Origin of the sequence: Janthinobacterium sp. LM6 (assembly GCF_002002885.1) — a bacterium.
In the GTDB taxonomy this organism is placed as follows: domain Bacteria; phylum Pseudomonadota; class Gammaproteobacteria; order Burkholderiales; family Burkholderiaceae_D; genus Janthinobacterium; species Janthinobacterium kumbetense.
Genome location: NZ_CP019510.1, coordinates 1,196,760 through 2,119,505, shown reverse-complemented (window position 1 = coordinate 2,119,505; position 922,746 = coordinate 1,196,760). Strand labels below are relative to the sequence as shown.

Sequence of the window (922,746 nt, the reverse complement as noted above, 5' to 3'; positions counted from 1 at the left end):
CCTTGACGCAACATGGCGCGCGCATACATGACCAGGGCGATGGCCAGCAGTACGAACACGACCGTCATGATCGCCAGGATCTTCCAGCCCAGGCTATCCCAGGCCAGGAAGACGATCAGCACGCTGCCGTAAGCGATGGCAAACAAGCCCGCCACGGTCGCCAACGCGAAAATGACAATCAGTTGCAGCATGTGATTGCGCACTTCCGACAGTTCGATGGTGGCCAGTTCCAGCCGCGACAACATCAGTCCGACGGCGTTCTTGGCCAGGCCGGCGACCGAGCCGATCAATCCCGGCCCCTGGTGAGACGAAGCAGACTTGTCCATATCGCTCCTGACAGTGGATTACTTGCGGCCCAGGATGAAGCCGACCAGCACGCCGACGCCAGCGGCGACGGCCACGGTGCGCCATGGGTTTTCCTTGACATAACCGTCAGCCTGGGCAGCCATCTGCTTGGTGGCGACGATGGCCGACGCTTGCGCTTCGTGCGCCTTGGCCAGCGCGGCATCCAGGGTTTTCATGCCCTTGACGCGCACTTCGTCGGCTTTTTCGCCGGTCAGGGCGGCAGCGGCGCTGAACAGGGCCTGGGCATCCTTGACCAGGGTTTTGACATCGTTATTGACGGTGGTGATATTGTTTTCCAACATGGTTTAGCTCCTTAGCTGTGGATGAATGTAGTTACTATACCTACTTTACTCAAAAACACTATTCCATTAGATCGCGCATATCATCGGCGTGCTCTTCTTCAACAGCCATGATTTTGATCAACAAATGGCGTGTGGTCGGGTCTTTGTCGCCGATTTTCACGATCATCTGGCGATACGACTCGATCGCCACCCGTTCCGCGATCAGATTGGCACGCACCATGCTTTGCACGTCTTCGGAGTCATCATACTCGGCATGGCTACGCGCAAGCAATGTTGCAGGATTAAAATCTGGCTTGCCATTCAATTGCACGATGCGTTCCGCCAGCCAGTCGGCGTGTTCCTGCTCCTGCTGCGCGTGTTCCAGGAACTCGGCCTTGATGGTGCCGTTGTCGCGCCCGCTCACGGTGTAGTAATGGCGTTTATAGCGCGCAATACATACCAGTTCGGTGGCCAGCGCCCCATTCAACAGGGTGATCAACTCCTGGCGGTCGCCCTGGTAGCCGGCCGTCACGGCGCCGTCGTCCAGGTTTTTCGCGGCGGCGCGGATGGCGGCCGTATCGATGCCAGCTGGAATCTCAACAGATGTTTGGGTCATGATGTTTCCTTTCAAGTCTTGCATGGGTATCCACCGGCCAACCTTCGGCCGGTGCTGCCTACTAACAAATCAAACACCAGGCAAAAACCGTCGCGAGCGGCAGTGAATTGTGGCCGAGAAGCGGAGCTGTGCTATAGCACAGTGAGCATCGGAGGCCGCAAGTCGCGACGCGCAGCAGGTTTGGCCTGGTGTTTTAACTTAACGGCGGGCAGGAATGGCCGTATTATCTTCCGACAGGACAATCTCCACACGGCGATTCAGCTGGCGGTTTGCCGCGCTGTCATTGCCGGCGGCCGGATAGGCAGCGCCGTAACCCTTGGTGGCGATGCGGTCGCGGCTGATGCCTTGTTCCAGCAGCGCATTGCGCACGGATTCGGCGCGGCGTTGCGACAATTCCAGGTTGTGCGCGGAACCGCCCGTGCTATCCGTGAAGCCTTCGATCAGCACGGTGCGTTGCGGGTTGTTTTTCAGCACGTCGGCCAGCTTGCGCGCCGTATTCGCGCCATCGGCCGTCAGGTTCGCCTTGTCCGTGCCAAACAGCACGTCGCCCAGGGTGATGACCATGCCGCGTTCCGTTTTCTTGGCGGCCAGGTCGGCCAGCTGCGCTTCCAGACCGGCGGCGCGGGCTTGCGCATCGCGGGCAGATGCTTCGGCCGCTTGCGCCTGGGCCTTGGCCGCTTCCGCATCCGCTTGCGCCGACTGGGCGCGGGCCGTGGCCTGGTCAGCCTGCTGCGTGCGGGCATCGAGGCGCAACTGGTCGCGCTGCTTGCCGGCGTTGGCGATATCGGCTTCCGCTGCCTTCTGCTTGGCAACTTCTTGCGCCGTGGCTATCTTTTGCTTGGCCAGGTAGGCCAGCTTGTCGACTTTTTCGCTGTCTTCCTGGCGTGTGGCGGCCGCGTTTGCCGCTTCCAGGGCTGCACTCGCTTCGCGGAATTCGCGTGGCGCATAGGTCGACACGATCGGGTTCGATTGCGCCGCCATGTAGTCGCCGCGCGTCTGGTCGAGCAGGCTGGTGGTGGTCGGTGCGGAGCTGCAGGCGGCAACCAGGGCGGCCATGGCCAGCAGGCCGGGAATAGTGGTGTAGGTAGCTTTTTTCATGATGGAATCCTGTTCTTCTTGTTAGTTATTGTTTCGGGGCTTGCTGGTTGGCACGGTCGAGTTCTTCGCGCATGACGCGGATGTTCTCGTTGATTTCATCGGCGGCGCTGGTGGCCTTGGCCGAGTTGGCCTTGCTTTGCGCCAGCTTGGCATCCGCTTGCGCCTGGTCGGCCAGGTCGCGCGCCAGCTTGTAGTCGCGGTCTTTCAGGGCCTGGTTGGCCATGCGCATTTTTTCGCGGGCCGAACGCATTTCATCGGGTGCCAGGTCGGCAGCGCCGGCGCTGGCAGCGTTATCGACGGCGGCGCGCGACACGGCGACGTCGGCCGTGGCCGGCGTTTTCAGGCTGGAACAGCCCGTCATCAGGACGACGGCGGTGAGGCAGGCGGCCAGAGCGGTCATGGGGGTGTTGATGAAATCTCGGTTTGTCATTTTTCTTCTCCTGGAGAATGTGATTGATGTGTAACAGATGGAACGAATCAGGAACTGCGTTTGATGTATGACGTTATAGGCCCCGGCTCCCTGCATATCCGTTCGGTGCCGCACATAGAGTAGGAAATCGACAATACTTGCATGGGCAACGTGCGCCAGCGCACGCGCCGGGCCGCAAAAGCGAGAAACGGGCCCGGCTTGACAGCGATTCCTGTAGCATCGTGAATACTTGTCCAGAAAGAATCGTCGCCCATGCAACTGTCTCGCCGTCAAAAAATCGCCCTCGCCAGCACCGCCGTGCTGATCGCCCTGCCCGTCACGGCCGCCGTCGTCCTGCTGAACATGGACTGGAACCGCGCCAAGCCCTGGCTCAATGCGCGCGCCAGCGACGCGCTGGGGCGGCCGTTTGCCATCGAGGGCGACCTGGCGCTGACGTGGCAGCAGCCAACCACCGCGGGGCAAAAAACCTGGCGCGACTACCTGCCCTGGCCGCACCTGCAGGCAAAGGACGTGCGCCTGGGCAACCCGAACGCCATGGCGGACACGGGTGAGCAGGCGCAGCTGGCCAGCGTGAGCCAGCTGGCGTTCTCGCTCAATCCGCTGGCCCTGCTGGACAAGAAAATCATCATCCCGCAATTGCGCTTCGACACGCCGCAGGTGCGCTTGCTGCGCAGCAAGGATGGCAAGAACAACTGGACCTTCGACAAGCAGGACCAGCCATCGCCATGGCAGCTGGAACTGCAAAGCGTGGTCTTCAGCAAGGGCACCGTAACCCTGGACGATGGCGTCAGCAAGACGGCGATGCGCGCCGATGTCGACACCATCGCGGACGATGCGCGCTACGGCATCGCCTGGACACTGTCCGGTACTTACCGCGGCGAAACCGTCAAGGGCGGCGGCAAGGCGGGCGGCGTGCTGTCGCTGCAGCGGCAAGGCACGCCCTTCCCCATCCAGGCCGACATGCGCGCGAGCGGCAGCAGCGTGGCCATCGAAGGCACCCTGACCCGCCCGACAGACCTGGCCGCGCTCGACGTGCGCCTGAAACTATCCGGGCCCAGCATGGCGCGCCTGTATCCGTTGACGGGCGTGCTGCTGCCGGAAACGCCGCACTTCAGCACGGAAGGCCATTTGACGGGCACCCTGGCGCCGCGCGGCGGCGAATGGGTGTACGACCAGTTCAGCGGCAAGGTGGGTTCCAGCGACATCCAAGGCAAGCTGGCCTTTTCCGCCAGCACGCCGCGCAAGCGCCTGACGGGTGAAGTCCATTCGCGCCTGCTGCAATTTTCCGACCTGGGTCCGCTGGTGGGCGCCGATTCCAGCGCCAGCAAGAAGGAACGGGGCGTGCCGTCGACGCAGCCGGCCGGCCGGGTCTTGCCGGTGGAAACCTTCAAGACGGAGCGCTGGACCAGCCTGGACGCCGACGTGCGCTACACGGCCGACAAGATCACGCGCGATGCCGAATTGCCGATCAGCAAGCTCGACACGCATGTGGTGCTGACGGACGGCGTGCTGTCCCTGGCGCCGCTCAACTTCAACGTGGCGGGCGGCACCCTGACGTCGCAGATCAAGCTCGACGGCAGCGGCAAGGTCATCGCCAACGGCATCGCGGCCGAACTCAAGGCCAGCGCCCGCCATCTGCACATCCAGCAACTGTTTCCCCGCCTGCCGGCCCTGCAAGCGAGCGTGGGCGAAATCAATGGCGATGCATCGCTGTCGGCCACGGGCAATTCCGTCGCCACCCTGCTGGGCAGCTCGAACGGCGAAGTGCGCGCGCTGATCAACCGGGGCAGCATCAGCAAGCTGCTGCTGGAAGAAATGGGCTTGAATATCGGCAGTGTCGTGCTGGCCAAACTGTCCGGCGACAAGCAGGTCAGGCTGAACTGCATGGCCGCCGATTTCGCCGTCACCAAGGGGCTGATGCGCACGCGCCAGTTCATCGTCGACACGGATGACGCCATCCTGAATATCGACGGCACGGTGAACCTGGCCGATGAACGGCTGGATCTGACCCTGCGGCCGGACAGCAAGGGCCTGCGCATCTTTTCGCTGCGCTCGCCCCTGTATGTGCACGGCACTTTCAGCAAGCCCGACGTGAGCGTCGACAAGGGCGTGCTGGCCCTGCGCGCCGGCGGCGCACTGGCGCTGGCCGTGGTGGCGCCCGTGGCGGCGCTGCTGCCGCTGGTCAATACCGGCCCCGTCGAGGACAGCGAATGCGCGGCCCTGCTGGCCCAGGCGCGCGTGAAACCGGTGGCGCCCAAGCCTGGCAAGCCCGTGCGCAAGGCACGCTGAGCGCGGCGTGTGTGCTTTTACAATTGTTACACCCCTATGTGCGTTGCCGAACAGACCCTGCCTTGCCACAATTCTATTCTGTGATCGTGCCTGAAACACCCAAGACGTGGCGATACGAAGTCCCACCGGCCCATACCATGCCGGCGCCACGAGGTCCGAATTCATAGGAGAACTATCATGCAAATCATTAAAAAAATCGCCGCTACCACTTCCGTTGCCGCCCTGCTGCTGAGCTTGACGGCTTGCGCCAACATGTCCGGCCAGGATAAAAACACCGCCATCGGCGCCGGTGTCGGTGCCGTTGCCGGCTCCGTGCTGACGGGCGGCAGCGCCATCGGCGCAGTCGGCGGCGCCGCCGTCGGCGGCGTGATCGGCAACCAGGTCAAGCCGAAGTAATCGTTAATCGAAAAAGCGGGGTGGGCGCGCAGGCGTCCGCCCCGCTTTTTTGCGTCCGGCGTGCGTTGACGACATTGAAAAGTTATTCCGAGGAAATTAAACGAAGACGTTGGCCATGCCGATGGCGCCGCTATCCTTGACCAGCTCGTAGCAGCGGCAGGACACGGCTTCCAGGCCGGCCGAATCGAGGATTTCGATATTGCCGCGGCTGTAGGTGATGAGTTTTTGCTGTTGCAGCGCGCTGGCCGCCTTGGTCACGCCAACCCGCCGCACGCCTAGGGTGTGGGCAAGAAATTCATGCGTGAGATGAAATTTTTCGGACTGCAGGCGGTCGCGCGTGATCAGCAGCGAACGGGCCAGGCGCGCCTCGAGTACGTGGAAGCGGCTGCACACGGCAATCTGGATGGCTTGCGCCAGCAAGGTGTCCGTGTAGCGGTACAGCAAGCGCTGCAGGGATTCGAGCTGGGCGAACTCGGCGCAGAACTCCGCGCGCGCGATGCGGCTGGCCGTACCGGAACGTTGCACCACGGCACGCACTTGCGCCAGGTCATGACCGAGCGCGACGGACGCGCCCAGCACGCCTTCGCGGCCGACGGAGCCCACTTCCAGGGTCATCCGGCCTTCCGCCACGGCCAGCAGCGAGATCAGGCAATCGCCGGGGAAATAGATGTGGCCGATAGGCTGGCCCGGTTCGTACAGCACCTCGCCCACCTCGACCGTGACGCTATCGAACAGCGCCGTCAGGTGCCGCAAGTCGTGCTCGGGCAGGCTGGCCAGCAAGCGGTTGCCGGCGTCCGGCGCCCCCACGGGCGAACCCAGGCCGGATCGGCCTGCATCGCGGGGCAGGGTCATGCTGGCAGTCGTTGGTGGCATTGCTTTTCCTCGGTGTCGTTACAACTCGACATAATTTTTACCTAGCCTACGGTGCAGTACCGGCCCTGTATGTACGGTGACGCACGGAAGCGGGGCAAGCGGCACAGCACACTGGCAACAGACGCACATAACACGCAGAACACGCACTACCCTTTTGATTATTTTAAAAAAACCAAGGAGCCTTCCATGACTACCACCACCAAATCCCTCCATCCGCTGGTGCTTGCCGCCGCCGTCGCCGTCCTGCTGTTTTGCGGCGTGGGCACGGCTGCCCTGATGGGCTGGCTGCCTTCCTCCCAGGGCGATACCCAGCCGCTGGCGGCCAGCACCTCGGCCGAGCAAATGGCCAACCTGCAGGCGAACCAGCCGCCAGCGAACCTGCAGCCTGCCGGCGCCTTGCCGCTAGCCGCCCTGCCACCGCAGCAGCAGCAGCAGCAGCAGCAGCAACCCGTGCGCCAGCCGCAGCCGCAGCCACAATACGCGGCCGCTCCGGCGCCGCAGGTGTGCGCCAATTGCGGCGTGATCGAAGCCATCCATGAAGTCAATACGCGCGCCGAAGGCAGCGGCGTGGGCGCGGCCGGCGGCGCCGTCGTCGGCGGCTTGCTGGGCAACCAGGTGGGCGGCGGCCACGGCAAGCAACTGGCCACCGTGCTGGGCGCCGTCGGCGGCGCCGTGGCCGGCAACCAGATCGAAGGCAGCGTGCGCGCCACGCGCAGCTACAACATCGTCGTGCGCCTCGATAACGGCAAGACGCGCACCGTGCACCAGAGCGCCGCGCCGAACTGGCGCCAGGGCGACCGCGTGCGCGTCGTCAACGGCGGCTTGCGCGCCATGGGCTAAGCGAACCGCGGCGGCACCGCTGCCGCGATTAGTTGCAAATTAAACACACGCCCGGCCTGTCCGGGCGTTTTCTTTTTGGCAATGTTCGCTGGCGTACAGATGAGCTTGCCATCCCGCGAGATGATGCATTCAGGAAAGTTCAACGGAATGTCAAAGGAGACGCCATGGAAGACGACAAGACAGGCAGCAACAGGATCTGGCTGGGCTTTATCGGCGGCGGCTTGCTGGCCACCGCGCTGGGCTTCTGCGCGCTGGACCTGGCGCCGCCGGCGGGCAGCCCCGTATTCGGCGTGATGCTGCTGCTGACGGGCGGCATGGTCAGCTGCCTGGCGGGCGCAGTCGGCATGGCCGGCATGCTGGCATGGGTGCCGGGCATGGCCGATGAACATGCCGACCACTCACGATAGTTGAGACTTGTGTACGACAGCGTACAGAACACAAGGGAAACAAAGTAGACACTTAGTCATGGCATCAGCGTTGCGACCCGGTCGCCGCGCAATGACAAGAACCGATGACGGCGCCATGCGCCAGCGCCTGCAAGGCCACCGCAGTCGCCGTCATCCATACATTACTCTCGGAGGACACATCATGCTGTATACAATCGCCGTCGTACTCATCATTCTTTGGCTGCTGGGCCTGGTAACTTCCTATACCATTGGCGGCTTCATTCACATCCTGCTGGTGGTCGCCGTGATCATGGTGCTGCTGCGCCTGATCAGCGGGCGCGGCTTATAGCCTAGGCTAGCCCAGGCGCTTAGCCTGGTCTGACAAGAGCGGCGCGCGTGCAAACGGGCGCCGCCTTTTGCCGTATTGTTCCTACGGCGTGCGCGCACTGGCAAGCGGCGTCGTTTTGCAGTAACGTGTACGGGTAGTCCTGGGTATGTCCCCATAACAAAACAAGGAGAAAATCCATGAAAGAAACATTCAAAAAAGGCCCTGGCGCCAAATCCCTGATCGGCATGCTGGTGATCGCATTGGCCGCCACCGGCTGCGCGGACATGTCCTCGACGCAACGTGGCACGGCCACGGGCGCCGGCATCGGCGCAGGCCTGGGCGCCTTGATCGGCGGCACCACCGGTGGCGGCAGCAGCGGCCGCACGGCCGGCGGCGCCCTGATCGGTGCCGCAGCTGGCGCCGTGGTCGGCAATATCTGGTCGAACCGCATGGAAAACCAGAAGCGCGCGATGGAACAGGCGACACAGGGTACTGGTGTGCAAGTATCGCAAACGGCCGATAACCGCCTGAAAATGGAAATTCCAAGCGACATTTCCTTCGACACCAACCGCGCCGACATCAAGGGCAACTTCCGCCCGATTCTCGACCGCTTCGCCGCCACCCTGAATGAAAACCCGAACACCACGGTCAGCATCATCGGCCATACGGACAGCACGGGCAGCGATTCCATCAATGAACCGCTGTCGGTGGAACGCGCGGCCCACACGCGCGACTACCTGTCCATGCGCGGCGTTTCGCCGACGCGCGTCGTCACGGAAGGCCGCGGCGCCCGTGAGCCGATCGCCTCGAATGCGGATGCCTCGGGACGCGCACGCAATCGCCGCGTGGAAATTTACGTCGCGGAATTAGCACCGCGCTAAGTTGACTCGCATCAATAAAAAACCCGCTGGCCATTACATTGCCAGCGGGTTTTTTTCATCTAAAACAGCTTATTTCGACGTCGTTGCCTTGGCGCCGCTTTCGCCCTCTTTCGCCACCTTGGCGAAGTCGCCCGCCGTCACGATCGACACGGCCGATGGCTTCAGGTAGTCGCGCAAGCCCTGGTTCACTTGCGCCAGGGTCAAGGCGGCCACTTTCGCTTCCAGGTCCTTGTTGTACGCCATGGTGCGGTCTTGCGCCAGATAGCCGGCCAGTTCGCGCGCCAGGCCCGCATCCTGCGTGCGCTCCACTTCTTCCGACTGCAGCCAGCCCTTTTTCGCTTCCGTCAATTCGTCTTGCGTGAAACCGTCGGCCAGCACCTTGGCGATTTCCTCGCGCAGGGCCGCTTCCACCTTGACCGTGTTTTGCGGCGCGCTGATGGCATACGCCATCCAGTAACCGGCCGGTTCGCGCGATGGAATGCTCACTTGCGAGCCGACGCCGTACGACAGGCCTTCCTTCTGGCGGATGCGGTCGGCCAGGCGGCTGCGCAAGGCGCCGCCGCCGAGCATGTGATTGGCGATCAGCAAGGCGGGATAGTTGGCGGCGTCATCCTTGAGAGGGATCGGCTGGATGGCGAACAGCACACTGTTCGCCTTGTCCGGCGTTTCCAATTTGACTTTCTCGCCGCTGACGGGCTTGACGGCGTCAGGAATGCGCACATACGGCTGCTGCGCCTTCCAGCTGCCGTACAGGCTGGCCACTTGCGCCTTCAGGGCGGCCGGGTCGAAGTCGCCCACGGCAGCGAAAGTCGCGTTCGACGCGCCATAGTAGGCGCCATGGAAGGCTTTCACGTCGGCAACTTGGATGGCTTTCCATTGCGCCAGCTCGGCCGGCAAGGTGGCCACGTGGCGCACATGGCCTTCCGGCGTGGCGTCGAGCAGGCGGCGGAAGGCGTTCACGGCCAGCGGTTGCGGCTCAGGCAGCTCCTGCTCCGCGCGGCCGACGCGCTCGCGCTGCAATTCCAGGAATTCCGTCTCGTTCAAGGCCGGCTTTTGCAGCACTTGCGCCAGCAAGTCCATGGCAGCCGGCAAGTTCTCGCGCTTGCCCGTCAGCATGGCGGTGACGCCCTCGGCGCCGCCCGAAATCGCCACCTGCATGCCCAGCTGGTCGAACTTGTCCTTCACTTCCTGGCGCGACAGTTTGTCCGTGCCGCGCGACAACAGATTCGCCGTGTAGCTGCCCACTTGCCCCTTGCCGCGCAAGTTCTCTTCGCTGCCGATCTGCAGTTTCAGCACGACGCTGACGGTGCTGCCCTTGGTTTTCTTCGGCAGCAAGGCGCCCTTCAAACCGTTCGGCAAGGTGAAACGCATGGTGCGCGCTTCGATATTGTCGGGGCTGGGGTCGAACGCTTCGCCCTGCGCCACGACGGCGCGGCCCGTGTAGCCGGCCAGTTGCGGCGCCACGTCGGCGTAGGCCGGCACGACGGTGCGGTCCGGCGCATCGGTCGGGATGAAACGGCCCAGGGTGCGGTTCGAGCTCTTCAGGTATTTCTCGGCCGCCGCCTGCACTTGCGCCGTCGTCAGCTTGTCGAGCTGGTCGCGCTGCAGGAAGAACAAACGCCAGTCGCCGGCCGCCAGCGATTCCGTCAGGGCAATCGTCAGGCTCGCCGTGTTCGAGGTGGCCAGTTCGATCTGCTTGTTCAGCTGCTGTTTCACGCGCGCCACTTCCGCGTCCGTGACCGGCTGCGATTTCAAGTCTTCCAGCACTTTCAGCATGGCCGCTTGCGCCGCATCAAGGTTGCCATCGACGGGCACCAGCGCGCCGAACAGGTTGTAACCGGGCTCCAGATTGCTCACGGAGTTGTATTCGATCTTGCTGGCCAGCTTGGTTTCCACCAGCGCCTTGTGCAGGCGGCCGGCCGGCGCGTCCGTCAGCACGTGGCCCAGCACCTCGATGGCGACGGCGTCCGGGTTGCCGGACGGCGCCACGTGGTAGCCGGCGCCGACGAACTGCGTGCCGCCGCTGCGGCGCACCGTCACGGCGCGCTCGCCATCCTGCACCGGTTCGGCCGTGTAGGTCGGTTCGATCACGCGCGTCGGTTTCGGGATCTTGCCGAACAGCTCATTGATCTGCTTCAAGACCTTGGCTTCGTCGAAGCGGCCCGCCACCATCAGCACGGCGTTATCCGGTTGATAATATTTATGGTAAAACGCGCGCAGGCGGGGAATGTTCACCTGTTCGATGTCGGAACGGGCGCCGATGGTCGATTTGCCATAGTTGTGCCAGTCGTAGGCGACGGCCTGGATGCGTTCGCTCGTCACGCCGATCGGGTCGCTCTCGCCCATTTCGAATTCGTTGCGCACGACGGTCATTTCGCCCTTCTGCGTCTTCGGATTCCACAGGTCGTTCTGGTCGATGGCCGCGTTCACCATGCGGTCTGCTTCCATGGCCAGCATCTGGCGCAGGTTGTCGTCGTTGGCGGGGAAGGTGGCGTAGTAATTGGTGCGGTCGTACCAGGTGGTGCCGTTGAACTGGGCACCCGTCGAGTTCAGGATCTCGACCGGGGTTTTCGTGCCCTTCCTGACGCCGAAATTGGCGCTGGGCTTGAACAGCAAGTGCTCGAGCAAGTGGGCCATGCCCGTTTCGCCATAATTTTCATGGCGCGAACCGACCTGGTAGACGATGTTGGTGGTCAAAGTGGGCTTGCTGGCGTCGGGGAACAGCAGCACGCGCAAGCCATTGGCCAGGCGGTATTCGGTGATGCCTTCGACAGACGTGACCTTGACGGCGGCACGGTTGGGCGCAGCCTTGCCGGCTTTCTGGACCGGCGCCGCTTCCACTGGGGTGGCGGCAAGGATGAACGAAGGCGAGAGGATGCCGGCGGCAAGCAGGAGGGCGGTAATTGGTTTCAAGGCAAAGTCCTGGTAACACTACGTTATTAGACAAGCGCAAAAGCGGGCGCAATGGAATACAAGCGCAAGAATTGCCACAGGCCCGCGCTGCGTCTTCGCTGCCAGGGGAAATGATTGCTCTCGCAATTTACGGCATACTTATCAGTTACGCAAGTCCTGTCATCGAGCTGTTATTTTCCCGTGTTATACTCCACGGTTCCAGAACTATCTGCCTGTATATGAGACGAGCTCTCGTCCTGCTCTGCCTTTTTGTTTTCATTGCGTTACCCCAGGCGTTCGCCAGCATGGCTTACGCCAGTCCTTCCCCATTCCAGCACCTTGACGCCGCAGTCGCGGCCGGCGCTGCCGCCATGCCTGCCTCCGATTGCCTCGACCCCAGCGTCCATGCCGGCTTGCCCGGCGACAGCTGCGACGCCGACGAATGCGACAACGATCCCATCACGCTGTACCCGACCTCGCGCCAGGGCGCGCCGTTTTGCGCCATCATTTGGCAAGCGGGACCGGGGGCACTTGCCGAAGCGGACGCGCGGCAGGCCACCCGGCCGCCGCGCGTCCGCCATCACATCACACATTAGCAACATCATTCCCTGGGGCACTGGCCGCCAGGCAAGCTTTATTTTGATTTAACTTTACAAGGTTATACACATGGAATGGTTATTTGACCCGACAATCTGGGTCGGCCTGCTGACGCTGGTCGTACTGGAAATCGTACTGGGGATCGACAACCTGATTTTCATCGCCATCCTGGCCGAGAAATTGCCGCCGCACCAGCGCGACAAGGCCAGGGTGCTGGGCCTGACCCTGGCCCTCGTCATGCGCCTGGGTCTGCTCTCGCTGATTTCCTGGCTGGTCACCCTGACCACGCCATTGTTTTCCATACTGACATTCTCGTTTTCGGGACGCGACCTGATCCTGCTCGTCGGCGGCCTGTTCCTGCTGTTCAAGGCCACCAGCGAGCTGCACGAGCGCCTCGAAGGGGTCACGCACGCCCAGACTGGCCCGAAAGTCTACGCCGGCTTCGGCCTCGTGGTGGCGCAGATCGTCGTGCTCGACGCCGTCTTTTCGCTCGACGCCGTCATCACGGCCGTCGGCATGGTGGAAAACCTGTACGTGATGATGGCGGCCGTCGTCATTTCCATCGTCGTCATGATGCTGGCGTCGAAAGTGCTGACGCGCTTCGTCAACGCCCACCCCACCGTCGTGGTGCTGTGCCTGAGCTTCCTGCTGATGATCGGCCTGTCGCTGGTGGCCGAAGGCCTGGGCTTCCACATTCCGAAAGGGTATTTGTACGCCGCTATCGGTTTCTCGATTGTCATCGAATTCTTCAATCAGCTGGCGCGCCGCAACTTCCTCAAGCTGCAGTCGAACGCCCCGCTGCGCGACCGCACGGCGCAAGCCGTGTTGAGCCTGCTGGGCGGACGCAAGGGCCGCGAAGCCGTGGAAGAACACGAAGTCAAGGAACTGCCCGACGCTTCCGCCTTCGGCGTGGAAGAGCGCAACATGGTCAGCGGCGTGCTGACCCTGGCCGAACGCTCGATCCGCTCCGTCATGACGCCGCGCGGCGACGTGTCGTGGGTCAACCTGAACGACAGCAGTGAGAAGATGCTGCAATTGCTGCGCGAAACGCCGCACAGCATGATTCCTGTCTGCAATGATGACCTCGACAACGTGGTCGGCATCGCGCGCAGCAAGGACCTCATCGAGGACCTGGTCTCGCGCGGCAAGATCGACCCGGACAGCATGCGCGAAGCCGTCGTCGTGCCGGAAGCGGCCGGCGTGCTGAAAGCCATGGAAACGCTGAAGCGCTCGCGCGGCCAGCTGGTGCTGGTGGTCGACGAGTTCGGCACCGTGCAGGGCGTGCTAACGCCCATCGACATCCTGGAAGCCATCGCCGGCGAATTCCCCGACGAAGACGAGCAGCCCGACGTGGAAGTGCTGGGCCCCGGCCACTGGCGCATCGATGGCGCGACGGACTTGCATTACCTGGAGCAAGTGTTCGAGACGGAAACCCTGGTCAGCGAAGATGGCGAATACAACTCGCTGGCCGGCTTCCTGCTGGCGCATTTCGAAAACATGCCGGCCGTGGGCGAAGTGCTGGAACTCGATGATTTGCGCTATGAAATCGTCGAGGCCGACGAGCGCCGCATCGCCTGCGTGGACGTGCGCCGCATCGAGCCCGATCACAGTTTGTAACACAATGGCAAGCGTGCCCCGCTTGCCATGCCGTATGCTGGGGTCTGCCCATACCGGAGACCCCACGATGAAAAAATCCCTGCTACGCCTGACCCTGCTCGCTTGCGCCGCCCTCGGCGCCCACGCCGGCGCACAGGCCGCCGCGCCATCCGCCAGCATCAAGCCGGGCCTGTGGCAAGTCGACAGCAAGATGGCCTCGCCGGACGCCGCCACCGACAACGCCATGTCCATGGTGCTGCAGCAACTGGGCAACCTTCCCCCCGATCAACGCAAGCAGCTGGAAAGCATGGCGGCCAGCCGCGGCATGGCCATGCCCACCGTGGGCGCCGACGGCGCCGTGCGCGTGACGGCCTGCGTGACGCCGGACATGGCGGCGCGCAAGCAGATTCCCACGGGCCAGCCCGGCGATTGCAAGTCGAAAAACACGGACATCGCGGGCGGCATGCAGGTATCGTTCAGCTGCGCGAATCCGAAATCGAGCGGCGAAGGCAAGGTCATGTTTACGGGCGACCAGGCTTTCAGCATGCAGCTGGCCGTGACGACCAGCGCGCGCGGCGCGCCGGAACAGGTGAACGTGACGAGCAACGGCAAGTGGCTGGGCGCAACGTGCCCTGCGCCATCAACCGCTGCTGCTCAAAAGCCGTGACGCAAGCCCATATTAAAAGCGCGCCGTCATCCTGCACCGGCCGCCTGGCGGGCGTGACCGTTCAGAAACCGTGACGGAAGCCCATATTAAAAGCCGCGTCGCCGCGGCCCGCATCGCTGGCATTGCCCACCGTGTAGCGGGCGCCGTTCTTGTTATGGATCTTCGCGTAGGACGCGTAGAAATCGCTGCGCTTTGACAGGGAATACGTGAGGCCGACGGCCACCTGGCTGGCGTCGCGGTTGGCCAGGTCGCGGTCATCCTTGCGCACCCAGGACGCCAGCAGCTTGAAGCCGCCCACGGGCACGGACACGCCCAGCAAGGTATCGCGGCTGTCCGACGACGACATCGACAGGGCCAGCGCGCTGTAGGCGTTGTTCGGGTCCCACGGCGAGCTGCCATAGCCCTTGTTCACGCCCACGGCGGCAAAGACGGTGGCCACTTTCAGGTCGACATTCGCCGCGATCAGGGTGTTGCGGGCCGACATGTCAATGGCGGGCAAGGTGCCGGAAGCGAGGATGAGGTTATTCTTGCGCTGGTGCGACACGCTGACATTCACGGCGCCGGCCGAATAGCCAAGCGTGGCGCCATATGCGCGGTTGCTGGCGTTGCTGTACGGCGACTCGCCAAAGCTGTAGATGGCGCTGGCAGTCACACCGCGCAAGGCGGGCGTCACGTACTTGACGGTATTGTCGTAGCGTTTCACGCTGTAGCCGGCCAGGTTGCCGGCGCTGCCGGCCATGCCGCCCTTGAACGGGTCGGCCACGTCGGTCAGCGCCAGGTAGTGCGGATTGTACTGGCGCCCCAGGGTCAGCGCGCCCAGGCGGCTGTCGAGGCCCACGTAGGCCTGGCGGCCGAACAAACGGCCCTCTTCCGACTGGCCCGTGTCGTTCTGCACGCCCGCTTCCAGGGTAAATACGGCGGACACGTCATTGCCCAGCGCTTCGCGGCCCTGCACGCCCAGGCGCGAGCCGGACGCAACGCCGCCGGACACCTTGGTGTTGGCGCAATTGGCGGCGCAGCCGCGCTCGGCCACGATGCCCGCGTCGAGCACGCCGTACACGGCAACGTTAGTGGATGCGGCACTGCCTGCGCCATCGGCAGCCTGGGCCGGCGCAAAAAGCATCCACGGCCCCATCCCTATCACAGCAAGCGCAAAATACGAGGTCTGCATGATAAATATCTCGGTAACGTGAATTGAAACTTCCCGGTATTGATCAGGACATGCGCTGTGTGTCTGATCTTAGTGTTACCTTATCCTCGCTTTTTGTCCAGCCATCCGTGCGTTGTACAACAGAAACTTCAGCTTAGGCCATGAAACCGCGTCGCGTACTGACAACACGCAAAAGTGACCATGATTGTGGCACTAGCGGCAAAATGGCGTTAAATGCAGGCCCTGCCGTAAAGCAATGTTCGGTGGCGAACGTTGCGAGAATTGACGCAGGCGGTACACTACTGGTTTTACCGACAGCGGCTCGCCCGTTTTTTCTGCATGCTAGCTATCCTCGAACGCATTGACCCCAACTCCAGCAATATCGACTTGCTGGTGGAACTATTCAACTCACTGCGTCCCAAGCGCCCCCACGACAGCGCTACCGCGATTGCCAACGTGCGCACCCTGCGCCAGCTTCTCAAAGGTAACCCCGCGCAAGCGCGCGCCCTGCACGAATACGTGCTGCGCGTGCTGGCCGCGCGCCGCCACGCCAGCCTGTACACCGATATCGGCGTGCTGTCGAACAGCGGTTTCTTTACAGAATTGAAACGCCGCATCGCCTACCGCATGCTGCCGCCCGCCCTCGGCGACGAATACCTGAACGACGCGCTCGACCAGGTGCTGTACCTGAAGACCGATTATTTGTGGATCAGCAACGTGCCCGCCACGGACTGGCTGGAACTGTTCGACGTGCTCACCAGCGACGAGGTCGAACTGGCCGTCGGCGACGGCAATATCATGCTGCCGGGCATGCTCGACGCCATCCGCACCCTGTCCTACCGCGTCTGCGCCATGGGCCTGGAACCGGAACTGACGCGCTTCCACAGCGAAATTGAAGTGTTCCAGTCGCCGTTCATGGTGCAGAACACGGAAGTGAACGCCTACCTGGACGCCTACACGAGCCTGCTGCAGGGCGATATCGAGCACATCGAGGATGCGCGCCATTTGCTGGTGATGCTGGACCAGTGCGACGCCGTCATCGCCAAGATCCGCAAGAAAGCCCTGTACCAGGGCACCAGCATTCCTCTGACCTACCTGCTGGTGGCGCTGGCGCAAAGCATCGACCGCCTGCGCAAGCTGCTGTTCCTCGTCGACACGAGCGGCGAGCTGCCGGCCTCGAACAACGTGGACATCGACGCCATCACGGTGGACGCCACGCAAGACTTGCTGCACCCGCAACCCGTCAGCCGCCGCCGCGCGGGCGCCGTCGGGCTGGCGCTGGAATTGATACGCGCGCACAACCACAAATACAAGGTCAGCGACCTGTTTTCCGACAATATCAACTTGCTGGCGCGCAATGTGACGGAAAACGCCAGCCGCACGGGCGAGCATTACATTGCGGAAAACCGCCGCGAAATGGGTGCCATGTTCCTCTCGTCCGCGGGCGCGGGCGTGATCATCGGCTTCATGGCCCTGTTCAAGATATTGATGTCCTACCTGCGCTCGGCGCCGCTGGTCGAAGCCTTCATGTTCAGCATGAATTACTCGATCGGCTTCATGTTCATCCACTTGCTGCACTTCACGGTGGCCACCAAGCAGCCGGCCATGACGGCCTCGCGCATCGCCGCCGGCCTGCACAGCAAGGATGGCCGGAACATCGACCTCGACAGCATGGCGGAACTGATCAACAAAGTGTTCCGCACGCAAAACATGGCCGTGCTGGGCAACCTGGCCACCGCCATCCCCACGGCGTGGCTGATCGCGCTCGGCTACAAGGCGATTACCGGACACAACCTGGTGACGCCGGAAAAAGCCATGCATCTGCTGCACGATATCGATCCCATCGGCAGCCCCGCCATCTTCTACGCCATGATCGCGGGCGTGTGCCTGTTCGTCGCCGGCCTGATTTCCGGCTACTACGATAACCAGGCCCTGTACACGCGCTGGGCGCAGCGCATCGCGCAATTGCGCGGCCTGGGCCGTGTCATCGGCCAGGATCGCCTGCAGAGACTGGGCCTGTACCTGGAAAACAACCTGGGCGGCCTGATGGGTAACTTCTATTTCGGCATCCTGCTCGGTTCCATCGGCACCCTGGGCTTCCTGATCGGCTTGCCGATCGATATCCGCCACATCACCTTCTCGGCCGCCAACTTCGCCACGGCGCTGGTGGGCCTGGACCACAACATGAGCTGGCAGCTGGCCGTCAAGTCGCTGTCGGGCATCTTCGCCATCGGCACGGCCAACCTGCTCGTCAGCTTCGGCCTGGCCCTGTGGGTGGCCCTGCGTTCGCGCCAGGTACGCTTCAAGCACGGCATGCAATTATTAAAGATTCTGGGCAAGCGCTTCCTGCGCTCGCCCATCGTCTTCTTCTTCGGTTCGAAAAACCCGCCCCCCCTGGCACTGGCCGATGATTCGGCAAACCTGTCACCCACGACCAAGGCTCAAAAATGACCGCCAGGCGCATGCAACCCTGCCTCACCGCCCTACTGCTGTGCTGGACCCTGGCTGCATGCGCCTCGCTGCCCAACGTCAAGAATCTCAACACCACCCTGGAACCGGTGGCCAAACCCAAGGTCATCACCGGCAAGGGCGCCGTGCTGAACGTCAACAGCCGCGCCGCCCTGCTCAACAAGCGCTGGGCCAGGTCCGACATGGACTTGAAAGCCCAGGCCGCGCTGGAAGAGGCCGCCACGGGCGTGCCTTTGATCAAGGGCAACAAGGTGACCCTGCTGTTTGACGGCCCGCAAACGATGGCAGCCATGTTCCAGGCCATCAGCGAAGCGAAGAACAGCATCAACCTGGAAACGTATATCTTCGACCAGGACCCGCTGGGCCTGAAGTTTGCCGACATGCTCATCGAAAAGCAGCAGGCGGGCGTGACGGTCAACGTCATCTACGACAGCGTGGGCACCCTCGGCGTGCCGCAGGCGTTCTTCGAGCGCATGCGCGCGGCCGGCGTGCACCTGGTGGCCTTCAACCCCGTCAATCCCGCCAAGCTCAAGGGCGACGACTGGAAGATCAACAACCGCGACCACCGCAAGGTGCTGATCGTCGACGGCAAGACGGCGTTTACGGGCGGCGTCAACATCAGCGACACCTATGCGAAAAGCTCGCTGTTCCGCTCCAAGAACAAGTCCGCCGACAAGAGCGACGTGGGCTGGCGCGATACCCACGTGAAAGTGGAAGGCCCGGCCGTGGCCGCCTTCCAGTGGCTGTTCATCCGCACCTGGGCCCAGCAAGACCAGGCTGACTTGCCGGACGCCAATTATTTCCCCACCCTGTCGGAAGTGGGCGACAAGCTGGTGCGCGTGGTGGCCAGCGAGCCGGACGGCGGCTTCGAAATCTACAAGGCATATATCCTGGCTATCCAAGAAGCAAAAAAATCCATTCACATCACCTCCGCCTATTTCGTGCCCGACCAGCAGACGGTCGACGCGCTGGTGGCCGCCGCGAAACGTGGCGTGGACGTCACCGTGGTGCTGCCCGGCGTGTCCGACAGCGGCCTCGTGTTCCATGCGGGACACGCGCTGTACGACCAGCTGCTGGCCGGCGGCATCCGCATCTTCCACTTGAAACTGGCCGTGCTGCACGCCAAGACGGCCGTCATCGACGGCGCCTGGTCGACCGTCGGTTCGACCAACATCGACATGCGCAGCTTCCTGCATAACAGCGAGCTGAACGTGATCGTGCTGGGCGACAGCTTCGGCAGGGAAATGGAAAACGCCTTCCAGGAAGACTTGCGCGACTCGGAAGAGATCACCAGGGCGAAATGGGAAACGCGGCCGATTGCGGACCGCATGAAGGAGTGGGCGGCGCGTTTCATGAACTACTGGCTGTAAGGGAGTGGCCGTCAAAAAGTCCAGGGCGTTGTTGCATTGCCTCGCCGTACTATTCGTACTGTCTTCGGCAACGCGCCTAGCCCTGGCCATTTTGACGGCCACTGCTGCTACCTGTGCAGACCGACGCAGGTCGGCGTAGGTCGGCTTAGCGCAGCGTAAGCCGACATCACCACAGCCATTACCAAAGGCAACAATATTGTCGGATTACGCCTGGCTTCGCCGCGCTAATCCGACCTGCAGCGGCCGCAAGCTGGCCCACACCCCGCCCTGACGCTCGAACGCTTCCGTGCTGACCTTTTCAAAGTCGGCGCTGTCCTCATTCCAGCTGTAGCGCTCGACGCGAATACAACTGTTTTCCACGCGCAGCACGTTGAAGGAGTTCGACTCGCCCCTGCCCCGCGTGGACGTAGCCGTACCCGCCTGCACCATCAGGGCGGCATAGCCGGCGATCTTGTAGCGTTCGGCCGTGTTGCCCGCCACGCTGGCGTGCAGATGCCCGGCCAGCAATAAGTCCACGCCGCATTCGGAAAACATTTGCAGCGCCAGCGGTGCGCGGTCGACCAGGTCATCGTCGTCGAAGTGCTCGGGCAAGTCAAATGGATGATGCGTGACGATGATGCGCGTCAAACCGGGCGGCAAGCGGCCCAGGCGTTCGCGCAGGAAATCGATCTGTTCATGGCTGATGCGGCCATCCTTGAAGGTCAGCGAGCGGGCCGTATTGATGCCCAGCACGGCGATTTCCTCGTCCACATATTCGGGCGACAAATCGTCCGTCACATGGCGCCGGTACTTCACCAGCGGCGTCAGGAAACGGGAAAAGACGTTGTACAGCGGCACGTCATGGTTGCCCGGCACCACGATCTGCGGCCCCGGCAAGCTGTCGAGAAAGTGCCGCGCCTGCTGGAACTGGGCGCTGCGGGCCCGTTGCGTCAAATCGCCCGACACCACCACGACGTCCGGTTCCAGCCGTTCGACGAGCGCGCGCAAGGGCGCCAGCAAGTCCGCGTCGACCTTGCCAAAATGCAAGTCGGACAAATGCACGATGGTACGCATGGCCTTACTCCCCGGAAGGTGCCGGCGCAGGCACCAGCACCGTCAGCGCGGCGGGGCGGATGCGGTACTGCAGCGGCGTATTCATGACGGTCACTTCGCCATCGGTAGCCACGCGCAGGCGCCGGTGCCGCGTGGCGATTTCCAGGTCGGTGGCCGTCAGCACATCGAAATCCTTGGCCTGCGACAACTTGCCGAACAGTGCATGCAAGGCCAGCTTCAGCAAGCCCAGGCGGCCCGGACGCTGCGCCACGTACAGGCTCAGCTGGCCGCCATCGAGCCGTTCGCGCTCACCGATATTCAAGCCTTCCATCAGGTATTCATTGTTACCGATAAAGACAAACGGCGTGCGCCGCGCATGCACGGCGTCCTTGAGTTTCAATTGCACGCTGAGGAAGGGATAGCGGCGCAAGGCGGCCACCAGCGCCCAGCTGAACGCCAGCCACTTGCCCCGTCCCAGGCGGCGCTGCTGCTTTTCTCGGTCGCGCACGATGTCGGGATACAGGCCCAGGCTGGAATTGTTCAGGAAGATGCGGCCATTGACTTCGCCCACGTCGACCTGGTGCGGCACGCCCTGCGCCACATTGGCGATCGCCGCATCGAGTTCGAGCGGAATGTTCAAATCCTTGGCGAAATGGTTCAAGGTACCCAGCGGCAAGACGCCAAACGGCGTGCCGCTGCCGACGACGACGGACGCGACGGCATTGATGGTGCCGTCGCCGCCCCCGGCCACGACGATGGGCGCGCCGTCGCGCAAGGCTTGCCCGGCCGTGGCGATCATGTCGGCCCCGCTGGCGGCCAGGGTGATGGCGGCGTCGAGCCCCACGGCGGCGAATTTCGCTTCGAGCTGCTGCGCCCAGTCGGGCGCATAGCCGCAACCGGCGCCCGCATTGATGATGACTGCAATCTTGCTCAGGATCACTCCCCTTATTTGGTTTGCCGGATATGCCGGCGGCGGCGCAAGGTCGACACGCCGGCGATGCAGATGGCCAGCCAGCCATAGCTTTCCGCCATGGCCGCCAGCACATCGCTCAGGTAATGCGCGCCCAGGTAAATGCGGCTGAAACCCACGAGTGACGCCATCAGGAAGGCGCCCAGCGCGATGGCGATGCGCTTGCCCCACGCACCCGGCGCCGTCTGGCAAATCAGGTAGGCGGCCAGCAAGCCGTACAGGGCTGTCGACGTGGCCGTATGGCCGCTGGGAAAGCTGTACGTGCTCAGGGCCGTCTGCAGGATGGGCTCGTCAAAGCTGGGCCGCGCGCGCACAAAAATGTACTTTAGCAGCAGGTTCAAAAACATGACGCCCGGCATGGTGATGACCAGGGTAAACAGCCAGTAATCGGCGCCCTTGCGGTGCAGATACCAGCCCAGCAAGACGGCCAGGGTGATGGCGCCGATCACGCCATGCATGTGCGTGACGACCAGCAGGCAACGGGTGATCCACGGCACGGCGTGCTGGTTGAACCATTGCGCCACCTGCAAGTCGATCACGGTGATTTGGGCCATGCCCATGACGGCTTCGGCGATCTCGTGGAAGACCACGATGGCGACGAGCATCAGCGCCACGCCCACCGTCATATGCAGGCCCAGTTCGCCTTCGGGCGACAGGCGCGCCTCGACGAAGCGGCGCAGTTTCGTGGTCCAGCCCGTGGTCATGCCCATGTCATTTTTCTCTTGCAAACTCATCTCTCTTTCATCTTCCCGGTACTGATCAAAAAAACCACACCAGTAAAAAAATACTGTTTATTCATACAGTAGCTGTGTATTCATACAGTAGTTATGCTATTCTGATGACTCGTTCAACACATCTCCCTCAAAGGAATTGTCATGGCAACATTGAATAGCGGTTTTGGCTCACGGTTCGGCCTGGAATACGCCCCAAGCTCTTTCCTCGTCCGCATGGGCAAGCGCGAAATCCTCGTCTGCCGCGACTTCCGCAAGCGCTACTACACCGTCAATCCCTTGATCGAGTGCGGTACGGGCATCGAGCCGGGCTATGTTGAAGTGCTGCTGATGCGCCGTTGGTTGCTTATTCTATCCAAGGCACATTAAGAATGACTTTAAAACAAGGTGTTCGCACCCTGTTATCAAGTCAGCTCCGTCCGGCCACGCCGGGAACGCCTCAGTACCGGCCAGCAGCACGCTGACCGACCCCTCACTACTGTGTGCGTTCCGGCGCGGCCGGGCTGGCAGGTGTTTCGGCAGCTGTGCCGGCAACTGTACCAGCAAGTGCGTCGGTACCTGCATCGGCAGCTGTGCTGGAAGGCATGTTGGCCGGCGGTACGCGGTCAGTCACATTCGCTTCGTACCACAAGGTAACGAACAGCACCATCACGACGGGGCCGATGAACAGGCCCACGAGGCCCAGGGTTTCCACGCCGCCCAGGATGCCGAACAGCACGGCCAGGAAGGGCAAGCGGGTGGCGTTGCCGATCATGCCAGGGCGCACGAAGTGGTCGGCGACAAACAGCACCACGGTGCCCCAGGCGGCCACGCCGATGGCGGCGCCCACATTGCCCTGGAACACCAGCAAGGCGGCCGCGCATCCATACGCGAGCGGCGCGCCAAACGGGATGATGGCCAGGATGCCGGTGGCAAACGCCCACAGGGCCGGTGACGGCAAGCCGGCGATGGCATAGGCGATGCCGATCAGCACGCCTTCGGCCAGCCCCACCAGCACCAGGCCGTTGACAGTGGCGCGGATGGCCGTGGGGATCTTTTGCGCATAGCGGCCCCACCGTTCGGGACGCAAAAAATGGCTGCCGACGGCCGTGATCTGGCGCGTCAGCGCTTCGCCATCCTTGTAAAAGAAAAACAGGCATAAAAACGCCAGGCCGAAGTCGACCAGGCGGTGGAACACGTCCGCGCCCAGCACCTTGAGCATGTCGCGCGCGGAATGAAAGCCGCCCACGGCGCTGCCCGCAAAGAAGTGGCCCAGGCCATGCGGCTGGCTCAGGGTGGCTTGCCACCAGTCGCCGATGGCGCTGCCGGCCAGCGGAATGTGCGCCACCCAATCCGGCACGGGCAAGCCGTCGGCATTCGCATGCACGACGAAATTGGCCAGCACGGGCACTTCGCGCGCCGCCTGCGCCACGCCGAACAGCACGGGAATGATGAAGATGCAGGCAAACGCCAGGGTCAGCACGGCTGCCGCGACGATGGTGCGCCGGCCCAGCGCCGCGCGCACGCGCACATACAAAGGCCAGGTCGCCACGCACAGGATGCCGGCCCACACGAGCGGCAAAAAGAAACGCTGCATGACGAAAGCCGTCACGGCGACCAAGGCCAGGGAAAAGCCTGCGCTGACGATGTCGCGCTGGGTATCGTTCATGCCACTCCATTCGTGCCCGGCGCCATGGGCCGCCAGTATTCGCTATGCGCCACATGCGCAGGCGTAGCGTAACACGGAGATTCGCCGATTTACACGAGGCCCAGCTCCGCCGGTTTCACGCCGGCAAACACATGGTCGAGTTGCGCCGGCGTCAAGCCGAAGGTGCGGCGCAGCAAGCCGCCCAGCACGGCCCGGTATTCATTCAGCACGGGCATGTCGCGGTTCTGGAACAGGTTTGCCTGCGCAATCGCCACTTGCTCGCCCGCCACCTGCCTGCCCTTGATGCCGCCACCGAGCACCCAGAACACGCTGCCGTGGCCGTGGTCCGTGCCGCGGTTGCCGTTTTCGCGGAAGGTGCGGCCAAATTCGCTGACGACGACGACGACGGTATTGCGCCAGGCGCTGCCCATTTCCTGCGAAAACGCGGCCAGCCCACGTCCCAGTTCGTCGAAGCGCCCCGCCAGGTAGCCGCTGGCGCCGCCCTGCCCCACATGCGTATCCCAGCCGCCCACATCGACGAAGCCGAGGTTGTATTTGTCCTTCATCAAGCGGGCGATGCGCTGAGCTTCCAGTTCAAAGCCCTTGGTACTGATGGCGTTGCGGTTGGCCGCCTGCATTTCCCCCGTCAATTCCTTCGTCACGTCGTCGCGCACGACAAAGCCCGCGCTGACGGGTTGCTGCAAGGGTGTGCCCCGGTACATGGCGGCGATGATCTGGCTTTGACGCGCATCAATGCCGGACTTGCCCACGGAGCGCAGCGCCATGTTCGGCACTTGCACGCCGCCCTGGAAGATCAGCGGCAGCTGGTCCGTGAAGGAAATGGCGGGGCCGGCCTTGCTGTTATTCAAGGTCTGCACGAGGCGGTTCAGGAAACCCGAACGGAAGTCGCGCCGCGTGTTGATCTCCTGCCCCAGCTCGATCGTGTCCTGCGTCTCGAAATGGCTGCGCGTCAAATCCGTCGTGCCCGCAAACGGGATGAAGGCCGCCTCGCCGCCCGTGAACATGGGATAAATGCTCTCGCGCAAGGCCGGATGCAAGGCCCAGTCGGCGTTCAAGGCCAGCGCGCCGTTTTCCTCGCCGGGTTTCGCGATGGCGATATTCGGCCGCGCCGCATAGTAAAAATCGCTGCCGACCGGCACCAGCAAGTTGTTCGCGTCATAGCCGCCGCGCAGGAAGACGAACAGCAGCTTCGCATCCGTGGCGGGCGCGGCCAGCAAGCTGCCCGCGTGGGTGAGCAAGGGCGCGGCGGCCAGGGCTTTCAACAGGTCACGACGGTTCATGGCAACTCCTTTCAGTATTTAACGCGTGAACAAAACCGTAGCGAGCGGCAGTGAATTGTGGCCGAGACGCGGAACTGTGCGAATGCACAGTAAGCATCGCAGGCCGCAAGTCGCGACGCGCAGCAGGTTTTGGCAGGCGTTTTAGCGGTGCATCATTTCTGGCGAAGACAGGAGAAATGTATTCCACTCCTGCGGCGAAGCGGCCTGATCCAGTGCCTGGCGCGTGGCCGGGCTCAAGCCTGGCTGCAGCGACTGGTAATACAGGGCGCTGGCCAGTTGCGGGAACGCCACTTTTTCCTGCGGCTGCGGGCCCTCCGTCCTGAACAGGCCGGCGCTGCCCGAGCCGATGGTGCGGGCAATATCGAAGCGCGTCGTCATTTGCCCCGGACTGGCCCAGGACGCATCCGTCATGGGATAGCCATCGGGCGTCTGGCGGCCGTACAGGGGCTGGCCCATGCGCGCGAGCCAGCTCAGCATGGGCCCCGCATTCAGGATGGGCTTGTCGTCATAGCTGAGGCGCACGGCCGACACCACATAATGCATGGGGTCCTTGAATTTCTTGCCCAGCGATTGCCTGAATTCGGGGCTGTCGAACATGGTTTGCAGCACGTCGGCGATCAAGCCGTCGCTGCGCTGGAAGGTGGCCGCCATGCGCGCCACCAGCGCTTCGGGAGGGTTATCTCCCACGAAATACTGGGCCAGCTTGCCGCTGATAAAGTGCGCCGTGGCGGGACTGCGGCTCAGGCGGTCCAGCGCTTCATCGAGCTCGGCCAGGCCCCGACCCTTCACCGTTTGCCCCAGGAATTGTTTATCACCGTAATCGTGGCGGTTCGGATTGAACTCGAACAAGCCCCGGCGCACGTATTGCGATTGCAGCGCCGGTTTCACTTTCGGCGTGTCCGCTCCCAGGTTCACGCCCACCCCGGTCAGGATGCGCGCCAGTTCCTGCACGTCAGCCTGGCTGTAGCCGCCGTTGACGCCCAGCGTGTGCAGTTCCATCAGTTCGCGCGCATAGTTTTCATTGATGCGCTTGGCGGCGTTGGCTTCATTGTCCAGGTAGCGCAACATGGCCGGATGGTGGACGGTGGCGCCCAGCAAATCACGGAATTTTCCCAGTGCATGTGGCGCGATGGCGTTCGCCTCGTAATCGCCCACCATGGCGCGCAAGTTGTGCTTGCCCTGGTGCACGCTGAAATGGTTGAGCCAAAACCAGCTCAGCTGCTGCTGCAACTGGTTAGTCGAATACACGTCGAGCAACAGCGAACGCGTGGCCGCCTCGCGCGCCAGGCGGTTCAGTTCCTGCTGGTACTCCTTTTGCGCCTGCTGTTTCGCCACGTCGTCCATGACGCCGGCCGACTCCTTGCGCTTTTGCTCCATAGAAATCACCAATTGCTCCAGCGGCACCTGGCTGATGGTCATGGCGTCGATTTGCGCGGCGATGGCTGGCGGCAAGGCCGCTTTTCCTGGATGTAACTGCGCCCGCAGCCACGCGTTCCAGCCTTTGTCCTGCACCTGGCGCACACTGCCACCGTTCACGCCCCAGCTGACCCGTTCCAGCATGGCGATGTCTTGTGCGGGACTGCTCTGCGCGCGATGATCGGCCTGGGCGGCCGGTCCTGGTCCGGTCGCGGCGCAGCCGGCCAGCAAAAGCAGGGCAATCAAGGTCGTCGGCAATAATCGGTGCGGGGTCATGGCGGTCCTTCAAGCGGTTTCATGCAGAATGCTTGAGGGTACGCCCAGGTTGACCTGCGCATGATTGCCATTTGCAACGAGTTGTAATCAAACACGATGGTTCACCAGCCAGGCTCTCGCGGGTATGGGCGCATTACGGGCACATTATGATGAATAATCTCGGATAAAATGTTATCGGGAGAATTGCGTATTGCAATGGCAACTGCGTATTTTCTCTCAAACCAGACATTATCCATACAATACGTCCACATTAAAAAGAAATGAAAATATTATTTATCGCTGCATTAGGAACGTTATCGCTGATTCAAGCGCCGTCAGCCTTGGCGGAGAATCTGAATGGCAAAACGCTGTATGTACAGCGCTGTGCCGTGTGCCATGGCGCGGAGATCAAGGGAACGGGGCCGTTGGCGAATAAAAGCAATCCGCCCACGCCCGATCTGACCACCGCCGCATTCAAAAAACGCCTGAAGGATTATCCGGGCGTGATCGTATCGTCGGTCATCCTCCGTCCGAATGGCGATCTGATTCCAAAAACCTTGAAAGAGAATGGCGTCAAGATTGCGCCATATGCCTGGCGGGTAAAGGATTTTCGCGATTTGAATCAATACATGAGCGATGTGATTTTAAAAAATCGCTGATATCAGATAAGCGACGCATACGTCGCGCAGCAACCCTCCCCGGTCAATTCTGCTGTTTTAATAACTGCGCACATTTGTCGCGCAGGAAATCGCGCAGCTGCAGCACCAGCGGCGTCACCTGCGCCCGGTGCGTGCAGACCAGGTGCAAGGGCGTGGCCTCGCCCGCCACGTCGGGCAACAGCGCTTGCAGGCGGCCGGCGTCCAGGTCGCCCGCCACGTCGAGCCGCGACTTATAGGCGATGCCGAGGCCCGCCACGGCCCAGCGCCGTACCAGGTCGGCGTCGTCGGCGCTGCGGTTGCCGCTCACGGACACCGTCACTTGCTCGCGCTGGGGCAGGCGGTAAAAAGTCCAGCGGTCGTGCAAGCCGTCTTCCAGCGCGAAGCGCAGGCAATTGCGCTGCGACAAGTCTTCCAGCGCCAGCAAAGGGCCGTATTCGCGCAGATAGGCGGGGGACGCCACCAGCACCCGGTCGTTGGCAGGCGCGATCGGCATGGCGATCAGGCTCGAATCGTCTTGCTGGCCATAGCGGATGGCCACGTCGACTTGCTGGCGCACCATATCGGCCACCCGGTCGCTAACGCTGAGCTGGTAATGCAGTTTCGGATGGCGCAGCTGGAATTCGTCCAGCCAGCCCAGCATCAGGTTGCGGCCCAGGTCGGAGGGCATGGCGATTTTCAAGGTTCCACCGAAACTGTCCTTGCCGGCCAGCAGTGCATCGTGGCCTGCGCGCAGCAGGCGCAAGGCTTCCCGCGCATGCTCCAGGTATTGCGTGCCTTCCGGCGTCAGGCTCAGCGAGCGCGTCGTGCGGGCCAGCAGGCGCAAGCCCAACACGCCTTCCAGGCGTTTGACGGCGGCGCTGGCCAGCGCGGGCGAGATGCCGATCTCGCGCGCGGCCGCCGACAAACTGCCCCGGTCGGCCGTGCGCACAAATACCTGCAAGTCATCGAGTCGCAGCAATTTTCAGCATTCCTTTGAAAGTGTTTCGGTACGCGCCCTCTTTTACCTGGGCGCGAAAGCGACCATCATACGTCATCGCCTCCCTACTCTCGACCAAGGATAATCATGAAAGCCATCGCCTACCGCCACAGCCTGCCCATCACGGATGCCGACGCCCTGCTCGACATCGAGTTGCCCCTGCCCGTCGCCACGGGGCGCGACCTGCTCGTCGCCGTCAAGGCCATTTCCGTCAATCCCGTCGACACCAAGGTGCGCAAGAACCGCGCGCCGAAGGATGGCCAGCCGGAAGTGCTGGGCTGGGATGCGGCCGGCGTCGTCACGGCCGTCGGCCCCGACGCGACCCTGTTCCAAGTGGGCGACAAGGTCTGGTACGCGGGCGCCATCAACCGCCCCGGCAGCAACAGCGAATTTCAATTAGTCGACGAGCGCATCGTCGGCCACATGCCGGCCAGCCTCGATTTCGCCCCGGCCGCCGCCCTGCCGCTCACGGCGATCACGGCCTGGGAATTGCTGTTCGACCGCCTGCAGCTGAGCCGCGACAAAAGTTTGACGGGCAAGTCGCTTCTCGTGATCGGCGCGGCCGGCGGCGTCGGCTCCGTGCTGGTGCAACTGGCGCGGCAGTTGACGGGTGTCACCATCATCGGCACGGCGTCGCGCGCGGAAACGGCCGACTGGGTCAAGCAACTGGGCGCGCACCACGTGATCGACCACAGCCTGCCGCTGGCCGCCGAAATCACGCGCCTCGGTTTACCGCCCGTCGATTACGTGATCAGCCTGAACCAGACGGACAAGCATTTCGAGCAGATCGTGGAATTGATCGCGCCGCAGGGGAAATTTGCCCTGATCGACGACCCCGAGCACATCGACGTGCGCAAGTTCAAGGGCAAGAGCGTGTCGCTGCACTGGGAATTGATGTTTACCCGTTCGCTGTTCCAGACGGCCGACATGGCCCAGCAGCACGCCTTGCTGGAAGAACTGGCGCAGCTGGTGGATGCGGGCATCATCAAGACGACCCTGGCAGAGCGCTTCGGCACGATCAATGCGGCGAATTTGAAGCGCGCGCATGCCTTGCTGGAAAGCAATACGGCGAAGGGAAAAATCGTCCTGGAAGGTTTTAACTGATCAGGTAATCAGGATGGCCCGGAAATCATTGACATTCGTCAATGTCGGGCCCGTGATCACGGCGTCTCCCAGTGCCTGGAAGAAGCCGTGGCCATCGTTGTTGTCGAGGCTATCGCGGGGCTTGATGCCCAGCGCCCAGGCCCGTTGCAGGGTGTCGGGCGCCAGAAGCGCGCCGGCGATCTCTTCCTGGCCGTCGACGCCATCCGTGTCGCCGGCCAGCGCATGGATGCCCGTGTGGCCATCGAGCGCGATGCCCAGCGCCAGCAGGAATTCCACATTGCGCCCGCCGCGGCCGTTGCCGCGCACGGTGACCGTCGTTTCGCCGCCCGACAGCAGCACGCACGGGGCGGGAAACGGCTGGCCCCGCACCGCCGTCTGCAGCGCGATGCCGGCCATCACCTTGCCCACGTCCCTCGCCTCGCCTTCCAGGCTGTCGCCCAAGATATACGGCGTGACGCCGGCCGCACGCGCCACCTGCGCCGCCGCTTCCAGCGCCATCTGCGGCGTGGCGACCAGGGTCGTTTGCGTGCACGCCAGGCGCGGATCACCGGGTTTCACGGATTCGCCGCGCCCGCTTTCCAACACGGCGCGCAGGCTGTCCGGCAATGTAATCCCGTAGCGGCGCACGATGGCCAGCGCATCCTCGCACGTCGTCGCGTCGCCCACCGTGGGGCCGGACGCGATGTCGCCCAGCTTGTCGCCAGGCACGTCGGAAATCGCCAAGGTGACGACCTGCGCCGGATGGCAGGCGGCCGCCAGCCGGCCGCCCTTGATGGCGGACAAATGGCGGCGCACGCAATTCATTTCGCCGATGGTGGCGCCGGACGCCAGCAGCGCGCGGTTCAAGGCTTGCTTGTCTTCCAAACCGATGCCATCGAGAGGCAAGGCCAGCAGGGACGAGCCGCCGCCCGAAATCAGGCACAGCACCGTGTCGTCCGCCTGCAAGTTGGCAACTAATTCCAGCATGCGCTGCGCCGCCTGCATGCCGGCCGCATCCGGCACGGGGTGCGACGCTTCCACGATCTCGATGCGCTCGCAGGGCACGGCATAGCCGTAGCGCGTGACGACCAGCCCGGACAGCTGCCCCGGCCAGTGCCGCTCCACGGCTTGCGCCATGGCGGCCGACGCCTTGCCGGCGCCGATGACGATCAAACGGCCCTTGGGCGCCGGCGGCAGATGGGGCGGTATGCAGTGCGATGGCTGGGCCGCTTCGATGGCGGCCTGGAACATGGCTTGCAGCAAGGCGCGCGGCGCCGGGGTGGTCGTCATGGTCAATTCCTCCGGTTCGATGGCAAGTTCGTTCAACGGTTCACTTAGCGATTCACGATACGCGCGGGTACGCGCAGCACCAGTATGGCGCCCAGCAGCATGACTGCGGAAAGAATATACAGGGCCACGTCGGTGCCGCCCGTCGCATCCTTGATCCAGCCGACGAGGAAGGGGCTGACGAAGCCCGCCACCTGGCCCAGCGAATTGATCAGCGCCAGGCCGCCGGCCGCCGCCGCGCTGCCCAGGAAGGCCGTGGGCAGGGGCCAGAACATGGGCAGGCCGGACAGCGCGCCCATGGTCGCCAGCGACAGGCCGATCAGGGCGACGACCACGTTGCCGTGCGCCTGGGTGGCCAGCAGCAAGCCGCACAGCGCCATCAGCAGCGGGCCGCTCAAATGCCAGCGGCGTTCCTTGTGCTTGTCGGCCGAACGGCCCACCCAGATCATGAAGATGCTGGCGCACAGGTAGGGAATGGCGCTGATCCAGCCCACGGCCACGGGGCTGGCGAAACCCAGCGACTTGACGATGGTGGGCAGCCAGAAGTTGATCGCATACACGCCCATCTGGATGCAGAAATACACGAGGCCCAGCATCCACACGTGCTTGTTGCGCAGCACGCTGGCGAAGGTGTCGGCCGTATTCGCGCTGTTGCGGCGCTGGCGCTCGTCCTCGTCGAGGTCGGCGCGCAGCAGCTGCTTTTCTTCCGTATTCAGCCACTTCGCCTGGGCGATGCCGTCGTTCAGCAACACATACACGAGAAAGCCCAGCAGCACGGTGGGGATGCCTTGCAACAGGAACATCCATTGCCAGCCGGCCAGACCGCCGTGGCCGGCGAACGATTGCATCATCCAGCCCGACAAGGGGCTGCCCAGCAAGCCGGAAATGGGAATGGCCGACATGAACAGGCCCATGATGCGGCCCCGGCGCGAAGCGGGATACCAGTTCGTAAAGTACAGCACGATGCCGGGGAAGAAACCCGCCTCGAACACGCCCGTGATGAAGCGCAGCGAGTAAAACGCGGCCGGCGTGGTGACGAACATCAGGCAGGCCGAGGCGATGCCCCAGGCGATCATCAGGGTGCCGATCACCTTGCGCGCGCCCAGGCGGTGCAGCAGCAGATTGCTGGGCACGCCGCTGGCCACGTAGCCGATGAAGAAAATGCCGGCGCCCAGGCCGTACACGCTCTCGCTCCATTGCAGCGCATCGAGCATTTGCAGCTTGGCGAAGCCGACATTCACGCGGTCCAGGTAATTGAACAGGTAGCAGATGAAGATGAAGGGGATCAGATGCAAGGTGACCTTGCGGTAGGCGCCTTCGCGCACGCGGTCCTGCGCGGACGCGCCGGCGGACAGGCTGGCGCCTGGATGGGTGGTCATGGGTGTCTCCTGACTATTTTTTTATGGGATGCGACCAGCCCATCGTACAATCGCCCACAGAAACAGTCATCGTGCGGATGCATGAAGAAACATAGTGCCGAATCCGATGATTTCATGCAAATGCACAAGCTCATAAGGCGGCCCTCCATGCCAAGCATCGACTATCCCCTGGCGCAGGACATCGTCCAACGCACCATGCACATCATTCCCTTCAGCGTCAACGTCATCGATGCGCGCGGCGTGATCCTCGCCAGCGGCGACCCGCAGCGCGTGGGCGACTTGCATCCGGGCGCGCAACTGGCGCTGGCCCGGCACGCCAGCGTGGAAATCGGCGCGGCCGACATGGCCAGGCTGCCCGGTACGCGGGCCGGCATCAACCTGCCCCTGACCGTGCGCGGCGAGATTTGCGGCGTGCTGGGCCTGACGGGCGAGCCGGACGCCGTGCGCCAGTTCGGCGAACTGGTGCGCGCCATGGCGGAAATGATGCTGGAGCAGGCGCGGCTGGTCAGCGAGTTGCAGCACGAAAAGCGCTACCGCGAGGAATTCGTGTTCCAGCTCGTGTACCGCACGGGCATTTCGGATGCCAGCATGCAGGCGTGGGCGGCGCGCCTGGCGGTCGATTTGCGCGTGCCGCGCGCCATGTTCGTGCTGGAAATACCCGCTGCGGGAGAAGGTCCGGGCGAGCGGCTGGACCAGGTGCTGACGCAGCTGCAGCAAGTGCAGTCCGACCTGTCCGCGCGCTGGCCTGCCCTGCTGATGGCCGTCGTCTCGCCGGGCGAACTGGTGCTGCTCGACGCCTTTCCCGCCAGCGGCCCGCAGCAGGCGCGCGCGGCGCAGGCCAGGCAGCGCCTGCTCGAACTGCACCAGGTGGCGCAGCAGGCGCTCACGCCGCCCGCCACCCTGTCCATGGGCGTGGCCTTGCCGGGCCTCGATGGCGCGACGGCGTCGTATGAGTCGGCGAAGCAGACGGCGCGCGTGGGACGCGCCCGCGATGGCGCACAAGCCACTTTTTCCTACCTGGAACTGAGCCTGCCCGTGCTGCTGTCCGGCCTGCAAGCCGGTTGGCAGGCGGAGCAATTGCGCCAGACCCTGGCGCGCCTGCAGGCGCACGACCGCAAGTCGGGCACCCTGATGCGCACCTTGGCCGCCTGGTTCCGCCACCACAGCCACCCGATGGCCACGGCCAGGGCCCTGCACATCCACCGCAACACGCTCGATTACCGGCTGCAAAAGATCGCCGAACTGACGGGGCTGGACCTGGACGACACGGATGACCGCCTGCTGCTGTATGTCGCCCTGCAACTGAATTGACGCACGCCGTCTACAATGGCGGCTGACCGCACAACAGGAATAGCATGAACGACGCCATCGAATGGACCAGCCTTGCCCGCACTTTCGGGTTGTTTACCGTCACGGCCGTGGCCGAACTGCTGGGCTGCTACCTGCCCATGCTGTGGCTGAGCAACAAGGGCAGCGCCTGGCTGCTGTTGCCGGCCGCCCTCAGCCTGCTGGTCTTCGTATGGCTGCTGACCTTGCACCCGGCCGCCAGCGGCCGGGTGTACGCCACGTATGGCGCCATCTATATCGCCACGGCGCTGGGATGGCTGTGGCTGGTGGACGGCGTCACGCCCGCCTGGACCGACATCGCCGGCGTGGGCCTGGCCCTGGCCGGCGCCGCCGTCATTGCCATCGGGCATAAGACGGCTTGATGTGCATCAAGCGGCATGCGCGCGGAAATTCGTTTCCGCCGACCATGCCGCGCTGGCGCGGGCCAGCAGCACGGCTTCGCCATCGGCCAGCCAGTCGTCCGCATCGGCGATCTTCCACATGGCTTGCAGCAGCTTGCGGCGCAAGTCCGGGTCCGTGATTTCATCGAGCAGGCTGTCGATCACGCCATGGGCCAGCTGCACGGCGCCATGCACGGTCGACGTCAGCATGTCGTCGCACAAGTCTTGCAGCAGTTGCTGGAAGGCGGCCGGCTCCAGGTCGATATGCTCGAGGATCTTGCTGCGATGCATCGCTTGCAGCTCGGCGCTGGCCAGGTTGCCGTCGACCACCATCATCAGGGCCAGGATACGTCCCGCTGCCTGGGGACTGTTCGCTTCATAGGTACGCATGATTTTCTACTCTTTCTATTAGTCAATTAAAGGCACGCCACCGCCCCGCGGGGCGCGCCGTACAGCATTTACTTCTTGTCGCTGCGGGTGATGAACACGCTGGCCACGCAGCTCGACACGATCAGTACCGCCACCACCAGCAAGGACGCTTCCACCGGCACGTGGTACCACGGCATGATCAGCATCTTGGCGCCGATGAACACCAGCACCATCGCCAGGCCATACTTGAGCATGTGGAAACGGTCCGCCACGTCCACCAGCAGGAAATACAGTGCCCGCAAGCCCATGATGGCGAACAGGTTCGACGTGAAGACGATGAACGGGTCCGTCGTGATGGCGAAGATCGCCGGGATCGAATCGACCGCGAACACCAGGTCCGTCACCTCGATCAGGATCAGCACGAGGAACAGCGGCGTGACATAGCGCAAACCGCCCTTTGCCACGAAGAAACGTTCGCCGTGGTCGCCATCGGCCACCCGCAAGTGGCGGCGGGCAAAGCGCAGCACCGGGTTGTTCGCCACGTCCGGCTCCGCATCGGCCGCCACCAGCATGCGCATGCCTGTAATCAACAGGAAGGCACCGAACAGATACAGCACCCAGCTGAACTCGCTCACCACCCACGCACCGGCCATGATCATCACGGCGCGCATGACGATCGCGCCCAGCACGCCATAAATCAACACGCGGCGCTGGTACTGGATCGGCACCTGGAAGGCGCTGAAGATCAGCAGGAAGACGAACACGTTATCGACCGACAAGGCTTTTTCGATCAGGTAGCCGGAGAAAAATTCCAGCGCCTTCTGGTTGGCGATCTCGGGACCGGCCGTGCCGTTTAGATACCACCACAGTCCGCCGTTGAACAGCAGGGCCAGGCTGACCCACACGAGCGACCATGTCGCCGCTTCCTTGACGCCCACCTTGTGCGCCTTGTTGCCGCCGAAGACGAACAAGTCCAGCGCCAGCATCAGCAGGACAAAGGCGATGAAACCGGCCCACATGGGTGCCGTTGCAATACTTTCCAGGCCGTTCATCGGCGGCCTCCGCACTGCTCTGTTTGTATTCTGAAGTCCATGGCACTCTCCTTGCATGAATTGAGCAGCCATCATAGTCTGATTATAAACATCGAACAAATCGAATATAATTTAAGAATACATCGAAAAACTCGATGTGTTTATTTTCCGGGAAACACCATGTCCACACTCAACTTCAAGCACTTGCGCTATTTCTGGATGGTGGCCAAGACGGGCAGCATCGCGCGCGCGGCCGAGCAGCTGCACCTGACGCCGCAATCGATTTCCGGCCAGCTCAGCGAGTTTGCCGACACCCTGGGCGTGGAACTGTTCCGCCGCAGCGGACGCCAGCTGGAATTGACGGACACGGGCCGGCGCATCCTCAGCCATGCCGAAAGCATTTTCAGCACGGGCGATGAATTGCTGGAAATCGTGCGCGACCAGTCGCGCACGACGACGACGACCTTCCGCGTGGGCTGCGCCGATTCCGTCTCGAAACTGATCGCTTGCCGCCTCGTCGCGCCGGCGCTGGGACTGGCCGAGCCGCTGCGCATCATTTGCCGCGAAGGCCGGCTGGCCAGCCTGCTGGCGGACCTGGCCGTGCACCGGCTGGACCTGATCATGGCGGACCGCCCCATGCCAGCCCACTTGAGCGTGCGCGGCTTTAATCACTTGCTGGGCGAAAGCGGCATGACCCTGTTCGGCACGCCAGAACTGGCCGCCACCCTGAGCGGGGACTTTCCGCTATGCCTCGATGGCGCGCCGCTGCTGCTGCCGGGCGAAGACTTCGCCATCTACGGGCGCTTGCTGCAATGGCTGGGCGACAACAATCTGCACCCGCGCATCGTCGGCGAGTTCGACGACAGCGCCATGATGAAAGCCTTCGGCCAGTCGGGCGCCGGCCTGTTCTTTGCGCCCACCGTCATCGCGCCCCAGGTCTGCGAGCAATACGCCGTGGTGGCGCTGGGCCGGGTCGACAGCCTCGTCGAGCAAGTGTACGCGATCACCACGGAACGCCGGCTGAGCCACCCGGCCACCATCGCCATCAGCCAGAGCGCGCGGCGCGAACTGTTCGTCTAGGCGCCGGCCCTACCCGGCGCTGACGACGATCTTGCCCGGCTGCCCGCCCCGCTCCAGCAGCGCATGGGCGCGCCGCAAGGTGGCCGCATCCATGGGCGACAGGCGCTGCCGCACCGTGTGGCGCAGCACGCCGTCGTCCAGCAGCCGCGCCACGCGGTTCAGGATGCGGTGTTGCTCCAGCATATCGTCGGTAGCAAACAACGGCCGCGTAAACACCATTTCCCAGTGCAGCGAGATGCTCTTGCCCTTCAGCGGCGCCGCGTCGAAAACATCGTGATCGTCGATGACGGCCAGCTTGCCGTGCGGCGCGATGATCTGCGTCAATGCCGCCACGTGGCGCGCCGTGTGCGACAGGGCGGCGACGTGGCGCACCGGCGCCACGTTCAAGGCCGCCACCTGCGCCGCCAGCGGCAGCGTGTGGTCGATCACGTGATGCGCGCCCATGGCGCGGCACCACGCCATGCTGTCGCCGCGCGACGCCGTGGCAATCACGATAAAACCCGTCAGCTGGCGCGCCAATTGGATCAGCATGGAACCGACGCCGCCGGCGCCGCCCAGCACCAGCAGGCTGCCCCGCTCCTGGCGGTCGCCGGGCGTGATCGCAAAGCGCTCGAACAGCAATTGCCACGCCGTCAGCGCCGCCAATGGCACGCTGGCCGCCTGCGCAAAGTCCAGCGACGCCGGCATGGAGCCCGCGATGCGCTCGTCGACCAGGTGATACTCGGCATTGGCGCCCGCGCGGTCGAACGAACCCGCGTAATACACGGCTTGACCCGGCGCAAACAGGGTGACTTCGCTGCCCACCGCATGCACGGTGCCGGCCGCATCCCAGCCCAGGGTCACGACACGCTCCGGCACATCTACCCGCCCGGCGCGCACCTTGGTGTCGAGCGGGTTGACGCCCACGGCGCGCACCCGTACCAGCACGTCGCGCGGGCCGGGCACGGGCATCGCCCCCTCCACGTCGAACAGGTCATGCTCGTCGTCCACGCTGCTGCCCTTGTTGAAACCGATCATCTTCATTGCCTACCCCCGCAGATAAAAGCCCATGGTAAGCAGCCACGCGATAAAGAAAAATATGCTTCAATGCGTTTCACTGCTGACCAAACCGTCATGAATCATGCAAAACCAGGAAACAGATAATCTCTCCGGCGTGGCCCTGTTCGTGCAACTGGCCCAGGCGGGCAGCTTTGTCGCCGCCGCGCGCCAGGCCGCCATTTCACCGTCGGCCGTCAGCAAGAGCCTGGCGCGGCTCGAGCAGCGGCTGGGCGCGCGCCTGTTCCAGCGCAGCACGCGCCGGCTGAGCCTGACGGCCGAAGGCCAGCTGTTTTTGACCCGCAGCGAACGCATCCTGGGGGAAATGCAGGCGGCGCAGGAGGAGCTGGCGGGAGCGCGCGCGCCGCGGGGACGCCTGCGCCTGGGCTTGCCGGAACTGGGCGGCGTATTCCTGCCCGCGCTGGCCGATTTTGCCGCGCAGCACCCCGCCATCGCGCTGGAGCTGGACTTTTCCGACGCGCTGGCCGAGGTCGTCGGCGATGGCTTCGACGCCGTCATCCGCATCGGCGCACCGCGCGATTCGCGCCTGGCCGCGCGCAAGCTGGGCCAGTTCCGCTCCTGCCTCGTGGCCTCCCCCGCCTACCTGGCGCGCCACGGCACGCCGCATCACCCCCTTGAGCTGCAACAACATGCTTGCCTGCACTATCGCTTCCGCCACAGCGGCAAGGTCGAACAGTGGTGCTTGCGCCAGGACGATGGCGAGGCTGCGCCGGACTTGCCTTTGTCCATGATCTGCAACAATGTGGAAGCGCGGCTGCACTTTGCCCGGCAAGGCCTGGGCATCGCCTGGCTGCCCGAGTTTACGGTGCGGGCGGCGCTGGCCGACGGCAGCCTGGTCGAAGTGCTGGCCGATTACGCGACCGGCGAACTTCCGGCCCACGGCTGCTGGCTGCTGTGGCCGTCCGGGCCGCACCTGGCGCCGAAAGTGCGGGCGCTCGTCGATTTCCTGGCCGAGGCGAAGCTGTTGTCGTCAATTGCCCACAAATAAGGCAGAGGAAAAACATTCGGACAAATATATCTCTATAATGGCAAGTCTTCCCGACGCCCTGCGCGCCCCTTCCTGGACTTGCCGCAATGAAGCACTTGCACGATATTCCCTCTGCCTTCAAGCATGAATTTGCCAACCCGCGCCTGTGGTGGTCGCGCGCCGTCGTCGTCGGCATGGCCGCCGTCGCCGGCCTCGTCGTCGTGGGTTTTACCTGGCTGGCGGAAACAGCGCTCGATTGTTTTCTCTTTTTTAACGGCAAGGCCTGGTGGTTCGCCCTGCTGTGGACGCCCGCTTGCGCCGCCCTGCTGGTGTGGCTGACGCGCCGCTACGCGATGGGCGCGGCCGGCTCCGGCATCCCGCAAGTGATGGCCACACTGGACCCGGCCGTGGCGCCCGAACAGCGCTCCTTGTTCGTTTCATTGAAACTCAGCGCCGCGAAGATCGGCCTGACGGCGGGCGGCTTGCTGGGGGGATTGTCTCTGGGGCGCGAAGGGCCATCCGTGCAGATCGCCGCCGGCGTGATGCTGGCCGCGCGCCGCTGGCTGCCGCGTCACTCCCAGGTAAGCGCCCACTCGCTGCTGGTGGCGGGCGGCGCGGCCGGCATCGCGGCCGCCTTCAACACGCCGCTGGCGGGCGTCATGTTTGCCATCGAAGAACTGTCGCGTTCGCCCGAGCAGCGCAACAGCGGCTTGATTGTCGCCGGCATCGTGCTGGCCGGCATGATGGCCGTGTCCATCCACGGCAACGCCACCCACTTCGGCATCATCCATCCCGGCCCCATCGGCCTGGCGCTGGCGCTGCCCGGCTTGCTGGTAACGTTGGTGGCGGGCGTGGCGGGCGGCCTGTTCGCCCGGCTGCTATTGGCCTCCGCCCGGGGCAATCCGCTGGGAAAATTGTCGGCGTGGAGAACAGGCCGGCCCGTGCTGTTCGCCGCCGTCTGCGGTGTGCTGGTGGCGGCCATCGGCATCGCCAGCCACGGCGCCACGTTCGGCAGCGGCACCGTGGCCACGCGCGCCATGCTGGAAGGCTCGTCCGACGTGGCGCCCGCCTTTGTCGCCTTCAAATATGTGGCGACGTGGCTGACCGTCTGGTCGGGCGTGCCGGCCGGCATCTTCGCACCGTCCTTGGCCATCGGCGCCGGCATCGGGCATGACATTGCGCAACTGCTGCACTACCCGCACGCGCCCGCCCTGATCGCGCTGGGCATGGTGGGTTTCCTGGCTGCCGCCACGCAGGCGCCGCTGACGGCTTTTATTATTGTCATGGAAATGGTCGACGGCCACGGCATGGTGCTCAGCCTGATGGCTTGCGCCGTCGTGGCCAGCACCGTGTCGCGCGTGCTCAGCGAACCGCTGTACGGGGCGCTGGCGCAGTTGCAGCTGCAACGGCTGCCCGCGCCACCGAACTAGAAATTGCGGCAGGCGCGCAGCAAACGGCCATCCTGCCACTCGCAGACGGTGCGCGTGCCGTCGCCGGCCCAAGCCCGCTCCAGGCCCTGCTTGCGCCCGCGCACATAGTCCACGGCGTGGCGGGGCGAGCCGTCCGCATGCCATTCGCGCCACGCGCCATGCGGCTCGCCATCGCGGTAGGAAGCGAGCCGGGCCAGCGTGCCGTTCGCATGCCATTGCCTGTCCTCGCCCTGCGCGCGGCCCTGTTCATCCTGCTGGCGCTGGCGCAGCGGCGTGCCATCGTCGCGCCAGCTTTGCGTGCTCAGCATGACGCCATCCTCGAACAGGTTTTTCTGGTCCAGCTGGCCATTCGCGAAATACAGCAGCGACCAGCCCTGCGGCTTGCCATGCAGGAAATTGAGGCGCGACATTTCACGGCCGTCCGGCCACCAGGCCTGGTGCAAGCCGTTGCGCTGGCCATCGAGGTACGGTCCCCGCTCGGCCAGCCGGCCATCCGGATGAAACGCCGTCACTTCACCGGTCAGCACGCCATCGGCAAAATGCGCGCGGTTGCTGACCTGGCCATGCTCGTCAAAGCTCAGGAATTCACCATCGGCGGGCTGGCCCGCCTGGTACAGCAAGGCATGCCTGAGCTGGCCATTCGCATGGTAGTGGCTGTGCAAGCCCTCGTACTCGCCGTCGCGGTACGCCTTGCGGCTCTTGACCGTCCCGTCCGCATAGTATTCCACGTTCACGCCATTGAAGTCGCCCTCCCCGTTGCGCTCTTCCAGCAGGCCCAGCTGGCCATCGGCAAAATACACGCTGCGCTGGCCGGCGTAGCGCGGCGACGCCACGTCGGTGCCCAGCAGCCAGGCATCCATGTGCAGCCTGCCCGGCGGCTGCGCGAAATGCAGCTGCCAATGCCAGGCCTGGCGGGCCGCATCGTGGTGCAGCGGCGCGCGCTGCTCGTACACGGCCGCGGCGGGCGCCACGGGCTGGTAATCCCCGTCAAAATACAGGGAGGCCGGCGACGGTTCGGCAGACACGGCCGGAGTGGCCAGGGCATTGTCCAGGGCGTTGGCCATGGAAACGGGCGGGGAACCGGCCAGGACAGCGGCCAGCAAAACGGAAGTGTATATCTTCAATGCATGCTTTCATCAACGGTGCGACGGCGCCGATGATACGGGCAAGCGGGGCGGCGCGCCACACGCTTGCGCGTGACTACATGGTGAACGGAAACGGCTGCATGCCCGCCTGCCTGTCATCGGGAGCGACGACGGCCAGCAAGGCGCTCAAGCCCTGGTTCAGGTGCGCCAGGCTGTCGGGGTCCAGCTGGGCCAGCGCACTGGGCAGCAAGCCGCGCGCCGGCTGCGGCGCGCCGGCGATGACGGCTTGCCCTTCCAGCGTCAGGGTCAGGGTCACCACGCGCTGGTCCGGCTGGTCGCGCGCCTTGCGCACATAGGTTTTTTTGACCAGCGCCTCGACCAGGTTGCTGGCCGTCGTCTGGTGGATCGACATCTTGCTGGCCAGCTCGCCCATGCGCAGGCCCGGCCGTTCCAGCAATTCCTGCATCACCCACAATTGCGCGCCCGACACGCCGCATTGCTTTTCGATTTGCGCCGAGTGGCGCTGCGCCGCGCGCATGACGACGCGCATGTTTTGCAAGGCCATGCCTTGCGCCCTGGCCATCGCTGAAACTTCCGCTTCCACCACCATTGCCTCCAGTTATCCTGCCGGCTTCGCGCCTGCTGGCGGGCCGGAATCCCTGCATGATACCTGCAAAGGCGGGCGACTCCTAGCGCATGGAAACTGGCTCTCCGGCTTGCCACGCCTGTTCCAGCACCAGCTTGCCGGCCTGGTCCCATTGACGCTCGATGCCGTGCTGCTTGCCGTGCTGGTACGGTACGATCTGGCGCAGGCTGCCGTCGTCGTACCAGGCCTGCAGCAGGCCGTGGCGCTGGCCGTCAAGCATGGGCGTGACCGTGGCGCGCACGCCATTGTCAAACCACTGCGTCACATCGCCCTGCTCGCGCCCTTGCGCATCCTGCTGCCAGGCAACCGACGGCTTGCCGTTGCTGCCCCACTTCTGCATGCTCAGCAGCTTGCCCTTGCGGTACAAGGCCTTTTGCGCCAGCTGGCCATTGTCGTGGCTTTCAAACGACCAGCCATCGGGTTCGCCCTGCACGAACACCGTCCTGGCGCGCAAGCTGCCATCCTGCGCATAGGTGAGGAACGCGCCATCCTGCCTGTCATCGACAAAATGGCTGCGCTGAAACAGCTTGCCATCGGCGAAAAACACTTGCTGCGAGCCGTTCATCCTGCCGCCCTTTAAATGCGCGCGGCTGCTCACCTTGCCATTCGGGCCGTAGGACACATATTCGCCATCGGCCATGTTCTTGCCGTGGTAGCTGATGCGGTTCATCAACTGGCCATTGTCATGATACGTTTCGGCGATGCTGTCGCGCCCGTTCGGCAGCAAGGTCACCTTTCGCTTGATCTGCCCGTTTTCATAATAAGAGGTGCCGCCAGCCGGCGCCCTGGCCTGCGCCGCCAGCGGCACGGCCGTCGCGAGCACGGCCAGCAGCGCCAGGCGCATGGTTGCCATTGCGGGCCAATATCGCATGCTGTCCCCTTACTTTGCGGCCACCGGCTGTCCGTCGTGCCACGCCTGCTCCAGCACCAGCTTGCCGGCCTGGTCCCAGTGGCGCTCGATGCCGTGCTTCTTGCCGTGTTCGTACGGCACGATCTGGCGCAGGCTGCCATCGCTGTACCAGGTCTGCAGCAAGCCGTGGCGCTGGCCTTCGACAAACGGGGTCACGCTGGCGCGCACGCCGTTGGCATGCCAGTCCGTCGTATCGCCGTGGTCGCGCCCCTGTGCGTCTTTCTGCCACGCGAAGATGGGCCGGCCATTCGGCCCCCACGTTTGCAAGCTGAGCACGGCACCCTTCTGGTACAGCGTCTTGTTCGACACGACGCCATTGTCATGGCTTTCAAACGACCAGCCGTCGGGCTGGCCATGCACCCATACGGTCCTGGCCAGCACGCTGCCGTCCTGGGCATACCGGACAAACTCGCCCTCGTGCTTGCCATCGACGTACCGCCCCTTACGGTGCAGCTTGCCATCCGCATAAAACGATTCCTGTACGCCATCCATCTCGCCATTGCGTCGATACGAGCGGCTGCTGACGGCCCCGTTCGCGCCATACGACACTTGCTCGCCATCGGCCACCTCGTCGCCGTGGTACAGCGTGCGGCTCATCAGCTGGCCGTTCTGGTGATACGTTTCCGAGATGCTGTCGCGCCCGTTCGGCAGCGGCGTGACTTTCTGCTGGATCTGGCCATTCTCGAAGTACACGCAGCCGCCCAGCAACTCCTCGCCCTGGGCATTGAAATAGGTTTCGCGCAGCAGCTGGCCATTTTCGTAGTAGGACTTGCGAAAACGCACGAACTTGATCTGGCTCAGGTCCAGGTCCGTGGCATAGGTTTCAAAGGCCAGCACGCCCGGCGTATCGGGAAATTCGAGCCGCACATGCCAGGCGCCCAGCGCCTCGTCGCGCTCCGGCGGCGTGCGCAGCGCATACACGGCGCGGCGCTGGTTGCTTGGCATGAAATTTTCATCCAGATACATGGTCTTGTCCTCTTCTTGCGCGTGATCGGAAGCCGTTGCCGGCAACGGCGCATCTTCCTGTGCCGCCAGCGGCAAGGCCGTGCTCATGCCCAGCGCGGCGGCCAGCAGCCAGCGCATCGTCTGTTGATTCGTCATGTTGCTCCATTGTTCATGTTGCTTTGCGGCTGCCATCATAAAGGCAAGCACCGTTCGTCATGGGCACGATTGCCGCCCCATGAAAAAGGCCGGGACGGACCTGCTGGTCCGGCTCCGGCCTGGCGGGCGGGCAGGCGCTGGCTGCGCCAGGCGTCAGCCCAAGCTATCCTTGACGGGCGACAACTGGCTCGCATGCAGCCGTGCATACGCGCCGCCCTGCTGCAGCAAATCCGTGTGGCTGCCCGATTCCACCAGGCGCCCGCCCTGCATGACGACGATGCGGTCGGCGCTTTCGATGGTGGATAAGCGGTGGGCGATGACGATGGTGGTGCGGTTGCGCATCAGCACTTCCAGCGCCGCCTGCACGGAGCGCTCCGATTCCGTGTCCAGCGCGCTGGTCGCTTCGTCCAGCAGCAGTATCGGCGCATCCTTGTACAGGGCGCGGGCGATGGCCAGGCGCTGGCGTTGCCCGCCCGACAGACGCGAACCGTTCTGCCCCGCCTGGGTCTCGTAGCCTTGCGGCAACTGCATGATGAAGTCGTGCGCGTAGGCGGCGCGCGCCGACGCTTCGATGCGGGCCTGGTCCGGCGCCGGGTCGCCGTAGGCGATATTCGCCGCCATCGTGTCGTTGAACAAAATCACGTCCTGGCTGACGAGGGCGAACTGGCGCCGCAGGGCCAGCAAGGCATAGTCGCGCAAGTCGACGCCGTCGAGCAAAATCCGGCCGCCGCTGACGTCATAGAAGCGCGGCAGCAAGCCCAGCAAGGTCGTCTTGCCGCCGCCGGAGCCGCCCACCAGGGCTACCGTTTCGCCGGCGCGGATATCGAGCGTGATATCGCTCAAGGCCGTGGGCGCATCGGGGTCGTCGCTGTTGTAGCGGAAGTTGACGTTCTGCAGAGACAGATTGCCGTGCACCGTGACCGGCGCGATGGTGCCCGGGTCCGGTTCCAGCGGCGTGTCGATCAAACCAAAAACGGACTCGGCCGCCGCCAGGCCACGCTGCAGCGGCTCATTGATCTTCGTCAAATTCTTGATCGGCGACTGCATCGCCATCAGCGCGCCCATGAAGGCAACGAAGGCGCCCGGCGTGATGGCGCCGCTTTGCGCGCGCAGCATGGCGAAGTAGATCACGGACGACAGGGTGATGCCGACGAGCATCATGATGAAGCCGGAATTCATGGCCGAGGTGGCCGCGTGCTTGACGGCCAGCTGGCGGTTGCGCTTGACGACGTTGACGAAGCGCGCCTGCTCGTAGTCCTGGCCGCCGAAGATTTTCACCACGCGCTGGCCGCCGATGCTTTCGTCGAGCACGGACGTCAGCTCGCCCACGGCTTGCTGCGAACTTTTGCTCAGGTGGCGCATGCGGCGGCCCGCCAGGGTCACGACGATGGCCACGATGGGCATCGAGGCCATGCAGAACAGGGCCAGTTTCACGTCGATGCTGAACAGCAAGATCAGGTAGCCGACGGTGGCGACGGAATCGCGCACCATCACATTGAGCACGTTCAAGCCCGCCTGCGACACCTGGCTGGCGTCGAAGGCCACGCGCGACTGCGTCAGGCTGGTGGTGGTGGTGTCGAAAAAGCGGCTGGGCAGGCGCATGATGGTGGCGAACATCTTTTCGCGCAAATCCGCCTGCACCCGGCTCGATAGCCATACGGAACCGTAATCGCCGGCAAAGCTCGACACCATGCGCAGCACGGCCAGGCCCAGGATGGTGGCGGGAATCACCCACAAATCCACCTGCCCCGCCTGTGCCGGCAAGAAACGGTCGACCCAGCCCTGCAGCATGCCCATCACGCCGGACGCGGGCGCGGCCTGCGTGCTGGCCGTCGCGCGCATGGCGTCGACGACGTTTTGCAATTGCCTTATTAGTAACACATCGGTGGCGGACGCCACGCCCACGGCCAGCAAGGTGGCGGCGACGATGGCGCCATAGCGGCGAAACTGGCCGGCCAGGCGGAAGAACAGGAGGCGACTTTGCTGCATGCAGGTGAGAAAAATAAGGGTAAAGCGTGATTCTAACCGCTGCAACACTTACTTATAAGAAAGTCGCACCTTGCCGGTGCAGAACCGGCAAGGGAAATGCACGGACGATCAGCTCTTCGCCACTTTCCACGCGGCGCTGCCGGCCTTGCAGACCTTCAGCTTGAGGGTCTGTTCCTGGCCCTTGGCGTTCAAGCCCACCTGTACCTTGCGGCAGGTTTGCTCATCCGTCTTTTGCGTGTCGCTGGCCGTGATATCGGCGGCGATACGCACGGAATTGCGCAAGCCTTCATTGCTCCATTGCACGGTTTCGCCATCTTTCTTGTCATTGAGCACGTCGGTGACGGCTTTCACGAAGACGGGCTTGTCGTTCTTGTTCAGGTAAGCCATCGGCGTATCGGCCAGGAAACCCAGGCCGACGGCGGAAGCGGAAGCGCTGAAGACGACGCTGCCGAAGATCAGGGCGGACAGCAGTGTGGCGGGACGAATACGCATGGAAAACTCCTAGTTAAGTAAAAATAGGGACCGCCGGGGCGGCCCTCAGCCGGGATCCGCCGGCGAAATGCCCACGGCCAGCAAGGCGTCGATGCTGGGCACGAAATAGATCGCCGACGACAGCGCCGTGGAAAAATCCAGCAGCCGGTCCGTCTTGGTGACGCCATCATAGCCTACGCCGTACATTTGCCGCAGCATGCCCATGGTCACGGTGATGTCCTTGCAAAAACCGACAAACATGACGCCCGCCTCGCCGGCATTGGCGTAATTGGCGTTGCGGCGCACGATATCGACTTCCTCGCCGTCGCGGATAAACTGGTTGCGGCCCACGTGGGAATCGACGGGCAGCGGCGACAATTCATGGCTGCCGGCCTTGGTGCGGCCCCACACCTGCTCCGCCGCGTGCACGGGCAAGGCGCGCAGGCGCTCCACGTCCATGCGCCATTTCTGCAGCAGCACGGTGGAGCCGCCCGCGCCCGCTTCGCCGTCCGGGATGATGGCCACGCCGTTGGCGCGGAACGGATTCGGGTTGGCGACGCCGTCGGCAAAGCCGTCGAAAGTCACATTGTTATGATACGGAAAACACACCTGTTCGCTGGCCAGCTCGGCAAAGGGGCTCAGCAAGGTGAGCGTCGTGCGCATGCTGTCGTACAGGGTGGCCGCGTTCGACTGCGTGATCCAGACCCAGAAATCGCACTGGGCGGCGGGCGCCGTCTTGCCGTTGGCGCCCACCAGGTCGTGCGCGAACGATGCCATGTTGTCCGGCACGCAGCCTGGGCACGCGGCGCGCCACAGCTCGGGCTTGAATCCCAGCACCACATTGGCCGTGCCGCCCGTCAACTGATGGTGGCGGTTCAGCGTGGGGTCCAGGATGCCCGTGACTTCGGATTCCCACAGCTTGCCCAGCCGCTGGAACAGCTGCCGCATGTCGACGCCGGCCTTCACCTTGAACTGCAAATGCACTTCGTCGCGCGCGACGACAGACAGCATGCTTTGTGGAATTGCCATGACAGAGGTTCCTCTTTTTCGTTTCTATGTGGATCTTAAACCAGAAGTGCCGGATGGCAGTTTCATTTTGGCAACATGCGATAACTGTAACTATAGGTCGTCATGAATTGGACGATAATGCAATGACGTAGAGCAAGAATAAGAATGGATACCATTGCATGAAATTGTATGAAAAGCTCGTCAGCGACATCGAGCAACTGGTGGCCAAGGGCGTGCTCTTGCCCGGCGAACGCATTCCCTCCGTGCGCCAGACCAGCCAGCAGCACAAGCTGAGCATCACCACGGTGCTGCGCGCCTACGTCAAGCTGGAGGGCATGGGCGTGATCGAAAGCCGGCCCCAGTCCGGCTACTTCGTGCGCCAGCGCGCCAGCGATGCCGCCACGCCATCCCTGTGCATGCAGGCGTCGCACCCCAGCCCCGTGCCGGCGGAAGTGCACGTGAGCCGCCTGGTGCTGTCGACCCTGCGCTCGATCGGCTTGCATGACGCCATACCGCTGGGCTCACCCTACCCCGACCCGTCGCTGTTTCCCTGGGAACGCATCAACCAGTATGCGGGCACCGTGGCGCGCCGCAACCGCGCCTGGAGCGTGACGGACGACCTGCCGCCGGGCAACCCGCAGCTGATCCGCGAAATCGCCCGCCGCTACATGGAAAACGGCCTGGCCGTCGATCCCGACGAAATCATCGTCACCGTGGGCGCCACGGAAGCGATCAACCTGTGCCTGCAAGCGGTGGCCAAGCCGGGCGACACCATCGCCGTCGAGTCGCCCACCTTCTATGCCATGCTGATGGCCGTCGAGCGGCTGGGCATGAAGGTGGTGGAAGTGTCCACCGACCCGTATGAAGGCATCAGCATCGAAGCGCTGGCCGACATCATGGCCCGGCAGCCGATCGCCGCCGTCATGGTGATGCCGAACTTCCAGAATCCGCTGGGGTTCCAGATGTCGGACCAGCGCAAGCGGGCCTTGTACCAACTGCTGGAGCAGCACGACGTGCCCGCCATCGAAAACGGCGTCTACAACGAGCTGTATTACGGCGACGCCCACCCATCCTCGCTCAAGTCCTACGACCGCAAGGGCCTGGTGCTGCACTGCTCCTCGTTTTCCAAGAGCCTCAGTTCCGCGCAGCGCGTGGGCTGGGCCCTGGCCGGACGCTACCGGGGCAAGGTGGAGGAACTCAAATTCCTCAACACCCTGGCCACCTCCTCGTTTCCCCAGCTGGCCATCGCCGAATACCTGCAAAACGATGGCTACGAACAACATCTGCGCCGCACCCGCAAGGCCTATGCCCAGCAGGCGCGCATCATGGCGGCCGCCGTGCAGCGTTTCTTTCCTGCAGGCACGAAAATCTCGCACCCGCAGGGCGGCTACGTGCTGTGGGTGGAGCTGCCGGGCGACATAGACTCCATGCAGCTGTACCGGCGCGCGCTGGAATGCAAGATCACGGTGGGTCCGGGGCGCATGTTTTCCGTCAGCCAGGCGTACAAGCATTGCATCCGCCTCAACTACAGCTATCCGTGGAGCGCGGGCGTGGAACAGGCGATCATTCTGCTGGGCAAACTCATCACCGAATTCCTGTAGACCATTCACCCGCCCACCAGCGACATGCGCACGGTGGGATACTGCTTGCGCCCGCCAAGCTGGGCCAGTGCGCCGCGCACTTCCGAGTAGCGGTCGCCACGGCGCTGCCAGTGCTGGCGCAGCAGGCTTTCCAGCCCTTGCGCGCCTTGCGCAAGATCAAGCCGGGGCCGCAGGTCGAGGCCGTCCTGGGCGAACAAACAGGTAAACAGCTTGCCGTCCGACGAGACGCGCACGCGGCTGCAGTCGCCGCAGAACGGCTGCGACACGCTGGAAATGAAGCCCACTTCGCCGCCGCCATCAAGATAACGGTAGCGGCTGGCCGTTTCGTGCGAGACAGGCTTGCCTTCGCCCAGCGACACGAGGGGAAATTCTGCCGCGATCAGCGCGCGCGCCGTCTCCGACGTGACGACATGCGTGCGCGACCAGGCGCCGATGCCGCCCACGTCCATGAATTCGATCAGGCGCAGGATCACGCCCGTGTGGCGGAAATGGCGCGCCAGCGGCACGATCTGGCTATCGTTGACGCCTTTCTGCACGACCATGTTGACCTTCACGGGAGTCAAGCCCACGGCTTGCGCCACCTCAATGCCGTGCAACACTTTCTCGACGGGAAAGTCGACGCCATTCATGCGCTGGAAAATGCCGTTGTCCAGACTGTCGAGGCTGACGGTGACCCGCTCCAGGCCCGCATCCCTCAGCGAGCGCGCCTTGGCCGCCAGCAAGCTGCCATTCGTCGTCAGCGCGATGCTCACGGCGCGCCCGTCCGGCGTGGTCAGTTTCGCCAGGCGCTCGATCAACTGTTCCAGGTTCTTGCGCAGCAACGGCTCGCCGCCCGTGATGCGGATTTTATTCACGCCCAGGCGCACGAAGGCGCGCGCCATCGTTTCGATCTGCGCGAAGGACAGGCGCTCGCTGGACGGAAGAAACGGGTAATCGCTGGGGTACAGCTCGGCCGGCATGCAATAGGTGCAGCGGAAGTTGCACTGGTCGATGACGGAAATGCGCAAATCCGTCAAGGGGCGGCCCAGCATGTCCACGCAGGGTTCGATATGGCTTGGCTGCCGGAGCGCCGGCTGCGGATACAGGATGGTGTTCATGGTGCTTCCCCTCGATAGGCATTCGTCTGGAAGTAGCATAGGACGAATGAAGGGGTACAAGGAGGTACAGTCCGGCGCCAGCCGATAGAGTACAGACGCGCCGCTACTCTTCTTGCGGTGGAGTAAAGACGCTGGCGCACAGTTCCGCGCCCGCCGCGCTGAGCAGCGTGCTGCCGCCGCCGCTCTCGGCCGTGGCGACCACCACCAGGCCCGCGCTGGACAGCGCATTGAGCTGGCGCAACAAAGTGCTCATCTGTACCCCTGCCCGCTTGGCCAGCTTGGCCAGCGACCACGGCTTCCCCGGCGCCTCCTGCCGCGCCTCCCACAGCAGCGCCAGCAGCGCTATCAGCGCCGCGTCGATTCCATCTTCCTTGTCTTCCTTGTCTTCCTTGTGCATGTTTTTTCTCCTTGTCCACATCATAAATCACGGCCGGCGCCGGCGCGACCGGCATCGCCATCTTGCCATCTGTACTCTGTTTTTTTGTCCGGAACTGTGCGCCTACGGGGCAAGCCGCCGCCCCTACCATGTGATTGTCCCATCGCATATCACCAGGAGAGTCATCATGAGCAAGCCAAAGTCCGACGCGCGCATCGCGCCCTACACCCATGCCGCTGCCGGTTGGGGTGCCCTCAAGTATGTGGCCATCAACCTGTTCAAGGAAAAAGTCAGCGCGGGCAATTACCGTTCGCTGTTCGAGCAAAACCAGCCCGACGGATTCGACTGTCCCGGCTGCGCCTGGCCCGACCGCGAACACGCGTCGACCTTCGAATTCTGCGAAAACGGCGTCAAGGCCGTGGCCGCCGAATCGACGAGCAAGCGCGTGCGCCCCGAGTTTTTCGAGGAGCACACGGTCACCGCATTGATGGAGCAGTCGGACTATGATCTGGAACAACATGGCCGTTTGACGGACCCCATGGTGTACGACGCCGCCAGCGACAAATACCAGGCCATTTCCTGGGACGACGCCTTCGCCCTCGTGGCGCACCACCTGCACGCGCTGGACGACCCGAACCAGGCCGCCTTCTACACGTCCGGCCGCGCCAGCAACGAGGCGGCTTTCCTGTACCAGCTGTTCGTGCGCGCCTACGGCACGAATAACTTCCCCGACTGCTCCAACCTGTGCCACGAAGCGACGAGCCGCGGCTTGCCGGAAACGGTCGGCATCGGCAAGGGCACGGTGCTGCTGGACGACTTCGAGCATGCGGACACCCTGCTGCTGTTCGGCCAGAACCCGGCCACCAACCACCCGCGCATGCTGGGCGAATTGCGCGAAGCGTCGCGCCGCGGCGCCACCATCGTTTCCATCAACCCGCTGCACGAACGGGGCCTGGAACGCTTCACCAGCCCCCAGCATCCGCTGGAAATGCTGACGGGCGGCAGCACGAACATCTGCTCGCTGTTCATCTGCCCCACCCTGGGCGGCGACTTCGCGCTGATCAAGGCCATGGCCAAGCGCGTCGTCGAGCTCGATGACGACGCCATCGCCCACGGCCAGGAGCGCGTGCTCGACTGCGATTTCATCGCCGAGCACACGAGCGGCTTCGACGCCTTCGCGGCCGACCTGCGCGCGGAAAGCTGGGACTTGCTGCTGGCCGAATCGGGCGTGGCGCGCGACAAGATCGAAGAATTGACGCAGATCTATGTCAAGGGCAAGGCCGTCATTTCGACCTGGGGCATGGGCGTGACGCAGCACAAGAATTCGCTGGCCACCGTGCAGATCCTGTCGAACTTGATGATGATGCGCGGCAATATCGGCAAGCGCGGCGCGGGACTGTGCCCGGTGCGCGGCCATTCGAACGTGCAGGGCGACCGCACCATGGGCATCGAGGAACAGCCGACCAAGGAATTCCTCGACCGCCTGGGCCTGGTCTTCGGTTTTGAACCGCCGCGCCACCACGGCTATGACGCCGTGGGCACCATCGAAGCCATGCTGGAGAAAAAAGTGAAAGTATTCGTCGCGCTGGGCGGCAATTTCTCGATGGCCACGCCGGACACGCCGCGCACCTGGGACGCGCTCCGGTCGTGCGACCTGACCGTGCACATCGCCACCAAGCTCAACCGTAGCCACTTGGTGCACGGCAAGGATGCGCTGATCCTGCCCACCCTGGGCCGCACGGAAATTGACGTGCAGCAAGGCGTGGCGCAAGGCGTGACGGTGGAAGACTCGATGAGCATGGTGCACATCTCGTTCGGCATGAACCAGCCCGCCTCGCCCAATCTGCGTTCGGAAATCGCCATCGTGGCCGGCATGGCGCAGGCGACCCTGGGCAGCGAGAAGATCGACTGGCTGCGCTTTTCCGGCAACTATGCGCTGCTGCGCGATTCAATCGAGCAAGTGTTCGACGACTTTTTCGACTACAACTTGCGCGTGGCCAAACCGGGTGGTTTCCACCTGGAAATCGCCTCGCGCGAACGGGTATGGAAGACGGACAGCGGCAAGGCGCAATTCCTCGTCAACGCCGTGGAACTCGACACGCCGATCCACCGCGCGCGCCAGCAATATGGCGAGCGCCTGATGGTGCTGATGACGACGCGTTCGCACGACCAGTACAACACGACGATCTACGCCATGGACGACCGCTACCGGGGCGTGTTCGGCCAGCGCCGCGTCGTTTTCATCAACAAGGACGACCTGGCCATGCTGGGCTTTGCGGCCGGCGACTGGGTCGACCTGATCGGCGTGTGGCATGACGGCATCGAACGCCGCGCCGACCGCTTCCTGCTGGTCGAGTACGACATTCCGCGCGGCTGCATCGGCGCCTACTACCCGGAAACCAATCCGCTGGTGCCGCTCGACAGCGTGGGCCACGGTTCGCGCACGCCGACCTTCAAATCCATCCCCGTGCTGCTGGCGCCTTCGGCCGCCCTCAGTTGATCAGGAGAACGCCATGTTCGGTTTCGATACCCTGGACCTGTCGCGCGCGCAATTTGCGATGACGGCCATCTTCCACATCCTGTGGCCCATATTGACGATCAGCCTGTCGCTGTTCCTGTTCGTCGTCGAGGCGCTGTGGCTGCGCACCAGCGACCCCGTCTACTACCGCCACGCGCGCTTCTGGAGCAAGTTGCTGGTGCTCAACTTCGCCGTCGGCGTCGTCAGCGGGATTCCCCTGGAATTCCAGTTCGGCACCAACTGGGCGCCGTTTTCGCACCATTCGGGCCAGTTCATCGGCAACATCCTCGGCTTCGAGGGCGCCATGGCCTTCATGCTGGAAGCGGGCTTCATCGGCGTCATGATGTTCGGCTGGGGCCGCGTACCGAAGGGCGTGCACCTGTTTGCCACCGGCATGGTGGCGCTCGGTTCCAGTATTTCCTCGTTCTGGATCATGGTCGCCAATTCCTGGATGCAGACGCCGGCCGGCGTGCGCGTGGTGGACGGCAAGATCATCGTCACCGATTACGTGGCCGCCATCTTCAATCCAGACATGGCCTGGGCCGTGGGCCATATGTGGGTGGCCGCCGTGGAAACGGGCCTGTTCGTCATCGCGGGGATTTCCGCCTGGTACATGTTCAAGCGCCGCGAACCGGCCTTCTTCGCCCGCTCGTTCAAGCTGGCGCTGATGCTGCTGCTGGTGATTGCACCGTTGCAAGTGTGGCTCGGCGATTCGAGCGGCGTCGACGTCTTCAAGACCCAGCCCGCCAAGGGCGCGGCCATCGAAGGCCACTGGCACACGAACCGCGATGGCGAAGGGGCGGCCTGGTCCCTGCTGGCCTGGCCCAACCAGGCGGAACAGAAGAACGACTGGTCGCTGGAAGTGCCCGGCATGCTCAGCGTGATCGCCACGCATAGCGCCACGGGCAAGATCACGGGCCTGGCCGACATCGCCCGCGCAGACCAGCCGCCCATGCTGCCGCTGCTGTACTACGCGTTCCGCGCCATGGCCGGCATCGGCATGTGGTTCGTGCTGCTGTCGTTCTGGACCTTCGTGGCCTGGCGCAAGGCGGGCGGACGGGTGCAGGAGTTCGTGCGCAACCGCAAGCTGCTGCTGGCCTGGGTGCTGACGATACCGCTGCCCTACATCGCCGTCGAGTGCGGCTGGATCGTGCGCGAAGTGGGACGCCAGCCGTGGGTCGTGTACGGCTTGCTGCGCACGCGCGACGCCGTTTCCGACGTGGCGGCCCACGCCGTGGCCGGCAGCATGCTGATGTTCTTCGTGTTTTACATCGTGCTGTTCGTCACTTTCTTTGTATTTGCCAAGAAATGGCTGCAGCAAGGCCCGGACGTGGCGCTGCCGCTGCCGGACGCCGCCCATGCCGCGGGGTATTGAAATGCGTCCCCATCAATCAAGGAGTATGTAATGGATATCAATTCGCATGCCATGCTGGGCAATGCCTGGTTCGGCTTGATCGGCCTGATGCTGGTGTTTTACGTCGTCACGGACGGCTTCGACCTGGGCGTGGGCATCCTCAGCCTGTTCACCGGCCGCGAGCAGGAACGCAATCTGATCTTTCAATCTATCGAGCACGTGTGGGACGCCAATGAAACCTGGCTGGTGGTGGTGGGCGGCGCCCTGTTCGGCGCCTTTCCCAGCGCCTACGCCACCTTGCTGGAACAGCTGTACATTCCCATCATGCTGCTGATCGCCAGCCTGATCATGCGCGGCGCCTCGATCGAGTTCCGCCATGCGGCCCGCAACAAGCGCCTGTGGGACCTGGTCTTCGGCGTGGGCAGCCTGCTGGCCGCCGTGGCGCAGGGCGTGGTGCTGGGCGAGGTCATCACGGGCTTGCAGCCGGGCTGGCTGAGCGGTACCTTCACGGCGTGCACGGCGCTGGGCGTGGTGGCCGGCTATTGCCTGCTGGGCAGCACGTATCTGATCAAGAAGACGGGCGGCCTGCTGGAAGCGGCGGCGCGCCGCTACGCCACCACCAGCGTGCTGGCGACAGTCGCGGCCGCCATCGTGCTGTCGGCCGGCACCATGGTCTTCAGCGCCATCGGCCACGACCGCTGGGCGCAGCCGGGCGTGTTCGGCGTGCTGCTGGCCCTGGCCGCCATCGCCGCCAGCGCTTTTATCTACATCCTGTGGGCCGTGCACGTGAACGGCGTGCGCGGCCCCTTCCGCGGCGCCATCGTGCTGTTTTTGGCGTCGTTCGCGGGCCTGGCCATCAGCTTCTTCCCGGACCTCGTGCCGGGCAAGCTGAGCATCGCGGCGGCCGCGTCCGATGAGCCGACCCTGATCTTCATGCTGATCGGCATGGGTTCCATGCTGCCGATCATGATCGGCTACAACCTGTTCCAATATTACGTCTTCGAGGGCAAAGTCGTGCCCCGCAAGCATTGATCGGCATCAAATCATGATCATTCGGCCTACCACCAACTGGTTCCGCATGCTGTTCGTCTGGGATGGCTCGGTGCTGCAAGCCATCATCCCGCAATTGCTGCTGATGTTGGTCGTCAGTTCGCTGGCCTTGCTGACGGATGGCCGCATCTTCGGCGTCAAGATTCCGCTCGATACGGCGCCGTTTCCCATGGTCGGCATCAGCCTGGCGATCTTTCTCGGCTTTCGCAATAACGCCAGCTATGCGCGCTTCGTCGAGGCGCGGCATATCTGGGGGCAATTGCTGATCGCTGCGCGCGCCCTCGCTTCGCAGGCGCTCACGTACTTGCCGCAGGAAACGAGCGGCCTGGACCACCAGTTGCTGCTGCGCCGCCTGATCGCCTTCGTCTACGCGCTCAAGCACCAGCTGCGCCAGACGGACCCGCAGGAAGACCTGGCGCGCTACCTGCCGGCCGAAGACGTGCAGCGCTTGCAGGGCGTCAACTTCAAGCCCGTCGCCGTGCTGCACGCGGTGCGCGCCATGCTGCACGACGCCGTGCAGCGTCAGCCGGGCCAGACGCAGCTGCTGTGGATGCTAGACACCCAGCTCAACGACCTGGCCGCCACCGTGGCCGGCTGCGAGCGCATCAAGAACACGCCGATTCCGTACCCGTACGGCGTGCTGGTGCACCGCACCGTCTATATGTATTGTTTTTTACTGCCGCTGGGCCTGGTGGATGCCATCGGCGTGGCCACGCCCCTCATTTCCGTCTTCGTTGCCTACACCCTGTTTGCGCTGGAAGCCATCGCGCAGCAGATCGCCGAACCGTTCGGCCTGGCGCCCAACTGCCTGGCCCTGAACGCCATGACGCGCGAAACGGAACGCTCGCTGCTGGAATTGAACGGCGACCCGCTGCCGCCTTCGATCCGGCCCTGCCCGCGCTATCAAATCAATTAATTTATATGCCTAACAAAACCGTAGCGAGCGGATGTGAGTTGTGGCTGAGAAGCGCAGCTGTGCGAATGCACAGTGAGCATCGCAGGCCGCAAATCGCGACGCGCAGTAGGTTTGGTCAGGTATAGGAGGAGAAAATCATGGAATGCGACATCACCACCATCGAGCGCGACGGCTACCTGGACGTTCCCATGGTGCGCCACCAGGGGGGCGTGGCCACGGCGGGCCGCGACATGGTGGCCGAGGAGTATCCCGTGGCCCTCGTCTACAACGGCATCGCCCACGCCGTGATGATGGCCACGCCGCGCGACCTCGAGGAATTCGCCGTCGGCTTTACCTTGACGGAGGGCATCGTCGGCAGCGTGCGCGACATCTACGACCTCGACGTGTGCTGCGGCGCGGACAGCGCGGAAGTGCGGCTGACCATCGCGCAGCCGGATTTGATCAAGCTCAAAGGCCGCCGCCGCGCGCTGTCCGGGCGCACGGGCTGCGGCGTGTGCGGCATCGAAAGCCTGGCCCTGCTGGACCTGGTGCCGGAAAAGATCACGCGGCCCCTGCCGCCGCTGGTGGCCAGCAGCGCCATCCTCGGGCGCGCCGCGCGCGAACTGCTGCCCTACCAGGAGCTGATGCACAAGACGGGCGGCGTGCATGCGGCCGCCTGGTGCACGGCCGAGGGCGCCGTGATAAAAGTGTTCGAGGACGTGGGCCGGCATAACGGCCTGGATAAATTGATCGGCTACCTGGCCCTGCACCGCATCGCCATGCACGACGGCTTCGTCTTCCTGTCCAGCCGCGCCAGCTATGAACTGGTGCGCAAGTCGGCGCGCATGCATATCGGGCTCGTCGCCACTATCTCGGCGCCCACCTCGCTGGCCATCCGCATCGCGCGCCAGGCCGGCATGCAGCTGGCCAGCTTTTGCCGCCGCGACGGCTTCGTCGATTACACGGCGGGCGAAGGGGAAAATAGCGGCCAGCATGCATCTTGAACAGCCGATGCTACATTCTTTGCCGTAAAGCAAGTGCACGCTTGACTTGCCACCGCTGCGGGCTAACTATGGCAATAGTTTCCTATTGTTAACTTTACCTGCAGCCACGCTCCTGGCGCGGCAACGATGAAAGGATGGCGGCAATGGCACTGGCACAAGAGCAGCACCTGATGGATACGTGGCAGACGGGCGGCTTGAAGCCGCGCGCCTGCGACTGCGGCGGCACCGTCTTCACCATCCTGCACCAACGGGTGATGGCGGACATGCGGCGCCGGCAATTTCTCGGCGGCACGGCCGCCATGCTGGCGCCGTTCATCGGCCTAGGCCTGTCCACCGGCAACGCCATCGCCCAGCAGCCGCAAGCATCCGAACGCCCCCTGCTGCTGACCAATCTGCGCCTGTTCGACGGCACGGGCAAGGCGCCGCGCGCCGGCATCCACGTGCTGGTGACGGGCCCGACCATTACGGCCCTGCTGCCGGCCGGCGAAAAAGTCGAGGGCGCGCAAGTGATCGATTGCCAGGGCAAGCTGGTCATGCCGGGCCTGATCGACGCCCACTGGCACACCATGCTGGCCGCCATCAGCCAGGTGACGGCCATGACGTCCGATGTCGGCTATTTATATCTGGTGGCGGCGCAGGAAGCGCGGCGCACCCTGCTGCGGGGTTTTACGTCCGTGCGCGATCCTGGCGGCCCCGCGTTTGCATTGCAACGCGCCATCGATGAAGGCATCGTCGACGGTCCGCGCATCTTTCCGTCCGGCGCCATGATTTCGCAAACCTCGGGCCATGGCGACTTCCGTTTGCGCTCGGAGATCCCGCGCGCTGCCAACGCGCCGCTGGGCATGGCGGAAACGGCGGGCATGGCCATGATCGCCGATGGCGAGGCGGAAGTGCTGCGCCGCGTGCGCGAGCAATTGATGCTGGGCGCGACGCAAATCAAGATGATGGCCGGCGGCGGCGTCGCGTCGATGTACGACCCGCTCGACAGCACCCAGTATTCGGAACGCGAACTGCGCGCCGGCGTGGAAGCGGCCGCCGACTGGGGCACCTATGTGATGGCCCACGTCTACACGCCGAAAGGCATACAGCGCGCCATCCGCGCGGGCGTGCGCAGCATCGAGCACGGCCAGCTGGCCGATGACGAATCCGCGCGCATGATGCGCGACGCGGGCACGTGGTGGAGCCTGCAACCGTTCCTGCAAGACACGGATGCGAATGTCTACCCCGATGCGGCGCGCAAGGCCAGCCAGGCCATAGTATCCGAAGGCACGGTGAAGGCGTATGCGCTGGCGCAAAAGTACGGCATCAAGACGGGCTGGGGCACGGACATCCTGTTCAACGCGAAAAACACGCCGACCCAGGGCCGCCAGCTGGCCAAGCTCACGCGCTTTTACGACCCGTTGATTCTGCTGGCGCAGGCGACGGGGCAGAATGGCGAACTGCTGGCCCTGTCCGGCCAGCGCTCGCCCTACCTGGGCACCTTGGGCAAGCTGGCCGCGGGCGCGCTGGCCGACTTGCTGGTGGCCGATGGCGATCCCGCGAAAAACCTCGATTTCCTCGCCCAGCCGGAAGAAAACCTGCTGCTGATCATGAAGAACGGGCGCATCTACAAGGACAAATTGCGCGCGCCATTGGCAAGCTGAAGGCGGGCGCGTTGGCAACGGCGTTGGCTTGCCGCATAATGCGCCCATGTTCAAACTGACTTTTCTCGGCACGTCTTCCGGCGTGCCCACGCGCCACCGCAACGTCACGTCGCTGGCCCTGCAAACCACGCACAACCGCGACTGGTGGATGATCGATTGCGGCGAAGCCACGCAGCACCGGCTGCAGCGCCTGCCCCTGTCCGTGCACGACCTGGTGGGCATCTGCATCACCCACGTACATGGCGACCACAGCTATGGGCTGCCGGGCTTGCTGGCCAGTGCCTCGATGACGGGGCGCAAGAAGCCCTTGCTGCTGATCGCCCCGGCCGCCATCAAGGCCTGGATCGACGCCACCTTGCTGCACACGGAACTGTTTTTGACGTATCCGCTGATCCACATCGACGTGGACAGCGCGCCAGTGGTGTACGAGGAATCGGGCTTGACCGTTTCGCGCCATGCGCTGTCGCACCGCGCACCGAGCGTCGCTTATCGTTTTGCGCTGGAAACGAGCAGATGGAAGCTGGACAAGGCGGCCCTGCAGGCGGCGGGCGTGCCGCCCGGCCCCGCCTGGGGACTCTTGCAGGCGGGCCAGGATGCGCCGCTCGACGATGGCACGGTCTTGCGCGCCGCCGCTTTCCGCCAGACGGAAACGCAGCGCGCCACAGTGGTCATCGGCGGCGACAACGACACGCCGGCGCTGCTGACGGATGCCTGCACGGACGCGCAATTGCTCGTGCACGAAGCCACGTACACGGAAGCCATGCTGCAAAAGGTGGGCCCCGGCCCCACGCACAGTTCCGTGCAGCGCGTGGCGCAGTTCGCCGAAGCCGTGCGCTTGCCGAACCTGATCCTCACCCACTTCAGCGCCCGCTACCACCATGCGGAAGGCATGGCCGAGCTGGAAGCGGAAGCCCGGCTGCATTACTCAGGTGAACTATTCCTCGCGCGCGATTTCGACAGCTATGAACTCGATGCCGCGGGCGTGCTCAGCAAGCTGCCGGGGAAGTCTAGTGGGGATTGACGCCGTATTGCTCCGCATACTCGGCGGCCAGCGCGCGCGCCGCCTGCTGCTGTGACGGCGTGAGAATTTCCAGCAGCTGGTCGCGGTTCTTGATCGATTGCGCGCTGCCCGCCTCGGCCGGCATGGCGATCCACGCGTACGCCTGCACGTAATCGAGCTCCACACCCTGCCCTTGCGCGTACAGCAAGCCGTATTCGTTCTGCGCCGACAGGGAACCGGCTTCGGCCGCCTGCTTGTACCAGAACGCCGCCTCGGCATAGTCTTGCGCTACATCAACCCCTTTGCGGTAAGCCTGCGCCAGATTGAATTGCGACTGGCCATCGCCCGCCTCGGCCGCCTGACGCCCGTACGCGAGCGATTGCGCCATGTCTTGCGCGACGCCATCGCCGCTCGCATACATCAGGGCCAGATTCGCCAGCGACGGCGGAAAGCCCGCCTGCGCGGCCGCCGTGAACAATTCCACCGCTTTCGGCAAGTCTTGCGTCACGCCATGGCCCTGGTAATACAGGCTGGCCAATAAATGCCGGCCCGCGGGATCGCCGGTGCGCGCCGCCGCATCGAATTGCCTGAATGCCTCGGCATGATTGCCGTCGTTATAAGCGAGAATGCCAGCTTCATTCAAAGATTCGGGAGAGGAGGTCATAAAGATTCCTTATTCGGGGATTTTTTGGCATTGTACACAGCACTGTTCCGCGCAGAATGCACGATAGGAAACCGTGTGGCGCATTGCCCAAATCATGCGTTATGATCATTCTCCACCTGATGCAATCGGGGCATTGTGCCCGAAGAATAACGCCATGAAATTGATTGTTCTGCTTTTATCCCTGATTTCCACGTCGGCTTATGGCGGCACCTTGCACCTGGACAAAGCCGCGACAGGCAAAGTGCGGCAAGCGGCCGATATCCGCTATGCGAATCACGATGAAAAACAGACGTATCGGCTGAAAATCAAAAAGCAGTGGATCAATGGCAGTTGCAGCAGCAGCGGCACGGGCAATTTGCACGCGCTGCTGCTGGACATGAATTTCGACGGCCATGCCGACCTGTGGGTCACCGGTTACACGGATAGCCAGGGGCGCATCCGCTGTTCCGACGTGTGGCTGTGGGATGCGCAAGCAAAACAATACAGTTTCAACAAACCCTTGTCTGCCATTCCGAATCTGGATATCAGCATAAGCGATCAAAAAATCGAAGGCGGCATCGCCAATTGCGGCTGCGCGGCGCAATGTTTTTATGAAGACAGCTATGCATGGCGGGGCAACACATTAATCGCCATCGCCCGGCGCGCACAGGATTGCGAGCGTTACCGGGAATACCGCTTGAATGACAAAAACCATTTGATTATCGTCAAGGATGAAATCATCGATAGCGGCAATCCCGGCCAGCAGGCAATCGAGAATAGCAAAATCTTTGATTGGCAGCGCCATGCGCAAACCATGCGCAAACCCTGGGAATGAGGTTTATCCAGCCTCATTTTCGCCACAGACACGACACTAGCGAGTAATTACATGACGACACATCCAGCTTCCATTACCTTCCATCCCGCCAGGGCGGAAGACACCCCGGCCTTTATCGACTTGCGGGGCAGGACGCGGCAAAACGCCGTGTCCGCGGAACGCCTGGCGGAAGTGGGCATCACGGCCGACACCTGGGCGGAAATGATGCGCTCGGGCAGCCTGCCTGGCCACGTCTGCCATCATGACGGCCAGCTGGTCGGCTATTGCTTTGGCGAGCGCGACACGGGCGAAATCATCGTCCTGGCGTTGCTGCCGGAATTCGAAGGCCTCGGTATCGGCAAAACCCTGCTGGAACTGGTGATGACGGAACTGCGCGCGCAGGGTCATCAACGGCTGTTCCTCGGCTGCTCCGACGACCCCGCTTCGCGTTCGCACGGCTTTTACCGCTATCTCGGCTGGACCTCGACGGGCGAGACGGACAAATACGGCGACGACGTGCTGGAGTTTCGCTTTACGGCCTAGCGTCTAGCCCGGCACGCGGTTGACATCCCACACGCGCAGGATCTGCGTAATGGCAGAATCAAACACGGCGTAGCCCACGCCATCGCGGGCCTGGATAGCCACGCCCGACAGAAAACTGTCGAAGACGGACGCCAGCGCCACGGCATCCATATCACCAGGCAATTCGCCGCCGGCCATGCCCCGTTCGACGCAATGCACGAAGCCGGCACGCGTGCGCGCGCGCGAAGCCGTCAGCGGGGCTGCCACGGCCGCATGCTCGGCCGTCGGCGCGCTCATGCAGCCGAGCGCCACCATGCAACCGGGCGGGTGGCCCGCATCGGACTGCATGCTGGCCGACTGGCGCAAGGCCAGCTCGATGGCCGCGCGCGGCGCCAGGCCATCGTCCCACAGGCATTCCGTCACGCGCGCAAACGTATCCAGATAGCATTGCGCCGCTTCGCGGAACAGCGCTTCCTTCGAGCCGAACGCCGCATAAAAGCTGGGCGCGGAAATGCCGCCGCCCAGGCTCGCCTTGAGCTGGCTCAAGGACGTCGATTCATATCCCTGCTGCCAGAATAAAAACATGGCCTGCTCGACCGCCGCCTGCCGGTCGAACGTGCGCGGCCGTCCCATTTGCGCCATCCATCGCTCCTTCTCATCTACCCATATGCCACTTACATACTACTCGATACAGAAGTCGTTGACAATGCGGCGCGCCATCGCCTATATTTATACCGATCGATACATATGTACCGCAACGACGGTCAGGGGTACCTCTGCGCCTGATCACTTGACAAGGAAATTTCGCTTTGAATCACGCCGCTATCACTACCGGAACCAGCCCTGCGCTGGCCGACCGCCTCCCCGTCGCCGGCCTGCTGGCCCTGGCCATGACGGGTTTTATCTGCATCGTCACGGAAACCTTGCCCGCCGGCTTGTTGCCGCAGATCAGTACGGGACTCGGCATCAGCGCCGCGCTGGCCGGGCAAATGGTCACGGCCTATGCTCTCGGCTCCCTGCTGGCAGCCATTCCGCTCACCATCGCCACGCGCGGCTGGCGCCGCCGCAACGTGCTGTTGCTGACTATTCTCGGCTTTCTCGTGTTCAATACCGTCACGGCGCTGTCATCCCACTACTGGCTGACCCTGGCGGCCCGTTTCTTTGCCGGCATGGCGGCCGGACTGGCCTGGAGCTTGCTGGCGGGCTACGCGCGGCGCATGGTGGCGCCGCATCAGCAAGGCCGCGCCCTGGCGCTGGCCATGGTGGGCGCGCCCGTCGCCCTGTCCCTGGGCGTGCCGCTGGGCACCTTGCTCGGTTCGCTCGTCGGCTGGCGCGCTGCATTCTGGATCATTTCCGCCCTGACATTGATCCTGATCGCCTGGGTGCTGGCGAAGGTGCCGGACTACCCGGGCCAGCGCGCGCATGAACGCCTGCCCCTGCGCCGCGTCTTCACGACGCCGGGCGTACGCCCCGTGCTGGCCGTCGTCATCGCCTGGATGCTGGCGCACAACATTCTCTACACCTACATCGCCCCGTTCGTGGCGCCGGCCGGATTGACGGAACGGGTCGACCTGGTCTTGCTCGTTTTCGGCGCCGCCGCCATGGCCGGCATCTGGATCACGGGCAAGCTGGTCGAGCGCCACCTGCGCGCCACCGTGCTGGCCAGCCTGGCCGTGTTCGGCGCCACGGCCCTCGTGCTGGGCATCGCGTCACAGTTTCCCATTGTCATATACCTGGGCATGGCCGTCTGGGGCTTGTCCTTTGGCGGCGCGGCAACGCTGCTGCAGACGGCGCTGGCCGACACGGCCGGCAGCGGCGCCGACGTGGCCTTGTCGATGAATGTGGTGGCGTGGAATGGGGCCATCGCGGCAGCGGGCGTGGCAGGCGGCGCCTTGCTGGAAACCTGGGGCGCGGGCGCCTTCCCGTGGGCCATGGTCAGCTTGCTGGTGCTGGCCTTTGCGATCGCCTGGTCGGCCCGCGCGCATGGTTTCCAGCCGGGACGGCGCAGCGGCGGCGCGCCCGTGGCCGGGCATTGATCATCAGGGAGCCGCAGGGACACTCATGATGCGCGGCACATGCCCCGTGTGCGCGAGGAAACGGACCAGCGTGGCATGCGACAGCGCCACCGTGGCCGTGTTGCGCAGCGGATGCGCTTGTATATGGTCAGCTTCCCACACGGCCTGGTCCAGCACCAGTTCCACCGCCTGCGCAATGTCATGCAGCAAGGCAAACAGGCTGACGGCGCCAGGCGTGATACCCAGGTGCTGCAGCAGGCGTTCGGGCGTAGCCATGCTCAGCTTACTGACCGGCAACAAGCGCCCCAGTGCCGCCAGGTCGATGCGCTTGTCGAAAGGCACGATGACGAGGAAATGCCGGCGGCCCTTTGCATCGCGCACGAACAGATTCTTTACCATCAGGCCAGGCATGGCTGGCACGTGAATCAGTGCTTCATCGATGGTGTGCACGGCCGGGTGCTCGACGAACTGGACATCGCCGGCGCTGCTTGCCAGCCAGCGGGACAGGGTTTCTTGCATGGAGACTCCTCAGCGCGGACGCAATGAAGAGATTGTAGCGGCGCGCCGCGTGGTGCGCTTGCCGTCAGGGCGGATTCTCGTCCTTGTCGGCCTTGTCGGCCGCCGCCAGCCCCCAGTCATTCCAGCCTTCGCCAAACAGCTCGATCGGATGCTGCGTGCGTTCGGAACCATTGCCGCAGCGCATGGCATCCGGCGGGCAATACTTGTCGCAACCCCAGCAGATGCGTTCGGGGTTCTTCGGGTTTAAGGGAAAGGGCTTGGCCATGGGAGGCGATCGTGGTCCGTTGAGGGTTCCTTGTCGACTCTAGACCTGGCGCGGGGGGAGGTCAAACCAATTTCAGCTAGAAACTTGTCCAATATCAAGCTTGTGCAGATCGTGGAGCATCGGCATGGCGCCGTCCCCTACTCTTTATCGTTTCTGACGGAGATGGCCACTTCCAGCACAATACGCGCCACATTGACACCGCCGTCGGCGGCCGGCTGTGCCTTCAGTTCGTCCAGCGCGTAGACCATCGTCACCATGGCGCCAGGCGCGAACAGCCTGATGTCTTGCTTGTGGTTTATGTAGATGCTTTCGTCCACTGTCGAGCCATCCGCCAGGCGCAAGGTGAAGCTGTTGACCTGATCGCCGCGGCGGCTGTCCTGGCCCGCGAAATACGTGCGTTCGATGATGCCCGTCAAGGTTTGCGTCGGGAGGCGTTGGGCCTCGATGCTTTCCCACCAGGCTTCGGAAGCGAACAGGCCATGCCTGCCTTTCAGGCCCATGTGGGGCCGGGCACTGTCGAGGGTGAGGGCCTGGGTTTTGGCGACGCGGCCGGGGTCTTTTGCCAGGGCTGCGGCGAGGGTATAGACGAGTTTCATCAGGTGCGGGAATTGTTAAAAACAGTCGCTCAATGTTTGCGCCGGATGACGTAGGCGTTGCCGGCAGGCTCAAAACCGAGCGTCGGATAGTAGGACATGGCGTCCGGGGCGGAGAGCAATATCAAGGACACGTCGTCGCCGATGATGGCCTGGGTGCGCTTGACAAGTTCCTTGCCGATACCCAGGCCCTGGTACCGCTGGTCGACGGCCAGATCCGACAGATAGCAGCAATACGCATAATCGGTCAGCGAGCGGGCCACCCCCACCAGCTCATTATCCACCCAAGCCGACAGCGAGAGGCAAGGCGCGGCGAACATGCGCGCGATTCTCGGGAGATTGGCGGTCGGCCGCTTGATGCCGGATTGATCGAAGACACGAACGACATCGAGCGGATCGAGGGGAAAGTTATGGCGATATTCGACGGTGCTGTTTTTCATTGGTTCAAAAGTGGAAAGTGATCGCGCATGGGCGCAGCTTGTTTCTGCAAACGTTGCTCAGATTCGCATATGCATTGAATAGTATGCCAGTTGCGGGAGAGAAAGGCTGTTCCCGTCCCCACCGTGCATGTGACGCTCATTCCGATGCCCGGAACTTCAAAAAGCGTTGGCCTTCATGCTCCACCTCGCGATCCAATAGGAAGCCGATTCTTGCCAGCCCCTTGAAGCGAGTGCGGCTGGGCGGCAGCAGGATGCTTACCGGGCCAATGCCCAGTTCCCGCCGGCGGTGCATGAAATGGCGCGCCAGCGCAGGCCCATGTCCCCAGAACCGGGGGAGCAATACCAGTGCCAGGTCTGCTTCGCCCCCTTCCTTCTGAAAACCGCCCCAGCCGGCAAACGCGCCATCCAGCCGGATAGCCCACGGTCCATAGCCATTCGCTTGCCATTGCGCGTCCTTGCCTTTCGCCCATTCCGCAATAGCGCCGTCGGTCCAACGTTCGGTGGCGAGTGGCATATGGCGGATGACGTCCGGGTGATTCAACAGAAGGAGCCATTCTTCGTGGGGAATATCGGAAAGCGGGTGAAAAGTAAAAGCCATGTGCGTTCAGTCAGTTGAATGAGAAGCCGATGAACTTATCATCGTGCCACGAAAAGTACGCACTCGCCAGTGGAAAACAAAACGGCGGATCCGGGATTGATGACTGTAGAATGCAAAACCTTCCATATCTCTATCTGATATCGAACATACTTGGCAAGGATTGTAAATATGTTGGCACCGTTACGTTTGAATAGATGCATGTACGCTTCCTTGGGCGTCGCCGTTTTTCTTGTTGCTGGCGCCTCATCGGCGCTCGCGACCACGCTTGACGAGGACCTGACTCGCGGCGACATCCATGGCTTGTTTGAAATCAGGGAGGCCGCAGTACAGTTCATTGCAGCAGAGAATTCCAAAAATGGCACAAGTTGGCAAGTCCTGGAGCCGAACCGAAAGATTCTGGTGACAAAATGCGCGGCAGCTTTGCGTGTGAAATGGGTTCCGCAAAGCCACGGCCTGTCTGGACCGAATGTTGCCGTGAGTTGCGCCAAGACCGTCAATCCCGCGATACAGCATAAATGGGAAGTGTTTGTGCCTGTCAGTCAGGGCGACAGGCGCAAAAAAATAGCTGAAAAAACCATTGACATCAATACGCTCTCTGGGCAGTATGGATTTGCATTTTTGAAAAGTCACATAATTAATCACGACTTTTTATCATGACTTCATTCCACACTTGAACATTGACCGCATTAATTTAAAAGGGTTTAAAATGCCATTTAAAAAGTCGATTTTTGCAACGTTCTCCGTAGGATTATTAGCTTTTTCAACCTACGCTTACGCGGCAGCTGCATACTCCATTTCATATGCATATTATTCCGATGCCAGCTACAGCGAGCAAGTGGGCGAAGGACAATTCCATTGCAATGGCGGGACCACCGTTCTCTGGGGACAGTCGACCTCTTACAAATTGGAGCAAACGCGCGAATCTTGCCGTTCAGGCGATCCCTATACCGATCCGTGGGGAAATTGAATCAATTCCTTGCGTCGCAGGATATTTTATCTGCTGAATGCATTGCCTGACATCCGCGCGACAGCACTGCATGTGCGATAAAAAAAGCCAGTCAGATGACTGGCTTTTCTTATTATGTCGGACTTTCTTGAAACTGTTTTGCACTATCACAAATCTCATACCATGCAGGCTTGGAGCCAACATGCACATGGAATTGTATTCTTGCTTCAGGGTCATCATCCAGGCAATTGACTGAGATTGGAAATGAATCATTCTCTGAGCCAATTTCCCCTAAAGAAGTTCCGCATTTTTTGCAAAAAGTTCTTGCATATGTAAACGGAGGCTCCGGCTCATAGCGTTGAATGAATTCCCGTCCCGCCAGCAAGGTAAATGAATTTTTATCAACGAAGGCCAAGGCGCTCGCTCCGGCCTTCCGACAGCGGGAACAGTGACACATGCCCATCATGCCCGGAGGGGATGCCAATTCAAACTTTACTGAGCCGCAGCAGCAACTGCCTTTGATCATGAGGAGTCCTTTTTGAAAGTTGACACTGTATTTTTACACAGTATTTCCAAATAAACAAGGCACACATGATTCAGAAAGCACCGCGCGCGCGGGGCTGCCTAGCAGCGGGGAATTGCTGCCGCATCACCGGATATCGGCAGACTATTCTTGGCCATCAGGGCCAGATCATCTCCAAACCGACCATCTTGACGACGAAGAAGGTGACGAGCCCCAGGCCCAGAAGCGTTAGCACGAAGAGTGCGGCCACCTTGCCGCCCGCGCGCAGCACCGCGCGCGCCTCCTGCTCTTTCCCCTTCTTCCCTTGATCGTAATGCCACTTGATGGCGAAGAACATGCCCGTGCAAAGCACGAGAGCCTTGAACGTAACGAAGACTATAGGGGTCCAATCCATCATTTTGAGTATTTCCAGGTTTTATTACTTGACACTATCTATCGTGAGGAGCACTTCCCCAAAACGCTGCTTCCGCAAACTCTGTTCAAACCATCCCCCAGGGCATCCTGCGTGACTCTTTCATTATAGCCAGCTATGAAATATCAAGAGCACCGAGCGCCGTGATGTGCCGAATGCGGATGAGCGAGGTGAAAGCGTCAGCGACGGCCATGCAAGGATGGTGTTGCTGCAGGTTCTGACACATACTACTTTAAAACAATATCCATACATTGAGACAAAATGTCCCAGTTGCAAACCATACAAGATTGAAACCTGACTATCTGGTTGCCGCGCTTGGCCTGGATTAATGAGCCACGTTTTTTGCAGCTTGCGGATGCCTTGCAGACGGCGGTGGAAAAAGGATCGCCGACACCGGGTGACCGCCTGCCTCTGCAGCGCCGGTTGCCGGCACGTGTGCGTCCCCTCGAATTACTCAGGGAAAGCATTGCCAACTGCAATAGTCGCCGCCTTCACCGCAATCATTTCGGCCCCCGGGAGGCCCCTGTCAGCATTGGTCAGCACCGCCACATACAGCTGTTTCTCGGGCAGACGCAAAGCGTAGCTTGAAAAGCCGGGAATGCCGCCGCCATGTGACTGCATTGGCATGCCGCGCATCTTGCGCACGCTCCATCCGTAGCCATAGGGAACACTTTTGCCGTCGGCCAAGACATGGGCGGTAAAGGCTTTCTGCTGGCTGGAACGCTTAAGCAGTGTGCCGGCGCTGACGGCGACATCCCAGCGCGCCAGGTCGTCCACCGTGGACACGAGCGCTCCGGCCGCATACGGCAGCGTCATGCTGACCGCCTTGCCTGGTTCGAAGCCGGAGCCGGCACTGCTGCGCGTATAGCCCTTGGCGCGCATCGCACTGCCACGCTCATGGCCTTCGTAAGCGCTGTCGAGCATACCGAGCGGCACGAAAATGCGCTGCTCGACGAATTTGGCATACGCCAGGCCTGATACCTTTTCAATAATTGCACCCAGCAAGAAGTAACCTGAATTACTGTACGAATAGCGCGTGCCTGGCTCGAACTGGAGCGCATCGTTCTTGAAGCTGTCTATCATCTGACTCACCGTCAGATCCGTATTCATTCCCGCCTCAAAGGTCGGCTTGTTGGTAAAGTTTGCGATGCCCGAGGTATGCGTCAGCAGATGCTCGATCGTAATGCGCTTGCCACCGCTGGGGTAGTCGGGAAGGAACTTCTGGATGTCGTCGTCCAAAGCCAGTTTGCCCTCATCCACCAGCATCAGGATGCCGGTGGCGGTGAACTGTTTGCTGATTGAGGCGATGCGCATCACGGTGTCCGGGGTCATGGGCAGGCCCTTGGCCACGTCGGCCATGCCATACGCCTTGCGAAACACGGTAAGGCCAGCCTGCGTGACAATGACAGTGGCGCCAGGCTCGTTTGCCTTGAACAGGGGCGCGATCTCGCTGTCGATACGTGCGGCCAGCGCCTCTTCTTCGCTGGCCCCAGTGACGATTGCAGAAGCGGCGGTGGAGGCGGAGTCAGCATGGCTGGCGGGAGCTTGCAGCACCAAAAGCAGTGTCAGCAGCAGCGGTGAGGCGAGACGACGCGAGTAAAGTTTCAGCATATGGACATCCCGTTGAAAGTGGCTCGGCAGCGCGACCGTTCGCGCCAGCTCAGCAAGGAAGATAAAGAGGATGACGGCAAAGAACCAGCGGCTTGCGACGAACTGCGTTTTCGGCGGACAAGCGGGAGAAAAACGTCGTTTTTTAGCGCGCACCCGGCTGCTCGAACGGATTGCCGTTTTTGCCAGTATTTACTTGAACATACAGGCGCCTTGTTGCACAATCAGCCATTTTCCTGGTGGGAGATGCACGATGATTGAGCAGAAAGCGGCCGGCGCCCTGACGATGGCAGATGTAACGGCCAGCGAGATCGCGGGCGATAAAACGCCGCCGCCAGCCGGTGCCGCGCCTTTGGCGAACTGCGCCAACTGCCAGGCGCCGCTGGGCGGCGCGTTTTGCCAGGCCTGCGGCCAGTCGGCCCACATCCACCATTCGCTGCTGCACCTGGCCGAAGAAGTCATGCACGGCATCCTGCACTTCGACGCCAAGGCTTGGAAGACGATCCCGCTGCTGGTGGCCTTTCCTGGCCGCCTGACGCGCCGCTACATCGACGGCCAGCGCAAGAACTATGTTTCGCCGCTGGCGCTGTTCCTGTTCATGGTCTTCCTGACCTTCTTCGTCACCTCGTTCGGCAGCGGCCAGCTTCTAGGCCGCGACGCCAATATCGCCTCGCTGACAAACCACGCCGCGTCCGCCAAGCTCCGGGTCGAGCGCAATGAGCAGGCGCTGGAGGAGGCCCGCAAGGCCAATGCCGGGGTCGTCGGGGTCGAGAAGGCGCTGGCCGTTTCGCGCAAGCTGCAACACGAAGCCGAGCAACGCCTGCTGTACGTCGCATCGCCAGAAAAAGCGACCAGTGAAGACGGGGTTAAACTGAGAGAGCCCGGTTGGTTCGACAAGACTGTCTCCAGGATCGCGTCCAGCCCGCCCAATCCCGACGCCACTTTTCCGGAGCTGGAAAAAAGCTTTCATCACGCCGCAGAAAATCCCGAGTTGGCGTTTTACAAGCTCAAGAACACGATCTACAAGTTCTCGTTCCTGCTGATCCCGATCTCGCTGCCCTTCATGTGGCTGATGTTTTTCTGGAAGCCTGGCGTGACCATGTACGAGCATGCGGTGTTCGTGCTGTACTCGCTGTGCTTCATGTCCTTGCTGTTGACCGTGCTGATACCGCTATCGATACTCAACCAGGGCTGGCTGATCGGATTGCTGGTATGCCTGGCGCCGCCCCTGCACATGTTTCTGCAGCTACGCGGCACCTACAACCTGGGCAAATGGGGCGCGCTGTGGCGCACCTGCATGCTGCTGGTAGTGGCCAACATCGTGTTTTGCGTGTTCCTCGTGCTGGTGTTGATGAAGAGCGTGCATTAGCGTTACAAAAACAGAGGAGGATTCGGGGCGGGCTGGGCAGGTAAGTCCAGCCCTTCGAATCTCACACGCAGGGAATCTCACACGCAGGGCGCCGCCCTGCTCGCTTCCGCCAGGCAATAAAAAACCGCCCGAAGGCGGTTTCTTTATTTCCTGGCGGAATCGATGTAATGCACACATCTAGCATTCATGGTACTTAAATGACCACATACTAACAACGTACCTACATTTGTACCGTCGATGATAAGAACGCAAAAATTTTTCCATCCTTTAAGTTTGGCAGGTGTCCGATTGCATATCGCTGCGAGGATGGGACGCAAGCACACACCTCGGGAAATGGGAAATGAACTCAGCAATCATTCGGGCTGATGGCCAGTTTACACTCCACAAAATAAACCAAATCCGTCGCCCAAGGGCTGACCTATGGCCTAAACCTCGCGTTTACGCGCTAATTTATTGAGGAAAACCGCGTCAACAGATCAAGGACTGCCGCGATGTTCCGATGTTGAGCATGCTCTCATTCTCGGTGCCCCAACGGCTGAGTTATAGTGGCGTTCACTGCAAAAACCACCGAGCTACACCTAAAGTTGTTGTCCAGCTCACCGTAACGAACTATGCTAGATAAAAAAATTAGTCTCTTTCAAAATGTAAATATTAAAAAGAAATGTGAAAACAAGCATTGCGTCTCAATGTCATGGGAATTTTTCAAATCTGGCGAGCAAATAGAAAATATAATTTCTTAAAAAGGATTACAATAAAAATTGTAAACTTTTAAAAAATTCATAACTCTTAAAATTTTAATTTTCAAAAATAATGGACACATGATATGGTGACAGGATTCGAAATACCGATGGCCAAAGCACTAGCGCCTTTAATGGGTGAATTAGTAAAAAATTCCAAAGGAGGAATAAATAATGCGTTTGAAAAATGGAAAGCGAATGGATTTGCCAAAAAATTGGCAAAAAAACTAATTACAGCAGACAAAGTAAAAACTATTTGGTCCAAGGACCGTGAAAATTCCTTGCTGTCAATTTACTACCCTTCAAAAATTTTGGATGACTCTGGGCTACCTCAAACAGTCGAGTCACTTGGGGATTTTTCTAGTGGGAATTTTGTAATAGAAGGTATTGTAGGTCAGGGAAAATCTATTTTCATAAGGTATTTATATCTTCAAGAACTCGCAGGAAACGGTTCTGGGACATTACCTATTTTTGTGGAATTGCGAACGTTGACGCAAAAAAGAGACCTCATGGTACATATCAATGACGCCATCGAAAAACTGGACATTAATAGTAATATCGACGTATTTGACTATTTGGCAAGATCCGGAAAAATTACTCTTTTACTTGATGGTTTTGATGAAGTCAATACGACTCTTGTATCTGATGCAATTGAACGACTTGAATTTATCTCTGAAAAATATAATGACTTAAAGATAATAATAACATCAAGACCTTCTTCGGAAATACAAAAAAGCAGATTATTTAAAACCGTCAATTTAGCCAGACTAGAAGATAATGACCAAAGAGGTTTTTTAAAAAAACTCAATCTAAGTCGCGAGAAAATCGCCGAAATATTATCTGCCATTTCTGAAAACTCTCAGGATATTGCAGAGCTAATCACCACTCCATTAATGCTAACTCTACTTGTAATGGTTTATGAATCAGAAAAAGAAATTCCGTCAGAAGTCCCGGAATTTTTTAGCAAACTGTTTACTACGGTATTTACTCAACACGACAAATTAAAAGCAGGATTTGTTCGAGAACACCATTCTGGGATTTCAGAAAGAAAACTACAACATCTCTTCGAGGCTTTTTGTTTTTCTGTAGCTTCCGCAGGAATGGGCCGAAGTTTAACATCGGAGAAATTTAATGAAGCTTTCGAAATTGCAAAAAAATATTCAAACGGAATTACCTGCGAGGAAGAATCATTTAAAAAAGATATTGTTAAGGTTTCCTGCCTAATGCTAGAGGACGGATATAATATGCTAACCTTTTTACACAAAAGTATATCTGAATATTTTGCTGCAGCTTACGTTTCTCGTCTATCAGAAGGAACTGCAGAAAAATTTTACGGTAGAGTATTAAAATCGCATTTGGAATGGTCGGAAATTTTGCGCTACCTGGAGAAGATAGACGCATATAAATTTTCAAAATTTCATACATTGCCATCTATAGAAAGCTTTTTTAACTCCATTGAACTAATTGAACACTCAAAGGCAAATCCAGCAAAAATTTTGGAAAAAATTTTTGAATTTGGCAATGGCGATGGCATGAATATTCAATTTAGAACAATAGATGATTTTGACAGCGAAGACAAATATATACAAATCGGCTATCATAATTTTTATGGGTACGAAACTTGGCATAGTGAAATTCAAGAGATATTCATAAATTTTTTAATTATTGGAATTCGATTAGACATCCCCACGCAACTTAGCGAGGAAGAAATATTATCAAAAGGAAAAAAATTTCTGCAAGTAAAGTATAGCGGGAAGAAAGATGAGTATCACATCTCACTAAAGGACGCCATAGAAATATATGGATCAGAAAATATACTCATGCAAATACACTATTTTGAAGAGACATTACGTACAAAGCTAAAGGCTGCAAAGAAATTAATTCACGAGGAAGATTCCAAAGAGGAAATAATAGACCTTATTTTCTGAACTATGGATACAATCCTGTGGCAATGATGAATAAAAAAATAGCATATTGGGATGGATAATAATAGGTACCAAGACGTCGTATAAGATAAATGCGAAGCATAGTTCTCCTCACTCTTTTTATACATCTTAAAATCCCTTAAAGTGCATCAAAATGCGTCAAAATTTGCGTTCCTCCTTCGCCCCGCCGCGCCAGTCCTCATGCGCCTTCGGCCGTAGCGCAAATTTGAGTCAAAAGAGCCCTAACTAGCGGGCAGGTGTGGAGGGGGGACAACTGCGCGCGCCGGGCCGAAATGGAGCAAGAGGGTCAGGTCTGCTATTCGGACACGGACTGATGCATTGAGTGCTGGAGAAGCTTGCTCAGTCGAAAACCTAATTAGAACCACGAACGCGCGCCCTCGGCGCGCGGGGCTGCCGCGCAGCGGCAGCGGTTGGAGGATTCGGGGCGGGCTGGGCCGGTAGGCCCAGCCCTTCGAATCTCACACGCAGGGCGCCGCCCTGCTCGCTTCCGCCAGGCAATAAAAAACCGCCCGAAGGCGGTTTCTTTATTTCCTGGCGGAAGCGGTGAGATTCGAACTCACGAACAGTTTAACCCGTCGCTAGTTTTCAAGACTAGTGCCTTCAACCACTCGGCCACGCTTCCAGATGGCAGCATTATACATAAAGGTCCGTGGCTTACCAATGGCGAGTAGTCGGTGGCGCGCATTTAAGTCCCAAAGCGGCCTCGGGGGTCAGTGAGCTGCGCCGGTACGCCAACGGAATGCCTACACGCCCCAGTTTTCCCGCAGCGCCCTTTCAAACTCCCCCGCCGGCAATGGCCGCGAGAACAGGTAGCCCTGCACTTCGTCGCAGCCGGAACTCTTCAGGAAGGCCAGTTGTTCCGTCGTCTCCACGCCTTCCGCGATCACCTTGTGGTGCAGCTGCTGGGCGATGCTGATGATGGTGCTGGCGATGGCGCAGTCGCTGGCGTCGGTCGGAATGCCGGTGGTGAAGGACCTGTCGATCTTCAATGTGTCGATGGGGAAGCGTTTCAAATAGGATAGGCTGGAATAGCCGGTGCCGAAGTCGTCCAGCGACAGGGCCACGCCCAGGGCCGTGATGCGGTCCATGATGCCGATCACGCGCTCGATGTTGTGCATCAGGGTGCTTTCCGTGATTTCCAGCTCCAGCCAGGCCGCTTCCAGGCCGTAGCGGGCCAGGGTCGCCGCCACCCTGGCGGGCAAGGCCGCCGTGAATTCGCGGGCGGAGACGTTCACGGCCAGGCGGATCGGCGGCAGGCCGGCCAGTTTCCATGCCTGCGCCTGGGCGCAGGCCGCTTCCAGCACCCATTCGCCCACTTGCACGACCAAGCCCGTCGATTCGGCCAGGGGGATGAATTCGGCCGGCGGGATCATGCCGTGCTGCGGGTGGTGCCAGCGCACCAGGGCTTCGGCGCCGATGATGCGGCCGCTGCCCAGCGCGTATTTCGGCTGGTAGTGCAGCAACAGTTGCTGTTCCGATAAGGCCTGGCGCAAGCCTGTTTCCAGGCGCATGCGCGCCTGCATGCCCAGGTTCATGTCCTGGCTGTAGAAAGCCACGCTTTCCCCTTCGCCGCCGCTGTCCTGCTTGGCGCGGTACATGGCGATGTCGGCCAGGCGCAGCAGGGTTTCCGCGTCCTGCCCGTCCTGCGGATACACGCTGATGCCGATGCTGGCGCCCACGCGCAGGTCGTGGCCTTCGATCAGGAACGGCTCCACCAGCGAGCCCAGCAGCTTTTGCGCCACCATGCTGGCCTCGAAATGCTGGCCGATGTCGAACAGGCCGACGGCAAACTCGTCGCCGCCCAGGCGCGCCACCAGGTCCTGGTCGCGCAAGGCATGGCGGAAACGCAGCGAGACTTGCCGCAGCAGTTCGTCGCCGATGCGCCGGCCCAGGGTGTCGTTGATCAGTTTAAAACGGTTCAGGTCGATGAACAGCACGCAGCCGAGCATCTTGCTGCGCTGCGCCACGGAGAGGGCCTGGTCGACCAGCTTGGCCAGCAAGGTGCGGTTAGGCAGGCTGGTCAGCGGGTCGTAATACGCCAGGTGGTGCAAGCGCTCTTCGGCCAGCTTGCGCTCCGTGATGTCCGTCAGGTAGGCGATGAGTCCGATGGGCTTGTCGTCCAGGTCTTGCAGCGGCGACAAGGACAGGCTGGCCCAGAAGATCTCGCCTGACTTCTTTCGGCGGCGCACCTCCATCAGGCGTCCTCCCTGCTCCAGGAAGGCGTCGTGAAACCCCGTGTCTTCATCGTCGTACAGGAACAGGATGTTGCGCCCCACGGCTTCCACCGAGGTGTAGCCGAACAGGCGCTCGGCGCCCTTGTTCCAGCTGGTGATGTAACCCGTCAAGTCCATCGTCAGCACGGATTCGTGCAACTGGTCGAGGATTTGCGTCTGCTGCGCCAGCAAGGCTTCGACTTGCGCGTAGGCGTGCGTGGAACGTTGCGCCAGCGAATGCACTTGCAAGACGCCCGCCGTCAAGGATGCCAGGCTGGCCAGGTGGCGGCGGTCGGCGTCGCTGTACAGGCTGCGTCCCGCCACGCTGTAATGGCCGAAACAGTGGCCATCAAAACTGATTTCCTGCAGCAAGGCGGGCGTATCGCGGGGAAATGGCGCGGGCGGCGCAGCGGCGTCCAGGCTGGCCGCGGGCAGGAACTGGCCGTGCGGGCTGGCCATCACGGCGCTGGCGATACGGCCCAGCTCAGCGACCAGCGCGGGGCCGCGCAAACGCACGACGGCGTCGCACAGGGCGGCGCTGTCACCGAGGAAATCCGACACCGGAAACAGGGTCATGCTAGAGGTTCCGGCTGACCTGGATGGCCCATTGGTAGGCCTGCAGCAGGCTGCGCCAATAGGTTTCTCCGTCGATGCCGGCGCGGCGCAAGCCTTCGGGCGGCGGCGCGGCGCTTTCGACCAGCGCCAGCAAGGTGCCCAGCTCGCCATTGCGTTCGAGCAAGGCGACGCTCACTTCCGGCGCCAGGTTCAGGGTGGCGATGATCTCTTCCATCGGCATGCCCAGCAGGACATCCAGCAGGGAAAACACGCCCGCCATGAAGGCCAGGTCTTGCGCGTCGCGGTCGCCGCCGCGCAGCTGGCACAGCGCTTCCATCTGCGCCGCGCGCACGGCCGCCAGCGGCAGCAACGCGTGGATCTTGCCATCGTCTTGCTGGCGCGCATACAGCAGCAGTTGCAGCCAGCGCTGCAGCTGGCGCCGGCCCAGCAAAGTGATGGCCTGGCTGAAGCTGGTAATCGGCGCCGTGAACCCGAAGGCGGCTGAATTGACCAGTTTCAATAAATGATAGCTGAGCGACGGGTCTTGCTTGAGCGGCACTTCCAGCTCATGCGCATCGGCATCGCGGGCCAGTAAACCCAGCAGCGCCAGCAGCCGGCGCCGCGACGTGGCGTCTTCCGGCTCGCTTTGCTGGCGCGCATGGTGCAGGGCGTAATCGCCGGCAAACCAACTGACGCCGAGTTCTTGCGAGGCGGCAAACTGCCCCGCGTCGGCGATGTTGTAGGCCAGGTGCGGCCCCGCCAAAGGCAGCAACTGGTGCAGGGCCGGACGGGCGCCGGACGCGTCAAAGCTCAGCGCGCGCGCGTCGACTTGCGCCGCCGTCACGGGACCGGCTCCGGCGCCATCGAGAATGAGGCGATAGCCGGCATCGCGCCATTGCTGGCATTTTTTCTGGATTTGCTTGTCGCCGGCAAGATGGGCCGGCAAACGGAAGATGGTGCGTTGCGGCGCCAGTTGCGCCAGCACGGCCTCGTCCACGTCATGCGGGTCGGCCAGGGGAATGATGCAGTCGAGCGGCGCCAGGAAGGCATACGCATCGGCGGCGGCCAGCGCTGCCAGCAGCGGCGCCGTCGAGGCCTGCGGTACATGCAAGGTGACAGCGACCCACTCGTTATGAGCATTGGCAACTGCTTGTAATCCCACCAACGGAAACAGGTTTGATTCAGACGCTGACATCGGTATCTCAGTGTGGGTAGGGCGCCATAGTAAATAAACTGACCAGCATTGGCAACCCTGGCCCGACAGGGATGCCATTTCGACAGCAAGAATCATTCTATCCGAATCTCACCCAGGAAACAGTTTAATTTTGGCAATAAATATTCAAAAAAAACATTCCCCCGGGAGACCCGCCTGTCATGCGGGTTTGACAAAACCACGGCACCGCGCACGCCTGCTCAGGCGCTGCCGCCATGCGCGTGCTCGACCGCATATTTGATCAATTCGGCCTGCCCTTCGATACCGAGCTTGCGCTTGATGTTCAGCCGGTGCGTCTCCACCGTGCGCACGCTCAGGTCGAGGTCGCGGGCGATCTGCTTGTTCGACTGGCCCGCCGCGATATGCTGCAGCACCTGCTGCTCGCGCGTGGTGAGGAAGGAATCGTGCACTTGCGGACGAGACAGCTGCCGCGCCAGCGCGGCGCTGTAATAGATGCCGCCGGACATCACCGTCTCGATGGCGAAGACGATATCTTTCCCTGGAGCATCTTTGAGCACATAGCCGCGCGCGCCGGCGGCGATGGCTTGCGACACGTATTCGAGCTTGTCGTGCATGGACAGGATCAGCACGGCAATCTGCGGAAACGCCTGCTTGAACAGCGCCGTCGCCTCGATGCCATTCGTGCCGCGCATATTGATATCCATCAATACGAGGTCCACCTGGTGCGCGCGCGCCTGGCTCAACGCCTCGTCGGCGCCGCCCGCCTCGGCCACCACGTCGAAATGCGCCACCGCTTCCAGTCGCGCGCGCAAGCCGTCGCGCACGAGGGGGTGGTCGTCCACCAGCAGGATGTTGATCTTCTCGCTCATGTCTCGGTATCTTCCCGGTATCTATTCATCAGTGTGTCGGTGGCAGGGCGAGCCGCGCCAGCACCAGGGTGCCGGCCGGGGACGAGGTGATGCGCAGGCTGCCGCCGATGGCTTCCATGCGTTCCGTCATGTTGCGCAGGCCGATACCGCGCTGCGGGTGCAGAGCGATGCCGTCGAAATCGAAACCGCCGCCATTGTCCTCGATGCGCAGTTCCACCGCCTTGCCCGCTTCGTGCAGGCTCACTTCCACGCCGCGGGCGTGGGCATGGCGCTCGCAATTGGTCAGCGCTTCCTGGGCGATGCGGAACAACACGGTATTGACCATGTCGGGCAGGCCCTCGCCCGCCGCCGCCGGGCTGGCCGTGAAACTGGCTTGCGCGCTGCTGCTGTCGTTAAATTCATGCACCAGGTGGTCGAGCGCGGCGGCCAGGCCCAGGTCGTCGAGGATGGCCGGGCGCAGGTTGTGCGAAATGCGCCGCACCTCGCCCAGCACCTTGTTCAGCTGCTCGGCGGCCCGCTCGAAGGTGGCGGGCGCCTTGTCTTTCTGTTCAGCATTGCCGGCCAGGCGCGCGATGCCCGCCTCGATCTGCAGTTTAATCGACACCAGCCACTGGCTGATGCCATCATGCAAGTCGCGCGACAGCCGCGCCCGCTCTTCTTCCTGCGACTCGACCACGCGCTGCGCCAGCACTTTCAGCTTGGCGTCGGCCACCCGCAATTCGCGCAAATTGAGCACCAGGCCGCAGGCGGCCACCAGCAGGGAACCGAGGATGGCGATGGCGGCGATCAATTCCATGGTCGAGCGGATATTGCGCGACTGCTGGGCGTCGACCTTGGCCAGCGCCTGGTCCACATCATCCATATAGATGCCCGTGCCCATCATCCAGCCCCATTCCGGCATCAGGATCACATAGCCGAGCTTGGGCGCGGACTTGTTGCTCGACGGCTTGATCCAGTTGTAGCGCTCGAAACCGCCGCCGCCCTTCGCCCGCTGCATCAGGCGCTGGATGGTCAGATTGCCCTCGGCGTCGCGCAACTGCCACAGATTCTGCCCCACCAGCTCAGGCTGGCGCGGATGCATCAGCGACTTGCCCTGCAAATCATAGATGAAGAAATAGCCGTCGTCGCCATAGCTGAGGGCGGACAGGATGCGCTTGGCTTCCTCTTGCGTGGCGTCATCCTTGCGCCCCGACTGGTACAGGGAAGCGATGGAATGGCTGGCCAGGGTCACGTAATGCTTGAGTTCGGCTTCCTTGCTGGCCAGGTACGCCTGCTGGATGGTGGCGCGCTGCTGCTCGGCCAGGGTGATGGCCTGGTGCCGCACGGCAAATGCGATGGCGCACAGGGCGAGGATCAGCGGCGTGAGGGCCAGGAAGATGACTTTCTGTCTGAGTTTCATGGCCTGGCGCTCCGGCGGCGTCGATGCTGGTGGGAATGCGTGATTTTACGTCGCGGCGGCGCGATCGGTCTGCGTAGTAATACTGAGCGTTACTGCGTAGTGCTGCGCTTGCGGCAATTATACGATTCCTGAATACTCGCCATAAGCTGCAGATACACCAATTCATACCAAACTGGCAACGACCAGGCTCGGCAGCACACATCATCGCACGGCACAGCGCCCGTCAATCTCTGGAGGAAGCATGAACCGCATTTTCAAACAGCTCGGCTGGGCAGCGCTTGCGCTGGCAGGCGCCGGGTCCCTGGGCGTCGTCGCCCTGCAACGCGGCGAACCGATCAGCGCAATCTGGATCGTCATCGCCGCCGTCTGCGTCTACCTGATCGCCTACCGTTTCTACAGCCTGTTCATCGCCGACAAGGTGCTGGGCCTCGATGCGCGCCGCATGACGCCCGCCTTCAAGCACAACGATGGCCTCGACCATGTGCCGACGAATAAATATGTGCTGTTCGGCCACCATTTCGCGGCGATCGCCGGCGCCGGCCCCCTGGTCGGCCCCGTGCTGGCCGCGCAGATGGGCTATCTGCCCGGCATGCTGTGGATACTCGCCGGCGTCGTGTTTGCGGGCGCCGTGCAGGATTTCATCGTGCTGTTCATTTCCATGCGCCGCGACGGCCGCTCCTTGGGCGACCTGATCAAGGCTGAACTGGGCGAAATTCCCGGCATGATCGCCTTGCTGGGCTGCTTCATGATCATGGTCATCATCCTGGCCGTGCTGGCCTTGATCGTCGTCAAGGCGCTGACGGGCTCCCCATGGGGCAGCTTCACCGTGATGGCGACGATTCCCATCGCCCTGTTCATGGGCGTGTACTCGCGCTTCATCCGCGTGGGCCGCATCGGCGAAATTTCCATCATCGGCTTCGTCTTGCTGATGCTGGCCATCATCGGCGGCCAGTACGTGCAGGAACACGCCGTGCTGGGCCCGATGTTCACGTTCACGGGCACGGAACTGACGTGGATGCTGATCGGCTACGGCTTCATCGCTTCCGTGCTGCCCGTGTGGCTGCTGCTGGCGCCGCGCGACTACCTGTCGACTTTCCTGAAAATCGGCACCATCCTGGGCCTGGCCATCGGCATCATCGTCGTCGCGCCTTACCTGAAAATGCCGGCCATGACCAAGTTCATCGACGGCTCCGGTCCGGTCTGGTCGGGCAACCTGTTCCCATTCCTGTTCATCACCATCGCCTGCGGCGCCGTGTCCGGCTTCCACGCCCTGATTTCCTCGGGCACCACGCCGAAGATGATCGAAAACGAAAGCCACGCCCGCTTCATCGGCTATGGCGCCATGCTGATGGAATCGTTCGTTGCCATCATGGCCCTGGTGGCCGCCTCGACCATCGAGCCGGGCATCTATTTCGCCATGAACAGCCCGGCCGCCCTGATCGGCACCACGGCAGAGTCCGCCGCACAGGCGATCTCGCAATGGGGCTTCTACGTCACGCCGGACATGCTGACGCAGACGGCCAAGGACGTGGGCGAGCACAGCATCATCTCGCGCGCCGGCGGCGCACCGACCCTGGCCGTCGGCATGGCGCAGATTCTGTCCGGCGCCATCGGCGGCAAGGCCATGATGGCCTTCTGGTACCACTTCGCCATCCTGTTCGAAGCGCTGTTCATCCTGACGGCCGTCGATGCGGGCACGCGTGCCGGCCGCTTCATGCTGCAAGACTTGCTGGGCAGCTTCGTCCCAAGCTTGAAAAAGACGGAAAACGTCATCGCCAACCTGCTGGCCACGGGCCTGTGCGTGGCGGCCTGGGGCTACTTCCTGTACCAGGGCGTGGTCGACCCATTGGGCGGCATCAACACCCTGTGGCCGCTGTTCGGCATCGCCAACCAGATGCTGGCGGCCATCGCGCTGATCCTCGGCACCTGCGTGCTGTTCAAGATGAAACGTGGCCAGTATGCGTGGGTGACGATCACGCCGACCATCTGGCTGCTGCTGTGCACCCTGACGGCGGGCTGGCAAAAGATTTTCGACGCCAACCCGCGCGTCGGCTTCCTGGCGCACGCCAAGAAATACTCGGCGGCATTGGATGAAGGCACCCTGCTGGCGCCGGCCAAGTCGGTGGCGCAGATGCAACAGATCATCTTCAACGATTACCTGGACGCCGGCCTGGCCGCCTTCTTCGTCATCGTCGTCGTCAGCGTGCTGTTCTTCGGCATCCGCACGATTTTGAAGGCGCGCGCCGACAGCCGCCCGAGCACCAAGGAAACGCCGTTCCAGGCCATGCCCACGGTGCAATGATGATCGACGAAATCATCAAGGCGGGACGGTATCTGGGGCAAAGCATGCGGCTCATGTGCGGCTTGCCCGAGTACGACACCTACGTGGCGCACCGGGAAGTGACCCATCCCGGCGAGCCGATGATGACGTATGAAGAGTTTTTCCGCGAACGGCAGGAAGCCCGCTACGGCGGGGCCGGCAAACGTGGCGGTTGTTGTTAGCGGACACCTGACCCAGCCTGCTGCGCGTCGGTATAGGCGGCTTGCGATGCTCACCGTACTTTAGTACGGTTGCGCTTCTCGGCCGCCTCTCCCTTCCGCTCGCTACGGCTGGGTCAGGTGTTGTTGCTCAGCAATAATTTGAGGGCGGTCTTGTGAGACCGCCCTATTCATTTCCTCTCGTATAAGTTCCCCTCCCCTCTCCTCCATTAGACCCACATCAATATCAGGGTGTGTCTTCGCGTCTATATTTTTCCAATAGGAATTAAATAACAGTCAACGGGCGACCGGGGAAGCAGCGACGCATGTTCAATTTCCAACGCTCCAGCATCAGCCAGAAGCTGACCATGATCTCGGTACTGTCGTCGGGCTGCGCGCTGCTGCTGGTGTTCGTGGCGTTTGCGCTGACGTCCGTGCTCAGCCACAAAAACGATGAAGGCAAGCAACTGCTGTCGCTGGCGGGCGTGATCGGTGCGGCCGGCGCGGTGCCTTTGCTGGCGGGAAAATCGGCGCAGGGGCAGGCGGAACAGGTGCTGGCGGCCTTGTCCGCGCGCAACGAGGTGGCCCAGGCGGCCCTGTTCGACAAAGGCGGCCGGCTGTTCGCCCTGTACCGCGCGCCGCAGCATGCGGACGGCCTGCCGGCGCCGGAAGACATGGACCCGGCCTTGCTGGCCGACATGGCCGTGCAGCCCGTCACGCAAGGCTCGGGCACGACCCTGGCGCCCGCCATGCGCCTGTACCGCCCCGTCTACCGGCCGGGCGAGCCGCAACAGATCATCGGCGCCGTGCTGATCGAGGCGGACCTGAACCACATGTGGCGCGACATCGGCCGCCACGTGAGCGCCATCGGCGGCGCCACCGTGCTGTCCTTTCTGGTCGCCGTGTTCCTCGCGCGGCGCTTCAAGAGCGTGATCGCCGAACCGATCACCAAGCTGATCGATACGGCGCAGAAGGTGTCGAGCAGCCAGACCTACAGCCACCGCATCGCGCACCAGCGCAGCGACGAGCTGGGCGTGCTGATCGACAGTTTCAACGACATGCTGGCGCAGATCGACAGCCGCGACAGCACCCTGGCCAATTACCGCGACCAGCTGGAGCGCCAGGTGGGCGTGCGCACGGCGCAGCTGGAAAAGGCCAAGGATGCGGCCGAGGCGGCCAGCCAGGCGAAGAGCGCCTTCCTCGCCACCATGAGCCATGAAATCCGCACGCCGATGAACGGCGTGCTGGGCATGACGGAACTGCTGCTGGCCAGCCCTTTGAGCCCGCAGCAGCGCCACTACACGAGCATGGTGCAGCGTTCCGGGCAGAATTTACTGGTGATCATCAACGACATCCTCGATTTTTCCAAGATCGAGGCGGGCAAGCTGAGCGTCGAATACATCCGCTTCAATTTCCGCGAATTGCTCGACGACATAGAGCACGTCTTCGCGCCGCAGGCGGAAGCGAAAAACATCAGCCTGGAATTCGACATCGCCTACGACATCCCCATCGCCATTTGCGGCGACCCGAACCGTTTGCGCCAGATCATCGTCAACCTGCTGGGCAACGCCATCAAGTTCACGGAAACGGGCAAGGTCACCGTGAAAGTGACCGTGTGCAGCGAAGACGCGCCCAGCGTGGGCTTGCGCTTCGAGGTGCACGACACGGGCATCGGCGTATCGAGCGAGGCGCAGACGCGCATCTTCGAATCGTTTTCGCAGGCGGACGGCTCGACCACGCGCAAGCACGGCGGCACGGGCCTGGGGCTGACGATCTCGAAACAGCTGGTGGAGCTGATGGGCGGCACTATCGGCGTTGATAATGCTTTAACGCAAGGCTCGATCTTCTGGTTCGAAGTAAATTTCGATAAGCGGCGGGTCGACAGCGACGACCCGTCCTTCAACCTGAAAACCACGCGAGGGTTACGCGCCTTGATCGTCGACCACACACCCGCCACGCGCGCCGTGCTGGAGCGGCAACTGGCCAGCTGGCACATCGTCAGCGACAGCGCCGGCACGGCCAGCGACTGCCTGGGCAAGCTGCGCGCGGCCGCCCAGGCGGGCACGCCGTATGCCGTGGCCCTGCTCGACATGGAATTGCCGCGCACCAGCGGCCTGGCCCTGGCCGCCAACATCAAGAGCGACCCGCTGCTGGCCGACCTCAAGCTGCTGCTGCTGAGCACGGAACAGGCGGCGGCCGACCCGGTGCAGCGGCGCGAGGCGGGCGTGGCCTACCAGCTGATCAAGCCGGCCCGCGAATGCGACCTGTTCGACTGCATCGTCACGCCGCCGCGCGCCAGCGACAGCCTGCGCATCCATCCGCCGCACACGGCGCGCCAGGTGGGCCGGCGCCAGCGCCGCCGCGTGCTGCTGGCCGAAGACAATCCCGTCAACGTGGAAGTGGCGCTGGCCATGCTCGACAGCCTGGGCCTGGATGTCGTCTGCGCGCGCAACGGCGAAGAAGCCCTGCAGGCGGCGCAGGCCGAGGATTTCGATCTGATCCTGATGGATTGCCAGATGCCCGTGATGGATGGCTTTGCCGCCACGGCGGAAATCCGCCGCCATGAACAGCACTGCGGCCACGCGCGCGTGCTGCCCATCGTCGCCATCACGGCCAATGCGCTGCAGGGCGACCGCGAAGCGTGCCTGGCGGCCGGCATGGACGATTACCTGAGCAAACCGTTCACGCAGCAAGACCTGGGCCACACGATCGCCCGCTGGATCACCCTGCCGCGCGCGGCCACCGTGCACCACAGCGAAACGCCGCAGGAGGCGCCGCCCGAACCGCCGCCCGTGGCAACGCCGCCGACGCCTGCTGCCCCGGCATCCGGCCCACCGCTGAACCGGCAGGCGCTGGAAAACATCCGCGCGCTGTCCGGCACGGATGGCGATGCGCTGCTCGAGCGCGTCATTCTCGCGTTTACCGGCGAGACGCCGCGCCAGTTGAGCGCCATGCGCGAAGCCATCGCGAAAGCGGATGCGGAAGCGTTGCGCAAGGTGGCGCACAGCCTCAAGTCGGGCAGCGCCAACGTGGGCGCCGATGGCCTGGCGCAGCTGTGCAAGGAGATGGAAAAACTGGGCCGCGCCGGCAGCACCGAGGGCGCGACCATCCTGCTGCAGCAGATGCAGCAAGCCTTCCTGGCCGTACGCGCATCGCTGAACGCCATCCTCGTGAAGGAACACTGACATGACAGCGCCCCTCTCCCCTCCCCGCGGCCTGGTGCTGGTGGCCGACGACGATCCCGTGATGCGCCTGCTGATGCGGCAAATGCTCACGCAGGTGGGCCTGGACGTGATCGAGGCCGAGGACGGCGTGCAGGCGCTGGCCAGCTACAAGCACAGCGGGCCGGACCTGGTCATGCTCGACGTCGACATGCCGGCCATGGATGGCTTTGCCGTGTGCCGCGAAATCCGCCACCAGGAAGTGGGCGGCACGGTGCCCATCATCATGGTCACGGGCGGCGACGAACTGGAAGCCGTCACGCGCGCCTACGAGGTGGGCGCCACCGACTTCATTTCCAAGCCCATCAACTGGCCCATCCTCGGCCACCGCGTGCTGTACGTGCTGCGCGCCAGCGATGCCATCGCCCGCCTGCGCATCGCCGACGCGCACAACCGCGCCGTGCTGGCCGCCATCCCCGACACCTTCTTTCGCCTGAACCGCGAAGGCTTTTATCTCGACTACGAACAGGGCCACGACGCCAGCGCGGGATTTTCTCTCAGCGACTGCGTGGGCAGCCATATCCGCGACGTGCTGCCGCCCGAAATCGCCGCGCGCCTGCTCGACAAGGCGCACGCCGTGCTGGCCACGCAGCATATCGGCTCGGTCGACTACACGCTCACGCATGAAGACAGCACGCGCCATTTCGAGGCGCGCCTGGTGGCGACGGGCGCCGACGAGGTGCTGGGCCTGGTGCGCGACATCAGCGAACGCAAGCGCACGGAAGAGCAGATCCGCCGCCTCGCGTATTGCGACAGCCTGACGGGCATCCCCAACCGGCAAGCGTTCCTGGAAACCCTGGAACGGGAACTGGCGCGCTCGAAAGAGCACGACAAGAAATTCGCCGTGCTGTTCATGGACCTCGACGCCTTCAAGCGCATCAACGACACCCTGGGCCACGACGTGGGCGACCATTTGCTCAAGGTGGTGTCCGAGCGCCTGCGCGAAACCATCCGCCCCAGCGACCTGGTGCTGCGCGCCGAACACGAGTTTGAAACCACCTTCGGCGGCAGCAACCTGGCGCGCCTGGGCGGCGATGAATTCACCATCCTGATTCCCGACCTGGAACGGGTGGAAGACGCGCTGAACGTGGCGCACCGCGTCAAGGAAGCCATGCGCCGGCCCTTCATGATCGAGGGGCACGAGATTTTCGTCACGGCCAGCATCGGCATTTCGCTGTATCCGGAAGATGGCGAGGATTGCAACTCGCTGCTCAAATATGCGGACACGGCCATGTACCACGCGAAGAACTGCGGCAAGAACAACGCCAAGCTGTACAGCTCTTCGCTGACGATGGAAATCATGAGCCACGTCAAGATGGAAGTGGGCTTGCGCAAAGCGTTGCAGAACAACGAGCTGTACCTGCTGTACCAGCCGCAGATCGACGTGCCCAGCACGCAGATCGTCGGCGTGGAAGCACTGATCCGCTGGCGCCATCCCGAGCGGGGCATCATTTCGCCTACGGAATTCATCCCGCTGGCCGAGGAGACGGGACTCATCGTGCCCATCGGCGAATGGGTGCTGCGCACGGCGTGCAACCAGGCCAAGGCGTGGCAGAGCGACGGCGGGCGCGCCATCCGCATGGCCGTCAACCTGTCGGCCAAGCAATTCAAGGATGAAAACCTGATGCAGATCGTGCTGTCGGTCCTGGCCGACACGGGCCTCGACGCGCGCCTGCTGGAGCTGGAATTGACGGAAGGGACATTGATGGACGATGCGCGCGCCACCATGGTGACCCTGGAGCAATTGCGCGGCATCGGCGTCTATCTCTCCATCGACGACTTCGGCACGGGCTATTCGTCGATGAATTATTTAAAGCGCTTCGACGTGCGGGCCTTGAAGATCGACAAGAGTTTTATCGCCGGCTTGCCGCAGGATACGGAAAACGCGGCCATCACGCGCGCCATCATCGCCATGGCGCATGGCTTGAAAATGGTGGTGGTGGCCGAGGGCGTGGAAACGGACGAGCAGCTGCTGATGCTGGAAGAATACGGCTGCGACATGGCGCAGGGATACTTTTTAGGCCACCCGTCGCCGCACGACACGATCACGGCCATGCTGGCCAGGCAGAGGGGCCAGTTGGCCAGCGTGGAAACTAGAGCACTTCGAAGGCAAGGATTTGCGTGACTTGCTGGGCGTTGAAATTATCGTCGGAAATCATCACCAGGCTGCGGCGGCCGTTCGCCAGGCGCGGGCCCCAGCTGATGCCTTCGATATTATCGACCCGCGGCAAACCGGTCTTTTCCAGATCCAGCAGCAATCGCTTGCGCGCCGGCACATAGCTTGCGCCCGCCAGCGCCGGGATGGCCTGGATATCGGTGGCGCCCCGCGTATCCATTTCGTAGATGCGCACGTGATTCGTGTAGATGCCGTCGGCGTGTTCCACGCCGGCCCGCTCCACCACCAGCACCTGGTGATCGTTGACGGCGAGGATTTCCGACACGCCATTGTCCGCTTCCTTCCCCGGCGCGGGCCGCGACGCCACCGGCTCGATCGGATACGCGTACTGGCCCAGCACGGTGCCCGCGCGGTCCAGGCGCGTGATGCGCACCACGGAGCCGTTGTCGGGCGTGGCCAGCGGGCCATCCTGGTACAGGGCCGCTTCCATGCCCAGCCACAGGCTCTTGCCATCCGACGAGAACGACAGCGCCTCGAAGCTCATGTTGTTGCGCGATCCCGTTTCATCCTTCGACACATTGAACATGGCGGGCGTGGGCAAGGTAGCCAGATAATGCCCATCGCGGTCCGCGTGGCGCACGAACGGATGCAAGCCCACCTTGCGGTTGCCTTCGCTGCCGTACCACAGGCTGCCGTCCTGCGGATCGACGCGGATGGTTTCGATGTCGGCCACCTGGTCGCCCTGCTCCAGCCTGGCATGGGCCAGGTTCGGATAGCGGCTGCCGTCGGGCTGCGTGAAGAAATGCACGCTGTTGAAGGTGACGCCGGCAAATGCGCGGCTGTCGTAATCGAGCGCGGCGCGGTAGAAGTGGGCCGGATTGATTTCCGAGCGATCATCGCTTTCCATCACCCAGCTGTTATTGGCCGCATCGTAGTCGATGCCGGACAAGCCGCCCACCGTCGTGCCCTTGAAAGCCTGCTTCAGAGCGATGCGCTGTTCGCCGATCAGGCGCAAGCTGGCGATCGGTGCGTCGTGGGGGAAGCTGGCGCAGGCGGAGAGAAGAACGGCGGCGGACGCCAGGGCAAGCGCGGTGCGGAACAATGAAGGCATGATCGATATCAAGTAAGTCGGGAAGCAAATTCAGGGGTCAGACCCGCCGGGCCTGACCCCAGCTTTAATTCTGTGGGTTAATAGCGAATTACACCACGCCATCGGCCTTGAGCCGCGCGATGGCGGCCGCATCATAGCCGAGCGACGCCAGCACCTCGTCGTTGTGCTGGCCCAGGGTCGGCCCCAGCCACTGCGTCTTGCCCGGCGTGGCGGACAGTTTCGGGCTGATGGCGGGCAATTTGACGGGCGTGCCGTCGGCGAAATGGTGTTGTTCGAACATGTCGCGGGCGAGGAATTGCGGATCGCTCAGCATGTCGCGCACGGAGTAGATTTTGCCAGCCGGCACGTCTGCCGCCGTCAAGACGGCCAGCGCGCTGTCTATCGTGTGCGTGGCGCACCAGGCGCCGATGGCGTCGTCGATTTCCTGCGTGCGCGCCACCCTGCCGTCGTTGCGCGCCAGTTGCGGGTCGCCCGCCATGTCGATGCGGCCCATGGCCAGCATCAGGCGCTTGAAGATGGCGTCGCCGTTGCCGGCGATGACGATGTTTTCGCCGTCGCCCGTGGTGTAGGTATTCGAAGGCACGATGCCGGGCAGCGAGCCGCCCGTGCGCTCGCGCACCACGCCCGCCTGGTCGTATTCGGGCACCAAGGACTCCATCAGGTTGAACACGGATTCGTACAGGGCCACGTCGACCATCTGCCCTTCGCCTCCGTCCCGGCCGCCCGTCACGTCGCGGTGGCGCAAGGCCATCATGGCGCCGATCACGCCGTGCAGGGCCGCCACGGAGTCGCCGATGGACACGCCGACCCGCACGGGCGGGCGGTCGGCAAAGCCGGACACATAGCGCAAGCCGCCCATCGACTCGCCGATGGCGCCGAAACCGGGCAAATCCTTCATCGGTCCCGTCTGGCCAAAGCCGGACAGGCGCACCATGATGATGGACGGTTTTTCTTTCTTGAGCTGCTCGTAGCCGAGGTCCCACTTTTCCAGCACGCCGGGGCGGTAGTTCTCGATGATGATGTCCGCTTCCAGGGCCAGCTGGCGCGCAATCGCCCGGCCCTCGGGCGTTTTCAGGTTCAAGGTGAGACTTTTCTTGTTGCGCGCCTGCACCGACCACCACAGCGAGGTGCCGTCCTTCAGCACTCTCCAGGTTCGGATGGGGTCGCCGCCATCGGGCGACTCGATCTTGATCACGTCGGCGCCGAATTCGGCCAGCATGCGGGCGCAGAACGGCCCCGCGATCAGGGTGCCCAGTTCCAGCACTTTGATGCCCGTCAAGGGACCAGTGTTCGCGGAGGATGCTGTCATGTTGTGCTCAGGTTGCCCTGCGGTCGAGCATCGCGCGGGCAATCGTGCCCGCGTCGACGTATTCCAGTTCGCCGCCCACGGGCACGCCACGGGCCAGGCGGCTCACGCGCAAGCCCCGCGCCTTCAGCATTTCGCTGATGTAGTGGGCCGTCGCTTCGCCTTCATTCGTAAAATTGGTGGCCAGCACCACTTCATTGACCACGCCATCGTTGGCGCGGTTCAGCAATTTTTCCAGGTGGATGTCTTTCGGGCCGATGCCGTCCAGCGGAGACAATCGCCCCATGAGGACGAAATACAGGCCCTTGTAGGTGAGCGTCTGCTCGATCATCAGCTGGTCGGCGGGCGTTTCCACCACGCACAGCAAGCGCTTGTCGCGCTCTTCGTCGAGACAGGTCTCGCACACTTCGTGTTCGGTAAAGGTATTGCACAGGCCGCAGTGATGCACGGCATCGACGGCCTGGAACAGGGCGCGCGACAGCATGGCCGCGCCTTCCCTATCGTGCTGCAACAAATGAAATGCCATCCGCTGCGCCGACTTGGGGCCGACGCCGGGCAGGCGCCGCAGCGCCTCGGTCAAGAATTCAAGCGACTTGGACATGGATCAACCTTGCCCCGTGCCATAGATCGAGCGCATGCGGCAGTACATCAGAATGGCATTTTGAAGCCGGCTGGCAAGTTCATGCCGCCAGTCAAGCCTGCCATTTTTTCCGCGGACGTCGCTTCCGCCTTGCGCACGGCGTCGTTGAAGGCGGCGGCCACCAGGTCTTCCAGCATGTCCTTGTCGTCGGCCAGCAAGGACGGGTCGATGGAGACGCGCTTGACGTCGTTCTTGCACGTCATGACGATTTTCACGAGGCCGGCGCCGGACTGGCCTTCCACTTCCACCAGCGCCAGTTGTTCCTGGGCCTTTTTCATATTGTCTTGCATTGCTTGCGCCTGCTTCATCAGGCCAGCCAGTTGATTTTTCATCATGAGAATGCTCCGTTAATTCAGTTTGTGAGTGTGTTAATCATCAATGCAGGGTCGGCGCGGCGGAGCCGGCCGGTGCAGGGGTAATCGTTCCCGGCACAACAAAAGCGTCGAATACACGCTTCATGTCGAGCACGAAGGGATCGCTGGCGATGGTTGCTTCCGCGGCAAGCTGGCACGCCTCGCGGTGGGCCTGCGCTTCCGCGCTGGCCGTATACCAGACGGCGCCCAGTTCCGTGTCGACATTGACCTTGCGGCCGAAACGCTCGCTCAGCACGGCCGCCAGTTTTTCCACGTTGGCCGGACTGCGCCACGTGTCGATCGGCACGCGCAGGCGGAACGTGGTGCTGTGGCCGTCGTGCAGGCATTCGATCAGCTCGGCCTGCACGGCCAGCTGCTGGGCTATGCCGCGCAAGGGCAGCACGGCAGCGACGGCCGGCCAGTTGCCGTCCCAGTCCAGGCCCGGCACGGGCGTGATCACATACGGCCCGCTGGGCGCGGCTTGCTTGGCGGCACGCTGCGGCATGACGACGGCCGGCTGCTCGCTGCTTGGCGCGGCGGGCGCCGACACGGCGGCGGAGGCACTGTCGTCGGAAAATTCGGTGACCCAAGGCGGCAAGTCGTCATCCGGCTGCGCCTGCGGCGGCGGGGCGGCAGGACGCGCCTGCTGCACGGGCGCCGCAACGGCCACCGGTGCTTCCATCACGGCCACGGGTGGCGCATCGTCCCACGGCGCCGGCGCTTTCGCGGCGGCGGGCGGCGGCGGTGGCGCGGCCTGGACGGGTGCGGCCGGGGCTGGCGCCGCGGCGACAGGTTCCGCTGCTGGTGCCGGCGCGGCCGGCTTGGGTGCCGACGATGGCGCCGACGGCGCGCTGCCGGGACGGCCTTTCGAGGCGGCGCGCGCCGCTTCCAGCGCCGCATTGATGGCGGCGCGGGCAGAACTGATCGGTGCGCCCGATGCGGCCGGGGCGGCTGCGGCCGGAGCAGCCGCTGGCGGCGTGGCGGGCGGCGGCGCCGCTGGCGCTGGCGCCGGTGCAGCGGCCGGTGCCGGAGCAGCCGCGCGCGGCGGCGGCGCTTCGCTGCGCGCCATGCTGGCGGCAGCGGCGGCGACCACGGCCGCTGGCGCCGCGGCGCCAGCCGTCACGGCGGCATGGCTGGCGACGCTGTTCGTGGCGGCGCGGGCCGCCGGGGCGGATGCGCCGGCTGCCGCGCGCGCGGCGGCCACGGCGGCGGGACGGTTGCCCGTGGCCGCGGCAGGGGCCGCCGGCACGCCATCGGCGCCGCCTATGCCGGGCCGAAAGGCCAGCATGCGCAGCAAGGTCATGGTAAAGCCCGCATATTCATCGGGCGCCAGGCCCAGTTCATTGCGGCCATGCACGGCGATCTGGTAAAACAGCTGCACTTCTTCCGCGTCGAACGCGGCAGCCAGACGCACGATATCCGCGTATTCAGGCAAATCCTGCGGCAAGGCGGCCGGCACGGTTTGCGCCAGCGCAATGCGGTGCAATAAAGTGCCCAAATCCTGCAGGGCGCCGTTATACGACAGGCTGCGCGAGGCCATTTCGTCGGCCACGGCCAGCAAATCGGCGCCATCCTGCTGCGCCAGCGCGTCGAGCAGGCGCACCAGGTACGACTGGTCGAGCGCGCCCAGCATGCCTTGCACGGCATCGAGCGTGACTTCGCCGGCTGCATACGCGATGGCCTGGTCCGTCAGGGACAGCGCGTCGCGCATGGAACCGTGGGCGCCCTGGGCCAGCAGGCGCAAGGCCGGCTGTTCGAAGGCGATGCCTTCCTGTCCCAGGATATTGTCCAGGTGGCTGATGATGTGGCCGGGCGGCATCTGCTTGAGGTTGAACTGCAGGCAGCGCGACAGCACGGTCACGGGTATCTTTTGCGGGTCCGTCGTGGCCAGGATGAACTTGACGTGCTCGGGCGGCTCTTCCAGGGTTTTCAGCATGGAATTGAACGCGTGGTTCGTCAGCATGTGCACCTCATCGATCATATAGACCTTGAAGCGGGCATTGCTTGGCGCATACACGGCTTGTTCCAGCAGCTGCGCCATTTCATCGACGCCGCGGTTCGACGCCGCATCCATCTCTATATAGTCGACAAAGCGTCCAGCGTCGATCGCCGTGCACGCTTCGCACACGCCGCACGGCTGGGCCGTGATGCCGCCCGTGCCATCGGGGCCGATGCAATTGAGCGACTTGGCCAGGATGCGCGACAGGGTCGTCTTGCCGACGCCGCGCGTGCCCGTGAACAGGTAGGCGTGATGCAATCGGCCGCTGTGCAAGGCATGCGTGAGCGCGCGCACGACGTGCTCCTGGCCGACGAGCGTCTCGAAATTCTTGGGGCGGTATTTACGGGCGAGGACTTGATAGGACATGCTGAGATTTTACCATGCGATTTTGCGGGTGATCCTGCGCGGCGGGCGCAAGCCTCATGGCCGGGCCATTCAAAATGGCAAACGCGGCAAAGCAGCAATTGTATAACATGGACAGCTGGAAATATGGAAAACACGGCAAGCCCGGCAATGCTGCGGGGCCGCAGGAAAATGGCGCCGCAAAAGCAAAAAAGCTGCCCATGGCAGCTTGATTGTTGATCCTGATTAAAACATTCCCGAAGGAGGCGAGCCTGATCTGCGGCACTCATGGTTAATAGCCGTGGCTGCTTCGTTCCCGACCTGACCAGGTTAGCCATGCCACGATGCGCAGGGGCCCGCCGGGGACAATTATAACCGACCTGCGCAAGATTGGGGAAGTCACGCAAAAACCAGAGTACCCCAACGGCGAAATCTGGGGTCGTACCCTCAGGGTACGACCCCGGCATCTGCTCTTGGGTTGGCCTTACAAACCCAGTTCCTGCCAGATCCCATCCACCTTCGCCTTCACTTCCGGCGTCATGGCGATCGTCGTGCCCCATTCGCGCGTCGTTTCGCCCGGCCATTTATTCGTCGCATCGATGCCCATCTTGCTGCCCAGGCCGCTGACGGGCGAGGCGAAGTCCAGGTAATCGATGGGCGTGTTGTCGACCAGGGTCGTGTCGCGGATGGGGTCGACCCGCGTCGTGATGGCCCAGATGACCTCTTTCCAGTCGCGGATATTCACGTCTTCATCGACCACGACGATGAACTTGGTATACATGAACTGGCGCAGGAAGCTCCACACGCCGAACATCACGCGCTTGGCGTGGCCCGCGTACTGTTTCTTGATCTGCACCACGGCCATGCGGTAGCTGCAGCCTTCGGGCGGCAGATAGAAGTCAGTGATTTCGCTGAACTGCTTTTGCAGCAGGGGCACGAACACTTCATTCAGGGCCAGGCCCAGCACGGCCGGCTCGTCCGGCGGTTTGCCCGTATACGTGGAGTGGTAGATCGGGTCGCGGCGCATGGTGATGCGGTCGATGGTAAACACGGGGAAACTGTCCTGCTCATTATAGTAGCCCGTGTGGTCGCCATACGGCCCTTCCAGCGCGTGCTCGTAGCCGCTCGGATGGTTTTCGTCCGGGTAGATATGGCCTTCGAGCACGATTTCGGCGGAAGCGGGCACGCGCAGCTCGCTGCCGATGGCTTTCACCAGCTCCGTGCGGCTGCCGCGCAGCAAGCCGGCGAACTGGTATTCGGACAGGCTGTCCGGCACCGGCGTGACGGCCCCTAATATAGTAGCGGGATCGGCGCCCAGCGCGACGGCGATCGGATACGGCTTGCCCTTGCTCTGGATCGCGTGCTCGCGGAAGTCCAGCGCGCCGCCCCGGTGCGCCAGCCAGCGCATGATGACTTTATTACGCCCCAGCACTTGCTGGCGGTAAATGCCCAGGTTTTGCCGCTTCTTGTTCGGCCCCTTGGTGATCACCAGGCCCCAGGTGATCAGGGGAGCGACGTCGCCGGGCCAGCAATGCTGGATCGGCAGGCGCGCCAGGTCGACATCGTTGCCTTCCCAGACAATTTCCTGGCACTTCGCGCCGCGCAACTCCTTCGGCGACATGTCCCACACGGATTTCACCAGGGAACCGAGGCCCAGCAAGTCCTTGAAATCCTTCGGCGGTTCCGGTTCCTTCAGCCGCGCCAGCACATGGCCGATCTTGCGCAGTTCGCTGACATCTTCCGCGCCCATGCCCAGCGCCACGCGGCGCGTGGTGCCGAACAGATTGCCCAGCACCGGCATGTCGTATCCCGTCGGATTGTTGAACAGCAAGGCCGGTCCGCCTGCGCGCAAGGTGCGGTCGCAAACTTCCGTCATCTCCAAAATCGGTGAAATGGGGGTCGAAATGGGCTTAAGTTCACCCATTTGTTGCAGTTGAGAAATAAAATCTCGCAAATCTGAATATTTCATGTGTTTTTAATTTTTTTTGACGTCGGACGCCGTTGCTGAAGGATCTATGCCAAGTAATTGATTTTATTGGCTTTTGGCACAATGCAAGTCAAAAAGTAAGACATAAAAGTAATAAAGAAACGATTCGTTAGTATTGACTTGATATAAAACGGCTTCTACAATTCGCCCAACTTGAAAGAGCACGCCGGCCCAGAGCTTGATTTTAGCGTTTCTCTTTCATTCACGGAGTCGGGGCTCCACATGACATTTTAAGGAGTGTTTTCAAAAGGCGTCTGCCTTACCCCCGGTAAAAGTTGTATTGCGACTGATCCAATACCAAAAACGGGACCGATCAGCTCAAGCAAGCAATGACGGCGTTTCTCGCACGCATCCATACGCGGCGGAAACGATGATATTTCTGATGCACGGCATTGGCAGTACCCACAACACCGCGAGACCGCGGAGGGGCTGCCTGTTGACGCGACATTTCGGGGAACTCTATGACTCATCGTAGCACTGAAGCAGCATTGCCTGCTTCAACCGTGGCTGGCCAGCCAGCGTTGGCGCGTTTGCGCGCCCGCGCACAGGCCATTTCGGCGCGTGGCGTTTTGACCACGGCGCAACACACACTGACAGTCTTCGGCATTTCCGCCCTGGCACTGATCGCCCTGCTGATGTTCCGCCCGGACCTGGGCAAGCAACTGACGCACAGCCTGTTCCCGCTGCCGATGGCAGAGGCGCAAGCCGTTGAAGCACCGGCCCTGTCCGCACTGATGGAAGCGCCTGCTTCCGTGCAGACGGCAGCCGCCAGCGACGCACCTTTGAGCAAGGAAGAAAAAGCCTTGCTGGGCACGCAAAAGCAGCAGCAATGGGTTACCAACTGGCTCTCCAAGCGCTACCGCGTGGCCAACGACGCGACCAATATGCTCGTCTCGACGGCTTACCTGACGGCCCGTGAAATCAAGCTGGACCCGCTGCTGATCCTGGCCGTGATGGCCATCGAATCGGGCTTGAACCCGTTCGCGGAAAGCCCCGTCGGCGCGCAAGGCTTGATGCAAGTCATGTCGAAAGTGCACCATGAGCGCTTCCAGGAAATGGGCGGCGTGCAAGCAGCGCTGAACCCGGTCGCCAACATCCGCGTCGGCTCGCTGATCCTGAAGGATTACGTCACGCGTGGCGGTTCCGTCGAAGCGGGCCTCAAAACCTACGTGGGCGCCGCCAACTTCGCCACCGACTCGGGCTACGGCTCGCGCGTGCTGGCCGAATACCGCCGCCTGAAACAAGTGTCGGCCGGCCAGCGCGTGCCGACCACGACGCCGGTGATGGCATCGAACACGCCAGCGCCAGCCAAGGCGCCGGCAGCGGAAAGCGGCATCACCATCAAAGTACTGCCCCACAACGAGATCGCCGGCCTGTGACCCTTTAAAAGCCCTCACAGGGGCATCCAAAAAGCAGCACCCAGTAAAAAAGCCACCGCACGCAAGTGCCGGTGGCTTTTTTATTGCCCTGCGGCACTGGCCGCAGGAACTGCTCTGTATATTACTTGCGCTTGTTGGCGCCCACTTCTTCCTCGCGGAATTTCACTGCCAATTTATCCAGCACGCCGTTCACATACTTGTGGCCGTCGATACCGCCAAACGACTTGGCCAGCTCGACCGCTTCGTTGATGACGACGCGGTACGGGATTTCCATGTTGTTCTTCAGCTCGAAAGCGCCGATCAGCAGGATGCCGTGTTCGATGGGCGACAGTTCCGCGATATTGCGGTCGATCAAGGGTGCCATGCTTTCGCGCAGCGCCAGCGAATCCTTGATGGCGCCGTACAGCAGCACCGTGAAATGATCGCCATCGGCCTTGTCGAAACCATGCGCGGCGCGAATATTGTTCACGACGGTAGTCGCGTCTTCATTGTTCAGCAGCCACTGGTACAAGCCCTGCAGCGCAAACTCGCGCGCGCGGTGACGCGGCGTGCGGTTTTTGCTGGGATTGGCGAGCAAATTTTTCTCAGTCATGATTGTTACCTGTTCTTAAGTACGTGTTCACTACAAATTCCGGCGAGACACTGCGACGCGCTTTTAGGCAGCGCGGCCGCAATTCAAGCGTGCGTGAGAAGGATGTCAGGGCAAGGCGCGAGGCCGAAGACAGTACGAAAGTACGGCGAGGCCTTGCAACGCAGCCATGGCACTCTTATCACACGCGCTTAGTCTTCGTCGGTGTCTTGCAACTCTTCCAGCGCTTGCGCCAGATTAGCCATTTCCACTGCCACGCGTGCCGCTTCGGCTCCCTTGACCAGCATGCGCACTTCCGCCTGCTCGTCGTTTTCGGTCGTCAACACTGCGTTGGCGATCGGGATGCCGTAATCGAGACCGACGCGCGTGATGCCCGCGCCCGATTCGTTCGATACCAGCTCGAAGTGGTAGGTTTCACCGCGAATCACGGCGCCCAGTGCGATCAGGGCGTCGAATTGCTCGGTTTCCGCCATCTTTTGCAGAATCAGTGGGATTTCCAGGGCGCCCGGCACGGTCACGTGCAGGATATCTTCATCGGCCACGCCCAGCTTGCTCAACTCTTCCAGGCATGCCGACAGCAAGCCACCACCGACGATTTCATTGAATCGTGCCTGGACGATACCGACGCGCAAACCTTCGCCGGCAAAATTAGTTTCGTATGCTCCTACGGTCATCATATGCCTCTTTAATCTGGTGGTTCAGGGCGACATGCACATGCCGCCATCGTTTACTCTTACATCGACGCCTGACAAAATCGTAGCGAGCGGCAGCGAGTTGTGGTCAAGAAGCGCAACTGTACGAATAGTACAGTGAGCATCGCAGGCCGCAAATCGCGACGCGCAGTAGATTTGCTTAGGCGTCCTGGCCTGGATGGCACTGAAAACCCGTGACTTCCAGGTCGAAACCGACCATCGACGGCATCTTGCGGGGGCTGGCCAGCAATTGCATCTTGCTCACGCCCAGGTCGCGCAGGATTTGCGCGCCGATGCCGTAGCTGCGCAAGTCCATGCTGGCGGCGCGGCCTTTCGGCTTGGCTTGCGGCGTATCGAGCGCGGCGAACTGGGCAAACAGCTCGCCCGACGTCTCGCCGCAGTTCAGCAAGACCATCACGCCCCGCTCGGCCTGCTTGATGGCGGCCATCGAGGCGGCCACCGTCCACGAGTGGGTAGTCGCTTCGCTTTCCAGCACGTCCAGCAGGGAAACGGGCTGGTGCACGCGCACCAGCGCTTCCAGGCCGGGCGCTAAATCGCCATGCACGAGGGCCAAATGGGCCGACGCGCTGGGCTTGTCGCGGAAGGCGATCAAACGGAATTCGCCGTGCGCCGTGTGCAGGGTGCGCTCGGCAACGCGCTCGACCAGGGACTCCGTCTGGCTGCGGTAATGGATCAGGTCGGCAATCGTGCCGATTTTCAGGCCATGTTGCTCGGCAAACACCAGCAAGTCCGGCAAGCGCGCCATGGTGCCGTCATCCTTCATGATTTCGCAAATCACGGACGCGGGCGTCAAGCCGGCCATGGCCGTCAGGTCGCAACCGGCTTCCGTATGGCCTGCGCGCATCAGCACGCCGCCTTTTTGCGCTTTCAGCGGGAAGATATGGCCAGGCTGGACGATATCGCTGGGCTGCGTGCCCTTGGCAACAGCCACCTGGATGGTCTTGGCGCGGTCGGCGGCGGAAATGCCCGTCGTCACGCCTTCGGCCGCTTCGATGGACACGGTAAAATTGGTGCCGTAGGCGGTGCCGTTGCGCGATGTCATCATCGACAGGTTCAGCTCGTCGCAACGCTCTTCCGTCAGGGTCAGGCAGACCAGACCACGCGCATGCGTGATCATGAAGTTGATGGCTTCAGGCGTCACGAAATCGGCGGCAAGCACCAGATCGCCTTCATTTTCCCGGTCTTCTTCATCGACCAGTATCACCATGCGGCCGGCGCGCAATTCAGCGACGATCTCTTCGGTGCTGGAAATAGACATTATTCATCCTCGTATGACGCCAGTCAAAACCTGCTGCGCGTCGGTATAGGCGGCCTGCGATGCTCACCGTACCTTCGTACGGTTGCGCTTCTCAGCCGCCTCTCCCTTCCGCTCGCGACGGTTTTGCCGGGCGTTGTTAATGTAACTAAAAACTGAACCTGAACCTGAAACATCAAGCGCGAATATTCCGCGAATTTCCGGGAATTTTCTTATAACCTGCTATTTTAAAGGATTTGGCGCTTGCAGACCTGAAATAAGACAGCTTTGCGGCACGGATGCCACCGCCTGCCCCGCAAAGCGCCGATTCCCTGATCCAGCGCACACGGCGGCGGCAAGACGCGCGCCGCCGGCCTTGCAAAGAGCATAAGATCAGCCAGTCACCGCCAAGGCGCTGACACCCCACTCGCAGCGACACCCCCACACAGGAGCGGCAACATGAAAACCAACGGATCGGCCATCTGGTCAGGCGGCATCAAGGATGGCAAGGGTGCCATCAGCACGCGCAGCGGTGCCTTGCAGGAATATCCCTACGGCTTTGCCAGCCGCTTCGAAGGCAAGCCCGGCACGAATCCCGAGGAACTGATCGGCGCCGCCCACGCGGGTTGCTTCACCATGGCCCTGTCGCTGATCCTCGGCGAAGCGGGCTTGACGGCGGAAAAAATGGAAACGACGGCCGAAGTGACCCTCGACAAGACAGACGACGGTTTTGCCATCACGGCCGTCCATTTGATCCTGAAAGCAAAAATTCCCGGCGCCAGCCAGGCTCAATTCGAGGAATTGACGGCCAAGGCCAAGGCTGGCTGCCCCGTGTCGAAGCTGCTCAAAGCCAATATCACGCTGGACGCTAGCCTGCTGCCCTAGATTTTCGTCACGGGCTTGACGGGCTCCACGGCCGCGACGGGCGCCACCAGCGGCAGGCGCGAGTCGCTGGCCGGCAATGGCCGGTTCATCAAGCCGGGATTCAGGGCTGCATTGTTGAGGTTATAGGCGGCGATGGCTGCCGCCACGGACGGGTCTTGCGACGACGGCGGCGGCACGGCCATGCCCGCGTTTTGCGCGGCCAGCTCTTGCGCCTGCGCATTTTGCTGGGCCAGCTGGGCTTGCGCCGTCGCCAGGCCTGCGTCGGCTTGCCCCTGCGCTGCGCGCGCCAGCGACTGCGCCCGGTCGGATGCCGCCTGGGCCGCCATCTGCGCGTCGCTGGCGGCCAGCTGCGCCCGCGCCGCATCGTCCGCCGCCGCTTGCGCCTGCTGCTGCAAGCCCTGCTGCCGCACTTGCCCCTGGCGCAGTTCGTCCACGCGCGCAGCGTCCTGCTGCTGCGCCTGCTGATCGGTATTCATGCGTTCGGCATCCAGGCGCTGGGCATCGACGCGCTGAGCATCGACGCGCAGGTTATCCGTGCGCTGCGTCTGCAGCAAGTCCGCTGCATTGTCGGCCTGTTGCGCTGGCGGCTGGGGCCGCAGTTCCTGCAAGTCCAGGTTCAGCTCTTCCGCTTCCAGTTGCTGCTGCAGTTCCAGTTGCCGCTGCGCAATGGCGGCCGTCTGCGGCAGCGCTGCGTCAAAGGCCTGCGGCGGCGCGGCCTGCAAGGCTTGCGCGGCACCGGACGGCAGTGTTTCGCCGGTCAAATCCGCTTCGACACCGGCCGCCAGCGGCGCGCCCTGCTGCCGGGCCAGCACGGCGCCCACCTGTGCCAGCACGTCCGTTCCCTGTTGCAAGGCGTCCAGGGTGGCATTGCTGTCGGCAGCATACGCGGCTTGCAACGTTGTCGCATCGACATCTTCATTGCGCAAGTCGATGCCGATGCGGGCCAATTGTGCTTGCGTGAGCAAGCTGCCGTCCTGCGCCAGCGCCGTGGCCGCATCCGTCGTGCCGTCGCCCGACAATAAATCGTAGCGCTGCGCCAGGCTGCCCGGCGTGTCGCCAGCCGTCGCCAGCTGGCTGGCGTCGATGCCGCTCGTTTGCAGCTGGGCGAACGATTCCGTCAGTTGCCGCGCCAACGCCAGCAAGTCGTCATTGACATTCACGGGGGTATTTGCCGCCCTGGCCTCTTCCGTGGCGCCCTGCAAGGCCAGCAATTGCCGGCGCGACAAGGCCACGCCGGACAGGAACTGGCCCAGCGGGGAGATGTCTACCTGCGTCGAGGAAAGTATTGCAAGGGCCGCCGCCGCGCCGGAAGCCGGCACGGGCTGCGCCGGCGCCAACGCAGCCGTTGCGCCCACGCGGGACGTGACCGGGATGGTGTTGGGCACGGTTGCGCGCGAAATCGGGTCCATGGCTAGCCTCCACTGCGGAAAGCTTCATAGTATGCGCGTCTGCAAAAAAAGCAACACACGCCTGGCAAGGCGGCTGTGTTGCCGTGTTCAGCTCTTATATCAGGCGGCAGCCTTGTCCAGCGACAACATCCGCTCGACATAGCGGGCGATCAAGTCGATTTCCAGGTTGACCTTGCCATCGACCGTCAAATGTTTCAGGGTCGTCATGGCGATCGTGTGCGGGATCAGGTTGATCGAAAAGCGGCAGCCGTTGACGGCGCCCGCGCCCAGGTCTTCCACGCGGTTGACGGTCAGCGACACGCCATTGACGACGACGGAACCCTTGAAGGCCAGGTATTTCGCCAGTTCGTGCGGCGCTTCGATGACCAGTTCCCACGATTCGCCCACGGCTTCGAACTTGCGCACGATGCCCAGGCCATCGACGTGGCCGGACACCAGGTGGCCGCCCAGGCGCTCGGCCAGGGTCAGGGCTTTTTCCAGGTTCACTTCCGTGGTGGTATCGAGGCCCACGGTGCAATTGAGGCTTTCACGCGAGACATCGACGGCAAAACCCGTGTCCGACTTTTCCACCACCGTCATGCAGGCGCCATTGATGGCGATCGAGTCGCCCAGGGCCACGTCGGCCAGCGGCAAACCGCCCGCGTGGATGGTCAGGCGCACGCCTGCGTCGAGGCCGCCTTCGAGTGCTTGCACGGTTTCAATCTTGCCGATGGCGGCAACAATTCCTGTAAACATGAACTAACCCTATAAAAAGTGTAAAAATATTAAAAACGTCTGTCAAAACCTACTGCACGTCGTAATTTGCGGCCTACGATGCTCACTGCCTCGGCGGCCCCGTACTTCGTACAGCTGCGCGTCTCGAGCCAACGGGGGCGCCGAGCCTTCCTTCCGCTCGCTACGGTTTTGTCAGGCGTTTTAATTAATTGCGCTGGGCGAATCTTGCAAGGATACGCACATCTTCGCCCACTTGCTGAACCTGGTGAAATTGCAAAGTGCGCTGCTGCTTGATATCCGTCAAGGCGGGCAAGGCAAACATGCCTTGCGCATCGCCCAGCAAGGTGGGCGCCAGGTAGACCAGCAACTCGTCGACGCAGCCTTCGCGGATCAGCGAACCGTTCAGCTTGGAGCCTGCCTCGACGTGGACTTCATTGATTTGCCGGCGTCCCAGTTCCAGCATCAGCGCGGCCAGGTCGACCTTGCCGGCCGCGTTCGGCAACAGGATGACTTCGGCACCCAGCGCCTGCAGTTGCGCCTGTTTCTCCGGGTTGGCGACGGCCGCCACGATCCACGTGCCGCCGCCCTGCAAGATGCGCGCGTCGAGGCTGATGTCGAGCCGGCTGTCGACGACGATGCGGCGCGGCTGGCGCGGCGTCTCGACGGCGCGCACGTTCAGTTGCGGGTCGTCCGCCTTGACCGTGCCGATGCCCGTCAGGATGGCGCAGGCGCGCGCGCGCCAGGCATGGCCGTCGGCGCGCGCTTGCGGCCCCGTGATCCACTGGCTCTGGCCATTGTGCAAGGCCGTCATGCCGTCCAGGCTGGCCGCCGTTTTCAGGCGCACCCACGGCTTGCCGCGCTGCATGCGCGAAAAGAAGCCGATATTCATTTCATGCGCCTCGTCGGCCAGCACATCCGTGGTGACGGCGATGCCGGCCGCTTCCAGCTTGGCCAGCCCCTGCCCCGCCACCAGCGGATTCGGATCCGTCATGGCGGCCACGACGCGGCCCAGCCCCGCGCGCACGAGCGCATCGGAGCATGGCGGCGTGCGGCCATGGTGGTTGCACGGTTCCAGGGTGACATACGCCGTGGCGCCGCGCACGTCGTTGCCGCGTGCCGCCGCATTGGCCAAGGCTTGCACCTCGGCATGATCCTGCCCGGCCGCCTGCGTCACGCCGGCGCCGATCACCTGGCCATCCTTGACGATCACGCAGCCGATGCGGGGATTGGGCGAGGTCGTATACAAACCGCGCGCCGCCCATTCCAGCGCCAGGCGCATGCCATCGATATCGTTGAGTATTTCCACGGGCTTCTTTGATAGTGAGTGATAGGTGAGTCGGATTAGCTGAGTCGGATTAGATGAGTCGGATTACGAACTGTCGGCCACGCCGCTGCAATTGGCCGCTTGCTGCTGCGGGTCGCACACGCGCACCCTGCCCAGCATGTTGATTTTAATATGCCGCACCTGCTTTCCCAAAGCCAGGGACAAGGTCCCCCAGCGCGCCGCCAGGCTATTGGTTGCGCTGCAACTGCGGCCTGCGCCATTGTAGGCGATATAAAATGGCACCGTGGCCGATGAGAACGCGAACTGGGCCGTGATGCCCTCCGGCAGCGGCCCCTGGCGGAACAGCAATTCGTCATCGCCATCGAACGCCAGGTTGGCATTGCGGTCGATGAATGCCAGCCAGCCCGTGCGCCAATCCACGCCACCGGGTCCGGCCGGCATCAGCAGCACGCGCTGTCCCCGCGCCATCGCCTGCGCCCGCGTCAATTCGATGGCCGAAAACAAGTCCGTGGCCGCCGCGCGCACCTGCTGGCGCGCCAGCACATGCTGCAAGCTGGGCAAGGCCGCGGCCGCCAGCAGCGCGGCAATCGCCAGCACGGCCAGCAATTCGGGCAAGGTATGCCCCGCCCGACATGGCTGCTTGCGCGAACGGGCAAACCAGGGCCGGCCGCAGGAAGGCGAAAGGCGGCATGAAAGTGAATCCCCCCTGCCTCGTGCGCGCGCCAGCGTAACCATGGCCTAGGGCCAGCATTGGCTGGCGGGGCCGCTGCTGCCGCGCTGGCCCGTGCTGTTCAGGGACAGCACGCCGCAATCGGCATCCTGGAACTGCGCGTCGACCTTGGACGTGCCCGGCATGGCCCGCAACAGCACGCATTGCCCGATTGCCAGGCCGGGACAGGCCAGCGCCTCGATTTCATACGCGCTGCCGGCCGCGCCCCCGTCGCCGGACCACCATGGAAATGCTTGCGCCTGCGGCGCCGGCGAGGCCGAGGAAAAGGCCAGATAATGATTGTTTTGCGAATAATAGCGTTCCTGCTGCTGCATCAGCCGCAGCAGGGCCGCCTGCCCCTGCACCCGCTTGGCCCGCACGACATGGCCGTGATAAGCGGGCACGGCCAGCGCCAGCAGCAGGCTCGTGATCGCCAGCGCGGACAACAGTTCGATCAGGCTGAAGCCCGGCGGATTGGCAGCAGGAACGCCACCGTGTGCAGCGAACCAGTTTTGCCTTGCCAACGTCCCCATGCGATTTCCCCATTTCCAACAAGCGCCAGCCGATACGATGCGCAGGCCGGCACGCTTGTCACTTGCGACACGCCAGCCATGCCCACGCCTATTTTTTCTTGGCCGCCTCATGCAATTCGCGCCAGTTCGCCACTTCGCGCCAGCTGAGGCGCCGGGCCGGCAGCGGTGCGCTGACGACCTTGAGCACCGCCCCGCTGGCCGCGCCGGGCAAGCCCGGTTGCAGCACGGCCAGTTCCTTGCGCCCCTCGGCCCGCCCGGCCGCCGTCGCGGCGCCCACCGTGCTGTTCAGTTCGAGCGCCAGCGGCGGCGCGCGCGCCAGGCCATCGAACAGGCGCCCCGTCTGCGCGCCCGCCTGCACGACACCGGCGCCATCGGCGGCAAAGCCGCTCAGCACATCGAGCACGTACAGGCGCGTGGCCGGCTTGGCGCAAGGATCGCGCCCGGGCAAGACGGTGTTGAACAGCACCTTGCCGGCGGCCAATACGGGACTGCTGACGCTGCGTTCGCCCGTCTGCGCGGTGTCCATAAAATCGAGATACCAGCCGCGCATGGCGTCGCTGCCCGTGTAGCGCAATTCGGCGCCGTCGACGCGCACGCCGCCCGCCGCCTCGCCCAGGCTGCGCTGCTCCAGGTCGGATCGGCTATGCGTGGAAGATGACTCGCGCACATCGTCGTGCACGGCATAAAACGATTGCGACAGGAAGGCGGAAGGCCAGGTATCGGCCGCTTCGACCAGCTTGCCCGTGCCGAACAGCAGCACATAGCCGCCTCCGGGCGCGTAGGCCACGCTCAGTTGCTGCGTCACGGGCTGGCGCCGGCCCTGTGCATCACGCGCGACAAAGACGAGTTTGCGTCCCTGCCCCTCCTTCCACGGCGGCCCGCCAGCCATGTCGAGGCGCCAGATATTGCCCTGCAAATCGCCCGCATACAGGTACGCCAGCGCGCCGTCGCTGCCCGGCACCACGGCGGGCGGACCCAGCGCCTGGGGCATAGCGTCCGCGTCCGCGTTCGCGCCCGCATCAGTGTCATGGCCGCCGCCGCTTGCCACGGGCACCTTGAGGCGGAAGTAATTACTTCCCAACACCCATGGCATGCCGGGCGCCTTGTCCAGCGCCAGCAGGAAAATGGCGGCCGCCGACGCGGGCGCCGTCGTGTCCTTGCCATCGTTCACATGGTTGTTGTAGCCGCTGGCGACGATGGCAAAGTCGCGGTAGGCCGACGCGCCCTCCTTGCCGCCCATATTGATGCGGGCGAAGGCGGGCGGCGCGCGCACATTGCCCATCAGCCTGTCGTCGCGGTCCGTAAATTCCCACAGCGCCCCGTCTTGCGCGAAGCGGGCCGGGTCGGTGATGTCGAGCGCAAACACGCCCTGCGCCCCACCGCCCATGCCCGATACCAGCACCGTCTTCCAATGCCCCAGCGCCAGCACTTCCGCCGTGGCCGCCGCGCCGTCGAGCAACGGGCCGGAGCTGTAGTGAGTGCTCGCAGCGGCTGGCGCAAGGTGCAGCAGCGCTTGCGGCAGATAGGCAAACAATTCGCTGCCCGTGCGCGCATCGAAGGCATGCAGCAAACCGTCGCTGGCGCCCAGGTACAACATTTTGCGCCGCTGCAGCAGCGCCTGGCGGTGCAAGCCATAGCCAGCGCCCGGCATGCCCAAACCGGGCGCACCCACGTACAGCAGATTGCCATATGGGGCCGCGCCCAGGCTGCCTGACCTGCGCCGCAGGAAGCCGCCTGGCTGGCCCACCTCGTGCGTGCGCTGGCCCAGCAGGTACGCCAGGCGCGCCTCGCCCCGGCCATCGCCACTGTCGAATGCGCCGCGCTGCGCTGCGTCGAGACGGCTCCAGGCCAGCGGCATCAAGCTGCCCTGGGCGTCGAGCGTGTAGACGGGACGCAAGGACGCAGGCGCGCCATCCGGCACGGGCTTATCCTGTCCGCCGGCAATCCACCATGACTTGCCGGGAAGCAGTGCGCCATCGGCCCCCACGGCAAACGCGGTGCGCGACAAGGTCATGCCGCCATCGGCCAGGCGCAGCTGCGTCTGGAACCAGTATGCCTCTTCCGTGCCGCTGGCCAGCGCCATCAGGGCCGGTCCTGCGAGCGCCGCCGGCAAGGTGCCCTTATCGGCGGCCGCGAAGGCCGCGCGCAGTCCCGCGATCAGGGCGGCCGGATCGCTGCCGCGCAAGTAATGGCCGGGCCAGCGACCGTCCAAGCTCCATTCATCCAGCACGCCGCCCGTCGCGCTCTTGAAGGGGTTGGCGTCGCCATTCGCATCGAGAAAACCGCCATACTTGGACGCCAGCAGCAAGGGTGTAGAGGCGGGAGTGGCGGCAGGCACGCCGGCCGGGTCGCCCTGGCGCAAGTCGCCCGCATAGTGCTCGACCTTTGCGCCGCCGTCGTTCTTGCCGCCGGGACGCAGGGCCTGCACGTGCGACCAGTAAGCCAGGCCCGCCGCATGGTAGCTGGCGCCGCCCGCCCCGTCGGCCAGCAATTCCAGCGCCGCCAGTTCCGGCCGTGGCGCGGGATTGCCGGGCGTGCCGCCGCTTTCCAGGCTGCCCACCGCATGCGTCCAGGCCATCGCATCGAACGGCGGCGGCGCAAAACCATCCGGCGCGCGGGCGCGGTCGCCGGATGCGGCGGGAGTGACCGGGACATTGCCGGGCACGTAGCGGTCGCCCGCCATGCCCGCATCGCCGAGGCTGACGACGACGTGGCGCTGGCAACTGGCCGTTTGCGGGTCGCTCCATTGGGTCACGAGCGGCAAGCCGTCGTCGATGGCAGGCGGGGCCGTGGCAGGCGGCACCGGGGCGCTCGCTTGCCGTCCCTGCAGGTAGCGCAGCGATTCGTACAGCAATTCGGCCAGCGGCGCCGCCCTGGCGTACGCGCCAGGATGCCCCGCATTGCCGCGGCCCAGGCCATTGATGTAAGCGGTCACCCCGCCGCCAAGGCCCGTGCCCTGCGCCTCAGCTTCGGCCACATACACGCCGGTGGCGGGATGCCACTCGGCGCCGGCATTGTCTTGCGGCAAATAGTCGGGCGCCGTCCAGCGCTGTCTGCCCACATGGGCCAGCGGCGCGCGCAGCACGCCGCCATACACGGGGACGGCGCTGGCGGGCATGCCGTTCAAGTGGCCAAACACGCCCACGCGCACCCTGCCGCCATGGCGCTGCACGGCGCCTACCGGCTTGTAGTTCTTGCCATACGCCAGGCACAAGTCGTCGCGCAGCGGCCCCTCATCAGCGTCGCACACGCGCACGCGCGCGAGGAACATCCCGTGCGTGGCAGCAAAGCCAGGCGCATCGCAAGTGCCGCCCGCAGACTGGCCAAGGCTGGCGTCGCCGAACAGCAGGCGGTTGCGGCAGGAAACAATAGCCAGTTGCGCCAGCGCAAACGGCGTCGCCGCCGCCACGCCCGCCTGCAAGACCTTGCGCGGGAAAAAGACGGGGTGGGCAAAAAAGTCGATGGGACTGTCGGCGTCAGGCAGGTAGGCGCGCTGCAGTACCGTCTTGCGCACTTCGTCGATGACGCGGTCGCCGCCCGTCAGCGCGTAGCGGACGAGGTCGAGCATGCTGGTGCTGGCCCAGTTGAGAAAGTTGCCGCTGAAACTATCTCCGCCGCAGCCGTGCAGCGCATCAGCCGGTTTCAGCACGGAGAAGTAAGCGGTCGCTACGCGCAAGTCCGGCAGCATGGCGCCATCCTTGCTGCGATACGGATAGCTGTAGCACATGCGCGCATGGAAGTATCCTGCGTACTCGCGCTGCGGCGCATAGTCGCCGCCATGCGCGGCAGCGGCTGCCGCATGCGTGAGGGACAGGTTGAGCAACAGATTCGGCGGCACCCTGGCGCCATGCAAGCCCGCGTCGGCCCGTGCCAGCGTCACCGGCGGGACGGCGGCGGCAAGGGCGCCGCCGCAAGTGAGGCTGGCCAGGCAGGCCAGCAGCATCAGCCAGACGCAGCCGGCATGCCGCCGGGCAGACCGCAAGGCAGGCCACAAAGTGGACGGCAAGGTGAAGCACGATGCCCTCATGGCCCCGCTCCCGCCGCCTGCTTGCGGTAATAGCTTTGCAGCACGACTTGCGTGCTTTCCTGCGCACCAAAACCGATGGCCGTGATGCGGTACACATAGCTTTCCGTGGCCAGGCCGCCGGCTACTGCCGTGGCCTGTGCACCGGGCGGGTGAAACGGCAGCAGTTCGATCAGGTAGCGGGGCCGGCGCGACGGCAGGAAGCCCTGCCCCGTCTGCATGACGGCGCCCGTAAACTGGCCATACGGCACGGCGCGGCTGCTGCCTTCGGCGCCATCCAGGTCCGTGCTCAGCCAGAGCGCCGGCGCACCCGGGGCTGCCGGCAGGCACAGACCCAGCGCGCCTCCCTCGCCGCAGCCGTCCGCGAACCCGGCCGCACTGCCTGGCGCGAAGAGGCTGCTGCGTCCCGGCGCGCCGGGCAAGCCTTCGATATCGTTCTGCGCATCCACCAGAGCCTCCTCCGCCGCCTGAAACGCGATCTGCCGGTCGCGCTCGCCGCGCGCCGCCTTTTCTCCCTGCAAGGCCATCTGCGCCGCCGAAATGCCCAGCAACAAGATGATCACCAGCAGGCACAGCACATACACGAGGGCGGCGCCGCCGCATCGCGCACGAGCTGGGCGCCTAGGCACGCAACAGCGGACGCCCGCGCCAGCCATCGCGCCGCCCGCCTAGGCCGGCCCGTTGCGCAGCATGATGCTCGTTTGCACCAGTTGCCGCAGCCGGGAGCGCGTCGCGGCAGGCAAGGACGCGCGCGCGATGCGCACGCCCGTGTCGCCGGCGCCGTGCGCCTCGGCATACGCCTTGCCGAACAGGTCGAACTGCGCCGGCCCCAGTTCCGCCATCTTGTCGGCCTGTCCCGCCTCGCCATGCAGCAACAACGCCACGCGCACGCTGGCCACGCGCTTCCAGTGGGTGCGCCGTTGAAAATCGCGCTGGCGCGCGGCCGCGTCCGCCCCCTCCAGCAGCAGCGCCGCATCGTAGGCGTCGAGCGCGCTGGCGTTGACATAGCGGTTCGCCACGCCGTCAGGCGGCGTATCCGTGTCGAGGCCATACAGCACCTGGAAAGCGTCGACGCCACGGATGACGGCGTCCGCGCCCCAGCCGTTCGCGCCGCGGTATTTGCAGCGCAGCTCGCCCTCGCCATCGGCGCCCTGCGCCACGTAGAAAATGCTCCAGCCCCGCTGCGCCTCCGTTTGCGCGGCGCCCACGCCGAAGCCGGCGCAATTGAGGACGGAACCGTCGCCGCCCTCTTCCTTGCCGGCGCCGTAATAGCGCAAGGCCAGCACGTCGCTGCCATGCAGGGCGCCGGGCAGCGCGCCGCTGATGCCGTCGCTGTTCTTGCCCAGGCTGCGCGCGTCGAGCCCGGCGACATTCGCGCTGTCGTGATCGGCATGGGCGACGGGCGCGGCGCTGCTGTCCCAATTCACATACGCCGTCTGGCGCACGGCGCGGGCGATGGTGTCGAGCGCATAGCGGGCGTTGTCATCCAGGCGCGCGCTGGCGGACTGGTCGCCATAACTGCCGCTGGCCGCCAGCAGCACGCTACTGGCGGCCAGCATCAACAGCGCACCGAGCGACAGGGCCACCAGCAATTCGACCAGGCTCATGCCACGATGCCCGCCGTTCATGCGCCGCCCCCGCCCAGCTGGAATGCCAGCCTGGGCAGCGACTCGCCTGCCGCATTCACGGCGGGCGAGCCATCGGGCAGGCGGCCGCGCCAGCCCAACTTGATGACGATGGGCGCCCCCTTGCCGCCGCTGCACGCCCACTGCAAGCCTTGGGCGGCGGCGTCCCACGCGGCAAGGTCGCGGCAGATGCGCAGGCGCGCGCCGGGCAAGGCCGCGTGCAGCCCTTGCTTCCATTCGGCGATGTCGAATTGCGCCAGTTCGGCCGCGCCGCAGGCGGCTGCGCCAAAACAGTCGGGCGCGCCGCCGCCAGCTTCGGCGTCGTCCGCCGCCGCGTAGGCCACGTTCAGGTAGGGATTGGCCGCATCGGGGCCATGCATGAGCACGCTGTTCGCGCGCATGCGCTCGGCCATGCCGGCGGCCAGTTGCACGCCCGCCGACAACAGCGCCGACTCGTGGCGCGCGCGCAGGGCGTTCAATTGCAAAATGCTGGCGCCCAGCAGGCCCAGCGCCAACAGCAGCAGCGACACCAGCACTTCGACGAGGCTGCTGCCACCCGCAGGAAACATAGTGCGACCGCCCTTGCGCATGCGCTACTCCCTTCCGCAGAAAGAGCCGCAGGAACAAGCGGCCCAGCTACAAGATAGGCGCGCGCAAAAACCCGCGTCTGCGCTAGCGCAAACAGGACGATGATAAGTAGAGAAGAATCGCGTTGGTCTTGATCAGGCCGCTTGCCAGGCAAGCGCTGGCATGGTGAACACGGGGCGCAGGAGCGGCCCCGTTGCCGGCAAAGTGAATGTCCGGGTGAGCGTCAGGGCTTGCGCGCCTGGCCCACTTCGGCGATCGCGTCCTGGAACTCGGCCAGGTCTTCGAAATTCTTGTAGACGGAGGCAAAGCGGATGTAGGCGATCTTGTCCAGGCGCTTGAGTTCCTGCATGACAAGTTCGCCGATATAGCCGGATTCGACTTCGCGCAAGCCGCTGGTGAGCAGCTTTTCCTGGATGGACGCGATGGCCGTATCCACAGAGGCGGCCGCGACGGGACGCTTACGCAAGGCCAGCATCAAACTGCCGCGCAACTTATCCGCAGCGAACTCCGTCCGGCTGCCATTCTTTTTGACGACGGCCGGCATGATAAGTTCAATGCGTTCGTAAGTGGTAAAACGCTTGTCGCATTTGCCGCAGCGGCGGCGGCGCCGAATGGCATCCCCTTCCTCCGATACGCGCGTATCGAGAACCTGGGTGTCGCCGTGCTGGCAAAATGGACATTTCATGGGCTGGCTACAACTTTATAGTAATAATTACGGGAAATCGCCGCCCTTGTACAAAGGGCGCCCGAATCACTCCGGGCGCCCTGGGGCACGACTGGAATGTGTCATACAGAATCTTACTCCGTATGACACATTCTGGACAAATAATTATGAGGCGTACACAGGGTGCGCGTCGGCCAGTACTTTCACGGCCGCTTTCACGCGCTCGATGGTGGCGGCGTCATGCGGATTGTCCAGCACGTCGGCGATCAGGTTGCCCACTTCTTCCGCTTGCGCTTCCTTGAAACCGCGCGTCGTCATCGCCGGGCTGCCCAGGCGGATGCCCGAGGTGACGAACGGTTTTTGCGGGTCGTTCGGGATGCCGTTCTTGTTGCAGGTGATGTGCGCGGAACCGAGGATGGCTTCGGCTTCCTTGCCCGTCAGGTTCTTGGCGCGCAGGTCGACCAGCATGACGTGCGATTCGGTGCCGCCGGACACGATGCGCAAGCCGCGCTTGATCAGGGTCTTCGCCAGCACGTCGGCGTTCTTGATCACTTGCTTCTGGTATTCGACGAATTCAGGGCTCAGCGCTTCCTTGAAGGCGACGGCCTTGCCGGCGATCACGTGCATCAGCGGGCCGCCCTGGATGCCGGGGAAGATGGCCGAGTTGATGGCTTTTTCGTGTTCGGCCTTCATCAGGATGATGCCGCCGCGCGGGCCGCGCAACGATTTGTGCGTGGTCGAGGTAACGAAGTCGGCGAACGGCACCGGGTTCGGGTACAGGCCGGCGGCGATCAGGCCCGCGTAGTGGGCCATGTCGACCATGAAGTAGGCGCCCACTTCCTTGGCGATCTTGCTGAAGCGTTCGAAGTCGATCTTTTTCGAGAATGCGGACGCGCCGGCGATGATCAGCTTCGGCTTGCGTTCGCGGGCCAGGCGTTCCATCGCCTCGTAGTCGATGTCTTCTTCCGCCGTCAAACCGTAGGAAACGACGTCAAACCATTTGCCGGACATGTTCAGCGGCATGCCGTGGGTCAGGTGGCCGCCTTCGGCCAGCGACATACCCATGATCAGGTCGCCCGGTTTCAACATGGCGAAGAACACGCCCTGGTTCGCCTGCGAGCCGGAATTCGGCTGCACGTTCGCGCATTCGGCGCCGAACAGCTGTTTCACGCGGTCGATGGCCAGTTGCTCGGCCACGTCGACGTATTCGCAGCCACCGTAGTAGCGCTTGCCTGGGTAGCCTTCGGCGTACTTGTTCGTCAGCTGCGAGCCTTGCGCTTCCATTACGGCTGGCGACGTGTAGTTCTCCGACGCGATCAGTTCGATGTGGTCGTGCTGACGCGTGTTCTCTTTTTGAATGACGGCGAACAATTCAGGATCGACGTTGGCGAGGTTGTGATCTTTTGCAAACATGTAAAAACTCCAAGTATGAGGGTGCTTGTACTGGCAGGTTGGATCGAATGAGGGGAGCCGGCGTTAAGTGAATAACAACATTGGACAGGCAGCCTCTTCGTGCTTTTCCATAGTGGCTACCCAGGCGAACGGCTGATGAAAAATCTCACGTTTCCCGGTGGATGCCCACCTTTCGCCGGTTTGCCGATCGCCATTCTTGGAGATCGCCGACTTTTCGCCAGTCACGTGAGACGTAATGGAAGTCAAATTGTAAGTTAAGTGCCCAAATTGAGCAAGGAATGCAACCGTGCGGCTATAATCGCCGCGCGCCACCGCAGCCAGCGCGTGGCCACAGGCCGCCCCGGGGCATGACTGCCGCTTTTAAGCTGGACTTAAACCTGGCCATGGCATGTAAGCGTATGTTACGAAGCTTGCCATTGCACACGCCGGATTTACAATGCTGCGGTGCAACTTATATGCAGCTTTTGCATGGCTTTCCAGCAAGCGCCTACAGTCACAAGAAGAAAAATCGCGTAAAATGTTGCTCAATCTCACTACTGGCGCAATAAACATGCCTTCAGTCTTTACCTGGAACGTACGTGTCTACTATGAAGACACCGACGCCGGCGGCATCGTCTATTACGCTAACTACCTGAAATTCTTCGAGCGCGCGCGCACCGAATGGCTGCGCGCCATCGACGTGGGCCAGCAGGAATTGCTGGAACAGCATGACGCGATGTTCGTTGTCAAAAGCGTCAACGCCGACTATCATGCGCCAGCCAGGCTCGATGACACGGTAAGATTAACCTTAAGCATAGAAAAAATGGGGCGTGCCTCCATCGTTTTCCTGCAACAAGCCTGGTGCGGCGACCGCCTGCTCAACACGGCCCGCGTCAAGATCGGCTGCGTCGATTCGGCACTGCGCCCGCGCGCCGTGCCTGATGCAGTCGCGGCCCGCATGCGCGCCGCCTGAGCCCTACCCGCCACCCCCGGACAATTCACCCAACAGACTGCCAGCCAATGAACGTTACACAAGATCTTTCTTTCCTCGCGCTCATCTCCAATGCCCATTTGATCGTGCAACTGATCATGGCCCTGCTGCTGCTGATTTCCCTGACCAGCTGGACCTACATTTTCCGCAAGATGTTTGCCGTGCGCCAGGCGCGCAAGCAGACCATCGAATTCGAACGCAGCTTCTGGGCCGGCGGCAACCTGCACGCGCTGCACCAGAACGCCAGCGGCAACCGCGACCAGAGCGGCGCGCTGGCCCGCATCTTCGACGCCGGCATGGGCGAATTCATCAAGGGCAAGGCTTCCTACGGTTCGCGTGAAGCGCTGGACGTCGGCGCCGTGCTCGACGGCGCACGCCGCGCCATGCGCGCCGCCTTCCAGCGTGAAATGGACGTGCTCGAATCGCACCTGGCCTTCCTCGCTTCCGTCGGCTCCGTCTCGCCCTACATCGGCCTGCTCGGTACCGTCTGGGGCATCATGAACGCCTTCCGCGGCCTGGCCAACGTGCAGCAAGCCACCCTGGCCGCCGTCGCGCCCGGCATTGCCGAAGCGCTGATCGCCACCGCCATCGGCCTGTTCGCGGCGATTCCCGCCGTCGTCGCCTACAACCGTTTTTCGCATGACATCGACCGCCTGGCGATCCGCTTCGAGAGCTTCGTCGAGGAATTCTCCAACATCTTGCAGCGCCAGTCGCGCTAAGAGGAGGCAAGGTCCATGGGTTCCTCCTTCAATAGCGGCGGCATGCGCGGCGGCCGCGGCCGCAAGTTCAAGTCCGAGATCAACGTCGTGCCGTATATCGACGTGATGCTGGTGCTGCTGATCATTTTCATGGTGATGCCGTCGTCGAACAATCCCAGCGTGGTGAACCTGCCCAACGCGGAAAAGTCGGCGAAACCGCCCGATGACTATATTCAGATCGTGCTGAAACCGAATGGTTCGCTGTCGATCGGCGTGATCGGCAAGGAACAGCTGTCGCCGGAAACGGAACCGAACCGCGACGCCCTGCTGCGCAAGCTGCGCGGTTTGCACGAGAGCAATCCCGACTATCCCGTGATGATCGCGGGCGACAAGGAAAGCAAGTACGACGATGTGATCCAGCTCATTTCGGAAGCGAAAAAGATGGGCATTACCCGCGTCGGCCTGGCCACCAAGTAAGCGCAGCGCCCTGTTTCCAGACTTGACCGTTTTTAGATAGACTAGACTTTGCAGACCAAACAAATCGACCATGTACTCGGCAAGCCCTACAGCGTGCCGCGCGAACGCAGCCGCTGGCCCTCGCTGGGCCTGGCGCTGGCGATGCACCTTGGCCTGCTGTTTTTCCTGTGGGTGGGCGTACACTGGCAAAATACGGAACCTGTCGCCGTCGAAGCGGAAGTATGGGACCTGAAAGTGCAGACGGCCGCGCCGCCGCCCGACGTGGCGACGGAGCCGGAACCGACACCGGCGCCGCCGCCGGAACCGCAAGTAGAACAGCCGGCCCCGCCGCCACCGCCGCCCGTGGCCGCGCCCGAGCCGAAGGTCGACCTGCGCGAGGCGGAGATCGCCCTCGAGCGCAAGAAGGCCAAGCTGAAGGAAGAAAAAGACAAAGCGGCAGCGGAAGAACGCCGCAAGCAGGAATTGAAGGAACGCGAGGAAGAAAAGCGCGAACTGGAAAAACAGAAGCAGAAAGAAAAAGACAAGGCTGAAAAGCTGGAAAAAGAAAAGGCCGACAAGCTGGAGAAAGCCAAGCAAGCCAAAGAGAAAGAAAAAGCGGCGGAAGAAAAAGCCGAGAAAGAACTGTCCGATAAAAAAGCGGCGGCCGAAAAAGCGGCCAAGGCGAAAAAAGCGGCGGCTGAAAAAGCAGCCGCCGACAAATTGCGTGCCGATGACATGAAGCGGTTGATGGCACAGGCAGGCAATGGCACAACGGGCACGGCCGCGAAAGCGACCGCGCCACGCAAGGACAGCGGCTATGTCGCTGCCCTGACGAGCAAGATCAAGAGCAATATCGCGTACAGCGGTAGCACGGACGTGCCGGGCAACCCGCGCGCCGTGTTCAAGATCGAGCAACTGCCAACTGGGGAAATTATTTCGGTCCGAAAGATTAAAAGTAGCGGCCTGCCGGCGTATGACAGCTCGGTGGAAAACGCCATTAACAAATCGTCGCCACTGCCGAAGAAAAAAGACGGCACCGTGGAACGCGAGATTGAACTCATATTCGAGATGAAGGATTTGCCTAAATGATGACCATGAAAAAAATGAGCTATGTCGTGCTCTGCGCCGGCCTGATGCTGGGAGCCTCCGGCGCCCAGGCGCAGCTGCGCGTGGAGATTACGGGGATCGGCAGCAACCAGATCCCGGTGGCTGTCGCCAGTTTCGTCAATGAATCGGCGGCGCCGCAATCGTTATCTAGCATCATCAAGGCCGACCTGGCGCGCAGCGGCGTGTTCAAGCTGATCGACGCCGATGCGCCCGTGTCGGAAACGGCGCCCGTCAGCTACGAGCAGTGGAAGTCGCGCGGCGCCGACGCGCTGGCGGCCGGCACCGTGCAAAGCATGGCCGATGGCCGCCTGGACGTGCGCTACAAGCTGTTCGACACCATCAAGGGCGCCCAGATCTCCAGCATGAACAATGCGGCCGCGCCGCAGTTCAACCGCTTGCTGGCGCACAAGATCGCCGATGACATCTATGAGAAGTTGACGGGCGTCAAGGGCGCGTTCGCCACGCGCATCGCCTACGTCACGCAATCGGGCCGCGAATACCGCCTGGAAGTGGCCGACGCCGATGGCGAAGGCATCCAGGTCGCCCTGCGCTCGAACGAACCGATCATTTCGCCGTCGTGGTCGCCGGACGGCACCAAGGTCGCATATGTGTCGTTCGAAAAGAAAAAGCCCATCGTCTACGTGCAAAACCTGGTGACGCGCCAGCGCACCATCGTGTCGAATGAAAAAGGCAGCAACTCCGCGCCGAGCTGGAGCCCGGACGGCTCGCGCCTGGCCGTGGCCCTGTCGCGCGACGGTCATACCCAGGTCTACACCGTCAATGCCGACGGCAGCGGCTTGCGCCGCGTCAGCACCAGCAGCGGCATCGATACGGAACCCCAATTCTCGGCCGATGGCCAAAGCATTTACTTCACCAGCGATCGCAGCGGCGGACCACAGATCTACCGCATGTCGACCAGCGGTGGCGAAGCCAAGCGCGTGACGTTTGGCGGCTCCTACAACATCAGCCCGCGGATTTCATCCGACGGGAAGACACTCGCTTATATTTCCCGTCGCGACGGCAATTTCCAGCTCTACGCGCTCGACCTGGCTAGTGGCCAGGAACTGCGCCTGTCGGACACCGCCAACGACGAATCACCGAGCTTTTCGCCCAACGGGAAATATATCATGTACGCGACCGAATCCGGACGACGCAAGTCGCTGGCAGTGGTATCGGTGGATGGCCGCGTCAAACAGCGTTTGACTACGCAAGCTGGCAATATCAAGGAGCCCACCTGGGGTCCTTTTATGAAGTAAATGCTGTACAGTTTCACCTTTAACCATGACCCGGAGAATAAAAATGAGTAACTTTAAAAGTTTGGCTTTCATCGCCGCTACCGCAGCCCTGCTGTCCGCCTGCAGCACCCCAGTCAAAGTAGCAGAGACCCCAGTGGTTGAGCGCGCGCCTGAAAAAGTCGTCGCTCCAGTTGACACCCGTCAAGTTCAGCCAGTAACGACCGCATCGGTCGATCCACTGGACGATCCAAAAGGCGTGCTGGCTAACCGCAGCATCTACTTCGACTTCGACAAATACGTCGTGCGCGAAGCGGACACCCCAGTCGTGCAAAACCACGCTGGCTACCTGGTGAAAACGCCTAGCCGCAAGATCCTGATCCAAGGTAACACCGATGAACGCGGTGGCGCTGAGTACAACCTGGCCCTGGGCCAGAAACGTGCTGAAGCCGTGCGCAAGTCGATGGCAGCCCTGGGCGTGCCGGAAGGCCAAATGGAAGCCGTGTCGCTGGGCAAAGAAAAGCCTAAAGCTCAAGGCAGCAACGAAGCAGCATGGGCAGAAAACCGCCGCGCTGACATCGTTTATTGATGTTCAGGGGTGAGCGCGGCAGCATTGACGCTTACCTAACTGGCCAGTCATAGGCATAATAATGGGGCGCAGCGCGGTGATTCACCGCCCGGCGCCCCGTTTGCATGTTTGCGTAACTTTTGAAAGCCCGACTCATGATGACATTCTCGAAAGCCGGCGTCGCCGCCGCCTTGATGGCCGCGTTTGCCTACCTGCCCCTGCACGCCAACGCCGCCCTGTTCGATGACGACGAAGCACGCAAGGCCATCCTCGAGCTGCGCGCCAAGGTCGACGCCATGGCGCGCGACCTGAACAGCCGCATCGACGCCAAGGCGGACAAGACCAGCACCTTGAGCCTGATCAACCAGCACGACCAGACCATGCAAGAGATCGCCCGCCTGCGCGGCCAGATCGAAGTGCTGGGCAACGACCTGGCGAACACGCAAAAGCGCCAGAAGGATTTCTACACCGATATCGACGCGCGCCTGCGCAAGCTCGAACCGCGCCAGGTCACCATCGACGGCCAGGAAGCGGCCGTGGGAGTGTCCGAGCAAAGCGCGTACGAATCCGCGTTCGGCCTGTTCAAATCGGGCGATTACAAGGGCGCCGTGACGGCCCTGGACGGCTTCGTGAAACGCTATCCGGAATCGGCGTATGCGGCCAACGCGCAATACTGGCTGGGCAACGCCTATTACGCCCAGCGCGACTGCAAGAGCGCCATCACGGCCCAGCAGGCCGTGCTGAAACACTACCCGGACAGCCCGAAGGCGCCCGACGCCATGCTCAACATCGCCAGCTGCTACACGGAGCTGAAAGACAAGCCGAACGCGACCAAGACCCTGAACGCCCTGATCTCGCGCTACCCGGACTCCAGCGCGGCCCAGGCCGCCAAGGAACGGGGCGGCAAAAAGTAAAAGCGGGGAAAAAGTTGCCCGTTAGGTTTGACAGAATCCCGGGCACCCCCTATAATCTTTCTTCTTCGGGTCGTTAGCTCAGCTGGTAGAGCAGCGGACTTTTAATCCGTTGGTCGCAGGTTCGAATCCCGCACGGCCTACCACGAATACGCAGTACTGATCTGCTTGCGAGTTGTTATAGCAAGCATTTTTTTACGGCACAGTGTTACCGAAGTTGTTGTAAAAAGTTTTTGGGTCGTTAGCTCAGCTGGTAGAGCAGCGGACTTTTAATCCGTTGGTCGCAGGTTCGAATCCCGCACGGCCTACCAAATACTATGAAGAAGCCAACCGTTCGCGGTTGGCTTTTTTGTTTTCTAGGCTTGCCTGGATCGCAGCCACTCCTTCAATACATCATTCATGCGCGTTTGCCACCCATCGCCGGTGGCCTTGAAGGCTTCGAGAATGTCGGCGTCGAAACGTATGGTCGTGCTGACCTTGCCGCCAGTGCCAGCGGGTCTGCCGCGGCGGCGTGCCGCCTCCTGCTGCGCCTCAGGGCGGGAAACGGGCTTGTCGCCCACTTGCCAGATACCCTGCTCGAAAAAACCATCCGTCAATTCAGGCGCATCGTCGGGATCAACCCAGGCTTTGCTTGTATTTGTCGATTTCGCGTTCATTTGCCTTCCTCATGCTGATGATTCTGCGCGCCCGGCCACGCGGCGTCCAGACCAGTACAACCAGGCGCTCGTCGAGCCGACCTGCAGTGATGAAGCGGGGTTCGCCGTAGTCCTGGCGCTGGTCCGGCAGCGTAATGGTGAGGCCGTCAAACACTTCGCGCGCACGCGCAAAGTCGAGGCCACACTCCCTGAGCGTCTTTTCACGCTTGACAGCATCAAAAGTGATTCTCATTATTTATTGTAGTAACAAATAATAGAAACAGCCAGCCCTGTTTCGCGAACAAGGGCGCCATCGGGACTGCTACATCACCACCATTAACGCGACGCCAGCGCCGGCCTCCCGGCCAGATGCGCCAGCACGCCGCCCATAGCCCGCCCCAGCGGTACCTCCACCCAGCGGTAAAACGCGGCGCCGGCCGCCAGGCTGGCGCCCCAGGCCGTCAGCATGCCCAGCGCCTGCCACTCAGGTTCGAGCGGGACATAGCTGATAAACAGCGCATTCACCAGCAGGCTGACGGGGAAGTGCACGAGGAAGACGGCATACGAGATGCGGCCCAGGGCGTTGACGATGTTCCAGACGCCGCCCTGCGACGGCGTGCGGGCGCGGCCGAACAGGAACAGGGCGCAGGCGACGATCAGGGCCAGGGCGATGCGGCTGCGGTAGTCGACGGCCAGGGCCAGCAGGACGGGCACGGCGGCCATGGCCATGAGCACGGTCATGGCAGCGGGTTTGCGGGCCGGGTCGCTGGCCCACCAGGCCAGCATGCCAAGGCCATAGCTGCCGAAGAAATACGGCGCCCAGTTATCCCAGTCCGCGTCGAGATTGAAATACAGCAGGGAAAAGGTGATGCCCACAGTGACGGCCAGCGGCATCAGCCAGTGCCCGCGCCGCCGGCCCGCCAGGCGGCCGCCCAGCCACAGCAGCAATACCGTCAGCAGGTACAGCTGGAAATCGATGGCCACGTACCAGGCGCCGGCGGACAGCGATTCATAGCCCAGCACGCCGTGCAGCAGCAAGGCATGGGCGCTCAGCTGGCCCAGGGTGACGGCGGCCGACATGGAATCGTGCAGCATCCAGATGCCGGCCACGGGCGTGATGATGGCCGCGAGCAAGGTGGCGGCCAGGAAAGGCGGCGCCAGCTTGGCATAGCGGCGCCAGATCGCTTGCAGCGGGGTGGCAATGCCGGGACGGCCGGCGGGAGACAGGGATTTGGCGACGAGAAAGCCGCCGATGACGAGAAACACTTGCACGGCGATGCGCGCACTGCCGCCCAGCCAGTCCAGCAACGCAGGCCACAGCGGTTGCACGTAGTCGGACATGGGCCCGTAAAACGCCAGGTGATGCAACACGATCAACTGCGCCGCGCCTGCTTTTAAACCATTGATCCAGCCAAACTGCGGACGATGTGCCAGGTCCGCCTGTGATACCACTGCTGCTGCCGTCATTCCCATCCCTTGCCGTGCCAGGTAGTGTCGCCAGCCCATCGCGCAACAGGCGCGCGGCCGGGGATTTACCGAAAGGCCGACATCATAGCCGAGCCTGGCAAATGGCGGGGCACGGCAGGCGCCTAAGCTGCCGGCTTTTCCGCCTCCGGCGCCAATGGCTGTTGCGCCAGGATGGCGTCGAGCAAGCCGGGGAAACGGCTCTCGATATCGGCGCGGCGCAGAGTGTTCATGTGCGTCGTGCCCGCGTTTTCCGTGTAGACGAGGCCCGCTTCGCGCAAGACCTTGAAATGGTGGGAAACGGTCGATTTCGGCCGTCCGCCGTCGAGGTCGCCGCAAGCGGCCGCATCCACGCGGGCCAGGTGGCGCACGATGTCGAGGCGTATGGAATCGCTCAGGGCGTACAGCACGCGCTCGAGGACGAATTCGCTGGCGGGGGGATGTTTGTGTGGACGCATGAGCAGAATCATACAGCATGCGCTATACTAATTCCATTCTTCGAATATTTACGAACTACCGAATCAGTATTTTCCTATCTTTCTATCCACACACACAAAGGCCACCATGTCCGCCCTCTTCCAGCCCTACACCCTCAAAGGCATCACCCTGCGCAACCGCATCGCCGTGCCGCCCATGTGCCAATACATGGCCGTCGATGGCGTGGCCAACGACTGGCATTTGTCGCATTACGCGGGCATGGCACGCGGCGGCGCGGGGCTGGTGATCGTCGAAGCGACGGCCGTGGCGCCCGAAGGCCGCATCACGCCCGGCTGCACGGGCATCTGGAATGATGACCTGGCGCAAGCCTTCGTGCCTGTCGTGAAAGCCATCAAGGCGGCCGGCTCCGTGCCCGGCATCCAGATCGCCCACGCGGGCCGCAAGGCCAGCGCCAACCGCCCATGGGAAGGCGACGACCACATCACGCAAGGCGACGCGCGCGGCTGGCAAACCATCGCCCCGTCCGCCATCGCCTTCGGCGGCGGCCTGCCGAAAGTGCCGCGCGCCATGGACCTCGACGATATTGCCCGTGTGAAACAGAACTTCGTCGATGCGGCCATCCGCGCCCGCGAAGTGGGCTTCGAATGGCTGGAACTGCACTTCGCCCACGGCTACCTGGCGCAAAGCTTCTTTTCCGCCCACTCGAACCGGCGCGACGACATCTATGGCGGCAGCCTGGAAAACCGCAGCCGCTTCCTGCTGGAAACATTGAAAGCCGTGCGTGAAGTGTGGCCCGAGCACCTGCCGCTGACCATCCGCTTCGGCGTGCTGGAATTCGACGGCCGCGACGAGCAAACCCTGCTCGAATCGATCGGTCTCGTGCGCCAGTTCAAGGATGCGGGCATGGACATGATCAGCGTCAGCATGGGCTTCACCATTCCCGACGTATCGATTCCGTGGGGCCCGGCCTTCATGGGCCCGATCGCCGAGCGCGTGCGCCGCGAAGCGGGCGTGCCCGTCTCGTCCGCCTGGGGCTTCGGCACGCCGGCCATTGCCGAGCGCGTCGTCAAGGAAGAGCAGCTGGACGTGGTGATGGTCGGCAAGGCGCACCTGGCCAATCCCCACTGGGCATACTTTGCCGCCAAGGAACTCGGCGTGGAGCGCGCCTCGTGGACCCTGCCGGCGCCGTACGCGCACTGGCTGGAACGCTACTGATCGTCCTTCACCGCTGCCGGATGCCCCTCCAGGGGCAGTTCCGGCAGGAACAGCAGGAAGACCAGCCCCACCAGCAGCAGCACGGCGCCGGCGCCAAACACGCTGGCGATCGCATGGCGGTACACTTCCACCGTCTGCGCCGCGGCATGCGCGCCCAGCGCCGACACGGCTTCCACGCCATGCTGGTGCAGCTGGCGGGCGAGGATGGCGCCGGACGCCGTCACACCGAGCAAGCCGCCCAGCGAACGGAAAAAGGCCAGCATGGCCGTGCCCACGCCCCGGCGCGCCAGGGGCAAGGCATTTTGCACGGCGATCGTCATGTTCGGCATCACCAATCCCAGCCCCGTGCCGAGCAGGAAGATGGCCGGCTCGATGATCCAGTAGCCGCGCGACGTTTCCATGGCCCAGGCCAGCACGGCAAACGCCAGCAGCGCCACGGCCAGCCCCGCCACCTGCACCATCTTGTACTTGCCCGAGCGCGACAGCACGCGGCCGTTGAACATCGACGACGCCACCAGCCCCACCATCATCGCCACCGTCATCACGCCCGATTCGGCGGGACTCGTACCCATCACCAGCTGGAAGAACAGGGGGAAGAAGACGCTGGCGCCCATCAGGCCCATGAAAGTCATGGCCATCACCAGGCTGGCGATATTGAAAGTGCGGTTTTCGAACAGGTCGGGCGGCAGCACGGGTTCATCCACCCTGCCCACGTGGAAGGCCAGCCAGACGCCCAGCAGCAGGGCGACGCCGCCGCACACCTTGATGGCCAGCGCATCCCACGGCCACTCCGTGCCGCCCAGCGCCAGCACCAGCAGGGCCGCCGTGACGGCGCCCGTCAGCAGCGCAGACCCCAGGTAATCGATCTTGTGCGCATGCGTGCGCGCCGGCTTGCGCATGGCGCGCGCGATGATATAAAAGGCCACAATGCCCACCGGCAAGTTGACATAGAAAATCCAGTGCCACGACAGGGCATCCGTGATGACGCCGCCCAGCACGGGCCCCAGCACGCTGGTGACGGCAAACACGATGGGCACCATGCCTTGCCGCTTGCCCCGCTCGGCCGGCGGCACGATGTCGCCGATGATGATTTGCGCCAGCGGCATGAAGCCGCCCGCACCCAGGCCCTGGATGGCGCGGAAAATGATCAGTTCCGTCATGTTCTGCGCCAGCCCGCACAGCACGGAGCCGAGCAGAAAGGTCAGCAGGGCCGTGAAGATCATGGGGCGGCGACCGTACTGGTCGGCCAGCTTTCCGTACAGGGGCATGGTGGCCGTCGAGGCCAGCACGTAGGCCGTGACCACCCACGACAGGTGCGCCATGCCGCCCAGGTCATCGACGATGCGCGGCAGGGCCGTGGCAACGATGCTCTGGTCCAGCGCACCGAGGCCCAGCACGGCCATCAGGCCCAGGTAGATGGCGCGCACTTCGCGCTCGGTGACGGGTTTATCGGCGCCTTTGTCTGCGCCTGCGGCGTGATCGTGGCCGCTCATGCCTGGCCGATCTCAAGCAGCGGCTGCATGGCGGCTTCCAGCGCATCGACCTGCTGCGGCGTCAGGCGGGCGATGCGCCGCGCCAGCGCATCGCGGCGCCGCGCACGCAGGGTCTCGAGGATCGCCAGGCCTTGCGCGGACACGTGCAGGCCCGAACGCCGGCGGTCCTGCGGATCGGGCGCGCTGCGCTCGACCAGCCCCGCCTCTTCGAGCGACTTGACCTGGGCGCTGACGGTGGGCCCGCGCACGTTCTGCAGCCGCGCCAGCGCGGCCACGCCGATGCCGGGCTGCTCGTGGATCAGTGCCAGCAGCATGTATTGCATCATCGACACGCCGCCTTCCAGCTCGCCCCCTTCGCGCTGCATGGAGCGCAGCAGGCGCTTGAACGCCGTGCGCAATTCATCGGACAGCGCCAGCGCGCGCTCGGGGATGGGAAGGTCTTCGGTATTGGGCATGGAATGAGTTAAATAGGTAGACTATCTACCTATATTAGACCGTGCATGAGGGCCACGCAAGGCTTTTTCCGCCCCGGCCCTTCCCAAAACCGCCATTGGCCGTCATAATAGCCGCCCTTGGGTCGTTAGCTCAGCTGGTAGAGCAGCGGACTTTTAATCCGTTGGTCGCAGGTTCGAATCCCGCACGGCCTACCAAGATTCAGCCGTCATCATGGCAAGCATGTTGATACGGCAAAGCGTTACCGTAGTTCAGTAGTCAAAGTTTTTGGGTCGTTAGCTCAGCTGGTAGAGCAGCGGACTTTTAATCCGTTGGTCGCAGGTTCGAATCCCGCACGGCCTACCAAATACTTCAGAAAAGCCCACGAATTTACGTTCGTGGGCTTTTTTGTTTTTGGGTGCCCTTCGCACATTTCGACGAAACTTCACCGCCTGGCGCCCCTCTTCCAGGCGCTCAGTCGCCTTGCCGTGTGTAGTTCGATCAATATAGATTGGAAGCTTTCAATAGCTAGCCCCCAAAAAACATCCATATCTTCACGACAATATTACCCCACATCCCAAATACGAAAAACGCTCGCCACCCAAAGGCGTCAGGTTGGCCGTTCGATTCAGTAGATAATCGCCCCACCCGTTCCCCAAACGGACCAGAAATACACCATCAGCAGAAACGGTAAACAAAAAAACTGATATCCTGCATGAAGGCCGGCAACACCTTAATTATGGGACAAGTCTCATTCTCCAGCACACTGAAATTATTTTGATCAGCGTATGGATGGAGTATCTTTTCCGTCAAACATAGAATAAGCATTTCAGCCAGATCAGCGAACTTAAACATTCGACAAGCAAACACGGAGCGACTATGCCTAACGAAACCCCGACCATTCCCGTCGAAGTGTCGTCACTTGCGGAATACATGGCCTGGAAGAAAGCAACGATGCCTATTCCTAATGGCGAAGGCTATGCCCTGCTCTACCGGGGTCATTCAGACGCAGCGTACGTGCTTGAGCCGACTGTATACCGGATCAAGGAAGGGAAGTCGTTCAGGACTGTCGAGCACGAGTTGTACGAAGAGCTCATGCGGCTTGATCCCGTTGCATTTTCCAACGACAAGTCGGTTTTCGAACGGTTGGTAAGAATGCAGCATTATGGGCTGCCTACCCGGCTTCTGGATCTTACGCATAGCCCTTTAATTGCACTGTTTTTTGCATGTTGCAGTCATGAGGAAACAGACGGCGAAGTAATTTTCTTCCACTGGAAAACGGAGGAGGTGTACCAACCTTCCGACGTGCCCGACGCGTCTCTTGCCGGAGTCCGCGTGAGCGCGGAGTTTTCAGCCATGGGTCGGGATATCATGGACCAGTTGAAGAGTTTCTTCGCCGAAGAATCAGCATTTGATTATGGCCACGCGGGAGTTAACAGCGACAGGAACGCTTTTCTACATGAGGCAATCACCGAGCTTGATAAATTAGCAGAAGGTGATTTCCTGATACAGTCGCTGGCGATAAAAACTATTGAAGAAAGACTTATCAGCGAATTCATCAATCCGTGGAGAGATAGACTGGATATTGAAAGAAAGGAATTAGGATTGACTCGCGCAGCGCTGACCATATCGGATAGCCAGGCCTCTCTCGAAAGATTCCAGAGCCGGTTCATGAATCAACGATTGGCATTCATCAATTCTGTATGCCGCCAGCTTAAAATCGAGAATAATTCCGAGCGGAACAGCCTCGGTAGATTCCTGATGCAGTTCACGCATTTTTATTTCGTTTACGCACCTGTCAACAATGAGCGCATTCGCCGTCAACAGGGTGCCTTTATCATCTGCAGCCCAGCCAGTACAAGTTTATGGAAGGTTGAGAACCATAAGACGCCAGACAAGATAAGTATCAAGGGGACGGCAAAAAAAGCCATCCTGGCTGAATTGGCGGATTTGGGCGTTACCAGGAGCTACGTTTTCCCCGAGCTTCCAGAGCAGGCAGCGGAGGCACAGCGACGCTATCCCGCCCGTTAATACCCGTCACCAACCAGTTTCGACATTAGCCAAATGTCGGAACGGGCCTTCTTCTCGCGCAACGTCGCAACACTCGCAGCGAACTCCGTGCCTGTGCAAGTTGTACAAAAGCGTAGTTTGTCCGGGGCCTTGAAGCCGAGACCGGCATTCAGTCATATTCGAATCCCACACGACCGTGAGTTCTCAAGAAAACCCACGAATTCCGGCTCATGGGCGTTTTTTACTTTTTTTCACCAGCTATGCCGTTCCTTCCCCATACCTCCCCGGCGTCACCCCCATCACCCGCTTGAACATGGCGATGAAGGCGCTGACGGTGTCGTAGCCCAGGTCCAACGCAATCGTCGTGACGGGCTGGCCGGCGGCCAATAGTTCCAGGGCGCGCAGGATGCGGGCGCGCTGGCGCCAGGCGGAGGGTGTAAAGCCCGTTTCGATCGTAAAACGGCGCGCCAGGGTGCGCGGCGAGACGCCGGCCCAGGCGGCCAGCGCTTCCACGCCACGCTCGTCGGCCAGGTCATCGAGCACGGTGCGCGCCACGCGCAGCAGGCGCGGGTCAGTGGGCAGGGGCAAGCCGAAGGATTCGTGCGGCGCGGCGGCGATCTCGTCGAGGATCACGCCCGCCACGCGGGCTTGCCGCGCGTCCAGTGCGTCAGACACATCCTCGTCCCAGGCGCTGGCGCGGCCCACCGCTTCGCGCAGCAAGCCGGAGACGCGCATCACGCAAGGCGCTGCGGGCAAGCCGGCGCAGCTGGCCTCGTCCACGTACACGCTCCAGCCCGCAAACGGGCCATGCGAACGCAGCGCGTGCATATGATGGGGCGGCACCCACACGCAGTGGCTGGCCGGCACCACCCACTGGCCGCTGTCGGCGGCGACGGAAAGCAAGCCCCGCATTGCGCCGAACAGCTGGCCGCTGGCATGGCGGTGCGCCGCCGTCACCCGCTCTTGCGGCTGAACAATGCGCATGGCGCGCAGCCGCGGCGGCGATGCCGGAGAAATTGACGGATTTGACGTATCGAATGACATAAACAACGCAGGCAAGACAATCCCGCCATCATACAGTGAAGGCTTTCCAACCTTCAGGAGTTCACCATGCGTGCAGAAGACGTATTAGCCGATCAACAAAACCAGGCCCAATTCAATGGCGTCACCGTGCGCAAGGGAACGGTGGGGGCCTTCCTGGCCAATGCCAGGCTGTGGCTGGACGACGCCAGCAGCAGCAACGACAAGGCCATTGCCGAGCGCGACATTGTCGACGCCCTGCCCGCCCTGCACGCGCTGGGACTGTTCGATATCCTGCAGGTGCGCGATGCGGCGCTGCGCGAACTGGTGGCCGCGTCCGCCGCGTAAGCTGGCTGACTCGTCCCCGGCGCGCATTTCCTCTATCATGCTGCTTTGCCCGCCTTCGCACCCGCCATGCCGTTTACCATTGCCGCCCCCGTCCACAGCGAACTGATCATCAAGAAAAGCCGTTTCATCGGTTGCGTGCAGCCGATGACGGACCGCGCCAGCGCGCAGCAGGTGGTCAATGACTTGAAAGCGCAGCATCCGGGCGCCTGCCATGTGTGCTGGGCGCTGCTGGCGGGCGGGCAATCGGCGGCCGTCGATGATGGCGAGCCGAGCGGCACGGCCGGGCGGCCCATGCTCGACGTGCTGCGCCACCAGGACCTCGAGGGCGTGCTGGCCACCGTGGTGCGCTACTTCGGTGGCATCAAGCTCGGTGCGGGCGGCCTCGTGCGCGCCTACACGGACAGCGTGGCACAGGCACTCTTGCAGGCGGAAAAGACGGCCATCGTGCGCCAGCGCAGCCTGCGCTGCACGGTGCCGTACGCGATGGAAGGCATGCTGCGCCGCGAACTCGACGGCGCCGGCGCCACCCTGCTGAACGTGGAACACGGCGAGCATGTGCTGTTCGACTTCAGCCTGGCGGAAGCGGCCGCCACCGCCCTGCTGGCCCATCTGCATGAGGCGGGCAATGGGCGGATACAGTGGCTGGACGCGCAGGATTGCGACGGCCAGTCATAGTCAACAGGCGCATTGCTGCCGGGCGCCATCAGTCACAATCGGTTAGCTATGCGTACCGGAGGCGCGCCTAACGGATTTCTATCTTTTCAACTCTGACATTGTTCAATTTAATGCCGGTCAAGGACTGCATTATTTCGTCAGAAATTAACACTCCGCCAAATTCCGTCCAGGAAATTTCACGGATCACGTTGACGCTGGTATCGGCATACCTCCTCCCTCGCCCAAAGCCGAATGCCACGCCACAGGCAGGGCAAGCCGCAATTTTTGCGTCCACGACTATTTCACCATCCATTACTGCTGGCTGATCACCAAAGACCACGGCGAAATCGCCGTCATTCCCGGGCATGTAATTTCCGCAGTCTGTACAGATGCCCGCACCGGCATGCCCGCTCGCCCACGCTTCATTGGCGTCCACCACATCTGTCCCGGAATAATACAGATGCCACATGTATTTTTTCATGGCCTTGCCTTAAAAACCACCATCGTCATGGATAGCGCTGCTCCTGATATCCATTCGCAAACACATGGGAAATATTCTCCATCTGTCCATCTACATAGCTGAACAAAATCTGATATCCGGTATGGTTTTCCTGGCCATGCTCTCTCTGCCGGACCATGATGGAATGGAGGCGATCGTCTTCATACAGGTAATCGTAACTAGCTTCGCCAAATTTTCCGAAATTAATGTCCTGCGTGATGCGTGCCCCGTCAAGAAAACTGAGCATGACATTCCTCAAGCTCCCTCCCGCATTGAAATGCACGCTTTTCAATTCGCCACGCTCATGAAAATAGAAACCCCTGTTGATGACGGCAGCAGATCCGCCATAGCTTTCCACCAGGATGACCCTGCCTTCCCCATCGAAATAGTAGACATGAGTATTTTTCAGCGTCGCGGGCAGCGACTTAAGCTCTTTTCCCGGCTTGAAGCCGGCCCTTTGGGCTTCGAATGGCCTGACGTTACATAACGGCCCTTTGCTGATCAGCGTTCGCGCCACGCGCAGTTTGACGGCATCCAAATACGCCGCCATGAAAAAGTCGGATTCCAACGCTATCGCGTGGAATTGCTCGCCCAGTTTTTGGCTTTCACTCATGCTATATCGCTCCCGCTACGACACTTCCAGCAATCAAGCCTTGCGCGGGCGCTTGATCTGCAACAAGATGAAATGCGTCCACGCCAGTGCCGGCAACACCATCAGCAACAACATCAGTCCTGCCGGCATGTCCGGCACGAAACGCACGAAGCAGGCGAGAAAACTGGCGATGGCCAGCCAGAAACGCCAGTTGAAGGCATACGCCTTGCGCGCTACCGTCGCCAGGGCGATGCGCCAGAATTCCAGCAAGGCCCACAGGCCGCCCGTCAGCAGCAGCGCGGCCAGCGCATTGGCGCCGGGGGCGTCGGACCAGGTACGCACCAGGTTGTACAGCAGCACGGGATAGCCGGCCGTGATGGCCAGGGTGGCCGGGCCGGCGGCGATGACAGCTTCAAACAGCTGCCCTTTGGAACGATGATCCACTAAATCCTGCTCCTCAAGCCACGACGCCGGAATGGGCGGCGATCACTTGCAGCGCGCCGGCCGCATTGTGCGCCCAGACGCGCGTAAAACGGAAGTCGCCATGCGTTTCCACGTCGTGATAGCTGCCCGTCAGTTGCATGCGCACGGAAACCACGGCCACGTGGCCATTGACGCGCACGTGGCGCTCGGACGCGCGCAAGTCCGTGATGGTCAGCAGGCGCTGCTCGTGCGCGGCCAGGTCCGCATGCTTGCTCAGCAAATGCCCCAGGTGATTGGTAAACAACAAGTCATCGGCCAGCAAATCTTTCAGTACAGCCACATCGGAGGCCATCATGGCCAGGCGCAAGCGTTCTTCCGCATCGAGTACCTGCACTTCCGTTAAAACATTCATCTTTTTCCTTGAAATAATTGGAACGACATTAATAAATAGGCAAAACATGCTGGCATGAAATCGTGGTTTTCACAATCCGCCGGAAGACTTATGCCTGTGGAGCATATTTATATAGCGTAATATTCGCAGCGGTATTGCGCAAAACGCCACCATAGTACTGTACAGTGCTTGCCCTTCCGCCCCGGGCTGGGGCAGCTGTCAGTTGTAGTACTGTTTTATGTGCTCCGTGCAGTCTCGAATAAAACCAAGATAAGGCCCCTTCATGGCAATTAATATCATCCTGAACCTGCTCGTTGCGTTGCTCGTCTTCGCCTTCATGTTCCATCAGCAACGCAAACACGCGACGTTTACCGTGCGCGTCTTTACAGGCCTGGGCCTGGGCGTGCTGCTCGGTGCGGCCGTGCAGTGGCTGTACGGCGCCGGCTCGCCCATCATCGCCGGCACCAATGAGTACATCGACATCGTCGGCAGCGGCTACGTCAAACTGTTGCAGATGATCATCATGCCGCTGATCATGGTGTCCATCATTTCCGCCATTTTAAAGCTTAAGGACGCCAGTTCCCTGGGCAAGATCAGCGCGCTGACCATCGGCACCTTGTTAATTACCACCACGGTCGCCGCCGCGCTGGGCATCCTGATGGCCAAGCTGTTCGGCCTGACGGCTGTCGGCCTGACGTCGAGCGCCGCCGAAGTGGCGCGCGGCGTGCAGCTGCAAGGCTCGCTGGAAACGGCAAAGGCCCTGTCGCTGCCGAAACTGCTGGTCAGCTTCGTGCCGACCAACCCCTTCCTCGACATGACGGGCGCGCGCAAGACGTCGACCATCGCCGTGGTCGTGTTCTCCATCTTCATCGGCATCTCGGCCACGGGCATCGCCGCCAAGAAGCCGGAAATTTTCGCATCCTTCGAAAACTTCATGAAAGTGGCGCACGCCATCGTCATGCGCATGGTCACTCTGGTGTTGCGCCTGACGCCGTACGGCGTGTTCGCGCTGATGTTTGAAGTGGTGGCCTCGTCGAGCTACACGGACATTTTGAAATTGATCAACTTCGTCGTCGCCTCGTACAGCGCGCTGATACTGATGTTCCTCGTGCACCTGGCCATCATCGCCGGCGTGGGCCTGAATCCGCTGCGCTTCGTGAAAAAAGTCTTCCCCGTGCTGGCCTTCGCGTTCACCTCGCGCACCAGCGCCGGCTCGATCCCGATGAGCGTGCAGACGCAAACCCAGCGCCTGGGCACGCCGGAAGGCATCGCCAACTTCGCCGCCTCGTTCGGTTCGACCATCGGCCAGAACGGCTGCGCCGGCATCTATCCCGCCATGCTGGCCGTCATGATCGCTCCCACCGTCGGCGTCGATCCGTTTACGATCAGCTTCCTGCTGCCATTGCTGGCCATCATCACCATCGGTTCCGTCGGCGTGGCCGGCGTGGGCGGCGGCGCCACGTTTGCCGCCCTGATCGTGCTGTCGGCGATGGACTTGCCCGTCGCGCTGGCCGGCTTGCTGATCTCCGTCGAGCCGCTGATCGACATGGGCCGCACGGCCCTGAACGTGAGCGGCTCGATCACGGCCGGCACCGTCACCAGCCGGGTCATGGGACAAACCGACTTGGCCGTCTACAACAGCGACGACGCGCCCGACCTGGACGAAGCGGAACACGCCGCCTAGGAACGTATCCAGCGGCGCGGCGCGCCGCGCCTTGCCGCCTCCCTCTATATTGATTGACAATAAACATGGAGGAAGGCGCAAGGCGATGAAACAGAAATGGCCGCGGCACATCTGGATCGTGCGTCACGGCCAAAGTGCCGGCAACGTGGCGCGCGATGCCGCCGAAGCGGAAAAGCAGTTGTCGATCACCATCGCCAAACTGGGCGCGCGCCAGGCGCTAGCCCTGGGCGACTGGTTCGCCACCCTCCCCCCTGAACAACAAGCAAGCGTCGTGCAGTATTTGCCCTACATGCGGGCCCGGCGGACAGCACAAGCCGTGCTGGCGCGCATCGGTGCGGACAGCCTCCCCCTGCGTGGTAGCCGACGAGCGCCTGCGTGAAAAGGAGTTCGGCATCCTCGACCGCTGGAGGCGGCCGGCACACAAGTCACGGCCCACCCCGACATGCCGGCCGCGCCGAAATCCTGAGCGTGGGGTCATAACGGCATAAAAACAACAGCATAAGCATATCCAGAAAGAATCGTTAGCGCCGGCGGGCGCCTCCCTTAAGCTCATGGCAACTGTTTCCACACCGACACTAATCGAGCCCAAAGGACACCGCCTTGCATCCGCGCCATTCATCCGCCCCCGCCTCCCTTCCCGCCACGCCGCTGCGCGCCATCGTGCTGGCCTGCGCCATGCTGGGCGCACCGTCCGCCTGGGCCCAGGACGCGCAAGCCACCGCTGGCACAGGCACTGCCGCTGAAACGGCCGGTGCCGGCATCGACCAGGTCACCGTCGTCGGCTCGCGCGCGCGCAACCGCACGGTGTTCGACAGCAGCGTGCCCATCGACCGTTTCGGCGCGCGCGAAGTGAGCAATGCGCTGGCGACGGGCGACGTGGGCGCGGCCCTGCAAAACCTGTCGCCGTCGATCAACTTCCCCCGCATCGAGTCGAGCGGCGCATCGGACTCCGTGCGCGGCATCCAGTTGCGGGGACTGGCCCCGGACCAGGTGCTGGTGCTGATCAACGGCAAGCGCCGCCACACGAGCGCCGTGCTCGACACGGAAAGCAGCTTTGCCGGCACCGTGCCGGTAGACATCAACGCGATTCCGCCGAACGCCATCGACCATATCGAAATCCTGCGCGACGGCGCCGGCGCCCAGTACGGCAGCGATGCCGTGGCGGGCGTGATCAACATCGTGCTGAAAAAAGCCCGCACGGGCGGCACCGCTTCCGTCAGCTATGGCGCCAACCACACGCATTTCGACCCGACCGACCAAACCTTGACGGATGGCCAGACCGTCATCGTCAACGCCGACTATGGCGTGCCGTTGGGCGAGGCGGGCTACTTCCGCTTCGGCGTGGAAACGCGGCGCCGCTCACCCACGGAACGTGCCGGCCCCAGCGACGCGGGCTGGACTTCCTACAACTTCACACCCGCCGACCAGGCGCTCGACGGCAAGGTGGTGTTCAAGTCGGGCGACTCGCGCCAGCGCAACCACTATTTGTTCTACAACACCCAGCTCACCCTCGATAACGGCCTGGACCTGTACTCGTTTGCCACCCTCAACGAGCGCACATCGGACGGCAGCGCCTACTTCCGCTATCCGGGCGACCCGTCGAATGTACTGGCCCTGTATCCGCACGGCTACCGCCCCGTCACCAACGGCGACAAGCGCGACCTCAGCATCGTGGCCGGCGTGCGCGGCAGCTGGGGCGAGTGGAACTGGGACGCCAGCGCGCGCCACGGCAGCGACCGCTTTGACTACGGCGTGAGCCACTCCGTCAACGCCTCGCTGGGCGCTGCCAGCCCCACGCGTTTTAATTTGGCCGGCTTCGACTTCCGCCAGAACGCCTTGAACATCGATGCCACGCGCAGCATCGACATCGGCTTGCCCGCGCCATTGAGCGTGGCGGTGGGCGCCGAATGGATGCGCGAAACGTACCAAAGCTCGGCTGGCGACCCCGCCTCGTATGCGGCCGGCAGCTTCACCGATGCGCCGCCGGGCGCGCAGGCGGGACCAGGCTTGCGCCCATCGGACGCCTACGACGGCAGCCGGCAAATCCGCTCCGTGTATGCGGACATGGAAAGCGACCTCACGCCGCGCCTGCTGGTAGGCGCCGCCGCCCGCTATTCCGACTACAGCGACTTCGGCAGCGCCAGCACGGGCAAGCTGTCGACGCGCTATAAAGTGACGGACAATTTTCTTGTGCGCGCTTCGCTGTCGAACAGCTTCCGCGCGCCGGCCCTCGTGCAGACGGGTTTCCGCTTCGCCACCCTGAACTTCAACGCCGATGGCACGGCCCTGCAAACGGCGGCCCTGTTGCCGGCCAGCGACCCGCTGGCGCGCAGCTTCGGCGCGCAACAGCTGAAACCTGAAAAATCGACCAACCTGTCGCTGGGCCTGGCCTGGAAACCGGCCGCCGCCACCAGCCTGACGGTGGACGCCTATGTGATCCGCATCCGCGACCGCATCACGCGTTCGAGCGACTTGCAAAGCGACGCCGTCACCACCTACCTGGCCGCGAATGGCCGCAGCGACATCCAGTCCGTCGCCTACCTGGCCAACTTGCTCGACACGCGTACCAAAGGCCTGGACGTGGTGCTGAACCACGACCTGGCGTTCACCTCAGGCAAGCTGAACCTGAATGCGGCGCTGAACCTGAACAAGACCAGTCTCGACAAGGTACGCCAGAGTTCCACCGCGCTGGCCGCCATCGATCCCAGTCTGAGCCTGTTGACGGAGACGAGTTTGTTCCGTATCAAACATGCGTCACCCTCCAGCAAATTGATACTCGGCGCCGACTGGCAGGCGGCCGGCTGGGGCGTGCAGGCGCGCGCCACGCGCTTTGGCGAGCTGAAAGATTTTTCGTACGACAGCGATGCGCCCCTGATCGACGGCATCCCCGCACAACGCTTCGGCGCCGTCTGGTCGCTGGACCTGGAAGGTCAATTGAAACTGAGCAAGCAACTGACCCTGAGCGTGGGCGGCAACAATATCCTCGACCGCTATCCGCAGCGCGTGCGGGAAACGAATAACGCCACGTATGGCGGCGCCCTGCCCTACAATTTCATCAACCCCATCGGCGTCAATGGCGCGTACTTTTACGCTAAATTAAGCTACACATTCTGACACTGGATACAAAGGAAATCATGATCATCAAACGCCTCTCCCACCTCGTCGCCGGCGCCAGCCTGAGCGCCCTCCTGCTGTCGTCCGCCCAGGCTGGCGCGCCGCTGGTGCTGATGACGGACTTCGGCACGGCCGACGGCGCCGTGTCGGCCATGCATGGCGTGGCCTATGGCGTCGATCCCCAGCTGACTATTTCGGACCTGACGCACCAGATTCCCGACTACGACATCTGGCTGGGCGCCTACCGCTTGTACCAGACGGCCAATTACTGGCCGCAAGGCACGGTATTCGTTTCCGTCATCGATCCGGGCGTGGGCACGGCGCGCAAGTCGGTGGTGCTGAAAACCAAGGGCGGGCGCTACTTCGTGGGGCCGGACAACGGCCTGTTTACCCTGATCGCCGAGCGCGACGGCGTGGCCGAACTGCGCGAAATCGATGAAAAGGTCAACCGCCTGGCGGGCTCCGCCGAGTCGTACACCTTCCATGGCCGCGACGTGTACGCGTACGTCGGTGCGCGCCTGGCGTCGGGCGCCATCAGCTATGAACAGGTGGGTCCTCAATTGCCGAGCGAATCCGTGGTGAAGATCGCGTATCAAAAGCCTGTACGCGACGGCAACACCATTCGCGGCATCGTGCCCGTGCTCGACGTCAAGTATGGCAATGTGTGGACGAATATCCCGAAATCCCTGCTCGACGAATTGCAGGTGAAACTGCATGACCCGCTGCAAGTGCGCATCTTGCATAAGGGTAAGCAAGTGGCCAAGGTCACGGCGCCGTTCGAGCACACGTTTGGCGGCGTGGCCAAGGGCAAGCCCCTGGTCTACCTGAACAGCCTGCTCGACGTGGCCGTCGCCATCAGCCAGGGCGACTTTGCAGCCAAGCATCACGTCGAGTCGGGCGTGGATTGGGAAGTGGAAGTGAGCAAGGCCCCTGCCGCCAAATAAATCGTCTTGCGCGGCCAGGGCGTCCCGTCCTGGCCCACCTCGTATCCCTTGCGGATTTGCGCTACGTCAAACGCAGCGCTCTCCTTGTCTCCGCCAGCACCACGCCTGTGCAAGTCCGGTGAACCTGTACCGGCCCGCCTACTCTAAACCTTGCAAGCGATGCCAGCCTTGTTCCAGATGCGCAATCTGGCGAGGCATGCGTTTCCACGACAGTCTTTCACTGAAAAGGAACAATCATGACGGCTCCACTCCTGACCACCAGCAAGCTCTTCCTCGGTAGCGCCATCGTCTGTGCGCTGCTGGGTGGTTGCAACAAACGCAGCGATACCAGCACCACCGCCACGCCCGCCGCCACCGCTCCGGCAACACCGCCCGCCACCAGCGGCACGTCCGGCACCACGGGCACGACCAACCCGGACGCCACCACGCCGGCCACGCCAGGCATGGCACCGGGCACCACCACCAACCCCGATGGCACGACCACCCCGCCCTCCACCACGCCGCCTGGCAACGGCACGACACCGGGAACAGGCACAGGCAGCGGAACCACGCCGCCACCGCGCAACAGCTAGCGTGCCGCATCCTGGCCAACCGGGCCGGCAAAAAAAAAGAGCCTTCCGCGGAAGGCTCTTGAAATACCACGGCGCAGCGCAAGCTGGCCTTGGCCCGGTTTTACTTTTGCAGGCTGACCGACGCCGCCTTCGGCGTGCGGCGTCCCATCAGGAACAGCACGGCCTTTTTCAGCATGCGGTAGGCGAAGCGCACCAGCAGCAGGGTCAGTACGCACTCGATCAAGGTCAATAGCATGGCTACGGCCACGGGCATGCGCGCGGCGCGGCGGTGGAACTTGGCCACGGCGCCATCGCGGGCGATTTCGATGCTGTCATAGAAGGTCGGCACGACCAGCAGGGTCAGAATCGTCGAGGTGATGGTGCCGCCGATGATGGCGATCGCCAATGGACGGTAGAACTCGCCACCCTCGCCCAGGCCCAGCGCCACGGGGAACATGCCGGCGATCAGCGCGAACGTCGTCATCAGGATGGGGCGCAGACGCATGCGGCCTGCATACATCAGCGCGTCTTCGCGGCCATGGCCCTCTTCTTCGCGCTTGCGCGCCGCGTCCAGCAGCAGGATGGCGTTCTTGGCGACCAGGCCCATCAGCATGATGATGCCGATAAAGCTCATCAGGTTGAGGGTGTTGTTTGTGATCACCAGCGCCACCACCACGCCGATCAGACTGAGCGGCAAGGACATCATCACGGCCACCGGCGCCGTAAAGGAACCGAACTGCATGACCAGGATCAAATACATCAGGCCGATACCCATCACCAGCGCGATCAGCATTTCCGTGAACAGCTCTTGCTGGTCCTGGCCGGCGCCGCCCAGCGCCAGGCCGTAGCCGGGCGGGAAGTCGATGGAATTGGCCAGTTTCATGGCGTCGCTCGTCACTTCGCCGTTCGAGCGGCCCTGCGCATTGGCCGACACGGTGATCGTGCGCTTGCCATTCTTGTGCTCGATGCCGGACGGGCCCTTGCCCATGGTAATGGTGGCGATCTGGTCGAGCGGCACCATTTGCGAGGTACCCGTCACGCTGATCGGCAGGCGCTCGATGTTTTCCGACGCCACGCGGTCATCGGGGTGCAGGCGCACGGCCACGTCGCGCGTTTCGCCCGTCGGATCGACCCAGTCGCCCACCTCCACGCCGGCGAAGGCCACGCGCAACGATTGCGCCGCGTCATTGACAGAAATACCCATCGAGTTGGCCAGGCCGCGGTTGAGCTCGATCTGCAGCTCGTTCTTCGGGTCCTGCTCGGACAGGCCCACGTCGACGGCGCCAGGAATGGCGCGCAGCTTGTCCATGTAGGCATTCGTAATTTCCATCAATTTACGTGAATCCGGGCCCGTGAATTCCACCTGGATCGGCTTTTGCGAACCGTTGCTCAAGTCATCCTGCACCACGTATTCGGCGCCCACCAGGCGCGACATCTTCTCGCGCAGCTCGACGGCGATTTCCTTGGCCGAACGCTTGCGGGTATTGCGCTTGCCGATGTCGACATACACTCTTCCGCCGCCCGCATTGATGGAGCTGTTGGTATCCTTGGTTTCAGGCAAGGTACGCGCCAGCACGGCCGCCGCTTCCAGTTTCAGACGCGAATACTCGATGCTGCTCGACGATGGCGTGCGCACATTGATCATCAAGTTGCCCGAATCGGATGCTGGCAGGAAACTCGTGCCGCCATGGGTAGCGTGCAGAACAATAGCGCCCACCAGGCTGCCGAAGGCGATCACGGCCATCCAGCGGCGGTGATGCAGGGCCCAGGCGATCACGCGGCCATAGCGGTCGGCCTGGTGGTCGAACCAGTGGTTGAATTTTTCCAGTACGCGGCCGATGCCTTTTTTCGGCGCCGAGTGTTCCTCGACCGGGTCGCCCCAGTAAGCCGACAGCATCGGGTCGAGCGTAAACGAGATGCCCAGGCTGACGAGCACCGAGCACGTCACCGTCAAGGCAAACGGACGGAACCATTCGCCGGAGATGCCGGGCATGAACGCGACGGGAATGAAGACGGCGATGATGGAGAAGGTCGTGGCGGCCACGGCCATGCCGATCTCGGCCGTGCCTTCCAGCGCGGCCGTGCGGCGGTCCTTGCCCATTTGCATGTGGCGCACGATGTTTTCACGCACCACGATGGCATCATCGATCAGCACGCCAATGGCCAGCGACAAGCCCAGCAAGGTCATGAAGTTCAGGGTAAAGCCGCACAGCCACACGGCAATGAAGGCGGCAATCACGGACGTAGGCAGGCTCAGCGCCGTGATCAGGGTCGAACGCCACGAGTTCAGGAAGGCGTAGACGACGAAAATCGTCAGTACGGCGCCCAGCACCAGCGATTCGATCACGTTGTTCAAGCTATGCTGGGCGTTTTCGCCGCCGTCGCGCGTCACTTGCAGGATCGTGCCTTTCGGCAATGTCTTGTTGATTTCCGCCACCATGTCGCGGATCTTGTTGGCCACGCTGACGGTGGAGGCATCGCGCACGCGGGTGATCGAAATACCCACGTTGGGCTTGCCGCTGCGCATGCTCAGGCTGTTGACTTCGGCAAAGCCATCTTCGATGGTGGCCACTTGCGCCAGGCGCACGATTTCCTCGCCGCGGCGCTTGATTACCACTTTTTCGAAGTCGCTTGGCGACTCGATGCGGCCCACGAGGCGGATGCTTTTCTCGTCCAGGGTGCCGCGCACCTTGCCCACGGGCGCATTCGTGTTCTGGTTGCGCAAGGCGGTGACGACGTCGCTGACGGAAACATTGTATTCACGCAACTTTTCAGCCCGCAGCAGCACGGACAGTTCGCGCTTGAGCGAACCGCCCACGTTGACCAGCGCCACGCCATCGACGGTGCGGAAGCGGTCCGACAGCACGTCCTCGGCCAGGCGCGAAATTTCCGCATGGCTTTGCGTATTCGACGACAGGGCCAGCTGCATGATCGGTTCGGCAGCCGGATCGATGCGCTGCAGGATAGGCTCGCGCATTTCCGTCGGCAACTTGTAGCGCACGGCGGCAATCGCATTGCGGATATTGTCGGACGCTTCGATCAAATTGGTATTGAAGGAAAACTTCAGGAAGATGCTGGCCGAACCTTCATTCGAATCGCTGTTGACTTCGGTCACGCCGGAAATGCTCTGCAGCGACTTTTCCAGGCGGTTTACCACTTCGCGCTCGACCGTATCGGGCGATGCGCCAGGGTAAGGAATGCTGACGACGATGAACGGCACTTCGACGTCCGGATTCTGGTTGACGCGCAATTTCTTGAGCGCCAGCAAACCGACGCACATCATGGCCAGGATCAGGACGATGGTGGCGGTGGGCCGCTTGATACTGAAATCGGAAAGGAACATGGCTTAGTTTCCTTTACCGGCAACGGCGGTGCTGCTGCTGGCCACGGCGGCGGCTGGCACGGCCTTGGCGGCCGTCAATTCCACTTTCTGCCCATCCTTGAAGGTCGAGCCCGGCGTGCGCAGCACGGTATCGCCGCTGGCCAGGCCGCTTTGCACTTCCCACTGGCCCGTGCGCACGTCGCGCGCACCGATGCGCAAATTGACTTTATGCAAGGCCTTGTCCTTGACTTTCCACGTGTACGTGACGTCGCCCGCCTTCACCAGGGCCGAGTCGGGGATCATCAGCGCGCTGACGGTCTCCGTCTCGATGCGCCCTTCCGCATACAGGCCCGCCACGCGCGGTTGTTCCTTGTCATTGAAATCGACGAGCACGGCCACCTGGCGCGTGACGGCATTGGCGGCCGGATCGACGCGGCGCACCTTGCCCGCGAAATCCTGTCCCGGATAGCCATTGATGCGGAACAGCACGGGCTGGCCCACCTTGACGACGCCGATCTTGTCGGCCGACACCAGGCCTTCCAGGCGCATACTGGTTGGATCGATGACCTTGATCAATTCCTTGCCGATTTGCGCCGTATCGCCATTCGATACCTTGCGCTCGCTCACGATGCCGTCGAACGGCGCGCGCACGAGGGTGCGCTGCAATTGCTGGCGCGCTTGCACGGCGCGGCTTTTCGCGGCGGACAGATCGCTTTGCGCATTGTTGCGGCGGATTTCCGCGTCTTCCAGCGCCTGCGTCGAGGTCATGCCCGAAGCGCGCAGGGTTTTCATGCGCTGGAACATGCGTTCGGACTGCTCCAGCACCTGGCCGGCGGCGCGGCTGGCTTCCTCGGCCGAATTGAGGCCGTCGCGGATGGACGTTTCGTCCAGGCGCACCAGCACGTCGCCCCGCTTGACGATTTCACCGTTTTCCTTCATGACCTGGATCACCACGGCCGACACTTCGGCGCGCAAATCCGCGTTGCGCTCGGGCTGCACGGAACCGGTGATGACCGGCCCCGACGCCAGCGCATTGCTCTGGATGGTCAGCAAGTCTTCCGGGGACACGAGCAAATTGGCGGCAGCGCCCGCCTGTTCCTTGGCATTCTTGCCGCCCTTGCCGGGATCTTTGGACTCTTTGCCGCAGGCGGCCAGGGCAGAAGCGATTGCCAGAACAAACAGGGTTTTGCGCAACATGGGTAATTCTCCGGATAGATAGCACCACTACCGTTGCCGCGGCCCGGATAGGGCTGCAAGCGATAGCAAGCATAATATTTTTATTAAAACCACAAGCGCCAAAGTATCCATGAGCGCGTCCGGGCATGTCAATCGGCGGTTTCCTGTAATGCTTTAATCAATGGATGAAACGTAGTTTTTACGCCCTGAAACGCAAAACCCCGCCTTGAAGCGGGGTTTTGCGTTTCAGGGGAAGCGAACTTAGCGGGCAAAAACGGTGTTGATCAGGAAACCGATGGCCACGCCCGTGCACAGGCCGCCGGCGATTTCCACCAGGGTATGGCCCATGCGCTCGCGTAAGGTCTTGTGCGCGGGGCTGGCTGCTTCCTTGGCCAGGCGGTTGATGGCGGCCGCCTGCTTGCCCACGTGCTGGCGCAGGCTGTTGGCGTCGATGATGACGATGAAGGCCAGGGTCACTGCCACGCCGAAGGCGGGATGGCCGATGCCTTCGCGCAAGGCGATCAGGGTTGCCATGCTGGAAACGACGGCGCTATGGTTGCTGGGAAAGCCGCCATTGCCGACCAGGCCGAACGCCCATTGCCGCGTGCGGACACTGTTGATCAGGAATTTGATCGGTCCGACCAGGATCCAGGTGATCAGGGGCGTGACGAGGTAAGCGATATCCACGGGGTATTCCTTCTTATATATATGTCGAGAGTGTGCAAGAAACTGCGGCAGCCGGATGGGCGCGCCGCAATTATCGCAGATCGGCCGCGCCAGCAAAACTGTCTGTCGTCGCCCTATAAAACGCCGCCCCCGGCGGCAACTAATATAAAATCATGGCATATACAACAATTGACGTATATCAACACCGAGTGCGGCGCGTACAGCGGCGCGGATAATCAAACGTCTTTCATATTTGCAACGGGGTCCTCATGCGGCATTTCAGAATTTCCTTTTTAGTCACTTTTATCCTGATGGCTGTGTCAGGCTGGTGGGGTTACAGCCATGGCGGCATGCCGGGCCTGATCAATGCCCTGTGGATCACGGGCGTGCTGGGCATCATGGAAGTGTCGCTGTCGTTCGACAATGCCGTGGTGAATGCCTCGGTCTTGCGTCACTGGAATGAATTCTGGCAAAAACTGTTCTTGACGGTGGGTATCCTCGTGGCCGTCTTCGGCATGCGGCTGCTGTTTCCATTGGTCATCGTTTCCGTCGCCACGGGCCTGGGCCTCGTCGACGTGTGGACCATGGCCACCACGACGCCCGATGTGTACGCCAAGCACCTGACGGACAACCATGCGCAAGTGGCGGCCTTCGGCGGCGCCTTTTTGCTGCTGGTGTTCCTGAACTTCCTGTTCGACGACGAGAAGGAATTGCACTGGCTGGGCTGGGCCGAGGAAAAAGTCAACGCGCTGGGCACCGAAAGCCTGGCCGTGCTGATCACCATGGGCGCCGTGGCCGCCTGCGTGGCGATGGGTCCTGCGGAAGCCAAATACAGCGTGCTCGCGTCGGGCATCGTCGGCATCGCCGTCTACATCGGCGTGAACTGGATCAGCGGCTTGCTGGAAGAAGGCGAACCGGACTTGCAGGATGACGCAGAAGAAAACGCCGCGCCGGCCAGGAACGGCAACGGCGACCTGGTAAAAACCGTGGCGCGCGGCAGCATCGGCGGCTTCCTGTACCTGGAAGTGCTGGACGCCTCGTTCAGCTTTGACGGCGTGATCGGCGCGTTCGCCATCACCAACGACGTCGTCATCATCATGCTGGGCCTGGCCATCGGCGCCATGTTCGTGCGCTCGATGACGGTATACCTGGTGCACAAGGGCACCCTGGACGAATTCGTCTACCTCGAGCACGGCGCCCATTATGCGATCGGCATCCTCGCCTTGATCATGCTGGCGTCCGTCAAGTACCATATTCCGGAGTGGTTCACGGGCCTGTCGGGCGTGGCCTTCATCCTGGTCTCGCTGTGGTCGTCCTTGCGTTATCGCAAACGGCACGCGGCACAAGCTTGAAATCGGGGAGATCGTCCCCAATTGAGAGAGTAATGGCACGAGCGCCTTAGGCGCTCATTCCATGCAGGCATGTTTAAGTAAATTACTGAAAAGGAGCACCACATGGCAATCAGTTTGCAAAAAGGCGGCAACGTCAACCTGAGCAAGGAAGCACCGAACCTGAAGAAGATCATCGTCGGCCTCGGCTGGGATCCTCGTTCGACGGATGGCGCCACCTTCGACCTTGACGGTAGCGCTTTCCTCCTGAAAAGCGACGGCAAAGTCCGTGGCGACTCTGACTTCATCTTCTATAACAACCTGAAATCGACCGACGGCTCCGTCGTCCACACGGGCGACAACACCACGGGCGAAGGCGAAGGCGACGATGAGCGCATCGAAATCGACCTGTCGCGCGTGCCGGCCGACATCGACCGCATCAGCATCACCGTCACCATTCACGACGCCGACGCGCGCCGCCAGAACTTCGGCATGGTCTCGAAAGCCTTCATCCGCTGCCTGAACGCGGAAGGCGAAAAAGAAATCGCCCGCTACGACCTGTCCGAAGACAGCTCGACGGAAACGGCGATGATCTTTGGCGAAATCTACCGCTACAACGGCGAATGGAAGTTCAAGGCTATCGGCCAGGGCTTCAATGGCGGCCTGGGCCCTCTCGCACGCTCGTTCGGCGTGAACGCTTAAATTCACGCTCGTTAAACCTGCTGGCCGCTGATCGGGCGTGCCGGCGACGGTTTCCCGAGGTGAATTGCACTTTTGTCATATCATTACTGCCGCCTGCACAGATCAGGCGGCTTTTTTTTGGAGATTTATCATGCCAGTATTTAGTGTCACGGGCGACGTCGATCCTTTCCTCCACGTCAGCATGAAACAGGGCGAAACCATCTATTGCGAATCCGACGCGATGGTGATGATGGAAACGGCGCTGGACTTGAAAGGCAAGATGACGGGCGGCCTGGGCAGCGCCATCATGCGCCGCTTCGCGAATGGCGAATCGTTCTTCCAGCAGCATATCGAAGCGGTGCGCGGCAGCGGCGATTGCCTGCTCTCGCCGACCCTGCCGGGCGCCATCGAAGTGGTCGACGTGGGCGCGCGCCAGTACCTGCTCAACGACGGCGCCTTTGTCGCCGCCACCTCGGGCACGGAAATGAAGGTGCGCACGCAAAGCATCGGCAACGCGCTGTTCGCCCAGTCGGGCGGCTTCTTCGTCATGGAGACGGCCGGCACGGGACAAGTGGTGGTGTCGGGCTTCGGCTCCATGTTCCAGCTCGACGTCGAGCCGGGCAAGGACGTCGTGATCGATAATTCCCACGTGGTCTGCTGGGACAACAGCCTGAAATACGAGATTTCCGTGACCACGGGCGGCGGCGCCAGCGGCGGCGGCATCGGCGGCTTCCTCGGCAATATCGTCAACAGCGTGACCAGCGGCGAAGGCATCGTGCTGCGCTTTTCCGGCTCGGGCAAGGTGTTCATCTGCTCGCGCAACCGCGACGCCTTCCTCAAATGGACGGCCAGCGGCAAAGCCGGCTGATTCCCTCTCCTCTATAAGGCCAGGTTAAGTCTGGCCGCTTAGAATCCCCGCGCGCGCACCTGCGCGCGGCTTCCCCTATTTCCACCCGGTCCCCGTACATGCAAAGAGTCTGGTTCAACAAAACATTTTCCTCGGTCGGCACGGCCATGCGCCTGATCCGCGAAGCCGATATGGCCGCAACCGGCGGTGCGCCCCGCTATCACCTCGTGTGCAGCAATACGAACGCGCACGCGGCCGCCTTTTTGTCGGCCCACGAATACGCGGTCGAACCGTCCGGCCTCACGGGCCTCGATTATGTCGAGTGGTGCCTGGAATTTTGCCGCGACCGGGGCATCACGATTTTCTGGCCCGGCAAGGAAGCGGGCCTGATCGGCAGCGCCAGCGCGCGTTTCGCCGCCATCGGCACGCGTGTGCTCAGCGTGGCCAGCGAAGAGACACTGACCTTGATGCATGACAAGGCGCGCTTCTGCGACGGCCTCGATCTGCCCATGGCGCGCCCGGCCGACTACCGCGCCGTGACCACCATCGCGGAATACGACGCCGCCTGCGCCGAACTGCGCCCGCTGCATCGCAAGCTGTGCATCAAGCCGTCCGAATCCGTGTATGCCCTGGGCTTTGCCATTCTCGATGAAGAGCGCACCAGCGCCCAGCTGTTGCTGGCCGGCGCCGCCTACCAGATCAATGCGCAAGAGCTGCGCAACGGCCTGGCGCAGATGGCATCGTTCAAGACCCTGCTGCTGATGGAATACCTCGATGGCCACGAGTACAGCGCCGACTGCGTCGCCGACCAGGGCAAGCTCATTTGCGCCGTGCCGCGCAAGAAGCTGCATGGGGGCGGCAGCGGCCAGCTGATCGAACTGCGCGCCGACCTGCTGGCAGCCTGCGACAAACTGGCGCGCGACTACCGCCTGAACGGCGTCTTCAACATCCAGTTCCGCGAAGGAGCGAATGGCCTGGCTTTGTTGGAGATCAATCCGCGCATGTCGGGCGGCATCGGCATGGCGTGCGCGGCCGGCCCCAACCTGCCCTACCTGGCGCTGGCCGGTTTCGACCAGGGCTTTGACAAGCTCACCGTGCCCGCCATCCAGGAAGGCATGCGCGTGGGCGAAGCCGCCTACGCCGTGGAGCTGCCATGAACCTCGTCAAGCAGCAGATGCCCACGGGCGAACTGACCTTGAAAGTGGACGAGGCGCGCTTTCCGCTGGACTGGCTGATCGGCTTTGCCGCGCGCGCCAACGCCAAGCGGGGCTTTTTGTTCCTGTCCAAGGTGCTGGGCAAGCACTGGCCCGTCACGCCGCGCGCCATGCAAACCATCCACGACGACCTGGCCGCGCAGATTCCCCCCAGCCTGCCCGGTCCCGTGGTCTTCATCGCCATGGCGGAAACGGCCGTCGGCCTGGGCCAGGGCGTGTTCGAGGCGTGGCTGCGCGCCAATCCGAATGGCAAGGCCCTGTTTTTGCACAGCTCGCGCTACCGCGTGGGCACGGTGCCGTTCTTCGAATTCGAGGAATCGCACAGCCACGCGCCGCGCCAGTTCCTGCATTTGTCCGATGCTGCCAGCGCCCTGTTTTCCACGGCGCGCAGCCTGGTGCTGATCGACGATGAAGCATCGACCGGCAATACCTTCGCCAACCTGGTGCAAGTGTGCCGCGCGCGCTATCCGCAGCTGGAAAAGCTGCACCTGGGCGTGATCACCAATTTCATGGGCCAGGCAGCCAACGGGGGCTTGAGTGAGCGTTTCGGCCTGCCCACCAGCATAGGCGCGGCGCTGTCCGGCCAGTACGCCTTCCAGGCCGGCGCTGCGCCAGCCCCCGTGGCGGCCAGCGCGCAGCGCTTCGAGGCGAATGCGGAACGGGGCGCCAGCCCCGCGTTTGGCCGCATCGGCGTGGGCCGCGCCCTGGCGCCGCCACAGGGCCTGGCGGTGCAGCTGGCGCAGGAAATCGGTGCCGGCGACTCCGTGCTGGTGCTGGGCACGGGCGAATTCATGCATCCGTCGTTCCTGCTCGCGCGCGAATTGGAAAGCCTGGGCAAGAACGTGGTGGTGCAATCGACCACGCGCTCGCCCATCCTGTCGTGGGGCTCCGTCGGCCACATCGTCCGCTGCGACGACAATTACGGCGAAGGCATCGCCAATTACCTGTACAACGTGGCGCCTGGCCAGTACCAGCACGTTCTCATCTGCCATGAAACCCCGGCCAGCCCGGCCCTCATGCAACTCGCCGGCCAGTTGAATGGCCGCCTGTTCCACTTTCTGTCAGAGACCCAAATTGAAGAAATTCCTGTTTGTTGATCTGGACGACACACTGTTCCAGACCCCGAAAAAATGCGTCGGCGAGACCGACCTGCAGCCGGCCGCCTATCTGAAAAATGGCGACGCCTGCTCGTTTACGACGGCGCGCCAGCGCGCCTTCTTTGACTTTGCGCAAAGCGGCATGACCCTGATTCCCGCCACGGCGAGAAATGGCGACGCCTTCCGCCGCGTCGACCTGCCGTTTACCAGCTACAGCGTGCTCGATTACGGCGGCATCGTGCTGCAGCCGGGCGGCGCGCTCGACGCGGGCTGGCTGGCCCTGATGCAGGACGACATGCAGACGGCCTTGCCCGGCCTGCGGGACGCCATGCGCATCATCGACGATTTCCAGGCCAGGACGGGCATGCCCTCGCGCGCGCGCCTGATCGAGGACTACAACACGCCGTTCTACATCGTCGTCAAGGACCATGAAGCGCGCGGCGAGCGCCTGGCCGACATCGAAGAGCAGGTGCTGCAACAGTGGATCGCCACGGAAGGCAGCGACTACTTCATCCACCGCAACGGCAACAACCTGGCCGTGCTGCCGAAGACCTTGAACAAGGCGCGCGCCGTGGCCTACCTGCGCGCGGAACTGGAAGCCGAACACGGCCCCATCGTCAGCTTCGGCATGGGCGACAGCCGTTCGGACGCCCGCTTCATGGCCGCCTGCGACTACGCCATCATCCCCAACGGCACCCAGCTGGCGGCACTCACGGTGGCGGCGCTATGAGCGACAGCACGCAGCATTTCAGCGGCAGCTACCGCCAGGAAGACGTGGAGTTTCTGCTCACGCCGATGGCGCTCGAACCGATCCTCGACCTGGCCGAAAAAGAGCGTTTGATCCAGTCGGGCCAGCGCCACTACAGCGAGATGCTGTCGCCGGAATCCCTGCCCTCGCCCGCCTACCTGGCCCTGTTCCAGAGCGCATTTGCGGCCAACCGCCTGCAGATGGCGCGCGACTGCCTGCGCCTGGCCGCCCTGATCGCGGCACGCCGTGCCGGCCCCGTCACCCTGGTGTCGCTGGCGCGCGCCGGCACGCCCGTGGGCGTCATCCTGGGCCATTTGCTGCGCCAGGTCTTCCAGCGCGAGTGCAGCCATTATTCCGTCTCCATCATCCGCGACCGCGGCATCGATGCGAATGCCTTGAAGCACATCCTGGCGCAGGGCCATGCAGCTGAATCCCTCGTCTTCGTCGACGGCTGGACGGGCAAGGGCGTGATTTCGCGCGAACTGCGCCAGACGGTCCACGATTTCAACGCGGCCAATGGCACGGCCATCGACGGCGGCCTGTTCGTGCTGTCCGACCTGGCCGGCACGGCCGCCTGCGCCGCCTCGGCCAGCGACTACCTGATCCCGTCGAGCATCTTGAATGCCACCGTTTCGGGCCTGGTCAGCCGCTCCGTGCTCAATGAAGCCATCGGCCCCGAGGACTTCCACGGCTGCGTGTACTACGCGCAGTTCGAGCAGCACGACCAGTCGCGCGCCTTCGCCGACGGCCTGGTGGCCGACGCCATGGCGATTGCCGCCAGCAGCGGCATCCCGCTGGCCGAAGCGAGCGACGCGCCAGCCATGGCGGCCCGCTCGCAAGCCTACATGGCCGCGGCGCAGCAAGAATACGGCATCAGCGACATCAACCTGATCAAGCCAGGCATCGGCGAAGCGACGCGCGTGCTGCTGCGCCGCGTGCCCGAGCGCCTGATCGTGCGCGACACGAATGCGCCGGACGTGGCACATTTGCTGCTTCTGGCGCAGGAAAAAGCCATACCCGTCACAGTAGAACCGGCGCTGCCTTACCAGGCGGTTGCCCTTATCAGGAGCGCAGTCGATGGATAACAACTCCCTACACCCGCAAAGCGAGCACAAGGCGGCGCTGGGCGCCTCCATGTATGTGCCGACCACGCACAAGGACTTGCTGGCGATCGCCAATGGCGACAAATTCAGCCATTTGCGCTCGGTCATCCTTTGCACCGAAGACGCCATCGCCGAACGCGACCTCAGTTACGCGCTGTTCAACCTGTCGCTGGCGCTGCAAAACATGGCCGACGAATCGGATACCTTGCGCTTCGTGCGCGTGCGTAACCTCGAGGTGCTGGCGCGCGTGCTGGCCATGCCCGGCGCCGACAAGTTGAGCGGCTTCGTGCTGCCGAAATCGACGCGCCACAATTTCGCCGCGTATTTCGACCTCGTGCGCCACACGCATCACCTCTTGATGCCGACCTTGGAAACGGCGGAAGTGTTCGACGACGAGGAAATGAAGCAGTTCCGCATCATTTTGTCGGCGCCGGAAGTGCGGCGCCGCATCCTGGCCCTGCGCATCGGCGGCAACGATTTATTAGCCCTGCTGGGCTTGCGCCGCCCCACCAGCGGCACCATCTATTCAACCCCGCTGGGGCAGGTCATCGGCCGCCTGGTGACCATCTTCAAGCCGCACGGCTTCCAGCTGACGGCGCCCGTCTTCGAGCACCTGTCGCAAGGCAGCTGGCTGGACGCCGAAGTGGCGCAGGACATGGCCCACGGCATGATCGCCAAGACGGCCATCCACCCGGACCAGGTGCCGCAGATCGAACGCCATTACCAGGTGGCGCAGTCGGACATCGAACTGGCGCTGCGCATCATCGATCCGGACAGCCCGGCCGTGTTCCGCATGCAGGAATCGATGTGCGAAGTGGCCACGCACAGCAGCTGGGCGCAGCGCATCATCGAGCAGGCGCGCCTGTTCGGCATCCGCCACGCGGCCGACACGGCGCCGGCGCACGTACCGACTACCTCATTGACTCAACTCTCAAGCGACGAAGGGATTGCACGACCATGACCAATTTCACACGCGGACAAAAAGGCAAACTGGCTGACCTGGGCTTGAATGGCCCGTTTGCCGTCACGCTCGATATCGTATCGGGTTCGATGGAAGTGGACGTCAGCTGCTTCGGCGTCGATGCGGCCGGCAAGCTGTCGGACGACCGCTACATGGTGTTCTACAACCAGAAAAGCGCGCCGGACAACGCCGTCACGGTGGACTTGAACGGCCCCCGCTCCACCTTCCAGGTGGACCTCTCCCGCCTGCCCGCCTCGATCGACAAGCTGGTCTTCACGGCGGCGACGGAACAGGGCAGCATGCGCGCGCTGGGCAATTCCAGCATGGCGCTGGGCCAGGCAGCCACGTTTGCCTTCACGGGCACGGACTTCCAGGACGAGAAAGCCGTCATCATCGGCGAACTGTATCGCCGCGACGGCAGCTGGCGCTTCGGCGCCGTGGGCCAGGGTTTCGCGGGCGGCCTGGCGGCGCTGCTGAAGCACTTCGGCGGCAGCGAGGCGGCGCAATCGTCCCCGGCGCCGGCCCCCGTGCCTGCGCCAGCGGCACCGCCGCCGGCGAATAAAATCTCGCTGTCGAAGATCCGCCTGGAAAAGCGCGGCGACAAGATTTCGCTCGACAAGCGCGACAGCGGCGGCTATGGCCGCATCCGCGTCAACCTGAACTGGAACCAGAATGCGTCGCAAGGCCAGGCGCCCGCCTCGAAACTGGACACGGGCTTCCTCGGCAAGCTGTTCAACAAGCCGGCCGGCCGTTCCGGCGGCATCGACCTCGATATCGGCTGCCTGTTCGAAATGAGCGGCGGCGCCAAGAGCGCCGTGCAAGCGCTGGGCAACAGCTGGGGCGCGTATGACCGCCCGCCGTACATCCACCTGGAAGGCGACGACCGCACGGGCAGCGTCAGCAGCGGTGAAAACATCTTCATCAACGGCACCCATTTCGACCAGATCAAGCGCGTGCTCGTGTATGCATTCATCTACGAAGGCGTGCCGAACTGGGCTGCCACGGATGGCGTCGTGACGATCGAAATTCCCGGCCAGCCAACCGTGGAAGTGCGCCTCGACAGCGACAGCCAGCACGCCATGTGCGCCATCGCCATGCTGGAAAACCACGGCGGCAACCTGCAGGTGACAAAATTGGTGGAATACTTCGGCGGCCAAGGTAAAATCACGGCGCACCAGGCCATGGACGAGCGCTACAACTTTGGCCTCAACTGGAAAGCCGGCCGCAAAGACTGAGGGAACGCTTAAAAAAGTCCATGGCGGCGTTGCATTGCCTTGCCGTACTAATCGTACTGTCTTCGGCAATGCGCCTTGCCCTGAACATTTTTAAGCATCCCCATTTTTTTACTTAGACAACCCTACCATGACCCCAACGACCAAAAAAGTCACCTTCGCCTTCGCCATCTTCCTCGTGGCCGGCTTCCTGCTGCTGGCAGCCTACACATGGATGGCCCTGAGCTTCTCGTACTCGGAAGGCGAACGGGCGGGCTACCTGCAAAAATTCTCCAAGCGGGGCTGGATCTGCAAGACATGGGAAGGTGAATTGCTGCTGACGGCGCTGCCGGGCACCATCCCGGAAAAATTCCAGTTCAGCGTGCGCGATGAAGAGGTGGCGAAGCAATTGACGGCGGCCGCCGGCAAGCGCATCCTCGTCACCTACAGCCAGCACAAGGGCGTGCCCACGCAATGCTTCGGCGAGACGGAATATTTTGCCGATAAAGTCGTATTGAGCCAGTAATAAGACAGCAATACGACCGCAAGTCCAGCAATCCCGCGCCGGCCAGCCTTTCCAGGCCGGCGCCTCACACATTCCACTTTCTTGTACACTTGTGACGAGTTCTGGCTGAACAGTTTACAAATGTAGTCAATGTGCAAGATTCTTGTGCCATCGCATGTCGCTCCGCCAGCCGATCATTAGCGTGTATTCACCCGTCACTGGAAACGTCATGCGCATACCATTCATCGCCCTGGCGCTGCTGGCCGCCTCGCACCCCCTGTCCGCACAGGCACAGGACATCTCCGGCATGGCCGGCGCCCTGAAAGTCAATTCGACCAGTGAGCGCACCTTTGTGGCCGCCATCAGCTACACGCAGCCGGTGGGCAACTACAGTGCCGTGAGCCTGTCCTACATCAATGAGGGGCATCCGCAAGACCATCACCGCGACGGCATGGCGGGCCAGGCCTGGCTGCGCACGAAAAAAGTGGAGCAAGGCCTGATGCTGGGCGCCGGCGTGGGCCGCTACTTTTTCTTCGACACGGCCAGGACCGACGACGGCCTGCACAATTTCGACAATGACCACGGCTGGGGCTCCATCGTCAGCCTGCAGGCGCGCTGGCAATTCGACAACCGCTGGTATGCGCAAGCGCAAATCAACCGCATCAAGCCCGACGGCAAGGACAACACCACGCACCTGCTGATCGGCGCCGGCTACCGCTATGACGGCGTGCCCGGCGCCAAGCTGCACTTGCAGAACTGGGCGTACGACGACACCTTGACCTTGGCGACAGGCCACACCATCGTCAACAGCCTGCGCTCCGAGTCCTCGCGCCCGTTCACCCTGGAATACCGGCGCGCGGCGGGAAAATACGTGGACTGGAGCGTCACCGCCCTCGATGAAGGCGACACCGACCTGGCGCACCGGCGCGGCGTGGCCGCCCAGCTGTGGCTGATCCGTTCACTGAATGAAAAGGTGGAATTCGGCATGGGCGGCGGCCCCTACGTGGCATGGGACGGGCGCGACAGCCAGGGCCACAGCACGCGCCTGACAGGCTTGCTGTCGGCCGTGGCCCGCTACCACGTCAACCGCCGCTGGGTGGCGCAAGTGGCGTGGAACCGGGTCATCACCGATTACCACCGCGATGCGGATGTGATTTTGGTGGGGGTAGGACGGAAGTTTTGATGGAAAAACGTAAAAAATCTCGCTCTTCCACTAAAGTAACGATACCGAACAAAACCGTAGCGAGCGGCAGTGATTTGTGGCTGAGAAGCGCAACCGTACTTCCAGTACGGTGAGCATCGCCAGCCGCAAAGCGCGCCGCGCAGTAGGTTTGGTTCGGTATCCTGCCTAACGTGAGCGCCAGACGGCACCAGCGTCGTTCGGCTGCGTCAAGCGCTCGATCACTTCGCGCGTCAAACTGGCCGAACTGACTTGTTCGGCTTTCGCGCGGGCGGCGCTCAAGGAGCTGGAAAACGCGCTTTGCGGCTGCTCCAGGCTGGCGCGCAGGGCGGCCAGTTCGCGCTCCTGTTGCTGCGCGCGCGCCGTTTCCATCTCCAGCAATTGCTGCTTGGCCTCGGCCATCGCGCGCGTCGTCTCGGCCGCCTTGCGCTGCAGGGCGGCGTGGGCCTGGGCGCTGGCCAGCAAGGCTTGCTGTGCGGCAAGCTTCTCGCTGGCGGCCTGCTGCGCAGCCAGTTCCATCTGCTCGCGCTGGCGCATGGCGTCGAGCGCCTGCTGTTCCAGCACGGCGCGCGCGTCGGCTGCCGCCGTCGCCTGCTTTTCCGCTTCCAGGCGGCCGGCGATGGCGTTCGACGCGCGTTCTTCTGCGCTGCTGGTCTGGCGCTGCTGCACCAGTTTTTGCGCAATCAGCGCCAGCGACTCGCGCTCGGCCGCGACGAAATCGCGCTCGGATGCCAGCAGCGCTTCGGCAGCTTGCGCCTTGTCTTCTTCCACGCGGGCGCGCTCGCTGTGCACCTGCCCCAGTTCCACGGCCAGGCGCGCCTGCGCCTGCACGGCTTGCGCGGCGGCGGCTTTCTGCTCGCCTTCGACCAGCGCCTGATCCATCAGGATGCGGATGGCGTCGGCTTCCTTTTGCGCCGCTTCCCGCAAAACCTGTTCGGCGGCGTGCTGGCCGCGCAGCAGTGCCGCTTGCGCGCCTTCGGCGGCGATGCGCTCCTGCGCCGCGTTGCACGCCAGCGCTTCCGCTTCCAGTTTTTCTTTCAGGGCGGCGATGGCGGCTTGTTCCGCGGCCAGGCGCTCCTGCTCAGCTTGCAGCAACTGCTCCGCCTGCCGGGATTTTTCCTGTGCCAGTTGCGCTGCCTGCGCCTGCGCGGCCAACGTTGCCTTGCCGGCATCGACTTCGGCCTGCTCGGCTTCGTTCTGGCTGGCGGCCAGTTCCGCCGCCTGGCGCGCCAGTTCGGCCCGCTCATGCGCCAGGCTGGCGGCGCGCTGCTGTTCTTCCAGTTCGCGGGCCGCCGCCACGGCGGCCGCCTGCTCGGCCGCTTCGCGTGCCTTGGTCTGTTCCAGTGCGGCCGTTTCCGCCTCCAGCTTGGCGTGGCCGGCGATTTCCGCATCCTGTTCGGCGGTCACGCGGGCCAGCGCCACGGCGCGCAGCTGGCGGTCCACCTCGATGCGCGCCTCGGTGGCGGCCAGGATGCGCACGTCGGCATCGCGGCGCGCCTGCGCGCTGGCCACGGCGACCATTTCCAGGCGCTCGCGGTGGATGGCCGCGTCGCGCAATTCCTTTTCCGTCTGCAGGCGCAAACGCAGGGATTGCGCCGCATGGCGTTCCGATTCCGCTTGCGCCAGCGCAATGGCTTCGCGCTCCTGTTCCAGGTGCGCCAGCGCGCGCGCTTCTTCCAGGGCGCGCACTTCGGCGGCGGCGCGGTTGAAGGCCGATTCCAGCGCGATCTGGTCGGCGCGCTCGCGCTGCACCGTCAAGTCCAGCGCTTCGCTTTCCGCTTCGGCCAGCATCTGCGCCGTCTGGCGCGCACCGTGCGCATGGCGCTCGCGCTCGCGGGCCAGCACGGCGACTCTGGCGTCGGCCGAGGCGATGCCCACCATTTCTTCCTTGGCCGCCTGCACGGCGGCGACGCGCTCGACGGCCTGCAGGCGCGCCTGCTCCGTCTGCACCTGCAATTCCTCGGCGGCGCGGGCGGCCTGCTCGGCCAGTTCCGACTGCACGGCCACTTGCTCGCTGGCGCGCAAACGGCTTTCCTGCTCGGCGCGGGCGCGCTGTTCGGCGGCCAGGCGGATTTCATTGTCCGATTCCACGCGGGCGCGCAATTCGGCCGTCTCCTGCTTGACGGCTTCCAGGCGGGCCACGCTGGCTTGCGCGGCGGCGCGCATGGTGTCCAGGCGTTCGCGGTTGGCGGCAATCGCCTCTTCGGCCGCTTGCGCATTCTGCTGCGCGGCGGCAGCGGCGGCCGCGTCAATGGCGGCGCGGTCCTCGGCCAGCGAGCGCACGCGCGCCTCGGCCAACGCGCGGCTTTCGGCGGCGCAGGTGGCCTTCGCTTCCGCTTCCACGCGGGCAATCGCCTCGTGGATGGCTTTCAATTCCATTTTCTGGCGTTCGGCGGCCGGCGCCTTGCCGTCGGCTTCCGCTGCCGGCAAGGCTTGCGGCTGGGGCGCAGGGAGCTCAGCGGCGGCTGGCGCAGCAGGCACGGGCGCCTCCGCCTTGCGCTCCAGGTCCTTGAAATCATGCAGCGAGACCATGCTGCCCTGGTCGAACTCGTCGTCGGCGGAATACGCGACGGTGAGGGAGGCGGCCTGGCGCTGATTTTGCTGTGCTTGCATGATTTCTCGCTTATTCGGGTGAATTCCGTTGCTTATGGGAATTTATTACCACCATTATCGAACAGGCATGCACAAATCAGCGCGGCAAGAAGAAGGACGTTTACCGCCCTTTTCCCACGTTTAGGTCAAATGGGCCAGAGCGGCGCTTCATCCATCAAGGCCACCTGCTCCCTGAGTTCCAGGATACGGTCCTGCCAGTAGCGCTGCGTGTTGAACCACGGGAAGGCGACGGGGAAGGCGGGGTCGTCCCAGCGGCGCGCCAGCCAGGCCGAATAATGGATCAGGCGCAGGGTGCGCAGCGCTTCGACCAGGTACAGCTGGCGCGGGTCGAAATCGCAAAAATCTTCATAACCGGCCAGGATGTCGCTCATCTGGCGCACCTGGTCGCCGCGCTCGCCCGACAGCATCATCCACAGGTCCTGGATGGCCGGGCCCATGCGGCTATCGTCGAAATCGACGAAATGGGGGCCGGCGTCCGTCCACAGCACGTTGCCGCCATGGCAATCGCCATGCGTGCGCAGCACGGCCACGTCGCCCGCGCGGTCATAGCAGCGCTTGACGCCGTCGAGCGCCTGCTGCGCCACGCTGGAATACGCGGCCAGCAATTCGGGCGGCAGGAAGTTACCCTCCAGCAAGAATTCGCGCGGTTCGACGCCAAATGTCTGGTGATCGAGCGCCGGGCGCTCCTTGTAGGCGGACAGCGCGCCGACGGCGTGGATGCGGCCGATGAAGCGCCCTATCCATTCCAGCGTCGCCGGGTCGTCCAGCTCGGGTGCGCGGCCGCCATGGCGGGGGAAGACGGCAAAGCGGAAGCCCTGGTACTGGTGCAGGGTGCTGCCGTTGATTTCCAGCGCCGGCACCACCTGGATTTCGCGCTCGACCAGTTCGGAGACGAACGCGTGTTCTTCCAGGATGGCCGTATCACTCCAGCGCGCGGGACGGTAAAACTTGGCCACCAGGGGCGCGCTATCCTCGATGCCCACCTGGTAGACGCGGTTTTCATAGCTGTTCAACGCCAGCAGGCGGCCATCGCCGCGCAAGCCCACGCTGTCGAGGGCGTCGAGCACGCAATCGGGACTCAGGGCGGAAAAGGGATGGACGGGCCGGTCGTCCTCGTGCGGCTGGTTTTCATTGTGCATAAGCGACATTGTAAGGCGCGCGCGGGCCGCCGGTGCAAACACTTCGGTGATGATGCGCCGCAAGGCGTATACTGGCGTCTTACTTTCATAAAAGAGCAAGCCATGCAACTCGAACAGCCATTATCAGAAAAAGAATTCGACGAATTAGACCAATTCCTGTTGTCGGACCGGTGCTCCGAAGACGCCATGACCATGGATATGCTGCACGGCTATCTGACGGCCGTCGCCATCGGTCCGGAACCGATCATGCCGGCCGAGTGGTTGCCGCGCGTGTGGGGCGAAGATGCCGAAGATGCGCCGAAATTCAAGAACAGCAAGGAAGAAGAGCGCATCGTCAACCTGATCATGCGCTTCATGAATGAAGTGCTGGTGACGTTTGAAGTGGCGCCGAAGGAATTCGAAGCCCTGTTCGTCGAGCACGACTACGAAGGCCAGACCCTGATCGACGCCGAAGCCTGGTGCTGGGGCTTCTGGGACGGCATGGAATTGCGTCCAGGCTCGTGGAATGAAATCTGGGATTCCGAAGTGGCCGAGCTGATGCAGCCGATCTACCTGCTGGGCGCCGACGAAATCAAGGAAGAAGAGCTGAAACTGGTGGAAGACCCGGTCAAGGCGCACAAGCTGGCGCAGGAACTGGAAGCGAACCTGCCGGCCATCCACCGTTTCTGGGTCCCGCGCCGCAAGGCTCCCGTGCAAACCATGAAGCGCGAAGAGCCGAAAGTGGGCCGCAACGACGACTGCCCTTGCGGCAGCGGCAAGAAGTTCAAGAAATGCTGCGGCGCCGAGCCGGCAGCCGAGTAATCCCGCAGTAGCATCACTCTCTGCGCCGGCGTCCTGCCGGCGCAGCACTGGCATTGGCCCCCGGGCTATAATCGCCGCATGAAACTCCCCGACCTGAACCTGCTCGTCGCCCTCGACATCCTGCTCGAGGAAGGCAGTGCCGTGGCCGCGGCGCGGCGCATGAATTTGAGCGCGCCGGCCATGAGCCGCACCCTGGCGCGCATCCGCGAGGCCATCGGCGACCCCGTCTTCGTGCGCTCCGGGCGCGGCCTGGCGCCGACCCCGCGCGCGCTGGAATTGCGCGAACAGGTGCGCGGCGTGGTGGAGCAGGCGCATGCCATCTTCACGTCCGGCCGCGAAGTGGACTTGCACACGCTGGAACGCACCTTCAGCCTGTGCGCCAACGACGTGTTTGTCGGCGCCTACGGCGGCAAGCTGCGCGACCTGCTGGCCAGCCATGCGCCGCACACGGTGCTGCGCTTCGTGCCCGAAGGCGATGGCGCCACGGAAAACGACGCCCTGCACGCAGGCCGCGTCGACCTGTACATCAGCGCGCGGCGCGCCTTTGCGCCCGACATCAAGCTGCAGCAGCTGTTTACCACCGGCTTTGTCGGCATCGCCCGCAGCGACCACCCGATCTTCGACGGCCCCATCAACCTGGACAGCTTCACCGAGTACGAACATATCAGCGTCTCGCGGCGCGGCCTGGCGCGCGGCCCCTTCGACACGGCCCTGGCCGAGCGGGGCTACACGCGACGGGTTTCGCTGATCAGCCCCAACTTCCAGTCCGCCATCTTCGCCGTGGCCGATTCGCGCCTGCTGCTGCCGCTGATGCCCACGCCCCTGCTGGCCATCGTCGAGCGCCTGGGCTTGAGGCTGCGCACCTTCCAGCTGCCGATCCCCATCGACAGCGTGGACGTATTCCAGGCCTGGCACCCGCGCCTCGACCACGACCATGCGCACCGCTGGCTGCGCCGCATGATCAAGGAGCTGTGCGGCAGCGCACTCCCTGGCACCTGAATCATTGCGCCAGACGCAATTCAGACTTCATTAATTATCAATTTTCACAAGATTAACGGCTACCTATACTGCGTGGACTGATTCTCATCCACGGAGTTCCCTGTGTCCGCTGTACTGCTACCCGGCGCCGTCCCGACGGCGCCGCCTCCCCCTACACCGCCCATTTTCGGCCTGCGCCTGGCCACGGGCCTGGCCGGCGTGCTGCTGGCCGTGCTGGTGTCCGGCCTGAATGAAAACATCACCAAGGTCGCACTGGCCGACATCCGCGGCGCCATGGGCATCGCGCGCGACGACGCCAGCTGGCTCGTCGCCCTGTATGCAGCCGCGTCGGTGTCGGCCATGGCATTTGCGCCGTGGTGCTCCGTCACTTTCTCGCTGCGCCGCCTGACGGCCGCCGCCATCATCGTCTGCATGGCCGCCGGCGTGCTGTGTCCGTTCGCGCCGAACCTGTCCGTGCTAATCGTCCTGCGCGTGGTGCAGGGCGCGGCCGGCGGCGCCCTGCCGCCCATGCTGATGACGGTGGCGCTGCGCTTCCTGCCGCCGAACATCAAGCTGTATGGGCTGGGCGGCTATGCGCTGAGCGCCACTTTCGGCCCCAGCCTGGGCACGCCGCTGGCCGCCTTCTGGACCGAGTACCTGGGCTGGCAATGGGCGTTCTGGCAAGTCGTCCCGGGCAGCATCGTCGCCCTCTTGATGGTGTCGTGGGGCTTGCCGCAAGACCCGCTGCGCCTCGAGCGTTTCCGTCAATTCGACTGGCGCGGCCTGCTGCTGGGCCTGCCCGCCATCAGCATGCTGGTGGTGGGATTGCTGCAGGGCGAGCGCCTGGCGTGGTTCGCCTCGCCGCTGATCTGCGTGCTGCTGGGCGGCGGCGCCGTGCTGCTGGTATTGTTCCTTATCAACGAATGGTCGCATCCGCTGCCGTTCTTCAAGCTGCAGCTGCTGTCGCGGCGCAATCTGAGCCACGCCCTGCTGACCCTGGGCGGCGTGCTGTTCGTGCTGCTGGCCGTGATCCTGATTCCCTCGTCCTACCTGGCGCAGGTGCACGCCTACCGCCCGCTGCAGACGGCGCCCGTGATGCTGATGGTGGCGCTGCCGCAATTGATCGCCCTGCCGCTGGTGGCCGCCCTGTGCAATCTGCGCGCCGTCGACTGCCGCTGGGTGCTGGCCATCGGCCTGGCCTTGCTGGCCCTGTCCTGCATGCTCGGCGCGCGCATGTCGCCGGACTGGATACGCACGCATTTCTACCTGCTGCAAGCGGTGCAGATCTTTGCGCAACCGATGGCCGTGATTCCCTTGCTGCTGCTGGCCACCACGGGCCTGGCGCCGCAGGACGGCCCTTTCGCCTCGGCCTGGTTCAACACCATCAAGGGCATGTCGGCCGTCGTCGCCACCGGCGTGCTCGACGCGCTGATCACGCGCCGCAACCACTTTCATTCGACGGTGCTCAGCGAACGCCTGGGCAACCTGCCGGCCGCCGTGGACATGGCGGGTTTGGGTCCTGGTTTGAGCGCGCGCATGCATGCGCAAGTCGTCACCCTGACCTCGTCCGACCTGTACCTCATTGTCGCCGCCATCGCGCTGGCCATGATTTTGATCATTCCCATCCTGCCAACGCGCGTCTATCCGCCGCGCGCAGCCTGACTTTTATTTCAAGAAAGAGCATCCCCATGCAAAAAACCATACTGCGCTCGCGCGCATTTCTTCTCGGCCTGGCCCTGCTGGCCTGCGCCCTCGCCTTTTGTGCCTGGCAACTGCTGTTTTCGCCCAGCGAAGAACAAGGCACCGACGACGCCTTCGTCAGCGCCGACTACACCGTGCTCTCCCCCAAGGTGGGCGGCATCGTGCGGGAAGTGCTGGTGGAAGACAACCAGACTGTCAAGGCGGGTCAGCTGCTGGCGCGCATCGACGACCGCGACTACCAGGCCGCCGCCGCCTCGGCCCGCGCCGAAGTCGCCGGCGCCGAGGCGCAGCTGGCCAATGCCCGCGCCACCCTGCAGCGCCAGCAATCGGTGATCGAGCAAGCCACGACCCTGGTCGACGCCAACCAGGCGGAGGACAAACTGGCGCAGCAGGAACTGGCCCGCTCGCAGCATCTGGCCGGCCAGGGCGCCGGCAGCGTGCAAAACGCCCAGCAGGCGCAATCGCGCTTCGACGTGAGCCGCGCGCGCCTGGCGCAAAACCGCGCCGCCCTCGTCGCCACCCGCAAGCAGACGGACATTCTGCAGGCGCAGCAAGGCGCGGCCGAAGCGGCCCTGCTGCGCGCCCGCGCCAGCCTGCAGCGGGCCGAACTTGATCTGTCGCATACGCAGCTGCACGCGCCCATCGACGGCATCGTCGGACGCCGCGCCGCGCGCGTCGGCGCCCTGGTGGCGCCCGGCGCCAGCCTGATGGCCGTGGTGCCATTGAACCGCAGCTTCATCGTCGCCAACCTGCAGGAAACCCAGCTGACCCACGTGCGCCAGGGCCAGCGCGCCAGCATCGCCGTCGACGCCTATCCGGGCATGCTCCTGCGCGGCACGGTGCACAGCATCGCGCCCGCCACGGGCGTGACGTTCGCCGCCATCGCGCCGGAAAACGCCACCGGCAACTTCACCAAGGTGGTGCAGCGCATCCCCGTCAGGATCGCGCTCGATCCGGGCCAGGATGACGGCAGCCGCCTGCGCGTGGGCATGTCGGCCGAAGTGCGCATCGATACGGCCATGCGCCGTCCACAGCTGCAACAGGTGAGCGCGCGATGAAAACCTTGATCTGCATCATGACCCTGGGCCTGGCCGGCTGCGCCAGCGTCGGCACCGACTTCCAGCGCCCGCACCACGAGCTGGGACAGCAATGGCGCCAGGCGCAGGATGCCCGTTTCACCGCCCAGCAAGACGCCGCCCTCGAACAGCGCTGGTGGGACAGCTTCGGCGATACCACCCTGTCGTCGCTGCTGCAGCGCGCCGCCGGCGCCAACCTCGACGTGCTGGCGGCCGGCAGCCGGCTGGAACAAAGCCGCGCCGCACGGGGCGTGGCGGGCGCCGCGCAAGGCCCCTCGCTGGGCGCAAATGGCAGCTATGGCCGCGCGCGCAACAGCGAACAAGGCTTGAGCGACCCGTCGCGCAACAACGGCCAGTCCGCCTATAACTTGTGGCAAAGCAACCTCGACGCAGCCTGGGAGCTGGACTTGTGGGGCCGCGTGCGGCGCGAAGTGGAAGCGGCCGATGCGCACGTCGACGTGGCCCTGGAAACGCAGCGCGGCGTGCTGCTGGCCGTGCTGGCCGAGACGGCGCGCGACTACATCGAGTTGCGCGGCGCGCAGCAGACCCTGGCCATCACGCAGCAACTGCTCGATATCGCCCGCCATACGCTGGACCTGACGCGCATCCGCCTGCGCGAAGGCGCGGCGACGCAACTCGACGAGGCCGAGGCGGCGGCCCACGTGGCCACCATCGAAGCGCGCCTGCCGCCGCTGCAGCAGCGCGAAGCGCGCCTGGGCAATGCCCTCGCCCTCCTGCTGGCGCTGCCGCCGCAAGGCTTGCGGGCGGAACTGGCGGCGGGCAAGGACATACCGGCCGTGGCCATGCAGGTGCAGCTGGGCGTGCCGAGCGGCCTGGCCGGGCGGCGTCCCGACATCCGCCGCGCCGAAGCGCAGCTGCACGCGGCCACGGCCGCCATCGGCGTGGCGCAAGGCGATTTTTATCCGCGCATCACGCTGTCGGGCAGCATCGGCCTGCAAGCGATGCAGCTGTCCGACATCGGCTGGGACGCCAAACGCTTTGCCTTCGGCCCCGGCTTCAGCGTGCCCCTGTTCGATGGCGGCCGCCTGCGCGGCAAGCTGCAATTGCGCGAGGCGCAGCAGCAGGAAGCGGCCATCGCCTACCGCCAGACGGTGCTGGCCGCCTGGCACGAAGTGGAAGACGCGCTGTCTGGCTACCAGGCCAACGCCCGCCGCCAGGCCAGCCTCGATGCAGCCGTCAGGCAGGGACGCCGGGCGCTAGGCAGCGCGGAACTGCAGTACCGGCAGGGCGGCACGGACTTGCTCAACGTGCTGCACGTGCAAAACACCTTATTGAACAACGAAGCGGCGCTGGTCGACAGCCGCGCCACCGCCTCGCTGTCGCTGGTCCAGGTCTACAAGGCGCTGGGCGGCGGCTGGCAAGCCTTTTCAACCCCATCGCAAGGAAGCACGCCATGAAACCGAATCCCGCACATTTTTCCATCCACGACGTCAGCGACTTTCCCATCGTGCGCTTTCGCCCTGAAACGGCCGTCGCCGGCTATGCCCCGCTGTGGGAAAACGACATGGACGCCCTGCTGCGCCATGGCGAACCGTTCGTCCTGCTGTTCGAAGCAGAGCGCAGCGATGAAGCGCACGTCGACCGCAAGCGCCGCGGCCTGTGGCTCAAGCACAACAAGGTGGCGCTGGCCGCCCTGTGCCGGGGTCTGGTGTCGGTCGAGGCGGACGCGCAGCAGCGCGCGCGCCTGCAAGCGATGGCGGCCGGCGCCATGAAGGCGTTCGGCATCCTGCAGGAGGTGGCGGCCACGCGCGAACAGGCCGACGCCCTGATGGTGTGGCTGCTGGGCAGCGGCCAGATGGCGCGGCCGCGCGCGGCGGACGTGTGGTGAGCGAGTAAATAAATGTGTCGGTCAGGCGGCCCTGCGCACGGCGCTTCTGGCGGGGATGACGCACACGTCGCCATCGCTGCTGGTCGCCGTCGTCAGGGCGATGCCGTACAGCGCGGCCAGGGCGGGCACGGCGCCGGCATCGCTGGCGATGTCGGCGACCAGCTGGCCCGAACGCACGAGCAGCAGCCGCTCGAAGCCCAGCAAGGCGTGGTTGATGTCGTGCAGGATGGCGACGACGGCGTGGCCGCGCGCGGCGCAAAACTGCTGCAGGCTGTCGAGCAGGTCGAACTGCAGGCCGGGATCGAGCGCCGCCAGCGGTTCGTCGACGAGTATCAAGCCATCTTCGACATCCCACATCTGCGCGAAGATGCGCGCCAGCTGCACCCGCGCCTGTTCGCCGCCGGACAGGGTGTCCAGGCGGCGGCCCAGCAAATGCGCGGCGTGCGCCAGGGCGGCCGCGTCCTGCACGATCCGCTCCAGCTGCGGGTCGGCCAGGCGCGCCACCCGCCCCAGGCCGATCACCAGCTCGCACGGCAAGCCGAAGGCCACGTTCGAGGCTTGCGGCAGGACGGCGCGGCGCCGCGCCAGTTCGGCCAGCGGCCACTGCGCCAGCGGCCGGCCGGCGAATACCACCTGGCCCGCCTGCGGCTGCAGTTCGCGCGCCATCAATTTCAACAGGGTCGACTTGCCAGCGCCGCTGGGGCCGAGGATGGCGACGCGCTCGCCCGGTGCCACCTGCAGATTGAAGGGGCCGAAATACTGCTGGCCCAGTTGCGTGGTGGCGAAGGAGAGTTCCAGCAGGGGCGTCATGCGCATCCTTTCAGGTGGTGCCGTGGCGGAAGCGCCGCAACAGCATCAGGAAAAATGGCCCGCCCAGCAAGGCCGTGAAAATGCCGACGGGGACTTCCGCCGGAATGGCGACCGTGCGCGCCAGGGTGTCGGCCAACAGCAGCAGCAAGCCTCCCATCAGCATCGCCAGCGGCAGCACCTTGCGCTGGTCGGCGCCCAGCCAGGTGCGCACCAGGTGCGGCGCGATCAGGCCGATGAAGCCGATGCCGCCGCACCAGGCGACGGCAAAACCCGTCAGCACGGCCACCAGCACGATGACCTGCGTGCGCAGCCGGCCCACGTCGATGCCCACGTGCAGGGCCTGCGCCTCGCCCAGCGCCAGCGCGTTCAGGGAACGCATCAGGAAACGCGTGGCCCACAGCGCGCCGGCCAGCACCACCAGCAAGGCCGCCACCTGGCGCCAGCTGCCGGCCGACAGCGAGCCCAATGTCCAGAAAGTCAGGGTGCGCAACTGGTCGTCGCTGGCCAGGTAGATGCACAGGCCCATGACGGCCACCGTGATGGCGTTCAGCGCCACGCCCGTCAGCAGCAGGCCGACGATGGAGCCCGGTGTGGCCCAGCGGGCGACCCGGTCGAGCAGCACGCAAATGAGCATGGCGCCGGCAAACGCGGCGGCCGGCAGCAGCCACACGCGCAGCTCGGGCGCCACGTGCAGGCTGGCGGCAAAGACGATGGTGGCCGCGCCCGCGCAGGCGGCGCCGCTGCTCACGCCCAGCAGGCCCGGATCGGCCAGCGGATTGCGGAACAGCCCTTGCGTCAAGCCGCCGGCCAGCGCCAGCGCGGCGCCGATCAGGATGGCAAACAGGGCGCGCGGCAGGCGGATATGCCACAGCACATACGCGCCGCCGGACAGCGCCTCGTCGCCAGCCTGCAACGGCGCAAGCCAGTCGGCCAGCGCCACCGGCACGGCGCCCGCCTGCACGGCGATAAGCAAGCCGCACGCCAGTGCGGCGGCCAGCAGCCCGCCGGCGCCCCAGCGTGGCCAGCGCCAGGGAGCGACGGACGCCAGGGAGGCCACGTTCATGCGGCCATGGCTTTGGCAAACGCCGCATCGAGTTCGGCCAGCGCCTGCGGCATGCGCGGGCCAAAGCCCAGCAGCAGCATGGCTTCCAGCGAGACGATGCGGTGCTTGCGCCCGGCCGGGGTCTGTGCGAGCCCTGGCAGTTTCAGGATGCCGTCCACGCCGCCCGAGGCCTTCAAGCCCTGGTCCGTGACGAGCACCAGGTCGGGCCGCGCGGCGATCACGGCTTCGGGCGTCAGCGGCTTGTAGCCGGCGAATCCACCCTGGCCGCCCTGTCCGCCCATCACGTTGACGGCACCCGCGTACGCGAGCATGGCGTCGGCGCCCGTCTCGCGCCCGCCCACCATCACCTGGTTCGGCGCATGCGCGAGGATGAACAGCACGCGCACGGGCGCATGCTGGCGCTGCTGCACCTTGGCCAGGGCGCCGCTCCATTGCTGCTGCAAGGTATGCGCCAGGCGCGCGGCGGGCTCGGCGCGTCCCGTGATCTGGCCCACCTGTTTCACCCGTTCCAGCAAGCCTTCGAACTTGTTATTCGCGCTGAGTACCGCCACCGGCACGCCCGCGTCGCGCACCTGACGCAACACCGTTTGCGGCCCCGCCTCCTCGGTGGCGATCAGCTGCGTGGGCGCCAGCGACAGCACCCCCTCGGCCGACAAGGTACGCGCATAACCGACTTGCGGCAGCTGCTGCGCCACGGCCGGATACAGCGAAGTGGTATCGACGCCCACCAGTTCGCCCTGCGCCTCGAGCGCGTAGACGATTTCCGTCAGGGCGCCGCCCACGCTGACGATGCGCCGCGCCTTGACCAGCGGCTTGCCGGCGTCGCTGACGGCCGCCAGCACCTGCATCGGCGCTGCCAGGGCCAGGGCTCCCGCCCCCATTTTTTTCAGCGCGATGCGGCGCGCCACGCTGGCGGCGATCATGCGGCGCATAGTTCGCCCTCCTGCAGCACGCGCTCGACGACATTGCGCCATTCGCACAGTTCATGTACGCCCGGCTTGCGTTCGCCAAAGAACATGACGATGGTGTCGCCCTTGGCGTCGAACAGTTCCACCGACGTCACCAGCCCGTCGACGGTGGGCTTTTTCACCACCCAGGCGCTGGCGATATGATCTTCGCGCAAATGCAGGTTGAAGCGCGCATCGAGGACATTGATCCACGGCCCCATCACGGCGATCTTGTGCACGGGCCCCGAATGGATCTGGATCATGCCCGCATTGCCGACGAAGGCCATGATGGCGACTTTTTCGAGGGCGGCGCTGTTGAGGAGGTCGAGCACGCAGGATTTGTCGAGCTGCTGCACGAAGCGCGCCTCGGCCAGGCGCAGGCCCTGCAGGCGCGAGACCGAATATTTTTTCAGCAGGGTGAAAAATTCATGCGTGTCGCGCAAATCGGCCCAGGCAGCGCGAAAGCCGGCCACGTCGATCTGCGCGTCGGGCAGTTCGGCCGACGGCGCAGCCGGCGCCGTCACGGCGATGCCGGCCGCCTGGTCCGCGTCGGCAAAATGCGCCACCAGCGCGTCATAGGCGGCCAGGTCGCTTTGCGGCTTCATGAAAATCTTGTGCACGGCATGGCCGGCAGCATCGAAAAATTGCAGGCTGCGCTGCACCTCGTGTTCGCCCGCGTTCACTTCGCGCACGGCAAAGCCATGCGCCCACTGGCGGTAAAACACGCGCAAGTCGATGTCGCCACCGAGCACCAGGCCCACGTGGTTGTTGTGACTGGCTTTTCGATAGACACCCGTCTTTTCATGCACGCACGAAGCATTGCGCGTCAGCGCCATGACTTCGCCCAGCGGTTCCAGCGCCTGGACGATGGCGGGCCAGTCGGCCTGCAGGCGCTCGGCGACCAGCAAGGCGCCATCGGCCAGCGACAAGCCGGCGTGCGCGGCGATCAGCTCGCCTTCGGAAATGGCCAGTTCCTCGGCGATGTCGCGGTGGCGGGCTTTTTTCTCGCGGCGCAGGCGGGCAAATTCGCTGGCGACCAGCTCGGTGTTGCAAATAGGGGGCATGCTCGTCACGGTGTCTCCTTTCAAGGCGAACACTGGCTGGCATGGGCTGGCTGGTGGTGGGGGAATCTTGAAGTCAATTATAAATGAGAATCATTCGCAATCAATGCTTATTTATGTGAAAAAAATTACGCGCAAAAAAAACGCCGCGACAGGAAACCCGTCGCAGCGCAAAGGAGACCGATCGATACAACTGATCAGTGTTGAGAAAATGTCAGCGTTGAACTCAGGCGCTGGCCTGTACCGCCGGCATGGATGCCGGTTTCGCCGTGGGGCGCTGCGCCAGCAATACCACGGCGGCCAGGACCATGGCGCCGCCCAGCAATTGCGTGCCGCTGACGGATTCTTTCAGCAAGGTCACGCCGAACGCCATCGTGATGACGGGTTCGAACGTGGAAATGATGGACGCCTTGGCTGCGCCGATCTGCGCCACGCCGGCAAAGAAGGCGGCAATCGCGATGGCCGTCGAGAACAGGGCGATGGCGCTGACGGCCAGCCAGCCCGTCGCCGTGCCCGGCAAGGACACGCCTTGCCACAAGGCAATCGCGCTGTTCGACAAGCCTGCCGTGCCCAGGATCACCACGCAAGCGGCCAATGGGTGAATATTCTCGCGGCTTTTCGACAGGCTGTTGCCAAACAGAATGTACACGGCGTACACGCCGGCGGCCATCAAGGCCAGGGCGATGCCGATGGGCTGGCCCTGCAGCTTGCCGCCCAGGGTGATGGCCATGCCGGCAATCGCCAGCGCCATCAGCACCAGCATGCGGCGGTCCAGCTTTTCCCAGCCCAGCGCCAGCGCCAGGATCGTCACCAGCACGGGATACACATACAGCAACATGCCGCACAGGCCGCTGCTGGCATACATGAGGGCATTGAAATAGCCTTGCGACTGCGCCGTGTACATCAGGCCCATCAGCATGTAGCCGGCCAGCAGGCGGCCGCGCGGCAAGCGCCAGCCGCCCAGCCACACGAGCGGCAGCAACAGCATGGCGGCGATGACGAAACGCAAGGCCAGCATGGTCGACGGGTTGACCCCGGACGCATACGCCGCCTTGGCAAACACTGCGGAACTGCCGAAACCGGCGGCCGACAGCAACACCAGCGCAACAGCGCGGCGATCAGACATGACTAGACCTCTTTGAGTACGTCAGGGAAAACCTGCTGCGCGTCGCGACGGTTTTCCCAGGCGTTGTAAATATAAATGAATGGCAAGACTGGGGGATACTGCATGCGTGAATCCTATTGCGGGTCACTTCACGCAGTGACGGCATCATATTCGCTTGCGCAAAATGAAACAAACCAATATTCTTCACGGATAGGCCGAATATTACTGAGGCTCAATCTCTTGAAGAGTGCCATGTCACGTCCCTTGCCCCCGCTCGCCGCCCTGCACGCCTTCGAGGCGGCTGCCCGCCATGAAGGCTTCCAGCGCGCGGGCGAAGAATTGCATGTCTCGGCCGGCGCCATCGGCCACCACGTAAAACAGCTGGAAGCGTGGCTCGGCATCGTGCTGTTCCAGCGCATGCCGCGCGGCGTGGTGCTGACCAACGCCGGCCAGCGCTATGCGGCCTCGCTGGGGCCGATACTCAACCAGCTGGCCGACGTCTCCGAGCAGGCGCGGCGCCAGGGCGACGACAAGGTGGTGACGGTGACGGCCACCAGTTCGCTCGTCTCGCGCTGGCTGATGCCGCGCCTGGGCCGCCTGCGCGACCGCTATCCGCAGATCGAACTGCGCGTGCTGGCCTCGATGCACCCGGTCGACCTGGCGCGCGATGGCGTGGACGTGGCCATCCGCCTGGGACCGGGCCGCTATCCGGGCCTGAAAGTGGATCTATTGATGGAAGAATGGTTTTCCGCCGTCTGCAGCCCCGATTTCCGCGCCAACGCGGCCAGCCTGCGCCAGCCCGCCGACCTGCTGCGCTACCCGCTGCTGCACGACGAACCGGAAGTGCACCTGCCCGGCGAAATCGACTGGACGCGCTGGCTGCACAGCTGCGGCGTGCATTACAGCGGCAATAGCGGCAACAGCGGCGCGCGCTTTTCGCACACGTATCTGTGCCTGGACGCGGCCGCCAGCGGCCAGGGCGTGGCCATCGCCGCCAGCCCCCTGATCGGCGACGACCTGCGTTCGGGCCGCCTGGTGCGCGTGTTCGAACACGCCGTGCGCGGCCCCCACTGCTATTACCTGCTGCGCTCGCCCCAGGCGGAAACGCGGCCCCTCGTGCACGCCTTCTGCGAATGGCTGATCGCCGAAGCGCGCGCCGACCAGGAAACCGTCTGGCCTACCGTGGAGACAGCATGACGAGCACGGAACTGGCGCACAGCGCCCGATTTATTGTCCAGCATGACTACGAACATGCCAGGGTGACGGCGGCCGATGGCCGGCAAGCCAGCCTGGGCGAGTTCTATGGCGACCCGGCCGTGGCCTTGATCGACATCAATGAGCAATGGTGCGCCGTGGCGGGCGAAGGATTGGTGCTGTGCCGGCTGGGACAGCCGTTCGGCCAGTGCACGGCATATTTCCGCGAACCTGGCGAGACAGTGTGGATCACGGGCTTGCGGCAAACGGGACCGTTTGCGCTGCAGTGGCAAGGCGAGGATGGTGTTTGGTCCGCCCTCGCCTTTGGAACATACGAAAAGTTATAACTTGATGAAATGCTCGCGGTAGTACTTAAGCTCTTCGATCGATTCGAGGATATCGGCCAGGGCCGTGTGCTTCTGGTGCTTCTTGAAACCGGTGGCGATTTCCGGCTTCCAACGCTTGCACAGCTCTTTCAATGTCGATACGTCAACATTGCGATAGTGGAAGAACGCTTCCAGCTTCGGCATGCCGCGCACCATGAAGCGGCGGTCCTGGCCGATGGTGTTGCCGCACATGGGCGACTTGCCAGCTGGCACGTATTTTTTCAGGAACGCGATCAATTCCGCTTCCGCCTGCGCTTCCGTCACGGTCGACGCCTTGACCTTGTCGATCAGGCCCGAGCGGCCGTGCGTGCCCTTGTTCCAGGCATCCATCTTGTTCAGGGTTTCATCCGATTGATGAATCACAAACACGGGGCCTTCGGCCAGCAGGTTCAAGTGCATGTCCGTCACCACCACCGCCACCTCGATGATGCGGTCAGTATCGGGCTCCAGGCCCGTCATTTCCATGTCGACCCAGACCAGATTCATCTCATTGGGACGTGCGGGCACGGCGGGTGCGGGGGTGGATGCAGTTAAGTCGGTCGCTTGTGACATAATTCTCTCTTGGCCTAATCAAACTAAATAATCAGCCATTTTCTCACAGGCACAGAATGTATTCACTCGCGTTTTCGATTTTGTTTGTATCCGTCCTCGTTTTGACCCTGGCCGTGCGCTTCTGGCTCGCTTCGCGGCAGATTCGCCACGTGCTGGCCCACCGCGCCTTTGTTCCGCCCGAATTCGCGGAAAAGATCCCGCTGGCCGCGCACCAGAAGGCGGCCGACTACACGGTGGCGAAGACCAAATTCGGCTTGCTGACCTTGCTGGTCAACTATGCCGTGCTGATCGGTTTTACCTTGCTGGGCGGCCTGCAATGGCTGGCGCTGCACCTGCATGAATGGATGGGCTCTGGCTCGCCCATGCTGTACCAGATCGGCCTGATCGCCGCCTTTGCCGCCATTTCCGGCCTGATCGACCTGCCCTTCGATTACTACCGCCAGTTCGTGCTGGAGCAGCGCTTCGGCTTCAATACCATGGCGCGCAAGCTGTTCTTCACGGACATGCTCAAGGGCGTGGGCCTGGGCGCGGCCATCGGCCTGCCGCTGATCTGGGTCGTGCTGACCCTGATGGCCAAGTCGGGCGACCTGTGGTGGCTGTACGCGTGGTTCGTCTGGAGCGGCTTCCAGTTGCTGATAATGGTGCTGTTTCCGACCGTCATCGCCCCCCTGTTCAACAAATTCACGCCGCTGGCCGACGAAGCGCTGAAAAGCCGCATCGAAGGCTTGATGCAACGCGTGGGTTTCGCCTCGAAAGGCCTGTTCGTCATGGATGGCTCGAAGCGCAGCGCCCACGGCAATGCGTATTTCTCGGGCTTTGGCGCCAACAAGCGCATCGTCTTCTTCGACACCCTGCTGTCGCGCCTGGCGCCGCAGGAAATCGAAGCCGTGCTGGCGCATGAACTGGGCCACTTCAAGCTCAAGCACATCGTCAAGCGCATCGCCATGATGTTCGTCATCTCGCTGGGTTTCCTCGCGCTGCTGGGCTTCCTGAAGACGCAGCCATGGTTTTACGCGGGCCTGGGCGTCGACCCTGTCGCCCTGGCGCTGACGGGCCAGCCGACGGATGCGCTGGCGCTGCTGCTGTTCATGCTGGCCTTGCCGGTATTCACTTTCCTGCTGGGACCGTTGACCTCGCTCAGCTCGCGCAAGCATGAATTCGAAGCCGACGCCTTTGCCGCCACGCACACGCAGGCGGACGACCTGGTCTCGGCGCTCGTCAAAATGTATGAAGACAATGCGTCGACCCTGACGCCCGACCCGCTGCACTCGGCCTTCTACGATAGCCACCCGCCGGCCAGCGTGCGCATCCGCCACCTGAAAGGGGCTACGACATGAATACGCCATCGACTTCGCAAGACCTGGCCCAACTGTCCTGCGCACCGCGCCAGCAGGCGCTGGGCGACACGGACATTGCCACCCTGCACGCCCTGCTGCCGCAATGGAACTTGCAAAATGGCAAGCTGTGTCGCGACTTCGGCTTCAAGAATTACTACCAGACCCTGGCGTTCGTGAACGCCCTGGCCTATATGACCCATACGCAAGACCACCATCCGGAGCTCATCATTACTTACAAAACCTGCGCCGTGCGCTACGACACGCACTCGGTCAACCATGGCGCCGGCGGCCTGTCCGAAAACGACTTCATCTGCGCCGCCAAGGCAGACCTCATCTACCAGAGCAGCCAGGTGGCCCCATGAGCGAAGGCAAGTTGACGGGCGTCATCATCGCCGCCCACGGCCGCCATTACCTGGCCGACGTGGACGGCGCCAAGCTGCAATGCGTAACGCGCGGCAAGAAAACCAATGTGGCCGTGGGCGACATCGTGCACCTGACGCGCACGTCCAACGACCAGGCTGTCATTGACCGCATCGAGGAACGCAAGACCCTGCTGTACCGCTCGGACCAGTACAAATCGAAGCTGCTGGCGGCCAACCTGACGCAGTTGTTCATCGTCGTGGCGACGGAGCCGGGCTTTGCCGACGACCTGATCTCGCGCTCGCTGGTGGCGGCCGACGCGGCCGGCATCGAGGCGCGCATCATCCTCAACAAGACGGACGTGACCGCTTCGCTGGAGCGCGCCCGCGAACGCCTGCTGCCGTATTCATCGATGGGCTATCCCGTCGATGAAGTATCGGCGCGCGCCGAACCGGAACACGCCGTGGCCACTCTGGCGCCGCTGCTGGCGGGGCAGTCGTCCATCCTCATCGGCCAGTCGGGCATGGGCAAGTCGTCATTGATCAACCTGCTGGTGCCGGACGCGGACATCGCCGTGCGCGAAATCTCGGCCGCGCTCGACACGGGCAAGCACACGACGACCTTTACGCGCCTGTACAAGCTCGACGAGCTGGGTGCGCACAGCTCCATCATCGATTCGCCCGGCTTCCAGGAATTCGGCCTGTACCACTTGTCCGAGGGCATGCTGGAGCGGGCCTTCCGCGAATTCCAGCCCTACCTCGGCGGTTGCAAGTTCTATAACTGCCGCCACCTGATCGAGCCGCAATGCGCCATCCTGCAAGCCTTGTCTGAAGGCAAGATCGCCAAGATGCGCCATACCCTGTATGGCCAGCTGCTGCACGAATCGGCGCAAACGCTGTATTGAACGCGCCTGGCGCCCGTTGTCGAGGCGGGCGCCAAACCGATAAAAAGTTTACCACCGCTAATTAAACAGAATTAAATTCTGCGGCAGAGCCTGCTTTCTCCCATTCATTCCAAAACCATCCGTCGCCTGATTTCGCGTTTCAGCGCCAGATTCCGGCGTTTCATCGCTTGATGCTGGCATGGCGCCCCCACGCTTGCTACCTTGGCATTGTCCCCGCCAGCGAACCTGCTGGAGACAACATTGGTCTAACTCCAACCAGCATCTCGATCACAAGGTGAAATCATGAAAGCATCGTTCTCGCATACCCTCGCCCTCGGTAGCGCCGCACTCGTCCTCGGCCTGTCTTGCCTCAGCGCCAATGCGCTGGAAATCGGCGAACAGGACAAGGTCCAGGTTTCCGGCAAGGTCTATAAACTGGCGCCGCAGGAATTCAGCCAGTACGGCAACAGCTACCAGCTCGACACGGGCGATACCTTGCTGCTGCGCCAGCAAGTCAACCGCTATTTCACGCAAATCAAGGGGCAGCCCGAAGTGGAACTGTTCGGCCGCGCGCCGGGCGTCTTTGAAACGGCCAGCGGCACCCGCATGGAATTTCGCAACGCTGGCGACGTCATCGCCATTACCGGACTGAACAATATTCCGGGCGCCGTCGCCAAGGCTGGCGAAACGGCCAGTACCGTGCACTTCGCCGGCCGCTAGCACAAGCGGCACGGCAAACGGCCGCCTGTCCACGGGGCGTGCATCAGCCGGCAGGGGCGGGTGCACGCCCCGCCTGCTTTGCGCCGCCTGAAAGGGCGCGCAAAAAAATACTGTCGAGTCGACCAAACAACTGCATCCGATGCAGCTTACAATGCGATCCAATAAGGTGTCACTGGCCGCTGGCCAACACCATCGCCTTGCGGGAGATTTCGGATGGAAATGTTCGCACTCGAACATGACATTGCACAGTGGGAAGATACACTGCGGCCATTGCGCGCCCTGGAGCGCCTGCCCTTGCTGATGCGGCTGGCATGGCATTTGCGCCAGCGCAACTGCGCACAGGCGCTGCAGCATGCGGCCGAAGCGGCAGCCTTGCTGCCCCAGGCCCAGCTGCCGCCCCCCGCCCTGGCGCTCGCGCAGGCACGATTGCAACTGGTGCAGGCGGAAGTGGCATGGCTGCAAGGCGCGCTCGATGCGGCCGAAAGCCTGGCCATGGCGGCGCACGCCATCCTGTGCGCGCACGGCGACGGCGCCGCCTGCGCCGACGCCCACTGGCTGCTGTCCTCGATTGCCGTCGACCGGGGCGACCATGCCCGCTGCGATGCCGAACTGCTGGCCGCAGCAGAACAAGCGCGCGGCGCCGGCGATGCGATGCGCGCCAGCCTGGCCGACGCGGCCACGGCGCGCTGGGCCGTGCTGCGCGATGCGCCAGCCGCACAGGCGCGCTGGGGCAGCCGCTTCCAGGCCGACAGCGCCAGCGGCAAGCTGTCCGCGCCGCTGGCCGCCTGGGTGCATGACTTCCGCGGCTTGCTGGCGCACACCTCGCGCGACCTGGGCACGGCCGCCGGCCACTACATGCAAAGCTACGAGGCGGCGCTGGAAAGCGGCCAGCTGCGCGGCGCCATCACGGCCGCCATCAATATCGGCGACTGTTTCTCCAGCCTCAACGACAACGAATCGGCCCTCGAATGGATGCAGTGCGCGCTGGACCTGGCCCGCCCGACAGGCTGGCCGCGCAGCATCGGCGCCTGCCAGACGCATACGGCCGAAACCATGCGCAAGCTGGGACGCCTGACCGCCGCCGAAGACTTGCTGCGCCAGGCGCTGCACATCCTGGCGCCCGTGTCCGGTGCGCGCACCTATGCCAACGCCCTGTTCCACCTGGGCGAACTGAGCCTGGACAAGGGCGACTACGACACGGCGCTCGACGCCTTCAGCCGGCTGGCGCAGCGCGCCGAAGCGCTGGGCCAGGCCGATTTCCGCAGCATGGCGCAGCGCGGCAGCGCCCACGCGCTGTCCTACCTGGACCGTCCGGACGAGGCGCTGCAGGCGGCCGAGCGGGCTTGCCAGCTGGCCACCGCGCAGGGTGACGCCATGCACCAGGTGGCGGCGCTGCGCGTCTTGTCGATGTTGCATGCGCGCCATGAGTTGCCCCCGCCCGCAGACATGCTGGAACGCAATCCCGCCCTGCATTTCCTGCACCAGGCGCTGCAGGTGGCCGCCTCCATCGACGGCTATTCGCCGCCCGGCGAGCTGCTCGATGCACTGGCGCGCGAATACGCGCATGCGGGCGATTATGCGCGCGCCTACGATATCGCCCTCGATGCAGGCATGGCGCGCGAAAAAAGCCACACCCAGCAAGCCAGCAACCGCGCCACCGCCATGCAGGTCTACCACCAGACGGAACATGCGCGCTCGGAAGGCTATCACCACCGCGAACTGGCCGCCTCCGAAGCGCGGCGCGCCGAAGTGCTGCAACAGACCAGCGACACCCTGGAACGGCTGTCGGCCATCGGCCAGGAAATCACCACCCACCTCGACGCCAGCGCCGTATTCCAGGTGCTCGACCGCCACGTGCATGCCTTGCTGCCAGTCAACACCTTCGCCGTCTACATGCTCGACGCCGCAGGCACGGAGCTGCGCCGCGCGCATGGCATGGAAGCAGGCCGGCCCCTGCCCGACAACGCCATTCCACTGAGCAATCCACGCGCCTACTCCGTGCGCTGCCTGCTGGGCCGGCGCGAAGTGTATATCGACCAGGTGCCGCCGCGCCGCCACGCCTACACGGTGCCCGGCACCCTGCATAACCAGAGCGTGCTGTACGTGCCGCTGATGGTGGGCGAACGCGTGCTCGGCGTGATGACGGTGCAGGCCTGCCACGCCAACGCATATGGCGAACGCGAGCGGCTGATCTTCCGCACGCTGTGCGCGTATGGCGCCATCGCGCTCGACAACGCCAGCGCCTACCGGCAATTGCAAGATGCCCAAGCGCAACTGGTATCGCAGGAAAAACTGGCCGCCCTCGGTTCGCTGATGGCCGGCGTGGCGCATGAACTCAATACCCCGATCGGCAACAGTCTGTTGATCGCCAGCACCATGCAGCAAAAGACGGAAGACGTGGAACGCCTGATGAACGGTCCCGGCCTGCGCCGTTCGGACCTGGCCGCCTTCATCGACGATGCGGGCAAGGCGTCGGCGCTGGTGATGCGCGGCCTGCGCAGCGCGGCCGACCTGGTCAACAGCTTCAAGCAGGTGGCCGTCGACCGCACCACCGAGCAGCGGCGCCGCTTTGACTTGCAACAAGTAAGCAATGAAATCATCGCCACCGTCATGAACCGCATCCGCAGTTCGGGCCACCGCATCGAAATGGAGATCGACTTCGGCATCGCCATGGACAGCTATCCTGGCCCGTTCGGCCAGGTGATCACCAATCTGATCAACAATGCGCTGCTGCATGCCTTCGCCCCCGCGCCCAACGATGGCGGCGTCGGCACGGGCTGCATGCGCCTGTCCGCCACGGCGGACGCGGCGCGCGTGCGGATCGTCTTCGAAGACAATGGCGGCGGCATCGCGGAGCAGCATTTGTCGCGCATCTTCGACCCCTTCTTTACTACCAAGCTGGGCCAGGGTGGCAGCGGCCTGGGTTTGTCGATCAGCTACAACATCGTCACGGCCCTGCTGGGCGGCACCATCCAGGTGGCCAGCAGCCCCGCCGGCACGCGCTTCACCCTGGACTTGCCGCTGGTGGCGCCCCAGCTGGACGGCGCCGCGCCCGCCAGCATCTATTAATCCACCGCCCCGTTGCCCGGGCGCAGGCTTGCCTATACAAGTACGCGCCCGGGCAGTCTTTCCAATCTAAAAGCAAAACCCTTATAATTGAACGGCTGAAGTACTTGCCATTGCATTATTTTCAACTTGGCAAACTGCATCGTACCGCGCGACAGGCGTCGCGCTGGCACCGATCAACACAGCAGCGCGCCGGGCGAGGCAGTCATCAGACGAGATGTTGTACGCTGATGCAACCCGGCGGGAAAGGCACGCCGCCGGCGGCCTGCGCATCTTCAAGTGGTCATTATGTCGACAAAAAAACCGATCAAGCACTACCTCCAGTTCTCCGATTTCACGTTGGAAGAGTACGAATATGTGATCGAACGCGCCCATCTGATCAAGCGCAAGTTCAAGAACTACGAAATCTACCATCCACTGATCGACCGCACCCTGGTGATGGTCTTTGAAAAGAACTCGACCCGCACGCGCCTGTCGTTCGAAGCGGGCATGCACCAGCTGGGCGGCGCCGCCATCTACCTGAACACGCGCGACTCCCAGCTGGGCCGCGGCGAGCCGGTGGAAGACGCGGGCCAGGTCATGTCGCGCATGTGCGACATCATCATGGTGCGCACCTTCGGCCAGGAAATCATCGAGCGCTTCGCCGCCAATTCGCGCGTGCCGGTGATCAACGGTCTGACCAATGAACACCACCCGTGCCAGGTCTTTGCCGACATCTTCACCTACATCGAACACCGCGGCTCGATCGCCGGCAAGGTGGTCGCCTGGATCGGCGACGCCAACAACATGCTGTACTCGTGGCTGCAAGCGGCCGAAGTGTTCGGCTTCCATGTGAACGTGTCGACGCCGAAGGGTTACGACATTGACCTGGCGCAAGTCAAGACCGAGCGCTATACCTTCTTCGCCAATCCATCGGACGCCTGCGAAGGCGCGCACCTGGTCAACACGGACGTGTGGACCAGCATGGGCTACGAAGCGGAAAACGCGGCGCGCATCGCCGCCTTCGACGGCTGGATCGTCGATGGCGCGAAGATGGCCCGCGCCGCGCCCGACGCCCTGTTCATGCACTGCCTGCCCGCCCACCGCGGCGAGGAAGTGGCCGCCGAAGTGATCGACGGCCCGCAATCGGTGGTGTGGGACGAGGCGGAAAACCGTTTGCACGTGCAAAAAGCGCTGATCGAATACCTGTTACTCGGTAAAATCAACTAATTCGCCAGGCACTGCATAACACCTGGCAGCATCGCAATACATACATCGACAACGACAACTGGAAGCAATATGAGCGACATTAAAAAAGTAGTCCTGGCCTATTCCGGCGGACTCGACACCTCCGTCATCCTGAAATGGCTGCAAGATAACTACCAGTGCGAAATCGTCACCTTCACGGCCGACCTGGGCCAGGGCGAAGAACTGGAACCGGCGCGCGCCAAGGCCATCAAATTCGGCATCAAGCCGGAAAACATCCATATCGAAGACGTGCGCGAGGAATTCGTGCGCGATTTCGTCTTCCCGATGTTCCGCGCCAACACCGTCTACGAAGGCGAATACCTGCTGGGCACCTCGATCGCCCGTCCGCTGATCGCCAAGCGCCTGATCGAAATCGCCAACGCCACGGGCGCCGACGCCATCTCGCACGGCGCGACCGGCAAGGGCAACGACCAGGTGCGTTTCGAGCTGGGCGCCTACGCGCTCAAGCCTGGCGTGAAAATCATCGCCCCATGGCGCGAGTGGGACTTGCTGTCGCGCGAAAAACTGCTGAAGTACGCGGAAGATGCCGGCATCGAAATCGACATGAAGCACAAGAACGGCGGCGCGCCGTACTCGATGGATGCCAACTTGCTGCACATCAGCTTTGAAGGCCGCCACCTGGAAAACCCGAGCGCCGAAGCGGAAGAAACCATGTGGCGCTGGACCGTCAGCCCGGAAAAAGCGCCGGACGAAGCGGAATACCTGGACATCGAATACGAAAAAGGCGATATCGTCGCCATCAACGGCGTGCGCATGTCGCCCGCCACCGTGCTGGCCGAACTGAACAAAGTTGGCGGCAAGCATGGCGTGGGACGCCTGGACCTGGTGGAAAACCGCTACGTCGGCATGAAATCGCGCGGCTGCTATGAAACCCCGGGCGGCACCATCATGCTGAAAGCCCACCGCGCCATCGAATCGATCACCCTGGACCGCGAAGTTGCCCATCTGAAAGATGACCTGATGCCGCGCTACGCGTCGATGATCTACAACGGCTACTGGTGGGCGCCCGAGCGCGTTGCCCTGCAAACCCTGATCGACCACACGCAGGAAACCGTGAACGGCTGGGTACGCATCAAGCTGTACAAGGGCAATGTGATCGTCGTGTCGCGCGATTCGAAGACGGATTCGCTGTTCGACATGAACATCGCCACCTTCGACGAAGACGGCGGCGCCTACAACCAGGCCGACGCCGGCGGCTTCATCAAGCTGAACGCCTTGCGCATGCGCATCGCCGCCATCGCCCGCGAAAAACGCGGCCAGAAGTAATTAGTTGCCGGGAGGCACTACCTCCCGCGCCAAGCAAAGCCGCCTACGGGCGGCTTTTTTACGTTTGAAACGCACTCGGCCGCGATTTACGGCCCTGCACGCACCCCATTTTGCTGTCCGCATGGCAAAATGCTACAGTGCAATTTAGAGTACCTAACATAAGCTACTGCGCGGCGCGATTTGCGGCCTGCGATGCTCACTGTGCATGCGCACAGTTGCGCTTCTCAGCCGCAACTCGCTGCCGCTCGCTACGGTTCTGTTAGGCGCTCTTAGTCGAAAACTTCCCGCTTCCGGAGCCACCATGTTCAAAGACCTGAGTATCAAGAATAAACTGTACCTGGGCTTCGGCTCCATCGTGGCCATCATCCTGATCTTGCTGGGCGTGGCCTACAACAGCTTTTCGCGGCTGTCGGAAGCCAATGCATGGGACCGGCACACGATGGAAGTGCAGGTCGAGATCGACAAGATTCACAATTCCATCCTGCAAATCCAGGTGGAAGCGCGCGGCTTCATCCTGACCGGCAACGAAGCCTCGCTGACGCCGGAAACCGATGAAACAGGGGTGCTGAGCCAGCATACGCAAAAAGCTATCAGCATGACGGTGGACAACAAGGTGCAATCGGAACGCTTCCGCAAGATCGACGCGCTGACCGCCGCCTGGGTCAAGGAGTGGATCACGCCCCTGATCGAGAAGCGCCGCGCCCTGGGCAATGCGCCAGGCGCCACGGAATCGGTGGCGCGCACCATGCCGCCGACCGGTTACCCGGCCGTCGCACAAGCGAACAAGCTGCTCGACGAAGCGGCGGCAGAAGAGTCCCGCTTGCTGGCCGAGCGCACGGCTACCACGGCAAAATTGCAGGAAACCATGATGCTGACCCTGGCGCTGGGCGGCCTGCTGTGCGTGGTGCTGGCGCTGGGCATTTCCTATCTGCTGGGCCGCTCCATCCTCAGCCCGCTGAACAACCTGACGGAAGCCGTCGGGCGCATCGCCGGCGGCGAGCAAAGCGCGCGCGCCGCCATCATTTCACGCGACGAACTGGGTCAGGTGACGGAAGAATTCAACCGCATGGCGCAAACCATCCAGGACAACCAGGCCAATGAACTGGCCGCTACGAATAGCTTGCGGGCCAAGGTCGACTCGCTGCTGGAAGTGGTATCGAAGGCGGCCTCGGGCGACCTGACGGGCAAGGTCGGCATCACGGGCAGCGACGCCATCGGCCAACTGGGCAACGGCCTGGCGAAGATGTTTGAAAACCTGCGCAGCCTGCTCAACAATGTGCAAAAGGCCGGCATCCAGGTGACGACGTCCGCCACGGAAATCGCCGCCTCGGCGCGCCAGCAGGAAGCCACAGGCATTGAGCAAGCGCAAACGAGCGTGGAAATTCTCAGCACCACCAAGGAAATCTCGGCCAACACGAGCCAGTTGCTGAAAACAATGGAAGACGCCACCGCCGTGGCCGACTACACGACGAATGCGACGGCCGAAGCCCAAAACAACCTCAAGCGCATGGATTCGACCATGCAGCACATGGTCTCGGCCACCGATTCCATCAACGCCAAGCTGGCGGCCCTGTCGGAAAAAGCCAGCAATATCAACAGCGTACTGATCACCATCACGAAAGTGGCCGACCAGACCAACATCCTGTCGCTGAACGCCGCCATCGAGGCGGAAAAAGCGGGCGAAGCGGGCCGCGGCTTTTCCGTCGTGGCGACGGAAATCCGCCGCCTGGCCGACCAGACCTCTGTTTCCACCTGGGATATCGAGCAAATGCTCAAGGAAATGCAGTCGGCCGTATCCGCCAGCGTGATGGGCATGGATAAATTCTCGGAAGAAATTCGCCGCAGCGTGGGCGAAGTGCGGCAAGTGGCGGAGCAATTGTCGTCCGTGATGGACCAGGTGCAAAAACTCACGCCGCAATTTGATGCCGTGCTGCAAGGCATGCAGTCGCAAGCGATCGGCGCGTCGCAAATTTCCGACACCATGATGCAGCTCAACGACGCCACCCAGCAGACGGTGGAATCGTTGAAGGCCACCAGCGAAGCGGTGCACCAGCTGCAATATGCGGCGGGCGACCTGCAGTCGAGCGTGTCGACCTTCGCCGTCACCATCTGATCCCATGAAAGTGCTGCTCTTTCACATCGGACGCGACCGCTATGGCCTGCCCCTGGCCGGCATCGTGCGCGTCTTGCCGCTGCTGGAGCTGAAGCAGTTGCCGCTCACGCCCGATTACGTGGCCGGCCTGATGGACTTGCACGGCACGCCCGTGCCCGTGATCGACCTGTCGCGCCTGGCGGGGCTGCCGGCCGCCGCCGCGCAGTTCGACACGCGCATCGTCATCGTCGACTACCGCGCGCCTGGCGGCGCCACGCATGCGCTGGGCTTGCTGGCCACGCAGGTGCGCGGCATCGCCGACATCGCAACGGACAAGCTCGAGGATAGCGGCGTGGCCACGGCACCGTTCCTGGGCCAGGTGGCCAGCGACACCGACGGCATCGTGCAACTGGTCGAACTCGAACACCTGCTGCCGCCCGACGTGCGCGCGCTGCTGTTTCAAGACGCGGGCGCGGCATGACGGCACAAGCCCTGCTGCGCCGCGCGACCGGCCTGTCCGTCTCCAAAGCCGTGGCCGAACGGGCCGTCGGCCAGCGCATGGAGCAAACGGGCTTCAGCGATAGCGAAGCCTACCTGCAAGCGCTTACGCCGGCCGAAATGACGCAATTGATCGAGCTGGTGGTGGTGCCGGAATCGTGGCTGTTCCGCGACCCGCAGGCGTTCTACGTCACCGTCGAACTGGTGCAGGAACGCTGGGCGCGCGGGCGCGCCACGCGCATCCTGTCGATCCCGTGCGCGGGCGGCGAGGAACCGTATTCGATGGCCATGGCGCTGCGCGACGGCGGCGTGCCGAAACAGGCGTTCAGCATCGACGCGTATGACCTGAGTCCCGGCTGCATCGAGCGGGCGCAGGCCGGCGTATATGGCCGCAACGCCTTCCGCGCGCAGGACGTGGCCTTCCGCGAGCGCTATTTCACGCACGTGGCCGACGACGCCTACCGCATCATCGACTCCTTGCGCGAGCAAGTCACCTTCAGGCAGGGCAATCTGCTGCAATTCGACACCGCCACCTACAGCCGCCATTACGACGTCATCTTTTGCCGCAACCTCTTGATTTACTTCGACAAGCCGACCACGCGCGCGGCCATCCACAACCTGTCCGCCCTGCTGGCCGACGACGGCATGCTGCTGGCCGGCTATGCGGAAGTGCCGTCGTTCTGCCAGAACGGCTTTGCGACACTGCAGTTCCGCCAGGCCTTCGCCCTGAAGAAGGAAACGGCGGCGCCGGCCAGCCCCGCGCAGGTGGCGCCGCTGCCGGCCGCGCGCCCCCTGCGCAGCGTGCCGCCCGCGCCAAGGCGCACCGCCGCAGCCGCCCCTGCCGCCGCGACAGCGCCGCGCACGCGCCCCGTGTCCGTGCCATCGTCCCCGCCGGCGCCGGCCGCGCAAGCCGCGCAAGCCGATTTGCTGGCCGAGGCGCGCCTGCTGGCCGACCGTGGCCAGTTGCGCGAAGCGGGCGAAAAATGCCACGCCCACCTGGCGCGCGTGCCCGAGGCGGCGGAAGCGTATTTCATGCTGGGCATCATCAATGAACTGGCCGGCAAGATGGACCTGGCCGACGATTACTGGCGCCGCTGCATCTACCTGCAGCCCGACCATTACGAGGCACTGTGCCACCTGTCCCTGCTGGCCGAACGCAATGGCAACCACACGGCCGCCGCCACCCTGAAGGCGCGCGCGGCGCGCATTTACCAGCGCCGCCAGGCGTCCAACTAAGGGGCAAGCATGACCAACCTCATCGCCACCGAGTCCCCCGACGTCATCGACGACTGCTGGAACCATATCGGCGTGGTCGGCGACCAGAGCTGCCCCAGGCTGCCGGCCAACGTGCATTGCCGCAACTGCGACGTGTATGCGGGCGCCGCCCAGCGCAACCTGCAGCGGCCCGTGGATGAACATTACCAGCGCGACTGGGCCAGCCACTTCCGCCAGATCGATGCGGGCGGCGAAGTGCGCGACAGCTCGGCGCTGGTATTTCGCATCGGCCGCGAATGGCTGGCGCTGCCCACGCGCGTGTTCGACTCCGTGGCGCCGCAGGCCAAGCCGCACGTGCTGCCGCACCGCGGGGGGCGCGGCCTGGCGGGCATCGTCAATATCGGCGGCAAGCTGTATCCGTGCATGTCGCTGGCACACTTGCTGGGCATCGACGAACAGGGCGCGCCAGCGGCCCGCGGCCGTCATACCTTCGCGCGCCTGCTGCTGATGCGCTGGGAAGAACAGGCCTACGCGCTGCCCGTAGCCGACCTGCACGGCATCGTGCGCTATGCGTCGGGCACCGTGCAAGCGCCGGCGGCCACCATCAACAAGGGCCTGTCGCGCTACCTGTCCGGCGTCATCACCGAGGGCGACATGCGCATCGGCTGCCTCGACACGGCGCTGATCGGCTTTCAACTTGCGAGACTATTACGATGAGCCAGGACCAGCACGGCGACCTGAGTGCCTTTTCCATGCTGGACCTGTTCCGCATGGAGGCGGACAGCCAGACCCAGATTCTCACCGATGGATTGCTGGCCATGGAGCGCCATGCGGGCGATGCGGCCGCCGTCGAAGCGATGATGCGCGCGGCGCACTCGATCAAGGGCGCCGCCGCCATCGTCGGCCTGCAAGTGGTGGTGCAGCTGGCGCACGGCATGGAAGACAGTTTTGTTGCCGCCCAGCACGGCCGCCTGAAACTCACGCCGGAGCGGGTCGACGTGCTGCTGTCGGGCGTCGACCTGATCGTGCAGCTGTCGCGCCTGGACGACGCGGGCGCCGAAGCATGGCTGGCCGCGAATGCGGCGCAGATCGACCAGACCCTGAACGCCATCGCCGGCATCGCCGACCTGCCCGAATTGCCGGCCCTGCCCTCGGCGCCGGCACCCGTGCCAGCGCCGGCAGCGGAGGCGCCACAGGCTCCCGTGGCCAGCGGCCTGGCGGGAGAGGACGCGGAAGCGGAAGCGGAAGCGACAGAAGCTGCCGCGCCGGCGCCGCGTACGGGTGCCGCACCGGCCAAGGCCCAGGCGCAGAATTTCGACAAACTGCTGTCGCTGGCCAGCGAATCGCGCATCAATGCGCACCAGATGCACCCGTTCATCGGCGCCTTGCAGCGCTTCAAGCGCAACCAGAGCAGCCTGTTTTCCGCCATCGAGCACCTGCACGAAGCCATTGCCCGCTCGGGCGACGCGGGCCTGATGGAAAAATCCCTGCTGGCGCTGCAAAAGACGCAGCCCCTGAAGCAGTTCATGCTCGAGCACATCGCCGACATCGAAACCTATGAGCGGCGCCTGCTGGCCGTCTCGCAAGGCATGGTCGACGAAGTGCTGGCGCTGCGCATGCGCCCTTTCCGCGACGGCATCCACGCGTTTCCCCGCATGGTGCGCGACCTGGCGCGCAGCCTGGGCAAGGAAGTGCAGCTGGAAATCGAAGGCGAAGACACCCTGGTCGACCGCGACATCCTGGCGAAGATCGAAAGCCCGCTGAACCACATGCTGAGGAATGCCATCGACCATGGCATGGAAGGCCCGTACGAGCGCATCGACGCAGGCAAGGAAGCGCTGGGCACGATACGCATGGAAGCGCGCCACCGCGCCGGCATGCTGAGCATCGAAATCGGCGACGACGGGCGCGGCGTGGACCTGGAAAAAATCCGCCAGTCCGTCATCGAGCGCAAGATGGCCAGCCCCGCCATGGCCGCCGCGCTGTCGCCGGGCGAGCTGCTGGAATTTTTGTTCCTGCCCGCCTTCAGCCTGAAGGCCACGGCCAATCAATTGTCCGGACGCGGCGTGGGCCTCGACATCGTGCACGAGACGATACGCCAGCAAAACGGCACGGTGCGCCTGGAATCGGAGCCGGGCCGGGGTTTTCGCGCCCTGATCACCCTGCCGCTGACGCAATCGATCGTGCGCGCGCTGGTGATCGACATCCACGGCGAAGCCTACGCCATCCCCATCGTCAAGGTGGAAAGCGTGGTGCGCGTGCCGCAAGCGGCCATCCATACGCTGGAAAACAAGCAGTTCTTCGAGCTCAAGGGCGAGCATCTGGGCCTGGTCTCGGCGGCGCAGGTGCTGGAGCTGGGCGAAGCGGCCAGCCAGGCCGACGATTTGCCGGTGGTGGTGATCGGGCGCGGCAAGCAAAGCTATGCCCTGGTGGTCGACGCCATCCGCGGCGAGCAAAGCCTGGCGGTGCAGGCCATCGACCCGATCTTCGGCAAGATGCGCGACATCTCCGCCGCCGCCCTGCTCGATGACGGCGAGCCGGTGCTGATCCTCGACGTGCCCGATCTGCTGCTGTCGATCGACAAGCTGCTGCACGAAGGCGGCCTGCACCAGCTGGCGCAGGCGGGCCACGCGCAGCAGCGCCGCGCCAAGCGCATCCTCGTCGTCGACGATTCGCTGACGGTGCGCGAGATGGAGCGCAAGCTGCTGCTGGCGCGCGGCTTCGAAGTCGACGTGGCCATCGACGGCATCGACGGCTGGAACGTGGTGCGCAGCGGCGAATACGACCTGGTGATCACCGACGTCGACATGCCGCGCATGGATGGCATCGAACTGGTCTCGCTGATCAAGAAAGACCTGCACCTGCACAAGCTGCCGGTGATGATCGTATCCTACAAGGACCGTCCGGAAGACCGCGCGCGCGGCCTGTCCGCCGGCGCCGATTATTATCTGACCAAAGGCAGCTTCCACGACGAGACCTTGCTCGACGCAGTGGCCGACCTGATAGGAGATGCCCGCTTATGAGTTGTACTTCATGAAAATTGCCATTGCCAACGATGTCGCCATGGCCGCCGAGGCCCTGCGCCGCGTGGTCGCCAGCACGCAGGAACACCAGGTGTTGTGGATCGCCCGCACGGGGCTCGAGGCCGTGCGCATGTGCGAAGGCAACCGCCCCGACCTGATCCTGATGGACCTGAACATGCCGGAGATGGATGGCGTCGAGGCGACGCGCCTGATCATGGAGCAAAGCCCGTGCGCCATCCTGGTGGTCACGGGACGCCCGCAAGACAATGTCAACCAGGTTTTTCGCGCGCTGGGCGCGGGTGCGCTCGACGTCACGGCCACGCCCGTGCTGCAGGGAGAAGTGGGCGGCGACAGCGAGCTGCTGGCCAAGATCAAGACCATCGGCAAGCTGATACGCCACAGCGCCGAACCAGCGCCGCCGCGCCAGGCCGCGGCCAATGGCGGCGAACGCGGTGACGGCCAGGTATCGACCCTGGTGGCCATCGGCGCCTCGACGGGCGGCCCCTCGGCCGTGGCCAAGGTGCTGTCCGGCTGGACGGCGCCGCCCGGCTGCGCCATCGTCGTGGTGCAGCACATCGATGAAACCTTCGCCTCGCACTTCGCCAAATGGCTCGACGACCAGCTCAGCATGCCCGTGCGCGTGATCGCCGACGGCGACGAACTGGTGTCAGGCACGGTACTGATCGCCAAGACCAATGATCACCTGCTGCTAGATCAAAATTATCGTTTGGGTTACGATGCAGCACCACGCGAGTATGTTTACCGCCCGTCCGTCGATGTCTTCTTCAACTGCGTGGCGCAGCACTGGCGCGGCGACGCCATCGGTGTATTGCTCACAGGCATGGGGCGCGACGGCGGCGATGGCTTGCTGGCCATGCGCCGCGCCGGCAAGACGACGATTGCGCAAGACCAGGCCAGCAGCGCCGTGTATGGCATGCCGCGCGCGGCAGCCGAACTCGATGCGGCGCAGCAAATCCTGCCCTTGGATAGAATAGGCGCCAGCCTGCGCAGCCGCCTGGGCGCCAAGCTCAACAATGGGTGGGAGCCCTCCCCCAACATCTGAAAAGAATGCAATGCCAGAATTCTCCTCCAGTTTCACCCAGCATGAGCCCGCATTGACCGAATTCAAGGTCAGCGTGCTGCTGGTGGACGACCAGTTGATCATTGCCGAAGCAGTGCGGCGCATGCTCAGCGACCAGCAGGATATCGAATTTCATTACGTGACCGACGCCACGCAGGCGCTGGACACGGCGCTGCGCTTGCAACCGACCGTCATCCTGCAAGATCTGGTGATGCCGGGCATCGACGGCTTCGCCTTGATCCAGCTGTACCGCGAAAACGCGGCGCTGGCGCACGTGCCGGTGATCGTGATGTCGGCCAAGGATGACCCGAAACTGAAGGCGCACAGCTTTGCCGTCGGCGCCAACGATTACGTGGTGAAACTGCCGGACCGCCTGGAGTTGCTGGCGCGCATACGCTACCATTCCAACGCGCACATCAGCCGCCTGCAGCGCGACCAGGCTTTTCGTTTCCTGCGAGAAAGTCAAAAGAACCTGGCCGACGCGAATATTGAATTGCAGAAATTGGCCGCCCTCGATGGCTTGACGGGCATCGCCAACCGCCGCCGCTTCGATGAAACCTTGCAATTCGAATGGCAGCGGGGCCAGCGCGACAAGACGCCGTTGAGCTTGCTGTTTTGCGATATCGACCATTTTAAAAGCTATAACGATCACTTTGGCCACCTGGCGGGCGACCTGTGCCTGAAAAAAGTCGCCGCCGTGCTGACGGAACATTTGAAGCGCCCGGCCGACCTGGCCGCCCGCTACGGCGGCGAAGAATTCGCCCTGATCCTGCCGGAAACGGAAGCGGCCGGCGCATTGCTGATCGCCGAAGCGTGCCGGCGCCACCTGGAAGGCTTGCAGATCGAGAACCCGGCGGCAAGCACGGGCATCGTCACCATCTCGATCGGCGTGGCCACCATCGTGCCCTCGCCGGACTCGACGATCGAGCAATTGATCAACCGCGCCGACCAGGCCCTGTACGCGGCCAAGCGCAGCGGACGCAACAGCGTGCTGAGCGCCGATGACGTCCAGGACTGATTTTTAACAGCAAGGAAAGTGAAGCATGAGCACACAATTGGACAATGTCAGCGTCGTCAAGAAGTCGAATATCTACTTCGACGGCAAATGCGTCTCGCACAACGTCATCCTGGCCGATGGCACGAAGAAAAGCGTGGGCGTGATTTTCCCGTCATCGCTGCGCTTCAACACGGGCGCGCCGGAAATCATGGAAATCGTCAGCGGCCTGTGCAAGGTGCGCCTGGCTGACGCGACGGAGTGGAACAGCTATGCCGCGGGCCAGGAATTCAAGGTGCCGGGCAATAGCTATTTTGACATTGAAACGGTGGAGACCGTAGACTATGTCTGCCACTTCGGCTAATCCACGCAGAAAAAACGTCCATGGCTGCGTTGCACTGCCTCGCCGTACTATGCGTACTGTCTTCGGCAATGCGCCTTGCCCTGAACATTTTTTCAAGCGCGGATTGACTATTTAGACAAACACAGGCTCGGGCGACAGGCGCACGCCATATTTCGCCTCTACATCATCCTGTATCGCTGCCGCCAGCCGGGTAATGTCCGCACCACGAGCGCCGCCATTATTCACCAGAACCAGCGCCTGCTTGGGATACACTCCCGCGGGCCCCAGGTTTTTCCCCTTCCAGCCACATTGATCGATCAGCCAGCCGGCCGCCAGCTTTTCCGTGCCATCGGGCTGCGCATGGTGCACCAAGGCAGGAAAACGTTCCAGCAAGGCAAGACATTGCTCCCGTGACACCACGGGATTCTTGAAGAAGCTGCCCGCATTGCCTATGACGGCCGGGTCCGGCAATTTTCTCCGGCGGATCGCCATCACCGTGTCGGCCACCTGTTGCGGCGTCGGTTCGGCAATATTACGCTCGGCCACGGCCTGCGCCAGTTCCGCATAGCGCAAGTTCGGCTGCCACTCGGCCGGCAAGGCAAACGTCACTTCCAGCACGATCAGTTCGCGGCCGTCCGCCTGCTTGAAGATGCTGTCGCGGTAAGCGAAACGGCAAGCATCGCGGTCCATGTCGAAGACGATGCCGCTGCCACTGTGCATGACGCTCACGCTATGCAGATAATCCTTGATTTCAACGCCATACGCGCCAATATTCTGGATAGGCGCCGCGCCCACCGTGCCGGGAATCAGCGACAGGTTTTCCAGCCCGCCCACGCCTTGCGCCAGCGTCCACTGCACGAAATCGTGCCAGTTTTCGCCGGCCGCGGCCGTGACGAGTATCGTCTCGAAATCCGCCTGCGCCAGGCGCATGCCGCGCGTGGCCATGTGCAGCACGGCGCCGGGAAAGTCGCCCGTGAGCACGATGTTGCTGCCCCCGCCCAGTATCAGGCGCGGCATGGCGGACAAGGCGGGATCTTGCAGCGCGGCGTGCAATTCGGCCTGCGAGGTGATGCGTACGTAGGCGGCCGCATTGGCCGTGATGCCGAAGGTATTCAGGCGCTGGAGGGAGTAATTGTGTTCGATGGTGAGCTCTGCAGACATGGGATAGGGAAATTTTGCTCGATTATAGAGCGAAAGCGACAAAAAACCACCTCAGGACAAGGGCGACTTGCCCGTTGTCCGTTAAAATGTCGCATCTTTAACAGGGCCGTCCCATGGCGCAGAATCAGCCGCCAAGGCCCAGCGCGCCGAGCGTGCGCTCGCTTTAACAAGAAAAGGAACAGACCATGCCGTCATTTGATGTAGTCTCCGAAGCCGATATGATCGAAGTCAAGAATGCAGTCGAGCAATCCAACAAGGAAATCACGACCCGCTTCGACTTCAAGGGCAGCGACGCCCGCGTCGAACACAAGGAAAACGAGTTGACCGCGTTCGCGGACTCGGAATTCCAGCTCAGCCAAGTGCGCGACGTGCTGACCAACAAATTGACCAAACGCAAGGTCGATGTGCGTTTCCTCGACGAAGGCGACATCAAGAAGATCGGCGGCGACAAGGTCAAGCAGATCATCAAGATCAAGAATGGCATCGAATCGGATGATGCAAAGAAAATCGTGCGCGTCATCAAGGACAGCAAGATGAAAGTGCAAGCGAGCATCCAGGGCGAAGCCGTGCGCGTCACGGGCGCCAAGCGCGACGACCTGCAGGCGGCCATGGCCATGCTGCGCAAGGACGTGCCTGACATGCCGCTGGAATTTAACAATTTCCGCGATTAATTCCGATGCGGCGCACGCTGCGGCCTGCGCTTGCACCGGCATGGCGGCAAGCTGCCTCGGAGCGCCTGCGCGCTTGGGGTAGAATTGAAGCTGCGCACAGCTACATGCGCCCGCGCGCCTGACCGGCAGCGGGCTTGACCGTACATCTGGCTCAGTGATAACCACGGTAGTCTAAGGATAGCAATGAAACGTGTTGATGATTTCCGCCTGCGATTTGGCAAAAAAGAATATGTGCCCATCATGATAGGCGGAATGGGTGTGGATATTTCCACGTCGGAGCTGGCCCTGGAAGCGGCCCGGCTGAACGGTATCGGGCATATCTCCGATGCCATGGTGGAAGACGTGTCGGATCGCCGTTTCGACACCACCTTCGTCAAGGACAAGACGAAACTGTACAAGTTCAACATCAATAACAGCGACAAGGCCGTGGTGCAGTTCGATCTGGGCCGCCTGGCGGAAGCGCAGCGCCTGCATATCGGCCGCACCATGGAAGCGAAAAAAGGCGATGGCTTGATCTTCGTCAATTGCATGGAAAAGCTGACGATGAACGGTCCCCGCGAAACCTTGCGCGTGCGACTGAATGCGGCGCTGGATGCGGGCATCGACGGCATCACCCTGTCCGCCGGTCTGCACTTCGGCTCGTTTGCCCTGATGGCCGACCATCCGCGTTTCCGTGACGCCAAGCTGGGCATCATCGTCTCGTCCGTGCGCGCCTTGCAGATTTTCCTGCGCAAGAACGCCAAGCTGGACCGCTTGCCCGACTTCATCATCGTCGAAGGCCCCTTGGCCGGCGGCCACCTGGGCTTCGGCATGGACTGGGCCAATTACGACCTGCACACGATTACGGCGGAACTGCTGGCCTACCTGAAGGCCGAACAGCTGGACATCCCGCTGATCGCCGCTGGCGGCATTTTCACGGGCAGCGATGCCGTTTCCTTCCTGGAAGCGGGCGCGGCTGGCGTGCAAGTGGCGACGCGCTTTACCGTCACCAAGGAATGCGGCTTGCCAAACAAGGTCAAGCAGGAATACTACAAGGCCTCGGAAGAAGACATCATCGTCAATGGCGTATCGCCGACGGGCTACCCGATGCGCATGCTGAAGAACACGCCCGCCATCGGCGCCGGCATCCGTCCAGGCTGCGAATCGTATGGCTACCTGCTCGACGCGACGGGCAACTGCGCGTACATCAACTCGTACAACCGCGAAGTCGCTGCCCATCCGGAGCAAAAAACCGTCGTCGTGATGGACAAGACTTGCCTGTGCACCCACATGCGCAACTTCAACTGCTGGACCTGCGGCCATTACACGTATCGCCTGAAGGACACCACGCATAAGCTCGACAACGGCGAATACCAGATCCTGACGGCCGAACACGTCTTCAAGGATTACCAGTTCAGCGTCGACAACCAGATCGCCCTGCCGGAAAAAGAAATCCTGGTAGCAAGCTGAATCTTGCCAGCCTGAAATAAAAATGGCGCAGCCTGCGAAGGCTGCGCCATTTTTATGCGGGGAACATGTCCCGCAAGGCCCGTTCGATCACGTCAAAGCTGGGCCGCTGCAATGCTTCTTCCTGCAGGCAATCATCCATCATGACGTGCAGGGCCGGCAAAGGCGTCGCACAATGCGCGATCAATTCGCCCAGCAGCACGCCAAAGGCACGTGCCTCGATGCCCTGCAACACCTCCCCTTGCGCTGAACCGGGCGCAAACATGGACGCCGCGCCAAAGTCGCCCAGCAGGCAGGCGCCGACATCCGCATGCAGGATATTGTGGGCATACAGGTCGCCGTGCACGATACCGCGCGCATGCAACTGGCGCACGGCCGAAGCGATGCCATAGGCAATGGCCAGCGTTTGCGGAAAATCAAAGCGCATACCATCGGCATACACGTCGCGCGTACACGATTCCAGGCTCGGCGGTCCGGCAAGATTGCGGAAGGCCGCGTCAACGAGCGGCATGACGAGTCCCAGCGCTCCTTGCGGATGTGCATCGAGCGTCCCGAGGATGGGAATCAGGCTAGGATGGGCACCGGCGCCGACACAGGCGGCCATCTCGCTGCGCGGCAAGCCATCGCTGGTCATGGCCCCCTTGAACACTTTGACGGCGACCTTATCGACGCCATCCAGGCAGGCACGGTAAATCACGCCCGACGCCCCCTCGCCCAGCTGCTGCGCCAGTTCCAGGCGCTGCCACGCCACGCCCGCCGCGGCTGTACCGGCCAGGGCCTCCAGCTCCCGCGCTTCCGTGAAGGGGTTGCCCGCATACGCGAGCCAGCCCAGGCATGGCAGGGACAGCAGACAATCGGGCAGCGCCGTGAAACGGTTGGCGGCGATGCGCACCAGTTCCAGCCGGCGGCAGTTCGCCAACGAAGCGGGCAAGCTGTCCAGGCAATTTCCCGCCAGCATGAGTTTCTGCAATTGTCCGCACTTGCCCAGCTCCTCCGGCAAGGCTTCGATGGCATTGTCGGTCAGGGTCAGCCAGCGCAGCCTGGATGGCAAGGCTGCGGCGGGCACGTGGCGTATCCGGTTCGCCTTGAAACCGATCATTTCCAGCGCAGGACAGGAACCAAGCACGGCCGGCAAGGTGGTGAACAGGTTGTCCGAGCAAAAAATGATGCGCAGCTTGTGCAGGCGCGGCAAATCGTCGGGAAGCGTGGAAAGCGCATTGCCGGACAGGTCGAGGATTTCCAGGCTGTCGGCGAGGTCGAAGATTTCGCGGGGGAATGCAGTCAAGCCGCAGGACAGCGTCAGGCGGCGCAGGCCGGCCAGTTGGCCAGCGCGTAATTGCTCCAGTGTATGCACAGCAGACAAGATATTCCTTTCAAGGTAGCACGCGATCGATGCCATGCATAAAATCATTGGACGTAAAAAAACCCCAACCGGATCACCGGAAGGGGTTTTTTCGAATAACAAGCCTGACGATAACCTACTTTCACACTGGTTGCAGCACTATCATCGGCGCAAAGTTGTTTCACGGTCCTGTTCGGGATGGGAAGGGGTGGGACCAACTTGCTATGGTCATCAGGCATAACTTGTACCGGCATTTGTCTCCTGTAGGACGACAAAGCCTGAATCTGGAAGAAGCAAAGATTGGGGTAATGACTGGTAGTATCAACACACACGCAACGTTGTACCGTCTTATCCTCTGTACCTGCTAAGGTTATAGGGACAAGCCGTACGGGCAATTAGTACTGGTTAGCTTAATGCATTACTGCACTTCCACACCCAGCCTATCAACGTCCTGGTCTCGAACGACCCTTCAAAGAGCTCAAGGCTCTGGGAAATCTCATCTCAAGGCAAGTTTCCCGCTTAGATGCTTTCAGCGGTTATCTCTTCCGAACTTAGCTACCCGGCAATGCCACTGGCGTGACAACCGGTACACCAGAGGTTCGTCCACTCCGGTCCTCTCGTACTAGGAGCAGCCCCCTTCAAATTTCCAACGCCCACGGCAGATAGGGACCAAACTGTCTCACGACGTTTTAAACCCAGCTCACGTACCACTTTAAATGGCGAACAGCCATACCCTTGGGACCGGCTACAGCCCCAGGATGTGATGAGCCGACATCGAGGTGCCAAACTCCCCCGTCGATATGAACTCTTGGGAGGAATCAGCCTGTTATCCCCAGAGTACCTTTTATCCGTTGAGCGATGGCCCTTCCATACAGAACCACCGGATCACTATGTCCTACTTTCGTACCTGCTCGACTTGTCAGTCTCGCAGTTAAGCACGCTTATGCCATTGCACTATCAACACGATGTCCGACCGTATCTAGCGTACCTTCGAACTCCTCCGTTACACTTTAGGAGGAGACCGCCCCAGTCAAACTGCCTACCATGCACTGTCCCCGATCCGGATAACGGACCAAGGTTAGAACCTCAAACAAACCAGGGTGGTATTTCAAGGTTGGCTCCACGAGAACTAGCGTCCCCGCTTCAAAGCCTCCCACCTATCCTACACAGATTGGTTCAAAGTCCAATGCAAAGCTACAGTAAAGGTTCATGGGGTCTTTCCGTCTAGCCGCGGGTAGATTGCATCATCACAAACATTTCAACTTCGCTGAGTCTCGGGAGGAGACAGTGTGGCCATCGTTACGCCATTCGTGCAGGTCGGAACTTACCCGACAAGGAATTTCGCTACCTTAGGACCGTTATAGTTACGGCCGCCGTTTACTGGGACTTCAATCAAGAGCTTGCACCCCATCATTTAATCTTCCAGCACCGGGCAGGCGTCACACCCTATACGTCCACTTTCGTGTTTGCAGAGTGCTGTGTTTTTATTAAACAGTCGCAGCCACCAGTTTATTGCAACCCTTTCACCCTCATGGAGTAAACCAATCAAGCTACCGGGGCGTACCTTTTCCCGAAGTTACGGTACCAATTTGCCGAGTTCCTTCTCCCGAGTTCTCTCAAGCGCCTTAGAATACTCATCTCGCCCACCTGTGTCGGTTTGCGGTACGGTCTCGTATGACTGAAGCTTAGAGGCTTTTCTTGGAACCACTTCCGATTGCTTCGTGAACAAGTTCACTCGTCTCAACCCCTTGAATTCCGCGCCCGGATTTGCCTAAGCGCCTTCTATGAGCCAAAAACCAACTATTCCAACAGTTGGACAACCTTCCGCGATCCGTCCCCCCATCGCATCATACGACGGTGCAGGAATATTAACCTGCTTCCCATCAGCTACGCATCTCTGCCTCGCCTTAGGGGCCGACTCACCCTGCTCCGATGAACGTTGAACAGGAAACCTTGGGCTTACGGCGTGGAGGCTTTTCACCCCCATTATCGCTACTCATGTCAGCATTCGCACTTCTGATACCTCCAGCATCCTTTACAAGACACCTTCGCAGGCTTACAGAACGCTCTCCTACCATATATATCTGTGATAAATCACAGAACAATATCCGCAGCTTCGGTGACTGGCTTAGCCCCGTTACATCTTCCGCGCAGGACGACTCGATCAGTGAGCTATTACGCTTTCTTTAAATGATGGCTGCTTCTAAGCCAACATCCTGACTGTTTTAGCCTTCCCACTTCGTTTTCCACTTAGCCAATCTTTGGGACCTTAGCTGGCGGTCTGGGTTGTTTCCCTCTTGACGCCGGACGTTAGCACCCGACGTCTGTCTCCCAAGCTCGCACTCATCGGTATTCGGAGTTTGCAATGGTTTGGTAAGTCGCAATGACCCCCTAGCCATAACAGTGCTCTACCCCCGATGGTGATACTTGAGGCACTACCTAAATAGTTTTCGGAGAGAACCAGCTATTTCCAAGTTTGTTTAGCCTTTCACCCCTACCCACAGCTCATCCCCTAATTTTTCAACATTAGTGGGTTCGGACCTCCAGGGCGTGTTACCGCACCTTCATCCTGGCCATGAGTAGATCACTTGGTTTCGGGTCTACACCCAGCGACTGATCGCCCTATTCGGACTCGATTTCTCTACGGCTTCCCTATCTGGTTAACCTTGCCACTGAATGTAAGTCGCTGACCCATTATACAAAAGGTACGCAGTCACGGAACAAGTCCGCTCCTACTGTTTGTATGCACACGGTTTCAGGATCTATTTCACTCCCCTTCCGGGGTTCTTTTCGCCTTTCCCTCACGGTACTGGTTCACTATCGGTCGATTACGAGTATTTAGCCTTGGAGGATGGTCCCCCCATATTCAGACAGGATGTCACGTGTCCCGCCCTACTTGTCGTACGCTTAGTATCACCGGTCCGATTTCACATACGGGGCTATCACCCACTATGGCTCCTATTTCCAGAGGATTCTGTTATCGGTCCGACTATCACGTACAGGCTCTTCCCATTTCGCTCGCCGCTACTTTGGGAATCTCGGTTGATTTCTTTTCCTGCAGCTACTTAGATGTTTCAGTTCGCCGCGTTCGCCTTGCATACCTATGTATTCAGTATGCAATACCCTAAAAGGGTGGGTTGCCCCATTCGGAAATCTGCGGATCAAAGTGTGTTTGCTCACTCCCCGCAGCTTATCGCAAGCTACTACGTCCTTCATCGCCTGTAATCGCCAAGGCATCCACCATGTGCACTTATTCGCTTGTCCCTATAACGTTAGCCTCTAATTATCGAAATAATCAAAGAGCGCTACAGGGATAAGAAAGTACAACGTTGTTGCTTGTTTGTTGATACATACAATCATTACCCATCAAGTCGCCTCATGCATTGCTGCACGCATAGATTTGATCAATAAATAATCTTTACTTCTTCCAGATTGTTAAAGAACATACAGCACTTGATCTCGAAAAGACCAAACCCAAATCCCGGTGCACTTAGCACTGATTTACGTTTGAACTTTTGGTGGAGGATGACGGGATCGAACCGACGACCCCCTGCTTGCAAAGCAGGTGCTCTCCCAGCTGAGCTAATCCCCCTAGGGTATTTCCAGACTACAGAAACTGGTAGGGCTGGTTGGACTCGAACCAACGACCCCCGCGTTATCAACACGGTGCTCTAACCAGCTGAGCTACAGCCCCAAATGCTGTTCTTTATATTAACAGCCGATAAGTGTGAACATTTGATGCGTGAACCAGTTACCTGATTCGTGCAAACTCTAGAAAGGAGGTGATCCAGCCGCACCTTCCGATACGGCTACCTTGTTACGACTTCACCCCAGTCACGAATCCTACCGTGGTAAGCGCCCTCCTTACGGTTAAGCTACCTACTTCTGGTAAAACCCGCTCCCATGGTGTGACGGGCGGTGTGTACAAGACCCGGGAACGTATTCACCGCGACATGCTGATCCGCGATTACTAGCGATTCCAACTTCATGCAGTCGAGTTGCAGACTACAATCCGGACTACGATACACTTTCTGCGATTAGCTCCCCCTCGCGGGTTGGCGGCGCTCTGTATGTACCATTGTATGACGTGTGAAGCCCTACCCATAAGGGCCATGAGGACTTGACGTCATCCCCACCTTCCTCCGGTTTGTCACCGGCAGTCTCATTAGAGTGCCCTTTCGTAGCAACTAATGACAAGGGTTGCGCTCGTTGCGGGACTTAACCCAACATCTCACGACACGAGCTGACGACAGCCATGCAGCACCTGTGTACTGGTTCTCTTTCGAGCACTCCCCAATCTCTCGGGGATTCCAGCCATGTCAAGGGTAGGTAAGGTTTTTCGCGTTGCATCGAATTAATCCACATCATCCACCGCTTGTGCGGGTCCCCGTCAATTCCTTTGAGTTTTAATCTTGCGACCGTACTCCCCAGGCGGTCTACTTCACGCGTTAGCTGCGTTACCAAGTCAATTAAGACCCGACAACTAGTAGACATCGTTTAGGGCGTGGACTACCAGGGTATCTAATCCTGTTTGCTCCCCACGCTTTCGTGCATGAGCGTCAATCTTGACCCAGGGGGCTGCCTTCGCCATCGGTGTTCCTCCACATATCTACGCATTTCACTGCTACACGTGGAATTCTACCCCCCTCTGCCAGATTCTAGCCTTGCAGTCTCCAATGCAATTCCCAGGTTGAGCCCGGGGATTTCACATCAGACTTACAAAACCGCCTGCGCACGCTTTACGCCCAGTAATTCCGATTAACGCTTGCACCCTACGTATTACCGCGGCTGCTGGCACGTAGTTAGCCGGTGCTTATTCTTCAGGTACCGTCATTAGCAAGGGATATTAGCCCTCACCGTTTCTTCCCTGACAAAAGAGCTTTACAACCCGAAGGCCTTCTTCACTCACGCGGCATTGCTGGATCAGGCTTTCGCCCATTGTCCAAAATTCCCCACTGCTGCCTCCCGTAGGAGTCTGGACCGTGTCTCAGTTCCAGTGTGGCTGGTCGTCCTCTCAGACCAGCTACTGATCGATGCCTTGGTAGGCTTTTACCCTACCAACTAGCTAATCAGATATCGGCCGCTCCACGAGCATGAGGTCTTGCGATCCCCCACTTTCATCCTTAGATCGTATGCGGTATTAGCGTAACTTTCGCTACGTTATCCCCCACTCTAGGGTACGTTCCGATATATTACTCACCCGTTCGCCACTCGCCACCAGAGCAAGCTCCGTGCTGCCGTTCGACTTGCATGTGTAAGGCATGCCGCCAGCGTTCAATCTGAGCCAGGATCAAACTCTTCAGTTTAATCTCTGTTACTTTGCCATTTTATTGGCACCGTCTTGCGACGGGTCGCTCACTCAAAAAACTGACAGGCTACTTCCGAAGAAGTATCCTATTTCATTATTTCTTGTGAACATTTGATATATTTTAAGTATTACAGCAATCCGAAGATCGCTGCTGCACCTACATCAAATGCCCACACTTATCGACTGTTAATTGTTAAAGAACTGTATTCGGTTACTGCTTTCGCGCTATCGACAAAGCGTTGTGTTTGTCAGCTGCGAAGAAGGAAGAGTATGAAGCAATTTGCTACGTCCGTCAACCCCGTTTTTCAGCGCATTGCGCTTAAAAACTTTTCTCACTTCACGCTGCATTTGCATGCGTCGTTCAGCGAGGGGGCGAATTATAGCCCTGCCCCGCGCGGCCCGCAAGGGCTATTTTGCCGCGCTCACGGCCCAGCAAGCCTTGTCTTCACTTCAAGCGCCTTTTTGTGCAGCCTGTCGCAATCGACTGGTGTAGTTCGTGGTCTTTAGGCACAGTGGCAACATCAGACTCTGACGCGGCTCAACAAGAGGTTAAACTTGCCCGCTGCGTCGATTAACTCTTGTACTTGAAAGTGCCCCCATGCTTCCGATTTCCAGCCTGCCCCAATTGTTGAAAACCATCCTCGCTTGGTTGCAACGGGCATTCGACGCGACGACGACCTGGGTCACCCAACTGTCCTGGTGGAAATTCTTCCTGTTCGCCGCGCTGGCCCTGATCGCCGGTTCCATTTTGCAAGATGAGCTGTTCTCGTCCAGCCAGAACGAAGAAGTGGTCATCAAGTCGCACAAGCGCAGCAGCAAGGGTTCGGGTGAAACCAATATCCTGATCGACGATACGGGCATCCATTTCAATCCCCGCAACAGCAAGAACCGGCGCAGCAGCACGACGGATGCGGTCAGCGATCCGGCCGATGCCGCCGAGGCGGATGAGCACGCAAACGCCGTGCCGCCGGCGCCGCCGGAACCGCCGGCCGCCCCCGCCAAGCCCAGCTATCCCGTAACGACGAATGCCTCGGGCGAAGAAGTCCATATTGAACTGCCGCCGCAAATCGGCGAGGAGTTGTCGAATGCCATCGAAGAAGCGGTCGATGATGCAGCAGAACAAAAAGTGTCGCGCTACCACCAGCAAGCCTCGACCTGGTTCAAGAGCTTTGTGTCCTTGCTGGTCCTGGCCCTGTTCGCCATGAAGGCCCTGGTCGGCGGCAAGAAACGCGCGGAAGCGGAAACCGTCACGGCAAACGAGGCCGCCGAGCGCGAATCCATGCAGCGCCAGCTCAGCGAAGCGAAGATGCAGATGATGCAAGCTCAGGTCGAGCCGCATTTCCTGTTCAACACGCTCGCTTCCGTCGAACACCTGATCCAGGTCGACCCGCCGCGCGCGGCCAAGATGCAGCGCAGCCTGATCCAATATCTGCGCGCCGTGCTGCCGCAAATGCGCGACAACGCCCTGATTACCAACCTGGGCCGTGAAGCGGACATGGTGCAAGCGTACCTGAACCTGCTGAAAATGCGCATGGAAGAACGCCTGACCGTCGACTTCCAGATTCCCGACGGCCTGCGCAGCGCCGCCTTCCCGCCCATGATGCTGCAATCGATGGTGGAAAATGCCATCAAGCATGGCCTGGAAGTCAAACCGGAGGGCGGCACCCTGCGCATCGTGGCCGAAGTGGCACACAGCAAGCTGCGCGTGACGGTAACCGATGACGGCCTGGGCTTTGGCGTGGTGCCCAGCGATGGCACGGGACTGGGTTTGCCCACCATCCGCGAGCGCCTGAAGCTGTTGCATGGCGACCAGGGCAGCCTGACCATTACGCCAAATCAACCGTCCGGCGTGTGCGCCGTGATCGAAGTGCCATATCAATTGTCCAAATAAGACAGAGTAGTTGATAAAAACGCTAAATCATTGAATAATCAATCTTCGCCTGTTCACACTTGAGACCTATGCCTACCGCTATTATTGCCGACGACGAAAGACTGATGCGCGACCAGCTGCGCCTGCGCCTGGGCCAAGCCTGGCCTGAACTGGAAATCATCGGCGAAGCCAAGAATGGCGACGAAGCGATCGAACTGGTGGAACAACTCAAACCGGACTTTGCCTTCCTCGATATCCGCATGCCGGGCAAGACGGGCATGGAAGCGGCGCAAGTGATCGGCAGCAAGACGCATATCGTCTTCGTCACGGCCTACGATAGCCACGCCGTCGAAGCCTTCGAGCGGGGCGCCGTCGACTACGTGCTCAAGCCGCCCGAGCATGAGCGCTTGCTGGTGACGGTGGAACGCCTGAAAACGCACCTGAACAAGCCGGCGCTGGACGTCAACAGCAGCGTCACGGCCATGCTGTCGCAGCTGGCGGAAAAAATCACGGCCAAGCCCACCTACCTGCAATGGATACAGGCCAGCATCGGCCAGGACTTGCGCATGATCCCCGTGGAAGAGATCCTGTTCTTCCGTTCTGACGAGAAATACACGTGCGTGCAGACCGCCAAGTACGAGGCGCTGATCCGCAAGCCCGTGCGCGACCTGGCCGAAGAGCTCGACCCTTCGCTGTTCTGGCAAATCCACCGTGCCACCCTGGTCAACGTGAATGCCATCGAAGGCGTGACGCGCGACATCCGCGGCCGCCACTTGGTACTCATCAAAGGCAAGTCCGACAAGCTCGAAGTGAGCCGCAGCTTCTTGCACCTGTTCAAGCAAATGTAAGTCTCCCGCCGCCGCCCGGCCCAGGCCGGCGCGGCGCGCGCCCCTCTTCTCTCCCCTTCCTGCGCCACATCAAGCCACGCCGCGCCAACAGGCATAGGCTATATCAAGTCCTGTCCGTCGCTCCTGTCTTGCCTGCCTTCGTTCACGTTCGCAAGGAGAATCCCATGCCTGACCGAGGCAGTTCCACACTGCTGCGCATCCTGCCGCTAGGCATGGCGGCGGTGCTTTTGCTGTGCTTGTTTCCTCCACTGAAAGCCCGTCGGCAGCGGCAGGCGCGTGGCCAGGCCATCATCGACAGCGCCAGCGACGCCTTCATCAGCATCGACAGCGGGCAAATCATCCTGCATGCGAACGCGGCGGCAGCCAGATTGTTCGACGACACGCCGGCCGGCATGCGCGGCATGCGCCTGGGCCACTACATCCTGCGCGACTTGCGTACCCTTGGCGGCCTGGACAAGCACGATGGTGAGCCGCCGTTTGGCGACATCAGCCAGGAGCTGCGCCTGACGGGCCGGCGCGCCACCGATTACACGCTGACGGGACGGCGCAGCGATGGCCTCATGTTTCCCCTCGAAGGCTCGCTCTCGGCCATGCAGGAAGACGGCCACAGCGTGTTTACCATCATCGTGCGCGACATCAGCGCGCGCCAGCAGATGCATGAACAGCTGGCCCGCTCCTTTTCGCAACTGCGCGAATTATCGAGTGCGCTGCAATCCATCCGCGAAGAGGAGCGCAAGCATATCGCGCGTGAATTGCATGATGACTTGGGGCAATTGCTGGCCACCTTGCGCGTCGACCTGACCCTGGTGCGCCAGCACACGGACACCACCGAGTCCCTGCAAGCGCTGCTGCACAGCATGGATGGCTTGCTGGTGACGGCCATTACCTCCTTGCGGCGCATCGCCAGCAACCTGCGTCCGCGCGCACTCGATGAAGGGGGGTTATATTTTGCGCTGCAAAAACTGCGCCATGACTTCCTGCTGCGCCGCGCCATCCATTTCGACTTGCTGGCCGACGAAGCCGACCTGGTGCTCGACGATGCGCGCAGCACGGCCATCTACCGCATCGTGCAGGAAGCGCTGACGAATATCGCGCGCCATGCCGAGGCCAGCCACATCACCATCGCCCTGCACCGCATCGATTCCTCGCTGGCCATCACCATCCAGGACGATGGCCGCGGGATTGCCGAACACGACCTGGAAAAAGCCACGGCCCTGGGCTTGCTGGGCATGCGCGAACGGGTGTGGGGCTTGAACGGCAGCATCCATATCGGCGCCGATAGCGAACTGGGCGGCACGCGCATCGATATCTCGCTGCCCATGCATGCGGAAGCGGCAGCGGCGGCGATGCAATAAAAAAGGCGCCCGCAGGCGCCTTCCATTTCGTCACATCGAACGATGCTTAGAATTTGTGTGCCAGGCCGATCTGGTACGAGGTCAGCGACTTCACGCGCTCGCGGCCAGCGTAAGCGTACACGTCGGTGCGCTTCGACAGGTGGTAGTCGTAGCCGACGCCGAATTCCTTGATGGTGTCCTGATCCTTGAACTTGTTGTTGCTTTGCTCTTGCTTGCCATACGATACTTTGGCATCGCCGCCGCCAACCGTGTAGTTCAGGCCGATCAGGTAGGACTTGAATTCGCCAGTCGTGGCAACCTTGGTATCGCCTTTCGAGTAGGCGGCCGTGATCTTGGCCGGGCCGAATTTATAGCCGCCACCGATGGACCACAGATCAGGCTTGGCGGCCGTTGCCGTTGCTTGCACGGCTTTTTCGTAGCCGGCGTGCAAGCTGATCGGGCCGTTGTCGTAGGTTGCCAGGCCAATCACGCCTGCGTCAGCGCTGTTGACTTCGCTCAGCACGTATTGCAGGCTGCCCACGAAACCTTCAAAGCTTGGGCTGTTGTAGGTCACGGCATTGTTGACGCGCGACGAACCGACGCCCGAACGCAGCAAGGTTTCATTGTTCTTGCCGACCACGCCGTAGGTGTTGAAAGGATCGACGCGGGCGATGGTGCCATCGACCAGATTCTTGGTGCGGCCCAGGATGGCGGTACCAAACGCACCTTTCAAGCCCACATACGCTTGACGGTCGAACAACACGCCTTTTTGCGCGCCGGTGTCAGCCAGGAATTCACTTTCCAGGTTGAAAATTGCGGACAGGCCGCCACCCAGATCTTCCGTACCCTTGAAACCGAGGCGCGACGCATTGTTTTCGCGTTGTACCGTCGGCTGGCCAGTGGTCTTGGCAATACCGAGGTCAACCAGGCCATACACGGTGACGTTCGATTGTGCTTGTGCCGTAGCTGCTGCGAAGGTGCCGATGATCAATGCTGCCAGAGTAATTTTTTTCACTTGAGATTCTCTACATTAGGTTGGACAAGGTGAGCTGCTGCTGAGCTGCTTAGCTGCTGAACCGAATCATGCCCACCAAATACTTCAACAATATGACATCGACAAGATGTTGTTTTTTAGCACAATATCTTGTTAAATAAAAACAACAGGCGAAAAAAAACCGCCCGAGGGCGGCTTGTGTTGCCGTGACAGCCTTACTTCAGGCGGCAGCTCAGCAGCCAGTAGTATTCCAGGCGCTTCATGCGGATTTCGCGGGCCGAGTGGGCAAACTTCTTGCGCAGGTGGCTATCCGACGGGAAATTCTTCAGCACTTCATAGCGCTCGCCCCCCTCCGTCGTGCGGAACTGGTGGGTATTGCCTTCCAGGTCGGTGCGCGCGATGACCGTGCTGCTGCCGTCGACATAGGAATTGTCGATCAACACCAGCAGGATGTCCTTGCCCAGCTTGCTGCGCAATTGCTTCAGGTACTTATCCTGGTCTTCGCGCTTGACGTGCGACCACCAGAAACCGGCGAACACGGCCGTGAACTTGCCCAACATGTCGTCAGGCAAGTTGAAAGCGTCGAGCTTGGCGAAGGTCACGTTGTCGGGCAAGCCGCGCTGTTGTGCCAGCGCCAGCATTTCATCGTTGATATCGGTGGCCAGCACGGACTCGGCCGTCTCGGCGACCACTTCCGTCCAGTAGCCGGTGCCGCAAGCCAGTTCCAACACGGTGTGGCCTTCCAGCACGTCGGCGACCTTGTCGCGCAACACTTCCAGGTCTTCCTGGCGTTCGGGCTTGTCATAGACGCGCTCGTACTGCTGCGCGATGGTGGCGTAATATTTGGCAAGCTGATCGGTAATCATTGTTTCTTCTCTTCTTAAATAATCTTGGCCAGGCACCTCGCCCGGCCGACTTCCTGCATTGTTATAGTTCGTAGTGCTCTTTATCACCGCTCATCGCCTGCTCGATGAGCTTGCGGTTCAGGGTCGGCGTCAGCAACTCGATAAAGGTATAAATATAGCTGCGCAAATACGCGCCCTGCTTGACGGCAACGCGCGACACATTCATGCCGAACAGGTGGCCGACAGGGATGGCGCGCAAGCCTTTGTCGCGCTCGGCATCGAAGGCCATACCCGCTATGATACCAATCCCCATGCCCAACTCGACATAAGTCTTGATCACGTCCGCATCGATGGCCTCCAGCAGGATGTCCGGCTTCAGGCCGCGCAGCACGAAAGCATGGTCGATCTTGTTGCGTCCGGCAAACGCGCTGTCATAGGTAATCAGGGGGAAAGCGGCGATTTCTTCCAGGGTCACGGACTTCGACTTGAGCAGCGGATGGTCGACCGGCACCACCACCACGTGTTCCCATTGATAGCATGGCAAGGTGATCAGGCCATCGATGGCGGCGATCGATTCCGTGGCAATGGCGAGATCCGCCTGGTCGCGCTGCACCATCTCGGCGATCTGGCGCGGATTGCCTTGCAGTAACGACAATCTTACCTTCGGGAACTTCAGCATGAAGGCCTGCACCACCTTCGGCAAGGTGTAGCGCGCCTGCGTATGCGTGGTGGCAATGGTAAAACTGCCGCTGTCCTGCGCCGCGAATTCCTTGCCGATGCGCTTCATGCTGTCGATTTCCTGCATGATCAGCTCGACCGATTCCAGCACCAGGCGGCCCGGCTCCGTCAAGCCGCGGATGCGCTTGCCGTGGCGCGTAAAAATATCCACGCCCAGTTCTTCCTCCAGCTCGATGATGGCTTTCGATACGCCCGGTTGCGACGTAAACAAGGCCTTGGCGGCGTCCGTCAGGTTGTAATTCTGCCGGACCGCTTCGCGCACGAAGCGCAGTTGATGGAGATTCATTGCTGGTTTGCCCTAGATTGCCGTGATTTGCCGAGTTTCCGCCCCACCCATGATTTTGCGTTCATGCATATACGCATATCGCATATAAGCAAATGCGTACTTAGTAGTTTGGATTAAACGCCAAGTTTATTACTATTGCGGGTACTTTGGGGGTGAAAGCATGACTTTGTCTTATATAGTCTCAGGATTTGCCGTAGGATTACTCGTAGGAATGACCGGCGTGGGCGGCGGTTCGCTGATGACGCCGCTATTAACCTTGCTGTTTGGCGTGCCGCCTTCCGTGGCCGTGGGCACCGACCTGGCCTTCGCCTCGATCACCAAGAGCGCCGGCACGCTGACGCACCGCCTGCGCGGCACCATCCGCTGGGATATCGTCAAGCGCCTGTGCATCGGCGCCCTGCCCGCCGCCGTCATCGCGACCCTGGCACTGAAATCGTTCGGCACCCTGTCGCCGGAAATCGGCCAGATCATCCGTTACTCGATCGCCGGCTCCGTGCTGCTGACCGTCGTGGCGCTGATCTTCAAGGGCCGCATGCTGGCCTGGATCAATGCACACCCCGAGAAACAATTGCAAGGCAACAAGCTTGCCGCCGCGACCATTATTTCCGGCGCCGTACTGGGCGTGCTGGTGACGGTGTCGTCGATCGGCGCCGGCGCCATCGGCGCCACCTTGCTGGTGATGCTGTATCCACGCATGAGCTCAGCCGAAGTGGCCGGCACCGATATCGCCTACGCCGTGCCCCTGACGGCCATCGCCGCCCTCGGTCACTGGTGGCTCGGCTCCATCCACTGGGAATTGCTGGCCTCCTTGCTGGTCGGCTCCCTGCCCGGCATCACGCTCGGTTCCTGGGTCGCCCGCTCCGTGCCGGAAAAGTTTTTAAGAGTGCTGCTGGCGATGACCTTGACCGGCGTGGCAGTGAAGCTAATCTATTAATTGACCGACCATGTAACACGAACAGTATCAAGAACATAATCCCAGGCAATCTTCCAGCACCCCGGCTTTTTTAGGAATTGATATGTACCATTACGATCAGTACGACCACCTCATCATCAAAGAACGCATCGCCCAGTACCGAGACCAGGTTGCGCGCCGTATCGCCAATGAACTGACGGAAGAGGAATTCATTCCGCTGCGCCTGCAAAACGGCCTGTACATGCAGCGCCACGCCTACATGCTGCGCATCGCCGTGCCGTACGGCTTGCTGTCCTCGAAGCAAATGCGCATGTTCGCGCACATCGCGCGCAAGTATGACCGCGGCTATGGCCACTTCACCACGCGCCAGAACATCCAGTTCAACTGGATTGAGCTGGAACAAACGCCCGATATCCTGACCGACCTGGCTTCCGTGGAAATGCACGCGATCCAGACCTCGGGCAACTGTATCCGTAATACAACATCCGACCCGTTCGCCGGCGTCGCGGCCGATGAAATCATCGATCCGCGCCCGTACGCGGAAGTCTTGCGCCAGTGGAGCACCTTCCACCCCGAGTTCATCGCCCTGCCCCGTAAATTCAAGGTCGCCATCAATGGCGCCGAAGAAGACCGCGCCGCCATCGCCGTGCACGACATCGGCTTGACGGCCGTGCGCAACGCCGCCGGCGAAGTGGGCTTCAAGGTGATGGCCGGCGGCGGCATGGGCCGCACGCCTATCCTGGGCAGCGTCGTGCGCGACTTCCTGCCGTGGCAGCACTTGTTGACCTACATCCAGGCGATCATGCGCGTGTACAACCTGCACGGCCGCCGCGACAACAAATACAAGGCGCGCATCAAGATCTTGCTGAAAGCCATCGGCGTGGAAGAATTCACGCGCCAGGTGGAAGCGGAGTGGGTCGACTTGAAGGACGGTCCGGAAACCTTGAGCGCCGAGGAAATGCAGCGCGTGGCGGACTTCTTCAATCCGCCCACCTACCTGGCCCTGCCGGAACTCGACTACAAGGCCGAACACGCGGACAACAAGGCCTATGTGAACTGGCTGGCGCGCAACGTCAAGCCGCACCAGCGCCCTGGCTACGTGGCCGTGGTACTGTCCCTGAAGAAAACGGGCGTGCCGCCGGGCGACGCGACGGCCGAGCAGATCGACTTCGTGGCCGACCTGGCCGACCGCTACAGCTATGGCGAACTGCGCGTGACGCACGAGCAAAACCTGGTGCTGGCCGACGTGGAGCAATCGAAACTGTTCGCACTGTGGCAGGAAGCCAAGGCGCACGGCCTGGCCACGCCGAACATCGGCTTGCTGACGGACATGATCTGCTGCCCGGGCGGCGATTTCTGCTCGCTGGCCAACGCCAAGTCGCTGCCGATCGCCGCCGCCATCGCGGAACGCTTCGACAGCATCGACTTCCAGCACGACATCGGCGAGATCGAACTGAATATTTCCGGCTGCATCAATGCCTGCGGCCACCATCACGTGGGCAGCATCGGCATCCTCGGCGTCGACAAGGATGGCAGCGAATGGTATCAAGTGTCGATTGGCGGCGCGCAAGGCAACAACGCGGCCATCGGCAAGATCATCGGACCATCGTTCTCTTCCCTGCAGATGCCTGAAGTCATCGGCCGCCTGCTGCACGTCTACGTGCGCGACCGCCATGAAGGCGAGCGCTTCGTCGACACGGCCCAGCGCCTGGGCCTGGCGCCGTTCAAGGAACACGTATATGCAACGCCGATCACGGTCGGCAACCTGGTGGGAGAAGACGAATATGTTTGAAGTACGCGAAGAAATCATCAAGAACGCCGCCGTGGTGCCGAATACCTGGGGCTTGCTGCGCCTCGATGAGACCGACACGCCGGAAACGGTCGTTGTGCCCGCGGGCAAGGTCATCGTGCCCCTGCTCGTTTGGCAAGCCCAGCGCGCAACCCTGGCCGCGCGCCTGCCCGACATCGGCGTGTGGCTGGCCAGCGACGAGCGCCCGGAAGAACTGGCGGCCGACGTGGATGTATTGCCCGTCATCGGCGTGGATTTCCCGAAATTCACGGATGGCCGCGGCTATTCCATCGCCTTCAACCTGCGCGCCCGCCTGGGTTTCCAGGGGGAATTACGTGCCATCGGCGACGTGCTGCGCGACCAGCTGTTTTCCATGCACCGCGTCGGCTTCGACGCGTATGCGACGCGTCCGGACCGCAGCATCCATGACGCCCTGAAAGGTTTGTCGGTCTTTTCGGAAACCTACCAGGCGTCGTGGGACCAGAAATCGCCGCTGTTCCGCCGCCACCAGCGCGAAGGCCAGAATCCTGACCTCGACAACGCGGCCGGCATCTGAGGGCCAATCATGAGCGATCTGACTTCTTTGATACACGCCACCGAGCAAACGCTGACACGCATCGCCGCGGATTTTTCGCCGGCCGTGTTCGCGTCCAGCCTGGCAGCCGAAGACATGGTACTGACCGACATGATTCTGAAGGCAAAGCTGCCCATTGGCATCTTTTCCCTGGAAACAGGCCGGCTGCACCAGGAAACCCTGGCCGTGCTCGACAAGGTCAAGGCCCGCTACGACCACGACATCACGCTGTACCGCCCGCAGCCGGAGCTTGTCGCTGCCTACGTGGAACAGAACGGCCTGAACGCGTTCTACAATAGTGTCGAGATGCGCCGCGAATGCTGCCGCATCCGCAAGGTCGAACCGCTGGGCCGCGCCCTGGCTGGCAACAAGGCCTGGGTGACGGGACAGCGCCGTGCCCAGTCCACCACGCGCACCGAATTGCACGTGCAGGAAGAGGACGCCGCGCATGGCATGACGAAATTCAATCCGCTGGCCGACTGGTCGGAAGAAGACGTGTGGGCCTATATCCGCGCCAACGACGTGCCCTACAATGCGCTGCACGACCAGGACTACCCGTCGATCGGCTGCGAACCGTGCACGCGGGCCGTCCAGCCGGGCGAAGATGTGCGCGCCGGACGCTGGTGGTGGGAAAACCCGGATTCGAAGGAATGCGGCCTGCACATGGTGGACGGCAAATTGATACGCATCAAATCCGTGGCAGCTTGATCAGACACAACAGATATAGCAGAACAAGAAAGCACCCTATATGAGCAATATTTTGAACCAGCGTCACCTCGACAGCCTTGAATCGGAAGCCATCCACATCATGCGCGAAGTGGCGGCCGAATCGGCCAATCCTGCGCTGCTGTTTTCCGGCGGCAAGGATTCCGTCGTCCTGCTGCGCCTGGCCGAGAAAGCCTTTCGCCCAGGCAAGTTTCCATTCCCCCTCGTACATATCGACACGGGCCATAACTTCCCGGAAGTCATCACTTTCCGTGACAAGAAGGTGGCCGAGCTGGGCGAACGCCTGATCGTCGGCTCCGTGGAGGATTCCATCAAGCGCGGCACCGTGCGCCTGCGCAACCCGGCCACGGATTCGCGCAACGCGGCCCAAGCCGTGACCTTGCTGGAAACCATCGCCGAACACGGTTTTGACGCCTGCATCGGCGGCGCCCGCCGCGACGAGGAAAAAGCGCGCGCCAAGGAACGCATCTTTTCGTTCCGCGACGAATTCGGCGCCTGGGACCCGAAAGCCCAGCGTCCGGAACTGTGGGATCTGTATAACACCCGCGTGCATCCCGGTGAAAACATGCGCGTTTTTCCCATCTCGAACTGGACCGAACTGGACGTGTGGCAATACATCGCCCGCGAGCAACTGGAATTGCCGCCGATCTACTTCGCGCACGAGCGCCAGGTGATCCCGCGCAATGGTTTATTGGTGCCGCTGACGGATCTGACGCCGCCGCGCGAAGGCGAAACGGTGGAAACGCAAGTCGTGCGCTTCCGCACCGTGGGCGATATTTCGTGCACCTGCCCCGTCTCGTCCGATGCGGCAACGGTCGACGCCATCATCGCCGAGACGGCAATCACGCAAATCACGGAACGGGGCGCCACCCGCATGGATGACCAGACTTCCGAAGCCTCGATGGAAAAACGCAAGAAAGCAGGGTATTTCTAATGAACGCAGCAATCTCCAACACCAATCTCACCGACAGCGTCGAACGCGGCATGTTGCGTTTTATCACGGCCGGTTCCGTCGATGACGGCAAGAGCACCCTGATCGGCCGTTTGCTGTTCGACAGCAAGGGCATCTTCGCCGACCAGCTCGACGCCATGTCGCGCTCCAAGCACAAGCGCACGGTGGGCGACACGGTCGACCTGTCGCTGCTGACGGACGGCCTGGAAGCGGAACGCGAGCAAGGCATCACCATCGACGTGGCCTACCGTTACTTTGCCACGCCGAAACGCAAGTTCATCATCGCCGACACGCCCGGCCACGAGCAATACACGCGCAATATGGTGACCGGCGCATCGACCGCCGACGCCGTCATCATCCTGATCGACGTGTCGAAGGTCAAACTCGGTGACGATGGCAGCGTGGAACTGTTGATCCAGACCAAACGCCATTCGACCATCGCCCATTTGCTGCAGATCGAGCACGTGGTCGTCGCCGTCAACAAGATGGACCTGGTCGACTACGATGAAACGGTCTACAACCGCATCGTGGCCGCCTACCGAGAATTCGCCCAGTCGCTGGGTTTGAAGGACATCACGCCGATTCCATTGTCGGCCTTGACGGGCGACAATGTTGTCGAGCGCGGCGACAAGCTGGGCTGGTACACGGGCCCGACCCTGATCGAGCTGCTCGAATCGCTGTCCGTCTACGACGAATCGCACGACACGCCCTTCCGCTTCCCCGTGCAGCTGGTGGCGCGCCACAATGGCCACGAAGCGAACGACTTCCGCGGCTACATGGGCCGCATCGAGGCGGGCAAGGTCAGCATCGGCGACACCCTCGTGGTGCAGCCATCGGGCCAGACGGCAACAGTGAAAGATATCGTCACCCTGGACGGCTCGCTGCAAACGGCCGTGGTGGGCCAGTCCGTGACCTTGCTGCTGAATGAATACCTCGACATTTCGCGCGGCGACTTGCTGGCGAGCAACGAGCGCCCTGCCACCCTGCTGAAACAGGTGGTGGCCGACGTGTGCTGGCTGTCGGAAGACGCGCTGGACCTGCGCCGCAAGTACTGGATCAAGCACGGCACGAAACAGACGGCGGCCAAGGTGACGGCGATCGAATCGATCCTCGACATCAACACGCAGCAGCGCCACCCGGCCGAAGGCTTGAAGCTGAACGACATCGCCCGCATCAGCCTGAACGTGCAGCAGGCGCTGGCGGCCGACGCGTATGCCGATATCCGCGCCACGGGCGCGTTTATCCTGATCGATGAAGTGACCCACCAGACCGTCGCGGCCGGCATGGTCCGGCTCTAACCCGCGTCCCGACCAAGAAAGGCAGCCATATGCACAGCTCCCCATCTCTCCCCGGCAAGGTTTATCTGGTCGGCGCCGGCCCCGGCGCGCAAGACCTGATGACCTTGCGCGGCGCGCGCCTGCTGGCGCAAGCGGACGTCGTGCTGCACGACGCGCTGGTCACCGAAGAGATGCTGGAGCTGAGCCCGCAGGCGCAAAAAATCCTGGTCGGCAAGCGCTGCGGCCAGTTGTCGACGGCGCAGGCGTTCATCAACAAGCAACTGGTCGACAACGCGCGCAAGCACGCCGTCGTCGTGCGCCTGAAAGGGGGCGACCCCATGCTGTTCGGCCGCGCCGACGAGGAATTGCGCGCGCTGGAAGAAGCGGGGATCGCCGTCGAAGTGGTGCCCGGCATCACCACGGCCCTGGCGGCCGCGGCCGCCACGCAGCAGCCGCTGACCAAACGGGGCGTGTCGCGCAGCGTGGCCTTCTTTACTTCCAGCACGGCGCCGGGCGAACCGGACCAGACGCGCATTCCCGACTGCGATACTCTCGTGCAATACATGGGTGGCCGCGAAGCCATCGCCACGGCCCAGCGCCTGCTGGCCCAGGGCCGCCGTGCCGACACCCCGGTGGTGGTGATTGAAAACTGCAGCCGCCCGGACCAGCGCATCGTGCGCCTGCCGCTGAGCACCCTGGCGCATGGCCTGGGCGACACCCACGGCCCGGTGCTGGTGATGCTGGGCGACGCCATGGCCGCGCGCACGCACCAGGTCACGGAAGCAGCGGCGGCCATTCTGGCGCGCCATGCTTGAATAAACACAGCGTATTTTACCGACTTTAAAGTCAGTAACTGACGTCTTTCGACGAAACATGATACGATGCTCATGCATCTTTTCTCGAGAAGTTGTTGCGTGATAGCAAGAAAATCACGCTTCGCCCCGCCATAGCGCTTGCTGCGCGGCCTCCCGGCTGACGGGAACCGCCCGGCAATCTCCCCGAAAAAAGCTGCGCCCGCAGGCTGCAATACCGCGCCGCGCAACTTGAGCCGTCACAATCAACAATGAATTTCTCTTCCGTGCGCGAAGCCCTGACTTCGCTCAGCCGCAGCAATGCCGGCGTCGCCGGCGCTGTGCTGCTCAGCATGCTCGCCTCCATCGCCCTATGGACGGTGTTCCCGAATATCGACGATGAAAACCACTTATTGGAATGGCTGCAGGCGCTGTTCCTGGCCCTGGCTTGCACCGTGCACGGCGTGCGCGCGTGGCAGGAGACTGACCGCCAATCCTTGCGTTTCCTCATGCATGCCGGCTTGTCTGCCCTGCTGTTCGGCTTCCTGCTGCGCGAACTCGATATCGACCAGTTCGGCACGGCGCCCGCCTGGGCGCAGCTGGAAAAAGCCCTGCGCGTGGTGGAACTGCTGATATTGATACGCGTGCTGATCTTTTTCGCACCGCGCGCGCGCAAGGTATTTGCCCATGCGCCGCAGATTTTCAGCATGCGCATCACCATCCTGACGGCCATCGGCGGCTTGCTGATGGTTGCCGGCTGGCCCTTCGACAAGAAGGTCTTCCATGGCATGCCGGACGCCTATGCGCTGCTGGGCGAGGAAGTCTTCGAACTGGGCGCCTATTTGCTGCTGTTCCTCGCTTCGCTGTCCGACAGTTCGGCCGCCGCCCGCATCAGCCTGGCGCCGAAAACAAAGCTGGCCTAGCCCAGTTCAAACGAGGATGGCAGCGGCAGCAGCCGCTGCAAGGTAGCGGCCACGCGCAGCAGGCGCGGGTCGTCGTCCTCGGCCTCGTCGCAGGTATCGTTGATACAGAAAAACGGCAAGCTGCCGAAACGCGCCGCCAGCTCCTCGAGCTGCTGCGGCGCCTGCGCATCGCCGCTGGCGATATGCAGCGGGTCGAGCACGCGCGAGCACGCCAACCCCTGATGCACCATCCAGCGCGGCACCAGGTCGGGCAGCAAGGCCGGCACCTGCCAGGAGCGGAACACCGTCGCGCGCACGCCGGCAAACATGGCCGGTGCCAGCCCTTCCAGTACATGCAGCGCGCTTTTCAGCATGGGCCGCGGCGCATGCGCATACAGGCGCGGTTCATGCCGGTAATCGGCGTACCGCGCCGACAGCCATTGCCGCGACAACGTAGCGCAATTGACAGGCGCCGCCACGTCGGCGCGCAAGCCCTGCAGCTCATCGTGCAGCGCGCTCTCCGTGAAAACACTCAAACGCCCATCCCCTTCTCCGCCAAACCAGAACGCGGGCTCGAACGGCGCGCCGAAAAACACGTCGTCGTTCAGATACAGGAAACGCTCGGACAAGCCCGGAATATGGTGCAGGTACGATTCGATATGGCCGGAATCGAACACCGGCAGGGAGGCATCGGGCATCAGGTTCGCATGGTCGATCACCGTCAGGCGCTTTGATGCGCGCAGCCAGCGGGGCACTTGCCGGTCCGTCAGCAGGTAGACATGGCCGTGGCCGGGGAAGAAGCGCTCGAGCGCGCGCAGGTTGTAGCGCAGTTCGCCGTTGTCGCGGTAGCGCCCCGCCACGTTGCCGTGCAGGGCCAGCTGGCCGGGATGCGCCTGCGCCCAGGCGGCATATGCCTGCTGCCGGCGCGCGCGCCAGGCGGGATCGGCGCCGTCCACCCACAGGTAGACGATGTCGATGCCGCTCAAGGCAGAGGGCTGGAGCCTGGCGCCGCCACGCAGTAATCGGCGATGGCGGCAAGCACGCTGGCGTTCTCGCCGACCGCCTCGACCACCTTCAGGCGCAGCGCCGGATGCTGCTGGCGCAATTCTTCCAGCAGCAAGGGCAAATCGCGCAGCACATGCCCGCCCTGCCCCAGGAACACGGGCACCACGGTGGCGTCCAGGATGGCGCCGGCGGGCAGCTGGGCCAGCAGGGTCGCCACCAGTTCGGGCAGGCGCGGCGTCATCAGTTCCAGGAAAGCCAGGTGCACGCCGGTGCCCGGCATGCGCGCCTGGGTCAGGTCGCGCAGGCGCTCGAAGGGCGCGGCCCACGATGCGGCGCGCGCGCCATGGGCAAACAGAATCAATGCCTGTTGCACGTTCGTCTGCATCAGTGCCGCTCCACCCACCACAGGGCGCCCAGCGCCAGCAGCAGGTACAGGGCGCTCGGCGCCACGGCCGTCAGGAAGGCCGGCCAGGTGCTGAGCAGTCCAAGATGCGAGAACAGGGTGTTGACCAGCATGAAGCTCACGCCGATCATGATGCCGATGAAGATCTTCAGGCTGATGCCGCCGCTGCGCGTATGCATGTAGGCGAACGGCAGCGCCAGCGCCATCAGCACGAAAATGGCCAGCGGATCGATCAGTTTTTTCCAGAAGGCGATGCGGAAACGCTCGGTTTCCTGCTTGTTCTCGGCCAGGTGGCGCGTGTACACGGCCAGTTCGCTGGCCGACATGCGCTCGGGATCGGACGCCGACACCGTCAGGATCTTCGGCGTCACTTCCGACGTCATGTCCTTGCTGGCGCTTTGCACCGTGCGCACCAGGCTCGTTTCCTGCCCATAGTAGTTCGCCAGCTTCGGCTCGAAGCCGGGCGAGGCGGCCGCGCTGTTCGAGAACGACGTTTCCGTCACCTCGGTCAGGCGCCAGATATTATTGCCCTGATACGTAGCTGCCTTGGCCACGGTCAAGGTGCGCAAACGCATATCGGTGTCAAATTCATACAGCTTGACGTTTTTCAGCTGGCCGTCCGCACGCGCTTCGCCGACATTGAAAAAGCGCGAGCCGGTGACGGTGCCCGTCAGGCCCTCGCTCTTGACCATGTCCTTGGTCCACAGGCCCGAGCGAAACTCGCTCGACACGGCCGCGCCGCGCGAGGTCAGCTTGAGGCGTTCGGCCAGCGGCTCCGTGCGCGGCGTGATCAACTCGCCGAAGATAAAGGTGATGACCACGAAGACGATACCGATGCGGAACAGGAAACCGGCCGCCATCGCCGTCGACATGCTCGATGCGCGCATGATGGTAAATTCGGAACTGGCGGCAAACTGCGCCATCGTGTAGATGGTGCCGATCAGCGCCGCGATCGGCATCACCTCGTACACGTGTCCCGGCACCAGCACCAGCACGTACAGGAAGGCATACTGGATGGTGTAGCCGTTGCGCCCCACCTTGGGCAGCTCGCCCGTCAGGTCGATGAAGGCTTGCAGTGCCAGGAAGGCCAGCAGCACGAACAGCACCGCCTGGAATATCGAGACCGCAAAATAGCGCTGTAAAATCTTCATTTCGATGCCGCTTTACTTGTGTTGCCGGCGCGGCGCGCGCGCTTGAAAGCCGCCAGCAGGACCAGCGGATGATAGCGGTGGTTCACATTCAGGCGCCACGCGAACAGTCCCACCACGGCCAGCGCCGCCAGCAGGTGCAGCGGCCACCAGGCCAGGCCGAAGGTCAGGCGGCCCTGCTTCACGCTCGCTTCGATGACCTTGATCAGGTTGCTGTACGTAAAAAAAATCAGCAGGGCGATGATCAAATTGGTCGAACTGCCGGCGCGCGGATTGACAAAGCCCAGCGGAATGGCCAGCAGGATCAGCATCAGGCCGATCAGGGGCGCACTGACCCGCCACAGCAGTTCGGCCATGGTGTAGGGATTCGGCTCGGCGATGAGCGCCATGGTGCTCATCGCGCGCACGCCCAGTTCCGCGCCCAGTTCCTGCTGCTTGCTCTCGATGCGCATGATGTACTGTTCGAATTCCATGGTCTGGAAGTCCGCCTGCGTCGGCACGCCCTGGTAGCGGCGGCCGCTCTTGAGCACCAGGAAGCGTTCGCCCTTGGCGTCGGTATTGATCACGCCTTCCTTGGCGACGACGACGACGGCGCTGCCTTTTTCATCGACGGTATTGACGAAGACGTTCTGCACCACGGTCTTTTCGCCGCTGACGCCCTCGACGAAGAAGATGCGGTTGCTGCCGGCCGATTCGCGGAACTGGCCCGGCGTGACTTTCTGCAGGTCTTCGCGCTTCTCGAAGCGCGCCACGTATTCATCGCTCTTCTTTTGCGCCCACGGCGTGGCGTACAGGCTCAGGATGCCGGTGGCCAGCACCAGCGGCAAGCCGAAGCTGAGCACGGGCCAGATCCAGCGCGACAGGCTCAGGCCGGAGGCGAACCACACCACCATCTCCGACTCCTTGTAGCTGCGGGTGACGACCATCAGCACCGAGATGAAACCGGTGAGGATGAGGATGGTGGGCAGCTGCATCAGGGCGGAAAAAACCATCAGCGACATGACGTCGGACGACGCGATCTTGCCGCCCGCCGCCTTGCCGAGAATACCGATCAGCATCCAGGTGAGCAGGATGCTGAACAAAACTGTGAAGGTGGCCCCGGCGGCACTAGCCAATTCACGTCGAAGGGCGCGTTGAAAGATCATTCGGAGTTTATAATTCGGGTCAGTTAGTTGAGTAACACGTTACTAGTAAATGAAAACGGAGAACCAAATGGACTTTAGCATAAAAGCATTCGATACCAAGAGCACCCTCGGCACGGCCAAAAGCGGATGCATCGCGGTTGCGGTATTCGAAAACAAAAAACTGTCGCCAGCGGCAAAATCGCTGGACAGCAAGGGTGCGATTTCGGCTGCGCTGAAGTCCGGCGACATCAGCGGCAAGCCTGGCAGCACTTTGCTGCTGCGCGCAGTCGATGGCGTCGCCGCCGAACGTGTTCTGCTGGTAGGCATGGGCAGCGATGACTCTGTCAGCGAAAAAAGCTTCTCGACCGGCGTACAAGCCGCACTGAAGGCCTTCGGCTCGCTGGGCGCTGCGGACGCCATTATCGCACTACCGCTGACTGAAGTGAAAGAGCGCGACGTAAATTGGGCAATCCGTTGCGTGGTGCAAGCCGCCCACGACAGCGAATACCGCTGCGACTCGCAAAAAAGCAAAAAAGATCCGGCACCGGCAGGCGTGCGCAAGATCGTCCTGGCGGCGCCTGCAACGGCAGCCACGCGCGGCGCGCTGGCGCAAGCCATCGCCATCGCCAACGGCTCCGACCTGACGCGCAACCTGGGCGACCTGCCGGCGAACGTCGCCAATCCGACCTACCTGGCCAACACGGCCAAGCAGCTGGCCAAGGATTACAAGTTCGAAGTCGAAATCCTGGACCGCAAACAGCTCGAAGCGCTGAAAATGGGCAGCTTCCTGTCCGTCACCAACGGCAGCGAGCAGCCGCCGAAGTTCATCGTCCTGAAACACATGGGCGGCAAGGCCAAGGATGCGCCAGTGGTCCTGGTCGGCAAAGGCATCACCTTCGACACGGGCGGCATTTCGATCAAGGCCGGTCCCGGCATGGATGAAATGAAGTACGACATGTGCGGCGCCGCCTCGGTCCTGGGCACCTTCCGCGCCATCGGCGAAATGAACCTGAAGCTGAACGTCATCGGCGTCATCGCCGCGTGCGAAAACATGCCGTCGGGCCGCGCCACCAAGCCGGGCGACATCGTCACCTCCATGAACGGCCTGACCATCGAAGTGCTGAACACGGACGCCGAAGGCCGTCTGGTGCTGTGCGACGCGCTGACCTACGCCGAACGCTTCAAGCCGGCAGCCGTGGTCGATATCGCCACCCTGACGGGCGCTTGCGTCGTCGCTCTGGGGCACCACAACAGCGGCCTGTTTACGCGCAGCGATGCGGCGCATGACCAATTGGCCAATGAATTGCTGGCAGCGGGCAAGCAGTCGAGCGACACGGCATGGCGCATGCCGATCGAAGAGGCGTACAACGAGCAGCTGAAGTCGAACTTCGCCGACCTGGCCAACATCGGCACGCCAGGCGGCGGTTCGGTGACGGCAGCGGCCTTCCTGGAAAACTTCACCAAGAAGTACACCTGGGCGCATCTGGACATCGCCGGCACGGCGTGGAAGTCGGGCGGCTCGAAGGGCGCGACCGGCCGTCCAGTGCCACTCTTGACGACGTTCCTCATCAACCGCGTGTAAGTTGACGCCTGCCGGCAGCGCTTCGCTGCCGGCACCGTCAGGCACAAAAAACCGCCAGGTCTTGCGACCATGGCGGTTTTTTTATGAACATTTGAATCAGTAGACGACGGGATTGGGCAAAGGCGATGGCGCCACTTTGGGCTGCACCACCGCTTCCGGCACGGCGGCCGCTGGCGGCGGCGCGGGCATTGGCGCAGGCGGCGCCAGGCGCGCGGGGTCCTGCATGACGATGGTCAAAATGGACGGGTAGTCGAAGCCGGCGCCCGTGTTGCGGTCGACGAAATAGCCGACGCCCAGGGTCAGGATGACATTGCCCCAGACGCTGCCATTGAGCTTGGGATCGATGTGGTCATCCGTCGCGATGGCGGGCGAACCGTGCTTGCGGCAATCGACCTTCAACGGTTCCTGGCTCTTGCGGATGGTGATGCGCCCGGGCGTGGTAACGAACCACTTGCCCACGTCGTTGCTGAGGATGCAGCCGGCGCCCGTCAGCTCGCGGTTGTCCTGGATGGTTTGCACCAGCACCATTTGCTCGGTGTTGCCCGTCAGGGTGGCGCAGCCGCCCAGGCCCAACAGCAGCAGCATCGTGGCGGCAAAGGGGGCAGACAGCGGCACGCGCATGGGAACTCGCTTAACGGACGGGAATCGGCTGGTCGCCGGGTACGGCGACGGCGGTAACGCTGTTTTTCGGACTGCCTTCGATCAGGCGGTCGGAATACACGAGGTAGACCAGCGCATTGCGCTTGCTGTCGACCATGCGCACGACGCGCACATGCTTGAAGAAGATCGAGGCGCGCTCGGTAAACACTTCTTCCTGGCGCGGCAGCTTGCCCTTGAATTGCAGCGGCCCCACCTGGCGGCACGCCACGGCCGCATCGGCCTTGTCTTCGGCCAGGCCGACGGCGCCCTTGATGCCGCCCGTCTTCGCGCGCGACAGATAGCAGCTGACGCCGGCGACGCGCGGATCGTCATACGCTTCGACGACGATCTTGTGGTCAGGGCCGATCAGTTTGAACACCGTGTCGACCGAACCGATGGTTTCGGCCTGCGCCGCGGCGCAGGCAAGGCCCAGCACCAGAGCGGCAGGCAGCAATTTACGCATGAAGAGTATCCCGGGCACGCACGCAGGCGGCCATCAGTTGATGGGAGCGAAACGCTGGACCATGACGCCTTCGACTTCGATCAGTTGAAAGAACACGTCTTTCGGCCTGGTCCAGATGGAACCGTCGGCGGCGCGATACACGATCATCGGCGTCAGATCCGCTTCCAGCGTGGCTTCGCACACCAGTTCATAAATGCCGCCCTTGTAGTGCCGATAACGCATCGCCGTCCCCTCAAGCCGTGGAATCTTCGCTCTTGTCGTCGGCCAGTGCCTTCTGCTTCTGCTTCAGGCCCTGGATCACTTTCAGTATGCTTTCCATGCCGGCCGCGCCATCGGCGCCGCTGAAGGCGTCGAGCACCTCATTGAGCACCTTGTTGCGCACGGTCGCTTCATCGGAGGACATTTCCAGCGCGCGCTGGGCTTTCGCCGCCTTTTCGGCCGCGCTCACGCGCGGCTTGGCAGCCGTCTTGCCATGCGTCAGAGCAGCCTGCCAGATAACCCAGCGGCGCTGGGTCTCGAAAATCAGGTACTCATCCGGTTTGTCTTCTCTTCGCCGCACAATGTGGCCGTCACGCTGCGCCCACGCTTCAAATGCAGTTCGCATTTTCTTCCTTTGCAAATGCTACGCGCAAGTCTCACTATTAAAACTGCAACATTTCAAAATAGTACCATCTATTGATGTCGCAAAACAGTCTCATAGATATAGTACTGCAATTTATATAACAAGTCTGGCGGCGCCAGGGACGGAATTGACACTCCGTCCCTGGCACAGTGGTCATGTAATCGGAATAGCAATTACAACTAATTACAACTGCTTCCTGTTCGGTTCTTCACTTGGCTGTAACAAAGCCGTATGACACAGTTGTTACACGGTGCCATTTTAGTAGTTTTTATCGCGTTTTAGCGAGAAACTTTACACCTTTGTCGCGTTAAACGGCCAGACGCATCCTGCCGCGCCAGCCACTTATGCCAAATCAAACATAGGGGTTGATCAATGATACACAAAAACATAATATTCATGCGCCACGATTGGTTAAGTATAAATATTTTATTTGCACTCTTTTTCCCTGCCGGCAAATAAAGCCCGCACCGGCCAGGCAGCGCAGGACACCGGCGACACGCATGCGGTAAGATTCGCGCCTATCGATACCTATTCAAGCAAGGATTTTTCCCATGAAACTCGCCACCTGGAACGTCAACTCGCTCAAAGTGCGCCTGCCGCAAGTGCTGCAATGGCTGGCGGACAACCCGGTCGACATACTCTGCCTGCAAGAAACCAAGCTCACGGACGACAAGTTCCCCGTCGCCGAAATCGAGGCGGCCGGCTACCAGGTGGTCTTCAGCGGCCAGAAAACCTACAACGGCGTGGCCATCCTGTCGAAGCTGCCGATCACCGACGTGGTGAAGAACAACCCGCGCTATGAAGATGCGCAGCAGCGCATCCTGGCCGCCACCATCGGTGGCGTGCGCGTCGTCTGCGCCTACGTGCCGAACGGCCAGAGCGTCGATTCGGACAAGTACGAATACAAGCTGGGCTGGCTGGCCGCCCTGCACGACTGGCTGGCGGAGGAAGCGCAGCAGCACCCGCAGCTGGCCGTCGTGGGCGACTACAATATCGCGCCCGACGACCGCGACGTGCACGACCCCGTCGCCTGGGCCGGCCAGGTGCTGGTCTCGGACAAGGAACGCGCCGCCCTGCAGCGCCTGTTCGACATCGGCCTGACGGATGCCTTCCGCCTGTTCGAGCAGGCGGACAAATCGTTCAGCTGGTGGGATTACCGCCAGCTGGGCTTCCGCCTGAACAAGGGCCTGCGCATCGACCATATCCTGCTCTCGCCCGCCCTCACCGCCCGCTGCACGGCTTGCGTGATCGACCGCGTGCCCCGCAAGTGGGAGCAGCCGTCCGACCATGCGCCCGTCATCGCCACCATCGACTAACTAACGGCTATCCGCTCCAGCAAGGCCTGCGCGTTCACGGCAGGCACCGGCGCGGAAAACAGATAGCCCTGCGCATAGCGGCAGCCGTTCGCCTGCAGCAGGGCGAACTGCTCTTCCGTCTCCACGCCCTCGGCCACGGCCGACAATTGCAGGCTGTCGGCCAGCGCGATGATGGCCGCCACGATGGCGCGGTCTTCCCCGCTGTGTTCGAGGTCCTTGATGAAGGCGCGGTCGATCTTGACCTTCTTCACGGGGAAGCGCTTCAGGTAGGCCAGGCTGGAGTAGCCGGTGCCGAAATCGTCGATTGACAGGCGCAAGCCCATGCCATTGATCTGCCGCAAAATCTCCAGCGTATGCTCGCCGTGCTGCATCAGCGCCGTCTCGGTGATCTCGAATTCCAGCAGCGCCGGATCGATGCCCGTTTCCCGCACCACGGTACCGATAGCCGCCACCAGACCCTTGTGCATGAACTGGCGCGGCGACAGATTCACCGCCAAGGGCACGGGCTGCAAGCCCTGGCGCTGCCAGGCCATGCTTTGCTCGCACGCCTGGCGCATCACCCACTCGCCCACCGGCACGATCAAGCCGTTTTCCTCCATGATGGGAATGAAGCGGTCGGGCAGCACCAGGCCGTGGCCGGGACGGCGCCAGCGCAGCAGCACTTCCATGCCGTGCAGCCGGCGCGTGGCGATATCGATGACCGGCTGGTAAAACAGCTCGAACTGCTGCAGCGCCAGCGCCGTGCGCAGGCTGCTTTCCAGATCGAAGTGCAGGGCCGCCGCCTGGTTCATCGTCTGCGTGAAGAACTGGTAGTTGTTGCGGCCATTACCCTTGGCGTGGTACATGGCCGCATCCGCATGGCGCATCAGCGCGTCGACATCGCCGCCATCGTCCGGATACAGGCAGATGCCGATCGACGGCGTCACGTGCAGCACGTGGCCGTCGAGCGGAAAGGCGGGCGTCAGCGCCTCGATGACCTTCTCGGCCACGTGCGCCGCTTCGTCGCTGCCGCGGATGCCCGGCACCAGCACGACGAATTCATCGCCGCCCAGGCGCGCCACCGTGTCGCTGGCGCGCACGGCGCCGCACAGCCGCGCGGCCACTTCCTTGAGCAGCAGGTCGCCCGTCATGTGGCCCAGCGAATCGTTGATGGTTTTAAATCGGTCCAGGTCGATGAACATCACGGCCAGCTTGCGCCCGGAGCGCTGCGCGGCCAGCATGGCCCGCTCCAGCCGGTCCGACAGCAGCGCGCGGTTCGGCAAGCCCGTCAGGTTGTCGTGGTACGCCATGTGGTGCACCCGCGCCTCGGCCTGGCGCCGCTCGACGATTTCGCCCTGCAGCAGCAGGTTGGCGCCGGCCAGTTCGGCCGTGCGCTCCTGCACGCGCAATTCCAGCTCGTCGCGCGCGCGGCGCACCGCCTCGGCCGCCTCGCGGCGCGCCGTCACGTCGTCAACCAGCCACACGGAACGGCCATGCGCATGCGCCAGGTCGAACGGCCGGCCGGACAGGCGCGCCCAGAAACGGCTGCCATCCTTGCGCACCAGCTGGTATTCGGACATGTGCACCCTGCCCGCATCGAAATCGCGCGCCGTCTCGCCGCGCGCCGCCTTCCACGCGGCCACGTCCGGATACAGGGCCTGCACCGACAGGCCGTTGATCTCGCCCGGTCCATAACCGAACAGCTCTTCCATCTTGCTGTTGGCGCGCAAATTGTGGCCGCCCTCCACCACCGAGATGCCCAGCACGGCGCTGTCGAGGATGGCCTGGTTTTCCAGCAGCGCGTTGCGCAGGGATTCTTCGGCGCGCTTGGCTTCCGTGCGGTCCTCGATGATCCAGATGGTGCCGGCGGCGGGATCGTCGGGATTGACGACATAGGCGATCAGCTGCGCCCACAAGGTGCTGCCGTCGCGGCGCATCATTTCCACTTCCGTCTGGAAGGGCTTGGCCACCGACAGGAAGGGAAAGGCCGCTGCGCCCAGCAATTCGTACGATTGCTGCGACACGTACAGCGCGCGCCCGGGCAAGCCCAGCGCCTCGTCGCCGCTGTAGCCGAACATCGCGGCAAAGCCCAGGTTGTAGCGCGTGATCTGGCGGTTCTTGGTGTACAGGATGCTCACCGAGGCATTCGTCATGATGGCCGCCACTTCCATCTGCGTCTGGCGGCTGGCCGTGACGTCTTCCAGTATCCAGATGGCGCCCTGCTCGCTGTGCGCCTGGTCGACGGCCTTGGCGCGGATGCGGCACCAGAACAGGCTGCCGTCGCGGCGGCGGAACAGCGATTCATCCTGCTCGTACGGCAAGCCCTGTCCCAGCAGCGGCGTGGCTTGCACGCCAAACGCCTCGTAGGCGGCGGGAGAGGGAAACAGCTCGGCGGCGGGCAAGCCCGTCATCTCCTCCTGCGCGTAGCCGAACATTTCGGCGAAGCGGGGATTGCAGCGCAGGACCAGGCGCGAACGGGAAAACAGGATGCCGACGGAGGCATTGTCGAGGATAGCCTGCTGCTCCAGCATCAGCTGGCGCGTCGCCTCCTCGGCCGCCTTCTGCGCGCTGCGGTCGTCGAACAGCCAGATCGTATCGCGCAAGCCGCGGTCCGTCTGGCTCTCCGGGTTCAGCACATAGCCGTACGCCAGCGCCCAGAAAGTGGAACCGTCGCGGCGGCGCATCTCCATCTCGCCCTGGAACGGCTGGCCGCGCCGCAGCAGGGGCGACGCCTGCCTGACGACATTTTCATACGCCGCGCGCGACGGATACAGGTCGGCGACGGCCATGCCCACGCCGCTGTCACCATCGAAGCCGAAGCATTCGGCGAAGCGCCGGTTGTAGCGCAGCACGCCCTTGTCGCGCTGAAAACCGATGGCCAGGGGCGCGTTATCCATCACGGCCTGCATTTCCAGCATGGCACGGCGCAATTGATCTTCATCACGCCGGTGGTCGCTGATATCTTCGATAATCCATACCGTGCCGTCATGCGTATTGAGGGGATCGACGGCGCGCCCGTGCAGGCGGCTCCAGAACAGGGTGCCGTCCTGGCGCCGCAATTCCAGTTCGGTGCGGTACGGCTTGCCCTTCGACAGCAGCGGCGCCGCTTCCAGCCCAAGGGCACGGCAATGCTCGGCGGAGCGGTACAGCACCGCGCCGGGCATGCCCGTCAACTGGTGGCGCGCATAACCGAGCATCTCGGCGGCGCGGATATTGCACTCCTCGATGAAGCCGCCCTTGGAAAAGACGATGCCGACGGCCGCGCTTTCCAGGATGGCCTGCTGCTCGAGCAGGGTCTTGCGCAAGGCTTGCTGGTCGCGCTGCTGCACGCGGATGTCGGCAAACACGAGGGTCGCGCCGGGCAAGCCATCGTCCACCAGCAGGGGCCTGGACCAGACCTGCACAGCGATGGCGCCCGCCGCCCCTTCCAGGCTGCTGTCCCAGTGCCGCTCGCGCCCGGCCGCGCCGAGCGCGCCGCGCAGCATGCTGGTGCTCGACGCGCGGTAGGCGTCCGTAAAGCAGTCGGCCAGCAGCCGGCCCGCTATATCCCGGCCCAGCAGGGCCTGCAAGGCGCCATTCGCCGCCACCACCATGCCGCAAGCATCGCAGGCGCAGGCCGGCAAGGCGATCAGTTGCAAGGCATCGGCGATGAAATCGGGACTGGTCGGCACGCGCTTCATGGACACCATGGGATGGTTAAGGACAAGATAAACATGCGCCTGGGAAAAGGATTCCTACAAGCATCATGGTGCTGCTAGATCATAAACCAGTTTCCCACGGTTTTTTCAACTTCCTTATTGGCAATATCTGAAACACCACAGACCAGCTGCAACACGCCCGTTGCAACGCCGTTGCATGGCTGGAAAATGAAACAAATCGTTTAGAATAAAGCATGCGCCGCCCTCCCCAACCTCCGCTCGACCACCGCGACAAACCCGTCATCTGGACCGTCTCCGTCTCGCGGCTGTTCGACCTGTTCCGCGACATCACGCTCGAATACGACGACCTGGCGACGATCGAACCGATCAACCTGGGCTTCGACGACGCCGTGCGCCACATCCGCGAACGCATGGCCACGGAGCGCTGCGACGCCGTCATCGCGGCCGGTTCGAACGGCGCCTACCTGAAAGGCCGGCTGTCGGTACCCGTCATCATCGCCAAGGCCAGCGGCTACGACGTGATGCAGGCGCTGGCGCGCGCGCGGCGCATCTCGCCGCACATCGGCGTCGTCACCTACCAGGACCCGATGCCGGAACTGGCCGAATTTGCCGCCACCTTCGGCTTCCAGATCGCGCAGCGCACCTACGCCACCGAGGAAGACGCGCGCGCGCAGATCAATGAACTGAAGGCGGCCGGCGTCAAAGCCGTCGTCGGCGCGGGGCTCGTCACCGACCTGGCCGAGGAAGCGGGACTGGCCGCCGTCTTCGTGTATTCGGCCACGGCCATCCGGCGCGCCTTCGACGACGCGCTGGAACTGGCGCGCCTGACCCAGATCGAATCGAACCGCGGGCGGCGCGCGGTGGTGGCCGACACCCTGCGCGCGCGCCACGGCCTGCACGATTTGCGCGGCGAATCGGAAGCGATGGAAGCGCTGCGCCAGTCGGTGGTGCTGTATGCCCGCTCACCGGCGACGGTGCTGATCCAGGGCGAGACGGGCAGCGGCAAGGAACTGGTGGCGCAGGCGATCCACCGTGAAAGCCCGCGCAGCCTGGGCGCGAACCGCCCCTTCATCGCCATCAATTGCGGCGCCATCGCCGAATCCCTGCTGGAATCGGAACTGTTCGGCCACGAGGATGGCGCCTTCACGGGTGCGCGCCGGGGCGGCCATGCGGGCCTGTTCGAAGCGGCCAACCACGGCACCCTGTTCCTCGACGAAATCGGCGAGATGCCGCTGGCCCTGCAAACGCGCTTGCTGCGCGTGCTGGAAGAGCGCGAAGTGGTGCGCGTGGGCGGCACGCGGCCGATCGCCATCAATGTGCGCATCATCAGCGCCACGCACTGCGACCTGGAGCAGCGCATCCGCGAGGGACGCTTCCGCGCCGACCTGTTCTACCGCCTGGCCGTGCTGCGCCTGCATTTGCCCGCCTTGCGCGAACGCGCCAGCGACATTCCCGGCCTGACCGAATGGTCGCTGAAAAACGCGCTGGCCGCGCTGGGTGCCCGTCCGCACCCCAACCTGCACGCAGAAATCCAGGCTTGCGCACCGCTGCTGCGCCGCTACGACTGGCCCGGCAACGTGCGCGAACTGCGCAACCTGGCCGAACGCCTGGCGCTGTTCCTGGCCGCCGAACCGCTGCAGGCGCTGACGCCCGCCTTCGTGCTGGGCGTGGCGCCGGAACTGGCCAACGCTGGCGGCACGGCCGCGCTGCCGCCGGCGCCGGCCACCGCCATCGCGCCGCGCCTGGAAGACGAAAGCGCCAGCGCCGTGCTGGCGCGCTTCGGCGGGCGCCGCGACGCCGCCGCCCAGTACCTCGGCATCAGCCGCACCACCTTGTGGCGCCGCCTGCGCGCCGGCTGATTTTTTCACCCGGACGAAAAACACCATGGACGACTGGCCTCACTTGCACGACTTATGGCAACGCTGCACGGGACACGCTGGCGCGACGGGCAAGCAGGGGCTGGCGCGCGACCACCTGGACCTCCAGGCGCTGTACGCGCGCGGCATTTCGATGGAAGACGCGCTGCACTTCCTGTATCAGCAACGGCCGACCCTGCAAGCCTACACGGACTGGATCGCCGCGCGCACGCGCCCACGCCCGGCGCATGCCGCCAGCGCGCACGAGGACGTGCTGTCCGCCGCCGAGCTGCGCCATTTCGAAGAACACGGCTATCTGGTGCTGCGCGGCGCCGTGCCGCGCGCGCAGTGCGCCGCCGCCCGAACGGCCATCTGGGACTACCTGGGCGCCTCGCCCGACGAGCCAACGTCGTGGTACCAGCCGCACCCGGGCAAGCGGGGCCTGATGCTGCAGTTTTCCGACCACCCGGCCCTCGAGGAAAACCGCCACGTCGCGCACATCCGCCACGCCTGCCAGCAGCTATATGACACCGGCATCGGCGCCGGCACCGGCATCTACGCCAGCATCGACAAGGTGAGCTTCAATCCGCCGGAAACGCCGCAGCACCGCTTCCTCGGCAGCGCCCTGCACTGGGACGTCAGCCTGCAGCAGCCGATTCCCTTCAAGCTGCAAGGCATGCTGTACCTGAGCGACTGTCCGGCGCAGCATGGCGCCTTTCACTGCGTGCCCGGCTTCCAGCGGCACATGGCCGACTGGCTGCGGCAAGTGCCGCCGGGCCGCCAGCCACGCGAATGGGCCGTCGAGGCCTTGCGGCCCGCGCCCGTCGAAGGCATGGCCGGCGATTTCATCATCTGGCACCAGGCCCTGCCCCATTGCGCCACGCCCAACCGCGGCCCGGCACCGCGCATGGTGCAATACCTGACCTACCTGCCGGACCAATGCCAGGACCACGATGGGTGGATTTGAGCCGCTCATCCCGCCCTGCCGCCGTTCATCCCGCGGCGCTGGCCGCGCGCTCCCGGCGCCGCTAGCATGGTCGTCAAGGAGGAGTACCCCATGAAACGAACACTGCAAACATTGATCTTGCTCAGTACGGCGCTGCTGGCGGGCGCCAGCCAGGCCGCCGCGCCCCAGGCCTTCACGGTCGAGGTCACCGGACAAGGCCGTCCCCTGATCCTGATTCCCGGCCTCGCATCCTCGGGCGAAGTCTGGCAAGCCACGGTGGCGCGCCTGTGCGGCGCGCAAGCCGCGCGCCAATGCCACGTGCTGACGCTGGCCGGCTTTGCCGGCGTGGCGCCCGTCGCAGGCGACCTGCTGGCGCAGGCGGAGCAACAGCTGGCCGACTACATCGGCACCCAAAAACTGGGCCAGCCGGCCATCATCGGGCATAGCCTGGGCGGCTTCCTGGCCCTGAAAATGGCCATCGACCATCCGGCGCAAACGGGCAGGCTGGTGATCGTCGACTCGCTGCCGGCGCTGGGCGCGACGCAACTGCCCACCATCACGCCGCCGCAACTGCAAGCCATGTCCACGCAGATGCAAGCGGCCATGCGCGCGCAGGATGACGCCACCTACGCCGCCAGCCAGCGCCGCGCGGTCAGCAGCATGGCCAGCGCGCCGGCCGACGTGGAACGCATCATCGGCTGGGGCCAGCGCTCGGACCGCGAAACGGTGATCAAGGCCATGGGCAGCCTGATGGCCAGCGACCTGCGCCAGGACGCGGCAAAAATCAAATCGCCGACCCTGGTGCTGGGCACCTGGATCGCCTACAAGGATTATGCGCCGCGCGCCGCCATCGAAGCCACCTTCCAGCAACAGTACGCACAGCTGCCAGGCGTGCAGATCGCGCTGGCCGACACGGCGCGCCACTTCATCATGTACGACCAGCCGGACTGGATGCATGCGCGCATCGAACAGTTCCTGGACTAGGCAGTGAGCGCGCCCATGCAACGTCCGCCGCTGCTGGCCAGGATCAACTGGTACTGGACATTCCAGCTGGCCGGCTGGGGCGCGCTCGCCCTGTTCAACAGCGTGTATGGCGGTTCCTCGCAGCTGCGCATCGTCGTGACGATTGCCTGCTGGGGTTCGCTGGGCGGGCTGCTGCTGTCGCACCTGTGGCATGGCGTCCTGCATCGGCGCGGCTGGGCGGCAAACGGCTTGCGCTGGAAACGCATCCTGCCCTCGCTGGCCCTGCTGGCCGCCATCCAGACGGCCAGCGTGACGGCCGCCTTCCACGTCATGTATCCGCCCGATGTCCTGCGCGGCCTGGCATGGCTGCCCGGCGCGCTGCTGTTCTGGTTCGGGGTATTCCTGACCTGGACGGTGTTTTACTTCACCACGCTGTCGCTGCGCCGCGCCGCCCACCTGGAAGCGGAAACCCTGCGCCTGCAGCTGCACGGACGGGAAGCGGAACTGCGCGCCCTGCAGGCGCAAGTCAACCCGCATTTTTTCTTCAACAGCCTCAATAGCGTGCGCGCGCTGATCTTCGAAGACCGCGAAGCGGCCGCGCACATGATCGACCAGCTGGCAGGCCTGATGCGCCATGCGCTGCAATCGGGCCAGCACGCCACCGTGCCCCTGTCGGCCGAACTGGACGCCGTGCGCGCCTACCTGGCCATCGAACAGATACGCTTCGAGGAGCGCCTGCGCGTCAGCTTTGCGATCGAGATCAGCGCCCCCGGCCTGGAACACGTGCGCGTGCCGCCCATGGCCCTGCAAACGCTGGCGGAAAACGCCGTCAAATACGGCGTCGAAGCGAGCGCCGAGGGCGCCGACATCCGCATCGCGGCGCGGCGCGCCAGCCCTGCCGACGGCGTGGCCATGCTGCAGATCGACGTGGCCAACACGGGCGCCTTGCGCGCACCGGGCAACTCCACCTGCGTCGGCCTGCGCAATGCGCGCCAACGGCTGCAACTGGCTTGCGGCGAGCGCGCCAGCCTGGAATTGCGCGAACAGTCGGGCTGGGTACATGCCACCATCCACCTGCCGGAGCAGGCATGAACGGCCAGCCGCTCAAGGTACTGCTGGTCGATGACGAGCGCCTGGCGCGCGCCGAGCTGCGACGGCTGCTGGCGCCGCATGTGCAGCGCGGTGCCGTGGAGATCGTGGGCGAAGCGGCCAGCGCGGCCGACGCCGTCGCGCAGATCGCCAAGCTGCGCCCCGACCTATTGCTGCTCGACGTGCAGATGCCGGGCGGTTCCGGCTTCGACCTGCTGGCCGCCCTGGATGATGCGCCCGACGTCATCTTTTGCACGGCCTTCGACCAGTACGCGCTGCAGGCGTTCGAGGTCAGCGCCCTCGACTACCTGCAAAAACCCGTGCAGGCGGCACGCCTGGCCACGGCGCTGGCACGCGCCGGCGCGCGGGCGCAAGCCGTGCCGCCGCCCGCGCCGCGCAAGGTCTTCATCAAGGATGGGGAACGCTGCTGGTTTGTCGCGTTTGACGATATCCGCCTGCTGGAATCGGAAGGCAACTACACGCGCGTGCATTTCGGCGTGCAGCGCCCGCTGATGCTGCGCACCCTGAACCAGCTGGAAGAAAAGCTCGATCCGGCCCTGTTCCTGCGCGCCAACCGGCGCCAGATCGTCAACCTGGAGCAGGTGGCGCAAGTGGCGCCGAATGCGGCCGATGGCCTCGACCTGCACCTGCTGGACGGCAGCGTGGTCGAGGTGTCGCGCCGCCGCGCGCAGCAGTTCAAGGCCGCCTGCGGCCTGTAACGGGACTACTTCAGCGCGGGGATCGGCTGCGCCTGGAAGGCGGGGCGCGGCTGTTCCTTGAGCTTTTTCGCCAGCATGTCGAGCGCCACTTCCAGCTGGCGGTCGGCGCCATTGAAAGTGGCGTGCGGCGGATTTTCCACCTCCACGTCCGGCACCACGCCCACGCCTTCGATCAGCCACTGGCCGTCGACGCCGAACTGGCCGTTTTCCGCCACGCGCGCCATGCCGTTGTCGGCCAGACGCGTATTGTCGCTGAGCCAGACGCCGGCGCCTGCCGTGCGCTTGCCCACCAGTGGCGCCAGTTTCAATGCCTTGATGCCGGCGGCGAAGGTCTCGCCATCGGAATACGTGAGTTCATCGACCAGCACCACCAGATGGCCGCGGAAGGTGTTCTGCATGTTCGACGACGGCTGCACGCCCGGCGGCGCCCAGTAGGCCCAGGCCTTGCGCAGCAGTTTTTCGATGATCCAGCTGTCGATATTGCCGCCGTTGTTGCGCCGCACGTCGATGATCAAGCCTTCGCGGTTGATGTTGGCGTAAAAATCGCGCGCGAACGAGGCGATGTCGTTCGGGCCCATGGCGCGCAAATGCAGGTAGCCGATGCGTCCCTGCGAGGCGGCCGCCACCTGCTCGGCGCGGCTCAATTCCCAGTCGCCATAGCGCAGCGCCGTCTGTTTCGCCATGTTGACGGGCGTGACGATGACGGCGCGCGGCGCAGCCTTGCCCCGCTTGACCTGCAACAGCACCTGCTTGTCGGCCTGGTTCAGCAGCAGGTCGCTGATGTCGCGCGCGCCCAAGACGTCCTTGCCGTTGACGGCCGTGATCACGTCGCCCGCCTTCACCTCCACGTCGGGGCGCGCCAGCGGTGCGCGCGCCGAGGGCAGCTCCGCTTCGCTGCGGTAGACATGTTCGACCCGGTAGCCCTCGCTGGTGCGCGCCAGCACGGCACCGAGGCCCGCCGGCGCGCCTTCCTGCTCCGTGCGGCGCAATTCGCCGGGGCGGATCTGCGAATGCAGGGCGCCCACTTCGGCCACCATCATGCCGAGTAAATCATTGAGTTCGGCACGGTCCGTGACCCGCTCGACCAGCGGCGCATATTTGTCGCGCGCCGCCTTCCAGTCCACGCCGCGCATCTTCGCGTCGTAGAGAAAATCGCGGTGCAGGCGCCAGGCGTCGTTGAACATCTGCTTCCATTCCAGGCGCGGATTCGACACGAAAGTCCAGTCGTCGACCTTGACCTTGGCCTTCGACAGGTCGGACGGCAGCTTGGCGCCCGCCTCGATCACCAGCATCTCGCCCGGTCCCGTGGCTGCCGCCGTGCGGTAGTACAAATGCTTCTTGTCCTGCGCCAGGTCAAATTCGCGCACATTGGCCACCAGCAATTCCGGCTTGGAGCCGGTGTTGCCAACTGCCAAGGTCTTCAAGCTGGACTTGTTTTCGCCGCTGTCCCGCTCGAGGAAATACAGGCGCTTGTCGTCGGCGGCCAGCGCGCTGTAGTTGCCCGCCGCCAGCGGCACTTCATACAGGCGTTCGGCCAGGCCCTGGCTGACGATGGCCGGCAACGCGGCCGGTGCCTTTTTCACGGCGCCCTTGCCGCCCGCCTTTTCCAGCGCCTTTTCCGCCGCCGATTCGGCGGCCTTTTCATCGTCCGTCTCGGGCGGTTTCACTCCCGGACGGCTCAGCTCATCGTCGGGCTGAAACGGGAAACGGTTGCCCGGCTGCAGCGCCAGCGCATACACGCCGGTGCGCTTGTCGAACACGGGCCCCATGTTGCGGTCGCCCCATGGCGAACCGTTGGCCAGCTGGAAATTGCGCGCCGACAGGAAATACAACCACTTGCCGTCCGGCGAAAACACGGGCGAACCGGAGGTATAGCGGTCGCTGGTGACGAACTGCAACTGCTTCGACGCGAGGTTGTACAAGCCGATCTGCTCGCGCTGCTCGTTGCTGGCCACGCGCACGATGGCCAGGTTGCGGCTGTCGGGCGACCATTGCACTTCGTCGTGCTTGTCCACGCCCGCCTTGCCCGCGTCGTCGATCAGCTGGTTGCCCCTGGTCGCCAGGTCCAGCAGCCAGAAACGGCCTTTTTTATCCGTGTGCGCCAGCCAGCGCCCGTCCGGCGACGGATACAGTTTCCAGCGGTGATTATCGCCCTGCGTCGTCAACTGCTCGCCCTTGCCCGAGCCATCGGCGGCGTACTTCCAGATTTCGTTCTCTCCGCTCGTGTCGACGATGGCGAACACGGATTTCTCGTCGCTGGAAAAGACGGCGTCGCGCGCCCGCGCCCCTTCCGGAATGGCGATGTCGACGCGGCGCAAGCTGCCCGTGCCGGCGATGCTGACACGGCCCCGTGCAGTAAGGATGATGCGCTCATCCTTGCCCGACACCTGGACATTGCTCAAGGTATCGAGCGGCGAGCGGATCTGGCGCGCGCGCTGCTGGTCGAAATCGGACACGAGGCTGATGGCCAGCGGCTGCGAAGCGCCCGTTGCCGCGACGTTCAGGTCGAGCACGTGCAAATCGGCGCCCAGCTGGTAGACGACCTTGCCATCGCCCAGGGAAGCATTGCGCACGTCCCACTGCGTGTGGTTCGTCAAGGCGCGGCGATCGGAGCCGTCGGGCAACATGCTCCACAGATTATCGCTGCCGCCCGCGTCGCTGATGTAGTAGACACGGCCCTGCCACCACATGGGGCGCTTGTTGTTGCCAGCCAACACAGCGGGTTCCGCGTGCATGCGCACGGCCTCGCCCTTGCCATCGAGGTCGTAGCGCCACAGGGTGGCATGCGCGCCGCCCCGGTAGTTGCGCACATTGTCGTTGGTCATGGCCAGGCCGAAACGCGTGAAGAACAGCGTCTTGCCGGCGTCGTCGAGCACGGCGTCGTTGGCGTCGGCCACGGGAAACTCGCGCCGCGTCTGTTTCACGGGATCGATGGCGGCGACGACGCGACGCGACGCGGGACCGTCCGTATTCTGCGTGCTGACCAGCACTTCGCCCTGCGCCGTCCAGCCCAGCACCAGCACGCCGCCATTGTCGTACGAAATACGGCGCGGCAAGCCGCCGGCCAGCGGCATCACATACGCTTCCTGCGCCCCTTCATAGGCGGCCGAAAAGGCAATCCACTGGCCATCGCGCGAAATCGCCGCATTCGTTTCATAGCCGGGATGCGTGGTCAGGCGCTGCGCCGCGCCACCGCGCAGATTGCTTTTCCACAAATCGCCTTCGGCCGTGAAGACGACGGTATCGCCGCGCACGGCAGGAAAGCGAAAATAACTGCCGGCAGGCGCGGCAGCGGCGGCGTTGCCCAGCAAGCCGGCGGACAACAGGAGGAAGGCAAGAATACGGGAAATTTTCATGTGGGCATCCAGATAGCGGTCAGGTGGCATGGACATCATGTCGATACCGGACAGCAATTCTGGCATAACTACGGCCAAAGAAAACCTTCTTAAAACCTTCTTTATTGCCCATAAAAACGTAAAAAACCCGCGCCACTTGCGTGGGCGGGTTTTTTGTTGACGGCAGGAAGTTTATTCCACTTCCACCGTTTCCGGTGCAGCCGTCGGTGCCGCGTCTGGCGGTTCCGGGAATTCCAGCAAGACCTGGTCCTTGTCGTCGAGGTCGACCGTGACCCGTCCGCCCGTCACCAAGCGGCCGAACAGCAGTTCGTCGGCCAGGGCCTTGCGGATCATGTCCTGGATCAGGCGCGCCATCGGCCGCGCACCCATCAGCGGATCGAAGCCTTTCTTGCCGAGGAAAGCGCGCAGCTTCTCGGTAAACACGGCTTCGACCTTTTTCTCGTGCAACTGCTCTTCCAGCTGCATCAGGAACTTGTCGACCACGCGCAGGATGATTTCCTGATCCAGCGAACGGAAGCTGATGGTCGCGTCGATGCGGTTGCGGAACTCCGGCGTAAACATGCGCTTGATGTCGGCCATCTCGTCGCCGGCCTGCTTCGAATTGGTGAAGCCGATCGACGTCTTTTGCAAGCTTTCCGCACCCGCATTGGTCGTCATGATGATGATCACGTTGCGGAAATCGGCTTTGCGGCCATTGTTGTCCGTCAAGGTCCCGTGATCCATCACTTGCAGCAGGATATTGAAAATGTCCGGATGGGCTTTTTCAATTTCATCGAGCAGCAAGACCGCATGCGGCTTCTTGGTGATCGCTTCCGTCAGCAAGCCGCCCTGGTCGAAACCGACGTAGCCCGGCGGCGCGCCGATCAGACGGCTGACGGCGTGGCGTTCCATGTATTCCGACATGTCGAAACGGATCAGCTCGATACCGAGAATGAAGGCCAATTGCTTCGCCACCTCGGTCTTGCCGACGCCGGTCGGACCGGAGAACAGGAAGGAGCCGATCGGCTTGTCCGTCTTGCCCAGGCCGGCACGCGCCATCTTGATGGCCGAAGCGAGCGCGTCGATGGCGGGATCTTGCCCAAACACAACATTGCGCAAGTCGCGGTCGATCGTCTGCAGCTTGCTGCGGTCGTCCTGGTTGACCGTTTGCGGCGGAATGCGCGCGATCTTGGCGATGATGTCCTCGATCTCGGCCTTGCCGATGGTTTTCTTTTGCTTCGACTTCGGCAGGATGCGCTGCGCCGCGCCCGCTTCATCGATGACGTCGATCGCCTTGTCGGGCAAGTGGCGGTCGTTGATGAAGCGCGCCGCCAGTTCGGCTGCCGTCGACAGGGCCGAGGCCGAGTATTTCACGCCATGGTGCTCTTCGAAGCGCGATTTGAGGCCGCGCAGGATTTGCACGGTTTGCTCGACGGTCGGCTCGTTGACGTCGACTTTCTGGAAGCGGCGGCTCAAGGCATGATCTTTCTCAAACACGCCGCGGAATTCCGTGTACGTGGTCGCGCCGATGCACTTCAATTGACCGTTGGCCAGTGCCGGTTTCAGCAGGTTCGACGCGTCCAGCGTGCCGCCCGAGGCCGAGCCGGCACCGATGATGGTGTGGATCTCGTCGATGAACAGGATGCCGTTCGGATTGTCCTTCAACTGTTTCAGCACGGCTTTCAGGCGCTGTTCGAAGTCGCCGCGGTATTTGGTACCGGCCAGCAAGGCGCCCATGTCCAGCGAATACACGACGGCATTCTGCAGGATTTCCGGCACATCGCTTTGCGTGATGCGGTAGGCCAGGCCTTCGGCGATGGCCGTCTTGCCCACGCCCGCCTCGCCGACCAGCAGCGGATTGTTCTTGCGGCGGCGGCACAGGATCTGGATCACGCGGTCGACTTCTTCCTCGCGGCCGATCAGCGGGTCGATCTTGCCTTCGGCAGCGGCCTTGTTCAGGTTTTGCGTGAACTGGTCGAGCGGGCTTTCCTTCGGCTGGCCATCGACGGGCGCCTCTTCCACGCCTTCGGAAGCTTTCGCGCTTTCCGTCGACTGGTCCTTGCGCACGCCGTGCGAAATGAAATTGACCACGTCCAGGCGCGTCACGCCCTGCTGGTGCAGGTAATAAACCGCATGCGAATCCTTTTCGCCGAAGATGGCCACCAGCACATTGGCGCCCGTGACTTCCTTCTTGCCATTCGAGGCGGACTGGACGTGCATGATGGCACGCTGGATCACGCGCTGGAAACCAAGCGTCGGCTGGGTGTCGACTTCGCCCGTGCCAGGCACGGTCGGCGTGTTATCGCCGATGAAATTGGTGAGGGTCTTGCGCAGGTCTTCTATATTGACCGCGCAGGCACGCAACACCTCGGCAGCGGAGGGATTGTCCAGCAGTGCCAGCAGTAAATGCTCAACCGTGATGAATTCGTGCCGTGCCTGCCGAGCTTCGACAAACGCCATGTGCAAACTTACTTCTAATTCCTGCGCAATCATACTTCCTCCATCACGCACTGCAGGGGGTGCCCCGCCTTGCGCGCATGCGTTAAAACGAACTCCACTTTGGTACACGCTATATCTTTAGAGAACACGCCGCACACTCCTTTGCCGTAGCGATGAACACTGAGCATGATTTGCGTCGCCGTTTCACGGTCCTTGTTGAAATACTCCTGAATGATGGCCACCACAAATTCCATCGGGGTGTAGTCGTCATTGAGCAAGGCTACCTGATAGAGCGGCGGCGGCTTCAGCACTTGCCGCTCCAGCAGGGTTTCTGAGTCGTGCTTGGTTGCCATACGCTTATTCTAATGCTTTCACAGTGGTTGTCATGCGCAATATCTACGCCTTTCCAATTGTTTTCAATCTTACGCGTTTTCTTAATAGTGCGCAGATGGCGACCTTGCTGTCAAAATCAAGAGTTGCTTTTTTGGTTGCCGTGAAGAATTTGGCAATATCGATGGAAAAGCGCTTGACTTCATTATTTATTCCGCCAACAATGCTGTATCGACTGTTGCAGTAATGTACAGCTTGATAAGAAGTGAGACGTCGAGGAGGGGGCAAGAAGCTTCTTGCTTTTATGGCTCGTGTGATTTGTTTTAATTTTGAAAGTTCTTTTTATGGCAACAGGTACAGTTAAGTGGTTCAATGATTCCAAAGGTTTTGGCTTCATCACTCCAGATGATGGCGGCGAAGATTTGTTTGCTCATTTCTCCGCAATCAACATGAACGGTTTCAAGACCCTCAAAGAAGGTCAAAAAGTTCAATTCGAAGTCACGCAAGGCCCTAAAGGCAAGCAAGCTTCCAACATCCAAGCAGCCTAAGCATCGCCGGCCCTCAGATGTGAAAAACCCCGTCTCCTGACGGGGTTTTTTTTCGTCCGCAGGGTGCGCAGCACCCTGCCCCTCCAGTTACATGTGCTCGATCATCACGGCGCCGAAACCGGAACACGACACTTGCGTGGCGCCTTCCATCAGGCGGGCGAAATCGTAGGTGACGCGCTTCGAGGCGATCGACTTTTGCATTGAAGAAATAATCAGGTCAGCCGCTTCCAGCCAGCCCATGTGGCGCAGCATCATTTCCGCAGACAAAATCAGCGAACCGGGGTTCACGTAATCCTTGCCCGCGTACTTCGGCGCCGTGCCGTGCGTCGCCTCGAACATGGCGACGGAGTCGGACAGGTTGGCGCCCGGCGCGATGCCGATGCCGCCCACTTGCGCCGCCAGCGCGTCGGAAATGTAATCGCCATTCAAATTCAGGGTGGCGATGACGCTGTATTCGGCCGGGCGCAGCAAGATCTGTTGCAGGAACGCGTCAGCGATGGAATCCTTGACGATGATGTCGCGGCCCGTCTTCGGGTTCTTGAACTTGCACCACGGGCCGCCATCGATCAGCTCGGCACCGAATTCCTTTTGCGCCAGCGCATACGCCCAGTCGCGGAAGCCGCCTTCCGTGTACTTCATGATGTTGCCTTTGTGCACGATCGTCACGGATGGCTTGTCATTGTCGATCGCATACTGGATGGCCTTGCGCACCAGGCGCTCGGTGCCTTCGATGGAAACGGGCTTGATGCCCAGGCCCGACGTGGCCGGGAAGCGGATCTTGGTCACGCCCATTTCATTGACGAGGAAATCCATCAATTTCTTGGCTTCGGGCGAGCCTTGCTGGTATTCGATGCCGGCGTAGATATCTTCCGAGTTTTCGCGGAAAATCACCATGTCCGTCTTTTCCGGCTCTTTCACGGGCGATGGCACGCCCGTGAAGTAGCGCACGGGGCGCAGGCAGACGTACAGGTCGAGCTGCTGGCGCAAGGCCACGTTCAGCGAGCGGATGCCGCCGCCGACGGGCGTGGTCAGCGGGCCCTTGATGGAGACCACGTAATCTTTCAGCACGGCCAAGGTTTCTTCCGGCAGCCACACATCGGGGCCGTACACATTCGTCGCTTTTTCGCCCGCATAGATTTCCATCCAGCTGATCTTGCGCGCGCCGCAGTAGGCCTTGGCCACGGCCGCGTCGATCACCTTGATCATGACCGGGCTGATATCGATGCCCGTGCCATCGCCTTCAATGAAGGGAACGATGGGGTTATCTGGTACATTCAGCGAAAAATCGGCGTTGACGGTGATTTTTTGGCCGTCAGCAGGTACAGTGATATGTTGATACATCGTGATCTCCGAAGTGGGACACACCGCTGGCGGGCAACACAAGCCGGCGACGCGCTCTGCGGTTGCAGAGTTTACAAAAACAAGTCCGAACAGGGCGGCAACAACGCACTTTAGCAGGGAAAGAACACCCGGGCCACCCGCGGCGCCAAAGAACCGCATTGCCATACCGCCTCAAGTCTTCTATAAGACATAAGACTAACATTTCACATTATGCACCAGTATCTTACAGGGCGCCACGCTTTTGCGGCGCCGACCAGCAGCCACCATCGCTTACATCAATTCTCTTACCAGCATGCCACTCATCCTCTTCAATAAACCATTCCAGGTCCTGTGCCAGTTTTCGCCGCAGGAGGGCCGCGCCACCCTGGCCGACCATCTCAGCATCCCCGGCATCTACCCGGCCGGCCGGCTCGACGCCGACAGCGAAGGCTTGCTGCTGCTGACGGACGACGGACGCCTGCAGCACGAGATCAGCCACCCGGACCGCAAGGAAGCGAAAACCTACCTGGTGCAGGTCGACGGCGTGCCCGATGCGGCCAGCCTGGCGCGCCTGCAGGCGCCGCTGGACCTGGGCGACTTCATCACCAAACCGTGCAAGGCCGTGCGCATCGCCGAGCCGGACTGGTTGTGGCCGCGCAATCCGCCGATCCGCGCGCGCGCCGACAAGCCGACCTCGTGGCTGGCGATCACCCTGAAAGAGGGAAAAAACCGCCAGGTGCGGCGCATGACGGCCGCCGTCGGCCTGCCCACCCTGCGCCTGGTGCGCAGCGCCATCGGCCCGTTCTCCCTGGCCAGCCACCCCTTGCTGCCCGGCGAATGGTGCGAAGTGCCGGCCGAGAACATAGGAAAAGCGTGAACCGGACAAGAAAAAACGCCCCCGGCGCCAAATTTTGCCAAGATGCACTATTTATTTTTAGATAATGCATTAAAATCATCCCACCTTAACATGATAGAAAAGGAAAGATGATGACAAAAGCAATCCTGGCCCTGGCCGCTTCCCTGCTTGCCGGCGCCGCACTGGCGCAATCGGGCGCCAAGGTGCACGCTTCCGCCGCGACCGATGCCGTCAAGCCGCCACCCGCTTCGGCCGCCAGCCATGCGTCGGCCGCGACCGACGCCGTCAAGCCGTTGCCGCCGGCGTCGGCCACCGTCAACGCTTCGGCCGCGACGGATGCGGCGCGTTCGGGCGCATCGACCAAGGCCTCGGCCGCAACGGATGCCCCGCGCCTGGTTCCCCAGGCCCGCAAGGCGAAGCAGCCAACTGCTGAAGCAGGCAAGCCCGTGAAGTAAGAAGTAAGAAGTAGCAAGGGTAATTCCCGGGGTTACGGCAGCAGCCATGTTGCTGTAACCCCACGCTTTCGGCGCGGACAGGCAGCATGCTTGACCAGGCAGCCGCCAGCATGGCTTAATCGCCGCTTCGCCGCCACCGTCCCGCCCCATGAAAAATTCCCTACGCCATCTCAGCCTGTCCATCGCCCTGCTGGCCTGCGCCAACATTGCTCAAGCGCAGAGCATGCAACTGTCGGCTGGCATGCATTTGATCCAGGCGGAAGTGGCCGCCACGGAAGAGCAGCGCGAACAGGGTTTGATGTACCGTGAAAAGATGCCGGCCAATGCGGGCATGCTGTTCGTCTTTGGCAACCCGTCCACGCAATGCATGTGGATGAAAAACACGCCGCTGCCCCTGTCCGTGGCCTTTATCGATGCCGGCGGCAAGATCGTCAACATCGAAGACATGCAGCCGCACACGCTCGACAGCCATTGCTCCACGAAAACGGTGCCCGTGCGCTATGCGCTGGAAATGCACCTGGGCTGGTTCAAGCAAAAGAACATCAAGCCAGGCATGAACATCGGCAACTTGCCGGGGGCGCGCTAGGCCGTGGCCGCTGTCCGTAGTGGACACGGCGGCAAAAAACCGCTCAAAAAAAACCACGCGGGAACGCGAAAAAACCCGCCAGAATAAATCTGCGGGTTTTTGCTTTTCAACCAGTGCCAGCGTACCGGCACAGGCAAGGCCGCCGTGGCGGCTTGCCTGCTGGCGAATATTAAGCGGACAGTGCTTTCAAAGCAGCTGCCAGACGGCTCTTATGGCGAGCTGCCTTGTTTTTGTGGATGATCTTCTTGTCAGCGATACGGTCGATGGTCGACACGGATGCTTGGAAGATTGCAGCAGCAGCTGCCTTGTCGCCGCCCTGGATCGCTTTGCGAGCAGCTTTGATAGCCGTGCGCAAGGTCGAACGTTGGGACGAATTGTGTGCGTTTTGCTTAACTGCTTGACGAGCGCGTTTGCGCGCTTGTGCGGTATTTGCCATGGAATTTCCTAAAACAGGGTCAAAGTGCGTTTGCAAACATTAGTGTTTGCCAACCGGTGCGTTCTGTGCGTCTGCCGAACCATGTGTGCCAAACCAGTGCCTGTCAAACATTAGTGTCTGCGTAACAGAATTCTGTACAGCCTTCGATTATAGCGATATTTTCAAGCGGGAGCAAATCAAAAAACCGTGTGTCACGCCAAAAACACGTGAAAATGGGCCTGGCAAGGGCGAATCGGCCCCGCTTGTTACCATATTTTAACCGTTTGCCGGTACCGCGCCCGGCTATAATCTGCCCCCATGAACTTGCTTAAAACCCTCGCCGCCATTTCCAGCATGACCATGCTGTCCCGTGTAACCGGATTATTGCGCGAAAGCCTGTTCGCGCGCGCCTTTGGCGCCGGCGCCTACACGGACGCCTTCATCGTTGCCTTCCGCATTCCCAACCTGTTGCGCCGCCTGTTTGCCGAGGGGGCCTTCTCGCAAGCCTTCGTGCCGATCTTGTCTGAATACAAGAACCAGCATGGCCAGGAAGCGAGCAAGCAACTGGCCGACCATGTGGCCACCACCCTCGTCTGGGCCACTTTGCTCGTGTCCGCCATCGGCATCGTCGGCGCGCCCTGGTTCGTGTACGCGATCGCCACAGGCCTGTCCAAGGATCCGGGCGCCTTCGACGCGGCCGTGTGGATGACGCGCCTGATGTTCCCTTATATTACTTGCATGTCTTTCGTGGCCTTGGCCGGCGGCATCCTGAATACCTGGCGCGAATTCAAGATACCCGCCTTCACGCCGGTGCTGCTGAACCTGTCGTTCATCGCCGCCTCGCTGTTCCTCGCGCCGCACTTGAAACAGCCGATCTACGCAATGGCCATTGCCGTGTTCGCCGGCGGCCTGCTGCAAGTGGCCATCCAGATACCTGCGCTGATCAAGATCGGCATGCTGCCGCGCCTGTCGATCAATCCCGCCATCGGCCTGTCCGACGGCGGCGTGCGCCGCGTGCTGAAAAAGATGGGGCCGGCCGTGTTCGCCGTCTCGGCAGCGCAGATCAGCCTGATGATCAACACGAGCATCGCGTCGCGCCTGGCCGAGGGCAGCATTTCCTGGCTGTCGTATGCGGACCGCCTGATGGAGTTCCCGACCGCCATGCTGGGCGTGGCCCTGGGCACCATCTTGCTGCCCAGCCTGTCGAAGGCGAATGTCGATGGCGACAAGACGGAATACTCGGCCTTGCTCGACTGGGGCTTGCGCCTGACCTTTTTGCTGGCCCTGCCTGCCGCCGTCGGCATGGCGACCCTGGCCACGCCGCTGATCGCGACATTATTTCACTACGGCAAGTTCACGGCCGAATCCGTGACCATGTCGACACAGCCGCTGGTAGCCTACAGCCTGGGCTTGATCGGCATCATCCTGGTGAAAACCCTGGCGCCCGCCTTCTATGCGCGCCAGGATATCCGCACGCCCGTGAAAATCGCCATCGGCGTGCTGATCGCCACGCAGCTGATGAATCTGCTGTTCGTGCCCTACATCGCCGTGGCCGGCCTGGCCCTGTCGATCGGCCTGGGTGCCTGCCTGAACGCCAGCTTCCTGTATTGGGGCTTGCGCAAGCGCGGCATCTACCAGCCGAAACCGGGCTGGGCCAAGTTCTTCCTGCGCCTGCTGCCGGCGCTCATCGTGATGGGCGGCGTGGCGTATGCTGGCGCCATGCGCATCGACTGGATCGCTATGCAAGCCCATCCGCTGTTGCGGGCCGGCGCGCTGGCCCTGGTGGTGGCCCTGTGCGGCGTGGCGTATTTTGCGACGTTATTTGCGGTTGGCTTCCGCTTCCGCGACTTCAAGCGCCACGCGTGACAACATGCGCAGGACGTTGTTGCCTGCGTCTCGCCGTACCAGCGTACCGTCTTCGACTTGGCGCCTAGTCCGGCGCATGTTGTCGCAATCACACACGTAACAAAAAAACCCGCCTCGGCGGGTTTTGTCATTCTTGCCAGCAAAAATCAAACAGCTTTGCGGGCGCGGCGGCGGGCAGCGAAACCGACCAGCGCCAGGCCACCGAGCAGCATGCCGTAGGTTTCCGGTTCCGGCACAGGCAAGGCCGAGACCGTGCCCACGTACTGGCCATTCTGCAAACCGGTCAAGCCCGAAACACGCACCTCATACGTACCCGCCGCCAGGGAACCGGCCCAGCTCAGGCTTTGGATGCCGGCCACCGACGTCAGGGTCAGGTCGCCATAGCCCACCAGGGTGGCGGCAAAGTTGCTGATCGCGCCTTCGGCAACGGAAAACGTTTGCAATGCGCCAAACGAGGTCGACGACGGGGTCAGCAGTTTGAAGGTCCACAAATCATCGACCACCGAATTGGCGGCGAAATTGGTGGTGATCGATGCCCGCGTATCGAAGCCGCTTGGATCCAGGATGCCCAGATTGTAGGTGGCCGCCGATGCGCTGAACGATGCTGCAGCCAGAATGCCTGCCGCGATAAATTTCAATTTCATAAATTATCCCTTAAAAGTAATTTATGGCCGCCAGGTGGGCCAGCCATCGCTTTAGTACTGAAAGTACCAGGAGGAATGGTATCATAAAGACATTAAATTACTTGTAATTATTTTATTGAAATTTCATTTATTGAAAGTATTTCCACTATGAAATGGTTCCAGGTCAAGATGAATTTCCAGGTGAAAATAGTTATCCCTGTATTCTTCATCGTTGACTTATGGTTACTGCGGATTGCCCGCTTGCGCGCCGGCCTCTTCCTCCGGCTCCGCCGCCTCGGGCGCCGATGGTTCGGGCGCTGGCGCAGCCGGATGCGGCGGCGGGAACAAGGCGGGCGGCGCGGCGGCGTCCGCCGGCGCCAGGACCAGTCCCGCCGGCGGCACGGGCCCGCCGGCAACGAACTGCCACTCGGACAGGTGCGACTTGCCTTCGAAACCGGTGAAACGGGCGTCGAAATTGCCCACTTTTAAGGGTGCGGACGACGACAGGCTATGCACGCCGATGATGCCCTGGCCACCGGGCTGGTACAGCAAGCCCCATTCGGCGCGTCCCGTGACGGGGTCCACATACAGCTTGCGCAGATGGCGGCGCACTTGCGGAAAGCGGGGGTCGCGCAGCAAGGCGGCCAAGGTCGGCGGATGCTGCGGCTGGCCGGCGGGCGTGGCGCCCGCGTAGCTCTGCAGCGCATCGACAAACTGCGCCCCGATGTCGAGCAGCTCCTGCTCGGCCGCCTGGCGCTGCAGCAAGGAGCCCATCTTCAGCCCGGCCGCCCCCACGAGGCCCAGGATGGCCACCAGGATGATCAGGCCCAGATATGTAAAACCGCGCTGACGGCGCGCAGGACGATGCATGGCCGCTACCAGTCGGCGAACGGCGTGCCGCTGCGGTCCTTGCCGGGCGCGCCGCTTTTCACGTCATACACCTGGCCCGGCGTGTCGTCGGGCGGCGGCACGATCAGCCAGCTGCTGTCGCTGTCCGTGATGGGGTCGATGGGCATGGCGCGCAGGTATTTCTTTTCGACCAGTTGCTCCAAAGTATCGGGATAACGGCCCGTATCGCCGTGGAACTGGTCGATGGTCGTGCGCAGGTTGCGCAAGTTGTCCGCCAACACGGTTTCCTTCGCCTTGTCCAGGCTGGGAAAGTAGCGGGGCACGGCCAGGGTCAGCAACAGCGCCACGATGCCGAGCACCACCAGCAGCTCGATCAGCGTAAAGCCGCGCGCGCGGTCAGGGACAGGCATGATTCACCATAGACGGTAAGGCACGTTGTTCAGGCCGGTCTTGTTGGAAGTCGAGTACACATCGTACACATCGTCGCCCTCGCGCGGTTCGGCCGCTTCGCTGGCGTAGCTGCGCTTGCCCCACGTTTGCGCATCGCTCAGGCCCGCGTCCGCATTGAACGGGTCGCGCGGCACGCGGCGCAGGAAAAACAGCTTGCTGCGCTTCGGGTTGCGCTGGTCCGGCACGCCCTCGACCAGCAGGTCCAGGCTTTTCGGATAGCCGCTGGCGTCGGGCGTGCGCAGGATACGGCCTTCGTCGCCGGCCCGTTTATAGGCGTCGAGCCCCTGGCGGATCTCGCGCAGCGCGCGCCGCAATTCCTGCTCCTGGCGCCGCTGCACCGTCACCTGCGTGACGGGGATCACCAGGGTGGCCAGCACGCCCAGGATGGCCAGGGTCACCAGCAGCTCGATCAGGGTGAAGCCGCCTGGCCCGCCCTGCGCATGCGCCAGTCTCATTTGGCAGGCGCCACCGGCACCGGCTGGCTCGATGACAGCGGCAAGGGCGACGCCTGCAGCGGCACGGGCTGTCCAGCCGAGATCGGCAAAGGCGAGGCGGCCGGCTCGGGCGATGGCGCCACTTCCGGCGCGGGCACGCTCTGCGGCAATGTCTGTGGCAAGATCGGCGGCACCTGGCCCGGCGCCATCAGCGGCTGCGCCGGCGCCGGCTGCATGCCGACGGCCGACGGGCCGGAACGCACGATCACCGTGCCCGGCATCTGCGTGGGCGCCTTGGCCGCCATGTCGGGCCGGCGGCGGAAGCTGCCTTCCGTGCCGGCCGAGAATTCCGACTCCTTCGCTTCCGGACGCTGCACCGTGCGCACCAGGTGCGGCGTGATCGACAGCACGATTTCCGTCTTCTGGCTGTCGTCCTTGCTGCTGCCGAACAGGCGCCCCAGCACGGGTATGTCGCCCAGGCCAGGCACCTTGTTGCCCGAACTGCGCTCTTCATTGTTGATCAGGCCCGCCAGCACCTGGTTTTCGCCATCCTTCAGCTGCAGCATGGTCGAGGCCTGGCGCGTGCCGATCTGGTACAGGGTCGAGCCGCTGCGGGTGGTCGTGGCCGCCCCCAGGTTGCTCACTTCGAGCGAAATGCGGATGCCCACCTCGTTATTCAGGTAAATGGTCGGCTCGGCGTTCACCGTCAGGCCCACGTCCAGGTAGCTGATCGACTCGGAAGCGAAGCCGCCCGTGCCCGGCGAAATCGTGGTGGTCACCACGGGCACCCTGTCGCCGATGACGAACTTCGCCTTTTCCCGGTTGCGCACGCGGATGCGCGGGTTGGCCAGGATGTTCGCGTCGCCGTCCGTCTTGTTGGCGTTCGCCGTCACGGCCAGGTTGCTCACGCCGATAGTACGCTGATTCAGATTATTCAAGTCGTTGATGGTCAACCCGATCCCGCCCGAGGTACTGAGCGGCGTCAAGGTCAGGCTCGATGGCCAGGCCACGCCCAGTTCCATCAGGCGGCTGCGCTTGACTTCGAGGATTTCCAGCTCCAGCACCACTTCCGCCTCCGGCACGTCCTGCAGCGCGATCAGGCGCTCGGCCAGGCGGATCGCCTCGGGCGTGTCGCGCACGATGACGAGGTTGAGTTTTTCATCGGCCACCACGTCGCGCGTCTTGAGGATGGTCTTGAGCGTGTTGGCCACCTGCTTGGCGTCCGCGTTCGCCAGGAAGAAGGTCTTCACCAGCACTTCCTGGTATTCCTTCAATTTCGCCGCCACATTGGGATAGATCAAAATGGTGTTCGCATCCATCACCTGCTGCTCCAGCTGGTTCGTCACCAGCAGGAAGTAGACGGCCGACTCCACTGTGCTGTTTTTCAGGAAGATCGACGTTTTCGCATCCGCCTTGACGTCCTTGTCGAAGACGAAATTGAGGCCGGAACGGCGCGCGATCAGCTCGAACACCTGTTTTAACGGCGCGTCGCGAAATTCGATCGTGATCGGCTGCTTGTACGACCTGGCCAGGCCCGATTCGACGATGGGCGGCGCCGTCTTTTCATCGACCTCGCGCAGCAGCGCGCGCGCGCCCGCGTGATTCGGCTGCTCCGTCAGGATGGCGTTCAGGCGCTGGCGCGCGGGGTCGTATTGTTTTGCCTCAAGCGCCGTGCGCGCATCGGCCAGCAATTTCCCCTGGCGCTGCTCGCGTTCGAGCGCGCGCAAGCCGCTGTTGGCCCGTTCGTTCTGCGCATCGATTTCCAGCACGCTCATGAAGGAGGCGCGCGCCAGCTCGCCCTGCCCCGCCTGCGCCTGGCGCTCGGCCTGCTGCAAGCGGCTGCCGGTCGCCCGTTCGCGCGCCTGCAGATACGCGCTGCGGTACTGCGCGTTGCCGGGGTCTTGCTGCAGCGCTTCCTGCAGCTTTTGCAGACCGGCTGGTATTTGATCTTGCGCAATCAGCTCGCGCCCGTCGCGGTAGGCCTGCTGCCCTGCGCAGCCGGACAGCAGCACCAGCAGCGCCAGCAACGGCGCCGGTGAAAAGGAACGAGGCATCACTCGAGTACTCCAATGTTGAGCTGCTGAAGCTGGTTCAACGGCAGATAAGTGAGCGTCATGACGGGCGGCGCAATCGTCACGACCTTGTAGGCGCCATCGATGACGGTATTGGCGCGCACGATATACGTCTTGTCGGCGCGCGATAAAAACACTTCCCAGGCGCCGTCGGCGGCCGCCTTGCCCAGGTAGACGAAGGGCAGCGGCGGCGCCGTCGGCGGGGGCGGCGGCGGCGGGGCGACGGCGACCACCTTCGGCGGCGGCGGGGTCCAGTCCTGGCTCTGGAAGACGCCGTCGGTGCCGCCAAAGGTCTCGCCCTCCTCGCCCGCCACTTCGCTGCGCGGCAGCAGGGCCAGGATGGCCGGCTGCGCGGCCGGCGGCTTGACTGCCGCATGGCGCGCAGGCGCGACGGCCCGCTCGACCGCTTCGGCCACGTCGGCCACGGGCTGGCGCTCGCCGAACAACAGCAAGGCGCCCGCGCCCAGCACGCCGGCCAGCATCAGCCAATGACGCGGCGTCATGGCGCGCCTCCCGCATCGCCCGGCGCATCGGCCTGCGTATCGGCCAGATAAAACGTCAGGCGCAGGCGCGCTTCCAGTTGCGTATCGGCGATTTGCTCGCGGCGGAAACTCAGTTCGTCGAGCGAGGCGAAGGGAGCGGCGCGCAGCGCCTGCAGCGCGAACCGCCACACGGCCGCATAACTGCCCTTCAGCGGCAAGGTCACCTGGTACGTGGCGACCTTGCCGGCCTTGTCGTAACCGCTCTTGTATTCGCCTTGCGCCAGCAGCAAGCCGTTTTTCGCGGCCAGGTCGAACAGCTGCTTGACCTGCTGCTCCGCGTGGCGCGGCTGTCCCAGGGCGGCATAAAAGCGCGCCAGGTTCTCGCTGGCCGTCGCCGGCGGCGCCGCGATGGCCACGGCCAGCGATGGCACGGGTAACGGACGCGCTTCCAGCTGCGCCGCCACGGCCCGCTGCTGCCATGCCCACGCCCAGGCGGCCACGCCCAGTGCGAGCAAGGCCACGGCCAGGCAGGCGGGCGCGCCCAGGCGGCGCAGCAGCAGTTGCGCGCGCAGGCGCAGGATATTGATGTCGATGGCCATCATGGCGTGCCCCAGCGCGCTTCGAGCTGGAAACGCAAGGGTTTGTTCGGGTCGAGCGCATTGATTTCATGGCGCAGCAGCTGCACCCTGGCGCCAAACAGCTCCTGCTGCTTCAGTTGCGCGATGTAGGCCACCATGGCGTCGCTGCCGGTCGTCTCCGCCGTGATCTTCAGCACGCGCTTGCGCGCGTCCGGCTCCAGCGCCAGCAGCGCGATGGCGGGCGGCGTGGCGCTGGCCAGCGCATCCTGCAAGTCGCGCCACGGCAGGTTCAATTGCAGGATGGCTGCATTCACGGCCGCCGCCTGCGCGGGCGCGATCGGTGTTTGCGGTGCCGTCACCGGCCCCTGCGTGGCGGCCAGCACGCGTTGCTGCGCCAGCCGCCAATGTGCCTCGCTTGCCTGCTGGCGCTGCAGCGCGGCGCTGCCGCTGCAGGCCGCCGTGACGGCCAGCGCCACGCCCAGCGCCCCCGTCATCCATGCCCATGCAGGCACGCGGTGCAGGCTGCGGCGCCAGCCGGGGGGCGCGAAATCGATATCGAGGCGCGTCATGCCACGCCTCCGCTGCGGGCCAGCCGACCGGCCGGCGACAAGGCGCCATCGCCGTCCGGCGTGGAGAAAATCTGGCAGCGGAATGCCGCCGCCGGCGCCAGCCAGAGCGCCGGCGGCGCGCCGCACAGCTGCAGCAGCGCCGGTGCGGGCACGCCTTGCAGCAGCGCCTCGCGCGCCAGCGTGTGTTCCAGCCAATCCTGGCCCGCGCCGGGCGGCACGGGCAGCGCGCGCACGGCGCGCAGGCGGCCATCGTGCCGCACGCCCAGGGTCAAGGCATTCTCCTGCAACTGGCCGAACCAGGCGCCCGGCTGCAACGCGCCGTGCCAGCGGTTCCAGTGGCGCGCGAATTGCGGCGTAATGAAAATCAGGGCCAGCTTGCGTGCCGCCGCCACGCGCGTCAGCTGCGCCAGCAGCGCACGGGGCACGGCGCAAAAGAAAGGCGCGCGCGCATCCCAGGCGCTGCTGCTGTGCCACAGGCCGGGAGGATCGCCATACAGCGACTGAAAGCGCAGCGCGGCGGCCGCCTCGATATCGGCCAGGCGCGCGGCGCCTTGCGGCATATCCACTTGCCACAGGCGCGCCAACCCATCGTCGAGCACCACGGACAGGGGCCAGCCCGCGTACTCGCCGGCCGGCAGAATCTGTTCCAACGCCTGGCCCAGGGCGGCAAAGTCGCCGTGCAGCGTGTCGCCGGGCACATACGCCGCTTCGCCCAGCGGTGTCCAGGCGGGCGCGCGCCAGCGGCTGCTGCGCCACAGGCTCACCTTGCCCGCCGCCACGCCCAGGCGCAGGGCCTGTCCCAAGCTCAACTTCGCAAAACCTCTACGCATGCAGGGTGACCCTCTTGATTTCCGTGATGGTGGTGGCGCCCCGCTTGACCAGTTCCAGCGCCGCCAGGCGCAGGCTGCGCGTGCCGTTCGCATGCGCGGCCGCCTTGATCTGGCGGATCGGCTTCTTGTCGACGATCAGTTCGCGGATTTCATCGGTCAGCACGAGAATCTCGGCGATCGAGCGGCGCCCCTTGTAGCCCGTGCCGCGGCAGTCGCCGCACCCCTTGCCCTGCTTGAATTGATATGCATCAACGTCGGCACGCGCCAGGCCCACGCTGGCCAGTTCACCGTCGTCCGGCGTGTACTCCACCGCGCAATGGGGGCAGTTGGTGCGGATCAGCCGCTGCGCCCAGATGCCGTTCAGGGCCGAGACGAAGGCATACGGATCGATGCCCATGTGGGTGAAGCGGCCGAACACGTCGAAGACGTTATTCGCATGCACGGTGGTGAGCACCAGGTGGCCCGTGAGGGCCGACTGCACGGCGATTTCCGCCGTCTCGCGGTCGCGGATCTCGCCCACCATGATTTTATCGGGGTCGTGGCGCAGGATGGAGCGCAAGCCCTTGGCGAACGTCAGCCCCTTCTTTTCATTCACGGGTATCTGCAGGATGCCGGGCAACTGGTATTCGACGGGGTCTTCGATAGTGATGATCTTTTCGCGCCCGTTGTGGATTTCCGTCAGCGCCGCATACAGGGTCGTCGTCTTGCCCGAGCCCGTGGGACCGGTGACGAGCAGCATGCCGTAGGCTTCCTGCGCCAGCGCGCGCAAGGCTTCCAGCGACGGCGCGTCAAAACCCAGCGCTTCCAGGGTCAGGGCGCCGTAGGCCTCGATCATGGCGCGCTTGTCGAGGATGCGGATGACGGCGTCCTCGCCATGGATGCTGGGCATGATGGAGACGCGCAAATCGATTTCGCGCCCGCCCGATTCGACGCGGAAGCTGCCGTCCTGCGGCACGCGGCGCTCGGCGATATCGAGTTCGGCCAGCACTTTCAGGCGCGAGATGATGTGTTCCGCCACTTCGATGCCGTTGACGGACGTGGCGTGATCGAGCACGCCGTCGACGCGGTACTTGACGGCCAGGCCGCCGGCCGTGCTTTCCAGGTGGATGTCGGAGGCGCCCGCCTTCAGCGCATCATACAAGGTCGAGTTGACCAGCTTGACGGCGGGGCTGGCCGCTTCCGACACGCTGGCGAACGACAGCACGGCGGCCGTCTTGCCGTCGCGTCGCGCATCGGTGGCGGCACCGGGCAGCAGGCTGTCGACGGCGCGCGCCGATTCCTCCTGCTTCGACAGGTAGGCGCCGATGTCGGCCTGCAGCGCCAGGCGGATGCTCAAGGCACCCTGCCCGGCGCGCGCAGCTAACCAGGTTTGCAGGTCGAGGTCGAACGGGTCGGCGATCACGCCCACCAGCTGGCCGTCGGCGGCGCGCAGCAGCACGCTGTGGCGCGCCAGCGCCTGCGACAGGGGCAACACGTCGAAGGCGGGAGACAACGCCAGCATGTCGGCCGTTTCCAGTACGGCCAGGCCGAACGGACGCGCCAGCGCGCGCACCACGGCGCGCGCCTCGATGCCGCTCAATTGCTGCAATTCCTCGACCAGGCTCCGCTTCGATTGCAGGCACAGGGTGCGCGCGTGCTGCAGCAGCGCGGGATCGATGGCCACGCTGGCCACGGGGGATTCGGCTGCGCTCTGCATCATGAAATATCGCCGGCAAGGTCAAAGATGGGCATGTACAGCAGGATCACGATGGCGCCTACGACGAGGCCGATGGCGGCCATCAGCAGCGGCTCGAAGGTGCGCGTGAAACGGTCGATCCAGCGGCTGATTTCGCCGTCATAAAAGGCCGCCGACTGCGTCAGCATGGGGCCCATGTCGCCCGTGCGCTCGCCCACGCGCAGCATGCGCAGGGAGATGGGCGTCGTCAGTTGATATTGCTCAAACGCGGACGACAGGGGCTGGCCCGCTTCGATGGCGCCGCGCGCCTGCTGCAACGATGCCTGCATGCCCGGCGACACCATCGCCTGCACGGTGGCGATCGCCTGCACGATGGTGATGCCGCCTTCGGCCAGCATGCCCAGGGTCAGGTACAGGCGCGACAGTTCATAGATGCGCACGCGCTCGCCGATGCCGGGCAACTTCGCCAGCAGGCGCGCCACGCCGCCATGGCGCAGCACGCGCCGCACGGCGGTAAATAATACGCTGCCGGCGAGCGCCAGCCCCAGCAGCAACAGTACGCCATGCTGCGTGACGAACTGGCCCCAGCTGAGCATGACTTGCGACATCCACGGCAGGTTGCGCCCGGCGCCCTGGTACACCTCGGCGAAACGGGGCACGACATAGCTGATCAGGAAGGCGCTGACGCCGCCGCCCACGGCCAGCAAAATGGCGGGATAGATGGCGGCGCTGACGATCTTGCCGCGCACCGTATCGATGCGCTGCTGGTAATCGATGTAGCGCGACAAGGCGCGCGGCAAGTCGCTCGTACCTTCGGCCGCCTTGACGATGCCGATATACAAGGGGGGAAACAGTTCCGCTTGCTCCGCCAGGGCGGCGGAAAAGCGCTTGCCTTCGCGCAAGCCTTCCAGCAGGCGCGTGAGCACGCTGCGCGTGGCCGGCGACGCTTCCTTTTCCAGCAAGGCTTCCAGTCCCTCGACGATGCCCAGGCCTGCGTTCAACAGCGCCAGCAACTCCTGGCTGAACAGCAGCAGGGGCAAGGCCCGCGCGCGCTGGCGCCCGGCCGCGCTGAACGGCGTGGCGCGCAGCGGGCGGATGGCGCTGACGAATAGGCCGCGCGCCTCGGCCTGGCGGCGCGCGTCGGCTTCGTCGCGGCCATCGATCACGCACGTATGCAAGGTTGCTACGGCCTGGTCCGTGGAAAGCGCGCGTACTTCGAACTGCATGATGGCTTGTCCGTAGGAAAAAGAATGGCGCTGGCGTTATTGCGAGCTGATGTCGGCGTTCTCGCCGCTGCCGCCCGGCTGGCCATCCTTGCCCATCGAGACGATGTCGTACTCGCCCTTGCTGCCGGGCGCGCGGTATTGATAGGCATGGCCCCACGGGTCGAGCGGCACGGCCTTTTTCAGGTAGGGACCATTCCAGCGCGTGCCGGCGGCGGGCGGCGCGACCAGCAGCGCGGCCAGGCCCTCTTCCGTGGTCGGGTAGCGCCCCACGTCGAGGCGATAGGTGTCGAGCGATTTTTCAAACGCCTCGATCTGCGCCTTGGCCACCGTCACTTCGGATTTGCCCAATTGGGCGAAATATTTGGGGCCGACATACGCCGCCAGCAAGCCGATGATGACGATGACGACCAACAGTTCGAGCAAGGTAAAGCCGCGCGCATGGCGCGTTGCCGCAAGGTTCTGCCTGTGTGCTGCATGCATCCGGTAACTCCTTATTGCCTACCTTCAATACATTGCCGCCATGTGCGCCGCTGATGGCCGCGCACAGGCGGCGCGCGCCTGCCTGATGCCTGTGAGGCTACCATGCCGCTTGTGGTAAATACAATCTTTTCTTTGTACTGAAAACAACAAAATTCCGGGAAAACTTCACGCACATCACAACCAAGGCAAGCATGTGGCGCGCCAAACCAACCACAAGTATTTATTTCATTCAACTTTTCAGAACTCGAATGAGCAAAAACAAGAATAGAGCAAGCACAGCAGATTAAGTATGCCCTGCCTTCATCAAAAAAGCAAATCATCAAACAAATGTAACATGTTGAATATATTCAAGTTTTTAAAAAAATAATTCAACTGTTTTTAGATGATTTAAATAAATCAATGTCTCATCACAACAACGAAATGAAAATATATATTATTAACTATTAGTTACAAACAAGAATGAAAGTACTAAGCTCATCCAGTAATTTATCGTTATTGAATAAGAAATAAAGCATTACACGCGACGATTTAATTGTCACTATGGATATAGTTTTTCAAGTCCAGAAGATACTGGATGTCATGTCGGCCCGAGCGATCCTTCGCGCCGAAACGTCAAACTATCACCATAGGGAAGACCATGAAACACATTGCCAGCCGCCACGCCGCATCCGGCGATCCTCCAGCGAACACCGTAGCCGCACCGCCACGCGCAGTAGCGCCTGAACCTGTCCGTATCCGTCCATCTCACTGAGGATTTCCCATGCAATTACGTCCCGCCTGCCTTGCCATTGCCTTGCTGTTCGCCAGCGTCGGCGTCTCCGCCTACGCCGAATCAATCAACAACGATGACGTGCGCCTGCCCTATATCGTGCAACTACGCGCCCTGCCCATCGCCGCCTACACGGGCGGCATCGCTGGCCTGCCCGCCACCAAGCCCGCCGCCGGTGAACGGCTCGATCTCGACAGCAGCAATGCCCAGCAATACGCCGCCTACCTGGAAGAGAAACTTCGTGCCGTGCAGGCGCTCGTCGCCGATGCACCTGTGAATTATGAGTACAAGACCACGCTCAGCGGCTTTAGCACCATGCTGACAGCCGCCGAAGTACGCCAGTTGAAGGCCAGCGGCGAAGTATCGAACGTCACGCCCGATCAGCCGCAAGCCATCCAGACCTTCAACACGCCCGCCTATCTGGGCCTGAACGACAATAGCGGGCTGTGGCGCACGGTGGGCGGCATGGGACGCGCCGGCGAAGACGTCATCATCGGCGTCATCGACTCGGGTGTCTGGCCGGAAAATCCCGCCTATGCCGACCGCGTCGATGCCAATGGCACGCCCACCTTTGACCCGGCCGCCAGCCTGGCCTATACTGCGCCGCCGGCCAAGTGGAAAGGCATTTGCCAGACCGGCAATAGTTTTACCGCCGCAGATTGCAACAATAAACTCATTGGCGCACGCTACATCGACGCTGCTTTTCAGAGTGCGAACGGTATCCTCCATTTCAGCGATTTCCGTTCGCCGCGCGACGCACTCGGCTTGGGAGGCCATGGCACGCATGTTTCGGCAACCGCCGCAGGCAACAGCTATGCAGGCATTTCCGGCATGGCACCACGCGCCAGGCTGGCGGTCTACAAGGTATGCTGGTCTAATACGGTCGCATCCGGCAATGCCGAATTGGGCTGCCGAACTGGGGATCAGCTTGAGGCCGTGGAGAAGGCCGTGAGCGATGGCGTCGATGTGCTCAATTTATCCATCACCGGCGGCCTTGCGGTAGATGATATGGTAGCGGAGGCTTTCCGGAATGCCTCCAATGCCGGCATCTTCGTGGCGGCAGCGGCGGGCAATGACGGTCCATCCAATACACTTCAGCACGTCAGTCCATGGGTGACCACGGTGGCAGCCACCACGCATGGGCACGCGGCCCCTAGCAACAGCAAGGCCACGCTGCGCCTGGGCGATGGCACATTACTTCAAGGTCAGTCGGCCGCCCCCACCGTACTTCAGTCACAACTGATATTCGCCGAAGACGCGGGCCTGCCTGGTGCCGACATTCACCAATTAATAGCCTGCGTCGGCTCCATAGATGCCAGAAACATGCAGCCACGGCTTGATCCAGCCAAGGTAAAGGACAAGATCGTCGTCTGCGTCGATGACCTGACCCCTCACCAGAACAAGAGCCTGGCAGTCAAAGCGGCAGGTGGAGTGGGCATGGTCCTGCTGGAGCGCGTTGCCAACACGGGGGCGAAGGTGGTAGCGCATGATGTGCCGACCATATACATAGATAACAGCGATTGGGGCAAGTTAGTGGCCTATGGAACCATTACCCGGACCAATTCCAGCGCCGCCATGGCCCCCCTCTTTCCCGCCAATCCCGACCCTGCGCCCAGCGTCGCCGACTTTTCGGCACGCGGACCAAATAAGCATGACACCAATGTACTCAAACCCGATATTGGCGCACCGGGCGTGGATATCTATGCCGCCTCTATTCCCAGTGTCACAACGATTACTGACCTTAACGCCTTCATCGCCGGCACACTGCAGCCGCAGCAGCGCTGGAAAGTCGATAGCGGCACGTCGATGGCAGCACCACATGTAGCGGGCCTGGCTGCCTTGCTGCGCCAGCAATACCCGAAATGGACGCCGGCCGCCATCAAGTCGGCGTTGATGACCACCGCCACGGATACGCGGGCAGACGCCACTCGCCTGTCTGGCAATGCGCGCAGCCATCTGCCGTTTGCCCAGGGCGCCGGACAAGTGGCGCCAAACTCGGCCAGCGATCCAGGACTGGTGTACGACATTTCCCAGGCCGAGTACGAGACATACGTTTGCGAGATGGGCATCGGCCAAGGCTGCACCAAAGTGCTAGATGCTGGTCAGCACCTGAACCTGCCATCGATTGCCGTTAACAATGTATATCTCAAGCAAACAGTAAAGCGCAGGGTCACCAATGTGGGCGGGGCACAGGCAACCTATCATGCCACGGCCGTGATGGACGGTTATGACGTTGACGTAGTACCCAAGAGCCTGACTCTGAAGCCGGGTGAAACCAAGGACTTCGGGGTGACACTCACGCGTACCTCGGCAGCAGTGAACACCTGGAAATTCGGCAAGCTGACCTGGTCCGATGGACAACACACAGTGCGCAGCCCGATCGCCGCCCGCTCGCAGTTGCTGGAGGTGCCTGAGTCTCTAAAACTGACAGCGGCGAGCGGATCCTATCTCCTAGCTATTAAGAATAGCGTCACTACTGGCATCAAAGCGGTGACCGCCGGCCTCCAGTTAGCCAATCGTACTCAACTCAATCTGACGCAGGGGTACAAAGGACTCCTTAACATAAGGAACCTCGGCGACACCTGCAAGAACGGAGGCGAAGGCACAAGCCTGATACCGTTTGTCGTCGAGGCTGACACGGCAGCAGTCAGCTTTGCCATTTACAACCGCGATATGCAGCATGTTGCCGGCTCACAGATGCATGATATCGACCTGGCAATCGTCGACAGCAGTGGCGTAGTGTATGCATACGACGGCAACAAGGGCAGCGATGCACGCGTCGACATCACTAGTCTGGCACCGGGCAACTACCAGGCATGCGTGATCGGCTATACCGTCGCCAATGGCATTTCAACGGATTTGATTGTCACGTGGAACGTCGTCAACCGTCGCCACGTTGGAGGCAATCTGCAGGCGAAAACCGCGAGCGGCAGCTATGCGCTCGGTGCGAATACGGTGGACACGAGCTGGTCAGGCCTGGATATGAGCAAGCACTATCTGGGTGCCGTGCAGTGGTTAGATAGCAAGGCTGAGGTGATTGGCACTACGCTGCTGAAGATGGATCCATAAACCGCAGCGCTTGCACTTCCGGTATCACGGGCAACGGCCGCCATGGCATGGGCGGCCGTTGCCCTGTCTTACCGCTGCCCAGGTTCCTGAATAATGCCGCCGGTACGCCATCTGCTCTAATATAGAGTATGCCCCAAGCCCCACACACACTTAAGGAGAGCATCATGTCTTCAGCCCACCTCGCCCTCGCCGTCACCGTGGCCTGCCTCGCGCCACAGCACGCCATGGCACAGGAAACACGCCAGGCCTACATCGTGCAGCTGGCCGCTGCGCCGCTGGCTTCCTACACGGGCGGGGTGAAGGGCTTCGCGCCCACCATCGTCCACGGCCAGCGCCTCGACACGGATAGCGAAGCGGCACGGCGCTACACGGCCTACCTGGAAGAAAAACAGCGGGCCGTGCTGGCGCTGGTGGCCGAAGCGCCGGTGCAATACCGCTACACGGTCACCCTGAACGGCTTTGCCGCCATGCTGACGCCGGACGAGGTGGCGCGCCTGAAAGCGCACCCGGACGTGACGCAAGTGTCGCTCAGCACCGAGGAGCATTTGACGAATCGCGGCAGCAATCAACACGCGATACCGCAGAACCAGCGCTAATGGCTGAGCAGCCGCAGCGCGATGCCGCGCGAGACCGCTTGCGTGCGATTGCTCACCCCCAATAATTTGTAGATGCGCTGCAAGTGGCTTTTCACTGTCCCCCCGCTGATGCCGAGGATTTGCCCCACCTCTTCATTGCTCTTGCCGATGCTGACCCAGTGCAGCACTTCCAGCTCGCGCGCACTGGCCGCGCGCGCCGCGCCGGCGTGAGCTGCCTGCGCGCCGTCCGGCAGCGCCAGCCAATGCAGATGCAGGCAGGGCAGCAGCAATTCCAGCACGTACGCCTGGCGCGCCGGATCGGGCCAGGATGCGCAGGGGGCGCGGAACAGGGCAAAGAAACTGCCGCCGCCAGCGCCCGCGCTGCCATGCACGAGGACTCCGTCGATGAAGGCGACGCGCCGCCCGCCTGCGCGCCAGGCCTGCGCCAGCCGGGCCACCTGTCCCTGGCGCGGGTCGCTGAAGTCCCGCACCTCGGCCTCGGCCAGCACCGTGCTATGCCAGGCCGCGCTGCGCACCACGCCGCCATCGGCGCCCAGTTGCGCGCAGACGAGGACGGCATGCGGCAGCAGCGCCTGCAGCGGCCCCTGGCTCCACAAAAAGAAATCGCCGGGCGCGGCGATGCCATGCGCGCCGAGTATGGCGTGCAGCAAGTATTCCTGTTCCCGCCCCGTCAGCAACATCAGGCGCACACGGCGGTGTCACACGCCAGGTAGCGGTAGCCGCTGCCGCGCACGGTTTCGATGCGGTGGCCGCAGCCGCCCGGCAGCAAAGCCTGCCGCAAGCGTCCCACGTGGGCGTCGACCGTGCGTTCGTCCAGATACGCGGCATGGCCCCACACCTGGTCCAGCAGTTGCGCGCGGCTATGCACCCTGCCCGGATGGTCCATCAAAAAATGCAGCAGCTTGAATTCCACGCGGCCCAGGCTGACAGGTACGCTGCCGGCCGTCACGCGCCGGGTGTGCGGATCGAGCCGCAAGGCGGCGCCGTCCGCGCTTGAACCTGCGCGCAAGGCCGCTGGCGCGCGCCGGCGCAGCAGCGCATGCACGCGGGCCAGCATTTCACGGGGACCGACGGGCTTGCACAGATAATCGTCGGCGCCGCTTTCCAGGGCCAGCACCTTGTCCTGTTCGCTGTCACGCGCGCTGACCATGATGATGGGCAAGTCGCACAGCACGCCATCCTGGCGCACCTGGCGCAGCAGCGCGATGCCGGACGCATCCGGCAGCTCCCATTCCAGCAGCAGCACGTCGGGCGGATCGGCGGCCAGCAAGGCCAGCGCGCCGCGCGCATCCACGGCGCAGCTGACCCGGTAGCCGGCGCCTTGCAGGTTATGCACCAGCAAGGCTTGCGAAGCTGGCGCAGGATCCAGCAGCAGAATATGACGGCGCATCGATGCATCCTCCCGAAAAAAGTGGGCGGCCCTCCCTGAGAAACTAGACGGCACGACAAGTTTTTGACTATGCATCAAGCGTAAAACGGTGACTAATACAATTTAGTTTCCTGATTTATAGCCATTCCGAATAAATAGCCCAAAAAAAACACAGCGCACCGAGGGCGCGCTGTGTTCAGGCCGGACAACGACTATTTATGCTGGCGTGACGAACTGGCGGCGGCGCAGGGCAAAACCGATCAGCGCCAGGCCGCCCGTCAGCATCATCCATTCCGACGCTTCCGGCACGGCCGAGATCGTCGCGATGCTGGCGTAGGTGCTGCCGGCTATGCTGGCGGGCAATCCGCCGTTCAGCGGGGTCAGTTCGAATTGCACGAGGTTGCCATTCGCATTGCCCAGGTAAGCCATACCCGTGTAGTCGAGCAAGCCCACGCCAAACGTCGTGCCCGCGTTGCCGGCCGTGTTCAGGAAATCACCGCCGAAGACGACGTTGAAACCGAACTTGCCGCCCAGGGTCACGTTGTGGAACCAGTCGTTGTAGGCGCCGCTATTGCCGAAGGTCAAGGTACCGGGCACGCTGCCGCTGACATTGCCTTCCAGCGATTCCAGCGCGCCGAACGCACCCGAAAAATTGCTGAGCACGGCGCTGGCGCCCGGCGCGGGGCTGTTGCCGGCAATAAAGACGAAGTCGAGGAAGCCGGCGCCGGAAAAGGCGCTCGTGTCGATTTCCACGCGGTAGCCGAGCGGATCCGCCAGCGCCACGCTGGAGCTGGCGGCCAGCACGGCGGCCAGCACGGCGCGGCGCAGGGCCGGATTGCATTTCGTTGTCAACATGATGGTGTCCTTAGAAGTTGCCGGCGTAGATGCTGGCCGAGTAGGTGATCGTCACTTTCGACGGATTGGTGAAGCTGACGGCAAACGAGGCCGTCGCGCCCGGCGCCAGGCTGGCGGCATTCACCGTGACATACGCGGCGCCCGCATGGCTGCCCGTGGCATTGGCCAGGCTGACGCCGGCCGGCAAGCCGCCGAACGCCACCTGGAACGGACCGGCCAGGGCGTTCGTGCCTGTGTTGGTGAACGAGAACGTCCCCGTGTATTTTTGCGTCGCGCGGTTGTACGCGAGGCCCGAACTGGCCGTCGAGACGGCGGCCGTGATGTCGCGGTAGGCGGGCTGCAAGTCCAGGCTGATGACGACCGGGTCGTGATCCGAGGCGCGGTAAGGCAAGGCGTTGTACAAGTCTTGCGGCTTGGCCGCGTCGATGTTGTAGTCGATCACTTCCGGCTCGTCCGCATTCACATGCCATTCGGCCACGCCGGCCACTTGCGGGCTCAGCGACGCGCTGGCCAGCGCGTGGTCGAGGTAGCCGCTCTGGCCGCCGAACACGTACGAATACGGCATGCCGGACGGCCGCACGAAACGTTCGAGTTCATTGACGAAGCCGGCGCCCGTGATGACCTGGATCGGGTCTTCCGCGCCATAGGAATTGAGGTCGCCGATGACCAGCACGTCAGCGTCGCCGGCAGCAGCCGCCACCTGCGGCACGAAGCTGCCCACCAGGCGCTGGGCTTGCTGCACGCGGGTGGCATTCCAGCAGCTCTGGCTATCGTTCTGGTCCGCGTCCAGCCCGCTCGAAGGGCAGCTGCCCTTCGACTTCAGGTGGTTGACGATCAGCGAGAATTTCTCGCCATTGCTCGCAAGAAAAGTTTGCGCCATCGGCGGCCGGTTGTTGATGGCGTTGGCGTCCGACAAGGCGCCGCCCACCAGGCCAAGCTTGCCCGGCTTGTAGATCATGGCCACGCGGATGGCGTCCGTACCCGTGGCGGCCGGCTTCGGCACCACGGCATACGTGACGCCGCCGATGGCCGCGTTCAGCTGGTCGACTAGGTAAGTGACGGCGATTTCGCCATTGTTCTGGATTTCCATCAAGCCCACCACGTCCGCATCGATGGCTTTCAGTTCGGCCACGATCTTGTCGCGCTGGCGCTCGAATTCGGCAAGGTTGTCGGCGCCGCGGCAGTTCGACTTGGTAGTCGAGGCGCCCAAGGTGCAGCCCTGCCCCGTCTGTCCAAAGATATTGTTGCCATTCGTAAAGGTCGTGAAGAAATTCAGCACATTCGCGCTGGCCACCTTGACGTTGCCGGATGGCAGTTCCGGGCTGCCCGTGCGCGGGTTGTCGCGCGAAAACTGCGGCGTCTGCGTCGGCTGCAATTTGTAGGCGGCGCCGCCACCGCCGATCGCACCGAAATCCACCACGCCCGTCAGGTCGGCCACCGTATCGCCGCTGCGCACGGTGCTGTCCTGGCCGATGTAGGGAATCGTGGGCGGCGTGACGAAAATGCCATCATCGAGCACAATCAGGTTGTTCGCATTGGCGGCGATCAAGGCTTGTGCTTCGGCGGAGCCGGCCGGATAGCGGTTGGTCGGCACTTCGCGCCGGCCCGCCGACAGGGTCAGCTCGCCGCGCGCGCCCAGGTAGGCGTTTTGCGACACGGTCAGGGGCTGCGTGAAACGCACCAGCATGCCTTCCACGGCGGCCAGCTTGTCGTTCGGCAAGGTCACATTCGCCGGCACGATGCCGTGGCCCGCGCTTTGCGTGAGGATGGCCGTCACGTCCTTCAATTCCGTGTAGGAATTCTTGGCGCCCGTGGGCGTGTATTCGAACACCGTGCCCGTCACGCGCACCAGTTCGCCCGGCTGCACGGTGGTGGCCGTCGCGCCCGTGTACACGAAGATGCCGTCCGACGTCGACGGATCGCCATCGCCGGCCGCGTCCTGGATGAAGAAGCCCGTGCCCACTTTCAGGGTCACCACGCCTTCCGTCGTCTGCACGGAATTGGCGTAGGGGCTGGCCGCGCCACTGCCCTGGATTTGCGGAATCGTGTGGCTGACGGCGGCCAAGCCTTGCACGGCGACATCCACCTTGCAGGTGGCCGTCTGCTGCTGGTCATTGCTAAAGCTGACGATCACGGGATAATTGCCCACCGGCACGCCGGCGGCCACCAGCAGGCTGACCATGGCGCTCTCGCCCGCCACGCCGGCCGCGCTGAAGTTGGCCAGGCTGATGCCGGCCACGGCCGGCGAACTCAAGATAGCAGCGTTCACGACGCCATCCGCGTCGGACGCGCGCAGCACGGCGCTGCCGCCATTGCCCACGGCCAGGGCCAGGCTGGCGGGGCAACTGGTGATGATCTTGTGCACGACGGGGCCGCCGCAGACATTCAGCGGCGAGGCCGTATTGCGCGGCGTCACGCTGCCGGTGGCAAAATCCACGCTGTTATCGTCCGTGTCGCCGCAGCCGCCATTCGCGCGCAGAATCGCCAGGGTATTCGAGGGCGCGGGCGCCACGGCGCCTTCAAAGCCGTTGGCCGTGCCGAAGCCGACCAGGTCGATGACGGCCGCGCCCGTGGGGCTGGCGCCCACCTGGGCCGTCTTGCTATTACTTAACAGTACCTTGCCCGTCGTGCCGGACATGGCCAGGGTGCCCGTCGCGTCCGGCGTCGGCAAGTCTTGCGTGCCGCCCGTGCCCTTGGCTTGCTGGACCAGCAAATACTGGCCAGGTTGCAAATCGATAGCCGGCAAGGCCGTCACGGACCAGCTCGTATTGGCGGCGGCGCCGTACTGCACGCTCCAGTTGCTCAGGTTGACGGGACTGGCGCCACGGTTGAACAGCTCGATGAAATCGTTGCGGTACACGGCGCCCGTGTTGCCGCCGCCCCCATACACCTGGCTGATGACGACATCGGACACGGCCAGGGCTGGCAAGGACAGGCTGGCCAGCACGGCGGCCATGACCGTCAGGCGCAACGGTTTACGCAGGGACGAGCGCGGGACGGACGGGACGGCAAGGTGGACATTCATGGTTTTCCTGGTCGGTAAGATGACGCCAACCCGGACAGGCGCTGGCAGGCTGTTCTTGACAAAATGATGACGAACTTATGATTTGCATACTAAACAGTGTGCATGACGAGTTGATGACATTTCATTAAGCTGAACGGAGTAATGCGCAGCGCGGATCCAGGCTGGCGGCCGCCTGCCGAAAGTATCCTTTCAACAACGCCAGGCTGTACAAAGCAAGCCAGGTCGTTATGCCGCTGCACAATATGATATAATTCAAACAAATAAGTTTAGTTCCTGATAAGAAATTGAACGGCAACACCAGACCCAGTAGTGCAGGCCCCATCCATGCCTGACCTTGAAACGCACTCCCTGCCTTGCTCGCAACAGTAGCCTGGACGGGAGCGGCAACAATCGCATGCGGACACACGCGCCCAGCGGCGCACCCTTCCATGCTTTTTGAGAGATCGATCATGCCAACACCAATTTTCACGCCCGCCTCTTCCCGTCCCTTGCTGCTGGCCGCGGCCTTGATGTTCTTCGGCGCCAGCGCCCAGGCACAAACGGCCGCGCCTGCGCAAAAGAATGAAAAGAATTGCCAGGCCAGCACGCAATCGGCGAATGGCAATACGAAAGACGCCAACCTGGACGGCACCTACAGCGCCTGCAGCCTGGCCAATGGCTTCATCGGCTCCGGCACGCGCACCAACGACGGCTCGAACAAGACGCCGGAATTTGACGGCATCGTGTCCGACCAGGAATTCCGCAACTCGTCATCGGCCGAGAATAATCACCGCCTGGCCGCGCGCCAGTTGCCTGACGGTGCCGGTGCCGGCGAACCGCGCAAGGTGCGTGCCAGCGACGACCGCGACTTCAGCTTTATCACGCGCGACTTCGTGGCCGCCGAAGAAAACCGTCCTTTCGATGACGCGGCCGGCTACCGTGGCCCGGGCCGTTCGTATCAGGCCCGCAGCGGCGACACCCAGGCGCCATTGATCGTTTCGTCGTCGCTCGGTGAAAACTTGCCCACGGGCAGCAACGGTGTCGGCGGCGGCGGTTCGGGTGGCGGCTTTACGGGCGGCAGCATCCTCCCCGTGACGCCGGAAATCCCGGCCGTGCCGGAACCGGAAACCTATGCCATGCTGCTGGCCGGACTGGGCCTCGTCGCCCTGGCGCGCCGCCGCAAAAGCAAGTAACAGTCGCGCTGCACCATGAAAAAAGGCCCGCAAGGGCCTTTTTTATTGTCTGGAGGAATCCGGTTTCAGCGCCGGAAACCCGCATACGGCGCCGCCAGCGGATCGCCGATGAACAGGCCCTGGGCCGGCCACAGCACGCTGCCCCAGTACGCTTCCAGCGCCGTGCTGCCGGACAGGTAGCGGCGCAGCAGCACAGTCGGATTGGGAAACTTCTGCCAATAGCTGCACGGTTCGCTGACGGTGCCGTAGCTGGCCGTCGCGCCCGCCTCCAGCCAGCGCTGGCTGCTCATCTGGCTACTGCCCTGCAAGTCGCCGCCAAACGAGGTCAGGTGGTCCGCCAGGGCGCCGGGCAGGAAATGCAGGGTCTCCAGCTTGGCCACCTTGGCCTGCCCCGTCTGGTACACCATGATGTCTTGCGCCCCTTCCAGGCTGTCCGCCTTGAGGTTCTTGACGGTCAGCTTGCGCTGGCGCACGACGCCGGCGGGTGGAAAGAAAGCGGCCCGGCTGTTGCGCACCGCGTCGCTGGTGGTCAAATAATACGCGCTGGCGGCCGGCACGGAAAAACCGCTGACGGCGCCGCGGTCCACCACGGCCTTGGCCTCTTCCACGAAATCGATGGGCAGCAGCATCGACAGGCGCAAGCCCAGCTGCGTGTAGGGCTGCGCCGCCTCGCTGTTGAAATACTTGCTGGGCTTGCCGGGATCGCACGTCTTCGCGCATTGATCCCCGTCATAGCCGAGTGTGAAAGCGGCGGTGATGGCATTGCATTCGACGGCATACGGCGCGCTCCACACCATCAGCACGGCCTGGATCTCGGGTTTCAGCTGCGCATTGATGCGTTCTTTCAACTGCGCGAACTGGTCGATGCTGAGCTTGCGGGGACGGTTGGGAATATTCACGTGCGCCACATTCGCGGCCGGAATGCCGTGCGCCTTGCGGTAATACTCGCCCACCTCGACACTGTTGGGTTCGGCGTCGTTGATGACGATGGCCAGCTGCGACGCCTGCAAGCCGGGTGGCGCCACGGCTGCGGCAGCGGCGGCTGGCGCGTCGGCATGGGCGGCGCCGGCGGCCAGCGCCAGCGAAAGACAAAGGAAGTTGCGCAAGGGTCGGTACACCGGTAAGTGAGGGATCGGAGGCAGCCGGCCAGGGGCGCGGCTGCCCTGCAATGAGAACGCCATCAGGCGCGCTGGTAGACATCCTCCAGGCGCACGATGTCGTCTTCGCCCAGGTAGCTGCCCGACTGCACTTCGATCAGGTGCAAGGGCAGCTTGCCCGGGTTTTCCAGGCGGTGCGTCATGCCGATGGGAATATACGTTGATTCGTTTTCCGTCAGCAAGGTCACCTTCTCGCCGCACGTGACTTGCGCCGTGCCGCTGACCACCACCCAGTGTTCGGCGCGGTGATGGTGCATCTGCAGCGACAGCTTGCCGCCCGGATTGACGGTGATGCGCTTGACCTGGAAGCGCTCGCCGATATCGATGCCTTCATAACTGCCCCACGGGCGGTACACCTTGCGGTGCTGCACGTGTTCGCTGCGTCCCGCCTGCTTCAGGTGGTCGACCACCTGTTTCACGCGCTGCACCTGGTCCTTGTGCGCGATCAATACCGCATCGTCCGTTTCCACCACGACCAGGTCCTGCACGCCCAGCACGGCCACCATGCGGCGCTCGGCGCGCACCAGGCAATTGCTTACGCCATCGAGATACACGTCGCCGCGCACCACGTTACCGTTGGCATCGCCCTGCTGCACTTCCCACAGGGCCGACCAGGAACCGACATCGCTCCAGCCTATGGCGGCCGGCAGCACCACCGCATGCTCCGTATGCTCCATGACGGCATAGTCGATCGAATCGGATGGGCAGGCGGCGAAGGCCTGCTCTTGCAGGCGGCAGAAATCGAGGTCGCGGTAACCGTCGCGCACGGCCGTTTCGCAGGCGGCCAGCATGGCGGGCTGGAATTGCCCCAGTTCGCCCAGATAGCGTTCGGCACGGAACATGAACATGCCGCTGTTCCAGAAATAATTACCCGCGGCAAGGAACGACTGCGCCGTGGCCAGGTCCGGCTTTTCCACGAAACGCTCGACCTTGCAGCCCGCGGCGCCCGGACTGACGGGCGCGCCGCTGCGGATGTAGCCATAGCCCGTTTCCGGCGCCGTCGGCACGATGCCGAAGGTGGCCAGCGCGCCATCGGCCGCCAGCAGCGCCGCCTCGGCGATCGCCTGGTGAAACGCGGCCACGTCGGTGATGACATGGTCGGCCGGCAAGACCAGCATCAGCGCCTGCGGGTCGATGGCCAGCAGGAATTGCGCGGCCACGGCCACGGCCGGCGCCGTGTTGCGCCCCACGGGCTCAAGCAAAATGCCCAGCGGCGGCAAGCCGATCTCGCGCAGTTGCTCGGCCACCATGAAGCGGTGCTCGTTGCCGCACACCACCAGCGGCGGCATGACGTCGAAACCGGCCAGTCCGCTATCGCCGGCACGGCGGTTGGGCAGGCTGGTCACGCGCAACGCCGTTTCCTGCAACATGGTCTTGTCCGTTACCAGCGGCAACAATTGCTTGGGCAACACAGCGCGCGACAGCGGCCATAAACGGGTGCCCGAACCGCCGGACAGGATGACTGGATAAATTTTCATGGTTTCACTTCGCAAACAGTTTATTGGGCAGCATACAGGGCCGGCGGCGTTTCGTCGCGGCGCAGGCTGCGCCGGTCGCGCGCATTGCCCCAGGCATCTTTCTCATAGTCGGAGACATGGCGCATCTGGCCGGCACGGTCGACACTATAATCCTTGAAGACGATCATTTCATCCAGCACCACGCCAGGCAGCACGCGCGTGTACTCGAACAGCACGCTGCGCACCACTTCGGCGCCGGCGCAGACGTGGCTGCCATGGCCGATCCAGGCCGGCCCGATGATGATCGTGCCCGCTTCGATGCGGCAACCCGAGCCGATGTAGACGGGGCCTTCGATGCGCGTGCCGCCGCTCCAGTCGATGCTCGTGTTCAGGCCGGCCCACACGCCGTCGGCGATCCGGGTGCCAGGAACATGTAAATTGGCAACTTTTCCCATCAGCACGCTTTGCAGCACTTCCCAGTAATCCTTGATGCTGCCGATATCGATCCAGTTGTACTGGCGTTTTTGCGCATGGAAGGGCAAGCCCCGCTCTACCAGCAGGGGAAACAGTTCCGAGCCGATATCGAAGGGCTGGCCGGCGGGAATCAGGTCCAGCACGGCCGGCTCGAAAATATAGATGCCGGTGCTGACGCAATTGGACAGCGCATCGGCCTGCGCCGGCTTTTCCTGGAAGGCGCGCACGCGCCCGTCGGCATCGCTGACCACCACGCCATAGCTCGACACCTTGTCCCACGGCACTTCCAGGGTGATGACGGATGCCAGCGCCCCCACGCGGCGGTGCTCGCGCAGGGCCGCTGCCAGGTCCAGGTCGATCAAGGCGTCGCCGCACAGCACGATCGTCGTCTCGTCGAAAAAGCCGCCGAACTCCTGGATCTTCTTCATGCCGCCAGCCGAGCCGAGCGGTTGCGGCACGACCTCGCCCGCATCGTTCGTATAGCCTTCGAAGGAATAGCCGATGCGCACGCCGAACTGGTGGCCTTCGCCGAAATACTCCTCGATCTTTTCATGCAGGTAACTGACGTTGACCATGATGTCGGTCACGCCATGCTGCGCCAGGTGTTCCACCAGGTAAGCCATCACGGGTTTGCCCAGGATGGGGATCATCGGCTTGGGCAAATCATAGGTCAGGGGCTGCACGCGCGTGCCCTTGCCTGCTGCCAATATCATCGCTTTCATCGTCAAACTGCTCCATCAGGGTTGGGGATGGCTGGCCAGGCGGCGCACTTCAGCGGCCATCCTTGCTCAAGGTCACGGGAGCGGCGGGCGCGGCGGCGGGAAACAGGCGCGCATAGGCGGCCAGCAGCTTCGGCGCTTCATATTCCCACTCCAGTTCGTTGATCACGCGATGGCGGCCAAACGCCCCCATCTGCTCGCGGCGGGCCGGGTCGTCCAGCAATTCGACGATCTTGCGCGCCATGTCGATGGGATCGTTCTTCAATGCATACAAGGATGCCTGCTGCGCGGAAACCTTGCCCTCGACCAGATCAAACTGCACGATCGGTTTGCCCAGCGCCATGTATTCCATGATCTTGTTCATGGTCGACTTGTCGTTCATGTCGTTGGCCACGTCCGGATTCACGCACACATCGGACGTATTGAGCATTTCCAGCAATTGCTGGTCCGGCACGCGCCCCGTAAACGTCACGTAGTCGGCAATGCCCAGGTCCTGCGCCATCTGCTTCATCTGTTCCAGCGAGGTGCCGCCGCCCACCAGGCCGAACTGCACATCCTCGCGCTTCAGGGTTTGCACGATGTATTGCGCCGCCTGCAGCAGCAGGTCGATGCCTTCCTGCGCACCCATCACGCCCACGTAGCCGACCAGGTAGGCGCGGCCCTTCTTGAGTTCCGCCACGGGCGGCAGCACGCGCAGGCGGTCCAGCTTGGGTCCGCTGCGCACCACGTAGACATCCTCGGGCCGCATGCCGCCCCGCTCGATGGCGATCTTCTTGTACGACTCGTTGGTGGCGATCGACACGTCGGCGCTCTTGAACGACCAGCGCTCGAACAGCACCATCAGTTTATAAAAGAAATCGCGGCGGCCGAACTTGGCTTCGTACAGCTCCGGATTGATGTCATGGTGGTCGAACAGGAAACGCTTGCCCATCGTCAACTTGAAGAAGCCGCCGATGAGGAACAGCAAGTCAGGCGGATTGCAGGCGTGAATCACGTCAAAGCCGCGCGCGAAATGCACTTTCCATGCCAGGCGGAAAGTGTGGAACAGCGCCAGCGAATACTCGACCAGGTAGCCCTTCGCCCCTTCCGCTTCCAGCGGCAGGTGGTAGCGGTAGATATGGATGCCGTCGATGGCTTCGTAGCGCGATTCGTAGCCCTTGCCCGTCGGACAGATGATCGACACTTCATAACCGTTCGCATGCAGGGTGGTCGCCTCCTGCCACACGCGCCGGTCGAACGGCGACGGCAGGTTTTCCACCAGGATCAGCACCCGGCGTGGCTGTCCTGCCACGGTGTTACCAGCAGATGCCGTCATATTGCTCTCCACTTTGTTCTTTGCTGATGCGCACCAGGTCGACGATGTGCTGGTGCGGCTGCAGGCTGGCGGGCACGGTCTTGAATTCGGCCGCGCCATTGCCGATGACGATGGTGTCGGCAAAATCGAGCACGTCCTGCATGTTCGTCACCATCAGCTTGGAAATGTGCGGGATATGGTTGAGGATGTAATCCTGGTTGGCGCCCGTCAAGGCGGCCAGGTTGACGTTCTTGTCGTACAGCTTGAGCTCGTAGCCCTTGCCCAGCAGATACTCGATGACATCGACCAGCGGCGATTCGCGCAAGTCGTCCGTGCCGGCCTTGAACGAGAAGCCCAGGATGCCCACTTTGCGCGCACCTTTGTCGACGATCATCTTGATGCCCTTTTCCACTTGCCGCTGGTTCGATGGCAGGATAGAGTTCAGCAAGGGCAAATCGAGATCCAGGCTGCGCGCCTTGTAGGTCAGCGCGCGCACGTCTTTCGGCAGGCACGAGCCGCCGAAGGCGAAGCCCGGCTTCATGTAGTACGGCGACAAATTGAGCTTGGTGTCCTGGCAAAAGATTTCCATCACCTTGTGGCCATCGATGCCGACGGCCTTGCAGATGTTGCCGATTTCATTCGCGAACGCCACTTTCACGGCGTGCCAGGTGTTGTCCGTGTACTTGACCATCTCGGCCGTTTCCACATCCGTGCGCACCAGCGGCGCATCCATCTTTTCATATAGCTGCACCAGCAGCGCGCCGGCCTTTTCGTCGGATTCGCCAATCACCGTCTTCGGCGGATTGTAGTAATCGTAGACGGCCGTGCCTTCGCGCAGGAATTCCGGGTTGTTGCAGACGCCGAAATCGACGCCGGCCACCTTGCCCGACGCCGCTTCCAGGGTCGGGATGACGAGCGAACGCATGGAGCCGGGCAGCATGGTCGAGCGCGCCACGACGACGTGGAAAGTATCCTTTTCACGGATGGCGGCGCCGATTTCCTGGCACACCTTGCGCACGTGGCTCAGGTCCAGGTTGCCATTGAGCTGCGACGGCGTGCCCACGCAGATGAGCGACATGTCCGAACCGAAGACGGCGTCGCGCACGTCGAAGGTGGCGCGCAAATGGCCGCTTTTGACGGTGGCGGCGATCATTTCGCCGATGTCTTTTTCAATGATGGGCGTGGTGCCCTGGTTGATCAGCTCCACCTTGGTCCTGTTCGGATCGACGCCGATGACTTCGTGTCCATCCGTTGCCAGGCAACCAGCCGAGACGGCACCCACATAACCCAAACCAAATATGCTAATTTTCATGTTTTCCTCGTATTTTCTGACAGATCAGGGGTAGCCAAACTCAAGTGAAACTCCGTGCGCAAGGTGGCCGTGCCTTGCACTTGCGCGCGCCAGACCAGCACAGGCGCAGCCTGTTTTTCATCGAAGCGGCGCGAAATCCAGCCCAGCGGCGGCTCATCGCTGCCGCATACCAGTTGTACGGTGGCATCCGGCAACGGCGGTAAATGCATTTCCAGCGAGAAATCATCGCCCGCCACGCGCAGCACCCGGCCATCGAGCCGCACGCGGCAGCGGGGGTCAAAGTGCCAGAACAATTCCACCTCATGCGCGCCCTGGCATGCGAGCACGTCGTCGACCACGATCAGCGCGGCGCCGGGCGCCACGCGCACGTCGCGCCGGTGCAGCACGCCATCTTTCAAGCCCAGGTAGCCGTCATGGCTGGCGCTCCAGAATTGCCCATCGGCATCGTCGCGCCAGGCAAGACACTGCGCGCTGGCCTTGCGCAGCCACAGGAAGTTACCGCCCGATTCGGACTGGTCGCGGCCATCGACGCGCACGGTGTTGTGCGCGCTGGTGCCGCGGAAATAATCGCGCCACTGCTTGTGCGTATGGTAGGCATAGGTGCCCGGATCGACCAGCACCATCTGGCCCGCCACGGACAAGGTCAGCGCCAGCGCATCGGCGTGGCCGTGCGCGGCGATGCCCAGGTAGCCCAGCGGGCCGGCATCGGCAATCAGGCGCACTTCGTCGGGCGTGCCAAAGCCGGCGCCCATCACGTAATAGCCGCCGTCGGGGAAGGCGCGCGGCAAGGTATCGGGCGCAGCGTCCGGCAAGGCGTCAAACGCCTGGCTCCCTGCCTCGCCCAGCAGCCAGGCGCTTTTCTCGTCGAACGTGCGCGCCTTGGCCTTGAAGTCGGCGCGGCCGAACAGGGCCGCGCCGCTGGCCAGCAGCGAGGTGTAGGGATTGGCGCCCGGTGCCTTGTCCCAGTGCGCCAGCAGCGCGTCGTCGGCGTCGCCGAGCATCGGCACCTCGCCCGCCACGTTCGTCATGGCGGCGATAAATTCCAGCATGGCTTCCAGGCGCCGCAAAAAGGCGGCCGAGCGGGGCCGGCCATTCGCGCGGCCCGCCAGCACGCACAGCAGCATTTCATCGGCCACCGTGTGCTGGTAATAAATGGCTTGCTCGCGGTTCACCCCATCCGGGCCATTCTGCTGCAGCGCCTGCGCTTCCAGTTCGCGTTCCGTCTGCGCCAGCCAGCCGGCACTTTCCGGCCAGCAAGGCCACGTGAGCGCGGCGATATGCAAGCCCGTCAATTCGCCAAACAGGTGGTTGTTGGCCGACGAGTGGCGCGAAAAGTGTCCCGCGATGAAGTGGCAATGCTGGTAGATGCTGTCGAGCCAGCGCTGCAGGAAGGCTTGCCCCTGCGCGCCCTGGAACAGGGGGCTGTTGATGCCACCGAGCAAGTGCCACGCATGCGACCAGCTGACCAGGCGCAAGGCCAGCTCCAGCGCGCTGCTCCAGTTCGGCCCCAGCGGATACGGACATTGCTGCCACCACGATTCGAGCAGGACTTGTACACCTTGCGCATGGCGCAAGTCGCCGCCGAGGCGGTACGCCATCGCCAGGTCGGTCACGGCCAGGTGGCGGTTCGGTTCCCACAGGCATTTGATGTCGCCCACCACGGTTTCATCGCGGTAATTGAGCGTCTTGCCAAAATCCAGCGGCGCCACGGTGCCCGTCTTCGGATCGCGGTTCCATTGCGGCGGGAAACCCAGCTCCGCATCGCGCAGGGCGAACACATCGAAGCGGCCCGCGAGGATGCGTTCGGCCGCCGCCAGGTGCGGCGCCGTGTCGATGGGCATGCCCAGCCATGGCGCGCCGAAACGCTGGCGCGCGGCGGGCGGCGGCACATGCGCCAGGCCATAGCCGCGCGCCTGCAGCCGTTGCTGCAAGGCATCACGCACGCGATGCGCCACCTCGGGCGCCCCCATGGCGCGCAAGCGGTTCAGTTTCCAGGACAGGTTGCTCAGCATGGACGTCTCACAGATACTGGCGCTGCCAGATTTCCAGGGTGAGCAAGCTCCACAGCAGTTTCTCGTGGTTTTGCCGTCCGGCCACGTGTTCGGCCAGCACCTGCTGCAGGGCTGCCGCATGGTAGTAGTGGCGCGTGCGCGACCCGGCGCCCGTCAAGTGTTCGTACAGGTAATCCTTCATGGGACCGCGGAACCATTCGTTGACGGGCACGCGGAAGCCCACTTTCGGCCGCTCCAGTATGGCTTGCGGCAACAGTTGCTTCATGGCTTCGCGCAAGATCCACTTGGTGGTGCGGCCGCGCACGCGGTACTCGTCCGGCAGGCTCGACACATACGCCGCCAGTTCGTGGTCCATGAAGGGCATGCGCGCTTCCAGCGACGCGGCCATGGTCATGCGGTCGCCCCGCTCCAGCAGGTTGTCGGGCAGCCAGCTCAGCTGGTCGAAGCACAGGATGCGGCGCAAGGCGCTGTTGCCGGCGCTGCCGCAGCCCAGCGAAGGATCGCGCTGGCGCACCGGCGGCGGCATGGCCACCAGGCGCGCGCGTTCCTGGTCGGACATCATGCCGAACCAGCGCGGCATACGTTCGTGGAACGCTTCCAGGCCCAGGTTGACGATGGCCGTCTTGGCGCGGCGGAAACGATACGGCAAGGCGCCGATGGCCGGCTCGATCAGGCCGTGGCGCAGCAGGCCCGGCAGCATCTGGTAGTTGCCCGCATAGCGCTCGTACACGTGTTTCGGGTAGCCGCCGAGGATTTCATCGGAGCCTTCACCCGTCAGCACCATCTTGACCGTCTTGCGCGACTCTTTCGCCAGCAGGTAGATGGGAATGTCGGACGGCTCGGCCACGGGGGCGTCGCGGAAGCGCACGAGGTCGGGCAGCAAGGCGATGACCTGGTCGACGGACACTTCCAGTTCATGGTGTTCCGTGGAAAATTGCCGCGCGATATCGGCCGCATATGCCAGCTCGCTGAAGCCGCCCTCCTTGAAACCGACGGAAAAAGTCTTTACGGGCACGCCAGCATGGCGCGACATCAGCGCCACCACGGCCGACGAATCGATGCCGCCGGACAAGAAAGCGCCGAAGGGCACGTCGGAAATCATGCGGATGCGCACCGATTCATCGAGCTTGCCGAGGAAGGTGGCGACGGGGTCGGCCGGCAACGGGGCCGCCAGGCGGGGCCGGCTGTCGGGCGGCGTGTAATACACGCGCTCGCGCAGCACGCCGTTTTCCCACGTGGCCGTGGAACCGGGCGCCAGCTTGCGGATGCCCTGGAACAAGGTGGCCGGGCCCGGCACGTAGCGGTAGGCGAAATAGTCCCAGATGGCGGCCTCGTCCGCTTGCGGCGCCACGTCCGGCAAGGCCAGCAGCGCCTTGATTTCCGAGCCGAAAGCCAGTTTTCCCTCGTGCTGCCACAGGAACAGGGGTTTCTTGCCGAACGGGTCGCGCGCCATGAACAGGCGGTCGTTGCGCGCATCCCAGATGGCAAACGCAAACATGCCCCGAAAATGCTGCACGCACTCTTCGCCCCATTGCACGTAGGCATGCACGATGGTTTCCGTGTCGGATGCCGTGCGGAAATGGTGGCCCAGCGCGATCAATTCGTCGCGCAGGGGCTGGAAATTGTAGATTTCGCCATTGAAGATGATCTGCACATCGCCCGTCTCATTGCCCAGCGGCTGGTGGCCCGTGGCGATGTCGATGATGGACAGGCGGCGGTGCAGCAAGCCCACCTGCCAGGCGCCGTCGGCAGTGGCCGCGTTGAGCACGCCCGTGTCATCGGGACCGCGGTGCGCGATGGCGCGCCCCATGGCGTCGAGCGCCGCGGGCAGGCCGGCGACGGACGAGGGGAAGATCAAACCGGCAATACCGCACATATGGGCTCGCTTAAAAAAGGGTTCGGCTAGACTGCCGGCGGCGCCAGCAAGGCGCGGTAGACGCGGCGGAAATCCTGCGCCAGGCGCTCGACCGTATAGGCGCTTTCGATGCGCTCGCGGCAAGCTTGCCCCATGCGCTGCAACAGGGCGCGGTCGCCGTCGAGGCGCACGATGGCATCCGCCAGCGCCTGGGGATTGCGCGGCGGCAAGAACACGCCATGCACGCCATCCTGCATCACGTCGGCAATCGCGCCCACGGGGCACACCAGCACGGGCGTGCGCGCGGCCATGCTTTCCAGCAAGGCGTACGGCAAGCCTTCCTGGTGCAAGGTGGGAAAACCGAACAGGTCGGCCTGGCGCCACACGGCTTCCTTTTCGGCGCCAAAGACGGGGCCGAGAAAGCGCACCGCCTCGTGCAAGCCGAGCCCGGCGACGCGCTCGCGCAGCGCCGCTTCGAGGGGACCGCTGCCGGCCAGCGCCAGCGTTGCTTGCACGCCTGCGGCGCGCGCCAGGCGCAGCCCTTCGAGCAAGTCGAACAGGCCCTTGCTTTCCGCCAGGCGTCCCACGTACACGAGTGACAGCGGACGCTGCGGCACGAGCGGCCTGTCGCCCGGGTCGCTGCCCGCATCGATGGCGTTGGGTATCACGTCGAGCGCCAGCGCGGGATCGAAATCGCGATAGCCCTGCAGTTCGCATTGCGCCAGCAGCACCACCACATCGGCCGCGCGCAGCACGCGCCGCAGCAAACCCGTCAGCAATGGCTTGCCGTTGAAAAACACCTGCGGCAAGGCGCCGCCATGCACCTGGTACACGACGCGCTTGCCCATGGCCTTGGCCAGCAGCAGATACACGATGTCGCGCCAATAGCTGCGCCACTCCATGGACGTGTTGATATGCACGATCTGCGGGCGCTGCTTGCGCACGGCCTGCACGAACTGCACGGGGCTCCAGGCAAAACGCAGCAGCTTGTGCAGGCGCGACTCGTTGCGGCCCTCGCTGCCGACCTGAAAGTGCACGAGCTTGTAGTCTTGCGACAAAGAACTGTGAAATAGTTGATTCAAATGGGTGGTTACCCCGCTCACCGCATTAAGTGCAGGTCCTAGCAGCATTATCGTAGTCATATTGGTATTATATGTTGTACTTTTGTAATTTAGACGCGAAGACAAATATATTTGCTGCATTGCGCTAACATCTACAACAATTTTCTTCCAGGGAACACCACCCATGGTGCATTCTGAGCGCCGTTTACGTGTTCGGCAACAACTTCTTGCCTGCGCTTCCAGCCACGGGCGTCAACGGCACGCGCCGGCCAGATCCAGGTAGCGCTGCGCCAGTGCCTGCGCCAGCACGCGGTAGCTGCGCTGCGCCTCGATATAGGCGACGCCGGCCTGGGCGCGGGCGCGCGCTGCGGGCACATCGGACAAGATGGCCGCCATCGCGGCGGCCATGGCGGCCGGTTCGCTGGCTGTCAGCCAGCCTGCGCCGCTGGCCGTCAACACTTCGGCCTGGTCCGGGCTGTCGTTGCCCACGGCCGGCATGCGCAAGGCCAGGTATTCGAGCAGCTTGGTGGGCGAACTGACGTCGAACAGGGCCCCACGGGGAATATACGACAGCGCGGCATCGGCCCCGGCCAGCAGGGGCCACGCCTGGTCCGAGGGCAGCCAGCCCGTCACGCGCACGGCCCCGGCCAGGCCGGCGCGTTGCGCATAGGCAAGCAAGTCATCGACGTCGGATGGCGTATCGGAAGCGCCGATCAGCAGCAGGCAGGCATCAGGGATATGCCGGCGCACGATCAGCAGGGCATCCAGCAAGCGTTCCAGCTGGCGCGACTGGTCGAGCGTGCCCAGGTAGGCCAGCAAGGGCACCTCCTCCCAGCCCTCCGGACGGACGGGCGCGATGGCTTGCGCCTGCAACACTTCCATGTCGACCCCCATGGGCACGGCAGTGAGGCGCTGCGCCGCGATGCCGCGCGCCTGCATCATGCGCAGCATCGCGTCGCTTTGCACAAAGACGTGATTGGCGCGCGGCAACACAATACGGTACAACAACCATTGTTCGAGCAAACCCTTGCACAGCACCAGGCGCGCGCGCAAGGTGGGGCGCTGCGCCAGGCTGCTGCGCGCCCGTTCGATGCGTCCCTCGCTGATCAGGTATGACACCCAGTAATAGAACGGTATGCCCTTCAGGCGCGCCACCAGCAAGGCGAGCAAGCCCGTGGGCACCATGTCGCGCACCTGGATCGCATCGCAACCGGCGCGGCGGGCACCCGCCAGGGCGCGCAGGCAAAGCCACTGAAAAGCCAGTTCGCGCAACAGGCGGCTGCCCAGAAAACGCCCGTGGCGCACCGAACGAAAGCCCTGCGCCTGCGGCGGCTGTTGCGACGGCATGCCGACGATATCGCATTCGACGCCGTGGCGCGGCAGGTACTTGCCGAACAGTACCGCGACATCGGGGCGAAACGTGGGCAGGCTTTCCGGCACCAGTTGCAAAATCTTCAGGGACATAGGCGGTTCGACGGCAAAAAAAGGTTGAGGCAGATACAATACGCCATGCGCCGAAGCATATCATGCCCTTACGAAATGATTAATTATATTGCATTAGTAGCATCAAACCAAGCTTGCGCCAGCGACGAGCGGCAAGCTGGCCGCAGCGTGACAGGCCTCATGCCGAAACAATGTGTAAACGTTCACCTTAATGCTATTATAACAATGCAGTCGATTGCTAATCATTAATTAGGTGACAACGAGCGCCGGAACGGCCCTGGCTGTTGTTTTAATGTGATAATGTTCATTTTTAATAAGGCGCAACAATGATCCACGTGCTGCTGTCGGAAGCGGGAACCTACCACGACATCGTCGAGCATCTGGCGGCGGGCGGCGCGCGCGTGACGCATATCGGGCCGGACGCGCAGGCGCACATGCGCAGCAAACTGTCCATCCTGGCGGCCATGCTGTCGCCGTCGCTGTTGCGCACGCGCAAATTATGGCGCCAGCAAGACCGCCTGCTGGTCGTCGGCTGGCAGGCGCTGCCCGTGCTGGCACTGATACGCCTGGGCCTGCTGCCGCGCCCGCAGCGCCTGCTGGTGATGGCTTGTTTCATCCATGGCACGCGGGCCCGCAACGTGATCAACCGGGCCTGGCGCCTGCTCAATTTCCCCGGACTGGAATTCATTACTTTTTCCAGCGGCGAAACGCGCAACCTGACCGACAACGTCGGCATCGCGCCCGCCGCCGTGCATTTCCACCTGTGGCGCCAGCATCTCGACGGCGCCGCCACGACGTCCCAGCGGCAAGATGACGGCAGCATCTTCTCCGGCGGCTTTTCCAACCGCGATTACGAGCTGCTGCTGGATGCGGCGCACGGGCTGGAAGCGCACCTGGTGATCGTGGCGTCGGCGCAAAACCAGATCCCCGCGCAAGACCCGGCGCAGACCACGGTCCATCTCGACTTGCCGGAAGCGCAGTTTGAAAAGCTGCTGGCAAGCAGCCGGGTGGTCGCCATGCCGCTGAAAAGCCAGGGCGAAGCCTGTGGCCAGAGCGTGCTGCTGCGGGTATTGCGCAATGGAAAACCGCTGATCGCCACGCGCCACGAAGCCATCGAAGCGTACCTGGGACGCGATTACGCCGGCTTCGTTGCCGCCGGCGACAGCGGCGCCATGCGCGAAGGCTTGCGCCGCGCCCTGTCCGACGACGCCTTCCGCGCAGCCTTGGCCGCGCAGGTGTCGCGCGCCTGTGCCCAAATGGAACAGCGCGGCGGACCGGGCCAGGAAATCGAACAATTTCTGCTCGCCAATTAAAAAAAATCCACTGCCGCAACGACGACAGTGGATTTTTCTTGCACCAGCGGTCAGTTCGGCAATGTCACCACTTGCTTGCCGACCGTCAGCGTGCGGGCCGTGCCGCTTTTGCCCAGCTTGATCAGCGGCTTCTTGCAGCCGACATCGAGCACCGTGAGGAATTCGCCGCTCAGCGCCGCGGCCGACTTGATGAACACCCCATGCTCTTCATAGGTGCCGGGCTGCGGCGGAGGTCCCGTGCGCTTTTCGAAACGCGCACCGGTGCTGACCGGCACCACGCACACCTTGCGGCCCTGATTCGTCACCGAGATGGCGCCGCCGGCGTCGACCACGATAGGCGCATACGTATGGAAGTTCCACTCGAACACGCGCGGCGTGGCCGAGGTCACCCGGTCCTGCACCACCACGGCATCCGTGGTGCGCAGGAACCACAGCTTGCGCAGTGCCGATGTCAGCTGGCCGCCATAGGCCAGCGTGGCGTCGCCCGCCACATAGTCGACGGTGGCCATGGGAGCAAAGGCGGTGATGCGGCCGTTGCGCGCCATGGTCGTCTCATAGCCGTCGACCAGCTGGCCCTGGCCATTGTCGAACGTCAAGGCATTATGGGCCTTGGTCTGGCGGTACCAGGAACTCCACAGCGGCGAATCGTACCAGTCGTACCAGCCGCTTTCCGTCAGCAGGGGCACGCCCGCGCTGGCCAGCACAAAGCCGTTCTGGTCGCCGTGACTGTGATTGAACGAACCGTAGGGGCTCGATTTGAAATACACCGAGGTGCGCTGCAGATTGCCGATGTCGCTGTGCATGGCAGCCCAGCCGATGCTCGGGTAATACGCCGAGTTGGCTGGCGGCGCGGGCGTGGCCACCGTCGCCACCGGCAACGGGTACGGCGCCTGCAAGGTGGCCAGCGAATCGTCGGTGCGGATCAGGTTCTTGTAATACCACGCCGCGGCAGGCGTGGCGAAATGCGCGGCAAAACCCTTCATCATGCGGATTTCAGGCAGCGTCTCGTGCCCGTCGCCAAACACGTGGGTCTGCGAACCGGGTGGCACGAAATGCATCAGGTAATCGAGGAAGCCGCTGGCCCAGGGCTTGGTGAACAGGTCGACCTTGGTCGCGTAGGCAAGCGCCGGCCAGATCTGCAGCGCATAGTCGGCTTCATACTCCGCATACGCCGTGCCGTTGGCAAAACCGCCCTCCGGACCGCTCCACACGCTGTAGGAACTGACAAAGGCGCGGAACGAAAAATCGAACCAGTCCTTCGCCTCCGGGATATCGCCCAGGGACAGCGTTGAAATCAAGGTCAGGAAACCGATATTGCTGGCGGCGTGGGAATCGTAGGGGTACTGATCCAGGCGCCCCGTCTGCGCAGCCAGGTCGAGGTACATCGCATTGGTGCGAACGCGTACCATTTCCAGCCACGCGGCGCGGCGCGGCGCATCGAGGGCGCTGCCCAGGTTGTCGACCGCCTTGATCAGGCTTTGCGCAATGGCGCGGTTGCCCTGGTCATGGTTGACAAAACTGGTACCGCCGTTCGGGCTGAGCGCGGCTTCCTGATCGCCGCGCGCGATCGCCTCCACCAGATACTGGTTCTCGCCCGTCACGCGGTACAGCAACGAGGCCGCTTCGAGCTGGCGCGCGCTCTGATTCGTGCGCGAAATGACGCGCGCATTCTGCGCCTCGTTGGCGGCCGTGCGCACCTTGCCTGGAGACAATGGCCACTCGGCGTCGGAAACGGGCGCGATCGCCGTCATATTACGTATCACTTCGGTGCTCAGCCAGGTCAGCACCTGGCTGCGGTCGGCGCGCTTGGCCGCGCTCCAGCTCGCGAAAAAGGTCGCGTTATCCTCCAGGCCGCGCGGGCGCGGGCGCAAGACGATGGCAGCGCGCAGGGCGCTGCTTTCCGGCACTTCGAACACTTTCGACGTGGCGTCGATCACAAAGGTTCGCGGGCTCGACCATTCATTGCTCGTGCTGGGACGCACGCGCCAGCTATAGGTGCCTGCCGCAAATTTCTTGGATGGCAGATACCAGTTGCGCGCCGACGTGAAGGTGCTGACCACGGTGCCCGCCAATTTGACTTCAATGACATACGACGCCGGCGACTGCGGATGGCGCGACCAGCTGAAACTGGGGGGATTTTGCGGCTGGATCTGGCGGTTGTCCGGCAAGGTGCGGACGGCCAAGGGGTCGGTCGCCAGGGCCCAGTCGGCCTGGGCCTGGCCGCAGGCTGAACAGACGAGCAGCAGCGCCACTTTGACCAGCGTATATTTAGCGAATTTCATAGATTACCTTCTTAACATCAACTATCGAGCAAGATACCGCCGCTGCGTGGGGCATATCATACGCCTCCTGTCGAGGCTGCTTGCGAGACACAGGACGGCCCGCCGTACAAAATCGGGCAAAAGGCGAAGACACTGCGGAAGGCACTGCGAATACCTGCAAGCATATACCTAAAGTATTCTTCCGAGAATTAATATTAGTTGCAGCTCAGCTATTAATGTGCGTTTCGCGCCACATTTGCCATTTGACGGCGAGCCGGGTCGGCAACAAACAACACAAGGCCAGGGCCACCCACCAGTGGCGCGACATGCCGCCGCCGGCGGCGTGGCGCAGCCCGGCCAGCGCTTCGCCGCGGCGGCCCCGCGCCAGCGCCGCGCGCGCCACGCTGACGCGCGCATCGGACACCAGCCGCAAGGCGGAACGGCGCGCCGGATTGGCCGCCGGCCAGGCCCGGGCGCGCCGTTCCAACCGTTCGAACGTGGGCGCCAGCACATCGGCCGACTCGATCGCGCACAGGCTGCCGGCCACCTCGACACGGTAGGCCACCAGCTGTGCCGGCGTAAACACCAGCGTCAGGCGCTCGGCCAGCCGGAACCACAAATCCTGGTCCTCGCCGGCCGACTCGCCTTCCGGGAAGCATGGTTGCAAGGGCAACAAGTCGCTGCGAAGGATGGCCACCGAATTCGTGCAGAAAAACGGTCCGCCACGGCGGCGCCGCTCGAAAAAGTCGTCGAGCAGCCGCGTCTCGCGCACGGCCCCGCCCTGGTAGCTGAGCGCCGCGGTGCGGCTGTCCGGTATGCGTTCGAAGCCGCAGGCGAAAAACGATCCGGACGGATGGGCGCGCGCCATGCCCACCATGGTTTCCAGATACACGGGGCCATACCAGTCGTCCGCATCGAGAAAACAGATCAAGTCGCCGCGCGCTTCGAGGATGCCGCGGTTGCGCGCGCGAGAGACGCCGCCATTGGCCTGGCTGACCAGCCGCACGCGCGCATCGGCGCAGGCCCGCACGCGCTGCGCGCCATCATCGCTGGAACCGTCATCGACCACCACCACTTCCCAGTCGGCATGGGTTTGCGCCAGCACCGAGGCCAGCGCCGCTTCGATATACGGCCCCTTGTTATACAGCGGCACGATGACCGAGCACAGCATCAAGCCATCCCCGGCACGCGCACCTTGCGCGCCCTGACGGCCTGCTGGTCGGCCACCGGGAAATACGCCGTCACGATAATGAGCAACAGCAGATGCGTCATCGCCTCGGCGGCAAAGCCCGTCAGCGACAGCGGCACTTCGCTGATCGAACGGATGGCGATGAGGACGAACAAGGCCATCGACAGGCCCTGGCTGGCCCGCGCCGTGCGCGCGCACGCATACAGCAGCGCCATGGCATACAGCACCAGGCCGATGGCGCCGATGGTGCCGGCGCTGGCCAGGCTCTGGTAAAACTGGCTGTGCGCATGGGTGGCGTATGGCATGCCGATGCTGATGCGGAACGCGTCATCCCACAGCGGCAAACCGTAGCCGAACACGGGATTCTTGTGCCATTCCTGCAGCGCCACCTGCCAGATCACGTCGCGTCCCGTCAAGCTGATCAAGTCGGAGCCTTCGCTGCTGGTGGCAAAGTGCGCCAGCTTGGCATCGATATTGCCAAACATCACAAACAACATGCCCAACGTACACAGCAGGATGAAGCAGAAGATGCCGATGATCGACAATTGCGGGCGGCGGTAATCGAACAGCCGCTCCTTGATCTGTTCGCGGAAACCGAAATAGGCGACGCAGGCAAAGCACAGGAGGCAGGCGATCCAGCTGGTTTTCGATTGCGCCAGCAGCAGGCTGCCCAGGCCCAGGCCCCAGGCAAACAGGTTCAGCGGGCGCCAGCCATAGGGCTTGCGCCACAGGCACAGCAGGAACACCACCACCATCGGTCCCAGGCTGTTGGCGTGATTGGCCAGGCCCGTATAGCGGATGCTGAGGAAGGGAATCAGGCCGTGGTAATTCCTGTTGACGACCATGTTCGGCTTCCAAGCAAACACGGCTGCGCTGAGCACCAGGAACAGCAAGGTGGCGTTGCGCATCGAGATGACGCTCAGGTCGACCTCCTTGTGCGTCATCAGCAAGGCCGCATAGCCGGCCAGGAACATGTACAGGTATTCATGCGACACACTGGTATGGCGCCCCAGCACGGCCGGACTGACGATATTGCTGAGGAAGTATACGAACAGCGCCCAGAACAGCAGCATCGGTATCGGCTGGAGCTTGTCGCGCGTAGTCAGGCGGTGCAGAATGCGCTCGCCGCAGGCAAAGATCGCGAACAGGGACGTGAGCCGGCCAAACCAGGAGCTGGCCGGGTGCCGCGCCAGCGCCTGCATGCCCATCTGGAGTTCATCGCCCGAGACATCGCGGTTCGACAGGATGGCCGCCACGGCGATCGACAACAATACCGGATAGAACACGTACGGCACCAGGCCCGTCTCGCGCTTGCTGCCCCAATGGATGCTCAAGGCGATCACGAACACCACCACCAGCGCGGCGACCACGGCAAACAGGCCAAACAGTATTTCACTCATGTAGTTCTCGCGTATCCAGTAAGTTGTCGCGCGCGCCACAGCGGGCGCGCAAATAAGAGACCACCCTGGCCGGCAGCGGCGGGCTGAAGCGGGCAAGCATGCCCACCGCGCGCGTGCCCAGCAGTTCGGGCCAGGCCAGCACGGCCAGCAGCAGGGTCAGGCCGCCGAACAGCGCGCCGCCCAGGAATGCCGGCAGCGGATGGCTGCCGCCCAGGCCGCCCAGCATGGCGCCGCCCCAGCTGCCGGCGGCGGCCAGCAAGCCCATGGCCAGGCCGCGCGCGGCCAGCGGCGCCAGATCGCCCAGCCCCACCTGCAGGCGCAGGCACGCCACCGTGCCCACCACCAGCGCCCGCGCCAGCAAGGTGCCGGCGGCGATCATGGCGACCACCGCCCCGCCCTGCCCCGCCCACAGCACCAGCGCCGCGCCGGCCAGCGCGATCAGCGGCAGCTGCAGCAGGCTTTCCAGGTGCTTGCCGCCCGTATTCCATAAGATCGGCGTCGACATGCCCCACGTGATGTACGCGGGCATGGCCAGCGCCAGGATGCTCAGCACGATGCCCGACTCTTGCCACACCTTGCCGTACAACACGCCGATCAAGTCCGGCGCCGTCATCGCCAGCAGCACGAACAGCGGCAGGATGATGATCCAGATGGTCGCCAGCACCGACAGATACGTGTCGCGCAGGCGCGGCAGATCGTCCTGCAGCTTGGCGCCCGTGGCCAGGAAGGCCGGCTGCAAGGCGCTCAGGAACAGCGAGTTGGGCGTATTGGCCAGGTTGTAGCCGACCGCATACACGCCCACCGCGTGGGCATTCAGGAAGCGGCCCAGGAACACGCGGTCCATATTGTTCAGGCACCAGTTGCACAGATTCGTCACGAACACCGTCACGCCCACATTCGTCGAGCGCCGCGCGCCCTCGTACCACAGCAGCGGCTTGAGCGAGAAACGCGTGCGCGCATACGTCAGCACCAGCGCCGTGGAAGCCTGTCCCAGCCAGGCGCACACGAGGGTCCACACGCCGGCGCCCGCATACGCGAGCGGCAAGCCCACCAGCAGGTAGCCGACGATGTAGCTGATCACCTGGATGATGTTAAGCCAGCGGAAATCGAGGGCGCGCCGCAGCAGGCTGCTGCCCGGCGCCGTCAGCGCATTCAGCAGGCAGGTCAGGCTCATCCAGGCGATCACGGGCGCGATGCGCGGTTCCTTGAAGTACGCGGCGATCCACGGCGCCATGAAAAACAGCAAGCTCATAGCCGCCAGGCCCGTCAGCGCCTGCCACGTCACCGTGAAGCGCACGTCTTCCTCGCTGAGCGTGCGGTTTTGCACCAGCCCCCAGGAAAAACCGAAATCGGCCAGAAAGTTGCTAAATGTCAGCACAATCAGTCCCATCGCAAACAAGCCGTAGTTTTCCGGCCCCAGCAGGCGCGCCAGCACCACTTGCGTGACCAGCTGCAGGCCAAACATGAGGACCGTGCCCATCGCCGCCCACTTGACGGCGCTGACGCTTTTCTTGTTGATGTCGCTGCTCATGATTCTCGCTGTCCGCCACGCCGTGCCGCGCCCGCCGGCGCTTTGTCATCGTTCAAGCCATGCCTCATCCGGGCGGCGCGCCGATCAGGCGGCTGCGCTGCGCTGCCGGCATGCTGGCCAGCAAGCCGTTGACGAAATCGGCCTGCAAGCGGTAGGCGCGCGGCAAGTCCGTATCGATGCTCGACACGCGGAACAGCATGGCGTCGGCCACGGTGCCCGTCAGGCCATAGCGCAATTGCTCCAGGCGCTGCTGCATGCCCACCTTGCTGATCTTGTCGCCGATGGTGATCCAGTAGGTGATGGGCTCGCTGCGGTTGCCATTCACGGCCAGCAAGCGCTTCACGGGCAGGCTGCCGTAGGCCGAGGCCAGCTCGCCGTATTCGTCGCGCTCGACCTGGAAACCCTGCGCCGCGTAGCACACTTCCGGCTTGTGCACGCCCATGTTGTCGCTCTGGTCGCCGCCGTACGCGATCGACAGCATCACCCGTTCGCCGTGCCCATTGATGTAGGTGCGCGACAAGGTCTGGTTGTAGATCTTGTTCAGGCGTTCCTGGGTTTCCGGATCCACCTGCAGCGGCACGATGGAACTGTCGACGCGCCAGTCGCCGAACGCTTGCGGTATCGCCGCTTCCAGCGAAAAACTCGGGCGCTGGTCGGCCATCTTCACGCCCGGCGCCACGCCGTGGCTGAGGACGGCTGCGCCCAGCAGCAAGGCGCCCAGCAGCATATTCATGCGCAGTGCCGCGTTCATGTCGACGCTCCCACGGTTGGCGCGCGGCCCGCCTGGCGCTTGCGCACGATCCACTGCAGCAAGCTGTCGACACTGAGGATCAGCAGCAGCGCGGAAATGAACAGCACCATGCCGGCGAAGCCATGCAGGAAGCCCTGCCCGGCCGCGTCGCCGAAGTAATACGTGATCAGGGTCAGCACCATCACGCGGATGACATTGGCAGTAAAGGAAATCGGCACGATCAGCAGGGCCAGCACGATGTTGCGGAACGGCGAAGTATGCCGCACCAGGTTCAGATAGAACAGGCCCAGCGCTTCAAGCGTCAGCAGGGTCTGCAAGCCGGCGCAGGCGTCGGCCACCAGCAGCTGGTACTGGCCGATCTGCAGGATCACGCCATTGCGGGCGATCGGATAGCCGGCCAGGAAAAGCAGGTGTTCGGTCACATACGAAACCGCCATTTTCATCGGCATGGTCAGGGTCGTCACCAGCGGCAGCGGCAGCGGCACCATGAACAGCATGAAAAAGAAGGGAAACCACAGGATGCGCGCGGCAATCCAGCCGCGCTTGAGCAGCAGCAACGACAGGCCGGTGCCGATCAGGGCAAGGATTTCCAGCGACAGGATATGCTGCGAACGGCCCAGCACATACAGCAGCAGCGAAACGGCCAGCAGCGGCCAGCCGGCGCGGGCCGGACGGGCGCCGGCGCTCTGCGCCAGCATCTCGGGCCATTTGCGGTAGATCAGCCACAGCGACAGGGCCAGGATGATGGGACCGTGCGCCTGCTCTTCGGTGGACCAGATGCCGCGGAACAGCCCGACCAGGCTGGGCGCGAGCATGGCCAGGAAACCCAGCGCCAGCGGCAGCCAGTCCGGCACGGCGGAGCGGCCGGCCTGCGCCGGCGGCATGGCGTGGCCTGGCGCAGTCATCAAAAGTCGACCATCACGGAACCGACCACCTGGGCGCCGCTATGCGTCATTTGCTCGGCCATGGCCGCCACTTCCGCCATCGGCGTCTTGTTCTTGCGCGCCACCAGCAGCACGCCGCCGGCACGCGCCGCCACGGCCAGCGCATCGGAACCGGTGGCATACGCCGGCACGTCGTACAGCACCACGTCGTAGCGGCTTTCCAGCTGCTTGTTGAGCGTGACGAAGGAGGTACGGCTGAGCAGTTCCTGCGGATTCGGCGGCAAGGTGCCGGCGGACAGCACCGACAGCGCGACAAACGATTCCACCTTGGCGATGATATCGAGTTCGGCGCGGCCGGCCAGCACGTCGGACAGGCCCTGGCGCGTCTTCAGGTCGAAGATTTCCTGCTGGCGCGGTGCGCGCAGGTTGGCGTCGACCAGCAAGGTGTGCTCGCCCAGCTGGGAAAACACCACGGCCAGGTTGGCCGCGAACAGGCTGGCGCCGTCGCCCGGCTCCATGCCCAGCACCACCAGCGACTTGCTGCCGCGGGCGAACCAGCGCAGCATCAGCTGGCTGCGCACGGCGCGCAGGGTTTCCACCTGGTGGCTGAAAGGCTGGTAGGCGGCCACCAGTTCCTGCGGATACTTGCCGGCGCCCGGCTGCAGGTACGGGTAGTCGAACTGGCGCGCCAGCACTTGCTCGATATCGGCTTCCGTGATCAGGCCCAGGCGCAAGGCCGCTTCGCCGAAGCGGATGCCCAGTTCCTTTTGCATGCGCAGCACGCGTTCGGCGTTTTCCGGCGTGATCTTGCCCGATTCGAGCAACAGGCCGCCAATGCTGGAATCGGTGCCGCGCGCCAGCGGCGCAGTGGTATTGAGGAGGTGTGGACTTGAAGTCATGATAGGTTCCATCTCAGTTCAGGCGCAAACGGCGCGGCAGCATGCCGCGCATGCGACGCTGTTTAGGTTTCCAGTCGACCACGCCGAACACGGGAATCTGCAGCACTTCGCTCAGGTCCTGGTCGGAACGGATACGGCGGTCCAGCAATTCGGCCAGCAGCGCGATGCCGCAGCCCAGCATGAGGCCGAGGAAGATCGACAGCAGCACGTTGCGGAGAATCTTCGGGCTGTCCGGCTCGATCGGCGCCGTGGCCGGATTGAGCATGGCGATATCGGACTGCTCCGCCTGGCCTTCGATGCGCGTCTGCGACAGGCGCTGCGAGGTCACGTCGAAGGCGCGCTGGGCGCTTTCCACATCCTTGCTCAGCACGCCCATTTCATCGCGCGTCCGGTTCAGTTCCAGCACCTTGGCTTTTTGCGCCGCCAGTGCGGCGCGGATCGCGCCTTCGCGCTGCTGCAGGATCTGCGCATTGTTGCCCACGCTTTGCGAGGTGGCGCGCGTCTGCTCGGCCAGGTCGCGGCGCAGCTTGTCCACTTCCGCCTTGGCGCTCTGGTATTGCGGGTGATTGCGGTCCAGGCGCTGGCCCAGCTCGGCCAATTTACCCTCGGCATTGCCCAGGCCCAGCTTCAGGCTCTGGATCAGCGGATTCGACGCGACGTCCGGCGATTCGGACAGGTTGCCGCCCTGCGCCATGCGCTGGCGCGAATTGGCTTCCATGGCCTGGCCCTGCGCCAGCACCAGTTGCGCCGACAGGTCGTTCAGGCGGTTCGATTCCACATCGAGGCGGTTGTCGACGCTGACGATGCCATTGTCCTGCTGGTATTTCGACAGGCGGCTTTGCGCGCGCTCGACGTTGTCGCGCAGCAATTTAGTCTGGTCATCGAAATACGTCGTCGCCTTGCGCATCGGGTCGACCTTCAGCTGGATGCTGACCTTTTGATACTGTTCCGCAAAGGCGTTCGAGACGGCCGCGACGAATTGCGGGTCGGCGCCCTTGAAGCTGACATCGACCACGCTGCTTTCGCGCGACGGCATCACTTCGAGTTTCTTCAGCAGCAAGTCGGCCAGCCAGTCGCGCACCGTGCCCTTGCCTTGCGCCGCGTCATTGAACTGGGCGATCACGGCGGGGCTGCGCGCCAGTTCCAGCTGGTCGACGACGCGCAAGGCCACATTCTTGCTGCCGATAATATCGACCTGGGTCGCCATGTAGCCAGGCAGCAACTGCCCCGGCATGGTCATGCCCGTCAGGGGATCGACGCCCTTGTAGTTCAGCAGCAAGGTGCTGGTGGCCTTGTAGGTCTTCGGCAGCACCAGGCTGACGCCCAGCGCCAGCGCCACGGTGATCATCAAGGTCAGCAGCACAATCTTCTTGCGTGCCCGAAGGATCAGCAATAGTTGGGTGAGGTTCATTTGGAAACTTTCAATACAAAAAGGTAGGGAGCCAGTTGCTCTTAGAACAGGCTTTCCTGGACATACACGACATCGTCGACGCGCAGCAGGTCGTCATGCTTGACCGACAACACTTCCATCTGGCCTTCCGCATTGCGGCGCTTGACGCGCACGCCGCGTTCGGTGCCGCGCAACGTCAGGCCACCGCCCACGGACAGGGCTTGCAGCACGGTCATGTTGCGTTCCAGGCGGAAAGCGCCCGGGCGCTGGACTTCGCCGTAGATGTAGAAGCGCGGCGCGCGTTCCACGTAGATGATGTCGTTGCCGCCCACTTCCATGTCGCCCTTCAGGTCGCCGTTGCGCACGATGTCGAGAATGTCGGCCACGTCGCGCGTGGCAGTGCCGCCGCGCTTGCGGATCACGGTGATCTGGTCGGCGCCGTCAGGACTGACGCCGCCGGCCATGGCCAGCATGTCCATCACGCTGCGCTTGCCTTCCACCGGATAGCGGCCCGGGCGGTTGACCTGGCCCAGCACGGACGCCTGCTGGCTTTGCAGGCTGGTGACGATGATGTTGACTTGCGCCTTGCGCAGGAAGCCGCCGCTCTCGAGCAGGCCGCCCAGTTTCTTTTCCGCTGCCGAGGTGGACAGGCCGCCGACGGCCACCGCGCCCACCAGCGGGAAGGTGATTTCGCCCGCTTCGCTGACGCGCGTTTCCAGGCCCAGGTCCGGGTTGCCGTAGACGGAGATTTTCAGCACATCACCAGCCCCAAGGGGGACATCGGCTGCACCGGCCATGCCTGCGGCGAGGGCCAGAAAGGCCGCCATCATCCAGTTTGCGAGTCGTTTCATGATTACAGATTCCCGTTGGTAGATTGCTGATGTTTAACTACTTGTCGATAAGTCACTTATTTCAATCCAGCCACGCCGCGCTCGTTGGCCTCATGCGCGCTGTTCGCCGGCGCCGCTGCCGCAGGTGCGCTGGCCGTAGCCGAGGCCGTAGCCGCTGCATCCTTGTTGAAATACTCGATCTTGGCGCTGGCGCGCAGACGCTTCAGTTCCGCTTCGGCCGCATCCTTGTTCTTCTTGTTGGCCAGGAACTGCTCGATTTGCGGCGCCGCCGCGTCCAGGCCCACCGGGCTGTCCTTGATATCGGCCAGCGCGATGAGCAGGCTGCGCTCGCCTTCGCGCACGATGAACAGCTGGCCCTTCGGCATCGATTGCAGTTTGCTGCTCAGTTCGGGCGCCAGGTCGGCGCTGGTGCGCGATACCTGCGTGCGGCCGAACGCGATCTTGTGCTCGTCGAGCCATTGCGCCACATCTTCCAGCGACTTGGCGCGGTCCATGACGGCTTTGAGCTCATCGTTCAGCGCCGCCGTCGGGATGACCAGCTCGCGCAGATCGAATTGCTTGCGCTGGCTGAAGAACAGCGGGTTTTTCGCGAAATACTCTTCCACTTCGGCTTTGCTCGGGCGGGTGGCCGCGCCGATGCGCTTTTGCATGTATGCCTGGGCAACGATCAGCGCCTTGGCGCGCTCGATGGCCTGCATGACTTTCGGATCGCGGTCGACCTTTTCCTTGGCCGCTTCGTTCTGCAGCAACTGGCGGTCGATCAGCGACTCGAGCAACTGCTTGCTGGCCGCGGCCTGCTGCGGCGCCTGCACGCCGGCGCGCTGCAACTCTTCATTCAACTGCAAGACGGTGATTTCTTCGCCGTTCACGCTGGCCAGCGCCTGGCCAGCCTTTTTTTCCTTGTTGCCGCAAGCGGACAGGCCGGCAGCGGCCAGCAGGACCAGGGCGGCGCACAACACACGTGGCGCGGGGCGGGAGTGAATAAAATGATTCAAGCGTGCTCCTTCGGATGACAGGTATGACGGGGGTGGAAAATCCGGCGCAGTATAACGGGCCATGGCCAGGCTGCACTGCACGGATGCCCCGAAAAATAGTTATTCGTCAAATAATTAACAATATTGTAAACATAATACACATAATGCATGACGACAAGCAAAATATTTGCTTAAAAATCTACTAATGAGATATAAAAACAACTATTTCCACAGTCTACTTGATTGCAAAAAATTATGTATTGCGTGGTTCAGACCGACTTTAAAATCGATAGTTGGCGCGTGCCGTCCCGGACGGTTTCCCGTCAGGGTGACGCACGTCCGGCAGGGGCAAGGCCGGATACTGCTCACATCGTGAACCCTTTCCAAGAGGAAAGTAATGGCGCATGGCCGGCACGACTCGTGGCAAGGTGAGCGCGGAGTGGTCGCGTAATGCGCTGGTGCTCTATAGATGCTCCATTTTAACGCGTATTGACTCCGTGCAAAGTATATTCAAACGCTATTTTTTCCTGCCGGCAGCATACTGACGCTCAATGGGCGTTCTCTCGCGCCAGCACCACTTTGACCGTGCGCGCGATAATCCACAGATCCAGCCACAGCGACCAGTTGCGCAGGTAATCGAGGTCGAAATGGATGCGCGCCTCCATCTTGTCCAGCGTTTCCGTCTCGCCCCGCAAACCGTTGACCTGGGCCCAGCCCGTAATGCCGGGCTTGACCTTGTGGCGCAGCATGTAGCCCTTGATCAGCTTGCGGTACTGCTCGTTGTGCACGACGGCATGGGGGCGCGGCCCGACGATGCTCATGCGGCCCTGCAAGACGTTGAGAAATTGCGGCAGCTCGTCGAGCGAGCTGCGGCGCAGGAAGGCGCCGACGCGCGTCACGCGCTGGTCGTTCCTGGTGGCCTGCACTACATTGTCGCCATCTTCGCCCACCGTCATGGAGCGGAACTTGTAGACGACGATTTCCTCGCCATACAGGCCATAGCGGCGCTGGCGGAAAATCACCGGACCTTTCGAGGTGGTCTTGACGGCGATGGCGATGACCAGCATCACCGGCAGCAGCAGGATCTGGATCATCAGCCCCAGCACGATATCGCTGCCCCGCTTGACCATGCTGTTAAAGCCCGTGAACGGCGATTCACGGATGGCGATGACGGGCATGCCGCCCACGTTGTCGAAACGCGCCTGCATCAGGTCGAAGATATAAATATCGGGCAGGAAATACACGGAAGCCGTCGTATCTTCGAGCTCGTCGAGCATCTTGCGGATGCGCGGCTGGGCCGAAATCGGCTGGCTGATGAAGATCATCTTGATGTTGTGCTCGCGCACGTAGGAGGCGATATCATCCATGCGCCCCAGCATGGGTTCGCGCATCTTTTCCGGCCAGCGGTCGTCCGTGCGGTCATCGAAAAAGCCGTGCACGTGCATGAACAGGTTGGCATTGCGCTCGACGGTGGCGGCAAACTTCAGGCTGGCGTCGTTGGCGCCGATGATGACCACCGAGCGCACTTCGCTGTCGCCGTCCGGGCGCAGGCTGAACCTGCGCCCGGCCAGGTGCCCGGCCAGCAGCACGAAGGGCGTGAGGACAAACCAGGCCAGCACCACTTCGGTATCGAAATGATAGGCCAGGCCCGTGGCCGAGCCCAGGAAGGTGAGGATCAGCGCGACGATCGTCCAGCCGACGAGGATATCGCGCGCATACGCCAGCATGCGGCCGCTGCGCCAGGTACGGTAGGGGTCGACATGCTGGTATACCGTCGACGAAATGAAGACGGCCAGTATCATCAGCACCAGCGTATAGCCGGTGAAGGTCGAACCCGACAAAACCGTCATCAGGTACAGCAAGCCCATGATGATGATCGGGTCGAGGACGCGCTGGAAAAACGAAATCAGGGGTATATCATTGACAGTCATGTTGATCTTTAAAACTGTACGCTGCCATTGAAGGAAATGCCCTTGGCCCGGTAGCTGCCGCTATCGATGATGGCGACGCCTTCGCGCCGCTCGTGGAACACGCGCACGCCAAGCTGGATTTTCCGGTGCGGCGCATACGTCGCGCCCAGCGAGGCCGTGCGCGTGGTGTCGCGCCCGTCGCCGGGCAGCACCAGGCCGCTGACGGCCTCGAAATCGCGCCGTTCCTGGCGCAGCTGCGCATCCACGCGCACCTTCGACGTGGCCGTCCAGGTCGCGCCCAGGCTGGCGCCCGTGTTCAGGCTGCTCGTCACCAGCGAATTGTCGACGGAACCGAATTCGCGCCAGACGATGCCCGTGAAATTGACCTTGCCCAACGGCTTCCAGTACACGCTCAGCCGGCCATTCGTGCCGCTGGTATCGCGACCGGACAGCAAGTTGTTGCGGTGGCGCACCCAGCCACCGAGGAATTCCATCTGCGTGATATCGCTGAAATCCCAGAGGACGTTGGCCTTGACCTCGTCCTGGCGATAGCCGTTGCCGTACACATTGGCGTCGAGCGCGCCGCGGTTCGGATACTTGCCATTCAGGTGGCGCAGCTGCAGGCCGACGCGGCTGTTGCTGCGCGCCAGGTAGTCGACGCCAAATTCCGTCGCGTCTTCCACCCAGTTGGAAAACGCCTGCGACGGCAGGTCATACGAGTAGCGGTCGCGCGACAGGCCGCTGCGCACGCGCCAGCTGGGGTGGAAGCGCCATGCGCCATTCACGTACTCGCGGCGCTGCGTGCGCAAATTGCGCACCGAGCTCTGGAAGTCGCTGAACGGCGTCAGGGTCTGCGAATAACTGGCGCCCACATGGCCTTCCAGGTGGTTGGCGATGTGCCATTCCAGGTCGGCCAGGTAATCCTTGCCGTCGTAGTCGAACTGGCTGAAGCGGTTGAAGCTCACCTTCGACCACTTGGCCTGCCCCGTCAGTATCTGGCGGCCGATGGGACGGTTGAACAGGAAGCCCGCCTGCAGCATCCTCGACGTATCCGAGCGGGGGCCGGAAAAACCCGGCACAGCGTCAGGCAGGCGCATCAGGTTGTCGTCGTACGAATAGGACGTGGCAACGAAAGGCTTGATGGTATCGCTGATATCGGCCACGGCGGCGCCGCTGGCCAGGGTGCCCAAGAGTAACAGCGCAACCGGCAAACGCGGGCTGGCCGTGAAGGCGGCGGCAACGGCTTTTTTACGCAAGGAATTCAACATGGATTTTGTCTTTGAAAGATCACACAGTTGATAGGCAATACTACCAGTAAATCCAGTGCCCACCGGAAATAATCCAGAGGCCCAGCACGCCGTTCGTCACGCCGTGCGCGAGGATGGGTGACCACAGGGACTGGCTACGCATGTACAACAAACTATAGACTGCACCGGCCACCATGCCGGCCAGCCATAAATTATGCTCAAAGCCAAACAGCAACACGCTGATGGCGAAGGCCTTGGCGCTGGCCAGGCGCGGATCGGCCCGCAAAAAGTCCGGCTTGTCGATCCAGCGCAGCAGGAAGGAGCGCCAGAACAGCTCCTCCATCACGGGCACCACCAGCGCCGCGCCGGCGATGCGCAGCACTACCAGGCTCCACTCGATGCGGCCATCGGTGCGGGGGTCGAAACCGTCCGGCTTGCCGATGCTCATCCAGCTGGCGTCGAGATTGATCCACAGCAAAAAAACAACAATACCGCCCGCCAGCGCCCCGAGAATGGCACGCGCGCCCAACGGCGTCCACCGCAATTCCGTATAACTGCGGCGCCAGTACAACAACAAGCCCAGCACGACGCCGATCTTGACGACATACAGCCAGCGCAAGTCCTGCGCGGCAACGTCGAGGCGGCCGAGCACGTCGGCAATGGCAATGAAGGAGAGATAGGCCAGGAATGGCGCTACCCGGGGCAAGGCGGCGCGGTCAAACATGCTGCCACGCATCGGAGGAGGAGCTACGCGCCGGACGCGGTGGTCCGGCGCGCATGTTTTTCATGACAAACATGCATCCCCCGATGTAATAAATATAATTATATAATTATATCAAGCAGAACCGTTGCCGTGGCAAATAATCCTGACTTAATTACAACAGGGTATGCAAAAAAGCATCAGCTATTCGCGCGCGCCTCGATCTGCTCCCACTTTTCCAGCGCTTCCAGCAGTTCGCCTTCGATCTCGGCCACGCGCGCATTCAGGCGCTTGCCTTCGGCTGGCGTCTTCTTGTAGAAGTCCGGATGCGACAGTTCGGCAGCCAGCACCGATTGCTCGTCTTCCAGCTTGGCGATCAGTTTCGGCAACTCTTCCAGCTCGCGCTGTTCCTTGTAGCTGAGCTTTTTCTGCTTGGCGGCCGGCGCGGCAGCCTCGACCTTCACGGCCGGCTTGCTGGCAGGCGCCGTGGCGATCGGCAAGGTGCGCACGCGCTCCCAGTCCGTGTAGCCGCCGACGAATTCGCGCCACTTGCCCTCGCCTTCGGCGACGATCACTTGCGTGACCACATTGTCGAGGAAGGTGCGGTCATGGCTGACGAGGAAGACGGTGCCCGTGTATTCTTCCAGCAACTCTTCCAGCAATTCCAGGGTATCGATATCCAGGTCATTGGTCGGCTCATCGAGCACCAGCACGTTGGCCGGCTTGGCGAACAGACGCGCCAGCAGCAAACGGTTGCGCTCGCCACCGGACAGCGACTTGACGGGCGAACGGGCGCGTTCCGGCGCGAACAGGAAGTCGTTCAGATACGTCATCACGTGACGGCGCTGTCCGTTGATCTCGACCCAGTCGCTGCCCGGCGCGATGGTTTCCATCAAGTTCGCCTCTTCGTTCAGCTGCGTGCGCATCTGGTCGAAATACGCCACTTGCAGCTTGGTACCCAGGCGGATGGTGCCCGTGTCCGACTGCTCTTCGCCGAGGATCATCTTCAGCAGGGTGGTCTTGCCGGCGCCGTTGGCGCCGATCAGGCCGACCTTGTCGCCGCGCAAGATGGTGGCGCTGAAATCCTTGACAATGACCTTGTCGCCATAGATCTTCGAAACGTTTTCCAGGTCCGCCACGATCTTGCCCGAGCGTTCGCCGGCCGAGACGTCCAGCTTGACTTGTCCCTGCTGTTCGCGGCGCGCATTGCGCGTCAGGCGCAGCGCTTCCAGGCGGCGCACGCGGCCTTCGTCGCGCACGCGGCGGGCCTTGACGCCCTTGCGTATCCACACTTCTTCCTGCGCCAGGAACTTGTCGAACTTGGCGTTTTCCACTTCTTCGATTTCCAGCTGCTCCGCCTTGCGCACTTGATACGCCGTGAAGTTGCCCGGATACGACAGCAAACGGCCGCGGTCGAGCTCGATGATGCGCGTGGCAACGTTGTCGAGGAAGGAGCGGTCATGGGTAATAAACAGCACGCTGCCCTTGAAGTCGCGCAACAAGCCTTCCAGCCACAGGATGGAGCTGAAGTCCAGATGGTTGGTGGGCTCATCGAGCAGCAGCACGTCGGGCGCCGACACCAGCGCGCGCGCCAGCGCCACGCGCTTCTGCATCCCGCCGGACAGGGTTTTCATGGCCATGTCGCCCGTCAGGTTCAGACGGTCGAGCACGGTTTCCACCTTGTTCGGCAAGCTCCACGCATCGGCCGCATCGAGTTTGACCTGGATGTCGTGCATGCGTTCCATCAGTTCGTCGTCATTGCCCTGGCCAAACTGGCCCGTCAACGCATCGTATTCCTTCAGCCACGCCTGCGATTCGCCCATGCCGGACGCGACGGCGTCGAACACGGACATTTCCGGGTCGAATTGCGGTTCCTGCTCCACATACGCGATCTTGATGCCTTGCTGCATCACCAACAAGCCGTCATCGAGCTTGAACTTGCCCGAAATAACCTTCAACAGCGACGATTTACCCGTGCCGTTGCGGCCGATCAAGCCGACCCGCTCCGAGGTTTCCAGTGAAAATTCCGCGTGATCGAGCAGCGCGACGTGACCGAACGCAAGTTGCGCCGATGAAAGAGAAATGACAGCCATAATGAGTAAGAGTGCTCGGGCGCCGTCTCGCGCACACCGCGTGGTGTGCAAAACAGCCGCCGATTGGATGAATGAAGCACGCATTGTACCGATAACTCGGACTTCAATCGCCATCGACCAGTAATTACCGCCTAGATGATCACAGGCTGCCGACGCGCGTTGCGTGGAAACGTGGTGTCGCCAGCAGGAATCGAACCTGCATTTAAGTCTTAGGAGGACCTTGTACTATCCATTGTACGATGGCGACACGCGCAGCGGCATTATACAGGCTAGTTCCGGCCATTGACAGTCCGGCAATCGGGCGCGTGCGCGGGGCCGGCGCCTCAGTGTCCTGCCACCTGGCGCAATGGCGCCGGCAACGCAGGCGATGCCGAAGGCAACAAGGGCAGGATTTGCTGCGCCGCCAGATCGTGCGCCACCGGGTTCCAGTGGCCGTCCATCGGCAGAAAATCCATGCGCTCGCGCTGCTGCGCCCAATGGCGCGCGAATACCGGCTGCATGTCGACCACCTGATGGCCGTGTCGCAGGGCCGTCTGGATAAAAAATGCGCGATCGCCGGCTTTCCAGTTGGGTACCGCCTTCTGCGGCGCGTACAGCATGTTCCGGTCCGCATCGACCAGGAAAATAAAGCGCGTATCGCCAGCGCCGCCCAGCGCGTGCAATTGCGTCATGTAGTATTCGAGCGCGGCGGCGCGGCGTGCATCAGGTGCGCTGGCGGCCGGCTCCTGCGCCGCGGCAGGAGGGCTGCGGCGCAACTGGCTCATCAACCAGTCAGGAAATTTCAAGTTGTAATAGATGTAACGGGCCAGGGCCGAATAGGCGACCAGCCGCTTGGCCTTGGACTCAACATAGGGAACATGCACCAGCTTGATATCGTTCCCTTCGCTGACAAACATGCTATGGCCCCGCTGCGCCGGCGCCAGGATGTCGAGCATGTCCGTCGGCTCGACGAACATCACCACCGTGCGCGGATGCAGCTGCGCACGCGTATGACGGAACACCTCCAGCGCGTCGGCAAAGCCGTTGCCCGAGGCAGAGGCGGCATACACGCCGCCGCCCAGGGCTTGACCCAGCCGGCCTTGCAGAGTTTCCGGATACTCGAGCATCAGGCTTTCGATAAAGCTGTCGCCGATGACAAGAACCGCCGCGCCATCCTTGAAATCGGGGGAGTTGGTAAAGCCCTGCCGATTCGTCTTGCCATGCCGGGCATTCGCCAGGGCCCAGCCGTGCGAATACACGTAGTCCTGCTGCGGCAGATAACGGGCATATGGGCGCTGCTCGCTGCTCTGCTCCATGCGCAATCCGGACACCACCGGCATGCATTGCAGGAACGCTTCCAACGCCAGTGCCGTGACCAGCACACCCAGGCCTATCGCAAATATGGAGCGCATATGATTTGTCAGAAATTAAAATACAAGAATTCAGAAACGCCACGCGTCTCGCTAATTGCCAGCAAGACCAGGCAAAGCATCAACATGGCCCCCAGCAAGACGCTGCCCCGGCCACTATCCAGGCGCTGCTCCGTCGACAGGCGCAAGCCTCGCCCCAGCAGCTCGTATACATTCGGCAGGAAGAAAACGATGGCGGCGCACACGCCCAGCCACCACAGGCAGGAACTCAGCTGCATGATGCGGTTCACGCCCAGCATGCTTTCCTGCATGGCGGGCGTCAGCGTGCCGCCGCCCATGGCTTGCAGCACGTCCAGCGCCACCTCGAGGGAACTGGCGCGAAAAAATACCCAGGCCAGCACCACGGCAAAAAAAGTCGCCAGTGCGCCGCCGGCCCGTATCGCCAGGTTGCTGCGCTGGCCCAACAGATGGCGCAAGGCATGGTTGACGATCAAATAACCGCCGTGCAAACAGCCCCAGACCACAAAGGTCCAGTTGGCGCCGTGCCACAGTCCGCCCAGCAGCATCGTGATCAGGAGGTTGCGGTAGCGCAAGAACCCACCCTTGCGGTTCCCGCCCAGGGGGATATACAGATAATCGCGCAGGAAATTGGACAGCGTGATGTGCCACCGACGCCAGAAATCGATGATAGAGGTCGCCTTGTATGGCGAGAGAAAGTTAATGGGCAAGATAATGCCGAACATATAGGACAAGCCATACGCCATGTCGCAGTAGGCCGAGAAGTCGAAATACAGCTGGAAGGTATAGGCCAGCGCGCCGGCCCATGCCTCCAGCATGCTCAAATGGGCGTGATGGAGGTCGAAGACGGGTGCGACGTAGCGCGCGATGCCATCGGCCAGAATGACTTTCTTGAACAGGCCAATCGTGAAGAATGCAAGGCCGACGATCAGGCGCCCGCGGCTGAAAACATGCGATTCGGCCTGCACGAACTGCGGCATCATCTCCTTGTGATGCAGAATGGGACCGGCGATCAGGTGCGGAAAGTAGGTGACGAACAGACCATAGCTTTCTGGCTGGTAATCCTTGACCTTGCCTGCGTGGCAATCGACCAGGTAGGCGATTTGCGTGAAGGTAAAAAACGAGATACCGATCGGCAAGGTAATCCCCAGCGGCTGCAATGTCGCCCCCGTCAGGGTGGCAATATTGCTGATAAGAAAATCAAAATACTTGAAAAACACCAGCAGCGACAAATTGAAGGCGAGTCCGAGCCACAGCCAGTGCTTTGCGTCGCGCTTGCGGCCCGTCTCCTGGCGTTTCGAAACGACTCGGCCAATGCTGAAGTTGCAACAAATTGACAGCAGCAGCAGCGGCAGGTAGGCGACATCCCAGTAACTATAGAATGCAAGCGAGGCCAGCAACAGGAAAATTATGGATAGCCGCAGCGAGTATTTTGACAGGAGAAAGTATCCCAGCAACGCCAACGGCAAGAACACCAGAAAGAACGGAAATGAATTAAATAACACGGTGCAATTCCATAAAGTTGCTTATACGTAACGCGTTGGCGGCCAGCAATGGCAAGTTTATGCTCTTAACGCTGATATTTGTTTATTATTATTCTGAACATGGCAACGAGACGAACTCTTGCCCGCATAAGGTGCGGGCATGCGCCGTACTGCCACGGCCAGGCGCGCCGTCGCTGTCAGCCATTCCTGCACACCGTTTCCCGCCACGCTGCCGAACTAGTACCAGCGTGCTGCCTTACTTGACACGGATGGTTGCAAACGGCGTCATGCTGAATTTCCTGTGCCGCACGGCGCCTGCACCAATAAGCAACAAGCCGGCCAGCATGAGTTGCAACATCGCGGGCTCGGGCACGGCGCTGACGCTGAATACTTGCATGGCGCCAAACGTGACATTCGGATAGGAGCCATACGGCGCGCCATCGAGCAAGCTTGCGCCAAAGATGCCATTGACCGGGTCGATGTACGAGTAGCGCGAAGAAATGCCATTGGTGCTCAGGTCCGCCGACATGCCCAGGTCGGCGCCGATGCCGAACGTGGGGCCGGCGTCGATGTCATTGAAGGTTTGATACGCCCCCACCGAGTCCAGCGCATAGGTTTTCGGCGTCTGCCGGAAATACTGGCCCGACGTCAGGTTGAAGATGAAGGCCGTGCGGTCGCGGTCTTCCGGCGTCATGTTGTAAGTACCCGACGAATTCCAGCTTTGCGGGTTGTAGCCGCCCACCAGCCAGGTCTGGCCGGCGGCGTTGCTCGCCTGCATCACGGAAAACGTGCGTCCCTTGCCGTCGGCGGCCAGGTGGAAGTCGCGCGAGGTGTCGCCCGCCGACTTCGTGTAGATGGCCGTCAGCGCCAGCGGGCCTTCGCCCAGCCAGGCGGACAGCTGCGCTTCCTGCGCGCCGTTGAGCAAGGATTGCGCCGAGGCGACAGGAACGCTACCGATGCACAGCAAGGCACCGGCGAGCAAGGTGACGGGCCGCACCGCCTTGATTTTCAGCATGATTTGTTGTTGCATCGCTCCCCCTGTGTATATGCCGCGAATTTTCGGCATATCAATATAGCACAGGGTGATATATTAATTGCATTAATTTATTTCAATTGAAATGCAGTTAATGCAATAGTTTATTGCAGCCATCATGGCGGCAGCACCGCCGTCACCTCGATTTCCACCCTGGCGCGATCCTCGATCAGGCCGGCCACCTGCACGGCCGTCATGGCAGGAAAATGCTTGCCGATCAGCTCGCGGTAAGCCACGCCGATTTGCGGATACGCCGCCACATACTCCTTCTTGTCGAGCACATACCAGTTCATGCGCACGATGTGCTCGGGCAAGGCGCCCGCCTCCGCCAGCACGGCGACGATATTCTGCAAGGCCTGGCGCACCTGCCCCGCAAAATCGTCCGTATGGAACTGGCCCTGCGCATCCCAGCCTATCATGCCGCTGACGTAAACCGTGCGTCCGCTGGCGGCCACCCCATTCGCATAGCCGCGCGGCCTGGCCCATCCCGGTGGTTGCAGCACTTGCATCGTGTTCTCCTCGTTGTTGATGCGGTTCATGCTGCTCATGCGTCCGCCGCCTCGCGCAGCAATTCGCGCGCGATGATCAATTGCTGTACTTCGCTGGCGCCCTCGTAGATGCGCAAGGCGCGGATTTCACGGTACAGGCGCTCGACCGGGTGGTCGCTCACCACGCCCATACCGCCGAACAGCTGCACGGCCGCGTCGATCACCTGCTGCGCCGTTTCCGTGGCCGTCAGCTTGGCCATGGCCGCTTCCTTCGTCACCTTGCGGCCCTGGTCGCGCTGCCAGGCGGCGCGGTAGGTGAGCAGCGCGGCCGCGTCGATGCCGGTGGCCATCTGCGCTAATTTTGCCTGCGTCAGCTGAAAGTCCGCCAGGGTCTGACCAAACATCTGGCGCTTTGTCGCGTGGCGCAGCGCCTCGTCGAAGGCGCGCCGCGCAAAGCCCAGCGCGGCGGCAGCCACCGACGTGCGGAACACGTCCAGGGTGGCCATCGCCACCTTGAAGCCCTGCCCCGCCTCGCCCAGGCGCTGCGTGGCGGGCACGCGGCAGGCATTGAAACGCAGGCGCGCCAGCGGATGCGGCGCGATCACGGCGATACGCTCGGCGATTTCCAGGCCGGGATTGTCCGCGTCGACGATGAAGGCGCTGATGCCGCGCGCGCCCGGCGCCTCGCCCGTGCGGGCGAACACCACGTAAAAATCGGCGATGCCGCCGTTCGAGATCCACGTCTTTTCGCCGTCGAGCACGTACTCGTCGCCGTCGCGGCGCGCCGCGCACGCCATCGCCGCCACGTCGGAGCCGGCCTGCGGCTCGGACAGGGCAAAGGCGGCGATGCGCTTGCCGCTGGCCACGTCCGGCAAATAACGCGCCTTGTTCTCCAAGCTGCCGAACAGGCCGATGGCGCCCGAGCCGAGTCCCTGCATGGCGAAGGCGAAATCGGCCAGCCCGTTGTGGCGCGCCAGGGTTTCGCGCATCAGGCAAATGGCGCGCGTGTCGATCTTGCCATCGGTGCCGGTGGCGTAGGTCAGCCAGCCGCCCTGCCCCAGTTGCGCCACCAGCGCGCGGCAGGCGGCATCGACGTCGGCGCCATGGGCTTCCTGCAGGTGCTGCGAAGCCCAGACATCGAGTTCGCGTTCAAGTTCGGCATGCCGCGCTTCGAAGAACGGCCAGTCCAGGTAAGTCGTATCACGCGTGCTACTCATGTCAATCGCCCTCGAATTGCGGTTTTTCTTTCGCCACGAAGGCGTGATAGGCCCGATGAAAATCGTTGGTGGCCATGCAAATGGCTTGCGCCTGCGCTTCCGCCTCGATAGCTTCGTCGACGCCCATGTTCCACTCCTGCTGCAGCATTTTTTTCGTCATGCCGTGCGCGAAGGTGGGGCCGCTGGCCAGGCCGGCGGCGAACAGCCGCGCCGCCTGCGCCAGTTCTTCCGGCTCGACCAGGCGGTTGAGCCAGCCCCAGCGCTCGCCCTCGGCTCCGGCCAGCGAGCGCCCCGTGTACAGCAGTTCGGCGGCACGGCCCTGGCCGATCACGCGCGGCAGCAAGGCGCAGGCGCCCATGTCGCAGCCGGCCAGGCCCACGCGGGTAAACAAAAAGGCCGTCTTGCTGCGCGCGGTGCCGAGGCGGATATCGGAGGCCAGCGCCAGCATGGCGCCGGCGCCCGCGCAAATGCCGTCGATGGCGGCGATGATGGGTTGCGGGCAGGCGCGCATGGCCTTCACCACGTCGCCCGTCATGCGCGTAAACGCCAGCAGGCCGGGCATGTCGAGCTGCGTCAGCGGGCCGATGATGTCGTGCACGTCGCCGCCCGAGCAGAAATTGCCGCCGCTGCCAGTGATCACCACGGCCTTGACGTCGTCCGCATGCGCCAGCGCGCGAAACAGTTCGCGCAATTCCGCATACGAGTCAAAAGTGAGCGGATTCTTGCGCTCGGGCCTGTGCAAAGTCAAGGTGGCGACGCCTTCCTCGACGGAGAATAAAAAATGCCGCGCGGCGTAATGGCCCAAGCTGGCGCGGTTGCCTGGCAGGTCTTGCGGCTGGCCGGGTAGATGGCGCATGCTCAGTCCTTTATAGGGGTGTTATTCAACTGCTGCTTCATATGCGACAGCAGGTCGATCAATTGATTTTTGTCGTCCGGCGTCACGCCGTGCAGCAATTCAGCGATCCAGCCTTCGTGCACGCGCGCCATCTCGTCGAAGGCGCGCCGGCCCGCCGGCGTCAGCTTGACGCTGTACGAGCGCCGGTCTTTCGGGTCGACCACGCGCGCCACCAGCTTTTCCTGCTCCAGCTGGTCGGTGATGCCCGTGATATTGCCGCCCGTTACCATCATGCGTTTGGACAGTTCGCCCATGCGCAGACCCTCGGGAAAGCGTTCCAGCTGCGCCATCAGATCGAAGCGGGGCAAGGTGATGCCGAAGGTGGCGCGCAAGCGCGTGCGTACCTCGTTTTCAATCTTGACCGTGCATGACAACATGCGCAGCCACAGCTTGAGCGACTGGTGGTGGTCCTGCGTCAGGCGGCTGGCCAGGTCCAGCACGGGTTCTGCCTGCGGGAGGTCGCGTTGATTATCCATTTTATCCATTGTCTACATGACTTCGCCACCGGCGACGGCGATCGATTGTCCATTCATGGCGGACGACGCGGGCAGGCACAGCCACGCCACCGCATCGGCCACTTCCTGCGGCTGCACCAGCCGCTGCTGCGGATTGGCTGCCGCCAGTTCCGCGCGCGCCGCCTCTTCGCCGCGCCCCGTCTTGCGCACGATGTTCTGCACGGCCTGCGCCACCATCTCCGTTTCCGTGTAGCCGGGGCAGACGGCGTTGACGGTGACGCCGCGCGGCGCCACTTCCAGCGCCAGCGCGCGCGTCAGGCCGATCACGCCATGCTTGGCGGCGCCATAGGCGCTGACGTAACGATAGCCTTTCAGGCCCGCCGTCGACGCCACGTTGACGATGCGCCCCCAACCCGCTTCCAGCATGCCCGGCAGGGCCGCCTGGCAGCAGTGGAACACGCCCGTCAGGTTCACGGCCAGCATCTGCTGCCAGATAGCGGCATCCGTCTTGCCGAAAGGCGCAGCATGCGCCTGGCCCGCGTTATTGATCAATACATCGATGCGGCCGAAATGCGCGGCGGCCTGCGCGAAACCGGCCTGCACGGACGCTTCCACGCTCACGTCGAGCACGCAGATGGCCACCCTGCCCGCATGGCCCGCCTCTTCCAGCTGCATGCGCGCGCGCGCCAGCCGCGCGCCGTCGCGCCCGGCCAGGGTGACCCGGGCGCCCGCGTCCAGCAAGGCACCCGCGCAGGCCAGGCCGATGCCGCTGCCGGCGCCCGTCACCAGCGCATGTTTTTCTGACAGCGTGTCCATCAATGCTTGCTTGCTCATGTCATCCTTCCAGCAGCCGCGCGGCCACCTGTTGCGGCGTGAGGCCCGTATTGGCGGCAGCCAGTTGCCGCTCGCGCTGCAGATTGCGTTCCAGCTGCTGCTGGCCCGGACGGTACTGTTTCGGCCAGACTGCGCCTTTCCCAGCGCCTGCGCCGCTGTAGCCGATGCGCGCCATTTCCGTCAGGGTCCAGGCCGGGTTGGCCAGGTGCGGCCGGCCCACGGCGCACAGGTCGGCACGCCCGGCGGCGATGATGCTGTTGGCGTGGTCCGCCTCAAAAATCGAGCCGACGGCCATGCTGGCGATGCCCACCTCGTTGCGCACGCGGTCGGCGAACGGCGCCTGGAACATGCGCCCGTACACGGGCCGTTCGAGCTTGCTGACCTGACCCGAGGAGCAGTCGATCAGGTCGGCGCCCGCCTGCTTGAACAGGCGCGCGATGACGACGGCATCGTCGGGCGTGATGCCGCCTTCGACCCAGTCGTGGGCCGAGATGCGCACGCTCATCGGTTTATCCTGCGGCCAGGCGGCGCGCATGGCGCGGAACACGCGCAGCGGATAGCGGCAGCGGTTTTCCAGGCTGCCGCCATATTCGTCCGTGCGGCGGTTGGTCAGCGGCGAGATAAAACTCGACAGCAGATAGCCGTGCGCGCAATGCAGCTCCAGCCAGTCGAAACCGGCGACGGCCGCGGCCAGGGTGGCGCGCACGAAGTCCTGCTCGATGCGCGCCAGGTCGCTTTCCGTGGCCGCGCGCGCCATTTGCGACACGCCGGCCAGGTACTGCTGTTCCGAGGCCGAGACCAGCGGCCAGTTGCCCTCCCTGAGCGGCTGGTCGATGCCGTCCCACATGGGCCGCGTCGAGCCTTTCGCGCCCGCGTGGCCCAATTGCAGGGCGATCTTCGCATCGCTGTTGGCATGCACAAAGTCGACGATGCGGCGCCAGGCCTGCGTGTGCGCCTCGCTGTACATGCCAGGGCAGGCGGGCGTGATGCGCGCATCGGCCGACACGCACGTCATCTCGGCAAACACGAGGCCGGCGCCGCCCATGGCGCGCGCGCCCAGGTGCATCAGATGGTAGTCGCCCGCCACGCCATCGACGGCGCTGTACTGCGCCATCGGCGAGACGGCGATGCGGTTTTTCAGCAGCACGCCGCGCAGCCGGAAGGGCGTGAGCATGGGCGGCAGGGCCTCGTCCCGCATCGCCACGCCCGCCTGCTCGCCCGCGCGCCGCGCCAGCCACGACTCATAGTCGGCCACGTAGGCGGGATCGCGCAGGCGCAGGTTTTCGTGCGAGATGCGCTGGCTGCGCGTGAGCATGGAATAGGCGAACTGCGGCGCGTCCATGGCGCTGTAGCGCTCGACGTTTTCAAACCATTCCATGGAATTGCGCGCCGCGCTCTGGATTTTCAGCACCTCGATGGCGCGCAGCTGCTGGTAAGCGGCCAGCGCAGCGTCGCTATCCCCATGCTGGCCGAAGCAGCGCGCCAGCTCGATGGCGTCTTCCAGCGCCAGCTTGGTGCCGGAACCAATCGAATAATGCGCCGTATGGGCCGCGTCGCCCATCAGCACCACGGGCACGCCATCCTGTACATGCACCCATTCCCGGCAGACGATGCGCGGGAAGGTGATCCACTGCGCCGAACCGCGCAGGTGCGGCGAATTGCTCAGCAAACCGTGGCCATCGAGTTCCCCGGCGAACAGCGCTTCGCAAAAGGCGATGCCCTCTTCCTGGCTCATGGCATCCAGTCCCGCCGCGCGCCACACGTGTTCGGGCGTTTCGACGATGAAGGTCGAGGTCTCGCCGTCGTACTGGTAGATATGCGCCTGGAACCAGCCGAATTCCGTCTGGCGGAAGGCAAACGTGAAGGCCTCGAATTTCTTGCGCGTGCCCAGCCAGACGAAGCGGCAATGGCGCTGCTCGATCTCGGGCTGGTAGCTGGCCGCATAGCGCGTGCGGATGCGGCTGTTCAAGCCGTCGCTGGCGATCACCAGGTCGGCGCCGTACTGGCGCGCGATGGCCTGGTCGTCCCGCACTTCCGTCTCGAACACCAGCTGCACGCCGAGTTCCTCGCAGCGCGCCTGCAGGATATTGAGCAGGCGCTTGCGGCCGATGCCGCAAAAGCCATGACCGCCCGAGCGCACGGTCTGGCCCTTGAAGTGGATTTCGATATCGTCCCAGTGGTTGAACGCCTGCAGGATGGCGCGCGCCGTCGGCTCGTCCGCGTTGGCCAGGTTGCCCAGGGTCTGGTCGGAAAACACCACGCCCCAGCCAAACGTGTCGTACGGGCGGTTGCGCTCGATGACGGTGATGCGGTGATCCGGGTTCTGCTTTTTCATGAGCAGGCTGAAATACAGGCCGGCGGGGCCGCCGCCGATGCAGACAATATTCATGCGGTGTCCGTGCGAAGTTTGAAGCGCTGCAGCTTGCCCGTTTCCGTGCGCGGCAGCGCCGGCAGGAAGCGGATGGCGCGCGGGTATTTATACGGGGCGATCTGCTGGCGCACGAAGTCCTGCAATTCGGCTGCCAGGGCATCGCCGGGCTGGAAACCATCTTTCAGCACCACGTGCGCTTCGACGATCTGGCCACGCTCGGCATCGGCGCGCCCGACGACGCCGCATTCGGCCACGGCCGGGTGGCGCAGCAGCGCCTCTTCCACCTCCGGGCCGGCGATGTTGTAGCCGGCCGAGACGATCATGTCGTCGCTGCGCGAGCGGTAATAGAAATAGCCGTCGGCATCCATCTCGAAGGTGTCGCCCGTCAGGTTCCAGCCGTTCTGCACATATTCGCGCTGGCGCGGGTCGGACAGGTAGCGGCAGCCGGTGGGGCCTTTCACGGCCAGGCGGCCCGTCACGCCGGGCGGCTGCGGCACGCCGGCGTCATCGACGATGCATGCCTGGTAGCCGGGGATGGCCTTGCCGATGGCGCCGCGGCGGATGCCCTCGCCCGTGGCGGAAATGAAGATGTGCAGCATTTCGGTGGCGCCAATGCCGTCCGTCATGGCCAGTCCCGTCGCGGCCTGCCAGGCGTCGCGCGTGGCCAGCGGCAGCGCCTCGCCGGCCGATACGCACAAGCGCAGGCTGCGCAAGTCGTGGCTGGCCGCCAGCGGCGCCATCTGGCGGTAAAAGGTGGGCGCCGTGAAGCAGATGGTGGCTTGATAGGCGCCGATGGCGCGCAGCAGGCCCTCGGGCGTGAGTTTCTCCAGCAGCACGGTGGCCGCGCCAAAGCGCAGGGGAAACAGCAGCAGGCCGCCCAGGCCAAAAGTAAAAGCCAGCGGCGGCGTGCCGATGAAGATATCGTCGACGCGCACCTGCAGCATGGAGCGGGGAAAGCAGTCGCAGATGGCCAGCAGGTCGCGGTGCATGTGCATGGTGCCTTTGGGGACACCCGTCGTGCCCGAGGTAAAGCTGACCAGGCAGACGTCGTCGGCCGCCGTATCGCATGCGGCAAAGGGCGTATCGTGAACTGCCATGCGCTGTTCCAGTTCGGCCCCCTCGGCGCCAAAGCACAGCATGGCCGGCAAGCCGGGTACGCCATCGAGTTCCCCGCGCAAGCCTTGCGCGCACAGCACGGCGTTCACTTGCGCCTTGGCGAGGATGGTGGACAATTCGCGCGCGCGCAACAGCGGCATGGTGGGCACGGCGATGCAGCCGGCTTTCAGCACGGCCAGCAAGCAGGCGGCCATCATGGGAGTATTCGCGCCGCGCAGCAGCACGCGGTTGCCGGGGATCAGGCGCAGGTCGCTGCGCAGCACGTGGGCGACGCGGTCAACCTGCCGCGCCAGCTGCGCGTAGGTCCAGCGCTGGCCATCGGCAAGGATGGCGGTGCGCCCGCCGCCGCCATTGGCCACGGCGGCATCGAGCAGCGCGGCGACGCAATTGAGGCGCGCCGGATACTGCAGCTCGGGCAAGTCAAGGCACAGCTGCGGCCAGAGTGCGCGCGGCGGCAAATGCGCGCGCGCAAAATCGTCCTGGGGAGATGCGGTGGTAGGCGAAGGGTCGCTGCTCATGCTCATCCTGGCTGGTAGCGGGCGCGTGCACAAGGCCCGGAAGCAGATACTTTAAACCTAAAGTATTTTCCCGGCAAGCAGAAAACAGCAGATTCAGTCAATCCCGTCCTGCTGCCGCAGCAAACGCGCCTGCTGCGCCACGCTGCGCGCCAGCGCGGCCAGGGCCGTCTGCATCTGGTCGCCATCGAGCACCGAGGCCTGCAGCAGGGCCATCATCCCGGCTTCCGCGCCATGCAAACCCAGGGTGCGGCAACCGAGGTGCAGCCGTTCGAGCTGCTGGCGCGCCTGGGCTGGTTCGCCGCGCGCCAGCAAGGCGTCGACCTGTTCGCTGGCGGCGACTATCTGTCCCTGGAAGCCCGTCAGATACGCCAGCAGGCGTTCGCTGTCGATGCCCAGCCGCTGCAAGGTGTCGCGCGGCGCCTCGGCCGGCAAGGCCGAGACGTCGAAGCAGGCATCGATATGCTGGCGCACCTGCTCCGGCTGGAAAGGCTTGACGATGTAGCCCGCGGCGCCGGCCTGCACGGCGTCGCGCACCGTGTCCTGGTCATTGGCAGACGACACGAGCACCAGCGGCATGGCATCGAGCGCGCTGTCGGAGCGGATTTTCTGCAGCAGCTCCATGCCGGACAGGCGCGGCATGCGCAAGTCGCAAAAGCACAGCGACGGACGCAAGCCGCCTTCGAGCTGTTCCCACGCCGCCGCGCCATCTTCGGCTTCCACGATATCGTGCACGCCGCAGCTGTCGATCAGATGCATCAATACCATGCGCGACACGACATCATCGTCAACCACCAGTACTTTCATTGCTTTCTCCATTGGCGGCAGCGTCTCGGTGCCTGGCCGTATTCTACCCAGTTTCGCCGCGCGCTCCATGGCCGGCATTGCCTATTTTACATTTCCTTGCCCGAAACGGCTATTTGCGTCAACAGTGCGCGCAATTGCGGCAAATGCAGGGCCACCTGCGTCCAGCGCCCACCGTCCGCCGCTTCTTCCATTTCCGTGCACAGCATGTGCAGCTGCGTTTCATCGAGATAGGCGGCGCTGCCCTTCAAGCCGTGCAGCAGGCGCCCGGCGTTGTCCTTGTCCTGCGCCGCCAGGGCGTCGTCGAGTTCACGCAAACGCCCTTCCAGGTCGGCGACGAAGGCGACGCGGATGCGCCGTTGCAGTTCGCCGCTGCGAACGGACTGGGAAGGCGCCGCGACGGGAACTGCCGGCGCGATGCCGAACAGGGCATCGAGTTCGGCCTGTCCCCGCGCCGTGCCGCGCGGCGCGTTCGACGGCATGCGCGGCAACATGAAACCGCGCTGCAGCTGGCGCTCGATGGCGCGCGCCAGTAAACCATGCAGCACCGCCTCGTCGACCGGTTTGCTGAGGAAATCATCCATGCCGACGCCAAGATAGCGGCTGCGGTCTTCTTCGCTGGCGTTCGCCGTCAGGGCCACGATCATCAATTCCTGGTCGCGCACGGGCTGGTCCGGCCAGCCGCCCACGCGGATCAGGCGCGTCGCCGTGGCGCCGTCCATCTCCGGCATGCGCCCGTCCATCAGGATCAGGTCATAGCGCGTATGCACGCAGGCCGCCACCGCCAGCACGCCGTTGGCAACCACGTCGACCCGGTGCCCCAGTTCTTCGAGCATGACGCGGATGATGATCTGGTTGGTGGGGAAGTCTTCCGCGCACAGCACGCGCAACTGGTGGCTGTGCGGCGCCAGCGCCACCTGCGGCACCAGCGGCGGCGCCACGCCATCGGCCAACGGCAAGGTGAAGGCAAAGGTACTGCCCTGCCCCGGCGTGCTGGCCACCTCGATCTGGCCATCCATCAGTTCGACCAGCTGGCGGCAGATCGCCAGGCCCAGTCCCGTGCCGCCGTAGCGCCGCGTGGTGCTGGCGTCGGCCTGCTCGAACTTCTGGAACAGCCGCGCCATGGCATCGGCATCGATGCCGATGCCGCTGTCGCTGACGGTAAAGCGGATCAGGTTGACCTTGCGTCCGCCGCTGCCGCTGGCCACGCCGGCCCGCTCGACGCTCACGCTGACGCCGCCGCGCTGGGTGAACTTGAAGGCATTGCCGACCAGGTTGACCAGCACCTGGCGCAAGCGGGTCGGGTCGCCCACCACGAAGGGCGGCAGGTCGGGCGCAAAATCGATGGCGAAACCGATGCTGCGCGCGGCCGCCTGCTCCTCGAACAGGGTGACGACCGTCTCGATCGCCGCGCCGAGCGCGAAGTCGATATTTTCGATACTCAGCTTGCCCGCCTCGATCTTGGAAAAATCGAGCAAGTCATTGATGATCACCAGCAGCGACTGGGCGTTGGCCTGGCCGCGCAGGATCTGCTCGCGCGTGGCGTCGTGCAGCTGCTCGTCGCGCAGGGCAAAGCCCAGCATGCCGATCACGCCGGCCAGCGGCGTGCGCATCTCGTGGCTCATATTGGCCAGGAATTCCGACTTCTGGCGCGTCGCATCCTCGGCCTTGCGCTTGGCCTGGCGCAAACTTTCCTCGTTTTTCGTCAGGCTGCTGTTGACTTGCGCCAGCTTTTCCGACTGGGCCAGCACTTCGATTTCCTTGCTCTGCAACTCGGCCGTGCGTTCGCTGACCTGCTTTTCCAATTCATTCTGCTGATGCCGCAGCGCGCGCACGCGCTGGCGGTACGCGCCATAGATGGCGCCCAGCAGCAGCGCCGCCATCAGGGTGCGGAACCACCAGGTTTTCCAGAACGGCGGCAGGATCGTGATGGCCAGCGTGGCGCCGCTCTCGTTCCACACGCCGTCCTTGTTGGCCGCCTTGACGCGAAACACGTAGTTGCCGGCATCGAGGTTGGTGTAGGTGGCAAAGCGCCGCCCCGCATCCGTCATGACCCAGTCCTGGTCGAAGCCTTCGAGCCGGTAGGCGAACATGTTGCGCTGGGGCGCGGCGAAGTGCAGGGCCGCGAATTCCAGCGAAAAGACGCTTTCGCGGCTGGTCAGCACCAGGTTGCGCGTATGGTCGATCGCCGCCTTGAGCACGTGCGCGAACTCGCCGCGGCCAATGGCCACCGGCTTGTTGAATATCTGCAACTCCGTGATGGCCACCAGCGGCGGCACGCGGTTGTCGTGGATATCCTCCGGCACAAACGCCGTCATGCCGTTGAAGCCGCCGAAATACATGGTGCCATCGGCCGCGCGCAGGGCCGCGCCATCGAAGTACGAGCCTTCCACCGTGCCATCGGCGCTGTCGTAATTGCGGAACAGGCCGCTGCGCATGTCGAGCCGCGTGATGCCGCTGTTCGTGCTCAGCCACAACTGCTCGTTGTCGTCTCCGAGGATGCTGGCGACGGCGTCGTCGGCCATGCCATCCTTGCGCACGAAGCGCCGGAAGCGTATCTCGCCCTTGGCGTCGACGTCCATGCGGTTCAAGCCATTGGCCGTGCCCACCCACAGCACGCCGCGCTTGTCCTCGTGCAGGAAATGCACTTCATCGTGGCTCAGGCTATGCGGGTTTTGCGGATCGTGGCGGAAATGGCGGAAGTGGCCGCTGGCGCGATCCAGCAAGTCCAGGCCGTGGAAGGAACCTATCCACAAGCGCCCCTTGCCGTCTTCCAGCACGGGCCGCACCATGTTGTCGGACAGGCTGTTCGGGTTGGCCGGGTCGTGGCGGTAGGTGGTAAAGCGGCGGCTGACGGGGTCGAAGCGGTGCACGCCGCCCCGCGTCGAGACCCACAGCATGCCGCTGCGGTCGCTCACGATATTGCGGATCGTGTCGCTGTTCGGGTCGCCGGCGGCAAAGCGCATGGTGAAGAAGCGCCCGAGGGCCGGATCGAAGCGGTGCAAGCCCGTCGAGCCGCCCACCCACAGCACGCCGTCCGGCGCCTTGTACAGGGTCGTGACCTGCTCGTCGCGCGACATGCCGGGCGAGCTGCGCAGGTCGAACAGCCGCGAACTGCCATCGCGCGTGTCGTACAGTTTCAAGCCGCCCTTGGTGGCCAGCCACAGCTTGCCATCGCCCGCATCGGCCACGGCGCGCACTTTCTTGTCCGCCAGCGCGCCCACGTCGGCGGGCGCGCGCGCCATGCGCGAAAAGCCGCCGCTGCCCAGGTCGACCCGGCTCACGCCGCTGTACCAGGAGCCGACCCAGAAGGTGCCGGCGCGGTCGCGGTACAAGGACGACAGCTGGTTGTCGGCGACGCTGAATTTGTCGCCCGTCTGGTGCCGGTATTGCAGGAAGGTGTCGCTGCCGGGCAGCCAGCGGAACAGGCCATCGGCATTGCTGCCAAGCCAGACGGTGGCGTCGACATCCTGGTACAGGCTGGCGACGCGGATGGCGGAAAAGCCATGCTTCTCGCCGAAGCGCACGCGCGCCTGCGGCGGCTGGCCGGCGCCGCCCAGGCGCCAGCGCTCGGCGCCGGCCATGGTGCCTATCCACAGATTCTGCTGGCGGTCGATCAGCAGCGACTGGATCACGTTGTACTTCGAGCCGGGCTCCGTGTCGACGGCAAAATGCTCGAAGCGCTCGCTGCCCGGCGCCAGCATGTCCAGGCCCGTGACGGTGCCGATCCACAGGCGCTGTTGCGCGTCCAGCGCCAGCGCCTTGATTTCATTGTCGCCCAGGCTGTGCGGGTTGCCCTCTTCATGGTGCCAGGTGCGGAAGGTGCCCGTGGCCGGGTCGAAATGCTGCAAGCCGTCCGAGGTGGCTATCCAGAAGCCGCGCGCGCCGTCGTCGAGGATGGCGTGGATATGCCGGTTGCCGTTGCCGCGCTTGCTCTTTTCGGCCGGGACGTAATGGATGAAGGTCTGGCTGGCGGCGTCGAAGCGGTCCAGGCCATTGTCGGTGCCGACCCACAACTGGCCCTGGCTATCGACATGCAGCTCGCCGACCCAATTGTCGGCCAGGCTGGTCTTGTCGCCCTCGATATTCTTGTAGACGACCATGCGGTAGCCATCGTAGCGGCTCAGGCCAGACTGGCTGCCGAACCACATATAGCCCTGCCGGTCCTGGGCGATGGCCAGCACCGATTCCTGCGCCAGGCCCTGGTCGACGCTGAGCTGGTCGAAACGCAGGGTGGGCGCAGGCGCCGCCGCGGCCGGGACGCCCAGCAGCAGAATTAACAGTAAGGCAACATCGCAAACACGTCGAAATACCAGCACAATCGTCCTGTCAAAAAAAACGCGAAAAACCCGCACACCGCTCCAGGGGCCGTCTCAGGAACCAAAGAACGCCAGGACATCATCCTTGCGGGCTTGCGTATCGCGCTGTCCAAGACGGATCAGCTCGTTAGTATACGTCGATTCGAACAATAAATACGATGCCAGCGCCGCGCCGCGCGCTTCGGCCGCGCCGATACCCGACAACATGGTGCGGATGGGGCGGGGCAAACTGCCGATATGCCGGCTGGCGATGGCGTCGAGCCGCTCGGACGGCGCGATGACCAGCAATTCCACGGGCCGCAAGGCCGTCTTGCCCAGCAATTCGGGCGGCAGCATCGACAGGGTCAGGTTGATGCGGTTCAGGCGTTCGATGTCGACGGCCAGGCCATCGAGGAAAATCGACGACAGCGCGTGGCCGGCAATCTGCGCCAGGCTCGGGTAGCGTGCCGCTTCGGACGCGGCGGGCGCCGGCTCCGTCATGCGCCCCGCCCCCACCACCAGCACCTTGTTCGCGCCCAGGTGGATGGCCGGCGAGATCGGCGCCAGCTGGCGCATGGAACCGTCGCCGCAGTATTCGCGCTGGCCGCCCACGTACAGGGGCACGGCGGGAAAGATGAAGGGGATGGCGGCCGAGGCGAGCAAGTGCTCCACGCCGATCTGGTCCGGCAGGGCCAGGCGCTGCGTGCGCACCCAGGGCGCGATATCCTCGGCCGTCTGGTAAAACGTCATGTGGCGGCTGCCCGAGTACGACGACGCCGTCACGGCCAGCGCATGCAGCAGGCCGTCGGCCAGGGCCGCGTCCAGGCGCGGCAGGTCGAGCATGCGGTGCAGCAGGCTGACCAGCGGCGTATTGTCGAGCAGGGAGCTGGGCGGCGAGGCATGCCACTGGCGCAGCAGCCAGCCAAAAGACAGCAGCGACAGCCAGCGTGCGCCCGAGCGGATCACGCCCAGCGAATCGGCCCGATACACTTGCTCGACTTCGATGTGCTGCCAGACGTCGAGCAGCTTTTGCACGCCTTCGCCGAAGTTATCCGCGCGGCAGGCCAGCGCCGTGGCGTTGATGGCGCCGGCCGAGGTGCCGCAGATGATGTCGAACGGGTTGCGCGCCGGCGCCCAGCCCGCTTCCCACAGAATCGCCGAAATCGCCTGCAGCACGCCCACCTGGTAGGCGGCACGGGCGCCTCCTCCCGTGAGTATCAAGCCTGTTTTATTTTGCATTCCCATGCCGGCAGATTAGCAGGGTCTTGATACTTTGTGGAAAAGTTTCAATCTCCCTTGACCATGCCTTCACGACGCGGATCGGCGCCGCCAAACCAGAAATCCTTGCCATGCGCATTCAGCCGCATGATGCCCTGCAAACCGGAATTCTGTTCGATCACGCGCACCTCGTGGCCCATCGCCTGCAGCGCCTCGACCTGGGCTGCGGGCGCGCGGCCCTTTTCCAGTTCCGTCGGGCCGTTGCGGCTGCCGAAGTTCGGCAGGCTGATCGCCTGCTGCACGTTCAGGCCCCAGTCCATGGTGCCGACCAGGACCTTGGCGACATAGTTGATGATGGACGAGCCGCCCGGGGAACCCGTGGCCAGCACCAGCTTGTGCGTGCCCTTCTCGAACACGAGGGTGGGCGACATGGCGCTGCGCGGGCGCTTGCCCGCTTCGACCCGGTTGGCGATGGGGCCGTCCGCATCGCGCGAATCGAACGAAAAATCCGTCAACTGGTTATTCAGCAGGAAGCCGTCGACCATCTGGCGCGAACCGAACGCATCTTCCACGCTGGTGGTCATCGACAGGCCGCCCCCAAAAGCGTCCACCGCCACCAGGTGCGAGGTCGACGGGCGCTGCAAGGCGTTGTCCATGCCCCACGCTACCTGCATGCCGGGCGGCGTACCGGGCAAGGCCTTGCCCATGGATTTGTCGCCGATCAAGGCGGCGCGCTGCGCCAGGTAGGTTTTATCGAGCATCGAGGCGATGCCGTTACCGGGCAGCGGCACGAAATCCGTGTCGGCCACGTAACGGTTGCGGTCCGCGTAAGCCAGGCGCCCCGCTTCCGAGAACAGGTGTATCGCCTGCGCATCGGGCACGCCGTCGACGGGCGCATACGGCCGGATATCCTTCACTTCCAGCATGCCCAGCATCTGCGCGATGGCGATGCCGCCCGACGATGGCGGCGGCATGCCGCACACGGTCCAGGCCTTGTAATCGCTGCAGACGGGTTCGCGCACCTTGGCGCGATAGCCGGCGATGTCCTGCGCCGTCAGCTTGCCCGGATTGGTCGGATGCGCCGCCACCTTGGCGGCGATGTCGCGCGCGATGCGGCCGTTGTAAAACGCGTCGGCGCCGCCGCGGGCGATCTCGCGCAGGGTGCGCGCCAGCTGCGGGTTTTTCAGCACGTGGCCGACGGGCCAGGCCTTGCCTTCCTGGTCATAGAAATACGCGGCGGCGACAGGGTCGCGCTTCAGGGCCTGGTCCCAGTTCAGCAAGCCGTTGAGGCGCTGGCTGACGGGAAAGCCGCCGTGCGCCAGCTTGATGGCCGGGCCGAAAAGGGTCGCCCACGGCAGCTTGCCGTGTTCCTTGTGCGCCAGTTCCAGCATGCGCAGCACGCCCGGCGCGCCCACGGAACGCCCGCCCACCACGCCCGTGGCGCGCGAGACGGGACTGCCGTCAGCATTCTGGAACAGGTGTTCGTCGGCGCTAGCAGGCGCCGTTTCGCGTCCGTCGAACGCTTGCACGCCCTTGGCCGTGGAGTACAGCAAAAAGGCGCCGCCGCCGATGCCCGACGATTGCGGCTCGACCAGGGTGAGCACCAACTGCGTGGCGATGGCAGCGTCGATGGCGCTGCCGCCCTTTTTCAACATCTGGTAGCCGGCATCGGCGGCCAGCGGATTGGCGGCGGCGACCATGAATTTCTGCGCCGCCCAGCCACTTTTTTCCGCATACGCGGTGGCGATTTCCGGCGCCTTCTGCGGCACTTCGGCAAATGCGGGACTGGCAGCGAGGGCTCCCAGCAAGGTCAGGCTCAGCGCCAGCGGCTTCAATGCGATCATGGATTCTCCGATAAAAAAAGGGCGCACAGCCAGGCAAGGCTGTACGCCCCATACGGGGGTATCCTACATCAAATCGCGCCGCGCTTATTTGGGTTGCATGCGGATCGCACCATCCAGGCGGATCGTTTCGCCATTGAGCATGACGTTTTCCACGATGGCTTTCACCAGTTGCGCGTATTCGCCGGGCTTGCCCAGGCGAGAAGGGAACGGCACCATCTTGCCCAGCGCATCCTGCACTTCGGCCGGCATGCCGAGCAGCATCGGCGTTTCGAAAATGCCGGGCGCCACCGTCATCACGCGGATGCCGTTGCGCGACAGGTCGCGCGCCATCGGCAGGGTCAGTCCCACCACTGCCGCCTTCGACGAGGCATAGGCCGCCTGGCCGATCTGGCCATCGTAGGCCGCCACGGAAGCCGTGTTGATGATGATGCCGCGCTCGCCTTCCGCCGTCGCGTCCTGTTTCGCCATGGCGTCGGCCGCCAGGCGGCACATATTGAAGGTGCCGACCAGGTTGATGTTGACGACTTTCTGGAACAGTGCCAGCGGGTGCGGGCCATCCTTGCCCACGGTTTTCACGGCGGGCGCCACGCCGGCGCAGTTGACCAGGCCGCGCAAGGTGCCCAGCTTCGTAGCCGCCGCCACCACGGCCAGGCCGTCTTCTTCCGACGTCACGTCGCACTGCACAAACACGCCGTTCAGTTCAGCGGCCAGCGCCTGGCCCGCCTCCGTCTGCACGTCGGCCAGCACGACCTTGCCGCCGGCCGCCGTCAGCATGCGCGCCGTGGCTGCGCCCAAACCCGATGCGCCGCCCGTGATGATGAATACATTGTCCTGAATCTGCATGAAATCTCCTGAGTGATAAGGGCCGTGTTCCCGGCGCCTGATGGTTGATGCACGATGCCATTATTACGCTATTACGTTTACGTAAACGTAATGTCGGCGACAATTGTAGCCATTTTTACGGGCACCGAGCGAAAACTTGCAGCGCTGGCGAATGAGAAAGTTAAAAACACTGCATGAAAGCGCCATTGCGGTGGCAGATGCGCCCGTTGGCATCGAGCGTGGCGTTGCCCGCGCCGTCGTAGCGCGCGCCTGCCGCATCGCGGCAACCGCCTGAGTCGCATGAGCCGATGGGCTGCGGTGCGCGCGGCATCGGCACGGCCGGGCTGGGCGGCAGGGGCACGATGGGCACGACCGGTGACGCAGGCTGCGCCGGCATGCGGCCGATCACCTGCGCCACGGAACGGCGCGGCTGCACGGGCGGCGCCGGGCGGCACGGTTCCACCGCCAGCTTGCCGCTGTCGCGCGGGTCGAGCTGGCACACGGGCAAAGGCTCAGGCAAGGACTCGGCGGGCGCAGCCGGCTCTTGCGCCCGGGCATGGCCGCCAGCGAGCAGCATGACGCAAGCCAGTGCCGGTAGCGTTGTGATCATCCCCTTCATGCCACCTCCTCCAGTACCCATCGCACGGCTTTCATTATTGGCACACGCCGCGCCAGATGCCAGCCAAGGTAACAAATTCTCACGTTTGCACCTGCCATGCGCACCTTGCAACGGTGTTTTATTTCCTTTCAGCACTTTCCTTCTTGCCAGTATGGCATTACAATAAGAACGATTCTTATTCTCATTCGCAGAATGGGAGCGCATTTTTTACTCTTTTCATTCATTCATACCCGAGCCACCCGGAAGGCAGCCAGGAAATAACAACATCCGGAAAGTTCACCATGACCCAGCGCAGTCCCGCCTTCGCAGCCCCCGTTTCCACTCCCGCACGCTCCATGCATTCCGCCGCCCTGCTCCTGCCCTGCCTGCTCTCGCTGGCCGTCAGCAACGCCTGGGCCGAAGGCAATGTGGCCGCCGATCCCACCATGAACACGGTGGTCGTCACGGCGTCCGGTACGGCCATCGACATCAAGGATGCGCCGGCCAGCATCAGCGTCATCACGCGCGAGGAAATCGAGCGCCAGCCCGTGTATGACTTGAACACCTTGCTGCGCCGCATCCCCGGCGTGACGGGCGGCAGCAGCCCCGAGCGTGAGGCATCGAAGATCAAGCTGCGCGGCTTGCCCGACAAATACACCCTGATCCTGGTCGACGGCAAGCGCGTGGGCAGCTCGGCCGACACGGCTTACCGTCCGGATCTGGGCCGCCAGGACTTGAACTGGATCTCGCCTGACATGATCGAGCGCATCGAAGTGGTGCGCGGCCCCATGTCCTCGCTGTACGGTTCGGACGCCATGGGCGGCGTGATCAACATCATCACGCGCAAGGTGCCGGGCAAGTGGAACGGCTCGGCCACGGCCAACTACACGCAACCGCAGGACAGCGACCGCGGCACGGCGCACCAGCTGGGCTTGAACCTGGCCGGCCCCCTGTCGGACACGGTCGGCATGCGCCTGGGCGTGAGCCAGACGCGCCAGAATCCCGATGAAAAATCCTTCGACAAAGCGGGCGCCATGGGCGGCGAACGCAACCAGACTGTCTCGGGTCAGCTGACCTGGGCGCTGGACAAGAAACAGAACCTGTCGCTGGACGCCAGCTATGGCAGGCAGGAAGCGAGCAATTCGAGTGCGCATGATGCGGATGGCGAGCCGCTGGTCTACAGCTGGGGCGCCAACAAGCTGATACGCAAGAGCGTCAGCCTCGGCTACGAAGGCCGCTGGGACTTCGGCAAGACCACGGTCAACCTGTATCACAACGACTTCGATAACCAGGACGTCGGCACGGTGGCGAAATCCAAGGACAGCACGCTCGATGCCAGCCTGGAAAAACGGCTCGGCTGGGGCGGCATCGAGCAAATGCTCGTGATGGGCGGCCAGTGGAAGCACCAGGAATTGACAAACACGAATACCATCGGCACCGTGCCCACCGATTATCTGGGCAACACCGTGAGCGGCGCGACCCTGTCGGGCACCACCTCGGCCCTGTTTGCGGAAGATCAATTGTTCTTGCGCGAGGACTTGACGGCCACGGCCGGCCTGCGCCTCGATCACCACAGCAAGTTCGGCAACCACTACAGCCCGCGCCTGTACCTGGTGTACCACCCCGCCCCCGCCTGGACCATCAAGGGCGGCGTGTCGCAAGGCTTCCGCGCCCCGAGCCTGAAGGAAAACTCGCCGGCGGCGGCGACCAACTCGGCCGGACGCGGTTGCGGCAGCCTGAAACCGCTGGGCTACATCACGGGCGACTGCTACATGGCCGGCAATGCGGACCTGAAGCCGGAAACGAGCACGGCCGGCGAGATCGGCGTGGCGTGGGAACAGAATGGCTGGGATGTGGGTCTGACTTACTTCCACACGGATTTCAAGAACAAGATCGACTATGCGCCGCTGGGCTTTTACCAGCAGCGCTGGTGGACCAAGATGACGAATATCCAGAAGGCGCGCACCAGCGGCCTGGAAGCGACGGCCACCATCCCGCTGACGAAAAACCTGAACTGGCGTAACAACGTCACCTACATGGCGGAAGCGAAAAACCTGACCACGGGCGCCAACCTGCTGTCGACGCCAAAACTGTCGTGGTACTCGGCGCTGGGCTGGCAAGTCAACGACCAGCTGTTCGGCGAAGTATCGGCCCAGTACACGGGCAAGGAACTCGATGCCGGCAAGCTGGCCGACAAAGCCTACACCATCGTCGACACCGTCGTGTCGTACAAGGTCACGCCCCAGTGGACGGTGCGTGGCGGCGTGCAAAACCTGTTCAAGAAGGGCCCGATGGCCGATGGTCTGGTCGACTACTACGTGCCGGGACGGCGCATGTTCGTCGGCCTGACGTCGCGCTTCTAAGCGGCTAATAACGGGGCGGCGGCGTATCGGGCGGCGGCGTGGCGGCATTCGCCGGCACGCTGCCCAGCATCCGCCCGGCCACGGGCACCTTGTGGCCGCTCGCATGCATGCATTTTTGATAAGAATCATCGTAGCTGCGCTGCATGCCATGCGAGGAACTCTCGGCCGCGCCCGTGCCGGCCAGCTGCGCCTGCGCGTAGCCACGGCAACTGCCGTCATCGACGCGGAATTGCTCGAGGCTCTTGCCCGTGCCGGGCAAGGCCATGGCCGACGGCCCTTCCGGCAGCACCGTGCAGGCGGCCAGCAGCAGGGGCGCCAGCAGTCCGGCACGCCCCATCAACGCTTTCGTGTTCATGTTCGCCTCCCCGTCAGCGCACGCTGGCCGGTGCTACGGCACGCCATGCCGTACTGCAATTTTTCACATAGGGATAGTAGCCCTGCGGCCTCGCGCAGTAGTACCACATCTGCGCCGTCGGCTCGCCGCCCTGCTCGATGTAAACGGGAGGCACGACGGGCGGCGCCTGCACGAGCACCGTGCGTCCATACGGATAGGGATAGCCATACCACGGGTCGCCATACCAGCCCGGACCATAGCCATACCACCACGGAGATCCCACCCAGACGCCCACGTGCGAACGGCCGTGGAAGTGGCCGTGGCCGCCGTGAAAGCCGCCATGCCGGCCCGGCGCCGCCTGAGCCACTCCCGCCGTGACCGCCAATACCAAGAGCGCCGCCAGCGCGCCGCCCTTCCTGCTGATGCTGTCCATGACATCCTCCCGCCTTACATGCCCAACTGTGACGCTCATTCCATTATTGACAGAGAGCCGGCACAAGCAAAGGCGCCGTAACAATTGCTCACCTTTGATACGCCGAGGATATGGACGGCAGGAAAGTTTCATCTGCACAAAACGCAAACAGCCCCGCGGCGCGGGCCACGGGGCTGCAGGGACGGCGCAGCTTATTGCGCGGGCAAGCTTTGCACGGGTGTGGCCGGTGCCAGGATCGGCGGCACGGGCGCGTGGATGGGCGCCGGCGCCTTGACGGCCAGCCAGCCCGTGGCCGGCAGCAGCGGCACCAGCAGCAGGGCCACGATATTGATGATCTTGATCAAGGGGTTCACTGCCGGACCGGCCGTATCCTTGTACGGGTCGCCCACCGTGTCGCCCGTGACGGCCGCCTTGTGCGCGTCCGAACCCTTGCCGCCGAAATGGCCATCCTCGATGTATTTCTTCGCATTGTCCCAGGCGCCGCCGCCCGTGGTCATGGAAATGGCCACGAACAGGCCCGTCACAATCGTCCCCATCAAAAGACCGCCCAGTGCAGCAGGCCCCAGCAGCATGCCCACGACGATAGGCACCACCACGGGCAGCAGGGACGGCACGATCATTTCACGGATGGCCGATGCCGTCAGCATGTCGACGGCCTTGTCGTATTCGGGCCGCGCCGTGCCTTCCATGATGCCCTTGATGTCGCGGAACTGCCGGCGCACTTCCACCACCACGGCGCCGGCCGCGCGGCCCACGGCTTCCATCGCCATGGCGCCGAACAGATACGGTATCAGGCCGCCGATGAAGAGGCCGACGATGACCATGGGGTTCGACAAGTCAAACGTGATGTGCTGGCCCACGGATTCGAGCGCATGCGTGTAGTCGGCAAACAGCACCAGCGCGGCCAGCCCGGCCGAGCCGATGGCGTAGCCCTTGGTGACGGCCTTGGTCGTATTCCCGACGGCATCCAGAGGATCGGTGATGGCGCGCACGGAGTCGGGCAAGCCCGACATTTCCGCGATGCCGCCCGCGTTATCCGTGATGGGGCCATACGCGTCGAGTGCGACGATGATGCCCGCCATCGACAGCATCGAGGTGGCCGCGATGGCGATGCCGTACAGGCCCGCCAATTGATACGAGACGAGGATGGCGACGCAGACGGCCAGCACCGGATACGCCGTGGACTTCATCGACACGCCCAGGCCGGCGATGATATTCGTGCCGTGGCCCGTCGTCGACGCTTCGGCGATGTGGCGCACGGGCTTGAAATCCGTGCCCGTGTAGTACTCGGTGATGTACACCATCAGGCCCGTGAGGACGATGCCGACCACGGTGGCGCCCAGCATCTTGTAGCGCATGGCGTCGTCGGGCCACAGCAGCCACGTGACGACGGCAAAACCGACCAGCGACAGGCCGGCCGCCCACCACAGGCCCGTGTACAGGGCCGACATGATCTTCTTGCCCGGCGCCGTTTTCACCATCGAGCAGCCGACGATGGAAGCGAGGATGGAAACGGCGCCCAGCAGCAGCGGGTAGATGATGGCCGTGCTGCTGGCCTCTGCCATCAGCAGCGCGCCCAGCAGCATGGTGGCGATCAGGGTCACGACATAGGTCTCGAACAGGTCGGCCGCCATGCCGGCGCAATCGCCCACGTTGTCGCCCACGTTGTCGGCGATGACGGCCGGATTGCGCGGATCGTCCTCGGGGATGCCCGCCTCGACCTTGCCCACCAGGTCCGCGCCCACGTCGGCGCCCTTGGTAAAGATGCCGCCGCCCAGCCGCGCGAAGATGGAAATGAGCGAGGCGCCGAAGGCCAGGCCGATCAGGGGTTTGATCAGGTCATGCTGCGTGAGGCCGGGCGCGCCCGTCGTCGCCAGCAGCCAGTAGAACAGGGTCACGCCCAGCAAGCCCAGGCCGACGACCAGCATGCCCGTGATCGCCCCGCCCTTGAAAGCCACGTTCAGCGCCTGGTTGATGCCCAGGGTGGCCGCCTGCGCCGTGCGCACATTGGCCCGCACCGAGACATTCATGCCGATGAAGCCGCAGGCGCCCGACAGCACGGCGCCGATCAGGAAGCCCAGCGCCGTATGCAGGCCAAGCAGCACATAGATGGCGATCAATAACACCACGCCGACAATGGCGATGGTGCGGTACTGGCGCGCCAGATAGGCGGCCGCGCCCTGCTGGATGGCCAGGGCGATTTCCTGCATGCGCGCGTTGCCGGGATCCTGCCTCAGGATCCAGCTGCGCGACACCAAACCGTAAATGACTGCGACCACGCCGCAGGCTACCGCAAACCACAAGCTGGCTGCCATATCGTCCCCTTCTGTTTTTATCCGACGTCATTGCCAACAGCTGCAGACCGCACCGGGTAGGCACGCGCAGCCAGGAAAACACGACCTGCAAAAAACCTGAACTACGAAAACGATGAGGCACCGCTGGCGCAAAGCGGGCACAAAAAAAGCGGACACTCAGGTCCGCTTTTCATAAACTGCTTACTCCGCCAGGGCGGCAAATGCGCTGTCGCGGATTTGCTCGACCGGACCGACGCCGGCGATGCGGCGGTATTTCGGTGCGCCTGGCAGGCCGGACTTGGCCCAGTCATTGTAGTAGCCCAACAAGACCTTGGTCTGGTTGTGGTACACGTCCAGGCGCTTCTTGACCGTTTCAGCCTTGTCGTCGTCGCGCTGGATCAGCGGTTCGCCGGTGATGTCATCGACGCCGTCGACCTTGGGCGGGTTGAATTTGACGTGATACACGCGGCCCGAACCCGGGTGGCTGCGGCGGCCGTCCATGCGCTCGATGATCGAAGCGTCAGGCACGTCGATTTCCAGCACATAGTCGACATTGATGCCGGCGTCCTTCATGGCGTCCGCCTGCGCGATGGTGCGCGGGAAACCGTCGAACAGGTAGCCATTGGCGCAATCGGCTTCCTGCAGGCGATTCTTGACCAGGCCGATCATGATGTCGTCCGACACGAGGCCGCCCGCATCCATGACTTTTTTCGCTGCCAGGCCCAGTTCGGAGCCTTCCTTGATCGCCGCGCGCAGCATGTCGCCCGTGGAGATTTGTGGAATGTTGTATTTTTCTTTGATGAAATTAGCTTGGGTGCCCTTGCCGGCACCGGGTGCTCCTAAAAGTATCAGACGCATTGAAAAGTTCCTAAAAAACAGATTTTGGATGGTGGTATGTGTAATTATTTTTAGATGGTGTTGCTAAGGCTATCTTTCCCTACGAAACTTACCACAAAAAATCCCCGGAACGCCAGTTTGCTATCGAATTGCTATGCCCTGATTGATCAAAGCCAGCAATTCGCGCGACGCACGTTTCAAAATGTGGTTTTTACTGCAGGCGCACAAAATTATATTTGCACGCCTGCCGTTTTGCGGGTAGCGCTTACAGGGCGCCGTAGTAGGCTTGCACCCTGGCAAGATCTTCCGGCGTGTCGACACCGGCGGCCGGGGCCGAATCCGTGACATGCACGGCGATGGCAACACCGTGCCACAGCACGCGCAACTGCTCCAGCGCCTCGATGGCTTCCAGCGGCGAAGCGGACAATTGCGGATATTCTTGCAAGAACGCATTGCTGTACGCATACAAGCCGATATGCCGCAGGGGCACGTAGCCGGCTGGCAAGCTGTCTTTCGACTGCGCGAAGCCGTCGCGGTGCCAGGGAATCGTAGCGCGCGAGAAATACAAGGCGCGGCCGTTCTTGTCCAGCACGACCTTCACCACGTTCGGATTGAACGCGTCAGCCACATCATGCAGCGGATGGGCGCAGGTAGCCATGGGGACGGCGGCGCTGATCTGCGCCGCGCAGGCGGCCAGCAGGGCCGGATCGATCAAGGGTTCGTCGCCCTGCAGGTTGACGACGACGGCGTCCGGCGGCAAAGCGAGCGTGCGCGCCACTTCGGCGATGCGGTCCGTGCCCGACGGATGGTCGGCGCGCGTCATGCACACCTCCACGCCATGCGCGGCGCAGACGGCGCGAATGGACTCATGGTCGGTGGCGACGATGACGCGCGCGGCGCCCGACAAGGCTGCCTGCTCGGCCACGCGCACCACCATGGGCTTGCCGCCCAGGTCGGCCAGCGGCTTGTTCGGCAGGCGCGTCGAGGCCAGGCGGGCCGGGATGATGACGATGAACGCCATCGTTATTCCACTGCGTCTTGCAGGGTGCGCGCTTCGTCCGCCCACATGATGGGAATGCCATCGCGGATAGGATAGGCCAGGCGGTCGGCGCGGCAAATCAGTTCCTGCGCCTTCTTATCGTGTTCAAGCGGACCCTTGCAAACAGGGCAGACCAGGATATCAAGCAGTCGAGCGTCCACGACATTTCTCCACAATTTGTTGGGCCAGCGCGCTATCGATGCGCGCACTGACGGGGACGACCCACAGTCTCGGGTCATCTTTGAGATGTTCAATTTGCGCACATTTTACTGCATCCTTCTCGGTGATCAAGATCACATCCGTGTCGAGTGCCGCAAATGGCTGGTCGAGGAAGTCGTGATGGTCGGGCAGGGGCAGTTCCATGAAGTCCAATCCGGCCCCGCGCAGCATGGCAAAGAAACGCCGGGGATTGCCGATGCCGGCCGCCGCCACGATGCGCTGGCCGCCGGCCGCCAGGGATTTCAGGGGCATGTGCTCGTTGCGGTCTATCAAGCGTTCGGCCATCCCGCCATCGAGCAGCATCTGCACCACCAGGGAGCCCTTGGGCGCGACCTGGTCCACCAGTGCCGGCGCCAGCTCGGGCGCATTGATCACCGTCACGTCGCGCCGGCGGCGCGGCGATTCGCGCAACGGTCCCGCCGGCAGCAGCCAGCCATTGCCCGCGCCGCGGCCGTCGAACAGCACGATTTCCACGTCGCGCTGCAAAGCGTAATGCTGCAAGCCGTCGTCCGTCACCAGCACGTCGACCTCGGGGTGCGCGGCCAGCAGCGCCCTGCCCGCCTGCGCGCGGTCGCGCCCCACCATCACGGGGCAGCCGCCGCGCTGGAAGATCAGCAGCGGCTCGTCGCCCACCTGCTGCGGCGTGGACGCGGCGCTGACGGCGCGCGGCAGCCGGTCGGCACTGCCATGCCCGCGCGAAATGACGCCCGGGCGCATGCCCGCGTCGCGCAAGGCTTGCACCAGCCAGATCGTCAGCGGCGTCTTGCCCGTGCCGCCGATGAAAATATTGCCGACGACGACGACGGGCACGGGCAGGCGCGCCGATTTCAGGAGGCTGGCCCGGTACAGGCCGCGCCGCACGGCACTCAGGGCGCCGAACAGCAGCGACACGGGCCATAGCGCGCACGCCAGCGGGCCGCGCGTCAGCCAGGCGCGGGTGAGTGTGGTTTCAAGCTTGGCGGGGGAGGATGTGGGCATGCGGTGTCAACTAAAATTGGAACCCAAAATCGACACCTGGGGTCGGACCCTGAGGGTCCGACCCCGGCACTTCGGTTGGGGTTGGGGGTTGGCCTTACTTGCCGCCCGCCTGCGCCGCAAACGTCAGCTTTTCATAGCCTGCCAGGCGCGCCGCTTCCATCACGTGGATGACCATCTGGTGCATGGCGAACTGGTCGGCGTTGACCACTACCACGGGCGTCTGCGCCGGCGCCTTGCCGCCGTTGGCCGCTTTCGCCGCATCCTGCAAGGCATCGGCCAGGCCGGCTACGTCGCGGAACGAGACGGGTTCGCGGTTCACTGTGTAGTTACCCTTGGCATCGATGGTGACGTCGAGCTGCTGCGGCTTGTCCTTGGCTTGCTCGGCATCGGCCGTCGGCAAGGTGATCTGCAGCTCCGTAAACTTGCTGTAGGTAGTGCTGACCATGAGGAAGATCAGGATCACCAGCAGCACGTCGATGAACGGGATCAGGTTGATTTCGGGGTCTTCACGCCCCTTGCCTTTGCGGAAGTTCATTTGCGGCCACTGTGGACGATGTCGACGAATTTGACGGCTTGTTGCTCCATATCAATAACGAAGCTGTCGACGAGGGCGCGGAAATGGCGGTAGAAAATCAGGGCCGGCATGGCGATGGCCAGGCCAAATGCCGTGTTATACAAGGCGACGGAAATACCGTGCGACAGCGCCGTGTTCGACGCGGTGGCCCCGGGCGAGGCAAAAATCTCGATCATGCCGATCACCGTGCCGAACAGCCCCATCAGCGGCGCCAGGGTGGCGATGGTGCCCAGGGTCGTCAGGAAACGTTCCAGCGTGTGGGCGACGCCGCTGCCGGCCTCTTCGATCGATTCCTTCATCACCTCGCGCGGCGCGTCGACATTGCGCAGGGCGGCGGCCAGCACCACGCCCAGCGGCGAGTTGTCTTCCAGCTTGGCCACCGTGTCCGGCGTGATCTTGCCGCTGCGATACACCTGCACCACTTCATCAAACAGCTTGCGGGGCAGTATCTTGACGCGGCGCAAATACAGCAGGCGCTCGATGATCAGGGCCAGGGCGACGATGGAAGCGATCAACAACAGCCAGATGGGCCAGCCAGCGGCTTGAAATATAGCGAGCAAAAGAAACTCCTGATAGAGGGAAGGCGATGGATCGCCCGAACAGCCTGTATTGTACCGAGCGCCGAAGACCGATTGTACGTCCGCGCGGGAATGGCGCAATGTAGCGCGTTGCCGCGCCGGCGGCAAGTGGCGCCCGCACGGCACTTGTCCACACGGCGCGGCGGGCGTGCGCCAAGCGTAGCCAGTTTTGCACACTTTATGTGGATAAGATTGTGAGCAAGCATGAAGTACAGCATGTAAGCCATTGATTTACAAGCACATTATTGTACTGCGCAAAATACAGGCATAGCAGCTTATCGACAGTAGTCAATGTCACAAAATCAAGAATTCAAGAGTTCTGCACATTTACTGTGGACAAGATTGTGCGCAAAGCCGATGAATTCAATTAAGCCATTGATTTTAAAGGAAATTAAACCAATGAGTAAAAAAGTGGCAGCGGGCGCGAAATCGACGCCAGAGAGGCCCTCAAAGTTCTGCACACAATCTGTGGACAAGATTGTGTGCAAGCGCAAGGATACGCGCTAAGTACTTTGATTTATATCGTTTTTATTGCCATGCATAAAAATGTGGCAAGCGCTGAAAAGCGGGCTTTTATCGGTCCGATTGCGCTTCGAAACGACAGTTTTCCACCGCGAAGGCAGTTTCGCACATAAAGTGTGGATAAGATTGTGAGCAAGCGGATTGACTCCATGCAAGAGCCTTGATTTTAAAGGAGTTTTTTTCAATGCTGAAAAATGAGGCAGTGCAACGGCCTGGTCGCGCGGTGGAAAAGCCGGCGAAAAAGCGAAACGATTTATGCAGTTTTGCACATATTCTGTGGATAAGATTGTGAGCAAGGCCCACGATGTGATGCTATACCATTGATTTGTATGGTTATTTTTATGCTGCGCAAAATTCAGGCAAGCCATGCCATGGGCATTCCAGTGGATAAATCCGGCGCCGCGCCAGAGTTCTGCACATTTTTTGTGGATAAGATTGTGCGCAAGGCCATGCATGGCATACTAAGCGCTTGATTCCTATGCTCTTTATTTCCGTGCGCAAAAATGTAGCAAGGCAGTTTTATCGTTCAACGCGGGCTCGCCGGGCCATGTTTGTCCAAGGCAAAAAGTTCCGCACACTTTCTGTGGATAACTTTGTGCGTAAGTGGCGGGGGCTGTACTGATGTGCTTGATATTAAAGGTTTTTTTGCCTGTGCACGCAAATCAGGCATACGGGAATTCTGCATGAAATCAAATACTTAGAAATAGAACTTGTTGTTTTGCACGATATATGACATAAGCATGACCTCGCCGATAATATGTGGACAGTTCCCTCCCCCATAGCACCAGATGATGACCGATACTCCAACTGACAGCGGCTTTGCCGCCCCGCCCGTGCTGACCGTCAGCGCCCTGAACCAGGCCGTCGCGCGCCTGCTCGAGCGCTCGTTTCCCCTGACCTGGATCGCCGGCGAGATTTCCAACTTCACGCGCGCCGCTTCCGGCCACTGGTATTTCACCCTGAAGGACGATGGCGCCCAGGTGCGCGCCGTGATGTTCCGCGGCCGCGCCCAGTTTGCCGGCTTCACGCCGCGCGAAGGCGACAAGGTCGAAGTGCGCGCCCTCGTCACCCTGTACGGCGCGCGCGGCGATTACCAGATCAACGTGGAAGCCATCCGCCGCGCCGGCGTGGGCGCCCTGTATGAAGCGTTCCAGCGCCTGAAGGAAAAGCTGGCCGCGCAAGGGCTGTTCGAGCAGGAGCGCAAGCGCGCCATTCCCATGTTCGCGCGCAGCATCGGCATCGTCACCAGCCCGCAGGCGGCCGCCCTGCGCGACGTCTTGATCGCGCTCAAGCGCCGCGCCCCGCACGTCTCCATCATCCTCTACCCCACGCCAGTGCAGGGCCAGCAGGCGCCGGAAAAAATCGCGCACGCCATCCGCACGGCGTCGACACGGGCCGAGTGCGACGTGCTGCTGGTGTGCCGCGGCGGCGGCAGCATCGAGGATCTGTGGTCGTTCAACGATGAAGCCGTGGCATACGCGATCGCCGATTGCTCCATGCCCGTGATCAGCGGCGTGGGCCACGAGACGGATTTCACCATCGCCGACTTCGCGGCCGACCTGCGCGCGGCCACGCCGACGGCGGCGGCCGAACTGGCGGCCACGCCGCGCGCCGACTGGATGGCGTCCCTGCGCGCCGATGCGGCCGACCTGCGCCGCGCCATGCGCCGCAGTCTCGACGATGCGGCGCAGACCCTGGACCGCCACAGCCGCCGCCTGCTCAACCCGAAGGCGCAGCTGCAGCAGCAGCGTTTGCAGCTGCTGGCCCTGTCGACGGCCATGACGCATGCTGCGCGCGCGCCCGTGAACCAGTCGCAGTACGCACTGGAACGCCTGCGTGCGCGCTGGGTGGCCTTGCGGCCCGACGTCACGGCGCCGCGCGCGCGCCTGGCCGAAGCCCAGCGGCGCGGCGGCGCGGCCATGGCGCAGCAACTGACGCAGCGGCGCCACCGCCTCGACGGCCTGGCGGCGCAGCTGGAACTGCTAAATCCCCAGCGCACCCTGGAACGCGGCTACGCCATCCTGCGCGACGAAAAAGGCGCGATCGTGCGCTCGCCCGCGCAGCTGCAGGCGCGCCAGAACGTCAACGTGCGCCTGGCCGAAGGCAGCGCGCAGATCGGCATCGCCAGCGTGCAGGCAACTCTGGAATAAGCGCTGGCATAAAAAAGGCCGGGGAAGAACCCCGGCCCAACACCTTCCCCTACTGAGTGGACTGCTGCTGCGACTGCTCTTTCCCCCTACGCCATCAGAACTTCATCGACACGCGCGCGCCAAAGGTGCGCGGCGCGTTGTAGAAGGCGCCGTAGATCTGCTGCGTAGGCTGGCATGGCATGCCCACGTCCGTGCAGATTTCATTGACGTCCAGCTTGACGGCCTTGTCGGTGGCATTCTGCACGAACGCTTCCACCGTATAGGACTTGTTCGCCGGCTGGAAGCGCAGGCTCAGGTCCAGCGTCGTATACGCTTCCTGACGCTTGACGCCGGCATGGCCCGGCACGTCGCCGTTGAAGGCGCCCGCGCCCACATACGACATGGTTTCGTAGTGCACCGAGGCGCGCGGCGTGAGCTGGCCGCCGGCGACAGTGAAATCATGTTCGTACTGGACGGTCGTGGAAAACTTTGGCGCATGCTTCATGGTGCTGCCGCCCACGCTCACCAATGGCGCCGTCGAGCCGCAGGACTGGCCATTCGCGCGCGCCGCATCGACGTCGCACGACATGAAGTCGTCGTACACGGCTTTGAGCCAGGTGGCGTTGCCCGTCAGGCGGTCGACCTTCGTTGGCCGCCACACCCACTCCGCTTCCAGGCCCTTGACGGTGGCGCCGGCCGCATTGAAGTTGGCCAGCACGCTGTTGACCACCTGCGACTCGAGCTTGTCCTTGTACTTCATCAGGAAGGCATCGAGGTTCAGGGTCAGTTCGCGGTTCAGCAAGTCCGACTTGAAGCCGATTTCATAGCTGGTCAGCTTTTCCGGCTTGGTGGTGGCGCCGCCGTCGCCGATGGCCGGCGAGTGGAAGCCCGTCGTCACGGAACCGAACAGCAAAATGTCCGGGCGCAGCTTGTACTCGATGCGGCCCAGCCAGGTGGCCTGGCCATACTTCAGGTCGGCCGTGTTGTCGCCCGGCGTATTGCCGCAGGCGGCGGCCGTGATGGCGCCGCCGGGGCCGATATTGTGCGTGTTGGCCAGGCCCGAACCGGGCGTGACCAGCTGGCGCAACTGGTCGGCAGTAAGGACCGTGGTGCCCAGCGGCGTGTTGGCGGGCCAGTTCGGGCAAGCCCAGTTCTTGCCGCCGATATCGAATTTATGGTCTTTCGTATAGCGCGCGCCGGCCGTCAGCTTGATCTGGTCCGTCACTTGCTGGCTGACCTGGCCGAACACGGCTTTCGATTTGAGCTGGCGGTCGCCCTGGATGAAGGACATGGCCGAGGCGTACTGGCCCACGGTGGGCTGCACGAAGATCACGGCGCCGTTGGCGATATCCTGCTGCACGGCCGCCTGCGAAATCTGGCTGCGGTCGATATCGAAGCGCACCTTGTTCTTTTCATTGAACAGGAACAGGCCCGCCACCCACTGGAACGGCGCATCGTCGTCCGAGCGCGCCTGCAGCTCGTGCGAATAGCTGTCGAACTGCGCCCAGTCGGTACGGTTTTCCGACTTGAAGCCGGGGAACAGGCCCGCGTCGGCATCGTTGCTGTTCTGGCGCTTGTAGCGGCTCCAGCTGCCCAGGTACGTGAAGTCCAGCGCGTCCGTCGGCTTGTAATTGAGCTTGCCCTTGTAGGTCAAAATCGACTGGTCCAGGGTGCCCGGCGTGTCGATCAGGGCCGAGCGCAGCTTCTCGCCCGCTTTCGGTTCCGCCGCCAGGTAGACATTGCCCGCGCCCTGGTCGAGGAAGTAATCGGCGATGAACGTGCCGCGCAGTTGCGGCGTGAACTTCCACAGCAGGGAGGCACGCACGCCCATCTGGTCGCCGGCGCCATACTTGGCCGTGCCCGGCATGACGTTCGAGCCGCGGCGGAAGTCCACCGTGCCGTCATGGCTATCCTTGATGGCGGCGATGCGCAGCGCCACGTCGTCGGAAAACGGGATATTGAGCATGCCCTGCGTCTGCAGATGGCGCTTGTCGCCCACGGTGATGCCGGCCGAACCCATGAACTTCGATGTGTTTGGTGCGGCCGAGACGAGATTGACGGCGCCGGCCGTCGAATTGCGGCCGTTCAGGGTGCCCTGCGGTCCGCGCGCCACCTCCACGTGGCTCAAGTCATACATCAGCGCCGTGGCGCCCTGGGGACGCGGCGAATACACGCCGTCGACATAGAAGGCGACGGCCGGGTCGCCCAGCTCCGTGTGGTTGGCCGAGCCGACGCCGCGCATGTAGACGTGCACGCCGCCCGAGTCGCCATGCTGCTCGACGACGAGGCTGGGTACCATGGTGGCCAGCGACGCCAGGTCCTTGACCTGGTTGTTTTGCAGGGTGTCCTGGTTGAAGGCGGTGACGGCCAGCGGCGTCTCCTGCACGAAGGTATTGCGGCGCGTGGCCGTGACGACGATGCGGTCCATCTGCTCGGCGGCCGGTTTTGCCGCGTCGGTGGCTGCAGCCTCCTGGGCCATGGCGGCGCCGCTGCCCAGCAAAATGAACTGGGCGAAGGTCGCATGCGCCAGGCTGAGGGCGATGGTATTGCGTTTGAGCTGTTGCATTGTTGTTGTCTCCTGTACCGCTGGTTGAATGATGATCACATAGCTCTTTGGCTACTGCTGCACATTTTTTGGGTGTCAATCTGAAGTCATGTCGCCTCCGTGCGGGGTCAATGGGTAGCCACGGCGCGCCCGGCCGTGTCGAATAGAAAGGCATGGCCTTCTTCCGGCGCGAAGCCGATGGCGCTGCCCTGCGCCAGCGCGTGGCGCGCCTCGCCGTGCAGCTTGATTGCCACCGCGTGCGGGCGGCCATCGATGGGGCCGTCGAGCGTCGCGTGGATGATTTGCGCATCGCCCAGTTGCTCGATCAGGGTGACCGTGGCGCCGTAGCCTTCATTGCGCGGCACCAGCCGCAGGTGTTCGGGGCGTATGCCGACCAGCATGCCCGCCTCGCCACCGAGCAGGCTGGCCAGCGCCGGTACGGCGGCGCACGGCAAAAAGTTCATGCGCAGGGCGCCGATGAAGCCGGCCACGAACTGGCTGGCCGGATGGCGGTACAGGTCCAAAGGCGCGCCCACCTGCTCCAGGTGCCCGCCGTGGAAGACGGCGACCCTGTCGCCGAGGGTCATGGCCTCGACCTGGTCGTGGGTGACGTAGATCATGGTGGTACCCAGTTCCTGGTGCAGCTTGGCCAGTTCGATGCGCGTCTGCACGCGCAGCGAGGCGTCGAGATTGGACAGCGGCTCGTCAAACAGGAATACCTTGGGCTGGCGCACGATGGAGCGGCCGATGGCCACGCGCTGGCGCTCGCCGCCCGACAAGGCCTTGGGTTTGCGGTCGAGCAAGTGCGTGATCTGCAAAATCTCGGCCACCTTGCCGACTGCGGCGCGCACTTCGGCTTCCGGCTGGCCCGCCAATTTGAGGGCAAAACCCATGTTGTCGCGCGCCGTCATGTGCGGATACAGGGCGTAGCTCTGGAAAACCATGGCGATGCCCCGCTCGGCCGGCGCCACGTCGTTGGCCAGCAAGTCGCCGATGCGCAGCTGGCCCGCGCTGATGTCTTCCAGTCCCGCGATCATGCGCAGCAGGGTTGATTTACCGCAACCGGACGGCCCCACAAAGACCATGAATTCGCCGTCATGGATGTCGAGGTCGAGGCCCTTGACGATTTCCGGGCCGTCGCCGTAGGTCTTGCGGATGCCGCGCAGGGAAATGGCGGCCATCTCAGTGCTCCCCGGCCAGGACGGCCGCATCGGCATGCGCGGCGCGCTGCGCGGCGATGAAGTCGCGGTACCACAGGGCGCTGTCCTTGAAGCTGCGCTGCTGCGTGGAGTAATCGACGTACAGCATGCCGAAGCGCTTGGCGTAGCCCGAGTTCCACTCGAAGTTATCCATCAGGCTCCAGTAGAAATAACCGCGCACGTCGATGCCTTGCGCGATCACGGCGCGCAAGGCGTCCAGGTGCAGCTTCACGTATTCGATGCGCGCCTCGTCGTGGATCTTGCCGCCGACGGGCTTGTCGGCCACGGCCATGCCGTTTTCCGTGATGTAGACGGGCGGCAGCCGGTATTCGCGGTGCAGGCCCACGAGCAGCTCCGTCAAGCCTTGCGGATAGGTTTCCCAGCCCATGTCGTTGACCCCGAGCTTGCATTCGGGCTTGCGCGGCGGCGTCTCGGCGCTCATGAAGGCGCGCGTGTAGTAGTTCACGCCGAGGAAATCGATAGGCTGCTTGATATCCATGAAATCGTTTTCAAAGATGGACAAAGCAGAAGCGTCGGCGTGTTTCAGGGCCAGCGCCGGGTAGCGGCCCTTGAAGATGGCGTCCATATACCACTGCACCGAGCGCGCATATTCGAGTTCGGCCAGCTCGCGGTCCTGGGCGCTGTCGGTGGCCGGCGTGGCCGTCCACTGATTGAGCACGATGCCCAGTTTCGCGGGCGGATTCACGGCGCGCATCGCCTGCATGGCCAGACCATGCGACAGCAGCAGATGGTGCGACACTTGCACGGCGGCAGCCGGGTTAGCCATGCCGGGGGCGAACTGGCCCGTGCCGTGGCCCAGCACGGCCGTGCACCACGGTTCGTTGTGGGTGGCGATGCTGGCGACCTTGTGGCCGAAGCGGCGCGCCACCTCGGCCGCGTAGGCGGCGAAGTGGTAGCAGGTGGCGCGATTGAGCCAGCCGCCCTCGTCCTGCAACGCTTGCGGCAAGTCCCAGTGGTACAGGGTCAGATGGGCTTCGAGCCCCTTGGCTGCCAGGGCGTCGAGCAGGCGTGCATAGAAGTCGAAGCCGGCTTCGTTCCAGGCACCGGAACCCGTGGGCTGGACGCGCGACCAGGACATGGAAAAGCGGTAGGCGTTCACGCCCAGGCTGGCGATCAGCTCCACGTCCTCGGCATAGCGGTGATAGTGGTCGCAGGCCACGTCGCCATTGCTGCCGTCGATGATCTTGCCGTCCGTGTGGCTGAAGGTATCCCAGATGGACGGGCCGCGGCCATCGATGGCCGCGGCACCCTCGATCTGGTAGGCGCTGGTGGCCACGCCCCAGGTGAAGGTGGCGGGGAAGTTGGTGTCAATGTCGTCGTTATGCATGGTGGTCATGTCAGTGTGAGGGGTTGAGATAAATGTGTGGATCAGCCTTTGACGGCGCCCTGGGTCAAGCCTTCAATTAAACGCTTGGAGGCGACAAAAAACATCAGCAGCAGCGGCAGCACGGCAATGGCGGCGCCCGTCATCAGCGCGCCCCACTCCGTGTTGTTCGGCGCCTGCATGCTGCGCAGGGCCAGCGGGATCGTGTAATTCTCGACCGAGCGCATGACGACCAGCGGCGTGATGAAATTGTTCCACGAGTTGATGAAGGTGATCAGGCCCAGGGTGCCCATGGCGGGACCGATCAGCGGCAGCACGACCCGCCAGTAGATGGCGAATTCGCCGCAGCCGTCGATGCGCGCCGCCTCGATCAAATCCTTCGGAATCGCCGTGCCGATGTACTGGCGCATGAGGAAAATCCCCAGTGCGCCGGCCGCTCCCGGCACGTACAGGGCGCGCGGCTGGTCCAGCCAGCCGAGGAAATCCATCAGCATGAAGGTGGGGATCATGTTCATGAAGGACGGGATGATCATCGACGCCATCACCAGGGTGAACAGGGGCCGCTTGAAGCGGAATTCGTACATGGCGAAGGCATAGCCGCCCAGCGAACAAAAGAACAACGTCAGCGCAGTGGTCATCAGGGCCACGTACAGGCTGATGCCGATATTGCGCCAGAACGGCAGGCGCTCCTGCAGCAGCTCGATGTTGTTCAGCAGGGCCGTGCCGAACCAGCGCGGCGGCGGCAGGCTGTAGATCTCGGCGCTCGTGTGCGTGGCGAAGACGAACATGAAGTAGAACGGCGCGACCATGATCAGGGCGCCGATGGCCACCATGGCGTAGGCCGTCCAGCGGGTGCTGGCCGCGCTGGCGCGGCGGTTTGTCAATGCGCTCATTTGGCCTCCTTGCCTTCTTGACGTTCGTTGCGGCTGAAGATGCGGTTGTTGACCCAGGTGGTGCTGGCGATGATGAGGAACAGCAGCCAGGAAATGGCCGACGCCGTGCCGAAGTCGCCCGAGGAAAACGCCGTCTTGTAGACGAAGATGGCGGTCGTCATCACGGACTGGCTCACGCCGCTCGATTCGGCCACCAGCACGAACGGTTCCTCGAACAGCTGCAGATTGCCCATGATGGTGAGTGTCACGGCCAGGTAGATCATGGGGCGCAGCTGCGGCAGCGTGATGTACCAGAATTGCTGGCGTTTCGAGGCGCCGTCGATGGTGGCCGCTTCATACAAGTCCTTCGGGATCACCTGCAGCGCGGACAGGTACAGCACCAGGTTCCAGCCCAGGTAGCGCCAGAAAATGACGAAGGCGACGGCCGGCTTGATGAACAGCGAGCTGCCCAGCCAGTCGATCGACTCCGCCGGGAACAAGCCGCCGACCAGCGGCAGGCTGGCGCACCATTCGATCAATACATTGATCTGGCCATAGTCGCGCGAAAACAGCGTATTGAAGACCATGGCGATGGCCACGCTGGAGGTGATGAACGGTAAAAAGTAAATGCCGATCACCAGGTTGCGCGAGCGCTTGAAGCTGTTGTGGATGAAGGCCGCCAGCGGAATGGCCACCAGGTGCTGCGGCACGCCCGAGGCCAGCGCCAGCCAGACCGTATTGCCCAGCGAGCGCAAAAACCACGGGTCGCTCAAGGCATACTTGTAGTTATCCAGGCCCACCCACTGCATGGCTTCCACGCCGCTGGCCGCTTCCCACTGGTTGAACGACAAATAGATGGAAAACAGCAGCGGGAACAGGCTGAAGACGGCGAACAAAATGAAGAAGGGGCTGATGAAAATGTACGGCGCCCATTTTTTCATGTTGAAGCGCTTGCGTGCCGGCCGCGCCGAGACGGGCGCGCCTTGCGCCAGCGATGCGGAAGGTACGCTCATGGCTGGCTCCCGGTTTGATCAATATCAAGAGTCATGCTGCTTCCTAGCGCCGCGCGCGGTGGGTGATCAGGGCCTTGGCGTCGGCCAGCGCCGTCTTGATATCCTTGTTTTGCGCCAGCACGCTTTCCAGTTCCATGTTGACGATGTCGCGCGCCACGGCGTCGAACTTGTCGACGCGGATGACGGGAATCTTTGCCGCCGTGTCGCGCGCCAGCAAGCGCGTCTTCTGGCCGCCGAAGTACGGCTGCGGTTCGTCCATCATCGGGTCCGCATACGCCGCCTTGAGAGCCGGGAAGGCGCCGATTTCCTTCAAGGAGTGCAGCTGGATATCCTTGTTGACGGTCATGAACTTGATGAATTCCCAGGCCTGGGTTTTATTCGCCGCCTTTTTCGGGATGCCGTAGAAAGAGCCGCCGTACGACGCCAGCGCGCCGGCCGGCAGGTTCGCCGCGCGCCACTGGCCCTTGGAATCGGGCGCCAGCCACTTGGCCAGGTGGCCGCTGAGCCAGGAACCCATCATCTGGCTGGCCACCTTGTCGCGTTTAAAACCTTCGGCCCATTCGCCCGTCCAGGCCACGGTGCGCGCATCGATGCCGGCCACCCGCGCCGCCTTGGCCAGTTCGAAGGCCTTGACGAAGCGGGGCGAGTCGACCAGCACCTGGCCCTTGTCGCCAAAGTAAATGCCTTCGCCATCCTTCAAATTGGCGCGTATATAAATGTCGGCCAGGTCGCTGGCGCCGGCCAGCAGATAGGTGCCGGTGGCGGCCTTGAGCTTCTTGCCGGCGGCGATATACGATTCCCACGATTGCGTCAGGTCGGCTTCCTTGATGCCCGCCTTGTCCATCAGGTCCTTGCGGTAGAACAAGGTGCCCGGCCCCAGGTCGGCCGGCATGGCGCCCAGCGTGCCGCGCGAACTGGTCGCCTGCACGAAGGTGAACGGCACGAACTGGGCGCGGTACTGCCCTGCCCCGTATGGCGCTTGCAGCAAATCTTCCATGCCCTTCGATTCGGCGAAGCTGCCGACATAGCGGAAGTCGATGGCCATCACGTCGGGCAGGCGCGCGCCGGCCGCCAGCGCCGTCGTCATCGAGTTATGGTGGTCGTCGATCTGCAGGCTGACCAGCTTGACCTTCACTTGCGGATACAGCTTTTCCCACAGGGGCAAGGCGGTTTTCACGGCGCGGTCCAGGTCAGGGAACGAGGCGACGGTAATCGTGGCCGGGGCCAGCGTGGGCAGCGGCGCGGCCGGCGGGACGGCTGCGGGCGCGGCAGCCACGCCAAACGACAGGGTCAGCGCTGCCAGCGGGGCGGCGCCAAGGATGCTTGACTTCATTATTTCATCTCCGATTATCGAGCGTCTTCTATCTTGAAAACGTTTTCACAACATATGTCCATTTAACACCGCAAAGAAAATCAAGTCAACCGAAAAAGTTGTCATTTTTATTGAGGGGAGCGTGGCAGGCGGCATGCCGCGGCGCGTGTTCTCCTATGACAGAGGCGAAAATACTGACTTCCGGGTGGGCTGTTGTTTTTTGTGAAAACGTTTTCAAGAATAGCTCGGATTAGCGCCTGGCGCGTCATCCGACGCATGGTTGGCGGCAAAGGCATGGTTCCTGCGCATTGTCGGCCGCGCCGTGTCGGCTTACGCCCTGCGGGCTAAGCCGAGCTACATCGACCTGCCCCGGCGTGTAGCGCTATCGGCCATTTATGGTAATCTTTCAATGAAAAGGTTTTCAGAGCACTGACGACCAGCCATCTTGATACCCAGGAATCACCTTGAACGATAGCGCCCACGCTGCTCCCCCTTCCACCCTGCTCGACGTGGCACGCCAGGCCGGCGTGTCGCCCAGCACCGTCTCGCGCATCCTCAATGGCACGGCCAGGGTCTCCGACGACAAGCGCGACGCCGTGCTGGCGGCTATTGCGCACATGAAATTCGCGCCGAACCAGATGGCGCAGGGGCTGAAAAAGGGCCGCTCGATGACCATCGGCATCGTGGTGCAGGATATTTCCAGCCCCTTCTTCGACGAAAGCCTGCGCGGCGTGGACGACGGCTTGAAAGACACGGGCTATGCGTCCGTCATCGTCAGCGGACACTGGAATGCGCAGGAAGAGGCGGATCGCATCCGCCTGCTGCTGGCAAGAAAGGTTGACGGCATCATCCTGCTGTCGGGGCGTATCTCGGACGAGAGCGTGCTTGATTTCTCGCAGCAGCGGCCCATCGTCTCGACCGGCCGCCTGCTCGCGACGAAAAGCGCCATCGGCTTCAAGCTCGACAACGAATACGGCGCCTACCTGGCCGTGCGCCACCTGGTGGAACTGGGCCACCGGCGCATCGCCTTCGTGGCCGGCCCCGCCAACAACACGGACGCGGCCGAGCGCCTGACGGGCTACCAGCGCGCGCTGCGCGAAGCGGACATCGCCATCGATCCGAAGCTGATGGTGGAAGGTGATTTCCACGAAGCAAGCGGGATGCTGGCCATGAACCATTTGTTTGATACGCAGCAGCAGTTCAGCGCCGTCTTCGCCGCCAACGACCTGTCCGCCTATGGCGTGCGCCTGTGCCTGTACCGCAAGGGCATCCGCGTGCCCGACGATATCTCGCTCGTCGGCTTCGATGACTTGCCCGGCTCGTCCTACACGACGCCGCCCCTGACCACCATCCACCAACCCCTGTACGACATCGGCCGCATCGCCACCGAAGCGCTGCTGGGACTGATCAATGGCGAAGCCGTGCAGGCGGCCATTCCGCCGCTGGAACTGATCGTGCGCGAGACCACGCGGCGCATCAGATAGCGCCCGCGGCGGGGAACACGGCACCCGATTCAGGTTGAACGAGAATCACTACGCCAGCGGCATCCGCGACGCGTGCCGGAATCTGCAGCAATGGCGCATCCGCTTTACAATAGTGGCTCGTTCAGCAAGAATGCCTGCTTCAAGCAAGCTTGGCTCAACCCTCCGGCCACAGGCTGGAAGACTCCGAACACTCACCACAAAGGGACATCACATGGAACATACTCTGCCACCACTGCCGTATGAAATGGACGCTCTGGCGCCGCATATTTCGAAAGAAACCCTGGAATACCACTATGCCAAGCATCACCAGGCGTATGTCACCAACTTGAACAACCTGATCAAGGGCACCGAGTTCGAGAACCTGCCGCTGGAAGAAATCATCAAGAAATCGTCGGGCGGCATCTTCAACAATGCGGCGCAAGTGTGGAACCACACCTTCTACTGGAACGGCATGAAGCCGGCCGGCGGCGGCGCACCTACTGGTGCCGTGGCTGACGCGATCAACGCCAAATGGTCGTCGTTCGACAAGTTCAAGGAAGAATTCACCAAGTCATGCGTGGGCAACTTCGGTTCGGGCTGGACCTGGCTGGTGCAAAAAGCCGACGGCTCCGTCGACATCGTCAACACCTCGAACGCCGGCTGCCCGCTGACCACCGGCGACAAGCCGCTGCTGACCTGCGACGTGTGGGAACACGCCTACTACATCGACTACCGCAACCTGCGCGCCAAGTACGTGGAAACGTTCTGGGGCCTGGTCAACTGGGACTTCGTTGCCAAGAACTTCGCGTAAGCGCGTTCCTGACAACGTAAAACGGACGAGCCCGCGGCCTGCGCCGCAGTAACCCGTCTTGAAAAAAAGCCTGTGCTTGCGAGCGCGGGCTTTTTTTATGTCCCTACGGAAAGCGCATGCTCGCTGCCTCCCGTCAACCGAACCGGTGCCACAGCAGGAGTGTTATAAGATGCGCAAGAACTTCGTTCCTCCATGCGCCCTGCCCTCTCCTACTTACTGAAAGAAAACAATGAAAAAATTCATGCTTGCCCTGCTCGTCCTTGCCTCCGGCTCCGCCTTCGCCAATTCCGCTTGCGACACGCCGCGCAATGACTTCGACGGCCTGTATTGCCTCAACAAGGTGTACCAGGAAGCGGACAAGGAACTCAACGCCAACTACAAGAAACTGAGCTCCCAGCTCGATGCCAGCGGCAAGCAAAAGCTGAAAGCGGGCCAGCTGGCGTGGATCAGCGCACGCAACCAGAACTGTTCGAAACGCGAATCCTCGGGCTTCTATGTGAACCTCGATTGCGCCACCCAGACCACCATCGAACGCGCGCAATTTTTGCAGGACCGCGTGCGCGAATGCGTGAGCGCCGGCTGCCAGAACAGCAAACTGTGAACTGAAGCTGCGCTAGCGCAAACGCGAGCGGGCGGTAATCACCCATACTGGCCACTCGGAGGTCTTTCCGTTTATGCCATGAGCAAACTCATCGATATTTCCCTGGATCAGTGGGACGCCAGCGGCAGCGCCGCGCAGCAGGCGGCGGCGCTGCAAGCCCTCGAAGACGGGCAAGTGCTGCTGCTGCCCCGCCTGGGCTTCGCCCTGCACCCGGAAGAGCATGGGCTGCTGAACGGCGCGGCGGGGAGCGCCAGCAGCGCCAAGAACATCAGCTGGGAACCGGTGCGCGGCGTGCGCGGCCACGGCGATGCCTGCGATGCGGCCCTGCTGGCGGCGCTGATGCAGCGCTATGCGCGGCACACGCGGGGCTTGCTGGCCGGCCTGCTGCCCCGCTACCTGCCCCACTTGCAACAAGGCAAGGGCAGCTTCCGTCCCGTGGAAATCGCCGGCCGCATCACCTCCTGGCGCAAGGACGATACGCGCCTGCATATCGACAGTTTCCCCTCCTCGCCCACGCAGGGCCGGCGCATCCTGCGCGTCTTCACCAACATCCATCCTCGCGACGCGCCCCGCGTATGGAAGCTGGGCCCGCCCTTCGAGCAGGTGGCGCAGCGTTTTTTACCCATCGCGCAGCGTCCGCAGCCCGTGCTGGCGGCCCTGCTGCAATGGCTGCACGTCACCAAGTCGCGGCGCACGGCCTACGATCACTACATGCTGCAGCTGCACGACGCCATGAAGGCCGACCTGGCCTTCCAGGCGCAGGTGGAACAGCACACGCATGCCTTCGCGCCGGGCCAGACGTGGATCGTCTTCAGCGACGCCGTATCGCACGCGGCCCTGCGGGGACAGCATGCGCTGGAGCAAACCTGGCTGCTGCCCGTGCGCGCCATGGCCGCCCCCGACAAGTCGCCGCTGGCCATCCTCGAGCACCGGTTGCAACGCCCGCTGGCCTAGCCCGGGTTGGCTTGACTTGGCTTGACTTGACTTGGCTTGGCTTGGCCGGGCTTGGCTTGGCTTGGCTTGGCTTGGCTTGGCTTGGCTTGGCTTGGCTTGGCTTGGCCGGGCCCGGTCTGGCCGGGCCTCAGGCCTGGGCAAAGCTCAAGCCGGCAAACGGGCCGCCTTGAAACGCCGCCAGGCCTTGTGCATGCGGCCATCGCTGCCCTGCGCCTGCGCGCGCGCCGCCAGGTAGCCGCGCACGAAGGCCGCGTGCTGCCGCAACCCGTCCTGGGCGGACTGGCCAGTCTGAACATCGGGCAACTGCTGCAACAGCCGGTCGGCCACCTGCACATCGTTGAGCCAGCCCAGTTCATCCTGCAGCACCGACAGCCGCCCCACATACGGTTGCACGGCGCGCGCGGCAAACAGCGAGGCAAAGAATTCCGTCGCGTAGCGCGTCTTCTTGGCCGCGATGCGCACCCGGTGGCGCTGCAGCGGCGTGGCATGCAGCAGGCGCTTGCCGCGCTTCACCAGGCGGCGCTGGTCCTTGCGCAGGGTAGCGCGGGCAAACGGCGAGACGCGCGCATCCAGGCGCCGCACCTGGCGCGCGGAACAACTGTCGCGCCAGGCACGCGCCTGCAGCCAGCGCTGCAAACCCAGCATGCAAGCCGTGTAGCGCGCCGAGGTGACGGCCTGGGCCGCTTGCGCATGCTTGAGGCGCGCCTGCGCGTGCGCCGCCTCTGCCAGCGCCGCCGCATCCGCCTGCGCCTCGCCATCGAGCTGCGCCAGGGTATTGCCAGCCAACACATCCCAGTCGCGCGCCTCGCCCAGCGCGCCGCCCAGCCAGTCGAGTTCGGCCTTCAAGGCCTCGGGCAGCGCCAGCAAGGACTTGAACATGCCCAGCGCCGAACGCAAACGGCGCAGGCCCACGCGCATCTGGTGCACGCTTTCCACATCCTCGCCCGCCGCCACGCCATCCTGGTTGCCGCTGATTTGCTCCAGGCAATTGCCGGCGATGGCCAGGAACACTTGCTCCACCGACATCGCCGCGTCCAGCGCCAGGGGCTGCGCCTTGACCGCCTGCAGAGGCTGTGACACCGCGAGGCGGTAACCGCGTTCCGCCTTGCTCATGTGGCCCAGCTGCAGCGGCACGTCCTGCAGCAGGGCAAGCGCCACGTCGAACAGGCTGGCCGCTTGCCCCTGCTTCAATTCCAGTTCGATCTCGCTGACGGGCACGCTGCGGACGGCGCCATTCGCCCCATCCGCGCCGCTTTCGATGACACCCTGGTCCAGCACGCATTCGATCTCGTCGCCCTGCGGCGTGCGCAGCTGCCATACGGTGCGCTCCATGCGCGTGGTAAACACGGGCTGCAAGGCGTCGCGGATGACGTCCTGGCGCAGCAGCGCGCGGATGGGCTGCTTGCGGCCGATGGCCGAATCCAGTGCGGCGAGGTCCGGTTGCGGCCCGGAAACTTCGCCTTCCCATTCGTGGCGGCTGTGCAAGCCGCTGTTGACGCTGCCACCGGCCTTCAGGGTTTGCACCCAGCGCCCGTCCACCTGGCGCACGCGCAAGCCCGCCTGGTGGCGGCACAGCTGCAAATCGGGCGTATCGACATAGATGTCGTGCATCTGCAGCAGCTGCACCTCTCCTTGTGCCTGCTGCGCCAGCAACGGGTGCGCGCGCAGGCGCGCTACATCTTGCTGCGCCAGCAACAATTTCAATTCGATTTCCATGACCGCTCCTTGCGAGACTCCTGAACGCCCATTGTAAGGCGCGTCCGGCCACATACAAGGAGCACGCGCACCGACCTTGATTTTGCGCGAAAATAGGCGCTTCATTCAACCAGGAGATGCCATGACCTACCACGCCGCCGAGAACCGCTACGACACTATGCAATACCGCACGTGCGGGCGCAGCGGGCTGAAACTGCCGCTGTTGTCCCTCGGACTGTGGCACAACTTTGGCGACAGCAACAGCCTGGCCTCGCAGCGCGACATGCTGCGCACGGCCTTCGACCTGGGCATCACGCATTTCGACCTGGCAAATAACTACGGCCCGCCGTATGGCAGCGCAGAAAGCAATTTCGGCAAGCTGCTGCGCGACGATTTTTTACCGTACCGCGATGAACTGATCATTTCCACCAAGGCAGGCTGGGACATGTGGCCGGGTCCGTACGGCCAGGGCGGCGGCTCGCGCAAATACGTGCTGGCCAGCCTGGACCAGAGCTTGCAGCGCCTGGGCCTCGACTACGTCGACATCTTTTACTCGCACCGCTACGATGCCGACACGCCGCTGGAAGAAACCATGGGTGCGCTGGCCACCGCCGTGCAGCAGGGCAAGGCGCTGTACGTGGGCCTGTCGTCGTATTCGCCGCAAAAGACGGCCGAGGCGGCCGCCCTGCTGAAAGAGTGGAAAGTGCCGTGTCTGATCCACCAGCCAGCCTACAACATGCTCAACCGCTGGATCGAGGAAGACGGCTTGCTCGATACCCTACAGCAAGAAGGCATGGGTTGCATCACGTTCACGGCGCTGGCGCAGGGCTTGCTCAGCGACAAATACCTCGACGGCGTGCCGCAGGATGCCCGCGTCAACCGCCCCGGCGGCGGCTCGCTGCTGCAAAAACACCTGAGCGCGGAAAACCTGGCCCGCGTGCGTGCGCTGAACCAGATCGCCGCGCAGCGGGGACAAACCCTGGCGCAGATGGCGCTGGCCTGGGTGCTGCGCGATCCACGCGTCACCTCGACCCTGATCGGCGCCAGCAGCAGCGCGCAAATCCGCGAAAACGTGGCCGCACTGCAGCAATTATCGTTCACGGCCGACGAGCTGGCCGCCATCGACGTGCAGGCGCGCGAAGGCCATATCAATCTGTGGGAAGGTCCGTCGCGGGCCGTCTGAGCACGCGCTCCCCGCGGTGCTTGTGAAGCCGGCGGTCCGGCGCTAGACTGCCGGCTTCACAACATCTCTGCCCGCGGCCAGGCACCATGAAAACCATTACTGCCACGACCCTTTGTCTGCTGCTGTGCGCAGCCAACGCCAGCGCGGCCAATTATTGCGACGCGCCGTCGTGGTCGATTACGCATGGCAAGAGCTACGACGAGGTCATGCAGATCGCCACGAAGCGCGACAAGATCCGCGACGCCGAATGCAGCTTTACGGATGTGATCCTCAGGATCCAGAACGAGGAGGCGGGCATCAGCCGCTATCCGGGCATCCTGCTCATCGCCGACGAGCGCGATGAACGCTTTATTGTCACCAGCCGCGTCGGCGCCTACACCATCTTCAGCTACCGCTACAACGACAAGCGCCTGCTGCAGTTTGCCATGAAGGATCACAGCTGGAAGGAAGGCGAAGCGTTCCAGGCCGGCGCCTACAAGATCACGGGCGCGAAGGAATTCAAGACGCTCACCGGCTTTCCCACCACCTTGCTGGTGGTGCAAACGTTCCAGTTCTACGGCCCGAAGTAAAGGCCGGCTTCCCTCACGGTTCCAATGGCGGCAGCCAGGCCAGCAGCTCCTGCGCCACCTGCCGCCGCCGTTCCGGCGTGGCAAAGGCGCCCACCTCCACATGCGTGCTGCCGCAGCTGATGCATATCAGCTGGCGCGGCCCCTCCGGCACGACGACATGCGTGCACCAGGGACGAAAGCTGCTGCGCCGGCGCCGGCCGGCGCTCACCTGCTCGACGACCAGCACGCCGTCGCGCAGGGCCAGATGCTCGTAGTCGCGGGCATGGCGCAGGTAGTACAGCAGGGAAATGGCCACCAAGACCAGTTCGGCAAATGAAAAGACGGGTATGTACCAGTAGCCGCGCAGCGCAAAGGCGGCGGCGATGGCGGTCGAAAACAGGCACAGCACACCATAGGCGCGCAGCAACTGGCGCACCGTCAAGGCACTGTGGCGCGTAAACAGCCATTGCGGCTGTTCCCGTGCAGTATCGCGTGGCATCTCGCCTCCCGCAACAGGAAGGGCGCCTGCGTCATCGCTGCAGCGGCGCGTCCTTCAGGATATGCTTGCGCCGCTCAGGCGCCCATCCTCACCAGCGCATGGCCCACGTGCTGCCACCAGTGATCGCGCGACTTGACCTGTTTCAGGCAAGACGTGTCGATTTCCGCAGGAAAGACACGATCCTGGCACACCTTCGTTTCCAGTGCGTAACGCTGGTTTTCCGCCGCCGCCAGGGCCACGACGAGCCAGAACGCCAGCGCCAGCAAGACCACCAGCGAACTCCAGGCCAGGTGATTGGTGTTACTTTTTTCGCCAAAAAACTCGCGCGGCCGCGTCTCGCGGTACATCGACATCAAGTCTTTTTCTTTCTCTTCCGACATCTGCGTTTGCATCCTCTGACATCCTATCCTGTGCCGGCCGGCTGGCCATGGCGGCGCGCACGCCGCCTTGCCTGCATTTTACGCCGATGGCGCAAGAGAGGCGGTAATTCATGGGGGCAATTCGCCATCACCTCCCTCTTCCGGCCGCACGGGCGCCAGGCTTTCCACATGATCGACGTCGATGTCGCCGCCGTCGGGCGCCGTATTGCGCGGCTCCACGCCGGCCCGCTCGCCCGTGCCGGCCGCATCGCTGTCGTTGTCCAGCGCTTCCGCATCCTGGCCCGGCACGCCCTGCATGTCGCTGCCGCTGTCGGAACTGTCGCTGGGGCCGAGCGCCCCCTTGCCATGGCCGCTGCCCAGGACGCGGTCGGAAGTGACGGGCAAATTGTCCGGATCGAGTGTGCTGCTGCTCATGGCGGCCTCCCGTTCATAAAAAACCAGCTTACTCCGCTGGCCTGGCCTGCGGCGCACGCCTGCACGGCATTTCCGTGGGAAAAATGCGGCGGCGCACAACTATTTTCAGAAATTACTTCACAAATGTACTATTCATTGCTATAGTTAATTCAAGTAAGCATCTTCTCATCCAGAAACTGCTTCATCGGCGGCACGGCGCCCACCAGCGCCATGCCGCCGAACCGACCGGTACGTGGCGAGCCGGCCCATCCACCCAGCCATCATGCACATATTGGAGTTTTATCATGCAAGCCAAATCACTCATCGCAGCAATGTTTGCCATCACCGCCGCCACGTCGGCTTTCGCCCAAAGCGCCGCGCCTGCCGCTGCCAGCCAGCAACTCACGCGCGCTGACGTCACGGCCGAATACATCCGTGCCCGCAACGCCGGCGAAATCGCCACCAGCGAAGTCGACTACCCGAAAACGCCGGCCACCGCCGCCAGCAAAGTGACGCGCGAAGAAGTCATGGCCGAGTTCTACGCCGCCCGCAAGGCTGGCCTGATCCCGCAAACGGAAGCGGACTTTGACGTCGCGCAAACGACCAAGCACGTCGTGAAATAAGAAACCAGTCAGCCGGTTTCAATCAGTCAGTAACACACCTCAGTTGCGGCGCAGCACTCGGGCCACTCCCGAAGCTCACCGCGGCGAGCTGTCAGCAACACCCCCAACACGATCTTTCCCGGAGTCCCTGCATGTCCCTGCACCGCCGTTTGCTTGCCGCCAGCCTGATCCTTGCCTTGAGCGCTTGCGCCGACATGGGCCATATCGCGCCGCAATCGGCCATGCTCGACGCCAACAAGCTGCAGGCGAGCCAGGCCATGGATGCCGCCGCCGGCGCCGCCATCCAATGGCCGCGCACGCAATGGTGGCAAGACTTGCACGACCCCCAATTGAACCGCCTGATGGACCAGGCGCTGGCCGACAGCCCCACCCTGCGCGGGGCCCAGGCGCGCGTGCGCCAGGCCGAGGCGCTGGCCGGCGCGGCGGAAGACAAGACCCGCCCGCAGGCGGACGCGAATGTCTCCATCAACCGCGAACTGTATTCGCAGCACGGCAGCACGCCGGCACCGCTGGCCGGCAATTACGCCTGGCGCAACCAGGCCACCGTCACGGCCTCGTACGACCTGGACCTGTGGGGCCGCAACCGCGCCGCCCTGTCCGCCGCGCTGGGCGACGTGCAGATGGCGTCGGCCGAATCGCAGATGGCCCGTCTGGCCTTGGAAACGGCGCTGGTGCGCACCTACATCCAGCTGTCGTATGAATTCCAGCTGCAGGACGTGATCGAACGCAGCCTGGCGCAGCGCGCCCGCATCCTCGACATCACGCGCCAGCGCAAGCAAGCCGGCATCGGCACCGATATTGATGTAGCGCAAATAGAAACCACCTTGCCCGCCGGTCGCCGCCAACTGGAACAGTCGGCCGAGTCGCTGGCCCTGCTGCGCAACCAGCTGGCGGCCCTGTCGGGCAAGGGTCCGGCGGCCGGCGCAGCCTTGAGCCGCCCCGTGCTGCGCCTGGACCAGCCGCTGGCCATTCCCGCCGCCCTGCCGGCCGACCTGATCGGTCGCCGCCCCGACATCGCCGCCCAGCGCTGGCGAGTGGAAGCGGCGGCGCAGCGCATCGACGCCGCCAAGGCCGAGTTCTACCCGAACGTCAACCTGGTGGCCTTTGCCGGCTTCCAGGCCTTCGGCTTCAGCCATTTTCTCGATGCCAACTCGGACATCCGCGGCGTCTCGCCCGCGCTGAGCCTGCCCATCTTCGCCGGCGCCCGCCTGCGCGCCCAGCTGGGCAGCCAGACGGCCGCGTACGACGGCGCCGTGGAGCAGTACAACGCCACCGTCATCAACGCCATGTCGGATGTGGCCAACGCCGTCACCCGCGCCCAGTCGCTGGAAAAGCAGCACCAGCTGACCGTGCAGGCGCTGGCCACGGCGCAGCGCGCGCGCGACCTGGCGGAAAAGGCCTACAAGGCGGGCATGAGCGACGCCATCGCCATGCTCAACACGCAAGTGGCGCTGCTGGCGGAAGAACAGCAGCAGGCGCAAAATGGGGCGCGCGAACTGGATCTGTACGTTTCCTTGATGAATGCACTGGGAGGCGGCATCTAAGTAACCCCCAATAAATTATTGTGATTTCTGACTTCCATAACCGGTGCTCTGCGGCGTTGCCCACCGCTCGCAGTGCTCGCACTGCGTCGCGGCGGACGCCTTGCATAGCACCCGGCTCTGTTCGTCATAATTTCACAATAATTTCCTGACGATTACTCAGCTTGCAATCCTGGCATTGCCCTAGCCCAACAAGATACAATCGGAACTTTATTCACACATGAAGGAATATGACATGACCGCTTTTGACGCCACCTCCAAGCGGCTGCAAAACATCCGCACGCGCATGCCAGGCTTCCCCATGGAACTGATGCGCCTGTTGCGCATGACGTACCACATTCAAAAAGGCATGAAGGATCTGACCAATGCCGCGCTGAAAAAGCACGACCTGGTCGATGCCAGCTACATGGTGCTGGCCGTGCTGTACGGCACGGACGACGAAACCTCGAACGCCTGCACCCTGGGCATGGCGTGCCATGAAAAGCCGGCCAACCTGACGCGCGTGTGCAACGACCTGGAAACGCGCGGCCTGATCCACCGCGGCACGCGCCCCGGCGACCGCCGCTCCGTGATGATCTCGCTGACCGACAAGGGCCGCGCCCTGATCGAGACGGCGCTGCCGGACGTGTACCAGGAAACCTCGGCCCTGTACGAAGGCTTCACGGACGAAGAGCTGCAAGTGCTCGACAAGCTGTACATGCGCCAGTTGCGCAACCTCAATAATCTCAACAACCAGAACTGATAGCCTATCGATGACGCCAGCCACAGCAACAAAACCCACATACGGCCCCCTGACGCGGACGGCCCACTGGCTGGCGCTGGCGCTGCAGGACTGGCGCACGACGGAAGGCGAGCGCTGGATCTACGTCGGCAAGACCCTCATCGCGGCGTTCTGCGCGCTGTGGCTGGCCTACCGCCTGGGCCTCGATTCGCCCAGCACGGCGATGACCACCACCATCATCCTGGCCCTGCCCAGCAGCGGCATGGTGCTGGAAAAAAGCTTTTACCGCCTGTGCGGCACCCTGCTTGGCTGCACGGCCGCGCTGACCCTGATCGGCCTGTTCCCGCAGCAGCCCGTGCTGCTGTTCGCCGGCCTGGCCCTGTGGGTGGGACTGTGCACGAGCGGCTCGGCCCTGCACCGCAACGCCCAGTCCTACGTGTACGTGCTGGCCGGCTACACGGCCTGCATGATCGTGCTGCCCGCCATCGAGCAGCCGATGCAGGTGTTCGCGCTGGCCGTCACGCGCGTGGCCGAAGTGGGCCTGGGCATCATCTGCTCGGCCGCCGTGTCCAGCGTGCTGCTGCCGCGCCACCAGGGCACGCAGGTGATGCGCACGGTGCAAGCGCGCTACGGCAAATTCCTCTCCTTTTGCCAGGACGTGCTGCAGCAAAAACTCACGCCGGCGCAGGTGGAACTGACGCATCTGCAGTTTGCCGCCGACGTGGCGGCGCTGGAACTGGGCCGCTCGGCCGCCCTGTTCGAAGTCACCAGCAAAGTGAGCCACGTGCGCGCGCAAAACCGCAAGCTGCACGCCTTCAACGCCACCTTCATGACGGCGCTGACCACCTTCTATACCTTCCACCGCCTGTTCGACCGCCTGCAGCGCGACGACGAGACGCAAGTCATGCAGGCTTGCGCGCCCCTGTACGCCATCGTCGCCGAAGCGCTGCAAACGACGCCGTCGCAAGACTCGCTCGACACCATGCAGCAGCACCTGCAAACGGCGCTGGCGCAGGCCCGCGCGGACATCGACGGCGCCCCCATCGCGCATGCGCAGCGCATCGATTTCGACACCGTGTGCGAGCTGCTCGAGCGCTTCGCGCGCGACATGAGCCGCTTTCACGAAGTGTATTTCAGCCTGGCGCACGACACGCCGCTGGAAGTGAGCACGCCGCAGGCGTATGCGCCGAAGACCCCGCCCGCGCTGGTGATCGCCAGCGGCGCGCGCGCCGGCATCAGCCTGGCCCTGCTGGCGCTGGGCGCCTACTTCCTCGCCTGGCCCTACGCCAGCACGGCGATGCTGATGGCGGCCGTGTTCTGCGCGCTGGCCTCGTCCTCGCCGCGCCCCATCCTGATGATCCGCCAGGTGCTGGCGGGCTTTTTGATCGCCATGCCGCTGTCGCTCGTCTGCGTGTACTTCGTGCTGGTGCACGGCGACGGCTTCCCCATGCTCGTGCTCAGTTTTGCGCCCTTCCTGGCCGTGGGCCTGTATCTGATGACGAATCCCGCCAAGCTGGGCGTGGGCCTGGGCGTGTCGACCTTCATCACGCAGATGGCGCCGACGAATCTGATGCATGTCGACGGTGCCGCCTTCCTCAACACGGGCATGGCGCTGATCGTCGGCCTGATGCTGGCCGCCCTCGTGTTTGCCGTGCTGCTGCCCGAACACACGATGGGCCACAAGGACCATATCGGCCGCGCCCTGTGGCGCGAAGCGCTGCATGCGTGCACGGCCCCGGCGCGACGCGTGAAACACCGTTTCGACAACCGCGTGCGCGACTTGCTCAGCCAACTCAATGCGGCGGCCGGCCCGGCGCCGGGCGAGGCGACGCGCGCCGTCGTGCGCCAGGCCTTGACCCTGCTGGAAATCGGCCACTCGGTGATCGAATTGCGCGAACTGATCGCGACTGCCCGGCCGGGCGCCACGCGCCACGCGCTGCAGCAGTGCGTGGACCACATCGCCGCCTGGCTGCGCACGCGCGGCGACACGGCACTGCAGGCGGCGCTGGCGGCCACCCTGCAGGCGGGCGCCGTGGTGCGCGCGGCGCAGAACGAAGCCGGCGTCACGCCCGAGCGCAGTGCGCGCCTGCAGACGGCGCTGGCCGACCTGCATTCGATCTACACCTCTTTACTCGACCACATGGCGCCTGGCGCCGGAGACCACCATGCCGCGTGAATTCGCCCTGTTCGGAATATTGATTCCTACCCTGCTGCCCCTGTTCATCCTCAGCATCGGCCTGCAAACCCTGCTCGACCGCGTGCTGGGCTGGCTGGGCGTGTACCGCATGGTGTGGCACCCGTCGCTGGCGCGGCTGTGCATCTTCATCGCCATCTTCGGCGCGCTGGCCTTATCGCTTTACAAATAAAAAAAACTGTTCAACCCAATCAAGGAAAGGCTGCCGACATGGTAAGCAAACTGACCCGCTATGCAATCACCCTGCTGCTATTGGCCGCAGCCCTGTGGATAGGCAAGACCGTCTGGAACCGCTACATGGAGTCGCCGTGGACGCGCGACGGCCGCATCAAGGCCGACATCGTCAACATCAGCGCCGACGTGGCCGGCACCGTCACGGACGTGCTGGTGCGCGACAACCAGGTGGTGCAGAAGGGCGACGTGCTGTTCGTCGTCGACAAGGAACGCTACACGAGCGCGCTGGCGCAGGCCGACGCCGTGCTGGCCGCGCAAAAGACGGAAATGGGACGCCGCGGCAAGGAAGCACAGCGCCGCGCCAATCTGGACGCCAGCATCATCTCGACGGAAAGCCGCGAAAGCGCCGCCTTTGCCGCCAGCTCGGCCTCGTCGCAGGTGCAGGCCGCCGTGGCCGCGCGCGCGCTGGCGCAACTGAACCTGGAACGCACCACCGTGCGCGCCCCCGTCAGCGGCTACGTGACCAACCTGAACGTGCACAAGGGCGATTTCGCCGCCGTCGGCGCCCCCAAGCTGGCCGTCATCGACAGCGCCTCGTACTACGTCGTCGGCTACTTCGAAGAGACCAAGCTGGGCATGCTGGCGCAGGACGACAAGGCGGAAATGAACCTGATGAGCGGCGGCACCCTGCATGGCCACATCGAGAGCATCGCGCGCGGCATCACCGACCGCGACGCCGCCACGGGCCGCGAATTGCTGGCCGATGTCAATCCCACCTTCAACTGGGTACGCCTGGCGCAGCGCGTGCCCGTGCGCATCCACATAGATGAACAAGACAAGAATCAGGTCCTGGTGGCCGGCACCACCTGCACCGTGGTGATCACGCCCCACTCGGCGCCGCATTCGGCACCGAAGCCAGCGGCCGCGCACCCGGCATGAGCCGCGGCGGCGCCGGACGCCTGGCGGAAATCGCCCTGTTCCTCGACGCCGCGGCGCTGGGCAGCTTTTCCGCGGCCGGCCGCAAGCACGGCCTGTCGCCGGCCGCCGCCAGCGCCGCCATCGCGCGCCTGGAAACGGCGCTGGGCGTCACCCTGTTCGAACGCACCACGCGCCAGCTGCGCCTGACGGAAGAGGGTTTGCACTACCGCCAGTACAGCGAACAGGCGCTCGACTTGCTGGCGCAGGCCGAAGACGGCTTGCATGCGGGCGGCGGCGCCGTGCGCGGCCTGGTGCGCATCTCGGCGCCGTCCGACATCGGCCGCCAGCTGCTGCTGCCCATGCTCGACCGCTTTGCCGCGCTGCACCCGCAGGTGCGCCATGCGCTGACCCTGACGGATGCCACGGCCAACCTGGTGCAGGACGATATCGACCTGGCCATCCGCTACGGCGAGCTGCCCGACAGCGACATGGTGGCGCGCCTGCTGCACCCGGGCCGGCGCGTCGTGTGCGTGGCGCCCGCGCTGGCCGCCAAAGTGGGCGTGCCGGCCACGCCGCGCGACCTGGCGTCGCTGCCCGCCCTCGTGCTGACGGCGGGCGACGGCGCGCCGCAGGAGTGGCGCTACCGCGAAGACGGCAAGCGCCACAGCCTGCGCCCGCAAGGCGCCTGGCACAGCAACGACGGCGAAATCATCCGCCGCTGGGCCGTGGCCGGCCATGGCTATGCCTACAAATCCCTGCTCGACATCGGCGACGACCTGCGCGCGGGGCGCTTGCAGACGGTGCTCGACGAATATTTTGCCGACAGCGTCCCCTTGCACCTGCTGTACCGGCGCAGCCGCTTCCAGCCGCCGCGCGTGGCCCTGCTGGCCGACTTCCTGCTGCAGCAGTTCGCCGCGCTGCAAGCCTGACGTCCGCCCTTACTGCGGCAGCACGCCCAACTGGCGCAGCAGGGTCAGGTTGTCTTCCAGGTGCCAGTTGTCGCTGATGCGCCCCTGCGCATTCACCCGGTACAAATCGAACGCGTAAAAGTCGATGGCCTGGCCCTGCCCCTGCAAGGGCCCCTGCGGCGTGGGGAAGACGCCCGTGAAGCGGCCCGTGAAATGCAGGCGCAAGGTGACACGGTCGCCCGCCACCAGCATGTCCTCGATGGCCACCTGCAGATCCGGCACGGCCGCGTGGAACACTTGCGATGCCTGCAGCGGACCAGCCAATCCCTGCGGACGGCCGGCGGGCAAGCTGCGGTCAATAAAATCGTCGGCCAGCGCCTGGCGCGCCAGGGCCGGATCGCCGCTTTGCCAGAACGCGGCGTAGCGGCGCGCGGCCAGCACCACCTTGTCGGTGGCGGCGGCGCCGGCCAGGTGGGCCGGCATGGGCAGGAGCGTGGCGGATTGGGCGGGCGCGGCGGCCAGCAGAGAAAGGGCCAGGATGGCGGGGGCAAGAACAGGTGCGGGCATAATGAATCCAGGTGGGTTGATCGGCGTGCCTGCTGCATAGGGCACCCCGCCATTCTGAACTCGCTTGCCCTATTTGATAATTGGCCCCGCGCTTCAATCACTTGCTTGCAGTAGTTGAAAATGCGTTGAAAATGCGCTGAAAATCAGCGTCCTCCCGCCACGTCGAGGATGCTGCCCGTCACATACGTGGCGCCCGGCCCCAGCAGGTACAGGATGGCGTCGGCGATTTCTTCCGGCTGGCCGCCCCGCTGCATGGGCACGCCGGACGCCAGGCGCGCCACCCGTCCCGCTTCGCCGCCCGACGCGTGGATGTCCGTATAGATGATGCCGGGGCGCACGCCGTTGACGCGGATGCCCTCGGCCGCCACTTCCTTCGCCAGCCCGAGGGTCAGGGTATCGACGGCGCCTTTCGAGGCCGCGTAATCGATGTATTCGCCCGGGGAACCGAGGCGCGCGGCTGCCGACGAGACGTTCACGATGCGCCCGCCCTGCCCGCCGTTGGCCGTCGACATGCGCCGCACGGCTTGCTGGCAGCACAGGAAATAGCTGATCACGTTGGTGCGCAGCACGCGTTCGAGGCGCTGCACGGAAATGTCGGCCAGCCGGCATTTCTGCTCCAGCACGCCCACATTGTTGACCAGCGCCGTGAGCGTGCCCAGGCGCGCATCGACTTCGCCAAACAAACGCTGCACGTCCGCTTCATCGCTGACGTCAGCCTGCACGGCAATCGCTTCGCCGCCCTCGGCCACGATGCGCGCGCACAGCGCCTCGGCCGCCTGCGCATCGCGCACATAGTTGACGCAAACGGCATAGCCCTGGCGCGCCGCCAGCAGCGCCGTCGCCGCGCCGATGCCGCGGCTGCTGCCGGTAATCAGGATCACTTCCTTCATCGTTCCTCCAGGATGGTTATGGCAGCATCATACGCGGCCGAAAAAAAACCCGCGCGCGGCGGGTTTTTCAAGCATTCGGCTAAGGCCTGAAATGCGTCATGGCATAGCCTAGATGCTGCCACCAGTGCTCGCGCGACTGCACGGACGCCAGGCATTTCGCGTCGACCTCGTTCTTGAACGCGGGGTCCACGCACGCCTTGGTGGCCAGCGCATTGCGCTGGTTTTCCACGCTGACGACGGCAATCGCCAGCCACGCCACGAGGGCGAGGGCCAGCGCGCACAGGGTCCAGGGCAGCTGTTTCATGACGTTCTCCCGTATTACTTCTTCGCTGGCGCGGGAGCGCGCTCTTTCAGCACGCGCGCCACCAGTTCATCCATCACGCGCAGGGTCGCTGTCTGGGTCTGCGGCTCGGACTGCCCCGGACGCGACAATTGCGCCGGCGACGTCACGAAGCGGCCATCGATGACGATGGTCGGCGCGCTGTCGATCTTGCTGGCGGTGATCAGCTGCTCATTGCGTTTCAGCTTGGTCTGCACGCCGAAGGAATTGAACATGTCCAGGTATTTCGCCTTGTCGATGCCGTTCTTCACCAGCAGCTCGAGGATGGCGTCATCGCGGTTCAGGCGGTTGCGCTCGACGTGGATGGCGCGGAAGATCTTGTCGTGGAACTGGTCCAGCTGGCCCATCGCTTCCAGGGTGGCGTAGGCGTGCGCCTGCGGATCTTTCGGGCCATTGAAGGCCAGGTGGATGCGGCGGAAGGCGATCTTGTCGCCCTGCTTCTTGACCCAGTCGTGCATCAGCGGGTCGAGCGCGTAGCAATGCGGGCAGGAATACATGAAGTACTCCACCACTTCCACCTTCTTGCCCGTGTCCGTGCGCACTGGCGTCGGGAGCGTGGTAAAGCCGGTATCGGCCGCCATGGCGCCGCCGGTGGCAGCCACCAGGGTGACGGCGGCAAGCAGGGGACGCAAGAAACGCAGAAAACGCATAATAATCCTTCATCATAAGTGGTCGTGAACGGGGCGAGATTACCACTTTTTGCGCCGGGCGATGAGGCCCGGGCGGAAAAAATCCGTGTTTATCGCCCCGGTTTGCGCCAGCTTAAGCCGTATTTAAGCCCCGCTGCGCCCGCGCCTCAAAAATGGTAGCGCGCCGACACGCGCAGCTGGCGCGCATCGTTGAGGTAAATGCTGGAACGGCAGCCGGGCGCATCGCCGTAATGGCGGCGGTTGGCCAGGTTGCTGCCGGCCAGTTCCAGCTCCCAGGCGCCCAGCTTGCGCGCGTAGCGCCCGTCCACGGTGGCAAATGCAGGCACCTGCGCCAGGCAGCTGTTGGCGAAATCGGGGCCATAGCGCAGCGCGCGCAGCCATTGCACGCCGACGTCGGCACTGGCGCCGCCCTGTCCCGTCCAGTACAGGCGCAGGCTGGCCAGGGTTTTCGGCACGAGGGCGATGTCCGGGCCGTCATAGGCATAATCGTCGTAGCGTGCATGCACTTGCCGCAATTGCCCGTCGATGCGCCAGTCGCGCGCCAGCGCCATGCCGGCCTCGATGGCGATGCCGTCGCGGCGCGAGGGGTCGAGGTTGCCCGCAAAGCCCAGCTGGCCCAGGCTCTGGTCGAAGACGATCTGGTTGCTCAGGCGCTCGCTGAATACGCGCACGGAAGCGCTGCGCGCCGCGTCGCCAAAGGTGGCGCCCACTTCCATTTCGCGCCGCAACTGGCCCGCCAGGGGGCGGTAGCCGGCGCGGGTATAGCCATCGTCGTCGATGCGGTAGCTGCGCGCGGCCTTGGCGTAGACGCTCAGTTGCGGGCGCAATTGCAGGCTGCCCTGCACGTCCCAGGCATTCTGGTTTTCCCAGTCGCTGCCGCCGGCGGGCAAGTCGGCCGGATCGAGCTGGAACTGTTCATGCCGCAGCCCCAGCAGCAGGCGCGGCGCATACGCGCCGCCGAAGGCCAGCTCTTCGCGCAGCAGCAGCGCGCGCGAATACTGGCGGCGCTGTCCATCGCCATCGCGGTCCGAGCGCCGCTGCCACTGCATCAGGTCCAGGCCCACTTCCGTATCCGTGCCCACGCCGCCCACCTTGCCGTAATGGCGCAGGCGGGGCGCCAGCTGCCGGCGGCGGCTGCTGTACCTCGATTCGCTGCTGCCGTCCTCGCCCGCATAGTGGGCCGTGGCGCGCTTTTCCCGCTGCGACAGTTCCACGCCCAGCTCGAAACTGCCCACATAACGCTGCACGAAGGCGCTGGCGCGCCGCACCTCATAGCGGTACAGGTCTTCCGGGCGGGCCGCCAGCAAGGCCAGGAACGGCGCCTCGGGCGCGGGATAGCGGGTGTCCTGCTTCAGCTGGTCGGCGCTGAAGCCGAAGCGGCCCTGGCGCGCCTTCCATTCCGCGCCGCCGTTGAAGCCGCGCTGGTGAAACACGCTGCCATCGCGGTAATTGCCATTGCGCAGCCCATCGATGGCCACATCGAGCGTCATGCCGCCCTGTTCGCGCGACAGGGCGCCGCGCACGCTGTGCTGGCCGCCCTGCGCCAGCTCGGCGGACACGTCGCCATGCGTGACGCCGGCCGCGCTTGCAGCCACGCCTTCCTGCGCGCACGCCGGCATGGCCAGAGCGCACAGCAGCAAGGCGCGCGTGGCGATGGTCAGGACGGGAGGGGCAGGCATCATGGCGGCAGGCTTGAGGCGTCACCGCGGCGCGGACGCGCGCTGGTGGAACGGAGGGATGGCAAAAGCGAATCATTATACGCACGGCGCACGGCGCCGCAAGCGCCAGCCCGGCGGTACTTTCCTTATACCAATATTTTATTGGTGATTTGGCATTTTTGTAGGTATATTAAGGTGCGCCCGGCGATCCTGGGCGCAACCGACTGCATTTAAAAATCAACAATAAGAAGTCACTGTGGGAGTCACGCATGGAAAGTCGTAGCACAACGCGCCGGGGGCCGCCAAGTCCCCGCGGCACGCGCCGCAGCATTGGTTTTTTCCCCATCTCGGGCAAGCTCAAAGCCCTTTCCATCACCGCCATGCTGCTGGCCGGCCTTGCTTTGCAGGCCGACCTGTTCGCCCAGCCGGGCCTAGGCAAGCCGGCCGGCGCGCCCACGCCGCTGGCGCCGTCCGCCGACGGCATCGCCCTGGCGTCGCCGCATGCGTCGGCCGTCAGCACGCCCAGCGCCAGCAATGCCTGGGGCGGTGCGCGCACGGGCGCGCAAGCGACCCTGTCGGATCGCGTCGTCGATTACCAGATCGAAGCGACGCTCGATCCCGTCAAGCACACGATAGACGGCCAGCAGAAACTGCGCTGGCGCAACCGCAGCGCGCAAGCCGTCAGCAGCGTGTACCTGCACCTGTACCTGAATGCCTTCGAAGGCGAGCATTCGACCTTCTTCACCGAAAAGCGCAAGCTCGACACGGGCTTCCGCTCGGGCGTCGACACGCGCGACGGCGAGTGGGGCTACATCGAACTGCGCAGCATGACGCAGAACGGCGCCAAGGCGCCCTGGCATTTCGTCCAGCCCGACAACGGCCCGGCCACCGACCGCACGGTCGTGCGCGTCGACTTGCCGCAGGCCGTCGCGCCGGGCGCCGAGACGACGCTCGACATCCGCTTCTTCGACCAGCTGCCGCGCGTCATCGCGCGCACCGGCTATTTCGGCAGCTTCCACCTGGTGGGCCAGTGGTTCCCCAAGATCGCCGTGCTGGAATTGCCCGGCGAACGGGGCGCCACTGCGCCGCGCTGGAACGCGCATGAATTCCACCTCAATTCGGAGTTCTACGCCGATTTCGGCCACTACGACGTAAAGCTGACCGTGCCCAAGGAGTACACGGTGGGCGCCACGGGTGAACTGCAGGGCGCGCCGCAGGAAAAGAACGGCATGCTCACGCATCACTATGTGCAGGGCGACGTGCACGATTTCGCCTGGACGGCCGACAAGCGCAGCGCGCAGCCGTTGACGGGCAGCTGGAGCGGTCCGGGCAGCCCGCCGGTGGCCATCAAGGTGCTGTACCCGCCCGAATATGCGTCGAATGCGGCGCCCGCGCTGCAGGCGGCGAAGGATTCGCTCACGTATTTCTCGCGCACCCTGGGCCCGTATCCGTACAAGACCCTGACGGTGGTGATTCCGCCGTTTAACGCGGCCGAAGCGGGCGGCATGGAATACCCGACCTTCATCACGGCCTCGAGCTACGCCAACCTGCAGCCGAAGACCATCCCCGAATTCGGCCTCGATTTCGTCACCATCCATGAATTCGGCCATGGTTATTTCTACGGCATCCTGGCGTCGAACGAGTTCGAGGAACCCCTCCTCGACGAAGGCTTGAACGAATACTGGGATCAGCGCATGCTGCGCGCGCGCGGCCAGGACATCCACGCCACCACGCCCCTGCTCAAGCGCCTGGGCTTCGATCCCGTCTTCAAGGTCTTCGAATTCGAGCGCATGGCCGCACCGCGCCAGGATGCGGCCGACCCGCTGGGCCAGAACGCGTGGAACCGCCTGCAGGGCGTGGGCCCCGTCTACAGCCGCACGGCCATCACCATGCGCGACCTGGAAGCGCGCATCGGCAGCGACGCCATGGAACGGGGCTTCAAGGCCTATTACGAACAGTGGAAATTCCGCCATCCGAGCGTGGCCGACCTGCGCGAAACGCTGGCCGAGGCGACGGGCCAGCGCCGCATCGTGGAACAGGTCTTCGCGCAGCAAGTCTATGCCAGCGCGAATATCGACGACCGCATCGGCACCTTCACCAGCGAAGAACAGACGCCGCTGGCCGGCATGGCGGTGGTGAACGGCAAGCGCGTGGAACATACGGCCGAAGCGCTGGAAAAAGAGGAGGAAAAGGTGCGCGAGGCGTGGGACAAGGCGCATCCTGACGCCAAACCCGGCACGGGCCCGTATCCTTATCTCACCAGCGTGGTCTTGCGCCGCCGCGGCGCGCCCGTGCCGCAGGTGCTGCTGGTGAAATTCGCCGACGGCAGCTCCGAACGCGTGGTGTGGGATAACGAGCAGCTGTGGCAGCGCTACACCTGGAGCAAGCCCGTGAAGGCCGTTTCGGCCGAACTCGATCCCGACCGCGTGCACTACCTCGACGTCAACAAGCTCGATGACAGCCGCACCCTGAAAGCCGACACCTCGGCCGCGCGGCGCTGGAGCTTCGACCTTGCCGCCGCCTTCCAATACCTCCTTTCCCTGATTGCCATCGTATGAGCGCCACTTCCACGACACGGGCCAGCGGCCTGACCCTGACCACGCGCGCCAGCCGCGCCGCCCTGCAATGGCGCTTGCTGCTGCTGTGGGCGGGCCTGCTGCTGATCCCCGCCATCCTTGCCGTCATTCCCCTGTGGCGCACCCTGGGCGCCAGCCTCGATAACGCCGCGCATGCGGCGGCCCTGGCGCACAAGCTTGACCTGATGACCCTGGCCGACCTGGTGGCCAATACGGGACGCAACGGCGCCGCCATCAACCAGGCCGCCATCACCGGCGCCATCCTGGTCCTGCTGCTGTCGCCGCTGCTGAGCGGCCTGGTGGTGACGGCCGCGCGCGCGCCTGCGGCGCTGGGCTTCGGCCCCCTGCTGACGGGCGCCTTCGGCGAATACGGCCGCATGCTGCGCATGCTGCTGTGGAGCATCGTGCCGCTGGGCGTGGCGCTGGCGATCGGCGCCGGCGCGCTGAAACTGGCCGACAAGCACGCGGCCAAGGCCATCCTGGAAGCGGACGCCGACCTGGCCCGCCACCTGGCCTTGCTGCTCACGGGCGTGCTGTTCCTGCTGGCCTGCGCCACGCTCGACGCGGGCCGCGCGGCGCTGGCCGTCGACCGTCGCCGCACGTCGGCCGTCAAGGCCTGGTGGCGGGGCCTCGGCATGCTGCGCCGGCGTCCGCTGGCCAGCCTGGCCATCTACCTCGTCATCACCGTGCTGGGACTGGTCCTGTATGCGCTGCTGGGCGTGGCCCGGCTGAACCTGGCCGCCCCGGGCGCGCTGGCCCTCGTGGCCGGCTTCCTGGCGACGCAGCTGGCGGTGCTGGTGCTGGCGTGGATGCGCAGCGCGCGCCTGTTCGCCTTGATCGACGTCAAACGCTCGCTCACGTAATCAAGCCCCCAGGCGCCCTTCATCGGCCAGGAAATCGATGAAGGTGCGCACTTTCGACGACAGGTAGCGGCGGCTCGTGTAGACGGCGTACACCTTGCCGCCCGCCAGCTTGAAATCGTCGAAGAGGCGCACCAGGCGCCCCGCCGCCAGGTCCGCATCCGTCTGCCACGACGGCAGCAGCGCGATGCCCATGCCGTCGAGCGCGGCCGCGTGCAGCAGGCTTTCGTTATTGCATTGCAACACGGGCGAAAACTTCACCGTCTCGCGCCCCTGCGCCCCGTCGAAAGCCAGTTCATTTCCGTTCGCCAACAAGGAATAGCTGATCATGGCGTGTTGCGCCAGGTCTTGCGGCGTTTGCGGGTGGCCCGCGCGCGCCAGGTAGGCGGGCGCGGCCACCAGGTGAAAGGCGATGCTGCCGATGGGCCGCGCGATCAGGGTCGGCGACGGCGCCTGGCTGACGCGCAATGCCAGGTCGAAGCCCTCTTCCACCAGGTTCACCACGCGGCCGCTGAGGTCGATGTCGAAGGTCACTTCCGGAAAGCGCTCGCGGTAGGCGGCCAGAGTGCGCGTAAAGATGGCGTTGGCGAACCAGACGGGCGCGCTCAGGCGCAGCATGCCGCGCGGCACTACCGTCGTGCGGCCGACGGTCGCTTCCACCTCGTCGAGATTGTCGAGCATGTCGCGACACTGTTCGAAATACACCTTGCCGATTTCCGTCAAGCTCAGGTGGCGGCTGCTGCGGTTCAGCAAACGCGCGCCCAGGTGGCGCTCCAGGTGCATCACATGCTTGCTGACCATGGCCGGCGACAGATCCAGCCGCTCGCTGGCGCGCACAAAACTGTCGAGCTCCACCACGGCGCGAAACACGCGCATGCTGCGCAAGGTATCCATGACGCTCCAATCATCAACAAATTGGAAATGATATATCAATAATTGCGATCTTGATCAACTGACCGCACATGACTATCATCGATAGCATCAGTCATTCCACTCCGGAGCCGCCATGCAAGAGCACACCTTCCCCACGTACTTCCTGTCGCACGGCGGCGGCCCGTGGCCGTTCATGAAAGACCAGTTCGGCGGCCGCTACGACGTGCTGGAAGCATCGCTGCAGGATATTCCGCGCCAGGTCGGCGCGCGTCCCAAGGCCGTGCTGGTCGTCACGGCGCACTGGGAAGGGCCGCAATTCCTCGTCTCGGCCAGCCCCCGGCCGGGCATGATCTACGACTATTCGGGCTTTCCGCCGCATACGTATCAGATCCAGTACCCGGCGCCGGGCGCGCCGGAACTGGCGGAGCAAATCAAACAGCTGCTCGACGCGGCCGGCCATCCGGCGCGCCTGGACCACGAGCGGGGTTTCGACCACGGCACCTTCAGCGCCCTGTTCCCCATCTACCCGCAGGCGGACATGCCGCTGGTGCAGCTGTCGCTGAAACACGGCTACGACCCGCTTACGCACGTCGAGGTGGGCCGGGCGCTGGCCAGCCTGCGCCGGCAAGGCGTGCTGATACTCGGCAGCGGCCTCAGTTATCACAACCTGCGCCAGTTCGGCCAGGCGGGCGCCGTCGCCTCGCACCAGTTCGACGCCTGGCTGCGCCAGACGATGGCCCTGCCGCCGCAACAGCGTCTGGAACAATTGCTGGCCTGGGACCAGGCGCCGGGCGCGCGCCAGGCCCATCCGCAGGAAGACCATCTGCTGCCGCTGATGGTGGCGCTCGGTGCAGCCGAGCAGGAAGCGGCGCACGTGGCGTACCACGAGGAGGATTTCTTTGGCGCGCTGGCGGTGACCAGTTTCAGGTTCGGGGACGGCACAGCCGCATAAAAAAAGCGCCACGACAGCAATGTCGAGGCGCTTTTTGTAAGAGCTGGGGTCAGACGGAGACGCCGGAAGCCGGGGTCAGACGGGGACGCCGAGTCCCTCAACACCGCAAACGGCTGGTTCAGCGTCACCGTCACCGGGGGTCTGACCCCAGAATTTGCTTTGGGGTAAATTGGCGGCCGTGAATTACGTGCCGCGCTTGCCGCGCGCCGCATTCCTGGCCTTCTCGGCCGCGATTTCCGCCGCCTTGGCCGCTTTTTCCGCCATCTCGGCCGCGTGCTGGGCCAGCAGGGCCGCGCGCGTGTCCGGCGTTTCCAGCGAAATGCGTCCGAGGATGCCGCTGCGGTAGTCGAGCAGCAGGGTGTGCGAGGCTTTCTCGAAATCGTAGTCGCCGCCCTTGATGCGGAAGCCGCGCTTGGCGGCGATGCCTTCGACCACGCCGATGGCGTCGACTTCCTCGACCTTGGTGCCGTAGCGGGCCGCCAGCAAGTCCGGATAGCGCTTGAGCAATTCCTCGGCCAGGAACACGGCCACTTCCTCTTCGATCAGCGCGTTCGAGCCGATGGCGTGGCTGGCCGCCAGCATCAGGCCGTCGCTGGGGATGGCGATCTTCGGCCACAGCATGCCGGGCGTGTCGACGAGGATGGTGTTCTTGTCCAGGTACAACTTTTGCTGCATCTTGGTCACGGCCGGCTCGTCGCCCACCTTGGCCACGCGCTTTTTCAGCAGCGCGTTCATCAGGGTCGACTTGCCCACGTTGGGGATGCCCATGATCATGATGCGCAGCGGCTTCGTCGGCACGCCGCGATGCGGCGCCAGCGATTTCGCCAGTTCCGGGATGCGCGCCACGTCGCCCGGCTTCTTGGTCGTCATCGCATACGCGGTCACGCCTTCCTGGGCATTGAAATAGGCCACCCAGGCGGCGGTGGCGGCAGGATCGGCCAGGTCGGTCTTGTTGAGGATTTTCAGGCAAGGGCGCTGGCGGAACAGGCGCAGCTCGTCCACCATGGGATTGCAGCTGGCTGCCGGCAGGCGCGCGTCCACCACTTCAATCACCAGATCGGTGTTTTCCATGGTCTCGGCCGCTTTCTTGCGGGCCGCGTTCATGTGTCCTGGGTACCATTGTATCGCCATGCTCTTGCTTTCAAAATCGTTCGGTCAATCCGCTATTTTACGTGGTTGCCGCCACGACGTCCCATTTTCCGCCGCCAACGCCAGCCGTGCGACACGAACGAGACAATTGGTGATAATTTGGCAGTTACATGAATGATAAGATTCGCAGTCCGTCCAGCCTGGACGGTTTCCCATCGCAAGCTTAACCTGGCACGCAATCCATGCACTTTCCCCGCTTTTGCCTCCTCGCCTCCCTTTATGCCAGCCTGCTGCCCGCCATGGCCCAGGAACAAGCGGCAACGCCGGGCGACGCGGCAAGCCAGGAAATGCAGCAGATTGTCGACGTGCAAAGCACGCGCGATCCCGACCTGCGCCCCTACCGCACCATGCTCAAGGGACTCGATGCGTATGCCGACCACCAGCGCCTGGCGCCGGGCGCCCCGCTGCGCTTCATGCTGATTCCCGCCACGCCGCAGGCCAGGCTCGACGGCGTGACACTGCACCTGTCGGCCGACAACCTGTCGATCCCCGTGCCGCTGGCGGCGGACGGCGGCTTCACCTTGTCGCGCGACAAGACCGCCTACGATGCGAATGCCGACCTGGTCAGCAACAAGAAGCGCGACACCTTGCGCTGGCGCGCCGACATCCACACGCCGGGCCTGCCCCAGAACGTGCGCCGCCTGGGCGACTTGCGCCTGGAATGCGAAATCCGCTGGGCCGTCGAGCAGGATGAGTTGTCCTTTGTCCGGCGCAACCTGTTCCGCCTGGCAGGCGGGCCATGCCACTCGTCGCTGATCCACGTGCCGTTTCCCGTGCTGCACAAGCTGCTTGCCGTGCAGGCGCGCTCGGGCGAGCGCACGCTGGACATCCGCGTCACGCAAGACCGGCAGCGCTTCGTGCCGCCGCTGCATGACCTGAACTGGGACGACAATACCCTGCTGACCCTGACCTACGCCGACGACGGGAAAATGGCGGGAGCCGCCCCGGCAGCGCCCTCGCAGGCAGCGCAGCGCCAGTAAGGAGCCGCCCGCGCAGCAGGTCAAATATTTCCACATGGATTCTTATATTTACTGAAAGAAATAAAGAAGTATGTTCTAATATCGCCTCTTAAATGAAAAGCAATTATTTTCCAGACTGGCTAGCGCCGGGTGCAGGGAGATAGGCGATAGGGATAGCTCGATATGGTGATGGAACACACTGGCACGGCGCCAGCGGCACACGTGGAATGCGAACGTGGCAGCGCGCGCCCGGCCAAGGCGGCGGCCAAGCGCGTGCCGCGCAATGGCAGCCTGTTGCAGTGGAAGAAGGAATGCCGGCAATTGCAGGGGCAAGTGGCGCAGCTGGAAGAGCGCCTGAAGCGCCAGAGCGCCGACAGCTATGGCTTGCAAGTGCTGTATGACCAATTGGTCAATGAAATCAAGCACCACCGCGACATGTTGCAGCTCGACAGTTTTGACGCGGATAAATCATCGCTCGTCTACACGCAAGCCTGGCGCCGCTTCATGGCCGGCGACGCGCTCGACTACCAGACGCACCGCCACACGAATTCCCGCAGCCGCCCCAGCCTGCTGTAGTTCAAGCCCCCCCTTACAGCTCCGCCAGCGCCTTGACGTGCGCGGCCACGCTGCGGCCCAGCGACGACAGGTTGTAGCCCCCTTCTAGGCAGCTGACGATGCGGCCCTTGCCATACTGATTGGCCACGGCCATCATTTGCTGCGTCATCCACGTATAGTCTGCCTCCACCAGGCCCATGCCGCCCACGTCGTCTTCGCGGTGGGCGTCGAAACCGGCGGAAATGAAAATCATCTGCGGCTGCTGCCGGTGCAGCGCGGGCAGCCAGTGGTCGAGCACCAGCTGGCGCACGGCGTCGCCTTTCGAGCGGGCCGGCACGGGCACGTTGACGCGCGTGTCCGTGTACGATTCCACGTCGCTGTACGGATAGAACGGGTGCTGGAAAAAGCTGACCATCAGGATGCGCGGATCGTTTGCCACGGATTCGGCCGTGCCATTGCCATGATGCACGTCAAAGTCGACGATGGCGACGCGTTCGAGCCCGCGCACGTCGAGCGCATGCTTGGCGGCGATGGCGATATTGTTGAACAGGCAAAAACCCATGGGCTCGCTGGGCCGCGCATGGTGGCCGGGCGGACGGATCGCGCAAAAGGCGTTGCTGATTTCGCCGTCGATGACGGCGTCCGTGGCGGCCACGGCCGAGCCAGCGGCGGCCAGCGCCGCATCGTAGCTGTGCGCGTTGAGCAGGGTGTCGCCGTCGAGCGGGTAATAGTCGCCCGCCGGCGGCACGTTGTCGCGCACCAGGCCGATGGCCGTGGCGCTATGGTTGCGCTCGATATCGGACAATTGCGCGCGCACGCCGTCGCGGTGCTCAACCAGGTCGCTGATGTGCGCCAGGATCAATTGATCGTTGATGGCCTGCAAGCGGGCCGGCGATTCGGGATGCCAGTCGCCCATTTCGTGGCGCTGGCAATCGGGATGGGTATAAATGGCTGTGCTCATGCGCTGTACTGGTTACCTCTGTCTCTGCTCTCTATCCATACCGGGAACGCATGCCGGAATCACTGCAGAGCATTCCTGCCTGCCTGGCGCGTTCTCGCATAAAATCACTGGCTGGTCTGTGCCGCCCTTGCCGCCTTTGCTGTCACTCTAATCTACCACGAGCGCGCAGGTGACGGGCGGCGCCGTTTGACCTGGCCAAAGCGATTGTAAATTAAATAATCCGTCTTACTGTGATAGAAATAGCATGTTTTCGAAAATACACCAGGCAGCACAGCAGATCGGCGAAGTTCTCGTCGGCAAACACTTGCAGATCCGCCAGACCCTCGCCTGCGTGCTGGCGGGCGGCCACCTGCTGATCGAGGACGTGCCCGGCGTGGGCAAGACGACCCTGGCGCATGCGCTGGCCATCTCGCTGGGCCTGCAATGGAAGCGCCAGCAATTTACCAGCGACCTGCTGCCCGCCGACGTGGCCGGCATGAGCGTGTATGACCGGGGCAGTGGCAGTTTCATCTTTCATCCAGGCCCCCTGTTTACCCAGGTGCTGCTGGCCGACGAGATCAACCGCGCCACGCCGAAGACGCAATCGGGCTTGCTGGAAGCGATGGAAGAGCGGCAAGTGACGCTCGATGGCGTCACGCGCGCGCTGCCGCAACCGTTTTTCGTCATCGCCACGCAAAACTGCGCGCACCAGCTGGGCACCTTCCCCCTGCCCGAATCGCAGCTGGACCGTTTTCTCATGTGCGTCACCCTGGGCTACCCCGATGCGGCCGCCGAACGGGAACTGCTGCTGGGCGCCGACCGCCGCGCCATGCTGCAAACCTTGCCGGCCGTCATGAACGCAGAAGAATTGCTGCAGGCGCAAGCGGGCCTGCGCGCCATCCACGCATCACCTGCCGTCGTCGACTACGTGCTGTCCCTCGTGCATGCCACCCGCGTGCCGGGCATGTTTGCCGATGGCCTGAGCCCGCGCGCCGCGCTGGCCTTGCTGCAGGCGGCGCGCGCCTGGGCCGCCCTGGCCGGACGCGACCACGTCACGCCCGACGATGTGCAAGCCGTACTCATTCCCGTCTGCGCCCACCGCCTGCACGCCGCGCAAGGGGCCACGGACAGCCGCGTGCTGCTGCAGCAATTGCTGCTGGCGACACCCGTCTGACAGCCGTGCGCCTGCGCACCATCCGCTGGCTGCCGGCGCGCCCCTGGCTGGGCGCGCAGCGCGTGCACATCCGTCCCTCGCGCGCGGGCCTGGCGTTTGCCGCGCTGCTGCTGGCGCTGTGGATCGCCGCCGTCAATTACCGCCTGGGCCTGGGCTACGCGCTCACGTACTTCGCGGCCGCCTGCGCCATCGCCGACATGCTGTTTGCCAGCCGTAACCTGGCGGGTCTGGCGCTGGCCGCCACGCCGGGCAATCCCGTGTTCGCGGGCAGCCAGGCCACGTTCACCTTGCGCCTGATCAACCGCAGCGCCCGCCCGCGCCATGCGATCCACCTGACCATGCGCGATTCGGCGGCGGCGCCCGGCCCGGTCGACATCGCCGCCCATGGCGAAACGACCGCCAGCATCGTCGTTGCGGCGCGGCAACGTGGATGGGTAATTGCCCCGTCGGTGCGCCTGTCCGGCAGTTTCCCGCTGGGCCTGTTTATCGCCTGGTGCCATTGGCAGCCCGAGGCGCGCGTGCTCGCGTATCCGCAACCCGAGCACAACGCGCCGCCGCTGCCCTTGCCGGCCGGCACGGTACAGCAGACACGGCAGAAAGCACCGCCACACACGTCCGATGGCGCCCTGGAACTGGCAGTGGAACTGGCGGGCGTGCGCGCCTACCAACCGGGCGATCCGTTGCGGCGCCTGGCCTGGCGCCAGATCGCCCGCCATGACGGCGAGCATTTATTCAGCAAGCAATTCCAGCCAGCCGCCGACGCGCAGGCGGGCGCAGCCCATGGCAGCATCATGCTCGAGCACGCCGCCCTGCACGCGCTGGCGCCGGAAGCGCGATTGTCGCGCCTGGCCGCCTGGGTGCTGCAGGCGGAACGCACGGGCCTGCCATACGGCTTGCGCCTGGGCACGCTGACCGTGGCGCCGGCCCTGGGCGCCAGCCAGCGCGACGCCTGCCTGCGCGCGCTGACCCTGCACGATTTGCCACACGACGAGGCCATGCCATGAGGCAATGGCTAGCCAACTTGCCGCGCGACAAGGCCGACATCCTGCTGCTGTTGCTGGCCGCCGCCATGGTGCTGGCGCCGCACGCGCTGCACCTGCCCCCATGGCTGTCGGCCGCCGCCGCCGCACCCCTGCTGTGGCGCGCCTTCATCACCGTGCGGGGCCGGCGCCAGCCGCAGCTGGCCGTGCTCGCGCCGCTGGCCTTGCTCGGCATCGCCGCCGTCTACGCCAGCTACGGCACCGTGCTGGGACGCGATGCGGGCGTGGCCATACTGGCCCTGCTGCTGGCCTTGAAATCGCTGGAAATGCATGGCCGGCGCGACATCTTTGTCTTCGTCTTCCTCAGTTTTTTCCTCCTGTTGGCGAACTTCTTTCATGCGCAAGGCATCGTCAGCGCCGCCTGGATGCTGGCCACCGTCATCGTCCTGCTGGCCGGCCTGCTGTCGTCCCAGTATGGCGCCGTGCAACCGCGCCTGGCGCACAGACTCGGCTTGCTGGGGCGCATGCTGGCGCTGGCCATTCCCCTGTCGGCCGTGATGTTTCTTGCCGTGCCACGCGTCGAAGGCCCCCTGTGGGGCGCGGCTCCTGAAGGCACGCAGGCGCGCATGGGCTTATCCGACAGCATGCAGCCGGGCGCCATCGCCTCGCTGGCCCTGTCAAGCGAACCCGTCTTCACAGCCCGTTTCAACACGCCGCTCCCGCCGCAAGACCAGCTGTATTGGCGCGGCGTGGTGCTGGTCGACTTCGACGGCGCCACCTGGACGCGCCGGGGCGCGAAGGGGCGCGCGCCTGCCGGCGACAACCGCATCGACATCGCGCTGGAAGGCCGGCCCAGCCAATATGAAGTGACCTTGCAGGCGAGCGGCCAGCGGCGCATCTTCGCGCTCGATGTGCCGCGCAGCATCGAGCACTTGCCCGGCAATCCGTATGTCGTCTCGTCCGCGCTGGAAGTGCTGACCATACAGCCTATTACTTCGACCGTGCGTTACCACGTCAGTTCCCAACCCCGCTACCGCCTGCAGGCAGGCTTGTCTTTTGCCCAGCAGCAACCCTGGCTGGCCTTGCCGGCAGGCAGCAATCCGCGCAGCGTGGCCTGGGCACGCGCCCTGCGCGGCAGCGGCGCGCAGATGCTGGCCCCTGCCGACGCCATCGCCGCCGTGCTTGAACACTTCCGCCGCGCGCCCTTCCGCTACACCCTGCAGCCGCCGCTGCTGGGCCAGCATGGCGTCGACGACTTCCTGTTTACTACGCAGGCGGGCTTTTGCGAACATTACGCGGGCAGCTTCGTCGTGCTGATGCGCGCAATGGGCATACCCGCGCGCGTCGTCACCGGTTATCAGGGCGGCGCACGCAACAGTGATGGAGCCAGCCTGAGCGTGCGCCAGTCCGACGCCCACGCCTGGAGCGAAGTGTGGCTGGCGGGCCGGGGCTGGGTGCGCGTCGATCCCACCAGCGCCATCGCGCCCCTGCGCACGGAGCGCAACCTCGATGCCGCCCTGCCGCCGGTCCCGTCGCCGCTGACGGCATGGCGCGCCCTGGCCGGCCTCGATGGCGGTGCGCACGGAGCGCTTGCCGCCTGGCGCCAGCAATGGCAGCAGGCCGAGCAAGCCTGGAGCAGCTGGGTGCTCGACACCACGCCGCAACGCCGGCGCGCCATGCTCGATGGCTTGAAAAACTTGCCAGCGAAAAAACTGGCAGCCGCTTGCGCCGTGCTGGCCCTGCTGTCCGCCTTGGCAGGCGCACTGGTCTGGTGGCGGCAGGCACGGCAAGGCGATCCGCTCGACGCCCTGTACGCACAGTTTTGTCGCCAGCAGGCGCGGCGCGGCTACAGCCGTGCGCCGCACGAAGGCCCGCACGGTTATGCTGCGCGGTTGGCCGCAGGCAAGGCCACACAAGAGGCGCACGCCGCCATCGCACAGTTTCTGGCAATCTATGCCGCGATGAAGTATGGTAATGCCAACCCAGACGAACAACTCCGCGCGCGGCGCAGCTTGCGCCGCCTGTTAACCCAATGCCGATGAGACGCTCCTTGTTACCGATCAAAACCTCCGCCCTGTCCCTGCTCCTCTCCCTTCCTTTGTGCCTGTCCACCGCGCACGCTGGCGAAAACAGCAATATTTCCGCTGCCGACCGCGCCCGCGCCGTGCGCGCGGCCAAGGCCCAGCCCGTCAAGAAGGTGGCCGGCAAGCCGGCGGCGAAGAAAACGCCGGCGAAATTCGACTTCGAAGGCGAATTTGTCGACTATGCCAACTGGAAAGAAGTACGCGCCTTCCTCGACGACATGGCCGCCAAGCATGGCTTTAACCGCGCCGAACTCGATACCCTGATCGGCAAGGTGCGCTATGTCGAGTCGACCGTGCAACTAATGAAGCCGGCCCCGCCGGGCAAGCCGAAGAACTGGCAAGCGTACAGCGCCCGTTTCATCGAACCGGTGCGCATCAATGCGGGCGTGAAATTCTGGGAAGAGAACGCGGACGCGCTGGCGCGCGCCGAACGCGAGTATGGCGTGCCGGCCGAAATCATCGTCGGCATCATCGGCGTGGAAACTGTGTACGGACGCAACACGGGCCGCTTCCGCGTGCTCGACGCGCTGACCACCCTGGCGTTCTCCTATCCGGAAAGCCCGACGCGCGCCGCGCGCATGGAGTTTTTCAAAGGGGAACTGGAAAACGCGCTGCTGTATGCGCGCAAGGATGGCATCGATCCCTTGACCCTGCTCGGCTCGTATGCGGGCGCCATCGGCTTGCCCCAGTTCATGCCTAGCAGCATCATGAAATATGCGGTGGACTTCGATGGCGATAGTCACATCGACCTGCGCAATTCCACGGCCGATGCCATCGGCAGCGTCGCGCATTTCCTCGTCGAGCACGGCTGGCGGCGCGACGATCCGGCCATCAGCACCTATCCCGTCACCGTCTCGGCCAGCCGCGCCTGGGAAAAGTTCATCGGCCAGGGCTTGCAGGCCAAGTACCGGCTGGCGGAATTGCAGGAGGCCGGCGTGAGTACCGTCGTGGCCACGCCGCAGAACATGTTGTTCGGCCTGATCGATCTGCAAAATGGTTCAGAAGCAACTGAGTATCACTTGGCAACCAATAACTTCTTTGCTATAACTCAGTACAACAGAAGTTATTTTTATGCCATGTCAGTGATTGACTTGGGCAAGGCCATCAGTCAAGTGCGCGCACGCTAACTGAAAGTCGGTGTAAAGTTATAATATTACTTGTAAGAAAGCGTAAGGGATGTTGAAGCGACCAGAAAACAAGTCTATGGTAGGGCCGATAACATGTGCCAGCCTTGCTCGCCAGCCTTTGTGCGGCACGGAATACGGAAATGGTTTTATACTTAACTTTTGTCAAAGTACAATTTTTGTTCTATCATAGAGCATAATAAAGAATAAATAGGTGTTGCAACAAGACAACACCTATTTTGTACAAAGCAAGATTGCTAGGCTTTCCGGCCTGAAATTGAATCCTGTTGTACAATTGTGTATATATTACGAAAAACTGTATCCCGGATCGTACCGTGTGTGAATTCGTTCCTTTTAGTAAAGAATGAACATGAACGCAGCAAGAGCGAGCTCCGAGTGTTTTTTACTTTGCAGTGCAACTACAGAAGGAACAATAACATCATGACAAACCAAGTCGGCATTGATATGAACAGCGATTCGGACTCCGACGATCTGCTTCAATACAACCCAAACAGATTGCTCGATACCCTGATCGAAAACCTGCGCCTGAAAAACGACGCAGCCCTGTCCCGCGCGCTGGAAGTAGCGCCACCGGTCATCAGCAAAATCCGCCACCACCGCCTGCCGGTCGGCGCATCGCTGTTGATCCGCATGCACGAAGTCAGCGACCTGAGCATCCGCGACCTGCGTTACCTGATGGGTGACCGCCGTAACAAATTCCGCATCAGCGACAAGCAATTCAAGCCAAAAGAAGGCGAAACGCCACAAGGCTGATCCTGCCAGTTTCGCAGGTTTTCCCTCCCCGCCATGGGGAGGGGGTATTTCCGGTAGTTCTCAGGCCGTTCTGGCCGATATATTTCCCGTTTTACATTATTCCCCAAGCTGTATCGACGCCCGACAAAACCGTAGCGAGCGGCAGTGATTTGTGGCTATGAAGCGCAACCGTGCTAGAGCACGGGGGCGCCGAGCCGGTGAGCATCGCAGGCCGCAAAGCACGCCGCGCGAGGTTTGCTTGGGCATCCTCTATCAAGCAGGAAAGACGCCGGTCGACAGGTAGCGGTCGCCACGGTCGCAGACGACGAACACGATGGTCGCGTTTTCCACCGTTTGCGAGATGCGCAGCGCGATTTCGCACGCGCCGGCGGCCGAGATGCCGCAGAACAAGCCCTCTTCCGCCGCCAGGCTGCGCGCCATGCGTTCGGCCACGCCCTGGCTCACGTATTCCACCTGGTCCACGCGCGACTTGTCGTAGATTTTCGGCAAATAGGCTTCCGGCCATTTGCGGATGCCGGGAATCTGCGAACCGTCCTCGGGCTGGGCGCCGATGATCTGGATGGCGGGATTCTGTTCTTTCAAATAGCGCGACACGCCCATGATGGTGCCCGTCGTGCCCATGGCGCTGACGAAATGCGTGACCTGGCCATTGGTATCGCGCCAGATTTCCGGTCCAGTGCTTTCATAGTGGGCGCGCGAATTGTCTTCGTTGGCGAACTGGTCGAGGATCACGCCGCGGCCATCCTTCTGCATCTGCTCGGCCAGGTCGCGCGCATATTCCATGCCGCCCGTCTTCGGCGTCAATAAGATGTCGGCGCCATAGGCGGCCATGCTCTGGCGGCGCTCCACGCTGAGATTGTCCGGCATCAAGAGCAGCATCTTGTAGCCGCGCAAGGCGGCGGCCATGGCCAGGGCGATGCCCGTATTGCCGCTGGTCGCCTCGATCAAGGTATCGCCCGGCTTGATGACGCCGCGCTCTTCAGCGCGCTTGAGCATGGACATGGCCGCGCGGTCCTTCACGGAGCCGGCCGGATTATTGCCCTCCAGCTTGCCCAGGATGACGTTGTTGCGCGCAAGCGCATCAGCACCCGGCAAGCGCGTCAGCTGCACCAGCGGGGTATTGCCTATCGTATCTTCAAGTGTCTTGTAAGCCATCGTGTCTGTTTGAGTAGATTCAACAAAGACCCATTCTAATATGAGATGCCGGGCGGCGTATCGCTCATCGGCGCCGGCATCCGGGCCTGCGTGCGCGTCCGGCTGCGCCGCCGCATACCGCATGGCGCCTGCCGCGCTGCCGTTTCCGGGCGTACACAAGGGGGATTGCAGCAGGCGCGCGCCGCATGCGCTAGACTCGCCACTGTTAGTTATTTTTGTTATTTGCTTATTCAGCCTCCGAACGGACTCGCCATGGCCAGCAGCACACCCGAATTCATTCCCGAAACGACACAGGACGATCCCGTCCAGTTTGCCACGCTCGACTTGCAGGGCCGCAGCCACCAGATCTCGCCCGTCTTCACTGCGCTCGAACTGCAGCGCTTGCAGCGCTATGGCACGCTGCGGCGCTTTGCCGATGGCGAGACGCTGTTCGAGGCGGGCAGCAGCAGCTTCGGCATGCTGGTGATACTGTCCGGGCGGGTCAGCATCAAGCGTCACGAAGTGCTGGGGCAAGCGTCGCAGCTGCGCGAAGTGGGCGTCGGCCACTTCATTGCCGAGGTGGCGCAATTGTCCGGCCGCCCTACCCTCGTCAACGGCAGCGCCGTGGGCGCCGTGGAATTGCTCGACATCAGCTCGGAATCCTTGCGCGCGCTGATCGTGGCCGAGGCCGAGATGGGCGAACGCATCGTGCGCGCCCTGATCCTGCGCCGCGTGGCGCTGATCGAATCGAATTCGGGCGGCCCCGTGCTGGTGGGGCCGCGCGGCAATGGCAATCTGTTCCACCTGCAAAGTTTTCTGTCTAGCAATGGCCATCCGCACACGGTGCTCGATCCGGCCACCGATGCGGCCGCCGCCGCGCTGGCCCAGCGCTACCAGCCCACGCCGCAGGATTGGCCGCTGGTGGTCTGTCCGGACGGCAAAATCATGAAAAATCCCGGCAATGCGGAACTGGGACGCTGCCTGGGCATGCTGCCCGATTTGTCCGGCGACAAGATTTTCGACGTGCTGGTGGTGGGCGCCGGTCCCGCCGGCCTGGCCACGGCCGTGTATGCGGCCTCAGAAGGCTTGTCGGTTCTGGCGCTGGAACAGCGCGCGTATGGCGGCCAGGCGGGCGCCAGCGCGCGCATCGAAAATTATTTGGGCTTTCCCACCGGCATCTCCGGCCGGGCGCTGGCGGGACGTGCCTATGTGCAGGCGCAAAAGTTCGGCGTCGAAATCGCCACCCCGGCCAGCGCCGCCAACCTGCTGTGCGACACCTGGCCGCTGCGCGTCAACTTGTGCGACGGCACGCAGGTGCGCGCCCGCACGGTGGTGCTGTCGTGCGGCGCGCGCTACCGCCGCCCCTCGCTGGCCAACCTGAAAACGTATGAGGGACGGGGCGTGTATTACTGGGCCTCGCCCATCGAAGCCAAGCTGTGCCGGCAGGAAGAGATCATTTTAGTCGGCGGCGGCAATTCGGCCGGCCAGGCGGCCGTGTTTCTCTCCGTCCACGCCGCCAAGGTCCACATGGTGATCCGCGGCGAGGGGCTGGCGGCCAGCATGTCGAGCTATTTGATCGAGCGCATCGCCGCTACGCCAAACATCACCTTGCACACGCATACGGAAATTGTCGCCCTCGAAGGCGACGACGATGGCTTGACGGAGGTGCGCTGGCGCAACAACCGCACGGGCGAGGAGGCCGCTTGCGCCGTGCGCCGCGTGTTCCTCTTCGTCGGCGCCGATCCCAACACGGACTGGCTGCACGACTGCGCCGTCGCCGTCGATGAACAGGGCTTCATCCGCACGGGCTTCGACGTCACGCGCGCCGAATGCCGCGCGCATGGCCACACAGCGCATTTAGCCTACCCGCCATCGGACTTGCCCGAACGGGCCGCGCTGGAAACGAGCGTGCCGGGCGTGTTCGCCATCGGCGACGTGCGGGCCGGCTCGACCAAGCGCGTGGCCGCCGCCGTCGGCGAAGGCGCGGCGGTCGTTTCCCAGATTCACGGCTTCCTGGCGCGGCTGCCGGCGGGCTCCGCCTGAAAATTGTGCATTGTAGAAACTGCTACAATCGGCTGTTGCCATCCAGCTGAAAGAGTCCGCATGCCCCACACCACCAGGCTTTTCTCGCGCCGCAGCATGCCCGTGGTCCGCTGACGGTGCGCCGCATGCTCGTCAAACTATTGCTGCTGGGCACGCTGTTTGCCGTGCTCAGCATCGCCGCCCTGTACAGCTACGGGCGCTTCGCCGAGCGGTCGCTGGGTGCGCCAGGGATGGCCTTGCCCGTGGCGGCGGACGCCACCCTGCTCGACCGCGTGCTGGCGCCGCAGCTGGCGCAACGCCCGGGCCACAGCGGCACGGCGCTGATCGACGACAACCTGGAAGCGTTCGCCCTGCGCGCCCTGAGCGCGCGCGAAGCGGGCCGCAGCATCGACCTGCAGTACTACATCTGGCATAACGACGTCACGGGACGCCTGCTCGTGCGCGAACTGCTGCGCGCGGCCGACCGTGGCGTGCGCGTGCGCGTGTTGCTCGACGATATCAACGCGCGGGGCCAGGATGCCGCCATCCTCGCGCTCGACAGCCACCCGTTGATCGACGTGCGCATCTTCAATCCGGGCCGCAATCGCGACGGCATCTGGTTGCGCGCCATGGAAATGGCCTTGCGCGCCGTCAGCCTGAACCGGCGCATGCACAACAAGGCCTGGATCGTCGACGGCAGGGTCGCCCTCGTCGGCGGACGCAATATCGGCGATGAATACTTCGATGCCGCCGAGCAAGTCAATTTCCAGGATGCCGACCTGCTGCTGGCGGGTCCCGCCGTGCAGCAGACGAGCGATATCTTCGACCGCTTCTGGAACAGCCGCGCCGTCATCCCCATCCGCGCCCTGCACGCCGACAAAAACGCGGGCGCGCCGGAACTGCAGGCTGTGCGCGCCCGCCTCGACGCGCTGGCCGGAGAACTGGGTGCCTCGCCTTACTTGCGGCAGCTGACCGATGCGGGCCAGTTGCAAGCCCACCTCGATGGCCGCCTGCGCCTGCACTGGAGCGCGCACGTGCAAGTGCTGTCGGACCCGCCGGAAAAAGCCGCGCCCGTGGCCAGTTTGCAGCGCAGCGAGCACTGGCTCATGCACAGCTTGCTGCCGCTGCTGACGGACGCGCGCGAGGAAGCGCTGCTGACTTCGCCCTACTTCGTGCCCGGCACGGCGCTGAGCACGCTGCTGGGCGACAAGGTCGCGGCCGGCGTCAAGGTGCAGGTGCTGACCAACTCGCTGGCCGCCACCGACGTGGCCCTCGTGCATGCAGGCTATGCGCGCTACCGCGAGGCGCTGCTGGGCGGCGGCGTCGACCTGTTTGAATTGAAGACCCAGCACCGCAAGCGCATCAGCCTGATGGGGTCGAGCCGCGCCAGCCTGCATACCAAGGCCGTCGTGGTCGATGGCCAGCGGGGCTTCGTCGGCTCCTTCAACCTCGATCCCCGCTCGGCCCAGCTGAACACGGAAATGGGCGTGCTGTTCGACGATGCCGCGCTGGCGGCCGATATGCGCGCGCTGTTCCTGCACTCGACGGCCAGCGACACCAGCTACCGCGTGTTCCTCGCCAACGGCGCCCTGCGCTGGTCCGACGCCACCGAGGAGCCCGCCAAGGTGTGGACGCAGGACCCGGAAACGGGCTTCTGGCGCCGCATGCTGGTGTGCGTGATGCGCTGGCTGCCGATCGAGTCGCAGCTGTAGGCGCATAAAAAAACCCCGCGCGGCCGGTACCGCGCGGGGTTTTCTTCTCGTGCTGCGCGGCACCACCACGCAACACGCCTTACAGCAACACGCTTACTTTTTCTCGGCTTCCGCTTTCTTCGCGTCGGCAGCAGCCAGCTTGGCTTCCTTCTTCGCAGCCGCTTCCGCAGCCTTGGCTTCTTTCTTGGCGGCCGTTGCCGCTTTCTTCGCGGCAGCGGCTTCCTTCTTCGTTTCGGCAGCCGTTTTCACGGGGGCGGCATCGGCCGCGGCAGCAGCGGGAGCAGGCGCTGCGGCAGGCACTGCCTTCGCGGCGGCGGCTTCTTTCTTGGCGGCAGCGGCGGCGGCCTTGGCTTCTTTCTTGGCGGCGGCAGCTTCCTTCTTCGCTTCAGCGGCCGACTTGGCTGGCGCCGCAGCGGTGTCGGTCGCAGCAGCTGGCTTCGGTGCGGCTTCTTTCGCTGCAACTTCCTTCACAGCAGCTTCCTTTTTTGCCGGGGCAGCTTTCGCCGCCGGAGCGGGCGCCGCTGGCGCGCCGGACTTGGCCTGGCCATTCACCTGCAAGCCCGCTTCCGACAGTTTCACGGAACTTTTCGGGCCGATGCCTTTTACGCGGCTTTCGAAATCGGCCCAATCCTTGAAGGCGCCGCCCTTGGCGCGTTCATCGACGATGGCTTTCGACGTGACGGGGCCGATGCCCTTGACGCTGTCGAGTGCCGCCTGGTCCGCCTTGTTGACATCGACCTGGGCAAAGGCAAAGCCCATCGTCGCAATCAGGGTGGCGATGGCCAGCAGTATTTTTTTGAACATGGGTATCTCTCCGTGATGTGGTTTCAAGATGACTCGAACGCAAGGGAGGAACAGCGCCTCAACGGCATTAACGGCTGTGGCGTGATACGGTTGACAAGATGGGACTGTGGAACTGCGGGAAAACCTGCGCCAGATCAAACGGTCCGGCGCAGGCGGTATGACATATTACTGCGAAAACAGCTCGTCGCGGGTGACGGTGGCAGTGCCCAGCTTGCCGACGACGATGCCGCCGGCGCGGTTGGCCGTGCGCACGGCGTCGCCCAGGGCCATGCCGGCCCCCAGCATGGCTGCCATGGTGGCGATCACCGTGTCGCCGGCGCCCGAGACGTCGAACACTTCGCGCGCATCGGTCGGCATGTGCAGCACCTCGTCGGCCGTGTACAGGCTCATGCCTTCTTCCGAACGGGTCAGCAGCAAGGCGTCCAGGCCCAGTTGCGCGCGCATCTGCTGCGCGCGCTCCGTGAGTTGCTCCTCCGTGTTCCAGCTGCCGATCACGCGGCGCAGTTCGGACTTGTTCGGAGTGAGCACTGACGCACCCGAATAGCGGCTGAAATCATCGCCTTTCGGATCGACCATGACGATCTTGCCGGCGGCCCGGGCCGCCTTGATCATCTCGGCCACGTTCACCAGGCTGCCCTTGGCGTAGTCGGACAGGATCACCACGTCATAATGGGGCAGCAGCGCGTTGAACTGCGCCAGCTTGTCGCGCAGCACCGTATCGCTGGGCGCATCCTCGAAATCGATGCGCAGCATCTGCTGCTGGCGGCCGATCACGCGCAGCTTGATGATGGTGGAAATGGCCGCGTCGCGCTGCAGATAGCTGTGGATGCCGCCGCCCTCGAGCAGGCGCTCGACCTGGCTGCCGGCCTCGTCGTCGCCCACCACGCCGAGCAAGCTCGTCTTCGCGCCCAGCGCGGCCGCGTTGCGCGCCACGTTGGCCGCGCCGCCCAGGCGTTCCTCGCGCTTCTCGATGCGCACGATGGGCACGGGCGCTTCCGGCGAAATGCGGCTGACGTCGCCGAACCAGTAGCGGTCCAGCATCACATCGCCCACCACCAGCAGGCGTACCTGGGCCAATGCGGCCGGCGCCGTCAAGGCGACCACCTCTTGGGCGCTCATGCGCGCGTCAGGATCGAGCGACCGATCCCGTGGTATTCGATGCCGTTCTCGGCCATGACGGCCGGCTCGAACAGGTTGCGCCCGTCAAAGATGACGGCCTGCTTCAGGCGCGCCTTGACCTGCTCGAAATCGGGGCTGCGGAAGGCTTTCCATTCCGTCACGATGACCAGCGCATCGGCGTCCTGCAGCGCATCCTTCGGACTGTCGGCAAAGCGCACCTTCGCCAGTTGCTCCGGCGTCAAGTCCAGTTGCAGCACGCGGCGCGCCTCGGCCATGGCGACGGGGTCGTACACGGCCACGGTGGCGCCGCGTCCCAGCAAGTCGGCCAGCAGCACGCGGGCCGACGCTTCTCGCATGTCGTCCGTATTCGGCTTGAAGGCCAGGCCCCACACGGCGAAATGCCGGCCCGTCAGGTCTTCGCCGAAGCGAGTGACCACTTTGCGTCCCAGCACCTGCTTCTGCTGGTCATTGACGGCTTCGACGGCGCGCAGGATCAGCAATTCCTGGCCGTGGCCGCGCGCCGTGCGCTCGAGCGCCTGGACGTCTTTCGGGAAGCAGGAACCGCCGTAGCCGCAACCGGCGTACAGGAAGCTGTGGCCGATGCGCGGGTCGGAACCGATGCCGTGGCGCACGGCTTCGATGTCGACGCCCACCTTGTCGGCCAGGTTCGCCAATTCATTCATGAACGAGATGCGCGTGGCCAGCATGGCGTTGGCCGCATATTTCGTGAATTCGGCCGAGCGCACATCCATCCAGTAGGTGCGTTCGTGGTTGCGGTTGAACGGCGCGTACAGGCTTTTCAGCAATTCGCGCGCGCGTTCGCCGTCCGGCGTGGCGTCGACGCCGATGACGATGCGGTCCGGGCGCATGAAGTCTTCGACAGCCGCGCCCTCCTTGAGGAATTCCGGATTCGACGCCACCGAGAACGCGGCGGCCACGCCGCGCGCATCGAGTTCGCCCTGGATGGCGGCGCGCACTTTTTCGGCCGTGCCGACGGGCACGGTCGATTTGTCGACGATGACCTTGAAGTCCGTCATGTACTTGCCGATGCCGCGCGCGGCGGCCAGCACGTATTGCAAGTCGGCCGAGCCGTCTTCATCGGGCGGCGTGCCGACGGCGATAAATTGCATCACGCCGTGCGCGGCGGCAGCCTCGACGTCGGTGGAAAAGGTCATGCGCCCGGCGGCGCGGTTGCGCGCGACGACTTCTTCCAGGCCCGGTTCATGGATGGGGATGCCGCCGCTGTTGAGCAAAGCGACCTTCTGTGCGTCCAGGTCGAGGCAAAAGACGTCGTTGCCCAGCTCCGCCAGGCAGGCGCCGGTCACGAGGCCCACATAGCCCGTGCCGATAATGGTGATTTTCATGGTTGTGCCGTATTTGTAATATAAATATCTGACCTGCAAGTGCACAGCACAGGGTTCAGGGCAAGGCGCGGCGCCGAAGACAGTACGAATAGTACGGCGAGGCGCTGCAACGCAGCCATGGGCCCTGTGGCGGGCACGACTAATTCATGACGTTGAGCTCTTCCGTGCGGCGCGGCGGATAGGTTTCCCACTTGTTGCAGCCCGGACAATGCCAGTAGAACTGGCGCGCCTTGAAGCCGCAGTGGCTGCACTGGTAGCGGGCCAGCTTCTGCGTGTAGCCGTGCACGAGGTTTTTCACCATCGACAGCTCCGACCAGATGGCGGCCGGCGCATCCATCATGCGCGCTTCCAGCAGTTTATCCAGGCCCAGCAGGGTCGGCGTGCGGCGCAGCTCGGCGCTGACCAGCTGCTTCGCCGCTTCCACGCCGTCGAGTTCGATAACGGCCTTGAAGACGACTTCGATCAGGTCGATCGACGACGCCTCTTCCAGGTAGGAGCGCAGCAGGTTGACGCCTTCCTGCGGACGCCCCAGCTTGGTATAACCATCCATCAAGCGCTGCGCCACCAGGGCCACGTGCGGCACGCTTTGCTGCTCCACGCGGCGCCAGGTGGTCAGCGCGCCTTCCACGTCGCCGCGCGCCAGCAGCACGTCGCCCGTCAGGATGGTGGCGCGCACGCTCTTGCGGTCCGTCTGCAGGGCCTTTTCCAGCAGCGGCATGGCTTCGTCCGGCTTCATGTGCACCAGCGCGTCATGCGCCAGTTCGCAATAGAACTGGGCGATTTCCTTCTGGCGCGCGCCGGCGCCCGATTCCTGCAAGCCCACGGCCGCCTCGATGGCGCGCGGCCATTCCTTTTCGCGCTGATAGATTTCCAGCAGCGCGCGGCGTGCCTGGGCCGCATATTGCGTGTCGACCAGGCTGTTGAAGGTTTCCTCGGCGCGGTCCAGCAGGCCTGCCTTCAGGTAATCCATGCCCAGTTCATAGGCGGCATGGCCCTGCTGCTCCAGCGGCAAGTCCGGGCGCGCCAGCAAGTTCTGGTGCACGCGGATGGCGCGCTCCGTCTCGCCGCGGCGGCGGAACAGGTTACCCAGGGCAAAGTGCATATCGGCCGATTCCGGGTCCAGCTTGACGACTTCGATGAAGGCATCGATGGCCTTGTCATGCTGCTCATTGAGCAGGAAATTCAAGCCCTTGAAGTAATTGCGCGGCAGGCTGCGCGATTCGGATACCAGTTGATGAATGTCAACACGCGCGGCAATCCAGCCCAGCGCGAAAAACACCGGGATACCCAAGAGCCACCAGAGTTCAAAATCCATGCGATTGTTTTTATTCGAGTAAGAGAGATAGGAGCGATGGCGCCGCTTACTGCGCGCTCACGCTGTCCGGTTGCGGCTGGACATTGCTGGCCACGCCAACGGTCTGCAGCGCGGCAATGGTGGTTTTTTGCTTGCTCGCTTCGCGGCGGTGACGGAACACGGTCGGCGTCAGGGCAAGTACACCCAGGCTGGCGCCGGCGACAAAAAAGCCCAGCAGCATCAGGACCAGGGGGCCGCGAATTTCATAATTGAGGAAAACATGCAGGTCGACAACCTGCGCATTCTTCAGCGCAAAACTGAAGAACAGGACGAAGAGAACACAGCCAACGATGGTGGAGATGATTTTCATCGATAGGTCCAGAAAGAACAAAAAAATGCCCGTGCCACATGGCACAAACGTAGAGTGCTGATCAAACCGTAGCGAGCGGCAGTGAGTTGTGGCCGAGAAGCGCAACCGTGCTTGAGTACGGTGAGCATCGCAGGCCGCAAATCGCGACGCGCAGTAGGTTTGATTAGTGCTCTACGGCATATTAACAAAAAAAAGCGGCATCCAAGGACGCCGCTCTTTATTTTCCGCCTTCCAGCAGACGATTAATCCTCGATAATCGGTTGCCCGACCATCGCGTCCACCCGCTCGCGCAACTGTTTGCCCGGCTTGAAGTGGGGTACCCGTTTTTCGGGAACCATCACCTTGTCGCCGGACTTCGGGTTGCGGCCGATGCGCGGGGGCCTGCTGTTCAGGGCAAAACTGCCAAAACCGCGGATCTCGATACGCTGACCGGTCGCCAGGGCGTTGGTCATCGCATCGAGAATGGTCTTGACGGCATACTCCGCATCTTTCGCCACCAGCTGAGAATAACGCTCAGCAAGGCGGTTGATCAGCTCGGACTTTGTCATCTGCCGTATCCGCAGTCTTAGTTCTTGTTATCGAACTTAGCTTTCAACAAGGCGCCCAGGCTGGTGGTGCCCGAAGCTGCGTTGTTGTCGGTAGCTGCCATCTTCTGCATGGCTTCCTGGGTTTCAACGTTGTCTTTCGCTTTGATCGACAGTTGGATACCACGGGCTTTGCGGTCGATGTTCAACACCATTGCTTCGACGGTGTCGCCGACTTTCAGGTGCGTACCAGCATCTTCAACGCGGTCGCGCGAGATTTCGGAAGCGCGCAGGTAGCCTTCAACTTCTTCGGACAGTTGGATCACGGCGCCTTTAGGCTCAACCGATTTAACGGTGCCGGTTACCAGCGAGCCTTTGTCGTTCATGGCTGCGAAGTTGTTGAATGGGTCACCTTCCAGTTGCTTGACGCCCAGGGAAACGCGCTCGCGCTCAACGTCGATGGCCAGAACGATGGCTTCCAGTTCGTCACCTTTCTTGAAGCGACGCACGGCTTCTTCGCCGGTTTCGGTCCAGGACAGGTCGGACAGGTGCACCAGACCGTCGATGTTGCCGGCCAGGCCGATGAACACGCCGAAGTCGGTGATCGATTTGATCGCGCCGCGGACTTTGTCACCTTTCTTATGGGTAACACCGAAGTCATCCCATGGATTGGCTTTGCACTGTTTCATGCCCAGCGAAATACGACGACGCTCTTCGTCGATTTCCAGAACCATCACTTCTACTTCGTCGCCCAGCTGGACAACTTTGTTAGGAGCAACGTTTTTGTTCGTCCAGTCCATTTCGGAAACGTGTACCAGACCTTCGATACCCTGTTCCACTTCAACGAACGCGCCGTAGTCGGTCAGGTTCGTTACTTTACCGAACAGACGGGTGCTTTGTGGGTAACGACGGGACAGACCGGTCCAAGGATCGTCGCCCAGTTGTTTCACGCCCAGCGAAACACGGTTTTTCTCTTGATCGTATTTCAGGACTTTGGCGGTGATTTCCTGGCCAACCGTCAGAACTTCCGACGGGTGACGTACACGGCGCCATGCCAGGTCGGTGATGTGCAGCAGGCCATCGATACCGCCCAGATCCACGAACGCGCCGTAGTCGGTGATATTTTTGACGACGCCGGTCACGACCGTGCCTTCTTTCAGCGTTTCCATCAGTTTCTGACGCTCTTCGCCCATCGAAGCTTCGATGACGGCGCGGCGGGACAGAACCACGTTGTTACGCTTGCGATCCAGCTTGATCACTTTGAATTCGAGGGTTTTGCCTTCGAATGGGGTGGTGTCTTTGACAGGACGGGTATCAACCAGCGAGCCCGGCAGGAATGCGCGGATGCCGTTGGTCAACACGGTCAGACCGCCTTTGACTTTACCATTGACGGTACCGACGACGATTTCGCCCGATTCCATCGCTTTTTCCAGAGCCAGCCACGAAGCCAGACGCTTGGCTTTGTCGCGCGACAGGATGGTATCGCCGAAACCGTTTTCCAGCGATTCGATCGCCACGGAAACGAAGTCACCAACTTTGACTTCCAGTTCGCCGTGGTCGTTCTTGAATTCTTCGACAGGGATGAATGCTTCGGATTTGAGGCCGGCGTTGACGATCACGAAATTGTGGTCGAGGCGCACGACTTCAGCGGAAATAACTTCGCCGGAGCGCATATCTTGACGCGACAACGATTCCTCGAAGAGCGCAGCAAAACTTTCCATACCGGTAGATTCGTTAGTTGTAACAGTAGACATAGGGTTCACACAGGTTATCCAGCAGAGATCGCACGATGCGACTTAAACTGGGTTAGGTTTTTGACACACCCGGACAGGCCAGGAGCCGTCAACGGGCACCACATAGCACAACAACACGCTATTTTGCTGCAGCTGCATACCATTTCAACACGGTTTCAACGGCATCATCTGCCGTCATGGCCGACGTATCGAGGACATGCGCCCCTTCCGCGGGGACCAGCGGCGCAATCGCACGGTGAGTATCACGTTCGTCCCGCGCCTGCAAATCCATCAGAAGGTCTTCCATATTAGCAGAAAAACCCTTGTCTATCAATTGCTTGTAGCGCCGTTGCGCGCGCGCCTCGACGCTGGCGGTCAGGAACACCTTCAATGGGGCGTGCGGGAAGATCACCGTGCCCATGTCGCGCCCGTCGGCCACCAGGCCCGGCGTCTTGCGAAAGCCCAGCTGCAAACCGACCAAGGCATGGCGAACAGTTGGCAAAACAGCAATTTTCGACGCCGTATTCCCCACTTCTTCGGCACGGATCTGCTCGGTGACATTTTCATGCGCCAGCAGGATCTCGCCGCCCGCAAAATGACAGGGCAAGTGTTCGGCCAGCTTGGCCAGCGCGTGCTCGTCCCGCAAGTCCGTGCCGCGGCGCAGCGCACTCAAGGCCGTTAGGCGGTACAGCGCGCCCGAGTCCAGGTAATGAAAGCCCAGCTTGTCGGCCACGCGGTGCGCCACCGTCCCCTTGCCGGAAGCGGTGGGGCCGTCGATGGCGATGACTGGGATGTGGGAGGTCGGCATAGTATGAGCAATCAATTAAATCAGGGTGTCTTTGGCAATCCCCGCAAACGCGGCGAAATACTCGGGGAAGGTCTTGGCCACGCATTTCGGGTCGTTGATGCGCATCTCGTTGCCGCGGCGGGCGGCGCCGTCCAGCGAGGCCAGCGAAAAGCACATGGCCATGCGGTGGTCGTCATACGTGTCGATGGTGGCGGCAAGAATCTGCGCCGGCGGCGTCACGCGCAGGTAATCCGCGCCCTCTTCCACTTCCGCGCCCAGCTTGCGCAACTCCGTTGCCATGGCGGCCAGGCGGTCCGTCTCTTTTACGCGCCAGCTGGCGATATTGCGCAAGGTCGAAGTGCCGTCTGCGTACAGGGCTGCCACGGCGATCGTCATGGCCGCGTCGGGGATGTGGTTAAAGTCCATGTCGACGGCTTTCAGGATGCCGTTCGAACGGGCTTCGATCCAGTTCTCGCCCATGGTGATGGTCGCGCCCATCTGCTGCAAGGCTTCGACAAACCGCACGTCGCCCTGGATGCTGTCGCGTCCCACGCCTTCCACGCGCACGGGACCGCCGCCGATGGCGCCAGCCGCCAGGAAATACGAGGCCGACGAAGCGTCGCCTTCCACGTGGATGGTGCCCGGGCTTTGATATTGCTGGCCCGGCTGCACGGTAAACGACTGCCAGCCGTCATGTTCGACCGTCACGCCGAAACGGCGCATCAGGTTCAGGGTGATCTCGATGTATGGCTTCGAAATCAGCTCGCCCGTGACATCGATGGTGACGGCATGGTCGCGCGCCATCAGCGGCGCCACCATCAAGAGGGCCGTCAGGAACTGGCTCGACACGTTGCCGCGCACGGCGATGCGCTGCGCGTGGATGTGGCCGCGGCGGATGCGCAGCGGCGGGAAGCCCTGCTCGCCCGTGTATTCGATCTGCGTGCCGACGGCGTTCAGCGCGTCGACCAGGTCGCCGATCGGGCGCTCGTGCATGCGCGACACGCCGTGCAGCGTGTAGTCGCCGCCGATGACGGCCAGCGCCGCCGTCAGCGGGCGGATCGCCGTGCCGGCATTGCCCATGAAGAGGTCAGCCTCGTGGTGCGGGAACACGCCGCCGCAGCCTTCCACGTGGTGGATCTGGTGCGCGGTGGCCGGGTCGCCCTGCAACTCGTCCTGCGTCCATTTGACGCCCAGCGACGTCAGGGCCGTCAGCATGACGAAGGTATCGTCGGAGGCGAGCAAGTCGACGATCTTCGTCGTGCCCTTGGCCAGCGCGGCCAGCAGCAGCACGCGGTTGGAAATGCTTTTCGAGCCGGGCAAGCGCACCGTGCCCTCGGCGTGCATCACCGGTTTCAAGTCGATATGGTGGGGGTAGTGCTTGGTCTGGGTCATGCTGGAATCCTTCAATTATTGTGCGGGCGCGGGAACTTCCGCCGTCTCGATCGCCTCGATCCATTGCTGCCGCGCGTGCTGGGCGTTCGCGTACACGCCCTCGATGGCGGCGCCGTCGTTCGCGGCCAGGTGGGCGCGCAAGGCCGTCAACTGCGCCAGGTAGGCGTCCAGTTCGTGCAGCAGCGCCGGCTGGTTGGCCAGGCTGATGTCGCGCCACATTTCCGGCGATGAGCCGGCAATGCGCGTAAAGTCGCGAAAGCCGCTGGCCGCGTATTGAAACAGCAGGCCCGCGTGCGGTTTGTTGGCGATGTCGTCGACCAGCGCAAAGGCCAGCAAATGCGGCAGATGGCTGACGGCGGCAAACACCTTGTCATGTTCTTCGGGCGTCAACGTGTGCAGGATGGCGCCGCAGGCTCGCCAGGCGGCCGCCACGCGCTCGACGTCGTCCGCGGCGTTTTCCGCCAGCGGCGTGAGCACCACTTTCTTGCCTTGATACAGATCAATGATGGCGGCGTCGGGACCATTCGTCTCGCGCCCCGCGATCGGGTGGCCGGGCACGAATTGCGCCACCTTGCCGCCGAGCGCCGCGCGCGCGGCCGCCACCACGTCGCTCTTCGTGCTGCCCCCATCGGTGACGATGGTGCCGGGTTGCAGGTGCGGCGCGATGGATGCCAGGATGGGCCCCGTCTGCGCCACGGGCGCGGCCAGCAGCACCAGGTCGGCGCCAAGCAAGGCCTCAGCCATATCGCCGCCGATCTCGTCGATGATACCCAGTTCGAGCGCGCGCACCATCGAGGCCGGCGAGCGGCCCATGCCGACTACCGTACCGACCGCGCCCGCGTGTTTCAAGGCGCGCGCGAACGATCCGCCGATCAGGCCTACGCCAAAAATGACGACCTTCTTCAGTGCAGGCGTCGTCATGGCGTCAGGCCAGCGCTTTCGTCAGCGCGGCGATGAAGATGGCGTTTTCCTGCGGCAGGCCGATGGAAATGCGCAGCCATTGCGGCAAGCCATAGCTGCCGACGGGGCGCACGATCACACCCTGCTTGAGCAGCGCCAGGTTGACTCTGGCGCCGGCGCCGTCGTCGTCGCCCACCTTCACCAGCACGAAATTGCCGTGCGACGGCACGTATTCCAGGCCCAGTTGCGCAAACGCTTCCGTGAACTGCTGGTAGCCGGCCGCGTTGTTGCGCGCACTTTGCTCGAGGAAGGCCTTGTCGTTCAGGGCGGCAATCGCGGCCGCCTGCGCCAGCGAGTTGACGTTGAATGGCTGGCGGATGCGGTTCATCAGGTCCGTCAGCACCGGCTGGGCGATGGCGAAGCCGATGCGCAGGCCGGCCAGGCCATACGCCTTCGACAGGGTGCGCGAGACCACCAGGTTCGGATACTGGCGCACCCACGCCGTCGACTCGTACTGCTCGTCGGCCGACAGGAATTCGTTGTAGGCCTCGTCCAGCACGACGACGACATGCGCCGGCACTTTCTGCAGGAAGGCTTCGAGCTGCGCCGCCGTCAGGAAGGTGCCGGTCGGGTTGTTCGGGTTGGCGATGAAAATCAAACGCGTGTCGTCGGCAATCGCCGCCGCCATGGCGTCCAGGTCATGGCCATAGGCTTGCGCGGGCACGACGAGGTGGCGTGCGCCCAGGCCTTGCGTGGCCAGCGCGTACACGGCGAACGAATACTGCGAATACACGACGGATTCGCCATGCTGCACAAACGCGTGCGCGGCAATTTCCAGGATGTCGTTGCTGCCGTTGCCCAGGGTGATCCAGTCGGCCGGCACGTCATAGCGCTTGGACAGCACGGCTTTCAAGTCGAAGCCGTTGGCGTCCGGGTAGCGGCCCAGGTCATCGATGGCGGCGATCATCGCCTGCTTGGCCGATTCCGGCATGCCGTACGGGTTTTCATTCGACGCCAGCTTGACGATGGCTGCCTCGTCGAGGCCGAATTCGCGCGCGACTTCCGCGATCGGTTTGCCGCTCTGGTAAGGGGCGATGGCGCGGACGTATTCTGGACCGATATTTTTAGACATGGTGTTCTTTAAAAGTTGGTGAATGATTGGTGAAACCCAAAAGCAAGGACTGGGGTCGGAGCCTGAGGGTCCGACCCCGGCCTTTACCGGGTTACAAACTGACCGGATACGACCCCAGCACCTTGAAAAACGCCGCATTGCTTTGCAGCTCGGCCAGCGCCTGGGCGACGGCTGCGTCGTGCACGTGGCCCTCCACGTCGACATAGAAATAATACTCCCAGCTGCCCATGCGCGCCGGGCGCGACTCGAAGCGCGTCATCGACACGCCGTGTTTCGCCAGGGGCGCCAGCAACTGGTACACGGCGCCCGCCTTGTTCGGCACGGCCAGCACCAGCGACGTCTGGTCCTTGCCCGACGGCGCCGTCTGCAAGGTGCCCACGACGGCAAAGCGCGTGCGGTTGTGCGGGTCGTCCTGGATATGGCCCTTGACCACGCCCAGCTTGTACTGCGCGCCCGCCAGTTCGCTGGCGATGGCTGCCACCGTGCCGTCTTCGCCGGCCATGCGGGCAGCCTCGGCATTCGATGCCACGGCATGGCGCGCGATGTGCGGGTAATTCTGGTTCAGCCACACCTGGCACTGCGCCAGCGCCTGCGAGTGGGCGCAGATGGCGGTGACGCCATCCATGTTGCCGCTCTTCGTCATCAGGCTGTGGTGCACGGCGATCGCCACCTCGCCGCTGATGATAAGGCTCGTCTGCAGCATCATGTCCAGGGTGCGGTTGACGGCGCCTTCCGAGGAATTTTCGATCGGCACCACGCCGAAATCCGCCGTTCCCGCCTCGGCGGAGCGGAATACTTCATCGATGGACGCGCATGGCAAGCCTTCCACGGCGCTGCCGAACTGCTGGTACACGGCCTGTTCGCTGAAAGTGCCGGCCGGGCCAAGGTACGCCACGGTCACGCGCTTTTCCAGCGAGCGGCAGGACGACATGATTTCGCGGAAGATGGTCTGCACTTCGCGGTCGCCCATGGGGCCGGGATTGCGTTCGGCCACGCCGCGCAGCACCTGCGCCTCGCGCTCGGGGCGGAACACGGGCGCCTGCGTCTCGGCCTTCACGTGGCCCACTTGCTGGGCGATTTGTGCGCGGCGGTTCAGCAGTTCGAGGATTTGCGCGTCGATCGCATCGATCTGTTCGCGCAGCGGTTTCAATTTATCGGTCATGGTTGTTTGTTTCGTCAGCTGTACTTCAATCATGGCCGCGCGGCCTGCGCCGGCGGCGGGCCGGCGCGGTCGGTTAAGCGACTCAGCGTCCGGCAAACTCGTTCAGATAGGTGACCAGGGCTTGCACGCCCTCGATCGGCATCGCGTTATAGATCGATGCACGCATGCCGCCGACGGACTTGTGGCCCTTCAGTTGCAGCAGGCCGCGCTGTTTCGCGCCGGCCAGGAATGCGTCGTTCAAGCTTTCATCGCGCAGATAAAACGGGATGGTCATGCGCGAGCGGTATGCGGGGTCGACCCGGTTCTGGTAAAAGTCGTCCGCATCGAGCGCCGCGTACAGCAGCGCCGCCTTCTCAATATTACGCTGTTCCATGGCTGCAACGCCACCCTGGCGTTTGAGCCACTGGAAAACCAGGCCGGCGATATAGATGCCGTAGGTGGGCGGCGTGTTGTACATCGACTCATGTTCGGCCACGATGCTCCAGTCGAAGGCCGACGGGCAGATCGGCAGCGCCTTGCCCAGCAAGTCTTCGCGCACGATGACCAGGGTCAGGCCGGCCGGGCCGATATTTTTCTGCGCGCCGCCGAAGATGACGCCATATTGCGATACATCAATAACGCGCGACAAAATGTGCGACGACATGTCGGCCACGATGGTGGTCCCGGACGGCACGTTCGGCGCCTGCTGGAATTCCACGCCGTCGATGGTTTCATTGGTGCAGATGTGCAGGTAGGCGGCGCCTGGCGTCAGCTGCCATTCGGCGACCGGCGGCACGCCCGTGAAACGGGCGGCCTTGGACGACGCGGCCACGTTCACGTTGGCGTACTTGGCCGCTTCCTGGATCGACTTGCCGGACCACGAGCCCGTGTGCACGAAGTCCACGGTGGCCGGCTGCTGCGCAGCCAGGCCCACCAGGTTCATGGGAATGATGGCGTTCTCGCCCAGGCCACCGCCCTGCAGGAACAGGATCTTGTAGTTGTCGGGCACGGCCAGCAGCTCGCGCAGGTCGGCCACTGCCTGCTTGTAGATGGAAATGAATTCGGGACCCCGGTGGCTCATTTCCATCACCGACATGCCGCTGCCATGCCAGTCCTGCATCTCGGCAGCCGCTTGCGCCAGCACTTCCTTGGGCAGGACGGCGGGGCCGGCGGAAAAATTGTAGATATGGGTCACGATATGGTCCTTGGCAAAATGGGAATCTTATTGGGGCGACTGCGTGGCCGCCCGCATGACCTGGTCAAGCACGGCATTCACGCGCGGGATCAGCACGCGCTGGCTGATGGCCATCGATTCGGCCGACAGCTGCGGCATGGTGGCCAGCATCTTGCGGCCCAGCGGCGTCTTGTAGAAGGCCGTCAGCTGCTCGACTTCGGGCACCGTGTAAAAGCGCGCGTACAGGGGCACCATTTCGGCGGCCAGCTCGTCGATCAGGGTCGGGTCGGCCAGCACCTGCGTCAGGGTGCCGATGGCCAGGGGGATTTCTTCCTCGGCGCTGGCCAGCGCGCGCGCCTTGCGCTGCTCGTCCAGCTTCGGGTTGCTGTTGATTTGCTGCTGCGCCGACTGGCGGATCATGGCCGGCACCGATTGCAGCATCTGGTCGAAGATGCTGCGCGTGAGCTGCGGGAACTGCATCGCGTCGAGCATGCGCCGCACGGCCACTTTCATGGCGGGGCTGGGCGCCGCCTGGCGGGCGGGCGTGGCCTGCGCGTTCTGGGCCAGGGCCGGCAGGGTCGCAAGGAAGGCCAGCGAAAACGCGGCGAAGAAGGTGGCGACGATTTTTCTCATGGCATGCGGGACTTTACAAAAGCGGGGAACTATCTGGGGGTACGCAGGCTGGCGCCGCAACTGGCACGCCAACAGCAATTGGGGCTCCCGAAAGAGCCCCAATCATCTTACTCCGGCTGCGCCGGGTCGACAGGATCGGCCGGTTCAGCCGCTGCCGGCGCGGCCGCAGCCTCCTGGCCCGCCTCCGTCGTCAGTTCGACTTCGTCGATATCCGTCTCCACCACGCGCTGCAGGCCGGACAGCTTGGTGCCGTCTTCCACGGCGATCAGGGTCACGCCCTGCGTCGCGCGGCCCATCTCGCGGATTTCCGACACGCGGGTGCGGATCAATACGCCACCGGTGGTGATCAGCATGATTTCATCGCTGGTATCGACCAGGGTCGCGGCAACCACTTTACCGTTGCGCTCGCTGGTCTGGATGGCGATCATGCCTTTCGTGCCACGGCCATGGCGCGTGTACTCGGTGATCGGCGTACGCTTGCCGTAGCCGTTTTCCGTGGCCGTCAGCACCGACTGCTGCTCGTTCTCGGCCACCAGCAGGGCGATCACGTGCTGGCCTTCTTCCAGGTTCATGCCGCGCACGCCGCGCGCCGTACGGCCCATCGGACGCACGTCGTTTTCGTCGAAGCGCACTGCCTTGCCCGAATCGGAGAACAGCATCACGTCGTGCTGGCCGTCGGTCAGCGCCGCGCCGATCAGGAAGTCGCCGTCGTCCAGGTCGACCGCGATGATGCCGGCCTTGCGTGGATTGCTGAAATCCTTCAGCGGCGTCTTCTTGACGGTGCCGAGGCTGGTCGACATGAACACGTAATGGTCTTCCGGGAACGTGCGGTTCTCGCCCGACAGCGGCAGGATCACGGTGATCTTTTCGTTGTCCTGCAGCGGGAACATGTTGACGATCGGCTTGCCGCGCGAATTGCGCGAGCCTTGCGGCACTTCCCACACCTTCAGCCAGTACATGCGGCCACGATCCGAGAAGCACAGGATGTAGTCGTGCGTATTGGCGATGAACAGCTGGTCGATCCAGTCTTCCTCTTTCGTCGCCATGGCCTGCTTGCCGCGGCCGCCGCGCTTCTGCGCGCGGTATTCGGTGATCGGCTGGGCCTTCATGTAGCCGGTGTGCGACAGAGTCACGACCATGTCCTGCGGCGTGATCAGATCTTCCGTTTCCAGGTCGGTCGCGTTCAATTCGATCTGCGAGCGGCGCACGTCCTTGTTGCCGGCGCCGTATTCGTTCTTCGCCGCCGTCATTTCGTCGGTGATGATGATGGTGACGCGTTCCGGCTTGGCCAGGATGTCGAGCAAGTCGGCGATATGTTCCATCACGTCCTTGTACTCGTTGACGATCTTGTCCTGTTCCAGGCCGGTCAGGCGCTGCAGGCGCATTTGCAGAATTTCCTGCGCCTGGTCGTCCGACAGCTTGTACAGGCCATCCGTCTGCATGCCATAGTGCTTCGGCAGGTTTTCCGGACGGTAGGCGTCGATGCCGCCTGGCGTCGAGCCGTCGCCCGTGCGGGCCAGCATTTCGCGCACGACGGACGAATCCCAGGCCTTGGCCATCAGTTCGACCTTGGCAATCGGCGGCGTCGGCGCGGCCTTGATGATGGCGATGAAGTCATCGATGTTGGCCAGCGCGACAGCCAGGCCTTCCAATACGTGACCGCGTTCGCGCGCCTTGCGCAGTTCGAACACGGTGCGGCGCGTCACCACTTCGCGGCGGTGCGACAGGAAGCATTGCAGCATCTGCTTGAGGTTCAGCAGCTTCGGCTGGCCATCGACCAGGGCCACCATGTTCATGCCGAAGGTGTCTTGCAACTGGGTCTGCTTGTACAGGTTGTTCAGCACCACTTCCGGCACTTCGCCCCGTTTCAGCTCGATCACCACGCGCATGCCCGACTTGTCGGATTCGTCGCGGATGTCGGAAATGCCGTCGAGCTTCTTGTCGCGCACGTTTTCAGCGATGCGTTCCAGCAAGGATTTCTTGTTGACCTGGAATGGCAGCTCGTCGACGATGATGGCGATGCGGCCGCCATCCTTGCCGTATTCTTCGAAGTGGGTCTTGGCGCGCATCACCACGCGGCCGCGGCCCGTGCGGTAGCCGTCGCGCACGCCGGACACGCCATAGATGATGCCGGCCGTCGGGAAGTCCGGCGCCGGGATCAGCTCGATCAACTCATCGATCGTGCACTCGGGGTTGCGCAGCACGTGCAGCGCGCCGTCGATGACTTCGGTGATGTTGTGTGGCGGAATGTTCGTCGCCATGCCGACCGCGATACCGGACGAGCCATTGATCAGCAGGTTCGGGATACGCGTCGGCAAGACCGTCGGTTCCTTTTCCTTGCCATCGTAGTTGGGCTGGAAGTCGACGGTGTCCTTGTCGATATCGGCCAGCAGTTCGCTGGCGATCTTGTCCAGGCGGCACTCGGTGTAACGCATCGCCGCGGCGCCGTCGCCGTCGACGGAACCGAAGTTGCCCTGGCCATCGACGAGCATGTAGCGCAGCGAGAAATCCTGCGCCATGCGCACCAGCGTGTCGTAGATCGAGGCATCGCCGTGGGGATGGTATTTACCCATGGTTTCGCCGACCACGCGGGCGCACTTGACGTAAGGGCGGTTCCACACGTTGTTCATTTCATGCATCGCGAACAAGACGCGGCGGTGCACTGGCTTCAAGCCATCGCGCGCATCGGGCAAGGCGCGACCGACGATCACGCTCATGGCGTAATCGAGGTAGCTCTTGCGCATCTCTTCTTCGAGGGAAATAGGAATTGTTTCTTTTGCGAATTGATCCATTGGCGGTTCGACTGATCTCAGGCTGTGGTTAACTTATCTGTTACGCAATGTATGACGCAATACTGCATATCCTGGGTGGCTGTCGTCGTGGACGCCGCGCCGCGCGCTGCTGGCGCGGCCCGGCTTCCATGTCGCAGAGTGCCGGAACAAATCGGCGGGCTGGCGGCACGGCCAGTACGTGTACCGCAGTGGTACGTGCTGGCCATGCAGTGCCGCCGTGGGCATTTGCCCGACACTCTTAACAGTCAAGCGCACGATTTTAGCATGCGCGCCCGGCTACCTGTACAAATTGGCCATACCAACAAGATTGGCAGTTTGCACCGGAGCCGTGCAGCCTGACCTGTCGATAATGCACAATGGCAATATCAGTTCAAGACACCTGCCCTTAAAAGAGGCAAAAAAAACGATCAATTGTTACAGACGCGTTACAAATGGGCATTTTCGTTGCGCAAAAACAACGCGCGGTCTAAAATCGGGCAAGCTTTGATTTAACCACGGTCGTGCGCCCCTGATGCGTGTGGCAAAATGACTGGGAAGTTAATTGCTAGTTTCGCAATCTGAAACGAGCGCATATGGTCTACATGATAAAATCTTGGCACGTAGCACCAGTAGCGCAGTGTTGTTCTGCGGATATCACCCCCCGAAAGGAAAAAAGAATGAATAAATTTGTAACGCTGTTTTTCGCTGCATCCGCAGTGATTGCTGGCTCGGCTTCGGCCCAAACCCCAACCTCCCCACCATTCGCGCCAGTTACCACTGACATCAAAGCACCAAGCCCAAAAAGCGCTTACGTGCAAGATGCCCGCGGCGTAATCGTGCGTGACCCATTCGGCCTGTGCTGGCGTACCGGCTACTGGACACCTGCTGACGCAGTGCCAGGTTGCGACGTGCCACTGTGCGTAGAGCCAGAAACCCTGCAAGACGGCAAATGCGTGGCTCCTCCAGCACCAGTCGTACCAGCACCGGCACCAGTCGTTGTCGTACCAGTACCAGTCGTTGTTGCTCCTACCTCGGAAAAAGTCAGCTTCGCTGCTGATGCATTCTTCGATTTCGACAAAGCTACGCTGAAGCCAGAAGGCAAAGCCAAGCTGGACGAGCTGTCCGCACAACTGGGCGGCATCAACCTGGAAGTCATCATCGCTGTGGGTCACACCGACTCCGTCGGCACCGATGCTTACAACCAAAAATTGTCGGTACGTCGTGCTGATGCTGTCAAAGCCTACCTGGTCACCAAAGGCGTTGAAAGCAACCGCGTGTACACCGAAGGCAAAGGCGAGAAACAACCTGTTGCTGATAACAAAACTGCCGAAGGCCGTGCGAAAAACCGTCGCGTGGAAATCGAAGTTGTTGGTACCCGCAACAAGTAATAGCTGCCCCCCTGGACTTGCCGCAAGTCATCGCGCAAGTCAAGAACAGCATGAAAAACCCCGCCACGGCGGGGTTTTTTTTCGTCCGTGGCTGCCCGATTGTAAAATTGCCGCTATTATTCGACCTATGAACGCCGACCCTCTCGAAATCCAAAAATTCAGTGAGCTGGCCCACCGCTGGTGGGACCCCACTTCCGAGTTTCGTCCCCTGCACGAAATTAACCCCCTGCGCCTGGAATGGATCAACGCGAAAGTGCCGCTGGCCGGCAAGCGCGTGATCGACATCGGCTGCGGCGGCGGCATCCTGGCCGAATCGATGGCCCGCAAGGGCGCCGACGTGACGGGCATCGACCTGTCCGACAAGGCCCTGAAAGTGGCCGACCTGCACAGCCTGGAATCGGGCGCCAAGGTACGCTACAAGCTGATCGCCGCCGAAGCCATGGCCGAGGAAGAGGCAGGCCAGTACGACGTCGTGACCTGCATGGAAATGCTCGAGCACGTGCCGGACCCCGCCGCCATCGTCAAGGCTTGCGCCGCGCTGGTGAAACCGGGCGGCCACGTGTTCCTGTCGACCCTGAACCGCAACCCGAAAGCGTACCTGTTCGCCATCCTGGGTGCCGAATACCTGCTGCGCCTGCTGCCGAAAGGCACGCATGACTATGACAAATTCATCACCCCGTCCGAACTGTCGCAATACGTGCGCAGCGCCGGCCTGGACGTCAACAGCATGCGCGGCATGGGCTACAATCCGCTGACCAAGATTTACTCACTTAATAGCGATACCAGCGTCAATTATCTGGTGGCCTGCACCCGGCCGCTGTAACCATCACGCACAATACAAGGCGGCTGCGGCCGCCATTTTTCATTCCTACTTGACACACTTTGTCCGCCATGATCACTGACCATCTGCCAGCCCCGCGCGCCATCCTGTTCGACCTCGACGGCACCCTGGCCGACACCGCGCCCGACCTAGCGGCGGCCATCAACCTGCTGCGCGCGCGCGCCGGCCTGGCGCCGACCCCGTATGACGTCCTGCGCCCCACGGCCTCGGCCGGCGCGCGCGGCATGATAGTCGCGTCCTACGGCATCGGCCCCGGCGAAAGCGGCTACGAAGCCCTGAAAGACGGATTCCTGAACAATTACGAAGCGGCCCTGGCCGTGGAAAGCCGCCTGTTCGACGGCATCCCCGCCCTGCTGGAAGGCCTGCAAGCGCTGGGCCTGGCCTGGGGCGTGGTCACCAACAAGGCCGCCCGCTTCACCGACCCGCTGGTCGGCCAGATCGGCCTCGGTGCCGCCGGCTGCGTGGTCTCGGGCGACACCATGGCGCATCCGAAGCCGCACCCCGCCCCCCTGCTGGAAGCGGCGCGCCGCCTGGACCTGGCGCCGCAAGACTGCTGGTACGTGGGCGACGACCTGCGCGACATCCAGGCCGGCCGCGCCGCCGGCATGCGCACGGTGGCCTGCGCCTGGGGCTACTGCGGCCCCGTCGAACCGCAGCACTGGAACGCCGACCACCTGCTGGATACCCCGCATGCGCTGCTCGAGCTGGTCAGCGCGGTGGTGAAGGCGGCGCAGGCCCGGCAATTGGCGGCATAAATCGGCCTGCGCTTGATCTGGCACACCAGCAAGCGAATGCGCCATGCAAGAGTGGTCAGATTGCGCTACAATGAAGGTTCTGTGGGGACGACCTGGTTTCGACGTGGGTTGCAAAGCAGCGCAGGGCATACCGAGGGCGGGCTACCTCGTAAATACAACCTGAAAAAACTTAACTGCAAACGATAACTCGTACGCACTGGCAGCTTAATCGCTGTTAGCTCTAGAACACCTCGTCCCTGGGGTGGGCCGTCAAAAGCTCTAGAGTCATTTACAGGGACTCGTCGTATGCTGGGTTACTTAGCGTCCGACTAAATAATAGGTAACTCGCTTGCCCATAACGTGCACATCCGTGCTGGCTGAGTTAAATTAAATGATAGTGCTAAGTATGTAGAACTGTCTGTGGAGTGCTTGCGGACGCGGGTTCGATTCCCGCCGTCTCCACCACTGAATTGTTTAGAATCAAGTAGTTAGCAAGAAGAAGGCTGTCATTATTTGGGTTGTTTTTGGGCTGTTTTAGCCTAGGAATGACAACAAAATGACAGCCTTTTTTGTTGAAGAACACCATCGTCTGACTAATGCTTCCGATCATTTATTTATCGCAAAGCAACCTTATATTTGCTAGAATTTCAACATTCAATCCCCTGTCTACAGGGTGAAAATGTGCTGCTACTGCGCCATAAACGACACATCAATACTCACCAAATGACAACAACGCAAGACCTTCGCATGCTAGCAAAAGTATTCACGCGGCCAGTCTTCGCGAATTTGGCACGAACTGGGAACCCTCATCCAGTATTAGATATTCTTGCAAAGCATGCCTTAATTTCTAAAAATCCCCTTAGGCCAGCAACCCTTGCATCGGCCTTTGAAGATGGCTGGGAAATCTTGGCAGCAGGGTATCGCAATGAGTATGTGTACAAAAATGAGCTGGCGACTCGCCTAGTATTCAAGCGACACAGCCCTCGCACAGCGAGTTTTCAAGTAGAACTTGGCGTGGGAAGTTCAATCGTTGATGTTGCTATTGCGAATGGCACCAGTACTGCGTATGAAATTAAAACTGAATTCGATAGTAGCAAACGTCTCAAAAGCCAAACTGCGGACTATTTACGAGTCTTTGATAAGGTGTACGTCGTCACCCATCCAAATCATGTTGAACGCTACGAGCGAGAGCTTGATCCGAAGGTTGGTCTAATTGTTTTAAGTCCTAAACACGCACTCTCCCCTCTTAGAGAGGCACGTTCAAACATCGAAAATGTCGAGCCACGTGCGGTGTTCAGGTGTTTGAGGCGAGCCGAGTACTTAAGCGCCACAAAGGAATTGTTCGGCGAATCGCCAACATTACCAAACGGTGTCATTGCCGCCTATTGTGAAAAACTTTTTCTTAATTTATCTCCAGAAGAAGCCCATCGAGTCTTTGTGAAAGCACTTCGCGCTCGCACTACAGATAAAAGTACGGTAGACTTTATTTCGTTATTGCCGCCTTCTTTGCGAGCGCTCGGCTATGCGACCCCTCTCTCAAACCGTCAACGGGGAACGCTGACTGATTTACTTTCCTGTCCGTTGGGGACGTAACAGACTCTCAATGAGGAGGTTCGGCCGTATGTATATATGGTTTGTTCTCTCTTCCTTTAGGAGTTGCCGTCATGTATTTTCCGTATGTTTATGGCCGTAGACATGAATTACTTGCGTTGCGTAGCGCAAACAGCAAATATCTGGACCCAGAGCTAGTGGTTCCAATTATAGAACCAGTAAATAGTAACTCAGGTGATCTTATTCGTTGCCTTGAGATCATAGGTAAGGAAAATAAGACCGCAATAGTCATTGCAAACCCTACTCAGGGTGACTTTAAGGATAAGGTTCCGGATGACTGGAGAGAGACGTTAAAGACGTGCTTTGAAAAGTATAGCTCGCTAATTCCAGGTGTTTTACTGCATAGCGGAGCTAGATCTCCCAAACTCAGCGCTGTTGAAAAATACGCGGCAAAGTATGAGGGACGTGGAATAGCATTGCTTTATCGCAATTGCGCCCTACCACAAGCAGACAATATTTCCCTAATGGCAATAAAAAATATTGCTTACCATATCGTACTGCAGAAAAAAATCTCGGATTCCCATCTAAAAATACTGCCCCCTACTAAACTGGTTCATGTCGTTGACGGCTTCAACAAGCAGCTTCGAAACGCAGATTATGGCAGCACAGAGCTATTTTCAGACAGTCATAAGACCTTCAGAGAGCATGGAGTAGGCTTTGGCGATTACACAGTCATCGGCGAACCTTTCAATGTAGGTGGTGGCCGCCCTGGTGCTGTAGCAATGCATATTACATATCGAGATCTCAAAAAGGACGAAATATGGGTTTACCATTTCATTTCCGACGAGACCGACCGAGACTTGGGTACGGTTGAAGGAAAGTATTTGGAAGCATTGGAAAAATTTAAAAATACTTACCTCAAACACCCAATTGAAATAGGGCATAATCCGGCAATTCAGGAATATCTCAATGATCATGCAAGTGATCACTTTCCGGGGCTAGGAAAGAATAAAGAACGCCAAGTATTACATCACATTGCTCGCATTCATGACCTACTACTGGCCGGAATATAAAAATTCTATCTAACTAAAAATACTCACAAGAGGATTGCCAATAAATCATTAAATAGCAATCCGCTACCGGTATAACTCGATGCAAGAACCACTTCAAAGTACGTCAAAATGCGTCAAATCGCACGCCCCTTCTTCGCCCTGCCGCCCCAGTCCTCATGCGCCTTCGGCCATGGCGCACATTTGAGTCAAAAGAGCCCTATATAGCGAGCAGGTGTGGAGGGGGGACAACTGCGCGCGCCGGGCCGAAATGGGCCTTTTTCTTGCTCCAAGAGCAACGTCATTTGCCGGGACATGAAAAAGCCGCCCCGTGGGCGGCTTGTGCGGTGGCTGTGGCGTTCTGGCGCGGCTGCGCTGTCGCGGCCCCGCCCTGCCGGCTATCACGGTGTAGCGGTCATCCTGCGCGGCCAGCGCGCGCCTTGGCCGCCAGCTCCTTGTCGTAGTCGTCGCGGCAGTCCGCATTGCAGAACAGCAGCGCGGGCGCCAGTGGCTCGTCGCAGTAGTGGCAGCAGCCATGCGCCACCAGGGCAGGCCGGCCGCGCACGGCAGCCAGGCCACGCGCCACCTCGGCGAAGATGATCTTGCCCGTGTTGTCGATGTGATCGCTCATGCCGCGCCCTCCCCGCCCGTGGCCAGGTCATACGGGACGAAGCGCACCACTTCCACGCCGGCCCACTCGTTGATCGCTTCGAACTGCGCCTGCAGCGGCACCAGCTCGTTACGGGCGAAGACGCGCGCGGCAGCTTCCACGGCGCCGAAGCCGCCGGCATTGTTCGGCAGGATGCCCATGAGCTGGGGCGGCACGCGGTGCGCGGCCAGCTGGTCGTCGCGCTGCACGAGCAAAAGGTATTCACCTGGGCGAAGGGCGAAGAAGTCTTTCAAAATCCGCGTCTGGTGCGGCGTTGGGAGGGTGACCAGCCGATTCGCAAGACACTATGGACCGGCATTCTGCAAAACGCTAGCGTGCGGTATCGCGACCCTTATCAGACGCGGCACACCTACGCAAGCATGATGCTCTCGGCCGGTGAACACCCTATGTGGGTGGCAAAACAGATGGGGCATGCTGACTGGACAATGATTGCCAGGGTATATGGGCGTTGGATGCCTAACGCCAACTTAGACGCTGGCGCCAAAGCAGAAAACATCTTCGGCATTATTTCTGACTCAGACTCATAAAGTATGAGCTAACGATTTTCTTGCACGGCGGCTGCCAAGCAGCCGCACCCCATCATGCTGCAGGAAATTACACTCAGCCTCCCATTTCGGCTAGCGTTACCTTATCAGCGACTTCGGGAAATGCCGACTTTCCGCTTTTCCAACGCTTAAAAGAAGACGATTTATTCAGGGCCGTCGACAGCGCAGCATGCAACTCGTATTTCGTCGCGTCAACGTTAGCTCGGAGGTTTGCAGCCAGCTGTGCATTGTCAAAAGCTCTGTACACCACCTCGCGATGATAGTCCTTCATCCCAAGCGTCGTCGAATGTACATCATCAAACGTCTCTTTACATGCGCTAACGTCGGTTGAGTGATGGCCGCGACAAGCTATAGGTCGCGCGGCATAAATCGAACATTTTCCGTCTAGCAGCATCGCACATTCCACATTTGTGGTCGTGTAGACTTCAGACGTCATCTCTCGTGTACGTGCTGCGACATTGTGAACACGACCTATGACAACATCACGCCTGGCCTGTGGCAGCTTTTCTATAGCCTCGGCAATCGCAAATGTCTCAGTGGCTGAGACCATTACATGATAATGACAACAGTAGGTACAGCCGGACTTACAGCTTATTGGACTATTTGACCGAGTGATCATATCTTCAAAAGCAGTATAGAAGCGCATGGTCTGCTGCGTGACTGGCCCCTTTCCTAACCCGTTAAAGACCGCTGGCAAAGAAGGTTCAATCTCGCCAAAAACCTTGATGACATCGCCCATGAGGTCGTCCTGTGACTTTACATGCATGTTTCAATCCTTTAAATATATTACTTAAAAAAACAATATTTCTTTCAGTACTTATGCAGGATAATATCCTTTGCTGGTTAGCAAAGACAGCGATGTAGAGCTCAGTCGCCCCTGGCGAGGCTCTGACATCATCGCACTGCAGAGAATTTTGGCTTTCCCATCTAGCCTGCAGCTATTCCGTCACAACTAAATCTAATTGGCGGCAATTTGACAGTACATGCTTGAAAGTTCGCTATAACTATAGCTTTACGGTAGGTTCGATTTCTGCCATCTCCACCACTGAATAAATAAAAAGGGCCTCCCCGTTTTAGCGGGGAGGCCCTTTTTATTTATTCCATGCATGCAGAACGCGAGCATCGAATCCGCGTCCGGTACGGCGCGGGGGTTTTGCGGGGCCTTCGGCGAGCGCAGCTCGGCGCCGCAAAACCGGGTTGCGCTTGCAAGCGCAACCCCCTCCGATTCTTCTGGCCAGGTTTTGCGCCGCAGGCGGCTTCCCTAACGACAACACTCACTGCTCAGGCCGTATCCAAATGGAGGAACTGCCCCTCGCCCCCCTCCAATTACGGACGCAAAAAATCTCTTCCTTCTGGCGTTGTTTCATATGCGCCATCCGAAGTGAGGTTAAGCGTCAAGTTGGGCGACGTAACAGATGCGGAAGCCAACTTTTAAGCCTTTGTAGCGCATCGTGAGATGTGCCGGACACTTGTCACGCTCGAGTGGACCTGTCATCAGGGCTCTCCCAGTGGCAGCATTTGCAGCTGGGGCATGTCCCAAACCGTAATCAGCAAGCCACTCGCCAAAGTCAACCACGGACAAAAATTGCAGACCTTCGCGATTCAACGACCAGGCCAGCTCCTTGCCAAAGCGTAGCGAACCGCCCTCGGGGCACGCCTCGAAATACCCCCCTCCAGTTAAGCCATCTCCACCGGTCAGCCCCCATGTCAGATCACCCCAACCGTCCTTTTCCAAATCCCGTGCAGGATTCGGACAAATCTGTTGCCATTCATCAATCTCAAGCAAACGCACCGGAAGTCCTGTTTTATCCTCGACATAACGGCAATAAGCAATCGCATCAAACCATGTAACACTGACTGGAAGATTGCCATGATCATGGAGATTAACTGCTGCCAAATCCTCTTCAATGGTAAGTTTTATCTTTCTCAACCTCTCCGAACGGATCTGGCGCCATTCGCTGTTCTCATAGAATTTCCAGAACTCGTCGACTGTGATCAGAGGCGAGATCATCAGGCACCGGTTCCTGATACGGTGCGGTAAAAATCCCTTTGTTTGCTGAGCATCCAGCTGGCGCGAGGGAATATATCCTCTTTCTGCCATCAACTCACGCGCAAGCAATTTGTCGTACCCGGGCCAAGTCGCAACCGAACCGCCTTCGGCGTAATGACGCTGTTCAGCATCGTGCATGAGACGATCCTGCCACTCTCCCTGCCTGAAGTAAAGATGGGCCGCCAATTTCGAATTTAGCAATGCAGATGGCAGTTCATTCGAGTTAAATACGGGGAAAAGAAAATTCTCAATGAACGGTGTATCCCTTTGATTCCTGATGACCCAGTCAAATTTACCATCGGCTCCCCTCAGGAATATGATGTTGTCGTTTCCAGGTAGAGGAATAACATCGACCCAGCCATCTTCGCTGCGTTCTATTTCTGCCCGAAAAATCTGGAATAGCTTGCGGTCAAATGCTGCTTCTTTCTCGCTTACGTTATAAGCGGTAAAAACTGTGGCTTCCAGCATTGGCGCCATCAGGTTATCGCCAAGCAAGTTGTACATACCGCCGACAAATTCAGATACCGCATTCAGCAGCAGCATCCGCCCTGTCAAATCAACGAATTCAGGGGCATTCGGCCATTGAGTTCGCATATCGTTAGCACGCAATACCACTTCATTTGCATAAAGCTCGCAATATTCGAGTCGTTCCTCATCCGCGTACATATTCTTGCCTGCCAGTTCATGGATATCCAGGCGGCCATAACCAGATGCCGCAAACAACAGCGATCCGACACCAGTGAACAAGCGTTTTGGAAGCGGCAAGCCCGAGTTAAAAAAACGGTCGGCCAGGCGATGTGCGGTCAGGGTTTTCGTAAATCCCGGCAGACAAGGCCACTTGATCAGGTCAGCGGGTTGATTCATGCCATTTTCGGCAAGAAAGCCAAGAATTCGGGGCTGTTCGGTTTTGCACCAGTGATCGTAGGACCGTGCACCAAGCGTGACGGCAAGCGCCTTTTGCAGGTCGGTGACTTTGAGGCTTTTCGATTTTGAAACGGCAACGCCACGCATCTCCCGATCTTGACGGAGGGAAGTTACGGACTTTCTGATATCTTCCTCATGCAGTCCGTTAAGGCACATGGACCAGAACATTTCGTCCTCAGATGCCGACAGGCCAGGCTTCGGGGTAAGAAGATAAACCTTACGCATTGCACGCAACAGATTTTCGGTATTCATGCACTTCTCCAAAGATAATGCCACGGCGTAGTGAGCCGTGCTGCCTCAGGCAACAATGATCAAGCCTAACAACAAGGATTTGGAGAATGCGAAAGGAACAAATAATGTCCTTTTTGGCTTTTTAACCGGGGGACAGCTTCCTGGCAACGTAGCACGCACACGCACGCAATTAAGCGCACTATTAGGATATATGCGTTCAGCCTAGATGGCAAATTTATTTACGTGACATTCAATGCGCAGGTCATTTCCGAATGGCGGAACTGCCCCTCGCTCCCAAAGACTTAAAACCAGCCATGGCCAAGCATCAGATTGACGCGAATAAAATTAATAAATATGCCACCTTTACCAAGTCTAGAAACTTGCACCTTTATGCCCGCTGAAATCATACGCAAAGGTGACCCGAGCAGCCATGGCGGCGGCGAAAAAACCGCACTACAGACACGGCCAGCGAGTTATAGTCAGCAAAGGCAAGACTATCCAAGTAACCAAGCAGAAGCGCTACCTGATCGGGCCCAATATCGAGGGATTGGCAGAGAAACCCAAACCATGAAAATTGCCCGCCTTCTTTCCTCCAGTTTCCTCGTGCTAGCCGTGGCCCTCGTCGCCTATGGTCTTTTCGGCCTCTCCCGTTTTGCCTGGTACACGGGCGCCTACTACGATGAGCGCATGATCCTGTTCGACCACGGCTTCTATCCCTTTGCGTGGGGTATCGCGCTGCTGATGGGGCAAATCGCCCGCTTGCACCATCGTCGACCGGCGATGCTGCTCGCCGCTGGCGCGGCCCTGGTGCTCCTTCTGTGGAAGCGTGCAACAGTGCCTGACGGCATCGCCAATCAGCAACTTTTTCCGGGTCCTGATTTACTGGAGGGACTGATTGTTACCGCTGTCGTGGTCATCGTCCTGGCGCTGATAGACCGCCCCGTCGAGCAAGCCATCCGCAAGGCTTTTAGGCGTACCCGGTGACCATCAAAGGGCCACCGCCGCGCGGCTACCCACACGCGACACTGCCCGCCGCGCCCCCAATACTTCAGCCCCGTCGAAAAATCGAAACCGAAATCACAGCGGCAATCCCCGCACGTTCGCAAAGAAACACGCGCACACCAGGATTTTGTGCCGTTATGCATTTTCTGTGCATTGCGAAGGATCAAACATCCGTACGTTGCTGAGATTGTATTGGGGAGTTGCCGCCAGTTGATGCGATGACGTTAAGCCAGCGCGAAGGTACACCGCCCACCTTAAAATTAAGAAACATCCCTCCGCAAATACGCGATCGCCCGCCGATACTTCTCTATCCTCTCCAGGTCCTTCGGCGTCGGCGCCCCTATCCTCGACAAGTCGCTGTTTTCCGCCAGATCCGCCAGCTTGACGGCCTTGCCGACCGGATTCAGGGCTGCGCGGACGATGAAATCCTCGTACGACTCGCCCTCGACCTTGGTCACGGCGCGCACGCCGTCGATGACTTCTTGCGAGAATCCTTCGTGCGCCAGGTCGTCGAAGGTGATTTTTCCGTCGCTGTCTTCCACCACGTCATGCAGCACGGCGACGATCTGCTGGGCGCCGGGGGCGACGCGCAGCATCACGCGCAAGGGGTGCAGTATGTAGGGCGCGCCGCCCTTGTCCGTCTGGCCGGCATGGGTGGTGGCGGCGATTTGAATGGCGCGTTCCAGGGTGCCGCGTCTTGCGTGTTCACTCATGTTTACTCCTTGTTCACTCCACGTTGGTTGCTGATCCCGTTGCGCGCCAGCCGCGGCGCTGCAAATGGCAAACGCTGCTGCACAGCAAGACTGGCACCAGTAAATTGAGCACCGGTATCAGCATCAGCAAACACAGCAGCAGACCCAGGGCAAAGATCGCCGGGCGCTGTGCGCGGCGCAACACCGCTTGCTGTTGCTCGTCGAGCACATCCTTTGCCGCCGCGCCATAGATCGCTTGCACGTTCCAGGCCAGCAGACAAGCAATCAGCACGCACATGGCCCACACGGGGATCAGCAGGGAAAGCAGCAGCAACAGGCGGCGCCACCAGGCCGGGCGTGCGGCGGACAGCGCCAGGCTTGCCGGCGCTTGCCAGCCGGCATAGCGGCGCGCCGCCACCGCCTTGGCGCGCTCCAGCAAGAACCAGCGCAGCGGCAAGCGCGCCGTGCCGATGGCGCAGACAATAAAGACCATGACATAGAACAAGGTGGCCAGCGCCAGCAAGGCCAGGGCGATCTGGCCGATCGACAACAGGGCTTGGGCAGCGCTGCCCAGACTGCCGGCGATATTGCCCATCTGAGAAAGCGTGGCAGGCCCGTTGGCCAATGTCCCGACGCCATCCATCACGCCCAGGCCCAGCAAGCCGGTGACGGACACCAGCGCCAGCATGGCGCTCAGCTCGACAAAAAAACGGCCGAAGCAGCTATACAGCCCCAGCCACAACGCCACGACCGCCATGCACCACAGCGCGGAGCGCCACCACAGCCCCGCATGACGCGCATCGCGCAATCCCAGGCCGATGCACGTGAAGGCTTCCCGCCAGGCCAGCAGCCAGGTTTGCAATGTTTGTGGCACGCTCAGGCGTACTCCGCAATGAAGGGGCGGATACGTCGATCCGGATGTTGCCGATTGTACATGGACGCGGCTGGCGCACGCGCCACCGAGGACGCAGCGCACAGCCCACGCCGGCCCCGCCCCTTCAAAATTGCTATCGAAACGCCAAAACAGTCACAGCCTGCACCGCACTTTCAAAGGAAGATTCAAAGCAGACCCGGTTTCTGCCGGCTGCCTTGGCCTTGTACAGGGCCTTGTCAGCGAACTCAAGCAGCTCGACTGCCTGGTTTTCCAGATGCGTCGGCATAAATGCCGCCACGCCGACGCTGGCCGTCACCACGCCAGGAGGATTGCCCCGATGCTCGATTCCCAGCGATTGCACGGCATCGCGCACGCCTTCCGCCACCGCCAAGGCGCCAGCCATATCCGTGCCGGGCAATAAAACGACCATTTCCTCGCCGCCATAACGCGCAGCAAGGTCTCCCGGCCGGCGCATGCTGTAGGCCACCACCTTGCCAATTTTTCTCAGGCACTCGTCGCCGGCCACATGGCCATAGATATCGTTGTATTGCTTAAAGAAATCGACATCGATCAACACCAGTCCCATGGCGCTGCCTTCACGCTGCGCACGGCTGAATTCGGCAAGCAGCGACTGGTCAAAGTGGCGCCGGTTCGCCAGTCCCGTCAGCCCATCCTGGTTGGCAAGGCGGGCCAGGGTTTCATTGATCAACTCCAGCTCGTTACGCGCCTCCAGCAAACCCGCCTCGCTCTTGACCCGCAAATCGATTTGCCGCACCACGCGGTAACCGATGAAGGCAATCAGCAGTACCAATACGCCACCCACCGCGTTCTGCAAAATCATGTCGAGACGCCACTCGGCGAGCACTTCTTCCTGCGACAAGGCGGCAGAGACCACCAGCGGGTATTCCTCGATTCTTCGGTAGCTGTTGATACGCGTTACGCCATCGACCCGCGACTTGATCACGGCCGTGCCAACGGGGCTCTTGGACAAATAATCATGAAATAAAGGAAACTGCGAAAGATCGCGCCCCAGCATGCTTTCATCGAACGGCCTTCGCAATAAAAGAATGCCTTTTCCATTCGCAATGAAAATGGCGCCTTTTTTCCCTATCGAAAAGCGCTCATAAAACTGCCTGAAATAATGCATATCGATGGTCGCCAGCGCCACGCCGCCGAAACTGCCGTCCGGCATATTGATACGCCGCGATACCGTGACGATCCAGTCCCCGGTCGATTTGCTGCGCACGGGAGGGCCGACATAGGGCCCGCGGTCCTCATGCGTTCGATGGTAGTTGAAATAATCCCGATCAGAATTATTCAGATTGCTCAACAGCGTTTTCTGGGAGTTCACCAGCCAGCTGCCATCCTTGGCATAAATGAAGATGCCGTGCAGCTGCGGCAGCTCGCCGACACGGGTGACCAGCAATTTATGGATACGCTCCAGCTCAAGGTCGGAGACACCATCTGTCTCCACCCGCTCCACCAGTCCGACCAGCACCGTATCGGCTTCCTTGATGGTGTCATAGGCATGCTGCGCAACGGATTGCGCCAGATTGGCGCTTTCACGGGCCGCTTCATTGAGCTGCACTTCCCGTGCGCGCAAGGTCATCCATAACTGGATCGCCAGGAGCGACAAGCACACCAGCACGACAAAGAAGATAGCCAGCGGCAACAAAGAGAATCCCCGGAAACCGGCACCCAACAGGCGTGGCGGCAAGCTGCGTGACCTGGTCATGGATTAACTCCCGGTTTGATATCCGGCAAAGTGTGCACCAAATAGGCAGCAACATACTCACACATCGTCACAAAGATATAAAAAAGTTACCGCAACACTGGCCGGGCAAGGTGTTCTTTCCGCCATGGCGGCGTTGACTCCTGTTCCAGCCCGCAATTGTTTGCGGAAGCGCAATCCTATATGAAGCGGAATGCGAAACAATACCAGTTCCCCCAGCGTTGCGTATAGCGGAGTTGAGCATGCTTGAAGTACAGCCCAGGGACAAGCGTGGATTTTTCATCCTGCCGCAGGCTCCGGAAGGTGCAGGCTATTACGTCTATGGCACCCCTGGCAGGGGCGCGGGTCAATATGCGCATCCGAACATGATGATGGCACTCCTGTATGTGGAGCGCGAATGGCAAGCGGTCGATGACCGGCAATTTGGCATTGGCAACATCAGTCTGGCTAACGGAACCGCCTATGGCCAGCACTCAACCCACAAATCCGGCTTGGAAGTGGACATTCGCCCGCTGCGCAAGGACGGCCTTCAACTCCCTGTTTATTGGTATGACAGAGACTACGATCAAGCCGCGACGGCAAAGCTCATCGCACTTTTTCGTGCCCATGCCAGCGTGCGCAGGGTGCTGTTTAACGATACCCACATTCCATTCGTGACGCCATTCAAAAATCACGACCATCACTTTCATCTGGAACTGAGAGCCTGATATGAAAACACTATGGCCTATGGCGCTGAGCGCCCTCACCCTGTTTTCACCGGCCTATGCAGGTGGCAACAGCGACTGGGGCGCAGACAAACAGTTCAAGGGGTCTTATCTGATTTATTCGAATACCTTGGGCGAGCAACAGCCTCCCACACCGCATGACCGCAAGATTTCTTTCATGGTCACGGGGGCCGTTGCCAAGGACATGTTTGATTCGATGGGGCCAGACTCGAAAGAGCGCTGCAGTTTGGAGAAAGGCTTTCGGCAGCGCGATAAGGAAAATGTTTCCTGTGTCCGGGATCATGACGGCTACAGGTGCTACTTCGGCTTTAACCTGCGCAGTGGCAAAAGCATAGGTGGCTCGATTTGCTAGCGCCCATGCAGCCTGGCAGCCATTAAACAGCCAGGCTCCCGCGTCCCCTACCTTCGGCTCAACGGCACATACTCGCCCGGCAAGCCCGCCACTTCCAGCGCATCGGCGAACGCCAATAAAAACTTCGCCGGGCCATGGTCCGACACCAGCAGAGAGGCGCCCTTGTGGCGCAGCAGCTTCAGCACTTCCTGCTGGTGCGCCTGGTATTCCTGTGAATGGCCGTAGAACGTTTGATACATCTCAAGGGTTTCCATGGCCTTGGCGGCCAGGATGAATTCGGGTTTGTCCATGATGTCTCCTCGTTGTTACTGCTGCCAAAACCACGAAAAAAAACCTGCAGGACGTGCTGGCGCGTGCCGGTCGCACTGCCTTGCGGCAACCACATCCGTATTTCCATCATACGCCTCAAGCAGGCCGTTGCGCCGTCCTGCCGTGCATCTTTTTCTATCGCCCCCATCCGGCGCCATCGCTGCGGTGCGCGCGCTGGCGCCAGGTGCCCGCGCATGGCATCATGCGCGTTGCCCATCCCTAATAACGACATATGGACCAATATCACTTCCTCGTAGGCGAATTCAAGAAAAATACCCCCTTCATTGCCGCTGCGGCCAGCGCGCAGCTGTTTGCCTGGTTCGCGCACATCGGCGAACCCGTCGAGCGCTACGGCAACAAGCGCGGCAAAATCGTCAAGTTCTCACAGCGAAATTACGAGAAGATGCTGTTCGCGCCAGAGACCAACAGCATCGGACTGCTTTCGCCGCGTCTCGTACCGCCCGAAGAAGCTTACGAGGCCGTCAACTGCGACGCGCAGGCCATGTATTCATCGGGCTCGGAGCTGGTTCTGTCCATACGCGCCAGCAAGCTTGCGCTGGCGCCGCTGTTCGACGGTGCGCGGGCCATACCCGGCCTGTTTGAGCATTGCGAATATGTGTACTGCTACGCTGAAACGCAGGGCTATGGTACCGGCTACGCACTCGGCTACCGGCAGCTCGATGAGGCCCATCCGATGACCTTTGGCACGCCTTGCCCCGCCAATAACTGGGCAGCCATCAAGCGGCGCGGGTTGCAAGATGCGCACCTGCGCGATGTATATCCCATCAATGGTTTCACGCAAGCCAGACTGGATGCGCTGCCGCCCGAGCGCCGGCAAGCACTGCGCGCTGCGATGCAGGCGTATGGCCGCTGCGAAGAGCATGCCGGCTGGATCTTCTGGCACCTGCAGCCTGGGGAACTGGAAGCGGCCCGCGCCGCACTGAACGCACACGCCATGCTGGGCGCCTACATCAACAACTGAACCTCATGACCCCACATTTATCGCTGCACTGCTATCTGCAAGACGCGGCCGCAGAACGGCCCCTGCCCTGCTCCGACGTGACGATACAGGCCGATCCGGCCACCCTGCGCGCCATCGCCCATTTTCTGCTGGCCAGCGCGGACGCGTTTGATCTGGCGCAAGACCGGGCCGGCATGCACGCCCATCTGCAAGACGAGTGGGAAGGCTGGCAGGACGACTTCCCCGACCTCGTCGTCGTGGCCGCCTGAGGTGAGGTGTAGCATGGCGCCCCGCCTGGCGCGCGTCGGGTAACATACGCCACCTTTGCCCTACAGAGAACCTTGATGCCCGATTCCCGAAACGCCCTGGCGTCGCTGCGCGCCGCCGTGCTGGCCGCCGCGCTGGCCAATCTGTCCGCCTGCGCCAGCCCGCCCGCGCACGAGACGCTGTTCCTCGCCACCACCCTGACGCCCGCGCACTCGTTCACCAAGGGCGTCGAAGGCCCGGCCGTCGATGCGGACGGCAATATCTATGCCGTCAACTTTGCGCGCCAGCAAACCATCGGCAAGGTCAGCCCCGGCGGCATGAGCGAGGTCTACCTGACCCTGCCCGGCACCAGCATCGCCAACGGCATCCGCTTCGGCAGCCGCGGGCAGATGTATTTGGCCGACTACATGGAACACACGATCTACCTGGTCGATCCGGCCACGCGCGCGCTGACCATCCACGCGCGCGAGCCGCGCATGACGCAGCCGAACGACATCGCCATCACGGCCGATGACGTGCTGTATGCGAGCGACCCGAACTGGAAGGAAAACACGGGCCGCGTGTGGCGCATCGCGCAGGACGGCACCGTGACCCTGGCACTCGACACCATGGGCACGGCCAACGGCATCGAGGTCAGCCCCGACGGCAAGATCTTGTACGTGAATGAAAGCGTGCAGCGCAATATCTGGATGTATGACATCGCCGCGGACGGCAGCCTGAGCGGCAAGCGCTTGCTGATCAAGTTCGACGATTTCGGCATGGACGGCATGCGCGTGGACGTCGACGGCAACCTGTACGTGACGCGCTACGGCAAGGGCAGCGTGGTCAAATTGTCGCCGCAGGGACGCATCTTGCGCGAGATCAGCGTGCCCGGCGCCAAGCCGAGTAACATCACCTTCGGCGGTCCCGATGGCCGCACGGCATACGTGACGGAAGTGGTGCAGGGACGGCTGCTGCAATTTCGCGTCGACCGCCCGGGCCTCGAATGGCAGCGGGCGCAGCAGCATAAGGCAAATGCGGCCAATGCGGCCAATGCGGCGGCAGCGGCGGCGGCAGCCCCGCCACCGGCTGCCGCGGAGTCCGTCAGCGCGGAATGATGCGCTCCGCCTTCAACTTCTCGAACAGGTTGAAGAAGGCGTCTTGCGTATCCTGGTAATCGGGGAAGCCCGCCTTGCGGCTCTTGCCCATGTCCGTCATCACTTCCATCGGCCGGCCCAGGTCGGCATCCGTATGCCACCAGGAAGCGAGGCGGCCGACATCCAGCTCGACCAGATCATGCTGCTGCGCAATGGCGCGCCACTGGGCGGGGGCATCCTGCATGCGCTCGGCCAGCGGCGCCATCACCTCGGGCAGACCAGCCGCTTCGACGCCGAAATAGGCGGCCAGGCGCGGCCACAGCCACTTCCAGCGGAATACGTCGCCATTGACGATATTAAAATCTTCGTTGCGCGCGCAAGGGCTGTCGGCCGCCCACGCCAGGTGGCGCGCGATCTGGCCCGCGTCCGTCATATCGGACAAGCCGTGCCATTGCGCGGGCGAACCGGGAAACACGAAGGGCTGGCCGCCGGCCTTGCACAAATTCGCATATACGGCCAGGGTCAGGCCCATGTTCATGGCATTGCCCAGCGCGTAGCCGATGATGGTGTGCGGGCGGTGCACGCTCCACGTAAATCCGTACTGCGCGGCCGCCTCAAACAGCCGGTCTTCCTGAGCATAGTAAAAATTCTCGACCGCCTGCCGGCCCTGCTCTTCGCGAAATGGCGTGACGGGAACGCTGCCCTTGCCATACGCGTCGAACGGTCCCAGGTAATGCTTGAGGCCCGTCACCAGGGCCGCGTGGCGCAAGCGGCCGTTTGGCCCCAGCGCGGCCAGCACATTGGCCACCATGGCGCCGTTGACGCGGATGTTTTCCTGCTCGTTTGCCTGGCGTGCCCAGGCCGTGAAAAAGACGTGGCTGGCGTCCAGGCCCGCCAGGGCGGCGCTGACGGCCGCGCCATCCGTCGCATCCAATTGCAGGGAAGTGCAGCCTGCGGGGACAGGCGTGCGTCCGCGCGAGACGCCCGTCACCCGCCAGCCCTGCGCCAGCAAGTGCGTGGCCAGATTGTTGCCGATGACGCCGCTGGCGCCGATGATGAGGGCGTGTTTTTGCATGAGAGAAAACCTCCGAAAGAAAAAAACATCATATCCGCGACACCAATTCTTATCCGCGATACTATTTCATCCTATTCATGAATAAAATTCGCGGATCATGTTTTCATCGGAACATCTAAAGGGCCTCACGCCATTTCTCGCCACGGCCGACGCGGGCAGTTTTACCAAGGCGGCCGAGCGCCTGCACCTGAGCAGCTCGGCCGTCAGCAAGAGCGTGGCGCGGCTGGAGGAACGGCTGGGCGTGCTGCTGTTCGAGCGCAGCACGCGCCGGCTGAAACTGAGCGACGCGGGCCGCGCCTACTACGCCACTTGCAAGCGCGTGCTGCAGGAACTGATGGACGCGGAAGACGTGCTGGCCGAACACGCGACGGAACTGGCGGGCCAGGTGCGCATCGGCTTGCCCGCCTCGTACGGGCGCCTGCGCGTGATGCCGGCCCTGCTGGAGCTGTGCGTGCAGTATCCGCGCTTGCAGCCGTCGATCGCCTTCAGCGACCGCTTCGTCGACCTGTTCGAGGAGCGCATCGACATCGCCGTGCGCATCGGCGCGCCCTCGCACTGGCCGGCCGCGCTGGGCCAGATGCACCTGGGCGACGAACAGCTGATCCTGTGCGCGGCGCCCGGCTACCTGGCGCGGCGCGGCACGCCCGCGTCCATCGCGGATCTGGATGGCCACGACTGCATCGCCTACGGGCGCGGCGACGGTTCGCCCATGCCGTGGGTCTTCCCTGACGTCGCCACGGGCGGGCAGGTCGAGCACCGCCTGGCATCTCCCCGCATGACGGTGGGCGACGCGGAAGCGCGCACGGCCGCCGTACTGGCCGGCCTGGGCGTGGCGCAGCTGGCCACCTGGCTGGTGCACGAGCACCTGGCCACGGGCGCCATCGTGGCGGTGCTGCCGGCACTGGCCACGCAAGGCTTGCCCCTGTACCTGGCGTGGCCGCTGGCGCGCCAGCTGACGCCGAAAACAGGCACCCTGCTGCAGGAACTGCGGCAGCGGCTGACGATCAGTTGATTCAGTTAATTCAGTTGAAAATTCCGCTTGACCCTGACGTTACGTCAGGTGCGATTCTGCTTGCACGCACCCGGAAAGGAGTACCCCATGCTGTTGAAAATCGGTGAACTGGCCAAGATGACAGGCTTGAGCATCCGCACCCTGCACCACTACGACAGCATCGGTCTGCTCTCGCCCTCGGCGCGCACGCAAACTGGCTACCGCCTGTACCAGCACGGCGACATGGACCGGCTGCACCGGATCATGGCGCTGCGCAAGTTCGGGCTGTCGCTGGCCGATATCGCCAACGCCCTCGCCGGCCCGGAGCTGCCTTTGCATTCCATCGTGGCGCAGCAGATCGCCATGCTGGAACGCCAGATCGCGCAAGCTTCCACCTTGCGCGAACGCCTGCGCACCCTGCAGGCGCAACTGGCGCAGGGGCAGGCGCCGGAACTGGCCGAGTGGCTTACCACAATGGAGTTAATGACCATGTACGACAAATACTTTAGTCCCGAAGAACTGCAACAGCTGCCGCTGCTGACAGATAGCGCCGTGGAACAGGAATGGAAGGCACTGGTGACGCGCGTGCGCGCCGCCAGGGAGGCGGGCGCCGGCCCCGGCGATGCGCAGGCACAAGCTCTGGCCACGGAATGGATGGTCAAGCTGGTGCGCGACACGGGCGCCCACCCGGGCCTGTTCGCGCGCCTGAACAGCATGCACGAACAGGAACCATCGATGCAGGCGACGACCAGCGTCGATGCGGACGTGATGCAATTCATCATCGCCGCCTTCAACGCTTCGCGCATTGCGCTGTACCGGCCTTTCCTCGATGAGCAGGAATACGCGTATTTACTCGCCAACTACGGCAGGCGCTCGGGCGAGTGGCCGGCCCTGATCGCCGCCGTGCGCGCCGCCATGGATGCGCGCACGCCGCCCACCGACCCGGCCGTGCTGCAACTGGCGCGGCAGTGGCTGGATCTGTTCCGCTCGTATGCGGGCACGAACCCGGCCACGCAGCTGAAATTCCGCCAGGCGCACCAGCAGGAACCGCGTCTGATGGAAGGCAGCTTCGTCGACGCCGCCATGCTGCACTACCTGGGCGCGGCGATGGCCGTGGTGGCGCAGGAGCGTCCGGCCAAATAAGTTGAGGTGTGGCATCTCGTGGGCGGGGCCATGTAAAATCGGCCTTCGCCCACGAGAGGAAAAACCGATGCGCCGCTTTCTGTTTGCTTGCCTGACCCTGCCCGCCCTGCACGCCGCCATGGCGGCCGAGCCGCCCGTGCAAGGGGTGTGGCAGGGCACCGTGGGCAAGGCCAATATCGTGGCTTGCTTCAACCAGCCCAGCCCCACGCAAGGCGCGGACCGCAGCGGCAACTATTACTACACGCGCTACAAGACGCCGATCATGCTGACCAAGCCGAACGGCAAGACGCTGTGGCAGGAACTCGACGCCAAGGGCGACACGACGGGCACCTGGTCCTTGAATGCGCCGCAAGATGGCAAAGTCACCGGCACCTGGGCGGATCCGAAAAGCGGCAAGACCCTGCCCCTGGCCCTGACCCTGCTGGAAGCGGCGGGCGACCGCGAGCATCCGTCCTGCGCCAGCGATGCCTACAACCTGGCGCTGGAAGATTTTCCCAATACCAAGACGAGCAAACCGATCGCCTTCGAAGGCAAGCAATACCGCAACCTGCAAGTGGGCGACACCATCACCGTGGAATTGATCGCGCCCGGCGATGGCGTGACAAAAATCAATGCGCAGCTGCGCGCCGTGCTGGCAAAAAACAAAAAAGACCTGGCCGACTTCTATGCCACGCGCCGCGAGTACCTGGGCCGCAACGGTTTCACGACGGAAGACGAAGTGTATGCGGAGCCGACCTACTGGTCGCCGCGCTGGGTGACGATCAAGTTCTACCGCTGGGCGGCAGGCTATGGCGCCAGCGGCATCTCCATCAAGTTCCGCACCTGGGACGTGAAGACGGGCCAGGAAACGGACGTGTGGAACTGGTTTGGCGCCAGCGCCAGCGATGGCGACGACAAGGCCGAATTGCCTGACCGCCTGCGCCAGGCCCTGTTCAAGGACGTGAAAATCGATGCCGAATGCAAGGGCACGGATTACGACGGCCGCGGCCGCTTCCACCTGTCCCTGAAGCCGGAAGGGGTGTCGTTCTGGGAAGACTCGAACGGCAGCGGCTGCGAAAACGATTTCTTACTGCCGTACAGCAAGGTCGGCCCCTTCCTCACCGTCAAGGGCCGCGCCGCGCTCAGCGATCTATTGCCGAAGAACTAGGCTCTGTCCCCGCTAAGTAGGGGAAGTCCGGGAATCATCCTGTATCCCTGCTGTCTGAGTGTACATCGCAGACAAACGGGAGCCCTCCATGCAGACCGGCCAATGGAAAACCTTCATCGCCCAGTTCGCCGCACTGAACCGTCGCCAGCGCCGGGCGGGTATCGCTCTGCTGCAAGGAAGCGCACCGCAGGACGCTGCCGCGGTACTCGTCGAAAACGTGGGCCGGCAGCGCTTGCACTGTCCTGCCTGCAAGAGCAATCATGCTCACCGGCATGGCCATGCGCACGGACTGCAGCGCTACCGTTGCGTGCCGTGCGGCCGCACCTTCAATGCGCTCACCGGCACGCCGCTGGCGCGCTTGCGCCATAAATCACTGTGGCTCGATTACGCCGATTGCCTGCTGGCATCCGATTCCCTGCGCAAGGCGGCGTTACAGCTGGGCGTGCACCGCAACACCACCTTTCGCTGGCGCCACCGGTTTTTATCGTTGGCAAAAACGGACCGGCCGCATTGCCTGCATGGCATCGCTGAAGCGGACGAACTGTATGTGCTCGAATCGGAAAAGGGATCGCGGCATCTGACCCGTCCGGCGCGCCGCCGGGGCGGTCATGCCCGCAAACGTGGCATTTCCGATGAGCAAGTCTGCATCCTGGTGGCGCGCGACCGCACGGGGCAGACCCTCGATTTCGTCACGGGAAAAGGAGCGCTGACGAAGGCGCAGGTGCGCCATTATCTGTTGCCCATGATCGACAAAGATATCCTGTTGCTCACCGATGGCCATGCCGCCTATCGCGCCTTTGCCCGTGAAGCGGGGATCAGCCACCAGGCCGTCAATTTGCGCGCAGGCATCCGGGTGCAGGGCGCCGTGCATGTGCAGCACGTCAATGCCTATCACAGCCGCCTGCGGGAATGGCTACGCCCCTTTCACGGCGTGGCGACGCGCTACCTGCCGAATTACCTGGGCTGGCGCTGGATACTCGACGCCGGGCGTATCCGTTCGCCGGAAACATTATTGAAGGCAACACTCGGAGCATTCCCACATTTGACGGTGACATAGCCAAGAACTAAGCAGCCGCCTTGTCCACCATCATGGCCACCATCTCCGCCGTGGCGGCCGCCAGGGTCCAGCCCAGGTGGCCGTGGCCCGTGTTGTAATACACGCCCGGCGCCTTGCCCGGCCCCACTTTCGGCAGCATGTCGGGCAGCATGGGGCGCAAGCCCGCCCACGGGATCACCTTGCGTGTATTGATGCCCGGAAAACACTGCTCCACCCAGCGCACCAGCGGGCGGATGCGGTCGGCGCGGATGTCGTCATTGAAGCCGTTGAATTCCGCCGTGCCCGCCACTCTGAGCCGGTCTTCGCCCAGGCGGCTGCTGACCAGCTTGGTCGCATCGTCAAGCAGGCTGACCTTCGGCGCCGCCGCGCGGCTGGCTGCATCGTCGAGCTGCACGGTAATCGAATAGCCTTTCACGGGATACACATTCACGTGGTCGCCCAGCATTGCCGCCATGGCGCGGCTGGCCGTGCCCGCGCAGATGACGACGGCGTCGAACAGGGTGCTGTCCTCGCCCTCGCTGATGCGTACCTTGCCATGCTCGCGCGCCAGCGCGGTGACTTGTGCACCATAGCGGCAGGCCACGCCCAGGCGGGCGCAGGCGTCGGCCAGGCCGCTGGTGAATTTGTGGATGTCGCCCGTGGAATCGCTGTCCGTGTAGTAGCCGCCGTAAAAGTCGCCTTGCAGGGCCGGCTCGATGGTGCGCATTTCTTGCAGCGTGACGGCGCGCCGCTCCAGTCCGCCCTGCGCCAGCAGGCGCGACACGCCGGCCGCCCGCTCGAAGCCGGCTTTGTCACGGTACACATGCAGGATGCCGGCGCGGCGATGATCGAAATCAATATTCTCTTCTTCTGCCCAGGCAAACAAGTGTGCGCGCGCGGCGATGGCCAGGCGCGCCGTGGCGATGGTGTTGCGCTCGTAGGCGGGCATGGCGGCAAGGAATTGCGCAAACCAGCTCAGCTTGTGCCAGCTGGGCCATGGATGGAGCAGCAAGGGCGCGTCGCGTCGCGCCATCGATTTCAGGGCGTTGAAAATCGTTGCCTTGTGGTTCCACACTTCCGCGTGCGAGGCCGACAATTGCCCGCCGTTCGCATACGACGTTTCCATGGCGGCATAGCGGTGGCGCTCGATCAGGGTCACGTCCACGCCGCGCTTCGCCAGCGCATACGCCGTGGTGACGCCCGTGATACCGCCGCCGATGACGGCCACGCGCTTCATGTCCTGGACTCCACCTTGTGCACCACCGTATCGCCCGCCTGCAGTACGCGGCCATCTTCGGCCAGCACGTCCATCCTGCGCACGGGCAAGCCTGAAGCGCGCTGCAGCAAGGTCGAATGCGCCTCGCCTTGTTCAAACAATTGCGCCTCGCTCCACTGGCGCAAGCCGACGACGACGGGAAACAGGGCCAGCCCCTTGGGCGTCAGCACGTATTCCTGGTAGGCCGTGCCGTCCGAGGCGGGGGCGACCGTAAAGATGCCCTCTTCCACCAGGGTGTGCAGGCGGTCGGCCAGGATGTTCTTCGCCACGCCCAGGCTTTTCTGGAACTCGCCGAACCGGCGCATGCCGTCGAAGGCGTCGCGCACGATCAGAAGCGACCAGCGCTCGCCGATCGCGTCGAGCGCGCGCGCCACGGGACAGGGGTCGGTTTTCAGGCTCTTGCGCTTGGCCACGGGCATTCTCCAGGATTGAGTGGTTGCATTTTAAAACTTCCCGGCGTAGACTCCAACTGGTTTTAATTTGAAACCACTTACATACAAGCCCATGCGCGATACAACGACTCCCCTCACCAGCACACTTCCCCCTTCTCTCGTCTGGCTGTTTGCCACGGCGGCCGGCCTCAGCGTGGCCAATGTGTATTACGCCCAGCCCTTGCTCGCCACCCTGGCGCAGGAATTCGGCATGACAGAAGCAGCCAGCGGCATGGTCATCACGGCCACGCAACTCGGCTGCGCGCTGGCCCTGCTGCTGCTGGTGCCCCTGGGCGACATGCTGAACCGGCGCCGGCTGACCCTGTTCCAGCTGGGCTTGTTGGCCATCTCCCTGGCGGCGCTGGGCTGCGCCCGTTCCACGGCTGCCTTGCTGGGCGGCATGTTGCTGGTCGGCTTGCTGGGCACGGCCATGACGCAGGGCTTGATCGCCTATACGGCCAGCGCGGCGGCCAGCCATGAGCGGGGCAGGGTCGTCGGCATGGCGCAGGGCGGCGTGGTGATCGGCTTGCTGCTGGCGCGCACCCTGTCCGGCGTGGTGGCCGATGTGGCCGACTGGCGCGCCGTGTACTTTGTTTCCGCGGCCATCGCCTGCGCCCTGCTGTTGCTGCTGTGGCGCAAGCTGCCGCCGGCGCAGCCATCCAATCAACGGCTGGCCTACGGCGCCCTGCTCACCTCGATGCTGGAGATGTTGATGCACAACAAGGTGCTGCGCGTACGGGGTACGCTGGCCCTGCTGATGTTTGCCGTGTTCAATATTTTCTGGAGCGCCCTCGTGCTGCCCCTGACGGCGCAAGGCTATGGCCATGCGGCCATCGGCGCGTTTGGCCTGGTGGGCGTGGTGGGGGCGCTGGGCGCGGCGCGCGCCGGGGCGCTGGCCGATAATGGCCGCGCGCAGTGGACGACGGGCGCGGCCCTGTTGCTGCTGCTGGCCGCGTGGCTGCCGCTCGGCTTTGCGGGCGCGGCCCTGTGGCCCTTGATCGTCGGCATCATCGCGCTGGACCTGGCGGGCCAGGCCATCCATGTGACGAACCAGAGCCTGATTTTCAAACAGGACAGCGATGCGCACAGCCGCCTGGTGGCGTGCTACATGCTGTTTTATGCGGTGGGAAGCGGAGTAGGAGCAATTGCCGCCACCAGCGTGTATGCGCTGGCGGGCTGGCATGGGGTATGCGCGCTGGGCGCGGCGGTCAGCTTGCTCGCCCTGCTGTTCTGGCGGCTGACCTTGCCTGCTGAAAAAGCTGAGAGCGCCTAACAGAACCGTAGCGAGCGGCAGTGAGTTGCGGCTGAGAAGCGCAGCTGTGCGGATGCGCAGTGAGCATCGGATGCCGCAAATCGCGACGCGCAGTAGGTGATGTTAGGTCTTAGTTCAGCATGGCCGCCGTGGAACCGTGGCGGTAGGTCTTCAAGGCATCCGGCTGGATCTGGATCAGCGAACCGCTGACTTTAATCAAATGCAAGTCCGTCAACTGGTGCAGCACGCGCGACAGGGTGGCGGGCGCCAGGTTCAGGAACGATGCCAACAGACTTTTCTTCAGGTCCAGCTTGACCTCGTTCGAACGCTGCTGATCCGAAGCTTGCAGCAGATACTCGACCACGCGCTGGGTGGCGTTCTGCACGGAGCAGCGCTCCACGTTGCGGATAAAACCCATCAGGTGATGCGACAGGCTGTTCATCATCTGGCGCGCGATGCGCGGCGACTGGTCCAGCAGGCGCAGCAGCGCGTGCGGCGGAATGCGCAGCAGCAAACAGTGCTCGAGCGCTTCGGCGCAGAACGGATACGGTTCATCGAGGAAAATCATGGCTTCGCCGAAACTCTGGCCCGGACGGATCAGTTCCAGTACCTTGTCGGTACCTTCCATGGAAAACACGCTCAGCTTGACGAGGCCGAAGACCACCACATAGGCGCCTTCCGCCACTTCGCCCTTGCGGAACAGTACTTTGCCTTTTTCCACTTCGACGCGCACGACATCCTGGCGCAATTGCTCTAATTGGGAAGGGGAAATATGGCGAAACAGAGCCTGGCTCGATAGCAAGCCATCGACGTTGACCTTATGCATGACACTCTCTTATTAGATTAGCGAATGACTAAGAGTGTAATGCGCAGGCACGGTCAAGGCCATACGTCAAAGGAACTAGGGTTGTCTAGGCCGGAACGCCATGCAGATCAAACAATCGCGGATTCCTTGCGCACTATTTGCGCGTTGTTTGATCTTTATTTACTCAATTCGCGCTCGACGGCGTAGACGGCGATCTGCACGCGGCTGCTGAGCTTAAGCTTTTTGAGGATGTTTTGCACGTGGATTTTCACCGTGCTTTCGGCCACGTCCAGCTGGCGCGCGATTTCCTTGTTGCTCAGTCCTTGCGCCAGGCAGGCCATGGCTTCCCGTTCGCGCGGCGTCAGTTTGTCATAGTCGGCCTGGGGCGCATTCTGCCCCGCGCGGAACTGCGACACGAGCTTGGCCGTCATGGCGTCGGCAATCACGGATTCGCCGGCGGCGGCGCGGCAAATGGCCTGGCCCAGCTGCTCGGCTTCGATATTTTTGAGCAAGTAGCCGCGTGCGCCAGCGCGCAGGGCCGCGCCCAGGTCGGCCGCATTTTCCGACACGGTCAGCATCAGCACGACCATCTGCGGCAGGTCCTGCAAGATCAGCTGCAGCGCCTCGACGCCAGACACACCGGGCATGTTCAAATCCATCAGCACCACGTCGGGCCGCAGTTCGGCCGTCAGGCGCACGCCGTCCAGCCCGTTCGAAGCCTCGCCCACCACCTGGAATTGAGGATTGCGCTGCAACAGCAGCTTGACGCCGCTGCGCAGCAAGGTGTGGTCATCGACCAGCAGGATTTTGATTGGTGCGTTCACTATGTTTGTTGCCTGATAGGGATAAGTCATTTGTTACGCGGCCTGGCGCCGGGCTGCCGGCAAGGCCAGCGAGATCGTCGTGCCGGCGCCGGGCCGGCTGTCGATGGCAAATTGCGCACCGAGCCGCTCGGCCCGTTCCTGCATGATACGCAAGCCGATCTGCAATTCCGTTTTCTTGTCGCGCAGGTTGGCGGCAAAGCCTTCGCCATCGTCGCGCACCTGCAGCGCAAAATCGCGCCCGTTTTCCACGCGCAGCGTCACGCTGCCCGCTTGCGCGTGCTTGCGGATATTCGACAGCGCTTCCTGCACGATGAACAGGATCTGCAACTGCTGTTCCGGCGCCAGCGGCGCGCCATTGCCGCTCATGGCCAGGGTCCCCGTGACGCCCGTCTGCAGCTCGAACTTGGCCAGCACTTCCGTGAGCTTGCTTTCGAGGTCGCTGCCATGCCAGCGCGTGCGGAAATTGACCAGCAATTCGCGCACGTCCTGGTAGCTTTGCTCGACGCCCATGCGCATCAGCGGCAACACTTCGGCCGCTTCGTCAAGCTGCCCCCGGCGCACGGAATCGTCGAGCATCTGCACTTGCAGGCTGATGAAATTGAGGCTTTGCGCGATGCTGTCATGCAAGCCTTCGGCCAACAGGCTGCGTTCGCGCGCCACGGCAAATTCCTTTTCGCGCGCAATCAGGCGCTGGTTTTCAATGGCGATGCCCAGGCTCTGGCCCAGGGTTTCCAGCCAGCCCTGCTGCTGCGCCTGCACGGCTTGCGGCTGCGCAAAGTGCAGCGAAAAACTGCCCACCACCTGCTCGCGCGCGAGGATGGGGAAGACGGCGATGGCGATAAAGCCTTCCTCCTGGCAACGGTAGCGCTGCAGCGCATCGACCTGGCGGAAATCGCGGATCTGGATCACGCCCTGCGCCACCGCCGCGCCGCACAGGCAATCGTTGTTGCGGATGCAGTGCTCCTCTTCCACCATGGCATCGGAAATGCCCTCGTGCACGATGATATGCACGGTATCGTGCTGCGGATCGAGGATGCGCACGGTGCCGCCTTCCGCTTGCGCGAACTGCATCACGTGGCGCAGAAAGCCACGGCACAGCGCATCGATGGCATGCTGGCCCGCCAGCAAGGTGGAAATCTCGTGCAGGGTAGCGAGCTGGCGTTCCTGCGCGGCGCTCAGGCCCGATGCGGCTTGCGCCAGGCGGCGCTGGCGCCAGCGCGAGGCTGGAAGTTGTTTGCGGGAAGATTGACTGCGCGGCGCATGCATGAAGAACTCGAATCTGAAAAGTGATGCGCCCGACAAGCGCTGCGGCCTGCCGGGCTGGTGAAGGTTACAAACGGATCTCGGTACCGAGCAGCTTGACGAACTGCGCCAGCCAGGCCGGATGCGCGGGCCAGGCGGGCGCCGTGACGAACTGGCCATCCGTGACGGCGTCCGTGACGGCGATGTCGGCATACGTGCCGCCCGCCAGTTTCACTTCCGGCGCGCAGGCGGGATAGGCGGAAATGCGCTTGCCGCGGATGACGTCGGCGGCGGCCAGCAATTGCGCGCCGTGGCAGACGGCCGCGACAGGCTTGCCCGCCTCGGCGAAATGACGCACGGCGGCGATGACCTTCTCGTTCAGGCGCAGATATTCGGGGGCGCGGCCGCCGGCGATCATCACGGCGTCATAGTGGGCCGGGTCGATCTCGTCGAAGCTGGCGTTCAGGGTGAACAAATGGCCCGGCTTTTCTGTATACGTCTGGTCGCCCTCGAAATCGTGGATGGCCGTCTTGATCGTCTCGCCGCTTTTCTTGCCGGGACAGACGGCATGCACGGTATGGCCGAGCATCAGCAGGGCCTGGAAGGGCACCATCGTTTCATAATCTTCTGCAAAATCGCCGGTCAAAAACAGAATTTTCTTCGCTGCCATTTAGTTCTCCTATGAAAGATTGATCCCGCATCCCTGCCTGCAGGATGCACCGCAAGGCGTATCTTAGCGCGACTTGGCAGCCATACTGGATATTTATCAAACTTTTGCGCCTTGATCGAGGATTTTACAGGCTGAGGCAGAATTTTTTACAGGCTTGCCGGTCAAATTCAAACCACACCTTCCGAGAGCCAGACCATGAGCACCGCCACGCATTCCCTTGCCCCATCTGCCCTGATCCGTATCTTCGACCATTTTGCCGATGCGCAGCAGGCCCGCAGCGCCCTGCTCGACGATGGGTTCCCCGCATACGCCGTGCAGCTCGACACGGTCGACGACGAGGCCGTCCCCACCGTCCCCATACAGGGCAAGGCCGCATGGCGCGGCATGTTCCGCCCCGTCGTGGCCATCGGCACCCCGCAGGAACGGGAACGGGCGCACGCCATCGTGCAGGCGTATCACGGCTGCGATATCGACCAGCGCACGGCCAGCCACGCGGGCGGCCGGTGCGCAAGCGCACAGGCGCTTGCAGGCTGACGTCCTCCCCCTGCGCGGCGAAATTATGGCAAGATCAGCATTCCTTCATTCCACAGTGGAACTTGCCATGATTTTTGAAATTGCCCACATCCAGATCAAATCGGCCACGCATGCTGCCTTCGAAGCGGCCGTGACGAAAGCCATCCCCCTGTTCCAGCGCGCACGCGGCTGCGAATCGATGCGCCTGGAGCGCTCGATCGAAAACGGCGATGCCTACCGCCTGGTGGTGGGCTGGACGACCCTGGAAGACCATACCGTGCATTTCCGCGGCAGCGACGACTTCCAGGCATGGCGCGGCCTGGTGGGTGAATTCTTTGCCGCCCCGCCCCAGGTCGAGCACATGAACACGGTAGTGACGGGCTTCTAGACAGGCACCTACACTGCCGGATGGTGAAACACCTGCCGTAAATACGCGAGGAAGGTTTCATCCTTGCACAGGGTCTTGCCCGGCGAATCAGACAGTTTCGCCACGGACTGGCCATTGCAGCGCACCAGTTTCATGACGATGTTGAGCGGCGTCAAACCGACATCGTTGGTGAGATTGGTGCCGATGCCAAAGCCCGTCATGATGCGGTCGGCAAAGTGCTGGTACAGGGCAAACGCCTTGTCCAGGTCCAGCCCGTCGGAAAACACGAGGCGCTTGGTATTGGCGTCGATGCGCAGGGCCGCGTAGTGGGCCAGCGCCTTCTCGCCCCACTCGACGGGGTCGCCCGAATCGTGGCGCAAGCCGTCGAACAGTTTGGCGAAATACAGGTCGAAGTCAGCCAAAAAGGCATCCATGCCGACCACGTCCGTCAGGGCGATGCCCAGGTCGCCCCGGTATTCCTGTACCCAGTCTTCCAGTGCCGCCTTCTGGAAGTCGCGCAGGCGCACGCCGAAGGACTGGAACGATTGCATGTATTCATGCGCCATGGTGCCGATCGGCACGATACCCAGCTTTTTCGCCAGGTAGACATTCGACGTTCCCTTGAAATATTCGGGCACCTCGCGCGCCAGCCGTTGCACCACCTCGTCATGCCAGGCGCCGGAAAAGCGCCGGCGCACGCCGAAGTCGGAAAACTCGAACGGATGCTTGCGCCGCGGCAGCTTGCCGAATTCCTTGACGGCCGCCACTTTCAAGCCCAGGCGGTGGCGCCCTTCGCGCATGGCCGCATCGAGGTCGAAGCGGCGGAAATACAGTTCGTTGATGATGTACAGCACGAAAATCTCGAAGCCCATCACGTGCACCTGCGGCCCGGCCGCATGCACGAGCAGGGTGTCGCCATCCGTGCTGACGTCGATGAATTTGCGCTGGAAGCGGAACACCGTCAAAAAGTCGACGAAATCGCTCTTCATGAAGCGCAGGGTGCGCAGATAGGCCAGCTCGTCGTCGGCAAACGACATCGAGCATAAATGGTCGAGCTGTTCCTCCAGTTCGCCCTTCAGTTCGGCCAGGGGAAAGGCCGTGGCGTTGCGGCAGACAAATTCGTATTCGGTATGGGTATTCGGATGACCGTGCAGCAATGCTTGCCACATTGTAAATTTATACAGATCGGTTTCCAGCAAACTGCGCACTATCGGGGTCATGTGTGTTTTCTCCAACTTCCTGAAGCCAGAATAGTACGCCACCGCAAGCATTTCAGCAGGGCACGATTAATAATGGCTCAGGCAGCCGCGTTGGCCAGCAATTCGGGCAAGACGTCGGCGGAGGTGGCCAGCCGCGCGCCGCGTGCATGCATGGCGGCAAGGAAGTCGCGCTGCTGTGATGCAAAGCCCGTGACGGGGCTCATGCAGTCCGTCAGCAAGACCAGGCGCGACAGGGCCGGCTTGCCTTGCTGCGCTTCCAGGTAATCGGCGATGTGCTCGGTGCTGGCTTTCACGCAATGGCTGCCCGCCTCGCCGGTGACATAAATCTGCTGCGCCGGCAGCAGGGTGGCAAGGAAATCCAGGTTCAGCTGGGTAGCCGCATCCTGAGGATCAGGCACTTCCGCCATGACGGCCGAGTAATGCTCGGTCCATGGGTTGGAACCCTTGCTCAGCTTGGCCACCACTCGCAGGTGATCCACCTCCCAGGCGTTGTAGGCGGCGCGCACGGCCGCATGGATATTCTGGCCCCAGCTGCCGATCTCGCAATGCACGGGCCACACCATCAATTGATAGCGTCCCGCTTGCTGCAAGGCATCGAGGTAAGCCAGCGCGCGCGGCAAGGCGCCGCTGGCGGCGGGCAGGAACAGGCGGTCGCGCACCTGCTGCGCGCTGATCTGCGTAAATGGCGGCACGGCGCCGCCATCGCCCGTGCGCCAGAAGGCGGGGTGGGCGATATCGTAGCGGTGGTGGGCGTCGAGGGTCACGCTGATCTGCGTCAGACCGATGCCCCCTTCGAGGATCAGTTGCGCCACGCGCAGCATGTCGGCGTGGGCGCCAGGCACGGCCAGCGCCGGTGCGGTATCTGGCGGCAGCCAGGCGGCGGGCAAGTCGCAAAAATCGTTTTGCGGATCGATGACAAGCAGGTGCAACTGGCGTTTCATGGCGGTCCTCTGGCGTGGCAATAGTTCGCATGATACGGGCAACTTCGCCGGCGCGCCTGCACCGGCTACGCCAGGACTGTGCTCACTCGCAATAACTTGCGCCGAAACAAGCCACGCGACGGTTCAGGGATGGAAGACGTAACGGCGTTGGCGCCGCTCGACCAGCTTGACGGCCACCTCGCCCGCTTCGGCCATGGCGTCCGCTTCCGTTGTAAACTGGTGGTCGGCAGACACCCGGCGCTTGCGAACCAGATTCATCCGGTGCATGGGATTGGGCGAAGGGGCATAGATGGCGACGTAGGCGCCCCATAGCTTGCAGCCCGGCAAGCGCTCTGCCGTGTAATTCACCTCATAAAAATCAACATACTTTATCGGCACGATGTTCGCTCCAAAAATGACATGGCCGGACAGCTTGTCTCTACGGACTGACGCGGTGAGGGTAAAACCATGCGCTCGCGATTGCTCAGGATACTCAATTCAGCTCTCTTTTTATAACGCGGCACAGGAGAAAAAGATGAATGACTACATTATCTTCATGCACGACGACACGGAAACACCGGTGGACGTCGCCACCTCAGCCTGGGAAGACTACTTCGCCATGCTCAGGGCCAGTGGCCGCTTCTGCGGTGGCAGCTCCATCGGACCCGGTATCTGCGTGCACCAGTCCGGCCAGGCGAGGCCGGTCACGTCACACTTGTCAGGCTATCTACGTGTGCAAGCTGAAAGTATAGACGATGCAAAAAAATTGTTAATCGGAAACCCCGTACTGAACGCAGGGGGAACGGTGGAAATTCGCGAACTGCCGCGCGACTGACGCGGCCTGTCTGGCGCCTATTTTCCCGCCTCGGCCGCGGGATGCATGGACCAGACGACGCTGAGGATTTTCCATTCGCCATCGCGCTTGACCATCTGCCACGCTTCCACGCCATAGTTGGACAATTTGTCGCCGACGAGGAATTCGTAGTCGAAGTTGACCCACGCCACATGGCGGTCCTGGGTGATCTTGACGTTGTAGAATTTTTCTTCCGTGCGCTGCGGTTCGCGCCTGATGAAGTTGGCGAATGCAACATAGCCGGCCGCCCCGACGCCGTCGAAGTGGACGTCCGTCGTGTCGCGCATTTTCTTGATGAAACCGTCGTCGGCCGGCGAGGCGAACAGGATGTTCGTATGCAGCAGCAGCGACGACAGCAGCTTGACATCCTTGGCGATCAGCGCCGCCTGGAAGTCGGCGACGACTTTTTCGATGGCGCGGATATCCTCGGGCGTGGAGGCGTGGCGCCCCACGTGAGGCGGCGCAGGGGGCGCGGTCTGGGCCAGCGCCATGCCTGCTGAAAACAAGGAACATCCGAACAATACCGCGCTTGCCAACTTGTGCATGAGGGACTTTCATGGCGAACGGCTCGCCAGGCTGGCACGGGGCGTGCCGCTGGCAAGCTTATGTCAACCATGGCAGATTGGCAATCCCTCTTTGGAACTAGAGCGAACTCAGGCAGCCAGGGCCTCGATCGAGGCACGGCCCTTGGCGATCGCGCTGCTGACGGCTTCCTCGCCCATGGCCACGCCCTCGGCTTGCACGAACTCGATATCCGTGATGCCGATGAAGCCCAGCGCCGTGCGCAGATAGGTGCTCAGGTAGTCATATGCGGCGCCCGGGCCTTCGCTGTAGACGCCGCCGCTGGCCGTGAAAATCACCGCTTTCTTGCCCGTGGCCAGGCCGACCGGGCCCGTCGCCGTGTACTGGAACGTGCGTCCCGCGCGCGCCACGTGGTCGATCCACGCCTTCAGGGTCGACGGCACGGAAAAGTTGTACATGGGCGCGGCCAGTACCAGCACGTCGGCCGCCAGCAATTCATCGACCAGGATATCGGACAATTGCACGGCCGCTGCCGCCTGCGCGCTGCGCTGTTCAACTGGCGTGAAGAAGGCGCCCATCACTTCTTCCGTCAGGTGCGGCACGGGCTGCGCCGCCAAGTCGCGTGCAACGACGCTGGCGCCTTGCGCGGCCAGTTTGTCGACGAATTCGCCGGACAATTGACGCGACAGGGAACCGCTGTTGCGCACGCTGCTATTGATGTACAAGACTTTGCTCATGAAATGCTCCTTCGAAAACGGTAGACTGGAATGCCGCATCGCGGCCCTTGCACACAGCATAGTTCGGGTCTACCATCGATGAAACCGTATAAATATAAATGATTAGCATCGAATTTTTAGATATGGAGTCACCATGAGAGAACCGGGCCAGCCTTCGCTCGACCAGTTGCGCGTGTTTGTCGCCGTCATCGACGCGGGCGGCTTCGCCCACGCGGCGCGCCAGCTGCACCGCACGCAATCGGTGATCAGCTACACCATCGCCAACCTGGAGGAACAGCTGAATGTGGTGCTGCTCGACCGCGGCAAGCGCAAACCCACCCTGACTGACGCGGGCAAGGCCCTGCTGGCCGACGCGCGCGCCGTGGCCCTGAAGGTCGACGGCATGCGCGCGCGCGCCAAGGCGCTGGCGGGCGGGCTGGAAGCGGAAGTATCGGTCGTGGTGGACGTGATGTTTCCCACCTGCGTGCTGGTGCGCGTCCTGGAAGCGTTCCAGGCGCAGTTCCCCACCGTCGCCCTGCGCCTGCGCATCGAAGCCATGGGCGCCGTGGCGCAGCTGGTGATGGATGGCAGCTGCCACATCGGCCTCGGTGGCTGGATGACGGCCACGGCCAGCGTCTTCGAGCGCCTCGCCGTCGGCCACGTGCGCCTGATTCCCGTGGCCGCCCCCAGCCACGCGCTGGCGCAGCAGGCAGGGCCGATTGCCTCCAGCGTGGCGCGCGAACACGTGCAACTGGTGCTCAGCGACCGCAGCGACCTGACGCAGGGCCAGGATTTCGGCGTGCTGGGATTGCGCAACTGGCGCCTGGGCGACCTCGGTTCCAAGCACGCGCTGCTGCGCGCGGGCTTGGGCTGGGGCAACATGCCCGAAGCGATGGTGCGGGAAGACCTGGCCGAGGGCCGCCTGGTGCACCTGCCGCTGGCCGTCGACAATGGCGAGAATTACCCGATCTACCTGATCCAGCGCGCCGACACGCCGCCTGGCCAGGCTGGCAAGTGGCTGACGGAGCGGTTTGCGGAGCAGTTGCCGCTGCTGGCGCAAGTCTTCTAGAAGCGCGCGCGGGCGGGTATCATGCCTCAACAAACCCCAAACAAATGCTGGGGTCAGACCCTCAACACCGCCAACGCAAAGCTTAGTGCCAACGTGTCCGGGGGTCTGACCCCAATTTCAGACACAACCTTGAAGAGATTCACATGGCCGGCATCGACGACTTCGTCAACAAACAAAAACCTGGCGCGCGCTTCGTCATCACGGCGCAGATGCTGCGCATGACGCCGCAGCAGTTCGACTCGCTGGCGCAGGAATGGATGGAAGACGGCGGCCCCGGCTTCGACGTGGCCGGCATCCCGCACCGGGTCGTCGTCAATGGGCAATTCTATATCGGCAGGCTCACCGTGCAGCGGCACGGCGAACCTGCATAAGGACTACTCCACACCCAGCACGTGCAGGCGGCGGCGCAAACGCGCCACTTCTTCCGACAAGTCGACCACCAGCGCGGCCAGTTCGGCGTTCGCGTCGAACACGGATTCGATTTCGTGCAGGCGGCGCGCGCGCACCAGGTCCAGGCTCGTGAAGCGCCAGGCCGTCAGCTGCCCCGCCGGCGGGCCGTCCTGCAGCAGCACGCCCGTCTGCACGTGCTGCACCACCCAGTCCGGTTCCACGGCGCAGGCGCGCGCCAGTTCTTCCAGGCTCAGGGCACGGTCTTCGAGCAATTCGCCAATTACCTTGTTTGTCATGATTTACCCTCCCAGCTTCTGGCGCGGATTGAAAGCCATCTCGCGCGCCATGGTTGCATACAGTTCCCGCGCCTTGTCGTCGTTCGCCGGCGGCAGCACCACTTCAAGCAGCAGATACAGGTCGCCCGGCTGGGCGGCGGGAATGCCGCGCCCTTTCAGGCGCAGCTTGCGCCCCGTCTGCGAATTGGGCGGCACGCTGACTGACACCGTGCCAGATGGCGTGGGCACGTCGATCTCGCCGCCCAGCGCCGCTTCCCATGGCGTGACGGGCACCGTCTCGAACACGTCGCGCCCTTCCACCTTGTAGCGCGCATCGGGCCGGAAGCGGATCTCCAGGTACAAATCACCGGCGGGAGCGCCGCCGCTGCCGGGATTGCCCTGCCCTTTCATGCGCAGCTGCTGTCCTTCCGTGACGCCTTTCGGTATCGTCACTTCCAGGGTACGCTCGCGCGTTACCACGTGGCCTTGCGCATCCGCTTCGGGCACGCGCATGACGATGTGGCGCTTGGCGCCCTGGTAGCTGTCCTGCAGGTCGATGGTGATGGCCGCGTGGCTGTCCTCGCCCTGCATCTGGAAAGTGCTGTTGGAGCGGCGGCGCCCGCCCACGTGGGCGAACAGGTCGGCAAAGAAATCGCTGTCGTCGGCGCCCGACGATTCGTAGCCCGAACCCCAGTCCGGCGGCGGCCGGAACGGCTCTCCCTTGGGATGGCCCTGCGCGCTACGCCCCAGTTCATCGTAGGCGGCGCGCTTTTCCGCGTCACCCAGCACGCCGTAGGCCTCGTTCAGGGCCTTGGTGCGCTTGTCGGCGTCCGGTTCCTTGCTCACGTCGGGATGGTATTTGCGCACCAGCTTGCGGTACGCCTTCTTGATCTCGGCCTCGGTCGCCGTCTTCTCGACGCCCAGCTCCTTGTAGTAGTCCTTGTATTCCACCGTGCTTGCTCCCCATGGTTGAACTGCCTATGGGAAGAGTACACGAATTGGCGCCGACAGCGCGTGCGCACAATACAACACCGCCCGCGGGGCACGGGGCGCGCGGGCGGTGAAAATGGCAGCGGAAAATGCCTAGCGCACGCGGCGCACCGAGGAAATGCGGCGGTCCAGGCCTCCATGCAGGCGGCCATAGCTGCCTGGCCCCATCACCACGCAGCGGCCACGGAAATTGGCATCGACGCAGAACTCCCACCGGCCGTAATTGACGACGATCGATTCGGCGCGGTCGTTGAAGCCATAGCGGTTCAAGTCATGCACTTCGCGGTCCAGGCGCACGGGCCGTCCGCGCATGCCGGCGTCAGGGAACATCAGCACGGCGCCATTCATGTCGGGACGGTGGCCGCCGCCGTGGCCGGGATAACCTGGATGGCCGGGATAAGGACGCTCCGGCTCCGGACGCGGAGGGCGCGGCGGGTAGGGACGGTGGTCACCGCCGCCATGGCCCGGGCGGCCCGCTTCGCGCACCGAAGAGATGGCGTCGTTCATGCCCGGCATGCTGCTGTAGCGGCCCGGCCCCAGGGTGCGGCAGCTGCCCCGGTAATTGGCGTCCTTGCACACTTCCCAGGTGCCCGAGCGCACGATGATGCTGGAGGTCTTGTCGTTAAAGCCCATGCGCGACAAATCTCCCGCATCGGAACGCAGGGTGACCGGGCGGCCGCGGTAGCCGGCATCCTCGAACAGGGTGATTTCGCCCGCCGATGCGGCAAAGGGGGCGAGGAAGGTGGCGGCGCACAGCAGCGCGGGCCGGAAAGATCGAACCATGACAACTCCAATACTGAGACATTTTCGCCAGTGTAGTCCAGGCGGCAGGCGGCGAGTGTAACAAAGGGCAAGCAAATGTCAGCGCACGGCAGGGAATGTAAAAACCGCCTGGCGGGATCAACCCGGCAGGCGGCCTGTCTGCATGGCGGCAGAAGGAAATCAGCGCACGCGGCGCAGCGAGGAAATCTGGTTTTCCATGCCGTTCAGGCGCCCGTATTCTCCCGGCCCGATCACTTCGCAGCGGCCGCGGAAGTTCGAATCGCTGCACACTTCCCACTGCCCCTCGTTGACGACGATGGACGAGGCGCGGTCGTTGAAGTTGTAGCGCACCAGGTCTTCCGCATTGCGGTCCAGCGCCAGCGGCTCGCCGCGCATGCCTGCTTCGGGGAACAGCAGGACGGCGCCGCGCTGCTGGTACTGCGGCTGCTGGTATTGCGGATACTGCGGCTGGTCGTACTGCGGCCGCTGGTACTGATTATCGTACTGCTGCTGGCGGCGCGCTTCGCGTTCGTCGACCATGCGCGCCGACGACACGCGCCCGTCGAGGCCACGCCCCAGGTCGTCGTGGCGGCCGGGGCCGAAGATGCGGCACACGCCGTTGTAGTTCGAATCGCTGCACAGCTGCCAGTAGCCGTTGTAGATGACGATGCTCGTGGTGCGGTCGTTGAAGCCGATACTGACGAAATCGTCCGTATCGCGGTTCAGGCGCGCCGAGCCGCCATTCTGCCCCGCGCCCGAATACACTTCCAGGGTGCCGCCACGGCCATAGCCGCCATGGCCGCGGTCCGGATCGCGCCCGGGGCGTCCCGGATTGTAGCCGTCGCCGCGCCCCGATTCGCGCACCGAACTGATGGCGTCGTTCATGCCCGGCATCGAGCGGTACTCGCCCGGCCCCAGGGTCTTGCAATTGCCGCGGAAGCCGGCATCGCTGCACACATCCCAGGTCCCTGAACGCACCAGGATGCTCGACGTCTTGTCGTTGAAGCCAAAGCGCGACAAATCGTCCGTCGTCTCGCGCAGGTTCACGGCGCGGCCCCGGAAATTATCATCCTCGAACAAGGTGATATCGCCCGCATGGGCGGTCGCATGCGCCCCCAGCGAGAGCAGCAAGGTCGCCGCGCATGCCAGCGCGTGTTTGAAAGGGCCCGTCATGATTAACTCCATTCTTCATTCTTTGGTGATGATTTGCCTGGCGATTGCGCCAGGATGCTAGTGTAACAAATACAAGGCCTCGGCGAAGGCCCGGTCGCGCGCTCAGTACAGGCGGCGCAGCGAGGAAATGCGCTTTTCCAGCGTCGCGCCCAGGGTTTCATACTTGCCCGGCCCCATGCGCTCGCAACTGCCGTTGAACTGCGAGTCCGTGCACACTTCCCAGGTGCCTTCGTGGATGGCGATGGAGGCGGCCTGGTCATTGAAGTTCAGGCGCACCAGATCGCTGACGTCGCGGTTCACCTGCAGCCCGGGCCCCTTCAGGAACGCGCGGCCGTACAACACCACCAGTCCCTCGTTATTTTGCGGACGGTTCTCTTCGCGCGGATCGACGAGGCGCGCAGACGACACGCGCCCGCTCAGGCTGCCCAGGTCATCGTGGCTGCCAGGCCCGAACACGCGGCAGCTGCCACGGTAATTCGAATCGCTGCACAGCTGCCAGTAGCCATATTCGATGCGCGCGCTGCTGGCGCGGTCGTTGAAGCGGATGTCGACCAGGTCATCGCGGTCCGCGTTGATGCCGGCCGACGCGCCGCGCTGGCCGCCGTCCGCATACAATTCCAGTGCCGCGCGGCGGCCGCCGCCGCTGCTGCCGCCGACTTCGCGCACGGATGAAATCTTGTCGTTCATGCCCGGCATCGAGCGGTAGTCGCCGCGCTCCAGCGTCTTGCAATCGCCCTTGAAATCGGAATTCGTGCACACTTCCCAGCTGCCCGACTCAACCTGGATGCTCGACGCGGTGTCATTGAAATTGACGCGCGACAGGTCATCGGTCGTATCGCGCAAGACTACCACCCTGCCCTTGAAATTATCGTCGGTGTACAGGCGAATCTCGCCGGCCTGCGCCGCGAGGTGGACAAACAGCGAACTGGCGCACAGCAGGGCAAAAGCGAACGGGCGATTCATGGGGCGGTCTCCGGTGGCGGCAAAGGCAAGTGATCGACATGACAACTGATGTCAGTGTAGCCATCCGCAGAAAAAACGGTGTAACAAAGTATGAGAAAAGGACAACAAATTGTTACCAAAAGCAATAACCAGCGCTGCGGGAGCCGGTTATTGCCATTTCGCTGACGCGCTGCCCCGCGTCAGCGCACTTCGCGCACCGACGAGATGCGGTTGCTCAGGCGCTCCAGGCTTGCGTATTCACCGGGTTCCAGGGTGCGGCAGCGGCCGCGGAAATCCACGTCCTCGCACACTTCCCAATAGCCGGAGCGCACGCGCACGCTTTGCACCGTGTCGTTGAAGTCGCGCTCGCGCAAATCGGCCGAACTATTGCGCACGGTCAAGCTGCGGCCGGCGAAATCGTCGCGCGTGTAGAAAGTCAGTTCGCCGCCCAGCGAGCGCCCCGGCAGATGGCCATGCTCGCGGTCGCGGTCACGGCGGCCGTCCCAGTCGCGCCCCCGGTCGCGGTCGCGGCCCGGATAACCATCCCAGCCGCCGCGCACTTCGCGCAGCGAGGTGATTTTATTGGCGCGGCCGTCCAGCGACGGGTACTCGCCCGCCTCGAGCAGGAAGCAGGCGCCGCGGAAATCGGCTTCCTCGCACGCTTCCCAGCGGCCCGAGCGCACGCGGATGCTTTGCGTCGTGTCGTTGAAACGGACCTCTTCCAGGTCGGCGACGGCGTCGCGCACGGTCTGCGAGCGGCCGTGATAATCGTCGCGCGAATACAGGGTCAGTTCGCCGGCGCCGGCCAGTTCGGCCGTCATGGCGGCGCCCAGCAGCAGGGCGCAGTTCAAAGCTTTCTTCAACATGGTCTTACTCCATAGTCAGGGTACTGCGGTTGACTATTTGGTCATTTTGCCAAATAGAGCGCGCAGTCTATCCGCGACTGGCCTTCTTAGCTGTAACAAATGATTACCGTGGCGGGCGCCGGGGGCGCCGCGTCGGACAAGCACGGCGAATGCCGGTAGAATCTTGTGTTTAGTCAAGCTTGCCGCCCATGCCACACACGACCTCGTTCACCCTGCCCGCCGTCCGCAATGAAGTTTCCTCGCTGTGGAAGCTGGCCTGGCCCATCCTGATTGGCCAACTGGCCACCGTCGGCATGGGCGCGGCCGACGTGGCGATGACGGGGCATACGAATCCCGAGGAGCTGGCCGCCGTGTCGCTGGGCGCGGCCATCTGGTCCATCGTGCTCGTCACCGTGAGCGGCATCATGATGGCGATCAATACGCTGGTGGCGCATGAAATCGGCGCCGCGCGCCACGACCGGGTGCCGCACATCGTGCGCCAGTCGCTGTGGAAGGCGCTGCTCGTGGGCCTCGTGGCTTGCCTGCTGACGAACATGGCGGCGCTGGTGTTCGACCACCTGATGCTCGAACCGGCGGTTGCCGCCAAGGCCAAGCTGTTCGTGCACATCATCAGTTGCGCGCTGCCGCCGTTCGCCGCCTACCGCGCGCTGTACGGCTACAGCACCAGCATCAACCAGACCAAGCCCGTGATGGTCATCGCCCTGGCCGCCCTGGCGCTGAATATTTTCGTCAACTACCTGCTGATCTACGGCCACTGGGGCATGCCGAAGATGGGCGGCGTGGGCTGCGCCGTGGCCACCACCTGCTGCGTGTGGATGATGCTGCTGGCCATGCTGGCGTGGATCAGGATCGCGCCCGCCTACCGCGCCACGTATCCGTTCACGCACTGGGAATGGCCGCAGCTGTCGTCCATCGGCCCCATGCTGCGCCTGGGCCTGCCCATCGGCGTCACGTATTTTGCCGAAGTGAGCGCGTTCGGCGTCATCAGCCTGCTGGTGGCGCGCTTCGGCGTGATCCAGGTGTCGGCGCACCAGATCGCCCTCAATTTCTCGTCCGTCGTCTTCATGGTGCCGCTCACGTTCGGCATCGCGCTGGTCACGCGCGTGGGCCATGCCGTGGGCGAAGCCAATCTGCGCCGCGCCCGCTTCATTTCGTGGGTGGGCGTGGCCATGTCGCTGACGGCGGCCATCGTCTCGGCCACCCTGATCACCGTGTTCCGCCACCAGATCGCGCAAGCCTACACGTCCGACCCGCAGGTGCAGGCCCTGTGCGCGCAGCTGCTGCTGTTCGCCGCCCTGTTCCAGCTGTCCGACGCGACGCAGGTAGCCACTTCCTGCGCCATCCGCGGCTACAAGGTGACGCGCCAGCCGATGCTGATCCAGCTGCTGGCCTTCTGGGGCTTCTCGCTGCCGATCGGCTATGTGCTGGGCCTGGCGCCGCAAGGCTTCATCTGGTCGCCGGCCGAGCCGATGGCCGCCGCCGGTTTCTGGATCGGCCTGGTGACGGGCCTGACGGTGGCCGCCGTGCTGCTGACCTGGTACTTGAACCGTTTGTCGCTGCAGCGCCTGCGCGCAGCCTGATACAAGGAGCACCCCATGCCGCAACCACGCCCCTTCAGGCAAGTCGATGTCTTCAGCAGCGTGCCGTTCCTCGGCAATCCGCTGGCCGTGGTGCTGGACGCGAATGGCCTCGACGCCGCGCAGATGCAGGCCATCGCGCGCTGGACGGGTCTGTCGGAAACCACCTTCGTGCTGGCGCCGCGCGACCCGGCCGCCGATTACCGCGTGCGGATTTTTTCGCCCGAGATGGAATTCCCGTTCGCCGGCCACCCGACCCTGGGCACGGCGCACGCCCTGCTCGATGCGGGCATGCGGCCCAAGGCCGCGCGCATCGTGCAGGAATGCGGCGTCGGCCTGGTGCAGATAGAACGGGGCGCCGGCGGCGTGCTGGCCTTCCAGGCGCCGCCCTGCAGCACGCGCGCGCTCGCCCCGGATCTGCTGCCGCTGCTGCAAACGGCGCTGGGCGGAGAACCGGCCGCTGGCGCCACCATCGCCGACATGGGCATCCGCTGGCTGTGCGTGCCGCTGGCCAGCGCCGCCGCCTGCCTGGCCGTGCGCGCCGACATCGCCGCGCTGACGCCCTTGCTGGCCGCCGCCGGCGCAGACGGCCTGGCGCTGTACGGGCCGCACGCGGCGGGCGGGCCGGCCGATTACGAAGTGCGCGCGCTGCTCAGCGAGCATGGCGCGCTGGTGGAAGACCCCGTCACGGGCAGCGCCAACGCCTGCATCGCGCACCTGCTGGCGGGCGCCGACTATACGGTCCGCCAGGGCACGTGCCTGCAGCGCGACGGCCGCGTGTCCGTGATCTTCCGCGATGGACACGCCTGGATAGGCGGCGCGTGCCTGACGGTAATCGAAGGCACGATATTGGCCTGAACGGGGCAAAGCGCCATGGAATGGGCGGCGCTTGGATATTTTTGACGAAGGAAATATGGCCAGGAACGCCATATTCCGTGGCATGGGCTATCGCATAAACAGGCACGCTCTGGTATCGTCTTACGCTTAGGCAACGCTCAAGCTCGCCTTAACATGCAGTGCCCTTCCCTTCCAACTACCGAGACATCCATGCGTTTTATTCTTTGTTTCCTGGCCGCGATGGCCAGCGTTCCCGCATCGGCTGAAAAGCTGACCCTGGAACGCATCCACGCCGATCCGGCGCTGGCCGGCCCCGGCGTGCGCAACCTGAAGGTCTCGCCCGACGGCGAGCGCGTCACCTTCCTGCGCGGCCGCGCGGACAACCAGTTCCAGCTCGACCTGTGGGAATTCAAGCTGAAGGACAAGAGCACGCACCGCCTGGTCGACTCGAAGGCGCTGGTGCCGAATGAAACGATTTCGCCCGAAGAGCAGGCGCGCCGCGAACGCGAGCGCACGGCCAGCCTGAACGGCATTCTCAGCTACAGCTGGTCGCCGGACGGCAAACAGCTGCTGGTGCCGCTGGCCGGCAATCTGTATCTGGTCGACGCGGCCCACCCGGACAAGGCGCGCCTGGTCGCCAAGGGCAATGTGCTGGATCCGAAAATTTCGCCGAAAGGCCGCTACGTATCGTTTGTGCGCGATCAAAACATTTATGTGATCGACCTCAAGACGGACAAGGAACGCCAGCTGACGGCCGATGGCAAGGGTACGATACGCAACGGCGAAGCCGAATTCGTGGCGCAGGAAGAAATGGGACAGCGCACCGGCTACTACTGGGCGCCCGACGATTCGGCCATCGCCTATAAACGCTACGACGAAGCGCCCGTGCCCGTCGCGCGCCGCTTCGAAATCTTCGCCGACCGCACCGACGTCGTCGAGCAGCGCTACCCGGCCGCCGGCGACCCGAACGTGCTGGTGCAACTGCTGATCGTCTCGCCGGAAACGGGCGCGCAGCGCCAGGTGGACCTGGGCACGAACCCGGACATCTACCTGGTGCGCGCCGACTGGAGCGCGGACAGCAAGTCGCTCGTCTACCAGCGCCAGTCGCGCGACCAGAAGACCCTGGACCTGGTCGCCGTCGATGCAGCTACTTTAGCGCAGCGCACCTTGCTGACGGAAACGTCGAAAACCTGGGTCAGCATCCATGACGACCTGCGCTTCCTGTCGAACGGCACCTTCCTGTGGTCGTCCGAGCGCACGGGCCGCAACCACCTGTACCTGTACGACATGGGCGGCAAGCTGCTGCACCCGGTCACTTCCGGCGAGTGGGGCATCGACAGCGTGCTGGCCGTGAACCAGAAGACCGGTAAAGTGTTCGTGTCGTCGAACCGCGACGCCGTCATCGACAAGCAGACCTACGCCCTGGCCCTCGACGGCAGCACGGCCGACAAGCCGCAACGCGTCACCAAGGCCGACGGCTGGCACGACACGACGTTCTCGCGCAATGGCGAAGTGTTCGTCGACACGTATTCCGACCCGGCCACGCCGCCGCAAGTGAGCATCCGCCGTCCGGACGGCGCCATGGTGGGCTGGCTGGAAGAAAACGCGCTCAACGCCAGCCACCCATACGCGAAATACAAGGCGGACCACCTGCCGACCGAGTACGGCACCCTGAAGGCCAACGATGGCCAGACGCTGTATTACTCCATCGTCAAGCCGTCGAACTTCGACGCTGCCAAACGCTACCCCGTCTACCTGTCGACGTATGGCGGCCCGCACTCGCAGCACGTGGCCCGCCGCTGGGGCAACAACTTCGACCAGTACATGGCGCAGCAGGGCTTTGTCGTCTTCCGCCTCGATAACCGCGGTTCGTCGCGCCGCGAGCGCGCATTCACGGACGCCATCTATCACAACCTGGGCGCGGCCGAAGTGGCGGACCAGCTGGTCGGCATCGACTGGCTGGCCAAGCAAAGCTTCGTCGATGCGAAACGCATCGGCGTGTTCGGCTGGAGCTACGGCGGCTTCATGACCCTGCGCCTGCTGTCGGCCGCGTCCGACAAGATCGCCATGGGCGTATCGGTGGCGCCCGTGACCGACTGGTCGCTGTACGACACCCACTACACGGAGCAATTCCTCGGCATGCCGAAGGAAAACGTCGATGGCTACAAGGCCAGCACCGTGTTCGCCCACCTCGACGGCCTGAAGTCGCCGCTGCTGCTGGTGCACGGCATGGCCGACGACAACGTCTTGTTCAGCAACAGCACGCGCCTGATCGACGCGCTGGTGAACCGCGGCGTGCAGTTCGACCTGATGACGTATCCGGGCGCCAAGCACGGCATCTCGTCGCGCGCGGGCCAGCGCCACGTGTACAAGAAAATCGAGCTGTTCTTCAAGCAGAACCTGATGAAGCCAGCACAATAAGCTTGCGCTGCATCAAATAAAAAACCGCCGCCTGTCTCGCGACAGGCGGCGGTTTTTTTATGCTGGAGCAGAAATTATGGCTTGCGGGTCACAGTTTCGACTGCATCCTTGACATCGCCAACTTTCTTTTGCACTTTGCCTTCGACCTGGTTTGCCAGGCCCTTGGCTTGCTGTTCTTCGCTGCCGACGATCTTGCCAGCGGCTTCCTGGATTTTACCGCCGACTTCCTTCAGTTTACCTTCGACTTGATCTTTGTTCATGATGGATCCTCACTGTAGTTGGTACATCTGTTGTCCAGCCCGCAAGGGCCGGTACTGCGGCTCACACGCTGCTTGTTGCGTGTCGATGTGTCCATAGTACGCAGCGGGGATCAAAGGCTCTGTACGGTTCCTAACACAGTGCCAACATCGTCGATCAGGCCGTCAAATCCTTGCGCCACACGGTGGCCAGCCACGGCTGCTGGTCGCGCGGCAAGCCCGGCGGGCGGTAGTACTGCTCGACCAGGGTAAAGCCGGCCGCCTGCACATACGCGGCCCACGTCTCTTCGTCGTGATAGCTGCCGTAGCGCGCGCCGTTCCAGCCCTCCTGGTTCTGCCCGCGCGGGTTCGAGCTGAACAGCACGCCCCCGGGCTTCAGGCAAGCGTGCAAGGCGTGCAGCACGCCGGGCAAGGCGGCGCTGGGCACGTGGAACAGCACGGCATTGGCGAACACGCCGTCGAAGTGTGCGGCGGGCAGGTCGAGGTCGACGAAATCCTGCTGCCATACGGTACAGCCGCTGTAGGCGCGCGCCATCTCGACAAAGCGCGGGCAGCCATCGACGCCCGTGGCATGGTGGCCCATGGCCGTGAACGCCTTCAGGTCGCGGCCGGGGCCGCAACCGAGGTCGAGGATGGCCAGGGGCGCCGGCTTGCCGATGGCGCTCAGCAGCGCACCGATATTCTGGCTGACGTCGTGGTCGCGCGTGCCTTCGAAAAACTGCTCGGCGCTGGCGTCGTAATGGGCCAGGGTGCGGCCCGTGATGGCGTGGATGGGGTCTTGCTGGGTCGGCTTCATGCTGCTCCTGTCGGTGATGCACGCATTTTACGCTGCCGGCCAGCTCCCCGGCCGGCAGCGTCAGCACTCTTACCAGACGCGCACGCGCTGCTCCGGCGCCAGGTACAGCTGCTGGCCAGGCTGGACGTCGAAGGCCGGGTACCAGGCGTCGAGGTTGCGCACGGTGGCGGCGCGGTATTGCGCCGGCGCATGGCCATCCGTGAGGATTTGCTGGCGCGCCGCCGCTTCGCGCGCCTTGCTGCGCCAGCTGACGCCATAGCCCGTGAAGAAATCGCGGTCCGCGTCCGCCAGCGCCGGCTTGCCTTGTTGCGATAGCGCAAACGCGTCATGCGCGGCCGCCACGCCGGCCAGGTCGGCCAGGTTTTCGCTCAGGGTCAGCTGGCCATTCACGGCCAGGTCGGGGAACGGTTTATAGGCCGCGAACTGCGCCACCAATTGCTTGGATGCCGACTGGAAATGCGCCAGGTCGGCCGGCGTCCACCAGTCGCGCAGCTTGCCCTGGGCGTCGAACTGCGCGCCCTGGTCATCGAAGCTGTGGCTGATCTCATGGCCGATGGTGGCGCCGATGCCGCCATAATTGGCCGCGTCGGATACCTGCGGGTCAAAGAATGGCGGCTGCAGGATGGCGGCGGGGAAGTTCAGCGCATTTTGCAGCGGCAGATTGACGGCGTTGACCAGCTGCGCCGGCATGGCCCAGGCCTTGCGGTCGGGCGACTGGCCCAGCTTGGCCAGTTCCTGGCGATAGTGAAACTGCTCCGCCCGCTGCACATTGCCGAGCGCATCGCCGCGCACCACGCGCAAGCCCGCATAACTGTCCCAGCGTTCCGGATAACCCACGCCCACGTACAGGGTTTGCAGTTTTTCCTGCGCCTGCGCCTTGGTGGCCGGCGCCATCCAGTCCAGCTTGTCGATGCGGCGCGAGAAGGCGGCGACGATATTCGCCACCATGTCCTGCACGCGGGCTTTCGATTCCGGCGGGAAATAGCGCTCCACGTACAGCTTGCCGACGGCGTCGCTGAGGGCCGCATTCGTCGCGGCCAGCGCCCGCTTGCTACGCGGCGACTGCTGCGGCGTGCCGCTCAGGGCGCTGCCATAGAAGGCGAAGCGCTGGTCGGCGGCCGCCTTCGGCAAGGTGGTGCTGAAATGGTTGATGGCGTGGAAGGCCAGGAAATCCTTCCACGTGGCCAGCGGCACGCTCGCCACCAGCGCGGCGCTGCCCGTCATGGCCGACGGATGCCAGACGATGAAATCCGTCTGCTGGCCCAGGCCGGCCGCCTGGAAGAAGGCTTGCCAGTCCAGGCCCGGCGCCTTGCTGGCGAAGTCGGCGGCGCGCCACGCATTATTGCCCTTGGCGACATCGGCCGAATCCTCGCGGCTGGCGTGGCTGGCGGCAATTTGCTGTTCCAGCGCAAACACGCGCGCGGCGCGGGCCGGCGCATCGCCGTAGCCGGCCTGCTTGAGCATGGCGGCGATATGCGCCTGGTAGCCGGCGCGCAAGCCCTGCATGCGGATGCTGTCGCCCTGGTAAAAGGCGCGGTCGGGCAAGCCCAGTCCGCCCTGCAGCAGGTAGGCGATATTGCGCGTGGTGTCGTTCAAGTCTTGCGCCACCCACAGACCGAACAGGTTTTCCGTATAAAAATTGGTGGCATTGAGCGGGTCGACATCGGCGCGCAAGCTCTCGCCCAGCGCGCGGGCCAGTCCTGCCTGGTCGCGTATGCCATTGATCTTGCTCAACAAGGGCTTGATCGGCGCCCAGCCTTTCGCTTCGATAGCCGATTCGTCCATCCAGGAACGGTAAAAATCGCTGACCTGGCGCGCCGAGGCATCGGCCTGCGGCGCCGCCGCCAGGCCTTCGACGAGGGCGATGATGCGCTCGTTGGTGGCATTGGCGAGGATGGCGAACGAACCCCAACTGCTGCGGTCGGCAGGAATCTCCGTGCCGCGCAGCCAGTCGCCATTCACGTAGTCATAGAAGTCGTCGCCGGGCAAGGCAGCGGGGGCCACGGCGCTGGCGGCCGCCTGCTGGCCATGCGCCCGGGCGGGCAAGCCGGTCAGCGAAACGCCGGCCAGGGCGAGGACGATGGCGGCCTGGACTGGCGTCCGGGACCAGGAAAAACGCAAACCGTGCATGGCGATCCTTTCGATGGAATAGTCAAAATCATAGCCTGTTTCCCATGCAAAAAGCATCCCGGAACTTTTTTGCATGCGGACAAAAAATCGGCCTATAGTTTCACGACCCCGTGCCGCGTGTACGCCAAGGAGATTGCCATGCAACTGGAAGCGCTGTTCCAGCAACCCCACGCCCTGCCTGCCGCCCCGAAGATTGTCGATGAACTGGTGCGCAGTTTCGACAACCCCGCCATCGCCACCGAAGACATCGCGCGGCAGCTGGGAGCAGACCCGGCCTTAAGCGCCAAGCTGCTGCGGCTGGCCAATTCGGCCTATTACCACGTCTCGCGCAGCATCGGCACGGTGGAAGACGCCGTGCTGATGCTCGGTTTTGTTACCGTGCGCACCCTCGTCATCAGCTCGGGCCTGGTCAGCGGCTTCAAGGCCGTGCCCGGCCTGAACCTGCCGCAATTCTGGCGCTACAGCCTGCACAGCGCCGTGTCGGCCCGCTGGATCGCCAGGCAGACGGGCGACAACCAGGATCTGGCGTTCACCATCGGCATGATGCATGCGATCGGACAACTGGTGATCCATGCCGCCATGCCCGAGCAAGCCATGCAGCTCGACAAGATCGCCCCGCCGCTCGATGCGCGCCGGCTCGACGCGGAGCGGGTCTCGCTGGGCTACGACTATGCGCAGGTGGGCGCCGAACTGGCGCGCCGCTGGAAGTTTCCTCCTGCCTTTGCCGACGCCATCGCCGCCTTTCCCGACCCGCTGGCCAAGGCGCCGCTGAACCGCCTGGCCGCCATCATCCACCTGGCCGCCTGGCGCGCCCGCATCGATGAAAATGCACTGAGCAATGAAGAAATCATCGCCTGCTACCCCGGCAACGTGGCCGAAGCACTGGGTTTGCCGCCCTCCGTGCTGGTCGACAAGATGCCGCCGCCAGCCGAACTGAGCGCGGGATTGGAAGAACTCGTCAAATAAATCCCCCACCGCCGGAATCGCCGACCCTTTATCCATGCGGGTTTGCGGGCGATTCCGGCGGCCCGCCCAAACTATCCAAATTATTTTCACTTTTTTTTCAAAAACACCCTCAAGTTCCCGCTGAATCTGCCGCTAATCTGGACAAGCGGTAATCCATTCACTAGTTACGGGTGTGCTCATGACCTCCAACGACGTTCTCTCGATGTATGAAAATATTGCAGGAATGACCAATAAAATGGTCGTGGCCGCACGTTTGAGCGACTGGAATGACTTGGATGCCCTGGAAAACCAGTGCGCCAGCGCCGCCAGCACGGTCATGACGGGCAAGGTTCCTGCCCTGGCCGGCGCCTCGCGCCTGCGCAAGATCGACTTGCTCAAGCAAATCCTGGCAAACGACCGCGAAATCCGCACCATCACGGAACCGTGGATGACGCAGCTGCCGAACGCCATGCAAGGTTCGCGCGCCCGCATGTAAGTCATATTGCAGCGCCAGAAACGACAAAAGCACCCGCGGGTGCTTTTTTTACGTCTGCCGCCTTGCCGGGGAGCGCGCCATCTGCGGCGCTCGGGAAACAAGGAGGGGGAATTTGGAAGGCGAGCCCCAGGTATCTCCTGGCGTCGCCTCGCTGCCGGTTGCATCCGGCGTTCGCGAGCACATCGTCGGCATCGCAAACCGCTTCCAGACCCAGGCGTTTATGCAACGCTACACCTGTTTGCCGCGCCACACTATCGTTGGTGACTGCGCCAGGCTGGGGCTGTTTTGTCGTAGAGCAAGTCCACTGAATTAATCATATCACCATATTTAAGAAACAGGCAACACGCGATACCAGCATTTTTCTGTCTTTTTTCAATATCTTTTTTTATATCAAATTTCGGCAGCGCCTTGCCGCAGTCATTGCAACATCATTAACGCGAGAACGGCTCCGGCTCCGGCTCGTCCGCCGCCCCCTCCTCCACCGCTTCCGTCAGCACGGGCACCTCCTTCTTCTTGCGGCCGAATGGCTTGCGCAGCAAGACCCAGTATTTCGACGGCGCACCCGGCCCCGCCGCCTGCTTGCGCTTGCGCACGACATATACGATGAGGGCCGTCAGCAACAGGAAGGCCAGGGTACCGATACCCAGCCACAGCAAGCCGTTGCCGCCCGGCTTCTTTTCCTTGTCGGCGGCCGGCGCCGCGTGCAGGGGCTTGGGCTTGGCATGCGGCGCCTGCGCCTCGGCCGGCGCGGCAGCCGGCGCAGCGGCGGCGGCAGCGGTGACAGGCTGAGCCAGCGCCAGTTGCAAGGCGCCGATCTTGCCTTCCAATTCGCCGAGCTTGTCATTCAAGGCCGCGTTTTTCTCGTCCAGCGCCACGCACGCTTGCGCCTGCTCAATATTGGCTTGCGGCGCGCAAGCGGCAACGGGCGCCGTGGTGCGGCGCAATGGCGCCGGACGCAGCGCGGTAGCGGGCGGCGTGGGCGCGGCGGGCGGCGGCACGAACACGCGCGGCGGGCGCACCAAGCCCTCGGCGCGCGCGCGGGCCGCCAGCGCGGCGGCATCGGGCGACGGTGCGGCGGACACGGCGCGCGGCAGCGGCGCGGCCACCAGCACAGGCACTGCTACAGGCGCGGGCGCCGGAACGGCGGGCCTGGCCGGCGCGCTGACAGCGGCAACGGCGGCGGCGGGCAGGGCCGGCGTCAGCCACAAGGTGCCCAGGCGCACGACGGCGCCATTGCCGCTGCCCAGCAATAAATACAAATGCACGTGGCCTGCCTGGATCGCTTGCCGCGTTGTCACGCGCACATAGTGCCGGCCACCGCGTTCCAGCGGGCTGATGGTCAAGGTTTGCAGGGCCGGATCCATGCCGATGCCGCCACCGCGGTACACATCGGGCGAAGCCAGGCGCACAGCCACGCCGCCGGCTTCCTCGGGCGTCAGGGCCGTCAGTTCTATCTCGGCCAGCAAGGGCTGGCCCACGTGCGACAACACGGCCATGTCACCCAGTTCGGCCGCCATGACGGGCGGCAAGGCCAGGCTGGCGGCGGCGCACGCGATCAGGGACCAACGGGGAAAGATGCTGCTCTGCATGGACTGATCGCTTTGATAACAGGATAAGAAGGGGAACTCGCCTGTCTTTAACGGCAGGAAATCGCAAAAATATAGATGGGTCAGTGCAAAAATGATGCAATACAGCATCATCCTGTGCTTTTTTAACGCCTGGAGTACACTCGATCCACCTCCATCGATGAAAGGGATGCCATGAGCAGCAGAATCGAACGCGACAGTTTTGGCCCGATCGACGTACCCGCCGACCGGCTGTGGGGAGCGCAAACGCAGCGCTCGCTTGAGCACTTCCATATCTCCACGGAAAAGATGCCGCCCGAACTGATCGCCGCCCTGGCCACCGTCAAGCGCGCGGCCGCCCACGTCAACCTGGACCTGGGTCTATTGGATGGCAAGAAAGCCGTGGCCATCACGCAGGCGGCCGACGAAGTGCTGGCCGGCAAGCATGACGCAGAATTCCCGCTGGCCGTCTGGCAGACGGGATCCGGCACGCAAAGCAATATGAACATGAATGAAGTGCTGGCCAACCGCGGTTCCGAGCTGATCGGCGGCTTGCGGGGCGCCGAGCGCCTGCTGCACCCGAACGACGACGTCAACCTGGGCCAGTCCTCGAACGACATCTTCCCCACCGCCATCCACGTGGCGGCCGCGCTGGCCGTCGCCAACACGGTCTTGCCGCCGCTGCGCCAGCTGCGCGCCACCCTGGATGCGAAAGCGACGGAGTTTGCCGACATCGTCAAGATCGGCCGCACCCACTTGCAGGACGCGACGCCGCTGACCCTGGGCCAGGAATTTTCCGGCTACGTGGCGCAGCTGGATTTTGCCGAGCACATCATCACGGCAGCGTTGCCGCCGCTGCTGCAGCTGGCCGCCGGCGGCACGGCCGTCGGCACGGGATTGAATGCCCACGTGGAATTTGCCGGCCGCATCGCGACGGAACTGGCGCGCCTGACGGGCCAGCCGTTCGAGACGGCCAGCAACAAGTTTGCCGCGCTGGCCGCCCACGACGCGCTGGTGGCCGCCCATGGCGCGCTGAAAACCCTGGCCACGGCCTTGATGAAGATCGCCAACGACGTGCGCTGGATGGCATCCGGCCCCCGCTCGGGCCTCGGTGAAATCACCATCCCCGAAAACGAGCCGGGCAGCTCCATCATGCCGGGCAAGGTCAACCCCACCCAATGCGAAGCGCTGACCATGCTGTGCTGCCAGGTGTTCGGCAACGATGTCGCCATCACGGTGGGCGGCGCCTCGGGCAATTTCGAGCTGAACGTCTTCAAGCCCTTGATTGCGCACAACTTCCTGCAAAGCGCGCGCCTGCTCGGTGACGGCATGCGCAGCTTCGACGAGCATTGCGCGCACGGCATCGCACCGAACCGTGGTCGCATCGCCGAACTGATGGAGCGCTCCCTGATGCTGGTCACGGCGCTGGCGCCGCACATCGGCTACGACAAGGCGGCGCAAATCGCCAAGCAGGCCCAGCATGAAGGCACGACCTTGAAGGAAGCGGCGCTGGCCCTGGGCTTTGTGACGGAAGAGCAATTCGGTGCGTGGATCGTGCCCCTGGAGATGACGCGGCCCAACAAAAGCTGACTTACACCCTGCATTGCTGGCGGCTTCAGGTAAACTATGGATTAGTTGAGGTCGTCATCAAGTGTTGAAAACACATCATTGCAATAAGGGATACAATGCAAAAAGTAAGCTTTGATTTAACATCCGAGTTCGTCGAGCTGAACCAGCTGTTGAAGCTGGTCGGCTTGTGCGACAGCGGTGGCGCAGGCAAGGTCATGGTCGATAGCGGCGTGGTGAAGGTCGATGGCAAGAAGGAATTGCGCAAGACCGCCAAGATCCGCGCCGGCCAGGTCGTCAGCGTGGGCGATATCCGTATCACGGTCGTCGCTCCCGCCTGATGCCGGCATGGGGTGCGAAAGCAGCCCCATGCGTCCAACCAGCGCCCTGCCAGCCGGCTGCCTGGATCAAGCTGCAAACACGTCGTTATTGTCAGATAAATATCGATTGCAGAAGGGAAGCGCCATGGACCATCCCGAACAAGGTACGCGCAGCCAGGAACGCCTGATCGGCGACTTGCGCCAGGTAATAGAAAACGCGGAAGAATTGCTGCGTAACACAGACAAATACACCAGCAGCCTGTACCAGAGCGCGCGCGCCAGGCTGCAACTGGCCCTCGTCGCGGCGACGGCCGAGCTCGCCCGCTTTGAAGAAGAGCAAGTCACGCGCATGATGGACGCCACCCTGGCCGCGAATGCCCTGTACCGCGATCAGACGGGCGAAGCGCGCCTGCTGCGGGCCTTCGAATAACAACGCCTAACAAAACCGTAGCGAGCGGAAGGAAGTTGTGGTTGAGAAGCGCAACTGTACGAAGGTACAGTGAGCATCGCAGACCGCAAATTACGACGCGTAGTAGGTCTTGATAGGCGTACTAAACCGTCAGGTCGTCAATACCGCATGCGCCAGCCACTGGCGCAAGTGTGCGGCCAGGTCGAATGCCGGGTCCAGCTCGAACGCCGCATCGAGCGCGGCGCCAAACGTCTGCCCCTGCTTTAACGCCAGCAAGGCGGCATGCGCGGCCGCATCCAGTAGCAGCACCTGCGCCTTCCAGCGCGTCCGGCATACGAGCGCGCAGCTCGCCGCCGGCATATCCTGCGGAAACATCCCCGGCCCTTCTCCCTCCTGATGCGCCTGCCACAGGGCCGCCACTTGCCAGTGCGACGCCAGCAAGGCGCAGGCAGGATGCAAGCTGAAGCGCCGCGCTTCCAGCTGATCGGGATGCAAGGCGGCCAGCACCTCGGGCGCCAGACCCTGCGCATCGTCCGCGTAATGGGCCAGGTGCACGGCCCATTCCAGGCGCGCCATGTCCGGCAGATAGGGCAAGTCGGCGACATGCGGGAAAGTGGTCAGAAAATCGGCGAAACGGGCGCCAAACTGGTTCAAATCGGCGCTATCTGACGGATACTGGCGGCCGTACGCGCGCGCCAGGCCGCCCAGGAATTCCTCGCCCACCAGCGCCAGCACGACGGGATAGGCGTGCGCCAGGGTGCGGCGCCAGGTGGCGCTCAGATTGCCGCGATACAGTGCGAAACGCTGCGGCACCGCCTCGCCCGCAAACGATGGGAGTGTTGCCGCAGTATCGAGCAAGGCCGTGGTAAACGCCTGCTGGCCGGCCGCCAGCGCGTCGAGCGACGCGGACGGTGGCGGTGGCGGCACTGGCACCCCATGCCACGGCGAATGTTGCTCATGCCGCGCCAGCATGGCTTGCGCCTTGTCCGCCTCGCCCAGCAGGACATCGAGGGCGGGCAAGTCCGTATCCCATTCGACGAGGGTGGGAATGGCGCCAAAGCGCTGCAAGGCGGCCGCATACAAGTCCCAGACGGGATCGGCCACGGCGGCGCCGTGGTGGTCGACCACCGCATGCGGCGTCTGCAGATGGCCGCCCAGGTGCAGCTCGCCCACGCTGCCCGGCGCGATGGACTGCATGGCCGTCAAGGCGTCTTCGCCGTGATTGCACTGGTTCACATACAGGTTATTGATATCGAGCAGCAGCCCGCAGCCGCTGCGGCGCGCCAGCTCCGCCAGGAATTGCGCCTCGCTCATGGCATCGTCGGCAAAACGCAGGTAAGTGGCGACATTCTCCAGCAAGATCGGCCTTTTCAGCACATCCTGCACGCGCGCCACCCTGGCGCACAGCAAATCCAGGGCGCTGCCATTCAAGGCCAGCGGCAACAGATCATTGAGTTGCTGCTGCGCCACGGCGCCCCAGCACAGGTGTTCCGACACGAGGACCGGCCCGATGCGCTCGACCACGGCGCGCACGCGCTGCAAGTGGCTCTCGGAAAAACCCCGCGCGGACCCCAGGCCCAGGCCCACGCCATGCAGGCTGATGGGGTAATCCTGGCGCAGAGTGTCTAATACATGACTATCCCAGCCCGACGGCTGCAGATAATTTTCAGTGTGTACTTCCAGCCAGCCCACCCTGGGGCGGCGCGCCAGGAAGTCGCGGTAGTGCGCGGCGCGCAGGCCGACGCCGGCAAGCGCTTGAACTGGCGGCGGCATGGGCAGGCGGCGGATGCTTACGGCTGCGTGGCCGGCTTTGCCGCCTTGCCGGCCTTGATGGGCTTGACGGAACCGCCCGCCTGTTCGCACGTGCCCTTGGCAACATACGTCCATTCGGTCGGCAAGTTATCCGCTTCCGCCTGGCCCGCGCAGGAGTGCGCGCCGTCGGACGAGGCGCAATCGTTCTGCCCGGCCTTGGCCACGCCATAACACTTTTCCTTGTCGCCAGGGGCGGGACCATCGTGCGCGGCCGCGTTGAGGGTGGTGCCGGCACAGATGCCCGCGAGGGCGGCGGCGATGAGAGCTTGACGTTTGTTCATGGGGAATCCTCTTGCATGGGTCAAAGTAACGGCACGCCCCGGCTGCGCCGATGGGCAACGCGAGGTGATGGACGTCATTCTACTGAATCGGCCGTGCCATGGCGAACCATGGTCAATCAGTCAACTTTATAGAGAGGGGAGAAAAACGGAAGGAAGGCAGGAAGACAGACAAAAACGCCCACGCGCCACCGTCGATGACGGTGGTGTGGGCGTAAATAGTGCAAGCGCCAGACGGGCGCCGCGGGACTGCGCTCAGGCGGTCGTGTTGATGCGGTTGCCGAGGTGTGCCGGCAGACTTGGCGCCGACTGTACCGGTGGCAACGCTGCCAGCAAGGCCGTGGCAGTCGAGCTTTGGATATCCTGGGCTTTTTTCAGGACAGTCAAGCCGACGGCTTGCCGCGTGCCTGTCTCCGCCATCGTGGTTGACAGTTGAGCAATGCTTCCGACGTCCATACGTTTCTCCAATGAGGTTCTACCCTTGTTAACGGATGCCGCCGGCAAACCTTTAGCTTATTTTTCCAGCTTATTTTCCAACTGCAGCAGCAGCCAGGCCAGCACGTGCTCGCGCGCATTCAAGTCCAGCCATTGCACGCCCTCGCGCAAATCGGCCGGCGCCGGGCTGTCCGACGCGACGGCAATCACATGCGGGTCATGCGGATACAGGGGCGCCTGCCCCACTTCCGGACGGAACACTTCCAGCTTGGGGATGGGGTCCGTCTTGAAGCCTTCGACCAGGGTCAGGTCTGCCGGCCCCATGCGGGCCAATTGCTGCGCCAGGCTGGGTTCCGGCGCGCCGCGCAGTTCATGCACGATGGCAAAACGGTACGGCGACGCCACCAGCACTTCCGCCGCGCCGGCCAGGCGCAGGCGGGCGCTGTCCTTTTGCGGCGGTTCCAGCGCCAGGTCGTGGTGGCTGTGCTTGACCAGGTTGACGCGCAAGCCGCGCGCCGCCATTTCCTTCACCACAAATTCCAGCAGGGTCGTCTTGCCGCTACCGGAACGGCCGATCACACCGAGTACCGGGTGTGCGGGCATCGCATCGTGCATGGTCACTCCTTGATTGAGAAGGAATGATTATACGCAGCCCACCGGCGGCGGCGCCTGGCGCAGGCGCCGCGCATCGCCCGACTCATCGCGCAAATCAAGCGCCGCCGGATTTCCCGCCATTCCTGGCACTGGCGGGCCCCGGTTTGCCGCCGTGCCGCCGGCGCCTGCCCACCGGCTTCGGCGCTGCCGTTCCCGCCGTTTGACTCGCCGTTTTACTCGCCGTTTTACCATCCACCGCCTGCGCATTCCTCGCCCTGCGCGCCAATTGCCGGTGGGCGGCGATCGCGCCCGCCTCCGCATCGGACTGGAAGGGAACGGCGGCAAGGGCGGCCAGCGCGCCATCCGGCGGGGAGGCAGGCGCCAGCGGGGCGAAATCCTGCGCGCGCACATCCGCTTCCCAGGCGGCGCGCTGCGCCTGCACGGCTGCGGGCACGGCAGGCGCCGCGCGCGGCTGCGCCAGCGTCAGCACGGCGCCCAGGCCGCTGGCGGCCGCCACGCGCGCGCCCATCTGGGGCAAGGCGCCATCGGCGGCGCGGCAAAAGCGCTGCAGGATGGTCTTGATGATCGACGTGTGGTCGACCACCTCGTGGCTGACGCTGCCCGGCGCGATCAGCGGCGACACGAGCAGCATGGGCACGCGCACGCCGTAGCGGCGAAACGCGGGGTCGTCGTCCACGGCGGCGGGCGGCGGCACATGGTCGAAAAAGCCGCCGTGTTCGTCATAACTGAGGATCAGCAAGGTGCGCGCCCAGGCGGGACCGCGCGACAGGGCCTGGTAGACCTGCGCCACCAGCGCCTGGCCGGCGCGGATATCGGCCGGCGGGTGGTCGTCATTGTCGAAGAAATGCGGATCGATCCAGCTGACCGAGGGCAAGGCGCCCGCCAGCGCATCGCCGATGAAGCCATAGCGGCGGGCGCTGGAGCCGAACGGTTCGTACATGTCGGAGGAGCGGTAATGGTCGTCCGTCAGCGCCAGGCTCCAGGGCTTCCAGGCGGAATAAAACTTCCAGCTGACCTGGGCCCGCTCGAGGTGGCGCACGAAGGATTTGTTCGCATACAGGGGCACGCGCTTGCTGTCCTTGCTGCCTGCCGCCTTGCCGCTGACCGCATACAGGCGGTTGGGCCAGGTGGCGCCCGGCACGGAACTGTAACAGCGGTCGCAGACGCAGAATTGCTGCGCCAGGAAATCGTACATGGGCAAGTCGGCCCCGTTGTAGTAGCCCATGACCAGGTCGATGTCGGGGTCGCCCGGATGCGTTTGCGCATAATCGTCGACGAAGCCACCGTTATTGTTTTGCAATTGCTGCGCCACCGACATGCCCGTATGCGACGGGTCTTGCTGCGGGCCAAAGGCCGTGCGCCGCAAATGGTGCACGGGGTAGCGCACGCCCGCATGCACGTTGGCATGGCCGGCCTGCAAGCCATCGATATCGGTGCGCCCGCCTTCCAGGCTCAGGTAGCCAAGCATGTGGTCGAACGAGCGGTTTTCCATCATCAGCACGACGATATGGTCGATGCGCGCCAGGTTTCCCAGGCCATGCGCATCAAGCACACCCTCGCCAGCAGTTGCGGCAGCAATCATCGGACCTCCCCGGCCGCGCACACGGTCGCAGCGACCCTGGTTCGACCAGGCCTGGCCAGTATGGTTCAGCTATGCCGGCCCGGCCTTGATGCGCAACAACTCAATATGGCACGCGGTAGCGGTAGCCCTTGAAACTGAAGATGGCCGCCTTCGGCTGCAACTTTTCCAGCACCAGGCCGGGCGCCAATTCCTCGCCCTCGTGGCGCAAGACCTTGTCGATCAGCAACAGGCGGTCGGCCGGATTCTTCGAATAGATATAGCCGCCGATGGCGATAGCGGGGATTTGCCGCTGTATCGGCTCGGGCAAGTCGCGCATGCCGGGCACGGTCTCTTCGGCCGCCGGCGCGGGCGCGGGCATGGCCGGAACGGGAGCGGGGACGGCAGGAGCGGCCTGACCTGGCGTCTCCTGCTTCGGTTCCGGCACGGGCCTCGCATGGTGCACGGGCGCGGCGGTGGCCGCTGGCGGCACGGGCACAGGCGCGGCGACCGCTGGCGGGGCCGCCGCGGACACAGGGACTGCCGGCGGGACGACTGCCGGCAGCGGCGTTGGTACAGCCTGGGCCAGCACGGCAGGCGCGGCAGCAGATAAGGGAACAGGTACGGGTACAGGCGCCGCCGCGCCCGCCTGCCACGGCTGCCACAGCAGCAGCGCGGCAGCCACGGCCACCGTCACGCCGCCCAGCGCCAGCCAGACGGGCGCGCGCCGCGCCGCGCCGGATGCGGCGCCATCGTGCAGCTGCACTTGCGGTGCGTGGATCGACGGCAACTCACCCAATTGGCGCTCGGCCTGCGATTTTTTCAGTGCTTCAAGTATGTAGGACATCTTATTTCCCCGCCACCATCGCCGTCGCAGCGGGCGCTGCCACGGCAGGAGCCGCGCTGCTCAGGCGCGGCTCCGAGTTGTCACCCAGTTGCCTCAGGCGTATGAATGTTTTCGGGCCCGCCAGGCCATCTGCCCGCAAGTTCTGGCGCTGCTGGAAAGCGCGCAGCAGGCTTTGCATCTCGGCATCGAGCGGCAGATTCGGGACCGGCGCAGGCAAACCCTGCTGCTGCGCCAAGCGCTGCGCCAGCCAGTCCACGTCGGCGCCGCGGGCGCCCAGCGGCACTTCGTCGCGCCAGCTGCGCGGGGCGCGCCAGAAAGTGGTGAAACTGCCATCGCTGCGCTGCGCCAGCTGGGCCAGCGGCACGCTTTGTTGTTTGCCATCGAGCAGCACGGTGGCGTTCTCGTCCTGCAGGCGCGTCAGCAGCGCCAGCTGTTCCATCCCCTCCCCGTCGCGCAAGGCCAGCAGGGCGGGACGGTCCAGCACGCGCAGCTCGGCGATGCCGCCCCGGCTGTGCAGGCAGCGCAGGCCGGCGCGGGCGCCCGCCTGGCAAGCGTCACCGGCCGGCAACTGCTCGCCCCACAGGCTGGCCAGCTGGCGCAGCACCGCGTTGCGGTCCGGCACGCTCGCGGGTGCGGACGCGGGCGTGGATGCGGCGGCAGCCGCCACGGCGGAGGCGGCCGGCACAGAGGCGGCCACGGCAGGTGCAGCGGGCACGGCGGACGGGCGCGGCATGAAATGCCAGGCCAGCGCGGCCGTGACCAGGGCGCCGGCCAGCACGCCGCCGGCCACGTGCGGCCAGCGCAGCCCCCGTCCGGCCGCCGGCTTCCCCTCTTCCGCAAACACTTCCTCGGCGGCGCGGCGCAGGATCTGGCGCGTCACCTGCGGCTGGTTTTCCACGTAGGCGCCCAGCAGCGCGCGGTCGCACAGCAGGTTGATGCGGCGCGGCACGCCTTTACTCAAGGCATGGATGGACGCCATCAGGCGCGGCGCGAACGGCGTCTGCGCCGTGCTGCCCGCCACGGCCAGGCGGTGGCGGATATAGCTGGCCGTCTCGTCCGCCGTCAGCGATCCCAGGTGATAGCGGGCGATCACGCGCTGCGCCAGCTGTTCGAGTTCGGGACGGGCCAGCATGGCGCGCAATTCCGGCTGGCCAATGAGTATGATCTGCAGCAACTTGCGCTCGCTCGTCTCCAGGTTGGTCAGCAAGCGCAGCTGCTCCAGCACGGCGGCGGACAGGTTTTGCGCTTCGTCAATAATCAGCACATTATTCTTGCCTTGCGCATGGCTGGCCAGCAAGTGCGCATTGATGGCGTCGACATAGCCTTTCACGCTGGCCACGCCGGGCGCCAGGGCGATGCGGAATTCCTCGCAGATCGACAGCAGCAATTCCTCGACGGACAGTTTCGGATTGAAGATGTAGGCGAGCTGGCAATTTTCCGGAATCTGTTCCATGAAGCAGCGGCACACGGTGGTCTTGCCGGCGCCGATTTCTCCCGTCAGCAGCACGAAGCCGCCGCCGCTGCCCACGCCATACAGCAGGTGCGCCAGCGCTTCGCGGTGGCGTTCGCTCATGAACAGGTAGCGCGGATCGGGGGCGATCGAAAACGGCGATTGCTTGAGCTGGAAATAATGCGTGTACATGGAGACCCTGCGGATGAAACGATCAAAATGCGCGGCGGCAAGCCGAACCCCTCATCGGGTGCGGGCGGGCGGCAACGGCTTGTATTTGGCGCAATACACTTTCGCCTTACTGCGGAAGTAGACGATTTTACTGCCAGGCACGGAACCACGGACAGGAAAGGCGGAATTGTCGAGCTTATTGAAGCGCAGGCCCGAGACGCCGCGGATGGCCGGTTCCAGCTTTTCCGGCGTCGAATCCGCCACCACGCCCATGAAGACGAGGGGGCTGGTATCGTCGCTGACGATCACGTCGGTAATCGGCGCGCCCCACAAGGTGGCGTCCGTGCGGAACCAGTAGGCGCCCCCTTCATGCTTGTAGGCGGGGCCGAAGGCCGTCAGCAGATACGCATAGAAGGCCTTGTTGTCGATCTGGTCGATGCACAGCACGGCGTTGCCCACCACTTGCCCGAACGTGGATGGCGGCGGCTTTTGCTGCGCCAGCACGCCGGACACGGGCGTGCCCACGGCCAGCAGGGCGAGCGCCGCCAGCAGGGCCGGCGCACGCCACGGGCGCGACAGTAAGCGACGCAGGCGCATGATCAGCGCTTGCGCTCTTCTTTCTTGACCTTCTTGGCTTCCTTCTTTTCCTTCATGGTCTTGGCCGGTTCCTTCTTGGCTTCCTTCTTGCTGTCCTGTGCCTTGCTCATTATCTACTCCATACCTGGGCGGAAATGCCTGGGCCATTATGACACTCCCCCATGAAAATGCCACCCGAAAAGCAAAACGGCCGCACAAGGCGGCCGTTCCAGTCGCGCGTCAGCGCACTATCAGTGCAGGCACAGGCGGCGGCGCGTCTTTTCGATCAGCGCCGCATCGTAGGGATACAGGTTCTCGATGAAGAACAATTCCGTTTCCGCTTCGTCTTCCAGGCACATTTCGATCATGACCGGGCCATCGCTTTCGCGGCCCAGGAAATCCTTCGGCCAGCGGTTCTTGCGGTGCGTGCGCATCATTTCCATGCCCAGCGCGGCCAGCGGCGCCGACACGCCAGCGGCCAGCGCCTCTTGCTGCCAGTCGTCCCAGTAATCGCTCTTTGCTGCCTTGTCGTTCATCATGCTCTTCCAACTCAGGTGTAAAAGGCGGACTTTACTCTTCATGGCGTCCCTTGCCAAGCATGCGCGGAAGCAACACTACAGCGCGCGGCACAGACCAGTCTGAAAAAATTGGCATTAAACAAGGCCAATTTCAATACCATTCGCGAAGCATAAAAATCCCTTTATTAACAATCACTTGCAATCAAGCCCTCGGGCATGCGGCGACAGCGCGCAACGCAATTGTTAATACCACTTAAATACCTGTTGACAAGCCATCGGGGCGACAATATAGTGCCTTCAGCTTTTTCGCCGCCCGACAAATAAAAGAACCGAGACAGGCGCAATCAACCAAACGCGGGACTGCACAACATGATCGAATACATAATCGGCGTCGACGGCGGGGGCAGCGGAACCCGCGTACGCCTGGCGCGCCTCGATGGCCAGGAACTGGCGCAGGGACAAAGCGGCCCATCCGGCCTGGGACTGGGCATCGAACGGGCCTGGACCTCCGTGGCGCATGCCGTCACCCTGGCCTTCCGCGCCGCCGGCCTGGAACAGCCGCCGCTGCAGCGCATGGCCATCGGCCTGGGCCTGGCCGGCGTGCACAACAAGCAGTGGGCCGCCAGCTTTATCGAACACAATCCCGGCTATGCGGCCGTCGCGCTCGAATCCGATGCCCTGACCACCCTGCTGGGGGCGCATGCGGGCCAGCCGGGCGCCATCGTGGCCATCGGCACCGGCAGCGTGGGCGAAGTGCTGCACGCGGACGGCAGCCGCCATGAAGTGGGCGGCTGGGGCTTCCCCTCCGGCGACGAAGCGGGCGGCGCCTGGATCGGCATGCGCGCCATTAACCATGCGCAGCAGGTGGCCGATGGCCGCGTGCCCGGCAGCGCCTTCGCCACGGCCATCATCGATGCCTGCGGCGGCCAGCGCGACGCCATGCAGGTGTGGCTGGCGGCCGCCAGCCAGACCAATTTCGCGCAACTGGCGCGCCTGGTGCTCGAACACGCGGCCACCAATGCGGTGGCGCGCGCCATCCTGGTGGACGCGGGCCAGCAGATCGCCCTCATCGCCAAGGCGCTCGACCCGGCCGGCGCCTTGCCCGTGGCCCTGTGCGGCGGCCTGGCGGCGCCCTTGTCGAGCTACCTGCCGGCGGCACTGTTGCAACTGGTCGTGCCGGCACAGGGCGACTCGGCCGCAGGCGGCCTGCGCCTGATACGCAAGCACTTGCAGGAGCAATGACCATGCTGGCCAAACTGTCCGCCTTCAAACCCAATCCAGCCAGCGACACGCCGCTCTACATGCAGCTGGCGAACATGCTGTCGGACGGCATCGCCAGCGGCGACTGGCGCGCCAACCAGGCCCTGCCTTCCGAGCGCGTGCTGTCGGACATCCTGGAAATCTCGCGCGTGACGGCGCGCAAGGCCATCGACATGCTGTGCGACCGGGGCATGCTGACGCGCAAGCGCGGCTCGGGCACCTACATCACGCCCAAGCTGGAACAGCCGCTGTCGCGCCTGACGAGCTTTTCGGAAGAATTGCGCCAGCGGGGCTTCACGGCCGGCTCGCGCTGGCTGCAGCGCGACATCGGCGCGGCCGCGCCGCTGGAACTGCTGTCGCTGGGACTGTCGCCGCACATGCCGGTGGCGCGCCTGCGCCGCCTGCGCACGGCCGACGAAGTGGTGATGGCGATCGAAACGACCACCATCCCCGCCCTGTACATGCCGGACCCGCAGCAGGTCACCGATTCGCTGTACGGCTACCTGGAGTCGCGCGGCACCATCCCGATGCGCGCGCTGCAGCATATCCGCGCCGTCAACGCCACGGCGGAACAGGCCAAGCTGGCCAATATCAAGACGGGTGAAGCCATGCTGCACATCACCCGTGTCAGTTATCTCGACAACGGCGCAGCGGTGGAACTGACCCACTCGTATTGCCGCAGTGATTATTATGAATTCGTAGCGGAGTCGCGCAGATGAGCAGCACTATCAAAGGCAATATCCTTACCCCCGGCGGCTGGATCCACGGCGCCATCGCCTTCGGCGAGCGGGTCGACAGCATCACGGGCGATTCACTCCACCCGTCGAACAACAGCGACGATTACATCCTGCCCGGCTTTATCGACCTGCACGTGCATGGCGGCGCCGGCAAGGACATCATGGAAGGCGGCGAAGCCGTCTACACCATCGCGGCCATCCACGCGCGCCACGGCACCACCAGCCTGCTGGCCACCACCATGACGGCGCCGCCGGAAGACATCGACATGGCCTTGACGGCCATCGGCATCGCCGCCAACAACCGCCGCCCGAACACGGCGCGCGTGCTGGGCGCCCACCTGGAAGGCCCGTACATCAATTCCGGCAAGCTCGGGGCGCAGCCGAACTACGCGCGCGCCGCCAACCTGGCCGAAATCGAACGCCTGCAAACCCTGGCCAAGCTGCGCGTCATCACCGTGGCGCCGGAAATCGCCGGCCACCTGGACCTGGTGCGCGTCCTGGCCGACGCCGGCGTGCGCGTGCAGATCGGCCATACGCTCGGTTCGTACGAAGACGGCGTGGCCGCGCTGGAACACGGCGCCATGGGTTTCACGCATTTGTTCAACGCCATGAGCGGCCTGCATCACCGCGAGCCGGGCATGGTCGGCGCCGCCCTGGCGCACGCCGAATACGCCGAACTGATCCCCGACCTGCTGCACGTGCATCCGGGCGCCATCAAGGTGGCCCTGCGCGCCATCCCGCGCCTGTACTGCGTCACCGATTCCACCGCCGCCACCGGCATGCCGGACGGCGAATACATGCTGGGCCGCCACGCCGTGCAGAAATGCATGGGCGGCGTGCGCCTGCCCGACGGCACCCTGGCGGGCAGCACCCTGACCCTGGACCAGGCGCTGCGCAACCTGGTGGGACTGGGACTGGACCTGGCCGACGCGTCCAAGCGCGTGTCGACCAACGCCGCCGATTACCTGGGCCTGGAAGAACGCGGCCGGCTGGCCCCCGGTACTTACGCCGATCTGGTGGTACTCGATCGCGATCTCAAACTCAAAGCTGTGTATATAGAAGGAGAAATCTGTGACCTCAATGATGCTTAAAGAAGCCATTTCCGCCGCCGAATGCGTCGCCCTGCAACTGGCCAGCGACACGGAACGCTACGCGGAACTGGGCCGCAAATTGAGGAGCACCTCGTTCTCGACCGCGCTGACCATCGCGCGCGGCAGCTCCGACCACGCCTGCAACTACGTCGCCTACCTGATCATGGCGCGCCTGGGCCGCGTCGTCGCGTCCCTGCCGATGTCGCTGGTGACCCTGAACAAGTCGCCGCTGGTGACGCGCGACACGCTGGCCATCTCGATCTCGCAATCGGGCCAAAGCCCGGACGTGGTCGAGCCGATCCGCTACTTCCGCGACGGCGGCGCCACCACCGTGGCCCTCGTCAACGACATCGACTCGCCGCTGGCGCACGCCGCCGAGTGGGCCATGCCCCTGCGCGCGGGCAAGGAACAAAGCGTCGCCGCCACCAAGAGCTTTATCACCAGCCTGGTCGCCGGCGCGCGCATGGTGGCCCAGTGGCAGAATGACCCCGAACTGCAGGCGGGCCTGGAAGCGCTGCCCGAAGCGCTGCTCGAAGCGACCCGCGTCGACTGGTCGCCCGCCATCGACGTGCTGGCGCCGGCCCGCAACATCATGGTCGTCGGACGCGGCATCAGTTTCCCCGTGGCGCTGGAAGCGGCGCTGAAATTCAAGGAAACCTCGGCCCTGCAGGCGGAAGCCTTCAGCGGCGCCGAAATCAAGCACGGCCCGATGGCCCTGATCGAAGACGGCTACCCGCTGCTGATCTTCGCCACGCGCGGCCCGACGCAAGCCGGCCTGCTGCAGCTGGCAACCGAGATGCGCGGCCGCGGCGCCAAGGTCTTGCTGGCGGCCCCCGCCGACGTGGCCGAGCGCGACCTGACCCTGCCCGTGGCGGCCACGCCGGACCTCGATCCGATCGTCGCCATCCAGTCGTTCTACGTGATGGCGGCCAAACTGTCGGCCGCGCGCGGCATGGACCCGGATGCGCCGCGTCACCTGAGCAAGGTAACAAAGACAAATTAAGCTGTACCCGGCAGCTTCTTCCCCGGCACGGGATGAAGCTGCCGTCCGCAGGACACGAATATAAGCGACGGCAAGGGCATGTACCCGCGCCGCGGACTCATGGACATTGGAGCGCCACGCTCCAGGATAAAAATGACGATCAAGAGACTGTTGGCGGTTGTTGCCTGCGCGGGCCTGCTCGCGCCGCAGGCATGGGCTGCCGAGAAAATCGAATTCTGGACCTTCAGCATGAAGCCCAAGTTCACGCCGTATTTCAATGCGGTGGTGGCGCGCTATGAGGCGCAGAATCCCGGCGTCAGGATCGAATGGATCGACTTCCCGTGGGACGTCATCCAGACCAAGCTGGTCACGCGCATCGTGGCCGGCACGCCGCCCGCGCTGGTCAGCCTGAACGTGCCCTGGGCCGACGAATTCGCGCGCGACGGCTTGCTCACACAAGTCGATGGCCTGATCGCGCCAGCGCGCGCCAGCTACATCCCCAGCGCCCTGGCGGACTTGCGCTTCAAGGGCGGCACCTACGGTTTTCCCATGTACAGCAATGTCGCGGTGATCGCCTTCAATACCGCCATTTTCAAGCAGGCGGGCCTCACGCGCGGCCCCGCCAGCCTCGATGAACAGCTGGCGTTCGCGCGCCAGATCGCGCAGCGCACGGGCAAGGCCGGCATCGCCCCCGCCCTGTCGAAAATCGACGGCCTGTTCATGCAGCAGGGCCTGGCCGTCATCACCGACAACCGCGCCGTCTTCAATTCGCCGCGGCACGTGGCGCTGGTGCAGAAGCTGGCCGACACCTACAAGGTTGGCGGCCTGCTGAAGGAAAGCCTGTTCGCCGAAGACAATTTCCCTGCCGTGATCGACGCCTACAAGGGCGGCCGCCTGGGCATGCTGCTGGCGCCGCCGACGGCCATGCAGCGCATCCGTGGCGATGCGAAAGACATCTACGCCATCACCGACGTGGCGCCCGCGCCGCTGGGCCCGACCGGCATCGCCGACGGCGGCTGGCTCGTGCACTTCGCCATCCCGAAAGGCGTGCCGGCGCGCCAGCTGCCGTCGGTCGGCAAGTTCGCGCGCTTCCTGACGAACGACGAGAACCAGCTGGCGTTCGCGCGTCAGGCCAGCGTCTTCCCCACCACGGTGAAAGCGGCGGCCGATCCGTTCTTCCTCGCCACGCCGGCCAACGCGGGCGCGGCCGAAAAGGCGGTCGCCGCCGGCGCCCTGTCGATGGGCCACTCGCGCACCCTGTACGTGGCCGGCATCGACGACTACGACGAACTGCGCCGCTCGCTGGTGAAAGCCGTCGAGGCGGGCGTGACGGGCAAGCAGGATGTGCAGCAGGCGCTGGACCAGGCCGTCGCCATCTGGAACCGCAAGCTGGCCACCCTGCCGCGCCACTGAGGACGCCATGACATTCTCCCATCGCCACACCGTGCAAGCCTGGCTGTTCCTGACCCCCGCCCTGCTGCTGCTGGCCGCCTTTTCCTTCTGGCCCGTCGGCTACGGCTCCGTGCTGGCCTTCACCGACTACAGCCTGATACGCGAGACGCGCTTCGTCGGCCTCGACAACTTCCGCTACATCTTCAACAACGAGATGTTCGTCTCGGGCCTGAAGAATTCGCTGATGTTCCTGCTGATGGTGCCCTTCGTGCAGGTGGGCGCCATCACCCTGGCGGTCTTGGTGAACAACCGCCTGCCCGGCATCCGTTTGTTCCGCGCCGCCTTCTACGTGCCCGTGGTGACGACCGTGTCCGTGGTCGGCATCATGTGGGGCTTCATGTTCCACGAACAGGGCGCGCTGAACTACGTGATGATGACGTTAAAACTGGTGAACGCGCCCGTGGGCTGGCTGTCGAACGACAGCCTGGCCCTGTTTGCCGTGATGTTCGTCACCCTGTGGCGCGGCCTGGGCTGGTACATGGTGATGTACCTGGCGGCCCTGCAATCGATTCCGTCGGACATGCAGGAAGCGGCCATGCTCGACGGCGCCAACCGCTGGCAGCGCTTCTGGAAGATCACCGTGCCGATGCTGCGCCCCACCATCATGCTGTGCTCCATCCTGTCCGTGCTGGCGGCCCTGAAGGCGTACCAGGAAGTCGACGTGCTGACCCAGGGCGGCCCGATGAATTCCACCTTCACGGCGCTGTACTACGCGTATGACCAGGGCCTCAAGCACTTGAAACTGCCGCGCGCGCTGGCCGCCAGCTTTGTCGTGTCCCTATTCTGCATCGGTATCGCCCTGCTGTGCCTGCGCTACCTCAAACCCAAGCACCGCTGACCAGGGAATGACCATGAAAATCCGTTCCCGCCCCCTGAAAGCGCGCCTGCGCATACTGGGCCACTATGCCGTGCTGTGCGCGATCGCCGTCGTCTGCGTCTTCCCGTTCTGGTGGACCCTGGTGACGGCCATTTCCACGGAGGGCAATATCTTCGCCTTCCCGCCCACCTTCTGGCCGAAGGCCCCGTCCTTCGACAACTTCATCGAAGTGTTCAATGCGATCCCGATCTGGTCGTTCTTCAAGAACTCCGTGCTGATCGCCGTGTTCACCGTGTTCTGGAAACTGCTGCTGTGCTCACTGGCCGCGTATCCGCTGGCGCGCCTGAAATTCCGCGGCCGCAAGCTGGTGTTCGGCCTGATCCTCGCCACCCTGGTGCTGCCGTCGGAAGTGAACTTCCTCGTCAACTTCATCACCATCACGCAAATGAGCCTGGTCGACACCTACACGGGTGTGATCCTGCCCAACGTGGTGACGGCCGTGGCCATCTTGCTGCTCAAGCAGGCGTTCGAGGAAGTGCCGCAAGACCTGATCGACGCGGCCAGGGTCGATGGCGCCTCCGAATGGGTGATCTTCAGCCGCATCATGCTGCCGCTGATTACGCCGTGGCTGGCCACCGTCGGCATCCTGACGGCCGTCGAATCGTGGAATGAGTACATCTGGCCGTCGATCGTCATGAGCAAGCCCGATGAATTCCCGCTGTCGGTGGGCGTGCTGTACTTGCGCGGCACCTTCGGCAGCAGCACGCGCGTGATCGCGGCCGGCACCCTGATCACCATCGTGCCGACCCTGCTCGCCTTCCTGTTTACCCAACGCTTCTTCATGCGCGGCATGGACGGCGCAGTCAAATGAAAACGTCTCTCGATAAGGAAGCCTCCATGCACGACAAGCGCACCAATATTGGCAAACGCAGCCCGATTTCCTGGGTGCCGACCTTGTACTTCGCCCAGGGCCTGCCGTTCTACGCCGTGGCCCTGGTGGCCGGCCTGATGTTCAAGAGCATGGGCGTGCCGAACGACCAGATCGCCCGCTGGACGGGCCTGATCGGCTTTGCCTGGGTCTTCAAGTCGCTGTGGAGTCCCTTCCTGGAACTGGCGTCGAGCAAGAAGACCATGGTGGTGCTGTTCCAGTTCGCCGGTGGCCTGAGCCTGGGCCTGATCGCGCTGGCGCTGCAAACGCCGCTGTGGTTCGCCGCCTGCATCGCCGTGCTGTTCGTCGCCGCGCTGGCCTCGTCGACGCACGACATCGTCTGCGACGGCCTGTATATCGCCAGTCTGTCGGACAAGCAGCAAGCGGCCTACGCGGGCTGGCAAGGCGCCTTCTTCAACGCGGGCAAATTCATCTCGCTGGGCGGGCTGGTGATCCTGGCCGGCTACCTGGAGAAAAAAATAGGCATCAAGCCGGCATGGTCGGTGATCTTCCTGATCATCGGCGCCATGATGCTGTCGCTGGCCGCGTACCACCTGTGGGCGCTGCCGCAGGTGCGCAACGCGGCCGTGGCCGACAAGAGCGTGGCCGGCATCAGCCGCACCCTGTGGGACGTGCTGGTGGACTTCCTGAAAAAACCCGGCATCTGGGGCATGATCGCCTTCATCATCCTGTTCCGCGCGGGCGAGGCGCAAGTGCAGACCATCGGCCCGCTGTTCCTGCGCGAGGCGCGCGAACTGGGGGGGCTGGGCCTGTCGACGACCGAAGTGGGCGCCGTCTACGGCACGGCCGGCACCGTCGCATTCCTGCTGGGCAGCATCGGCGGCGGCTATTTCACGTCGTGGCTGGGCCTCAAGCGCGCCATGTTCTTCCTGATCCTGGCCATGAATTTGCCGAACCTGGTGTTTTATTACCTGAGCCACAGCATGCCGACCGATTTGACCCTGATCACGGCCGCGCTCAGCGTGGAGATGTTCGGCTATGGCTTCGGCTTCGTCGGCCTGATCCTGTTCATGATGCAGGTGGTCTCCGTCGGCAAGTACCAGACGGCCCACTATGCGTTCGCCACCGGCGTGATGCAGCTGGGTTTCGTGCTGTTCAAGATGATCAGCGGCGACATCCAGACGGCGCTCGGCTACAAGACTTTTTTCCTGTGGGTGCTGGTGTCGGCCGTGCCCGTATTGATCCTGTCGCGCTTCATGCGCATCGGACCGAAGGATGCCTCCGGCCAGACTGACACGGGCGCCACGTCCGCGCCGGCCAGCGCCAGCTAGGATAGAACCACTCCATGGCACATATCGCGTTAAAGAACATCGTCAAGCTGTACGACGACAAGCACCCCGTCATCCACGGCATCGATCTCGACATCCGCGACGGCGAATTCGTCGTCTTCGTGGGGCCGTCCGGTTGCGGTAAATCAACCCTGCTGCGCATGATCGCGGGGCTGGAAGACATCACGGACGGCGAGCTGCATATCGGCGGCAAGCTGGCCAACGATATCGCGCCGGCCGAGCGGGGCCTGGCCATGGTTTTCCAGAGCTACGCCCTGTACCCGCACATGACGGTATTCGAGAACATGGCCTTCGCCCTCTCCCTGGCGGGACACAAGAAGGCGGAGGTGCGCGCCGCCGTCGAGCGCGCGGCCGAGATCCTGCAGATCACGCCACTGTTGAAACGCAAGCCGAAGGACCTGTCGGGCGGCCAGCGCCAGCGCGTGGCCATCGGCCGCGCCATCGTGCGCAAGCCGCAGGTATTCCTGTTCGACGAACCGCTGTCGAATCTCGACGCCTCGCTGCGCGTGCAGATGCGCGTGGAAATCTCGCGCCTGCACCAGGAACTGAAAACCACCATGATCTACGTCACGCACGACCAGGTCGAGGCGATGACCCTGGGCGAGCGCATCGTCGTCTTCAACGGCGGGCGCATCGAGCAGGTGGGCAGTCCGCACGCGCTGTATAACAATCCCGGCAACCTGTTCGTGGCCGGCTTCCTCGGCGCGCCGAAGATGAACTTCATCGCTTGCGAGGCGGTCGCCTGCGGCCCCGGCTCCGTGGCCGTGCGCCTGCCCGGCGGCACCGTCATCGACGTCGAAGCGCAGGGCGGGAGCGTGGCGCCGGGCGACCGGCTGACCCTGGGCATGCGCGCCGAGCATGTCGTCCTGCGGGACGTGAATGCTGCAGGCGACAACGTCGTCGACGCGGCCGTCAGCCATGTCGAATACCTGGGCGACGTGGCCATCGTTTACGCCAGCATGCCGGGCGTGACCGAGATGCTGGCCGTCAAGCTGCCGGCCGAGGAAGGCTTGCGCCAGGCGGGCGACGCCATGCGCCTGCATCTGCCGGCGCAGCGCTGCCTGCTGTTCGATGCCGCAGGGCAAGCCCTGGCGCGCACGTTTGGCGCTCCAGCCCAGCCGTTTATGTGACAATGCCGTTGTTTACCATGCTGCCGCCCTTTGACTTGTGCGGTCAGGATGGCAGAATACGTGTTTTTTAAGATTCCCTGCCACCGGCAAATGCCGCCGCACACTGTTGCGGCAACCAGTACCGGAGCGTATTTTTGTTATTGATTGAAGGATAACCCATGTCCCAATTCCGTCTTGCCCGTCTTAGCCTGCTCCTGGCCGCCATCGGCCTGAATGTCCTGCCATCCCTGTCGCACGCGCAGGATGCCAAGCCAGCCGCCGCCGCTGCCGCTCCGGCCGACTCGGTGCGCCCTGAAGTGTTCAAGCTGCTCGATCCGACCGCCGTGAAGGCATCGATGGATGCCAAAAATTACGCCGACGTGCAAAGCCGCATCGACCAGGCGGCCGCCATGCCGGCCCTGACGCCGTATGAAACGTTCGTGCTGAACCGCCTGCGCGTGGCGCTGGCCTCGACCACCAACAATGCGCCTATGGCCATGACGGCGCTGGAAGCGGTGATCGAATCCGGCAAGCTGGACAAGAAATCGGAAGGCGACTTCATCCAGGCGCTGGCGAACTACCACTACAACGCCAAGGATTACCCGAACGCCATCAAATGGTTCACCCGTTACCAGACGGCAACAGGCGACGTAGCTTCCGTGCGTCCCTACATCATCCGCGCGTATTACTTCAGCAATGATTTCGCGCGCGCCAAACAGGAACTGATGGCCGACGTGACGGCCAAGCAGCAAGCGGGCAAGACGCCGACCATCGAAGAACTGCAATTGCTGGCCAACACGGGTTCGAAAAGCAAGGATCCGGCCACCTACCTGATTGCCATGGAAAACCTGGTGCGCTACTACCCGTCGGATGACTACTGGAGCGACCTGCTGGGCCGCCTGCAAGGCAAGGCCGGCTATTCGGACCGCTTCGCGCTGGACGTGCTGCGCCTGCAATTCAAGGCCGTCGACACCATGCCGCCACAGGACTACAGCGACATGGCTGAAATCGCCTTGCAGAACGCCTTCCCGACGGAAGCGAAAAAAGTCATCGACGCCGGCTTTGCCAAAGGCGTGCTGGGCACGGGCGCGAATGCTGCCAAGCACAAGAAACTGCGCGACCAGGCCAACAAGGCTGCCGCCGACGATGCGAAAAACATCGCCAGCGGCGAAGCGTCGGCCATGAAGAGCAAGGATGGCACGGGCTTGATCAACCTGGGCTACGCCTTCGTGACGATGGACCAGTTCGACAAAGGTATCGACCTGATCCAGAAAGGCATCGCCAAGGGCGGCCTGAAACGTGCTGAAGACGCCAAGCTGCGCCTCGGCTACTCCTACGCCATGGCCGGCAAGAAAGACGACGCCATCAAGGTCCTGGAAACGGTCAAGGGCGGCGACGGCGTGGGCGACCTGGCCCGCTACTGGATCCTGTGGCTGAACCGTCCTGCCACGGCAGCGGCGGCACCGGCAGCAGCGGCACAGTAATTCCTGCGCCCTCAAGCAGACGCAAGGCAGTTCCCGGCTCAGGCCGGGGCTGCTTTTTTTTCGACCTTCTTTCATCCTGCCATGCCGCCAGCCACCGCCTCCGAACGCCTGATCAGCCTGGACGCCTTTCGCGGCTTCGTGATCGTTACCATGATCTGGGTCAACTACCTGGCCGGCATGCCCGGCATTGCCTTCTGGCTCGAACATGCGGGACCGCGCGCCGACGGCATCACCGTGCCCGACCTGGTCTTTCCCGGCTTTCTGTTCATGGTGGGCATGGCCATTCCGCTGGCCTTGCAGCGCCATTGCGGCCACGTCACGCCGGCCTTGCTGGGACGCCTGCTGTGGCGCTCCGCCAGCCTGATGCTGGCCGGCGTGGTGCTGGCGAACGCCTACCGCTACGATGCGCAGGCGGCGCCGCTGCCGCACGCCGTCTACTTCCTGCTGTTTTATATGGCCATGATACTGCTGTGGCGCCAGGGCGCGGGCAAGCTGGAGCTGGCCGCGGGCGGCGCCCTGATGCTGTTCCTGCTGGCAACGTTCCGCGGCGAATTGAATGCGGAGTTTTCCAGCACCTGGCTGCAACCGTCGTGGTGGGGCATCCTCGGCATGATCGGCTGGGCGTATCTGCTGTGCAGCCTGCTGTACCTGGCGTGCCAGGGCAGCGGCACGGCGCTGATGGGCGTGTTTTCCCTGCTGATCGTGCTGTACATGGGGGGCACGGCGGGCAGCCTGGATTTCCTGCCGGCAGGCGTGAACGCCTTCGTCAACGTGCCGCAGGTGCTCGGTTCGACGGCGGCCAATGTGCTGGCCGGCACGCTGGTGGGCCGGCTATTCCTGCGCGGCGCCGCCCTGAACCATGTCCAGAGGATACGTTTCATGGCGTGGTTTGCGCTGGGCTTGCTGGCGGCCGGCCTGCTGCTGCGGCCATATCACCACATCAACAAGATCGCGGCGACGGAATCCTACACGCTCGTGTGCAGCGCCCTCATCCAGGCCCTGTTCCTCGTGTTTTATGTCGTCATCGACGTGTGGCGCTGGCGCGCCTGGGCCGTGGTGTTGTTGCCTGCCGGCACCAATGCCCTGTTCGCCTACATCGTGCCCGACCTGTGGCAGCAACTGGCGGCCGTGCTGCACCTGCCGCGCTTCTGGTGGCCCTGGCTGGAAACGGGCGGCGCGGCCGGCCTGTGGAATGCCGGCGCCGTCACCGCCCTGATGATGGCCTTCACCGCGCTGGCCACGCGCTACGGATTAAAACTGAAGTTCTAGACCTTGATATAGATCTTGCGCTTGTCCATGGCGTAGGCGATCAGCCAGCACAGCAGCATGAAGCTGACGGCAAACAGCAGCGAGCCCACGCGCGCCGGCGCCCAGCCCGTAAAGCCGTGCTGGTACAGCCACTGGTACAGGTTGCCGCCGCCGATGCGCACGGTAAACGCGATAATCACCAGCACTTCCGACACCAGGTAGATGAACAGGGTGTTCTTGCCGAAGACTTCAAAGAAGTAGGTCCAGCCCGTCATTTGACGCACGTCAATGATGAACATCAACAGCGCCAGCAGCAGCAAGTCCAGGCCGATGCCCAGCATCACGTAAGAGCTGGTCCACAGCTTCTTGTTAATCGGAAACACTTCGTTCCAGCACAGGGCCACCGCCACGCAGATGGCGCCGGCCACGGCCAGCTGAACCAGGCTGGCGCGCAGCCGCGCCGGCGCCGCCTGGCGCAGGAAACTGCCCGCCAGGTAGCCGGCGATGACGTTGACGATGGCCGGCAAGGTGCCGAGGATGCCTTCCGGGTCGAAGGCGATGCCTTCGCCGTGGTACAAATGGCTGTCGCCCAGTAGGATCAGGTCCAGCTTGGCCGGCGCGTTGCCATGCAGGCTGTAGTCGCCAAAGCATGCCAGGATGGCCCAGTAGCCGAGCAAGGCGCAGGCGCAAAAGACCAGCGCGCCGCGCGTCTTCCAGTAATGGAGGATCAGGGCGGCGGCCAGGTAGCACACGGCGATGCGCTGCAGCACGCCGGGGATGCGCGTGTGCGACAGCGGCGACCAGGCGAACTGGCCCGCGTCGTCGATCTTGAAGAAGGGAAACCAGTACAGCAAAAAGCCCAGCAGAAAGATCAGCGCGCTACGCTTGCACAGCCTGGCCAGCACGGCGCCATGGCCCAGGTTTTCATACTTGCCCAGCGCAAAGGCCAGCGCATTGCCGACGACAAACAAAAAACTGGGAAAGACCAGGTCCGTCACAGTAAAACCATGCCATTCGGCATGCAGGAATGGCGCGTACACGCTGCCCCAGTCGCCGGGCGTATTGACGACGATCATCAGGGCGACGGTCAGGCCGCGCAGGACGTCGAGGGCGAGGTAGCGTTGAGAAGCAATAGTCATGGTAAAACAGTTCCAAAAGGTAAAAACCGGCTCCCCATTCTGGCAGGAAGCCGGAAAAGCAAAACAACGACGCCTGACGAAACCGTCGCGCGCGGAAGGGAGGGGTGGCCGAGAAGCGCCACCGTACTTCCAGTACGGTGGGCATCGCAAGCCGCCTATGCCGACGCGCAGCAGGTTTGGTCAGGTGTCACTACAGCTTGGCGCGCAAGCCAAAGTAAAACTGGCGGCCGTTCGAATACAGGGCCGTCGGCTGGTCCTGGTTGGCGCCGTAGTACTTGAGCACCGGATTATTCAGGTTCAGCACATCGAAGGTCAGCGAATAGCGCTCGTCGATCTTGTAATTGAGCGACGCGGCCAGGTTGCCCACGCCGTGCACATACTGGGGCGAACTGCTGAACAGGCCGGCCAGGAAACTGGAGCGGTAGGTATAGGCCAGGCGCGCGCTCAGGCGCTCATCCTCGTAATAGCCTTCCAGGTTGTACGTGCCGCGCGAGCTGCCGACCACGGCGGCGCCGTCGTCGGCCTTGCCATTCGTATAGGTGTAATTGCCCACCACGCCGAAACCGCCCCATAAGCCCTGCTGGTAGCTGAGTTCCACACCCTTGTTCTTGGCGCCGATATTCGTCGGCGACTGGATCACATAGGTGTTGAGTTTCTTGAAGGTATTATTGTAATAGGTCACGGGCGCCGTGCCGAATGTCACGTACGATTTCATGTCCATGAAAAACGCCCCCACGGACAGCATGGCTTTCGGCGCGAAATACCATTCCAGGGTGGCATCGTAGTTGGTCGAGCGTATCGGTTTCAGGTCAGGATTGCCGCCCGTGCCGGTCAGCAACTGGTCGTTCAAGTTGACCGCGCCCACCAGCGCGCTGTAGTCGGCGCGCGCCATGGTTTTCGCCACAGCCGCGCGGGCCACCAGGTCCTTGCTCAGGTCAAACTTGATGTTGGCGCTGGGCAGCACATCCGTGTAGCTGTGCTTGACGATGGTGGGCGTATAGGTGCCGAAGATGTTTTCCTGGCCAATCGGATTTTCGCCGCCCGGCACGTTCGTCACCGTCGTCTGCTGCGTGCGCACGACGCGCACGCCCACGTTGCCGCGCCACTTGTTGCCCGCCAGGTTGGCCATGATGTAGGCTGCGCTATCCTTTTCCTTCACGTCCAGTTCGGCCGGCCAGTTGCGCGAGTTCGGCCCGCCCGAATTGTCGTACTTGTTGGCCCACGCCACCAGGTCGGCCGGATCGAGCTGCCAGTAGCGGCCCTGGGCATTGCCGCCCAGTCCCTTGCCGTAATCGCCGGGATAGGTGCCGCCATTCCACTTCGGCAAGGGTGCATTCGTCGTGCCGTCGCACACGGCGCAGCTGCGGTTTTCCGGCCACGACACGTTGCGGTGGTGTTCCGCATAGCGGGCACCGAACTTCAGCGATTCCAGCACGCCATAATCCATGCTCAACTCAGCGTCGGCCTGGCCGTATTTTTCCGTATCCAGTGTTTCCACATGAGAACCCCACGCCGATGCCGTCACCGCATTCGATAACCTGGAAATGTCGAGACCCGGGAAATTCAGCCTGGCCGGCGACAGGCCGTTCAGCTGGTAGGACACGCCCACGCCCGTCAAGCCTGCCTCATAGCCGAGGTCAACGGGCGTCTCGCCGATGCCGCGCGTGTAGCCGAGGCTGCCCGTGATGCGCAGGCGCTCGCTGGCGCGGTAGCTGCCGTTGACATCGACATACGCGGTCGACGAGTTCGAGCCGGGGCGGTAGATCTGGTCGACCAGGGCCGGATACAGCTGGCCGTTGTAGGGCGTGGTGGCATTGGCCGCAGGAAACTGCGACGCGGGAAAATCGGCCGCCACCAGGGTGTTGTTCTTGACGGTAAACGTGCTGGGAATGACGCCCACGTGCTTGCCGCCATTGTCGACGGCATTCAGGTTGGCGCCCGGCTGGTTATAAAAGCTGCGGTTGTAATTGGCGGCATCCAGTTTCGAATAAAAACCGTTGACGTCGAGCATCAAGTCAGCGGTAGGCTTGAATTGCAGGTCGAGGCTGCCGCCCTGGCGCTTGCGCACCTGCTCGAACAGGGCTGAGTTGATGCCCAGCGGCGCCAGCACGCCGGCCAGTTGCGGATACTTTTGCGCGGCCGGGCTGCCAGCGTCGATGGCGCCATAGCCAAAGAATTCCTGGCCGTCGCGGCGCTCGTGGCGTTTTTCGGAGAACACCTGGAACAGCACCCCCATGGTCTTGGCCTCGTTCTTCCAGTTGAACAGGGCATTCATTTGCGGATCGGTCTTGCCCGGCAAGTCCGCGTAGATGGCCTGCACGGCCAGCTCGGCCGTGAACGGCTGCTTGAAACTCAGCGGTTTGCGCGTCTCAATATTGATGGAACCGGCCACGCCGCCTTCCACCAGGTCCGCCTGCGCGCTCTTTTGCACAGTGACGCGGCTGACGATTTCCGACGGCAGCAAGGCAAAGCTGACGCTGCGCCCCACGGTGCCCACCTGGTCCGTGACGAACCAGTCGCCCGTGCCCACGGCGTGGCCGTTGATCAGCGTTTGCGTCAGGCTGGGGCTGGTGCCGCGGATGCTGACACGGTCATTTTCCGAGAAGCCGCCCTCGCCGCCGGCCGACGAGGAAATGTTGACGCCAGGCACGCGCTGCACGGCATCGGCCACGTTCTTGTCGGGCAGCTTGCCGATATCTTCCGCGCTGACGACATCGATCACGGAATCGCTGTTGCGCTTCTGGCTCAGCGACTGTTCCAGCGAGGCGCGGATGCCAGTGACGACGACTTCCTGCATCGCCGGGGAGGCGGATTGGGCTTGCTGCGCCTGTGCCGCCATATTGATGGACAACAAAGCGGCTGCGGCGGCGATGGGGTGTAATACGGGATGCAAACGGCTGTTCATAGACTCCTCGTTATAGATTCCCGCCACGCTGGCGGGACGGTTTTATGGATGAGTACAGACGGCAAACGACAAGGTGAAGCGGAAAGGGGCAAGTACCGGCAGGAGCGCCGAAAAAAAAGGCAAGCCCCTGAAACAGGAACTTGCCTTGAAAAGACCGAGGAAGACCAGGCCCGATGCGTGAGCATCAGGCCAGATCGCCGCTTACAGCTTTGCGCGCAGGCCCAGGTAGAAGGTACGGCCATTGCTGTAGAACGCGCGTGGCTGATCGCGGTTTTCAGCGTACATTTTGATGGTCGTGTTCGTCAGGTTAAGCGCATCGAACGTGATCGTGAAGTGTTCGTTGATCTTGTAGTTGAGCGAACCGGCCAGGCCGCCCGCGCCTTCGACGTGCTGGCTGGCGCCACGATCCACGCCCGCCTTGTAGGACGAACGGTAGTTGTAGGCCAGGCGAGCGCTGAGGGCATTGGCTTCGTAGAAGGCCGTCAGGTTATACGTGCTGCGCGATGCGTTGACCAGTTCGTCACCATTATCCAGCTTGCCATCAGCATAGGTGTAGTTGGCCAAAATACCGAAGTCGCCGAACAGCGGTTGCTGATAGCTGAACTCAGCACCCTTGTTCTTGCCGCTGGTGTTGAATGGCGACGTGATCTGGTACACGGTGTTGGTACCGCGCTTGCTATTGTAATAAGAAGCATTTACGGTACCATTCGACACCACCGACTTCAGGTCCATGTAGAATAAGCCGACCGAGAAAGCCGACTTCGGTGCAAAATACCATTCGGCGCTGACTTCAGCGTTATCCGACTTGACAGGATTAAGCTGAACGTTACCACCGGTACCGCTCAATGCATCGTCATTCAGCGAAACCGAGCCGCCCAACGCACTGTAGTCTGGACGAGCGATAGTGCGGGCAATGGCAGCGCGGACGACCAGATCGTTGCGCACATCAAACTTGATATTGGCGCTAGGCAAGTAATCATTATAGGTGCGCTCAAACAGGTTCTGCGAGTATGGTTCCCAATCGGAACCGGTGATCGGGCCGCCCTTCTTGTTAACCAGACTGGACTGTTTGGTCTGCACCGCGCGCAAGCCAAAGTTACCACTCCAGTTATCACCCGTCACATTGGCCATGGCATAGATGGCCGAGGTTTTTTCCTGCAGCTTGAATTCATCGGTCCAGTTGTGGCGTTGCACAGGGTCGAGATTGCGGTTACCAGGGATCGCGGCCCAGGCGGCCAGCGCTGCACCGTCATACTTGAAATAATTGCTCGACAGGTTGCCACCCAGATTCTTGCCGAAATCGCTAGGATACTGGGTGCCGTTCCAGACAGGGCCCGGATTGGCGATACCCAGAGGACCCGGTTTGGCATCAATCGGATGCTCGGCAGCACGCTTGTGATCGGTCAGGCGGCCACCGAACTTGATCGAATCCCAGATACCGGACGACAGGCGCAGTTCTGCGTCGATCTGGGCATATTTTTCCTGGTCGACGGAACGCGATTCGCCGCCGCCGATCCAGGCCGTCGAGCCTGGTTTGGTGGTCGTGCCGCCCGGATAGGAAACGCTGGCCGGACTCATGCCGTTCAATTGATACACCATGCCGCCATCGACGTTGTTCTGGTAGTAGACATCGTTGCGGTCATAACCGACGCCATGGGTCTTGCCCAGCTTGCCGGTCAGGGTCAGGTCCTTGGTGGCGCGGTACTTGAAGTTGAAATCGAGGTAGTACGATTCGCCGCCGGCGTCAGGACGATAGATATTGTCGACTTCGCCCGCGTTCCTGGCAAAGGTGGCGCCTGTCATGGTGCCATTTTTGACCGTATAGTTGGTCGGTATCTGGCCGTTCGGCACACCGTCTTTCGTGCTGTTGATCGAGTTGGCAGGCGCAGCCAGCCAGTTGGTGTTTTGATGCGGCGCCTTCAGTTGCGAATAAAAGCCGTTCACATCCAGGGTCAGGTCCTTGCTGGGCTTGAATTCGATGTCGAATGCGCCGCCTTCGCGGGTTTTCTTTTGCTCGAACAGGGTGGCGCCGATAAAGGTCGGCACTTTCACGCCGGCCAGTTCAGGACGGGCCTGGGCCGCGACGCTGTTGGCAAGGATGGGCGTGTAGCCGAGGACTTCCTGGCCATCGCGACGCACGGTCGATTTTTGCGAGAAGCCCTGGACCATGATGCCCAAGGTATTCGCGTCATTCTTCCAGTTCACCAGGCCGGAGAACTGAGGATCGGTCTTGCCGGCCAGGTCGTTGTAGAAACCCTGGATCGAACCTTCGGCCGTGAGCTGCTTCTTGAATTCCAACGGACGGCGGGTAATCACATCGATCACGCCAGAAACGCCGCCTTCAGGCAGGTCGGCCGTGGCGCTCTTGTGCACGACAACGGAACTCACCAGCTCAGATGGCAGCAAGGAAAAGCTGCTGCTGCGGCCGACATTGCCGCCGAATTGGTTCAGCACGAACCAGTCGCCGGTGCTGATGGCGTGGCCATTGAACAGGGTTTGCTGGAAGCTTGGGCTGGTGCCGCGCAGGCTGACACGGTCGTTTTCGCCGAAACCGCCTTCACCACCGGCCGACGATTGGGTATTCACACCTGGCAGGCGCTGGATCGCGTCAGCCACGTTACGGTCAGGCATCTTGCCGATATCTTCGGCGGTGATCACTTCCACCACGGAATCCGCATTGCGTTTTTGCTTCAGCGACTTTTCCAGCGAGGCACGCACGCCGGTCACCGTCACGGTAGCCACGTCATCGGCGGCGGCTTCCTGCGCCTGCGCCGAAAAAGCCAGGCCAGCGACCATCACGGCAACGGCCGCAGCGATCGGCGTACGGCTACGCGATCCGGATTTCACGACGGCAGCTGCAGGTGTCAAATTGCGTTTCATGTACTCCCCCTTGATTTAGGCTCCAGGATTGGAACCTTTTCATTTTTAATGTAGGTCTTCTTTCCAGCCCGCCCACTCTCGCCGGCATGCTGCAGACCCTTCGGCACAACCACTTACAAAACCAATTCAACGCCAATATACTACTATCCAATACCAGAACACTACCAGTTGCAACTTTTTTTTTATAACGTTGTTTGAATCACACAGACCACTTTATCTAAATCAATCCGTAGCCCGTATGAGCGGCTTAAATGTGGGGAAAGCCGGGCATAAATTGTTGGCCTGATAATTCAAATTGGTTTTATAACGGCCTTTTTTGGTATTATCCAGCGACACAAAACAGATACAGAGCGCGTCTGCAACGCGCCGTAACGGAGACCCTCAGCGTATGACAACCCTCGCTCACATCATGCAAGGCCTGGGGCAGACGAGTAGCCTGCCCCTGTACCAGCAACTGCAGCGCGCGCTGCGCGAAGCAATCGACAAGCGCATTCTCGGCCCCGAGGAAGCCTTGCCGGCCGAACGCCAGCTGGCCAGCGACCTGTCCGTCTCGCGCATCACCGTGCGCAAGGCCATCGACGGCCTCGTCAACGAGGGCTTGCTGGTGCGGCGCCCCGGCTCGGGCAATTTCATCAATACGCGCATCGAGAAAAACTTCGCCAAGCTGACCTCGTTTTCCGAGGACATGCGGGCGCGCGGACGCACGCCGCGCAGCGTGTGGCTCAAGCGCGCGGAGGGCACCGTCACGCCGGAAGAAGCCTTGCGCCTGCGGCTGTCGCCGGGCGCGCCCGTGTACCGCTTCCACCGCATCCGCTATGCGGACGAGGTGCCGATGTGCCTGGAGTACGCGACCATCGTCGCCAGTTGCCTGCCAGACCTCGACGCTGTCGATATCTCCATGTATGACGCGCTGGAACAGGCGGGCAACCGGCCCGTGCGCGCCTTGCAGCGCCTCAGCGCACTTTTATTGACGGGGGAGCAGGCCAGCCTGCTGCAGGCGGAGGAAGGCGACGCGGGCTTGTCGGTGGAAAGGCTGGGCTTTTTGCGCGATGGCCGCGCCGTGGAATTTTGCCGCTCCTACTTCCGCGGCGATATGTATGACTTCGTGGCCGAATTAAGTACCAATTAATACCAATCGCCCCATTTCACCAATACCAGATAACACCACTTATTGCAGTGCAATATATATGCCGGCTCCACGCCGATATATGCACCACCATGGTGAATTAATCGGCGGCGATTATGTGGCCTGCGTACGGAGAATATAAAAAGGGCCGCGCAATGCGGTTTTGCGCATTGCAGCAAAACCTGACATTTCCCATCAGGCAGAAGGCATGGCGCGGCGCCCCGCGCACAGCAGGATCACGCCCAGCGCCACGCACAGCCAGCCGAACAGCGGTCCCAGCCAACCGGCCCAGGTGGCCACGGGCCGCGCTGCCGGCAACGGCGCCAGCAAGGTGCTGCCCGGCATGGCGCTGCTGGCCCGTTCCGCCAGCACCCGTCCATACGCATCGCTGACCGTCAGCACGCCCTCGCGCGCCGCGCGCAGCACCGCATAACCATTTTCCACGCCGCGCACCACGGTCATGCGCGCACCCATCCAGGCGTCCATCTGGAAATCCCAGGCCGGCACCAGCATCGCCTGCGCGCCAGCCGCGCCATACGCCTGCCCCAGCGGCGCAAAATGCATGTCCTTGCAGATGGCCAGGCCCATGGCTTGCCCCGCCACCGGCTGCACGGCATACGCGCTGCCTGCAAGAAACTCGCGCTCGGGCGGCGCCAGATGATGTTTTTGATAGCTGACCGGCGCGGCACCATCGGGAGACAACAGCCAGGCCAGGTTGCGCCGGCCGGCAGCGTCCTGCACGCCGATGCCCAGGATAATCCACGCACCCGTGCTGCGCGCCAGCGCCTGGAAACGTTGCCGCACGACGTACGCCTGCGCAGGGGCCAGCACGGCTATCTTTTCCGGCAACAGCACCAGCCTGGCGCCCTGCCCTGCCAGCGCTTCGACGTGGCGCGCGTACTGATTCCAGATGGCTTGCGCGCGCGCCGGCGGCGTGGCCGGACCGATGAAGTCATCGATGGCCACCAGCCCCGCCAGCGGCCCTGCCGGCGCCGAGGCCGGCGCGTCGTGCACGCGCCAGGCGCCAGCGGCGAACGCTGCCGCCAGCAGCAGCGCGGCCGCACCCGCCGCCGGCGCATATGCGCGACCGCCCGCCAGCAGCAAGGCCAGCGCGGATGGCGCCAGGCACAGCAAGAACAGCAGGCCGGGCACGCCCGCCAGCGCTGCCACCTGCAGCACGGCAAGGTTATCGGTTTGCGAATACGCAAGGCTGCCCCAGTTACCATCGAGCAAGAAGGCAGCCATCAGGGTATCGATCGCCACCCACAGCACGGGATACGCGAGCACCGTCCAGCCGGAGCGGTAGCGCAGCACGAGGCGCCGCGTGGCCAGCACCACCAGCAGCCACAGCAGTGCCTTGACGAACATCACGGCCAGCACGGCCGGCAAGGGCATGAGCAGGCGAAAATAGGCAACGTTCGATGACAGGCCCAGCAAGGCAGCCAGGAAGGTCATCCAGGCGGCATCGCGGCGCGACGAGCGCAGGGCCAGCCACAGCACGGGCAGCGGCGCGCACCAGGCCAGCCAGCCCACGGGCTGCGGTCCCAGCACCCAGTACAGCGGCAGGCCAGCCGCCAGCGCGGCGGCGATTTGCGACAGGCGCCGGCGCAGCGCGGTACTGCCGGCAGCCGGCGCAGACAAGGTATTGAGCATGCTCATGCTTTCAAGGGGAGCCAGATTTCCACGCCGCCGATGCCGCTGGCGGGATCGAATTGCTGGTCGTAGCGTTCAAAATCTGGCGCGTCGGCCACTTCCAGGCCGGACCGGGGCAGCCACTCGTTCCACACCGTATGCCAGGTGGCGCGGATGGTGGAAATGTGGCCGCGGTGATGAAACACGGCATAGCGCCGCGGGGCGATGCGCAGCCGCGTCCAGCCGTCGGGGGCCTGGGAAAAGTCGTTCACGGGCATGGCGCACAGATAATCGAAATTGCCCGCATCGTCATTGTTGCAGCACACGCCATACACGAGCTGGCCGGGCGCCGCATGGGGCAGGAAACGCTGCCACAGGGCGGGGATGCCGGCAGCCGTTTCTGCGCGATAACGTTCGACGAGGCCCGCCAGCAGCAAGGCGGGGCCCCGCTCGAAACGGGGTGCTTCCAGGGCCACGCCAGGCGCCACATCCAGTTTGATGGCTTCCACCAGCGCGAGGTTGGCGACATGGCGCTGGGCCCGCACCTTTTCCGGCGTGACGTGGAACTGTTCGCGGAAAGCCCGCGTAAAGGCTTCATGCGAGCTGTAACCGGCCTGCAGCGCGACGGAGAGAATATCTTGCGCGCCCTGCGCCAGCGCGCGGGCCGCCTCGCTGAGCCGGCGCGCCCGCACATAGCGCATCACGGAGTGGCCCGTGGCCAGGCCAAACGCGCGCGTCAAATGACACGGCGAGGCGCCGCCCACGTGGGCGATGTCGCCGAGCGAGATATTCTCCGCATAATGCGATTCGATATACCAGAGTGCCTTGGCCAGATAGTGCATGGACGCTTCCCGTTGAACGAGCAAGGACTGTAGCATTTTCAGGTAACGAGGATTTGACTGAAATTGCGCAATGCGGGCTTATTTGCGCGTGCGCTTTTCGTAAACCAGCTGGCCGCTGCTGATGCGCGCCAGCTCGGCCATTTCCTGGGCCAGGAAGGCCAGCAGGTCGTCGATGCTGACGACGCCGGACAGCGCGCCCAGGCTGTTGACCACGGGCAGGCGGCGGATGCCGTTGACGCGCATGCGTTCGATGATGTCGTAGACGTCTTCGTCTTCGCTGGCCGTGAGCAGTTGCGCGCTCATGATGTCGCCCACCAGCAGGCTGGCGGGGTCGAGGCCCAGGGCGATGACGGAAATGACGATGTCGCGGTCGGTGAGGATGCCGATGGGGACGCGCTCGCCGTTCGGCTGCTCGGCCACGATCAGGTCGCCCACGTGGTGCTGGCGCATCAGCAGCGCCGCGTCCTGCACGCTGGTGTCACGCTGGCAATGGATGGTGTGCAGGGTGCAGATGTCGCCGATGCGCATGTCGCCACTCCGTTTGAGGCAGAGTGTCTACGCTACGCCAGCCCGCCGTGGCGGGTTTGCGGCAAATCAATTGAAACGGTCTTACTTTTCTTCGGGGGGCGGCAGGAAGCAGGCTTCGACGATCTGCAAGTCGTTATCCTTGGCAAATTCGCGCACGAAGTGAAACGCCATCGGCTCGATTTCGCGCAGCTTGGTGTTGACCACCACCGACTTGACGCCATTGACGACGGTCGGGCGCACATAGGGCGAATACTGGAGGTGCGCATTGCGCCCGCCGCCTTCGGGATTGAAACAGGACATCACTCCGCAAAGGCGCTCGGCCCAATCGCTGGGTCGGAATTGCTTGCCATTGCTGGTGAGACCAAGGATGAAGAACTCGTCTGAGAGTTCCCCTGTTTTTTGAGATAACTCGGCCATGTGGCTTGTCGGGACTGGATTGCGTGAATGGCCCCGGCGGGTAAGCCGGGCTGGTAATTCAACTACGTTTGCTGCGGTAAGCCAGTATTATATCTTATAGAAGACTTGGGTTCTACCTCGATCTGCCCTGACGATGCAAACAGGGGCCGGCACGCCTTGCGCGCCAGCCCCTATTTTAACCTTGTTCCGCGCGCCAGGCGCATGGATGGCGCGTGTGCGCCCCCGTCAGCCGAGGAAAACGGCGCCCGACATCAACAGCAGCAGCAGCATCCACAACAGCAAGGCGCGCCAGACCAGGCCCACCGTGCTCTGCAAGGCGCGCGCGCCCGGCTCTTCGCCTGGCAGGATATCGCTTTCGCTGTCGCTGTCATCGACGGCCATGTCGGGCGTGACGAGCACGCGGGCTGCCGTTTCCGCCGGCGTGCCCAGGCGCACGCCCATGGCGCCGCCGCCTGCCGTCAGGATGATGCCGATGGCCTCATCCTGCCAGCGCTGGGCAAAATTGCGCCAGGCGTAGATGGCATCCTCGAAATTGCCGACCACGGCAAACGCCACGGCCGTCAGGCGCACGGGGATCCAGTCGATCAGGTAAAAGGCGCGCGCGGCGAACTGGCCGAACGCTTCATTGCGCATGTGCTCGGGCTCGTTCCAGGCGCGCGCCAGGTATTCGGCCACGCGGTACATCACGGCGCAGGCAGGGCCCAGCGGCATGAGGAACCAGAAGAACACGCCAAACACATTGCGATGCGTGGTGATCAGGGCTTTTTCCACGGCGATGCGGGCGATTTCGCTCGCTTCCATGCCTACCGTGTCGAGCTTGGTCCACTCGGCCAGCAAGGTCCGCGCGGACGCCTCGTCGCCGGCGCTCAGGGCCAGCTGGATCGACGTGAAGTAATGGCTGTAATGGCGAAAACCCAGGGTCAGGTAGACGATGAGGACATTCCAGACGAAGGCCAAGGGGGTCAGCTGGTAATGCCGCAAGAGCCAGTACACGCCGGCCGTCGGCACCATCAGCACGCCGATCATGAGGAACCAGCCCATGCGGCCGTGGTTGGCATGGCCGGCATTGAACCAGGTCTCCATGCGCATTGCCAGGCTCTTGATTTCGGCGTAGATCGGATTGTCCGCGCGCAAAGGTTTGAGCTGCTCGATCAGCAATGCGCAAAGTATGGAGAGAAATGTCATCAATGGTCCTTTTTGTCTTTTTCAGCAATACCGCAATGCCCGCTACGATAGCGCAGTGCAGTGCTGGAATCAAACTTATTACGTGCGGGGTGCCATTTTACGCGCGCAAGAGGTGAAACAGATTGCGCAGCATGCCGGCGGTGGCACCCCAAATGTAGAAGCGCTCGTAGGGCATGGCGTAGAACGAGCGCCGTCCGCCGGGCAATTCGACCGACAGGCGCTGGTGGTTGAGGCCATCCATGAGGAAGGCCAGCGGCACTTCGAAGATTTCCGCCACTTCCGACGGGTCGGCGCGCAGCTCGAACGGCGGCGTCACCAGGCCCACCACGGGCGTGACCTGGTAGCCGGTGCCCGTCAGGTAGTCGGGCAGGCAGCCGAGCACTTCGACGTGCGCGCGCGACAGGCCCACTTCTTCTTCCGTTTCACGCAGGGCCGTGGCCACGGGCGAACCGTCGAACGGTTCGCTGCGCCCGCCGGGAAAGCTGACCTGGCCCGCATGGCTGCTCAGGTGATCCGTGCGCATGGTCAGCAGGATGGTCAAGCCCTGTGGCCGTTGCACCAGCGGAATGAGCACGGCGGCGCGCACGGGCACGGCGCGGGCGGAAAGGAAATCCTGGGTGATCTCGGGCTGCCAGTCGGGCGGTTCGGCCAGGCGCTGGCGCAGCCAGCCGGGCGTCAGGCGCACGGCGTCCAGCGCCGCCTCGCCGGCGATCGAATCGATGGCGAGTTGTTGTGGATCAAATGCGATGGTGGCCATGCAGCTTATCCCATTGGCAATTCAGAATGAAAAAAGGGCACCCTGAGGCGCCCTTTTTTTCCAACGCAGACGCTGATATTACGCGCTTGCTTTCGCCACAACGCGGCGATTTGGCAATTTTTCTTTGATACGCGCCGATTTACCCGAACGCTCACGCAGATAGTACAGCTTGGCGCGGCGAACATCACCACGGCGTTTCACTTCGATCGAAGCGATCAGCGGCGAGTACAGTTGGAACGTACGCTCAACGCCTTCGCCGGACGAGATCTTGCGAACGATGAAGTTCGAGTTCAGGCCACGGTTACGACGGGAGATAACGACGCCTTCGTAAGCCTGGGCGCGCTTGCGCGTGCCTTCGACTACGTTGACGCTGACGATAACGGTATCGCCTGGTGCGAAGTCAGGAATCGATTTACCCAGACGGGCGATCTCTTCTTGCTCTAATTGTTGAATCAAGTCCATTTTTAACACTCCGAAAACCATCATGCCGGCGCACTGTGGATAGCGTGCTATCCGCCCGGTAGAGGATGGGTATTACCAATTTGGGCAACATGCCCGGCACTGCAAAGCCACCCTGCCGGCCGTCCGAGAACGGCTTACAGGCTGGCCAGGAATTTTTCGTCGGTCTTGCTGAGCAAGCCGGCGGCGCGTGCACTGACCAGCAGGTCAGGCCGCTTTGTCGCGGTCGCTTCCAGCATGCGCTGGCGGCGCCACTTGACGATCTCGGCATGATTGCCGCCCATCAAGACGGGCGGCACGGCCATGCCTTCATATGTTTCCGGCCGCGTGTAGTGCGGCGAATCGAGCAAGCCATTGACGAAGCTGTCCTCGATGGCCGATGCCTCGGTGTTCAAGACACCCGGCAACAGGCGGATCACCGCATCCATCAGCGCCATGGCGGGCAGCTCGCCGCCCGACAGGACGAAGTCGCCCATGCTGATTTCTTCGTCGACGCAACGGTCCAGCAAACGCTGGTCCACGGCTTCATAGCGGCCGCACAGGATCACCAAACCAGGTTCGGCTTTCAACTGCGTGACGCGCTCGTGCGTCAGCGGACGGCCTTGCGGCGACATGAACACCACGCGGGGCGCCGCCAGTCCCAGTTCGGTCTGGCGTTGCTTCGCGGCATTAATTGTCGCTTCGAGGGGACGGGCCATCATCACCATGCCGGGGCCGCCGCCATACGGGCGGTCATCCACGGTACGGTGATTGTCGGTAGTGAAATCGCGGGGATTCCACAGCGACAAGCCACATTTCCCCTGCTCGAAGGCGCGCCGGGTCACACCCGACTGCGTCAGCGCGGCAAACATTTCCGGGAACAGGGTCACGACATCAAATTGCATCGTTCACCATCCTGAAAACATTGCCCGGCGCAAAGTTAAGCGCAGGCGGTTTAATAATCGAGGCCCCAGTCGACCGTGATCTTGCTGGCAGCCTTGTCAACGTTAATGACAAACTGGCCAACAAACGGGATCAGGCGCTCAGGCGCCTTTTCAACGGTCTCATCGGCAGTGGCGACGGGCGTAACGCGCAAGATCGACTGCGGACCATTGCTCATCATGTCGTGCACTGTGCCGAGGCACTCGCCTTGCAAATTCTCGACTGTCAGTCCGATCAGATCGGACCAATAAAATTCATCGGCCGACAGCGTCGGGAAATGGCTACGCGGAATTTGCACAGAGACGCCTTTCAGCGCTTCTGCGGCATCCCGCCCGACCACACCCACCAGCTGGGCCACGACGTCGCCGCCGTGTAACTTCGCTTGCCTGACTTGAACATCATGCAAGGTCGGTTTATCAAACCACCAGGTTTTGACGCTTAATAATGCATCCGCGTCGTCGGAGAAAGGAGTGATCCTGACCCCGCCAGCAATGCCATAAGCACCGGAGACATAGCCTACCTGTACCAGGTCATCGGGGACTTTCACCCCGGATGCAGTCTTGACCGTCAAACCAGTGATCTAATTAAGCTGCTGCTTTGTTGTTGCTAGCTACCAGGCGAGCAACGGTTGGCGACAATTGTGCGCCAACGCCTTGCCAGTAGGCCAGACGGTCTGCGGTGATACGCAGTGGAACTTCGCCACCTTGCGCCATCGGGTTGTAAAAACCGATACGCTCAATGAAGCGACCATCGCGGCGATTGCGCGAATCAGTAGCGACGATGTTGAAGAACGGGCGCTTCTTGGCGCCTCCACGAGCTAAACGAATAACGACCATAATATTTCCAAAAAGTGTGCTGAGGCGGAAAAAGCCGCAAATTATAGCGCGCTTTACCGCCAGGCAGCAAGCGTTATGATGACGGGCGTGTAATTTGGGCTAATCAAACATTATGACCAGTCATGGCCGAAGACGCAATAGGCGCGTGCGTCTATCGTGCCGGCCATGCCACGTCCAGGCGATGATATTGCACGATAGCATCGCCTGAACGCCGTCTGAAAGTGCTATCGTTGCGGCAAGCAATGACCGATACTGACAATCTTTACCGATGAGCAACTCTGGAGTCCCATGACCACCGCTACCATTTTGCAACAGTCGCACAAGAACAAGGCCTTCACGACACTGCTGGCCTTCCTGCTGGGCATGCTGGGCGCCCACCGCTTCTACCTGCACGGCGCCAGGGACCGCTGGGGCTGGCTGCACCTGGCCGCCCTGCCCGCCTCCTTGCTGCTGCGCCAGCTGTTTCCCGAGGCGGACTGGTTTTACCAGATATTGCCGCTGACCCTGTCCGCCCTGGGCGGCTTCCTGGAAGCGCTGGTGCTGGGCCTGATGCCGGACGACAAGTGGGATGCGCGCTACAACGCCGGCTCCGGCCACCTGTCGGACACGGGCTGGCCCCTGGCCGTGGTGCTGGTCGCTACCTTGATGCTAGGCGCAGGCGTGCTGATCGCCACCATGGCACGCCTGTTCGACTTGCTGTACACAGGCGGCGCCTACGGTTAATTTCCGTATGGAAATGACATCGGATCGCGCCTGCCGCACGCACATGTAAGTGTTGGTAAGCAATCATGATTTTCCTCTATACTGCATTCACAATGCCGACATTACTGGCACATTCAACACCCCACAGGAGAAGATCATGATTCGTCGCCCACTCATCCTCGCAGTCGCCGTCACGGCCCTGTTCAGCACCTCCGCCTTCGCGCAAAACCTGTCGCCGAAGGCGCAATACGCGTACGACACGAAGCAGGCCAACACGCGCTATGCGGACGACAAGAAACTGTGCGCAGAAGAAACCAGCTCGAAAGCCCGCATGCAATGCCTGCGCGACGCCAAGGGCGAATACGACCAGGCCATCATCAACGCCAAGGCCGCGCAAAAGGCGGGCAATTCCTACGCCAGCCAGCCTTCCAAGCAGCCGCAGCACCAGATCTGCGCCGAGTGCGGCAAGGTGCTGGCAGTCAACGTCGCTGAAAAAGCGGGCGAAGGCGGCGCGCTGGGCATGATCGGCGGCGGCGTGGCCGGCGCCCTGCTGGGCCGCCAGGTCGGCGGCGGACGCGGCAAGGACCTGGCCACCCTTGCCGGTGCCGCCGGCGGCGCTTTCGCGGGCAAGCAAGTCGAAGGCCACATGAAAAACAGCAAGGTGTGGACCGTTACCGTGCAGTACGAAACGGGCGCCAAGGCCGACTTCGCGTTTGACCAGGACCCTGGCCTGGCCGCTGGCGACCTGGTGCGCAATTCCGGCAACGGCATCGCCCGCCGCTAGGAACGCAGAGTAAATCCGGGGTCAGACCCGGCGGGTCTGACCCCGGCATTTGTCTTTGTGGTTAAAAAAAGCGCTGGAGAGTAGTCTCCAGCGCTTTTTTTGCATTCAGCCGGCTCCCGCCGGCCCCGCGTCAACTTAAAACTGCTCTTCCGACAGCGCCATCACGCCGGCGCTGCCGTCGATGATGGTGGCGCGCAAGCCCGGCGCCTGCGACAGGATGTGGTCGGCAAAGAAGCGCGCCGTGGCGATTTTTGCCTTGTAGAACGAAGCGTCGCCGCTGCCTTCACCCAGCTTTTGCTGCGCCACGATGGCCGCGCGCGCCATTTGCCAGCCGCCCAGCACGATGCCGGCCAGTTTCAGGTACGGCACGCTGCCCGCAAAGACGGCCTTGATGTCCGTCTTCATGTTGGCCACCACATACTCGACTACCGCTTCGAGGGCCGCACTGCCTTCGGCCAGGTGGCGCTGCATGGCCTGGAAGTCGGCGCCGGACAGTTCGCCCAGCTGGGCTTCCGTGGCGCGCACCTGGGCGATGATGGCTTTCGCCACGGCGCCGCCGTCGCGCACCGTCTTGCGGCCCACGAGGTCATTCGCCTGGATGGCCGTCGTGCCTTCGTAAATCGTCAGAATCTTGGCGTCGCGGTAATGCTGAGCGGCACCTGTTTCTTCAATGAAACCCATGCCGCCATGCACTTGCACGCCGTCGCGCGTGACGTCTTGCGACATTTCCGTGGCCCAACCCTTGATGACGGGCACCAGGTATTCATACGTGGCCAGGCTTTCCGCGCGCACCTCGGCATCGGGATGATGGTGTGCCACGTCGCTGATGGCCGCGCCCACGTAGGCCAGCGCGCGCGCCGCCTCCGTCTGCGAGCGCATCGACATCAGCATGCGGCGCACGTCCGGGTGGTGGATGATGGAGACGGGGCCCGCGGACCCGGCCAGGTCGCGCGACTGCACGCGGTCCTTGGCGAACGCCACGGCCTGCTGGTAGGCGCGCTCGGCCAGGCCGATGCCCTGCAAGCCCACGCCGAAGCGGGCCGCGTTCATCATGATGAACATGTATTCGAGGCCGCGGTTTTCCTCGCCCACCAGGGTGCCGATGGCGCCGCCGTGGTCGCCGAACTGCAATACCGCCGTCGGGCTGGCCTTGATGCCCAGCTTATGCTCGATGGAAACACAGTGCGCGTCGTTGCGCGCACCCAGGCTGCCATCGGCGTTGACGAGGAATTTCGGCACGATGAACAGCGAAATGCCTTTCACGCCGGCGGGCGCGTCCGGCGTGCGGGCCAGCACCAGGTGGACGATGTTTTCCGCCATGTCGTGTTCGCCGTACGTGATGAAAATCTTCGTGCCGAACACTTTATAGGTGCCGTCGCCCTGCGGCACGGCGCGCGTGCGCACGGCGGCCAGGTCGGAACCGGCTTGCGGCTCCGTCAGGTTCATGGTGCCCGTCCACTTGCCCGACACCAAGTTTTCCAGATACACCGCTTTTTGCTCGTCGCTGCCGGCCGTCAGCAGCGCCTCGATGGCGCCGTCCGACAGCAGGGCCACCAGGGCGAACGAGATGCTGGCCGAGTTGAGCATTTCGATGCACGGCGTGGCCAGCAGCTTCGGTAAACCCTGGCCGCCGAACTGCGTCGGATGCTGCACGCCCTGCCAGCCCGCTTCGCCGTAGGCCTTGAACGCTTCCTTGAAGCCCTTTGACGTCGTGACCTGGCCGTCGTGCCAGAAGCTCGGCTCCTTGTCGCTGGGGCCGTTCAAGGGGGCCACCACGCCGCCGCAGAACTTGGCGTTCTCTTCCAGCACGGCTTCAGCCGTGTCGGGCGTGGCGTCTTCGCAGCCGGGTAAAGTGTGGATTTCGGCCAGGCCGGCCAGTTCGTTCATCACGAACAACATGTCTTTCAGCGGGGCTTGATAGCTCATCTTCTTTTCTCCAAGAAAAAAGCCACGCGCGGCTCGCCGTGTGGGGCGGGCCGGCGTGGCTTTGTCAGTAACAAAACCGGAAGGGGTGTGACTTAACCCAGTTCTTTGACCAGTTGCGGCACGATCTCGAACAGATCGCCCACGATGCCGTAGTCGGCCACGGCAAAGATCGGCGCTTCCGGATCCTTGTTGATGGCGACGATGGTCTTCGAATCTTTCATGCCGGCCAGATGCTGGATCGCGCCCGAGATACCGACGGCGATGTACAGCGATGGCGCGACGATCTTGCCCGTCTGGCCCACTTGCCAGTCGTTCGGCACGAAGCCGGCGTCAACGGCGGCGCGCGAAGCACCCATGGCGGCGCCAAGCTTGTCGGCCAGCGGTTCCAGGATGTGGAAGTTTTCCGCCGAACCCATGCCACGGCCGCCCGACACGATGATTTTCGCGGCGGTCAGTTCAGGACGGTCGGACTTGGCCAGTTCGCGGCCCACGAAGGCGGACTTGCCCGCGTCGGCGACGGCGGCGACGGTTTCCGTGGCAGCCGAACCGCCGGTGGCGGCAGCGGCGTCGAAACCGGTGGTGCGCACGGTGATGACCTTGACCTTGTCGCCGGATTGCACGGTGGCAATAGCGTTACCGGCGTAGATCGGGCGCTCGAAGGTGTCAGGGGAATCGACCTTGGTGATTTCCGAGATTTGCGCGACGTCAAGCTTGGCGGCCACGCGCGGCAGGATGTTCTTGCCGTAGGCGGTGGCTGGCGCCAGGATGTGGCTGTAGTTGCCGGCGATGGCCAGCACTTGCTCGGCCACGTTTTCGGCCAGGCCGTCGGCAAAATATGGCGCGTCGGCGACGATGACTTTCGTCACGCCGGCGATTTGCGCGGCGGCAGCGGCGGCAGCCGATGCGTTCGAGCCTGCGACGAGCACGTGCACGTCGCCGCCGCACTGGGCAGCCGCGGTCACGGTGTGGTGGGTGCTGCCCTTTAAGGTAGCGTTGTCGTGTTCAGCAATAACTAATGCGACCATGATATGTCCTGTAATTGTTCTGGGTAGACGGCAAAGCCGCTTAGATGACTTTGGCTTCGGTACGCAGCTTGGCGACCAGGGTAGCGACGTCCGGGACCTTGATGCCGGCCGAGCGCTTGGCTGGCTCGACGACTTTCAGGGTCTTCAGGCGTGGCGCAACATCGACGCCCAGGTCTTCCGGCTTGACGGTCTCGAGCGGCTTTTTCTTGGCCTTCATGATGTTCGGCAAGGTCACATAGCGTGGCTCGTTCAGGCGCAGGTCGGTGGTGATGATCGCTGGCAAGGTCAATGCCAGGGTTTCCAGGCCGCCGTCGACTTCGCGGGTGACGGTGACTTTACCGTCTTCCAGCACGACTTTCGAAGCAAACGTGGCTTGCGGCCAACCCAGCAGGGCAGCGAGCATCTGGCCGGTCTGGTTGCTGTCGTCATCGATGGCCTGTTTGCCCAGGATGATCAGTTGCGGCTGTTCTTTCTCGGCCAGGGACTTGACCAGCTTGGCCACGGCCAGCGGTTCCAGTTCGGTCGTCGTTTCCACCAGGATGCCGCGGTCGGCGCCGATGGCCATGGCCGTGCGCAGGGTTTCCTGGCACTGCGTCACGCCGCAGGAGATGGCGACCACTTCAGTGACCTTGCCGGCTTCTTTCAGGCGCATCGCTTCTTCCAGCGCGATCTCATCGAAAGGGTTCATCGACATTTTGACGTTGGCGGTATCGACGCCAGTGCCGTCACTCTTGACGCGGACTTTGACGTTATAGTCGACCACGCGTTTGACGGGTACCAAGACTTTCATAGCTATGCCTTTGGGAAATTATAAAAATGACGGATCAAGTGCTGATTGTGCGTTCGATTATAAGAGAAATTTGAATCTTGAACCGAATTTAAGCACGATCGTGCGATTTTTTGTTAGAGCAATCCATCTAAACTGTCCAGCTTTGAGGATTTCAGGGGAGTCCGCCGCTACGCTGCAGGGCAGCAAAAGGGCATGAAAGTGACGCACACGGCAAGCGGTCAAGCAGGCCGCGCCACGGCGGCCCCGGCTGGCAGAATTATTTGCGTTGCATCAGGAAGACGAATTCGGTACCCGTCTGCACATGCGACAGCAGGGCATTGCCCGTTTGCTTGGCAAAAGCCTGGAAGTCGCGCACGGAACCGGGATCGGTAGCCATGATGCGCAGCACTTCCCCGCTCTGCAGCTCTGACAAAGCCTTTTTCGCCTTCAGAATCGGCAAGGGGCAATTCAAGCCCCGCGCGTCGAGTTCTTTATGAAATTCCATAATCTCGGTATCAAGTAGTGTGTCGCTCATCATCAATATCCCGCCATTTTTTGTTGTACTGATTTTCGACATACTACTCTAAATCAGGGGCATTGACGCGCTGCACCAAAATAGTTCATCGGCTGTTGTGGTGTCACAACGAGATTCCACACGGAAAAACGGCCCGCAAACACCGTCTGCGGGCCGTTTTCAAGGGGCTGTGGGGCGAAAACCCCGCATGGGCCCTAGCTTACGCCTTATTTCGCGCGTTCGCCGACCCAGGCCGGCACGCCGGCCAAGGCGTTCGCCAGGCCGCTCGGATCGGTGCCGCCGGCCTGCGCCATATCGGGGCGTCCGCCGCCTTTTCCGCCCACTTGCTGTGCAACGAAGTTCACCAGCTCGCCCGCCTTGACCTTGGAAGTGGCGTCGGCCGTGACGCCGGCGATCAGGCTGACCTTGCCGTCGGCCACGCTGGCCAGCACGATGGCGGCCGTTTTCAGCTTGTCCTTCAGCTTGTCCATGGTTTCGCGCAGGCGGGCCACGTCGGCGCCGTCCAGCACGGCGGCCAGCACCTTGATGCCGTTGACATCGACGGCTTGCGTGACCAGCTCATCGCCCTGGCCCGACGCCAGTTTCGATTTCAGCGCGGCCAGTTCCTTCTCCAGCGCCTTCACGTGGTCCTGCACCTGGCCGATGCGGGCCGTCAGCTCTTCCGGCTGCGCCTTCAGGGCGTTGGCCGCTTCGACCAGGCGGCGGTTGATGGTTTGCACCAGCGCCAGCGCGCCCTCGCCCGTCACCGCTTCCACGCGGCGGATGCCGGCGGCCACGCCGCTTTCGCCGATGATCTTGAACAAGCCGATGTCGCCCGTGCGCTGCACGTGGACGCCGCCGCACAGCTCTTTCGAGCTGCCGATGTCGAGCACGCGCACTTCGTCGCCGTATTTCTCGCCGAACAGGGCCATGGCGCCATGCTTGACGGCATCGTCAAACGACATCAGGTGCGCTTGCGTGGCGCGGTTTTCCAGGATTTCCTTGTTGACGATGGTTTCCACGGCGGCGATCTGCTCCGCCGTCATCGGCGCATTGTGGCTGAAGTCGAAACGGGTTTTATCGGGGTCGACCAGCGAACCCTTTTGCGCCACGTGGCTGCCCAGCACTTCGCGCAAGGCCTTGTGCATCAGGTGCGTGGCCGAGTGGTTGCGGATGGTGCGCGCGCGCTTGGCCGTGTCGACTTGCGCCGAGACGGCGTCGCCCACCTTCAGCACGCCCGATTCCAGCACGCCGTGGTGGCCGAACACGTCGGCCTGGACTTTCAGCGTGTCGCTGACGGCAAAGCTGCCGGCGCCCGAGGCGATCACGCCCTGGTCGCCCACCTGGCCGCCCGATTCCGCGTAGAACGGCGTGGTGTCGAGCACGACGATGCCCGCTTCACCGGCCTTGAGTTCCTGTACTGGCGTGCCGGCTGCGTACAGCGCCACGACCTTGCTGCTGAATGTCAACTGGTCGTAGCCGACGAAGGTGTTTTTCTCGCCCGTGTACTCGACCTTGCTGTCCTTGTGCGTCTTGCCGCCCTTGCGCGACAGTTCCTGGCTTTCCTTCAGGGCCGCGTCGTAGCCGGCCTGGTCGAACGTGATGTCGCGTTCGCGGCAAATGTCGGCCGTCAAGTCCGGCGGGAAGCCGTAGGTTTCGTACAAAGTAAAAGCGGTGGCGCCGTCGATGCCCGTGGCATCCTTGGCCAGCTGCGCTTCCAGCACTTTCATGCCCGTTTCCAGGGTTTCGCCGAAACGCTCTTCCTCGGCCTTCAGCATGTTGGCGACGTTGTCTTTCGCTTCTTCCAGCTCCGGATAGGCGCCGCCCATCTCGATGGCGAGATCGGCCACCAGCTTGTAGAAGAACGGTTTCGTCTGGCCCAGCTTGTGGCCATGGCGCAAGGCGCGGCGGATGATGCGGCGCAACACATACGCGCGGCCTTCGCTGCCCGGGATGATGCCGTCGACGATCATGAAGGCGGCGGCACGGATGTGGTCGGCGATCACGCGCAGCGACTTGTTTTCCAGGTCCGTGGCGCCCGTTTCGCGCGCGGCAGCCTTGATCAGGTGCTGGAACAGGTCGATTTCATAGTTCGAATGCACGTGCTGCAGCACGGCGGCCAGGCGCTCCATGCCCATGCCCGTGTCGACGCATGGCTTCGGCAGCTTGTGCATGACACCGGCTTCGTCGCGGTTGAACTGCATGAACACCAGGTTCCAGATTTCAATGAAACGGTCGCCGTCTTCGTCAGGCGAGCCCGGCGGGCCGCCAGGAATGTCGGCGCCGTGGTCGTAGAAGATTTCCGTGCATGGGCCGCATGGGCCCGTGTCCGCCATCTGCCAGAAATTGTCCGACGCGTAGCGCGAGCCCTTGTTGTCGCCGATGCGGATGATGCGCTCGACGGGCACGCCGATTTCTTTCGCCCAGATATCGTACGCTTCGTCATCTTCGATGTACACGGTGACGGTCAGCTTATCGGCCGGCAAGCCATACACCTTGGTCAGCAGTTCCCACGCGTATTGAATCGCATCGCGCTTGAAATAGTCGCCGAAGCTGAAGTTGCCCAGCATTTCAAAGAAGGTGTGGTGGCGCGCTGTGTAGCCGACGTTTTCCAGGTCGTTGTGCTTGCCGCCGGCGCGCACGCAGCGCTGCACGGAAGTGGCACGCGTGTACGGACGGCTGTCCGTGCCCGTAAACACGTCCTTGAATTGCACCATGCCGCTGTTCGTCAACAGCAAGGTCGGATCGTTGCCTGGCACCAGGGAGCTGGAACGGACGATGGAATGGCCCTTGGACTCGAAAAATTTGAGGAACTTGTCGCGGATTTCAGTTGATTTCATGTTTTTTTGGCAAAGAGTGGCGGCAGCTTTAAAGGGAAGATTATACGTGATATGGGGTGCGGCAATGACGGCTGGCACGGCCATTGTTGCGCCCGTGCCAACATCGACAACCTGCCCGCTCAGGCCGGGTCGTGGTGGCTGGCGCAGGCGTGCGGCGCGGGCGTGGCCTTGGCCGCAGAGCCTGTGGCGCCGGCGGCCGCATTGCAGTCAGCGCAGCGGCCGTACAAGGTCAGTTCGTGGCGTTCGACGACAAAGCCTTGCGGCGCCATGCGCTTCAAGTCGCCCGGACAATCATGCACGTCGAACACGCGCTGGCACGTGGTGCACTGGAAATGGTGGTGGTGGTGATTGGCGGCCGTGTTCGACTCATAGCGCGGGTTTTCGCCCGGCAAGGTCACGACGTGCACCTTTTCTTCCAGCACCAAGGACTTCAAGTTGCGGTAAACGGTGGCGATACCCAGCTGCGTCACCTGCAAGCTGGCCTGTTCGAGGATTTCCTGCGCCGACAAGGGGCGCTGGGCCGACTCGATGGCGGCTTGAATAGCGGTTTTTTGACGTGTTGTGCGTTCCATAGCCGACAGAATACACCATCCGCCTGACTCCCCTGCCCGGAAAAACTGTCACACAGTAATGATAATGGGTTATCATTATCATCTTCTGGCAGCCACCCCATCCGGCAATGGCCTGCCCCGACCCGTCAAACCGATCGCCGATAAAGGAATTCTTGCCCATGTCCGTCCGCCCTCACCAACCCACTCCCCTCGCGCTGGCCATCATGCTGGCCTTTGCCGCTCCTGCCAGCGCCCTGGCGCAGCAAGCGACAACCTTGCCCGCCGTCACCGTCTCGGCCAGCGCCCTGGCCCTGGGCAGCGACGACATGAGCACGCCCGTCACCGTGCTCGAAGGAGAGGAACTGGTGCGCGCCCGCGAGGCGACCCTGGGCGAAACCCTGGCCGGCCAGCCCGGCATCACCTCCAGCCATTTCGGCGCCGGCGCCAGCCGCCCCATCATCCGCGGCATGGATGGCCCCCGCGTGAAAATCCTGTCCGATGGCGCCGAAGTGCAGGACGCGTCGACCATCAGCCCCGATCACGCCGTCGCGGCCGAACCGATGCTGTCGGAACAGATTGAAGTCTTGCGCGGCCCGTCCGCGCTGGCCTATGGCGGCGGCGCCGTCGGCGGCGTCGTCAATGTGATCGACAAGAAAATCCCCACGCGCGTGCCGGCAAAAGGTTTCGAAGGCAGCGCGGAAGTGCGCGCCAACTCGGCCGCGCGCGAAAAGGCGGGCGCCTTTGAAGTCACTGGCGGCTCCGGCAACATCGCCTTCCACGCGGAAGGCGTCAAGCGCGACGCAAAGGAATACAAGGTCGGCAGCGGCTGGGAAGGCGGCTCGAAAGTGGGTGGCAGCTACAACAAGACGGACACGGGCAGCGTGGGCGTGTCGTGGGTGGGACAGCGCGGCTTCCTGGGCCTGGCTTTCACCAGCCAGCACGCGGAATACGGCTTGCCCGGCCACAACCACGAATTCGAGAGCTGCCACCCGCACGGCACGCACCTGCATTGCGGCGGCCACGAGGGCCACGGCCATGGCGACGAAGAAGAACATGAGCACGAGGATGAACACGAAAGCGTGCCATACGTGAAACTGAAGAGCGAACGCTGGGATGTGCGCGGCGAACTGCGCGATCCCGTGCCCGGTTTCGCCAAGCTGCGCCTGCGCGCTTCGTTCACCGATTACAAGCACGATGAAATCGAAGGCACGGAAATCGCCACCACGTTCAAGAACAAGGGCCACGATGCGCGCCTGGAAATGGAACACCATCCCGTCTTCGGCTGGCGCGGCGTAGTCGGCCTGCAAACGTCGAAGCGCGATTTCTCGGCTCTGGGCGAAGAAGCTTACGTGGCGCCGACGGTCACGAAGAAGCACGCGGCCTTCCTGGTGGAAGAATACAAGCTCGACCAATGGCGCTTCGAAGCGGGCTTGCGCCACGAATGGCAAGACATCACGGTCGACAGCGCCACCCTGCAAGACCGCAGCGCCAAGGGCACGTCGATCTCGCTGGGTGCCGTGTGGAAATTCGCGCCCCAGTATTCGCTCGGTTCGACCATTTCCCGCACGCACCGCCTGCCCAGCGCCGAGGAACTGTATGCGCACGGCGTGCACATGGCCACGGCCACGTACGAGCTGGGCAATCAAAACCTGGGCAAGGAAACGTCGAACAATATCGACTTGACCTTGCGCAAATACGCGGGCGCCACGACCTTCTCGGCCAGCGCCTACCGCAACAAGGTAGATAATTACATCTTCGGCTCCACCCTGGACAACCACGAAGGCTTCCAGCTGATCCAGTACGCCCAGCGCGACGCCACGTTCACGGGCGTGGAAGGGCAAGTGCGCCAGCAGCTGAACCCCATGTTCGGCGCCAGCGTGTTCGGCGACTATGTGCGGGCCAAGCTGGCCAACGATGGCGGCAACTTGCCGCGCATCCCGGCCCAGCGTTTTGGCGTGAAGGTGGACGCCAACTGGCAGGCGTGGAGCGGCGTGGCCGAGTTCTACCGCGTGGGCAAGCAAGACAAGGTCGCCGCGTTTGAGACGGCAACCCCGGGCTACAACATGCTGAACCTGTCCGCCAACTACGACACGCGCATCGGCACGACGCCGGCCCAGTTCTACATCAAGGCGAACAACCTGACAAATGAACTGGCGTACAGCCACACCTCGTTCATCAAGAATGCGGCGCCTTTGACGGGGCGCAATGTCACCGTAGGAATGCGCGTGACTTTCTAAACGCTGAACCCAACGGCAAAGACTGGGGTCGTACCCTGCAGGGTACGACCCCGGCTTTTTTCAGGGTTCAGTTTAGCCAGCCTTGATCAAATCTATCCTGTCCGTACAAAACCCATCCACGCCCCAGGCCAGCAGCTCGCTGGCCCGTTCGGGCGTGTTGACGGTGTAGCAGAACAGCCCGTATCCCGCCTCCTTGACCTTTCGCGCCAGTTCCGGCGTCAGCTGCTGGTGGTCGCAATGAATCGCCACCACGTCCAGTTCCTTCGCCGTCCGCGCCCAGTCATCCGGTATCTGTTCGACCAGCCAGCCGCGTGCCAGTTCCGGCACCGCCTGGCGCGCCGCCTGCAGCGCGTCGACGCTGAACGACGAGAGCAAGGGCAATAATTCTCCAGTAGCAATTTCTTTTGCGAAATAGTCGCGCGTGGCCCGCGCCACCGCCTCGCCCGTGGCTACGTCGAAGCCTGGCGCCGGCTTGATTTCGATATTCATCCAGATGCGCTGCGCCTTGCAGTACGCCACCACGGCCTCGAACGTGGGCACGCCCTCGCCCGCGAATTGCGGGCCGAACCAGGCGCCCGCCTCCATGGCGCCGAGCTGCGCGGCCGTGTAATCGCTGACCTGGCCGCTGCCGGCCACGGTGCGGCCCAGTTCGGGGTCGTGCACGACAACGGGCACGCCGTCGGACGCCAGCATGACGTCGAATTCCACGGCGCGGTAGCCGTAGGCGAGGCCGCAGCGCAGGGCGGCCAGGGTGTTTTCAGGCGCCAGGGTGCCGCCGCCGCGGTGCGCCAGGGTGCGTGGATAGGGCCACATGGTATTCCTTTATCATGATGAGGTTTTCAATGAGGACGTCTTGCCATCATCGCGTGCAAGCGCCACCATGTAAAGGACGCGATCAGGCGATTGGCGCCGTCTCCGCCCGCTTTCGTCGCAACGGCGTTGCGCCCGCATGCAGAGCCGCCCATAATTGCCGCATTGCCAACCCGAACGCCCACCCGAAAGCGGTCCCGCATGCACACTACCGACACCGCCCCCCGCAAGACGGGCTTTCCCTACCGGCGCCTGCTGGGCGATGCCCGTTATGCGCTGCTGCTCAATGTCCTGTGCGCCCTCTTCATCACCTTCGTGCTGAGCGGCGGACAAAGCTTCTGGCTCAACCTGCTTGCATCCATGTGCATAGGCGGCATTGCCTTCCTGCTCATCGACGGCATCCGCCTGGCCTGGTGGGGCGAGGGACGCCGCCCCCCAAGACTGCCCTTCACTGCCCTCATCATCGTCAGCGCCACCGTGGCACAGGTAGGCGGCACCATGCTGTTCGGCTGGCTGGCCAATATCGACGTTCCCGCGCCCGTCTCCATGTCGTCACGCAATGTCGGCATGACGGTGTTCACCTTGGCGGTGGCGGGAGCGGCCATCCTGTTCTTTGGCAGCCGCGAAAAAATCGCCCGCCTGCAAATGGAGGCGGCCCAGGAAAAAGCCCGCGCCGAATCCGTGGCGCGCCAGGCCATGCAGGCGCAGTTGCAGCTGCTGCAGGCGCAGATCGAACCGCATATGCTGTTCAATACCCTCGCCAACCTGCAGGGCCTGATCAGCTTTGATCCGGACCGCGCCCAGCTGCTGCTCGATCAATTGATCCAGTATCTGCGCGCCACCCTGTCTTCCTCGCGCGCAGAATCCACCACCCTGGAGCAGGAGTTTTCCCTGATGCAAGCCTATCTGGGCCTGATGTCGATACGCATGGGTGCGCGCCTGCGCTTTACGCTGGATTTGCCCGATACTTTGCGCCAGATCAAGGTGCCGCCCATGCTGCTGCAGCCGCTGGTGGAAAACGCCATCCAGCACGGCCTGGAACCGAAGATCGAAGGCGGCCACGTCCACGTGCGGGCGTCCGCCGACGACGGCATGCTGATCCTGACGGTTGCCGACGATGGCCTGGGCCTCGACCATCCGGGCCAGAGCAAGGGCACCCACCTGGGCGTGGCGAACATCCGCGAGCGCCTGCGCGGCATGCATGGCGACGCCGCCAGCCTGGTGCTGGCCGCCAACACGCCGGCAGGCGCGACCGCCCGCCTGACAATCCCCCTTCCATCCACCATCACGAGCCCCCTCGCATGAACAAGCACACCCCACACGCGCCGCGCGCCCTGATCGCCGAAGACGAACCGATACTCGCCGCCGCCCTCGCGCACGCCTTGCGCCGGCTCTGGCCGGAACTCGACATCGTCGCCACCTGCGCCAACGGCGTGGAAGCCCTGCAGCAAGGCCTGGCGCTGCAGCCCGACATACTCTTTCTCGACATCAAGATGCCCGGCAAGACGGGCCTGGAAGCAGCCGAGGAGCTGGCGGAACAGTGGCCGGACGGCGTACCTTTCCCCCACATCGTGTTCGTCACCGCCTACGACGAATACGCGCTGGCCGCCTTCGAACACGCGGCCGCCGATTACGTCTTAAAACCCGTCAACGATGCACGCCTGGGCAAGACGGTGGAACGCCTGCAGCAGCGCTTGCGCGACAGCGCCGGCGTCAACGGTACAGCTACGGCAAGCCCAACGCCAGCGACGGCGCCAGCCGCCACGGAAGCGTCGGCAGCCGAGTCCGCCAGCGACGGCAACATGGCCCGCCTGCTGAGCCAGCTGCAAGCCATGCTGCCGCCCGCGCCGCGCCTGCAAATGATACGGGCGGCCGTCGGCAACAGCGTGCGCATGATCGCGCTGGCCGACGTCGTGTATTTCGAGGCGCTGGACAAATACATCAACGTCGTGTGCCAGGACAGCGAAGCGCTGATACGCACGAGCCTGAAGGAACTCCTGCCCCAGCTGGACCCGCAACAGTTCTGGCAAATCCACCGGGGCACCATCGTCAACGCCAGCGCCATCGCCACGGCCGTGCGCGACGAGGCGGGCAAGCTGTCGCTGACCCTGCGCCAACATCCGGCACAGCTGCGCGTCAGCCCTTTATATGCCCATCTGTTCCGGCAGATGTAAAACGGTTAATGCAGCTGGTGCTTCAGGTCCGATAGTTCATCGTGGACCTTGAGCACGGCGCTCTTCATTTCCGGCGTCACGCTGGCCGCCGTGCCGCATGCCCGCTTGGCGCGATCGCCCAGCGATTCCATCTGGTCAACGGCTTGCCGGATGCGCGCATCGTCCTGCGTGTCGATGGCTTGCCGCACGGCGTTCTTTTGCTGGTCCAGCTGGTTGATGCAATCCTTCAAGTCCATGGGCATGCCCTGCTGCTTGCCGCACAGCTGGGCCGCCTGGCCGATCGCATGTTCAATGGCGCCAAAGCGCCGTGCCACTTCCTTTACCTGCATCATGATGATCTCCTGTTCGCGTGGTGTCCGGGGTTGGATCACCAGACTGGCGCAGGGTTCCCCGCCAGCCGCCATGGCATCGAAATTTCCACACGGCACTTTTTTGTAAGCACTGGTGACATTTTAGATAATTATCAAATCCTTCAGATACATTGGCGTACCTGAACCATCATGCCCTCCATGACCTCGCCAACTACCCTGCCCCGCCGCGCTCCCGGCCTGCTGCTGATCGTCCTGCTGCACCTTGGCTTTGCGTATATCGTCTTGCAGTCGCGGCCCCGCGCCGTCATGGACGAACACTTGCCGCAGGGCCCGGCCATCGCCTGGCTGCGCCACACGCTCCCGGCGCCGCCCAAGCCGCCCCCCGTACCGTTGCCCGAGGTAAAACCGGCCGCCGCACGCCCGCCGCGCCTGCCCGTGCCGGCGCCCGTCAGCCGCCCCTTGCCCGTTCCCGCCGCCGAGCAGGCGCCGGCGCCGGCAATGCCGGAAGCGATCACGCTCGTCGCGCCGCCCAGCGCGGCCGACATCCTGGCGCAAGCCAAGCGCGACGTGGGCAAGATCGACAAGGATTTACGCAAGGAATTCCCGCAACGGGGCGGGGAGAAATTCGACGACACGGGCTTCAAGCGCATGCAGCAAGGATTTGCCGAGGCCTACGCGGCCGTGCCGCCGAAATGGTATGAAGCGTCAAAGATCGAGGAAATCGGCGCGAATGAGGCCAAGGGCAGCCGCACCTATAAAATCACCAGCGCGCTGGGCACCCTGTGCGTGACCACGCGCGCGGGCAAGCAGGGGGAAACGATGATCGGCATGTGTCCCAAATAGCTGCCTCAGCCCACTGCTTCGCGCGCGCCCAGCGGCTGCAGATGGCGCAGGCGCAAGGCGATCAGCACGCCGCCGCCCAGGCACAGGCCCAGCATGACGACCACGCCCGTCCAGCCGTCGAAGCCCCACATCATGCCCGAGGCGGAGCCGATCAGGCTTGATCCCAAATAATAGAACAGCAGATAGAAGGCCGAGGCCAGCGCCTGCGGCGCGCGGGCGCGGCGGCTGACCCAGCTGCTGGCGATCGAATGCGAGGCAAAGAAGCCGAAGGTGGCCAGCGCCATGCCGATGACGATCAGCGGCAGCGAGTCGAACAGGGTCAATACAATGCCGGACAGCATTACCGACAGCATGATCCACAGCACGCCCCGGCGCCCCAGGCGATCCACCAGGCGGCCCGCCCAGACGGAGCTGAAGATGCCGATCAGGTACAAGAAGGCCAGCAAGCCGACCGTGCTCTGGCGCAGGCCGAAGGGCGCGGCCAGCAAACGGTAGCCGATGTAGTTATACAGGCTGACGAAACAGCCCATCAGCACGAATGCCAGGCAAAACAGCCACGGCAAGCCCTTATCCGAAAAATGCTGCCTGATCGCGTGCGGCAAGGCATTCCAGCCCTTGGTGCTGGGCACGAAGTTCTTCGACGCGGGCAGGCTGCGCCAGAACTCGGCCGCCGCCAGCACGCCGGCCACGCCCAGCACGCCCAGGGCCCAGCGCCACGACAGGAAATCGCTGAGCATGGACGCCACCAGCCGTCCCGACATGCCGCCAAACGCGCTGCCGGCAATATACAGCCCCATCGACAGGCCCAGGGACGGGCCTTCGATTTCCTCGCCCAGATAGGCCATGGCCACGGCCGGCATGCCGCCCAGGGCCACGCCCAGCGCGGCACGGATCGCCAGCAACTGCGCATAATCCTGCGCAAAGGCGGACAAGATCGTCAATATCGCGGCGGAAAACATCGACGCCACCATCAGCGGCTTGCGGCCCACCCGGTCCGACACCGCGCTCAGCAGCACCAGCGAGATGGCCAGCAAGCCGCTCGACACGGACAGGGACCAGCTGCTTTGCGCCGGCGTCAGATGGAACTGGTGCGACAGCAGCGGGAACAGGGGCTGGATGCAATACAGCAAGCTGAAGGTGGAAAAGCCGCCAAAGAACAGCGCGCGGTTGCTGCGCTTGAATTCGATGGAACCCTTGGCGATGGCCGTGCGGGGAGCGGGAGCGGCAGGCGAAAGCGCGGGAGTGGCGGCGGAGGCATAAGCGAGCGATGAATCAGACATGGCCGTGTTCGGGAAAGAAGCGAGTCTTCATCTTAGGATTGCCAACTCATATCGTCCAATATATATTTAAGGCCCAACTCATACTTTAAAACGATTACTGGACGAATATGGAACTGCGCCACCTGCGTTACTTTGTCGCCGTCGCCGAGGAGCTGCACTTCACGCGCGCGGCCGAGCGCCTGCACATCGGCCAGCCGCCGCTGAGCCAGCAAATCCAGGCGCTGGAAGCAGAATTGGGCGCGCAGTTGTTCGAGCGCAACAAGCGCTCCGTGCGGCTGACGCAGGCGGGCACGCTGTTCCTCGACGATGCGCGGCGCATCCTGGCCCTGTCGGAACAGGCGGCCGTCACGGCGCGGCGGGCGCAGCGGGGCGAAGCGGGTGAATTGCGCATCGGCTTTACCTTTTCCACGCCGTTCACGCCGTATTTCGCCACCGTCATCAACCGCTACCGCCAGCTCTTTCCGCACGTCACATTGACCCTGCACGAAATGGCGACATTGCATCAGCTGGAAGCGATCTCGGGCAGGACCATGGACCTGGGCTTCGTGCGCCCGCCGGAAACGACGTACCCCTCCGATATCAAGCTGACGCAACTGCGGCAAGACCCGCTGTTCCTCGTGCTGCCCGTCGCCCACGCGCTGGCGGCCAAGGAGGCCATCGCGATTGCCGACATGGCGGGCGAAGGTTTTGTGATGTACCCCAAGGATGCGGGCACGGGGATTTATCCGCAGATCTTTCGCCTGTGCAAGGCGGCCGGCTTCGTGCCCCAGGTGGCGCAGGAAGCGGGCGAGGCGTCGACCATCATCGGCCTGGTGGCGGCCGGCTGCGGCATTTCCGTGCTGCCCGCCTCGTTCGACCGCATCCGCATGGATGGCGTGTGCTACCGCCCGATCGACGACCCGCAGGCGACGACCAGTCTGTTATTGGCACAAAGGGAAGAAGAAACGTCGCCGCTGGTGGCGGCATTCGTGAAACTGGCCGAGGAAGCGGCGCTGGAAGGGGGAGCGTAGGCCGGCAGGCGCCGGCCTACGTACTGCATTTACTGCATTACGAGTAATCGGCATCCAGCTCCGAACCGGCGTAATTTTCCAGGTCCTCGAACAGGCTCTTCATGCTGGCCCGCGTGAGGATTTTATGCACCACGGTGCAGCTGCGGCGGTACGAAGCGATGCGGTCGAGCAACACGGGATGGTGCTGCACGGGCACCTTGGCCACCAGGGCGGCCCAGCCTTCCTCGAAGTCGGGCTTGTTCTTGCGCACGGAACGCACAAAGCGTTCGAACTCCTTCTGCCCCGTGCGCGCGATGACGCGCCCGCCGCCTTCGATGGCGAAGATGATGGCCAGGGCGATGACGCCCTCGGCATTCAGGTCGCTGTCGCTGACGGGGCCGTTGTCATGGTGGCGGCGCAGCCAGCCGGCCAGGCGCACGACGGCTTGCACTTCCTTGCGCTGTTGCAACTGCAACGCATACTTTTCATAGCCGGCCCAGTTCTGGTTCGGGTCGGCCTGGCAAATATCGATGAACAGCTCGCGCAGCCGGCGCTGCAGGTAGACGGGGTCCTGGTCGTATTCGCCGACGAGGGCATCTTCCGGCAGCTGCGACAATTCCTTGATCAGGCGAAAGCCCACCTGGAATGCGTGTTCGGCGCCGTGCTCGACGAGGAAATCGAGCGCGGCCTGGTCGCCTTCATGCGTGACGGCCTGTTCCAGGCCCAAGGACACGCCGCCCACCGTCAGGTACAGCGCTTTCTGGATGCCGTCGGCCGTGCGCTCATTCGTGAACTTCTCGGCCACCATGGCCGTGATGCCCGTCAATTCATCGGCCAGGTTCAGGGCCGCGTCTTCGCGCGGGTCGCCCGGCAACAGTTTGATGGCGCGCACCAGGCGCGGAAGATTCTCTACAACAATTGCTGGCAGCATTAGTCGTTCCCTGCTTTCATTACGAGAAAATGCCCGTGCCCAGGCTGCGGCGCGTGCTGGAACGCGGCGCGCTGCGCGTGCTCGGCACTTGCTTGCGCAGGCGGTACAGCAATTCCTTGGTACTGCGCTGCAACATGGTCGGCTCTTCGTCCGGGTCGTCCGAGTATTCCGCGTCGGCCAGGTCGGCGCTGTGGCGGAAATCGGGGAACAGTTCGAACAGCGAGCGGTCCCAGCCGTCTTCATTCGCTTGCGCCAGCTCGATGGCCAGCGGCACGACGTCGTTGTCGGACGACGTCACGCCCGTCACGTACGGCCCCTTGATGACGATCTCGCCCGCCACTTCGAGGATTTCCTTCGGCGCCATCGAGAACAGGATGGCGAACGCCGTGGCGCCCCAGTCGGTGGCGGACGCTTCGAGCAGCAGCTCGCGGCGGCGCTCGGCGTCGTCGGTGGAAAACACGACGCCGTGGATGTGCGCGAACAGGGCTTCGGCGATGCGTTCCGGATCGTCCTCGATCTGGTCGTCGCTCCAGGTGGCGGCGATGAAGGCCAGGCTGTCGGCCCAGGCTTTCGGCGGCACCAGCAGGGTGGCCAGCGACATCTTGCCGCCGTCGAAGCCGGCCAGGTGCAGGGCCGTCACTTGCGGCGGGATGGCATTCAGCACTTCCACCACGGCAAGATCGCCGTACTGGTCGGCCGCGTCGGCAAACGCCTGCTCGGCGTGGCCCAGCGAACCGGACAGCACCAGCTCCGTGACCTGCTTCGTCAGCGCGGGAAGATTGCTTTTTTGTTCATTGTTATCGGCCATGGTCATCTCCATCCTGGTCAAACATCTGGGCGAAATCGTCGGTCGCTTCGTCTTCATCGTGCTCGTCGTCGCCGTCGTCATTGGCGGCCAGCTGGTCCAGCGACTGGTCGTCGTCGTCCCACAGGCGGGGATTCTTGTGCAGGAAGGCCGTGATGATGGCCTGGCGCGCCAGGTCGGGGAAGCTTTCCTCGATGGCGGCGTACATCTTCGCCGCTTCCGGCGCGGCGCAGGCGGCCATGGAAAACACGCGGGCCGTATCGCCGAACTCGTAGTCTTCGCTTTCGGCCAGCAAGCCCTTCGGGTCGCTGAAGGTGATGTGGTCGACCAGCGCGAAGGCCAGCATGTTCACGTCTTCGATGCCGCCGCCGCTCGCGTACTCGCCCACCAGCGCGTCGACCATGCTTTTATAGTTCTTGCGGTTCGGCGGGTCGCCGAGGATGCCTTCGATCTGGCCTTCCAGCTCGCGCGACTGATACGCGAATTCAGGGTGTACTCTTCTCATGCTGTGCTTTCCAATGTGATGCGCGGTACTTTTACATAAAGGCAAAAGCACCATTGTTTGTTGTTTTTCAAATCATTCAGGCTGGCCGGGCAGCCGCCTGCAGGCTTAGTCAGCAGGCAGAACGGTGCCATGCAGGCGGAACACGCCGCACCACAGGGCATAGGCTTCCGCTTCCGGATCGATGATGATGCGGTGGTTCACGCTCTGGTCGTATTCGGCGCGCTTGGCCGGGTCGGCCAGGATTTCATACGCCTTGGTGACGCTCTTGAAGCGCGCCTCGGCGCCGGGGGCCTGGTTGCGGTCGGGGTGGAAGCGCATGGCCAGCGAGCGGTAAACCTTCTTGATTTCATCGTCGCTGGCATTGGGCGCGACACCGAGGACGTTATATAAATTTTCCATAAAAGGCTCCGGGGTCACGTTTTTCTACTAATTAAAGGCGAATTATCCTATAGAACGGCGCCCGCGTCGCTTGCATGCTGGGATATGGGGGCAAATACGTGCTTATAAAGCGCTTGCGGTACGGTAAAATGCTTTTTACTGTCACTCTTCCGCATTGATCAATGAGCAACGATAAACCGAATAACGCCGCGCCGGCGCTGGCGCCCAATTTCTTGCGTAACATCATCGAAGCCGACCTGGCTGCCGGCGCCCATGTGCGTCCCGGCCTGCCCCAGGTGATCACGCGTTTCCCGCCGGAGCCGAACGGCTATCTGCACGTGGGCCACGCCAAGTCGATCTGCGTCAACTTCGGCCTGGCGCGCGATTACGCCGGCCAGTGCAACCTGCGTTTCGACGACACCAATCCGGCCAAGGAAGAGCAGGAATACGTCGACACCATCATGGACAGCGTGAAATGGCTGGGCTTTGACTGGGAACCGAAGCATGCCGATGGCCAGAGCCACCTGCACTATGCGAGCGACTATTTCGACCAGTTGTACGCGATGGCCGAATACCTGATCACGGCCGGCTTCGCCTATGTGGACAGCCAGAGCGCCGAAGACATGGCCGCCAACCGGGGCAATTTCGGCCAGGCCGGCAAGAATTCGCCATTCCGCGACCGTCCGCGCGACGAATCGCTGGCCCTGTTCCGCGCCATGAAGGCGGGCCAGTTCAAGGATGGCGAACACATCCTGCGCGCGAAGATGAGCGAAGATGCCATGAGTTCGCCGAACATGAACTTGCGCGACCCGGCCATCTACCGCATCCGCCATGCGCACCACCACCGCACGGGCGACGCCTGGTGCATCTATCCGATGTACGACTACACGCACCCGATCTCGGACGCGCTGGAAAACATCACGCATTCGATCTGCACCCTGGAATTCCAGGACCACCGCCCGTTCTACGACTGGCTGCTGGAAACCCTGTCCGCCGGCGGCTTCTTCCAGCAACCGGTGCCGCACCAGTTCGAATTCTCGCGCCTGAACCTGACGTATATCGTCACCAGCAAGCGCAAGCTGCGCCAGCTGGTGGAAGAAAAAATCGTCGACGGCTGGGACGATCCGCGCATGCCGACCCTGGTGGGCATGCGCCGCCGCGGCTACACGCCGGAAGCGATTCAATTGATGTGCGAACGCACGGGCGTGACGAAATCCGACGGCTGGATCGACTACAGCGTGCTCGAAGGCTGCCTGCGCGAAGACCTGGACCCGAAGGCGCCCCGTTCGGTGGCCGTGCTGCGTCCGTTGAAACTGATCATCGACAATTTCCCGGAAAACGACAGCGTGGAATGCACGGCGCCCGTGCACCCGCACTTCCCGGAACGCGGCTTGCGCACCTTCCCCATCTCGCGCGAGCTGTGGATCGAGGAAGACGACTTCATGGAAGTGCCGAACAAGGGCTATTTCCGCTTGTATCCGCCGATCGAAGACAAGCCGGGCAGCCGCGTGCGCCTGCGCTACGGCTACGTGATCGAGTGCACGGGCTTTGACAAGGATGCGGACGGCAAGGTCATCGCCGTGCATTGCAACTATTTCCCGGACAGCAAGTCGGGCACGGAAGGCAGCGCCAACTACAAGGTCAAGGGCAATATGCACTGGGTCAGCGCGCCGACGGCCATTCCCGCCGAAGTGCGCCTGTACGACCGCCTGTTTACGGACCCGCAGCCGGACGCGGGCGGCAAGGACTTCAAGCTGGCCTTGAACCCGCTGGCCAAGGAAGTGGTGCAAGCGTGGCTGGAACCGGGCGCGGAACTGGCCCAGCCGGAACAGCGCTTCCAGTTCGAGCGTCACGGCTATTTTGCGGCCGACCGGGTCGACAGCCAGCCGGGCAAGCCCGTCTTCAACCGCATCGTCACCCTGAAAGACAGCTGGCAGCCTGCCAAATAAGGGCTGGACGGCACACGAAAAAACCGCTGCGGCGGTTTTTTCGTTTCAAGGAGAAATATTGCCTGTTGACTATATTCACGATAATTTTGTATATTAGGCAGCTATTGAGCAATTTGCAATTTCGATAGTCCTTGTGCAACTGAGTACAGCCACCACCACACAGGCGGCACCCGATTCCTCTTCCTGATGCGGATGGCGATGTCTTCTACTGCCGGCGAACACCCCTTAGCTGCTGAAAAAAGACCGCTGTGGCTGTTCGGCTTTGTCGTGTCGACGATGGTGGGCCTGCTGTTCTACATGGCCGCTTCGCTGTCGATCGAAAGCGATGCCAGCGAACAATTCAACAATCTGGCGCGCAACACCCAGAAAAACATCGAATCGCGCACCAAGTCATATACCAACCTGCTGCGCGGCACGGCCAGCCTGTTCCAGGCCAACGAACACGTGAGCCGCGAGCAATTCCACCGCTACGTGGCAAACATCGCCCTGCAACAGAATTACCCGGGCGTGATGAATCTCAATTACAGCCGGGAACTCGATGAGACGCAGCGGGCCGCCTACGAAGCGGCCATGCGGCGCGACTATCCGCCCGGGAGCGACGGCTATCCGGCGTTTGCCATCCACCCGCCCGGCCCGCGCGCCCAGTATTCCGTGCTCGTATACATCGAGCCGATCGCCAGCGCCCCGGAAAAGTATGGCTACGACATCGCCTCGCGCCCGCAGATCGCCGAAACGCTGGCGCAGTCGCGCGATTCCGGCCACATCAGCAATTCCGGCGTGCCCGTACCGATGGACGGCCGTCCCCAGCTGACGGGCATGGCCATGCGCCTGCCCGTGTACCGCTTCGGCATGCCCGTCGATACGGTGGAGCAACGGCGCGCGGCTTACCAGGGTTCCGTCGGCATCGGCTACGACCTGGTGACGATGATGCGCAGCGCGCTGGCCGACATGCCGGTACGCAACGTCCGCCTGACCCTGTTCGATATCGGCCCGCAGGCGCTGCAACAGCGGGACGTGCCGCTGCAGTTGCCGCACGACATGCGCCCCATCTTCGACAGCACGGCGGCGGGCATGCATGCGCCATGGTGGCAGCCCGGCAGTTCGGGCCGCTACCTGAGCAGCACGCTGCTGATCGAGCACAATGGCCGCGCCTGGCAAGCGCTGTTCAGCGTGCGCAAGAGCGACCTGTATTCGCGCTTCGACGCCTTCCTGCCGTGGCTGGCCCTGCTGATCGGCTTTGCCAGCACCATGCTGCTGTATGTGCTGTTCCATACCCTGGCGTCGTCGCGCCGGCGCGCCATCCAGATGGCGACGGGCATGACGGAGGAGTTGCGCGCCAGCCAGATCCGTCTGCAACTGTCGCACCAGAAACTGCGCCGCCTGGCCGCGCACGCCGACCAGATCAAGGAAGAAGAGCGCAAGCGCATCGCGCGCGAAATTCACGACGACCTGGGACAAAACCTGCTGGTTCTGCGCATCGACGCCGACATGCTGGCCTCGCGCACGCAGCGCCGCCACCCGCGCCTGAACGCCCGCGCCCGTTCGACCCTGGAGCAGATCGACGCCACCATCAAGAGCGTGCGGCAGATCATCAACGACTTGCGCCCTACCGTGCTGGACCTGGGCGTGAATGCGGCCGTCGAATGGCAGGTGGCGCAATTTCGCCAGCGCACGGGCATTGCCTGCGAAGTGAGCGAAAGCCATGACGACATTTGCCTCAGCGACCAATGCGCGACGGCCCTGTTCCGCATCCTGCAAGAGTCGCTCAGCAATATTTCCCAGCATGCGAATGCCAGCCGCGTGCAGGTCAAGCTGGAAAAGTGCCGCGATACGGTGTCGATGAGCGTCAGCGACAACGGCGTGGGCGCGGCCATCGACGGGCGCAACAAGCTCGGTTCGTTTGGCCTGGTGGGGATAGAGGAACGCATCAAGTTGCTGGGTGGTACTTTTTACATCGAAAGCAGCCCCGGCGCTGGCATGAGCGTGCACGTCAGCGTGCCGCTGGGCGCGGACGCCACCGCGTTTCCCTACGAGGAAGAAAGCCGGGCCAGCGGCTGACAGGCGCGCCCCCGCATGAATCAAGCTCAGCTTGCATATTTCGTAATTAGATGCAATATTGATGTAGAACAACTTAGCGCCTGCCCGCCAAGGGCAAGGCATTCCTCGACTATTTGCCAGGAGTACACACCCGCCGCTTTCCCTTGTTTCACCGTATTTCCCACAACGCTCTTTATCAAAGGACATTCATGGATACGAACGACAGTTTCAAAGCAATTGCCGATTTGAATTTGGACGCGATCAAGGTCAAACTGATGCACCGGGAGTCAGGCGAAGGATGGAGTCTGGAGAAGGCCAACGCGGTGGAATTCGAATACCGCCGCTTCCTGATCCTGATGAAACAGTTTCCGCAAGAAGAGACGGCGCCCTTGATGGACGTCGACACCTTCTGGCACTACCACATCCTCGATACCCTGAAATATGCGGCCGACTGCGAACAGGTGTTCGGCTACTTCCTCCATCACTTCCCCTACATCGGCTTGCGCGGCGAAGACGACGAAGCGGCGCACCATCGCGTGGGCGAGCGCATGAAGCAGTTGTATGAACAAACGTTCGGGGAGGACTATATCCGCGCAGAAACTGCGTATTCGGGGCGCGCCGTACAGGCGGCGTATTCGGGACGTGCGGTGCAGGCGACGGCTTACTCGGGCCGAGCCGTGCAAACGGCGTTTTCCAGTGCGGCGGTGCAAGCGACGGCTTACTCGGGCCGGGCCGTGCAAACGGCGTTTTCCAGTGCGGCGGTGCAGGCGACGGCGTATTCGGGTCGCGCGACCGGGGCTGCCAACACCGCATTTTCCAGCGCCCCTGCCTCACTGGCCGCAGCGGTGGTCAAGTCGTCCTCGACTGGCCTGGAAATGGGGCGTTTCTATGTCGATCGTCCGGTGCTGAACCGCGACCCGCAATAGAAAAGCGGAAAACAGATGTGGCTGCCGCACGCGGCAAGCCTGACGTACCCAGACGGCACCTCTCAGTTTGCCGTCTGTCAGGCGCTCTTAGGCAGCCATCAACTCGCGCAGTTCACGAATGCTGAAATCGCTGATTTCATGCATGCGGATGAGGATCGTGGCGCCGATCGGCAAGGTATTGTGACGAATCTTGCTGATGACCGGTGGCGCCACTTCCAAGGCTCGCGACAAGGCAGCATCATTTTTCAGTTGCAGCTTGTCGATGATCGCATCGAGGACGCGATTCGGGTTGTAGGTAGGCAAAGAGGTAATTTGTTTGAGAGACATGATCGAAAATCCGTACTTGTTGTATTAGAGCAAAAAGAAACCGAATGTCTCTTCTGCAATAATTCAGGGTAAACACACTAAAAAGCGCCATCACTTATGCGGCTTTTACGCCGCAAACAATATAATACACGCTATTGTTGATTTTTGCGTAACTTAACGCAAAATTGTGATAATTGAAGAGAATTGACGCACTTGGAATGTGCTAGAGGATAACTCAAATCGGAAAAATTTGCTGCAAGTCATCAATTTTTACGATGAGCAACACCGCTATGCATGAGCCAGGCTATGGCCATGAGGGCGCTCAGGCGCGCCATTTCCGCAGATAAATGCCAGCCTTGCGCGGCCACGCCGGCCGGAGTGGCAAGCGGGCAAGTACCCGAAACGGCATCCACGCGGCACCAGGCCAGTTGCCGGCGGATTTCATCGGGTGGCGGCGGCGGCTGCAGCGCACGTTCGCGCCGGCGCATATAAGCGCGTACCTGTTCCTTGCTGGGGTGACTCGTAGCTCGCATGGCTCGCTCCTGCTGACGGAAAACAGCGTCACGCTATGCAGAGCCCGTCACAAGAGCCCAGACGCGTGACGACATTGCTCACCATATCGCCAGCGCGCCATGACGCGTTTGCGCTGCGTCAAAGGTCACGGCCCCGGTGTTGCGCCGAGGCCCGTACTGCGCCATGGCCCCGACGGCCAGGCCCACGTTCTTATTTCTTTTGCTGGCGCACGCGCTGCTGCTGCTTTTCCTGCGTTTGCTGGCGGTTCTGCTTGCGCTCGAACAGGGTGACCGCATCTTTCTTGGCTTGTTCGACGGTACGCATTTCCTCATGCGCATCGTGCGGGACAAAAAATTCGGCGTCCTGCGCCGCCACGACGAGCTTGATGGCGGCCTCGTCGTCGAGATCGTACAGTTCCGTCAGGACGGTGGTGACCTCGTCCAGGTATTCTTCGTAAGTGAGGGTGCTCATGCTGTAGTCCTTAAGTGAGTGGCGCAGCGCGGGAACGGCGCGCTGCGCGCCGGCCCAGCAAAGTGCGCAGATAACCGGCCATTTTACCCGATGCCGGCGCCATCGGCTGCCATCGCCTGCAAGGCATCGGCCACGCGCGCGTAGCGCAGGCGCACGCCCAGCTCGTGCTTGAGGCGCGTATTGCGCAGGCGGCGCGATTCGGACATGAACGACAGCAACATCGGCGTGACCACTTGCCGCAGCTCGGCACGCGGCAGGCGCGGCGGGCGCGGCAAGCCGAACGTATCGGCCACGGCATCGAAATACTCCGCCATCCTGAGTTCGCTGTCATCGCTGGCGTGATACACGCGTCCCGGCTTGCCCCGCCACAAGGCCCGCTCGATGACGCGCGCCAGGTCATCGGCATGGATATGGTTGGTGTACACATCGTCGCTTGCCGCCAGGGCCGGCGTGCCTTCGCGCAAGCGCTTCAGCGGCAAGCGGTCTTCCGCATAAATGCCCGGCACGCGCAGGATGGCCACGCTGGCGCCGCGGCGCGCGCCCCAGCCGCGCAAGACCTGTTCGGCGTCCACGCGCCGCTTCGCGCGCGCATTGCCCGGCGCCGTCGGCCGCGTCTCATCGACCCAGGCGCCAGCGCAATCGCCATACACGCCGCTGGTGCTCACATACACCATGCGTGCATGCTCGGGTAAAATGGCGGCCAGATTGCGCGTGCGCCGGTCCAGCAAGCCCGACGACATGGGCGGCGCCAGGTGCACGACCATCGTCGCCAGTCCCGCCAGCCGTTTCAGGCTGGCGCGCTCGTCGAGGTTGGCCACGATGGGCACGGCGCCGGCCGCCCGCAACTGCGCGCAGCGCGCCGGCTGGCTGGTGACGGCAAAGACGCGAAAGCGCGCGCGCAGCAGGGGCAGCAGCCGCATGCCGACGTCGCCGCAGCCCAGGATCAGCAAGCGCGGCAAGCCTGACGGCTTGCGCAAAGAGTGCATTAACATATTTTTCATCTCAAGGATTGTATGACTTTTCAAATTACTGTTCAGCCCAGCGGCCACCAATTCAGCTGCGAAGCGGACGAAACCGTCCTGTCGGCGGCGATACGCGCCGGCGTCGGCCTGCCGTACAGCTGCAAGAGCGGCGCCTGCAGTTCCTGCAAGGGCAAGATCGTGTCCGGCAGCGTACAGCATAAGCCATACCAGGCCCGCTCCCTGACGGAAGATGAAGCGGCGGCCGGCTACTCGCTGCTGTGCTGCGCCGTGCCCCAGGGCGACCTGGTGGTGCAGGCGCGCGAAGTGGCGGGCAGCAGCGACTACCCGATCAAGAAGATGCCGTCGCGCGTGACCACCATCGAAAAAGTCGCGCCCGACGTCGTCGTGCTGACCCTGCAATTGCCAGCCAGCGAGCGCCTGCACTACCGCGCCGGACAGTATATCGAAATCATGCTGCGCGACAACAAACGCCGCAGCTACAGCATGGCCAGCGCACCCGTCGAAGGCGGCCCCGTGAGCCTGCACGTCCGCCACATGCCGGGCGGCCTGTTCACCGACCAGGTGTTCGGCACGATGAAGGAGCGCGACATCCTGCGCTTCGAAGGCCCGATGGGCACCTTCTTCCTGCGCGAAGATTCCGACAAGCCCGTCGTGCTGCTGGCCTCGGGCACGGGCTTTGCCCCGCTGAAAGCCATCGTCGAGCACATGATCAACGAGCAATCCCCGCGCCCGATCACCCTGTACTGGGGCGGCCGCCGTCCGCACGACCTGTACATGGACGCCCTGTGCCGCCAGTGGGCCGCCGACTTGCCGCAGTTCACCTATGTGCCCGTCGTGTCGGACGCCTTGCCGGAAGACGCGTGGCAAGGCCGCACGGGCTTCGTGCACCAGGCCGTCATCGCCGACTTGCCCGACATGTCCGCGTATCAAGTGTATGCCTGCGGCGCGCCGATCGTCGTCGAATCGGCCAACCGCGATTTCGTGCAATTGTGTCAATTGCCGGCCGACGAGTTTTACGCGGACGCCTTCACCACGGAAGCCGACCTGGCCAAGTAAGCATCCAGACAGCGGGGTGCTGCTGGCGCGGCATCCGCTGCCGCTCCACCCCGCTGTTTCCTGGAAATTTCATGTCTCTCGCCTCTGCCGGCAACGGCTTCAGTATCCTGCGTCACCGCAACTTCGCCTGTTATCTTTCCGCCCGCGTGCTGGGCACGGTGGCCGTGCAGATGCAAAGCGTGGCCATCGGCTGGCAGGTGTACCAGATCACGGGCAGCCTGTTCGACCTGGGCTTGATCGGCCTGGCGCAATTCGCCCCCTTCCTCGTGCTCATCTTGCCGGCCGGCCACGTGGCCGACCGCTACAACCGCCGCAACATCATCGCCTGGTGTTTGACGGCGCAACTGGCCTGCGCGCTGGCCTTGCTGGCGTTTACGTTAAGCAATCTTTCCATCGTCTGGCCCGTGTTTGCCGTGCTGGTGCTGTTCGGCAGCGCGCGCGCCTTCATGATGCCGGCCACGCAAGCCGTGCTGGTCAACATGGTGCCGACGCAACACTTCAGCCGCGCCCTCGCGCTCAGCTCGTCAAGCTCGCACGTGGCCATCATCCTGGGGCCGACCCTGGGCGGCTTGCTGTATTACTTTGGCCCCAAGGTGGTGTATCTGGTCTCGTCCGCGCTGCTGGTGCTGTCCGTGCTGCTGATGCGCGCCACCACGCCCGCGCCGCAAGTGGTCAAGCGCGAACCCGTCAGCTGGCATACCCTGCTCGAAGGCTTGCGCTTCGTCTGGTCGAAGCCCATCGTGCTGGGCGCCATTTCGCTCGACCTGTTCGCCGTGCTGTTCGGCGGCGCCACGGCCCTGCTGCCGGCGCTCGCGCATGACGTGCTGCATATCGGCCCCAGCGGCCTGGGCTTGCTGCGCACGGCGCCGGGCGCCGGCGCCGCCCTGTGCTCGATCGCGCTGGCCATGTTTCCCATCACGCGCCGGGTGGGCGCCTGGATGTTCGGCGGCGTGGCCGTCTTCGGCCTGGGCACCCTGGTGCTGGGCAGCACCAGCTATTTCCCGCTGGCGCTGGCGGCGCTGTTCCTGATGGGCGCCGGCGACATGGTCAGCGTCTACATCCGCCACCTGCTGGTGCAGTTCGAGACGCCGGACGAGATCCGCGGCCGGGTCAGCGCCGTGAATGCCGTCTTCATCGGCGCCTCGAACGAGCTGGGCGAATTCGAATCGGGCCTGACGGCCGGCTGGTTCGGCCTCGTGCGCGCCGTGCTCTTCGGCGGCGCCGCCACCCTGGCCGTGACGGGTATCTGGGCCGTGCTGTTCCCCGTGCTGTCGCGCATGGACCGCTTCCCCCACCACGAGAAGGAAGCGGCCGCCAGGACGGCCACCGCGGCGAGCGCATAAGGATTAAGATGCGCTACTGCCACTGACTAACTTGCACCATGAAAATCACGTTTCCCTTGCACGGCTTCATCCGCAGCCGCCCCCACCTGAGCATGGCCACGGCCATCGGCGTGGCGGCCGGCCTGCTGCTGCCCGCATCCTGGCAACAGATGACGCGCCTGCTGACGGCGTGGAACGTGGCCGTCTGGTTCTACCTGGCGACGATGGCCTGGATGATGATGCGCGCCAACCACCACAAGGTCAAAGCCATGGCGGCGCGCCAGGATGAGCGGGCGGCAACCGTCCTGTCGGCCCTGTCCGTCGCATCCGTGATGAGTCTGGTGGCCATCGTCTCGCAACTGTCCTCGATGAAAGACATGGCGCCGGACGAGCGGGCGCTGCATTACGGCCTGACGATACTCACCCTGGTCGGTTCCTGGTTCCTCGTCGGCACCCTGTTCTGCTTTCACTATGCCCACCTGTACTACCAGGCCGATCCCGCGCTGCGCCCCCTGAAGTTTCCCGACGACGAGCAAAGCCCCGATTACTGGGATTTCCTGTATTTCGCCTTCACCATCGCCGTCGCCGTGCAAACGTCGGACGTTTCCGTGCAGACGCGCACGATGCGGCAAATCGTGCTGGGACAATCCGTGCTGAGCTTTTTCTTCAACCTGGTCGTGCTGGGGCTGTCGATCAATATCGCCGCCGGTCTCATTAATGGCTGAGGGTAAATAATTTCGTAGTGGAAACTTGACCTGGCTGAAGGGTTAAGCTCATCTTAATCGTGCGCACCCTCTTGAAATCCTGGAAAGAGGAGTAAGATAAGTTCCATGCACAGAGGTCATGTGCATGAGGCAGCAACCAGGCCGCAGCACGCCTGAGATGGGTTTTTTTTGAATTGACAGGAGTAAGCATATGCAAATCAATATTCATACCGACAGCACCATCGCCAACACCGCTGGACTGAACGAACATGTGCAATCCGTACTTGAAAGCGCACTGAACCGCTTCCGCGACAACCTGACCCGCATCGAAGTCCACATCAGCGACACGAATGGCCCGAAAGGCGGCGCCGACGATATCCGCTGTGTCATGGAAGCACGCGTTGCTGGCTATCAACCGATCGCCGTAACCGAACAGAACGCCACCGTGCATCAATCCGTTGCCGGCGCTACCGACAAACTGAAACGCGCCATCGATAGTGCACTGGGCCGCCTGCAAGACAGCAAGCGCCACGCCACCGGCAAGAATGCCGTGATCGATACGGCCGAAGCGGAAGAAACCGCCGAGTAACTCCCCACCCGCAGGATTTCCAGAGACTGAGGCAGCCGTTCAAGGCTGCCTTTGCACATCCGGCCCGCCTTTCGCGCGCGGCAACATCCATATTAAAACAGCAAGCATTCCTGCGTATTGACGCGGTAATGAAATAATTGTCGTATTTCTCACAGTAAGTGACCTCAAGCAAGCCTTTGCCGTTACAGCCAAGGCCGCTTTACGCTATCATGAAGCTACCGGCCCCCTGCTCGCGCGCCGGCTTTTTGAAAGTGTGATTGTGGAACAGATCGGCAACTTCGGCGCTTCAGGCTGCAACATCGGCGATTTACAGCTATTTCGCGATGGGGCGGATAGCCAGACGGCCGCCATGCTGGCGCCCTGCCCCGTGATGCGCCTGGAAGCGGGCGAAGCCATTGCCGACACGCAAGGCGCCAGCCTGTACATCGTCCTGCGCGGCTCGCTGGCCGTGGCCGCCGACACCCACACGGGCATGGATGACGGCACCGTCAGCAAGGTCTTGCCCGGCGAAAGCGTGGGCGAACAATCGGTGCTCGATGAAGCGAGCAACCTGGCCGCCATTTCCGCCCTGGAAGAAACCGATTTGCTGGTAATCGACGCGGCCATCGTCTGGGAATTGATCGAACAGTCGAACGGCCTGGCGCGCAACCTGCTGCGGCTGCTGTCCTTCCGCATCCGCGCCGCCAACGCCCTGCTGCGCCGCCGGCAGAAACTGGGCGAATTCTACCGCCAGCTATCGATGGTCGACAGCCTGACGGGCTTGTACAACCGCGCCTGGCTGACGGATTTACTGCCGAACATGATCGTCACGGCCCACGCCAGCGGCTCGCCGCTGTCGCTGGTGATGATAGACCTCGACCATTTCAAGCGTTTCAATGACACGCACGGCCACCAGGCGGGCGACCAGGCGCTGCGCATCGCCGCGCAAGTGCTGGGCGCGGCCCTGCGGCCCACGGATTTTGCCGTGCGTTACGGTGGCGAGGAAATGATGGTGATCTTGCCAGATACCAACGAACACGTGGCCCTGCGCGTCGCCGAGCGCTTGTGCGAGCGCATGCAGCTCGCCGTCATCTTCGCCGACATGCGCAGCGACTTGCCGCACATCACGGGTTCCTTCGGCGTGGCCAGCCTGGCGGCCGAACAGGACGACCATGCGCTGATCGCCGCGGCCGACGCGGCGCTGTATCGCGCGAAGGCCGGCGGCCGCAACCGGGTCATGCTGTAGCTCAGGCAGCCTTGCTGTCGGCCGGCTTGACGGCCTCGTCCTTCTTGCTGCTGTGCGCGGCGATGAAGTCGGCATAGCCTTTCTGCACCAGTTCATAGGTCTTGTCGATATTGCCGGCAATGTCGCCATTCAGCACTTTCAAGCCGCCCAGGATGTCGCGCGCTTCCTTGAAGCCTTTTTCCATGCCGCCGCTGATGGTGTCCATGAACTTGGTCAGGGCCGTATCGTCGTCCAGGCCGGGATTTTGTTTCTTGAAGGCATCAAAAAATCCCGTCGACAGCGATACAATGCGGTTCGCCGTCGCTTCGGCGCTGTTATCCTGCGAAGCCGCGTTCTGGATCGCGTCCTCGCCGTACTGGCCCTTCAGCGCTTCATTGATGTTGGTGATGGCCGTCTTGTACAGCAGCGCCAGCGGCTCGTTCTCGGAACCGATCGACACGTTCAGCGACGCCTGCATGATGGAAGCGTTCAATTGCAGCTTGGTGCGGTCATTCACGCTCATTTCAGCGTTGACGCCGTGCTGGACTTTATCGTCCTTGCCGGCAACGCCCGTACTGACGGAAGTCACGGAAGGGGTGGAATTGCCGCTTGCGGCGATGGGAATTGACACGATAGACCTCCTTGAACGGGCAATGTATGCCACCATGCGGGAAACGCGATGATGACCATCCTCTCGTGTAGTATCGGCAGGTTTTCAGAAAACTGTAGCAGCGGCCGCTTTTGGCGGCCCGGATAACCAATCAAGCAACGACCATCAATGACTAACCAGACCTTTCTTTGGCACGACTACGAAACCTTTGGCGCCCAGCCGCGCCGCGACCGCCCGGCCCAGTTCGCCGCCATCCGCACGGATGCCGACCTCAACGAGATCGGCGAACCCATCATGCTGTATTGTCAGCCTGCCAATGATTTCCTGCCTGACCCGCAATCGTGCCTGATCACGGGCATCACGCCGCAGCAGTGTCTGCAGTTGGGCGTGCCCGAACACCAGTTCGCCGCCACCATCGAAGCGGCCTTTTCGGAGCCGGGCACCATCGGCGTGGGCTACAACACCATCCGTTTCGACGATGAAGTCACGCGTTTCCTGTTCTGGCGCAACCTGATCGACCCGTATGCGCGCGAATGGAAAAACCATTGCGGCCGCTGGGACATCCTCGACGTGGTGCGCATGACGCACGCGCTGCGCCCGGAAGGCATCGAATGGCCGAAGCGCGACGATGGCCAGACCAGCTTTAGACTGGAACACTTGAGCAAGGCCAATGGCCTGGCCCACGAAGCGGCGCATGATGCGCTGTCCGACGTGCGCGCCACCATCGCCCTGGCCCGCCTGATCAAGCAGAAACAGCCGAAGCTGTTCGAATTCTGCCTGGCCCTGCACAAGAAGGACCGGGTCGCCAGCGAAATGGGCATGCACCTGGCCGCCGGCGAGCGCCAGCCTTTCCTGCACGTGTCCGGCATGTTCCCCGCCGAACGGGGTTGCCTGGGCGTCGTCTGGCCGCTGGCCACGCACCCGAGCAATAAAAATGAAATCCTCGTCTGGGATTGCGCCTACGACCCGCGCGAGCTGTTCCAGCTGGACGCCGACACCATCCGCACGCGCCTGTTCACGCGCAAGGACGCCATGCCGGAAGGCATGACGCGCCTGCCCGTGAAAAGCGTACATTTGAACAAGTCGCCCATGCTGGTCGGCAATTTAAAGACCTTGTCGCCGGCCATGGCCGCGCAATGGGGCATCGATCTGGACGCGGCGAAGGTCAACGCGCAATTCGCCGCCGCGGCGCCGAACATGGATGCCGTCTGGGCCGAAGTGTTCCAGCGCCCGGGCGCGAACGTCGCGCTGGACGTGGATGAGGATTTGTACAATGGTTTCGTCAGCAACGACGACCGCCGCCTGCTCGAATCCTTGCGCCGCGACACGCCGGCCAGGCTGGCCACGGCCCGCCCCTCGTTTGCCGACGAACGCCTGCAGGAATTGCTGTTCCGCTACCGCGCCCGCAATTTCCCGCAAACCCTGAGCGAAGCGGAAAGCCTGCGCTGGGAACAGCACCGCGCCGCCCGATTGTTCGACGGCGACGGCGGCGCCCGCACCATCGAAATGCTGTTTACGGAAATCGACGTGCTGTCGGAATCCGTCGATGAGCGGGGAGAAGAGATATTGGGCGAGCTGTACGACTATGCGGAGATCGTCGCCCCCCAGCGCGATTAAAATCCGGGGTCAGACCCCAGCATTTAAGGTGTTGGGTTTTTTATACAGAACGATGCGCATTGATCGCATCGCGCGTTTCAATCGCCACGCGGCGCGCCGCGTCGGCGAAGTCTTCGCCCGCCTGCGGCGTGGCGTAGATGATGGCGCGCGACGAACTGATCATCATGCCCATGCCGTTCGCCGTCTGGCCCGCGCCGACGGTGGCGGCAATATCTCCGCCCTGGGCGCCGATGCCCGGCACCAGCAGCGGCATGTCGCCGACGATGGCGCGCACCTGCGCCAGTTCTTCAGGGAAGGTGGCGCCGACGACGAGCGCGCACTGGCCATTCTTGTTCCATTTCTCGGCCACCAGGCGCGCCACGCGCTGGTACAGCGGTTCGCCGTCCGTATTCAGGAATTGCAGGTCCGAGCCGCCCGGGTTCGACGTGCGGCACAGGATGATCACGCCGCGGTCTTTCCACGCCAGGTAGGGGTCGAGCGAATCCTCGCCCATGTACGGGTTCACGGTGACGGCGTCGGCGCCGTAGCGCTCGAACGCTTCGCGCGCGTACTGCGTGGCCGTGGCGCCGATGTCGCCCCGTTTTGCGTCGAGGATCAGGGGGATGTGCGGATAATTCTCGCGCACGTAGCGGCAGATGTCTTCCAGCTGCTTTTCCGCGCCCAGCGCGGCAAAATACGCGATCTGCGGCTTGAAGGCGCAGGCCAGGTCGGCCGTGGCATCGATGATGCGCGTGCAAAAGGTGGTGATTCCATCAGGCAGGTCGCGCAGTTCGGCCGGCAATTTCGCCAGGTCGGGGTCCAGGCCCACGCACAGCAGGGAATTATTGGCCGTCCACGCGGCGGATAATTTATTGATGAAATTCACGGCACACCTTCTCTATATTCAGTTGCAAACCCCGTATTGTAACGCGGCGCAGGCTTGCCACGGCGTCTCAAGGCGGTCGGGGGCGGCGGCCGGCGCTTATTAAACCGACATTACGGGCCGTTTCAGGTATATTTGCCTCACCTCCCCCATTACGCACGGAACCCATCATGCAAATCACCAATCAATTCACCAAATGGCTGCGCCTGGCGCTGAGCGTCACCGTCCTGGCCGGCATCCTGACGGGCTGCGGCTACAACGACTTCCAAAGCAAGGACGAGGCCACCAAGGCCGCCTGGGGCGAAGTGGTCAACCAGTACCAGCGCCGCGCCGACCTGATCCCCAACCTGGTCAATACCGTCAAGGGCTATGCGACGCATGAAAAGGAGACACTGGAAGCGGTGACCAAGGCGCGCGCCGCCGCCACCAGTTTCCAGATCACGCCCGAAGTGCTGAACGACCCGGCCGCGTTCGAAAAATTCCAGCAAGTGCAGGGGCAGCTGTCGTCGGCCCTGTCGCGCCTGATGGTGGTGTCCGAGAAATACCCGGACCTGAAAGCCGACACCAGCTTCCGCGACTTGCAGTCGCAGCTGGAAGGCACGGAAAACCGCATCACCGTGGCGCGCCAGCGTTACATCGTTGCCGTGCAGGATTACAACGTGCATGCGCGCAGCTTCCCGAATAACCTGACGGCCATGGTCTTCGGCTACAAGGTCAAGCCATCGTTCACGGTGGAAAATGAAAAAGCCATCTCGACCGCACCGACCGTCAACTTTGGCAAATAAGATGAAAGCCTGGTCCTATCTCGCGGCGCTGGCGACGGCGCTGCTGCTGTGGACAATGCCGCCAGCCGGCGCGCAGGGCTTGCAGCCCGTGCCGCCGCTGGCCGCGCGCGTGACGGACAACGCCGGCATGCTGGACGCCAAGCAAAAGGCGGCGCTGGAAGGCGTGCTGGCCGATTACGAAGCCAAGACGGGCAGCCAGATCGCCGTGCTGCTGGTCAAGAGCACGGAACCGGAAGCCATCGAGCAATACAGCATCCGCGTGACGGATGCCTGGAAGCTGGGCCGCAAGGGTGTCGATGACGGCGTGCTGCTGATGGTGGCAAAGGACAACCCCTCGTCCCTGCGCCGCCTGCGCATCGAGGCGGGCCGCGGCGTGCAGGGCGTGCTGACGGATGCGCAATCGAAACGCATCCTGCAAGACGTGATCGCCCCCCATTTCAAGCAAAACGATTACTACGGCGGCCTGGTGGCCGGCGTGGGGTCGATTGCCACCCTGCTGAACCAGGAGCAATTCCCCGCCCCGGCGCAAAAACAGGCGCCGGCGACCGTGGAAGCGGGCGGCATGACCTTTTGGCTGCCGCTGCTGTTCTTCGGCTTCCTCGTCGTGCTGACCCTGTTCCGCTCGCGCGGCGGACCTACCCGGCTGCAGCGCGGCAGCAACTGGTCCAGCGGCGCCACCGGCGTCGTGCTGGGCAGCATCCTCAGCCAGGCGCTGAACAACCGCGGCGGCGGCGGCTTCGGCGGCGGCGGTGGTTTTGGCGGTGGCGGTGGCGGCGGTGGCTTCGGTGGCGGCGGCGGCGGATTTGACGGCGGCGGCGCCTCGGGAGATTGGTAATGACGAAACAACTGACATTCGGACAACGCTGCGGACGGGCCTTGAAACATTTGCGTGGCACGCCGGCGACGGCGCGCCACGCCTTTCCGGAACGCACCCTGAAAGCCATCGAGACGGCCATCGCCGGCGGTGAAGCGATGCACCAGGCGGAAGTGCGCCTGATCGTCGAAGCGGCCCTGACGCCGGGCATGGCGTACCAGGGCGTGAGCAACCGCGAGCGGGCGCGCGAACTGTTCGCCCAGTATGGCGTGTGGGATACGGAAGACAACGTCGGCGTGCTGATCTACATCAACTTGGCCGAGCACCAGGTCGATATCGTGGCCGACCGCAACGTGGGCCGCCGCGTCACGCCGGAACAGTGGCAAGCCGTGTGCCGCACCATGACCAAAGGGTTCAAGGACGGCAATTACCACGACAGCACGCTGGATGCCTTGCAGCAATTGAATACCCTGCTGCAAAGCCACTTTCCCGCCAACGGCACGCGCGGCAACCAGTTGCCGAACGAGCCCATCCTCCTCTGATTCCTGCCCAGGGATTAAAATCTGCCCATTGCCGCGCGGGCTGGTGTTCCTGGCAGCGCGGCCCCCATACCCCGCCGAGGAGCACACATGAAATTAGTCAATAAAACCGCCATCGTCACGGGCGCCACGCAAGGCATCGGCCTGGCTTGCGCCACCCGCCTGATCGCCGAAGGGGCGCAAGTGATGCTGGTCGACATCAAGGAAGAAGGCGCGCAGGCGGCGGCCGCCCTCGGCCCGCAGGCGCGCTTCTTTTGCGCCGACGTCAGCCAGAAGGCGGACGTGGACGCCATGCTGAAGGAAACCCTGGCGCAGTTCGGCCACATCGATATCCTCGTCAACAATGCGGGCGTCACGCACGCGGCCGACTTCCTCGACGTCTGCGAAGACGATTTCGACCGGGTCATGCGCATCAACCTGAAATCGATGTTCCTGTGCGGCCAGGCCGTGGCGCGCGAAATGGTCAAGCGCAACAGCGGTTGCATCATCAACATGTCCAGCGTGAATGCGGAACTGGCCATTCCGAACCAGGTGCCGTACGTGGTGTCGAAGGGCGCCATCAACCAGCTGACCAAGGTCATGGCCCTGAACCTGGCCCCGCACGGCGTGCGCGTGAACGGCATCGGGCCGGGCACCATCCTGACGGAACTGGCCAAGCAGGCGGTGCTGTCGAGCCCGGAAGCGCGCCACACGATTTTGTCGCGCACGCCGCTGGGCCGCTGCGGCGAACCGGAAGAAGTGGCCGGCATCGCCGCCTTCCTGGCCAGCGACGACGCCACCTACATGACGGGCCAGACCATCTATGTCGATGGCGGGCGCATGGCGCTCAATTACACGGTGGCCGTGAAGGAATGAGGGCAGGCGCGGCCAGTTATATCGAAAAAGAATAATAGTTATCCGAAAATATCATTAGACACATATCGTGCAACGCAGCATAATGCACCTGTCTCCACTATTCTCCTCCAAGAAAATAGTTTTAAGCCCGCTTTCACCAGCGGGCTTTTTTTTCGCTATCACTCTTGAAACATGGTTATTCTTGCCATGCTCCACAGTCTTTCCGATAATTTGCGCTGCCGCAAAAAAATGTTGCGGCGTGTCATCAGGCCGTCATGTTCGCCCCCTATACTTGCTTCATCTGCTGTACAGGCAACCGATATGCCTGACTACAGACAGGTGTGCCGCGATGGCACACCACTCCCCTTTCATGACCGTGGCGGGCGCCCGCAAGGCGCGCGACATGGTAAGTACCGAGCAACTCTCAACTCTTGACCCATTTCATTTGGGTTTTTGGCCCGCGCCCCCGCGGGCCTTTTTTTTGCCTGTCCAGCAAGCTCTTGCGCAAAAACACGGTGGCCCGCCCTGCCCATGATATTGTGACGTCCTATCCACCTGTCCTGACGCCTCATGCCTGCACCCTTGCCCGAACTGTGTTTTGCCGACCGCTACGAACGCCTGCGCTACCGCACCGCGCTGGTGCTATATGTGCTGGTGATCCTGATCGGCGACATTCCCGGCGTGCGCGCGGACGTGGGCCAGTATGCGTCGGGCGGCGTGCTGCATTCCGTCGGCTATGGCGTGCTGGCCCTGATCCTGTTCAGCGGCACGCGCGGCGGCATGGCGCGCCGGGCGCTGCTGTCGGTGCTGATGGTGGCGGCCATGGGTGCGCTGGACGAATTCATCCAGAGTTTCCTGCCCTACCGCCGTGGCGCCGTCAGCGACTGGGTGGTCGATGTCACGGCCGCGACGGCGGTCTGCCTGCCGCTGTATTTCCTGTGGCCGAAAATGGTTGCCGCTGCCCTCGGCAAGGATGGGCCGCTGCCCGAAGCCTGAACGGCGGATGGCGCGCGCCCCTCAGGCGCGGTCCGCTTCGCTATCCTGCAATGCCAGCCGCAACTGTCCCTGGCCCCGCTTGCCCAGTCGCCGCATCAGGGCGCGCGTCTCGCGCCGGCTGCCGGCCCCCATGGCGCGTGCCGTATCGCGCTGCATCTCCAGCAACTGTTCCGAGCGCGCCAGACGCACCAGGCCATGCAAGGCCTGGGCCAGCACATGGCGCGCACGGGCATCGTGCGCAGTGCCGCCGATGGCCAGCACCAATTCATCGATCAGTTTTGCTGTAGGGCCAGATGACATTTTTTCTCCCGATTGAACAGTGAGGAAACGTGCAGCCGCACGAAGTGGTAATTGCCAGCATCGTTTATACCAAGCACGGCAATTAGACGCTTGATCTAGCTCAATCGACAATGACGGCAGCCGAACATCCCTGCTCCGCCATGCTCTTACATGCAGCAATCGCCGCCATCCGCATCACCGCGGGTGCCGATCCTGAGTGTGCGACCATGAGGAGACCAAGATGAGATCAAAAACCACCCTGCTGCTGACCGGCCTGACATGCGCCTTGCTGGCAGCCTGCCATTCCACGGACAAAACCAGTCTGGCGCGCAGCAATAGCGGCGAAACCTATGCCGCACCGGCCGGCACGACGCCGCAAAGCAGCACGGCCAGCAGCACCAGCAGCACGGCCGCCGATACGAGCAACGCCCAGAGCGGCATGAGCAGCGACATGCGCAATGACGCGAACCAGTCCACCATGAACATCAGCTCGGCCACGGTGCAGTCGATAGAAACCGTGCCGCGCAGCATGGACCAAGGCAGCGGCGACATGCAGGCGGGCACGTCGGGCACGGCCGGCAGCACCTCGGGGGCAGCGGGCAACATGCTGTACCGCGTCACCTTGCGCCTGGACGACGGCACCACGCGCACCTTTGTGCAAAACACCCAGCCCGCCTTCCAGATCGGCGACCGGGTCAGCGTGCAAAAAGGCGTGATGCAGCGCTATTGATCGGTATATTGATCGGTATCAACGCTGCTGGCCGGCGCTGGCCGATTTCCTCCACGCCTGGCCGCATTTGGCACGTATTTGGCACGCACTTGATACGCATTTGGCACGCATTTGCCACGCAGTTATCATGTTCAAGCCAAGGCCAGGGTCAGCGGCCGGCTGCGCCCCTGCACCAGGGCCGAGGGCCAGGCCGGGTCATGCGTCAGGTTGTGCAATTGGCTGCCGTCGAGCAAAAACGTGTCTTCCACCGTGCTGCCGGGCAGGCTGGGGTGGAAGGCCAGCGCCATGCCCCGCTTGAGGATGATTTCCGTGTGCGCGCCTGCCGCCACTTCGGGCGCCAGGTAGCCGTGAATGCCGCCCTGCCGGCTGGTGCGCACCGTGTCGGGCTGGCCTGCATACGCGTAGGCGCTGTCGAGCGCGTGATACACCATGCTCAGCGCATGGCCCGTTTCGCAAGCGTCGAGCGCCACCGCTTCCAGCGCCAGCATGGCCGCATCGGCATCGTCCATGACCACCGCCGCGCCATCGGCGCGATGCTGCGCCGGGCCGAAGCGCCGTTGACGGCTGAGGCTAGCGCACAGGCCGAAACGCCGCGCGCACAGGGCCAGCACGGCTTGCGGACCCAGCTCCACCTGGGCTGGCGGTGCGCGCCGGTAACGCTGTTGACGCTCCGCCCCGCTGACCAGCACGTGCACGGCCTGCAAGCCCCGCAGCCACAGCGCGCGCACGCAGGCGGCAGCCAGTTCCAGCTCGCTCCAGTCGGGGCGGGCCTGGCGCAACGCATCCGCGGCCGCGCGGGCAGCCAGCTGCCCCACCTGCCGGTAGCGCAGCTGTTCCGATTCCAGCAGCACCAGCCGCTCTTCGCGCAGGGCCACGGGCAGGCTGCGTTCGTGCAAGCCCGGCCGGTCGGACAGGACCGGTGCGCCACCGGCCGCATGCTGCACGAAATGCTCGCGCAATTCATACAGCTGCGGCTGCATCCAGGGCGACACTTGCCACGTCCATGGCCCGCGCACTTCTTCCTCGCGCATGCGCATGGCTTCGGCCTCGTCCGTCAGGATATAGGCGGCGTCGCGCGTCACCAGCACTTCCGCGCAGCCGCACTCGGCGGTATGGTAGTGGCTGTTCGACGCGCCCGCCGTGGCCCAGGCAAACCAGTCCACGCCGCGCAGGCGCACGGCGCCGGCACGCTGGTCTTCCAGCCAGCCCCGCATCTGCGCCAGCTTGTGCGCCACTTCCAGTTCCAGCGGCCAGTTCATGACCGCCCCTCGTGCGGGCTCCGGCGCGGCGCCACGCCGCCTGCCCTGCCTGGCGCCAGCCGGGCCTCGTGTTGTGCATGCATAGCTGCTCCCTTCCTACATGGAAACTTAAGACCGACGCCCCTATCAAAAGTTCAGTGCCCGGATGCGTCTCAGGCTTGCAGTCTATGACTTCCCTCTGTTTTTGCAAGCGGCTATTTCGCCAGCTCGATCAGGACAGCCGTGTACATCTGCAGATTCAGCAGCAGCTGTTTTTCCGTGATGAACTCGTGTTCGGAATGCCCCGTGTACACGGTGTGCGGCATGGCCGGGCCGAAACTGACGGCGTTCGGGAACAGGCGCGAATTGGTGCCGCCGCCGATGGCGACCGGTTGCGGATGCGCGATGCCCGTGTAGTGCTCGAACACGGACAGCAGGGTGGGAATTTGCGGCGCATCCGTCTGCAGCCACGCTTCGCCGATCTGCACCCGCAGCGCAGCGGGCACCTGGCGCCGCGCCTTCCAGCCATCGAAGGCGGCCGTCACCTGCTGCTGCAGCACGGCCGCCGTCTTGCCTTGCGGACGGCGCAGGTTGATGTTCAGTTCCAGCGCGCCGCCATCTTGCTTGAGTACGGTAGGCGCTACCGTCATCGGCCCCATGAAACCGTCGCGATAGGCGATCTGGCCGAAGCGCTCGCCGTAGATGCCGGTGCCCACCAGTTCATTCAGGAACGACAGCATATCGGCCGCCTGCGTGCCCTGCCACGGCTGCACGGCCAGCGCGTCGGCCAGCATGCTGATGGCGTTGACGCCGTCTTCCGGCTTCGACGAGTGGGCCGACACGCCCAGCGCCGTCACCGTCAAGGTCGCGCCAGCGCGCGCGTAGCTGTAGCGCACGCCGTGCTGCCCCTGCGCGCGGGCGCGAATGGCCGCTTCCAGCGCGGCCGGCGCGCGTTCGATGACGGCGGTGGCGTCTTCCGGAATCTGGCTGCCGAAAAAGCCGCCCGCCAGGTGCGTCAGCACGGCGCCGCCCTTGGCCGGCAAGGCCGTGCGCGGCGGCAGGGTCAGCTTGATCGAGCCGTAACCCTTCTCGGCCGTCACCACCGGGTATTCCGCATCGATGGTGATGTTGACCTGCGGCGGCGTATGGGTTTTCAGGAACTGTTTCAACGGTTCCCAGTCCGATTCCTCGGCCATGTACACGTACAGCTCGATGCGTTTGCTCAACGGCACCTGCTTGTCCTGGATGGCTTTCATCGCGTACAGGGCCGTGGCGATGGGCCCCTTGTCGTCTTCCGTGCCCCGTCCCAGCAGTTTTCCAGGTTCGCTGGTGCGGTCCAGCTCGAATGGCGAGCGGGCCCATTTCGCGGGGTTCACAGGCTGCACGTCGCCATGCGTGATCACGCCCACCCGTTCGCTGCCCTTGCCCATGCCGATGATCACCACCTGGCCGTGATCGTGGAAATCGAAACCGAGGCGCTGCGCCTCGCTCGCCAGGTAGCGCTTGAAGCCCGTGTGCTGTGGATTGTCGGCAAAGGGCACGGCCGGGTCGGCCACCGTGTTGAAACTGACCATCTTCGCCAGGCTGGCGATCAGCGGCTCCGGATAGGTGGCCAGCGCGTAGCGGGCCGTGTCCTGCGCCTGCTGGCTGACGGGCGCGGCGTGAACAGAAAAAGCGGGCTGCAGCAGCAGGCCGATCAGGGACAGCAAAACGGGTTTCTTGAACATGGCGGGGCGCGTGAAGTGGGGAGGCCCACTCTAGCATTGCCATGGACGATTTCCAATCGATACGAGTTTTTTACCGATCAGTACGCAAATTCCCGATTCGCATTATCATGTGCACAGCCTGTCATCCCTGCCGCTTTCAAGGCCGACCCTACTGGGGTCAGGGGATAGACAAATCGTCCATTGTGATTTTCCACCACGTCCCGATATCGCTACCATGATTCCATTTTCCATACTCGACCTGGCCCCCATCGCCGAAGGCAGCGACGCCAGCCAGTCGTTCAAGAACACGCTCGACCTGGCGCAGCACGGCGAACGCTGGGGCTACAACCGCTACTGGCTGGCCGAACACCACGGCATGCCCGGCATCGCCAGCGCCGCCACGGCGGTGGTCATCGCCCATGTCGCGGCCGGCACGACAAGCATCCGCGTGGGCGCGGGCGGCGTGATGCTGCCGAACCACTCGCCGCTGGTCATCGCGGAACAGTTCGGCACCCTGGAAGCGCTACATCCGGGCCGCATCGACCTGGGCCTGGGCCGCGCGCCCGGCTCCGACCAGACGACGGCGCGCGCGCTGCGCCGCGACCTGCAGTCCGATGCGGAACAGTTCCCGCAAGACGTGCTGGAATTGATCGACTACATGTCCGACGAGCCGCGCCAGCGCGTGCTGGCCGTGCCCGGCAAGGGCGCGAAAGTGCCCGTGTGGATACTCGGTTCGAGCCTGTTCGGCGCGCAACTGGCCGCCCACCTGGGCTTGCCATATGCATTCGCCTCGCACTTCGCGCCGCAGATGATGCTGCAAGCCGTGGCGTACTACCGCGAACACTTCAAGCCGTCAAAACAATTGGCGAAACCGTATGTGATGCTGGGCTTTAACGTGTTCGCCGCCGACACGGATGCCGAGGCGCACTTGCGCGCCACGTCGATGCAGCAAGCGTTCGTCAACCTGCGCACGGGCCGCCCGTCGCGTCTGCAGCCGCCCGTGCCCGGTTATCTGGAGCAGCTGGGTCCGCAGGAACGCGCCATGCTCGATTCCGTCCTGTCGTGCACAGCCATCGGCGCGCCGGACACGGTGAAGGCGAAGATGGCCGCCTTCATCGCCGAAACGGGCGCCGACGAATTGATGATCACTTCGCAGATCTTCGACCACCAGCACCGGCTGCGCTCGTATGAAATCACGGCGCAGGTGCATGCGGAGCTGGCCCGGCAACAGTAACTAAACCGTTTTCCTCCCTCGGTATATCCCCCTATACCCTTTTCCCGGCCGTCGGCAACGATCGCCGGGATTTTTTTGCCTGGCGTGTTTACCTGCCGTTTTGCCTGCTGTTTTGCCCGCCGTCCCGCCGCAAAATCGGCCCTGTCCGGCAAGAAATACGCAGCCCCGCTATCATGCTCATCCAAAAGCATCATTCCAAGAAAGCTGTACCGCATGAAATCTGCAAGCTCCTCCGTCGATGCCAGCACCCTGCTGAGCTCCACCCGCATCCTGTTGTTCGCCCTGTCCGCCGGCGTGCTCGTCGCCAGCCTGTACTACGTGCAGCCGCTCACGTCCATGCTGGCCGCCTCGTTTGGCGTGAGCGTGCCGCAAGCGGGCTACCTGGTGACAGCGACGCAGATCGGCTACGTGCTGGGCATCGTCTTCCTGGTGCCCCTCAGCGACGTGCTGAACCGCCGCCAGTTGCTGACGTGGATGCTGATCGCCAAGATCGGCGCCCTGCTGCTGGCCGCTACCAGCCAGAATATTATCGTCTTTGCCATCGCCAGCGTCTTGATGGGGATCACGGCCAGCGCATTGATGGTCGTCACGGCCATGGTCGCCTCGTATGCGCCCGATCACAGCCGGGGCCGCATGGTGGGCACCGTCATGACGGGTTTATTATTAGGCATCTTGCTGGCGCGTACCGTGTCCGGCACGGTGTCGCAGATCAGCGGCGGCTGGCGCACCGTCTACGTGCTGGCCGCCATCGTCGTGGCCGCCCTGCTCCTCATGCTGCGCCGCATCCTGCCGAACGAGGCGCCACGCGGCAAGCTGCAATACGGAAAATTGATGGCCTCGCTGGCCGACATCATCCGCCAGGAACCGCTGCTGCGCCAGCGCGCCCTGTTCTCGGGCCTGGGCCTGGGCACCTTCAGCGTGTTCTGGACGGGCCTGACCTTCTTGCTCAGCGGCGCGCCGTATCATTATTCGGAAATGCAGATCGGCCTGTTCGGCCTGGCCGGCGCCACGGGCGCCTTCGCCGCAAATACGGCGGGCCGCATGGCCGACCGCGGCTATGCACGCCAGGCCACCTGGCTGCTGGCCGTCGCCTCGATCGCGGGCTGGGCCCTGATCGGCTTTGGCGCCCATTCGCTGGTGCTGTTGTTGATCGGCATCGTCCTGCTGGACATGGGCGTGATGGGCTTGCAAGTGACGCACCAATCCATCATCTATAAACTGGCGCCGCATGCGCGGGCAAGGGTCACCACCGTGTTCATCGCGGGCGGCTTCATCGGCGCGTCGGCAGGCTCGGCCCTGGCCAGCGCCAGCTTTGCCGCCGGCGGCTGGCCCGCCCTGTGCATGGTGGGCGGCGCCATGCCGCTGTTGATGCTGCTGGTGTGGAGCAAGTACCGGCATACGCAGCGCAGGCTGGAACGGGCAAGCGCCACCTGAACCAGCGCGAAAAAAAACCGCTCAGCCGAGCGGTTTTTTTACGTCCTTACTTCGCCTGCTCGCGCGCCTTGCCGAACGCATCGCCCGCCTTCCAGGCCGGCATCTTCGCGCCATTTGCCACGGCTTGCCCCAGGTTCAGGGTGAACTGCGCCTGCTGCGTCATACCGGACAAATCCCAGCTGGCATTGTACTCATCGGTGACTTGATGGTAGCGGGGGCCGTAGGCGGCCGCCTTGGCTTTCGATGCCTCGACATCCTTGATGTACTCGCGTCCGCCATTGATGGAAAACGCGGGCACGCCTGCCTTGGCAAAACTGAAATGGTCGCTGCGGAAATAACCGCCGGCCAGGTCGGGACGGGCTGGGGCGATATGCATGCCCATGGCTTTGGCCGTTGCCGCCGCCATCGCTCCCAGCTCCGTGCGCTCGCTGCCCTGCGCGCCGATGTCATGCGTGGCGCCGACAAAGTTCAGACTGTCGAGGTTCAGCGCGGCGGCCGTCTTGTCCAGGGGCCACAGCGGATCGGCCGCATAGGCGGCGCTGCCCAACAAGCCTTGTTCCTCGGCCGCCACCCACAGGAAGATCTGCGTGCGCTTCGCCGGCTTTTTCACGGCTTCCTGCGCCATGGCCAGCAAACCGGCCGTGCCCGAGGCGTTGTCGACGGCGCCGTTGTAGATGGTGTCGCCCGCTTTTTCGTCACCCTCGCCCTGCTTGCCCAGGTGGTCCCAGTGCCCGCTGTAGATGACGGCCTCATCCTTCAATTTGGGGTCCGTGCCCGGCACCATGCCGGCGATATTGAATTGCTCCACCTTGCGCACGATGGACTTCATCTCGCCCGACAGCTTGGCGTTCAAGGCGACGGCCTTGAAGTCCTTGTTTTCCGCCTGCGCGCGCAAGGCGTCCAGGTCCTGCCCGCCGGCCGCAAACAGACGGCGCGCCGCGTCTTCCTCGATCCAGCCCTGCAGCGGGGTGCCGGCCGTGCGGTCGGCCAATTGAAACCGCTCGCTGCCGCTCCAGCTGTTCTGCACCACGCTCCAGTCATACGAGGCCGACGGTTTCGTGTGGATCAGCAATACGCCCGCCGCGCCCTGGCGTTTGGCTTCCTCGAATTTGTACGTCCAGCGGCCGTAATAGGTCAGCGCCTTGCCGGCGAAGCGGTTCGGATCAAGCGCAGTCGGCTGCGGGTCGTTGACCATCATGACGACGATCTTGTTTTTGACATCGACACCCTTGAAATCGTTCCAGCCTTCTTCCGGCGCCGTGATGCCGTAGCCGACGAACACGAGCGGCGCATCGAAGGTATGCGCGGCAACGGAGTCGCCCGTGGCCCAGACCCAGTCCGGGCCGAACGCCAGCGGCACGGCCTTGCCGCCCGCCACGGCTTGCAGGCTGCTGTCTTGCGGCAAGGATTTCACGCCGGCAATCTGCACGCTCTGGCGGTAGCTGTTGCCGCGCACGGGTTTCAGGCCCGCCATCTGCGCCTGGGTTTCCAGGTAAGCCACCGTCAGGTCGGCGCCGCGCTGGCCCGTGCCCCGGCCTTCCAATAAATCGTTGGACAGGAAGGCCAGGTGGGCGCGCAGCGGCGCTTCCTGCACCACGGGCAAGGCAGTGGCGGCTTGGGCGGAAAACGCCAGCGCAGTCAAGGCGAGGGAAGAAAACAGCTTCTGCATAAGATCCTTTGGGTAAGAGGAGGAAAGCGGTCCGGCGGATGGCCGAGCCGGCGATTGTATGCCATGGGCAAAGATGGATCAAAATGCGGACGAAAAAAATCCCCGCGGCAAGGGCGGGGATGGGCGATGGAAGCTGCGTCAGACCAGCAAGGCGGCCGCCAGCGATTCGATTTCCTCGGCCGATTCGTCGAGGATGGTGTGCAAGGTGCTGCCGCCGATGCCGAAGTCGATCTTCGCGGCCGCCTGGCGCCGCGCGGCGCTTTCCGGCGGATGCAGGGGCGAGCCGACAGGCGACAGATCGTTGGCCAGCACCAGGGTCGCGCCCAAGGTGCGGGGCGGGAACGGGCTGCCGCCGTGCCACATGCCTTCCACGGCCTGCAAGACCATGTCCGGTACTTGCAGCTGGCGCAGCACGCCGCGGCCGATCAGCTTTTCGCCGTATTCGATCCAGTCTTCGGTATTGTCGTCCAGCAAACCCGGATATTCCTCGGCGCGCGACAGCAGATAAAAGCCGCCCACTTCGTGCACGATGGCGGCGAACATGGCCGTTTCCACGTCGACATGCGTGACTTTCCGCGCGATGACCTGGCTCAGCGCGGCCACGTGGGCCGTGTGTTCCCACAGCTTGGCCGCCTTGGCGCGCAATTGCGGGTCCGTGATCTGGCTGCCCAGCTGGCGCACGATGACGGACGCCACCATCGACTTTAACGTGGCAAAGCCCAGGCGCGAGACAGCCGCGCGCACGTTGGCGATTTCATTGCCGGAACGGTTGTAGGCGGCCGAGTTGGCCAAGGCCACGACCCTGGCCGACAGCAGCGGCTCGGCCATGACCATGCGGGCGGCCGCTTCGATATGGCAATCGGGGTCGTCCAGCGCTTCCTGCAGCTTCAAGGTGGCCTTGACGTTGGCGGGGAACGTCAGCTCGCCCTTGCTCGCTTGCAGCGCGATAATCTTGAATACTTCCAGTCTATCCATGGGTCAATCTCCGGTACGGGCTTGTTCAAGCTCTGCTCTGTGGGTGGGCCGGGAACGCGCATGTATCCCCGGCCCTGCTCCCGTTTCCGGCAATATTACAGCAAGTTCAAACTCAAACCTATTACTTTCCGGAAACTTTCCCTGCCACGCCTTCGACAAAATAATCCATCTTCGTCAGCGCTGCATCGTCCAGCACGCCTTTGTCCAGGCGCACTTTGCCATCGTTATCCTTGATCGGCGCGCTGAAAGGATTGAGCTTGCCAGCAACCAAGTCTTTCTCGCGTGCCAATACAAACTGTTTCACGTCGGCCGGCACGGCGGCGTTGATGCCTTCCAGCTTGACCATGCCATCCTTGATGCCGCCCCAGGTGCTGCTGGACTTCCACGTACCGTCCAGCACGGCCTGCGCCTGCTTCGTGTAGTAGTCGCCCCAATGGTGGGTGACGGCGGCCAGCTGCGCCTTCGGCCCGTACTTTTTCATGTCCGAATGGTAGGCGATCGCATACTTGCCCTTCTCTTCCGCCGCCTGCACCACGGCGGTCGAGTCCGTGTGGTGGGTGACCACGTCGGCGCCCTGGCCGATCAGGGTGATGGCCGCGTCGCGTTCCTTGCCCGGATCGAACCAGCTATTCACCCACACCACTTTCACTTCCGCCTTGGGGTCGACGCTGCGCATGCCGCGCGTGAAGGCGTTAACTCCCTGCAACACTTCGGGAATCGGGAACGCCGCCACGTAGCCGGCCACGTGGGTCTTGCTCATCTTGCCCGCCAGCACGCCGGCAAGGTAGCGGCCTTCATAAAAACGCGCATTCGTGTTGGCCACGTTGGGTCCCGTTTTGTAGCCAGTCAGGTGGATGAACTTCACATTAGGAAATTGCTTCGCCACTTTCAAGGTGGGATTCATGTAGCCGAACGAAGTCGTGATGACCAGCTTGCTGCCCGTTTGCGCCAGGTCGCGGATCACCCGTTCCGCATCGGCGCTCTCCGGCACGTTTTCCACAAACTTGGTGGTGATCTTGCTGCCCAGCGCCTTTTCCATTTCCTTGCGCGCCTGGTCATGCTGGGTGGTCCAGCCCGCGTCGCCGATGGGGCTGATATACACGAAGCCGACGTTCAGCGGCACCGTCGCGGGAGCGGCGGCCATGACGGGCATCAAAACAGCACTGCAAACGGCGGCGCATACTAGTTTCTTGGACATGGTTTTCCTTGTGGTGAGTGATTAATTTCCGGGATTGAAATTTTTCCCCAACGAAGCGGGCATGTTGAGCTTGATGTAATTGGCATTGCTGGAAATGAGCACCAGCACGACGATGGCCGCCAGGTAAGGCAGCATCGACAGCAGTTGCGACGCGATGGGCACGCCCAGCGCCTGCGCGTGGAACGTCAATATCGTGATGCCGCCGAACAGGTAGGCACCGCCCACCACGCGCGCCGGGCGCCAGGTGGCAAAGGTGGTCAGCGCCAGCGCGATCCAGCCCCGCCCCGCCACCATGCCCTCGACCCACAGCGGTGTGTACACGAGCGATAAAAAGGCGCCGGCCAGGCCGCAGCAGGCGCCGCCGAACAGCACGGCCGCCAGGCGGATACGGCGCACGGGGTAGCCGAGCGCATGCGCGGACGCTGGCGACTCGCCCACGGCGCGCAGCACCAGACCCGCCCGCGTGCGGTACAAGAACCAGGCGATGGCCACGCACAGCAGTAAAGACAGATACACCATCGGATGCTGGCGGAACAGTGCCGGCCCCAGCACGGGAAGGTCTTCCAGGTAAGGGATGCCGAAGCGGCCATTCTGCAAGCTGTTGCCCACATACTTCAGGCCGATATACGTGGACGCGCCCGCGCCGAACAGCGATAAAGCCAGGCCCGTCGCGTACTGGTTCGTGCCCAGCCATACGGTCAGCCAGGCAAAGAAGCCGGACAGTACCATGCTGGCCCCTGCCCCCGCGAGAAAGCCCAGGGTGGGGCTGCCCGTATTGACGGCCACGGCAAAGCCCGTGATGGCCGAGACCAGCATCATGCCTTCCGCGCCCAGGTTCACCACGCCCGCCTTTTCATTCACCAATAAACCGAGGGCGGCCAGCATCAGCGGCGTGCCCGCATTGATGCTGGCGGCGATCAGGGGCGCGATGGTGAAAGCCAGGTTATCCATGTTTTCTCCAGCGCAGTTTGTATTGAATCAGCACGTCGCAAGCGAGCAAGGCAAACAGCAAGATGCCCTGGAACACGCCCGTGATCGCGCTGGGCAAGCCGAGGCGCGATTGCGCCAGTTCGCCGCCGATATAAAACAGGGCCATGACGAAGCTGGAAAAAATCACGCCCACGGGATGCAGCCGCCCCACGAAGGCGACGATGATGGCGGCAAAGCCGTAGCCGGGCGACACCGTGGGCGTGAGCTGCCCCATCGGCCCAAGCACTTCGCAGGCGCCCGCCAGGCCGGACAGGGCGCCGCAAATCAGCAGCGACGACCACAAGGTCTTGCGCGAGGAAAATCCCGCATACCGGGCGGCGGCCGGCGCCATGCCGCCCACGCGCAGGCGAAAACCGGCAATGCTCCTGGATAAGTACAGCCAGCCGCCCAAGGAAGCCAGCAAGGCAAATACGATGCCGATGTGCAAGCGCGTGTCGCTGATCAGCATCGGCAACAGCAAGCCGTCGGACAGCAGTTTCGATTGGGGAAAATTAAACCCTTCCGGGTCGCGCAGCACGCCATACACGAGATAGCTGAGCAGCAATTGGGCGATATACACGAGCATCAGCGAGACGAGGATTTCGCTGGCGTTGTAAAGGTCGCGCAGCCAGGCCACCAGGCCCGCCCACGCCATGCCGCCCGCCATGCCGGCCAGCAGGGAAATACCGATGACGGCAGTACTGCCCACGCCATCGTCCAGGTACAGGGCCGCCGCGCCGCCGCAGATGGCGCCCAGGGTCAGCTGGCCTTCCGCGCCGATGTTATAGATGTTGGCGCGAAAGCAGATGGCCAGGCCCACGGCGATCAAGAGCAGGGGCGCCACTTTGATGCCCAGCTCGGACCAGCCGTGCGCGTCGCGCAAGGGTTCGACAAAGAAGACGGCCAGTCCCGCCAGCGGATCGTGTCCCAGCGCAAGGAACAACAGCGCGCCGCACAGCACGGTCAGCAGCACGGCCAGCACGGGCGACAGCCACGACATCAACCGCGATGGGGCAGGCCGGGCTTCCAGCCGCAAGGCGAACTTAGCCATGGGCCGTCCCCTTCGGGTACACCTGACGCTTTTCCAACCGCAAGGCGAACTTAGCCATGGACTGCCTCCTGCGGCCACAGCCCGCTCATCCATTGCCCCACCTGCGCCACGCTGGCCTCGCCCACGTCCAGCGATGGTGAAATCTTTCCTTTCGCCATCACCAGCAAGCGGTCGCTGATCTCGAACAATTCATCGAGTTCCTCCGAGACGACCAGCAGCGCGCAACCCGCGTCGCGCAGCGCCAGCAATTCCGCGCGGATTTGCGCGGCAGCGCCCACGTCCACGCCCCAGGTCGGCTGCGCCACCACCAGCACCGTGGGCTCGCGCATGACTTCGCGACCGACTATGTATTTCTGCAAATTACCCCCAGACAAGCTACGCGCCAGCGCCTGCGGCCCGCCTGCCTTCACCTGGAAGCGGGCGATGATGGCGGCCGCCCGTTGCGCGATGACCTTGTAGCGCACGAAGCCGTGGCGGATGGTGGCGGGGGTCTGCAAGCTCAATAAGACGTTGTCGGCCAGCCCCATGTCGGGCACGGCGCCGCGTCCCAGCCGTTCTTCCGGCACGAAGCCGAAGCCGAGGGCGCGCCGGCGGCCCGGCGGCAAGCGCCCGGCAGCCGTGCCGTTCAGCACGATGCTGGCCGGAGCCGCGCGCATGTCCTCGCCCGACAGGGCCGCCAGCAATTCCTGCTGGCCATTGCCGGACACGCCAGCGATGCCGACGATCTCGCCCGCGCGCACGTCGAAATTGATATCGATCAATTGCGTGGCGAACGGATGGCTCTTCGGCAAATGCAGATTGCGCACGCTCAACATGGCGGCGCCGGGCGTGCGCGCCACGCGCGTGACGGCGGGCGGCTCGGCGCCTATCATCATGCGCGACAGGCTGGCCGCCGATTCCTGCGAGGGGTCGCACACGCCCGCGTTCTTGCCGGCGCGCACCACCGTGCACGTATGGCACAGGGCGCGGATTTCGTCGAGCTTGTGGCTGATGTACAGGATGCTGCAGCCTTCCGCCGCCAGCTGGCGCAAGGTGCTAAACAGTTTTTCCACGGCGCCCGGCGTCAGCACGGATGTCGGCTCATCGAGGATCAGCAGTTGCGGCTTGGCCAGCAGGGCGCGCACGATTTCCACGCGCTGGCATTCGCCGACGGAAAGCGTGTGCACGTGGCGCTGCGGTTCCAGGTCCAGGCCGTACTGGCGCGCCGTCGCTTCGATGCGCTGCGCCAGCTCCGCCATGTTGGTACCGGCCGGCAAGCCGAGGGCAATGTTTTCCGCTACCGTCAAAGTGTCGAACAGGGAAAAGTGCTGGAACACCATGGCGATGCCGAGCGCGCGCGCGGCCGAGGGGTTGGCGATTTCCACTTCACGGCCATTCCACAGAATGCGGCCGCCGTCCGGTTGCACGGCGCCATAGATGATTTTCATCAAGGTCGATTTGCCGGCACCGTTTTCGCCGAGCACGGCGTGAATTTGTCCGGGCGCCACGGTGAGGTGGATGCCGTCATTCGCCACCACGGACGGATAGCGCTTGCTGATGTCGTGTAATTCCAGGCGTGCCGTCATTGTTTTTTTCGTGCCTCGCTGCAAGGTCGCCGGCATCGTCGCCGGTGGAGAAATTCAAGCTGTTGTCTCTATCGTATCGGCATCCGCGGCGCTTGGGGGATGACGCGGCGGCGCGCATTTCCATTTCCACAAAAAAACAACACCTGTATACAATTTTGAAAAAAATTATCAGCTTTACAGCGGCCGCCTTGCCCCGCAAGGGCGAGAAGGTGCGATGATTATATGCAAGAACTGATAGTAAGTATGCAGATAAGACATATCGCCCGACGCGGCGCTTCTCGCATCATGGATTGAACGGCGCGCAATATGCCATCGCCGCGCTTCATGCGCTAGTGGGCCAACCCCTGCGCCCAGCCATCCCAGTTCCCGTTTTCCAACACCGCCATCAGGAGCCGAAAGTGCCAAAAACCATACCGTGTCTGTTGCTCTGCCTTACTACCACCCTGGGCATGGGCGCGACCGCCCAGGCTGCCGAATGGAGCGATACCGCACTGAGCTGGCGCGCCGGCAATGACTACCGCGAGCCGTTCAATCCGGACGACATCAAGAAAAACATCTTTGCCATCACGCACGCCAGCGGCTACAAATACGGCAGCAACTTCGTCAACCTCGATTTCCTCATGTCCGACAGCAAGGACCCCGGCGCGCTCGGCAAGACCTCCGGCGCGCAGGAGGCATACCTGGTCTACCGCAACACCATCGACATCGGCAAGGTGCGCGGCAGCGACATCAAGTTCGGCCCCGTGCGCGGCGTCGGCGTCACCCTGGGCTTCGACGTCAACACGAAAAATGACGTCGGCTACAACTCGCGCAAGCGCATGCTGGTGGCCGGCCCCACGCTGATGTGGGACGTGCCCGGCTTCTTCAACACCAGCCTGCTGTTGCTGCGCGAAAGCAACGCCCCCAGCGGCGCCTTCCCGCCCATCTCGCAAGTGACGGGCCGCTACACATATAAAACGCACGCCATGCTGACGGGCGCCTGGGGCATCCCCTTGTCGCCGCTGTTCTCGTTCGAAGGCTTTTTCAACCTCATCGACTCGAAAGGCAACGATGAAGTGGGGCGCGACACGGCGGTGGAAACGAATATCGACATGCAAGTGATGTTCGACGTGGGCGCGGCCCTGGGCAGCGCCAAGAACACCTTCCGCGTGGGCCTGGAATACCAGTACTGGAAGAACAAGTTCGGCAACTCGCCCGCCACCACGGGCAACGTGGGCCAGACGGCGAAGACGCCGATGATACGCGCGGAGTACCATTTCTAAGAATCATTGTCACGCATCAACACCCACGGTCGCGCCTGATGCCAGCATGAAGCTTTCCTGCTGGCGGAGAGCGCGACCGTGGAACAACTGCTGCCGTATTACGAGCGTGAGCTGGGCCTGTTCCGCCAGTACACGCGCGAGTTTTCCAGCCGCTATCCGAAGGCGGCCGGGCGCCTGCTGATCGCCGGCGAGACGTGCGAAGACCCGCACGTCGAGCGCCTGATCCAGTCCGTCGCCCTGCTCACGGCCAGGGTCGCCAAGCGCCTCGACGACGCCTATCCGCAATTCACCCACGCCCTGCTCGACACCCTGTATCCGCACTATCTGCGGCCGTTTCCCGCATGCTCCATCGTGCGCATCGCCGCCGACGAAGCACCGGGCGGCGGCCAGCTGGCCCAACTTGCGCACGTCCCGCGCGGCACGGTGCTGCGCTCGCAGCCGGTGCAAGGCGTGGCCTGCAAATTCACCAGCGCGTATGACGTGACCCTCGCGCCGCTGGCCATTTCGCGCCTGCATTTTTCAGCGATCATCGACGCGCCGCCAGGCCTGCGCCTGCCCGCCGGCGCCAGCGCCTTGCTGAGCATTCAGTTCACCGGCACCAGCGAGCAGTACCACCTGGACCAGGCCGGCTTTTCCAGCCTGCGCCTGTTTGCCGATGGCGAACCGTCCGTGCGCGCGGCGCTGCTCGACGCCCTGTTCCTGCGCGGCGCGGGCGCGTACGTGGCGCTGGACGAATGCGGCCCGTGGCAAGCCGTCGACGGCACCTTGCTGACGCCAGCCGGCTATGCGGACGACGACGCGCTGATCCCCTTTTCCGCCCGCTCGCACCCGGCCCTGCGCCTGCTGACCGAGTACTTCGCGTTTCCCGAAAAATTTCATTTCATCGATATCGACTGGTCCAGGCTAGCCGCCCTGCTGCCGAAACAGTGCCGCCAGTTCACCTTGCACCTGCCGCTCAAGGGCGTGCGCAGCGACAGCCACGAGGCGCGCCTGCTCTCCGGCGCCAGCCGCGACAACCTGCTGCTCGGCTGCACGCCCGTCGTCAACCTGTTCGCCAAGTCCGGCGTGCCGATCCGCCTCACGCACACGGAGCCCGACTACGCGCTGGTGGCCGATGCCACGCATGCGTTTGCCTACGACATCCACAGCATCGAGAGCGTCACCGTGGTGCGCAAGGACGAAGCCAGCGAGCGCCTGAGCGCCTTCTTGCCGCTGTATGCCTCGCTGCAAGGTTCTCAGGCAGAGCATGGCCCAGAGCAAGGACAGTATTGGCTGGCGCGCCGCGACGAAGCCGTGGCCGCCATCAGCCCCGGCCATGAAATGCGCCTGAGCCTGATCGACCCGCAATTTTCGCCGGGCAGCGCGACCTGCGCCACCGTCTCGACGCAGCTGCTGTGCAGCAACCGCGACTTGCCCACCCACCTGCACTACGGCTTGCCCGGCGGCGACTTGCTGGCTGAAGACGTGCCCGACGGCATCCCCGCGCGCTTCCTGCGCAAGCCCACGCCCAGCATGCGTTTCCTGGCGGACACGCACTGGCGCCTGATTGCGCACCTGTCGCTCAATTATTCGAGCCTGACGCAAGCGGGCCTGGGCGAATTCCAGAAAATGCTGAGTCTGTACGACCTGCCCCGCTCGCCCACCACGCAACGGCTGATCCAGGGCATCGTCACGCTCGAGCACGGCAGCACGCGCGCGTGGATGCCAACGGTGCCGTTTCCCACCCTGATGCCCGGCATCGCCATCCGCCTGGGCATCGACGAGCAAGCGTTTTCCGGCTGCAGCCTCTTTATTTTTGCGCAGGTGCTGCAGCGCTATTTCGCCCTGAACAGCCAGCTCAACTGCTTTAGCCAACTGACGCTGCTGTCGCACCGCAGCGGCGAGGAAATCCTCCGATGCCCGGAACGCAGCGCCGACGCCACGCCAGCGTAATCCAGCAATTGCTCGACGCGCCGCAGCGCTTCGAGTGCTTCCAGGCGCTGCGCCTGCTGCTGGCCTGGCTGGCCGCACACGGCGTCGATGAGCACACGGCGCTGGCAAAGTTCGTGCGCTTCGACAACAGCGTCTCGCTGCGCTTTCCCGCCAGCCAGGTCGAGGCACTCGCGACCGGCGGCATAGCCGATGCCGATGCCCTGCTGCAGGCGCTGCTGTCGGGTCAGTTACCCCATATCCACCTCACGCCCACCTTCATGGGCCTGCTGGGCTGCCAGGGCAGCTTGCCCAGCCACTACTCGGAGCACATTGCCGCGCATCAATACAGCGAGCGCGACACCAGCGCGCGCGCTTTTCTCGACCTGTTTTCCAGCCGTGCCGTGGCCCTGTTTTATCAGGCCTGGCAGAAATACCGCATCGAGCAGGCCGGCCACAGCGGCAAATTCCTGTCGCGCCTGCTGGACCTGGCCGCATGCCAGTCGCTCCAGGGCCAGGACGAGGCGGTGGCCGGCCTGTACAGCGGCTTGCTCCAGCAACGCAACGTCTCGTCCATCGTCATGGCGCGCATCCTCGCCGACCGCTTCGGCGTGCCCTGCCACATCGACGAGGCGACGGGCGCCATGGACATGCTGGCGCCGCGCGAACAAACGGCGCTGGGCATGGAAAACGTCGTGCTGGGCCAGCGCGCCCTCGTCGGTGCGCGCTGCCGCCGCCCCGACCTGGCCGTGCGCCTGCGCCTTGGCCCGCTCACGGCGCAGCAGCACGCCAGTTTCCTGCCCCGTGCCCCGGCCAGCCAGGCGCTGCGGCACATGCTGATGCTGTTCGGCCAGCCGCTCGTGCGCTACGACATCGTGCTGGTGCTGCGCGCCAGCGAGGTGCGGGGGATGGCGCTGACGGCCGCGCCACAAGGCGGCCTCGGTTGCAACAGTTTCCTCGGCGATACGGCAGCGCCGTGCCACCGCGATGACATGCATTACGAAATGCAATTGATGCCCTCATTCAACGATTGATCCTTGCGGCCGCGCAAAAACGCTTGTGTTCGCTATTGCTACAGTCGGCCAACGATCCCTACCGTGAAGCGATGCACGATGAGCCAGTTCCCCGATACGACGGCGGCATGCACGGCATTAGTGGACGACATGCAGGGCCAGCGCCTGCTGCGCCTGCACTTTCCGCATGGCGACGGCCCTGCCGGCATCCAGTTCCTGGCCAACAGTCTGGCTGCCAGCGAAAGCCTGTCGCGCGACTTTTCCTATGTGGTGGAAGTGCTGTCCGATAATGCCAGCGTCGCGCTCGACAAAGTGATGGGCAAGATGGTGACCGTCGAACTGGTGCGCGAAGACGGCACCTTGCGCTACTTCAATGGTTACGTGTTCGAGTTCCGCTTCCTGCGTGCGGACGGCGGTTTCGCGTTCTATGAAATGGTGCTGGAACCGTGGCTGGCGCACTTGCACTTGCGGCAAAACAATGTCGCCTTCCACGGCGTGACGGTGGCGGCGCTGACGGACAAGGTCTTCGATGACTACCTGATGCGCGACTACAAGCTGGCCGCCGGCGGCCCGGATCCCGCCATCACCTACACGTGCCAGCACAACGAGAGCGACCACAACCTGCTGCACCGCCACTGGGAGCAGCTGGGCTGGCACTACCGCTACGAACACCGCCCTGACGGCCACACCTTGTGGCTGTCCGACGACAGTACCACCGGCAAGCCCATCGATGGTGATCTGAGTGAAATCCCCTTCCAGCATCAGGCCGGCTCCCTGGAAGACGATGGCGTGCATCAATGGAGCACGGTGCGGCGCATGGCGCCTAGCCAGATGACGGTGGCCAGTTTCAACTTCAAGAACCCGCGCAGCGCCCGCGCCAGCCGCGACTCGCTGAACAGGCAGGGTGCCGTGCCATCGCTGGAAGTATACGAAAACACGGGCAGCTACGGTTTCAAGGATCTCGACGATGGAGAACTGCTGGCCCGGCGCCGCATGGAAGAGGTTGACGCCCAGGGACAGCTGTTCGAGGCGCAAGGCAACGATCGCACGGCACAACCAGGGCGCTGGTTCACCCTGGGCGGGCATTTCGACAGCGCAAATTCCGGCAAGGGCGCTGGCGAATACCTGATCCTGTCCGTGCACCACTACGCCAGCAACAACTACCAGCAAGGGCACGGCGCCACCTCGCACTACAGCAACACATTTACGTGCATCGCCCGCGCCATCCCCTGGCGCCCCGGCCGCAATTTCCATAGCCGCGAGCCGAAGATCTACGGCGTGCAGACGGCCACCGTGGTCGGACCGCCCGGCGAGGAAATCCATACGGACGGTTATGGACGGGTGAAGGTGCAATTCCACTGGGACCGCCTGGGCACCTTCGACGACAAGAGTTCGCCGTGGATACGCGTAATATCGAACTGGGCCGGTCCGAATTTCGGCCATATCAGCCTGCCCAGGGTGGGTATGGAAGTGGCCGTCCAATTTCTCGACGGCAACGTCGCCATGCCCATCGTCATCGGCTGCGTCTACAACGCGCGCAATATGCCGCCATGGGACTTGCCAGCGAACAAGACGCAAAGCGGCATGCTGAGCCGCTCGTCAAAAAAGGGTTCCGCCACGCACGCCAACGCCTTGCGCTTCGAAGACCGCAAGGACGCCGAAGAACTGTGGCTGCATGCGGAAAAAGACCAGCGCATCGAAGTCGAGCACGACGAATCGCACTGGGTCGGTAACGACCGGCGCAAAACCGTCGACCGCGACGAAACCGTGCACGTCAAGCGCGACCGCACGGAAACGGTGGACCACGATGAAGACATCACCGTGCACAACAACCGCCGTGAGCGCGTCGACCACGACGAACACATCGACATCGGCGACAACCGCCGCGAACACGTGGGCGGCAACGAGCAGGTGCAGATCGACGGCCACCGCTCGGAACGGGTGACCCTGGCCAAGGATGAAACGATCGGCCTGGCCAAGGTGCTGACCATCGGCGCCGCCTACCAGACCACCGTCATCGGCGCCATGAACACCACGGTGGTGCTGGCGCAGGCGGAGCAGATCGGCCTGGCGAAAAGCGTCATCGTCGGCGCCGACAGCACGCTCACGGCCAACGATTCGCACACGATGACGGTGGGCACGTCCAGCATCACCATCACGCCCGGCCGCATCGAAATCGTTGCCGATGAAATCATCATCCGCGGCAGATCCAAGGTGCAGATCCACGGCGACGACATCGACAACAACCCGGGCTGACGATGAACGACGCCGGCACAGCCCATTTCAACATCCCCAACCTGCTGTTCGACAACCGCACGCCGCACGCGGCCAGCCAGTTCGACATGGTCGACCAGTTTGGCGCAGCCTTTCACGTGGTGGTGGCGCGCATGGGCTACACGCTCGGCCCCTGCGGCGCGGATGGTGTGGCCAGCCTGCTGCCCATGGCGCGCCAGTCGTCGCTGGCTACGGAAGACCGGCACCTGCACGACGACACGCAGGCGGGCACGGTGCAGGAGAGCGACTTCGCGCCCTACAAGCCGCGCTGCGACGTGATCGTCAATGGCGTGGCGCACGCGCCGCGCGGGCAGGCGATGCCGCAATTTCTTGTCAACCTGAAAGTGCAGTCGGAAAAGAAGACCCTGATCGACAAGACCCTGCAGGTGTGCGGCGAGCGCGCTTTCCGCAAGAAAGCGATCCTCACGCGCCTGGCGCAAGGCTGCGCCCGCATTGCCACGGCGGGCTTGCTGCGGCCCAATCCGTGGCACTTGTCCACGCCTGAACCGTTCCTGCAATTGCCGCTGCACTATGCCTATGCGTATGGCGGGCAATGCCGCATCGAGGCCGACGACTGCAACGCGGCGAAGCACGATTCCTGCCAGGCCAATCCGCTGGGGCGCGGTTTTGCGCGGCACTGGTATCTGGATGCGAAACAGATCGATGAGGTGCCCGCCCCCCGCATCACGCAGCCGTCGCTGCCGTGCACGGCCGCCCAGTTCTGGCAAGGCGCCGGCGGCAAGGAGTTGCCACCGCCAACGGGGCTGGCCGTTATCGGCCGCGGCTGGCTGCCGCGCCGCGCGCTGGCGGGCCACATCGCTGTCAAGGACAAATGGGACGCCGATGAAGTCCCAACTTTGCCGGAAGACTTCGATTTTGCCTACTGGAACAGCACGCCGCCCGACCAGCAATGCCCGTACCTGGCGGGACTGGAACAATTTACGCTGACCAATCTGTGCCGCCACGACCATCCGTCGGCCCGCATCGACCCGCGCGGCAACACGGTGTTGCGCTTCGCCCTGCCGCAACAAGTACTGTGCCTGCTGCTGGCGGACAAGAACGATCAGTTGCTCGTCTGGCGCCTGGCCATCGATACGGTGCTGGTCGACCCCGAGGCGGCCACTGTGGAGCTGGTGTGGCGCGCCATCGTGCCGGCCGACGCGGGCCAGGTAGAGTCGCGCCTGCTGCACGTAATGGAGCCGGCGCAGATCGCCCGCATAGCACTGCTGGAACAGGCGCAGGAAGCACTGGGCAAGGCGGCCGAGCAAGGCAAGAAACCATGACGAATGAAACCGTCACCAAGGCCTCGCGCTTCTATTGCGTCAGCCTCAGCCCCGACATTTGCAAGACGCCCGTCGGCTCCAGCACGCCCCCTATTCCCTACAACATCATCGGTGAATTTGCGGAAGCACAAAACGCCTCGCCCAACGTCAAGTCGCACAGCGAGCCCGTCATCCTGCACCAGCGCAGCATCATTCCCACCGTCAAGGGCGACGCGGCCGGCAAGGCGGGCGGCGTCAAGAGCGGCACTGTCGGCAAGCAGGTCGACACCAAGGTCGCCAGCCCGATCCACCGCGCCAACGGCGCCAGCCTGGTGCAGATGGGGCGCGAAGTATGGATGAATTCGCGCAATACCGTGGGCAAGATTTATGAGCGCGGCGCGGAGGCGGCCAAGCCCGTGCTCAAGGAACTGAAGGCGGCGATACGGGAAGCGGCAAAAGAGTACAAGGAGCATGGCTCCAAGAAAATGCATGGCGCCGCCGAAGACATGGTGGACGCGGGCGGCACCGTCCTGACAGGCAGCGCCGTATTGGGCGTGGCTGGCGTTGGCGTGGCGGCAACGGGAGTCGGCGCCCCCGTTGCCGCCGCGATGGAAGCGGGGGCGGCAGCGGGCGCGGTGGCCGGCACGGCGACCGTTGCCAGTGGAACGGCAGTGGAAGCCTCTGCCACGGTGCTCGACCAGACGGCCGATTACATATTGACAGGCAAGACACCTAACTTGCTCAATACCGCTGCGGACATCGGCATGAATATCGCAGGCAACGTATTGCAGGCGGCAGTATTCAGCAAGGTTCCTGGCGGAAAAATACTGAGCAAGTTTCTCGGCAAAAAAACGGCGCCGACCATCAACAAGGTCAAGGACAAGCTGGTCGGCAAGAAACCGGACAAGCCGCCCCCAAAACTCGACAAACCGCCCCCAAAAAACGGCGGTGACGACGGCAAGAGCCGCGGCAAGAAAGAGCCGAAATCGGAACCGCCGTCCGACTGCTGTCCCAAGGATAGCGGCCCCGCGAAAAAACCCGCCAAGGGCCGCAAGCCCGTGCATTTCGGCACAGGCCAGGAAATCCTGTACCAGACGGATTTCGCGCTCGAGCGCAGCATTCCCATCGCCTGGACGCGCTGCTACCGCTCCGGCGCCGAATGCGAAGACTGGGGCTTGCTGGGCGCGCGCTGGTCCACGCCCTACACCACCAGCCTGTCGCTGTGCGAAGCCGGCATCGTATATCACGACGACAGCGGCCGCGCCCTGCGCCTGCCCCGCCTGGAAGCGGGCCAGCAGCACGACAGCCGCAAGGAAGGTTTTACGCTGACGCGCGACGGCGCCGACACTTTTACCATGCTGTGGCGCGACGGCAGCGTCGACCGCTACGCGCGCGCTGAAAGCGGCTGGCTGCCGCACGGCTACGACGGCGTCAACGCCATGCTGGCCCCGTCCGCGCCGATTGCCGCGCAGCGTTTTGCGCTCCTGCGCAGCGAAGGGCGCGATGGACGCGGCATCAGCATCGACCGCTTGATCGATGCCAAGCCGGGCGAAGTACTGCTGCGCCTGCGCAGCGACGATGGCGGCGTGCTCGAAGCCATGCGCGGGGAAGCGGAACAGGCCATCCACATCGGCAGCATCGACGAGATATTGCCCGACGGCAGCCGCCTCTGCCACGTCCGCTACGCCTATGCCATCGAGACGAACGATGCGCTGCCGCCCTTCCCACCACGCCACAACCTGGTCAGCCAGTCGAATGCGCTGGGCGACACGCGCCGCTATGCCTACCGTCACCACCTGCTCACGTCGTGCAGCAGCTACACAGGCTTTGCCTACGAACTCGATTGGATCAGCCTGGACGCGCTGCGCGCCCGCTGGCGCGGCTCGCCATTGAGCGAACAGGAACTGGCGCAGCGCCATCCCGTCACCGTGGCCAACAGCTACCAGGCGCGCGCCATCGCCACGCGCGCCCGGGATGGCAGCGAGCACACGCGCATCGATTACGTGGACAACGACACGAGCCGCGTCACGGAAAACGGCGGCGTCCTCGAATACACATTCGACGCCAACTGGCTGGTCACCGAAGTGCGTCGCGTGATCGACGGCAAGGCCGCCTCGCTGGGCCGGCGCGAATGGGACCGCGATGGCATGCTGCTGGCCGATATCGACGCCAACGGCGCCGCCACCCGCTACGCCTACGATGCAGCCGGCAACCTGACCCGCAGCATCGATGCCAAGGGCAACAGCAGCAGCATCGGCTACGACGGCAAGAACCAGCCCGTCGCCTTCACGGATGCGCTGGGCCACACCACCTTGCGCGAATACGATGCGGCAGGCCGCCCCGTCAGCATCACCGATGCGCTGGGCCACGTCACGCGCTACCGCTACGACCAGCGCGGCCAGCTGGTGGAACTGATCGACGCCAGGGGCGGCAGCAAGCATTTTCAGTACAGCCGCCAAGGCTGGCTTACCGCCTACACGGATTGCTCCGGCCACACCAGCGAATACGCCTACGACACGCTGGGACGGCTGGAAGCGGCCCGCGATGCGCTGGGCCATGCCACCCGCTACGAATATGACGCGCTGGGCCGGCTGATCCGGCTCACGGCACCCGACCAAACCGGGGAACACTACGCCTACGATGCGGACGGCAATCTGGTCCTGCACGTGGATGCTGGCGGCCTGCAGACGCGCTACCGCTACAACGGCCAGGGCTTGCCCGTGGAGCGCACGGACGCCATCGGCCAGACGGTGCAGTACCGCTACGATGCCGCACTGCAACTGACGGAATTGATCAACGCCAAGGGCGAAAGCTACCGGCTCGCGTATCACGCGGAAGGCTGGCTGGCATCGGAAACGGGCTTCGACGGCAAGCACACGCAATACAGCTATGACCAGGCCGGCAACCTGACCGCCACCGAGTGCGGCAGCCAGCGCACGCAGCTGCTGCGCGACGCGCTCGGTTTGTTATCCGTCAAGACCACGGCGGACGGCGTGGTGCGCTACGCCTACGATGCGCTGGGGCGGTTGACAGCCGTGTCCGCGCCGCAAGCCGAACAGCGCTTTGTCCACGATGCGCTGGGCCAGCTGACCGAAGAGCGCAGCGCATATTTTCTGCAATCCCTGCCCGACGCCGGCAGGCTGCCCAACGCCCCGCGCGCGCCGGACGCCAGCTTTGTCATGACGCACGCCTATGACAAACTGGGCAACCGTATCCAGACGGTCTTGCCGAACGGCCGCCGCATCGATACCCTGCGCTACGGTTCCGGCCACTGGCATGGCGTGCTGTGGCAAGGCCAGACCGTGGTCGATGTCGAGCGCGACAAACTGCACCGCGAAAAACAGCGCACTTTGGGCAACAGCGGCTTGCTCGCCACGCGCCAGTACGACCCGCAATCGCGGCTCACCCAGCTGACCCTGGCACGCGGCGCCGACGCACCCGCGCCCGTGCGCGAACGCCGCTTCGAATACGATGCGCAAGGCAACCTGACCACCATCTTTCAAGCGGGCGCCACCACTGCCGGCCCGCTTGGCAGACTCAGCTATACCTACGATCCCGTCGGCCAGCTGCTGGCCGCCGTGCAGCCGGGCCTGGCGGAACGCTTCGCCTTCGACCCCGCAGGCAATCTGGTCGACAAGGCTCCCGCGCCCGGCAACGTCCTGAAAAACTACGGGGATACCGAATACGCTTACGACGAGCAAGGCAACGCCACCGGCAAGCGCTTCCATCCGCCGGGCAGGGAGTCGACCTGGAGCGACCTGGAACTGCACTACGACGCCGAAAACCGCCTCAGCCACGCCAGCAGGACGGAACGCCAGTCGCGCCACCGCGCCCGCTACTTTTATGATGCCTTCAGCCGCCGCATCGCCAAGCGGGTAGAAGAAGCACGCTGGAGCAAGCAACAAGACATCAACAAAGACCAGCCCGCCCGCACGAGCGCCACCACCACCGTCTTCGTCTGGGACGGCGACACGCTGGCGCAGGAACTTGGGCAGGAAGAAACGGTCATATACCTGTACGAGCCGGACAGCTTCGTGCCGCTGGCCAGAATCGCTTCGCCAGCCTGCCGCCAGGCAAGCGCGGTACATCTGCCGCGCGTGACGCAATGGGATTTACCCGCCACCCGGCAGGACGCCGAACTGCAGGCGGCGATTGCGCAAGAACAAGCGGACACCGAAGCGCTGCATGTCTCGGCATGGCAGTATGCCCTGGCAGCAGCCGACGGTGCGGCAGCACACGACCGCATCACCCACTACCACTGCGACCACCTGGGCACGCCGCGCGAACTGACGGATGCGCAAGGGAACGTGGTCTGGAGCGGGCGCTACAAGGCATGGGGACGCCTGCTGCACGTCGAGGGAGAAATCAAGCAGCCGCTGCGGTTTCAGGGGCAGTATGAGGATGGGGAAACGGGGCTGTTTTACAACCGTAATCGGTATTATGAACCGAATTGTGGGCGTTATGTCAGCCAAGACCCGATCGGCCTTTCCGGCGGACTGAATGGTTATGCGTACGCACAAAACCCCATCTACTGGAACGACCCGCTAGGGCTGGCAAAATGCAAAGTCATCATCAGTGCCGCGGACGAAATAAGAAATTTGCCCGCATTGCACAACATGCTCCCCAGCAAGATCAGAAATATTTTACGGAACAGAGGATACACGATGGTAGGTTCCAGAAATAATGCAACAGGATCAAATACAGCAGGACAAGTCTGGACAAAAAATCTGCCGGACGGATATACAGCATCAGTGCGAATTGATCCAGCGGAAAGTCGCTCACCACCACTAGGACGTGCTGATGAAGTACCGCACGCCCATAAAGAAATTGTCCCTACGTCCAGCGTATCAAACGGAAATTATGGGCCTCCAAGGCTCTCCGGATCACTCTTATGCGACGATACTGGAAACATCGCGATGCAAGGTGATTTTAAAGGAATGCATATTGAGATAAAAAAAGGAAAATTAAAATAATGAAAAATACCTCAATAAAAAATACAGTATTAAACTCAGAAAACATGGATAACTTAGACATTAAAAACATACTAAAAATACTTAAACAAAAAGAAACCGAAAACAAATTAACCAAAGAACAAATTGAAATTATAAAAAAAATTGGAAATTCCGAAAAAGACAAAGAAATTGTCTGGAGTTTGCTTTTTAAAATAGACCCAATAGAAAAAATACTCAATATTACAAAACAAGAAACGCAAAAAATTTATACCTTTGAAGGACATCAAATTATCTCAAATGAACTACGTCATGCGATAGCATATGTATTACTAAAGTCAAATAATGAGGATTTTAAGAAAATAATTCACAAACTGACGTCAAGCAAATCTAACGCACTGAAATTAATAGCATCAGAATACTATCTATACAAGAAAAACAATCACAAAGCAATTGAAATACTTCTGAAAATTCTAGAGGATGAAGAAATAGATCACAATATTTCAGATGCAATAGATATGCACATATCAAGCTGCACAAATTCCGAAATGCTATCTTTTATTGAAAAAAAGATAAAATCCGACATTGGAAACAAAAAAACAAAGGAAATATTAAATTACGTATTATCAATCATGAAAATCTCCATGAAATAAAATAATAATTCCGACAATACTTCACAAGTCGCCAACTTGAAAAAATTTTCAATTTAAATACGCTCGACTACAGTAATGCATCAGCACAACACACTCCAGCAAGTTTGACTTGAACCATTTCATCAGCGATACTTAATATGGAAGCATTAATTTTGTGTGTTTTACTATTTTCCTGATTCTATTTTTCCTGAATGATATCCTTACACGGAAACCCTCCCTACATCGGCCGCTTCGCCCCCTCCCCCTCCGGTCCCCTGCACATGGGCTCGCTTGTTGCCGCCATGGCCAGTTATCTCGATGCCAAGGTGCATCGCGGCACGTGGTTGCTGCGCATCGAAGACCTGGACTATGACCGCAATGTCGAGGGCGCCGATCTGGGTATCCTGGCCAGCCTGCAGCGCTGCGGCATGCACTGGGATGGCGAGGCGACGTGGCAGAGCCGGCGGCTGCCGCTGTACGAGGCGGCGCTGAAACAGTTGCAGGACGATGGGCTCGTGTATGCGTGCGGCTGTTCGCGCAAGGAGATCCAGGATTCGGTGCTGCAGGCGGGCGCGCCCAAGGGGGGCGTCGCCGTGTATCCGGGCACCTGCCGCCATGGCTTGATGCCGGGCAAGGCGGCGCGGGCCTGGCGGCTGCGCGTGCCGCAGGGAGCCGATGCGGTGTACTCTTTTACGGACCGCTGGGCTGGTCCGCAGCGGCAAGACCTTGCCAGCGAGGTGGGCGACTTCATCGTACTGCGCGGCGACGGCTTTTGGGCGTATCAGCTGGCCGTGGTGGTCGACGATGGCGCACAGGGCGTCACGCAGGTGGTGCGCGGAGCGGACTTGCTCGATTCCACGCCGCGCCAGCTGTATCTGCAGGATGTGCTGGGCTTGCCCCATCCCGGCTTTTTGCACGTGCCCGTCGTCACCAATGACAGCGGCGAGAAACTGTCGAAGCAGACGGGCGCCCTCGCCTTCGACACGGGCACCGGTGCGGCAGAACTGCTGGCGTCGGCGCTGCTGCCGGCTGCCCGCTTCCTCGGTCTCGACGTGCGCGCCGACGACGTGGAAGACTTCTGGCGGCAAGCCGTGCCCGCCTGGGCGCAGCGGCTGGCGCGCCTTCACGACCACGCATAAAAAAACCCGCCGCGGCGCGAGCCGTCGGCGGGTAGCAATGCAGGCGCCAGCACATTGCCGGCGCCTGGAACCGAACACTTAAGAAAACCGTAGCGAGCGGCGGTGAGTTGCGGCCGAGAAGCGCAGCTGTGCTTTAGCACAGTGAGCATCGCAGGCCGCAAATCACGACGCGCAGTAGGTTTGCTTATGTGTTCTTAGAAGTTGCCTTTAAATTGCACGCCAAATTGACGCGGCTCATTGATGAAGCCCGTGCGGTTGTTGAAGTCGATGGCGCCCGTGATACGCTGGGTGTCGGTGATGTTGCGGCCAAACGCGGCCACTTCATACTTGCCGGCATCCCAGGTGTAACCCACGCGCAAGCCGCCTTCGACCATCGGCTTGCCGGTGAACTCGGTGGATTCATACAGGAAGAAATTGATCTTGCTGCGGTAAGCCCAGTCCGTGAAGACGAAGAATTCGCCGTTTTCCATCGGGATCGAATAACGGCCCGTGGCGGTGATCGTCCACTTCGGCGCTTGCGGCAGAGGGTTGCCATTGATGATGGCGAAGCCGGCGGTGTTTTTCGGATCGGTCACGGTGCAGCTGCGGCAGGTGGCCACCGACAGGGATGGATCCTTGATTTCCGTGAAGTTGTAGCTGCCGCCCAGGGACATCTTCAGGCTAGGCGTGACAAAACCTTCCAGTTCCAGTTCCGCGCCACGGCCATTCGTCTTGGCTGCATTGATCAGACGCGTCACGTTCGAGGTGCCGCCCACGACCGTCAGTTGCTGGTTTTTCACCTGGTAGTTGTACAGGCTGAAAGCAACGCGGGCGCGGCGCTCGAACAGGTCGGCCTTGATGCCCGCTTCGAACGAGGTGATGGTTTCCGCATCGGCCACGGTCACAGACACATCCTTGCTGGCCGGGGCGATACTTGGCGCGCGGAAACCGGTGGCGATACGGCCGTAGAAGTTCACGTCCTTGTTGTACTTGTAGGTGCCGCTCAGATCCCAGTTGACCTTGGCCTTGCTGACATCGGCGCTGGTGGGGGAGATTTGCTTCACGCGGTCCGCTTCGACCGTGTTGAAATCCTTCTTGTCCTTGGTGTAGCGCAAGCCGGCACGCAGCATGAAGTCATCGTTGACGGCATAGTTGACGGAACCGAAGGTGGCCCAGGCCGTGTTTTTCTGGCGGCTGGCCAGGTGCGAAACGAGCGCATGGTCGCTACCGCCGAAGTTATCCGTATAGCCGTTGGCATCTTCGTTGAAGTAGTACACGCCAGCCTGCCAATTGAGCGGACCGGCATTTTTCGATTCGGCGCGGAACTCCTGTGAGTATTGTTTCACGCTGCTGATGCCGCCAGCGGTTTCCACCGGGAATGGAATCGCTGGCACCATGCCTGGTGCGCCACCGTCGATGTCGCCATGCGACACATACTTGCCCACGCGTTCGAAACCGGTGATCGAGTACAGCTTGACGCCGTCGAGTTCCCAGCTCAGGCGGGCGCTGGCGCCATTGGTGCGCAGCTCCTGGAAGTTCAGGGCATCGGTGTAGGATTTGGTCGGATCGAAACCGTCGGCCAAGTCATTCGTGCCAAGCTTGATGGCGTTGGCGAAGAACACGCGCGCGCTGCCCGTGGTGCTGCGCTGATGCACGTTGAACAAGGCGTTGAACGTGCCGTTCGGCGCATACATCAATTGCACGCGTTCGGCGTGTTCGTTGTAGCCGTCCAGCGCGTTTTTCTGGCCCGTAAACGTGTTGTCGACGTAGTCGTCGCGGTGCTGACGCAAGGTCGAGACACGCATGGCCCATTCTTTGCTCAGCGGCACGTTGACGGCGCCGTCGAAATTGGTCGTGTTGTGCGTGGCGGCGGAAACGTTGTAATAGCCTTCAACCTTGTCCAGCTTCGGCTTGACGGATTCGAACTTGACCACGCCGGCAGGCGTATTGCGGCCGAATAAGGTGCCTTGCGGGCCGCGCAGCACTTCCACGCCAGCCACGTCGAAAATCGGATAGCCCTTGAGGATGGGATTTTCTTGCACGACATCGTCGTAAATCAGGGAAACAGGTTGCGATGCAAAGATGTTGAAGTCGGTATTGCCGTAGCCGCGGATGTAGAAGCGGGGGAAGGTGCGGCCATTCGACGATTCCACGTTCAGGCTCGGCACTTTGCCGGCCAGCACGCGAATGTCTTGCCCGCCCGATACCAGCACGTCGAGCTTCTCGTCGCGCAGCAGCGACACGGAGACGGGCACGTCGCGGATATTTTCCTTGCGGCGCTGCGCCGTCACGGTCACGGTTTCCAGCTGGCTGGCGGCAGGGGTCGTATCAGCAGCGACTTCATCAGCATAAGCCGAGCCGATAGGCAAGGCAGCGGACAGTGCCAGCATAGCAGCGCTTTTGGCGCACAAACGCTTGTGCATCTTGGACATCTTGATCATGTTGTTTCCCAGAAGTTTAAAAAAGAATTGCGAAACCTGTCTCCGGGTTATGTACGGCGCTGGATGATCGTTTGCACCATTTCGGTGCAACAGCGCGAGCGGATGTTTCTCCGCTCTCGGCGTCACTGGCTCTGCCCTGGCTGTCGTCCAAGCTGACAGCGGTTCTGGCCGCATCTCCGGGATGTCTGATGAACACCAACTTTTAAGTAAGGCGCCAATTTAATTCAAGCGCCTTATGCGCTGCAAGAATATTGTTATGTAAAATATTCATTCATCAACATAAAGGCCAGACTAGTGGTTATTCAGCCACAATAGCGTGCTCGCCTTGCTATTTCTTCCAATGCCATGCCGCGTGACGCACCTTTTTGCCTGGCCAGCCGAAAGCGGAATTGCTGCCCTGCGAGACAGCCCCGAGGGTAAAAATAGTTGTAATATCGCCAGAATGAAGTTGCCAGGCCGCCCCATTCCAGTGCGGCGGCGGCCCCCTGCACCATCGTCGATAGCCTCCATGCCAGAACCCAGCCAGCCCAGCAACGCCGTCCCGTCCTCCACCGTCGCCGCCCAGGCGGCGCATCTGCTGCTGAGCGCCCATTGCGACATCGTCTGGAGCACGAAAACCTTCGGCCAGTTCGATGCCGACCAGCCGTCCTGGCGCGCCTTCACGGGCCAGACCGAAGCCGAACTGCTGGGCCGCGGCTGGGTCAATGCCCTGCATCCGGACGACCGCAACTTGCCTTATGTCATGCCATCGCATCTGACCAGCGTGTTCGAAGCGGAATACCGGCTGCGCCACGTCAGCGGCGCCTACCGCAACATGCTCGTGCGCATGCTGCCCGTGCTGGCGCCCGACGGCAGCATCGTTGAATGGCTGGGATCGCATTGCGACGTGACGCAGCAGCGGCAGACGGAACAGCGGCTGCGCCTGGCCATGCAGGGCGGCCGCATGGGCACGTGGGAAATCGACCTGGGCAGCGGCAGCATGGCCGCCTCCGACGCCTTCAAGGCCAATCTGGGCCTGCCGCCTGCCAGCCGCATCGATTACGCGCAACTGACGGGCGCCATGCTCGACGGCGACCTGCAGCACTGGCAGACGGTGGTGCACGCGGCCATCGCCAGCGCCAGCGATTTCGAAATCGACATCCGCGTGCGCTGGCCCGACGGTTCGCTGCACTGGGCGCACATGCGCGGCACCTGCGCCAGCGATGGCGCCGGCAACGTGATCGGCCTGTCCGGCATCTCGCTCGACCTGACGACCAGCAAGCAAAACGAGGAAACCCTGCGCCTGACCCTGGCGGCCGGCGAAGTGGCCACCTGGAACTGGGACATCGTGGCCGACCGGGTCACGGCCGACAGCAATTTGGCACGCTTGTTCCCCGTCAATGCCGATGCGGCCACGGCGGCGCCGCTGGCGCGCTACCTGGACATCATCCATCCCGCTGACCGCGAACAAGTCAGCGCGCGGATTGCCCAGGCGCTGCACGCACACGCGCCATTCGAGGCCAGCTACCGCGTCGCTGCCGGCGATGGCCAGTACCGCTCGGTCATCGCGCGGGGCCGCGCGGAATACGCACCCGATGGCACGCCCTTGCAATTTCCCGGCGTCCTGCTCGACATCACGCGCCAGAAACAGGTGGAAGATGCGCTGCGGCGCAGCGAGGAACGCTACCGCACCCTGATCGAGCTGATGGACCAGGCCTTTTGCGTCATCGAAATGCTGTACGACGAGCAAGGCCGCCCCGTGGACTTCCGCTACCTGGAAGGCAACGCCGCCTTCGTCAAGCAATCGGGCCTCGACAATGCCATCGGCAAGACCATCCGCAGCTTCGTGCCCGACCACGACCAGCACTGGTTCGACCTGTACGACCAGGTCGTCAAGACCGGCGAGCCCGTGCGCTACGAAAACGAAGCCGTGGCCATGGAGCGCTGGTTCGAAGTCTTCGCCGCGCGCCTGGGCGGCCCCGGCAGCCGCCTGCTGACGGTGCTGTTCAGCGACATCAGCGAGCGCAAGCGTTCTGAGCAGCAGTTGCGCCAGCTGGCCGACAACCTGTCCGAAATGGACCGGCGCAAGACGGAATTCCTCGCCACGCTGGCGCACGAACTGCGCAACCCGCTGGCACCGATCCGCAACGGCTTGCAGATCATGCGCCTGGCCGCCGACAAGCCCGCCACCGTGGCAAGAGTTCGCGACGTGATGGAACGGCAAGTCAATCAGATGGTGCATCTGGTCAATGATTTACTGGACGTGGCACGCATCACGCGGGGGCAGATCGAACTCAAGCTGGAACGCGCGGACTTGAAAACCATCATCGCCAGCGCCGTGGAAACGAGCATGCCGCTGATCGAGGCCAGCCGCCATCAATTGCAGGTGCAACTCGATGAACTAGCGCTGCCGCTCGAGGCCGACCCCACGCGGCTGGCGCAAGTGCTGGGCAATTTGCTCAACAACGCCGCCAAGTACACGCCCGCCGGCGGCCACATCAGTTTGCGCGCGCGGCGCGACGGCAACGAGGCATTGATCGAGGTCAAGGATAGCGGCGTGGGCATCCCCACCGAGTCGATCGCGACCGTCTTCGACATGTTCACCCAGGTGGGACAAAACATGGGCCGCGCGCAAGGCGGCCTGGGCATCGGCCTGTCGCTGGTGCGGCGCCTGGCCGAGTTGCATGGCGGCAGCGCCACGGCGGCCAGTCACGGCGCCGGCCTGGGCAGCACGTTTACCGTACGCCTGCCGCTGCTGAAGGAGGAAGCCCAAGCCCCCGCCGCACCGGACGCGCTCGCCCCCGCCGCCAGCGGCCGCCATTTCCGCATACTTGTGGTCGACGACAATGTCGATGCGGCCGATACCCTCGCCGCCGTGCTCGACATGATGGGCCATGCCACGCAAGTGGCCCACGACGGCGCGCAAGCACTGGCCGTGGCGCCGCAATTCTTGCCAGACGTCATCTTTCTCGACATCGGCTTGCCCGGCATGAACGGCTACGAAGTGGCGCGCGCGTTGCGCCGGATACCGGCCGGCGCCAGCGTCGTGCTCGTTGCCTTGACGGGCTGGGGCGCCGAAAACGACCGCAGCCAGTCGAGCGCGGCCGGCTTCGACCACCATCTGACCAAACCGGCCAATCTGCTCGCCATCGGCGAACTGCTGGCCGCCCTTTCCACTCCAACAACACTGACCGACCATGACTGAATCCCTGAACCACGTCCGCCGCCACCTCCTGCTGGCCGGCGGCGCTGCCCTGCTGTGCCCGACACCGCTGCTGTTTGCCGCGCCCGCCACCGGCATCGCCGCCGCCCAGACGCAACTGGCCGCGCTGGAACAGGCCGCAGGCGGACGCCTCGGCGTTGCCGCCTGGCGCCAGGGCAGCGAACTGCGCGTGGCCTACCGCGCCGACGAACGTTTTCCCCTGGCCAGCACCTTCAAGGCCATGCTGGCGGGCGCCGTGCTGGCGCGCAGCGTCAGCCAGCCGGGCTTGCTGGACCAGCACGTGCGTTACGAGAAAAAGGAACTGGTCACGTATTCGCCCATCACGGAAAAGCATCTGGCCGACGGCATGAACGTGGCCGAGCTGTGCGCCGCCACCTTGCAGTACAGCGACAATAGCGCGGCTAATTTCTTGATGACAATACTAGGCGGACCGCAAGCCGTGACGGCATTTGCGCGCAGCATCGGCAATACGGTATTCCAGCTGGAACGCTGGGAAACGGAATTGAATAGCGCCATCCCCGGCGAAGTGCGCGACACGGCCAGCCCCGCATCCATGGCGCACAGCTTGCAGCAATTGTTATTGGGAAATAGCTTGCCGGCAGCGCAGCGCCAGCAACTGGACACCTGGATGCGCGGCAACACGACGGGCGACAAGCGCATCCGCGCCGGCGTGCCTGCCGGCTGGCAGGTGGCGGATAAAACGGGCTCGGGCGCCTACGGCAGCGTCAACGACATCGGCGTGGCCTACCCGGCCAGCGGCGCGCCGCTGATCATCGCCGTGTACTACACGCGCGAACAGAAAAAAGCCGACACGAACCAGGACATCATCACGGCCGCCACGCGCATCGTGACGGCCGCATTGACGTAATTACTTCGGCAGCGCAGCCATGAAGCCTGCATACGTGGACCAGGCGGGGTCGGCCGCGCTGCGGATTTCAATCGGGAACTTTGGACGCGGCGCCAGCGCCGTGTTCAGGCGATTGAAGAATTCTTCGCCCGACTGCGTGTAATAAATCCATTCGCGCAGGTTCTCGCCCGTCGATACGAGGGCCAGCGTAGCAAAACCTTCCTCTTCCACCACGGGCGCCAGCGCCGCTTCCAGCTCTTCCATGTGCTCGCGCTCGTTCGGTGCGGGCATGCCTGTCTCGTCCTCATAGCGCCAGGCGATGATGATGCGGTCCGGCTGCGACGACAGGTCCCAGTCGTCATGGAAAGTGTCGACATAGCGGTAGATGATGGCCATCTCGTCGCTATGCGTGACGATGGTGCCCCAGCTGCGGGCGGAAGTGGAATTTTCGTTCATGGTTGCAACAGTCAAAAAAACAATCGAAGGGGCGCAGCTTACAGCACTGGCGGGCAAGTCACATTCCACGCGTCATACTGGGCGCCGCTCTTGCGCAGCCAGACGCGGGCGTAGCTGTCGCGGTCGCTCTTGAACACGAGCGCATAGCGCTCTTCGGCGCGCGGGGCGGCGGCGCCCACGTCGACGGCCGCCAGCGCAAACTTCAGCGCGCGCAATGGGGCGCAGGCCGTGTTACCCGCCATCAATAATCGCGCCCGCTCCAGCAGCGGCTTCTGGTACAGCAACACGCCTTCCAGTTCCGCATCGGGCACGCGCTGCAGCATGCGCACGGGTTCGGCCACCGCGCGGCAAGTGCCACGGTCGAGCCAGGCGTAATACTCCATGCCCGCCTCCTGCCAGCGCGCCTGCTTGCCTTCGCCGTGCAGCACGAACTTGGTGCGCTGCGTGCGGCACAGCGCGCCATGACCACGGTAGGGCGACGTTTCCACGCTGCCCACCACTTCGCTGCCGCGTCCACCCACCACGGGCACACTCTCGAACACGGTGCGCGCAGCCGGCTCGCCCGGATATTGCTGCGCATAAAAATCCAGCAAGGACGCGCGCTGCGGCGCATCCACCGCCACCACCTCGGCAGCGCCGGCAGAGAGGCACACAGCCGACACTACACACAGCGCCAAGGGGCGCACGATATATCTAGGCATGGATCCAGGCATGGCATTCCTTCAATCGACATTCAGGGGCGGGTATCGCCCAAGCGCAGATTATATAGTTACCAGGAAATACCAGGAGCGTACGGGATTAGCAGGTGCCGAAGCTGGTGAAACCGGATTGATCTTCAGTCAGCAGTTGACTTGCCGTCCAGCACTTGCCGCAAGACTTGCCGCTTGGCCGCCAGCGCCGCATCCGCCAGGCTCCACTGCTCCAGCCGCAACGCATACGCCGGCGCCATCATCCAGCCGAACACTTCCGCCTTGTCTTCCTCGGGGCCGTAGGCCGCGTACAGGCTCACCAGCCCGGGCTGCGGGTGGCCCAGGTTCTGGAAGCCCTTGCCGTAGGCCGTGGCGCCGCCCTGGCCGTAGGCTGTGCCGGGCGGGTTCAGGGCCAGCCAGGCGGGGTCGCGGTAATAGAAATCGTTGAACAGCCGGTATTCGATGAAGTGGTAGTACTCGTGGTGCACGCGCAGCTCCATGCCGGACGGACACATCGCGGCCAGCAGGTTGTCGGCGTAGACGACGCTATCGATTTCCGGCACCGGCATGGCCAGGCGGCGCTGGCCGTCCACGCTCAAATCCTTGACCAAGACGACGTGGCGCAAGCCCGTGCGCGCGAAGACGCCGGCCGGGTAGCGCTCCATGGCCGGCAAGACGATGCTGAGCAGCAATTGCAGCCCGGCACGGTCTTGCGCCGACTCCGTAAAGGCGTGCGCCGCGCTGCCGGGCATGGACAAGGTCCAGGCGGGCGCCAGTTGCAAGGCCGCCAGGCGCGCCGTGGCGATCGCCTGCAACTGCGCCACGCTGGCGTCCTGTGGCGCGACGGGTGCATAACGCACGTCCCAGTCGCACTCGCTGCGCATGCTGTCTTGCTGGGCGGCACGCTCGAACGCTTGCGTGTAGGCAGCCGATGGCGCGGACGGAACGACATTGGCGCAAGCGGACAGCAGCACGGCGGCAAGACAGGACGGCAAACGGCAAGCAGGCATGGGATTTTTCACAGGCATAAAAAATGGGGCGCAATCGCTGCGCCCCATTGTACAAGCTGTAAATTGCCTTACTGCATCAGCGCTGGTAATTCTTGAAAAAATTCCAGCTGATCACGGTGGCGTCCGGGCCCAGCTCATCGCTGAATGGCCAGCCGGGAGGGCCGCCGCTCCACGCGTGGTTCATGCCCTCGACCGTGTACTTTTGCGCGATGACGGCGCCGTTGTGCAGGTAGGTGTCGATGGCGTAACTGCGGCCGTACGGCACGGTCTGGCGCACGATGCTGTCGGCACGGTAGCGCACGCTGTCATTGTCGAGGCCATCGTCGCCGTAATCGCTGGTCTGCAGGAATTGCTCGATGGTTTGCTCGCCGTTGATCGGGTTGACGACGATGTCGGAAGTGCCGTGGAACACCATCGTCGGCATCAGCCGGCGCGGCGAACCGGAGCAGCGCCAGGCATCCTTGCCGCGCACTTTCGGGTCGAAGGAACTGCCGTTGAACAAGGAATCGGCGGCCGTGACCATGCCGGTGGCGCCCTTGTACATGCCGCCCGAATGCACCATCACGGCGGCGAACACGTCCGAGTAGCAGGCAGCCATGATGGACGCCATGGCGCCGCCGGCCGAGATGCCCGTCACATACACGCGGCTGTCCTGCACCGCGTACTTGCTCTTGACCTTGTTCAAGATACCCATCAGCACGGCCGGCTCGCCCGTACCCCGCTCCTGGTTCAGCGGCAACATGAAATTCCAGCAGCGCATCGGGTTGGCCGTGACGTTCTGGCGCGGATAGACGACGATGAAGTTTTCACTGTCGGCCAGCTGGTTGTAGCGGCTGACGGCGGCCATGCTGTTGGGCTCGGACCCGCAGCCGTGCAGCATCAGCACGACGGGCAGCGGCGTGTTGGCATTGTAGTTGCTCGGCAGCCAGACCTGGTATTCGCGCGAACCCCACAGGCTCGCGTACAGGCCGAAGTCCCACTGCCCGGCGGAAGCCGGCAGCGCGGCCAGCAAGCCGCAGGCGGCGATGATTGCGGATAAGAAGTGACGCAGTTGCTGATGCAGATGTGCCATGCCAGTCTCCTGATTATTATTAAGGACGAAAACAGCGACAACAAACCGGCTTGATGCATATCAAGCCGGCACTTCCGACCGGCGAGGCCGGACCCAACGGGTCCAGCCCCGGCAGTGAAGAACTTTAAAATTTGTAGCCTGCCTTGGCGATGATCTGGCGCGGCGGGCCATAGAAACCATCGAGGATGAACAGCGCAGGAATGTTGTAGCCGTCTGTGCGGTAGCGTTTATTGCCCAGGTTGCTGCCGTGCAGGCTGAAGGTCCAGTTCTTCGGCGCTTCCCACACGACGCCAGCCGTCCACATGCTGTAGCCGCCCTGCGCCAGCACTTCGCTCAAGTCCGTGGTCGGATACACCTTGCTGCGGTAGCCGTAGCCGACCATGCTGCGCAGGGCGCCGCCGAACACGTCGCGGTCCGTGCGCGTCAGGTTCAAGCCCACTTGCCGGCGCGGCGTATTGCTGAACTTTTGCGTATCCGCAATGTTCTTGCCGCCGCTCATGAACTCGTCATAGCTGGCATTGAGCAAGGCGAGGAAGCCGTTGACTTCCCACTGGCGATTGGGCCGCCACGAGAATTCGAACTCGGCGCCTTTGACTGTCGCCTTGCCCGCATTCGTGAAGTCGCCATAGAAACCGGGCAAACCGCCCGGCTGCACGTAGCTGGTGAAGACGGACAACTGGATATCCTTGTAGCGGTTGTAGAACAGGGCCACGTTGGCGTCGAACGTGTCATCGGGCGCCGCGTACTTCATGCCCACTTCCAGCGCGTCGAGTTTTTCATCCTTGTACGGGCGCGCCGAATCGGGCACGACCAGGTTGTTGGCACGCACGTTGTAGCCGCCCGACTTGAAGCCGCGCGACAGGTTGCTGTAGAAATTCGTCGTCTTCGACGCTTCATAGCGCACGGACAATTTCGGCGAGGTATTGCTGACCGACAAGGACTTGTCGAAATCGGCCGCCGTCTGGATGGGCCGCGTGAAGCCCACGTCGGCAAAAGCACGGTTGAGCACGATGGCGCGCTTTTCCTCGCGCGTGTGGCGCAAGCCCGCATTGATGCTCCACGCCTTGCCCACGGGCCAGGTCCAGTCCGTGTACAGCGCCGTGCTGTCCGTCTCCACCGTGCTGACGGCGGCCTGGAACTGGCGTCCCAGGAAATTGTTGTAGATGCCGCCGCCGGCCGTGCCTTCGAAACGGTACAGGCCGATCACGCCGGCGCCGTAGTCGCCGCTGTAGGACGCCTGCAATTCCAGGCTCTTCTGCTCGTCGCGCGAGTCGCCGAACACGTCGGCGATCGGTTGCGGCAAGCCGTCGAAGTCGATGGTTTGCTCGGACGTGCTGCGCCGCTTGGCGCCGATCACTTTCACGGACCACTCGTTCGACAGCGTGTAGTTGGCCACCAGCGAGCCGCCCCGGTTATGCGTGAAGTTGTTGCCCGGCATGCCGCTCTGGATGTCATACGCATCCGTGCTGGCGGGACGCTTGAGCGGGTCGAAGGCGCTCACGCCCATGCGCTGGAAGCCGCGCACGCCCGATTTATCGTCCGTGGCGTCCAGGCTCAGCACGACGGTCAAAGGTATGTCTTGCGGAAAGTAGCCGACGGACAGGCGCGCGGCCGTGCTGTCCTGATCGCTGACCTGTTCGCCATTGAACGTGTTGCGGCCGAAACCGTCTCGGTCCAGCTTGGCAGCCGCGAGGCGCGCGCGCCAGGTGCCGTTTTCGTTGGCCACGTTGAAAGCGGCCTTGAAGTTGCGCTGGTTATAGTTACCGAGACCCACTTCCGCCGAAGCGCCGTTTTCCTTCGCCAGCGGACGCGAAATGTATTTGATGGCGCCGCCGATGGTGTTCTTGCCATACAAGGTGCCTTGCGGACCGCGCAGCACTTCGATGCGTTGCACGTCGAACACGTCGAGCAGCGCGCCTTGCGGACGGGCCATGTAGACGTCGTCAAAATAAATGCCCACGCCCGGGTCCACGCCCCAGACGGGGTCGGCCTGGCCCACGCCGCGGATAAACGCCGTCAGGGTGGTGTTGGTGCCGCGCGAGGCGTACACGGTCAGGTTCGGCACGCGCTCCTGCAAGTCGGCCAGGTTCTGGATATTCGCCCGTTCCAGGGCCTTGGCGGAAAACGCCGTGACGGCCAGCGGCACGTCCTGCAGGCGCTCTTCGCGGCGGCGGGCGGACACCGTCACGGTTTCCATGCGTTCTTTCGCATCGCTGGCTTCGCTGGCGCTCTGGACGCTGGCGGCGGCAGACGCGGCGGCTTCCTGCGCCAGGGCCTGGGTGGAAAAACTGAAGGCGCCGGCAACGGCGAGGGCGGCGGATAAGGGTTTCAAAGCGGGTTTCAAAGCAAGTTTCATAGCGTCTCCAATGTCAGGCTTGCTTACCGCCAGGGAAAACGGCCGGATTCCAGAATCGCAAGACGTAACGGTACCCGCGCGCATCTAAGTAACCCCCAATAAATTATTGTGATTTCTGACTTCCATAACCGGCGCTGTGCGGTGTTGCCCGCAGCTAGCAGTGCTCGCACTGCGTCGCTGCAGGCGCCTTGCACAGCATCCGGTTCTGTTCGTCATAAATTCACAATAATTTCCTGAGGATTACTTAGCGAGCACCTACCCTGCGATGACTGTTTCCCGGCCCCCGGCCCGTGCGGCGAGTGGCCTGTTTATTTTGAATTTATGGTAAGGAAGGACTGCAACAAGGTATTCACACGCTGCGCCTGGTCCAGGGGCGTGGCATGGCGCGAGTTCGCGATGATCTCGATCTCGCACTGCTGAAACTGTGCGGCAAAAGCCCGCTTGCTGGCGACGGGCGTGTAATCCTGGTCCGCCGCCATGATCAGGACGGGCATGGCCAGGGACTGGAAATGGATGTCGATATCCCAGTGAAAGATGGCGTCGAGCGCGGCCAGGTAGGCGCGCTTGTCCATGCCCGCCATCTGCGTGGCGAAGCGCTCGACGAGGGCTTGCTGGGCAGGATCGGGAAACAGTTTCTTGCCGATGATCTTGCCCATGGCTTTCAGGCCGAAGGTGGCGATCACCGTGCGGCGCAGCCAGTAGGCAAACAGCAGCGCGGTCGGTTTGCTGCCCTGGAACGGTTGGGAATTGATCAGGCACAAACTGGCGACCCGGCCCGGCGCGCGGTTGGCCATTTCCAGGCCCACCATGCCGCCCAGCGAAAAGCCGACGATGTGCGCACGCGGCACGTCGAGCTGGTCCATCAAATTGAAAAGGTCGTTGGCGAAGTCGCCGATCTGCCAGTCGCCGTTGGGCGCCGGACTGGCGCCATGGCCGCGCAGGTCGGGCACGATCAGGCGATGACTGCTGCCGAGGGCGTCGATTTGCGGGCGCCAGTCTTCGGCGCAGGAACCGAGGCCGTGCAACAAAAACACGGGATCGCCCTGCCCTGCCTCTGTGCCGGGACCGAGGTCGAGATAATGCAATGGAACATCGGATGTCGTGTGACGCCGCATTCTGTCTCCTTGCTGTTGAACATGCTTTGTGTTCAGGTGCAGGAATATATTTTCCTGCTGTTGGAAAACATAATACGGAATCCGAATTCCGATTTCAAGTTAAATCGCGAAATATCTCAAGTCAGGTAATTTAAAGCAACACGTACCAGTTCATCTTCCAGCGCGGCCGCCGACAAAAAGGACAGCGAACCCGACAACACGTGCTGATTCAGGATGCCCAGCAGCACGGGCGGCACCACCATCATCGCCTGCGTGGGATTCGGATGGCGGATGCTGGCCGACTTGCTGGCCAGCACGGCCACCGTGCGCTGCGAAATCAGATGGTTGATCTGGTGCACCTTGTCGCGGAACTGCGCATCCTGCGAGCAGCGCGTGATCAGGGCGCGCAGCACGCCGCGCCGGCCCGTGTTGACGGCCACGAACATGGCCACCATGGCGCGGATGAAGTCTTCCAGGCTGCGCCCTTCCCACTGGCGCAGCTCCGTCAGGGTTTCGACCTTTTCCACCATGTCGGAGAAAAAACGCTGCAGCAGCAAGCGGCTCAAGGTGTCCTTGTCGCCCAATAAACGGTAAAACGTGCCCACCGAGGTTTCCGCCAGTTTTGCCAGGTCGGCCACGCCGATTTCATCGAAACGGTTTTCCGCCAGCAACTGTTCCCCTACCAGCAGCAAGCGCTCGAAGGCCAGCTTGCTGCGCGCCTGGGTGGGCTCGGGTGGAACGATCAACTGCGGGAAGGGCATCGGGAAGGAAGGCATGCGGCGTCGGCGTCTCGAAATAGTGGAACCTAAGTTCCGTTATGGATGCGCGTATTGTAACGCGGGAGACGGCCGATGGGGAGCGCCGCGTGGCGCCCTGGCGTGTGCTACCTGCCCTGCCACTCCATGTAGACGTCGGCGCGCTGGTAATGGGCGTCGCCGGCCGGCCGCGCCACGTGCGTAAAACCGCTGCTTTCATACAGGCGGATGGCGGGCGCCAGCTTGCTGTTCGATTCCAGGAACAGCAGTTGCGCGCCGCTGGCCTCGAAGGCGTCGAAGGCCCGTTCGATCAGGCGGCGCGCGATGCCCAGGCCTTGGCATTCGGGCGTGACGGCCATCTTCGACAGCTCGATGCTGGCATCGCCGGCACGGATCAGGGCGCAGGTGCCGACGATCTTGCCATCGAGGCGCGCGAGGAAAATCTGCCCGCCAGCGTCGAGGATAGAGCGTTGCGGGTCGGACAGCACTTTGTCGTCCAGCGCCTCGACATAAAAGTATCGTTCCAGCCAGGCGATATTCAGGCGCTTGAAGTCGGCTGCGTACTGGGCGTCGTAGGCGATGATTTCGACGGCAGCCCGCTCGCGCTGGCGCCGGCAGGCAGCGATGGTTTCGCCGAAGCCTTGCGCCTGCAGCCGCGCTTCGGCCCGGTCCAGGCTGGCCATCAGCTGCGGCGTGCCCTGCTCGAAGACGCTATCGACGGCCGCGCGCACATCGTCCCACAGGGGCGCCATGCTGCGCAGCAACGCATGACCGGCGTCGGACAGCGCCAGCAAGCGGCGCCGCTCGTCCTTGGCATCGGGCAGCTCCGCCACCACGCCGGCGTCGAGCAGCTTGCGCCCCAGTTGCACTACCACCGGATGCGTCTGCCCAATCTGCGCGGCCAAGGCCGTGATCGACGTGGGGCCATTGTCGCGCAGCAGTAATAACAAGGGGAAACAGCGCGACGTCAGTTCGACGCCGGCCGCCAGATAGCTGGTGTCGACGCCGGCATACAGTTGATCGGAAAGACGGCGCAGGCGGCTGGCCAGCATCAGGGAGCCGTAGGTTTGCAGGTTGGAAGACATGTTGGGCGGGATATATGTAAGTAGTTACGTATACCCTAACGCAAACAGGCTTTCGGCGTCAAGCGTCGGCGTTTGTTGATCGCTTGTTCATCGCTTATTCATCATCATCGTCATCGGCCAGCGCCGCCTGCAGCCTGGCCTGGAACACGGTATCGACGACCTCTCCCAGTCCCGGCCACACCTGCGTCAGCCAGCGCCTGCCCTCCTCGCTGGGCGCCACATATGGTTCGCTGCGCGTGGCGCAGGCCAGGCCAATCGCGATGACTTGCCCAGCATCCTCCAGGCCGCCCGCGATCATGGCGGCTATGGGCAAGGCGATCAGCTCGGCGGTCAAATGCGGACGCAGCAGGCAGGCTGGGGCGATGATGGCGAACGACGCTTCCACATAACTCCAGCAGTTTGTGGGCCAGTGGGCGTTTTTCACATTTTCCAGGAAGACAGCATCACTGATCGTTTCAGGATGGGCTTGCGCCCGCGCATAAAAGGCGGCGAGGGCGACGAGTTGTGGCGGGGAAGTCCAGGTGGGCATCAACTTGATCCAGGCAAGGCCGCGCCGGGCTGGCGGCAAAGGCGGACTGTAGCATGTTCAATCAGCACGCTGAAATACCGATGAACGAGGCATAATCATGGCCGCCGCCACTCTCGCCAGTCACAGCCATGCCAACCGCCTTTGACCTCTGGAAAGCCGAATTATTAATTGTGGGCAACATCGCCCAGGATGACGATACCTCCACGCCGCCCGATGAGGCCCAGCGGCGCTTCCAGCGCTACTGCGCCATGCTCGATGCGCTGACGGGCACGGAAGGCGCGCACTACGCGCTGGCCATTTTTCAATCCGTGCAGGCCGAGCACGATTACGGCGCCTACCAGACGGCCAACCGCGCCGCCTGGCGCTTCGGCGAGACGGCGTATTGCACGGCCCTGCTGCACGAACTGCCGCGCCTGATCGCCACCTTGCCCGACTGGGCAGGCGACTTTCTCGTCGGCATCGCCAACGGCGCCGGTACGCCCAACGCCTCGACCATCACCTGCTTCAACACCGTGCTGGCCGCCGCGCCGCCAGCGCATCAAGCGCTGATCGCGGCATTTATTGCCACGGAAGAAGACGATGGCTGGTTCGACCATTGCCCTGGCGTACTGGGGCATCAGTAAAGGCCGGGCGCCTTTCCACTCCCTGTCAACATCACTACTTGAGGAATATCAATGTCGGTCTACGCCATTACCATCCCCTGCTTTGCACAGATGCTGCGCTCCCTGACGACGCTGTTAAATAAAGGCGAGGAACGCGCCCAGACGCTGGGTTTCGCTCCCCAAAATCTGCTCGACGCGCGGCTGGCGCCCGACATGCACACCCTGGCACGGCAGGTGGAATTCACGTGCACCCAGGCGCAGGAAGCCGTGTGCCGGCTGACGCAGCAAGCGCTGCCCCAGGTCGCCACGCCCGCCAGCATGACGGAAGCCAAGACGCTGATCGAGGACACGCTGGCGATGCTCGCTGCGGCGGACCGCGCAGCGGTCGACGCGGGTGCAGAGCAGCAAGTGTCGATCACCCTGGCCGGCGGCTTGAGCTTCGCCATGACGGGCCTGGAATACGCGCTCAACTGGGCCACGCCGCAGTTCTATTTTCACCTGGTGACGGCGTATAACATCCTGCGCCATAACGGCGTGCCGCTCGGCAAGGCCGAGTATGTACAACATATGTTTGCGTATGCGCGCCAGGCATAACGACCAGGGCGCCATTGACGGCGAGCGCTACGCGGGCATCATGCCTGACCCCGCCGGCGCCGCCGGCTATCAATTGTTCCTGCTGCCCGGCGAGGCCGATGCCCTGCCCTGGCAAGCCGCGCTGGACTGGGCCGCGGCGCGCGGCGCCTGCCTGCCGACGCGCAGCGAGCTGGCCTTGCTCCACGCCAACTTGCGCCACGTCTTCCCGGACGCCTGGTACTGGTCGTCGGAAGCGGACGCCATCCTGCCCCGCATGGCCTGGAGCCACGATTTCGACAACGGCACCCAGTACAACTATCGCAAGACTTATTCAGGCCGCGCCTGCGTCGTGCGCCGGGTCACATTGGCGCCATCGGCCGACGCGCCCGTCGCCCTGCAGCCGGGCGAACGCTATGCCGGCCTGACCCTCGGCTGGGATGGCGCGCCCGATTACCACTTGTTGCTGCTGCCGAACGAGCCGGAGCTGGAATTCCAGTCCTGGCAAGCCGCATCCAACTGGGCCGCCAGCCTGGGCCACAGCTTGCCGGATCGGCGCGAGCAGACCTTGCTGTATGCGACCTTGAAAGACGCATTCCGGCCCAACTGGCACTGGTCAAGCGAACCGGGCGACAGCGAGGACGAAGCCTGGTGCAAGGATTTCGACACGGGCGTCGCCTATCAGAACGCGCGCGAGTTTGACGGCTACGCGCGCTGCGTGCGCCGGGTGCTTGCTTAGTGCTTGTATAGTGCGCGTTTGCTCAAGCGAGCTGCTTCATCAAGGAAACCCGTGCTGCTATCACTCGACGATCCCCTCTGGCCCACCCTGGAAGGCGGCTACCGCATGCCCTACGACGCGGCCGAGGCGCTCAAGGCCATGCGGGCGGGCGAAGACGTCTGGCATGAGCTATGGGAAGAGCTGCACCACCAGGGCGACGTGGGCGTCGCCTCGTATGCGGCCGTGCCCCAGCTCGTCCACCTGCTGGGCGGCGCCGAGTCCCGCGAGGAGGATTTCTATGCGCTCATCGCCCTGATCGAGCTGGAACGCCACCGCAAGCACAATCCGCCGCTGCCGGAGTGGCTGGCCGCCAGCTACCAGGCGGCCTGGGAGCAACTGCCCGCCATCGCCGCGCGCGACTTGCAAGGCCAGCTTGATCCCGTCATGCTGGAATCCGTGTTCGCCGTGCTGGCCCTGGCCAAGGGCAACTTGCGCCTGGGCGCCCTGCTGCTGCAGATGGATTCCTCCGAAGCGGACGAGTGGCTGGAAGAGCGCCTCGGCTGGTCCGAGGTCTACGGCAAGGACGCGTAAGGGCTAAAAACGCTCATCGCGCAGCGCCGGCATCACCAGTTCGCGCACGAACGAGGCATTCGACAGGTTCAGCAGCATGCGCACGACGGCGACGACGTCATGCACGGGGATCAGCTCGCCTTCGCCCCGCGCGGCGGCGTCCGCCAGCGGCACGGACAAGCCGTCGTAGGTATTCAAATAACCGAGTTGCAGCGCCGTCACGGCCAGGCCCTGTGCGCGGAAACCTTCACGCAAGGCATCGGCGATGCCGTTCAGGGCGAATTTCGAGGCGCTGAACGTCACTTCCGGGCGGCCGCTCTGGCGCAGGCCGGACGTCGAGCCCGTGAGGATCAGCTGCGGCTTGTTGCTCGCCAGCAAGCGCGGCACCAGGCGCTTGAGTAGCAGAATGGTCGCCGTGATGTTGGTATTGACCATGTCGACGATAGTATCGTCCGCATCGGCGAGAAAAGCATAGTCGTCGCTGAAGGCCTTTTCTTCCCATATGCCCAGGTTGTAGATCACCGCGTCCAGTATGGCCGGCGCTTCGCGCGCGATGCGTTCGACGGCCTCGGCGGGTGCGGCCAGGTCCGCCGCGATCCATTGCAGCTGTGTACCTTGGCCGGAGGGCAAGTCGGCGGGTTGCTGACGCGATACGCCGATGACGGCATGCCCGTCAGCAAGCAAGCCGTCCACCAGCGCGCGTCCCAGGCCCCGGCTGGCGCCCACGATCATGATATGCATACTGTGTCCTTTACAATGAAGTCAACGCCGATGATAGCGGCGTTGTATTAAGCACAGCTGAGGCGGCTCCCCATACGCGCCGCATTTACTCACGCGGCGGAAATGCGTATGCTAGATCTGGCAATCTCCGATAACACACAAGAACGAGACACATGCCTACTTCCAACACCGCCGCCATCCACGCCGCAAGCCGTCCCCTCACCCAGCAAGACTATAAAACCCTGTCGCTGGCCGCCCTCGGCGGCGCGCTGGAATTCTACGATTTCATCATCTTCGTCTTCTTTGCCAACGCCATCGGCCAGCTGTTCTTCCCGCCGGAAATGCCGGAATGGCTGCGTTTGCTGCAAACCTTCGGCATCTTTGCCGCCGGCTACGTCGTGCGTCCGCTGGGCGGCATCGTCATGGCCCACTTCGGCGACTTGCTGGGCCGCAAGCGCATGTTTACCCTCTCCATCCTGATGATGGCCGTGCCGACCCTGCTGATCGGCCTGCTGCCGACGTATGCCACCATCGGCCTGGCCGCCCCGCTGCTGCTGCTCTTGATGCGCGTCTTCCAGGGCGCGGCCGTGGGCGGCGAAGTGCCGGGCGCCTGGGTGTTTGTGTCCGAACACGTACCGAGCCGTTTCACGGGCTTTGCCTGCGGCGTGCTGACGGCGGGCCTGACGGTCGGCATCCTGCTCGGCTCGCTCGTGGCGACGGGATTGAATACCGTCTATACGCCGGCAGAAATCACCGAGGGCGCCTGGCGCTATCCGTTCTTGCTGGGCGGTATCTTCGGCTTTGGCGCCATGTATCTGCGCCGCTGGCTGCATGAAACCCCGGTTTTTGCGGAAATGCAGCAACGCAAGGCGCTGGCGACGGAAATGCCCCTGAAATCCGTGCTGCGCGGCCACCGCGGCGCCGTCGTCGTATCGATGCTGCTGACGTGGATGCTGTCGGCCGGCATCGTCGTCGTCATCCTGATGACGCCGGCCCTGCTGCAAAAGATTCACCACATCGCGCCGCGCACCACGCTGGTGGCCAATACCGTGGCAACACTCTGCCTGGCCTTCGGCTGCATCATCGCCGGCATGCTGGCCGACCGCCTGGGCGGCAAGCGCGTGATCTTCACCGGTTCCGTGCTGCTGGCCATCAGTACCTATATCTTCTACACGACGATTGGCACCCGCCCCGACCTGCTGCTGCCCCTGTACGCCATGACGGGCCTGTTCGTCGGCGTCGTCGGCGCCGTGCCCTACGTGCTGGTGCAGGCGTTCCCGGCCCAGGTGCGCTTCTCGGGACTGTCGTTTTCCTACAACTTGTCGTACGCCATTTTCGGCGGCCTGACGCCCGTGGTCGTGACCCTGATGCTGAAGAACAACGTGCTGGGCCCCGCCTATTACGTGATCGGCGTGTGCGTGGTGGGCATGCTGACGGCGCTGTTTGTGAAAGATCAAAGGCAGACGGTCGGGCGCTAAATTCGCGCCCCTGCGGCAATCACTGCAGCACTATTTCCCCAGGCAGGCGCCAGGTGCGCCTGCCATCCCTTCCAGGCTGCCAGCATGCATCTCCACACTCCCGCCCTGATTATTATCGACATGCAACAAGGCATGGCCAGCCCCGCTGCCGGAAGCCGCAACAATCCCGCTGCGGAACACCAGATTGCCACCTTGCTGCAAGCCTGGCGCGCAGCGGACGCCACCGTCGTGCATGTGCGCCACACTTCCAGAACGCCAGGCTCGCCCTTCTGGCCCGGCCAGCCCGGCGTGGAATTCCAGGCAGCGCTGGCGCCGTTACCGGAAGAGCATGTCGTGGAGAAAAATGTGCCAGATGCCTTCATCCACTCGGGACTGGAACGCTGGCTGCACGTGCGCAGCATCAGCAAGCTGGTCATCGTGGGCGTCAGCACCAACAATTCCGTGGAATCGAGCGCGCGCACGGCGGGCAATCTGGGCTTTGCCACGCAAGTCGTCGCCGATGCGTGTTTTGCGTTTGCTCACATCGATTATGCGGGCACATCGAGAACGGCGGACGAGGTGCATGCAATGGCGTTGGCCAATTTGCACGGCGAGTATGTGCAAGTCGTAGTCACGGCGGAGGTGATCGATGCACTGGCCGGTCCTAGCCCTATGCCAGCACACCACCTTGTCCGCTAAGCTGTGTTCGGCATACGACAGTTACGCTGAAAAAACATCGCCGCCGGGTTCTCGGCACATTGCCTGCAAGCACACACCGGCCAGCGCCGCCTTCGGGCGGCTTTTTTTTTGCCCTGGTTTGCCGCGCTGCACCAAATTCTGAAAAGGCGTTTCACATCGCAAAATCCCGAACAACGGACTCATCTATTAATGCTCTCACTTTTTGAAAATTCATTCCGCATCATGAAAAATAATAATTAAGCCATTGAAAAACAAAGACTTAATTTAAGTTATATGTCTTATATAAGACTTGAACATCGACGCGAATCGGCCTACTATTTAGTCATGCAGTTTGCTTCGACAAGACGTTGTGGCGCACTCGGCGATTTTCTCAAACATAGCTTTTCTTTTTAGGAGATTCACATGTCCCAATATCAAGACGACATCAAAGCTGTTGCCGGTTTGAAAGACCAACAAGGCAGCGCATGGAACGCCATCAATCCCGAGTCCGCCGCCCGCATGCGCGCCCAGAACAAGTTCAAGACCGGCCTGGACATCGCCAAGTACACGGCGAAGATCATGCGCAACGACATGGCCGCCTACGATGCGGACCCATCGAAATACACCCAGTCCCTCGGCTGCTGGCACGGTTTCATCGGTCAACAGAAGATGATCTCCATCAAGAAACACTTCAACAGCACCGACCGCCGCTACCTCTACCTGTCGGGCTGGATGGTCGCCGCCCTGCGCTCCGAGTTCGGCCCGCTGCCGGACCAGTCGATGCATGAAAAAACCGCCGTCACCAGCCTGATCCGCGAGCTGTACACCTTCCTGCGCCAGGCCGATGCCCGCGAACTGGGTGGCCTGTTCCGCCAGCTGGACGCGGCCCAAGGTGCTGAGAAGCAAGCGATCCAGGCCAAGATCGACGGCCACGTCACCCACGTCGTGCCCATCATCGCCGACATCGACGCCGGTTTCGGCAATGCCGAAGCCACCTATTTGCTGGCAAAACAGTTCATCGAAGCGGGCGCCTGCTGCATCCAGATCGAAAACCAGGTGTCCGACGAGAAACAATGCGGCCACCAGGACGGTAAAGTCACGGTGCCGCACGAAGACTTCCTGGCCAAGATCCGCGCCATCCGCTACGCCTTCCTGGAACTGGGCGTGGATGACGGCATCATCGTCGCCCGCACGGATTCGCTGGGCGCCGGCCTGACCAAGCAGATCGCCGTCACCAACGAACCAGGCGACCTGGGCGACCAATACAATTCCTTCCTCGACTGCGAAGAAGTGTCGGCCGACGCGCTGGGCAATGGCGACGTCATCATCAAGCGCGAAGGCAAGCTGCTGCGTCCAAAACGCCTGCCGAGCAACCTGTTCCAGTTCCGCGCCGGTTCCGGCGAAGAGCGTTGCGTGCTCGACTGCATCACCTCGCTGCAAAACGGCGCCGACCTGCTGTGGATCGAAACGGAAAAACCGCATATCGCGCAAATCGGCGGCATGGTCAGCGAAATCCGCAAGGTCATCCCGAACGCCAAGCTGGTGTACAACAACAGCCCGTCGTTCAACTGGACCCTGAACTTCCGCCAGCAAATCTTCGACGGCATGAAAGCGGCAGGCAAGGACGTGTCCGCCTACGACCGCGCCCAGCTGATGAGCGTGGAATATGACCAGACGGAACTGGCGGTCCAGGCCGACGAGAAGATCCGCACCTTCCAGGCCGACTCGGCCCGCGAAGCCGGCATCTTCCACCACCTGATCACCCTGCCGACCTACCACACGGCCGCCTTGTCGACGGACAACCTGGCCAAGGAATACTTCGGCGACCAGGGCATGCTGGGCTACGTGGCCGGCGTGCAGCGCAAGGAAATCCGCCAGGGCATCGCCTGCGTGAAACATCAAAACATGTCCGGCTCGGACATCGGCGACGATCACAAGGATTACTTCAGCGGCGAAGCGGCGCTGAAGGCGGCTGGTAAAGACAATACGATGAACCAGTTCTGAGATTTTGGTTTGACGGTAGAGTGAAAAAGCCCGCTTTGGCGGGCTTTCTCGTTAACCGAACGGCAATCCCGCTTGCTTAAGGATATTCATGCTTCATTGACATACCGCGAAGCGATAGCGCCGATGCTAACGGCAATCGATATCGATGTCGTTCTGCCCGGCCTTGCGGCCTTTCCTGTAGGTGAATTCACAAAGGCTGACGCTGTCGTCCATTCTCTTCGACAGTGTTACTTCACCATGCGCGCCGTAACTGCATTGCAGCCACTTGCCGTCTGGATAGGGGCCTTCCAGGCGGTAGCTGAGTATCGTATGCCCTTTCTTCTTGCGCTCCCCGCCAGGCACGAGCTGCCCCCTGCGCTCCGGTACGCCGTCGATAGGCGCCGCGGCACTGAGGTAGAGTGGGCTGCCGATATACGGCGTCCAGCCGGCAGGCACGGCGTTCAGGCTGATCGACGCCTCGGGCACGCTCTCCGGGCAAGCGTGGGCGGCGGGCATCGCAGCCTGAGTAAGCATAGGAAATAGGCAGCAGGCGGCGCCGGTCAACCAACGTTGATGTTGCATGGACACTCCCCTATTCGATGACGAAAAAAGCGTCGGCATTGTTGCTGGGATCGATATGCAAGCCATTCTTGTACTTGCCTTTGGCACGCAAGGTGCGCGAAGTCACGATGCCCGGGCGCTTGCCCGCCCACTGATCCATGACAATGATCCCGTCCAGCGCCTGCCCCATATACAGGGCCGCGCGATTGCCTTGTTGATGATTCGCATACTTCCCATTGATAAACGTGGCAATGGCCGTGCCCTTACGCAGAAAACGATTTCCCAGCACTGCCTCCCCCTGCTTCCAGGCCAATGTGGCCGGCGCGCCCGCGTAGTGGCGGACCAGGGCAACGCATTGATGATTGCCGACCATGGCGGTTTTTTCCAGGTCGGTGACTTTGGTGTAGGTGTAGGACATGGGACTCTCCGGGGTTGATGGGAGAGGCTTACGATACATGGGGGAAATTGTGAGGGGGTTGAGATGGGATAAGGTTTGCGGGGGAGATTGGGTACTCGGGGCGGCGGGCTGGGATATTGCGCTGAAGGGCCGAGTTCCGCTCAAAAATGGGAGAGGGGGATTCACATTGTTCGTAAAGGCAGCGGCATTGTTGGATTGTGATTCATCAAAAAGCCGATATGCTCCCATAGGTGCCCTCGCGTTCTTTCTTTTAATGAAGACATTACCCACGCCTATCAAGGCGGCTCAACAAGGCCCTGCCTTGGACGGCGCCGAGGTCCAGCGACGTGATGAGCGGTCGCCACCAATCCGCGGCGGTTTATAGATTCTGCCGGACGGCGTAGAGACGACGCAGTCGTCGATGAATTTGAACGAAGCGGCACTTGTACTGGCTCCGGTAGGTTGCGTTATCTGGTAAGGACACTGGCGCTCTCCGCCACCTGAGAAAAAAATCCCACCTGCACCGTTGTAAGTTGAATGCGATGCATTATTTACAACTCTGCTAATGCTTCCATGCCATTTGAAATTACACCTACGCTATACCCTGCCCTAGGCGCTGTCGCGCTGCGCTCGACGCTGGCGGTATCGCATACACAATTCTTGTTGCAGGAAAAGAGAGCAAAGTCTCCGAGTTTCGCCAAACCTAGATTGACGCACTTCGCGAAGACCTAGCTGCTTTATTTTCAAACATGCGGACGTTGGTGTGGAAGTATAAACAGTGTCGGTCACCGCCGCCGCCAGCACTGGCGACGGCGTTCGGCATCGACGCGACGAAAATTACGGAGGTTTGGCATGGCGCCGCCGATAAATATCACCCAATTCTACCGTGTCTTAATCCTGAATAGAATAACCACAAAGAGCTGCGGCGTCTCCTCAGGGTGACGCTCGGCCATTCTTATTGAGGTGCTCTTTTTTGACGACTTCAACGCATTTGGTAGGTGCTTTCATAAATTAAGACACTGTGGGAACAGCTTCACTTATAGTTCCGCTAGGTCTAGATTAATATCTACAACTTTGTAATCGTCAGAATATTTTCTACGCGCTGAACTTTGAGGCCATTACGCTCAGCATTTTCTTCCAAGAAAAAATAAACCGCCTGCCATACATTTGAATATGGAGATAGATTCACGTAGTTTGCCAATGCCTCATAACTTTCTGAACCCAACTTTTTTGCAATGTGTTTAATAATTTCATGCATAGGCAACCCATTAGATTTATCAAGTATTTGCCACAAGCGATCAATACTGATGTCCAATTTTATCCTATTTCCGATACCGATCGCATGTGCGAACCATAGGCTCCAATCTTCGCTACTAATTAATTGATGACAGTCAAGATAAATATTCATCTCTTCGCGAAGTCGCTCTAAATCTTCTCTGTCGCCGTGTTCGGCGAGTAAATTTATTAACGACCGTTTATCAATGATACTAAGCGTTCCCGAATTGAATAATTCTCGAGCCTTAGCAATAACGAGATTGGCAATAAAACTTGGCTCTTCCAATCTATAGTAACCGCGAATAGCAGCGCCGTCGCGCCTCTTCGCTGGCCGACTCATGCCAAGCTCATATAAATCTACCAAAAGCATAACGCCATCCGAAACTAAAAATTCTCGCGCCAGCAATAATTCAACTCCATATCTCGCGATATCCTCGGAGAAATAACAAGCATACTGACTCCATGTGATCGCCTCTTGTGCACTCGCTACAGCAATATATTCGGTACTCGCCCTTGCGAATTCGTCCTGTCCGTACACTCCAAGTGTCAATCGAAGGCGTTGAATGTGAATTGGCTGGGTGCGGGGATCACGGGCAATTTCCGATAGAAACTCAACTTGATTTTGAAACCCGTCGTCGAAGTCATGAATTAAGTAAAATGGGTTCAAAGATTGCTCTTCCGGCGGCGCTAAAAATAAGCCTCGCAAATGATCTTTCCACCCATCAATAGAAAGGTAAGCAATACCAAAACCACTCCATAGCGTACTGGATTCGATCTCTAAAAAAGCACACCTAAACAATTCATCATCGCCAACAAAATCAAATTTTTCGCTTGCAAATTTTGCCGCAAGGCGAATAACTGCGGGCAACGTATGATCTTCAAAAATTTTTGACCAGTCAATGGAGTGTTCATTGCGGAGTCCATAAATAACAGACGCAATTACCTCGACAACATAATTGCCTCGTCTTGTCTCACGAGAACGGTTAAGCAGCATTTCCAATGCATTAGGCAGTACTGCAGACAACGCATCCAACCATGCCGGACTCCATAATTCACGAATGTCATCACCTGATAAAATAAATGCCAAACATTCTAGAGTTAGTGAACTCTCTCGAGCGCGCGCCACGATAACTGGTCGTGACAGGCTAACCCGCTCGGATGTGACAAGTGCTCTACGAACCCCAATATGCATTGGTTCGCAAAACCCATCTTCGATTAGCTGACCAATCTTTACACAGGTAGAATACCCTGCACTAATCCAAGCGCTCACCAAACGTTCCGCAACTGCAGCGCGCAGGCGTGGACTAACCGATGCACCGTTGACAAGGCATCTTGCAGTTAGTCTAAGCGAAGTATAAAAAATGTCGTCTTCAAGCGTCAATTGCTGCGCTAGCACAGAGTCAGCACTTACAATTCGCTCAACAGCGAACTGAAACGCCTGAGCCCAAGGACGCCGATAAAGATTTGATAACCAATCAGTCGCATCTAGCCGACCAGAGTCGGCCAAAGTACAGCCAGCCAAGTATTCCTGAATTGTGGGGATACTAAACGAAACCCGAGACCCGCGCAGTTCCAACAAACCGTGCTGAACCAACCCATCGAAGCAATCATCACCAATCGAATCGCCGAGTACGTTACATATGCACGCCCGCGCTATGTATTCAGAGACCGCTGATTCGTTACGTTCGAGGGCCATAGCCGCGAATGCCTCCGCACCCCTGCGTAACTGGGTTTTTGCAACATTTTTCCTCCGTACCCCCTTGTGCCGATCCGGTGAGAGTACGTGCATAATATATCGTTCAAGTAAATCCGCTCTCCCTGTCGGGATTGCCCCGGATTTGGGAAGCGTCGCTACAAATATTGCGAGAAATAAAGGGATTCGACACAATAGGGATAATTCAGGGTATCCATCTATATGCCTAATAACTTCCCGAGTGTCCAACTGGCCGCGGGCTCGAAAGTATGATGTCAACATTGCCACCATCTGAACACGATTCAGACGCTGAACTCGGCATAGAGAGAAGTGAGGTACAAATGCTGAGATCGCTGCATCACGAGCACCAATCATCATTGGCGCCTCCTTGAAATTGGCAGCAAGTAATCCCAGCATTTCAAGCAGCCTTGCTCGGCGATCGTCAGCAATTTCATCGACACCATCAATCAATATAACAGCTCGACCTTGCTCGCAGAGGCGGTCCCAATCGATAGTTACACCGTAGCTCAAATTGTAGGACCCATTTAAAAAATCCAATATAGTGCCAAGTTCCGGCAGTGCGTCAGCGTGAATCAGTGCCGGAACATAGGACGTCTCTGTTGCTAAACGACGCGCGGTCGCGCGAATTAGGGTAGACTTTCCTTGGCCAGCACCACTTTCCAGTATCAAGAACTTGTTTTTCCCATTTGGAAATTGCTTAAGATCTATTTCATCTCCTCCATCGAGGTATCTCGACCTAGGGTCTTCATTTTCAAAGTCGCCATAATCTTCTTTGGAAATTATATTTACAAGAGGCCAAATAATCAACTTTGCTTCTTCCAAGGAAATTGATGTGCCAGGAACGCTTATATGGTTAACTCTAGACGCCAGCATCTGGCGATAACGCTCCAATCCGTCGCTCTGCGATCCAAATATGAAAACTTGAAATTTATCGAATAAAAGTTCGGATAAATCGCTAGCATGAAACTGCTGTCGAATTCTACCAGCCCCGCCGCAACAGTCACGGAGCCGTCCAAGCAGTGCCGCTGGCGTCTCACTTGAGTCAGGTAACCAAATCTTTGCCAGTTTGGTCTCTGCCAAGTCAAGTGTTATGAATTCTACTCGAGTACGTCGAATAACGGTAAAGGCCAGATCCGATGACGTAGCTAGAGACTTTTCAATTGATGCCGCAATTTTTTTCTGCTTAACATTTAGCGAGCGGAGCCATTCATCCATACTTAACTTACCTTGCGCGCGTTCTAGTGCTTCGCGAAGGTTCTCGAGGTTAACCCCCAAGGTCCCCAATACCAATCTAATTTGATCACTTTCGTTGGTACTCTTTTCAATCTGCCTTTTCGCTGCCGCCCAGAATTTATCCCACGGCTCACCCGCTAATGATAAATTTTCTTTTGCTTGTATGAAGTGGCAACTGCTATCCGAATAAGTCACAATGGTATCATCCACGTCCTCCGGCGCTTCGATTCTAACCGAGATTACGCGGGTTCCTACGTCAGACGGGTGAGGCGAATCGAGAAGAGCGCCAAGGTAAAGCGCGGAGACTGTATTTTGATAATAAATGCCGGATTGGGTAGTTGGTCCGCCTGGTTCTGCCATGTTGTATCCCTGATTTATATTCTTAGGTGAATAGTTTAGCCTGTATGAGCAACTGAGGGTCAGATACCGTCTTGAATGGCAAGTCCTTTTGCCAAATAATGCGCATCATAGGGCTTGTCAGTATGGATCACACCATAGATCAGATGTGCTAGTTTGTGCATGATCGCTCCAATCACGGCTTTTTTCGCCATGCCCGTTGCAGACAAGCGTTCGGCAAAACGGCAAAGAATGGGATTGTGGCGGCGTGCGACCAAGCTGAGCATGTAAAGCGCGGCGCGCAGCGAGGTATTGCCGGTACGACCGATCATCGTGCGCCCCATCACTGAAATGCCGGAATTGCGCTGACGAGGAGTGACACCAAGAATGGCCGCAAATGCCTTGGCGTTACAAAACCAACGAATGTCACCTAACTGGCCAAGTATCCTGGCGGCTTTGGGCCATGCCAACACCAGGGATGCTGACAAGAGCGAGGGTCATATCCGCCATTCGGACACAGACTGATGCCTTGGTCGCCGTAGAAGCTGGCTCAGTCAGAACCTAATTAGAACCACGAAGGCGCGCGGGGCTGCCGCGCAGCGGCAGCAGTTGGTCGATTCGGAGAGGGCCGGGCCGGTAGGCCCGGCCCTTCGAATCCCCCGCGCACGCCCCGCAGGGGGCGTGCTTCTCTCCGCCGAGCACAAAAACAAAAAGGCCACCCGAAGGTGGCCTTTTTGTTTTTGTGTCTATGGCGGAGAGAGGGGGATTCGAACCCCCGATAGGCTATGAACCTATACACGCTTTCCAGGCGTGCGACTTCAACCACTCATCCACCTCTCCTGCAGGCAATGCGTCTACTTGCTCGCATTGCGTACTATTTCTCGCTTGTCGCGAAGCCGCAGATTATAGCAAAGATTCTACGGACTGCCAAAGTTATTTACCGTGGGGTAAAAGTTAAAGCTGGCAACGACAAGCATCAGCCCAACAGAGGCCGTGGTCGGCCACCGCAGGGACCGACCTTTCATTACGACGCTTCCTTCAACTGCTCCAGGATGGCCGGGTTTTCCAGGGTCGACACGTCTTGCGTGATCGTCTCGCCCTTGGCCAGCACGCGCAGCAGGCGGCGCATGATTTTGCCGGAGCGGGTTTTCGGCAGGTTGTCACCGAAACGGATTTCCTTCGGTTTCGCGATCGGGCCGATTTCCTTGCCGACCCAGTTACGCAGCTCCAGGGCCAGCTTCTTCGCTTCCTCGCCCGTCGGACGCGCCTGTTTGAGCACCACGAAGGCGCAGATCGATTCGCCGGTCGTGTCGTCCGGACGGCCGACTACCGCCGCTTCGGCCACCAGCGGGTTGGCGACCAGGGCCGATTCGATTTCCATCGTGCCCATGCGGTGGCCCGACACGTTCAGCACGTCATCGATGCGGCCCGTGATGGTGAAGTAGCCCGTATCCTTGTTGCGGATGGCGCCGTCGCCTGCCAGGTACATCTTGCCGCCCAGTTCCTCCGGGAAATAGCTGGACTTGAAACGCTCGGGGTTGTTCCAGATCGTGCGGATCATCGATGGCCATGGGCGCTTCACCACCAAAATGCCGCCCTGGCCGTTCGGCACGTCCTGGCCCGCTTCGTCGACGATGGCGGCCATGATGCCCGGCAATGGCAGGGTGCAGGAACCGGGGACCATCGGCGTGGCGCCCGGCAGCGGCGTGATCATGTGGCCGCCCGTCTCCGTTTGCCAGAAGGTATCGACGATCGGGCATTTCTCGCCGCCGATATGCTTGTAATACCACATCCACGCTTCCGGATTGATCGGCTCGCCGACCGTGCCCAGCAGACGCAGGCTGGTCAGGTCGTAGTTGCTTGGGTGGACTTTCGGGTCCACGTCGGCCGCCTTGATCAGCGAACGGATGGCCGTAGGCGCCGTGTAGAAGATGCTGACGTTGTGTTTTTTGATGGTTTCCCAGAAACGGCCCGCGTTCGGGTAGGTCGGGATGCCTTCGAACACCACTTGCGTGGCGCCCACGGCCATCGGGCCGTACGCGATGTAGCTGTGGCCCGTCACCCAGCCGATGTCGGCCGTGCACCAGAACACGTCGTCGGGCTTGATGTCGAAACTCCACTTCATCGTCAGCGCGGCCCACAGCAGGTAGCCGCCGCTCGAATGCTGCACGCCCTTCGGCGTGCCCGTCGAACCGGAGGTGTACAAGATGAACAATGGATGCTCGGCATCGACCCATTCCGGTTCGCATTGCGCCGACTGGCCTTCGACCAGGTCGTGCAGCCACGTGTCACGGCCTGCCACCATCGGCAAGTCGCTGCCCGTGCGCTTGTAGACGATGACGTTTTTCACGGTATCGCAGCCGCCCAGCGCCAGCGCTTCGTCGACGATGGATTTCAATGGCAGCTTCTTGCCGCCGCGCAATTGCTCGTCGCCCGTGATGACGGCCACGGCGCCCGCGTCGATGATGCGTTCCTGCAAGGATTTCGCGGAAAAGCCGCCGAACACGACGGAATGGGTGGCGCCGATGCGCGCGCAGGCTTGCATGGCGGCAACGCCTTCGACGGACATCGACATATAGATGATGACGCGGTCGCCCTTGGCGATGCCCTTGGATTTCAGGCCGTTGGCGAACTTGCAGACTTTTTCGTGCAGTTCTTTATAGGTTGCCTTGGTAACGGATCCGTCGTCCGCTTCGAAGATGATCGCCGTCTTGTCGCCCAGGCCGTTTTCGATATTGCGGTCGAGGCAGTTGTACGACACGTTCAGCTGACCGTCTTCGAACCATTTGTAGAACGGGGCATTGTCTTCATTCAGGGTGCGGGTGAACGGCTTTTTCCAGCTCAGGTTTTCGCGCGCCAGCCTGGCCCAGAAGCCTTCGTAGTCGGTTTCCGCCTCTTTCACCATGGCGTGGTACGCGGCCATGCCGGAAATGGTGGCTTGTGCGGCAAAGGCCGCCGATGGTTCAAATACGCGCGACTCTTCTGGTCCTTGCTGCTGCGTGCCCTGTCCTTGGTTTTCTGTAGCGGCCATGCTTGTCTCCAGTGTAGTAATTGTTTGCTAACACGATAAGCGCCATGTCTTACGGACGCCTTACATTGCGCATTTTCTGCAGCGTTTTCCTCTGTCAAGGCTAACCATAAGCGCCTTCGGCGATGGGCGTCAAGGGGACGCGGTACAGTATTTTCACTGGGAAAATGCCTGGCGCGCCGAAGCTTCAATACCACTTTGTGTTTCATCAAACCCAATAATACAGAGCAAGGCCATGCGCAGTAATCGACAGCAAGTGTAAAATGTCGGGCATGCCAAAAATTGGTATTTACTCCCCCAGGAACCCCCACATGATCGACCACCTACCACCGTCTGCCAAACATACCAAGCTGCATCCATTGTCCGCCTTCATCTTCATGTCGCGCTGGCTGCAGTTGCCGCTGTACCTGGGCCTGATCCTCGCACAATGCGTGTATGTCTTCCATTTCTGGGTGGAATTATCCGACCTGATCGGCGCCGTGTTCGGCAATGATGCAGCCCTGCAGCACGTACTGACGGCCGTCGCCGTGCCCGGCAGCGCCCTGCCGACCAAGCTGAACGAAGCGACCATCATGCTGGTGGTATTAGGCCTGATCGACGTGGTCATGATTTCGAACCTGTTGATCATGGTCATTATTGGCGGCTACGAAACCTTCGTTTCGCGCATGCACCTCGATGACCACCCAGACCAGCCGGAATGGTTGTCGCATGTAAATGCTTCCGTGCTGAAGACGAAATTGGCGATGGCCATCATCGGCATCTCGTCCATCCACCTGCTGAAGACTTTCATCAACGCCAATTCCTACAAGATGGAAGTGATCATCGCGCAGACGGTGATCCACATGGTCTTCATCATTTCCGCCATGGCGATCGCGTACACCGACCGCATCATGACAGTGACCCAGAACCAGGCACGACCGCATTAAACTCAAAGCCCATGACTGCCAGCAGCGGCCATGGGCTTTGTCATTCCAATGCAGTAACTAGTATTAGTAAAGAGTCTTACCCTTCTTATCTACCGCGAGAACACCATGACTGTCATAAAGCAAGAAGACCTGATCGAATCCGTCGCCGCAGCGTTGCAGTACATTAGCTACTACCACCCTGCTGATTACATCGAACATCTGGCGCGCGCCTATGCGGCCGAGCAAAGCCCGGCGGCAAAAGATGCGATCGCGCAAATCCTGACCAATTCGCGCATGTGCGCGGAAGGCAAGCGTCCTATCTGCCAGGACACGGGTATCGTCAACGTCTTCCTGAAAATCGGCATGGGCGTGCGCTTCGAAGGTTTCAGCGGCACGGTTACCGACGCCGTCAACGAAGGCGTGCGCCGCGCGTACAACTTCGACGACAACAAGCTGCGCGCCTCCATCGTGGCCGACCCGCATTTCGACCGCAAGAACACCAAGGACAATACGCCAGCCGTCGTGCACATGGAATTGGTTGAAGGCAATACCGTCGACGTAAAAGTGGCTGCCAAGGGCGGCGGTTCGGAAAACAAGTCGAAGATGATCATGATGAACCCATCCGACTCGCTGGTGGACTGGGTCATGAAGACCGTGCCGACCATGGGCGCCGGCTGGTGCCCGCCTGGCATGCTGGGCATCGGCATCGGCGGCACGGCCGAAAAAGCCATGCTGATGGCAAAAGAGGTGTTGATGGAAGACATCGACATGTTTGAGCTGAAACAACGCGGCCCGCAAAATAAACTGGAAGAATTGCGTATCGAGCTGTGCGACAAGATCAACTCGCTGGGCATCGGCGCGCAAGGCCTGGGCGGCCTGACGACCGTGCTCGACGTGAAAATCATGATGCACCCGACGCACGCCGCGTCGAAGCCTGTCGCCATGATCCCGAACTGCGCTGCCACGCGCCACGGCCACTTCGTGCTCGACGGCTCGGGCCCTGCCTACATGGAACCGCCATCGCTGTCGTCGTGGCCGGAAGTGCACTGGACGCCGGACACGGAAAAATCCAAGCGCGTCGACCTGAACACCCTGACGAAGGAAGAAGTCGCTTCGTGGACGCCGGGCCAGACCTTGCTGTTGAACGGCAAGATGCTGACGGGCCGCGACGCCGCGCACAAGCGCATCCAGGACATGCTGGCCAAGGGCGAAGAGTTGCCGGTCGACTTCAAGAACCGCGTGATTTATTACGTCGGCCCGGTCGACCCGGTGCGCGACGAAGTGGTCGGCCCGGCCGGCCCGACGACCGCCACCCGCATGGACAAGTTCACCGACATGATGCTGGAACAGACGGGCTTGATCGCCATGATCGGCAAGGCCGAACGGGGTCCGGTCGCCATCGAATCGATCCAGAAACACCAGTCGGCCTACCTGATGGCCGTGGGCGGTTCAGCCTACCTGGTGTCGAAAGCCATCAAGGGCGCGAAAGTGCTGGGCTTTGCCGACATGGGCATGGAAGCCATCTACGAATTCGACGTCGTCGACATGCCGGTGACGGTGGCCGTGGACTCGAAAGGCACCTCCGTGCACAACACGGGCCCGAAAGAGTGGCAGGCGAAGATCGAGCAACTCAATAGCGTCAGCAAGATTCCCGTGACGATCGCTTAAACAAGCACTACCATTAACGCCGCGCGGCAACACAGCGCGGCGTTTTTTTATCTTCTTCGGCTTTATATGACTTCTATTGCAAGCAATGCCCGCCCGGACGCCCCCATCGGCATCTTTGACTCCGGCGTGGGCGGCCTGTCGGTACTGCGCCATATCCGCGCGCAGCTGCCGCAGGAAGACCTGATTTACTTTGCCGATTCCGGCTATGCCCCGTATGGCGACAAGACGGAACAGCAAGTGATCGACCGTTCGCTGGCGATCACCGCCTTTTTATTGCAGCAAGGCGCGAAGGCGCTGGTCGTGGCCTGCAACACGGCCACCATCGCCGCCATCAAGGCGCTGCGCGCGCGCTACCCCGACCTGCCCATCGTCGGCGTCGAACCTGGATTGAAACCGGCGGCAAGCATCAGCCGCAACGGCAAGATCGCCGTGCTGGCCACGGAACGCGCCTTGCGCGGCGACAAACTGCTGGCCTTGCGCGAGCAGGTGAGCGCCGCCACGGGCGCCACGTTCATCTTGCAACCCTGCATTGGCCTGGCCGACCGCATCGAGCAGTGCGAGCTGGGCCACGACCCGGCCGACGCCACAGGCGCCATGCTGGAACGCTACATCGCCCCCATGCTGGAACAGGGCGTCGATACCCTCGTGCTCGGCTGCACGCACTACCCGTTCGTGCAGGACGCCATCGAACGCACGGTGCGCGCGCATACGCAGGAAACGATCACCCTGGTGGACACGGGCGACGCCGTGGCGCGCCAGCTGGCCCGCCTGCTCGACGCGGCCAGCTTGCGCCGCATCAATAACGACGCGCCGCGGCTGCAGGGCTACACGACGGCCAAGGTCGAATCCCTGGCGCAAGCCTTCGCCGGTTTGCTGGACTTGCAACCGCCCGTCGCGCACCTGTCCGTGTGAACGGTGCGGGCAAAAGCGAGCGTTTTCATGCAATCTTTCGATTCTTTCAAAAAGACTGCATTTAGATTTGCCACTTTGCCGAGTTCTTTGTATAATTCGGCACCTGTTCAGCAAAACAGCTAAACAGGTAAGTAAGACAGTGGTGGCTGTAGCTCAGTTGGTAGAGTCCAGGATTGTGATTCCTGTTGTCGTGGGTTCGAGCCCCATCAGCCACCCCACAGAATTAGCGGCAAATCAAAGGGTTACATGCTTCGGCTTGTAACCCTTTTTTCATTTCCGCCAGCCATAAATAAAAACGGCGCCATCGGCCGCTTCACTCCGCCTTGTGCGGTAGCAATCCCAACAAGAACCGGCGCGCACTGGCGGAATCAGGCGAACGCGACGAAGGATGCTGAATGCGGTAGCACGTCCTGTGGCCCAGCGGGAACTGCCACAATTGCGCATTCGGTATGCCATCCTCAACATAATCGCAGCCCAGCGCCTTGCCCTGCGCATCGCGGGCCAGCGGAAAGAAGTCGCGCCGGTGTCCGGCCGTAGCACTGCCGTTGGCAAAGATGATGATCTCGGGCTGGAAGAAATCGATTTGCACGTCCAACAACAGTTTGGAATAGCGTTTGATCACCTCAAAGTGATCGCACCGAACGGGGCTGCCACGCTTCCACGCCATGCACAACAGGTTGGCGTAGATCAAGCCATTGCTGCCGGAGCGCTGTGCAACGGCGCGCGTAAAATTATGGAAGGCGCGGCCCTGGATATCCGAGCGTGACAATTGCTGCGCAAAATAATCTTGATGCACGGCCATGGACCGCTCGACATAGTACTCGAGCGAACTAAAACGCTCGCCTGCCTGCAGCACATTCCATTGCCGCGTTTCGCAGCCCACGATCATGATGCGCGGCCGGGCGCCAAGCCAGTTGGGCGGCACGCTGGGAAGGAAGAGGCCGGAAAGCTTTTCCGCATCGGCATGCGGCGCATGACGGTCCAGCAAGGCCGTATCAAAATCGGCCAGTACGCCCAGATAGCGGCTGGCCAGGTCGGTGCTTGCAGCTTGCTGCGGGGAATGCATGGTCATTGCGTGCCTGTATCCGGATGCCCGGGGATGGGCCGCAAACCATAGCACACATTTCAGCCCACCAGCACCGACTGCACCGTCGTGGCCAGGTCTTCCAGGCGCACGGGTTTCACGAGGAAGTGGCGGAAGCCCACGGCCAGCGCGTCGTCCATGTACATGGGCAGGCTGTGGCCGGTGACGGCGATCAGCACGGCGTTGGCCGTTTCGGGGTTGTGGTGCAGGCGGCGGCCGATTTCGATGCCGCTGATGCCGGGCATTTCGATGTCGAGGTAGACGGCGTCGGGCACGCACAGCTTGACTTGTTCGACGGCCATCTGCCAGTTGCGCACCACCACGGCGTGGTGGCCCAGCGCTTCGAGCAGCATGGCCAGCGATTCGCCCACTTCCTGGTTGTCGTCGACCACCAGCAGATTCAATTTGCGCGCAGCACTTGCCGGCTGGTCGCCCTGGCGGCGCTCCACGGGGGGATTGCCTGGTGTCGTTTCAGTTGTCTGGCTCATTGTACGTTCACGTCTGACGGCTGCAAAAGCGGGAGTATACAAGAAGCGCGCACAATGCCGCCGCACCCGAGCACTGGTGCCAAGTGGCAATCAAGGCCGCCCGCTGTACCGCGCCAGCAACACTTCCCCACCCTGCGGGCAGGCATACCGCCACTACGCAATATTCGCAATTGACGGATAAAATGAGAATCATTATCATTATCATCCCCTTGCGCAGGATGCCCACGCCACGATGTTGTCGCGCCGCCAAAAATGCCCGCGCAACCATTGTCCCTACGGAGATCCATGCATGGCCGCCACACCTTTTACCCTGCCGTTTTCCCTGCGCCCGTGCGCGCTGGCCATCGCCCTCGCCTGCCTGGGCGCCCCGCTTGCCGCGCAGGCACAGGAGGCCAACAGCGCCGAGAATGCCGGTCCCATCCTGGAATCGATCCAGGTCAGCAGCAATCTGCTGGGCACGAGCATGGCCGCCAGCACGAAGAATTTCGCGGGCGCACGCACGGTAGTACAAAAGGATGACATCGAAAACTCGGGCGCGACCAGCCTCAGCGACGTGATGCGCCGCATTCCCGGCGTGCAGATCAGCGACAACTCTGGCAGCGCCGGCAGCGCCATCTCGCTCAATATCGGCGTGCGGGGCCTGGCCGGGCGCTATTCGCCGCGCAGCACGGTGTTACTCGATGGCATCCCGATGTCGGTCGCGCCGTATGGCCAGCCGCAACTGTCGTTCGCGCCCGTCAGCCTGGCCAATGTCGAGACGGTCGACGTGGTGCGCGGCGGCGGCGCCGTGCGCTTCGGCCCGCAAAACGTGGGCGGCATCATCAACTTCAAGACGCGCCGCGTGCCCACCACGCCTGGCATCACGGGCGACGCCACCGTGCGCTACAACTCGTACAGCGAAGTGGGCCACAACACCCAGGCCAGCGTGTTTGCCGGCACCCAGCTCGACAGCGGCCTGGGCCTGGCGGTGCTGTACTCGGGCATCCGCGGCAGCGACTGGCGCGTGGGCAGCGATGAGAAGGTCAACGACTTCGCCCTCAAATTCCGCTACGACCTGAGTCCGACGGCCGAGGTGTACGCCAAGCTGTCCTACTATGATGTGACGTCGCGCACGCCGGGCGGCCTGACTGCCGCGCAATACAAGGCCGACCCGTTCCAGAACACGCGCCCCACCGACTTCTGGAGCGGCGAGCGCAAGGCCTTCGACATCGGCTACCTGAATGCCATTTCCGGCACGCAAGAATTCGAGGTGCGCGCCTATTACAACAAGAGCTCGCGCGAAAGCACCTTGATCAGCGGAAAAAACCTGGGCCACCAGCCGCGCAACTATGAAACGACGGCCATCGAGCCGCGCTACACGCAGCGCTTCACGACCGGCAAGGTGTCGCAGGACGTCACCGTCGGCTACCGCTACCTGGCCGAACGGGCCGATGAAACCATCTACAACGTCGTCATCGCCAGCGGCGTGCGGCAGGCGCCGACGCGCTTCGCCGACAACGCCACCGATGCGCAAGCCGTGTATATCGACGACAAGATCGCCATCGACGCCTGGCGCATCACGCCCGGCGTGCGCTACGAACACATCAAGACGGAACGCTTCAACCACTTGCCGGTCGACCAGAAGATCGAGTTGCTCAACAACAAGGCCCTGCCCTCGCTGAACGTGGCCTACTTGCTGAGCAACAACGTGACCCTGTTCGGCAACTACAACAGCTCGTTTGGCGCCGTGCAGAATACGCAGCTCAATGCGCAGTCGAGCAAGAACCCGCTGCAGCCGGAACTGGCGAAAACCGCCGAGCTGGGCGCGCGCTGGAAGAGCGGCCAGCTGTCGGCCGAGGCGACCTTGTTCAACATCAAGTTCGACAACCAGATCCAGTCCGTCGGCAGCGGCGAGAACGTCGTCTTCTACAACGTGGGCGCCACGCACCACCGGGGCCTGGAAACGGCCGTCGACTACCACTTCGACCAGTCCGGCCCGCTGGCCGGCTTGAATGCCTACGCCACCTATACCTACACCAAGGCAACCTTGCAGGATGGCGCGAACGCGGGCAATGACGTGCCCTTCTATTCGCGCACCACGGACACCGTCGGCGCCCACTACCAGCTGGGCGCGTGGGGTGTTGATCTGTCGAGCAGCCACCAGAGCCGCCAGTTCGCCGACGAGGCGAATACCGTGGCGGAAAATCCGGCCGGCAACCTGGGCGTCATTCCAGGCTTCCGCACCTGGAACGCGCAAGTGAAATGGACAGTGCCGGGCCAGAAGGGCCTGGAACTGGTCGCCGGCGTCAACAACCTCGCCGACAAGCGCTACTTCACGCGCACCTCGGACGGCAACCTGGGCAAGCTGGTGGGCGCGCCGCGCATGGTCTACCTGCAGGGCCGCCTGGCGTTCTAGTCCCCCGCACGTCCCGGCTACGGCATCAATAGCCGGACGCGCACGCGGGCGGCACGCAAAAACCTGCATCGTTGTTGTTTCGATGCAGGTTTTTTTACGCCCCGATGTCACAAAAATACTCCGCGGCAAGCAGCCTCAGGGCCGCGCTCACCTTGCGGCAGCACTGCAATTGATTCACCATGGAAATTAATGCAATTTTGAACACAAATGATTTCACAATTACAAATATTTTTATCGCGTAGCAGTTTTTTTCGTGAGTTTTAGTGATATTCTTTAAATGTCATTTAGGAAATGAAATTAACTTTTAAATAATATAACGGACCCACATGAAAATGCCTGCTACCCTCTTCAAGATCGCCGCGCTGGCCTCCCTGATCACTGCCGGCGGCGCCAACGCCGCGACCGAACTGGTCGTCAACGGCAGCTTCGAAAGCAATGCCATCACCACCCCATTCGCGCAATTGAGCGCCGTGACGGGCTGGACCTCGTCCGTCAGCGGCAATACGGCCTTTGAAATCCAGAAGGGCGCCACGCAAGGCGGCCAGAGCGGCTTCAACCCCGTCGCTGCCGCCGGCACGCAATACCTGGAACTCAACGCCGAGCGCCTGACGTCCGTGTCGCAATCGCTCGCTACCACAGCCGGCGGCACGTATGCGCTGTCGTTTGCCTACTCGGGCCGCCCGAATACGCCAGGCGGCGCAAGCAGCCTGATGAACGTCTACTGGGGTTCGACCCTGCTGACGCCAACGGCCCTGGTCGGCAACACCACCGGCGTGTGGCAAACCTACAGCCAGAACGTGACCGCGCTCGGCTCGTCCACCTTGCTGCGCTTCGAATCGATCGGCCCGGCCTCCGCGCCAACCTATGGTTCCTACCTGGACAACGTCTCGGTGACGACGGCCGTGCCGGAACCGGAAAGCTACGCCATGATGATGCTGGGCCTGGGCTTGCTGGGTTTCATGGCACGCCGCAAGACTGCCGCCTGAGTCTGAAGTCGTCGTGCAACAGCCGCTCCGCCACCAGGCCGGGCGGCTTTTTTTATGGCCAAAACGGGAGCATAACCTCAGGAAATGTTGCCAAAAAGAATTAAATTGACGCTACAATAGCGGGGTATCAAGCAATGCCAAGCATCGCTCCGCCAGGGCCACTACCCCGCCCTGATCATCAGCACGCATTTTTTGAACAGGATGACTGGCGCTGCCGGGCCCGATCGCGCTCCCGGCACGGCCACCACACGCACCATGTCTGCAGAAAAAACCATTACAGAAACGAGTTCCTACGGCAAGGAAACGCCCGTGGGACGTCCCGACATCGATGGCCGCGCCGGCATTTTCGTGCCCACGGCAGAATTTGACATCGACAACACCACCACCATCCGCAAGGGCGCGGGCATTGTCGGCTTCGGCAACCTCGATGGCACCCTGACCGTGTATTTCGAAGCGAACCGTTTCGATGAAAGCAATCTGCACAAGTGGGAACACAAGGCGCGCAAGGCGTATGACCGCATGGTCATGGGCGCGCCCACGGTGTCGAAGGCGAAAATCGACGCGCGCATGCTGGAACAGGTCGGCATCATCGATGGCATGGGCATCAATCTCAAGCATCCGGAACGTCTGACGCACTGGCTGGCGATCTCGAACGTGCCGGACACGGCGCCGGAAGAGCCTGTAGTGCGCTGGAAAAACCGCTAAGTAATCCTCAGGAAATTATTGTGAAGTTATGACGAACAGAACCGGGTGCTATGCAAGGCGCCCGCTGCGACGCAGTGCGAGCACCGCTAGCAGTGGGCAACACCGCAGAGCGCCGGTTATAGAAGTCAGAAATCGGAATAATTTATTGGGGGTTACTCAGGCGGCCGGAGAGCGAGGCGGGGCGCCAGGCACGAGGTGTTGTCCTACATCGTGGCGGACATTCATCCGATGCCCAAAGGCATCGAGTCATCCTATGATGAAAGCCTGACCACACCTCACACTACTCAGGAGTACGACATGTCCCGCCTCATCCCGATCAGCTTTGGCGCCTTGCAAATAGGTCTGGCAGCGGCGGCGATGTACATCCTGTGCTCGGCGGACGTGCTGCACCAGAGTTCCGTGTATTTCCACTGAGCTCATATTACGTCACAATTCTCACCAAATTGTAGCGAGCGGCAATGAATCGCGACGCGCAGTAAATTTGGTGGGATGTTGACTAGCGGCGGCCGTAGTAGCGTCCGTGCCCGCCCCAGCCGCCGCGGTGTCCACCGTAGCGCCCAAAGCCAAACACGAAGTCCAGCCCGATCGATACGGGCGGATTGTAATAATACGGTTGCGGCGCGTACACGGGCGCCGGCACATACACGGGCTGTTGCACGTACACCGGCTGCTGCTGCACATACACGGGTTCATTCGTGTACTCCACGCGCGGCGCGCTCACCACGCGCGATGACTGCACCGGCTCGGACGAGACCGTATGCCATTCATAGGGATTGTAAGCCCCCTGCGGCGCGCGCGAACCGTAATACGCGGGACCAGGCGGCGCCACGACGCAGCCCCCCAGGGCGGCCAGCGAAATTACTGCCAACAGGGTTTTCATTGCAATTCTCCTCGGGTACCAATACTGGTGTACTACCTTAATTAAGTACTATAAGAAATTACGCCGCGCTTTGCTGTGCTTTTACCGATTGTTACACCCCGACGCACGCCGCAACATGAAGTGTCGCAAAGCCGCCACAAACGGCCCGCGCGGCATGTTTCCTCAAATAAACGGTATCGCGCAAGTATCGATGGCCTTGCCGGCCGCATCGTAGCGCTGCACGCACACCTGATAGCGCACGCCGTAATCGAGCTCGACCTGCTCGACCTTTCCATACTTCAATTTCCAGCTGGGCTGCACCTGTTGCCGGCCAGCCAGCGCGGCCACATCCTGCGGAATCGCCATCGCCGTCTGCGTTTCCCCCTGGCGCGCATCCTGGCGCCGCGCCACGTCGATAGCCACGCTCACGGCCAGGTCGACGCCGCCGTCCGCATACTGCAAAGCGGGCGTGCCGCGCTGCGCCCGCATCACGCCCCAGGCGCAAGGCTTGCCGCCCGCCTCGCATTGCTTCAGCTGCGCCAGCGGAAAATACTCAGGGGCAATCTTGCCGTCCTTGATGGGCCAGCTGGTGCGCACGCCGTCGCGCTTGCCCGTCAGGGGATTGTCCCAGCTCAGGCTATTGACGACGGCCACGGTCTGCCCCGCCTGCAAGCCCACGGGCGTGTCCAGCGAGGCGCAGGCGGAAAGCAGCATGCCGGTAACGGCGAGAAAGGAAAGTGTCAGGATGCGCTGCATGGTAGGCCTCTTGTGGTGGGAGATCCCGAAGGTATGTTTCGAGGGTAACAGAATCGGCGGCGACAGTGCCGTTGGCTGGCGCACATAACACGACGGGCGGCACCCTTGCAGGCGCCGCCCGTAGCGGAGAACTCACGCCGGGAGCCAGGCTCCCGGCGATAGGTGGATCAGTCCAGCTTCCAGGCGTAGTCGACCTTGGTCCAGGTCTGCGCTGCGGCGCCATCCTTGGTGCCCGGCTTGAACTTGCACGCGGACAGGGCCTTGATGGCGGCCTTGTCCAGGTTCTTGAAGCCGCTGCTCTTCTCGACTTTCGAATCGGCAACGCTACCATCGGCATTGACCAGGAAGGACATCGTCACGGTGCCCTGCTCTTCGTTCATCAACGAGGCTTTCGGATAGTCGGCCTTGCAGTTCTTGGCATCGAACGACGCCGGCACCTCGGCAGCGAAAGCTGCGGAAGAAACGGACACCAGCAAGGCTGCTGCAACACTCATCAAACGCTTATTCTCAAACATGTGCTTCCCCATGATTATCAGATACGGTAATTACAACTTCCTGTGCGCTGTTGGCCGCGCTTAAAACTCTTCCCACTCGTCATTGCTGCCGGCGCTTGCCGCCTTGCGCGGCGCCGGAGCAGCCACGGGAGCTGCCGCTTCCGCCTTGCGTGCCAGCGATTTCACCGGGCGCAATGCCGGCGCCGGCTTGCGCGCGGCAACCGGTGCAGCGACAGCCGCCACGGGGGCTGGCACATACGCGGCCGGCTTTTCTTCGCCTTCGACCAGTTTGAAGATGCTGACCACGTGGGCCAGTTCGGCCGCCTGGTCTTGCAAGCTTTGCGCCGCGGCGGCTGCCTGCTCCACCAGGGCCGCATTTTGCTGCGTCATGCCATCCATTTCGATGATCGACAGGTTGACCTGCTCGATGCCGGCGCTTTGTTCCTGGCTGGCACTGGCGATCTCGCTCATGATGTCGGTGACGCGGCGCACGCTGTCGACCACTTCGCCCATCGTCACGCCGGCCTGGCCCACCAAACGCGTACCGCGTTCCGTCTTCTCGGCCGAATCGTCGATGAGGATCTTGATTTCTTTCGCGGCGCCAGCGGAACGCTGGGCCAGGTTGCGCACTTCCGACGCCACCACGGCAAAGCCGCGGCCTTGTTCGCCGGCACGTGCCGCTTCCACGGCCGCGTTCAGCGCCAGAATATTCGTCTGGAAGGCGATGCCGTCGATCACGCCGATGATGTCGACAATTTTCTTCGCCGATTCATTGATCGAGCTCATGGTATCGACCACTTGCGACACGACGGAGCCGCCTTTCAGGGCCACGTCCGACGCGGTGGCAGCCAGTTTATTGGCTTCGCGTGCATTGTCCGCATTCTGTTTCACGGTCGAGGTCAGCTCTTCCATGGCCGACGCCGTTTTTTCCAGCGCGCTGGCCTGCATCTCCGTACGCGACGACAGGTCGATATTGCCGTCGGCAATTTCGCGAGACGCCGTGCCGATGGTTTCCGTACCGACACGTACCTGGCCGACGATGCCCACCAGGCTGTTGCGCATTTCCTTCATTTCCGCCAGCAAGCTGGAATTGTCCGATGGCTGCGTGTGGATGCCGATCGACAGGTCGCCATTGGCGATGCTGCCGGCGATCGATGCCGTGTAGTCAGGCTCGCCGCCCAGCTGTTTCAGCAAGCCGCGGGTGATCACCAGTGCCGCCGCCACGCCCATCGCCACGGCCAGCACGCCGAGGATGATCATGAACAGGCGCGCGCTGTCGAAGGCCTTGCGGGCATCCGATTGCATCTGTTCATTGAGCTTGTCTTCCAGGGTCGCCAGCTGCTCCAGCGCTTCCATCCATTTTTTCTGTACCGGGCGGATTTCCTTGATCATCACGCGCGTGGCGCCTTCCGCATCGTTGGCCATCCACAGTGCCGACGCCTTGGCGATGGCCGGCATGGCGGCCGCCTCGTATTCCTTGATCGAGGCCAGCAGGGCTTTTTCTTCAGAAGTCGACTCGATGGCGAATTTCTCTTCGAGCTTCTTCTGCGTTTCCTGATAGGTGGCCGTTTGCGTCTTGATACGTGCCATTTCCGGCTCCATATCGCTCGCGTCCGTCATCAGGGTCAGGATGCGCAGCGAGGTGATGCGGTCGCTGACGTTGCCACGCATATCGATCACCAGGCGGGTGACGACGTTGTTGACATTGATCACGTGATCGAGACGTTCCTGGATTTGCGCCATGCGCGCGATGCCGAGGACGGTCACGGCCACCAGCAGAACCAGTACCAGGGCGAAACCCAGGCCCAGGCGGGTACCAACCTTCATTTTTGCTAAATTCATTTCGGCTCTTCGTAAATGAAACTATTGATAAGGATTTTTGCCCGGCACGACAAGACGAAGGCTGCGTAACACCGGCATCCGCCCTTACCCATTGGTATGCTGGCGGTATCCGGCCGCACGCAGCCTGGGGTACTTCCTGGTCTACAACAGCCCTGAAAACCACCAGTGACTGCGAATGCAAATTTGTTCCACGGACTGAATTTTTGACACCGATGATGTGAGATCAACATCAAACATTCATATGAGAAATATTTGTCTATAATCAATTATAGGTGTAAATTTTGCCTCAAAGCAAGCAATAAGTACCTGAATAAATGGCTGATTAACTTTCTTCGGGGAAATGGCAACAACGCCGTTTCTTGCCCCATAGAAATGCCCCACGACAGTGCGGCCGTGCGCCGAAACAGCGCATTTACAACACATGGCATAGCCATATGACATCGTTTCGGAAGTGGTATTCAGAGGAGGGGGTGGTGCGGACAATACCAGTGCGCCAGGGCACCGGTATAGACAAGTTTGCTCAGCGGTCCCAGCTGCAATGCATCACATAGGCGTGACGCTCTGTACCAAAGACAAAGACGCTCCAGATGGCGCCCAATTGACCGGCCAGGCTGCGCTGACCCGATGATACCAGTTGATACCAGCGGGGTGCGCTGCTCAGCAGTTCGGCCAGTTCGTTCTCGAAACCATCGAACAGGCGCGCGTCGAGCGGCTGGCGGTCGGCCTCGCTCGCCGGGTTCAAGCGCTCGAGCAGCCACTGGCGCGGCGTGCACAGGACGCCGCTGCACACCACGCTCTCGATCGGCTGCAGGCGCATGCCGTCCGACGCTATCTCCAGTGCGCGGCACAGCGCGTCGAGCGCTGCCTGCGGTGCGACGGGCCCCAGATACTCGCAAAGAAACAGGCTGCCATCATCCTTCAGCGCGGTGACGGCTTGCAGGTAGCCATGCAACTGCTGTGCATGGGCGTGGCAGTCGCCGCGCATCAGGCAGGCAAGGACAAGCGCGCCGCCGCTTCCAGCAGCAAACGGGGGTCGCCCGAGGCCAGCTTCTTCGAATCCGACAAGGTCTGGCGGAAGCCGCGCGCGCCGGGCAGGTTTTGCATCAAGCCCAGCATGTGGCGCGTGACGCTGTTCAGTTTCAAGCGCCCCGCCTCTTTTTCCAGCTGCGCGCTGATATACGGAATCATCGCTTCGAGCACCTGTTCGCGCGTTTTGGCGGGGGCGTCGTCGCCGTAATAGCGCTGGTCGAACTGCGCCATCACATACGGGTTGTGATACGCCTCGCGGCCCAGCATCACGCCGTCCAGGTGCTGCAGGTGCAGGTCGATTTCCTCGAGCGTCTTGATGCCGCCGTTGATAATGAACTCGAATTGCGGAAAATCACGCTTCAAACGATAGGCATAGTCATACTTGAGGGGCGGCACTTCACGGTTCTCCTTCGGACTCAGCCCTTTCAGGATGGCGTTACGCGCATGCACGATAAACGTCTTGCAGCCGGCGTCGGCCACGGTGCCGACGAAGTCGCGCACGAAGTCGTACGATTCGCTGTCGTCGATGCCGATGCGGTGTTTCACCGTCACGTCGATATCGACCACGTCGCGCATGGCCTTTACGCAGTCGGCCACCAGTTGCGGCTCGGCCATCAGGCAGGCGCCAAACGCGCCCTTTTGCACGCGCTCGGACGGGCAGCCGCAGTTCAGGTTGACCTCGTCATAGCCCCACTGCTGGCCCAGCTTGGCGCTGGTGGCCAGGTCCGTCGGATCGCTGCCGCCCAGCTGCAGCGCCACCGGATGCTCTTCCTCGTTGAAGCGCAGATGGCGCTCCACGTCGCCGTACACGAGCGCGCCCGTCGTCACCATCTCGGTATAGAGCCAGGTGTGGCGCGTGATTTCGCGGTGGAACTTGCGGCAATGGCGGTCAGTCCAGTCCATCATCGGGGCGACGGACAGGCGGCGGGAAGGCAAAGAAGAGGAAGTCATGGTGTCTACAAAAAACAGGAGCTGCAAATGACAAACCCGCTGCGCGCCTCACCAGTGACGGTGACGCGGCGCAGCGGGCCGGAAGCGGCATGGCCCGCAGGCCATGCTCTACAACAGATTACGAATCACGCGACGCTTTTTTACGCTCGTGCTCTTTCAGGAAGCGCTTGCGCAGACGGATCGATTTCGGGGTGATTTCCACCAGTTCGTCGTCCTCGATGAATTCGACTGCGTATTCCAGCGACATCTGAATTGGCGGCACCAGGCGCACCGCTTCGTCGGTACCCGACGAACGCACGTTGGTCAGCTGCTTGCCCTTGATCGGGTTGACGACCAGGTCGTTGTCGCGCGAGTGGATACCGATGACCATGCCTTCGTAGACCGGGTCATTGTGCGACACGAACATGCGGCCGCGGTCTTGCAGTTTCCAAATCGCGTAAGCAACAGCGGCGCCGTCGTCCTGCGAGATCAGCACGCCGTTACGACGGCCAGCCATTTCGCCACGGGTGTTGTCGACTGGTGCGTATTCATGGAATACGTGGCTCATCAGGCCGGTGCCGCGGGTCAGGGTCATGAATTCGCCCTGGAAGCCGATCAGGCCACGCGCCGGGATCAGGTACTCGAGACGCACGCGGCCCTTGCCATCCGATTCCATGTTTTGCAGGTCGCCGCGACGACGGCCCAGCTCTTCCATGACGCCGCCCTGGTTGGCTTCTTCAACGTCGACCGACAGGTTTTCAAACGGCTCGTGGCGCACGCCATCGACCATTTTGAAGACCACGCGTGGACGCGATACGGCCAGCTCGAAGCCTTCGCGACGCATGTTTTCGATCAGAATCGTCAGGTGCAGCTCGCCGCGGCCCGATACTTCGAAGATCGTGTCGTCGTCGGTTGGCGCCACGCGCAGAGCAACGTTGGCTTTCAATTCTTTTTCCAGACGGTCACGCAGTTGACGCGAGGTAACGAACTTGCCTTCGCGGCCAGCCAGTGGCGAGTTGTTGACCATGAAGTTCATGGTCAGGGTCGGCTCGTCGACGGTCAGCATAGGCAGCGCTTCAGGCGTGTCCACTGCGCACAGGGTCGAACCGATGCCGATTTCGTCGATACCGTTGATCAGGCAGATGTCGCCGGCAACGGCTTCGTCCACCAGCACGCGCTCCAGGCCCTTGAAGTTCAGCACCTGATTGATGCGGCCTTTGATTGGCGTGGCGCCTGGGCCATTGATGACCAGCACGTCTTGACCAACTTTGACGGTACCGCGGTTGACGCGGCCAATGCCGATCTTGCCGACGTACGACGAGTAGTCCAGCGAGGTGATCTGCATTTGCAGCGGTCCTTCCGGATTGTCGTCACGCACTGGAACGTGTTCCAGGATGGCGTCGAACATCGGCTTCATGTCGCCGCCGCGCACGTCTTCGGTCAGGCCGGCATAGCCGTTCAGGCCCGAAGCGTAAACGATAGGGAAGTCCAGTTGTTCGTCGGTAGCGCCCAGCTTGTCGAACAGTTCGAACGTCTGGTTGATGGCCCAGTCCGGACGTGCGCCTGGACGGTCGATCTTGTTGACGATAACGATAGGCTTCAGACCCAGTGCCAGCGCCTTGCGCGTGACGAAACGGGTTTGCGGCATCGGGCCTTCTTGTGCATCGATCAGCAGCAGAACCGAGTCCACCATCGACAGAACACGTTCCACTTCGCCGCCGAAGTCGGCGTGGCCTGGGGTGTCGACGATGTTGATGTGGGTGCCTTCGTACTCAACGGCGCAGTTCTTCGACAGAATCGTAATGCCGCGCTCCTTTTCCAGGTCGTTCGAGTCCATGACTCGGGTGTCGACCGCTTGGTTTTCACGGAAGGTGCCGGACTGGCGCAGCAGCTGATCCACCAGCGTGGTTTTGCCGTGGTCAACGTGGGCGATAATGGCGATATTACGAATTGCGCGTTTTGTATTTGACATGGTCGTAGTAGTTACTGAAAAACTGCGGAGTGCGTACAAGATGTACGAGATACCCGAATGCTAATCTATTTCCGGAACCGCGTAGTATAGCATGTTGCGTTGCAACGCTATCTAAAAATGCTGGCGGCTCCCGCAGTCGGGGACGGTTTGTTTAAAAAAGCGACACTGTTTGACGAGTGTCGCTGGGTAATATGACGTTGCTGTGACTTATTGATGCGCCGTGGCAATGAGCCGCTCGGGCGCCAGGATGCTGTATTCCTGCAACTGGCCCGTGCCCAGCAGCTTGCTGTCGTGATACACGCGCACCCTGCCCGGCTCGGCTGGCACGGCGACGTCTTCCTTGCCCAGCGCGATGCGCTGGCCGTGCAGGAAACGCTTGGCCAATTCTTCCGTCAGCTGGACGGCAGGGAAACTCGACAGCAAGGCATCGACGGGCGCCAGCAGGCTCAACGGCGCGGCATGCGCCGTCAGCTCGTCCAAGGTGACGACGCCGTCGAGGGTCAGGTTGCCCACGTGCGTGCGGCGCAAGGCGTTCAAATGACCGCCGCAACCCAAGGCACGGCCGATGTCTTCGCCCAGCACGCGGATATACGTGCCCTTGCTGCACATCACGGACAATTTCAGGAACGGGGCTTCGTAGCCGAGGAACTCGAGCTTGTGGATGGTCACCGGGCGCGCTTCGCGCTCCAGGGTGATGCCGGCCCTTGCATACTCATATAAGGGCTTGCCGTCCCTTTTCAAGGCCGAGTACATGGGCGGCGTCTGCAGGATCGGCCCACGGAACTGCGCCAGCACGGCTTCGATCTGCTCTTCGGTGACGTTGACGTCGCGCGTTTCCAGCACTTCGCCCTCGGTATCGCCCGTATCCGTCGTCTGCCCCAGGTGCACCAGGGTTTCGTAGGTTTTATCGGCTTCCAGCAAGTCCTGCGAGAACTTCGTCGCCTCGCCAAAGCACAGCGGCAGCAAGCCCGTGGCGAACGGGTCCAGCGTGCCCGTATGGCCCGCCTTCTTCGCGTTCAGCACGCGCTTGGCCTTGATCAGGGCGTCATTGCTGGACCAGCCGACAGGCTTATCCAGCAGCAAGACGCCGTCGACCAGGTCGCGCACCCGCTTGATGCCTGGCGGCCGCTTACTACCCGCCATGCTCGTCCGCTTTGTCTTCCGGTTTCGCGTCCGGCTCGGCATCGGCCGCGCGCGTAGCGTTGGCCTTGTCGATCAGCAAGGACATTTCCATGCCGCGCGAAGTCGAGCTATCGTGCACGAAATGCAACATCGGCAAGGTGTGGATGTGCAGGCGCTTGCCCAGCAAGCCACGGATGAAGCCGGCCGCGGCCATCAGGCCCTCGGTGGTGTTCTTGATGGCTTCCTTGCTGTCTTTCAACATCGTGAAAAACACCTTGGCGTGCGCGTAATCGGGCGTGATCTGCACTTCGGTGATGGTGATCATCGTGCCGACGCGCGGGTCCTTCAATTCGTAGGCGACGATTTCAGCCAGATCGCGCTGGATCTGGTCGGCCACGCGCAAGCCGCGCGCTGGCATGGTTTTGCTATGTTTAGCCATGATTTTATGCTGTCCTAAGTGCCGCAGGGCGCATGGGTCAAACGGTTGCCCGTTGACCAATGCGCCCCACGTGTTTGCGCGGACAAAGATATGTCCGCGCCATTACTGCTGTGATTACAGGGTACGAGCGATTTCCTGGACTTCGAACACTTCCAGCGTGTCGCCAACCTGAATGTCGTTGTAGTTCTTCAGCGACAGGCCGCACTCCAGACCGGCGCGAACTTCTTTCGCATCGTCCTTGAAGCGTTTCAGGGAGTCGATCTCGCCGCTCCACACCACGATGTTGTTGCGCAACAGGCGGACGGAAGAAGCACGCTTGACCACGCCATCGGTGACCAGGCAACCGGCAATCGCGCCCACTTTCGAGACCAGGATAACCTGGCGGATCTCGACCTGGCCGATGACCGTTTCGCGTTTCTCTGGTGCCAACATGCCCGACAACGCCGATTTGATCTCATCGATCGCATCGTAAATGATGTTGTAGTAGCGAATGTCCACGCCATTCGACTCGGCCAGCTTGCGCGCCTGGGCATCAGCACGGGCGTTGAAGCCGATGATGACCGCTTTCGAGGCGACTGCCAGGTTGACGTCCGATTCCGTGATGCCGCCGACGGCTGCGTGAACCACTTGTACGCGCACTTCGGAGGTCGACAGTTTCTGCAGCGAACCGACCAGCGCTTCTTGCGAACCTTGCACGTCGGTTTTGATGATCAATGGCAAGTTTTTCACTTCGCCTTCGGCCATCTGGTCGAACATGTTTTCCAGTTTCGCAGCTTGCTGCTTCGCCAGTTTCACGTCGCGGAACTTACCTTGACGGAACAGACCGATTTCACGCGCCTTGCGCTCGTCAGCCATGACGACAACTTCTTCACCGGCAACAGGCACTTCCGTCAGACCCTGGATTTCGACCGGAATCGAAGGGCCCGCTTCAGCGATGGCTTTGCCGTTCTCGTCCAGCATGGCGCGAACACGGCCATACGAAGAGCCAGCCAGGATCACGTCGCCGCGGCGCAAGGTACCGGACTGCACCAGGATCGTCGCGACAGGACCACGGCCCTTGTCCAGACGCGCCTCGACTACCAGGCCGCGCGCAGGCGCTTCGACCGGCGCCGTCAGTTCCAGCACTTCGGCTTGCAACAGCACTTGTTCCAGCAGGTCGTCGATACCCTGACCCGTTTTGGCCGAGACCGGCACGAATGGCGATTCGCCACCGTATTCTTCCGGCACGACTTGTTCGGCGACCAGTTCCTGCGTCACGCGGTCCACGTTGCCGCCCGGTTTGTCGACCTTGTTGATCGCCACCACCAGCGGTACGCCGGCTGCTTTCGCATGGGCAATCGCTTCTTTCGTTTGCGGCATCACGCCATCGTCGGCGGCAACCACCAGAATGACGATGTCGGTTGCCTTGGCGCCACGGGCACGCATCGCGGTAAACGCTTCGTGACCCGGGGTGTCGAGGAAGGTGATCATGCCGCGTGGCGTATCGACGTGGTAAGCGCCGATATGCTGCGTAATGCCGCCCGCTTCGCCCGATGCAACCTTGGCGCGACGAATATAGTCCAGCAGCGAGGTCTTGCCGTGGTCGACGTGACCCATGACGGTGACCACCGGTGCGCGTGGCTTGGTTTCGAAGTGCGCGTGTTCGCCCACATCGGCCAGCAGCGCTTCCGGATCGTCCAGTTCGGCGGCAAACGCCTTGTGGCCCATTTCTTCCACCAGAATCATGGCGGTTTCCTGGTCCAGCACCTGGTTGATCGTGCACATCTGGCCCAATTTCATCAAATGCTTGATGACTTCGGATGCCTTGACGGACATTTTGTGCGCCAATTCGGCCACGGTGATCGTTTCCGGTACGTGCACGTCTTTGACGACGGCTTCCGTAGGAGCCTGGAAGTTCGATTCACGGTCGTCATGGTGCGTCGGGCGACGGCCCTTCGCGCCACCGCGCCAGCTGTCACGGCCGCCTGGGCCGCTGTTGCCGCGTGGCTTGGGACCACCGGTGGTGCCGCGTTTTTTCGCGTCATCGGACCAGGTGGACGACACGTTCGCCGACTTGATGGATTTCTTGTCTGCAACAGCAGGCTTCTTGTCGCCCGGCTTGTCGCCAGGTTTCTTGTCAGCAGGCTTGTGCAAGGTGCCTTCCGGCGCCTTCGGCTTCACGGGAACCGGTACGGGTTCCGGTGCCTTGATGGCGCGGCGTGGCGCGTTCATCATGGCCTTGATCTGGGCAACTTCGTCGGCAACGGCCTTGCGGGCACGCTCGGTGGCTTCCGCTTTGTCAGCGGCTTCCTTGGCGGCAACAGCAGCGGCAGCCGCTTTCTTCTTCGCTTCTTCGGCAGCAGCAGCTTTTTTCGCTTCGGCGGCGGCGTCGTCAACGACAGGCGCAGCAGCGCTGGCGGCAGGCGCGGCAGCAGCCTTGGCAGCGGCTTTCTTCGCTTCCGCTTCCGCTTCTTTCTTCGCAGCCAGTTCAGCCTGTTGCGTGGCTTTCGCCTGGGCTTCTTTTTCCGCGTCGAGCTTGGCCAGACGTTCTTGCTTTTCGCGCAGATCGGCTTCCTGGCGGGCGATCAGTTCAGCCTGTTTACGGGCTTCTTCTTCACGGCGCGCCACGTCGGCGGGATCGATTACCGGTGCGGCAGGCGCGACCGGTTCAGCTGCGACCGGCGCAGCTTCGTCACGCTGGACGAAAGTGCGTTTCTTGCGCACTTCCACCTGGATGGTGCGCGATTTGCCGGTGGCGTCAGCTTGCTTGATTTCAGTCGTTTCCTTGCGGGTCACGGTGATTTTCTTCTTTTCTGTGTCAGCCGCTGCGCCGTGTGTGCGGCGCAGATGATCCAAAAGCTTGTCCTTATCATCTTTCGACAATGGATCTGACGTCGAACTTTTCTCGACGCCGGCAGAACGCAGCTGCGTCAGCAGCAAATCTGCAGGCATCTTCAGTTCGGTGGCAAATTGGGCTACGTTGTTACTCGCCATTCAGTCCTCTTTTCTATGTGTCGCGGAGATGATAAAGATACTCAAATTAAGCCTTTGCGGATTCGGCCAGACTCCATGCCTTGGCTTGCAACGCCTTGGCACGATCGTCGTATTTCGAGTCAACCAACTTCATCTCATCGTCGGTCACATCTTTAAATTCACTTGTAATCAGTTCACGCGCACGGTCCGCAGACAAGGCCAGGATTGCGCCAAATTCGTCGTATGCCAGTGCTGCAAATGCTTCAACGGTCTTGATACCAGCCAGACCCAGCTTGCCGGCGGTAATGCGGTCCATGCCTTCCAGACCGACCAACGCCTCGTCCATGCCTTCCAGACCCTCTTCCGAAGCAATCGCTTCGGTCACGAGCGCATCACGCGCACGGGTACGGAGTTCATTGACGGTATCTTCGTCAAACGATTCGATTTCCAGCATTTCGGAAATTGGCACGTAAGCGATTTCTTCCAGACTGGCGAAACCTTCTTCCACCAGAATATCGGCCACTTCCTGGTCGACATCGAGCTTTTCCATGAACAGGATGCGCACGGCAGCCGTTTCCTGGGCAGCTTTGTCAGCCGATTCTTCGGCCGTCATGATGTTGATCTTCCAGCCGGTCAGGTCCGAGGCCAGGCGCACGTTCTGGCCGGAACGGCCGATCGCGATTGCCAGGTTTTCTTCGTCCACGACGACATCCATCGCGTGTTTTTCTTCATCGACCATGATCGACGACACGTTCGCCGGCGCCAGGGCGCCGATGACGAACTGCGCCGGATCTTCCGACCACAGCACGATATCGACACGTTCGCCGCCGAGTTCGCCGGTCACGGCCTGCACGCGCGAACCGCGCATGCCGACGCAAGTACCGATCGGGTCGATGCGCTTGTCGGCCGTGTAGACGGCGATCTTGGCGCGGACGCCGGCGTCGCGGGCTGCGGATTTGATTTCCAGCATGCCTTGCTCGATTTCCGGCACTTCCAGTTCAAACAGCTTCATGATGAAGTCTGGCGCGGTGCGCGACAAAATCACTTGCGGGCCGCGCATATTGCGGTCGATGCGCAAGATGAAAGCACGCACGCGGTCGCCGATACGCAGATTCTCTTTCGGGATCATCTGGTCGCGTGGCAGACGCGCTTCGATCTTGCCCGATTCGACGATGGCGTCGCCGCGTTCCATGCGCTTGATGGTGCCGGTGACGAGCGAATCGCCGCGTTCCAGGAAATCGACCAGGATCTGTTCGCGCTCGGCGTCACGCACGCGCTGCAGGACAACCTGTTTGGTATCCTGGGCGAAACGGCGGCCGAATTCGACGGATTCGATCGGTTCTTCGATGTGGTCATCGACTTCGATATCCGGAATCTGTTCTTTTGCCTCGAAATGCAGGATCTCCTGATCCGGCAATTGCAGGCCCGCTTCATCGGGCACCACGTGCCAGCGGCGGAACGATTCGAATTCGCCCGTTTCGCGGTCGATCGAAACGCGGATGTCTACCTCACCCTCATACCGTTTCTTCGTGGCTTGCGCCAACGCGAATTCGAGGGCGCCGAAGACGACATCTTTATCGACGTTTTTTTCGCGCGCCAGCGCGTCAACCAATAATAAAACTTCGCGGCTCATGCTTTGCGTCCCTTAAAAACCACCTGCGGCACCAAGCGTGCCTTATCCACATCCGCGAGCGTAAACTCCAACATCGCCGGACCATCCTTACCTTCAAATTCCAACGACAATTTATCGCCCACGGGTTCTTGCAAGATCCCCTGGAACGATTTCCGGTTGTTCGTACCCGGCATCGCCACCATCAGCTTGACGATGATTTCCTGACCTGCGAAACGGACGAAGTCTTCCAGCTTGCGCACCGGACGATCCAGACCCGGGGAAGAAATCTCGAGGCGCTCGTAAGGAACGTTCTCTACCGTCAACACATGCGATAACTGGTGACTCACCGTGGCACAGTCTTCGACCGTGATCGGACCTTTTTCAGCGGCATCGGCGGCGCTGAAATCAATAAAGACGCGCAGCAGTCCGCGCTCGGCACGTTCGACATCAACGAGCTCATAGCCCAGACCTGTAACTGTCTTTTCAATCAATCCCAACTGCTGCAAGAAATTCTCCAGAAATAAGGCCCGTTTTCGGCATGACGGCGCCACATCGGGCGCCTACAACATGCAAAAACACGCATTCAAGTCATATATGGCCCCTTGTTGGCGCCATTACAAACGGTTCAACAAAAAAAAAATGGGCATCTGCCCATCTTCTTGTATTTCCCCAACCAGATGAAAGCACTCCCCACCAAACAACCCTGCGGAGAACTTTTATTAGGCTGCAGATTATAACCTCTTATTAACTTCGCCGCAATGCCGCACACGCGGAGCGGCCCGGCTTACAACAGTTACAAGAGCGCGCACCCGCGGCAGATCGGCGGGCGCGCAAGAAGAAACTCTTCCCGATTAACCTTTGCTGCGGCGGCGCGGCATGCCATCCATGCCGCCACGATCCATGCCGCCACGCGGCTGGCCACCGGAACGTTGCCCACCGGCACCACCACCCGTATTGCGGCGCGGACCCGTGTTGGCGAAGCCGAAGGCCGTTTGCAGCGGATCGGGCTGGCGCGGACCGCGCTGCGGCGCGCGGCCTTCGCCACCCGGACGGCCTTGACCCTGGCCTGCCGCACGCGGCGGACGACCCTGGCCTTGCGGCGCGCCTTCGAACGATGCCGACGAGCGGGGCTGACCACCCTGGAACGGACCTTGCGGCTGGCCACGGCCAGGACCACGCGCGTCGCCTGGACGGCCGGCGCCGCCTGGGCGACCCTGGCCTTGCGGACGGGCAAACTGACCTTGCGGCTGGCCACGGCGCGGCGCGACCGGGAAAGGATCGGCGTTGCGGTTGCTCACATCGATGCGGTTGCCATTCGGCTCGTCATCGCGGCTCGCCTTGCGCGCTTCGCGGCCCTTGGCGGCGCCAGCGGCACGGGGGTCGCCCGATGCCGGCATTTTCTTTTCGATGCCGTAGGCCGTCAGCAGGTCGCGCACGGTGTTTTCATCCATCTCTTCCCAGCGGCCGCGCTTCAGGCCGCTCGGCAGGGTCATGGCGCCGTAGCGGGTACGGATCAGGCGCGAGACGGTCAGGCCGATGGCTTCGAACATGCGGCGCACTTCGCGGTTACGGCCTTCGCCGATCACTACGCGGTACCACTTGTTGATGCCTTCGCCGCCGCCATCGGCGATCTTCGAGAACTGCGCCAGACCGTCTTCCAGCTCGACGCCGGCCAGCAGTTTCTGGCGCATGCCCTCTTCCAGCTCGCCCAGGGTACGCACGGCGTACTCGCGGTCGATGCCGTAGCGCGGGTGCATCAGGCGGTTGGCCAGGTCACCGGAAGTGGTAAACAGCAGCAAGCCTTCCGTGTTGAAGTCGAGGCGGCCAACGGCCAGCCACTTGCCGGCTTTCATGGTCGGCAAGCGGTCGAATACGGATGGACGGCCGTCCGGGTCATTATGGCTGACGATTTCGCCGGCCGGCTTGTGGTAGACCAATACGCGTGGCGGCTTCTTGCTGACGCGGCGCTGGATCAATTTACCGTTGATGCGCACGTGGTCGCTCGGCAGGATGCGCTGGCCAATGTGGGCCGGCTCGCCATTGACGGACACGCGGCCCGAAATGATCAGGTCTTCCATGTCGCGGCGCGAACCGAGACCGGCTTCGGCCAGCACCTTGTGCAGCTTCGGCGCGTCGTCGTCGGACGTCAGGTCGCGGCGCACGACGGCTTTCTGTACGCGGCCCGTGCCGCCTTCTTCGCTGTCGAACGCGTCGGAAGTGACGAACGAGAAGACAGCATCAGCGTCGCTGAGCTTGCCCGGCGCAGCCTGGCGGCCCTTGCCCTTCTTGCGGCTCTTGCCGGCATTCTTGCCGGCGCCCGGCACGTCGTTGCGCGGACCGCGCGGCAGGCGCGGGCCGGACACGAGGTTGCCTTCGGCATCGAACACATCGGCGACAGGCGCGGCAGCTTGCTCTGCGGCAGGCGCTGCGGCAACGGCGTCGGCCGCCTGCGGCGCTTCGGCGCGCGGCGGCTGGCGCAGCGCGCGCTCGGCCTGCACGCCGCGCATCTGGCGCGGACCGCGCGTCGGGCGCGCTTCGGCAGGCTTGTCGGCGACGGCTTCCGGCGCCGTTTCAGCGACGGCGGCAGCGGCCTTGGCGGCGGCGCGGGCGCGCGGCGGACGCGGCGCAGGGGCAGCGACTGCTTCGGCGGCGGCTTCGGCGGCGTCGGCGACGGCTTTCAGGGCTGGCTTGGCGCGGGTTTTCTTGGCGGCTGGCGCCGCTTCAGTTTCAGCAGCGACGGCGACGACGGGCGCATCGGCGGCCACGTCGGCTTTCGTGCGGCGCTTCGGCTTGGCCACGGCAGTGTCGCCGGCGGCGGCAGCAGCGGTTGCAGCAACCGCGTCGGCTTCGATCTGGGCCTTGGTGCGGCGCTTGGGCTTGGCAACGATGGCTTCGTCGCTGGCGGTTACTGTCTCGGGTGTGTTCGGATTATTCATTCTTCGTTTCTTGGCTGTGCTGACCTGGCGCAGCGTCAACCGTTAGTTCTGGCGCAGGGTCGTGAGTGTAGGCTTCGTCCGTGGGCGAAGCATCGGGGCCGGCATCAAGGCTTGCTGTCACATCTACATCTGTCACAGCCGTATTGCTACCTGCACCAAGCTGGGGGACAAGCTCATTGCTTGCCTTGTCAAAATTCTCTTGCAGGGCCGCTTCCAGGGCTTCCAGCCCATTGCCCTGCATTTCGCTGATTTGCTGCAACGGCGGCAGCTGGGACAGCGAATGCAAACCCAGGTCATCCAAAAACTGCTTGGTGGTGGCCAGCAAGGCCGGCCGTCCCACCACGTCGCGGTAACCGATGGCATCGACCCAGCCACGGTCTTCCAGCATCTTGATCGTCTGCGAATTGACGGCAACGCCGCGAATCTCCTCGATATCGCCGCGCGTCACCGGCTGGCGGTAGGCGATGATGGCCAGGGTTTCCAGGGTCGCCCGCGAATACTTGGGCGGCCGTTCGGGCGTCAGGCGATCGAGATACATCTTCATTTCCGGGCGGCTTTGAAAGCGCCAGCCCGAAGCGAGACTGACGATCTCGATGCCGCGCCCTTCCCACTCATCGCGCAATTCTTCCAGCAATTGCTTGATCGTGTCGGCGCCGACGCCGACGCCGCGCACGCGACCATTCTCGTCCGCATCGACGAACAGCTTCTTCAAGCTGTGGATCGTCAGCGATTCACGAGCGCACAGCAACGCGGTTTCGAGGACTTTTTTAGCCTCAATTGTATTCATAGCAATTCTGTGCGGATGTGTGTTGCAATTCGTATGCAGAGAAAGAAATCAAAAACGTTCATTTCAACGTAACAGAGGGCAGACATCGATGATGACGCCGTGCTGGGTTACTAGTTGAGGCTGTTTTTCCGACGCCTTGGCCGATGCGCGCAAAGCGGGACTAAAGCGGATGCAGTGAAAGTCCTGCCATCCATGGTGCTGGCCTTAATTAACCTTCACTAAGTAACCAGCAATGAAACGATCTCCGGAGCAGCTGCTTTTCCCGTGGCGACGATGCAGCCAGACAGGAAAGCGACAGTCGTCGTTTCATCCAACGATGCCAATTGTACCTGATAAAAAGCGGAAAAGCGCAAAACCGGGTAAAACACGCGTTTTACCCGGCTCTGGCGCGACATCCCGCCCGCTGCCCGCATCACAGGGAGGCGAGTTTCTCCGAGAGAATGGCCGATGCGCCCAGGAAAGCTGGGTACTGCGCCGTGATGACGAAGGTCGGCACTTGCGAGACATAATTGGCGAAGCGGCCCTTGCGCTCGAAGCGGGCGCGGAAGCCGGAGCGGTCGAAACGCGCGCCCAGGCGCGGCACGATGCCGCCGCCGATATAAATGCCGCCCAGCGCGCCCAGGGTGACGGCGACGTTGCCCGCCACGGTGCCCAGCATGCAGCAGAACGCTTCGATGACGTCGTCGCACAGCTGCGATTCGCCGGCCAGCGCGCGGCGCGTGATTTCCGCCGCCGGCAAGTCTTCCGCCGGCACGCCCGCGCGGTCGGCCAGGGCGCGGTAGATCAGTTCCAGGCCATCGCCGGAAATCAGGCGTTCGGCCGAGACATGCTCGTATTCGCGCCAGGCAAATTGCAAAATGCTCACTTCCGTCTCATTGAACGGCGCAAAGCTGACGTGGCCGCCTTCGCTTTGCAGGGCGATCCAGCCGCCATGCGACGGAATCAGGCCCGATACGCCCAGGCCCGTGCCGGCGCCGATCAGGCCGATGGCCGTGTTCGGACGGGCCGTGCCTGCGCCCACCTGGTGCTTTTGCTCGTTAGACAGCTGCGGCAAGGCGCGCGCCAGGGCCGTGAAATCGTTGACCACGTCCAGGGTCGTGAAACCGCACTCTTCGCGCATGGCGCGGATCGAGAACGACCAGTGGTGGTTCGTCATGCTGAGGAAATCGCCGTCGACCGGATTGGCGATGGCAATCACGGCATGGCGCACGGCTTGCCCGCCGGCCGCGGCGATGTGCGGCAGGGCCAGGTAGGCTTGCAGGGCGGCGGACAGGCTCGGGTAATCGGCACAGGGCAACACTTCCACCAGGGTGATGTGGCCGGCGGCCACTTCCAGGGCGAAACGGGCATTGGTGCCGCCCACGTCGGCCAGCAGGCGCGGTCCATCGGCGAAGGCGGAAGTCGGCAGTACGGGAGAAGACGAAGCGCTCATGATTTTAAATGATGAAGTGGGACGCATGGGACGCCAAGCTTAAAGGATGAATGCGCCCGGAGGCAAGCAAAGTTTGTAGTTTAAGTACATCAAAACAAGCCTTTATTGGTAGTTCCACTCCAAATGCAACAGGCAGCGTCAAAATTGCTTAGAAACAATGATTTATAGTAAGTACTTGCACTCACCAGACACGCGAAAAGCATGCTGCATAGCAGCAGGAATCACCTTGAAAACAGAGTATGCCGGAGTTTGCGCAAAGCCGCTTGGTACGCGACGGCGCTGGTGCGGCGCTGCCGCCCTGGGCGCGCCGCAAAGGTGTTTTCGTATTATTACTACCGGTTTTTACTGCGGGTTTTACTGCCGGCCTGGCGTGCCGGCGGCAGCCCGGATCAGGACGGCAAGCCTTCGCCCAGCAGGCTGGCCGGCGCCGGCTGGTCCGAGCGGTAGGCGGCATTCCACGCATCGAGGCCGCCATGCAGGGGCTTGGCCCGGTGGAAGCCGTGCTGGTGCAGCAGCTTGGCCACTTGCGCGGCAGTCACGTCGTTGGGGCAGCTGCAATACACGATGATGTGGCGGTCCTTGTCCATGGCGATCATGGCGGGCACCGGTTCCTTGCCATTGAAGAACAAGGCGCCCGGCACGGCCGGCTCCAGGGCCTGTGCCGTGGCGCTGCGCGCGTCGACCATCAGCGGCTCCTCGCCCTGCTCTATGAGTTCAAGCAATTCATCGATGCCGATGCGCTCGATCTGCAAGGCCTGGCGGAAACGCCGGCGTTCAAGGAATTTGTACAGCAGGAACAGTCCCAGCAAGGTGGCCAGCATCAGCAAGGCCGTGCTGCCCATGGTGCTGAGCAAATCGAGCACCTGCTGCACGCTGGCGTGAAAGATCACGCCGACGACGATGCCCGTGCCGGTCCACAGCAAGGCGCCCAGGCCCGCGTACAGGAAGAACAGGCGCGGCGGCGTGCCCAGCGCGCCCGACATGGGCGCGGCCACGGTATTGAATCCCGGCACGAACTTGGAAACGATCAGGGCTTTCGGGCCCCAGCGCTTGAATTTGTCTTCCGTCTGGCTGACGCAGTAATCGGGCGACAGCGAGATGCGGCACAGCAGCCGCAGGATGCGCTTGCCGAAATGGCGGCCCGCGCGGAACCACGTGAAGTCGCTGATCAGGCAAGCGCTTAGCGCGGCGGCCAGCACCAGTCCCCCATTCATGTCGCCATCGACGGCCAGCGCCCCCGCCACCACGAGGATGGGAAAGGCGGGAATCGGCAGGCCGAGCTGCTCCACCAGCACGATGCCAAAGACAATCAGGACACCGTAATGTTCGAGCAGGTAAATGAGGTTGGGCATGGCCGCTATCTTACCGTAAAAATCCCCACTCAAACGTCAGACAAAACCGTAGCGAGCGGCAGTGATTTGTGGCTAAGAAGCGCAACCGTGCTTGAGCACGGTGAGCATCGCAGGCCGCAAAGCGCGCCGCGCAGCAGGTTTTGGCAGACGTTATACTTGCACGCCCTTCGGGATGGCGCTCAGCAGGGTGCGCGTATATGGATGCACGGGATTGCGGTACAGCTCATCCGAATCGGCCAGCTCCACCACTTGCCCCTTGTGCATCACCATCACCTGGTCGGCGATGTATTTGACGACGGACAAATCGTGCGAGATGAAGATGTACGACAATCCGAATTCATCCTGCAAATCCTGCAGCAAGTTCAATACCTGCGCCTGCACCGACACGTCCAGCGCCGACACGGATTCGTCGCACACCAGAATTTCCGGCTGCATGGTCAGGCAGCGGGCAATGGCGATGCGCTGGCGTTGTCCGCCGGAAAACTCGTGCGGATAGCGGTGGAACGCCTGTTCCGGCAAGCCGACTTTATCGAGCAGCCAGTAGGCCTTGGCGATGCGTTCCTGGTCGGTCGCGCCGATCTTGTGGATGCGCATGGGTTCCAGCAAAATCTGTCCCACCGTGAAACGGGGGTTCAGCGACGCGTACGGATTCTGGAAGATGATCTGGATGCGGCGTTTATACGGCAAATACTCCTTGTTCGGCATGGCGATCAAATCCTTGCCATGGAACATGGCCGTGCCACTAGTTGCCTGGTGCAAGCGCAGCAAGGTCAAGCCCACCGTCGTCTTGCCGGAGCCGGATTCGCCCACCACGCCCAGCGTTTTTCCGCGCGGCAAGGTGAACGACACGTCCTTGACGGCCTGGAATTCGCGCTTGCCGAACAGGCCCTCGCGCGTATAAAAACTTTTACTGAGGTTCTTCACCACCAGCACCGGCTCGTCGCCCGGCGTATAGCCGCGCGTGCGCTGTTTCATTTCGATACCGGGGCCGGCCTTGATTGCCTCATGCTTACCATCCATGTAGTCGGCGATCACGGGCAGGCGCCACGGGCGCTCGTCCAGCGAAGGCCGACAATGTAGCAATGCTTTGGTGTACGGGTCTTTGGGGCTGTCGAACACTTGCCGCACTTCCCCCGTCTCGCGCACTTCGCCGTGGCGCATGACGATCACCTGGTCGGCGATCTCTCCCACCAGGCCCAGGTCGTGGGTAATGAACAGCACGGACATCTGGTGTTTCTTTTGCAGCGCCGCGATCAAGTCCATGATCTGCTTCTGGATCGTCACGTCCAGCGCCGTCGTCGGTTCGTCCGCGATCAAGAGTTTCGGTTCGCAGGCGATGGCCATGGCGATCATCACGCGCTGCTGCTGGCCGCCCGACATCTGGCTCGGGTAGGCGTCGATCTTGGTGGCAGGGTCGGGAATGCCCACTTCTTCCAGCAGCGCCAGCGTACGCGCGCGCGCCTGCTTGCGGTTCATGCCCATGTGCTGACGCAACACCTCGGCGATCTGGAAGCCGACCGTGAACACGGGGTTCAGCGACGACATCGGCTCCTGGAAGATCATCGAGATATCCTTGCCGCACATGGTGCGCCGCTCGGCAATCGACAATTTGAGCAGGTCGCGCCCGCCGAAATGGATGCTCGATTGCTTGTCGATGATAGTGTTATCCGGCGGTAACAAGCCCATCACGGCCAGGGAGCTGACGGACTTGCCGCTGCCCGACTCGCCCACCAGGGCGACGGTGCTGTTGCGCGGCACGTTGAACGAGATGCCCTTGACGGCTTCGAACGTGGTCTTCTTGTCCAGGCGGAATGTGACGCGCAGGTCGCGCACTTCCAACAGGTTATTCTGGTCCATGAGCAACTCCTATTTCACTTTGGGGTCGAGCGCATCGCGCAAGGCATCGGTAAACAGCGAGAACGCCGTCACCAGCACGGCCATCGCCGTGGCGGCGGCCGTCAGCTGCCACCATTTGCCCAGGATCAGTTCATTTTGCGCCTCGTTGAGCATGCTGCCCCACGAAACGGTGCCTACCGGCACGCCAAAGCCGAGGAAACTCAGGATCACTTCCGCCTTGATGAAGCCCACCACGAGAATCGACATTTGCACCAAGGCCACGTGACTCACATTCGGGAAGATGTGGGAAAACATCTTGCGCCAGTGCGAGGCGCCGATGGCGTCGGCCGCCATCACGTATTCGCGCGCCTTGTGCTTGATGTATTCGGCGCGGATCAGGCGGTACGGCCCCGTCCAGCCCGTCAACCCCAGGATCAGCACGATGGTCAGCACGCCCTTCTGCTGCAGCACCGCCGCTACCGTCAGAATCATCAGGATCGATGGAATTGAGGTAAAAATGCTGTAGAACCAATTAAAAAAGTCATCGACGATGCCGCCGAAGTAGCCGGACACGGCACCAAACAGGGTGCCCAGCACGACGGCCAGCAAGGCGGCCACCAGGCCCACGACGATCGACGTCTCGCCGCCCTTGATGGTTTTCTGCACAATGTCGTGGCCCCACTTGTCGGCGCCGAACGGCAAGGTTGCCGCCTTGTGCGCGATCAACTTCTTCGTCTTGCCCATGCCGGCGCGCAAGGCCGTCAAGTCGTCGGCCAGCGGGTCGGTGACGCCGTACATTTCCACGCCGGCCGATGGGTTGCTGCCCATCTGCGCGCGCAGTTCGGCGATATCGTCGGCCAGCGGGTCGAGCACGTTGACGGGTGTCGGCGCGCTGCGCTCGTCGGACTGGGGAATGGCGCCGTCGGCGGCCGCGGCCGCATCCTTGTCGGCACCGACAAAGGTGGGCGGCGCGTAGCTGACGGCCACTTCGTCTTCCCAGTTCGCCGCCACCAGGCCGCTGGCGGAAGCCAGCACCAGCAGGAAAAAGGCGCCGACCACGGCCAGCGATACCATTGCAATCTTGTCGCCGCGCAAACGGCGCCACGCCAGGGCCCACAGGCCGGGCGATGTATGAGGTTTCGACATCGTCTCTTTCTACTTCAGTTGTACGCGAGGATCGACCGCCTGGTACAGCAGGTCGGTGAGCAGGTTGAAGAGCATGGTGGCGGCGGCGACATACACGGTGATCGCCTTGATCACCGGAAAGTCGCTGCGCTCGACGGCCAGGATCACTTCACGCCCGATGCCGGGGATGCCGAAGAAGCGTTCCAGCAGGAAAGCGCCGATCAGCAGGGCCGGCAAGTTCGACATCACATAGGTAATGATGGGGATGCCGGCGTTGCGCAGCACGTGGACCCACATGATGCGGCCTTCCCTCAAGCCCTTGGCGCGCGCCGTGCGCACGTAATCCTGGTTCGCCTCGTCCAGCACGAAGGTGCGGAACAGGCGCAGGGTCGGCGCAATCGACACGGCCAGGCCGATCAAAATAGGCAGGGTCGAATAGCGCAGCAGGTTTTCCCAGAAACTGTCGCCCCAGCCCTGCACGGGGAACAGGCCCAGTTTATAGGCAAAGCCGTACTGGAAGACGATGATGTAGACGAGGATGGAAATCGACATGCCCACCGTGCAGGCGATCATCACCATGCGGTCCGTCAGCGAACCGCGCACGAAGGCGATGGCCAGCGCCAGCGCCACGCCGAAGAACGTTTCCAGCACGGTCAGCGGGATCAAGACCATCATCGACGGTCCCAGGCGCGAGGTGATGATGTGCGACACGGATTCCCCCGTGGCCCAGCTCTGGCCGAAGTCAAAGGTGACGATCTGCTTGATGAAGATCCACAGCTGTACATAGTATGGCTGGTCGACGCCCAGCTGGCGGCGGATGTTGGCGATGCTTTCCGCACTAGACATCTTGCCGGCCAGGATGTAGGCGGGGTCGCCACCCACCCAGTTAAACAGGATAAACACCAGCAGGACGACGCCCAGCATGGTGGGCAGCATCTGCCACAGGCGGCGCAGGATATAAGCGAACATAATGATTCCTTGTCTTTATAAGCTGCGCTTATTTTTTAGCCGAGGCTGCAGGGGCTGGCGCGGCAGACACTGGTGCGCCCGTGCTGTCGATATCCATATACGCCCACTCCTGGAACAGGATCGGGTGCTTCTTGTAGCCCAGCACCGACTTTTGCGCCAGCATATTGCGGTAGCGCGCGTAGCCGATCAGGGCGCCCGCATTGACTTCCAGGCGGCGCGCCATCTTGTGGAACAGCTCGTCGCGCTCGGGGCTGGCCGGCATGGCCTGGCTGGCCGCGTACCATTTATCGTACTCGGGGTCCTGGTAGCAGCCATTGTTGTTCTGGTGCGTATTGGGGCCGTAGAACAGCTGCATGAAATTGTCGCCGTCCGGATAATCGGCCAGCCACGGCGCCGTGCGCGTCTGCATCTTGCACTGCTTTTCCGTCTTTAAAATGTCGGAAAAGATCATGCGGTCGTTTTCCATGCGGATGCCCAGCGAGTTGTACGTCTTGCGCCACATTTCCGCCTGCAGCACGCCATTGGCTTCGTTGCGCGAAGCGTAGCGGATCAAGAGCGGCTTGCCGTCCGGTAAGGTGCGCCAGCCGTCGGCACCCTTCTTGTAGCCGAATTTATCCAGCAATTTATTGGCCAGCACGGGATCGTATTGCAGCAGGGATTTATAGTGCGGGTCGTAGCCGACGACGCCGGGCGGGATCGGATAGTCGAGGCGCTTGGCCTGGCCATTCCAGATGATGCGGATTTCTTCGTCGATATTGTGCGCCATGGCAATGGCGCGGCGCAGCGCGATCTTTTCCTTGCTGAAACCGCCCAGGGTCGGGTCTTCCATGTTCCAGTAGTAATAGCTGATCTCCGGGTCAAGCAGGCGCGACAGTTGCACGCCCTTCTCCGCCAGCTCGGGACGCAGCTTGCCGTTCAGCAATGCTTTCGGCGCCAGCGGACCGTCGAGCCAGAACACGTCCGTGCCGCCGCTCTGGAAGGACAGCCAGCGCGACTGGTCTTCGATCATCACGGAAATTTCGATGCGGTCGATGGCGGGAATCCGTTTGCCCTGCATCTGGCGCACGATGCGCTGGTCGTCCGGGTCGTCGCCGGCCATGAAATTCCACGTTTCCGGCAAGTGTTGCGGATTGCGGTTGAGGACAATGCGGTTGCCGCGCGTCCATTCACCCAGGGTGTAGTAGCCGGTGCCGACGGGATTCGAGCCTACTTCGCCCTTCACGTCGCCGTATTTGTCCACCACTTCGCGCGCCACGGCGGCTGTCGGCACGTAGGCGAGAATCATGGGGAAGTTGAAATCGGTCTTGGTCAGCGTGATGCGCAAGGTGTACGGGTCGAGGATTTCCAGGCCGGCCACCTTCTTGTTGAAGTCCAGCTTGTTCGACTTGGCCGCTTCCTTGGCCAGGTCGTCCAGCCCCACTACCTTGCCTTCGAACAGCCAGCTGTGCGGCGAAGCGAGGCGCGGGTCGAACAGGCGTTTCCACGAATACACGTAATCGGCCATCGTCAGTTCGCGGCGCTTGCCGCCGAACGCCGCATCGGGCGTGAACAGGATGCCTTTTTTCAGGCGGATGGTGTAGGTCTTGCCGTCGGCGGATACTTCCGGCATGGCGGCGGCCGCGCCGGGCACCACCTTGACGGGGCGCGCCAGGTAGTCATAGGTGTACAGGGTGTCGAAGACGGCCTGCGTGATGTGGTTCGAATACAGGTCGCGCGCGGTGGCGGGATCGAAGCCCGTCTCGGCGGCCGGCAGGATATAGCGCAAGGTTTTGACCGGCGCGGCCGCGGCGCCTGGGGCATCGGCGGCAACGGCCGCCAGCGGCAGGGTGGCCAGACAGGCGAGCAGCGCCACGCGCCGCATCCATGGTGACTTCATGTAATACCCTTCATCTCGATTATCTGTCGCACCGTATTGGTGCGCTTGTACTGGCTTCCCCCTGGGATACAGGATTCCACCGCCAAAACCAGTCCATCCACGCAAGATCTATGCCTTGCTCATCGCCAGCCGCGTCCGCATGCAGGCGCGCTGGAAAAAGGCGTAACGATAACGCATATTTTGTTCGCCGGGCGAAAAGCCGCAGTACTGGCGTGACGGGCAGCCACGGCTGCCTGCCGTGCAGGGAAAATCTTCCGCAGCGCAACAAAGACCGGTCGCCACCATGAAAAAACACCTTGGTAATAACCCTTACGGCCCCGAATGACAACTGTTTTTATGGCAGTACGGAAAATATACGGCGCGGTGCAACATTGAAATAATTGCAAATACTGAAACAAGTCAACATTATAAAAAACACTGTTGTTTCCATGCTGAAAATGCATGTGTGCGCGTTGACAGGGTTTCCCGGCAAATGGTCTTATCAATCACGGCAACGCACGATATGCCGTTTGACCCACAGCGATTGCCGACGCAGCAATCTTTATCACCCTGGCAAAGCTGTGCCGCACACAGGCCGGCCGAGCTTACTTTCGGAGTTCTGAGAATGATGATGGAAACAGTGATATCCCGCTCCGTACGCCTGATCTTTTCGGGTAGCGTGGCAGCGCTCAGCCTTGGCATCATGGCTGCGCCGGCAATGGCGCAAGACGCCAGTGTGCAACGTGTGGAAATTACAGGCTCGAGCATCAAACGGGCCACGGCCGAGACCGCATCGCCGGTACAGCTGATCACCCGCGACGATTTGATGAAATCAGGCAAGGCTACCGTGGCCGAATACCTGCAAACCCTCACCGCCGATGGCGCCGGCTCCCTGCCGACGGGCTTCGGCAACGGCTTTGCCGCCGGTTCCACGGCCATCTCGCTGCGCGGCCTGGGCGCCACTTCGACCCTGGTCTTGCTCAATGGCCGCCGCATGGCGCCGTTCGCACGGGCCGATGATGGCCAGAAGAGCTTTACCGACCTGTCCACCGTGCCGATGCAGATCGTCGAGCGCATCGAGATCCTCAAGGACGGCGCCTCGTCGACGTATGGCGCGGACGCCATCGCCGGCGTCGTCAACATCATCCTGCGCAAGGACTTCGAAGGCCTGACCCTGAAAGGCGATACGGGCATCTCCGGCGACAGCGACGCAAAACAGCACCGCGCCTCGCTGACCTTCGGCAAGGGCAACCTGGACACGGATAAATTCAATGTCGTCGTCAATGCCGAGTACAGCAAATCGGACATGCTGATGAACAGCGACCGCGCCGGCCGCAAATGGATAGGCAAAGGCGACCTGCGCCCGTATGGCTATGCGATCAACACCCAGTTCGCCGGCGGCTACATCAATCGCAACAACGATGCGAATGCCTCGCCCACAGGCCTGATCCGCGACCCCGTCACCAACAACTATGTATCGCTGCCCGGCTGCGCCAACTTGTCCGTATCTTCGCCGCAAGATCCGAAAGGCGGCTGCGTGTGGCACCACGACCAGTTCCGCTCGATGCAGCCGAAGATCGAATCGATCAACCTGTACACGCGCGGCACGTGGCAAGTCAATGCCGACACCCAGGTGTATGCGGAAGCGGGCTACTCGAAACGCGACACGGCGTTCACCATGATCCCGCCATCGGTCACGCCGACCATCGCCTTCCCGCCCAACGCCGGCAACAAGGCGGGCGTCATCAACTACGCCACCGGAGAGGACACCAGCATCGTGCTGGCCGCCGGCCACCCGCAAAATCCGTATGGCGTGCCGGTGCGCGTGCGCTACCAGGCCTTTGACGTCGGCGCCAGCACGCGCAAGGCGAATAACGAGTTCAACCGCATCGTGCTTGGCGTCAAGGGCAACGCCATGGGCTGGGACTACGATGCCGGCTATACGCATTCGGAATCGAAGCTGCACCTCGATTACAGCAACATGCTGAACATGGCCGTCGTCAAGGCGGCCTTGGGCGATTCCAGCCCAAAAAACCCGTATTTCCCATACTACATCGGTGCGCAGGCAAACAAGAATCCGGCCTCGCTGTACGCGGCCATGGTGACCAACGCCACCTCCGATTCCACGACCAAGCTCGATATCATCGACTTCAGGGCATCGCGCGAGCTGATGCAGTTGCCGGGCGGCGCCCTGGGCCTGGCCATGGGCGCGGAACACCGCCGCGACAAGCTCGACAACCCATCGCTGTCGGGCACGGAAGACGGCTCCATCAATTCCAGCTATGTAGCCGCAAAGGGCGACAGCAAGGTCTCGGCCGTCTTCCTGGAAGTGCTGGCGCCCGTGATCAAGACGGTGGAACTGTCCGGCGCCTTGCGTTACGACAAATACGACCGTTTCTCGTCGACGACGCCGAAACTGGGCGCCAAGTGGACGCCGGTCAAAACCTTCGCCGTGCGCGGCACGTATTCGGAAGGCTTCCGCGCGCCGGGTCCCGCTGAAAGCAATGCCAATTCGCAATCGACGGGTACCTCGACCGTCAGCGATCCCGTGCGCTGCCCGGGCGGCAAGCAGTTGCCGGGCGCCAATGCCAACGACTGCGAACTGCAAGTGGCAGCCGTCAAGGTCGGCGACCCCAGCCTGAAGCCGGAAAAGTCCAAAGGCTACACTTTGGGCATCGTGTGGGATCCGTTCAACGATACCAGCCTGTCGCTCGATGGCTGGAAGATCAAGCGTGAAAACGAAATCAATCCGCTGCCGTACAACGAAGCGGCCGCCCTGCCGAACGCCATCCGTTCCGACAACAACCTGATCATCAACGGCGTGGTGGTGCCAAATACGGGTACCTTGCTGCTCACCAAGGCACCGTACCGCAACTCCAGCTACACCGAGATCAAGGGTATCGACCTGGACATCAAGCAGCGCGTGCGCCTGGGCGACTACGGCCGCGCCACGTTCGGCCTGACCTGGACCCACATCGCATCGTGGGTGCGGGCCGAGTCGGCCACCGTGCGCTACCAGTTCGCCGGCACGCACGGCAACTGCGATACGTCCAACTGCGCCGGCACGCCGAAGGACAAGATCAATCTCACCGGCTCGTGGGACCTGGGCAACTGGAACGTCAGCGGCGTGCTGAACTACCGTTCGGATATGAAAAATATCAAGTTCGAAGGCGACCCTTGCGCCTCCAAACTGGCGAACGGCACGCCGGCGCCGAACGGTTGCAAGCTCGCCTCGTTCACCACGCTCGATCTGTCCTCCCGCTGGAACGTCAACAAACAGTTGCAGTTGTTTGCCTCGATCAACAACGTGACCGACAAGATCGCGCCGCTCGACCCGCTGACCTATGGCGGCATGAGCTACAACCCGATGGACGCCAGCGGCGCCATCGGCCGTTACTTCAAACTGGGCGCAAGCTACAAGTTCTTCTAAGCGTCCGCTCAGGCTGCCACGCACAGCCTGAACATCCGGCAGGCACAAGTCACTATCGCCGTGCCATCCACACCAACGCCCGCTGCACCGCAGCGAGCGTTTTTTTATTTTGCGCACGAGGGGGATGGCAGCCTCATCAAAAATGCGGCACAAAATGCACCTTCTTTGTTCTAAATCAGTACCTCTGATGCACTGCGTTGTTTAGGCACACAAACCTGTTTGCCACGTTGACAAGGACTTTTGCAGCTCATTACAGTGAATCTCTTGAAAAGATATAAATACTTTTCAATGTTCTCGGTGCGCCAACCAGCGCGGCCGTTCTTGCCCTTCTAGCCAACCGCTTTTCCAGGAGTCTTGAACATGATCAGAGAAACACGCTTGTCCCGTTCCATCCGTTTGATCTGCGCCAGCGGTCTTGCCGCCGGCCTGCTCAGCCAGCAGGTGCTGGCGCAAGAAGTCAGCGATACCAGCAGCATGCAACGCGTCGAAGTCACCGGTTCCTCCATCAAGCGCCTCGTCTCGGAAACGGCGACGCCCTTGTCCATCTTCAAGGCCGAGGATTTTGCCAAACAGGGCTTGACGACGGCCCAGGAAGTGCTCAGCAAGATCCCCTCGAATGCGTCGAGCATGGGCAGCGGCAACGCCGTCGGCGGCAATACCAGCGGCTTGCCCACGGGCGGCCAGGCCAGCGCCGACTTGCGCGGCCTGGGCGGCGACAAGACGCTGGTCCTGCTCAACGGCCGGCGCATCGCCAACCATCCGTATGACGGCGCCAGCGTCGACCTGAACATCATCCCAATCGCCGCCCTGGAACGGGTCGAAGTGCTGCGCGACGGCGCCTCGGCCATCTACGGCACGGACGCCATCGGCGGCGTCATCAACTTCATCACGAAGCGCTCCGTCAACGTCACGAATATCACCGCCGAGGTCGTCGCGCCCGAACACAAGGGCGGAGGCGAGCACCGCATCAACCTGTCGACGGGTTTCGGCAAGCTCGACACGGATGGCTACAATATTTTCGGCGTGGTCGACTACCACAAGCAAAATGTGCTCACGTCGCAGGACCGCGATTTTTCCAAGACCGGCATCATTCCCGAGCGGGGCCTGTCGCTCACCAGCGGCACCACCTTCCCCGGCAACTACTTCGATGCGGCGGCCAACGGCGGCAAGGGCCTGGCCGGCAATCCGTACGCGGCCAGCGGCTGTCTGCCGCCGCTGTCGGTGGCGGCCGCCAACGGCACTTGCCGCCAGGATTACACGCGCCAGATCGACGATCTGCCCGCGCAGGAGCAAGTGGCCTTCTTCGGCAAGGGCGCCTTCAAGCTCGGTGGCGGCCACCTGGCCACGGTGGAATATCTGCATTCGGAAAACAAGGTGAAGGCACGCACGGCGCCGCCGCCGCAAACGGGCTTGATCTTGCCCATTAGCAGCAAATATTATCCGGGCAATGCAGGCGGCGTACCGGCGCAGCCGGGCTTGTCGGGCCAGCCGCTGAGCGTCAACTGGCGCCCCGTGGAAGCGGGCCAACGGCAGATCGATTCGGACGGCAAGGCGGACCGCCTGGTGCTGGCTCTCGAAGGCGAACTGGCGGGCTGGGATTACAAGACGGGGCTGAGCCACGCGATCAGCAAATCGTCCGAGAAATTTACGGGTGGCTATGTGCAGGATGCCTCGTTCGCCGCCGGCGTGCTCAATGGCATCCTGAACCCGTTTGGCGTGCAGGATGCGGCCGGCAAGACTTATCTGGACAGCACTGCCCTGCGCGGCGAGGTGCAGAACGCCAAGGTCACCACCACGGGCTTCGACATCAAGGGCAGCCGCGACCTGATGCAACTGGCCGGCGGCCCGCTGGCCATCGCTTTGGGCGGCGAAGTACGGCGCGAAAAGGCCGACTTCAACGTGAACCGCGACATCGCCGGCCAGGCCACCAGTTCAGGCCTGTCCGGTTCGCTGTCGAAGAGCGGTTCACGCACGATCCAGGCCGTCTTCGGCGAAGTTAACTTGCCGCTGATCAAGGACCTGGAAGTGCAGCTGGCCGCCCGCTTCGACCATTACAGCGACGTGGGCAGCACCACCAATCCGAAGCTGGCCCTGCGCTACCAGGCCAGCAGCGCGCTGGTGCTGCGCGGCTCGGCCAGCACGGGTTTCCGCGCTCCCACGTTGTTTGAAAAGAATGCGCCGCCGTCGAAGAACGATACCAACGATTCCTACGACGACCCGATCCTGTGCCCCGGAGGCGTGCCGCAGCCGGGCGCCAATCCCTTGCGCGATTGCGACTTGCAGCAATTCAAGTTGCAAGGCGGCAATGAAAAGCTGAAACCGGAAAAATCCACCACCTTCGCCTTTGGCCTGGTGCTCGAACCCATCAAGGAAGTCACCGTCGCCGTCGATTACTGGAACATCCATTTGAAGGACAAGATTTCGTCCCTGCCCGAACAATCGATCTACGGCAACTATGAAAAATACAAGGCCTTGTTCCTGCGCAATCCCGACGGTTCGCCCTACGCCATCCTCGACCTGAACGACAACCTCGGTGAAGTGAAGACCGACGGCATCGACGTCAGCCTGAATGCGCGCCTGGGACGCGGCGCGTATGGCGATTTCAGCGTGTCGGTCGACGGCACCTGGACCCACAAGTATGACTACCAGAACGAGCGCGGCGGCGAATTCATCGCCAACGTGGGCCGCTACGCGGACAACAATCCCGTCTTCCGCTGGAAACATACGGCGGCGCTGAACTGGCGCATGGGCAACTGGGGCGCCACCGTGTCGCAATCGTTCAAGTCCGGCTACACGGATCAGAACCAGGTGGATCCGCAGTACCGCCACGATGTGCCGTCCTACAGCCTGCTGAACGTGTCCGGCAGCTATGCGTGGAAAGGCTTGCTGCTGACGGCCGGCGTGAAAAACCTGTTCGACAAGGAACCGCCATTCTCGAACCAGGGCACCTTGTTCCAGAAAGGCTATGACCCGCGCTACACGGACCCGATCGGGCGCGCCTGGTACTTGCGCGGCAGCTATACGTTTTAAGGGGGAATTGCGGGAAACGAGATCAGACGGGCAGCGCTGGCAAGTATTTTCCAGCGGAACCAAAGACGGCGCCATCAGCGATGATGTGCGCCGTTTTATTTTACGCATCTGAGCAAGTCTGACAAGGGTTCACGATATTTTATTACTGAAGGATTATAAAAAAAGCAGGAAAATGTTGCATTTCGTCCAAAAAGTCCGCACGAAATTGACAATCTGAATCGTGAATGTTTTGATGAGGGCCCTGAAAATTTACAGAATTTTCATTGGTGGATTTGTAAAAAGGCAAATAAATTGTTGGCGAGCAACAAGTTATTTCAAAATAATTGCCGCCTTTATCACAATAACAAGGAATTTCAGATGATGATAGAAAATGTAATATCGCGGTCGCTGCGCCTGATGTTTGCAGGCGGCATGGCTCTGAGCATGCACGCCGCGTATGCGCAAGAAACAACAGATGGCACCATGCAGCGCGTGGAAGTCACGGGTTCGAGCATCAAGCGCATCGCTTCCGAAGCGTCGCTGCCGGTGCAGTCGTTCAACCAGAAAGACATCAAGAAAACCGGCGTTACCACGGTTACCGATTTCATCCAGCAAATTCCTGCGATGCAGGGCTTCTCCGTGGCCGCCGATTCGGTCGGCGGCGGCGGCGGCGGCGTCACCACGGCCTCGATCCACGATATCGGCGCAGCCTACACGCTGGTGCTGCTGAACGGCCGCCGCTTGGCGCCATCCAATTCCGGCACCACCATCGACCTGAACTCGATCCCCCTGTCGGCCATCGAGCGCGTGGAAGTGCTGACGGACGGCGCCTCGGCCCTGTATGGCGCCGACGCCATCGCCGGCGTGGTCAACTTCATCCTGAAAAAAGGCACATCGCCGCTGGAAATCAATGCCAAGTACTCGCGCCCTGAAGAAAAAGGCGGCGCCAGCAATTCGATTTCGATCAGCAAGGGCTTCGGCGACATCGACGAAGACGGCTACAGCATCTTCGTGTCGGCCAGCCATGATGAACAAAAATCGCTGAAAGCATCGCAGCGCAGCTTCGCAAAAAGCGGCATCATCAATTTCAACGATCCGAAGACCGGCAAGGCGCTGCAATTCATCAACGGTTCCTCGCGTTCGTCGGCGGCCAATGCCGCTGCCACCTACAACCGTACCGATGCAAACGGCAATGTGGTGATCAACCCGGAAACCAACAAACCGTTCGTCGACAGCGTCAACCTGGCCAATCCGTATGCACTGGCCCACGGCGGCAAGTGCGCGCCAGGCAATATGGACTTCTACGGCGATGGCAACTGCTATTTCGATTCGCCGTCGACCATTGAAATCAATCCCGAATCGAAGCGCGACTCGCTGTTCAGTTCGGGTACCGTCAAGCTGGGCAAGACCGGCTGGCAGGGTTTCTACGACTTCGCCTACACCGAAGCGAGCATCAAGGCCAGCATCGCGCCGTACCCGGCCGATTTCTCCATTTCCCCGGATTCGCCCCTGTTCAGCAAATACATTGCCTCGCAGTTGAGCCCGTCGCAGCTGGCCAATGCCGTGAGCGGCGTCGCCAAGTACCGCCTGTCCGAAATGGGTAACCGCGTGTACGACTACGGCAACAAGGCGACTCACCTCGTCGGTGGCGTGGAAGGCAGTGCATTCGGCTGGGATATCAACACGGCCGTGACGTACTCGAAAAACAAGCAGACGCAGAAATACGTCAGCGGCTTCCCGCTGTCCGACAAGTTCAACGCCCTGCTCGACGCCGGCACTATCGACCCGTTCGCCTACCCCGTGGGCGCCATGCCGGACGTCATGCGTCAGGCCCTGCTCGGCACTGGCTTCAGCGGCACCTACAACACGCAAACCGTGGAAATGAAGGGCGTCGACGGCCGCGCTTCGCGCCCTGTGTTCTCGCTGCCGGGCGGCACGGCCATGCTGGGCGTGGGCGCCGACTACCGCAACACCTCGTTCAAGGTGCAACAGGCGGATGTTGCCAAGCAGGCGCAAATCCTGTTTGACAATGCGCAAGTCGACAGCGAATACGCACGCGACAACGCGGGCGCCTATGCCGAGCTGATGCTGCCGATTTCGAAAAAACTGGAAGTGACCGGCTCGGTGCGTTATGACCAGATCGGCGCCATCGACGACAAGCTGACGGGCAAGACGGTAGGCAAGAAAGAAAACGCCACCACCTGGAAAATCAGCGGCAAGTACTCGGCAACCAAGAGCCTGATGTTCCGCGCCGCTGCCGGCACCGGCTTCCGCGCCGCCAGCATGCAGGAAATCGCCGGACCGCTGGAAGACTGGGGCGTCACGGGCGGTACCTACCAATGCCCATTGACGGCGGCAAACGGCATGGGCGGTCACCCGCTGGCCAGCTACTGCAGTGGCGTTGGACGCCAGCAATTCGAAGCCTTCCAGGGCGGCAATCCTGAGCTGAAGCCGGAAACGTCGAAGCAATGGAGCATCGGTACCGTGTTCGAGCCGATCGACAGCCTGTCGATGTCGTTCGACCTGTGGAACGTGGAAATCCGCGACCAGGTCACGGCGGTCTCCGAAGGCTTGATCTTCAACAATCCAGCCAAGTATGCCAACCTGTTTACCACCAAGCACATCACCTCGACAGGCCTCGACGTGCTGGCCATCAAGCTGCTGCCGATTAACATCGGCAAGGTGGAAAACCGCGGTATCGACTACGACTTCACCCACAAGATGAAGTTGCTGGACGGCCGTCTGACGAGCCGCCTGATGGGTACCTACCTGCTGCGTTCGCGCTACACGACGCCGGGCACCGATGATCAGTGGGAAACCAGCCTGAATCGCTACGGTTCGAACGACAAGGTCAGCTTCCGCAACATCATCCGCGCCACCACCTCGTATGAGACGGCCAAGTTCACGCATACGCTGAGCGCCAGCTACCGCAATGGCTACACGGACAAGGAACAGACGGTCGACGATTGCGCCGTGATCGTCGCCGGCAGCCCTGGCGAATGCTATGGCATCCAGCTGGAAGTGCCGAGCTACACCACCTTCGACTTCCAGACGGCTTACCGTCCGCTGAAGAACGTGGAAATCACGGGCGGCATCCTGAACCTGTTCGACCGCAATCCGCCGTTCACCCTGCGTAACACGGGTTCGCATCAAATTGGCTACAACCCATCGTACTCGAGCGCCCTGGGCCGCCAGTTTTACCTGAGCGGTTCCTACAAGTTCTAAGCTGATTGCATCGGCTGAAAACTGAAAAAGCCCGGAAAGCTTAGCTTTCCGGGCTTTTTTTCATGCTGCGCGCCGCTTTATTCCGCGTCGCCCTGCAGGCGGCGCTGCCTGACGGCCGCCGCCAGGTTTTCCAGCACGGCCACGCTGGCGCTCCAGTCGATGCAGCCGTCCGTGACGGACTGGCCATAGATCAATTCCTTGCCCGGGATCAAATCCTGGCGGCCCGCCACCAGGTGCGATTCCACCATCACGCCGACGATGCGGCTGTCGCCGCCGGCCACCTGGCTGGCGATGTCGGCGCACACGGGAATCTGGTTTTCCGGTTTTTTCGAGCTGTTCGCATGCGAGGCGTCGATCATCAGGCGCGCCGCCAGGCCTTGCGCGGCGATGGCCTTGCACGCCTCGTCCACGCTGGCCGCGTCATAGTTCGGGGTTTTTCCGCCGCGCAAGATGATGTGGCAATCCTCGTTGCCGTTGGTCGAGACGATGGCAGAGTGGCCGCCCTTCGTGACGGACAGGAAATGGTGCGGCTGCGAGGCGGCCTTGATGGCTTCCACGGCGATTTTCACATTGCCGTCCGTGCCATTCTTGAAGCCGACCGGACAGGACAATCCAGACGCCAGCTCGCGGTGCACCTGCGACTCCGTCGTGCGCGCGCCGATGGCGCCCCAGCTGATCAGGTCGGCGATGTATTGCGGGCTGATGACGTCGAGGAACTCCGTGCCGGCCGGCAAGCCCAGTTCATTGATATCGCGCAACAGTTCACGCGCCATGCGCAAGCCGTCGTTGATGCGGAAGCTGTTGTCCATGTACGGATCGTTGATCAGGCCCTTCCAGCCCACCGTGGTGCGCGGCTTCTCGAAGTAGACGCGCATGACGATTTCCAGTTCGCCCGCGAAACGCGCGCGCTCCTTGACCAGCAGGCGCGCATATTCCATCGCCGCCTTGGTGTCGTGGATGGAGCAAGGCCCGATCACCACCATCAGGCGGTCGTCCTGGCCATGCAGGATACGGTGCAGGGCAATGCGGGCGCTGGCGGCAGTCTGTTCGGCTTGCTCCGAGCAGGCAAATTCGCGGATCAGGTGGGACGGCGGGGTCAGTTCCTTCATTTCGCGAATGCGCAAATCATCGGTGCGGGGCATCATTTTCTCCAAAATTTAAGGAAGGGTAAAACATCTGGGTAAAAAAAAACCGCCATCGGTGGCGGTTTTTTAGAATTTGCTGGGATCTCGTTTTGCTGCTACGTGAACCGACCGCTACTCCACCGCCTTTGGGTTGGAATTGCTAAAGTAAAAATAAGCGGTAAAAAAGTGGCGAGCGAACATGCGAGTCATCCGTAAGTGATGAACGACTATAAACCTAAATTGCAAGGGTTGGCAAGCATATTTGTCGGCAAAGCCGCATGCCGCTGCCGTTTTACACTGCATAACCCGCAAAAAATCATAAAAAGTTGCGCGCTGTGAATCTCGCTGCGACTCTGCCCACCCGGCGCCACCGCTGTGCCCGTCGTGGCAACCACGCCACGCCAGCCATTCTATCGACGACAAGCGGGGCACTCCTTGATCCAGGTCTAGTCCCGGCGTCGCCGCACGGACAAAACTCAAGGACGTATCGATGACCCTTGACTGCCTGACCTTTCCGGAGAACCGCATGATCCCTACACCATCCTTGCATTCCGCTGCCTTTTCACCCCCCAGACTGGGCCTGGCACTGGCCAGTGCACTGCTGAGCCTACCCGTCCTGGCGCAGGACGCCGCGCCGATTGCGCGCGTGGAAATCACCGGCTCGAACATCCGCCGCGCGCAGGCGGAAACGGCGTCGGCCGTGCAAACCCTGAACGCGGCCGACATTGAAAAATCGGGCAAGTCCAGCGTGGCCGAACTGCTGCAGACCCTGGCCGTCGACAACCAGGGTTCCGTCCCCACCACCTTCGGCAACGGCTTTGCCGCCGGCGCCTCCGGCGTGTCGCTGCGGGGCCTGGGCACGGCCTCGACCCTGGTGCTGCTGAACGGCCGCCGCGTCGCGCCGTATGGCCTGGCCGACGACGGGCAGAAAGTGTTTGCCGACCTGAACATCATTCCCCTGGAAGCCGTGGAGCGGGTGGAAATCCTCAAGGATGGCGCCTCGGCCATCTATGGTTCGGACGCCATCGCCGGCGTCGTCAACGTGATCCTGCGGCGCGACTACCAGGGCACGGCCATCAAGGGCAATTACGGCAAGACGAAAGAGTGGGACGGGCGCGACGCGCGCGCCGCCATCACGCACGGCTTCGGCGACATCGACACGGACCGCTACAACGTGCTGCTGAACCTCGAGTACAGCGAAAAGGCCGCCATCTGGAACCGCGACCGGGCCGGTCGGGGCGCCGTCGGCCGCAGCGACTTGCGCGACCTGGGTTTCAGCGCGCAGGAAACCCTCAGCGGCGCGGGCGCCATCACCACCAACAATGCGGCCGGCAGCGCCGTCAACGGCAATGTGCGCAATCCCGACACGCTCGACTACTACAACCGCGGCAACCTCGCCGGCGCGGGCTTTACGCGCACCTTCCCCGGCGCCGCCTGCGGCAACTTCACGACTCACCCGCAGGGCGATCCGGGCGGCGGCTGCCTGACCGATGCCGCGCAGCAATACGGGCAGATCCAGCCCAAGCAAAAGAACATCAATTTCTTCGGCCGCGGCGCCTGGCAACTGACGCCGGAGCTGCAGACGTATGCCGAGCTGAATCTGTATCACAGCGAATCGCACTCGGCCACCACGCCCTCGACGGTCAGCGGCTCGGTCGGCTATCCGGGCGGCCCCGTCAGCAATGCGGGCGTGTCGCTGGGCGCCGCCCATCCTGACAATCCGTATTTCGGCACGGCGGCGCGGCTGCGCTACCTGGCGGCCGACGTGGGGCCGCGCCTGTCGGAAGTCAAATCCACCTTCATGCGCTTTGTCGCCGGCATCAAGGGCAGCGTGGCGGGCTGGGATATCGACAGCGCCTTGCTGTACTCGCAGAACAAGGTGTCGAACGACCTGGACGGCTACCTGCAGCGCGACGTCGCCTTCGCCCTGCTCAACCCGAGCGCCACCAATGTGGAGCGGGCCAGCCTGAACCCCGCATATGCGGCCCTGCCGGCCGGCAGCCTGTGGCGCATCGCGGAAAACGCGGGCCTCAATTCGCGCGAGCTGTACGCGGCCCTGTCGCCGCGCATCGCGAACGATGCCAAGACGCATATCGCGCAGATCGACTTCAAGGCCAGCCGCGAGGTGGCCAAGCTCGACGGCGGCGGCCTGGGCGTGGCCGTGGGCGCAGAATTCCGCCACGAATCGACGGAACTCAAGCCCACCACGGGCACGGAACGGGGCAATATCATTGGTCTCGGCTATTCCGCCTACAAGGGCAGCCGCAACGCCTCGGCCATCTATGCCGAGATGCTGGCGCCCGTGCTGAAGAGCGTGGAACTGTCGGGCGCCCTGCGCGCCGACCATTTCACCGACGTGGGCAACTCCTATACGCCGAAAGTGGGCGTGAAATGGACGCCCGTGCGCGAACTGGCCCTGCGCGGCACCTTCGCCAAGGGCTTCCGCGCCCCCAGCGCGGCGGAAAACGGCGTCGGCGGCCTGGCCGCATTCTCCACCGCCAGCGATCCGCTGCGCTGCGCACTGGGCGTGGAAGCGGCCTGCGATCCGGCCTCCATCGCCGTCATCACCTCGCCCAATCCCAAGCTGTCGCCCGAACGTTCGCGCAGCTATTCCGTGGGCGCCGTGTGGGACCCGCTGCCGCGCACCAGCATTTCCGTCGATCTGTGGCAAATCCGCCGCAAGAATGAAATCAACCAGGAGCAAACGGACACGGCCATCGCCGAAGGCCATGTGGCGCGCGACCCGTCGACGGCCACCGGCATCGCCGGCGATCCGGGCGCCATCACGGCCGTGCTGGCCAATTATGTGAATTCGGCGCAAACGACGGTGCGCGGCATCGATATCGACGCGCGCCAGCGCTTCAGCCTGGGCAGCGACTATGGCAACCTGACTTTCGACTTGAAGTGGACGCATCTGTATAAATGGCTGCGCACGGAACAGGACGGCACGCAGCGCGATTTTGCCGGCACGCATGGCAATTGCGACGTGTCCAACTGCATGGGCACGCCGGACGACCGCATCAACCTGGGCGCCACCTGGGAACGCCAGAACTGGCGCGTCACGGCCAACGTCAACTACCGCGCGCCGCTCGACAATGTGCTGTTCAAGAATGACCCGGACGGCTGCGCCACGCACTTCGCCGACGGCACGGACGCGCCGCGCGGCTGCCGCATCGCCTCGTTCACTACGGTGGACCTGACGGCCCGCTGGCTGGCCACGCCCAAGCTGGAAGTGTTTGCCACAATACAAAACCTGTTCGACAAGATCGCCCCGCTCGATCCGCTCACGTATGGCGCCACGGGCTACAACCCGCTCGACTACGCGGGCGCGGCGGGACGCTTCATCAGTGCGGGGGTGAAGTACAAGTTTTGATCTGCATCAACGTGCCGGGCGTGTCGGGCGTTGCAGGAACCGCCGGTGCCTGCAACGCCCGTTCAAGCACCTAGGCCGTGCCGCCGACCGTGATGCCATCGAGGCGCAGGGTCGGCTGTCCCACGCCCACGGGCACGCTTTGCCCTTCCTTGCCGCACACGCCCACGCCGGAATCAAGGCGCATGTCGTTGCCGATCATGGAGACGCGGTTGAGCACGTCCGGGCCGTTGCCGATCAGGGTCGCCCCCTTCACCGGGTAGCTGAGCTTGCCATTTTCGATCATGTACGCTTCGCTGGCCGAAAAGACGAACTTGCCGTTCGTGATATCGACCTGGCCGCCGCCGAAGTTGACGGCATACAAGCCGTTTTTGACGGAGGCGAGGATTTCGCCCGGGTCCTTGTCGCCGCCCAGCATATATGTATTCGTCATGCGCGGCATGGGCAGGTGGGCGAACGATTCGCGGCGCGCATTGCCCGTCACGGGCATCTTCATCAGGCGCGCATTCATCGTGTCCTGGATGTAACCCTTCAGGATGCCGTCTTCGATCAGGGTCGTGCACTGCGTCGGGTTGCCCTCGTCATCGATATTCAGGGAGCCGCGGCGGCCTGCCAGGGTGCCGTCATCGACCACGGTGACGCCCTTGGCGGCCACGCGCTCGCCGATGCACCCGGAAAACGCGGACGAGCCCTTGCGGTTGAAATCGCCTTCCAGGCCGTGGCCGATCGCCTCGTGCAGCAGGATGCCGGGCCAGCCCGGTCCCAGCACGATGGTCATGGGGCCGGCGGGCGCCGGGCGCGCTTCCAGGTTCACCAGGGCCGAATTGACGGCGTCCGTTGCGTATTGTTCCAACACGGCATCGCTGAAATAGTCATAGCTGAAACGCCCGCCGCCGCCGGCCGAGCCCGTTTCGCGGCGGCCATTCTGTTCCGCGATCACCGTCAGCGAGACGCGCACCAGCGGGCGGATGTCTGCCGCCAGCACGCCGTCGCTGCGCAGCACCAGCACCACGTCATATTCGCCGGCCAGGCCCGCCATCACTTGCACCACCCTGGGATCTTTCGCCCGCGCCATCTTTTCCACGCGTTCGAGCAGCTGCACCTTGGCCGTGGCATCGAGCGAAGCGAGCGGATCGTTGGGCAGGTACAGCGAACGCCCGCCCTGCGCAAGCATCCGGCCCGCGATCTTGACTCTGCCGCTACCGGCGCGCGCGATGGTGCGCGTGGCCGCCGCCGCTTCCAGCAAGGCCCGCTCGGAAATATCGTCGGAATACGCAAACGCCGTCTTGTCGCCGGACACGGCGCGCACGCCCACGCCCTGGTCGATGGAAAAACTGCCCGTCTTGACGATGCCCTCTTCCAGGCTCCAGCCTTCGCTCTTGGTCGACTGGAAATACAGGTCGGCATAGTCGACCTTGTGCGTAAACATCGTGCCCAGGGCTTTCAACAGCTTGTCTTCGTCCAGGCCGAACGGCGTCAACAGGATATCGCGCGCCACGGCCAGGCTGGAGAGATTGGGTTCAAATGGATTCATGGCTTTTTCTCAAGATTCAATTTACATGGTGCGGTGGGCGAGCGCTGGCAGCGACTCGCGCACGCCGGCCAAAAACAGCAGGTCGATCTCGCCGCTGACCACGCCCTCGCCTTCGGGCAACACGGCTTTCACTTCGCCCCACGGGTCGATCAGCATGCTGTGGCCCCAGGTGCGGCGGCCGTTCGGATGCAAGCCGCCCTGCGCCGAGGCCAGCACATAGCACTGGTTTTCGATGGCGCGCGCGCGCAGCAGCACTTCCCAGTGGGCGCTGCCCGTCGTATGGGTAAACGCGGCCGGCACGACGATCAACGCGCAATCGCCCATGGCGCGGTACAGTTCGGGAAAGCGCAGGTCATAGCAGATGGACAGGCCGACCCGGCCGAACGGCGTCTCGATGGAGCGCACCTGCGCACCGGGCACGATGGTGCGCGATTCGTTGTACGACTCGGCGCCGCGCGTAAAACCGAACAGGTGGATCTTGTCGTAGCGGCCGGCCGGTTCGCCTTGCGGGTCGTACACCAGCGTGGTATTGAGTACCTTGCCTTCCTCTCCGGAAATCAGGGGCAAGGTGCCGCCGATCAGCCAGATGCCATGCTGGCGCGCCATCTGCGCCATGCCATCCTGGATCGGTCCGCTGCCGGGCTGTTCCGCATGGGCCAGCTTGTCCGTTTCCTGCTTGCCCATGATGGCCCAGTACTCGGGCAGCACCACCAGTTGCGCGCCTCCGGCGGCGGCCTGCGCCACCAGGCGGCGCGCCGTGGCCAGGTTGTCTTCCACGGAAGGCGAGGAAATCATTTGTACTGCTGCGACTGTATGCATCATTGCCACCTCTTCTCCATTCGAACGCCGCGCCTATTTCGCCACGGCCTCCACCGCTGCAGCGGCAGGCACGGCGACAGGGTCCAATTTACCACCATCGAGCTTGGTCACGACGGGCGCTTTCCACGGCCCGGCGATCTGCATATGGTAAGTGAGCGCCTTCATCACGGGCGCGCGCAGGAACAATTGCGCCAGGAAACTGCCCAGGCCGATGACGGGGTTGACGGCCAGCGCGTACACGAGCGGCCCCGTGCCCAGGTTGAATTCCGGGATCACCACTACGTGCAAATTCGTCGTTTCATTGGCGATATCGGCCGTGCCATCCATCAGCACAGTTGCCGCCACGCCATGCATCTTGAGGTTATCGGTGCTCACCACGCCGCGCTTGATGCTGGCGTTGGCCGTGATGCCGTCGAAGGCCAGGCCTTCGGAAAACACGTCGTGGAAATCGAGTTTCAGCAAGCGGGGCAAGGCTTGCAGGCTGAGCACGCCCAACAGCTTGGCCGCGCCCGGATCCTGCTTGAGGAACTGGCCCGATTCCACGTTCATCTCGATCTGCCCCGACAGGGTAGGAATGTCGAGCGAATACGGCAAGCCGTTCCAGGCGATGTCGCCGCTCAGGCGGCCCTTGCCGCGGCGCACCGTGTCGGCAAAGCCGAAGCGGTCGAGCAGCTTGCCCGCATCGACGATATCGAGGCCGAAACGCAGGCTGGTCGTGCTTTGCCCATCCTTGATGACCCATTTGCCATTGCCGCTCAGGGCGCCATCGGGATTCGACAGTTGCAGCTTGCCCACGCGCCACTCACGCCCGCCCGCCGCCATGGTGTTATAGGCTTGCAACTCCAACCGGCCGATCTTCTTGTTGAACAGCTCGAATTGCTCGGCGACGATATCGAGCGAAGGGATCGACTGGGCGCCGCTCTTTCCTTCCAGCAAATTTTTCACGTCGTTGGCGGCCGACTCCGGAATGATCAGCGACGACAGGCGCGCCGTCATCTTGCCCAGGCCGGACGGCGTTTCCAGCCACGTCACATAGCCGGACACTTGTTTCGCATCAATATTGGCTTGCCACACATCCTTCTGGTGCGTGGCGCCGACCACCACGTTTTCCAGCTTGCGCTCGCCCAGCATCAGTTCGCTGGCGCGGGCGGCCATCATGTCCGGCACCACGTATTGCGCGATATCGGGCGCATCGTCGGCGGCGCCGCTGTCGGCGGGCGCCGAGCCGCTACCGGCGATCTCGCTGCCGGCGGCGATCCAGCTGTCCACGTCCAGGGTTTTCATGTTGACATTGAACATCATGCCGCTATCCGGTTCCGGCGCCGGCACATTCACGCCGATGCCGCCGCGCACCAGGCGCCAGGCGTCCTTGCCCTGCTTCTGACGCTGGTAACGCGCGGCAATGCCGGAGCCCAGCGCGATGCGGATATCGTCCGTGCGCAAGCCCGCGCCGTTGGCCGCATTGCCCGTCAAGGTGAATTTCACGGGCAGGCTGTCGCCGGCCGGTTTTTTCAGGGGGGCGGGGAAATCCAGGCCCAGGCCCGTCAGCGGCGACTCGACATTGACCACCACCTGGTGGTCGCGCGCCGTGATCAAGCCGCTATAGCGCGCGCCGCCATTCAAATGTTTCGCCAGGCGCTGCAGCACGGGCGCCGGATACGTCTTACGCAAGCCGTCGATGGTCATGTTGCCGGCAATCTTGACCTGGATGGAACTGTCCGCCTGCGTGCCGCCCGAGATGGCCAGCGGACCGCCCAGCAGGCTGCCGTTCAAGCCATTCAGGTTGACGCCCTTTTCATTGAATTCGATCTTGCCCTGCGTGCCCAGCACGGGCGGCATGTCGTGGAACAGCACCACGTCGTTGCCGGCCAGCTGCAAGCTGCCCTGCACGGTCGATTCGAGCATGCGCTCGATCGGCAAGTGCAATTTGAGGGCCAGTTTGGCGTTGCCCGTCGCTGTCGTTTCATCCGTGAAATGCTCGATCCAGCCCAGCACGGGGCTGGCTGTCACGTACTTGAGGAATTCCTGCATCGGGCCGGCCGCGTTGCCTTCAATGTCGAGCAAGGTGTCGAAAACGGTCAGGTCGGGGATCACGGCTTTGACATTCGTCAATGCCACGCCGCCCGTGGTGGCCGTGTCGCCGCGGATTTCCATGCGCGCCCGCTCGAAAATAAAGCTGCCCTTGATCTTGTCCGCCTGCGGCCACAGGGGCGCCTTGCCGGCCAGCGGACCGCTTTCCGCGAATTCGCCGGGCGCGTAGTTCAGGGTGCCGTTCTCGAGCTTGCCGGCCACGCGGAAGTCGCCCCGGTTGCGCTGGGCCGGCGTATCCCCCTTGAAGGGGAAATGCTCGAGTTCGCCGCGCAGGCGCAGGCTGACATCGCGCGCCACGCCGCCTTCCAGCGCCCCCGTCAGCCAGTGGCGCAGGTGCTCGGGCGTTTGCAGCGGCAGGTAGCGGCCGATGGTGTTGATCTGGAAATTGTCGATCGTGCCCGTGAGGTCGACCTGGCCCAGGTTCTTGCCGTCGAGCGGCATGCGGTGCGTGCCTTGCAAGGCGACGCGCAAGCCTTGCTGATTGAAGTCGAGCTTGTCCAGCTCGACTTGCAGCATATTCTCTGCTTCGAAGGTCCAGCGCGCCTGCATGGCGAATTGTTCGAACGGCATGGCCGGCTCGCTCAGGTACGATGGAAACTGCAGCACCAGGTCCTGCGCATCGATATTGATGCTGCCGCCCTTGTCGTTGGCATCGATGCTGCCGCTGAGTCTATCGAAGCCGGGAATGGCCGGTGCGGCCGCCTGCGCGGGGCTGGTCGCCGTCTTCGCCACGGCCAGGCGCGCCGGCTGCGCATTCAAGCCCAGGTCGATGAGCTTGCCGCGCAATCGGTAGCTGGCCGGCGTCGCCATCTCGCCTTCCCATTGCGCCGAGAAATCCTGCAAGCGCCCGCGCGGCGCCAGGGCGTCGAGGCGCTGGCGCTGCTGTTCGCCCAGCGGCAGCTTGTCGGCCAGCGCGGCCAGGGTTTGCAGATCAAGCGACTTGGCCGTGATTTCCGTGCGCGCCGGCTTGCGCTGCGTGGCGGCAATAAAACGCTCGGACAGGGTGGTGGGTGGCAGGCTGAGGCCGTCGCGGGTTTCCACCGCGAAATTCGTCAGCTCGACCTGATGGCCGTTCGCGCCAAAGGTGGGCTTGCCATCCGGCACCTGCGCCGACAGCTCTTCCTTGGCCGAAATGCGCCCGCTGACCGACAGCAGGTCGAGCGGGGCGATATGCTCGCCCAGCCGCGCCTGCACATCCGTCAAGCCCACGTCGGCCGTGAAGCCGGCCAGGCGCGCGTGATCCAGGCTCAACCAGGCGCGCAGGGCGCCCTTGCCCTGGCTCAGTTCGAATGGGTAATCGAGGTAGCGGCGCCAGGCGGCCAGGTCGGCGTTTTTCAGGTCGGCGTACAGCTCGCCCTTCCACATCGATACATCGGAGATGCGCGTGCTGAAAGGGGGATGCGTGAAGTGAGCGCGCACATCGATGGGCGCGGCCAGGCTGGCGGGCGGCGTGGCCTGCAAGCCCAGCCGGTGGCTGCGCCAGCGGTTGCGCAGCAGCAAGTTGACCTGGGTTAAAGCCAGCTCCGGCGTGCCGCGCGCTTCGTCCGTCCAGCGCACCTTGCCATCGCGAATGATGATGTCATGCTGCGACAGCAGCCAGTCGGCACCCTTGCCATCGCTGCTTTGCGTGCTGTCGATCAACACGCCGGCCACATACAACTTGCCATCCATGCTGCGCCGCACGGCCAGATCGGGCCGCGTAATTTCCAGGGTAGTGAAGCGCACGGAACCGAGTACGCTCCACCACGACACGGTGGCCGAAATGCTCGGCAGGCTCAGCGCCTGGCGCCCCGCCTGGTCGCGCAGGGTCACGTCGCCGAGGAAGAGATTCGGCCGCACGCCATGCCAGGAAGCATAAATACGCGCGATACTGACAGGGTTGCCCAGCGCGCGGCTGGCCGCCCGCTCGATATCGCCTTTGTAATAGTCGATATTCGGCAAAATGGCGTAGCGCAGGAATAAAAACAGCACGGCGAAGGCGAAATACGCCAGCAGCACCAGCTTGATGGTAAAACCCAATACGTGGTGGGTGGCCAGGTTGGCCATGCGATAGGCGGCACGCAGCCGCTGCCAGCGCAGGGCCAATGGCACATGTTCTGTCACGCTTGCTTCTGGCGGTTTTTGCATCAATAAGCTAATAAACTGGCCCGGCGTCAAATAATGGCAAAAATCGTCTGCATTCGTGGTGCGCGCCTGCATCCTCGCGCTTGCTTCTGAGCAAAGCCTCCCTTACCATCGTCCGGAAGAGCACGTACTGCCGGCGGTGTTCGGCCAGCGGCACAATTTTACCGCATCCCCCGCCATTCGCAGCCAAGTTAAACAAGAACATGCACGCAGCATCCACGAGACAGTCACCGATACCATGAGCACACAGCCTTTGATCTCCGCCTCCCGTTTCTACCAGCGCTGGCTGGACGCCGCCCCCGAGCGCGCCGCGCAGGCAGCGCAACTGGTGCGCGCGCCGTTGGACAAGCTCGACTTTGCCGCCACGCTGGCCGAGCAGGCGAACGCCGCCACGCCGCCGCTGCCGCCAGAACGGGCCATGCGCCGCCTGCGCAACCTGCTCGTCTGCGGCCTGATCGCGCGCGATCTGGGCGGCCAGGCCGACTTGAACGAAGTCGTCACGGCCATGACGGGTTTTGCCGATTTCGCCATCCGCACGCATGTGGACGCCATCATGGCCGAGATGGTGGCCCTGCACGGCATGCCGGTCGGCGAGGAATCGGGCGAGGAACAGGCCTTGATGGTGCTGGCGATGGGCAAGCAGGGCGGCGGCGAACTGAATGTCTCGTCGGATATCGACCTGATCTTTGTATATCCGGAAGACGGCGACACGCAAGCTACCCAGCCGGGCCAGCGCAGCCTGTCGAATCACGAGTTTTTCATTCGCATGGGCAAGAAACTGATCGCCGCCCTGGCCGAGATCACGCAAGACGGCTTTACTTTCCGCGTGGACATGGCACTGCGTCCGAACGGCAACTCGGGTCCGCTGGCCGCCAGCCTCAGCATGGTGGAACAGTACCTGATCGTGCAAGGGCGCGAATGGGAGCGCTATGCCTGGGTCAAGGCGCGCGCCGTGACGGGCAATGCCGAGGACATCGCCGCGCTCGACGCCATCGTGCGCCCGTTTGTCTTCCGCCGCTACCTCGATTTCGGCGTCATCGATGCCATCCGCACCATGCATGGCCAGATCCGCGCCGAGGTCAACCGCCAAGAGCGCCTGCATCCGGACCGCAGCAACAACGTCAAGCTGGGCCGTGGCGGCATCCGCGAAATCGAATTCCTCGCGCAAGTGTTTCAATTGATACGGGGCGGACGCGACGCGGAGCTGCGCGAGCGTTCCACGCGCGCCACCCTGCGCACGGTGGCGGACAAGGGGCTGCTGGAACCGGCCATCGTGGAACAGTTGCTTGGCTCCTACACTTTCCTGCGCAACCTCGAACACCGACTGCAGTATCTTGACGATGCGCAAACCCACACCCTGCCCGCGAATGACGCCGACCGCCTGGCCGTGGCGCAGATGATGGGCTTGCCCGACACGCCCACCCTGCTGGCCCAGCTGGAAGCGCACCGCGTGTTTGTCGCCGGTCAATTCGACGAAATGTTCAGCGACAAGAGCAGCGGCACGCCGCCGGCCGACACGGGCATCGACCCGCAAACGTCGAACGACTGCGCCGCCTCGGACCAGCAGGAAGCCATCGAGGCGCGCTTTGCCGCCCTGGGCTTCCACGAGCCGGCCGCCTGCGCGCGCCGTTTGCTGGCCACGTGGCAGGCGCCGCGGTTGCAATCGTTGCCCGAGGCGAGCCGCACGCGTTTGGTGGCCCTCGTCAATTCCGCCCTGCCCCTGATCACCGATTGCTCCGTGTCCAACGGCAACGCGAGCCAGCTGGCCACCCTGGGCCGGCTGCTCGATTTCCTGGAAGCGATTGCGCGCCGCTCGGCCTATCTGTCGCTGCTGACGGAATACCCGCACACGCTCGAGCGCGTCGTGCGCATGGTGTGCGCCAGCGGCTGGGCCGCCACCTTCCTCACGCAGCACCCGATCCTGCTCGACGAGCTGCTCGATGAACGCATCCGCAACACGGTGCCGGATCCGGCCGCGCTGGCGCTCGACTTGCAGCGCCAGCTCGACGACGCGCCCGGCGACACGGAGCGGCAGATGGATATCCTGCGCGAAACACACCACGCGCAGCTGTTCCAGTGCCTGGCGCAAGACCTGGCGGGCGACCTGAGCGTGGAAAAGCTGGCCGATTACCTGTCGCAGCTGGCCGACATCATCGTCGCCGCCACCGTGCAAGCCGTCTGGCAAACCTTACCGGCGCGCCACCGCGAGGTGCCGAAATTCGCCGTCATCGCGTACGGCAAGCTGGGCGGCAAGGAACTGGGCTATGTCTCGGACCTCGACGTCATTTTCCTGTTCGACGACGACGACCAGGAAGCGCCCGGCCTGTACGCCAAACTGGCGCAGCGTTTCATTACCTGGATGACCTCGCACACTTCGGCCGGCATTTTGTTCGATATCGACATCGCCCTGCGCCCCGACGGCGCCTCGGGCATGCTGGTGTCCAGCGTGCAAGCCTTCGAGCGCTACCAGGGCAGCGCGGCCTGGGTGTGGGAACACCAGGCGCTCACGCGCGCGCGCTTTTGCGCGGGCGACGTCAGCATCGGCAAGCATTTCGAACGCATCCGCGACACGATCTTGCGCAAGGAAAGGCCGGAAAACGGCCCGCTCAAGGGCGAAGTGGTGGCCATGCGCAAGAAAATGCTCGATGCCCACCCGTCCCGCCCCGGCAGCTTTGATCTGAAACAAGATCCGGGCGGCATGATCGACATCGAATTCATGGTGCAATACCTGGTGCTCCAGCATGCGGCGCAATATCCGCAGCTGACGGCCAACTCGGGCAATATCGCCCTGCTGCGCCTGTGCGGCGAGCTGGGGCTGATCGACGCGCAACTGGCCGCCCTGGTGGCCGACGCCTACCGCGCGCTGCGCAAGCTGCAGCACCAGCTGCGCCTGCAGGGGCAAGACCTGGCCCGCGTGGAACCGGAAAGAGTGCGCGTGCATGCGGACAACGTCATGCGCCTGTGGCAAGCCATCTTCGGCGCCACCGCCTGAGGCCGGCCCGGGCATGCCGCTTCATTACCTGTCCCGTCTGAGCGGATCGGCGCGCGATACGCAAGCCAACCTGCAGCTGGGCTGCGTGCTGGCACTGGTGGCCGGCGCCGTCAACGCGGGCGGTTTTCTCGCCATCGGCGGCTATACCTCGCACATGACGGGCATCGTCTCGGGCATGGCAGATGACTTGGCGCTGGGCAATATCACGCTGGCCCTGGCCGCGCTGGGCGCCTGGCTGGCCTTTGTCAGCGGCGCGGCCGTGACGGCCATCATGGTGAACTGGGGCAAGCGGCGCCGGCTGCACAGCCAGTTTGCCGCCAGCCTGCTGCTGGAAGCGGCATTATTACTGCTGTTCGGCTTGACGGGCAGTTACCTGGCCACCATGCCCGACGTGCTGGGCCCCGTCACCATCTTGCTGCTGTGCTTTGTGATGGGCTTGCAGAACGCCATCATCACCAAGATTTCGGGCGCCGTCATCCGCACCACGCACGTGACGGGGCTGTCCACCGACATCGGCATCGAACTGGGCAAGATGGCGTATTACAACCGGCGCCACCTGCCGGACCGGATGGTGAAGGTCAACCGCGGCAAGCTGAGAACGCACAGCCTGCTGATCGCCTGCTTCTTCATCGGCGGCGTCAGCGGCGCCCTGGCCTTCAAGCACATCGGCTTTCCGGCTGCCACCATCCTGCTCGCCGGCGTGCTGACCCTGTTGTCCGGCGTGCCCGTGCTGCGCGACTTGCGCCTGCTGTGGCGCTTTTACCGGCGCCGCCTGCACATCCTCCGTTAGCAAAAAATATTTTTCCTTAAAGCAATAATATACTGGTTTTAATGCTAATATTTTTCTGTGTCCAGCGAGCCAATCAGGCTTGGCAGGACGGCGTTTTGATTTGACACCCTATCGTTGTCCAATTGTGAAAGCGAGAAAAATGATTTCCATCAAAAAAGCCCTGTTTGTCTTTGCCGCCGCTGTCGGAGTTGCCGCCTCGTTTGCCAGTAACGCGACCGAACATGCACGCAGACCGCCGGATACGTGCACCTATCTCTTGAACAGCTGCTATCAGGGCAATAACAATGACTGCGAACTCTGGTACGCACAGTGCGCCAACGTCGACCCTGAGTAAGCGGACTAAAGCAACAGACGAAAAAAACGCCCCGAAGGGCGTTTTTTGCTTATGCGGTCAAAAAATTACTTGGCCGACATCAATGCAACGGTGGTGTCGAGCATGCGGTTCGAGAAACCCCACTCATTGTCGTACCACGACGACACTTTTACCAGGCGGCCCGACACTTTGGTCAGGGTCGAGTCGAAGTTCGACGACGCCGGGTTGTGGTTGAAGTCGATCGAGACCAGCGGTTCGGTCTGGTACGTCAGGATGCCTTCCAGGGCGCCTTCCGACGCGGCTTTCATCAGCGCGTTGACTTCTTCCACGGTGGTGTCGCGCTTGGCGATGAAGGACAGGTCGACCAGCGACACGTTGATGGTCGGCACGCGGATGGCAAAGCCGTCCAGCTTGCCATTCAGCTCAGGCAGCACCAGGCCCACGGCGGCAGCGGCGCCCGTCTTGGTCGGGATCATGCTCATGGTGGCCGAACGGGCGCGGCGCAGGTCTTCATGCATCACGTCGGACAGCACCTGGTCGTTGGTGTAGGCGTGCACGGTGGTCATCAGGCCCGTTTCGATGCCGATGGCGTCGTTCAATGGCTTGACCAGCGGTGCCAGGCAGTTGGTGGTGCACGAAGCGTTCGAGATGACGGTGTCGGTCGATTTCAGCACGGAGTGGTTCACGCCGAACACGACGGTTGCATCGACGTCCTTGCCGCCCGGTGCCGAGATGATGACTTTTTTCGCGCCGCCCTTCAAGTGAGCCGAAGCTTTCTCTTTGGTGGTGAAGAAGCCCGTGCATTCCAGCACAACGTCCACGCCCAGCTCGCCCCATGGGATTTCAGCCGGGTTGCGCTGTGCGAATACGCGGATCGGATCGCCATTGACGATCATGTTGTCGCCTTCGACGGTGACGGTGCCCGGGAACTTGCCGTGCGCAGTGTCGTAGCGGGTCAGGTGGGCGTTCGATTTGGCATCGCCCAGGTCGTTGATGGCAACGATCTGGATATCCTGTTTCTTGCCGCCTTCGTAGAAAGCGCGCAATACATTACGGCCGATGCGGCCGTAGCCGTTGATTGCAACTTTGATCGTCATACTCTGCTCCTGATTAAAAAAAAGGTATCAGCACAGCCCCCCGGCACTACCTTGCCGGGGTCTGCTCAAAATCAATATTAGCCAGCGATAACGGCTTTAACCTTGGCTACGACATTCTCGACCGTGAAGCCGAAGTGCTTGAACAGCACGCCAGCCGGAGCCGATTCGCCGAACGTGTCGATACCGACCACGGCGCCTTCCAGGCCCACATACTTGTACCAGAAGCTGGTCACGCCCGCTTCGATGGCCACGCGCGGCACGCCTTTCGTCAGCACGCTGGCCTTGTAGGCGGCGTCCTGGCGGTCATACACGTCGGTCGACGGCATCGACACCACGCGCACGTTGATGCCTTCGGCAGCCAGCGCGCTGGCGGCGGCGACGGCCAGTTCCACTTCGGAACCGGTGGCGATCAGGATCGCCTTGGCGTCCGCCACGTCGTTCAGCACATAGCCGCCGCGGAAGATGTTCTCGATCTGTTCGGCGCTACGCTCCTGGTACGGCAGGTTCTGGCGCGAGAAGATCAGGGTCGACGGGCCATCCTTGCGGCGCACGGCGGCGCCCCAGGCAGCAGCCGACTCGACGGTGTCGCATGGACGCCAGTTGTCCAGGTTCGGGATCAGACGCATCGAGGAGACGTGCTCGACCGATTGGTGCGTCGGGCCGTCTTCGCCCAGGCCGATCGAATCGTGGGTAAACACGAAGATCGAACGCAGTTTCATCAGGGCGGCCATGCGCAGGGCATTGCGGCTGTAGTCGGAGAACGTCAGGAACGTGGCGCCGAACGGGATGTAGCCGCCGTGCAGGGTGATGCCGTTCATGATGGCGCTCATGCCGAATTCGCGCACGCCGTAGTTGATGTGGTTGCCAGGCTGGCCCGAACGCACGGCCACGCACTCTTTCCAGTTGGTCAGGTTCGAACCGGTCAGGTCGGCCGAACCGCCGAGGAATTCCGGCAGGGACGAAGCCAGCGCCTGGATGGCGTTCTGGCTGGCCTTGCGGGTGGCGATGTTTTCTTTCTTTTCCACGCAGGAAGCGATGGCGGCGCTCAGGGCCGCTTCGAATGCCTGTGGCAGCTCGCCCTGCATGCGGCGGCTCAGTTCCGCGGCTTGCTGCGGGAATTCACGGCCGTAGGCGACAAAGCGCTCGTTCCAGTCCGCTTCCAGCAGGGCGCCTTGCTTCTTGGCATCCCAGGCGGCGTACACGTCGGCCGGCATCTCGAACGGTGCGGCATCCCAGCCGATGTATTCGCGCACGGCGGCGATTTCCTTGTCGCCCAGCGCGGCGCCGTGGACCTTGTCGCCGCCTTGCAGGTTCGGCGAACCCTTGCCGATGATGGTCTTGCAGCAGATCAGGGTTGGCTTGCTGGCCGTCTTGGCGGCGGCGATGGCGGCAGCCACGGCGGCAACATCGTGGCCGTCGACGGCGCGGATGACGTTCCAGCCGTACGCTTCGAAGCGCGCCGGGGTGTCGTCCGTGAACCAGCCTTCGACTTTGCCGTCGATGGAAATGCCGTTGTCGTCGTACAGGGCGATCAGTTTGTTCAAGCCCAGGGTGCCGGCCAGCGCGCACACTTCGTGCGAAATACCTTCCATCAGGCAACCATCGCCGACGAAGGCGTAGGTGTAGTGGTTGACGATGTCGTAGCCAGGCTTGTTGAATTCAGCAGCCAGCAGTTGCTCCGACAGGGCCATGCCGACGGCGTTGGCGATGCCCTGGCCCAGCGGGCCGGTGGTCGTTTCAATGCCTGGCGTGACATCGACTTCCGGGTGGCCCGGGGTTTTCGAATGCATCTGGCGGAACGCCTTGATGTCATCCATCGACAGATCGTAGCCCGTCAGGTGCAGCAGCGCGTAGTGCAGCATCGAGCCGTGGCCGTTCGACAACAGGAAACGGTCGCGGTTCTGCCATTTAGGATTGGCGGGATTGTGGCGATAGTGACCGCTCCACAGGGCAACTGCGATCTCGGCCATGCCCATCGGCATGCCTGGATGGCCGGAGTTGGCCTTTTGTACAGCGTCCATTGCCAGTGCGCGGATCGCATTGGCCATTTTGGTAGTCGGGAGCGTAGTTGTCATGATGGTGTGGGTCAGTCGCGAGTTTGGGATTCGTTTGCAACAGCACGGACAGGGAAGCCGGCTGCTTTCTGTGGTCAAGTATTTTACCAGACTGGGGGACCGCAAATTAGAATTGCGGCGTACTGGCCCGCCAAATGGCTATACTTTGACGTCTTTCCACCCCACTTACACCCCCGTTGAGGATTTGCATGCCGCGTTTTTTCTGCCCCCAGCCGCTCGTTGCCGGCACCACCATCGCCCTGCCGGAGGCTGTCGCCCACCATATCCAGGTCGTGCGCCTGGCGCCGGGCGACCTCATCACCCTGTTCAATGGCGAAGGGGGAGAAGTGCAAGCGAGCCTGGTAACGGTCGCCAAGCGCAGCGTGACGGCTGAAATCCAGACGCACGTGGCGCGCGAGGCGGAACTGCCGTATGCCGTGACCCTGGCGCAGGCGCTGCCGGAAGCGTCGAAGATGGACTGGATCATCGAAAAAGCCATCGAACTGGGCGCGGCAGGCATCGTGCCGCTGTCGGCGCAGCGTTGCGTCGTGCGCCTGTCCGCCGAGCGGGCCGAGAAAAAACTCGCGCATTGGCAAGGCATTATCGTTTCCGCTTCGGAACAATGCGGACGCAACCGCCTGGCGCAGCTGGCGCCATTGCAAGAGTTCAATAGCTGGAGCAAGCAACAAGATTTGCATAAACGCATCATTTTGACGCCGCGCGCGGAGCAGTCGCTGGCCGACTGGGCGCGTCACCAGCCGCCGCAGGCGATCACCGTGATGGTGGGCCCGGAAGGCGGCTTTTCGGAAGCGGAAGAAAAAGCCGCGCTGGCCGCCGGCGCCATCGGCCTGGCGATGGGCCCGCGCATCCTGCGCACGGAAACGGCGGGCCTGACGGCGCTGGCCACGCTGGCGGCATTGTGGGGCGGGATGTAAGAGGCCAGAAACCATATTGAAGGCAATGCCGGGGGCGTTCCCACGCCTGCCGTGGACATAGCCAAAAAAAATGCCGCACCCTGTCTGACAGGGCGCGGCATTTTTACTGAAATCGTGTCTTTTGCAAGCCGCCGGCAAGCCGGCGGCCATCACACAATTAGAACTTCTTGTTGAACTCAGCGGTGAACTTCATCGAACGAGGTGCGGTGTAGCTCAGTACCGATTCATACAGAGCATAGCGTGCCTGGTTGGTGTTGTAGCGCTCAACCACTTTTTGCGTGGTTTGCGTGTCGAACACATTGAAGATGTCCAGTTTAACCGACAGGCCTGGCACATAAGCTGGTTTGTACGAAACGTTCAAGTCCAGGTTTTTGTCCCATGGCAGATTGCCCACAGCGCCACGTGGCGAAGGAACGTTCTGGTTGCCAGTTGCACCGAAGCAGTAGTGCGAAGCGGACTGATAGTTAAAGCCGATGTCGTCTGCCGACTGCGTGTTCGGATTGGTACCGACACACGAACGTGGGCGGCCCGAAGCGAGCAAGGCGGCTGCACCCAGGGTCCACTCTGGGGTCAGGTCGTAGAAGCCGTAAGCCTTGATCTGATGCTTACGATCATTTGGCAGGCGGCCGTCCGCATAGCGCATCAGTGCTGCGTAATCCCAGGTCTGGGTAGCGGCAACGTCTGCCTGGCCAGTCGTGGTATCGGACAGCGTCTGACCTTCGGTATTGCCGCTGCTGCGCGACAGGGTGTAGTTGACCTTACCATACCAGCCGTTACGGTATGGATGCTCAGCAAACACATCAAGTGCAGCGTAAGTACGCTTGGCCTTGTCGAAGCCCAGGTCTTCCTTCGTCAGGTGGACGCGGGTGTAGTTGGACTGCGTACCGGCGAAGTCAACCAGGAAATCATTTGCTTCGCCCGGGTTGAACGATGCGCAGTTGAAGCCGCCGTAGTTCGAAGTATCGATACCGTTACGCTTGGCGTATTTTGCGAATACGCGGCCATCGCAGAAGTCATCGATCGTCGATTTCAGGGTACGGTAAGTAACCTTGGCACCGAAATTCAGGCTAGGGTTGTAAGCCTTTTCAAAGCCCAGGGTCAACTCATCCTGGAACGATGGCTTCATGTCCAGTGCAGCAACGGTTTTCGGATCTTTTGCTTGGCCGAATTCGTTGTTTGCAGACAAGACATCCGTCAACTGGGTCAAGCCCGTTGGCGCACCATGTGCATCCGTACCCGTGTAAGCGTAGTACTGGTTGGTGTTCAGCGAACCGTTTGCACCGCGCAGAGCGATCACGGTTGGCATTTGCAGGGTGTAACGGCCAGCGCTACCGAATACTTTGAACGATGCATCGCCATTCACGTCCCACACTGCTGCTACGCGTGGAGCGTATTGGTTCTTCATCTCAATATACTTGGTGCCGTCCTGGTTGGCATTGTAGAAGCCTTCGCGACGCAGACCTGCGGTCAGCAACACGTCCTTCGTCACTTGCCAGCGATCTTCAATGTACTGAGCATCCTGACCAGCGAAAGCATTCGATACGGTCGAGGACAGGACACGCGACACATAATAACCTTGCGATGCGAGCGGGCCCTTGCCTGCCAGCGCGCCAACTTGGCCGCCAGGAACGTCAAATGGCTTGCTAGCATCCGGTGTCTTGCCGTACAACCACAGTGCGCCACCGGCCAGAGCGTCGCCAGCATCTGCCGAGGACATCTTGTTATTGTCCAGACCAGCACGCAGGGTGTGGTTGCCAATCTTGTATTCCAAATCCAGACGCTTGGACGTTACGCGGTCGATGGAACCATTGACTGGTTGATTGGTCGAGAACGGCTGGCCGCCCGTGTAGTTCAAGCCTGGCGCCTGATCCGCCTTTGCCGCAGTCACTTGTGCCAGCGTTGGATCGTAGCCCGTAGGCTCATAGATATGCTTGGCGCGCGACTGGCCATACAGGGCCGTGACGGTCAGGTTATCGGAAATGTTACCAACGTAGCGCGCAATGTTGGCTTCGCCGCCGTTCGGGTTGAATGGGCCGTATTCTTCGTGGGTAGACGAGTTGACCTTGCTGCCGACGGCGCGGGTCGCGTAATCATACGAGCGGAATTGCGTATCGGTCTCTGGCAAGTCACCGATCGTGGTGAACTCGATGCGATGATTATCGGAAATATTCCAGTCCAGCTTACCGAAGTAGCGCTGCGTGGTGGTCTTGTAATCGCGCCAGCCGTTATCACTGTTGGTCAGTGCGGTGCGGCCGCCAAAGACGCCATTGCTTTCGGCGCGAGTTTGTTCCAGTGCAACGAAACCGAACAAGGTATCCTTGATCAGCGGACCACCAACATAGGCGGAGTACTGTTTTTGCTCGAATTCATTGTCTTCGCGGCGAATACGCAGAGTCCCGTCTGTTTGCGGGAAAACACCGGTATTGCCGTAGTACATGTCACGCGACTTGGCGCGCAACGACTTCGGTGCGATCGAGACCAGTGCACCGGCTTCCCAGGTGTTGGTACCGGATTTGGTCGTGACGTTGACCACGCCGCCAACCGAACGGCCAAATTCAACGCCGTAACCACCCGTCAAAACCTGAGCTTGAGCGATCGCGCCAAATGGGAGCTCCATCGCGCCCAATTGGGACAGCGGGTTGGTTACCGGGAAACCGTTGATGTAGTAGGCATTTTCCGAAGCGCCGCCACCACCGAAGCTGGCTCCGGCGGGATAGGTCGGATCGCCACGGGTGGTATTCGGGGAGAGTTGAACGATTGCCTCGACGTTACGCGCGATCGGCAACTTGTCCAGCTCGCGCGCGGTAAAGGTCGCGCCATTGGTCGAGCTCGAGATATCGATGCGGTTGCGACGACCCGTCACTTGCACGGCCTGAACGCCGCCAGCAACAGGGAAAATCGCCTCGACGCCTTGACCGGCCAGCACTTCCAGCGACGTGGTGCCAACAACCGATTCACCCTTCTTCAGCGTCACGGTATAGGTGCCGATAGGCAGACTCGTGGCACGGAATGAACCGTTTGCATCAACTGCCGTGGAGCGCGTCTGGTTGGTACCATTGTTTTGCAACACGACGGTATCGCCAGCGCCGCTGCCGACCTTACCAAAAATACTACCTGCTGCGTTCGACTGCGCCATGACGGGAGCAACGACCATGGCGGACATGGCGCCGGCGCTGAAGGCCAGCGCCAGCGCACGAACTAAAACTGTTTTTCTCAACATGTGGTTTCCTAATTATTAGATTAAGCGTCTCTGGTAGAGTTGCTTGGTAAATTTTAAGCACTAAATCATGTTTAATACGTTTTTATTTCCGGTTTTAGTTTTTGATGATTTGACACTCTCCCACCACTGATATGGCAGGCTTCAGACAAAACAGGAAAAACCTACTTGCCTAAGCGATACATAAAACCATATGCGATTGTTCACTGTCAACATAGTAGGAAAATATGATGTAAAGATACAACAAAATGAATGGAGCCGGACAATGGCAAATGCGTCCAAGATTGTGCGGCAATGCACCAATTTGATGCACTGCAAAAAAACGCATATTAATATGCGAAAAATTATTGTTTGAAAACACACGACGTTGCGCTCGCCTCTCGCCATGACCACAACCTGGAATGCCTGCAATGGCGCTCCTGCAGCCGCTGAAACGCCGCCTTCCGAGGATGCGAAGCATGCGGGATGGCGGCAGACCTGTTGCAGATTGACAACACACAATGGAATTGAACTATTCAAACCTGAGGTTTTCAATTACATTGTATGAATACTTCTCGCGGAGTTATTTGCGTTTGAATATAAGTTATTAGACGCATCAACGATTATCAGTATCCCGCAATAGAATTTCCATATTCAGTATTAGAATAAAAAAACAAATAGAAACACACCCTGAATCCCCCCCCTGAGAAATAAAAAATCAGCGCCATCAAAAAATTCATATCTGAGAAATCAGAAAACATAACGCAATAATGCAATGCCCTTATCGATCGATGAAAATCGCATGGATAACATCTGCAGTTATTGCATACAATAATCTGGAATTAAAAACAGGTCTTGATGGCCGGCGCCGGCTCGCAGTTTCCTCCCATGCGCGCAGGTTAAATGTGGCAACACCAGCAGCACGCTGACCCGCCATGCCACGATGGCAGCCTTCCCGAGGCTGCGCAACATGCCCTCTCCCCGCATCGCTGCAGCACCTCTTGTCCATTCAACTTGGCAAGAAAATTCATAATTTGCCTATACATATTGATATTCAATTTCTTATTGCCGCTTCAAAAATCGTCTGATCAACAAGTATGTAATTTGATATCGCAACAACAGCGCACCGTGCACAAAATGGGCAATATCTAAAAACAGGCAACGGCCCCGGCCATCAAGCCTTCGGACAGAGTCAGCCTGTCGCATTGCCAATGCCTGCCGTGGCGGCGAAACGACAGGCTGGCGCACCAGAATGGTGCGCTGCGGAAGCTCGCTGTCGTGCCGCGTCATCGCGTCAGGCATCCGGCGCGAACGTGGCGTCAGGAGACGCGCCGCTTCCCGTGCGGCACCCGGCCGCCGACAACGAGCATGCGACAGGAAAATGGCCCAACATCCGCCCAGGCCGCCATGCATTGCCTGCAAGAAGGAGTAAAATGCCGCCTTGCGCCGCGCCACGCGGCTGCCCACTCTCCGCTAGATACGGAGCCCTGCACTTTTCGGATAGACACCATGTTGCGACTCAACGAAGTAAAACTCCCCCTCGAACACGACGAAGCGGCCCTGCCCGCCGCCATCCTGGCGCGCCTGGGCATCGCTGCGGCCGATTTGCTCGGCTTTACCGTCTTCAAACGCAGCTATGACGCGCGCAAGCGCAGCGCCGTGGTGTTGATTTACTCGCTGCATGTGGACGTCAAGAATGAAGCGGCCGTGCTGGCGCGCCTGCAGCACGATGTGCACCTGATGCCCGCGCCCGACACCGACTATAAATTCGTTGCCGGCGGCGAACAGCTGGCTGGCCACAGCACTGAACCGCGTCCCATCGTCATCGGCACGGGCCCGTGCGGCCTGTTCGTGGCGCTGATCCTGGCGCAGATGGGCTTGCGCCCCCTCATCCTGGAACGGGGCAAGCAGGTGCGCGAGCGCACGGTCGACACCTTCGGCTTCTGGCGCAAGCGCGAACTCAATCCCGAATCGAACGTGCAGTTCGGCGAAGGCGGCGCCGGCACCTTCTCGGACGGCAAGCTGTACAGCCAGATCAAGGACCCCAAGCACTACGGCCGCAAGGTCTTGACGGAATTCGTCAAGGCGGGCGCGCCCGAGGAAATCATGTATGTGAGCAAGCCGCACATCGGCACCTTCCGCCTGGTCAAGATGGTGGAAGAAATGCGCGCGAATATCGAGCGGCTGGGCGGCGAATACCGTTTCAGCAGCAAGGTGGTCGATCTCGACATCGCGCCCGGCCCGGACGGCGGCCAGGTGCGCGGCGTGGTGCTGGACAATGGCGAAACCATCGCCAGCAACCACGTCGTGCTGGCCATCGGCCACAGCGCGCGCGACACCTTTGAAATGCTGCACCGCCGCGGCGTGTACATCGAGGCGAAACCGTTCTCGATCGGCTTCCGCGTGGAACACCCGCAATCCCTGATCGACAGCTGCCGCTTCGGCCCCAGCGCCGGCCACCCGATCCTGGGCGCGGCCGACTACAAGCTCGTGCACCATGCGAGCAATGGCCGTTCCGTCTACAGCTTCTGCATGTGCCCGGGCGGCACGGTGGTGGCGGCCGCCTCGGAACCGGGCCGTCTGGTGACGAACGGCATGAGCCAGTATTCGCGCAACGAGCGCAACGCCAACAGCGCCATCGTGGTCGGCATCACGCCGGCCGACTATCCGGGCGACCCGCTGGCCGGCATCGCCCTGCAGCGCGAACTGGAAGAGCGCGCGTTTGCCTTGGGCGGCGGCAACTACGATGCCCCAGGGCAATTGGTCGGCGACTTCGTCGCTGGCCGCGCCTCGACGGAATTTGGCAGCGTGGTGCCGTCCTACAAGCCGGCCGTGCACCTGACGGACCTGGCGCCCTCGCTGCCCGAATACGCGATCACGGCGCTGCGCGAAGCATTTCCGGCGTTCAACAAGCAGATCAAGGGCTACTACAAGGCCGACGCCGTGCTGACGGGCGTGGAAACGCGCACCTCGTCGCCGATCCGCATCAAGCGCCGCGACGACGACCTGCAAAGCCTGAACACGCGGGGCCTGTTCCCCGCCGGCGAAGGCGCCGGCTATGCGGGCGGCATCCTGTCGGCCGCCGTCGACGGCATCAAGGTGGCCGAAGCGGTGGCGTTGTCGATGGCGGCGCGCGGCTAAGCCACGCGGTCCCCGCGCTGCGGCAGGACGAAAAAAACCGACACTACCGTGTCGGTTTTTTTATGCCTGCGCCCTGTTTAAAACTTGTACGAGGCATTCAGGTAGCCGGTGCGACCGCGCGGATCGTAGTAGCGGTCGTCATAGCCGAATTGCTGGCCGCGGTTCGTGCCGGACGTCGATGGCACGAATGGCGGGCTCTTGTCGGTCAGGTTCAGCACGCCTGCGGTGAGGACCCAGCTCTTGCTGGGTGTCCACACCGTCTGCCAGTCGAGGGTCGAATAAAAGCCCACCTGCATGCGGATCTTTTCCTGGCCCGTCACAGCGCCGGAGGCGTCGAGCACATCGACCGACGTTTCCTGGTCCTTGTAGCCGGACAGGAAGTTGACCGTCAGCGAGTTGGCCCAGTTGCCCGTTTTCAGGGTATTCGTCCACTGGCCGCGCGTGCGGAAAGTCACCGTGCCCAGATCGGCGAAGTTGCCCAGCGCCGAATAATACTGGCCATTGCGTTCCAGCTGCACATCCTCGCGCAGCATCTGCGTCGCGTTCAGCTGCGACGTAAACAGGCCGATGCCGGAGCGGTAACGGGCGCTGACATCGATATCGACACCGGTGGCAAACGATTTACCGAGGTTCTGGTTATCCGCCAGGAAGGCCAGATAAGTCGTCCCCGTGCCCACGTCCTTGTTGACGCCCCAGGATTTCGGGAAGTTGGCCGGATTGGCGAACACCAGCTGTTCCGTCAGTTGGCCGAAGGAATCGCGGATCTGCACATGCCACAGGTCGGCGCCCAGGGTGATGGCGCTGATCGGCTCATAACGGAAGCCGATGGTCGCCTGTTTCGATTTCTCAGGCTGCAAATCGCGGTTGCCGCCTGCCAACTGGTCGTACTGGCGATTACCAGGCTGACATTCTGCATTCAGACGCGTGGCGATCGCTTGCAGGGCTGGCGAGCACGTGTACTTGTCGCTGGTGACGCCATAGCCGCGCTGCAGGGCGTTGACTTGCGGAACTGTCGGTGCATGGAAACCATTACCGACCGAACCGCGGATCAGCAAGGTGGGGGCCGGCGTCCACTTGAAGCTGGCCTTGGCCGTGGTGGCGCCGCCGAAGTCCGAGAATTCATCGAACCGCAAGGCCGCGCCCAGTTCCAACTCTTTCAGCACGGGGGCGATGATTTCACCGAAGATACCCTTCGAGGTGCGGCTGGCGCTGTATGGCTGACTGCTGGCAGCGTCGCCAAAACGCTGGTCGCATTCCAGGCCCGTCGTGCCGCCGCACAAGGTGCCTTTTACCGGATCGGCCAGGATGCCTTGCGCAAACGGGCTCGGCTTGGCCGAGAATTCCTCGCGGTTGATGTTGGCGCCCACACCCAGCATCATGGCGCCCCCTGGCAGGCGCCGCACTTCCGTCGAACCATTCAAATTGATGGTTTGCAGGCGCGAGGTGCCGCCATCCCAGTAGCCGGAGAAGGTGGCCGCCTTGATCGCTTCCTGTGCCGCAGCCGATTGCTTGCCCGGGCCGACGAAGGGATCGAGCAAGCCGCTCGACGTGAGGTTATTGACGGCGATGGCGCCGGGATAGCCGGCAATACTGCCTTTTACGCGGCTTTCCGAGAAATTGTACGACGCATTGTAGTCCCAGCCGGCAGCGACGCCGCGCGTGCCGACCACCACACTGGCGAAGTCGGCCGTATCCTTCGAGGTACGCTGGCCCATGTCGAACAGCCGGTAAAATGCCGTGCTGTCGCCCGTAATGCCAACGGGCAATAAATACTTGTCATGCAGGGGCGTGCCCGCATCGACGGCAATGGCGCCAGGCACGGGGGCGATACGCGAGGTTTGCTTGGTGCGCGACAACAACACGTCCGCATACACTTCGTGGCCGGCGACCTTGAACGTGCCCGAGGCCATGAAGTTGTCGCGTTTGCGCTCCGGGTAAATCTCCAGGTCCTTGGTGAAGTCGTAGCCGCAATAGTCATCGACCAGGCCGCTGCCATCGTTATACGGCTCGATCACGCGGAACGTCTTCGTGGGACAAGCCCCGTTGGTCTTCTGGAATGGGCTGATCAATTGCCCCTGGTCGTCGGTGGCGTTGGCCGGAATCGGGCTGGCCGAGAATTGCTGCTTCTGATAGCGCTTGCCATTGGCCGAGAATTGCACCTTGCCCGTACTGGCGAACTTGCGGTCGACGGAAGCGAGCTTGTCGCGCTCATCGTGGCCAAAGGTCAGCACCACGTTGTAGCCATCGTCCTCCAGGCTGCCAAAGCCCTTGGTGGCGCTGATGCGTTTCTCACGCGCACCGTTTTTGGGCGCGGAATAGCCGATGGAGACATCGCCTTCCGTCGTGTCGTGCTTGGTAATGAAGTTGACCACGCCGGCAATGGCGTCGGCGCCGTACAGCGCGGACGCGCCGTCGGTCAGCAGCTCAACGCGCTGAATGGCTGAAATGGGAATCGAATTCAAGTCGAAACCGGCGGCGAAGCCCGTCAGGGTCTGGCCGCCGAACTGGGCCAGGCGCTTGCCGTTCAGCAAGACGAGCGTACGCGTCTCACCCACGTTATGCACGGAAATACCGGAGAAACCGAAGGTGCTGCCGCCAACCGAGGAACTTTCGCTGGTGGCGCCCTGAGCGGAAGAGAGTTTCTTGACCAGGTCGGTGACCGAGGTGGCGCCCGAAGTACGGATGGCTTCGGCAGTCAGCACGGTGACGGGCAAGGCGCCTTCGGCGGCGATGCGCTTGATCGACGAGCCGGTGACTTCGACGCGCTGAATCTGCGTATCGGCCCCTTGCGCGTCCTGCGCGATCGCCGACTGTGACGCAACGGACAGCGCCGCGGCCACGCCACCAGCGCAAACGATGCGCACAGCATGAGAGATGACGGTTTCTTTAAGCATGGTGAACCCTTTTCATTGTACGTTAGACAAGCAACGGATTTGCTATCCGCACTGCATTCGTTCACTTCAAGGCACTCTTTGCACCGCACATTCTTCAGGTCTCGGCCCCAGCAAGGAACCCCACGACATTTGCGCGGAAACAGACACTAAATAACCGAAAGTTAACTCGGAAACTACATGAAATCACAATGCCAATCTTGGTGTCAACAGAACTCAGCACGTGTATGGCACGCATACAACATTGTGAAAACAAGGGAGGATTGGATCACGCAGGCCACCTGAAGGTGGCGCAAACGCAGGCCTGCTCAGCTGATCAGCTGGCCAGCGGCAGCCTGATCTGTATATGACAGCCGGGCGTGCTGTCGATGGCGCACACCTGGCCGCCCAGTTGCTGCACGATGGTGTAGACGATGTGCATGCCCAGACCGGAGCCGCCCTGGCCCCGCTTGGTGGTGAAAAACGGTTCGAACATATGCTCGCGCACGGCTGGCGCCAGGCCGATGCCGTCGTCGGAGAAGTCGAGCAGCAGCCAGCGCGCAGCCGCGTCGGTGTCATCCTCCTCGATGCGCGCGCGTATCGTGATGCGCCCCGGCCCGCCCTGCGGATAGCCATGGCGGGCACTGTTCATCAGCAGGTTCGAGAGGATTTGCGACAGCTTGCCGGCCGCCAGGCGCACCTGGCAATCGGGGGCGATATCGAGTTCCACGCCCAGCGCCGCCTTGCGCAATTCCGGACTGTGCGCCGACACCAGGCCGTGCACATAGTCGTGCAATGCCAGGTCGGCCACGTATTCGCTGACCTGGTCCACGGCCAGTTGCTTGAAATTGCCGATCAGGTCGGCGGCGCGCGCCAGGTTGCGCTCGATCAAGGCGGCCGCCCCCTTGAGCGACTCGGCAATGTCGATCAGTTCGGCACGGCTGACCTTGGCGCCGCCCAGCAGCTGCACCAGCTGGTCGGCATAGCTGCCCATGCTCGACGCGGCCGTGAGCGCCACGCCGATAGGCGTGTTGACTTCATGCGAGACACCCGCCACCAGCGAGCCGAGGGCCGCCATCTGCTCTTGCTCGATCAGGTTGGCCTGCGCCGCCAGCAGCGATTCGGTGCGCACGCGCACGATTTCTTCCAGCTGCTGGGTACGGTCCTGGTGCTGCAGCTCGGCCGCGCCGCGGGCCGAGAAGATCGACAGCAGCAGCAAGGCCAGCAAACGCTTGTTTTCATCGATGGGACGCGTGTCGATGGCCGACAGGATGCCCAGGGTCTTGCCTTCGGTATCGATCAGCGGCATGCCGACATAGCTTTCCGCATGCATGTCGACGAGGAGGGTATCGAATGGAAAGCGACGCTGGATATCGCTGCCATGAAAACACATGCTCTGGCACGTCACGTCCTGACATGGCGTGTGCTGCAGGCTGTATTCGATATTCGGCTGGTAGCCGTCGCCGCCCCACAGGGCGAGGGTGCGGATGCCTTCGCTTCCATCGTCCAGGCGCACCAGGCGCCCGGCGATCACATAGTGCACGTCGAGCGCTTCGGCCAGGTCCTTGACGAGGATGCGCAGGAAGTCGTCGCCCCGGGCGTGCGCCGTCGAGGCGGTAATCGAGCGCAGGGCCGCTTCCGCCAGGGTGCGCCGCTGCTCGGCATCGAACAGGGGTTCTTGCGAATTCACATCAAACAACGGAATACTCATGAATGCTCCTGCACGGCACCGGAAGCGCAGGCACACCTGCCGGCGCGGCGACTCTCAGCCATGGCCCGCCCCAGCGGACCTGCCGCGATTGTACCCCTGGCTATTGCTTAATAATACAGATACACAGGAATTTTTTATAGCCAGCCGGAACGCTTGAACAAGTAATACATATAACCGCAGACACAGCTCATCACTGCCACGGCGGCCGGATAGCCATAATGCCAGTCCAGCTCCGGCATGAACTTGAAGTTCATGCCCCAGATGCCGGCAAATGCCGTAAACACGGCGAAGATGGCCGCCCAGGCCGCCAACTGCTTGTTCACTTCGCTCTCGTCGATGGCCACCATCGACAGATTCACCTGGATCGCCGTGCTGATGGTGTCGCGGATGGTGTCGAGCGTGCCGTTGATGCGCGCCAGGTGGTCGTGCACATCGCGGAAATACTCCTGGGTATCGTGGCACAGCGGCGGCACGCGCCCGCCGTGCAGCTTACCTACAGCTTCCATCAGGGGCGCCACCACGTGGCGCAAGACCATGACCTTGCGTTTCAATTGATACAGCCGTTCGATATTGTCGCGCTCGGTGCCACGGTCGAAGATACGGTCCTCGATCAGTTCCAGTTCCGATTCCAGCGCGTCGAGGACGGGAAAGTAGCGGTCGACGACGGCGTCCATCAGCGCGTACAGCACGAAAGCCGAGCCCTGGCGCAGCAAGTGCGGTTCGCGCTCGGCACGCGCGCGCACGCCGAGGAAGCCCTGCGAGCTGTTGCTGCGCGACGAAAGCACGTAATTGGCGCCGACAAAAATGTCGACTTCGCCCAGCACCAGTTCATTCTCGACCATTTCCACGGTTTTCACCACGGCAAACAGGGAATCGCCATATTCCTCGATCTTCGGGCGCTGGTGGCCCCGCTGCGCGTCTTCCACCGCCAGTTCGTGCAGGCAAAACTCGTGCTGCATCTGTTTCAGCTCGTCCGGCGTGGCGTCGAGCAGGGCGACCCAGACGAAACAATCGGGGCGCTCGACGTAATCGCTGATGTCGTCGATCGGCAAGTCGGCCAGTTTTTTGCCATCCTGGTAGGCCACGCAGTTTATGAGCATGCTATTCCACAGTTCAAGTTAACACCGGACGAAACAGTCCGGCAGGCGCCAGCTTACCTTATCGCCTGCAGTGCGTGTTGTGGCGTGCGAGGGACGCCGCGTGGAAAAGCGGACGGGGGAGCCCCCGTCCTGACCTGCGTCAATCGTCCTTGGCGCCGTCGATGCCCAGTTCCGAGATCTTGCGGGTGATGGTGTTGCGGCCGATGCCCAGGCGCACGGCGGCATCGTTCTTGCGCCCGTGCGTATGCTTGAGCGCCGTCTTGATCAAGGCCGACTCGAATTGGCGCCCCAGCACGGCCATGACTTCCTGCTGCCCCGCGCCCAGCATGCCGGCCGCCTGCAATTCCAGTAAACCAATCCAGCCCGGCGGCGCGCCGTTGGCGGGCGCGGCCGCCTCGAAGACCTGGCCGCCATGCGCATGGGCAACGGCCGCCGGCGCAGGCTCGCCCGCCGCCGCGCTGGCTGCGCCATCGCCCTGTCCCTGCGTCAATTCCAGCGGCAAGTCCTTGATTTCCACCGTCTGGCCCGGCGCCATGACGGTGATCCAGTTGCACAGGTTTTCCAGCTGGCGCACATTGCCGGGCAAATCGAGGCTGCTGAGGAACTGCATCGTCGGCTCGCTCATGCGTTTGGCTTCCACGCCCAGCTGGCGTGCGCTCTGCACCAGGAAGTGGCGCACCAGGATGGGGATATCCTCGCGCCGCTCCCGCAAACTGGGCAAGCGCAAACGGATCACGTTCAGGCGGTGATACAAGTCTTCGCGGAACAGGCCGTCGCGCACGCGCTGTTCCAGGTTCTGGTGCGTGGCCGTAATGACGCGCACGTTCGCCTTCATGGGCTGGTGGCCGCCGACGCGGTAGAAATGCCCGTCGGACAGCACGCGCAGCAGGCGCGTCTGCAGGTCGAACGGCATGTCGCCGATTTCATCGAGGAACAGGGTGCCGTTCTCGGCTTGCTCGAAGCGGCCGCGGCGCGTCGTCTGGGCGCCCGTAAACGCGCCCCGTTCATGGCCGAACAGTTCCGATTCCAGCAAATCCTTGGGGATCGCCGCCGTGTTCAGGGCGATGAACGGCTGCGCCGCGCGCGGGCTGTGCTTGTGCAGCGCGCGCGCCACGAGTTCCTTGCCGGAACCGGATTCGCCCGTGATCAGCACCGTCACATTCGATTGCGACAGGCGGCCGATGGCGCGGAAGACTTCCTGCATGGCCGGCGCCTGGCCGAGGATTTCCGGTGTTTCCGACGGTCCCGACTCGACGCTGGTCTCGCGCAGGCTCTCTTCCAGCGCGCGGCGGATCAGCTCGACGGCCTTGTCGATATCGAAGGGCTTGGCCAGGTATTCGAAGGCGCCGCCCTGGAAGGCTGCGACGGCTGAATCGAGGTCGGAAAAGGCGGTAATAATGATGACCGGCAAGCCGGGAAAGCGCGACTTGACCGTCTGCAACAATTCCAGGCCGGAAGCGCCCGGCATGCGGATATCGGACACGAGCACTTGCGGCGTGTCAAATTCCAGCGCGGCGATGGCGTCGCGTGCATTGGCAAAACTCTTGGTGGCGAGATTTTCCCGCGCCAGGGCTTTTTCCAGCACCCAGCGGATTGATTCGTCGTCGTCAACTATCCAGATTGGCTTCATTAGTATGTGCGTCCCGCAATGGATTTCATGGGTGGGATACCTCCTCGCTTATGGCAAGGGTAGAACGATCCTGAAATCGGTGTATCCAGGCCGGCTTTCGCACTCGATCACGCCCAGGTGCTGTTGCACGAAGGTTTGCGCCAAGGTCAGTCCCAGCCCGCTGCCGCCTTCCCTGCCCGACACCAGCGGGTAGAAAATCCGGTCGCGGATCTGGGGTGCGATGCCCGGTCCATTGTCAATGATATGCAAGTCTAATGCCAGGCCGTAACGGACCTTGGCCAGGGTCACCTGGCGCGCCACGCGCGTCTTGAAAATCAGCTCCGCATCGCCCGCCTCGATGCGCTCGGCCAGCGCTTGCGCCGCGTTGTGCGCGATATTGAGCACGGTCTGTATCAATTGCTCCTTGTCGCCGCGAAACTCGGGAATCGAAGCGTCGTAATCACGCGCAATGGTCAGGCCGCTGGGGAATTCGGCCAGGATCAGGCTGCGGACCCGTTCGCACACTTCGTGGATATTCACGTCGCCCACGATATGCGGGCGGCGGTGCGGTGCCAGCAGGCGGTCGACCAGGGTTTGCAGGCGGTCCGCTTCCTTGATGATGACTTGCGTGTATTCGCGCAGTTCGCTCAGGTGCAGGGCCGGCAGTTCCAGCTCCAGCAGCTGGGCCGCGCCGCGGATGCCGCCCAGCGGGTTCTTGATTTCATGCGCCAGGTTGCGGATCAGCTCCTTGTTGACCTGGCTCTGGTCGAGGATGCGCTCCTCGCGGTCGAGCTTCAGCTGCTGCACGTTCTCGCGCAGCTCGATCAGCACGCCGTCGCGCGGCGCGTCGAGCGCGCTGACGATGCTGTGCACGCGCAGCGGCTCGCGCCCCAGGCGCTCCAGGCTCAGGTCCTGGCGCAGGTCGGAAAATTTATGTTCGAGCGCCTGCGCGCAAATGCCGGCCAGTTCCTCGGGATTCAGGAACAGCGCCGTCAGTTTTTGCCGCGACAGCGCCTTCAGCGAGCTTTCCAGCAGGTTTTCCGCCGCCGCGTTGGCGTAGCCGATGCGGCCGTCGCCATCGAGCAGGATCACGGCTGAAGCGAGCAAATCAAGGCCGGCCAGGTGGGCGGGACGGCTGGAATGGTTGTCTAGTGTCATGTGCTTTACCGAATATTCGCGATCTCGCGTTTCAGGGCCTCGACGTTCTGCTGTGTCCGGCTAATGTTGTCCTTCAACTGCGCCACTCTTTCCTGGTATTTCGCGTAGTTACGCTCATTGCCCTGGCGTTCGGGCTGGCCGCCGTTGAATTCCAGGCGCTGCGCCGCCAGCTTCTGCTCTTCGCTGCGCAATTCGTCCTGCAGGATCTGGCGCCGGTCCAGGTCGCGCGCGCGCTGCTCGGCGCCATCGACCTTGGGAAAAGCGCCGGCGGCAGGCGCCGCCGTGGCCGCCGCCTGCAGGGCGGGCCGTACCGGCGCACCGGCCGGCGGCGCCGTCCTGCGTGGCGGCTCCGTCATGGCGCCCGGCAAATCGAGCAGCTGGCAATGCTTGCCAGCACTCCTGTCCGTGTACGTCTTGTGTCCCTGCGCATCGGCGCACACATACAGCTGTCCGTGCGCCTGTGCCGCCGCGCCCAGCAATCCTGCCATCAGCGCCATTCTGTAATGCTTGGTCAATCTTCACTCCTGTCGGCTCGTGCCGCATCGTTCCTGGGCCGACTATACAACACCGCACCGGCGCCGCCTTGGCGCCTTGCATAAAAAAACGCGGGCAAGACCATCGCCTCACCCGCGTTTTTTATTCACTACCGGCACATTGCCGGCGTGGCGCCATTACAGCGAGTAGTACATGTCGAACTCGGCAGGATGCGTGGTCATGCGCATGCGTTGCACGTCCTGCATTTTCAGTTCCAGGTAAGCGTCGATCATGGAATCGCTGAACACGCCGCCGCGGGTCAGGAATTCGCGGTCCTTGTCCAGGGCTTCCAGTGCTTCTTCCAGCGAAGCGCACACGGTAGGGATCAGTGCATCTTCTTCCGGCGGCAGATGGTACAGATCTTTCGAGGCGGCTTCGCCCGGATGGATCTTGTTGGCAACGCCGTCCAGGCCGGCCATCAGCAGTGCGGCGAAGCACAGGTACGGGTTCGCCAGTGGATCCGGGAAGCGCGCTTCGACGCGGCGGCCTTTTGGATTGGCCACGTGCGGGATACGGATCGAGGCGGAACGGTTTTTCGCCGAGTACGCCAGTTTCACTGGAGCTTCGTAGCCTGGTACCAGACGCTTGTACGAGTTGGTGCCCGGATTGGTGATCGCGTTCAGTGCCTTGGCGTGCTTGATGATGCCGCCGATGTAGTACAGGGCGAAATCGGACAGGCCGGCATAGCCGTCGCCAGCGAACAGATTTTTGCCATCTTTCCATACGGATTGATGCACGTGCATGCCCGAACCGTTGTCGCCAACGATAGGTTTCGGCATGAAGGTGGCGGTCTTGCCATAGCTGTGCGCCACGTTCCACACCACGTATTTCAGGTTTTGCGTCCAGTCGGCGCGCTCGACCAGGGTCGAGAACTTGGTGCCGATTTCATTCTGACCGGCGCCGGCCACTTCGTGATGATGTACCTCAACCGGGATGCCCAGCGATTCCAGAATCAGGCACATTTCCGAACGCATGTCCTGGAAGCTGTCCACTGGTGGCACGGGGAAATAGCCGCCCTTGACGGTAGGACGGTGGCCGCTGTTGCCGCCTTCGATGTCCTTGCCGGTCGACCACGAACCTTCGTCCGAACCGATCTTGACGAAGCAGCCCGACATGTCGATCTTCCAGCGCACGCTGTCGAAGATGAAGAATTCCGGCTCAGGGCCGAAGTAGGCGGTGTCGCCCATGCCCGACGATTTCAGGTAGGCTTCGGCGCGTTTCGCGATCGAGCGCGGGTCGCGGTCGTAGCCCTTGCCGTCCGACGGTTCGATCACGTCGCACTGCATGAACAGGGTCGTTTCTTCCATGAACGGGTCGATATTAGCCGTGTTTGGATCCGGCAGCAAGATCATGTCGGACGCTTCAATGCCTTTCCAGCCAGCGATCGAAGAACCGTCAAAGGCGTGGCCCGACTCGAATTTGTCCATGTCGAAGTGCGACACGGGAACCGTCACGTGCTGCTCTTTACCACGGGTATCGGCAAAGCGGAAATCAACGAATTTGACTTCGTTTTCTTCTACCATCTTCAAGACTTCTGCGGCTGTCATTGCCATGCGTATCTCCTAAATGAATGTGGGGTGAGCCGACCTTAGTGCGTCTGGGCTGATGAAGCGAAGCAAACATTGCGTGCCACCAAAACTCATAAGGATCATAGCAGATTCCATGCCAGCTCCAGGAGCACCCAGGTGCCGGCAACAAAATTACTGCCATCCCAGTGAAAGTTTTCATGCCCGCGATTTTGATGCGCATTTGCGTCAAATCAAGAATGCACTAAGCAAGTGCAAAAAACGAATAACGCACCATTATCGTGCATTTTGTGCGGATTGCCGAAAAATGCCTCGTTGTGGTGCATGCGCCGTGCACCATGGATTCCCGTTTGCGGGGCGCGGACGGCGCACTATAATCGTACACACACCTGCCCACTTTCATCGAGGACGCCATGACCACCGCCGCCGACATCCTGACCACCGCCCGCAGCCGGGCCAATGAAGGTACGCCGTATGCCGGCGCCGTCACGCCGCAGGAAGCGTATGACTTGCTGCAAGGCGATGCTGCCGTCAAGCTCATCGATGTGCGCACGACTGCCGAGCGCGACTGGGTCGGCCGGGTCGACATCGCCGATACCCAGCATGGTGCGGTGCAGTGGGCCACGTATCCGGGCGGCGTGCCGAATCCCGACTTCCTCGCGCAGCTGGCGGCCCAGGCAGGCAAGGACGAGGTGCTGCTGTTCCTGTGCCGCTCCGGCGTGCGTTCGCGCCACGCCGCCAAGCTGGCGACCGAGCACGGCTACAGCAACTGCTTCGACATCCTCGAAGGTTTTGAAGGCGACAAGGACGCCGACGGCCACCGCAAACAGATCGGCGGCTGGTGCAAGGCAGGCTTGCCTTGGCTGGGCGCCTGACGCTGGCCGCTTGATGCTGGCCGCTTGATTATCTGAACCGTGTTTGATCTGGCGGGCCACGCGATGGCCCGCCATCGGCTACAACCATCCATGCGCGCCCGATTTTTCAACTGCGGCGCAAATTCTCCTTGCGAACATGTACCTTATATAGTACAACGTGGAGGTGCGTCATGGATGCTTCCGGCTTGCGGCAGATTACCCTGCTGTTCTATGCGAACGGCAATGGCGGCGAACCCGTGCGCGACTGGCTCAAGTCGTTCCCCATCGAGGAACGCCATGTGATCGGGCAAGACTTGATGCATGCGCAATGGCGCTGGCCCGTGGGCATGCCCCTGTGCCGCCATCTGGGGCACGGTTTATCAGAAATTCGCAGCAGCTTGCCCGGCAAGCGCATCGCGCGCGTGCTGATCTGCCATCACGGCGATTGCCTGGTGGCGCTGCACGGCTTTATCAAGAAAACCCGGACGACGCCGGACGATGACCTGGCGCTGGCCCGCAAACGCCACAAGGAACTGACATGAACGCCACCGCACCCCACCTCGGCAGCAGTCTCGACGACTTTTTAAAAGAGGAAGGCATCTTTGAGCAAACGCAAACCCGCGCCATCAAGGAAGTGATCGCCTGGCAATTGACACAGGCGATGCAGGAACAATCGCTGTCAAAGACGCGTATGGCGGCGCTGCTGCAGACGAGCCGTTCGCAACTCGACCGCCTGCTCGACCCCAGCAGCGACGTGACGCTTTCCACCCTGGAGCGGGCCGCCGCGCTGGTCGGGCGCAAGCTGTCGATCACCCTCGTTTAAGCGGATTAAGCGCTCAGGCCGGCTCTCCCGACTCCGGCGCCGCTGGCGAATATTCGCCCATCAGTGTCAGGATGCGCTTGCGCACGAAATTGATGTGGCTGCGCAAGCCATACAGGCCATCCGCAAACGACAGCGGTATCGATATCTGGTTGACCATTTCCTCGATCTGGTCGAGCCGTTGCAATTGCGCCGCATACACCTGTGTGCGCTGCCCTTCCGGCACGTCTTCCAGCGCCTGCTCCACCGTGCGCAGCTGGCCATACCAGCGGTACACGCGCGAACGGATGCGCCACACGTACAACGGCGGCACGACGCGCGACAGAGGCAGGATCAGGGCGCCGAGCGCCACCACCAGCACCCACATGCGGTCGAAGAAATTGGCCAGCCAGAAACTCATGTAGCGCTGCAACACGGGCGCGCCATCCTTGTAGAATTTCAACGCTTCCGGCGCCACGGGAATTTCCGTGTAGCGCGCAGACGGGAACTGCCCCTGCTGCTGGAACCAGCCCGTGCCGCCATGGATGCCGGCCGCCGCCTGCACGAACAGGTCGACCAGCGCCGGATGCAAGTCTTCGCGCGCGACCAGGGTGGCCGTCGGCGCGATCAGGTGATAATCCTGCGCGGGAATGTTTTGCCCCAGGTCGACGATGCCACGTGGCAAGACGACATGCGTGAGGAAAGGCAGGCGCCGCGTGTACGCCTCCGCTTGCGAAAAATCAAACAGCTTGATGCCCGGCGTTTGCAGCAGCATCTGGATCAGCGGCGCTTCCGGCGCCGAGCTGAACACGAGACCGTCGATGCGCCCTTCCAGCAGCTCCACCGTGGCGGGCGTGTTCTGCAAGTCGCTCACCGTCAGCTCCTTGGCTTCGACGCCGTTCACAGACAGCAACTGCCGGAACAGGCCGGGCACGCCCGTGCCTTCCGGCCCCAGGTTGATCTTCAAGCCCTTCAATTGCGTCAGTTCCGTCACCGCCTTGTCTTCGCGCATGAACAGCCAGACGGGTTCCGTAAACAGGCTGCCCAGGGAAATGAGGCCGTGGCGCTCGGCATCGTCGTGTTCCGTCGAGCCGCTTTGCACGAAGGCAATGTCGGTCGTGCCTGCGTTCAGGCGCTGCAGGTTTTCCTGCGAGCCCAGCGACGGCTGCAAGGTCACCTTGATGCCGTGTTTGGCCAGGGTGGCCGCGTATTTCTTGCCGAACTCTTCGTAGGCGCTATTGTCCTGCCCTGTCGACAGGGTCACCTTGCGCGGCGGCGCCGGGTCGACCAGCCAGTAAGCGAGCGCACAGAACGCGCCGACCAGCAGCAAGGTGGGACCGGCGGTGGCGAGGAAGTCGCGCACGGAAAAGCGGCTGAACGCGAGGATTTTGGACATGTGGTGGCGCATAGGTTTCATGGGTGGCTACGATGCCAAGAAAAGCTCAACTATGCAAGGCACTTTCACATGCGTGGCGTGGTCATTTCGGCTACAGTGGCAGATCACTCATTCGCCCTTCGGAGCCCTGCATGCTGAAAATTCTTGGAAAAGCCGCCTCGATCAATGTACGCAAAGTCCTGTGGACGTGCGAGGAACTCGACCTGCCGTACGAACGCGAAGACTGGGGCAGCGGCTTTCGCGCCACCGACGACCCGGCCTTCCTGGCCCTGAACCCGAACGCCATGGTGCCCGTGCTGGTTGACGGCGACCTGGTGCTGTGGGAATCGAACACGATCTGCCGCTACCTGTGCGCCCAGGCGGACCGCGAAGACTTGCTGCCTAGCAATCCCCGCGCCCGCGCGGAAGTGGAAAAATGGATGGATTGGCAGATGGGCGATTTGAACAACAGCTGGCGCTACGCCTTCATGTCGCTGGTGCGCCACAGCCCCGCGCACCAGGATACGGCGCAGCTGGCGGCCGGTATTGCCGGATGGAACAAGATGATGGGCGTGCTGGAGCAGCAGTTGCAGCGCACGGGCGCGTATGTGTGCGGCGAGCAATTCACGCTGGCCGATATCGTGCTGGGCCTGTCCGTCAAGCGCTGGCTGATGGCGCCCATGCAGCGCCCCGAGTATCCGGCCATCGCCGCGTATCACGCGCGCCTGGAAGGTAAAACGGCCGTGTTTGCCGGTTAGTCCAGTTCGATTGCCTCGACCGTGCCGCCGATGACGTAGCAATCGCCATCGCGGCGCACTTCCTCCAGGGTCGCAGGGTCGTCGTGCGTGTAGGTGCCGTCGACGTCGACGCACCAGACGTCGCCGAAACGCAGCAGCTTCACGCCGCAGCAGATGCGGTTGATGAAGTTGCCCGGCATCCTGACCAGCACTTCGCGCACGTCACCCACCGTGATGGCGACGTTGCGCCAGATGTTGCCCTCCAGTTCATGATTTCTCGCGTACACCACGATGCGCACGGCCTGCACGCCGCGCGGTCCATACACATGCTCGAATGATACGAGCACGCCATCGTCGAAGCGGTGATATTGCGCAAAGATGTGCTGCGTTCTTTCCATAGCTTCTTTCTCCTCCATAAAAAAACCGGCCCATTCAGGCCGGCTTTTCATTGCAGCAACGTTTTAATTCGTACACTGCTTCGCCACGCCCTCGGCCGGCGCGGGCGGCTCGATCAGCGGCATCAGGCTCGGCGCCAGCGACACGAGCAGTTGCACCGGCAAGGCGCTGGTGAAATCGTAATTCTTCGATTCCGGCCCGCGCACATACGCCGTCATGCTGCCATAGAAGCGCTCGCCGATATTGAAGACGAACGTGGCCGAACGGTTCACATAGCGCGACTCGATCAAACGGCCACCGGCGCCATACACGTCGAAACGCTGGTCGCCCGTGCCCGTCTTGCCGCCCATCGGGATCGGCACGCCGTCGGCGCCGACGAACGCCGTCTTCGCCCGCTTGGCAGTACCGTCCGACACCACTTCGCGGATGGCCTTGGCGACGGCCTTGGCCACGTCCGGCGACAACACTTGCTCCGCCTCCACCTTCGTGCCCCGCTTGACCATGGTGTCATACGGCGTGTTGGCAGCGAAATGCATGGAATCGATGCGCACGCTCGGTTTGCGCACGCCATCGTTGATGATGATGCCCATCAACTCGGCCAGCGCGGCGGGACGGTCGGCCGAGGCGCCCAGGGTGGTCGCATACGATGGCACCAGCGAGTCGAACGGATAGCCCATCTTTTTCCACTGGCGGTGGATTTCCAGGAACCCTTCCACTTCCAGCAAGTTGGCGATGCGGCGGTCCTGCGCATGCTTGCGGTGCGTATTGAACAGCCATTTATACACTTCCTGGCGTTCCTTTTCGCTGGCCGCCACCATCTGCGACAGGGTGGAACCTTCGTGCTGGCGCAGATACGCCACCATCCACAGTTCCAGCGGATGCACATTGGCAAGGTATCCCCGGTCGGCCAGCGACCAGTTTTCCATCGCGTACTGCTGGTACATCTTGGCCACGCGCTCGGGCGGTACTTCATTTTGCGACGGCAAGTTGGCGTTGAGGAAATCGCCGAATTCCGCGACGGTCCCTTTCGGATTGACGGTGCGGAAGATATTCGCCAGGCGCACGGGTGTCGGGCGGATGCTGGCCAATAAAATCTTTTCCTGCTCGTCGACGCTCTTGCCGCGGTACTTCTGGTAGAAGCGGTGCAGGAATTCGCGCCCTTCCTTGTCGGCAAAGCGGCTCAGGTACTGGGCCCGGCGCGGATCGTCCGCGTCCGCCAGCAGCGAGGCCGAGGAATCGGGACGCGAAAACATGTAGTAGCGGGCCACGTCGCGCATCAGGCGCACGAACACCAGGTTGGTCGACTGGCGCAGCGCCTGCTGCACCGTCATGATGCGGCTGTCGTCGAGCTTGGAGAAGTTGCCGAAATGGTGCAAGCCGCCGCCCGTGAAGAAGCCTTCGCCCGGATTGCCCGAGTATTTGCGCTCCATGGCGGCCGCCAGCATGGCGGGTAAATTGCGCGCCTCGCCGAGCGGCAAAGGTTTCAGATAGGCAATTGCCCACTGCGACAGCATGTCCTTCGGATCGACGGCAATCTTGCCCAGTTCGGCGGCGCCCATGCCGCTGTAGCGCTGGTGCAACTGGTCGATGATGTCCATGTACGTCACCAGGGTGCGCAGCTTGGCCGTGGAACCGAGGTCCAGCTTGGCGCCTTCGTTGATGTCGAGCGGCTGGTCGTAGTTATCCGTCTGCACGCGCAGCAAGTTGGCTTGGTCGCCCTTTTGCAGCAAGGTAAAACTGTAGACCACATTGGCGGGGTCGCCATTGCCCAGCATGCCCTTGCCCGTCAGGCCGGCCGCTTTCGCCACTTCCGGGTCGCGCAACTCGCGCAAGACCTTGGTGACGGCGTTTTGCGCCTGCGCGTCGAGCGTGCTGACCACTTTCAGGTCCAGGCGGTCGAGGTTGTACAAGCGCGGATCGCCGAGCATGCTGGCCAGGTGGTTGCGCACGGCATTCGAGGCCTTGCGCGTGACGAACGAAGTCGATGCTTCCGATTGCACGCCCGAGGCCGTCGATGGGCGCAGCTTCTCGGCGATGGCCGCATTGCGCAGCTGCGGCGAGATCACGCCCGCTTGCGCCAGCAGGCGCAGATGGCTGTTGGTCAGCTCTTCCAGGTCGGCGCCGCCTGCCACCAGGTAATGCGAGGGACGGCGCTGCGCGATCAGCAAGCTCAGCGCCTGCTTGTAGGCCAGCGCACTGCCCGGCTGGTCCATATTACCTTTGAGCAAAGTTTTCACTTCGGCAAACGGACGGCCATACCAGACCCACATGCCGTCTCCGATACCGTTGACCTCGCCAAAGCCGCTCTTTGCCGACAGCGGCACGGTATTGAGGTAATTGACGACGATCTTGCGCCGCGCTTCCATGGTGTTTTCGCCATCCTGGTACGAGCGCAGGCTGGCCGACAGCATCTGCAGCAGCTTGTCCTGCATGGAACTGGTGCGGCCGTCTTCCGAATGGCGGTATTTCTCGATCTGCGTGGCCAGCGTGCTGCCGCCGCCGCCGCGGTGGCCGCCGAACAGGTTCAGCGCCTTGTCGAGAATCGCCTTGCTCAGGCGGTCCCATTCCACGGCCGGATTGCGCTCGGGCGTGCCCGGATCCAGCAATTCGCGGTTTTCGATGAACAGCAGGCTTTGCACGAGCGCGGGCGGCGCTTCGGCGAAGCCGTCGAACATGCGTTCGGGATAGCTGGCCGCAAACAGCGGTGCAGCGCGGCAATCGAGAATGGACAGGCCCGCGCGGTTTTTCTCGTGATACGTGGCAAAGATGCCCCGGTCGACCAGTTGCACCATCTTCGGCGACATGCGCGCCTGCGCCGTCACTGCATAGTCGCGCGCATTCAGTTTGGTGATGAAGTCGGGCAAGCTGGCATAGCCGAGGCGCTCGTCATACGGGCCGTGCTGCGGATAGCGGATGGCGCCCGCCGGTGCGGGGCCGGGCTCGACCTTGAACGATAGCTGGCGGTCCAGGCGCGTGAAAAATTCCGCCTGCAGGGCCGAGGTGCGCACTTCGCGCATGACGAACCACGCCACGCCGGCGATCAGCGCCAGCAGGATGATGGCAAAGATGGGCCAGATGCGCGAACGGCGCTTCTTCGGCGGGCTCGCCGGCGGCGGCGCCTCGGCAGCTGGATCGGAAGGGGGCCGCTCTTGCGCGGCCAGATTGACGCCTGTGTCTTTCATGGGATGCTGGGGTAAGGTTGGTTTTGGACGGCGCGGGAAATGCGGCAGCGATACCGCTCCGCGCGGGATAAGACGAGGGCCGGCAAGGGCCGGTCACAACAAAGCTTGCTTAACATGATGTCCATACCGGTGAATCAAAAAAACACGTTACTGCACAGGCAGGCGACCCCGCGTTTGACACGCAAGGCCCCTGTTCACCATTCCACCACATCGGCATGAAAACGACTGACGAGCGCGCACAAAAATCTTGCTTCATTGAAGATTTTCGCAAAAAAACAACGTCTTGGAATGTACGCTTGCGTACATAGATGCACGGCGGGCTGGACCCCGGCAAAAAAGCCGCCGGCGCCGGGCTGGCTGCATGTCAGATGGTGGTGTATTCCGCCTGCAAGGTATCGAGTGCCGCGCACATCTGCGCGAAGGCGGCCGCCGCTTGCGCCGGCTCGCCCTTGACGCCCAGTTCGATATGCCGGCGCGTCTGCGCATCGCCCACGCTGGGCAAGCTGAAAACCTTGATCAACGGAAACTCCGCTTCCAGCCGCACCATCAGCGGCGTCAGCAGGGATTCGGCCGTTTCGTACACGAGCAAGGCGTGTTCCGCATGCGGCACCTGGTTGAACAAATGGGGGTAATGCGTGTCCAGCACCCATTCGATCATGGGCCAGGACATGACGGGAAAGCCCGGCACGAAGTAATGCTCGCGCACGGCAAAGCCGGCAATCTTGTTGTACGGGTTCGGAATCAGCTCGGCGCCTTCGACAAATTCCGCCATTTTCAGGCGGTGCAGGTTTTCCGGCGAGTGCAAGTCGGCCGGCACGCCCGCCTCTTCTCCCATTTCCGTGATGCGTTGCTGGATATTCTTCTTGCCCTGCGGATGCAGCACCAGCGGCAAGCCCAGCGCATCGGCCGCCGCCTGGCGCGTATGGTCGTCCGGCGTGGCGCCGATGCCGCCAAAGCTGAAGACGATGTCGCCGCTGGCAAAGCTGCGCTTGAGCAAGGCGACCAGGCGGGCAGGCTCGTCGCCCACGTATTCCGCCCAGCTCAGCTGCAAGCCGCGTTGCTTGAGCATGCTCACTACTTTCGGGAAATGCTGGTCCGTGCGCTTGCCCGACAGGATTTCGTCGCCGATGATGATCAATCCGATAGCCATGAAGCTTCCTCGTAGAATTCGATAAAAATACTCAAGCGTCCGCCGGCGCCACGTCGGTCATGCCGCGTACGCCCCGCAAACGCGCCAGTGCTTCCAGGCAGTAATACTGGAACCACAGACCCGTAAAGATAAAGATCAGTACGTACAGCCAGATGGCGAACGCCGCCAGGAAGGGGAAGAACACCACCGACATCGCGCCGCCCATCCACAGCAGGCCCGGCACGGCGCCGGCCGCGCCGGACACCATGCCGATGGCCAGCAGGGGCCAGCGCTGCTCGCGCATGATGGCGTGGCGCTCTTCCACGCTGGCGTAGTCGGCCATGGCGTCATACGCCATCACGCGGTACGTCAGCCAGCCCCACAGCACGGCCTGCCCTGCCAGCGCGGCCGGCGGAAACGCGTACAGGGGCAGCATGAGCACCCATACCAGGATAAACAGCAAAAACGTGGCCAGCGAAGTGCCGACGCTGCCGAGCAGGCTGCCGCCATGCTTCTTTTCCAGTTGCGGAAAGTGCCGCCCGCCGATATGGCGGCCGATGGCCGGCATGGCGAACAGGCCCATGAAGATCAGCGCCGTCAGGATCATCAGCGGCAGCAGCATGAACATGGCGATCAGCGGCACGATCACGGCTTTCAGCACGCCCAGGCCGAAGGTGGCCAGCACCTGGCCGCTGGTGCGGAAGAAGTCGTACTGCGTGAACAGCGCATGCAGGCTGTCGATCAGCGGCTGCAAGCCCACATACAGCAAGCCGCCCCACAGCACCAGCGACAGGATGAACGGCGCCACGCTCAGCAGCAATATCCTGCCGTGCAATTGCGACAGGAAAGCACGGCCATACGAATTCAACACATTGCGCATCAACGGCGTCCTTTTCGTTTAATTCTTGCAAATTCCACCATGCGGCGCAGGCCCAGCCATTGCTGCTGCCAGAAACCGCGGCCATAGTTGCGCCCCGGCCGGCCCACGCCATTGCTGTCGATGCGGGCCAGCTGGTCGCGCACGCCCGTGCGCGCATAGCCCGCCGAGAAATTCGCGGTGCCCAGCAGCATATCCCAAATCGGCAAGACCACGCCGAAGTTGCAACCACCCATGCTGCCCTTGCCTTTCGACTCGTGCCCCACGCCGATCGCGTGGTGCGTGCGGTGGAAACGGGGCGAGATCAAGAGCCGCTCGCCGATACGGCCGAAGTGTATCCTCACATTTGCGTGCTGCAAGCTTTGCAGGATGCGCGAAATCGACACCAGCAGCACGTACTGGCCCGGCGGCACGCCGATACCGAGCGCCACCAGGGCCATCACCACGTCGCGCAAAAAGTCGTCGAGCAGGTGGTTGCGGTCATCGCTCCACAAATTCATGTTTTGCTGGCTGTGATGCAGGCTGTGCAAGCCCCACCACCAGCCGAAATGGTGCGAGGCCCGGTGGTAGCAATAGTCGACGAAGTCCAGTATCACAAAATAAATGATAAAACTGAGCAAGGGGCTGATGCCGGGCAACAGCGACTCCAGATTCAATGGATGAATATTGTCGAAGCGCAAGGCACCCGCCAATGCATCCATCAACGGATCGAGCGTAAAGAACACCACGACAGAAAACAGGCCGACGCGGTGCAGCACCGTATAGATGAAATCGTTCCAGCGGGCGCGCGGGTCCGTCATCTTTTGCGCGGGAATCAAGGCTTCGAGCGGGCGCAGCACGAGAAACAGCAGCACCAGTTCGCACAGGCCGATCAGCAGCCACTCCGTGCCCTCGAACGCTTCTTCCGTGAATTCGCCAAAGCCCAGGTGATACACGAGCGGGTTCACCACAGTCTGGAACAGCCAGCCTTGCGCCGCGCCAAAGGCGTCGACCACGGCATCGATGACGGGCGTGACGAAGCTGACGATGTCGGCGGCGATCATGGCTGGCCCTTCTTCCGCGCGTAGGCAGGATGCTCGCGCAGCGTGGCAAAGCAGAAACCCTTGTCTTGCAGGCCGGAAATCAAGGCGTCCAGGTTGGCCGGCGCCCATGCCTCCTTGCGCGACCAGATGCCCATGTGTGCAATAAAAATGTCGCCGCTGCGCAAGTTCGCCAGGGCTTTTTTCAGCAGCGTGGCGTTCGGATACTTATCGCTGGGCAATTCATCGCCCGAATAGCCGGCCGGCGCCCAGCCCGCGTGCTGGTAGCCGCAGGCGCTGCCGGCCGCCAGGGTGCGCGGCGACGTGTAGCCGCCCGGCGCGCGCCAGAACGGGTCGAGCTTGCGCCCGGTCAGCTCCTGGAAGCGCGTATCGACGCGGCGCAATTCCTCGCAGAACTGCTGATCCGTGAACGACGCCAGCTTGCCGCCATCCTTGCCGAACTGGGGCTTGACCTGGATCAAGCCGTTGGCCAGATCCTTCTTCCAGTACACGTGGTCAAACGTATGCGTGCCGAACGCATGGCCTTCGGCCACGCGGGCTTTCCAGTACGGCGCCCACGAGGCATCGAGCGAATAGTCGCCGCGCGTCGTCTTTTCATTGGCCAGGAAGAAGGTTGCCTTCACATGGCGTTGATTGAGCACGTCGGCGATCAATTGCGCTTGCGACTGGCTGCCCGTGTCGAACGTGAGGTAGATGGTGCCCTTGCAGGCGGCCGGGACGGACGCGGCGGTGGAGGCGGCAGCGGTGGCATGCGCGGCAGGCTTGGCAGACGCGTCGCCGGGAGCGGCAGACGCGACGCTGGCAGCGGCAGGTGCGGTCGCGGTCGCATCCGTGTGCGACAGCATGGCCACCGCACACAACAGCATGGCGGACATGCCGCCGCAGCGAGTCACGCCCGGCGTCAGGCGACGCATGGTCAAGTGTTTCATCATCACACCCGTCATCACATGCGCGGCGAGTGGGTGGCGAAATACACGCCATGCGGCGAGCGGCCCACCGGTATGGTCTTGATCACCTTGCGCGTGGTCAAATCGATCACGGCCACTTTCTTAATCCAGCGCAACGTTACCCACATGGTCTTGCCATCGGGCGTGATTTCCATGCAGTCGGGGCCGCCCGGCACATTGATGGTGCCCACGTTTTCCAGGGTTTGCTGGTCGATGATGTTGATGGTGTTCGACACGCGGTTCGAGACGAACGTCATGCGGTTATCGCCGAGCGCGCGGAAATTATGCGTGCCGGCGCCCGCCTTGATGCGCTTGACGGTCTTTTGCGTGCGCCAGTCGATCACTTCCACGTAATCGCTGCCCATGATGCCCACCAGCAAATGCTTGCCATCGGGCGTCATCGTGATGCCGGCCGGCGCCGGGCCGACAGGCATGGTCCATTTCACCGTCTGCGTGGCCAGGTCGATGGCGCTGACCTGGTTGCTGCCCTGCTGCGTAATGAAAGCCATGGTGCTGTCGGCCGTGAACGCCATGTGGCTGGGCAACTTCGGCAGCGGGATGCGCTTGGCCAGGGTCAGGTTCTTGCCGTCGTAGCGGTACAGGTCGATGCGGTCCAGGCGCAGCGAGTTCGAAATGAACCATTTCTGGTCCGGCGAAAAGCCGATCTGGTAAGGGTCGAGGATGTTGCTGATGCGGCGCTGGATCTGGCCCGACACGGGGTCGAGGAAGATCAGCTCGTTGCCGACGGAACTGGCGACGATCAGCGACTTGCCGTCCGGCGTCTCCATCAGATGGTGCGGTTCCTTGCCGACGGCGAAGGTGGACAGGGGAGCATAGGTTTTCTGGTCCAGCAGTTGCACCGTAGCATCACGGGAATTGAGCACCACCACCACTTCGGCTTGCGCCGTCGATATTGCGGAAACCAGGCACAGCGAGGAAAAAACAAGGCGGCGTAGACTGCGGAACATGGAAGAAATCACTGTTAAATACAAAACATGCATTTTACGTGGAACACTGTATTTATTGTGTGAAATCCCCCCTTAAATGCTGCCGGCAGCCACACATCGCCGTAATTTCCGTTTTTTCCCTGTGCCGGGCCTGGAATGGCGCTTTGCAACTCATTGCTCTACAATCTGAAGCTTTCATCGCCTACACAAGGATTATCATGACCACCACCACTACCGCTTCCGGCCTGCAATACATCGATACCATCGTCGGCGAAGGCGCTGAAGCGCAAGCCGGCAACAATGTTGTCGTGCATTACACGGGCTGGCTGCAGAACGACGACGGCAGCGCCGGTTCGAAATTTGACTCGAGCAAGGACCGCAACGACCCATTCGAATTCCCGCTGGGCGCCGGCCGCGTCATTCAAGGCTGGGACGAAGGCGTGCAAGGCATGAAAGTGGGCGGCAAGCGCCAGCTGATCATCCCGGCGGCACTGGGCTATGGCGCACGCGGCGCCGGCGGCGTGATTCCACCGAACGCCACCCTGATTTTCGACGTCGAACTGCTGGGCGTATAAGCACCGACTCCGCAGCGCCCAGGCGACTGTACCGACGCCGCCCCTGTTCACGCAGCGGCGGCGTTTTTGTTTTGAGTGTGTCCTCTAATGCACGGCGCGCTTTTTTCACTATGATGTCAGGCACTGCAGCACGCACGGTGGCCACTCCGCCGGGCCTGCCGCACTTTTCCAGCGATTCCATCAGCACACAGGAGCCATCATGAGTTTACAAGAGCAATTCGAACAAGCGCAGCTCGATTCCAAGACCCTGTCCGAGCGTCCGGACAATATGACCTTGTTGAAAATCTACGCCTTGTTCAAGCAAGCGTCGAGCGGCGACGCCACGGGCGAGCGTCCTGGCATGACCGACTTCGTCAACCGCGCCAAGTTCGACGCCTGGGCGGCCCTGGCCGGCACCTCGAAGGAAGATGCGCAACAGCAATACATCGATTTGATCGAAGACTTGAAGGATTAAACCTGAAAACGCCTGTTTTGCAGAGAAACAGGCCGAAAACGGCTGAAAACTCACCAAAAACCACAAAAACAGGCTGAAAATGCAAAAGTGGCTACCAAATCGGTAGCCACTTTTTTTACGCCTGTATTTACGCCTGCATCAGCCGTAATTTACTTTTTCGCCGCCGCCAGCGCTTGCGCGATCCAGCCGTCAAACGTCGCCTGGTGATACTTGATCCAGCCAGCCGTATGGCGCGCGATATCGGCTTGCGTGTTTTCGCCGCGACGCATGCGCTCGTTCTGCGCATTGATGTCCGCCACGGGCAATTGCATCACTTCGAACAGCTTGGCCGCGGCCGGGTTCTTCTCCGCCCAGGCCTTGTTCGACACGATGCGCGCCGTGTTGACGGCAAAGCCGTAGTCGCTGCCATCGTCGAGGCGGGTATTCACCTTGTCCGGATTGGCCGAGAACGGCACTTTCAGCCAGACCACGTCCTTGCCCGGCACCAGCACGCCGCTGACCCAGTACGGCGTCCACGTGTAGTACAGGATCGGTTCGCCACGCTTGTAGCGGCCCAGGGTGTCGGCGATCAGGGCCGCATAGCTGCCCTGCACGTGCGTCACCGTCTTGCGCAATTTATACGCATCCATGTGGTTCTCGATCAGCGCTTCGCAGCCCCAGCCAGGGTTGCAACCGGTCAAGTCGGCCTTGCCGTCGCCATCGTGGTCGAACAGCTTGGCCAGCGTCGGGTCGCGCAGCTGGTCGATATTCGTGATGTTGTACTTCTCGGCAGTCGCCTTATCGATCAGATAACCTTGCGCGGCAGGCCCCGCATACTGGCCCGTGCGCGACAGCTTGGCGTCGCCGCCCGCATTGTTATAGAAATCCTTGTGCATGGGGTCCCAGTGCACGGCCATGAAGGTGGCGTCACCGTTGGCAATCGCGATATGCGCCGTCGGATACTCCACTTCCTTGATCGGCTGCACTTCGTAGCCGAGTTTTTCCAGCGCCTTGTCGACCAGCATGGTCTGGAAGGTTTCTTCCGCGATCGAACTTTGCAGCGGCTGCACCTTGACGCCCTTGCCGGGCAGCGCATCGGCGGCCGGCGTCTGCGCCATGGCCAGGCTGGTGGTCAGGGCCATGGCGGCGATCGCCAGGGCGGAAAACAGCTGGAACTTGCGTTGCGATTTTTGCGTCACTTTAAAATTGTCGATTTGATGCATGTGGTTCCTTTATTGTGCGTTGGCCAGCGTTACTTGCTGCTCAACATTATTTTTCTCCGCATTGCCGCGCACCAGGCGCAGCACGAAACCGGCAGGGCCCGTCTGGTACCAGTGGCGCACGCCGCGGCGTGGCTGGCCCATCGCCTGCGTCAAGCGGTCCAGGGTAATGGCCAGCAGCACGATACCGAGGCCGCCGACCGTTGCCAGGCCCATGTCCAGGCGGCCGATGCCGCGCAAGACCATCTGGCCCAGGCCGCCGACGGCGATCATCGAGGCGATCACGACCATCGACAGCGACAGCATCAGCGACTGGTTGATACCGGCCATGATCGATGGCATGGCCAGCGGAAACTGCACGCGGGTCAGCAGCTGCCACGGCGAGGCGCCGTAGGCACGGGCCGCTTCGATCAGGTCGGGACGCACCTGGCGGATGCCGAGGTTGGTCAGACGCACCAGCGGCGGCAGGGCAAAGATGATCGTCACGATCACGCCCGGCGCATTACCGATACCAAACAGCATCACCACCGGCACCAGGTAGACGAAGGCGGGCGTCGTCTGCATGGCGTCCAGCAGGGGACGCAGGATATTCTGCGCGCGGTCGCTGCTGGCAAGGAAAATACCGAGCGGCAAGCCGATGGCCAGGCAGAACGCCAGGGAAGTGAGCACCAGCGACAGGGTCGTCATGGCTTCCGGCCAGATACCCAGCATGGACACCACCAGCAGCGCCAGCACGGTGCCGATGGCCAGGGTGCGGCTGGTAAATTGCCACGCCAGCAAGCCGATGATGGCGATCACCGTCAGCGACGGGGCGGCCAGCAGCACGCCTTCCACGCCGGACAGCACGCTGTCGATCGGCGCGCGCACGGCCTGGAAGAAGGGACGGAAATGCGCGACGACCCAGCCCAGGCCCTGGTTGATCCAGCTTTCCAGCGGCAGCGAGCCGTCGAAGATCTGCGTCAGGTGGAAACCGGTGGCGTGTTCCGGCTGCACGGCGGGCGCGGCGGCGTCCAGCCAGGCGGTGCTGGCGTCGGTCGGCGGCGTCAGCGCCCAGGGATTGATCTGGGCGGCCTGCTCAACAACAGGTTCTACTGTGGAAACGGTGCTTGGGTTCATGCTTGTCCTTTCTGTTGTTGTTCGGCTATGGCTGGCGTGTCGCGGTCGAGGAACTTCAGCAAGGTTGTCTTGCTGATGGCGCCGCGGAAGCTGCCGTCATTGGCCACCACAGGGACGGCGTAAGGCAGTTGCGCCACCTGGCCGAACAGGCCGGCGACGGGCTCGTCTGCATTAATGGTCTGCACGTCGGGCAGATAGGCATGCGCCAGGCCCAGCGGTCCCACATGGCCGTCGAGCGCATTGCGCAGCGAATCGGCCGAGACGACGCCGAGGAACTTGCGCTGCGGATTGACGACGTAGGCAAACGCGCGATCCTGCTCTTCCAGCATCGACAGCGCGGCGCGCGAGCCGCGGCTCGGCGACTCGGACACGACGATCTGGCTCTTGCGGGCAATATCGCTGGCCTTGAAGACGGCCGCCGCATCGACGCCGCGCACGAAATTGCGCACGTAATCGTTGGCCGGCTTGCGCAAAATCTCTTCCGGCGTGCCCACTTGCACCACGTGGCCGTCTTTCATGATGGCAACACGGTCGCCGATGCGCATGGCTTCGTCGAGGTCATGCGAAATGAAGACGATGGTGCGGCGCTTGATTTGCTGCAAGCGCAGCAGTTCCGATTGCATTTCCGTACGGATAATCGGATCGAGCGCGGAAAACGCTTCATCCATCAGCAAAATCGATGGATCGCACGCCAGCGCACGGGCCAGGCCCACGCGCTGCTGCATGCCGCCCGACAATTCGTCGGGATAGCTGGCGCCGTAGCCGTCCAGGCCGACCTGCTCCAGAGCTTGCTGGGCCAGCGCATGGCGCTCGGCCTTGGGCATGCCGGCCAGTTCCATGCCGAAGGCAGTATTGTCGAGCACGGTAATTTGCGGCAGCAGCGCGAACGACTGGAACACCATGCTGATGTCCTTGCGGCGCAGGGCGCGCAGCTGGGCATCCGGCAAGGTATTGATGTCGTTGCCGTCGATCAGGATGCGGCCCGCGGTGGGCTCGATCAGGCGGTTCAGCATGCGCACCAGGGTCGACTTGCCCGAACCGGACAGGCCCATGATGACGAAGATCTCGCCCGCTTCAATGGTAAAGGTGGCGTCGAAAACGCCGATGGTGCAGTCGGTCTGGGCCAGGATATCCTGCTTGCTGGCGCCCTGGCGGACGAGTTCAAGTGCTTCTTCTGGCTTGTCGCCGAACACTTTGAACACATGGTCGATAATGATTTGTTTTGCCACGATGTGGTTCTCCCTCGATTTGACGAATGGAATGAAACCCAGCAAGCTGCTAGCTTGCGGCGGGAATCAGCAAACCCTGTTGCGTCGGCTACGCCACGGCGCAAAAGCGCACGGGAGCGACAGTAAACAGGGGGTGACACGCGTGTGACCAGCGGATGGCCAAAGCCGGTGCCGGGGTGCCGTGTGCGTGCTAAAAGAGGCTGTGGTTCAGGACTTTTAACAACGCTAGCGCCATGCAAATACATGGCACCAAATGTATTTGACCGAAAAAATCGACCAAGCTACTTTTAACTGGATGCGGGTGTAAAACCCAATGAATTATTCACCACTCAGCGAGCGGAGAGTACTGCGAAGCAGAAGGTGAAACGCGGTGTAGCTGTTGTAAATATGACTCAAGTATAACGCAAAAAGCCGCCAAAGTCCAATGGCTTTCCAAATAGAAATGTGCTAGCAATGTTCGCCAGCGTACAGTCAGACGTGAAAAAGGCGAAAAGCGACGTGTTTTCATCGTCTTTTCGCCTATCGCTGCGGCACGTTTTCTAGCACCAAACACGGCGCCAGACAAGCGGGTCAAACTGGCTCGGCAAACACCTTGCGCATCTTTTCGGCGATCTTGCCTTCAATCGTGGAAGCGAAGGCGCTGAGCATGAAACCCAGCTTGATTTGCAGTTGCGCCTGCTCTTTTTCCAGGGTCAGCGAACCATCGACGCCGCTGCGCTCGAAGCGCAGCACATCGCCATCCCAGGCGCACGCCAGGTCATACTCCTGGGCCAGCTTGTCGGCCACTTGCTGCGCCGCTTCGCGCGCCTTTGCTGCTGTCAGCTTATGTTGCTGAACTATATTTATATCCGCCATCAAACGATCCTTTTATTATAAAAACGGGTCCATACGGCCAGCATCATACCAGCCGCCACACGGCAGCCGCAGCCATGGGGAACGCCGGCACACGGAAAAAACCGTGCTTTCTTGCGCCGCACTTGCGCCGCATCAAACCGCAACCACCGAAGCAGGCCGACTATCTCCATTCCAGTTGCGAGTGTCTTGGAGAGCTATCATGGACCAGAAAGTCATCGTGCCGGTCGAAGCCGTGCTGACCAAATGCGTGTCCTTGCCTGTCGGCTACGTCCCTACCCCCTCGGCGCCCTACCGCCTGCACCGCAAGAATGCGCAACTGACCCTGCAGCCGGGTCCGCCCCGCCTGACGGACGCCACGGTCCGCAACCTGGCCGCCGTGCCCGTCGGTTCGCGCGTGCTGATCTGGAAGCAAGACCCGTCCGTGAGCGAGCTGGGCACGCGCAAGTCCTTCCTGCCCGGCCTGATCCTGCAAGGCCCGCGCGACGCGCGCATCACCTTTGGCGAGCCGGGCATCGCCCAGGTCAGCCCGAACGCCTTTGGCGACTTCATCGTCTCGCCCAACACCGACCAGTTCGACGCCGTGCACACGTTTGCCATCGTGCGCATGACGCTGACCATGTACCAGCGCGCGATGGCCAGCAACAACACGGCGCCGCCCCTGCCCTGGCAATGGAATAGCGCCAGCAACACGGCACCGCTGCGCGTGTTCCCGCACGGCTTGCCCAATGTCATGAATGCCTATTACAGCCGCAGCGACAAGGCCCTCAAGTTCGGCGACTTCATTCCCAGCGGCGCCACCGAGCGCGTCTACACCTGCCGCTCGCTCGACATCGTTTCGCATGAAACCGGGCACGCCATCCTCGATGGCCTCAAGCCGAATTGGCTGCTCAACAATAATCCACCGCAGACGGGCGGCTTGCACGAATCGTTCGGCGACCTGACGGCCATCTTCCTGGCCCTGTCGCAGCTGGACCAGGTCGAAGCCGTGATCGCGCAAACCAAGTCCGACCTGCACGACAAGACCTTCCTGGCCGACCTGGCGGAACAGTTCGGCCTGGCGCTGGGCCGGCCGAACGGCTTGCGCAATGCCGATAACGACATCAAATTGTCGGAGGCCGGCACGGAAGTGCACGCCATCTCGCAAGTGTTTACAGGCGCTATCTACGACATCCTGGCCGACATCTTTGCCCACGAACGCCAGCCCCAGCTGGAAGATGACGCGGCCGTGCTGCACCGTTGCGGCGACTACCTGCGCAGCCTGGTCTTGCGCGCCCTGGTGGCGTCCCCCGACCAGGCGGCCACGTACGCCGACGTGGCCGGCCACATGCTGACCCTGGCGCAGGCCGACGGCTTTACCAGCTACCTCGATTTCATCCGCAACAGCTTTACCGTGCGCGAAGTACTCAAGGACAATGCCATGACGGAGGATGGACAAATGACCTTTGCCCCCGATGTCGTCGACGAAGCGGGTGCCGTGCAGGACAGGCGCGCCTGCTGCGGTACCATGAACCATGCGGAATACAGCGAATCGGATCAATTGCTGGAAGCGGAGCGCGAAGCGCTGGCGGCCTGGTGCCGCAGTTACTCCCCCCGATAAACGCCTTGCGCCGCAAGCCCGCCAGCGGTCAGCCGCAGGCGATGGCATGCCGCATCATCTCCACCACCACCGTCCCCAAGAAGGAGCAGCATGAAAATTTCAGCCCGCAGCAGCGGCGGCTTTGCCGGCCTGAGCGAACAGTACGACATCGATACGCAAGCCCACCCGGCCGGCCCCGGGCTGGAAGCGGCACTGGCCAGCAGCGGTTTTTTCACGCACCCGCAGGGCACGGGCGAACAGGTGGGCGCCGATATCCCCCATTGGCAGATCACCGTCGAGGCACCGGCCGCGCGCCGCACCATCACGTTTGCCGAAGATGGCAGTGCTGAAAATGCACGCTGGCAACAGTTGCTGACGCAAATACGCGCCAGCGCCTGATTGTTCTGGCACTTATTTTTGCCGATCTTGATTTGGGTAAAACAAAAACACCACACGGCGAGCTCCCGCCTCGCCCGTCCTGCCCCCTGCAGCATCGGGCGACTGTCGCTTTCTTGCCGCGTTCTTCATGGTAACGTCCCGGATAGTCGCTGAATTGCACGCTCTGCGCGGCAACGGCGCTGCCAAAAAATGAATTTGCTTATATGTATTGTATATAAGCGGGATTTGTGAGAAATAGCGAATTGCCTTAAAATACAATGCTTTGCTTTAGTATGCGCCGCCGAGGTTCCTGCAGGCGCTACAGCACCTCCCCCCAAATTGATAGGACTGTTATGACCCACGTTGTCACCGAATCCTGCATCGCCTGTCGCTATACCGACTGCGTCGATGTCTGCCCGGTAGATTGTTTCCGGGAAGGCCCGAACTTCCTGGCAATCGATCCGGACGAATGTATTGACTGCGCAGTCTGCGTGGCAGAGTGCCCGGTGAACGCGATTTTCGCGGAAGAAGACGTGCCGGGCGACCAGCAAGCCTTCATCAAGATCAACGTCGACCTGGCCCGTAACTGGCCTTCGATCACCAAGACGAAGGCTGCCTTGCCGGAAGCCGAGCAATACAAGGACGTCAAGGACAAGCTCGACATGCTGGTGCGCTAAGCGCACGGCACTTGCCGCGGCGTTTCCGGCGGAGAGACTGTTCTCCGCAGGGGCGTGGCGGTGAAAAAATGTACAAAAAGCAGCGGAAACGCTGCTTTTTTTGCTTTTAGAGCATCGTTGCAGGTCTATCCATGCAAGTGTGGCGCGCTGTCACAGCAAAGCGCAAACTGTGGACCTATGCGCGGTAATGCACATTTTGTCCTCAACAAATATCGTAAAATTGGATTATGATATTTGAGCCGATATTGGCGCTTGGAATTAAACAAGGACTATATATGCTTTACCAACTGCACGAACTGCAACGCTCCTTCCTCACTCCGGTGATGCAATGGGCAGACATGTCCTCCAAGTTATTTACCAACCCGGTTTCTCCACTGGCCCACACCCCGTTTTCGCAACGCATCGCAGCCGGCTACGAGCTGATGTACCGCCTTGGCAAAGACTACGAAAAACCACAATTCGACATCAAATCCGTTCTCGTCCAAGGCGAGAACGTCGACATCCGCGAACACGTTGTCGTGACAAAACCGTTTTGCCGCCTGATTCACTTCAAGAAAGAAGCCACTGGCTTGCAACAGCCCAAAGTTTTGCTGGTTGCCCCCCTGTCCGGTCACCACTCGACCCTGCTGCGCGATACCGTGCGCGGCTTGCTGGCCGAGCACGATGTCTACATCACCGACTGGACGGACGCGCGCATGGTACCGCTGACGGAAGGCCCGTTCCACCTGGACGACTACATTTATTATGTGCAGGAATTCATCCGCCTGCTGGCGCCTGACTTGCACGTCATTTCCGTCTGTCAACCGACCGTGCCCGTGCTGGCTGCCATCTCGCTGATGGCGACAGCCAAGGATCCGCACATGCCGAAAACCATGACGATGATGGGCGGCCCGATCGACCCGCGCCGTTCCCCCACGCAAGTGAACAACCTGGCGACGGAAAAGAAATTCTCGTGGTTTGAAAACACCGTGATCTACGCGGTGCCGCCGAACTACCCGGGTTTTGGCCGCAAGGTGTATCCGGGCTTCCTGCAGCACGCCGGCTTCATCGCCATGAACCCTGGCCGTCACGCGCAAAGCCATCGCGAGTTCTACATGCACCTGGTGACGGGCGACGACGAGCCGGCGGAAGGCCATCGCCAGTTCTACAACGAGTACAACGCCGTGCTGGACATGCCGGCCGAGTATTACCTGGAAACCATTAAAACGGTTTTCCAGGAATTCAGCCTGCCGATGGGCACGTGGAAAGTGGGCGGCCAGCTGGTGCGTCCGCAAGACATCACGAATGTGGCGCTGTTCACCGTAGAAGGCGAGCTGGACGACATTTCCGGCGCCGGCCAGACGCAGGCGGCGCACGACCTGTGTTCCGGCATCCCTGCCGAGATGCAGCAGGATTTCGTGGCGCCAAAATGTGGCCATTATGGCATTTTCTCGGGCCGCCGCTGGCGCGAAATCATTTGCCCGAAAATCGGCGAATTCATCCAGAAACATTCCTGATCCGCAATATTTCAGGCAAAACGGCACGCTAGGCTACCCTGGCGTGCCGTTTTCTTTTATACCCGGTTCATGCGCGTGACGTTTCGATCTTCACCGTCGGGCGCGTATTGACAAAGATTTGCTCGACTCGCGGCTCGCCCGGCCCCGGCTTCTTCATCGCATAGCCATTCACGGGCTGCGAACGGTTCACCCACAGCGCGTAATACAAATGGTCGGCGCGCGGATCTTCCGTGTTCGGATGGATCAGTATCGTCAGGCCCAGGCTATTGAGCTGCAGCCACGGCACGATGACGGGCAGCAAGTCATTCGTGAAGCCAAAGTAAAACGACGGCGTCACGTGCGGGCCGCGCGGCTCCAGGTTCCAGTCGCCCAGCTCGATCTGGAAGCGCTCGGCCGCCCACTTGCGTATCAGCGCCGCCTTCTGGTAACTGTCTTCGTCAAAATAGATATGCGCGTGATAACTCTCGATATCCGTGTAGGCGCGCGGCTTTGCCGGCAAGGCTTCCTCGCCGGGCCGCACGCTGACGGGGCGCGGCGTGGGCGCCGTGTCCGTATGCTCGCCCCACGGGCTCTTGCCCGGTGCAGGTTTGGCGCGTTTGACGGCGCCATCCTGCGCCAGGGCCGTGCCGGCCAGGCCCGAAGCGGCCAATGCCGCCACGAGTCCCCCGCCGCGCAAGACCGTGCGGCGCTGCGGAGAAAGGAGATTGGCCCATTCCAGGTCGATGGCCGCGTGTTGATTTTTGTCAGACATAGGAGTTCCTGTTCTTGATGATAGGTAGAGGGATGCGGCAAATCAGAATGACAGTGTTGCGCGGGCGTAGTAATAACCGCCCAGCACGCCCAATGGTCCCGAGTTGTCGTAAGCGCCCGCATATTGCGCCAGATTCGCGGCGCTGCGCGCCTCGCGCGGCACCTGGCCCGGTTTCTGGTCGAAGACATTGTTGGCGCCCACCGTCACGTTGATGCGCTTGCTGATGTCATAGCCGACGCTGACATCCGTCACGAAGGCGGCTTTCAACTGGTAATCGCCGCCCGTGATGGCGTTCAGGCGCTTGAGCTTGCCGTAGCGCGTCTCGCGCACGTTGAACGTCCAGCCCGCCTTTTCATACGCCAGGGTGACGATTTCCTTGTCGCGCGGCGCCCGGTACAGCAAGTCGTACTCTGCCGATTTGCTCAGGGTGCCGATATTCGGCAAGCCTTGCAGCACCGTCGGCAAGGCCGCCTTGCCGACCAGGCTCGTGTGGTTGAGATTCGCGGCCGCCGTCCAGCGCAGCTTGCCGTCGGCCACGCGCAGGACATCTTCGGCCGTCAAATCGATGCCGCGCGTGCGCGTGTCGCCCACGTTGGCAAAGTAATGCGCGACGAGGCCATTGCCTACCGTCAAACCCGCCGAGCGCAGCAGGTTTTCGATGACGCTTGCTTGCGCCGCCGTCAGCGGCCGGCCGCTGCCGTCGAGCGCCACGCCCGAGCTGCGGTCGATGCCGATGTTCGACGACACACCCAGGCGGTCGCTGACCTTGATTTGATACGCGTCAACGGCCAGGCGCAGGGTCGGCGTAGGATTGAAGGTCAGCCCGGCGGACAGATTCGTCGATTTTTCCGGTTTTAATGCTTGCGCGCCCAAGGCTCGCGCCGCAAGCGAATTGGGCTGCGCCAGGGTGTAGGGCACGCCCGCATGGTCGGAGGTGTTCGAATACGATTGCGTCACCAGGCTCGGCGCATGGAAGCCATTGCTGACGGTGCCGCGCACGGCGACAGCGGGCGTGACGTCATAGCGGGCGGACAAACGGCCCGTCGTCTTGCTGCCGAAATCGGAGTATTTTTCGGCGCGCAGTGCCGTGTCGAGCAGCAACTGCGGCGTCAGTTTCGCGCCCAGGCCGACATACGCCGCATAGCTGTGGCGCGCCGTGTCGGACGCATCGACGGGCAGGTAGCCGGCCAGCGCCGACGAGCCGCTGCCCTGCCAGGAAGCGGGCTCACCTGGGCTGCGTTGCTGCGTTTCATGCGAATACTCGAGACCGACGCTGAGGTCGGCCGGCTCGCTCAATCCCAGCGACACGGGACGGCGCGCATCGGCGTTGGTGGTCGAGCGGCTGTAGCGCTGATTGCCGATGGTGAAATCCGTCTTGCCGCCAGGATAGGTCAGCGAGTAATTGGCCGAGTGTTCCACCCCCACGTCGATATCGTCGCGTCCGTAAGTACTGCTGATATCCCAGTTCCAGCCCGCCGTCTCGCCCTTGACGCCACCCGTCAGGGAAAAATCGTTTTCGCTCGTCGTTTCATACGGCGTGAAGCCGTCGGGATACACGGACAGCAAGCCTTTGTTGTTATTAAAAATGGTATTGGGCAGACGGAAATTCTGCGCCGAGCGGGCATTGCGGTGCGCATACGTGCCGAAGCCATACAGTTGCACCTCGTTCGACACGTCATAGCCGAAGTTGGCGCTGAGCGAGGCGGTCGTGCTTTGCGGCACGCCCGTATTGCGCCAGGGATTGCTGTTGCGGCTTGCTTCTGCCGGGTTCGGCGAGGCGCCCGCCGGCAAGCTGTTGTTCGATCCCAATTTCACCAGCTGGCCATCGCTGTTGCGCACGGCCGGATACGACAGGTAGCCGGGATTCAGTCCGAAATTGCGCACGGCGATGCCCTGGCGCTGGACTTCGGCGCCGAAGTGGGCAAAGCCGTGTTCGCCCAGGCGCGTGCCGCCGTCGATGCGCACGGAACCGTTCGTGCCGTCGCCGTCGTAGGTGGAGCCGAGCTGCGTGCTGAAGCTGCCCTTGTCATCGGCTTTCAGGATGATGTTGATGACGCCGGCAATCGCATCGGAACCGTAGATGGCCGAGGCGCCGTCGCGCAGGATTTCCACGCGGGCAATGGCGCCCGTGGGGATCAGGGCCAGGTCGGTGGCGACGGAACCGGGAAAGCCATCCTCGTTGACGATGGCCGTCGTATGCCGGCGCTTGCCATTGACCAGTACCAGGGTATGCGACGGGTCGAGGTTGCGCAATTGACCGGCGCGCACGATGCTGCCCAGGTCCGGCTGCACGCGGGCCGGCAAGTTGAACGACGGCAAGGCCGTGTCCAGCGCATCGAGCAAATTCAGTTTGCCCGTGGCTTGCAATTGCTGCGCGCTGATCACGTCGACGGGTGCGGCGCTGTTGGCCACCGTGCGGCCCGTGCCGCGCGCGCCCGTGACGATGACGGCATCCAGCGGCGCTACGCTCAGCGCGCCAGCACCGTCCGGCGCGGCCTGCGCGTGGACCACGCCGGGCGCCCCCAGCAGCAATATGGCTGCGGAGACGGCGTGCGCCAGTTGCCGCAAACGCGGGGCGGGGTCTTGCTTGTGAATCGGTTCCAGCATACGCAAACATCCTTTCAAAGTCGTCAACACAGTGGCTGCAGACTAAAGGATGGACAAACAAACAAGAACGAATGGTTTCGTATTTAGATATTTCGTTTTGGCAACTAACAACAGCGGCGGCGCGCCGTGTCAGGGAGTCGCTGGGGCGGTCGCCAGGCTCTGGTCGAGCCGCTTCCAGTAATCGCGTTCCAGCCGGGCCGTATCGATATCGCGCGCCGCCTCGTTGAAGCGTTTTTGCCACGCCGCCCCCTCGGCATCGCGCTGGAAGCACACATGCACGGGACGCTCCTTGAAGACGGTATCGATGACGGCGATGCGTTCGCGCTCGGCCTTGCTGAAGTTGCGCCCCATCAACAAGTGCTGCAGGACATGGCGCTCGATGACGATCACGCGGTAACGCTTGATGAACAGTTTCTTCAGATTCGTCGCGTCGTTCAAGCCTTCTTCCGTCTTCAGCTCGCCACGCGCCACCATGCCATCGAACTGTTCCCCATTCGAGTAGCCGGCCACGGTGCCGATGCGCAGCTTGCCCAGATCAGCCAGGCTGGCGCCGGGCACGCCGTCCTCCTTCAGGTAGGCCAGCACCCCCTGCGTGTTACCTACCGGAACGGAAAAGTGGCAGAGTTTTTCCCGTTCCGGCGTGCGCCACACGGCCAGAAACCCGGCGTAGCGGGAACTGGCCAGGCCAAACTGCATGGCGCGCTTCCAGGGAAAATAGTCATATTTGACCGTATAGCCGAGACGCTCGAAAACGGCGCTGACCATGGCGCCCGACATGCCGTCGGCCGGCAGGCTGCGGGAAATAAAGGGCGGCCAGTCTTCCGCCGCGAAGCGGACGATGCGCGAACTGGCAGCGCCCGGCGCCGCCATGGGGGAGCTAGCCTGCCCGTGTGCAAGGGCAAGTGCAGAGTGCATGAACAAACAGAAGGGCAAACCAACTGTCCGGAGGAAACGCATGTTTGGCTCCTATGGCCTGGCGCACCTTGCAGTGCAGGCGCGGCAACAGGACTGGCGGTCGGCTTTTTTTGATCACTGGCTTGATAAAAATCATGCTCCCACAAAAAAAAGAAATTGCAAAGTTGTTTATTTGCACTTTGACATTCCCACGGGAAATAAAATACGATTGCGGCGCGCCTGCAACAGGCTGTCATGGCACCGGCTATCCCCTCACGCGAAACAGGTTTTTACTTGTGCGCGCGCCGGATGGCCGATAATGGCGTTTTACCGTGGAAGATGACCGTGCCGCACCCTGCCCCTCCCTCACTTGCCGACCAGATCGAAGACTTGCTGCCGCAAACGCAGTGCACCAAATGCGGCTACAACGGCTGCCGCCCGTATGCGGAAGCGATTGCCGCCGGCAGCGCCGACATCAACCAGTGCCCGCCGGGCGGCGCGCAAGGCATCGTGCGCCTGGCCGGCTTGCTGGGCAAAAAAGTCATCCCGCTCAATCCCGTCAACGGCCTCGAACGTCCGCGATCTGTCGCCTATATCGACGAATCGCTGTGTATCGGCTGTACCCTGTGCATCCAGGCTTGCCCGGTGGACGCCATCGTCGGCGCCGCCAAGCAGATGCATACGGTGGTCACCGACCTGTGCACGGGCTGCGACTTGTGCGTGGCGCCCTGCCCCGTCGACTGCATCGTCATGTACCCGGTCAGCGGCGACGCCACGGGCTGGGATGCCTGGAGCCAGGCGGAAGCCGACGACGCGCGCGCGCGCCACGATTTCCGCACGCAGCGCCTGCGCCGCGAAACGGAGGAAAACGAAGCGCGCCTGGCCGCCAAGGCCGTCGCCAAGATGCGCGAAGTGACGCAGGAAGTGCCCGTCACGCCCGATGAACAGGCGGAAAAGGAACGCAAGCGCGCCATCATCGCCGCCGCCATGGAGCGCGCGCGCGCCAAGGCAGCCGCCAGCACGGATACCCCCCAGCCAGCCCCCACCACCCCGAAAAAAGACGCATGAACGCCGCCAAACGCCTGGAAATCTTTACGCGCTTTCGCGCCGCCAATCCTTCCCCGAAAACGGAACTCGACTACACGACGCCGTTCGAGCTGCTGATCGCCGTGCTGCTGTCGGCACAGGCGACGGACGTGTCCGTCAACAAGGCGACCCGCTTGCTGTATCCGGTCGCCAATACGCCGGCCACGATACTGGCGCTGGGCGTCGACGAGCTGGCCAGCTACATCCGCACCATCGGCCTGTTCCGCACCAAGGCGAAGAACGTCATCGCCACCTGCCAGATCCTGCTGGAGCAGCACGGCGGCGAAGTGCCGCGCGACCGCGCCTCGCTGGAAGCCTTGCCCGGCGTGGGCCGCAAGACGGCGAATGTGGTCATGAACACGGCGTTCGGCGAACCGACGATGGCCGTGGACACGCATATCTTCCGCGTCTCGAACCGCACCGGCATCGCGCCAGGCAAGAATGTCGATATCGTCGAGCAAAAACTGCTCAAATTCATCCCCAAGGAATTCCTGCACGACGCCCATCACTGGCTCATCCTGCACGGCCGCTACACGTGCACGGCGCGCAAGCCGCAATGCTGGAACTGCATGATCGCCGACCTGTGCGACTACAAGGACAAGTCGCCGATGCCGGCCGTCGTCTGACAACCCACTTTCACGAACGACGACACCATGTTGCAAACGACGCTAGACATCCTGAGTTGCCCCGCCTGCCGGCAGCCCCTGCGCGGCGACACGCCAGCTGGGACGTCAGCACATGTACTGGAAGCAATATTAAGCTGTCCGGCGTGCGCGATCGAGATTCCCGTCGTGCAAGGCTTTGCGCTATTTACGGAAGCGCGGCAAGGCTGCGATGAGCAGATGCTGTCGGCGCTGCGTGCCCAGTTGACGCCCAGCGCCGAATATCTGTCCTTCATGCATCGCCGCCATGTGCGCCGCATTCCCGACCGCTACGCCGCCTTTCAGCCCTTCAATGAATCCACGCGCGCCTTTTATCCCTTGCTGGACCTGGCCAGAGAGCAACTGCAAGCTGGCGACCTCATCCTCGACACCTGGGGCCGCACGGGCTGGAGTGGCGAAATGCTGGCAGCGGCATTTCCCCAGCAGCATGTTATTTCTGTATGGGAAGGCAATTTCGATGTGCTCGGCTACATGGGATACGCCCACTGGCTGCCCGCGGGGCAACGCGCACCCAACCATGACATCATTTTCTTGCCACCGGGCAGTCCCATGCCTTTTCTCGACGGCACGTTCGCGCTGATTCACGGTCTCGATTCGCTGCATCGCTATGCGCCGCTGACCTTTGCCGGCGAGATGCTGCGCATCGCCCGCAGCAATGCACCGGTCATCTTCCCGCACGTACACATGGCCAATAGCCAGCCCGTGCCGTACTTCGAGCGCGGCGGCAACATCGTTCATGGCCGACGCTATCAGCAGCGTTTTGATGCAGCGCAAGCACGCGGCGACCGCAAGACGCTGGTGATGTCGGAAGTGACCCTGTTCGACGCCAGCGGACCGCTGCATGGCGAACCGGACACGGCGCACTACAACGGCCTGGTGGCGCTGGTGCCGCCCGCATGGGAAGGGGCGCCGCTGCGCCCGGCCGATCTCGACCTCGCCTTGCCCGCATCGCGCGCCGTCGTCAACGCCCTGCTGCGGTTCGACGGCCTGAATGGCTGCGCCATCCCCGATGCGAACGCACTGGGCGGCTTGATGGACGACTTGCTGCTGCGCCACCCATGCTATGCGGAACGTCTGGCACGCCTGGGCCCGCAAAAGCTGAGTGCGGAGCAGTTGCAGATCCTGTTCCAGCTAGGCCAGCTGCGTACCCTGGAGCAAGTGGCGCAGCGTCTGCAGCTGCCAGTGGAATACGTTTGCCAGCAGGCCAGGAACATGGTCGATATGGAACTGCTGCAGACGGCTCCCATCAGCGGCGCCATGGCGCGTTTGCAGTCCTACTACGCCAGCCAGATCGTGCGTCCGCCGCCCCAGGAAGAAACCTTCGAATATCTGTGGCAATTGCTGCCGACCCTGTACCAGCAGCGCCCGCTATTGCTGTGTGGCATGGACGACAGCGCGTTTGGCTGGGCGGAAGTCGAGTTGCTCGTGCCGGCCTTGCAACGGGGTCTGCTGGCGATGGGTATCCGGGCAGGCGACCGCATCGTCATGCTGTGCGCGCAGCATCCTGAAGCCATGCTGCTCAGCTGGGCCAGCTGGCGCATCGGCGCTGTCGTGGTTCCCCTGCGCAAGGAACTCGCGGACACGCCCGCCTTGCTGCAGCCTTTGCTTGAACGCATTGAACCCGCCTTGCTGGTGCTGGATCATCCCCGCCACGGCGCCGCCGCCCTGGCAACATGCCCGGCACTGCTGCTCGACGCTATCGGCCAGGAAACAGCAGCGGTCTTGCCGCCCGACTGTGCGCTGCCCGAACTGTCAACCTTGCTGGCAGACTGGATGGACCTGCCCGCAACGCCGGCCCTCTCCGGACATGCCGTCCATCCCGACGACCCTGCCGTGATTTTGTTTACCTCAGGCAGCACCGGCACGCCCAAGGGCGTCGTGCACAGCCAGCGTTCGCTGCTGCAAAGCGGCCAGCTGGCGGCCACGGAATTTGGCTGGCACGACGGCGACGTCCTGCTGTCGCTGGGCGACTGCCACACCATGAGCGGCTTGCGCAATCCCATGGTCGCCGCCCTGTTTGCCGGCGCCAGCGTGTACCTGGCCGACGAAAGCGAACGAGGCAATGTCGGCAAGACCTTGCAGGCGGCCCAGCGCCATGGCGTGAGCGTGCTGGCGACAGGCCCCGCCTGGCTGACCATGCTGCAGCGGCTGCCGGAGCACCTGACCCTGCACCCGGCCGGTTTGCGGCAAATCATCTCCACGGGCGCGCCCCTGCCATCGGCGCTGCACACGGCCTTGTGCGAGCGCATGGGGCTCGCCATCATCGATTATTACGGACTGACGGAAACGGGCGGCCTGTGCATGCTGTTCCAGCATGCTCCTGACGCCGCGCAGGCTTGCGGCCGCCCCGCCGGCGCCGTGGTGCAAATCTGCGATGGCGATGGCCAGCCGCTGGGGCCGGGGCAGGCAGGGGAACTGCGCGTGCACAGCAACCAGCTGATGAGCGCCTACTGGGGGGATCCGGCGCAAACGGCAGCCATCGCCCGCGACGGCTGGATCTACACAGGCGATATCGCCAGCCACGATGGCCTGGGCAACATCACCCTGCTGGGCCGGCACGACGACCAGCTCAAGAACGAATATGGCGACATCGTCCATCCTGCCCCGCTCGAACACGCCATGTGCAGCTATCCGCGGGTACGGCACGCGGCCGTCACCGCCGGGCCGCAGGGCTTGATCGGCCTGCTGGTGGTCGACGACGGCTTCGAATTGCCCGCTTTTGTCGCCTTTTGCCGCCAACACGCGCGCATCGAAGCCTTTCCCCGCGAATTGCGCCTGCAGGCAGCCTTGCCTTACACAGCAGCAGGAAAACTCGACCGCCGCGCGCTGGCTCATTCAATCGCACCATAACCGACACGCATACCATGTTTCAGACTCGCCCCACGCCTGCGAATACGCCCTTCCTGATCGGCCCCAAGTCTTTGTCGCATGCCGACCTGGAAGCACAACTGCTGCAAGTGGCGGCCAAACTGACCGCAAACGACCTGCAAAACAAGCGCGTGCTGCTGATGGTGCGCGACGATCTGGCATTTGCCCCGATGCTGCTCGGCTGCATGCGCGCCGGCGCGATCCCCCTGCTGCTCGATCCAGGCACCGCCGTGCGGCAAGTCAAGGATCTGTTGCAACATACCCATATCGATGGCGTCATTGCCGATGCGGACATCATCGACCTGTGGCGCACCGAGCATGTAGCGTTGCCGGCGCAGCAGATCCGCGTCGGCACCGTCCAGGCCAAGGGAGCGCTGCTGAGCAAATTGCTGGGAAGGCGAGCGCCCGCCGACCTGGACAACTGGCCCGGCCTGCTGGCAGCGCCGGCACCGGCCCTCTTGCCGCCCGCGCGGCAGGAGGGTCCCGCCTATGTCGTGTTCACCTCCGGCAGCACGGCCCGGCCAAAAGGCGTGGAAATGCACTGGCCCGCGCTGCTCGCCCACCTGCATACCGTCGGCGAACACTACGCACTGACGCCCGCCTCCCGCGTGCTGAACCTGATGCCGCTGTCGCACGCCGATGGCCTGGTGCAAGGCGTGCTCTTGGCTTACCAACGGGGCTGTACCCTGGTGCGTCCTGCCCCATTCAGCATCGTGGCCATCGAAGCCATCCTGATTGCCATCTACCGCGAACAGGTGAGCCATTTGATCGCCGCGCCGACGGCGCTGGCCCTGCTCCAGCAATATGGCGCCCACCTGGCGGAAAATTTCGACAATGGTCATTTCCGCTTTGCCGTTTCCTGCAGTGCGCCCCTGAGCACAGCCACCTGGACCAGCTTCAGCCAGTGTTTCAATGTAAAACTCATCAATACCTATGGCTTGAGCGAAACGGGGGCTTGCGGCCTGTATGCGGGACCGGATGCGGCCAGCCACAAGATCGGCAGCGTCGGGGTGCCGCGCGACATGCTGGCCAAAATCGTGCGCGACGATGGCAGCGCGGCCGGCTGCGATGAAGCAGGAGAACTGTGCCTGCAAGGCGCCAACCTGATGCATGGCTACCTTGACAATCCGCAAGCCACCGCCGCCGTGTTGCGCGACGGCTGGCTGCATACGGGCGACCTGGCGCGGCGCGACAGCGATGGCGTGTACTGGATCACGGGGCGCATCAAGGACGTGATCATTTGCGGCGGCTACAACCTGTCGCCGGTAGCCATCAATGGCGTGCTGATGCAGCATCCGGCCGTGCTGGAAGCGGCCACCGTCGCCTTGCCCGACCCGACCTGGGGCGACATCCCCGTCGCCTGCGTCGTATTACGCCCCGGCATGGAAGCGGACCAGCAGCAACTGCTGCAGCATTGCGCCCAGCACCTGGGAACGCATGAATTGCCTAAACGCATCAGTTTTACGGGCCAGTTGCCGCGCACGCCGTCCGGCAAGGTCATCACGGCGCAGTTGCAGCACGCGCTCTCGCAAAGTCCGGTGGAGGCCAGCGCACACGGCAATCAACAGGAAGGCATCTTCGCGCTGGCAACGGAACTCTTCAACCTCCCGGCGGGCGTCCTGACGGGTGACTCAGGTCCCGCGAATACGCCAGGCTGGGATTCGCTGGCGCATATCAACTTTGTGATCGGCCTGGAAACCCTGTTCAAGGTACGCCTGAGTCCATCGGACGTGGTGCACATGGAAACGATGGACGCCACCGTACAACTGATCAAACGGCTGACGCGCTGAGATGGCAAGCGCACCTCCTCTGCGCATCTGGCTGTACAGCGCGGTGCTGATGGCAAGCGTGCTCGCGCTGCTGGCGCTATTGCGCTGGGCGCCGTGGCGCGCGCCGGACTACGCCATTGCCAATCATACACGCCAGTTTCTCGCCGCACCGCCGTCCGGTGGCAAGGTACGCGTGCTGGGCCTGGGTTCGTCCCTGCTATGGGCCGCCACGCCGCCCGCGCTGGTACCGATAGCGCTGCCTGGCATCGACTGGATGCGCATGACCAAACCCGGCCCCGGCATCGGCTATCTGGAACCCAGCCTGGACATCATTGACCGCAATCCCCCTGACATTCTGGTCATAGACGAAAACATTCTATTGCCCGATCAAGACAACGTGATCATGGATCAACTGCGGCAAGATTTCATCCTGGAAAGCAAGGGACTGGCCTTCCGGCTTGCCGGGGACGTACGCCTGGCACCGCCACAGGCCTATGCCGCACTTGTTGACCAACGCGAAGCTTTTGCGTGCGCCACCGTCCCGGCCGATATTCGGCGGCGCGAAACGCTCAAAAATGCTGCCAATATACAACTCGTTTTTAACAACCCGGCCGTCAACCCGCAACTGATCAGGCGCCTGCAACGTCTGGCGCAACGTGGCGTACGTATCGTGCTGCTTGAGCTGCGACGCGCCGAATGGGTCGAACAAATAATCGCGCCAGAAAAACAACGCTGGCTGTCGCGATTACGGCAAGCACTGCCACCAGGCCCCAATATTCATTACCTCACATCCCCACATTACGCGCAGCAAGACCTGCATTGCGATGGCAGCCACATGAACGCAGCTGGCGCACGTCTGTTTGCGCCCTGGTGGGCCACGCAATTACAGCAGTTGCGGGACGGGCGCTGACATGGTGTGGCTGACAACTTTCGGCATGCTGTGCATGCCTGTGCTGGTCGCGCTGTACTGGCGCCTGCCGCCCGCATGGCGGCCCTGGCTGCTGGCGCTGGGCGGCGCCATCCTGCTGGCGCATGATGGCTGGAGCAGTGTGGCGGCCTGGAGCGCCTTGCTGGCCTGGCTGGCCTTCATTTGCGGCCCGCAGTGGCGCCGCCCGGCCATGATGCGGACCCTGGGGCTGGCCGGTGTGCTGCTCGCCTTTATCGCTTACCAGTATGCCAAAGCCAGCCAGGGCCTGGCCGCTTATCTGGGTTACGCTTTTGTTTCGCTGAAAGCCTGGCACCTGATCGCCGAGCATGGCGGCAACGTCTCCCGCGATGGCCGCGCCGCCACGACTCTGGGCTATCTGCTATTTCCACCGACCCTGGCCGTCGGTCCGGTCCAGCGTTACGACGCCTTCCGCATGGAATTGCTGCGCGCCCGCTGGGACAGGCAACTCGCCTCGCAAGCCTTGCAGCGCATGCTGTATGGCTACTGCAAGGTGGTATTACTGGCCGGATATTTGATCAACTTCAAACTCCACGGCCTGGAGCTGTCCACAGGCAACGCCTGGTTCGATGCCTACCTGCCGCTGGTGGGGTATGGCTTGAACCTGTACTGGCAATTCTCGGGCTATTGCGATATCGCCATCGGCTTTGCCGCGCTGCTGGGCATGCGCGTACCGGAAAACTTCCATTTTCCCTTTTCAGCCCGCAACCTGTCCGACTTCTGGCGCCGCTGGCACATCACGGTGTCGGAATGGTGCCGCGATTTCGTCTTCCGGCCCATCCTCTCGCGCACGCGGCAATACCTGTTTGCCAGCCTGGGCAGCATGATCGTGCTGGGCCTGTGGCATGAGTTGTCGCCGCGCTACCTGGCCTGGGGCCTGTTCCACGGCGCCGGCCTAGCCATCGTCCACCTGTGGGGCAAGCACATGCCATGGGCGGAGCAATTGCGCCGCTACGCCCTCTGGCGTGCCTTCAGCTGGTTCTTGACCTTGCAATTTGTCATACTCAGCTTCGCGCTGACGTCGAGCAGCGACTTGCAGGCGGCCTGGTCCTGCCTGGCGGTCCTGTTTGCACCACTGTTACCCGGGAGTTAAGGTGTACCAATTTCTCTTGCGCTACCTGCCCGCATCGCTCGTGCACGGCCTCTTCACGCTTTGGTATGGGGGATTGCTGCTGCTGCTGTGGCTGAAATGGCCGCTGGCCTTGGGCGTGGGCTTTCGTTATGGACAACTGTAAGCGGGGACCGATGCAGGCATCGGCCCCGTTGCCGCCTACAGCAAGACCATATTGTCGCGATGAATCAGTTCGTGGCCTTCCATGTAGCCAAGAATCGCTTCGATCTCGGTGGACGGCTTGCGCATGATGCGGCGCGCTTCGCCGCTCGTGTAATTCGACAAGCCGCGCGCCACGGGCACGCCATCCACGTCGACGCAGGTGATGACGGCGCCGCGGCCGAACTCGCCGTTCACGCCCGTCACGCCGATCGGCAGCAGGGACTTGCCTTCCTGGCGCAGCTTTTGCACGGCGCCCGCGTCCAGCACGACGGCGCCGGCCGTGTGCAGATGATCGGCCATCCACTGCTTACGCGCCGTCAATTGCCCCGTTTGTGCCCGCAACTCCGTGCCGATCGCTTCGCCCTGGGCGAGGCGGCTGAGCACGTCGCTGTCGCGGCCCCAGGCGATGATGGTATGCGCGCCGGACTTGGCGGCGCGCTTGGCGGCGAGGATTTTCGTCAGCATGCCGCCACGCCCCAGGCTGCTGCCGGCGCCGCCGGCCATCGCTTCCAGGGCCGGATCGCCGGCGATGCCTTGCGTGATCAGGTAGGCGTCCGGGTCCTTGCGCGGGTCGGCCGAGAACAGGCCGTGCTGGTCCGTCAGGATGACCAGCGCATCGGCTTCGATCAGGTTCGCGACCAGCGCGCCCAGGGTATCGTTGTCGCCGAACTTGATTTCATCGGTGACGACGGTGTCATTTTCATTGATGATCGGCACCACGCCCAGGCGCAGCAGGGTCGTCAGGGTGGAACGGGCATTCAGGTAGCGTTCGCGGTCGGCCAGGTCGGCGTGCGTGAGCAGCACTTGCGCCGTGCCGAGGCTGTGGGCGCGGAAGCTGCTTTCATAGATTTGCGCCAGGCCCATCTGGCCGACGGCGGCGCATGCCTGCAATTCGTGGATATCGGTGGGGCGCTGCTCGAAACCGAGGCGCAGCATGCCTTCGGCGATGGCGCCGGAACTCACCAGCACGACTTCCTTGCCGAGGGCGCGCAAGCCGGAAATCTGCGCGGCCCAGCGCGCGATGGCGGCATGGTCGAGTCCGCGGCCATCGTTGGTGACCAGCGAAGAGCCGACTTTGATGATGATACGGGTAGCTTTTTGAATCACGGAATCCATGGGGCGGCGCTCTTCACTTAATAGACGTCAGCGCGCAGGACGCAGCAGCAGCAAGGCCAGCCCCGCCGTCAGCTCCATTGCGCACATGAACAACACAAAACCCTGGGGCAAGCCGAAGCTGATGGCCGCGAACAGACGGCCGGCGGGCTGCGCCAGGACCAACATTGCTGTGATATCGCCGAGGACAGGCGGTTCGCCCTGCCGTGCCGCGAACAGCGCCAGCAGCGCGGTAGCGCCCCAGACACCGACATGCGTGGCGTAGAACTGGCTGTAGCCATTGACGCCATTGAGGAAGATGCCCATGCCGGCCGCCATTTCATCGGCGAACAGCAGACAGGCGACCGCGCTCAGCCCGTAAGCATACGCGATCAGATGCAATACACGGCGCTGCCACGCTTGCTTGCGCGCTGGCGCGGCAGCGGCCGTCTGTACCGACATCGGGGTAAAGCCTTAGTCGAGGATCTTGAAACGCGGATCATCCGGGTCGATCGACGAGATACCGCGTGCTTCTTCGGTCATCTGCGTTTCTTCGGCACGGCTTTCGCTGTGTTTCTTCGCTTCCAGATGCTGGTAAATCGCATTCACCAGTTCCGGGCAACCTTGATGGTTCAGCGCGGAAATCTCGAAGACGGGACCTTTCCAGGCGAAACGCTTGAGGAAGTCCTTGACGATCTTCTTGCGCTCTTCTTCCGGCACCATGTCGAGCTTGTTCAACACCAGCCAGCGCGGCTTGTCGACCAGCGACTCGTCGTACTTCTTCAATTCCTTCACCAGCGCCTTGGCTTCCTTGACAGGATCGACGTTGGTTTCGAACGGCGCCAGGTCGACGATGTGCAACAGCAGACCCGTGCGCTGCAAGTGACGCAGGAATTGATGGCCCAGGCCCGCGCCTTCGGAAGCGCCTTCGATCAAGCCGGGAATATCGGCGATCACAAAGCTCTTCTCGTGCGACACGCGCACCACGCCCAGGTTCGGGTGCAGGGTGGTAAATGGATAATCGGCAATTTTCGGGCGCGCGTTCGAGACGGCCGAAATGAAGGTCGACTTGCCGGCGTTCGGCATGCCCAGCAGGCCCACGTCCGCCAGGACTTTCAATTCCAGGCGCAGTTCGCGGCGTTCGCCTTCCTTGCCTTCGCCTTTTTGGCGTGGCGCGCGGTTGGTCGAGGACTTGAAGTGGATATTGCCCCAGCCGCCTTCGCCGCCCTTGGCCAGCAGTTCGATCTGGCCGTGTTCGGTCAGATCGGCCAGGATTTCGCCGCTCGCGTTGTCGATGATCAAGGTGCCGACCGGCATGCGCAGGTGGATGTCATCGGCGCCCTTGCCATAGCAATCTGCGCCACGGCCAGGCTCGCCATTGCGAGCCTTGTGCATTTTGGAGAAACGGAAATCGACGAGCGTGTTGATATTGCGGTCGGCGACAGCCCAGATGGACCCGCCCTTGCCGCCATCGCCGCCATCGGGACCGCCGAAAGGCCGGAATTTTTCACGGCAGAAAGATGCGCAGCCGTTGCCGCCATCGCCCGCGATGACTTCGATTTTTGCTTCGTCGATAAACTTCATAATTTTGCCGCCATAAAACTAAAAAGGCTCTACCTTGGGCAGAGCCTTTCGATTGAAGGCTTGCGCCTTACATCATGCGATCATGGCGGAGCGAACTGGCGCTCCGCGATGAATTACGCTGGTACTGCTTCGTTTGGTACAACGGTCACGAATTGCTTCGAGCCAGCACCTTTGACAACGAACTTCACTTTGCCCGCGATCAGCGCGAACAACGTGTGGTCCTTGCCCATGCCTACGCCTTCGCCGGCGCGCACTGGGGTGCCGCGTTGACGAATGATGATGCCGCCAGCATTGATAGCTTGGCCGCCGTAGACTTTAACGCCCAGACGCTTTGATTCTGAATCACGGCCGTTTCGCGTTGTGCCGCCGCCTTTTTTATGTGCCATTTAAGACTCCTTGATAGCTGATTAATTCAAACAGCGGCGATTAGCCGTTGATCGAAACGATTTGGATTTCGGTAAAATTCTGGCGATGGCCTTGATGCTTTTGGTAGTGCTTACGACGACGCATCTTGAAAATTTTGACCTTATCATGGCGACCATGCGCCACAACCGTAACCAGTACCGTTGCACCTTCGACCAATGGAGCACCAAACTTGATGCTGTCGCCCGCGCCTACTGCGAGCACTTGATCGATGGTGATTTCGGAACCAATGTCTGCCGGTATCTGTTCTACTTTAAGTTTTTCGCCAGCGACAACTTTGTATTGTTTGCCACCGGTTTTTATGACCGCGTACATGATTTGAAACCTCATCAAATGTTGAAAGAATTTGTCCCACTGCCATGAAAAGCAAGCCGTGCACAACAGGGGGAACCAGCGATTATACACGGACTGAGAAATTGCGTCAAAAACTATTCACAAAGCTTGATGATCGTGGTATGTCGACAACCTGACCATCATGTCAGGCTTGCGCCAGGCGGACTGCAAAACGCGCGCCAGTGCCAACCAGATCAATCAATTGCTCTACAGTCATAGGCAAACATCACGCACGCGCAAGCCTTGTCGTATAATCGCGGCACCCACAATCTAATGCAGGTTCGCCTTGTCTGACGCTAACAAACACGTTAACCAAAACACCATCGTGCAAACGATTGCCGCCGATATGGACGCAGTCAATACGGTGATCCGCCAAAAGTTGCACTCCGATGTGATTCTGATCAACCAGATCGCTGAATACATCATCAGCGCAGGCGGCAAACGCATCCGTCCCGTGCTGATCTTGCTGGTGGCCAATGCCCACGCCTATCGCGGCACGGCGCACCATGAACTGGCCGCCGTGGTCGAATTCATCCATACCGCCACCCTGCTGCACGACGATGTCGTCGATGAATCGTCGATGCGCCGCGGACGCCAGACGGCCAACGCCCTGTTCGGCAATGCCGCTTCGGTGCTGGTGGGCGACTTCCTGCACTCGCGCTCGTTCCAGCTGATGGTGTCGCTGAATAATATGCGCGTCATGCAAATCCTGTCCGACGCCACCAACGTGATCGCCGAAGGCGAAGTGCTGCAGTTGCTGAACATGCACGATCCGGACGTGACACAGGAAAGCTACCTGAACGTCATCCGCTCGAAGACGGCCAAGCTGTTCGAAGCATCGGCGCAACTGGGCGCCCTGATCGCCGGCGCCAGCGAAGACGATATCGAAGCGGCTGCCGAATACGGCCGCTCGCTGGGCACGGCTTTCCAGCTGATCGACGACGTGCTCGACTATGCAGGCGACGCCGCCGAAATCGGCAAGAACGTGGGCGACGACTTGCGCGAAGGCAAACCAACCATGCCGCTGATCTGGCTGATGGAAAACGGTACGCCAGAGCAACGCGAACTGGTGCGCAGCTGCATCGAGCAAGGCGACGAACAGCATTTCGATGCCGTCCTGACGGCCATCACCAGCAGCGGCGCCCTCGACTACACGCGCAAGCAGGCGGAAATCGCCGGCCAGCGCGCCGCCGATGCCATCGCCGGCTGGCCGGACAGTGTTTATAAACAATCCATGCTGCAACTGTGCTCGTTTGCCGTAGACCGCAATCACTGATCGCGTTTGACCAGCATCAATAAAAAACGGCGCCACTGGCGCCGTTTTTCTATTGCGTCCTTACTTGTTCTCATGCTCCATCGCCGCGCCCGCCAATGCCTGCGCGATGGCCGGCGCCGCTTCCAGCCGCTCGCTGTAGCGGCTGCCCAGGTAATCGCGGCGGTCGCGCACCAGCAAAGTAAATTTGTACAACTCCTCCATCACGTCGACCAGGCGCTCGTAATACGGCGACGGCTTCATGCGGCCGTCATCGTCGAATTCCTGATACGCCTTGGCCACCGAAGACTGGTTCGGGATAGTCACCATGCGCATCCAGCGTCCCAGCACGCGCAAGCCATTGACGGCATTGAACGATTGGGACCCGCCCGACACTTGCATCACGGCAAGGGTCCGGCCCTGCGTGGGACGCACGCTGCCCGTTTCCAGCGGCAGCCAGTCGATCTGCGATTTAAAGACACCCGTGACGGCGCCATGCCGCTCGGGGCTGCACCACACTTGCCCTTCCGACCACAGCGACAATGCGCGCAACTCCTGCACCTTCGGATGCTCGGGCGACACGCTGTCGACCATGGGCAAGCCGTGCGGGTCGAACACGCGCGTGTCGGCGCCGAAATGGCGCAGGATGCGCTCCGCTTCCAGCGTCAGTAGTTTGCTGTACGAGCGCTCGCGCAGGGAGCCGTACAGCAACAGGATACGCGGTGCATGCGTAGACACATTGATCGGCGCCAATTTATCCAGGCTGGGCAGATCCAGGTGCGCGGTGCTGATATTCGGCAACTCTTCCATTTATGCCACCGGCTTGCCGTCGGCGCCCACCACGGCCTGGCCGTCTTCCTTGGCAAACGCGCCCTGCTGCGGCAGCGGCAGGATTTCCAGCACTTTTTCCGACGGCCGGCACAGGCGTACGCCCAGTTCCGTGACGACGATGGGGCGGTTGATCAAGATAGGATGGGCTTGCATGGCGTCGAGCAGAGCCGCGTCCGGCAAATCCGGATTGGCCAGGCCCAGCTCGTCGTACAGGGCGCCCTTGTCGCGCATCGCCGCGCGCACGGACAGGCCCGCACGCTTGATCAGGTCGGCCAGCTCCTCACGCGAAGGCGGATGCTTGACGTAATCGATGATGACGGGTTCGACGCCCGTGTTGCGGATCAGGGCCAGGGTATTGCGCGAGGTGCCGCACGCCGTGTTGTGATAAATCGTAATCGTCATGTCGTGATGTCCTTCAGTAAATGTGGTTCGCTGACGCAGCAAGACGCGCCAGCGCAGCAGTTCTCGGTCAAAAAGGCCAGCAAGCCGTTCATGCCCGCATAGTTGGCCGCATAGATGATGGAACGGCCCGCCTTGCTTGCCGTTACCAGATTGGCGTGCGCCAGTTCTTTCAAGTGAAACGACAGCGACGAGGGCGCAATGGCCAGCGCTTCGGCGATTTTCGTCGCCGCCATGCCTTGCGGCCCCGCTTGCACCAGCAGGCGGAACACGGCCAGCCGCGATTCCTGTGCCAGCGCCGCCAGGGCCACGATGGCGGAAGTACTCGTCAGCGGTGTCGCTGCGCTCGCTATTTGCTCTGTATTTTCCATACTTCAATAATAGTCGAATTATTGAATCATTTCAAGCCACACGCCTTGGCTACCTATCTTACGTAACCTAGCGCACCGACTGTCATGGCTTATCGGTCTACTTTGATGAAAAAATCACTGCGATCGGCATCCCATGACACGCTCGACACCCCTGAAAATCCTCGGCTGGAGCCTGGCCGCCCTGCTGGCCCTGGTTGCCATCGTGGTCATCTTTGTGCTGACTTTCGACTGGAACCGCGCGCGCCCCTACATCAACGAGAAGGTGTCGGAAAGCACGGGCCGTACCTTCGTCATCGGCGGCGATTTGCAGGTGAAATGGAAGCAAGGGCTGAAAACGGAGCCCGGCTGGCGCCGCTACGTGCCGCGGCCCATCATCAGTGCGCAGGACGTGCGCATGAGCAACCCGGACTGGGCCACGGCCGGCCCGCAACTGGCCAGTGCAAAACGCATCGACGTGGCCCTGCATCCATTACCCTTGCTGCAGCACAAGCTCGTGCTGACGGACCTGGCGCTCGACGCGCCGAACATCGCCCTGCAACGGCGCGCCGACGGCAGCAACAGCTGGACCTTCAAGGATAACGGCCCTTCGGCATGGGACGTGGAAATCCAGCGCATGGCCTTCGGCGACGGCACCATCCGTTATCTGGACGAGGGCATCGCGCTGGACGTGCACGCCAAAGTCAGCTCGACGGCGCCCGATGCGACGCCGGGCGACGCGCCAGGCAACGCGCCCGTGCAAAAATACGGCATCGAATTCACCCTGGGCGGAACCTATCGCAAGGCGCCCGTGACGGGCGGCGGCAAGGCGGGCGCCGTGCTGTCCTTGACCGATAACAACACCGTTTATCCCGTGCAGGCACATGCCGTGCTGGGCAAGAACAAGGCCAGCATCGACGGCACCCTGACGGACCCGCGCTCCTTGTCCGGCATCGATTTGCAGCTGAGCCTGGCCGGCGCCAGCATGGCCGACCTGTATCCGCTGACGGGCGTGCTGCTGCCGGAAACGCCGGACTACGCCACCAGGGGACGCCTGCTGGGCAAGAAAGACGGCGCCACCTGGAACTGGACCTATCAAGACTTCAAGGGCACGGTGGGCCAGAGCGACCTGGCCGGCACCCTGCAATACTTGCCGCGCCAGCCGCGTCCCCTGCTGCGCGGCGAAGTGACGTCGCAGCAATTGCGCCTGGAAGACCTGGGTCCCACCATCGGCGCCGACAGCAATGCGCAAAAACAGGCGCGCGGCAAGGCACCCGTGCAGCCAGACAACAAAGCCTTGCCTGTGGAACAGTTCAACACGGCCAAATGGAATGCGCTCGATGCCGACGTAAAATTCACGGGCAAGAAACTGGTGCGCACGCACGACATTCCATTCAACGATATCGTCGCCCATATCCATATGAAAGACAAGGTGTTGAGTTTGACGCCGCTCAACTTCGGCATGGCCGGCGGCGACATCACCTCGAATATCACGCTCGACGGCCGTCAAAAGACCATCGCCGCGCAAGCCAAGGTGGCGGCGCGTCACCTCAAAATTCGCGAACTGTTTCCCAAGCTGCAATCCATGCAAGCGAGCTTCGGCGAAGTGTATGGCGACGCGGCACTGACGGGCCACGGCAACTCCGTCTCGGCCATGCTGGCCAGCGCGAACGGCGAACTGGCGGCCACCGTCAGCGAAGGCTCCGTCAGCCAGTTCATGCTGGAACTGGCCGGCCTGAACCTGGCCAACGCCGTCTTCGTAAAAATCTTTGGCGACAAGCAAGTGCACCTGAATTGCATGGCCAGCGACTTCGCCGTCACGAACGGTCAGGCCGACGTGCGCCGCTTCGTGCTCGACACGGACACGGCCGTCGTGAATGTCACGGGCAACGTCAACCTGGCCCGCGAAACCCTGGACCTCGATGTGCGCCCACGCACCAAGGGCGCACGCATCATCACCCTGCGCACGCCGCTGTATGCGAAAGGCACGTTCAAGAACCCGGACGTGGGTCCGCAAAAAGGCCCGCTGGCCCTGAAAGCGGGCGCCGCCGTGGCCCTGGCCACCGTCGTCACGCCGCTGGCCGCCCTGCTGCCGCTCGTCAACGTCGACAAGGCGCCCGACACGGACTGCGCCGCCGTCATGGCGCAAGCGAACGCCACCCGCAAGGCCCCTGCCTCGCCGACAACGAACGCGCCAGCCAAGAAAGTAAGCGAAGCGGACATCAGGAAGGCGCAGCAGGAAAAGAAATAGACCTTGATGCAGCCGCTTGAAAGCCACCCCGCCATCTGCTGTAATGAAGGAAAGCGGGGTGTGGCTCAGCCTGGTAGAGCGCTGCGTTCGGGACGCAGAGGCCGGAGGTTCGAATCCTCTCACCCCGACCAAATTTCTTTTTTTGCAAATCAAGAACTTAGAAAAGCCACAGTTACTGGGCTTTGTCAGCAGCGCGACACAACGCATAAACAATCTCAACTGAACTCCTCTGGCTCGGTGTGGCCGGAATCGCCCCCAGCACCAATCGGCCGGCTTCGGCTGATAGCGTAGAAGCAAATATTACCAAGTCAACAGCACTGCATCAGCCTGCCCGAACCAGAATACGGCCGTGAAGACAGGTGTTCCATGAATCACCGTGGCCCGCCGTTCGCCAGCATGACGGCAGTAAGCTGATTCCATACATGCCCCGGAAAAAACTAACGATGATATTGTCCAAAAACAAGATGGGTTCGGAACTAGCAAAGCAAAATGGCATGTCGGAATATACAATCCGTGCGCCTGCAGCTTGGCTTGGTTAGCGGCCTCATCATTGTAGAGTCCGGGTAGAGTTGAGGGGCAGGCCGCACAACGATGCGCCGATTTGACCAATTAACGGCCCTCGTCTTGTTTGGGCAATGGAAATCAATATGCCGCATGAACACATCGCCGCGCGTACCGCTCTGGTATTGGAGACGAATAACCTGCGCGGCGGCGCCGATTTGGATGCAGCCGGCGCCAGCCTGCTGCATGTGATCGGCCTGCTGGCGCAACAGAGCGTAGCACTGAGCGCACTCGCGCAAGTGGTCGTCACGCACGACGGCTTGTGCGAGCGCATTCGCACAAGCGCGGAGCGCCTGGCAGGCCGCAGCATCGACTTCGTGCGGATCAATGCCAGCACCGGCTACTACCAGGCCAAGAACGACGGTTTCGACGCCGTCCATGCCGACCGCTGCGACTACGTCTGCTTCGCCGACGCCGACTGCAAGCCCGAACAAGACTGGCTTGAACAGCTGATCGCGCCGCTGACGGACGCAGCGCCACCGGTAGTGGTGGCCGGCCGCACCAGCTACGCCGCCACTGTGGCAGGCACCGCCCTCACCACGATTGACTTCATGTACTTCCCCAGCCAGCTGCAAGCTCGCGCGACGCGCAACTTCTACGCCAACAATGTGGTGTTCTTGCGCGAGGTGTTCGCGCAGCACCGCTATCAGCCACTCGACGGCGTGTACCGCGCGCACTGTCAGGTGCTGGGCCTGCGCCTCCAAGCCGCGGGCGTGGCTCTGCACTACGCGGCGCGCGCGCACACCGAGCACAAGCTGCCCGATACCCGCTTCGAGCTGCTCAAATTGCGCTGGATGCGCGGACAGGACACGCTCGGCCTGACGCCCCACCTGGTGCGCACCTATCTGCCAAGGTCCATGCAATGGCTGGGTCATAGCGGCCCTGTCGGACCGCTCTGCGTGCTGACGGCGCGGCTGTGGTACAGCCTGCGCGCACTCAACCATCAGGATGCAGCGCCGGTGCGCGGCCTGCGCTGGGTGGCGGCCGTCGCCCTGATCGGAATTTTTTCCGGACTGGACATGCTTGGCGCACTGTGCCGGGGCCTGGGTATCCGCAGCGCTGCCGCCGAGAGTGCCGACGCCCAATCGCTGTCCTACCATGAACGCTAACCACGGGAAACCCCTGCCATGACCTTGCACCGTTCCTACACCACCTTGCAATGGGTAGCCCTGAGCGCACTGGCACTGACCGGTAGCGCCCGCGCCACCGACCTGGAGGGGCGTGGCGTTCACTATTTTGCATCAACCAGCGGCTGCCCGCTTCCCGAGATGAGCATGCGCGCCGAGATGTGCAACCGCATCGGCCTCGACGACCAGTTCACCACGGTAGCAGTCGACACCAGCTCGCACCAGATCCACTTCAACAACGCCCGCCGTTATGACAAAAAGACCATCGTCGGCGACGTGCTGTTGCAAGGCTCGGCACTGGACGAAGCGGGCCGTCGCGTACCGGTCAGCGTCCACCTGATACTGAGCAAATCCGGAAACGGCTGGTCAGTCAGCAGCCATGCGCATACACCGGTCAAGGGGGCGTTCAGCGCGGTACGCATCGACCCCTATCTGGTGGACGTGCCGGCAGCAAGGGGCCGACGTGTGTTGGTATCGTTCGAGCAAGCCATAAAGCTGGTGTCCGATCCCGCCCTGGCAGCGCGCCTGTCCAGCCACCTGGTGCAGGTACGCGACAACCGCGGCGCGAATACGGGCGATGCCGACATCACCATCGCGCTCGGTGCAGGCAAGGTAGCCAAGCCGGTGATGCGCGCACGGCTGCACAGCGATCCGCCAAGCGCCGGCAATGCCGGCGGCCTGCTGGCGCACGGCACTTGGTCATTCGAGCTGGAAGCGCTGACTGGAAAAATCCCCGACCACGTGGCCCAGCGCGAACTGTTTCTGTACGGCCTGAGCGACCAGCCGCTGCTCAAGCCGCTGATGAAGCGTGGCTTCGCCGCACGCGACAAGCTGACCATCGGCGCCGTGCACGGCCAGGGCTACCTGCGTTACGGCGACCAGCAACAGGCCTTTGCCGGGGCCGGCGATGCGGCGGCGGCTTTCCTGCAGCAAAGCTTTATCGGGCTCGTACTGGGCAATCAGCTGGCGGCGGGCGATGCGCTTGCACGCTGATGAATGGCCGCTACCGGCCCGCTTGGCAGCGCCGCCACTACGCGGCTTGCCGGCCATGCAGGCGCGCTGGGTCGACAGCATCAAGCGTGCCGCCCTGCGCCAACTGCATGCCAGCGTGGCCGGTGAACGGCTGCTGTTACGTATCTATCTGATCGGCGAGGAGGCCAGCGAAATCGCGCTGCAGTCTGACCTGCTGGGCCAGCCGCCGGCCTGGCTGGTGCGACAAATGGAAAAGCACCTGGCGGACGAACGGCGTCATGCTTCGCTGTTTGCGGCTGCGCTAACGGCGCGGGGCGGAATAGCGCCGATGCCTTTGTCCGCGCGGCCCGATGTGCTCACCCTGCGCAAGATCGCGCAATGGCGCACACTCGCGCATCGCTACGGTACCCGCTTTTCCGCAGGCCACCTCATCCCGGCCTTCGCTATCGGCTTGTGTGCGGAACAGACGTTCACCCGCGTTCTGCGGCGCCATTGCGCGCTGATTGGCGCAGTTCATCCGCTATATCCCCTGTTGGTTGGCGTGCTGAGCGATGAAGATCGCCACGTTCGCTTGTGCCAGCATACGCTGGCGCGTCTGGTGCTGCCGTCCGAACACGGGAGCCTCGCATCGCTGCTCGATGAGATTCGCGCCATCGACCGTGCCTGGGGCGTATCCAGCGCACTCATCATGTATCTGGCCGGCGCCGCGTTGCGGCTGTGGCCCGCACGTCCATGAACACCATCAAGGTGACCTATCTGGCAACGGCCGACGCCCGCGGCCACCTGATGCGCGCACAACTACTCACGCATGCGTTGCGCAAATACGGCGCCGATGTCGATGTACTGACCACATCGGACGAAGGGGTCGCTTTCCTGGCCGGCTTCGGCATCACTGCGCACGTACTGTCGCACCACTACGCAGTCCAGTTCGACACCCGGCAAAATATGCTGCCCGCAAAAACCGACGCAAATATCGCCAACTATCTGTTCCGACCGTCGCGGATGTACCGCGACATCATGCAACTACGCGTCGCTCTGCGCAGCACGGACTTAATCATCAACGACTCCTTTCACCCGGCATTGCTATTCATGGGCTGCATGCCGGCATGGCGGGGCAAGGTGGTACACGTCTACGGCGCAAGCTTGCGGCAGGCGGTCCAAAACAATTTTTCCGGGCGACTACCAACTATCCTGTCACGCCTGTTCCATCGCATCGTCGGATGGCAGATCAACGCCAGCGTAGCGCGCATTGAGCACGACTTCAGCTACGAGGCGACTTGCGACGGCACCACATTCCGCCTGCCGACTCCGGTCGTTGTGGCCGCACTGCTTGACGCCGCAGTGCCGCGCACGCAGGCGTGCGCAGCCGTCTACCTCAATCCCCATTTCCGCGACCCCTGCCTGGCCGATGGCGTCGAAACCGGCTTGGGCCTCGCCGGCATGCACGCAACGCTGGTCGGCGAGGGCTATGCCGGACGCGCGCGATGGGAGGCGCAGGACGCCGACTGGGTGCGGCAAGCTGCCGCCAGCAACCTGATCGTCTCGGCACCCGGCATGGCGGCGTTGTCGGTGGCGCTGGTCTACGGTCGGCCCATCGTGCTGGTGCTAACCGAGCAGCCGGAGCAGAAAATCAACGCAGCGCGCGCGGCGGCGCTAGGGCTGGCACATCGCATCGTCGTCTGGCGCGGCGACGTGGCAACGTTCGCCCAAGACCTGTGCAGCGCGTGCGCCGATCTGCTACAAAGCGCCCCCACCTTGCCTGCACCGGACGGCCGCGCGGTAGCCGGCGCACGCCTGCAGAGCTGGGTAGCGGTGCTGTACCAGCTGGCCGCGCGGTCTGTCCACCGGTGAGGCGTCCATCATGAGGCCCCCATTACCGGCGTATCTCACAACGATCAGCAATCCGCGCGCACTACTCGCCGTCGCACTTGACTGGGCACTGATTGCTGCCTGCTTCGTCGCAGCTATCCGCCTTTCCCATCCGCTGGTGTTCCTGCTGAGCGCGATCCTGATCGCCCGCACCCAGCTCGCGCTAGCCGTACTGATGCATGAAAGCGCTCACGGCACCCTGCTGTCGTATCGGCGCCTGAACGACATCGCAGGCCAGCTGTTTGCGGCAGCGCCATTGCTGCTGGTGATGGACTTCTATCGCAGCGGGCACTTGCAGCATCACCGCGCGCCGATGGTGGCCGACGATCCAGTCGCCACCATATTCGGCATCGACGACTACCCCGTGACGCGCAGGGAATTGGTGTGGCGTTTGTTCAAAGATGCCACCGGCATTGGCTACTTCCTCAGCGCGCGCAACCTGGTGCGCACCAGGCAGCGTGGCCGCAATCCGCACAAGGCTGCCGGCCACAGCAAGGGGTTCTACGCAATCGCCAGTATCGTTGCGGTGCAGGGCGTGATGATCGGCCTGCTCGCGGCGGCGGGACATGCGGCGCTGTATTTCGGGCTTTGGATCTTGCCAGCGCTGACCTTGCTACCGCTGTTCGGGCGCATACGCGCGATCACCGAGCATGCCGGCTACAGGGCGTCGGAAGATCAGCGATTCAGTGCGCGTACCGTCGTACGGCGCAGCTGGCAAACTTTTTTCGTCGGACCACATCGAATCCATTACCATATCGAGCATCATGAGTATCCACACGTACCCTTCTATCGCCTGCAGCAGGTGCATGCGCTCATGGCGCAACAAGGCCGCCTGCCGGCGGCCAACTTGTATCGATCGTATGGACAGGTGCTGAGAGACGTCAGCCAACTCAAGCAAACGGCTGAACACTGACCGCATGCTTTGCGTTCGTACGCGATCAATTGCTGAGAAAGCATCAATACCATGATGAATCATTTGCCAGAGCAAGCAGCAAATAAGAAGAAAGCATATCTGCTTGGGCTGCTCATCGGATTTCTCCCGATTCTCGCCTTTTTTCTGCTCCTGATCGATCACCCGACTGAGTTAATTGGGATATTCACAGGCATCAGCGTGCCTGATTTCAACGACAGGCCACTGAAAATCCCGCTTGCGTGCATCGCACTGTGCCTGTTTATTTGGGCATGGGGCAAGCTAAGGAAATCAGGAAGAATCACGATCGGTGAACAATATGGACTGCTTTTTACTGCAACATTCATTGTCGTAGTGCGGTTCTTGATTTTCCTGCATGAACTGGGGCAAGAATTGAGAGGCCTCGGGTGGTAATAACTGCGAAGGAGCTGAAGCGGTCAAAGTTACCCCGAGATACAGCGGCAAGACATGGCTAAAATCGAGACGAAGTATTTAGGAAGTGACACATGAAGAAAATCATATCCATATTTCTAATGCTATCAACAACAAACTGTCATGCAATCCATAGTTACTTAAAAAAACGTTTATATTGATAACGAAAAAAATGTTCATATCATCTCTGCAGAGAGCCGAGATGAAAAAATAAGCAAGAGCGGCGATGCGGCAGGCGCAACCTTGTCACCCGATAAGCGTAGCGCTGCCTGGCTAGTGCTAAATTCATGGATTACGGAAGGAGATACCGAACCAGGTGCCAGCCAGCTTGCAATTTACAGAGACGGTCAGCTTCGACATATAAAGTGTGAGCCATTCATACGAGATTATTGGTTTTGGATGCAAGGCAGGCAGGTCGCCATCGATTGTGGTGGTCGGCATTTTGCAGGAACCCAATCCTTATATGACATCAAGACCTTGCTGATGATTGACTCATTCTTTCAACCGGATATCCCGGAAGATAGACGCCCAGTTTGGTCCAAATAGGAAGCAATCTCCCCGCTGATTGAGCGCCGGCGGTATTCTGCTGGCCGTCCATGGCAGCAAGACGGCGTGCGAATGCTCGTTCATCGGCAAGGTCAACGCCACAGTGGGATAGCTGGCCGTTGGCATCCGTATCTACGCGCAATCCTTGACCTTGCGTGTTGGCGTGTTGCCGAGAAGTATGATATTAATTGAACAATTGATTAATTAAACACTTCCATCGCGCAAGGGCCTGACCGATGTCTTTCCTGATAGTTCTGGCCGCACTGGCCTTCCTGATGCTGGCCGCCTACCGCGGCTATAGCGTGATCCTGTTTGCGCCCGTCGCCGCGCTCGGTGCCGTGCTGCTGACCGATCCATCGGCCGTGCCGGCCGTCTTCAGCGGCATCTTCATGGAAAAGATGGTGGGCTTCATCAAGCTGTATTTCCCCGTCTTTTTGCTCGGCGCCGTGTTCGGTAAACTCATCGAGCTGTCCGGCTTTTCCCAGTCCATCGTCATGGCGGCCATCCGCTACATCGGCAGCGCGCGCGCGAATGCCGTCATCGTCGCCGTGTGCGCCGCGCTGACCTATGGCGGCGTGTCGCTGTTCGTGGTGGTGTTTGCCGTGTATCCGTTTGCGGCCGAACTGTATCGCCAGAGCAATATCCCCAAGCGGCTGATGCCGGGCGCCATCGCCCTGGGCGCGTTCTCGTTCACCATGGATACGTTACCGGGCACGCCGCAGATCCAGAACATCATCCCCACCACCTTTTTCAATACGACCGGCTGGGCCGCGCCGTGGCTGGGCACCATCGGCGCCGTGCTGACGGTGATCATGGGCCTGGCTTTCCTGGAATGGCGCCGCCGCTCCGTCATGGCGACGGGCGAAGGCTATGGGGCCGAGGCCGAAAAGGCCAAGGCCGACGTGGGCGACCTGCCCCATCCGCTGCTGTCGGTAGCGCCCCTGGTGCTGGTGGGGGTGGCCAACTTTGCGCTGACCCGGCTGATTCCCCACTGGTACGGCGCCAGCTACTCACTCACCGCCGAGGCGTTGCCAGGGCTGCATGCGCCCGTGACCACGGCGATCGCCTCCGTGACCGGTATCTGGGCCGTGGAAGGCGCCTTGTTGCTGGGAATTTTGCTCGTGTGCGCAACGGCTTTCGGGCGCATCCACGCCGCCTTTGCCGAAGGCACCAAGGCGGCCGTGGGCGGCGCCTTGCTGGCGGCCATGAATACGGCGTCCGAATACGGTTTCGGCGGCGTCATTGCCGCCTTGCCCGGTTTTCTTGCCGTCAGCAACACCTTGCGCAGCGTGCCCGATCCGCTCGTCAACGCGGCCGTGTCCGTCACAACCCTGGCCGGCATCACGGGCTCGGCATCGGGCGGCATGAGCATCGCGCTGGCCGCCATGTCGGACAGTTTTATCCAGGCCGCGCAACAGGCGCATATTCCGCTGGAAGTCATGCACCGCGTGGTGGCCATGGCCAGCGGCGGCATGGATACCTTGCCGCACAATGGCGCCGTGATCACCCTGCTGGCCGTCACGGGCCTCACGCACCGCCAGTCCTACCGCGACATTTTCGGCATCACCGTCATCAAGACGGTGGCCGTGTTCCTTGTCATTGCCCTCTATTACCTGACGGGGCTGGTCTGAGGGTTGGGGCAAACTACAGCCGCGACGACGATGCCGGCTTGGCCACCGCTTGCGCCGGCTTGAACAGGTGGCTGATGCCCATGGTCAGCAGCGGGCCGGCCAGCGCCAGGTAGGAACTGTCGACGCCGTACGGATTTCCTGCCAGGAACCAGCCGATGGTGGCGATCACCGAGACGATCACGCCGACGAAGGCGCCGCGCGGCGTGCCGAATTTCGGCGCATAGAAAGCCATCAGCACCAGCACGGCCAGGGTGGCGCGCAATGCCTTGCCGAGGAAGGCGATCATCAGCAGTTTTTCCGCATACAGCGCCAGCACCAGCGGCAGCAAACCGGCCACGACGATGGCGATGCGCAGGAACATCAGCGATTTTGCATCGTTCTTCGCCTTGTTGTACCAGGGATCATAAAAATCCTTCATGGCCAGGGTGGCCGATGCCAGGGTGGTGGCGGAAATGCCGCCGAACAGGGCGCCGGCCAGGCCGACGATCATGATGCTGGCGGAAAACGCCGGCATATGGGCGATCAGCGTGGGAAACGCGTCGATCGACTTCATGCCCGGATACAGCACGGCGCTGCACATGCCGATCAGCGCGGCCATCAGGCCGAACGGGATCATCAAGGACGACACGTAATAGCAGGCACGCTTGGCCACGGCCGGGTTGTCCGTGCTGACGAGAGCCTGGATCACGTATTGCGTGGCGAAGATGGAACCGATGCCGCCGATCATCCAGGCGATGATCTGGCCCCAGCCGATCTCGACCCAATTGAACATCTTGGCCGGCAGCTGCGCCTGCAATGCGCCGATGCCGCCGATTGCTTCCAGCGCATACGCCAGCGCCAGGATCACGCCCAGGTATTTGACGATGGAGTGGGCGAAATTGGTGTACACCACCGAGCGCATGCCGCCCAGGCTGACATAAATCACGGTGATGGCGCCCACCAGCAGAATGGCCACGGTTTTATTGATGTGCAGCACGGCCGCCAGCACGGCGCCGCCGCTCGCATACAGGGCCACGGCAACGATGCTCAGCGCGACGATGGTGAGGATGGATGCCGCATAGCGAACGGGTTCGCCGTACGTCTGCGCCAGGATGCCGGAAATCGTCGACTGCCCGCTCTCTTTGTATTTTTTCACCAGCACGATGGCCAGCAACAAAAAGCCCAGCGACAGCGCCACCAGATTCCAGGCGGCGGAAATGCCCAGTTCATAGCCCTTCTGGGCCGTGCCGATGCTGACGGAACTGCCGATGAATTCCGACAATAGCAGCGCGCCGATCAGGTAGGCGGGATAATTGCGTCCACCCGCCGTCATGCCCTCGGCGCTGTTGGCATGCTTGCGCACGCTATACGTAATGTACGACATGAGGGCAAAATAGCCCACCGTGACCGCCGCGATGATGATCAATCTGTTTTCCATCTGTCTACTCCAAGTTTGCTTTTTTTCTTATTATTTTTTCAAAAAAGCTTGCCCTGCCGCGTGCCGGCCTTGCCGGCGACGGTGCTCAGGGGCAAAGCGAAATCTTACCCTGCCGGCGACGATACAAAAGCGCGCAGCCGGGCCGTGAATGCGTGCGCCGCCTCGACATTCGACAAATGCGACGCGGGCACTTCGGCCAGCTGTGCGCCCGCCATCTGCCGCTGCAGCCAGTGCGCATCGTCCACCGTGGTGACGGGATCGTACTCGCCGGCGATGACCAGGGTGGGCACCGCAATCGTGGCCGCCTGCGCGCGCAAGTCCGCCTGCGCCAGCGCTGCGCAGCAGGCCGCGTAGCCTTCGGCATCCTGCCCGCGCAAGGTGGCGATCATGCGCGCCACCGTGGCCGCTTCACGCGCGATGAAGGCTGGCGTAAACCAGCGCGCGGCGGCGCCGTCGGCCACCGTGGCCATGCCGTCGCGGCGCACCTGTTCCGCGCGCGCCAGCCAGGTGTCGGCCGTGCCGATGCGCGCCGCAGTATTCGCCAGCACGAGCTTCGTCAAACGCTGCGGCTGGTGAATGCCCAGCCACTGGCCCGTCAAGCCGCCCATGGAAATGCCGCAGAACGCGGCACGGGCGATATCCAGGTGGTCGAGCAGCGCCACCACGTCCAGGCCCAGGCGCTCGATGCCGAACGGCGCGCCGCCGCTGGCCGACTGGCCATGGCCGCGCGTATCGTAGCGCACGACATAAAAGTCGCTGGCCAGTTCCGCCGCCTGGCGATCCCACATGGACAGGTCCGTGCCCAGGGAGTTCGACAATACCAGGCAGGGCTTGCCGCGCTCGCCATCGGTGCGGTAATGCAGCAGCGTATCTTCCCCGTTCCAGGCGATCACGACAATTCCGGTATCCGTGTGTTTCATGGCATGTCTCCTTTGCTCTGCGGGTCAGGCATCGCCGTCGCGCACCGACGATGGATGGCGGCACAGCGGCATCACGTCGACCTGCATGTAGGGGAACAGCGGCAAGGAGGTGAGCAAGTTGTGCAACTCGTCCACGCTGTCTACATCGAAAACGCTGATGTTGGCGTACTGGCCGGCGATGCGCCACAGGTGGCGCCACTTGCCCTCGTGCTGCAGGCGCTGCGCCAGTTCCTTTTCCGTCTGTTTCAGTTGCGCCGCCTGCTCGACGGGCATGCTTAATGGCAGGTTCACGTTCATGCGTACATGGAATAACATGGTTTTTCCTTTGACTGACTTATTGACGCTGCATGGCGCGTAGTTTGTCCATATCGATCTCGACGCCCAGGCCCGGCCCCGTCGGCACCTGCAACATGAAGTCGCGGTACACGAGCGGTTCGCGCAAGACTTCCTGCGTCAGCAGCAAAGGCCCGAACAGCTCCGTGCCCCAGGCCAGTTCGGCAAAGGTCGAGCAGACGTGGGCCGTGGCGGCCGTGCCGACGCCGCCTTCGAGCATGGTGCCGCCGTACAGGCCGACACCGGCCAGGCGCGCCACGGTGGCCACTTCCAGCGCCGGCAGCAAGCCGCCCGACTGGGTAATTTTCACCGCATACACGTCGGCCGCATCGGCCTGGGCCAGCGCCAGCGCATCGGCGGGGCCGTGCAAGGCTTCGTCAGCCATGATGGCCACGTCGAAGCGCTGCGTCAGGCGCGCCAGCGCGGCGCGGTTGCCCGCCTTGACGGGCTGCTCGATCAGGTCGATGCCGCCCGCTTCCAGCGCGGCAATGCCGCGCACGGCGTCCGTCTCGCTCCAGGCCTGGTTGACGTCGACGCGCACGCTGGCACGCTCGCCCAGCGCCCGCTTGATTTCCAGCACATGGGCCACGTCATCCATCACGTCGCGCAAGCCGATCTTCAGCTTGAAGATGCGATGCCGGCGCAGTTCCAGCATTTTTTCCCCTTCGGCGATATCGCGCGCCGTGTCGCCGCTGGCCAGCACCCAGGCCACAGGCAGCGCATCGCGCACGCGGCCGCCCAGCAATTCCGACAGCGGCACGTTCAGGCGGCGCGCCTGCGCATCCAGCAGGGCCGTCTCGATCGCGCACTTGGCGAAGCGGTTGCCCTGGATGACCTTGCGCACCCTGGCCATGGCCTTGGCCACTGCGCTCGCTTCCATGCCGACCAGCAGCGGCGCGATATAGGTATCGATATTCGTCTTGATGCTTTCCGGGCTTTCGCCGCCGTAGCTCAAGCCGCCGATGGTGGTCGCCTCGCCCCAGCCCGTGATGCCGTCGGCGCAGCGCAGCCGTACCAGCACCAGGGTTTGCGTATTCATGGTGGCGACGGACAGCTTGTGCGGACGGATGGTTGGTACATCGACCAGGTAGGTCTCGATATTTTGAATCATATTTATTCCGTATAATTCTGTAGAGTGGAGACACGATATTCCCCGAACGCCCCCACGTCCAACACCGAATTGGTATCAAACCTATACCTGAAAGGTATGAAGATGGAATTACGGCACTTGCGCTACTTCGTGGCGCTGGCAGAGGAAAGGAACTTCACGCGGGCCGCCGCGCGCCTGCATATCGCGCAGCCGCCACTGAGCCGGCAGATGCAGCAGCTGGAAGAAATCCTGGGCGTGGCGCTGATCGAAAAAGGCTCGCGGCCCTTGCGGCTGACGGAAGCGGGCGAGTTTTTCCTGGCCCACGCGCGCCCGCTGCTCGACCAGGTGCGCGACCTGCAGGCGATGACGCAACGCATCGGCAAGCTGGAACGCACCCTGTCGATCGGCTTCGTCGCCTCGACCCTGTATGGCGAATTGCCCGACATCGTGCACCGCTATTGCGAACGGCATCCCGAGGTCGACGTGACCCTGCATGAAATGACGACGGTGGAGCAAATCAAGGCCCTGAAGGAAGGCCGCATCGACGTGGGCTTCGGGCGCCTGAAAAGCGAAGACCCCAGCATCCGCCGCATCCTGCTGCGCGAGGAGCGGCTGGTGGTGGCCCTGCCGCCCGGCCACCGGCTGGCCAAGGGGGAAGGCGGCTTGCGCCTGACGGAGCTGGTGCATGAAACCCTGCTCGTGTATCCGAAAGCGCCCCGCCCCAGCTTTGCCGACCAGGTGCTGGCCATGTTCAGCGAAGGCAATGTCACGCCCGGCCCCGTCACGGAAGTGCGCGAACTGCAGATTTCCATGGGACTGGTGGCGGCCGGCCAGGGCATCTCCATCGTGCCGGAAAGCGTGCAAGCCATGCATCACCGGAACGTCGTGTACCGCAAGCTGGACGACAAGCATGCGTTCTCGCCCATTTTATTCAGCATGCGGCATATGGACCGCTCGCCGGAACTGGAAAACCTCCTCGCTGCCGTGTATTCGATCTACGATGAACACGGCATCGCGCACGTCAAGGAAAGCCTGTAGCCCTCAGGCAGATAGCGGCGCGTCGGCCAGCAGTGCCGGGCGCAGCGCGCGGATGCGCAGTTCCGTGAAATAGCCGCCCGCCTCGTTGTAGCGCAGGTAGTGGCGGCCGCAATTGAGGCAGCGGGCTACCTGGCTCAGATTGGCGGGATAGTAGCGCGGCGCGATGGGCGCATCGACGCTGTCGTAGCGCGTGCCGTGCGGGTGATACTCGGCAAACGTCGGTTCCTCGTACGGATCTTCGCGCAGGGTGCCGATTTCTTCGAAGCGGTCCAGCTCCAGCGAGGTGGGAAGGCGCTGCCAGGCGTCCAGCGGGACGGCGCAGCAGCTGCATTTTTGGGTAACCGCGGCCGACGCGGCGGCCAGCGTGGACAGGGCGGGAAAGTCGATGAATATCATGTTCAGCCAAGACAAAGGGGCGGCCTTTGGCAACGAGCCTGGCCGCGCCCCTCATTCTAGCGCAGCCACATCCGGCCGGCACGCGGCCCACATTTTGCCAGGCCCAGCTCCAGCAGCATCAGCAGGCCGCCGGAAACGAGCAGCAGCGGCATCAGCGCGCACATGGTGGCCGCCACCAGCCAGGCAAGCGCGGAAGGCGAGGTCCAGGCGCCGGGCAGCAGCTTGGGCAAGCCCAGCGAGCCAGGCAAGCGTCGCTTGAAAAACATCACCCAGCCCGACACGAGCGAGAACAGCACGCTGGCGCCGAACACGAGCAACAGCGCCTGGTTCCACCAGCCGAATTCGCCCCGGTGGAACGGGATGCCGATGGCCGTCGCCTTGCCGAACGCCGTCTGCGCCTCCCACCCCGCATAGTACAAAGGCTTGCCGCTATAGGCGTCGAATTGCAGGTCGAAGCGCAAGGTGGGCTGGCTGCGGTCGGCCATGGTGGCACGCCACACATCGTCCTGGCTGGCCGGCGCCGTTAGCTGCACGGCGATGGCGGGCGCATGGCTGCGCGCCACCCGCCACGCATCCTGCCAGTCGAGCGGAGCGCCCTCCTCCGTTGAGTGCAGGCCGCGCGGCGCGGGCGGCGGCGCCTGGCCGCTGGCATCGCGCAGCGCGCGGATGCGCCCGCCCGCCTGCTGGCTCCACGTCAGCCCTGTCGTCAGGATCACCACGCTGACGATGCCGAGCGCCACGCCGAGAAAAGCATGCCACTGGCGCCAGCCATTGCGCCCCCGCGCGCCCCGTTTCGGCAAGCCCGATTGGGCGCCGCGCGGCCACCACAGCACCACGCCCGTCACCAGCATCACCATCAGCCAGCTGGCCGCCAGCTCGATCATCCAGCGCCAGCCATCGTTTTGCAGCAGGCGCGAATGCAGCTTTTTCGCCCAGCTGCCGAAGCGTTCGCTGCCGGCCAGGCTGCCCAGCACGCGCGCGTCATACGGATTCACATATATGATGACGGCTTGCGCGGGCAGGCCGAACTTCGGCCTGGCGGGCGTGGCCGGCGCGGCATGTCCGCCATGGCCCGCATGCTCATCCTGCGCGCCGCCGGGCGGCGCAAACGCCACCTGCACCGCGTCGTCCTGCTGAAACGGCGGCACCACGTGCTGCACCGCCCAGCCACGCGGCGCGGCCCGTTCCGCCGCCGCCACGGCGGCGTCCAGCGGCAGCATGGACGCTTGCGGCGCCACGTGATCGAGATGCTGGTACAGCCTAGCCTCGATCTGCGGCGTGAACACGTACAAAATACCCGTCAGAGTGGCCACCAGGGCAAACGGCGAGGCGATCAGCGCAGCCCAGAAGTGGATACGCCAGTACAGGCTCTTGCGCCGCGCGATGAGAAAGGTGAAATCGTCCATGGCCATCCTCACAGTGCGTTATAGGTATAGGACAGGCCCAGCATCACGCTGCGCGGCGCACCGGGCGTGTACTGGTTCTGGCTGTTCGGCGCATAGCTGCCCACGCCCGCATAGCTGCTGCTGGCCGAATCGGCATAGCGCTTATCGGCCAGGTTGCGCACCTGCGCCCATGCTTCCAGTCCGCGCGCGACCTGATAGCTGGCACGCAGGTTCAGCAAGGCGTGGCCCTTGTACTCCACCGTGTTGGCATTGTTCATCCAGTAGCGGCCCTGGTGCACGGCTTCGAGCGCGATACGCGCGCCTGCCACGGGCTTGTAGCCGATCTCGAGCGAGGTGATGTCGCGCGGCGCCTGCGGCATATCACGGCCGCTGTAATCGAGGCTGGCGGAGACCTGGTAGCGCAGGTAGCGGTGACGCGAGATGGCCGTGGCGAAGCGCGCGTCGAACGGGCCGCTGTCGTAGTTCAGGCCCAGCTCCAGCCCTTCGCTGCGCGTGCGTCCCGCATTGCGGTTTTCGCTGTTGCCCGGCGAAAGCGTGTAACTGACGATGGTGTCGCGCCCGTCGAGCCGGTACAGGGCCGTATCGAGTTTCAGGCGGCCCTGCAAAAAGGCCCAGCGCAAGCCCAGTTCATAGTTGTTGTAGACGGACGGCCGCAAGTCGGCGATGCCCGTCTTGCCATACAACTGGCTCACTTCCGGCGGCGTGAAGCCCTGGCTGACGTTCGCATACGCGCTGCCCGCATGGCCGATGGCGTAGGTGGCGCCCAGCTTCGGACTCACGTGCGAAAAGCTGCGCGACTCGTCGGGCGCGCCGTAATTGACGCTGCCGCCGGGCGCCAGCTTGTTATGGTAGTCGTAGCGGATGGCGTCCGAACGGCCGCCCAGCACCACGCGCGTGCCCGCCAGCGGAGAAAATTCCCATTGCGCGAAGACGGCCGTATTCAAAATGTCCGTCTGGTAGTCGCGCACGCCCTGCGGGTTGGACGCATTGGCCAGCGTGTAGCGCAGGTAGCGGCCCGTGGCCGCATCGCGCACGATGGACAGGTTATCGCTGACAAAGGGATTGTCGCTCTTGTCCACGTAAATGCCGGCGATCAGGCGCGAACGCAGCCACGCGAATTCCTGCTGGTGTTTCACGTCCAGGCCCAGCGAATCGACGTGGTTGTTGTTGATGACGCCCTTGCACAGCATACCCGCGCAGCTGCCGATGGAATACGCGGGAAGCTGCCCATGGTCGTTCTTGCGCGTAAACACGGTGACGGTGCTCGTGCCATGGGCGGTCGTCGCGCCCTCCCACGCCAGGTTCATGCGCGTGGTCTTGTCCTTGCGATAGGTGAAGGTGTTCAGGCTCTTGCCTGGATTGCTGCGGTAATCGTTCTCGAACAGGCTGCCCGTCATGGCTGCATCGAGATCCGTGTGGACGAGGGTGGCGCGCAGCTGCGAGGTGGGGCCGAGCGCATAGTCGGCACGCAGCGAGAACGAATCCTTGTCGCCATAGCTGTACTCTTGCCAATTGTCGCGCGAACGGCGCGAACTGTAATGGGAAAAGCGCAGTCCCAGCGGCCCCCAGGTATCGCTGGCGGAAGTGTCGTAGCGGGTGAAACCGCCCACATTATCGCGCCGCACGCCCACGCTTGCCGTCGGTGTCGGGCTGGCGCCGGCCGTGAGGAAATTGACGGCGCCGCCCACCGCATTGCTGCCGTACAGCGAGGAGGCGGCGCCCTTCACCACTTCCACGCCGCTGGCGCCCGCCATGTTCATTTCATTGAGCGAGTTGTGGTTGAAGACGCCCAGCGGGCGGATGGGAATGCCATCTTCCAGGTACTGGTAGACGGCATTCGTGCCGATGGGCTGGCGGATGCTCATGCTGTGCTGCTCGTTGCCCAGGTCATTCCAGTACACGCCGGCGATGCGGTTGAGGATATCGCCCATGGTCTTGGGCTTGTCGCGTTCCAGCATTTTGGCATTGACGGCACCGATGGCCTGCGGCGTCTCGGACAGCCACGATTGCGCTCGCGAGCCGGATACGACGACGGTGTCGATGGCGTGGTCAAGTTGCTGCGCCTGCGCGCAGGGGTAAGCGAAGGCGATGGCAGTCGCCAGCACCAATAATGTCTTGTTCATGTGATTTTCGTTTAAGTGTGCGGATGCGGCGCGTCACACCGCAAGGTGGACAGCGCCAGCATTGAAAATGCAAAAACTTAAATGAGACCGGGCGGCGCGCGCGACTGCGCGGTGGACCAGATGAACAGCGGGGATGGGGACTGGTAGTACAGGGCCGGGAAGATGGCCGTGCCGCTGGCCACAAGCAGCGGCAGCACGGGGGTGGCGGGCGGCAGGCCGACGGAACCCGCATGCGTGGAACAGAAGGCGCAGTGCTCCATCTGCATGGCCTTGCCGCCGGATTTCTCGTCGGCGGCGCCGTCATCGACCTGCACGAAGCGGATACCGGCCACCGAACAGATTTCCGCCCAGCCGGAGCCGGACTCCTGCTTGGCGTTGGCGACGGCCTGGGAAATCGACGGCGCGAGCGCCGCCAGCAGGATCGCGAAACAGGCGATCCAGGCGGCAAAGCGGCGCGTGAACAAGGTCATTCCCATGGCCGCATTTTACCAGCGGCCGCCGGGACTGGGTAGCGGAAAGCGGCTCAGGCGGCCGGGCAGGCGGCGTTGCCGTTGTCAAAAGCGCGCACCACGCTGGCCGCATCGGCGGCGATACGGTTCACGGCGCGGCGGTGACCGAGTACCAGTTCATCGTAGCCGGCGCCCACCTTTTCATTGGCTATCGTGCGGCAAGTGACCACCTTGCTGCTGGCCAGCTGGCGCACGCTCCACACGGCATCGATCAGCGCATACTGGCCCATCACCGACTCGAAACGCTGCACATTGGTGCTGATGCGGTACACGGGCAGGTTGTCCGGATGCGGCGTGCGGAACACATCGATGGCGCCCAGGTCGTTCGTCACGGCCGTCGACAGGGCCTGGCCGATCTCGCCGGCCAGCGGCCCGGCCCAGCGCTGCTGCTCCAGCAGTTCGATGCGCCCCGATGGCCCCGTCACGACGAACTGGTTGCGGCTCACCTGCTGCGGCACGCTGACGGCCAGCACCTCGACATAGTATTTGACGGGTTTGGCCGGCTGCGCGTCGGCGCCGCCGCTGAGCGTATAGAAATGCTCGGGCTGGGGCGTGGAGCAGGCGCCCAGCAGGCTGGCCGCCAGCAGCGCGGAAAAAATCGGTTTCATCATTTTTTTTCATCTCCTTTTTTACCGCGGATCAGGGACTCGGGATGACGTTCCAGGTAATCCGACAGCGCGTTCAGCGATTGCAGGGTTTGCGTCAGCTGCTGCAAGGCCTGGCGCACGTCCGACTGCAGTGGCGAATCCTTTTGCAGCACCTGTTCGGCGGTGCCGAAGGTCTGTTTCGCCGCCGTCAGGGTATCGCGCATTTCCGGCACCACCTGGCCATCGAGCTGCCTGAACAGGGTATTGGCCTGCTTGATGGTGGCGTTCAGGTTATTGCCGATCTCCGCATAAGGCACCTGATCGAGCTTGCGGGCAATGCTGGCGATCTGCGTCTGCAATTCATCGAGGGTGTTCGGCACGGTCGGCACTTCCAGCGGATACCTGTTCAAGTCCAGCGCCACCTTCGGCGCTTTCGGGAAGAAGTCCAGCGCGATGTACAGCTGGCTGGTGAGCAGGTTGCCCGTGCGTAGCTGGGCACGCAAGCCACGGCTGACCATGCGTTCGAGCAGCTGGTGGCCGGCCGAGCCTTCCTCATCGTCGACGGCGGCCTTGAAGCGCATGCCCAGGCGGGCCGGGTACAGGTTGACGGTGACGGGCATGCGGAAGTTCTTCTTCACGGGATCGAACTCGATGCCCACCGAACGCACCTCGCCCAGTACGATGCCGCGGAAATCCACCGTGGCGCCAGGCTGCAAGCCGCGCAGCGACTGGTCGAAATAGAACACAGTGGTAATGGCCTGGCCATCGGGCTCGCGCATGGCACTGGCCTCGTCGGCCGCCAGGCGGAAATTGGTATTGGCCGGCGCCGGTTCGTCGGGCTTGCGGCCATTTTCTGCTTCGAAGGCGATGCCGCCCACCAGCATGGCCGCCAGCGATTGCGTATTCAATTTGAAACCGTTCGAATCGAGGCGCACATCGACGCCGCTGGCATGCCACCAGCGCGCATTCTTGCCGACGAACTGGTCGTACGGCGCGTTCACAAAGACGGACATGGTGATGCCGTTGCCATCCTTGTCCAGCGCAAAGCTGACCACCTTGCCCACGCGCAGGCGGTGGAAGAACAGGGGCGAACCCACGTCGACGGAACCGAGGCTTTCCGCATGCAGGGTGTACAGCTTGCCCTTCTGGTCACCGGCCACGGCGGGCGGACTCTCCATGCCGATAAAATTCTCCTTTTTGGCTTCCGACTTGCCCGTGTCGACGCCGATGTAGGCACCCGACAGCAAGGTGCCCAGGCCCGTCACGCCGCTGGCGCCGATCTGCGGACGCACCACCCAGAAGCGCGAATCGGCGGTGGCGAAGCGGCGCGCCTCCTTGCTCATGTCGATCGTCACGAGTACCTTGCTCAAGTCGTCGCCCAGGGTGATGGCGCGCACCTGGCCGATATCGACATCCTTGTATTTGACCTTGGTCTTGCCAGGCTCGAGTCCTTCGGCGCTCTTGAAGCTGACCGTCACCGTGGGCCCCTGGTCGAGGATGGACTTGGCGGCCAGGCCGGCGCCGATCAGCGCGGCCAGCAACGGGATGAGCCATACCAGCGACGGCAGCCAGCGGCTGCCCTGTTCCACCTCGGGTTCCGGCAATGGACGGCCGCCCGCTTCGGCAAGGTCGCCTGCTTCTTTGTCAGACATGCTGTTCTCCAATCACTGTATTGTTTCCGGTATTTGCCAGCACCACGGGCTCTTCCTCACCATGCACCTGCCCGTCGACGGGGTCCCAGATCAGGCGCGGGTCGAACTGCATCGCCGCCAGCATGGTCAGCACCACCACGGCGCCAAAGGCCAGCGCGCCAGGACCGGCCGTGATCACGGCCAGCGACTTGAAGCGCACCAGCGCCACCGTCAGGGTGACGACAAAGATATCGAGCATGGACCAGCGGCCGATGAATTCGACCATGCGGTACAAAATGGTGCGCTGGCGCGGCCGCCAGCGCGAACGGCGCTGCGCGGTGAATGCCAGCAGCGCCAGCACGCCCAGCTTCAGCATCGGCACGACCACGCTGGCAATGAAAATGATGATGGCCAGGCCTTTCGAGCCGCTGGTCCAGAACAGCACCACGCCGCTCATGATGGTGTCGTCCTGCGCGCCGAACAACGATTGCGTCACCATCACGGGCAGCAGGTTGGCGGGAATGTAGAGGATCATGGCGGCGATCAGCAAAGCCCAGGTGCGGTTGATGCTGTCCGGTTTGCGTACGTGCAGGGCCGTGCCGCAGCGCACGCAAGCCAGGTGCCTGCCCTTGCCCAGCGGCGGCGCCACCAGGCCGCAGGCATGGCATGGCACGACATTCTCGCCGGGCGCGAAGGCCTTGTAGCGGATGCCGGGCAGCGCTTGCCGGGTCAGGTCATCGCCCAGGTTCCACAGGGCCTTGGGGTCAAACGAAACGACGATGGCCAGCATCAGGGTCAGCGCGCCAAACGCGAACAGCCCCGGTTGCGGCAGCACCGTGGCCAGGCTGGTCATCTTGACGACGGTGATCAGGATGCCGATCATCAGCACCTCCGTCATGCCCCATTCACGCGCCGTCTGCACGGCGCGCAACACGCGGTTAAAGCCGGGCACCTTGACGCCGCTGCGCAAGCCCAGCGCCACGTACAGCAGGGAACCGAGTTCGATGGCGGGAAAAAGGATGGTAAACAGGAAGACCATCGTCGCCACGATGTGCATCTGCTCGGACCACAGCACGCGGATGGAACCGAGCAAGGTGGCGCTGGAAGTGAGGCCATTGACGTCAAGTTCGACGATAGGGAAAAACTGGGCGATCAGGAAGACAAAAGCGGCACCCAGAGTGAGCGCCACCACCTTGGTCAATTCGGCCGATGCGCCCCGCGCATGCGCGCCGCGATACAGCACCGAGCGGCAACGAATGCAGCGCGCCTTTTCGCGGGGACGCAGCGGACGTTTGCGGTACAGCACGCCACAGTCATGACAACTAATCAGGTCGTATCGGTGCACAGTGTGAAGTTTGCCGGCGCCCGAAGCGCGACTATCCCATGTCAATGCCAGCCATCATGACAGAGTTGGCATTTTTCTGCACTACAGCATTATTCTTTTCCACGCCCCCGCAGCAGCGCCTCCACGGCGCAGCCGATTTGCAGCATTTGACCGTCCTCCCCCGCCAAGCCGCAAATGCCCAGCCCGACGGGCAGCTCGCCGTCGGCGTGGCAAGGCAGCGACAGCGCGCAGCCGTCGAGGAAGTTGATCACGCTGGCGTTGCGCAGCACCAGGCCATTCGTGGCAAAAAAAGTGGCGTCATCCGCTTCCAGCGGCGCGACTTCCGGCGCCAGTATGGCCACGCTGGGCATCAGCCAGGCATCGAACGGCGCCAGGCGCCGCCGGGCGACGCCGATCAGGCGCGCGCGCGCATCGAGTAGGTCGATGTAGTCGGCTGCGCCCTGCTGCTGGCCGCGGCGGATGCGCGCTGCCACGCGCTGGTCGTACTGCGCGCCCTTCTCTTCAAGTAACGCCCTGTGCCAGTGCCAGGCTTCCGCCGCCACCAGCCCGCCGCCGCCATTGATCGTCGGCAGCTCCAGCAACTCGGGGAAATCGAACTGTTCCACCAGGGCGCCGGCTTGCCGCAGCTTGTCCAGGGCAGCATCGAAAGCCTGCTGCACCTGCGGCGCCACGTGCGTGCCGACGTAGTCCAGGGTAAAGCCGAAGCGCAAGCCTTTCAGTGCCGGCGCCTGCGCGCCGATGTCATGGCCCGACAGCGCCGCGTACAAAATGGCGCAGCAATCGACGCTGTGCGCGATGGGGCCGGCCGAATCGAGGGAGCGCGACAAGGGCACAGTGCCGGCCAGCGACACGGAAGCGGCCGTCGGCTTGAAGCCCGTCAGGCCGCAAAAAGCGGACGGAATGCGGATCGAGCCGCCCGTATCCGTGCCCAGCGCGCCGGCCGCCATGTACAGCGCCACCGTCACGGCGCCGCCCGAGGTGGAGCCGCCCGCCACGCGCGCGCGGTCGTGCGGATTGCGCGGCGTGCCGTAATGGGGATTCAAGCCCAGGCCGGAAAATGCGAATTCGCTCATGTTGGTGCGGCCCAGCAGGATGGCGCCTGCCGCGCGCAGGCGCGCCACGGCGCCGGCATCCACAACGGCGGGCGGGGCGTCAGCCAGCACCAGCGAGGCGGCGCTGCTGACCTGCCCCCTGACGTCGAACAGGTCCTTGATCGAGATAGGCACGCCGGCCAGCGGTGAAGGCACCCAGCCGGAGGCGCGCGCCGCGTCGCTGGCTCTGGCCTCGGCCAGGGCTTGCGCGCCATCGAGGCTCACATACGCATGGCCGCCCTGCGCCCGGTGCGCCTCGGCGCGCGCCAGCATCTGCTCTGTCAGTGCCACGCTGCTGATGCGGCCGGCGGCCAGGTCGGCCGCCAGTTCCCTTATCGTCCTCTTGCCAGTCAAATCCATGCTGCCTCCCCGATTTCCCAGGCATGCATCTTACCGGATGCGAGCGGCATGGTCGCCGCCTCGTCAAGCGGCCAGGAAGTCGAGCAGGGTCAGGGCCACGATCTTGCTGGCCTTGCGCAAGTCGTCAAGCGCCAGGCGTTCGTCGGCCTTCTTCGCGTTCGATTCAGGCACCGTGCGCGGGCCGGCGCCATACAGCACGGCAGGGATGCCCCGTTCGCCATACAGGCGCGCATCCGCATACAGGGGCGTGCCGACGGCCGGAATCGTCTCGCCGAGGATGGCATGCGCATTCTTTTGCAAGCTGCCAACCAGTTGCTCGGAACCGGGCAAGGGCCGCAGCGCGTGCGACAGCAGCAGGCGGCGGATCTCGAGGCGGATGCCGGGCTCGCCGCGCACGGCATCTTCGATCAGAGCCCGCACCTGCGCTTCCACCGCCACCGGGTCTTCTTCCGGGATCATGCGGCGGTCCATCTTCATGACCACCTTGCCCGGCACCACATTGGTATTCGTGCCGCCATCGATGCGCCCCACCAGCATGGTGGGCGAATCGATGCCCGCCACCTCGGATTTGACCTTTTTCAGCTCCGGCAACTGGCCGTAGATAGCATTGAGGATCTTGTTGGCCGCCTGCAGCGCGTCGTGTCCCGTCTCCGGCATGGAGCCGTGGCCCGACTTGCCGTGCACGGTGATTTCCAGCTGCAGGCAGGCGTTATGGGCCGTGACGATGCCATAGCTGAAACCGGCGGCGATGACAAAATCGGGCTTCGTCAGCTGCTGTTCCAGCAGCCAGCCGGGCCCCAGCAAGCCGCCGAATTCCTCGTCGTACGTAAAATGCAGCTCGAGCTGGCCCTTCAAGGGAATGCCCAGCGCCTCGAGCGCGCGCGCGGCAAACACATAGGTGGCGAAATCGCCCTTCGAGACGGCCGTCGCGCGGCCGTAGATATAGCCGCCGTCGATCTGGCCGCCGTATGGCGGATACGTCCAGTTGTCGCCGGGCGGCACCACGTCGCCATGCGCATTCAGGGCCACCGTCGGCCCGCCTGCCGCATACGGCCGGCGCACGATCAGGTTGGTGATGCTCTGCATGCCGTACGCTTCCACCTGCTCCGCTGGCACCGCATGCTTTTCCGCCTGCCAGCCATACGCCTGCAGCAGCTGCGCCACCAGCTCCGCATGCGGCGCGTTATTGCCGGGCGGGGTATCCGTCGGCTGCTGCACCACCTTCTGCAAAAAGGCGACTTCCTCGTCGAAATGGCTGTCGATCCAGGCCGTAATCTGTTCTGCGTGCGTTGTCATTTTTCTCCTTGCATGGTCTGTTGCAGCCAGGCGCCCAGTTCACTGCGCTCGGCCTCCGTCATATTGGTCAGGTTCCCGATCGGCATGGCCTTCAGTTCGATGGCCTGCTTGTAGATTTGCGCCGCGTGCTGGCGGATTTCGACTTCATTATCCAGCATCATGCCGGCCGGCGCCGTGGCGAAACCCGCTTGCGTGGGCCGGGCCGAATGGCAGGTGGCGCAGCGCTGGGCGATGATGGCATGCACGGCCTTGAACTGCGCGGCCGGGTCCACCGCCGGCGCGGCCGCCATGGTCACGGGCGCTTTCGGCGCGATGGCCACAGCCACTGCCACCAGCAAGGCCACGCCGATGGCCGGGTAGCGCCACTCGACACGGCCCTTGTGGCGCAGGTTGAAGAAGTGGCGAATGAAAACGCCGGCCGCCATGATCAGCGCCAGCACCAGCCAGGCATGATCGTTCCGATAGGTCATCGCATAGTGGTTGCTGATCATGATGAACAGCACGGGCAAGGTAAAGTAATTGTTATGCACGCTGCGCTGCTTGGCCTTCTGGCCGTGTTTGGGATCGGGCAGCTTGCCGGCGGCCATGGCTTCGACCATCTTGCGCTGGCCGGGAATGATCAGCATCAGTACATTGGCCACCATGATGGTGCCGATCATGGCGCCCACGTGGATGTAGGCGGCGCGCCCGCTGAGCCAATGCGTGAGCACGTATGCGGCGCCGACGATCAGCGCGAACACCGTCACGCCGAACCACAGCTCATATTGCGCCAGCTTCGAGCGACACAGCAGATCGTATACGGTCCAGCCGATGACGAGGGTGGCGATGCCGATGCCGACGGCCTGGCCGCTGCTGATGTCCGCCACGGCCTTGTCGATCATCATGGCCTGGGCATTGAAATAGTAGGCAATGGTCAGCAGGGCAAAGCCGGACAGCCAGGTGGAATACGCTTCCCACTTGAACCAGTGCAGTTCCTTCGGCAATTCGGCGGGTGCCACCAGGTATTTTTGCGGGTTGTAAAAGCCGCCGCCGTGCACGGCCCACAATTCTCCCGACACGCCCTTTTTCGCCAGCTCGGAGCCGGGAGCGGGCGGGCGGATCGAGTTGTCGAGCCAGACAAAATAGAAGGAAGCACCGATCCAGGCGATGCCCGTGATGACGTGCAGCCAGCGGACGATCAGGTTCAGCCACTCAAGGCCGTACGGAATCAGGTAGGCAAATACTTCCATAAATTTCCTCTAGTCAGACCGAACCAATATTCGTGCCAATCTACACAAGATAAACGGATTTACCGCCCATCACATGAAAAATATCGTATATTTGACATATTCAAATCGATATACAACAGAGCCGCCGCCACATGTCCAGCCTGCCGCAACACCTCGACCTGCACTTGATCCGCATCCTCTACCTGCTGCTGGTGGAAAAGAATGTCTCGCGCGTGGCGCTGAAACTCAATCAGCCGCAGCCTTCGATTTCCGCCTCCCTGCGCAAGCTGCGCGAACTGACGGGCGACCCGCTGCTCGTGCGCGGCGCGCGCGGCATGGTGCCGACCCAGCATGGCGAAAGCCTGCTCAATCCGGCCAAGCGCATCCTCGACCAGACGGAAAGCCTGTTCGTCAAGAAGACGCCGTTCGTGGCGCAGGAAGAAGCGCGCACCTTCCACATCGCCGCGCCCGACTACCTGGACAGCCAGTTCCTGCCCAATGTGGTGGCGCTGCTGCGCCGCGGTTCGCCGAAAAGCCGCGTCGTGCTGCACAGCCTGGGGCCAGGCATCGACCATATCCGCCAGCTCTCCGATGGGGGCCTGGACCTGGTGATCGCCAACTGGGACGAGCCGCCCGCGCATCTGCATATCTCGAAGCTGTTCGAAGACCCCATCATCTGCGCCATGCATGCGGAAAACGCCTATGCGCGGCGCACGGCCAGCGACGCCATGACCCTCGACGATTATCTGAGCCTGCCCCACGTGGCGCCGTCGCAGATGATGCCCGGCTATCACGGCGTGATCGACTCCTTCCTCGAACGGCAAAACCTGCAGCGCAACGTGGTGGTGGAGTCGGCATATTTCGGCCTGATTCCCTACATGCTGACGCAGACGGATCTGGTACTGACCACGGGCAGGCAATTCATGCGCTTCTATGAAAAGACGCTGCCGCTGAAAACGTATACCGTGCCTCTGAAATTCCCGCCCATGCGTTTTTACCAGCTGTGGCACCAGCGCGTGCACCAGGCGCCCGAACACAAATGGCTGCGCGACCAGGTCAGCGCGGCCGCCAAGGCGCTGGTGCAGCGATAGCCGCTATCAGCACACGCATATAATGGAGACAGGAACTGGGCGCTATCATCACCGCTTGCATGATCGGAAAACCATGACCACCCTTTCAGACCTGAACGCCGGCAGTCCGGCAAACTTTATCGCACGGCTGCACGGCATCTATGAACATTCGCCCTGGATCGCCCAGCGCGCGGTGCCCGCCCGGCCATTTCCCAGCCTGACGGCGCTCAAGACGGAGCTGCAGCGCGTGCTGGCGCAAGCTTCGCCCGAAGAGCAGCTGGGGCTGATACGCGCCCACCCGGAGCTGGCTGGCAAGGCCGCCATCGCAGGGCAATTGACGGCGGAATCGACGCACGAGCAGGCCAAGTCCGGCCTGAACCTGTGCAGCGCCGACGAATTCGCCACCCTGCAGCGCCTGAACGACGACTACAACGCCAAGTTCGGCTTTCCCTTCATCCTGGCCGTCAAGGGCCCGACGGGCGAAGGCCTCACGCGCCAGGATATCATCGCCACGTTTGCGCGGCGCCTGAAAAACCGGCGAGCCGATGAACTGGCCGAATCGCTGCGGCAGATCAAGCGCATCGCCGAGCTTCGCCTGAACGACCTGTTCGACGTGCGCCTGGACTTCGGCCCGGCCATCATGCAGCATGCCGAAACCCTGGCCGGCTGGAGCGACAGCGATTACAACCTGACCTGCGCCTACCTGACGCCGGCGCACCGCAAAACCGCCGCGCAGCTGGCCGACTGGATGCGCGAGGCGGGCATGCAGGTGCACATCGACGCCGTCGGCAATGTGGTCGGCCGCTACCCTTCCGACCTACCAGGCGCAAAGACGCTGATGACGGGGTCGCATTACGACACGGTGCGCAACGGCGGCAAGTACGATGGCCGTCTGGGTATCGTCCTGCCGATCGCCGTCGTGCGCCACCTGCACGAACAGGGCGAAAAGCTGCCATTTCACTTCGAGATTGTCGGCTTCGCTGAGGAAGAAGGCGTGCGCTTCAAGAGCACGTTTTTGGGCAGTACGGCCGTCACGGGCAAGTTCGACGTATCGCTGCTGGAGCAGCTCGATGCGGATGGCGTGAGCATGCGCGACGCGCTGGCCACCGCTGGCCACGAAGTAAGCGCCATCGGCGCCATCGCGCGTGACCCAGCCGACTTGCTCGGCTATGTGGAAGTGCATATCGAGCAGGGTCCCGTGCTGCTGGAACGCGACCTGCCGCTGGGGATCGTCACGGCGATTGCCGGCAGCTCGCGCTACCTGGTCAATCTTGGCGGCGTGGCCAGCCACGCGGGCACCACGCCCATGACCATGCGCAAGGATGCCGCCAGTGCGGCGGCCGAAATCATCCTGCTGGTGGAGCACCGCTGCAGCCAGGGCGAAGCGCTGGTGGGCACAGTGGGCCAGCTGCACGTACCCAACGGCTCCGTCAACGTGATCGCCGGCGCCTGCACCCTGTCGCTCGACATCCGCGCAGCCGTTGACGCCGTACGCCAGGCGGCCGTCGACGATATCTTGGATGGCATCGCCGCCATCTGCGCGCGGCGCCAGATCGACTATCAGCTGGAGCTGCTGCTGTCCGCGCGTGCGGCGCCGTGCGCGCCGTGGCTGATGGCGCAGCTGGCACAAGCCGTGGAATCGGTCGGCATCGCACCGTATGCGCTGCTGTCGGGCGCGGGCCACGACGCCATGGCCATGGCCGCCATCACCGACGTGGCCATGCTGTTTACCCGCTGCGGCAATGGTGGCATCAGCCACAATCCGCTGGAAACCATGACGGCCGACGACGCCGACATCGCAGCGCGCGCGCTGCTGGCGTTTTTGCGCAATTTCCAGCCCAAGCCCTAGGGTTACACCGCCACGGCCCGCTCCAGCATCGCGTGCAGCAGCACGTTGCAGCCAGCTTCCAGATGCTCGGGCTTGGCGTCTTCGATTTCATTGTGGCTGATGCCGTCCTTGCACGGCACGAAGATCATGCCGGCCGGCGCCAGCCTGGCCGCGTAGATGGCGTCGTGGCCGGCACCGGAGACCACGTCCATCACCGAGTAACCCAGCTTTTCAGTCGCGTTGCGCACGGCACCCACGCAGTCAGGGTGGAACGGGCATGGCGGGTAATAGGAAACCCGTTCAAGAGATATATCCAGTCCCGTACCGATGCGCGTCGCGTCGATGAAGGCCGTGATCTCGCCATGCATGGTGTTGAGCAGTTCATCATTCACGTTGCGCAGGTCGATGCTGAATTTGACTTCGCCGGGGATCACGTTGCGGCTGTTCGGGAACACCTGCACCATGCCCACCGTGCCGCGCCCGTACGGCGGGTAGCGGTTCGCAATGGCGACGACTTCCTGCATGATGGTAGTGGCCACCTGCAGCGCATCCTTGCGCAAGCCCATGGGCGTCGGTCCCGCATGCGCTTCCATGCCCGTCACCACGCAGTCGTACCACGACAGCCCCATTACGGCCGGCACCACGCCGATGACCTTGTCGGCGTCTTCCAGCACAGGGCCCTGCTCGATATGCGTTTCAAAATAGGCGCCGATGGGATGGTCGCCCGGCACCTGGTCGCCCTTGTATCCGATGCGCGCCAGCTCCTCGCCCACGGTTTTTCCTTCCGTATCCTTCGCCGCATACGCGGTTTCAAGCGAAAAGGCGCCGCAAAATACGCCCGACCCCATCATCACGGGCACGAAGCGCGAGCCTTCCTCGTTGGTCCAGAAGGCCACTTCGATGGGCGCCTGCGTCTTGATTTGCAAATCATTCAGGGTACGCACCACTTCCAGGCCGGCCAGTACGCCGTAATTGCCATCGAACTTGCCGCCCGTGGGCTGCGTGTCGATATGGCTGCCCGTCATCACGGGCGGCAAGGTATTGTCGGCGCCATCGCGGCGCATGAAGACATTGCCGATCTGGTCGATCGTGATGCTCATGCCCGCCTCCGTGCCCCAGCGCACCACCAGGTCGCGGCCTTCTTTGTCGAGGTCCGTCAGGGCCAGGCGCTTGACGCCGCCCTTCGCTGTCGCGCCGATGCGCGCCAGTTCCATCAGGGCCGCCCACAATCGTTCGCCATTGATACGCAATTCATCCATCGTCAACTCCTTATGCGGTGGTGGCGGAAAAGGCGGGCCGTTCGACATAGCGCCCGGCCCCTTCGACGGCCATCAACTCGCCCTGGTGGAAGACCACCTTGCCGGCGGCAATCGTGGTACTGGGGATGCCGCGCACGGTGCGTCCTTCGAAGACATTGAAGCCTCCCCTGGCGAACTGCGTGGCGGCGGAAATGGTGCGCGTGCCCTGCGGGTCCCACAACACGATGTCGGCATCGCTGCCAACGGCGATGACGCCCTTGCGCGGATACATATTGAAAATCTGCGCCGCATTGGTCGATGACACCTTGACGAACTCGGACGGCGTCAGCATGCCGGAATTGACGCCCGCATCCCACACGACGGCCATGCGTTCCTCGACGCCGCCGCAACCGTTCGGGATGCGCGTGAAGTCGTCCTTGCCGGCCGCCTTCTGCTCGGCGCAAAAGGTGCAATGGTCGGTGGCCGTCGTGTGCAGGTTGCCGCTTTGCAGGCCGTGCCACAGGGCTGCCTGATGGTGCTTGCCGCGGAACGGAGGACTCATGACGTGGCCCGCGACGAAATCGAAATCGTCGCCCTGGTAGACGCTGTCGTCGATCACCAGGTGGCCCGCCAGCGCTTCGCCATACACGCGCTGGCCGTTAGCGCGCGCCCGCGTGATGGCGTCCAGCGATTCGGCGCACGAGACGTGCACGATGTACACGGGGGTATTGAGGACATTGGCAATCGCGATGGCGCGGTTGGCCGCCTCCGCTTCCACGGCCGGCGGGCGAGACAGCGGGTGCGCCTGCGGCCCCGTGATGCCTTTTTTGAGCAAGGCTTGCTGCAATTGAAAAACCAGCTCGCCGTTTTCCGCATGCACGGTGGGCAGCGCCCCAAGCTCCAGCGAACGGGTAAAGCTTTTCACCAGGGTTTCATCGTCGGCCATGATGGCGTTTTTATAGGCCATGAAATGCTTGAAGCTGTTCACGCCATGCTCGCGCACCAGCACTCCCATCTCTGCATGTACTTGCTCGCTCCACCATGTGATCGCCACGTGGAAGGTGTAATCGCCGGCCGCCCTGGCCGACCACTCGCGCCATTGGTGATAGGCCTCGATCAGCGACTGCTTCGGTGCGGGGATGACGAAGTCCATGATGGTGGTGGTGCCGCCCGCCAGTCCCGCCGCCGTGCCCGTGAAAAAGTCGTCGGACGTCACCGTGCCCATGAAGGGCAAATTCATGTGCGTGTGCGTGTCGATCCCGCCCGGCATCACGTACAGACCGCCTGCATCGATCACCGTGGCGCCGGCGGGTGCCAAAAGGTTCTCGCCGACGGAGGCGATGGTGTCGCCCTCGATCAGCACATCGGCGCGAAACGCGCGGTCAGCGTTGACGACAGTACCGCCACGTATCAGTGTAGTCATCTTGTCTCCTCTGTGATTACGACTGCGGCGCCTGCTGCACGTGCGCCGCCACCTTGCCCTTCATCATGACGCCGTAGACGGCGGCGGCGATGGCCACGCCCACGAACCAGGCGTAGGTATAGACAGTCTTGAAGCCTTCGGCCACGTCGGGAAACGCCGAAGGAAAGGCCGCGTTCAAAAAACCGGGGATATTCGGCAGCACGGCAATGACAAAGGCGATCATGGCCGCCATATTCCAGCCGTTGCCATATGAGTACACGCCGTCGTCGCGGTACAGCTGTTTGACGTCGAGCTGCGTCTTGCGCACAAAATAATAGTCGACGATGAGGATGCCGGCGATGGGGCCCAGCAGGGCCGAGTAGCCGATCAGCCACGTGAAGATGTAGCCCTGCGTCGACTCGAGCACCTTCCACGGCATCATGACGATGGCGATGAAGGCCGTGATGTAGCCGCCCATCTTGTACGAAATCTGCTTCGGCGCCAGCGAGGAAAAGTCGTACGCCGGGCCCACAAGGTTGGCAGCCAAGTTGACGCTGACCGTGTCGATCAAGAGGATGATCAGGGCAATCAGCACGGCGGCGCCCGTCATGCGGCTGGCCAGGTCGACAGGGTCCCAGATGGCCTTGCCGTACATGACGACGGAACCCGCCGTGACGATCACGGCCAGCATGGCCAGCAAGCCCATGGGTACCGGCAAGCCGATCGACTGGCCGATCACCTGGTCGCGCTGCGTCTTGGCGAAGCGCGTGAAGTCAGGGATGTTCAATGCCAGGGTGGCCCAGAAACCCACCATGGCGGTGAGCGACGGCCAGAAGACGCTCCAGAACTGGCCCGCTTTTTTACCGCCGGGGATAAATTGCGACGGCTGGTCCAGCAGGCTGACCACGCCGCCCGCCTTGCTGTGCACCCAATACAGCAGCACGAAGCAGATGAGGATTTTCAGCGGCGCCGTGTAGGTTTCGAGCTTGCGGATCGACTCCATGCCGTGCAGGATGTAATAGAACTGGATGGCCCAGAAAGCCAGGAAGCACAGCAGCTGGCTGCCGTTGATGCCCAGGCCCGCGATCTTCTCGCCGCCCAGCTCATGGCCCACCAGCACGCCCATCAGGGTATAGATCATCTGCCCACCGAACCAGGTCTGAATGCCGTACCAGCCGCAGGCGACGATGGCGCGCATCAAGGCCGGCAAGCGCGCGCCCATGGTGCCGAACGAGGCGCGCGCCAGCACGGCATACGGGATACCGTACTTGGTGCCCGCATGGCCGATCAGCAGCATCGGCAGGAGCACGATGGCGTTGGCGAGAAATACCGTGAGCACGGCCTGGTAGCCGGACATGCCGCTGTCGATCAGACTGGCCGACAGGGTGTAGGCGGGAATGCACATCACCATGCCGACCCACAGCGCGGCAAAGTGATACCAGCGCCAGGTGCGCTGCGCCGCCGTGGTGGGCGCCAGGTCTTCATTCCAGAGTTGCGTATTGCCTGAATAGTCGTGGTTCACAGGTTTGCTCCATCGGTTGGGAGGTTGGGCGTTTTAAAAACGGCTGCGGCCTAGCTTACTGCAAAGTTGAGCAACTGTTTATAAAATATACGTACGCAAAAAACGTGCCCTATACCGATTCCGCCAATGCCCGGGGGTTGCGCGGATCCTGCGTCCAGTTCATGTACGGCTTGCCCGTAACCTGCGGCACCATCGTGATGCAGCCCTGCACCGGACAGGTGATTTCGCACAGGTTGCAGCCCACGCATTCCTCCTTGATCACCTCATATGTGCGCGTGCCGGCGGCGTCGATCAGTTGCGCGATCGACTGGTGCGAAGTGTCTTCGCAAGCCACGTAGCACTTGCCGCACTTGATGCAGTCGTCCTGATTGATCTGCGCGATCACCTGGTAATTCATGTCCAGGTATTTCCAGTCCGTCGTGTTGGCCACGGCCTTGCCGGAAAAATCGCTGATGCGTGCATAGCCCTTCTCGTCCATCCAGCGCGACAGGCCATCCTTCATCTCGTCGACGATGCGAAAACCATGCAGCATGGCGGCCGTGCACACCTGCACGCAGCCGGCGCCGAGGGCGAGGAATTCGGCCGCGTCGCGCCAGTTGCCGATGCCGCCGATGCCGGAAATGGGCAAGCCGCGCGTCTGCGGATCGCGGGCGATTTCCGCCACCATGTTCAGGGCGATGGGCTTCACGGCGGACCCGCAATAGCCGCCGTGCGTGCTGGCGCCGCCGACGATGGGCAAGGCCACCATGCGGTCCAAGTCCAGCGAGGTGATCGAGTTGATGGTGTTGATCAGCGAGACGGCGTCCGCGCCGCCCGCCTTGGCCGCGCGCGCCGGCATGCGCACGTCCGTGATGTTGGGCGTGAGCTTGACGATGACGGGCAGTCGGCTGTGTTTCTTGCACCAAGCGGTCACCATCTGCACATACTCGGGCACCTGGCCCACGGCCGCGCCCATGCCCCGCTCCGGCATGCCGTGCGGGCAGCCGAAATTGAGTTCGATACCGTCCGCCCCCGTCGCCTCGACCTTGGGCAGGATGTCGGCCCAGTAGTGCTCTTCGCAGGGCAGCATCAGGGAGACGATCATGGCGCGGTCCGGCCAATCCTTTTTCACCTGCGTGATTTCGCGCAGGTTGATCTCCAGCGAACGGTCGGTAATCAGTTCAATGTTATTAAAGCCGACCACTTCGCGGTTCTTGCCGTACAGGGCGGAATAACGCGACGAGACGTTGACGGCGGCAGGATCTTCACCGAGCGTCTTCCACACGACGCCGCCCCACCCCGCTTCGAAGGCGCGCACCACGTTATAGGCCTTGTCGGTCGGCGGTGCGGACGCCAGCCAGAAGGGATTCGGCGCCTTGATGCCGCAAAATTCGATGCTGAGATCAGCCATTATGCAGCCTCCACTTTATTCAACAAATCGGAATGGATGGCCAGTGCGGCCAGCTTGCCATGCTGGACGGCCTGCACCGTCAAGTCCTGCCCCGGCGCCACGCAATCGCCGCCCGCATAGATCCCCGGCAGCACCGTGCGAAAACCCGCATCGACGGCGATCTTGTCGCCTTCGCGCTGCAACAAGGATGCCATCGGGTCATGCAGCACCTGCGTATCGAGGCTCTGGCCGATGGCCTTGAAGATGGCGTCGGCCGCCACGTCGAAGGTTTCACCCGTCCCCGCCAGACGTGAACCCTGCATCTGCGTCTTCTCGAAGCGCATGCCCGCCACCTTGCCTGCCGCATCGAGCAGCACTTGCTGCGGCTGGGCCCACGTCAGCATGCGCACCTGGTTCGCCTTGGCAATCTCCTGTTCGTGGTGCGTGGCCGTCATGGCGTCGAAACCGCGCCGGTAGACGAGGGTGACTTCCTCGGCGCCCAAACGCTGGACTTGCACGGCCATGTCGATGGCCGTATTGCCGGCGCCAATGACGATGGCGCGTTTCGGCACAGGCAGCGCGGCCAGGTCGTCCGCCTGGCGCAGCGCGGCGATGTAATCGACGGCGGCCAGCAAGCCCGGTGCGTCCTCGCCCGTCAAGCCCAGTTTGCGGCTGGCGCCCAGGCCCAGGCCGAGGAAGACGGCGTCGTACTGCGCGTGCAGGTCGCGCAGCTGCACGTTTTCGCCCAGCGCCTGGCGACATCGGATGGCGATGCCTCCGATATCGAGCAGGAAGTCGATTTCCTTTTGCGCGAAGTCGTCCGTCAGCTTGTACTTGGCGATGCCGTATTCATTCAGGCCGCCCGCCTTGCCCTCTTTTTCAAAGATCACCACGTCGTGGCCCAGCATGGCCAGGCGGTGCGCGCACGACAGTCCCGCCGGGCCCGCGCCGACGATGGCGATGGTCTTGCCCGTGCTTGCCGCCCGCTCGAACGGGTGCGCCGTAAAATGCATGTGGTCGACGGCGTAGCGCTGCAAGAGACCGATCTTGACGGGCTGGCCTTCGGCGTCGTGGTTGCGCACGCAGACGTCTTCGCACAGGATTTCCGTCGGGCAGACGCGCGCGCAGCTGCCGCCCAGGATGTTCTGCTTCAGGATGCCGGCGGCGGCGCCGTTGATGTTCTTGTCGTGGATATTGCGGATGAAGCTGGCCACGTCGATTTCCGACGGACAGATGCGGCTGCACGGCGCGTCGTAGCAATACAGGCAGCGGGCGCTTTCGATGGCGGCCTGGCGCGCCGTCAGGGGCGGTGCCAGGTCCGTGAAATGGCCCGCCAATTCCTCGTTGGGCAGGGCGGGATGCGGTAAATAACTCAAGGACTCGATCATCGCGGTTTCCTTTTTTTGTGCGGCCGATGTTTGATTTAAAACCCTTACTTCATCTGGGGAAAAGCAAATTCCACACCAGCGCTTGCCGTGTTCGGCCAGCGCTGCATCACGGCCTTGTGGCGCGTGTAGAAACGCACGCCTTCGGGGCCATACGCGTGGTGGTCGCCGAACATGCTGCGCTTCCAGCCGCCGAAACTGTTGAAGGCCATCGGCACGGGCAAGGGGATGTTGACGCCCACCATGCCGACCTGGATCTGGCGCACGAATTCGCGCGCCACGCCGCCGTCACGCGTGTAGATGGCCACGCCGTTGCCATACTCGTTTGCGTTGATCAGCTCCACCGCCTGCACCACGTCAGGACACCGGAGCACGCACAGCACGGGGCCAAAAATCTCTTCCTTGTAGATGCTCATGTCGCGCGTCACATGGTCGAACAAGGTGCCGCCGACAAAGAAACCGTTCTCGCGGCCAGGCACCACGTGGTTGCGGCCATCGACGACAAGAGTGGCGCCCTGCTCCACGCCCGAGGCGATCAGTTTTTCGATCCGCTGCTTGGCCGCCAGCGACACGACCGGTCCCATTTCCGCACCATCTTCCATGCCGTCGCGCACTTTCAGTGCGGCCGTGCGCGTTGCCAGTGCGTCGATCAACTTGTCGCCCGCGTGGCCCACGGCCACGACGACGGAGATGGCCATGCAGCGCTCGCCCGCCGAACCGTAGGCCGCGCCGATCAGCGCGTCGACCGTCATGTCCATGTCCGCGTCGGGCATCACCACCATGTGGTTCTTCGCGCCGCCCAGCGCTTGCACCCGCTTGCCGCTGGCGCTGCCGCGCGCATAGATGTATTCGGCGATCGGCGTCGAGCCCACAAAGCTGATTGCCTGCACCACGGGGTGGTCGAGCAAGGCATCGACGGTCACTTTATCGCCCTGCACCACGTTGAAGACGCCGTCGGGCAAGCCTGCTTCTTTCAACAGTTTCGCGTGCAGCAGGGATGCCGACGGATCGCGCTCAGACGGTTTCAAGACGAAGGTATTGCCGCAGGCAATCGCCACCGGGAACATCCACATCGGCACCATCACGGGAAAATTGAATGGCGTGATGCCGGCCACCACACCGAGCGCCTGACGCATGGACCAGGCATCGATGCCGCGCGAAATCTGGTCCGTGAATTCCCCCTTCAACAGTTGCGGGATGCCGACGGCAAATTCCACCATCTCGATGCCGCGCGCCACTTCACCCTGCGCATCGGCAAAGGTCTTGCCATGCTCGCGCGTGAGCATGGCGGCAAATTCATCCGTATGCTGCTGGCACAGCTGCAGATAGCGGAACAGGACCCTGGCGCGCGTCAGCGGCGGCGTGGCCGACCACGAGGGAAATGCGGCGGCCGCCGCCTGCACGGCCGCGTCCACGTCTTCCACGGTGCCCAGCACCACCCGGGCCACGGGTACGCCCAGGGCGGGGTTATAGACGTCGCCGTAGCGGCCGCGTTGGGTGTCGATTTTGGCGCCGTTGATGTAGTGGGTAATGGTGTCGAGGTTGTTCATTGGTTTTCCATTTTTTAACCCAGAGGCAAAGACTGGGGTCGGACCCTCAGGGTCCGACCCCGGCTCTTGTTTTGGGTTTGCCGTTCAATCGAGATTTTTCAGCACCTTGGCCAGCTTGCCAAACAGCTCGTCGACATGCTGTTTCTCCAACACCAGCGGCGGCGACAGCGCGATAATGTCGCCTGTCGTGCGTATCAGCACGCCGTCGGCGAAGGCCTGCTTGAAGGCGTTGAAGGCACGCGCACCGGGTTTGCCGGCAATGGGATCGAGTTCGATGCCGGCGATGAGGCCAATGCTGCGCAGATCGATCACGTGCGGCAAGCCTTTCAAGGAATGCACGGCGTCGCTCCAATACGCCTGCATCGCTTTAGCATGGCCCAGGATGTCCTGTTCCTCGAAAACTTGCAGAGTCGCCAGCGAGGCGGCGCAGGCCAGCGGGTGGCCGGAATACGTATAGCCGTGGAACAGTTCGATGCCGGCCGGCGCATCCATGAAGGCGTCGTGAATATACTTTTTGCTGAAGACGGCCCCCATCGGCACCATGCCGTTGGTCAGGCCCTTGGCCGTCGTCATCAGGTCAGGCTCGACGTCGAAATAATCAGCCGCGAACGGCGTCGTCATGCGGCCAAAACCCGTGATGACTTCATCGAAGATGAGCAGGATGCCGTGCTTGGTGCACAGCTCGCGCAAGCGTTTCAGATAGCCTTTCGGCGGGATCAGCACCCCTGTGGAACCGGCTACCGGTTCGACGATGACGGCGGCAATCGTCGAGGCGTCGTGCAGGGCGACGATGCGTTCCAGTTCGTCGGCCAGGTGGGTGCCGTATTCGGGCTCGCCCACCGTGTAGGCATTCTGGTTCAGGTTATGCGTGTGCGGCAGGTGGTCCACGCCGGGCAGCAAGGGCCCGAAGGTCTTGCGGTTGCCGCCGATGCCGCCCACGGAAATGCCGCCGAAGCCCACGCCGTGGTAACCGCGTTCGCGGCCGATCAGGCGCGTGCGCGCGCCCTCGCCACGCGCCCGATGATAGGCCAGCGCGATCTTCAGGGCCGTGTCGACGGCCTCGGAACCGGAGTTCGTATAAAACACGTGGCCAAATTTATGCCCCGTGTAATCCATCAGTTTTTCCGCCAGGTCGAAGGCAGCCGGATGGCCCATCTGGAAGGTCGGCGCGAAGTCCAGCTGGCCCACCATCTCGCGGATGGCGCCGACGATTTTCGGCTGCGCATGGCCGCACGGCACGCACCACAGGCCGGCCGTGCCATCGAGGATGCTGTTGCCATCGACGTCCTTGTAGTACATGCCTTCGGCCGACACGAGCAAGCGCGGGTTGGCCTTGAAATCGCGGTTGTTCGTAAACGGCATCCAGAATGCCGACATCGATTCCGGCCTTGTTTCGTTCATGACCTTCTCCTTGAGATGGGCTGGCGCGAGGCCAGGATCGTTTTTGACGAAGCGTAAAATAATTTACCAGTTGGCAAAAAGCTGATGTAATAATAGACAGGCCATCCGCAATGGCACAGATACACAAACGGCAAAGTATCCCAACCGTACAGGCCGAAAAGCCACTACAGTTTTGTGCAAGGCAGCATAAGGAGCCACCGTGAAGCACAGCGACAGCGCAGACGATGCCCCCGAACAGACCAGCGGCTGGCCCGTGCTCGACATCGACCGCCAGAAAAAGGGCGGCCTGGTCGAGCAGATCGTCGTCGCCATCAGCATCATGGTGGGCAGCCGCGCCCTGCGCATCGGCACGCGCATGCCGTCCGTGCGCCAGTTCGCCCGCTGCAATGGCGTGTCGACTTTTACCGTCGTCGAGTCCTATGACCGCCTGGTCAACCTCGGCTTGCTGTCGTCGCGGCGCGGTTCCGGCTACTTCGTCGCGCGCCACGATATTGCCGCCTCGCCGCAGGCCGCCGTACACGCGAGTCCCACCGCCATCGACGCCCTCACGCCGGACCTGTATTCGGGCGTGTCCGACGCCCTGCCCGTGGGCGCGGGCTGGCTGCCGCCCGAGATGTATGGCGAAGCGACCGTGCTCGATGCCGTGCGCCAGGCCATGCGCATTCCCGCCAGCCGCTTGCGCGGCTATGGCCATCCTCTCGGTTTTCCTTCGCTGCGCCAGCACCTGGCCACCAGCCTGTCGGAGGAGCTGTTCCAGGTCGAGCCGGACCAGGTCTTGCTGACGCATGGCGCCACGCATGCCTTCGATCTGATCCTGCGCAGCCTGACCAAGCCGGGCGACACGGTGCTGGTGGAAGATCCCGGCTACAGCAATCTGCAGTCGCTGATCCGCCACCACGGCTGCATTCCCGTGGGCATTGCGCGCGGCGAGGCGGGCCTGGACCTCGATGCGCTGGCCAGCGAGGCGGCGCGCACGCAGCCCAAGCTGATGTTCGTCAACACGGTGCTGCAAAATCCCTTGGGTACCTCGCTCAGCCAGGCGCAGACACATCGCCTGCTGGCGCTAGCCGAGCAATTCGATTTCTGGCTGGTGGAAGACGATATCTACCGCGAACTGGCCGCGCGCGGCGACGCGTCGCTGGCGGCCATGGACGGCTTGCGCCGCGTGATCCGCGTGGGCAGTTTTTCCAAGACCCTGTCGCCCGTGCTGCGCGTGGGGTCGATTTGCGCCTCGCCTTCGCTGGTGGCCGAACTGGTGCGCGTGAAAATGCTGGCGGGACTGACGACGTCGGAAATCAATGAGCGCGCCGTCTACCACGCCATCTCCGCGCGGCCCTACAAGCGCATGGTGGAACGCCTGGTGGCGCAGCTCGATGCGGCCCGCGAACGCAGCATCGATTGCCTGGCGCAGGCGGGCATGGCGCCCGTAGCGCGTCCGCGCGGCGGCATGTTCGTCAGCGCCGGCTGGCCCGATGTGCAAACGCCGGAGTGGAATGGCAAGATCATCGCCGACATGGCCTTGAAGGCCGGCATCCTGCTGTCGCCAAACGAATTTTTCATGCTGCGCGCGCCCGAGACGGTGTGGTTCCGCTTCAACGTGGCCTACACCGATACCCCCTTGCTGCAGGCCTTCCTGCAATCGATCCGCCCACGCTAAAGAACCCGCCATGGCCAGCGACAAATCCCCTGCCCTTTCCGTGAAAAATGCCGGCGGCCGACGCCTGCAGAACCGAGACCGCCTGGAAGCGGACATCCTCGAGCAAGCCGTGCGCGTGTTCGCGGAAAGCGGCTATGAGGGCGCGTCGATCGCCACCATCGCCGAGCGGGCCGGCCTGTCGAAGCAAAATCTGATGTATTACTTCCCGTCCAAGCAGCTGCTGTACCAGCGCGTGCTCGACGATGTGCTCGACGACTGGCTGGCGCGCATGGAATCGCTGTCCAATGAACACGACGAGCCGCGCGACGTGCTGCGCGCGTACATCGGTGCCAAACTGCGTTTTTCGCGCGAACAGCCGTGGGCTTCGCGCGTGTATGCGCTGGAAGTGATCAATGGCGCGCCCCTGTATGGCGCACAGATACGCGACCGGGTCGTGCCCCTGCTGCGCAAGGATATCGCCGTCTTCGAAGCCTGGATCGCCGCCGGCAGGATCGCGCCCGTCAACGCCACGCACCTGATGTTCGCCATCTGGGCCATGACGCAATCGTATGCGGATTTTTCAGCGCAGATGGCCCTGGTGCTGGAGCGCAAGCAGCTCACGCGCAAGGATTACGAGGATGCTGAAATCCTGCTTACGCACATGGTGCAGGCGGCCATCGCCCTGCCCGGAGCAGTCTCCGGCACGTGATGAAATTTCCAATGAACAATCTGACAGTGATAGCATGGCGCGCTGAAGCGCTTGCAATGGCGGCGCAATATCGACAGGATAAGGAACAGGCATGAAACAATGGTCATCGGCGCGCACCGCGTCATTGCTGGGCAAAGCTGCCTGCGCGGCGCTGCTGGCAGTGGCGGGCGCGGCACAGGCGCAGACAGTCGGCATGATAGACAACCAGCCGCTGAGCGAAACCTGGCTCAACGCGGGCTTTTATTCGTATCATTTCCAGCGCGACAAGAACCTGAACGACAGCAATCCGGGCCTGGGCGGCGAATACCGCTTTTCCACCGTCGCCTCGGTCACGGCCGGCCGCTTCTACAATAGCGACCGCGCCTATTCGAACTACCTGGGCGTGTACTACCAGCCCATCAAGGTGGGCCCGCTGCGCGTCGGCGCCGTCGTTGGCGGCTTCAGCGGCTATCCGAAGATGCGCGATGGCGGCTGGTTCCCGGCCCTGGTGCCCACCATCAGCTATGAATACCAGCGCGTGGGCGTGAATATCGCCATCGTGCCATCCTACAAGGACCGCCTGTATGGCGCCCTCAGTTTCCAGCTGAAACTCAAGGTGTTTGAATAACCGTTTGTCCTGGTTTGTCGCCGTTCGGTCCGCCATTCCTGCCATTCGTCGCATACGCGATGTCTGGCAGCGGGGTTTTGCCTATAGTGGATTCATCGCCAGCTTGCATACGCAGCGGCACCCACACGACAGGAGAACGGCATGAAAGACCTCAATTCGGCACCGGGCAGTACTTCCTTCAGCGCATTCTGGAGCGAGCTGTGCGCTTACACGCGCCAGGGCATGGCAGCCCTGCGCGCCATGTCCTGGCCCATGCTGCTTGCATGCTGCCTGGGCCTGGCGTTCGTGATCACCATCTTGCCGCTGGCCATCATGCTGTTTGCCCTCGTCATGCTGCTGAAATGGGCAAGCAACAGCGACGATGCCGGCGCGGATCAGAAAGCGGCGGACTCGCAGCAATCGCCGCAATAAAAATTGCGCAGTAGCAAGAGTGCAATGATTATTCTATGGCACTATGGATGGGCGCGGCACTGACGGGCATCAAACCCCTCCCGATGGATGGTATTGAGACGGAACGCTACGCAAGATTAACAATCGAAGCTACTCCCCCATAGCCATAGGAGTTTTCTGATGACCTCGACTGCAAAAGCCACAACCGGCACGACCATTCCCTGCCTGCGCTACCGCGACGCGCCCGCCGCCATCGAATGGCTGTGCAAGGCGCTCGGCTTTGAAAAACAATTGATTGTGCCTGACGGTAACGGCGGCGTCGCCCATGCGCAACTGAGCTTTGGCAATGGCATGGTCATGGTGGCGCCGGCCATCGACAGCGACTATGGCCGCCTGATGAAACTGCCCGGCGACGTCGGTGGTGCGAACACGCAAAACTGCTATCTGGTCGTCAGCAATGCCGATGCCGTCTACCGCAGCGCGCGCGAAGCCGGCGCCGAAATCGTGCTCGACATCAAGGATGAAGATTACGGCGGACGGGGCTTTACCTGCCGCGACCCGGAAGGCCATATCTGGAGCCTGGGCACCTACGATCCATGGTAAAACGGAGAACAATGATTATCAGTACCCTCGCCGCCGCCAGCCTTGCGCTGATCGGCGGTTTCCTGTCCGCTCCCGTCCTCGTCGACGAGCACCTCAACCGTGTCCATCCTCCGTCCGGCAAGGCGCCGTCGGCAGCCGCTGTAGCCCTGCACCAGAGCCTGTGGATCGCCGACCTGCATGCGGATAGCCTGCTGTGGCAACGCAATCTGAACCGAGACAGCCAGCGCGGCCATGTCGACTTCCCCCGCCTGCAGCGGGCCAACGTGGCGCTGCAAGCCTTTTCCGTCGTCACCAAGACGCCGCGCAAGATGAATATCGAGCGCAATGGCAGCGACACGGACAACATCACGGCCCTGGTGGTGGCGCAAGGCTTGCCACCTGCCACCTGGAACAGCCTGCTGGCGCGCGCTACCTACCAGGCCGACGAGCTGCGCCAGCAAGCGGCCAAGAGCCAAGGCAAGGTCAGGGTCATCGGCAGCCGCGCGCAACTGCGCAGCTTCATCGCCGCGCGCGAGCAAGATCCCACCCTGCTGGCCGGCTGGCTGACACTGGAAGGCGCGCATGCGCTGGAAGGCAAGCTGGACAACCTCGATACTCTGTACCGGGCCGGCTACCGCATGGCCGCGCCCACGCACTTCTTCGATACGGAACTGTCCGGCTCCCAGCACGGCTTGAAGAAAGGCGGCTTGACGCCGCTGGGCAAGCAATGGCTGCGCGCCATGGAGCAGCGCAAGATGATCGTCGACCTGGCGCACGCCTCGCCGGCTACCATCGACGACGTATTGACGATGGCGAAACGCCCCGTGATGGTGTCCCACACGGGCGTGCGCGGCACTTGCGCCAATGGGCGCAACCTGAGCGACGCACAACTGAAACGCATCGCCGCCCAGGGTGGCCTGGTGGGCATCGGTTTCTGGAATACGGCCGTCTGCGGCAAGGACTTGGCGTCCATCGCGCGCGCCATCAAGTACACGGTAAAACTGATCGGTGCCGAACACGTGGCCTATGGTTCGGACTTCGACGGCGCCGTCACCACCGCCATCGATGCGACGGGCTTGCCGCGCCTGACGCAGGCCCTGCTCGACGCAGGCTTGTCGGAAGCGCAGATCCGCCGCGTGGCGGGCGGAAACGTGCGCGACTTTTTACTGAAAAACCTGCCGGACGATGACGCCTAGGCTAGCCTAGCGCCTGGACCAGGGCCTGGTCCGCCACCTGGCGCGGCCGGATGCGTATCAGCTTGCGGTATAGCGGCGGCATCGACTCGCACAGCGCCAGCAGCGCGTCTTCCGCCATGGCCGGGCGCACATACTGGAATTGCGCGGGATTATTTTCCGGCAGCGCCCCCTCCATGGTGGAGCCATAGGCGCCCAGGGTCATGAAACTGGCTGCGCTGTCGTCCGGGCCTATGGCCAGCACGAAGGTGCCGTGCTTGGGGTGGCCCAGGTAGCTTTTGAATTCTTCCTGCAACGCCGGCGCCGCGTTCGCCATCAATTCAAAGCGCAGCTGCGCGTACTGGCGCGTGCATTCCATGAACGGCGTGCGGATGACCGACTGCGCCACGTTTCCCGGCATGCACAGCAGCAGGTTGCCAAAGGAATCGAGCAAGGCGGCCGCGTCGCCCTGCCCGCCATCGCGCACATCCTGCTCCATCGCCGCCTGCAGGAAGGGCGCCAGGCCCGCATCGGGCGCATGCGGCGCGCAGCGGTAAGTGAGGGCGTCAGGATAGCGGCGGCGCAGGGCGCGCACCACGGCATGCTCGGATGGCAAGGTGGCCGGATCACGCAGCTGCACGTCGTCGCCGGCATTCAGCAACTGCATCACCTGCGCCGATGTCGACTCGAATACGAGCGAGCACAGTGCCTGCGTCGCCTCGTGGATGCTCTTGCCGATGAAAAAAGATTTGGGCGCGGCGCCGGAAGGCAGGCGCGCATACTCGGTGGCGCCGCGCACGGCCGGATAGCAAAAGCTGCGGCCGGCCTGCGCCTGCAGGGGCGCCGGCAAGGCCGTAAACGTGGCGCTGCCATCGTAATTGATGCCGGCCTTGACATCGGGCGCGGCCACCACCACGTTGAAACCGGCCGCCAGAATCGCCCCCGTGCACATGCAGCACGGATCGAGCGAGGTGACGATGGTCAGTTCGCCCGGCGGCGGCAAGGGCGTGCCCTTGGCCCGTTCGGCGAAATACCAGTCTACCAGCTGGCGCTCGCCATGCGCGGTGGGGTCGAACACCAGGCCCTGGCGCACGACGTTGTTATGCATCGATTGCAGCACGTTGCCGGCGCCATCGAGCAGCACGCCGCCCACGCCGAAGGTGCCCTGCGTCTTGGCTGCCATGGCTTCGGCCGCGGCAATCGCCACGGCGGCCTGGATGTCGATCGTCTTGTTCAAGCGGATCCTGTTACTGCATATCCAGGTCGGAATTGCCGAAGCCGTGCGGCAGCAGCCAGCCCGCCGTCACTTCCATGACATCGTTTTTCAGATTGGTGAGGATCACCGGCAGGTCGGCGCCGCCCATCTCGAAGATCACCTGGCGGCAGGCGCCGCATGGCGAGATCGGTTCCGCCGTGTCGCCCGTGACGGCCAGCCTGGCAAAGTCGCCCGGCTTGCAGCCATGCGCGATGGCGCTGAAAAACGCCGTGCGTTCGGCGCAGTTGCACAGGCCATAGGCGGCATTTTCCACGTTACAGCCGCGGAAGACGCGGCCATCCTTGCACAGCAGCGCAGCGCCCACCTTGAAACGCGAATAGGGCGCGTAGGCCAGTTCGCGGCCGGCGTTGGCTTCGGCGATCAGTTCTTGGTTGTTCATTTTGTTTTCTTTTCAACCCCAACAGCGAGATGCCGGGGTCGTACCCTCAGGGTACGACCCCGGACTTTGCTTCTGGGTTTAGTTTAAGGACGAATGGTACGATAAATCACCGGCTTAGCCGCCAGCGCGACCGCGCTGATGTCATACGCATCCTGGATTTCCCTGACGGCTTGCTGCGCCGCCGCTTCCGTGCGCGCGTGCACCATGGCCAGCGGCTGGCCGACAGCCACCTGCTCGCCATGGTGCACGAGGTCCGTCAGGCCGACAGCGAAATCGATGCTGTCCGTCGGACGGCGGCGGCCACCACCCAGGGCCACCACGGCCAGGCCAATGGCGCGGCAATCGCGCACGTTGGCAAAACCGGCCGACAGCGCCGGCGCCGGCACGATGAATGGCGCCTGTTCCAGGTGCTTGTCCGGATGTTCGACCAGGTCGGCCGGGCCGCCCAGGGCAGACACCATGCGCGCAAAGCGCTCGGCCGCTTCGCCCGAATCGAGCGCAGCCATCAATTTCACGCGTGCCTCCTCTTCGCTGGCGGCCAGGCCGCCCAGCACCAGCATCTCGGCGCACAGCGCCAGGGTGACTTCGTGCAGGCGCGCGGGACGCGAACGGCCCGTCAGGTAATCCATGGCGCCGCGCACTTCCAGCGCATTGCCGGCGTACGGCGCCAGCGACTCGTTCATGTCCGTCAAAATCGCCGACGTCTGCATGCCCGCGCCATTGCCGACGGCGACGATGCTTTCGGCCAGTTCCACCGACTTGTCGTAGGTCGGCATGAAGGCGCCAGTGCCCACTTTCACGTCCATCACCAGCGCATCCAGCCCGGCCGAGAGTTTCTTCGACAGGATGGAGCCGGTAATCATGGCCACCGATTCCACCGTGGCGGTGACGTCGCGGATGCTGTAGAAACGCTTGTCGGCCGGTGCCAGCTGCGCCGTCTGGCCGATGATGGCCACGCCGATATCCTGCACCACCTTGCGGAACAGTTCATTGTCCGGCACCGTGCAATAGCCTGGAATGGCGTCGAACTTGTCCAAGGTGCCGCCCGTGTGTCCCAGGCCGCGGCCCGAGATCATCGGCACGTAGCCGCCGCACGCGGCGACCATGGGGCCCAGCAGCAGGGAGACGACATCGCCCACGCCGCCCGTCGAATGCTTGTCGACGATAGGGCCCGGCAAGTTCAGCGAACGCCAATCCAGCACCTGGCCGGAATCGCGCATGGCCAGGGTAAACGCCACGCGCTCGTCCATGTTCATGTCATTGAAATAGACGGCCATGCCCAGCGCCGCGATCTGGCCTTCGCTGACGCTGCCGTCAGTGATGCCGCGCACGAAAAACTGAATTTCCTCGGCGCTCAGCACGCCCTTGTCGCGCTTCTTGCGAATGATTTCCTGGGTTAACAACATGGAATAACTCCAATCATGAGATCTGGGGTCAGTCCCTGCGGATCTGACCCCAGCTTTGTAACGCTAGTGACTTATCAGACGCCGTAAGGAATCCACACGTTTTTCACTTGCGACGCATGCGCCAGCACGGCGCGGCCGCCGCTTTGCGCGGCGCTGTACCAGTCGCGGCCCTTCGCGCCGCCGACCCAGGTGCGCTTCAGGGTGCCCGCCGACAGGCGCTCGACTTCCGCGCAACCTTCGGCGGAGCCGTCATGGCGCCAGACGGCGTCGATGTCGGCGTGCGTGGCCAGGGTGCGCGCCAGTTCATCGGCGTTGCCGCTGATGATGTTGACGACGCCGCCCGGCAGGTCGGACGTGTCGAACACCTGGTACAGATCCAGCGCGGAGAGCGGATGCGCTTCCGACGGCACCACCACCACGCGGTTGCCCAGCGCGATAGCCGGCGCCACCAGCGAAATGAAGCCCAGCAAAGGTGCCTCGTTCGGGCAGACGATGCCGATCACGCCAACCGCTTCGTTCAGCGCCACGGTGATGCCCTTGGTAGGCGGCTGGTGCGCCAGGCCGTCGTACTTGTCGGCCCAGGCGGCGTAATAGAACAGGCGCTCGATCGAAGCCTGCACTTCTTTCTCAGGATTTTTACTGCCCGTCATGGCGGCGATGCGGGCGGCGAATTCGTCGGCGCGCGCTGCCAGGTTTTCAGCGATGTAGTACAGCACTTGCGCGCGATTGTGCGCCGTGGCGCTGGTCCAGCCGGACGCCTTATGCGCCGCCTCGACGGCATTGCGGATGTCCTTGCGGCTGCCCACGCCCACTTCGGCCAGCAGGGCGCCATTCGCGCCGAACACAGGGGTGCTGTAGGCGCTGTCAGGGCGCGCCTGCTTGCCGCCGATGTACATCTTGGCCGTGCGGTCGATGGCGAACGGATCGGCTGCCGCCGGCTTCACGTTGGCCTTGGCTTTCGCTTGCACCACCGGCAAGGCCGGGCGCGCATCTTCGGCCAGGGCCGTCATGTATTCCAGCATGCCTTCGCGTCCGCCTTCACGGCCGAAGCCCGATTCGCGGTAGCCGCCGAAGCCGCACGCCGCGTCGAACTGGTTGGCACTGTTGATCCACACCACGCCAGCCTTGATGGCCGGAGCGATGTCCAGCGCCAGGCTGATCGACTCGGTCCACACGCTGGCGGCCAGGCCGTACACCGTGTTGTTCGCCAATTGCACCGCTTCAGGCGGCGTGCGGAAGCTCATGGCCACCAGCACGGGGCCGAAGATTTCAGCCTGTGCCACGGCGGCGGAAGTGGACGCGCCCGTGATCAGGGTGGGCGGGAACCACGAACCGTCAGCCGGCAATTCGCACGCCGGTTGCCACACGTCGCAGCCTTCGGCACGGGCGGTATCGACCAGCGCGGCGATGCGCTGGCGCTGCACGGGGTCGACCAGCGCGCCCACGTCCATCGACTTGTCCAGGGGCGAACCGAGGCGCAGGTTTTCCATGCGCGCGCGCACCTTGTTCAGGAAGCGATCCTGGATCGACTCCTGCACCAGCAGGCGCGAACCGGCGCAGCACACTTGTCCCTGGTTGAACCAGATCGAGTCGACCAGGCCTTCCACGGCGCCGTCCAGGTCCGCGTCTTCGAAGACGATGAACGGCGACTTGCCGCCCAACTCGAGGGACAGCTTCTTGCCGCTGCCGGCCGTCGCCTCGCGAATCAGACGGCCCACTTCCGTGGAGCCCGTAAATGCGATCTTGTCGACGCCCGGATGGTTGACGATGGCCGAGCCCACTCTGCCGTCGCCGGTGACGATATTGACCACGCCCGCCGGCACACCCGCCTGCAGGCACAATTCAGCGAACAGCATGGCCGTCAGCGACGTGAATTCGGCCGGTTTGAAGACCACCGTGTTACCCGCGGCCAGGGCCGGGGCGATTTTCCACGACAGCATCAGCAGCGGGAAATTCCACGGCACGATCTGGCCCACCACGCCCACGGCGCGGTAGTCGGCGAATTCTTCCGACTGCAGTTGCGCCCAGCCGGCGTGATGGTAGAAATGGCGCGCGGCCAGCGGCAGGTCGATATCGCGCGTTTCGCGGATGGTCTTGCCGTTGTCCAGGGTTTCGAGCACGGCGAACAGGCGCGAATGCCTTTGCAGCAAGCGGGCCAGCGCGTACATGACTTTGGCGCGGCCATGGCCGCCCATGCCTTGCCATACGGACAGCGCGCGGCGCGCCGCTTCCACGGCGCGTTCCACGTCCGCATCGGTGGCTTGCGTCAGTTCGGCCAGCTGCGTACCGTCGGCCGGATTGGTCGAGGCGAACAGTTCGGCCGGCTCGCTCCAGGCGTTGTCGATGAACAGGCCGAACTTGCGCTGGTGGCCGTCGAGCCACGCTTGCGCTTCTTTTTGACTTTCGGGAGCAGGGCCGTAGTCCATAGTAGTGAGAATCTCGTTAATTGTTGGCATGACGATTGTTCTTTAAGGTTGTGCGTGACGATGATTGGCCGAGTAGCTGCCGGTGACGTAGTGCTCGAGCTGGCGCTCGATGTCGGTCAGCAGGCTGGAAGCGCCGATGCGGAACAGGTGCGGCTGCAGCCATTCGTTGCCCAGCTCTTCCTTCATCAGGGTCAGGAACTGCAGCGCGCTCTTGGCCGAACTGACGCCGCCGGCCGGCTTGAAGCCCACCTTGAAACCGGTCTGCTCGTAGTATTCGCGCACCGTGCGCACCATCGTCAGGGCCACGGGGATGGTGGCGTTGACGCTTTCCTTGCCGGTGGAGGTCTTGATGAAATCGGCGCCGGCCATCATGCAGACCCACGACGCCTTGGCCACGTTTTCCATGGTCAGCAAGTCGCCCGTGGCGAGAATCGCCTTCACGTGCGCTTCGCCGCACGCCTTGCGGTAAGCCAGCATTTCGTCGTACAGCACTTGCCAGTTGCCGTTCAGGACATGCTGGCGCGTGATGACGATATCGATTTCCGAAGCGCCCGCGGCGACCGACAGTTCGATCTCGCGCAGCTTCGTTTCCATGTTTGTCAGGCCGGCCGGGAAGGCGGTCGACACGGCGGCGATGGGCAAACGGCCCTGGATGACTTTCACGGCCGGCTGGATCATCTCGTGGTACACGCACACGGCGCCGGTGCTCAGTTCCGTCAGGCCCAGCGCGTCCATCAGGTCGGCGCGCAGCGGGCGCATGGCCTTCATGCACAGGCGCTCCACGCGGCCCGGCGTATCGTCGCCGCCCAGGGTGGTCAGATCGATCATCTGGATGGCTTTCACCAGCCAGGCGGCCTGGTATTCCTTTTTCACGGTACGGCGATTCGCCAGGCTGGCCGCGCGGCGGTCCGTCGCGGCGCGGTTGACGCGGATCTGGTTGATCCAGCCCAGGTCGAGGCCGACGGCCTCGTTACGCTTGAATTCGGGGTGCATGAGTGTCATAACAAGCTGGTTCCATTAGCAAGTGGTGGTACGCCAAGGTGCTTGGCGAGGGTTTGGCCAATATCGGAGAACGTCTCGGAAATACCCAGTGCGCGCGGGGCGACGCCGGGGCCGAAGAAGATCATCGGAATGTGTTCGCGGGTGTGGTCCGAGCCGTGCCAGGTCGGGTCGCAGCCATGGTCGGCGGTGATCACGACCAGGTCGCCTTCCTTCAGCTTGGCCATGAATTCCGGCAGGCGCGCATCCATTTCGCGCAGCGCGTCGGCATAGCCTTCGACGTTGCGGCGGTGGCCGAACGCCTGGTCGAAATCGACGAAGTTCACGAAAGTGAGCGACTTGTCCTGCACTTCATCGGCCGTCTTCAACAGCGCTTCAAACAGCGCCATGTTGTCGACACCCTTCACGACTCTGGAAATACCCTGGGTGGCGAAAATATCGCTGATCTTGCCCAGGCCGACGACTTCGCCGCCCGCATCCTTGACGTGGTCGAGCAGGGTCTTGCTTGGCGGCGCCACCGCATAGTCGTGGCGGTTGGAAGTGCGCGTGTAGTTGCCATTGCTGCCCGTGAACGGGCGGGCGATGACGCGGCCGATGTTGTACGGTTCGACCAGCTTGAAGGCCATTTCGCACACGTCATACAGGCGTTCGAGGCCGAACGATTCTTCGTGCGCGGCGATCTGCATCACCGAGTCGCCCGAGGTATAGATAATCAGCTTGCCGGTGGCGACATGTTCATCGCCATGCTTGTTGATGATGTCCGTGCCCGAGGCATGGCAGTCGCCGAGGAAGCCCGGCACGCCGGACATGGCTTTCAGCTTGTCGGTCAGGTCGGCCGGGAACGATGGCGTCGTGCGGGGGAAGTAGCCCCAGTCGAATTCGACGGGCACGCCGGCGATTTCCCAGTGGCCGCTCTGCGTGTCCTTGCCGGTGGAGCGCTCGCGCGCCGCGCCGTAGGCGCCGGTGAAACCGTCGCGCTGGTCGAAACCCGTGGCCCATTCGCCGCTGGCCAGGTGCGCCGCGGCGCCCAGGCCCAGGCGTTCCATGTTCGGGAGTTTCAAGGTCTTGCCGCTTTTGGCGACAGTGCTGGCAATGTGGCCAAAGGTATTGGCACCTGCGTCGCCATACTTGGCGGCGTCTGGCGTCGCGCCAAGGCCGAAGGAATCAAGCAGGAGGATAAATGCGCGTGACATGATAAGGCTCGCTTTAGGAGTGATGCGAAGATGATGCGAACAGTGTAGGCCGGATTTTCCCGGCCTGCCGCGCGACAGCGCCGGTGGCCGGCGCGCCGCTACTGCATAAAAAAGTACTTAGGCTTGCGGTTTTTCAGCGACTTTGGAGAGGAAAGCCAGGATCAGCTTGACCAGGTCTTTCGCGCCGATGGCCGCGTATTTCAGGGTTTGCTCGTGCGACAGGGCGAATGGCGACATGCCTTCGGCCAGGTTGGTGATGACGGACACGCCCACCACTTTCAGGTCGCAATGACGGGCCGACACCACTTCCGGTACCACCGACATGCCGACCGTGTCGGCGCCCAGGCGCGCCATCATGCGGATTTCTGCGGCCGTCTCGAAGTTCGGGCCAGGGTAGGCGACGAACACGCCTTCATGCAGGGTGATGCCGTTCGCGGCGGCCGTGTCCGCGACCAGCTTGCGCAGGTCCGCATCGTAGGCATTGGCCATGCTGAAGAAGCGCGGGCCGAAGCGGTCGTCGTTCGGGCCGACCATCGGCGTGCCAGGCAACAGGTTGATATGGTCGCTGATGGCGACCAGGCTGCCCGCGTCCACTTCTGGGCGCAGGGAACCGGCGGCGTTGGTGACGAACAGCATTTCGCAGCCCAGCAGTTTCAGAGTGCGGATAGCGCTCGTCATGACGCCCATGCCATAGCCTTCATAGAAGTGGCCACGGCCCTTCATGCAGACGACGGCGACGCCCGACAGGGTGCCGACCACCAGTTCGCCGGCGTGGCCGTGCACGGTGCTGATCGGGAAGCCTGGCAATTCGTCAAAGCTGATGCTGACGGCGTCCGTCATCTGCTCGGCCAACACACCCAGGCCGGAGCCGAGGATCATCGCCACGCGCGGCTTGAAATTTGCAGGAGCGCGGGCACGGATGATTTCGGCGGCGTGGAAAGGGCTGTTGTTCGACATGGTTATCCTCTGATTGACTAATGATGATGGGTTGCTGCCTGTACGGCCGAGCCCGGTGAAGGACTGCGGCCCAGGTATCGGCTAAGTATGGTGTTACAGGTATATCGAAATGCGTATTGCCACTATTTGCCGCCACTATGCATCAAACGGAATATGTATGGCAAATACCATTTTTCTTGCCCATTTATACAATTCAAATATAAATGGCCGACATTATAGTCCAGGCAAGCCCAGACCTGCCATGCCCCGAAAATGCATGCATACAAGCTCCATACGACCGCTTTTTGCGTGCACTTGACACGGGCTTGACACATTAAAGACAAATGTTTACAGTCGCAGACAAATGTTTAAAACCTTCAGCGAAAACCTTGTGACCGACACCAATAAAAAAGACCAGCTGTACACGCTGATCCGCAACAACCCCTTCATCTCGCAGCAAGACCTGGCGAGCGAACTGGGCTTGTCGCGCTCGGCCGTCGCCGGCCACATCGCCGGTTTGATCCGCGAACGACGCCTGCTGGGACGCGCCTACGTGCTGCCCGACAGCCGTCCCGTGCTGTGCATAGGCGCCGCCAACCTCGACCGCAAGATGCGCACGCTGGCGACCTTGCAGATGGGCACCTCGAATCCCGTGCGCTCGGAAGAGGTGTTTGGCGGCGTCGGCCGCAACATCGCGGAAAACCTGGCCCGCCTGTCCATTCCCGTCGCCCTGCTGACGGCGCTGGGTGACGACGCGGCCGGCCACGCGCTGCAAACGCACGCGGAAGACGCGGGCATCGACATGCGCGGCAGCTTGCATTTGAGCAACACCAGCAGCGGCACCTACACGGCCGTGCTCGACGAACATGGCGAAATGCTGCTGGCCATGGCCAACATGCAACTCTACGAACAGCTGACACCCGCCTTTTTGCACAGCCGCCAGCCGCAGCGCGCAGCCGCCGCCCTCACCGTCTGCGACCTGAACCTGGGCCACGACAGCGTGCAGGCGCTGCTGGCCGATGCGCGCCAGGACGCGGCCCACGCGACACCGCTGGTCATCGTCGCCGTCTCGCAGCCGAAGATGGCGCACCTGCCGCAAGACCTGACGGGCTTGCATTTGCTGATCCTTAACCGTGGCGAACTGGAAACGCGCGTGGCGCGGGCCTTGCCCACGGCGTTCGAGGTACGCGCCGCCTGCCGCGAAGTGCAGCGTCAGGGCGCGCGCCAGGTGATCGTCACCTGCGGCGGCGAAGGCGTGTACTTCACGGATGGCGACAGCCTGGACGCGCCTGTCGTGCACCTGGCCGCGCGCGAAGTGGACGCCGTCGACGTGACGGGCGCCGGCGACGCGTTTTCCGCCGCCGTCTGCTGGTCGCTCTACCACGACAGCAGCGATTTGAAACTGGCATGCCGGCGCGGCCTGAAACTGGCTGCCATGACCCTAGAATCGGCTGCCACCGTCTCCCCCCAGATTTCCGCCAGCGCGCTCGACAACATTGACGACGCCGACCTGGCGCCGCCCCCACCTACCCTCTTTCAACAGGATTAACATGACTCAATTACAGAATTTCCTCTTGTTCTCGCAAGAAGTGCTCGACGCGCGCGCCGCCGGCAAGGCCATCGTGGCGCTGGAATCGACCATCATTTCGCACGGCATGCCATATCCGCAAAACGTGGAAATGGCGCGCGAAGTGGAGCAAATCATCCGTGACGGCGGCGCCGTGCCGGCCACCATCGCCATCATCGGCGGCAAGATCTGCGTGGGCTTGTCGCCCGAGCAACTGGAATTGCTGGGCACCTCGCCCGACGCCATGAAAGTCAGCCGCCGCGACCTGCCGTTCGTCCTGTCACAGGGCAAGCTGGGCGCCACCACCGTGGCCGCCACCATGATCTGCGCGGAACTGGCAGGTATTTCCGTGTTCGTCACGGGTGGCATCGGCGGCGTGCACCGCGGCGCGGAAACCAGCTTCGACATTTCCGCCGACTTGCAGGAACTGGCGCACACCTCGGTCGCCGTCGTCTGCGCGGGCGTGAAATCCATCCTCGACATCGGCCTGACCCTGGAATACCTGGAAACCCATGGCGTGCCCGTCATCAGCGTGGGCCAGGAAGGCTTCCCCGCCTTCTTCACGCGCGAAAGCGGCTTCAAGGCCGATTTCCGCCTCGATACGGCCGCCGAACAGGCTGCCTTCATCGGCACCAAGTGGCAACTGGGCTTGAAAGGCGGCGTGATCGTCAGCAACCCCGTGCCGGCCGCGCAAGCCATGCCCAAGGAAGAGATCGATGCCATCACCGCGCAGGCGCTGCAGGAAGCGGATGCGGGCGGCGTGAAGGGCAAGCAAGTCACGCCATTCCTGTTGTCGCGCATCAAGCAGCTGACGGATGGCCGCAGCCTGGCGACGAATATCGCGCTGGTCAAGCACAATGCCCAAGTCGGCACCGCGCTGGCCATTGCCATGCAGGCAGTCGTGGCACGATAATAGGACTGCTGTAAAGAAAGCGCACGCGTCTTCACGGGTTCGTGCGCCGTTCCATCGCCTAGCAACACGCAACGCCAAGGAAAGCATGTCCATCGATCTGAAACAGTTAAAGTATTTTCTTGCCGTTGCCGAGGAGAAAAGCTTCAGCCGCGCCGCCGAGCGCCTGCATATCTCGCAGCCGCCTCTGAGCCAGCAGATCATGAAACTGGAAAGCGAACTGGGCGTACGCCTGTTTGCGCGCACCACGCGCACGTTCGAGCTGACCGTGGCGGGCAAGGCGCTGATGAACGAGGCGGCCGACCTGCTGGCCAAGATGCGCATGACCATCGACACCATCCGCCAGATCGACCGCGGCGAAGTGGGCCGCTTGCGCGTGGGCATCGTCGGCTCTGCCATGTGGGGCCCCATTCCCAGCCTGCTGGAAGAATTCCAGACCAAATTTCCCCGCGTCAGCTGGACCATCCATGAATTTGGTCCCACGGTGCAATACGAAGCCTTGCGCGCCAAACAGATCGACGTGGGCTTCTGGCGCGAACCCAAGCTCAACGACGACGACTTGCGTCACGACAATTTACGCCAGGAACTGTGCTTCCGCGAAAACGTCTGCGTCGCCGTCAATGAACACCACCCGCTGGCAAAAAACACGTCCATCGAACTGATCGACATCGCCCACGAGCCGATGCTGACCCTGAACCTCGACAAATCCGCGTTTCCCCGCTATCTGGTGCAATGCTGCATCAATGCCGGTTTCGAACCCGTGATCTTCCAGGAAGCGAGCGAACCGCAAACCCTGCTGGCCATGGTCGGTGCGGGCCTGGGCGTGACCCTGGTGCCGGAAACGACGAGCCGTATCGGCTGGCCCGGCGTGGTGTTTCTGCCGATCAAGACCAATCCGCCGTCGGCCAACCTGTATATCAGCTACACCACGCTGGACGACGCACCCGTTGTGCGGGCCTTCTTGAATATCCTGAATCCCCCCGCCGCTTGAGGCCGCAATTTATATGGCTTTCATATAAATAGTTAAACAAAAACGTATTTGTCATACATATCTGGCATGATGCATAGTGATTCGGACGCCCATCGCGGCGCCGGTCCCGTGCTTGCCCTGCCCGTCAACTGACGGCGCATCCCAGCCCGCTCCGGCAGCCCCCTTCGATGTTGTACCTATAAAAGAGACGGGATCGACTGTTGCATGAGCATCACATTGTCGACATAAAAGCAGTCGAGGTCAGCAATGATCTTGTGCAATACAGTGCAATGTTGATAAGGAATTATCACCTCGTGCATCAAAAACAGGCTAAATCGGCCCCAAATTATATGTTTCACCTATAAAAAATATACAATATCGATCTTCCAGGAGCCAATTCATGAAACTTACACAATTTAGTTTGACGATCGCAGCCGTATTTCTGACTGCTCAAGCGTCCGCGGCTACCCCAAAACTGGGTGTCGTGTATGACGCGGGCGGCAAGTTCGACAAGTCGTTCAACCAATCCGCTTTCGAAGGCGCCTCGCGCTTCAAAAAAGACACGGGCATTTCCTTCATCGAAGTGCAAGCCTCCAGCGATACGCAAGCCGAGCAAGTCATGCGTGGCCTGGCCCGCAAGAAACTCGACATGATCGCCGCCATCGGCTTTGCGCAAACGCAAGCCGTGCAAAAGGTCGCCAAGGAATTCCCGAACGTAAAATTCGTGCTGATCGACGGCCAGGCCGCCGGCAGCAACGTCAATTCCGTCGTCTTCAAGGAAGAAGAAGGCTCCTATCTGGTGGGCGTGGCTGCAGCCATGGCCAGCAAGAGCAAGAAGGTCGGCTTCATCGGCGGCATCGATATTCCCCTGATCCGCAACTTCGCCTGCGGCTACGCGCAAGGCGCGAAAGCCGTCAATCCGAAGACGGAAATCACGCAAAACATGGTCGGCACCACGTCCGGCGCCTGGAATGACCCGGCCAAGGGCGGCGAACTGGCCCGCTCGCAATTCGAGCGCGGCGTCGATGTCGTCTTCGCCGTCGCTGGCGGCAGCGGCATGGGTACCCTGCAAATGGCCAAGGAAAAAGGCAAGCTGGCCATCGGCGTCGATTCGAACCAGAATCATCTGTATCCAGGCAGCATCCTGACCTCGATGGTCAAGCGCGTCGACAACACCGTCTACGACAGCTTCATGCAAGTCAAGAACGGCACCTGGAAGGGCGGCGTCAGCTATAAAGGCTTGAAAGAAGGCGGCGTGGATTGGGCGCTCGACGCGAACAACCGCAAGCTGATCACGCCGGAAATCGAAAAGCGCGTGTTGGGTGCGCGTAAGGACATTATCGATGGCAAGATCAAAGTGATCGATTACCGCGTCGGCAGCAGCTGCCCGGTTTAATTTTTCTCCGTATCTTTTAGCGCGCCGCCGGGGCCAGTCTCCGCGCGGCGCGTTTCCATGAAACTATCCAGTTATGAACCTATGCAGCCAGCAGTAGAATTTCGCAGCATTTCCAAGCAGTTTGGACATGTGAAGGCGAACGCCGACGTCAGCTTCTCCATCGCCAAGGGCAGTATCCACGGCCTGGTGGGGGAAAACGGCGCCGGCAAATCGACCTTGATGAGCATCCTGTACGGGTATTACCGTGCCGACGGCGGAGAAATCCTGCTCGACGGAAAAGTACAGCCTATCCGCAACAGCCAGGAAGCGATCAACCTCGGCATCGGCATGGTGCACCAGCACTTCATGCTGGTCGAGAACTTTACCGTCCTCGACAATATCATGCTGGGCACGGAAGGCGGTTTTCGCCTGGCCAGCCACCGCGCGGAAGCGGAAGCGAAGTTGCGCGAGATTTGCGCCCGCTACCGCCTCGACGTCGACCCGCTGGCAAAGATCGAAGACCTCTCCGTCGGCGCGCAGCAGCGCGTGGAAATCCTCAAGCAGATTTACCGCAGCGCCAATATCCTGATCCTCGACGAGCCCACGGCCGTGCTGACGGCCCAGGAAACGGCGTCGCTGTTTGAAATCTTGCGCCTGTTCAAGGAACAAGGCAAGACCATCATCTTGATCACGCACAAGCTGCAAGAGATCCTGGAAATCACCGACAACGTCACCGTCATGCGCGGCGGCACGGTGGTCGGCGCCGTCGCCACGGCCGGCACCTCGAAAGAGGAACTGGCCAACATGATGGTCGGCCGCCCCATCCAGAGCCATCTGCCCCGCGCGCCGTACAATCCGGGCGCCACGGTGCTGGAGGTTGACGGTTTGCAACTGGCCGACGAGCAGCAAGTCAAATTGCTGGCCGACATAGGTTTCAACTTGCGCGCCGGCGAAATCGTCGCCATCGCGGGCGTTTCGGGCAATGGCCAGAGCGAGCTGCTGGAAATCCTGTCCGGCATGCGCTTGCCCACGTCCGGCACCTTGCGCTTCCTCGACAAGGACTTGCCGTTTGCCAAGCGTCACGATGCCGACGGCTTGCCGCTGGCCTTCCGCGAACTGGGCATCGCCCACATTCCGGAAGACCGCTTGCGCGATGGCGTGGTGAAAAATTTTTCCGTCATGCAAAACACCATCCTCGGTTACCAGGACCACCTGAAAAACCGCTGGGGCTTGTTCAACTTCAAGGCTATCGGCGCCCGCTGCGCGCAATTGCTGAAGACTTTCGACGTGCGCCCGGCCAATCCGGACCTGCGCATCGGTTTGTTGTCGGGCGGTAACCAGCAAAAGGTGGTGATCGCGCGCGAAGTGCTGGCCAAGCCGAAACTGATGCTGGTGGGGCAACCCACGCGCGGCGTCGACATCGGCACCATCGAAAGCATCCATACGCAATTGCTGGCCCTGCGCGACGCGGGCGTGGCGATCCTGCTGGTGTCCGTCGAACTGGAGGAGGTGCGGGCGCTGGCCGACCGCATCCTCGTCATGTGCGGCGGACGCATCACCGGCGAACTGAAAATTGAAGAATTCGATACCACCCGCATCGGTCTGTTGATGGGGGGAATGCATAAATCATGAATAACGACTTGCCACGCTGGGCGACAGCCTTTGTCATGCCCATGTTAAACCTGCTGTCGGCCTTGCTGGTCGCTGCCCTGGTGATTTATATGCTGGGCGAAGACCCGGCCGAATCGCTGTCGATCCTCGTCCACAGCGCCATCCTCAATCCGGAAGGCTTGAGCTATACCCTGTTCTACGCCAGCACCTTCATTTTCACGGGCCTGTCGGTCTCGGTGGCGATGCAGGCCGGCCTGTTCAATATTGGTTCCGAAGGCCAGATGTATATCGGCGGCCTGGGCCTCACTGTCGCCATGCTGGCTTTCGACCAGACCCTGCCCGCCTGGCTGCTGATTCCCGCCGCCATGATCGGCGCGGCCCTGTTCGGCGCGCTGTGGGGCTTTTTGCCCGGCTATCTGCAGGCGAAGCGCGGCAGCCATATCGTCGTCACGACCATCATGTTCAACTTCATCGCCGCCAGCCTGATGAACTTCGTGATCGTGAAATACCTGATCCCGCCGGGCGAACAGAACACGGCCAGCCGCGTGTTTGCGGAAAGCGGCGAAATGCCGCGCCTGTCCACCTGGTTCCCGTCGCTGGGCGACACCCCGCTGAACATCAGCTTTATCCTGGCGATCGCCGCGCTGGTCATCTACGGCGTGATGGTCTGGCGCTCGTCGTGGGGCTTCAAGCTGCGCGCCACGGGCCTCAACAAGCACGCGGCCCACTATGCGGGCGTGTCGATCAGCAAGATGATCATCATCGTCATGCTGATCTCCGGCGCGCTGGCGGGCCTGGGTTCCGTCAATTCCATCATGGGTTCGACGCATTATCTGTCGCTCAATTTCGTCGGCGGCGCCGGTTTCATCGGCATCGCCATCGCCCTGATGGGCCGCCAGCATCCGGTCGGCATCTTTTTGTCAGCCGTGCTGTTCGGCGCGCTGATACAGGGTGGTTTCGACTTGTCGCTGGAAAAACCGAATATCCCGACGGAAACTTTCATTTTCATCCAGGGCTTGATCATCCTGTTCTGCGGCGCCATGGAAAACTTCTACGCACCGGCCATTTCCGCCCTGCTCAAGCGCACCAAAGGCTAACACCATGACACTCGACGACTTTCAATTCGCCAGCATCCTGGTATCGACCGTGCGCAATGCGCCCGTCCTGATCTTTGCCGCCATGGCCGGCCTGTTTGCCGAACGCAGCGGCATGATCGACATCGGCCTGGAAGGCAAGATCCTGGCCAGCGCCTTCGCTTCCGCCGCCGTGGCCTACACGACGCAAAACCCGTACTACGGCATGGCTGCCGGCATGCTCGTCTGCGTCGCCCTTGCCCTGCTGCAAGCGTATGTCAGCATCACGCAAAAGGGCAACCAGCTGGTGGCCGGCATGGCGATCAACATCGCCATGAGCGGACTGACGTTTGTGCTAGCGCAATTTTTCTTCCAGCAAGGCGGCCGCACGCCGGACCTCGGCTCGGCACGCCTGTTCGACGTGGTATTGCCGGGCACACAGTACGTAGAACACATTCCCTTCATCGGCTGGGTGTATGCCCACCTGATCGGCGGCCATTCCATCCTCGTCTACGTGGCATTCCTGCTGATTCCGCTCGTGCACTGGCTGCTGTACCACACGCGTTTCGGCCTGCGCCTGCGCGCCTGCGGCGAAAACCCGCATGCGGCCGACTCGGCCGGCGTCAGCGTGGAAGCGACGCGCTACCTGGCCATGCTGGTGGCCGGCATCCTGTGCTCGTTCTCGGGTGCATATCTTGCCATCGTGCAAAGCGGCTTCTTCCTGCGCGACATGTCGGCCGGCGCCGGCTACCTGGCCCTGACGGCCATGGTGTTCGGCAACTGGCGTCCCGTCTACACCTTCCTCGGCTGCCTGATGTTCGGCTTCTTTGCCGCCATCCAGATTCAGATTGAAGGCGTGGACTTGCCCGTCGTGGGCCGCATCCCCGGCTCGCTGATCCAGATGGTGCCGTACGTCGTCACCGTGATCGTGCTGGCAGGCTTGATGGCCAAATCCATCGCACCGAAGGCTATCGGTATCCCCTTTGTAAAATCGCGTTAAGAGCACCTGAGAAAATACCCATGGCGTCGTTGCCTTGCCCTGGGCATTTTTCAGGCGCTCCCTAAAATGACAAAAAGCGAAGCCCGCGGGCTTCGCTTTTTTTACGCCTGGGTAATCTCGTCCAGCGAGAAAAACACGGCCAGCCCCAGGCTGCGCGCCACGTTGACCATCTGGTCGGCACCCTGGGACGCGCCGCCGAGGCGCAGCACGGCATCGCAATGGCTCAATAAACGCGTCGCATGCGCGTGAAACAATGCCTCGTACACGGCATCGCCCACCCGGCTTGAGCCTGCCAGCGCCAGCATGGGCAAGGCCAGCCATTCACCGAGCACGGGCATGTGTCCCTTTTCATACAACGGAAGGCAGACGGCTTCCATTGCTGCCACATTGCGCGCCATCAAGGCCGGGGCGTCGCCCGTGCCGGAACGATACGGGCCAGCCACTAAAATCTGCAGTCCCCTTTTGCGCGGCATCAAGTGCAGCTGCGCATGCTGCAGCAGCATGATGGTCTTGCCGTCGCAGATGCGGCCATCGGCCACCATCCGCAGCGCTTGCGCCAGGGGCAGTTCCAGCACTTCGATGTCTTCCCCTTCGTGCGCCAGGCCGCCGCCGTCGCCGATGCGGCTGGCCGGATCGTATTCGGCAACGAAGAAGTGCAGGCGCTCCGTCACGGAACCGGGGCTCATGAAAGCCTCGAACACTTTATGCACGGCGCCCACCGCATAGCCCGTTTCTTCTTCCACCTCGGCGCGGATGCGCTGTTCCGCGCTGGCCTCTTCCAGCAAGCCGGCGGCCGATTCGATGAGGAAACCGTCGTGGCCTTCGCGGTAGGTGGGAAAGCGGAACTGGCGGATCAAAATCACCGTGCGTTTGACTTTGTTGTAGAGCAAGATGGTGGCCCCATCGCCCCGGTCATAGGTTTCCCGCGTCTGCGTCTGCCACTGTCCATCGCGGCGCAGATAGTCGAACGTGGTTTTCTGCAATAAATACCAGTCGTGCGACAGGGTCTGCACGCCGTGGATGCGGACCCGTTCCTGCTTGCTATTTTCTTCGCGCATAGTGTCTCCTTGTGCTTGTATATGCTTGCCTTTGCCGACTTTATCATGCAAACTCGTGCAATATCAAGAAAATACAAGAAAAATCATGCTAACACATCAACGCAAGCAATACCTGCTGGACTTGCTCCAGCGCGAAGGCCAGATCGTCGCCAAGACCGTCAGCGATAGCCTGGGCTTGTCGGAAGACACGATACGCCGCGACCTGCGCGAACTGGCGAAAGAGGGTTTATTGGAGCGCGTGCACGGCGGCGCCCTGCCCTTGCTGCCCCGTTCGCCCGCTCTGGCGCCGTTCGCGGGGCGTGAACAGCTTTCACTGGAAGCCAAGCCCGCCATCGGCCGTGCGGCGGGCGCCATGATACAAACGGGACAAGTGGTGTTTCTCGATGGCGGCACGACTGCCGTGCAACTGGCGCGCCAGCTGCCGCGGGAGTTGCGCGCCACCATCGTCACGCACAGCCCTTCGATTGCCGTCGAACTGGTGACTCACCCTGGCGTCGAGGTGCTGATGCTGGGCGGGCGCCTGTACAAGCACTCGATCGTGGGTGTCGGCGCGGCCACCGTGGAAGCCATCGGCCGCATCCGCGCCGACCTGTATTTCATGGGCGTGTCCAGCCTGCATCCGCAAGCGGGCATCACCACAGGCGATTATGAAGAAGCGTGCGTGAAACGCGCGCTGAGCGAGGCGTCCAGCCGCACTGTCGTGCTGGCTTCGCCGGAAAAGTTCAATACGGCCTCGCCGTTTCAAATCGTGCCCTTGAGCCAGGTCAACGACATCATCGTGCACCGCGACGTGGAAGACGCCCTGGTCGCGCCCTACCGCGAGATGGGGATCAGCATCACCCTGGCATGAAAAAAGCGGCCCGCAGGCCGCTTTCGCATGACACTTTACTGCGGCCAGCATGACACTTTACTGCGGCCAGATCGCCTGCAGCACGGCGGCCAGACGATAGCCGCCCTCGATCAACTGCTGCTTCGCCAGCGCCGAGCTGGGCACGGGATAATTGTCCGGCACGTTCAAGTTCCAGACGTTGTAGACATCGCCCTTGCGGCTGGTCTGCTGCGTGGCCGGGCCGGCCACCACGTCCGTGAAGGCAATCTTTGACGCCGCCAGCGAGGCATCGGCCCATTGATACGGCCAGGTGGCGGGGTCGCCGCTATTGGCGCTCACCACAGGCGCGCTGGCGATCACGGTACGCGCGAACTGCTGCGGCGTGCGCGTGCTCAGGCGGCGCATGGCGTAATCGACGACGGTCGTGTCCCAATACGAATGCAGGGGCTTGGTGGGCGACTTCGGATACGCGCTGGCCGGCTTGGCGTCCGCGTCTGCCGGCAGCGGCGCAGGAATCACGGCGTCCGACAGCGCCGTCATCTTCGCATCATCGAGCAACAGGTCGTTGCCGCCGCGCGCATTGAAAATGGCGACGTCGTCAATCTGCTCCTGCGTGGCGGGCACGAAGAACTGGCCATCCTTGCCGAGAAACGCATTGCCCACATGCAGGGGCTGGTGGATATCGCCCACCAGGTGCGTGATCAAAATCAAAGCTTCACGCTGGCTGAAACCGTGCGGATTACTGGCCGCATCAGCCTTGCCTTGCAGCACCAGAATCGCCTGCTTGAGCGTCTGCACGATATCGTCGTCGGCCGTGCCCACGCCATGGTCGTGGTAATGCGCGTTCTGGAAGGGCACGTTCGTGTAATGGTATTCGCCATGCTTGGGGTTCGCCGCGACATAGGTCAACATTTCCGGCGATTGCGGGCCGCAATACGTGCCCTTCACGCAGTCGGGCCAGTTGGCGATCTTTTCCAGGCTTTCGCCCGGCAACAGCAATTTCTCCAGCCGCGCCTGCGCCGCGCTGCCCTTGAGCAATTGGTCGGCGATGGCGCCCACGGCGCGGTGACCGTCGTTGCCCCAGGCGAGCACATTGCCGGAGGAGAAAGCCGCGCCCAGCGCCAGCACCGTCAACAGTTTTTTCATGTTCACTCCTTGCCTTGCGGCGCCGCCTTGGCCGGCTTCGGATATTGCTTGTTGATATCGATGGGCTGCGCATACGCCGAACTCCACGTCTGCTCATGCAGCGCGGCAATACGCTGCGCCATGGCATCGTTGCGCAGCACCACTTCCAGGTTGCGCGACAAGTCAAAATAGCCGCCCGCCCAGTTGCTCGTGCCGACCCAGGCCAGCTTGCCGTCGATGCTCATGGTTTTGCTGTGGATCACGCGCGCAAACGGGATGAAGCCCGTCGACGCCGCAGGAATCGTCACGATGCGGATTTCCACGTTCGGCAGCAGGGCCAGGCTTTTCAAGTAAGCGATGGCAGGCGCCTCCGTGTTCCAGGCGGACACCATCAGCTTGATTTTCACGCCACGCTGGGCAGCCGCACGCACGGCGTTGTCGATCACGGCGTAATAAGGCCGCGTGCGGTTCGGGCCGTAGGACAGGGGCGCATAGTCGAGCAGCTGGATGCGCACTTCGCTTTTCGCTTCCGCCAGCAAGGCGGGCAAGCCCGTTTCCGAGTCGCCCACGCCGGCCGGGTTGTAGGCATTCGGGCTGGCCAGCAGGAAGGCGTTTTGCGCGTAGTTGGCCGGCACGACCTTGCTGTTGAGCACCGTGGCGCGGCTGCCTTGCGACGTCAATGCCTGGGCTTGCCAATCCTGCTCGAAAATCGCTTGCACCTGGCTCACCATGCCTGGCTCCGTGATCTTCAAGCCCGTCTCATGGATGTGCTCGAACGAGCGCCAGTCGAAATTCTGGCTGCCGATGTATGCCGCCTGGCCATCGACGGCCAGGTATTTCGCGTGCACGATGCCGTTGCCCGTGATTTTATTGAAATCGATGAGGCGCAAGTCCAGGTTCGGGATCGCCTTGATCTGCGCGATGGTCGCCGCTTCCGACAGGCCCACGCCCTTCTGGTCCAGCAGGAAGCGGATTTTCACGCCGCGCTGGCCCGCGGCCGTCAGGCTCGCCAGCACTTTTTCAAAGGCCGTGCCCGGCTTGCTGACGGCATAGAACTGGGCGATGACGATTTCTTTCTTGGCCGAATCAAACAGCTCGCTCCACACGGTGACGGGCTCGCGCAGGTCGGGATTCGTCAAGCTCGTTTCCACGGGCGAGGTGTGTACGAGCTCAAAGCCGGGAATGGTGAAATCGGCGTGGGCCGTGCCCGCGAACAGGCTGGAGAGAAGAACGGAAACAAATAAACGACGCATGGTTATTCCTTGTAATGTTATTTGACACGCACGATGCGGCCGGCAGCCGTGGCGCTGCCAGCCGGCTTGCCGGCGCGTGCGCGGGCGATCAGGTAATTGCTGAAGGCGTCGATGTCGCGCACGCCCGTGTCCAGCCGGCGCGTGCCGGCCGCCAGCACGGTGAAGCGGTCGCCGCCGCCGGCCAGGAAACTGTTGGCGGCGACACGGTATTGTTGATTATCGTCAATAGGGCTGCCATTCAGCATGATGCTGGCAGCCAACACGCGCTGGCCCTGCGGCTGCGTGCTGTCCCAGCGATAAGTAAAACCTTCGGACACTTGCAGCAGATTGCCCTCGCCGGCCTCTTCGCCCGGCCATTGCTGTTCAAGCAAGGTACGGATTTGCGCGCCGGAAAGACTGACGACGATCAGGGTATTGCCGAACGGCACCACGGCCTGGTTCTGCCCCACGTTCGTCATCAGGTCAGCACCCGCTTCCAGATCCTTGCGGATGCCGCCATTATTCATCAGGCCGATTTGCGCGCCGGCAGCGCGCGCGCCGAACAGGGTACTGTCGGCCACCAGGTCGCCCAGCGGGGAAGCGCCGCCGCCCTTGGTGCTGCGGCCCACGTTCGGCACGGCGATGGCGGCCACGGGGCGCGACAATTCGGCCGCACTGCGCTGCTTGACCGATTCCAGGTAGGCTGCCACGGCAGGGTCCGGCTCATACATGCCTGGCAACATGACGACGTTTTGCGCGCTGGCATCGACAACGGCATTCTTGACGGGATCGACCTTGAGTTTGATGCGCGTCAACATGTGTCCGCCCATCTGCGCCTGCGTCACCAAGCGGCCATCGACACGGCACAAATAACCCTGGTGCGAGTGGCCGCTGATGACCAGCTGAATCGCCGGGTCGAGACGTTTCACGACATCGACCACTTCGCCCTTCAGGTGGCTGCAATCGGGCTGGTCGACGGATTCCTTGGTCTCGCCGCCCTGGTGCAGCAGCACGACGAACACGCCCACGCCCTGCGCGCGCAGTTGCGGCAAGGTGGCGTTGATGGCGTCGGCCTCATCGCCGAATTGCAGGCCAGCAATGCCGGCGGCCGTCACCACGGACGGCGTATCTTTCAGCACGGCGCCGATCAGGCCCACCTTGACGCCATGCGCCTCTTCGATGCGGTAGGCCGGCAGCAGGGGCTTGCCCGTCTGCGTGTCGATGACATTGGCCGCCATATAGGTATAGCTGGCGCCCTTGAAGTCGGGCGTGAACTGGCACGCCTTGTCGGCGCGCGACGATTCGCAGCCACCGCGCTGCTGGCGCAGCAATTCCGCCTTGCCCTGGTCAAATTCATGGTTGCCGACCGAACTGGCCTTCATGCCCAGCATGTTCATGGCAACGATGCTCGGTTCATCGGCCCACAGGGCCGACATGGCGGGGCTGGCGCCGACCAGGTCGCCATTGCCGACAAAAATCAGCTGCGCGTCTTCGCGCCGCCAGGCCGTCAGGGCGCCGGACAAGGTATCGATGCCGCCGGCCTGCACCGTCCTGCGCTCGGCATCGGCGACGCTCGTGTAGGTAAATTTGCTGCGATCAAGGTTGCCGTGAAAATCGTTCAGGGCGACCAGGTTGATATCGACGGGCGCCGCGGGATGGGTGGCGCAACCGGTCATCAACAGGGCAAGCAGGAGCAGACGTGGCAACCTCGATGGAGGCCGGTGGAGGGAAAGGGATGGGATCATGCGGAGACTCCTGGACGGGGCGGCGCCAATGGCAAAGACAGTGAAACATCCTTACCCATAAAAAAACAGGCCCGAAGGCCTGTACTCTTGCTATCTCAGCCTGGTGGAGACAACTCCGCGCCCGCCGTGCAGGGCAGTCACGAAGTTGACAGCCATGCTTAGAAGTCGACGCGCAAGGTGACCGACGCGAAGCGCGGTGCACCCATGTAGTAAGTTGGTGCGCGACCTGCGAACGTACCGGCAGCCGTAACAATATCATTGGCGCCAATACCCGTACCGGAACTTGGGTTGCGATACTCGCGGTTCAACAAATTCGATACGTTCAAGGTCAGCTTAGGATTCTTGAACATGCCGAAAGTTGGCAACTGATATGCCGCATCCAGGTCAACCAGAGTGTACGCTGGTACTTCCTCGTCGTTCACCAGCGTAGCGTATTGCGAGGCGGTGTAACGGGCTTTTACGCGAACATACCAGGCGTTGGTTTCATAAGAGGCGCTCAAGCCGGCTTTCAGCTTAGGCGACAGGGAGAAATTCTTGCCAGCGGTTGGTGCATAACCAACAATGGTTTTGCCATTGACGGTTTTGGCGACCACGGCCAGATCATCTTCCATCTTGGTCTTCAGGTAGCCGAGCGAACCATAAACCGACCAGCCGTTGATCGGTGTGTTGCCGACTTCCAGCTCAATACCTTTGTTACGCACTTTGCCTACGTTGGTCGTCAGGCTGGTCAATGTGTTTGGATCGATTGCGGTTGCCTGGCGATCTTTAAAGTCCGTGTAGAAAGCGGTCAGCGAGGTCGAAATATCCTTGGTTTGATGACGGTAGCCAACGTCCAGGCTCCACGACACTTCAGGCTTGACGTCCTTGACGATGGTGGCAACACCATTCGTCACAGTCACGTACGGCGGATTGTTCGGTGCCAGCACGAAGTTGTTCGGCGCACGCATGTTCTTCGCCAGGCTGGCAAAGATCTGGTCGTCGTTGGTAACACGGTAACGCGCGCCCAATTGTGGCAACACATCCGAGTACGTCTTCGACACGTTGTACGTGGTTTGCGAATTGCTACCTTCGCTGGCGTTATTGGTGAAATCACGCTTGATGTATGGAGCGCGCACACCGATGTTAATGTTCAGCTTGTTGTCCATCAATGTGATGGTATCTTGCAAGAACGCCTGGTAAGCAGTGCTGATCGTCTCCCAATCGCGGTTTTGATACAAGGTGCCGTCCGGACGGGTAATCAGGTTGTTGCGCAGCCAGATATCCGGTGCGGAGCCATCTGCATTGACCAATTGGCCTGGTGCCGTTTGACGGTGATTCGCACGCTCGTACCAGATGCCACCCAGGATCTGGTGATCGCCCACGTTATACGTGATCGAAGTCGTAACGCCAGGACGATGAGTACGGGTCAGACTGCCGCGATAGATCGATACGGTGTCGAGGCTGTCGCCGTCGCCGTTCACATCCTTGCTGGCGGCGATCTTGCCGGTGACAGGATTGAGGAAGCCGCCGGCTTCTTTCAGCGTATTTTGCTGCACGCCGCCAGTGCCGAAACCATACCAGTAGTAAGGCACGACTTTCAGATCCAGATCTTCGGCCAGACGGAATTTACCGATCGCCGATGCGATGACGTTCTCGAATGGGTTCAGGGCCAGCTTGTAGTAAGCGGCTGGCTGGCCGGTGCCTGCTTGAGGACCGGAAGCGCTTGCCTTGCCCGGGCTGAGTGCAGCCTGGCCAGCATAAGTGGAGCTGTAGTCAGCGTCGTAACCTTCGGTGGCCAGCTCTTTCAGCGTAAGCGAGCGGAAGTTGTTATTAATCGCGCGGTTATAACCGATAGAAGCGTGAATGTAATTGAAACGGTTCCAGTCGTAATTGAAGCCAACGTCAACGTGAGTACGATCGGCTTTGCCCTTGCCTTTCCATTTATCCGCTTGCGCATTCGACACCGACATGAATGCCTTCGCTTTGTCATTGGCAAAACGGCCGGTATCGATACGCACATACGACTTTGCCAGATTCAACTGGCCCAGAGTTTGCATGACGCGTACACGGAATTTATCTTCTGGATCGCAGGTAGTAATACCAAAGTTACCACCGGTTGCACCCACTTGTGGAGAATCAACGTCGGTCGAGCCTTGGGTCACAAATTGCGAGCAGGTGTTTTCCTGGTCTACATATTCTTGTGGAAATACAGCGAAGTTACCGGAGTCATTCACTGGCACGCCATTCACCGTCGCGCCGATCTGGTCGCTGTTGAAACCGCGCATGGCCAAGCCGCCACCAAACAGACCAGTCGCATCGTAGCCATAGGTGTTCACCGATGGCAACAGAGTCAGGGCATCGTATGCATTGCCGGTTGGACGCTGCTTTGCCAACTCCTCGGCCGTCACGGTACTGCGTGCCTTTGGCGCATCTTCCTGCACCATCAAGCCCATACCAACTTTTTTCCCGGTAACGGTCACCGTCGATGGCGATACCGTGCCTTCTGCACTTTGCGCATGCGCAGTGGAGATGCCGAAGCAAGCCAGTTGACATGCCACTGCGATCATACTTAGTCGCAATTTTGGTTGTTGAATGAACTGCATTTGAACCCCCTAGAGTGTGTGTAACTTACAAGATTTTGACTTGCTTATATTGTGGTGAAACACGGAAACTATCCAACTAGACACGGCAGTATAAAGATCGAATATTTCAAATCCGTTACACGGATATGACCGCAATGTGACAGGAGCCGCTAGACATCCTGAATTGTCACAAAAGCGATAGCAAAAATGACTTATTCGATTCTTCGCCGTCCAACTATGCATTAAGGTCTGTAGGCTGACAAATACGTTTTTTTTTAATAATTTATATATAAAAAATATAAATCACCGCTGGAAGCCGCATTTTTTGTATCAACCGAGCAAGCTCACCTCATCGGGGCGAAATTATAGATGAGCGGCAAGACTTGGAAATTGTTTCAGAAAATAATTGCAAGAAAGCACTACCAGCGCGTCATTTTGTGTCGTAAAGGCACAACAAAAAGGCTAAAAAGAGGGTTTTGTAACTATGAAGAACAGGAGGTTACGCGACCGCTAGTTGCGGTCGCGTGACAGGCAGGAGAGGTGAAATACTTTTACGGTTTTACAACAGTTGCTTTACGATCACTATTTGCGATCAAGGCTTCGAAACGGGTAAAGCGGGCATCGAGTGCTTTCAATAAACGTTGCTTGTCCGCTTCCGCCAGGAACGAGTACCGCAAGCTGTTATACGACAGCTTTTTGATTTCCGCATAATCGGTCTTGTACTGGCTGGCAAACAGCACGTATTCATTCGACAGGGTATTGCGCGAGACGCCCGCGTCATCGGTGGAGATGACGAAGGGCACGCCATATTTGCGGTACAGGGTGATCGGATGAGCCTGGCCCTTGATGCCGAGGATGTAATCGTTGCTGGTCAAATTCACTTCCACGGGAATATTACGTTCGCGCATCTTCTGCATGGTCGCCAGCGCATTGTGCTCGTAGGCGATATCCATGCCGTGGCCGATACGGTCGGCGCCCGCCACGTCGACGGCTTCGGCGATATGGAAAGCCATGCCTTCCGGCGGCACCATGCCCAGCGCCAGTTCACCGGCGTGCAAGGCGATCTTGACGTTCGGATATTTTGCCTTGAGGAACTTGAACATTTCCATGTGCAGGCTGTAATCGCGCATCGACACGTTCACACTTTCCTGACCCACGATGTTCACGCCCACCAGCAAGGGATTCAGGCTCGCTGCCTTGAACGCAGCCACCATCGAGGAGAAAACTTGCGATGGCGACAGGAAACGCAACACATACGCCTGGTAACGCATGGTGAAATTGGCGTCATCGATGCCGGTGCTGCTGGCGTTGACGTTGTCGTTATACGCGGTGATGCTTTTCTGGAAGCCGGCATCCTGCTCCAGGCTGGCTGTCCACTTGGCCAGTACGGCTTGCAACGCTGCCGGCGGCAAGCCCGGCGCCAGCACTTGCTGGTCGAACTGCGCGTTTTGCACGAATGGCGACAGCTCGAAAATCGTTTCGATATAGCTGAGGTTTTCCGCGATGGCGCGCTGCTTCAGGGTTTTCAAGCCGTCGGCCGTGTTCGTGGATGCCACGGGGCCGAAATAGCCAAAGGTATCAAAGAAGGTACGGTCGGGCGGCGTCTGGATGGCGCCGTGATTATAGAAATCCTTGGTCGACCAGCGCTGCAGCAATTCCGCATACAGGCCCGCATCGGCAAACACTTCCGTGGACGACAGGCATCCACGCTGCGCAGCCGGCTTGGCGCGCTCGGCCGCCACGACGTCCTTGTTGCTTTCGATGCGATATGTTGTCTTGTTGACGCAATAGTTTTCCTTGTCGACCCAGTCGAGGAATTGTTCGGCGTAAATGGCACCCGAGTAATGGTGATGCAGATCACCGCCCTTGGGCATCATGGAAAAGAACAGGCTCAACTCGGCTGTCTTCGGCTGCGCACCGGCAACCAACGCTGCAAAATGGCGCGCGGTGGCCGCTTCGTTGGACGACGGGGCGGCCTGCGCCGTTCCGGTCAAGGCCAGCGCGACGCCAAGCGCCAGGCCAGTGAGTTTCTTGTGCATTCGCGTTCTCGCTCAGGATAATTCGTGTTGAACTACGGATAGGTCAGCCCTGCCCCCGCACATGCACGCATCGGCCGCCTGAATAGGTGGCGGCCACGGCGCGGTCGTCGCCCAGCAGCGCAAAGGCAAACAGCAATTCCTCCAGGCTTTGACAGCCGGCCGTGCGGCGTTCGAGCAGCGGCGTCGATTGCTTGTCGAGCACAATAAAATCCGCTTCCGTGCCTGCCGCGAAATTGCCCAAGGTGCCTTCCAGTTGCATGGCCCGTGCAGCGCCCAGAGTCGCCAGGTAAAACATGCGCAAGGCGGGCAGATAGCTGCCTTTCAAGCGTGCTACTTTATAGGCTTCGTTCATTGTTTGCAACATCGAGAACGAGGTGCCGCCCCCCACGTCGGTGGCCAGCGACAGCAGCACCCGCGCCGCATCGGCCCGCTCGAAATCAAACAGGCCGCTGCCCAGGAACAGGTTTGATGTAGGACAAATGGCGGCCGCCGAGGACGTTTCCGCCATGCGCGCGCGGTCGCGCTCGTCGAGCCAGATGCAGTGGCCGAACATGGCGCGCGGACGCAGCATGCCGTACTGGTCATACACATCGAGGTAGCTGCGCGCCTGCGGATGCAATTCGCGCACCCAGCGGCATTCATCCGCGTTTTCCGACACGTGCGTCTGCAGATACGTATCCGGATAGGCGCGCGCCAGCTCGCCCGCCAGGTGCATCTGTTCATTGGTGGAGGTCGGCACGAAACGGGGCGTGATCGCATACAGCGAACGGCCGTGCTTGTGCCAGCGCTGGATCAGCTCTTCGCTTTCGCGCGCGCCCGACTCGGCCGTGTCGCGCAGGAACTCGGGGCAATTGCGGTCCATCATGACCTTGCCCGCCACCATGCGCAAGCCGCGCGCCTCGCTGGCGCCAAAGAAGGCATCGACCGATTGCGGATGCACGCTGCCATACACCATGGCCGTCGTGGTGCCGCAGCGCAGCAGTTCATCGAGGAAAAACTCGGCCACATTGCGCGCATGTTGAGGATCCTCAAACGCGCGTTCGGTAGGAAACGTGTACGTTTCCAGCCACGGCAGCAGGCCCGGCGCGGGCGAGGCGATCATTTCCGTCTGCGGAAAATGCAGGTGGGTATCGATAAACCCGGGCACGATCAGCTTGCCCCGGTAATCGACGATGTCGCTGCCAGGCGGCAAGGTCGCCAGCAGCTGCGCGTAGTCGCCTGCCGCCACGACCTTGCCGTCGGCCACGATCAGCAAGCCATCCGCATGCCAGGCATGCGCCTCCTCGCTAAAGGCGGGATCGGCGTGGAAGTGCAGCAAGCTGGCACGGTAAGCTTGCAATGTAGCAGGAACAATCGGCATGACTTCTTTCTATAAGGGGTGAATGGCGGCGCGTTTCTCGCGTCGCGGTGGCGCACTGGCAGAGGCCAGCCGCAGCGGTGCGGCCAAGGCGGCCGCGGCCGCTTCCTCCCACACCATGAGTAGTTGACAGGCAACGGAAGCGGCGATCACGGCCGGCGCCTTGTTGCGGATGCCGGGCATGCCGATCGGACACACCATGGCGGCGATGCGCTCGTCCGGCACGCCGTGCGCCTGCAGGCGGTGCTCGAACTGCTTGCGTTTCGTGTGCGAACCGATCAAGCCGAACCAGCCCGCATCCTCGCGCTCCATGATGGCTTGCGTCAAGCGCTGATCGAGCGCATGGCTATGCGTCATGACGAGAAAACTGCCGCCCGGCGGCGCCATGGCGACAAATTCCTCGGGCGTATCGGTGGCGGCGATGCGTACGTTATCTGGTAGTTGCGCGGGAAACATGTCTTCGCGTTCATCCACCCAGGTGATATTGCAGGGCAGGTGGGCCAGCGCGCGCACGATGGCGGCACCCACATGGCCGGCGCCGAACAGGGTCAGATGGGCGCGCGGTGCCAGGCAGGGATCGACCAGCCAGCGCCGACCCTTGCCATCCTGCGCCACATGGGTACTGCGTTCGCGCGAAAACGTGTCGGGCGCCTGTGCGCCTGTGCCGGCGATCAAGCGACCGGCAACATCGAACAATGCCGACGCGGCTTCACCGTCGAGCGCCGTCAAACGCCAGCTGTCCTGCTGGCGGCGTTCGCGCAAGGCGGCCAGCAATGCTTTCAGGCTGGCATCGACATATTCGAATGCCAGATGGACGACGCCACCGCAGCATTGTCCCAGGCTGGGGCCGAGCGCAAAACGCTCGAGCCGCGCATGGGTCTCGCCCGTGGCCAGCATGGTCTTGGCGATTTCCACGGCGCGCAATTCCAGGTGGCCGCCGCCGATGGTGTCAATTTGACCATCGAAGCTGACGCGCATCTTCGCGCCCGCCTCGCGCGGCCCGGAACCTTCCACCAGGGCAACCGTCACCAGCACGGATGCCTGCGTGTCGTTCTCCATCGCTGTCAGCCAGTCGCTCATGCTCTGCTCCTAGGCGCCGGCATGCACCGCTTGCACGGCCATGACTGCCTTGAGGATTTCCTCGCTGGTGGCGGGAGCATTCAGCGGTGGCTGCACGGCGTGATGGCCCACGCTGGAAATGGCGTCGCGGATGGCGAAGAACACGGAAAACGGCAACAGCAACGGCGGTTCGCCCACGGCCTTGGAACGGTGGATGCTGTCTTCCACGTTGCGATTCTGAAACAATTTCACACGAAAATCTTCCGGGCAATCGGAAACGCCAGGAATTTTGTACGTCGATGGCGCGTGCGTCATCAGCTTGCCCGCCGCATTCCACCACAGCTGCTCCGTCGTCAGCCAGCCCATGCCCTGGATAAATGCCCCCTCCACTTGACCCAGATCAATCGCGGGATTCAACGACTGGCCCGCATCGTACAAGGCGTCCGCACGCAGCAATTTCCATTCGCCCGTCAGGGTATCGACCACCACTTCGGCCACAGCCGCGCCATACGCGTAATACGAAAACGGATGCCCCGTCATCGTCTTCGCATCCCACGACAGGCCGGGCGTGGCATAGAAACCGTCCGACCACAGTTGTACGCGGGCCAGATAAGCCTTCTGCACCAGCTCGGCAAACGCGACGACATGGCCATGCACGTGGATATGGTTATCGAAGAAGCGCACAGCAGCAACGTCGCCGCCGTACAGTTTGACCGCGTAATCGGCCAGGCGTTCACGGATCTGGCGTGCCGCGTCCTGCGCCGCCTTGCCGTTCAGGTCGGCGCCGGTGGACGCCGCCGTGGCCGACGTGTTCGCCACCTTGCTGGTATCGGTGGCCGTGGCGCGCACTTTATTTAGATCCAGGCCCAGCTCGTGCGCCACCACCTGCATGACCTTGGTATTGATGCCCTGCCCCATTTCCGTGCCGCCATGGTTGACCAGCACGGAGCCATCCACGTACACGTGCACGAGGGCACCGGCCTGGTTCAGATGCGTGACGTTGAAGGCGATGCCGAATTTCAAGGGCGTGAAGGCCAGGCCCTTCTTCAGGATAGGGCTGGCCTCGTTGAAGGCATCGATGGCGCGGCGGCGCGCGCGGTAATCGCTGCTCTCTTCCAGTTCGGCAACGAGTTCATGGATGACGTTGTCGACGATCTTCTGGCCATATGGCGTGACGTTGCGCCCTTCTCCATCGTTGCGCCCATAGAAATTGAGCAGGCGGATATCGAGCGCATCGCGTTGCAAGTGGCGGGCGATTTCATCGATGACATACTCGATGGCAATGGCGCCCTGCGGCCCGCCAAAGCCCCGGAATGCCGTGTTCGACTGGGTATTCGTCTTGCCGCAGGCGGCGCGGATGTCCACGTCGGACAGGTAATATGTGTTGTCAAAGTGGCAGACGGCGCGCGTGGCGACGGGACCGGACAAGTCGGCCGAATAGCCGGCGCGCGTGGTCATGTCGACCTTGGCGGCAAGGATGCGGCCATCGTCGTCGTAGCCCACTTCGTACTCATAGTAAAAACAGTGGCGCTTGCCCGTCACCAGCATGTCGTCGTCGCGGTCGGCACGCAATTTCACGGGACGCTTCAGTTTGGCCGCCGCAATCGACGCCGCCGCCGCCCACAGGGCCGATTGCGATTCCTTGCCGCCGAAGCCGCCGCCCATGCGCTGGCATTCGACCGTGATGTTGTGCGAATGCACGCCCAGGGCATGCGCCACCACATGCTGCATCTCGCTCGGATGCTGGGTCGAACACAGCACCAGCATGCCCTGCGCTTCCTTCGGGATGGCGTAGGAAATCTGTCCTTCCAGATAAAACTGTTCCTGGCCGCCCACATACAGCTGGCCCTTGACCACATGCGGCGCGCCTTCGAACGCTGCCTGGTAGTTGCCGCGCGTCAGCTGCATCGGCGGCAGCACGTACGATTGCGCGGCCTTGGCCGCTTGCGGCGTCATGATCGCGGGCAATTCCTCATATGACACTTGCGCCAGGCGGGCGGCGCGGCGCGCATGGTCATGCGTATTGGCCACGACGATGAAAATGGGCTGGCCCACGTATTGCACCAGATCAAAAGCCAGGATGGGATCGTCATGGATGATGGGACCGCAATCGTTGGTGCCGGGAATGTCCTGCGCCGTGTAGACGGCGACAACACCGGCAGCGGCGCGCACGGCAGATAAATCCATGGCCGTGATGCGCGCGTGCGGCTTTTGCGACAGGCCCAGCGCCGCGTGCAAGGTGCCTTGCAATTCGGCGATATCGTCCGTGTAGGTGGCTTGCCCCAGCACATGCAATTGCGCCGATTCATGAGGGCTGGGCTTGCCCACGGCGCTCCAGGCGGCCGCTTGCAGTTCGGGCGTGGCAGGATGGTTCATGCTGGTCCTTTCAGGCGCGGCAAGCGTAGGCGTTGACGGCCGTGCGCAACAGCGGCGCAGCGGGGCGGGTTTCCAGCCAGAAGCGGCGCAACAGGTTTTGCGCCGTCGTCATGCGGTAGGTATTCGACGCGCGCATGTCCGACAAGGGCGCGTAATCGTCGGCCAGCAAGCGCATGGCGACGAGCAGGTTCTCTTCCGTCCACGCCTGTCCCCGCAAAAATGCTTCCGTTTGCGCGGCGCGCTGCGGCGTGGCCGCCATGCCGCCAAAGGCGATGCGCGCATCGACGATGCGTTCGCCATCGAGTCGGAAAGCGAACCCGGCGCACACGGCCGAAATATCCTGGTCGAAGCGTTTCGCCAGTTTATAGGTGCGAAATTGCACACCGGCACGTGGCAAGGGCACACGCACGGCTTCGACGAATTCGCCTGGCTGCAAATCTTTCTTTTGGTACCCCAGATAGAAGTTTTCCAGCGGCATGATCCGTTGGCCGGCGGGGCCACGCAGCACGATCTCGCTGCCCAACGCAATCAGCCACGGCATCGAATCGCCGATCGGCGAACCATTGGCCACATTGCCGCCCAAAGTACCCGCGTTACGAATCGGCAAGGATGCAAAGCGCTGCCACAGTTCCGACAATTCTTCCGGATAATGCCCGCACAGCGCCCCGTAAGCATCGTTCAGACTGGCGCCGGCGCCGATGTGCAGCTTGCCGTCGTCCACGGCGATGGTTTTCAGCGCCGCGACGTGGCCCAGATAAATAATGTCGCCCAGGTCGCGCAATTGCTTGGTCACCCACAAACCCACGTCCGTGGAACCGGCCAGCAGGCACGCTTGCGGCTTTTCCGCGCGCAACGCCACCAGTTCATCGATGCTGCGCGGCGCGTGGAAGTGCTGGCCGCCATGTTCATACGTATGCAGGCTGCCGCGCTGCAGCGCCTGCAATTGCCCCCTCAAGGCATCGCGATCGAACGTGACGTGCGGCAACTCCCCCATGCGCCTAGCCGCATCGATGATGGGCCGGTAACCGGTGCAGCGGCACAGATTGCCCGACAGGGTGTCGTCGATTTCGCAGCGCGTGGGCGTCTCGCCGTTTTTTTTCAGATACATGCCCCATAAGGACATGACGAAGCCGGGCGTGCAAAAACCGCACTGGGATCCGTGGCACTCGACCATCGCCTGCTGCACCGGGTGCAGGGCGCCGTCGGGCTGCTGCAAGTCTTCCACGGAAAACAGGGCCTTGCCATCGAGGGTGGGCGTGAGCTGGATGCAGGCGTTGACGGCCTTCATCTCGACCTGGCCATCGACCAGGCTGCCGATGACGACGGTGCAGGCGCCGCAATCGCCTTCGGCGCAGCCTTCCTTGGTGCCCGTGCAATGCAAATCCTCGCGCAGGTGCTGCAACACAGTCTGCGTAGGGGCGGCGTTGCGTACTTCCTGTACGGCACCACGGTAATAAAAGCGGATCGGTTCTGACATGCTGGCCTCGGTATAGTCCCAGTATAGGAGATTAACACCGGCATATGGGACAACTATATGCAAAGACTGATTTTACTTATCATCCAATATCAATATCCATCAAGCAGCATAGGGATGCGTCGCATGCCAGTGTTCGGCGATATCGATGCGGCGCGTGATCCACACCTGCTCATGGCCCTGCACATAATCGAGAAAGCGCGCCAGCGCCGCGGCCCGTCCCGGACGTCCCACCAGGCGGCAATGCAAGCCCACCGACAACATCTTCGGCTGATTCAAGCCGTTCGGATCGCCTTCCGCATACAGCACATCGAAGGCATCCTTCAGATAATCGAAAAACTGCGTGCCCGAATTAAAGCCTTGCATGGCGGCAAAGCGCATGTCGTTCGTGTCCAGGGTGTAAGGCACGATTAGCTGCGGCTGCACGGACGGCATGCCGGCGGCGTCCGTGTACGCCACTTTCTCCCAGAATGGCAGATCGTCGCCATAGTAATCGGCGTCGTAGCGGAAACCGCCATGCTCGACCACCAGTTTGCGCGTATTGGGCGAATCGCGCCCCGTGTACCAGCCTTGCGGGGCGGAACCCGTCAATTCGCGAATGATCTGCACGGCTTCGCGCATGTGTTCGCGCTCCGTTGCTTCATCCATGTTTTGGTAGGAAATCCAGCGCAAGCCGTGACAGGCAATTTCATGCCCCAGTTGCTGGAACGCGGCCACCGCCTCCGGATTGCGTTTCAAGGCCATCGATACGCCGAATACGGTCAGCGGCAGGCGCCGCTCCTCGAACATGCGCAGCAAACGCCATAATCCGGCACGCGAGCCGTATTCGTAGATCGACTCCATGCTCAGGTGGCGCGCGGGAAAAGCCGCCGCACCGATCATTTCCGATAAAAACGTTTCCGAGGCGGGATCGCCATGCAGCACGCTGTTTTCCGCCCCTTCCTCGTAATTGAGGACGAATTGCAGGGCAATGCGGGCCTTGCCCGGCCATTGCGGATGCGGTGGCGTGCGGCCATAGCCGATCAAGTCGCGTGGATAATCTTCGTAATTGTTCATGCGGAAGCGCGCCTATAGGAGGACAATGTTGGCTATATGCCCAATCATATAGCCAGGCGCAGTCACCGGTATATGATTTGCACGATAAGCACATTCACTCACCCTATATACAGGATAGCAAATGGGAAAACTCAGCACGCATGTACTCGATATCGCCCACGGCAGGCCGGGAGCCGGCGTCAAGGTGGCCCTGTTTTCAGTCGCGCCGGAAGGAAAAGTGCTATTGAAGATGGATATGACCAATAGCGATGGCCGCTGCAGCACGCCCTTGCTGGAAGGCGAGAGCATGAAAGCTGGTCAATATGAACTGGTATTCAATGCAGGCGACTATTTCGCCGCCCAGGGAGTGGAACTGCCTTCGCCCCGCTTCATCGATCTGGTCACGCTGTCCTTCGGCATTGCGCATACGGACGAAAATTACCACGTGCCGCTGGTGGTGTCGCCGTGGTCGTATTCGACTTATCGCGGGAGTTAAGCGACGTTACATGACAAAGGCAGCGCGCAGCGCTGCTTTTTTTATTCGGAATTACCCCAACGGCGAAATACCGGGGTCAGACCCTCAGGGTCTGACCCCAGCCTTCGTTTGGGGTCACCATCACAAACCGCCAGACGAAAAAAAACCCGCCAATTGCTTGACGGGTTTTTCTCTTACTGCGAATAACAAGCCTGACGATAACCTACTTTCACACTGGTTGCAGCACTATCATCGGCGCAAAGTTGTTTCACGGTCCTGTTCGGGATGGGAAGGGGTGGGACCAACTTGCTATGGTCATCAGGCATAACTTGTACCGGCATTTGTCTCCTGTAGGACGACAAAGCCATGAATCTGGAAGAAGTAGGATTATGTATTGAGGTATTACTTGGGTAATGATTGCGATCAACATTCACGCAACATGTACTTTCTTATCCTCTGTACCTGCTAAGGTTATAGGGACAAGCCGTACGGGCAATTAGTACTGGTTAGCTTAATGCATTACTGCACTTCCACACCCAGCCTATCAACGTCCTGGTCTCGAACGACCCTTCAAAGAGCTCAAGGCTCTGGGAAATCTCATCTCAAGGCAAGTTTCCCGCTTAGATGCTTTCAGCGGTTATCTCTTCCGAACTTAGCTACCCGGCAATGCCACTGGCGTGACAACCGGTACACCAGAGGTTCGTCCACTCCGGTCCTCTCGTACTAGGAGCAGCCCCCTTCAAATTTCCAACGCCCACGGCAGATAGGGACCAAACTGTCTCACGACGTTTTAAACCCAGCTCACGTACCACTTTAAATGGCGAACAGCCATACCCTTGGGACCGGCTACAGCCCCAGGATGTGATGAGCCGACATCGAGGTGCCAAACTCCCCCGTCGATATGAACTCTTGGGAGGAATCAGCCTGTTATCCCCAGAGTACCTTTTATCCGTTGAGCGATGGCCCTTCCATACAGAACCACCGGATCACTATGTCCTACTTTCGTACCTGCTCGACTTGTCAGTCTCGCAGTTAAGCACGCTTATGCCATTGCACTATCAACACGATGTCCGACCGTATCTAGCGTACCTTCGAACTCCTCCGTTACACTTTAGGAGGAGACCGCCCCAGTCAAACTGCCTACCATGCACTGTCCCCGATCCGGATAACGGACCAAGGTTAGAACCTCAAACAAACCAGGGTGGTATTTCAAGGTTGGCTCCACGAGAACTAGCGTCCCCGCTTCAAAGCCTCCCACCTATCCTACACAGATTGGTTCAAAGTCCAATGCAAAGCTACAGTAAAGGTTCATGGGGTCTTTCCGTCTAGCCGCGGGTAGATTGCATCATCACAAACATTTCAACTTCGCTGAGTCTCGGGAGGAGACAGTGTGGCCATCGTTACGCCATTCGTGCAGGTCGGAACTTACCCGACAAGGAATTTCGCTACCTTAGGACCGTTATAGTTACGGCCGCCGTTTACTGGGACTTCAATCAAGAGCTTGCACCCCATCATTTAATCTTCCAGCACCGGGCAGGCGTCACACCCTATACGTCCACTTTCGTGTTTGCAGAGTGCTGTGTTTTTATTAAACAGTCGCAGCCACCAGTTTATTGCAACCCTTTCACCCTCATGGAGTAAACCATTCAAGCTACCGGGGCGTACCTTTTCCCGAAGTTACGGTACCAATTTGCCGAGTTCCTTCTCCCGAGTTCTCTCAAGCGCCTTAGAATACTCATCTCGCCCACCTGTGTCGGTTTGCGGTACGGTCTCGTATGACTGAAGCTTAGAGGCTTTTCTTGGAACCACTTCCGATTGCTTCGTGAACAAGTTCACTCGTCCCATCCCCTTGAATTCCGCGCCCGGATTTGCCTAAGCGCCTTCTATGAGACAGAAACTGACTATTCCAACAGTCAGACAACCTTCCGCGATCCGTCCCCCCATCGCATCATACGACGGTGCAGGAATATTAACCTGCTTCCCATCAGCTACGCATCTCTGCCTCGCCTTAGGGGCCGACTCACCCTGCTCCGATGAACGTTGAACAGGAAACCTTGGGCTTACGGCGTGGAGGCTTTTCACCCCCATTATCGCTACTCATGTCAGCATTCGCACTTCTGATACCTCCAGCATCCTTTACAAGACACCTTCGCAGGCTTACAGAACGCTCTCCTACCATATATATTGCTATATATCCGCAGCTTCGGTGACTGGCTTAGCCCCGTTACATCTTCCGCGCAGGACGACTCGATCAGTGAGCTATTACGCTTTCTTTAAATGATGGCTGCTTCTAAGCCAACATCCTGACTGTTTTAGCCTTCCCACTTCGTTTTCCACTTAGCCAATCTTTGGGACCTTAGCTGGCGGTCTGGGTTGTTTCCCTCTTGACGCCGGACGTTAGCACCCGACGTCTGTCTCCCAAGCTCGCACTCATCGGTATTCGGAGTTTGCAATGGTTTGGTAAGTCGCAATGACCCCCTAGCCATAACAGTGCTCTACCCCCGATGGTGATACTTGAGGCACTACCTAAATAGTTTTCGGAGAGAACCAGCTATTTCCAAGTTTGTTTAGCCTTTCACCCCTACCCACAGCTCATCCCCTAATTTTTCAACATTAGTGGGTTCGGACCTCCAGGGCGTGTTACCGCACCTTCATCCTGGCCATGAGTAGATCACTTGGTTTCGGGTCTACACCCAGCGACTGATCGCCCTATTCGGACTCGATTTCTCTACGGCTTCCCTATTCGGTTAACCTTGCCACTGAATGTAAGTCGCTGACCCATTATACAAAAGGTACGCAGTCACGGAACAAGTCCGCTCCTACTGTTTGTATGCACACGGTTTCAGGATCTATTTCACTCCCCTTCCGGGGTTCTTTTCGCCTTTCCCTCACGGTACTGGTTCACTATCGGTCGATTACGAGTATTTAGCCTTGGAGGATGGTCCCCCCATATTCAGACAGGATGTCACGTGTCCCGCCCTACTTGTCGTACGCTTAGTACCACCGGTCCGATTTCACATACGGGGCTATCACCCACTATGGCTCCTATTTCCAGAGGATTCTGTTATCGGTCCGACTATCACGTACAGGCTCTTCCCATTTCGCTCGCCGCTACTTTGGGAATCTCGGTTGATTTCTTTTCCTGCAGCTACTTAGATGTTTCAGTTCGCCGCGTTCGCCTTGCATACCTATGTATTCAGTATGCAATACCCTAAAAGGGTGGGTTGCCCCATTCGGAAATCTGCGGATCAAAGTGTGTTTGCTCACTCCCCGCAGCTTATCGCAAGCTACTACGTCCTTCATCGCCTGTAATCGCCAAGGCATCCACCATGTGCACTTATTCGCTTGTCCCTATAACGTTAGCCTCTTCATTCTTTCAAACGAAAAGAGCGCTACAGGGATAAGAAAGTACAACGTTGTTGCTTGTTTGTTGATACATACAATCATTACCCATCGATTCGCTTTTTACGGCAAACCGATCAATAAATAATCTTTACTTCTTCCAGATTGTTAAAGAACGAAACAGCTTTGATCGCTAAAAGATCAAACCTAAACCTGACGGCTTACGTTTGCACTTTCAAAGTATTGGTGGAGGATGACGGGATCGAACCGACGACCCCCTGCTTGCAAAGCAGGTGCTCTCCCAGCTGAGCTAATCCCCCTGAGATTTTACTAATTAGCTGGTAGGGCTGGTTGGACTCGAACCAACGACCCCCGCGTTATCAACACGGTGCTCTAACCAGCTGAGCTACAGCCCCAACGCGGTGCTACTACGACTACTGTTTCTTCTCTTACTAACAGCCGATAAGTGTGAACATTTGATGCGTGAACCATTTACATGATTCGTGCAAACTCTAGAAAGGAGGTGATCCAGCCGCACCTTCCGATACGGCTACCTTGTTACGACTTCACCCCAGTCACGAATCCTACCGTGGTAAGCGCCCTCCTTACGGTTAAGCTACCTACTTCTGGTAAAACCCGCTCCCATGGTGTGACGGGCGGTGTGTACAAGACCCGGGAACGTATTCACCGCGACATGCTGATCCGCGATTACTAGCGATTCCAACTTCATGCAGTCGAGTTGCAGACTACAATCCGGACTACGATACACTTTCTGCGATTAGCTCCCCCTCGCGGGTTGGCGGCGCTCTGTATGTACCATTGTATGACGTGTGAAGCCCTACCCATAAGGGCCATGAGGACTTGACGTCATCCCCACCTTCCTCCGGTTTGTCACCGGCAGTCTCATTAGAGTGCCCTTTCGTAGCAACTAATGACAAGGGTTGCGCTCGTTGCGGGACTTAACCCAACATCTCACGACACGAGCTGACGACAGCCATGCAGCACCTGTGTACTGGTTCTCTTTCGAGCACTCCCCAATCTCTCGGGGATTCCAGCCATGTCAAGGGTAGGTAAGGTTTTTCGCGTTGCATCGAATTAATCCACATCATCCACCGCTTGTGCGGGTCCCCGTCAATTCCTTTGAGTTTTAATCTTGCGACCGTACTCCCCAGGCGGTCTACTTCACGCGTTAGCTGCGTTACCAAGTCAATTAAGACCCGACAACTAGTAGACATCGTTTAGGGCGTGGACTACCAGGGTATCTAATCCTGTTTGCTCCCCACGCTTTCGTGCATGAGCGTCAATCTTGACCCAGGGGGCTGCCTTCGCCATCGGTGTTCCTCCACATATCTACGCATTTCACTGCTACACGTGGAATTCTACCCCCCTCTGCCAGATTCTAGCCTTGCAGTCTCCAATGCAATTCCCAGGTTGAGCCCGGGGATTTCACATCAGACTTACAAAACCGCCTGCGCACGCTTTACGCCCAGTAATTCCGATTAACGCTTGCACCCTACGTATTACCGCGGCTGCTGGCACGTAGTTAGCCGGTGCTTATTCTTCAGGTACCGTCATTAGTAAAGGATATTAGCCTTCACCGTTTCTTCCCTGACAAAAGAGCTTTACAACCCGAAGGCCTTCTTCACTCACGCGGCATTGCTGGATCAGGCTTTCGCCCATTGTCCAAAATTCCCCACTGCTGCCTCCCGTAGGAGTCTGGACCGTGTCTCAGTTCCAGTGTGGCTGGTCGTCCTCTCAGACCAGCTACTGATCGATGCCTTGGTAGGCTTTTACCCTACCAACTAGCTAATCAGATATCGGCCGCTCCACGAGCATGAGGTCTTGCGATCCCCCACTTTCATCCGTAGATCGTATGCGGTATTAGCGTAACTTTCGCTACGTTATCCCCCACTCCAGGGTACGTTCCGATATATTACTCACCCGTTCGCCACTCGCCACCAGAGCAAGCTCCGTGCTGCCGTTCGACTTGCATGTGTAAGGCATGCCGCCAGCGTTCAATCTGAGCCAGGATCAAACTCTTCAGTTTAATCTCTGTTACTTTGCCATTTTATTGGCACCGTCTTGCGACGGGTCGCTCACTCAAAAAACTGACAGGCTACTTCCGAAGAAGTATCCTATTTCATTATTTCTTGTGAACATTTGATATATTTTAAGTATTACGCCAATCCGAAGATTGACGCTGCACTTACATCAAATGTCCACACTTATCGACTGTTAATTGTTAAAGAACTGTATTCGGTACTGCTTTCGCGCTATCGACAAAGCGTTGTGTTTGTCAGCTGCGAAGAAGGAAGAGTATGAAGCAATTTGCTACGTCCGTCAACCCCGTTTTTCAGCGCATTGCGCTTAAAAACTTTTCTCGCTTCACACTGCATTTGCATGCATCGTTCAGCGAGGGGGCGAATTATAGCCCTGCCCCGCGCAGCCCGCAAGCGCTATTTTTTGCGCCAGATCAAAGGCGATAGGCCTGGCACCGCAATTGCTTATATGAACACATGCACCAACCACCGAGGGGAGCAACTCTGGGCCTGGCAGCAACACTGGGGATAGCCCGGTTCGCTTTGCTTTGCTCCCATCTGTGACAGGTGCTACATTATGGAACACTCTCGATATTCAAAAGAGCGCCGCAGTACAGGGCCCAACGGAGGCAACGAGATCATGTATCAACCGTCAGCTACTTACCGTAGCGCACCGTTTTCGTCCATCGCGGACGCGAACATTTTGCCGGCAGGACAGGACAACGTCCCCGTCATCATCGAAACGTCCCATCAGCGTTCCGTCGCCTTTGGCCTGTCGCCCACGGCCACGCCCGACTTTACGCCGGCCGGCAAGTCCGATCTGTCCTTGCTGATCGAGCAAAACCGCATGCTGCACACGCACGCGCTGCCGGCCATGGAAACCCTGTACCAGCAAATCGTCAACACGCACAACATGGTGATTCTCACGGATGCCAACGGCGTGATCGTGCATTCGCTGGGCGACGATGATTTCCTGGAGAAAGCCAACCGCGTCGCCCTGCAGCCGGGCGTGGCGTGGTCGGAACAAAGCCGCGGCACGAATGCCATCGGCACGGCCATCACGGAAAAAGTACCAACCCTCGTCCATGCGGACCAGCATTACCTGGCCGCAAATCATTTCCTGACGTGCTCCGCGGCCCCAATCACCGACCACCGGGGCAATGTCATCGGCGTGCTGGACGTGTCCAGCGACCAGCGCAGCTTTCACAAGCATACGATGGCCCTCGTGCGCATGTCGGCGCTGATGATCGAAAACCAGCTGTTTTCCGCCACCTTCGAAGACGCCATCACCGTGCACTTCCACGCGCGTCCCGAATTCATCGGCACCTTGATGGAAGGCATCGCCTCGTTCACGCCGGGCGGACGGTTTTTATCGGCAAACAAGAATGGTTTGTTCCAGCTGGGCCTGTCATTTGCCGCGCTGCAATCACATACCTTCAGCTCCCTGTTCGGCTTGCCCGTGTCCGCCCTCTATGACCATTACCGCACGGCCGCCCCCGGTTTGCTGAACCTGTGCATGCACAGCGGCGTGCGCGTGTATGGGCGCGCGCAGTTGCGCCTGTCCAATAGCGTCTTCCAGCACGGCTTTACTGCCAGCACCGACCATAGCGATATCAACGCCGTGCCGGCACAGATTCCCGCGTCCGCCAGCCATGCGGCCAACGCGGCGCGGCGCCTGTCCGGCTTGCGCTACCTGCGCACGGGCGATCCGCAACTGGAACTGGTCATCGAAAAGGTCAACAAGGTGCTGGGGCGCGACATCCCCATCCTCGTCATGGGCGAAACGGGCACCGGCAAGGAATTGCTCGCGCAAGCCATCCACAACGACTCGCCGCGGGCCATGGGACCGTTTATTGCCGTCAACTGCGCTTCCATCCCGGAAACCCTGATCGAGTCCGAACTGTTCGGCTATGAAGACGGCGCCTTTACGGGCGCGCGCAAGAAAGGCGCGATCGGCAAAATCCTGCAAGCCAATGGCGGCACCCTGTTCCTCGATGAAATCGGCGACATGCCTTTCGGCTTGCAGGCGCGGCTGTTGCGCGTGTTGCAGGAACGCATGGTCACTCCCTTGGGCAGCAGCAAATCCATCACCGTCAACGTGGAACTCATTTGCGCCACGAATCACAACTTGCGCGAACGCATGGCCAAGGGACTGTTTCGCGAAGACTTGTATTACCGCCTGAATGGCCTGGTGGTAAAACTGCCGCCGCTGCGCGAGCGCACGGACCTAGACACGGTCGTGAAAAAAATCCTCGCAACGGAAGCGCCCGATACGCGCTACACGGTGGCGCCGGACATCCTGCGCATGTTCCACCAACATAAATGGCCAGGCAATTTCCGCCAGCTGACCAATCTGCTGCGCACGGCCATCGTCATGGCGGGCGACGAGCATGAAATCTGTTTGCGCCACATGCCCGATGATTTCCTCGACGATATTGAGATGACGCAAGCGACTGCCGCCAGCGCCAGCACGGACCGCATGATCGCCGCCGGCGCCAACCTGGAAGAGATGGAGCAAAGCGTGATCCTCAAGTCGCTCGATGCCCACGGCGGCAACGTCTCGGCCACGGCGCGGGCCCTGGGCGTATCGCGCAACACGATCTATCGCAAGGTGCCGCATCTGAAATAGCCTAGAGTAGGCGGGGAAAGCCGGGCGACATCGCGCGCCGGCCCCGCTTGTCGATGGTCATCAGGTCGATGCCCTGCATCTGCGCGGCCATCGCATGCGCACGTGCCGCGCCCGTCACCATAAAGGTGGTCGACAAGCCATCAGCAAGCAAACCCGTGGGCGCCAGCACGGTCACGCTGGCCAGTTCACGCGGCGAATCGCCCTTCGATGGGTCGAAGATGTGGTGATGCACGAAGTCGGGCGTGAACGTGCATTCGTAGTCGCCCGACGTGGCCACGCTGCGCCCCTCCACTTTCAAGGTGGCCGCCAGGATTTCCGCGTCGCGCGGATCCTGGATGCCCAAGGTCCACGGACGGCGCACGGCACGCTGCCCACGCGCAACGAATTCGCCCGTGTCAAGCAAAGCGTGCCGTATGCCGCGCGCCTGCACGGCCGCCAGCGCCATATCCGCCGCGTAGCCTTGCGCCAGGCCATTCAAGGTCAGCGCCATGCCCGGCTGCAGAAAACGCACTTCCCGGCGATCCCACGCCAGTTGCCGCCAGCCCACCCGCGCCTGCGCAGCGCGGCGCAATGCTTCCGCCGGTAAACTTGCCTGGTCTGCCGCCGCGCGAAACAGCCGCCATAAAGGTTGCACCGTGATATCAAACGCCCCGTCACTCCATTGCGACAAGGTTTGCGCCTGCGCCAGCACGGCCAGCAAATGCGTGTCCGGCCGGGCCAGGCGTCCATCGCGGTTCAGCTGGAAGACTTGGCTGGCGGGACTGTAAATGCTCATCAGGCGGTCGACATTCCTCGCTGCATGCAAGGCATCCTCGATGGCCAGTTCCGCCTGGCGCTGATCGTGGTGCAACACGGTGACGGCGATGGTCGTGCCAAACGCCAGGGCGGCGCCTTGATAGGGGCGCACGCCGGACGCCGTGACCGTACCGCGCGCCATGCTTCCAGGCAAGATAACGCCCGCCATGCCGGCCACGCTGCCGATCGCTGCGGAAATAAACGTTCTACGCTGCATTGCTGCTCTCCTCTGCCGTGGCCCGGACAATCGGGATGGTACGGGCACGCTTGATTTCCAGCATCAAGGGCGCGCATTTTTCATCGCTGGCGTAAATCACCACGCAATCCATGCACTGGAAACACTCGCCATAATCGACTTTCCCGCCAGCCGCGATGGCGTGGTACTCGCAACGGTGACGGCAAGTCTGGCAAGGCGTGCCGCACTCCTTGCGACGGGGAATCCAGTTGAACAGGCGAAAACGTCCCAGCAGCGCCAGCGCCGCGCCAAACGGACACAGGTAGCGGCAAAAGAATTTGTAGGAAACACTACTGAGCAGCAGCAAGCCCCCGGCATACGCGACGAAGGGCCAGGCCCGCACGAAATTCAAGGTGATCGCCGTCTTGAACGGTTCCAGTTCCACCAGCTTGTCCGTGATCTGGCTGGAAAAAACGCTGCTGCCCAGAATGGCCGCCAGCAAGCCATACTTGATCCACTTCAAGCGTCCATCGAGGCGCGGTTTGATCTTCCACTGCGGCAAGCGCAGCCATTGGCCCAGCTTGCCCGTGAATTCCTGCAAGGCGCCAAACGGGCACAGCCAGCCGCAAAACGTGCCGCGGCCCCAGATAAACAGACTGAACAGCACGGACGCCCAGAGAATCACCGTCATCGGATCGAACAGGAAGAAGCCCAGGCTGCGACTCGCAAGCAGCGCCTGGATGACGCCCGTGATATTGACGATCGACAACTGCCCCTGCGCGTAATAGCCGACAAAAACGATGGTGAACAGCAGGAACAGCCGGCGGAACCAGACAAATTGCCGGCCATTACGCACCAGGCGTTTCTGCCAGGCCAGTGCGCCGGCCAGCAGCGCCAGCCCGGCCAGCAAGATCAGCAGTTCGGCCTTGCGCCCCTTCCACGTGCCGCGCCAGCTGGCATCGTCACCTTGCGGAGCGCTATAAAAATCGGCCGGCAAGCGGTATGTGACATCGACGTTGCGGGTGATGCGTTCGGGATACACGATGCCCTTGCTGCGCGTGATCGGCATGGTGAACGCCAGCGGACTGGCCGCATCGAGCCCTGCCTGGCTGATGACGCGGAATACGGCGATATTTTCCGTCGGCAACGGTCCCGCATCGGACAGGTTCAATTCCAGGTCCAGGTCGCGCATGTCGATGGGCAAGCCATCCTGTTTCAGCAATAGCCGGTCCGGCACGGTGCCGCGCACGAAATCGTCGCCCAGCACGCTGTAGCGCCCACGCGACATGACGAGGATGGCGTGGTCGCCCTCGTCCAGCCGGTTGCGCAATTTGTTCCAGCTGCGTTCCGTCAACAGATTGCGCCCCACCGTGGGCACGGACACATAGGCCAGGTACAGGTCGATGAACACGCCGTCAGGCGCGCGCATCGCTTCCACATCGAGTCCCGCACCGGGACTGCCGGCAAACAGGCTTTCAATCTCCTTGTTGCTCAACCGCACATGCTGGATCAAACCCTGCTTTAACATTTGCGCGACATCAAGCTTTTCGAACACGTCCATGCGGATGCGGGCGATCTGATCCGGGTCGCGCCCTTGCGCAAACCCAAGTTTTTTGCGCGACACTTTCAAGGCCGACGCCAGCACGCTCTGGTTGATGATGCGCACGGAAGCCGTGGCCTTCGACACGCCATCGATATCGGCGTGCGTGGCATCCGTGGCGCGTTTCTTCCTGGCATCAATAGCGATATTCTGTTTCAGCGACAGTCCCTGGTACTGTTTGACGAACTGAAACAAGGGCGCTTCGCCCAGGCCATCGAGAAACACGGGCTCGTGCTGCGACAGCACGGCCACGTCGAGAAAACTCCCTTGGGGATTGATCGCGATCAATAAATTGACGGGAACGCCAGAAAAGCCGGGAATCGGTGCCAAGTCCACCGACTCAAACACGTAGCCGACCAGTTCAGTTACCGTGGCGTTTTGCCGGAACAATGGCCAGACGGGCAAGTCGGTCTCCTTGTCGCCCACGACGATGGGAGCAGGAAAGCGCCGCGCCAGCTCGGCCCTGGTGAGCACACCCGCCCACGCCTGTCCCAGGATAAACAGGAATAGCCAGCATCCGATGAACAACCGCATTATCCGCATGCACCACGCTCCGTGCGGCGCCTTGTCGCAAGGCGCCGCGTTCATTTATTAGAAGAAAATAATGCCGCCCAGGGACACGCCATTCATCTTCGCTTCGCCACCCGCAAAGGCTTTCGAGCGCGTCTGGCCCAGTTCACCCACCAGGGTGATCGCGCTGTTGAGCGAGTAATACGCACCGAGGGTCAGGTTGGCGTTCGACTTCAAGCCGCCCGTGCCGGCCGTGTTGTCGTCGTTCTTGCTGATGCCATAGGACAAGCCCAGTTTCAGCTTGTCTGTCGTCTTGTACGTGCCTTGCAACAGCCAGTTCTTCGATTTGGTATCGCCCTGGTCCGCATCGGACAAGATACCGAGTCCCTTGCCGCCCTGGAAGTTGACCAATACGCCAGCCGGTCCCATCTGGTAGGAGCCGCCCACTTCCACGCCGCGCATGGTCAGGTCATCGATACCCGGCGTTTTCGACGTGAATTTTTGCGACTTCACGCCCAGCCAGGCTTTCAAGCCTTCCTGCGCATACGTCAGCTGCGCCTGCACTTGCGGACTCGACTTCGAAGAATAGGTCGAGCCTGCCACGATGGGCGTATCGGACACGGGGCTGACCAGCGCCACATCGGCACCAAAGCCGCCCGACTTCGGCGTGCTGTACATGATCTGGCCATAGTTGCCCAGATAGGTATAGCCGGCGCCGATATGGCCCAGGGTCACCCGGCCCCGCTGCGTCGCCTGCACGGGCGCGCCCGAGCCCAGCAAGGTCATGTCGGACAGGATCGCATTCGCGCCGAAGATGCCGTAGTCGCGGCCCAGCTTGAACGTGCCCATTTCCGCATTGCCAAACGTGAAGAAGGCCTGGCGCACGTCGACCACGCTGTTCTGGCTGATGGCGCTGTCCGTGGCCGTCGAGTTGTAGATGCCGATCAAGGCTTTCACGTCGTACTCGCCCAGGCGCGAGCTTGCCGAGGTGATCAAGCCATTCGGCAGCAAGCCGTTGCCGATCGTCGTGCGGTCCTTCTCTCCGCCGCAACCGAGCGCCTGGCCGCCCAGCGCCAGCCCGCCCACCGCATCGCCCGAACACGATACTTGCGTGTAATAGGCGTTGACGATGCCGCCCACCGACACGGTCCAGTCGCCGGCCTTGATATCGACGGCTTGCGCCTGCCCTACCGCTGCGATTGTCATGACACCGAGGCTCCCCAGCTTGATCAATGTGTTCATTTGTTCTCCTCTTTCTTCTCTGTTTTTAGTGTGCACACCAGTGATTGATGTACCTCAAGCTTTGGCAATAAGCGTGCCCAGCACGGCTCAGAGGGAGAAAGAGAAAAAGCGTATTTCACTTGTGCAGCAGCGGATCAATCGCCACTGCCAGTGTTCATTTTTTGACCGCAAGCAGGCATAGCGGGCGGAAAGGTAAACAAAAAACTGACGGCCTGGGCCGTCAGCAAAAAGAAAACATCCGGCGGACAGGGAGACACCCATCCGAGTGGCCCGGATGCTTCACCCCGTTACTTCGATGCCAGCTTGAAGACCCACACGGAACCGCCCTGTTCCAGGAAGTTGACCTTCTTCGCCACCTCGCCGCCCCACAGCGGCACGGCGCCACCCCAGCCGGAAACGACGGCCACATATTGCGTGTCGCCATCCTGCCAGGTGACGGGCGGCGCCACGACGCCGGAGCCCGTCTGGAATTTCCACAGCTCCTTGCCCGTCTTCGCATCGACGGCTTTCAGGAAGCCTTCCGGCGTGCCGTAGAACACCAGGTTGCCGGCCGTACTCATCACGCCCCCCCACAGCGGCGCGTTGTTCTTGATTTCCCAGACGATCTTGCCCGTCTTCGGATCGACGGCGCGCATGGCGCCGATGTAGTCGTCAAACAGGGGCTTGATGGTGAAACCGGCACCGAGGAAGGCGCCGCCCTTCTTGTAGCTGATCGGCTCATTCCAGATATCCATGCCCCATTCGTTCGCGGGAACGTAGAACAGCTTGGTTTGCGGCGAGTACGCCATCGGCATCTGGTTTTTGGCGCCGAGGAAAGCGGGCGCGGCAAACACGGTCGTGCCCTTCTTGCCTTCCTCTCCCTTGGTCGGGTCGCCAGGGCGGCCGGCGGCGATGTAGTTCGGCCGTCCCGTCTTCAGGTCGATGCTGCTGGCCCAGGTGATTTTCTTCACAAACGGAAAGGCGTTCTGCAGCTTGCCCGTGTTGGCGTCGATGACATAAAAGAATCCGTTGCGGTCGGCCTTGCCGCCGTAACGCTTGCCATCCATGTCGAAGGTGACGAACTCGTTGGCGCCATCGAAATCCCAGGCGTCATTCGGCGTGTTTTGATACGCCCATTTGATCTGCCCCGTTTTCACATCGAGTGCCACGGTGGACGACGAGTACAGATTGTCGCCGGGACGCAAATGGCTGTTCCACGGCGCCGGGTTGCCGGTGCCAAAGTAAGCGAGTTTGGTCTGCGGATCGTAGGTACCGCCCATCCACGTCGAGGCGCCGCCCGTTTTCCACAGGTCGCCCGGCCAGGTCTTGTTCACGGTGCCGGATACGCCGTTATCGATGGCCTTGCCATCCTTGTCGTAGCGGTGGCCCATATGGCCCTCCACCGTCGGACGGCTCCACACGAGGTCGCCCGTCATCGGATTGCGCGCCTCGACCCGACCGACGATGCCGAATTCCCCGCCCGAAACGCCCGTCAACAGCAAGCCTTCGGCGATCAACGGCGCGGCCGTCATCGAGTAGCCGGCCGCGTAGTCATCCACTTTCTCCTTCCAGACGATCTTGCCCGTATTCTGGTCCAGCGCCACCAGGTAGGCGTCGAGCGTGCCGAAAATCACCAGGTTGCCGTACAGGGCCGCGCCGCGGTTGACCACGTCGCAGCACGGCATGATGCCGTCCGGCAAGCGATGCTCATACTTCCACAGCTTGGCGCCCGTTTTCAGGTCGACGGCAAAGATGCGCGAATACGATGCCGTGACGAACATTTTGCCGTTATGAATCAAGGGCTGCGACTCCTGGCCCCGCTGCTTTTCGCCGCCGAACGAAAACGACCAGGCCGGCACCAGCTTGGCCACGGTCTTGTCATTGATCTGCGTCAATGGCGAATAGCGCTGACCTTGCGTACCCATGCCAAACGACAGCACACTGGCCGGATTCTTCGCCGTGCTGTCGAGCATGGCATTGGTGACATTGCCCACGTCGGCCGCCTGGGCCAGCGATGCCAAACCCAAACCGATGAGTATCCCCATGATTTTTTTCTGCACAATCATCTCCCTCTGTTTTATTAGTATGTGTGTGTAGCTCTCAGGTACTTTTTTTGTCGTGCTCATGCGGCTGGGCATGCAACAGCACGCACTCTTCATCGGTGAACAGGCGCGAGCGCGTCAAAAAGCGCTTGCCCGTGCCGTTGTCGAGTGAAAACATGCCGCCATTGCCATCGACCACATCGATAATCAACTGGGTATGCTCCCAGTACTCGAATTGCTCGAGTCCCATGTAGAACGGTGTGCCATTCAAATTGCCAAGATAGATGTCGGTGTCGCTGACATCGAACTCGCCCAGCGCGTAGCACATGGGCGCACTGCCGTCGCAGCATCCGCCCGATTGGAAAAACATCAGCGGGCCGTGACGCTGGCGCAACTTGTCCATCATTTCCAGCGCCGCATCGGTGGCGACCACCCGGGCAATTGCTGCACTCATGGCATCCCTTTCTGCGCGCCGCGCCTGGATTGACTGGCGCGGCGCCTGTTGCCGGTTTAGAAGAAGCCCAGCGCTTTCGGGCTATAGCTCACCAGCAAGTTCTTCGTTTGCTGGTAGTGATCGAGCATCATCTTGTGGTTTTCGCGGCCGATACCCGATTGCTTGTAGCCGCCGAACGCGGCGTGGGCGGGATACAGGTGGTAGCAATTGGTCCACACGCGTCCCGCCTGGATGGCGCGTCCCATGCGGAAGGCGCGCGAACCATCGCGCGTCCACAGGCCGGCGCCCAGGCCGTACAAGGTATCGTTGGCAATCGCCAACGCGTCGGCCTCGTCCTTGAAGGTGGTCACGGAGACGACCGGTCCGAAAATCTCTTCCTGGAAGATGCGCATCTTGTTGTTGCCCTTGAACACGGTCGGACGCACGTAGTAGCCGCCTTCCAGGTCGCCCGCCTGCGTGTTGCGCTCGCCGCCGGCCAGCACTTCGGCGCCTTCCTGGCGGCCGATGTCGAGATAGGACAGGATTTTTTCCAGCTGCTCCTGCGATGCCTGCGCGCCGATCATGGTGGACGAATCGAGCGGGTTGCCCTGCTTGATGGCAGCCACGCGCTTCAGGGCCCGTTCGATGAATTTCTCGTAGATCGATTCCTGGATCAGCACGCGCGATGGGCAGGTGCACACCTCGCCTTGATTCAGCGCAAACATCGCAAAACCTTCCAGGCACTTGTCGAAATACTCGTCGTCCGCATCCATCACGTCTTCAAAGAAGATGTTCGGCGATTTGCCGCCCAGCTCCAGGGTGACGGGAATCAGGTTTTGCGCCGCGTAGCCCATGATCAAACGGCCCGTGCCCGTTTCGCCCGTAAAGGCGATCTTGGCGATGCGCTTGCTCGACGCCAGCGGCTTGCCCGCTTCCAAGCCGAAACCGTTGATGATGTTCAACACGCCAGGCGGCAACAGGTCGCCGATCAGCTCGATCAACACCATGATGGACGCCGGCGTCTGCTCGGCCGGTTTGAGCACGACGCAATTGCCGGCCGCCAGGGCTGGCGCCAGTTTCCACACGGCCATCAGGATAGGGAAATTCCACGGAATGATCTGGCCCACGACGCCCAGCGGCTCGTGGTAGTGGTAGGCATAGGTTTCCGCATCGATTTGCGCGACGGAACCTTCCTGCGCGCGGATGCAGCCGGCGAAGTAACGGAAATGGTCGATGGCCAGCGGAATGTCGGCGTTCATCGTTTCACGGATGGGCTTGCCGTTGTCGATGGTTTCCGCCGTGGCGATCAGGCTCAGGTTCTGTTCGATGCGGTCGGCGATGCGGTTCAGGATGTTGGCGCGCTCGGCAGGCGAAGTCTTGCCCCAGGCCTCCTTGGCGGCATGGGCGGCGTCCAGCGCCAGCTCGACGTCTTCCGTCGTGGAACGGGCGATTTCGCAAAACGGCAAGCCGGTGATCGGCGTAATGTTGGGAAAGTATTCACCTTTTACTGGTGCAACGAATTTGCCGCCGATGTAATTGTCATAGCGTTGTTTGAAGGGATTGGCTACGCCCAGTTTGCTGATGTCTGCGAGATTCATGTCGTCCTCTATCGGGTTAATTGGTATGGAACTGCCGTGATTAAAATCAAACGTCCTGGTACAGATGGGGTGAGTACACGGAGTCTTCCGCAAATGCCGTGCCAGCTCGCCGTCCCACTACAAACTTAGCCGGTTTTACCCTCGTTACAAGGGCGTGGCGTCAATCCCGGTCCGCTTTTCAGCGCATGCCCCGGACTTGGGTGGGGGCGTGGCACTGTTTGCGTTTTGAACAAGGTGGCGCCATCCTGTTCCAATCCGGGCCAGCCCTGCTGCGCCGCCCCGGCGCCGCTGCACAATGGAACAGGTGTACCAGACTGGAACACCTGCGCCTGTGCCATGAAGGAATCAACGAATCACCACGCCCCATGGCAATTCACCCACGGCAATATCGGCCACCTTGCGCGCGCTGGCCGTGTCGATGACGGATACGCTGTTCGAGCGGCCATTGGCCACGTACAGCTTGGCGCCGTCGGGCGTGATGGCCATGTTCCACGGGCGCTTGCCGACCGGAATCGTGGCCGTCACCTGATTGCTGGCCGTGTCGATCACCATCACCGTGCCGTCGATGCCGTTCGAGACATACACCTGCTTGCCGCCGGGATGGACGGCGATGCCATTCGCATTCTTGCCCGCTGGAATGGTGGCAATCGCCTTGCGCGCGGCCAAGTCGATCACGTAGACGGCATTGACCAGTTCGCACGCCACGTAGGCGCGCCCCGAGTCCGGACTGAAACCGATGCCGCGCGGACGCAGTCCCACGGCGATGGACGCCACCTGGCGGCGTTGCGCCACATCAATGACATCGACTTGCTCCGCCTCTTCCGCGCTGACCAGCAGCCAGCGCCCATCCGGGCTGAAGACGGCGTGTTCCGGATTGCGTCCCTGCACCTTGATGTCGGCGAGCAAGGTGCCCGTCTGGCCATCGAGCAAGGCCACGCTATTGTTTTCCTCGACGGCCACGGCAACGTGACTACCGTCTTGCGAGGCGCTGACGCCTTCAGGCGACTTGCCCAGCGCCACCGTGCGCACGGGCGCGCCGCCAGCATTGTCGATCAGCAGCAAGGCGCTGCTGGCGGCATCCGTGACAAACAATTGCCGCCCGGTGGGGTCGGCGGCGATGCCACGCGGACGCTTGCCTGCGGCGATCTGGCGCACCACCTGGTCGGTCGCCGTGTCGATCACGCTCAAGGTGCCCGACTTTTCATTGGGAACATAGGCAAACGGAGCGGCCTGGACAGCGGTGCTGGCGAGCGCCGGCAGCAGCCAGCACACCTGGCGCAAGCGCGAGAAGAAGTTGGGCATAATCACCTTTTCAATGGCAAAACGAGGGGAAAGCGCGCCGCATCGGCGCCTCTGACAATTACCGTATGCAAACGCCGTGCCACTGACACGCGTATAATTTCAGCCCACCAATGGAGACATGGCAGGCATATTGCTTGATACACCTACGCAGACCTGTGCCGCTGACGCGATCAAGCAGGCTTTTATTCACATTGGAGAATCCGCATGCAGCATCGTTTCCGCCTGAACACCATCGCCAGCCTGTTTGTCGCCGGCAGCGCCACCCTCGCCCCCCACGTCTTTGCCGCCGAGGCAGCTGACTTGGCCGCCGGGCAACTCATGGATACGGTGGTCGTCAGCGGCAGCCGCATCGCCCACCCCAGCCAGGAAGTGCCGGCCTCGATCGACGTGGTCGACAGCGCGCGCATCCAGGAGGGTCAAATCCGCGTCAACGCGTCGGAAGCGCTGGCTGCCGTGCCGGGCCTGGTCGTGCAAAACCGCCAGAACTACGCGCAGGACTTGCAAATCTCGTCACGCGGCTTCGGAGCACGCTCGGCCTTCGGCGTGCGCGGCGTCAAGCTGATCAGCGATGGCATTCCCGCCAGCATGCCCGATGGCCAAGGGCAGGCCGCCACTTTCAATCTCGATACGGCCGAGCGCATCGAAGTGCTGCGCGGACCGTTTTCTGCCATCTACGGCAACCATTCGGGCGGCGTGATCCAGCTGTTCTCCAGGGATGGGCAAAATCCACCATCCGTCGAACTGAACGTAACGGGCGGCAGCTACGGCACCAGCAAGGTAGACTTGACGGCGCAGGGCCAGGCAGGCGGCATCGGCTACGTGCTCGACGGCTCCCGCTTCCGCACGGATGGCTTCCGCGACCACAGCGCCGCCACGCGCGAACAGGCGTTCGGCAAGATCACCGTCAAGCCGAATGTGGACAGCAAGCTGACCATCGTTGCCAACAGTCTGCATCAAGGCAATACGCAAGATCCGCTGGGCGCCACCTGGCCTACGTTTGCAGCGAACCCGCGCGCCGGCGAAATCGATGCGACGGACACGCAAAACCCGAAACGCACCCTGGCCGAGCGCTACAACACGCGCAAAAGCATCGACCATCAGCAGATCGGCGCCACTTATGAACAATCGTTCGGCGATGACCGACTGCACGTGATGGTGTATGGCGGCAACCGCGACGTGATCCAGTACCAGGCATTTACCAAGGGATTCCAGGCGCCGCCAAGCCATTCGGGCGGCGTGGTCGACTTCCAGCGCCAGTTCTACGGCATCGACACCAACTGGCTGCACGTGAACCAGCTGGCCGGAGGCAAGCTGAGCACCACCATCGGCATCGATTACGGCCGCTCCAGCGACGACCGCACAGGCTATGAAAATTTCATTGGCAATAGCTTCGGCGTAAAGGGCAAGCTGCGCCGCGACGAGCAGAATGTCGTTTCCAGCCTCGATCCGTATATCCAGACGGAATGGCAAGGCGGCCCGTGGCTGCTCAGCGCCGGTGTGCGCTACAGCAAGATGAAAGTGGCCGTCGACGACCATTTCCTCAGCAATGGCGACGACAGCGGCAGCCTCGAGTTCAGCCACACGACACCGGTGCTGGGCCTGCTGTACAAACTGACGCCCAACGTCAACGTCTACGCCAGCGCCGCGCGCGGTTTTGAGGCGCCGACCCTGAACGAACTGTTTTACTCGGGCACGGGCGGCGGCTTCAATTTCAACTTGAAGCCGGCCACCAGCACCAACCTGGAAACCGGTGTCAAGGCCAGGATCGCCAACAACACGCACATAAATGCGGCCTTGTTCCAGATCAAAACCAACGACGAACTGGTGGTCGACAAGTCCAGCGGCGGGCGCACCAGCTATCGCAATGCAGGCAAGACCTTGCGCCAGGGCATGGAAGTGTCGCTGGATTCAAACCTGCCATATGGCTTCACGACAAAAGTGGCGCTGACCAGCCTGCACGCCGTGTATGACCAGGCGTTCGGCAGCGTACGCGAAGGCAGCCGCTTGCCGGGCGTGCCCAGCGCTAACCTGTTCGCGGAACTGGCCTGGAAAGATACGTTCGACCGTTTTGGCGCAGCGCTGGAAAGCGTGGCCAGCAACCAGGTCTACGCGGAAGACAGCAACATCGAAAAACCGGCGCCCGGCTACACGGTGTTCAATGCGCGCTTCAACGCCAGGCAAAACGCAGGCAATTGGCGCTTCAAGGAGTTTGCCCGCCTGAACAATCTTTTCGACAAGACCTACGTGGGTTCCGTCATCGTCGGCGACAGCAACAAGCGCTACTATGAAGCGGCGCCAGGCCGCAACTGGTTGCTGGGTGTCAGCGCCCAATATAGTTTCTAAAACTAAAAAGCCCGCGCATCGGAAGATACGCGGGCTTTTTACCTTACCAGCATGGCCTGTTACGGCCGCGCTTCCTTCACTCCATATTTCTCAAAGATGGCTTTCAATTCGCCGCTGGCCGCCATCTCGTTCATGGCTGCCTGCAGCAATTTCGCCACGTCGAGCTGCTGGCGGCTGACGGCCAGGCCCACGGCCCAGCCGGCACGCGGCAGGCGGGCGAACGCCACTTCGCTCATGGGGAAAGCGGGATCGCTTTTCAGCACCGATTCGATTTCCGAACGGTTGGCCAGCACGGCATCGAGCTTGCCCGCCTGCAATTGCTGCAAGGCTTCGGCTGCCGTATCGAAGATGCGCACGTCGTCGCGGTACTTGCCATTGTCTTCGCCCAGCATCAGCATGGCCGCGATCGACACCTTTTCCACGCCGATGCGCTTGCCGGCCAGCGAGGCGACGCCATCGAATTGCGGCACGGCATGCGCACTGCGCGCCAGGCGCACGGTTTCCACATAGTATGGCGCGAAGATCTCGACCTTGTCGTTGTCCGCCATCAACCTCTTGTCGACCGGCACATGCAACATCACATCGGCGGGACCATAACCGAGGTAATGTCCCTTCCACACCATATTGCGCAAATCATCGTTGAGGTTTTCGCCGGCGGGAAATGGCAGCAAGCTCAGTTTCAAACCCAGCTTTTTCGCCAGCGCTTCGGCAATATCGATATCGATGCCCGTGCCCTTGTCGGAAAACGGCGCGAATTCGTTATACACAGCCACTTTCAGGCTGCCCGACTGCTGCACCTTTTGCCAGTCGGCGCGCGCCGGCGCGGCGGCGCACAGCGCCAGGCAAGCGAGCGAGATCATCGCACGCGCCCCCCGGAATTGAAATGAACGCATGGGACTCCTTGGTGATCAGTTCGACTTAATTCGATTCGCGGCGCGTTTCCAGGTAGGTCTTGATGGCCCACATGGCTTCCTGGTTGAACACGCCTTCGAACGGCGGCATGTACACGGCGCCATTGCGCACTTTACCGTGGCGAATGGTGGTGAGGTAGTAATTGTCCGTTTCCTTGTAGCACGCCTGTTTCTTTGTTTCATTCTTGATACCGAAACAATCGCGGTCCAGCTGGCGCAAGTCCGGCGCGATGCCGCCCGAGATGGCTTCGATGCCGTGGCAGCGGGCGCAATTCTGGTTGTAGGCCGAGGTGCCCACCATCAAGGCCAGTTTGTTGCCCCGATACGGATTTTGTTCGAGCCACTTGTCGCCCACCTTGGGCAAACCCGTGGTATCGACGCCTTGCGGCGTGACATTGCCGTGCGCATAGGCATGAGGCAAGGTCAGCAGGGAAGTGAGGGCAACGGCGCCGGCGGCGGCCACGCCGAGCAGGGTACGGATGGAATAGGTCATGCTGGTCTCCTTGGTTTTTTTAGTGAATATCCAAGAAGAGCAAATGCCATGCCATGCACATATGCCCCACATCCGGCCGGCCATGTATCAATTTGGAACAGCTGCAACAGGTCGTTGTGTCACCGCGCGCGTCAGGCGGCAGACACCGTGCAGATGCTGCCGCGCGCCTGCTGCTCGAAAGTGATACGCACGGGCAAAAATCGGGCAATCACGTCCGCATTCGTCAGCGCATGCTGCGACACCTTGTTGCAACTGAAGGTACCGCCACCCGCCAGCGCCATGGGCAGCAAGAGCTGGTCGGCCAGGTGCTCGCCGACGGCCGCGTCCGTCTTGAGATAGCTGCGCACCTCGTTCAACAGGCGCTTGGCCACGGTTTCGGCCAGCAAGTGCTTTTCTCCGAAAGACGTAAACACTTCCGTGACATGCTCATGCTCTAAAGTCAACAGCAGGACATTGCCCGGTCCCTGCTCCGCCGGCAAGCCGACGAGGCGCAGCTGCTTGCCGCTCCAGCCCATGCCGCCGGCGACACGCTCGAGCTCGCGCTGCGCCACTTGCACATGCACGCCCGCCACCACGCTTTCCGCATACCCGGCCTTCCTTTCGCCGCGCTGCAGCAATGCGATGGGCCGCAGGCGCTGGCACGGTTGCACGGTGGCCAGCACCTCGCCGCCGCCTGCGGGATGAAAGCCATAGCGCTGCTGCGTAATCTCCACCTCGGCGCCCATCTGTTCCAGGATGCGGCCATACGCGCGCTGCAGGAAATGCACGGGCGGCGCCATGGCATTGTGCGTGCCGCCGCTGATGCGCACGGTGGATGGCTCATCCGCATGCAGCAGGGCCGGCAACAGGGTTTGCAGCACCAGGGTGCAACTGCCGGCGCTGCCGATGGCGAAGCGGTAATCGCCGCCGCGTATGGGGCCGGGCACGAATTCCAGGCTCGACGCGCGCAGCGCCACCGGCGTCGTGCGCGCCCCGCAAATGGCGGCTGCCGCCTGCACGGCCAGCAGATGCTGGCGCAGCAAGCCGGGTTTTTCCCGCCCCGCGCGAATGTTAATCAGCCGAAACGGTTGCCCCGTAATCATCGACAGGCTCAGCGCCGAACGTAAAATCTGTCCGCCGCCTTCACCTTGCGCTCCATCAATTTCTATCATCTGTACTTTCTCTTTATTAACCTTTGACGCAGACGACCTGCTTCAGGATATGCACGACATCGACCAGCTCGCGCTGCGCCAGCATCACCGCATCGATATCCTTGTAGGCCATCGGAATTTCATCGATCACGTTTTCATCCTTGCGGCATTCCACGCCTTGCGTGGCGCGTATCTGGTCATCCAGGTTGAAGCGCCGCTTCGCTTCCGTGCGGCTCATCGTACGTCCCGCACCGTGGCTGCAGCTATGGAAACTGTCTGCATTGCCCTTGCCGCGCACGATAAAGCTCTTCGCGCCCATGGAGCCGGGAATGATGCCCAATTCTCCGGCGCGGGCCGAGACAGCGCCCTTGCGCGTGATCAACACGTCCTTGCCGAAGTGATGTTCCTTCTGCACATAGTTATGGTGGCAGTTGACGGCCTCCACATGCGTCTGGAACGGCTTGTGGATGACGGTGCGCACGGCGGCGATCAGGTTTTGCATCATCACTTCGCGGTTGTTGCGGGCGAAACGCTGGGCCCAGCCCACCGCTTCCACGTAATCGTCGTAATGCTGCGTTCCCTCGGCCAGGTAAGCCAAATCCTGGTCGGGCAGGTTGATGAAGTGGGTGCGCATATCCTGCTTGGCCAGTTCGATGAAATGGGTGCCGATGGCATTGCCCACACCGCGCGAACCGGAATGCAGCATGAACCACACGGAACCCTGTTCATCGAGGCACACTTCGACGAAGTGGTTACCGCTGCCCAGGGTTCCCAGGTGACGATAATTGTTCGTGTTTTTCAGCTTCGGCGTTTTCAGGCAGATGGCGTCGAATTCATCTTTCAATTGCAGCCACGCGGCGTCGACCACCGAGGGCGGCGTATGCCAGGAACCCTCGTCGCGGCCCCGGTGGCCGCGCGTCTTCGGCGACATCCCGTGCGGAATGGCGCGCTCGATGGCGCTGCGCAGCGGTCCCAGGTTATCGGGCAGATCATTCGCCGTCAGCGTGGTTTTCGCCGCCATCATGCCGCAACCGATATCCACGCCCACGGCGGCCGGAATCACGGCGCCGAGGGTGGGAATCACGCTGCCGATGGTCGACCCTTTACCCAGGTGAACGTCGGGCATAACGGCGATATGCTTGTAAATGAACGGCAGGGTCGCCGTGTTGCGCAGTTGTTTTTTAGCCGCTTCTTCGACAGGCACGCCACGCGTCCACATTTTCACGGGACGGCTGCCTTCGGTATGCAGGACTTCGTATTCTTCGTTTTTCATCGCTATTCTCTTCTTCTATTGTATAGAGGGTGATGACAAGGGTTGGTGAAACAGCTGCCGACGCATCGGCCCAGGATGTAGTTCCACCGGCATTCATCAGTACGACAACCCGACAAGGCGGGACAGGATTTCTGGCAGACGCACTGCGCCTGCCAGGCCGGTTTGAAGCGGCTGATCGATGTAATCCTGTCGGCATTCGGGGCACTGCGGCGCATGACAAGCTTGGACAAGACGTCTGTTATGTAGTCCTGTCCGCATTCATGCGCTTTGTTTCAACAACCTGGTGCTGCGATATCGACGGCGGCGATTTCTCCCACCCAGTGGGCGGGATCCAGCCGTCCGGCCGCAAAGGCGGCGATGATTTTGAAGACGTCGTCGGAAAAACCGCCGATATTCAGAATATCTTCGCGCTCCATCGCCTGCGTGGTGGCATGCGGCGCAATATCGATGCACACCAGCTTTGCTTGCGGATTGCGCTGCTTGAAGACATTCCACTGTCCCATCGTCGCCGTGGCGCCGCTGCGTTTGGCGTCGATCCACGATTCGTTATCGGACACATAAATCACCAGGTCGGCCAGCTCCTTCTTGCTGTTCATGCGCAGCAGCGGCGCGCTGCAATTGGTACCGCCGCCACCGATGGCTGCCAGCCTGGCCGCGTTGCTCATCACGCTATCATCCGCGCCGAGTCCGCACTGCACCACGCTGTGCTCGAACGGCAGCACCATAGCATCCGGATTCTTGCGCAACATGGCCGCCGCCACCAGCGCCGCCACATCGATGCAGCGCACGCTGGACGTGGCGCTGCCGCGAAAACCGCTGACGGGCGAGGACATCGAACCGGAAACGTCGGGGCACACCACCACCTTGCCTGCGATCTGCGGCACGTTCAGCAGCGATATTTCCAGCGCCTGTTCCAGCGGCCGGCACGTGCTCGCCGGCCGCCATGCAAGCCGACATCAGCTGGTACGGAAACACCCGTGCCCGGCCAATCGCCTCGGGATCGCGCAGCTTGGCGGCGATCAGCTCCGGCATGCCGGCTATCGCATACACGCCGTGGCGGCCAAAGGTATTCAGATTCATGCGCACCATCTGCCAGCTGCCCTGGCGGGCGATCTGCGCCCAATCCTGCGCGCGCAAAGGCAGCGCCGTCAGCATCTGGAAGGGCACGTCCGGTATCGTTTGCGCTGGATCAAGCTTGTAAGCTTCGAACGCGGCCAGCGTCGGCGGCAAGGCCGCGGCATCGTACGGCTTGCCGATCAGCCATGCGAAGAAGGCGGCGCGCCACGCTTCCTGCGGTTTCGGGTGCACCATCTTGACCACGTCAGCCAGCGATGGCGCGTTACCGACGGCGGCGGCCAGCAAGGCTTGTTCCGAAGCGCCGTTCAGCCATGCCTGCACCAGCTTTTTTGGACGCGATCCCAGCGATTTGCGGCCGATGACGCCCGAACGCACGATTTGCACGAAATTGCGCAGCATCTTGCCATTGTTGATGACGCGCTGAAAGGCCGGCGCAAATGCCGCGGCGCCCTGCCCCGCCAGCACGGCCACCAGCAAGGCCGGCATGTCTTTCATGTAGCCCCGTTCGCGGCAGTACACGGCCGTCTGCGCGATGAAGGCCGGCTCGACCGCCTGGCACAGCTCGATCACCTTTGCCAGTTGCGCTTCGGCGGTCGCATAAAACGTCGTGTTCAGGCAGCCCGTGGCTGCATACTGTGCCAGCTGATGGCGTGGCGTCAGCGCATACGCTGGCGCGCCTTCGGCATTGCGTGCCAGCGCCGCTGGCAAGGTTCCGGTCTGTTGCGCGCTCTGGAATAACTGGGCGTTGGCCATTTTTCGTTCCTCTCTGCTCTCTACGTTTATCTCGTTGCTACCTCCTCTATTGCAAGCGCTGTGCCAGCTTTCAATATTTCCTCAAAAATTTCCATAACTCATTGATTTAATTAAATAATATTTTCACACAAGCTGTTCACTGAAAATATCCCTATCACTGCGATTTGGAATACAATTATCTTTTAAGATAAATATTTATCCCAAATATGCAAGCAAAACGCACCGTCGTCATCGGTTTTCTCGGCACGCAGCTCGACAATGGCAGGGGAGCGGCACGCTGGGAAAAGTGGCGCCCCAGCATCGCCCTGACCCAGCACGAGGACAAGATCATCGACCGCTTCGAGTTGCTGTACGCGGGCAGCCAGTTCGACAACCTGGTACGCCAGGTGTCGCAGGATATTGCCAGCGTCTCGCCGGAAACCAGACTGATCTCCCATGAACTGCCTATCAGCGATGCCTGGGACTTCGAGAATGTATATGGCGCGCTCTATGATTTTGCCAATAGCTACCCCTTCGATCCGGACAAGGAAGACTACTGGATTCACATCACCACCGGCAGCCACGTGGTGCAGATATGCATGTTCCTGATGACGGAAGCGCGCTATTTTCCTGGCCGTCTCGTACAAACGTCGCCGCCGAAGCGCCAGGCCACCGGCAATCCCGGCAGCTACGCATTGATCGATCTCGATCTGTCGCGCTACGATCAGATCGCACAGCGTTTTACGCGCGAGCAGGCTGAAGGCGTGGCCTTCCTGAAGTCCGGCATCGCCACGCGCAATGCAAAATTCAACGGCATGATCGATGAAATCGAGCGCGTCGCCATTAAATCGAAAGCCCCCATGCTGCTGATGGGGCCTACCGGTGCCGGCAAATCCTTCCTCGCGCGCCGCGTGTATGAACTGAAAAAATCGCGCCACCAGATCGACGGAAAATTCATCGACCTCAATTGCGCCACCCTGCACGGCGACGGCGCCGCATCCACCCTGTTCGGCCATATCAAGGGCGCATTCACGGGCGCGGGCGCGGATCGTCCCGGCTTGCTGCGCAGCGCGCACAAGGGACTGCTGTTTCTTGATGAAATTGGCGAACTGGGACTCGATGAACAGGCCATGCTATTGAAAGCCATTGAAGAAAAGCGCTTCTTTCCCGTCGGTGCCGATACGGAGGTGCAGAGCGACTTCCAGCTGATCGCCGGCACCAACCGCGACCTGGGCAAAGAAGTGATGGCCGGCCGCTTCCGCGAAGACCTGTATGCGCGCATCAACCTGTGGACCTACGAATTGCCGGGCCTGGCGCAGCGGCCGGAAGACATCGAGCCGAACCTGGAATACCAGCTGGCACAATACAGCGCCGAGACGGGGGAACGAGTGCGCTTCAACAAGGAAGCGCGCGAACGCTTCATGCGCTTTGCCACCCTGCCCACCTCCGCCTGGAAAGGCAATTTCCGCGATTTGTCCGCGTCTGTCACGCGCCTGGCCACCTTGTCCGAGGCGGGCCGCATCACGGATGGCGTGGTCGACGAAGAGATCAAGCGCCTGAAACGCATGTGGCAACATCATGTTACTCAGAATGATAATCCGGAAGTGGATTTGGCAGAAATCATGGGAGAGCCAGCAAGCGCGCAACTCGACCTGTTCGATGCGCTGCAGCTGCAGGCAGTGATCAAGGTATGCCGAGAATCGAACAGCCTGTCCGATGCAGGCCGTACCTTGTATGCCGTCTCGCGCGAAGCGAAAGCCAGGCCGAACGATGCGGACCGGCTCAAGAAATTCCTGGCCCGCTTTACCCTCGACTGGGATAAAGTGTCCTCAAGCAACTAAGAAGAGAGAACGATGATTCCAGAAGAAATACGAGTAGAGATCATGCGTCGCCTGGCGGCCGTGGAAAAGAAGGAAGGCGTGCGGATTTTAATGGCGATTGAATCGGGCAGCCGCGCCCGGGATTTGCCTCGCCGAACAACGACTTCGATGTGCGTTTTATCTACGCGCGCCCGCAAGACTGGTATCTGAGCGTCGACCTGGAAGACAAGCGCGACGTCATCGAATATCCGATCGTCGATGATATCGATTTGAATGGCTGGGATGTGCGCAAGGCGCTGCAGCTCTTCTGGCGCTCCAATCCTGCCGTCATCGAATGGATACAGTCGCCGATCCGATATATGGAAAAATGCGGTTTCAGGATGGGCATCCAGGCCTTGCTCGATACCGTCTACGCACTGGAAAAGGGAATTTATCATTACCGCAGCATGGCCAAGACGAATTACCGCGGCTATCTGATTTGGCCAGGCTGGAGCATTTCAGTCTGGAAAAGGAAGAAAAATCCGGGGGCATGGAGGCGTTGAACGAGCTGTTCCGCCAAGTTTTGCAGGAAAACTGAGCGTCAGCCAGTAAAGGCAGCGCGCAGCGCTGCCTTTTTTTCGCATGTTATCAGCATCAAAGTCACCAACAAAGCGCCAGACGAAAAAAAACCCGCCAATTGCTTGACGGGTTTTTCTCTTACTGCGAATAACAAGCCTGACGATAACCTACTTTCACACTGGTTGCAGCACTATCATCGGCGCAAAGTTGTTTCACGGTCCTGTTCGGGATGGGAAGGGGTGGGACCAACTTGCTATGGTCATCAGGCATAACTTGTACCGGCATTTGTCTCCTGTAGGACGACAAAGCCATGAATCTGGAAGAAGTAGGATTATGTATTGAGGTATTACTTGGGTAATGATTGCGATCAACATTCACGCAACATGTACTTTCTCATCCTCTGTACCTGCTAAGGTTATAGGGACAAGCCGTACGGGCAATTAGTACTGGTTAGCTTAATGCATTACTGCACTTCCACACCCAGCCTATCAACGTCCTGGTCTCGAACGACCCTTCAAAGAGCTCAAGGCTCTGGGAAATCTCATCTCAAGGCAAGTTTCCCGCTTAGATGCTTTCAGCGGTTATCTCTTCCGAACTTAGCTACCCGGCAATGCCACTGGCGTGACAACCGGTACACCAGAGGTTCGTCCACTCCGGTCCTCTCGTACTAGGAGCAGCCCCCTTCAAATTTCCAACGCCCACGGCAGATAGGGACCAAACTGTCTCACGACGTTTTAAACCCAGCTCACGTACCACTTTAAATGGCGAACAGCCATACCCTTGGGACCGGCTACAGCCCCAGGATGTGATGAGCCGACATCGAGGTGCCAAACTCCCCCGTCGATATGAACTCTTGGGAGGAATCAGCCTGTTATCCCCAGAGTACCTTTTATCCGTTGAGCGATGGCCCTTCCATACAGAACCACCGGATCACTATGTCCTACTTTCGTACCTGCTCGACTTGTCAGTCTCGCAGTTAAGCACGCTTATGCCATTGCACTATCAACACGATGTCCGACCGTATCTAGCGTACCTTCGAACTCCTCCGTTACACTTTAGGAGGAGACCGCCCCAGTCAAACTGCCTACCATGCACTGTCCCCGATCCGGATAACGGACCAAGGTTAGAACCTCAAACAAACCAGGGTGGTATTTCAAGGTTGGCTCCACGAGAACTAGCGTCCCCGCTTCAAAGCCTCCCACCTATCCTACACAGATTGGTTCAAAGTCCAATGCAAAGCTACAGTAAAGGTTCATGGGGTCTTTCCGTCTAGCCGCGGGTAGATTGCATCATCACAAACATTTCAACTTCGCTGAGTCTCGGGAGGAGACAGTGTGGCCATCGTTACGCCATTCGTGCAGGTCGGAACTTACCCGACAAGGAATTTCGCTACCTTAGGACCGTTATAGTTACGGCCGCCGTTTACTGGGACTTCAATCAAGAGCTTGCACCCCATCATTTAATCTTCCAGCACCGGGCAGGCGTCACACCCTATACGTCCACTTTCGTGTTTGCAGAGTGCTGTGTTTTTATTAAACAGTCGCAGCCACCAGTTTATTGCAACCCTTTCACCCTCATGGAGTAAACCAATCAAGCTACCGGGGCGTACCTTTTCCCGAAGTTACGGTACCAATTTGCCGAGTTCCTTCTCCCGAGTTCTCTCAAGCGCCTTAGAATACTCATCTCGCCCACCTGTGTCGGTTTGCGGTACGGTCTCGTATGACTGAAGCTTAGAGGCTTTTCTTGGAACCACTTCCGATTGCTTCGTGAATAAATTCACTCGTCTCAACCCCTTGAATTCCGTACCCGGATTTGCCTAAGTACCTTCTATGAGCCAAAAACCAACTATTCCAACAGTTGGACAACCTTCCGCGATCCGTCCCCCCATCGCATCATACGACGGTGCAGGAATATTAACCTGCTTCCCATCAGCTACGCATCTCTGCCTCGCCTTAGGGGCCGACTCACCCTGCTCCGATGAACGTTGAACAGGAAACCTTGGGCTTACGGCGTGGAGGCTTTTCACCCCCATTATCGCTACTCATGTCAGCATTCGCACTTCTGATACCTCCAGCATCCTTTACAAGACACCTTCGCAGGCTTACAGAACGCTCTCCTACCATATCCAATAAAGGATATCCGCAGCTTCGGTGACTGGCTTAGCCCCGTTACATCTTCCGCGCAGGACGACTCGATCAGTGAGCTATTACGCTTTCTTTAAATGATGGCTGCTTCTAAGCCAACATCCTGACTGTTTTAGCCTTCCCACTTCGTTTTCCACTTAGCCAATCTTTGGGACCTTAGCTGGCGGTCTGGGTTGTTTCCCTCTTGACGCCGGACGTTAGCACCCGACGTCTGTCTCCCAAGCTCGCACTCATCGGTATTCGGAGTTTGCAATGGTTTGGTAAGTCGCAATGACCCCCTAGCCATAACAGTGCTCTACCCCCGATGGTGATACTTGAGGCACTACCTAAATAGTTTTCGGAGAGAACCAGCTATTTCCAAGTTTGTTTAGCCTTTCACCCCTACCCACAGCTCATCCCCTAATTTTTCAACATTAGTGGGTTCGGACCTCCAGGGCGTGTTACCGCACCTTCATCCTGGCCATGAGTAGATCACTTGGTTTCGGGTCTACACCCAGCGACTGATCGCCCTATTCGGACTCGATTTCTCTACGGCTTCCCTATCTGGTTAACCTTGCCACTGAATGTAAGTCGCTGACCCATTATACAAAAGGTACGCAGTCACGGAACAAGTCCGCTCCTACTGTTTGTATGCACACGGTTTCAGGATCTATTTCACTCCCCTTCCGGGGTTCTTTTCGCCTTTCCCTCACGGTACTGGTTCACTATCGGTCGATTACGAGTATTTAGCCTTGGAGGATGGTCCCCCCATATTCAGACAGGATGTCACGTGTCCCGCCCTACTTGTCGTACGCTTAGTACCACCGGTCCGATTTCACATACGGGGCTATCACCCGCTATGGCTCCTATTTCCAGAGGATTCTGTTATCGGTCCGACTATCACGTACAGGCTCTTCCCATTTCGCTCGCCGCTACTTTGGGAATCTCGGTTGATTTCTTTTCCTGCAGCTACTTAGATGTTTCAGTTCGCCGCGTTCGCCTTGCATACCTATGTATTCAGTATGCAATACCCTAAAAGGGTGGGTTGCCCCATTCGGAAATCTGCGGATCAAAGTGTGTTTGCTCACTCCCCGCAGCTTATCGCAAGCTACTACGTCCTTCATCGCCTGTAATCGCCAAGGCATCCACCATGTGCACTTATTCGCTTGTCCCTATAACGTTAGCCTCTTCATTCTTTCAAACGAAAAGAGCGCTACAGGGATAAGAAAGTACAACGTTGTTGCTTGTTTGTTGATACATACAATCATTACCCATCGATTCGCTTTTTACGGCAAACCGATCAATAAATAATCTTTACTTCTTCCAGATTGTTAAAGAACATACAGCACTTGATCTCGAAAAGACCAAACCTAAATCCCGGTGCACTTAGCACTGATTTACGTTTGAACTTTTGGTGGAGGATGACGGGATCGAACCGACGACCCCCTGCTTGCAAAGCAGGTGCTCTCCCAGCTGAGCTAATCCCCCTAGGGTATTTCCAGACTACAGAAACTGGTAGGGCTGGTTGGACTCGAACCAACGACCCCCGCGTTATCAACACGGTGCTCTAACCAGCTGAGCTACAGCCCCAAATGCTGTTCTTTATATTAACAGCCGATAAGTGTGAACATTTGATGCGTGAACCAGTTACCTGATTCGTGCAAACTCTAGAAAGGAGGTGATCCAGCCGCACCTTCCGATACGGCTACCTTGTTACGACTTCACCCCAGTCACGAATCCTACCGTGGTAAGCGCCCTCCTTACGGTTAAGCTACCTACTTCTGGTAAAACCCGCTCCCATGGTGTGACGGGCGGTGTGTACAAGACCCGGGAACGTATTCACCGCGACATGCTGATCCGCGATTACTAGCGATTCCAACTTCATGCAGTCGAGTTGCAGACTACAATCCGGACTACGATACACTTTCTGCGATTAGCTCCCCCTCGCGGGTTGGCGGCGCTCTGTATGTACCATTGTATGACGTGTGAAGCCCTACCCATAAGGGCCATGAGGACTTGACGTCATCCCCACCTTCCTCCGGTTTGTCACCGGCAGTCTCATTAGAGTGCCCTTTCGTAGCAACTAATGACAAGGGTTGCGCTCGTTGCGGGACTTAACCCAACATCTCACGACACGAGCTGACGACAGCCATGCAGCACCTGTGTACTGGTTCTCTTTCGAGCACTCCCCAATCTCTCGGGGATTCCAGCCATGTCAAGGGTAGGTAAGGTTTTTCGCGTTGCATCGAATTAATCCACATCATCCACCGCTTGTGCGGGTCCCCGTCAATTCCTTTGAGTTTTAATCTTGCGACCGTACTCCCCAGGCGGTCTACTTCACGCGTTAGCTGCGTTACCAAGTCAATTAAGACCCGACAACTAGTAGACATCGTTTAGGGCGTGGACTACCAGGGTATCTAATCCTGTTTGCTCCCCACGCTTTCGTGCATGAGCGTCAATCTTGACCCAGGGGGCTGCCTTCGCCATCGGTGTTCCTCCACATATCTACGCATTTCACTGCTACACGTGGAATTCTACCCCCCTCTGCCAGATTCTAGCCTTGCAGTCTCCAATGCAATTCCCAGGTTGAGCCCGGGGATTTCACATCAGACTTACAAAACCGCCTGCGCACGCTTTACGCCCAGTAATTCCGATTAACGCTTGCACCCTACGTATTACCGCGGCTGCTGGCACGTAGTTAGCCGGTGCTTATTCTTCAGGTACCGTCATTAGCAAAGGATATTAGCCTTCACCGTTTCTTCCCTGACAAAAGAGCTTTACAACCCGAAGGCCTTCTTCACTCACGCGGCATTGCTGGATCAGGCTTTCGCCCATTGTCCAAAATTCCCCACTGCTGCCTCCCGTAGGAGTCTGGACCGTGTCTCAGTTCCAGTGTGGCTGGTCGTCCTCTCAGACCAGCTACTGATCGATGCCTTGGTAGGCTTTTACCCTACCAACTAGCTAATCAGATATCGGCCGCTCCACGAGCATGAGGTCTTGCGATCCCCCACTTTCATCCGTAGATCGTATGCGGTATTAGCGTAACTTTCGCTACGTTATCCCCCACTCCAGGGTACGTTCCGATATATTACTCACCCGTTCGCCACTCGCCACCAGAGCAAGCTCCGTGCTGCCGTTCGACTTGCATGTGTAAGGCATGCCGCCAGCGTTCAATCTGAGCCAGGATCAAACTCTTCAGTTTAATCTCTGTTACTTTGCCATTTTATTGGCACCGTCTTGCGACGGGTCGCTCACTCAAAAAACTGACAGGCTACTTCCGAAGAAGTATCCTATTTCATTATTTCTTGTGAACATTTGATATATTTTAAGTATTACAGCAATCCGAAGATCGCTGCTGCACTTACATCAAATGTCCACACTTATCGACTGTTAATTGTTAAAGAACTGTATTCGGTACTGCTTTCGCGCTATCGACAAAGCGTTGTGTTTGTCAGCTGCGAAGAAGGAAGATTATGAGGCATTTCACTACATCCGTCAACTCCTTCTTTTACTACTCATCGCCGTTTCCGGTGATCCTCAACTGCCGCATTTGACTGCGTCTCATTGGGGAGGCGAACTATAGCAAAGCCGCCCATGCCCCGCAAGCGCTATTTTGCAGTTGGACAAATATTGCTGTGTGATATCGTAGCGACGACCACATCCTGCCTCATCCATATAGATTCCCATGCCTATCCCACATATATTACCCACCGCCAACTCCTCCCTGGCCAGCGCACTCGAACATGCCATCAACAGCAAGACCAAACCACTTGGCAGCCTCGGCATGCTGGAAACCCTGGCCCGTCAGATCGGCCTGATCCAGCAAAGCACGCAACTGGCGCTGCACCAGCCAGCCATCATCGTTTTCGCTGCCGACCATGGCATCGTAGCCGAAGGCATTTCTGCCTATCCACAAAGCGTGACCTGGCAGATGGTGGAAAACTTCCTGGGCAATGGCGCCGCCATCAATGTCTTTGCCCGCCAGAACGATTGCGCTCTCTATATAGTAGATGCGGGCGTCAACCACGATTTCGGCCCGCGCGACGGCTTGCTCGACCGCAAGCAAGGCCCGGGTACGCGTAACTTTGCCCACGAAGCCGCCATGAGCAAGGCACAGTGCATCGCCGCCATGCAGGCGGGGATGGATCTGGTCGCCACGCTCGATGGCAATGTCCTGGGCTTTGGCGAAATGGGCATCGGCAACACCACGGCCGCGGCAGCACTGATGCACAAACTGACCGGCACGCCCGTTGCCGATTGCGTCGGCGCCGGCACGGGCCTGTCGAAAGAGGGCGTACTACATAAACAGCAAGTGATCGAAGCGGCTGTCGCCCATCATGCGGCAGTCGATGAGCCGCTCGACGTGCTGGCCACCTTTGGCGGCTTCGAAATCGCCATGATGGCCGGCGCCATGCTGAAAGCGGCTGAACGGCGCATGATTCTGCTCATCGACGGCTTCATCGTCAGCAGCGCCCTGCTGGTGGCGGCTCGTCTGCAACCGGCCATTCTCGATTACTGCGTGTTTTCGCACTGCTCCGATGAAAACGGTCACCGCCAGCTGCTGGCCAGCCTTGGCGCGCATCCGCTGCTGCACCTCGATTTGCGCCTCGGCGAAGGCACGGGTTCGGCCCTGGCCTTGCCGCTGCTGCACGCGGCCGTCAACTTCATGCGCGAGATGGCGACCTTCGCCTCGGCCCAGGTCAGCGAAAAGTCCACGCCAGACTAAGACCATGAGCAACCCCGTTTCCGCCGCAGTCCACCAGTGCCGCCTCTTCTTCATCGCGCTGCAGTTCTTCACGCGCCTGCCGATCCCGCGCTGGGTGGGTTTCGAGCCGGCTTGGCTGCAGCACGCTTCGCGCTACTTTCCGCTGGTCGGCGTGGTGGTGGCGGCCATTTCCGGCGCAGTGTATCTGCTGGCCAGCTGGCTCCTGCCTTCGGCGGTGGCCGTGCTGCTGGCCGTCGCCGCCGGCATTTATCTGACGGGCGCCTTCCACGAAGACGGCTTCGCCGACATGTGCGACGGCTTTGGCGGCGGATTGACGCGCGAGCGGGTGCTGGAAATCATGAAGGATTCGCGCATCGGCGCGTATGGCGCCATCGGCATCGCCTGCCTGCTGGCCATCAAGTGCGCAGCGCTGGTTTCGCTGCCGCCCACCGTCATCGTGGCGACCCTGTGCATCGCCCATCCTTTGTCCCGCCTGGCCGCCGTCTCGCTGATCCGGTTCATGGATTACGCGCGCAACGAAGGCAAGTCCAAGCCGATGGCGCAGGAAATGACGACGGGAGAATTCATCGTCGCCTCCCTTTGCGCCCTGCTGCCAGCCATCGCCTGCGGCCTGCTGGGGATAGTCGACTGGGGCGCGCTGGCCTTTGCCATCGTGGCGGCGGCAGCTGCCGCACTCTGGCTGGGCCGCAAATGCCAGCGCCGCCTGCAAGGCTACACGGGCGACTGCCTGGGCGCCGTGCAGCAGGTGGCGGAAGTGGCGATTTACCTGGCCATCCTGTCCAGCTTTCAGCCGCCAGCACGCTTCTTCTAAACACCATGCGCCTGATCCTCGTCCGCCACCCCGCGCCGCAAGTCACCAGCGGCACATGCTATGGCCGCAGCGACGTGGCGGTGGCGCCGCACGAAATGACCGCAGCGCGCGCCAGCCTGCAAGCGACTTTGCCGGCCGACGTGCCGCTCTACGCCAGTCCACTGCGCCGCTGCGCCGACCTGGCGACTGCCCTGGCGCAGGATCTGCCCGCGAGCGAATTACACTTTGATGCCCGGCTGGCCGAAATGGATTTCGGCACATGGGAAATGCAGCCCTGGCACGCGATTGCGCGCGCGGACATCGATGCCTGGGCGGCCGACCTGGCCTGGTACCGCCCCGGTGGGGGCGAGAATGTACTGGCGATGGCCGCCCGCGTCGATGCGTTTTTAGGCGATCTGTTGCGCGAACAACACGAAACGGCGGTCATCATCTGCCATGCGGGCACCATCCGCCTGCTGTCGGCATTGCAGGCCCGGCTGCCATTGGAGGAAACGGCCCTGTTGGCCGCCCATTCCGCCCATAAAATCGCCTACGGTGCGACGGTCGTCGTCGATTTCTGATATCGAATCGTCCAGCCGACCATTTCAGTCCCCGCCTGCTGCACGTATAATGGCGGGGTTTTGGTGCCCGCGCTCATGTCCATGAGCGCAGTTAAACGGGAAACACGATGCCGCGCTCGCGGCGAACGTGTGCTGCCCCCGCAACGGTAAGCAAGTGTCGCCCCTCCCCACAGGAAGCGGGTGACAAGCTATCTCTGACAACCACTGTGCTTGCAATCATCGAGCATGGGAAGGTGGGATGGCCGTACTTGCCAGCCCGGATACCGGCCAGGACAGGTGGAAGTGCGGGCCTTGCCGGGCGCCGCGCCTTCCGTTGAATCTGGCTTGCGGGGACGCGAGCCGGGTGCTTTTTCCGAAGAAAACGATATCATGACTGCTCCCGTATTACACCGCCGCGCGCCGGCAATGGCGCCGCGCGCCCTGGTTTCCGCCATTTCCCTGTGCTTCATCGCCGCCGCTCCCGCCTTCGCGCAAACCGCGAACAAGACGCTGGACCAGATCGTCGTCACGGGCTCCCGCTTCAACAGCGATCCGGCACTGCAGCCGATCGGCGCCACCATCATCACGGCCGATGAAATCCGCCGCGCGGGCGTCACGGATGTGAACCAGGCCATCCGCAAGATCGGTGGCGTCTACGGCCGCCAAGGCCTGGCTGGCAATCCGGATAACTTCACCCTGGACCTGCGCGGTTTCGGCGCCACCTCCAGCCAGAACATGGTCGTGGTACTCGACGGCGTGCGCCTGTCGGAAAATGAGCTGGCCGATCCCCTGCTGACAACTATTCCCATCGATAGCGTGGAGCGCATCGAAATCACGCGCGGCGGCAGCAGCGTCCTGTACGGCGACGGCGCCACGGGCGGCATCATCAATATCGTCACCAAGCGTCCAGGCAAGCAGGCAGGCCGTGGCACCGTATTTGCGGAAGCAGGCCAACTGGGCCAGCGCGAAGTGCGCGGCTCCGTTGCACAATCCTGGGACAACGTGGCGCTGAACGCCGCCATCGGCCGGCTGGAAACGGACAACTACCGCGATAACAACGAATACAAGCAAAATACCTTCAGCGGCGGCGCGCAATGGAGCGGCAAGGATATTCGCGCCGGCCTGCGTATCGACAGCACGCGCCAGGATATCCGCTTCCCGGGTAGCCTCACAATGGCCCAGTTTGAAGCCAATCCACGCCAGACAAACACGCCAAAAGATTTCGGTTCGATCGACAGCGACCGCTACACCGCGTTCGCCGAGGGACGCCTGGGAGCAGTGGATCTGGCAGCGGAATTGTCTCGCAACGAAAAGACGGCCAAGTCGAACTTCGGAAGCCCAAGGCAAGCCAAAACCAAACAAAACCAGTTTTCACCACGCCTGCGTCACCTGGGCCAGTTTGACGGCATGCTCAATGAGATCGTCGCAGGTGTCGACTTCATCAAATGGGACTCCAACATCGACAGCGCCTATTCGCTGGCCAAGGCGAATCAGAAATCGCAGGCATTCTATGTGCGCGATGAACTGAAATTCGCCAGCCCACAAAACTTCCGCATCGCCGCAGGCGTACGCCACGAAACCTTCGACAAGGACTTCAACGACCCTATCGGATACCCCACGACAGCCTACAACATCAAGCAGAATTTCAATGCCTGGGACGTACAAGGCAGCTTCGATGTCGTGCCGCAGGTAAATCTGTACGCCAAGGCCGGCCAGAGCTATCGCGTGGCGAACGCCGATGAAAACAACTCCACCCCCGTTGCAAACAAGCCCCTGCAAGGCCAGACCTCCCATGACCTGGAACTGGGCGCGACCTACAACAACAGCATCGTCAAGCTCGATGCCCGCGTCTTCCGCCACAAGCTGACCAACGAGATCTACTATGACCCAACGGCAGGCGCGTCCGGCTGGGGTGCCAACACCAATCTGGATCCGACCAAGCACCAGGGTATTGAACTCGATGCAAGCACCAGCATCGCGGCTGACTGGCGCGTCAGCGGCCACTACCAGCACGTAAAGGCGACTTTCACCGAAGGCGTCAACTCGGGCAAGGAACTGACACTGATCCCGAAAAACACCCTGTCGGCTCGCCTGTCGTGGGTGCCGAAAGATGGCCAGAGCGCGGACTTCGGCGCCCAATGGGTAGACAGCCAGCGCTATGGCAGCGATTTTGCCAATACCTGCTCGGCCAAAATCCCATCGTTCACCACCTTCGATGCCCGCTATGCACGCAAGTTCGGCGCCTGGGAAGTGGCGGTCAATGCCTTGAACCTGACCGACAAACAGTACTTCACCTATGCATTCAGCTGCAAAGGCGGCATCTATCCTAGCAATGGCCGTCAGATGAAACTCTCGGCACGCTACGATTTCTAAATCGGCCCGGAGATGATTACAATGGCCCGTACGCGCAATCGCATGCGGGCCATTTTTTTGTATACGTCCCACCAACGCATCTGCAGCAGTCCGTAGCATCTTGCACCGCACCCGTTTCACCTGAGGCAGTACATGCACCCATTTTTCCGCAATATGCGCCACCGCGCCACCGTCATCCTCACGGTGTTGATCGTGTGCGCGATTGCCAGCCTGATTTTCTCCGGCATGATCGGCTCGATCGCGATTCCGCTCGCCGACCTGCCTTCCGCCCTGTTCCACGTCGTGCAGGGCAAGACCGACACCCTCGCCGCCACCCTGCTTGACCTGCGCCTGGGCCGCGCGCTGACCGCCTTTGTCACCGGCGCGGCGCTGTCGCTGGCCGGCCTGATGATGCAGGCGCTGCTGCGCAATCCCCTGGCCGACCCGTATGTGCTGGGCATTTCCGCCGGCGCTTCCGTCGGCGCGCTGGCCGCGCTGCTGTTCATGTGCGCGCTGTGGGTGGTCGACGCGGCTGCCTTTGCCGGCGCCGTCGGCGTGTCCATGCTGCTGTACTTTTTTGCCCGGCGCGACCTGCGCGGCGGCACGGCGGCCGAAGGCGGCGCCTCGCTGTTGCTGCTGACGGGCGTGATCCTGGCCTCGGCCTGCATGGCCATCGTCACCCTGATGCTGTCCATCGCCCCGGAAAGCCGCTTGCGCAGCATGGTGTTCTGGATGATCGGCGACCTGTCCGGCGCGCCCGCGCGGCTGATGCCCTGGCTGGTTTTGGCCGGGGCCATGGCCTTCGCCTTGCGCTGCGCGCGCTCGCTGAACGTCATGGCCCTGCACGCGGAAGCTGCCAGCACCCTGGGCGTGCGCGTGGGCGCCCTGCGCAAGGGACTGTTCTTCTGTTCCGGCCTGCTCACGGCCAGCGCCGTCACCAGCGCCGGCAGTGTGGGCTTCGTCGGCCTGATCGTGCCGCACGCGCTGCGCTTCGCCTGCGGCCCCGACCACCGCCTGCTGATACCGGCCGCCGCGCTGGCCGGCGGCACCTTCCTCGTGCTGGCCGATACCCTGGCGCGCACCGTGCTGGCGCCATTACAGCTGCCAGTCGGCGTGGTCACGGCCATGATAGGCGCGCCCGTCTTCCTGTACCAACTGCATCGGCTGCGCAGGAGATGAAAAAAGCATGATACGTACCTACCAACTGGGCCTGAAGGCGGGCACGCGCTGCCTCGTGGAAAACCTCACCTGGCAAATCAAAGACGGCGAATGCTGGAGCATCATCGGCCGCAACGGCGCAGGCAAGAGCACCTTGCTGCGCGCGCTGGCCGGCTTGCGCGAACCGGATGTCGGCCACGTGACGATACAGGGCCGCGCCCTGGTCGACTGGCCACTGGAAGCACTGGCGCGCGAACGGGCCTTCCTGGCGCAGGCGCGCCACGATGCGTTCTCGTACCGCGTCATCGAAACGGTGCTGTCGGCGCGCCACCCGTATCACGATAACCAGTACTGGGAAGGCAGCGACGACCAGCGCATCGCCCTGGCGGCGCTGGCCTCGATGGAAGTGGAACACCTGGCCGAGCGCGACGTGCGCAGCCTGTCCGGCGGCGAACGCCAGCGCGTGGCAATCGCCTCCATGCTGGCGCAGGATACGCCCTTGCTGCTGCTGGACGAGCCAGCCAACGCGCTGGACCTGGCGCACCAGGTCAGCGTCATGGGCCTGCTGGCCAGGCTGTGCCGCGAACAAAATAAAACCGTAGTGATGGTGGGGCATGACCTGAACCTCGCGCACAGCGTCTCGACCCATGCGCTGCTGCTGATGGGCGACGGCGGCTGGCTGGCCGGCCCCGTGGCCGAGGTGATGCAAGCCTCCATCCTGGGCGACTACCTGGGCCACCCTATCGAGATCATAGCCCACGGCAAACGCAAGATATTCATACCGAAAGAGGACTGACATGAACGACAACATCAACGCGGACACCGCTGCCAATACCGCTGCCATCAACGAACGCCACCGCGTGCGCATGGAGAGAAAGAAGGCCATCATCGACGCGGCCATCGCCAAGGCCGACAAGGAAATCGGCATCATCATCGTCAACACGGGCAACGGCAAGGGCAAGAGTTCGAGCGGCTTCGGCATGGCCATCCGCGCCATGGGCCACGGCATGAAAGTGGGCGTGGTGCAGTTCATCAAGGGCGCCATGTCGACGGGCGAAGAGAAATTCCTGCGCCGCTTCCCCGACGAAATCAGTTTTCATGCGATGGGTGAAGGCTATACCTGGGAAACGCAGAACCGCGAACGCGACATCGAAAAAGCCGAACTGGCATGGGAGCAGGCAAAGACCTTCCTGGCTGACCCCAGCTACGGCCTGGTGCTGTTCGACGAACTCAATATCGCCCTCAAATACAACTACCTCGACGTGCACAAGGTCATCGCCGACCTGCTGGAGCGCCCGGCCATGCAGCACGTGGTCATCACGGGCCGCGGCGCGCCGGATGAATTGATCGCCATCGCCGACACCGTCACGGAAATGGCCGTCGTCAAGCATGCCTATGCGGCCGGCATCGGCGCGCAACTCGGCACCGAGTGGTAACAGCGCCATGACGCGCACCCTGGTCTTCGGCGGCGCCCGTTCCGGCAAGAGCGCCTATGCGGAAAAGCTGGCCCGCGAGTCGGGCAAGAAAGTGATCTACATCGCCACCGCGCAAGCGGGCGATGGCGAAATGGCCACGCGCATCACGCATCACCGTGCGCAGCGCCCGGCCGGGTGGGTGACTATCGAAGAACCGCTGCGCCTGGGCGACGCCATCCTGCGGGAGGCACGGCCAGGCCGCCTGCTGCTGCTCGACTGCCTGACCCTGTGGCTGACGAATCTGATGTTTTCCACTGGCGAGACTTATCCGGACGTGGGCGACATCGCCCTGCCCGAACTGTTCCACAGCGAGCGCGCGCACCTGCTGTACGCGCTGGCCGAACTTGGCGATACCGATTGCGACCTTATTCTGGTATCGAACGAAGTGGGCATGGGCATCGTACCATATGGCGCCATCTCGCGCTGCTTCACCGATGAAGCGGGCCGGCTGAACCAGGCCGTGGCGGCCATCTGCGACAGGGCCGTATTTGTCGCCGCCGGCCTGCCGCTGCACCTGAAAGGCGCCCCATGCTGAGCGGCTTGTCGCTGCCCATGCTGGCCGCCTTGATGGCGGCGGGCGTGCTGCTCGACATGCTGCTGGGAGAAACGCGCCGCTGGCATCCGCTGGTGGGCTTTGGCCGCATCGCCAGCGCGCTGGAGCGCCTGCTGAACCGGAGCCGTGGGCGTTTCCTGCGCGGCGCGCTGGCCTGGTCGCTGGCCGTGCTGCCCATCAGCTATGCCGCCTGGTGGCTGTGCGGCCTGGCCGGCGCGGCGCTGCACGTCTTCCTGCTGTATCTGTGCCTGGGCCTGCGCAGCCTGCGCGACCACAATCAGCCGATCGCCGACGCCCTGGCCATCGATGACCTGGACAACGCGCGCCTGCTGACGGCGCGCATCGTCAGCCGCGACACGGCCGACGCCGACGCGGCCAGCCTGGCCAAGGCCAGCACGGAGTCCTTGCTGGAAAACGGCAACGACGCCGTCTTCGGCACCCTGTTCTGGTTTGCCGTGGCGGGCGGCCCCGGCGCCGTGCTCTTCAGGCTGGCCAATACCCTCGACGCCATGTGGGGCTACCGCAATGCGCGCTACGACTGGTTCGGCTGCTGCGCCGCGCGCATCGACGACATATTGAATTACCTGCCGGCGCGCCTGACGGCCATGTCTTATGTCTTGCTGGGCAAGCGCATGGCGGACAAACAGCGCGCATGGCAATGCTGGCGCACGCAGGCGCCCAACTGGGGCAGTCCGAACGCGGGGCCCGTGATGGCCAGCGGCGCCGGCGCCCTGGGCCTGGCCTTGGGCGGCGACGCCATCTATAACGGCGAGCTGGAACGCCGCCCGCCGCTGGGCAGCGGCCGTCCTGCCGAAGCGCGCGACATCGACCGCGCCTGGCGCCTGGTGGCCGAAACCGCCGTGCTGTGGCTGATCTGGATGGCGTTGCTGGCCGGGCTGTATTACCTGCGGGGGAAATACCTTGCTTGAACATGGCGGCAACCTGCGCGACGCCGCGCGCGAATATGACCGGCCAATCGCCGACTGGATCGACCTGTCGACCGGCATCAACCCGCACTGGTATGCAGTGCCAGCACCCGACGCCAACGCCTGGCACCGGCTGCCGGAAGCCGATCCCGCGCTGGCGGCCGCCGCCTGCGCCTATTACGGTGCGCCAGCTCTGCTACCGGTCGCCGGCACGCAGGCCGCCATCCAGGCCCTGCCCCGGCTGCGCGCGCCATCGCGCGTGGTGGTGGCCGCGCCGTCGTATGCGGAACATGCGCACCACTGGGGCCAGCACGGCCATCAATTGCGGCAAGTGCCGTATGCGCAGCTGGCCGCTGCGGTGGACGGCTGCGACGTGCTGGTCGTCTGCAATCCGAACAATCCCACGGGCGAACGCATCGCACCGGAACTGCTGCTGGAGTGGGCCGCCAAGCTGGCCGCGCGCGGCGGCTGGCTGGTGGTCGATGAAGCGTTTGGCGATACGGAATCGCACGCCAGCCTCGGTCCGCACTCGGACCAGCCGGGTTTGATCGTGCTGCGTTCGGTGGGCAAATTCTTTGGCCTGGCGGGGCTGCGCCTGGGCTTTGTCGCGGCCCATCCCGCCCTGCTAGCGCAACTGGCCGACATGCTGGGCCCATGGACCGTCAGCGGCCCGGCGCAGCAAGTGGCGCTGGCGGCCTTGAACGACACGCATTGGCAGCACACGATGCGCGAGCGCCTGCGCGGCGAAGGCACCCGCCTGCACCAGCTGCTGGCCTCGCACGGCATCGCCAGCAACGGCACGGCGCTGTTTCAATGGTGGCCGGAAGCACGTGCCACCGCCTTCTGGCGCCACATGGCGGAATCGGGCATCTGGGTGCGCCTGTTCCGCCACGCTGCGCACGGCATCCGCCTGGGCCTGCCCCCCGACGAACATGCCTGGCTGCGCCTGCAGCAGGCCCTCACCACATGGAAGCACACATGAACCACTTGAAAACAGCACTGCTGCTGGCCGGACTGGTCTCGCTGCAAACACACGCCGCCATCACCGTGCGCGACGACGACGGCAATACCGTCACCGTGGCAAAACCGGCGCAGCGCATCCTGGCGCTGGCGCCGCACGTGACGGAACTGCTGTTCGCAGCCGGTGGCGGCGACAGGATCGCCGGTGTCGTCAGCTACAGCGACTTCCCGGAAGCGGCAAAGCAGATCACGCAAGTGGGCGACAACCGCCAGTACGACATGGAGCGCATCATCGCCCTGAAGCCGGACCTGATCGTCGTGTGGATGCATGGCAGCGCCGAGCGCCAGATCGCCATGCTGCGCCAGCTGAAGGTGCCGATTTATCACAGCGAACCGCGCAAGCTGGCCGACATCCCCGACAGCATGGAGCGCCTGGGCCAGCTGATGGGAACGGAAAAAACCGCCAAACCGGCCGCCGCCCAGCTGCGCGCCAAACTGGCCAGCTTGACGGCGCAATACGCGCAGCGTCCGCCCGTGCGCGTGTTTTATCAGGTGTGGGACAAGCCTCTATATACCTTGAGCGGCGCGAGCATCATCAGCGACTCCATGCGCGTGTGCGGCGCGCAAAATGTCTTTGCCGCGATGAAGGTGGTGGCGCCCGTCGTCACGCCGGAAGGCGTGCTGCAGGAAGACCCGGAAGTCATCTTCGGCACCAGCGAAAAAAGCGATGCGCGCAGCGAAGGCGGCCTGGCCATGTGGCGCGCCTTCCCGTCGATGACGGCCGTGCGCAAGAATAATCTGTTCCGCCTGAATGGCGACCTGCTGAACCGCGCCGGGCCGCGCATGATCGAAGGCACGGTCGCCATGTGCGAACAGCTGGAAACGGCCCGCCAGCGCCGCGCCAAGTCCGCACCATGAGCCACTACCAGCGCATCGCCTGTTTGTCGACGGAAGCCGTGGAAACGCTGTATGCGCTGGGTGCCGAAGACGTCATAGCGGGCATTTCCGGCTTTACCGTGCGCCCACCACGGGCGCGCGAGGAAAAAACCAGGATCAGCGGTTTTTCATCCACGAACCTGGAACGCATCCTGGCAGTGAAACCCGACCTCGTAATCGGCTTTTGCGACATGCAGGCGGACATTTGCCGCGACCTGGTCAAGGCCGGTGTCGAAGTACACCAGTTCAACCAGCGCACGGTGGACGGCATCCTGCGCATGATCGGCGTGCTGGCCGCGCTGGTGCGGCGCGAGGAAGCGGGCAACGTGCTGATCGCCAGCCTGCGCGCGGACATCGCCGCCGCCCGGGCTCGCGCCGCGGCCTGGACGCGCAAACCCGTGATTTACTTTGAAGAGTGGAACGATCCCCTGATGAGCGGTACCGGCTGGGCGGCCGAATTGATCGACATCGCCGGCGGCACGGACGCCTTCCCGGAATTGTCCGCCCATCCTGGCGCGAAAGAGCGCATCATCGCCGATCCACAGGAGGTGGTGCGGCGCGCGCCCGACATCATCATCGCCAGCTGGTGCGGCAAGAAGTTCCAGCCGGTGCAGCTGACGGCACGCCCGGGCTGGGATGCGATTCCCGCCGTACGCAATGACATGCTGTTCGAGATCAAGTCGCCCGACATTCTTTCGCCCGGTCCGGCCGCCATCACGCAAGGCTTGCGCCAGATCAGCAACATCATCGCGCAGTGGCAGGAGAATCAGAAAGAGCGGCAGGCATGAAGAGTCCCTTCCCCGCCCTGATGGTGCAAGGCACGACGTCGGATGCGGGCAAGAGCACCGTCGTCGCAGCGCTGTGCCGCCTTTTGAAACGCCGTGGCGTGACGGTAGCGCCGTTCAAGCCGCAAAACATGGCATTGAATAGCGCGGTGACGAGCGATGGCGGCGAGATCGGGCGCGCGCAAGCCTTGCAGGCGCTGGCCTGCGGCATCGCGCCGCATACGGACATGAATCCGGTGCTATTGAAACCGTCGTCGAACACGGGCGCGCAAGTGATCATCCACGGCAAGGTGCGCGCCGAGATGGATGCGCGCGACTACCAGCAATACAAGAGCATCGCCATGGGCGCCGTGCTCGAATCCTACGCGCGACTGCGCCGGCAGTACGACGCCGTCGTCGTCGAAGGCGCGGGCAGTCCCGCCGAAGTCAACCTGCGCGCGCGCGACATCGCCAACATGGGCTTTGCGGAAGCCGTCGACTGCCCCGTGATCCTGGTGGCCGACATCGACCGTGGCGGCGTCTTCGCGCACATCATCGGTACCCTCGCGTGCCTGTCCGACAGCGAACGGGCGCGCATCCTTGGCTTCGTCATCAACCGCTTTCGCGGCGACATCTCGCTGCTACAACCGGGCATCGAGTGGCTGGAACAGCAGACGGGCAAACCCGTGCTGGCCGTGCTGCCCTACCTGCAAGGCCTGTTCCTCGATGCGGAAGACGCCGTCGAAGCGATGCAGGCCGAACGCGGCGCCTTCAAGGTGGTGGTGCCGCAACTGCCGCGCATCAGCAACCACACGGATCTCGACGCGCTTCGCGCCCACCCCGATATCGACCTGCAATTCATCCAGCAGGGGCAGCCGATTCCTGCGGCCGACCTGGTGATCCTGCCAGGCAGCAAGAACACGCGCGGCGACCTGGCCTGGCTGCAGCAGCAAGGCTGGCCCGCCTACCTGGCCAGACACCTGCGCTATGGCGGCAAGGTGCTCGGCATCTGCGGCGGCTTCCAGATGCTGGGGCAAAGCGTGTGCGATCCGCTGGGCGTGGAAGGCGTGGCGGGAGAGTCAAAGGCACTGGGCTTGCTCGACATGGTGACGGAGCTGACGAGCGACAAGCGGCTGGAACAGGTGCAGGGTCACTGCGCCTTCGCCGGTGCGGAAAACGCACCCGTGGCAGGCTATGAAATCCACATGGGCGTCTCGCATGGCGCGGCGCTGGCGCAACCGGCCTTTGTCATCGACGGCCGTCCGGAAGGGGCGGTATCGGGCGACGGGCAAATCCTCGGCAGCTATTTGCACGGCATGTTCGACACGCCCGCCGCGTGTTCGGCACTGCTTCGCTGGGCGGGGCTGGACTCCGGCCACGCGGTGGACACCGCCGCCCTGCGCGAGGCCAGCCTCGAACGCATCGCCGATGCGGCCATCCCGCTGCTGGCGGCCCTGGATCGCATCAAGCGCTAGCGATTACTTTTTCAGGCACACGCCCATGTACGAGCGGTCGGTCGAAAACTCGACCGCCATGCTCGATGACACGGGCATGAACATCGAGTAATCTGCCGGCACATCGGCCGGGTCCTTGAACACGGCGATGCCATCGAAATCGACGGCTTGCGCGCCCAGGCCCAGCTTGTTGACGGTGATGGTTTCCGCGTGCGTCTTACCCGTCGTGTTATTCGTCAGGGTGGCGGTGCTGCCGGCAACGACGATGTTCGCGCTGATGCCCGGCGCCGAGCAGGCGTAGCTGCCGGCGATTTCGGTACCGATCTTCTGTTGTTTGGCCGCCACGATGGTGCCCACGCGCAACACGTTCTGCTGGTTGCGGCTGTAGCGGTCGATGAACAGCGCCAGCCCCCGGTCGCCGGCATGCACGTGGACAATGCCGAAATCCTGCTGGCCCTGGCGGGCGACGAGCAAACCGGTCTTCGCATCCTTGACCAGGGTCAGGCTGGCATTTTCCGCTTCCAGCTGCGGCGATACTGGCGAGCACACGCCTTGCGCATTGAACACGCCGCCATTGCACAGTTGCGCGCTGCCATCGGCCGCTACCTTGAGGCTGCCCTTCGGATTGAAGCGGTCGCCACCATTCGAGGCATTCCGCATGGCGCCCAGGAAGATATAGTTGCCGGCCAGCTTGGCCACATCGGTGGCGGCATAGCCGGTGCCGCTGACGGTCGAGACCATGCTACCCAATTTGATATTGCCCGACAGAAGACGCGTGCGCGCATCGACGGTGACGCTGAAATCCGTTGCCGTGTAGGTGGTGAGATTGCCGCTGGTGGACGCGGTAAACGTGCCGCTGCGGTCGTTCAAGCCGAACTGCGTCGACAGCACGCGGATGGCATAGGTTTTCTTGACGCTGTCGAACGTGATGCGCCAGGTGTCGCCTATATAGGCAGCCACGTCATACACGCTTTCATCGGCGCTGGCGCCGGCAATGACGCTCAAGCCAGCCTCCTTGGCCACGGCATCTGACGCCACCGTCACGCTGTCGGCGGGCACGACGGGAGGCGTGACCACGACGGGCGGTGTAACGGGTGCTGCCGGCGTGCCGCCATCGCTGCCGCCACCGCATGCGGACAGGGCCGCGCCCAGGACAAGGAACGTAAATGCGTTTTTCATGTGGTGTGACTTTCGAGGAAAAGAGGCCGGAGCTGCCAGAAAACACATGCTAGCCTTGTCCGAAATCTATTGCCATAGAACAAATGTTCCATGGACGATGCCCCCGGCACGCTGCCAGAATGACGGGCGCGGGAGGCACGCGGACGCCATTTATGTGACAATTCATCGTACTGTCGGCTCCGTTTCTCCTCCTCAGGCACATCCATGACCAGTTCCCCGATTAAAAGCTACCTTCCCTGGGTGGTCGCCACCGCCTTGTTCATGGAGCAACTCGACTCCACCATCGTCAACACCGCCATTCCCGCCATGGCCGCCAGCCTCAACGTGACGCCGCTGAGCCTGAAGGCCGTCGTCACCAGTTATATCCTGAGCCTGGCCGTGTGCATTCCCATCAGCGGCTGGATGGCCGACCGCTTCGGCACGCGGCGCGTGTTTTCCGCCGCCGTCGCCATCTTTACCATCGCCTCCATCCTGTGCGGCCTGTCCGTGAATGCGCCCATGCTGGTGGCCGCGCGCCTGCTGCAAGGGGTGGGCGCGGCCATGATGATGCCGGTGGGCCGACTGACCATCATCCGCACCTTTCCCAAGTCGCAACTGCTGGCGGCCATGAATTTCGTCATCATTCCCGCCCTGATCGGCCCCCTGCTGGGACCCACGGTCGGCGGGCTGATCGTGCACTGGCTGTCGTGGCGCGAGATTTTCTTCGTCAACGTGCCTGTCGGCCTGGTGGCGCTGTATCTGGCGCACCGCTACATGCCCGACTATTACGGCGACAAGCCCCGTCCGCTGGACCTGATCGGCCTGGTGTTGTTCGGCACGGGCATCGCGCTGCTGTCATGGTTGCTGGAAATTTTTGGCGAACACCGCATCGACGGCACCTCGTTTGCCGTGCTGCTGTTCATCTCCATCAGCCTGCTGGCCGCGTATGTCTGGCATTCGAGCGAAGTGCTGCATCCGCTGCTGCGCCTGACCCTGTTCAAGATCCGCACCTTCCGCGTTTCCGTGGTGGGCGGCTTCGTCACGCGCCTGGGCGTGGGCGGCCTGCCCTTCCTGTTGCCGCTGCTGTACCAGCTGGGCCTGGGCTTACCCGCCTGGCAATCGGGCTTGCTGATGATGCCGTCGGCCGCTGCCGCCATGGGCATGAAATTCATTTCCGCGCGCGTACTGGCCCGCTTCGGCTACCGTCAGGTACTGATCGTCAACACCGTGCTGATCGGCGTGACCATCGCCATGTTTTCGCAGGTGAACGCGGGCACGTCCCTGTACGTCATCGTCGTCATCAGCCTATGCATGGGCTTTTTCAATTCGCTGCAATTTTCCAGCATGAATACCATCGCGTATGCCGACGTCGACAAGAACGATTCGAGCATGGCCAGCACTATCGCCAGCTCGATGCAGCAACTGTCGATGAGCTTTGGCCTCGCCTTCGGTTCGCTGATCACGGGCTGGTACCTGGGCGACATGCCGCAGTCGGACCGCGCCATGCTCAGCACGGCCCTGCACCACGCCTTCCTCACCCTGGCCGCCCTGACGGTGCTGTCTTCGCTGACCTTCTGGACCTTGCGCCGTGACGATGGCGAAAGCATCAGCAAGGGCACGGACAGCGACGAGGAGGATGCGGCCGACGTCAAGGCCCAGGCCGTTGTGCAGACGGAAGTGCAAACTACGAAAGGCTGAGCCACATCAAGCTTGCCGCCAGCGCCGCTGGTACTTTTGCCTGACGCTGCTATCGTGATGGCAGGAGGTGCACATGGCGGCCGAGCGGCGCTTTGCGTGGAAGGGCACGGACCGCCATGGCAAGCCGGTCGACGGCGTCTTGCGCGCCGCCGACGCCTGCGCTGCCAAGGCCGCATTGAGAAGCCAGGGCATCCTGGCCACCCGGGTGCAGGCTGCGGGCAGCGTACCCGGCAAGGCAATCACGCGCAAGGATATCGCGCTGTTTACGCGCCAGCTGTCGACCATGATGGCGGCCGGCGTGCCGCTGCTGCACGCCTTCGACATCGCCGGCAAGGGCCATGCCAAGCCCGCGATCACGGCGCTAATGCGCGACTTGCGCCACGATATCGAGGCGGGCAGCAGCCTGCAACAGGCGTTCCGCCAGTTCCCGCTGCTGTTTGACGAACTGTATTGCAACCTGCTGGCGGCAGGCGAACAGGCCGGCATCGTGCAAGACTTGCTGGCGCGCCTGGCCACGCACCAGGAAAAGGCCATCGCCCTGCGGCGGAAGGTGCGCGGCGCGCTGATGTATCCGCTGGCCATCGTGCTCGTCGCCATCGTCGTCACGGCCATCATCATGAGCGTGGTCGTGCCCGCTTTCCGCCAGGTCTTCGACAGCTTCGGCGCGCCGTTGCCGCTGCCCACCCTGCTCGTCATGGGCGTGTCCGCCTTTGTTGTCCGCTACTGGCTGGCCTTGCTGGCGGTGCTCGTGCTGGCTTGCGTGCTGTTGCACCTGGCCTGGCGCCGCTCTCCCGCGTGGCGGCGCAACACGCAACTGCGGGCGCTGCACCTGCCCGTGTTCGGTCCCCTCTTGCGCAAGGCGGCAATCGCCCGCTGGACGCGCACCTTGGCCGCCATGTTCGCCGCCGGCGTACCGCTGCTCGACTCGCTCGGCCTGGTGGGCGCCGCCTCCGGCCACGCGCTGTACCAGGAAGCGACAACGCGCATCGAACGCGAAATCCGCGCCGGCGGCAGCCTGGCCCTGGCCATGGAACACAGCGGCGTGTTTCCCCCCTTGCTGACGCAGCTGACCCTGATCGGCGAAGAGTCCGGCGCGCTCGACGCCATGCTGTCGCGCGCGGCCGATATCATCGAGGCGGACATCGACGCTATGGTCGCCACCCTTTCCACGCTGCTGGAACCGGCACTGATGGTGGTGCTTGGCATACTCGTCGGTTCCCTCGTGATCGCCCTGTATTTGCCGATTTTCAAGCTGGGGGCCGTGATTTGACCATTCACCTGTGCAAAACGTCCCCATGCGCTGGCAGATGTTTTACACTGCGGCAGTGCCAGGCAATGTTTGCGCGGCAACATTCATCACCTCAGACAAGTTCACCATGCTGCAAGATACCCTGCTGTTCGCCGCGCCCGGCAATCTGCCCGTCACCCTCGTTGCCGCCCTGTTCGGCCTGATCGTCGGCAGCTTCCTCAACGTGGTGATCCACCGCGTGCCGAAAATGATGCAGCGCGAATCCGATAATTATGTGGCGGAAGAAAGCGGCTTGCCCTTGCCGCACACGGACCGCTACAACCTGATGCTGCCGCACTCGAACTGCACCGCTTGCGGCCACCGCATCACGGCCATGGAAAACATTCCCGTCGTCAGCTACCTGCTGCTGCGCGGCAAATGCAGCGCCTGCCAAGCGCCCATCTCCGTGCGCTATCCGCTGGTCGAGCTGCTGACGGGCGCGCTGTCGGCCCTCCTGGTCTGGCACTTCGGCAGCGGCTGGACGGGCCTGGCCACGCTCGTGTTTGCCTGGCTGCTGATCGCCATGACCTTCATCGACGCCGATACGCAAATGCTGCCCGACGACCTCACCTTCCCCCTGCTGTGGGCCGGCTTGCTGATCAATATCAACGGTACTTTTGTGCCCCTGCAAGACGCCGTCATCGGCGCGGCCGCCGGCTACCTGGCCCTGTGGGCCGTGTACTGGGCCTTCAAGCTGGCGACAGGCAAGGAGGGAATGGGCTATGGTGACTTCAAATTGCTGGCGGCGCTCGGTGCGTGGCTGGGCTGGACCATGCTGCCGACGATCATCTTATTGTCATCGCTGGTCGGCGCCGTGGTCGGCATCGGCCTGATCGTCTTCGCCAAGCGGGGGCGCGACAAACCGATTCCGTTCGGCCCCTACCTGGCGGCGGCAGGCCTGATCGCACTGCTGTACGGCACGCCCCTGTCGCGCCTCACGCTGGGCCTGACCAGCTGACCCGCGCAACACTGCCCCTATGGAAAAACACATGCAACTACATAACGCACCGTATTTCAGCGTGGGTCTCACCGGCGGCATCGGTTGCGGCAAGAGCACCGTGGCCGACCAGTTCGCCGCGCTGGGCGCCTCTATCGTCGACACGGACCAGATCGCGCACAGCCTGACGGCGCCAAATGGCACGGCCATGCCGGCCCTGGTGGCGGAATTCGGCCCCGACTACGCCGATGCGCGCGGCGCACTCGACCGCACAAAAATGCGCAACCTCGTGTTTGCCGACGCCGCCGCCAAGGCAAAACTGGAAGCCATCCTGCACCCGCGCATCCGCCAGGCGACCCTGGCGGCGGCCGCCGAAGCGACGGGCAGCTACGTGATCTTTGCCGTGCCCCTGCTCGTCGAGTCCGGCGGCTGGGTGGAACGGGTCAACCGGGTTCTCGTCATCGATTGCCTGGAAAGCCTGCAAGTATCGCGCGTGATGGCGCGCAATGGCTTGTCGGAAGAACAAGTCAAAGCCATCATGGCCACGCAGGCCACGCGCGCCATGCGCCTGGCGGCGGCGGACGATGTGATCGACAATAATGGCGATTTGGCCGCCCTGGCGCCGCAGATTGCCCAGTTGCACGATTTATATCTGGCATTTTCAAAAAGAATGGCCGGAATCGGGCCGCAACGTTTGTAATTTGTCGACGCTTGGTTCAAAATCACGGGATTGTTTGCAGGTCCTTACTTAAGGGAATTATTTTGATTGTCTACGAATACCCTTTCAACGAACGCATACGTACCTTGTTGCGGCTGGAAGACCTGTACGACAAATTCAAGTTCTTCATCCAGCAAGAGCATGCAATGCAGCACCATGTTGCCTTGGCAACTATTTTCGATATGCTCGAAGTGGCCGGCCGCGCCGACCTGAAGTCCGACCTGCTGCAGGAACTCGAGCGCCAGCGCCAAAGCCTGCTCGGCTACCGCAGCAATCCGAATGTGGAACCGGAAACGCTCGATGCCATCCTCGGCGAACTCGACAGCGTCAGCGGCGCCCTGGTGGCGGCGCAAGGCAAGACGGGCCAGAATATCCGCGACAATGAATGGCTGATGAGCATCCGCGGCCGCACCATCATCCCGGGCGGCGCCTGCGAATTCGACTTGCCGTCCTACTTTGCCTGGCAGAAACGCAGCTCGGAACAGCGCCTGACCGATATCCATGCCTGGTTCGCCCCGCTCGCCCCGCTGTTCGACGCACTGGCCCTGGTTTTACGCCTGCTGCGCGATTCCGGCGGACCCGTTAAACTGATCGCCAATGGCGGCAGCTACCAGCAAATGCTGCAAGGCAAGGTGTACCAGATGCTGCGCCTGAGCCTGGATGAAAGCAGCGGCGCCATCCCGGAAATTTCCGCCAATAAATATATGCTGTGGGTACGCTTCACCACCCAGGGCGGCGACTTGAAGCCCAAGCCGCTGGAAGAAGATGTCCCGTTCGAGCTCACGCTCTGTAATTTTTAATTGTTACTTATTTGCCCCATCATGACCGTCGTTAATTGCCCTACCTGTGCCGCCAAAGTCGAATGGACTGAAGCCAACAAATTCCGCCCCTTCTGCTCGGAACGCTGCAAGCAGATCGACCTGGGTGCCTGGGCCGAAGAGAAATACACGATCCCCGCCGCCGACCCGTTCGAAGATCCGCTGGCGGACGAAGACAACAAGCCGCAATAATAACGTCTATCAAACCTACTGCGCGTCGCGGGTCGCGGTCTGCGATGCTCACTGCCTCGGCGGCCCCGTACTCGGTACAGTTGCGCTTCTCAACCACCACCCACTTCCGCTCGCTACGGTTTTATTAGACGTTAAAAAAGCATCAGGTAAACGGATTTTCCAGGCGCAGCCCCTGCGCCGCGAAACTGTCGAGCCTGCCGCTGACCACCGTCAAGCCATAGGCGATGCCCATCGCCGCGATCTGCCCATCGACGCCATGCGCATGGCCGCGAGCATGCAGGCGTGCGCACACGAGCGCGCAATCGAGGTCGAATTCCAGCAGCCGCGGCGCATAGTCTGCCAGCACGGCTTCCAGCCAGCCTTCCAGCGCCAGTGCTTCCAGCGCCGCTTCGCGCCGCCAGCTGCGCTGTATGCCTGCGCGCAACTGCGCGATCACCTGCACCGGCACATAGCGCATTTCCGGCACCACCCGTTCGAAAAAAGCACGCACGCCCTCCGGCGCAGCGCTGCCCTTGCGCGCTGCAACAATCACATCCGTGTCGACCAGGTAGGCGGACATCGCACGTCAGATGCGACGCTCGAAATCCGCGTCCAGCCCCACGTCGGGCATGCCGCGCAGAATATCATCGAGCGGACGCTTCGGCAGCGGCCGCAAGGCGCTGCGCAGAATGTCGCGGTGTTCGTCTTCGATGCTGCGGCCATGCGCGCGGGCACGCTTGTGCAGGGCGGCAATCAGCAATTCATCGGTATCGGTAAAGGTCAGTGTCAGCGGCATGCGCAACTCCCCAATGCTAGATGAAAGCACTGTAGCGCAAAGCGCGCGCGATACAAGGAAAGTAACAGGAAAGCTTGCGCCAGCACGCAGCATGGTGCTGCCCGCTGGCACAAGTGTCAATCAGGCAGGCGCCAGCGATTCCCGGCGTACCTCGTCGAGCCATTCCAGCAAGGGAATGGTGGCCGGCAACAAGGGTTCCACGCCGACCGTGCCCTGCCAGGCGAACGCCTGCCCTTCCAGGCTTTGCGGCTCGCCGCGCCACTCGCGGCTGATATAGAAATGCAGGCGCACATGGGCGTGCGGATACACATATTCGACGCCGCACCAGGCTTCGGCGCTGTCGATATACAGCCCCAGTTCCTCGACGAACTCGCGTTTCAAGGCATCCAAAATGGCTTCGCCCGGTTCGACTTTGCCGCCAGGAAACTCCCAGTAGCCATCATACGGCTTGCCGGCCGGGCGCTGGCCCAGCAACACGTCGCCATTCGGCTTCATCAGGATGCCGACGGCGACGTCCACCGGTGTGACTTTCACCTCGCTCATTGCGGCAACTTTCCCGCAGGTAGTTTCCCAGCATAATCGCGCGCAAATTGCCAGGCGACACGGCCCGAACGGGAACCGCGCTGCAAGGCCCAGCGCAGGGCGTCGCCGCGCGCCTGCGCGATCTGCTCCGGCGTGCAGCCGAACGAAGCGAGCCAGTGCGCCGCGATATCGAGATAATCATCCTGCTTGAACGGGTAGAACGACAGCCACAGGCCGAAGCGCTCGGACAGCGAGATTTTTTCTTCCACCGTCTCGCCCGGGTGCAGGTCGCCATCGTCGTCCGTCTTGTAGCTGCTGTTGTCCGACATGCGTTCGGGCATCAGGTGACGGCGGTTCGAAGTGGCGTAGATCAGCACATTGTCCGATTGCGCGGCGATGCTGCCGTCGAGCGCCACTTTCAGCGCCTTGTAGCCGCTTTCGCCCTCTTCGAACGACAGGTCGTCGCAAAAGATGATGAAGCGCTCGGGGCGCGCCGCCACCAGGTCGACGATGTCGGGCAAGTCGGCAAGATCCGCCTTGTCCACTTCGATCAGGCGCAGGCCTTGATCGGCAAACTGGTTCAGGCATGCCTTGATCAGCGACGACTTGCCCGTGCCGCGCGCACCCGTCAGCAGCACGTTGTTGGCCGGACGGCTGGCCACGAACTGGCGCGTGTTTTGCTCGATCTGCGCCTTTTGCGTGCCGATATTGTGCAAGTCATCCAAGGCGATGGACGACACGTGCGCCACCGCCTGCAGATGGCTGGCCGCGCCCTGGCGCCGGCGCCAGCGGAAGGCAAAGCTGTTCCAGTCGGTCGCCGGCAAGGCCGGCGGCAAGATCGACTCGAGGCGCGCCAGTACCCGTTCGGCGCGGATCAGGAATTGATCGAGGCCGGTCATGAGCGGTAGTCGGCGTTGATCGACACGTAGTCATGCGACAAATCGCACGTCCACAGGGTGGCCGTGGCATCGCCGCGCGCCAGTTTCACGCGGATGGTGATTTCGCTTTGCTGCATCACGCGCTGGCCGTCCTGTTCCTGGTAGTCAGGGTTGCGGCCGCCGTTCTTGGCCACCCACACGTCGTCCAGGTACAGGTTCAATTGACCCACGTCCAGGTCGTCCACGCCCGCGTAGCCGATGGCGGCCAGGATGCGGCCCAGGTTCGGGTCGGAGGCAAAGAAGGCCGTTTTCACCAGCGGCGAATGGGCGATGGAATAGGCGATCTTGCGGCACTCTTCCACGTTGCGGCCGTCTTCCACGGTCACCGTCATGAACTTGGTGGCACCTTCGCCGTCGCGCACGATGGCTTGCGCGAGAAAAGTAGACAGTTCGGTCACGGCAGCGGCCAGTGCCGCATAGTGCGGCGAATCGATGGAATCGATGACCAGGCTGCCCGCGCCCGTGGCCACCAGCATGAACGAGTCATTGGTGGACGTGTCGCCGTCGATGGTGATGCAGTTGAACGATTTATCGGCCGCCTGTTTCACCAGCTGGTCCAGCACCGGTTGCGCCACGGTGGCGTCGAAAGCGAGGAAACCCAGCATGGTGGCCATGTTCGGCTTGATCATGCCGGCGCCCTTGCTGATGCCCGTCAGGGTGACCGCGTGACCGCCGACGGTAACGGTGCGCGAGCCGGCTTTCGGCTGCGTGTCGGTGGTCATGATGGCTTCGGCGGCCGAGAACCAGTTGTCCGGCGTCAGTGCGGCCACGGCTTGCGGCAAGCCGGCGACCAGGCGCTGCACGGGCAAGGGTTCGAGGATCACGCCGGTGGAAAACGGCAGGATTTGCTGCGGCGTGCAGCCCAGCAGCTCGGCCAGCGCGGCGCAGCTGGCCTGTGCGTCGGCCAGGCCCGATTCGCCCGTGCCCGCATTCGCGTTGCCCGTATTGACCAGCAGCGCGCGGATCGGCGCGGCGCCGGCCGTCACGGCGGCCAGGTTGGCCTTCGAGATTTGCACGGGTGCGGCGCAGAAGCGGTTCAAGGTGAATACGCCGGCCACGGTGGCCGTCGGCGCCAGTTTCAATACCAGCAAATCCTTGCGGTTGGGTTTCTTGATGCCGGCTTCGGCAACACCGATTTCAATGCCGGCGACGGCTTTCAAGTCGGCGGCGACGGGCTTGGGGGAATTGACGGCCATGGTGATTTCTTCTGCGAGGGAAAAGGGAAGCGCTATTGTAGCGCCTTCGCGGCGCAGGTGAACATGCGACAAGGGAATAGTCGCGCCGGCCAGGGCGGTCCCGCAGCGGGTCGGCAACATGACCAGGCTTGCGATTTATCAGAACGCTGCCGCCTGGCGGCGCTAAGGTATAGGAACAGACGATCACGCGTCTCGCACAAGCGCCCGGGGAGGGGATGTCATGGCGCATGGAAAATCCTACCGCATGCATCGCAGCGATTCAGGCTTGTCATGCCGGTTGCGTCTATGGTGCTTATGCTGCCTGCTTTGCCTGCTGGCCTCGTTGACGGCCTGTACGCTGCCAGGCGAACCGGCCGATCATGCCGTCGGCCACGCCACCGATCTGGCATCCGAAGCGCCGGCCGCTGAAACGCCGCCAGCCGCAGAATTCCCACCCACGACCGGGGTGGGACGGCCACCGCCAACCTTCCCATGGAGCAGCTCATGGTCAGGCATCGGCGGCTTGATCGACAACCTGGGTAACCTGACCGGCAGCAGCGGCATGCCCAAGCCTGGCAACGATCCACCGCCGGCCGGCGCCGTGCACGTCACCGTGTACTACGCCACCGACAGGCAATACCAGGCCAGCAGCCGCAGCTATGGCTGGCAGCCCAACCGCGCCGCGCCCCACCTGAGCTACGGCAGCGTCCTCGTCAGCATTCCTGAAAAAAGAGCGCCGGGCGAACTGCCGTTGCCGCCCTGGTACGCCATCCTGTCCGGCGACGATGCGCAAAAATATGTGCTGATCAAGGGAACCACGCGCCTGTCGCGCGCGGATTTCCTCGCCACCGTCAAGGCACGCATTCAAGCCGCCCCGGAACGGCATGCCGCCTTCATCTATATCCATGGCTACAGCAATTCCTTTGACGATGCGGCCCGGCGCACGGCGCAGATGGCGGTCGACCTCGATATTGGCGCCCTGCCCGTGTTTTACAGCTGGCCATCGAAAGGCACCTTGGCCGGCTACGAATACGACCAGAATTCCGCCGAATGGACGCAGGCGCACCTGCAGGCGTTCCTGGCCGATTTCGCCGAGCACTCCTCCGCCACGGATATCTACCTCATCGCCCACAGCATGGGCAACCGCCCGATGACCGTGGCCCTGGCCAACCTGCTGGAAAAGCGTCCCGACCTGCTGCCCCTGTTCAAGCAGGTGGTGCTGGCGGCGCCGGACATCAATGCCGATGTCTTCCGCGACCAGATCGCCCCCCGCTTTGCCAGCCTCAAGCTCCCCGCCACCCTGTACGCGTCCGCGAACGACAAGGCGATCCGCGCTTCCTACAGCTTTGCCGACTGGGACAGGATAGGCGATATCCGCGGCCCCGTCGTCGGCATCCCCGGCATGGAACTCGTCGATGCCTCGGCCGTCATCATGAACTTCATGGGGCACGATTACTTCGCCAGCAACCGCGTCTTGCTGACCGATATCGCCACCATGATCAAGACGGGGCAACGGGCAAAAAACCGCGGCGGCTTGAAGGGCATTCCCTCGCAGGCGCCGCAATACTGGGCCTTTCCCTGAGCAGGGAGCGGGCAAGACATGCCGGGCATAAAAAAAACGGAGACCGCGGTCTCCGTTTTTGTTCAGTCCATGCAGCGGGCTTTACGCCAGCTTGCCGTGGCAAGCCTTGTACTTCTTGCCGCTGCCGCAAGGGCATGGGTCGTTGCGGCCCACTTTGACGCCCATGCTCACGCTCATGTCGTCGACGTTATCCATGTTGCCGCCGGCAGCAGGAGCCAGCAATTCTTCCGGCGCCGCGTTCGGGTCGAATTCGGCGTGCTGGTAGTGCACGTTTTCCACGTGCGACTGCTGCATCGCCTGTTCGGCCGCATCGACTTCTTCGCGCGACTGGATACGCACCGTCATCACGTGTTTCGTGACGTCGTTCTTGATCATGTCGAGCATCTGGCCAAACAGTTCAAACGCTTCGCGCTTGTATTCCTGCTTCGGATTCTTCTGCGCATAACCGCGCAGGTGAATGCCCTGGCGCAGGTGATCGAGCGCCGCCAGGTGTTCACGCCAGTGGCTGTCCACGCTTTGCAGCATGACATTGCGTTCGAAGCCGCCAAACGATTCCTTGCCGACGATATCGATCTTCGACTGGTACACGGCATCGGCCGCGGCCAGCACTTTTTCCAGTATCTCTTCGTCCGTCAGGGTCGAATCGGCTTCCAGCATTTCATGCAGCGGCAAGTCGAGCTGCCATTCGCTGGACAGGGTATTTTCCAGGCCCTTGATATCCCACTGCTCTTCCACCGATTCATGCGGCACGTACTCGTGCACCAGGTCGGTGAACACGCCATGACGCAAGGAAGCGATCATGTCGGAAATATCGGTCGTTTCCAGCAACTCGTTACGCTGCTGGTAGATGACTTTACGCTGGTCGTTGGCGACGTCATCGTATTCCAGCAATTGCTTGCGGATGTCAAAGTTGCGCGCTTCGACCTTGCGCTGGGCCGACTCGATCGAACGCGAGACGATGCCTGCCTCGATCGGTTCGCCTTCCGGCATTTTCAGGCGGTCCATCACGGCGCGCACGCGGTCGCCGGCAAAGATGCGCAGCAGCGCGTCGTCGAGCGACAGGTAGAAGCGCGACGACCCCGGATCACCCTGGCGGCCGGCACGGCCACGCAGCTGATTGTCGACGCGGCGCGATTCGTGGCGTTCGGTGCCGATGATGTGCAAGCCGCCCGCATTGACCACGTGGTCGTGCAGCGATTGCCATTCATCGCGCAAGGTCTGCGACTGGGCTGCCTTGTCGGCGTCGCTCAGTTCAGCATTGGCTTCGATGAACTTGATCTGGTTCTCGACGTTACCGCCCAACACGATGTCCGTACCGCGACCGGCCATGTTGGTGGCGATGGTGATGGCTTTCGGACGGCCTGCCTGGGCGATGATTTCCGCTTCGCGCGCATGCTGTTTCGCGTTCAGCACGTTATGCGGCAAACCGGCCTTGGTCAGGATGCCAGACAGCAGTTCCGAGTTCTCGATCGAGGTCGTACCCACCAGCACCGGCTGGCCGCGCTCGTAGCAGTCGCGGATGTCGTTCAACATCGCGTTGTATTTTTCCGCCGACGATTTATAGACCTGATCCTGGCGGTCCTTGCGCTGCAGCGGACGATTTTGCGGGATCACGACCGTTTCCAGGCCGTAGATTTCCTGGAATTCGTACGCTTCGGTATCGGCCGTACCCGTCATGCCTGCCAGCTTGGCGTACATGCGGAAGTAGTTCTGGAAAGTGATCGAGGCCAGGGTCTGGTTCTCGTTCTGGATCTTGACGCCTTCTTTCGCTTCGACGGCCTGGTGCAAGCCATCGGACCAGCGGCGGCCCGTCATCAGACGGCCCGTGAATTCATCGACGATTACCACTTCATTGTTCTGCACCACATAGTGCTGATCCTTGAAGTACAGCGCATGCGCGCGCAGGGCCGCATACAGGTGGTGCACGAGGGTGATGTTGGCCGAATCGTACAGCGAGGCGCCTTCCGGCAGCAGGCCCATCTCCATCAGGATGCCTTCGGCCTTTTCGTGGCCCGCTTCCGTCAGCAGCACCTGGTGCGCTTTTTCATCCTTGGTGTAGTCGCCCGGCACTTCAACCTTGCCCTTGCCGTCCGGCGTTTCTTCGCCGATCTGCAAAGTCAGGCGCGCAGGCACTTCATTGATCTTGTGATACAGGTCCGTATGGTTCTCGGCCTGGCCCGAAATGATCAACGGCGTACGCGCTTCATCGATCAGGATCGAGTCGACTTCATCGACGATGCCGAAGTTCAGGCTGCGCTGCACGCGCTCGCGCGCTTCGTAGACCATGTTGTCGCGCAAGAAGTCGAAACCGAATTCGTTATTCGTGCCATACGTGATGTCGGAGTTGTACGCCTGCTGCTTGGCGCTGTGCTCCATCTGCGACATGTTCACGCCCGTCGACAGGCCCAGCCACGCATACAGGCGGCCCATGGTCTCGGCATCGCGCTGTGCCAGGTAATCATTGACGGTGACGATATGCACGCCCTTGCCCGACAAGGCATTCAGGTAGGCTGGCAAAGTTGCCATCAGGGTCTTGCCCTCGCCCGTGCCCATTTCCGCGATCTTGCCAAAATGCAAGACCATGCCGCCGATCATCTGCACATCGAAATGGCGCATGCGCAGGACGCGCTTGCTGGCCTCGCGGCAGACGGCAAAGGCTTCCGGCAACAAGGCATCGAGCGATTCGCCGGCGGCGATGCGTTCCTTGAAGGCAGGCGTCTTCGCTTGCAGCTCGGCATCCGACAGCTTTTCGATGGCCGGCTCGAGCGCATTGATCTCGCGTACCGTTTTTTGGTATTGCTTGAGCAGCCGCTGGTTGCGGCTACCGAAAATCTGGGTCAGTAATGACATGCTTGAATTCTTGAAAAAACGCCGTTAAAAAAAGCTCGGTAGGGAACAACGAGGAAGTAATCGCGTCACCGCACGGAGTTCGACTATGGCAAAAGACGATGATTTTATCATGCGTTCCCGACATGGTTGGGGTAATGCGCCATATAACAATAGCTTAATGACAAACAAATGGCAGAAATTGCGGACATTTTCCATACTGTAAGGCAATACGGTCCGCCCGCCTGCACCACACCCGCCGCCGCACTCGTCACGCGGGGGCGAGTGTGCTATGTTTCGGCCATGCGAACTCCCACTTATTCTCCGGCACCGCGCCGCGGCTACGGCTTTGCCCGCTCCGGCCCGGCCGTCACGGGCGCAACCGATTTTCTGCGCGGCAACGCGACGATGGCCTCCCTGATGCCCACCGTCACGCGCCTGGCCGCCCTGCAAAAAGATTGCGCCAAGGCCTTGCCGGCCATGTTCGAGCATTGCGACATCCTGCAATTCGAGAGCGGCCAACTGGTGCTGGCCACGCCGAACGCGGCGCTGGCAGCCAAGCTCAAGCAGCAATTGCCAAAATTGCAAGGGGAGCTGGAAAGAAAAGGCTGGCAGATTTCAGGCATCAAGCTGAAAGTGCAAGTCATCAAGAGCATCGCGCCCATCGTGCATACGCGGGCGCTGGTCTTGCCGGAAAAAGCCATGTCGGCCCTGGAAGAGCTGAGCACGGCCCTGCCCGCGTCGAAACAGAACGAGCAATTGATCGCGGCGCTGCGCAATATGCTGCGCCACCACCGCGAACCAAAAGATTAAGAACACCATGCGGCGTCTTGACACCTCAGAAAACCGTAGCGAGCGGAAGGGAGAGGTGGCTAAGAAGCGCAACCGTACGAAGGTACGGGGGCGCCGAGCCGGTGAGCATCGCAGGCCGCCTATACCGACGCGCAGTAGGTTTAATGAGGTGTCGCTCAGATCAGGTAAGCGACCACTCGCGCTCCATCTGGCGCAGGTAGGATTGCGGCGCCGCCTCATTGGTATCGAAGGAAACTATTTCATACGATTCCGGCTGCTCCAGCAGCGCCAGCAGCAGCTGGTTGTTCAGCGCGTGGCCCGACTTGTGCGCCGTGTAATACGCGAGCAAGGGGTGGCCCACCAGGTATAGGTCGCCGATGGCGTCGAGGATCTTGTGGCGCACAAATTCGTCTTCATAGCGCAAGCCATCGGCGTTGAGGATGCGGTACTCATCCATCACGATGGCGTTTTCCAGCGAACCGCCACGCGCCAGGCCCATGCCGCGCAAGCTTTCCACGTCCTGCATGAAACCGAAGGTGCGTGCGCGCGCCACGTCGTGCACATACGACACGTCGCCGAAGTCGACCGAGGCGCGCTGCATCGTGCCATCGACGGCCGGATGATTGAATTCGATGAAGAAGTCGAGCTTGAAGCCGTCGTACGGCGACAGGCGAGCCCATTTCTCCGCGTCGCCCTTGCCGTGACGCACTTCCACAGGCTTGATGACCTTGATGAATTTCTTTGGCGCTTGTTGCTCTTCCACACCAGCCTGCTGCAGCAGGTAGACGAAGGACGAGGCGGAACCGTCCATGATGGGAATTTCTTCCGCATTCACGTCGATATACATATTGTCGACGCCCAGGCCGGCCGCCGCCGACATCAGGTGTTCCACTGTAGAAACCCTGGCGCCATCCTTGATCAGCACGGAAGCCATGCGCGTATCGCCCACGGCCATGGCGCTGGCGGGGAACTCGACGATGGGATCGAGGTCGATGCGGCGAAACACAATGCCCGTGTCGATCGCGGCAGGACGCAGAGTCAGCTCCACCTTGGTGCCAGAGTGCAAACCGACACCGATGGTGCGGACCTGTTGTTTGATAGTGCGTTGTTTTAACATCTGTCGATTATATCTATTTGCCGGATTTTCGTTGCGGCGCGGCATGGCCCACGCCAGAAATACCACAACCATGCATTACGGCCATGCATTACGGATGCTCGCTTTCCGCATGCACGGCTTCGCGCCGCACCAGGTAAATGCCGCTGCCGATGATGATGGCCGCGCCGATCAGGGTGTATTCGTCGGGCAAGGCGCGCCACAGCATCCAGTCCAGCGCCATGCCCCAGGCCAGGGCCGAGTATTCGAACGGCGCCACGCTGGACGCCTTGCCATGGCGAAACGCCTCCGTGATCGCCAGCTGTCCCAGGAAGCCACTCAGCGACAAGCCCGCCAGCAGCCACCAGTCTTCGCGGCGGATGCCCACCCACTCGTGCGCCGACAGGGCCACGCCGCCCAGGGCCATCATCACCATCAGCCAGAAGACCATGCTTTCGCTGGCGTCCGTGCGGCTGAGGATGCGGCCCGTGACGGCGGAAATGGCGTAACAGGCGGCCGAGCCCAGCACGGCCAGCCCGGCCACCGAAAAGAATCCCGAACCGCCGGGCCGCAGCGCCACCAGCACGCCCAGCAAGCCCACGGCGATGGCGCACCAGCGCGCAAAGTCCACTTTTTCCTTCAGGATAAAAACCGACAGGACCGTGATCAGCAAGGGGGCGACGAAAAACAGCGCATACGTCTCGGCCAGCGACATCCGCTTCAGGCCGTAGGCGAACAGGGTGATCATCAGCACGCCCAGGACGCCGCGCAACAGGTGCAGCGGCCAGCGCACCTTCAGCACGTTCTTGAAGGCGCCGCGGTACAGCAGGTACAGGCAGACGAGCGGCAAGGACGACAGGGCGCGCAAGGCCGTCACCTGCATCGGTGGATAATGGGCGGACAGCAGCTTCATGGCTGTGTCCATCAGAGAAAACATGGCGACGGCGACCAGCATCACATAGATGCTGCGCAGGTTTTGATTGCGGGGTAACAGGACAGACTCCTGGCGAAAGAGCGGGACCGTCATCATGGCGACGGCCGGAGCCAGGACAGCATGGTATGAAAAGGCAGTGCCAGGCGGTCAGCCCGATTATAACAAGCGCGGCCGTTTTACCTTATGACACAGGCAACAGCATCACCAGTTTCAAGTCGTGCTGGCGCGCCAGGTGCAGGGTCACTTGATTGAACGCAAGCAGGCCCTGTTGCGCATGCCGGAACTGGCGCAAGCCGCCATCGCGGCCCAGCACCTGCTGCGCGCCCCACCACTGGCGAAATTCAAGGCTGGCATCGGCCAGTGCGGCGATCAGGCCGGCCAGCGGCGCCTGATCCGCCTGACGGCCGATATCGGCGCGGAACTCCGCCACTAGGCGCTGCGCCCGCTCGGGCCAGCCGATGACCAGGTCGCGCGCACCAGGTTCCAGGAACATGAAGCGCAACTGGTTCGGCGCGTCCCCGTCGCCGTGCAGCCAGCCCGTAAACAGCGTGGACGCCGCCCCGTTCCACGCCACGGCATTCCATGCGCGGTCGAGGATGTACGCGGGCGCGTCGATGGCGGTGACGATGGCTGCCAACTCGGCGGCGGCGGGTCCCCCGCCCTCGCCCGTGCCATGGCTGGGGTCATGCTTGTCGGCCACCTCGAACAGGTAGGCGCGCTCGGCCGCGCTCAGCTGCAGCACCTGCGCCAGGCGGGCCAGCATCTTGGCCGATGCCGACACGGGCCGCCCCTGCTCCAGCCACGTCAGCCAGGTGGGGCTGACATCGCACAGCTGTGCCAGCTCTTCGCGCCGCAAACCGGGCGTGCGCCGCCGTCCGCCGCCGGGCAAGCCGGCCATGGCGGGGGTGACGGCTTCGCGCCGGGCGCGGATGAATTCAGCAAGTTTGTTCGACATGACGAGGATGCATGGTAGTAGATATACCAGTATAAGTTATGGTCTTGTTACAGGATAATTTTATCCCTATTCTGCAGGAACTCAGCCATCAACAGGAGAAAACCATGCAGCAGCACGATGTCGTTACCGAACAGTTTGGCAAGACGGCGAATGCCTACCTGAGCAGCGCGATACACGCGCAAGGCGCCGACCTGGTGCTGATGCAGGAATGCGCACGCCGCCATGGCAAGCCCGTCGTCCTGGACCTGGGCTGCGGTGCCGGCCACGCCAGCTTCGCCGTCGCCCCCGTGGCGCAATCGGTGGTCGCCTACGACCTGGCGCAACCCATGCTCGACGTGGTCGATTGCGCCAGGGCGCAGCGCGGCTTGCACAATATCAGCACGCAACAGGGCGACGTGGCCAGGCTTCCGTTTGCCGACGCCAGCTTCGACATGGTCGTCACGCGCTTTTCCGCGCACCACTGGAACGATGTGGCGGGAGCCCTGGCCGAAGCGTGGCGCGTGCTGCGCCCGAACGGCACCTTATTAGTCGTTGATATCGTCGCGCCCAAGACGGCCCTGTACGACAGCACCTTGCAGGCGGTGGAAATGCTGCGCGACGCGTCGCACGTACGCGACTACCGCAGCTGCGAATGGGGCGCCAAGTTCAACAATGCGGGCTTTACGCACAGCTTGCGCAGCGTGTGGAAACTGACGATGCAGTTCGACGAGTGGGTGGCGCGCATGCGCACGCCAGGCGAAAGAGTGGCGGCCATCCGCAACCTGTTCGATGGCGCGCCCGAGGAAGCGCGCAGATATTTTGCGCTGCAGGACGACTATTCGTTCAGCATCGATGCGGCCATGTTCGAGGCGACCAAGCCGTCGGTACAATAAAAAAACGGCGCCGATGGCGCCGTTTTTTTATGCGAACAAGAAACGCTTAAGCCAGTTGGCCCAGCAAGGTTTCCGCATTCGACACTTCAAACTTGCCGCCTTGCTCGATGTTCAATTGCGTCACGACGCCATTGTCGACCAGCAGCGAGTAGCGCTGCGAGCGCGTGCCCATGCCGTGCTTGAAAAAATCGGCGTCCAGGCCCAGGGCCTTGCTGTAGGCGGCGTTGCCGTCAGCCATCATGCGCACGATGCCGGTAGCTTTCTGGTCGCGGCCCCAGGCGCCCATCACGAACGCGTCGTTGACGGAGATGCACCAGATTTCATCGACGCCTTTGGCTTTCAGGTCGGCAGCGTGCTTGACGTAGCCCGGCACATGCTGTGCGGAACAGGTCGGGGTGTAGGCGCCTGGCAGGCCGAAGATGGCGATCTTCTTGCCCTTGACCAAGTCTTGCACGTTGAATGTGTTCGGGCCCAGTGCGCAGCCTTCGGTTTCGCTTTCGATGAATTCGGCCAGGGTGCCTTCTGGCAGGGTGTCGCCGATCTTGATGGTCATATTGACTCCTTGTGTACTGTCGGTTGAAGGCGCCGCCCGTTCCATGGAGCGGACAGCGCCCGTGATCTGGTTCTGCCGGCATGCTGCCGACACTGCGCGATAGTATGCCTGACTTGCCGTATTTGTGCAGAAAGTGGCAGGAAAGGCAAAGGTAAAAGTCAAAAACCCGGCAAAAAAACGGCGGCCCTCAGGCCGCCGTCATCGTTGCATGCATCACATCACCTTAGTCGGCCTGTTTGCGCAGGAAGGCGGGAATGTCATACGTCTCCATGCCATTCTTTTCCATCGCGCGCACTTGCTCGGAAGCCGATTCGCGGCGCCATACTGCCGGCGCCTTCATGCCGTCGAAACCGGCAGCCGGCGTAGCCACGCCAACTGTCGTCGTCGCCGCTTGCGCGCTACCCATGGCAGCCGATGGAGTCAACGGGCTGTTGTGGGTACCGGTGCGCAGCACTTGCTGCGGTACCAGCTGGATGTTTTTCTTCGCACGGCCCAGGCCGGTGGCCACCACGGTAACGCGGATGTCGTCGCCCATGGCGTCGTCGTAGGCGATACCTTGCGCGATCGACGCGTCCGGCGCGGCAAACGCGCGCACGGCGGCCATGACTTCCTTGATCTCTTTACCTTTCAAGCCACGGCTGGCCGTGACGTTGACCAGCACGCCGCGCGCGCCGGACAGGTCGATACCGTCCAGCAGCGGCGAAGCGACAGCCTGTTCCGCGGCGATGCGTGCGCGGTCGACGCCGGAAGCCGTCGCCGTACCCATCATGGCCTTGCCCTGCTCGCCCATGATGGTTTTCACGTCGTTGAAGTCAACGTTGATATGGCCTGGCACGTTGATGATCTCGGCAATGCCGGCCACCGCGTTGTTGAGCACATCATCGGCATGCTGCATCCATTCCAGCATGCTTTCGTCTTCGTAGATCTCTTCCAGTTTTTCGTTGAGGATGATGATCAGCGAATCGACGTGCAGGGACAGCTGCTCCAGGCCTTCGTCGGCGATGTCCATGCACTTCTGGCCTTCATACGAGAATGGCTTGGAAACCACGGCCACCGTCAGCGCGCCCAGTTCCTTGGCCACTTCGGCCACGATAGGAGCGGCGCCCGTGCCCGTGCCGCCGCCCATGCCGGCAGCGATGAAGACCATGTGCGCGCCGCGCAGCGAATCGGCGATGCGCGTGCGCGATTCTTCCGCCAGCTGGCGGCCGACAGCAGGCTTCATGCCGGCGCCCAGACCGGTATCGCCGATCTGGATGATGTTGTGGGCCTTCGATGTCGACAGGGCCTGTGCGTCGGTGTTGGCGGCAATGAACTCCACACCCGACATGCCTTTGTTGATCATGTGTTGGACTGCATTGCCACCCGCACCGCCGACGCCGACGACCTTGATGACGGTACCTAAAGCTGTGTTATCGACCATATCGAACTCCATGATGTGCTCCTATCAGATGCGGTTTCCAAGCGCCAGGCCTCATATTGGTAGGAGAACTGGAGATTGAAAACTGCGGTTAAATATAAAATAAAGTTATGTGTGTGTACCTGCGATGCTGCCAAAAAACCTGTGCTGCCGGGCCTGAAGTACGCCCTTAAAAATTCCCTAAAAACCATTCCTTCATGCGCTGCCAGACTGCCTTCACCGAGCCGTCCTGACGCGTCACGATGTGACCGCGCAGGTATTGCTTCTTCGCTTCCAGCAGCAGGCCCAATACCGTGGCATAGCGTGGGCTGCGCACCACGTCGGCCAGCTGGCCCCGATACTCGGGCGTGCCCAGGCGCGCCGGTTTCAGGAAAATGTCTTCCGCCATTTCCACCATGCCGGGCATGATGGAGGTGCCGCCCGTGAGCACGATGCCCGACGACAGCACGCCTTCGTAACCGGATTCGCGCACCACCTGGTGCACCATCGCGAACAGCTCTTCGACACGTGGCTCGATCACTGCCGCCAGCGCCTGGCGCGACAGGTTGCGTGGGCCGCGGTCGCCCAGGCCAGGCACTTCCAGCGATTCACCGGGATCGGCCAGGACCTGCTTGGCCACGCCATAGCGGATCTTGATTTCTTCCGCTTCCGCGGTCGGGGTACGCAAGGCCATGGCGATGTCGTTGGTGATCTGGTCGCCGGCGATGGGAATGACTGCCGTATGGCGGATCGCGCCATCGGAAAATACCGCCACATCGGTCGTGCCGCCGCCGATGTCGATCAGCACCACGCCCAGTTCCTTCTCGTCGGGCGTGAGCACCGCATCGGCGGACGCCATCGGCTGCAGGATCAGGTCCGACACTTCCAGGCCGCAGCGGCGCACGCACTTGACGATGTTCTGCACCGCCGACACGGCGCCGGTGACGATATGCACCTTCACCTCCAGGCGGATGCCGCTCATGCCGATAGGCTCGCGCACATCTTCCTGGCTGTCGACGATGAACTCTTGCGGCACCGTGTGCAGCAATTGCTGATCGGTCGGAATGTTAACCGCTTTTGCCGTCTCGATGACGCGCGCCACGTCGGTCGCCGTCACTTCCTTGTCCTTGATGGCCACCATGCCGCTGGAATTGAAGCTGCGGATATGGCTGCCCGCAATGCCCGCATACACATTGCGGATCTTGCAGTCGGCCATCAGCTCGGCCTCTTCCAGCGCGCGCTGGATGGACTCCACCGTGGCCTCGATATTGACCACCACGCCCTTTTTCAGGCCCTTCGATTCGTGCTGGCCCAGCCCGATCACTTCGTGGCGCCCGTCGGACATCACTTCGGCTACCACCGCCACCACTTTCGAGGTGCCGATGTCGAGGCCGACGATCAGGTTTTTCGCGTCTTTTGTCATTTCTTTCGCCTAGTTTTTTGGGCTATTAATTGATTAATTGATTATTCGGTTAAGTCGGTTTTTTAATCGGACTGCCATTTTTCTTCTTGATTGCCGCTGCCGGCCTGCCATCCTTGCCTTCGGCCGGTATCACCAGGCCGGCGGAACTGAGCGCCAGGCCATTCTGGTAACGCATATCGATCGTGTCGATATTTTCCAGCCGGCTCGCCAGCTGAGGGTAAATGCCCACCAGCCGGTCGACCCGCGCCTTCAGGGTCGTATGATTCTGCTCGCGTCCCAGCGCCACGCTCATGCCGTTATCCAGTTTTACGGTCCACGCATAGCGGCTCGACAGCGACAGGGTTTCCGGCACCATCTTCAGCGGCGCAAACCACTTTGCCAGCTGCACGTAGGTGGCCAGCACTTCCTTTTCGCTGCCATCCGGTCCCGAAAACGCGGGCAGTTCATGGTCATCCTCGGCCTCGGCCACATTGGCCGTAAACACGTCGCCCTTTACCGACAGCAGGCGTCCGTCCTCGCCCCAGGTGCCCAGCGCTTCGTGTTCTTCCAGCGCCACGATCAGCTGGTTCGGCCACTCGCGCCGCACGCTGGCGCGGCGTACCCAGGGCACCGATTCGAACACGCCGCGCACGCTTTCCAGGTTGGTCGTGAAAAAATTGCCCTTGATGCGGCCCAGTGTGCCGCTGCGCAGGGTCAGATAATTCACGTGGCGCAGGCCCTTGTCGTCCGCGCTTTCCACCTTGATCGTGCGCAGGTCGAACATGGGACGCTGCGACACCCACCAGACGCCGGCGGCCACGCACACGACCAGCACCGCGGCCAGCAGGCCGTTGGCAGTCGTATTGAGGCTTTTAGCGTCATGCCACATATCAGCGCCGTCCCTTGTGCATTTTCAGGCTTGCGCCGGCAACGATTTCCAGGCACAGGTCTTCATAGCTGGTGCCTTCCGCGCGCGCCGCCATCGGCACGAGCGAGTGCCCGGTCATGCCGGGCGAGGTATTCACCTCCAGCAAAAACAGCTTGCTGTCGACCGCGCGCATCAGCACATCGACCCGTCCCCAGCCTTCGCAGCCGAGGGCGCGGTACGCCGCCAGGGCGATGCGTTCCATCTCGGCGATGATGGCCGGGTCCAGCTGCGGCGGGCAGAAATACTGCGTATCGTCTGTGAAGTACTTGTTCTGGTAATCGTAATTGCCTTGCGGCGCGACGATTTCGATCGGCGGCAACGCGCGCGCCGTGGCGCCCTTGCCCAGGATCGCGACGGTGAACTCGCGGCCCTTGATGAATTCCTCGGCCAGCACCGAATCATCGAGGCCGGCGGCGATGTCGTAGGCGGCCTGGAAGGCGGACGCTTCGTTGACCGTCGTGATACCGATGCTCGAGCCTTCATGCGGCGGCTTGACGATCAGCGGCAAGCCCAGTTCCGCAGCGACCTTGGCCAGATCGGAACTGTCGTCCAGCACCGCGTACTTTGGCGTCGGCAGCTGGTGCATCAGCCAGACCATCTTGGTATAGACCTTGTCCATGCCCACCGAGCAAGCCATCACGCCGCTGCCCGTGTACGGGATGCCCAGCTGTTCCAGCGCGCCCTGCAGGCTGCCGTCTTCGCCGAAGCGGCCGTGCAGCGCGATGAAGACGCGGTCAAACTTTTCAGCGGCCAGTTCGGCCAGGCTGCGTTCGCCCGTGTCGAAGCCATGCGCATCCACGCCATGGCTTTTCAAAGCGGCCAGCACGCCCGCGCCGGACATCAGCGACACTTCGCGCTCGGCCGAACGGCCGCCGAACAGGACGCCGACCTTGCCCAATTGTTTTACGTCGATAGCTGAAGCTTGGTTCACATCAGGCCTTTACAGTGTTGGATTGATACGTTGTCAGTTGTTGCGGGATGCCGCTGATCGAGCCGGCTCCCATGGTCAGCACGACGTCGCCGTCGCGCGCCACGCTCATGATGGTGTCGGCCATGTCCGTCATGGACTCGACGAAAATCGGTTCGATCTTGCCGCGCGCGCGCAGCGCATGCGCCAGTGCGCGGCCGTCAGCGGCGACGATAGGCGCCTCGCCCGCCGCATACACTTCGGACAAGAGCAGCACGTCGGGCGCACCCAATACCTTGACGAAATCCTCGAACAGGTCGCGCGTGCGGCTGTAGCGGTGCGGCTGGAACGCCAGCACCAGGCGGCGGCCAGGATAGGCGGCGCGCGCGGCGGCCAGCGTCACTTCCGTTTCCACCGGATGGTGGCCGAAATCGTCGACCAGCGCGAAGCTGCCGCCATTCGGCAGCGCCACGTCGCCATAGCGCGTGAAGCGGCGGCCCACGCCGGAAAACTCGGCCAGGCCCTGCTGTGTGGCGCTGTCGGCAATGCCGATTTCGCGCGCGATGGCGATCGCCGAGCAGGCATTCTGCACATTGTGCATGCCGGGCTGGTTCAGCACCACGTCGAGGTCGGGATAGCCGTCCTGCAGCACGGTGAAATGCATTTCCAGGCCCACGGCGCGCGCGTTGATGGCGCGCACTTGCGCGTCTTCCGCGAAACCGTAGGTGGTGACGGGCTTGGTGACGGACGGGATGATGGCGCGCACGTGCGGATCGTCGATGCACAGCATGGCGCGGCCATAGAACGGCAAGCGGTGCGTGAACTGCACGAAGGCCTGCTTGAGTTTTTCGAAATCGTGCTCGTAGGTGTCCATGTGATCGGCGTCGATATTCGTGATCACTTCGATCATCGGCGTCAGGTTCAGGAACGAGGCATCCGATTCATCGGCTTCGGCTACCAGGTAGTCGCCCGAGCCCAGCTTGGCGTTCGCGCCGGCGCTGGTCAGGCGGCCGCCGATGACGAAAGTCGGATCGAGACCGCCCTGCGCCAGCACGGAAGCGACCAGGCTGGTGGTCGTCGTCTTGCCGTGCGTGCCGGCGATGGCGATACCGCGCTTCAGGCGCATCAATTCACCGAGCATCACGGCGCGCGGCACCAGCGGAATCTTGCGCGCGCGCGCGGCCGCCACTTCCGGATTGTCTTGCGGGACGGCGCCCGACGTCACCACCGCATCGGCGTCGCCGATGTTCTCGGCCGCGTGGCCCAGCATGACGGTCGCGCCCAGGCTCGCCAGGCGCTGCGTCGCCGCATTGCTGCCCAGGTCGGAGCCCGACACCTTGTAGCCGAGGTTGACCAGCACTTCGGCGATGCCGCTCATGCCGCTGCCGCCAATGCCGACAAAGTGGATATTGTTTACTTTATGCTTCACAGAGCTAACCTCATGCCAGTTTTTCCAATACGTGTGCGATCGCCTCATTGGCGTCGCGCTTGCCTGCTGCCAGTGCCGCTTGCGCCATATGCTGGCAGGTATCGCGGCTCAGCGATGCCAGCAGGGTGCTCAGCGACGCCGCACTCATTTCCGTCTGCGGCAGATGAATCGCCGCGCCTTGTTTTGCCATCCATTGCGCGTTGTCGCGCTGATGGCTGGTGGTCGACGCCACCAGCGGCACGAGCACACTGGCCACGCCGGCCGCCGTCAATTCCGACAGGGTGATGGCGCCCGCACGGCAAATCACCAGATCGGCCTCGGTATACGCCTTGGCCATGTCGTCGATGAAGTCGACCACATTGGCTTGCACGCCCGCCTGCGCATATGCGGCATGCAAGGCGTCGATATTCTTCTTGCCCGACTGGTGCGTCACCAGCGGGCGTTCGTCCTGCGGCATCAGCGCCAGCGCGGCAGGCAGATTGTCGTTCAGCGCCTTCGCGCCCAGGCTGCCGCCCACCACCAGGATGCGCAGCGGGCCGCTGCGGCCCGCGAAACGCGTGGCTGGCGGCGCCATGGCAAGGATTTCCGCGCGCACGGGATTGCCCGTGACGACGGCCTTGCCGGCGGCACTGCCAAAATCGGCGGGAAAGCCGAAGCACACTTGCTGCGCCAGCGGCACCAGCGTCTTGTTCGACAACAGCAGGGCCGCGTCGGCATTGACCAGAACCAGCGGCACGCCTTTCAGGCGCGCCATCAGGCCGCCCGGCACGGTGACGTAGCCGCCCATGCCCATCACCACGTCCGGCTTGCGGCTGGCGATGAAACGGCGGATGGCAAAGAAGCTGGCCAGCATCTTGAAGCCGCCTTGAATGGTGTGCGCCAGACCCTTGCCGCGCATGCCGGAAAATGCGATGGCGTCCATGGGAATGCCGCTCTTCGGCACCAGTTCCTGTTCCATGCCGTGGGTCGTGCCCAGCCAGCTCACCTCCCAGCCGCGCGCGCGCATCGTCTGCGCAATCGCCAGGCCGGGGAAAATATGGCCGCCGGTGCCGGCCGCCATGATCATCAGTCTTTTCGTCGTTTTCAAGTTCGTCGCGTTGTTCATAGCCGGCCTCCCCGCATGAGGATCCGGTTTTCGTAATCGATGCGCAGCAAAATCGCCAGGCCGATACAGTTAATCAGTACGCCCGTGCCGCCATAACTCATCAAGGGCAAGGTCAGGCCCTTGGTCGGCAGCAGGCCCAGGTTCACGCCCATGTTGATGAAGGTCTGCACGCCGATCCAGATGGCGATGCCTTTCGCCGTCAGTCCCGCGAAGGTCTGGTCGATGGCGATCGCCTGGCGGCCGATGTCGAACGCCCGCTTGATAATCCAGTAAAACATGCCGATCACGACCAGCACGCCCACCAGGCCCAGCTCCTCGCCGATCACGGCCAGCAAAAAGTCCGTGTGGGCTTCGGGCAGGTAATGCAGTTTTTCCACGCTGCCGCCCAGTCCCACGCCAAACAGTTCGCCGCGCCCAAAGGCGATCAGCGAGTGCGTCAGTTGGTACGCCTTGTTCAGCGCATTGTCTTCCTGCCACGGATCGAGATACGCAAAAAACCGCTCGCGGCGGAATTTCGACAGGGCGATGATGGTGACGAAGATCGCCGTCAGCATGGCGCCGATGCCGCCGAACCAGATGGCGTTGACGCCGCCCAAAAACAAAATGCCCATGGCGATGCAAACGATCACGCCAAAAGCGCCCAAATCGGGCTCCATCAGCAGCAGCAAGCCGACGAAGCTGACGGCCAGCGCCATCGGCATGAAGCCCTTGGTCAGCTTGTGCATGTATTCCTGCTTGCGCACCGTGTAATCGGCCGCATACAGCACCATCACCACCTTCATCAGCTCGGACGGCTGCGGCCGCAGTCCCGGCAAGTTCAGCCAGCGGCGGCCGCCGTTGACCGACACGCCCAGGCCAGGTATCAGCACCATCACCAGCAGCACCAGGGTGCCGATGAACAGCCACGGCGCCATCTTTTGCCAGGTGGCGACGGGGATGCGGAACACCAGCGCGCCGACAATGATCGAAATACCGATGAACAGCGCCTGGCGCACGACAAAATAATTGTTCGTGTAGGCGGCAAACTTGCGCGCATCCGACAGCGAGATCGATGCCGAATACACCATCACCATGCCCAGCAACATGAGCAGCAGGACGACCCATACCAGCGGCTTGTCATAGTCCATCATCTTCGACTGCCGCGCGCGGCTGTCCAGCGGCTTGGCAGCCGAGCCGGAACCAAAGCTGAAGGGCAGTTGGAAAGCCATCAGATATCCTGTCCGTTTTCAAGGGCGATGTCGCGCACGGCGTCGACAAACACCTGCGCGCGGTGCGCATAGTTCTTGAACATGTCCAGGCTGGCGCACGCGGGCGACAGCAGCACGGCATCGCCAGCCAGCGCCAGGCTGCTGGCGCGCTTGACGGCTTCCGGCAAGGTGGCGCAATCGATGATATCCACGCCGGCCGGCTCGAGCGCCGCGCGCAAGGCAGGCGCATCGCGGCCGATCAGCACCACGGCGCGCACATAGCGCGACACGGGTTCGGCCAGCGGCGAGAAATCCTGCCCCTTGCCGTCGCCGCCGGCGATCAGCACCAGGCGCTGTTCCGCGCCGCCAAACGCCTTGCCCAAGCCAAACAGAGCCGCCACGGTCGCGCCCACATTCGTGCCCTTGCTGTCGTCGTAGTATTCAACCTCGCCCACTGCAGTGATCAGCTCCACCCGGTGCGGCTCGCCCTGGTATTCGCGCAAGCCATGCAGCAGCGGCGCGAATGGCAGGCCGATTGCGCGGCACAGGGCCAGCGCCGCCAGCGCATTCGCGGCATTGTGCTGGCCGCGGATTTTCAGCGCGTCGGCCGGCATCAGCTTTTTCGCCATCGTCGGCACCGGTTCCGGCGCCGGATCGTTCTTCCTGCGTTTTTTCTCGATGACTTCTTCGCTGGGCACGGCTTGCGCCAGCCAGAAGATGCCCCGTTCGTTGACCAGCCCAAAGCTGTCCACGTCAAGCGGCTCGCCCGTGCCGAAGGTGATGGTCTCGACCAACGGGTCGGCCATGTGCATCACGGCCGCATCGTCGCGGTTCAATATGCGCACGGTCTGGTCGCCGAAGATGCGCGCCTTGTCGGCGGCATACGCCGCCATGTCGCCATGCCAGTCCAGGTGGTCCTGCGACAGATTCAAGACCGTGGCCGCATCGGCTTGCAGGCTGAATGTTGTGTGCAGCTGGAAGCTGGACAGTTCCAGGATCCACGCTTGCGGCAAAGTGCTGGCGGCGGGTTCCGCCACTTCAGCTTCCACATCCACCGGCTGCGGCGCAGGCTCGGCATCGAGCACTTCGCGCAGCACGTCCAGCGCGGCCGGGCTGATATTGCCGGCTACGCGCGTGGCAAGGCCGGCGCGTTCGCACAGCAAGCCTACCAGGCTGGTGACGGTCGTCTTGCCATTCGTGCCCGTGATGGCGATGACTTTCGGCGCATAGCCGCGTTCCGCCTTGAGCGCGGCCAGAGCTTGTGCGAACAGTTCGATCTCGCCCCACACGGGGATGTTTTTCTCAGCAGCGGCCGGCGCAATCTGCGCCAGTTCGCGGCCTGGCGCCAGGCCTGGGCTGACGGCGACAAAGTCCACGCCGTCAAGCAGGTCGGCCGTAAAGGCGCCGGAGATGAACTGCGCCTGCGGCACGGCGGCCTGCAATGCGGCCAGGCGCTCCGGGGTTTCCCTGGTGTCGGCCACGCGCACGGTCGCACCGCTGCGGGCCAGCCACTGGGCCATGGCCAGGCCGGACTCCCCGAGGCCCAGTACCAGTGCGGTTTTAGCGTCGTACATCATCAGCGCAGCTTCAAGGTGGTCAGGCCGAGCAGCACCAGCATCATGGTGATGATCCAGAAACGCACGACAACCTGCGTCTCCTTCCAGCCTTTTTGTTCAAAATGGTGATGCAATGGCGCCATCAGGAAGACGCGACGGCCAACGCCAAAGCGCTTCTTGGTGTACTTGAACCAGACGACCTGGATGATCACGGACAGCGTTTCAACGACGAAGATGCCGCCCATGATGAACAGGACGATTTCCTGGCGCACGATGACGGCGATGGTGCCCAGTGCGCCGCCCAGTGCCAACGCGCCCACGTCGCCCATGAACACTTTCGCGGGATGGGTGTTATACCAAAGGAAGGCAAGGCCGGAACCGGCCAGCGCGCCGCAGAAGATCACCAGTTCGCCGGCGCCCGGGATATGCGGGATGAACAGGTAGCGCGCATACGTGGCATTACCCGTCAGGTAGGCGAACAGGCCCAGGGCCGTGCCCACCATCACGGTCGGCATGATGGCCAGGCCGTCAAGGCCATCGGTGAAGTTGACGGCGTTGCTAGTGCCGACGATGACGCAATAAGTCAGCGCGATGAAGCCCCACACGCCCAACGGATAGCTGATGGTCTTGAAGAACGGGACGATCAAATCGGCCTTCGGCGGCAAGTCCATAGCGAAGCCCGACTGCACCCAGGCGTAGATCAGATTCCACACCTGGCCGGCATTGGGCTCGGAGATGGAGACGGAAAACGCCAGGTAAAACGCGGCGGCGATGCCGATCAGCGACTGCCAGAAGTATTTTTCGCGCGAGCGCATGCCTTCCGGGTCCTGGTGCACCACCTTGCGGTAGTCGTCGGCCCAGCCGACGGCACCAAAACCCAGGGTGACGATCAGCACAGGCCAGATGAAACGGTTCGACAGGTCGGCCCACAGCAGAGTGGAAATGCCGATGGCGATGAGGATCAGCACACCGCCCATGGTGGGGGTGCCGTGTTTTTTCAGATGCGTTTGCGGGCCATCCGTACGCACGGCCTGGCCGACCTTCATGCGCGTGAGCATGCGGATCACGGCGGGACCGGCGCACAGGCCGATCAAAATCGCCGTCAGGGTGGCGAAGACGGCGCGGAACGTGATGAAGTTAAAGACCCGCAATGGGCCAATGTCGTCCTGGAAATAATGAGCGAGCCAGAGCAGCATGATTAGTGAGCTTCCTTGTTATTGTTGTTTGAACCAATCAAATGCTGCACGGCCCGTTCCATCTTCATGAAACGGGAGCCCTTGATTAATACTGTTGCATCCGAACGGCCGGACAAATGCGCATCGAGCGCCGCCAGCAAACCGTCGAACTGTTCGAAATACTCCACGACCGTGCCTGATTCCTGGCTCGCGGCTGCCTGCGCCGGATTGACCAGATGGCGCGCCAGGCCGCCCGTCGCCAGCACGTGTTCGATGCCTTTGGCGGCGGCGTAAGCGCCGATCTCTTCGTGGAACTGCTGCCCCTGCGTACCGACTTCACCCATCTCGCCCAGCACCAGGATGCGCGGTGCCGCGGCCTGCGCCAGCACATCGATGGCCGCGCGCGCCGAATCCGGATTGGCGTTATACGTGTCGTCGATGATGGTGGCGCCATTGGCGGCGCGTTTTTTCTGCAGCCGACCGTTCACGGGAGAAAACGCCTCCAGGCCCTGCTTGATATGTTCTGGCGCGATGCCAGCGCCAATGGCGCATGCCACCGCCGCCAGCGCATTGCGCACATTGTGTTCGCCTGCCGCCTGCAAGCCCACGAAGAACTGTCGCAAGCCGCCGTCCTGTGCGCGCACGCTGACGAACAGGTCGCTGCCAAAATCCTCGGCCGCGCGGTGCGTGCAGCTGACATCCGCCTCTTTCGACAGGCCGAAAGTGATGACGGCGCGCGCGCCTGCCAGTTCGCGCCACACGGGCGTGAATTCATCGCCATGCGGGAAGACGGCCACGCCGTCATGCGTCAGGGCTGCCAGCGCGGCGCCGTTCTCGCGCGCCACCGCTTCCACCGTATGCATGAATTCCTGGTGCTCGCGCTGCGCATTGTTGACCATTGCCAGGGTTGGCGCGGCAATCGCCGCCAGTCGGGCAATCTCGCCAGGGTGGTTCATGCCCATCTCGATGACGGCCGCCTTGTGTGCTTCATTCAGGCGGAACAGGGTCAAGGGCACGCCGATCTCGTTATTCAGGTTGCCGCGCGTGGCCAGCCGGCCCTCTTCGGCAAAAGCGGCCGCCAGGATGGATGAAATCATCTCCTTGACGGTGGTCTTGCCGTTGCTGCCGGTGACGCCGATGACGGGCAAACTGAAACGACAGCGCCAGTGATTGGCGATGCGGCCCAGCGCGGCCAGGCTATCGGCGACCACGATGGCCGGCACCTTGCTGCTGTCCCAGCCTGCCGGCAGGCGCTCGACCACCACAGCGGCGACGCCGCGCGCGGCCACCTGGTCGAGGAAATCGTGGGCGTCGAAACTCTCGCCGCGCAGGGCGACGAACAGCGAACCGGCTTGGGCGCTGCGGCTGTCGGTGGATACGCCGTCAAAAACGGCGTCGCCCGTCAGCTGTGCGCCGTCCAGCGACGGCATCAATTCAGCCAGGCTTGCGTGCATCAGGCTATCCATCAATTCGTCCTCATCATCGTCAGGCGCGCGGACAGGGCCAGCTGCGCATGGTCGGCATCGGAGAACGGCAGTTTCTTTCCCTTGATTTCCTGGTACGGCTCATGGCCCTTGCCCGCCAACAGGATCACGTCCGGCTTGGCCGCGTGCTTGATGGCCGACAAAATGGCCCCGGCGCGGTCTTCGATGGCTTGCGGCTGCGGACCGTCGGCACGCATGCCGGCGACGATCTGCGCGATGATGGCGTGCGGGTCTTCGCTGCGCGGATTGTCGCTGGTGACCAGCACGTGATCGGCCAGCTGCGCGATGGCACCCATCTGCGGACGCTTGCCGGGATCGCGGTCGCCGCCGCAGCCGAACACGCACCACAACTGGCCGCCCCGCTCCTGCGCCACCTGGCGCAAGGCAGTCAGAGTTTTTTCCAGCGCGTCAGGCGTATGCGCATAATCGATGACGACCATCGGCGCTTCCTGACCGCCCACCTGCTGCATGCGGCCGGGCGCCGGCTGCAGGGATTCGATGCCGTCGATGGCGGCGCGCAAGCCGGTGCCATGTGCCAGCAAGGCGCCCAGCACGGCCAGCGCGTTGCTGATATTGAAGTGGCCCACCAGTTGCGTCTTGACGAGCGCAACGCCCAGCGCGCATTCCAGATGGAAGTCGGTGCCGGCATTACGGCTGCGGAACTGGCTGGCGCGCAGCATCAGCACACCCGGCAAATCGGGCAAGGCGGCTGCATCCTGCAGGGTATAGCCGATGACGGGATATTCCCCTGCCAGCTTGCCGTCCACATGGCGGACCAGGCGCAGGCCCATAGGGTCGTCCAGGTTGATGACAGCTGTTTTCAGGCCGGGCCAGTCGAACAGTTTGACTTTGGCCGCCTCGTAGGCCACCATATCGCCATGGTAGTCGAGGTGGTCGCGCGTCAAATTGGTAAACATGGCGACATCGAAATGCATACCGGCCGCGCGTTCCTGGTCCAGGCCGATCGACGACACTTCGATGGCGACGGCCTTGGCGCCGGCGTCGCGCATGGCGGCGAGTTTTCGCGCCAGCAGCACGGCGTCCGGCGTGGTGTAGCCGGTCACGTCGAATTCGATGGCGCCGCGCGGCTTGCACAGGCCTACGCCCAGGGTGCCGATGACGGACGACGTTTCGCCCAGGCGCGCCAGGGCTTGCGCCAGCCACAGCGCGCACGAGGTCTTGCCATTCGTGCCCGTCACGCCGGCGCTGAACATGGCGCTGTCGGGCATGTCGTAAAAAGCATGCGCCACGGGGCCGGCCAGGCGTTTCAGGTCGCCGACCAGCAGGTGCGGCACGCTCCATGCGGCGTTCCATTCAACGGCGTCGTGCACGATGGCGGCGGCGCCCTGCTCGATGGCCGCTTCGATGAAATGCGTGGCGCCTGCGTAGGCGAAAAACACGTCGCCGCGCTGCACGCGGCGCGAATCGGACGTCAGCTGCCCGGACGGTGCAGCCGTTTTGATCCACAAACTGATGTCTTGTATGGTCATGAGTGACTTCACATGGCCTCCGGGCCGGCATTGGCCGGGACCACGATTTCGGTGACGGAGGAATCGGGCGGTACGTTCATCGCGCGCAGCGCGTTGGTCGCAATCGCCGCGAAAGCGGGAGCGGCAACCTGGCCGCCATAGTGGGCCGGGCCGGTCGGTTCATCGATCATCACGGCGATGATGAAGCGCGGCGCCGACATCGGCACCATGCCCACGAAAGAGCCGATGTATTTACGCGGCATCGCATAGCGGCCGTTTTCCACCTTATAGGCGGTACCCGTCTTGCCGCCCACGCGGTAGCCGGCGACCTGGGCGCGCTTGGCCGAGCCGTGCGCGCCGGAGACCACCAGTTCCAGCATGGCGCGCATTTCGGCGGCCGTCTTCGGCTTGATCACTTGCTGGCCCACGGGCAGTTCATTGACCTTCTGGAACGACAGGGGAATCGTGTCGCCGTCGCGCGCGAACATCATATAAGAGCGCGCCAGCTGGATCAGCGAGACGGAAATACCGTTACCGTAGCTCATGGTCGCCTGCTCCACCGGGCGCCACGATTTATACGGACGCACGCGGCCGGCCACGGCACCGGGGAAACCCCATTTCGGCTGCTGGCCGAAGCCCACCTTGGTAAACATTTCCCACATTTCCTGCGACGGCATGCCCAGCGCGATCTTCGAGGTGCCGATGTTCGACGACATTTCGATGATTTCGGAGACATTGATCACGCCGTGCGGCTTGGTGTCGGTGATCGTGCGGTCGGCGATGGTGTAGCGGCCCGGGCCCGTGTCGATCAGGGTGCCCGGCTTGACGCGGCCCGTGTCGAGCGCCAGCGAGACCGTGATCGGTTTCAGGGTCGAACCAGGTTCAAACGTATCGGTCATGACGCGGTTGCGCAGCTGCTGGCCCGTGAGCTTGCGGCGGTCGTTCGGGTCGTAGCTTGGGTAATTGGCCAGGGCCAGCACTTCGCCCGTGTGCACGTCGAGCACCACGGCGCCGCCGGCCTTGGCGTTGAATTTCTCCACCGCTTCCTTCAACTGCGTGAAGGCGATGTACTGGATCTTGCTGTCGACGGACAGGGTCAGATCCTTGCCGTCATGCGGTTCGTGGATGAAGCCGATGTCTTCGACGATGTGGCCCAGGCGGTCCTTGATCACGCGGCGGCTGCCGGTGGTGCCGACGAGGGTTTTCTGCTGCGCCAGTTCCATGCTTTCCTGGCCGACGTCTTCCACGTTGGTAAAGCCCACCACGTGGGTCATTACTTCGCCCTGTGGATAAAAGCGTTTATATTCCTTGCGCTCGTCGATGCCGTCGATGCCCAGCTTGGAAATCTTGTCGGCCACGTCCATCTCGACCTGGCGTTTCAGGTAAACGAAGCTGCGGTCCGAATCGAGCTTCTTGCGCAATTCGTTGACATTCATTTCCAGCAGGCCGGCCAGCGCATTGATTTTCTCGGGCGACGCCTGCAGCACGTCGTCGGGAATGGCCCAGATGGCTTTCACGGGCACGGACGAAGCGAGCACCTGGCCATTGCGATCGGTGATCTTGCCGCGCGTGGCTGGCAATTCCAGGGTGCGCTCATAGCGCGCCTTGCCCTGCTTTTGCAGGAACTGCGTCGACACGCCCTGCAGCCACAGCGCCCGCGCGCCCAGGCCGGCGAAAGCGAAGAACAGCAGAAACAGCACGACGCGCGAACGCCAGACGGGCAGGCGCACCGCCAGTACGGGGTTCTTCGAGAATGGCACGCCTTTCGATGCCGCCACCCGGCCATTGCTGTTACCGCCCAACTTCATTATTCGCCCTCCGTCAGGTATTGCGTCCGTGCCGCCGTCAGCGGCGTCATGCTCAGGTCGCGCCGCGCGATCGATTCGATGCGTTCATGCTTGCCCAAAGTGGACTGGTCCAGCTGCAGTTGCGCCCAGTCGATGTCGAGCTGGCGCGACAGCGCTTGCGCGCGCTCCAGGTCGATCAGCAGGTGGCGCGACTGGTATTGCGCGTTCACCAGCGACAGGCCGCAGCACACCAGCAGGGCCGACAGCACGACACACAGCTTGCCAGTCATCGGGCGCCGCCGTTTGCAGGGGCGGCCAGCGGCAGGCGCTGCGCCACGCGCATCACGGCCGAACGCGAGCGGGGGTTGCCCTCGATCTCGGCGTCGGACGGCTTCATCTTCGAAATCAGCTTCATTTCCGGCTGCGGCAAGTCCACCGCGCGGATCGGCAGGCGGCGGTCAGGCTGCTCCACGTTCGCCTTCGAGGCGAAGAAGCGCTTGACCATGCGGTCTTCCAGCGAGTGAAAACTGATCACGGCCATGCGCGCGCCGGGCGCCAGGCAGGCATATGCCTGGTTCAGGCCGATCTCGAGATCCTCGAGCTCTTTGTTAATGAAAATGCGTATGGCCTGAAAGGTGCGGGTAGCGGGGTCCTTACCCTTCTCGCGGGTCTTGACGGCGCCTGCCACGATGCCGGCAAGCTGTCGTGTGCTTGAAATTGGCTGGACTGCCCGGCCAGCAACAATCGCCTTTGCAATCTGAAAAGCAAACCGTTCTTCCCCATAATCGCGTATCACTTTCTCTAAATTCTGCTCGGTTTCCACCGCCAGCCATTCGGCCGCGGAGATGCCGCGCGTGGTATCCATGCGCATGTCCAGCGGTCCGTCGTTGCGGAAGCTGAAACCGCGCGCCGCGTCGTCGACCTGCGGCGACGAGATGCCCAGGTCGAGCAGGATGCCGTCCACCTGCTGCACGCCGCGTTCGGCCAGGCTGGCCGTCATGGTGGCGAAGCTGTCGTGGACGATTTCAAAGCGGGGGTCGCCGATCTGTTCGGCCGTGGCGATCGCCTGCAAGTCCTTGTCGAAGCCGATCAGGCGCGCGTCGGAGGCCAGGCGCGACAAAATCAGGCGGCTATGGCCGCCGCGGCCAAACGTGCCGTCGACGTAAATGCCGTGCGCGCGGTCGCCCGACAGGTCGAGCGCATCGACCGCTTCATCGAGCAGCACCGTGCGATGCTGAAATTCCGGCACCGTGAGTTGTGTCATTACGGAGCCTTAGAAAGAAAAATTGGAAAGTACATCGGGGGTGCCGGCATCGATCGCCTGCTGTTCTTTGTCGGCCAACTTGGCGGCATCCCATATTTCAAAGTGGCTGCCCATGCCGATCATCATGACTTCGCGCGCCAGCCCGACGGCGTTGCGCAATTCAGGCGAGATCAGCACGCGGCCGGCCGAGTCCAGCTCGACATCGACGGCGTTGCCGAGGAAGATGCGCTGCCAGGCGCGCGCCGACATGGGCCAGGCGGCGATTTGCTGGCGGTGGCTTTCCCACACGGGACGGGGGAAAAACAGCAGGCAGCCATCGGGGTGTTTGGTCAGGGTCAAGCGACCTTCGCATTGAATCGCCAGCGCGTCACGGTGCTTGGCAGGGATAGACATCCTGCCTTTGGCATCGAGATTGATTGCGGACGCGCCTTGAAACACGGAAGACCTTTTTTGAGCTTGGGTTGCGACGCTTGCGCATCATGATGAAAAGGGAAAATTTCCCACAAAAACACACTTTTTCACACAGTTGCCCACTTTAGAGGAAGCAAAGATAGTGGTCAAGCGGTTTCCGATTGGCAAAACAGGAATTTTATTAATGAAATTAAGGACTTAGCGCATATCGTTGAAGGAGTCTCAAATAAAAATATATCGATAAATTAGATACTTATGAAAGATAGTGAATGTGCTACCTCATCTGCACACATGTGTTTTCCTACCGTAAACATCGAAAAAAACGAAATCGAAAAATTGAATTTTTTACAGTTAGTTGACACATGACAATAATTTCGCCATCCAGACGCAACAGCAATCAAGCGCAACGTAAGACTTGGTTTAAAGCAAAAAATAATCGTCCATGGCGCGTATCGGCCCTGTTTTCCGGGGTTGGTCTGACGCAGGAAAACTATTTTTGCAATGCAGCAATTAATTGCAGATAAGAAACTTTAACCAATTATTCACTTTTAGTTGTATATACAACTTTATCTTAAGTGCTATACTTTTAGAAACAAAAAAAGCCCCCTCGCGGGGGCTTTTGGGCGGCGCGCAGCAGGCAAAACGCTGCGGCCGATACGCTCCCTGGCAAACCAGGGAACAGGAATTCAAGTGAAGCAGGCCGGTAGGCCGGATTTTGTTACGGCACCTTCCCTTGCAGGTCGGCGCTATGACAGTCATTCCTCTAGGCGCCAGATTACTCGGGCGCTCAAGCTTTCTACCCGCACGCTCCGCGAGCAGCATCATCGCGTGCCTATTTGAAATTGCACCAGGTGGAGGTTACCGCGTTTCACCGTAACTTAATACGCTCGTCTCTGTGGCCCTATTCCTCGCCTTATACCTTGCGGCTTTCGACGGACGGCCGTTAACCGTCACCCCGCTCTATGGAGTCCGGACCTTCCTCCCGCCAGCGCATTGCTGCGCCGGCCAGCGACTGTCTGGCCTGCTTCACCCGCCATTGTACCGCGCCGCAGCATGTTTCTGCAAAAGCGCGGCGTGGCCATCGAGGGATTGTGTAATTCGGTGTCGCCATTTCAAAAGCCGGGCCAAATCGGCTCACATAGAATGAGGCAAGCTGCTTGCATGCAAGCGCATGCGCACCGCTTGCCCCACTTCTTTGCCACCCACTAGAATATAAAGAGCCGAACATGACGCAACAATCCCGTACCGGCGGCCAGATCCTGGTCGATGCCCTGCAGATCCACGGTGTCGACACCGCCTTTGGCGTGCCTGGCGAAAGCTACCTCGACGTGCTCGACGCCCTGCACGACTCGGGCATCCGCTTCATCATCAACCGCCAGGAAGGCGGCGCCGCCTTCATGGCCGAAGCCTACGGCAAGCTGACGGGCAAGCCGGGCATCTGCTTCGTCACGCGCGGACCGGGCGCCACCAACGCCTCGATCGGCGTGCACACGGCCTACCAGGATTCCACCCCGATGATCCTGTTCATCGGCCAGGTGGGCAATGATTTCGTCGACCGCGAAGCATTCCAGGAAATCGACTACCGCCGCATGTATGGCCAGATGGCCAAGTGGGTGGCGCAGATCGACCGCGCCGAGCGCATCCCCGAATACCTGGCGCGCGCCTTCCAGGTGGCCACCAGCGGGCGTCCCGGACCCGTCGTGCTGGCCTTGCCCGAAGACATGCTCATTTCGCTGGCCACGGTGGCCGACACGCGCGCCTACCAGCCCGTGCAGGCAGCGCCATCGGACGGCCAGTTGCAGCAGCTGCGCAGCATGCTGGCCTCCGCGAAACAGCCGCTGGTCTTGCTGGGTGGCACCACCTGGACGCCGCAAGCGTGCGCCGACCTGCAACAGTTCGCGGAAAGCAATCACCTGCCCGTCGCCTGCGCCTTCCGCTTCCAGGACTTGCTCGACAATGCCCACCCGAACTACATTGGCGACGTCGGCATCGGCATCAACCCGAAACTGGCCGCGCGCGTGAAAAATGCCGACCTGGTCATCGCCATCGGCCCGCGCCTGGGTGAAATGACAACGGGAGGCTACACCCTGTTCGACTCGCCCGTGCCGCGCCAGCGCCTGGTGCACATCCATACGGATGCCGAGGAGCTGGGCAGCGTCTACCAGGCCGAACTGATGATCAACAGCGGCATGCCGCAAGTGTGCGCCATGCTGGCCGCCATGGCGCCCGTCGATGCTGCCGCATGGAAACATACGCCGGCCGAAGCGAAGGCCGAGCTGGCCGCCTACCAGGAGCGCCCGCCCATCTTCCAGGATGGCCAGGCGCCGCTGGACCTGTGGCAAGTGACGCAAGAAATCATGGCGCGGGCCCCCGCTGACACCATCCTGACGAACGGCGCCGGCAATTACGCCTCGTGGGCGCACCGTTTTTACCGCTACGGCGGCATGCGCACGCAGCTGGCGCCAACGAATGGCGCCATGGGCTATGGCGTGCCGTCCGGCGTGGCGGCGAAGATCGTGCACCCCGAGCGCACCGTGATCACCTTTGCCGGCGACGGCGAATACATGATGAATGGCCAGGAATTGGCCACCGCCGTGCAATACCAGGCGGGCGTGGTCATCATCGTCTTCAACAACCAGATGTTCGGCACCATCCGCATGCACCAGGAACGCGATTACCCGGGTCGCGTGTCGGGCACGACCCTGCACAACCCGGATTTTGCGGCGCTGGCGCAAGCGTATGGCGCGCATGGCGAAGTGGTGGCTACGACAGAAGAGTTCGCCCCTGCCCTGCAGCGGGCGCTGGCGCACGCCAAGGCGCACAACTTGCCGGCCCTGATCGAGCTGCGCTACGACGGCAACCTGATCACGCCGAATGCGACGCTCGCCACCATCCGGGCGAATGCGGAAAAGGCGCAAGCGGCCCAGTAAGCCCCTTGCTGCGTTGAAAATAACAAAGGCCCGGTCGATACCGGGCCTTTTTCTTTTTCACAGCAACAATCGCTCAGGCGGCGGGCGCTGGTGCGCTTTCCTCGGCAGGCACCGCCTCGGCGGGCGCCTGCGGCATCGGCGGGCACGGCGTGCAATGCTTCAGGGGACGGCCGAAATCGCGCACGCGGCTCAGTTTCATGGGCATGCGCACGTTGCCGCCGCAGTAATCGCCTTCCAGGGTCAGGGTCTGCCCATCTTTGGAAAACTTGCCGACGATGGTGCGCTCTTCGCTGTCGGCGCCGGCGATGGTGAAGTCGAAGGCGCCCGTGGCGGCGTCCAGGTTGACGTCGTTGGCCACGATGGGCCAGCTCAGGGCGCCTGCCGTGAATTCATAGATGACGGAATCGGCCTCGGCAAAACGGTGCAGGGTCACGCGCTGGCCGCCGATTTCGCCGCTATCCTTTTGCAGGCACAGGTCGGAATAGACGGCCACGCCATAGCGCTCCAGTCCGGCCGGCTTCTTGCCCTTGACGGCAGCGACAGCGGCGCCCGTGGCGCCAGCGAACAGCAGCGCGGCCAGCAAGACAGCCAGGCGCGGCGAGGTGGATGGATACATGGCATTCCTTTACATGAGTAACGGCGCCATTATAACTGGCGCCGCAAATGCAAAAACGCGCCGCCAGGACTAGCCTGGAGACGCGTTTCCTTGCTTGTCAGCATCCCCGAAGGGATGCTGACAGCGGTACTAAGCTTCGCTTGCGCGAATATTAGAACGAGTGACGAACGCCAACGTTGAAGGCTTTGTCGCCCGAACCAACGTTGCTGTTGTTACCAACGGTGTAGGATGCGCCGTTTTTGTTCTTGATTTTAGCGTACGAAGCGTAGGTGCTGGTGCGCTTCGACAGAGCGTACGAGTAGCCCACTGCCCATTGATCAGCGTCAGCATTGGCGATGGTTTTGTCGTTCGTGCGGATGAACGAAGCCATCACGGTGCCAGCTGGGCCAACAGGTACGGTTGCGCCGACCAGGATGTTGTTGCTGTCGGTGCTAGCAGCAGCTGGAGCGTAGTTGTAGTAGTTGTTGCCGTTAGCATCAACGCCTTTGTTATTCATCTGGGCGCTCTTCAAACCTTTGTTTGCGCCGTATGCGACGTAAGCTTTAGCAACTGCGAAGTCGTAGTTAGCTGCAGCCAACCAGTTACGTGCGCTAGCGGCTTGAACGCCGACGTCGTCGTTGCTGGTGTTGTTGTAAGCCAGACGTGCATTCAAAGGACCGTTCGAGTAGCCAGCCGACGCGCCGATTTGACGGCCGTACTTGTTCGACTCAGCTTTTTCGCCGAAGGTGTAAGCCACGTCAGCGTCAAAGCCGTTGAAGTTTGGCGAGGTGTACAGCACGGTGTTGCTGGTGCGGGTGTTCGCTGGGAACAGGTTCTTGGCGGAACCAGCGTAGCCCACTGCGAATGGATCAGCAACTTTCGACAGGGTGTTGTACCAAGGGGTGTATTGACGACCCAGGGTCAGGGTACCGCTCGTTTTGCTGCTCAGGCCTACGTAAGATTGACGACCGAACAGGCCTTCGTCTTTACCTTGCGCGCCGTTGTCTACGCCGAAACCAGCTTCCAGAACGAACAGAGCCGACAGGCCGCTGCCCAGATCTTCGGTACCTTTGAAGCCCAGACGGGAAGCCGAAGCAACGCCGCTGTCCAGTTTATTCACGGAGCCAGCTTTGCCGCCGCGCTCGCTGACGAAACCAGCGTCAACGGTACCGTAGATAACAACGCTCGATTGAGCTTGGGCTACGCCGGTGGCTGCTGCCAGAACTGCCAGGGTGATCAGAGTTTTTTTCATTGCGATTTCCTTTAATTTTGAAGCAAAAAGTAATACAGCCTATGCATCTCGAGCTGCGCTCTAACAGAGCGCTTTTTATGAGTGAGGGCAAGGTCTCCACCTGCCACATTGCTGTTCCGGTCAGGGGAACAATTCATATCGGTATCGGCACGCTATTGCACCGATAAGCTTGAAGGCTGCAGAGCGACCGTATTTTCATGCGCCGGTTCGGTGCTCAAAGGGCACCGGAAGCGGCACTATAACGACCGTTTCACATTCCATCAAGTTCCAACATGTTACTTCCGGTACCAGGCCGAGTGCGTTTTCAGGCATCCCGGTCATCGCCAACCGTACTACGCGACAGAGCCAGTGCCCCTTGCCAACCAATGCATTGGCCTGATTGACCATTCCATCATAACGCATGCCTTGTCGACACCCGTTGTATTAGTGCAACAGTATCAGGCGCATGATTAAAACGTCAACATGCTTTACCCGCCATTTGCCCTGCATGATTTACGCGACAAAGCGCACAATTTGTCAGGCGATAATGGATAAACGGGACGAAGCATACACGGCATCGCCAATGTTTGCTGCCGGATGCCCGCAAACGGGAAATATGACGCCCTGTTTTGGTGCGTTGCCGCATTATTCAGGGGCGTAGGCGCGATTTTCGATGTCGGCGCGCGCGTCAGGAAAATAGGCAGAGTATCAATATAATTACTGACTTTCCGGTAATTTAAATTGCTCACATAGAAATGTTTTCCATGTTTTCCAGCGCGCGCATGGAGTACCGGCTTGGAACGGATGAGGACGACTGTTGCTTGTAAATTTCGCATCAGTTGAAACAATTTCTTACAATGTTGCCTTCTCAATATTTTGACATATTTGTGTCAAAAAAACGACACATTGACCGAAATCAAGTTTTCGCCAGCCAAATTTCCCACAATTTACTTTTTCTTTTTCGCTTTTTTTGCTTAAAAGCATCAAGAAACATGCCTAGCGCCGGCTTGCGCGCCGGAGCATGCGCATGAAAGGGCCCAGCACCGGCAGTTTTTCATACAATTCTTCCGCCGCATCCCAATAATCGCGGTGCAATACCACCCGCCCCAGCCCGTCGAAACGCACATGTGTTGCTCCACGGATACATTGTTCGCCAGATACCAGGCGTTTCATGCGAAAGCGAAACTCCCACGTCAGGAACGCTTGCTCCCCCTGCCCCAGACTTTCCAGCACGACAAACCGCGGTGCATCGACTTGCACGAACATGTGCTCGAAGATGGCCAGGATGGCGGCATGCCCTTCCACCTCGTTGAACGGGTCCTTGAAATGGGCATCTGGCGCGTACACGGCACCCAGCTGGGCCAGGCTCTCCAGGCTCAGGTGCTCGTAAAACGCCACCAGACGCGCCAGCGCGCCTTCCATGGTTGCGCTCATAGGCCCGTCACCTTGCGGATCAGCCAAAAGTAGGCGCGGTAGGGCAACAGCCGCGCCAGGCGCATGGTATTGGTAAAGCGTTTCGGAAAGTGGATGTGGAATTGCCCCCGTTCTATACCGTCAAGCATGGCGGCGGCCGCGTCCTGCGCCGTCATCAGGGCCGGCATGCTGAAATCATTGTTCGCCGTCAAAGGCGTAGCGACAAATCCAGGATTGATTTGATACACATCAATCCCACGCGGATGCAAATCCAGATACAGCGACTCCGTCAGGTTGACCAGCGCCGCCTTGCTGGCGCCATACGCGAGCGCCTTGGGCAAGCCGCCATAGCCGGCCACCGAGCCGACGATGCCGATGCCGCCGCTACCCTGGCGCAACAGCCACGGCAAGGCCGGCTCCAGGCAATTGAAGACGCCGCCCACGTTCAGGGCCAGCAAGCCCTGGGCCGCCTCGAGGTCGAAGCTATCGGCGCGCATGGCTTGATAGCCGCCAGCGACCACCAGTATCAGGTCGATATGCGTCCACTGCTGCTGCAATTGCACGCAGACGGCCCGCACTTGCGCATGTTGCGTGATATCGAGCGGCAAGGCCTGCGCCAGCGGCTGTCCTTCGCACAACTGTTCCAGGCTGGCGCGGTGGCGGGCCGACAAGGCCACGCACGCGCCCTGCTCCAGCAGCAAGGTGGCGCACGCGGCGCCGATGCCGCTGGACGCGCCGATGATCCACACGCGCTTGCCGGCCCAATTGCTGATCTTGCGATTCATGGGGCCGCCTGTGGACGCTTGCTGAACGATAAGGTGACGGCGCCCAGGCTGAAGCCGAACTTGCTCATGGCGGCGCGGTTCAGCATGACCTTGTCATCCATCAGAAACATCCAGTCCTCGAAATCGACGTGGTAGACCGTGCCATCGACGGGCAGCGCCAGCACGTATTGCCAGCGCAGCGCATTGCCCGCCACTTCGCCGATGGCTTCCCCGATCACGTCGGGCGCCGTGCCGATGAAGCGCCCGGGCGCCGTCTTGCGCAAGATCCACACGCGCCGTTGCCGGCTGCCGTCCGCATACGTGAAATCCTCGTCCAGGGTCCCCGTCTCGCCCACCCAGCTGGCCCGCATCACCACGGTGAAACGCTTGACCACCTTGCCGGAACGGTCCTGGAAGATGCCGTGGGCGTCGAGCGTGCCGTTGAAATACTGTTGCAGATCCAGTACGGGCAATTCCTGCGCGTACATGGCCGGCGTGGGCGGCGTGGAACAGGCGGCCAGCGCCAGCAGCATAGCGGCCAGCGGCAGGCAACGTTTGCAATAAGTCATGAAGCGCATGCGCGATTCTCCCGATGGTCACTATATATATGTTGTAGCGGCGCGCGCCACAGCATGAGCGCCGCCAGCAGTTTCAAAACACAGGGCAGCACGGCGTAGGCGGCAGACAGGGCCGGCAAGCCGCCGCTGCCGCTGCCCGGTACATAGCCGAGCCAGGCCAGCAGGGGCAAGGCAATGCCGGCCGCCAGCGCCAGGCTCATTTGCACGCCCCAGTTCCACCAGCCGAAATACGCCGCTTCGTGCCGCCCGGCATGGCCGGCCGCGCCGATCAACCCTGCCAGCAGGGCCGGCGGCAAGGCCAGGTCGGCGCCCAGCGCCAGGCCCGACAGCAGGCAGATGGCGGCAAAACCCCAGGCGGCCCCTTCGCCCAGGCCATACGCCCAGACAAACACGCTGGCGGCCAGCAGCATGGCGCCGCCCCAGGCGCGCGCTTCGCCAAAGCGGCGCGCCAGAGCCACCCACACGGGCATGGAAGCGGCCGCCGCGCAAAAGTAGACGATCAGGAACGGTCCTGCGTATTGGCCCAGGCGCAAGTAGTCGGTGGCAAAGAACAGGAACAGGGTGGCGGGAATGGCGGCAGCCACACCATTGACGAGCAGGACGGCAAACAGCCAGCGAAACGCGCGCTGGCGAAATGGCAGGCGCCAGGCGCCAGCGGGCAGCGCCGCCGTGCCTTGGCGCAAAACCGGACGCGGCGCGCGCGCCAGCAGCAGCCCACCCGCCGCCAGCAGGCAGCCGGCAAAGGCCAGCGACAGGCCGTCATAGCCGAGCACGGACGTCAGCCCCGCCGCCAGGATCACGCCGAGCAAGCCGCAGCCTTCGCGCACGGCCGTCACCCGCGCCCGCTGCGCGCGCGCCTGACTCAAGGCCGCGCCCCAGCTCTGGTGCGCGATGCCGGCCAGGCCATAGGCGGCGTAAACGAGCAGCAAGGAAGCGAGGAACCAGGCCAGGGTAGCCGCTTGCGGCATGGCCGGCGGATGGAACAGGGCGCCAAAGCCCAGCAACAGCAGCGGCAGCGATGCGCCGACCAGCACGGCATAGCTGCGCCCGCCGCGCGCCATCCAGGCGCCGAGGGCCGGGTCGATGAAGGCGGCGGCGATGCGCGCCGCCAGCAGCACTGCACCGATTTGCGCCAGGTCAAGGCTGCTGCGCTGCGCATAAAACGGCGCCACATATATATAGATGGGCAGCGCCAGCATGGCCAGCGGCAAGCCGAACAGGCCATAACTGAACAAGGCCGGCAGGCTCATGGCGCTGGCCCCGGCGTTCATGGCAGCGGCGCCGCACTCTGCAGCAAGGCGGCGCGCAGCTTCGGCGCCGTGCTCGACGGCGACAGCCAGATGCCGAAGAAGGCGCGCGCGAAGTCGCCATCGTTCACGTCGGCCAGTACCTTGCCATCGAGATAAAAGCGCACGCCGGGCGCGATACCGGCCCGGTAGGCGCCCGCGATGCGCTGGTCTTCCTTGACGTCAGGAAAGATCCGCTGCATGGTGGCCAGCCACGCCAGGCGCTGTGCCTCCGTGCCGGCGCCGATTTTCTGCATCTGTTCATAGCTGGCTTCGGCGATCTTCTTGCCGTCGAGCGAGCGGGCATAGCGCAGTTCCAGCACGAAGGGCGCCGTTGCCGACGCCGCGCCCTGGTAACCGTTCGCGCCCACCCAAAGTTGCGCCCGATAAATGCGCATGCCGAACCACGTATATTCCCCCTCGCCCGCCAGGCGGGCCTCGGGCACGTCGGCCGCGATAAAGGCCGGCGGCGCGGCCGCGGCGCCAAACATGGTCAACGACAGCAAAGCGGCGACAAGCAGCTGGCGCATAATCACTCCTTGATCAGGGTAAATTGCATCACATCCGTGTTGTGCGCCTGGAAGGCGGCCTCGCAATATGCGAGGTAAAACTCCCAGGTGAGCAGGAAACGGCCATCGAAACCCTGCTTTTCCAGCGCCGTGCGCTGGGCCAGGAAGCTGGCGCGCCACTGGCGCAAGGTTTCCGCGTAATCGAGGCCAAAGCTGCAGGCGTCTTCCACGCGCAAGCCCTGCGCCTCGGCGGCGCGGCGAAATTCGGCCGGCGAAGGCAGCATGCCGCCCGGGAAAATGTACTGTTGAATAAAATCCGTGCTCTTGCTGTAGCGCTCGAACAAGTCGTCGGCGATGACGATGGTCTGGATGCAGGCACGTCCGCCCGGCTTCAAATTGCGCGCCACGCACGCGAAATAGCCGGGCCAGTAGCTTTGGCCCACGGCTTCGAACATCTCGATCGAGGCGATGGCGTCGTACTGGCCCGCGCTGTCGCGGTAATCGCACAGCTGCAAGTCGGCCTGCCCTGCCAGGCCCGCGTCCTGCAGGCGCTGGCGCGCATAGGCGAGCTGTTCCGTCGACAAGGTCAGACCCGTCACGTGCGCGCCGCAGTCGCGCGCCGCCGTTTCCGCAAAGCCGCCCCAGCCGCAGCCGATTTCCAGCACGCGTGCGCCCGGCTGCAGTTGCAACTGGTCCGCGATGCGCGCGTATTTCGCCCCTTGCGCCTGCTCCAGGCTGGCGCCTTCGGTGAACAGGGCGCTCGAATACGTCATCGACGGGTCCAGCCACAGCTGATAAAAGGCGTTGCCGATGTCGTAATGGGCATGGATATTCTTCTTGCTGCCCGCGCGCGAGTTGCGGTTGAGCAAATGCCGGACCTTGTACACCAGGTTGCCCCACCAGTTGCCATAGATCAATGAATCGATGTGCGCGCGGTTGCGTATCATCAACTCGATCAAGCCCGGCAAATTATCCGTGCGCCAGTCGCCGGCGATAAACGTTTCCGCAAAGCCGATGTCGCCCGAGCGCAGGACGGCCGCGCACAGGCGCCAGTTGTGCAAGTCCAGGGTGACGGGATGGCTGCCATCGCCGTACAGCAAGATGCTGCCGTCCGGCGTGCGCAGGCGCAGCGCGCCGTATTGCAATTTTTCCAGCAGGCGCACGATCATGCGCCCGGCAGCGGGCATGTCCACGTGCGCATGCCGATGCAAGGGAGTGGAACTGCTGCGCGCATGCAGGCCGGTCGGCAGGGAATCGGAGCTCATCGGGACACCTTTTCTTGTGGAGGGTGGGGTTTGCTGAAAAACGGCACGCGGCGCAGCCACAGGCGCAAGGCTTGCCAATGGATGCGCGCCATCACGCCGAACGTCATCAGGGGATAGCGCAGCAAGGCCCAGGCGATGGCGCCATCGCGCAGCGGCAGCGCCGTGCCGGACAAGCTCGTCTGCAGCAGCGGACCGTCGAGGTCGTCGTAATCGACCCGGGCCAGGTGGCGCTCGCCGTCCTGGTCGTTGTTGCGCAGGAAACGGAAGCGGTACTGGCCTTCCACCTTGCAAAACGGCGACACGTGAAAGATTTTCTTGGCGACCAGTTCGCTGCCATACGCGATGGCCCCGCCCTGCTCGAGCAAGTACAGATGGCGCTCGCCAAAGGTATTGCGCACATCGCAGAGCACGGCCCGCAGCGCGCCGTCAAGCCCGTGACAAAACCAGAAACTGACGGGATTGAAGACATAGCCGAACATGCGCGGCATGGTTTGCAGCCAGATTTCGCCGCCCGCGTCGACCACGCCATGCTGGCGCAGCAAGCCGTCGATCCAGTCCAGCAACGGTGTCGTGCCATCGCCATGGTCGCTGTCGCGGAAGGACAGCACATTGGCGCCGTTGCGCGAAATCAAACGGGCAGGAAAATCGTGCGCGCCCAGGCTGCGCAGGGGCAGGCGCAGGTAAAACATGCCGTAAGCAAAAGCATGCGCGCGCGGACGCAGCCGCGCATGGCGCACCCGTCCCAGGCACAGCTGGGGCTGCGGCCGCAGCGGCTGCGTGGGATCACGCGGCATGGCCGAGCTCCGCCGACGCCAGGCCATGCAGGGCTTGCGCCACGGCCAGGCCCGACTTCAAGCCGTCTTCATGGAAGCCATAGCCCGTCCAGGCGCCCGCGAACCATGTGTGCTGCGCGCCCTGGAAGCCGGCCAGGCGCGTCTGGGCGGCAATGGCGGCGCCATCGAACACGGGGTGGGCATACGAAAACGCGTCGATGATGCTTGCCGGATCGGGCTCGTCGAGCGGATTGAGCGAGACGATGACGGGCTTAGTGAACGGCAGCGGCTGCAGCTGGTTCAGCAAATAATGCACGCACACTTGCGGCGCTTCACCCTCCCCCGCTGCGGGCCGTCCCTGGTAATTCCAGGCGGACCAGGCACGGCGGCGTTGCGGCAGGCAGGAAGCATCCGTGTGCAACACGGCCCGGTTCGGCTGGTAGCGCACGGCTTCGAGCACGGAGCGCTCGTCGTCGCGGATATCTCCCAGCAGGGCCAGCGACTGGTCGCTGTGGCAAGCGAGCACGACGTGATCGACATGCTCGACGCCGGCGGCCGTATGCAGCTCGACCATGCGCGCGCCGCCATGCGGCTGGCGGCGCACGGCCAGCACGGGGCACGCCAGGCGCTGCTGCGGTATGCCCGCCAGCAATTTTTCCACGTACACGCGCGAGCCGCCCCGCACCGTGCGCCATTGCGGCCGGTCGCTCACTTGCAGCAAGCCATGGTTGTGGCAGAAACGGATGAATGTGGCCAAGGGAAAGGCCAGCATCTGGCGCGCCGGGCACGACCAGATGCAGGCGGCCATCGGCAACAGATACCAGTGGCGGAATTCGTCGCCGTAGCCGTGCAGGTCGAGGAATTCTCCCAGCGACAGGGCCGGCGCCGGCAAGGCAGCCGTGGCCAGGGCGCTGGCCTGGCGGTTGAAGCGCAGAATGTCGCGCAGCATGCGCAGGAAGGCGGGGCGCAGCAGATTGCTGCGCTGGGCAAACACGGTGTCCAGATTGGCGCCCGCCCATTCCAGCACGCGGGCATCGGATGCCGTGCCCAAGGGCATCTTCACGGAAAACGACATGTCGCTGTCGGCCGCCTCGACGCCGAGTTCGTCAAACAGTTGCACGAGCTGCGGGTAGGTGGCGTGGTTAAACACGAGAAAACCCGTGTCGACGCCATGCGTGACGCCATCGAGGGTGACATCCACCGTATGGCTGTGGCCGCCAAAGTAATCGCCCGCCTCGTACAAGGTGACGTCCCGGCCCGCTTGCGCCAGGCGATAGGCACACGACAATCCTGCGATTCCTGCTCCAACGACGGCAATTTTCATGAATGCACCCGTATTTAGTTTGTCCTGGACAAAACGATCTTGAGGGATAATCGATGAAATATTGATTCATGTCAATGAGCACTCTCAGCCGTTCAAAAACTTATACGCCGGCAATTTCTAATCGGATTCAGCTATTTGGTGCGGGGCGGCGGAAGGCGTAAAATGCATGCCACGTTCTTCCGCAAGCGAGCAAAGCCACCCTGGTATGGATACTGACCTGCAATCTACTTCCGCCTTCAGCATCAGCGATGTCGAACGCGACACCGGGCTGGCCAAGGAAACCTTGCGCGTGTGGGAGCGCCGCTACGACTTCCCCCAGCCACGGCGCGACGCCTTTGGCGAGCGCAGCTACCCGGCCGAGCAAGTGCAAAAGTTGCGCATGGTCAAACGCCTGCTGGACCTCGGATTTCGTCCGGGAAAAATCATGCAGCACAGCACCGCGCAACTGCAGCAACTGGCCAACGCCGGCAGCACGCCGCCAGCGCCGGCCCCCCAGCTGGAGCACTACCTGGCCCTGTGCCGCAGCCACCAGATGGCGGAACTGGGCGACGCCCTGCGCCAGGCGCTGGCCGTGCTGGGCTTGAAAGCGTTTACCATCGACGTCATCGCCCCCCTCACCGGCATGGTGGGCGAAGCGTGGGCGTGCGGCGAACTGGCCGTATACGAAGAGCATCTGTATAGCGAAACCTTGCAAACGGTGATGCGGCACGCCATCTTTTCCCTGCCGCAAGCAAGCAGCCCGTCCATGCGCTCGCCGCGCATCGTCCTCAGCACCTTGCCGCAAGAGCGTCACGGCCTGGGGCTGCTGATGGCCGAAGCGCTGTGCGCGGCGGCCGGCGCCCATTGCATGTCGCTGGGCGTGGAAACGCCGCTGACGGACATCGTCGCGGCCGCCCGCGCGCAGCGGGCCGACATCGTCGCGCTATCGTTTTCCAGCGCCAGCAAGCAACGGCAGACGCGCGACAGCCTGCAGCAACTGCATGCAAGCTTGCCGCCAAGCATGGAATTGTGGGCAGGGGGACGCAGTCCCGTGCTGACCAGGCAGCCGCCACCCTTTTTGCACGTGCTGGACTTGCGGCAAGTCGACGAAAGCATCGCCGACTGGCGCCGCCGCCACCAGGCGCTCGCCCTGCAAACCCACTGAACCGGCGGAAAAGCGCGGCAACTGCGGCGATCTCCGTGGATAGGCACGCAATGTTGCCAATCAAACAGTAAAGCATGAAGGGCCGGGCGCGCTCTGGTAGAATAGCCCGTAATACAGTGTCCGGCGCCGCCGGGCCTTAGGTCAGCACCCGCCACCACACATCCATGTTTAGTTTCTTCAAGAAAAAACCCATCGCTCCCGAGGCTGCATCAGCCGAGCCCCTCGTCCTTCCCGCCGCCACGCCGCCTGCACCGCAGCCTGCCGCTACGCCCCTGAGCGGCGCACCGGCCGAGCTCGTGCCCGTGATCGTGGCCGCCGAACCCGAGAAAAAATCGTGGATGACGCGCCTGAAGGCGGGCCTGTCGAAAACCTCGAACACCCTGTCCGTGCTGTTCGTCGGCGCGAAGATCGACGACGCCCTGTACGAAGAGCTGGAAGCGGCGCTGCTGATGTCGGACGCCGGCATCGACGCCACCGAATTCCTGCTTACGGAATTGAAGAAAAAGGTCAAGGAAGACAAGCTGCTCGACGCGGCCGCCGTCAAGGCCGCGCTGAAAGTGCTGCTGATCGACCTGCTCTCGCCGCTGGAAAAGCGCTTCGAGCTGGGCCGCCACAAGCCGCTGGTGATGATGATTTCCGGCGTGAATGGCGCCGGCAAGACAACCACCATCGGCAAGCTGGCCAAGCACATGCAGTCGAACAACCAGTCCGTGCTGCTGGCCGCGGGCGACACCTTCCGCGCCGCCGCGCGCGAGCAATTGATGGTCTGGGGCGAGCGCAACAACGTCACCGTGATTTCGCAGGAATCGGGCGACCCGGCCGCCGTGGCCTACGACTCCGTGCAATCGGCGAAGGCGCGCGGCATCGACGTGGTGATGGTCGACACGGCGGGCCGCTTGCCGACGCAGTTGCACCTGATGGAAGAATTGAAGAAAATCAAGCGCGTGATCGGCAAGGGCATGGAGGGCGCACCGCATGAAACCCTGCTTGTGATCGACGGCAACACGGGCCAGAATGCCCTCACGCAAGTGAAAGCATTCGACGATGCCCTGCAGCTGAGCGGCCTGGTAATCACCAAGCTGGACGGCACCGCCAAGGGCGGCGTGCTGGCGGCGATCGCCCGCGTGCGTCCCGTGCCCGTGTATTTCATCGGCATCGGTGAGAAAATTGAAGACTTGCAGCCTTTCGTGGCTGCCGAATTTGTCGAAGCGCTGCTCGGATAAGCCTATACATGATTGAATTTCAGCACGTCTCCAAGCAATACTCCGCCGACGCCGTGGCGCTCAGCGACATTTCCCTCAATATTGCCAAAGGCGAGCTGGTGTTTTTAGCGGGCCCGTCCGGCGCCGGCAAATCCACCTTGCTGAAAATGATCGCCGCCATGGAACGCCCCACGTCGGGCAAGCTGATCGTCAATGGCCAGGACATGGCGAAGATCAAGCCGGCCGGCGTACCCTTCCTGCGCCGCAACATGGGCCTGATCTTCCAGCAGCAGAAATTGCTCAACGACCGCTCCATCCTCGCCAACGTCATGCTGCCGCTGCTCGTCGTCGGCGCGCACAAGACGGCGGCCGAACAACGCGCGCGCGCCGCGCTCGATAAAGTCGGCCTGCTGGACCGCGCCATGGCGCGTCCCCTGTCGCTGTCGGGCGGGGAACAGCAGCGCGTGTCGATCGCGCGCGCCATCGTCAACCGGCCGCAGATCATCCTGGCCGACGAACCGACGGCCAACCTGGACCGCGCCAGCGCCAACAAGGTGCTCGACGCCCTGAAAGCATTCCACTCCGTGGGGGTGACTTGCCTCATTTCCAGCCATGACGAACAGATGCTCGACGCCGCCGCCCGCGTGATCCACCTGAAAAACGGCCAATTAGTCGCCATCGACAAGGCCACGCAAGCGCCCGTCTTCGCGCCGCCCGATCCCGATTTCGCCCCCGGCGCCGGGGATGACGCGGGAGAACAGGCATGAGAGGCTGGTTCCGTCAACATCGCTTCGCGCTCGGTTCGGCGCTGATCCACTTGCGCAAGTCGCCGGGCGGCTTCCTGTTGAACGTGCTCGTCGTCGCCATCGCCCTGTCGCTGCCGTTCGCCGGCTTGACCATGCTCGACAATGTCCGCCCCATGTCGGAACAGATGTCGGTCGACCCGGAAATCAGCGTCTTCCTGAAGATCGACACGCCGCGCGAACAAGCCGTGGCCCTGGCCAGCGCCATGCGCAAGATTGTCGGCGAGCAAAAGGCGAAGATCGTCTTCATCCCGCGCGAACAGGCGCTGGACTCGCTGAAAAACAAGAACGGCCTGGCCGACGTGCTGAGCACCCTGGGCGACAATCCCCTGCCCGACAGCTATGTGCTGAAACTCGACGCCTTCAGCAGCGCCAGCGAAGCGCAGGATGTCGATGCCGTGGCGGAACAGCTGCGCCATCTGCCCGGCGTGGAATCGGCGCAAGTCGATTCGGCCTGGGTCAAGCGCCTGGCGGCCCTGCTGGGCGTGCTGCGCCTGGTGCTGCTGCTGCTGGCCATTACCCTGGGCGTGGCCGTCATCGCCGTCGTCTTCAACACCATCCGCTTGCAAGTGATGCAGCAGCGCGATGAAATCAGCATCTCGAAATTGATCGGCGCGACGGACACCTTCATCCACCGCCCCTTCTATTACACGGGCGCCCTGCTGGGCCTGTGCGCCGGCGCGCTGGCCCTGGGCGCCGTGGCGCTGGCCTTGCAGCCGCTCAATACCGCGATTGCCGAGTTTGCCCGCCTGTACGCGTCCGAATTCCAGCTGGTGCCGCTGGCGCCGCTGCCGATGGCCGGCTTGCTGGCCGTCAGCGCCGGCCTGGGCCTGATCGGCGCCTTCCTCTGCGTGCAGCGCCACCTGGCGCGCCTGAACTGATCTTCTTTCCCATGGCGGCGCCTCCGGTGCCGCCATGCGCCCTCCCCATACTGCTGTTATCTTGATATTAAGCAAGTATTCTTAAGGTTCGCTTCAGCCAGAGGCCGTAGACTGGCTACGTTGTCGTGAAGCGGCCTGCAGCGCTGTTCAGATCGCTATTCAGACATATTTATCAGGCATTCATTCGCCATAGTATTTAGGCTATCAGATCGATTAAATGTGCTGATTGGCACTCTCAAGCAGAGAGTGCTAATATAGGGACATACCAACAGCAGAACCGCCATGGACGCCAGATGAAGATGGTGCCGCGATCTGCAAAGTGCAAGACCGAATACGCAAAAACGACGATACAAGCTGCCACGTCGCGTGACGTGGCCAACTGGAACAAAGCAAGACTACGAGGGAGAAAACATGACTATGATGTCCGCAACGTCCGCATTGGTTCCGACCAAAAGTAATGCGCTGGGCCTCGGGTTCACTGGCAATCTGGGCAATATTGACGCCTATATTTCGGCCGTGAACCGCCTGCCCATGTTGACCCACGACGAAGAAATTTCGCTGGCAACACGCCTGCGCGAAAAAAATGACCTGGCCGCCGCGCAAGAACTGGTGCTGTCGCACCTGCGCCTGGTGGTCTCGATTGCCCGCGGCTACCTGGGCTATGGCCTGCCGCACGCCGACCTGATTCAGGAAGGCAATATCGGCTTGATGAAAGCCGTGAAACGTTTCGATCCGGACCAAGGCGTGCGCCTGGTGTCGTACGCCATGCACTGGGTGAAAGCCGAAATGCACGAGTACATCCTGAAAAACTGGCGCCTGGTCAAGGTCGCGACGACGAAGGCGCAGCGCAAGCTGTTCTTCAACCTGCGCAGCCACAAGACGGGCCTGGACGCGATGACGCCGAAGCAGATCGATGCGCTGGCCAAGCTGCTCGACGTGAAGCGCGAAGAAGTGATCGAGATGGAAACGCGTTTGAGCGGCCGCGACATTGCTCTGGAATCGCCGACCGACGATGAAGACGACAAGTTTTCGCCGATCGCCTACCTGTCGTCGGAGCAAAGCGAACCGACCAAGGTGCTGGAAGCGGAACAAGTGACGCGTTTGCAATCGGAAGGCCTGGAAACGGCCCTGTCCAAGCTGGACGCCCGTTCGCGCCGCATCATCGAAGCGCGCTGGCTGGCCAACGACGACGGTTCCGGCGCCACCCTGCACGCGCTGGCGGAAGAGTTCGGCGTATCGGCCGAGCGCATCCGCCAGATCGAAGTGGCGGCGCTGAAAAAAATGAAGGGCGCCCTGGCGGCCTACGTGTAATCGCAAGCAATGCCGCAATGTAAAAGGCGCCGCAAGGCGCCTTTTAGTTTTACTACTTGATGTTTATCAATAGATAAACATGGCAGCCCGTTAAGCTGCAGCCAGGCCCTTGCTGATCAATTCAGCAACGACTTCATTCAGATCCGCGCCGCGCTCCTTGGCCAGGGTCTGCAATTGCAAGACCAGATCGCTGTTCAGCTTGACGGCGAATGGCACCAGGCCCAGGGCCTGGTCGCGCTTGCGCTGTTCGCGGCGGTCGACGACCACCGCTTCCTTACCGAATGCACCGGCGCCGGGAACATTCATCTTTCCCATCAGTTTCTTGGCATCGCTTTTGGCCAGGTCGGTTTTTTTCATGGTTGTTTCCTGATTTTCAAAACAGCCATTCTACGCAGTAATCGGCGCGCCGCGTGGCTCGCGCCTCAATTCATCGGCAGCACGCCAATAGTGCGCCGGAAAAATATCATTTTGCTACTATCATTTTATCCCACGCGTGAACAAGCACGCCGGGGACGCTCCACCTGAAAGGAAAAACATGTCTACTCCGAACCGCTCTTATCGCACCGTGCTGCTTCCCCTGTTCTTCGCCTGCCTGGCCATGCTGGCCGGCTGCGGCGCGGCCGGCAGTGCCGGCGACGCGGAAAACACGCCGCGCAGCGTCACCCACGTGCTTTCGCCGGGCGAACAGGTGGCCATCACGGCCACCGATACCCTGAAACTCGAACGCGTCAACGACAGCCGCTGCCGCAAGGGCGCCGTGTGCGTGTGGAAAGGTTACGTCAGCTACAGTTTCAGTTTGCTCAACAGCGCGGGCACAACCGACATCGTGCTGTCCGACTCCATGCCCGGCGCCGCCAGTTCCGTCACCGTCAACCACCTGACGTTCACCCTGCTCGACGTCGACCCGGCCACGCCGCCGGCCCTGAATGCGGCCGAGCCCACCTACCGGGTCAAGGTGAAAATCACCCAGGGCGCGCTGCCCCGCTAAATAGCGTGGCGGCGCTGGCTGTCCGCGGGCGCCTGCTGCCGCTCCAGCAAGCCGTAATCGCGCACGACGGCAGCGATGCGCAGCCGGTAATCGTCGAACACGCCGTGCCGGCCGGCCGATTGCGCCGCGCGGTGCGCTTCCAGCTGCCGCCACTGCGCCAGCGCCGCCTCGTCGCGAAAGAACGATAGCGACAGCAATTTGCCTGGCTCGCTCAGGCTGCTGAAGCGTTCGATGGAAATGAAACCGTCCACTTCGTCGAGCAGGGGCCGCAGCGCGGCCGCCAGGTCAAGATATTGCTGGCGCCCTTCGGCGCTGGGCCAGACTTCAAAAATCACGGCAATCATGCGTTGTCTCCTTGCGCAAACACGGGGATGCGGGCGTTCAGCGACGGCAGATAAGTCCACGCCAGCGGCAAGCTTTCCAAAGCCCCGGCCCACGCCTGCAGGCAGGCCGTGGCGATGGCGAGCGCGATGGCCTGGCCCGGGCACGCATGGCGGCCATGACCAAAACCCGACTCCGCATGGCCGGCGCTGGCCAGCACGACGATGATCATCTGCCCGGCCGGCACGCGCACGCCATTGAACTGCGCGTCTTCCGCCGTGTAGCGGCGCGTGTTGTGGATGGCGGGATCGCGCAGGCTGACTTCGCGCAGCATGGCTGGCCACAGCTCGGGCGCGGCACTCAGTTGGGACAACTCCGGCTGCGCGCGCAAGGCCACGATGGCATTGCCCAGCAAGCCGGCCGTGGCGTCGCACGTCTGCGACAGCAAGCCCACGAGGTTGGCCAGCACGCCGCCCGACGCTTGCCAACCCAAGGCATCCGCCTCGGCCACGATGGCGGCCAGCATGCTGCCGGGCCTCACGTCGCCCTCGCGCAGCAGGCGGCCAAAACTTTGCAGCAGAGCATCGGCCGCCACTTGCGCGCCGGCCAGTTGCTCGGCATTGCTCAGCGGCGACAGGCAAGCGACAAACGAACGCGTCCAGGCGGCCAGCGCCGGCCATTGCGCTGGCGCAAAGCCCAGCAAGTCCGCCATGGCGAACAGGGGCAGCTCAAAAATCGCATCGTTCAGCTGGTCCGCACTGCCGGGCACCCGGTCGCCGGCAAGGTACAGCGCCCGCCGCTGCAGGCTCTCCATATCCACCTGGCCCAGCGCGCGCGCCAGCACCTGCTTTGGCAAGGCATGCCGCTCGCCCTCGTTCATGCGCACCAGTTCGGAAAAAATCGCGCCGCATGGCGTGCCCGCCAGGTTGTGCGGCACGCCCAGGTCCGCTGGCCGCACGCGGCAGGCAGGATGCGCCAGCACGGCGCGCACGCCAATCGCGCCCGTCGCCAGCCAGCAGTCGAGCTGCGCATCGAATCGCAGCGGCGGGCCGTCCGCCAGGCGGCGATAGTAATCGTACGGCGCCGCGTGGGTGACGGCAGAGAAAGGGTCGGCGGGGTCGGTAACAAAGTCGGTGAGCGGCATGCGCATTCCATTGCAGTGAAGTGGGGACACGAGTATGCTTGCCCTTCCACCACAACACTTCGCTAACGGACGAATCATGGATGACAAGCATCAAGCCCGCACGGCCGACATGGGGCTGGCGCAACTGGCCGGCGCCATCGCCGAACCGGCCCGCGCGCGCATGCTGTGCAGCCTGCTCGACGGCCATGCGCGCACGGCCACGGAATTGGCGGCGCTGGCCGAGGTGGGCGCTTCGACGGCCAGCGCGCATCTGAGCCGGCTGCGCGACGATGGCTTGCTGTCGATGCTGGCGCAGGGCAAGCACCGCTACTACCGCCTGGCCAGCATGGAGGTGGGCCAGGCCCTCGAAGCGCTGCTGGTGGTGGCCGGCGTGGCGGCGACGCCGTTTACGCCCACCACGCCGGACCGCCTGCGCCATGCGCGCACCTGCTACGACCACATGGCCGGCACGGTGGCCGTCGCCCTGCATGACCAGCTGCGCGCGCAAGGCTGGCTGCTGGACGATGGCGGAGAATATCGTTTGTCGGAAGCGGGCGCGGCCGGCATGGCGGCCCTGGGTATCGACGTGCCGCAATTGCAGCGCCAGCGCCGCCGCTTCGCCTGTGCCTGCCTGGACTGGAGCGAACGGCGCGCCCACCTGGGCGGCGCGCTGGGGGCGGCCCTGCTGCAGCTGGCCCTGCGCCGGCGCTGGGCCGAGCGCGAACTCGACAGCCGCGCCCTGCGCCTCACGCCAGCCGGTGAACAACGCCTGCTGGCCGCCTTCCGTGGCGCCTGAACGGCGCAGGATTTTGTATCTCGGAAGCAACTAGAACGCGAAAAAATGCGCTTTTATCATGGTTTTCATTCATCATATGCTGCGCCCCTGAGCGATCATCTTACCTTTCGGCCATGGAAAGAGTCCATCTTGAAAACAGTGTCATCCAGCACGCATCCCGCCAGCACCTGCCATAACTGCAATACCGATGCGCCAGGCAACTTCTGCAGCGCCTGTGGCCAGACAACGGCCCTGCACATGCCCAGCGCGCGCGAATTCCTGCATGAATTTGTCGCCCATTATGTGGCGCTCGAAGGCAAGCTCTGGCGTACCTTGGCCCTGCTGCTGTTTCGTCCTGGCGCACTCAGCAATGAATACCTCGCGGGACGCCGCGTGCGCTACGTCGAGCCGCTGCGCGTCTACCTAACCTTCAGCATCCTGTTCTTTGCCATCCTCAAGTTCAGCAGCCCCGACGTGTTCCTCACCGTCCACGACCAGCAAGCCCAGGTAGGCGCCCATGCCCCCCGTCCAACTCCGGAAAACAAGACGTCGACCATGCAGGTCAGCATTTTGGGCCAGACGCCCACCCTGCCGCGCCAATGGCAAGACTTTGAGCAACTGCCCACGGCCGAGAAACAAAAACTCGTGGTGGAAAGCTTTTTCCATTACGCGCCGTACGCCATGTTTTGCCTGATGCCGCTGTTCGCCCTGTTCCTGAAAATCCTCTACCTGGGCAGCGGACGGCGCTATGGCGAGCATTTCCTGTTCGCCCTGCATACGAATGCCTTCGCCTTCATCACGATGGCGCTGATGATCCTCATCCCCGTCGACCTTGTCCGCCTCGTGCTCGGCGCCTGGCTGCTGGCCTATCTGCCCTGGGCCATGTGGCGCGTGTATCCAAGCGGCAAATTCGCCACCGTCTGCCGCTGGCTGCTGCTGATGGTCGCCTACAGCCTCGCCATGAGCCTGGCGATCATGGCCTGCATCGCCATCGGCGTGATGCTGCGACATTAAGTTAGGCTCTGTCATCGGCAAATAGGGGAAATGCCGGAATCTTCCGTCGGCTGCGCTGTCTGACTCTGCATCTTCACCGTACAGGGAGCAGATCATGCAGCCAGCCGACTGGATCAGCTTTATCGCACAGTTTGCTTACCTGAACCGGCGCCAGCGGCAGGCAGGCATGGCCTTGCTGCGTGGCAACGCGCCACACGACGCGACCGTTGCGCTGCTGGAAAGCGTGGCGCAGCCGCTGGCCCTGGGCGTGCTGGCGCACGGGCCATGCCTGCGCGCGCAGCGGCGCGCCGCTGCCGCCCATGCTCGCGCACGCGCTCTGTAACGCTGCCCTGCCCTACCCGCTTATCAGCTGAATAGGTGATTGTTGCCGGGTTTGCTAGAATCGCACACGTTTCCGTCCGTATCCCAACCCCTGACTACGCACAGATCACGCATGCATCCACGTTTGTTCGCCCCATTTATCCTCGTTGCGCTGCTGAGCGGCTGCACGGTACTCGCCCTGCGCCCCAACAGCGGCGTCGAAAACCGCACGTTTACCGTGCAGGAAACCCCGCGCCTGCGCATCGACGCGCCCAAGGCGCGCATCCAGAATCCCATGCCCAACGACCACTTCATCGGCATCGCCCTGTCCGGCGGAGGCAGCCGCGCAGCCAATTTCTCGGCCGCCTCGCTGGAACAACTGGAGCAGTTCGGCCTCGTCAGCGGCGCCTCGGCCATTTCCGGCGTCTCGGGCGGCGCCATCGCGGGCGGCTACTATGCGCTGCATGGCAAGCAGACGGACTGGCCCTTGCTGCGCAGCAAGCTGAAAACGGATTTCTTTGGCCAGACCATCTTGAAACCCGCCAACCTGACGACGATGTTGTTGACGAACAAGACACGTACCTCGTTCCTGTCCGACGTCCTGGACGATGTGCTGTACGACAAGAAAACCTACCAGGACTTGCCGCACGGCGGCCCCATCTTCCTGGCCAACGCGACGGACGCCACGGATGGCGGCAAGCGCGTGGTGTTTTCCTACGAGTATTTCTACAGCACCCTGCATTCGCCGATCCAGGATATCCGCCTGGCCACGGCCGTGGCCACCTCGGCCGCCTTTCCCGGCGTGTTCGATTCCGTCACCTTCGAGCGTTTCCGTCCGAAAAACAGTTTCGTGCCGGAACTCGGTTCCGAATCGCGCGAATCGCCGTCCTACGTACACCTGTTCGATGGCGGCGCGGCCGACAACCTGGGCGTGGAAACCCTGTGGGACGTGGCCTTGACTCAGCTGTACGGCAACGACATGGCCATCGTGCCGCCGCGCCTGAACAGCAAGCCCTTCATCCTCATTTCCATCGATGCCAACGCGCCCAATTCCAGCGCCGTGTTTGAAAAGATGTCGGACGAGCGCCAGCCGCTGGACCGCATCTTCAACAAGAATATCTACGACGCCGTCGACGCCCTGTTTTCGCGCCAGCGCAAGGAAAACCTCGTCAAGATGGGCTTTGGCCAAGCCCGCTTCGATACCATCACGCATGAAAATTTTGGCGACCTGAGCCAGAAATTCGTCAAGAGCAAGCGCACCTCGGCCTTTGCCATCCCCGTGCTGTGCCGCCCCCACCTGGGCCAGTACCGCTGCGAAGTCGATGCGGCCGATCCCTTGCCGGGCCAGATCCGCACGCGGCTGGAAGGCTTTGCCTGGCATATTTCCATCGATCAAATTGCCTCGCTGGCGCTGCGCCTGGCCAGCGAAGACGTGCACGTCGACAGTGCCCGCAAGGAAGAGCGCGCCGCCCTCGTCAAGCTGCAACGGCTGGCCACGCAGACGAAAACCCACCTGAAGCTGACGGGCCCGGAAAATTGCAGCCCGGAAGTGTTGCAATCGGCCCTGTACAGCGCCGCGCGCGTGCTGATCCTCGACGACGAGGAATCGCGCTTCGCCCTGTGCGACTACATGCTGGCGGGCCAGCTGATCAATGACGACACCGTCTGCAAGCAGCGCTATGTCCACGCCGTACCCCGCTTTGCCATCGAAAGCGAAGATTTGCAGTACCGCAACCTGAGTTCGGACGGCAATTCCGTGAACGTGCCGATACGCTGCAAGAAGTGAGCGCGCACAAAAAAGCCCGCACGATCGCTCGTGCAGGCTTTAGCGCAAGGATTCCTGGCGCCCGGTTGATTTAGATCAATCGACCTTAAATCAAGCGACTACGCCTGCGCATGTAGCTGCGGCTTAATGCACCTTCCAGTTCCTGCTCCGTTTTATGCTGGTTCACCGTGTACAGGGCCCACAGGGCCGCCGGCGCCCAGCCGATCACAGTGCACTGCAAAATCAAGGCGGCGGCACCGACCAGCGGGCGCCCCAGCATGAAAAACGTGAGACACGGAAGTAGCAAGGCTATCAGCAATCGCATCACGACATACTCTCCTAAATATAGAGCAGCGGACAAGGGCCGGTATCCGGTCCGTCCCCCGCCCGCTGCGTACTGCTCCTTATAGATGCACGGCGATTTGCGGCATCAAGTCGTCAAAGGTGCGACCGTTGCCGTTTTCTCCGATGGCGTGCATCTTCCATTCGCCGTTATGGCGGTACAGCTTGGCCATGATCTGTGCCGTGTGGGTACCTTGCACAGACAGGTTGAAACGCGCGACTTCCTGGTTATTGCTGGCATTCAAGATGCGGCAATAGGCGTTTTCCACCTGCGAGAAGTTCTGGCCAGTAAAGCTGTTGACGGTGAAGACCAGGCTTTTCACGTGCGCCGGCACTTTCGACAGATCGACATTGATCTGTTCGTCGTCGCCATCGCCCGCGCCCGTGCGGTTGTCGCCCGTATGAACGATGCTGCCGTCCTTGCTTTTCAGCTGGCGGAACCAGACGATATCGGACGTGCTCTTGTTCTCATCGAACATGACGCACGAGGCGTCCAGGTCGACGGCTTCCGTCTTCGAACCGAAACCGAGGAAACCCTTGGTCTTGGCCGCATCCCAGCCCAGGCCCATGGTGATACGGGTCAGGGTGGTACCAGCTTCTTTGTCCAGAGAAATCTTCTGGCCCTTGCTCAAATTGACAGACATACGCATAGCTCCTGTTTGCTTGGTTACATCAAATGTTAGTTACGCCGGCTTGCTTTGGGTCCAGGCGAGGAAGGCTGCGCGGTTGCGCGAGCACACGAGGATTTTTCCCGTGCCTGAAAACTTCAGCACCATCCCCTCGCCGCTGGTCTGACTATTGATCAGGTTACCCAGAAAGCCGCCGCTGCTGCCGGTCGTCATGGAAATTTCGTATTGCAGGCGGTTGTCCCAGCACACGACGTGCGAGTTATCGATCACCACGTCCTTGCCAGGCGTCACTTCCAGTACCGACATCGCGCCAAAACCGGACACCGCCAACTGGCCGCTGCCTGCCGTCTCGGTGATGAAAAAACCACCGCTCTGGGCAAACAGCGCATTGCCAAGGCTTTGCGTGCGCACCTTCAATTCCACGCCAGAGCTGGCCGCCACGAAGGCGCCGTCGCTGATCATGTATTGTTGGACTCCAATATCGAGCACCCGCATCGCGCCGGGCAAGGTGGGCGACAACAGACAGTCGCCGTCGCCCCGCATGGCCTCGATATGCTGCTGAAAGAACGATTCACCGTTGGCAAAGGTGCGCATCAGCGCAGCGCCTATGCCGCCCGTCATCTTGCCTTTCAGCTCAAGATTGGTTTCCATCATCACCATCGCGTTGGATTCGCAATAAATCTTCTCGCCCTTGGCCAGCGACACATGCAGGAACGGGTCGACGTCCCCGGTAATACTAAAAACTGGCATCTGACTATTCCTTCCTCAACTAGGTAATGATGGGGGCGGCCCACACAGTGAACCGCCTTTAATGCAGCGTAACTACCTTACACGCCGACGCCGAACGAGGCAGCTAACGGGCCCAGACCGCCCTTGTAACCCTGGCCGATGGCCTTGAATTTCCAATCGCCGCCGTTGCGGTAGATTTCGCCGAAGACCATCGCCGTTTCCGCCGAACCGTCTTCCGACAGGTCGAAACGGGCGATTTCCGTGTTGCCGTTGGCATTCACGCAACGCACGTACGCCTTCGATACCATACCAAAGTTTTGCTTGCGCGCCTCGGCATCGTGAATCGTGACGCAGACGGCGATCTTGTCGATCTCGGCTGGCACCGTGGCCAGGTCGACGATGACGGTTTCATCATCGCCATCGCCGGCGCCGGTGGTGTTGTCGCCCGAGTGGGTAACGGAGCCGTCGCTCGACTTCAGGTTGTTGTAGAAAATCATGTCGACGTCGGCGCGAACCTTGCCGTCGGCCTTCAGCAGGAACACGGAACCGTCGATGTCGAACGCGGCGCCGTCGGTGGCGCGGGCATCCCAGCCCAGGCCGATGATCATTTTCGAAATGCCGGGGGCTTCCTTGCTCAGGTTGACGTTGCCGCCTTTTTGCAGACTGATTGCCATGATGTATTACTCCTATGTGGGTTGTGTATGACCAAACACCTGGCGTCCTCCACCGGCCTGACTCCCCAGGCCGGCGGCGACGCTTGCTACAACTTGCCGACAAACGGGTGTAGTCGTTTGTCGCGCATTCTTTACACTGCCTTGACCGCTTCCAGCGCTTCCGTCTGGCCTTCTTCGAGGGCCATCCTGCGCTTGTGGCGGATCGACGACCACAGCGAGGCGAGAATGAAGGCCACCCCGATCAGACCCGTGAAGATCTCGGGAATGTGGAACTTCATGCTGACCAACATGATCACGGCCAGGATACCGATCGCATAGTGCGCGCCGTGCTCCAGATAAACGAACTCGTCGAGCGTGCCCTTGCGCACCAGGAACACCGTCATCGAACGCACGAACATCGCGCCGATTGCCAGACCCAGCATGATGATCACGACATCCTTGGTGATGGCGAACGCGCCGATCACGCCGTCAAAGCTGAACGAGGCGTCGAGCACTTCCAGGTACAGGAAGCCGCCAATACCGCCGCGCTTGATGATGTCGCCCATGTTGCCGTCGCCATTGTCGCCTTCCAGCAAACCGCTGATCACATCGACGCCCACGTAGGTCAAAATACCCCACAGGCCGGCCGTCAGCACCACCAGCTTCTGGCCTTCTTCGATCATCGACAGGCTGACCATCAGGGTACCGAGCGCGATCATCACGGAAATCGACGATATCTTGCCCAGCGCGCCCAGTTTTTCTTCAATACGGCCCAGCCAGTGCGTTTCCTTCTCCGAGTCCAGCAGGAAGTTCAGGAACACCAGCAGCAGGAAGATGCCGCCGAAAGCCGCCACTTCCGCGTGGTGATTCGTCAGGTGCATCGAATACTGTTCCGGATTGCTCAGTGCCAGATTCCATACTTCCAGCAAGCCCAGGTCCGCCGCTTGCGCCACGATGACCAGCGGAAACAGCAAACGCATGCCGAACACGGCGATGATGATGCCCACGCCGAGGAACAGGTTCTGCCAGAACTTGTCCCAGTTCTTCAGCACCGAGGCGTTGACCACCGCGTTGTCGAACGACAGCGAGACTTCCATCACGCCCAGGATCACCGCGATACCGAGCGCCGCCAGCATCGTCTGCACGCCGCCGTGCGTGTAACCCCACCAGGCGGAAATGCCCAGGCAGATAAATGTCACTAGAAATGACACTCTGAAATGTTTCATCGATAGTTCCCCTTTATCCAAATTCAATGGAACGTAGTATAAGGACATGTGACACATTTAAAAATGGAAGATAATGGAAGTATTACTTCGTAAAAACAGAAGATTGAGGATGCAGCGATGAAAACCACGGGCTTCAATTACCGCCATTTGTACTTCTTTTGGGTCGTCGCCAAGGAAGGTGGCGTGACGCGCGCGGCCGAACGGCTGGGACTGGCCGTGCAAACCATCAGCACCCAGCTGGCCCTGCTGGAAAAGGAACTGGGCAAGTCGCTGCTGCAGCCGCAGGGACGGCGATTGGTGCCGACGGAAGCGGGCCGGCTCGCGCTCGGCTACGCGGACCAGATTTTTCTCTTGGGCGAGCAGATGCAGGAAGCGCTGGCCGACACCGACGCGGAAAAGATGCGCCTGACGGTGGGCATTTCCGATTCCTTGCCGAAACTGATGGCCTACCGCATGCTCGACGCCACGCGCAGCCTGAACAAGCCCGTCAAGCTGGTGTGCCTGGAAGATGAATTCGAATCCTTGCTGGCCGACCTGGCCCTGCACAAGCTGGACCTGGTGTTGACGGACCGCGCCGTGCCGGCCGGTGCCAGCCTGCGCGTGTCCAGCCACCTGTGGGGCGAGAGCGCCATGAAGCTGTTCGGCATCCCCGCGCTGGCCGCCCAGTACCGCGACAATTTCCCGCATAGCCTGCACGGCGCCCCCTTTTTACTGCCCGCGCGCAACAACGCCTTGCGCGGGCGCATCGACGAATGGATGGTGCAGCAGGGCGTGCGTCCCGACGTGGTCGGTGAATTCGAGGACAACGCCATGCTCAACGCGTTTGGCCGCAAGGGCCTGGGCCTGTTCTTCGCCTCCGCCAGCCTGGCGGCCGATATCGAGGAGCAGTTCGGCGCCGTGCTGGTGGGCGACGCCTCGTCCCTGCGCGAACAGTTTTACGTCATTTCCAACGAGCGCAAGATCATGCATCCGGCGCTCGACGTCATCCTGGCCGCCATCCAGAGTCACCCGAAGATTCACAAGGAAACCTGATAAATCCATTCGAAAATAACGTTTGAATAATCAATCAAAAGCGATTGTAATGAAGCCTGAGACAAACACGCGCCCCTCCCTCGCCGGAAGGGCGCGACCACCATAAAAAAACAGGAGCGGCACCATGTCCACGGCAGGCAAGACGATCGATATTCCCGATCTCATCAATAACAACAAGATCGGCTCCTTCCAGATCGGCATGCTGATCCTGTGCGGGCTGTGCGTCATCATGGATGGCTTCGACGTGCAGGCGATGGGCTATGTGGCACCGGCCATCATTGCCGACTGGCACGTGAGCAAGGCCAACTTGGGCCCCGTGTTCGGCGCGGGCTTGCTGGGCATGCTGGTCGGCTCGCTCGTTTTCAGCATCACGGCCGACAAGTTCGGCCGCCGCCCTGTGCTGATCGGCTCAACCATCTTCTTTTCGCTGTGCATGCTGGTCACGCCGCTGGCAACGACCATCGAGCAATTGCAGCTGATCCGCTTTATCACCGGACTGGGCCTGGGCGCCGTGATGCCGAACGCCATGGCGCTGGCCGGCGAATACAGCCCCCTGCGCAAGAAAGTCACCTTGATGATGCTCGTCTCGTGCGGCTTTACCCTGGGCGCCGTGCTGGGCGGCTTATTGTCCGCCGCGCTGATTCCCGCGTTCGGCTGGCAATCCGTGTTTTACGTGGGCGGCGTGGTGCCGCTGGTGATCGGCGTGCTGATGTTCTTCCTGCTGCCGGAATCGATGCAATTCCTGGTATTGAAGAAACGCAAGCTGGATCAAGTCGCCAAGTGGCTCAAGCGCATCGATCCGACGGTCAGCATCACGGCCGACACGCAATACGTCGTGCATGAAAAGGAACACAAGGGCGCGCCCGTGCTGCAATTGTTTACGGGCGGCCGCGCGAAGATGACGATTTTGTTGTGGGTCATCAATTTCATGAACTTGCTGAACTTGTATTTCCTGTCCAACTGGCTGCCGACCATCGCCAAGGAAGCGGGCCTGTCGACGGCCAACGCCGTGCTGGCGGGCACGGCCCTGCAAGTGGGCGGCACCATCGGCACCCTCGTCATGGGCCAGCTGATCGACCGCTCCAGCTTCCGCCGCATCCTGCTGCCGTGCTTTTTGGTCGCTGCCGTGGCCATTGCCCTGATCGGCCGTCCGGACGTGTCGCTGGCCTTCCTGTTCATTACCATCTTCATCGCCGGTTTCTGCGTGGTGGGCGGCCAGCCGGCCGTCAACGCCCTGGCGGCCAGCTACTACCCGACCACCCTGCGCTCGACGGGCATCGGCTGGAGCCTGGGCATCGGGCGCATCGGTTCCATCATCGGCCCCGTGCTCGGTGGCGAGCTGATCCGCCTGAACTGGCCCAACAGCACGATTTTCCTCGTCGTCGCCATTCCCGCCATCGTCTCGGCCGTCATGGTCTTCGCCATGCGCGGCGGACCGCAAACGGCGGCCAAAGGCTGAACAAGCGTGAAAAACCTGCCGCGCCCGCCCGCCACCACGGGCGGCGTGCGCGGCTAAATTAGGCTATGCCGCCCTTCGTCGTTTAAGATGTCGTTTTTACAGCCCATCTTCAGCGCCCCCATGCACAATGTCTTGCTAGTCCTGCTCGCCCTCTTCCTGGTCGCGCTGAACGGTTTTTTTGTTGCCGCCGAGTTTGGCATCGTCACCTTGCGGCGCACGCGCATCCGCGCCATCGCCAAGACACAGGGGCTGCGGGGCCGCATCCTGGCCAAGGTGCATGGCCAGCTGGACGCCTACCTGTCCGCCTGCCAGCTGGGCATCACCCTGGCGTCGCTGGGCCTGGGCTGGGTCGGCGAACCGGCGTTTGCCGGCTTGCTGGAGCCGCTGTTCGGCGCCATCGGCGTCACCTCGCAAGAGCTGATCCACGGCGTGTCCTTCGTCGTCGCCTTCAGCGTGATTTCCTTCCTGCACATCGTCGTGGGCGAACTGGCGCCCAAATCGATGGCCATCCGCAACCCGGAAGCCGTCGGCCTGTGGAGCGCGATTCCCCTGTACGGCTTTTACTGGACCATGTACCCGGCCATCTACCTGCTCAACGCCAGCGCCAACTGGGTGCTGCGCCTGGCGGGCCTGTCCGGCAAGGGCGGCCACGATGCCCATTATTCGTCCGAAGAATTGAAACTGATCCTGCGCACCAGCCAGCCGGGCGAGAAATTTACGCGCGACGAGCGCAACATCCTGGCGCAGTCGCTTGATTTCGAACAAATGACGGTGTCGGACCTGATGCGCCCGATCAATGAAGTGATCGCCCTGCACGCGTCAAATACCCTGGAAGAAAACCTCGACACGGTGCTGCGCAACCGCTTCAGCCGCTACCCGTATTTCGACACGAATGAAGACGACGTGCTGGGCGTGGTGCACCTGAAAGACCTGTTCTTTGCCCAGCAGGCGGGCAAGCCGATCACCTCGCTCACGCCGTTCTTGCGTCCCGTCGACATCATTTCCGCGCGCACGCCGGCGCTGGAACTGTTCCGCCGCTTTCGCGACGGCGCGCCCCACTTCGCCCTGATCGGCGAGAAGGGCAAGCGCCCGCTGGGGTTCATCACCCTGGATAACTTGCTCGGCGCCATGGTCGGCGAAATCCGCGATGAATTCCGCCGCAATGAAAACGACTGGCTCAAGCAAAGCGACGGCACCCTGATCGGCAAGGCCAGCCTGCCCATCTTTTCGCTCGAACGCATCCTCGGCATCGATATCGAAAACGAGGAACTGGGCCTGGACGACGTGGAATCGGTGGGCGGCTTGATCATGGTCAAGCTGGGCGACATTCCGAAGCAGGGCCAGCGCATCACCTTCGTCGACTTCGACATCGTCGTCAAGAAGATGAACGGACCCCGCATCGTGCTGATCAAGGTGATCCCGAAGCAGGAACGCGACCTCGATGCCGATTTAAGGGATTAAGAGCCTATCCCAGTAGGGAGCGTCTTCTGCTGGCAGTTCATCAGGAGTGCGGACAAGGCGTGAGGAGGACGCGTGGCGAGCCACGCGACGACGATCAACGCAGTCCCCGCTTCTGAGGGGCGCCAGCAGGGGATGTATTCATCTACTGGGGTAGGCTCTAAGCAAAACGTACCCCAACGGCGAGAGGCCGGGGTCGGCCCCTGAGGATCCGACCCCAGTCCTTGCCGTTGGGTTATACAAGGCGCGCAGACTTGCGCGACTGACTACTTCTTCAACGTAATCGTATCCTTGCCCTGCGGCACGGTAGTTTCCCCCACCGTCCACGTTTGCAGCAGGCTGTACAGCACCGCCAGCAGGGTCGGGCCGATGAAGATGCCGACGAAGCCGAAGGCCAGCACGCCGCCCAGCACGCCCAGCAGCACCAGCAGGAATGGCAGGCTGCTGCCGCGGCTGATCAGCATGGGTTTGACGACGTTATCCACGCCGCTGATCAGCAGCGCGCCCCACACCAGCATGAAAATGCCCCAGCCCGTCTGCCCGTCGGCAAACAGCCAGATGGCGGCGCCGCCCCAGATCAGGGGCGGGCCCACGGGGATCAGCGAAAAGATGAAGGTGGCCACGCCCAGCAGCGCCACGGCCGGCACGCCGGCGATCAGGAAACCGACCACCGCCACCAGCGCTTGCGCCAGCGCCGTGCCCAGCAAGCCGTACATGACGCCGCGCACGGTGCGGCTGATGGTCAGGCCCACGCCGGGCGCGCTGTCGCCGATGATGCGGCCGGCGCCCGTCATCAGGGCACGGCTCAGTTGCTGGCCGTCGCGGTAGAGGAAGAAGCTGACGAACACGGCCAGGCTGGTCTGCGCCAGGCCCGTGCCCAGCAGGATGCCGCCGGAAGCGAGGAAGTGGCGCGCCGGTTCCAGCATGGTCTTACCCAAATTCAATAATTCCTCGCGGTCAGCCAGCAGGCGCTGCACATAGCCGTCGATGGTTTCGCCCACCACGGGAATGCTGGCCAGCCAGGCCGGCGGATGCAGGCCGCCCGATTCCAGCGCCGTGCGCAACTGTTCATAGATGCGCGACACATTGTCGGCCAGGTTGTAGGTGACGAGGGCCAGCGGCACCACGATGACCAGGATCAGGGACAGGGTCATGATGGCAGCGGCCCAGTTGCGCCGGCCTTTCAGGCGTTCCAGCAGCAGCAGATACAGGGGCCAGCTGGAAATGCCCACGCAGGCGGCAAACAGCATGGCGGCGAGGAAGGGCCGCAAGACGAAAAAGCAGCCGATCAACAAAAAGATGACGGCTGCCAGGCGGGCGTGCGGCTCGAAACGTTTATCCATGTACTGCGTATCCTGAAGATGGCGCCCGGGGGCGCGACCGGATCAGGATAGCAGAAGTTTAAGATCGTGCGCGATGGCGGCAGGCTTTTCGCCGTGGCGCACGAACAGGCGGATCTTGCCTTCGCGGTCGAACACATAGGTGCCGGCCGTGTGGTCCACCGTGTAGCTGCTGTCCGTCTCGCCTTCCACCTTGGCGTAATACACCTTGAATTCCTTGGCCACCTTGGCCGTCGCGGCCGCATCGCCGTACAGGCCGACGAAACGCTTGTCGAAGGCGGGCACGTATTGCGCCAGCAATTGCTGCGTGTCGCGCTCGGGGTCGACGGTGACGAACAGCACTTGCACCTGCTCCGCCTGCGGGCCCATTTCCTGCATCACCTGGGCCATGTCGGCCATGGTCGTGGGGCAGACGTCCGGGCATTGCGTGTAGCCGAAGAACATCAGCACCAGCTTGCCCTTGTAGTCGGCCAGGGTGCGCGGATGGCCCGTGTGGTCTGTCAGCGCGAACTCGCGCGCATAGCCGAGGCCCGTCACGTCCGTGTTCTTGAAGGCCAGCTTGGGCGCGGCCGGCTTGCCGCAGCCGGCCAGGACGACGGCCAGCGCGGCCGCCAGCAACAGAGTCAGATATTTTTTCATGATCCCAATGGAATGTAATGGTCGACCAGCAAAGCCGCGAACAGCAAGGCCAGGTAGATGATGGAAAACGTAAAGGCCTTGCGCGCGATCAAGTCCGTGTAGTGGCGGTACATCTTCCACGCGTAATACAGGAAACCGGCGTTGAGCACCACGGCCGAGGCCAGGTAGATCAGGCCGCTCATGCGCACGGCGTACGGCAGCAAGGTGGTGGCGGCCAGCGCGATCGAATACAGCCACACGTGGAATTGCGTAAATTGCATGCCGTGCGTGACGGGCAGCATGGGCAAGCCCGAGCGCGCGTAATCGTCGCGGCGGTACATGGCCAGCGCCCAGAAGTGCGGCGGCGTCCAGACAAAAATGATCAGGACCAGCAGCCAGGCCTGCATCGGCACGTCGTTGGCGACGGCCGCCCAGCCCAGCGCGGGCGGCATGGCGCCGGACAGGCCGCCGATGACGATATTTTGCGGCGTGGCGGGTTTGAGCACCATGGTATAGATCAAGGCATAGCCGACAAAGGTGACAAAAGTCAGCCACATGGTCAGCGGATTGACGAGGTGGTACAGAATCGCCATGCCCAGGCCGCCGATCACGAGCGCGAACACCACCGTCTGTTTCACCGTGATGTCACCCATGGCCATGGGGCGGCGCGCCGTGCGCGCCATGCGCGCATCGATTTCGCGCTCGGCCAGGCAATTGACGGCAAACGCGGCGCCGGCCAGCAGCCAGATGCCGACGGTGCCGAACACCACCGCATGCCAGTCGGGCAATTCCTCGCTGGCCAGGAACATGCCGATGACGGCGCAAAACACGGCCAGTTGCGTCACGCGGGGCTTGGTCAGCGCCCAATACTGGGCGATGCGGGGGGAGGGTTTACGGCTGATGGTCTGAGTAGTCATTTATGCGGTACGGGAAGGACTGGCTGGTGCCGAGGGCACTGGCGCGGAGGCGCAAGCGCGCTTAACATTGCGCGCAACATCGAGTTGGAATTTAGCCTTGTAGTTTAACATGGTCAGCAATAACACGAGCAGCGCCGCCCCGCCGTTATGCATGACGGCAATCGACAGCGGCCAGCTCAGGTAGATGGTCGCCAGGCCCGTGGCCGCCTGCAGGGCCAGCACCAGCGCCACCCAGCGGGCCGTGCCGCGCAGGGACGGCAGTTTCCACGCGCGAAACACGGTATAGCCGATGCCGGCCAGCACGATGAAGGCGAAATTGCGGTGCACCCAGTGGATGGCCGTCAGCGCGGAAAACGGCAAATAGTGGCCGGCGGCCGTCTTGCCCAGCTCGCGCCACAAATGGAAACCATGCTCGAAATCCATTTCCGGAATCACCTTGCCGCCGCACAGGGGGAAATCCGTGCACGCCAGGGTGGCGTAGTTGGTGCTCACCCAGCCGCCCAGCGCGATCTGTACCGTCAGCAGCACGAGCGAGAAAACGGCCAGCGCGCGCACGGGGCGCAGCACGGACTCTTCCGCGTCGGCGCGCTTGATTGGCGCCACGGCATGGTCCTGGCGCCCGCCCAGCCACGTCAGCATGGCCAGCAGCCCCATGCCCAGCAGCAGGTGGATGGTGACGATGACCGGCTGCAGCTTCAGGGTGACGGTCCAGGCGCCGAACGCGCCTTGCAGGCAAACGAATAAAAACAGCGCCGTCGGCAGGGCCGGGGCGAATTCCTGCCGCTTGCTCTTTCTCCACTGGCGCCACGCCTGCACCATCATCGCCACGATCAGCACGCCGATGGCCATGGCCAGGTAGCGGTGCGTCATCTCGATCCACGCCTTGACCACCGTCACGGGGCCCGTCGGCATCAGGGTTTCCGCCGCCACGATGTGCTCGTGCGCAAGGAATGGGTTGGCCGAGCCATAGCAGCCGGGCCAGTCCGGGCAGCCCAGGCCGGAATCGGACAAGCGCGTAAAACCGCCAAACATGATCAGGTCGACCGTCAGGAAGACGGCGATCCACACGAGCTTGCGGTATTTATTGGCGTCCGCGGACACCCAGACCATGGTCAAAGGCAGCAGCGCCACCAGCAGACCCGTCAAGCCCAGCTGGGCCAGCGCGGAGAGATGCATCGTCGGCATGCAGACTCCTCAACCGATCGCCGAAGCTTTGAGCAGCTTGGCGATGTCTTTCTTGATCTTGTTCGGGTCCGCGTCTTTCGGGAAGCGCATCATCAGATTGCCCAGCGGATCGATCAAATACAGATGGTCGCTCGTCTTGCCGCCCGCTTCCACGGGCAGCCACGCCTTCAGGGCGTCGCTATTGACGCGCAGCATGCTGGTGCCGTCGAATTCGCGCATCACGAGGGTGTCGAGCGGCTGCGCATCCGTTACCAGCCAGACTCTTTCCAGGCGTTCGCGTTCCTTGCCTTGCATCAAACGCAGTTGTTGCATGTCAAACAATTGCTTCTTGCATGCTTCCTGGCAATCGGATGGTCCCGTTTGCAGCAGCACCCACTTGCCCTTGAATTGCGCCAGCGGCGCGGCCTTGCCATCGAGTTCCGTCACCTGCAATTGTTCTTCGGGTATCGGATGCAAGCGGGGGTCGATCAGGGCGCCGTAATTGTTGCGGCCCGTGGGCTTGATGATGTAATACGTGAAATACGAAGCGATGATGGGAAACGCGCATACGGCCACCACGGCCAGCAGTTTCCAGCGACCGCTGTTCTGTGCCTGTTTATCGCTGCTGTCTTGCATTGCTTCAGGGTTGTTTGTTTGCACGTCGAAATCCTGTAAAGACAAAAAATAGAAAAGCCATCAGTGCCAGTGCATACCACTGGAATGCATAGCCGCGGTGCTTGTCGGCGCCCAAGTCCGGCGCCGGCCAGTCGCGCACGGGAAGCTGGCTGGACGCTGGCGCCGTCACTCCGTCGACTGTTTGTTCGAGGATAAAAGGCTGCAGGGCCAGGCCGCTAGCCTGGGCCAGCTGGCCGATATCGGCATTTTGCACGATGGCGTGCGGCGCCAGGGCCGGCGCCGTGCCCAGCTCCATCACATGGCCCGCGTTCAGGCGCGCGATGCCGCTAATGGTGACGGTGCCGGCCGGCGTCGCGTAATCGGGGATGCGCGTGCGCTCGGCATTGTTGCGCGGCAACCAGCCCTGCGCCACCAGCACATGCATCCGGGAACCGTCGATCTGGAACGGCGTGAGCACGTGGAAGCCCGCTTGCCCCTTGTAGGGGCGGTTGTCCAGATAGACCGTCCAGGTGGGTACGAAATGGCCCGTGACGGTAACGCGCCGGTATTCGATCGCTTGCGCGTCGGCCGGCAACAGGGGCGCGGCCGTCAAGGACAGCGGTGCGGCCAGGTTGCCCGCTTCCAGGCGGGCGGCGCGCGCGACTTTCTCCTCGCCACGGCGCTGCTGCCATTGCGCCAGGGATACGCCCAACGCCACCAGTAGCAGCATTACAACAAATGGAATCCATCTAAAATGGAAGCGGATACGCATTACAATGAAACCTCCTCAAGCCTGGCGCTACCATCCATGAAAATCCTCGTTGCCATTGCCTTCATCCTGATCCTGGGCAGCCTGGGCTCGGCCCTGTTCTTCCTCATGCGCGACAAGGGCAAGAGCAACCGCACCGTGCAGGCGCTGGCCTTGCGCGTGGGCTTGTCGATCACCCTGTTTTTGCTGATCCTGCTGGCACATCATCTGGGCTACATCCAGCCGACGGGCATACATTAAGCTTCTTCTTGCCTGATTGGCAAATTCTTCACGCTAAGAAAAAAGCCGTACCCAGGATGTCCCGGTACGGCTTTTTTTATGGTGCCGGCGCGCCCCTCAACAACGCGCGCCCTGCCCCGCCATTATAACCAATACACGACCACGTACAGGCCCAGCCAGACGACGTCGACAAAGTGCCAGTACCAGGCGGCGCCTTCGAAGCCGAAGTGGTGCTCGGGCGTGAAGTGGCCTTTCAATACGCGGTACAGGATGACGGACAGCATGATGGCGCCCAGGGTCACGTGGAAGCCGTGGAAACCCGTCAGCATGAAGAAGGTGGCGCCGTAGATGCCGGACGTCAATTTCAAGTTCAGTTCGCTGTAAGCGTGGATGTATTCGTAGACCTGGAAGCCCATGAAGACGGCGCCCAGCAAGATCGTGGCAAACAGGAACAGGGCCGTCGTGCCGCGGTGGCCGGCGCGCAAGGCGTGGTGGGAAATGGTCAGGGTGACGCCCGACAGCAGCAGCAAGGCCGTGTTGATGGTTGGAATCCAGAACGGCGTCATGGTGGTGAATTCCTGCACCGTGCCGGCCGGGCCCGTATTGCCCCAGTGGGCGGCGAAATCGGGCCAGATCACCTTGTGGTCGAGGTCGGCCAGCCACGGCATCGAGATGCTGCGCGCATAAAACAGGGCGCCGAAGAAGGCGGCGAAGAACATGACTTCCGAAAAGATGAACCAGCTCATGCTCCAGCGGAATGAGTGATCGATGCGCTCGCTGTACAAGCCCTGCTCCGATTCGCTGATGGCGTCGCCGAACCAGAAATACAGCACCAGCAGGATGCCGGCGATGCCCAGGTAATTCACGTACGGGCCCCAGGAGACGTCGTTAACCCAGGCCGAGGCGCCGATCATGGTCAGCAGCAGGCTGGCGCCGCCCAGCATGGGCCAGCGCGACGGGCCGGGCACGAAATAATAGGGTACGGCGGCGTGGTTGGAACTCATCATCATCTCCTCAAAAACTTATAGGGTGGTTTTTTATAATTTATAAAACGACGAATTTAACAATTGAAATCAAGATGCCGATCAGGCAAGCCACCACCAGGAAGCCGGCGATGACGATGTGCACGGGATTGAGCTTGGCCGAATCCGTGTCGAAATCGCTCTTGCGGCGCAGACCCGTGAATGACCACACGACGGCCCGCAGCGAATACAGGAACGACGCTTTTTCCGGTTTGGCGGATTCGCCCATGGCACTCTCCTATTGGACGGCCGGCGTCTGAGCCTGGCTCAGACCGGCAATCTCGAAAAACGTGTACGACAGGGTGATGGTTTTCACCTCTTTCGGCAGGGCCGGATCGAGGAAGAACACCACCGGCATCTGCCGCGCTTCCTTCGGTTTCAAGGTCTGCTGCTTGAAGCAGAAGCACTCGACCTTCTTGAAATGCGGCGTGGCGCTCTGCGGCGCGTAACTGGGGATGGCTTGCGCATTGACGACGCGGTTCTGCGTGTTGACCACTTCATACATGACGGTCACCAGCTCGCCCGGATGCACTTGCATGCTCGACACGGTCGGGCGGAAGCGCCATGGCCCCTGCGCATTGCCGTCGAACTCGACGGTGATGCTGCGCGTCGTGTCGACCTGCGTATTGTTGTCGTAGGCCACCGTGCCATCTTTTTGCGTCAGCACGTTGATGCCCATCACTTCGCAAATCTGCTTGTAGACGGGAATCAGGGCATAGCCAAAGCCGAACATCAGCACGGCAATGACGAGCAGCTTGCCCAGCATCTTGCGGTTCAGACCGCGTGTTTCCTGTTGGATCGGCGTCGTCACGTCAGAGCCACATGCGCTTGACGAATACGGACAGAAAGAAGAAGGCCGCCAGGGCCCCCAGTATCAGCCCGGTACGCAGGTTGTTCGGTTTCTTGCGCTCAGTTTTCACTTCGGTCATGGCAGGCACTCTATTCAAAGGGGCCGGCAGCGGCGCCGGCCCGTGACACTGGCATTACTTGCGGATTACTACTTGACGGTCGGCGGCGTTTCGAACGTGTGGAACGGTGCAGGGCTCGGCACGGTCCATTCCAGGCCTTCCGCGCCTTCCCATGGTTTCGCCGGCGCAGCCTTGCCGCCGCGGATGGTCGGCAAGACCACGAAGAACAGGAAGTACACCTGCATCAGGCCGAAACCAAAACCGCCGATCGAGGCGATCATATTAAAGTCCGTGAACTGCGCCGGATAGTCGGCGTAGCGGCGCGGCATGCCGGCCAGGCCCAGGAAGTGCATCGGGAAGAAGGTCACGTTGAACGTGATCAGGGACAGCCAGAAGTGGATCTTGCCGCGCGTCTCGTTGTACATGTGGCCCGTCCATTTCGGCGACCAGTAGTAGAAACCGGCGAACAGGGCGAACAGCGAACCGGCCACCAGCACGTAATGGAAGTGCGCCACCACATAATAGGTGTCCTGCAGCTGGATGTCGATCGGCGTCACGGCCAGGATCAGGCCGGTGAAACCGCCCATGGTAAACACGAAGATGAAGCCCACCGAGAACAGCATCGGCGTCTCGAACGTCATCGAACCCTTCCACATCGTGGCGATCCAGTTGAACACTTTCACGCCCGTCGGCACGGCGATCAGCATGGTCGCGTACATGAAGAACAGCTGGCTCGTCACCGGCATGCCGGTGGTAAACATGTGGTGCGCCCAGACGATGAAGGACAGAATCGCGATGGAAGCGGTAGCGTAGACCATCGAGGCGTAGCCGAACAAAGGTTTACGGGCAAACGCGGGCAGGATCTGCGAGACGATGCCGAAGGCCGGCAAGATCATGATGTAGACCTCGGGATGGCCGAAGAACCAGAAGATGTGCTGGTACATGACGGGGTCGCCGCCGCCTGCCGCGTTAAAGAAGGACGTGCCGAAATGGCGATCCGTCAGGGTCATGGTAATCGCGCCAGCCAGCACCGGCATGACGGCGATCAAGAGATACGCGGTAATCAGCCAGGTCCAGCAGAACATCGGCATTTTCATCAGGGTCATGCCAGGCGCGCGCATGTTCAGGATGGTGACGATGATGTTGATCGAGCCCATGATGGACGAGGCACCCATCAGGTGCATGGCGAAAATGGCCATGTCCATGCCGGGGCCCATCTGCGTCGACAGCGGCGCATACAGGGTCCAGCCGGCGGCGGTGGCGCCGCCCGGAACGAGGAAGGACGTGGCCAGCAGCAGCGCGGCCGGCGGCAGCAGCCAGAACGAGAAGTTGTTCATGCGGGCGAACGCCATGTCGGACGCGCCCACTTGCAGCGGGATCATCCAGTTGGCGTAGCCGACAAAGGCCGGCATGATGGCGCCAAACACCATCACCAGGCCGTGCATGGTGGTCAGTTGATTAAAAAATTCAGGGTGAAAGAATTGCAAGCCTGGGTGAAACAGTTCCGTACGGATCATCAGGGCCAGCACGCCGCCCGACAGCAGCATGATGAACGAAAACCACAGGTACAGGGTGCCGATATCCTTGTGGTTGGTGGCAAACAGCCAGCGGCGGTAGCCGGTCGGGTGGTCGTGGGCATGGTCGTGATCGTGACCGGCGTGGTCCAAGGTGCTAGTGCTCATGTACGGCTCCTAATTACTTGCGTGCAGCCACGACTTCGGCTGGTTGAACGATGTTCTCTGCGGCCTTGTTCGACCAGGAATTGCGCGTGTAAGTGATCACTGCGGCAATTTCCGTGTCGGACAGCTGTTTCCATGCCGGCATTTCAGCGGGATACTTGCCGCTCTTTTGCCCGTTCAGCAAGACGTGGATCTGATCCGCTTTCGGGCCGTTCACCACGGCCGAGCCATCCAGCGGCGCAAACGCACCGGGCACGCCCTTGCCGGTCGCCTGGTGGCAGACCACGCAGTTGGCCGCATACACTTTCTCGCCCTTGACCTTCAATTCATCGATGGTCCACACCTTGCTTGGATCATCGGCCAATGCGGCCATTTCCTTTTGTTTTACATCAACCCAGGCCTTGTAGTCCTCGTTGGATACGACCTTGACGACGATGGGCATGAATGCATGTTCCTTGCCGCACAGCTCGGCGCAATTGCCGCGGAAGGTGCCGATATGGTCGGCCTTGAACCAGGTGTCGCGCACGAAACCGGGAATCGCATCTTGCTTGACGCCAAAGGCGGGCACGGACCAGGCGTGGATGACGTCGTTGGCCGTCAGCACCACGCGGATCTTCTTGTTGACCGGCACGACAACTTCATTGTCGACTTCGATCAGGTAGTTTTCGCCCCGTTTTTCCGTCGGCGGCGCGCCCGGCGCACCCACTTGCGAGCGCGGCGTGGCCAGGTTGGAGAGGAAGGAAATGCCTTCGCCCTCGCCTTTCAGGTAGTCATAGCCCCATTTCCACTGCATGCCGGTGGCCTTGATGGTGATGTCGGCGTTCGAGGTGTCCTTCATGCCGACGACGGTGCGCGTGGCAGGCAGGGCCATGCCGATGACGATCAGGAAAGGCACGACGGTCCAGGCGATCTCGACGGTGGTGCTTTCGTGGAAGGTGGCCGGCTTGTGGCCCAGGGACTTGCGGTGCTTGAAGATGGAATAGAACATGACGCCGAACACGGCCACGAAGATCACCAGGCAGATGATCATCATCAGGGTGTGCAAATCGTAGATTTCATGGGCGATCTGTGTCGCCGGCGGTTGCAGATTCATTTCGAACGGCACGGGACCGCCGGTGCCGGGATAGGTGCCGGCAGCCGGTGCCGCCGTGGCCCATCGCCCGATGCCAAACGCTGTCAAAGACAGCCCGAGCAGCAACGATTGAAGTCGCTTTGCATGTGTCATGTTTTCCCCAACCACCCAAAAATAATGATATTTTAAACGGCTGCGGACTTCTCCGTACTGGACCGCTGCCGCTCCTCCATGAAAGCAACACGGCCGGAATGCGGCCATGTGCGTCAAGCACCAGCGAATTCCATGCTGGCTGCGGCAGCAAAAACGGCGGCGCGCAACCATGCTGGAACCCTGTTTTTCTTCCCCACACTGAAATGGCCTCGTGTGGAAGATGGTTACTATACTAATGCAGTAACTTCGAATTAGTCTTGCTTTGTTTTTTTTATTTTGTATGCAGCCCTTGTTTTTTTCAATTAGCAAGCTGACAAACAATCAACGATTATAATCAAGTAAACTTGAATCCATCAAGCAATAATCGGCTTTGTGCGCGCCCGTCTCCCGGCCGCCGCGCGCTTTGCAACGCCAAGCTGCCACATCGTGCGCGAATGCGACCAAGTGTCGGTTTCTTTGCCCTTTTATTTAGGCTTGCGCGGCAGATCGAAGCGGATGATGGCTTCGCCATTGCGCGTCACGCGCGGCGCGGGACGGAAGGCGTGGCCATAGATCACTTCGAAACTCAGGCCCAGCTTGCCATCGGGACGGCGCCTCTTTTCCAGCGCGTCGAGCATGCGCTGCCAGGCCGCCTTGCCCATCAGGCCGCGCCGGCGCGTGGTCAGCGGGTTGCCGCCGAAGGCGCGCACGTCCGCCAGCAGTTTTTCCGCCGTATCGTAGGTGACGGTGATGATCTCCATGTCCAGCACGGGCGTGGAAAAGCCCGTCTCGACGAGCATGTCGCCAAAGTCGTGCATGTCGACGAAGGGCAAGGCGTGCGGATACAAATCGGCCTCGGCGAAGGCGTCGCGCACTTCGCGGAAGGTGTCGGGGCCGAAACAGGAAAACATCAGCAAGCCATCGAGGCGCAGCGCGCGCCGCCATTCGGCAAACACGCGGTCGGGCTGGGCATGCCAGTGCAGCGCCAGGTTGGACCACACGAGGTCGATGCTGCCCTGCGCCAGCGGCAGGTCGCCCAGGTCGCCGCACAATAAATCCACGCCCGCCTTGGCCGGCAAGAGTTTGCTGAGGAACTGGTTCAGGCTGGCCAGTTTCGACGCGGGCGCGCGCGCCGCCTGCATCATCGCTTGCGCTGCATCGAGACCGATAATCTGCGCTGCGGGATAATCCTTTTGCAACTGTGCCAGATCCGCGCCGGGACCGCAGCCGGCGTCAAGCACACGGTGCGGCGTGATTTTCACCAGCTCCAGGCGCTCGTGCATGCGTGCCGACACTTCGCGGCGCAGGAAGTCCGACGGCGCGACGCGCGCGGGACGGGAAAAGAAATCGCGTACTTGCACCGCATCGATGGGCGCACTCATTTTGGGTGGATTGGCGGGAACTGGCATGTTGAAACCGGTGAGGTGAGATAATGTCGGCAGTGTACATGGAACGACGCCATCGCGATGCGGACCGCCACCCGGCACCGCCTTGACGCCGCCTGGCAGGCGCTGCGGCTGTGGCTGGGCGCCACGGTGCTGCCGGCCCAGTGCGCGCTGTGCGGCATGGGCTGCCCGCAAGTGCTGTGTTCGCCTTGCCGCGCGCAGTACCTGGGGCAAGGACGCGGGCAACTGCGCCACCGCTGCCGCCAGTGCGCCAATCCGCTCGCTGATATTGAGGTGGCGCAGCTGTGCGGGCGCTGTTTGCGCCAGCGGCCCGCGTATGACGCCACCGTCACGGCGTTCGACTATGCGGCGCCCGTCGACCAGTTGCTGCTGCAGCTGAAATTCGGCGCGCGCCTGGCGCTGGCGCCCCTGTTGGCAGAACTGTTGTATGTTGCCATTCAGCAACAACAAGCGTGGGAAGCGCCGCAACTGCTGTGCCCGGTGCCGCTGGGCCCGGCCCGTCTGGCCGAGCGGGGTTTTAACCAGGCGCTGGAAGTTGCCCGTCCGCTGGCGCGCCTGCTGGACGTGCCTTTACAGCCCCGCCTGGCGCTGCGCGTGCGCGAAACCCGGGCGCAAAGCGGCGTGGCGCCGCAGGAACGGCAAGCCAACCTGGCGCACGCGTTCGCCATCGCGCCCGAACATGGGGCGCTATTGCAAGGATGCCATGTGGGCATCGTCGACGACGTGATGAGCAGCGGCCACACCGTCAACGCGCTGGCCACCGCCTGCAAGAGCGCAGGCGCGGCCAGGGTCAGCATCCTGGTCGTGGCGCGCACGCCGCCGCATTAAATTCGCTGTATATATTAGAGATAGACCAAGGAGAGCATTTTGTTTCACGTTGTTTTGGTAGAACCTGAAATCCCGCCCAATACGGGCAACGTCATCCGCCTGTGCGCGAACACGGGCGCGCAGCTGCACCTGGTCGAACCGCTGGGCTTTCCGCTCGACGATGCCAAGATGAAGCGCGCCGGCCTCGATTACCACGATTACGCCAACATGAAGGTGCACAAGAACTGGGCAGCGTTCCTGGCCGACACCCAGCCCGACCCGGCCCGCATGTTCGCCATGACGACGCGCGGCTCGCGCCCGTTCGGCGACGTGGCCTTCTTGCCCGGCGACGTGTTCGTGTTCGGCTCGGAAACGAAAGGCCTGGACCCGGCCCTGCGCGACGGTTTTCCGGCAGAGCAACGCATCCGCCTGCCCATGCGCCCGGACAACCGCAGTTTGAATCTGTCGAATACGGTGGCCGTCGTCGTCTACGAGGCGTGGCGCCAGCATGGATACGCCGGCGGCGCGTAGCTGACACCTCACCCAGTCTACTGTGCGGCGCGCTTTGCGGCCGGCGATGCTCACGCTACTAAAGTAGCGCTGCGCTTCTCGGCCACAAATCATCGCCGCTCGCTACGACTGGATGAGATGTTGATACTCCTGCAATCTCCCTTTACCGCTGCGCCAATTGCCGCGCCGCGCCGCTATTGTCGTCCAGCATCACCAGCTGCGTGCGCAAGTCGCGCGTGGCGGCCAGCTTGCCGTTCACGTACAGATTCGTCTTGACGCCGTACACGCCTTGCGACACGCCGGGCGGCAAGGTCAGCTCGAACGAGTTTTCAAAGCGCCCGCCCGATTTGTTGTTGCTGGCCAGGGCTTTCGAGCCGGACTTGAACGGCTGGCCTTGCGGATCGAGCACCACCAGTTCTTCGCGCACGTCGTTGACGCTTTGCGCGCTGCCGTTGACCAGCTCCACCACCGAATTGACCTTGAACGGCTGGCCGCGCTTGACGGTCGACGCACTCAGCTGCGGGGTGTACGACACCACTTGCGGCTCGCGCGGCAGCGCGCCGCGCGCGCGGATGTAGTCGCGGTCCGCCTGCGCCGCCGTCTTGGTCTGGCGCGAATTGACATTGATGGCCAGGCAACCGGCCGCCGCCAGGCCGCCGCCGATGGCGGCCCCTTTCAGCGCGCCATTCTTGCCGCCCGCCAGCGCACCCAGCAATGCCCCCACGGCCGCGCCGGCAGCGGCCGTCGCGCCCACGCTGCACGGGTCCTCATCCGTGGCCGCCTGGGCACCACCTTGCGGGTAGGAACTGTCCTGCCGCACGCCGTTCGGACTCATCGGCGCCGTGGCGCAACCGGCCAGCATGGCCGCGATGGTCAGCGCCGCGGCCGCGCGCAAGGTGGTGTGATTCAGCATGGTGACTCTCCAGATGACTAATTGATCGTTGTTTCCGTCTGCAACACTTGCCGTTCGCGCTCGCGGATGCGGCGTGACAGATTGTCGATGCGCGCATTGCCCGGATCGACGCGGCGCGCGCTTTCCAGATACGTCTTGGCCGCATCGAACTTACCTTCCAGCAAAGAACGCTCGGCATCGCGCAAGAACGCTTGCGCCATCTCGTTGCGCATGGCCGCGCCGCTGTCGACGGGCGCCGTTTCCTGCGGGCGGCGTTCGGCCACCGCTGAACGTTCGACCGCGCGCGCAGGCGCCGGTTCCGTGGGCACGACGCGGGCCGGTGCCGTTTCCAACGGCGCCGGGACCGGTGCAGCGACGGACGCCGGCGCCGACAGCGCCTGCACCTCGGCCCTCAACTGCGGCAACTCCGCCGCTTCGCGGTCGATGGCTTCCAGCCTGGCGATGCCATTGCGCGCTGCCGTGGCATCCTTGCCATCGAGCGCCTGGCGCACGCCGACCAGCACGGACGCGGCTGCCGCCTGCTGGCGCGCCAGCTGCTTGCGCAGGGAGTCCACGCTGGAGGCGCCCGCGCAATCGGCGTCGAGCGCGGCGATGCCCCTTGCGGCGCTTTGCAATTGATGACCATCAATACTGCGCTCGATGGCGCGCACGCCGCGCTGGCAACTGCCCGATGCGGCGCCGGCCTTGCCGATCGCCGCCTGCAGATCGTCGGCCTTGGCGCTGGACTTGCCCGTGCATACATTCTTTGCCGTCGCCAGCTTTTGCCGGGCGCCGTCCAGGCTGCCATTTGCCACCAGTTTCAAGCCGCTGTCGATGGCGTCGTTGCACGCCGATTCATTCTTGCCGCCCGGCTTGCCATTCATGTAGACGATGACGGCCGCCAGCACGGCGGCGGCGCCCAGCCAGCGCAGCCATTTGCGCGGCGGTGGCGGTGGTACCGGTGTTGCCGGGGCAGGCGCCGGTGGAAGCACAGGCGCGGGCTTCGGCGCGGCCTGCGGCGGCTTGGGTGGCGGTACTGGCGCCGGCTTCGGCGGCGCTTTCGGCGCAGGCGCAGGCGTCACCGGCACGGGCGGCGGCTTGGGCGCAGGTGGCGGCGCTACCGGCGCAGGCACCGGCATGGGCGTGGGGACGGGCAGCGGCGGCGGCACGGCCGCAGCTGGCTTGGCCGCGCCAGCCATGGCGTGACCGCAGTACGGGCAATGGCTGACAACGGTCCACAGGCCCGTCTTGCATTTGTTGCAGATATCCAAAACTAATCCTTCATTCCAACGTCATTCCAGCGTTCACAACGGCGGCGGCATCAACGGTGGCGGCGCGCCGAGGAACAGAGGCGCCAGTTCGGGGAACTGGGCCAGGTCGGCCCAGGCCGGCAAACCTGCGCGCCACACCTTGGTGGTGGCCGGCACAACCTGCCCCGCCTGCACGTACTGCACGATCTGCTGGGCCGTGAACGGTCCCTGCTGCTGGCCGTTGATGCCCAGGAAATACTGGTACTCCACCAGCGGCGGCGGCATGCCGCCCAGCGGTGGCGGTGCCATGCCGAAAACGGCCGTCGCCGGCGCAGCCGCCGCGCCGGCCGGACGCAGCAATTGCTCCAGGCGGCCCGCTTCCAGCATTTCCGGCTTGATCGCATACTTCAGGCGCGGCTGGCCGTCCGCTTCCGGCTCGCGCACTTCCCAGTCGTAGGCATCGCCGTCGGAGTCGCCGATGACGTTCGCCCACTCCTTCAGCCGTCCCAGCAAGGCTTGCACCGTGCGGTCGAGCTCATCGCTGGCCATGCCCTTGCGGCGCGCCGACTCGCGCAGGCGCGTGCCCACTTCGGCGGAAATGGCGCTGCCAAAGCCGATGTAGGGCAGCTGCGAGCCATCGGCCTGCGCCACCAGCTTGGGCGCATACACGCCCCGCTCATAGTATTTTGCCAGCGCCGCCATGGCCGCCGTCTGCACGGCGTCAAGTGCCGTCAATTTTTCTTCGATGCGCAGGGCGATATTTTTCTCGTACGAGGCGGGCATGCCGTTCTGGCGGATGGCCCGTTCGTTGCCGATGCGGCGCAAGTCGCCCGGTTCGACGGCGAACTGGTACTGGCCCGGCGGCACGACTCTGCCCGTGTGGCGCGTCAGCACGCCCAGCATGATCGCTTGCAGGAACTCGCCGAAGTCTTCCGCCAGGCGCTTCATCTCGTCCGTGTTCGGCGCGATCGGGTGCGTAAATTGCGTTGGATCAATGTGCGTGTGGGTCGGCGCCTTGTCGTTGTCGCCTTCCTTGCGGTAACTGGTGCGCCAGCCTTCCAGCCCGCGCAGCACCGTCATCGGCACGCCGGCCAGCTCGCAATAGCAGACGGCGCGCCCGCGGATGCCCGTCTCGACGATTTCCAGCTGGCTCACCGTGATGCCCACCTGGGTCGGCACGCACGATTCGAGCTCGGCGCCGAACTTCGCCTTGAAGGCAGCCGCGTTGGCCACGCCGATCACGCACTTGAACTGGTCCGACACGACCGTGAAGTCGCCCGCCATGTTGGCGTCGATCCACGGCATGGAGCAGGCCAGCAGCTTGCGGAAGCGGTCCAGGCGTTCGGATACATCCATCTGTTCCAGCGCCTCGAACAGGGGGTCGGGCGTGCTCGTCGCACCTTCTGTCAGGCCCGCCGTGGCGATCATGTTTTCCGCCATGCGCGTCACCTTGGCCAGGATCAAACCGCGCTGCGCCGGTTCGGCCAACATGGGGAACAGGGCTTTCGAGCCGCCCATGTCCTTGAACGCTTCATCGGCCCACTGGCGCAAGGTGGCCGCCGAGGGCAGCGCAATGTCTTTTTCCGTGACGGGAATGACGATCAGGGTCGCGTGTTCCTTGTCCAGGTCCTTTTGCAGGATGGTATTGGCCGTTTTGAGTTCCGCCAGCATGGCCAGCACGCCTTCGCGACCCGTTTGCAGCTCGCCCACCAGGCCATTCCACTGCGCGCGGCCTTGCGCATCGACGCCGACCCGGTTGCCCAGCCAGCGCGACAGCTCGCCCAGCAGGAGGACGGACTCGTCCGCCGCCTTGGCCCGCAGATGGAATTTCAGCGCATTGGCCATTTCCGTGCGCAAATGATCCATCACCACGCCCGCCTGCTTTTCGCCATTGCTGAGGAAGCCGAAGGTGCTGCGCGTCTGCTCCAGGTTGTTCAACAGGCGCTCGTATTCGCGCGAACGCACGGCTTCCTTGATTTCGCGGTAGCGCTCGGCATTGTTGCCGATCTGCGCCGTCAAGCCGCTGCCCGGCGCCTCGATGCGGTCCTTGATCTGCTCCACCAGCGACAGCACGTACTCCAGGCCGCCGAATTCTTTATTGTCAAGATAGCCATACAGCTGGTCGCGCACGACTTTCTTGACGTCTTCCAGCACTTCGCGGCGGCGCTTGCTGATGCGGTCTTCCGTCGTGTCGGCCGTGGAATCCTGGTCGCGCACGGCGTCGCGTTCCAGGTGCTTCATGGCGTCGCGCACCTGCGCCGGCCATTCGCTGCGGTCGAAACCCGTGCGGATATCGTTGATGCGCGTATTGACCCGGTTTTCCACGCCGGCCAGCAAGTGGCCGTGGCGGTCTTCCAGCAATTCGTCGACGACGCGGAAATCGATGAAGTCGCCGCTGGAGCGCTTCAGCTCGATGCTCTTGTCGGAAAACTCGGGGAAATCGCTGAACGGCGTGCCCTTCAGGAACATATTGGCAGCGAGGAAATTATCGCGTTGCGTATCCGTGGCGCGGTTGGCGCCCGCATCCGTGCCGCCCACGCCAAAGAATGCTTGCAGCATGGCGCCGGCCCAGCGGTGGGCCCGCTCGTCGCGCGCCGCTTCCTGGCGCGTATCGAGCACGGCCATGCCGAACGAGGAAAAGCGCTTCGAGAAATACAAACGCATGTCGCCGAAGCGGTCTTGCGGCACGGGCGCGTTGTACAGCGAGTTCTTGTGCTGCGCCTGGTTGACGGCGATCGAGCGCTTGGCGCGGGCGAAATCGGCCGAGGCGAAATCCTCGAACAGGGAATCGGCCACCATGTGGTAGACGTCGCTGACATCCTTGGTGTGCTGCTGGGCAAGATTGCCCGAATCGATCAGGTAAACCTCGCTGTACGGTTCGCGCGTCAGTTCCGGGCGGTCATACGCATCCCAGCGGCCCACATAGCCCTTGTTGCCCATCATCGCCGATTCCAGCTCCATCAGCGCCGCGTAACCGTTGGCCTCGACCCGGTCCTTGTTGGCCTTGGTGTAGCCGGTCGGCAAGAACAGCATCAGCTCGACGTCGGCCGCGCCCACTTCGCTGCGCGCCAGCCAGCGCGCCAGCAAGCCCATGTCCAGGAAGGAGCCGGAACCCGTGCCGCCCGCGACGGAACCGACGATGACGATGCGGAAACGGTTCGTTTCCATGCGCAAGCCCAGCTCGGCCAGTTGGCGCTCATGCGACAGGCCCGCCTTCAGCGCTTTCAATTTCAAGCGGATCTTGTCGCGGATCTTCGCGTATTTGTCGAAGAAATACAGGCGCGAGACGGCGCGGATCTGGCCGGCGCCGCTGCTCATGTCGAAACGCAACTCGCGGATGCGCTGCGGCGTCAGCGGCAGCCATTCCTTGATGTGCGGATATTTCTCCAGGGAATCTTCATCACGGCTGTACTTGTCCATGTCGAACGACTCGACCACCTTGTCATCATCCGTGAACTTCACCTGGTCGAACTGCAAGTCCTTCGCCTGCGACTCGCCGCTTTCGATCACGGCGCCATTGTCGAGGTCGAAATGGATGAATTGCGCGATGGGAAAGTCGGCCAAGCCCTCGATGCGCGTGCGGTTGCCCGCGCCGCCCCACAGGGTATTGAGGATGCGCCGGCGCACGCGCATCAGCACTTGCATGCCCGTGCCGCCGATGCCGATGAACAGGGTCGGGCGCAGTTCGATGATCTTGTCCTGCTTGCGCTCGCTGGCGCCGCCGGTGATGGTTTGGTTCAGGTT

800 protein-coding genes, 15 tRNA genes, 9 rRNA genes, 3 other RNA genes, 4 pseudogenes and 2 riboswitches (2 of these 833 running past the window's edge) are annotated in these 922,746 nt (G+C 62.4%); of the genes and pseudogenes, 341 read left to right on the top strand and 490 right to left on the bottom strand.

The annotated features are described in order from the left end of the window. The 5 genes from BZG29_RS09420 to BZG29_RS09400 form a co-directional block, all read right to left on the bottom strand. Positions 1 to 326, bottom strand: the 5' portion of a protein-coding gene (locus BZG29_RS09420) for a phage holin family protein (protein ID WP_034758936.1). Its footprint begins 61 nt before the window's first position; 326 of the gene's 387 nt are visible here — the first part of the coding sequence; its start codon is at positions 324 to 326; its stop codon lies beyond the left edge, outside the window. Between the two features lie 18 nt (positions 327 to 344). Then, entirely contained in the window at positions 345 to 647 is a 303-nt protein-coding gene (locus BZG29_RS09415; protein ID WP_035826246.1) for a DUF883 family protein, read from the bottom strand. A 58-nt stretch (positions 648 to 705) separates the two neighbouring features. Beyond that, complete coding sequence (locus BZG29_RS09410) at positions 706 to 1,242, bottom strand: ferritin-like domain-containing protein (protein WP_070224913.1); 537 nt, start codon at positions 1,240 to 1,242, stop codon at positions 706 to 708. 198 nt (positions 1,243 to 1,440) lie between these two features. Next, entirely contained in the window at positions 1,441 to 2,340 is a 900-nt protein-coding gene (locus BZG29_RS09405; protein ID WP_077401551.1) for an OmpA family protein, read from the bottom strand. Between the two features lie 25 nt (positions 2,341 to 2,365). Continuing rightward, the gene (locus tag BZG29_RS09400) at positions 2,366 to 2,770 is read right to left on the bottom strand and encodes a DUF4398 domain-containing protein (RefSeq protein WP_077401548.1); all 405 of its coding nucleotides are present in this window, start codon (positions 2,768 to 2,770) and stop codon (positions 2,366 to 2,368) included. Between the two features lie 252 nt (positions 2,771 to 3,022). Between BZG29_RS09400 and BZG29_RS09395 the strand changes: the two genes are divergently transcribed. Both BZG29_RS09395 and BZG29_RS09390 read left to right on the top strand, forming a co-directional pair. Beyond that, entirely contained in the window at positions 3,023 to 5,059 is a 2,037-nt protein-coding gene (locus tag BZG29_RS09395; protein ID WP_077401546.1) for an AsmA family protein, read from the top strand. Positions 5,060 to 5,236: 177 nt separating this feature from the next. Further along, complete coding sequence (locus BZG29_RS09390) at positions 5,237 to 5,455, top strand: glycine zipper 2TM domain-containing protein (protein ID WP_077401543.1); 219 nt, start codon at positions 5,237 to 5,239, stop codon at positions 5,453 to 5,455. Positions 5,456 to 5,551: 96 nt separating this feature from the next. On the opposite strand, the gene BZG29_RS09385 is transcribed toward BZG29_RS09390, so the two are convergent. Continuing rightward, positions 5,552 to 6,328 (bottom strand): Crp/Fnr family transcriptional regulator, encoded by a 777-nt coding sequence (locus BZG29_RS09385; protein ID WP_077401541.1) that lies wholly within the window; start codon positions 6,326 to 6,328, stop codon positions 5,552 to 5,554. A gap of 186 nt (positions 6,329 to 6,514) precedes the next feature. Between BZG29_RS09385 and BZG29_RS09380 the strand changes: the two genes are divergently transcribed. The 4 genes from BZG29_RS09380 (at position 6,515) to BZG29_RS09370 (ending at position 8,763) form a co-directional block, all read left to right on the top strand. Next, complete coding sequence (locus tag BZG29_RS09380; RefSeq protein ID WP_077401538.1) at positions 6,515 to 7,168, top strand: glycine zipper 2TM domain-containing protein; 654 nt, start codon at positions 6,515 to 6,517, stop codon at positions 7,166 to 7,168. A gap of 164 nt (positions 7,169 to 7,332) precedes the next feature. Further along, positions 7,333 to 7,575, top strand: a complete 243-nt coding sequence (locus BZG29_RS09375) for a hypothetical protein (RefSeq protein WP_077401535.1) — start codon at positions 7,333 to 7,335, stop codon at positions 7,573 to 7,575. 181 nt (positions 7,576 to 7,756) lie between these two features. Next, complete coding sequence (locus BZG29_RS27695) at positions 7,757 to 7,903, top strand: lmo0937 family membrane protein (RefSeq protein WP_010396376.1); 147 nt, start codon at positions 7,757 to 7,759, stop codon at positions 7,901 to 7,903. A 176-nt stretch (positions 7,904 to 8,079) separates the two neighbouring features. Continuing rightward, positions 8,080 to 8,763 (top strand): OmpA family protein, encoded by a 684-nt coding sequence (locus BZG29_RS09370; protein WP_253192839.1) that lies wholly within the window; start codon positions 8,080 to 8,082, stop codon positions 8,761 to 8,763. A 69-nt stretch (positions 8,764 to 8,832) separates the two neighbouring features. Here the strand turns inward: BZG29_RS09370 and BZG29_RS09365 are convergent, their stop codons facing one another. After that, on the bottom strand, positions 8,833 to 11,676 hold the full coding sequence (locus BZG29_RS09365; protein WP_077401532.1) for a pitrilysin family protein: 2,844 nt from the start codon (positions 11,674 to 11,676) through the stop codon (positions 8,833 to 8,835). A 284-nt stretch (positions 11,677 to 11,960) separates the two neighbouring features. Between BZG29_RS09365 and BZG29_RS09360 the strand changes: the two genes are divergently transcribed. The 3 genes from BZG29_RS09360 (at position 11,961) to BZG29_RS09350 (ending at position 14,515) form a co-directional block, all read left to right on the top strand. Continuing rightward, the gene (locus BZG29_RS09360) at positions 11,961 to 12,251 is read left to right on the top strand and encodes a hypothetical protein (RefSeq protein ID WP_077401529.1); all 291 of its coding nucleotides are present in this window, start codon (positions 11,961 to 11,963) and stop codon (positions 12,249 to 12,251) included. 70 nt (positions 12,252 to 12,321) lie between these two features. After that, positions 12,322 to 13,869: a TerC family protein gene (locus BZG29_RS09355; protein WP_077401526.1), complete on the top strand. Its 1,548-nt coding sequence runs from the start codon at positions 12,322 to 12,324 to the stop codon at positions 13,867 to 13,869. A 67-nt stretch (positions 13,870 to 13,936) separates the two neighbouring features. Further along, positions 13,937 to 14,515 (top strand): DUF3617 domain-containing protein, encoded by a 579-nt coding sequence (locus BZG29_RS09350; RefSeq protein WP_077401523.1) that lies wholly within the window; start codon positions 13,937 to 13,939, stop codon positions 14,513 to 14,515. A gap of 61 nt (positions 14,516 to 14,576) precedes the next feature. Here the strand turns inward: BZG29_RS09350 and BZG29_RS09345 are convergent, their stop codons facing one another. Further along, positions 14,577 to 15,638 (bottom strand): porin, encoded by a 1,062-nt coding sequence (locus BZG29_RS09345; protein ID WP_253192838.1) that lies wholly within the window; start codon positions 15,636 to 15,638, stop codon positions 14,577 to 14,579. Between the two features lie 366 nt (positions 15,639 to 16,004). On the opposite strand from BZG29_RS09345, the gene BZG29_RS09340 reads away from it, so the two are divergent. After that, positions 16,005 to 18,116, top strand: a complete 2,112-nt coding sequence (locus BZG29_RS09340) for a site-specific recombinase (protein ID WP_077409032.1) — start codon at positions 16,005 to 16,007, stop codon at positions 18,114 to 18,116. Continuing rightward, the gene (gene cls, locus BZG29_RS09335) at positions 18,113 to 19,504 is read left to right on the top strand and encodes a cardiolipin synthase (protein ID WP_077401518.1); all 1,392 of its coding nucleotides are present in this window, start codon (positions 18,113 to 18,115) and stop codon (positions 19,502 to 19,504) included. The genes BZG29_RS09340 and cls overlap by 4 nt, the downstream gene beginning before the upstream one ends. A 204-nt stretch (positions 19,505 to 19,708) precedes the next feature. Here the strand turns inward: cls and BZG29_RS09330 are convergent, their stop codons facing one another. The 3 genes from BZG29_RS09330 to BZG29_RS09320 are packed head-to-tail and all read right to left on the bottom strand — an operon-like array spanning position 19,709 to position 22,240. Beyond that, positions 19,709 to 20,557: a metallophosphoesterase gene (locus tag BZG29_RS09330; protein WP_077401515.1), complete on the bottom strand. Its 849-nt coding sequence runs from the start codon at positions 20,555 to 20,557 to the stop codon at positions 19,709 to 19,711. Positions 20,558 to 20,561: 4 nt separating this feature from the next. Beyond that, a complete protein-coding gene (locus tag BZG29_RS09325) occupies positions 20,562 to 21,476 on the bottom strand; it encodes a diacylglycerol kinase family protein (protein WP_077401512.1) in 915 nt (304 codons plus the stop codon). Between the two features lie 5 nt (positions 21,477 to 21,481). Then, on the bottom strand, positions 21,482 to 22,240 hold the full coding sequence (locus BZG29_RS09320; protein ID WP_253192837.1) for a phosphatase PAP2 family protein: 759 nt from the start codon (positions 22,238 to 22,240) through the stop codon (positions 21,482 to 21,484). A gap of 141 nt (positions 22,241 to 22,381) precedes the next feature. Here BZG29_RS09320 and BZG29_RS09315 point away from each other — a divergent pair, with 141 nt between their 5' ends. Beyond that, positions 22,382 to 22,606 (top strand): hypothetical protein, encoded by a 225-nt coding sequence (locus BZG29_RS09315; protein WP_010396348.1) that lies wholly within the window; start codon positions 22,382 to 22,384, stop codon positions 22,604 to 22,606. 106 nt (positions 22,607 to 22,712) lie between these two features. On the opposite strand, the gene BZG29_RS09310 is transcribed toward BZG29_RS09315, so the two are convergent. The 3 genes from BZG29_RS09310 to BZG29_RS09300 all read right to left on the bottom strand — a co-directional run bounded on the left by BZG29_RS09310 (position 22,713) and on the right by BZG29_RS09300 (position 26,857). After that, positions 22,713 to 23,885: an AI-2E family transporter gene (locus BZG29_RS09310; RefSeq protein ID WP_077401509.1), complete on the bottom strand. Its 1,173-nt coding sequence runs from the start codon at positions 23,883 to 23,885 to the stop codon at positions 22,713 to 22,715. A gap of 89 nt (positions 23,886 to 23,974) precedes the next feature. Next, positions 23,975 to 25,165, bottom strand: coding sequence for a DUF1501 domain-containing protein (locus BZG29_RS09305; protein ID WP_077401507.1), 1,191 nt, complete (start codon positions 25,163 to 25,165; stop codon positions 23,975 to 23,977). Positions 25,166 to 25,306: 141 nt separating this feature from the next. Further along, positions 25,307 to 26,857 carry a DUF1800 domain-containing protein gene (locus tag BZG29_RS09300; RefSeq protein WP_077401504.1) on the bottom strand — a complete coding sequence of 517 codons (1,551 nt, stop codon included), beginning with the start codon at positions 26,855 to 26,857 and terminating at the stop codon, positions 25,307 to 25,309. Positions 26,858 to 27,117: 260 nt separating this feature from the next. On the opposite strand from BZG29_RS09300, the gene BZG29_RS09295 reads away from it, so the two are divergent. Then, entirely contained in the window at positions 27,118 to 27,495 is a 378-nt protein-coding gene (locus BZG29_RS09295) for a cytochrome c (RefSeq protein ID WP_077401501.1), read from the top strand. Between the two features lie 43 nt (positions 27,496 to 27,538). Here BZG29_RS09295 and BZG29_RS09290 read toward each other — a convergent pair whose 3' ends face one another. Beyond that, complete coding sequence (locus BZG29_RS09290; RefSeq protein WP_077401498.1) at positions 27,539 to 28,453, bottom strand: LysR family transcriptional regulator; 915 nt, start codon at positions 28,451 to 28,453, stop codon at positions 27,539 to 27,541. A gap of 105 nt (positions 28,454 to 28,558) precedes the next feature. On the opposite strand from BZG29_RS09290, the gene BZG29_RS09285 reads away from it, so the two are divergent. After that, the gene (locus BZG29_RS09285) at positions 28,559 to 29,575 is read left to right on the top strand and encodes a zinc-binding alcohol dehydrogenase family protein (protein ID WP_077401494.1); all 1,017 of its coding nucleotides are present in this window, start codon (positions 28,559 to 28,561) and stop codon (positions 29,573 to 29,575) included. On the opposite strand, the gene BZG29_RS09280 is transcribed toward BZG29_RS09285, so the two are convergent. Beyond that, complete coding sequence (locus tag BZG29_RS09280; protein ID WP_077409030.1) at positions 29,576 to 30,844, bottom strand: glycerate kinase; 1,269 nt, start codon at positions 30,842 to 30,844, stop codon at positions 29,576 to 29,578. 44 nt (positions 30,845 to 30,888) lie between these two features. Then, a complete protein-coding gene (locus BZG29_RS09275; RefSeq protein ID WP_077401491.1) occupies positions 30,889 to 32,220 on the bottom strand; it encodes an MFS transporter in 1,332 nt (443 codons plus the stop codon). 147 nt (positions 32,221 to 32,367) lie between these two features. Between BZG29_RS09275 and BZG29_RS09270 the strand changes: the two genes are divergently transcribed. Next, a complete protein-coding gene (locus BZG29_RS09270) occupies positions 32,368 to 33,531 on the top strand; it encodes a sugar diacid recognition domain-containing protein (RefSeq protein ID WP_077401488.1) in 1,164 nt (387 codons plus the stop codon). A 44-nt stretch (positions 33,532 to 33,575) separates the two neighbouring features. Beyond that, the gene (locus BZG29_RS09265) at positions 33,576 to 33,929 is read left to right on the top strand and encodes a YnfA family protein (protein WP_077401485.1); all 354 of its coding nucleotides are present in this window, start codon (positions 33,576 to 33,578) and stop codon (positions 33,927 to 33,929) included. A gap of 6 nt (positions 33,930 to 33,935) precedes the next feature. Here BZG29_RS09265 and BZG29_RS09260 read toward each other — a convergent pair whose 3' ends face one another. Next, on the bottom strand, positions 33,936 to 34,337 hold the full coding sequence (locus BZG29_RS09260; protein ID WP_077401482.1) for a TerB family tellurite resistance protein: 402 nt from the start codon (positions 34,335 to 34,337) through the stop codon (positions 33,936 to 33,938). 68 nt (positions 34,338 to 34,405) lie between these two features. Next, positions 34,406 to 35,368, bottom strand: coding sequence for a TerC family protein (locus BZG29_RS09255; RefSeq protein ID WP_077401479.1), 963 nt, complete (start codon positions 35,366 to 35,368; stop codon positions 34,406 to 34,408). A 159-nt stretch (positions 35,369 to 35,527) separates the two neighbouring features. On the opposite strand from BZG29_RS09255, the gene nhaR (BZG29_RS09250) reads away from it, so the two are divergent. Next, positions 35,528 to 36,427, top strand: coding sequence for a transcriptional activator NhaR (gene nhaR / locus BZG29_RS09250; protein WP_077401476.1), 900 nt, complete (start codon positions 35,528 to 35,530; stop codon positions 36,425 to 36,427). A gap of 9 nt (positions 36,428 to 36,436) precedes the next feature. Here the strand turns inward: nhaR (BZG29_RS09250) and BZG29_RS09245 are convergent, their stop codons facing one another. After that, positions 36,437 to 37,450 carry a zinc-binding alcohol dehydrogenase family protein gene (locus tag BZG29_RS09245; protein ID WP_077401473.1) on the bottom strand — a complete coding sequence of 338 codons (1,014 nt, stop codon included), beginning with the start codon at positions 37,448 to 37,450 and terminating at the stop codon, positions 36,437 to 36,439. Between the two features lie 97 nt (positions 37,451 to 37,547). Between BZG29_RS09245 and BZG29_RS09240 the strand changes: the two genes are divergently transcribed. Next, positions 37,548 to 38,471: a LysR family transcriptional regulator gene (locus BZG29_RS09240; protein WP_077401470.1), complete on the top strand. Its 924-nt coding sequence runs from the start codon at positions 37,548 to 37,550 to the stop codon at positions 38,469 to 38,471. A gap of 86 nt (positions 38,472 to 38,557) precedes the next feature. Continuing rightward, on the top strand, positions 38,558 to 39,880 hold the full coding sequence (locus tag BZG29_RS09235; protein ID WP_077401467.1) for a chloride channel protein: 1,323 nt from the start codon (positions 38,558 to 38,560) through the stop codon (positions 39,878 to 39,880). Here the strand turns inward: BZG29_RS09235 and BZG29_RS09230 are convergent. The 7 genes from BZG29_RS09230 to BZG29_RS09200 form a co-directional block, all read right to left on the bottom strand. Further along, positions 39,877 to 41,004, bottom strand: a complete 1,128-nt coding sequence (locus tag BZG29_RS09230; protein WP_150130842.1) for a toxin-antitoxin system YwqK family antitoxin — start codon at positions 41,002 to 41,004, stop codon at positions 39,877 to 39,879. The genes BZG29_RS09235 and BZG29_RS09230 overlap by 4 nt on opposite strands. A gap of 76 nt (positions 41,005 to 41,080) precedes the next feature. Then, positions 41,081 to 41,575: a MarR family winged helix-turn-helix transcriptional regulator gene (locus tag BZG29_RS09225; protein WP_077401461.1), complete on the bottom strand. Its 495-nt coding sequence runs from the start codon at positions 41,573 to 41,575 to the stop codon at positions 41,081 to 41,083. A gap of 79 nt (positions 41,576 to 41,654) precedes the next feature. Continuing rightward, entirely contained in the window at positions 41,655 to 42,464 is an 810-nt protein-coding gene (locus tag BZG29_RS09220; protein WP_077401458.1) for a toxin-antitoxin system YwqK family antitoxin, read from the bottom strand. A 27-nt stretch (positions 42,465 to 42,491) separates the two neighbouring features. After that, a complete protein-coding gene (locus BZG29_RS09215) occupies positions 42,492 to 43,622 on the bottom strand; it encodes a toxin-antitoxin system YwqK family antitoxin (protein WP_171984965.1) in 1,131 nt (376 codons plus the stop codon). Between the two features lie 153 nt (positions 43,623 to 43,775). Beyond that, positions 43,776 to 45,611: a lipid A export permease/ATP-binding protein MsbA gene (gene msbA / locus BZG29_RS09210; RefSeq protein ID WP_077401453.1), complete on the bottom strand. Its 1,836-nt coding sequence runs from the start codon at positions 45,609 to 45,611 to the stop codon at positions 43,776 to 43,778. Between the two features lie 108 nt (positions 45,612 to 45,719). After that, the gene (locus BZG29_RS09205; protein ID WP_077401450.1) at positions 45,720 to 46,103 is read right to left on the bottom strand and encodes a hypothetical protein; all 384 of its coding nucleotides are present in this window, start codon (positions 46,101 to 46,103) and stop codon (positions 45,720 to 45,722) included. A 45-nt stretch (positions 46,104 to 46,148) separates the two neighbouring features. Beyond that, positions 46,149 to 47,111, bottom strand: coding sequence for a Dyp-type peroxidase (locus tag BZG29_RS09200; protein WP_077401447.1), 963 nt, complete (start codon positions 47,109 to 47,111; stop codon positions 46,149 to 46,151). Positions 47,112 to 47,269: 158 nt separating this feature from the next. On the opposite strand from BZG29_RS09200, the gene BZG29_RS09195 reads away from it, so the two are divergent. Further along, positions 47,270 to 48,691: a PLP-dependent aminotransferase family protein gene (locus tag BZG29_RS09195; RefSeq protein ID WP_077401444.1), complete on the top strand. Its 1,422-nt coding sequence runs from the start codon at positions 47,270 to 47,272 to the stop codon at positions 48,689 to 48,691. A 5-nt stretch (positions 48,692 to 48,696) separates the two neighbouring features. Here BZG29_RS09195 and moaA read toward each other — a convergent pair whose 3' ends face one another. Both moaA and BZG29_RS09185 read right to left on the bottom strand, forming a co-directional pair. Continuing rightward, complete coding sequence (gene moaA / locus BZG29_RS09190; protein ID WP_077401441.1) at positions 48,697 to 49,788, bottom strand: GTP 3',8-cyclase MoaA; 1,092 nt, start codon at positions 49,786 to 49,788, stop codon at positions 48,697 to 48,699. 103 nt (positions 49,789 to 49,891) lie between these two features. Then, a complete protein-coding gene (locus tag BZG29_RS09185) occupies positions 49,892 to 50,185 on the bottom strand; it encodes a helix-turn-helix domain-containing protein (RefSeq protein WP_077401438.1) in 294 nt (97 codons plus the stop codon). Between the two features lie 166 nt (positions 50,186 to 50,351). Here BZG29_RS09185 and BZG29_RS09180 point away from each other — a divergent pair, with 166 nt between their 5' ends. The 7 genes from BZG29_RS09180 to BZG29_RS09150 all read left to right on the top strand — a co-directional run bounded on the left by BZG29_RS09180 (position 50,352) and on the right by BZG29_RS09150 (position 59,649). Next, a complete protein-coding gene (locus BZG29_RS09180; RefSeq protein ID WP_077401435.1) occupies positions 50,352 to 52,664 on the top strand; it encodes an FdhF/YdeP family oxidoreductase in 2,313 nt (770 codons plus the stop codon). Between the two features lie 13 nt (positions 52,665 to 52,677). Next, positions 52,678 to 54,057: a cytochrome ubiquinol oxidase subunit I gene (locus tag BZG29_RS09175; RefSeq protein ID WP_077401433.1), complete on the top strand. Its 1,380-nt coding sequence runs from the start codon at positions 52,678 to 52,680 to the stop codon at positions 54,055 to 54,057. A gap of 30 nt (positions 54,058 to 54,087) precedes the next feature. Continuing rightward, positions 54,088 to 55,068 carry a cytochrome d ubiquinol oxidase subunit II gene (locus BZG29_RS09170; protein WP_077401430.1) on the top strand — a complete coding sequence of 327 codons (981 nt, stop codon included), beginning with the start codon at positions 54,088 to 54,090 and terminating at the stop codon, positions 55,066 to 55,068. Positions 55,069 to 55,081: 13 nt separating this feature from the next. Further along, entirely contained in the window at positions 55,082 to 56,002 is a 921-nt protein-coding gene (locus tag BZG29_RS09165) for a bestrophin family protein (protein ID WP_077401427.1), read from the top strand. Between the two features lie 137 nt (positions 56,003 to 56,139). Beyond that, positions 56,140 to 56,985 carry a formate dehydrogenase accessory sulfurtransferase FdhD gene (gene fdhD, locus BZG29_RS09160; protein WP_077401425.1) on the top strand — a complete coding sequence of 282 codons (846 nt, stop codon included), beginning with the start codon at positions 56,140 to 56,142 and terminating at the stop codon, positions 56,983 to 56,985. A gap of 143 nt (positions 56,986 to 57,128) precedes the next feature. Then, complete coding sequence (locus BZG29_RS09155) at positions 57,129 to 58,628, top strand: amidohydrolase family protein (RefSeq protein ID WP_253192836.1); 1,500 nt, start codon at positions 57,129 to 57,131, stop codon at positions 58,626 to 58,628. A gap of 46 nt (positions 58,629 to 58,674) precedes the next feature. Beyond that, positions 58,675 to 59,649: a ribonuclease Z gene (locus tag BZG29_RS09150; protein WP_077401418.1), complete on the top strand. Its 975-nt coding sequence runs from the start codon at positions 58,675 to 58,677 to the stop codon at positions 59,647 to 59,649. Here BZG29_RS09150 and BZG29_RS09145 read toward each other — a convergent pair. Further along, positions 59,636 to 60,292, bottom strand: coding sequence for a tetratricopeptide repeat protein (locus tag BZG29_RS09145; protein WP_077401415.1), 657 nt, complete (start codon positions 60,290 to 60,292; stop codon positions 59,636 to 59,638). The two genes, BZG29_RS09150 and BZG29_RS09145, sit on opposite strands and share 14 nt — an antisense overlap. 154 nt (positions 60,293 to 60,446) lie before the next feature. Between BZG29_RS09145 and BZG29_RS09140 the strand changes: the two genes are divergently transcribed. Continuing rightward, entirely contained in the window at positions 60,447 to 61,106 is a 660-nt protein-coding gene (locus BZG29_RS09140; protein WP_077401412.1) for a hypothetical protein, read from the top strand. Positions 61,107 to 61,157: 51 nt separating this feature from the next. Then, positions 61,158 to 61,628: a GNAT family N-acetyltransferase gene (locus tag BZG29_RS09135; RefSeq protein ID WP_077401409.1), complete on the top strand. Its 471-nt coding sequence runs from the start codon at positions 61,158 to 61,160 to the stop codon at positions 61,626 to 61,628. Positions 61,629 to 61,631: 3 nt separating this feature from the next. On the opposite strand, the gene BZG29_RS09130 is transcribed toward BZG29_RS09135, so the two are convergent. Then, positions 61,632 to 62,249 (bottom strand): TetR/AcrR family transcriptional regulator, encoded by a 618-nt coding sequence (locus tag BZG29_RS09130; RefSeq protein ID WP_077401406.1) that lies wholly within the window; start codon positions 62,247 to 62,249, stop codon positions 61,632 to 61,634. Between the two features lie 248 nt (positions 62,250 to 62,497). On the opposite strand from BZG29_RS09130, the gene BZG29_RS09125 reads away from it, so the two are divergent. After that, positions 62,498 to 63,643 (top strand): MFS transporter, encoded by a 1,146-nt coding sequence (locus BZG29_RS09125; RefSeq protein ID WP_216350382.1) that lies wholly within the window; start codon positions 62,498 to 62,500, stop codon positions 63,641 to 63,643. A 3-nt stretch (positions 63,644 to 63,646) separates the two neighbouring features. Here BZG29_RS09125 and BZG29_RS09120 read toward each other — a convergent pair whose 3' ends face one another. The 5 genes from BZG29_RS09120 to BZG29_RS09100 all read right to left on the bottom strand — a co-directional run bounded on the left by BZG29_RS09120 (position 63,647) and on the right by BZG29_RS09100 (position 66,037). Beyond that, positions 63,647 to 64,141 (bottom strand): prolyl-tRNA synthetase associated domain-containing protein, encoded by a 495-nt coding sequence (locus BZG29_RS09120; RefSeq protein WP_077401400.1) that lies wholly within the window; start codon positions 64,139 to 64,141, stop codon positions 63,647 to 63,649. A 64-nt stretch (positions 64,142 to 64,205) separates the two neighbouring features. Next, on the bottom strand, positions 64,206 to 64,406 hold the full coding sequence (locus BZG29_RS09115; RefSeq protein ID WP_070255230.1) for a DUF3079 domain-containing protein: 201 nt from the start codon (positions 64,404 to 64,406) through the stop codon (positions 64,206 to 64,208). Between the two features lie 137 nt (positions 64,407 to 64,543). Continuing rightward, the gene (locus tag BZG29_RS09110) at positions 64,544 to 65,002 is read right to left on the bottom strand and encodes a hypothetical protein (RefSeq protein ID WP_077401397.1); all 459 of its coding nucleotides are present in this window, start codon (positions 65,000 to 65,002) and stop codon (positions 64,544 to 64,546) included. Positions 65,003 to 65,031: 29 nt separating this feature from the next. Then, positions 65,032 to 65,439, bottom strand: coding sequence for a GNAT family N-acetyltransferase (locus BZG29_RS09105; RefSeq protein WP_077401395.1), 408 nt, complete (start codon positions 65,437 to 65,439; stop codon positions 65,032 to 65,034). A gap of 136 nt (positions 65,440 to 65,575) precedes the next feature. Beyond that, a complete protein-coding gene (locus tag BZG29_RS09100) occupies positions 65,576 to 66,037 on the bottom strand; it encodes a GNAT family N-acetyltransferase (RefSeq protein ID WP_077401392.1) in 462 nt (153 codons plus the stop codon). A gap of 198 nt (positions 66,038 to 66,235) precedes the next feature. Between BZG29_RS09100 and BZG29_RS09095 the strand changes: the two genes are divergently transcribed. Next, positions 66,236 to 66,694, top strand: coding sequence for a hypothetical protein (locus BZG29_RS09095; protein WP_077401389.1), 459 nt, complete (start codon positions 66,236 to 66,238; stop codon positions 66,692 to 66,694). Positions 66,695 to 66,707: 13 nt separating this feature from the next. Beyond that, positions 66,708 to 67,004 carry a hypothetical protein gene (locus BZG29_RS27690; protein ID WP_150130840.1) on the top strand — a complete coding sequence of 99 codons (297 nt, stop codon included), beginning with the start codon at positions 66,708 to 66,710 and terminating at the stop codon, positions 67,002 to 67,004. A gap of 112 nt (positions 67,005 to 67,116) precedes the next feature. Here the strand turns inward: BZG29_RS27690 and BZG29_RS09090 are convergent, their stop codons facing one another. Both BZG29_RS09090 and BZG29_RS09085 read right to left on the bottom strand, forming a co-directional pair. Next, entirely contained in the window at positions 67,117 to 67,509 is a 393-nt protein-coding gene (locus BZG29_RS09090; RefSeq protein ID WP_077401386.1) for a GFA family protein, read from the bottom strand. Between the two features lie 154 nt (positions 67,510 to 67,663). After that, the gene (locus BZG29_RS09085; RefSeq protein ID WP_077401383.1) at positions 67,664 to 67,903 is read right to left on the bottom strand and encodes a hypothetical protein; all 240 of its coding nucleotides are present in this window, start codon (positions 67,901 to 67,903) and stop codon (positions 67,664 to 67,666) included. 309 nt (positions 67,904 to 68,212) lie between these two features. Here BZG29_RS09085 and BZG29_RS28430 point away from each other — a divergent pair. Continuing rightward, a pseudogene (locus BZG29_RS28430) lies at positions 68,213 to 68,356 on the top strand (PLP-dependent aminotransferase family protein); the annotation flags it as partial. 12 nt (positions 68,357 to 68,368) lie between these two features. Here the strand turns inward: BZG29_RS28430 and BZG29_RS09080 are convergent. Next, positions 68,369 to 69,682, bottom strand: coding sequence for a serine hydrolase (locus BZG29_RS09080; RefSeq protein WP_253192835.1), 1,314 nt, complete (start codon positions 69,680 to 69,682; stop codon positions 68,369 to 68,371). A gap of 97 nt (positions 69,683 to 69,779) precedes the next feature. On the opposite strand from BZG29_RS09080, the gene BZG29_RS09075 reads away from it, so the two are divergent. Together BZG29_RS09075 and BZG29_RS27685 are read left to right on the top strand one after the other, a co-directional pair. Continuing rightward, positions 69,780 to 70,895, top strand: coding sequence for a DUF3667 domain-containing protein (locus BZG29_RS09075; RefSeq protein ID WP_171984964.1), 1,116 nt, complete (start codon positions 69,780 to 69,782; stop codon positions 70,893 to 70,895). Positions 70,896 to 71,742: 847 nt separating this feature from the next. After that, positions 71,743 to 73,560 (top strand): NACHT domain-containing NTPase, encoded by a 1,818-nt coding sequence (locus tag BZG29_RS27685; protein WP_150130839.1) that lies wholly within the window; start codon positions 71,743 to 71,745, stop codon positions 73,558 to 73,560. A 550-nt stretch (positions 73,561 to 74,110) separates the two neighbouring features. Here the strand turns inward: BZG29_RS27685 and BZG29_RS09065 are convergent. From BZG29_RS09065 to BZG29_RS09045, 5 genes are all read right to left on the bottom strand, one after another. Next, positions 74,111 to 74,200, bottom strand: a tRNA-Ser gene (locus BZG29_RS09065). A gap of 121 nt (positions 74,201 to 74,321) precedes the next feature. Then, on the bottom strand, positions 74,322 to 76,367 hold the full coding sequence (locus BZG29_RS09060; protein ID WP_077401370.1) for an EAL domain-containing protein: 2,046 nt from the start codon (positions 76,365 to 76,367) through the stop codon (positions 74,322 to 74,324). Position 76,368: 1 nt separating this feature from the next. Then, positions 76,369 to 77,457, bottom strand: coding sequence for an HDOD domain-containing protein (locus tag BZG29_RS09055; RefSeq protein ID WP_366928712.1), 1,089 nt, complete (start codon positions 77,455 to 77,457; stop codon positions 76,369 to 76,371). A 302-nt stretch (positions 77,458 to 77,759) separates the two neighbouring features. Continuing rightward, positions 77,760 to 78,389, bottom strand: coding sequence for a response regulator transcription factor (locus BZG29_RS09050; RefSeq protein WP_077401364.1), 630 nt, complete (start codon positions 78,387 to 78,389; stop codon positions 77,760 to 77,762). 28 nt (positions 78,390 to 78,417) lie between these two features. Beyond that, a complete protein-coding gene (locus BZG29_RS09045; protein WP_077401361.1) occupies positions 78,418 to 79,788 on the bottom strand; it encodes a cache domain-containing protein in 1,371 nt (456 codons plus the stop codon). Between the two features lie 241 nt (positions 79,789 to 80,029). Here BZG29_RS09045 and BZG29_RS09040 point away from each other — a divergent pair, with 241 nt between their 5' ends. The 4 genes from BZG29_RS09040 (at position 80,030) to BZG29_RS09025 (ending at position 87,612) form a co-directional block, all read left to right on the top strand. Further along, positions 80,030 to 82,090: a carbon starvation CstA family protein gene (locus tag BZG29_RS09040; RefSeq protein ID WP_077401358.1), complete on the top strand. Its 2,061-nt coding sequence runs from the start codon at positions 80,030 to 80,032 to the stop codon at positions 82,088 to 82,090. Continuing rightward, a complete protein-coding gene (locus BZG29_RS09035; protein WP_010396213.1) occupies positions 82,090 to 82,290 on the top strand; it encodes a YbdD/YjiX family protein in 201 nt (66 codons plus the stop codon). Before BZG29_RS09040 ends, BZG29_RS09035 begins: the two co-directional genes overlap by 1 nt. Positions 82,291 to 82,592: 302 nt before the next feature. After that, positions 82,593 to 85,451, top strand: a complete 2,859-nt coding sequence (locus tag BZG29_RS09030) for a response regulator (RefSeq protein WP_077401355.1) — start codon at positions 82,593 to 82,595, stop codon at positions 85,449 to 85,451. A 1-nt stretch (position 85,452) separates the two neighbouring features. Next, positions 85,453 to 87,612: an EAL domain-containing protein gene (locus tag BZG29_RS09025; RefSeq protein ID WP_077401352.1), complete on the top strand. Its 2,160-nt coding sequence runs from the start codon at positions 85,453 to 85,455 to the stop codon at positions 87,610 to 87,612. Here BZG29_RS09025 and BZG29_RS09020 read toward each other — a convergent pair. From BZG29_RS09020 to dnaX, 5 genes are all read right to left on the bottom strand, one after another. Next, positions 87,581 to 88,714, bottom strand: a complete 1,134-nt coding sequence (locus BZG29_RS09020; protein ID WP_077401349.1) for an esterase-like activity of phytase family protein — start codon at positions 88,712 to 88,714, stop codon at positions 87,581 to 87,583. The two genes, BZG29_RS09025 and BZG29_RS09020, sit on opposite strands and share 32 nt — an antisense overlap. Before the next feature lie 88 nt (positions 88,715 to 88,802). Further along, on the bottom strand, positions 88,803 to 90,023 hold the full coding sequence (locus BZG29_RS09015; protein ID WP_077401346.1) for a CaiB/BaiF CoA-transferase family protein: 1,221 nt from the start codon (positions 90,021 to 90,023) through the stop codon (positions 88,803 to 88,805). Positions 90,024 to 90,030: 7 nt separating this feature from the next. Beyond that, the gene (gene recR, locus BZG29_RS09010) at positions 90,031 to 90,621 is read right to left on the bottom strand and encodes a recombination mediator RecR (protein ID WP_076570564.1); all 591 of its coding nucleotides are present in this window, start codon (positions 90,619 to 90,621) and stop codon (positions 90,031 to 90,033) included. A gap of 47 nt (positions 90,622 to 90,668) precedes the next feature. Next, positions 90,669 to 90,995 (bottom strand): YbaB/EbfC family nucleoid-associated protein, encoded by a 327-nt coding sequence (locus tag BZG29_RS09005; protein ID WP_034759121.1) that lies wholly within the window; start codon positions 90,993 to 90,995, stop codon positions 90,669 to 90,671. Positions 90,996 to 91,035: 40 nt separating this feature from the next. Next, positions 91,036 to 93,378 carry a DNA polymerase III subunit gamma/tau gene (dnaX, locus tag BZG29_RS09000; protein WP_077401343.1) on the bottom strand — a complete coding sequence of 781 codons (2,343 nt, stop codon included), beginning with the start codon at positions 93,376 to 93,378 and terminating at the stop codon, positions 91,036 to 91,038. Between the two features lie 56 nt (positions 93,379 to 93,434). Here dnaX and BZG29_RS28085 point away from each other — a divergent pair, with 56 nt between their 5' ends. Then, on the top strand, positions 93,435 to 93,587 hold the full coding sequence (locus tag BZG29_RS28085) for a hypothetical protein (RefSeq protein ID WP_171984963.1): 153 nt from the start codon (positions 93,435 to 93,437) through the stop codon (positions 93,585 to 93,587). A gap of 29 nt (positions 93,588 to 93,616) precedes the next feature. Here BZG29_RS28085 and ffs read toward each other — a convergent pair. Both ffs and ubiD read right to left on the bottom strand, forming a co-directional pair. Further along, positions 93,617 to 93,715: signal recognition particle sRNA small type (gene ffs / locus BZG29_RS08995), an RNA gene on the bottom strand. 123 nt (positions 93,716 to 93,838) lie between these two features. Beyond that, on the bottom strand, positions 93,839 to 95,323 hold the full coding sequence (gene ubiD / locus BZG29_RS08990; RefSeq protein ID WP_071650179.1) for a 4-hydroxy-3-polyprenylbenzoate decarboxylase: 1,485 nt from the start codon (positions 95,321 to 95,323) through the stop codon (positions 93,839 to 93,841). Positions 95,324 to 95,802: 479 nt separating this feature from the next. On the opposite strand from ubiD, the gene BZG29_RS08985 reads away from it, so the two are divergent. Further along, positions 95,803 to 96,720 (top strand): lytic transglycosylase domain-containing protein, encoded by a 918-nt coding sequence (locus BZG29_RS08985; protein WP_171984962.1) that lies wholly within the window; start codon positions 95,803 to 95,805, stop codon positions 96,718 to 96,720. Between the two features lie 121 nt (positions 96,721 to 96,841). On the opposite strand, the gene nusB is transcribed toward BZG29_RS08985, so the two are convergent. The 3 genes from nusB to ribBA form a co-directional block, all read right to left on the bottom strand. Further along, positions 96,842 to 97,312 carry a transcription antitermination factor NusB gene (gene nusB, locus BZG29_RS08980; protein WP_034786595.1) on the bottom strand — a complete coding sequence of 157 codons (471 nt, stop codon included), beginning with the start codon at positions 97,310 to 97,312 and terminating at the stop codon, positions 96,842 to 96,844. A gap of 188 nt (positions 97,313 to 97,500) precedes the next feature. Then, positions 97,501 to 97,983 carry a 6,7-dimethyl-8-ribityllumazine synthase gene (gene ribH / locus BZG29_RS08975; RefSeq protein WP_034759563.1) on the bottom strand — a complete coding sequence of 161 codons (483 nt, stop codon included), beginning with the start codon at positions 97,981 to 97,983 and terminating at the stop codon, positions 97,501 to 97,503. 178 nt (positions 97,984 to 98,161) lie between these two features. Further along, on the bottom strand, positions 98,162 to 99,280 hold the full coding sequence (gene ribBA / locus BZG29_RS08970; RefSeq protein ID WP_077401340.1) for a bifunctional 3,4-dihydroxy-2-butanone-4-phosphate synthase/GTP cyclohydrolase II: 1,119 nt from the start codon (positions 99,278 to 99,280) through the stop codon (positions 98,162 to 98,164). 435 nt (positions 99,281 to 99,715) lie between these two features. Here ribBA and BZG29_RS08965 point away from each other — a divergent pair, with 435 nt between their 5' ends. After that, entirely contained in the window at positions 99,716 to 100,141 is a 426-nt protein-coding gene (locus BZG29_RS08965) for an OsmC family protein (protein ID WP_077401337.1), read from the top strand. Here the strand turns inward: BZG29_RS08965 and BZG29_RS08960 are convergent. The 11 genes from BZG29_RS08960 to glyA all read right to left on the bottom strand — a co-directional run bounded on the left by BZG29_RS08960 (position 100,138) and on the right by glyA (position 113,105). Further along, positions 100,138 to 101,550 (bottom strand): hypothetical protein, encoded by a 1,413-nt coding sequence (locus BZG29_RS08960; RefSeq protein ID WP_077401334.1) that lies wholly within the window; start codon positions 101,548 to 101,550, stop codon positions 100,138 to 100,140. The genes BZG29_RS08965 and BZG29_RS08960 overlap by 4 nt on opposite strands. Before the next feature lie 99 nt (positions 101,551 to 101,649). Further along, on the bottom strand, positions 101,650 to 102,285 hold the full coding sequence (locus BZG29_RS08955) for a riboflavin synthase (protein WP_070219574.1): 636 nt from the start codon (positions 102,283 to 102,285) through the stop codon (positions 101,650 to 101,652). Between the two features lie 184 nt (positions 102,286 to 102,469). Continuing rightward, positions 102,470 to 103,570, bottom strand: coding sequence for a bifunctional diaminohydroxyphosphoribosylaminopyrimidine deaminase/5-amino-6-(5-phosphoribosylamino)uracil reductase RibD (ribD, locus tag BZG29_RS08950; protein WP_077401331.1), 1,101 nt, complete (start codon positions 103,568 to 103,570; stop codon positions 102,470 to 102,472). 63 nt (positions 103,571 to 103,633) lie between these two features. Continuing rightward, positions 103,634 to 104,164, bottom strand: a complete 531-nt coding sequence (locus tag BZG29_RS08945) for a GspH/FimT family protein (RefSeq protein WP_077401328.1) — start codon at positions 104,162 to 104,164, stop codon at positions 103,634 to 103,636. Positions 104,165 to 104,287: 123 nt separating this feature from the next. Next, positions 104,288 to 104,791: a type IV pilin protein gene (locus tag BZG29_RS08940; RefSeq protein WP_077401325.1), complete on the bottom strand. Its 504-nt coding sequence runs from the start codon at positions 104,789 to 104,791 to the stop codon at positions 104,288 to 104,290. A gap of 88 nt (positions 104,792 to 104,879) precedes the next feature. Continuing rightward, positions 104,880 to 108,818 (bottom strand): PilC/PilY family type IV pilus protein, encoded by a 3,939-nt coding sequence (locus BZG29_RS08935; protein WP_150130838.1) that lies wholly within the window; start codon positions 108,816 to 108,818, stop codon positions 104,880 to 104,882. Next, entirely contained in the window at positions 108,815 to 109,444 is a 630-nt protein-coding gene (locus tag BZG29_RS08930; RefSeq protein WP_253192834.1) for a PilX N-terminal domain-containing pilus assembly protein, read from the bottom strand. The genes BZG29_RS08935 and BZG29_RS08930 overlap by 4 nt, the downstream gene beginning before the upstream one ends. Before the next feature lie 39 nt (positions 109,445 to 109,483). After that, on the bottom strand, positions 109,484 to 110,443 hold the full coding sequence (locus BZG29_RS08925) for a PilW family protein (RefSeq protein ID WP_077401316.1): 960 nt from the start codon (positions 110,441 to 110,443) through the stop codon (positions 109,484 to 109,486). Further along, the gene (pilV, locus tag BZG29_RS08920; RefSeq protein ID WP_150130837.1) at positions 110,440 to 111,009 is read right to left on the bottom strand and encodes a type IV pilus modification protein PilV; all 570 of its coding nucleotides are present in this window, start codon (positions 111,007 to 111,009) and stop codon (positions 110,440 to 110,442) included. The genes BZG29_RS08925 and pilV overlap by 4 nt, the downstream gene beginning before the upstream one ends. 242 nt (positions 111,010 to 111,251) lie before the next feature. Further along, positions 111,252 to 111,713, bottom strand: a complete 462-nt coding sequence (gene nrdR / locus BZG29_RS08915; protein ID WP_077401309.1) for a transcriptional regulator NrdR — start codon at positions 111,711 to 111,713, stop codon at positions 111,252 to 111,254. Between the two features lie 144 nt (positions 111,714 to 111,857). Further along, positions 111,858 to 113,105 (bottom strand): serine hydroxymethyltransferase, encoded by a 1,248-nt coding sequence (gene glyA / locus BZG29_RS08910; RefSeq protein WP_077401306.1) that lies wholly within the window; start codon positions 113,103 to 113,105, stop codon positions 111,858 to 111,860. A 111-nt stretch (positions 113,106 to 113,216) separates the two neighbouring features. Further along, positions 113,217 to 113,340: riboswitch (ZMP/ZTP riboswitch) on the bottom strand. A gap of 315 nt (positions 113,341 to 113,655) precedes the next feature. Between glyA and ybgC the strand changes: the two genes are divergently transcribed. From ybgC to BZG29_RS08865, 9 genes are all read left to right on the top strand, one after another. Continuing rightward, on the top strand, positions 113,656 to 114,057 hold the full coding sequence (gene ybgC, locus BZG29_RS08905; protein WP_046682324.1) for a tol-pal system-associated acyl-CoA thioesterase: 402 nt from the start codon (positions 113,656 to 113,658) through the stop codon (positions 114,055 to 114,057). A gap of 47 nt (positions 114,058 to 114,104) precedes the next feature. Further along, positions 114,105 to 114,794 (top strand): protein TolQ, encoded by a 690-nt coding sequence (tolQ, locus tag BZG29_RS08900; protein WP_034759183.1) that lies wholly within the window; start codon positions 114,105 to 114,107, stop codon positions 114,792 to 114,794. 15 nt (positions 114,795 to 114,809) lie between these two features. Next, positions 114,810 to 115,250 (top strand): ExbD/TolR family protein, encoded by a 441-nt coding sequence (locus tag BZG29_RS08895; protein WP_223278896.1) that lies wholly within the window; start codon positions 114,810 to 114,812, stop codon positions 115,248 to 115,250. 48 nt (positions 115,251 to 115,298) lie between these two features. Continuing rightward, the gene (tolA, locus tag BZG29_RS08890) at positions 115,299 to 116,318 is read left to right on the top strand and encodes a cell envelope integrity protein TolA (protein WP_077401303.1); all 1,020 of its coding nucleotides are present in this window, start codon (positions 115,299 to 115,301) and stop codon (positions 116,316 to 116,318) included. After that, entirely contained in the window at positions 116,315 to 117,592 is a 1,278-nt protein-coding gene (tolB, locus tag BZG29_RS08885; protein WP_077401300.1) for a Tol-Pal system beta propeller repeat protein TolB, read from the top strand. The genes tolA and tolB overlap by 4 nt, the downstream gene beginning before the upstream one ends. A gap of 43 nt (positions 117,593 to 117,635) precedes the next feature. Next, positions 117,636 to 118,157, top strand: coding sequence for a peptidoglycan-associated lipoprotein Pal (pal, locus tag BZG29_RS08880; RefSeq protein ID WP_034786578.1), 522 nt, complete (start codon positions 117,636 to 117,638; stop codon positions 118,155 to 118,157). Between the two features lie 134 nt (positions 118,158 to 118,291). After that, complete coding sequence (ybgF, locus tag BZG29_RS08875; protein WP_077401297.1) at positions 118,292 to 119,050, top strand: tol-pal system protein YbgF; 759 nt, start codon at positions 118,292 to 118,294, stop codon at positions 119,048 to 119,050. A 67-nt stretch (positions 119,051 to 119,117) separates the two neighbouring features. Further along, positions 119,118 to 119,193: transfer RNA gene (locus tag BZG29_RS08870), tRNA-Lys, on the top strand. 89 nt (positions 119,194 to 119,282) lie between these two features. Beyond that, a tRNA-Lys gene (locus tag BZG29_RS08865) sits at positions 119,283 to 119,358 on the top strand. Between the two features lie 45 nt (positions 119,359 to 119,403). Here the strand turns inward: BZG29_RS08865 and BZG29_RS08860 are convergent. From BZG29_RS08860 to BZG29_RS08845, 4 genes are all read right to left on the bottom strand, one after another. After that, positions 119,404 to 119,703, bottom strand: a complete 300-nt coding sequence (locus BZG29_RS08860) for a BrnA antitoxin family protein (protein ID WP_077401293.1) — start codon at positions 119,701 to 119,703, stop codon at positions 119,404 to 119,406. Beyond that, the gene (locus BZG29_RS08855; protein WP_077401289.1) at positions 119,663 to 119,935 is read right to left on the bottom strand and encodes a BrnT family toxin; all 273 of its coding nucleotides are present in this window, start codon (positions 119,933 to 119,935) and stop codon (positions 119,663 to 119,665) included. Before BZG29_RS08855 ends, BZG29_RS08860 begins: the two co-directional genes overlap by 41 nt. An 83-nt stretch (positions 119,936 to 120,018) precedes the next feature. Continuing rightward, positions 120,019 to 121,149 carry an acyltransferase gene (locus BZG29_RS08850; protein WP_077401286.1) on the bottom strand — a complete coding sequence of 377 codons (1,131 nt, stop codon included), beginning with the start codon at positions 121,147 to 121,149 and terminating at the stop codon, positions 120,019 to 120,021. A 122-nt stretch (positions 121,150 to 121,271) separates the two neighbouring features. Beyond that, positions 121,272 to 121,604: a helix-turn-helix domain-containing protein gene (locus BZG29_RS08845; protein WP_077409029.1), complete on the bottom strand. Its 333-nt coding sequence runs from the start codon at positions 121,602 to 121,604 to the stop codon at positions 121,272 to 121,274. Positions 121,605 to 121,710: 106 nt separating this feature from the next. Here BZG29_RS08845 and BZG29_RS08840 point away from each other — a divergent pair, with 106 nt between their 5' ends. Continuing rightward, entirely contained in the window at positions 121,711 to 122,799 is a 1,089-nt protein-coding gene (locus BZG29_RS08840; RefSeq protein ID WP_077401283.1) for an NADH:flavin oxidoreductase/NADH oxidase, read from the top strand. On the opposite strand, the gene BZG29_RS08835 is transcribed toward BZG29_RS08840, so the two are convergent. Next, a complete protein-coding gene (locus BZG29_RS08835) occupies positions 122,793 to 124,292 on the bottom strand; it encodes an MDR family MFS transporter (RefSeq protein WP_253192833.1) in 1,500 nt (499 codons plus the stop codon). The genes BZG29_RS08840 and BZG29_RS08835 overlap by 7 nt on opposite strands. Next, entirely contained in the window at positions 124,289 to 124,747 is a 459-nt protein-coding gene (locus BZG29_RS08830) for a MarR family transcriptional regulator (RefSeq protein ID WP_077401280.1), read from the bottom strand. The genes BZG29_RS08835 and BZG29_RS08830 overlap by 4 nt, the downstream gene beginning before the upstream one ends. Positions 124,748 to 124,866: 119 nt before the next feature. On the opposite strand from BZG29_RS08830, the gene BZG29_RS08825 reads away from it, so the two are divergent. From BZG29_RS08825 to BZG29_RS08815, 3 genes are all read left to right on the top strand, one after another. Further along, a tRNA-Lys gene (locus BZG29_RS08825) sits at positions 124,867 to 124,942 on the top strand. 72 nt (positions 124,943 to 125,014) lie between these two features. Further along, positions 125,015 to 125,090, top strand: a tRNA-Lys gene (locus BZG29_RS08820). Positions 125,091 to 125,603: 513 nt separating this feature from the next. Further along, on the top strand, positions 125,604 to 126,755 hold the full coding sequence (locus BZG29_RS08815; protein WP_077401277.1) for an FRG domain-containing protein: 1,152 nt from the start codon (positions 125,604 to 125,606) through the stop codon (positions 126,753 to 126,755). Between the two features lie 237 nt (positions 126,756 to 126,992). Here BZG29_RS08815 and BZG29_RS08810 read toward each other — a convergent pair whose 3' ends face one another. Continuing rightward, the gene (locus tag BZG29_RS08810) at positions 126,993 to 127,718 is read right to left on the bottom strand and encodes a helix-turn-helix transcriptional regulator (protein WP_253192832.1); all 726 of its coding nucleotides are present in this window, start codon (positions 127,716 to 127,718) and stop codon (positions 126,993 to 126,995) included. Positions 127,719 to 127,844: 126 nt separating this feature from the next. Here BZG29_RS08810 and BZG29_RS08805 point away from each other — a divergent pair, with 126 nt between their 5' ends. Beyond that, positions 127,845 to 128,102, top strand: coding sequence for a hypothetical protein (locus BZG29_RS08805; protein WP_077401274.1), 258 nt, complete (start codon positions 127,845 to 127,847; stop codon positions 128,100 to 128,102). 66 nt (positions 128,103 to 128,168) lie between these two features. Then, on the top strand, positions 128,169 to 128,777 hold the full coding sequence (locus tag BZG29_RS08800; RefSeq protein WP_077401271.1) for a YigZ family protein: 609 nt from the start codon (positions 128,169 to 128,171) through the stop codon (positions 128,775 to 128,777). Positions 128,778 to 128,844: 67 nt separating this feature from the next. Here BZG29_RS08800 and BZG29_RS08795 read toward each other — a convergent pair whose 3' ends face one another. From BZG29_RS08795 to BZG29_RS08780, 4 genes are read right to left on the bottom strand one after another with little or no spacing between them, the layout of a single operon-like run. Next, positions 128,845 to 129,237, bottom strand: coding sequence for a hypothetical protein (locus tag BZG29_RS08795; protein WP_077401268.1), 393 nt, complete (start codon positions 129,235 to 129,237; stop codon positions 128,845 to 128,847). A 25-nt stretch (positions 129,238 to 129,262) separates the two neighbouring features. Continuing rightward, positions 129,263 to 129,868 carry a hypothetical protein gene (locus BZG29_RS08790; RefSeq protein WP_077401265.1) on the bottom strand — a complete coding sequence of 202 codons (606 nt, stop codon included), beginning with the start codon at positions 129,866 to 129,868 and terminating at the stop codon, positions 129,263 to 129,265. A gap of 33 nt (positions 129,869 to 129,901) precedes the next feature. Further along, a complete protein-coding gene (locus BZG29_RS08785) occupies positions 129,902 to 130,291 on the bottom strand; it encodes a hypothetical protein (protein ID WP_077401262.1) in 390 nt (129 codons plus the stop codon). Between the two features lie 13 nt (positions 130,292 to 130,304). Then, positions 130,305 to 130,682, bottom strand: a complete 378-nt coding sequence (locus tag BZG29_RS08780; RefSeq protein ID WP_077401259.1) for a nuclear transport factor 2 family protein — start codon at positions 130,680 to 130,682, stop codon at positions 130,305 to 130,307. Positions 130,683 to 130,944: 262 nt separating this feature from the next. Between BZG29_RS08780 and BZG29_RS08775 the strand changes: the two genes are divergently transcribed. The 5 genes from BZG29_RS08775 to BZG29_RS27680 all read left to right on the top strand — a co-directional run bounded on the left by BZG29_RS08775 (position 130,945) and on the right by BZG29_RS27680 (position 136,975). Further along, the gene (locus BZG29_RS08775; RefSeq protein WP_077401256.1) at positions 130,945 to 132,345 is read left to right on the top strand and encodes a cation:dicarboxylase symporter family transporter; all 1,401 of its coding nucleotides are present in this window, start codon (positions 130,945 to 130,947) and stop codon (positions 132,343 to 132,345) included. An 85-nt stretch (positions 132,346 to 132,430) separates the two neighbouring features. After that, complete coding sequence (locus BZG29_RS08770; RefSeq protein WP_253192831.1) at positions 132,431 to 132,724, top strand: phosphoglycerate mutase family protein; 294 nt, start codon at positions 132,431 to 132,433, stop codon at positions 132,722 to 132,724. A 221-nt stretch (positions 132,725 to 132,945) separates the two neighbouring features. Next, complete coding sequence (locus tag BZG29_RS08765) at positions 132,946 to 135,459, top strand: TonB-dependent receptor (protein WP_253192830.1); 2,514 nt, start codon at positions 132,946 to 132,948, stop codon at positions 135,457 to 135,459. Between the two features lie 20 nt (positions 135,460 to 135,479). Then, positions 135,480 to 136,403, top strand: coding sequence for an S-adenosyl-l-methionine hydroxide adenosyltransferase family protein (locus tag BZG29_RS08760; protein ID WP_077401253.1), 924 nt, complete (start codon positions 135,480 to 135,482; stop codon positions 136,401 to 136,403). A gap of 236 nt (positions 136,404 to 136,639) precedes the next feature. Beyond that, complete coding sequence (locus tag BZG29_RS27680; protein ID WP_150130836.1) at positions 136,640 to 136,975, top strand: hypothetical protein; 336 nt, start codon at positions 136,640 to 136,642, stop codon at positions 136,973 to 136,975. A gap of 100 nt (positions 136,976 to 137,075) precedes the next feature. Here the strand turns inward: BZG29_RS27680 and BZG29_RS08755 are convergent, their stop codons facing one another. From BZG29_RS08755 to BZG29_RS08745, 3 genes are all read right to left on the bottom strand, one after another. Continuing rightward, complete coding sequence (locus BZG29_RS08755; protein WP_077401250.1) at positions 137,076 to 140,297, bottom strand: efflux RND transporter permease subunit; 3,222 nt, start codon at positions 140,295 to 140,297, stop codon at positions 137,076 to 137,078. Positions 140,298 to 140,300: 3 nt separating this feature from the next. Continuing rightward, positions 140,301 to 141,473: an efflux RND transporter periplasmic adaptor subunit gene (locus BZG29_RS08750; RefSeq protein ID WP_077401247.1), complete on the bottom strand. Its 1,173-nt coding sequence runs from the start codon at positions 141,471 to 141,473 to the stop codon at positions 140,301 to 140,303. Positions 141,474 to 141,713: 240 nt separating this feature from the next. After that, positions 141,714 to 142,139 (bottom strand): divergent PAP2 family protein, encoded by a 426-nt coding sequence (locus tag BZG29_RS08745; RefSeq protein ID WP_077401244.1) that lies wholly within the window; start codon positions 142,137 to 142,139, stop codon positions 141,714 to 141,716. A 248-nt stretch (positions 142,140 to 142,387) separates the two neighbouring features. On the opposite strand from BZG29_RS08745, the gene BZG29_RS08740 reads away from it, so the two are divergent. The 11 genes from BZG29_RS08740 (at position 142,388) to BZG29_RS08690 (ending at position 152,996) form a co-directional block, all read left to right on the top strand. Continuing rightward, positions 142,388 to 143,470: a DUF475 domain-containing protein gene (locus tag BZG29_RS08740; protein ID WP_077401241.1), complete on the top strand. Its 1,083-nt coding sequence runs from the start codon at positions 142,388 to 142,390 to the stop codon at positions 143,468 to 143,470. Positions 143,471 to 143,572: 102 nt separating this feature from the next. Further along, a complete protein-coding gene (locus tag BZG29_RS08735; RefSeq protein WP_034785104.1) occupies positions 143,573 to 144,148 on the top strand; it encodes a TerD family protein in 576 nt (191 codons plus the stop codon). Positions 144,149 to 144,278: 130 nt separating this feature from the next. Next, positions 144,279 to 144,995 (top strand): TIGR00266 family protein, encoded by a 717-nt coding sequence (locus BZG29_RS08730; protein WP_035826041.1) that lies wholly within the window; start codon positions 144,279 to 144,281, stop codon positions 144,993 to 144,995. A 98-nt stretch (positions 144,996 to 145,093) separates the two neighbouring features. Next, positions 145,094 to 146,131, top strand: a complete 1,038-nt coding sequence (locus BZG29_RS08725; RefSeq protein WP_077401238.1) for an ATP-grasp domain-containing protein — start codon at positions 145,094 to 145,096, stop codon at positions 146,129 to 146,131. Further along, complete coding sequence (locus tag BZG29_RS08720) at positions 146,128 to 147,285, top strand: phosphoribosyltransferase domain-containing protein (protein ID WP_077401235.1); 1,158 nt, start codon at positions 146,128 to 146,130, stop codon at positions 147,283 to 147,285. The genes BZG29_RS08725 and BZG29_RS08720 overlap by 4 nt, the downstream gene beginning before the upstream one ends. Then, positions 147,263 to 148,015, top strand: coding sequence for an HAD family hydrolase (locus tag BZG29_RS08715; protein WP_077401232.1), 753 nt, complete (start codon positions 147,263 to 147,265; stop codon positions 148,013 to 148,015). The genes BZG29_RS08720 and BZG29_RS08715 overlap by 23 nt, the downstream gene beginning before the upstream one ends. Further along, entirely contained in the window at positions 148,012 to 149,118 is a 1,107-nt protein-coding gene (locus tag BZG29_RS08710; protein WP_077401228.1) for a cysteine protease StiP family protein, read from the top strand. Before BZG29_RS08715 ends, BZG29_RS08710 begins: the two co-directional genes overlap by 4 nt. Continuing rightward, positions 149,111 to 150,097 carry an HpcH/HpaI aldolase/citrate lyase family protein gene (locus BZG29_RS08705; protein WP_077401225.1) on the top strand — a complete coding sequence of 329 codons (987 nt, stop codon included), beginning with the start codon at positions 149,111 to 149,113 and terminating at the stop codon, positions 150,095 to 150,097. Before BZG29_RS08710 ends, BZG29_RS08705 begins: the two co-directional genes overlap by 8 nt. Continuing rightward, entirely contained in the window at positions 150,094 to 151,332 is a 1,239-nt protein-coding gene (locus BZG29_RS08700; RefSeq protein WP_077401223.1) for a TerD family protein, read from the top strand. Before BZG29_RS08705 ends, BZG29_RS08700 begins: the two co-directional genes overlap by 4 nt. Positions 151,333 to 151,459: 127 nt before the next feature. Continuing rightward, a complete protein-coding gene (locus BZG29_RS08695; protein ID WP_046682297.1) occupies positions 151,460 to 151,834 on the top strand; it encodes a hypothetical protein in 375 nt (124 codons plus the stop codon). Positions 151,835 to 152,042: 208 nt separating this feature from the next. Then, positions 152,043 to 152,996, top strand: coding sequence for a hypothetical protein (locus tag BZG29_RS08690; protein WP_253192829.1), 954 nt, complete (start codon positions 152,043 to 152,045; stop codon positions 152,994 to 152,996). Positions 152,997 to 153,161: 165 nt separating this feature from the next. Here BZG29_RS08690 and BZG29_RS08685 read toward each other — a convergent pair whose 3' ends face one another. After that, positions 153,162 to 155,606: a hypothetical protein gene (locus BZG29_RS08685; protein WP_077401216.1), complete on the bottom strand. Its 2,445-nt coding sequence runs from the start codon at positions 155,604 to 155,606 to the stop codon at positions 153,162 to 153,164. A 125-nt stretch (positions 155,607 to 155,731) separates the two neighbouring features. Next, entirely contained in the window at positions 155,732 to 156,745 is a 1,014-nt protein-coding gene (locus BZG29_RS08680; RefSeq protein ID WP_077409025.1) for a serine/threonine protein kinase, read from the bottom strand. 102 nt (positions 156,746 to 156,847) lie between these two features. On the opposite strand from BZG29_RS08680, the gene BZG29_RS08675 reads away from it, so the two are divergent. The 6 genes from BZG29_RS08675 (at position 156,848) to BZG29_RS08650 (ending at position 163,150) form a co-directional block, all read left to right on the top strand. After that, the gene (locus BZG29_RS08675) at positions 156,848 to 157,546 is read left to right on the top strand and encodes a UPF0149 family protein (RefSeq protein WP_077401213.1); all 699 of its coding nucleotides are present in this window, start codon (positions 156,848 to 156,850) and stop codon (positions 157,544 to 157,546) included. A 78-nt stretch (positions 157,547 to 157,624) separates the two neighbouring features. Continuing rightward, positions 157,625 to 158,545, top strand: coding sequence for a LysR family transcriptional regulator (locus BZG29_RS08670; protein ID WP_077401210.1), 921 nt, complete (start codon positions 157,625 to 157,627; stop codon positions 158,543 to 158,545). Positions 158,546 to 158,647: 102 nt separating this feature from the next. Next, on the top strand, positions 158,648 to 160,186 hold the full coding sequence (locus BZG29_RS08665) for an MFS transporter (protein ID WP_077401207.1): 1,539 nt from the start codon (positions 158,648 to 158,650) through the stop codon (positions 160,184 to 160,186). 26 nt (positions 160,187 to 160,212) lie between these two features. Then, complete coding sequence (locus BZG29_RS08660) at positions 160,213 to 161,283, top strand: HlyD family secretion protein (RefSeq protein WP_077401204.1); 1,071 nt, start codon at positions 160,213 to 160,215, stop codon at positions 161,281 to 161,283. After that, positions 161,280 to 162,719, top strand: a complete 1,440-nt coding sequence (locus tag BZG29_RS08655) for an efflux transporter outer membrane subunit (RefSeq protein ID WP_077401201.1) — start codon at positions 161,280 to 161,282, stop codon at positions 162,717 to 162,719. Before BZG29_RS08660 ends, BZG29_RS08655 begins: the two co-directional genes overlap by 4 nt. Next, a complete protein-coding gene (locus BZG29_RS08650) occupies positions 162,716 to 163,150 on the top strand; it encodes a hypothetical protein (protein ID WP_216350359.1) in 435 nt (144 codons plus the stop codon). Before BZG29_RS08655 ends, BZG29_RS08650 begins: the two co-directional genes overlap by 4 nt. 21 nt (positions 163,151 to 163,171) lie before the next feature. On the opposite strand, the gene BZG29_RS08645 is transcribed toward BZG29_RS08650, so the two are convergent. The 5 genes from BZG29_RS08645 to BZG29_RS08625 form a co-directional block, all read right to left on the bottom strand. Beyond that, positions 163,172 to 163,960, bottom strand: coding sequence for an ATP-binding cassette domain-containing protein (locus BZG29_RS08645; protein WP_077409024.1), 789 nt, complete (start codon positions 163,958 to 163,960; stop codon positions 163,172 to 163,174). Between the two features lie 10 nt (positions 163,961 to 163,970). Then, complete coding sequence (locus BZG29_RS08640) at positions 163,971 to 165,023, bottom strand: iron ABC transporter permease (RefSeq protein WP_077401198.1); 1,053 nt, start codon at positions 165,021 to 165,023, stop codon at positions 163,971 to 163,973. Continuing rightward, the gene (locus BZG29_RS08635; protein ID WP_077401195.1) at positions 165,020 to 165,955 is read right to left on the bottom strand and encodes an ABC transporter substrate-binding protein; all 936 of its coding nucleotides are present in this window, start codon (positions 165,953 to 165,955) and stop codon (positions 165,020 to 165,022) included. The genes BZG29_RS08640 and BZG29_RS08635 overlap by 4 nt, the downstream gene beginning before the upstream one ends. Then, complete coding sequence (locus BZG29_RS08630; protein ID WP_077401192.1) at positions 165,943 to 167,034, bottom strand: ChuX/HutX family heme-like substrate-binding protein; 1,092 nt, start codon at positions 167,032 to 167,034, stop codon at positions 165,943 to 165,945. The genes BZG29_RS08635 and BZG29_RS08630 overlap by 13 nt, the downstream gene beginning before the upstream one ends. A 223-nt stretch (positions 167,035 to 167,257) precedes the next feature. Further along, positions 167,258 to 168,157 carry a DMT family transporter gene (locus BZG29_RS08625; protein WP_077401189.1) on the bottom strand — a complete coding sequence of 300 codons (900 nt, stop codon included), beginning with the start codon at positions 168,155 to 168,157 and terminating at the stop codon, positions 167,258 to 167,260. 231 nt (positions 168,158 to 168,388) lie between these two features. On the opposite strand from BZG29_RS08625, the gene gcvA reads away from it, so the two are divergent. Then, positions 168,389 to 169,333, top strand: coding sequence for a transcriptional regulator GcvA (gene gcvA / locus BZG29_RS08620; RefSeq protein ID WP_077401186.1), 945 nt, complete (start codon positions 168,389 to 168,391; stop codon positions 169,331 to 169,333). After that, positions 169,330 to 169,677: a hypothetical protein gene (locus BZG29_RS08615; protein ID WP_077401183.1), complete on the top strand. Its 348-nt coding sequence runs from the start codon at positions 169,330 to 169,332 to the stop codon at positions 169,675 to 169,677. The genes gcvA and BZG29_RS08615 overlap by 4 nt, the downstream gene beginning before the upstream one ends. Here the strand turns inward: BZG29_RS08615 and orn are convergent. Continuing rightward, positions 169,672 to 170,268: an oligoribonuclease gene (gene orn, locus BZG29_RS08610; RefSeq protein ID WP_170846480.1), complete on the bottom strand. Its 597-nt coding sequence runs from the start codon at positions 170,266 to 170,268 to the stop codon at positions 169,672 to 169,674. The two genes, BZG29_RS08615 and orn, sit on opposite strands and share 6 nt — an antisense overlap. A gap of 56 nt (positions 170,269 to 170,324) precedes the next feature. Between orn and BZG29_RS08605 the strand changes: the two genes are divergently transcribed. The 15 genes from BZG29_RS08605 (at position 170,325) to BZG29_RS08535 (ending at position 188,415) form a co-directional block, all read left to right on the top strand. Beyond that, positions 170,325 to 171,605, top strand: coding sequence for a M48 family metallopeptidase (locus BZG29_RS08605; protein ID WP_077401180.1), 1,281 nt, complete (start codon positions 170,325 to 170,327; stop codon positions 171,603 to 171,605). After that, entirely contained in the window at positions 171,602 to 171,967 is a 366-nt protein-coding gene (locus BZG29_RS08600) for a 4a-hydroxytetrahydrobiopterin dehydratase (RefSeq protein ID WP_077401177.1), read from the top strand. The genes BZG29_RS08605 and BZG29_RS08600 overlap by 4 nt, the downstream gene beginning before the upstream one ends. Then, on the top strand, positions 171,964 to 172,869 hold the full coding sequence (gene rsgA, locus BZG29_RS08595; RefSeq protein ID WP_077401174.1) for a ribosome small subunit-dependent GTPase A: 906 nt from the start codon (positions 171,964 to 171,966) through the stop codon (positions 172,867 to 172,869). Before BZG29_RS08600 ends, rsgA begins: the two co-directional genes overlap by 4 nt. 282 nt (positions 172,870 to 173,151) lie before the next feature. Further along, a complete protein-coding gene (locus tag BZG29_RS08590; RefSeq protein ID WP_077401171.1) occupies positions 173,152 to 173,568 on the top strand; it encodes a hypothetical protein in 417 nt (138 codons plus the stop codon). A 213-nt stretch (positions 173,569 to 173,781) separates the two neighbouring features. Beyond that, entirely contained in the window at positions 173,782 to 176,637 is a 2,856-nt protein-coding gene (locus tag BZG29_RS08585; RefSeq protein WP_077401168.1) for an ATP-binding protein, read from the top strand. Between the two features lie 285 nt (positions 176,638 to 176,922). Further along, complete coding sequence (gene argF, locus BZG29_RS08580; protein WP_077401165.1) at positions 176,923 to 177,843, top strand: ornithine carbamoyltransferase; 921 nt, start codon at positions 176,923 to 176,925, stop codon at positions 177,841 to 177,843. A gap of 69 nt (positions 177,844 to 177,912) precedes the next feature. Then, complete coding sequence (locus tag BZG29_RS08575) at positions 177,913 to 179,148, top strand: argininosuccinate synthase (RefSeq protein ID WP_034759383.1); 1,236 nt, start codon at positions 177,913 to 177,915, stop codon at positions 179,146 to 179,148. A gap of 301 nt (positions 179,149 to 179,449) precedes the next feature. Then, entirely contained in the window at positions 179,450 to 181,261 is a 1,812-nt protein-coding gene (locus BZG29_RS08570) for a methyl-accepting chemotaxis protein (protein ID WP_077401162.1), read from the top strand. A gap of 4 nt (positions 181,262 to 181,265) precedes the next feature. Beyond that, positions 181,266 to 181,721: a chemotaxis protein CheW gene (locus tag BZG29_RS08565; RefSeq protein ID WP_077401159.1), complete on the top strand. Its 456-nt coding sequence runs from the start codon at positions 181,266 to 181,268 to the stop codon at positions 181,719 to 181,721. Then, on the top strand, positions 181,718 to 182,974 hold the full coding sequence (locus BZG29_RS08560; RefSeq protein ID WP_077401156.1) for a protein-glutamate O-methyltransferase CheR: 1,257 nt from the start codon (positions 181,718 to 181,720) through the stop codon (positions 182,972 to 182,974). The genes BZG29_RS08565 and BZG29_RS08560 overlap by 4 nt, the downstream gene beginning before the upstream one ends. 9 nt (positions 182,975 to 182,983) lie before the next feature. Continuing rightward, positions 182,984 to 183,670: a chemotaxis protein CheW gene (locus BZG29_RS08555; RefSeq protein ID WP_077401153.1), complete on the top strand. Its 687-nt coding sequence runs from the start codon at positions 182,984 to 182,986 to the stop codon at positions 183,668 to 183,670. Continuing rightward, positions 183,667 to 185,976, top strand: a complete 2,310-nt coding sequence (locus tag BZG29_RS08550; RefSeq protein ID WP_077401150.1) for a hybrid sensor histidine kinase/response regulator — start codon at positions 183,667 to 183,669, stop codon at positions 185,974 to 185,976. The genes BZG29_RS08555 and BZG29_RS08550 overlap by 4 nt, the downstream gene beginning before the upstream one ends. A gap of 10 nt (positions 185,977 to 185,986) precedes the next feature. Further along, positions 185,987 to 187,039 carry a chemotaxis-specific protein-glutamate methyltransferase CheB gene (gene cheB, locus BZG29_RS08545; RefSeq protein WP_077409023.1) on the top strand — a complete coding sequence of 351 codons (1,053 nt, stop codon included), beginning with the start codon at positions 185,987 to 185,989 and terminating at the stop codon, positions 187,037 to 187,039. A gap of 10 nt (positions 187,040 to 187,049) precedes the next feature. Then, positions 187,050 to 188,075 (top strand): diguanylate cyclase, encoded by a 1,026-nt coding sequence (locus tag BZG29_RS08540; protein ID WP_077401147.1) that lies wholly within the window; start codon positions 187,050 to 187,052, stop codon positions 188,073 to 188,075. A 25-nt stretch (positions 188,076 to 188,100) separates the two neighbouring features. After that, a complete protein-coding gene (locus tag BZG29_RS08535) occupies positions 188,101 to 188,415 on the top strand; it encodes a pyrimidine/purine nucleoside phosphorylase (protein WP_077401144.1) in 315 nt (104 codons plus the stop codon). Positions 188,416 to 188,526: 111 nt separating this feature from the next. Here the strand turns inward: BZG29_RS08535 and murB are convergent, their stop codons facing one another. Then, complete coding sequence (gene murB, locus BZG29_RS08530; protein ID WP_077401141.1) at positions 188,527 to 189,555, bottom strand: UDP-N-acetylmuramate dehydrogenase; 1,029 nt, start codon at positions 189,553 to 189,555, stop codon at positions 188,527 to 188,529. Between the two features lie 185 nt (positions 189,556 to 189,740). Here murB and BZG29_RS08525 point away from each other — a divergent pair, with 185 nt between their 5' ends. Together BZG29_RS08525 and BZG29_RS08520 are read left to right on the top strand one after the other, a co-directional pair. Then, positions 189,741 to 190,226, top strand: coding sequence for a YajQ family cyclic di-GMP-binding protein (locus BZG29_RS08525; RefSeq protein ID WP_034759416.1), 486 nt, complete (start codon positions 189,741 to 189,743; stop codon positions 190,224 to 190,226). 183 nt (positions 190,227 to 190,409) lie between these two features. Next, a complete protein-coding gene (locus BZG29_RS08520) occupies positions 190,410 to 191,675 on the top strand; it encodes a nitronate monooxygenase (RefSeq protein WP_070277935.1) in 1,266 nt (421 codons plus the stop codon). Positions 191,676 to 191,727: 52 nt separating this feature from the next. On the opposite strand, the gene BZG29_RS08515 is transcribed toward BZG29_RS08520, so the two are convergent. The 6 genes from BZG29_RS08515 to BZG29_RS08490 all read right to left on the bottom strand — a co-directional run bounded on the left by BZG29_RS08515 (position 191,728) and on the right by BZG29_RS08490 (position 198,320). Then, on the bottom strand, positions 191,728 to 193,026 hold the full coding sequence (locus BZG29_RS08515) for a leucine-rich repeat-containing protein kinase family protein (protein WP_253192888.1): 1,299 nt from the start codon (positions 193,024 to 193,026) through the stop codon (positions 191,728 to 191,730). 111 nt (positions 193,027 to 193,137) lie between these two features. Continuing rightward, a 5S ribosomal RNA gene (gene rrf / locus BZG29_RS08510) occupies positions 193,138 to 193,250 on the bottom strand. A 138-nt stretch (positions 193,251 to 193,388) separates the two neighbouring features. Further along, positions 193,389 to 196,278, bottom strand: a 23S ribosomal RNA gene (locus BZG29_RS08505). A gap of 252 nt (positions 196,279 to 196,530) precedes the next feature. Continuing rightward, positions 196,531 to 196,606: transfer RNA gene (locus BZG29_RS08500), tRNA-Ala, on the bottom strand. Between the two features lie 25 nt (positions 196,607 to 196,631). After that, positions 196,632 to 196,708: transfer RNA gene (locus BZG29_RS08495), tRNA-Ile, on the bottom strand. 81 nt (positions 196,709 to 196,789) lie between these two features. Then, positions 196,790 to 198,320, bottom strand: a 16S ribosomal RNA gene (locus BZG29_RS08490). The 16S, 23S and 5S rRNA genes sit together here with 2 tRNA genes alongside, the layout of an rRNA operon. Before the next feature lie 600 nt (positions 198,321 to 198,920). On the opposite strand from BZG29_RS08490, the gene BZG29_RS08485 reads away from it, so the two are divergent. The 3 genes from BZG29_RS08485 to BZG29_RS08475 all read left to right on the top strand — a co-directional run bounded on the left by BZG29_RS08485 (position 198,921) and on the right by BZG29_RS08475 (position 202,395). Further along, a complete protein-coding gene (locus BZG29_RS08485; protein WP_077401135.1) occupies positions 198,921 to 200,213 on the top strand; it encodes a histidine kinase in 1,293 nt (430 codons plus the stop codon). Positions 200,214 to 200,281: 68 nt separating this feature from the next. Continuing rightward, positions 200,282 to 201,040 (top strand): LytTR family DNA-binding domain-containing protein, encoded by a 759-nt coding sequence (locus tag BZG29_RS08480; RefSeq protein WP_034751497.1) that lies wholly within the window; start codon positions 200,282 to 200,284, stop codon positions 201,038 to 201,040. Positions 201,041 to 201,204: 164 nt separating this feature from the next. Beyond that, entirely contained in the window at positions 201,205 to 202,395 is a 1,191-nt protein-coding gene (locus BZG29_RS08475) for a PAS domain-containing sensor histidine kinase (RefSeq protein ID WP_077401132.1), read from the top strand. A 46-nt stretch (positions 202,396 to 202,441) separates the two neighbouring features. Here the strand turns inward: BZG29_RS08475 and BZG29_RS08470 are convergent, their stop codons facing one another. The 3 genes from BZG29_RS08470 to BZG29_RS08460 form a co-directional block, all read right to left on the bottom strand. Continuing rightward, the gene (locus BZG29_RS08470) at positions 202,442 to 203,389 is read right to left on the bottom strand and encodes a porin (protein WP_046682561.1); all 948 of its coding nucleotides are present in this window, start codon (positions 203,387 to 203,389) and stop codon (positions 202,442 to 202,444) included. A gap of 194 nt (positions 203,390 to 203,583) precedes the next feature. Then, entirely contained in the window at positions 203,584 to 204,234 is a 651-nt protein-coding gene (locus BZG29_RS08465; protein ID WP_077401129.1) for a class I SAM-dependent methyltransferase, read from the bottom strand. Positions 204,235 to 204,295: 61 nt separating this feature from the next. Next, positions 204,296 to 205,237, bottom strand: coding sequence for a CysB family HTH-type transcriptional regulator (locus BZG29_RS08460; protein ID WP_034751505.1), 942 nt, complete (start codon positions 205,235 to 205,237; stop codon positions 204,296 to 204,298). A 160-nt stretch (positions 205,238 to 205,397) separates the two neighbouring features. Here BZG29_RS08460 and BZG29_RS08455 point away from each other — a divergent pair, with 160 nt between their 5' ends. The 8 genes from BZG29_RS08455 (at position 205,398) to BZG29_RS08420 (ending at position 213,182) form a co-directional block, all read left to right on the top strand. Beyond that, positions 205,398 to 206,171: a sulfite exporter TauE/SafE family protein gene (locus tag BZG29_RS08455; RefSeq protein ID WP_034782225.1), complete on the top strand. Its 774-nt coding sequence runs from the start codon at positions 205,398 to 205,400 to the stop codon at positions 206,169 to 206,171. A gap of 82 nt (positions 206,172 to 206,253) precedes the next feature. Beyond that, positions 206,254 to 207,942 carry a nitrite/sulfite reductase gene (locus tag BZG29_RS08450; protein WP_077401126.1) on the top strand — a complete coding sequence of 563 codons (1,689 nt, stop codon included), beginning with the start codon at positions 206,254 to 206,256 and terminating at the stop codon, positions 207,940 to 207,942. Further along, positions 207,935 to 208,495 (top strand): DUF934 domain-containing protein, encoded by a 561-nt coding sequence (locus BZG29_RS08445; RefSeq protein WP_077401123.1) that lies wholly within the window; start codon positions 207,935 to 207,937, stop codon positions 208,493 to 208,495. Before BZG29_RS08450 ends, BZG29_RS08445 begins: the two co-directional genes overlap by 8 nt. 9 nt (positions 208,496 to 208,504) lie before the next feature. After that, the gene (locus BZG29_RS08440; protein ID WP_077401120.1) at positions 208,505 to 209,221 is read left to right on the top strand and encodes a phosphoadenylyl-sulfate reductase; all 717 of its coding nucleotides are present in this window, start codon (positions 208,505 to 208,507) and stop codon (positions 209,219 to 209,221) included. A 40-nt stretch (positions 209,222 to 209,261) separates the two neighbouring features. Continuing rightward, a complete protein-coding gene (cysD, locus tag BZG29_RS08435) occupies positions 209,262 to 210,173 on the top strand; it encodes a sulfate adenylyltransferase subunit CysD (RefSeq protein ID WP_034782216.1) in 912 nt (303 codons plus the stop codon). Beyond that, positions 210,173 to 211,489 carry a GTP-binding protein gene (locus tag BZG29_RS08430; RefSeq protein ID WP_077401116.1) on the top strand — a complete coding sequence of 439 codons (1,317 nt, stop codon included), beginning with the start codon at positions 210,173 to 210,175 and terminating at the stop codon, positions 211,487 to 211,489. Before cysD ends, BZG29_RS08430 begins: the two co-directional genes overlap by 1 nt. Before the next feature lie 29 nt (positions 211,490 to 211,518). After that, positions 211,519 to 212,283: a uroporphyrinogen-III C-methyltransferase gene (cobA, locus tag BZG29_RS08425; protein WP_077401112.1), complete on the top strand. Its 765-nt coding sequence runs from the start codon at positions 211,519 to 211,521 to the stop codon at positions 212,281 to 212,283. 248 nt (positions 212,284 to 212,531) lie between these two features. Continuing rightward, complete coding sequence (locus BZG29_RS08420; protein ID WP_077401109.1) at positions 212,532 to 213,182, top strand: hypothetical protein; 651 nt, start codon at positions 212,532 to 212,534, stop codon at positions 213,180 to 213,182. Here the strand turns inward: BZG29_RS08420 and BZG29_RS08415 are convergent. Genes BZG29_RS08415 through lptF form a run of 4 tightly spaced genes read right to left on the bottom strand, consistent with a single transcriptional unit; the run spans position 213,179 to position 216,862 of the window. After that, complete coding sequence (locus BZG29_RS08415; RefSeq protein WP_253192828.1) at positions 213,179 to 214,147, bottom strand: Stealth CR1 domain-containing protein; 969 nt, start codon at positions 214,145 to 214,147, stop codon at positions 213,179 to 213,181. The genes BZG29_RS08420 and BZG29_RS08415 overlap by 4 nt on opposite strands. After that, positions 214,144 to 214,551 carry a CbiX/SirB N-terminal domain-containing protein gene (locus BZG29_RS08410; protein ID WP_077401106.1) on the bottom strand — a complete coding sequence of 136 codons (408 nt, stop codon included), beginning with the start codon at positions 214,549 to 214,551 and terminating at the stop codon, positions 214,144 to 214,146. Before BZG29_RS08410 ends, BZG29_RS08415 begins: the two co-directional genes overlap by 4 nt. Then, complete coding sequence (lptG, locus tag BZG29_RS08405) at positions 214,551 to 215,720, bottom strand: LPS export ABC transporter permease LptG (RefSeq protein ID WP_077401103.1); 1,170 nt, start codon at positions 215,718 to 215,720, stop codon at positions 214,551 to 214,553. Before lptG ends, BZG29_RS08410 begins: the two co-directional genes overlap by 1 nt. Next, positions 215,717 to 216,862: an LPS export ABC transporter permease LptF gene (lptF, locus tag BZG29_RS08400; RefSeq protein WP_077401100.1), complete on the bottom strand. Its 1,146-nt coding sequence runs from the start codon at positions 216,860 to 216,862 to the stop codon at positions 215,717 to 215,719. The genes lptG and lptF overlap by 4 nt, the downstream gene beginning before the upstream one ends. Before the next feature lie 67 nt (positions 216,863 to 216,929). Here lptF and BZG29_RS08395 point away from each other — a divergent pair, with 67 nt between their 5' ends. Then, on the top strand, positions 216,930 to 218,423 hold the full coding sequence (locus BZG29_RS08395) for a leucyl aminopeptidase (protein ID WP_077401097.1): 1,494 nt from the start codon (positions 216,930 to 216,932) through the stop codon (positions 218,421 to 218,423). Between the two features lie 96 nt (positions 218,424 to 218,519). Here BZG29_RS08395 and BZG29_RS08390 read toward each other — a convergent pair whose 3' ends face one another. The 4 genes from BZG29_RS08390 to BZG29_RS08375 are packed head-to-tail and all read right to left on the bottom strand — an operon-like array spanning position 218,520 to position 220,129. After that, complete coding sequence (locus tag BZG29_RS08390) at positions 218,520 to 219,044, bottom strand: hypothetical protein (RefSeq protein ID WP_253192827.1); 525 nt, start codon at positions 219,042 to 219,044, stop codon at positions 218,520 to 218,522. Between the two features lie 10 nt (positions 219,045 to 219,054). Then, positions 219,055 to 219,525, bottom strand: coding sequence for a CreA family protein (locus BZG29_RS08385; RefSeq protein ID WP_077401094.1), 471 nt, complete (start codon positions 219,523 to 219,525; stop codon positions 219,055 to 219,057). A gap of 33 nt (positions 219,526 to 219,558) precedes the next feature. Further along, on the bottom strand, positions 219,559 to 219,747 hold the full coding sequence (locus BZG29_RS08380) for a DUF1653 domain-containing protein (RefSeq protein WP_034782199.1): 189 nt from the start codon (positions 219,745 to 219,747) through the stop codon (positions 219,559 to 219,561). A gap of 10 nt (positions 219,748 to 219,757) precedes the next feature. Next, positions 219,758 to 220,129 (bottom strand): hypothetical protein, encoded by a 372-nt coding sequence (locus BZG29_RS08375; protein WP_077401090.1) that lies wholly within the window; start codon positions 220,127 to 220,129, stop codon positions 219,758 to 219,760. 569 nt (positions 220,130 to 220,698) lie between these two features. Here BZG29_RS08375 and xth point away from each other — a divergent pair. Further along, the gene (gene xth, locus BZG29_RS08370; RefSeq protein ID WP_077401086.1) at positions 220,699 to 221,463 is read left to right on the top strand and encodes an exodeoxyribonuclease III; all 765 of its coding nucleotides are present in this window, start codon (positions 220,699 to 220,701) and stop codon (positions 221,461 to 221,463) included. Here the strand turns inward: xth and BZG29_RS08365 are convergent. Beyond that, on the bottom strand, positions 221,460 to 225,131 hold the full coding sequence (locus BZG29_RS08365; protein WP_366928710.1) for an EAL domain-containing protein: 3,672 nt from the start codon (positions 225,129 to 225,131) through the stop codon (positions 221,460 to 221,462). The two genes, xth and BZG29_RS08365, sit on opposite strands and share 4 nt — an antisense overlap. A gap of 203 nt (positions 225,132 to 225,334) precedes the next feature. Between BZG29_RS08365 and prpR the strand changes: the two genes are divergently transcribed. The 5 genes from prpR (at position 225,335) to BZG29_RS08340 (ending at position 230,674) form a co-directional block, all read left to right on the top strand. Then, the gene (prpR, locus tag BZG29_RS08360; protein WP_077401083.1) at positions 225,335 to 226,960 is read left to right on the top strand and encodes a propionate catabolism operon regulatory protein PrpR; all 1,626 of its coding nucleotides are present in this window, start codon (positions 225,335 to 225,337) and stop codon (positions 226,958 to 226,960) included. Between the two features lie 25 nt (positions 226,961 to 226,985). Further along, positions 226,986 to 227,924 (top strand): phytanoyl-CoA dioxygenase family protein, encoded by a 939-nt coding sequence (locus BZG29_RS08355; protein WP_077401080.1) that lies wholly within the window; start codon positions 226,986 to 226,988, stop codon positions 227,922 to 227,924. Positions 227,925 to 228,014: 90 nt separating this feature from the next. Next, positions 228,015 to 228,887 (top strand): alpha/beta hydrolase, encoded by an 873-nt coding sequence (locus tag BZG29_RS08350; RefSeq protein ID WP_077401077.1) that lies wholly within the window; start codon positions 228,015 to 228,017, stop codon positions 228,885 to 228,887. A 15-nt stretch (positions 228,888 to 228,902) separates the two neighbouring features. Further along, the gene (locus BZG29_RS08345) at positions 228,903 to 229,958 is read left to right on the top strand and encodes a histidine kinase (RefSeq protein WP_077409020.1); all 1,056 of its coding nucleotides are present in this window, start codon (positions 228,903 to 228,905) and stop codon (positions 229,956 to 229,958) included. Next, positions 229,955 to 230,674: a LytTR family DNA-binding domain-containing protein gene (locus BZG29_RS08340; RefSeq protein ID WP_077401073.1), complete on the top strand. Its 720-nt coding sequence runs from the start codon at positions 229,955 to 229,957 to the stop codon at positions 230,672 to 230,674. The genes BZG29_RS08345 and BZG29_RS08340 overlap by 4 nt, the downstream gene beginning before the upstream one ends. Positions 230,675 to 230,679: 5 nt before the next feature. Here BZG29_RS08340 and BZG29_RS08335 read toward each other — a convergent pair whose 3' ends face one another. From BZG29_RS08335 to clpS, 3 genes are all read right to left on the bottom strand, one after another. Further along, entirely contained in the window at positions 230,680 to 234,030 is a 3,351-nt protein-coding gene (locus BZG29_RS08335) for a S41 family peptidase (RefSeq protein WP_253192826.1), read from the bottom strand. A gap of 171 nt (positions 234,031 to 234,201) precedes the next feature. Then, positions 234,202 to 236,502, bottom strand: coding sequence for an ATP-dependent Clp protease ATP-binding subunit ClpA (gene clpA / locus BZG29_RS08330; protein ID WP_035825884.1), 2,301 nt, complete (start codon positions 236,500 to 236,502; stop codon positions 234,202 to 234,204). Beyond that, positions 236,499 to 236,801: an ATP-dependent Clp protease adapter ClpS gene (gene clpS, locus BZG29_RS08325; RefSeq protein WP_070221390.1), complete on the bottom strand. Its 303-nt coding sequence runs from the start codon at positions 236,799 to 236,801 to the stop codon at positions 236,499 to 236,501. The genes clpA and clpS overlap by 4 nt, the downstream gene beginning before the upstream one ends. A gap of 321 nt (positions 236,802 to 237,122) precedes the next feature. On the opposite strand from clpS, the gene BZG29_RS08320 reads away from it, so the two are divergent. Beyond that, positions 237,123 to 237,326 (top strand): cold-shock protein, encoded by a 204-nt coding sequence (locus BZG29_RS08320; protein WP_010395943.1) that lies wholly within the window; start codon positions 237,123 to 237,125, stop codon positions 237,324 to 237,326. An 87-nt stretch (positions 237,327 to 237,413) separates the two neighbouring features. Here the strand turns inward: BZG29_RS08320 and icd are convergent, their stop codons facing one another. After that, positions 237,414 to 238,667, bottom strand: a complete 1,254-nt coding sequence (gene icd / locus BZG29_RS08315; RefSeq protein WP_077401067.1) for an NADP-dependent isocitrate dehydrogenase — start codon at positions 238,665 to 238,667, stop codon at positions 237,414 to 237,416. A 292-nt stretch (positions 238,668 to 238,959) separates the two neighbouring features. Here icd and BZG29_RS08310 point away from each other — a divergent pair, with 292 nt between their 5' ends. The 3 genes from BZG29_RS08310 (at position 238,960) to BZG29_RS08300 (ending at position 240,543) form a co-directional block, all read left to right on the top strand. Then, positions 238,960 to 239,523 (top strand): pseudouridine synthase, encoded by a 564-nt coding sequence (locus BZG29_RS08310; RefSeq protein ID WP_077401064.1) that lies wholly within the window; start codon positions 238,960 to 238,962, stop codon positions 239,521 to 239,523. Positions 239,524 to 239,630: 107 nt separating this feature from the next. After that, positions 239,631 to 239,957, top strand: coding sequence for a hypothetical protein (locus BZG29_RS08305; protein ID WP_216350358.1), 327 nt, complete (start codon positions 239,631 to 239,633; stop codon positions 239,955 to 239,957). Positions 239,958 to 240,105: 148 nt separating this feature from the next. Beyond that, positions 240,106 to 240,543 (top strand): DUF192 domain-containing protein, encoded by a 438-nt coding sequence (locus tag BZG29_RS08300; protein WP_077401059.1) that lies wholly within the window; start codon positions 240,106 to 240,108, stop codon positions 240,541 to 240,543. Between the two features lie 169 nt (positions 240,544 to 240,712). Here the strand turns inward: BZG29_RS08300 and rpsT are convergent, their stop codons facing one another. Beyond that, on the bottom strand, positions 240,713 to 240,979 hold the full coding sequence (rpsT, locus tag BZG29_RS08295; protein ID WP_010395935.1) for a 30S ribosomal protein S20: 267 nt from the start codon (positions 240,977 to 240,979) through the stop codon (positions 240,713 to 240,715). Positions 240,980 to 241,276: 297 nt separating this feature from the next. Here rpsT and murJ point away from each other — a divergent pair, with 297 nt between their 5' ends. After that, the gene (murJ, locus tag BZG29_RS08290) at positions 241,277 to 242,824 is read left to right on the top strand and encodes a murein biosynthesis integral membrane protein MurJ (protein WP_077401056.1); all 1,548 of its coding nucleotides are present in this window, start codon (positions 241,277 to 241,279) and stop codon (positions 242,822 to 242,824) included. Positions 242,825 to 242,970: 146 nt separating this feature from the next. Here murJ and BZG29_RS08285 read toward each other — a convergent pair whose 3' ends face one another. The 12 genes from BZG29_RS08285 to gspG all read right to left on the bottom strand — a co-directional run bounded on the left by BZG29_RS08285 (position 242,971) and on the right by gspG (position 253,092). Then, a complete protein-coding gene (locus BZG29_RS08285) occupies positions 242,971 to 243,468 on the bottom strand; it encodes an FxDxF family PEP-CTERM protein (RefSeq protein ID WP_077401053.1) in 498 nt (165 codons plus the stop codon). Positions 243,469 to 243,690: 222 nt separating this feature from the next. Next, positions 243,691 to 244,317, bottom strand: a complete 627-nt coding sequence (locus tag BZG29_RS08280) for a type II secretion system protein (protein WP_077401050.1) — start codon at positions 244,315 to 244,317, stop codon at positions 243,691 to 243,693. 5 nt (positions 244,318 to 244,322) lie between these two features. Further along, on the bottom strand, positions 244,323 to 244,706 hold the full coding sequence (locus tag BZG29_RS08275) for a type II secretion system protein (RefSeq protein WP_077401047.1): 384 nt from the start codon (positions 244,704 to 244,706) through the stop codon (positions 244,323 to 244,325). A gap of 3 nt (positions 244,707 to 244,709) precedes the next feature. Then, positions 244,710 to 245,201 (bottom strand): type II secretion system protein, encoded by a 492-nt coding sequence (locus BZG29_RS08270; RefSeq protein WP_077401044.1) that lies wholly within the window; start codon positions 245,199 to 245,201, stop codon positions 244,710 to 244,712. Beyond that, the gene (locus BZG29_RS08265) at positions 245,198 to 247,234 is read right to left on the bottom strand and encodes a secretin N-terminal domain-containing protein (RefSeq protein WP_077401041.1); all 2,037 of its coding nucleotides are present in this window, start codon (positions 247,232 to 247,234) and stop codon (positions 245,198 to 245,200) included. Before BZG29_RS08265 ends, BZG29_RS08270 begins: the two co-directional genes overlap by 4 nt. Then, on the bottom strand, positions 247,234 to 247,755 hold the full coding sequence (locus BZG29_RS08260; protein WP_077401038.1) for a hypothetical protein: 522 nt from the start codon (positions 247,753 to 247,755) through the stop codon (positions 247,234 to 247,236). Before BZG29_RS08260 ends, BZG29_RS08265 begins: the two co-directional genes overlap by 1 nt. Beyond that, the gene (locus BZG29_RS08255; protein WP_077401035.1) at positions 247,752 to 248,336 is read right to left on the bottom strand and encodes a hypothetical protein; all 585 of its coding nucleotides are present in this window, start codon (positions 248,334 to 248,336) and stop codon (positions 247,752 to 247,754) included. Before BZG29_RS08255 ends, BZG29_RS08260 begins: the two co-directional genes overlap by 4 nt. Next, positions 248,333 to 248,881 carry a hypothetical protein gene (locus tag BZG29_RS08250; protein ID WP_077401032.1) on the bottom strand — a complete coding sequence of 183 codons (549 nt, stop codon included), beginning with the start codon at positions 248,879 to 248,881 and terminating at the stop codon, positions 248,333 to 248,335. Before BZG29_RS08250 ends, BZG29_RS08255 begins: the two co-directional genes overlap by 4 nt. Then, a complete protein-coding gene (locus tag BZG29_RS08245) occupies positions 248,878 to 249,711 on the bottom strand; it encodes a hypothetical protein (RefSeq protein WP_150130835.1) in 834 nt (277 codons plus the stop codon). Before BZG29_RS08245 ends, BZG29_RS08250 begins: the two co-directional genes overlap by 4 nt. Continuing rightward, positions 249,704 to 251,407 (bottom strand): GspE/PulE family protein, encoded by a 1,704-nt coding sequence (locus tag BZG29_RS08240; protein WP_077409019.1) that lies wholly within the window; start codon positions 251,405 to 251,407, stop codon positions 249,704 to 249,706. Before BZG29_RS08240 ends, BZG29_RS08245 begins: the two co-directional genes overlap by 8 nt. Further along, positions 251,407 to 252,612: a type II secretion system F family protein gene (locus BZG29_RS08235; protein WP_077401026.1), complete on the bottom strand. Its 1,206-nt coding sequence runs from the start codon at positions 252,610 to 252,612 to the stop codon at positions 251,407 to 251,409. The genes BZG29_RS08240 and BZG29_RS08235 overlap by 1 nt, the downstream gene beginning before the upstream one ends. Before the next feature lie 36 nt (positions 252,613 to 252,648). Continuing rightward, positions 252,649 to 253,092 carry a type II secretion system major pseudopilin GspG gene (gene gspG / locus BZG29_RS08230; RefSeq protein ID WP_034751618.1) on the bottom strand — a complete coding sequence of 148 codons (444 nt, stop codon included), beginning with the start codon at positions 253,090 to 253,092 and terminating at the stop codon, positions 252,649 to 252,651. Positions 253,093 to 253,852: 760 nt separating this feature from the next. On the opposite strand from gspG, the gene BZG29_RS08225 reads away from it, so the two are divergent. Continuing rightward, positions 253,853 to 256,930 (top strand): S8 family serine peptidase, encoded by a 3,078-nt coding sequence (locus BZG29_RS08225; RefSeq protein WP_077401023.1) that lies wholly within the window; start codon positions 253,853 to 253,855, stop codon positions 256,928 to 256,930. 164 nt (positions 256,931 to 257,094) lie between these two features. Continuing rightward, on the top strand, positions 257,095 to 257,526 hold the full coding sequence (locus BZG29_RS08220) for a protease inhibitor I9 family protein (protein ID WP_171984961.1): 432 nt from the start codon (positions 257,095 to 257,097) through the stop codon (positions 257,524 to 257,526). Here BZG29_RS08220 and BZG29_RS08215 read toward each other — a convergent pair. The 5 genes from BZG29_RS08215 to BZG29_RS27675 all read right to left on the bottom strand — a co-directional run bounded on the left by BZG29_RS08215 (position 257,523) and on the right by BZG29_RS27675 (position 263,226). Beyond that, a complete protein-coding gene (locus tag BZG29_RS08215) occupies positions 257,523 to 258,206 on the bottom strand; it encodes a LuxR C-terminal-related transcriptional regulator (RefSeq protein ID WP_077401017.1) in 684 nt (227 codons plus the stop codon). The genes BZG29_RS08220 and BZG29_RS08215 overlap by 4 nt on opposite strands. Beyond that, entirely contained in the window at positions 258,206 to 258,916 is a 711-nt protein-coding gene (locus tag BZG29_RS08210) for a winged helix-turn-helix domain-containing protein (RefSeq protein ID WP_077401014.1), read from the bottom strand. The genes BZG29_RS08215 and BZG29_RS08210 overlap by 1 nt, the downstream gene beginning before the upstream one ends. A 195-nt stretch (positions 258,917 to 259,111) precedes the next feature. Beyond that, positions 259,112 to 259,750 carry an NF038129 family PEP-CTERM protein gene (locus BZG29_RS08205; RefSeq protein WP_077401011.1) on the bottom strand — a complete coding sequence of 213 codons (639 nt, stop codon included), beginning with the start codon at positions 259,748 to 259,750 and terminating at the stop codon, positions 259,112 to 259,114. 10 nt (positions 259,751 to 259,760) lie between these two features. After that, on the bottom strand, positions 259,761 to 262,775 hold the full coding sequence (locus BZG29_RS08200; RefSeq protein ID WP_077401008.1) for an ExeM/NucH family extracellular endonuclease: 3,015 nt from the start codon (positions 262,773 to 262,775) through the stop codon (positions 259,761 to 259,763). A 124-nt stretch (positions 262,776 to 262,899) separates the two neighbouring features. Next, complete coding sequence (locus tag BZG29_RS27675) at positions 262,900 to 263,226, bottom strand: hypothetical protein (RefSeq protein ID WP_150130834.1); 327 nt, start codon at positions 263,224 to 263,226, stop codon at positions 262,900 to 262,902. Here BZG29_RS27675 and BZG29_RS28425 point away from each other — a divergent pair. Next, positions 263,225 to 263,947 (top strand): PEP-CTERM sorting domain-containing protein, encoded by a 723-nt coding sequence (locus tag BZG29_RS28425; protein ID WP_253192825.1) that lies wholly within the window; start codon positions 263,225 to 263,227, stop codon positions 263,945 to 263,947. The genes BZG29_RS27675 and BZG29_RS28425 overlap by 2 nt on opposite strands. A gap of 65 nt (positions 263,948 to 264,012) precedes the next feature. On the opposite strand, the gene BZG29_RS08190 is transcribed toward BZG29_RS28425, so the two are convergent. The 9 genes from BZG29_RS08190 to BZG29_RS08150 all read right to left on the bottom strand — a co-directional run bounded on the left by BZG29_RS08190 (position 264,013) and on the right by BZG29_RS08150 (position 276,752). Beyond that, positions 264,013 to 265,053 carry a TIGR03790 family protein gene (locus BZG29_RS08190; protein ID WP_253192824.1) on the bottom strand — a complete coding sequence of 347 codons (1,041 nt, stop codon included), beginning with the start codon at positions 265,051 to 265,053 and terminating at the stop codon, positions 264,013 to 264,015. Positions 265,054 to 265,127: 74 nt separating this feature from the next. After that, the gene (locus BZG29_RS08185; RefSeq protein WP_077401002.1) at positions 265,128 to 266,582 is read right to left on the bottom strand and encodes a mannose-1-phosphate guanylyltransferase/mannose-6-phosphate isomerase; all 1,455 of its coding nucleotides are present in this window, start codon (positions 266,580 to 266,582) and stop codon (positions 265,128 to 265,130) included. A gap of 20 nt (positions 266,583 to 266,602) precedes the next feature. Next, positions 266,603 to 267,757 (bottom strand): sugar phosphate nucleotidyltransferase, encoded by a 1,155-nt coding sequence (locus BZG29_RS08180; RefSeq protein ID WP_077400998.1) that lies wholly within the window; start codon positions 267,755 to 267,757, stop codon positions 266,603 to 266,605. 49 nt (positions 267,758 to 267,806) lie between these two features. Then, positions 267,807 to 269,069 (bottom strand): glycosyltransferase family 4 protein, encoded by a 1,263-nt coding sequence (locus tag BZG29_RS08175; protein WP_077400995.1) that lies wholly within the window; start codon positions 269,067 to 269,069, stop codon positions 267,807 to 267,809. Next, a complete protein-coding gene (locus BZG29_RS08170; protein WP_077400992.1) occupies positions 269,050 to 270,360 on the bottom strand; it encodes a nucleotide sugar dehydrogenase in 1,311 nt (436 codons plus the stop codon). The genes BZG29_RS08175 and BZG29_RS08170 overlap by 20 nt, the downstream gene beginning before the upstream one ends. Beyond that, positions 270,357 to 272,372, bottom strand: coding sequence for an alginate lyase family protein (locus BZG29_RS08165; RefSeq protein WP_253192823.1), 2,016 nt, complete (start codon positions 272,370 to 272,372; stop codon positions 270,357 to 270,359). The genes BZG29_RS08170 and BZG29_RS08165 overlap by 4 nt, the downstream gene beginning before the upstream one ends. 7 nt (positions 272,373 to 272,379) lie before the next feature. Further along, positions 272,380 to 274,248 (bottom strand): asparagine synthase (glutamine-hydrolyzing), encoded by a 1,869-nt coding sequence (gene asnB, locus BZG29_RS08160; RefSeq protein ID WP_077400989.1) that lies wholly within the window; start codon positions 274,246 to 274,248, stop codon positions 272,380 to 272,382. A 26-nt stretch (positions 274,249 to 274,274) separates the two neighbouring features. Then, positions 274,275 to 275,309, bottom strand: a complete 1,035-nt coding sequence (locus BZG29_RS08155; RefSeq protein WP_171984960.1) for a glycosyltransferase family 4 protein — start codon at positions 275,307 to 275,309, stop codon at positions 274,275 to 274,277. A 231-nt stretch (positions 275,310 to 275,540) separates the two neighbouring features. Then, positions 275,541 to 276,752: a glycosyltransferase gene (locus BZG29_RS08150; protein WP_150130833.1), complete on the bottom strand. Its 1,212-nt coding sequence runs from the start codon at positions 276,750 to 276,752 to the stop codon at positions 275,541 to 275,543. Between the two features lie 305 nt (positions 276,753 to 277,057). Here BZG29_RS08150 and BZG29_RS08145 point away from each other — a divergent pair, with 305 nt between their 5' ends. Beyond that, the gene (locus tag BZG29_RS08145) at positions 277,058 to 278,044 is read left to right on the top strand and encodes a glycosyltransferase (protein WP_077400980.1); all 987 of its coding nucleotides are present in this window, start codon (positions 277,058 to 277,060) and stop codon (positions 278,042 to 278,044) included. Positions 278,045 to 278,094: 50 nt separating this feature from the next. On the opposite strand, the gene BZG29_RS08140 is transcribed toward BZG29_RS08145, so the two are convergent. From BZG29_RS08140 to BZG29_RS07990, 31 genes are all read right to left on the bottom strand, one after another. Next, a complete protein-coding gene (locus BZG29_RS08140; RefSeq protein ID WP_077400977.1) occupies positions 278,095 to 280,326 on the bottom strand; it encodes a heparinase II/III family protein in 2,232 nt (743 codons plus the stop codon). A gap of 205 nt (positions 280,327 to 280,531) precedes the next feature. Further along, positions 280,532 to 281,476, bottom strand: a complete 945-nt coding sequence (locus tag BZG29_RS08135; protein ID WP_077400974.1) for a glycosyltransferase family 2 protein — start codon at positions 281,474 to 281,476, stop codon at positions 280,532 to 280,534. Beyond that, positions 281,476 to 282,894, bottom strand: coding sequence for an O-antigen ligase family protein (locus BZG29_RS08130; RefSeq protein WP_077400971.1), 1,419 nt, complete (start codon positions 282,892 to 282,894; stop codon positions 281,476 to 281,478). The genes BZG29_RS08135 and BZG29_RS08130 overlap by 1 nt, the downstream gene beginning before the upstream one ends. Next, a complete protein-coding gene (locus tag BZG29_RS08125; RefSeq protein ID WP_077400968.1) occupies positions 282,887 to 284,425 on the bottom strand; it encodes a lipopolysaccharide biosynthesis protein in 1,539 nt (512 codons plus the stop codon). Before BZG29_RS08125 ends, BZG29_RS08130 begins: the two co-directional genes overlap by 8 nt. Before the next feature lie 64 nt (positions 284,426 to 284,489). Next, entirely contained in the window at positions 284,490 to 285,176 is a 687-nt protein-coding gene (epsI, locus tag BZG29_RS08120; protein ID WP_077400965.1) for an exosortase-associated protein EpsI, B-type, read from the bottom strand. Next, positions 285,173 to 286,081, bottom strand: coding sequence for an exosortase B (xrtB, locus tag BZG29_RS08115; protein WP_077400963.1), 909 nt, complete (start codon positions 286,079 to 286,081; stop codon positions 285,173 to 285,175). The genes epsI and xrtB overlap by 4 nt, the downstream gene beginning before the upstream one ends. Further along, positions 286,081 to 286,959 carry a chain length determinant protein tyrosine kinase EpsG gene (gene epsG, locus BZG29_RS08110; protein WP_077409017.1) on the bottom strand — a complete coding sequence of 293 codons (879 nt, stop codon included), beginning with the start codon at positions 286,957 to 286,959 and terminating at the stop codon, positions 286,081 to 286,083. The genes xrtB and epsG overlap by 1 nt, the downstream gene beginning before the upstream one ends. A gap of 13 nt (positions 286,960 to 286,972) precedes the next feature. Next, positions 286,973 to 288,370 carry a chain length determinant protein EpsF gene (gene epsF, locus BZG29_RS08105; RefSeq protein WP_077400960.1) on the bottom strand — a complete coding sequence of 466 codons (1,398 nt, stop codon included), beginning with the start codon at positions 288,368 to 288,370 and terminating at the stop codon, positions 286,973 to 286,975. Between the two features lie 41 nt (positions 288,371 to 288,411). Further along, on the bottom strand, positions 288,412 to 289,200 hold the full coding sequence (epsE, locus tag BZG29_RS08100; protein ID WP_077400957.1) for a polysaccharide export protein EpsE: 789 nt from the start codon (positions 289,198 to 289,200) through the stop codon (positions 288,412 to 288,414). 56 nt (positions 289,201 to 289,256) lie between these two features. Further along, positions 289,257 to 290,195, bottom strand: coding sequence for an EpsD family peptidyl-prolyl cis-trans isomerase (locus BZG29_RS08095; RefSeq protein ID WP_253192822.1), 939 nt, complete (start codon positions 290,193 to 290,195; stop codon positions 289,257 to 289,259). Between the two features lie 527 nt (positions 290,196 to 290,722). Next, positions 290,723 to 292,105, bottom strand: coding sequence for an undecaprenyl-phosphate glucose phosphotransferase (locus tag BZG29_RS08090; protein ID WP_077400954.1), 1,383 nt, complete (start codon positions 292,103 to 292,105; stop codon positions 290,723 to 290,725). Between the two features lie 8 nt (positions 292,106 to 292,113). After that, a complete protein-coding gene (gene epsL, locus BZG29_RS08085) occupies positions 292,114 to 293,352 on the bottom strand; it encodes an XrtB/PEP-CTERM-associated polysaccharide biosynthesis outer membrane protein EpsL (protein WP_077400951.1) in 1,239 nt (412 codons plus the stop codon). A gap of 40 nt (positions 293,353 to 293,392) precedes the next feature. Then, positions 293,393 to 294,055 (bottom strand): CAAX prenyl protease-related protein, encoded by a 663-nt coding sequence (locus tag BZG29_RS08080; RefSeq protein WP_171984959.1) that lies wholly within the window; start codon positions 294,053 to 294,055, stop codon positions 293,393 to 293,395. A 176-nt stretch (positions 294,056 to 294,231) separates the two neighbouring features. Next, a complete protein-coding gene (locus BZG29_RS08075) occupies positions 294,232 to 296,124 on the bottom strand; it encodes an ATP-binding cassette domain-containing protein (RefSeq protein WP_077400945.1) in 1,893 nt (630 codons plus the stop codon). Between the two features lie 172 nt (positions 296,125 to 296,296). Then, positions 296,297 to 296,371: transfer RNA gene (locus BZG29_RS08070), tRNA-Arg, on the bottom strand. A 76-nt stretch (positions 296,372 to 296,447) separates the two neighbouring features. Further along, on the bottom strand, positions 296,448 to 297,515 hold the full coding sequence (locus BZG29_RS08065; RefSeq protein WP_077400942.1) for a hypothetical protein: 1,068 nt from the start codon (positions 297,513 to 297,515) through the stop codon (positions 296,448 to 296,450). 8 nt (positions 297,516 to 297,523) lie between these two features. Then, the gene (locus BZG29_RS08060; protein WP_366928709.1) at positions 297,524 to 298,891 is read right to left on the bottom strand and encodes an MBOAT family protein; all 1,368 of its coding nucleotides are present in this window, start codon (positions 298,889 to 298,891) and stop codon (positions 297,524 to 297,526) included. A gap of 340 nt (positions 298,892 to 299,231) precedes the next feature. Beyond that, positions 299,232 to 300,005, bottom strand: a complete 774-nt coding sequence (locus BZG29_RS08055; protein WP_253192821.1) for a PEP_CTERM-anchored TLD domain-containing protein — start codon at positions 300,003 to 300,005, stop codon at positions 299,232 to 299,234. Between the two features lie 119 nt (positions 300,006 to 300,124). Next, a complete protein-coding gene (locus BZG29_RS08050) occupies positions 300,125 to 300,517 on the bottom strand; it encodes a RidA family protein (protein ID WP_035828787.1) in 393 nt (130 codons plus the stop codon). Between the two features lie 35 nt (positions 300,518 to 300,552). Then, positions 300,553 to 301,713 carry an acyl-CoA dehydrogenase family protein gene (locus BZG29_RS08045; protein ID WP_077400933.1) on the bottom strand — a complete coding sequence of 387 codons (1,161 nt, stop codon included), beginning with the start codon at positions 301,711 to 301,713 and terminating at the stop codon, positions 300,553 to 300,555. A gap of 1 nt (position 301,714) precedes the next feature. After that, positions 301,715 to 302,569: an enoyl-CoA hydratase family protein gene (locus tag BZG29_RS08040; RefSeq protein ID WP_077400930.1), complete on the bottom strand. Its 855-nt coding sequence runs from the start codon at positions 302,567 to 302,569 to the stop codon at positions 301,715 to 301,717. Between the two features lie 2 nt (positions 302,570 to 302,571). Then, entirely contained in the window at positions 302,572 to 303,084 is a 513-nt protein-coding gene (locus BZG29_RS08035) for a MarR family transcriptional regulator (protein WP_077409015.1), read from the bottom strand. 12 nt (positions 303,085 to 303,096) lie between these two features. Continuing rightward, positions 303,097 to 303,897, bottom strand: a complete 801-nt coding sequence (locus BZG29_RS08030) for an SDR family NAD(P)-dependent oxidoreductase (protein WP_077400927.1) — start codon at positions 303,895 to 303,897, stop codon at positions 303,097 to 303,099. A gap of 1 nt (position 303,898) precedes the next feature. Then, positions 303,899 to 306,286 carry a bifunctional salicylyl-CoA 5-hydroxylase/oxidoreductase gene (locus BZG29_RS08025; RefSeq protein WP_077400924.1) on the bottom strand — a complete coding sequence of 796 codons (2,388 nt, stop codon included), beginning with the start codon at positions 306,284 to 306,286 and terminating at the stop codon, positions 303,899 to 303,901. Continuing rightward, a complete protein-coding gene (locus BZG29_RS08020) occupies positions 306,283 to 307,902 on the bottom strand; it encodes an AMP-binding protein (protein ID WP_077400921.1) in 1,620 nt (539 codons plus the stop codon). Before BZG29_RS08020 ends, BZG29_RS08025 begins: the two co-directional genes overlap by 4 nt. Positions 307,903 to 307,995: 93 nt before the next feature. Beyond that, positions 307,996 to 308,706, bottom strand: a complete 711-nt coding sequence (locus tag BZG29_RS08015; RefSeq protein ID WP_077400918.1) for a response regulator — start codon at positions 308,704 to 308,706, stop codon at positions 307,996 to 307,998. 86 nt (positions 308,707 to 308,792) lie between these two features. Next, the gene (locus BZG29_RS08010) at positions 308,793 to 313,022 is read right to left on the bottom strand and encodes a two-component regulator propeller domain-containing protein (RefSeq protein ID WP_253192820.1); all 4,230 of its coding nucleotides are present in this window, start codon (positions 313,020 to 313,022) and stop codon (positions 308,793 to 308,795) included. 54 nt (positions 313,023 to 313,076) lie between these two features. Continuing rightward, positions 313,077 to 314,246, bottom strand: a complete 1,170-nt coding sequence (locus BZG29_RS08005) for a patatin-like phospholipase family protein (protein WP_034751717.1) — start codon at positions 314,244 to 314,246, stop codon at positions 313,077 to 313,079. Between the two features lie 41 nt (positions 314,247 to 314,287). Further along, complete coding sequence (gene ggt, locus BZG29_RS08000) at positions 314,288 to 316,063, bottom strand: gamma-glutamyltransferase (protein WP_077400915.1); 1,776 nt, start codon at positions 316,061 to 316,063, stop codon at positions 314,288 to 314,290. An 84-nt stretch (positions 316,064 to 316,147) separates the two neighbouring features. After that, positions 316,148 to 316,906: a 3-hydroxyacyl-CoA dehydrogenase gene (locus BZG29_RS07995; protein WP_070224603.1), complete on the bottom strand. Its 759-nt coding sequence runs from the start codon at positions 316,904 to 316,906 to the stop codon at positions 316,148 to 316,150. A gap of 160 nt (positions 316,907 to 317,066) precedes the next feature. Then, entirely contained in the window at positions 317,067 to 317,504 is a 438-nt protein-coding gene (locus BZG29_RS07990; protein ID WP_077400912.1) for a hypothetical protein, read from the bottom strand. 281 nt (positions 317,505 to 317,785) lie between these two features. Between BZG29_RS07990 and BZG29_RS07985 the strand changes: the two genes are divergently transcribed. Further along, entirely contained in the window at positions 317,786 to 319,846 is a 2,061-nt protein-coding gene (locus BZG29_RS07985; RefSeq protein ID WP_077400909.1) for a TonB-dependent receptor, read from the top strand. A gap of 4 nt (positions 319,847 to 319,850) precedes the next feature. On the opposite strand, the gene BZG29_RS07980 is transcribed toward BZG29_RS07985, so the two are convergent. The 9 genes from BZG29_RS07980 to BZG29_RS07940 all read right to left on the bottom strand — a co-directional run bounded on the left by BZG29_RS07980 (position 319,851) and on the right by BZG29_RS07940 (position 327,114). Further along, on the bottom strand, positions 319,851 to 320,201 hold the full coding sequence (locus tag BZG29_RS07980) for a glycine zipper family protein (protein WP_253192819.1): 351 nt from the start codon (positions 320,199 to 320,201) through the stop codon (positions 319,851 to 319,853). A 13-nt stretch (positions 320,202 to 320,214) separates the two neighbouring features. Beyond that, positions 320,215 to 320,613, bottom strand: coding sequence for a hypothetical protein (locus BZG29_RS07975; protein WP_077400907.1), 399 nt, complete (start codon positions 320,611 to 320,613; stop codon positions 320,215 to 320,217). A gap of 191 nt (positions 320,614 to 320,804) precedes the next feature. Next, on the bottom strand, positions 320,805 to 322,928 hold the full coding sequence (locus tag BZG29_RS07970) for a sodium-translocating pyrophosphatase (RefSeq protein WP_077400904.1): 2,124 nt from the start codon (positions 322,926 to 322,928) through the stop codon (positions 320,805 to 320,807). Positions 322,929 to 323,108: 180 nt separating this feature from the next. Beyond that, positions 323,109 to 323,765 (bottom strand): adenylate kinase, encoded by a 657-nt coding sequence (gene adk / locus BZG29_RS07965; RefSeq protein WP_077400901.1) that lies wholly within the window; start codon positions 323,763 to 323,765, stop codon positions 323,109 to 323,111. Positions 323,766 to 324,009: 244 nt separating this feature from the next. Further along, positions 324,010 to 324,765 (bottom strand): 3-deoxy-manno-octulosonate cytidylyltransferase, encoded by a 756-nt coding sequence (gene kdsB, locus BZG29_RS07960; RefSeq protein WP_077400898.1) that lies wholly within the window; start codon positions 324,763 to 324,765, stop codon positions 324,010 to 324,012. A gap of 2 nt (positions 324,766 to 324,767) precedes the next feature. Further along, positions 324,768 to 324,944, bottom strand: a complete 177-nt coding sequence (locus tag BZG29_RS07955; protein ID WP_010395789.1) for a Trm112 family protein — start codon at positions 324,942 to 324,944, stop codon at positions 324,768 to 324,770. Beyond that, positions 324,925 to 325,980 carry a tetraacyldisaccharide 4'-kinase gene (lpxK, locus tag BZG29_RS07950; protein WP_077400894.1) on the bottom strand — a complete coding sequence of 352 codons (1,056 nt, stop codon included), beginning with the start codon at positions 325,978 to 325,980 and terminating at the stop codon, positions 324,925 to 324,927. The genes BZG29_RS07955 and lpxK overlap by 20 nt, the downstream gene beginning before the upstream one ends. Before the next feature lie 94 nt (positions 325,981 to 326,074). Continuing rightward, entirely contained in the window at positions 326,075 to 326,515 is a 441-nt protein-coding gene (locus tag BZG29_RS07945) for a biopolymer transporter ExbD (protein WP_035825768.1), read from the bottom strand. Beyond that, positions 326,512 to 327,114 carry a MotA/TolQ/ExbB proton channel family protein gene (locus BZG29_RS07940; protein ID WP_077400891.1) on the bottom strand — a complete coding sequence of 201 codons (603 nt, stop codon included), beginning with the start codon at positions 327,112 to 327,114 and terminating at the stop codon, positions 326,512 to 326,514. The genes BZG29_RS07945 and BZG29_RS07940 overlap by 4 nt, the downstream gene beginning before the upstream one ends. A gap of 1,328 nt (positions 327,115 to 328,442) precedes the next feature. On the opposite strand from BZG29_RS07940, the gene xseA reads away from it, so the two are divergent. Beyond that, the gene (xseA, locus tag BZG29_RS07935; RefSeq protein ID WP_077400888.1) at positions 328,443 to 329,804 is read left to right on the top strand and encodes an exodeoxyribonuclease VII large subunit; all 1,362 of its coding nucleotides are present in this window, start codon (positions 328,443 to 328,445) and stop codon (positions 329,802 to 329,804) included. Between the two features lie 94 nt (positions 329,805 to 329,898). On the opposite strand, the gene BZG29_RS07930 is transcribed toward xseA, so the two are convergent. The 6 genes from BZG29_RS07930 to BZG29_RS07905 form a co-directional block, all read right to left on the bottom strand. Further along, complete coding sequence (locus tag BZG29_RS07930) at positions 329,899 to 332,349, bottom strand: TonB-dependent receptor (RefSeq protein ID WP_077400885.1); 2,451 nt, start codon at positions 332,347 to 332,349, stop codon at positions 329,899 to 329,901. Between the two features lie 107 nt (positions 332,350 to 332,456). After that, positions 332,457 to 333,509 carry an ATP-binding cassette domain-containing protein gene (locus BZG29_RS07925; RefSeq protein ID WP_077400880.1) on the bottom strand — a complete coding sequence of 351 codons (1,053 nt, stop codon included), beginning with the start codon at positions 333,507 to 333,509 and terminating at the stop codon, positions 332,457 to 332,459. A 1-nt stretch (position 333,510) separates the two neighbouring features. After that, positions 333,511 to 334,884, bottom strand: coding sequence for a GH1 family beta-glucosidase (locus BZG29_RS07920; RefSeq protein WP_077400876.1), 1,374 nt, complete (start codon positions 334,882 to 334,884; stop codon positions 333,511 to 333,513). A 32-nt stretch (positions 334,885 to 334,916) separates the two neighbouring features. Then, positions 334,917 to 335,765, bottom strand: coding sequence for a carbohydrate ABC transporter permease (locus BZG29_RS07915; RefSeq protein WP_070253512.1), 849 nt, complete (start codon positions 335,763 to 335,765; stop codon positions 334,917 to 334,919). After that, a complete protein-coding gene (locus BZG29_RS07910; protein ID WP_077400873.1) occupies positions 335,762 to 336,757 on the bottom strand; it encodes a carbohydrate ABC transporter permease in 996 nt (331 codons plus the stop codon). The genes BZG29_RS07915 and BZG29_RS07910 overlap by 4 nt, the downstream gene beginning before the upstream one ends. Before the next feature lie 43 nt (positions 336,758 to 336,800). Then, positions 336,801 to 338,090 (bottom strand): extracellular solute-binding protein, encoded by a 1,290-nt coding sequence (locus BZG29_RS07905; protein WP_150130832.1) that lies wholly within the window; start codon positions 338,088 to 338,090, stop codon positions 336,801 to 336,803. 443 nt (positions 338,091 to 338,533) lie between these two features. Here BZG29_RS07905 and BZG29_RS07900 point away from each other — a divergent pair, with 443 nt between their 5' ends. The 4 genes from BZG29_RS07900 (at position 338,534) to BZG29_RS07885 (ending at position 341,898) form a co-directional block, all read left to right on the top strand. After that, complete coding sequence (locus BZG29_RS07900; protein WP_034751748.1) at positions 338,534 to 339,553, top strand: substrate-binding domain-containing protein; 1,020 nt, start codon at positions 338,534 to 338,536, stop codon at positions 339,551 to 339,553. 211 nt (positions 339,554 to 339,764) lie between these two features. Next, positions 339,765 to 340,343 carry a Fe-Mn family superoxide dismutase gene (locus BZG29_RS07895; RefSeq protein WP_077400870.1) on the top strand — a complete coding sequence of 193 codons (579 nt, stop codon included), beginning with the start codon at positions 339,765 to 339,767 and terminating at the stop codon, positions 340,341 to 340,343. Between the two features lie 229 nt (positions 340,344 to 340,572). Next, positions 340,573 to 340,944, top strand: coding sequence for a lysozyme inhibitor LprI family protein (locus BZG29_RS07890; RefSeq protein ID WP_077400867.1), 372 nt, complete (start codon positions 340,573 to 340,575; stop codon positions 340,942 to 340,944). A 78-nt stretch (positions 340,945 to 341,022) separates the two neighbouring features. Further along, complete coding sequence (locus BZG29_RS07885; protein ID WP_077400863.1) at positions 341,023 to 341,898, top strand: Kdo hydroxylase family protein; 876 nt, start codon at positions 341,023 to 341,025, stop codon at positions 341,896 to 341,898. A 144-nt stretch (positions 341,899 to 342,042) separates the two neighbouring features. Here the strand turns inward: BZG29_RS07885 and BZG29_RS07875 are convergent, their stop codons facing one another. Continuing rightward, positions 342,043 to 343,614: a CYTH and CHAD domain-containing protein gene (locus BZG29_RS07875; protein WP_171984958.1), complete on the bottom strand. Its 1,572-nt coding sequence runs from the start codon at positions 343,612 to 343,614 to the stop codon at positions 342,043 to 342,045. A gap of 121 nt (positions 343,615 to 343,735) precedes the next feature. Between BZG29_RS07875 and mgrA the strand changes: the two genes are divergently transcribed. Then, complete coding sequence (gene mgrA, locus BZG29_RS07870) at positions 343,736 to 344,776, top strand: L-glyceraldehyde 3-phosphate reductase (protein ID WP_077400854.1); 1,041 nt, start codon at positions 343,736 to 343,738, stop codon at positions 344,774 to 344,776. Between the two features lie 86 nt (positions 344,777 to 344,862). Next, positions 344,863 to 345,345 carry a hypothetical protein gene (locus BZG29_RS07865; protein ID WP_077400851.1) on the top strand — a complete coding sequence of 161 codons (483 nt, stop codon included), beginning with the start codon at positions 344,863 to 344,865 and terminating at the stop codon, positions 345,343 to 345,345. A gap of 13 nt (positions 345,346 to 345,358) precedes the next feature. Here the strand turns inward: BZG29_RS07865 and BZG29_RS07860 are convergent, their stop codons facing one another. From BZG29_RS07860 to BZG29_RS07850, 3 genes are all read right to left on the bottom strand, one after another. After that, the gene (locus tag BZG29_RS07860; protein ID WP_077400848.1) at positions 345,359 to 345,823 is read right to left on the bottom strand and encodes a DUF2244 domain-containing protein; all 465 of its coding nucleotides are present in this window, start codon (positions 345,821 to 345,823) and stop codon (positions 345,359 to 345,361) included. Between the two features lie 74 nt (positions 345,824 to 345,897). Continuing rightward, complete coding sequence (locus tag BZG29_RS07855) at positions 345,898 to 346,215, bottom strand: hypothetical protein (RefSeq protein ID WP_077400845.1); 318 nt, start codon at positions 346,213 to 346,215, stop codon at positions 345,898 to 345,900. Positions 346,216 to 346,311: 96 nt separating this feature from the next. Continuing rightward, a complete protein-coding gene (locus BZG29_RS07850; RefSeq protein WP_077400842.1) occupies positions 346,312 to 346,617 on the bottom strand; it encodes a hypothetical protein in 306 nt (101 codons plus the stop codon). 284 nt (positions 346,618 to 346,901) lie between these two features. Here BZG29_RS07850 and BZG29_RS28080 point away from each other — a divergent pair, with 284 nt between their 5' ends. The 7 genes from BZG29_RS28080 to BZG29_RS07815 all read left to right on the top strand — a co-directional run bounded on the left by BZG29_RS28080 (position 346,902) and on the right by BZG29_RS07815 (position 353,696). Then, positions 346,902 to 347,219, top strand: coding sequence for a DUF4148 domain-containing protein (locus tag BZG29_RS28080; RefSeq protein WP_171984957.1), 318 nt, complete (start codon positions 346,902 to 346,904; stop codon positions 347,217 to 347,219). A 131-nt stretch (positions 347,220 to 347,350) separates the two neighbouring features. Continuing rightward, the gene (locus tag BZG29_RS07840; RefSeq protein ID WP_077400835.1) at positions 347,351 to 348,763 is read left to right on the top strand and encodes an efflux transporter outer membrane subunit; all 1,413 of its coding nucleotides are present in this window, start codon (positions 347,351 to 347,353) and stop codon (positions 348,761 to 348,763) included. Between the two features lie 232 nt (positions 348,764 to 348,995). Next, positions 348,996 to 349,502: a MarR family transcriptional regulator gene (locus BZG29_RS07835; protein WP_034782299.1), complete on the top strand. Its 507-nt coding sequence runs from the start codon at positions 348,996 to 348,998 to the stop codon at positions 349,500 to 349,502. 10 nt (positions 349,503 to 349,512) lie between these two features. After that, positions 349,513 to 351,657, top strand: coding sequence for an FUSC family protein (locus tag BZG29_RS07830; RefSeq protein WP_253192818.1), 2,145 nt, complete (start codon positions 349,513 to 349,515; stop codon positions 351,655 to 351,657). Beyond that, entirely contained in the window at positions 351,647 to 351,847 is a 201-nt protein-coding gene (locus BZG29_RS07825; RefSeq protein WP_070224633.1) for a DUF1656 domain-containing protein, read from the top strand. Before BZG29_RS07830 ends, BZG29_RS07825 begins: the two co-directional genes overlap by 11 nt. A 38-nt stretch (positions 351,848 to 351,885) precedes the next feature. Next, on the top strand, positions 351,886 to 352,788 hold the full coding sequence (locus BZG29_RS07820; RefSeq protein WP_077400832.1) for an efflux RND transporter periplasmic adaptor subunit: 903 nt from the start codon (positions 351,886 to 351,888) through the stop codon (positions 352,786 to 352,788). Beyond that, entirely contained in the window at positions 352,785 to 353,696 is a 912-nt protein-coding gene (locus tag BZG29_RS07815; protein WP_077400829.1) for a LysR substrate-binding domain-containing protein, read from the top strand. The genes BZG29_RS07820 and BZG29_RS07815 overlap by 4 nt, the downstream gene beginning before the upstream one ends. Before the next feature lie 9 nt (positions 353,697 to 353,705). On the opposite strand, the gene BZG29_RS07810 is transcribed toward BZG29_RS07815, so the two are convergent. From BZG29_RS07810 to BZG29_RS07790, 5 genes are all read right to left on the bottom strand, one after another. Next, positions 353,706 to 354,242: an ester cyclase gene (locus BZG29_RS07810; RefSeq protein WP_077400826.1), complete on the bottom strand. Its 537-nt coding sequence runs from the start codon at positions 354,240 to 354,242 to the stop codon at positions 353,706 to 353,708. A gap of 143 nt (positions 354,243 to 354,385) precedes the next feature. Further along, positions 354,386 to 355,132: an SDR family oxidoreductase gene (locus BZG29_RS07805; RefSeq protein ID WP_077400823.1), complete on the bottom strand. Its 747-nt coding sequence runs from the start codon at positions 355,130 to 355,132 to the stop codon at positions 354,386 to 354,388. A gap of 79 nt (positions 355,133 to 355,211) precedes the next feature. Then, positions 355,212 to 355,436 (bottom strand): hypothetical protein, encoded by a 225-nt coding sequence (locus tag BZG29_RS07800; RefSeq protein WP_077400820.1) that lies wholly within the window; start codon positions 355,434 to 355,436, stop codon positions 355,212 to 355,214. A gap of 14 nt (positions 355,437 to 355,450) precedes the next feature. Continuing rightward, a complete protein-coding gene (locus BZG29_RS07795; protein ID WP_077400817.1) occupies positions 355,451 to 356,122 on the bottom strand; it encodes a thiol:disulfide interchange protein DsbA/DsbL in 672 nt (223 codons plus the stop codon). Positions 356,123 to 356,268: 146 nt separating this feature from the next. Continuing rightward, positions 356,269 to 357,804 (bottom strand): TonB-dependent receptor, encoded by a 1,536-nt coding sequence (locus tag BZG29_RS07790; RefSeq protein WP_077400814.1) that lies wholly within the window; start codon positions 357,802 to 357,804, stop codon positions 356,269 to 356,271. Between the two features lie 245 nt (positions 357,805 to 358,049). Between BZG29_RS07790 and BZG29_RS07785 the strand changes: the two genes are divergently transcribed. After that, positions 358,050 to 360,338 carry a M1 family metallopeptidase gene (locus tag BZG29_RS07785; RefSeq protein WP_216350357.1) on the top strand — a complete coding sequence of 763 codons (2,289 nt, stop codon included), beginning with the start codon at positions 358,050 to 358,052 and terminating at the stop codon, positions 360,336 to 360,338. Continuing rightward, positions 360,335 to 361,219 carry a hypothetical protein gene (locus BZG29_RS07780; protein ID WP_077400808.1) on the top strand — a complete coding sequence of 295 codons (885 nt, stop codon included), beginning with the start codon at positions 360,335 to 360,337 and terminating at the stop codon, positions 361,217 to 361,219. The genes BZG29_RS07785 and BZG29_RS07780 overlap by 4 nt, the downstream gene beginning before the upstream one ends. Here BZG29_RS07780 and BZG29_RS07775 read toward each other — a convergent pair whose 3' ends face one another. Next, positions 361,220 to 362,110: a LysR family transcriptional regulator gene (locus tag BZG29_RS07775; protein WP_077400805.1), complete on the bottom strand. Its 891-nt coding sequence runs from the start codon at positions 362,108 to 362,110 to the stop codon at positions 361,220 to 361,222. Between the two features lie 112 nt (positions 362,111 to 362,222). Between BZG29_RS07775 and BZG29_RS07770 the strand changes: the two genes are divergently transcribed. Next, complete coding sequence (locus tag BZG29_RS07770) at positions 362,223 to 363,041, top strand: class III extradiol ring-cleavage dioxygenase (RefSeq protein ID WP_077400802.1); 819 nt, start codon at positions 362,223 to 362,225, stop codon at positions 363,039 to 363,041. 183 nt (positions 363,042 to 363,224) lie between these two features. On the opposite strand, the gene ylqF is transcribed toward BZG29_RS07770, so the two are convergent. Continuing rightward, complete coding sequence (gene ylqF, locus BZG29_RS07765) at positions 363,225 to 364,145, bottom strand: ribosome biogenesis GTPase YlqF (protein ID WP_253192817.1); 921 nt, start codon at positions 364,143 to 364,145, stop codon at positions 363,225 to 363,227. A 227-nt stretch (positions 364,146 to 364,372) separates the two neighbouring features. Between ylqF and BZG29_RS07760 the strand changes: the two genes are divergently transcribed. After that, a complete protein-coding gene (locus BZG29_RS07760; protein WP_077400796.1) occupies positions 364,373 to 365,170 on the top strand; it encodes a hypothetical protein in 798 nt (265 codons plus the stop codon). A gap of 168 nt (positions 365,171 to 365,338) precedes the next feature. Then, the gene (locus BZG29_RS07755) at positions 365,339 to 365,725 is read left to right on the top strand and encodes a hypothetical protein (protein ID WP_150130830.1); all 387 of its coding nucleotides are present in this window, start codon (positions 365,339 to 365,341) and stop codon (positions 365,723 to 365,725) included. A 13-nt stretch (positions 365,726 to 365,738) separates the two neighbouring features. On the opposite strand, the gene BZG29_RS07750 is transcribed toward BZG29_RS07755, so the two are convergent. Further along, entirely contained in the window at positions 365,739 to 366,665 is a 927-nt protein-coding gene (locus tag BZG29_RS07750) for a histone deacetylase family protein (protein WP_077400790.1), read from the bottom strand. 244 nt (positions 366,666 to 366,909) lie between these two features. On the opposite strand from BZG29_RS07750, the gene BZG29_RS07745 reads away from it, so the two are divergent. The 5 genes from BZG29_RS07745 (at position 366,910) to BZG29_RS07725 (ending at position 372,780) form a co-directional block, all read left to right on the top strand. Beyond that, positions 366,910 to 367,818, top strand: coding sequence for a MoxR family ATPase (locus tag BZG29_RS07745; protein ID WP_077400787.1), 909 nt, complete (start codon positions 366,910 to 366,912; stop codon positions 367,816 to 367,818). Positions 367,819 to 367,823: 5 nt separating this feature from the next. Beyond that, the gene (locus BZG29_RS07740) at positions 367,824 to 368,822 is read left to right on the top strand and encodes a DUF58 domain-containing protein (RefSeq protein WP_150130829.1); all 999 of its coding nucleotides are present in this window, start codon (positions 367,824 to 367,826) and stop codon (positions 368,820 to 368,822) included. After that, entirely contained in the window at positions 368,819 to 370,840 is a 2,022-nt protein-coding gene (locus tag BZG29_RS07735; RefSeq protein WP_077400784.1) for a DUF3488 and transglutaminase-like domain-containing protein, read from the top strand. The genes BZG29_RS07740 and BZG29_RS07735 overlap by 4 nt, the downstream gene beginning before the upstream one ends. An 8-nt stretch (positions 370,841 to 370,848) precedes the next feature. Then, a complete protein-coding gene (gene mltB, locus BZG29_RS07730; protein WP_253192816.1) occupies positions 370,849 to 372,009 on the top strand; it encodes a lytic murein transglycosylase B in 1,161 nt (386 codons plus the stop codon). A 438-nt stretch (positions 372,010 to 372,447) separates the two neighbouring features. After that, positions 372,448 to 372,780, top strand: coding sequence for a hypothetical protein (locus BZG29_RS07725; protein ID WP_034751784.1), 333 nt, complete (start codon positions 372,448 to 372,450; stop codon positions 372,778 to 372,780). Between the two features lie 252 nt (positions 372,781 to 373,032). On the opposite strand, the gene cysM is transcribed toward BZG29_RS07725, so the two are convergent. After that, positions 373,033 to 373,935 carry a cysteine synthase CysM gene (gene cysM, locus BZG29_RS07720; protein ID WP_070289566.1) on the bottom strand — a complete coding sequence of 301 codons (903 nt, stop codon included), beginning with the start codon at positions 373,933 to 373,935 and terminating at the stop codon, positions 373,033 to 373,035. A 252-nt stretch (positions 373,936 to 374,187) separates the two neighbouring features. On the opposite strand from cysM, the gene BZG29_RS07715 reads away from it, so the two are divergent. Next, complete coding sequence (locus tag BZG29_RS07715; protein WP_077400778.1) at positions 374,188 to 375,957, top strand: FAD-dependent oxidoreductase; 1,770 nt, start codon at positions 374,188 to 374,190, stop codon at positions 375,955 to 375,957. A gap of 125 nt (positions 375,958 to 376,082) precedes the next feature. Beyond that, the gene (locus BZG29_RS07710) at positions 376,083 to 377,648 is read left to right on the top strand and encodes a phospholipase D family protein (protein ID WP_077400775.1); all 1,566 of its coding nucleotides are present in this window, start codon (positions 376,083 to 376,085) and stop codon (positions 377,646 to 377,648) included. A gap of 93 nt (positions 377,649 to 377,741) precedes the next feature. Here BZG29_RS07710 and BZG29_RS07705 read toward each other — a convergent pair whose 3' ends face one another. The 15 genes from BZG29_RS07705 to gyrA all read right to left on the bottom strand — a co-directional run bounded on the left by BZG29_RS07705 (position 377,742) and on the right by gyrA (position 394,807). Further along, complete coding sequence (locus BZG29_RS07705; RefSeq protein ID WP_077400772.1) at positions 377,742 to 378,452, bottom strand: helix-hairpin-helix domain-containing protein; 711 nt, start codon at positions 378,450 to 378,452, stop codon at positions 377,742 to 377,744. Between the two features lie 165 nt (positions 378,453 to 378,617). Then, positions 378,618 to 379,571: a D-glycero-beta-D-manno-heptose-7-phosphate kinase gene (rfaE1, locus tag BZG29_RS07700; protein ID WP_077400769.1), complete on the bottom strand. Its 954-nt coding sequence runs from the start codon at positions 379,569 to 379,571 to the stop codon at positions 378,618 to 378,620. Continuing rightward, complete coding sequence (locus BZG29_RS07695; RefSeq protein ID WP_077400765.1) at positions 379,568 to 380,935, bottom strand: UDP-glucose/GDP-mannose dehydrogenase family protein; 1,368 nt, start codon at positions 380,933 to 380,935, stop codon at positions 379,568 to 379,570. Before BZG29_RS07695 ends, rfaE1 begins: the two co-directional genes overlap by 4 nt. A gap of 139 nt (positions 380,936 to 381,074) precedes the next feature. Next, entirely contained in the window at positions 381,075 to 382,250 is a 1,176-nt protein-coding gene (gene lapB, locus BZG29_RS07690) for a lipopolysaccharide assembly protein LapB (RefSeq protein ID WP_077400762.1), read from the bottom strand. Positions 382,251 to 382,296: 46 nt separating this feature from the next. Continuing rightward, a complete protein-coding gene (locus BZG29_RS07685; RefSeq protein WP_077400759.1) occupies positions 382,297 to 382,599 on the bottom strand; it encodes a lipopolysaccharide assembly LapA domain-containing protein in 303 nt (100 codons plus the stop codon). A 242-nt stretch (positions 382,600 to 382,841) separates the two neighbouring features. Then, positions 382,842 to 383,147, bottom strand: coding sequence for an integration host factor subunit beta (locus tag BZG29_RS07680; protein ID WP_008446215.1), 306 nt, complete (start codon positions 383,145 to 383,147; stop codon positions 382,842 to 382,844). A gap of 17 nt (positions 383,148 to 383,164) precedes the next feature. Next, positions 383,165 to 384,844: a 30S ribosomal protein S1 gene (rpsA, locus tag BZG29_RS07675; protein ID WP_034751798.1), complete on the bottom strand. Its 1,680-nt coding sequence runs from the start codon at positions 384,842 to 384,844 to the stop codon at positions 383,165 to 383,167. A gap of 151 nt (positions 384,845 to 384,995) precedes the next feature. Beyond that, complete coding sequence (cmk, locus tag BZG29_RS07670) at positions 384,996 to 385,664, bottom strand: (d)CMP kinase (protein WP_077400756.1); 669 nt, start codon at positions 385,662 to 385,664, stop codon at positions 384,996 to 384,998. A 15-nt stretch (positions 385,665 to 385,679) separates the two neighbouring features. Further along, the gene (gene aroA, locus BZG29_RS07665; protein WP_077409009.1) at positions 385,680 to 387,035 is read right to left on the bottom strand and encodes a 3-phosphoshikimate 1-carboxyvinyltransferase; all 1,356 of its coding nucleotides are present in this window, start codon (positions 387,033 to 387,035) and stop codon (positions 385,680 to 385,682) included. A gap of 15 nt (positions 387,036 to 387,050) precedes the next feature. Further along, positions 387,051 to 387,956, bottom strand: a complete 906-nt coding sequence (locus BZG29_RS07660) for a prephenate dehydrogenase/arogenate dehydrogenase family protein (RefSeq protein ID WP_171984956.1) — start codon at positions 387,954 to 387,956, stop codon at positions 387,051 to 387,053. A 4-nt stretch (positions 387,957 to 387,960) separates the two neighbouring features. Next, positions 387,961 to 389,067, bottom strand: a complete 1,107-nt coding sequence (gene hisC / locus BZG29_RS07655) for a histidinol-phosphate transaminase (protein ID WP_077400753.1) — start codon at positions 389,065 to 389,067, stop codon at positions 387,961 to 387,963. Between the two features lie 91 nt (positions 389,068 to 389,158). After that, entirely contained in the window at positions 389,159 to 390,229 is a 1,071-nt protein-coding gene (gene pheA, locus BZG29_RS07650; protein ID WP_077400751.1) for a prephenate dehydratase, read from the bottom strand. An 82-nt stretch (positions 390,230 to 390,311) separates the two neighbouring features. Next, on the bottom strand, positions 390,312 to 391,403 hold the full coding sequence (gene serC, locus BZG29_RS07645) for a 3-phosphoserine/phosphohydroxythreonine transaminase (protein WP_077400748.1): 1,092 nt from the start codon (positions 391,401 to 391,403) through the stop codon (positions 390,312 to 390,314). 27 nt (positions 391,404 to 391,430) lie between these two features. Then, positions 391,431 to 392,015 (bottom strand): DUF2059 domain-containing protein, encoded by a 585-nt coding sequence (locus BZG29_RS07640; RefSeq protein ID WP_077400745.1) that lies wholly within the window; start codon positions 392,013 to 392,015, stop codon positions 391,431 to 391,433. A gap of 107 nt (positions 392,016 to 392,122) precedes the next feature. Then, entirely contained in the window at positions 392,123 to 394,807 is a 2,685-nt protein-coding gene (gene gyrA / locus BZG29_RS07635) for a DNA gyrase subunit A (protein ID WP_077400742.1), read from the bottom strand. Positions 394,808 to 395,463: 656 nt separating this feature from the next. Between gyrA and ompA the strand changes: the two genes are divergently transcribed. The 6 genes from ompA (at position 395,464) to BZG29_RS27670 (ending at position 400,373) form a co-directional block, all read left to right on the top strand. Next, positions 395,464 to 396,174, top strand: coding sequence for an outer membrane protein OmpA (ompA, locus tag BZG29_RS07630; protein ID WP_034782001.1), 711 nt, complete (start codon positions 395,464 to 395,466; stop codon positions 396,172 to 396,174). A 127-nt stretch (positions 396,175 to 396,301) separates the two neighbouring features. Next, complete coding sequence (ubiG, locus tag BZG29_RS07625; RefSeq protein ID WP_077400739.1) at positions 396,302 to 396,997, top strand: bifunctional 2-polyprenyl-6-hydroxyphenol methylase/3-demethylubiquinol 3-O-methyltransferase UbiG; 696 nt, start codon at positions 396,302 to 396,304, stop codon at positions 396,995 to 396,997. A gap of 68 nt (positions 396,998 to 397,065) precedes the next feature. Then, positions 397,066 to 397,770, top strand: a complete 705-nt coding sequence (locus BZG29_RS07620) for an HAD-IA family hydrolase (RefSeq protein ID WP_077409007.1) — start codon at positions 397,066 to 397,068, stop codon at positions 397,768 to 397,770. An 83-nt stretch (positions 397,771 to 397,853) separates the two neighbouring features. Then, positions 397,854 to 398,214: a transfer-messenger RNA gene (ssrA, locus tag BZG29_RS07615) on the top strand. A 282-nt stretch (positions 398,215 to 398,496) separates the two neighbouring features. Then, a complete protein-coding gene (locus tag BZG29_RS07610) occupies positions 398,497 to 399,342 on the top strand; it encodes a sce7726 family protein (RefSeq protein WP_253192815.1) in 846 nt (281 codons plus the stop codon). Between the two features lie 71 nt (positions 399,343 to 399,413). After that, complete coding sequence (locus BZG29_RS27670; protein WP_150130828.1) at positions 399,414 to 400,373, top strand: sce7725 family protein; 960 nt, start codon at positions 399,414 to 399,416, stop codon at positions 400,371 to 400,373. 391 nt (positions 400,374 to 400,764) lie between these two features. Here the strand turns inward: BZG29_RS27670 and BZG29_RS07600 are convergent, their stop codons facing one another. Together BZG29_RS07600 and BZG29_RS28075 are read right to left on the bottom strand one after the other, a co-directional pair. Next, positions 400,765 to 400,980, bottom strand: coding sequence for a hypothetical protein (locus BZG29_RS07600; protein ID WP_077400730.1), 216 nt, complete (start codon positions 400,978 to 400,980; stop codon positions 400,765 to 400,767). Further along, positions 400,977 to 401,207: pseudogene (locus BZG29_RS28075) on the bottom strand (capsid portal protein); the annotation flags it as partial. The gene BZG29_RS07600 and the pseudogene BZG29_RS28075, both read right to left, overlap by 4 nt. Here BZG29_RS28075 and BZG29_RS28420 point away from each other — a divergent pair. Then, positions 401,178 to 401,546: a hypothetical protein gene (locus tag BZG29_RS28420; protein ID WP_253192814.1), complete on the top strand. Its 369-nt coding sequence runs from the start codon at positions 401,178 to 401,180 to the stop codon at positions 401,544 to 401,546. The pseudogene BZG29_RS28075 and the gene BZG29_RS28420 sit on opposite strands and share 30 nt — an antisense overlap. A 73-nt stretch (positions 401,547 to 401,619) precedes the next feature. Here BZG29_RS28420 and BZG29_RS27665 read toward each other — a convergent pair whose 3' ends face one another. Beyond that, positions 401,620 to 402,303, bottom strand: a complete 684-nt coding sequence (locus BZG29_RS27665; protein WP_171984955.1) for a YkgJ family cysteine cluster protein — start codon at positions 402,301 to 402,303, stop codon at positions 401,620 to 401,622. Between the two features lie 648 nt (positions 402,304 to 402,951). Beyond that, entirely contained in the window at positions 402,952 to 404,790 is a 1,839-nt protein-coding gene (locus BZG29_RS07585; RefSeq protein WP_077400728.1) for an SUMF1/EgtB/PvdO family nonheme iron enzyme, read from the bottom strand. A 546-nt stretch (positions 404,791 to 405,336) separates the two neighbouring features. Here BZG29_RS07585 and BZG29_RS07580 point away from each other — a divergent pair. Continuing rightward, positions 405,337 to 405,753: a hypothetical protein gene (locus tag BZG29_RS07580; protein WP_077400725.1), complete on the top strand. Its 417-nt coding sequence runs from the start codon at positions 405,337 to 405,339 to the stop codon at positions 405,751 to 405,753. Between the two features lie 278 nt (positions 405,754 to 406,031). Here the strand turns inward: BZG29_RS07580 and BZG29_RS07575 are convergent, their stop codons facing one another. From BZG29_RS07575 to BZG29_RS07565, 3 genes are all read right to left on the bottom strand, one after another. After that, a complete protein-coding gene (locus tag BZG29_RS07575) occupies positions 406,032 to 406,484 on the bottom strand; it encodes an HD domain-containing protein (RefSeq protein ID WP_077400722.1) in 453 nt (150 codons plus the stop codon). Between the two features lie 13 nt (positions 406,485 to 406,497). Further along, positions 406,498 to 407,337, bottom strand: a complete 840-nt coding sequence (locus BZG29_RS07570; RefSeq protein WP_150130825.1) for a hypothetical protein — start codon at positions 407,335 to 407,337, stop codon at positions 406,498 to 406,500. Between the two features lie 133 nt (positions 407,338 to 407,470). After that, on the bottom strand, positions 407,471 to 409,072 hold the full coding sequence (locus BZG29_RS07565; RefSeq protein ID WP_077400716.1) for a sensor domain-containing diguanylate cyclase: 1,602 nt from the start codon (positions 409,070 to 409,072) through the stop codon (positions 407,471 to 407,473). Between the two features lie 239 nt (positions 409,073 to 409,311). Between BZG29_RS07565 and BZG29_RS07560 the strand changes: the two genes are divergently transcribed. Both BZG29_RS07560 and BZG29_RS07555 read left to right on the top strand, forming a co-directional pair. Next, positions 409,312 to 409,776, top strand: a complete 465-nt coding sequence (locus BZG29_RS07560) for a hypothetical protein (protein ID WP_150130824.1) — start codon at positions 409,312 to 409,314, stop codon at positions 409,774 to 409,776. A gap of 1 nt (position 409,777) precedes the next feature. After that, positions 409,778 to 410,146, top strand: a complete 369-nt coding sequence (locus BZG29_RS07555; protein ID WP_150130823.1) for a hypothetical protein — start codon at positions 409,778 to 409,780, stop codon at positions 410,144 to 410,146. A gap of 47 nt (positions 410,147 to 410,193) precedes the next feature. Here the strand turns inward: BZG29_RS07555 and BZG29_RS07550 are convergent, their stop codons facing one another. Beyond that, the gene (locus BZG29_RS07550) at positions 410,194 to 410,436 is read right to left on the bottom strand and encodes a hypothetical protein (RefSeq protein WP_077400707.1); all 243 of its coding nucleotides are present in this window, start codon (positions 410,434 to 410,436) and stop codon (positions 410,194 to 410,196) included. Between the two features lie 251 nt (positions 410,437 to 410,687). Between BZG29_RS07550 and BZG29_RS07545 the strand changes: the two genes are divergently transcribed. The 3 genes from BZG29_RS07545 (at position 410,688) to BZG29_RS07535 (ending at position 412,780) form a co-directional block, all read left to right on the top strand. Next, positions 410,688 to 411,437: a hypothetical protein gene (locus tag BZG29_RS07545; protein ID WP_077400704.1), complete on the top strand. Its 750-nt coding sequence runs from the start codon at positions 410,688 to 410,690 to the stop codon at positions 411,435 to 411,437. Positions 411,438 to 411,442: 5 nt separating this feature from the next. Continuing rightward, the gene (locus BZG29_RS07540) at positions 411,443 to 411,685 is read left to right on the top strand and encodes a hypothetical protein (protein ID WP_077400701.1); all 243 of its coding nucleotides are present in this window, start codon (positions 411,443 to 411,445) and stop codon (positions 411,683 to 411,685) included. A gap of 75 nt (positions 411,686 to 411,760) precedes the next feature. Next, positions 411,761 to 412,780 carry an SMP-30/gluconolactonase/LRE family protein gene (locus BZG29_RS07535; protein ID WP_253192813.1) on the top strand — a complete coding sequence of 340 codons (1,020 nt, stop codon included), beginning with the start codon at positions 411,761 to 411,763 and terminating at the stop codon, positions 412,778 to 412,780. Here BZG29_RS07535 and BZG29_RS07530 read toward each other — a convergent pair. Further along, the gene (locus tag BZG29_RS07530) at positions 412,767 to 413,834 is read right to left on the bottom strand and encodes an SDR family oxidoreductase (protein ID WP_077400698.1); all 1,068 of its coding nucleotides are present in this window, start codon (positions 413,832 to 413,834) and stop codon (positions 412,767 to 412,769) included. The genes BZG29_RS07535 and BZG29_RS07530 overlap by 14 nt on opposite strands. A gap of 97 nt (positions 413,835 to 413,931) precedes the next feature. On the opposite strand from BZG29_RS07530, the gene BZG29_RS07525 reads away from it, so the two are divergent. The 4 genes from BZG29_RS07525 (at position 413,932) to BZG29_RS07510 (ending at position 418,172) form a co-directional block, all read left to right on the top strand. Then, positions 413,932 to 414,846, top strand: coding sequence for a LysR family transcriptional regulator (locus BZG29_RS07525; RefSeq protein WP_077400695.1), 915 nt, complete (start codon positions 413,932 to 413,934; stop codon positions 414,844 to 414,846). Between the two features lie 87 nt (positions 414,847 to 414,933). Further along, positions 414,934 to 415,968 carry a MerR family transcriptional regulator gene (locus BZG29_RS07520; protein WP_077400693.1) on the top strand — a complete coding sequence of 345 codons (1,035 nt, stop codon included), beginning with the start codon at positions 414,934 to 414,936 and terminating at the stop codon, positions 415,966 to 415,968. A 67-nt stretch (positions 415,969 to 416,035) separates the two neighbouring features. Next, positions 416,036 to 417,115: a hypothetical protein gene (locus tag BZG29_RS07515; RefSeq protein WP_077400690.1), complete on the top strand. Its 1,080-nt coding sequence runs from the start codon at positions 416,036 to 416,038 to the stop codon at positions 417,113 to 417,115. A gap of 88 nt (positions 417,116 to 417,203) precedes the next feature. Next, positions 417,204 to 418,172 (top strand): IS1595 family transposase, encoded by a 969-nt coding sequence (locus BZG29_RS07510; RefSeq protein WP_077400688.1) that lies wholly within the window; start codon positions 417,204 to 417,206, stop codon positions 418,170 to 418,172. Between the two features lie 7 nt (positions 418,173 to 418,179). Here BZG29_RS07510 and BZG29_RS07505 read toward each other — a convergent pair whose 3' ends face one another. After that, entirely contained in the window at positions 418,180 to 419,388 is a 1,209-nt protein-coding gene (locus BZG29_RS07505; RefSeq protein ID WP_077400684.1) for a D-amino acid dehydrogenase, read from the bottom strand. Further along, positions 419,385 to 419,840, bottom strand: a complete 456-nt coding sequence (locus BZG29_RS07500; RefSeq protein ID WP_077409006.1) for a helix-turn-helix domain-containing protein — start codon at positions 419,838 to 419,840, stop codon at positions 419,385 to 419,387. The genes BZG29_RS07505 and BZG29_RS07500 overlap by 4 nt, the downstream gene beginning before the upstream one ends. Before the next feature lie 91 nt (positions 419,841 to 419,931). Here BZG29_RS07500 and BZG29_RS07495 point away from each other — a divergent pair, with 91 nt between their 5' ends. After that, the gene (locus tag BZG29_RS07495; protein WP_077400681.1) at positions 419,932 to 421,131 is read left to right on the top strand and encodes an MFS transporter; all 1,200 of its coding nucleotides are present in this window, start codon (positions 419,932 to 419,934) and stop codon (positions 421,129 to 421,131) included. A 109-nt stretch (positions 421,132 to 421,240) separates the two neighbouring features. On the opposite strand, the gene BZG29_RS07490 is transcribed toward BZG29_RS07495, so the two are convergent. The 4 genes from BZG29_RS07490 to BZG29_RS07475 form a co-directional block, all read right to left on the bottom strand. Continuing rightward, on the bottom strand, positions 421,241 to 421,936 hold the full coding sequence (locus BZG29_RS07490) for a Crp/Fnr family transcriptional regulator (protein WP_034781930.1): 696 nt from the start codon (positions 421,934 to 421,936) through the stop codon (positions 421,241 to 421,243). Between the two features lie 155 nt (positions 421,937 to 422,091). Then, positions 422,092 to 422,769 carry a response regulator gene (locus BZG29_RS07485; protein WP_170846465.1) on the bottom strand — a complete coding sequence of 226 codons (678 nt, stop codon included), beginning with the start codon at positions 422,767 to 422,769 and terminating at the stop codon, positions 422,092 to 422,094. A 3-nt stretch (positions 422,770 to 422,772) separates the two neighbouring features. Beyond that, positions 422,773 to 424,005 (bottom strand): ATP-binding protein, encoded by a 1,233-nt coding sequence (locus BZG29_RS07480; protein ID WP_077400678.1) that lies wholly within the window; start codon positions 424,003 to 424,005, stop codon positions 422,773 to 422,775. A 64-nt stretch (positions 424,006 to 424,069) separates the two neighbouring features. After that, complete coding sequence (locus tag BZG29_RS07475; protein ID WP_034781925.1) at positions 424,070 to 424,651, bottom strand: DJ-1/PfpI family protein; 582 nt, start codon at positions 424,649 to 424,651, stop codon at positions 424,070 to 424,072. A gap of 195 nt (positions 424,652 to 424,846) precedes the next feature. Between BZG29_RS07475 and BZG29_RS07470 the strand changes: the two genes are divergently transcribed. After that, a complete protein-coding gene (locus BZG29_RS07470; RefSeq protein ID WP_077400675.1) occupies positions 424,847 to 425,185 on the top strand; it encodes a hypothetical protein in 339 nt (112 codons plus the stop codon). 67 nt (positions 425,186 to 425,252) lie between these two features. Then, positions 425,253 to 425,552, top strand: a complete 300-nt coding sequence (locus tag BZG29_RS07465) for an antibiotic biosynthesis monooxygenase family protein (RefSeq protein ID WP_034781921.1) — start codon at positions 425,253 to 425,255, stop codon at positions 425,550 to 425,552. 8 nt (positions 425,553 to 425,560) lie between these two features. Here the strand turns inward: BZG29_RS07465 and pncB are convergent, their stop codons facing one another. From pncB to BZG29_RS07450, 3 genes are all read right to left on the bottom strand, one after another. Next, the gene (gene pncB, locus BZG29_RS07460) at positions 425,561 to 426,751 is read right to left on the bottom strand and encodes a nicotinate phosphoribosyltransferase (protein WP_034781917.1); all 1,191 of its coding nucleotides are present in this window, start codon (positions 426,749 to 426,751) and stop codon (positions 425,561 to 425,563) included. 77 nt (positions 426,752 to 426,828) lie between these two features. Beyond that, positions 426,829 to 427,692: a cysteine hydrolase gene (locus tag BZG29_RS07455; RefSeq protein ID WP_077400672.1), complete on the bottom strand. Its 864-nt coding sequence runs from the start codon at positions 427,690 to 427,692 to the stop codon at positions 426,829 to 426,831. Between the two features lie 123 nt (positions 427,693 to 427,815). Next, positions 427,816 to 428,070, bottom strand: a complete 255-nt coding sequence (locus BZG29_RS07450) for a hypothetical protein (protein WP_034781908.1) — start codon at positions 428,068 to 428,070, stop codon at positions 427,816 to 427,818. Between the two features lie 136 nt (positions 428,071 to 428,206). Between BZG29_RS07450 and BZG29_RS07445 the strand changes: the two genes are divergently transcribed. Further along, the gene (locus BZG29_RS07445; protein WP_070257532.1) at positions 428,207 to 428,506 is read left to right on the top strand and encodes a hypothetical protein; all 300 of its coding nucleotides are present in this window, start codon (positions 428,207 to 428,209) and stop codon (positions 428,504 to 428,506) included. A gap of 17 nt (positions 428,507 to 428,523) precedes the next feature. Here BZG29_RS07445 and BZG29_RS07440 read toward each other — a convergent pair whose 3' ends face one another. Further along, the gene (locus BZG29_RS07440) at positions 428,524 to 429,030 is read right to left on the bottom strand and encodes a nuclear transport factor 2 family protein (protein WP_171984954.1); all 507 of its coding nucleotides are present in this window, start codon (positions 429,028 to 429,030) and stop codon (positions 428,524 to 428,526) included. A gap of 147 nt (positions 429,031 to 429,177) precedes the next feature. Next, a complete protein-coding gene (locus BZG29_RS07435; protein WP_077400666.1) occupies positions 429,178 to 429,783 on the bottom strand; it encodes an FMN-dependent NADH-azoreductase in 606 nt (201 codons plus the stop codon). Positions 429,784 to 429,916: 133 nt separating this feature from the next. Here BZG29_RS07435 and BZG29_RS07430 point away from each other — a divergent pair, with 133 nt between their 5' ends. Both BZG29_RS07430 and BZG29_RS07425 read left to right on the top strand, forming a co-directional pair. Continuing rightward, positions 429,917 to 430,831, top strand: a complete 915-nt coding sequence (locus tag BZG29_RS07430; protein WP_077400663.1) for a LysR family transcriptional regulator — start codon at positions 429,917 to 429,919, stop codon at positions 430,829 to 430,831. 143 nt (positions 430,832 to 430,974) lie between these two features. After that, positions 430,975 to 431,202, top strand: coding sequence for a hypothetical protein (locus BZG29_RS07425; protein WP_034781896.1), 228 nt, complete (start codon positions 430,975 to 430,977; stop codon positions 431,200 to 431,202). Positions 431,203 to 431,205: 3 nt separating this feature from the next. Here the strand turns inward: BZG29_RS07425 and BZG29_RS07420 are convergent, their stop codons facing one another. The 6 genes from BZG29_RS07420 to BZG29_RS07395 all read right to left on the bottom strand — a co-directional run bounded on the left by BZG29_RS07420 (position 431,206) and on the right by BZG29_RS07395 (position 436,229). Then, positions 431,206 to 431,517 carry a MerR family transcriptional regulator gene (locus BZG29_RS07420; protein WP_034759737.1) on the bottom strand — a complete coding sequence of 104 codons (312 nt, stop codon included), beginning with the start codon at positions 431,515 to 431,517 and terminating at the stop codon, positions 431,206 to 431,208. Between the two features lie 3 nt (positions 431,518 to 431,520). Further along, on the bottom strand, positions 431,521 to 432,447 hold the full coding sequence (locus BZG29_RS07415) for a DnaJ C-terminal domain-containing protein (protein WP_077400660.1): 927 nt from the start codon (positions 432,445 to 432,447) through the stop codon (positions 431,521 to 431,523). Positions 432,448 to 432,579: 132 nt separating this feature from the next. Continuing rightward, the gene (locus tag BZG29_RS07410; protein ID WP_077400657.1) at positions 432,580 to 433,269 is read right to left on the bottom strand and encodes a beta/gamma crystallin-related protein; all 690 of its coding nucleotides are present in this window, start codon (positions 433,267 to 433,269) and stop codon (positions 432,580 to 432,582) included. A gap of 159 nt (positions 433,270 to 433,428) precedes the next feature. Then, positions 433,429 to 434,421 carry a beta/gamma crystallin-related protein gene (locus BZG29_RS07405; protein ID WP_171984953.1) on the bottom strand — a complete coding sequence of 331 codons (993 nt, stop codon included), beginning with the start codon at positions 434,419 to 434,421 and terminating at the stop codon, positions 433,429 to 433,431. A 102-nt stretch (positions 434,422 to 434,523) separates the two neighbouring features. Continuing rightward, positions 434,524 to 435,384, bottom strand: a complete 861-nt coding sequence (locus tag BZG29_RS07400; protein ID WP_077400651.1) for a beta/gamma crystallin-related protein — start codon at positions 435,382 to 435,384, stop codon at positions 434,524 to 434,526. Between the two features lie 179 nt (positions 435,385 to 435,563). Further along, positions 435,564 to 436,229 carry a beta/gamma crystallin family protein gene (locus BZG29_RS07395; protein WP_077400648.1) on the bottom strand — a complete coding sequence of 222 codons (666 nt, stop codon included), beginning with the start codon at positions 436,227 to 436,229 and terminating at the stop codon, positions 435,564 to 435,566. Between the two features lie 188 nt (positions 436,230 to 436,417). Here BZG29_RS07395 and BZG29_RS07390 point away from each other — a divergent pair, with 188 nt between their 5' ends. From BZG29_RS07390 to BZG29_RS07380, 3 genes are all read left to right on the top strand, one after another. Beyond that, positions 436,418 to 437,809, top strand: coding sequence for an MATE family efflux transporter (locus BZG29_RS07390; RefSeq protein ID WP_077400645.1), 1,392 nt, complete (start codon positions 436,418 to 436,420; stop codon positions 437,807 to 437,809). A 15-nt stretch (positions 437,810 to 437,824) separates the two neighbouring features. Beyond that, positions 437,825 to 438,664, top strand: a complete 840-nt coding sequence (locus BZG29_RS07385) for a PhzF family phenazine biosynthesis protein (protein WP_077400642.1) — start codon at positions 437,825 to 437,827, stop codon at positions 438,662 to 438,664. A 189-nt stretch (positions 438,665 to 438,853) separates the two neighbouring features. Then, positions 438,854 to 441,064, top strand: coding sequence for a S9 family peptidase (locus BZG29_RS07380; protein ID WP_077400639.1), 2,211 nt, complete (start codon positions 438,854 to 438,856; stop codon positions 441,062 to 441,064). A gap of 74 nt (positions 441,065 to 441,138) precedes the next feature. Here BZG29_RS07380 and BZG29_RS07375 read toward each other — a convergent pair whose 3' ends face one another. The 3 genes from BZG29_RS07375 to BZG29_RS07365 all read right to left on the bottom strand — a co-directional run bounded on the left by BZG29_RS07375 (position 441,139) and on the right by BZG29_RS07365 (position 444,247). Continuing rightward, positions 441,139 to 441,324: a CsbD family protein gene (locus tag BZG29_RS07375; protein WP_077400637.1), complete on the bottom strand. Its 186-nt coding sequence runs from the start codon at positions 441,322 to 441,324 to the stop codon at positions 441,139 to 441,141. A 154-nt stretch (positions 441,325 to 441,478) separates the two neighbouring features. Beyond that, the gene (locus tag BZG29_RS07370; protein ID WP_077400634.1) at positions 441,479 to 442,117 is read right to left on the bottom strand and encodes a class I SAM-dependent methyltransferase; all 639 of its coding nucleotides are present in this window, start codon (positions 442,115 to 442,117) and stop codon (positions 441,479 to 441,481) included. Between the two features lie 69 nt (positions 442,118 to 442,186). After that, on the bottom strand, positions 442,187 to 444,247 hold the full coding sequence (locus BZG29_RS07365; RefSeq protein ID WP_077409005.1) for a M13 family metallopeptidase: 2,061 nt from the start codon (positions 444,245 to 444,247) through the stop codon (positions 442,187 to 442,189). 138 nt (positions 444,248 to 444,385) lie between these two features. Between BZG29_RS07365 and BZG29_RS07360 the strand changes: the two genes are divergently transcribed. Both BZG29_RS07360 and BZG29_RS07355 read left to right on the top strand, forming a co-directional pair. Continuing rightward, positions 444,386 to 445,213: an HDOD domain-containing protein gene (locus tag BZG29_RS07360; protein WP_077409004.1), complete on the top strand. Its 828-nt coding sequence runs from the start codon at positions 444,386 to 444,388 to the stop codon at positions 445,211 to 445,213. A 223-nt stretch (positions 445,214 to 445,436) separates the two neighbouring features. Beyond that, positions 445,437 to 445,688: a flagellar protein FliT gene (locus tag BZG29_RS07355; RefSeq protein ID WP_253192812.1), complete on the top strand. Its 252-nt coding sequence runs from the start codon at positions 445,437 to 445,439 to the stop codon at positions 445,686 to 445,688. Positions 445,689 to 446,119: 431 nt separating this feature from the next. Here the strand turns inward: BZG29_RS07355 and BZG29_RS07350 are convergent, their stop codons facing one another. Further along, positions 446,120 to 447,277, bottom strand: a complete 1,158-nt coding sequence (locus tag BZG29_RS07350; protein ID WP_077400628.1) for a hypothetical protein — start codon at positions 447,275 to 447,277, stop codon at positions 446,120 to 446,122. 171 nt (positions 447,278 to 447,448) lie between these two features. On the opposite strand from BZG29_RS07350, the gene fumC reads away from it, so the two are divergent. From fumC to BZG29_RS07335, 3 genes are all read left to right on the top strand, one after another. Then, positions 447,449 to 448,843, top strand: a complete 1,395-nt coding sequence (gene fumC / locus BZG29_RS07345) for a class II fumarate hydratase (protein WP_077400625.1) — start codon at positions 447,449 to 447,451, stop codon at positions 448,841 to 448,843. Between the two features lie 95 nt (positions 448,844 to 448,938). Beyond that, positions 448,939 to 449,160 carry an RNA-binding S4 domain-containing protein gene (locus BZG29_RS07340; protein ID WP_071079051.1) on the top strand — a complete coding sequence of 74 codons (222 nt, stop codon included), beginning with the start codon at positions 448,939 to 448,941 and terminating at the stop codon, positions 449,158 to 449,160. Positions 449,161 to 449,284: 124 nt separating this feature from the next. Then, on the top strand, positions 449,285 to 449,569 hold the full coding sequence (locus BZG29_RS07335) for a hypothetical protein (RefSeq protein ID WP_070221826.1): 285 nt from the start codon (positions 449,285 to 449,287) through the stop codon (positions 449,567 to 449,569). 129 nt (positions 449,570 to 449,698) lie between these two features. Here BZG29_RS07335 and BZG29_RS07330 read toward each other — a convergent pair whose 3' ends face one another. From BZG29_RS07330 to BZG29_RS07290, 9 genes are all read right to left on the bottom strand, one after another. Next, the gene (locus BZG29_RS07330) at positions 449,699 to 451,321 is read right to left on the bottom strand and encodes a DUF692 family multinuclear iron-containing protein (protein WP_077400622.1); all 1,623 of its coding nucleotides are present in this window, start codon (positions 451,319 to 451,321) and stop codon (positions 449,699 to 449,701) included. Positions 451,322 to 451,338: 17 nt separating this feature from the next. Continuing rightward, positions 451,339 to 451,641: a DUF2282 domain-containing protein gene (locus BZG29_RS07325; protein WP_077400619.1), complete on the bottom strand. Its 303-nt coding sequence runs from the start codon at positions 451,639 to 451,641 to the stop codon at positions 451,339 to 451,341. Positions 451,642 to 451,893: 252 nt separating this feature from the next. Next, positions 451,894 to 452,094, bottom strand: coding sequence for a YjfB family protein (locus tag BZG29_RS07320; protein WP_034781856.1), 201 nt, complete (start codon positions 452,092 to 452,094; stop codon positions 451,894 to 451,896). Positions 452,095 to 452,151: 57 nt separating this feature from the next. Further along, positions 452,152 to 452,688 carry a molybdopterin-guanine dinucleotide biosynthesis protein B gene (gene mobB / locus BZG29_RS07315; protein WP_077400616.1) on the bottom strand — a complete coding sequence of 179 codons (537 nt, stop codon included), beginning with the start codon at positions 452,686 to 452,688 and terminating at the stop codon, positions 452,152 to 452,154. Positions 452,689 to 452,782: 94 nt separating this feature from the next. Next, the gene (locus BZG29_RS07310) at positions 452,783 to 454,270 is read right to left on the bottom strand and encodes an alkaline phosphatase family protein (protein WP_077400613.1); all 1,488 of its coding nucleotides are present in this window, start codon (positions 454,268 to 454,270) and stop codon (positions 452,783 to 452,785) included. Between the two features lie 100 nt (positions 454,271 to 454,370). Next, positions 454,371 to 455,093 carry a general secretion pathway protein GspB gene (locus BZG29_RS07305; protein ID WP_077400610.1) on the bottom strand — a complete coding sequence of 241 codons (723 nt, stop codon included), beginning with the start codon at positions 455,091 to 455,093 and terminating at the stop codon, positions 454,371 to 454,373. Position 455,094: 1 nt separating this feature from the next. Then, entirely contained in the window at positions 455,095 to 456,735 is a 1,641-nt protein-coding gene (locus tag BZG29_RS07300) for an AAA family ATPase (protein ID WP_077400607.1), read from the bottom strand. A gap of 51 nt (positions 456,736 to 456,786) precedes the next feature. Then, a complete protein-coding gene (locus BZG29_RS07295; RefSeq protein WP_077400604.1) occupies positions 456,787 to 457,311 on the bottom strand; it encodes a hypothetical protein in 525 nt (174 codons plus the stop codon). 230 nt (positions 457,312 to 457,541) lie between these two features. Continuing rightward, positions 457,542 to 457,829 carry a hypothetical protein gene (locus tag BZG29_RS07290; RefSeq protein ID WP_029496217.1) on the bottom strand — a complete coding sequence of 96 codons (288 nt, stop codon included), beginning with the start codon at positions 457,827 to 457,829 and terminating at the stop codon, positions 457,542 to 457,544. 348 nt (positions 457,830 to 458,177) lie between these two features. Between BZG29_RS07290 and BZG29_RS07285 the strand changes: the two genes are divergently transcribed. The 11 genes from BZG29_RS07285 to BZG29_RS07235 all read left to right on the top strand — a co-directional run bounded on the left by BZG29_RS07285 (position 458,178) and on the right by BZG29_RS07235 (position 470,247). Then, positions 458,178 to 459,050, top strand: coding sequence for a BadF/BadG/BcrA/BcrD ATPase family protein (locus BZG29_RS07285; protein WP_077400602.1), 873 nt, complete (start codon positions 458,178 to 458,180; stop codon positions 459,048 to 459,050). A 2-nt stretch (positions 459,051 to 459,052) separates the two neighbouring features. Further along, a complete protein-coding gene (locus BZG29_RS07280) occupies positions 459,053 to 459,787 on the top strand; it encodes a GntR family transcriptional regulator (protein WP_070282815.1) in 735 nt (244 codons plus the stop codon). Next, a complete protein-coding gene (gene nagA / locus BZG29_RS07275) occupies positions 459,784 to 460,896 on the top strand; it encodes an N-acetylglucosamine-6-phosphate deacetylase (protein ID WP_077400599.1) in 1,113 nt (370 codons plus the stop codon). Before BZG29_RS07280 ends, nagA begins: the two co-directional genes overlap by 4 nt. Further along, a complete protein-coding gene (locus BZG29_RS07270) occupies positions 460,886 to 461,899 on the top strand; it encodes an SIS domain-containing protein (RefSeq protein WP_071079063.1) in 1,014 nt (337 codons plus the stop codon). Before nagA ends, BZG29_RS07270 begins: the two co-directional genes overlap by 11 nt. Positions 461,900 to 462,031: 132 nt before the next feature. After that, positions 462,032 to 463,291: an extracellular solute-binding protein gene (locus BZG29_RS07265; RefSeq protein ID WP_077400596.1), complete on the top strand. Its 1,260-nt coding sequence runs from the start codon at positions 462,032 to 462,034 to the stop codon at positions 463,289 to 463,291. A gap of 7 nt (positions 463,292 to 463,298) precedes the next feature. After that, a complete protein-coding gene (locus BZG29_RS07260) occupies positions 463,299 to 464,168 on the top strand; it encodes a carbohydrate ABC transporter permease (RefSeq protein WP_077400593.1) in 870 nt (289 codons plus the stop codon). A gap of 13 nt (positions 464,169 to 464,181) precedes the next feature. Further along, positions 464,182 to 465,018 carry a carbohydrate ABC transporter permease gene (locus BZG29_RS07255; RefSeq protein ID WP_077409003.1) on the top strand — a complete coding sequence of 279 codons (837 nt, stop codon included), beginning with the start codon at positions 464,182 to 464,184 and terminating at the stop codon, positions 465,016 to 465,018. 26 nt (positions 465,019 to 465,044) lie between these two features. Continuing rightward, positions 465,045 to 466,367 carry an MFS transporter gene (locus BZG29_RS07250; protein WP_077400590.1) on the top strand — a complete coding sequence of 441 codons (1,323 nt, stop codon included), beginning with the start codon at positions 465,045 to 465,047 and terminating at the stop codon, positions 466,365 to 466,367. 14 nt (positions 466,368 to 466,381) lie between these two features. After that, positions 466,382 to 467,515, top strand: a complete 1,134-nt coding sequence (gene ugpC / locus BZG29_RS07245) for a sn-glycerol-3-phosphate ABC transporter ATP-binding protein UgpC (RefSeq protein ID WP_077400587.1) — start codon at positions 466,382 to 466,384, stop codon at positions 467,513 to 467,515. 158 nt (positions 467,516 to 467,673) lie between these two features. Then, the gene (locus BZG29_RS07240; protein WP_077400584.1) at positions 467,674 to 468,978 is read left to right on the top strand and encodes a hypothetical protein; all 1,305 of its coding nucleotides are present in this window, start codon (positions 467,674 to 467,676) and stop codon (positions 468,976 to 468,978) included. A gap of 81 nt (positions 468,979 to 469,059) precedes the next feature. Beyond that, positions 469,060 to 470,247, top strand: a complete 1,188-nt coding sequence (locus BZG29_RS07235) for a DUF5009 domain-containing protein (RefSeq protein WP_077400581.1) — start codon at positions 469,060 to 469,062, stop codon at positions 470,245 to 470,247. Here the strand turns inward: BZG29_RS07235 and BZG29_RS07230 are convergent. The 3 genes from BZG29_RS07230 to BZG29_RS07220 form a co-directional block, all read right to left on the bottom strand. Continuing rightward, complete coding sequence (locus tag BZG29_RS07230; RefSeq protein ID WP_077400578.1) at positions 470,244 to 471,365, bottom strand: heparan-alpha-glucosaminide N-acetyltransferase domain-containing protein; 1,122 nt, start codon at positions 471,363 to 471,365, stop codon at positions 470,244 to 470,246. The genes BZG29_RS07235 and BZG29_RS07230 overlap by 4 nt on opposite strands. A gap of 190 nt (positions 471,366 to 471,555) precedes the next feature. Next, entirely contained in the window at positions 471,556 to 474,270 is a 2,715-nt protein-coding gene (locus BZG29_RS07225; RefSeq protein ID WP_171984952.1) for a TonB-dependent receptor, read from the bottom strand. A 201-nt stretch (positions 474,271 to 474,471) separates the two neighbouring features. After that, positions 474,472 to 477,150, bottom strand: coding sequence for a TonB-dependent receptor (locus BZG29_RS07220; protein WP_077400575.1), 2,679 nt, complete (start codon positions 477,148 to 477,150; stop codon positions 474,472 to 474,474). Between the two features lie 388 nt (positions 477,151 to 477,538). On the opposite strand from BZG29_RS07220, the gene BZG29_RS07215 reads away from it, so the two are divergent. Then, entirely contained in the window at positions 477,539 to 478,279 is a 741-nt protein-coding gene (locus BZG29_RS07215; RefSeq protein ID WP_077400572.1) for a GntR family transcriptional regulator, read from the top strand. 192 nt (positions 478,280 to 478,471) lie between these two features. Here BZG29_RS07215 and BZG29_RS07210 read toward each other — a convergent pair whose 3' ends face one another. The 10 genes from BZG29_RS07210 to rpsP all read right to left on the bottom strand — a co-directional run bounded on the left by BZG29_RS07210 (position 478,472) and on the right by rpsP (position 485,853). Beyond that, positions 478,472 to 479,935, bottom strand: a complete 1,464-nt coding sequence (locus tag BZG29_RS07210) for a carbon-nitrogen hydrolase family protein (protein WP_077400569.1) — start codon at positions 479,933 to 479,935, stop codon at positions 478,472 to 478,474. After that, entirely contained in the window at positions 479,932 to 480,750 is an 819-nt protein-coding gene (locus BZG29_RS07205) for an AraC family transcriptional regulator (protein WP_077400566.1), read from the bottom strand. The genes BZG29_RS07210 and BZG29_RS07205 overlap by 4 nt, the downstream gene beginning before the upstream one ends. A 78-nt stretch (positions 480,751 to 480,828) precedes the next feature. Beyond that, positions 480,829 to 481,278 (bottom strand): CBS domain-containing protein, encoded by a 450-nt coding sequence (locus BZG29_RS07200; RefSeq protein ID WP_035825422.1) that lies wholly within the window; start codon positions 481,276 to 481,278, stop codon positions 480,829 to 480,831. Positions 481,279 to 481,359: 81 nt separating this feature from the next. Beyond that, entirely contained in the window at positions 481,360 to 481,695 is a 336-nt protein-coding gene (locus BZG29_RS07195) for a DUF3579 domain-containing protein (RefSeq protein WP_029496213.1), read from the bottom strand. 225 nt (positions 481,696 to 481,920) lie between these two features. Then, the gene (locus tag BZG29_RS07190) at positions 481,921 to 482,880 is read right to left on the bottom strand and encodes a CobD/CbiB family protein (RefSeq protein WP_077400563.1); all 960 of its coding nucleotides are present in this window, start codon (positions 482,878 to 482,880) and stop codon (positions 481,921 to 481,923) included. A 97-nt stretch (positions 482,881 to 482,977) separates the two neighbouring features. Continuing rightward, entirely contained in the window at positions 482,978 to 483,637 is a 660-nt protein-coding gene (locus tag BZG29_RS07185) for a CoA pyrophosphatase (protein WP_077400560.1), read from the bottom strand. 78 nt (positions 483,638 to 483,715) lie between these two features. Next, a complete protein-coding gene (gene rplS / locus BZG29_RS07180) occupies positions 483,716 to 484,099 on the bottom strand; it encodes a 50S ribosomal protein L19 (protein ID WP_035825414.1) in 384 nt (127 codons plus the stop codon). 134 nt (positions 484,100 to 484,233) lie between these two features. After that, positions 484,234 to 484,980 carry a tRNA (guanosine(37)-N1)-methyltransferase TrmD gene (gene trmD, locus BZG29_RS07175; protein ID WP_077400557.1) on the bottom strand — a complete coding sequence of 249 codons (747 nt, stop codon included), beginning with the start codon at positions 484,978 to 484,980 and terminating at the stop codon, positions 484,234 to 484,236. Between the two features lie 50 nt (positions 484,981 to 485,030). Further along, positions 485,031 to 485,588: a ribosome maturation factor RimM gene (gene rimM / locus BZG29_RS07170; RefSeq protein WP_077400554.1), complete on the bottom strand. Its 558-nt coding sequence runs from the start codon at positions 485,586 to 485,588 to the stop codon at positions 485,031 to 485,033. 13 nt (positions 485,589 to 485,601) lie between these two features. Then, entirely contained in the window at positions 485,602 to 485,853 is a 252-nt protein-coding gene (gene rpsP / locus BZG29_RS07165) for a 30S ribosomal protein S16 (RefSeq protein ID WP_010395524.1), read from the bottom strand. A gap of 288 nt (positions 485,854 to 486,141) precedes the next feature. On the opposite strand from rpsP, the gene BZG29_RS07160 reads away from it, so the two are divergent. Continuing rightward, complete coding sequence (locus BZG29_RS07160; protein ID WP_077400551.1) at positions 486,142 to 486,576, top strand: NINE protein; 435 nt, start codon at positions 486,142 to 486,144, stop codon at positions 486,574 to 486,576. Between the two features lie 136 nt (positions 486,577 to 486,712). Continuing rightward, positions 486,713 to 487,339: a glycine zipper 2TM domain-containing protein gene (locus BZG29_RS07155; RefSeq protein WP_077400548.1), complete on the top strand. Its 627-nt coding sequence runs from the start codon at positions 486,713 to 486,715 to the stop codon at positions 487,337 to 487,339. Positions 487,340 to 487,474: 135 nt separating this feature from the next. Here the strand turns inward: BZG29_RS07155 and BZG29_RS07150 are convergent, their stop codons facing one another. The 6 genes from BZG29_RS07150 to BZG29_RS07125 all read right to left on the bottom strand — a co-directional run bounded on the left by BZG29_RS07150 (position 487,475) and on the right by BZG29_RS07125 (position 494,985). Next, complete coding sequence (locus tag BZG29_RS07150) at positions 487,475 to 489,265, bottom strand: acyl-CoA dehydrogenase (RefSeq protein WP_077400545.1); 1,791 nt, start codon at positions 489,263 to 489,265, stop codon at positions 487,475 to 487,477. Positions 489,266 to 489,357: 92 nt separating this feature from the next. Beyond that, positions 489,358 to 490,290, bottom strand: coding sequence for an FAD-binding protein (locus tag BZG29_RS07145; RefSeq protein WP_077400542.1), 933 nt, complete (start codon positions 490,288 to 490,290; stop codon positions 489,358 to 489,360). A gap of 40 nt (positions 490,291 to 490,330) precedes the next feature. Continuing rightward, complete coding sequence (locus BZG29_RS07140) at positions 490,331 to 491,080, bottom strand: electron transfer flavoprotein subunit beta/FixA family protein (protein WP_034759884.1); 750 nt, start codon at positions 491,078 to 491,080, stop codon at positions 490,331 to 490,333. A gap of 256 nt (positions 491,081 to 491,336) precedes the next feature. After that, a complete protein-coding gene (locus BZG29_RS07135; RefSeq protein WP_010395510.1) occupies positions 491,337 to 491,564 on the bottom strand; it encodes a sulfurtransferase TusA family protein in 228 nt (75 codons plus the stop codon). A 236-nt stretch (positions 491,565 to 491,800) separates the two neighbouring features. Further along, positions 491,801 to 494,413 carry an alanine--tRNA ligase gene (alaS, locus tag BZG29_RS07130; protein WP_077400539.1) on the bottom strand — a complete coding sequence of 871 codons (2,613 nt, stop codon included), beginning with the start codon at positions 494,411 to 494,413 and terminating at the stop codon, positions 491,801 to 491,803. 119 nt (positions 494,414 to 494,532) lie between these two features. After that, entirely contained in the window at positions 494,533 to 494,985 is a 453-nt protein-coding gene (locus BZG29_RS07125; protein ID WP_077400536.1) for a Fur family transcriptional regulator, read from the bottom strand. A gap of 158 nt (positions 494,986 to 495,143) precedes the next feature. On the opposite strand from BZG29_RS07125, the gene BZG29_RS07120 reads away from it, so the two are divergent. Next, a complete protein-coding gene (locus tag BZG29_RS07120) occupies positions 495,144 to 497,201 on the top strand; it encodes a TonB-dependent receptor (RefSeq protein ID WP_171984951.1) in 2,058 nt (685 codons plus the stop codon). A gap of 72 nt (positions 497,202 to 497,273) precedes the next feature. Here BZG29_RS07120 and ugpQ read toward each other — a convergent pair whose 3' ends face one another. Further along, positions 497,274 to 498,014: a glycerophosphodiester phosphodiesterase gene (ugpQ, locus tag BZG29_RS07115; RefSeq protein WP_077400533.1), complete on the bottom strand. Its 741-nt coding sequence runs from the start codon at positions 498,012 to 498,014 to the stop codon at positions 497,274 to 497,276. 198 nt (positions 498,015 to 498,212) lie between these two features. Between ugpQ and BZG29_RS07110 the strand changes: the two genes are divergently transcribed. Both BZG29_RS07110 and BZG29_RS07105 read left to right on the top strand, forming a co-directional pair. Further along, a complete protein-coding gene (locus BZG29_RS07110; protein WP_077400530.1) occupies positions 498,213 to 499,316 on the top strand; it encodes a histidine kinase in 1,104 nt (367 codons plus the stop codon). After that, positions 499,313 to 500,185, top strand: coding sequence for a LytTR family DNA-binding domain-containing protein (locus BZG29_RS07105; protein ID WP_077400527.1), 873 nt, complete (start codon positions 499,313 to 499,315; stop codon positions 500,183 to 500,185). The genes BZG29_RS07110 and BZG29_RS07105 overlap by 4 nt, the downstream gene beginning before the upstream one ends. Before the next feature lie 5 nt (positions 500,186 to 500,190). Here BZG29_RS07105 and BZG29_RS07100 read toward each other — a convergent pair whose 3' ends face one another. Beyond that, a complete protein-coding gene (locus BZG29_RS07100; protein ID WP_070257487.1) occupies positions 500,191 to 500,517 on the bottom strand; it encodes a hypothetical protein in 327 nt (108 codons plus the stop codon). A gap of 168 nt (positions 500,518 to 500,685) precedes the next feature. Between BZG29_RS07100 and BZG29_RS07095 the strand changes: the two genes are divergently transcribed. Next, positions 500,686 to 501,339: a hypothetical protein gene (locus tag BZG29_RS07095; RefSeq protein ID WP_077400524.1), complete on the top strand. Its 654-nt coding sequence runs from the start codon at positions 500,686 to 500,688 to the stop codon at positions 501,337 to 501,339. A gap of 5 nt (positions 501,340 to 501,344) precedes the next feature. Here the strand turns inward: BZG29_RS07095 and BZG29_RS07090 are convergent, their stop codons facing one another. Next, positions 501,345 to 502,619 (bottom strand): MFS transporter, encoded by a 1,275-nt coding sequence (locus BZG29_RS07090; RefSeq protein ID WP_253192811.1) that lies wholly within the window; start codon positions 502,617 to 502,619, stop codon positions 501,345 to 501,347. A gap of 107 nt (positions 502,620 to 502,726) precedes the next feature. Between BZG29_RS07090 and BZG29_RS07085 the strand changes: the two genes are divergently transcribed. Beyond that, the gene (locus tag BZG29_RS07085; RefSeq protein ID WP_077400521.1) at positions 502,727 to 503,629 is read left to right on the top strand and encodes a LysR family transcriptional regulator; all 903 of its coding nucleotides are present in this window, start codon (positions 502,727 to 502,729) and stop codon (positions 503,627 to 503,629) included. 37 nt (positions 503,630 to 503,666) lie between these two features. On the opposite strand, the gene BZG29_RS07080 is transcribed toward BZG29_RS07085, so the two are convergent. The 4 genes from BZG29_RS07080 to BZG29_RS07065 form a co-directional block, all read right to left on the bottom strand. Continuing rightward, entirely contained in the window at positions 503,667 to 504,539 is an 873-nt protein-coding gene (locus BZG29_RS07080; RefSeq protein WP_077400518.1) for a hypothetical protein, read from the bottom strand. Between the two features lie 19 nt (positions 504,540 to 504,558). Next, the gene (locus BZG29_RS07075) at positions 504,559 to 505,347 is read right to left on the bottom strand and encodes a hypothetical protein (protein WP_070257483.1); all 789 of its coding nucleotides are present in this window, start codon (positions 505,345 to 505,347) and stop codon (positions 504,559 to 504,561) included. Beyond that, positions 505,337 to 505,849 (bottom strand): hypothetical protein, encoded by a 513-nt coding sequence (locus tag BZG29_RS07070; protein ID WP_034781751.1) that lies wholly within the window; start codon positions 505,847 to 505,849, stop codon positions 505,337 to 505,339. The genes BZG29_RS07075 and BZG29_RS07070 overlap by 11 nt, the downstream gene beginning before the upstream one ends. 105 nt (positions 505,850 to 505,954) lie before the next feature. Beyond that, positions 505,955 to 506,248 (bottom strand): DnaJ domain-containing protein, encoded by a 294-nt coding sequence (locus tag BZG29_RS07065; protein ID WP_010395442.1) that lies wholly within the window; start codon positions 506,246 to 506,248, stop codon positions 505,955 to 505,957. A gap of 161 nt (positions 506,249 to 506,409) precedes the next feature. On the opposite strand from BZG29_RS07065, the gene BZG29_RS07060 reads away from it, so the two are divergent. From BZG29_RS07060 to BZG29_RS07050, 3 genes are all read left to right on the top strand, one after another. Continuing rightward, positions 506,410 to 508,176, top strand: a complete 1,767-nt coding sequence (locus BZG29_RS07060) for a glutamine--tRNA ligase/YqeY domain fusion protein (RefSeq protein ID WP_077400514.1) — start codon at positions 506,410 to 506,412, stop codon at positions 508,174 to 508,176. Between the two features lie 198 nt (positions 508,177 to 508,374). Continuing rightward, positions 508,375 to 510,234 carry a CHASE domain-containing protein gene (locus tag BZG29_RS07055; RefSeq protein WP_253192810.1) on the top strand — a complete coding sequence of 620 codons (1,860 nt, stop codon included), beginning with the start codon at positions 508,375 to 508,377 and terminating at the stop codon, positions 510,232 to 510,234. 188 nt (positions 510,235 to 510,422) lie between these two features. After that, entirely contained in the window at positions 510,423 to 511,139 is a 717-nt protein-coding gene (locus BZG29_RS07050; protein WP_077400511.1) for a hypothetical protein, read from the top strand. Positions 511,140 to 511,226: 87 nt separating this feature from the next. Here the strand turns inward: BZG29_RS07050 and BZG29_RS07045 are convergent, their stop codons facing one another. The 4 genes from BZG29_RS07045 to BZG29_RS07030 all read right to left on the bottom strand — a co-directional run bounded on the left by BZG29_RS07045 (position 511,227) and on the right by BZG29_RS07030 (position 513,430). Then, positions 511,227 to 511,466 carry a hypothetical protein gene (locus BZG29_RS07045; protein ID WP_029496207.1) on the bottom strand — a complete coding sequence of 80 codons (240 nt, stop codon included), beginning with the start codon at positions 511,464 to 511,466 and terminating at the stop codon, positions 511,227 to 511,229. A 242-nt stretch (positions 511,467 to 511,708) separates the two neighbouring features. Beyond that, positions 511,709 to 511,978, bottom strand: a complete 270-nt coding sequence (locus BZG29_RS07040; protein ID WP_077400508.1) for a hypothetical protein — start codon at positions 511,976 to 511,978, stop codon at positions 511,709 to 511,711. A 190-nt stretch (positions 511,979 to 512,168) separates the two neighbouring features. Continuing rightward, entirely contained in the window at positions 512,169 to 512,429 is a 261-nt protein-coding gene (locus tag BZG29_RS07035) for a hypothetical protein (RefSeq protein ID WP_034759943.1), read from the bottom strand. Positions 512,430 to 512,512: 83 nt separating this feature from the next. Beyond that, the gene (locus tag BZG29_RS07030; RefSeq protein WP_077400505.1) at positions 512,513 to 513,430 is read right to left on the bottom strand and encodes an SDR family oxidoreductase; all 918 of its coding nucleotides are present in this window, start codon (positions 513,428 to 513,430) and stop codon (positions 512,513 to 512,515) included. A 12-nt stretch (positions 513,431 to 513,442) separates the two neighbouring features. On the opposite strand from BZG29_RS07030, the gene BZG29_RS07025 reads away from it, so the two are divergent. The 5 genes from BZG29_RS07025 to BZG29_RS07005 all read left to right on the top strand — a co-directional run bounded on the left by BZG29_RS07025 (position 513,443) and on the right by BZG29_RS07005 (position 518,308). Further along, positions 513,443 to 514,468, top strand: a complete 1,026-nt coding sequence (locus tag BZG29_RS07025; protein WP_077400503.1) for a CDP-6-deoxy-delta-3,4-glucoseen reductase — start codon at positions 513,443 to 513,445, stop codon at positions 514,466 to 514,468. A gap of 71 nt (positions 514,469 to 514,539) precedes the next feature. Continuing rightward, positions 514,540 to 515,811 (top strand): MFS transporter, encoded by a 1,272-nt coding sequence (locus BZG29_RS07020; protein ID WP_077400500.1) that lies wholly within the window; start codon positions 514,540 to 514,542, stop codon positions 515,809 to 515,811. Positions 515,812 to 515,849: 38 nt separating this feature from the next. Continuing rightward, positions 515,850 to 516,515 (top strand): DUF1345 domain-containing protein, encoded by a 666-nt coding sequence (locus BZG29_RS07015; protein WP_077400497.1) that lies wholly within the window; start codon positions 515,850 to 515,852, stop codon positions 516,513 to 516,515. Between the two features lie 190 nt (positions 516,516 to 516,705). Continuing rightward, positions 516,706 to 517,083 (top strand): HPF/RaiA family ribosome-associated protein, encoded by a 378-nt coding sequence (locus BZG29_RS07010; RefSeq protein ID WP_034781728.1) that lies wholly within the window; start codon positions 516,706 to 516,708, stop codon positions 517,081 to 517,083. Positions 517,084 to 517,342: 259 nt separating this feature from the next. Continuing rightward, positions 517,343 to 518,308 (top strand): GGDEF domain-containing protein, encoded by a 966-nt coding sequence (locus tag BZG29_RS07005; RefSeq protein WP_077408998.1) that lies wholly within the window; start codon positions 517,343 to 517,345, stop codon positions 518,306 to 518,308. A gap of 1 nt (position 518,309) precedes the next feature. Here BZG29_RS07005 and BZG29_RS07000 read toward each other — a convergent pair whose 3' ends face one another. Then, complete coding sequence (locus BZG29_RS07000; protein WP_253192809.1) at positions 518,310 to 518,918, bottom strand: DUF5610 domain-containing protein; 609 nt, start codon at positions 518,916 to 518,918, stop codon at positions 518,310 to 518,312. Between the two features lie 147 nt (positions 518,919 to 519,065). On the opposite strand from BZG29_RS07000, the gene sbcB reads away from it, so the two are divergent. Next, a complete protein-coding gene (gene sbcB / locus BZG29_RS06995; RefSeq protein WP_077400490.1) occupies positions 519,066 to 520,514 on the top strand; it encodes an exodeoxyribonuclease I in 1,449 nt (482 codons plus the stop codon). 40 nt (positions 520,515 to 520,554) lie between these two features. Here the strand turns inward: sbcB and pyrF are convergent, their stop codons facing one another. Next, positions 520,555 to 521,379 (bottom strand): orotidine-5'-phosphate decarboxylase, encoded by an 825-nt coding sequence (gene pyrF / locus BZG29_RS06990; protein ID WP_077400487.1) that lies wholly within the window; start codon positions 521,377 to 521,379, stop codon positions 520,555 to 520,557. A gap of 167 nt (positions 521,380 to 521,546) precedes the next feature. Between pyrF and BZG29_RS06985 the strand changes: the two genes are divergently transcribed. From BZG29_RS06985 to BZG29_RS06965, 5 genes are all read left to right on the top strand, one after another. Then, positions 521,547 to 522,161, top strand: a complete 615-nt coding sequence (locus BZG29_RS06985; RefSeq protein ID WP_077400485.1) for a LemA family protein — start codon at positions 521,547 to 521,549, stop codon at positions 522,159 to 522,161. A gap of 1 nt (position 522,162) precedes the next feature. Further along, the gene (locus BZG29_RS06980) at positions 522,163 to 522,996 is read left to right on the top strand and encodes a TPM domain-containing protein (protein WP_077400482.1); all 834 of its coding nucleotides are present in this window, start codon (positions 522,163 to 522,165) and stop codon (positions 522,994 to 522,996) included. Further along, positions 522,996 to 523,517 carry a TPM domain-containing protein gene (locus BZG29_RS06975; RefSeq protein ID WP_077400478.1) on the top strand — a complete coding sequence of 174 codons (522 nt, stop codon included), beginning with the start codon at positions 522,996 to 522,998 and terminating at the stop codon, positions 523,515 to 523,517. Before BZG29_RS06980 ends, BZG29_RS06975 begins: the two co-directional genes overlap by 1 nt. 87 nt (positions 523,518 to 523,604) lie before the next feature. Next, positions 523,605 to 524,369 carry an SDR family NAD(P)-dependent oxidoreductase gene (locus tag BZG29_RS06970; RefSeq protein ID WP_077400475.1) on the top strand — a complete coding sequence of 255 codons (765 nt, stop codon included), beginning with the start codon at positions 523,605 to 523,607 and terminating at the stop codon, positions 524,367 to 524,369. A 549-nt stretch (positions 524,370 to 524,918) separates the two neighbouring features. Beyond that, on the top strand, positions 524,919 to 525,344 hold the full coding sequence (locus BZG29_RS06965; RefSeq protein ID WP_253192808.1) for a VanZ family protein: 426 nt from the start codon (positions 524,919 to 524,921) through the stop codon (positions 525,342 to 525,344). A 21-nt stretch (positions 525,345 to 525,365) separates the two neighbouring features. On the opposite strand, the gene BZG29_RS06960 is transcribed toward BZG29_RS06965, so the two are convergent. Continuing rightward, the gene (locus tag BZG29_RS06960) at positions 525,366 to 525,644 is read right to left on the bottom strand and encodes a hypothetical protein (RefSeq protein ID WP_150130822.1); all 279 of its coding nucleotides are present in this window, start codon (positions 525,642 to 525,644) and stop codon (positions 525,366 to 525,368) included. A 220-nt stretch (positions 525,645 to 525,864) separates the two neighbouring features. On the opposite strand from BZG29_RS06960, the gene BZG29_RS06955 reads away from it, so the two are divergent. Beyond that, the gene (locus BZG29_RS06955; RefSeq protein WP_077400469.1) at positions 525,865 to 526,353 is read left to right on the top strand and encodes a hypothetical protein; all 489 of its coding nucleotides are present in this window, start codon (positions 525,865 to 525,867) and stop codon (positions 526,351 to 526,353) included. A gap of 131 nt (positions 526,354 to 526,484) precedes the next feature. On the opposite strand, the gene BZG29_RS06950 is transcribed toward BZG29_RS06955, so the two are convergent. Both BZG29_RS06950 and BZG29_RS06945 read right to left on the bottom strand, forming a co-directional pair. Beyond that, positions 526,485 to 527,612 (bottom strand): M24 family metallopeptidase, encoded by a 1,128-nt coding sequence (locus BZG29_RS06950; RefSeq protein WP_077400466.1) that lies wholly within the window; start codon positions 527,610 to 527,612, stop codon positions 526,485 to 526,487. A gap of 194 nt (positions 527,613 to 527,806) precedes the next feature. Next, positions 527,807 to 529,318, bottom strand: coding sequence for a dipeptidase (locus BZG29_RS06945; protein ID WP_077400463.1), 1,512 nt, complete (start codon positions 529,316 to 529,318; stop codon positions 527,807 to 527,809). A gap of 214 nt (positions 529,319 to 529,532) precedes the next feature. On the opposite strand from BZG29_RS06945, the gene BZG29_RS06940 reads away from it, so the two are divergent. Both BZG29_RS06940 and BZG29_RS06935 read left to right on the top strand, forming a co-directional pair. Then, positions 529,533 to 530,531 carry an LLM class flavin-dependent oxidoreductase gene (locus tag BZG29_RS06940; protein WP_077400460.1) on the top strand — a complete coding sequence of 333 codons (999 nt, stop codon included), beginning with the start codon at positions 529,533 to 529,535 and terminating at the stop codon, positions 530,529 to 530,531. 213 nt (positions 530,532 to 530,744) lie between these two features. After that, positions 530,745 to 531,965, top strand: coding sequence for an MFS transporter (locus tag BZG29_RS06935; protein ID WP_077400457.1), 1,221 nt, complete (start codon positions 530,745 to 530,747; stop codon positions 531,963 to 531,965). Between the two features lie 46 nt (positions 531,966 to 532,011). Here BZG29_RS06935 and BZG29_RS06930 read toward each other — a convergent pair whose 3' ends face one another. The 6 genes from BZG29_RS06930 to BZG29_RS06905 all read right to left on the bottom strand — a co-directional run bounded on the left by BZG29_RS06930 (position 532,012) and on the right by BZG29_RS06905 (position 539,392). Further along, a complete protein-coding gene (locus BZG29_RS06930; RefSeq protein WP_077400454.1) occupies positions 532,012 to 533,634 on the bottom strand; it encodes a M28 family peptidase in 1,623 nt (540 codons plus the stop codon). A 138-nt stretch (positions 533,635 to 533,772) separates the two neighbouring features. Next, positions 533,773 to 534,609: an HDOD domain-containing protein gene (locus tag BZG29_RS06925; RefSeq protein ID WP_077400451.1), complete on the bottom strand. Its 837-nt coding sequence runs from the start codon at positions 534,607 to 534,609 to the stop codon at positions 533,773 to 533,775. 121 nt (positions 534,610 to 534,730) lie between these two features. Next, complete coding sequence (locus BZG29_RS06920; RefSeq protein WP_077400448.1) at positions 534,731 to 535,807, bottom strand: BMP family ABC transporter substrate-binding protein; 1,077 nt, start codon at positions 535,805 to 535,807, stop codon at positions 534,731 to 534,733. A gap of 21 nt (positions 535,808 to 535,828) precedes the next feature. Next, complete coding sequence (locus tag BZG29_RS06915; protein WP_077400445.1) at positions 535,829 to 536,758, bottom strand: ABC transporter permease; 930 nt, start codon at positions 536,756 to 536,758, stop codon at positions 535,829 to 535,831. Then, positions 536,751 to 537,827: an ABC transporter permease gene (locus BZG29_RS06910; protein WP_077400442.1), complete on the bottom strand. Its 1,077-nt coding sequence runs from the start codon at positions 537,825 to 537,827 to the stop codon at positions 536,751 to 536,753. Before BZG29_RS06910 ends, BZG29_RS06915 begins: the two co-directional genes overlap by 8 nt. A 50-nt stretch (positions 537,828 to 537,877) precedes the next feature. Next, entirely contained in the window at positions 537,878 to 539,392 is a 1,515-nt protein-coding gene (locus tag BZG29_RS06905; protein ID WP_077400439.1) for an ABC transporter ATP-binding protein, read from the bottom strand. Positions 539,393 to 539,841: 449 nt separating this feature from the next. Here BZG29_RS06905 and BZG29_RS06900 point away from each other — a divergent pair, with 449 nt between their 5' ends. From BZG29_RS06900 to gluQRS, 8 genes are all read left to right on the top strand, one after another. After that, positions 539,842 to 540,654: an outer envelope protein gene (locus tag BZG29_RS06900; RefSeq protein WP_077400436.1), complete on the top strand. Its 813-nt coding sequence runs from the start codon at positions 539,842 to 539,844 to the stop codon at positions 540,652 to 540,654. Positions 540,655 to 540,732: 78 nt separating this feature from the next. Further along, positions 540,733 to 542,586: a type VI secretion system baseplate subunit TssF gene (gene tssF, locus BZG29_RS06895; RefSeq protein WP_077400433.1), complete on the top strand. Its 1,854-nt coding sequence runs from the start codon at positions 540,733 to 540,735 to the stop codon at positions 542,584 to 542,586. Next, on the top strand, positions 542,550 to 543,596 hold the full coding sequence (tssG, locus tag BZG29_RS06890) for a type VI secretion system baseplate subunit TssG (RefSeq protein WP_077400430.1): 1,047 nt from the start codon (positions 542,550 to 542,552) through the stop codon (positions 543,594 to 543,596). The genes tssF and tssG overlap by 37 nt, the downstream gene beginning before the upstream one ends. Positions 543,597 to 543,674: 78 nt before the next feature. Beyond that, complete coding sequence (gene tssI / locus BZG29_RS06885; protein WP_077400427.1) at positions 543,675 to 545,831, top strand: type VI secretion system Vgr family protein; 2,157 nt, start codon at positions 543,675 to 543,677, stop codon at positions 545,829 to 545,831. Between the two features lie 2 nt (positions 545,832 to 545,833). Next, positions 545,834 to 547,132, top strand: coding sequence for a DUF2169 domain-containing protein (locus BZG29_RS06880; RefSeq protein WP_077400424.1), 1,299 nt, complete (start codon positions 545,834 to 545,836; stop codon positions 547,130 to 547,132). After that, positions 547,129 to 552,084 (top strand): RHS repeat-associated core domain-containing protein, encoded by a 4,956-nt coding sequence (locus BZG29_RS06875; protein WP_077400421.1) that lies wholly within the window; start codon positions 547,129 to 547,131, stop codon positions 552,082 to 552,084. Before BZG29_RS06880 ends, BZG29_RS06875 begins: the two co-directional genes overlap by 4 nt. Then, positions 552,084 to 552,713, top strand: coding sequence for a hypothetical protein (locus BZG29_RS27660; protein ID WP_150130821.1), 630 nt, complete (start codon positions 552,084 to 552,086; stop codon positions 552,711 to 552,713). Before BZG29_RS06875 ends, BZG29_RS27660 begins: the two co-directional genes overlap by 1 nt. A 260-nt stretch (positions 552,714 to 552,973) precedes the next feature. Next, a complete protein-coding gene (gene gluQRS / locus BZG29_RS06870; protein ID WP_253192807.1) occupies positions 552,974 to 553,831 on the top strand; it encodes a tRNA glutamyl-Q(34) synthetase GluQRS in 858 nt (285 codons plus the stop codon). 194 nt (positions 553,832 to 554,025) lie between these two features. Here gluQRS and BZG29_RS06865 read toward each other — a convergent pair whose 3' ends face one another. Then, a complete protein-coding gene (locus tag BZG29_RS06865; RefSeq protein WP_077400415.1) occupies positions 554,026 to 556,251 on the bottom strand; it encodes a TonB-dependent receptor in 2,226 nt (741 codons plus the stop codon). A 508-nt stretch (positions 556,252 to 556,759) separates the two neighbouring features. Here BZG29_RS06865 and BZG29_RS06860 point away from each other — a divergent pair. Further along, a complete protein-coding gene (locus BZG29_RS06860) occupies positions 556,760 to 559,435 on the top strand; it encodes a PAS domain-containing hybrid sensor histidine kinase/response regulator (protein WP_171984949.1) in 2,676 nt (891 codons plus the stop codon). Next, complete coding sequence (gene bla, locus BZG29_RS06855; protein ID WP_077400409.1) at positions 559,428 to 560,321, top strand: class A beta-lactamase; 894 nt, start codon at positions 559,428 to 559,430, stop codon at positions 560,319 to 560,321. The genes BZG29_RS06860 and bla overlap by 8 nt, the downstream gene beginning before the upstream one ends. Here bla and BZG29_RS06850 read toward each other — a convergent pair whose 3' ends face one another. The 9 genes from BZG29_RS06850 to BZG29_RS06810 form a co-directional block, all read right to left on the bottom strand. Further along, positions 560,322 to 560,756, bottom strand: a complete 435-nt coding sequence (locus BZG29_RS06850) for a DUF695 domain-containing protein (protein ID WP_070257244.1) — start codon at positions 560,754 to 560,756, stop codon at positions 560,322 to 560,324. A 38-nt stretch (positions 560,757 to 560,794) separates the two neighbouring features. Further along, positions 560,795 to 561,457 (bottom strand): hypothetical protein, encoded by a 663-nt coding sequence (locus BZG29_RS06845; RefSeq protein WP_150130819.1) that lies wholly within the window; start codon positions 561,455 to 561,457, stop codon positions 560,795 to 560,797. A gap of 134 nt (positions 561,458 to 561,591) precedes the next feature. Next, positions 561,592 to 562,455, bottom strand: a complete 864-nt coding sequence (locus tag BZG29_RS06840) for a hypothetical protein (RefSeq protein WP_077408996.1) — start codon at positions 562,453 to 562,455, stop codon at positions 561,592 to 561,594. Between the two features lie 76 nt (positions 562,456 to 562,531). Next, complete coding sequence (locus BZG29_RS06835; RefSeq protein WP_077400403.1) at positions 562,532 to 563,527, bottom strand: PHB depolymerase family esterase; 996 nt, start codon at positions 563,525 to 563,527, stop codon at positions 562,532 to 562,534. 124 nt (positions 563,528 to 563,651) lie between these two features. Next, positions 563,652 to 565,859 (bottom strand): TonB-dependent receptor, encoded by a 2,208-nt coding sequence (locus BZG29_RS06830; RefSeq protein ID WP_216350356.1) that lies wholly within the window; start codon positions 565,857 to 565,859, stop codon positions 563,652 to 563,654. A 332-nt stretch (positions 565,860 to 566,191) separates the two neighbouring features. Next, the gene (locus BZG29_RS06825) at positions 566,192 to 566,998 is read right to left on the bottom strand and encodes an alpha/beta hydrolase (RefSeq protein ID WP_077400398.1); all 807 of its coding nucleotides are present in this window, start codon (positions 566,996 to 566,998) and stop codon (positions 566,192 to 566,194) included. 116 nt (positions 566,999 to 567,114) lie between these two features. Beyond that, the gene (locus BZG29_RS06820) at positions 567,115 to 567,753 is read right to left on the bottom strand and encodes a TetR/AcrR family transcriptional regulator (protein WP_077400395.1); all 639 of its coding nucleotides are present in this window, start codon (positions 567,751 to 567,753) and stop codon (positions 567,115 to 567,117) included. A 107-nt stretch (positions 567,754 to 567,860) separates the two neighbouring features. Next, positions 567,861 to 568,817, bottom strand: a complete 957-nt coding sequence (locus BZG29_RS06815; RefSeq protein ID WP_077400392.1) for a bifunctional helix-turn-helix transcriptional regulator/GNAT family N-acetyltransferase — start codon at positions 568,815 to 568,817, stop codon at positions 567,861 to 567,863. A 94-nt stretch (positions 568,818 to 568,911) separates the two neighbouring features. Further along, positions 568,912 to 569,346, bottom strand: coding sequence for a hypothetical protein (locus BZG29_RS06810; RefSeq protein WP_150130818.1), 435 nt, complete (start codon positions 569,344 to 569,346; stop codon positions 568,912 to 568,914). Positions 569,347 to 569,474: 128 nt separating this feature from the next. Here BZG29_RS06810 and BZG29_RS06805 point away from each other — a divergent pair, with 128 nt between their 5' ends. From BZG29_RS06805 to BZG29_RS06790, 4 genes are read left to right on the top strand one after another with little or no spacing between them, the layout of a single operon-like run. After that, positions 569,475 to 569,969 carry a hypothetical protein gene (locus BZG29_RS06805; protein WP_150130817.1) on the top strand — a complete coding sequence of 165 codons (495 nt, stop codon included), beginning with the start codon at positions 569,475 to 569,477 and terminating at the stop codon, positions 569,967 to 569,969. A 51-nt stretch (positions 569,970 to 570,020) separates the two neighbouring features. After that, positions 570,021 to 570,542 carry a DUF1993 family protein gene (locus tag BZG29_RS06800; protein ID WP_077400382.1) on the top strand — a complete coding sequence of 174 codons (522 nt, stop codon included), beginning with the start codon at positions 570,021 to 570,023 and terminating at the stop codon, positions 570,540 to 570,542. Then, complete coding sequence (locus BZG29_RS28320; protein WP_216350355.1) at positions 570,526 to 571,257, top strand: DUF1566 domain-containing protein; 732 nt, start codon at positions 570,526 to 570,528, stop codon at positions 571,255 to 571,257. Before BZG29_RS06800 ends, BZG29_RS28320 begins: the two co-directional genes overlap by 17 nt. A 51-nt stretch (positions 571,258 to 571,308) precedes the next feature. Further along, positions 571,309 to 571,827: a hypothetical protein gene (locus BZG29_RS06790; protein ID WP_077400378.1), complete on the top strand. Its 519-nt coding sequence runs from the start codon at positions 571,309 to 571,311 to the stop codon at positions 571,825 to 571,827. 3 nt (positions 571,828 to 571,830) lie between these two features. On the opposite strand, the gene BZG29_RS06785 is transcribed toward BZG29_RS06790, so the two are convergent. Next, complete coding sequence (locus BZG29_RS06785; RefSeq protein ID WP_077400375.1) at positions 571,831 to 572,547, bottom strand: SDR family oxidoreductase; 717 nt, start codon at positions 572,545 to 572,547, stop codon at positions 571,831 to 571,833. 152 nt (positions 572,548 to 572,699) lie between these two features. Here BZG29_RS06785 and BZG29_RS06780 point away from each other — a divergent pair, with 152 nt between their 5' ends. The 3 genes from BZG29_RS06780 to BZG29_RS06770 all read left to right on the top strand — a co-directional run bounded on the left by BZG29_RS06780 (position 572,700) and on the right by BZG29_RS06770 (position 576,665). Next, positions 572,700 to 574,004 carry an MFS transporter gene (locus BZG29_RS06780; protein ID WP_077400373.1) on the top strand — a complete coding sequence of 435 codons (1,305 nt, stop codon included), beginning with the start codon at positions 572,700 to 572,702 and terminating at the stop codon, positions 574,002 to 574,004. A gap of 84 nt (positions 574,005 to 574,088) precedes the next feature. Then, complete coding sequence (locus tag BZG29_RS06775; protein WP_077400370.1) at positions 574,089 to 574,682, top strand: cysteine hydrolase family protein; 594 nt, start codon at positions 574,089 to 574,091, stop codon at positions 574,680 to 574,682. Positions 574,683 to 575,084: 402 nt separating this feature from the next. Then, complete coding sequence (locus BZG29_RS06770; RefSeq protein ID WP_077400367.1) at positions 575,085 to 576,665, top strand: isocitrate lyase; 1,581 nt, start codon at positions 575,085 to 575,087, stop codon at positions 576,663 to 576,665. 126 nt (positions 576,666 to 576,791) lie between these two features. Here the strand turns inward: BZG29_RS06770 and BZG29_RS06765 are convergent, their stop codons facing one another. The 6 genes from BZG29_RS06765 to acs all read right to left on the bottom strand — a co-directional run bounded on the left by BZG29_RS06765 (position 576,792) and on the right by acs (position 585,191). After that, positions 576,792 to 577,226: an STY0301 family protein gene (locus BZG29_RS06765; RefSeq protein WP_150130816.1), complete on the bottom strand. Its 435-nt coding sequence runs from the start codon at positions 577,224 to 577,226 to the stop codon at positions 576,792 to 576,794. Between the two features lie 10 nt (positions 577,227 to 577,236). After that, positions 577,237 to 577,623, bottom strand: a complete 387-nt coding sequence (locus tag BZG29_RS06760) for a BPSL0067 family protein (protein WP_077400361.1) — start codon at positions 577,621 to 577,623, stop codon at positions 577,237 to 577,239. Between the two features lie 1,045 nt (positions 577,624 to 578,668). Then, positions 578,669 to 582,184, bottom strand: coding sequence for an NACHT domain-containing NTPase (locus tag BZG29_RS27655; protein ID WP_150130815.1), 3,516 nt, complete (start codon positions 582,182 to 582,184; stop codon positions 578,669 to 578,671). Between the two features lie 59 nt (positions 582,185 to 582,243). Then, on the bottom strand, positions 582,244 to 582,648 hold the full coding sequence (locus BZG29_RS06755) for a transposase (RefSeq protein WP_253192806.1): 405 nt from the start codon (positions 582,646 to 582,648) through the stop codon (positions 582,244 to 582,246). A gap of 261 nt (positions 582,649 to 582,909) precedes the next feature. Beyond that, positions 582,910 to 583,000, bottom strand: a tRNA-Ser gene (locus BZG29_RS06750). Positions 583,001 to 583,184: 184 nt separating this feature from the next. After that, positions 583,185 to 585,191, bottom strand: a complete 2,007-nt coding sequence (gene acs, locus BZG29_RS06745) for an acetate--CoA ligase (protein WP_077400358.1) — start codon at positions 585,189 to 585,191, stop codon at positions 583,185 to 583,187. A gap of 308 nt (positions 585,192 to 585,499) precedes the next feature. On the opposite strand from acs, the gene BZG29_RS06740 reads away from it, so the two are divergent. The 4 genes from BZG29_RS06740 (at position 585,500) to BZG29_RS06725 (ending at position 588,891) form a co-directional block, all read left to right on the top strand. After that, on the top strand, positions 585,500 to 586,114 hold the full coding sequence (locus BZG29_RS06740) for a YqhA family protein (RefSeq protein ID WP_077400355.1): 615 nt from the start codon (positions 585,500 to 585,502) through the stop codon (positions 586,112 to 586,114). Between the two features lie 105 nt (positions 586,115 to 586,219). Continuing rightward, positions 586,220 to 587,761 carry a fumarate hydratase gene (locus tag BZG29_RS06735; RefSeq protein ID WP_077400352.1) on the top strand — a complete coding sequence of 514 codons (1,542 nt, stop codon included), beginning with the start codon at positions 586,220 to 586,222 and terminating at the stop codon, positions 587,759 to 587,761. 66 nt (positions 587,762 to 587,827) lie between these two features. Next, complete coding sequence (gene murI, locus BZG29_RS06730) at positions 587,828 to 588,673, top strand: glutamate racemase (protein WP_077400349.1); 846 nt, start codon at positions 587,828 to 587,830, stop codon at positions 588,671 to 588,673. Between the two features lie 142 nt (positions 588,674 to 588,815). Further along, positions 588,816 to 588,891 (top strand) — tRNA-His (locus BZG29_RS06725). Between the two features lie 95 nt (positions 588,892 to 588,986). Here the strand turns inward: BZG29_RS06725 and BZG29_RS06720 are convergent. Together BZG29_RS06720 and BZG29_RS06715 are read right to left on the bottom strand one after the other, a co-directional pair. Continuing rightward, entirely contained in the window at positions 588,987 to 589,793 is an 807-nt protein-coding gene (locus BZG29_RS06720) for a hypothetical protein (RefSeq protein WP_150130814.1), read from the bottom strand. Positions 589,794 to 589,798: 5 nt separating this feature from the next. After that, a complete protein-coding gene (locus BZG29_RS06715) occupies positions 589,799 to 590,245 on the bottom strand; it encodes a response regulator (protein ID WP_077400343.1) in 447 nt (148 codons plus the stop codon). A 289-nt stretch (positions 590,246 to 590,534) separates the two neighbouring features. Between BZG29_RS06715 and BZG29_RS06710 the strand changes: the two genes are divergently transcribed. The 3 genes from BZG29_RS06710 (at position 590,535) to BZG29_RS06700 (ending at position 594,331) form a co-directional block, all read left to right on the top strand. Further along, positions 590,535 to 592,640, top strand: coding sequence for a TonB-dependent siderophore receptor (locus BZG29_RS06710; RefSeq protein ID WP_077400340.1), 2,106 nt, complete (start codon positions 590,535 to 590,537; stop codon positions 592,638 to 592,640). 326 nt (positions 592,641 to 592,966) lie between these two features. Next, the gene (locus BZG29_RS06705; protein WP_077408995.1) at positions 592,967 to 593,626 is read left to right on the top strand and encodes a PEP-CTERM sorting domain-containing protein; all 660 of its coding nucleotides are present in this window, start codon (positions 592,967 to 592,969) and stop codon (positions 593,624 to 593,626) included. Positions 593,627 to 593,881: 255 nt separating this feature from the next. Continuing rightward, positions 593,882 to 594,331 carry a hypothetical protein gene (locus BZG29_RS06700; protein WP_035825219.1) on the top strand — a complete coding sequence of 150 codons (450 nt, stop codon included), beginning with the start codon at positions 593,882 to 593,884 and terminating at the stop codon, positions 594,329 to 594,331. A gap of 496 nt (positions 594,332 to 594,827) precedes the next feature. Here the strand turns inward: BZG29_RS06700 and BZG29_RS06690 are convergent, their stop codons facing one another. The 20 genes from BZG29_RS06690 to BZG29_RS06595 all read right to left on the bottom strand — a co-directional run bounded on the left by BZG29_RS06690 (position 594,828) and on the right by BZG29_RS06595 (position 620,651). Continuing rightward, positions 594,828 to 595,211: a hypothetical protein gene (locus BZG29_RS06690; protein WP_077400334.1), complete on the bottom strand. Its 384-nt coding sequence runs from the start codon at positions 595,209 to 595,211 to the stop codon at positions 594,828 to 594,830. Positions 595,212 to 595,373: 162 nt separating this feature from the next. After that, positions 595,374 to 595,946 (bottom strand): hypothetical protein, encoded by a 573-nt coding sequence (locus tag BZG29_RS06685; protein ID WP_077400331.1) that lies wholly within the window; start codon positions 595,944 to 595,946, stop codon positions 595,374 to 595,376. Positions 595,947 to 596,113: 167 nt separating this feature from the next. Beyond that, entirely contained in the window at positions 596,114 to 596,461 is a 348-nt protein-coding gene (locus BZG29_RS06680; protein WP_077408994.1) for an energy transducer TonB, read from the bottom strand. A gap of 60 nt (positions 596,462 to 596,521) precedes the next feature. Continuing rightward, on the bottom strand, positions 596,522 to 598,282 hold the full coding sequence (locus tag BZG29_RS06675) for a methyl-accepting chemotaxis protein (protein ID WP_253192805.1): 1,761 nt from the start codon (positions 598,280 to 598,282) through the stop codon (positions 596,522 to 596,524). Between the two features lie 520 nt (positions 598,283 to 598,802). Continuing rightward, positions 598,803 to 599,267, bottom strand: coding sequence for a hypothetical protein (locus BZG29_RS06670; RefSeq protein ID WP_077400324.1), 465 nt, complete (start codon positions 599,265 to 599,267; stop codon positions 598,803 to 598,805). Continuing rightward, a complete protein-coding gene (dusA, locus tag BZG29_RS06665) occupies positions 599,267 to 600,262 on the bottom strand; it encodes a tRNA dihydrouridine(20/20a) synthase DusA (RefSeq protein WP_077408993.1) in 996 nt (331 codons plus the stop codon). The genes BZG29_RS06670 and dusA overlap by 1 nt, the downstream gene beginning before the upstream one ends. A gap of 118 nt (positions 600,263 to 600,380) precedes the next feature. After that, positions 600,381 to 602,213 (bottom strand): translational GTPase TypA, encoded by a 1,833-nt coding sequence (gene typA, locus BZG29_RS06660; RefSeq protein ID WP_076569139.1) that lies wholly within the window; start codon positions 602,211 to 602,213, stop codon positions 600,381 to 600,383. A 207-nt stretch (positions 602,214 to 602,420) separates the two neighbouring features. Then, on the bottom strand, positions 602,421 to 603,356 hold the full coding sequence (gene truB, locus BZG29_RS06655) for a tRNA pseudouridine(55) synthase TruB (protein WP_150130813.1): 936 nt from the start codon (positions 603,354 to 603,356) through the stop codon (positions 602,421 to 602,423). Next, complete coding sequence (gene rbfA / locus BZG29_RS06650; protein ID WP_077400318.1) at positions 603,346 to 603,774, bottom strand: 30S ribosome-binding factor RbfA; 429 nt, start codon at positions 603,772 to 603,774, stop codon at positions 603,346 to 603,348. Before rbfA ends, truB begins: the two co-directional genes overlap by 11 nt. A 114-nt stretch (positions 603,775 to 603,888) precedes the next feature. After that, on the bottom strand, positions 603,889 to 606,747 hold the full coding sequence (infB, locus tag BZG29_RS06645; protein WP_077400315.1) for a translation initiation factor IF-2: 2,859 nt from the start codon (positions 606,745 to 606,747) through the stop codon (positions 603,889 to 603,891). A gap of 46 nt (positions 606,748 to 606,793) precedes the next feature. Further along, complete coding sequence (nusA, locus tag BZG29_RS06640; protein ID WP_077400312.1) at positions 606,794 to 608,359, bottom strand: transcription termination factor NusA; 1,566 nt, start codon at positions 608,357 to 608,359, stop codon at positions 606,794 to 606,796. After that, the gene (rimP, locus tag BZG29_RS06635) at positions 608,356 to 608,844 is read right to left on the bottom strand and encodes a ribosome maturation factor RimP (RefSeq protein WP_035828693.1); all 489 of its coding nucleotides are present in this window, start codon (positions 608,842 to 608,844) and stop codon (positions 608,356 to 608,358) included. Before rimP ends, nusA begins: the two co-directional genes overlap by 4 nt. 345 nt (positions 608,845 to 609,189) lie before the next feature. After that, positions 609,190 to 611,274 (bottom strand): 23S rRNA pseudouridine(2605) synthase RluB, encoded by a 2,085-nt coding sequence (gene rluB, locus BZG29_RS06630; protein ID WP_077400309.1) that lies wholly within the window; start codon positions 611,272 to 611,274, stop codon positions 609,190 to 609,192. Then, positions 611,267 to 612,061 (bottom strand): SMC-Scp complex subunit ScpB, encoded by a 795-nt coding sequence (scpB, locus tag BZG29_RS06625; protein ID WP_077400306.1) that lies wholly within the window; start codon positions 612,059 to 612,061, stop codon positions 611,267 to 611,269. The genes rluB and scpB overlap by 8 nt, the downstream gene beginning before the upstream one ends. A 412-nt stretch (positions 612,062 to 612,473) precedes the next feature. After that, positions 612,474 to 613,493, bottom strand: a complete 1,020-nt coding sequence (locus BZG29_RS06620) for a glucokinase (RefSeq protein ID WP_077400303.1) — start codon at positions 613,491 to 613,493, stop codon at positions 612,474 to 612,476. A gap of 389 nt (positions 613,494 to 613,882) precedes the next feature. After that, positions 613,883 to 614,845 carry a VTT domain-containing protein gene (locus BZG29_RS06615; protein WP_077400300.1) on the bottom strand — a complete coding sequence of 321 codons (963 nt, stop codon included), beginning with the start codon at positions 614,843 to 614,845 and terminating at the stop codon, positions 613,883 to 613,885. Positions 614,846 to 614,995: 150 nt separating this feature from the next. After that, positions 614,996 to 616,702, bottom strand: coding sequence for an ABC transporter ATP-binding protein (locus tag BZG29_RS06610; RefSeq protein WP_077400297.1), 1,707 nt, complete (start codon positions 616,700 to 616,702; stop codon positions 614,996 to 614,998). Between the two features lie 9 nt (positions 616,703 to 616,711). After that, complete coding sequence (locus BZG29_RS06605) at positions 616,712 to 617,827, bottom strand: ABC transporter permease (protein WP_077400294.1); 1,116 nt, start codon at positions 617,825 to 617,827, stop codon at positions 616,712 to 616,714. 9 nt (positions 617,828 to 617,836) lie between these two features. Continuing rightward, the gene (locus tag BZG29_RS06600) at positions 617,837 to 618,775 is read right to left on the bottom strand and encodes an ABC transporter permease (protein ID WP_077400291.1); all 939 of its coding nucleotides are present in this window, start codon (positions 618,773 to 618,775) and stop codon (positions 617,837 to 617,839) included. A 28-nt stretch (positions 618,776 to 618,803) separates the two neighbouring features. Next, positions 618,804 to 620,651, bottom strand: a complete 1,848-nt coding sequence (locus BZG29_RS06595; RefSeq protein WP_077400288.1) for an ABC transporter substrate-binding protein — start codon at positions 620,649 to 620,651, stop codon at positions 618,804 to 618,806. Between the two features lie 682 nt (positions 620,652 to 621,333). On the opposite strand from BZG29_RS06595, the gene BZG29_RS06590 reads away from it, so the two are divergent. The 3 genes from BZG29_RS06590 to BZG29_RS06580 all read left to right on the top strand — a co-directional run bounded on the left by BZG29_RS06590 (position 621,334) and on the right by BZG29_RS06580 (position 630,294). Next, positions 621,334 to 624,060 (top strand): TonB-dependent receptor, encoded by a 2,727-nt coding sequence (locus BZG29_RS06590; RefSeq protein WP_253192804.1) that lies wholly within the window; start codon positions 621,334 to 621,336, stop codon positions 624,058 to 624,060. Between the two features lie 360 nt (positions 624,061 to 624,420). Continuing rightward, positions 624,421 to 627,090 (top strand): TonB-dependent receptor, encoded by a 2,670-nt coding sequence (locus tag BZG29_RS06585; protein WP_077400285.1) that lies wholly within the window; start codon positions 624,421 to 624,423, stop codon positions 627,088 to 627,090. A gap of 411 nt (positions 627,091 to 627,501) precedes the next feature. Continuing rightward, the gene (locus tag BZG29_RS06580; RefSeq protein ID WP_171984948.1) at positions 627,502 to 630,294 is read left to right on the top strand and encodes a TonB-dependent receptor; all 2,793 of its coding nucleotides are present in this window, start codon (positions 627,502 to 627,504) and stop codon (positions 630,292 to 630,294) included. Positions 630,295 to 630,371: 77 nt separating this feature from the next. Here the strand turns inward: BZG29_RS06580 and aroG are convergent, their stop codons facing one another. Next, positions 630,372 to 631,436 carry a 3-deoxy-7-phosphoheptulonate synthase AroG gene (gene aroG, locus BZG29_RS06575; RefSeq protein ID WP_077400279.1) on the bottom strand — a complete coding sequence of 355 codons (1,065 nt, stop codon included), beginning with the start codon at positions 631,434 to 631,436 and terminating at the stop codon, positions 630,372 to 630,374. Positions 631,437 to 631,944: 508 nt separating this feature from the next. Between aroG and BZG29_RS06570 the strand changes: the two genes are divergently transcribed. Beyond that, entirely contained in the window at positions 631,945 to 634,791 is a 2,847-nt protein-coding gene (locus tag BZG29_RS06570) for a TonB-dependent receptor (protein WP_077408991.1), read from the top strand. A 70-nt stretch (positions 634,792 to 634,861) separates the two neighbouring features. Here the strand turns inward: BZG29_RS06570 and tldD are convergent, their stop codons facing one another. From tldD to BZG29_RS06555, 3 genes are read right to left on the bottom strand one after another with little or no spacing between them, the layout of a single operon-like run. Beyond that, positions 634,862 to 636,322, bottom strand: a complete 1,461-nt coding sequence (gene tldD, locus BZG29_RS06565) for a metalloprotease TldD (protein WP_077400276.1) — start codon at positions 636,320 to 636,322, stop codon at positions 634,862 to 634,864. A 21-nt stretch (positions 636,323 to 636,343) separates the two neighbouring features. Continuing rightward, complete coding sequence (locus BZG29_RS06560; protein ID WP_253192803.1) at positions 636,344 to 637,117, bottom strand: carbon-nitrogen hydrolase family protein; 774 nt, start codon at positions 637,115 to 637,117, stop codon at positions 636,344 to 636,346. Positions 637,118 to 637,174: 57 nt separating this feature from the next. Then, positions 637,175 to 641,335, bottom strand: a complete 4,161-nt coding sequence (locus BZG29_RS06555; RefSeq protein WP_366928701.1) for a YhdP family protein — start codon at positions 641,333 to 641,335, stop codon at positions 637,175 to 637,177. Between the two features lie 259 nt (positions 641,336 to 641,594). Between BZG29_RS06555 and glnE the strand changes: the two genes are divergently transcribed. From glnE to BZG29_RS06540, 3 genes are all read left to right on the top strand, one after another. Beyond that, complete coding sequence (gene glnE, locus BZG29_RS06550) at positions 641,595 to 644,348, top strand: bifunctional [glutamate--ammonia ligase]-adenylyl-L-tyrosine phosphorylase/[glutamate--ammonia-ligase] adenylyltransferase (RefSeq protein ID WP_253192802.1); 2,754 nt, start codon at positions 641,595 to 641,597, stop codon at positions 644,346 to 644,348. A gap of 13 nt (positions 644,349 to 644,361) precedes the next feature. Further along, on the top strand, positions 644,362 to 645,138 hold the full coding sequence (locus tag BZG29_RS06545) for a YoaK family protein (protein ID WP_077400270.1): 777 nt from the start codon (positions 644,362 to 644,364) through the stop codon (positions 645,136 to 645,138). Positions 645,139 to 645,277: 139 nt separating this feature from the next. Next, positions 645,278 to 645,472, top strand: coding sequence for a hypothetical protein (locus BZG29_RS06540; protein ID WP_077400267.1), 195 nt, complete (start codon positions 645,278 to 645,280; stop codon positions 645,470 to 645,472). Between the two features lie 65 nt (positions 645,473 to 645,537). On the opposite strand, the gene gap is transcribed toward BZG29_RS06540, so the two are convergent. Continuing rightward, positions 645,538 to 646,548, bottom strand: coding sequence for a type I glyceraldehyde-3-phosphate dehydrogenase (gene gap / locus BZG29_RS06535; RefSeq protein WP_010395244.1), 1,011 nt, complete (start codon positions 646,546 to 646,548; stop codon positions 645,538 to 645,540). A gap of 77 nt (positions 646,549 to 646,625) precedes the next feature. Next, positions 646,626 to 648,623, bottom strand: a complete 1,998-nt coding sequence (gene tkt / locus BZG29_RS06530; RefSeq protein ID WP_077400264.1) for a transketolase — start codon at positions 648,621 to 648,623, stop codon at positions 646,626 to 646,628. Between the two features lie 188 nt (positions 648,624 to 648,811). Here tkt and BZG29_RS06525 point away from each other — a divergent pair, with 188 nt between their 5' ends. Continuing rightward, positions 648,812 to 649,537, top strand: coding sequence for a 16S rRNA (uracil(1498)-N(3))-methyltransferase (locus BZG29_RS06525; protein ID WP_077400261.1), 726 nt, complete (start codon positions 648,812 to 648,814; stop codon positions 649,535 to 649,537). A 157-nt stretch (positions 649,538 to 649,694) separates the two neighbouring features. Here BZG29_RS06525 and BZG29_RS06520 read toward each other — a convergent pair whose 3' ends face one another. Then, the gene (locus BZG29_RS06520) at positions 649,695 to 652,757 is read right to left on the bottom strand and encodes a TonB-dependent receptor (protein ID WP_077400257.1); all 3,063 of its coding nucleotides are present in this window, start codon (positions 652,755 to 652,757) and stop codon (positions 649,695 to 649,697) included. A 1,485-nt stretch (positions 652,758 to 654,242) separates the two neighbouring features. On the opposite strand from BZG29_RS06520, the gene BZG29_RS06515 reads away from it, so the two are divergent. After that, positions 654,243 to 655,874, top strand: coding sequence for an NAD(P)/FAD-dependent oxidoreductase (locus BZG29_RS06515; protein WP_077400254.1), 1,632 nt, complete (start codon positions 654,243 to 654,245; stop codon positions 655,872 to 655,874). Positions 655,875 to 655,951: 77 nt separating this feature from the next. On the opposite strand, the gene BZG29_RS06510 is transcribed toward BZG29_RS06515, so the two are convergent. From BZG29_RS06510 to glnA, 7 genes are all read right to left on the bottom strand, one after another. Continuing rightward, positions 655,952 to 658,768, bottom strand: a complete 2,817-nt coding sequence (locus BZG29_RS06510; protein WP_077400251.1) for a TonB-dependent siderophore receptor — start codon at positions 658,766 to 658,768, stop codon at positions 655,952 to 655,954. 313 nt (positions 658,769 to 659,081) lie between these two features. Further along, the gene (locus BZG29_RS06505) at positions 659,082 to 660,455 is read right to left on the bottom strand and encodes a GAF domain-containing sensor histidine kinase (protein WP_077400248.1); all 1,374 of its coding nucleotides are present in this window, start codon (positions 660,453 to 660,455) and stop codon (positions 659,082 to 659,084) included. A 134-nt stretch (positions 660,456 to 660,589) separates the two neighbouring features. Then, the gene (gene corA / locus BZG29_RS06500) at positions 660,590 to 661,555 is read right to left on the bottom strand and encodes a magnesium/cobalt transporter CorA (RefSeq protein ID WP_034760218.1); all 966 of its coding nucleotides are present in this window, start codon (positions 661,553 to 661,555) and stop codon (positions 660,590 to 660,592) included. 139 nt (positions 661,556 to 661,694) lie between these two features. Beyond that, on the bottom strand, positions 661,695 to 663,185 hold the full coding sequence (gene ntrC / locus BZG29_RS06495) for a nitrogen regulation protein NR(I) (protein ID WP_077400245.1): 1,491 nt from the start codon (positions 663,183 to 663,185) through the stop codon (positions 661,695 to 661,697). A gap of 48 nt (positions 663,186 to 663,233) precedes the next feature. Next, complete coding sequence (gene glnL, locus BZG29_RS06490) at positions 663,234 to 664,322, bottom strand: nitrogen regulation protein NR(II) (RefSeq protein ID WP_077400242.1); 1,089 nt, start codon at positions 664,320 to 664,322, stop codon at positions 663,234 to 663,236. A 5-nt stretch (positions 664,323 to 664,327) separates the two neighbouring features. Beyond that, complete coding sequence (locus BZG29_RS06485) at positions 664,328 to 664,810, bottom strand: DUF4124 domain-containing protein (RefSeq protein ID WP_077408988.1); 483 nt, start codon at positions 664,808 to 664,810, stop codon at positions 664,328 to 664,330. A 183-nt stretch (positions 664,811 to 664,993) separates the two neighbouring features. Then, positions 664,994 to 666,409 carry a type I glutamate--ammonia ligase gene (gene glnA, locus BZG29_RS06480; RefSeq protein WP_070219258.1) on the bottom strand — a complete coding sequence of 472 codons (1,416 nt, stop codon included), beginning with the start codon at positions 666,407 to 666,409 and terminating at the stop codon, positions 664,994 to 664,996. A 386-nt stretch (positions 666,410 to 666,795) separates the two neighbouring features. Between glnA and BZG29_RS06475 the strand changes: the two genes are divergently transcribed. The 3 genes from BZG29_RS06475 (at position 666,796) to BZG29_RS06465 (ending at position 668,059) form a co-directional block, all read left to right on the top strand. Beyond that, positions 666,796 to 667,257 (top strand): rhodanese-like domain-containing protein, encoded by a 462-nt coding sequence (locus tag BZG29_RS06475; RefSeq protein WP_077400239.1) that lies wholly within the window; start codon positions 666,796 to 666,798, stop codon positions 667,255 to 667,257. A gap of 170 nt (positions 667,258 to 667,427) precedes the next feature. Then, positions 667,428 to 667,778: a type II toxin-antitoxin system RelE/ParE family toxin gene (locus tag BZG29_RS06470; protein WP_077400236.1), complete on the top strand. Its 351-nt coding sequence runs from the start codon at positions 667,428 to 667,430 to the stop codon at positions 667,776 to 667,778. Continuing rightward, positions 667,775 to 668,059 carry an XRE family transcriptional regulator gene (locus BZG29_RS06465; RefSeq protein ID WP_077400232.1) on the top strand — a complete coding sequence of 95 codons (285 nt, stop codon included), beginning with the start codon at positions 667,775 to 667,777 and terminating at the stop codon, positions 668,057 to 668,059. The genes BZG29_RS06470 and BZG29_RS06465 overlap by 4 nt, the downstream gene beginning before the upstream one ends. Before the next feature lie 13 nt (positions 668,060 to 668,072). Here the strand turns inward: BZG29_RS06465 and BZG29_RS06460 are convergent, their stop codons facing one another. After that, on the bottom strand, positions 668,073 to 669,431 hold the full coding sequence (locus BZG29_RS06460) for a TAXI family TRAP transporter solute-binding subunit (RefSeq protein WP_077408987.1): 1,359 nt from the start codon (positions 669,429 to 669,431) through the stop codon (positions 668,073 to 668,075). Positions 669,432 to 669,562: 131 nt separating this feature from the next. On the opposite strand from BZG29_RS06460, the gene BZG29_RS06455 reads away from it, so the two are divergent. Next, complete coding sequence (locus BZG29_RS06455) at positions 669,563 to 670,168, top strand: glutathione S-transferase (RefSeq protein WP_077400229.1); 606 nt, start codon at positions 669,563 to 669,565, stop codon at positions 670,166 to 670,168. On the opposite strand, the gene BZG29_RS06450 is transcribed toward BZG29_RS06455, so the two are convergent. The 7 genes from BZG29_RS06450 to BZG29_RS06420 all read right to left on the bottom strand — a co-directional run bounded on the left by BZG29_RS06450 (position 670,165) and on the right by BZG29_RS06420 (position 678,686). Beyond that, positions 670,165 to 670,545, bottom strand: a complete 381-nt coding sequence (locus BZG29_RS06450; RefSeq protein ID WP_077400226.1) for a hypothetical protein — start codon at positions 670,543 to 670,545, stop codon at positions 670,165 to 670,167. The genes BZG29_RS06455 and BZG29_RS06450 overlap by 4 nt on opposite strands. Positions 670,546 to 670,608: 63 nt before the next feature. After that, positions 670,609 to 673,725 carry a transglycosylase domain-containing protein gene (locus BZG29_RS06445; protein ID WP_077400223.1) on the bottom strand — a complete coding sequence of 1,039 codons (3,117 nt, stop codon included), beginning with the start codon at positions 673,723 to 673,725 and terminating at the stop codon, positions 670,609 to 670,611. Between the two features lie 364 nt (positions 673,726 to 674,089). Next, positions 674,090 to 674,875, bottom strand: coding sequence for a molybdopterin-binding protein (locus BZG29_RS06440; protein ID WP_077400220.1), 786 nt, complete (start codon positions 674,873 to 674,875; stop codon positions 674,090 to 674,092). Between the two features lie 31 nt (positions 674,876 to 674,906). Beyond that, positions 674,907 to 675,734 (bottom strand): EI24 domain-containing protein, encoded by an 828-nt coding sequence (locus BZG29_RS06435; RefSeq protein WP_077400217.1) that lies wholly within the window; start codon positions 675,732 to 675,734, stop codon positions 674,907 to 674,909. Next, positions 675,734 to 676,774, bottom strand: a complete 1,041-nt coding sequence (locus BZG29_RS06430; protein ID WP_077400214.1) for a sterol desaturase family protein — start codon at positions 676,772 to 676,774, stop codon at positions 675,734 to 675,736. Before BZG29_RS06430 ends, BZG29_RS06435 begins: the two co-directional genes overlap by 1 nt. Further along, positions 676,771 to 677,616, bottom strand: a complete 846-nt coding sequence (locus BZG29_RS06425) for a polysaccharide deacetylase family protein (protein WP_077408986.1) — start codon at positions 677,614 to 677,616, stop codon at positions 676,771 to 676,773. The genes BZG29_RS06430 and BZG29_RS06425 overlap by 4 nt, the downstream gene beginning before the upstream one ends. A 98-nt stretch (positions 677,617 to 677,714) precedes the next feature. Then, a complete protein-coding gene (locus BZG29_RS06420) occupies positions 677,715 to 678,686 on the bottom strand; it encodes a beta-propeller fold lactonase family protein (protein WP_034760259.1) in 972 nt (323 codons plus the stop codon). A 197-nt stretch (positions 678,687 to 678,883) separates the two neighbouring features. Here BZG29_RS06420 and BZG29_RS06415 point away from each other — a divergent pair, with 197 nt between their 5' ends. Together BZG29_RS06415 and BZG29_RS06410 are read left to right on the top strand one after the other, a co-directional pair. Beyond that, entirely contained in the window at positions 678,884 to 679,240 is a 357-nt protein-coding gene (locus BZG29_RS06415; protein WP_077400211.1) for an FKBP-type peptidyl-prolyl cis-trans isomerase, read from the top strand. 199 nt (positions 679,241 to 679,439) lie between these two features. After that, entirely contained in the window at positions 679,440 to 679,694 is a 255-nt protein-coding gene (locus BZG29_RS06410) for an acyl-CoA-binding protein (protein WP_034760268.1), read from the top strand. Positions 679,695 to 679,843: 149 nt separating this feature from the next. On the opposite strand, the gene proX is transcribed toward BZG29_RS06410, so the two are convergent. The 4 genes from proX to BZG29_RS06390 form a co-directional block, all read right to left on the bottom strand. Further along, a complete protein-coding gene (gene proX, locus BZG29_RS06405) occupies positions 679,844 to 680,896 on the bottom strand; it encodes a glycine betaine/L-proline ABC transporter substrate-binding protein ProX (RefSeq protein ID WP_077400208.1) in 1,053 nt (350 codons plus the stop codon). Between the two features lie 9 nt (positions 680,897 to 680,905). Beyond that, complete coding sequence (gene proW / locus BZG29_RS06400) at positions 680,906 to 682,009, bottom strand: glycine betaine/L-proline ABC transporter permease ProW (RefSeq protein WP_077400205.1); 1,104 nt, start codon at positions 682,007 to 682,009, stop codon at positions 680,906 to 680,908. Further along, the gene (gene proV / locus BZG29_RS06395) at positions 682,006 to 683,238 is read right to left on the bottom strand and encodes a glycine betaine/L-proline ABC transporter ATP-binding protein ProV (protein WP_077408985.1); all 1,233 of its coding nucleotides are present in this window, start codon (positions 683,236 to 683,238) and stop codon (positions 682,006 to 682,008) included. The genes proW and proV overlap by 4 nt, the downstream gene beginning before the upstream one ends. Positions 683,239 to 683,808: 570 nt before the next feature. Continuing rightward, a complete protein-coding gene (locus tag BZG29_RS06390; protein ID WP_077400202.1) occupies positions 683,809 to 684,093 on the bottom strand; it encodes a polyhydroxyalkanoic acid system family protein in 285 nt (94 codons plus the stop codon). A gap of 199 nt (positions 684,094 to 684,292) precedes the next feature. On the opposite strand from BZG29_RS06390, the gene BZG29_RS06385 reads away from it, so the two are divergent. The 4 genes from BZG29_RS06385 to phaZ all read left to right on the top strand — a co-directional run bounded on the left by BZG29_RS06385 (position 684,293) and on the right by phaZ (position 688,220). Further along, a complete protein-coding gene (locus tag BZG29_RS06385) occupies positions 684,293 to 685,690 on the top strand; it encodes a hypothetical protein (RefSeq protein ID WP_077400199.1) in 1,398 nt (465 codons plus the stop codon). A gap of 90 nt (positions 685,691 to 685,780) precedes the next feature. Next, the gene (locus tag BZG29_RS06380) at positions 685,781 to 686,068 is read left to right on the top strand and encodes a protealysin inhibitor emfourin (RefSeq protein ID WP_077400196.1); all 288 of its coding nucleotides are present in this window, start codon (positions 685,781 to 685,783) and stop codon (positions 686,066 to 686,068) included. Positions 686,069 to 686,400: 332 nt separating this feature from the next. Next, the gene (fdxA, locus tag BZG29_RS06375) at positions 686,401 to 686,724 is read left to right on the top strand and encodes a ferredoxin FdxA (RefSeq protein WP_010395176.1); all 324 of its coding nucleotides are present in this window, start codon (positions 686,401 to 686,403) and stop codon (positions 686,722 to 686,724) included. Positions 686,725 to 686,999: 275 nt separating this feature from the next. Then, on the top strand, positions 687,000 to 688,220 hold the full coding sequence (gene phaZ / locus BZG29_RS06370) for a polyhydroxyalkanoate depolymerase (protein ID WP_077400193.1): 1,221 nt from the start codon (positions 687,000 to 687,002) through the stop codon (positions 688,218 to 688,220). 67 nt (positions 688,221 to 688,287) lie between these two features. Here phaZ and BZG29_RS06365 read toward each other — a convergent pair whose 3' ends face one another. The 3 genes from BZG29_RS06365 to BZG29_RS06355 all read right to left on the bottom strand — a co-directional run bounded on the left by BZG29_RS06365 (position 688,288) and on the right by BZG29_RS06355 (position 692,448). Further along, a complete protein-coding gene (locus tag BZG29_RS06365; RefSeq protein WP_077400189.1) occupies positions 688,288 to 688,971 on the bottom strand; it encodes a DOPA 4,5-dioxygenase family protein in 684 nt (227 codons plus the stop codon). A 42-nt stretch (positions 688,972 to 689,013) separates the two neighbouring features. After that, positions 689,014 to 691,578: a TonB-dependent receptor gene (locus BZG29_RS06360; RefSeq protein ID WP_077400186.1), complete on the bottom strand. Its 2,565-nt coding sequence runs from the start codon at positions 691,576 to 691,578 to the stop codon at positions 689,014 to 689,016. 129 nt (positions 691,579 to 691,707) lie between these two features. Further along, entirely contained in the window at positions 691,708 to 692,448 is a 741-nt protein-coding gene (locus tag BZG29_RS06355; protein ID WP_077400183.1) for a transporter substrate-binding domain-containing protein, read from the bottom strand. Between the two features lie 363 nt (positions 692,449 to 692,811). Between BZG29_RS06355 and rsxB the strand changes: the two genes are divergently transcribed. From rsxB to BZG29_RS28065, 7 genes are read left to right on the top strand one after another with little or no spacing between them, the layout of a single operon-like run. After that, complete coding sequence (gene rsxB / locus BZG29_RS06350) at positions 692,812 to 693,540, top strand: electron transport complex subunit RsxB (RefSeq protein WP_077400180.1); 729 nt, start codon at positions 692,812 to 692,814, stop codon at positions 693,538 to 693,540. After that, positions 693,537 to 694,184: an endonuclease III gene (gene nth / locus BZG29_RS06345; protein WP_034782448.1), complete on the top strand. Its 648-nt coding sequence runs from the start codon at positions 693,537 to 693,539 to the stop codon at positions 694,182 to 694,184. The genes rsxB and nth overlap by 4 nt, the downstream gene beginning before the upstream one ends. Before the next feature lie 27 nt (positions 694,185 to 694,211). Then, the gene (locus tag BZG29_RS06340) at positions 694,212 to 697,070 is read left to right on the top strand and encodes an AMP-binding protein (RefSeq protein WP_077400177.1); all 2,859 of its coding nucleotides are present in this window, start codon (positions 694,212 to 694,214) and stop codon (positions 697,068 to 697,070) included. Between the two features lie 14 nt (positions 697,071 to 697,084). Continuing rightward, positions 697,085 to 698,878 carry an AMP-binding protein gene (locus tag BZG29_RS06335; protein WP_077400174.1) on the top strand — a complete coding sequence of 598 codons (1,794 nt, stop codon included), beginning with the start codon at positions 697,085 to 697,087 and terminating at the stop codon, positions 698,876 to 698,878. Between the two features lies 1 nt (position 698,879). After that, entirely contained in the window at positions 698,880 to 699,767 is an 888-nt protein-coding gene (locus tag BZG29_RS06330) for a hypothetical protein (protein ID WP_077400171.1), read from the top strand. 1 nt (position 699,768) lies between these two features. Beyond that, positions 699,769 to 700,896 carry an MBOAT family O-acyltransferase gene (locus BZG29_RS06325; protein ID WP_077400168.1) on the top strand — a complete coding sequence of 376 codons (1,128 nt, stop codon included), beginning with the start codon at positions 699,769 to 699,771 and terminating at the stop codon, positions 700,894 to 700,896. 1 nt (position 700,897) lies between these two features. After that, a complete protein-coding gene (locus tag BZG29_RS28065) occupies positions 700,898 to 701,038 on the top strand; it encodes a hypothetical protein (protein WP_171984946.1) in 141 nt (46 codons plus the stop codon). A gap of 35 nt (positions 701,039 to 701,073) precedes the next feature. On the opposite strand, the gene proB is transcribed toward BZG29_RS28065, so the two are convergent. From proB to rplU, 5 genes are all read right to left on the bottom strand, one after another. After that, entirely contained in the window at positions 701,074 to 702,192 is a 1,119-nt protein-coding gene (gene proB, locus BZG29_RS06320) for a glutamate 5-kinase (protein ID WP_077400165.1), read from the bottom strand. Between the two features lie 27 nt (positions 702,193 to 702,219). Further along, entirely contained in the window at positions 702,220 to 702,630 is a 411-nt protein-coding gene (locus BZG29_RS06315) for a hypothetical protein (protein ID WP_035825091.1), read from the bottom strand. 12 nt (positions 702,631 to 702,642) lie between these two features. Next, complete coding sequence (gene obgE, locus BZG29_RS06310) at positions 702,643 to 703,752, bottom strand: GTPase ObgE (RefSeq protein WP_077400162.1); 1,110 nt, start codon at positions 703,750 to 703,752, stop codon at positions 702,643 to 702,645. 113 nt (positions 703,753 to 703,865) lie between these two features. Next, entirely contained in the window at positions 703,866 to 704,138 is a 273-nt protein-coding gene (gene rpmA, locus BZG29_RS06305) for a 50S ribosomal protein L27 (protein WP_070219281.1), read from the bottom strand. Positions 704,139 to 704,178: 40 nt separating this feature from the next. Next, positions 704,179 to 704,490 (bottom strand): 50S ribosomal protein L21, encoded by a 312-nt coding sequence (gene rplU, locus BZG29_RS06300; RefSeq protein ID WP_034754730.1) that lies wholly within the window; start codon positions 704,488 to 704,490, stop codon positions 704,179 to 704,181. 364 nt (positions 704,491 to 704,854) lie between these two features. Between rplU and ispB the strand changes: the two genes are divergently transcribed. Continuing rightward, positions 704,855 to 705,784, top strand: a complete 930-nt coding sequence (gene ispB / locus BZG29_RS06295; RefSeq protein ID WP_230492036.1) for an octaprenyl diphosphate synthase — start codon at positions 704,855 to 704,857, stop codon at positions 705,782 to 705,784. Positions 705,785 to 705,844: 60 nt separating this feature from the next. Here the strand turns inward: ispB and arsH are convergent, their stop codons facing one another. From arsH to BZG29_RS06280, 3 genes are read right to left on the bottom strand one after another with little or no spacing between them, the layout of a single operon-like run. Continuing rightward, positions 705,845 to 706,570: an arsenical resistance protein ArsH gene (arsH, locus tag BZG29_RS06290; RefSeq protein ID WP_077400156.1), complete on the bottom strand. Its 726-nt coding sequence runs from the start codon at positions 706,568 to 706,570 to the stop codon at positions 705,845 to 705,847. Then, positions 706,571 to 706,993, bottom strand: a complete 423-nt coding sequence (gene arsC, locus BZG29_RS06285) for an arsenate reductase (glutaredoxin) (RefSeq protein WP_077400153.1) — start codon at positions 706,991 to 706,993, stop codon at positions 706,571 to 706,573. Next, on the bottom strand, positions 706,990 to 707,361 hold the full coding sequence (locus BZG29_RS06280) for a metalloregulator ArsR/SmtB family transcription factor (protein ID WP_216350354.1): 372 nt from the start codon (positions 707,359 to 707,361) through the stop codon (positions 706,990 to 706,992). Before BZG29_RS06280 ends, arsC begins: the two co-directional genes overlap by 4 nt. A gap of 133 nt (positions 707,362 to 707,494) precedes the next feature. Between BZG29_RS06280 and BZG29_RS06275 the strand changes: the two genes are divergently transcribed. From BZG29_RS06275 to BZG29_RS06235, 9 genes are all read left to right on the top strand, one after another. After that, complete coding sequence (locus BZG29_RS06275; protein ID WP_077400150.1) at positions 707,495 to 709,588, top strand: AsmA family protein; 2,094 nt, start codon at positions 707,495 to 707,497, stop codon at positions 709,586 to 709,588. A gap of 54 nt (positions 709,589 to 709,642) precedes the next feature. Next, a tRNA-Pro gene (locus tag BZG29_RS06270) sits at positions 709,643 to 709,719 on the top strand. Between the two features lie 516 nt (positions 709,720 to 710,235). After that, positions 710,236 to 711,258 carry a glycosyltransferase family 2 protein gene (locus BZG29_RS06265; protein ID WP_253192801.1) on the top strand — a complete coding sequence of 341 codons (1,023 nt, stop codon included), beginning with the start codon at positions 710,236 to 710,238 and terminating at the stop codon, positions 711,256 to 711,258. An 18-nt stretch (positions 711,259 to 711,276) separates the two neighbouring features. Then, complete coding sequence (locus tag BZG29_RS06260; RefSeq protein ID WP_077400144.1) at positions 711,277 to 712,269, top strand: hypothetical protein; 993 nt, start codon at positions 711,277 to 711,279, stop codon at positions 712,267 to 712,269. Continuing rightward, positions 712,253 to 712,984, top strand: coding sequence for a hypothetical protein (locus tag BZG29_RS06255; RefSeq protein ID WP_077400140.1), 732 nt, complete (start codon positions 712,253 to 712,255; stop codon positions 712,982 to 712,984). Before BZG29_RS06260 ends, BZG29_RS06255 begins: the two co-directional genes overlap by 17 nt. Beyond that, a complete protein-coding gene (locus BZG29_RS06250; protein WP_077400137.1) occupies positions 712,981 to 714,099 on the top strand; it encodes a hypothetical protein in 1,119 nt (372 codons plus the stop codon). Before BZG29_RS06255 ends, BZG29_RS06250 begins: the two co-directional genes overlap by 4 nt. 10 nt (positions 714,100 to 714,109) lie before the next feature. Then, positions 714,110 to 715,030, top strand: a complete 921-nt coding sequence (locus tag BZG29_RS06245; RefSeq protein ID WP_077400134.1) for a fatty acid desaturase family protein — start codon at positions 714,110 to 714,112, stop codon at positions 715,028 to 715,030. Positions 715,031 to 715,081: 51 nt separating this feature from the next. Further along, complete coding sequence (locus BZG29_RS06240) at positions 715,082 to 715,441, top strand: hypothetical protein (protein ID WP_077400131.1); 360 nt, start codon at positions 715,082 to 715,084, stop codon at positions 715,439 to 715,441. 800 nt (positions 715,442 to 716,241) lie between these two features. After that, a complete protein-coding gene (locus BZG29_RS06235) occupies positions 716,242 to 717,636 on the top strand; it encodes a GntP family permease (protein WP_077400128.1) in 1,395 nt (464 codons plus the stop codon). Between the two features lie 13 nt (positions 717,637 to 717,649). Here BZG29_RS06235 and BZG29_RS06230 read toward each other — a convergent pair whose 3' ends face one another. The 4 genes from BZG29_RS06230 to BZG29_RS06215 form a co-directional block, all read right to left on the bottom strand. Further along, the gene (locus BZG29_RS06230; RefSeq protein WP_077400125.1) at positions 717,650 to 719,053 is read right to left on the bottom strand and encodes a sodium:solute symporter; all 1,404 of its coding nucleotides are present in this window, start codon (positions 719,051 to 719,053) and stop codon (positions 717,650 to 717,652) included. 104 nt (positions 719,054 to 719,157) lie between these two features. Next, the gene (gene pcaD, locus BZG29_RS06225) at positions 719,158 to 719,973 is read right to left on the bottom strand and encodes a 3-oxoadipate enol-lactonase (protein ID WP_077400122.1); all 816 of its coding nucleotides are present in this window, start codon (positions 719,971 to 719,973) and stop codon (positions 719,158 to 719,160) included. 24 nt (positions 719,974 to 719,997) lie between these two features. Next, complete coding sequence (catC, locus tag BZG29_RS06220) at positions 719,998 to 720,288, bottom strand: muconolactone Delta-isomerase (protein ID WP_077400120.1); 291 nt, start codon at positions 720,286 to 720,288, stop codon at positions 719,998 to 720,000. Between the two features lie 19 nt (positions 720,289 to 720,307). Then, on the bottom strand, positions 720,308 to 721,417 hold the full coding sequence (locus BZG29_RS06215; RefSeq protein WP_077400117.1) for a muconate/chloromuconate family cycloisomerase: 1,110 nt from the start codon (positions 721,415 to 721,417) through the stop codon (positions 720,308 to 720,310). Positions 721,418 to 721,519: 102 nt separating this feature from the next. Between BZG29_RS06215 and BZG29_RS06210 the strand changes: the two genes are divergently transcribed. Further along, entirely contained in the window at positions 721,520 to 722,434 is a 915-nt protein-coding gene (locus BZG29_RS06210) for a LysR family transcriptional regulator (protein ID WP_077408983.1), read from the top strand. A gap of 3 nt (positions 722,435 to 722,437) precedes the next feature. Here the strand turns inward: BZG29_RS06210 and BZG29_RS06205 are convergent, their stop codons facing one another. The 10 genes from BZG29_RS06205 to BZG29_RS06160 all read right to left on the bottom strand — a co-directional run bounded on the left by BZG29_RS06205 (position 722,438) and on the right by BZG29_RS06160 (position 734,407). Further along, positions 722,438 to 722,830 carry a hypothetical protein gene (locus BZG29_RS06205; RefSeq protein ID WP_077400114.1) on the bottom strand — a complete coding sequence of 131 codons (393 nt, stop codon included), beginning with the start codon at positions 722,828 to 722,830 and terminating at the stop codon, positions 722,438 to 722,440. A 56-nt stretch (positions 722,831 to 722,886) separates the two neighbouring features. Then, positions 722,887 to 724,236 carry a PepSY domain-containing protein gene (locus BZG29_RS06200; protein ID WP_077408982.1) on the bottom strand — a complete coding sequence of 450 codons (1,350 nt, stop codon included), beginning with the start codon at positions 724,234 to 724,236 and terminating at the stop codon, positions 722,887 to 722,889. Between the two features lie 8 nt (positions 724,237 to 724,244). Beyond that, positions 724,245 to 726,359, bottom strand: coding sequence for a TonB-dependent receptor (locus BZG29_RS06195; RefSeq protein ID WP_253192800.1), 2,115 nt, complete (start codon positions 726,357 to 726,359; stop codon positions 724,245 to 724,247). 77 nt (positions 726,360 to 726,436) lie between these two features. After that, positions 726,437 to 726,835 (bottom strand): DUF2946 domain-containing protein, encoded by a 399-nt coding sequence (locus BZG29_RS06190; RefSeq protein WP_253192799.1) that lies wholly within the window; start codon positions 726,833 to 726,835, stop codon positions 726,437 to 726,439. Between the two features lie 47 nt (positions 726,836 to 726,882). Then, entirely contained in the window at positions 726,883 to 727,479 is a 597-nt protein-coding gene (locus BZG29_RS06185; RefSeq protein WP_253192798.1) for a membrane integrity-associated transporter subunit PqiC, read from the bottom strand. Further along, entirely contained in the window at positions 727,476 to 729,107 is a 1,632-nt protein-coding gene (locus BZG29_RS06180; RefSeq protein WP_077400108.1) for an MlaD family protein, read from the bottom strand. Before BZG29_RS06180 ends, BZG29_RS06185 begins: the two co-directional genes overlap by 4 nt. Continuing rightward, a complete protein-coding gene (locus BZG29_RS06175) occupies positions 729,100 to 730,431 on the bottom strand; it encodes a paraquat-inducible protein A (protein WP_077400105.1) in 1,332 nt (443 codons plus the stop codon). Before BZG29_RS06175 ends, BZG29_RS06180 begins: the two co-directional genes overlap by 8 nt. Before the next feature lie 89 nt (positions 730,432 to 730,520). Next, positions 730,521 to 731,882: an amidase gene (locus tag BZG29_RS06170; protein ID WP_077400102.1), complete on the bottom strand. Its 1,362-nt coding sequence runs from the start codon at positions 731,880 to 731,882 to the stop codon at positions 730,521 to 730,523. Between the two features lie 63 nt (positions 731,883 to 731,945). Next, positions 731,946 to 733,178, bottom strand: a complete 1,233-nt coding sequence (locus tag BZG29_RS06165) for a M20/M25/M40 family metallo-hydrolase (RefSeq protein WP_077400099.1) — start codon at positions 733,176 to 733,178, stop codon at positions 731,946 to 731,948. Next, a complete protein-coding gene (locus tag BZG29_RS06160) occupies positions 733,175 to 734,407 on the bottom strand; it encodes a urate hydroxylase PuuD (protein ID WP_077400096.1) in 1,233 nt (410 codons plus the stop codon). The genes BZG29_RS06165 and BZG29_RS06160 overlap by 4 nt, the downstream gene beginning before the upstream one ends. A 131-nt stretch (positions 734,408 to 734,538) precedes the next feature. Between BZG29_RS06160 and BZG29_RS06155 the strand changes: the two genes are divergently transcribed. Both BZG29_RS06155 and BZG29_RS06150 read left to right on the top strand, forming a co-directional pair. After that, positions 734,539 to 735,477, top strand: coding sequence for a LysR family transcriptional regulator (locus BZG29_RS06155; RefSeq protein WP_034754583.1), 939 nt, complete (start codon positions 734,539 to 734,541; stop codon positions 735,475 to 735,477). Positions 735,478 to 735,550: 73 nt separating this feature from the next. Beyond that, entirely contained in the window at positions 735,551 to 737,305 is a 1,755-nt protein-coding gene (locus BZG29_RS06150; RefSeq protein WP_077400092.1) for an allantoate amidohydrolase, read from the top strand. A gap of 2 nt (positions 737,306 to 737,307) precedes the next feature. Here BZG29_RS06150 and BZG29_RS06145 read toward each other — a convergent pair whose 3' ends face one another. The 7 genes from BZG29_RS06145 to BZG29_RS06115 all read right to left on the bottom strand — a co-directional run bounded on the left by BZG29_RS06145 (position 737,308) and on the right by BZG29_RS06115 (position 747,151). After that, entirely contained in the window at positions 737,308 to 738,543 is a 1,236-nt protein-coding gene (locus tag BZG29_RS06145) for a Zn-dependent hydrolase (protein ID WP_077400089.1), read from the bottom strand. Between the two features lie 10 nt (positions 738,544 to 738,553). After that, positions 738,554 to 739,945 carry a dihydropyrimidinase gene (gene hydA / locus BZG29_RS06140; protein ID WP_077400086.1) on the bottom strand — a complete coding sequence of 464 codons (1,392 nt, stop codon included), beginning with the start codon at positions 739,943 to 739,945 and terminating at the stop codon, positions 738,554 to 738,556. Between the two features lie 16 nt (positions 739,946 to 739,961). Then, complete coding sequence (locus BZG29_RS06135; protein ID WP_077400083.1) at positions 739,962 to 741,446, bottom strand: NCS1 family nucleobase:cation symporter-1; 1,485 nt, start codon at positions 741,444 to 741,446, stop codon at positions 739,962 to 739,964. A gap of 109 nt (positions 741,447 to 741,555) precedes the next feature. Continuing rightward, the gene (preA, locus tag BZG29_RS06130; RefSeq protein ID WP_077400080.1) at positions 741,556 to 742,836 is read right to left on the bottom strand and encodes an NAD-dependent dihydropyrimidine dehydrogenase subunit PreA; all 1,281 of its coding nucleotides are present in this window, start codon (positions 742,834 to 742,836) and stop codon (positions 741,556 to 741,558) included. Continuing rightward, positions 742,836 to 744,203 (bottom strand): NAD(P)-dependent oxidoreductase, encoded by a 1,368-nt coding sequence (locus tag BZG29_RS06125; protein WP_077400077.1) that lies wholly within the window; start codon positions 744,201 to 744,203, stop codon positions 742,836 to 742,838. The genes preA and BZG29_RS06125 overlap by 1 nt, the downstream gene beginning before the upstream one ends. 44 nt (positions 744,204 to 744,247) lie before the next feature. Beyond that, positions 744,248 to 745,750, bottom strand: a complete 1,503-nt coding sequence (locus BZG29_RS06120; protein ID WP_077400074.1) for a CoA-acylating methylmalonate-semialdehyde dehydrogenase — start codon at positions 745,748 to 745,750, stop codon at positions 744,248 to 744,250. 84 nt (positions 745,751 to 745,834) lie between these two features. Beyond that, positions 745,835 to 747,151, bottom strand: coding sequence for an aspartate aminotransferase family protein (locus tag BZG29_RS06115; RefSeq protein ID WP_077400070.1), 1,317 nt, complete (start codon positions 747,149 to 747,151; stop codon positions 745,835 to 745,837). Positions 747,152 to 747,350: 199 nt separating this feature from the next. Here BZG29_RS06115 and BZG29_RS06110 point away from each other — a divergent pair, with 199 nt between their 5' ends. The 6 genes from BZG29_RS06110 to BZG29_RS06085 all read left to right on the top strand — a co-directional run bounded on the left by BZG29_RS06110 (position 747,351) and on the right by BZG29_RS06085 (position 752,271). Next, entirely contained in the window at positions 747,351 to 748,808 is a 1,458-nt protein-coding gene (locus tag BZG29_RS06110) for a PLP-dependent aminotransferase family protein (protein WP_077400067.1), read from the top strand. 10 nt (positions 748,809 to 748,818) lie between these two features. Continuing rightward, positions 748,819 to 749,496, top strand: coding sequence for a TetR/AcrR family transcriptional regulator (locus BZG29_RS06105; RefSeq protein ID WP_077400064.1), 678 nt, complete (start codon positions 748,819 to 748,821; stop codon positions 749,494 to 749,496). 91 nt (positions 749,497 to 749,587) lie between these two features. Continuing rightward, positions 749,588 to 750,103, top strand: a complete 516-nt coding sequence (locus BZG29_RS06100; RefSeq protein WP_077400061.1) for a hypothetical protein — start codon at positions 749,588 to 749,590, stop codon at positions 750,101 to 750,103. A gap of 141 nt (positions 750,104 to 750,244) precedes the next feature. Next, entirely contained in the window at positions 750,245 to 750,514 is a 270-nt protein-coding gene (locus BZG29_RS06095; protein WP_077400057.1) for a hypothetical protein, read from the top strand. A 159-nt stretch (positions 750,515 to 750,673) separates the two neighbouring features. Then, entirely contained in the window at positions 750,674 to 751,096 is a 423-nt protein-coding gene (locus BZG29_RS06090; protein WP_077400054.1) for a VOC family protein, read from the top strand. An 11-nt stretch (positions 751,097 to 751,107) separates the two neighbouring features. Continuing rightward, complete coding sequence (locus BZG29_RS06085) at positions 751,108 to 752,271, top strand: dipeptidase (protein WP_150130809.1); 1,164 nt, start codon at positions 751,108 to 751,110, stop codon at positions 752,269 to 752,271. A 1-nt stretch (position 752,272) separates the two neighbouring features. On the opposite strand, the gene BZG29_RS06080 is transcribed toward BZG29_RS06085, so the two are convergent. From BZG29_RS06080 to xapA, 7 genes are all read right to left on the bottom strand, one after another. After that, entirely contained in the window at positions 752,273 to 753,484 is a 1,212-nt protein-coding gene (locus BZG29_RS06080; protein WP_077400048.1) for a nucleoside deaminase, read from the bottom strand. Between the two features lie 10 nt (positions 753,485 to 753,494). Beyond that, on the bottom strand, positions 753,495 to 753,902 hold the full coding sequence (locus tag BZG29_RS06075) for a cytidine deaminase (protein WP_077400044.1): 408 nt from the start codon (positions 753,900 to 753,902) through the stop codon (positions 753,495 to 753,497). Between the two features lie 83 nt (positions 753,903 to 753,985). After that, positions 753,986 to 755,308 carry a thymidine phosphorylase gene (deoA, locus tag BZG29_RS06070; RefSeq protein ID WP_077400041.1) on the bottom strand — a complete coding sequence of 441 codons (1,323 nt, stop codon included), beginning with the start codon at positions 755,306 to 755,308 and terminating at the stop codon, positions 753,986 to 753,988. 74 nt (positions 755,309 to 755,382) lie between these two features. After that, entirely contained in the window at positions 755,383 to 757,734 is a 2,352-nt protein-coding gene (locus tag BZG29_RS06065; protein WP_077400038.1) for an aldehyde dehydrogenase family protein, read from the bottom strand. Between the two features lie 42 nt (positions 757,735 to 757,776). Continuing rightward, the gene (gene deoC / locus BZG29_RS06060; RefSeq protein WP_077400035.1) at positions 757,777 to 758,736 is read right to left on the bottom strand and encodes a deoxyribose-phosphate aldolase; all 960 of its coding nucleotides are present in this window, start codon (positions 758,734 to 758,736) and stop codon (positions 757,777 to 757,779) included. Beyond that, positions 758,733 to 759,926 carry a phosphopentomutase gene (locus tag BZG29_RS06055; protein WP_077400032.1) on the bottom strand — a complete coding sequence of 398 codons (1,194 nt, stop codon included), beginning with the start codon at positions 759,924 to 759,926 and terminating at the stop codon, positions 758,733 to 758,735. The genes deoC and BZG29_RS06055 overlap by 4 nt, the downstream gene beginning before the upstream one ends. 117 nt (positions 759,927 to 760,043) lie before the next feature. Continuing rightward, the gene (gene xapA / locus BZG29_RS06050; protein ID WP_077400029.1) at positions 760,044 to 760,883 is read right to left on the bottom strand and encodes a xanthosine phosphorylase; all 840 of its coding nucleotides are present in this window, start codon (positions 760,881 to 760,883) and stop codon (positions 760,044 to 760,046) included. A 370-nt stretch (positions 760,884 to 761,253) separates the two neighbouring features. Between xapA and BZG29_RS06045 the strand changes: the two genes are divergently transcribed. The 7 genes from BZG29_RS06045 to BZG29_RS06015 all read left to right on the top strand — a co-directional run bounded on the left by BZG29_RS06045 (position 761,254) and on the right by BZG29_RS06015 (position 769,368). After that, complete coding sequence (locus tag BZG29_RS06045; protein WP_077408979.1) at positions 761,254 to 762,411, top strand: carbohydrate kinase; 1,158 nt, start codon at positions 761,254 to 761,256, stop codon at positions 762,409 to 762,411. Position 762,412: 1 nt separating this feature from the next. Beyond that, on the top strand, positions 762,413 to 763,342 hold the full coding sequence (locus BZG29_RS06040) for a pseudouridine-5'-phosphate glycosidase (RefSeq protein ID WP_077400026.1): 930 nt from the start codon (positions 762,413 to 762,415) through the stop codon (positions 763,340 to 763,342). Between the two features lie 85 nt (positions 763,343 to 763,427). Next, positions 763,428 to 764,330, top strand: a complete 903-nt coding sequence (locus tag BZG29_RS06035; protein WP_077400023.1) for a LysR family transcriptional regulator — start codon at positions 763,428 to 763,430, stop codon at positions 764,328 to 764,330. A 379-nt stretch (positions 764,331 to 764,709) separates the two neighbouring features. Then, on the top strand, positions 764,710 to 765,705 hold the full coding sequence (locus BZG29_RS06030) for a BMP family ABC transporter substrate-binding protein (RefSeq protein WP_035824980.1): 996 nt from the start codon (positions 764,710 to 764,712) through the stop codon (positions 765,703 to 765,705). An 81-nt stretch (positions 765,706 to 765,786) separates the two neighbouring features. After that, the gene (locus BZG29_RS06025; RefSeq protein WP_077400020.1) at positions 765,787 to 767,316 is read left to right on the top strand and encodes an ABC transporter ATP-binding protein; all 1,530 of its coding nucleotides are present in this window, start codon (positions 765,787 to 765,789) and stop codon (positions 767,314 to 767,316) included. Then, positions 767,313 to 768,392 carry an ABC transporter permease gene (locus tag BZG29_RS06020; protein WP_035824975.1) on the top strand — a complete coding sequence of 360 codons (1,080 nt, stop codon included), beginning with the start codon at positions 767,313 to 767,315 and terminating at the stop codon, positions 768,390 to 768,392. The genes BZG29_RS06025 and BZG29_RS06020 overlap by 4 nt, the downstream gene beginning before the upstream one ends. A 4-nt stretch (positions 768,393 to 768,396) precedes the next feature. Then, positions 768,397 to 769,368 (top strand): ABC transporter permease, encoded by a 972-nt coding sequence (locus BZG29_RS06015; protein WP_034754516.1) that lies wholly within the window; start codon positions 768,397 to 768,399, stop codon positions 769,366 to 769,368. 473 nt (positions 769,369 to 769,841) lie between these two features. Here the strand turns inward: BZG29_RS06015 and BZG29_RS28415 are convergent. Next, positions 769,842 to 770,426: pseudogene (locus BZG29_RS28415) on the bottom strand (NUDIX domain-containing protein); the annotation flags it as partial. A gap of 85 nt (positions 770,427 to 770,511) precedes the next feature. Between BZG29_RS28415 and BZG29_RS06005 the strand changes: the two are divergent. After that, entirely contained in the window at positions 770,512 to 771,276 is a 765-nt protein-coding gene (locus BZG29_RS06005) for a DeoR/GlpR family DNA-binding transcription regulator (protein WP_077400014.1), read from the top strand. 57 nt (positions 771,277 to 771,333) lie between these two features. Here the strand turns inward: BZG29_RS06005 and BZG29_RS06000 are convergent, their stop codons facing one another. The 10 genes from BZG29_RS06000 to puuE form a co-directional block, all read right to left on the bottom strand. Then, positions 771,334 to 772,401 (bottom strand): S1/P1 nuclease, encoded by a 1,068-nt coding sequence (locus BZG29_RS06000; protein ID WP_077400011.1) that lies wholly within the window; start codon positions 772,399 to 772,401, stop codon positions 771,334 to 771,336. A 2-nt stretch (positions 772,402 to 772,403) separates the two neighbouring features. Then, on the bottom strand, positions 772,404 to 773,633 hold the full coding sequence (locus BZG29_RS05995) for a phospholipase D-like domain-containing protein (protein WP_077400008.1): 1,230 nt from the start codon (positions 773,631 to 773,633) through the stop codon (positions 772,404 to 772,406). A gap of 17 nt (positions 773,634 to 773,650) precedes the next feature. Beyond that, complete coding sequence (locus tag BZG29_RS05990) at positions 773,651 to 775,318, bottom strand: bifunctional metallophosphatase/5'-nucleotidase (protein WP_253192796.1); 1,668 nt, start codon at positions 775,316 to 775,318, stop codon at positions 773,651 to 773,653. 197 nt (positions 775,319 to 775,515) lie between these two features. Further along, on the bottom strand, positions 775,516 to 777,939 hold the full coding sequence (locus tag BZG29_RS05985; protein WP_077400005.1) for a TonB-dependent receptor: 2,424 nt from the start codon (positions 777,937 to 777,939) through the stop codon (positions 775,516 to 775,518). A 530-nt stretch (positions 777,940 to 778,469) separates the two neighbouring features. Further along, the gene (locus BZG29_RS05980) at positions 778,470 to 779,957 is read right to left on the bottom strand and encodes an adenosine deaminase (RefSeq protein ID WP_077400002.1); all 1,488 of its coding nucleotides are present in this window, start codon (positions 779,955 to 779,957) and stop codon (positions 778,470 to 778,472) included. A gap of 43 nt (positions 779,958 to 780,000) precedes the next feature. Beyond that, on the bottom strand, positions 780,001 to 781,317 hold the full coding sequence (gene guaD / locus BZG29_RS05975) for a guanine deaminase (protein ID WP_077399999.1): 1,317 nt from the start codon (positions 781,315 to 781,317) through the stop codon (positions 780,001 to 780,003). Between the two features lie 9 nt (positions 781,318 to 781,326). Next, on the bottom strand, positions 781,327 to 782,394 hold the full coding sequence (gene xdhC, locus BZG29_RS05970; RefSeq protein WP_077399996.1) for a xanthine dehydrogenase accessory protein XdhC: 1,068 nt from the start codon (positions 782,392 to 782,394) through the stop codon (positions 781,327 to 781,329). Positions 782,395 to 782,403: 9 nt separating this feature from the next. Then, a complete protein-coding gene (gene xdhB, locus BZG29_RS05965) occupies positions 782,404 to 784,749 on the bottom strand; it encodes a xanthine dehydrogenase molybdopterin binding subunit (protein ID WP_077399993.1) in 2,346 nt (781 codons plus the stop codon). Between the two features lie 10 nt (positions 784,750 to 784,759). Continuing rightward, entirely contained in the window at positions 784,760 to 786,226 is a 1,467-nt protein-coding gene (xdhA, locus tag BZG29_RS05960; protein ID WP_077399990.1) for a xanthine dehydrogenase small subunit, read from the bottom strand. Between the two features lie 99 nt (positions 786,227 to 786,325). Then, entirely contained in the window at positions 786,326 to 787,279 is a 954-nt protein-coding gene (gene puuE, locus BZG29_RS05955; RefSeq protein ID WP_077399987.1) for an allantoinase PuuE, read from the bottom strand. Between the two features lie 121 nt (positions 787,280 to 787,400). Between puuE and uraH the strand changes: the two genes are divergently transcribed. Further along, positions 787,401 to 787,754: a hydroxyisourate hydrolase gene (uraH, locus tag BZG29_RS05950; protein ID WP_077399984.1), complete on the top strand. Its 354-nt coding sequence runs from the start codon at positions 787,401 to 787,403 to the stop codon at positions 787,752 to 787,754. 189 nt (positions 787,755 to 787,943) lie between these two features. Here uraH and rrf (BZG29_RS05945) read toward each other — a convergent pair. The 5 genes from rrf (BZG29_RS05945) to BZG29_RS05925 all read right to left on the bottom strand — a co-directional run bounded on the left by rrf (BZG29_RS05945) (position 787,944) and on the right by BZG29_RS05925 (position 793,122). Continuing rightward, a 5S ribosomal RNA gene (gene rrf / locus BZG29_RS05945) occupies positions 787,944 to 788,056 on the bottom strand. A 152-nt stretch (positions 788,057 to 788,208) separates the two neighbouring features. Then, positions 788,209 to 791,084: ribosomal RNA gene (locus BZG29_RS05940) — 23S ribosomal RNA — on the bottom strand. 235 nt (positions 791,085 to 791,319) lie between these two features. Further along, positions 791,320 to 791,395, bottom strand: a tRNA-Ala gene (locus tag BZG29_RS05935). Positions 791,396 to 791,414: 19 nt separating this feature from the next. Then, positions 791,415 to 791,491: transfer RNA gene (locus BZG29_RS05930), tRNA-Ile, on the bottom strand. A gap of 100 nt (positions 791,492 to 791,591) precedes the next feature. Then, positions 791,592 to 793,122: ribosomal RNA gene (locus BZG29_RS05925) — 16S ribosomal RNA — on the bottom strand. A 632-nt stretch (positions 793,123 to 793,754) separates the two neighbouring features. Here BZG29_RS05925 and BZG29_RS05920 point away from each other — a divergent pair. After that, a complete protein-coding gene (locus BZG29_RS05920) occupies positions 793,755 to 795,743 on the top strand; it encodes a sigma-54-dependent Fis family transcriptional regulator (protein WP_253192795.1) in 1,989 nt (662 codons plus the stop codon). 1 nt (position 795,744) lies between these two features. On the opposite strand, the gene BZG29_RS05915 is transcribed toward BZG29_RS05920, so the two are convergent. The 7 genes from BZG29_RS05915 to BZG29_RS05885 all read right to left on the bottom strand — a co-directional run bounded on the left by BZG29_RS05915 (position 795,745) and on the right by BZG29_RS05885 (position 805,419). Beyond that, complete coding sequence (locus BZG29_RS05915) at positions 795,745 to 796,755, bottom strand: FAD:protein FMN transferase (protein ID WP_077399981.1); 1,011 nt, start codon at positions 796,753 to 796,755, stop codon at positions 795,745 to 795,747. Continuing rightward, a complete protein-coding gene (locus BZG29_RS05910; protein WP_253192794.1) occupies positions 796,745 to 798,847 on the bottom strand; it encodes a 4Fe-4S binding protein in 2,103 nt (700 codons plus the stop codon). The genes BZG29_RS05915 and BZG29_RS05910 overlap by 11 nt, the downstream gene beginning before the upstream one ends. A 57-nt stretch (positions 798,848 to 798,904) precedes the next feature. Next, on the bottom strand, positions 798,905 to 800,065 hold the full coding sequence (locus tag BZG29_RS05905; RefSeq protein ID WP_077399974.1) for a porin: 1,161 nt from the start codon (positions 800,063 to 800,065) through the stop codon (positions 798,905 to 798,907). Between the two features lie 287 nt (positions 800,066 to 800,352). Beyond that, the gene (locus BZG29_RS05900; protein ID WP_077408976.1) at positions 800,353 to 802,089 is read right to left on the bottom strand and encodes a PQQ-dependent methanol/ethanol family dehydrogenase; all 1,737 of its coding nucleotides are present in this window, start codon (positions 802,087 to 802,089) and stop codon (positions 800,353 to 800,355) included. A gap of 55 nt (positions 802,090 to 802,144) precedes the next feature. Beyond that, the gene (locus BZG29_RS05895) at positions 802,145 to 802,540 is read right to left on the bottom strand and encodes a DUF779 domain-containing protein (protein WP_077399971.1); all 396 of its coding nucleotides are present in this window, start codon (positions 802,538 to 802,540) and stop codon (positions 802,145 to 802,147) included. Positions 802,541 to 802,596: 56 nt separating this feature from the next. Next, a complete protein-coding gene (gene adh, locus BZG29_RS05890) occupies positions 802,597 to 804,117 on the bottom strand; it encodes an aldehyde dehydrogenase (protein ID WP_077399968.1) in 1,521 nt (506 codons plus the stop codon). 345 nt (positions 804,118 to 804,462) lie between these two features. Next, entirely contained in the window at positions 804,463 to 805,419 is a 957-nt protein-coding gene (locus BZG29_RS05885) for a beta-propeller fold lactonase family protein (RefSeq protein ID WP_077399965.1), read from the bottom strand. A 204-nt stretch (positions 805,420 to 805,623) separates the two neighbouring features. On the opposite strand from BZG29_RS05885, the gene BZG29_RS05880 reads away from it, so the two are divergent. Continuing rightward, the gene (locus BZG29_RS05880; RefSeq protein WP_077399961.1) at positions 805,624 to 807,762 is read left to right on the top strand and encodes a TonB-dependent receptor; all 2,139 of its coding nucleotides are present in this window, start codon (positions 805,624 to 805,626) and stop codon (positions 807,760 to 807,762) included. Between the two features lie 59 nt (positions 807,763 to 807,821). Here the strand turns inward: BZG29_RS05880 and BZG29_RS05875 are convergent, their stop codons facing one another. From BZG29_RS05875 to BZG29_RS05855, 6 genes are all read right to left on the bottom strand, one after another. Next, positions 807,822 to 808,655 (bottom strand): transporter substrate-binding domain-containing protein, encoded by an 834-nt coding sequence (locus tag BZG29_RS05875; RefSeq protein ID WP_077399958.1) that lies wholly within the window; start codon positions 808,653 to 808,655, stop codon positions 807,822 to 807,824. A 25-nt stretch (positions 808,656 to 808,680) separates the two neighbouring features. Further along, the gene (pedF, locus tag BZG29_RS05870) at positions 808,681 to 809,166 is read right to left on the bottom strand and encodes a cytochrome c-550 PedF (protein WP_077399955.1); all 486 of its coding nucleotides are present in this window, start codon (positions 809,164 to 809,166) and stop codon (positions 808,681 to 808,683) included. A gap of 131 nt (positions 809,167 to 809,297) precedes the next feature. Continuing rightward, the gene (gene rtcA / locus BZG29_RS05865) at positions 809,298 to 810,317 is read right to left on the bottom strand and encodes an RNA 3'-terminal phosphate cyclase (RefSeq protein ID WP_077399952.1); all 1,020 of its coding nucleotides are present in this window, start codon (positions 810,315 to 810,317) and stop codon (positions 809,298 to 809,300) included. Between the two features lie 16 nt (positions 810,318 to 810,333). Continuing rightward, positions 810,334 to 811,569, bottom strand: a complete 1,236-nt coding sequence (locus tag BZG29_RS05860; protein WP_077399949.1) for an RtcB family protein — start codon at positions 811,567 to 811,569, stop codon at positions 810,334 to 810,336. A gap of 272 nt (positions 811,570 to 811,841) precedes the next feature. Continuing rightward, positions 811,842 to 812,237 carry a hypothetical protein gene (locus BZG29_RS28410; RefSeq protein ID WP_253192793.1) on the bottom strand — a complete coding sequence of 132 codons (396 nt, stop codon included), beginning with the start codon at positions 812,235 to 812,237 and terminating at the stop codon, positions 811,842 to 811,844. 4 nt (positions 812,238 to 812,241) lie between these two features. Further along, entirely contained in the window at positions 812,242 to 813,399 is a 1,158-nt protein-coding gene (locus tag BZG29_RS05855) for a hypothetical protein (RefSeq protein ID WP_253192792.1), read from the bottom strand. 206 nt (positions 813,400 to 813,605) lie between these two features. Between BZG29_RS05855 and rtcR the strand changes: the two genes are divergently transcribed. Genes rtcR through BZG29_RS05845 form a run of 3 tightly spaced genes read left to right on the top strand, consistent with a single transcriptional unit; the run spans position 813,606 to position 815,740 of the window. Next, positions 813,606 to 815,219 (top strand): RNA repair transcriptional activator RtcR, encoded by a 1,614-nt coding sequence (gene rtcR, locus BZG29_RS05850; RefSeq protein WP_077399946.1) that lies wholly within the window; start codon positions 813,606 to 813,608, stop codon positions 815,217 to 815,219. A 12-nt stretch (positions 815,220 to 815,231) separates the two neighbouring features. Then, complete coding sequence (locus tag BZG29_RS28405; RefSeq protein WP_253192791.1) at positions 815,232 to 815,408, top strand: nucleotidyltransferase domain-containing protein; 177 nt, start codon at positions 815,232 to 815,234, stop codon at positions 815,406 to 815,408. Then, positions 815,369 to 815,740 (top strand): nucleotidyltransferase domain-containing protein, encoded by a 372-nt coding sequence (locus BZG29_RS05845; protein WP_253192790.1) that lies wholly within the window; start codon positions 815,369 to 815,371, stop codon positions 815,738 to 815,740. Before BZG29_RS28405 ends, BZG29_RS05845 begins: the two co-directional genes overlap by 40 nt. A 170-nt stretch (positions 815,741 to 815,910) precedes the next feature. On the opposite strand, the gene rrf (BZG29_RS05840) is transcribed toward BZG29_RS05845, so the two are convergent. The 5 genes from rrf (BZG29_RS05840) to BZG29_RS05820 all read right to left on the bottom strand — a co-directional run bounded on the left by rrf (BZG29_RS05840) (position 815,911) and on the right by BZG29_RS05820 (position 821,081). Next, a 5S ribosomal RNA gene (gene rrf, locus BZG29_RS05840) occupies positions 815,911 to 816,023 on the bottom strand. Between the two features lie 152 nt (positions 816,024 to 816,175). Next, positions 816,176 to 819,051: ribosomal RNA gene (locus BZG29_RS05835) — 23S ribosomal RNA — on the bottom strand. A gap of 240 nt (positions 819,052 to 819,291) precedes the next feature. Further along, a tRNA-Ala gene (locus BZG29_RS05830) sits at positions 819,292 to 819,367 on the bottom strand. Between the two features lie 25 nt (positions 819,368 to 819,392). Then, positions 819,393 to 819,469 (bottom strand) — tRNA-Ile (locus BZG29_RS05825). Between the two features lie 81 nt (positions 819,470 to 819,550). Further along, positions 819,551 to 821,081 (bottom strand): 16S ribosomal RNA (locus tag BZG29_RS05820). 483 nt (positions 821,082 to 821,564) lie between these two features. Here BZG29_RS05820 and cobT point away from each other — a divergent pair. The 13 genes from cobT to BZG29_RS05755 all read left to right on the top strand — a co-directional run bounded on the left by cobT (position 821,565) and on the right by BZG29_RS05755 (position 834,554). Continuing rightward, positions 821,565 to 822,605, top strand: a complete 1,041-nt coding sequence (gene cobT, locus BZG29_RS05815; protein ID WP_077399943.1) for a nicotinate-nucleotide--dimethylbenzimidazole phosphoribosyltransferase — start codon at positions 821,565 to 821,567, stop codon at positions 822,603 to 822,605. Between the two features lie 4 nt (positions 822,606 to 822,609). Continuing rightward, entirely contained in the window at positions 822,610 to 823,416 is an 807-nt protein-coding gene (locus tag BZG29_RS05810; RefSeq protein ID WP_077399940.1) for an adenosylcobinamide-GDP ribazoletransferase, read from the top strand. A 5-nt stretch (positions 823,417 to 823,421) separates the two neighbouring features. Further along, the gene (locus tag BZG29_RS05805) at positions 823,422 to 823,976 is read left to right on the top strand and encodes a histidine phosphatase family protein (RefSeq protein WP_077399937.1); all 555 of its coding nucleotides are present in this window, start codon (positions 823,422 to 823,424) and stop codon (positions 823,974 to 823,976) included. Between the two features lie 44 nt (positions 823,977 to 824,020). Further along, a riboswitch (cobalamin riboswitch) is annotated at positions 824,021 to 824,263 on the top strand. Between the two features lie 82 nt (positions 824,264 to 824,345). Beyond that, positions 824,346 to 826,328: a TonB-dependent receptor gene (locus BZG29_RS05800; protein ID WP_171984944.1), complete on the top strand. Its 1,983-nt coding sequence runs from the start codon at positions 824,346 to 824,348 to the stop codon at positions 826,326 to 826,328. A gap of 132 nt (positions 826,329 to 826,460) precedes the next feature. After that, complete coding sequence (locus BZG29_RS05795; RefSeq protein ID WP_077399931.1) at positions 826,461 to 827,486, top strand: iron ABC transporter permease; 1,026 nt, start codon at positions 826,461 to 826,463, stop codon at positions 827,484 to 827,486. Positions 827,487 to 827,493: 7 nt separating this feature from the next. After that, positions 827,494 to 828,261, top strand: coding sequence for an ABC transporter ATP-binding protein (locus tag BZG29_RS05790; RefSeq protein WP_077399928.1), 768 nt, complete (start codon positions 827,494 to 827,496; stop codon positions 828,259 to 828,261). Position 828,262: 1 nt separating this feature from the next. After that, positions 828,263 to 828,901, top strand: coding sequence for a cob(I)yrinic acid a,c-diamide adenosyltransferase (gene cobO / locus BZG29_RS05785; RefSeq protein WP_077399925.1), 639 nt, complete (start codon positions 828,263 to 828,265; stop codon positions 828,899 to 828,901). A 7-nt stretch (positions 828,902 to 828,908) separates the two neighbouring features. After that, positions 828,909 to 829,475 carry a bifunctional adenosylcobinamide kinase/adenosylcobinamide-phosphate guanylyltransferase gene (gene cobU / locus BZG29_RS05780; protein WP_077399923.1) on the top strand — a complete coding sequence of 189 codons (567 nt, stop codon included), beginning with the start codon at positions 828,909 to 828,911 and terminating at the stop codon, positions 829,473 to 829,475. After that, positions 829,469 to 830,422, top strand: coding sequence for an adenosylcobinamide-phosphate synthase CbiB (gene cbiB / locus BZG29_RS05775; RefSeq protein WP_077399920.1), 954 nt, complete (start codon positions 829,469 to 829,471; stop codon positions 830,420 to 830,422). The genes cobU and cbiB overlap by 7 nt, the downstream gene beginning before the upstream one ends. Then, the gene (gene cobD / locus BZG29_RS05770) at positions 830,415 to 831,401 is read left to right on the top strand and encodes a threonine-phosphate decarboxylase CobD (protein ID WP_077399917.1); all 987 of its coding nucleotides are present in this window, start codon (positions 830,415 to 830,417) and stop codon (positions 831,399 to 831,401) included. Before cbiB ends, cobD begins: the two co-directional genes overlap by 8 nt. Then, positions 831,398 to 832,297 carry a cobalamin-binding protein gene (locus BZG29_RS05765; protein WP_077399914.1) on the top strand — a complete coding sequence of 300 codons (900 nt, stop codon included), beginning with the start codon at positions 831,398 to 831,400 and terminating at the stop codon, positions 832,295 to 832,297. The genes cobD and BZG29_RS05765 overlap by 4 nt, the downstream gene beginning before the upstream one ends. Beyond that, a complete protein-coding gene (locus BZG29_RS05760) occupies positions 832,294 to 833,103 on the top strand; it encodes an ABC transporter substrate-binding protein (RefSeq protein WP_077399911.1) in 810 nt (269 codons plus the stop codon). The genes BZG29_RS05765 and BZG29_RS05760 overlap by 4 nt, the downstream gene beginning before the upstream one ends. After that, complete coding sequence (locus BZG29_RS05755; RefSeq protein WP_077399908.1) at positions 833,100 to 834,554, top strand: cobyric acid synthase; 1,455 nt, start codon at positions 833,100 to 833,102, stop codon at positions 834,552 to 834,554. The genes BZG29_RS05760 and BZG29_RS05755 overlap by 4 nt, the downstream gene beginning before the upstream one ends. Before the next feature lie 3 nt (positions 834,555 to 834,557). Here the strand turns inward: BZG29_RS05755 and BZG29_RS05750 are convergent, their stop codons facing one another. Further along, positions 834,558 to 835,712 (bottom strand): hypothetical protein, encoded by a 1,155-nt coding sequence (locus BZG29_RS05750; protein ID WP_077399905.1) that lies wholly within the window; start codon positions 835,710 to 835,712, stop codon positions 834,558 to 834,560. 204 nt (positions 835,713 to 835,916) lie between these two features. Between BZG29_RS05750 and BZG29_RS05745 the strand changes: the two genes are divergently transcribed. From BZG29_RS05745 to yacG, 6 genes are all read left to right on the top strand, one after another. Next, positions 835,917 to 837,389 (top strand): DHA2 family efflux MFS transporter permease subunit, encoded by a 1,473-nt coding sequence (locus BZG29_RS05745; RefSeq protein WP_253192789.1) that lies wholly within the window; start codon positions 835,917 to 835,919, stop codon positions 837,387 to 837,389. A gap of 73 nt (positions 837,390 to 837,462) precedes the next feature. After that, complete coding sequence (locus BZG29_RS05740) at positions 837,463 to 838,659, top strand: type II secretion system F family protein (RefSeq protein WP_077399902.1); 1,197 nt, start codon at positions 837,463 to 837,465, stop codon at positions 838,657 to 838,659. A gap of 106 nt (positions 838,660 to 838,765) precedes the next feature. Continuing rightward, a complete protein-coding gene (locus BZG29_RS05735; RefSeq protein ID WP_077408974.1) occupies positions 838,766 to 839,635 on the top strand; it encodes an A24 family peptidase in 870 nt (289 codons plus the stop codon). Between the two features lie 31 nt (positions 839,636 to 839,666). Beyond that, positions 839,667 to 840,314, top strand: a complete 648-nt coding sequence (gene coaE / locus BZG29_RS05730; RefSeq protein ID WP_077399899.1) for a dephospho-CoA kinase — start codon at positions 839,667 to 839,669, stop codon at positions 840,312 to 840,314. Between the two features lie 62 nt (positions 840,315 to 840,376). Then, entirely contained in the window at positions 840,377 to 841,132 is a 756-nt protein-coding gene (gene zapD / locus BZG29_RS05725; protein WP_077399896.1) for a cell division protein ZapD, read from the top strand. A gap of 18 nt (positions 841,133 to 841,150) precedes the next feature. Further along, the gene (yacG, locus tag BZG29_RS05720) at positions 841,151 to 841,342 is read left to right on the top strand and encodes a DNA gyrase inhibitor YacG (RefSeq protein WP_034748814.1); all 192 of its coding nucleotides are present in this window, start codon (positions 841,151 to 841,153) and stop codon (positions 841,340 to 841,342) included. 142 nt (positions 841,343 to 841,484) lie between these two features. Here the strand turns inward: yacG and BZG29_RS05715 are convergent, their stop codons facing one another. From BZG29_RS05715 to argJ, 5 genes are all read right to left on the bottom strand, one after another. Then, positions 841,485 to 841,901, bottom strand: a complete 417-nt coding sequence (locus BZG29_RS05715; protein ID WP_077399893.1) for a PIN domain-containing protein — start codon at positions 841,899 to 841,901, stop codon at positions 841,485 to 841,487. Positions 841,902 to 841,907: 6 nt separating this feature from the next. Then, complete coding sequence (locus BZG29_RS05710) at positions 841,908 to 842,117, bottom strand: hypothetical protein (protein WP_077399890.1); 210 nt, start codon at positions 842,115 to 842,117, stop codon at positions 841,908 to 841,910. 120 nt (positions 842,118 to 842,237) lie between these two features. Continuing rightward, positions 842,238 to 842,660 carry an NUDIX domain-containing protein gene (locus BZG29_RS05705; protein ID WP_077399887.1) on the bottom strand — a complete coding sequence of 141 codons (423 nt, stop codon included), beginning with the start codon at positions 842,658 to 842,660 and terminating at the stop codon, positions 842,238 to 842,240. After that, complete coding sequence (locus BZG29_RS05700; RefSeq protein ID WP_077399884.1) at positions 842,657 to 843,538, bottom strand: ATP-binding protein; 882 nt, start codon at positions 843,536 to 843,538, stop codon at positions 842,657 to 842,659. The genes BZG29_RS05705 and BZG29_RS05700 overlap by 4 nt, the downstream gene beginning before the upstream one ends. Continuing rightward, the gene (argJ, locus tag BZG29_RS05695) at positions 843,535 to 844,773 is read right to left on the bottom strand and encodes a bifunctional glutamate N-acetyltransferase/amino-acid acetyltransferase ArgJ (protein ID WP_077399881.1); all 1,239 of its coding nucleotides are present in this window, start codon (positions 844,771 to 844,773) and stop codon (positions 843,535 to 843,537) included. Before argJ ends, BZG29_RS05700 begins: the two co-directional genes overlap by 4 nt. 322 nt (positions 844,774 to 845,095) lie before the next feature. Here argJ and BZG29_RS05690 point away from each other — a divergent pair, with 322 nt between their 5' ends. After that, entirely contained in the window at positions 845,096 to 846,334 is a 1,239-nt protein-coding gene (locus tag BZG29_RS05690; RefSeq protein WP_171984943.1) for an alpha/beta hydrolase, read from the top strand. Positions 846,335 to 846,415: 81 nt separating this feature from the next. Here BZG29_RS05690 and secA read toward each other — a convergent pair whose 3' ends face one another. Then, positions 846,416 to 849,184: a preprotein translocase subunit SecA gene (secA, locus tag BZG29_RS05685; protein ID WP_077399875.1), complete on the bottom strand. Its 2,769-nt coding sequence runs from the start codon at positions 849,182 to 849,184 to the stop codon at positions 846,416 to 846,418. 279 nt (positions 849,185 to 849,463) lie between these two features. On the opposite strand from secA, the gene BZG29_RS05680 reads away from it, so the two are divergent. Then, positions 849,464 to 849,973: a DciA family protein gene (locus BZG29_RS05680; RefSeq protein WP_077399872.1), complete on the top strand. Its 510-nt coding sequence runs from the start codon at positions 849,464 to 849,466 to the stop codon at positions 849,971 to 849,973. 160 nt (positions 849,974 to 850,133) lie between these two features. On the opposite strand, the gene lpxC is transcribed toward BZG29_RS05680, so the two are convergent. From lpxC to BZG29_RS05665, 3 genes are all read right to left on the bottom strand, one after another. After that, the gene (gene lpxC / locus BZG29_RS05675) at positions 850,134 to 851,069 is read right to left on the bottom strand and encodes a UDP-3-O-acyl-N-acetylglucosamine deacetylase (protein WP_077399869.1); all 936 of its coding nucleotides are present in this window, start codon (positions 851,067 to 851,069) and stop codon (positions 850,134 to 850,136) included. Between the two features lie 88 nt (positions 851,070 to 851,157). Next, positions 851,158 to 852,000, bottom strand: coding sequence for a DMT family transporter (locus tag BZG29_RS05670; RefSeq protein ID WP_077408973.1), 843 nt, complete (start codon positions 851,998 to 852,000; stop codon positions 851,158 to 851,160). Between the two features lie 160 nt (positions 852,001 to 852,160). Continuing rightward, a complete protein-coding gene (locus BZG29_RS05665) occupies positions 852,161 to 852,934 on the bottom strand; it encodes a helix-turn-helix transcriptional regulator (RefSeq protein ID WP_077399866.1) in 774 nt (257 codons plus the stop codon). 104 nt (positions 852,935 to 853,038) lie between these two features. On the opposite strand from BZG29_RS05665, the gene BZG29_RS05660 reads away from it, so the two are divergent. After that, complete coding sequence (locus tag BZG29_RS05660) at positions 853,039 to 853,806, top strand: class I SAM-dependent methyltransferase (protein WP_077399863.1); 768 nt, start codon at positions 853,039 to 853,041, stop codon at positions 853,804 to 853,806. A 46-nt stretch (positions 853,807 to 853,852) separates the two neighbouring features. Here the strand turns inward: BZG29_RS05660 and BZG29_RS05655 are convergent, their stop codons facing one another. The 17 genes from BZG29_RS05655 to rnpB all read right to left on the bottom strand — a co-directional run bounded on the left by BZG29_RS05655 (position 853,853) and on the right by rnpB (position 872,887). Then, positions 853,853 to 854,359, bottom strand: coding sequence for a peroxiredoxin (locus BZG29_RS05655; RefSeq protein ID WP_077399860.1), 507 nt, complete (start codon positions 854,357 to 854,359; stop codon positions 853,853 to 853,855). 223 nt (positions 854,360 to 854,582) lie between these two features. Beyond that, entirely contained in the window at positions 854,583 to 855,791 is a 1,209-nt protein-coding gene (ftsZ, locus tag BZG29_RS05650; RefSeq protein WP_034748865.1) for a cell division protein FtsZ, read from the bottom strand. 154 nt (positions 855,792 to 855,945) lie between these two features. Then, positions 855,946 to 857,178 carry a cell division protein FtsA gene (gene ftsA / locus BZG29_RS05645; RefSeq protein ID WP_010394955.1) on the bottom strand — a complete coding sequence of 411 codons (1,233 nt, stop codon included), beginning with the start codon at positions 857,176 to 857,178 and terminating at the stop codon, positions 855,946 to 855,948. Between the two features lie 49 nt (positions 857,179 to 857,227). After that, positions 857,228 to 858,046 (bottom strand): cell division protein FtsQ/DivIB, encoded by an 819-nt coding sequence (locus BZG29_RS05640; RefSeq protein WP_077399856.1) that lies wholly within the window; start codon positions 858,044 to 858,046, stop codon positions 857,228 to 857,230. A gap of 1 nt (position 858,047) precedes the next feature. After that, positions 858,048 to 859,016 carry a D-alanine--D-alanine ligase gene (locus BZG29_RS05635; protein WP_077399853.1) on the bottom strand — a complete coding sequence of 323 codons (969 nt, stop codon included), beginning with the start codon at positions 859,014 to 859,016 and terminating at the stop codon, positions 858,048 to 858,050. Position 859,017: 1 nt separating this feature from the next. Beyond that, positions 859,018 to 860,421: a UDP-N-acetylmuramate--L-alanine ligase gene (murC, locus tag BZG29_RS05630; RefSeq protein WP_077399850.1), complete on the bottom strand. Its 1,404-nt coding sequence runs from the start codon at positions 860,419 to 860,421 to the stop codon at positions 859,018 to 859,020. Positions 860,422 to 860,431: 10 nt separating this feature from the next. Further along, positions 860,432 to 861,526 carry an undecaprenyldiphospho-muramoylpentapeptide beta-N-acetylglucosaminyltransferase gene (gene murG, locus BZG29_RS05625; RefSeq protein WP_077399847.1) on the bottom strand — a complete coding sequence of 365 codons (1,095 nt, stop codon included), beginning with the start codon at positions 861,524 to 861,526 and terminating at the stop codon, positions 860,432 to 860,434. Then, positions 861,523 to 862,734 carry a putative lipid II flippase FtsW gene (ftsW, locus tag BZG29_RS05620; RefSeq protein WP_035824835.1) on the bottom strand — a complete coding sequence of 404 codons (1,212 nt, stop codon included), beginning with the start codon at positions 862,732 to 862,734 and terminating at the stop codon, positions 861,523 to 861,525. Before ftsW ends, murG begins: the two co-directional genes overlap by 4 nt. Continuing rightward, the gene (murD, locus tag BZG29_RS05615) at positions 862,734 to 864,290 is read right to left on the bottom strand and encodes a UDP-N-acetylmuramoyl-L-alanine--D-glutamate ligase (protein ID WP_077399844.1); all 1,557 of its coding nucleotides are present in this window, start codon (positions 864,288 to 864,290) and stop codon (positions 862,734 to 862,736) included. Before murD ends, ftsW begins: the two co-directional genes overlap by 1 nt. Beyond that, the gene (mraY, locus tag BZG29_RS05610; protein WP_077399841.1) at positions 864,290 to 865,465 is read right to left on the bottom strand and encodes a phospho-N-acetylmuramoyl-pentapeptide-transferase; all 1,176 of its coding nucleotides are present in this window, start codon (positions 865,463 to 865,465) and stop codon (positions 864,290 to 864,292) included. The genes murD and mraY overlap by 1 nt, the downstream gene beginning before the upstream one ends. A 2-nt stretch (positions 865,466 to 865,467) precedes the next feature. Next, the gene (gene murF, locus BZG29_RS05605) at positions 865,468 to 866,898 is read right to left on the bottom strand and encodes a UDP-N-acetylmuramoyl-tripeptide--D-alanyl-D-alanine ligase (RefSeq protein WP_077408972.1); all 1,431 of its coding nucleotides are present in this window, start codon (positions 866,896 to 866,898) and stop codon (positions 865,468 to 865,470) included. A gap of 11 nt (positions 866,899 to 866,909) precedes the next feature. Then, positions 866,910 to 868,418, bottom strand: a complete 1,509-nt coding sequence (locus tag BZG29_RS05600) for a UDP-N-acetylmuramoyl-L-alanyl-D-glutamate--2,6-diaminopimelate ligase (RefSeq protein ID WP_077399839.1) — start codon at positions 868,416 to 868,418, stop codon at positions 866,910 to 866,912. An 8-nt stretch (positions 868,419 to 868,426) separates the two neighbouring features. Further along, the gene (locus tag BZG29_RS05595) at positions 868,427 to 870,205 is read right to left on the bottom strand and encodes a penicillin-binding protein 2 (protein ID WP_034748891.1); all 1,779 of its coding nucleotides are present in this window, start codon (positions 870,203 to 870,205) and stop codon (positions 868,427 to 868,429) included. Beyond that, on the bottom strand, positions 870,205 to 870,474 hold the full coding sequence (gene ftsL / locus BZG29_RS05590) for a cell division protein FtsL (protein WP_034748894.1): 270 nt from the start codon (positions 870,472 to 870,474) through the stop codon (positions 870,205 to 870,207). The genes BZG29_RS05595 and ftsL overlap by 1 nt, the downstream gene beginning before the upstream one ends. After that, entirely contained in the window at positions 870,471 to 871,448 is a 978-nt protein-coding gene (rsmH, locus tag BZG29_RS05585) for a 16S rRNA (cytosine(1402)-N(4))-methyltransferase RsmH (RefSeq protein WP_077399835.1), read from the bottom strand. Before rsmH ends, ftsL begins: the two co-directional genes overlap by 4 nt. 9 nt (positions 871,449 to 871,457) lie before the next feature. Further along, positions 871,458 to 871,886, bottom strand: a complete 429-nt coding sequence (mraZ, locus tag BZG29_RS05580; protein ID WP_034748899.1) for a division/cell wall cluster transcriptional repressor MraZ — start codon at positions 871,884 to 871,886, stop codon at positions 871,458 to 871,460. 661 nt (positions 871,887 to 872,547) lie between these two features. Then, an RNA gene (gene rnpB, locus BZG29_RS05575) (RNase P RNA component class A) lies at positions 872,548 to 872,887 on the bottom strand. 198 nt (positions 872,888 to 873,085) lie between these two features. Here rnpB and BZG29_RS05570 point away from each other — a divergent pair. After that, a complete protein-coding gene (locus BZG29_RS05570) occupies positions 873,086 to 874,789 on the top strand; it encodes a thiamine pyrophosphate-binding protein (protein WP_077399832.1) in 1,704 nt (567 codons plus the stop codon). Positions 874,790 to 874,862: 73 nt separating this feature from the next. On the opposite strand, the gene BZG29_RS05565 is transcribed toward BZG29_RS05570, so the two are convergent. The 10 genes from BZG29_RS05565 to BZG29_RS05520 all read right to left on the bottom strand — a co-directional run bounded on the left by BZG29_RS05565 (position 874,863) and on the right by BZG29_RS05520 (position 884,527). Then, entirely contained in the window at positions 874,863 to 875,405 is a 543-nt protein-coding gene (locus BZG29_RS05565; RefSeq protein WP_077399829.1) for a hypothetical protein, read from the bottom strand. Between the two features lie 151 nt (positions 875,406 to 875,556). Beyond that, positions 875,557 to 876,636 (bottom strand): porin, encoded by a 1,080-nt coding sequence (locus tag BZG29_RS05560; protein ID WP_077399826.1) that lies wholly within the window; start codon positions 876,634 to 876,636, stop codon positions 875,557 to 875,559. Between the two features lie 975 nt (positions 876,637 to 877,611). After that, a complete protein-coding gene (locus BZG29_RS05555; RefSeq protein WP_077399822.1) occupies positions 877,612 to 878,049 on the bottom strand; it encodes a nuclear transport factor 2 family protein in 438 nt (145 codons plus the stop codon). Next, a complete protein-coding gene (locus tag BZG29_RS05550) occupies positions 878,046 to 878,813 on the bottom strand; it encodes an SDR family NAD(P)-dependent oxidoreductase (RefSeq protein ID WP_077399819.1) in 768 nt (255 codons plus the stop codon). The genes BZG29_RS05555 and BZG29_RS05550 overlap by 4 nt, the downstream gene beginning before the upstream one ends. Next, entirely contained in the window at positions 878,810 to 879,361 is a 552-nt protein-coding gene (locus BZG29_RS05545; RefSeq protein ID WP_150131086.1) for a DUF3833 domain-containing protein, read from the bottom strand. The genes BZG29_RS05550 and BZG29_RS05545 overlap by 4 nt, the downstream gene beginning before the upstream one ends. After that, positions 879,358 to 880,641 carry an MFS transporter gene (locus tag BZG29_RS05540; protein ID WP_077399816.1) on the bottom strand — a complete coding sequence of 428 codons (1,284 nt, stop codon included), beginning with the start codon at positions 880,639 to 880,641 and terminating at the stop codon, positions 879,358 to 879,360. Before BZG29_RS05540 ends, BZG29_RS05545 begins: the two co-directional genes overlap by 4 nt. After that, on the bottom strand, positions 880,638 to 881,186 hold the full coding sequence (locus BZG29_RS05535) for a chalcone isomerase family protein (protein WP_077399813.1): 549 nt from the start codon (positions 881,184 to 881,186) through the stop codon (positions 880,638 to 880,640). The genes BZG29_RS05540 and BZG29_RS05535 overlap by 4 nt, the downstream gene beginning before the upstream one ends. Before the next feature lie 2 nt (positions 881,187 to 881,188). Beyond that, positions 881,189 to 882,352 (bottom strand): cyclopropane-fatty-acyl-phospholipid synthase family protein, encoded by a 1,164-nt coding sequence (locus BZG29_RS05530; protein ID WP_077408970.1) that lies wholly within the window; start codon positions 882,350 to 882,352, stop codon positions 881,189 to 881,191. 74 nt (positions 882,353 to 882,426) lie between these two features. Next, a complete protein-coding gene (locus BZG29_RS05525; protein ID WP_077399810.1) occupies positions 882,427 to 883,224 on the bottom strand; it encodes a DUF1365 domain-containing protein in 798 nt (265 codons plus the stop codon). Next, on the bottom strand, positions 883,214 to 884,527 hold the full coding sequence (locus BZG29_RS05520; RefSeq protein WP_077399807.1) for an FAD-dependent oxidoreductase: 1,314 nt from the start codon (positions 884,525 to 884,527) through the stop codon (positions 883,214 to 883,216). Before BZG29_RS05520 ends, BZG29_RS05525 begins: the two co-directional genes overlap by 11 nt. Before the next feature lie 166 nt (positions 884,528 to 884,693). Between BZG29_RS05520 and BZG29_RS05515 the strand changes: the two genes are divergently transcribed. The 5 genes from BZG29_RS05515 to rpoH all read left to right on the top strand — a co-directional run bounded on the left by BZG29_RS05515 (position 884,694) and on the right by rpoH (position 889,868). Continuing rightward, the gene (locus BZG29_RS05515; RefSeq protein WP_253192788.1) at positions 884,694 to 885,671 is read left to right on the top strand and encodes a MerR family transcriptional regulator; all 978 of its coding nucleotides are present in this window, start codon (positions 884,694 to 884,696) and stop codon (positions 885,669 to 885,671) included. Positions 885,672 to 885,835: 164 nt separating this feature from the next. Then, positions 885,836 to 886,894 (top strand): signal recognition particle-docking protein FtsY, encoded by a 1,059-nt coding sequence (gene ftsY / locus BZG29_RS05510; RefSeq protein WP_077399801.1) that lies wholly within the window; start codon positions 885,836 to 885,838, stop codon positions 886,892 to 886,894. A gap of 8 nt (positions 886,895 to 886,902) precedes the next feature. Next, complete coding sequence (locus BZG29_RS05505; protein ID WP_077399798.1) at positions 886,903 to 887,640, top strand: ATP-binding cassette domain-containing protein; 738 nt, start codon at positions 886,903 to 886,905, stop codon at positions 887,638 to 887,640. Beyond that, on the top strand, positions 887,637 to 888,557 hold the full coding sequence (gene ftsX / locus BZG29_RS05500) for a permease-like cell division protein FtsX (protein ID WP_077399795.1): 921 nt from the start codon (positions 887,637 to 887,639) through the stop codon (positions 888,555 to 888,557). Before BZG29_RS05505 ends, ftsX begins: the two co-directional genes overlap by 4 nt. Before the next feature lie 411 nt (positions 888,558 to 888,968). Beyond that, positions 888,969 to 889,868: an RNA polymerase sigma factor RpoH gene (gene rpoH / locus BZG29_RS05495; protein ID WP_170846504.1), complete on the top strand. Its 900-nt coding sequence runs from the start codon at positions 888,969 to 888,971 to the stop codon at positions 889,866 to 889,868. A gap of 90 nt (positions 889,869 to 889,958) precedes the next feature. On the opposite strand, the gene BZG29_RS05490 is transcribed toward rpoH, so the two are convergent. After that, positions 889,959 to 890,225, bottom strand: a complete 267-nt coding sequence (locus BZG29_RS05490) for a hypothetical protein (protein WP_077399791.1) — start codon at positions 890,223 to 890,225, stop codon at positions 889,959 to 889,961. 178 nt (positions 890,226 to 890,403) lie between these two features. On the opposite strand from BZG29_RS05490, the gene BZG29_RS05485 reads away from it, so the two are divergent. Beyond that, complete coding sequence (locus tag BZG29_RS05485) at positions 890,404 to 890,856, top strand: hypothetical protein (protein WP_077399788.1); 453 nt, start codon at positions 890,404 to 890,406, stop codon at positions 890,854 to 890,856. On the opposite strand, the gene BZG29_RS05480 is transcribed toward BZG29_RS05485, so the two are convergent. Together BZG29_RS05480 and BZG29_RS05475 are read right to left on the bottom strand one after the other, a co-directional pair. Next, complete coding sequence (locus BZG29_RS05480; RefSeq protein ID WP_077399785.1) at positions 890,853 to 891,200, bottom strand: antibiotic biosynthesis monooxygenase; 348 nt, start codon at positions 891,198 to 891,200, stop codon at positions 890,853 to 890,855. The two genes, BZG29_RS05485 and BZG29_RS05480, sit on opposite strands and share 4 nt — an antisense overlap. Beyond that, positions 891,197 to 892,321 (bottom strand): cytochrome P450, encoded by a 1,125-nt coding sequence (locus BZG29_RS05475; RefSeq protein WP_077408969.1) that lies wholly within the window; start codon positions 892,319 to 892,321, stop codon positions 891,197 to 891,199. The genes BZG29_RS05480 and BZG29_RS05475 overlap by 4 nt, the downstream gene beginning before the upstream one ends. A 76-nt stretch (positions 892,322 to 892,397) precedes the next feature. Here BZG29_RS05475 and BZG29_RS05470 point away from each other — a divergent pair, with 76 nt between their 5' ends. The 4 genes and pseudogenes from BZG29_RS05470 (at position 892,398) to BZG29_RS05455 (ending at position 896,175) form a co-directional block, all read left to right on the top strand. Further along, positions 892,398 to 893,096 carry a helix-turn-helix transcriptional regulator gene (locus tag BZG29_RS05470; protein WP_077399782.1) on the top strand — a complete coding sequence of 233 codons (699 nt, stop codon included), beginning with the start codon at positions 892,398 to 892,400 and terminating at the stop codon, positions 893,094 to 893,096. Between the two features lie 138 nt (positions 893,097 to 893,234). Beyond that, a complete protein-coding gene (locus BZG29_RS05465; RefSeq protein WP_253192887.1) occupies positions 893,235 to 894,089 on the top strand; it encodes a DUF3667 domain-containing protein in 855 nt (284 codons plus the stop codon). Positions 894,090 to 894,183: 94 nt separating this feature from the next. Next, a pseudogene (locus tag BZG29_RS27645) lies at positions 894,184 to 894,324 on the top strand (IS1595 family transposase); the annotation flags it as partial. A 198-nt stretch (positions 894,325 to 894,522) separates the two neighbouring features. Continuing rightward, on the top strand, positions 894,523 to 896,175 hold the full coding sequence (locus BZG29_RS05455; RefSeq protein ID WP_077399773.1) for a patatin-like phospholipase family protein: 1,653 nt from the start codon (positions 894,523 to 894,525) through the stop codon (positions 896,173 to 896,175). 85 nt (positions 896,176 to 896,260) lie between these two features. On the opposite strand, the gene BZG29_RS05450 is transcribed toward BZG29_RS05455, so the two are convergent. The 5 genes from BZG29_RS05450 to BZG29_RS05430 all read right to left on the bottom strand — a co-directional run bounded on the left by BZG29_RS05450 (position 896,261) and on the right by BZG29_RS05430 (position 899,733). Further along, complete coding sequence (locus tag BZG29_RS05450; protein ID WP_077399770.1) at positions 896,261 to 896,479, bottom strand: proteolipid membrane potential modulator; 219 nt, start codon at positions 896,477 to 896,479, stop codon at positions 896,261 to 896,263. A gap of 79 nt (positions 896,480 to 896,558) precedes the next feature. Further along, the gene (locus BZG29_RS05445) at positions 896,559 to 897,140 is read right to left on the bottom strand and encodes a TerD family protein (RefSeq protein ID WP_034748960.1); all 582 of its coding nucleotides are present in this window, start codon (positions 897,138 to 897,140) and stop codon (positions 896,559 to 896,561) included. Positions 897,141 to 897,179: 39 nt separating this feature from the next. After that, a complete protein-coding gene (locus BZG29_RS05440) occupies positions 897,180 to 897,875 on the bottom strand; it encodes a TIGR00266 family protein (protein WP_077399768.1) in 696 nt (231 codons plus the stop codon). Positions 897,876 to 897,952: 77 nt separating this feature from the next. Then, positions 897,953 to 898,528, bottom strand: coding sequence for a TerD family protein (locus tag BZG29_RS05435; protein ID WP_077399765.1), 576 nt, complete (start codon positions 898,526 to 898,528; stop codon positions 897,953 to 897,955). 131 nt (positions 898,529 to 898,659) lie between these two features. Beyond that, a complete protein-coding gene (locus BZG29_RS05430; RefSeq protein WP_077399762.1) occupies positions 898,660 to 899,733 on the bottom strand; it encodes a DUF475 domain-containing protein in 1,074 nt (357 codons plus the stop codon). 117 nt (positions 899,734 to 899,850) lie between these two features. On the opposite strand from BZG29_RS05430, the gene nhaR (BZG29_RS05425) reads away from it, so the two are divergent. The 3 genes from nhaR (BZG29_RS05425) (at position 899,851) to BZG29_RS05415 (ending at position 903,685) form a co-directional block, all read left to right on the top strand. After that, a complete protein-coding gene (gene nhaR / locus BZG29_RS05425; protein WP_077399759.1) occupies positions 899,851 to 900,765 on the top strand; it encodes a transcriptional activator NhaR in 915 nt (304 codons plus the stop codon). 124 nt (positions 900,766 to 900,889) lie between these two features. Then, positions 900,890 to 902,224 (top strand): MFS transporter, encoded by a 1,335-nt coding sequence (locus BZG29_RS05420; protein WP_077399756.1) that lies wholly within the window; start codon positions 900,890 to 900,892, stop codon positions 902,222 to 902,224. Positions 902,225 to 902,344: 120 nt separating this feature from the next. Next, positions 902,345 to 903,685: a hemolysin family protein gene (locus tag BZG29_RS05415; RefSeq protein ID WP_034749482.1), complete on the top strand. Its 1,341-nt coding sequence runs from the start codon at positions 902,345 to 902,347 to the stop codon at positions 903,683 to 903,685. Positions 903,686 to 903,948: 263 nt separating this feature from the next. Here BZG29_RS05415 and BZG29_RS05410 read toward each other — a convergent pair whose 3' ends face one another. From BZG29_RS05410 to BZG29_RS05385, 6 genes are read right to left on the bottom strand one after another with little or no spacing between them, the layout of a single operon-like run. Then, a complete protein-coding gene (locus BZG29_RS05410; protein ID WP_077399754.1) occupies positions 903,949 to 905,025 on the bottom strand; it encodes an AI-2E family transporter in 1,077 nt (358 codons plus the stop codon). A gap of 42 nt (positions 905,026 to 905,067) precedes the next feature. Further along, positions 905,068 to 905,661, bottom strand: coding sequence for an SCO family protein (locus BZG29_RS05405; protein ID WP_077399751.1), 594 nt, complete (start codon positions 905,659 to 905,661; stop codon positions 905,068 to 905,070). Further along, entirely contained in the window at positions 905,658 to 906,557 is a 900-nt protein-coding gene (cyoE, locus tag BZG29_RS05400; RefSeq protein WP_077399748.1) for a heme o synthase, read from the bottom strand. The genes BZG29_RS05405 and cyoE overlap by 4 nt, the downstream gene beginning before the upstream one ends. Beyond that, positions 906,558 to 907,733 carry a heme A synthase gene (locus tag BZG29_RS05395; protein ID WP_077408968.1) on the bottom strand — a complete coding sequence of 392 codons (1,176 nt, stop codon included), beginning with the start codon at positions 907,731 to 907,733 and terminating at the stop codon, positions 906,558 to 906,560. Between the two features lie 18 nt (positions 907,734 to 907,751). Next, positions 907,752 to 908,357, bottom strand: a complete 606-nt coding sequence (locus BZG29_RS05390) for a cytochrome C oxidase subunit I (protein WP_077399745.1) — start codon at positions 908,355 to 908,357, stop codon at positions 907,752 to 907,754. 4 nt (positions 908,358 to 908,361) lie between these two features. Then, positions 908,362 to 909,108 carry an SURF1 family protein gene (locus tag BZG29_RS05385; RefSeq protein ID WP_077399741.1) on the bottom strand — a complete coding sequence of 249 codons (747 nt, stop codon included), beginning with the start codon at positions 909,106 to 909,108 and terminating at the stop codon, positions 908,362 to 908,364. Between the two features lie 36 nt (positions 909,109 to 909,144). Here BZG29_RS05385 and BZG29_RS05380 point away from each other — a divergent pair, with 36 nt between their 5' ends. Continuing rightward, positions 909,145 to 909,345: a twin transmembrane helix small protein gene (locus BZG29_RS05380; RefSeq protein WP_046683386.1), complete on the top strand. Its 201-nt coding sequence runs from the start codon at positions 909,145 to 909,147 to the stop codon at positions 909,343 to 909,345. Between the two features lie 122 nt (positions 909,346 to 909,467). Here BZG29_RS05380 and BZG29_RS05375 read toward each other — a convergent pair whose 3' ends face one another. From BZG29_RS05375 to BZG29_RS05350, 7 genes are all read right to left on the bottom strand, one after another. Continuing rightward, positions 909,468 to 910,328: a cytochrome c oxidase subunit 3 gene (locus BZG29_RS05375; RefSeq protein ID WP_077399738.1), complete on the bottom strand. Its 861-nt coding sequence runs from the start codon at positions 910,326 to 910,328 to the stop codon at positions 909,468 to 909,470. Between the two features lie 40 nt (positions 910,329 to 910,368). Then, positions 910,369 to 910,575, bottom strand: coding sequence for a DUF2970 domain-containing protein (locus BZG29_RS05370; RefSeq protein WP_077399736.1), 207 nt, complete (start codon positions 910,573 to 910,575; stop codon positions 910,369 to 910,371). Between the two features lie 9 nt (positions 910,576 to 910,584). After that, on the bottom strand, positions 910,585 to 911,112 hold the full coding sequence (locus BZG29_RS05365; protein ID WP_051959653.1) for a cytochrome c oxidase assembly protein: 528 nt from the start codon (positions 911,110 to 911,112) through the stop codon (positions 910,585 to 910,587). Between the two features lie 46 nt (positions 911,113 to 911,158). Further along, the gene (locus BZG29_RS28315) at positions 911,159 to 911,275 is read right to left on the bottom strand and encodes a cytochrome oxidase small assembly protein (RefSeq protein WP_216350353.1); all 117 of its coding nucleotides are present in this window, start codon (positions 911,273 to 911,275) and stop codon (positions 911,159 to 911,161) included. Between the two features lie 68 nt (positions 911,276 to 911,343). After that, positions 911,344 to 912,936 (bottom strand): cytochrome c oxidase subunit I, encoded by a 1,593-nt coding sequence (gene ctaD / locus BZG29_RS05360; RefSeq protein ID WP_077399730.1) that lies wholly within the window; start codon positions 912,934 to 912,936, stop codon positions 911,344 to 911,346. A gap of 13 nt (positions 912,937 to 912,949) precedes the next feature. Then, positions 912,950 to 914,158 (bottom strand): cytochrome c oxidase subunit II, encoded by a 1,209-nt coding sequence (gene coxB / locus BZG29_RS05355; protein WP_077399729.1) that lies wholly within the window; start codon positions 914,156 to 914,158, stop codon positions 912,950 to 912,952. A gap of 464 nt (positions 914,159 to 914,622) precedes the next feature. Beyond that, on the bottom strand, positions 914,623 to 915,519 hold the full coding sequence (locus BZG29_RS05350; RefSeq protein WP_077399726.1) for a methyltransferase domain-containing protein: 897 nt from the start codon (positions 915,517 to 915,519) through the stop codon (positions 914,623 to 914,625). An 84-nt stretch (positions 915,520 to 915,603) separates the two neighbouring features. On the opposite strand from BZG29_RS05350, the gene BZG29_RS05345 reads away from it, so the two are divergent. Both BZG29_RS05345 and trmL read left to right on the top strand, forming a co-directional pair. Further along, positions 915,604 to 916,371 carry a ComF family protein gene (locus tag BZG29_RS05345; RefSeq protein WP_077399723.1) on the top strand — a complete coding sequence of 256 codons (768 nt, stop codon included), beginning with the start codon at positions 915,604 to 915,606 and terminating at the stop codon, positions 916,369 to 916,371. A gap of 39 nt (positions 916,372 to 916,410) precedes the next feature. Next, a complete protein-coding gene (gene trmL, locus BZG29_RS05340) occupies positions 916,411 to 916,881 on the top strand; it encodes a tRNA (uridine(34)/cytosine(34)/5-carboxymethylaminomethyluridine(34)-2'-O)-methyltransferase TrmL (protein WP_077399720.1) in 471 nt (156 codons plus the stop codon). A gap of 142 nt (positions 916,882 to 917,023) precedes the next feature. Here trmL and BZG29_RS05335 read toward each other — a convergent pair whose 3' ends face one another. The 3 genes in view from BZG29_RS05335 to BZG29_RS05325 are tightly spaced (at most 33 nt apart) and all read right to left on the bottom strand, a layout consistent with a single transcriptional unit that may run on beyond the window. Beyond that, positions 917,024 to 917,773: a hypothetical protein gene (locus BZG29_RS05335; RefSeq protein ID WP_077399717.1), complete on the bottom strand. Its 750-nt coding sequence runs from the start codon at positions 917,771 to 917,773 to the stop codon at positions 917,024 to 917,026. Between the two features lie 17 nt (positions 917,774 to 917,790). Continuing rightward, positions 917,791 to 919,023: a hypothetical protein gene (locus BZG29_RS05330; protein WP_077399715.1), complete on the bottom strand. Its 1,233-nt coding sequence runs from the start codon at positions 919,021 to 919,023 to the stop codon at positions 917,791 to 917,793. Between the two features lie 33 nt (positions 919,024 to 919,056). Continuing rightward, on the bottom strand, positions 919,057 to 922,746 hold the 3' portion of the coding sequence (locus BZG29_RS05325) for a tubulin-like doman-containing protein (protein WP_077399712.1). Its footprint extends 9 nt past the window's final position; the window shows 3,690 of its 3,699 coding nt (coding positions 10-3,699); its start codon lies beyond the right edge, outside the window; the stop codon is at positions 919,057 to 919,059.

Excerpts from the sequence above, each read along its gene's own strand:
- BZG29_RS09415 (WP_035826246.1), bottom strand. The coding sequence starts at position 647 with ATGTTGGAAAACAATATCACCACCGTCAATAACGATGTCAAAACCCTG.
- BZG29_RS09410 (WP_070224913.1), bottom strand. The coding sequence starts at position 1,242 with ATGACCCAAACATCTGTTGAGATTCCAGCTGGCATCGATACGGCCGCC.
- BZG29_RS09405 (WP_077401551.1), bottom strand. The coding sequence starts at position 2,340 with ATGAAAAAAGCTACCTACACCACTATTCCCGGCCTGCTGGCCATGGCC.
- BZG29_RS09400 (WP_077401548.1), bottom strand. The coding sequence starts at position 2,770 with ATGACAAACCGAGATTTCATCAACACCCCCATGACCGCTCTGGCCGCC.
- BZG29_RS09395 (WP_077401546.1), top strand. The coding sequence starts at position 3,023 with ATGCAACTGTCTCGCCGTCAAAAAATCGCCCTCGCCAGCACCGCCGTG.
- BZG29_RS09390 (WP_077401543.1), top strand. The coding sequence starts at position 5,237 with ATGCAAATCATTAAAAAAATCGCCGCTACCACTTCCGTTGCCGCCCTG.
- BZG29_RS09385 (WP_077401541.1), bottom strand. The coding sequence starts at position 6,328 with ATGCCACCAACGACTGCCAGCATGACCCTGCCCCGCGATGCAGGCCGA.
- BZG29_RS09380 (WP_077401538.1), top strand. The coding sequence starts at position 6,515 with ATGACTACCACCACCAAATCCCTCCATCCGCTGGTGCTTGCCGCCGCC.
- BZG29_RS09375 (WP_077401535.1), top strand. The coding sequence starts at position 7,333 with ATGGAAGACGACAAGACAGGCAGCAACAGGATCTGGCTGGGCTTTATC.
- BZG29_RS27695 (WP_010396376.1), top strand. The coding sequence starts at position 7,757 with ATGCTGTATACAATCGCCGTCGTACTCATCATTCTTTGGCTGCTGGGC.
- BZG29_RS09370 (WP_253192839.1), top strand. The coding sequence starts at position 8,080 with ATGAAAGAAACATTCAAAAAAGGCCCTGGCGCCAAATCCCTGATCGGC.
- BZG29_RS09360 (WP_077401529.1), top strand. The coding sequence starts at position 11,961 with ATGGCTTACGCCAGTCCTTCCCCATTCCAGCACCTTGACGCCGCAGTC.
- BZG29_RS09355 (WP_077401526.1), top strand. The coding sequence starts at position 12,322 with ATGGAATGGTTATTTGACCCGACAATCTGGGTCGGCCTGCTGACGCTG.
- BZG29_RS09350 (WP_077401523.1), top strand. The coding sequence starts at position 13,937 with ATGAAAAAATCCCTGCTACGCCTGACCCTGCTCGCTTGCGCCGCCCTC.
- BZG29_RS09345 (WP_253192838.1), bottom strand. The coding sequence starts at position 15,638 with ATGCTTTTTGCGCCGGCCCAGGCTGCCGATGGCGCAGGCAGTGCCGCA.
- BZG29_RS09340 (WP_077409032.1), top strand. The coding sequence starts at position 16,005 with ATGCTAGCTATCCTCGAACGCATTGACCCCAACTCCAGCAATATCGAC.
- cls (WP_077401518.1), top strand. The coding sequence starts at position 18,113 with ATGACCGCCAGGCGCATGCAACCCTGCCTCACCGCCCTACTGCTGTGC.
- BZG29_RS09330 (WP_077401515.1), bottom strand. The coding sequence starts at position 20,557 with ATGCGTACCATCGTGCATTTGTCCGACTTGCATTTTGGCAAGGTCGAC.
- BZG29_RS09320 (WP_253192837.1), bottom strand. The coding sequence starts at position 22,240 with ATGAGTTTGCAAGAGAAAAATGACATGGGCATGACCACGGGCTGGACC.
- BZG29_RS09315 (WP_010396348.1), top strand. The coding sequence starts at position 22,382 with ATGGCAACATTGAATAGCGGTTTTGGCTCACGGTTCGGCCTGGAATAC.
- BZG29_RS09310 (WP_077401509.1), bottom strand. The coding sequence starts at position 23,885 with ATGAACGATACCCAGCGCGACATCGTCAGCGCAGGCTTTTCCCTGGCC.
- BZG29_RS09305 (WP_077401507.1), bottom strand. The coding sequence starts at position 25,165 with ATGAACCGTCGTGACCTGTTGAAAGCCCTGGCCGCCGCGCCCTTGCTC.
- BZG29_RS09300 (WP_077401504.1), bottom strand. The coding sequence starts at position 26,857 with ATGACCCCGCACCGATTATTGCCGACGACCTTGATTGCCCTGCTTTTG.
- BZG29_RS09295 (WP_077401501.1), top strand. The coding sequence starts at position 27,118 with ATGAAAATATTATTTATCGCTGCATTAGGAACGTTATCGCTGATTCAA.
- BZG29_RS09285 (WP_077401494.1), top strand. The coding sequence starts at position 28,559 with ATGAAAGCCATCGCCTACCGCCACAGCCTGCCCATCACGGATGCCGAC.
- BZG29_RS09280 (WP_077409030.1), bottom strand. The coding sequence starts at position 30,844 with ATGACGACCACCCCGGCGCCGCGCGCCTTGCTGCAAGCCATGTTCCAG.
- BZG29_RS09275 (WP_077401491.1), bottom strand. The coding sequence starts at position 32,220 with ATGACCACCCATCCAGGCGCCAGCCTGTCCGCCGGCGCGTCCGCGCAG.
- BZG29_RS09270 (WP_077401488.1), top strand. The coding sequence starts at position 32,368 with ATGCCAAGCATCGACTATCCCCTGGCGCAGGACATCGTCCAACGCACC.
- BZG29_RS09265 (WP_077401485.1), top strand. The coding sequence starts at position 33,576 with ATGAACGACGCCATCGAATGGACCAGCCTTGCCCGCACTTTCGGGTTG.
- BZG29_RS09260 (WP_077401482.1), bottom strand. The coding sequence starts at position 34,337 with ATGCGTACCTATGAAGCGAACAGTCCCCAGGCAGCGGGACGTATCCTG.
- BZG29_RS09255 (WP_077401479.1), bottom strand. The coding sequence starts at position 35,368 with ATGAACGGCCTGGAAAGTATTGCAACGGCACCCATGTGGGCCGGTTTC.
- nhaR (WP_077401476.1), top strand. The coding sequence starts at position 35,528 with ATGTCCACACTCAACTTCAAGCACTTGCGCTATTTCTGGATGGTGGCC.
- BZG29_RS09245 (WP_077401473.1), bottom strand. The coding sequence starts at position 37,450 with ATGAAGATGATCGGTTTCAACAAGGGCAGCAGCGTGGACGACGAGCAT.
- BZG29_RS09240 (WP_077401470.1), top strand. The coding sequence starts at position 37,548 with ATGCAAAACCAGGAAACAGATAATCTCTCCGGCGTGGCCCTGTTCGTG.
- BZG29_RS09235 (WP_077401467.1), top strand. The coding sequence starts at position 38,558 with ATGAAGCACTTGCACGATATTCCCTCTGCCTTCAAGCATGAATTTGCC.
- BZG29_RS09225 (WP_077401461.1), bottom strand. The coding sequence starts at position 41,575 with ATGGTGGTGGAAGCGGAAGTTTCAGCGATGGCCAGGGCGCAAGGCATG.
- BZG29_RS09220 (WP_077401458.1), bottom strand. The coding sequence starts at position 42,464 with ATGGCAACCATGCGCCTGGCGCTGCTGGCCGTGCTCGCGACGGCCGTG.
- BZG29_RS09215 (WP_171984965.1), bottom strand. The coding sequence starts at position 43,622 with ATGACGAATCAACAGACGATGCGCTGGCTGCTGGCCGCCGCGCTGGGC.
- msbA (WP_077401453.1), bottom strand. The coding sequence starts at position 45,611 with ATGCAGCAAAGTCGCCTCCTGTTCTTCCGCCTGGCCGGCCAGTTTCGC.
- BZG29_RS09205 (WP_077401450.1), bottom strand. The coding sequence starts at position 46,103 with ATGCGTATTCGTCCCGCCACACTGCTGTCCGCCCTGATCTTCGGCAGC.
- BZG29_RS09200 (WP_077401447.1), bottom strand. The coding sequence starts at position 47,111 with ATGGCAATTCCACAAAGCATGCTGTCTGTCGTCGCGCGCGACGAAGTG.
- BZG29_RS09195 (WP_077401444.1), top strand. The coding sequence starts at position 47,270 with ATGAAATTGTATGAAAAGCTCGTCAGCGACATCGAGCAACTGGTGGCC.
- moaA (WP_077401441.1), bottom strand. The coding sequence starts at position 49,788 with ATGAACACCATCCTGTATCCGCAGCCGGCGCTCCGGCAGCCAAGCCAT.
- BZG29_RS09185 (WP_077401438.1), bottom strand. The coding sequence starts at position 50,185 with ATGCACAAGGAAGACAAGGAAGACAAGGAAGATGGAATCGACGCGGCG.
- BZG29_RS09180 (WP_077401435.1), top strand. The coding sequence starts at position 50,352 with ATGAGCAAGCCAAAGTCCGACGCGCGCATCGCGCCCTACACCCATGCC.
- BZG29_RS09175 (WP_077401433.1), top strand. The coding sequence starts at position 52,678 with ATGTTCGGTTTCGATACCCTGGACCTGTCGCGCGCGCAATTTGCGATG.
- BZG29_RS09170 (WP_077401430.1), top strand. The coding sequence starts at position 54,088 with ATGGATATCAATTCGCATGCCATGCTGGGCAATGCCTGGTTCGGCTTG.
- BZG29_RS09165 (WP_077401427.1), top strand. The coding sequence starts at position 55,082 with ATGATCATTCGGCCTACCACCAACTGGTTCCGCATGCTGTTCGTCTGG.
- fdhD (WP_077401425.1), top strand. The coding sequence starts at position 56,140 with ATGGAATGCGACATCACCACCATCGAGCGCGACGGCTACCTGGACGTT.
- BZG29_RS09155 (WP_253192836.1), top strand. The coding sequence starts at position 57,129 with ATGGCACTGGCACAAGAGCAGCACCTGATGGATACGTGGCAGACGGGC.
- BZG29_RS09150 (WP_077401418.1), top strand. The coding sequence starts at position 58,675 with ATGTTCAAACTGACTTTTCTCGGCACGTCTTCCGGCGTGCCCACGCGC.
- BZG29_RS09145 (WP_077401415.1), bottom strand. The coding sequence starts at position 60,292 with ATGACCTCCTCTCCCGAATCTTTGAATGAAGCTGGCATTCTCGCTTAT.
- BZG29_RS09140 (WP_077401412.1), top strand. The coding sequence starts at position 60,447 with ATGAAATTGATTGTTCTGCTTTTATCCCTGATTTCCACGTCGGCTTAT.
- BZG29_RS09135 (WP_077401409.1), top strand. The coding sequence starts at position 61,158 with ATGACGACACATCCAGCTTCCATTACCTTCCATCCCGCCAGGGCGGAA.
- BZG29_RS09130 (WP_077401406.1), bottom strand. The coding sequence starts at position 62,249 with ATGGCGCAAATGGGACGGCCGCGCACGTTCGACCGGCAGGCGGCGGTC.
- BZG29_RS09125 (WP_216350382.1), top strand. The coding sequence starts at position 62,498 with ATGACGGGTTTTATCTGCATCGTCACGGAAACCTTGCCCGCCGGCTTG.
- BZG29_RS09120 (WP_077401400.1), bottom strand. The coding sequence starts at position 64,141 with ATGCAAGAAACCCTGTCCCGCTGGCTGGCAAGCAGCGCCGGCGATGTC.
- BZG29_RS09115 (WP_070255230.1), bottom strand. The coding sequence starts at position 64,406 with ATGGCCAAGCCCTTTCCCTTAAACCCGAAGAACCCCGAACGCATCTGC.
- BZG29_RS09110 (WP_077401397.1), bottom strand. The coding sequence starts at position 65,002 with ATGAAACTCGTCTATACCCTCGCCGCAGCCCTGGCAAAAGACCCCGGC.
- BZG29_RS09105 (WP_077401395.1), bottom strand. The coding sequence starts at position 65,439 with ATGAAAAACAGCACCGTCGAATATCGCCATAACTTTCCCCTCGATCCG.
- BZG29_RS09100 (WP_077401392.1), bottom strand. The coding sequence starts at position 66,037 with ATGGCTTTTACTTTTCACCCGCTTTCCGATATTCCCCACGAAGAATGG.
- BZG29_RS09095 (WP_077401389.1), top strand. The coding sequence starts at position 66,236 with ATGTACGCTTCCTTGGGCGTCGCCGTTTTTCTTGTTGCTGGCGCCTCA.
- BZG29_RS09090 (WP_077401386.1), bottom strand. The coding sequence starts at position 67,509 with ATGATCAAAGGCAGTTGCTGCTGCGGCTCAGTAAAGTTTGAATTGGCA.
- BZG29_RS09085 (WP_077401383.1), bottom strand. The coding sequence starts at position 67,903 with ATGATGGATTGGACCCCTATAGTCTTCGTTACGTTCAAGGCTCTCGTG.
- BZG29_RS09075 (WP_171984964.1), top strand. The coding sequence starts at position 69,780 with ATGATTGAGCAGAAAGCGGCCGGCGCCCTGACGATGGCAGATGTAACG.
- BZG29_RS27685 (WP_150130839.1), top strand. The coding sequence starts at position 71,743 with ATGGCCAAAGCACTAGCGCCTTTAATGGGTGAATTAGTAAAAAATTCC.
- BZG29_RS09060 (WP_077401370.1), bottom strand. The coding sequence starts at position 76,367 with ATGACCCTGTTTCCGGTGTCGGATTTCCTCGGTGACAGCGCCGCCCTG.
- BZG29_RS09050 (WP_077401364.1), bottom strand. The coding sequence starts at position 78,389 with ATGAGCGAGAAGATCAACATCCTGCTGGTGGACGACCACCCCCTCGTG.
- BZG29_RS09045 (WP_077401361.1), bottom strand. The coding sequence starts at position 79,788 with ATGAAACTCAGACAGAAAGTCATCTTCCTGGCCCTCACGCCGCTGATC.
- BZG29_RS09040 (WP_077401358.1), top strand. The coding sequence starts at position 80,030 with ATGAACCGCATTTTCAAACAGCTCGGCTGGGCAGCGCTTGCGCTGGCA.
- BZG29_RS09035 (WP_010396213.1), top strand. The coding sequence starts at position 82,090 with ATGATCGACGAAATCATCAAGGCGGGACGGTATCTGGGGCAAAGCATG.
- BZG29_RS09030 (WP_077401355.1), top strand. The coding sequence starts at position 82,593 with ATGTTCAATTTCCAACGCTCCAGCATCAGCCAGAAGCTGACCATGATC.
- BZG29_RS09025 (WP_077401352.1), top strand. The coding sequence starts at position 85,453 with ATGACAGCGCCCCTCTCCCCTCCCCGCGGCCTGGTGCTGGTGGCCGAC.
- BZG29_RS09020 (WP_077401349.1), bottom strand. The coding sequence starts at position 88,714 with ATGCCTTCATTGTTCCGCACCGCGCTTGCCCTGGCGTCCGCCGCCGTT.
- BZG29_RS09015 (WP_077401346.1), bottom strand. The coding sequence starts at position 90,023 with ATGACAGCATCCTCCGCGAACACTGGTCCCTTGACGGGCATCAAAGTG.
- recR (WP_076570564.1), bottom strand. The coding sequence starts at position 90,621 with ATGTCCAAGTCGCTTGAATTCTTGACCGAGGCGCTGCGGCGCCTGCCC.
- BZG29_RS09005 (WP_034759121.1), bottom strand. The coding sequence starts at position 90,995 with ATGATGAAAAATCAACTGGCTGGCCTGATGAAGCAGGCGCAAGCAATG.
- dnaX (WP_077401343.1), bottom strand. The coding sequence starts at position 93,378 with ATGTCCTATCAAGTCCTCGCCCGTAAATACCGCCCCAAGAATTTCGAG.
- BZG29_RS28085 (WP_171984963.1), top strand. The coding sequence starts at position 93,435 with ATGGCCGGGCCATTCAAAATGGCAAACGCGGCAAAGCAGCAATTGTAT.
- ubiD (WP_071650179.1), bottom strand. The coding sequence starts at position 95,323 with ATGAAATATTCAGATTTGCGAGATTTTATTTCTCAACTGCAACAAATG.
- BZG29_RS08985 (WP_171984962.1), top strand. The coding sequence starts at position 95,803 with ATGACTCATCGTAGCACTGAAGCAGCATTGCCTGCTTCAACCGTGGCT.
- nusB (WP_034786595.1), bottom strand. The coding sequence starts at position 97,312 with ATGACTGAGAAAAATTTGCTCGCCAATCCCAGCAAAAACCGCACGCCG.
- ribH (WP_034759563.1), bottom strand. The coding sequence starts at position 97,983 with ATGACCGTAGGAGCATACGAAACTAATTTTGCCGGCGAAGGTTTGCGC.
- ribBA (WP_077401340.1), bottom strand. The coding sequence starts at position 99,280 with ATGTCTATTTCCAGCACCGAAGAGATCGTCGCTGAATTGCGCGCCGGC.
- BZG29_RS08965 (WP_077401337.1), top strand. The coding sequence starts at position 99,716 with ATGAAAACCAACGGATCGGCCATCTGGTCAGGCGGCATCAAGGATGGC.
- BZG29_RS08960 (WP_077401334.1), bottom strand. The coding sequence starts at position 101,550 with ATGGACCCGATTTCGCGCGCAACCGTGCCCAACACCATCCCGGTCACG.
- BZG29_RS08955 (WP_070219574.1), bottom strand. The coding sequence starts at position 102,285 with ATGTTTACAGGAATTGTTGCCGCCATCGGCAAGATTGAAACCGTGCAA.
- BZG29_RS08940 (WP_077401325.1), bottom strand. The coding sequence starts at position 104,791 with ATGGGGACGTTGGCAAGGCAAAACTGGTTCGCTGCACACGGTGGCGTT.
- BZG29_RS08935 (WP_150130838.1), bottom strand. The coding sequence starts at position 108,818 with ATGAGGGCATCGTGCTTCACCTTGCCGTCCACTTTGTGGCCTGCCTTG.
- BZG29_RS08925 (WP_077401316.1), bottom strand. The coding sequence starts at position 110,443 with ATGAACGGCGGGCATCGTGGCATGAGCCTGGTCGAATTGCTGGTGGCC.
- pilV (WP_150130837.1), bottom strand. The coding sequence starts at position 111,009 with ATGTTTCCTGCGGGTGGCAGCAGCCTCGTCGAAGTGCTGGTGTCGCTG.
- nrdR (WP_077401309.1), bottom strand. The coding sequence starts at position 111,713 with ATGAAATGTCCATTTTGCCAGCACGGCGACACCCAGGTTCTCGATACG.
- glyA (WP_077401306.1), bottom strand. The coding sequence starts at position 113,105 with ATGTTTGCAAAAGATCACAACCTCGCCAACGTCGATCCTGAATTGTTC.
- ybgC (WP_046682324.1), top strand. The coding sequence starts at position 113,656 with ATGCCTTCAGTCTTTACCTGGAACGTACGTGTCTACTATGAAGACACC.
- tolQ (WP_034759183.1), top strand. The coding sequence starts at position 114,105 with ATGAACGTTACACAAGATCTTTCTTTCCTCGCGCTCATCTCCAATGCC.
- BZG29_RS08895 (WP_223278896.1), top strand. The coding sequence starts at position 114,810 with ATGGGTTCCTCCTTCAATAGCGGCGGCATGCGCGGCGGCCGCGGCCGC.
- tolB (WP_077401300.1), top strand. The coding sequence starts at position 116,315 with ATGATGACCATGAAAAAAATGAGCTATGTCGTGCTCTGCGCCGGCCTG.
- pal (WP_034786578.1), top strand. The coding sequence starts at position 117,636 with ATGAGTAACTTTAAAAGTTTGGCTTTCATCGCCGCTACCGCAGCCCTG.
- ybgF (WP_077401297.1), top strand. The coding sequence starts at position 118,292 with ATGATGACATTCTCGAAAGCCGGCGTCGCCGCCGCCTTGATGGCCGCG.
- BZG29_RS08860 (WP_077401293.1), bottom strand. The coding sequence starts at position 119,703 with ATGAACGCGAAATCGACAAATACAAGCAAAGCCTGGGTTGATCCCGAC.
- BZG29_RS08855 (WP_077401289.1), bottom strand. The coding sequence starts at position 119,935 with ATGAGAATCACTTTTGATGCTGTCAAGCGTGAAAAGACGCTCAGGGAG.
- BZG29_RS08850 (WP_077401286.1), bottom strand. The coding sequence starts at position 121,149 with ATGACGGCAGCAGCAGTGGTATCACAGGCGGACCTGGCACATCGTCCG.
- BZG29_RS08845 (WP_077409029.1), bottom strand. The coding sequence starts at position 121,604 with ATGCGTCCACACAAACATCCCCCCGCCAGCGAATTCGTCCTCGAGCGC.
- BZG29_RS08840 (WP_077401283.1), top strand. The coding sequence starts at position 121,711 with ATGTCCGCCCTCTTCCAGCCCTACACCCTCAAAGGCATCACCCTGCGC.
- BZG29_RS08835 (WP_253192833.1), bottom strand. The coding sequence starts at position 124,292 with ATGAGCGGCCACGATCACGCCGCAGGCGCAGACAAAGGCGCCGATAAA.
- BZG29_RS08830 (WP_077401280.1), bottom strand. The coding sequence starts at position 124,747 with ATGCCCAATACCGAAGACCTTCCCATCCCCGAGCGCGCGCTGGCGCTG.
- BZG29_RS08815 (WP_077401277.1), top strand. The coding sequence starts at position 125,604 with ATGCCTAACGAAACCCCGACCATTCCCGTCGAAGTGTCGTCACTTGCG.
- BZG29_RS08810 (WP_253192832.1), bottom strand. The coding sequence starts at position 127,718 with ATGCGCATTGTTCAGCCGCAAGAGCGGGTGACGGCGGCGCACCGCCAT.
- BZG29_RS08805 (WP_077401274.1), top strand. The coding sequence starts at position 127,845 with ATGCGTGCAGAAGACGTATTAGCCGATCAACAAAACCAGGCCCAATTC.
- BZG29_RS08800 (WP_077401271.1), top strand. The coding sequence starts at position 128,169 with ATGCCGTTTACCATTGCCGCCCCCGTCCACAGCGAACTGATCATCAAG.
- BZG29_RS08795 (WP_077401268.1), bottom strand. The coding sequence starts at position 129,237 with ATGAAAAAATACATGTGGCATCTGTATTATTCCGGGACAGATGTGGTG.
- BZG29_RS08790 (WP_077401265.1), bottom strand. The coding sequence starts at position 129,868 with ATGAGTGAAAGCCAAAAACTGGGCGAGCAATTCCACGCGATAGCGTTG.
- BZG29_RS08780 (WP_077401259.1), bottom strand. The coding sequence starts at position 130,682 with ATGAATGTTTTAACGGAAGTGCAGGTACTCGATGCGGAAGAACGCTTG.
- BZG29_RS08775 (WP_077401256.1), top strand. The coding sequence starts at position 130,945 with ATGGCAATTAATATCATCCTGAACCTGCTCGTTGCGTTGCTCGTCTTC.
- BZG29_RS08770 (WP_253192831.1), top strand. The coding sequence starts at position 132,431 with ATGAAACAGAAATGGCCGCGGCACATCTGGATCGTGCGTCACGGCCAA.
- BZG29_RS08760 (WP_077401253.1), top strand. The coding sequence starts at position 135,480 with ATGATCATCAAACGCCTCTCCCACCTCGTCGCCGGCGCCAGCCTGAGC.
- BZG29_RS27680 (WP_150130836.1), top strand. The coding sequence starts at position 136,640 with ATGACGGCTCCACTCCTGACCACCAGCAAGCTCTTCCTCGGTAGCGCC.
- BZG29_RS08755 (WP_077401250.1), bottom strand. The coding sequence starts at position 140,297 with ATGTTCCTTTCCGATTTCAGTATCAAGCGGCCCACCGCCACCATCGTC.
- BZG29_RS08750 (WP_077401247.1), bottom strand. The coding sequence starts at position 141,473 with ATGTTGCGCAAAACCCTGTTTGTTCTGGCAATCGCTTCTGCCCTGGCC.
- BZG29_RS08740 (WP_077401241.1), top strand. The coding sequence starts at position 142,388 with ATGCGGCATTTCAGAATTTCCTTTTTAGTCACTTTTATCCTGATGGCT.
- BZG29_RS08735 (WP_034785104.1), top strand. The coding sequence starts at position 143,573 with ATGGCAATCAGTTTGCAAAAAGGCGGCAACGTCAACCTGAGCAAGGAA.
- BZG29_RS08730 (WP_035826041.1), top strand. The coding sequence starts at position 144,279 with ATGCCAGTATTTAGTGTCACGGGCGACGTCGATCCTTTCCTCCACGTC.
- BZG29_RS08725 (WP_077401238.1), top strand. The coding sequence starts at position 145,094 with ATGCAAAGAGTCTGGTTCAACAAAACATTTTCCTCGGTCGGCACGGCC.
- BZG29_RS08720 (WP_077401235.1), top strand. The coding sequence starts at position 146,128 with ATGAACCTCGTCAAGCAGCAGATGCCCACGGGCGAACTGACCTTGAAA.
- BZG29_RS08710 (WP_077401228.1), top strand. The coding sequence starts at position 148,012 with ATGAGCGACAGCACGCAGCATTTCAGCGGCAGCTACCGCCAGGAAGAC.
- BZG29_RS08705 (WP_077401225.1), top strand. The coding sequence starts at position 149,111 with ATGGATAACAACTCCCTACACCCGCAAAGCGAGCACAAGGCGGCGCTG.
- BZG29_RS08700 (WP_077401223.1), top strand. The coding sequence starts at position 150,094 with ATGACCAATTTCACACGCGGACAAAAAGGCAAACTGGCTGACCTGGGC.
- BZG29_RS08695 (WP_046682297.1), top strand. The coding sequence starts at position 151,460 with ATGACCCCAACGACCAAAAAAGTCACCTTCGCCTTCGCCATCTTCCTC.
- BZG29_RS08690 (WP_253192829.1), top strand. The coding sequence starts at position 152,043 with ATGCGCATACCATTCATCGCCCTGGCGCTGCTGGCCGCCTCGCACCCC.
- BZG29_RS08685 (WP_077401216.1), bottom strand. The coding sequence starts at position 155,606 with ATGCAAGCACAGCAAAATCAGCGCCAGGCCGCCTCCCTCACCGTCGCG.
- BZG29_RS08680 (WP_077409025.1), bottom strand. The coding sequence starts at position 156,745 with ATGCACAATGAAAACCAGCCGCACGAGGACGACCGGCCCGTCCATCCC.
- BZG29_RS08675 (WP_077401213.1), top strand. The coding sequence starts at position 156,848 with ATGCAACTCGAACAGCCATTATCAGAAAAAGAATTCGACGAATTAGAC.
- BZG29_RS08670 (WP_077401210.1), top strand. The coding sequence starts at position 157,625 with ATGAAACTCCCCGACCTGAACCTGCTCGTCGCCCTCGACATCCTGCTC.
- BZG29_RS08660 (WP_077401204.1), top strand. The coding sequence starts at position 160,213 with ATGCAAAAAACCATACTGCGCTCGCGCGCATTTCTTCTCGGCCTGGCC.
- BZG29_RS08655 (WP_077401201.1), top strand. The coding sequence starts at position 161,280 with ATGAAAACCTTGATCTGCATCATGACCCTGGGCCTGGCCGGCTGCGCC.
- BZG29_RS08650 (WP_216350359.1), top strand. The coding sequence starts at position 162,716 with ATGAAACCGAATCCCGCACATTTTTCCATCCACGACGTCAGCGACTTT.
- BZG29_RS08645 (WP_077409024.1), bottom strand. The coding sequence starts at position 163,960 with ATGACGCCCCTGCTGGAACTCTCCTTCGCCACCACGCAACTGGGCCAG.
- BZG29_RS08640 (WP_077401198.1), bottom strand. The coding sequence starts at position 165,023 with ATGAACGTGGCCTCCCTGGCGTCCGTCGCTCCCTGGCGCTGGCCACGC.
- BZG29_RS08635 (WP_077401195.1), bottom strand. The coding sequence starts at position 165,955 with ATGCGCCGCATGATCGCCGCCAGCGTGGCGCGCCGCATCGCGCTGAAA.
- BZG29_RS08630 (WP_077401192.1), bottom strand. The coding sequence starts at position 167,034 with ATGCCCCCTATTTGCAACACCGAGCTGGTCGCCAGCGAATTTGCCCGC.
- BZG29_RS08625 (WP_077401189.1), bottom strand. The coding sequence starts at position 168,157 with ATGTCTGATCGCCGCGCTGTTGCGCTGGTGTTGCTGTCGGCCGCCGGT.
- gcvA (WP_077401186.1), top strand. The coding sequence starts at position 168,389 with ATGTCACGTCCCTTGCCCCCGCTCGCCGCCCTGCACGCCTTCGAGGCG.
- BZG29_RS08615 (WP_077401183.1), top strand. The coding sequence starts at position 169,330 with ATGACGAGCACGGAACTGGCGCACAGCGCCCGATTTATTGTCCAGCAT.
- orn (WP_170846480.1), bottom strand. The coding sequence starts at position 170,268 with ATGTCACAAGCGACCGACTTAACTGCATCCACCCCCGCACCCGCCGTG.
- BZG29_RS08605 (WP_077401180.1), top strand. The coding sequence starts at position 170,325 with ATGTATTCACTCGCGTTTTCGATTTTGTTTGTATCCGTCCTCGTTTTG.
- BZG29_RS08600 (WP_077401177.1), top strand. The coding sequence starts at position 171,602 with ATGAATACGCCATCGACTTCGCAAGACCTGGCCCAACTGTCCTGCGCA.
- rsgA (WP_077401174.1), top strand. The coding sequence starts at position 171,964 with ATGAGCGAAGGCAAGTTGACGGGCGTCATCATCGCCGCCCACGGCCGC.
- BZG29_RS08590 (WP_077401171.1), top strand. The coding sequence starts at position 173,152 with ATGAAAGCATCGTTCTCGCATACCCTCGCCCTCGGTAGCGCCGCACTC.
- BZG29_RS08585 (WP_077401168.1), top strand. The coding sequence starts at position 173,782 with ATGGAAATGTTCGCACTCGAACATGACATTGCACAGTGGGAAGATACA.
- argF (WP_077401165.1), top strand. The coding sequence starts at position 176,923 with ATGTCGACAAAAAAACCGATCAAGCACTACCTCCAGTTCTCCGATTTC.
- BZG29_RS08575 (WP_034759383.1), top strand. The coding sequence starts at position 177,913 with ATGAGCGACATTAAAAAAGTAGTCCTGGCCTATTCCGGCGGACTCGAC.
- BZG29_RS08570 (WP_077401162.1), top strand. The coding sequence starts at position 179,450 with ATGTTCAAAGACCTGAGTATCAAGAATAAACTGTACCTGGGCTTCGGC.
- BZG29_RS08565 (WP_077401159.1), top strand. The coding sequence starts at position 181,266 with ATGAAAGTGCTGCTCTTTCACATCGGACGCGACCGCTATGGCCTGCCC.
- BZG29_RS08560 (WP_077401156.1), top strand. The coding sequence starts at position 181,718 with ATGACGGCACAAGCCCTGCTGCGCCGCGCGACCGGCCTGTCCGTCTCC.
- BZG29_RS08555 (WP_077401153.1), top strand. The coding sequence starts at position 182,984 with ATGACCAACCTCATCGCCACCGAGTCCCCCGACGTCATCGACGACTGC.
- BZG29_RS08550 (WP_077401150.1), top strand. The coding sequence starts at position 183,667 with ATGAGCCAGGACCAGCACGGCGACCTGAGTGCCTTTTCCATGCTGGAC.
- cheB (WP_077409023.1), top strand. The coding sequence starts at position 185,987 with ATGAAAATTGCCATTGCCAACGATGTCGCCATGGCCGCCGAGGCCCTG.
- BZG29_RS08540 (WP_077401147.1), top strand. The coding sequence starts at position 187,050 with ATGCCAGAATTCTCCTCCAGTTTCACCCAGCATGAGCCCGCATTGACC.
- BZG29_RS08535 (WP_077401144.1), top strand. The coding sequence starts at position 188,101 with ATGAGCACACAATTGGACAATGTCAGCGTCGTCAAGAAGTCGAATATC.
- murB (WP_077401141.1), bottom strand. The coding sequence starts at position 189,555 with ATGTCTGCAGAGCTCACCATCGAACACAATTACTCCCTCCAGCGCCTG.
- BZG29_RS08525 (WP_034759416.1), top strand. The coding sequence starts at position 189,741 with ATGCCGTCATTTGATGTAGTCTCCGAAGCCGATATGATCGAAGTCAAG.
- BZG29_RS08520 (WP_070277935.1), top strand. The coding sequence starts at position 190,410 with ATGAAACGTGTTGATGATTTCCGCCTGCGATTTGGCAAAAAAGAATAT.
- BZG29_RS08485 (WP_077401135.1), top strand. The coding sequence starts at position 198,921 with ATGCTTCCGATTTCCAGCCTGCCCCAATTGTTGAAAACCATCCTCGCT.
- BZG29_RS08480 (WP_034751497.1), top strand. The coding sequence starts at position 200,282 with ATGCCTACCGCTATTATTGCCGACGACGAAAGACTGATGCGCGACCAG.
- BZG29_RS08475 (WP_077401132.1), top strand. The coding sequence starts at position 201,205 with ATGCCTGACCGAGGCAGTTCCACACTGCTGCGCATCCTGCCGCTAGGC.
- BZG29_RS08465 (WP_077401129.1), bottom strand. The coding sequence starts at position 204,234 with ATGATTACCGATCAGCTTGCCAAATATTACGCCACCATCGCGCAGCAG.
- BZG29_RS08460 (WP_034751505.1), bottom strand. The coding sequence starts at position 205,237 with ATGAATCTCCATCAACTGCGCTTCGTGCGCGAAGCGGTCCGGCAGAAT.
- BZG29_RS08455 (WP_034782225.1), top strand. The coding sequence starts at position 205,398 with ATGACTTTGTCTTATATAGTCTCAGGATTTGCCGTAGGATTACTCGTA.
- BZG29_RS08450 (WP_077401126.1), top strand. The coding sequence starts at position 206,254 with ATGTACCATTACGATCAGTACGACCACCTCATCATCAAAGAACGCATC.
- BZG29_RS08445 (WP_077401123.1), top strand. The coding sequence starts at position 207,935 with ATGTTTGAAGTACGCGAAGAAATCATCAAGAACGCCGCCGTGGTGCCG.
- BZG29_RS08440 (WP_077401120.1), top strand. The coding sequence starts at position 208,505 with ATGAGCGATCTGACTTCTTTGATACACGCCACCGAGCAAACGCTGACA.
- cysD (WP_034782216.1), top strand. The coding sequence starts at position 209,262 with ATGAGCAATATTTTGAACCAGCGTCACCTCGACAGCCTTGAATCGGAA.
- BZG29_RS08430 (WP_077401116.1), top strand. The coding sequence starts at position 210,173 with ATGAACGCAGCAATCTCCAACACCAATCTCACCGACAGCGTCGAACGC.
- cobA (WP_077401112.1), top strand. The coding sequence starts at position 211,519 with ATGCACAGCTCCCCATCTCTCCCCGGCAAGGTTTATCTGGTCGGCGCC.
- BZG29_RS08420 (WP_077401109.1), top strand. The coding sequence starts at position 212,532 with ATGAATTTCTCTTCCGTGCGCGAAGCCCTGACTTCGCTCAGCCGCAGC.
- BZG29_RS08410 (WP_077401106.1), bottom strand. The coding sequence starts at position 214,551 with ATGCAGACGAACGTGCAACAGGCATTGATTCTGTTTGCCCATGGCGCG.
- lptG (WP_077401103.1), bottom strand. The coding sequence starts at position 215,720 with ATGAAGATTTTACAGCGCTATTTTGCGGTCTCGATATTCCAGGCGGTG.
- lptF (WP_077401100.1), bottom strand. The coding sequence starts at position 216,862 with ATGATCTTTCAACGCGCCCTTCGACGTGAATTGGCTAGTGCCGCCGGG.
- BZG29_RS08395 (WP_077401097.1), top strand. The coding sequence starts at position 216,930 with ATGGACTTTAGCATAAAAGCATTCGATACCAAGAGCACCCTCGGCACG.
- BZG29_RS08390 (WP_253192827.1), bottom strand. The coding sequence starts at position 219,044 with ATGCGCGTGCCGCTGTCTGCCCCCTTTGCCGCCACGATGCTGCTGCTG.
- BZG29_RS08385 (WP_077401094.1), bottom strand. The coding sequence starts at position 219,525 with ATGCGTAAATTGCTGCCTGCCGCTCTGGTGCTGGGCCTTGCCTGCGCC.
- BZG29_RS08380 (WP_034782199.1), bottom strand. The coding sequence starts at position 219,747 with ATGCGTTATCGGCACTACAAGGGCGGCATTTATGAACTGGTGTGCGAA.
- BZG29_RS08375 (WP_077401090.1), bottom strand. The coding sequence starts at position 220,129 with ATGCGAACTGCATTTGAAGCGTGGGCGCAGCGTGACGGCCACATTGTG.
- xth (WP_077401086.1), top strand. The coding sequence starts at position 220,699 with ATGAAACTCGCCACCTGGAACGTCAACTCGCTCAAAGTGCGCCTGCCG.
- BZG29_RS08365 (WP_366928710.1), bottom strand. The coding sequence starts at position 225,131 with ATGGTGTCCATGAAGCGCGTGCCGACCAGTCCCGATTTCATCGCCGAT.
- prpR (WP_077401083.1), top strand. The coding sequence starts at position 225,335 with ATGCGCCGCCCTCCCCAACCTCCGCTCGACCACCGCGACAAACCCGTC.
- BZG29_RS08355 (WP_077401080.1), top strand. The coding sequence starts at position 226,986 with ATGGACGACTGGCCTCACTTGCACGACTTATGGCAACGCTGCACGGGA.
- BZG29_RS08350 (WP_077401077.1), top strand. The coding sequence starts at position 228,015 with ATGAAACGAACACTGCAAACATTGATCTTGCTCAGTACGGCGCTGCTG.
- BZG29_RS08345 (WP_077409020.1), top strand. The coding sequence starts at position 228,903 with ATGCAACGTCCGCCGCTGCTGGCCAGGATCAACTGGTACTGGACATTC.
- BZG29_RS08340 (WP_077401073.1), top strand. The coding sequence starts at position 229,955 with ATGAACGGCCAGCCGCTCAAGGTACTGCTGGTCGATGACGAGCGCCTG.
- BZG29_RS08335 (WP_253192826.1), bottom strand. The coding sequence starts at position 234,030 with ATGAAAATTTCCCGTATTCTTGCCTTCCTCCTGTTGTCCGCCGGCTTG.
- clpA (WP_035825884.1), bottom strand. The coding sequence starts at position 236,502 with ATGATTGCGCAGGAATTAGAAGTAAGTTTGCACATGGCGTTTGTCGAA.
- clpS (WP_070221390.1), bottom strand. The coding sequence starts at position 236,801 with ATGGCAACCAAGCACGACTCAGAAACCCTGCTGGAGCGGCAAGTGCTG.
- BZG29_RS08320 (WP_010395943.1), top strand. The coding sequence starts at position 237,123 with ATGGCAACAGGTACAGTTAAGTGGTTCAATGATTCCAAAGGTTTTGGC.
- icd (WP_077401067.1), bottom strand. The coding sequence starts at position 238,667 with ATGTATCAACATATCACTGTACCTGCTGACGGCCAAAAAATCACCGTC.
- BZG29_RS08310 (WP_077401064.1), top strand. The coding sequence starts at position 238,960 with ATGCCACTCATCCTCTTCAATAAACCATTCCAGGTCCTGTGCCAGTTT.
- BZG29_RS08305 (WP_216350358.1), top strand. The coding sequence starts at position 239,631 with ATGATGACAAAAGCAATCCTGGCCCTGGCCGCTTCCCTGCTTGCCGGC.
- BZG29_RS08300 (WP_077401059.1), top strand. The coding sequence starts at position 240,106 with ATGAAAAATTCCCTACGCCATCTCAGCCTGTCCATCGCCCTGCTGGCC.
- rpsT (WP_010395935.1), bottom strand. The coding sequence starts at position 240,979 with ATGGCAAATACCGCACAAGCGCGCAAACGCGCTCGTCAAGCAGTTAAG.
- murJ (WP_077401056.1), top strand. The coding sequence starts at position 241,277 with ATGAACTTGCTTAAAACCCTCGCCGCCATTTCCAGCATGACCATGCTG.
- BZG29_RS08285 (WP_077401053.1), bottom strand. The coding sequence starts at position 243,468 with ATGAAATTGAAATTTATCGCGGCAGGCATTCTGGCTGCAGCATCGTTC.
- BZG29_RS08280 (WP_077401050.1), bottom strand. The coding sequence starts at position 244,317 with ATGCATCGTCCTGCGCGCCGTCAGCGCGGTTTTACATATCTGGGCCTG.
- BZG29_RS08275 (WP_077401047.1), bottom strand. The coding sequence starts at position 244,706 with ATGCCTGTCCCTGACCGCGCGCGCGGCTTTACGCTGATCGAGCTGCTG.
- BZG29_RS08270 (WP_077401044.1), bottom strand. The coding sequence starts at position 245,201 with ATGAGACTGGCGCATGCGCAGGGCGGGCCAGGCGGCTTCACCCTGATC.
- BZG29_RS08265 (WP_077401041.1), bottom strand. The coding sequence starts at position 247,234 with ATGCCTCGTTCCTTTTCACCGGCGCCGTTGCTGGCGCTGCTGGTGCTG.
- BZG29_RS08260 (WP_077401038.1), bottom strand. The coding sequence starts at position 247,755 with ATGACGCCGCGTCATTGGCTGATGCTGGCCGGCGTGCTGGGCGCGGGC.
- BZG29_RS08255 (WP_077401035.1), bottom strand. The coding sequence starts at position 248,336 with ATGATGGCCATCGACATCAATATCCTGCGCCTGCGCGCGCAACTGCTG.
- BZG29_RS08250 (WP_077401032.1), bottom strand. The coding sequence starts at position 248,881 with ATGACGCGCCTCGATATCGATTTCGCGCCCCCCGGCTGGCGCCGCAGC.
- BZG29_RS08245 (WP_150130835.1), bottom strand. The coding sequence starts at position 249,711 with ATGCGTAGAGGTTTTGCGAAGTTGAGCTTGGGACAGGCCCTGCGCCTG.
- BZG29_RS08240 (WP_077409019.1), bottom strand. The coding sequence starts at position 251,407 with ATGCAGAGCGCAGCCGAATCCCCCGTGGCCAGCGTGGCCATCGATCCC.
- BZG29_RS08235 (WP_077401026.1), bottom strand. The coding sequence starts at position 252,612 with ATGCAGTTCGAAGTACGCGCGCTTTCCACGGACCAGGCCGTAGCAACC.
- gspG (WP_034751618.1), bottom strand. The coding sequence starts at position 253,092 with ATGCATGCAGCACACAGGCAGAACCTTGCGGCAACGCGCCATGCGCGC.
- BZG29_RS08225 (WP_077401023.1), top strand. The coding sequence starts at position 253,853 with ATGCAATTACGTCCCGCCTGCCTTGCCATTGCCTTGCTGTTCGCCAGC.
- BZG29_RS08220 (WP_171984961.1), top strand. The coding sequence starts at position 257,095 with ATGTCTTCAGCCCACCTCGCCCTCGCCGTCACCGTGGCCTGCCTCGCG.
- BZG29_RS08215 (WP_077401017.1), bottom strand. The coding sequence starts at position 258,206 with ATGTTGCTGACGGGGCGGGAACAGGAATACTTGCTGCACGCCATACTC.
- BZG29_RS08210 (WP_077401014.1), bottom strand. The coding sequence starts at position 258,916 with ATGCGCCGTCATATTCTGCTGCTGGATCCTGCGCCAGCTTCGCAAGCC.
- BZG29_RS08205 (WP_077401011.1), bottom strand. The coding sequence starts at position 259,750 with ATGTTGACAACGAAATGCAATCCGGCCCTGCGCCGCGCCGTGCTGGCC.
- BZG29_RS08200 (WP_077401008.1), bottom strand. The coding sequence starts at position 262,775 with ATGAATGTCCACCTTGCCGTCCCGTCCGTCCCGCGCTCGTCCCTGCGT.
- BZG29_RS28425 (WP_253192825.1), top strand. The coding sequence starts at position 263,225 with ATGCCAACACCAATTTTCACGCCCGCCTCTTCCCGTCCCTTGCTGCTG.
- BZG29_RS27675 (WP_150130834.1), bottom strand. The coding sequence starts at position 263,226 with ATGATCGATCTCTCAAAAAGCATGGAAGGGTGCGCCGCTGGGCGCGTG.
- BZG29_RS08185 (WP_077401002.1), bottom strand. The coding sequence starts at position 266,582 with ATGAAAATTTATCCAGTCATCCTGTCCGGCGGTTCGGGCACCCGTTTA.
- BZG29_RS08180 (WP_077400998.1), bottom strand. The coding sequence starts at position 267,757 with ATGAAAGCGATGATATTGGCAGCAGGCAAGGGCACGCGCGTGCAGCCC.
- BZG29_RS08175 (WP_077400995.1), bottom strand. The coding sequence starts at position 269,069 with ATGACGGCATCTGCTGGTAACACCGTGGCAGGACAGCCACGCCGGGTG.
- BZG29_RS08170 (WP_077400992.1), bottom strand. The coding sequence starts at position 270,360 with ATGAAAATTAGCATATTTGGTTTGGGTTATGTGGGTGCCGTCTCGGCT.
- BZG29_RS08165 (WP_253192823.1), bottom strand. The coding sequence starts at position 272,372 with ATGCTGAGCAACCTGTCCTGGAAACTGAACCGCTTGCGCGCCATGGGG.
- asnB (WP_077400989.1), bottom strand. The coding sequence starts at position 274,248 with ATGTGCGGTATTGCCGGTTTGATCTTCCCCTCGTCCGTCGCCGGCCTG.
- BZG29_RS08150 (WP_150130833.1), bottom strand. The coding sequence starts at position 276,752 with ATGTCCCTGAAGATTTTGCAACTGGTGCCGGAAAGCCTGCCCACGTTT.
- BZG29_RS08145 (WP_077400980.1), top strand. The coding sequence starts at position 277,058 with ATGATCCACGTGCTGCTGTCGGAAGCGGGAACCTACCACGACATCGTC.
- BZG29_RS08140 (WP_077400977.1), bottom strand. The coding sequence starts at position 280,326 with ATGAAATTCGCTAAATATACGCTGGTCAAAGTGGCGCTGCTGCTCGTC.
- BZG29_RS08135 (WP_077400974.1), bottom strand. The coding sequence starts at position 281,476 with ATGCTGTGCTCGGTCATCGTGCCGCTGTATAACAAGGGGCCGTATATC.
- BZG29_RS08130 (WP_077400971.1), bottom strand. The coding sequence starts at position 282,894 with ATGAGTGAAATACTGTTTGGCCTGTTTGCCGTGGTCGCCGCGCTGGTG.
- BZG29_RS08125 (WP_077400968.1), bottom strand. The coding sequence starts at position 284,425 with ATGAGCAGCGACATCAACAAGAAAAGCGTCAGCGCCGTCAAGTGGGCG.
- epsI (WP_077400965.1), bottom strand. The coding sequence starts at position 285,176 with ATGAACGCGGCACTGCGCATGAATATGCTGCTGGGCGCCTTGCTGCTG.
- xrtB (WP_077400963.1), bottom strand. The coding sequence starts at position 286,081 with ATGACTGCGCCAGGCCACGCCATGCCGCCGGCGCAGGCCGGCCGCTCC.
- epsG (WP_077409017.1), bottom strand. The coding sequence starts at position 286,959 with ATGACTTCAAGTCCACACCTCCTCAATACCACTGCGCCGCTGGCGCGC.
- epsF (WP_077400960.1), bottom strand. The coding sequence starts at position 288,370 with ATGAACCTCACCCAACTATTGCTGATCCTTCGGGCACGCAAGAAGATT.
- epsE (WP_077400957.1), bottom strand. The coding sequence starts at position 289,200 with ATGAAACGACTCGCAAACTGGATGATGGCGGCCTTTCTGGCCCTCGCC.
- BZG29_RS08090 (WP_077400954.1), bottom strand. The coding sequence starts at position 292,105 with ATGACTGTCAATGATATACCCCTGATTTCGTTTTTCCAGCGCGTCCTC.
- epsL (WP_077400951.1), bottom strand. The coding sequence starts at position 293,352 with ATGTTGAATTCCTTGCGTAAAAAAGCCGTTGCCGCCGCCTTCACGGCC.
- BZG29_RS08080 (WP_171984959.1), bottom strand. The coding sequence starts at position 294,055 with ATGTTTGACCGCGCCGCCTTGCCCCGGGTAGCGCCATTCCTGGCCTAT.
- BZG29_RS08075 (WP_077400945.1), bottom strand. The coding sequence starts at position 296,124 with ATGGCTGTCATTTCTCTTTCATCGGCGCAACTTGCGTTCGGTCACGTC.
- BZG29_RS08065 (WP_077400942.1), bottom strand. The coding sequence starts at position 297,515 with ATGCGCTCCATATTTGCGATAGGCCTGGGTGTGCTGGTCACGGCACTG.
- BZG29_RS08055 (WP_253192821.1), bottom strand. The coding sequence starts at position 300,005 with ATGCAACAACAAATCATGCTGAAAATCAAGGCGGTGCGGCCCGTCACC.
- BZG29_RS08050 (WP_035828787.1), bottom strand. The coding sequence starts at position 300,517 with ATGCAAGTGCTGCAACCACCGGGATGGGCCAGGCCGCGCGGCTATGCG.
- BZG29_RS08045 (WP_077400933.1), bottom strand. The coding sequence starts at position 301,713 with ATGAGTAGCACGCGTGATACGACTTACCTGGACTGGCCGTTCTTCGAA.
- BZG29_RS08040 (WP_077400930.1), bottom strand. The coding sequence starts at position 302,569 with ATGCGCCATCTACCCGGCCAGCCGCAAGACCTGCCAGGCAACCGCGCC.
- BZG29_RS08035 (WP_077409015.1), bottom strand. The coding sequence starts at position 303,084 with ATGGATAATCAACGCGACCTCCCGCAGGCAGAACCCGTGCTGGACCTG.
- BZG29_RS08030 (WP_077400927.1), bottom strand. The coding sequence starts at position 303,897 with ATGAGCAAGCAAGCATTGATGGACACGCTGTCAGAAAAACATGCGCTG.
- BZG29_RS08025 (WP_077400924.1), bottom strand. The coding sequence starts at position 306,286 with ATGAATATTGTCTGCATCGGCGGCGGCCCCGCCGGCCTGTATTTCAGC.
- BZG29_RS08020 (WP_077400921.1), bottom strand. The coding sequence starts at position 307,902 with ATGAGCAGCGACCCTTCGCCTACCACCGCATCTCCCCAGGACGATTTT.
- BZG29_RS08015 (WP_077400918.1), bottom strand. The coding sequence starts at position 308,706 with ATGAAAGTACTGGTGGTTGACGATGATGTCGTGTCGCGCATGGTATTG.
- BZG29_RS08005 (WP_034751717.1), bottom strand. The coding sequence starts at position 314,246 with ATGGGAATGCAAAATAAAACAGGCTTGATACTCACGGGAGGAGGCGCC.
- ggt (WP_077400915.1), bottom strand. The coding sequence starts at position 316,063 with ATGATCGCATTGAAGCCGCTGGCGCTGAGCCTGACCTTGCTGGGAGCC.
- BZG29_RS07995 (WP_070224603.1), bottom strand. The coding sequence starts at position 316,906 with ATGCAGATTCAGGACAATGTATTCATCATCACGGGCGGCGCATCGGGT.
- BZG29_RS07990 (WP_077400912.1), bottom strand. The coding sequence starts at position 317,504 with ATGAAGGGGATGATCACAACGCTACCGGCACTGGCTTGCGTCATGCTG.
- BZG29_RS07985 (WP_077400909.1), top strand. The coding sequence starts at position 317,786 with ATGACCCAGCGCAGTCCCGCCTTCGCAGCCCCCGTTTCCACTCCCGCA.
- BZG29_RS07980 (WP_253192819.1), bottom strand. The coding sequence starts at position 320,201 with ATGAACACGAAAGCGTTGATGGGGCGTGCCGGACTGCTGGCGCCCCTG.
- BZG29_RS07975 (WP_077400907.1), bottom strand. The coding sequence starts at position 320,613 with ATGGACAGCATCAGCAGGAAGGGCGGCGCGCTGGCGGCGCTCTTGGTA.
- BZG29_RS07970 (WP_077400904.1), bottom strand. The coding sequence starts at position 322,928 with ATGGCAGCCAGCTTGTGGTTTGCGGTAGCCTGCGGCGTGGTCGCAGTC.
- adk (WP_077400901.1), bottom strand. The coding sequence starts at position 323,765 with ATGCGTCTGATACTTTTAGGAGCACCCGGTGCCGGCAAGGGCACCCAA.
- kdsB (WP_077400898.1), bottom strand. The coding sequence starts at position 324,765 with ATGGCGTTCATCGTCATCATCCCGGCCCGCCTGGCCTCGACGCGCCTG.
- lpxK (WP_077400894.1), bottom strand. The coding sequence starts at position 325,980 with ATGCCCACATCCTCCCCCGCCAAGCTTGAAACCACACTCACCCGCGCC.
- BZG29_RS07945 (WP_035825768.1), bottom strand. The coding sequence starts at position 326,515 with ATGAACTTCCGCAAAGGCAAGGGGCGTGAAGACCCCGAAATCAACCTG.
- xseA (WP_077400888.1), top strand. The coding sequence starts at position 328,443 with ATGATGACCGATACTCCAACTGACAGCGGCTTTGCCGCCCCGCCCGTG.
- BZG29_RS07930 (WP_077400885.1), bottom strand. The coding sequence starts at position 332,349 with ATGCAACAGCTCAAACGCAATACCATCGCCCTCAGCCTGGCGCATGCG.
- BZG29_RS07925 (WP_077400880.1), bottom strand. The coding sequence starts at position 333,509 with ATGGCCGCCATTTCCCTGCGCGGCATCCGCAAGACCTACGGCGACGGC.
- BZG29_RS07920 (WP_077400876.1), bottom strand. The coding sequence starts at position 334,884 with ATGACCACCATGCATAACGACGACATTGACACCAACTTCCCCGCCACC.
- BZG29_RS07915 (WP_070253512.1), bottom strand. The coding sequence starts at position 335,765 with ATGAGCGCATTGACAAACCGCCGCGCCAGCGCGGCCAGCACCCGCTGG.
- BZG29_RS07910 (WP_077400873.1), bottom strand. The coding sequence starts at position 336,757 with ATGAGCGTACCTTCCGCATCGCTGGCGCAAGGCGCGCCCGTCTCGGCG.
- BZG29_RS07905 (WP_150130832.1), bottom strand. The coding sequence starts at position 338,090 with ATGAAGTCAAGCATCCTTGGCGCCGCCCCGCTGGCAGCGCTGACCCTG.
- BZG29_RS07895 (WP_077400870.1), top strand. The coding sequence starts at position 339,765 with ATGGAACATACTCTGCCACCACTGCCGTATGAAATGGACGCTCTGGCG.
- BZG29_RS07890 (WP_077400867.1), top strand. The coding sequence starts at position 340,573 with ATGAAAAAATTCATGCTTGCCCTGCTCGTCCTTGCCTCCGGCTCCGCC.
- BZG29_RS07885 (WP_077400863.1), top strand. The coding sequence starts at position 341,023 with ATGAGCAAACTCATCGATATTTCCCTGGATCAGTGGGACGCCAGCGGC.
- BZG29_RS07875 (WP_171984958.1), bottom strand. The coding sequence starts at position 343,614 with ATGGAAATCGAATTGAAATTGTTGCTGGCGCAGCAAGATGTAGCGCGC.
- mgrA (WP_077400854.1), top strand. The coding sequence starts at position 343,736 with ATGACCTACCACGCCGCCGAGAACCGCTACGACACTATGCAATACCGC.
- BZG29_RS07865 (WP_077400851.1), top strand. The coding sequence starts at position 344,863 with ATGAAAACCATTACTGCCACGACCCTTTGTCTGCTGCTGTGCGCAGCC.
- BZG29_RS07860 (WP_077400848.1), bottom strand. The coding sequence starts at position 345,823 with ATGCCACGCGATACTGCACGGGAACAGCCGCAATGGCTGTTTACGCGC.
- BZG29_RS07855 (WP_077400845.1), bottom strand. The coding sequence starts at position 346,215 with ATGCAAACGCAGATGTCGGAAGAGAAAGAAAAAGACTTGATGTCGATG.
- BZG29_RS07850 (WP_077400842.1), bottom strand. The coding sequence starts at position 346,617 with ATGAGCAGCAGCACACTCGATCCGGACAATTTGCCCGTCACTTCCGAC.
- BZG29_RS28080 (WP_171984957.1), top strand. The coding sequence starts at position 346,902 with ATGCAAGCCAAATCACTCATCGCAGCAATGTTTGCCATCACCGCCGCC.
- BZG29_RS07840 (WP_077400835.1), top strand. The coding sequence starts at position 347,351 with ATGTCCCTGCACCGCCGTTTGCTTGCCGCCAGCCTGATCCTTGCCTTG.
- BZG29_RS07835 (WP_034782299.1), top strand. The coding sequence starts at position 348,996 with ATGACCGCTTTTGACGCCACCTCCAAGCGGCTGCAAAACATCCGCACG.
- BZG29_RS07830 (WP_253192818.1), top strand. The coding sequence starts at position 349,513 with ATGACGCCAGCCACAGCAACAAAACCCACATACGGCCCCCTGACGCGG.
- BZG29_RS07825 (WP_070224633.1), top strand. The coding sequence starts at position 351,647 with ATGCCGCGTGAATTCGCCCTGTTCGGAATATTGATTCCTACCCTGCTG.
- BZG29_RS07820 (WP_077400832.1), top strand. The coding sequence starts at position 351,886 with ATGGTAAGCAAACTGACCCGCTATGCAATCACCCTGCTGCTATTGGCC.
- BZG29_RS07815 (WP_077400829.1), top strand. The coding sequence starts at position 352,785 with ATGAGCCGCGGCGGCGCCGGACGCCTGGCGGAAATCGCCCTGTTCCTC.
- BZG29_RS07810 (WP_077400826.1), bottom strand. The coding sequence starts at position 354,242 with ATGCCCGCACCTGTTCTTGCCCCCGCCATCCTGGCCCTTTCTCTGCTG.
- BZG29_RS07805 (WP_077400823.1), bottom strand. The coding sequence starts at position 355,132 with ATGAAGGAAGTGATCCTGATTACCGGCAGCAGCCGCGGCATCGGCGCG.
- BZG29_RS07800 (WP_077400820.1), bottom strand. The coding sequence starts at position 355,436 with ATGAAACAGCTGCCCTGGACCCTGTGCGCGCTGGCCCTCGCCCTCGTG.
- BZG29_RS07795 (WP_077400817.1), bottom strand. The coding sequence starts at position 356,122 with ATGCGTTTTCTGCGTTTCTTGCGTCCCCTGCTTGCCGCCGTCACCCTG.
- BZG29_RS07790 (WP_077400814.1), bottom strand. The coding sequence starts at position 357,804 with ATGATGCCTGCCCCTCCCGTCCTGACCATCGCCACGCGCGCCTTGCTG.
- BZG29_RS07785 (WP_216350357.1), top strand. The coding sequence starts at position 358,050 with ATGGAAAGTCGTAGCACAACGCGCCGGGGGCCGCCAAGTCCCCGCGGC.
- BZG29_RS07780 (WP_077400808.1), top strand. The coding sequence starts at position 360,335 with ATGAGCGCCACTTCCACGACACGGGCCAGCGGCCTGACCCTGACCACG.
- BZG29_RS07775 (WP_077400805.1), bottom strand. The coding sequence starts at position 362,110 with ATGGATACCTTGCGCAGCATGCGCGTGTTTCGCGCCGTGGTGGAGCTC.
- BZG29_RS07770 (WP_077400802.1), top strand. The coding sequence starts at position 362,223 with ATGCAAGAGCACACCTTCCCCACGTACTTCCTGTCGCACGGCGGCGGC.
- ylqF (WP_253192817.1), bottom strand. The coding sequence starts at position 364,145 with ATGAACGCGGCCCGCAAGAAAGCGGCCGAGACCATGGAAAACACCGAT.
- BZG29_RS07760 (WP_077400796.1), top strand. The coding sequence starts at position 364,373 with ATGCACTTTCCCCGCTTTTGCCTCCTCGCCTCCCTTTATGCCAGCCTG.
- BZG29_RS07755 (WP_150130830.1), top strand. The coding sequence starts at position 365,339 with ATGGAACACACTGGCACGGCGCCAGCGGCACACGTGGAATGCGAACGT.
- BZG29_RS07750 (WP_077400790.1), bottom strand. The coding sequence starts at position 366,665 with ATGAGCACAGCCATTTATACCCATCCCGATTGCCAGCGCCACGAAATG.
- BZG29_RS07745 (WP_077400787.1), top strand. The coding sequence starts at position 366,910 with ATGTTTTCGAAAATACACCAGGCAGCACAGCAGATCGGCGAAGTTCTC.
- BZG29_RS07735 (WP_077400784.1), top strand. The coding sequence starts at position 368,819 with ATGAGGCAATGGCTAGCCAACTTGCCGCGCGACAAGGCCGACATCCTG.
- BZG29_RS07725 (WP_034751784.1), top strand. The coding sequence starts at position 372,448 with ATGACAAACCAAGTCGGCATTGATATGAACAGCGATTCGGACTCCGAC.
- cysM (WP_070289566.1), bottom strand. The coding sequence starts at position 373,935 with ATGGCTTACAAGACACTTGAAGATACGATAGGCAATACCCCGCTGGTG.
- BZG29_RS07715 (WP_077400778.1), top strand. The coding sequence starts at position 374,188 with ATGGCCAGCAGCACACCCGAATTCATTCCCGAAACGACACAGGACGAT.
- BZG29_RS07710 (WP_077400775.1), top strand. The coding sequence starts at position 376,083 with ATGCTCGTCAAACTATTGCTGCTGGGCACGCTGTTTGCCGTGCTCAGC.
- BZG29_RS07705 (WP_077400772.1), bottom strand. The coding sequence starts at position 378,452 with ATGTTCAAAAAAATACTGCTGGCCATCGCCACCCTGATTGCGACGATG.
- rfaE1 (WP_077400769.1), bottom strand. The coding sequence starts at position 379,571 with ATGAGCGCCCAAGAGGTGGTCGCCTTGACGGCGCCGGCCGCATTGGCC.
- BZG29_RS07695 (WP_077400765.1), bottom strand. The coding sequence starts at position 380,935 with ATGAAAATCACCATTATCGGCACGGGCTATGTGGGCCTCGTGACCGGC.
- lapB (WP_077400762.1), bottom strand. The coding sequence starts at position 382,250 with ATGGATTTTGAACTCTGGTGGCTCTTGGGTATCCCGGTGTTTTTCGCG.
- BZG29_RS07685 (WP_077400759.1), bottom strand. The coding sequence starts at position 382,599 with ATGAAAATCATCTCCACCATCGTTGGCTGTGTTCTCTTCGTCCTGTTC.
- BZG29_RS07680 (WP_008446215.1), bottom strand. The coding sequence starts at position 383,147 with ATGACAAAGTCCGAGCTGATCAACCGCCTTGCTGAGCGTTATTCTCAG.
- rpsA (WP_034751798.1), bottom strand. The coding sequence starts at position 384,844 with ATGGAAAGTTTTGCTGCGCTCTTCGAGGAATCGTTGTCGCGTCAAGAT.
- cmk (WP_077400756.1), bottom strand. The coding sequence starts at position 385,664 with ATGCCGACCTCCCACATCCCAGTCATCGCCATCGACGGCCCCACCGCT.
- aroA (WP_077409009.1), bottom strand. The coding sequence starts at position 387,035 with ATGACCCAGACCAAGCACTACCCCCACCATATCGACTTGAAACCGGTG.
- BZG29_RS07660 (WP_171984956.1), bottom strand. The coding sequence starts at position 387,956 with ATGACGACGCCTGCACTGAAGAAGGTCGTCATTTTTGGCGTAGGCCTG.
- hisC (WP_077400753.1), bottom strand. The coding sequence starts at position 389,067 with ATGTCTAAAAATATCGGTCCAGAATACGTCCGCGCCATCGCCCCTTAC.
- pheA (WP_077400751.1), bottom strand. The coding sequence starts at position 390,229 with ATGACCGATAAATTGAAACCGCTGCGCGAACAGATCGATGCGATCGAC.
- BZG29_RS07640 (WP_077400745.1), bottom strand. The coding sequence starts at position 392,015 with ATGAGAAAAATCGTCGCCACCTTCTTCGCCGCGTTTTCGCTGGCCTTC.
- gyrA (WP_077400742.1), bottom strand. The coding sequence starts at position 394,807 with ATGGATCAATTCGCAAAAGAAACAATTCCTATTTCCCTCGAAGAAGAG.
- ompA (WP_034782001.1), top strand. The coding sequence starts at position 395,464 with ATGAATAAATTTGTAACGCTGTTTTTCGCTGCATCCGCAGTGATTGCT.
- ubiG (WP_077400739.1), top strand. The coding sequence starts at position 396,302 with ATGAACGCCGACCCTCTCGAAATCCAAAAATTCAGTGAGCTGGCCCAC.
- BZG29_RS07620 (WP_077409007.1), top strand. The coding sequence starts at position 397,066 with ATGATCACTGACCATCTGCCAGCCCCGCGCGCCATCCTGTTCGACCTC.
- BZG29_RS07610 (WP_253192815.1), top strand. The coding sequence starts at position 398,497 with ATGCTAGCAAAAGTATTCACGCGGCCAGTCTTCGCGAATTTGGCACGA.
- BZG29_RS27670 (WP_150130828.1), top strand. The coding sequence starts at position 399,414 with ATGTATTTTCCGTATGTTTATGGCCGTAGACATGAATTACTTGCGTTG.
- BZG29_RS07600 (WP_077400730.1), bottom strand. The coding sequence starts at position 400,980 with ATGAGCGATCACATCGACAACACGGGCAAGATCATCTTCGCCGAGGTG.
- BZG29_RS27665 (WP_171984955.1), bottom strand. The coding sequence starts at position 402,303 with ATGGGCGATGTCATCAAGGTTTTTGGCGAGATTGAACCTTCTTTGCCA.
- BZG29_RS07585 (WP_077400728.1), bottom strand. The coding sequence starts at position 404,790 with ATGAATACCGAAAATCTGTTGCGTGCAATGCGTAAGGTTTATCTTCTT.
- BZG29_RS07580 (WP_077400725.1), top strand. The coding sequence starts at position 405,337 with ATGAAAATTGCCCGCCTTCTTTCCTCCAGTTTCCTCGTGCTAGCCGTG.
- BZG29_RS07575 (WP_077400722.1), bottom strand. The coding sequence starts at position 406,484 with ATGAGTGAACACGCAAGACGCGGCACCCTGGAACGCGCCATTCAAATC.
- BZG29_RS07565 (WP_077400716.1), bottom strand. The coding sequence starts at position 409,072 with ATGACCAGGTCACGCAGCTTGCCGCCACGCCTGTTGGGTGCCGGTTTC.
- BZG29_RS07560 (WP_150130824.1), top strand. The coding sequence starts at position 409,312 with ATGCTTGAAGTACAGCCCAGGGACAAGCGTGGATTTTTCATCCTGCCG.
- BZG29_RS07555 (WP_150130823.1), top strand. The coding sequence starts at position 409,778 with ATGAAAACACTATGGCCTATGGCGCTGAGCGCCCTCACCCTGTTTTCA.
- BZG29_RS07550 (WP_077400707.1), bottom strand. The coding sequence starts at position 410,436 with ATGGACAAACCCGAATTCATCCTGGCCGCCAAGGCCATGGAAACCCTT.
- BZG29_RS07545 (WP_077400704.1), top strand. The coding sequence starts at position 410,688 with ATGGACCAATATCACTTCCTCGTAGGCGAATTCAAGAAAAATACCCCC.
- BZG29_RS07540 (WP_077400701.1), top strand. The coding sequence starts at position 411,443 with ATGACCCCACATTTATCGCTGCACTGCTATCTGCAAGACGCGGCCGCA.
- BZG29_RS07535 (WP_253192813.1), top strand. The coding sequence starts at position 411,761 with ATGCCCGATTCCCGAAACGCCCTGGCGTCGCTGCGCGCCGCCGTGCTG.
- BZG29_RS07530 (WP_077400698.1), bottom strand. The coding sequence starts at position 413,834 with ATGCAAAAACACGCCCTCATCATCGGCGCCAGCGGCGTCATCGGCAAC.
- BZG29_RS07525 (WP_077400695.1), top strand. The coding sequence starts at position 413,932 with ATGTTTTCATCGGAACATCTAAAGGGCCTCACGCCATTTCTCGCCACG.
- BZG29_RS07520 (WP_077400693.1), top strand. The coding sequence starts at position 414,934 with ATGCTGTTGAAAATCGGTGAACTGGCCAAGATGACAGGCTTGAGCATC.
- BZG29_RS07515 (WP_077400690.1), top strand. The coding sequence starts at position 416,036 with ATGCGCCGCTTTCTGTTTGCTTGCCTGACCCTGCCCGCCCTGCACGCC.
- BZG29_RS07510 (WP_077400688.1), top strand. The coding sequence starts at position 417,204 with ATGCAGACCGGCCAATGGAAAACCTTCATCGCCCAGTTCGCCGCACTG.
- BZG29_RS07505 (WP_077400684.1), bottom strand. The coding sequence starts at position 419,388 with ATGAAGCGCGTGGCCGTCATCGGCGGCGGTATCACGGGCGTCACCACG.
- BZG29_RS07495 (WP_077400681.1), top strand. The coding sequence starts at position 419,932 with ATGCGCGATACAACGACTCCCCTCACCAGCACACTTCCCCCTTCTCTC.
- BZG29_RS07490 (WP_034781930.1), bottom strand. The coding sequence starts at position 421,936 with ATGCATAAGGTCAACGTCGATGGCTTGCTATCGAGCCAGGCTCTGTTT.
- BZG29_RS07485 (WP_170846465.1), bottom strand. The coding sequence starts at position 422,769 with ATGACTTATCCCTATCAGGCAACAAACATAGTGAACGCACCAATCAAA.
- BZG29_RS07480 (WP_077400678.1), bottom strand. The coding sequence starts at position 424,005 with ATGCATGCGCCGCGCAGTCAATCTTCCCGCAAACAACTTCCAGCCTCG.
- BZG29_RS07475 (WP_034781925.1), bottom strand. The coding sequence starts at position 424,651 with ATGGCAGCGAAGAAAATTCTGTTTTTGACCGGCGATTTTGCAGAAGAT.
- BZG29_RS07470 (WP_077400675.1), top strand. The coding sequence starts at position 424,847 with ATGAGCACCGCCACGCATTCCCTTGCCCCATCTGCCCTGATCCGTATC.
- BZG29_RS07465 (WP_034781921.1), top strand. The coding sequence starts at position 425,253 with ATGATTTTTGAAATTGCCCACATCCAGATCAAATCGGCCACGCATGCT.
- pncB (WP_034781917.1), bottom strand. The coding sequence starts at position 426,751 with ATGACCCCGATAGTGCGCAGTTTGCTGGAAACCGATCTGTATAAATTT.
- BZG29_RS07455 (WP_077400672.1), bottom strand. The coding sequence starts at position 427,692 with ATGAAACGCCAGTTGCACCTGCTTGTCATCGATCCGCAAAACGATTTT.
- BZG29_RS07445 (WP_070257532.1), top strand. The coding sequence starts at position 428,207 with ATGAATGACTACATTATCTTCATGCACGACGACACGGAAACACCGGTG.
- BZG29_RS07435 (WP_077400666.1), bottom strand. The coding sequence starts at position 429,783 with ATGAGCAAAGTCTTGTACATCAATAGCAGCGTGCGCAACAGCGGTTCC.
- BZG29_RS07430 (WP_077400663.1), top strand. The coding sequence starts at position 429,917 with ATGAGAGAACCGGGCCAGCCTTCGCTCGACCAGTTGCGCGTGTTTGTC.
- BZG29_RS07425 (WP_034781896.1), top strand. The coding sequence starts at position 430,975 with ATGGCCGGCATCGACGACTTCGTCAACAAACAAAAACCTGGCGCGCGC.
- BZG29_RS07420 (WP_034759737.1), bottom strand. The coding sequence starts at position 431,517 with ATGACAAACAAGGTAATTGGCGAATTGCTCGAAGACCGTGCCCTGAGC.
- BZG29_RS07410 (WP_077400657.1), bottom strand. The coding sequence starts at position 433,269 with ATGGTTCGATCTTTCCGGCCCGCGCTGCTGTGCGCCGCCACCTTCCTC.
- BZG29_RS07405 (WP_171984953.1), bottom strand. The coding sequence starts at position 434,421 with ATGACGGGCCCTTTCAAACACGCGCTGGCATGCGCGGCGACCTTGCTG.
- BZG29_RS07400 (WP_077400651.1), bottom strand. The coding sequence starts at position 435,384 with ATGAATCGCCCGTTCGCTTTTGCCCTGCTGTGCGCCAGTTCGCTGTTT.
- BZG29_RS07395 (WP_077400648.1), bottom strand. The coding sequence starts at position 436,229 with ATGTTGAAGAAAGCTTTGAACTGCGCCCTGCTGCTGGGCGCCGCCATG.
- BZG29_RS07390 (WP_077400645.1), top strand. The coding sequence starts at position 436,418 with ATGCCACACACGACCTCGTTCACCCTGCCCGCCGTCCGCAATGAAGTT.
- BZG29_RS07385 (WP_077400642.1), top strand. The coding sequence starts at position 437,825 with ATGCCGCAACCACGCCCCTTCAGGCAAGTCGATGTCTTCAGCAGCGTG.
- BZG29_RS07380 (WP_077400639.1), top strand. The coding sequence starts at position 438,854 with ATGCGTTTTATTCTTTGTTTCCTGGCCGCGATGGCCAGCGTTCCCGCA.
- BZG29_RS07375 (WP_077400637.1), bottom strand. The coding sequence starts at position 441,324 with ATGAACAAAGATCAAGTCGAAGGTAAACTGAAGGAAGTCGGCGGTAAA.
- BZG29_RS07370 (WP_077400634.1), bottom strand. The coding sequence starts at position 442,117 with ATGAAGCCGACCCAGCAAGACCCCATCCACGCCATCACGGGCCGCACC.
- BZG29_RS07365 (WP_077409005.1), bottom strand. The coding sequence starts at position 444,247 with ATGCACGGTTTGCGTTTTTCCTGGTCCCGGACGCCAGTCCAGGCCGCC.
- BZG29_RS07360 (WP_077409004.1), top strand. The coding sequence starts at position 444,386 with ATGCAACTGGAAGCGCTGTTCCAGCAACCCCACGCCCTGCCTGCCGCC.
- BZG29_RS07355 (WP_253192812.1), top strand. The coding sequence starts at position 445,437 with ATGACCAATAAAATGGTCGTGGCCGCACGTTTGAGCGACTGGAATGAC.
- BZG29_RS07350 (WP_077400628.1), bottom strand. The coding sequence starts at position 447,277 with ATGCAGAGCAGCATCTTTCCCCGTTGGTCCCTGATCGCGTGCGCCGCC.
- fumC (WP_077400625.1), top strand. The coding sequence starts at position 447,449 with ATGAGCAGCAGAATCGAACGCGACAGTTTTGGCCCGATCGACGTACCC.
- BZG29_RS07340 (WP_071079051.1), top strand. The coding sequence starts at position 448,939 with ATGCAAAAAGTAAGCTTTGATTTAACATCCGAGTTCGTCGAGCTGAAC.
- BZG29_RS07335 (WP_070221826.1), top strand. The coding sequence starts at position 449,285 with ATGGACCATCCCGAACAAGGTACGCGCAGCCAGGAACGCCTGATCGGC.
- BZG29_RS07330 (WP_077400622.1), bottom strand. The coding sequence starts at position 451,321 with ATGCCGCCGCCAGTTCAAGCGCTTGCCGGCGTCGGCCTGCGCGCCGCG.
- BZG29_RS07325 (WP_077400619.1), bottom strand. The coding sequence starts at position 451,641 with ATGAACAAACGTCAAGCTCTCATCGCCGCCGCCCTCGCGGGCATCTGT.
- BZG29_RS07320 (WP_034781856.1), bottom strand. The coding sequence starts at position 452,094 with ATGGACGTCGGAAGCATTGCTCAACTGTCAACCACGATGGCGGAGACA.
- mobB (WP_077400616.1), bottom strand. The coding sequence starts at position 452,688 with ATGCACGATGCGATGCCCGCACACCCGGTACTCGGTGTGATCGGCCGT.
- BZG29_RS07310 (WP_077400613.1), bottom strand. The coding sequence starts at position 454,270 with ATGATTGCTGCCGCAACTGCTGGCGAGGGTGTGCTTGATGCGCATGGC.
- BZG29_RS07305 (WP_077400610.1), bottom strand. The coding sequence starts at position 455,093 with ATGTCCTACATACTTGAAGCACTGAAAAAATCGCAGGCCGAGCGCCAA.
- BZG29_RS07300 (WP_077400607.1), bottom strand. The coding sequence starts at position 456,735 with ATGTACACGCATTATTTCCAGCTCAAGCAATCGCCGTTTTCGATCGCC.
- BZG29_RS07295 (WP_077400604.1), bottom strand. The coding sequence starts at position 457,311 with ATGCGCCTGCGTCGCTTACTGTCGCGCCCGTGGCGTGCGCCGGCCCTG.
- BZG29_RS07290 (WP_029496217.1), bottom strand. The coding sequence starts at position 457,829 with ATGATGAACGACAAGGCAGCAAAGAGCGATTACTGGGACGACTGGCAG.
- BZG29_RS07285 (WP_077400602.1), top strand. The coding sequence starts at position 458,178 with ATGATCGAATACATAATCGGCGTCGACGGCGGGGGCAGCGGAACCCGC.
- BZG29_RS07280 (WP_070282815.1), top strand. The coding sequence starts at position 459,053 with ATGCTGGCCAAACTGTCCGCCTTCAAACCCAATCCAGCCAGCGACACG.
- nagA (WP_077400599.1), top strand. The coding sequence starts at position 459,784 with ATGAGCAGCACTATCAAAGGCAATATCCTTACCCCCGGCGGCTGGATC.
- BZG29_RS07270 (WP_071079063.1), top strand. The coding sequence starts at position 460,886 with ATGATGCTTAAAGAAGCCATTTCCGCCGCCGAATGCGTCGCCCTGCAA.
- BZG29_RS07265 (WP_077400596.1), top strand. The coding sequence starts at position 462,032 with ATGACGATCAAGAGACTGTTGGCGGTTGTTGCCTGCGCGGGCCTGCTC.
- BZG29_RS07260 (WP_077400593.1), top strand. The coding sequence starts at position 463,299 with ATGACATTCTCCCATCGCCACACCGTGCAAGCCTGGCTGTTCCTGACC.
- BZG29_RS07255 (WP_077409003.1), top strand. The coding sequence starts at position 464,182 with ATGAAAATCCGTTCCCGCCCCCTGAAAGCGCGCCTGCGCATACTGGGC.
- BZG29_RS07250 (WP_077400590.1), top strand. The coding sequence starts at position 465,045 with ATGCACGACAAGCGCACCAATATTGGCAAACGCAGCCCGATTTCCTGG.
- ugpC (WP_077400587.1), top strand. The coding sequence starts at position 466,382 with ATGGCACATATCGCGTTAAAGAACATCGTCAAGCTGTACGACGACAAG.
- BZG29_RS07240 (WP_077400584.1), top strand. The coding sequence starts at position 467,674 with ATGTCCCAATTCCGTCTTGCCCGTCTTAGCCTGCTCCTGGCCGCCATC.
- BZG29_RS07235 (WP_077400581.1), top strand. The coding sequence starts at position 469,060 with ATGCCGCCAGCCACCGCCTCCGAACGCCTGATCAGCCTGGACGCCTTT.
- BZG29_RS07230 (WP_077400578.1), bottom strand. The coding sequence starts at position 471,365 with ATGACTATTGCTTCTCAACGCTACCTCGCCCTCGACGTCCTGCGCGGC.
- BZG29_RS07225 (WP_171984952.1), bottom strand. The coding sequence starts at position 474,270 with ATGAACAGCCGTTTGCATCCCGTATTACACCCCATCGCCGCCGCAGCC.
- BZG29_RS07220 (WP_077400575.1), bottom strand. The coding sequence starts at position 477,150 with ATGAAACGCAATTTGACACCTGCAGCTGCCGTCGTGAAATCCGGATCG.
- BZG29_RS07215 (WP_077400572.1), top strand. The coding sequence starts at position 477,539 with ATGACAACCCTCGCTCACATCATGCAAGGCCTGGGGCAGACGAGTAGC.
- BZG29_RS07210 (WP_077400569.1), bottom strand. The coding sequence starts at position 479,935 with ATGAGCATGCTCAATACCTTGTCTGCGCCGGCTGCCGGCAGTACCGCG.
- BZG29_RS07205 (WP_077400566.1), bottom strand. The coding sequence starts at position 480,750 with ATGCACTATCTGGCCAAGGCACTCTGGTATATCGAATCGCATTATGCG.
- BZG29_RS07200 (WP_035825422.1), bottom strand. The coding sequence starts at position 481,278 with ATGCGCATCGGCGACATCTGCACCCTGCACACCATCCATTGCCAGCGT.
- BZG29_RS07195 (WP_029496213.1), bottom strand. The coding sequence starts at position 481,695 with ATGGCCGAGTTATCTCAAAAAACAGGGGAACTCTCAGACGAGTTCTTC.
- BZG29_RS07190 (WP_077400563.1), bottom strand. The coding sequence starts at position 482,880 with ATGACATTTCTCTCCATACTTTGCGCATTGCTGATCGAGCAGCTCAAA.
- BZG29_RS07185 (WP_077400560.1), bottom strand. The coding sequence starts at position 483,637 with ATGGCCACCATCGCATTTGATCCACAACAACTCGCCATCGATTCGATC.
- rplS (WP_035825414.1), bottom strand. The coding sequence starts at position 484,099 with ATGGACTTGATTCAACAATTAGAGCAAGAAGAGATCGCCCGTCTGGGT.
- trmD (WP_077400557.1), bottom strand. The coding sequence starts at position 484,980 with ATGCAATTTGATGTCGTGACCCTGTTCCCGGAAATGTTTGCCGCGCTG.
- rpsP (WP_010395524.1), bottom strand. The coding sequence starts at position 485,853 with ATGGTCGTTATTCGTTTAGCTCGTGGAGGCGCCAAGAAGCGCCCGTTC.
- BZG29_RS07160 (WP_077400551.1), top strand. The coding sequence starts at position 486,142 with ATGACCACCGCTACCATTTTGCAACAGTCGCACAAGAACAAGGCCTTC.
- BZG29_RS07155 (WP_077400548.1), top strand. The coding sequence starts at position 486,713 with ATGATTCGTCGCCCACTCATCCTCGCAGTCGCCGTCACGGCCCTGTTC.
- BZG29_RS07150 (WP_077400545.1), bottom strand. The coding sequence starts at position 489,265 with ATGAGCTATCAAGCCCCGCTGAAAGACATGTTGTTCGTGATGAACGAA.
- BZG29_RS07145 (WP_077400542.1), bottom strand. The coding sequence starts at position 490,290 with ATGGTCGCATTAGTTATTGCTGAACACGACAACGCTACCTTAAAGGGC.
- BZG29_RS07140 (WP_034759884.1), bottom strand. The coding sequence starts at position 491,080 with ATGAAAGTCTTGGTACCCGTCAAACGCGTGGTCGACTATAACGTCAAA.
- BZG29_RS07135 (WP_010395510.1), bottom strand. The coding sequence starts at position 491,564 with ATGGAATTTCATAAAGAACTCGACGCGCGGGGCTTGAATTGCCCCTTG.
- alaS (WP_077400539.1), bottom strand. The coding sequence starts at position 494,413 with ATGAAATCAACTGAAATCCGCGACAAGTTCCTCAAATTTTTCGAGTCC.
- BZG29_RS07125 (WP_077400536.1), bottom strand. The coding sequence starts at position 494,985 with ATGGAACGCACAACACGTCAAAAAACCGCTATTCAAGCCGCCATCGAG.
- BZG29_RS07120 (WP_171984951.1), top strand. The coding sequence starts at position 495,144 with ATGTCCGTCCGCCCTCACCAACCCACTCCCCTCGCGCTGGCCATCATG.
- ugpQ (WP_077400533.1), bottom strand. The coding sequence starts at position 498,014 with ATGTGGCCCTATCCACGCACCCTGGCGCACCGCGGCGGCGGCACCCTG.
- BZG29_RS07110 (WP_077400530.1), top strand. The coding sequence starts at position 498,213 with ATGCACACTACCGACACCGCCCCCCGCAAGACGGGCTTTCCCTACCGG.
- BZG29_RS07105 (WP_077400527.1), top strand. The coding sequence starts at position 499,313 with ATGAACAAGCACACCCCACACGCGCCGCGCGCCCTGATCGCCGAAGAC.
- BZG29_RS07100 (WP_070257487.1), bottom strand. The coding sequence starts at position 500,517 with ATGATGCAGGTAAAGGAAGTGGCACGGCGCTTTGGCGCCATTGAACAT.
- BZG29_RS07095 (WP_077400524.1), top strand. The coding sequence starts at position 500,686 with ATGCCCTCCATGACCTCGCCAACTACCCTGCCCCGCCGCGCTCCCGGC.
- BZG29_RS07090 (WP_253192811.1), bottom strand. The coding sequence starts at position 502,619 with ATGTCTGATTCATCGCTCGCTTATGCCTCCGCCGCCACTCCCGCGCTT.
- BZG29_RS07085 (WP_077400521.1), top strand. The coding sequence starts at position 502,727 with ATGGAACTGCGCCACCTGCGTTACTTTGTCGCCGTCGCCGAGGAGCTG.
- BZG29_RS07080 (WP_077400518.1), bottom strand. The coding sequence starts at position 504,539 with ATGCTGCCAGCAATTGTTGTAGAGAATCTTCCGCGCCTGGTGCGCGCC.
- BZG29_RS07075 (WP_070257483.1), bottom strand. The coding sequence starts at position 505,347 with ATGGCCGATAACAATGAACAAAAAAGCAATCTTCCCGCGCTGACGAAG.
- BZG29_RS07070 (WP_034781751.1), bottom strand. The coding sequence starts at position 505,849 with ATGAGAAGAGTACACCCTGAATTCGCGTATCAGTCGCGCGAGCTGGAA.
- BZG29_RS07065 (WP_010395442.1), bottom strand. The coding sequence starts at position 506,248 with ATGGAAAATTTATATAACGTCCTCGGTGTCGCGCCCAATGCCAGCGAC.
- BZG29_RS07060 (WP_077400514.1), top strand. The coding sequence starts at position 506,410 with ATGAGCAACGATAAACCGAATAACGCCGCGCCGGCGCTGGCGCCCAAT.
- BZG29_RS07055 (WP_253192810.1), top strand. The coding sequence starts at position 508,375 with ATGTCTTCTACTGCCGGCGAACACCCCTTAGCTGCTGAAAAAAGACCG.
- BZG29_RS07050 (WP_077400511.1), top strand. The coding sequence starts at position 510,423 with ATGGATACGAACGACAGTTTCAAAGCAATTGCCGATTTGAATTTGGAC.
- BZG29_RS07045 (WP_029496207.1), bottom strand. The coding sequence starts at position 511,466 with ATGTCTCTCAAACAAATTACCTCTTTGCCTACCTACAACCCGAATCGC.
- BZG29_RS07040 (WP_077400508.1), bottom strand. The coding sequence starts at position 511,978 with ATGCGAGCTACGAGTCACCCCAGCAAGGAACAGGTACGCGCTTATATG.
- BZG29_RS07035 (WP_034759943.1), bottom strand. The coding sequence starts at position 512,429 with ATGAGCACCCTCACTTACGAAGAATACCTGGACGAGGTCACCACCGTC.
- BZG29_RS07030 (WP_077400505.1), bottom strand. The coding sequence starts at position 513,430 with ATGAAAAATATGTTAATGCACTCTTTGCGCAAGCCGTCAGGCTTGCCG.
- BZG29_RS07025 (WP_077400503.1), top strand. The coding sequence starts at position 513,443 with ATGACTTTTCAAATTACTGTTCAGCCCAGCGGCCACCAATTCAGCTGC.
- BZG29_RS07020 (WP_077400500.1), top strand. The coding sequence starts at position 514,540 with ATGTCTCTCGCCTCTGCCGGCAACGGCTTCAGTATCCTGCGTCACCGC.
- BZG29_RS07015 (WP_077400497.1), top strand. The coding sequence starts at position 515,850 with ATGAAAATCACGTTTCCCTTGCACGGCTTCATCCGCAGCCGCCCCCAC.
- BZG29_RS07010 (WP_034781728.1), top strand. The coding sequence starts at position 516,706 with ATGCAAATCAATATTCATACCGACAGCACCATCGCCAACACCGCTGGA.
- sbcB (WP_077400490.1), top strand. The coding sequence starts at position 519,066 with ATGACTAACCAGACCTTTCTTTGGCACGACTACGAAACCTTTGGCGCC.
- BZG29_RS06985 (WP_077400485.1), top strand. The coding sequence starts at position 521,547 with ATGCAAATCACCAATCAATTCACCAAATGGCTGCGCCTGGCGCTGAGC.
- BZG29_RS06980 (WP_077400482.1), top strand. The coding sequence starts at position 522,163 with ATGAAAGCCTGGTCCTATCTCGCGGCGCTGGCGACGGCGCTGCTGCTG.
- BZG29_RS06975 (WP_077400478.1), top strand. The coding sequence starts at position 522,996 with ATGACGAAACAACTGACATTCGGACAACGCTGCGGACGGGCCTTGAAA.
- BZG29_RS06970 (WP_077400475.1), top strand. The coding sequence starts at position 523,605 with ATGAAATTAGTCAATAAAACCGCCATCGTCACGGGCGCCACGCAAGGC.
- BZG29_RS06965 (WP_253192808.1), top strand. The coding sequence starts at position 524,919 with ATGCCTGCACCCTTGCCCGAACTGTGTTTTGCCGACCGCTACGAACGC.
- BZG29_RS06960 (WP_150130822.1), bottom strand. The coding sequence starts at position 525,644 with ATGTCATCTGGCCCTACAGCAAAACTGATCGATGAATTGGTGCTGGCC.
- BZG29_RS06955 (WP_077400469.1), top strand. The coding sequence starts at position 525,865 with ATGAGATCAAAAACCACCCTGCTGCTGACCGGCCTGACATGCGCCTTG.
- BZG29_RS06950 (WP_077400466.1), bottom strand. The coding sequence starts at position 527,612 with ATGAACTGGCCGCTGGAACTGGAAGTGGCGCACAAGCTGGCGCAGATG.
- BZG29_RS06945 (WP_077400463.1), bottom strand. The coding sequence starts at position 529,318 with ATGTTCAAGAAACCCGTTTTGCTGTCCCTGATCGGCCTGCTGCTGCAG.
- BZG29_RS06940 (WP_077400460.1), top strand. The coding sequence starts at position 529,533 with ATGATTCCATTTTCCATACTCGACCTGGCCCCCATCGCCGAAGGCAGC.
- BZG29_RS06935 (WP_077400457.1), top strand. The coding sequence starts at position 530,745 with ATGAAATCTGCAAGCTCCTCCGTCGATGCCAGCACCCTGCTGAGCTCC.
- BZG29_RS06930 (WP_077400454.1), bottom strand. The coding sequence starts at position 533,634 with ATGCAGAAGCTGTTTTCTTCCCTCGCCTTGACTGCGCTGGCGTTTTCC.
- BZG29_RS06925 (WP_077400451.1), bottom strand. The coding sequence starts at position 534,609 with ATGGATAGACTGGAAGTATTCAAGATTATCGCGCTGCAAGCGAGCAAG.
- BZG29_RS06920 (WP_077400448.1), bottom strand. The coding sequence starts at position 535,807 with ATGTCCAAGAAACTAGTATGCGCCGCCGTTTGCAGTGCTGTTTTGATG.
- BZG29_RS06915 (WP_077400445.1), bottom strand. The coding sequence starts at position 536,758 with ATGGATAACCTGGCTTTCACCATCGCGCCCCTGATCGCCGCCAGCATC.
- BZG29_RS06910 (WP_077400442.1), bottom strand. The coding sequence starts at position 537,827 with ATGGCTAAGTTCGCCTTGCGGCTGGAAGCCCGGCCTGCCCCATCGCGG.
- BZG29_RS06905 (WP_077400439.1), bottom strand. The coding sequence starts at position 539,392 with ATGACGGCACGCCTGGAATTACACGACATCAGCAAGCGCTATCCGTCC.
- BZG29_RS06900 (WP_077400436.1), top strand. The coding sequence starts at position 539,842 with ATGGGCGCGACCGCCCAGGCTGCCGAATGGAGCGATACCGCACTGAGC.
- tssG (WP_077400430.1), top strand. The coding sequence starts at position 542,550 with ATGCCCGGAACGCAGCGCCGACGCCACGCCAGCGTAATCCAGCAATTG.
- tssI (WP_077400427.1), top strand. The coding sequence starts at position 543,675 with ATGAGCCAGTTCCCCGATACGACGGCGGCATGCACGGCATTAGTGGAC.
- BZG29_RS06880 (WP_077400424.1), top strand. The coding sequence starts at position 545,834 with ATGAACGACGCCGGCACAGCCCATTTCAACATCCCCAACCTGCTGTTC.
- BZG29_RS06875 (WP_077400421.1), top strand. The coding sequence starts at position 547,129 with ATGACGAATGAAACCGTCACCAAGGCCTCGCGCTTCTATTGCGTCAGC.
- BZG29_RS27660 (WP_150130821.1), top strand. The coding sequence starts at position 552,084 with ATGAAAAATACCTCAATAAAAAATACAGTATTAAACTCAGAAAACATG.
- gluQRS (WP_253192807.1), top strand. The coding sequence starts at position 552,974 with ATGGGCTCGCTTGTTGCCGCCATGGCCAGTTATCTCGATGCCAAGGTG.
- BZG29_RS06865 (WP_077400415.1), bottom strand. The coding sequence starts at position 556,251 with ATGATCAAGATGTCCAAGATGCACAAGCGTTTGTGCGCCAAAAGCGCT.
- BZG29_RS06860 (WP_171984949.1), top strand. The coding sequence starts at position 556,760 with ATGCCAGAACCCAGCCAGCCCAGCAACGCCGTCCCGTCCTCCACCGTC.
- bla (WP_077400409.1), top strand. The coding sequence starts at position 559,428 with ATGACTGAATCCCTGAACCACGTCCGCCGCCACCTCCTGCTGGCCGGC.
- BZG29_RS06850 (WP_070257244.1), bottom strand. The coding sequence starts at position 560,756 with ATGAACGAAAATTCCACTTCCGCCCGCAGCTGGGGCACCATCGTCACG.
- BZG29_RS06845 (WP_150130819.1), bottom strand. The coding sequence starts at position 561,457 with ATGCCTAGATATATCGTGCGCCCCTTGGCGCTGTGTGTAGTGTCGGCT.
- BZG29_RS06840 (WP_077408996.1), bottom strand. The coding sequence starts at position 562,455 with ATGCCTGCTTGCCGTTTGCCGTCCTGTCTTGCCGCCGTGCTGCTGTCC.
- BZG29_RS06835 (WP_077400403.1), bottom strand. The coding sequence starts at position 563,527 with ATGGCACATCTGCATCAGCAACTGCGTCACTTCTTATCCGCAATCATC.
- BZG29_RS06825 (WP_077400398.1), bottom strand. The coding sequence starts at position 566,998 with ATGCGGCGTCACACGACATCCGATGTTCCATTGCATTATCTCGACCTC.
- BZG29_RS06820 (WP_077400395.1), bottom strand. The coding sequence starts at position 567,753 with ATGCCTTCCTTCCCGATGCCCTTCCCGCAGTTGATCGTTCCACCCGAG.
- BZG29_RS06815 (WP_077400392.1), bottom strand. The coding sequence starts at position 568,817 with ATGTCTTCCAACCTGCAAACCTACGGCTCCCTGATGCTGGCCAGCCGC.
- BZG29_RS06810 (WP_150130818.1), bottom strand. The coding sequence starts at position 569,346 with ATGCCCACCTGGACTTCCCCGCCACAACTCGTCGCCCTCGCCGCCTTT.
- BZG29_RS06805 (WP_150130817.1), top strand. The coding sequence starts at position 569,475 with ATGCCAACCGCCTTTGACCTCTGGAAAGCCGAATTATTAATTGTGGGC.
- BZG29_RS06800 (WP_077400382.1), top strand. The coding sequence starts at position 570,021 with ATGTCGGTCTACGCCATTACCATCCCCTGCTTTGCACAGATGCTGCGC.
- BZG29_RS28320 (WP_216350355.1), top strand. The coding sequence starts at position 570,526 with ATGCGCGCCAGGCATAACGACCAGGGCGCCATTGACGGCGAGCGCTAC.
- BZG29_RS06785 (WP_077400375.1), bottom strand. The coding sequence starts at position 572,547 with ATGCATATCATGATCGTGGGCGCCAGCCGGGGCCTGGGACGCGCGCTG.
- BZG29_RS06780 (WP_077400373.1), top strand. The coding sequence starts at position 572,700 with ATGCCTACTTCCAACACCGCCGCCATCCACGCCGCAAGCCGTCCCCTC.
- BZG29_RS06775 (WP_077400370.1), top strand. The coding sequence starts at position 574,089 with ATGCATCTCCACACTCCCGCCCTGATTATTATCGACATGCAACAAGGC.
- BZG29_RS06770 (WP_077400367.1), top strand. The coding sequence starts at position 575,085 with ATGTCCCAATATCAAGACGACATCAAAGCTGTTGCCGGTTTGAAAGAC.
- BZG29_RS06765 (WP_150130816.1), bottom strand. The coding sequence starts at position 577,226 with ATGCAACATCAACGTTGGTTGACCGGCGCCGCCTGCTGCCTATTTCCT.
- BZG29_RS06760 (WP_077400361.1), bottom strand. The coding sequence starts at position 577,623 with ATGTCCTACACCTACACCAAAGTCACCGACCTGGAAAAAACCGCCATG.
- BZG29_RS27655 (WP_150130815.1), bottom strand. The coding sequence starts at position 582,184 with ATGGCAGAACCAGGCGGACCAACTACCCAATCCGGCATTTATTATCAA.
- acs (WP_077400358.1), bottom strand. The coding sequence starts at position 585,191 with ATGGCCGCTACAGAAAACCAAGGACAGGGCACGCAGCAGCAAGGACCA.
- BZG29_RS06740 (WP_077400355.1), top strand. The coding sequence starts at position 585,500 with ATGATCGACCACCTACCACCGTCTGCCAAACATACCAAGCTGCATCCA.
- BZG29_RS06735 (WP_077400352.1), top strand. The coding sequence starts at position 586,220 with ATGACTGTCATAAAGCAAGAAGACCTGATCGAATCCGTCGCCGCAGCG.
- murI (WP_077400349.1), top strand. The coding sequence starts at position 587,828 with ATGACTTCTATTGCAAGCAATGCCCGCCCGGACGCCCCCATCGGCATC.
- BZG29_RS06715 (WP_077400343.1), bottom strand. The coding sequence starts at position 590,245 with ATGAGCCAGACAACTGAAACGACACCAGGCAATCCCCCCGTGGAGCGC.
- BZG29_RS06710 (WP_077400340.1), top strand. The coding sequence starts at position 590,535 with ATGGCCGCCACACCTTTTACCCTGCCGTTTTCCCTGCGCCCGTGCGCG.
- BZG29_RS06705 (WP_077408995.1), top strand. The coding sequence starts at position 592,967 with ATGAAAATGCCTGCTACCCTCTTCAAGATCGCCGCGCTGGCCTCCCTG.
- BZG29_RS06700 (WP_035825219.1), top strand. The coding sequence starts at position 593,882 with ATGTCTGCAGAAAAAACCATTACAGAAACGAGTTCCTACGGCAAGGAA.
- BZG29_RS06690 (WP_077400334.1), bottom strand. The coding sequence starts at position 595,211 with ATGAAAACCCTGTTGGCAGTAATTTCGCTGGCCGCCCTGGGGGGCTGC.
- BZG29_RS06685 (WP_077400331.1), bottom strand. The coding sequence starts at position 595,946 with ATGCAGCGCATCCTGACACTTTCCTTTCTCGCCGTTACCGGCATGCTG.
- BZG29_RS06680 (WP_077408994.1), bottom strand. The coding sequence starts at position 596,461 with ATGTTTGAGAATAAGCGTTTGATGAGTGTTGCAGCAGCCTTGCTGGTG.
- BZG29_RS06675 (WP_253192805.1), bottom strand. The coding sequence starts at position 598,282 with ATGAATTTAGCAAAAATGAAGGTTGGTACCCGCCTGGGCCTGGGTTTC.
- BZG29_RS06670 (WP_077400324.1), bottom strand. The coding sequence starts at position 599,267 with ATGCGCGGCGACTGCCACGCCCATGCACAGCAGTTGCATGGCTACCTG.
- dusA (WP_077408993.1), bottom strand. The coding sequence starts at position 600,262 with ATGACTTCCTCTTCTTTGCCTTCCCGCCGCCTGTCCGTCGCCCCGATG.
- typA (WP_076569139.1), bottom strand. The coding sequence starts at position 602,213 with ATGTCAAATACAAAACGCGCAATTCGTAATATCGCCATTATCGCCCAC.
- truB (WP_150130813.1), bottom strand. The coding sequence starts at position 603,356 with ATGGCGGGTAGTAAGCGGCCGCCAGGCATCAAGCGGGTGCGCGACCTG.
- rbfA (WP_077400318.1), bottom strand. The coding sequence starts at position 603,774 with ATGGCTAAACATAGCAAAACCATGCCAGCGCGCGGCTTGCGCGTGGCC.
- infB (WP_077400315.1), bottom strand. The coding sequence starts at position 606,747 with ATGGCGAGTAACAACGTAGCCCAATTTGCCACCGAACTGAAGATGCCT.
- nusA (WP_077400312.1), bottom strand. The coding sequence starts at position 608,359 with ATGAGCCGCGAAGTTTTATTATTGGTTGACGCGCTGGCGCGCGAAAAA.
- rluB (WP_077400309.1), bottom strand. The coding sequence starts at position 611,274 with ATGAATAATCCGAACACACCCGAGACAGTAACCGCCAGCGACGAAGCC.
- scpB (WP_077400306.1), bottom strand. The coding sequence starts at position 612,061 with ATGAATACAATTGAGGCTAAAAAAGTCCTCGAAACCGCGTTGCTGTGC.
- BZG29_RS06620 (WP_077400303.1), bottom strand. The coding sequence starts at position 613,493 with ATGAGCGCTTCGTCTTCTCCCGTACTGCCGACTTCCGCCTTCGCCGAT.
- BZG29_RS06615 (WP_077400300.1), bottom strand. The coding sequence starts at position 614,845 with ATGCCCAACCTCATTTACCTGCTCGAACATTACGGTGTCCTGATTGTC.
- BZG29_RS06610 (WP_077400297.1), bottom strand. The coding sequence starts at position 616,702 with ATGGACCAGAATAACCTGTTGGAAGTGCGCGACCTGCGCGTCACATTC.
- BZG29_RS06605 (WP_077400294.1), bottom strand. The coding sequence starts at position 617,827 with ATGTCGAAACCTCATACATCGCCCGGCCTGTGGGCCCTGGCGTGGCGC.
- BZG29_RS06600 (WP_077400291.1), bottom strand. The coding sequence starts at position 618,775 with ATGTTCGCTTATATCCTGCGCCGCCTGTGGCAGATGCTGCCCACCATG.
- BZG29_RS06595 (WP_077400288.1), bottom strand. The coding sequence starts at position 620,651 with ATGAAGTCACCATGGATGCGGCGCGTGGCGCTGCTCGCCTGTCTGGCC.
- BZG29_RS06590 (WP_253192804.1), top strand. The coding sequence starts at position 621,334 with ATGGCTGCGCCGGCAATGGCGCAAGACGCCAGTGTGCAACGTGTGGAA.
- BZG29_RS06585 (WP_077400285.1), top strand. The coding sequence starts at position 624,421 with ATGATCAGAGAAACACGCTTGTCCCGTTCCATCCGTTTGATCTGCGCC.
- BZG29_RS06580 (WP_171984948.1), top strand. The coding sequence starts at position 627,502 with ATGGCTCTGAGCATGCACGCCGCGTATGCGCAAGAAACAACAGATGGC.
- aroG (WP_077400279.1), bottom strand. The coding sequence starts at position 631,436 with ATGCCCCGCACCGATGATTTGCGCATTCGCGAAATGAAGGAACTGACC.
- BZG29_RS06570 (WP_077408991.1), top strand. The coding sequence starts at position 631,945 with ATGATCCCTACACCATCCTTGCATTCCGCTGCCTTTTCACCCCCCAGA.
- tldD (WP_077400276.1), bottom strand. The coding sequence starts at position 636,322 with ATGAATCCATTTGAACCCAATCTCTCCAGCCTGGCCGTGGCGCGCGAT.
- BZG29_RS06560 (WP_253192803.1), bottom strand. The coding sequence starts at position 637,117 with ATGATTTCCTCGCCTTCCGTGGAAGACAACCTGGCCACGGCGCGCCGC.
- glnE (WP_253192802.1), top strand. The coding sequence starts at position 641,595 with ATGAGCACACAGCCTTTGATCTCCGCCTCCCGTTTCTACCAGCGCTGG.
- BZG29_RS06545 (WP_077400270.1), top strand. The coding sequence starts at position 644,362 with ATGCCGCTTCATTACCTGTCCCGTCTGAGCGGATCGGCGCGCGATACG.
- BZG29_RS06540 (WP_077400267.1), top strand. The coding sequence starts at position 645,278 with ATGATTTCCATCAAAAAAGCCCTGTTTGTCTTTGCCGCCGCTGTCGGA.
- gap (WP_010395244.1), bottom strand. The coding sequence starts at position 646,548 with ATGACGATCAAAGTTGCAATCAACGGCTACGGCCGCATCGGCCGTAAT.
- tkt (WP_077400264.1), bottom strand. The coding sequence starts at position 648,623 with ATGACAACTACGCTCCCGACTACCAAAATGGCCAATGCGATCCGCGCA.
- BZG29_RS06525 (WP_077400261.1), top strand. The coding sequence starts at position 648,812 with ATGCCGCGTTTTTTCTGCCCCCAGCCGCTCGTTGCCGGCACCACCATC.
- BZG29_RS06520 (WP_077400257.1), bottom strand. The coding sequence starts at position 652,757 with ATGTTGAGAAAAACAGTTTTAGTTCGTGCGCTGGCGCTGGCCTTCAGC.
- BZG29_RS06515 (WP_077400254.1), top strand. The coding sequence starts at position 654,243 with ATGTTGCGACTCAACGAAGTAAAACTCCCCCTCGAACACGACGAAGCG.
- BZG29_RS06510 (WP_077400251.1), bottom strand. The coding sequence starts at position 658,768 with ATGCTTAAAGAAACCGTCATCTCTCATGCTGTGCGCATCGTTTGCGCT.
- BZG29_RS06505 (WP_077400248.1), bottom strand. The coding sequence starts at position 660,455 with ATGAGTATTCCGTTGTTTGATGTGAATTCGCAAGAACCCCTGTTCGAT.
- corA (WP_034760218.1), bottom strand. The coding sequence starts at position 661,555 with ATGCTCATAAACTGCGTGGCCTACCAGGATGGCAAAAAACTGGCCGAC.
- ntrC (WP_077400245.1), bottom strand. The coding sequence starts at position 663,185 with ATGAAGCCAATCTGGATAGTTGACGACGACGAATCAATCCGCTGGGTG.
- glnL (WP_077400242.1), bottom strand. The coding sequence starts at position 664,322 with ATGACACTAGACAACCATTCCAGCCGTCCCGCCCACCTGGCCGGCCTT.
- BZG29_RS06485 (WP_077408988.1), bottom strand. The coding sequence starts at position 664,810 with ATGGCAGGATTGCTGGGCGCGGCGGCACAGGCGCACGGACAGCTGTAT.
- glnA (WP_070219258.1), bottom strand. The coding sequence starts at position 666,409 with ATGGCAATGACAGCCGCAGAAGTCTTGAAGATGGTAGAAGAAAACGAA.
- BZG29_RS06475 (WP_077400239.1), top strand. The coding sequence starts at position 666,796 with ATGACCACCGCCGCCGACATCCTGACCACCGCCCGCAGCCGGGCCAAT.
- BZG29_RS06470 (WP_077400236.1), top strand. The coding sequence starts at position 667,428 with ATGGATGCTTCCGGCTTGCGGCAGATTACCCTGCTGTTCTATGCGAAC.
- BZG29_RS06465 (WP_077400232.1), top strand. The coding sequence starts at position 667,775 with ATGAACGCCACCGCACCCCACCTCGGCAGCAGTCTCGACGACTTTTTA.
- BZG29_RS06460 (WP_077408987.1), bottom strand. The coding sequence starts at position 669,431 with ATGTCCAAAATCCTCGCGTTCAGCCGCTTTTCCGTGCGCGACTTCCTC.
- BZG29_RS06455 (WP_077400229.1), top strand. The coding sequence starts at position 669,563 with ATGCTGAAAATTCTTGGAAAAGCCGCCTCGATCAATGTACGCAAAGTC.
- BZG29_RS06450 (WP_077400226.1), bottom strand. The coding sequence starts at position 670,545 with ATGGAAAGAACGCAGCACATCTTTGCGCAATATCACCGCTTCGACGAT.
- BZG29_RS06445 (WP_077400223.1), bottom strand. The coding sequence starts at position 673,725 with ATGAAAGACACAGGCGTCAATCTGGCCGCGCAAGAGCGGCCCCCTTCC.
- BZG29_RS06440 (WP_077400220.1), bottom strand. The coding sequence starts at position 674,875 with ATGGCTATCGGATTGATCATCATCGGCGACGAAATCCTGTCGGGCAAG.
- BZG29_RS06435 (WP_077400217.1), bottom strand. The coding sequence starts at position 675,734 with ATGCGCAATGTGTTGAATTCGTATGGCCGTGCTTTCCTGTCGCAATTG.
- BZG29_RS06430 (WP_077400214.1), bottom strand. The coding sequence starts at position 676,774 with ATGATCGCCGCCGACATCGTCAGCTTCGTCACGCCCGTCATCGATGCC.
- BZG29_RS06425 (WP_077408986.1), bottom strand. The coding sequence starts at position 677,616 with ATGCTGTCGCACACGGATGCGACCGCGACCGCACCTGCCGCTGCCAGC.
- BZG29_RS06420 (WP_034760259.1), bottom strand. The coding sequence starts at position 678,686 with ATGTTCCGCAGTCTACGCCGCCTTGTTTTTTCCTCGCTGTGCCTGGTT.
- BZG29_RS06415 (WP_077400211.1), top strand. The coding sequence starts at position 678,884 with ATGACCACCACCACTACCGCTTCCGGCCTGCAATACATCGATACCATC.
- BZG29_RS06410 (WP_034760268.1), top strand. The coding sequence starts at position 679,440 with ATGAGTTTACAAGAGCAATTCGAACAAGCGCAGCTCGATTCCAAGACC.
- proX (WP_077400208.1), bottom strand. The coding sequence starts at position 680,896 with ATGCATCAAATCGACAATTTTAAAGTGACGCAAAAATCGCAACGCAAG.
- proW (WP_077400205.1), bottom strand. The coding sequence starts at position 682,009 with ATGAACCCAAGCACCGTTTCCACAGTAGAACCTGTTGTTGAGCAGGCC.
- BZG29_RS06390 (WP_077400202.1), bottom strand. The coding sequence starts at position 684,093 with ATGGCGGATATAAATATAGTTCAGCAACATAAGCTGACAGCAGCAAAG.
- BZG29_RS06385 (WP_077400199.1), top strand. The coding sequence starts at position 684,293 with ATGGACCAGAAAGTCATCGTGCCGGTCGAAGCCGTGCTGACCAAATGC.
- BZG29_RS06380 (WP_077400196.1), top strand. The coding sequence starts at position 685,781 with ATGAAAATTTCAGCCCGCAGCAGCGGCGGCTTTGCCGGCCTGAGCGAA.
- fdxA (WP_010395176.1), top strand. The coding sequence starts at position 686,401 with ATGACCCACGTTGTCACCGAATCCTGCATCGCCTGTCGCTATACCGAC.
- phaZ (WP_077400193.1), top strand. The coding sequence starts at position 687,000 with ATGCTTTACCAACTGCACGAACTGCAACGCTCCTTCCTCACTCCGGTG.
- BZG29_RS06365 (WP_077400189.1), bottom strand. The coding sequence starts at position 688,971 with ATGTCTGACAAAAATCAACACGCGGCCATCGACCTGGAATGGGCCAAT.
- BZG29_RS06360 (WP_077400186.1), bottom strand. The coding sequence starts at position 691,578 with ATGCTGGAACCGATTCACAAGCAAGACCCCGCCCCGCGTTTGCGGCAA.
- BZG29_RS06355 (WP_077400183.1), bottom strand. The coding sequence starts at position 692,448 with ATGGCGGCGCCGGGCGCTGCCAGTTCGCGCATCGTCCGCTTCGCGGCG.
- rsxB (WP_077400180.1), top strand. The coding sequence starts at position 692,812 with ATGACCGTGCCGCACCCTGCCCCTCCCTCACTTGCCGACCAGATCGAA.
- nth (WP_034782448.1), top strand. The coding sequence starts at position 693,537 with ATGAACGCCGCCAAACGCCTGGAAATCTTTACGCGCTTTCGCGCCGCC.
- BZG29_RS06340 (WP_077400177.1), top strand. The coding sequence starts at position 694,212 with ATGTTGCAAACGACGCTAGACATCCTGAGTTGCCCCGCCTGCCGGCAG.
- BZG29_RS06335 (WP_077400174.1), top strand. The coding sequence starts at position 697,085 with ATGTTTCAGACTCGCCCCACGCCTGCGAATACGCCCTTCCTGATCGGC.
- BZG29_RS06330 (WP_077400171.1), top strand. The coding sequence starts at position 698,880 with ATGGCAAGCGCACCTCCTCTGCGCATCTGGCTGTACAGCGCGGTGCTG.
- BZG29_RS06325 (WP_077400168.1), top strand. The coding sequence starts at position 699,769 with ATGGTGTGGCTGACAACTTTCGGCATGCTGTGCATGCCTGTGCTGGTC.
- proB (WP_077400165.1), bottom strand. The coding sequence starts at position 702,192 with ATGGATTCCGTGATTCAAAAAGCTACCCGTATCATCATCAAAGTCGGC.
- BZG29_RS06315 (WP_035825091.1), bottom strand. The coding sequence starts at position 702,630 with ATGTCGGTACAGACGGCCGCTGCCGCGCCAGCGCGCAAGCAAGCGTGG.
- obgE (WP_077400162.1), bottom strand. The coding sequence starts at position 703,752 with ATGAAGTTTATCGACGAAGCAAAAATCGAAGTCATCGCGGGCGATGGC.
- rpmA (WP_070219281.1), bottom strand. The coding sequence starts at position 704,138 with ATGGCACATAAAAAAGGCGGCGGCACAACGCGAAACGGCCGTGATTCA.
- rplU (WP_034754730.1), bottom strand. The coding sequence starts at position 704,490 with ATGTACGCGGTCATAAAAACCGGTGGCAAACAATACAAAGTTGTCGCT.
- ispB (WP_230492036.1), top strand. The coding sequence starts at position 704,855 with ATGGACGCAGTCAATACGGTGATCCGCCAAAAGTTGCACTCCGATGTG.
- arsH (WP_077400156.1), bottom strand. The coding sequence starts at position 706,570 with ATGGAAGAGTTGCCGAATATCAGCACCGCGCACCTGGATCTGCCCAGC.
- arsC (WP_077400153.1), bottom strand. The coding sequence starts at position 706,993 with ATGACGATTACGATTTATCACAACACGGCGTGCGGCACCTCGCGCAAT.
- BZG29_RS06280 (WP_216350354.1), bottom strand. The coding sequence starts at position 707,361 with ATGGAAAATACAGAGCAAATAGCGAGCGCAGCGACACCGCTGACGAGT.
- BZG29_RS06275 (WP_077400150.1), top strand. The coding sequence starts at position 707,495 with ATGACACGCTCGACACCCCTGAAAATCCTCGGCTGGAGCCTGGCCGCC.
- BZG29_RS06265 (WP_253192801.1), top strand. The coding sequence starts at position 710,236 with ATGCCGCATGAACACATCGCCGCGCGTACCGCTCTGGTATTGGAGACG.
- BZG29_RS06260 (WP_077400144.1), top strand. The coding sequence starts at position 711,277 with ATGACCTTGCACCGTTCCTACACCACCTTGCAATGGGTAGCCCTGAGC.
- BZG29_RS06255 (WP_077400140.1), top strand. The coding sequence starts at position 712,253 with ATGCGCTTGCACGCTGATGAATGGCCGCTACCGGCCCGCTTGGCAGCG.
- BZG29_RS06250 (WP_077400137.1), top strand. The coding sequence starts at position 712,981 with ATGAACACCATCAAGGTGACCTATCTGGCAACGGCCGACGCCCGCGGC.
- BZG29_RS06245 (WP_077400134.1), top strand. The coding sequence starts at position 714,110 with ATGAGGCCCCCATTACCGGCGTATCTCACAACGATCAGCAATCCGCGC.
- BZG29_RS06240 (WP_077400131.1), top strand. The coding sequence starts at position 715,082 with ATGATGAATCATTTGCCAGAGCAAGCAGCAAATAAGAAGAAAGCATAT.
- BZG29_RS06235 (WP_077400128.1), top strand. The coding sequence starts at position 716,242 with ATGTCTTTCCTGATAGTTCTGGCCGCACTGGCCTTCCTGATGCTGGCC.
- BZG29_RS06230 (WP_077400125.1), bottom strand. The coding sequence starts at position 719,053 with ATGGAAAACAGATTGATCATCATCGCGGCGGTCACGGTGGGCTATTTT.
- pcaD (WP_077400122.1), bottom strand. The coding sequence starts at position 719,973 with ATGAAACACACGGATACCGGAATTGTCGTGATCGCCTGGAACGGGGAA.
- catC (WP_077400120.1), bottom strand. The coding sequence starts at position 720,288 with ATGTTATTCCATGTACGCATGAACGTGAACCTGCCATTAAGCATGCCC.
- BZG29_RS06215 (WP_077400117.1), bottom strand. The coding sequence starts at position 721,417 with ATGATTCAAAATATCGAGACCTACCTGGTCGATGTACCAACCATCCGT.
- BZG29_RS06210 (WP_077408983.1), top strand. The coding sequence starts at position 721,520 with ATGGAATTACGGCACTTGCGCTACTTCGTGGCGCTGGCAGAGGAAAGG.
- BZG29_RS06205 (WP_077400114.1), bottom strand. The coding sequence starts at position 722,830 with ATGATATTCATCGACTTTCCCGCCCTGTCCACGCTGGCCGCCGCGTCG.
- BZG29_RS06200 (WP_077408982.1), bottom strand. The coding sequence starts at position 724,236 with ATGGACGATTTCACCTTTCTCATCGCGCGGCGCAAGAGCCTGTACTGG.
- BZG29_RS06195 (WP_253192800.1), bottom strand. The coding sequence starts at position 726,359 with ATGAACAAGACATTATTGGTGCTGGCGACTGCCATCGCCTTCGCTTAC.
- BZG29_RS06190 (WP_253192799.1), bottom strand. The coding sequence starts at position 726,835 with ATGGGAATGACCTTGTTCACGCGCCGCTTTGCCGCCTGGATCGCCTGT.
- BZG29_RS06185 (WP_253192798.1), bottom strand. The coding sequence starts at position 727,479 with ATGATGAAACCGATTTTTTCCGCGCTGCTGGCGGCCAGCCTGCTGGGC.
- BZG29_RS06180 (WP_077400108.1), bottom strand. The coding sequence starts at position 729,107 with ATGTCTGACAAAGAAGCAGGCGACCTTGCCGAAGCGGGCGGCCGTCCA.
- BZG29_RS06170 (WP_077400102.1), bottom strand. The coding sequence starts at position 731,882 with ATGGATTTGACTGGCAAGAGGACGATAAGGGAACTGGCGGCCGACCTG.
- BZG29_RS06165 (WP_077400099.1), bottom strand. The coding sequence starts at position 733,178 with ATGACAACGCACGCAGAACAGATTACGGCCTGGATCGACAGCCATTTC.
- BZG29_RS06160 (WP_077400096.1), bottom strand. The coding sequence starts at position 734,407 with ATGGAAGTATTTGCCTACCTGATTCCGTACGGCCTTGAGTGGCTGAAC.
- BZG29_RS06155 (WP_034754583.1), top strand. The coding sequence starts at position 734,539 with ATGTCCAGCCTGCCGCAACACCTCGACCTGCACTTGATCCGCATCCTC.
- BZG29_RS06150 (WP_077400092.1), top strand. The coding sequence starts at position 735,551 with ATGACCACCCTTTCAGACCTGAACGCCGGCAGTCCGGCAAACTTTATC.
- BZG29_RS06145 (WP_077400089.1), bottom strand. The coding sequence starts at position 738,543 with ATGGATGAATTGCGTATCAATGGCGAACGATTGTGGGCGGCCCTGATG.
- hydA (WP_077400086.1), bottom strand. The coding sequence starts at position 739,945 with ATGACTACACTGATACGTGGCGGTACTGTCGTCAACGCTGACCGCGCG.
- preA (WP_077400080.1), bottom strand. The coding sequence starts at position 742,836 with ATGGCTGATCTCAGCATCGAATTTTGCGGCATCAAGGCGCCGAATCCC.
- BZG29_RS06125 (WP_077400077.1), bottom strand. The coding sequence starts at position 744,203 with ATGATCGAGTCCTTGAGTTATTTACCGCATCCCGCCCTGCCCAACGAG.
- BZG29_RS06120 (WP_077400074.1), bottom strand. The coding sequence starts at position 745,750 with ATGAACAACCTCGACACCATTACCCACTACATCAACGGCGCCAAAATC.
- BZG29_RS06115 (WP_077400070.1), bottom strand. The coding sequence starts at position 747,151 with ATGAACGAAACAAGGCCGGAATCGATGTCGGCATTCTGGATGCCGTTT.
- BZG29_RS06105 (WP_077400064.1), top strand. The coding sequence starts at position 748,819 with ATGGCCAGCGACAAATCCCCTGCCCTTTCCGTGAAAAATGCCGGCGGC.
- BZG29_RS06100 (WP_077400061.1), top strand. The coding sequence starts at position 749,588 with ATGAAACAATGGTCATCGGCGCGCACCGCGTCATTGCTGGGCAAAGCT.
- BZG29_RS06095 (WP_077400057.1), top strand. The coding sequence starts at position 750,245 with ATGAAAGACCTCAATTCGGCACCGGGCAGTACTTCCTTCAGCGCATTC.
- BZG29_RS06090 (WP_077400054.1), top strand. The coding sequence starts at position 750,674 with ATGACCTCGACTGCAAAAGCCACAACCGGCACGACCATTCCCTGCCTG.
- BZG29_RS06085 (WP_150130809.1), top strand. The coding sequence starts at position 751,108 with ATGATTATCAGTACCCTCGCCGCCGCCAGCCTTGCGCTGATCGGCGGT.
- BZG29_RS06075 (WP_077400044.1), bottom strand. The coding sequence starts at position 753,902 with ATGAACAACCAAGAACTGATCGCCGAAGCCAACGCCGGCCGCGAACTG.
- deoA (WP_077400041.1), bottom strand. The coding sequence starts at position 755,308 with ATGTTGTTAACCCAGGAAATCATTCGCAAGAAGCGCGACAAGGGCGTG.
- BZG29_RS06065 (WP_077400038.1), bottom strand. The coding sequence starts at position 757,734 with ATGGACTACGGCCCTGCTCCCGAAAGTCAAAAAGAAGCGCAAGCGTGG.
- deoC (WP_077400035.1), bottom strand. The coding sequence starts at position 758,736 with ATGACACTCATGCACCCCGAATTCAAGCGTAACGAGGCCGTCGGCCTC.
- BZG29_RS06055 (WP_077400032.1), bottom strand. The coding sequence starts at position 759,926 with ATGTCACGCGCATTTATCCTCCTGCTTGATTCCTTCGGCCTTGGCGCG.
- xapA (WP_077400029.1), bottom strand. The coding sequence starts at position 760,883 with ATGTCGAACAACAGCCCTTTCCACGCCGCCGAAATCATCCGTGCCCGC.
- BZG29_RS06040 (WP_077400026.1), top strand. The coding sequence starts at position 762,413 with ATGACTCAATTACAGAATTTCCTCTTGTTCTCGCAAGAAGTGCTCGAC.
- BZG29_RS06035 (WP_077400023.1), top strand. The coding sequence starts at position 763,428 with ATGTCCATCGATCTGAAACAGTTAAAGTATTTTCTTGCCGTTGCCGAG.
- BZG29_RS06030 (WP_035824980.1), top strand. The coding sequence starts at position 764,710 with ATGAAACTTACACAATTTAGTTTGACGATCGCAGCCGTATTTCTGACT.
- BZG29_RS06025 (WP_077400020.1), top strand. The coding sequence starts at position 765,787 with ATGCAGCCAGCAGTAGAATTTCGCAGCATTTCCAAGCAGTTTGGACAT.
- BZG29_RS06020 (WP_035824975.1), top strand. The coding sequence starts at position 767,313 with ATGAATAACGACTTGCCACGCTGGGCGACAGCCTTTGTCATGCCCATG.
- BZG29_RS06015 (WP_034754516.1), top strand. The coding sequence starts at position 768,397 with ATGACACTCGACGACTTTCAATTCGCCAGCATCCTGGTATCGACCGTG.
- BZG29_RS06005 (WP_077400014.1), top strand. The coding sequence starts at position 770,512 with ATGCTAACACATCAACGCAAGCAATACCTGCTGGACTTGCTCCAGCGC.
- BZG29_RS06000 (WP_077400011.1), bottom strand. The coding sequence starts at position 772,401 with ATGAAAAAACTGTTGACGGTGCTGGCGCTGGGCGCGGCTTTCTCCTCC.
- BZG29_RS05995 (WP_077400008.1), bottom strand. The coding sequence starts at position 773,633 with ATGCGTCGTTTATTTGTTTCCGTTCTTCTCTCCAGCCTGTTCGCGGGC.
- BZG29_RS05985 (WP_077400005.1), bottom strand. The coding sequence starts at position 777,939 with ATGCAGTTCATTCAACAACCAAAATTGCGACTAAGTATGATCGCAGTG.
- BZG29_RS05980 (WP_077400002.1), bottom strand. The coding sequence starts at position 779,957 with ATGCACAAGAAACTCACTGGCCTGGCGCTTGGCGTCGCGCTGGCCTTG.
- guaD (WP_077399999.1), bottom strand. The coding sequence starts at position 781,317 with ATGCCGATTGTTCCTGCTACATTGCAAGCTTACCGTGCCAGCTTGCTG.
- xdhC (WP_077399996.1), bottom strand. The coding sequence starts at position 782,394 with ATGAGCGACTGGCTGACAGCGATGGAGAACGACACGCAGGCATCCGTG.
- xdhB (WP_077399993.1), bottom strand. The coding sequence starts at position 784,749 with ATGAACCATCCTGCCACGCCCGAACTGCAAGCGGCCGCCTGGAGCGCC.
- xdhA (WP_077399990.1), bottom strand. The coding sequence starts at position 786,226 with ATGTCAGAACCGATCCGCTTTTATTACCGTGGTGCCGTACAGGAAGTA.
- puuE (WP_077399987.1), bottom strand. The coding sequence starts at position 787,279 with ATGAACAATTACGAAGATTATCCACGCGACTTGATCGGCTATGGCCGC.
- uraH (WP_077399984.1), top strand. The coding sequence starts at position 787,401 with ATGGGAAAACTCAGCACGCATGTACTCGATATCGCCCACGGCAGGCCG.
- BZG29_RS05920 (WP_253192795.1), top strand. The coding sequence starts at position 793,755 with ATGTATCAACCGTCAGCTACTTACCGTAGCGCACCGTTTTCGTCCATC.
- BZG29_RS05915 (WP_077399981.1), bottom strand. The coding sequence starts at position 796,755 with ATGCAGCGTAGAACGTTTATTTCCGCAGCGATCGGCAGCGTGGCCGGC.
- BZG29_RS05910 (WP_253192794.1), bottom strand. The coding sequence starts at position 798,847 with ATGCGGTTGTTCATCGGATGCTGGCTATTCCTGTTTATCCTGGGACAG.
- BZG29_RS05905 (WP_077399974.1), bottom strand. The coding sequence starts at position 800,065 with ATGAACACATTGATCAAGCTGGGGAGCCTCGGTGTCATGACAATCGCA.
- BZG29_RS05900 (WP_077408976.1), bottom strand. The coding sequence starts at position 802,089 with ATGGGGATACTCATCGGTTTGGGTTTGGCATCGCTGGCCCAGGCGGCC.
- BZG29_RS05895 (WP_077399971.1), bottom strand. The coding sequence starts at position 802,540 with ATGAGTGCAGCAATTGCCCGGGTGGTCGCCACCGATGCGGCGCTGGAA.
- adh (WP_077399968.1), bottom strand. The coding sequence starts at position 804,117 with ATGAATCTCGCAGACATCAGCAAACTGGGCGTAGCCAATCCCTTCAAA.
- BZG29_RS05885 (WP_077399965.1), bottom strand. The coding sequence starts at position 805,419 with ATGCCCAACTTCTTCTCGCGCTTGCGCCAGGTGTGCTGGCTGCTGCCG.
- BZG29_RS05880 (WP_077399961.1), top strand. The coding sequence starts at position 805,624 with ATGCAGCATCGTTTCCGCCTGAACACCATCGCCAGCCTGTTTGTCGCC.
- BZG29_RS05875 (WP_077399958.1), bottom strand. The coding sequence starts at position 808,655 with ATGCGTTCATTTCAATTCCGGGGGGCGCGTGCGATGATCTCGCTCGCT.
- pedF (WP_077399955.1), bottom strand. The coding sequence starts at position 809,166 with ATGACCTATTCCATCCGTACCCTGCTCGGCGTGGCCGCCGCCGGCGCC.
- rtcA (WP_077399952.1), bottom strand. The coding sequence starts at position 810,317 with ATGATAGAAATTGATGGAGCGCAAGGTGAAGGCGGCGGACAGATTTTA.
- BZG29_RS05860 (WP_077399949.1), bottom strand. The coding sequence starts at position 811,569 with ATGAAAAACGAAGAATACGAAGTCCTGCATACCGAAGGCAGCCGTCCC.
- BZG29_RS05855 (WP_253192792.1), bottom strand. The coding sequence starts at position 813,399 with ATGGCCAACGCCCAGTTATTCCAGAGCGCGCAACAGACCGGAACCTTG.
- rtcR (WP_077399946.1), top strand. The coding sequence starts at position 813,606 with ATGCAAGCAAAACGCACCGTCGTCATCGGTTTTCTCGGCACGCAGCTC.
- BZG29_RS28405 (WP_253192791.1), top strand. The coding sequence starts at position 815,232 with ATGATTCCAGAAGAAATACGAGTAGAGATCATGCGTCGCCTGGCGGCC.
- cobT (WP_077399943.1), top strand. The coding sequence starts at position 821,565 with ATGCCTATCCCACATATATTACCCACCGCCAACTCCTCCCTGGCCAGC.
- BZG29_RS05810 (WP_077399940.1), top strand. The coding sequence starts at position 822,610 with ATGAGCAACCCCGTTTCCGCCGCAGTCCACCAGTGCCGCCTCTTCTTC.
- BZG29_RS05805 (WP_077399937.1), top strand. The coding sequence starts at position 823,422 with ATGCGCCTGATCCTCGTCCGCCACCCCGCGCCGCAAGTCACCAGCGGC.
- BZG29_RS05800 (WP_171984944.1), top strand. The coding sequence starts at position 824,346 with ATGACTGCTCCCGTATTACACCGCCGCGCGCCGGCAATGGCGCCGCGC.
- BZG29_RS05795 (WP_077399931.1), top strand. The coding sequence starts at position 826,461 with ATGCACCCATTTTTCCGCAATATGCGCCACCGCGCCACCGTCATCCTC.
- BZG29_RS05790 (WP_077399928.1), top strand. The coding sequence starts at position 827,494 with ATGATACGTACCTACCAACTGGGCCTGAAGGCGGGCACGCGCTGCCTC.
- cobO (WP_077399925.1), top strand. The coding sequence starts at position 828,263 with ATGAACGACAACATCAACGCGGACACCGCTGCCAATACCGCTGCCATC.
- cobU (WP_077399923.1), top strand. The coding sequence starts at position 828,909 with ATGACGCGCACCCTGGTCTTCGGCGGCGCCCGTTCCGGCAAGAGCGCC.
- cbiB (WP_077399920.1), top strand. The coding sequence starts at position 829,469 with ATGCTGAGCGGCTTGTCGCTGCCCATGCTGGCCGCCTTGATGGCGGCG.
- BZG29_RS05765 (WP_077399914.1), top strand. The coding sequence starts at position 831,398 with ATGAACCACTTGAAAACAGCACTGCTGCTGGCCGGACTGGTCTCGCTG.
- BZG29_RS05760 (WP_077399911.1), top strand. The coding sequence starts at position 832,294 with ATGAGCCACTACCAGCGCATCGCCTGTTTGTCGACGGAAGCCGTGGAA.
- BZG29_RS05755 (WP_077399908.1), top strand. The coding sequence starts at position 833,100 with ATGAAGAGTCCCTTCCCCGCCCTGATGGTGCAAGGCACGACGTCGGAT.
- BZG29_RS05750 (WP_077399905.1), bottom strand. The coding sequence starts at position 835,712 with ATGAAAAACGCATTTACGTTCCTTGTCCTGGGCGCGGCCCTGTCCGCA.
- BZG29_RS05745 (WP_253192789.1), top strand. The coding sequence starts at position 835,917 with ATGACCAGTTCCCCGATTAAAAGCTACCTTCCCTGGGTGGTCGCCACC.
- BZG29_RS05740 (WP_077399902.1), top strand. The coding sequence starts at position 837,463 with ATGGCGGCCGAGCGGCGCTTTGCGTGGAAGGGCACGGACCGCCATGGC.
- BZG29_RS05735 (WP_077408974.1), top strand. The coding sequence starts at position 838,766 with ATGCTGCAAGATACCCTGCTGTTCGCCGCGCCCGGCAATCTGCCCGTC.
- coaE (WP_077399899.1), top strand. The coding sequence starts at position 839,667 with ATGCAACTACATAACGCACCGTATTTCAGCGTGGGTCTCACCGGCGGC.
- BZG29_RS05715 (WP_077399893.1), bottom strand. The coding sequence starts at position 841,901 with ATGTCCGCCTACCTGGTCGACACGGATGTGATTGTTGCAGCGCGCAAG.
- BZG29_RS05710 (WP_077399890.1), bottom strand. The coding sequence starts at position 842,117 with ATGCCGCTGACACTGACCTTTACCGATACCGATGAATTGCTGATTGCC.
- BZG29_RS05705 (WP_077399887.1), bottom strand. The coding sequence starts at position 842,660 with ATGAGCGAGGTGAAAGTCACACCGGTGGACGTCGCCGTCGGCATCCTG.
- BZG29_RS05700 (WP_077399884.1), bottom strand. The coding sequence starts at position 843,538 with ATGACCGGCCTCGATCAATTCCTGATCCGCGCCGAACGGGTACTGGCG.
- argJ (WP_077399881.1), bottom strand. The coding sequence starts at position 844,773 with ATGGCCGTCAATTCCCCCAAGCCCGTCGCCGCCGACTTGAAAGCCGTC.
- secA (WP_077399875.1), bottom strand. The coding sequence starts at position 849,184 with ATGTCATTACTGACCCAGATTTTCGGTAGCCGCAACCAGCGGCTGCTC.
- BZG29_RS05680 (WP_077399872.1), top strand. The coding sequence starts at position 849,464 with ATGCGAACTCCCACTTATTCTCCGGCACCGCGCCGCGGCTACGGCTTT.
- lpxC (WP_077399869.1), bottom strand. The coding sequence starts at position 851,069 with ATGTTAAAACAACGCACTATCAAACAACAGGTCCGCACCATCGGTGTC.
- BZG29_RS05670 (WP_077408973.1), bottom strand. The coding sequence starts at position 852,000 with ATGCTGGTCGCCGTCGCCATGTTTTCTCTGATGGACACAGCCATGAAG.
- BZG29_RS05665 (WP_077399866.1), bottom strand. The coding sequence starts at position 852,934 with ATGTCGAACAAACTTGCTGAATTCATCCGCGCCCGGCGCGAAGCCGTC.
- BZG29_RS05660 (WP_077399863.1), top strand. The coding sequence starts at position 853,039 with ATGCAGCAGCACGATGTCGTTACCGAACAGTTTGGCAAGACGGCGAAT.
- BZG29_RS05655 (WP_077399860.1), bottom strand. The coding sequence starts at position 854,359 with ATGACCATCAAGATCGGCGACACCCTGCCAGAAGGCACCCTGGCCGAA.
- ftsZ (WP_034748865.1), bottom strand. The coding sequence starts at position 855,791 with ATGGAGTTCGATATGGTCGATAACACAGCTTTAGGTACCGTCATCAAG.
- ftsA (WP_010394955.1), bottom strand. The coding sequence starts at position 857,178 with ATGACAAAAGACGCGAAAAACCTGATCGTCGGCCTCGACATCGGCACC.
- BZG29_RS05640 (WP_077399856.1), bottom strand. The coding sequence starts at position 858,046 with ATGTGGCATGACGCTAAAAGCCTCAATACGACTGCCAACGGCCTGCTG.
- murG (WP_077399847.1), bottom strand. The coding sequence starts at position 861,526 with ATGAACAACGCGACGAACTTGAAAACGACGAAAAGACTGATGATCATG.
- ftsW (WP_035824835.1), bottom strand. The coding sequence starts at position 862,734 with ATGGCTTTCCAACTGCCCTTCAGCTTTGGTTCCGGCTCGGCTGCCAAG.
- murD (WP_077399844.1), bottom strand. The coding sequence starts at position 864,290 with ATGATGTACGACGCTAAAACCGCACTGGTACTGGGCCTCGGGGAGTCC.
- mraY (WP_077399841.1), bottom strand. The coding sequence starts at position 865,465 with ATGCTGCTCTGGCTCGCTCATTATTTCCAGGACGACATTGGCCCATTG.
- murF (WP_077408972.1), bottom strand. The coding sequence starts at position 866,898 with ATGCACGCAAGCCTGGCTGAATTGATGCCGTCGCTGGACGGCGCACAG.
- BZG29_RS05600 (WP_077399839.1), bottom strand. The coding sequence starts at position 868,418 with ATGACCATACAAGACATCAGTTTGTGGATCAAAACGGCTGCACCGTCC.
- BZG29_RS05595 (WP_034748891.1), bottom strand. The coding sequence starts at position 870,205 with ATGAAGTTGGGCGGTAACAGCAATGGCCGGGTGGCGGCATCGAAAGGC.
- ftsL (WP_034748894.1), bottom strand. The coding sequence starts at position 870,474 with ATGACTGGCAAGCTGTGTGTCGTGCTGTCGGCCCTGCTGGTGTGCTGC.
- rsmH (WP_077399835.1), bottom strand. The coding sequence starts at position 871,448 with ATGACACAACTCACGGTGCCGGAATTTCAGCATCGCACGGTGCTGCTC.
- BZG29_RS05570 (WP_077399832.1), top strand. The coding sequence starts at position 873,086 with ATGACGCAACAATCCCGTACCGGCGGCCAGATCCTGGTCGATGCCCTG.
- BZG29_RS05565 (WP_077399829.1), bottom strand. The coding sequence starts at position 875,405 with ATGTATCCATCCACCTCGCCGCGCCTGGCTGTCTTGCTGGCCGCGCTG.
- BZG29_RS05560 (WP_077399826.1), bottom strand. The coding sequence starts at position 876,636 with ATGAAAAAAACTCTGATCACCCTGGCAGTTCTGGCAGCAGCCACCGGC.
- BZG29_RS05555 (WP_077399822.1), bottom strand. The coding sequence starts at position 878,049 with ATGAGCGCAACCATGGAAGGCGCGCTGGCGCGTCTGGTGGCGTTTTAC.
- BZG29_RS05550 (WP_077399819.1), bottom strand. The coding sequence starts at position 878,813 with ATGAATCGCAAGATCAGCAATTGGGCCGGCAAGCGCGTGTGGATCATC.
- BZG29_RS05545 (WP_150131086.1), bottom strand. The coding sequence starts at position 879,361 with ATGACTTATTGCAAACGTTGCCTGCCGCTGGCCGCTATGCTGCTGGCG.
- BZG29_RS05540 (WP_077399816.1), bottom strand. The coding sequence starts at position 880,641 with ATGAACGCCGGGGCCAGCGCCATGAGCCTGCCGGCCTTGTTCAGTTAT.
- BZG29_RS05535 (WP_077399813.1), bottom strand. The coding sequence starts at position 881,186 with ATGCGCCAGCTGCTTGTCGCCGCTTTGCTGTCGTTGACCATGTTTGGC.
- BZG29_RS05530 (WP_077408970.1), bottom strand. The coding sequence starts at position 882,352 with ATGCCCGCTGCCGGGCGCATGATCGTGCGCCTGCTGGAAAAATTGCAA.
- BZG29_RS05525 (WP_077399810.1), bottom strand. The coding sequence starts at position 883,224 with ATGCCGCGTGATCCCACGCAGCCGCTGCGGCCGCAGCCCCAGCTGTGC.
- BZG29_RS05520 (WP_077399807.1), bottom strand. The coding sequence starts at position 884,527 with ATGAAAATTGCCGTCGTTGGAGCAGGAATCGCAGGATTGTCGTGTGCC.
- BZG29_RS05515 (WP_253192788.1), top strand. The coding sequence starts at position 884,694 with ATGCCACGTTCTTCCGCAAGCGAGCAAAGCCACCCTGGTATGGATACT.
- ftsY (WP_077399801.1), top strand. The coding sequence starts at position 885,836 with ATGTTTAGTTTCTTCAAGAAAAAACCCATCGCTCCCGAGGCTGCATCA.
- BZG29_RS05505 (WP_077399798.1), top strand. The coding sequence starts at position 886,903 with ATGATTGAATTTCAGCACGTCTCCAAGCAATACTCCGCCGACGCCGTG.
- ftsX (WP_077399795.1), top strand. The coding sequence starts at position 887,637 with ATGAGAGGCTGGTTCCGTCAACATCGCTTCGCGCTCGGTTCGGCGCTG.
- rpoH (WP_170846504.1), top strand. The coding sequence starts at position 888,969 with ATGACTATGATGTCCGCAACGTCCGCATTGGTTCCGACCAAAAGTAAT.
- BZG29_RS05490 (WP_077399791.1), bottom strand. The coding sequence starts at position 890,225 with ATGAAAAAAACCGACCTGGCCAAAAGCGATGCCAAGAAACTGATGGGA.
- BZG29_RS05485 (WP_077399788.1), top strand. The coding sequence starts at position 890,404 with ATGTCTACTCCGAACCGCTCTTATCGCACCGTGCTGCTTCCCCTGTTC.
- BZG29_RS05480 (WP_077399785.1), bottom strand. The coding sequence starts at position 891,200 with ATGATTGCCGTGATTTTTGAAGTCTGGCCCAGCGCCGAAGGGCGCCAG.
- BZG29_RS05475 (WP_077408969.1), bottom strand. The coding sequence starts at position 892,321 with ATGCCGCTCACCGACTTTGTTACCGACCCCGCCGACCCTTTCTCTGCC.
- BZG29_RS05470 (WP_077399782.1), top strand. The coding sequence starts at position 892,398 with ATGGATGACAAGCATCAAGCCCGCACGGCCGACATGGGGCTGGCGCAA.
- BZG29_RS05455 (WP_077399773.1), top strand. The coding sequence starts at position 894,523 with ATGCATCCACGTTTGTTCGCCCCATTTATCCTCGTTGCGCTGCTGAGC.
- BZG29_RS05450 (WP_077399770.1), bottom strand. The coding sequence starts at position 896,479 with ATGCGATTGCTGATAGCCTTGCTACTTCCGTGTCTCACGTTTTTCATG.
- BZG29_RS05445 (WP_034748960.1), bottom strand. The coding sequence starts at position 897,140 with ATGTCTGTCAATTTGAGCAAGGGCCAGAAGATTTCTCTGGACAAAGAA.
- BZG29_RS05440 (WP_077399768.1), bottom strand. The coding sequence starts at position 897,875 with ATGCCAGTTTTTAGTATTACCGGGGACGTCGACCCGTTCCTGCATGTG.
- BZG29_RS05435 (WP_077399765.1), bottom strand. The coding sequence starts at position 898,528 with ATGGCAATCAGTCTGCAAAAAGGCGGCAACGTCAACCTGAGCAAGGAA.
- BZG29_RS05430 (WP_077399762.1), bottom strand. The coding sequence starts at position 899,733 with ATGAAACATTTCAGAGTGTCATTTCTAGTGACATTTATCTGCCTGGGC.
- nhaR (WP_077399759.1), top strand. The coding sequence starts at position 899,851 with ATGAAAACCACGGGCTTCAATTACCGCCATTTGTACTTCTTTTGGGTC.
- BZG29_RS05420 (WP_077399756.1), top strand. The coding sequence starts at position 900,890 with ATGTCCACGGCAGGCAAGACGATCGATATTCCCGATCTCATCAATAAC.
- BZG29_RS05415 (WP_034749482.1), top strand. The coding sequence starts at position 902,345 with ATGCACAATGTCTTGCTAGTCCTGCTCGCCCTCTTCCTGGTCGCGCTG.
- BZG29_RS05410 (WP_077399754.1), bottom strand. The coding sequence starts at position 905,025 with ATGGATAAACGTTTCGAGCCGCACGCCCGCCTGGCAGCCGTCATCTTT.
- BZG29_RS05405 (WP_077399751.1), bottom strand. The coding sequence starts at position 905,661 with ATGAAAAAATATCTGACTCTGTTGCTGGCGGCCGCGCTGGCCGTCGTC.
- cyoE (WP_077399748.1), bottom strand. The coding sequence starts at position 906,557 with ATGACTACTCAGACCATCAGCCGTAAACCCTCCCCCCGCATCGCCCAG.
- BZG29_RS05395 (WP_077408968.1), bottom strand. The coding sequence starts at position 907,733 with ATGCATCTCTCCGCGCTGGCCCAGCTGGGCTTGACGGGTCTGCTGGTG.
- BZG29_RS05390 (WP_077399745.1), bottom strand. The coding sequence starts at position 908,357 with ATGCAAGACAGCAGCGATAAACAGGCACAGAACAGCGGTCGCTGGAAA.
- BZG29_RS05385 (WP_077399741.1), bottom strand. The coding sequence starts at position 909,108 with ATGCGTATCCGCTTCCATTTTAGATGGATTCCATTTGTTGTAATGCTG.
- BZG29_RS05380 (WP_046683386.1), top strand. The coding sequence starts at position 909,145 with ATGAAAATCCTCGTTGCCATTGCCTTCATCCTGATCCTGGGCAGCCTG.
- BZG29_RS05375 (WP_077399738.1), bottom strand. The coding sequence starts at position 910,328 with ATGAGTTCCAACCACGCCGCCGTACCCTATTATTTCGTGCCCGGCCCG.
- BZG29_RS05370 (WP_077399736.1), bottom strand. The coding sequence starts at position 910,575 with ATGGGCGAATCCGCCAAACCGGAAAAAGCGTCGTTCCTGTATTCGCTG.
- BZG29_RS05365 (WP_051959653.1), bottom strand. The coding sequence starts at position 911,112 with ATGCTGGGCAAGCTGCTCGTCATTGCCGTGCTGATGTTCGGCTTTGGC.
- BZG29_RS28315 (WP_216350353.1), bottom strand. The coding sequence starts at position 911,275 with ATGACCGAAGTGAAAACTGAGCGCAAGAAACCGAACAACCTGCGTACC.
- ctaD (WP_077399730.1), bottom strand. The coding sequence starts at position 912,936 with ATGAGCACTAGCACCTTGGACCACGCCGGTCACGATCACGACCATGCC.
- coxB (WP_077399729.1), bottom strand. The coding sequence starts at position 914,158 with ATGACACATGCAAAGCGACTTCAATCGTTGCTGCTCGGGCTGTCTTTG.
- BZG29_RS05350 (WP_077399726.1), bottom strand. The coding sequence starts at position 915,519 with ATGAGTGCGCCCATCGATGCGGTGCAAGTACGCGATTTCTTTTCCCGT.
- BZG29_RS05345 (WP_077399723.1), top strand. The coding sequence starts at position 915,604 with ATGCGGACCGCCACCCGGCACCGCCTTGACGCCGCCTGGCAGGCGCTG.
- BZG29_RS05335 (WP_077399717.1), bottom strand. The coding sequence starts at position 917,773 with ATGCTGAATCACACCACCTTGCGCGCGGCCGCGGCGCTGACCATCGCG.